This window comes from Pseudomonas sp. HD6515 (assembly GCF_024971855.1).
Classification (GTDB): domain Bacteria; phylum Pseudomonadota; class Gammaproteobacteria; order Pseudomonadales; family Pseudomonadaceae; genus Aquipseudomonas; species Aquipseudomonas alloputida.
The window spans coordinates 2651359-3566699 of the sequence record NZ_CP079827.1; the positions used below are offsets into that span (position 1 = coordinate 2651359).

At 61.5% G+C, this 915341-nt stretch carries 833 protein-coding genes, 35 pseudogenes and 2 riboswitches (2 of these 870 only partly in view); of the genes and pseudogenes, 427 read left to right on the forward strand and 441 right to left on the reverse strand.

Annotation, left to right across the window (positions count from 1 at the left end; genetic code table 11):
* Positions 1 to 476, reverse strand: the 5' portion of a protein-coding gene (gene exaA / locus KW568_RS12165) for a quinoprotein ethanol dehydrogenase (protein ID WP_259538500.1). The gene continues 1420 nt to the left of window position 1, outside the view; 476 of the gene's 1896 nt are visible here — the first part of the coding sequence; it begins with the start codon at positions 474 to 476; its stop codon lies off the left edge, out of view.
* Between the two features lie 254 nt (positions 477 to 730).
* On the opposite strand from exaA, the gene pedF reads away from it, so the two are divergent.
* The 10 genes from pedF (at position 731) to KW568_RS12215 (ending at position 11007) form a co-directional block, all read left to right on the forward strand.
* The gene (gene pedF / locus KW568_RS12170) at positions 731 to 1192 is read left to right on the forward strand and encodes a cytochrome c-550 PedF (protein ID WP_014860448.1); all 462 of its coding nucleotides are present in this window, start codon (positions 731 to 733) and stop codon (positions 1190 to 1192) included.
* A 5-nt stretch (positions 1193 to 1197) separates the two neighbouring features.
* Positions 1198 to 2073, forward strand: a complete 876-nt coding sequence (locus tag KW568_RS12175; protein WP_003254092.1) for an ABC transporter substrate-binding protein — start codon at positions 1198 to 1200, stop codon at positions 2071 to 2073.
* Positions 2074 to 2081: 8 nt separating this feature from the next.
* The gene (locus tag KW568_RS12180) at positions 2082 to 2843 is read left to right on the forward strand and encodes a quinoprotein dehydrogenase-associated SoxYZ-like carrier (protein WP_004576473.1); all 762 of its coding nucleotides are present in this window, start codon (positions 2082 to 2084) and stop codon (positions 2841 to 2843) included.
* 38 nt (positions 2844 to 2881) lie between these two features.
* Positions 2882 to 3805, forward strand: coding sequence for a quinoprotein relay system zinc metallohydrolase 1 (locus tag KW568_RS12185; RefSeq protein ID WP_004576474.1), 924 nt, complete (start codon positions 2882 to 2884; stop codon positions 3803 to 3805).
* A 195-nt stretch (positions 3806 to 4000) separates the two neighbouring features.
* The gene (gene pedH, locus KW568_RS12190) at positions 4001 to 5788 is read left to right on the forward strand and encodes a PQQ-dependent alcohol dehydrogenase PedH (RefSeq protein ID WP_004576475.1); all 1788 of its coding nucleotides are present in this window, start codon (positions 4001 to 4003) and stop codon (positions 5786 to 5788) included.
* Positions 5789 to 5950: 162 nt separating this feature from the next.
* Positions 5951 to 7471 carry an aldehyde dehydrogenase family protein gene (locus tag KW568_RS12195; protein ID WP_003254088.1) on the forward strand — a complete coding sequence of 507 codons (1521 nt, stop codon included), beginning with the start codon at positions 5951 to 5953 and terminating at the stop codon, positions 7469 to 7471.
* 239 nt (positions 7472 to 7710) lie between these two features.
* Positions 7711 to 7782: a pyrroloquinoline quinone precursor peptide PqqA gene (gene pqqA / locus KW568_RS12200; RefSeq protein ID WP_003243383.1), complete on the forward strand. Its 72-nt coding sequence runs from the start codon at positions 7711 to 7713 to the stop codon at positions 7780 to 7782.
* A 51-nt stretch (positions 7783 to 7833) separates the two neighbouring features.
* On the forward strand, positions 7834 to 8106 hold the full coding sequence (gene pqqD / locus KW568_RS12205) for a pyrroloquinoline quinone biosynthesis peptide chaperone PqqD (RefSeq protein WP_003254087.1): 273 nt from the start codon (positions 7834 to 7836) through the stop codon (positions 8104 to 8106).
* A gap of 89 nt (positions 8107 to 8195) precedes the next feature.
* Entirely contained in the window at positions 8196 to 9359 is a 1164-nt protein-coding gene (gene ercA, locus KW568_RS12210; RefSeq protein WP_004576476.1) for an alcohol dehydrogenase-like regulatory protein ErcA, read from the forward strand.
* Complete coding sequence (locus tag KW568_RS12215; RefSeq protein WP_003254084.1) at positions 9343 to 11007, forward strand: NahK/ErcS family hybrid sensor histidine kinase/response regulator; 1665 nt, start codon at positions 9343 to 9345, stop codon at positions 11005 to 11007. Before ercA ends, KW568_RS12215 begins: the two co-directional genes overlap by 17 nt.
* 63 nt (positions 11008 to 11070) lie before the next feature.
* Here KW568_RS12215 and dsdC read toward each other — a convergent pair whose 3' ends face one another.
* The 13 genes from dsdC to KW568_RS12280 form a co-directional block, all read right to left on the reverse strand.
* Positions 11071 to 12018: a DNA-binding transcriptional regulator DsdC gene (gene dsdC, locus KW568_RS12220; RefSeq protein WP_003254082.1), complete on the reverse strand. Its 948-nt coding sequence runs from the start codon at positions 12016 to 12018 to the stop codon at positions 11071 to 11073.
* 35 nt (positions 12019 to 12053) lie between these two features.
* Positions 12054 to 13403: a D-serine ammonia-lyase gene (locus tag KW568_RS12225; protein ID WP_004576477.1), complete on the reverse strand. Its 1350-nt coding sequence runs from the start codon at positions 13401 to 13403 to the stop codon at positions 12054 to 12056.
* A 34-nt stretch (positions 13404 to 13437) separates the two neighbouring features.
* Entirely contained in the window at positions 13438 to 14781 is a 1344-nt protein-coding gene (locus KW568_RS12230) for a gluconate:H+ symporter (RefSeq protein WP_033726731.1), read from the reverse strand.
* Positions 14782 to 15195: 414 nt separating this feature from the next.
* On the reverse strand, positions 15196 to 15918 hold the full coding sequence (locus KW568_RS12235) for a proteasome-type protease (RefSeq protein ID WP_004576479.1): 723 nt from the start codon (positions 15916 to 15918) through the stop codon (positions 15196 to 15198).
* Between the two features lie 73 nt (positions 15919 to 15991).
* Entirely contained in the window at positions 15992 to 16771 is a 780-nt protein-coding gene (locus KW568_RS12240) for a transglutaminase family protein (protein WP_004576480.1), read from the reverse strand.
* Positions 16768 to 17718 (reverse strand): alpha-E domain-containing protein, encoded by a 951-nt coding sequence (locus tag KW568_RS12245; protein WP_004576481.1) that lies wholly within the window; start codon positions 17716 to 17718, stop codon positions 16768 to 16770. The genes KW568_RS12240 and KW568_RS12245 overlap by 4 nt, the downstream gene beginning before the upstream one ends.
* Before the next feature lie 3 nt (positions 17719 to 17721).
* On the reverse strand, positions 17722 to 19131 hold the full coding sequence (locus tag KW568_RS12250) for a circularly permuted type 2 ATP-grasp protein (RefSeq protein ID WP_004576482.1): 1410 nt from the start codon (positions 19129 to 19131) through the stop codon (positions 17722 to 17724).
* Between the two features lie 436 nt (positions 19132 to 19567).
* A complete protein-coding gene (locus KW568_RS12255; protein WP_003254071.1) occupies positions 19568 to 19939 on the reverse strand; it encodes a RidA family protein in 372 nt (123 codons plus the stop codon).
* A gap of 27 nt (positions 19940 to 19966) precedes the next feature.
* The gene (locus KW568_RS12260) at positions 19967 to 20662 is read right to left on the reverse strand and encodes a DUF3726 domain-containing protein (RefSeq protein WP_004576483.1); all 696 of its coding nucleotides are present in this window, start codon (positions 20660 to 20662) and stop codon (positions 19967 to 19969) included.
* 2 nt (positions 20663 to 20664) lie between these two features.
* A complete protein-coding gene (locus tag KW568_RS12265; RefSeq protein ID WP_004576484.1) occupies positions 20665 to 22359 on the reverse strand; it encodes a hypothetical protein in 1695 nt (564 codons plus the stop codon).
* A gap of 26 nt (positions 22360 to 22385) precedes the next feature.
* On the reverse strand, positions 22386 to 23936 hold the full coding sequence (locus KW568_RS12270; RefSeq protein WP_004576485.1) for a BCCT family transporter: 1551 nt from the start codon (positions 23934 to 23936) through the stop codon (positions 22386 to 22388).
* Positions 23937 to 23991: 55 nt separating this feature from the next.
* Positions 23992 to 24978 carry a dipeptidase gene (locus KW568_RS12275; RefSeq protein WP_004576486.1) on the reverse strand — a complete coding sequence of 329 codons (987 nt, stop codon included), beginning with the start codon at positions 24976 to 24978 and terminating at the stop codon, positions 23992 to 23994.
* Positions 24979 to 24991: 13 nt separating this feature from the next.
* Positions 24992 to 26434: an aldehyde dehydrogenase family protein gene (locus KW568_RS12280; protein ID WP_004576487.1), complete on the reverse strand. Its 1443-nt coding sequence runs from the start codon at positions 26432 to 26434 to the stop codon at positions 24992 to 24994.
* A 95-nt stretch (positions 26435 to 26529) separates the two neighbouring features.
* On the opposite strand from KW568_RS12280, the gene KW568_RS12285 reads away from it, so the two are divergent.
* Positions 26530 to 27417, forward strand: coding sequence for a LysR family transcriptional regulator (locus KW568_RS12285; protein WP_004576488.1), 888 nt, complete (start codon positions 26530 to 26532; stop codon positions 27415 to 27417).
* A gap of 66 nt (positions 27418 to 27483) precedes the next feature.
* On the opposite strand, the gene KW568_RS12290 is transcribed toward KW568_RS12285, so the two are convergent.
* From KW568_RS12290 to KW568_RS12305, 4 genes are all read right to left on the reverse strand, one after another.
* Positions 27484 to 28413, reverse strand: a complete 930-nt coding sequence (locus KW568_RS12290) for a LysR family transcriptional regulator (protein ID WP_004576489.1) — start codon at positions 28411 to 28413, stop codon at positions 27484 to 27486.
* 98 nt (positions 28414 to 28511) lie between these two features.
* A complete protein-coding gene (locus KW568_RS12295) occupies positions 28512 to 29021 on the reverse strand; it encodes a flavin reductase family protein (RefSeq protein ID WP_004576490.1) in 510 nt (169 codons plus the stop codon).
* Between the two features lie 25 nt (positions 29022 to 29046).
* Positions 29047 to 30081 carry a methionine synthase gene (locus KW568_RS12300; protein WP_004576491.1) on the reverse strand — a complete coding sequence of 345 codons (1035 nt, stop codon included), beginning with the start codon at positions 30079 to 30081 and terminating at the stop codon, positions 29047 to 29049.
* Positions 30082 to 30107: 26 nt separating this feature from the next.
* Entirely contained in the window at positions 30108 to 31091 is a 984-nt protein-coding gene (locus KW568_RS12305; RefSeq protein WP_004576492.1) for a DUF1852 domain-containing protein, read from the reverse strand.
* 231 nt (positions 31092 to 31322) lie between these two features.
* On the opposite strand from KW568_RS12305, the pseudogene KW568_RS12310 reads away from it, so the two are divergent.
* Positions 31323 to 31819, forward strand: a pseudogene (locus KW568_RS12310) (peroxiredoxin).
* Positions 31820 to 31905: 86 nt separating this feature from the next.
* Positions 31906 to 32844 carry a LysR family transcriptional regulator gene (locus KW568_RS12315; RefSeq protein WP_004576494.1) on the forward strand — a complete coding sequence of 313 codons (939 nt, stop codon included), beginning with the start codon at positions 31906 to 31908 and terminating at the stop codon, positions 32842 to 32844.
* On the opposite strand, the gene KW568_RS12320 is transcribed toward KW568_RS12315, so the two are convergent.
* A complete protein-coding gene (locus KW568_RS12320; protein WP_004576495.1) occupies positions 32821 to 33951 on the reverse strand; it encodes a porin in 1131 nt (376 codons plus the stop codon). The genes KW568_RS12315 and KW568_RS12320 overlap by 24 nt on opposite strands.
* A gap of 373 nt (positions 33952 to 34324) precedes the next feature.
* On the opposite strand from KW568_RS12320, the gene KW568_RS12325 reads away from it, so the two are divergent.
* From KW568_RS12325 to KW568_RS12380, 12 genes are all read left to right on the forward strand, one after another.
* On the forward strand, positions 34325 to 35626 hold the full coding sequence (locus tag KW568_RS12325) for an MFS transporter (protein WP_004576496.1): 1302 nt from the start codon (positions 34325 to 34327) through the stop codon (positions 35624 to 35626).
* 1 nt (position 35627) lies between these two features.
* On the forward strand, positions 35628 to 36812 hold the full coding sequence (locus KW568_RS12330; RefSeq protein WP_004576497.1) for a M20 aminoacylase family protein: 1185 nt from the start codon (positions 35628 to 35630) through the stop codon (positions 36810 to 36812).
* A 128-nt stretch (positions 36813 to 36940) separates the two neighbouring features.
* Positions 36941 to 37198 (forward strand): hypothetical protein, encoded by a 258-nt coding sequence (locus KW568_RS12335; RefSeq protein ID WP_003254043.1) that lies wholly within the window; start codon positions 36941 to 36943, stop codon positions 37196 to 37198.
* Positions 37199 to 37264: 66 nt separating this feature from the next.
* Positions 37265 to 37507: a hypothetical protein gene (locus tag KW568_RS12340; protein WP_003254042.1), complete on the forward strand. Its 243-nt coding sequence runs from the start codon at positions 37265 to 37267 to the stop codon at positions 37505 to 37507.
* Positions 37504 to 38301, forward strand: a complete 798-nt coding sequence (xth, locus tag KW568_RS12345; protein ID WP_004576498.1) for an exodeoxyribonuclease III — start codon at positions 37504 to 37506, stop codon at positions 38299 to 38301. The genes KW568_RS12340 and xth (KW568_RS12345) overlap by 4 nt, the downstream gene beginning before the upstream one ends.
* A 116-nt stretch (positions 38302 to 38417) precedes the next feature.
* Positions 38418 to 39098 (forward strand): thermostable hemolysin, encoded by a 681-nt coding sequence (locus tag KW568_RS12350; RefSeq protein WP_033725924.1) that lies wholly within the window; start codon positions 38418 to 38420, stop codon positions 39096 to 39098.
* A complete protein-coding gene (locus tag KW568_RS12355) occupies positions 39088 to 40557 on the forward strand; it encodes an AMP-binding protein (RefSeq protein WP_004576500.1) in 1470 nt (489 codons plus the stop codon). The genes KW568_RS12350 and KW568_RS12355 overlap by 11 nt, the downstream gene beginning before the upstream one ends.
* An 8-nt stretch (positions 40558 to 40565) precedes the next feature.
* On the forward strand, positions 40566 to 41246 hold the full coding sequence (locus KW568_RS12360; protein ID WP_003254035.1) for a TenA family transcriptional regulator: 681 nt from the start codon (positions 40566 to 40568) through the stop codon (positions 41244 to 41246).
* Positions 41233 to 42039, forward strand: a complete 807-nt coding sequence (locus tag KW568_RS12365) for an SDR family oxidoreductase (RefSeq protein WP_004576501.1) — start codon at positions 41233 to 41235, stop codon at positions 42037 to 42039. The genes KW568_RS12360 and KW568_RS12365 overlap by 14 nt, the downstream gene beginning before the upstream one ends.
* Entirely contained in the window at positions 42036 to 42677 is a 642-nt protein-coding gene (locus tag KW568_RS12370; RefSeq protein ID WP_003254032.1) for a hypothetical protein, read from the forward strand. Before KW568_RS12365 ends, KW568_RS12370 begins: the two co-directional genes overlap by 4 nt.
* Positions 42678 to 42679: 2 nt before the next feature.
* Positions 42680 to 43342: a response regulator gene (locus KW568_RS12375; RefSeq protein WP_004576502.1), complete on the forward strand. Its 663-nt coding sequence runs from the start codon at positions 42680 to 42682 to the stop codon at positions 43340 to 43342.
* Positions 43339 to 44703: a HAMP domain-containing sensor histidine kinase gene (locus tag KW568_RS12380; protein ID WP_003254029.1), complete on the forward strand. Its 1365-nt coding sequence runs from the start codon at positions 43339 to 43341 to the stop codon at positions 44701 to 44703. The genes KW568_RS12375 and KW568_RS12380 overlap by 4 nt, the downstream gene beginning before the upstream one ends.
* Positions 44704 to 44715: 12 nt before the next feature.
* Here KW568_RS12380 and arsH (KW568_RS12385) read toward each other — a convergent pair whose 3' ends face one another.
* From arsH (KW568_RS12385) to KW568_RS12400, 4 genes are read right to left on the reverse strand one after another with little or no spacing between them, the layout of a single operon-like run.
* Entirely contained in the window at positions 44716 to 45417 is a 702-nt protein-coding gene (gene arsH, locus KW568_RS12385) for an arsenical resistance protein ArsH (protein WP_004576503.1), read from the reverse strand.
* Between the two features lie 13 nt (positions 45418 to 45430).
* Positions 45431 to 45901: an arsenate reductase ArsC gene (locus KW568_RS12390; RefSeq protein WP_004576504.1), complete on the reverse strand. Its 471-nt coding sequence runs from the start codon at positions 45899 to 45901 to the stop codon at positions 45431 to 45433.
* 28 nt (positions 45902 to 45929) lie between these two features.
* Positions 45930 to 47213: an arsenic transporter gene (locus KW568_RS12395; RefSeq protein ID WP_004576505.1), complete on the reverse strand. Its 1284-nt coding sequence runs from the start codon at positions 47211 to 47213 to the stop codon at positions 45930 to 45932.
* Positions 47214 to 47234: 21 nt separating this feature from the next.
* Entirely contained in the window at positions 47235 to 47582 is a 348-nt protein-coding gene (locus tag KW568_RS12400; protein ID WP_003254021.1) for a metalloregulator ArsR/SmtB family transcription factor, read from the reverse strand.
* Positions 47583 to 47794: 212 nt separating this feature from the next.
* Between KW568_RS12400 and KW568_RS12405 the strand changes: the two genes are divergently transcribed.
* Positions 47795 to 47968, forward strand: coding sequence for a hypothetical protein (locus tag KW568_RS12405; RefSeq protein ID WP_019751183.1), 174 nt, complete (start codon positions 47795 to 47797; stop codon positions 47966 to 47968).
* 79 nt (positions 47969 to 48047) lie between these two features.
* Positions 48048 to 48275, forward strand: a complete 228-nt coding sequence (locus KW568_RS12410) for a hypothetical protein (RefSeq protein WP_003254020.1) — start codon at positions 48048 to 48050, stop codon at positions 48273 to 48275.
* Positions 48276 to 48294: 19 nt separating this feature from the next.
* Here the strand turns inward: KW568_RS12410 and KW568_RS12415 are convergent.
* Both KW568_RS12415 and KW568_RS12420 read right to left on the reverse strand, forming a co-directional pair.
* Positions 48295 to 48393 (reverse strand): annotated as a pseudogene (locus KW568_RS12415) (hemerythrin domain-containing protein); the annotation flags it as partial.
* A 169-nt stretch (positions 48394 to 48562) separates the two neighbouring features.
* Entirely contained in the window at positions 48563 to 49420 is an 858-nt protein-coding gene (locus KW568_RS12420; protein ID WP_004576506.1) for a glucose 1-dehydrogenase, read from the reverse strand.
* A gap of 194 nt (positions 49421 to 49614) precedes the next feature.
* Here KW568_RS12420 and KW568_RS12425 point away from each other — a divergent pair, with 194 nt between their 5' ends.
* Positions 49615 to 50139 carry a hypothetical protein gene (locus KW568_RS12425; protein ID WP_003254017.1) on the forward strand — a complete coding sequence of 175 codons (525 nt, stop codon included), beginning with the start codon at positions 49615 to 49617 and terminating at the stop codon, positions 50137 to 50139.
* Between the two features lie 56 nt (positions 50140 to 50195).
* On the opposite strand, the gene KW568_RS12430 is transcribed toward KW568_RS12425, so the two are convergent.
* The 4 genes from KW568_RS12430 to KW568_RS12445 all read right to left on the reverse strand — a co-directional run bounded on the left by KW568_RS12430 (position 50196) and on the right by KW568_RS12445 (position 52956).
* The gene (locus tag KW568_RS12430; protein WP_004576507.1) at positions 50196 to 50735 is read right to left on the reverse strand and encodes a type 1 glutamine amidotransferase domain-containing protein; all 540 of its coding nucleotides are present in this window, start codon (positions 50733 to 50735) and stop codon (positions 50196 to 50198) included.
* A gap of 92 nt (positions 50736 to 50827) precedes the next feature.
* Positions 50828 to 51520 (reverse strand): DUF421 domain-containing protein, encoded by a 693-nt coding sequence (locus tag KW568_RS12435; RefSeq protein ID WP_003254014.1) that lies wholly within the window; start codon positions 51518 to 51520, stop codon positions 50828 to 50830.
* A gap of 95 nt (positions 51521 to 51615) precedes the next feature.
* The gene (locus tag KW568_RS12440) at positions 51616 to 52386 is read right to left on the reverse strand and encodes an SDR family NAD(P)-dependent oxidoreductase (RefSeq protein WP_003254013.1); all 771 of its coding nucleotides are present in this window, start codon (positions 52384 to 52386) and stop codon (positions 51616 to 51618) included.
* Positions 52387 to 52464: 78 nt separating this feature from the next.
* Positions 52465 to 52956 (reverse strand): DUF1543 domain-containing protein, encoded by a 492-nt coding sequence (locus tag KW568_RS12445; RefSeq protein ID WP_003254012.1) that lies wholly within the window; start codon positions 52954 to 52956, stop codon positions 52465 to 52467.
* A gap of 160 nt (positions 52957 to 53116) precedes the next feature.
* On the opposite strand from KW568_RS12445, the gene KW568_RS12450 reads away from it, so the two are divergent.
* The 5 genes from KW568_RS12450 to KW568_RS12470 are packed head-to-tail and all read left to right on the forward strand — an operon-like array spanning position 53117 to position 56208.
* Positions 53117 to 53653 (forward strand): chalcone isomerase family protein, encoded by a 537-nt coding sequence (locus KW568_RS12450; RefSeq protein WP_004576508.1) that lies wholly within the window; start codon positions 53117 to 53119, stop codon positions 53651 to 53653.
* Between the two features lie 2 nt (positions 53654 to 53655).
* Positions 53656 to 54192, forward strand: a complete 537-nt coding sequence (locus tag KW568_RS12455) for a DUF3833 domain-containing protein (protein WP_003254010.1) — start codon at positions 53656 to 53658, stop codon at positions 54190 to 54192.
* On the forward strand, positions 54189 to 54494 hold the full coding sequence (locus KW568_RS12460; RefSeq protein ID WP_003254009.1) for a DUF6482 family protein: 306 nt from the start codon (positions 54189 to 54191) through the stop codon (positions 54492 to 54494). The genes KW568_RS12455 and KW568_RS12460 overlap by 4 nt, the downstream gene beginning before the upstream one ends.
* A gap of 8 nt (positions 54495 to 54502) precedes the next feature.
* Entirely contained in the window at positions 54503 to 56029 is a 1527-nt protein-coding gene (locus tag KW568_RS12465; protein ID WP_004576509.1) for a cryptochrome/photolyase family protein, read from the forward strand.
* Entirely contained in the window at positions 56026 to 56208 is a 183-nt protein-coding gene (locus KW568_RS12470; RefSeq protein WP_004576510.1) for a DUF2256 domain-containing protein, read from the forward strand. Before KW568_RS12465 ends, KW568_RS12470 begins: the two co-directional genes overlap by 4 nt.
* Here the strand turns inward: KW568_RS12470 and KW568_RS12475 are convergent.
* The 7 genes from KW568_RS12475 to KW568_RS12505 all read right to left on the reverse strand — a co-directional run bounded on the left by KW568_RS12475 (position 56146) and on the right by KW568_RS12505 (position 61652).
* On the reverse strand, positions 56146 to 56634 hold the full coding sequence (locus tag KW568_RS12475) for a DUF2878 domain-containing protein (RefSeq protein WP_004576511.1): 489 nt from the start codon (positions 56632 to 56634) through the stop codon (positions 56146 to 56148). The two genes, KW568_RS12470 and KW568_RS12475, sit on opposite strands and share 63 nt — an antisense overlap.
* Positions 56634 to 57896, reverse strand: coding sequence for a cyclopropane-fatty-acyl-phospholipid synthase family protein (locus KW568_RS12480; protein WP_003254005.1), 1263 nt, complete (start codon positions 57894 to 57896; stop codon positions 56634 to 56636). Before KW568_RS12480 ends, KW568_RS12475 begins: the two co-directional genes overlap by 1 nt.
* Positions 57871 to 58680: a DUF1365 domain-containing protein gene (locus tag KW568_RS12485; protein ID WP_003254004.1), complete on the reverse strand. Its 810-nt coding sequence runs from the start codon at positions 58678 to 58680 to the stop codon at positions 57871 to 57873. The genes KW568_RS12480 and KW568_RS12485 overlap by 26 nt, the downstream gene beginning before the upstream one ends.
* Positions 58677 to 59924, reverse strand: a complete 1248-nt coding sequence (locus KW568_RS12490) for an NAD(P)/FAD-dependent oxidoreductase (RefSeq protein WP_004576512.1) — start codon at positions 59922 to 59924, stop codon at positions 58677 to 58679. The genes KW568_RS12485 and KW568_RS12490 overlap by 4 nt, the downstream gene beginning before the upstream one ends.
* A 6-nt stretch (positions 59925 to 59930) precedes the next feature.
* The gene (locus tag KW568_RS12495; RefSeq protein ID WP_004576513.1) at positions 59931 to 60683 is read right to left on the reverse strand and encodes an SDR family oxidoreductase; all 753 of its coding nucleotides are present in this window, start codon (positions 60681 to 60683) and stop codon (positions 59931 to 59933) included.
* The gene (locus tag KW568_RS12500) at positions 60680 to 61102 is read right to left on the reverse strand and encodes a nuclear transport factor 2 family protein (protein ID WP_003254001.1); all 423 of its coding nucleotides are present in this window, start codon (positions 61100 to 61102) and stop codon (positions 60680 to 60682) included. The genes KW568_RS12495 and KW568_RS12500 overlap by 4 nt, the downstream gene beginning before the upstream one ends.
* A 103-nt stretch (positions 61103 to 61205) precedes the next feature.
* A complete protein-coding gene (locus KW568_RS12505) occupies positions 61206 to 61652 on the reverse strand; it encodes a PAS domain-containing protein (protein ID WP_003254000.1) in 447 nt (148 codons plus the stop codon).
* Positions 61653 to 61805: 153 nt separating this feature from the next.
* On the opposite strand from KW568_RS12505, the gene KW568_RS12510 reads away from it, so the two are divergent.
* The gene (locus KW568_RS12510; RefSeq protein WP_004576514.1) at positions 61806 to 62693 is read left to right on the forward strand and encodes a MerR family transcriptional regulator; all 888 of its coding nucleotides are present in this window, start codon (positions 61806 to 61808) and stop codon (positions 62691 to 62693) included.
* A 205-nt stretch (positions 62694 to 62898) separates the two neighbouring features.
* Here KW568_RS12510 and KW568_RS12515 read toward each other — a convergent pair whose 3' ends face one another.
* From KW568_RS12515 to KW568_RS12535, 5 genes are all read right to left on the reverse strand, one after another.
* Complete coding sequence (locus KW568_RS12515; protein ID WP_004576515.1) at positions 62899 to 64536, reverse strand: mechanosensitive ion channel family protein; 1638 nt, start codon at positions 64534 to 64536, stop codon at positions 62899 to 62901.
* A 67-nt stretch (positions 64537 to 64603) separates the two neighbouring features.
* Positions 64604 to 64963 (reverse strand): cupin domain-containing protein, encoded by a 360-nt coding sequence (locus KW568_RS12520; RefSeq protein ID WP_003253997.1) that lies wholly within the window; start codon positions 64961 to 64963, stop codon positions 64604 to 64606.
* The gene (locus tag KW568_RS12525; RefSeq protein ID WP_003253996.1) at positions 64960 to 65553 is read right to left on the reverse strand and encodes a GNAT family N-acetyltransferase; all 594 of its coding nucleotides are present in this window, start codon (positions 65551 to 65553) and stop codon (positions 64960 to 64962) included. The genes KW568_RS12520 and KW568_RS12525 overlap by 4 nt, the downstream gene beginning before the upstream one ends.
* A gap of 188 nt (positions 65554 to 65741) precedes the next feature.
* Positions 65742 to 66701, reverse strand: coding sequence for a ribose-phosphate pyrophosphokinase (locus tag KW568_RS12530; protein ID WP_003253995.1), 960 nt, complete (start codon positions 66699 to 66701; stop codon positions 65742 to 65744).
* A gap of 95 nt (positions 66702 to 66796) precedes the next feature.
* Positions 66797 to 67786, reverse strand: coding sequence for a universal stress protein (locus KW568_RS12535; protein ID WP_004576516.1), 990 nt, complete (start codon positions 67784 to 67786; stop codon positions 66797 to 66799).
* Between the two features lie 243 nt (positions 67787 to 68029).
* Between KW568_RS12535 and KW568_RS12540 the strand changes: the two genes are divergently transcribed.
* From KW568_RS12540 to KW568_RS12615, 16 genes are all read left to right on the forward strand, one after another.
* A complete protein-coding gene (locus tag KW568_RS12540; protein WP_004576517.1) occupies positions 68030 to 69439 on the forward strand; it encodes an LLM class flavin-dependent oxidoreductase in 1410 nt (469 codons plus the stop codon).
* A gap of 20 nt (positions 69440 to 69459) precedes the next feature.
* A complete protein-coding gene (locus tag KW568_RS12545) occupies positions 69460 to 70431 on the forward strand; it encodes an AMP-binding protein (protein WP_004576518.1) in 972 nt (323 codons plus the stop codon).
* Positions 70428 to 71198 (forward strand): ABC transporter ATP-binding protein, encoded by a 771-nt coding sequence (locus KW568_RS12550; RefSeq protein ID WP_003253991.1) that lies wholly within the window; start codon positions 70428 to 70430, stop codon positions 71196 to 71198. Before KW568_RS12545 ends, KW568_RS12550 begins: the two co-directional genes overlap by 4 nt.
* A complete protein-coding gene (locus KW568_RS12555) occupies positions 71195 to 72076 on the forward strand; it encodes a branched-chain amino acid ABC transporter permease (RefSeq protein WP_003253990.1) in 882 nt (293 codons plus the stop codon). Before KW568_RS12550 ends, KW568_RS12555 begins: the two co-directional genes overlap by 4 nt.
* Before the next feature lie 4 nt (positions 72077 to 72080).
* Entirely contained in the window at positions 72081 to 73145 is a 1065-nt protein-coding gene (locus KW568_RS12560) for a branched-chain amino acid ABC transporter permease (RefSeq protein ID WP_003253989.1), read from the forward strand.
* Positions 73146 to 73223: 78 nt separating this feature from the next.
* Positions 73224 to 74564, forward strand: coding sequence for an ABC transporter substrate-binding protein (locus tag KW568_RS12565; protein WP_004576519.1), 1341 nt, complete (start codon positions 73224 to 73226; stop codon positions 74562 to 74564).
* Positions 74565 to 74623: 59 nt separating this feature from the next.
* Positions 74624 to 75958: an ABC transporter substrate-binding protein gene (locus KW568_RS12570; protein WP_004576520.1), complete on the forward strand. Its 1335-nt coding sequence runs from the start codon at positions 74624 to 74626 to the stop codon at positions 75956 to 75958.
* A 116-nt stretch (positions 75959 to 76074) separates the two neighbouring features.
* A complete protein-coding gene (locus KW568_RS12575; protein WP_003253986.1) occupies positions 76075 to 76851 on the forward strand; it encodes an ABC transporter ATP-binding protein in 777 nt (258 codons plus the stop codon).
* 283 nt (positions 76852 to 77134) lie between these two features.
* Positions 77135 to 78484: an OprD family porin gene (locus KW568_RS12580; protein WP_004576521.1), complete on the forward strand. Its 1350-nt coding sequence runs from the start codon at positions 77135 to 77137 to the stop codon at positions 78482 to 78484.
* A 345-nt stretch (positions 78485 to 78829) separates the two neighbouring features.
* Positions 78830 to 80062, forward strand: coding sequence for an SfnB family sulfur acquisition oxidoreductase (locus tag KW568_RS12585; RefSeq protein WP_004576522.1), 1233 nt, complete (start codon positions 78830 to 78832; stop codon positions 80060 to 80062).
* Positions 80063 to 80071: 9 nt separating this feature from the next.
* Positions 80072 to 80458, forward strand: coding sequence for a hypothetical protein (locus KW568_RS12590; RefSeq protein WP_003253982.1), 387 nt, complete (start codon positions 80072 to 80074; stop codon positions 80456 to 80458).
* A complete protein-coding gene (locus KW568_RS12595) occupies positions 80455 to 81426 on the forward strand; it encodes a sugar ABC transporter substrate-binding protein (RefSeq protein ID WP_003253981.1) in 972 nt (323 codons plus the stop codon). Before KW568_RS12590 ends, KW568_RS12595 begins: the two co-directional genes overlap by 4 nt.
* Positions 81423 to 82451, forward strand: coding sequence for a sugar ABC transporter substrate-binding protein (locus tag KW568_RS12600; protein ID WP_003253980.1), 1029 nt, complete (start codon positions 81423 to 81425; stop codon positions 82449 to 82451). The genes KW568_RS12595 and KW568_RS12600 overlap by 4 nt, the downstream gene beginning before the upstream one ends.
* Positions 82448 to 83986, forward strand: a complete 1539-nt coding sequence (locus tag KW568_RS12605; RefSeq protein WP_003253979.1) for a sugar ABC transporter ATP-binding protein — start codon at positions 82448 to 82450, stop codon at positions 83984 to 83986. The genes KW568_RS12600 and KW568_RS12605 overlap by 4 nt, the downstream gene beginning before the upstream one ends.
* Positions 83970 to 84947 carry an ABC transporter permease gene (locus tag KW568_RS12610; protein WP_003253978.1) on the forward strand — a complete coding sequence of 326 codons (978 nt, stop codon included), beginning with the start codon at positions 83970 to 83972 and terminating at the stop codon, positions 84945 to 84947. The genes KW568_RS12605 and KW568_RS12610 overlap by 17 nt, the downstream gene beginning before the upstream one ends.
* Before the next feature lies 1 nt (position 84948).
* The gene (locus KW568_RS12615; RefSeq protein WP_004576523.1) at positions 84949 to 85935 is read left to right on the forward strand and encodes an ABC transporter permease; all 987 of its coding nucleotides are present in this window, start codon (positions 84949 to 84951) and stop codon (positions 85933 to 85935) included.
* A gap of 66 nt (positions 85936 to 86001) precedes the next feature.
* Here the strand turns inward: KW568_RS12615 and KW568_RS12620 are convergent, their stop codons facing one another.
* Entirely contained in the window at positions 86002 to 87240 is a 1239-nt protein-coding gene (locus tag KW568_RS12620) for an acyl-CoA dehydrogenase family protein (protein WP_004576524.1), read from the reverse strand.
* A 338-nt stretch (positions 87241 to 87578) separates the two neighbouring features.
* Here KW568_RS12620 and msuE point away from each other — a divergent pair, with 338 nt between their 5' ends.
* The 7 genes from msuE (at position 87579) to KW568_RS12655 (ending at position 94572) form a co-directional block, all read left to right on the forward strand.
* Positions 87579 to 88139, forward strand: a complete 561-nt coding sequence (gene msuE / locus KW568_RS12625) for an FMN reductase (protein ID WP_004576525.1) — start codon at positions 87579 to 87581, stop codon at positions 88137 to 88139.
* Between the two features lie 26 nt (positions 88140 to 88165).
* Entirely contained in the window at positions 88166 to 89257 is a 1092-nt protein-coding gene (sfnG, locus tag KW568_RS12630; protein WP_004576526.1) for a dimethylsulfone monooxygenase SfnG, read from the forward strand.
* Positions 89258 to 89268: 11 nt separating this feature from the next.
* Positions 89269 to 90399 carry an AMP-binding protein gene (locus KW568_RS12635; RefSeq protein ID WP_004576527.1) on the forward strand — a complete coding sequence of 377 codons (1131 nt, stop codon included), beginning with the start codon at positions 89269 to 89271 and terminating at the stop codon, positions 90397 to 90399.
* Positions 90400 to 90408: 9 nt separating this feature from the next.
* Entirely contained in the window at positions 90409 to 91242 is an 834-nt protein-coding gene (locus KW568_RS12640) for an ABC transporter ATP-binding protein (protein ID WP_003253972.1), read from the forward strand.
* A complete protein-coding gene (locus KW568_RS12645; protein ID WP_003253971.1) occupies positions 91218 to 92099 on the forward strand; it encodes a branched-chain amino acid ABC transporter permease in 882 nt (293 codons plus the stop codon). Before KW568_RS12640 ends, KW568_RS12645 begins: the two co-directional genes overlap by 25 nt.
* Positions 92100 to 92111: 12 nt before the next feature.
* Positions 92112 to 93179, forward strand: coding sequence for a branched-chain amino acid ABC transporter permease (locus KW568_RS12650; RefSeq protein WP_004576528.1), 1068 nt, complete (start codon positions 92112 to 92114; stop codon positions 93177 to 93179).
* Between the two features lie 67 nt (positions 93180 to 93246).
* Positions 93247 to 94572 carry an ABC transporter substrate-binding protein gene (locus KW568_RS12655; protein ID WP_004576529.1) on the forward strand — a complete coding sequence of 442 codons (1326 nt, stop codon included), beginning with the start codon at positions 93247 to 93249 and terminating at the stop codon, positions 94570 to 94572.
* A gap of 90 nt (positions 94573 to 94662) precedes the next feature.
* Here KW568_RS12655 and KW568_RS12660 read toward each other — a convergent pair.
* The 4 genes and pseudogenes from KW568_RS12660 to KW568_RS12675 all read right to left on the reverse strand — a co-directional run.
* Positions 94663 to 94731 (reverse strand): annotated as a pseudogene (locus KW568_RS12660) (hypothetical protein); the annotation flags it as partial.
* Between the two features lie 53 nt (positions 94732 to 94784).
* On the reverse strand, positions 94785 to 95888 hold the full coding sequence (locus KW568_RS12665) for a sigma-54-dependent Fis family transcriptional regulator (protein WP_003253968.1): 1104 nt from the start codon (positions 95886 to 95888) through the stop codon (positions 94785 to 94787).
* An 8-nt stretch (positions 95889 to 95896) separates the two neighbouring features.
* Positions 95897 to 97084 carry an acyl-CoA dehydrogenase family protein gene (locus KW568_RS12670; RefSeq protein WP_004576530.1) on the reverse strand — a complete coding sequence of 396 codons (1188 nt, stop codon included), beginning with the start codon at positions 97082 to 97084 and terminating at the stop codon, positions 95897 to 95899.
* A gap of 46 nt (positions 97085 to 97130) precedes the next feature.
* Positions 97131 to 97304, reverse strand: coding sequence for a hypothetical protein (locus KW568_RS12675; protein WP_003253966.1), 174 nt, complete (start codon positions 97302 to 97304; stop codon positions 97131 to 97133).
* 411 nt (positions 97305 to 97715) lie between these two features.
* Here KW568_RS12675 and KW568_RS12680 point away from each other — a divergent pair.
* The 12 genes and pseudogenes from KW568_RS12680 to KW568_RS12735 form a co-directional block, all read left to right on the forward strand.
* Positions 97716 to 98225: pseudogene (locus tag KW568_RS12680) on the forward strand (ATP-binding cassette domain-containing protein); the annotation flags it as partial.
* Positions 98226 to 98662: 437 nt separating this feature from the next.
* Positions 98663 to 99232 (forward strand): acyl carrier protein, encoded by a 570-nt coding sequence (locus KW568_RS12685; RefSeq protein WP_033726736.1) that lies wholly within the window; start codon positions 98663 to 98665, stop codon positions 99230 to 99232.
* 11 nt (positions 99233 to 99243) lie between these two features.
* The gene (locus KW568_RS12690; RefSeq protein WP_003253964.1) at positions 99244 to 100518 is read left to right on the forward strand and encodes a beta-ketoacyl-[acyl-carrier-protein] synthase family protein; all 1275 of its coding nucleotides are present in this window, start codon (positions 99244 to 99246) and stop codon (positions 100516 to 100518) included.
* Between the two features lie 169 nt (positions 100519 to 100687).
* Complete coding sequence (locus tag KW568_RS12695; protein ID WP_033726738.1) at positions 100688 to 101602, forward strand: beta-ketoacyl synthase; 915 nt, start codon at positions 100688 to 100690, stop codon at positions 101600 to 101602.
* Entirely contained in the window at positions 101599 to 102897 is a 1299-nt protein-coding gene (locus KW568_RS12700) for a beta-ketoacyl synthase (RefSeq protein ID WP_004576534.1), read from the forward strand. Before KW568_RS12695 ends, KW568_RS12700 begins: the two co-directional genes overlap by 4 nt.
* Positions 102894 to 104105 (forward strand): beta-ketoacyl synthase N-terminal-like domain-containing protein, encoded by a 1212-nt coding sequence (locus KW568_RS12705; protein WP_003253961.1) that lies wholly within the window; start codon positions 102894 to 102896, stop codon positions 104103 to 104105. The genes KW568_RS12700 and KW568_RS12705 overlap by 4 nt, the downstream gene beginning before the upstream one ends.
* Positions 104106 to 104143: 38 nt before the next feature.
* Positions 104144 to 107014, forward strand: coding sequence for an aminotransferase class III-fold pyridoxal phosphate-dependent enzyme (locus KW568_RS12710; RefSeq protein ID WP_004576535.1), 2871 nt, complete (start codon positions 104144 to 104146; stop codon positions 107012 to 107014).
* 9 nt (positions 107015 to 107023) lie between these two features.
* Positions 107024 to 107761, forward strand: coding sequence for a 3-oxoacyl-ACP reductase family protein (locus KW568_RS12715; protein WP_003253959.1), 738 nt, complete (start codon positions 107024 to 107026; stop codon positions 107759 to 107761).
* The gene (locus tag KW568_RS12720) at positions 107758 to 108522 is read left to right on the forward strand and encodes an SDR family NAD(P)-dependent oxidoreductase (protein WP_004576536.1); all 765 of its coding nucleotides are present in this window, start codon (positions 107758 to 107760) and stop codon (positions 108520 to 108522) included. The genes KW568_RS12715 and KW568_RS12720 overlap by 4 nt, the downstream gene beginning before the upstream one ends.
* A gap of 2 nt (positions 108523 to 108524) precedes the next feature.
* Positions 108525 to 109808 (forward strand): DUF1302 family protein, encoded by a 1284-nt coding sequence (locus tag KW568_RS12725; RefSeq protein WP_033726737.1) that lies wholly within the window; start codon positions 108525 to 108527, stop codon positions 109806 to 109808.
* A 50-nt stretch (positions 109809 to 109858) separates the two neighbouring features.
* Positions 109859 to 110695, forward strand: coding sequence for an outer membrane lipoprotein-sorting protein (locus KW568_RS12730; protein WP_003253956.1), 837 nt, complete (start codon positions 109859 to 109861; stop codon positions 110693 to 110695).
* A gap of 33 nt (positions 110696 to 110728) precedes the next feature.
* On the forward strand, positions 110729 to 113338 hold the full coding sequence (locus tag KW568_RS12735; RefSeq protein ID WP_004576538.1) for an RND family transporter: 2610 nt from the start codon (positions 110729 to 110731) through the stop codon (positions 113336 to 113338).
* Between the two features lie 69 nt (positions 113339 to 113407).
* Here the strand turns inward: KW568_RS12735 and KW568_RS12740 are convergent, their stop codons facing one another.
* Complete coding sequence (locus tag KW568_RS12740) at positions 113408 to 113791, reverse strand: MerR family transcriptional regulator (RefSeq protein WP_232876960.1); 384 nt, start codon at positions 113789 to 113791, stop codon at positions 113408 to 113410.
* Between the two features lie 166 nt (positions 113792 to 113957).
* Positions 113958 to 114536, reverse strand: coding sequence for an NAD(P)H-dependent oxidoreductase (locus KW568_RS12745; RefSeq protein WP_003253953.1), 579 nt, complete (start codon positions 114534 to 114536; stop codon positions 113958 to 113960).
* Between the two features lie 993 nt (positions 114537 to 115529).
* Between KW568_RS12745 and dapB the strand changes: the two genes are divergently transcribed.
* Complete coding sequence (gene dapB, locus KW568_RS12750; protein WP_232435453.1) at positions 115530 to 116303, forward strand: 4-hydroxy-tetrahydrodipicolinate reductase; 774 nt, start codon at positions 115530 to 115532, stop codon at positions 116301 to 116303.
* An 18-nt stretch (positions 116304 to 116321) separates the two neighbouring features.
* Here the strand turns inward: dapB and KW568_RS12755 are convergent, their stop codons facing one another.
* From KW568_RS12755 to KW568_RS12795, 9 genes and pseudogenes are all read right to left on the reverse strand, one after another.
* Entirely contained in the window at positions 116322 to 116831 is a 510-nt protein-coding gene (locus KW568_RS12755) for a hypothetical protein (RefSeq protein ID WP_198290795.1), read from the reverse strand.
* Between the two features lie 102 nt (positions 116832 to 116933).
* Positions 116934 to 117164: pseudogene (locus KW568_RS12760) on the reverse strand (type II toxin-antitoxin system YhaV family toxin); the annotation flags it as partial.
* On the reverse strand, positions 117164 to 117481 hold the full coding sequence (locus KW568_RS12765) for a type II toxin-antitoxin system PrlF family antitoxin (protein ID WP_004576543.1): 318 nt from the start codon (positions 117479 to 117481) through the stop codon (positions 117164 to 117166). The pseudogene KW568_RS12760 and the gene KW568_RS12765, both read right to left, overlap by 1 nt.
* 118 nt (positions 117482 to 117599) lie before the next feature.
* Complete coding sequence (locus KW568_RS12770; protein WP_254913449.1) at positions 117600 to 117722, reverse strand: hypothetical protein; 123 nt, start codon at positions 117720 to 117722, stop codon at positions 117600 to 117602.
* Positions 117723 to 117772: 50 nt separating this feature from the next.
* Entirely contained in the window at positions 117773 to 118366 is a 594-nt protein-coding gene (hxsA, locus tag KW568_RS12775; protein ID WP_004576544.1) for a His-Xaa-Ser repeat protein HxsA, read from the reverse strand.
* The gene (gene hxsC, locus KW568_RS12780) at positions 118363 to 119598 is read right to left on the reverse strand and encodes a His-Xaa-Ser system radical SAM maturase HxsC (RefSeq protein WP_004576545.1); all 1236 of its coding nucleotides are present in this window, start codon (positions 119596 to 119598) and stop codon (positions 118363 to 118365) included. The genes hxsA and hxsC overlap by 4 nt, the downstream gene beginning before the upstream one ends.
* Entirely contained in the window at positions 119598 to 121085 is a 1488-nt protein-coding gene (gene hxsB, locus KW568_RS12785) for a His-Xaa-Ser system radical SAM maturase HxsB (RefSeq protein WP_004576546.1), read from the reverse strand. The genes hxsC and hxsB overlap by 1 nt, the downstream gene beginning before the upstream one ends.
* Complete coding sequence (gene hxsD / locus KW568_RS12790) at positions 121082 to 121381, reverse strand: His-Xaa-Ser system protein HxsD (protein ID WP_004576547.1); 300 nt, start codon at positions 121379 to 121381, stop codon at positions 121082 to 121084. The genes hxsB and hxsD overlap by 4 nt, the downstream gene beginning before the upstream one ends.
* A 470-nt stretch (positions 121382 to 121851) precedes the next feature.
* A complete protein-coding gene (locus KW568_RS12795) occupies positions 121852 to 125967 on the reverse strand; it encodes a CheR family methyltransferase (protein WP_012272640.1) in 4116 nt (1371 codons plus the stop codon).
* A gap of 253 nt (positions 125968 to 126220) precedes the next feature.
* Here KW568_RS12795 and KW568_RS12800 point away from each other — a divergent pair, with 253 nt between their 5' ends.
* The 6 genes from KW568_RS12800 to KW568_RS12825 all read left to right on the forward strand — a co-directional run bounded on the left by KW568_RS12800 (position 126221) and on the right by KW568_RS12825 (position 130668).
* On the forward strand, positions 126221 to 126406 hold the full coding sequence (locus KW568_RS12800) for a hypothetical protein (RefSeq protein WP_041166514.1): 186 nt from the start codon (positions 126221 to 126223) through the stop codon (positions 126404 to 126406).
* Positions 126407 to 126420: 14 nt separating this feature from the next.
* A complete protein-coding gene (locus tag KW568_RS12805; protein ID WP_012272639.1) occupies positions 126421 to 127746 on the forward strand; it encodes an iron-containing redox enzyme family protein in 1326 nt (441 codons plus the stop codon).
* Complete coding sequence (locus tag KW568_RS12810; protein WP_012272638.1) at positions 127746 to 128699, forward strand: class I SAM-dependent methyltransferase; 954 nt, start codon at positions 127746 to 127748, stop codon at positions 128697 to 128699. Before KW568_RS12805 ends, KW568_RS12810 begins: the two co-directional genes overlap by 1 nt.
* 7 nt (positions 128700 to 128706) lie before the next feature.
* Positions 128707 to 129813, forward strand: a complete 1107-nt coding sequence (locus KW568_RS12815; RefSeq protein ID WP_041166513.1) for a carboxylate-amine ligase — start codon at positions 128707 to 128709, stop codon at positions 129811 to 129813.
* 186 nt (positions 129814 to 129999) lie between these two features.
* Positions 130000 to 130230 (forward strand): metallothionein, encoded by a 231-nt coding sequence (locus KW568_RS12820; RefSeq protein WP_012272636.1) that lies wholly within the window; start codon positions 130000 to 130002, stop codon positions 130228 to 130230.
* Between the two features lie 273 nt (positions 130231 to 130503).
* Positions 130504 to 130668 carry a DUF6021 family protein gene (locus KW568_RS12825; RefSeq protein ID WP_012272635.1) on the forward strand — a complete coding sequence of 55 codons (165 nt, stop codon included), beginning with the start codon at positions 130504 to 130506 and terminating at the stop codon, positions 130666 to 130668.
* 70 nt (positions 130669 to 130738) lie between these two features.
* Here the strand turns inward: KW568_RS12825 and KW568_RS12830 are convergent, their stop codons facing one another.
* Complete coding sequence (locus tag KW568_RS12830; protein WP_012272634.1) at positions 130739 to 131278, reverse strand: type 1 glutamine amidotransferase domain-containing protein; 540 nt, start codon at positions 131276 to 131278, stop codon at positions 130739 to 130741.
* Between the two features lie 166 nt (positions 131279 to 131444).
* Here KW568_RS12830 and KW568_RS12835 point away from each other — a divergent pair, with 166 nt between their 5' ends.
* The 3 genes from KW568_RS12835 to KW568_RS12845 all read left to right on the forward strand — a co-directional run bounded on the left by KW568_RS12835 (position 131445) and on the right by KW568_RS12845 (position 133801).
* Entirely contained in the window at positions 131445 to 131687 is a 243-nt protein-coding gene (locus KW568_RS12835; RefSeq protein WP_012272633.1) for a hypothetical protein, read from the forward strand.
* Complete coding sequence (gene xth / locus KW568_RS12840) at positions 131684 to 132481, forward strand: exodeoxyribonuclease III (protein WP_012272632.1); 798 nt, start codon at positions 131684 to 131686, stop codon at positions 132479 to 132481. Before KW568_RS12835 ends, xth (KW568_RS12840) begins: the two co-directional genes overlap by 4 nt.
* Before the next feature lie 180 nt (positions 132482 to 132661).
* Entirely contained in the window at positions 132662 to 133801 is a 1140-nt protein-coding gene (locus KW568_RS12845) for a glutathione-independent formaldehyde dehydrogenase (RefSeq protein ID WP_259538590.1), read from the forward strand.
* A gap of 92 nt (positions 133802 to 133893) precedes the next feature.
* On the opposite strand, the gene KW568_RS12850 is transcribed toward KW568_RS12845, so the two are convergent.
* The 6 genes from KW568_RS12850 to KW568_RS12875 form a co-directional block, all read right to left on the reverse strand.
* Entirely contained in the window at positions 133894 to 134142 is a 249-nt protein-coding gene (locus KW568_RS12850) for a hypothetical protein (RefSeq protein ID WP_012272630.1), read from the reverse strand.
* 78 nt (positions 134143 to 134220) lie between these two features.
* Positions 134221 to 134685, reverse strand: coding sequence for a hemerythrin domain-containing protein (locus tag KW568_RS12855; protein WP_012272629.1), 465 nt, complete (start codon positions 134683 to 134685; stop codon positions 134221 to 134223).
* Between the two features lie 91 nt (positions 134686 to 134776).
* Positions 134777 to 136531, reverse strand: coding sequence for a glycoside hydrolase family 15 protein (locus KW568_RS12860; protein WP_012272628.1), 1755 nt, complete (start codon positions 136529 to 136531; stop codon positions 134777 to 134779).
* Between the two features lie 231 nt (positions 136532 to 136762).
* A complete protein-coding gene (locus tag KW568_RS12865) occupies positions 136763 to 137206 on the reverse strand; it encodes a DUF421 domain-containing protein (RefSeq protein WP_012272627.1) in 444 nt (147 codons plus the stop codon).
* Positions 137207 to 137215: 9 nt separating this feature from the next.
* On the reverse strand, positions 137216 to 137668 hold the full coding sequence (locus KW568_RS12870; protein WP_080516253.1) for a hypothetical protein: 453 nt from the start codon (positions 137666 to 137668) through the stop codon (positions 137216 to 137218).
* 65 nt (positions 137669 to 137733) lie between these two features.
* A complete protein-coding gene (locus KW568_RS12875; RefSeq protein ID WP_012272625.1) occupies positions 137734 to 138237 on the reverse strand; it encodes a CinA family protein in 504 nt (167 codons plus the stop codon).
* 153 nt (positions 138238 to 138390) lie between these two features.
* On the opposite strand from KW568_RS12875, the gene KW568_RS12880 reads away from it, so the two are divergent.
* Entirely contained in the window at positions 138391 to 138552 is a 162-nt protein-coding gene (locus tag KW568_RS12880) for a hypothetical protein (RefSeq protein ID WP_012272624.1), read from the forward strand.
* 52 nt (positions 138553 to 138604) lie between these two features.
* On the opposite strand, the gene KW568_RS12885 is transcribed toward KW568_RS12880, so the two are convergent.
* Complete coding sequence (locus KW568_RS12885) at positions 138605 to 139462, reverse strand: SDR family oxidoreductase (protein WP_012272623.1); 858 nt, start codon at positions 139460 to 139462, stop codon at positions 138605 to 138607.
* Between the two features lie 196 nt (positions 139463 to 139658).
* Here KW568_RS12885 and KW568_RS12890 point away from each other — a divergent pair, with 196 nt between their 5' ends.
* The 6 genes from KW568_RS12890 (at position 139659) to KW568_RS12915 (ending at position 143044) form a co-directional block, all read left to right on the forward strand.
* Positions 139659 to 140183, forward strand: a complete 525-nt coding sequence (locus KW568_RS12890) for a hypothetical protein (protein ID WP_259538600.1) — start codon at positions 139659 to 139661, stop codon at positions 140181 to 140183.
* Between the two features lie 32 nt (positions 140184 to 140215).
* A complete protein-coding gene (locus tag KW568_RS12895) occupies positions 140216 to 141271 on the forward strand; it encodes a peptidase M42 (protein WP_012272621.1) in 1056 nt (351 codons plus the stop codon).
* A gap of 104 nt (positions 141272 to 141375) precedes the next feature.
* Positions 141376 to 141660 (forward strand): DUF6555 family protein, encoded by a 285-nt coding sequence (locus tag KW568_RS12900; RefSeq protein ID WP_223296382.1) that lies wholly within the window; start codon positions 141376 to 141378, stop codon positions 141658 to 141660.
* Positions 141661 to 141880: 220 nt separating this feature from the next.
* Positions 141881 to 142105, forward strand: a complete 225-nt coding sequence (locus KW568_RS12905; RefSeq protein WP_041166717.1) for a DUF2188 domain-containing protein — start codon at positions 141881 to 141883, stop codon at positions 142103 to 142105.
* Positions 142102 to 142536, forward strand: a complete 435-nt coding sequence (locus KW568_RS12910; RefSeq protein ID WP_012272618.1) for a DNA methylase — start codon at positions 142102 to 142104, stop codon at positions 142534 to 142536. The genes KW568_RS12905 and KW568_RS12910 overlap by 4 nt, the downstream gene beginning before the upstream one ends.
* A gap of 82 nt (positions 142537 to 142618) precedes the next feature.
* Positions 142619 to 143044, forward strand: coding sequence for a response regulator (locus KW568_RS12915; RefSeq protein ID WP_012272617.1), 426 nt, complete (start codon positions 142619 to 142621; stop codon positions 143042 to 143044).
* Here the strand turns inward: KW568_RS12915 and KW568_RS12920 are convergent.
* The 4 genes from KW568_RS12920 to KW568_RS12935 form a co-directional block, all read right to left on the reverse strand.
* Positions 143018 to 143464: a low affinity iron permease family protein gene (locus KW568_RS12920; protein WP_012272616.1), complete on the reverse strand. Its 447-nt coding sequence runs from the start codon at positions 143462 to 143464 to the stop codon at positions 143018 to 143020. The genes KW568_RS12915 and KW568_RS12920 overlap by 27 nt on opposite strands.
* 121 nt (positions 143465 to 143585) lie before the next feature.
* Positions 143586 to 144767, reverse strand: a complete 1182-nt coding sequence (locus tag KW568_RS12925; RefSeq protein ID WP_259538605.1) for a PAS domain-containing sensor histidine kinase — start codon at positions 144765 to 144767, stop codon at positions 143586 to 143588.
* Positions 144764 to 145573, reverse strand: coding sequence for an alpha/beta fold hydrolase (locus KW568_RS12930; protein ID WP_012272614.1), 810 nt, complete (start codon positions 145571 to 145573; stop codon positions 144764 to 144766). Before KW568_RS12930 ends, KW568_RS12925 begins: the two co-directional genes overlap by 4 nt.
* Positions 145574 to 145739: 166 nt before the next feature.
* Positions 145740 to 146156 carry a response regulator gene (locus KW568_RS12935; RefSeq protein WP_012272613.1) on the reverse strand — a complete coding sequence of 139 codons (417 nt, stop codon included), beginning with the start codon at positions 146154 to 146156 and terminating at the stop codon, positions 145740 to 145742.
* Between the two features lie 209 nt (positions 146157 to 146365).
* On the opposite strand from KW568_RS12935, the gene KW568_RS12940 reads away from it, so the two are divergent.
* Complete coding sequence (locus tag KW568_RS12940) at positions 146366 to 146632, forward strand: hypothetical protein (RefSeq protein ID WP_012272612.1); 267 nt, start codon at positions 146366 to 146368, stop codon at positions 146630 to 146632.
* A gap of 71 nt (positions 146633 to 146703) precedes the next feature.
* Here the strand turns inward: KW568_RS12940 and KW568_RS12945 are convergent, their stop codons facing one another.
* Positions 146704 to 147066 carry a response regulator gene (locus KW568_RS12945; protein ID WP_012272611.1) on the reverse strand — a complete coding sequence of 121 codons (363 nt, stop codon included), beginning with the start codon at positions 147064 to 147066 and terminating at the stop codon, positions 146704 to 146706.
* 185 nt (positions 147067 to 147251) lie between these two features.
* On the opposite strand from KW568_RS12945, the gene KW568_RS12950 reads away from it, so the two are divergent.
* Positions 147252 to 148394, forward strand: coding sequence for a sensor histidine kinase (locus KW568_RS12950; RefSeq protein ID WP_012272610.1), 1143 nt, complete (start codon positions 147252 to 147254; stop codon positions 148392 to 148394).
* A gap of 72 nt (positions 148395 to 148466) precedes the next feature.
* Here the strand turns inward: KW568_RS12950 and KW568_RS12955 are convergent, their stop codons facing one another.
* From KW568_RS12955 to KW568_RS12970, 4 genes are all read right to left on the reverse strand, one after another.
* Positions 148467 to 149006 (reverse strand): type 1 glutamine amidotransferase domain-containing protein, encoded by a 540-nt coding sequence (locus KW568_RS12955; RefSeq protein ID WP_041166512.1) that lies wholly within the window; start codon positions 149004 to 149006, stop codon positions 148467 to 148469.
* 82 nt (positions 149007 to 149088) lie between these two features.
* On the reverse strand, positions 149089 to 150414 hold the full coding sequence (locus tag KW568_RS12960; protein WP_012272608.1) for an SDR family oxidoreductase: 1326 nt from the start codon (positions 150412 to 150414) through the stop codon (positions 149089 to 149091).
* A gap of 33 nt (positions 150415 to 150447) precedes the next feature.
* On the reverse strand, positions 150448 to 150681 hold the full coding sequence (locus KW568_RS12965) for a PLD nuclease N-terminal domain-containing protein (protein WP_012272607.1): 234 nt from the start codon (positions 150679 to 150681) through the stop codon (positions 150448 to 150450).
* A 13-nt stretch (positions 150682 to 150694) separates the two neighbouring features.
* Positions 150695 to 151897 (reverse strand): zinc-dependent alcohol dehydrogenase, encoded by a 1203-nt coding sequence (locus tag KW568_RS12970; RefSeq protein ID WP_012272606.1) that lies wholly within the window; start codon positions 151895 to 151897, stop codon positions 150695 to 150697.
* 1134 nt (positions 151898 to 153031) lie between these two features.
* Here KW568_RS12970 and KW568_RS12980 point away from each other — a divergent pair.
* On the forward strand, positions 153032 to 153322 hold the full coding sequence (locus KW568_RS12980; RefSeq protein WP_012272605.1) for a hypothetical protein: 291 nt from the start codon (positions 153032 to 153034) through the stop codon (positions 153320 to 153322).
* Positions 153323 to 153580: 258 nt separating this feature from the next.
* Positions 153581 to 153808, forward strand: coding sequence for a hypothetical protein (locus tag KW568_RS12985; RefSeq protein WP_012272604.1), 228 nt, complete (start codon positions 153581 to 153583; stop codon positions 153806 to 153808).
* A 51-nt stretch (positions 153809 to 153859) separates the two neighbouring features.
* On the opposite strand, the gene KW568_RS12990 is transcribed toward KW568_RS12985, so the two are convergent.
* Positions 153860 to 154807: an AraC family transcriptional regulator gene (locus KW568_RS12990; protein ID WP_049773298.1), complete on the reverse strand. Its 948-nt coding sequence runs from the start codon at positions 154805 to 154807 to the stop codon at positions 153860 to 153862.
* Positions 154808 to 155030: 223 nt separating this feature from the next.
* Between KW568_RS12990 and KW568_RS12995 the strand changes: the two genes are divergently transcribed.
* Both KW568_RS12995 and KW568_RS13000 read left to right on the forward strand, forming a co-directional pair.
* Complete coding sequence (locus KW568_RS12995) at positions 155031 to 156059, forward strand: alpha/beta hydrolase (protein WP_012272602.1); 1029 nt, start codon at positions 155031 to 155033, stop codon at positions 156057 to 156059.
* 82 nt (positions 156060 to 156141) lie between these two features.
* Positions 156142 to 157317: an MFS transporter gene (locus KW568_RS13000; RefSeq protein ID WP_049773236.1), complete on the forward strand. Its 1176-nt coding sequence runs from the start codon at positions 156142 to 156144 to the stop codon at positions 157315 to 157317.
* 93 nt (positions 157318 to 157410) lie between these two features.
* Here KW568_RS13000 and KW568_RS30955 read toward each other — a convergent pair whose 3' ends face one another.
* Positions 157411 to 159000, reverse strand: a complete 1590-nt coding sequence (locus KW568_RS30955; RefSeq protein ID WP_310796049.1) for a glutamate-cysteine ligase family protein — start codon at positions 158998 to 159000, stop codon at positions 157411 to 157413.
* Positions 159001 to 159028: 28 nt separating this feature from the next.
* Positions 159029 to 159310, reverse strand: coding sequence for an iron-containing redox enzyme family protein (locus KW568_RS13010; RefSeq protein WP_259538617.1), 282 nt, complete (start codon positions 159308 to 159310; stop codon positions 159029 to 159031).
* 254 nt (positions 159311 to 159564) lie between these two features.
* Between KW568_RS13010 and KW568_RS13015 the strand changes: the two genes are divergently transcribed.
* The 4 genes from KW568_RS13015 to KW568_RS13030 all read left to right on the forward strand — a co-directional run bounded on the left by KW568_RS13015 (position 159565) and on the right by KW568_RS13030 (position 161106).
* Positions 159565 to 159957 (forward strand): NUDIX domain-containing protein, encoded by a 393-nt coding sequence (locus KW568_RS13015; RefSeq protein ID WP_041166508.1) that lies wholly within the window; start codon positions 159565 to 159567, stop codon positions 159955 to 159957.
* 227 nt (positions 159958 to 160184) lie between these two features.
* Positions 160185 to 160418: a hypothetical protein gene (locus tag KW568_RS13020; RefSeq protein ID WP_041166507.1), complete on the forward strand. Its 234-nt coding sequence runs from the start codon at positions 160185 to 160187 to the stop codon at positions 160416 to 160418.
* A gap of 74 nt (positions 160419 to 160492) precedes the next feature.
* On the forward strand, positions 160493 to 160687 hold the full coding sequence (locus KW568_RS13025) for a hypothetical protein (RefSeq protein WP_150104954.1): 195 nt from the start codon (positions 160493 to 160495) through the stop codon (positions 160685 to 160687).
* Between the two features lie 146 nt (positions 160688 to 160833).
* Positions 160834 to 161106 (forward strand): PepSY domain-containing protein, encoded by a 273-nt coding sequence (locus KW568_RS13030; protein WP_012272596.1) that lies wholly within the window; start codon positions 160834 to 160836, stop codon positions 161104 to 161106.
* Between the two features lie 67 nt (positions 161107 to 161173).
* On the opposite strand, the gene KW568_RS13035 is transcribed toward KW568_RS13030, so the two are convergent.
* From KW568_RS13035 to KW568_RS13045, 3 genes and pseudogenes are all read right to left on the reverse strand, one after another.
* Entirely contained in the window at positions 161174 to 161557 is a 384-nt protein-coding gene (locus tag KW568_RS13035) for a helix-turn-helix domain-containing protein (protein WP_012272595.1), read from the reverse strand.
* A gap of 111 nt (positions 161558 to 161668) precedes the next feature.
* Positions 161669 to 161842: pseudogene (locus KW568_RS13040) on the reverse strand (LysR family transcriptional regulator); the annotation flags it as partial.
* 796 nt (positions 161843 to 162638) lie between these two features.
* Positions 162639 to 162977: a hypothetical protein gene (locus KW568_RS13045; protein ID WP_041166504.1), complete on the reverse strand. Its 339-nt coding sequence runs from the start codon at positions 162975 to 162977 to the stop codon at positions 162639 to 162641.
* A gap of 1073 nt (positions 162978 to 164050) precedes the next feature.
* On the opposite strand from KW568_RS13045, the gene KW568_RS13050 reads away from it, so the two are divergent.
* Positions 164051 to 164776, forward strand: a complete 726-nt coding sequence (locus KW568_RS13050; RefSeq protein ID WP_012272591.1) for a DUF72 domain-containing protein — start codon at positions 164051 to 164053, stop codon at positions 164774 to 164776.
* 121 nt (positions 164777 to 164897) lie between these two features.
* Here KW568_RS13050 and KW568_RS13055 read toward each other — a convergent pair whose 3' ends face one another.
* Positions 164898 to 166685, reverse strand: coding sequence for a thiamine pyrophosphate-requiring protein (locus KW568_RS13055; protein ID WP_012272590.1), 1788 nt, complete (start codon positions 166683 to 166685; stop codon positions 164898 to 164900).
* Positions 166686 to 166831: 146 nt separating this feature from the next.
* Here KW568_RS13055 and KW568_RS13060 point away from each other — a divergent pair, with 146 nt between their 5' ends.
* Positions 166832 to 167356 carry a cupin domain-containing protein gene (locus KW568_RS13060; RefSeq protein ID WP_012272589.1) on the forward strand — a complete coding sequence of 175 codons (525 nt, stop codon included), beginning with the start codon at positions 166832 to 166834 and terminating at the stop codon, positions 167354 to 167356.
* Between the two features lie 42 nt (positions 167357 to 167398).
* Here the strand turns inward: KW568_RS13060 and KW568_RS13065 are convergent, their stop codons facing one another.
* The 3 genes and pseudogenes from KW568_RS13065 to KW568_RS13075 all read right to left on the reverse strand — a co-directional run.
* Entirely contained in the window at positions 167399 to 167779 is a 381-nt protein-coding gene (locus KW568_RS13065) for a termination factor Rho (protein ID WP_012272588.1), read from the reverse strand.
* 570 nt (positions 167780 to 168349) lie between these two features.
* Positions 168350 to 170893 (reverse strand): EAL domain-containing protein, encoded by a 2544-nt coding sequence (locus KW568_RS13070; RefSeq protein ID WP_012272586.1) that lies wholly within the window; start codon positions 170891 to 170893, stop codon positions 168350 to 168352.
* A gap of 145 nt (positions 170894 to 171038) precedes the next feature.
* Positions 171039 to 171377, reverse strand: a pseudogene (locus KW568_RS13075) (chromate transporter); the annotation flags it as partial.
* 650 nt (positions 171378 to 172027) lie between these two features.
* Here KW568_RS13075 and KW568_RS13080 point away from each other — a divergent pair.
* The 3 genes from KW568_RS13080 (at position 172028) to KW568_RS13090 (ending at position 173972) form a co-directional block, all read left to right on the forward strand.
* Positions 172028 to 172270, forward strand: a complete 243-nt coding sequence (locus KW568_RS13080; protein WP_012272584.1) for a hypothetical protein — start codon at positions 172028 to 172030, stop codon at positions 172268 to 172270.
* Complete coding sequence (locus KW568_RS13085; protein ID WP_012272583.1) at positions 172270 to 172476, forward strand: hypothetical protein; 207 nt, start codon at positions 172270 to 172272, stop codon at positions 172474 to 172476. Before KW568_RS13080 ends, KW568_RS13085 begins: the two co-directional genes overlap by 1 nt.
* Before the next feature lie 125 nt (positions 172477 to 172601).
* A complete protein-coding gene (locus KW568_RS13090; protein WP_065285146.1) occupies positions 172602 to 173972 on the forward strand; it encodes an IS1182-like element ISCfr1 family transposase in 1371 nt (456 codons plus the stop codon).
* 225 nt (positions 173973 to 174197) lie between these two features.
* Here KW568_RS13090 and KW568_RS13095 read toward each other — a convergent pair whose 3' ends face one another.
* Both KW568_RS13095 and KW568_RS13100 read right to left on the reverse strand, forming a co-directional pair.
* Positions 174198 to 175685 carry a DUF1254 domain-containing protein gene (locus KW568_RS13095; protein WP_012272652.1) on the reverse strand — a complete coding sequence of 496 codons (1488 nt, stop codon included), beginning with the start codon at positions 175683 to 175685 and terminating at the stop codon, positions 174198 to 174200.
* Between the two features lie 42 nt (positions 175686 to 175727).
* Entirely contained in the window at positions 175728 to 177194 is a 1467-nt protein-coding gene (locus KW568_RS13100; RefSeq protein WP_012272651.1) for a DUF1254 domain-containing protein, read from the reverse strand.
* Positions 177195 to 178118: 924 nt separating this feature from the next.
* On the opposite strand from KW568_RS13100, the gene KW568_RS13105 reads away from it, so the two are divergent.
* From KW568_RS13105 to KW568_RS13130, 6 genes are all read left to right on the forward strand, one after another.
* Entirely contained in the window at positions 178119 to 181913 is a 3795-nt protein-coding gene (locus KW568_RS13105) for a hypothetical protein (RefSeq protein WP_179027779.1), read from the forward strand.
* A gap of 379 nt (positions 181914 to 182292) precedes the next feature.
* Positions 182293 to 182454: a hypothetical protein gene (locus KW568_RS13110; RefSeq protein WP_155737851.1), complete on the forward strand. Its 162-nt coding sequence runs from the start codon at positions 182293 to 182295 to the stop codon at positions 182452 to 182454.
* A gap of 287 nt (positions 182455 to 182741) precedes the next feature.
* Entirely contained in the window at positions 182742 to 183794 is a 1053-nt protein-coding gene (locus tag KW568_RS13115) for a ComEC/Rec2 family competence protein (protein ID WP_063425428.1), read from the forward strand.
* Positions 183778 to 185085, forward strand: a complete 1308-nt coding sequence (locus KW568_RS13120) for an ABC-three component system protein (RefSeq protein ID WP_232876971.1) — start codon at positions 183778 to 183780, stop codon at positions 185083 to 185085. Before KW568_RS13115 ends, KW568_RS13120 begins: the two co-directional genes overlap by 17 nt.
* Positions 185069 to 185608, forward strand: coding sequence for a hypothetical protein (locus KW568_RS13125; RefSeq protein WP_063425432.1), 540 nt, complete (start codon positions 185069 to 185071; stop codon positions 185606 to 185608). Before KW568_RS13120 ends, KW568_RS13125 begins: the two co-directional genes overlap by 17 nt.
* Positions 185598 to 188729 carry an AAA family ATPase gene (locus KW568_RS13130; protein WP_179027777.1) on the forward strand — a complete coding sequence of 1044 codons (3132 nt, stop codon included), beginning with the start codon at positions 185598 to 185600 and terminating at the stop codon, positions 188727 to 188729. The genes KW568_RS13125 and KW568_RS13130 overlap by 11 nt, the downstream gene beginning before the upstream one ends.
* 57 nt (positions 188730 to 188786) lie before the next feature.
* On the opposite strand, the gene mobH is transcribed toward KW568_RS13130, so the two are convergent.
* Positions 188787 to 190541 carry a MobH family relaxase gene (gene mobH, locus KW568_RS13135; protein ID WP_259538641.1) on the reverse strand — a complete coding sequence of 585 codons (1755 nt, stop codon included), beginning with the start codon at positions 190539 to 190541 and terminating at the stop codon, positions 188787 to 188789.
* Between the two features lie 221 nt (positions 190542 to 190762).
* On the opposite strand from mobH, the gene KW568_RS13140 reads away from it, so the two are divergent.
* Both KW568_RS13140 and KW568_RS13145 read left to right on the forward strand, forming a co-directional pair.
* Positions 190763 to 190957, forward strand: a complete 195-nt coding sequence (locus KW568_RS13140; RefSeq protein ID WP_081238047.1) for a hypothetical protein — start codon at positions 190763 to 190765, stop codon at positions 190955 to 190957.
* 128 nt (positions 190958 to 191085) lie between these two features.
* A complete protein-coding gene (locus KW568_RS13145; protein WP_063425438.1) occupies positions 191086 to 191451 on the forward strand; it encodes a histone-like nucleoid-structuring protein, MvaT/MvaU family in 366 nt (121 codons plus the stop codon).
* Between the two features lie 86 nt (positions 191452 to 191537).
* Here the strand turns inward: KW568_RS13145 and KW568_RS13150 are convergent, their stop codons facing one another.
* The 3 genes from KW568_RS13150 to KW568_RS13160 all read right to left on the reverse strand — a co-directional run bounded on the left by KW568_RS13150 (position 191538) and on the right by KW568_RS13160 (position 193548).
* A complete protein-coding gene (locus tag KW568_RS13150; protein WP_179027775.1) occupies positions 191538 to 192476 on the reverse strand; it encodes an ArdC family protein in 939 nt (312 codons plus the stop codon).
* A gap of 83 nt (positions 192477 to 192559) precedes the next feature.
* Complete coding sequence (locus KW568_RS13155; RefSeq protein WP_063425442.1) at positions 192560 to 192883, reverse strand: hypothetical protein; 324 nt, start codon at positions 192881 to 192883, stop codon at positions 192560 to 192562.
* Positions 192884 to 193182: 299 nt separating this feature from the next.
* Complete coding sequence (locus tag KW568_RS13160) at positions 193183 to 193548, reverse strand: DUF3085 domain-containing protein (protein WP_063425444.1); 366 nt, start codon at positions 193546 to 193548, stop codon at positions 193183 to 193185.
* 457 nt (positions 193549 to 194005) lie between these two features.
* Between KW568_RS13160 and KW568_RS13165 the strand changes: the two genes are divergently transcribed.
* Positions 194006 to 194362, forward strand: a complete 357-nt coding sequence (locus KW568_RS13165) for a hypothetical protein (protein ID WP_063423889.1) — start codon at positions 194006 to 194008, stop codon at positions 194360 to 194362.
* Between the two features lie 4 nt (positions 194363 to 194366).
* On the opposite strand, the gene KW568_RS13170 is transcribed toward KW568_RS13165, so the two are convergent.
* From KW568_RS13170 to KW568_RS13250, 17 genes are all read right to left on the reverse strand, one after another.
* Positions 194367 to 195905, reverse strand: coding sequence for a conjugal transfer protein TraG N-terminal domain-containing protein (locus KW568_RS13170; RefSeq protein WP_063423890.1), 1539 nt, complete (start codon positions 195903 to 195905; stop codon positions 194367 to 194369).
* Between the two features lie 9 nt (positions 195906 to 195914).
* Positions 195915 to 196220 (reverse strand): hypothetical protein, encoded by a 306-nt coding sequence (locus KW568_RS13175; RefSeq protein ID WP_063423891.1) that lies wholly within the window; start codon positions 196218 to 196220, stop codon positions 195915 to 195917.
* A complete protein-coding gene (locus tag KW568_RS13180; RefSeq protein ID WP_063423892.1) occupies positions 196217 to 197572 on the reverse strand; it encodes an integrating conjugative element protein in 1356 nt (451 codons plus the stop codon). The genes KW568_RS13175 and KW568_RS13180 overlap by 4 nt, the downstream gene beginning before the upstream one ends.
* Positions 197572 to 198543, reverse strand: coding sequence for a TIGR03756 family integrating conjugative element protein (locus tag KW568_RS13185; RefSeq protein WP_179027772.1), 972 nt, complete (start codon positions 198541 to 198543; stop codon positions 197572 to 197574). Before KW568_RS13185 ends, KW568_RS13180 begins: the two co-directional genes overlap by 1 nt.
* 222 nt (positions 198544 to 198765) lie before the next feature.
* On the reverse strand, positions 198766 to 201507 hold the full coding sequence (locus tag KW568_RS13190; RefSeq protein WP_063423894.1) for a conjugative transfer ATPase: 2742 nt from the start codon (positions 201505 to 201507) through the stop codon (positions 198766 to 198768).
* Complete coding sequence (locus tag KW568_RS13195) at positions 201507 to 201926, reverse strand: TIGR03751 family conjugal transfer lipoprotein (protein ID WP_063423895.1); 420 nt, start codon at positions 201924 to 201926, stop codon at positions 201507 to 201509. The genes KW568_RS13190 and KW568_RS13195 overlap by 1 nt, the downstream gene beginning before the upstream one ends.
* Positions 201889 to 203397 carry a TIGR03752 family integrating conjugative element protein gene (locus KW568_RS13200; protein ID WP_179027873.1) on the reverse strand — a complete coding sequence of 503 codons (1509 nt, stop codon included), beginning with the start codon at positions 203395 to 203397 and terminating at the stop codon, positions 201889 to 201891. Before KW568_RS13200 ends, KW568_RS13195 begins: the two co-directional genes overlap by 38 nt.
* Positions 203387 to 204190: a TIGR03749 family integrating conjugative element protein gene (locus KW568_RS13205; RefSeq protein ID WP_063423897.1), complete on the reverse strand. Its 804-nt coding sequence runs from the start codon at positions 204188 to 204190 to the stop codon at positions 203387 to 203389. Before KW568_RS13205 ends, KW568_RS13200 begins: the two co-directional genes overlap by 11 nt.
* On the reverse strand, positions 204190 to 204828 hold the full coding sequence (locus KW568_RS13210; protein WP_063423898.1) for a PFL_4703 family integrating conjugative element protein: 639 nt from the start codon (positions 204826 to 204828) through the stop codon (positions 204190 to 204192). Before KW568_RS13210 ends, KW568_RS13205 begins: the two co-directional genes overlap by 1 nt.
* Positions 204825 to 205226, reverse strand: coding sequence for a TIGR03750 family conjugal transfer protein (locus KW568_RS13215; protein WP_063423899.1), 402 nt, complete (start codon positions 205224 to 205226; stop codon positions 204825 to 204827). Before KW568_RS13215 ends, KW568_RS13210 begins: the two co-directional genes overlap by 4 nt.
* A 7-nt stretch (positions 205227 to 205233) precedes the next feature.
* Complete coding sequence (locus KW568_RS13220) at positions 205234 to 205611, reverse strand: TIGR03745 family integrating conjugative element membrane protein (RefSeq protein ID WP_063423900.1); 378 nt, start codon at positions 205609 to 205611, stop codon at positions 205234 to 205236.
* A 15-nt stretch (positions 205612 to 205626) separates the two neighbouring features.
* Positions 205627 to 205866, reverse strand: coding sequence for a TIGR03758 family integrating conjugative element protein (locus KW568_RS13225; protein ID WP_063423901.1), 240 nt, complete (start codon positions 205864 to 205866; stop codon positions 205627 to 205629).
* Entirely contained in the window at positions 205853 to 206188 is a 336-nt protein-coding gene (locus KW568_RS13230) for an RAQPRD family integrative conjugative element protein (protein ID WP_063423902.1), read from the reverse strand. Before KW568_RS13230 ends, KW568_RS13225 begins: the two co-directional genes overlap by 14 nt.
* Before the next feature lie 210 nt (positions 206189 to 206398).
* Positions 206399 to 206818, reverse strand: coding sequence for a helix-turn-helix domain-containing protein (locus tag KW568_RS13235; protein WP_063423903.1), 420 nt, complete (start codon positions 206816 to 206818; stop codon positions 206399 to 206401).
* Positions 206819 to 207233: 415 nt separating this feature from the next.
* Positions 207234 to 207527, reverse strand: a complete 294-nt coding sequence (locus tag KW568_RS13240; RefSeq protein WP_063423904.1) for a hypothetical protein — start codon at positions 207525 to 207527, stop codon at positions 207234 to 207236.
* A 334-nt stretch (positions 207528 to 207861) separates the two neighbouring features.
* Positions 207862 to 208404 (reverse strand): hypothetical protein, encoded by a 543-nt coding sequence (locus KW568_RS13245; RefSeq protein ID WP_232876987.1) that lies wholly within the window; start codon positions 208402 to 208404, stop codon positions 207862 to 207864.
* A gap of 340 nt (positions 208405 to 208744) precedes the next feature.
* Complete coding sequence (locus tag KW568_RS13250) at positions 208745 to 209176, reverse strand: GFA family protein (RefSeq protein WP_060492508.1); 432 nt, start codon at positions 209174 to 209176, stop codon at positions 208745 to 208747.
* A 104-nt stretch (positions 209177 to 209280) separates the two neighbouring features.
* On the opposite strand from KW568_RS13250, the gene KW568_RS13255 reads away from it, so the two are divergent.
* Positions 209281 to 210174, forward strand: a complete 894-nt coding sequence (locus tag KW568_RS13255; RefSeq protein ID WP_060492509.1) for a LysR family transcriptional regulator — start codon at positions 209281 to 209283, stop codon at positions 210172 to 210174.
* A 90-nt stretch (positions 210175 to 210264) separates the two neighbouring features.
* Here the strand turns inward: KW568_RS13255 and KW568_RS13260 are convergent, their stop codons facing one another.
* Both KW568_RS13260 and arsN2 read right to left on the reverse strand, forming a co-directional pair.
* The gene (locus KW568_RS13260) at positions 210265 to 210885 is read right to left on the reverse strand and encodes a tyrosine-type recombinase/integrase (RefSeq protein WP_060492510.1); all 621 of its coding nucleotides are present in this window, start codon (positions 210883 to 210885) and stop codon (positions 210265 to 210267) included.
* Between the two features lie 161 nt (positions 210886 to 211046).
* The gene (gene arsN2, locus KW568_RS13265) at positions 211047 to 211541 is read right to left on the reverse strand and encodes an arsenic resistance N-acetyltransferase ArsN2 (protein ID WP_060492511.1); all 495 of its coding nucleotides are present in this window, start codon (positions 211539 to 211541) and stop codon (positions 211047 to 211049) included.
* A gap of 177 nt (positions 211542 to 211718) precedes the next feature.
* Between arsN2 and KW568_RS13270 the strand changes: the two genes are divergently transcribed.
* From KW568_RS13270 to KW568_RS13300, 7 genes are read left to right on the forward strand one after another with little or no spacing between them, the layout of a single operon-like run.
* On the forward strand, positions 211719 to 212075 hold the full coding sequence (locus KW568_RS13270; protein WP_060492512.1) for a metalloregulator ArsR/SmtB family transcription factor: 357 nt from the start codon (positions 211719 to 211721) through the stop codon (positions 212073 to 212075).
* 29 nt (positions 212076 to 212104) lie between these two features.
* Positions 212105 to 213388, forward strand: a complete 1284-nt coding sequence (locus KW568_RS13275) for an arsenic transporter (protein ID WP_060492513.1) — start codon at positions 212105 to 212107, stop codon at positions 213386 to 213388.
* A gap of 14 nt (positions 213389 to 213402) precedes the next feature.
* Positions 213403 to 213873, forward strand: a complete 471-nt coding sequence (locus KW568_RS13280; RefSeq protein WP_027917259.1) for an arsenate reductase ArsC — start codon at positions 213403 to 213405, stop codon at positions 213871 to 213873.
* Between the two features lie 23 nt (positions 213874 to 213896).
* Complete coding sequence (arsH, locus tag KW568_RS13285) at positions 213897 to 214610, forward strand: arsenical resistance protein ArsH (protein ID WP_027917258.1); 714 nt, start codon at positions 213897 to 213899, stop codon at positions 214608 to 214610.
* Between the two features lie 4 nt (positions 214611 to 214614).
* Complete coding sequence (locus tag KW568_RS13290; protein ID WP_060492514.1) at positions 214615 to 215118, forward strand: cyclin-dependent kinase inhibitor 3 family protein; 504 nt, start codon at positions 214615 to 214617, stop codon at positions 215116 to 215118.
* A 25-nt stretch (positions 215119 to 215143) separates the two neighbouring features.
* Positions 215144 to 216226: an ArsO family NAD(P)H-dependent flavin-containing monooxygenase gene (locus KW568_RS13295; protein WP_060492515.1), complete on the forward strand. Its 1083-nt coding sequence runs from the start codon at positions 215144 to 215146 to the stop codon at positions 216224 to 216226.
* On the forward strand, positions 216219 to 216779 hold the full coding sequence (locus KW568_RS13300) for an arsinothricin resistance N-acetyltransferase ArsN1 family B (protein ID WP_063423905.1): 561 nt from the start codon (positions 216219 to 216221) through the stop codon (positions 216777 to 216779). Before KW568_RS13295 ends, KW568_RS13300 begins: the two co-directional genes overlap by 8 nt.
* Before the next feature lie 60 nt (positions 216780 to 216839).
* On the opposite strand, the gene KW568_RS13305 is transcribed toward KW568_RS13300, so the two are convergent.
* From KW568_RS13305 to KW568_RS13365, 13 genes are all read right to left on the reverse strand, one after another.
* Entirely contained in the window at positions 216840 to 217568 is a 729-nt protein-coding gene (locus tag KW568_RS13305; protein WP_063423906.1) for a TIGR03747 family integrating conjugative element membrane protein, read from the reverse strand.
* A gap of 33 nt (positions 217569 to 217601) precedes the next feature.
* Positions 217602 to 219728: a type IV conjugative transfer system coupling protein TraD gene (gene traD, locus KW568_RS13310; RefSeq protein ID WP_063423907.1), complete on the reverse strand. Its 2127-nt coding sequence runs from the start codon at positions 219726 to 219728 to the stop codon at positions 217602 to 217604.
* 9 nt (positions 219729 to 219737) lie between these two features.
* Positions 219738 to 220199 (reverse strand): integrating conjugative element protein, encoded by a 462-nt coding sequence (locus tag KW568_RS13315; RefSeq protein ID WP_240979212.1) that lies wholly within the window; start codon positions 220197 to 220199, stop codon positions 219738 to 219740.
* Entirely contained in the window at positions 220196 to 220750 is a 555-nt protein-coding gene (locus tag KW568_RS13320; protein ID WP_063423909.1) for a hypothetical protein, read from the reverse strand. Before KW568_RS13320 ends, KW568_RS13315 begins: the two co-directional genes overlap by 4 nt.
* Complete coding sequence (locus tag KW568_RS13325; RefSeq protein ID WP_063423931.1) at positions 220732 to 221448, reverse strand: TIGR03759 family integrating conjugative element protein; 717 nt, start codon at positions 221446 to 221448, stop codon at positions 220732 to 220734. The genes KW568_RS13320 and KW568_RS13325 overlap by 19 nt, the downstream gene beginning before the upstream one ends.
* A 10-nt stretch (positions 221449 to 221458) precedes the next feature.
* On the reverse strand, positions 221459 to 222121 hold the full coding sequence (locus KW568_RS13330; protein WP_259538679.1) for a hypothetical protein: 663 nt from the start codon (positions 222119 to 222121) through the stop codon (positions 221459 to 221461).
* On the reverse strand, positions 222118 to 222693 hold the full coding sequence (locus tag KW568_RS13335) for a PilL N-terminal domain-containing protein (protein WP_259538681.1): 576 nt from the start codon (positions 222691 to 222693) through the stop codon (positions 222118 to 222120). The genes KW568_RS13330 and KW568_RS13335 overlap by 4 nt, the downstream gene beginning before the upstream one ends.
* A 73-nt stretch (positions 222694 to 222766) precedes the next feature.
* The gene (locus tag KW568_RS13340; RefSeq protein ID WP_063423912.1) at positions 222767 to 223483 is read right to left on the reverse strand and encodes a hypothetical protein; all 717 of its coding nucleotides are present in this window, start codon (positions 223481 to 223483) and stop codon (positions 222767 to 222769) included.
* 60 nt (positions 223484 to 223543) lie between these two features.
* Entirely contained in the window at positions 223544 to 224038 is a 495-nt protein-coding gene (radC, locus tag KW568_RS13345; RefSeq protein ID WP_063423913.1) for a RadC family protein, read from the reverse strand.
* Positions 224039 to 224090: 52 nt separating this feature from the next.
* Entirely contained in the window at positions 224091 to 224357 is a 267-nt protein-coding gene (locus tag KW568_RS13350; protein ID WP_063423914.1) for a hypothetical protein, read from the reverse strand.
* 61 nt (positions 224358 to 224418) lie between these two features.
* The gene (locus KW568_RS13355; protein WP_063423915.1) at positions 224419 to 224931 is read right to left on the reverse strand and encodes an STY4534 family ICE replication protein; all 513 of its coding nucleotides are present in this window, start codon (positions 224929 to 224931) and stop codon (positions 224419 to 224421) included.
* Between the two features lie 742 nt (positions 224932 to 225673).
* Entirely contained in the window at positions 225674 to 227653 is a 1980-nt protein-coding gene (locus KW568_RS13360; RefSeq protein ID WP_063423916.1) for a DNA topoisomerase III, read from the reverse strand.
* A gap of 111 nt (positions 227654 to 227764) precedes the next feature.
* Positions 227765 to 228106: a helix-turn-helix domain-containing protein gene (locus KW568_RS13365; protein WP_259538687.1), complete on the reverse strand. Its 342-nt coding sequence runs from the start codon at positions 228104 to 228106 to the stop codon at positions 227765 to 227767.
* A 199-nt stretch (positions 228107 to 228305) separates the two neighbouring features.
* Between KW568_RS13365 and KW568_RS13370 the strand changes: the two genes are divergently transcribed.
* Positions 228306 to 228488, forward strand: coding sequence for a hypothetical protein (locus tag KW568_RS13370; RefSeq protein ID WP_063423932.1), 183 nt, complete (start codon positions 228306 to 228308; stop codon positions 228486 to 228488).
* Positions 228489 to 228531: 43 nt separating this feature from the next.
* On the opposite strand, the gene KW568_RS13375 is transcribed toward KW568_RS13370, so the two are convergent.
* The 11 genes and pseudogenes from KW568_RS13375 to KW568_RS13425 form a co-directional block, all read right to left on the reverse strand.
* Positions 228532 to 228960: a single-stranded DNA-binding protein gene (locus tag KW568_RS13375; protein WP_232876991.1), complete on the reverse strand. Its 429-nt coding sequence runs from the start codon at positions 228958 to 228960 to the stop codon at positions 228532 to 228534.
* Positions 228957 to 229460, reverse strand: a complete 504-nt coding sequence (locus KW568_RS13380; RefSeq protein WP_063423918.1) for a DUF3158 family protein — start codon at positions 229458 to 229460, stop codon at positions 228957 to 228959. The genes KW568_RS13375 and KW568_RS13380 overlap by 4 nt, the downstream gene beginning before the upstream one ends.
* Entirely contained in the window at positions 229457 to 230212 is a 756-nt protein-coding gene (locus KW568_RS13385; RefSeq protein ID WP_063423919.1) for a PFL_4669 family integrating conjugative element protein, read from the reverse strand. Before KW568_RS13385 ends, KW568_RS13380 begins: the two co-directional genes overlap by 4 nt.
* 320 nt (positions 230213 to 230532) lie before the next feature.
* Positions 230533 to 231726, reverse strand: a complete 1194-nt coding sequence (locus KW568_RS13390; RefSeq protein WP_063423920.1) for an STY4528 family pathogenicity island replication protein — start codon at positions 231724 to 231726, stop codon at positions 230533 to 230535.
* A complete protein-coding gene (locus KW568_RS13395; RefSeq protein WP_063423921.1) occupies positions 231720 to 232271 on the reverse strand; it encodes a DUF2857 domain-containing protein in 552 nt (183 codons plus the stop codon). The genes KW568_RS13390 and KW568_RS13395 overlap by 7 nt, the downstream gene beginning before the upstream one ends.
* A gap of 16 nt (positions 232272 to 232287) precedes the next feature.
* On the reverse strand, positions 232288 to 233859 hold the full coding sequence (locus KW568_RS13400; protein ID WP_063423922.1) for a ParB family protein: 1572 nt from the start codon (positions 233857 to 233859) through the stop codon (positions 232288 to 232290).
* 89 nt (positions 233860 to 233948) lie between these two features.
* The gene (locus KW568_RS13405) at positions 233949 to 234836 is read right to left on the reverse strand and encodes a ParA family protein (RefSeq protein WP_259538688.1); all 888 of its coding nucleotides are present in this window, start codon (positions 234834 to 234836) and stop codon (positions 233949 to 233951) included.
* A gap of 4 nt (positions 234837 to 234840) precedes the next feature.
* Positions 234841 to 235056, reverse strand: a complete 216-nt coding sequence (locus KW568_RS13410; protein WP_016488048.1) for an AlpA family transcriptional regulator — start codon at positions 235054 to 235056, stop codon at positions 234841 to 234843.
* A gap of 113 nt (positions 235057 to 235169) precedes the next feature.
* Complete coding sequence (locus KW568_RS13415; protein WP_016488047.1) at positions 235170 to 235907, reverse strand: hypothetical protein; 738 nt, start codon at positions 235905 to 235907, stop codon at positions 235170 to 235172.
* Positions 235908 to 236119: 212 nt separating this feature from the next.
* A complete protein-coding gene (locus KW568_RS13420) occupies positions 236120 to 237247 on the reverse strand; it encodes an HlyD family secretion protein (protein WP_016488046.1) in 1128 nt (375 codons plus the stop codon).
* Positions 237244 to 237852, reverse strand: a pseudogene (locus KW568_RS13425) (MFS transporter); the annotation flags it as partial. The pseudogene KW568_RS13425 and the gene KW568_RS13420, both read right to left, overlap by 4 nt.
* 23 nt (positions 237853 to 237875) lie before the next feature.
* On the opposite strand from KW568_RS13425, the gene KW568_RS13430 reads away from it, so the two are divergent.
* The 3 genes from KW568_RS13430 (at position 237876) to betT (ending at position 241853) form a co-directional block, all read left to right on the forward strand.
* Entirely contained in the window at positions 237876 to 238070 is a 195-nt protein-coding gene (locus KW568_RS13430) for an OprD family outer membrane porin (protein WP_230849747.1), read from the forward strand.
* A gap of 16 nt (positions 238071 to 238086) precedes the next feature.
* Entirely contained in the window at positions 238087 to 239334 is a 1248-nt protein-coding gene (locus tag KW568_RS13435; RefSeq protein WP_102082247.1) for a beta-propeller fold lactonase family protein, read from the forward strand.
* Positions 239335 to 239597: 263 nt separating this feature from the next.
* Positions 239598 to 241853 carry a choline BCCT transporter BetT gene (betT, locus tag KW568_RS13440; protein ID WP_016488042.1) on the forward strand — a complete coding sequence of 752 codons (2256 nt, stop codon included), beginning with the start codon at positions 239598 to 239600 and terminating at the stop codon, positions 241851 to 241853.
* Between the two features lie 52 nt (positions 241854 to 241905).
* On the opposite strand, the gene KW568_RS13445 is transcribed toward betT, so the two are convergent.
* From KW568_RS13445 to pchA, 5 genes are read right to left on the reverse strand one after another with little or no spacing between them, the layout of a single operon-like run.
* Positions 241906 to 242277 carry a cytochrome c family protein gene (locus tag KW568_RS13445; protein ID WP_016488041.1) on the reverse strand — a complete coding sequence of 124 codons (372 nt, stop codon included), beginning with the start codon at positions 242275 to 242277 and terminating at the stop codon, positions 241906 to 241908.
* 55 nt (positions 242278 to 242332) lie between these two features.
* A complete protein-coding gene (locus KW568_RS13450; RefSeq protein WP_054888282.1) occupies positions 242333 to 243901 on the reverse strand; it encodes an FAD-binding oxidoreductase in 1569 nt (522 codons plus the stop codon).
* Positions 243902 to 243915: 14 nt separating this feature from the next.
* Positions 243916 to 244608 (reverse strand): hypothetical protein, encoded by a 693-nt coding sequence (locus tag KW568_RS13455; RefSeq protein WP_016488039.1) that lies wholly within the window; start codon positions 244606 to 244608, stop codon positions 243916 to 243918.
* Complete coding sequence (locus KW568_RS13460; RefSeq protein ID WP_016488038.1) at positions 244605 to 244955, reverse strand: cytochrome c; 351 nt, start codon at positions 244953 to 244955, stop codon at positions 244605 to 244607. The genes KW568_RS13455 and KW568_RS13460 overlap by 4 nt, the downstream gene beginning before the upstream one ends.
* Positions 244956 to 245000: 45 nt before the next feature.
* Entirely contained in the window at positions 245001 to 246479 is a 1479-nt protein-coding gene (gene pchA / locus KW568_RS13465) for a 4-hydroxybenzaldehyde dehydrogenase (RefSeq protein WP_016488037.1), read from the reverse strand.
* A gap of 330 nt (positions 246480 to 246809) precedes the next feature.
* Between pchA and KW568_RS13470 the strand changes: the two genes are divergently transcribed.
* Both KW568_RS13470 and KW568_RS13475 read left to right on the forward strand, forming a co-directional pair.
* Entirely contained in the window at positions 246810 to 248639 is a 1830-nt protein-coding gene (locus KW568_RS13470) for a sigma-54-dependent Fis family transcriptional regulator (RefSeq protein ID WP_054888283.1), read from the forward strand.
* Between the two features lie 201 nt (positions 248640 to 248840).
* Positions 248841 to 250046 (forward strand): OprD family porin, encoded by a 1206-nt coding sequence (locus KW568_RS13475; RefSeq protein WP_016488035.1) that lies wholly within the window; start codon positions 248841 to 248843, stop codon positions 250044 to 250046.
* A 42-nt stretch (positions 250047 to 250088) separates the two neighbouring features.
* Here the strand turns inward: KW568_RS13475 and KW568_RS13480 are convergent, their stop codons facing one another.
* Both KW568_RS13480 and KW568_RS13485 read right to left on the reverse strand, forming a co-directional pair.
* Complete coding sequence (locus KW568_RS13480) at positions 250089 to 251090, reverse strand: AraC family transcriptional regulator (RefSeq protein WP_016488034.1); 1002 nt, start codon at positions 251088 to 251090, stop codon at positions 250089 to 250091.
* Positions 251091 to 251161: 71 nt separating this feature from the next.
* Positions 251162 to 253498, reverse strand: a complete 2337-nt coding sequence (locus KW568_RS13485) for a tetratricopeptide repeat protein (RefSeq protein ID WP_024717426.1) — start codon at positions 253496 to 253498, stop codon at positions 251162 to 251164.
* Positions 253499 to 253698: 200 nt separating this feature from the next.
* Between KW568_RS13485 and KW568_RS13490 the strand changes: the two genes are divergently transcribed.
* Positions 253699 to 255378: an arylsulfatase gene (locus KW568_RS13490; RefSeq protein WP_016488032.1), complete on the forward strand. Its 1680-nt coding sequence runs from the start codon at positions 253699 to 253701 to the stop codon at positions 255376 to 255378.
* Between the two features lie 13 nt (positions 255379 to 255391).
* On the opposite strand, the pseudogene KW568_RS13495 reads toward KW568_RS13490, so the two are convergent.
* Both KW568_RS13495 and KW568_RS13500 read right to left on the reverse strand, forming a co-directional pair.
* Positions 255392 to 255819, reverse strand: a pseudogene (locus tag KW568_RS13495) (hypothetical protein); the annotation flags it as partial.
* Between the two features lie 73 nt (positions 255820 to 255892).
* Complete coding sequence (locus tag KW568_RS13500) at positions 255893 to 256057, reverse strand: hypothetical protein (protein ID WP_155500257.1); 165 nt, start codon at positions 256055 to 256057, stop codon at positions 255893 to 255895.
* A gap of 589 nt (positions 256058 to 256646) precedes the next feature.
* Here KW568_RS13500 and KW568_RS13505 point away from each other — a divergent pair.
* Positions 256647 to 257864: a PucR family transcriptional regulator gene (locus tag KW568_RS13505; protein WP_016488028.1), complete on the forward strand. Its 1218-nt coding sequence runs from the start codon at positions 256647 to 256649 to the stop codon at positions 257862 to 257864.
* Between the two features lie 248 nt (positions 257865 to 258112).
* Here the strand turns inward: KW568_RS13505 and KW568_RS13510 are convergent, their stop codons facing one another.
* From KW568_RS13510 to KW568_RS13520, 3 genes are all read right to left on the reverse strand, one after another.
* Complete coding sequence (locus KW568_RS13510) at positions 258113 to 259132, reverse strand: GlxA family transcriptional regulator (protein ID WP_016488027.1); 1020 nt, start codon at positions 259130 to 259132, stop codon at positions 258113 to 258115.
* A 197-nt stretch (positions 259133 to 259329) separates the two neighbouring features.
* Positions 259330 to 260715 (reverse strand): GABA permease, encoded by a 1386-nt coding sequence (gabP, locus tag KW568_RS13515; RefSeq protein WP_016488026.1) that lies wholly within the window; start codon positions 260713 to 260715, stop codon positions 259330 to 259332.
* Positions 260716 to 260788: 73 nt separating this feature from the next.
* Positions 260789 to 261571: a creatininase gene (locus KW568_RS13520; RefSeq protein ID WP_016488025.1), complete on the reverse strand. Its 783-nt coding sequence runs from the start codon at positions 261569 to 261571 to the stop codon at positions 260789 to 260791.
* Positions 261572 to 261887: 316 nt separating this feature from the next.
* Between KW568_RS13520 and KW568_RS13525 the strand changes: the two genes are divergently transcribed.
* The 8 genes from KW568_RS13525 (at position 261888) to KW568_RS13560 (ending at position 270992) form a co-directional block, all read left to right on the forward strand.
* Positions 261888 to 263015 carry a spermidine/putrescine ABC transporter substrate-binding protein gene (locus tag KW568_RS13525; protein WP_016488024.1) on the forward strand — a complete coding sequence of 376 codons (1128 nt, stop codon included), beginning with the start codon at positions 261888 to 261890 and terminating at the stop codon, positions 263013 to 263015.
* A 24-nt stretch (positions 263016 to 263039) separates the two neighbouring features.
* On the forward strand, positions 263040 to 263957 hold the full coding sequence (locus KW568_RS13530) for an ABC transporter permease (protein ID WP_024717429.1): 918 nt from the start codon (positions 263040 to 263042) through the stop codon (positions 263955 to 263957).
* The gene (locus KW568_RS13535) at positions 263954 to 264763 is read left to right on the forward strand and encodes an ABC transporter permease (RefSeq protein WP_016488022.1); all 810 of its coding nucleotides are present in this window, start codon (positions 263954 to 263956) and stop codon (positions 264761 to 264763) included. Before KW568_RS13530 ends, KW568_RS13535 begins: the two co-directional genes overlap by 4 nt.
* A gap of 28 nt (positions 264764 to 264791) precedes the next feature.
* On the forward strand, positions 264792 to 265880 hold the full coding sequence (locus KW568_RS13540; RefSeq protein WP_259538168.1) for an ABC transporter ATP-binding protein: 1089 nt from the start codon (positions 264792 to 264794) through the stop codon (positions 265878 to 265880).
* An 86-nt stretch (positions 265881 to 265966) separates the two neighbouring features.
* Positions 265967 to 266359 carry a hypothetical protein gene (locus tag KW568_RS13545; RefSeq protein WP_016488020.1) on the forward strand — a complete coding sequence of 131 codons (393 nt, stop codon included), beginning with the start codon at positions 265967 to 265969 and terminating at the stop codon, positions 266357 to 266359.
* Between the two features lie 315 nt (positions 266360 to 266674).
* Positions 266675 to 267886 carry a M24 family metallopeptidase gene (locus tag KW568_RS13550; protein WP_016488019.1) on the forward strand — a complete coding sequence of 404 codons (1212 nt, stop codon included), beginning with the start codon at positions 266675 to 266677 and terminating at the stop codon, positions 267884 to 267886.
* A gap of 80 nt (positions 267887 to 267966) precedes the next feature.
* A complete protein-coding gene (locus KW568_RS13555; protein ID WP_016488018.1) occupies positions 267967 to 269199 on the forward strand; it encodes an MFS transporter in 1233 nt (410 codons plus the stop codon).
* 500 nt (positions 269200 to 269699) lie between these two features.
* Positions 269700 to 270992 carry an amidohydrolase gene (locus KW568_RS13560; protein ID WP_016488017.1) on the forward strand — a complete coding sequence of 431 codons (1293 nt, stop codon included), beginning with the start codon at positions 269700 to 269702 and terminating at the stop codon, positions 270990 to 270992.
* 144 nt (positions 270993 to 271136) lie between these two features.
* Here KW568_RS13560 and KW568_RS13565 read toward each other — a convergent pair whose 3' ends face one another.
* Entirely contained in the window at positions 271137 to 271535 is a 399-nt protein-coding gene (locus KW568_RS13565) for an FCD domain-containing protein (protein WP_161775543.1), read from the reverse strand.
* Positions 271536 to 271930: 395 nt separating this feature from the next.
* Between KW568_RS13565 and KW568_RS13570 the strand changes: the two are divergent.
* Positions 271931 to 273046 (forward strand): annotated as a pseudogene (locus KW568_RS13570) (IS1182 family transposase); the annotation flags it as partial.
* A 372-nt stretch (positions 273047 to 273418) separates the two neighbouring features.
* On the opposite strand, the gene KW568_RS13575 reads toward KW568_RS13570, so the two are convergent.
* The 3 genes from KW568_RS13575 to KW568_RS13585 all read right to left on the reverse strand — a co-directional run bounded on the left by KW568_RS13575 (position 273419) and on the right by KW568_RS13585 (position 277370).
* Positions 273419 to 274666, reverse strand: coding sequence for a phage integrase central domain-containing protein (locus KW568_RS13575; protein WP_024717430.1), 1248 nt, complete (start codon positions 274664 to 274666; stop codon positions 273419 to 273421).
* 368 nt (positions 274667 to 275034) lie between these two features.
* Positions 275035 to 276303, reverse strand: coding sequence for an integrase arm-type DNA-binding domain-containing protein (locus KW568_RS13580; protein ID WP_259538710.1), 1269 nt, complete (start codon positions 276301 to 276303; stop codon positions 275035 to 275037).
* 152 nt (positions 276304 to 276455) lie between these two features.
* Positions 276456 to 277370, reverse strand: a complete 915-nt coding sequence (locus KW568_RS13585) for a LysR family transcriptional regulator (protein WP_003253946.1) — start codon at positions 277368 to 277370, stop codon at positions 276456 to 276458.
* Positions 277371 to 277576: 206 nt separating this feature from the next.
* On the opposite strand from KW568_RS13585, the gene KW568_RS13590 reads away from it, so the two are divergent.
* The 3 genes from KW568_RS13590 to KW568_RS13600 all read left to right on the forward strand — a co-directional run bounded on the left by KW568_RS13590 (position 277577) and on the right by KW568_RS13600 (position 281857).
* Positions 277577 to 278599, forward strand: a complete 1023-nt coding sequence (locus KW568_RS13590; RefSeq protein WP_003253945.1) for a zinc-dependent alcohol dehydrogenase family protein — start codon at positions 277577 to 277579, stop codon at positions 278597 to 278599.
* A 517-nt stretch (positions 278600 to 279116) separates the two neighbouring features.
* Positions 279117 to 280502, forward strand: a complete 1386-nt coding sequence (locus KW568_RS13595) for a hypothetical protein (protein WP_003253944.1) — start codon at positions 279117 to 279119, stop codon at positions 280500 to 280502.
* Positions 280502 to 281857, forward strand: coding sequence for a GntR family transcriptional regulator (locus KW568_RS13600; RefSeq protein WP_003253943.1), 1356 nt, complete (start codon positions 280502 to 280504; stop codon positions 281855 to 281857). Before KW568_RS13595 ends, KW568_RS13600 begins: the two co-directional genes overlap by 1 nt.
* 127 nt (positions 281858 to 281984) lie before the next feature.
* On the opposite strand, the gene KW568_RS13605 is transcribed toward KW568_RS13600, so the two are convergent.
* A complete protein-coding gene (locus tag KW568_RS13605) occupies positions 281985 to 283286 on the reverse strand; it encodes an MFS transporter (protein ID WP_003253942.1) in 1302 nt (433 codons plus the stop codon).
* 66 nt (positions 283287 to 283352) lie between these two features.
* Positions 283353 to 284666, reverse strand: a complete 1314-nt coding sequence (locus KW568_RS13610) for an L-fuconate dehydratase (RefSeq protein WP_003253941.1) — start codon at positions 284664 to 284666, stop codon at positions 283353 to 283355.
* 101 nt (positions 284667 to 284767) lie between these two features.
* Between KW568_RS13610 and KW568_RS13615 the strand changes: the two genes are divergently transcribed.
* The 8 genes from KW568_RS13615 (at position 284768) to KW568_RS13650 (ending at position 296174) form a co-directional block, all read left to right on the forward strand.
* Complete coding sequence (locus tag KW568_RS13615; protein WP_003253940.1) at positions 284768 to 285715, forward strand: LysR family transcriptional regulator; 948 nt, start codon at positions 284768 to 284770, stop codon at positions 285713 to 285715.
* 27 nt (positions 285716 to 285742) lie between these two features.
* On the forward strand, positions 285743 to 286714 hold the full coding sequence (locus KW568_RS13620) for a LysR family transcriptional regulator (RefSeq protein ID WP_004576548.1): 972 nt from the start codon (positions 285743 to 285745) through the stop codon (positions 286712 to 286714).
* Positions 286715 to 286860: 146 nt separating this feature from the next.
* Positions 286861 to 288402, forward strand: coding sequence for a UxaA family hydrolase (locus KW568_RS13625; RefSeq protein ID WP_003253938.1), 1542 nt, complete (start codon positions 286861 to 286863; stop codon positions 288400 to 288402).
* A 35-nt stretch (positions 288403 to 288437) separates the two neighbouring features.
* The gene (locus KW568_RS13630) at positions 288438 to 289496 is read left to right on the forward strand and encodes an Ldh family oxidoreductase (protein ID WP_004576549.1); all 1059 of its coding nucleotides are present in this window, start codon (positions 288438 to 288440) and stop codon (positions 289494 to 289496) included.
* Between the two features lie 20 nt (positions 289497 to 289516).
* Positions 289517 to 290734 (forward strand): fumarylacetoacetate hydrolase family protein, encoded by a 1218-nt coding sequence (locus KW568_RS13635; RefSeq protein ID WP_004576550.1) that lies wholly within the window; start codon positions 289517 to 289519, stop codon positions 290732 to 290734.
* A gap of 99 nt (positions 290735 to 290833) precedes the next feature.
* Complete coding sequence (locus tag KW568_RS13640) at positions 290834 to 292141, forward strand: MFS transporter (protein ID WP_003253935.1); 1308 nt, start codon at positions 290834 to 290836, stop codon at positions 292139 to 292141.
* A 125-nt stretch (positions 292142 to 292266) separates the two neighbouring features.
* Positions 292267 to 293916: a VRR-NUC domain-containing protein gene (locus KW568_RS13645; protein WP_003253934.1), complete on the forward strand. Its 1650-nt coding sequence runs from the start codon at positions 292267 to 292269 to the stop codon at positions 293914 to 293916.
* Positions 293913 to 296174, forward strand: a complete 2262-nt coding sequence (locus KW568_RS13650; protein WP_004576551.1) for an ATP-dependent DNA helicase — start codon at positions 293913 to 293915, stop codon at positions 296172 to 296174. Before KW568_RS13645 ends, KW568_RS13650 begins: the two co-directional genes overlap by 4 nt.
* 99 nt (positions 296175 to 296273) lie before the next feature.
* Here KW568_RS13650 and KW568_RS13655 read toward each other — a convergent pair whose 3' ends face one another.
* Complete coding sequence (locus KW568_RS13655) at positions 296274 to 297455, reverse strand: NnrS family protein (RefSeq protein WP_003253932.1); 1182 nt, start codon at positions 297453 to 297455, stop codon at positions 296274 to 296276.
* A gap of 215 nt (positions 297456 to 297670) precedes the next feature.
* On the opposite strand from KW568_RS13655, the gene xerC reads away from it, so the two are divergent.
* The 9 genes from xerC (at position 297671) to ureG (ending at position 304431) form a co-directional block, all read left to right on the forward strand.
* Positions 297671 to 298585, forward strand: coding sequence for a tyrosine recombinase XerC (gene xerC / locus KW568_RS13660; protein ID WP_004576552.1), 915 nt, complete (start codon positions 297671 to 297673; stop codon positions 298583 to 298585).
* 277 nt (positions 298586 to 298862) lie between these two features.
* A complete protein-coding gene (locus tag KW568_RS13665; protein ID WP_003253930.1) occupies positions 298863 to 299696 on the forward strand; it encodes an urease accessory protein UreD in 834 nt (277 codons plus the stop codon).
* A gap of 9 nt (positions 299697 to 299705) precedes the next feature.
* Positions 299706 to 300008: an urease subunit gamma gene (locus tag KW568_RS13670; RefSeq protein ID WP_003253929.1), complete on the forward strand. Its 303-nt coding sequence runs from the start codon at positions 299706 to 299708 to the stop codon at positions 300006 to 300008.
* A gap of 19 nt (positions 300009 to 300027) precedes the next feature.
* Positions 300028 to 300345 (forward strand): urease subunit beta, encoded by a 318-nt coding sequence (locus KW568_RS13675; protein WP_003253928.1) that lies wholly within the window; start codon positions 300028 to 300030, stop codon positions 300343 to 300345.
* Entirely contained in the window at positions 300342 to 302045 is a 1704-nt protein-coding gene (gene ureC / locus KW568_RS13680) for an urease subunit alpha (protein WP_004576553.1), read from the forward strand. The genes KW568_RS13675 and ureC overlap by 4 nt, the downstream gene beginning before the upstream one ends.
* A 9-nt stretch (positions 302046 to 302054) precedes the next feature.
* Positions 302055 to 302558: an urease accessory protein UreE gene (ureE, locus tag KW568_RS13685; protein ID WP_004576554.1), complete on the forward strand. Its 504-nt coding sequence runs from the start codon at positions 302055 to 302057 to the stop codon at positions 302556 to 302558.
* A gap of 18 nt (positions 302559 to 302576) precedes the next feature.
* Positions 302577 to 303122, forward strand: a complete 546-nt coding sequence (locus tag KW568_RS13690) for a HupE/UreJ family protein (protein WP_003253925.1) — start codon at positions 302577 to 302579, stop codon at positions 303120 to 303122.
* Positions 303122 to 303796, forward strand: a complete 675-nt coding sequence (locus KW568_RS13695) for an urease accessory protein UreF (RefSeq protein WP_004576555.1) — start codon at positions 303122 to 303124, stop codon at positions 303794 to 303796. The genes KW568_RS13690 and KW568_RS13695 overlap by 1 nt, the downstream gene beginning before the upstream one ends.
* A gap of 11 nt (positions 303797 to 303807) precedes the next feature.
* A complete protein-coding gene (gene ureG / locus KW568_RS13700; RefSeq protein ID WP_003253923.1) occupies positions 303808 to 304431 on the forward strand; it encodes an urease accessory protein UreG in 624 nt (207 codons plus the stop codon).
* Between the two features lie 615 nt (positions 304432 to 305046).
* Here ureG and KW568_RS13705 read toward each other — a convergent pair.
* The 12 genes and pseudogenes from KW568_RS13705 to mcpP form a co-directional block, all read right to left on the reverse strand.
* On the reverse strand, positions 305047 to 305775 hold the full coding sequence (locus KW568_RS13705; RefSeq protein WP_004577462.1) for a thioredoxin family protein: 729 nt from the start codon (positions 305773 to 305775) through the stop codon (positions 305047 to 305049).
* Positions 305776 to 305869: 94 nt separating this feature from the next.
* Complete coding sequence (locus KW568_RS13710) at positions 305870 to 308071, reverse strand: LTA synthase family protein (RefSeq protein WP_004577463.1); 2202 nt, start codon at positions 308069 to 308071, stop codon at positions 305870 to 305872.
* A 135-nt stretch (positions 308072 to 308206) separates the two neighbouring features.
* Complete coding sequence (locus tag KW568_RS13715) at positions 308207 to 309487, reverse strand: hypothetical protein (RefSeq protein ID WP_004577464.1); 1281 nt, start codon at positions 309485 to 309487, stop codon at positions 308207 to 308209.
* A gap of 46 nt (positions 309488 to 309533) precedes the next feature.
* The gene (locus KW568_RS13720; RefSeq protein ID WP_004577465.1) at positions 309534 to 310286 is read right to left on the reverse strand and encodes a hypothetical protein; all 753 of its coding nucleotides are present in this window, start codon (positions 310284 to 310286) and stop codon (positions 309534 to 309536) included.
* 45 nt (positions 310287 to 310331) lie between these two features.
* Positions 310332 to 311012 (reverse strand): C39 family peptidase, encoded by a 681-nt coding sequence (locus KW568_RS13725; RefSeq protein WP_003253917.1) that lies wholly within the window; start codon positions 311010 to 311012, stop codon positions 310332 to 310334.
* A 61-nt stretch (positions 311013 to 311073) separates the two neighbouring features.
* Entirely contained in the window at positions 311074 to 312525 is a 1452-nt protein-coding gene (locus tag KW568_RS13730) for a hypothetical protein (protein WP_003253916.1), read from the reverse strand.
* Between the two features lie 49 nt (positions 312526 to 312574).
* Entirely contained in the window at positions 312575 to 313153 is a 579-nt protein-coding gene (locus KW568_RS13735; protein WP_003253915.1) for a hypothetical protein, read from the reverse strand.
* Position 313154: 1 nt separating this feature from the next.
* Positions 313155 to 313592 (reverse strand): hypothetical protein, encoded by a 438-nt coding sequence (locus KW568_RS13740; protein WP_003253914.1) that lies wholly within the window; start codon positions 313590 to 313592, stop codon positions 313155 to 313157.
* A gap of 297 nt (positions 313593 to 313889) precedes the next feature.
* Entirely contained in the window at positions 313890 to 314459 is a 570-nt protein-coding gene (locus tag KW568_RS13745) for an AAA family ATPase (protein ID WP_033727086.1), read from the reverse strand.
* Entirely contained in the window at positions 314456 to 315022 is a 567-nt protein-coding gene (gene pnuC, locus KW568_RS13750; protein WP_003253912.1) for a nicotinamide riboside transporter PnuC, read from the reverse strand. The genes KW568_RS13745 and pnuC overlap by 4 nt, the downstream gene beginning before the upstream one ends.
* Before the next feature lie 549 nt (positions 315023 to 315571).
* A complete protein-coding gene (locus KW568_RS31120; protein ID WP_404940839.1) occupies positions 315572 to 316306 on the reverse strand; it encodes a methyl-accepting chemotaxis protein in 735 nt (244 codons plus the stop codon).
* A gap of 138 nt (positions 316307 to 316444) precedes the next feature.
* Positions 316445 to 317206, reverse strand: a pseudogene (mcpP, locus tag KW568_RS31125) (methyl-accepting chemotaxis protein McpP); the annotation flags it as partial.
* A 300-nt stretch (positions 317207 to 317506) separates the two neighbouring features.
* On the opposite strand from mcpP, the gene KW568_RS13760 reads away from it, so the two are divergent.
* Both KW568_RS13760 and KW568_RS13765 read left to right on the forward strand, forming a co-directional pair.
* Positions 317507 to 318337: an undecaprenyl-diphosphate phosphatase gene (locus KW568_RS13760; protein ID WP_003253910.1), complete on the forward strand. Its 831-nt coding sequence runs from the start codon at positions 317507 to 317509 to the stop codon at positions 318335 to 318337.
* Entirely contained in the window at positions 318330 to 318743 is a 414-nt protein-coding gene (locus KW568_RS13765; protein WP_003253909.1) for a DUF1294 domain-containing protein, read from the forward strand. Before KW568_RS13760 ends, KW568_RS13765 begins: the two co-directional genes overlap by 8 nt.
* Before the next feature lie 58 nt (positions 318744 to 318801).
* Here KW568_RS13765 and KW568_RS13770 read toward each other — a convergent pair whose 3' ends face one another.
* Both KW568_RS13770 and KW568_RS13775 read right to left on the reverse strand, forming a co-directional pair.
* Positions 318802 to 319161, reverse strand: coding sequence for an MmcQ/YjbR family DNA-binding protein (locus KW568_RS13770; protein WP_012052560.1), 360 nt, complete (start codon positions 319159 to 319161; stop codon positions 318802 to 318804).
* Positions 319154 to 320056, reverse strand: coding sequence for a LysR substrate-binding domain-containing protein (locus KW568_RS13775; protein WP_003253907.1), 903 nt, complete (start codon positions 320054 to 320056; stop codon positions 319154 to 319156). Before KW568_RS13775 ends, KW568_RS13770 begins: the two co-directional genes overlap by 8 nt.
* Before the next feature lie 133 nt (positions 320057 to 320189).
* Here KW568_RS13775 and KW568_RS13780 point away from each other — a divergent pair, with 133 nt between their 5' ends.
* Positions 320190 to 320801 carry an FMN-dependent NADH-azoreductase gene (locus KW568_RS13780; RefSeq protein WP_003253906.1) on the forward strand — a complete coding sequence of 204 codons (612 nt, stop codon included), beginning with the start codon at positions 320190 to 320192 and terminating at the stop codon, positions 320799 to 320801.
* A 68-nt stretch (positions 320802 to 320869) separates the two neighbouring features.
* Here KW568_RS13780 and KW568_RS13785 read toward each other — a convergent pair whose 3' ends face one another.
* The 3 genes from KW568_RS13785 to KW568_RS13795 all read right to left on the reverse strand — a co-directional run bounded on the left by KW568_RS13785 (position 320870) and on the right by KW568_RS13795 (position 324744).
* Positions 320870 to 322072: an NAD(P)/FAD-dependent oxidoreductase gene (locus KW568_RS13785; RefSeq protein ID WP_004577468.1), complete on the reverse strand. Its 1203-nt coding sequence runs from the start codon at positions 322070 to 322072 to the stop codon at positions 320870 to 320872.
* Between the two features lie 80 nt (positions 322073 to 322152).
* The gene (locus KW568_RS13790) at positions 322153 to 322752 is read right to left on the reverse strand and encodes a helix-turn-helix domain-containing protein (protein ID WP_003253904.1); all 600 of its coding nucleotides are present in this window, start codon (positions 322750 to 322752) and stop codon (positions 322153 to 322155) included.
* 39 nt (positions 322753 to 322791) lie between these two features.
* On the reverse strand, positions 322792 to 324744 hold the full coding sequence (locus tag KW568_RS13795) for an FAD-dependent oxidoreductase (protein ID WP_004577469.1): 1953 nt from the start codon (positions 324742 to 324744) through the stop codon (positions 322792 to 322794).
* A gap of 173 nt (positions 324745 to 324917) precedes the next feature.
* Here KW568_RS13795 and KW568_RS13800 point away from each other — a divergent pair, with 173 nt between their 5' ends.
* The 6 genes from KW568_RS13800 (at position 324918) to KW568_RS13825 (ending at position 328957) form a co-directional block, all read left to right on the forward strand.
* Positions 324918 to 325961, forward strand: coding sequence for an ABC transporter substrate-binding protein (locus tag KW568_RS13800; protein ID WP_004577470.1), 1044 nt, complete (start codon positions 324918 to 324920; stop codon positions 325959 to 325961).
* Positions 325962 to 325983: 22 nt separating this feature from the next.
* A complete protein-coding gene (locus tag KW568_RS13805) occupies positions 325984 to 326739 on the forward strand; it encodes a class II aldolase/adducin family protein (RefSeq protein ID WP_004577471.1) in 756 nt (251 codons plus the stop codon).
* Positions 326740 to 326901: 162 nt separating this feature from the next.
* On the forward strand, positions 326902 to 327786 hold the full coding sequence (locus tag KW568_RS13810; RefSeq protein ID WP_003253899.1) for an EamA family transporter: 885 nt from the start codon (positions 326902 to 326904) through the stop codon (positions 327784 to 327786).
* 70 nt (positions 327787 to 327856) lie between these two features.
* The gene (locus KW568_RS13815) at positions 327857 to 328177 is read left to right on the forward strand and encodes a YbjQ family protein (RefSeq protein WP_003253898.1); all 321 of its coding nucleotides are present in this window, start codon (positions 327857 to 327859) and stop codon (positions 328175 to 328177) included.
* 138 nt (positions 328178 to 328315) lie between these two features.
* On the forward strand, positions 328316 to 328504 hold the full coding sequence (locus KW568_RS13820) for a hypothetical protein (RefSeq protein ID WP_003253897.1): 189 nt from the start codon (positions 328316 to 328318) through the stop codon (positions 328502 to 328504).
* Positions 328505 to 328645: 141 nt separating this feature from the next.
* Positions 328646 to 328957, forward strand: a complete 312-nt coding sequence (locus tag KW568_RS13825) for a hypothetical protein (RefSeq protein WP_010953779.1) — start codon at positions 328646 to 328648, stop codon at positions 328955 to 328957.
* Between the two features lie 46 nt (positions 328958 to 329003).
* Here KW568_RS13825 and KW568_RS13830 read toward each other — a convergent pair whose 3' ends face one another.
* Both KW568_RS13830 and ampC read right to left on the reverse strand, forming a co-directional pair.
* Positions 329004 to 329336 (reverse strand): hypothetical protein, encoded by a 333-nt coding sequence (locus KW568_RS13830; protein WP_003253895.1) that lies wholly within the window; start codon positions 329334 to 329336, stop codon positions 329004 to 329006.
* Positions 329337 to 329636: 300 nt separating this feature from the next.
* Positions 329637 to 330779, reverse strand: a complete 1143-nt coding sequence (gene ampC, locus KW568_RS13835) for a class C beta-lactamase (RefSeq protein ID WP_004577472.1) — start codon at positions 330777 to 330779, stop codon at positions 329637 to 329639.
* 107 nt (positions 330780 to 330886) lie between these two features.
* Here ampC and KW568_RS13840 point away from each other — a divergent pair, with 107 nt between their 5' ends.
* Positions 330887 to 331888, forward strand: a complete 1002-nt coding sequence (locus KW568_RS13840) for a bile acid:sodium symporter family protein (protein WP_033727087.1) — start codon at positions 330887 to 330889, stop codon at positions 331886 to 331888.
* Positions 331889 to 332126: 238 nt separating this feature from the next.
* Here KW568_RS13840 and mobA read toward each other — a convergent pair whose 3' ends face one another.
* The 3 genes from mobA to KW568_RS13855 form a co-directional block, all read right to left on the reverse strand.
* Positions 332127 to 332702 (reverse strand): molybdenum cofactor guanylyltransferase MobA, encoded by a 576-nt coding sequence (gene mobA / locus KW568_RS13845; protein ID WP_004577474.1) that lies wholly within the window; start codon positions 332700 to 332702, stop codon positions 332127 to 332129.
* Positions 332703 to 332763: 61 nt separating this feature from the next.
* Entirely contained in the window at positions 332764 to 335892 is a 3129-nt protein-coding gene (locus KW568_RS13850; RefSeq protein WP_259538753.1) for an efflux RND transporter permease subunit, read from the reverse strand.
* Between the two features lie 11 nt (positions 335893 to 335903).
* The gene (locus KW568_RS13855; RefSeq protein ID WP_003253890.1) at positions 335904 to 337079 is read right to left on the reverse strand and encodes an efflux RND transporter periplasmic adaptor subunit; all 1176 of its coding nucleotides are present in this window, start codon (positions 337077 to 337079) and stop codon (positions 335904 to 335906) included.
* Positions 337080 to 337324: 245 nt separating this feature from the next.
* Here KW568_RS13855 and KW568_RS13860 point away from each other — a divergent pair, with 245 nt between their 5' ends.
* The 4 genes from KW568_RS13860 (at position 337325) to ilvA (ending at position 341746) form a co-directional block, all read left to right on the forward strand.
* Positions 337325 to 338026: a response regulator transcription factor gene (locus KW568_RS13860; protein WP_003253889.1), complete on the forward strand. Its 702-nt coding sequence runs from the start codon at positions 337325 to 337327 to the stop codon at positions 338024 to 338026.
* 6 nt (positions 338027 to 338032) lie between these two features.
* Complete coding sequence (locus KW568_RS13865) at positions 338033 to 339331, forward strand: ATP-binding protein (RefSeq protein WP_004577476.1); 1299 nt, start codon at positions 338033 to 338035, stop codon at positions 339329 to 339331.
* A gap of 243 nt (positions 339332 to 339574) precedes the next feature.
* Entirely contained in the window at positions 339575 to 340006 is a 432-nt protein-coding gene (locus KW568_RS13870; RefSeq protein WP_003253887.1) for a PACE efflux transporter, read from the forward strand.
* Between the two features lie 180 nt (positions 340007 to 340186).
* Entirely contained in the window at positions 340187 to 341746 is a 1560-nt protein-coding gene (gene ilvA / locus KW568_RS13875) for a threonine ammonia-lyase, biosynthetic (RefSeq protein ID WP_003253886.1), read from the forward strand.
* Positions 341747 to 341872: 126 nt separating this feature from the next.
* Here the strand turns inward: ilvA and KW568_RS13880 are convergent, their stop codons facing one another.
* From KW568_RS13880 to KW568_RS13890, 3 genes are all read right to left on the reverse strand, one after another.
* Positions 341873 to 343054 carry a hypothetical protein gene (locus KW568_RS13880; RefSeq protein ID WP_004577477.1) on the reverse strand — a complete coding sequence of 394 codons (1182 nt, stop codon included), beginning with the start codon at positions 343052 to 343054 and terminating at the stop codon, positions 341873 to 341875.
* A 51-nt stretch (positions 343055 to 343105) separates the two neighbouring features.
* Positions 343106 to 343585 carry a VOC family protein gene (locus KW568_RS13885; protein WP_004577478.1) on the reverse strand — a complete coding sequence of 160 codons (480 nt, stop codon included), beginning with the start codon at positions 343583 to 343585 and terminating at the stop codon, positions 343106 to 343108.
* A 110-nt stretch (positions 343586 to 343695) separates the two neighbouring features.
* Positions 343696 to 345315, reverse strand: coding sequence for an NADP-dependent glyceraldehyde-3-phosphate dehydrogenase (locus tag KW568_RS13890; RefSeq protein WP_003253882.1), 1620 nt, complete (start codon positions 345313 to 345315; stop codon positions 343696 to 343698).
* 451 nt (positions 345316 to 345766) lie between these two features.
* Here KW568_RS13890 and KW568_RS13895 point away from each other — a divergent pair, with 451 nt between their 5' ends.
* From KW568_RS13895 to KW568_RS13905, 3 genes are all read left to right on the forward strand, one after another.
* Complete coding sequence (locus KW568_RS13895) at positions 345767 to 346921, forward strand: hypothetical protein (protein WP_003253880.1); 1155 nt, start codon at positions 345767 to 345769, stop codon at positions 346919 to 346921.
* Between the two features lie 229 nt (positions 346922 to 347150).
* Positions 347151 to 348269: a glycosyltransferase 61 family protein gene (locus KW568_RS13900; RefSeq protein ID WP_004576556.1), complete on the forward strand. Its 1119-nt coding sequence runs from the start codon at positions 347151 to 347153 to the stop codon at positions 348267 to 348269.
* A gap of 47 nt (positions 348270 to 348316) precedes the next feature.
* Positions 348317 to 349165: an AraC family transcriptional regulator gene (locus tag KW568_RS13905; RefSeq protein WP_004576557.1), complete on the forward strand. Its 849-nt coding sequence runs from the start codon at positions 348317 to 348319 to the stop codon at positions 349163 to 349165.
* Here the strand turns inward: KW568_RS13905 and KW568_RS13910 are convergent.
* Positions 349130 to 349711, reverse strand: a complete 582-nt coding sequence (locus KW568_RS13910) for a LysE family translocator (protein ID WP_004576558.1) — start codon at positions 349709 to 349711, stop codon at positions 349130 to 349132. The genes KW568_RS13905 and KW568_RS13910 overlap by 36 nt on opposite strands.
* A 292-nt stretch (positions 349712 to 350003) precedes the next feature.
* Here KW568_RS13910 and KW568_RS13915 point away from each other — a divergent pair, with 292 nt between their 5' ends.
* Complete coding sequence (locus KW568_RS13915; protein WP_003253871.1) at positions 350004 to 351575, forward strand: TerC family protein; 1572 nt, start codon at positions 350004 to 350006, stop codon at positions 351573 to 351575.
* Here the strand turns inward: KW568_RS13915 and rarD are convergent.
* Together rarD and KW568_RS13925 are read right to left on the reverse strand one after the other, a co-directional pair.
* Positions 351538 to 352425, reverse strand: a complete 888-nt coding sequence (rarD, locus tag KW568_RS13920) for an EamA family transporter RarD (protein ID WP_259538763.1) — start codon at positions 352423 to 352425, stop codon at positions 351538 to 351540. The two genes, KW568_RS13915 and rarD, sit on opposite strands and share 38 nt — an antisense overlap.
* Before the next feature lie 32 nt (positions 352426 to 352457).
* Positions 352458 to 354044, reverse strand: a complete 1587-nt coding sequence (locus tag KW568_RS13925) for a cyclic diguanylate phosphodiesterase (protein ID WP_004576559.1) — start codon at positions 354042 to 354044, stop codon at positions 352458 to 352460.
* 298 nt (positions 354045 to 354342) lie between these two features.
* Here KW568_RS13925 and hppD point away from each other — a divergent pair, with 298 nt between their 5' ends.
* Positions 354343 to 355419 carry a 4-hydroxyphenylpyruvate dioxygenase gene (hppD, locus tag KW568_RS13930; RefSeq protein ID WP_004576560.1) on the forward strand — a complete coding sequence of 359 codons (1077 nt, stop codon included), beginning with the start codon at positions 354343 to 354345 and terminating at the stop codon, positions 355417 to 355419.
* A gap of 23 nt (positions 355420 to 355442) precedes the next feature.
* On the opposite strand, the gene KW568_RS13935 is transcribed toward hppD, so the two are convergent.
* Positions 355443 to 356252 carry a CSS-motif domain-containing protein gene (locus tag KW568_RS13935; RefSeq protein ID WP_004576561.1) on the reverse strand — a complete coding sequence of 270 codons (810 nt, stop codon included), beginning with the start codon at positions 356250 to 356252 and terminating at the stop codon, positions 355443 to 355445.
* Between the two features lie 129 nt (positions 356253 to 356381).
* The gene (locus KW568_RS13940; protein WP_004576562.1) at positions 356382 to 357068 is read right to left on the reverse strand and encodes a type 1 glutamine amidotransferase domain-containing protein; all 687 of its coding nucleotides are present in this window, start codon (positions 357066 to 357068) and stop codon (positions 356382 to 356384) included.
* Positions 357069 to 357261: 193 nt separating this feature from the next.
* On the opposite strand from KW568_RS13940, the pseudogene KW568_RS13945 reads away from it, so the two are divergent.
* Positions 357262 to 359327 (forward strand): annotated as a pseudogene (locus tag KW568_RS13945) (ATP-binding protein).
* 6 nt (positions 359328 to 359333) lie between these two features.
* Here the strand turns inward: KW568_RS13945 and KW568_RS13950 are convergent.
* The 7 genes from KW568_RS13950 to gspG form a co-directional block, all read right to left on the reverse strand.
* On the reverse strand, positions 359334 to 360950 hold the full coding sequence (locus tag KW568_RS13950; RefSeq protein ID WP_004576564.1) for a response regulator: 1617 nt from the start codon (positions 360948 to 360950) through the stop codon (positions 359334 to 359336).
* 78 nt (positions 360951 to 361028) lie between these two features.
* Positions 361029 to 362084 (reverse strand): HEAT repeat domain-containing protein, encoded by a 1056-nt coding sequence (locus KW568_RS13955; RefSeq protein WP_004576565.1) that lies wholly within the window; start codon positions 362082 to 362084, stop codon positions 361029 to 361031.
* Positions 362085 to 362300: 216 nt separating this feature from the next.
* Positions 362301 to 363716, reverse strand: a complete 1416-nt coding sequence (locus tag KW568_RS13960) for an efflux transporter outer membrane subunit (protein WP_003253851.1) — start codon at positions 363714 to 363716, stop codon at positions 362301 to 362303.
* Positions 363713 to 366892, reverse strand: coding sequence for an efflux RND transporter permease subunit (locus KW568_RS13965; RefSeq protein WP_003253849.1), 3180 nt, complete (start codon positions 366890 to 366892; stop codon positions 363713 to 363715). The genes KW568_RS13960 and KW568_RS13965 overlap by 4 nt, the downstream gene beginning before the upstream one ends.
* 12 nt (positions 366893 to 366904) lie before the next feature.
* Positions 366905 to 368146, reverse strand: a complete 1242-nt coding sequence (gene mexE / locus KW568_RS13970) for a multidrug efflux RND transporter periplasmic adaptor subunit MexE (protein ID WP_003253847.1) — start codon at positions 368144 to 368146, stop codon at positions 366905 to 366907.
* Positions 368147 to 368337: 191 nt separating this feature from the next.
* Positions 368338 to 369528 carry a type II secretion system F family protein gene (locus tag KW568_RS13975; RefSeq protein ID WP_003253845.1) on the reverse strand — a complete coding sequence of 397 codons (1191 nt, stop codon included), beginning with the start codon at positions 369526 to 369528 and terminating at the stop codon, positions 368338 to 368340.
* Positions 369529 to 369539: 11 nt separating this feature from the next.
* Positions 369540 to 369965 carry a type II secretion system major pseudopilin GspG gene (gspG, locus tag KW568_RS13980; RefSeq protein WP_003253843.1) on the reverse strand — a complete coding sequence of 142 codons (426 nt, stop codon included), beginning with the start codon at positions 369963 to 369965 and terminating at the stop codon, positions 369540 to 369542.
* Between the two features lie 185 nt (positions 369966 to 370150).
* On the opposite strand from gspG, the gene KW568_RS13985 reads away from it, so the two are divergent.
* The 4 genes and pseudogenes from KW568_RS13985 to KW568_RS14000 all read left to right on the forward strand — a co-directional run bounded on the left by KW568_RS13985 (position 370151) and on the right by KW568_RS14000 (position 375564).
* A complete protein-coding gene (locus tag KW568_RS13985; RefSeq protein ID WP_004576566.1) occupies positions 370151 to 370744 on the forward strand; it encodes a lytic transglycosylase domain-containing protein in 594 nt (197 codons plus the stop codon).
* 920 nt (positions 370745 to 371664) lie between these two features.
* A pseudogene (locus tag KW568_RS31130) lies at positions 371665 to 372368 on the forward strand (sensor histidine kinase).
* Positions 372369 to 372674: 306 nt separating this feature from the next.
* A complete protein-coding gene (locus KW568_RS13995) occupies positions 372675 to 374168 on the forward strand; it encodes a HAMP domain-containing sensor histidine kinase (RefSeq protein ID WP_004576568.1) in 1494 nt (497 codons plus the stop codon).
* Positions 374137 to 375564, forward strand: coding sequence for a sigma-54 dependent transcriptional regulator (locus KW568_RS14000; protein ID WP_003253836.1), 1428 nt, complete (start codon positions 374137 to 374139; stop codon positions 375562 to 375564). Before KW568_RS13995 ends, KW568_RS14000 begins: the two co-directional genes overlap by 32 nt.
* Before the next feature lie 14 nt (positions 375565 to 375578).
* On the opposite strand, the gene KW568_RS14005 is transcribed toward KW568_RS14000, so the two are convergent.
* The 3 genes from KW568_RS14005 to KW568_RS14015 all read right to left on the reverse strand — a co-directional run bounded on the left by KW568_RS14005 (position 375579) and on the right by KW568_RS14015 (position 377971).
* Positions 375579 to 375881 carry a hypothetical protein gene (locus KW568_RS14005; protein ID WP_004576569.1) on the reverse strand — a complete coding sequence of 101 codons (303 nt, stop codon included), beginning with the start codon at positions 375879 to 375881 and terminating at the stop codon, positions 375579 to 375581.
* Positions 375882 to 375967: 86 nt separating this feature from the next.
* Complete coding sequence (locus KW568_RS14010) at positions 375968 to 377320, reverse strand: GntP family permease (protein WP_003253832.1); 1353 nt, start codon at positions 377318 to 377320, stop codon at positions 375968 to 375970.
* Positions 377321 to 377431: 111 nt separating this feature from the next.
* The gene (locus KW568_RS14015; protein ID WP_003253831.1) at positions 377432 to 377971 is read right to left on the reverse strand and encodes a gluconokinase; all 540 of its coding nucleotides are present in this window, start codon (positions 377969 to 377971) and stop codon (positions 377432 to 377434) included.
* A 206-nt stretch (positions 377972 to 378177) separates the two neighbouring features.
* Between KW568_RS14015 and KW568_RS14020 the strand changes: the two genes are divergently transcribed.
* The 3 genes and pseudogenes from KW568_RS14020 to KW568_RS31140 all read left to right on the forward strand — a co-directional run.
* Complete coding sequence (locus tag KW568_RS14020; RefSeq protein ID WP_003253830.1) at positions 378178 to 379197, forward strand: LacI family DNA-binding transcriptional regulator; 1020 nt, start codon at positions 378178 to 378180, stop codon at positions 379195 to 379197.
* Positions 379198 to 379514: 317 nt separating this feature from the next.
* Positions 379515 to 380192 (forward strand): annotated as a pseudogene (locus KW568_RS31135) (PAS domain-containing protein); the annotation flags it as partial.
* 105 nt (positions 380193 to 380297) lie between these two features.
* Positions 380298 to 380729: pseudogene (locus KW568_RS31140) on the forward strand (methyl-accepting chemotaxis protein); the annotation flags it as partial.
* Here KW568_RS31140 and KW568_RS14030 read toward each other — a convergent pair.
* From KW568_RS14030 to KW568_RS14065, 8 genes are all read right to left on the reverse strand, one after another.
* Entirely contained in the window at positions 380704 to 383976 is a 3273-nt protein-coding gene (locus KW568_RS14030) for a transporter substrate-binding domain-containing protein (protein WP_004576570.1), read from the reverse strand. The pseudogene KW568_RS31140 and the gene KW568_RS14030 overlap by 26 nt on opposite strands.
* A 13-nt stretch (positions 383977 to 383989) precedes the next feature.
* Positions 383990 to 384604, reverse strand: a complete 615-nt coding sequence (locus KW568_RS14035; RefSeq protein WP_003253824.1) for a response regulator transcription factor — start codon at positions 384602 to 384604, stop codon at positions 383990 to 383992.
* Between the two features lie 221 nt (positions 384605 to 384825).
* Entirely contained in the window at positions 384826 to 385068 is a 243-nt protein-coding gene (locus KW568_RS14040; protein ID WP_004576571.1) for a DUF1272 domain-containing protein, read from the reverse strand.
* Between the two features lie 66 nt (positions 385069 to 385134).
* Entirely contained in the window at positions 385135 to 385887 is a 753-nt protein-coding gene (gene cobM, locus KW568_RS14045; protein ID WP_004576572.1) for a precorrin-4 C(11)-methyltransferase, read from the reverse strand.
* Between the two features lie 34 nt (positions 385888 to 385921).
* The gene (locus tag KW568_RS14050) at positions 385922 to 386308 is read right to left on the reverse strand and encodes a cobalamin biosynthesis protein (protein ID WP_003253817.1); all 387 of its coding nucleotides are present in this window, start codon (positions 386306 to 386308) and stop codon (positions 385922 to 385924) included.
* The gene (locus KW568_RS14055) at positions 386308 to 386994 is read right to left on the reverse strand and encodes a CbtA family protein (RefSeq protein ID WP_003253815.1); all 687 of its coding nucleotides are present in this window, start codon (positions 386992 to 386994) and stop codon (positions 386308 to 386310) included. Before KW568_RS14055 ends, KW568_RS14050 begins: the two co-directional genes overlap by 1 nt.
* Positions 386995 to 387003: 9 nt before the next feature.
* Positions 387004 to 387192: a CbtB domain-containing protein gene (locus KW568_RS14060; RefSeq protein ID WP_003253813.1), complete on the reverse strand. Its 189-nt coding sequence runs from the start codon at positions 387190 to 387192 to the stop codon at positions 387004 to 387006.
* Between the two features lie 92 nt (positions 387193 to 387284).
* A riboswitch (cobalamin riboswitch) is annotated at positions 387285 to 387508 on the reverse strand.
* A 119-nt stretch (positions 387509 to 387627) separates the two neighbouring features.
* The gene (locus KW568_RS14065) at positions 387628 to 388107 is read right to left on the reverse strand and encodes a GNAT family N-acetyltransferase (RefSeq protein ID WP_003253811.1); all 480 of its coding nucleotides are present in this window, start codon (positions 388105 to 388107) and stop codon (positions 387628 to 387630) included.
* Between the two features lie 123 nt (positions 388108 to 388230).
* Between KW568_RS14065 and KW568_RS14070 the strand changes: the two genes are divergently transcribed.
* The 4 genes from KW568_RS14070 to KW568_RS14085 all read left to right on the forward strand — a co-directional run bounded on the left by KW568_RS14070 (position 388231) and on the right by KW568_RS14085 (position 391296).
* A complete protein-coding gene (locus tag KW568_RS14070; RefSeq protein WP_012052198.1) occupies positions 388231 to 388860 on the forward strand; it encodes a LysE family translocator in 630 nt (209 codons plus the stop codon).
* 21 nt (positions 388861 to 388881) lie between these two features.
* Positions 388882 to 389754 carry an alpha/beta fold hydrolase gene (locus KW568_RS14075; RefSeq protein ID WP_003253806.1) on the forward strand — a complete coding sequence of 291 codons (873 nt, stop codon included), beginning with the start codon at positions 388882 to 388884 and terminating at the stop codon, positions 389752 to 389754.
* 96 nt (positions 389755 to 389850) lie between these two features.
* A complete protein-coding gene (locus KW568_RS14080) occupies positions 389851 to 390738 on the forward strand; it encodes a pirin family protein (RefSeq protein ID WP_004576573.1) in 888 nt (295 codons plus the stop codon).
* Between the two features lie 297 nt (positions 390739 to 391035).
* Complete coding sequence (locus KW568_RS14085; protein ID WP_033725899.1) at positions 391036 to 391296, forward strand: DUF1652 domain-containing protein; 261 nt, start codon at positions 391036 to 391038, stop codon at positions 391294 to 391296.
* Between the two features lie 96 nt (positions 391297 to 391392).
* Here KW568_RS14085 and KW568_RS14090 read toward each other — a convergent pair whose 3' ends face one another.
* The 15 genes and pseudogenes from KW568_RS14090 to KW568_RS14160 form a co-directional block, all read right to left on the reverse strand.
* On the reverse strand, positions 391393 to 391680 hold the full coding sequence (locus KW568_RS14090) for a hypothetical protein (protein WP_004576574.1): 288 nt from the start codon (positions 391678 to 391680) through the stop codon (positions 391393 to 391395).
* Positions 391681 to 391849: 169 nt separating this feature from the next.
* The gene (gene alkB / locus KW568_RS14095; protein ID WP_019751428.1) at positions 391850 to 392509 is read right to left on the reverse strand and encodes a DNA oxidative demethylase AlkB; all 660 of its coding nucleotides are present in this window, start codon (positions 392507 to 392509) and stop codon (positions 391850 to 391852) included.
* A gap of 146 nt (positions 392510 to 392655) precedes the next feature.
* The gene (locus KW568_RS14100) at positions 392656 to 394101 is read right to left on the reverse strand and encodes a curlin (protein ID WP_003253796.1); all 1446 of its coding nucleotides are present in this window, start codon (positions 394099 to 394101) and stop codon (positions 392656 to 392658) included.
* Between the two features lie 16 nt (positions 394102 to 394117).
* Complete coding sequence (locus KW568_RS14105; RefSeq protein ID WP_004576576.1) at positions 394118 to 394591, reverse strand: curlin-associated protein; 474 nt, start codon at positions 394589 to 394591, stop codon at positions 394118 to 394120.
* A gap of 15 nt (positions 394592 to 394606) precedes the next feature.
* A complete protein-coding gene (locus KW568_RS14110; RefSeq protein WP_003253792.1) occupies positions 394607 to 396838 on the reverse strand; it encodes an Ig-like domain-containing protein in 2232 nt (743 codons plus the stop codon).
* Between the two features lie 32 nt (positions 396839 to 396870).
* Positions 396871 to 398199, reverse strand: a complete 1329-nt coding sequence (locus tag KW568_RS14115) for a hypothetical protein (protein WP_004576577.1) — start codon at positions 398197 to 398199, stop codon at positions 396871 to 396873.
* A 259-nt stretch (positions 398200 to 398458) separates the two neighbouring features.
* Positions 398459 to 399586, reverse strand: a complete 1128-nt coding sequence (locus KW568_RS14120; protein WP_082423784.1) for a DUF6708 domain-containing protein — start codon at positions 399584 to 399586, stop codon at positions 398459 to 398461.
* Positions 399586 to 401010: pseudogene (locus KW568_RS14125) on the reverse strand (T6SS effector BTH_I2691 family protein); the annotation flags it as partial. The gene KW568_RS14120 and the pseudogene KW568_RS14125, both read right to left, overlap by 1 nt.
* A gap of 66 nt (positions 401011 to 401076) precedes the next feature.
* Positions 401077 to 402192: a DUF6708 domain-containing protein gene (locus tag KW568_RS14130; RefSeq protein ID WP_087535256.1), complete on the reverse strand. Its 1116-nt coding sequence runs from the start codon at positions 402190 to 402192 to the stop codon at positions 401077 to 401079.
* Positions 402193 to 404847, reverse strand: coding sequence for a T6SS effector BTH_I2691 family protein (locus KW568_RS14135; RefSeq protein WP_259538791.1), 2655 nt, complete (start codon positions 404845 to 404847; stop codon positions 402193 to 402195).
* A 14-nt stretch (positions 404848 to 404861) separates the two neighbouring features.
* Positions 404862 to 405740, reverse strand: coding sequence for a DUF4123 domain-containing protein (locus KW568_RS14140; protein ID WP_004574137.1), 879 nt, complete (start codon positions 405738 to 405740; stop codon positions 404862 to 404864).
* A complete protein-coding gene (locus KW568_RS14145) occupies positions 405740 to 407917 on the reverse strand; it encodes a type VI secretion system Vgr family protein (RefSeq protein WP_004574135.1) in 2178 nt (725 codons plus the stop codon). The genes KW568_RS14140 and KW568_RS14145 overlap by 1 nt, the downstream gene beginning before the upstream one ends.
* A 13-nt stretch (positions 407918 to 407930) precedes the next feature.
* The gene (gene icmH / locus KW568_RS14150; protein ID WP_004574133.1) at positions 407931 to 408779 is read right to left on the reverse strand and encodes a type IVB secretion system protein IcmH/DotU; all 849 of its coding nucleotides are present in this window, start codon (positions 408777 to 408779) and stop codon (positions 407931 to 407933) included.
* Positions 408780 to 408996: 217 nt separating this feature from the next.
* Positions 408997 to 409833, reverse strand: a complete 837-nt coding sequence (locus KW568_RS14155; protein ID WP_004374964.1) for a phosphatase PAP2 family protein — start codon at positions 409831 to 409833, stop codon at positions 408997 to 408999.
* A gap of 2 nt (positions 409834 to 409835) precedes the next feature.
* Positions 409836 to 410525: a histidine phosphatase family protein gene (locus tag KW568_RS14160; protein ID WP_004574132.1), complete on the reverse strand. Its 690-nt coding sequence runs from the start codon at positions 410523 to 410525 to the stop codon at positions 409836 to 409838.
* A 277-nt stretch (positions 410526 to 410802) separates the two neighbouring features.
* On the opposite strand from KW568_RS14160, the gene KW568_RS14165 reads away from it, so the two are divergent.
* From KW568_RS14165 to KW568_RS14200, 8 genes are all read left to right on the forward strand, one after another.
* Complete coding sequence (locus KW568_RS14165) at positions 410803 to 411549, forward strand: gluconate 2-dehydrogenase subunit 3 family protein (RefSeq protein ID WP_004374959.1); 747 nt, start codon at positions 410803 to 410805, stop codon at positions 411547 to 411549.
* Positions 411550 to 411552: 3 nt separating this feature from the next.
* A complete protein-coding gene (locus KW568_RS14170; RefSeq protein ID WP_004574130.1) occupies positions 411553 to 413337 on the forward strand; it encodes a GMC family oxidoreductase in 1785 nt (594 codons plus the stop codon).
* 12 nt (positions 413338 to 413349) lie between these two features.
* On the forward strand, positions 413350 to 414597 hold the full coding sequence (locus tag KW568_RS14175; protein WP_259538798.1) for a cytochrome c: 1248 nt from the start codon (positions 413350 to 413352) through the stop codon (positions 414595 to 414597).
* A 244-nt stretch (positions 414598 to 414841) separates the two neighbouring features.
* Positions 414842 to 415861: a transcriptional regulator PtxS gene (gene ptxS / locus KW568_RS14180; protein ID WP_004374950.1), complete on the forward strand. Its 1020-nt coding sequence runs from the start codon at positions 414842 to 414844 to the stop codon at positions 415859 to 415861.
* Positions 415862 to 415925: 64 nt separating this feature from the next.
* Positions 415926 to 416705 (forward strand): sugar phosphate isomerase/epimerase, encoded by a 780-nt coding sequence (locus KW568_RS14185; RefSeq protein ID WP_004574126.1) that lies wholly within the window; start codon positions 415926 to 415928, stop codon positions 416703 to 416705.
* Entirely contained in the window at positions 416698 to 417648 is a 951-nt protein-coding gene (locus KW568_RS14190; RefSeq protein ID WP_004574124.1) for a sugar kinase, read from the forward strand. Before KW568_RS14185 ends, KW568_RS14190 begins: the two co-directional genes overlap by 8 nt.
* A 58-nt stretch (positions 417649 to 417706) precedes the next feature.
* On the forward strand, positions 417707 to 418999 hold the full coding sequence (locus KW568_RS14195) for an MFS transporter (RefSeq protein WP_004574122.1): 1293 nt from the start codon (positions 417707 to 417709) through the stop codon (positions 418997 to 418999).
* 10 nt (positions 419000 to 419009) lie between these two features.
* Entirely contained in the window at positions 419010 to 419972 is a 963-nt protein-coding gene (locus KW568_RS14200; protein ID WP_004374943.1) for a D-glycerate dehydrogenase, read from the forward strand.
* A gap of 42 nt (positions 419973 to 420014) precedes the next feature.
* Here the strand turns inward: KW568_RS14200 and KW568_RS14205 are convergent, their stop codons facing one another.
* From KW568_RS14205 to bamA, 3 genes are all read right to left on the reverse strand, one after another.
* Entirely contained in the window at positions 420015 to 420980 is a 966-nt protein-coding gene (locus tag KW568_RS14205) for an endonuclease (RefSeq protein WP_004574120.1), read from the reverse strand.
* A gap of 14 nt (positions 420981 to 420994) precedes the next feature.
* Positions 420995 to 421378: a hypothetical protein gene (locus KW568_RS14210; RefSeq protein WP_014861722.1), complete on the reverse strand. Its 384-nt coding sequence runs from the start codon at positions 421376 to 421378 to the stop codon at positions 420995 to 420997.
* 130 nt (positions 421379 to 421508) lie between these two features.
* A complete protein-coding gene (gene bamA / locus KW568_RS14215) occupies positions 421509 to 423872 on the reverse strand; it encodes an outer membrane protein assembly factor BamA (protein WP_004374936.1) in 2364 nt (787 codons plus the stop codon).
* A 197-nt stretch (positions 423873 to 424069) separates the two neighbouring features.
* Between bamA and KW568_RS14220 the strand changes: the two genes are divergently transcribed.
* Together KW568_RS14220 and KW568_RS14225 are read left to right on the forward strand one after the other, a co-directional pair.
* Complete coding sequence (locus KW568_RS14220; protein WP_004374934.1) at positions 424070 to 424771, forward strand: response regulator transcription factor; 702 nt, start codon at positions 424070 to 424072, stop codon at positions 424769 to 424771.
* Complete coding sequence (locus KW568_RS14225) at positions 424768 to 426030, forward strand: ATP-binding protein (RefSeq protein ID WP_004374932.1); 1263 nt, start codon at positions 424768 to 424770, stop codon at positions 426028 to 426030. The genes KW568_RS14220 and KW568_RS14225 overlap by 4 nt, the downstream gene beginning before the upstream one ends.
* Here KW568_RS14225 and KW568_RS14230 read toward each other — a convergent pair.
* From KW568_RS14230 to KW568_RS14240, 3 genes are all read right to left on the reverse strand, one after another.
* A complete protein-coding gene (locus KW568_RS14230) occupies positions 426023 to 427018 on the reverse strand; it encodes an aldo/keto reductase (protein WP_004576843.1) in 996 nt (331 codons plus the stop codon). The genes KW568_RS14225 and KW568_RS14230 overlap by 8 nt on opposite strands.
* A gap of 96 nt (positions 427019 to 427114) precedes the next feature.
* Positions 427115 to 427966, reverse strand: a complete 852-nt coding sequence (locus tag KW568_RS14235) for a LysR family transcriptional regulator (protein WP_004374928.1) — start codon at positions 427964 to 427966, stop codon at positions 427115 to 427117.
* A gap of 62 nt (positions 427967 to 428028) precedes the next feature.
* Positions 428029 to 429213 carry an MFS transporter gene (locus tag KW568_RS14240; RefSeq protein ID WP_033725485.1) on the reverse strand — a complete coding sequence of 395 codons (1185 nt, stop codon included), beginning with the start codon at positions 429211 to 429213 and terminating at the stop codon, positions 428029 to 428031.
* Positions 429214 to 429480: 267 nt separating this feature from the next.
* On the opposite strand from KW568_RS14240, the gene KW568_RS14245 reads away from it, so the two are divergent.
* Positions 429481 to 430140 carry an alpha/beta hydrolase gene (locus tag KW568_RS14245; protein ID WP_004576841.1) on the forward strand — a complete coding sequence of 220 codons (660 nt, stop codon included), beginning with the start codon at positions 429481 to 429483 and terminating at the stop codon, positions 430138 to 430140.
* Here KW568_RS14245 and KW568_RS14250 read toward each other — a convergent pair.
* Positions 430125 to 431006 carry a LysR family transcriptional regulator gene (locus tag KW568_RS14250; RefSeq protein WP_004374921.1) on the reverse strand — a complete coding sequence of 294 codons (882 nt, stop codon included), beginning with the start codon at positions 431004 to 431006 and terminating at the stop codon, positions 430125 to 430127. The two genes, KW568_RS14245 and KW568_RS14250, sit on opposite strands and share 16 nt — an antisense overlap.
* A gap of 185 nt (positions 431007 to 431191) precedes the next feature.
* Here KW568_RS14250 and KW568_RS14255 point away from each other — a divergent pair, with 185 nt between their 5' ends.
* A complete protein-coding gene (locus KW568_RS14255) occupies positions 431192 to 432835 on the forward strand; it encodes an acetolactate synthase large subunit (protein WP_004576806.1) in 1644 nt (547 codons plus the stop codon).
* Between the two features lie 126 nt (positions 432836 to 432961).
* Here KW568_RS14255 and KW568_RS14260 read toward each other — a convergent pair whose 3' ends face one another.
* On the reverse strand, positions 432962 to 435505 hold the full coding sequence (locus KW568_RS14260) for an HWE histidine kinase domain-containing protein (RefSeq protein WP_004374909.1): 2544 nt from the start codon (positions 435503 to 435505) through the stop codon (positions 432962 to 432964).
* 226 nt (positions 435506 to 435731) lie between these two features.
* Here KW568_RS14260 and KW568_RS14265 point away from each other — a divergent pair, with 226 nt between their 5' ends.
* On the forward strand, positions 435732 to 436349 hold the full coding sequence (locus KW568_RS14265; protein ID WP_004577562.1) for a dTMP kinase: 618 nt from the start codon (positions 435732 to 435734) through the stop codon (positions 436347 to 436349).
* 40 nt (positions 436350 to 436389) lie between these two features.
* Here KW568_RS14265 and KW568_RS14270 read toward each other — a convergent pair whose 3' ends face one another.
* Positions 436390 to 436830, reverse strand: a complete 441-nt coding sequence (locus tag KW568_RS14270; RefSeq protein WP_004374903.1) for an Lrp/AsnC family transcriptional regulator — start codon at positions 436828 to 436830, stop codon at positions 436390 to 436392.
* A 143-nt stretch (positions 436831 to 436973) separates the two neighbouring features.
* On the opposite strand from KW568_RS14270, the gene KW568_RS14275 reads away from it, so the two are divergent.
* On the forward strand, positions 436974 to 440021 hold the full coding sequence (locus tag KW568_RS14275; RefSeq protein ID WP_004577561.1) for an aminotransferase class III-fold pyridoxal phosphate-dependent enzyme: 3048 nt from the start codon (positions 436974 to 436976) through the stop codon (positions 440019 to 440021).
* Between the two features lie 78 nt (positions 440022 to 440099).
* Here the strand turns inward: KW568_RS14275 and KW568_RS14280 are convergent, their stop codons facing one another.
* Positions 440100 to 441224, reverse strand: coding sequence for a mechanosensitive ion channel family protein (locus KW568_RS14280; RefSeq protein WP_004374895.1), 1125 nt, complete (start codon positions 441222 to 441224; stop codon positions 440100 to 440102).
* Positions 441225 to 441379: 155 nt separating this feature from the next.
* Here KW568_RS14280 and KW568_RS14285 point away from each other — a divergent pair, with 155 nt between their 5' ends.
* Entirely contained in the window at positions 441380 to 441511 is a 132-nt protein-coding gene (locus tag KW568_RS14285) for a hypothetical protein (RefSeq protein WP_004374893.1), read from the forward strand.
* 16 nt (positions 441512 to 441527) lie between these two features.
* Here the strand turns inward: KW568_RS14285 and KW568_RS14290 are convergent, their stop codons facing one another.
* The 7 genes and pseudogenes from KW568_RS14290 to KW568_RS14320 all read right to left on the reverse strand — a co-directional run bounded on the left by KW568_RS14290 (position 441528) and on the right by KW568_RS14320 (position 449889).
* Positions 441528 to 442586, reverse strand: coding sequence for a diguanylate cyclase (locus tag KW568_RS14290; RefSeq protein ID WP_004374892.1), 1059 nt, complete (start codon positions 442584 to 442586; stop codon positions 441528 to 441530).
* A gap of 477 nt (positions 442587 to 443063) precedes the next feature.
* Positions 443064 to 445115 (reverse strand): TonB-dependent receptor, encoded by a 2052-nt coding sequence (locus tag KW568_RS14295; RefSeq protein WP_004577560.1) that lies wholly within the window; start codon positions 445113 to 445115, stop codon positions 443064 to 443066.
* An 81-nt stretch (positions 445116 to 445196) separates the two neighbouring features.
* On the reverse strand, positions 445197 to 445604 hold the full coding sequence (locus KW568_RS14300; RefSeq protein WP_004374888.1) for a DUF2946 family protein: 408 nt from the start codon (positions 445602 to 445604) through the stop codon (positions 445197 to 445199).
* 194 nt (positions 445605 to 445798) lie between these two features.
* Positions 445799 to 445918, reverse strand: a pseudogene (locus KW568_RS14305) (hypothetical protein); the annotation flags it as partial.
* Between the two features lie 60 nt (positions 445919 to 445978).
* On the reverse strand, positions 445979 to 448132 hold the full coding sequence (locus KW568_RS14310) for a TonB-dependent siderophore receptor (protein ID WP_004577559.1): 2154 nt from the start codon (positions 448130 to 448132) through the stop codon (positions 445979 to 445981).
* 71 nt (positions 448133 to 448203) lie between these two features.
* Positions 448204 to 448593, reverse strand: coding sequence for a DUF2946 family protein (locus KW568_RS14315; protein ID WP_004374882.1), 390 nt, complete (start codon positions 448591 to 448593; stop codon positions 448204 to 448206).
* A gap of 402 nt (positions 448594 to 448995) precedes the next feature.
* On the reverse strand, positions 448996 to 449889 hold the full coding sequence (locus tag KW568_RS14320) for a LysR family transcriptional regulator (RefSeq protein ID WP_004374880.1): 894 nt from the start codon (positions 449887 to 449889) through the stop codon (positions 448996 to 448998).
* A 101-nt stretch (positions 449890 to 449990) separates the two neighbouring features.
* On the opposite strand from KW568_RS14320, the gene KW568_RS14325 reads away from it, so the two are divergent.
* Positions 449991 to 450404, forward strand: a complete 414-nt coding sequence (locus tag KW568_RS14325) for a VOC family protein (protein WP_004577558.1) — start codon at positions 449991 to 449993, stop codon at positions 450402 to 450404.
* A gap of 158 nt (positions 450405 to 450562) precedes the next feature.
* Positions 450563 to 451879, forward strand: a complete 1317-nt coding sequence (locus tag KW568_RS14330) for a cation:dicarboxylate symporter family transporter (protein WP_004577557.1) — start codon at positions 450563 to 450565, stop codon at positions 451877 to 451879.
* Positions 451880 to 452081: 202 nt separating this feature from the next.
* Here KW568_RS14330 and KW568_RS14335 read toward each other — a convergent pair whose 3' ends face one another.
* From KW568_RS14335 to folE2, 3 genes are all read right to left on the reverse strand, one after another.
* On the reverse strand, positions 452082 to 452804 hold the full coding sequence (locus KW568_RS14335; protein ID WP_004577556.1) for a DUF4198 domain-containing protein: 723 nt from the start codon (positions 452802 to 452804) through the stop codon (positions 452082 to 452084).
* Between the two features lie 14 nt (positions 452805 to 452818).
* Positions 452819 to 454909 (reverse strand): TonB-dependent siderophore receptor, encoded by a 2091-nt coding sequence (locus KW568_RS14340; RefSeq protein WP_004577555.1) that lies wholly within the window; start codon positions 454907 to 454909, stop codon positions 452819 to 452821.
* Positions 454910 to 455217: 308 nt separating this feature from the next.
* Positions 455218 to 456162, reverse strand: coding sequence for a GTP cyclohydrolase FolE2 (gene folE2, locus KW568_RS14345; protein WP_004577554.1), 945 nt, complete (start codon positions 456160 to 456162; stop codon positions 455218 to 455220).
* Positions 456163 to 456515: 353 nt separating this feature from the next.
* Here folE2 and KW568_RS14350 point away from each other — a divergent pair.
* From KW568_RS14350 to KW568_RS14360, 3 genes and pseudogenes are all read left to right on the forward strand, one after another.
* Positions 456516 to 456949: pseudogene (locus KW568_RS14350) on the forward strand (TerC family protein); the annotation flags it as partial.
* A gap of 323 nt (positions 456950 to 457272) precedes the next feature.
* Positions 457273 to 457686 (forward strand): alternative ribosome rescue aminoacyl-tRNA hydrolase ArfB, encoded by a 414-nt coding sequence (gene arfB, locus KW568_RS14355; RefSeq protein ID WP_004577552.1) that lies wholly within the window; start codon positions 457273 to 457275, stop codon positions 457684 to 457686.
* Between the two features lie 499 nt (positions 457687 to 458185).
* On the forward strand, positions 458186 to 458548 hold the full coding sequence (locus tag KW568_RS14360) for a histone-like nucleoid-structuring protein, MvaT/MvaU family (protein ID WP_004374858.1): 363 nt from the start codon (positions 458186 to 458188) through the stop codon (positions 458546 to 458548).
* A gap of 223 nt (positions 458549 to 458771) precedes the next feature.
* Here KW568_RS14360 and KW568_RS14365 read toward each other — a convergent pair whose 3' ends face one another.
* The 7 genes from KW568_RS14365 to KW568_RS14395 form a co-directional block, all read right to left on the reverse strand.
* Entirely contained in the window at positions 458772 to 459680 is a 909-nt protein-coding gene (locus KW568_RS14365; protein ID WP_004374856.1) for an amino acid ABC transporter substrate-binding protein, read from the reverse strand.
* Between the two features lie 48 nt (positions 459681 to 459728).
* Positions 459729 to 461069: a putrescine-ornithine antiporter gene (potE, locus tag KW568_RS14370; protein ID WP_004577551.1), complete on the reverse strand. Its 1341-nt coding sequence runs from the start codon at positions 461067 to 461069 to the stop codon at positions 459729 to 459731.
* A 385-nt stretch (positions 461070 to 461454) separates the two neighbouring features.
* Positions 461455 to 462567, reverse strand: coding sequence for a hypothetical protein (locus tag KW568_RS14375; protein ID WP_004577550.1), 1113 nt, complete (start codon positions 462565 to 462567; stop codon positions 461455 to 461457).
* Between the two features lie 86 nt (positions 462568 to 462653).
* Positions 462654 to 463826: a DUF2252 domain-containing protein gene (locus KW568_RS14380; RefSeq protein WP_004374849.1), complete on the reverse strand. Its 1173-nt coding sequence runs from the start codon at positions 463824 to 463826 to the stop codon at positions 462654 to 462656.
* A gap of 538 nt (positions 463827 to 464364) precedes the next feature.
* Positions 464365 to 465798, reverse strand: a complete 1434-nt coding sequence (locus KW568_RS14385; RefSeq protein ID WP_004374847.1) for an efflux transporter outer membrane subunit — start codon at positions 465796 to 465798, stop codon at positions 464365 to 464367.
* A 1-nt stretch (position 465799) separates the two neighbouring features.
* Positions 465800 to 469009, reverse strand: coding sequence for an efflux RND transporter permease subunit (locus KW568_RS14390; protein WP_004577549.1), 3210 nt, complete (start codon positions 469007 to 469009; stop codon positions 465800 to 465802).
* On the reverse strand, positions 469006 to 470082 hold the full coding sequence (locus KW568_RS14395) for an efflux RND transporter periplasmic adaptor subunit (RefSeq protein WP_004577548.1): 1077 nt from the start codon (positions 470080 to 470082) through the stop codon (positions 469006 to 469008). Before KW568_RS14395 ends, KW568_RS14390 begins: the two co-directional genes overlap by 4 nt.
* Before the next feature lie 652 nt (positions 470083 to 470734).
* On the opposite strand from KW568_RS14395, the gene KW568_RS14400 reads away from it, so the two are divergent.
* The gene (locus tag KW568_RS14400) at positions 470735 to 472414 is read left to right on the forward strand and encodes a SulP family inorganic anion transporter (RefSeq protein ID WP_004577547.1); all 1680 of its coding nucleotides are present in this window, start codon (positions 470735 to 470737) and stop codon (positions 472412 to 472414) included.
* Between the two features lie 26 nt (positions 472415 to 472440).
* Here KW568_RS14400 and KW568_RS14405 read toward each other — a convergent pair whose 3' ends face one another.
* Complete coding sequence (locus tag KW568_RS14405; RefSeq protein WP_004374840.1) at positions 472441 to 472884, reverse strand: potassium channel family protein; 444 nt, start codon at positions 472882 to 472884, stop codon at positions 472441 to 472443.
* A gap of 391 nt (positions 472885 to 473275) precedes the next feature.
* Positions 473276 to 474184, reverse strand: a complete 909-nt coding sequence (locus KW568_RS14410; RefSeq protein ID WP_004577546.1) for a LysR family transcriptional regulator — start codon at positions 474182 to 474184, stop codon at positions 473276 to 473278.
* A 103-nt stretch (positions 474185 to 474287) separates the two neighbouring features.
* Between KW568_RS14410 and KW568_RS14415 the strand changes: the two genes are divergently transcribed.
* Positions 474288 to 475040, forward strand: coding sequence for an SDR family NAD(P)-dependent oxidoreductase (locus KW568_RS14415; protein ID WP_004577545.1), 753 nt, complete (start codon positions 474288 to 474290; stop codon positions 475038 to 475040).
* Between the two features lie 317 nt (positions 475041 to 475357).
* On the opposite strand, the pseudogene KW568_RS31145 reads toward KW568_RS14415, so the two are convergent.
* The 4 genes and pseudogenes from KW568_RS31145 to KW568_RS14430 all read right to left on the reverse strand — a co-directional run.
* Positions 475358 to 475447, reverse strand: a pseudogene (locus KW568_RS31145) (hypothetical protein); the annotation flags it as partial.
* 2211 nt (positions 475448 to 477658) lie between these two features.
* Complete coding sequence (locus tag KW568_RS14420; protein WP_004577360.1) at positions 477659 to 478087, reverse strand: DUF6691 family protein; 429 nt, start codon at positions 478085 to 478087, stop codon at positions 477659 to 477661.
* A gap of 1 nt (position 478088) precedes the next feature.
* Positions 478089 to 478526 (reverse strand): YeeE/YedE family protein, encoded by a 438-nt coding sequence (locus KW568_RS14425; protein WP_004577361.1) that lies wholly within the window; start codon positions 478524 to 478526, stop codon positions 478089 to 478091.
* Positions 478527 to 478758: 232 nt separating this feature from the next.
* Entirely contained in the window at positions 478759 to 479952 is a 1194-nt protein-coding gene (locus KW568_RS14430; protein ID WP_259538834.1) for a sodium:proton antiporter, read from the reverse strand.
* A 321-nt stretch (positions 479953 to 480273) separates the two neighbouring features.
* Here KW568_RS14430 and KW568_RS14435 point away from each other — a divergent pair, with 321 nt between their 5' ends.
* Positions 480274 to 480846 (forward strand): bifunctional pyr operon transcriptional regulator/uracil phosphoribosyltransferase, encoded by a 573-nt coding sequence (locus tag KW568_RS14435; RefSeq protein ID WP_004374603.1) that lies wholly within the window; start codon positions 480274 to 480276, stop codon positions 480844 to 480846.
* A 1-nt stretch (position 480847) separates the two neighbouring features.
* On the opposite strand, the gene KW568_RS14440 is transcribed toward KW568_RS14435, so the two are convergent.
* The 4 genes from KW568_RS14440 to KW568_RS14455 form a co-directional block, all read right to left on the reverse strand.
* Positions 480848 to 481726 (reverse strand): universal stress protein, encoded by an 879-nt coding sequence (locus KW568_RS14440; RefSeq protein ID WP_004577363.1) that lies wholly within the window; start codon positions 481724 to 481726, stop codon positions 480848 to 480850.
* 218 nt (positions 481727 to 481944) lie between these two features.
* Positions 481945 to 482835: a universal stress protein gene (locus tag KW568_RS14445; protein ID WP_004374598.1), complete on the reverse strand. Its 891-nt coding sequence runs from the start codon at positions 482833 to 482835 to the stop codon at positions 481945 to 481947.
* 161 nt (positions 482836 to 482996) lie between these two features.
* Entirely contained in the window at positions 482997 to 485279 is a 2283-nt protein-coding gene (locus KW568_RS14450) for a heavy metal translocating P-type ATPase (protein ID WP_004374596.1), read from the reverse strand.
* Between the two features lie 6 nt (positions 485280 to 485285).
* On the reverse strand, positions 485286 to 485540 hold the full coding sequence (locus tag KW568_RS14455) for a hypothetical protein (RefSeq protein ID WP_004374594.1): 255 nt from the start codon (positions 485538 to 485540) through the stop codon (positions 485286 to 485288).
* 188 nt (positions 485541 to 485728) lie between these two features.
* On the opposite strand from KW568_RS14455, the gene KW568_RS14460 reads away from it, so the two are divergent.
* From KW568_RS14460 to KW568_RS14470, 3 genes are read left to right on the forward strand one after another with little or no spacing between them, the layout of a single operon-like run.
* Positions 485729 to 486376, forward strand: coding sequence for a BON domain-containing protein (locus KW568_RS14460; RefSeq protein ID WP_259538839.1), 648 nt, complete (start codon positions 485729 to 485731; stop codon positions 486374 to 486376).
* A gap of 26 nt (positions 486377 to 486402) precedes the next feature.
* A complete protein-coding gene (gene ftsH / locus KW568_RS14465) occupies positions 486403 to 488244 on the forward strand; it encodes an ATP-dependent zinc metalloprotease FtsH (protein WP_004374589.1) in 1842 nt (613 codons plus the stop codon).
* 28 nt (positions 488245 to 488272) lie between these two features.
* Positions 488273 to 488698 carry a potassium channel family protein gene (locus tag KW568_RS14470; RefSeq protein ID WP_004374587.1) on the forward strand — a complete coding sequence of 142 codons (426 nt, stop codon included), beginning with the start codon at positions 488273 to 488275 and terminating at the stop codon, positions 488696 to 488698.
* Between the two features lie 7 nt (positions 488699 to 488705).
* Here KW568_RS14470 and KW568_RS14475 read toward each other — a convergent pair whose 3' ends face one another.
* The 3 genes from KW568_RS14475 to KW568_RS14485 all read right to left on the reverse strand — a co-directional run bounded on the left by KW568_RS14475 (position 488706) and on the right by KW568_RS14485 (position 491971).
* The gene (locus tag KW568_RS14475; protein WP_004374585.1) at positions 488706 to 491081 is read right to left on the reverse strand and encodes a phosphoketolase; all 2376 of its coding nucleotides are present in this window, start codon (positions 491079 to 491081) and stop codon (positions 488706 to 488708) included.
* Positions 491082 to 491171: 90 nt separating this feature from the next.
* Positions 491172 to 491291: a CBS domain-containing protein gene (locus KW568_RS14480; protein WP_004577364.1), complete on the reverse strand. Its 120-nt coding sequence runs from the start codon at positions 491289 to 491291 to the stop codon at positions 491172 to 491174.
* 119 nt (positions 491292 to 491410) lie between these two features.
* Positions 491411 to 491971 carry an Hsp20/alpha crystallin family protein gene (locus KW568_RS14485; RefSeq protein ID WP_004374581.1) on the reverse strand — a complete coding sequence of 187 codons (561 nt, stop codon included), beginning with the start codon at positions 491969 to 491971 and terminating at the stop codon, positions 491411 to 491413.
* 190 nt (positions 491972 to 492161) lie between these two features.
* Here KW568_RS14485 and KW568_RS14490 point away from each other — a divergent pair, with 190 nt between their 5' ends.
* Positions 492162 to 492896 carry a hypothetical protein gene (locus KW568_RS14490; protein ID WP_004577365.1) on the forward strand — a complete coding sequence of 245 codons (735 nt, stop codon included), beginning with the start codon at positions 492162 to 492164 and terminating at the stop codon, positions 492894 to 492896.
* Here the strand turns inward: KW568_RS14490 and KW568_RS14495 are convergent.
* Positions 492865 to 493596, reverse strand: a complete 732-nt coding sequence (locus tag KW568_RS14495) for a transcriptional regulator FNR (protein WP_004374575.1) — start codon at positions 493594 to 493596, stop codon at positions 492865 to 492867. The two genes, KW568_RS14490 and KW568_RS14495, sit on opposite strands and share 32 nt — an antisense overlap.
* 224 nt (positions 493597 to 493820) lie before the next feature.
* Here KW568_RS14495 and KW568_RS14500 point away from each other — a divergent pair, with 224 nt between their 5' ends.
* Positions 493821 to 494390 carry a GNAT family N-acetyltransferase gene (locus KW568_RS14500; RefSeq protein WP_004577366.1) on the forward strand — a complete coding sequence of 190 codons (570 nt, stop codon included), beginning with the start codon at positions 493821 to 493823 and terminating at the stop codon, positions 494388 to 494390.
* A gap of 59 nt (positions 494391 to 494449) precedes the next feature.
* The gene (locus KW568_RS14505) at positions 494450 to 495817 is read left to right on the forward strand and encodes an erythromycin esterase family protein (protein ID WP_004577367.1); all 1368 of its coding nucleotides are present in this window, start codon (positions 494450 to 494452) and stop codon (positions 495815 to 495817) included.
* A 149-nt stretch (positions 495818 to 495966) separates the two neighbouring features.
* On the opposite strand, the gene KW568_RS14510 is transcribed toward KW568_RS14505, so the two are convergent.
* The 4 genes from KW568_RS14510 to KW568_RS14525 form a co-directional block, all read right to left on the reverse strand.
* A complete protein-coding gene (locus KW568_RS14510; RefSeq protein ID WP_033727052.1) occupies positions 495967 to 496659 on the reverse strand; it encodes a phosphoribosyltransferase in 693 nt (230 codons plus the stop codon).
* Positions 496660 to 496723: 64 nt separating this feature from the next.
* Positions 496724 to 497368 carry a hypothetical protein gene (locus tag KW568_RS14515; protein ID WP_232435460.1) on the reverse strand — a complete coding sequence of 215 codons (645 nt, stop codon included), beginning with the start codon at positions 497366 to 497368 and terminating at the stop codon, positions 496724 to 496726.
* 20 nt (positions 497369 to 497388) lie between these two features.
* Complete coding sequence (locus tag KW568_RS14520) at positions 497389 to 498756, reverse strand: MBL fold metallo-hydrolase RNA specificity domain-containing protein (RefSeq protein ID WP_004577370.1); 1368 nt, start codon at positions 498754 to 498756, stop codon at positions 497389 to 497391.
* The gene (locus tag KW568_RS14525) at positions 498747 to 499673 is read right to left on the reverse strand and encodes a universal stress protein (protein WP_004577371.1); all 927 of its coding nucleotides are present in this window, start codon (positions 499671 to 499673) and stop codon (positions 498747 to 498749) included. Before KW568_RS14525 ends, KW568_RS14520 begins: the two co-directional genes overlap by 10 nt.
* Positions 499674 to 499855: 182 nt before the next feature.
* Between KW568_RS14525 and KW568_RS14530 the strand changes: the two genes are divergently transcribed.
* Positions 499856 to 500404, forward strand: coding sequence for a GNAT family N-acetyltransferase (locus KW568_RS14530; RefSeq protein ID WP_004374560.1), 549 nt, complete (start codon positions 499856 to 499858; stop codon positions 500402 to 500404).
* A gap of 29 nt (positions 500405 to 500433) precedes the next feature.
* On the opposite strand, the gene KW568_RS14535 is transcribed toward KW568_RS14530, so the two are convergent.
* Positions 500434 to 501360 carry a universal stress protein gene (locus KW568_RS14535; protein WP_004577372.1) on the reverse strand — a complete coding sequence of 309 codons (927 nt, stop codon included), beginning with the start codon at positions 501358 to 501360 and terminating at the stop codon, positions 500434 to 500436.
* A gap of 288 nt (positions 501361 to 501648) precedes the next feature.
* Here KW568_RS14535 and KW568_RS14540 point away from each other — a divergent pair, with 288 nt between their 5' ends.
* From KW568_RS14540 to KW568_RS14550, 3 genes are read left to right on the forward strand one after another with little or no spacing between them, the layout of a single operon-like run.
* Positions 501649 to 501897, forward strand: coding sequence for a hypothetical protein (locus KW568_RS14540; protein ID WP_019751531.1), 249 nt, complete (start codon positions 501649 to 501651; stop codon positions 501895 to 501897).
* A 2-nt stretch (positions 501898 to 501899) separates the two neighbouring features.
* Positions 501900 to 502721 carry a Crp/Fnr family transcriptional regulator FnrC gene (gene fnrC, locus KW568_RS14545; protein WP_004577374.1) on the forward strand — a complete coding sequence of 274 codons (822 nt, stop codon included), beginning with the start codon at positions 501900 to 501902 and terminating at the stop codon, positions 502719 to 502721.
* A complete protein-coding gene (locus tag KW568_RS14550) occupies positions 502706 to 503944 on the forward strand; it encodes a DUF4010 domain-containing protein (protein WP_004577375.1) in 1239 nt (412 codons plus the stop codon). The genes fnrC and KW568_RS14550 overlap by 16 nt, the downstream gene beginning before the upstream one ends.
* Positions 503945 to 503983: 39 nt before the next feature.
* Here the strand turns inward: KW568_RS14550 and paaX are convergent, their stop codons facing one another.
* From paaX to KW568_RS14565, 3 genes are all read right to left on the reverse strand, one after another.
* On the reverse strand, positions 503984 to 504907 hold the full coding sequence (paaX, locus tag KW568_RS14555) for a phenylacetic acid degradation operon negative regulatory protein PaaX (RefSeq protein WP_004374548.1): 924 nt from the start codon (positions 504905 to 504907) through the stop codon (positions 503984 to 503986).
* 77 nt (positions 504908 to 504984) lie between these two features.
* Positions 504985 to 505584, reverse strand: a complete 600-nt coding sequence (gene paaY, locus KW568_RS14560; protein ID WP_004374546.1) for a phenylacetic acid degradation protein PaaY — start codon at positions 505582 to 505584, stop codon at positions 504985 to 504987.
* Entirely contained in the window at positions 505557 to 505793 is a 237-nt protein-coding gene (locus KW568_RS14565) for a hypothetical protein (protein ID WP_140400497.1), read from the reverse strand. Before KW568_RS14565 ends, paaY begins: the two co-directional genes overlap by 28 nt.
* Positions 505794 to 505930: 137 nt before the next feature.
* Here KW568_RS14565 and paaF point away from each other — a divergent pair, with 137 nt between their 5' ends.
* The 16 genes and pseudogenes from paaF (at position 505931) to KW568_RS14645 (ending at position 521824) form a co-directional block, all read left to right on the forward strand.
* Entirely contained in the window at positions 505931 to 506704 is a 774-nt protein-coding gene (gene paaF, locus KW568_RS14570; protein WP_004577376.1) for a 2,3-dehydroadipyl-CoA hydratase PaaF, read from the forward strand.
* A 34-nt stretch (positions 506705 to 506738) separates the two neighbouring features.
* On the forward strand, positions 506739 to 507530 hold the full coding sequence (gene paaG, locus KW568_RS14575) for a 2-(1,2-epoxy-1,2-dihydrophenyl)acetyl-CoA isomerase PaaG (RefSeq protein WP_004374541.1): 792 nt from the start codon (positions 506739 to 506741) through the stop codon (positions 507528 to 507530).
* 2 nt (positions 507531 to 507532) lie between these two features.
* Complete coding sequence (paaH, locus tag KW568_RS14580) at positions 507533 to 509050, forward strand: 3-hydroxyacyl-CoA dehydrogenase PaaH (RefSeq protein WP_004577377.1); 1518 nt, start codon at positions 507533 to 507535, stop codon at positions 509048 to 509050.
* The gene (gene paaI / locus KW568_RS14585) at positions 509043 to 509483 is read left to right on the forward strand and encodes a hydroxyphenylacetyl-CoA thioesterase PaaI (protein ID WP_004374538.1); all 441 of its coding nucleotides are present in this window, start codon (positions 509043 to 509045) and stop codon (positions 509481 to 509483) included. The genes paaH and paaI overlap by 8 nt, the downstream gene beginning before the upstream one ends.
* The gene (gene pcaF, locus KW568_RS14590; protein WP_004577378.1) at positions 509476 to 510696 is read left to right on the forward strand and encodes a 3-oxoadipyl-CoA thiolase; all 1221 of its coding nucleotides are present in this window, start codon (positions 509476 to 509478) and stop codon (positions 510694 to 510696) included. The genes paaI and pcaF overlap by 8 nt, the downstream gene beginning before the upstream one ends.
* A 121-nt stretch (positions 510697 to 510817) precedes the next feature.
* A complete protein-coding gene (paaK, locus tag KW568_RS14595) occupies positions 510818 to 512137 on the forward strand; it encodes a phenylacetate--CoA ligase PaaK (protein WP_004577379.1) in 1320 nt (439 codons plus the stop codon).
* Between the two features lie 223 nt (positions 512138 to 512360).
* The gene (gene paaA / locus KW568_RS14600; RefSeq protein WP_004374531.1) at positions 512361 to 513350 is read left to right on the forward strand and encodes a 1,2-phenylacetyl-CoA epoxidase subunit PaaA; all 990 of its coding nucleotides are present in this window, start codon (positions 512361 to 512363) and stop codon (positions 513348 to 513350) included.
* Positions 513351 to 513375: 25 nt separating this feature from the next.
* Positions 513376 to 513657 carry a 1,2-phenylacetyl-CoA epoxidase subunit PaaB gene (gene paaB / locus KW568_RS14605; protein WP_004374528.1) on the forward strand — a complete coding sequence of 94 codons (282 nt, stop codon included), beginning with the start codon at positions 513376 to 513378 and terminating at the stop codon, positions 513655 to 513657.
* Positions 513658 to 513665: 8 nt separating this feature from the next.
* Positions 513666 to 514424, forward strand: a complete 759-nt coding sequence (gene paaC, locus KW568_RS14610) for a 1,2-phenylacetyl-CoA epoxidase subunit PaaC (protein WP_004577380.1) — start codon at positions 513666 to 513668, stop codon at positions 514422 to 514424.
* Positions 514411 to 514944 (forward strand): 1,2-phenylacetyl-CoA epoxidase subunit PaaD, encoded by a 534-nt coding sequence (paaD, locus tag KW568_RS14615; RefSeq protein WP_004577381.1) that lies wholly within the window; start codon positions 514411 to 514413, stop codon positions 514942 to 514944. The genes paaC and paaD overlap by 14 nt, the downstream gene beginning before the upstream one ends.
* A gap of 15 nt (positions 514945 to 514959) precedes the next feature.
* The gene (paaE, locus tag KW568_RS14620; protein WP_004577382.1) at positions 514960 to 516036 is read left to right on the forward strand and encodes a 1,2-phenylacetyl-CoA epoxidase subunit PaaE; all 1077 of its coding nucleotides are present in this window, start codon (positions 514960 to 514962) and stop codon (positions 516034 to 516036) included.
* A 140-nt stretch (positions 516037 to 516176) separates the two neighbouring features.
* Positions 516177 to 516485 (forward strand): DUF485 domain-containing protein, encoded by a 309-nt coding sequence (locus KW568_RS14625; protein WP_004374508.1) that lies wholly within the window; start codon positions 516177 to 516179, stop codon positions 516483 to 516485.
* Positions 516476 to 518044, forward strand: a pseudogene (locus KW568_RS14630) (cation acetate symporter); the annotation flags it as partial. The gene KW568_RS14625 and the pseudogene KW568_RS14630, both read left to right, overlap by 10 nt.
* 39 nt (positions 518045 to 518083) lie before the next feature.
* The gene (locus KW568_RS14635) at positions 518084 to 519316 is read left to right on the forward strand and encodes an OprD family porin (protein ID WP_004577384.1); all 1233 of its coding nucleotides are present in this window, start codon (positions 518084 to 518086) and stop codon (positions 519314 to 519316) included.
* 37 nt (positions 519317 to 519353) lie between these two features.
* On the forward strand, positions 519354 to 521408 hold the full coding sequence (paaZ, locus tag KW568_RS14640; protein ID WP_259536347.1) for a phenylacetic acid degradation bifunctional protein PaaZ: 2055 nt from the start codon (positions 519354 to 519356) through the stop codon (positions 521406 to 521408).
* A gap of 245 nt (positions 521409 to 521653) precedes the next feature.
* The gene (locus tag KW568_RS14645) at positions 521654 to 521824 is read left to right on the forward strand and encodes a hypothetical protein (protein ID WP_156336245.1); all 171 of its coding nucleotides are present in this window, start codon (positions 521654 to 521656) and stop codon (positions 521822 to 521824) included.
* A gap of 78 nt (positions 521825 to 521902) precedes the next feature.
* Here the strand turns inward: KW568_RS14645 and KW568_RS14650 are convergent, their stop codons facing one another.
* Positions 521903 to 522172: a DUF6555 family protein gene (locus tag KW568_RS14650; protein ID WP_004374494.1), complete on the reverse strand. Its 270-nt coding sequence runs from the start codon at positions 522170 to 522172 to the stop codon at positions 521903 to 521905.
* A gap of 149 nt (positions 522173 to 522321) precedes the next feature.
* Positions 522322 to 522492: pseudogene (locus KW568_RS14655) on the reverse strand (general stress protein); the annotation flags it as partial.
* A gap of 292 nt (positions 522493 to 522784) precedes the next feature.
* Here KW568_RS14655 and KW568_RS14660 point away from each other — a divergent pair.
* Complete coding sequence (locus KW568_RS14660; protein ID WP_004577387.1) at positions 522785 to 523183, forward strand: NUDIX hydrolase; 399 nt, start codon at positions 522785 to 522787, stop codon at positions 523181 to 523183.
* Position 523184: 1 nt separating this feature from the next.
* Here the strand turns inward: KW568_RS14660 and KW568_RS14665 are convergent, their stop codons facing one another.
* A complete protein-coding gene (locus tag KW568_RS14665; protein WP_004577388.1) occupies positions 523185 to 523736 on the reverse strand; it encodes an ATP-dependent Clp protease proteolytic subunit in 552 nt (183 codons plus the stop codon).
* 124 nt (positions 523737 to 523860) lie between these two features.
* Between KW568_RS14665 and KW568_RS14670 the strand changes: the two genes are divergently transcribed.
* Genes KW568_RS14670 through KW568_RS14685 form a run of 4 tightly spaced genes read left to right on the forward strand, consistent with a single transcriptional unit; the run spans position 523861 to position 527835 of the window.
* Positions 523861 to 524913 carry a DUF72 domain-containing protein gene (locus tag KW568_RS14670; protein ID WP_004374486.1) on the forward strand — a complete coding sequence of 351 codons (1053 nt, stop codon included), beginning with the start codon at positions 523861 to 523863 and terminating at the stop codon, positions 524911 to 524913.
* Positions 524910 to 525683, forward strand: a complete 774-nt coding sequence (locus tag KW568_RS14675) for an endonuclease/exonuclease/phosphatase family protein (protein ID WP_004374485.1) — start codon at positions 524910 to 524912, stop codon at positions 525681 to 525683. The genes KW568_RS14670 and KW568_RS14675 overlap by 4 nt, the downstream gene beginning before the upstream one ends.
* Entirely contained in the window at positions 525680 to 526882 is a 1203-nt protein-coding gene (gene clsB, locus KW568_RS14680) for a cardiolipin synthase ClsB (RefSeq protein WP_004374483.1), read from the forward strand. Before KW568_RS14675 ends, clsB begins: the two co-directional genes overlap by 4 nt.
* The gene (locus KW568_RS14685) at positions 526882 to 527835 is read left to right on the forward strand and encodes a lysylphosphatidylglycerol synthase domain-containing protein (protein ID WP_004374481.1); all 954 of its coding nucleotides are present in this window, start codon (positions 526882 to 526884) and stop codon (positions 527833 to 527835) included. Before clsB ends, KW568_RS14685 begins: the two co-directional genes overlap by 1 nt.
* 426 nt (positions 527836 to 528261) lie before the next feature.
* On the opposite strand, the gene KW568_RS14690 is transcribed toward KW568_RS14685, so the two are convergent.
* Together KW568_RS14690 and KW568_RS14695 are read right to left on the reverse strand one after the other, a co-directional pair.
* Positions 528262 to 528486: a metallothionein gene (locus tag KW568_RS14690; RefSeq protein WP_004576227.1), complete on the reverse strand. Its 225-nt coding sequence runs from the start codon at positions 528484 to 528486 to the stop codon at positions 528262 to 528264.
* The gene (locus KW568_RS14695; protein WP_004576228.1) at positions 528483 to 528947 is read right to left on the reverse strand and encodes a hypothetical protein; all 465 of its coding nucleotides are present in this window, start codon (positions 528945 to 528947) and stop codon (positions 528483 to 528485) included. The genes KW568_RS14690 and KW568_RS14695 overlap by 4 nt, the downstream gene beginning before the upstream one ends.
* A 127-nt stretch (positions 528948 to 529074) precedes the next feature.
* Between KW568_RS14695 and ligD the strand changes: the two genes are divergently transcribed.
* From ligD to KW568_RS14720, 5 genes are read left to right on the forward strand one after another with little or no spacing between them, the layout of a single operon-like run.
* Positions 529075 to 531576: a DNA ligase D gene (gene ligD, locus KW568_RS14700; RefSeq protein ID WP_004576229.1), complete on the forward strand. Its 2502-nt coding sequence runs from the start codon at positions 529075 to 529077 to the stop codon at positions 531574 to 531576.
* Between the two features lie 40 nt (positions 531577 to 531616).
* Positions 531617 to 532660 (forward strand): acyl-CoA dehydrogenase family protein, encoded by a 1044-nt coding sequence (locus tag KW568_RS14705; protein WP_004374475.1) that lies wholly within the window; start codon positions 531617 to 531619, stop codon positions 532658 to 532660.
* The gene (locus KW568_RS14710) at positions 532657 to 533412 is read left to right on the forward strand and encodes a PIG-L deacetylase family protein (protein WP_004374473.1); all 756 of its coding nucleotides are present in this window, start codon (positions 532657 to 532659) and stop codon (positions 533410 to 533412) included. Before KW568_RS14705 ends, KW568_RS14710 begins: the two co-directional genes overlap by 4 nt.
* 11 nt (positions 533413 to 533423) lie before the next feature.
* The gene (locus KW568_RS14715) at positions 533424 to 534023 is read left to right on the forward strand and encodes a bifunctional 2-polyprenyl-6-hydroxyphenol methylase/3-demethylubiquinol 3-O-methyltransferase UbiG (protein WP_004576230.1); all 600 of its coding nucleotides are present in this window, start codon (positions 533424 to 533426) and stop codon (positions 534021 to 534023) included.
* A complete protein-coding gene (locus KW568_RS14720; protein ID WP_004576231.1) occupies positions 534020 to 534679 on the forward strand; it encodes a glycosyltransferase family 2 protein in 660 nt (219 codons plus the stop codon). Before KW568_RS14715 ends, KW568_RS14720 begins: the two co-directional genes overlap by 4 nt.
* Positions 534680 to 534700: 21 nt before the next feature.
* On the opposite strand, the gene KW568_RS14725 is transcribed toward KW568_RS14720, so the two are convergent.
* The 10 genes and pseudogenes from KW568_RS14725 to KW568_RS14770 form a co-directional block, all read right to left on the reverse strand.
* The gene (locus KW568_RS14725; protein WP_004576232.1) at positions 534701 to 535522 is read right to left on the reverse strand and encodes a Ku protein; all 822 of its coding nucleotides are present in this window, start codon (positions 535520 to 535522) and stop codon (positions 534701 to 534703) included.
* Between the two features lie 90 nt (positions 535523 to 535612).
* Positions 535613 to 536200, reverse strand: a complete 588-nt coding sequence (locus KW568_RS14730) for a nucleoside phosphorylase-like protein (protein WP_004576233.1) — start codon at positions 536198 to 536200, stop codon at positions 535613 to 535615.
* 56 nt (positions 536201 to 536256) lie between these two features.
* Positions 536257 to 537363 (reverse strand): carboxylate-amine ligase, encoded by a 1107-nt coding sequence (locus KW568_RS14735; protein WP_004576234.1) that lies wholly within the window; start codon positions 537361 to 537363, stop codon positions 536257 to 536259.
* 6 nt (positions 537364 to 537369) lie between these two features.
* Positions 537370 to 538323 carry a class I SAM-dependent methyltransferase gene (locus tag KW568_RS14740; RefSeq protein WP_004576235.1) on the reverse strand — a complete coding sequence of 318 codons (954 nt, stop codon included), beginning with the start codon at positions 538321 to 538323 and terminating at the stop codon, positions 537370 to 537372.
* Positions 538323 to 539654, reverse strand: coding sequence for an iron-containing redox enzyme family protein (locus KW568_RS14745; protein WP_004576236.1), 1332 nt, complete (start codon positions 539652 to 539654; stop codon positions 538323 to 538325). Before KW568_RS14745 ends, KW568_RS14740 begins: the two co-directional genes overlap by 1 nt.
* Positions 539655 to 539672: 18 nt before the next feature.
* Positions 539673 to 539870, reverse strand: a complete 198-nt coding sequence (locus KW568_RS14750) for a hypothetical protein (RefSeq protein ID WP_004576237.1) — start codon at positions 539868 to 539870, stop codon at positions 539673 to 539675.
* 58 nt (positions 539871 to 539928) lie between these two features.
* A pseudogene (locus tag KW568_RS14755) lies at positions 539929 to 540054 on the reverse strand (general stress protein); the annotation flags it as partial.
* Between the two features lie 204 nt (positions 540055 to 540258).
* Positions 540259 to 541542: an NTP/NDP exchange transporter gene (locus KW568_RS14760; RefSeq protein WP_033726657.1), complete on the reverse strand. Its 1284-nt coding sequence runs from the start codon at positions 541540 to 541542 to the stop codon at positions 540259 to 540261.
* A gap of 4 nt (positions 541543 to 541546) precedes the next feature.
* The gene (locus KW568_RS14765; RefSeq protein ID WP_033726648.1) at positions 541547 to 542458 is read right to left on the reverse strand and encodes an aldo/keto reductase; all 912 of its coding nucleotides are present in this window, start codon (positions 542456 to 542458) and stop codon (positions 541547 to 541549) included.
* An 89-nt stretch (positions 542459 to 542547) separates the two neighbouring features.
* Positions 542548 to 543411, reverse strand: coding sequence for a Dyp-type peroxidase (locus tag KW568_RS14770; RefSeq protein ID WP_004374450.1), 864 nt, complete (start codon positions 543409 to 543411; stop codon positions 542548 to 542550).
* Positions 543412 to 543595: 184 nt separating this feature from the next.
* Between KW568_RS14770 and KW568_RS14775 the strand changes: the two genes are divergently transcribed.
* Positions 543596 to 544489, forward strand: a complete 894-nt coding sequence (locus KW568_RS14775) for a bile acid:sodium symporter family protein (RefSeq protein ID WP_004576240.1) — start codon at positions 543596 to 543598, stop codon at positions 544487 to 544489.
* 34 nt (positions 544490 to 544523) lie between these two features.
* Here KW568_RS14775 and KW568_RS14780 read toward each other — a convergent pair whose 3' ends face one another.
* The gene (locus KW568_RS14780; protein WP_004576241.1) at positions 544524 to 544991 is read right to left on the reverse strand and encodes a sterol desaturase family protein; all 468 of its coding nucleotides are present in this window, start codon (positions 544989 to 544991) and stop codon (positions 544524 to 544526) included.
* 398 nt (positions 544992 to 545389) lie between these two features.
* Between KW568_RS14780 and KW568_RS14785 the strand changes: the two genes are divergently transcribed.
* Positions 545390 to 546103 carry an MgtC/SapB family protein gene (locus KW568_RS14785; protein WP_004374444.1) on the forward strand — a complete coding sequence of 238 codons (714 nt, stop codon included), beginning with the start codon at positions 545390 to 545392 and terminating at the stop codon, positions 546101 to 546103.
* 17 nt (positions 546104 to 546120) lie between these two features.
* Complete coding sequence (locus tag KW568_RS14790; RefSeq protein ID WP_004576242.1) at positions 546121 to 546624, forward strand: GNAT family N-acetyltransferase; 504 nt, start codon at positions 546121 to 546123, stop codon at positions 546622 to 546624.
* A gap of 43 nt (positions 546625 to 546667) precedes the next feature.
* On the opposite strand, the gene KW568_RS14795 is transcribed toward KW568_RS14790, so the two are convergent.
* Positions 546668 to 548236 carry a sensor domain-containing diguanylate cyclase gene (locus KW568_RS14795; protein ID WP_004576243.1) on the reverse strand — a complete coding sequence of 523 codons (1569 nt, stop codon included), beginning with the start codon at positions 548234 to 548236 and terminating at the stop codon, positions 546668 to 546670.
* Positions 548237 to 548388: 152 nt separating this feature from the next.
* Here KW568_RS14795 and KW568_RS14800 point away from each other — a divergent pair, with 152 nt between their 5' ends.
* On the forward strand, positions 548389 to 548889 hold the full coding sequence (locus KW568_RS14800; RefSeq protein ID WP_004576244.1) for a DUF4142 domain-containing protein: 501 nt from the start codon (positions 548389 to 548391) through the stop codon (positions 548887 to 548889).
* A gap of 8 nt (positions 548890 to 548897) precedes the next feature.
* Entirely contained in the window at positions 548898 to 549149 is a 252-nt protein-coding gene (locus tag KW568_RS14805) for a hypothetical protein (protein ID WP_004374436.1), read from the forward strand.
* A gap of 122 nt (positions 549150 to 549271) precedes the next feature.
* Here the strand turns inward: KW568_RS14805 and KW568_RS14810 are convergent, their stop codons facing one another.
* The 3 genes from KW568_RS14810 to KW568_RS14820 all read right to left on the reverse strand — a co-directional run bounded on the left by KW568_RS14810 (position 549272) and on the right by KW568_RS14820 (position 552542).
* A complete protein-coding gene (locus KW568_RS14810; RefSeq protein ID WP_004576245.1) occupies positions 549272 to 550258 on the reverse strand; it encodes a DNA-binding protein in 987 nt (328 codons plus the stop codon).
* A 345-nt stretch (positions 550259 to 550603) separates the two neighbouring features.
* Positions 550604 to 551560 (reverse strand): aliphatic sulfonate ABC transporter substrate-binding protein, encoded by a 957-nt coding sequence (locus KW568_RS14815; protein WP_004374433.1) that lies wholly within the window; start codon positions 551558 to 551560, stop codon positions 550604 to 550606.
* Between the two features lie 16 nt (positions 551561 to 551576).
* Positions 551577 to 552542, reverse strand: coding sequence for an ABC transporter substrate-binding protein (locus KW568_RS14820; RefSeq protein WP_004374431.1), 966 nt, complete (start codon positions 552540 to 552542; stop codon positions 551577 to 551579).
* A 200-nt stretch (positions 552543 to 552742) separates the two neighbouring features.
* On the opposite strand from KW568_RS14820, the gene KW568_RS14825 reads away from it, so the two are divergent.
* The 9 genes from KW568_RS14825 to KW568_RS14865 all read left to right on the forward strand — a co-directional run bounded on the left by KW568_RS14825 (position 552743) and on the right by KW568_RS14865 (position 563120).
* Positions 552743 to 553633: a LysR family transcriptional regulator gene (locus tag KW568_RS14825; protein ID WP_004374429.1), complete on the forward strand. Its 891-nt coding sequence runs from the start codon at positions 552743 to 552745 to the stop codon at positions 553631 to 553633.
* Positions 553634 to 553827: 194 nt separating this feature from the next.
* Positions 553828 to 554961, forward strand: a complete 1134-nt coding sequence (locus tag KW568_RS14830) for an acyl-CoA dehydrogenase family protein (RefSeq protein WP_004576246.1) — start codon at positions 553828 to 553830, stop codon at positions 554959 to 554961.
* On the forward strand, positions 554958 to 555902 hold the full coding sequence (locus KW568_RS14835; protein ID WP_004576247.1) for a D-isomer specific 2-hydroxyacid dehydrogenase family protein: 945 nt from the start codon (positions 554958 to 554960) through the stop codon (positions 555900 to 555902). Before KW568_RS14830 ends, KW568_RS14835 begins: the two co-directional genes overlap by 4 nt.
* A 16-nt stretch (positions 555903 to 555918) precedes the next feature.
* Complete coding sequence (locus tag KW568_RS14840; protein WP_004576248.1) at positions 555919 to 556713, forward strand: class II aldolase/adducin family protein; 795 nt, start codon at positions 555919 to 555921, stop codon at positions 556711 to 556713.
* Positions 556714 to 556786: 73 nt separating this feature from the next.
* Positions 556787 to 558406, forward strand: a complete 1620-nt coding sequence (locus KW568_RS14845) for an ABC transporter substrate-binding protein (protein WP_004576249.1) — start codon at positions 556787 to 556789, stop codon at positions 558404 to 558406.
* Positions 558403 to 559353 carry an ABC transporter permease gene (locus KW568_RS14850; RefSeq protein WP_004374422.1) on the forward strand — a complete coding sequence of 317 codons (951 nt, stop codon included), beginning with the start codon at positions 558403 to 558405 and terminating at the stop codon, positions 559351 to 559353. Before KW568_RS14845 ends, KW568_RS14850 begins: the two co-directional genes overlap by 4 nt.
* A 1-nt stretch (position 559354) precedes the next feature.
* Entirely contained in the window at positions 559355 to 560263 is a 909-nt protein-coding gene (locus KW568_RS14855; RefSeq protein WP_004576250.1) for an ABC transporter permease, read from the forward strand.
* Positions 560260 to 561879 carry an ABC transporter ATP-binding protein gene (locus KW568_RS14860; RefSeq protein WP_004576251.1) on the forward strand — a complete coding sequence of 540 codons (1620 nt, stop codon included), beginning with the start codon at positions 560260 to 560262 and terminating at the stop codon, positions 561877 to 561879. Before KW568_RS14855 ends, KW568_RS14860 begins: the two co-directional genes overlap by 4 nt.
* 140 nt (positions 561880 to 562019) lie before the next feature.
* Positions 562020 to 563120: an LLM class flavin-dependent oxidoreductase gene (locus KW568_RS14865; RefSeq protein WP_004374416.1), complete on the forward strand. Its 1101-nt coding sequence runs from the start codon at positions 562020 to 562022 to the stop codon at positions 563118 to 563120.
* A 97-nt stretch (positions 563121 to 563217) separates the two neighbouring features.
* On the opposite strand, the gene KW568_RS14870 is transcribed toward KW568_RS14865, so the two are convergent.
* On the reverse strand, positions 563218 to 564537 hold the full coding sequence (locus KW568_RS14870; protein WP_004576252.1) for an LLM class flavin-dependent oxidoreductase: 1320 nt from the start codon (positions 564535 to 564537) through the stop codon (positions 563218 to 563220).
* 58 nt (positions 564538 to 564595) lie between these two features.
* The gene (locus KW568_RS14875; protein ID WP_004374412.1) at positions 564596 to 565534 is read right to left on the reverse strand and encodes an ABC transporter substrate-binding protein; all 939 of its coding nucleotides are present in this window, start codon (positions 565532 to 565534) and stop codon (positions 564596 to 564598) included.
* A 296-nt stretch (positions 565535 to 565830) separates the two neighbouring features.
* Here KW568_RS14875 and KW568_RS14880 point away from each other — a divergent pair, with 296 nt between their 5' ends.
* Together KW568_RS14880 and KW568_RS14885 are read left to right on the forward strand one after the other, a co-directional pair.
* Positions 565831 to 566439, forward strand: coding sequence for a cysteine dioxygenase (locus KW568_RS14880; RefSeq protein WP_004374411.1), 609 nt, complete (start codon positions 565831 to 565833; stop codon positions 566437 to 566439).
* Positions 566436 to 568019 carry a rhodanese-related sulfurtransferase gene (locus KW568_RS14885; protein ID WP_004576253.1) on the forward strand — a complete coding sequence of 528 codons (1584 nt, stop codon included), beginning with the start codon at positions 566436 to 566438 and terminating at the stop codon, positions 568017 to 568019. The genes KW568_RS14880 and KW568_RS14885 overlap by 4 nt, the downstream gene beginning before the upstream one ends.
* Positions 568020 to 568211: 192 nt before the next feature.
* On the opposite strand, the gene KW568_RS14890 is transcribed toward KW568_RS14885, so the two are convergent.
* Positions 568212 to 569018, reverse strand: a complete 807-nt coding sequence (locus tag KW568_RS14890; RefSeq protein ID WP_019751605.1) for a membrane protein — start codon at positions 569016 to 569018, stop codon at positions 568212 to 568214.
* 656 nt (positions 569019 to 569674) lie between these two features.
* Between KW568_RS14890 and KW568_RS14895 the strand changes: the two genes are divergently transcribed.
* From KW568_RS14895 to KW568_RS14935, 9 genes are all read left to right on the forward strand, one after another.
* Positions 569675 to 570700: an ABC transporter substrate-binding protein gene (locus tag KW568_RS14895; protein ID WP_004576255.1), complete on the forward strand. Its 1026-nt coding sequence runs from the start codon at positions 569675 to 569677 to the stop codon at positions 570698 to 570700.
* A 38-nt stretch (positions 570701 to 570738) separates the two neighbouring features.
* Positions 570739 to 571764, forward strand: coding sequence for an aromatic ring-hydroxylating dioxygenase subunit alpha (locus KW568_RS14900; RefSeq protein WP_004374403.1), 1026 nt, complete (start codon positions 570739 to 570741; stop codon positions 571762 to 571764).
* A gap of 65 nt (positions 571765 to 571829) precedes the next feature.
* Complete coding sequence (locus tag KW568_RS14905) at positions 571830 to 572678, forward strand: ABC transporter ATP-binding protein (RefSeq protein WP_004374401.1); 849 nt, start codon at positions 571830 to 571832, stop codon at positions 572676 to 572678.
* Between the two features lie 85 nt (positions 572679 to 572763).
* Positions 572764 to 573492: an ABC transporter permease gene (locus KW568_RS14910; RefSeq protein WP_004374399.1), complete on the forward strand. Its 729-nt coding sequence runs from the start codon at positions 572764 to 572766 to the stop codon at positions 573490 to 573492.
* A 38-nt stretch (positions 573493 to 573530) separates the two neighbouring features.
* Positions 573531 to 574961 carry an amidohydrolase family protein gene (locus KW568_RS14915; protein ID WP_004576256.1) on the forward strand — a complete coding sequence of 477 codons (1431 nt, stop codon included), beginning with the start codon at positions 573531 to 573533 and terminating at the stop codon, positions 574959 to 574961.
* Positions 574958 to 575902, forward strand: a complete 945-nt coding sequence (locus KW568_RS14920) for a PDR/VanB family oxidoreductase (protein ID WP_004576257.1) — start codon at positions 574958 to 574960, stop codon at positions 575900 to 575902. Before KW568_RS14915 ends, KW568_RS14920 begins: the two co-directional genes overlap by 4 nt.
* 188 nt (positions 575903 to 576090) lie before the next feature.
* Positions 576091 to 576696 carry a transcriptional regulator gene (locus KW568_RS14925; protein ID WP_004374393.1) on the forward strand — a complete coding sequence of 202 codons (606 nt, stop codon included), beginning with the start codon at positions 576091 to 576093 and terminating at the stop codon, positions 576694 to 576696.
* A gap of 93 nt (positions 576697 to 576789) precedes the next feature.
* Positions 576790 to 577779 carry a threonine/serine dehydratase gene (locus tag KW568_RS14930; RefSeq protein ID WP_004576258.1) on the forward strand — a complete coding sequence of 330 codons (990 nt, stop codon included), beginning with the start codon at positions 576790 to 576792 and terminating at the stop codon, positions 577777 to 577779.
* A complete protein-coding gene (locus KW568_RS14935) occupies positions 577776 to 578723 on the forward strand; it encodes an ornithine cyclodeaminase family protein (protein ID WP_004576259.1) in 948 nt (315 codons plus the stop codon). Before KW568_RS14930 ends, KW568_RS14935 begins: the two co-directional genes overlap by 4 nt.
* Before the next feature lie 13 nt (positions 578724 to 578736).
* Here KW568_RS14935 and codA read toward each other — a convergent pair whose 3' ends face one another.
* From codA to KW568_RS14960, 5 genes are all read right to left on the reverse strand, one after another.
* Positions 578737 to 579978: a cytosine deaminase gene (codA, locus tag KW568_RS14940; protein WP_004374387.1), complete on the reverse strand. Its 1242-nt coding sequence runs from the start codon at positions 579976 to 579978 to the stop codon at positions 578737 to 578739.
* Positions 579979 to 579982: 4 nt separating this feature from the next.
* Positions 579983 to 581200 (reverse strand): PucR family transcriptional regulator, encoded by a 1218-nt coding sequence (locus KW568_RS14945; protein WP_004576260.1) that lies wholly within the window; start codon positions 581198 to 581200, stop codon positions 579983 to 579985.
* Positions 581197 to 582462: a cytosine permease gene (gene codB / locus KW568_RS14950; protein ID WP_004576261.1), complete on the reverse strand. Its 1266-nt coding sequence runs from the start codon at positions 582460 to 582462 to the stop codon at positions 581197 to 581199. The genes KW568_RS14945 and codB overlap by 4 nt, the downstream gene beginning before the upstream one ends.
* A 228-nt stretch (positions 582463 to 582690) precedes the next feature.
* Positions 582691 to 583356 carry a thiaminase II gene (tenA, locus tag KW568_RS14955; RefSeq protein WP_033726651.1) on the reverse strand — a complete coding sequence of 222 codons (666 nt, stop codon included), beginning with the start codon at positions 583354 to 583356 and terminating at the stop codon, positions 582691 to 582693.
* Entirely contained in the window at positions 583353 to 584000 is a 648-nt protein-coding gene (locus KW568_RS14960; RefSeq protein ID WP_004374380.1) for a TenA family protein, read from the reverse strand. Before KW568_RS14960 ends, tenA begins: the two co-directional genes overlap by 4 nt.
* A 78-nt stretch (positions 584001 to 584078) precedes the next feature.
* A riboswitch (TPP riboswitch) is annotated at positions 584079 to 584193 on the reverse strand.
* Between the two features lie 241 nt (positions 584194 to 584434).
* Between KW568_RS14960 and KW568_RS14965 the strand changes: the two genes are divergently transcribed.
* The 4 genes from KW568_RS14965 to KW568_RS14980 all read left to right on the forward strand — a co-directional run bounded on the left by KW568_RS14965 (position 584435) and on the right by KW568_RS14980 (position 592319).
* Positions 584435 to 587830 carry an Ig-like domain-containing protein gene (locus tag KW568_RS14965; protein ID WP_050562526.1) on the forward strand — a complete coding sequence of 1132 codons (3396 nt, stop codon included), beginning with the start codon at positions 584435 to 584437 and terminating at the stop codon, positions 587828 to 587830.
* A gap of 55 nt (positions 587831 to 587885) precedes the next feature.
* A complete protein-coding gene (locus KW568_RS14970; protein ID WP_004576264.1) occupies positions 587886 to 588869 on the forward strand; it encodes an SCO family protein in 984 nt (327 codons plus the stop codon).
* An 81-nt stretch (positions 588870 to 588950) separates the two neighbouring features.
* Entirely contained in the window at positions 588951 to 591278 is a 2328-nt protein-coding gene (locus KW568_RS14975) for a bifunctional diguanylate cyclase/phosphodiesterase (protein ID WP_004576265.1), read from the forward strand.
* Positions 591279 to 591338: 60 nt separating this feature from the next.
* Positions 591339 to 592319: a site-specific integrase gene (locus tag KW568_RS14980; protein ID WP_080634963.1), complete on the forward strand. Its 981-nt coding sequence runs from the start codon at positions 591339 to 591341 to the stop codon at positions 592317 to 592319.
* On the opposite strand, the gene KW568_RS14985 is transcribed toward KW568_RS14980, so the two are convergent.
* Positions 592309 to 593349 (reverse strand): SMP-30/gluconolactonase/LRE family protein, encoded by a 1041-nt coding sequence (locus tag KW568_RS14985; RefSeq protein WP_004374364.1) that lies wholly within the window; start codon positions 593347 to 593349, stop codon positions 592309 to 592311. The two genes, KW568_RS14980 and KW568_RS14985, sit on opposite strands and share 11 nt — an antisense overlap.
* A gap of 127 nt (positions 593350 to 593476) precedes the next feature.
* On the opposite strand from KW568_RS14985, the gene KW568_RS14990 reads away from it, so the two are divergent.
* Positions 593477 to 594376: a LysR family transcriptional regulator gene (locus tag KW568_RS14990; protein ID WP_004374362.1), complete on the forward strand. Its 900-nt coding sequence runs from the start codon at positions 593477 to 593479 to the stop codon at positions 594374 to 594376.
* Between the two features lie 19 nt (positions 594377 to 594395).
* On the opposite strand, the gene KW568_RS14995 is transcribed toward KW568_RS14990, so the two are convergent.
* Together KW568_RS14995 and KW568_RS15000 are read right to left on the reverse strand one after the other, a co-directional pair.
* A complete protein-coding gene (locus tag KW568_RS14995; protein ID WP_004374360.1) occupies positions 594396 to 595535 on the reverse strand; it encodes a glycerate kinase in 1140 nt (379 codons plus the stop codon).
* Positions 595536 to 595676: 141 nt separating this feature from the next.
* The gene (locus KW568_RS15000; RefSeq protein ID WP_004576267.1) at positions 595677 to 596774 is read right to left on the reverse strand and encodes a sugar diacid recognition domain-containing protein; all 1098 of its coding nucleotides are present in this window, start codon (positions 596772 to 596774) and stop codon (positions 595677 to 595679) included.
* Between the two features lie 163 nt (positions 596775 to 596937).
* On the opposite strand from KW568_RS15000, the gene KW568_RS15005 reads away from it, so the two are divergent.
* The 4 genes from KW568_RS15005 to KW568_RS15020 all read left to right on the forward strand — a co-directional run bounded on the left by KW568_RS15005 (position 596938) and on the right by KW568_RS15020 (position 602239).
* On the forward strand, positions 596938 to 598266 hold the full coding sequence (locus KW568_RS15005; RefSeq protein ID WP_004374354.1) for an MFS transporter: 1329 nt from the start codon (positions 596938 to 596940) through the stop codon (positions 598264 to 598266).
* Positions 598267 to 598442: 176 nt separating this feature from the next.
* Positions 598443 to 599963: an apoptosis inducing factor family protein gene (locus KW568_RS15010; protein ID WP_004576268.1), complete on the forward strand. Its 1521-nt coding sequence runs from the start codon at positions 598443 to 598445 to the stop codon at positions 599961 to 599963.
* Between the two features lie 72 nt (positions 599964 to 600035).
* Complete coding sequence (locus tag KW568_RS15015) at positions 600036 to 601046, forward strand: aldo/keto reductase (RefSeq protein WP_004374352.1); 1011 nt, start codon at positions 600036 to 600038, stop codon at positions 601044 to 601046.
* A gap of 95 nt (positions 601047 to 601141) precedes the next feature.
* Positions 601142 to 602239 carry an alkene reductase gene (locus KW568_RS15020; protein ID WP_004374351.1) on the forward strand — a complete coding sequence of 366 codons (1098 nt, stop codon included), beginning with the start codon at positions 601142 to 601144 and terminating at the stop codon, positions 602237 to 602239.
* Between the two features lie 42 nt (positions 602240 to 602281).
* On the opposite strand, the gene KW568_RS15025 is transcribed toward KW568_RS15020, so the two are convergent.
* The 15 genes from KW568_RS15025 to hisN all read right to left on the reverse strand — a co-directional run bounded on the left by KW568_RS15025 (position 602282) and on the right by hisN (position 618363).
* Positions 602282 to 603262 carry an LLM class flavin-dependent oxidoreductase gene (locus KW568_RS15025; protein WP_004374344.1) on the reverse strand — a complete coding sequence of 327 codons (981 nt, stop codon included), beginning with the start codon at positions 603260 to 603262 and terminating at the stop codon, positions 602282 to 602284.
* Between the two features lie 100 nt (positions 603263 to 603362).
* The gene (locus KW568_RS15030; RefSeq protein ID WP_004374343.1) at positions 603363 to 604274 is read right to left on the reverse strand and encodes a LysR family transcriptional regulator; all 912 of its coding nucleotides are present in this window, start codon (positions 604272 to 604274) and stop codon (positions 603363 to 603365) included.
* A 68-nt stretch (positions 604275 to 604342) separates the two neighbouring features.
* Positions 604343 to 605422: a metal-dependent hydrolase gene (locus KW568_RS15035; RefSeq protein WP_004576269.1), complete on the reverse strand. Its 1080-nt coding sequence runs from the start codon at positions 605420 to 605422 to the stop codon at positions 604343 to 604345.
* A 74-nt stretch (positions 605423 to 605496) separates the two neighbouring features.
* Positions 605497 to 606747 carry an OprD family porin gene (locus tag KW568_RS15040; protein WP_004576270.1) on the reverse strand — a complete coding sequence of 417 codons (1251 nt, stop codon included), beginning with the start codon at positions 606745 to 606747 and terminating at the stop codon, positions 605497 to 605499.
* A gap of 54 nt (positions 606748 to 606801) precedes the next feature.
* Entirely contained in the window at positions 606802 to 608001 is a 1200-nt protein-coding gene (locus KW568_RS15045; RefSeq protein ID WP_004576271.1) for a benzoate/H(+) symporter BenE family transporter, read from the reverse strand.
* Positions 608002 to 608146: 145 nt separating this feature from the next.
* Positions 608147 to 609061: a catechol 1,2-dioxygenase gene (catA, locus tag KW568_RS15050; protein ID WP_004576272.1), complete on the reverse strand. Its 915-nt coding sequence runs from the start codon at positions 609059 to 609061 to the stop codon at positions 608147 to 608149.
* A gap of 30 nt (positions 609062 to 609091) precedes the next feature.
* Positions 609092 to 610420 carry an aromatic acid/H+ symport family MFS transporter gene (locus KW568_RS15055; RefSeq protein ID WP_004576273.1) on the reverse strand — a complete coding sequence of 443 codons (1329 nt, stop codon included), beginning with the start codon at positions 610418 to 610420 and terminating at the stop codon, positions 609092 to 609094.
* A 57-nt stretch (positions 610421 to 610477) separates the two neighbouring features.
* Positions 610478 to 611239 carry a 1,6-dihydroxycyclohexa-2,4-diene-1-carboxylate dehydrogenase gene (locus KW568_RS15060; protein ID WP_004576274.1) on the reverse strand — a complete coding sequence of 254 codons (762 nt, stop codon included), beginning with the start codon at positions 611237 to 611239 and terminating at the stop codon, positions 610478 to 610480.
* Between the two features lie 145 nt (positions 611240 to 611384).
* On the reverse strand, positions 611385 to 612395 hold the full coding sequence (gene benC, locus KW568_RS15065; RefSeq protein WP_004576275.1) for a benzoate 1,2-dioxygenase electron transfer component BenC: 1011 nt from the start codon (positions 612393 to 612395) through the stop codon (positions 611385 to 611387).
* 72 nt (positions 612396 to 612467) lie between these two features.
* Positions 612468 to 612953 (reverse strand): benzoate 1,2-dioxygenase small subunit, encoded by a 486-nt coding sequence (gene benB, locus KW568_RS15070; protein ID WP_004576276.1) that lies wholly within the window; start codon positions 612951 to 612953, stop codon positions 612468 to 612470.
* A complete protein-coding gene (gene benA / locus KW568_RS15075) occupies positions 612950 to 614308 on the reverse strand; it encodes a benzoate 1,2-dioxygenase large subunit (RefSeq protein ID WP_004374325.1) in 1359 nt (452 codons plus the stop codon). Before benA ends, benB begins: the two co-directional genes overlap by 4 nt.
* Positions 614309 to 614418: 110 nt before the next feature.
* Positions 614419 to 615315: an RHS repeat-associated core domain-containing protein gene (locus KW568_RS15080; protein WP_232435446.1), complete on the reverse strand. Its 897-nt coding sequence runs from the start codon at positions 615313 to 615315 to the stop codon at positions 614419 to 614421.
* 94 nt (positions 615316 to 615409) lie between these two features.
* Complete coding sequence (gene benR / locus KW568_RS15085) at positions 615410 to 616366, reverse strand: benABC operon transcriptional activator BenR (RefSeq protein ID WP_004374320.1); 957 nt, start codon at positions 616364 to 616366, stop codon at positions 615410 to 615412.
* A gap of 287 nt (positions 616367 to 616653) precedes the next feature.
* Entirely contained in the window at positions 616654 to 617385 is a 732-nt protein-coding gene (locus tag KW568_RS15090; protein ID WP_012052361.1) for a hypothetical protein, read from the reverse strand.
* A gap of 186 nt (positions 617386 to 617571) precedes the next feature.
* Positions 617572 to 618363 carry a histidinol-phosphatase gene (gene hisN / locus KW568_RS15095; protein WP_004374316.1) on the reverse strand — a complete coding sequence of 264 codons (792 nt, stop codon included), beginning with the start codon at positions 618361 to 618363 and terminating at the stop codon, positions 617572 to 617574.
* A 125-nt stretch (positions 618364 to 618488) separates the two neighbouring features.
* Here hisN and KW568_RS15100 point away from each other — a divergent pair, with 125 nt between their 5' ends.
* Both KW568_RS15100 and KW568_RS15105 read left to right on the forward strand, forming a co-directional pair.
* The gene (locus tag KW568_RS15100; protein WP_004374313.1) at positions 618489 to 619379 is read left to right on the forward strand and encodes a universal stress protein; all 891 of its coding nucleotides are present in this window, start codon (positions 618489 to 618491) and stop codon (positions 619377 to 619379) included.
* A gap of 256 nt (positions 619380 to 619635) precedes the next feature.
* Complete coding sequence (locus tag KW568_RS15105; RefSeq protein WP_004576277.1) at positions 619636 to 621762, forward strand: TonB-dependent siderophore receptor; 2127 nt, start codon at positions 619636 to 619638, stop codon at positions 621760 to 621762.
* A gap of 31 nt (positions 621763 to 621793) precedes the next feature.
* On the opposite strand, the gene KW568_RS15110 is transcribed toward KW568_RS15105, so the two are convergent.
* From KW568_RS15110 to ptrR, 3 genes are all read right to left on the reverse strand, one after another.
* Positions 621794 to 622315 carry an acyloxyacyl hydrolase gene (locus KW568_RS15110; protein ID WP_004374308.1) on the reverse strand — a complete coding sequence of 174 codons (522 nt, stop codon included), beginning with the start codon at positions 622313 to 622315 and terminating at the stop codon, positions 621794 to 621796.
* A 253-nt stretch (positions 622316 to 622568) separates the two neighbouring features.
* Positions 622569 to 623012, reverse strand: coding sequence for a hypothetical protein (locus KW568_RS15115; protein WP_004374305.1), 444 nt, complete (start codon positions 623010 to 623012; stop codon positions 622569 to 622571).
* A gap of 126 nt (positions 623013 to 623138) precedes the next feature.
* Positions 623139 to 624005 (reverse strand): putrescine utilization regulator PtrR, encoded by an 867-nt coding sequence (gene ptrR, locus KW568_RS15120; protein ID WP_004374302.1) that lies wholly within the window; start codon positions 624003 to 624005, stop codon positions 623139 to 623141.
* Between the two features lie 107 nt (positions 624006 to 624112).
* Here ptrR and KW568_RS15125 point away from each other — a divergent pair, with 107 nt between their 5' ends.
* A complete protein-coding gene (locus KW568_RS15125; RefSeq protein WP_004576278.1) occupies positions 624113 to 625498 on the forward strand; it encodes an aldehyde dehydrogenase family protein in 1386 nt (461 codons plus the stop codon).
* Positions 625499 to 625535: 37 nt separating this feature from the next.
* On the opposite strand, the gene KW568_RS15130 is transcribed toward KW568_RS15125, so the two are convergent.
* A complete protein-coding gene (locus tag KW568_RS15130) occupies positions 625536 to 627446 on the reverse strand; it encodes an AAA family ATPase (RefSeq protein WP_004576279.1) in 1911 nt (636 codons plus the stop codon).
* A 78-nt stretch (positions 627447 to 627524) separates the two neighbouring features.
* Positions 627525 to 628424 carry a helix-turn-helix domain-containing protein gene (locus KW568_RS15135; RefSeq protein ID WP_004374296.1) on the reverse strand — a complete coding sequence of 300 codons (900 nt, stop codon included), beginning with the start codon at positions 628422 to 628424 and terminating at the stop codon, positions 627525 to 627527.
* Positions 628425 to 628607: 183 nt separating this feature from the next.
* On the opposite strand from KW568_RS15135, the gene KW568_RS15140 reads away from it, so the two are divergent.
* The 4 genes from KW568_RS15140 to KW568_RS15155 all read left to right on the forward strand — a co-directional run bounded on the left by KW568_RS15140 (position 628608) and on the right by KW568_RS15155 (position 633263).
* Complete coding sequence (locus KW568_RS15140; protein WP_004374294.1) at positions 628608 to 629966, forward strand: glutamine synthetase family protein; 1359 nt, start codon at positions 628608 to 628610, stop codon at positions 629964 to 629966.
* 81 nt (positions 629967 to 630047) lie between these two features.
* The gene (locus KW568_RS15145) at positions 630048 to 631136 is read left to right on the forward strand and encodes a polyamine ABC transporter substrate-binding protein (RefSeq protein ID WP_004374291.1); all 1089 of its coding nucleotides are present in this window, start codon (positions 630048 to 630050) and stop codon (positions 631134 to 631136) included.
* Between the two features lie 13 nt (positions 631137 to 631149).
* Positions 631150 to 632445, forward strand: coding sequence for an FAD-binding oxidoreductase (locus KW568_RS15150; protein ID WP_004374290.1), 1296 nt, complete (start codon positions 631150 to 631152; stop codon positions 632443 to 632445).
* Between the two features lie 140 nt (positions 632446 to 632585).
* The gene (locus KW568_RS15155; RefSeq protein WP_004374288.1) at positions 632586 to 633263 is read left to right on the forward strand and encodes a DUF3313 domain-containing protein; all 678 of its coding nucleotides are present in this window, start codon (positions 632586 to 632588) and stop codon (positions 633261 to 633263) included.
* 69 nt (positions 633264 to 633332) lie between these two features.
* Here KW568_RS15155 and KW568_RS15160 read toward each other — a convergent pair whose 3' ends face one another.
* Positions 633333 to 634709 carry an L-serine ammonia-lyase gene (locus KW568_RS15160; protein WP_004576280.1) on the reverse strand — a complete coding sequence of 459 codons (1377 nt, stop codon included), beginning with the start codon at positions 634707 to 634709 and terminating at the stop codon, positions 633333 to 633335.
* A gap of 146 nt (positions 634710 to 634855) precedes the next feature.
* On the opposite strand from KW568_RS15160, the gene KW568_RS15165 reads away from it, so the two are divergent.
* Positions 634856 to 635797 carry a LysR substrate-binding domain-containing protein gene (locus KW568_RS15165; RefSeq protein ID WP_014859593.1) on the forward strand — a complete coding sequence of 314 codons (942 nt, stop codon included), beginning with the start codon at positions 634856 to 634858 and terminating at the stop codon, positions 635795 to 635797.
* 33 nt (positions 635798 to 635830) lie between these two features.
* On the opposite strand, the gene KW568_RS15170 is transcribed toward KW568_RS15165, so the two are convergent.
* The 11 genes from KW568_RS15170 to KW568_RS15220 all read right to left on the reverse strand — a co-directional run bounded on the left by KW568_RS15170 (position 635831) and on the right by KW568_RS15220 (position 647897).
* Complete coding sequence (locus KW568_RS15170) at positions 635831 to 637252, reverse strand: undecaprenyl-phosphate glucose phosphotransferase (RefSeq protein ID WP_004374281.1); 1422 nt, start codon at positions 637250 to 637252, stop codon at positions 635831 to 635833.
* Positions 637253 to 637429: 177 nt separating this feature from the next.
* Positions 637430 to 638182, reverse strand: a complete 753-nt coding sequence (locus tag KW568_RS15175) for a WecB/TagA/CpsF family glycosyltransferase (protein ID WP_004374277.1) — start codon at positions 638180 to 638182, stop codon at positions 637430 to 637432.
* Positions 638182 to 639369 carry a glycosyltransferase family 2 protein gene (locus KW568_RS15180; RefSeq protein WP_004576281.1) on the reverse strand — a complete coding sequence of 396 codons (1188 nt, stop codon included), beginning with the start codon at positions 639367 to 639369 and terminating at the stop codon, positions 638182 to 638184. Before KW568_RS15180 ends, KW568_RS15175 begins: the two co-directional genes overlap by 1 nt.
* On the reverse strand, positions 639366 to 640568 hold the full coding sequence (locus KW568_RS15185; protein ID WP_004374272.1) for a glycosyltransferase: 1203 nt from the start codon (positions 640566 to 640568) through the stop codon (positions 639366 to 639368). Before KW568_RS15185 ends, KW568_RS15180 begins: the two co-directional genes overlap by 4 nt.
* Before the next feature lie 49 nt (positions 640569 to 640617).
* Entirely contained in the window at positions 640618 to 641622 is a 1005-nt protein-coding gene (locus tag KW568_RS15190) for a VirK/YbjX family protein (protein ID WP_019751663.1), read from the reverse strand.
* Positions 641623 to 641631: 9 nt separating this feature from the next.
* Complete coding sequence (locus KW568_RS15195; RefSeq protein WP_004374266.1) at positions 641632 to 642609, reverse strand: glycosyltransferase family 2 protein; 978 nt, start codon at positions 642607 to 642609, stop codon at positions 641632 to 641634.
* 5 nt (positions 642610 to 642614) lie between these two features.
* Positions 642615 to 643139, reverse strand: a complete 525-nt coding sequence (locus KW568_RS15200; RefSeq protein ID WP_004374263.1) for a serine O-acetyltransferase — start codon at positions 643137 to 643139, stop codon at positions 642615 to 642617.
* A gap of 8 nt (positions 643140 to 643147) precedes the next feature.
* The gene (locus tag KW568_RS15205; RefSeq protein WP_004374259.1) at positions 643148 to 644104 is read right to left on the reverse strand and encodes a glycosyltransferase family 2 protein; all 957 of its coding nucleotides are present in this window, start codon (positions 644102 to 644104) and stop codon (positions 643148 to 643150) included.
* Complete coding sequence (locus tag KW568_RS15210) at positions 644097 to 644714, reverse strand: acyltransferase (RefSeq protein WP_004374256.1); 618 nt, start codon at positions 644712 to 644714, stop codon at positions 644097 to 644099. The genes KW568_RS15205 and KW568_RS15210 overlap by 8 nt, the downstream gene beginning before the upstream one ends.
* Positions 644715 to 644817: 103 nt before the next feature.
* Positions 644818 to 646284, reverse strand: coding sequence for a GMC oxidoreductase (locus tag KW568_RS15215; RefSeq protein ID WP_004576284.1), 1467 nt, complete (start codon positions 646282 to 646284; stop codon positions 644818 to 644820).
* 236 nt (positions 646285 to 646520) lie between these two features.
* Positions 646521 to 647897, reverse strand: coding sequence for an oligosaccharide flippase family protein (locus KW568_RS15220; RefSeq protein ID WP_004374251.1), 1377 nt, complete (start codon positions 647895 to 647897; stop codon positions 646521 to 646523).
* A 95-nt stretch (positions 647898 to 647992) separates the two neighbouring features.
* Here KW568_RS15220 and KW568_RS15225 point away from each other — a divergent pair, with 95 nt between their 5' ends.
* The 3 genes from KW568_RS15225 (at position 647993) to galE (ending at position 653196) form a co-directional block, all read left to right on the forward strand.
* The gene (locus KW568_RS15225) at positions 647993 to 649519 is read left to right on the forward strand and encodes an O-antigen ligase (protein ID WP_004374249.1); all 1527 of its coding nucleotides are present in this window, start codon (positions 647993 to 647995) and stop codon (positions 649517 to 649519) included.
* 5 nt (positions 649520 to 649524) lie between these two features.
* Complete coding sequence (locus tag KW568_RS15230) at positions 649525 to 652125, forward strand: cellulase family glycosylhydrolase (RefSeq protein ID WP_004576285.1); 2601 nt, start codon at positions 649525 to 649527, stop codon at positions 652123 to 652125.
* A gap of 105 nt (positions 652126 to 652230) precedes the next feature.
* Positions 652231 to 653196 (forward strand): UDP-glucose 4-epimerase GalE, encoded by a 966-nt coding sequence (gene galE, locus KW568_RS15235; protein ID WP_004576286.1) that lies wholly within the window; start codon positions 652231 to 652233, stop codon positions 653194 to 653196.
* Positions 653197 to 653259: 63 nt separating this feature from the next.
* Here the strand turns inward: galE and KW568_RS15240 are convergent, their stop codons facing one another.
* From KW568_RS15240 to KW568_RS15280, 9 genes are all read right to left on the reverse strand, one after another.
* Entirely contained in the window at positions 653260 to 654066 is an 807-nt protein-coding gene (locus tag KW568_RS15240) for a CpsD/CapB family tyrosine-protein kinase (protein ID WP_004576287.1), read from the reverse strand.
* Positions 654067 to 654077: 11 nt separating this feature from the next.
* Positions 654078 to 655640, reverse strand: coding sequence for a Wzz/FepE/Etk N-terminal domain-containing protein (locus KW568_RS15245; RefSeq protein ID WP_004576288.1), 1563 nt, complete (start codon positions 655638 to 655640; stop codon positions 654078 to 654080).
* Positions 655641 to 655659: 19 nt separating this feature from the next.
* The gene (locus KW568_RS15250) at positions 655660 to 656775 is read right to left on the reverse strand and encodes a hypothetical protein (protein WP_019751669.1); all 1116 of its coding nucleotides are present in this window, start codon (positions 656773 to 656775) and stop codon (positions 655660 to 655662) included.
* 24 nt (positions 656776 to 656799) lie between these two features.
* Positions 656800 to 657357, reverse strand: coding sequence for a polysaccharide biosynthesis/export family protein (locus tag KW568_RS15255; protein WP_004374240.1), 558 nt, complete (start codon positions 657355 to 657357; stop codon positions 656800 to 656802).
* Between the two features lie 261 nt (positions 657358 to 657618).
* A complete protein-coding gene (gene eppA, locus KW568_RS15260) occupies positions 657619 to 657795 on the reverse strand; it encodes an EPS-associated small membrane protein EppA (protein ID WP_004374238.1) in 177 nt (58 codons plus the stop codon).
* Between the two features lie 248 nt (positions 657796 to 658043).
* Positions 658044 to 658586, reverse strand: coding sequence for a helix-turn-helix domain-containing protein (locus KW568_RS15265; RefSeq protein ID WP_004374236.1), 543 nt, complete (start codon positions 658584 to 658586; stop codon positions 658044 to 658046).
* 76 nt (positions 658587 to 658662) lie between these two features.
* Positions 658663 to 660081, reverse strand: coding sequence for a short-chain fatty acid transporter (locus KW568_RS15270; RefSeq protein WP_004576289.1), 1419 nt, complete (start codon positions 660079 to 660081; stop codon positions 658663 to 658665).
* A 154-nt stretch (positions 660082 to 660235) separates the two neighbouring features.
* On the reverse strand, positions 660236 to 660892 hold the full coding sequence (locus KW568_RS15275; protein WP_004576290.1) for a CoA transferase subunit B: 657 nt from the start codon (positions 660890 to 660892) through the stop codon (positions 660236 to 660238).
* Positions 660893 to 660927: 35 nt separating this feature from the next.
* Entirely contained in the window at positions 660928 to 661626 is a 699-nt protein-coding gene (locus tag KW568_RS15280) for a CoA transferase subunit A (protein ID WP_004374230.1), read from the reverse strand.
* A gap of 140 nt (positions 661627 to 661766) precedes the next feature.
* Here KW568_RS15280 and KW568_RS15285 point away from each other — a divergent pair, with 140 nt between their 5' ends.
* Together KW568_RS15285 and KW568_RS15290 are read left to right on the forward strand one after the other, a co-directional pair.
* Positions 661767 to 662672: a LysR family transcriptional regulator gene (locus KW568_RS15285; protein WP_004374224.1), complete on the forward strand. Its 906-nt coding sequence runs from the start codon at positions 661767 to 661769 to the stop codon at positions 662670 to 662672.
* Positions 662660 to 663481, forward strand: a complete 822-nt coding sequence (locus KW568_RS15290) for an aldo/keto reductase (RefSeq protein WP_004374220.1) — start codon at positions 662660 to 662662, stop codon at positions 663479 to 663481. The genes KW568_RS15285 and KW568_RS15290 overlap by 13 nt, the downstream gene beginning before the upstream one ends.
* Positions 663482 to 663878: 397 nt before the next feature.
* On the opposite strand, the gene KW568_RS15295 is transcribed toward KW568_RS15290, so the two are convergent.
* The 4 genes from KW568_RS15295 to lexA are packed head-to-tail and all read right to left on the reverse strand — an operon-like array spanning position 663879 to position 669618.
* Positions 663879 to 666959, reverse strand: coding sequence for an error-prone DNA polymerase (locus KW568_RS15295; RefSeq protein ID WP_004576291.1), 3081 nt, complete (start codon positions 666957 to 666959; stop codon positions 663879 to 663881).
* On the reverse strand, positions 666956 to 668374 hold the full coding sequence (locus tag KW568_RS15300; protein ID WP_004576292.1) for a DNA polymerase Y family protein: 1419 nt from the start codon (positions 668372 to 668374) through the stop codon (positions 666956 to 666958). The genes KW568_RS15295 and KW568_RS15300 overlap by 4 nt, the downstream gene beginning before the upstream one ends.
* A gap of 6 nt (positions 668375 to 668380) precedes the next feature.
* Positions 668381 to 669001: a translesion DNA synthesis-associated protein ImuA gene (gene imuA / locus KW568_RS15305; RefSeq protein WP_004374214.1), complete on the reverse strand. Its 621-nt coding sequence runs from the start codon at positions 668999 to 669001 to the stop codon at positions 668381 to 668383.
* Positions 669001 to 669618 (reverse strand): transcriptional repressor LexA, encoded by a 618-nt coding sequence (gene lexA / locus KW568_RS15310; RefSeq protein WP_012052394.1) that lies wholly within the window; start codon positions 669616 to 669618, stop codon positions 669001 to 669003. The genes imuA and lexA overlap by 1 nt, the downstream gene beginning before the upstream one ends.
* Positions 669619 to 669709: 91 nt before the next feature.
* Here lexA and KW568_RS15315 point away from each other — a divergent pair, with 91 nt between their 5' ends.
* Positions 669710 to 670393, forward strand: a complete 684-nt coding sequence (locus tag KW568_RS15315; protein ID WP_004374207.1) for an HAD family phosphatase — start codon at positions 669710 to 669712, stop codon at positions 670391 to 670393.
* Here KW568_RS15315 and KW568_RS15320 read toward each other — a convergent pair.
* From KW568_RS15320 to KW568_RS15335, 4 genes are read right to left on the reverse strand one after another with little or no spacing between them, the layout of a single operon-like run.
* Complete coding sequence (locus tag KW568_RS15320) at positions 670390 to 671775, reverse strand: MFS transporter (protein ID WP_004374205.1); 1386 nt, start codon at positions 671773 to 671775, stop codon at positions 670390 to 670392. The two genes, KW568_RS15315 and KW568_RS15320, sit on opposite strands and share 4 nt — an antisense overlap.
* Before the next feature lie 44 nt (positions 671776 to 671819).
* Entirely contained in the window at positions 671820 to 672146 is a 327-nt protein-coding gene (locus KW568_RS15325) for an NIPSNAP family protein (RefSeq protein ID WP_004374204.1), read from the reverse strand.
* On the reverse strand, positions 672146 to 673861 hold the full coding sequence (locus tag KW568_RS15330; protein ID WP_004576293.1) for an FAD-dependent oxidoreductase: 1716 nt from the start codon (positions 673859 to 673861) through the stop codon (positions 672146 to 672148). The genes KW568_RS15325 and KW568_RS15330 overlap by 1 nt, the downstream gene beginning before the upstream one ends.
* Positions 673858 to 674685 carry an SDR family NAD(P)-dependent oxidoreductase gene (locus KW568_RS15335; protein WP_103517913.1) on the reverse strand — a complete coding sequence of 276 codons (828 nt, stop codon included), beginning with the start codon at positions 674683 to 674685 and terminating at the stop codon, positions 673858 to 673860. The genes KW568_RS15330 and KW568_RS15335 overlap by 4 nt, the downstream gene beginning before the upstream one ends.
* Positions 674686 to 674861: 176 nt before the next feature.
* On the opposite strand from KW568_RS15335, the gene KW568_RS15340 reads away from it, so the two are divergent.
* Positions 674862 to 675734 carry a helix-turn-helix domain-containing protein gene (locus KW568_RS15340; RefSeq protein ID WP_004576294.1) on the forward strand — a complete coding sequence of 291 codons (873 nt, stop codon included), beginning with the start codon at positions 674862 to 674864 and terminating at the stop codon, positions 675732 to 675734.
* Positions 675735 to 675811: 77 nt separating this feature from the next.
* On the opposite strand, the gene KW568_RS15345 is transcribed toward KW568_RS15340, so the two are convergent.
* From KW568_RS15345 to KW568_RS15440, 19 genes and pseudogenes are all read right to left on the reverse strand, one after another.
* Positions 675812 to 676585, reverse strand: coding sequence for an IclR family transcriptional regulator (locus KW568_RS15345; RefSeq protein ID WP_004576295.1), 774 nt, complete (start codon positions 676583 to 676585; stop codon positions 675812 to 675814).
* Positions 676586 to 676649: 64 nt separating this feature from the next.
* Positions 676650 to 678107 carry an amidase gene (locus KW568_RS15350; protein WP_004576296.1) on the reverse strand — a complete coding sequence of 486 codons (1458 nt, stop codon included), beginning with the start codon at positions 678105 to 678107 and terminating at the stop codon, positions 676650 to 676652.
* Complete coding sequence (locus tag KW568_RS15355; protein WP_004576297.1) at positions 678104 to 679414, reverse strand: citrate-proton symporter; 1311 nt, start codon at positions 679412 to 679414, stop codon at positions 678104 to 678106. The genes KW568_RS15350 and KW568_RS15355 overlap by 4 nt, the downstream gene beginning before the upstream one ends.
* An 83-nt stretch (positions 679415 to 679497) precedes the next feature.
* Positions 679498 to 680673: a M20 aminoacylase family protein gene (locus tag KW568_RS15360; protein WP_004374190.1), complete on the reverse strand. Its 1176-nt coding sequence runs from the start codon at positions 680671 to 680673 to the stop codon at positions 679498 to 679500.
* Positions 680674 to 680844: 171 nt separating this feature from the next.
* Positions 680845 to 682123, reverse strand: a pseudogene (locus tag KW568_RS15365) (type IV secretion protein Rhs); the annotation flags it as partial.
* Between the two features lie 242 nt (positions 682124 to 682365).
* Positions 682366 to 682713 carry a hypothetical protein gene (locus KW568_RS15370; RefSeq protein WP_004577243.1) on the reverse strand — a complete coding sequence of 116 codons (348 nt, stop codon included), beginning with the start codon at positions 682711 to 682713 and terminating at the stop codon, positions 682366 to 682368.
* 12 nt (positions 682714 to 682725) lie between these two features.
* Positions 682726 to 683741 (reverse strand): annotated as a pseudogene (locus KW568_RS30965) (RHS repeat domain-containing protein); the annotation flags it as partial.
* Between the two features lie 649 nt (positions 683742 to 684390).
* Positions 684391 to 684909, reverse strand: coding sequence for an SMI1/KNR4 family protein (locus KW568_RS15385; RefSeq protein WP_080635003.1), 519 nt, complete (start codon positions 684907 to 684909; stop codon positions 684391 to 684393).
* A 12-nt stretch (positions 684910 to 684921) separates the two neighbouring features.
* Positions 684922 to 685236 carry an HNH endonuclease gene (locus KW568_RS31150; RefSeq protein ID WP_146034149.1) on the reverse strand — a complete coding sequence of 105 codons (315 nt, stop codon included), beginning with the start codon at positions 685234 to 685236 and terminating at the stop codon, positions 684922 to 684924.
* Between the two features lie 60 nt (positions 685237 to 685296).
* A pseudogene (locus tag KW568_RS15395) lies at positions 685297 to 687756 on the reverse strand (RHS repeat-associated core domain-containing protein); the annotation flags it as partial.
* 403 nt (positions 687757 to 688159) lie between these two features.
* Positions 688160 to 688753: a hypothetical protein gene (locus KW568_RS15400; RefSeq protein WP_259536394.1), complete on the reverse strand. Its 594-nt coding sequence runs from the start codon at positions 688751 to 688753 to the stop codon at positions 688160 to 688162.
* A 2-nt stretch (positions 688754 to 688755) separates the two neighbouring features.
* A complete protein-coding gene (locus tag KW568_RS15405; RefSeq protein ID WP_409077975.1) occupies positions 688756 to 691350 on the reverse strand; it encodes an RHS repeat-associated core domain-containing protein in 2595 nt (864 codons plus the stop codon).
* Between the two features lie 12 nt (positions 691351 to 691362).
* Positions 691363 to 691959 carry a hypothetical protein gene (locus KW568_RS15410; protein ID WP_004577237.1) on the reverse strand — a complete coding sequence of 199 codons (597 nt, stop codon included), beginning with the start codon at positions 691957 to 691959 and terminating at the stop codon, positions 691363 to 691365.
* Between the two features lie 4 nt (positions 691960 to 691963).
* On the reverse strand, positions 691964 to 696166 hold the full coding sequence (locus tag KW568_RS15415; RefSeq protein ID WP_234547130.1) for an RHS repeat-associated core domain-containing protein: 4203 nt from the start codon (positions 696164 to 696166) through the stop codon (positions 691964 to 691966).
* A gap of 6 nt (positions 696167 to 696172) precedes the next feature.
* Positions 696173 to 696640: a DcrB-related protein gene (locus KW568_RS15420; protein ID WP_004576628.1), complete on the reverse strand. Its 468-nt coding sequence runs from the start codon at positions 696638 to 696640 to the stop codon at positions 696173 to 696175.
* Between the two features lie 34 nt (positions 696641 to 696674).
* Positions 696675 to 697259: a DcrB-related protein gene (locus KW568_RS15425; RefSeq protein ID WP_004576629.1), complete on the reverse strand. Its 585-nt coding sequence runs from the start codon at positions 697257 to 697259 to the stop codon at positions 696675 to 696677.
* Between the two features lie 10 nt (positions 697260 to 697269).
* Entirely contained in the window at positions 697270 to 699126 is a 1857-nt protein-coding gene (gene tssI / locus KW568_RS15430) for a type VI secretion system tip protein TssI/VgrG (RefSeq protein WP_033725266.1), read from the reverse strand.
* A 25-nt stretch (positions 699127 to 699151) separates the two neighbouring features.
* Positions 699152 to 699847 carry a hypothetical protein gene (locus tag KW568_RS15435; protein ID WP_003248399.1) on the reverse strand — a complete coding sequence of 232 codons (696 nt, stop codon included), beginning with the start codon at positions 699845 to 699847 and terminating at the stop codon, positions 699152 to 699154.
* Positions 699848 to 700864 (reverse strand): hypothetical protein, encoded by a 1017-nt coding sequence (locus tag KW568_RS15440; protein ID WP_003248396.1) that lies wholly within the window; start codon positions 700862 to 700864, stop codon positions 699848 to 699850. It abuts the gene before it with no gap.
* 162 nt (positions 700865 to 701026) lie between these two features.
* Between KW568_RS15440 and KW568_RS15445 the strand changes: the two genes are divergently transcribed.
* The 7 genes and pseudogenes from KW568_RS15445 to KW568_RS15475 all read left to right on the forward strand — a co-directional run bounded on the left by KW568_RS15445 (position 701027) and on the right by KW568_RS15475 (position 705042).
* On the forward strand, positions 701027 to 701275 hold the full coding sequence (locus tag KW568_RS15445) for a hypothetical protein (RefSeq protein ID WP_019751687.1): 249 nt from the start codon (positions 701027 to 701029) through the stop codon (positions 701273 to 701275).
* 586 nt (positions 701276 to 701861) lie between these two features.
* A pseudogene (locus tag KW568_RS15450) lies at positions 701862 to 702954 on the forward strand (polymorphic toxin type 46 domain-containing protein); the annotation flags it as partial.
* Positions 702951 to 703247 (forward strand): immunity protein Tsi6 family protein, encoded by a 297-nt coding sequence (locus KW568_RS15455; protein ID WP_003248391.1) that lies wholly within the window; start codon positions 702951 to 702953, stop codon positions 703245 to 703247. The pseudogene KW568_RS15450 and the gene KW568_RS15455, both read left to right, overlap by 4 nt.
* A gap of 89 nt (positions 703248 to 703336) precedes the next feature.
* Positions 703337 to 703653 (forward strand): annotated as a pseudogene (locus tag KW568_RS15460) (hypothetical protein).
* 30 nt (positions 703654 to 703683) lie between these two features.
* Positions 703684 to 704034, forward strand: a pseudogene (locus KW568_RS15465) (reverse transcriptase domain-containing protein); the annotation flags it as partial.
* A 472-nt stretch (positions 704035 to 704506) separates the two neighbouring features.
* Positions 704507 to 704818 (forward strand): hypothetical protein, encoded by a 312-nt coding sequence (locus tag KW568_RS15470; RefSeq protein ID WP_003248386.1) that lies wholly within the window; start codon positions 704507 to 704509, stop codon positions 704816 to 704818.
* 26 nt (positions 704819 to 704844) lie between these two features.
* The gene (locus KW568_RS15475) at positions 704845 to 705042 is read left to right on the forward strand and encodes a polymorphic toxin type 46 domain-containing protein (RefSeq protein ID WP_003248382.1); all 198 of its coding nucleotides are present in this window, start codon (positions 704845 to 704847) and stop codon (positions 705040 to 705042) included.
* Here KW568_RS15475 and KW568_RS31155 read toward each other — a convergent pair.
* The 3 genes and pseudogenes from KW568_RS31155 to KW568_RS15485 form a co-directional block, all read right to left on the reverse strand.
* Positions 704973 to 705176 (reverse strand): contractile injection system protein, VgrG/Pvc8 family, encoded by a 204-nt coding sequence (locus KW568_RS31155; RefSeq protein ID WP_121783557.1) that lies wholly within the window; start codon positions 705174 to 705176, stop codon positions 704973 to 704975. The genes KW568_RS15475 and KW568_RS31155 overlap by 70 nt on opposite strands.
* A gap of 33 nt (positions 705177 to 705209) precedes the next feature.
* Entirely contained in the window at positions 705210 to 705908 is a 699-nt protein-coding gene (locus tag KW568_RS15480) for a hypothetical protein (protein WP_003248379.1), read from the reverse strand.
* A gap of 158 nt (positions 705909 to 706066) precedes the next feature.
* Positions 706067 to 706255: pseudogene (locus KW568_RS15485) on the reverse strand (type VI secretion system tip protein VgrG); the annotation flags it as partial.
* Between the two features lie 445 nt (positions 706256 to 706700).
* On the opposite strand from KW568_RS15485, the gene KW568_RS15490 reads away from it, so the two are divergent.
* Together KW568_RS15490 and KW568_RS15495 are read left to right on the forward strand one after the other, a co-directional pair.
* Positions 706701 to 706964 (forward strand): hypothetical protein, encoded by a 264-nt coding sequence (locus KW568_RS15490; protein ID WP_004576634.1) that lies wholly within the window; start codon positions 706701 to 706703, stop codon positions 706962 to 706964.
* Positions 706965 to 707192: 228 nt separating this feature from the next.
* Positions 707193 to 707456, forward strand: coding sequence for a hypothetical protein (locus tag KW568_RS15495; RefSeq protein WP_004576635.1), 264 nt, complete (start codon positions 707193 to 707195; stop codon positions 707454 to 707456).
* Positions 707457 to 707739: 283 nt separating this feature from the next.
* Here the strand turns inward: KW568_RS15495 and tri1 are convergent, their stop codons facing one another.
* Positions 707740 to 708855, reverse strand: coding sequence for an ADP-ribosylarginine hydrolase Tri1 (gene tri1, locus KW568_RS15500; RefSeq protein WP_029887847.1), 1116 nt, complete (start codon positions 708853 to 708855; stop codon positions 707740 to 707742).
* A gap of 303 nt (positions 708856 to 709158) precedes the next feature.
* Between tri1 and KW568_RS15505 the strand changes: the two genes are divergently transcribed.
* Positions 709159 to 709710 carry a hypothetical protein gene (locus tag KW568_RS15505; RefSeq protein WP_003248365.1) on the forward strand — a complete coding sequence of 184 codons (552 nt, stop codon included), beginning with the start codon at positions 709159 to 709161 and terminating at the stop codon, positions 709708 to 709710.
* A 146-nt stretch (positions 709711 to 709856) separates the two neighbouring features.
* Here KW568_RS15505 and KW568_RS15510 read toward each other — a convergent pair whose 3' ends face one another.
* On the reverse strand, positions 709857 to 710015 hold the full coding sequence (locus KW568_RS15510; RefSeq protein ID WP_003248363.1) for a hypothetical protein: 159 nt from the start codon (positions 710013 to 710015) through the stop codon (positions 709857 to 709859).
* 288 nt (positions 710016 to 710303) lie between these two features.
* Between KW568_RS15510 and KW568_RS15515 the strand changes: the two genes are divergently transcribed.
* The 16 genes from KW568_RS15515 to KW568_RS15590 all read left to right on the forward strand — a co-directional run bounded on the left by KW568_RS15515 (position 710304) and on the right by KW568_RS15590 (position 733689).
* Positions 710304 to 711053: a hypothetical protein gene (locus KW568_RS15515; RefSeq protein WP_028697263.1), complete on the forward strand. Its 750-nt coding sequence runs from the start codon at positions 710304 to 710306 to the stop codon at positions 711051 to 711053.
* Positions 711054 to 711117: 64 nt separating this feature from the next.
* Positions 711118 to 711657: a type VI secretion system contractile sheath small subunit gene (tssB, locus tag KW568_RS15520; protein WP_003248358.1), complete on the forward strand. Its 540-nt coding sequence runs from the start codon at positions 711118 to 711120 to the stop codon at positions 711655 to 711657.
* 14 nt (positions 711658 to 711671) lie between these two features.
* Positions 711672 to 713174: a type VI secretion system contractile sheath large subunit gene (gene tssC, locus KW568_RS15525; RefSeq protein WP_003248356.1), complete on the forward strand. Its 1503-nt coding sequence runs from the start codon at positions 711672 to 711674 to the stop codon at positions 713172 to 713174.
* A gap of 26 nt (positions 713175 to 713200) precedes the next feature.
* Entirely contained in the window at positions 713201 to 713683 is a 483-nt protein-coding gene (gene tssE, locus KW568_RS15530; RefSeq protein WP_003248355.1) for a type VI secretion system baseplate subunit TssE, read from the forward strand.
* The gene (gene tssF / locus KW568_RS15535) at positions 713683 to 715503 is read left to right on the forward strand and encodes a type VI secretion system baseplate subunit TssF (protein ID WP_004576637.1); all 1821 of its coding nucleotides are present in this window, start codon (positions 713683 to 713685) and stop codon (positions 715501 to 715503) included. Before tssE ends, tssF begins: the two co-directional genes overlap by 1 nt.
* Positions 715467 to 716537, forward strand: coding sequence for a type VI secretion system baseplate subunit TssG (tssG, locus tag KW568_RS15540; RefSeq protein WP_003248350.1), 1071 nt, complete (start codon positions 715467 to 715469; stop codon positions 716535 to 716537). The genes tssF and tssG overlap by 37 nt, the downstream gene beginning before the upstream one ends.
* Entirely contained in the window at positions 716534 to 719131 is a 2598-nt protein-coding gene (tssH, locus tag KW568_RS15545) for a type VI secretion system ATPase TssH (RefSeq protein ID WP_003248348.1), read from the forward strand. The genes tssG and tssH overlap by 4 nt, the downstream gene beginning before the upstream one ends.
* Positions 719132 to 719155: 24 nt before the next feature.
* Positions 719156 to 719878 (forward strand): type VI secretion system lipoprotein TssJ, encoded by a 723-nt coding sequence (gene tssJ / locus KW568_RS15550; protein ID WP_004576638.1) that lies wholly within the window; start codon positions 719156 to 719158, stop codon positions 719876 to 719878.
* Entirely contained in the window at positions 719875 to 721218 is a 1344-nt protein-coding gene (tssK, locus tag KW568_RS15555; protein ID WP_004576639.1) for a type VI secretion system baseplate subunit TssK, read from the forward strand. Before tssJ ends, tssK begins: the two co-directional genes overlap by 4 nt.
* Complete coding sequence (gene icmH / locus KW568_RS15560; RefSeq protein ID WP_004576640.1) at positions 721215 to 721931, forward strand: type IVB secretion system protein IcmH/DotU; 717 nt, start codon at positions 721215 to 721217, stop codon at positions 721929 to 721931. The genes tssK and icmH (KW568_RS15560) overlap by 4 nt, the downstream gene beginning before the upstream one ends.
* A 30-nt stretch (positions 721932 to 721961) precedes the next feature.
* Entirely contained in the window at positions 721962 to 725765 is a 3804-nt protein-coding gene (locus KW568_RS15565) for a type VI secretion protein IcmF/TssM N-terminal domain-containing protein (protein WP_004576641.1), read from the forward strand.
* Positions 725762 to 726670 (forward strand): type VI secretion system-associated protein TagF, encoded by a 909-nt coding sequence (gene tagF, locus KW568_RS15570; protein WP_003248338.1) that lies wholly within the window; start codon positions 725762 to 725764, stop codon positions 726668 to 726670. Before KW568_RS15565 ends, tagF begins: the two co-directional genes overlap by 4 nt.
* A complete protein-coding gene (gene tssM, locus KW568_RS15575; protein WP_004576642.1) occupies positions 726667 to 729162 on the forward strand; it encodes a type VI secretion system membrane subunit TssM in 2496 nt (831 codons plus the stop codon). The genes tagF and tssM overlap by 4 nt, the downstream gene beginning before the upstream one ends.
* 143 nt (positions 729163 to 729305) lie before the next feature.
* Entirely contained in the window at positions 729306 to 729824 is a 519-nt protein-coding gene (locus KW568_RS15580) for a type VI secretion system tube protein Hcp (RefSeq protein ID WP_003248334.1), read from the forward strand.
* A gap of 95 nt (positions 729825 to 729919) precedes the next feature.
* The gene (gene tssA, locus KW568_RS15585; protein ID WP_004576643.1) at positions 729920 to 731005 is read left to right on the forward strand and encodes a type VI secretion system protein TssA; all 1086 of its coding nucleotides are present in this window, start codon (positions 729920 to 729922) and stop codon (positions 731003 to 731005) included.
* Between the two features lie 167 nt (positions 731006 to 731172).
* Positions 731173 to 733689, forward strand: a complete 2517-nt coding sequence (locus tag KW568_RS15590; protein ID WP_004576644.1) for an excinuclease ABC subunit UvrA — start codon at positions 731173 to 731175, stop codon at positions 733687 to 733689.
* Between the two features lie 45 nt (positions 733690 to 733734).
* Here KW568_RS15590 and KW568_RS15595 read toward each other — a convergent pair whose 3' ends face one another.
* On the reverse strand, positions 733735 to 734610 hold the full coding sequence (locus KW568_RS15595; RefSeq protein ID WP_003248329.1) for an AEC family transporter: 876 nt from the start codon (positions 734608 to 734610) through the stop codon (positions 733735 to 733737).
* A 427-nt stretch (positions 734611 to 735037) separates the two neighbouring features.
* On the opposite strand from KW568_RS15595, the gene KW568_RS15600 reads away from it, so the two are divergent.
* The 15 genes from KW568_RS15600 to KW568_RS15670 all read left to right on the forward strand — a co-directional run bounded on the left by KW568_RS15600 (position 735038) and on the right by KW568_RS15670 (position 752688).
* Complete coding sequence (locus KW568_RS15600) at positions 735038 to 736336, forward strand: MFS transporter (protein ID WP_003248327.1); 1299 nt, start codon at positions 735038 to 735040, stop codon at positions 736334 to 736336.
* Between the two features lie 81 nt (positions 736337 to 736417).
* Positions 736418 to 736726: a hypothetical protein gene (locus KW568_RS15605; protein ID WP_003248325.1), complete on the forward strand. Its 309-nt coding sequence runs from the start codon at positions 736418 to 736420 to the stop codon at positions 736724 to 736726.
* A 49-nt stretch (positions 736727 to 736775) separates the two neighbouring features.
* Positions 736776 to 737327, forward strand: coding sequence for a YbhB/YbcL family Raf kinase inhibitor-like protein (locus KW568_RS15610; RefSeq protein ID WP_003248323.1), 552 nt, complete (start codon positions 736776 to 736778; stop codon positions 737325 to 737327).
* 554 nt (positions 737328 to 737881) lie between these two features.
* A complete protein-coding gene (locus tag KW568_RS15615; RefSeq protein ID WP_003248320.1) occupies positions 737882 to 738943 on the forward strand; it encodes a 3-deoxy-7-phosphoheptulonate synthase in 1062 nt (353 codons plus the stop codon).
* An 80-nt stretch (positions 738944 to 739023) separates the two neighbouring features.
* The gene (locus KW568_RS15620; RefSeq protein ID WP_003248318.1) at positions 739024 to 739305 is read left to right on the forward strand and encodes a peptidylprolyl isomerase; all 282 of its coding nucleotides are present in this window, start codon (positions 739024 to 739026) and stop codon (positions 739303 to 739305) included.
* A 142-nt stretch (positions 739306 to 739447) separates the two neighbouring features.
* Complete coding sequence (locus KW568_RS15625; RefSeq protein WP_004576645.1) at positions 739448 to 741247, forward strand: extracellular solute-binding protein; 1800 nt, start codon at positions 739448 to 739450, stop codon at positions 741245 to 741247.
* Positions 741244 to 742302, forward strand: a complete 1059-nt coding sequence (locus KW568_RS15630) for a microcin C ABC transporter permease YejB (protein WP_004576646.1) — start codon at positions 741244 to 741246, stop codon at positions 742300 to 742302. The genes KW568_RS15625 and KW568_RS15630 overlap by 4 nt, the downstream gene beginning before the upstream one ends.
* Complete coding sequence (locus KW568_RS15635) at positions 742302 to 743318, forward strand: ABC transporter permease (protein WP_004576647.1); 1017 nt, start codon at positions 742302 to 742304, stop codon at positions 743316 to 743318. Before KW568_RS15630 ends, KW568_RS15635 begins: the two co-directional genes overlap by 1 nt.
* A gap of 59 nt (positions 743319 to 743377) precedes the next feature.
* A complete protein-coding gene (locus tag KW568_RS15640; protein WP_003248302.1) occupies positions 743378 to 744760 on the forward strand; it encodes a sigma-54-dependent Fis family transcriptional regulator in 1383 nt (460 codons plus the stop codon).
* Positions 744761 to 744985: 225 nt separating this feature from the next.
* Positions 744986 to 746377 carry a GntP family permease gene (locus KW568_RS15645; protein ID WP_004576648.1) on the forward strand — a complete coding sequence of 464 codons (1392 nt, stop codon included), beginning with the start codon at positions 744986 to 744988 and terminating at the stop codon, positions 746375 to 746377.
* Between the two features lie 10 nt (positions 746378 to 746387).
* Complete coding sequence (hbdH, locus tag KW568_RS15650; RefSeq protein ID WP_004576649.1) at positions 746388 to 747158, forward strand: 3-hydroxybutyrate dehydrogenase; 771 nt, start codon at positions 746388 to 746390, stop codon at positions 747156 to 747158.
* A 55-nt stretch (positions 747159 to 747213) separates the two neighbouring features.
* Positions 747214 to 747693, forward strand: a complete 480-nt coding sequence (gene eco / locus KW568_RS15655) for a serine protease inhibitor ecotin (protein WP_033725262.1) — start codon at positions 747214 to 747216, stop codon at positions 747691 to 747693.
* A 92-nt stretch (positions 747694 to 747785) separates the two neighbouring features.
* Complete coding sequence (locus tag KW568_RS15660; RefSeq protein ID WP_004576650.1) at positions 747786 to 749738, forward strand: acetoacetate--CoA ligase; 1953 nt, start codon at positions 747786 to 747788, stop codon at positions 749736 to 749738.
* 87 nt (positions 749739 to 749825) lie between these two features.
* Entirely contained in the window at positions 749826 to 750101 is a 276-nt protein-coding gene (locus KW568_RS15665; protein WP_004576651.1) for a peptidylprolyl isomerase, read from the forward strand.
* Positions 750102 to 750213: 112 nt separating this feature from the next.
* A complete protein-coding gene (locus KW568_RS15670; protein ID WP_004576652.1) occupies positions 750214 to 752688 on the forward strand; it encodes an autotransporter outer membrane beta-barrel domain-containing protein in 2475 nt (824 codons plus the stop codon).
* Here the strand turns inward: KW568_RS15670 and KW568_RS15675 are convergent.
* Positions 752685 to 753308, reverse strand: coding sequence for a LysE family translocator (locus KW568_RS15675; protein ID WP_003248288.1), 624 nt, complete (start codon positions 753306 to 753308; stop codon positions 752685 to 752687). The genes KW568_RS15670 and KW568_RS15675 overlap by 4 nt on opposite strands.
* Before the next feature lie 131 nt (positions 753309 to 753439).
* Between KW568_RS15675 and KW568_RS15680 the strand changes: the two genes are divergently transcribed.
* The gene (locus KW568_RS15680) at positions 753440 to 754249 is read left to right on the forward strand and encodes an AraC family transcriptional regulator (protein ID WP_003248286.1); all 810 of its coding nucleotides are present in this window, start codon (positions 753440 to 753442) and stop codon (positions 754247 to 754249) included.
* An 82-nt stretch (positions 754250 to 754331) separates the two neighbouring features.
* Complete coding sequence (locus KW568_RS15685; protein WP_004576653.1) at positions 754332 to 754946, forward strand: LysE family translocator; 615 nt, start codon at positions 754332 to 754334, stop codon at positions 754944 to 754946.
* Here KW568_RS15685 and KW568_RS15690 read toward each other — a convergent pair.
* A complete protein-coding gene (locus KW568_RS15690; RefSeq protein WP_004576654.1) occupies positions 754894 to 755619 on the reverse strand; it encodes a serine/threonine protein phosphatase in 726 nt (241 codons plus the stop codon). The two genes, KW568_RS15685 and KW568_RS15690, sit on opposite strands and share 53 nt — an antisense overlap.
* Before the next feature lie 214 nt (positions 755620 to 755833).
* On the opposite strand from KW568_RS15690, the gene KW568_RS15695 reads away from it, so the two are divergent.
* Both KW568_RS15695 and KW568_RS15700 read left to right on the forward strand, forming a co-directional pair.
* Positions 755834 to 756577 (forward strand): carbon-nitrogen hydrolase family protein, encoded by a 744-nt coding sequence (locus tag KW568_RS15695; RefSeq protein WP_004576655.1) that lies wholly within the window; start codon positions 755834 to 755836, stop codon positions 756575 to 756577.
* Positions 756574 to 756816: a hypothetical protein gene (locus KW568_RS15700; RefSeq protein ID WP_004576656.1), complete on the forward strand. Its 243-nt coding sequence runs from the start codon at positions 756574 to 756576 to the stop codon at positions 756814 to 756816. The genes KW568_RS15695 and KW568_RS15700 overlap by 4 nt, the downstream gene beginning before the upstream one ends.
* A gap of 4 nt (positions 756817 to 756820) precedes the next feature.
* On the opposite strand, the gene KW568_RS15705 is transcribed toward KW568_RS15700, so the two are convergent.
* Complete coding sequence (locus KW568_RS15705; RefSeq protein ID WP_004576657.1) at positions 756821 to 757321, reverse strand: methylated-DNA--[protein]-cysteine S-methyltransferase; 501 nt, start codon at positions 757319 to 757321, stop codon at positions 756821 to 756823.
* A gap of 70 nt (positions 757322 to 757391) precedes the next feature.
* Positions 757392 to 758192, reverse strand: coding sequence for a hypothetical protein (locus KW568_RS15710; RefSeq protein WP_004576658.1), 801 nt, complete (start codon positions 758190 to 758192; stop codon positions 757392 to 757394).
* A gap of 324 nt (positions 758193 to 758516) precedes the next feature.
* Between KW568_RS15710 and KW568_RS15715 the strand changes: the two genes are divergently transcribed.
* Complete coding sequence (locus tag KW568_RS15715; protein WP_003248274.1) at positions 758517 to 758723, forward strand: hypothetical protein; 207 nt, start codon at positions 758517 to 758519, stop codon at positions 758721 to 758723.
* 42 nt (positions 758724 to 758765) lie between these two features.
* Here the strand turns inward: KW568_RS15715 and KW568_RS15720 are convergent, their stop codons facing one another.
* On the reverse strand, positions 758766 to 759125 hold the full coding sequence (locus KW568_RS15720; RefSeq protein WP_033726762.1) for a hypothetical protein: 360 nt from the start codon (positions 759123 to 759125) through the stop codon (positions 758766 to 758768).
* Positions 759126 to 759292: 167 nt separating this feature from the next.
* Between KW568_RS15720 and KW568_RS15725 the strand changes: the two genes are divergently transcribed.
* Entirely contained in the window at positions 759293 to 759493 is a 201-nt protein-coding gene (locus KW568_RS15725; protein WP_003248269.1) for a hypothetical protein, read from the forward strand.
* A 223-nt stretch (positions 759494 to 759716) separates the two neighbouring features.
* Here the strand turns inward: KW568_RS15725 and KW568_RS15730 are convergent, their stop codons facing one another.
* The 3 genes from KW568_RS15730 to KW568_RS15740 form a co-directional block, all read right to left on the reverse strand.
* The gene (locus KW568_RS15730) at positions 759717 to 760025 is read right to left on the reverse strand and encodes a hypothetical protein (RefSeq protein ID WP_003248263.1); all 309 of its coding nucleotides are present in this window, start codon (positions 760023 to 760025) and stop codon (positions 759717 to 759719) included.
* Positions 760026 to 760224: 199 nt separating this feature from the next.
* A complete protein-coding gene (locus tag KW568_RS15735) occupies positions 760225 to 760593 on the reverse strand; it encodes a hypothetical protein (protein WP_060537975.1) in 369 nt (122 codons plus the stop codon).
* 403 nt (positions 760594 to 760996) lie between these two features.
* Positions 760997 to 761284 carry a hypothetical protein gene (locus KW568_RS15740; RefSeq protein WP_003248257.1) on the reverse strand — a complete coding sequence of 96 codons (288 nt, stop codon included), beginning with the start codon at positions 761282 to 761284 and terminating at the stop codon, positions 760997 to 760999.
* Positions 761285 to 761501: 217 nt separating this feature from the next.
* Between KW568_RS15740 and KW568_RS15745 the strand changes: the two genes are divergently transcribed.
* The 3 genes from KW568_RS15745 to KW568_RS15755 all read left to right on the forward strand — a co-directional run bounded on the left by KW568_RS15745 (position 761502) and on the right by KW568_RS15755 (position 763370).
* A complete protein-coding gene (locus KW568_RS15745; RefSeq protein WP_004576661.1) occupies positions 761502 to 762029 on the forward strand; it encodes a DUF3455 domain-containing protein in 528 nt (175 codons plus the stop codon).
* Positions 762030 to 762132: 103 nt separating this feature from the next.
* Positions 762133 to 762681, forward strand: coding sequence for a sigma-70 family RNA polymerase sigma factor (locus KW568_RS15750; protein ID WP_003248253.1), 549 nt, complete (start codon positions 762133 to 762135; stop codon positions 762679 to 762681).
* Positions 762678 to 763370: an anti-sigma factor domain-containing protein gene (locus tag KW568_RS15755; protein ID WP_003248250.1), complete on the forward strand. Its 693-nt coding sequence runs from the start codon at positions 762678 to 762680 to the stop codon at positions 763368 to 763370. Before KW568_RS15750 ends, KW568_RS15755 begins: the two co-directional genes overlap by 4 nt.
* Positions 763371 to 763423: 53 nt before the next feature.
* On the opposite strand, the gene KW568_RS15760 is transcribed toward KW568_RS15755, so the two are convergent.
* The 8 genes from KW568_RS15760 to KW568_RS15795 form a co-directional block, all read right to left on the reverse strand.
* Positions 763424 to 763681, reverse strand: coding sequence for a hypothetical protein (locus tag KW568_RS15760; RefSeq protein WP_003248248.1), 258 nt, complete (start codon positions 763679 to 763681; stop codon positions 763424 to 763426).
* Positions 763682 to 764071: 390 nt separating this feature from the next.
* On the reverse strand, positions 764072 to 765469 hold the full coding sequence (locus KW568_RS15765) for an MFS transporter (RefSeq protein ID WP_004576662.1): 1398 nt from the start codon (positions 765467 to 765469) through the stop codon (positions 764072 to 764074).
* A gap of 140 nt (positions 765470 to 765609) precedes the next feature.
* On the reverse strand, positions 765610 to 766047 hold the full coding sequence (gene aroQ / locus KW568_RS15770; protein ID WP_003248245.1) for a type II 3-dehydroquinate dehydratase: 438 nt from the start codon (positions 766045 to 766047) through the stop codon (positions 765610 to 765612).
* 4 nt (positions 766048 to 766051) lie between these two features.
* The gene (gene aroE, locus KW568_RS15775) at positions 766052 to 766870 is read right to left on the reverse strand and encodes a shikimate dehydrogenase (RefSeq protein WP_004576663.1); all 819 of its coding nucleotides are present in this window, start codon (positions 766868 to 766870) and stop codon (positions 766052 to 766054) included.
* Entirely contained in the window at positions 766867 to 768099 is a 1233-nt protein-coding gene (locus KW568_RS15780; RefSeq protein ID WP_004576664.1) for a CaiB/BaiF CoA-transferase family protein, read from the reverse strand. Before KW568_RS15780 ends, aroE begins: the two co-directional genes overlap by 4 nt.
* Positions 768096 to 768551: a MaoC family dehydratase gene (locus KW568_RS15785; protein WP_004576665.1), complete on the reverse strand. Its 456-nt coding sequence runs from the start codon at positions 768549 to 768551 to the stop codon at positions 768096 to 768098. Before KW568_RS15785 ends, KW568_RS15780 begins: the two co-directional genes overlap by 4 nt.
* Positions 768548 to 768946 (reverse strand): VOC family protein, encoded by a 399-nt coding sequence (locus KW568_RS15790; RefSeq protein ID WP_003248238.1) that lies wholly within the window; start codon positions 768944 to 768946, stop codon positions 768548 to 768550. Before KW568_RS15790 ends, KW568_RS15785 begins: the two co-directional genes overlap by 4 nt.
* Positions 768943 to 769890, reverse strand: coding sequence for a ketopantoate reductase family protein (locus KW568_RS15795; RefSeq protein WP_003248236.1), 948 nt, complete (start codon positions 769888 to 769890; stop codon positions 768943 to 768945). The genes KW568_RS15790 and KW568_RS15795 overlap by 4 nt, the downstream gene beginning before the upstream one ends.
* Positions 769891 to 769983: 93 nt before the next feature.
* Between KW568_RS15795 and KW568_RS15800 the strand changes: the two genes are divergently transcribed.
* From KW568_RS15800 to KW568_RS15840, 9 genes are all read left to right on the forward strand, one after another.
* Positions 769984 to 770883: a LysR family transcriptional regulator gene (locus KW568_RS15800; RefSeq protein ID WP_003248234.1), complete on the forward strand. Its 900-nt coding sequence runs from the start codon at positions 769984 to 769986 to the stop codon at positions 770881 to 770883.
* 344 nt (positions 770884 to 771227) lie between these two features.
* Complete coding sequence (locus KW568_RS15805; protein ID WP_004576666.1) at positions 771228 to 772217, forward strand: aldo/keto reductase; 990 nt, start codon at positions 771228 to 771230, stop codon at positions 772215 to 772217.
* Positions 772214 to 772804, forward strand: coding sequence for a flavodoxin (locus KW568_RS15810; RefSeq protein ID WP_003248230.1), 591 nt, complete (start codon positions 772214 to 772216; stop codon positions 772802 to 772804). Before KW568_RS15805 ends, KW568_RS15810 begins: the two co-directional genes overlap by 4 nt.
* 24 nt (positions 772805 to 772828) lie before the next feature.
* Complete coding sequence (locus KW568_RS15815) at positions 772829 to 773821, forward strand: aldo/keto reductase (RefSeq protein ID WP_003248228.1); 993 nt, start codon at positions 772829 to 772831, stop codon at positions 773819 to 773821.
* 59 nt (positions 773822 to 773880) lie between these two features.
* Positions 773881 to 774348: a cupin domain-containing protein gene (locus KW568_RS15820; RefSeq protein WP_003248227.1), complete on the forward strand. Its 468-nt coding sequence runs from the start codon at positions 773881 to 773883 to the stop codon at positions 774346 to 774348.
* 229 nt (positions 774349 to 774577) lie between these two features.
* Positions 774578 to 775351 (forward strand): carboxymuconolactone decarboxylase family protein, encoded by a 774-nt coding sequence (locus tag KW568_RS15825; protein ID WP_003248225.1) that lies wholly within the window; start codon positions 774578 to 774580, stop codon positions 775349 to 775351.
* Positions 775352 to 775472: 121 nt separating this feature from the next.
* Positions 775473 to 776417 carry an alpha/beta fold hydrolase gene (locus tag KW568_RS15830; protein ID WP_175442749.1) on the forward strand — a complete coding sequence of 315 codons (945 nt, stop codon included), beginning with the start codon at positions 775473 to 775475 and terminating at the stop codon, positions 776415 to 776417.
* Positions 776418 to 776467: 50 nt separating this feature from the next.
* Positions 776468 to 777520, forward strand: coding sequence for an alpha/beta hydrolase (locus tag KW568_RS15835; protein WP_004576668.1), 1053 nt, complete (start codon positions 776468 to 776470; stop codon positions 777518 to 777520).
* Between the two features lie 81 nt (positions 777521 to 777601).
* A complete protein-coding gene (locus KW568_RS15840) occupies positions 777602 to 778495 on the forward strand; it encodes a LysR family transcriptional regulator (protein WP_003248221.1) in 894 nt (297 codons plus the stop codon).
* Between the two features lie 338 nt (positions 778496 to 778833).
* Here KW568_RS15840 and KW568_RS15845 read toward each other — a convergent pair whose 3' ends face one another.
* The 3 genes from KW568_RS15845 to KW568_RS15850 form a co-directional block, all read right to left on the reverse strand.
* Entirely contained in the window at positions 778834 to 779595 is a 762-nt protein-coding gene (locus tag KW568_RS15845) for an SDR family NAD(P)-dependent oxidoreductase (RefSeq protein WP_019751731.1), read from the reverse strand.
* A 156-nt stretch (positions 779596 to 779751) separates the two neighbouring features.
* Positions 779752 to 779946: a DUF6196 family protein gene (locus KW568_RS31160; RefSeq protein ID WP_409077976.1), complete on the reverse strand. Its 195-nt coding sequence runs from the start codon at positions 779944 to 779946 to the stop codon at positions 779752 to 779754.
* A 69-nt stretch (positions 779947 to 780015) separates the two neighbouring features.
* A complete protein-coding gene (locus KW568_RS15850; protein ID WP_004576670.1) occupies positions 780016 to 781272 on the reverse strand; it encodes an NADH:flavin oxidoreductase/NADH oxidase family protein in 1257 nt (418 codons plus the stop codon).
* Positions 781273 to 781572: 300 nt separating this feature from the next.
* Here KW568_RS15850 and KW568_RS15855 point away from each other — a divergent pair, with 300 nt between their 5' ends.
* Both KW568_RS15855 and KW568_RS15860 read left to right on the forward strand, forming a co-directional pair.
* The gene (locus KW568_RS15855; RefSeq protein WP_033726764.1) at positions 781573 to 782376 is read left to right on the forward strand and encodes a type 1 glutamine amidotransferase domain-containing protein; all 804 of its coding nucleotides are present in this window, start codon (positions 781573 to 781575) and stop codon (positions 782374 to 782376) included.
* Between the two features lie 114 nt (positions 782377 to 782490).
* Positions 782491 to 783417 carry a hypothetical protein gene (locus KW568_RS15860; protein ID WP_004576672.1) on the forward strand — a complete coding sequence of 309 codons (927 nt, stop codon included), beginning with the start codon at positions 782491 to 782493 and terminating at the stop codon, positions 783415 to 783417.
* Positions 783418 to 783432: 15 nt separating this feature from the next.
* On the opposite strand, the gene KW568_RS15865 is transcribed toward KW568_RS15860, so the two are convergent.
* Positions 783433 to 783912, reverse strand: a complete 480-nt coding sequence (locus KW568_RS15865) for a MerR family transcriptional regulator (protein ID WP_004576673.1) — start codon at positions 783910 to 783912, stop codon at positions 783433 to 783435.
* A 137-nt stretch (positions 783913 to 784049) separates the two neighbouring features.
* Positions 784050 to 784409: pseudogene (locus KW568_RS15870) on the reverse strand (SDR family NAD(P)-dependent oxidoreductase); the annotation flags it as partial.
* 54 nt (positions 784410 to 784463) lie between these two features.
* On the opposite strand from KW568_RS15870, the pseudogene KW568_RS15875 reads away from it, so the two are divergent.
* From KW568_RS15875 to KW568_RS15890, 4 genes and pseudogenes are all read left to right on the forward strand, one after another.
* A pseudogene (locus tag KW568_RS15875) lies at positions 784464 to 785102 on the forward strand (oxidoreductase); the annotation flags it as partial.
* A gap of 51 nt (positions 785103 to 785153) precedes the next feature.
* Positions 785154 to 785285: pseudogene (locus KW568_RS15880) on the forward strand (histidine phosphatase family protein); the annotation flags it as partial.
* 118 nt (positions 785286 to 785403) lie between these two features.
* The gene (locus tag KW568_RS15885; protein WP_003248206.1) at positions 785404 to 785919 is read left to right on the forward strand and encodes a GrpB family protein; all 516 of its coding nucleotides are present in this window, start codon (positions 785404 to 785406) and stop codon (positions 785917 to 785919) included.
* A gap of 293 nt (positions 785920 to 786212) precedes the next feature.
* Positions 786213 to 787409 carry an IS256 family transposase gene (locus tag KW568_RS15890; protein WP_004575957.1) on the forward strand — a complete coding sequence of 399 codons (1197 nt, stop codon included), beginning with the start codon at positions 786213 to 786215 and terminating at the stop codon, positions 787407 to 787409.
* Positions 787410 to 787538: 129 nt separating this feature from the next.
* Here the strand turns inward: KW568_RS15890 and KW568_RS15895 are convergent, their stop codons facing one another.
* On the reverse strand, positions 787539 to 788540 hold the full coding sequence (locus KW568_RS15895) for a zinc-dependent alcohol dehydrogenase family protein (protein ID WP_004576675.1): 1002 nt from the start codon (positions 788538 to 788540) through the stop codon (positions 787539 to 787541).
* A 107-nt stretch (positions 788541 to 788647) separates the two neighbouring features.
* On the opposite strand from KW568_RS15895, the gene KW568_RS15900 reads away from it, so the two are divergent.
* Complete coding sequence (locus KW568_RS15900) at positions 788648 to 789526, forward strand: LysR family transcriptional regulator (protein WP_004576676.1); 879 nt, start codon at positions 788648 to 788650, stop codon at positions 789524 to 789526.
* A gap of 62 nt (positions 789527 to 789588) precedes the next feature.
* Here KW568_RS15900 and KW568_RS15905 read toward each other — a convergent pair whose 3' ends face one another.
* The gene (locus KW568_RS15905; protein WP_004576677.1) at positions 789589 to 790410 is read right to left on the reverse strand and encodes an AraC family transcriptional regulator; all 822 of its coding nucleotides are present in this window, start codon (positions 790408 to 790410) and stop codon (positions 789589 to 789591) included.
* A gap of 129 nt (positions 790411 to 790539) precedes the next feature.
* Here KW568_RS15905 and KW568_RS15910 point away from each other — a divergent pair, with 129 nt between their 5' ends.
* Together KW568_RS15910 and grxC are read left to right on the forward strand one after the other, a co-directional pair.
* Positions 790540 to 791058, forward strand: coding sequence for a carboxymuconolactone decarboxylase family protein (locus KW568_RS15910; protein WP_003248198.1), 519 nt, complete (start codon positions 790540 to 790542; stop codon positions 791056 to 791058).
* A gap of 13 nt (positions 791059 to 791071) precedes the next feature.
* Entirely contained in the window at positions 791072 to 791326 is a 255-nt protein-coding gene (gene grxC / locus KW568_RS15915; RefSeq protein ID WP_004576678.1) for a glutaredoxin 3, read from the forward strand.
* A gap of 91 nt (positions 791327 to 791417) precedes the next feature.
* Here the strand turns inward: grxC and KW568_RS15920 are convergent, their stop codons facing one another.
* Positions 791418 to 792512 (reverse strand): GNAT family N-acetyltransferase/peptidase C39 family protein, encoded by a 1095-nt coding sequence (locus tag KW568_RS15920; RefSeq protein ID WP_004576679.1) that lies wholly within the window; start codon positions 792510 to 792512, stop codon positions 791418 to 791420.
* Between the two features lie 94 nt (positions 792513 to 792606).
* Here KW568_RS15920 and KW568_RS15925 point away from each other — a divergent pair, with 94 nt between their 5' ends.
* Genes KW568_RS15925 through KW568_RS15935 form a run of 3 tightly spaced genes read left to right on the forward strand, consistent with a single transcriptional unit; the run spans position 792607 to position 795302 of the window.
* Entirely contained in the window at positions 792607 to 794187 is a 1581-nt protein-coding gene (locus tag KW568_RS15925) for a RimK family alpha-L-glutamate ligase (RefSeq protein ID WP_004576680.1), read from the forward strand.
* A 3-nt stretch (positions 794188 to 794190) separates the two neighbouring features.
* Positions 794191 to 795102, forward strand: a complete 912-nt coding sequence (locus tag KW568_RS15930) for a magnesium transporter CorA family protein (protein WP_004576681.1) — start codon at positions 794191 to 794193, stop codon at positions 795100 to 795102.
* Between the two features lie 56 nt (positions 795103 to 795158).
* Positions 795159 to 795302, forward strand: coding sequence for a hypothetical protein (locus tag KW568_RS15935; protein WP_167398623.1), 144 nt, complete (start codon positions 795159 to 795161; stop codon positions 795300 to 795302).
* Between the two features lie 109 nt (positions 795303 to 795411).
* Here KW568_RS15935 and KW568_RS15940 read toward each other — a convergent pair whose 3' ends face one another.
* Positions 795412 to 795798, reverse strand: a complete 387-nt coding sequence (locus KW568_RS15940; RefSeq protein ID WP_004576682.1) for a putative quinol monooxygenase — start codon at positions 795796 to 795798, stop codon at positions 795412 to 795414.
* A gap of 118 nt (positions 795799 to 795916) precedes the next feature.
* Entirely contained in the window at positions 795917 to 796924 is a 1008-nt protein-coding gene (locus KW568_RS15945; protein ID WP_003248183.1) for a zinc-binding alcohol dehydrogenase family protein, read from the reverse strand.
* 105 nt (positions 796925 to 797029) lie between these two features.
* On the opposite strand from KW568_RS15945, the gene KW568_RS15950 reads away from it, so the two are divergent.
* The 3 genes from KW568_RS15950 to KW568_RS15960 all read left to right on the forward strand — a co-directional run bounded on the left by KW568_RS15950 (position 797030) and on the right by KW568_RS15960 (position 799143).
* Complete coding sequence (locus KW568_RS15950) at positions 797030 to 797920, forward strand: LysR family transcriptional regulator (RefSeq protein WP_004576683.1); 891 nt, start codon at positions 797030 to 797032, stop codon at positions 797918 to 797920.
* A gap of 114 nt (positions 797921 to 798034) precedes the next feature.
* On the forward strand, positions 798035 to 798619 hold the full coding sequence (locus KW568_RS15955) for a TetR/AcrR family transcriptional regulator (RefSeq protein ID WP_033726769.1): 585 nt from the start codon (positions 798035 to 798037) through the stop codon (positions 798617 to 798619).
* Between the two features lie 47 nt (positions 798620 to 798666).
* Entirely contained in the window at positions 798667 to 799143 is a 477-nt protein-coding gene (locus KW568_RS15960; protein WP_004576685.1) for a nuclear transport factor 2 family protein, read from the forward strand.
* 112 nt (positions 799144 to 799255) lie between these two features.
* Here the strand turns inward: KW568_RS15960 and KW568_RS15965 are convergent, their stop codons facing one another.
* A complete protein-coding gene (locus KW568_RS15965) occupies positions 799256 to 800122 on the reverse strand; it encodes a DMT family transporter (protein ID WP_003248175.1) in 867 nt (288 codons plus the stop codon).
* A 121-nt stretch (positions 800123 to 800243) separates the two neighbouring features.
* On the opposite strand from KW568_RS15965, the gene KW568_RS15970 reads away from it, so the two are divergent.
* Positions 800244 to 801626, forward strand: coding sequence for a PLP-dependent aminotransferase family protein (locus KW568_RS15970; protein WP_004576686.1), 1383 nt, complete (start codon positions 800244 to 800246; stop codon positions 801624 to 801626).
* A gap of 128 nt (positions 801627 to 801754) precedes the next feature.
* On the opposite strand, the gene KW568_RS15975 is transcribed toward KW568_RS15970, so the two are convergent.
* Together KW568_RS15975 and KW568_RS15980 are read right to left on the reverse strand one after the other, a co-directional pair.
* On the reverse strand, positions 801755 to 803089 hold the full coding sequence (locus KW568_RS15975; protein ID WP_004576687.1) for a HAMP domain-containing sensor histidine kinase: 1335 nt from the start codon (positions 803087 to 803089) through the stop codon (positions 801755 to 801757).
* Complete coding sequence (locus tag KW568_RS15980; protein ID WP_003248169.1) at positions 803086 to 803745, reverse strand: response regulator transcription factor; 660 nt, start codon at positions 803743 to 803745, stop codon at positions 803086 to 803088. The genes KW568_RS15975 and KW568_RS15980 overlap by 4 nt, the downstream gene beginning before the upstream one ends.
* A 132-nt stretch (positions 803746 to 803877) precedes the next feature.
* Between KW568_RS15980 and KW568_RS15985 the strand changes: the two genes are divergently transcribed.
* The 6 genes from KW568_RS15985 to KW568_RS16010 all read left to right on the forward strand — a co-directional run bounded on the left by KW568_RS15985 (position 803878) and on the right by KW568_RS16010 (position 809383).
* Positions 803878 to 804201 (forward strand): PepSY domain-containing protein, encoded by a 324-nt coding sequence (locus KW568_RS15985; protein ID WP_003248168.1) that lies wholly within the window; start codon positions 803878 to 803880, stop codon positions 804199 to 804201.
* A gap of 91 nt (positions 804202 to 804292) precedes the next feature.
* Entirely contained in the window at positions 804293 to 804763 is a 471-nt protein-coding gene (locus tag KW568_RS15990; protein WP_003248166.1) for a DUF2271 domain-containing protein, read from the forward strand.
* Positions 804764 to 804788: 25 nt separating this feature from the next.
* Positions 804789 to 806969, forward strand: coding sequence for a PepSY domain-containing protein (locus KW568_RS15995; protein ID WP_004576688.1), 2181 nt, complete (start codon positions 804789 to 804791; stop codon positions 806967 to 806969).
* Positions 806959 to 807924 carry an FAD:protein FMN transferase gene (locus tag KW568_RS16000; protein ID WP_004576689.1) on the forward strand — a complete coding sequence of 322 codons (966 nt, stop codon included), beginning with the start codon at positions 806959 to 806961 and terminating at the stop codon, positions 807922 to 807924. Before KW568_RS15995 ends, KW568_RS16000 begins: the two co-directional genes overlap by 11 nt.
* Before the next feature lie 69 nt (positions 807925 to 807993).
* On the forward strand, positions 807994 to 808695 hold the full coding sequence (locus KW568_RS16005) for a VIT family protein (protein ID WP_003248160.1): 702 nt from the start codon (positions 807994 to 807996) through the stop codon (positions 808693 to 808695).
* Between the two features lie 211 nt (positions 808696 to 808906).
* Positions 808907 to 809383, forward strand: coding sequence for a GNAT family N-acetyltransferase (locus tag KW568_RS16010; protein WP_033726779.1), 477 nt, complete (start codon positions 808907 to 808909; stop codon positions 809381 to 809383).
* Between the two features lie 72 nt (positions 809384 to 809455).
* Here KW568_RS16010 and KW568_RS16015 read toward each other — a convergent pair whose 3' ends face one another.
* The 3 genes from KW568_RS16015 to KW568_RS16025 are packed head-to-tail and all read right to left on the reverse strand — an operon-like array spanning position 809456 to position 813665.
* On the reverse strand, positions 809456 to 810859 hold the full coding sequence (locus tag KW568_RS16015; protein WP_004576691.1) for an ATP-binding protein: 1404 nt from the start codon (positions 810857 to 810859) through the stop codon (positions 809456 to 809458).
* Positions 810856 to 812670 (reverse strand): DAHL domain-containing protein, encoded by a 1815-nt coding sequence (locus KW568_RS16020; RefSeq protein WP_004576692.1) that lies wholly within the window; start codon positions 812668 to 812670, stop codon positions 810856 to 810858. The genes KW568_RS16015 and KW568_RS16020 overlap by 4 nt, the downstream gene beginning before the upstream one ends.
* A complete protein-coding gene (locus KW568_RS16025; protein ID WP_004576693.1) occupies positions 812667 to 813665 on the reverse strand; it encodes a cytochrome-c peroxidase in 999 nt (332 codons plus the stop codon). The genes KW568_RS16020 and KW568_RS16025 overlap by 4 nt, the downstream gene beginning before the upstream one ends.
* Before the next feature lie 197 nt (positions 813666 to 813862).
* Between KW568_RS16025 and KW568_RS16030 the strand changes: the two genes are divergently transcribed.
* Together KW568_RS16030 and KW568_RS16035 are read left to right on the forward strand one after the other, a co-directional pair.
* On the forward strand, positions 813863 to 815233 hold the full coding sequence (locus tag KW568_RS16030; RefSeq protein ID WP_004576694.1) for an HD domain-containing phosphohydrolase: 1371 nt from the start codon (positions 813863 to 813865) through the stop codon (positions 815231 to 815233).
* Between the two features lie 120 nt (positions 815234 to 815353).
* Positions 815354 to 816019, forward strand: coding sequence for an SOS response-associated peptidase (locus tag KW568_RS16035; RefSeq protein WP_004576695.1), 666 nt, complete (start codon positions 815354 to 815356; stop codon positions 816017 to 816019).
* 270 nt (positions 816020 to 816289) lie between these two features.
* On the opposite strand, the gene KW568_RS16040 is transcribed toward KW568_RS16035, so the two are convergent.
* Positions 816290 to 816547, reverse strand: coding sequence for a hypothetical protein (locus tag KW568_RS16040; RefSeq protein WP_004576696.1), 258 nt, complete (start codon positions 816545 to 816547; stop codon positions 816290 to 816292).
* 86 nt (positions 816548 to 816633) lie between these two features.
* The gene (locus KW568_RS16045) at positions 816634 to 816963 is read right to left on the reverse strand and encodes a hypothetical protein (RefSeq protein WP_080634978.1); all 330 of its coding nucleotides are present in this window, start codon (positions 816961 to 816963) and stop codon (positions 816634 to 816636) included.
* 448 nt (positions 816964 to 817411) lie between these two features.
* Between KW568_RS16045 and KW568_RS16050 the strand changes: the two genes are divergently transcribed.
* The 4 genes from KW568_RS16050 (at position 817412) to KW568_RS16065 (ending at position 821468) form a co-directional block, all read left to right on the forward strand.
* Positions 817412 to 817885 (forward strand): OsmC family protein, encoded by a 474-nt coding sequence (locus KW568_RS16050; RefSeq protein ID WP_003248145.1) that lies wholly within the window; start codon positions 817412 to 817414, stop codon positions 817883 to 817885.
* A 175-nt stretch (positions 817886 to 818060) separates the two neighbouring features.
* Positions 818061 to 818480, forward strand: a complete 420-nt coding sequence (locus tag KW568_RS16055) for a hypothetical protein (RefSeq protein WP_003248143.1) — start codon at positions 818061 to 818063, stop codon at positions 818478 to 818480.
* A 32-nt stretch (positions 818481 to 818512) separates the two neighbouring features.
* Entirely contained in the window at positions 818513 to 820099 is a 1587-nt protein-coding gene (locus tag KW568_RS16060) for an ABC-F family ATPase (RefSeq protein ID WP_003248141.1), read from the forward strand.
* A gap of 175 nt (positions 820100 to 820274) precedes the next feature.
* Entirely contained in the window at positions 820275 to 821468 is a 1194-nt protein-coding gene (locus KW568_RS16065; RefSeq protein ID WP_004576697.1) for an MFS transporter, read from the forward strand.
* On the opposite strand, the gene KW568_RS16070 is transcribed toward KW568_RS16065, so the two are convergent.
* Complete coding sequence (locus KW568_RS16070) at positions 821430 to 822476, reverse strand: dienelactone hydrolase (RefSeq protein WP_259536445.1); 1047 nt, start codon at positions 822474 to 822476, stop codon at positions 821430 to 821432. The genes KW568_RS16065 and KW568_RS16070 overlap by 39 nt on opposite strands.
* A gap of 201 nt (positions 822477 to 822677) precedes the next feature.
* On the opposite strand from KW568_RS16070, the gene yghU reads away from it, so the two are divergent.
* Positions 822678 to 823520 carry a glutathione-dependent disulfide-bond oxidoreductase gene (yghU, locus tag KW568_RS16075; protein ID WP_003248134.1) on the forward strand — a complete coding sequence of 281 codons (843 nt, stop codon included), beginning with the start codon at positions 822678 to 822680 and terminating at the stop codon, positions 823518 to 823520.
* Between the two features lie 130 nt (positions 823521 to 823650).
* Here yghU and KW568_RS16080 read toward each other — a convergent pair.
* Together KW568_RS16080 and KW568_RS16085 are read right to left on the reverse strand one after the other, a co-directional pair.
* A protein-coding gene (locus tag KW568_RS16080) for an IS3 family transposase (RefSeq protein WP_085983016.1) occupies positions 823651 to 825005 on the reverse strand; the annotation gives its coding sequence in 2 pieces (ribosomal slippage) (positions 823651 to 824529 and positions 824532 to 825005; 1353 coding nt in all).
* A 236-nt stretch (positions 825006 to 825241) separates the two neighbouring features.
* A complete protein-coding gene (locus KW568_RS16085; RefSeq protein ID WP_004577666.1) occupies positions 825242 to 826192 on the reverse strand; it encodes an IS110 family transposase in 951 nt (316 codons plus the stop codon).
* Positions 826193 to 826927: 735 nt separating this feature from the next.
* Between KW568_RS16085 and KW568_RS16090 the strand changes: the two genes are divergently transcribed.
* The 5 genes from KW568_RS16090 to KW568_RS16110 all read left to right on the forward strand — a co-directional run bounded on the left by KW568_RS16090 (position 826928) and on the right by KW568_RS16110 (position 832862).
* Positions 826928 to 828631: an amidase gene (locus KW568_RS16090; RefSeq protein WP_003248130.1), complete on the forward strand. Its 1704-nt coding sequence runs from the start codon at positions 826928 to 826930 to the stop codon at positions 828629 to 828631.
* Between the two features lie 82 nt (positions 828632 to 828713).
* Complete coding sequence (locus KW568_RS16095) at positions 828714 to 829388, forward strand: transcriptional regulator (RefSeq protein ID WP_004576698.1); 675 nt, start codon at positions 828714 to 828716, stop codon at positions 829386 to 829388.
* Positions 829385 to 830302, forward strand: a complete 918-nt coding sequence (locus tag KW568_RS16100) for a pyridoxal-phosphate dependent enzyme (RefSeq protein ID WP_003248127.1) — start codon at positions 829385 to 829387, stop codon at positions 830300 to 830302. The genes KW568_RS16095 and KW568_RS16100 overlap by 4 nt, the downstream gene beginning before the upstream one ends.
* Before the next feature lie 185 nt (positions 830303 to 830487).
* A complete protein-coding gene (gene nspC / locus KW568_RS16105; protein ID WP_003248125.1) occupies positions 830488 to 831585 on the forward strand; it encodes a carboxynorspermidine decarboxylase in 1098 nt (365 codons plus the stop codon).
* A gap of 32 nt (positions 831586 to 831617) precedes the next feature.
* The gene (locus tag KW568_RS16110) at positions 831618 to 832862 is read left to right on the forward strand and encodes a saccharopine dehydrogenase family protein (RefSeq protein WP_003248123.1); all 1245 of its coding nucleotides are present in this window, start codon (positions 831618 to 831620) and stop codon (positions 832860 to 832862) included.
* A gap of 146 nt (positions 832863 to 833008) precedes the next feature.
* Here KW568_RS16110 and KW568_RS16115 read toward each other — a convergent pair whose 3' ends face one another.
* On the reverse strand, positions 833009 to 834055 hold the full coding sequence (locus KW568_RS16115) for a class I SAM-dependent methyltransferase (RefSeq protein ID WP_003248119.1): 1047 nt from the start codon (positions 834053 to 834055) through the stop codon (positions 833009 to 833011).
* Positions 834056 to 834299: 244 nt separating this feature from the next.
* Here KW568_RS16115 and KW568_RS16120 point away from each other — a divergent pair, with 244 nt between their 5' ends.
* The 7 genes from KW568_RS16120 (at position 834300) to KW568_RS16150 (ending at position 841438) form a co-directional block, all read left to right on the forward strand.
* Positions 834300 to 835637 (forward strand): UDP-glucose/GDP-mannose dehydrogenase family protein, encoded by a 1338-nt coding sequence (locus KW568_RS16120; RefSeq protein ID WP_004576699.1) that lies wholly within the window; start codon positions 834300 to 834302, stop codon positions 835635 to 835637.
* The gene (locus tag KW568_RS16125; RefSeq protein ID WP_004576700.1) at positions 835625 to 836599 is read left to right on the forward strand and encodes an NAD-dependent epimerase/dehydratase family protein; all 975 of its coding nucleotides are present in this window, start codon (positions 835625 to 835627) and stop codon (positions 836597 to 836599) included. The genes KW568_RS16120 and KW568_RS16125 overlap by 13 nt, the downstream gene beginning before the upstream one ends.
* A 34-nt stretch (positions 836600 to 836633) precedes the next feature.
* Positions 836634 to 837377 (forward strand): glycosyltransferase family 2 protein, encoded by a 744-nt coding sequence (locus tag KW568_RS16130; RefSeq protein WP_004576701.1) that lies wholly within the window; start codon positions 836634 to 836636, stop codon positions 837375 to 837377.
* Positions 837374 to 837646, forward strand: a complete 273-nt coding sequence (locus tag KW568_RS16135; protein ID WP_003248111.1) for a lipid-A-disaccharide synthase N-terminal domain-containing protein — start codon at positions 837374 to 837376, stop codon at positions 837644 to 837646. Before KW568_RS16130 ends, KW568_RS16135 begins: the two co-directional genes overlap by 4 nt.
* Positions 837647 to 837650: 4 nt before the next feature.
* Positions 837651 to 839207, forward strand: coding sequence for a glycosyltransferase family 39 protein (locus tag KW568_RS16140; RefSeq protein WP_004576702.1), 1557 nt, complete (start codon positions 837651 to 837653; stop codon positions 839205 to 839207).
* A 171-nt stretch (positions 839208 to 839378) separates the two neighbouring features.
* On the forward strand, positions 839379 to 840599 hold the full coding sequence (locus tag KW568_RS16145; RefSeq protein ID WP_259536467.1) for a putative DNA modification/repair radical SAM protein: 1221 nt from the start codon (positions 839379 to 839381) through the stop codon (positions 840597 to 840599).
* Positions 840590 to 841438, forward strand: coding sequence for a TIGR03915 family putative DNA repair protein (locus tag KW568_RS16150; RefSeq protein WP_003248104.1), 849 nt, complete (start codon positions 840590 to 840592; stop codon positions 841436 to 841438). The genes KW568_RS16145 and KW568_RS16150 overlap by 10 nt, the downstream gene beginning before the upstream one ends.
* A 61-nt stretch (positions 841439 to 841499) precedes the next feature.
* Here KW568_RS16150 and KW568_RS16155 read toward each other — a convergent pair whose 3' ends face one another.
* The 3 genes from KW568_RS16155 to KW568_RS16165 all read right to left on the reverse strand — a co-directional run bounded on the left by KW568_RS16155 (position 841500) and on the right by KW568_RS16165 (position 844206).
* On the reverse strand, positions 841500 to 842471 hold the full coding sequence (locus tag KW568_RS16155; RefSeq protein WP_003248102.1) for a biotin-dependent carboxyltransferase family protein: 972 nt from the start codon (positions 842469 to 842471) through the stop codon (positions 841500 to 841502).
* The gene (locus tag KW568_RS16160) at positions 842468 to 843355 is read right to left on the reverse strand and encodes an allophanate hydrolase subunit 1 (protein WP_003248100.1); all 888 of its coding nucleotides are present in this window, start codon (positions 843353 to 843355) and stop codon (positions 842468 to 842470) included. The genes KW568_RS16155 and KW568_RS16160 overlap by 4 nt, the downstream gene beginning before the upstream one ends.
* Positions 843356 to 843447: 92 nt before the next feature.
* Positions 843448 to 844206, reverse strand: coding sequence for a 5-oxoprolinase subunit PxpA (locus KW568_RS16165; protein WP_004576703.1), 759 nt, complete (start codon positions 844204 to 844206; stop codon positions 843448 to 843450).
* 120 nt (positions 844207 to 844326) lie between these two features.
* Between KW568_RS16165 and KW568_RS16170 the strand changes: the two genes are divergently transcribed.
* The 4 genes from KW568_RS16170 (at position 844327) to KW568_RS16185 (ending at position 848954) form a co-directional block, all read left to right on the forward strand.
* Positions 844327 to 845244: a LysR family transcriptional regulator gene (locus KW568_RS16170; RefSeq protein ID WP_004576704.1), complete on the forward strand. Its 918-nt coding sequence runs from the start codon at positions 844327 to 844329 to the stop codon at positions 845242 to 845244.
* 130 nt (positions 845245 to 845374) lie between these two features.
* Positions 845375 to 847441 carry a maltose alpha-D-glucosyltransferase gene (gene treS / locus KW568_RS16175; RefSeq protein ID WP_004576705.1) on the forward strand — a complete coding sequence of 689 codons (2067 nt, stop codon included), beginning with the start codon at positions 845375 to 845377 and terminating at the stop codon, positions 847439 to 847441.
* A 172-nt stretch (positions 847442 to 847613) separates the two neighbouring features.
* A complete protein-coding gene (locus KW568_RS16180; RefSeq protein ID WP_003248093.1) occupies positions 847614 to 848243 on the forward strand; it encodes a riboflavin synthase in 630 nt (209 codons plus the stop codon).
* 9 nt (positions 848244 to 848252) lie between these two features.
* A complete protein-coding gene (locus tag KW568_RS16185; protein WP_004576706.1) occupies positions 848253 to 848954 on the forward strand; it encodes a YoaK family protein in 702 nt (233 codons plus the stop codon).
* Here the strand turns inward: KW568_RS16185 and proP are convergent, their stop codons facing one another.
* From proP to glaH, 6 genes are all read right to left on the reverse strand, one after another.
* On the reverse strand, positions 848955 to 850457 hold the full coding sequence (proP, locus tag KW568_RS16190; protein ID WP_004576707.1) for a glycine betaine/L-proline transporter ProP: 1503 nt from the start codon (positions 850455 to 850457) through the stop codon (positions 848955 to 848957).
* A gap of 158 nt (positions 850458 to 850615) precedes the next feature.
* On the reverse strand, positions 850616 to 851590 hold the full coding sequence (gene hemB / locus KW568_RS16195; protein ID WP_003248087.1) for a porphobilinogen synthase: 975 nt from the start codon (positions 851588 to 851590) through the stop codon (positions 850616 to 850618).
* A gap of 195 nt (positions 851591 to 851785) precedes the next feature.
* Positions 851786 to 852679: a PA4780 family RIO1-like protein kinase gene (locus KW568_RS16200; protein ID WP_003248085.1), complete on the reverse strand. Its 894-nt coding sequence runs from the start codon at positions 852677 to 852679 to the stop codon at positions 851786 to 851788.
* Between the two features lie 87 nt (positions 852680 to 852766).
* Entirely contained in the window at positions 852767 to 854158 is a 1392-nt protein-coding gene (gene gabP / locus KW568_RS16205) for a GABA permease (RefSeq protein WP_012052530.1), read from the reverse strand.
* Positions 854159 to 854308: 150 nt separating this feature from the next.
* A complete protein-coding gene (lhgO, locus tag KW568_RS16210) occupies positions 854309 to 855559 on the reverse strand; it encodes an L-2-hydroxyglutarate oxidase (RefSeq protein WP_003248081.1) in 1251 nt (416 codons plus the stop codon).
* A 114-nt stretch (positions 855560 to 855673) separates the two neighbouring features.
* Positions 855674 to 856651: a glutarate dioxygenase GlaH gene (glaH, locus tag KW568_RS16215; RefSeq protein ID WP_003248080.1), complete on the reverse strand. Its 978-nt coding sequence runs from the start codon at positions 856649 to 856651 to the stop codon at positions 855674 to 855676.
* Between the two features lie 195 nt (positions 856652 to 856846).
* Here glaH and csiR point away from each other — a divergent pair, with 195 nt between their 5' ends.
* From csiR to KW568_RS16230, 3 genes are all read left to right on the forward strand, one after another.
* Complete coding sequence (gene csiR, locus KW568_RS16220) at positions 856847 to 857542, forward strand: DNA-binding transcriptional regulator CsiR (protein WP_003248079.1); 696 nt, start codon at positions 856847 to 856849, stop codon at positions 857540 to 857542.
* A gap of 74 nt (positions 857543 to 857616) precedes the next feature.
* Entirely contained in the window at positions 857617 to 858297 is a 681-nt protein-coding gene (locus tag KW568_RS16225; RefSeq protein ID WP_003248078.1) for a response regulator transcription factor, read from the forward strand.
* On the forward strand, positions 858275 to 859666 hold the full coding sequence (locus KW568_RS16230) for a HAMP domain-containing sensor histidine kinase (protein ID WP_003248076.1): 1392 nt from the start codon (positions 858275 to 858277) through the stop codon (positions 859664 to 859666). Before KW568_RS16225 ends, KW568_RS16230 begins: the two co-directional genes overlap by 23 nt.
* A gap of 129 nt (positions 859667 to 859795) precedes the next feature.
* On the opposite strand, the gene cysS is transcribed toward KW568_RS16230, so the two are convergent.
* Positions 859796 to 861178, reverse strand: coding sequence for a cysteine--tRNA ligase (cysS, locus tag KW568_RS16235; protein WP_003248075.1), 1383 nt, complete (start codon positions 861176 to 861178; stop codon positions 859796 to 859798).
* 9 nt (positions 861179 to 861187) lie between these two features.
* The gene (locus tag KW568_RS16240) at positions 861188 to 862891 is read right to left on the reverse strand and encodes a glutamine--tRNA ligase/YqeY domain fusion protein (protein ID WP_003248073.1); all 1704 of its coding nucleotides are present in this window, start codon (positions 862889 to 862891) and stop codon (positions 861188 to 861190) included.
* 248 nt (positions 862892 to 863139) lie between these two features.
* Here KW568_RS16240 and KW568_RS16245 point away from each other — a divergent pair, with 248 nt between their 5' ends.
* Together KW568_RS16245 and KW568_RS16250 are read left to right on the forward strand one after the other, a co-directional pair.
* Positions 863140 to 863640 (forward strand): peptidylprolyl isomerase, encoded by a 501-nt coding sequence (locus KW568_RS16245; protein ID WP_004576709.1) that lies wholly within the window; start codon positions 863140 to 863142, stop codon positions 863638 to 863640.
* A complete protein-coding gene (locus tag KW568_RS16250; RefSeq protein WP_004576710.1) occupies positions 863637 to 864359 on the forward strand; it encodes a UDP-2,3-diacylglucosamine diphosphatase in 723 nt (240 codons plus the stop codon). The genes KW568_RS16245 and KW568_RS16250 overlap by 4 nt, the downstream gene beginning before the upstream one ends.
* A gap of 81 nt (positions 864360 to 864440) precedes the next feature.
* Here the strand turns inward: KW568_RS16250 and KW568_RS16255 are convergent, their stop codons facing one another.
* Positions 864441 to 866732, reverse strand: a complete 2292-nt coding sequence (locus tag KW568_RS16255) for an acylase (protein WP_004576711.1) — start codon at positions 866730 to 866732, stop codon at positions 864441 to 864443.
* Positions 866733 to 866949: 217 nt separating this feature from the next.
* Between KW568_RS16255 and KW568_RS16260 the strand changes: the two genes are divergently transcribed.
* A complete protein-coding gene (locus tag KW568_RS16260; protein ID WP_003248065.1) occupies positions 866950 to 867324 on the forward strand; it encodes a hypothetical protein in 375 nt (124 codons plus the stop codon).
* Positions 867325 to 867360: 36 nt separating this feature from the next.
* Here the strand turns inward: KW568_RS16260 and KW568_RS16265 are convergent, their stop codons facing one another.
* The gene (locus KW568_RS16265) at positions 867361 to 867549 is read right to left on the reverse strand and encodes a hypothetical protein (protein ID WP_003248064.1); all 189 of its coding nucleotides are present in this window, start codon (positions 867547 to 867549) and stop codon (positions 867361 to 867363) included.
* A 151-nt stretch (positions 867550 to 867700) separates the two neighbouring features.
* Here KW568_RS16265 and KW568_RS16270 point away from each other — a divergent pair, with 151 nt between their 5' ends.
* From KW568_RS16270 to KW568_RS16285, 4 genes are all read left to right on the forward strand, one after another.
* Entirely contained in the window at positions 867701 to 868159 is a 459-nt protein-coding gene (locus KW568_RS16270) for a hypothetical protein (RefSeq protein WP_003248060.1), read from the forward strand.
* Positions 868160 to 868410: 251 nt separating this feature from the next.
* Positions 868411 to 868791 (forward strand): Mor transcription activator family protein, encoded by a 381-nt coding sequence (locus tag KW568_RS16275; protein ID WP_003248057.1) that lies wholly within the window; start codon positions 868411 to 868413, stop codon positions 868789 to 868791.
* 65 nt (positions 868792 to 868856) lie between these two features.
* Positions 868857 to 869501 (forward strand): DUF2589 domain-containing protein, encoded by a 645-nt coding sequence (locus KW568_RS16280; protein WP_012052541.1) that lies wholly within the window; start codon positions 868857 to 868859, stop codon positions 869499 to 869501.
* A 74-nt stretch (positions 869502 to 869575) separates the two neighbouring features.
* On the forward strand, positions 869576 to 870130 hold the full coding sequence (locus tag KW568_RS16285) for a DUF2589 domain-containing protein (protein WP_003248053.1): 555 nt from the start codon (positions 869576 to 869578) through the stop codon (positions 870128 to 870130).
* Between the two features lie 19 nt (positions 870131 to 870149).
* On the opposite strand, the gene KW568_RS16290 is transcribed toward KW568_RS16285, so the two are convergent.
* From KW568_RS16290 to KW568_RS16300, 3 genes are read right to left on the reverse strand one after another with little or no spacing between them, the layout of a single operon-like run.
* Complete coding sequence (locus tag KW568_RS16290) at positions 870150 to 873824, reverse strand: translocation/assembly module TamB domain-containing protein (RefSeq protein WP_004576712.1); 3675 nt, start codon at positions 873822 to 873824, stop codon at positions 870150 to 870152.
* Positions 873821 to 875563: an autotransporter assembly complex family protein gene (locus KW568_RS16295; RefSeq protein WP_003248049.1), complete on the reverse strand. Its 1743-nt coding sequence runs from the start codon at positions 875561 to 875563 to the stop codon at positions 873821 to 873823. The genes KW568_RS16290 and KW568_RS16295 overlap by 4 nt, the downstream gene beginning before the upstream one ends.
* A gap of 52 nt (positions 875564 to 875615) precedes the next feature.
* Positions 875616 to 876266 (reverse strand): N-acetyltransferase, encoded by a 651-nt coding sequence (locus KW568_RS16300; protein ID WP_004576713.1) that lies wholly within the window; start codon positions 876264 to 876266, stop codon positions 875616 to 875618.
* Between the two features lie 162 nt (positions 876267 to 876428).
* Between KW568_RS16300 and xthA the strand changes: the two genes are divergently transcribed.
* From xthA to KW568_RS16315, 3 genes and pseudogenes are all read left to right on the forward strand, one after another.
* A complete protein-coding gene (gene xthA, locus KW568_RS16305; protein ID WP_004576714.1) occupies positions 876429 to 877241 on the forward strand; it encodes an exodeoxyribonuclease III in 813 nt (270 codons plus the stop codon).
* Between the two features lie 319 nt (positions 877242 to 877560).
* Positions 877561 to 877821, forward strand: a pseudogene (locus KW568_RS16310) (RHS repeat-associated core domain-containing protein); the annotation flags it as partial.
* Positions 877822 to 877989: 168 nt separating this feature from the next.
* Positions 877990 to 878373, forward strand: coding sequence for a hypothetical protein (locus KW568_RS16315; protein ID WP_227743119.1), 384 nt, complete (start codon positions 877990 to 877992; stop codon positions 878371 to 878373).
* Positions 878374 to 878540: 167 nt separating this feature from the next.
* On the opposite strand, the gene KW568_RS16320 is transcribed toward KW568_RS16315, so the two are convergent.
* The gene (locus tag KW568_RS16320) at positions 878541 to 879293 is read right to left on the reverse strand and encodes an anti-sigma factor (protein WP_003248043.1); all 753 of its coding nucleotides are present in this window, start codon (positions 879291 to 879293) and stop codon (positions 878541 to 878543) included.
* Entirely contained in the window at positions 879290 to 879811 is a 522-nt protein-coding gene (locus tag KW568_RS16325; protein WP_004577197.1) for a sigma-70 family RNA polymerase sigma factor, read from the reverse strand. Before KW568_RS16325 ends, KW568_RS16320 begins: the two co-directional genes overlap by 4 nt.
* A 124-nt stretch (positions 879812 to 879935) precedes the next feature.
* Here KW568_RS16325 and KW568_RS16330 point away from each other — a divergent pair, with 124 nt between their 5' ends.
* The 5 genes from KW568_RS16330 (at position 879936) to KW568_RS16350 (ending at position 883734) form a co-directional block, all read left to right on the forward strand.
* Positions 879936 to 880988 carry a catalase family peroxidase gene (locus KW568_RS16330; RefSeq protein WP_004577196.1) on the forward strand — a complete coding sequence of 351 codons (1053 nt, stop codon included), beginning with the start codon at positions 879936 to 879938 and terminating at the stop codon, positions 880986 to 880988.
* Positions 880985 to 881518, forward strand: coding sequence for a cytochrome b (locus tag KW568_RS16335; RefSeq protein WP_003248038.1), 534 nt, complete (start codon positions 880985 to 880987; stop codon positions 881516 to 881518). Before KW568_RS16330 ends, KW568_RS16335 begins: the two co-directional genes overlap by 4 nt.
* An 81-nt stretch (positions 881519 to 881599) precedes the next feature.
* The gene (locus KW568_RS16340; RefSeq protein WP_003248036.1) at positions 881600 to 882805 is read left to right on the forward strand and encodes an MFS transporter; all 1206 of its coding nucleotides are present in this window, start codon (positions 881600 to 881602) and stop codon (positions 882803 to 882805) included.
* A gap of 81 nt (positions 882806 to 882886) precedes the next feature.
* The gene (locus tag KW568_RS16345; RefSeq protein WP_003248033.1) at positions 882887 to 883432 is read left to right on the forward strand and encodes a cupin domain-containing protein; all 546 of its coding nucleotides are present in this window, start codon (positions 882887 to 882889) and stop codon (positions 883430 to 883432) included.
* A gap of 2 nt (positions 883433 to 883434) precedes the next feature.
* The gene (locus KW568_RS16350) at positions 883435 to 883734 is read left to right on the forward strand and encodes a hypothetical protein (RefSeq protein ID WP_012052548.1); all 300 of its coding nucleotides are present in this window, start codon (positions 883435 to 883437) and stop codon (positions 883732 to 883734) included.
* On the opposite strand, the gene KW568_RS16355 is transcribed toward KW568_RS16350, so the two are convergent.
* Positions 883707 to 884321 carry a 2-hydroxychromene-2-carboxylate isomerase gene (locus KW568_RS16355; RefSeq protein ID WP_003248019.1) on the reverse strand — a complete coding sequence of 205 codons (615 nt, stop codon included), beginning with the start codon at positions 884319 to 884321 and terminating at the stop codon, positions 883707 to 883709. The genes KW568_RS16350 and KW568_RS16355 overlap by 28 nt on opposite strands.
* Positions 884322 to 884350: 29 nt before the next feature.
* Positions 884351 to 885082, reverse strand: a complete 732-nt coding sequence (locus tag KW568_RS16360; RefSeq protein ID WP_003248017.1) for an SDR family oxidoreductase — start codon at positions 885080 to 885082, stop codon at positions 884351 to 884353.
* 89 nt (positions 885083 to 885171) lie between these two features.
* On the opposite strand from KW568_RS16360, the gene KW568_RS16365 reads away from it, so the two are divergent.
* Complete coding sequence (locus KW568_RS16365) at positions 885172 to 885735, forward strand: TetR/AcrR family transcriptional regulator (protein WP_003248015.1); 564 nt, start codon at positions 885172 to 885174, stop codon at positions 885733 to 885735.
* Positions 885722 to 886315 (forward strand): DUF4157 domain-containing protein, encoded by a 594-nt coding sequence (locus KW568_RS16370; RefSeq protein WP_033726962.1) that lies wholly within the window; start codon positions 885722 to 885724, stop codon positions 886313 to 886315. The genes KW568_RS16365 and KW568_RS16370 overlap by 14 nt, the downstream gene beginning before the upstream one ends.
* A 261-nt stretch (positions 886316 to 886576) precedes the next feature.
* Here the strand turns inward: KW568_RS16370 and KW568_RS16375 are convergent, their stop codons facing one another.
* The 5 genes from KW568_RS16375 to peaA all read right to left on the reverse strand — a co-directional run bounded on the left by KW568_RS16375 (position 886577) and on the right by peaA (position 892904).
* Entirely contained in the window at positions 886577 to 888250 is a 1674-nt protein-coding gene (locus KW568_RS16375; protein WP_003248011.1) for a fatty acid CoA ligase family protein, read from the reverse strand.
* Positions 888251 to 888384: 134 nt separating this feature from the next.
* A complete protein-coding gene (peaD, locus tag KW568_RS16380) occupies positions 888385 to 889503 on the reverse strand; it encodes a quinohemoprotein amine dehydrogenase subunit beta (protein WP_003248009.1) in 1119 nt (372 codons plus the stop codon).
* Between the two features lie 31 nt (positions 889504 to 889534).
* Positions 889535 to 889858: a quinohemoprotein amine dehydrogenase subunit gamma gene (gene qhpC / locus KW568_RS16385; protein ID WP_003248007.1), complete on the reverse strand. Its 324-nt coding sequence runs from the start codon at positions 889856 to 889858 to the stop codon at positions 889535 to 889537.
* Position 889859: 1 nt separating this feature from the next.
* Entirely contained in the window at positions 889860 to 891290 is a 1431-nt protein-coding gene (gene peaB, locus KW568_RS16390; RefSeq protein ID WP_003248006.1) for a quinohemoprotein amine dehydrogenase maturation protein, read from the reverse strand.
* A gap of 48 nt (positions 891291 to 891338) precedes the next feature.
* The gene (gene peaA, locus KW568_RS16395) at positions 891339 to 892904 is read right to left on the reverse strand and encodes a quinohemoprotein amine dehydrogenase subunit alpha (RefSeq protein ID WP_029611842.1); all 1566 of its coding nucleotides are present in this window, start codon (positions 892902 to 892904) and stop codon (positions 891339 to 891341) included.
* A gap of 403 nt (positions 892905 to 893307) precedes the next feature.
* On the opposite strand from peaA, the gene KW568_RS16400 reads away from it, so the two are divergent.
* The 5 genes from KW568_RS16400 to KW568_RS16420 all read left to right on the forward strand — a co-directional run bounded on the left by KW568_RS16400 (position 893308) and on the right by KW568_RS16420 (position 898858).
* Positions 893308 to 894801: an aldehyde dehydrogenase gene (locus tag KW568_RS16400; protein WP_003248002.1), complete on the forward strand. Its 1494-nt coding sequence runs from the start codon at positions 893308 to 893310 to the stop codon at positions 894799 to 894801.
* Between the two features lie 139 nt (positions 894802 to 894940).
* Positions 894941 to 896254: a hypothetical protein gene (locus KW568_RS16405; RefSeq protein ID WP_003247999.1), complete on the forward strand. Its 1314-nt coding sequence runs from the start codon at positions 894941 to 894943 to the stop codon at positions 896252 to 896254.
* A 208-nt stretch (positions 896255 to 896462) separates the two neighbouring features.
* Positions 896463 to 896984 (forward strand): 2,4'-dihydroxyacetophenone dioxygenase family protein, encoded by a 522-nt coding sequence (locus tag KW568_RS16410; protein WP_004575243.1) that lies wholly within the window; start codon positions 896463 to 896465, stop codon positions 896982 to 896984.
* 34 nt (positions 896985 to 897018) lie between these two features.
* A complete protein-coding gene (locus KW568_RS16415; protein WP_004575242.1) occupies positions 897019 to 897837 on the forward strand; it encodes an SDR family NAD(P)-dependent oxidoreductase in 819 nt (272 codons plus the stop codon).
* A 10-nt stretch (positions 897838 to 897847) separates the two neighbouring features.
* Positions 897848 to 898858, forward strand: coding sequence for an alcohol dehydrogenase catalytic domain-containing protein (locus tag KW568_RS16420; protein ID WP_004575241.1), 1011 nt, complete (start codon positions 897848 to 897850; stop codon positions 898856 to 898858).
* A 59-nt stretch (positions 898859 to 898917) separates the two neighbouring features.
* On the opposite strand, the gene KW568_RS16425 is transcribed toward KW568_RS16420, so the two are convergent.
* Both KW568_RS16425 and KW568_RS16430 read right to left on the reverse strand, forming a co-directional pair.
* Positions 898918 to 900192, reverse strand: coding sequence for a carbohydrate porin (locus KW568_RS16425; protein ID WP_004575240.1), 1275 nt, complete (start codon positions 900190 to 900192; stop codon positions 898918 to 898920).
* A gap of 194 nt (positions 900193 to 900386) precedes the next feature.
* Entirely contained in the window at positions 900387 to 902126 is a 1740-nt protein-coding gene (locus KW568_RS16430; RefSeq protein WP_004575239.1) for a sigma-54-dependent Fis family transcriptional regulator, read from the reverse strand.
* 251 nt (positions 902127 to 902377) lie between these two features.
* Between KW568_RS16430 and KW568_RS16435 the strand changes: the two genes are divergently transcribed.
* Positions 902378 to 903631, forward strand: coding sequence for an MFS transporter (locus KW568_RS16435; RefSeq protein WP_004575238.1), 1254 nt, complete (start codon positions 902378 to 902380; stop codon positions 903629 to 903631).
* A gap of 52 nt (positions 903632 to 903683) precedes the next feature.
* On the opposite strand, the gene KW568_RS16440 is transcribed toward KW568_RS16435, so the two are convergent.
* From KW568_RS16440 to KW568_RS16460, 5 genes are all read right to left on the reverse strand, one after another.
* Positions 903684 to 904976, reverse strand: a complete 1293-nt coding sequence (locus KW568_RS16440; protein WP_004575237.1) for an NAD(P)/FAD-dependent oxidoreductase — start codon at positions 904974 to 904976, stop codon at positions 903684 to 903686.
* Positions 904969 to 905646 (reverse strand): S8 family serine peptidase, encoded by a 678-nt coding sequence (locus tag KW568_RS16445; protein WP_004575236.1) that lies wholly within the window; start codon positions 905644 to 905646, stop codon positions 904969 to 904971. Before KW568_RS16445 ends, KW568_RS16440 begins: the two co-directional genes overlap by 8 nt.
* Positions 905636 to 907369 carry an ABC transporter ATP-binding protein gene (locus KW568_RS16450; protein WP_003247992.1) on the reverse strand — a complete coding sequence of 578 codons (1734 nt, stop codon included), beginning with the start codon at positions 907367 to 907369 and terminating at the stop codon, positions 905636 to 905638. Before KW568_RS16450 ends, KW568_RS16445 begins: the two co-directional genes overlap by 11 nt.
* 1 nt (position 907370) lies before the next feature.
* Positions 907371 to 909281 carry a sigma-54-dependent Fis family transcriptional regulator gene (locus KW568_RS16455; protein WP_004575235.1) on the reverse strand — a complete coding sequence of 637 codons (1911 nt, stop codon included), beginning with the start codon at positions 909279 to 909281 and terminating at the stop codon, positions 907371 to 907373.
* A gap of 305 nt (positions 909282 to 909586) precedes the next feature.
* Positions 909587 to 910477, reverse strand: coding sequence for an RHS repeat-associated core domain-containing protein (locus tag KW568_RS16460; protein ID WP_177342674.1), 891 nt, complete (start codon positions 910475 to 910477; stop codon positions 909587 to 909589).
* Positions 910478 to 910941: 464 nt separating this feature from the next.
* Here KW568_RS16460 and KW568_RS16465 point away from each other — a divergent pair, with 464 nt between their 5' ends.
* Positions 910942 to 911898: an RHS repeat-associated core domain-containing protein gene (locus KW568_RS16465; protein WP_004575233.1), complete on the forward strand. Its 957-nt coding sequence runs from the start codon at positions 910942 to 910944 to the stop codon at positions 911896 to 911898.
* A gap of 201 nt (positions 911899 to 912099) precedes the next feature.
* Here the strand turns inward: KW568_RS16465 and KW568_RS16470 are convergent.
* Positions 912100 to 912369 (reverse strand): annotated as a pseudogene (locus KW568_RS16470) (CsgG/HfaB family protein); the annotation flags it as partial.
* 309 nt (positions 912370 to 912678) lie between these two features.
* Here KW568_RS16470 and KW568_RS30970 point away from each other — a divergent pair.
* Complete coding sequence (locus tag KW568_RS30970) at positions 912679 to 913452, forward strand: RHS repeat-associated core domain-containing protein (protein WP_004575015.1); 774 nt, start codon at positions 912679 to 912681, stop codon at positions 913450 to 913452.
* 166 nt (positions 913453 to 913618) lie between these two features.
* Here the strand turns inward: KW568_RS30970 and KW568_RS16480 are convergent.
* Positions 913619 to 914011, reverse strand: a pseudogene (locus tag KW568_RS16480) (CsgG/HfaB family protein); the annotation flags it as partial.
* Positions 914012 to 914232: 221 nt separating this feature from the next.
* On the opposite strand from KW568_RS16480, the gene KW568_RS16485 reads away from it, so the two are divergent.
* Positions 914233 to 915341 carry the 5' portion of a type VI secretion system Vgr family protein gene (locus tag KW568_RS16485; protein WP_004574332.1) on the forward strand. The gene runs 994 nt beyond the window's last position, so the window shows 1109 of its 2103 coding nt (coding positions 1-1109); it begins with the start codon at positions 914233 to 914235; the stop codon falls past the right edge of the window.

Consider the following 915341-nt stretch of genomic DNA (forward strand, 5'->3'; position numbering starts at 1 on the left):
CCGTAGATCGCCGCCCCGCGGTTGACCACGTCGCAGCAGGGACGAATGTTGTCGGGCAGGCGGTGGTTGTAGGTCCACAGGCGTTTGCCGGTCTTGGCATCGAGGGCGAATACCCGCGAGTACGAGCCGGTGACGTAGACCACGCCATCGCTGACGATGGCCTGGGATTCCTGGCCGCGCTGCTTCTCGTCGCCGAAGGAGTAGGACCAGGCCGGGGTCAGCTTGAACACGTTCTTGTCATTGACCTGGGCCAGCGGGCTCCAGCGCTGGGCATTGGTGCCCATGCCGTACTGCAGCACGTCCTGGGTGGTCAGGTGGTCATTGGCGATGTCTTCCCAGGTGACGTTCTTGCCGGCAGGTGCAGCGGGTGTGCTGGCCGCTGTTGCCACATTGCCCAGGGCCAGGCTACCGGCTATCAGCAGGACGCGCACGCTCAGGGCCAGCGGGGAAAGGGCGGGTAGCGATCTTATTGTCATGGTTGCAGTTCCCAGTGGAGGTTTTGGCCTGCACAGGGTGGGGCGCAGCGGCCATCGCGGGATACGGAAAAAGTCCCGCCCTTGCCGGGAATAGTTCCCGCACGGCACCTCAATTGGCCCTTCGCCACAAGCCCTACTACCAAGGGATTAAGGCCCGGCCACCAAAGCAGCATTCGGCCGCCCGCGGGCTGTTTCTAAGATGGCGGCACGGCCTCTGTGGTTGAGGCTTTGTGTGCAATGGTGAGGGCATAACAATGACAACAAAATGCAATGTGTTGCTGGCTGCTGGGTTGCTGGCCGCAGCCGTGCTGACCGGTACAGCCTGGGCCCATGGCAACGTGGTGCCCCAGGCAGTGGAGACCAAGGGCCTGACCCCGATCAAGGACACTGGCGTGAGCCTGGACGGCGACGGCTGGGCCGCGGTCAATCCGTACCGCAGCTCGCCCGAGCACGAAAAGGCCGTGGAAATCGGCGCCTCGGCCTACAACCAGAACTGCGCTGCCTGTCATGGCCTGGAGGCCAAGTCGGGTGGTATCGCCCCTGACTTGCGCATGCTCGATGCGGGTGATGCCGGCGATGAATGGTTCGTCGAGCGGGTACGCCACGGCGCGGTTCGCGACGGCCGCGTGTACATGCCGAAGATGGCCGACTACCTCAGCCAGGAAGCCCTGTGGGCGGTGCGCACCTACCTCGACAGCGTGCACGTCGAGGAGTGACGGCCATGCGTCTGTGGGCGGTGCTGTTGAGTGGCCTGCTGCTGTGTTGCGCGGCGGCCCAGGCGCAGGTGCGCAACTATGACGCGATCATCGCCGCCGGCGAGCTCAAGGTGGCAGTGTACAAGGATTTCGCCCCCTACAGTTTCCAGGACCACGGCCAGCCGCGTGGTGTCGATGTGGAGCTGGCGCAGGCCCTGGCCACGGCCTTGGGGGTACGCCTGCAACTGATCTGGGCGCCACCCGGAGAAAAGCTCGACGATGACCTGCGCGACTACATCTGGCGTGGCAGCCCGCTGCGTCATCAGCAATTGGCCGACCTGATGATGCGGGTGCCTTACGATCGCGCCTACGCGCAGCGGCGCAACGAGCTGGGGGAGCTGGAAAACGCCCAGGTGGTGATGTTCGGCCCCTATCAGCAGGAGCGTTGGCAGGTGGCCTACGATCGCCGTCGCCTGGCCTCGGTGGCCAGTGTCGCGGTATTCCAGCAGCATCCTATCGGGGTCGAGGTGGACAGCGTGCCGTCGTTCTACCTGACATCGGTGTTCAACGGCATGCTCAGCGCCAGGACCCACCATTACCCCAGCGTGCAGCAAGCTTTCGCTGCCATGCAGGCCGGCCAGGTGGACGCAGTGATGGCGATGCGCGGCGAGATTGACTGGCAGCTGCACCAGGCCGCCGACCCGCAACTGGCCTTGGCAGAAAACGCCTACCCGAACCTTGGCAAACAGGCCTGGGAAATCGGCATGGCCGTACATGAAAGCAACCGGCAGCTGGCCTATGCCGTGGAGGAGGCCATGGAAGCGATGATTCGCGATGGCCGGCTCAAGGCGATGTATGCCGCATACGGCCTGCGTTACGAGGTCCCGGAGATGTATCAATAGGAGTGGCCATGAACTGGCGAGCAACTTTCCTGCTGGCCTGCTGGATGCCCTGGGCCGCCCAGGCTGCGACACAAGGCACCCACGCAGACCCGGTGCCTTCTGTGATGTGGGATTTCTACCACAAGCAGTTGCTGGGGCAGGCGGCGTTCGTGTTCGATGACCGGGTCAAGCTTCTGGCGCCGCCCTTTGCCGAGGATGCACGGCAGGTACCGCTGGAGATCGACGCCCGGGCGTTCACGGGCGATGTGGTGCGGATTATCGCCTGGGCAGAACTGAACCCTCTGCCGCGCATCGTCGACTTTCAGCCCGGCGAGCGCGTCTTGCCCTGGTTGTCGATCCGCATCCGCATCGAACAGGCCACACCGTTGCGCGCCGCCGTACTGACACGCGATGGCCTGTGGCACGTTGGTTCGACCCTGATCGATGCTGCCGGCGGCGGTTGTACCGCACCCAGCGTGGTGCGCACCCAGCCCGGCTGGGAGGAGCACCTCGGGGAGGTGCTGGGCGGGCGCTACCCGCGTGGCGACAGCAGCCGCCTGCGACTGCAGGTGGCCCACCCGATGGATAACGGCCTGGTCAGCGGCATTCCTGAATTCTTTCTCAACCATGCCGAGTTGCAAGGTGCAGATGGCCAGCGCCTGGCCAGCCTGGAGCTGTACCCGGCGGTCAGCGAAAACCCCAACCTGGGCTTTGACATTCAGGGCCCTGGGCCAACACGGCTGCTGTTGCAGGACAACAGCGGCAACCAGTTCGAGGCGGCGCTGCCCTGAGCGCGTTGTCTGATTTCACCCTGACCCGAGGCACCGTCATGCGTTGGATCCTGCTGTTGCTGCTGTGCCTGGGGCTGCCGGCCCAGGCTGATCTGGCGTACCGGCTTACCCCCCGGCAGATCGCCGAGGGCACCTGGTTACTGGAAGGCAGCACCGACAACTTCGCCAAGGCCAATGGCGGCAATGTGGTCAACACCGCGTTCATCGTCACCGACAGCGGTGTGGTGGTGATCGACAGCGGGCCGTCGAAGGGCTATGGCGAGGCATTGCGCAAGGCAATTGCCACCCTCACCGACAAGCCGGTAGTGGAGGTGCTGCTGACCCATCATCATCCTGACCATGTGCTGGGCAACCAAGCCTTTGCCGATGTGCCGATCGGTGCCCTGGCCGGCACCCGCGACCTGCTGCGCCAGCAAGGCGATGCCATGGCCGAGAACATGTATCGCCTGGTCGGCGACTGGATGCGCGGTACCGAGGTGGTGCTGCCGACCCGGGTGCTGCAGCCGGGGGTGCATGAGGTGGGCGGGCACCGCCTGAGGTTGCTGGGGCTGGGCGGGCATACGGGGGCCGACCTGGCGATTTTCGATGAAAAGACCGGCGTGCTGTTTGCCGGCGATCTGGTGTTCTACGAACGCGCCCTGACCACGCCCAACAGCCCGGGGCTGGACGTGTGGCTCAAGGACCTGGATACCCTGCAGGCACTGCCCTGGAAACAGCTTGTACCCGGGCATGGCCCGTTGGCCGGTGATGCGCAGCCGTTCGTGCAGATGCGTGACTACCTGGGCTGGCTCGATGGCCTGATGCGTGATGGCGCGGCGCGCGGTGACGACATGGCCGAGATGATCCGCAGCCCCATTCCCGAACGGTTTGCCGGGATCAGCCTGACGCGTTATGAGCTGATCCGCAGTGTCAGCCACCTGTACCCGCGTTACGAGCGCCAGCAGTTGCAGCGCTTGCCATGACATTTACGGTGCCTGTGAGCCCCCGCGCCGTCCGTGCCGCGCTCTATGGCTGCCCCCGTCCATCACTCAGGCCCCTACCAAGGAACTAGAAAACTCCGCACTGCGGGCAATTGTTGGCAATCGGGTCGGGACCAAGAATTCCCAGCACACCGGGAAATTTTCCCGGGCACAACAAAAAAACCAAAGGTAGCCGTCATGACCCGATCCCCACGTCGCCCCTTGTTCGCCGTGAGCCTGGTGCTCAGCGCCATGCTGCTTGCCGGCGCGGCGCACGCCGCTGTCAGCAATGAAGAAATCCTCCAGGACCCGAAGAACCCGCAGCAGATCGTGACCAATGGCCTGGGCGTCCAGGGCCAGCGCTACAGCCCGCTGGATCTGCTCAACGTCAATAACGTCAAGGAGCTGCGCCCGGTCTGGGCGTTTTCCTTCGGCGGGGAGAAGCAGCGCGGCCAGCAGGCCCAGCCGCTGATCAAGGACGGGGTGATGTACCTGACCGGCTCCTACTCGCGGGTGTTCGCCGTGGATGCCCGCACCGGCAAGAAACTGTGGCAATACGATGCACGTCTGCCGGATGACATCCGCCCTTGCTGCGACGTGATCAACCGCGGCGTCGCACTGTACGGCAACCTGGTGTTCTTCGGCACGCTGGACGCCAAGCTGGTGGCCCTGAACAAGGACACCGGCAAGGTGGTCTGGAGCAAGAAGGTCGCCGACCACAAAGAAGGCTACTCTATCAGTGCCGCGCCGATGATCGTCAATGGCAAGCTGATTACCGGCGTTGCCGGCGGCGAGTTCGGCGTGGTGGGCAAGATCCAGGCGTACAACCCGGAGAACGGCGAGCTGCTGTGGATGCGCCCCACCGTGGAAGGGCACATGGGCTATGTGTACAAGGACGGCAAGGCGATCGAGAACGGTATTTCCGGCGGTGAGGCGGGCAAGACCTGGCCTGGCGACCTGTGGAAGACCGGCGGCGCTGCGCCTTGGTTGGGCGGTTACTACGACCCGGAAACCAACCTGATCCTGTTTGGTACCGGTAACCCGGCCCCGTGGAACTCGCACCTGCGCCCCGGTGACAACCTGTACTCCTCCTCACGGCTGGCGCTGAACCCTGACGACGGCACCATCAAGTGGCACTTCCAGAGCACGCCGCATGACGGCTGGGACTTCGACGGCGTGAACGAGCTGATCTCGTTCAACTACAAGGACGGCGGCAAGGAGATCAAGGCTGCCGCCACGGCCGACCGCAACGGTTTCTTCTACGTGCTCGATCGCACCAACGGCAAGTTCATCCGCGGCTTCCCCTTCGTTGACAAGATCACCTGGGCCACGGGCCTGGACAAGGACGGCCGGCCGATCTACAACGACGCCAGCCGCCCGGGTGCCCCCGGCAGCGAGGCCAAGGGCAGCTCGGTGTTCGTCGCGCCGGCCTTCCTCGGCGCCAAGAACTGGATGCCGATGGCCTACAACAAGGACACAGGGCTGTTCTACGTGCCGTCCAACGAGTGGGGCATGGACATCTGGAACGAAGGCATCGCCTACAAGAAAGGTGCGGCGTTCCTCGGCGCCGGTTTCACCATCAAGCCGCTCAATGAAGACTACATCGGCGTGCTGCGCGCCATCGACCCGATCAGCGGCAAGGAAGTGTGGCGCCACAAGAACTACGCGCCGCTGTGGGGCGGTGTGCTGACCACCAAGGGCAACCTGGTGTTCACGGGCACGCCAGAGGGCTTCCTGCAGGCATTCAACGCCAAGACCGGCGACAAGGTCTGGGAATTCCAGACCGGCTCAGGCGTGCTTGGCTCGCCCGTCACCTGGGAAATGGACGGCGAGCAATACGTTTCGGTGGTCTCCGGCTGGGGCGGCGCGGTGCCGCTGTGGGGCGGCGAAGTGGCCAAACGGGTCAAGGACTTCAACCAGGGCGGCATGCTCTGGACCTTCAAGTTGCCCAAGCAGTTGCAGCAAACGGCAAGCGCCAAGCCATAACGCCTGCCTACTCCCGCTTGTTGCCGCTGATCGGTGGCAAGCGGCCCTACTACCAAATGACGAGAGCCCCGCTGCCAACGATGCATTCGCCCGGCACGCGGGGCTTCTTACCATCGGTGCATCGCCTGTCGTGGGACAGGCACCGACCCGCAGAGGCTCAGCATGATCTACGCACAACCCGGAACTCCAGGCGCCGTCGTATCCTTCAAACCCCGTTATGGCAACTTCATCGGTGGCGAGTTCGTGCAGCCGTTGGCTGGCCAGTACTTCACCAACAGCTCGCCGGTCAATGGCCAGCCGATTGCCGAATTCCCGCGCTCCACGGCCCAGGACGTCGAGCGCGCCCTGGACGCCGCGCATGCCGCCGCCGAAGCCTGGGGCAAGACCTCGGTGCAAGACCGTGCGCGGGTACTGCTCAAAATTGCCGACCGCATCGAACAGAACCTGGAAGTGCTGGCGGTTACCGAAAGCTGGGACAACGGCAAGGCCATACGCGAAACCTTGAATGCCGACGTGCCGCTGGCAGCGGACCACTTCCGCTATTTTGCCGGTTGCATCCGCGCCCAGGAGGGTGGCGTAGGCGAAATCAACGAAGGTACCGTGGCTTATCACATCCACGAGCCGCTGGGTGTGGTGGGGCAGATCATCCCGTGGAACTTCCCGCTGCTGATGGCCGCCTGGAAGCTCGCCCCGGCCTTGGCCGCTGGCAACTGCGTGGTGCTCAAGCCCGCGGAGCAGACGCCGCTGTCGATTACCGTCTTTGCCGAACTGATCGCCGACCTGTTGCCGGCAGGCGTACTGAACATCGTCCAGGGCTTTGGCCGTGAGGCCGGCGAGGCGCTGGCCACCAGCAAGCGCATTGCCAAGATCGCGTTCACCGGGTCCACCCCGGTGGGCTCGCACATCATGAAGTGCGCGGCCGAGAACATCATCCCGTCCACCGTCGAACTGGGTGGCAAGTCGCCGAACATCTTCTTCGAAGACATCATGCAGGCCGAGCCGGCGTTTATCGAGAAGGCTGCCGAAGGCCTGGTGCTGGCGTTCTTCAACCAGGGTGAGGTGTGCACCTGCCCGTCACGGGCGCTGATCCAGGAGTCGATCTACGAACCGTTCATGGCCGAGGTGATGAAGAAGATCGCCAAGATCACCCGCGGCAACCCGCTGGATACCGAAACCATGGTGGGTGCCCAGGCGTCCGAGCAACAGTACGACAAGATCCTTTCGTACCTGGAAATTGCCCGGGAGGAGGGCGCGCAGCTGCTCACCGGCGGTGGTGCCGAGCGGCTGCAGGGTGACCTGGCCAGCGGTTACTACATTCAGCCAACCCTGCTCAAGGGCAACAACAAGATGCGCGTGTTCCAGGAAGAAATCTTCGGGCCAGTGGTGGGCGTGACCACCTTCAAGGACGAAGCCGAAGCGTTGGCGATCGCCAACGACAGTGAATTCGGCCTGGGCGCCGGCCTGTGGACCCGCGACATCAACCGCGCTTACCGCATGGGCCGCGGGATCAAGGCCGGGCGCGTGTGGACCAACTGCTACCACCTGTACCCGGCGCATGCGGCGTTCGGGGGGTACAAGAAGTCCGGTGTTGGCCGGGAGACCCACAAGATGATGCTTGACCATTATCAGCAGACCAAGAACTTGCTGGTGAGCTACGACATCAATCCTCTGGGCTTCTTCTAAACCGCGTCGCGGCCTTCGCGGCCTTCGCGGGCTCGCCCGCCCCCACAGGTTCACCGCTGGTTCCAGAACCGGTGCAGAACCTGTGGGCGCGGGCGAGCCCGCAAAAGGGCCGGCACATGCATGGGCTACCCGTACCAACGCACCCCGCCAGCTCGTTCCAAAGTAGCATTCGGTCCGGTCCGCCCCCGTGCATTAATGCTTCTACCGGAATCCTCCGGCACAAGAAGAGGACTTGCCCTATGTGGACTAAACCCGCCTATACCGACCTGCGCATTGGCTTCGAAGTGACGATGTATTTCGCCAACCGTTGATGACGGCCCGGCCATCGCCACGGTGGCCGGATCCTCCTGGAGCATGTGCCTGTGAACCTGATTGATCGCCAGCAAGCCCTTGCCTTGGGGCGAGGCTTGCGCCTGGACTGGGAGCCACAGAAGGCTTGCCACGTGCTGTTGTACGCCGGGGGCATCATCGAGCTCAATGCCAGTGCCGGCTGGGTCCTGGCGCTGCTGGACGGCCACAGTACCGTGGCAACGGTCATCGACCGCTTGGCACAACGCTTCCCCGATGTACCGGGGCTCGAAGAGGACGTACTGGCGTTTCTGGAGGTGGCCCGCGCCAAATCCTGGATAGAATGACCGGTAGCCCCGCTTTGGTCTGGTTGCTTTCGTGGTGGGATGCTTTACGCTGGCGGTTATCTTCCAGAACAATAAGAACAGGCTTACCGATGAGCCAGAGTTTCAGCCCCCTTCGCAAATTCGTATCGCCTGAAATCATCTTTGGTGCCGGCTGCCGGCACAATGTGGCCAATTACGCCAAAACCTTCGGTGCGCGCAAGGTACTGGTGGTCAGCGACCCTGGCGTGATCGCGGCCGGCTGGGTGGCGGATGTGGAGGCCAGCCTGCAGGCCCAGGGTATCGACTACTGCCTGTACACAGCGGTGTCACCCAACCCGCGGGTCGAAGAGGTGATGCTCGGCGCCGAAATCTATCGGCAGAACCACTGTGACGTGATCGTCGCCGTCGGTGGCGGCAGCCCGATGGATTGCGGCAAGGCCATCGGCATCGTGGTGGCCCATGGGCGCAGCATCCTCGAATTCGAGGGCGTGGACATGATCCGCGTGCCCAGCCCGCCGCTGATCCTGATTCCGACCACCGCCGGCACCTCGGCGGACGTGTCGCAGTTCGTGATCATTTCCAACCAGCAGGAACGCATGAAGTTCTCCATCGTCAGCAAGGCGGTGGTGCCGGACGTGTCGCTGATCGACCCGCAGACCACCCTGAGCATGGACCCGTTCCTGTCGGCCTGTACCGGCATCGATGCGTTGGTGCATGCCATCGAGGCCTTCGTGTCTACCGGCCACGGGCCGCTGACCGATCCCCATGCGCTGGAAGCCATGCGCCTGATCAATGGCAACCTGGTGGAGATGATCGCCAACCCCACCGATATTGCACTGCGTGAAAAGATCATGCTCGGCAGCATGCAGGCGGGGCTGGCGTTCTCCAATGCGATCCTGGGCGCAGTGCACGCCATGTCGCACAGCCTGGGCGGCTTCCTCGACTTGCCCCATGGCTTGTGCAACGCGGTGCTGGTGGAGCACGTGGTGGCGTTCAACTACAGCTCGGCGCCGGAGCGTTTCAAAGTGATCGCCGAAGTGTTTGGTATCGACTGCCGCGGTCTCAATCACCGGCAGATCTGCGGTCGGTTAGTAGAGCACCTGATTGCCCTGAAGCGTGCCATCGGTTTCCATGAAACCCTGGGCCTGCACGGGGTGCGCACGTCCGATATCCCGTTCCTGTCGCAACACGCGATGGACGACCCGTGCATCCTCACCAACCCCCGTGCGTCCAGCCAGCGTGATGTCGAGGTCGTTTATGGCGAGGCCCTCTGACGAGCAGCAGCGGGCGTTGGCCGGGCTGCTGGGGCTGGGTGACCACTCGGCGCGCAAAAGCCATTACCCGGAGCTGTCCGCCCGCCTGGACGAACTGGAAGCCGAACGCAACCGTTACAAATGGCTGTTCGAAAACGCCGTGCACGGTATTTTCCAGGCCAGCCTTCAGGACGGCATGCGTGCCGCCAACCCGGCGCTGGCGCGCATGCTCGGCTATGACGACCCGCAATCGGTGCTGTTTTCCCTGACGGACCTGGCCGCCAACCTGTTTGACGGCGGTGCCGAGGAGTTACAGGCCATTACCGCAGTGCTCGCTCGTGAGCACAGCCTGCACGGCTACGAAACCCGTTTGCGGCGCAAGGACGGCAGCCATCTCGATGTGCTCATGAACCTGCTGCTAAAACCCGGCCATGAAGGGCTGGTGGAGGGGTTCGTTGCCGACATCACCGAACGCAAGCTGGCCCAGCAACGCCTGCAACAGCTCAATGACGAACTGGAGCAACGGGTCGCTGCGCGTACCGATGAATTGCTGGAGGCGCGCGATGCTGCTGAAGCTGCCAACCGCAGCAAGGACAAATACCTCGCCGCCGCCAGCCATGACCTGCTGCAACCGCTGAACGCCGCCCGTTTGCTGATCTCGACCCTGCGCGAGCGGCCATTGCCAGAGGCCGAGCATGTGCTGGTGGAGCGGACCCACCAGGCCCTGGAGGGCGCGGAAGACCTGCTGACCGACCTGCTGGACATTTCCCGGCTCGACCAGGCGGCGGTAAAGCCGGATGTGGCCGTGTACCGCCTGGACGAGCTGTTCGCGCCGCTGGTCTCGGAGTTCAGCTCAGTGGCCGATGCGGCGGGCCTGAAGCTGCATGCGCGCATCCCGGACTGTGCCATCAGCACTGACCTGCGACTGATGACGCGTATCCTGCGCAACTTCCTCAGCAACGCCTGCCGCTACACCGACGAAGGCCGGATCTTGCTGGGGGCGAGGCGCCGCGGTGGTCATTTGCGGCTGGAGGTGTGGGATACCGGGCGGGGCATAGCGCAGGACCGGCTGCAGGCCATATTTCTCGAGTTCAACCAGCTGGACGTTGGCCGCGCAGCGGATCGCAAGGGCGTTGGCCTGGGGTTGGCCATCGTCGAGCGGATTGCCAAGATTCTCGGCTACCGGATTGAGGTACGTTCGTGGCCGGGGCGTGGTTCGGTGTTCAGCATCGAGGTGCCGATTGGCGAGCAGCTGCCGCAGGCCGTTCACCAGGCATTGCTGCAGCCAAGTGCCGGCAATCCATTGCCGGGCCGCCGCTTGTTGGTGCTGGATAACGAAGTGAGCATTCTCCAGAGCATGGGGGCTCTGCTTGGGCAGTGGGGCTGCGAGGTGGTCACCGCTACCGATCAGGAGGCGGCTTTGCTGGCGCTGCAGGGGCAGGCACCGGAACTGATCCTGGCGGACTTTCACCTGGACCACGGCGTGGTCGGATGTGAGGTGGTCAGGCACTTGCGCGAACACTTTGCCAGTGCCATTCCTGCCGTGATCATCACCGCAGATCGTAGTGACCAGTGCCGGCGATCATTGCAGAAGCTAGGCGCGCCATTGCTGAACAAACCGGTCAAACCGGGCAAGTTACGGGCGGTGCTGAGCCAGTTACTGGGGTAGGCCTTGATACGGCCCCGCCCAGCGAACGCTGAGACCCGTTGACTGCTGAACAGGTTGAGTCGCTCAATGACTTGCACTGGATGAGTGGGCACATTCCACGAGCCAGTCGATCAACACCTGCAGGCGTTTGGGCATCGGGTCATGATGCGGGTAGACCAGGTAATAGCCATAGTTGGGGGTGTCGACGAAACCACCGAACGGCAAAACCAGCTCACCTCGTGCAATGCGATCCTTGACCAGCTGTTCGCGGCCAATGGCGATGCCTACGTGATTCAGCGCGGCGAGCGTGCACAGGTCGGAGCGATCGAATGTGAGGAATCGGCGCGGGAGGCTGATACCCGCACCTGTGGTGTTGGCCCAGAGCTGCCATTCTGCATCGAATGCAGCGTTGTCCCAGGCCGCTACGTCATGCAAGGCGGTGCAATGATCCAGCGGGTGCAGGTCACCGGTCAATGCATGGGTTTCTGCGTAACGGGGGGAGCACACCGGGGCGATCCGCTCGTCCATCAAGTGGATGCTCTGCAACCCCGGGTGATGGCCATCCGAATAACACAGGACCAGGTCGATCTTGCGGGTGCGGTAATCGATGCTCTCGTTGCCCACCCTGATATCCAGCTGGATATCAGGGTAGCGGGCGGTGAACTGCGCCAGCCGCGGCACCAGCCAGCATTGTGCGACTGACGGGCGCACATACAACGTCAACTGGCCGGCGATTTCGGCGTGAGCACGTTCCTGCACGGCCTCGCTTAACTCATCCATGGTCCGTTGCATGACCGCGAACAGGCGCTCGCCGTCTTCGGTGAGGCTGACCTTGCGCGGCATGCGGTGGAACAGCTTGAGCGCCAGCTCATCTTCCAGGCGATTGATGCGGTGACTCACGGCACTGGCCGTCAGGCACAGCTCATCGGCGGCGCGCGAGAAGCTCAAGTGGCGTGCCGCCACCAGAAAGACATGCAGGCTGCCCAGGTGCGAGCCATTGAGTTTCACGGCGCCGCCGCCGGGCTTTTTCATTGATCAATCCTTCCTGCGCCGTGAGCTGATTGCGGTTACACGTTTGCCTGCAGGCTGCGCCCTTTCGCCAGATAGGCGTTGAATTCATCGTCCGGCACCATGCTGCCACCCGTCCCCCAGACGAGGTGTGTAGCCTGCTGCAGCTGGGTTGGGGTGAAGCTCTGGCGAGCCAGGTACTCGCCTGCTTGCAGCACCCGCAGCATACCGGGTACGCCGGCCAGGGCAGAGGGTTCCAGTTTGACCTTGTCCTGCTCATGGGCGATGACCATCAAGCGGTACAGTTCTTCGTCGGTCACGGTGTAGTAACCATCGATCAGGCGCTGCATGGCTTTGCCGACAAACCCTGATGGGCGCCCGACCGCCAGGCCGTCGGCGGCGGTGATGTTGTCGATGCCGAAGTCCTGCACGCTGGTTTCATCGTGCAGGCCGGTATAGACACCCAGCAGCATGCAGGGGGAATGGGTGGGCTCGGCAAAGATGCAGTGCACCGCATCGCCGAATACCAGTTTCAGCCCGAACGCAACACCGCCTGGGCCGCCCCCTACGCCGCACGGCAGGTACACGAACAATGGATGATCTGCGTTTACCTGGATGCCCGCCTGGTCGAATTGCCGCGCCAACCGTTCGGCGGCCACGGCATAGCCAAGAAACAGCTGCGGGGAGTTTTCGTCGTCGACAAAGTAACAGCTGGGGTCGGATGCTGCCTGCTGGCGGCCTTGCTCGACCGCCACGCTGTAGTCGGAGGCGTGTTCGACCACCGTGACACCGTTGGCCCGCAGCTTGTCCTTCTTCCATTGCCTGGCGTCAGACGACATGTGCACGCTCACCTGGAAGCCCAGCTTGGCGCTCATGATGCCAATCGACAGCCCCAGGTTGCCGGTCGAGCCCACGGCGATCGTGTACTGGCTGAAGAATGCGCGGGCCTGGTCGCTCGCCAGTTTGGTGTAGTCATCCGTTGGCGTGATCAAGCCGGCAGCCAGGGCCAGGTCCTCGGCGTGCTTGAGCACCTCATGGATGCCGCCCCGGGCTTTGATCGAGCCGGAGATAGGCAAGTCGCTGTCCGCCTTGAGCCACAGGCTGCCTGCGTTCTGCAGCGATCCCTCCTCGACAAGCAGCTGGCGCAGCTGTGGCAGCGGGGTGATGTGCGACTCGATGACCCCGCCGGCCGCTGCCGTCTCGGGGAACACGGTGGCCAGGTAAGGCGCGAACCGCTGCAGTCGCGCGCTGGTGACTTGCACGTCGGCCGCCGTCAGGCCCACGTCGTGCAGGGCTTCTGCAGCCTTGGCGATGCCAGGGTTGAACCAGCTGGTTGGCTTCAGGGCCACCAGCTCGGCGATGATCGGGTGGCTTTGTTGCCAGGCTTCCAGGGTTTTTCCGTGAATCATGATTTCACCTGTAGTGCGGTATGTGCAGAGTAGATCAGACAATCTTCGAAAGGAGCAGGGTCAGGCACAAGGCGACTACCGAGGCCAGCACTGTAGCGGCAGTGAACTTCTTCAGTGCATCACTCAGGGAAAGGCCCAGGTACTCCTTCACCACCCAGAACGCCGAGTCGGTGATGTGGGTCCAGCCGATGGCGCCGGCGCCGATGGCGATCACCAGGATTTCCCGGTTGTATTCCGGGTGCTGGCCAAGGATTGGCATTACCATGCCGGCCGCGCTGATCATCGCGACGGTGGCCGAGCCGACGGCAAAGTGCATGATCCCGGCGATCAACCAGGCGAGGATGATCGGGTTGAGCTGCGTCTGGTTCAGTACATCGGCCAGTGCCTTGCCGATGCCGCTGCCCACGAGCATGTCATTGAAGGCACCGCCGGCACCGATGATCAGCAAAATGCCGGCCAGGGGAGGGAAACAGCGCTGGGTCAGGCTCAGCAGGTCTGCCATATCCAGGCCGCGGCGCAAGCCCAGTGCCCAGTAGGCGAACACCACCGACAGCGTCAGGGCAATCAGTGGGCTGCCCAGGAAGGCCATCCACTCGTACAGCGCAGAGCCCTTGTCCAGGACCGTGACGGCCAACGTTTTGCCGACCATCAACACCAGTGGCAGCAGTACGGTGGTGAGTGTGATGCCGAACGCGGGCGTTGCCTGCTCTTCTGCTTGAGCCACCGTGCGCGCAGACAGGAAGGCCTGCTGGGATTCGTCGGCTTCACGGTTACAGGTGAAGCGAACCCACACCGGGCCCGCGATGATAGCGGTCGGCAGGCCAACGATCAGGCCGTACAGGATGACCGTACCGATATCCGCATTGAGCATGCCGGTGATGGCTGTGGCGGCCGGGTGTGGCGGGAGAATGCAGTGCACCACCATCAGCGAGGTGGCCAGCGGCACGCCGAGGTACAGCATGCTGATACGGGTTTGCCGTGCAACCACGTAGATCAACGGAATCAGCAGGACGAAGCCGACTTCGAAGAATACCGGGATGCCGGCGATGAAGCCGACGAGCATCATTGCCCACGAGGCATTGCGTTCCCCCAGCCCGTTCAGCAGTGTGGTGGCGATGCGCCTGGCACCTCCGGATTCCTCCAGCAGTTTGCCGAGGATACTGCCCAGGCCGATGATGCCGGCAAGAAAGCCCAGCGTGCTGCCCATGCCTTTCTCGAATGCCGCCACGATTGCCGTAGGCGCCATGCCGGTGCCGACACCGACCACCAGGCTTGCGGCCATCAAGGCCAGAAACGGGTGTACTTTGAGTTTGCTGATCATGACGACGATCAGGAGTATCGCGGTGCCCAGGACGAGTAATGAGAACGTTGGAGTCATCGTGTGGTTTTCTCTATCGCTGATCGCTTCCGTGCGAGCTTCTTGTTGGTTTGCACCCATTAGATTTCAGCGATTTGATCGACTCAAACGATCACTCCTCACCCCATAGGTGAGCCCATGTCATGCATGGCATGGGGCGGCATTGCGGGAGTCTGGTCGGCGCGGTGAATTGGCACCGGTGTAGCAGCGCACGACATGACAGGCTCGTGACAGGGGGGAAGGCGCAGGATAACCCACGGAGTTTCGAACATTACACATTGGTTTTACTGAGGTGTTGCCTGTACCGGCCTGTTCGCGGGCTCGCCCGCTCCCACAGGCCATCACAGCCTTCAAGGCTTGCACAGTACCTGTGGGCGCGGGCCAGACCGCGAAGGTGCCTGTCCAGGCACCAAAGGATCTGGACAGTTCGCTTACTCAGCCATAAGGCGGCGCTGGCAGTTCGGCCAGCAGGGTTTTCAAGCCGTCGCTCCACTGCCTGCGAATCTGCTGGTAATAGGCATCGTCGCTGGTAATGCGCTTGCGCGTCATGCTTTCCAGGCTGTTGTTGCGGTACACCAGCAAGTCCAGCGGCATGCCCACCGACAGGTTGCTGCGGATGGTGGAGTCGAACGAGATCAGGCCGCAGCGCAGCGCTTCATCGAGCGGTGTGCGGTAATCCAGGTTGCGGTCGAGTATTGGCCTGCCGTACTTGCTTTCACCCAGTTGCAGAAACGGGGTGTCCGGTGTGGCCTGGAAGAAATTGCCTTGTGCATACACGTTGTAGATGGACATGGGGCCGCCGGCTATCTGGCCGCCGACGATGAATGAACTGCTAAGGTCGATATCGGCCGTGAGCTTGCTGCGGTCTCTTTTGACCACCTCGCGCAGGGTGTCGGCGACCAGCACCGTTGCATCGTAGAGCGTGGCAACGTTCAGCAGGTGGGGGCCGTTGCCCTGGGTGCGTTGCTGCAGCAGGTTTACCACCGACTGTGAGGTCGCCAGATTGCCGGCGGTCTGCAGCACGATCAGCCGCTCGCCCGGGGCGCTGAAGACGAACAACTTGGTGAACGTGGAGATCTGGTCGATGCCGGCGTTGGTGCGTGAGTCGCTGATGAAGACAAGCCCGTCCTCCAGGTGCATGGCGACACAGTAAGTCATGCGGTTTCCCTTGTGTTGCGTGTGGAAGGGTCTTGCCGCACTCGCGCGGCAAGACCGGTCTGACGCCAGCCTGTCACTGGCGATGCACGTGGACGCTGGCCTGCATCGATTCGGCGCCGCCGCCGCGGCGTACGCCCCTGACCGGACAGGCATCGAGGTAGTCCAGGCCCACCGCCAGCTTCAGGTGACGCTCTGGCCGGGTCAGGCGGTTGGTAATGTCGAAGCTGTACCAGGCTTCGTCGACCCAGGCTTCGGCCCAGGCGTGGCTGGCCAGGTGTTGTTCGTCCTCGGTGCACAGGTAGCCGGACACATAGCGTGCCGGCACCCCCAGGCTGCGTGCGCAGGCCAGGAAGGCGTGGGTGTGGTCCTGACACACGCCTGCGCCACCGTTGAAGGCTTCGATGGCCGTGGTGCCCACCGACGTGGCCCCAGGGCTGTAGGGCATGTGCTCGGCCAGGCCTTGCATCAGCCCGATCAGTGCTGCCCGGTCGCGGTGACTGCCACAATGCCGGGCGGCGAAAGCAATCAGGGTGTTGTCGGCCAGCGTCAGGTGGCTACCGCGCAGGAACGGCAGGGGAGACTGGCTCTCGGTTTCGTGTTCGCAATCCGGGTCGATCTCGACCTGGCCGTGTGCGGTAAGCGCCAGGTGGCCATGGGGTTTGTCCAGTGTCAGCACATGCAGGATGTTGCCGTAAGGGTCGATCTGGCCCTTGACCTTGCAGGGCAGGTCCAGTTGCCATTGATTGATACGCTGGCGTTCGCTGCTGCGCGGCGTCAGGCGCAGGAACTGGATACTGTTGCACACGTCGCTGGCGTAGCTATAGGTCGTGTCGTGGCGAATGGACAGTTTCATACAACCTCCAGGTAGGAGTGATGGACGGCCTGGCCCAGTTGGTTGATGCGGCCGATGAAGTCGCTTAGCCAGGGGTGCAACCCTGCATCAAGGATTTCGTCGATTGCGGTGTAGCGCAGGCGCGCGTTCAGTTCGGCGGCCATGCGCTGGGCGGCACGCCCGGTACTGCCCGGCAGGCCCGCCAGGATCAGGTCCAGTTCCTCGATGCAGGCATGCAGCGAGCGCGGCACGTCCACCCGCAACAGCAGCAGCTCGGACACCGGCCGGGCACTGGGCGCGGCGCGATAGAGCTCGTTGAAGGCCTCATACGAGGTCAGCGCGCGCAGCAGGGCGCTCCATTGGTAATAACCGCGGGCGGAGTCGTCGCTGACCTCTTCGGAGGCCTCGCCGAACATTTCATAGCGCGAATCGAGCAGGCGCAGGGTGTTGTCCGCCCGCTCCAGGAAGGTCCCCAGGCGAATGAAGCTGTAGGCATCGTTGCGCATGATGGTGCCGGATGTCGCACCGCGGAACAGGTGTGATCGTTCCTTGACCCAGTCGCAGAACTGGCTGATGCCATAGCGACCCAGGCCGTTGCTGGCAATATTGCGCATTTCGATCCAGGTGGCGTTGATGTTCTCCCACATGTCGGCGGTGATTCGGCCGCGCACTGCATGGGCATTGGTCCTGGCGGCCTGCAGGCAGCAATAGATGCTGCTGGGGTTGGTGGCGTCGAGGGCGAAGAAGTGCAGCATGAGCTCGGTGTCGAGTTCATTGTGCCGACGCTGGTAGTCGTCCAGCATGCCCGAGGCCATCAGCGACATTGCCAGCTCGGCATGGCCGTCGCTGCGCCCGGCCTGGGGCATCAGCGACAGCGAGTAGCTGACCTCGAGCATGCGCGCGAGGTTTTCTGCACGCTCCAGGTAGCGGGACATCCAGTACAGGTCGGAAGCGGTTCGCGAAAGCATGGCTCAGTCCTCCACCACCCAGGTGTCCTTGGTACCGCCGCCTTGCGACGAGTTGACCACCAGCGAGCCTTCCTTGAGCGCCACGCGCGTCAGGCCACCGGGCACCAGGCGGGTTTCACTGCCCGACAACACGAACGGGCGCAGGTCGATGTGACGCGGTGCGATGCCGCTGTCGACGAAGGTCGGGCAGGTTGACAGGCACAGCGTCGGTTGAGCGATATAGGCGTGCGGGCGGGCTTTGATGCGCGCGCGGAAGTCCTCGATCTGGGCTTTGGTCGAGGCGGGCCCGACCAACATGCCATAGCCGCCGGAACCTTGGGTTTCCTTGACCACCAGTTCGGGCAGGTGGGCCAGTACATGGGACAGGTCCGCCGGCTTGCGGCACTGCCAGGTCGGCACGTTGTTCAGGATCGGTTCTTCGCTCAGGTAAAAGCGGATCATGTCGTCGACAAAGGGGTAGATGGATTTGTCATCGGCCACGCCAGTGCCGACGGCGTTGGCCAGTACCACATTGCCGGCGCGGTAAACCGAGATCAGCCCCGGCACGCCCAGCATCGAGTCAGGGTTGAAGGACAGCGGGTCGAGGTAGTCGTCGTCCAGGCGACGATAGATCACGTCCACCTGGTGGGGGCCGGCCGTGGTGCGCATGTAGACATGCTCATCACGTACGAACAGGTCGGCGCCTTCGACCAGCTCGATGCCCATTTCCCGGGCCAGGAAAGCATGCTCGAAATAGGCGCTGTTGAAACGGCCGGGCGTGAGCAGCACCGCGGTAGGGTTGTCCAGTGGACTGGCGCTCTTGAGCGTGTCCAGCAGCAGGTTGGGGTAGTGATCGATGGGCGCGATGCGCTGGGCGGCAAACAGTTCGGGGAACAGGCGCATCATCATCTTGCGGTCTTCGAGCATGTAGCTGACGCCGCTGGGGGTGCGCAGGTTGTCTTCCAGCACGAAGTAACTGCCATCGCCGTCACGTACCAGGTCGACACCGGCAATATGCGCATACAGCCCACGGTGAAGGTCCAGGCCCTGCATGGCGATCTGGTAGCCCTCGTTGGCCAGCACTTGCTCTGGCGGGATGATGCCGGCCTTGAGAATGCGCTGGTCGTGGTAGATGTCCTGCAGGAACAGGTTCAGCGCCTGTACCCGTTGAATGCAGCCACGCTCGACCGTGCGCCATTCGCTGGCGCGGATGCTGCGCGGGATGATATCGAAGGGGATCAGGCGCTCGGTATCCTGCTTGTCGCCGTACAAGGTGAAGGTGATGCCAGCGCGGTGAAACAGCAGGTCGGCCTCGCGGCGGCGCTGTTCCAGCAACTCCAGCGGGGTGTTGGCCAGCCAGCGGGCGAACTCCTGGTAATGCGGGCGGCAAGTGCCGTTCGCTTCGTACATTTCATTGAAAAAAGCCCGGGACATACCCACTCCTTGCCGCCGTTGCCGGCAGCTTCATTGCGGTTCATCTGCGTCTTTCAGGGTGCTGCCTTGCTGGGGTAAGTGGGAGCTGTGTCTCGCGTTAACCTCGGTCTCGGTAGATTGCCTGTGCGTTGAGTACAACCGGTCTGTGCAATAAAAGTGCCGAATACCCCTGGCGGTTCTGGCGATGCAGGAAATGTGAGGGGCACACCCGATGTGTGCTGCCTGGCCGCAAGGGCCGGCGCATCAAAAGAGGGCGCTTTTGATCCGGGCGCGGGATTTGAACCGAAATGGGGCGCAAGCCGGTGCCCGGCGGCAGAAAATGGGAATAGTCCGGGTGCATGACTTGGGGGGAAGGGGGCATCATGCATCGAGTGCCGCGCGGGCGGCACCCGATTGAACACACGCTGAATATCGCCAGGCGAGCGCCTTCAGGCCCTCAGAGGCAGGCGTAGACCACCAGCTCCACCAGCATTTCTTCCCGGGCGAGGCCCGCCACCACGACGGCCGCGCGGTTGGGGTAGGGTGCCTGGAAATACTCGGCGTACACGGCATTTACAGTTGCCAGATAGCGGCGGTCGGTCACGTAGATCAGTACCTGGGTCACGGCATCCAGCGAGCTGCCAGCGGCTTCCAAGGTGTGGCGCAGGTTGTCCAGTGTCTGGCGGGCCTGTGCCTCGATGCCGCCGGCAACCACCTGGCCCTGCGTATCGATTGGGATCTGGGCCGTGTACAACGTACCGTTGCCGACGACCGCCCATTCCAGTGGCGCCCTGGAGGCGAACAGCTCGGTCTTTATTGCATGCTTCATGGGTTGTTTCCTCAGTGGCAAGGGTGTTCAGTCGGCGTCGCTGCCGCCGCCTGCACCGTGGCGGCGTGAGGCATCGGTGCTCTCGACAAGGATGTGTTCGGCCAGCTGCCTGAGCCTTTGCCAGGTATGTTCGTTGACGGTAAAACCTTGCTGCAGTGTGCGTTGCGGGTCGGTTATCGCCTGGGCGGTCTGGCCTGCTCGGGTGAACAGCACCGTTACGTCTTGCGCGGCCGCTTCAATGCCCCGGGGCCGGGCTTCACTGCTCAGTTCCGGGCGCGGCATGCCGGCGGTAAAATCGGCCAGGTGGTATTGGCGGGCGTCCTCCCAGCGGGCTTGCACGTGCAGCCCCTGCACAGCTGCCCGGCTCAGGTAGCCCAGCAACAGCAAACGGTTGTGGCAGTGGCGGATGCGCAGTTCGGCCTGACCACAGCGCATGGCCTTGGCTGCCGCCAGTTCCACCACCGTCGCGGCGCAGCGCAATACGCTCTGGCCCTTGGCGTCGATCACCAGCAGGGCGTTATCCTCATGGCACAAGGCGTATGGCTGTGCAGCTTCGGCTTGCAGATAACGCAACGCCTTTTCCAGTGCACCGACGCCATCAAGCCCCTGCAGTTGCAGCCAGCCCACGAGTTCGGCGGCATCCTCGCAGTCGCCCGGGGCGAAGCCCATGCCTTCGAATGCCTTGCGGCACATCACCTGTATTTCGTTAAGCGATACGCGCATGGTCAAAGCTCCCTTTGCGGCATGACTGCGAAATTCCAGTCGTCTGCGAACGGCTGACCGATGTCGCTGACCAGCGGCGCGCCCTGGAACAGCGTGATACGCACCCAGCGGCTTGACTTGGGGTCGAATTTCCCCGCGCCGAAAAATGCCAGTTTGCAGCGCAGCAGGTGAATCGGCAGCATGTCCCGGGCCAGCAGATTGGCACGGATTTCACCGAAGTTTGTTTTTGCCATGCCTTGCAGGCGGCGTACCGCGCCCTTGAACCTCGGTTGGGCGATCAGGAAGTGAGCGGTCAGCGCCTGAGGCTGCCGTTGCAGGTGCTCCAGCAGCGCGCCATGGCACTGCTGGATATTGCGGGCAATACCCAGCTGCATTTCTTTTTCGGCCCCTGGCTCCTCTGCGCGAATGCCCAGGCGCGGCTCTTCTTTTTCAGCTGAGCGGTACCAGAAGAAGTGCTCCGCATCGGCAGCACTGAAGTCGTAGCGCAACGCCCAGCCATACTGCTGCTCGATGAGCTGGCGCAGTTGCCCAAGGGGCATCTGGGCGTCCAGCTGCCAGCTTTCGTTGACCCCCATGTGCTCGGCCAGGGGCGTGACCTGCTCGGGGTACAGCTCCAGCAGCAGGCTGACCAGAAGCTCCTGGCAGCCCACCCCCGTGTGTAATTGCGCCCAGGCCAGCAGACGCGGCCAAAGGCCCGCGCCGTCGGCTTGCGTGCCAAGCCAGGTGGCCAGTAAAGCAAGCTCGGCCAAGGTTTGCAGGTTCTGCTCATGCTGGCGCTGGTCTTCGGTCCGGGACTGGCTCAGGTGCAACTGGGCGCGCGCCAGCAATTGCTGCAGGCGTGCCAATTGGTCGGGCTCCGCCGACTGCGCCAGCACCAGGGCCAGGGCCGTTTCCCGCGTACTGATCCAGTGCTCCACCAGTTGAGGGTGGTTGATCAGAAAAGGGGCCATTCCCAGCCCGGTCGCGTTGCCGACCCCCAGGTAGCGTTGTAGCGCCGGGGCCAGTTGCACTGCCCGCTGCGGGGCGAGTGCCCGGGCCATGTGGTTGATCTGCTCGATGCTGAAGTGTCGCAGCAGGTAGACGGTGAACATCTGCGCGCTGAACGGCTGGTTGAAGTCCGGGTTATCTTGCAGGCAACCAAAATCGGCGATGCCGAACTTGCCGTTACCGTACACCGCGGTGGTGCGATACAGGTAGCCGACTTCAGCCAGTTGTTGTGGATCGGGCTGGCGTCCTTCTGCCAGCGCCGCCAGAAACCGGTCGAAATTGCGCAAGCTACGGTTGGCCCGCGACAACACCAGCACGCGTGCATCGAAGCGACCGGCTTCCTGCAGCGGCACGTTGCGTTGCAGGTCGGCCAGTTGTGCCGAGTCGACATCGCCGGCCACCAGCACGAAGCTGACGTCCCACTGGTCGGCGATGACCCGATCGCTGCGCTTTTCGGGCGGCAGGTAGGCCGAGAAGATCACGCAGTGGTAATGGCCGTTTGGCGTTTCGATGCGGTAGATCGCAGTGCCGAAGCCTTGGCCATCGAGGTCGAAACAGCTGCGCCGGATTTGCCAGCGCTGCTGCATCATCCGCCGCATGCTGCTGCGCACGAAGCTTAGCGGGCTCTGGAAGTGGCTACCCAGCCGGGCCAGGTCCATGACTTGGCTGGCAGGGCGCAACGCGGGTATTGCAGGCACGCTGTTGGGCATTGTTGTTGTACCTGGATGGATCATGTTCAGACGCCTTGTTCACGGGCCATGTGTCGAGCGATGCGCACGGCATCCCACAGCGCTGGCAGGATCACCAGCGACACCGGCACCGCGGTGATGACAATAAAGGATTGCAGGGCCGTCACCCCGCCTGCGCCAATGGTGATCAGCACCACCGCCGCCAGGCCCATGCCGATTGCCCAGAAACCGCGCAACCACTTCTTCGGTTTATCGTTGCTGGACATCGCCAGCGCCACGGTGAAGGCCATGGCGTCGCCATTGGTGGCCACCGAGATGAAACTCAAGAACAGGAACAGCGCGCTGACAAGGCCACCCAGTGGCAGGTGCTGCGTCACTCCCAGCAACAGGTCTTCAGGCTTGGCGCCATGGGCGGTGACGATGCCTGGCGTTTGCAGCTCCAGGCCGATCCCGGTACCGCCCACCACAGTGAACCAGAACATGGTCACCAGCGGTGCGATGATCGACAGCGTCATGATGATCTCGCGGATGGTGCGGCCCCGCGAGATCCGCGCGACATACAGAGCCACCATGGGCGCGTAGCCGATGAACCAGCCCCAGTAGAACACCGTCCACCAGTCCAGCCATTTGGGGTCGGCGCGGAACATCGTCAGGGGGATGAAGTGCTCCACGTGCAGGGCAAAGGCCGCCGGGAAACCGCCGAGGATGAACAGCGTCGGTCCGAATACCACCATGAACAGGGCCAGGCCGATCATCAACCAGACGTTGATCTCGCTGACAAAACGGATGCCTTTGAGGCCCACCAGGCACGAGACGGTGTACATCGCGGTCACCAGGACAATGGTCAGCGACTGGGTGACGATAGTGTTGGGCAACCCCCACACGGCGTGCATGGCGCTGCTGATCTGCAGGCCAAGGAAACCGATCGGACCGATGGTGCCGGCCACTACCGCGATGATCGAGGCAGCGTCGGCCAAGGTGCCGATCGGGCCCTTGAGCGCTCGCTGGCCGAACAGGGGGTAAAGCAGGGTGCGCGGCGCCAGCGGAAGGCCTTTATCGTAATGCAGGTGCATCAGCACGATCGCCAGCAGGCTGCCCAGCACGGCCCAGGCCAGGAAGCCCCAGTGCACGAACGATTGCGCCAGTGCCGCGGTGGCCGCCGCTTCGCTGTGCGGTTGCAGGCCGGCGAAGAAGGGCGGTGGGCTGGCAAAGTGCATCAAGGGTTCGGCAGCGGCCCAGAAGGCGCCACCACCTGCCAGCAGGGCGCACATGATCACGGCGATCCAGTTGAAGGTGCTGACGTCCGGGCGCTGGGTGACCCCGCCCAGGCGTACACGCCCGCACCTGGAAAAACCGATGAACAGGCTGACGGCGAAGGTTGCCAGCATCAGCACTTGCCAATAGAGGCCAAAGGCCTTTGTCGACCAGGCGAACAGGGTATTGACCAGCGCCGACACGGTGTCGATGTCGATCAGCGCCGCCAGCAGGAAGGCGCCTAGGAATCCGCCGCTGATCAGGAACAACGGCCAGTCGATATCGCGTGCCATAGGCAGGCCCATGGCCTGGCCGTCGGCCTGCAAGGTAGTTGGGTTTTTCATGAAACCTCCGGAACCTGCGATTCTTTTTATTGTTGATGCTGTCCGTGCAAGGGGTTCAGGCCTGTGCCGTGGTGGCGGTCTCCAGCAAGCGCAACCAGTTCAGCCCCATGATGTTGCCCACGTCGTGCTCGGCAAAGCCGCGGGCGCGCAGGCCTTGGGCAATGTTGCGGAAGTCGCGGCTGTCGCGGAACCACTGCAAGGGCGCCGGCCAGTTGGCGTTGTCCCTGGAGCCTTCGCCGTAGTCCTTGTGCTTGCTCCAGCGGCCGTTGCGCATCCATTCCAGCACAGACAAGGGTTGCGCCTGGCACAGGTCGGTGCCGATGCCGATGTGCTCCACACCCATCAGGTCGGCGGTGCGCGCGACCATGTCGCAGAAACTTTCCAGGCTACAGTCCGAGGCACCCTTGAGGTGGAACGGATAGGTGCTGAAGCCCAGCAGCCCGCCGGACTCTGCGATCCCGCGTAGCACCGCATCGGATTTGTTGCGCTTGGCGGCGTGGAAGCTGGCAGGGTTGGCGTGGGAGATGATCACCGGTCGGCTGGACAGTTCAATGGCCTCAAGCGTGCTTCGCTCGGCGCTGTGAGACATGTCGATGAGCATGCCGACGCGGTTCATTTCGGCGATTACCTGGCGGCCGAAGCGGCTGATGCCGTTGTCCTCGCGCTCATAGCAACCGCTGGCCAGCAGGCTTTGGTTGTTGTAGGTCAGCTGCATGACGAACACCCCGAGCTGGCGGAAAACCTCCACCAGGGCAATGTCGTCCTCGATCGGCGAGCAGTTCTGGAAGCCGAAGAAGATACCCACCCGGCCCTCCTCGTGGGCCAGGCGGATGTCGCTGGCCGTGCGCACCGGGCGGATCAGCTCGGGCCATGTCTCGAAGCGGCGGTTCCACTCGCCCAGGCGTGACAGGGTTTCGCGGGCGTTTTCGTGGTAGGCGATGGTGGCGTGCACCGCGCTCAGGCCACCGGCCTGCATCTGCTGGAATATTTCCTGGCTCCAGTTGGAGTACTGCAGGCCGTCGATCATCAAAAGGTCGTGCATGGCATGTATTCCTTCAGGGCCGCAGGTAGGTGGTCTTGACCACGGTGTAGAAGTCGCGAGCGTATTGCCCCTGTTCCCGGGGGCCGAAACTCGAGGCTTTGCGGCCCCCGAATGGCACGTGGTAGTCGGTCCCGGCGGTGGGCAGATTGACCATCACGCAGCCGGTCTGGGCGCGGCGCTTGAAGTGGCTGGCGTGGCGCAGCGACTGGGTGATGATCCCGGCTGTGAGGCCGTACTCGGTATCATTGAGCGTGGCCAGCGCCTCTTCAAAATCGCGCACGCGGATCACGCAGGCGATGGGGCCGAACACTTCCTCGCGGTTGATGCGCATGTCGTTGCGGCTGTTGATGAACAAGGCCGGGCGCATGTAGTAGCCATCGGAGGCCAGTTGCAGGCGCTCGCCGCCTTCTATCAGGGTGGCGCCTTCGGCCTGGGCCAGTTGCAGGTAGGCCAGGTTCTGTTCCAGCTGACGCGCGTCAGCGACCGGGCCGATCTGGACGCCAGCCTCCAGTGCATGGCCGACCTTGAGCTGGCGCATGCGCAGGCGCAGCGCCTCGACGAAGCGGTCGTGGATGCCGTCGCAGACGATCAGCCGTGATGACGCAGTGCATTTCTGCCCAGTGCCAAAGAAGGCCCCGTTGAGCGCGCATTCCACGGCCAGTTCGAGGTCGGCGTCGTCCATGACCACCAGGGCATTCTTGCTACCCATTTCCAGCTGGCAGCGCACCAGGTTACCGGCGGTGGCCACCGCTACGCGTCGGCCCGTCTGCAGAGAACCGGTGAACGTCAGGGCATCGATCTCGGCGGACTGGATCAGGGCCTCGCCGACGTCGGCACCGCTGCCCATCACCAGGTTGAAGGTACCGCTGGGCAGGCCCTGACGGCTGATGATCTCAGTGAGCGCCCAGGCACTGGCCGGCACCAGGTTGGCCGGCTTGAACACCACGGCGTTGCCGAAGGCCAAGGCCGGGGCGATTTTCCAGGCGGCGGTGGCCATGGGGAAGTTCCATGGGGTAATGATGCCCACCACACCCACCGGTTCGCGATGCACTTCGATGTCCACCCCTGGGCGCACCGAGGCGGCAGTCTCGCCCATCTGGCGCAGCACTTCGGCGGCGTAGTAATGGAAGAACTGGCCACTGCGGTTGACCTCGCCGATGCCTTCGGCCAAGGGTTTGCCTTCTTCTCGCGACAGCAGTTCGCCGAGTTCTTCCTTGTGGGCGATCAGCTCGTCGCCGATGGCCATCAGCACTTGCTGGCGGCTTTCCAGGCCACTGGCGGCCCACAGGGGTTGAGCGGCGCGGGCGGCCTGAATGGCCTGGCGGGCCTGTTCGGCGCTGGCCTGATGGTACTGGCCGATCAGGTCGCCAGTGTCCGAGGGGCTGTAGTTGCCCAAAGTGGCGTGGCCTTCACACCACTGGCCATCGATGTAGTTGTTGTAGGTCTTGTGTGACATGGATGAACGCCTCCGTTTGCATGGCATTCATCATGCGAGCAATATGCAGCAAATAAAAATTAATAAAAAAAATGCTTTGATAAGGAATGCTAACCATGTTGCCCGAGCTGAAAATCGCGCAGTTGCGTTACTTCGTACTGGTCGCCGAACACAAGAGTTTCCACGCGGCCGCCCGCCAGGCCTTTCGCACCCAGCCTGCGATATCCCTGGCCCTGCGTGAACTGGAGCAGAAGCTGGGGCAGGCACTGGTCGAAAAGGGCGGTGGCCGGGTAGAGCTGACGCCATATGGCGAGCATTGCCTCCCGTTGTTTCGTGGCTTGATCGAGCACCATGACCGTATTGCCCGTGAAGCCATGCTGTTTGCCCGGCATGAAATCGGCCAGGTCAGCATCGCCACCGTGCCTTCTGTGGCCAGCCGAATGCTGCCAGGGCCGCTGGCCCGCTTTGTGGCCGCGCACCCCAATGTGCAGGTCAGCATTCAGGACGGCACGGCCGAACGTGTGCAGCAGTTGCTCGCTCAAGGGCAAGTGGATTTCGGCATCAGCAGCCTGTGGGTGGACGATGACCAGCTCGAATTCGCCCCCATCGTGAATGATCAGGTTGGCGTGGTGTGCCGCAGCGACCACCCGCTGGCGCAGGCGGGGGGGCAGCTACATTGGGCGCAGTTGCTGGGCGTGCCGATGATCCGCAACGGTACCTCGCAATTACTGGCGGGTACCGAGGCCGAGGGTTTGCTGGCCGATAGCCGGCTGTTCATTTCCAACATGATTTCGTTGATCGCCATGCTGGAGGAGGGGGTAGGGATCAGTACCTTGCCGTACCTCGCTTTTCCGCAGGAGAACGACAAACTGGCGTTCGTGCCCCTTGTCGAGCCCAAGGTAGAACGGCAAATCGGCATGCTCACCCGCAAAGGGCGCAGCTTGTCACCTGTGGCGGGGGCACTGATGGCGTTTCTGCAAGTGCAGTTGGCGAAGGCTGGCTGATTCCTTGGCCGTAGGGGCATGGCGCGCCAAGGCCGGCACTGAGGTTCGCAAACGCACGCCCGGCTTTCAGAGAACCGGGCCTGAAGGCACGCTGACACCTGCCAGCGTGGTGAACGAAATATCCTTGGCCGTCAGCAGAAAATCACGCACGTACGGCACCTCCAGCATGTCACTGCGCAGTGCCGCATAGAGGTTTGCCTGCAGGCCGTGTTCGCCAAGGCGCTTGGCGGTTACATAGCCGCGCGAACTGTATTCGTGCACGGCCCAGTTGGGCAGGCAGCAGACGCCGCGCCCGGACGCAACCAGTTGCATCATCATCACGGTAAGTTCTGAGGTGCGGACCTGTGCGGGCTCGACGTCGGCGGGGTCGAGGAAGCGGGTGAAGATGTCCAGGCGGGTGCGTTCGATCGGGTAGGTGATCAGTGTCTGGCTGGCGATATCGGTGGGCTCCAGGTACGGCTTGTGGCGCATGGCGTGGTGGTTGTCGATGGCCAGCAGTGCCTCGTAGCTGAACAACGGCACGTAGCTGATACCCGGCAGTGTCACCGGGTCGGAGGTCACCACCAGGTCCAGGTCGCCGCGCTCCAGGGCTGGCAGCGGCGCGAAGGAAAAACCGGAGGCGAGGTCCAGTTCCACCTCAGGCCAGGCGCCGCGGAACTCATCCACTGAAGGCATCAACCACTGGTAGCAGCTGTGGCACTCGATGGCGATGTGCAACCGTCCGGCGCAGCCCCCGGCCAGCTTGCCCAGGTCCCGTTCGGTATTGCGGATCTGAGGCAGCACCTGATCGGCCAGCTGCAGCAGCTTCAGCCCGGCGCTGGTGAAGCGCACCGGCCTGGATTTGCGCACGAACAGTGGCATGCCGATGCGCTCTTCCATATCGCGGAACTGGTGCGACAGGGCTGATTGTGTCAGGTGCAGGCGCTCGGCGGCCTCGTGCAGGCTGTCGGTTTCACGCAGCGCGTGGAGGGTTCGCAGGTGGCGTAAATCGATCATGAGTAAAATGGCGGATCAACGCAGTAATGGCGGGTTTTCTTCACTGCTGCGTGATCCTGACAATTCCTTTGCTGGGTTTTCCGTGAGTGGGGTGAGGCTCAAGCCGCGTGAGGCGCGGCGAGGTTGCAGTACTGCCCCTTGAAATACAGCAGCGGCTGCGTGGCAGCAGTGGCCTGCAGGTTCAACGCTTTGACTTCGCCAATCACGATCAGGTGGTCCCCGGCGGCATGTTCGGCGTGAATTTCGCAATCAAGCCAATGCAGGCTGCCGGCAATGATCGGGTTGCCCAACGGCGATGCTTGCCATTCGACGCCCTGCCACTTGTTGGCGCCGCGCCGGGCAAACTGGTTGGAAATGCCGACCTGTTCACCTGACAGGATGTTGACCGTGAAGCGCCCAGCCTGGCGAATTTTCGGGTAGCTGGCCGAACGGGACATCACACTGAATGACACCAGCGGCGGGCTCATCGATACGCTGTAGAACGACTGGCAGGTGAAGCCGATCGGCTCACCTTCGTGGTGCGATGTAATCACCGTGATGCCGGATGCGTAGTGCCCGAGTGCCTGGCGAAAAGTCGACGGCTCGATCGCCGTACCGGAAAGCAACATGGTAGGTCCTGTGGCTGCATTCATTTCAGCGTGCGTTAGCGAGTTCCTGACGGACAATGGCTGCGCCTGCACTCAAGGCCTTGAGCTTGCCGCTGGCTACCTGGCGGGGCAGGGGCGCCATGCCGCAGTTGGTGCAAGGGTAGAGCTTGTCTGCATCGACGAATTGCAGTGCCTTGCGCAGGGTGGCGGCGACCTGTTCGGGTGTTTCAATGGCATGGGTGGCCACATCGATGGCGCCGACCATGACTTTCTTGCCGCGAATCAGCTCGAGCAGGTCCATCGGAACATGCGAGTTATGGCATTCCAGCGAAATGATATCGATGCTGGACTGCTGCAGTTTGGGGAAGGCCTGTTCGTATTGCCGCCATTCTGAACCGAGGGTCTTTTTCCAGTCGGTGTTGGCTTTGATGCCATAGCCATAGCAAATATGGACGGCCGTTTCGCACTTGAGGCCCTCGATGGCCCTTTCCAGGGTAGCCACGCCCCAGTCATTCACATCGTCAAAGAAAACATTGAATGCCGGTTCGTCGAACTGAATGATGTCCACGCCCGCGGCTTCCAGTTCTCTGGCTTCCTGGTTGAGAATCTTGGCGAATTCCCAGGCCAGTTTCTCGCGGCTTTTGTAGTGGTTGTCATACAGTGTGTCGATCATGGTCATGGGGCCGGGCAGCGCCCACTTTATCGGCTGTGTGGTGTGCTGGCGCAAGAACGTGGCATCTTCGACAAACACCGGCTTTTGTCGAGCGACAGCACCCATAACCGTCGGTACGCTTGCATCGTAGCGGTCACGGATTCTAACGGTTTTCCGTTGTTCGAAATCAACGCCGCTGAGGTGCTCGATAAACGTGGTGACAAAGTGCTGCCGGGTTTGCTCGCCGTCACTGACGATGTCGATACCGGCGTGTTGTTGTTCTTGCAAGGCCAGGCGCAAGGCATCCTGTTTGCCTTCGATCAGTTGCTCGTCTTGCAACTTCCACGGTGACCAAAGTGTTTCGGGTTGAGCAAGCCAGGCGGGTTTAGGCAGGCTGCCGGCCGTGGAGGTGGGTAGCAATGTGTTCATGAACTGTGACCTTGTGCTTTGAATGTTCAACGTGCGTATTGAGCGGACCATTGCGCCAGCGTGGCCTGGTAGGGTTTGACAAATTGCTCCTCGGCAAACTTGCCCTGCTCGATCGCCAGGCGGCTGCGCTCTTCCCGGTCGTAGACAATGCGCGTGAGCGAGTAATCCTGGTTTTGCAGGCTGGGCTGGTAGGCCTTGCCTGCGGGAGAATTGGCGTTGTAGATCTCGGGTCGGTAGATTTTCTGAAAGGTGTCCATGGTGCTGATGGTGCTGATCAGTTCAAGGTCGGTGTAGTCAGCCAGCAAGTCGCCGGCAAAATAAAACGCCAACGGGGCGACGCTGTTCGGCGGCATGAAATAGCGCACCTTCAAGCCCATTTTCTTGAAGTATTCATCCGTCAGGGAGTATTCATCCTGCTGGTACTCAACCCCTAGCACAGGGTGCTGATTTTCGGTGCGCAGGTAAGTCCTGCTGCTGGATACGCTCAGGCAGATAACCGGTGGTTTGCTGAAATGCTCCTGGTAGGTTTGCGAGTTGACGAAGCATTTGAACAGGTTGCCATGCAGCTCGCCGAAATGATCGGGTGTGCTGAAGGTCGACCGATGCTTGTTATGCTCCAGTAACAGCACGCTGAAGTCGTAATCGCGCACGTACGAAGAGAAGTTGTTGCCTACCATGCCTTCGAGGCGCGTATTGTTTTGGCGGTCGACAATATGGGTTTTCAATATTTCGATCAGCGGCAGTGCATGCCCGTGCTGCGCATTTTCAATATTCATTTCCACCGATATGATGTCCAGCTCTACGCGGTAGCGATCATGTTCGGGGTTGTCCCAGTGCGCCAGCGCATTGAAACGGTTATTGATCATCGTCAAGGTATTGCGCAGGTTTTGCTGGCGGTTTGCACCCCGGGCCAAATTGGCGAAGTTGGTCGTGATGCGGGTGTTTTCGGCGGGGTGATAATGTTCGTCGAACGCAATGCGCTTGACGGTGAATGTTGGCGCTTTATTCATGGTGACGGCTTCCAGATGCCTGAGTGTGAGCAACTCAGTGCTGGTCAGTTGCGTAGGCTGAGTCGTTCACACCGTAATCTTGATGTGTTTGATTGAGGCGTATCCTAGGCGGGGCGCTGCATGAATGATATTGAAGTTATTTCACAGGTTTTTTAGCCCTGCTCATGATGCGTTGCCTGGTCGACTGCGGCATCATGGCTGCCTGGCCCTCACCTCACCCAGGAGACAGCGATGATCAAAACCGGCGATCAACTGCCCGACGTTACCCTTTATCAATACAACAGCGACGCAGGCGCCTGCGCGATCGGCCCGATGGCCTTTTCCATTCGCGAGCCAAGCACAAGAAGGTGCTGATCTTCGCGTTGCCGGGCGCATTCACGCCGACGTGCTCTGAACGTCACGTTCCCGGTTATGTCGCGGCGGCCCCTGCGTTGTGTGCGGCTGGCATTGACGAAATCCTGTGCGTCTCGGTGAACGATGCCTTTGTCATGAACGCCTGGGGCAACAGCATGCAGGTCGGGGATGCGGTCAAGATGATCGGCGATGGCAATGGCGAATTCAGCGAGGCGCTGGGGCTGACCCAGGACCTTTCGGCACGCGGTTTGGGGCGGCGCTCGCAGCGGTATGCGATGTTGGTCGACGACCAGGTAGTCCAGTACATTGCGGTTGAAAGCCCCGGCAAGTTCGAGGTCAGTGATGCGGCCAGCCTGCTGGCTGTGTTGCGCTAGCCATACCTTTGAGGCCTTGCCGACAACGGCTGTCAGGGCTGCCAGAACACTTTTCGAACCGGCCGCTAACAACAAGGTATAAACGGTTGAAACTTCACCAACTCAGGGCGCTGGTCGCCATTCATAACGCAGGCAGCATCCTCGAAGCCTCCAAGCTCATGCACATTACTCAGCCCGCGCTGAGCCGTTCGATCAAGGAGCTGGAGCGGGAGGTGGGGTTTACCCTGTTGCAGCGGTCGCACAAAGGCATGGCCCTTACCGAGGAAGGCAAGCGTGTCATCCGCCATGCCAACCTCGTGGTAGAGAGCATACGCCGCCTGCAGATCGAAGCAGCGAGCATTCAGGATGCGGCGCTGGGCGCCGTGTCGATCGGGGTTACGTCGTTGACGGCGATGCTCGATGGCGTCGATGAAAGTATCCTGGCCTTTCGGCGCAAGTACCCGCGGGTGAAGATCACCATCACCGACCTGCGTCCCAGCCAGATCCTGCAGCGCTTGCGCGATGGCAGCCTGGACTTTGCCATTACTTCGCAGCAACCGCTGAGTCGGCTGAGCCTGGACTGGGAGGCGCTGGGCAGTATCAAGGGCAGGGTGATTTGCCACGCCTCGAATCGGCAGAAGTTCAGCCAGTCACTGCGCACCTTGCAATACGCCCCCTGGATCAGCCTGGACGAGTTGTCCGACCAGGCTTCGCAGTTTCACCAACTGTTCGAAGCCAACGGCCTTCGGGTGCCACAGAACACCGTTGAATGCACTTCAGTGATGATGGCGCTGAAGCTGTTGAAGAACACGGAATCGTTGATGACCATCAGCGAGCTGGCGGTGGACCAAGGGTCTACCTACGGTATCGATTGCGAGTTCGTAGCCATGGCGGTGCAGGAGTTGATTCCGGATTACCCCATCAACCTGGTCTGCATTGACCGCCACAGCCTCACGGCGCCTGCCCAGGAGCTGTTCCACAGCTTGCGCGGGCAGGTGCTCAAGCAGACCCGCCCCGTGGGGTCAGAAGTGGTAGTACATGCCTAGCGAGACGTTGCTTGGGTTATCGCCCGCCTGGTCCACCGGGGTCCCGGCGTAGGTGACCGACGAGGCGCGCTGGTTGGCGATCATGCCGAGGCGTCCATAGAGGGCCCAGCGGGGGTTGATGAAATGGTCATAGCCGATCATCACACCCCACGCGTCCTTGTCACGGGCGCTGACCTGGCGTTGCATCACCGCCAGGCGCAGCACGTCCAGTTCGCCCACTGGCGCCATCATGCCGAAAGTGTACAGCGTGGTGCTGGGCGTGCCGGCCTGGTCCACATCCTGACGCTGCCAGGTGAGGCTGGTGGCCAGCGGGCCGAAATCGTAGAACGCCGACAGGCTCTTGAAATCGTTGGCGGTCTGGCGTGAAACGCCGCCGTCGTCCCATGGGTCGCTGTAGTAACGGTTGTAGGAGGCCAGCAACATCACCCGGCTGTTGCGGTACTGCAGCCGGGCGCCACCGCCACGCACGGTGCGCCCAGCGCTGGCGGCATCGTCGAAGCCGAAGCTCAGCGCGGTACCGAGGCTGAAGCCGCTGAAGGTCGGGCTGGTGTAGGCCAGGGTGTGCTTGGGGCGCAGGTCAAGGTAATAGGCGCCCTTGCCGGCGGCAGGCAGGGCCAGGTAGGTGTAGGGCGAGCCATAGGTGGCCAGGAACGGGTCGGCGTAGGTGGGCGTGGCCATGCCGTAGGTCTTGCCGAACTCGAGCTTGCCCAGGGTGCGCGAGCGCAGGGCGACTGTCGCCAGGCGCAGGGTACCGACGGTGTCCCAGGTGCCCTCCAGGGCCTCGCCATTGAGGTTGAAACCCTCCTCGACGTCAAGCTCCACGACAGTATCGGGGTCAAGCGCCTTGCGTGCGTACAGCCCGAGCTTGTTGGTCCAGGCGCCGCCACCGGCCAGCCTGAAACCCGAGTGGTGCTGTGAGTCGTGATAGCTGGCGAATGCATCCACGGTGCCGTACACCTTGAGCGTGTCATCGAAGCCGTAATCCAGCCCGTAATAACCAAAACCCGGCGCAATCCGCGCGAGCGTCGGAAAACCCTCTGCCTGTGCCTGCGCAGCAAGGCAAGCCCCTTGGATCATCAACAGCAACGATGTAATGCGAGTGTTCATTCACGACTCCAGGCCAGCACGGTGATGGGGTGGCTTTAGCGTCGGTGAACAGAACGTTGCAGCGTGATTGCTTATTCGGTCAGGTCATGCCGTTTGGTTAATCAGGGGCAGGCGCGGCGTGTGGATTGGCGAGCGCATCCGCGTTAGACAGGCTTGGTACCCGCGTCAACGCTGCGCCACGGCTGCTGATTTGTGGGCGTTATTGGGGCCGCGCGCGGAGCGAGGGCAGACTGTGCGCCAGCGCAGGGCAGTTTGGCCAACGATCGCGCCGGCTAATTAATCATTGGTTATCCCTATGCCGAAACTGCAAGTGTATTGGGTGCCCGATTGGCTGATATTCGCTGCACGCCGCGATTTGCCAACGGAGACAACAATGATCAGACCGCTACCCACATCGCCGAGCCTGCAAAAAGGTGCGCTTTCAGCCGCGCAGGTATCGTCCTCCCGTAAAACCTTGGTCGCCTGCTCGTTGGGCAATGCGCTGGAAATGTACGACTTCACGATCTACAGCTTCTTCGCTGTACTGATCGGCAAGCACTTCTTCCCCTCTGACTCGGCCATGGCGTCGTTGTTGATGTCGCTGGCCACCTTTGGCGTCGGTTTCCTGATGCGCCCGGTCGGGGCGATGGTCATCGGCCGCTATGCTGACCGGCATGGACGCAAGGCCGCTTTGAGCCTGACCATCGGGCTGATGACCCTGGGCACCGCAATGATTGCCTTTGCGCCCACGTATTCACAGATCGGGATTTTCGCCACCTTGCTGCTGGTGACCGGCCGGCTCATCCAGGGCATGTCGGCAGGCGGGGAGGTCGGTACCGCGTCGGTGTTCCTGATGGAATCCAGCGCAGTCGGCAATCGCTGCCAGAGCGTCAGCTGGCAGGCCGCCAGCCAAGGCTATGCCGCCTTGGTAGGGGCCGGCTTTGGCCTGGCCCTCAGCCAGTTGCTCGACCCCACGGCGCTGGAAAGCTGGGGATGGCGCATACCGTTCATCTTCGGCCTGCTGATCGGGCCGGTCGGTTGGTACATACGCACGCGGTTGCCGGAAACCCATGAGGCCGCACCGGCGCAGAAGGCAGAGCAGGGGCTGGATGCCGAACTGCTCAAACGCATCGCCCAAGGCATCGGCCTGATGGCCAGCTCGACCATTGGCATGTACCTGTTCGTGTTCTACATGCCGACCTACCTGACCACCGCCTTGCATTACCCACCCGGCAGCGCGATGGCGATTGCCTGCATCAGTAGCGGTTGCATGGCCGTCATCTGCCCGTTGGCCGGCAAACTCGCCGACAAGTATCAGCTCAGAAAACGCCTGCTGGTGTGGACGGTCGCCGCGCCGGTGGTGTTGACCCTGCCCGTGTTTTATCTGCTTGGGCACGTGCAGCACATGGGCCTGGCCATGATGGGCGTGGCGATCCTGATCTTGCCGACCTGTATCGGTGCCGGTGCGTTCTTCGCGCTGATCATGGAGGGCTTCCCGAAGGCCAGGCGCTCGTTCGGCACCTCGGTCAGCTACAGCCTGGGTGTGACCCTGTTCGGTGGTTTTTCGCCGTTGGTGGCCACCTGGCTGATTGCAGCGCTGGGCACGCCGTTGGCGCCAGCTTACTTCTTGCTGGCCGGCGGCATCGTCAGCCTGGCCTGCCTCAGGTACTTCCCCGAAAACAAAGGATGCGAGTGATATGGGTATTTTGCAGAGCAATCAAACACGGGGCTCAGCTGCCGAGCTGGATGAGTTCGTCATGCTGCGCCGGCAGATCCACGCTGCGCCGGAAATTGGCGGCGACACCCCCGATACAGCGGCCCTGGTAGCCGACAAGCTGCAAGCGTTGGGCTATGAAGTGCATCGCAATGTAGGTGGGCATGGTGTGGTCGGCGTGCTGAAAGTGGGGGACAGCCCGCGCAGCATCGGTTTGCGTGCAGACATGGACGCACTGCCGATGGGCGAAAAGAATGCGTTTGCGCATGCCAGCAAGATCCCCGGCCGCATGCATGCCTGTGGCCATGACGGGCATACCGCGATCCTGCTGGCAGCCGCTGCGCAACTGGCGGCTACGCGCCAGTTCAACGGGACGTTGAACGTGATATTCCAGCCCGACGAGGAAGGCCTGGCGGGGGCCAAGGCGATGATCGACGACGGCCTGTTCGAGCGCTTCCCGTGCGACTCGGTGTATGCGCTGCATAACATGCCCGGCCTGCCGGTGGGCACGTGCGTGGTGCAGGCGGGGCCCACCATGGCGTCTTCCGAACGTGTCAGCATTCGGATTACCGGCAAAGGTGGGCATGGTGCGATGCCGGAACTGTCGGTAGACCCGGTGATGGCGTTGAACAGCCTGATCAGTGGCATCCAGACCATCAAGTCGCGCAACCTGAGCGTCGAGGACTACGCCGTGATCAGCATCGGCATGATCCAGGCCGGCACCGTCTACAACATCATCCCTGACGAGGCCTGCATGTTGCTGAGCGTGCGCACCGACACGGCCCAGACCCAGCAGAAGATCAACAGCCGCATTGACGCCCTGGCCAAGGGGCACGCAGAAAGCTATGGCGTGGAGATCGAGGTGCAATTCACCCAACTGGCGCCCGCCTTGTGCAACAGCGATCACGAAAGCGCGTTGCTGCGTGACAGCCTGAGGCCGTTGTTCGCCGACGGCGCGTTGCTGGACAAGATGCCGAAGAAGGTCATGGGCACCGAAGACTTTGCCTACATGTTGCAGGCGCGGCCGGGCTGTTACTTCATGCTGGGCAATGGCACGGGCGAGTTCCATGGGTGCTCGGTGCATAACCCCCACTACGATTTCAATGATGCGTTGGTGAAAATTGGCGCTGATTGTTGGGTAAAGTGGGTTCAGGACTATCTGCGTTGACACTGCGTCATCTGCGTTGGAATGGTCTACGCTCTCAGCCGAAGCGCGTCGTGACAGGCTTCATCCCGTTATCGTCGCTCTGGCGATTCACACCGACGGACCAGGCTCGGTCCAAAGAGGGTGCTGCAATGGCGACTATCGACACCGAGAACCTTGCAAAGGGGCTGCAGCAGGTTGAAGCCTGCTGGCAGGCGTATACCTCGTCACAGCGGCTTGTCGAAGGCCTCGCGGGCAGCGACCGGAGCAGTGCCATTGAAACCGCCAACCGCGATTTCACCAGGTTTCAGAACCAGTGCCAGCTGTTTTATGCCGAAGTGCGCAAGAGGGCAGCGGATGCGGACAAGCTGGAGAGCGACATGGCACGGTATCCCCATTACTTTCAGTGACGCCCTGATTGAACGTCGCGCTGTGCCTGGGTTCTGACAAGCAAAGGGTACAGCGAGGACGCTTTCATGAGCATCGAACGCAACATTCCCGAGCTTGAAGCCTGGTACGCCCAGTACGACGACATCAGTTACCGGCGCGCGTCACCGGATGCCTACCACCATGAACTGCTTCGCACAGCCGAGGCCCTGCGCGACGACGGTGCCATCGACTGGGACGACTGGTTGGCGCTCAAGGCGCTGGCCGATGAGGCGCATATCCGCGCGCTGGAAGATGCCGTGCAGGCCCATGTGAGCGACCCGGACGCATGAAAGCGCTGAAGATTGCCACCTTCAACATCAATGGCATCCGCAGCCGTTTGCCGGCGCTGCTGGCCTGGCTGGAGCGGGAGCAGCCCGACATTGCCTGCCTGCAGGAGCTGAAGGCGGCCGATCAGCAGTTCCCTCGCGCGGAGCTGGAGGCAGCAGGCTATGGCAGCCTTCATCATGGGCAACCGTCATGGAACGGCGTGGCCATTCTGGTGCGGGGCACCGATCCGCTCGAGGTTCGCCGCGGCTTGCCCGGCCTGGAAGAGGACAGCCAGAGCCGCTATCTGGAAGCTGCGGCACACGGGGTGTTGGTCGCTTGCCTCTACCTGCCGAACGGAAACCCGCAGCCCGGGCCCAAGTTCGATTACAAGCTGCACTGGTTCGAATGCCTGATCCAGCATGCGCGCAGCCTCTATGGAAGTGGCCACCCCACGCTGCTGGCAGGGGATTTCAATGTCGTGCCCACCGACATGGACATCTATAACCCGCGTTCCTGGCTGAAGGACGCACTGCTGCAGCCTGAGTCGCGAGCGTGTTACCAACGACTGCTTGATCAGGGCTGGCTCGATGCCATACGCCATCTGTACCCGGACGAGCGTGTCTACACCTTCTGGGACTATTTCCGTAACCACTGGGCCCGCAATGCCGGGTTGCGAATCGATCACCTGTTGCTCAATCGCGAGCTTGCGCCTTATCTGAAACGGGCGGGTGTCGATGCATGGGTGCGCAACGAGGCCAAGGCCAGCGACCATGCGCCCGTCTGGATCGAGCTGGGTACGCGTCGTGCTCGGTCATAGTCAGTTCAGCACATGAACGAGCGCCGGGCTGAGGCGCTCCGACAGTAGCCGACTTCAGATTGCATTCAGATTCGGCCCCGATAATTCCCTCCGTCGCACCCAGGCGGGGAAATTTCATGACTCAGACTCATCAATGGCACAGTTTGCTTCCGTTACCCATCGGTAGCCATGCCGATCATCAGGCGCATCTTTCTCTTCACCTCAGCGGCGATCATGGGCGAGGCGAGCTGGAGCACTTCATACACGAGCGCTTTGCCTGCGTGCACCAGGCGGATGTGCAGCATTACCTGCCGGAACTGCTTGCCTTGCAGGGTAGCCACGGTCGCCTGATCGCGGCGGCGGGCATGCGACCGGCCAGCGAAGGGCCGCTCTTTCTTGAGCGGTACCTGGACGAGCCTCTGGAATCCGCTGTTTCACGGGTAACCGGTGCCTCACCGGATCGCAACTGCATGGTAGAAGTAGGCAACCTGGCCTCGCTCAGCGCCGGCAGCGCTCGAATAATGATCATTGCCGTGACGTGGTTGCTGGCCATGCGCGGTTTGGAGTGGGTCGCATTCACGGGCGCCGCGACACTGTTCAACAGTTTCCAGCGACTGGGGCTGGTGCCCACTGTTCTGGCCTCAGCGGATCCTGCGCGCTTGCAGGGCCAAGTGGACCAATGGGGGACCTACTACGACCAGCGACCCCAGGTATTTGCCGGCAACATAGGCTTTGGCTTCGATGCCCTGAAGCAGGCGGGCATGTTCGAGCGGCTTGGGTTTCCCATGCTAACCCTGGAGACCGGCCATGCGGCATGAACTGACTGCCTTTCAGGCACTGTTGCGCCAGCACGCGCTGGAACATCCTGACGCCGTGGCCGTCCAGGGCGATGCGCAGCGTTACACCTACCGGCAACTGCTCGACGAAGTCGAATCTCGGGCGGGCTGCCTGCGTAGCCAACCACCAGGAACCTTCGCCGTGGTGCTGGATAACGGGCCCGAGGCGCTATTCTGGGATTTGGCGGCGCTGTTCGCCGAACGCGCCACTGTGACAGTGCCGTCGTTTTTCAGCGCGACCCAGTTCCAGCACTGCTTGCAGCAAAGCGGAGTCACGGCGGTCGTGTGCGAGGCGCAGTGGGCCGAACAGCTCGTTGCGCTTGGCTTTGCCCGGCAGGCGCCAGCTGGCGTGTGGCAGCGTGACAGTTTTGTCGCCCCGGCGCTGCCTGAGGGCACAGCCAAGATCACTTACACCTCCGGTAGCACCGGCACGCCCAAAGGCGTGTGCCTGAGCGCTGAAACCCTGCTGCGTGTGGCGCATGAGCTGGAGGCCGCCAGCCGCCCAACCGAGCCGCAGCGATACCTGGCGGTACTGCCACTGGGTGTTCTGCTGGAAAACCTGGGCGTCTACGCCGCGCTCATGGCTGGCGCTTGTGTGCAGCTCTATCCGCAGCAGCAGTTGGGGATGGGAGGCGCAAGCCAGGTCGATTTCAAGCGCCTGCTGGGCGCAATCGCCCTCAGTGGTGCGCAGAGCCTGATCCTTGTGCCGCAACTGCTGATGGGGCTGGTGACAGCGATCGAACGCGGGCTGATGCGGGTCGGCCCTCTGCGTCTGGTGGCGGTAGGCGGCGCTCGGGTATCGCCAAGCCTGCTCGCGCGGGCCGAGGCGGTCGGTTTGCCGGTGTTCGAAGGTTACGGCTTGTCTGAGTGCGCCTCGGTAGTGGCGCTCAACCGCACAGGGGCTGTGCGCCCTGGGAGCGTCGGCAAGCCATTGCCGCATGTGCAGGTGCGCATCGCCGACGATGGCGAAGTTTTGGTGGCCGGCTCGATATTGCTGGGCTACCTGGGAGAGCCGCCGGTAACCGGGCAGTGGTGGGCAACAGGCGATGTAGGGCACCTCGATGAGGAGGGCTACCTCTACCTGGATGGCCGCAAGAAGCATCAGTTCATCACCAGCTTCGGGCGCAACGTCAACCCGGAGTGGGTAGAAGCCGAGCTGAGCCAAAGTGGCGTGATCGCCCAGGCTTTCGTGCATGGCGAGGCCTTGCCACGCAACCTTGCCTTGCTCTGGCCGCTGGATCCCGGCATCAGCGACGAGGCCATCGAACAGGCCGTACAGCAATGCAACGCGCGATTGCCCGATTACGCCAGGGTGCACGCCTGGCGCCGCTTGCCAGTGCCTCTTAGCACGCTTGACGAAACCCTGACTGCCAATGGCCGCCCGCGACGTGAGGCGATCTTGCAGCGTTACCACACCCTATTGTCCGACATCTCGTTGTGAGGTTCACAATGTCCTTTTTCGACACCCTGCAAGTACAAACCGCCCAAGAGCGTCAGGCGCTGTTCGCCGTACCGGTGATCCGCGAAGCGCTGGCCGGCCAGGTCAGCCTGGACAGCTACGTCGCCTTCCTGACCCAGGCCTATTACCACGTGCGCCATACCGTGCCGCTGATGATGGCCTGTGGGGCTCGATTGCCGCTGCGGCTGGAGTGGCTGCGCGGCGCGGTCTGCGAATACATTGAAGAGGAATACGGCCACGAGCAGTGGATCCTCAACGACATCAAAGCGTGCGGCGGTGACTGGGAGGCCGTGCGCGATGGCCAGCCGGTGCAATCCATCGAGCTGATGGTCGCCTACCTGTACGACCTGATCGCCCGTGGCAACCCAGTCGGGTTGTTCGGCATGGTCAACGTGCTCGAAGGCACCAGCATTGCCCTGGCCACCCAGGCGGCGGGCGTTATCCAGAACACATTGGCACTGCCAGACCAGGCGTTCAGCTACCTCAGCTCGCACGGTGCGCTCGACCAGGAGCACATGGTGACCTACAAACAGTTGATGGACCGCCTCGACGATGCCGGTGACCAGCAGGCCGTCCTCCACGCGGCCAAGGTCGTCTACCGCTTGTACACCGAGATGTTCCAGGGCTTGCCGCGTGCCGGGCAGCAAGAGGTGCACCATGCGTTTGGCTGAGTCCGTGGTAATCCTCACCGGCGCCAGTGGGGGCATAGGCCTGGAATTGGCTGAACAGCTCTGCGCTGCCGGTGCCCAGGTGTTGGCCGTCAGTCGGCATATGGGCAAGCTGGCTGGCCTGATGAACCGGTACCCTGATCGTCTGCGCTGGCAGGAGGCCGACCTGCGCAGCCCGTCAGGGCGCGAACATGTCATCGAGCGGGCACGCGAGATGGGGGCTGTCAATGTGCTGATCAACGCGGCTGGCGTGAATCGCTTCGCTCTGCTCGACCAGCTGGATGAGTATGCGCTGGACGAGCTATTGGACATCAACCTGAAGGCACCCTTGCAACTGACCCGGGCCTGCCTGCCGTTGCTGCGTGCTCAGCCCAAGGCGTTGGTGGTCAATGTCGGGTCGACCTATGGCTCGATCGGCTACCCCGGCTACGCCACCTACTGCGCCAGCAAGTTTGCGCTGCGTGGTTTTTCGGAAGCGCTGCGCCGCGAGTTGGCCGACACCACGGTGAACGTGCTGTATGCCGCCCCCCGGGCGACCCGCACAACGATGAACAGCAGTGCTGCGACTGCGCTCAATCAAGCGCTGAAAGTTGGCATGGACGACCCTGCGGACGTCGCCCGTGCTGTGCTCGAGGCGGTGCAATCCGAGCGCACCGAGCTTTATCTGGGGTGGCCGGAAAAGCTCTTCGTGCGTATCAACGGGATGTTGCCGGGCATAGTCGATCGCGCACTGCGCAAGCAACTGCCAGTCATTCGCCGCTATATCGGCAGCCATTCCAAGGAGTCGAACAAATGAAGCGTCTGTTCATTGCCAGCTTGCTGGCATTTGCACCCTTCACCTGGGCATTGGACCAGGCAGGCAGCCAGCGCCTGAGTGATCTGCAGCAGCGCTGGGCGCAGATTCAGTACCAAATGCCCAAGGACACGCGTGCCGACGCCTTCGAAAAGCTGGCAGGCGATGCAGCAACGTTTGTTCATCAGTATCCGGGCACACCTGAACCCTTGATCTGGGAGGGCATCATCAACAGCAGTTGGGCGGGGGCGACGGGTGGCCTCGGTGCACTGGGCAAGGTCAAGGCGGCGAAAGCCAGCCTGGAGCAGGCCATGAAGCTGGACCCCAACGCCCTGCAAGGTTCGGCCTACACCAGCCTGGGCACGCTGTATGATCAGGTGCCCGGCTGGCCTATCGGTTTCGGTGATGCCGAAATGGCCGACAAGATGCTGCGCAAAGCCTTGCAGATCAACCCCAACGGTATCGACAGCAACTATTTCTGGGCTGATCATCTGTATCGGCAAAAGCGCTACCCTGAAGCTACCGCAGCCCTGCAGAAAGCCTTGCAGGCACCGCCCCGGCCGGGGCGTGAGTTGGCTGACCAGGGCCGGCGTGCCGATATCGATGCTTTACTCAAGGCCATCAAGGACAAACAGGACTGAACATGCGGCTGTTGCTGGTTGAGGATGACATTGCACTGGGGGAAGGGATCTGCGACGGCTTGCGCCAGGAGGGGTACACCCTCGACTGGTTGCGGGACGGTGTCAGTGGCTTGCATGCGCTGCAACACGAGACCTTCGACCTGCTGATCCTGGATCTTGGATTGCCCCGTATGGATGGCCTCGAGCTACTCAGGCGATTACGCGCCGGCGGCGACAGCTTGCCGGTGCTGATCCTCACCGCGCGGGATGCCCTTGATGATCGCATTGCCGGCCTGGATGCCGGCGCCGATGATTATCTGGTCAAGCCTTTCGACCTCAACGAGCTCAAGGCGCGCTTGCGCGCCTTGCTGCGGCGCAGCGTCGGGCGCGCCAAGGTACTGATCGAGCATGCAGGGGTCAGCCTGGACCCGACCACCCAACAAGTGCATTACAACGGCGTCGAAGTTGTGCTCACCCCCAAAGAGTATGTGCTGTTGCATGAGTTGCTGGCACATCCCGGCAAGGTATTCACACGTGAGCGCCTCACTCAACTGCTGTATGGCTGGGATGAAGAACCGGAGAGCAACACGCTGGAGGTGAACATCTACCACCTGCGCAAGAAGCTGTTCAACGGCCTGATTCGCACGGTGCGCGGCATTGGCTATCTGGTCGAGGTCAAGGCATGAGCTCGCTACGCCAGCGTACGCTGTGGCGCGTGATGCTCTTGCTGCTACTGGGCACCGGCCTGCTTGCGCTCTACAACTACCATGACAGCAGCCACGAAATTAACGAGGTGTATGACGCGCACCTGGCCCAGAACGCGCGTTTGCTGCAAGGTGTAATGAGCATGCCGGTACAAGAGGGCTCGCGTGAGGCGCTGTATGAGGCCTTCAACGATGCCTTGGGCAAAGCGGGGCGGCACCAGGTGGGCCACCCTTACGAAAGCAAGCTGGCATTCCAGGTCTGGGGTGAAGGCATGGCGTTGCTGGTGCATACACCCAGTGCGCCGCCCATTGACCCACCACCCACTGCTCCAGGGTTCTACGACTTTTCCAGTGGCGGTGAACAATGGCGCGGTTTCGTTTTGCCGGTGCCGGAAAAGCACTGGCTTATCTGGGTGGGTGAGCGTGATGATGTGCGCTACGACCTGATCGACCGCATCGTTCGCCACACGCTGTTCCCGTTCCTGCTTGGCAGCCTGGCGTTGGCACTGCTGGTGTGGGCTGCGATCGGCTGGGGGCTACGGCCACTGCAGAACATGGCCAATGTCATCCGCAGGCGCCATGCCGATTCGCTGGAGCCGCTGCAACTGGTACCGCTTCCCACTGAACTGGAGCCCATGCAGGCGGCCATCAATCGCTTGCTGGCGCAGATCGACGATCTGCTGCGGCGTGAGCATCGCTTCATTGCCGATGCTGCCCACGAAATGCGTACGCCTCTGGCCGTACTGCGGCTGCACGCGCAGAACGCGCTGGCCGCCAGCAATGATGCCGAGCGCGAGAAAGCCTTGGGCTTTCTTGTGGGCGGGGTCGATCGGCTGACACGGGTGGTCAACCAGTTGCTGACATTGGCCCGCGTTGAGCCAAAACTGGGGCAGCGAGCCAGCGCCCGGATCGACCTGGCCGAGGTCGTCACCGAAACCCTGGCTGAATTGACCCCATGGATACTGGACCGTGGCCTGGAACCCTCGCTGGACATAGGCGAAGGGGGCCTTCATCTGCAGGTCGACGCTGGCGCGCTGGGCATTGCGCTACAGAATCTTGTGTCCAACGCGGTAGAACATTCACCGCCTGGGGGGCGCATAGCCGTGTCACTGAGGCGCCTGGCCAGCCGTATCGAACTGGTCGTCGAGGATGAAGGGACGGGTATCGACGAGGAGAGCCTATCCCGTGTATTCGAACGCTTCTATAGCCGAAACAGCCCAAATGGTGCTGGCCTCGGGCTCTCCATCGTCACGACCATCATCGACCGTATGGGGGGGCAGGTACGCCTTGAAAACAGAGCGGGTGGCGGGCTGGCCGCTACCCTGTCGTTTCCACTGTCTTGAATCACGTTTGCGTCAGATGGATCGCTGATTGACCCGCTCAGACAGCTGCTCGGCGCTTTCCTTGCGCTCCGAATAGCGATCCACCAGGAATGCCTGGCGGTCGCGCAGCAGCACGGTGAACTTCACCAGCTCCTCCATGACATCAACCACGCGATCGTAGTACGGCGATGGCTTCATCCGCCCGGTGTCGTCGAACTCCAGATAAGCCTTGGGTACCGAAGACTGGTTCGGGATGGTGAACATCCGCATCCAGCGGCCCAGCACACGCAACTGGTTGACCACGTTGAACGACTGCGACCCGCCGCACACCTGCATCACGGCCAGGGTCTTGCCTTGGGTGGGGCGCAATGCCCCCAGCGCCAACGGAATCCAGTCGATCTGTGCCTTGAACACCGCAGACATCGCCCCATGGCGCTCCGGCGAGCACCACACCTGGCCTTCTGACCATTGCACCAGTTCTCGCAGCTCCTGCACCTTGGGATGCTCCACGGGGACATCGTCAGGCAGCGGCAGGCCCGACGGGTCAAAGGTGCGGGTTTCGGCACCGAAGTGCTCCAGGAGGCGCGCGGCTTCTTCTACCAGCAAGCGACTGAAGGCGCGTTCTCGGGTAGACCCGTACAGCAGCAGGATGCGTGGTTTGTGTTCGCTGGTCGGGGTTGCCGAAGGCGGCAGGTCGAACAGCGTGAGGTCGAGGTTAGGCAGTTGCTCGGACATGATTTCTTCCTGTTCAATGCGAGCCGATGCGATCCAGCGCGTGCTTGAGCTGCTCGCAGTCGAGTTGATCGAACGGCAGTGCGAAGAAGGCCTGGCAGCGAGACTCGATGCGGGCCAGTGTGGCGCGGAACGCCGCATCGACCGAAGCTTCGTCACCCACGACATCGGAGGGGTCTTCCAGCCCCCAATGCGACTTCAGCGCAGGGCCGAAATACACCGGGCAGGCTTCGCCCGCGGCCTTGTCGCAGACGGTGATGACGATGTCGGGTGGGTTGCCCTCGAACGCATCGTTGCCTTTGCTGCTCAAGCCCTCGGTCGAGATATTGGCCTGCTGCAACGTGCTCAGGCTGCGTGGCAGCACCTGGCCCTTGGGAAAACTGCCAGCGCTGACTGCCTCGAAACCGGGCGGTGCCAGGTGGTTGAACAGTGCTTCGGAAAGGATGCTGCGGCAGCTGTTGGCCGTGCACATGAACAGGACTCGCATGGAGGGCTCCTCCGCTGGGGGGCGAACGTCAGAGGCTCAGGCGCAGTGCCAGAGCAGAAAGGGTGATCAGCAAAACCGGTACGGTGAGTAGCAGGCCGACCTTGAAGTAGTAACCCCAGGTGATGCGCATGCCTTTACGCGCCAGCACATGCAGCCAAAGCAGTGTGGCGAGGCTGCCAATCGGGGTGATCTTCGGGCCGAGGTCGCAGCCGATGACGTTGGCGTAGATCATCGCCTCACGTACCACGCCCTCTGCGCCGCTGGCCTGGATCGACAAGGCGCCGATCAGCACGCTGGGCATGTTGTTCATGACTGAAGACAGCAGCGCTGAGATCAACCCGGTGCCAATGGCCGCGCTCCACAGGCCCTGCTCGGCAAGCCTGTCCAGCAGATGGGTGAGCATGTCCGTGAGGCCGGCGTTCTTCAGGCCGTACACCACCAGATACATGCCTAGAGAAAATATCACCACCTGCCACGGCGCTTCCCGCAGTACGCGACGGGTTGAGATGCGGTGACCGCGAGCGGCCACGGCAAAAAGGATTGCGGCACAGACGGCGGCCACCGCACTGATCGGGATGCCCAGAGGTTCCAGTACGAACAGGCCTGCAAGCAACACCAGCAGCACCCACCCACCGACTTTGAAGGTGGCGTGGTCGTGAATTGCCTCGCTCGGCGCCTTCAGCGCATCGAGCGCGTACTGCCTGGGGATATCACGACGGAAGTACAGGAATAGCACCAGCAGGGTGGCCGCCACGCTGGCGATATTCACCGGCACCATCACCGATGCGTATTCGGCGAAGCCCAGGCCGAAGTAGTCGGCCGAGACGATATTGACCAGGTTGGAGACCACCAGCGGCAGGCTGGCCGTGTCGGCAATGAAGCCTGCGGCCATGACAAAGGCCAGTGTCGCTGCAGGTGAGAAGCGCAGCGCGAGCAGCATCGACATGACGATGGGGGTGAGGATCAGCGCCGCACCGTCGTTGGCGAACAGCGCCGATACAGCGGCGCCGAGCAGTACGCAGAAGGCGAACAGGCGGTAGCCGCTGCCGTTTGCCCAACGCGCCACATGCAATGCGGCCCATTCGAAGAAACCGGCCTCATCCAGCAGCAAGCTGATGATGATGACCGCGATGAACGTGGCGGTGGCGTTCCAGACAATGGCCCATACGGCAGGGATGTCATGCAGTGAAACGGCGCCTGTAGCCAGGGCGATGATGGCGCCTAGCGCGGCGCTCCAGCCAACACCGAGCCCCTTGGGCTGCCAGATGACCAGTATGAGGGTGAACACGAAGACAGCAATGGCGGGCAGCATGAAAATCTCGCTTGGTGATGATCAGCAGCAGACGGAATCACGCACGGGGCGACCGTCCATGTTCTTCAGCCGAAGGGCATTGTCAGCCAGCCATTGCGAATTGGCGTGCAAGGTGACCTGAAGCATTTCGTGAACCCAGGAAGGCAGTTCCGGATTCAGGCGGTAATACACCCATTGGCCCTGACGGCGGTCCAGCAGCATGCCAGTGCTGCGCAGTTGTGCCAGATGGCGACTGATCTTGGGTTGGCTGTCGTCCAGCGCGCACATCAGTTCGCAGACGCACAGTTCGCCCAGGCTGGCGATAAGCAGCGTGGCGCGAGCGCGGGTTTCGTCAGAGAGGCTCTTGAAGACATCGGGCGGTGTGATCATGGGGGTGCCTGTACATGCGGAAAGCCGAATATACGTATTTCCATATGTTCGAGCAAGCATTCCTGGGCTGGTGCGCTTGCAGCTCACCATGGCCACGCCCTTCGGTCGACAAAAGCAGGGTTTTGGCAGGCTTCAGACGCTGATGGCACTGCAGGGTGTATAGTGCCTGCTCGGGTGACTGTCGTTCAGTGGCTCATAACCGAGAGGCCAACATGTCCCAGACGTACCCCAGCGCGGCCCAAAAAGCCCATGTGCGCATCTGCGAGCAGGTCGAAGCTTTCCTTCAGCATGGCGGCCGCATTCAGCAGGTAGCGATTGGTGTCACCGGCTACGCTGATGGTGTCTCCAGGGCGCAGTGGAAAAAAGAGCGAACGGCCAAGCCTTGAGGATGTCGGCAGTGTTTATCTGCCAGTAGGGGCCACACCATCAGAGCGCCGCGCGCGCTTGCTTGCCAGGGGCTCTCCCGTGGACGAAGAACCAAGCGATTTTTCGGTAGCCGTGTGCATCGGTATTTCCGAACAGCAAGTCACGTTGTACCGCCGTGAAACGTTCCATTTAGGTGATGGTTCATGGCTTGTGCATTTCGCGTTCTCCATGCCCAAAGAGCTGCGTCAGCAACTGACCGGCAGCTTCACATTGTTGTTGAAAGCCCCGCGAGCGTTCGGTGACGCTCGTTGGACCGATGAAGCTTGAACAGCGTAGCGGGGTGCCTGCGCGTCTTCACTGCTGAACCCTGGGTGGTCGCGCAGAGCTCTTCCAGCAGTTTCTTGACCAACGCATGGTCTTGAATCAGCAAATCGATAGCATTCATGGTGTCACCTCGTCGCGGGCGAATGAACAATGGCTTGCATGGAATTGAGTGACAGTGGGCGGCAGGGTTCAACGTCGATGATGGCTGGCAAAGCGCGCTTCGAGGTCACGCTGCGATTACGCGCTGCCAGAAGCGCCAAGGCCCGCGTATGCAGGCCTCGGCAGCACGTTCAAAGGATAGGTTTGCCCCCCGTCACGGCGTACCGCGAACCCGAGATGTAGCTGGCTTCATCGGACCCCAGCAAGACATAGATTGGCGCCACCTCCACAGGTTGACCCGGCCGCCCCATCGGGTAACCGGAACCGAAGTTCCTCACGGCCTCATCAGGCATGGTGGCCGGGATCAGCGGGGTCCAGATCGGGCCGGGTGCGACGCTGTTGACGCGAATGCCCTGCTTGCCCAGCAATTGCGCAAGGCCTGCAGTGAAATTGGCAATGGCCCCTTTGGTCGCAGCATAGGCCAACAGGCTGGGTGACGGGTCGTCCGAGTTGACCGAGCTGGTGTTGATGATCGAGCCGCCTTTTGGCATCGAGGGCAGAGCGCGCTGGCAAATGCGGAAAATGGCGGTGATGTTGGTATCGAAGGTCTTTACCCATTCATCGTCGTCAATGTCGTCCAGGCTTTCATGGGCCATCTGGAACGCGGCGTTGTTGACCAGGATATCGATGCGACCAAACTGCGCCACGGTCTTGTCGACGATGTCATGGCAGTGCTGTTTCTGTGCCAGGTCGCCGGGCAGCAGCAGGCACTGGCGGCCCGCCGCTTTGACCCAGCGCGCGGTTTCCTGCGCATCGTCGTGTTCATTCAGATAGCCAATGGCAACGTCAGCGCCTTCTCGGGCATAGGCAATGGCCACCGCACGCCCGATGCCGCTGTCAGCACCGGTTATCAAGGCGATCTTGCCTGCGAGGCGATTGTTGCCGGTGTAGCTCTGCTCACCGCAGTCCGGATAAGGATCCATCCTGCGCTGGGAACCGGGAACGCTTTGCGGTTGGGATGCGAATGGAGGGGTAGGGTAGTCGCTCATGCTGGAAGCTCCTGCAGGTTTGGAACGCTCATTCCCGTTCGAAAGGTGCTCCAAGCCAGTGTTGAAGCGGATCTTCGTGCTGAGCGACGAGCGGTTGATGCATCCATTCCCAGTGAATTTTTACCCACCGCATGGCTCTACCGCTGACGGGGCTTGCTGGCATGGGTGAGGCCCACGCTATCAAGGAGTCTGCAGTGCCTCGAATCATCACGCCTTCCACGCCGGAACATGAGATCGATCAGACGAACGAGAGGATGTTCGGTACGCCCAAAGAGCGGCTGGATTTCTATCGACGCGAAATTCAGTATGAGACCACCATCCTGGCCAACCGTACCGACGCTTATCTTGCGGCCCAGTCGTTCCTGGTGATCGCCTACGTGTCATCGATGGGTAACCTGAACCAAAGCTGGGGCGAGATGTTCACCTTGATGGTCCCGGCTTTTCTCGCATTGCTCGGCGTGCTCAGTACACTGAATGCCTGGCCTGGCATCCGCGCGGCCTTCCGGATTATCGAGCACTGGCAGATGAAGCAGAGCCACCTGCTGCGCAGCGAGCCGATGATGGGGCTGGCCTATGACGAGTCGCCGCTGTTCTGCGAGGCCGAAACCTCTCAGGCGGGGCACCGCAAATCGCTGCTGTTTTCCTTGCGCACGCCCTGGATTTTCCTGTGCTTCTGGGTGTTGCTGGGCAGCTATTCGGTTTTCATCCAGTTGGCGTGATCAGCGCGCGCTGGTCGGTGCCATGGGCGACCAGCACGCGCTGAAGAGAATCACGCTCAGCCTGCCAATGCCTTGATCAACTGCTCATTGAAGGCGGGGATGTCATCCGGCTGGCGGCTGGTGATGAGGTTGCCATCGACCACCACTTGTTCATCCAGCCACGTACCGCCCGCATTACGAATGTCATCTTGCAAGGTTTTGTAGCTGGTCATTCGCTTGCCTTTGACCAACCCGCTCGATATCAGCAACCATGCGCCATGGCAGATGACCGCCAGCGGCTTGCCGGCCGCATCGTGGCTTTTAACCAGCTTCTGCGCGCCGGGAATCAAGCGAATCGTGTCCGAATTCTGCACACCGCCGGGCAGCACCAGGGCATCGTAGAGGTCAAGCTGCGCACTGTCGAAAGTCGCATCCACGCTGAACGCGTCGGCGGGTTTGTCATGGTTCCAGCCACGTACCGTGCCTTCTTTTTCGTTCAGGATATCGACCACCGCGCCGCTGTTTTCCAAGGCTTCACGCGGGCCGGTCAGTTCCACCTGTTCAAAGCCATCGGTGACCAGAAAGGCCACGCGCTTGCCGTTCAATTGTGCACTCATCATTTTCTCCTCGTGCTGATAGGCCTTTCATAAGGGCCTGCAAACAGCGAGCAAAGTTCCTGCTCGATGCCTGGCGGTATGGGGAGAACCTGCTAACGGTTGCGCACGGTATCCAATGCAGGCGACCAGACCGTATGACCGCAACGTGAACACGCCAGGGTGTCATGAGGCTCATGGTAGGCCGGGAAACCACAGCTCACGCAGCAATGCAACCCGGCGCCGGGCGGCGATGTGTACTCCGGGCGATGCTCGACCGGCAGCACTGACAAGCCTGGGCGTGTGTCTTGCTGATCGTAGAAATACAAACTGAGATCGCCATCGGTTTCCAGAAGGCCCAGTCGAACCTGGCCCAGGTGCTCGACACCTTGTTGGCGTAGCTCCATGAACAGCTCATTCGGTGAAATGTTCATGTGACGCAGCGAATGGATTTCGTACATGCCATCTTTCACTACCGTGACCGGCAACCCGTCGATCCAGGCCTCGCAGGTTCTGTTTCGCCTCATGAGGTAGACCGTTCCTCGGTAAAGCATGAACAGCGTGAGGAAAACCAAGGCCACCGGAAGCAGCGGCACGTCCTCGTAAAAGGTCACATCGCCGGCAGCTGAACCCAGGGTGAGAATGACCACGAGCTCGAACCGGGACAGCTGTCTGATCCCGCGCCGGCCACTGAATTTCAGAAAGAAGAACACGGCCAGGAAGGCCGCAGAAACACGCACAGCAACTTCCAGCAGAAAGGTAAAAGGGAAGTCGCCTATCAGCATCCGTTGCAGATCAAACGAAACCATTCGCTGCACCCTTCCTTCTGCCGTTGTCAGATAAAGGGTTGACCGTTCTCGCTCAGGGCTGGTTCATCGACTTGGCCTGGAGCTCTCCGCCCGCGTCACCAGGGAATCGGCGTGCCATCCCACGCCCAGAACGTTCCGCTCTGCGCCGGGCCGTGACGGCTCACAAGTGCCAGGATGCAGGTGGCGGCAAACGCGGGCGAGAACAGTTTGCCCGGCGGCACATTGCCCTGAAAGGGGCGGGAAAGCTGGGTGTCGGTGGTGCCGGGATGCAATGCAAGTACCGTTGACGCGGGGTTCAGTCGCTTCAGCTCGATGCTTGCAGTGCGCAGAAGCTGATTGAGCGCGGCTTTGCTGGCACGGTAGCTGTACCACCCACCCAGGTGATTGTCGCCGATCGACCCAACCCGCGCCGACAAGGCGACGAAGGCCATCGGTTGCCGACGCAGCAGCGGCAGCAAATGCTTGAGCAGCAGAACAGGGGCGAAACAGTTGGTTGTGAAAGTGCTCAGCAACCCCGCCATGTCTAGCTGGGTCAGTGCTTTTTCAGCCCTCGCCGGGCCTTCTTGCAGCACGCCAAGCGTGCTGAAGACCAGGTTCAGTTGGTCGCAGCAGGCGCCCACCTGCGCGGCCAGTGTTTGCAGTGCCTGCTCGGATCGGGCGTCGCAGTCGAGGCGAACCAACCGTCGCGCGTGCTCTGTGAACAAGGTATCCAGCGCAGGGCTGGTGGTGGCGCGTCGCGAAACGGCGAACACCAGCCCGATGTCATCGCGCGCCAGCAACTGCGTGCACAATGCCAGGCCAATCCCTTGGCTGGCCCCGCAGACCAGCACGTTGGCGGGTGTGTGAAGGTCGTTTATCAGGCTCATCGGCGTGTCCTCTTGGCCGGGCGCTGGCGCCTCGTCCTGTGATGCCTGCCAACGTTCTTGCACATGGCAGGGGTGAGCTCACAGCAGGATATAGTCGCTGTACTGCCGTAAGCCGGCATGGGGCCCTTCGATCAAGTGCACGTAACGGCCGTTCACCCAGTCGATCGGCAGGCAATCGTCGACGTCCAGTACCGCATCGGTATGCGGCTTGAGCCAGTCTGCCTGCAGGCGCTGCTTGGCCAGTTGCTTGGCCTCGGCCTTGTCCCTGGCCACCACCAGCAGGTAGCGGTGTGCCTCGCCAAACACCCCGGGCTCGTAGCCGCCCAGGTTGATGAAGAACAACCTGGGATCGTGTGGGCCAGGCGCTACCTGACTGAATTCGAGGCGGTAGTGGTCAATACCGTCGACTTCCATCCATGCGTCGATGTGCAAGCCCGTTCGGCTCCCGAACCAGGCTTGGCGCAAATGTGGGTAGGCCTGTTCAAGTGAGTCCGCCTGCGCGAACAACACATCGTGGACCTCGATATTGGCCCGTGGGTGGCGTCCACCGAGCATGACGACGTACAGCATGAGCAATTCCTTCTATCTCGACTTTCATGGGTGTTCGATAACGGGGCGCGAGGCTTGCAGAAATATGCATGCTGGGCATTAAAAAACTATACATGGCTCGTCAAATATCTGTACAGGCGTCTACTATTGTATAGTATTTAGCAAAGTGCTTGAGGTCAGAATGGCGCACCCTGCACGTTGGACCTGTCTGTGCCTGCTGCTAGCCGCCATGTCGTCGGCGGCAGACTGGCGAGCGGAGCTGCCTGCGGCGCAACGGCTGGGCGCCGGTGATTTCACCTGGTTCGGCCTGCGGCTGTATACCTCCCGGTTATGGGCAGTTGGCCCGGTTCAGGACTGGAACCAGCCGTTCGCCCTTGAGCTGCTTTATCACCGTTCATTGTCCAGGGACACGCTGGTCAAAGCCAGCCTCGAGGAAATGCAACGCCTGGGTGGCGGCAGCATGACGGCACAGCAACGCGCGGCATGGACCAGGGCGATTGAGCAGGCATTCGTGGACGTGAGCCCTGGCATGCGCATCACGGGCTTGTACCTGCCGGGGCAGGGTTGCCGCTTTTACGTCGACGGCAAACTGAGCCACGCGATCGACGATCCGGTGTTCGCCCGGGCCTTCTTCGCCATCTGGCTTGACCCGCGGGCCAGAGACCCCCAATTGCGTCAGCGGCTGCTTGGGCTGGCTGGCGATGACCGAGGAGCCTGAACATGTACAAAGCGCTGTTGCTGGCTGCCTGCCTGCTTCTGGGCAGTTGTGGCAATGTCGGTATCGAGCACTATGCCCAGGAGCAGCCGAAGCTGGACCTGGCGGCGTTCTTCTCGCGCCCGGTTCAGGCGTGGGGGATGTTCCAGAAGCGTTCCGGGGAGGTGGTCAAGCGCTTCCACGTGCGCATCGACAGCCGCCGCGAGGGTGAGCGGCTGATCCTCGACGAACATTTTCTCTATAGCGATGGCACGCGCCAGCAGCGTACCTGGACGCTGGTGCCGGACGGCCCCGGGCGCTGGCGGGGAACCGCGGGGGACGTGATCGGCGAGGCGCGTGGCGAAGTGGCGGGCAACGCGCTGCGATGGCGTTACCAACTGGACCTGCCGGTCGATGGGCGGCACTGGCAGGTAGACCTGGACGACTGGATGTACCTCATGGATGACGACACCCTGATCAACCGCTCGAGCATGAGCAAGCTGGGCGTTGAGATTGGCCAGATCACCTTGTTCTTCCGCCGCCTGCCAGAGGGCACACCATGAACCTGATCGCGCTGACCCAGCTGGTTTCGACCGGCGAAGCCAAGGAACTTGAACTGCTGTCGCTAGAGGGGGGCTTCTACCTCCTGCGCGCCCTGACCGACGCCGGCCCTGTGACATTGAGCGATGCCCAGGGGCAGCCCGTGCGCGTGCGCTCCACGACCGAACTGCGGCAGTTGCTGGCCGACCTGCCGCCGGTGCCCTGCATGCTGGTGCAGCAGGTGGTGCACGATGAGATGTGCGGGCAACGCGACGGCCCCATCGCGCCGCTGCGCGTACCGGTAACGCTCACCAGCCAGTGGTAGCCCGGACGATGCGCCTGGGCCTGGTGCTGGGTGACCAACTGTCGTTCGACCTGGCAAGTCTGGCGTCCCTTGACCCTGCTCGCGATGCGGTCCTGATGGCGGAAGTGGAGGGGGAGGCCCGATACGTACCGCATCATCCGCTGAAGATCATTCTCATCTTCAGCGCCATGCGGCATTTTGCCCAGGCCCTGCGTGAACGGGGTTGGCAGGTGCACTATGTCGAGCTGGATGCCGAGGGTAACAGCGGCAGCATCGTGGGGGAGTTGCGTCGATGGCAACAAGCCTTGGGCGCTACCCACATTCACTTGACCGAGTGCGGTGAGTGGCGCCTGGAGCAGGCCTTGCGTGATGCCGCACTGCCGCTTGTGTGGTTTCGCGACACGCGTTTTCTGTGCTCCCGTGAAGCCTTCGGGCGCTGGGCCACAGAACGTCGCCAGCTGCGTATGGAGCACTTCTACCGTGGCATGCGCAAGCGAACCGGCCTGCTCATGGAGCCTGACGGCAGCCCGGCAGGTGGGGCCTGGAATTTCGATGGCGACAATCGCAAGCCATTGCCACGGCAGCTGCGTGGCCCGTTCGCTGCGCATTTCGCGCAAGACGACATCACGGCAGCGGTGGTGGCCTTGGTGCGTCAGCGCTTCAGCGACCACTACGGGGGCGTCGACGGTTTCGACTACCCCGTGACCCACGCCGAGGCACAACAGCTGTGGCAGCATTTTCTGGATTTCGGCCTGGCGGCTTTCGGTGACTACCAGGATGCAATGGCCGAAGGCGAGCCGTACCTGTTTCATGCGCGCATCAGTGCGGCGCTCAACATCGGGCTTCTGGATGTGCGTCGTCTGTGCGACGACGTCGACAAAGCCTGGCGCGAGGGGCGGGTGCCGCTCAATGCAGCCGAAGGCTTCATTCGCCAGTTGATCGGCTGGCGTGAGTATGTGCGTGGCATCTATTGGCAGCGCATGCCGGCGTATGCCGGGCTCAATCACCTGAACAACGACCGGGCGCTGCCAGAATTCTACTGGACCGGGCACACCCGCATGCGCTGCATGGCCCAAGCCATCGGGCAGACCCTGCGGTTGGGCTACGCTCACCATATCCAGCGGTTGATGGTTACCGGCAACTTCGCCTTGCTGGCCGGTATCGTGCCAACCGCAATTTGTGAGTGGTACCTGGCGGTCTACATGGATGCCTTCGAGTGGGTCGAACTGCCCAACACGCTTGGCATGGTGATGCACGCCGATGGCGGCTACCTGGGGTCCAAGCCGTACTGCGCCAGTGGTCGTTATATCCAGCGCATGTCCGATCATTGCAAGGCTTGCAGTTACAGGGTCGACCAGGTGACCGAAGAGGAGGCCTGCCCGTTCAATGCCTTGTATTGGCATTTTCTCATTCGCCATCGCCCCCAGCTCTCGGCTAACCCGCGCCTGGCCCTGGTCTATCGCAGCCTCGATGGCATGCCCGCTGGCCGTCGCGATGCTGTGTGGCAACGTGGCCAGTCATTGCTGGCGCGGCTCGATGCGGGGCAGGCGTTATGAAAAAGAGCCTTCTGCCCAGCAAGGTTTGCGTGGTGTGTGGCCGGCCGTTCACCTGGCGCAAGCGCTGGGCACGCTGTTGGGAGCAGGTGCGTTACTGCTCCGAGCGATGTCGCCGGTCAGCGCCGCGCCGCGATGCGCGCCAGCAGGGGCAGGGCCAACGCCCAAATCGGCATCAGTAGCAGGCCGGTTTCCAGCGCGCCCAAGGGCAAGGAGACACCTGCCAGCCTGGCGCCGCCTACGTAGGCCAGAGGGCCGCCAATCGCCCCCAGCAGTGCGCCGATTCGCCAGTGCCTGCCGGCCCATGCCAGGCTGTAACGCATCCCGCTGGCCAGCACCAACCACAGCAGCGCTAGCCACAGTGGCAGGGGCCAGGCGTCGAAACCGAACACCCCCAGTGCTCCCAGCACGCTGTCGAGCACACAGCCGATAAAGGTGACGCGCACCAGCGCCTTGACCTCGGCATGGATGTCCGGGCACAGGCGCAGGTGCACTGCCACGCCCGGAATCACCAGCAGCAACAACAAGGGCCGCTCGGCCCCCAGCACGCAGACCCACCAGCCGGCTTGTAGCCAGAGGGCATTGGCGATCAGCCAGCGGCTGCGCATCAGGCACTGCCAGGCAAGGGCGCGCGGCGTGCCTGGGGTGCTGCCCAGAGCAGGTGCGCAACACCGATGGCGCGTTCCTCGAAACCGCCTTGGCAGTAGCAGAGGTAAAACTCCCACAAGCGCTGGAACATGTCGTCGTAGCCAAGGTCCGTCAGCGCAGTGCGTGCCTGACGCAGGTTTTCGCGCCAGTGTCGCAGGGTGTGGGCGTAGTCCAGGCCAAAATCTTCCATGTGCACAAGGTTCAGGCCAGTGTGCCGGCTGGCGGTGTCGAGCAACACGCTCAGCGAAGGCAGGGCGCCACCGGGGAAGATGTACCGCTGGATAAAGTCGACCGAGCGCTGCGCCTGGGCATAGCGCTGGTCGCGGATGGTGATTGCCTGCAATAGCATCAGGCCTTCAGGTTTGATGAGCGAAGCACACTGGCGGAAATACACCGGCAGGTAGCGATGGCCAACCGCTTCGATCATCTCGATCGAAACCAGTTTGTCGAACGTGCCTTGAAGGTCGCGGTAGTCTTCGCGGAGCACTTGCACGCGCTGCCCCAGCCCCAAGGCCTTGACGCGCTCCAGGGTATGGCTGTACTGCGCCTCGGAGAGCGTCGTGGTGGTGACCCTGCAGCCGTAACGGGTGGCTGCGTGGATAGCGAGGCTGCCCCAGCCGCTGCCAATTTCCAGCAGGTGATCGTCAGGGCTCAGTTCGAGCTTCTGGCAGATGCGCTCCAGCTTGTGCAACTGGGCCTGCTCCAGTGTTTGCCCCGGGTGTTCGAATTGCGCAGCCGAATACATCATGGTGGGGTCCAGCAGCCGCTCGAACAGGGCATTGCCCAGGTCGTAGTGGGCCAGAATGTTGCGCCGGGCGCCGCGCTTGTCGTTGCGGTTGAGCCGGTGCAGCAGGCGCAGGGCAGGGCGGCCCAGGCGGGCCAGGCCGCCCTCGAGCGCGTCGAGCACTTCGAGGTTGGCGACGAACAGGCGGGTCACCAGCGCCAGGTCGGGGCTGCGCCAATAGCCGTGAATGTAGGCTTCGCCAGCACCGATCGAGCCATTGCCGGCGATCAGGCTCCAGGTGGCGTCATCGAGGATCTCCACCTCGGCCTGCAACGGGCTGTCGGCATCACCGAAACTCCACTGCTGCCCGTGGCTGAGCAGGCGCAGGTGGCCGTGACGCAGCTTGCCCAACTGGGCGAGCACGGCGCTTCGTGCCAGCCCGCCGAGCAGTGGCGCAAGGCCTGCGAACTTGCTAACGCTCAGGGTGGGATTTGACATCATCAAGGTCCTCGCAAGGTTGGCCGAGTGCCAGGTCACCCTGGCAGGTGGTGTGGTCGTGCACGGGGGTGCGTTTGAGTAACAGGCGAAGCGCTTGCCAGTAGATGGCCGAGACAGTGCGCAGGCTCATCCATGGGAAGTTCAGGACATACCGCCGCAGCGTTGCTCCATCCAGTGGCGTGCGGCGCAGGGCGAGGTCGGCCTCGAACACCTTTGCGCCGTCTTGCCAGTTCTGCATCTGAATGCGTACATGGTCCGTGTCCAGGAAGAAGCGCAGGCGATAGTCCATGTCCAGCGGCATGAATGGCGACACATGGAAGGCCTTGGCCACGCTGAAGGGCCTGGCAAGGTTGCCTTGCACCGGGAGCACGTAATGAAAGCGTTCACGCCAGGGCGTGTTGCGCACTTCCATCAGGATCGCGGTCAGGCACCCGTCGCGGTCATGGCAGAAATAGAAGCTCACCGGGTTGAACGACAGCCCCCAGCACCGCAGTTGCGTGAGCAGCTGTACCCGGCCTTCGGGCAGGTGCCCCGTCGCCTGCCCGACCAGCAAGCGTGCAGCCTGGGCCAGCGATTCGCCTTGGCGGGTCAGGGCGGGCAGGTAGTCGGTCTCGCGCCAGCACAACGGCGCCAGGCGCCAGCGTCCCAGCCAGCGTGACAGGCCCATCAGCCAGGATTGTTCGTCCAGGTCCAGGTAGAACATGCCGATCCGGTAGCGGAACGCGTGGACCCGCGGCGTCAGCCGTCGGTGGCTGATCCAGCCCAGGCAGAGGCTGCTGTTCACAGGTGCTCTCCGAAGTGCGCGGCCACCTTCAGTGCGCTGACCACCCCGTCTTCATGAAAGCCATTGCCCCAGTAAGCGCCACAAAAGTAACTGTGCTGCTGACCCTGCAGTTGCCCTTGGCATGCCTGGGCAGCCGACGCTGCAACGCTGTACTGGGGATGGGCGTACTGGAAGCGGGCGATGACCTGCGCCGGGTCTATCAGTGCGGTCTGGTTGAGGCTCACACAGAAGGTTGTCGGTGCCTGGATACCCTGCAGAATGTTCATGTTGTAGGTCAGCGCGGCGGGCGCCCGCTCAGGGCCGCCCAGGCGGTAGTTCCAACTGGCCCAGGCGCGCTGGCGGCGTGGCAGCAGACGGGTATCGGTGTGCAGCACCACGTCGTTGCTGGCGTAATCGATGGCGCTGAGTACGGCGCGCTCCTGGTTGCTGGGGCTTTCCAGCAGCGCCAGGGCCTGATCGCTGTGGCAAGCGAACACCACATTGTCGAAGCGTTCGGTGCCGGCCGCGCTCACGAGGGTAACGCCACCTTCGTCGCGGCTGACGCGGTAAACCTTGCAGTTGAGGCGGATGCGCTCAGCAAACGGTCGGCACAGCGGCGCGACATAGCTGCGCGAGCCGCCTTTGATCACCCGCCACTGTGGGCGTTGGTTGACCGACAGCAAGCCGTGGTTGCGACAGAAGCGCACGAAGAACTCAAGCGGGAAGTGGAGCATGTCTGCGCGAGACATCGACCAGATCGCCGACCCCATTGGCACGATGTAATGATCGATGAAGCGTTGCCCATAGCGGTTCGCTTGAAGGTAGTCGCCCAGCGTGGTGCTGGCATCGATACGCTGGTTGTCCAGGTCGGCCAGTGCCTGACGGTTGAAACGCAGAATGTCCCGGATCATCCCCCAGAACCCTGGGGACACCAGGTTGCTGCGTTGGGCGAACAGGGTGTTCAGGTCGTGGCCGTTATATTCCAGGCCCGTCATCGGGTCATGCACGGAAAAACTCATCTCGGTCGGCTGTGAAGGGACCTTGAGCTGGTCGAGCAAGCGGATGAAGTTCGGGTACGTCCAGTCGTTGAAGACGATAAAACCGGTATCTATCGCATGCCGCTGGCCTTTCCAGACCACATCAAGGGTGTGGGTGTGGCCCCCGACCCATTGCTCGGCCTCGAAAACCGTGACTTCGTGCTTGCGTGACAGCAAATGGGCGCAGGTCAGCCCCGCGATGCCACTGCCGATGATTGCTATACGCATGGATCATCATTCCTGTTCATGACGGGCGAGGCGTTGGCCCAGCGCCAGGCGCAAGCGCGCGGGCAGCGCCCCGAGCAGGCGCAACACCCAGGTGAAAAGACCGGGGAAGTTGATTTCCAGGGGGCGGCCGGGCAGGCGCCTGGCGATATGCCGGGCGGCACGCTGCGCAGACCACAGCTGTGGCATGGGGAAATCGTTGCGACGGGTCAGTGGCGTGTCCACGAAACCTGGGCTCACCAGGGTGACCGCGATGCCTTCGCGAGCCAGGTCGATTCGCTGTGATTCCACCAGATAGCGCACTGCAGCCTTGGACGCGCCATAGGCGCCAGCGCGGGGCAAGGCCAACCAGGTCACCGAACTGCCCATGACCACCAGGTGGGGGTGTTGGCCTGCGCGAAGCAAGGGCAGTGCCGCCGCCAGGCAGTAGCTGACGCCCAGCAGGTTGGTGCGCATGACGCGCTCGACCAACGCCGGGTCGAAATGCCCCGGCTCCAGGTATTCGCAGGTGCCGGCATTGAAAATGGCCATGTCCAGGCCCCCCCAGGCCTGCTCGATATGCGCAGCGATGCCGGCGACCTGCTCCGGGTTGTCAAGATCGCCAATGGCCAGCAATACCTGCCCAGGAAACCGTTCGGCCAGCGGGGCAAGGCGGTCGGCGTGGCGCCCGCCCAAGGCGACCTGGTGGCCTTGTTCCAGGAGGATTTGCGCGAGCGCGGCACCGATACCGCTGCTGGCGCCGGTCAGCCAACAGCGGCTCATGCCAGCCTGCCTTTGAGCCAGCGGATCGCAGTGCCCATGACGGGAAGGTGCTCATAAAGCAGGGCACCGGCGTCGAAATAGTCCTGGTGAAAATGCACACGGTCGCGCCAATGCAGGCAGCTGCACCCTTGCAACGTGATCGGCTGGCCCCCCGCCAGGCGCGGGTGGCAAAACTGCAGTGTCCAACGCAGGTAACCTTGCCCGGGCTTTACCTCGTCGGCGCTGGTGAAGGCGTAGCGGATATCGGTGGCGTTGGCGTACAACTGCTCGAAGTAGGCGCGCAGGGCCTGCAGCCCCTGTATCTGGTGCAGGGGATCACGGAAGGTGACATCGTCGCTGTACAGTTTATCCAGCGTGTCGAGGCTCGCCCCATCAAGGCGGGCGAAGCGCTCGGCGAACTGCTGTAGGTACGCTGACATACTGGGCTCCAGGCAATCCTGTACAACATTGAATTGTTGTACAGGTATAACTGAAGCCTAAGCTTTTATCTATACAAGTCAACGTCCTTGTATAGGTTTTTTGTCAGCGCTTGGCCTGGCCCTGCTGCCGGCGCAGTTCTGCCACTTCAGCCTCCAGCTCGCGAACCCTTTCCTCGGCGAATATCTGCGCTGTGACATCGCGCTGGATGCCGATGTAGTAGGTTAGCTGGTCCGCCTCGTTGTGCACGGGTGTGATGGACAACTCGTTCCAGAACAGGCTGCCGTCTTTGCGGTAGTTGCGCAGCACCTGGCAGCAGGGGCGGCCTTCGCGGATCGCTTCGCGGATGGTTGCGATGCCCGGCTGGTCGTGATCCTCGCCCTGAAGAAAACGGCAGTCCTGATAGAGGATATCGTCGGCGCAATAGCCGGTCAGGCGCTCGAAGGCCGGGTTGACGTAGATAAGGATGCTCTCATTGCCTTCCTGCTCGGCGACGACGATGCCATCGTTTGAATGTTCGACCATCAGTTGCAGGAGTTTTGCGTTGATCATGGGGCTCACCTACAGGCATTTCGTATGCGATGTGCGCCAAAGGCTTCCGTGCAGTAGCTTTTGGCGCTGTTTGTTGCATGATGAACCAAGGAGGCTCGCCGCAGAAGGTGCATCTGGGTTTAGAATGTATCACCCCTTGGATGACACCTCGTTATGACCGACGCCACCCCACCCGAATTGCTACCCATGCGCGATGTGGTCAGCCTGACCGGCATCAATCCGGTGACCTTGCGTGCCTGGGAGCGGCGTCATGGGTTGATACGCCCGCAGCGCACCGAGGGCGGCCATCGCTTGTACACGGCCCAGGATGTGCAGCGCATACGCGACATCTTGCGCTGGACCGCCAACGGCCTGCCCATCAGCAAGGTTAGCGACAGGCTCGCCGGCCAGCCTGAGGTGCCTGTGCAGCAGCCCTCGGCCTTTGACGATTGGCGCGCCGCCGTTGCACGCGCCTCCAGGGCATTCGATGCGCAGGCGCTGGAAGCTATCCATGGGCAGCTGTTCACACTCTTGCCAAAGGCCACGGTGCTGCGGGAAGTGCTGATGCCGGTTTGGCATGAGCTGGCTTCAGGCACTGCACCAGGCCAGCGTAGCCAATGGTTGTTTCTCGATACGTTCTTGCGCGCCCGGCTGTTGCTGCGCTTGCAGATGAACCAGGCCGATGCGCCACGGGTGCTGCTGGCGGGTACCGAGGGGCAAGCCGAGTGCCAGGTATTGTGCGCCGGGCTGCTGTTGAGCAGTGAGCAACAACGCATCGAAGTGCTCGGCTGCGGGCAGCCGCTGGAAGAGCTCCCGCTGCTGTGTGCGGCGATGCAGCCTGCGGCACTGGTGATCGCGCTGCAGCCGCCGGTGAGCCCTGCCTTGGCCAAGCGCCTGCGCTCCCTGCAGATGGACATTGCTTGTCCGCTGGCCTTGACGGGCGAGGGGCTGGCCGGTGTGCAAGCGGCCTTGCACGGGCTGCCGGTGTGCCTGCTGGACGAGCAGGGTGCTGACGTCGCGCGTGTGCTTGATGCCTTGCTCAGGGGGGCGCTGGACGTTTGAGCCTGGCCCTGCGCGATGCTCAGGGTGGTTGGGTCGTTGCTCGGCATGCTTTTGGCCCTTATCGGCGTCGATGAACAAGATCCTCAAGCAGTCGGGGAGCAACACGCCGGTCATCGGCTTCCGTCTGCTACGCCGTTTCCAATGTCCTGTTGGCAGTCTGCGGGCCGGTGATCATTGCGCTGACCGGCACCTGAGGCCTCATTGCTCACGCGGTGTTTTCAGGTTTGGACGGGGCCGTGTGCCACTGCTCCTTGGGCACCCATTTGGGTTGCTCGGGATCGCCCAGGTAGTGAGGCGACATGATTTGCACCCCATACTCGTTGAACACGTCCTGGATATTGGCGTGCAACAGGCTCAAAAGCTGCGCGCGTGGCCTGGGCTCTGACGGGATGGCCTGGGCCACTAATCGATACTCGGGGTAGAAGTCCGACAGTGCCGTCTGGAATACCTGGGGCATGGGCGTTTGCAGCACGCCGTCGGTGCGCCGAGCCGCTTCCAGCAACATCGCCTCGACCTGACGCCACGGGGTGTCGTAGCCAATGGTCACCACGGTGTCGACCACATAGCCTGGCCCTTGCACGATTCGTGAGTAGTTCTTGGTCACCGAGCCGGTAATCATCGAGTTGGGAAGTGTCAGCACTTCGCCAAGCCCGGTGCGAATGGTCGTGGTGAACATGCCCACCTCGGTCACCGTGCCCTCGTAATCACCCACACGTACAAATTCACCGACGCGCAGCGTGCGCGTGTAGGTGAGAATCAGTCCGGCGGCGCCTTGGCCGATGACACTGGTCGCCCCCAGTGAAACCATCAGACCGAGCAACACTGACAACCCCTTGAAGGCATCGGTACCCGAGCCGGGTAGATAGGGGTAGGCCATCACCAGGGCAAATAGCCAGATCGCCAGCGACGTCAGGCGCATGGTCGGTTGCAAGGTTTCGGCGGTCAGCCATTTCAATGTGCCTGGGCGTGCCATGCGCCTTAGCACACGTTTGGAGAAAGCGCTGATGCCCCGGGCGATGAAGAAGATCGACAGTGCAACGGCCAGGCCGGGCATGGCACGCAAAATACTGCTGATCAGGTAGTTGAGCAGCGCCATCAGGTGGATATTGAGGCTTTCCCCCCAAGACCTTGTGTAGGGGAACTGAGACAGCACGAAGCCCAGCCACTGGTAGCAGAACAACAACACGACCAACCAGTACAGCAGCCAGAGAGAGCGGTCGATCAGGTAGTACAGGTTCTGCAGGTCGAACAGTTGCGTGTGGCCGACCTTGAGGCGCTCGGAGTGTTTGCCCATCAGTTTAGGCAGCAGTCCCAGGAGCTTGCGTCGACAGTAGCCTGCGGCCTTTACCAGCATGAAAAAGACCAAGGTTGCCGCAGCGCTGTAGCCTACCGCGGTGAGCAAGAACCGCAGGCTTCGCGCCTGGCGGGTTTCCTCGACGACAAGGCGCAGGTTCTCGGCGGCCTGCTCGGCAGCTTCGCCTGTTGTAATGGTATCGGCCGCAGCATCCAGTGGCGTCACGATGAATGCCCGGCGCCCGCCCAGCAGCACCAGGTAGCTGTGCAGGATAGGGTCGACGCGAACCTCCAGATCGTTTGTTTCCTGAAGCGTATCCTCGATGACCTTCTTGGCGCGCTGGGCACGCACCGTGGGTGTTTCGCCCAGCAGCGTCGCACGAAAGACCAGCACCGTGCGGTTGATGACGGTCAACGGTGCGGGTTCGGCAATCACACCCTCTATCTCTGGCCCAGGCTGAGGGGTGTCCGCATGGAGCAGGGGCGAGAACAGCAAGTGGATCAGTAGCATCAGCCCAGCAGCCCGTCCGAACCTGCGCTTGTTGCCCATTTAACAGCCCCTGTGCCGGCGTGTGGATTGCTACCAGCATAGTCGGCTTCAGCCAGCATTCAGTGGCTTAGTTCGCGGGCACGAGGATCACGAAGTTCTTCTTCATGTCTTCCACTACGGTCCATTTGCCCTTGGCGCCCGGTTCGATAATGAACGTGTCGCCAGCGGCCAGTGTGACCGGGGCGCAACCCTCAAGCTCGATGACGCAGCATCCACTCAGGACATGGCAGAACTCCCAGACTTTGTAGTCAATGCGCCACGCCCCGGTGCTGGCTTCCCATTCTCCGGAAATGCGACCTTGCTGTTCATCGTGATAGTACTTGGACGTCAGCGTGTGAGGGGTGCCTTCCAGGACTTCTTCAAAGAACGGAAGGTCGCGCAGCGGTTGGATATCCAGTTCGCGGAACACGGTCAGTTTCTGGTTCATGGCTGTTTCTCGAGCACGTTGTGAGTAGGGCGATACATTAAATAGGCTTCACCGGTGACGCCCAGCATCGGGTGCGGAACGATCTGGCAGGTTTTAACAATTTGAAAACCATGACGTTCGTAGAAGCGGCGTGCACCGTGGTTTTCTGCGTAATCGATCAGGCACAACCCATCAAGGCCCGCGTCGTCAGCGCGCTGCTGGGCGTGGCGAAGAAACTGGGCGCCCAGCCCCTGGCTCCGCCGGTCCTCATCCAGCGCCAGGCTGGATATGTACAAGGTATCGGGTATTTCCATGTCGGAATAAGGCGCGAGGACGGGGTCGGTCTCGACTGGCCTGTCAGGCGTTGCGCGCAAGGCATAGCTATGCATCATGCCGATGACGCGCCCTTCAAAAGTGGCCATCAGGCAGTTCTTGTATGAAAAGTCGCCCTGTTCTCTGGCATAGCGAGACGCACCGACACTCAGCAAGGCTTCTCCAGGTGCGGCGAGCTTGCTCCATATGTAATCGGCCATGCCCTCCGATGTCAGTTGAAAGAAGCGCGCAATATCATGCGCGTCCGAGACTCGAGCGGGTCTGAAGTCGATAGGCATGCACAGTGCTCCCATGGTGCCGGGGGTCAGTTTTCAAGGGCTACGCCTTTGGCAGGGAGGCAGGGTAGACGGTTATAGCGGTTCCCATGATGCTCTGCGCGAACACCATCAGCATGGCCTGCGACACGCCTCGTGGCTCGACCGATTTCAGGAGCAGGGACGCTCCACCGGCGCCACCTGCACTGGGGTCATGCGCCAGTGCCCGGGCGGTTGGCAAGCAACTCGGCGACCAAGGCGCTGGTATCGACGATATCCAGTTGCGCCAGGCATCGCACGGGCAGGCGAAAGGGGGCGATGCTGTCGGCCACCAGTACCCGTTCGAACGCGCCGCTGTCGAACAGCTCGCCACCGGTGGTGAACAGGCCGTGGGTGGCCGCAGCCAGTAGGCGGCTGGCTCCGGCCTGCCGGCAGGCCTGGGCAGCGCGCAGCAGCGTCTGCCCCGTACTGATCAGGTCGTCGAACACGATGACGGTGCTGCCTGCCACGTTACCGACCAGGTGTTCGCCGCTCAGGCCTGCCTGCTGGCGGTGTTTTTCCATCATGGCCACCGAGACCGGGCGCGCCAGCAGGTGCGCCAGGACCTGGCGAAACTGCTCCGCACGTTTGACGCCACCGATATCCGGCGACACCACCGTGACCGCCTGCTCACCGAGGAGCGGGGCCAGGCGTTGGGCGAACAGTGGGGTGCATTGCAGGTTCCAGCTCGGGATTCGGTAGGCGTTGTCGAAGGCGCTGGGGTTGTGCACGTCCAGCGCCACAATGCGGTCCACGCCGCAGCTTTCCATCAGCCGAGCCACATGGCGGGTGATAATAGCGTCCTGAAACTCCACCTTGCGGTCCTTGCGACCATAACAGAGGTAAGGCGTGACTGCCGTCACCTGGCGGGCAGCAGCGTCCTTGAGCGCGCCACAGAAGAACAACAACCGGCATAGCTTGTCATGCGCGCTGTGGTGCGCGTCACCATACAGCGAGTGGAAGACGATGACCGATCGACCGTCCACCGATTCGCCGGGCCAGCACTTGTGCTCTCCGTCCTCGTAGTCGCGCTCTTCATGTGCAGACAGTGTCCTGCCCAGGCGTTGCGCCACGGCATTCCCATAGGCCTGGCTGCCTTGCAGGGCGAACAGCAACGGCGAGGTGTCATTCATGCCCTGCGCTCCAGAGGTCGTTCACAGCGACATGAGCTGCATGGCACTGTGCGGTTTGATGAGTGTCCAGTCGAGCATAGCCAGTGGGCGACCGTTCAACCGTGAATCGCCAGGATACTGGAGTGAACCTTGTACAGGGTTTGCTCGGTAGTACTGCCGACGACCTTGCTCACCCCCTCGTGGTAGAGCGTGCCCATCACCACCACATCGAAGCCTTGCTGGTTCGCGTATTCGCTGACCACGTTACGGGCAGCGCCCCGCACCAGGTGCAGGTGGTCTGGCTTGATGCCATAGTGGCCGCCGAACGTCGCCATGCGCTCGCGCGCACGACCGGACATTTCCTCGACCAGTTTGTCGGTCCAGGCCACGGGTGCGGCGGCATAGGCGACGAAACTGGCGCTGGGTTCGTAGGCCTGCAGCAAATGCAGCTGCGCCTTGCAGCGTTGTGCCAGTGCCTGTGCCGATTGCAGGATGTGGTCGTTGAGCTTGTCGATCACCGGGTCGTGCTCGACCAGATCAACGGCGACCAGTATGCGCGCTGGCAGCTTCGTTTCAGCCTGGGCTACCAGGTGCAGCGGGATCGGGCAGCGGCGTAGCAATTGCCAGTCCAATGGCGTGAGCAGGGCACGGCTCAAGGCGGTTTCGTGCTGGATGTCCTTGATCACCATCCCGACCCGGTGCAGTTGGGCCAGCCGGATCAAGTCCTTGAGCGGGTCTTGATCGTCCAGTGTCTCGGCGTAGGCGGTAATGCCCAGCTCGCCCAGCGCCTTCACCTGCTCAGCGAGCCAAGCCTTGCGATGCTCGGCGTCCTGCTTGCGGGCGTTTTTGCGTAGCACCTGGTCCAGGGTTGCCAGGCGCGAGGGCAATTGGCTGAGCGCCACCAGGTGCAAGGTAGCACCTGTCGCACTGCTCAGCGCTTGAGCACGCGTCAGGGCAGGCGAAGGGTGCAGGTCTGGATGGCAGATCAGCAGCAGTCTTGAGTAAGTATTCATGATGGCCTCCACCGCGGTGGCAGCCTCGATGAAGGCCCACCGGTTCAGGCCAAGCGTGACGCAGTGGGGCTCGATGACCTTGATATTTATCAAGATTGGCTGAATGCGGTGTACTCATGACCGGGTCGCAGAGCTCGGCATGTTTCTCGCTGCGCATCAACACTGTTCGCTGTTGTACAGCTGATCAGCAGTGATGTCGTCCTGCAGGCATTAAAGCTGCTTCGAGTAATCTCTATGTCATTGTAAATAAAGAAAATATTTATTGGCATGGATTGTGTTGATAGAGCATTGAGAGGCGCCGAAACAGGGTGCCGAGCCTATCGATCAGGAGCTCCCATGCCACGTGAAATTCGTTTGAACGCCTTCGAGATGAACTGTGTCGGCCATCAGTCGCCCGGACTCTGGAGGCACCCCAAGGATCGCGCCTGGCAATACAAGGATCTGGAGTACTGGACGGATCTGGCCAAGTTGCTTGAGCGCGGTAAGTTTGACGGCATCTTCATCGCCGACGTGATCGGCATCTACGACGTGCTGGGTGGCAATGGCGATGCGGCCATCCGCCAGGCGACCCAGGTTCCGGTCAATGATCCGCTGGCGCTGATCACCCCGATGGCGCTGGTTACCGAACACCTCGGTTTTGGCCTCACCGCCTCGCTGACGTTCGAGCACCCGTATCCTTTCGCCCGGCGCCTGTCGACCCTGGATCACCTGACCAAGGGGCGCATCGGCTGGAACATCGTTACCTCGTACCTCGACAGCGGCGCGCGCAACCTCGGGCAGAAGGCGCTGAGCGACCACGATGCGCGCTACGACTACGCCGACGAATATCTTGAAGTGCTCTACAAGCTGTTCGAGGGGAGCTGGGAAGAGGGCGCTGTGCTGCGTGATCGCGAGCGCGGCATTTTCAGCGATCCCAGCAAGGTTCATGAGATCCGCCACCAGGGCAAGCACTTCCAGGTGCCCGGCATCCACCTCTGCGAGCCTTCGCCGCAGCGCACGCCGGTGCTCTATCAGGCGGGGGCGTCGAGCCGTGGCAAGGACTTCGCAGCCGGACACGCCGAGTGCGTGTTCGTCGCCGCACCGTCCAAGGTGATCCTGAAGAAAACCGTGGCCGACATCCGCCGTCGCGCTGCCGAGGCCGGGCGTGATCCACGCAAGGTGCTGATCTTCAACCTGCAGACAGTGATCGTCGACGAGACCGACGCCAAGGCTCAGGCCAAGTGGCAGGAGCTCACGTCATATACCAGCTACGAAGGTGCGCTGGCGCTGATCTCGGGATGGACGGGGATCGACTTCGGCCAGTACCGGCCCGACCAGGTGCTCAAGCATATCCATACCAATGCCATTCAGTCGGCAGTGGAAACCTTTTCCACCGCCGACCCCAATAAGCAATGGACGGTGCAGGAACTGGCCGATTGGGTTGGTATTGGCGGCTTCGGCCCGCTGATCGTCGGCAGTGCGCAGACCGTCGCCGACGAGCTGCAGGCCTGGGTCGAGGAAACCGACGTGGACGGCTTCAACCTGGCTTACGTCCTGGCCCACGAAACCTTCCGCGATGTGGTCGAGCTGTTGGTGCCCGAGTTGCAGAAACGCGGTGTGTACAAGACCGAATATCGTTCCGGAACCCTGCGCGAGAAGCTCTTCGGAGATGGCCCGCGACTGCCCGCCAACCATCCTGGCGCCGGCTATCGCGACCTCAGCCAGCAGCGCGAGAACGTCGGTGTCAACCTGGCCGAGCCGGCCTGAATCGGCAGAGGAGTCATTGCATGAGCATTCATGAACGCTATCTGCCGTTGCCCGACGTAGTGGCCGACAGCGCCCTGACGGCGCTGCAGCGTTGGGCCAGAGAACGGCCGACACAAATCGCCCTGCGTCATCGCCGTCTTGGTGTGTGGAAGGCCTGGCGCTGGATCGATGTGCAGCACGAGGTCGAGCGGGTTGCCAACGGCTTGCGCCAGCAGGGGTTCGGCCCCGGGCAGCGCCTGGCATTGAGTGGCGCCTTCGAGCCGAGCCTGCTGATTCTGGCGTTGGCTGCCCACCCGCTTGGCGGCCAGAGTCTGGTGATTGGCCGCGACAGCCGTGGCGATGAGCTGCAACGGCAACTGCGCCAGGCGCGTCCGACGTTCGCCTTCGTCCAACGCCGTGAAGACGTGTCGCACTGGTTGGGCAGCGGCCTTGCCGAGCTGTGGCCACTGCGTTTGTTTTCCGCCCAGGCCAATATCGTGAGCAACGGCTTGTGGCAGGTGCAGCCGCTGTCGACGTTGTTTGTCGGCGAGGCGCCGGTGGCGCAGCGTCAGGGTTGGGCGCAGGGCGCCGAAGATGACGTGCTGTGGGTCGATGAGGGCACCGAATGGCGTGAGGGACTGGGGCATTTGCTGAGCCGTTGGTTGCACCATGGCGAAAGTCTAGCCTTCCCGGAAACGAGCGAGTCTGCTGGTCGCGACCGTCGCGAAATCGCCCCGACCGGGTTGTTGTTGTCCGCTGCGGGGGTCGAGGCGCTGGCGGGCGAAATCGATGCCCGCCTGGCGCCACCAGACAGTTGGCGACGGCGCCTGTGTGACTGGACGCTGGAGAATCCACACCAGGGCTTGCGTCGCTGGCTGAAGCAGCGGGTGCGGCGTCTGCTCGGCTTCCATCGCTTGCGCCGGATCGAGGTGCCAAGTGCGTCCGCCAGCGTGGCGCTACAAGGCCCGGCACGCTTGTCATGGCTGCACGAATATCTGGAGCGCGCGGCATGAGTGCTTTGCTGGAGGTGCGCAACGTGTCGCTGTCGTTCAAGGGCGTGAAGGCGATTTCCGACTTGTCCTTCAGCGTCAGGCGCGGCGAGATCTGCGCCCTGATCGGGCCGAATGGCGCCGGCAAGAGCTCGCTGCTGAACATCCTCAATGGCGTCTACCGGGCCGATGCCGGCCAGCTGTTCTTCGCCACCGAGCCGTTGCGCCGGCCGCACCCGCTGCAGGCGGCGCGGCTGGGGATCGGCCGTACCTTCCAGAACAATGCGCTGTTCAAGAAGATGAGTGTGCTGGACAACCTGCTTACCGGTCTGTCGCGTTTCCAGCGCAGTTTCTTTCTCGAACAGGCACTGGGCCTGCCACGTGCCCGGCGCGAGGCCCGGGCTTTCGCCGAGCGTGCCGAGCAGGTGCTGGAGTTCCTCGAGCTGCAGCCCTGGCGCGACGTTGCCGTGGGCAGCCTGGCCTATGGCCTGCAGAAACGCGTGGAGCTGGGGCGTGCGCTGATCGCGCAGCCGACCCTGCTGCTGCTCGACGAGCCGATGGCGGGGATGAACGCCGAAGAGAAACAGGACATGAGCCGCTTCATCGCCGATATCAACCGTGATCTCGGCACCACGGTGATTCTCATCGAACACGACATTCAGGTGGTCATGGGGCTGTCCAGCCACGTGGTGGTGCTGGACTACGGGCGCAAGGTCGGCGATGGCACACCGGCCGAAGTGCAGGCCAATCCCGATGTGATCGCCGCCTACCTGGGAGCGCCACACGGATGAACTTCTTCCTGGAAACCTTGATCGGCGGCTTGCTCGCCGGCACCCTGTATTCGCTGGTGGCCATCGGCTTCGTGCTGATCTACAAGGCCAGCGGCGTGTTCAACTTCGCCCAGGGCGCGATGCTGCTGTTTGCTGCGCTGACCTTCGTCAGCCTGCACGAGCAGGGCCTGCCGTTCGCCCTGGCGTTGGCCCTGACCGTACTGGTGATGATCGTCGGCGCGCTGCTGATCGAGCGCCTGGTGCTGCGGCCCCTGGTCAATCGCTCGCAGATCACCCTGTTCATGGCCACCCTTGGCCTGTCGTTCATCATCGAGGGCCTGGCCCAGGGCTTGATGGGCGCCCAGGTACGCGCGCTGGATCTGGGCATCGAGGACGTCCCGCTGTTCGTCGGCGAACTGATGATCAGCCAGTTCGACCTGGTTGCCTCCGGCGTTTCCGCCTTGTTGGTGGCGGTGCTGGCGCTGCTGTTCAACAAGACCCGCATCGGTGTGGCCTTGCGGGCGGTGGCCGACGATACCCGCGCGGCGCTGTCGCTGGGCATCAACCTCAACCGCATCTGGCAGATCGTCTGGGCCGTGGCCGGAATGGTCGGGCTGGTGGCCGGGCTGCTCTGGGGGGCGCGCCAGGGCGTGCAGTTCTCGCTCTCGCTGGTCGTGCTCAAGGCGCTGCCGGTGCTGATCATCGGCGGCTTCACCTCGATTGGCGGAGCCATCGTCGGCGGGCTGATCGTCGGTGCCGCCGAGAACCTCGCCGAAGCCTACATAGGCCCGCTGATCGGCGGCGGCATCACGCCCTGGTTCGCTTATTTCCTTGCCCTGATCTTCCTCTACATCCGTCCGGCCGGCCTGTTCGGCGACCGGGCCACCGAACGGGTATGACGCAATGACCGCTACCGTTTCACGCTTGGGCGCCGGCTTCGACGAGGCGCCGCTGACCCTGGTGCGCCGTCGCTGGCCAGTGGGCCTGCCGTTGTTGCTGCTGGTGGCCTTCGTCGGCTTGCCCTGGCTGGGCAACGACTACTGGCTCAACGCGATCCTGATTCCCTTCCTGGTGCTGTCGCTGGCCGGGCTGGGGCTGAACTTGCTGACCGGCTACACCGGGCAGACCTCGGTCGGTGCCGCCGGCTTTATGGCGGTGGGCGCCTTCGCCACCTACGGCCTGCTGCTGCGTGTGCCTGGGCTCCCGTTGCCGCTGGCGCTGATCGGCGGCGGGCTGATTGCCGGCCTGGTCGGCTTGCTGTTCGGCATACCCAGTTCGCGGATCAAGGGTTTCTACCTGATGGTCACCACGCTGGCTGCGCAGTTCTTCCTCGAATGGGTGTTCGCCAAGTTTCCCTGGTTCTACAACCATGCCTCGTCCGGCACCATCAGCGCACCGCGCCTGGAGTTGTTCGGCCACAGCCTGGCCTCGCCGGTAGGTCGCTACCTGCTGACCCTGAGCTGCGTGGTGCTGCTGACCTGGGTCGCGGTCAACCTGGTGCGCAGCCAGGTCGGGCGCAACTGGATGGCGATCCGCGACATGGACACCGCCGCCTCGGTGATCGGCATTCCGGTGGAGCGCTACAAACGCCTGGCCTTTGCCGTCAGCTCTTTCTACCTGGGCATCGCCGGGGCGCTCTGGGCCTTCGCCTACCTGGGCACGTCCAGTGCCGGCAGCTTCGATATCAACCGCTCGTTCCAGATCCTCTTCATCATCATCATCGGTGGCATGGGCAGCATCGCCGGCAATTTCATCGGCGCGGCTTTCATCAGCCTCACACCGATTCTGCTCAGCCATGCCGGGCAGTGGCTGTTCGGCGGCAACGTCGATGCCGGGCAATTGCAGAACCTGCAGAAGATCCTCTTCGGCAGCCTGATCATCTGGTTCCTGATCAAGGAGCCGGAAGGCCTGGTGCGCCTGCTCGGCGACCTGCGCGAACGCATCAGGGTCTGGCCGCTGCGATTCTGAGCACGACCGCCTCTTTCCATGAACCTTGACCCGACCGCGGGAAAGGAGGTTTTCACCCCAGCACAAGAAGTTCACACCATGCGCAAACCCTTGCATCGTCACCTGCTCGTCAGCCTCTTTGTGCTCGGCGCCCAGGCCCTGTCTCCGGTCGTCACCCAGGCCGCCGACAACCAGCAGTTCATTCCCATGGCCACCTACCGGGTCGGCGCCTATGCCTCCAGCGGGATTCCCTGGTGGGCCGGAGAGATCGACTACTTCCGTTACATCAACGAGGTCGAAGGCGGCATCAACGGCGTCAAGCTGGTCTGGCAGGAGTGCGAGACCGAGTGGAACGTCGACCGTATCGTCGAGTGCTACGAGCGCTACAAAGATGGCAAGGATGGCGCGCCGACGGCGTTCTTCTTCACCCACAGCACTCCGGGCTCCTATGCGCTGATGGAGAAGGGCGCGGCCGACCGCATCCCGCTGATCGATGGTGCCGGCGGGCGCACCGAGTCTACCGACGGCAGCGTGTTCCCCTATGCCTTCCCACTGCTGCTGAACTACTACGGGCAGGCCTCGGTGGGCATCAACTACATCGCCGAGCGCGAGGGCGGCTTCCACAAGCTCAAGGGCAAGAAGATCGTCACCGTCTACCACGACTCGGCGTATGGCCGGGAAACCCAAGCGCCGATGAAGCTGCTGGCGGAAACATACGGCTTCGAGAACATCCAGATCCCGGTGGCCGATCCGGGCAATGAGCAGTCGGCGCAGTGGCGCCAGGTGCGGCAGATCAAGCCAGATTGGGTGTTCCTGCGTACCTGGGGCGTGTCCACTCCGGTTGGCATAAAGACGGCCGCACGCTTCGGCATCCCGGTGGAGCGCATCATCGGCGACGTCTGGGCCGGCTCCGAGGCCGACGTGCTCCCAGCCGGCACGGCGGCCAAGGGCTACCAGGCCCTGGCGCCGTTCCCCGGTGGCGACGGTTTCGAGATTCACCAGCGCCTGCGCCAGCACATCCTCGATGTTGGCAAGAGCGACCTGAAGGATAAGCGCTACTTCGGCAAGGTGTACTACAACATCGGCCTGATCAATGCCGCGATTGCCGTCGAGGCGCTGCGCACCGCCCAGGGCAAGTTTGGCAACCGCCCGCTCAACGGTGAGGAAGCGCGCTGGGGCTTCGAGCACCTGAATATCGACGCCGCGCGCCTCAAGGCCAGTGGCTTCGAAGGGCTGCTGCCACCGCTGCAGCTGTCCTGCTCTGATCACGAGGGCGGTGGTGCGGCCCGCGTTCAGCAGTGGGACGGCGAGAAATGGGTGCTGGTGACCGACTGGATCCAGGCCGACCGCACCACCTTGCGTCCGCTGATCGAGGCCAAGTCCGCCGCCTATGCCCAGGAGAAGGGCATCACCCCGCGTAATTGCGCCAACGAGCAATAACCCCCCATGACCTGCGCCCGGCCACCGTCGCGTGGGCCGGGCGCCTGAGGAGAAAGACCATGCATGCAACGCTGAAACGCGGTGTCGCCGCCTTTGGCCTGGCGCTCGCGAGCTACGCCGCGATGCCGTCGGCGGCCCAGGCGGCCAATGAACAATTCTTCCCGCTAGCCACCTACCGAGTCGGTGCCTATGCCTCCAGCGGCATTCCGGTGTGGGCCGGGATGATCGACTACCTGCGCTACATCAACGACGTCGAAGGCGGCATCAATGGCGTCAAGCTGGTCTGGCAGGAGTGTGAGACCGAGTGGACGGCGGAGAAGGGCATCGAGTGCTACGAGCGCTTCAAGAACGGCCTCAATGGCGCTCCGGTAGCGGTCTACCAGCCCAATGGTGCGCCGGCTGCCTATGCCCTGGCGGACAAGGCCGAGGCCGACCGGATCCCGCTGATCACCCTCGGCTATGGTCGTACCGAGGCCACCGATGGCCGCGTCTTTCCCTACAACTTCCCGGTGATGCTGACCTTCTACAGCGAGGCTTCGGCATTCATCAACTACGTGGCCGAGCGCGAGGGTGGGCTGGACAAGCTCAAGGGCAAGAAGATTGCCACCGTCTACCACGACTCCGCCTATGGCCGGGAAACCCAGGGGCCGCTGAAGCTGCTGGCGGAGAAGTACGGCTTCGAGAACATCCAGATTCCCGTCGCCGACCCGGGTAACGAGCAGGCCTCGCAGTGGCGCCAGGTGCGCCAGCTCAAGCCGGACTGGGTATTCCTGCGCACCTGGGGCGTGTCCACCCCGGTGGCGATCAAGACTGCGGCGCGCTTCGGCTTTCCGGTCGATCGCATCGTTGGCGACATCTGGGCCAGCTCCAATGAAGACGTGCTGCCGGCCGGCGAGGCGGGCAAGGGTTATCTGGCCCTGACGCCCTATCCGGGCGGTTCCGACTTCGACATCCACCAGCGCATCAAGGCACACATCCTCGACAAGGGCAAGAGCGACCTCAAGGATCCGAAGAGCTTCGGCAGCGTCTACTACAACTCCGGCCTGGTGAATGCCGCCATCGCCGTCGAGGCGATCCGCGCCGCGCAGAAGCACTTCGGAGCGCGGCCGCTCAATGGCGAGGAAGGTCGCTGGGGCTTGGAACACCTCGATCTCGACGATGCGCGGCTCAAGGCGATCGGTTTCCTGGGGCTGATGCAGCCGCTGAAGCTGTCGTGCAGCGACCACGAGGGGGGCGGTGCCGTCAAGGTGCAGCAGTGGGATGGCCAGCAGTGGAAGCTGATCACCGATTGGGTGCAGGCCGATCATGTCACCCTGCGCCCCCTGATTGACGCCAAGGCTGCCGAGTACGCGAAAGAGAAAGGCGTGACCCCCCGTGCGTGTGACGCGCCGTGAGCGCTCGCTTTTCACCTGTGGCAGGGGCTTTAGCCGCGACCGGCACGGGCAACGCATTTCAAGGCTGTGGGGCGGCAGGCGCCGCCCGCTGAACGACGACCAGAGGGCAACAATCCATGACCAGTGCGACTCTTCCAGCCGCCGTCAGCAGCGAGCTGCTGGCAGTGGAGGACATCGAAGTGATCTACGACGGCGCAATCCTCGCCGTGGCCGGTGTATCCCTGCGGGTCGGGCAGGGCGATATCGTCGCCTTGCTAGGCGCCAACGGTGCTGGCAAGAGCACCACACTCAAGGCTATTTCCGGCCTGGTGCAGGCCGACCGGGCGCAGGTCAGCCGTGGCCATATCCGCTTCCAGGGGCAGGACACCGCCGGTGTCGCGGCCAACCTGCTGGCACGCCAGGGTATCGTCCATGTTCTGGAAGGACGGCATGTGTTCGCCCACCTGACCATCGAGGAAAACCTGCGCAGTGGCGGCTTCCTGCGTAACCCGACGCGGCGCCAACTGGAGCAGGATCTGGAGCGCATCTATGCCTGGTTCCCGCGCTTGAAGACCAAGCGCAAGACTCAGGCTGGGCTGACTTCCGGCGGTGAGCAGCAGATGCTCGCCATCGGCCGCGCGCTGATGACCAAACCGCGCCTGGTGCTGCTCGACGAGCCCTCGATGGGCTTGGCGCCGATCCTCGTCGAGGAGATCTTCGCCATCGTCGCCCAGCTCAATGCGCAGGAGGGCGTGAGCTTTCTGGTGGCCGAGCAGAACATCAACGTTGCCCTGCGCCATGCTAGCCATGCCTACATCCTGGAGAACGGCCGGGTGGTGGGTGAGGGCAGTGCTGCCGAGCTGGCCGCGCGGGAAGATATTCAGCATTTCTACCTGGGCGGCAAGGCTGACTGAGCGGTGGCGACGGCTGTGGAACGCTGTGGTCATACCGCCTTTTACTGAGTAGGTGATGTTCCATTCAACGCGGCCCAGGCCGCGTTTTTTTGTCCTGACGAAAGCGCTGTGGCGCCGGCAACAGCAGTTGTGCAGATTGCTCTGCAGACGGTGCATCATAGTGTTGAGTAGGTTGTTCAAGTGATTGAATAACAATGATTTTCTCTGTTGGCATGGTTGTTGGAACAACTGGATTTACAGCGCCTGGAAAGGCGCCTACCTCGTCATTCCAAGGATCACTGCCATGCGCTCTACCGCTTGCTACAGAACAGCTCTTTCTCTGGCCATCCTGCTGGCCGGCCCCGCGTTTGCCGACAGCGATGATGAAGGCTTCATCGACGGCACGCAGATCCATGTGCTCAACCGCAACTTCTTCTTCAGCCAGGACTATCGCAACGGCGACTTCACCCTCAACCCCAACAAGGGTGAGCGGCAGAGCCTGCATCGTGAATGGGGCCACGGCATCATCGCCAATCTGCAATCCGGTTTCACCCGTGGCACTGTCGGCTTCGGCGTGGATGTGCAGGGGCTGGTCGGGCTCAAGCTCGATGGCGGCAATGGGGCAGTCGGCAATGGTGTCGGCGTGCCTGGCATCGTGTCGCGCTCGGGGAGCAACTTCGATGGCGAGCCCAAGGACAGCTACGGCAAGGTTGGCGCTGCGCTCAAGGTGCGCGCCTTCGACACCGAACTGCGCTATGGCGACGTCAGCCCGACCAGCCCGGTGCTGCACGCCAGCGACATTCGCCTGCTGCCGCAGACTCTGCGCGGCTTCATCTTCAACAACAACTCGCTGGATGGCCTGAGCCTGCAGGGCGGCAAGCTGGAGTCGAGCAGTGACCGCAACGCCAGCAACCACCGTGGTGATCTCGGCACCGTCTATGCCGGGCGTATCAAGGGCGCCAACGATGTGGTGTACCTGGGTGGCGATTACCTGTTCAACGACCAGCTCACCTTGCGCCTGCACAGCAGCCGCCTCGACGACGTATGGAACCAGTCGTTCTTCAGCGTCGACCATGTGCAGCCGCTGGGTAGCGAGCTGAGCCTGAAGACCGGCCTCAATTATTACCGTACCCGTGACAGCGGCCAGGCGCTGGCCGGCCAGATCGACAACGACTCATGGAGCGTGCATGCCGGTGTGGCTGCCGGCGCTCATGGCTTCAAGCTGTCCTACACACGCATCGATGGCGACACGCCGTTCGACTACGTGTGGAATACCTATGACCTGCAACTGGATGCCGCCTCGCAGGTTTCCGACTTCAACAACCCCAATGAGCGAGCCTGGGAAGCCCGTTACGACTATGACTTCGCCACGCTTGGCGTGCCTGGGCTGAGCCTGACGGCCCGCTACGTGCGCGGTACCGACATCGACGGTACGCGCGCGGGGGGCGCTTACAGCTACTTCAATGGTACCGAGGACGGCCGCCACTGGGAGCGCAACCTGTGGCTGAAGTACGTGCTGCAGAGTGGGCCGGCCAAGGACCTCTCGTTCAACCTGATGCAGGCCACCCACCGCGTCGGTGGCGATCACGTCGCCGAGTCCAACGTCGACGAACTGCGCCTGATCGTCCAGTACCCGCTGGATATCAGCCTCTGAGAACCTGCTCACGATCTCGCGAGATAACGCCATGCAACACCGATGGCGGCCCCGCAAAAACAGGCGAGGCGCGGTCGGAGTCGCGCTCGACTTCATCCGCTGTAAATGAGCAGTCCGACCACGCTGGCGCTCCAGCCTTTTTTAACGCAGGAGGGCCGACGCGCAGCAGGTCGTGAACAGGTCTGAGGCAAGTGTCCGCCCGGCAACAGCCAATCCACAGTTTGCCGCCACAGGTGCTTTTCCAATTATCTGGATTGCGCATCAAGTCATTGAATATGAGGGATTTTCCAGGTTGGTACGGGCTGTGCAGTAGCCCTGGAGAATCCATCACGCTTGGAGCAACACATGACTCAGTCACAACCCGCCGATCTGCGCGAGCAGGTCAGCTCGGCGCCTCGGCGCCCGGCACAGATCATCCGTAGCGACGCCGAAGCCATCGAGGTGGCGCAGCGCTTGGCCGAGGATTTTGCCCGTGAGGCAGCCTGGCGTGATCGCGAGCGGCGCCTGCCCTGGGAGGAACTGGATCGCTTCTCCGAAAGCGGTCTGTGGGCAATCAGCGTGCCCAAGGCGCACGGCGGCGCCGGGGTATCTTATGTCACCCTCAGCGAGGTGATCGCGACCATCTCCGCCGCCGATTCATCGCTCGGCCAGTTGCCGCAGAACCACTTTGGTGTGCTCAGCAACCTCGGCCTGACCGGCAGCGAGGCGCAGAAGCGCCGCTACTACGCCAAGGTGCTGCAAGGCTACCGTTTCGGTAACGCCTTTTCCGAAGCGCGCAGCCAATACGTCACCACCTTCCAGACGCAGATCCGCTTCGACGGCGACAGCGCCGTGCTCGATGGCGAGAAGGCCTACTGCACGGGGGCGCTGTTCGCCCACATCGTCCCGGTCGCGGGTGTCGACGAGGAGGGCCGCCCGCACATCGCCTTCGTGCCACGCGATGCAGCTGGCCTGACGGTGATCGACAGTTGGGATGGCTTCGGCCAGCGCATCACAGCCAGCGGCCAGGTGCGTATCGAAGGCGTGCGAGTGCCAGCGAGCCAGGTGATACCGGCCTGGAAGGCCTACGACCAGCCAACCGCTGATGGCCCGATCTCGCAGATCATCCAGGCCGCCGTGGACACCGGCATCGCCCGTGGCGCCTTTGCCGAAACCCTGCGCGTGGCGCGTCAGGCACGCCCCTGGGTCGACAGCGGCTTGCAGCACGGCTGGCAGGATCCACTTGGCCAGGCGCTAATCGGCGAGCTGGCCTGGCGCCTGCAGGCGGCCGAGGCGATCTTGCAGCGCGCTGCCGAGGCGGTCGATCGCGCCGTCGCCGAGCCTGGCGAAGAGCACGTTGCTGAAGCCTCAGTGGTGGTCGGCCAGGCCAAGGTGCTGTCTACCGAGATTTCCCTTGAGGCGTCCAGTCGCCTGCTGGAGCTGGGCGGCACGCGCAGCGTCTCGGCCAGCCAGGGGCTGGACCGCTTCTGGCGCAATGCGCGCACCCACACGCTGCATGACCCGGTGCGCTGGAAGTACCACCTGGTCGGCAATCAACTGCTCAACGGCATCAAGCCGCAACGTCATTCCTGGAACTGAGGTCACGCCATGTCCAACACCCATTCCCAAGGCCGGGGTGACCTGGCCCACGCCCGTCATGTCGAGGCAGCTCTGCTTGACTACCTGCGCGGGCAGAGTGCTCGCCATGAAGCGCTGGTCATCGCTGCAGTCGGCGAGTTGCGCATCCGTATCGACGCCGCCGACGCGTTGCTGGCACGCGCCGACGCCTCGCAGTCGGCCGCCATCGCTTTTCGTTTGGGCGCCGCCGAGGCCGCGCGCCTGGCCGCGCAGACGCATTTCGAACTGGTGGGCAGTAGTCTGCCGCGTCCGCAGCCGGGCAGCGCCGAACCGGCACTGCCCACTCAACGGCGACTGCTCGGCGACCACTACCTCAACGGCGCCGCCTTGGCAGATCAGCAAAGGGTGCAAGCATGAGTCGAATCCTGACGTTGCTCACCGCCCTGGTGCTGGCATTGGCGGGCGGCCTGACACAAGCCGAGGAGGAGGGCGAGGCCGTGCCGTCGCTGGCCGGCAAGCGCATTGCCGTGAGCATGACTGGCACCAGTCATTACTTCGACATCAAGGCGTTCCAGGCGCAGGTCAATGAGATCAAGCGCCTGGGCGGCACGCCGATCACCCTCGACGCCGGGCGCAACGACCGCAATCTGGTCACACAACTGAACACGGTGGTCACGCAAAAGCCCGATGCGGTGATTCAGACCCTCGGCACCCTGAGCGTGATCGACCCCTGGCTCAAGCGCATCCAGGCAGCAGGCATCCCGCTGTTCACCATTGATGTGCCATCACAGTACAGCCTCAACAACACCACCTCGGACAACGTTGCGGCCGGCCGCGCGTTGGCCGAACAGCTGGTGCGCGACACCGGCGGCAAGGGCCGCATCCTGGTGTTCAATGGCTTCTACGGGGTGCCGGTCTGTGCGATCCGCTACGACGAGTTGAAGAAGGTACTGGCCGATCATCCGCAATTGCAGATCGTCCAGCCGGAGCTGCGTGACGTGATTCCCAACACCGTGCAGGACGCCCGCAGCCAGATCGCCGCGCTCCTGAACAAGTACCCCAAGGGCGATATCGCCGCCATCTGGTCGGCCTGGGACATCCCTCAGCTCGGCGCCAGCCAGGCGCTGATCGACGCCGGGCGCAGTGAGATCCGCACCTATGGTGTGGACGGCACGCCGGAGGTACTGGAGCTGCTCGCCCCTGACAACTCGCCCATCGGCGCGGTGGTTGCGCAGCAGCCCGACCTGATCGGCCGCACCGCCGTGCGCAACGTTGCCCGCTACCTGGCCGGCCAGCGTGATCTGCCGAAGGAAACCCATGTCGCCGCGCTATTGACGACCCGCGACAACCTGGCTCAGGTCAAGCACCTGCGAGGTGACCAATGAGGGACAACGACTGCTCCGGCATTTCCCGGCGCGGCCTGCTCGGCGCGTCTTCGGCGATGCTCGCTCTCGGGCTTGCCGCACCATTGACCCGCACCATGGCGGCTGGAGCCGACAGCGGTGCCGAGGCCAGTGCCACAGTGCCTTCGCTCAAGGGCAAGCGCATCGCCATCAGCACCGTGGGCACCAGCATCTACTTCGACAGCCGGGCCTTCAAGGCGCAGGTCGAGGAGGTACAGCGCCTGGGCGGCACGCCGATCACCCTGGATGCCGGGCGCAACGACAAGGCCATGGTGACCCAGTTGCAGAATCTGGTGACGCAGAAGCCCGATGCAGTGATTCACACCCTCGGCACGCTGAGCATCATCGAGCCCTGGTTCAAGCGCATCAGCGCCGCCGGCATCCCGCTGTTCACCATCGAGGTGCCGTCGCAGTACGCGGTCAATACGATTTCCGCAGACAACTGGAGCACGGGTTTGCTGCTGGCCAAGCAGTTGGTGGCCGATCTGCGCGGCAAGGGCAGGGTGCTGCTGTTCAATGGCTTCTATGGCGTGCCGAGCTGCGGCATTCGCTATGACCAGTTGAAGCTGGTGAGCAAGTTCTACCCGCAGATCGAGTTCATCCAGCCGGAGTTGCGCGACGTGATTCCCAACACCGTGCAGGATGCCCGCAGTCAGGTTGCCGCCTTGCTCAACAAGTACCCCAAGGGTGAGCTCGACGCGATCTGGGCGGCCTGGGATCTGCCGCAGCTCGGTGCCAGCCAGGCGCTGATCGAAGCCGGGCGCAATGAAGTGCGCACCTATGGCGTCGACGGTACGCCCGAGGTGCTGGAACTGCTGCGCCAGCCCGGCAGCCCGGTGGCTGCAGTGGTGGCGCAGCAGCCTGCGTTGATTGGCCGTACGGCGGTGCATAACGTCGCCCGCTACCTGGCCGGCGAGCACGATCTGCCGCCCGAAACCTTCGTCGAGACCCTGCTGACCACGGCGGGCAACGTCGATGACGTCAAACGCATTCGAGGCGACGCATGAGTACGCCGGTGCTGGAGCTGCGTGGCATCGTCAAGACCTTCGGTGCCACCCGGGCGCTCGACGGCGCCAGCCTGCGGGTGGCGGCGGGCAGCGTGCACGGTCTGGTGGGCGAGAACGGCGCCGGCAAGTCTACGCTGATCAAGGTGCTGGCCGGCATCCACCGCCCGGACGCCGGCAGCCTGCTGCTCGACGGCCAGCCGCACGGGCATTTCAGCCCGCGCCAGGTGGAGCGCCTGGGCATTGGCTTCATCCACCAGGAACGCTTGTTGCCGGCCCGTTTCACCGTGGGTGAAGCCTTGTTCTTCGGCCACGAACGGCGATTCGGGCCCTTGCTCGATCGCCGCTCCCAGCAGCGCGAGGCCGCGCGTCTGCTGGACGACTACTTCGGCCTGCGACTGCCGGCGAATGCGCTGATCGGTGAACTGAGCAGCGCTGAGCAACAGATGGTGCAGATCGTCCGCGCGCTGCTGATCAAACCGCGTGTGCTGGTGTTCGACGAACCCAGCGTGGCCCTGGTGCAGCGTGAGGTGGAGCGTTTGCTGCGGATCGTCCAGCGCCTGCGTGACGATGGCCTGGCGATCGTCTACATCTCCCATTACCTGCAGGAAATCGAGGCCCTGTGCGACCGCGTGACGGTACTGCGCAACGGTCGCGATGTCGCTGAAGTCTCCCCGCGCAACACGTCGCTGGAGCAGATCACCCGCCTGATGGTCAACCGCGAAGTCGGCGAGCTGTACCCCAAGGTAGCGGTGCCTGCCGGTGCGCTGTTGCTCGACGTGCGCGGGCTGGGTCGGGCACGGGCCTACCAGGGCATCGACCTGCAGGTGCGCCGTGGCGAGATCGTCGGCCTCACCGGGCTGGTGGGCTCGGGCGCCAAGGAGTTGCTACGCAGCCTGTTCGGCCTGGCGCCACCGGACAGCGGCGAGGTGCGCCTGGACGGGCAACCGTTGTCCTTGCGCAGCCCGCGCGAGGCTGTCGCCCAGGGCGTCGCGCTGATGCCCGAGGAGCGCCGTCGGCAAGGCGTGGCGCTCGACCTGAGCGTGCAGGAGAACACCACCCTGGCGGCACTGTCGCGCTTCGTCCGCCTGGGGCTGCTGTCGCCGGCGCGCGAGCGGCATACCACCCTGGAGCTGATCGAGCGCCTGAGGATCAAGGCCCCTGGCGCGCATGCCAAGGTGCGTCAGCTCAGCGGCGGCAATCAGCAGAAGGTGGCGCTGGCCAAGTGGTTCGCGCGGTGTTCCAGCCTGTACCTGCTGGACGAGCCCAGCGTTGGCATCGATGTTGGCGCCAAGGTGGAGATCTATCGGCTGATCGGTGAACTGGTGAAGGAGGGCGCCGGGGTGTTGATCCTCTCGTCCGACCTGCCGGAGTTGATCGGCCTCTGCGACCGCATTCATGTCATGCACCGCGGCGCCATCGCCGCACGTTTCGCCGCTGGCGAGGCGAACAGTGACCGCCTGCTGGCGGTGGCTACCGGCGCGCAACGCGCGCAGAACGAGGAACGACCTTTCTATGCCTATGCCATTGCTATCTGATGCCTTCCACCCGCGATTCGCGCAGTGGCTGCTGCGCCGTGGCGCGCTGCTGGCCTTCGCCGCGATCCTGTTGGCCTTCGCCCTCAGTGCGCCGAACTTCCTCACCCCGAGCAACCTGGTCAATGTGCTGGCCCAGTCGGCGATCCTCGGCAGCCTTGCCTTCGGCCTGACCACGGTGATCATCGGCGGCGGCTCGAACGTGGTGTCCGGTGGGCTTGATCTGTCGCTGGCGGCCAACCTCGGGTTGTCCGCTGCGGTCTATGCCAGCCTGAACAACGCCGGTTTCGGCGATGTTGTCAGCATCGCCGCGACGCTTGGCACTGGCCTGGCCATCGGCACGCTGAATGCGCTGGTGGTGGTCGGTTTCCGTTTGCCGCCACTGCTGGCAACCCTGGCCACCATGAACCTGGTGGCCGGGCTGGAACTGGTGCTGACCGAAAACACCGTGCTGCCCAGCACTTCGCCGTTGCTGGAAGGGCTGGCCTTCGGTAGTTGGCTCGGCGTGCCAGCCCTGGCCTGGGTGCTGCTGGCGGTCGGTGGCGTGCTGATCGTGTTGATGCAGTACACGCCATTCGGCCTGCGTCTGTACGCCATCGGCGAATACCCGGAGGCGGCTAATGCCGCTGGCCTGTCGGTGCGTGGCTACGTGTTCGCCAGCTACCTGATCAGCGGTCTGTGCGGCAGCCTGGCCGCGTTTTGTTCAGCGGCCTGGTTCAGCGGCAGCACCACCGGCTCCGGCGAGATGCTGCTGTCGGTGGTGGCCATCGCTTTTCTTGGGGTGATCTTCTCCCAGCGTCTGCAGCCGAGCATCGGCGGCACGCTGCTGGCAACGATGCTGGTCGGGGTGTTGATCAACGGCTTCCAGCTTCTGAATATTTCCAGCTTCTGGGTCGACGGTGTGCAGGGTGTCCTGATCCTGCTGGTGGTGGCCCTGTCCGGTTTGCGCAACAAGGAGGCCTGAGATGTCCGATTCGTTATCCGCCCCGCAGCCTGCCGGTCTGACCGGGCTCTCTGGCCGGGCGTTGCTGCGCCTGGTCATGCCGACGCTGTTCGCCGCCGTTCTACTGTTCTTCGCGTTGAAGGCACCCGGCTTTCTCACCGTCGGCAACCTGTCCAGCCTGTTATTGAACAATTTCGTGCTGCTGGCCATCGTCGCCATCGGCATGACCTACGCCATCGCTGCGGGTGGCATCGACCTGTCAGTCGGCACTGCGCTGGACTTCTCGGCGCTGACCTTCGTCCTGCTGCTCAATGCCGGCTTCGGGCTCTATGTCGCGATTCCCGGTGGGCTGCTGGCTGGCAGCCTGGCCGGGTTGTTCAATGCCGGGCTGATCGCCGGGCTGCGTATTTCCCCTTTTCTGGCCACCCTTGGCACGCTGTTCATTGGCAGCAACGTGCAAAAGCTGCTTTCCGATGGCGGACAACCGATCTACCTGGAGGCGCAGGTGCGCAGCGGCTTGGCCAGTGAGCGCTTGCTCGGCGTGCCGCTACCCTTGCTGCTGGTGGCACTGTTGGCGCTGGTGTATGGCGTGGTATTGGCGCGTGGCCGCTTAGGCCGGGAGATCATCGTCCTTGGCAGCCAGCCACTGGTGGCGCGTTATTCGGGCCTGGCGCAGCGACGTATCGCTGCCCTGGTGTTCATCGCCAGTGCCTTTGCCAGCGCGCTGGCGGGCATCCTGCTGCCGGCCACGGTGAACGCCTACGCGCCGATGTCCGGCAATGCCTTCCTGATGAATGCCATCGGTGCGGTCTTCATCGGTGCCACGCTGAGCCTGCACAACCGGGTCAACGTACCCGGTACACTGCTCGGTGTGCTATTTCTCAACGTCACGGCCAACGGTCTGCTGCTGATCGGCTGGAATTTCTTCTGGCAGCAGGTGGCCACCGGCGTTCTGATTCTCTCGGTTCTGCTGTTCAGTTTTGCCAGTCGGCGGCTCGGCGCTGGCTAGTTCTGGCGTTCCGGGCGAAACGCCAGTGCCGTGACGAGGCCTGGGGGTGTGCCCCAGGCCATGCTTTCAGGACTGCTTGGCACCGCCACCGATCTGCCAGACATAGGGCGGTTCGCTGCCATTGACGTGCCAGTCGCCGATGATGCGTTCCTTGTAGATCACCGGGTTGTGCGAGGCGGCAGTACGGGCGTTGCGCCAGTGGCGATCGAGCTGTTTGGTGGTGCTGGTACCGGAGGCGCCGAGGGTGTTGAACAGGTCGCTGGTGGCACGCAGCACCCATTCGATGGCCGCCACCTGGGCCTGGGCCGATTCCAGTTCGGCGGCGATGTTGGCCTTGCGCTCGGCGTTCTCGTCATTGCCGAAACGCGCCAGGTAGGCTTGCTGCGCGGCCTCGCTGGCGCGCAGGGTGCCTGCCTCGGCGGCGTAGATCAGCCCGGAGGCCTTGCCGATAACCTGCAATACCTGTGGATCCTCGCTTACCGCTGCGCCATTGCCATGGCTGAACACGCGCGTGCGCTTGCTGGTTTCCTGGCTGAAGTCACGCACGGCGGCGCGGCCGGAACCGACGATGACGGCGAGCAGCACCAGTTGGTAGAAGGCCGTCTGGTATTTGAAGCGGGTGGCGAAGTCGATGATGTTCTCTTCCTCGACCACCGCGTTCTCGAACACCGAGGTGCCGCTGCCGGTGGTGCGCTGGCCAAAACCATCCCAGTCGTCGCTCTGGGTGATGCCGGGTTGGCGGGTACGGATCGCTGCGATCACGTCGCCACCGGTGTCGTCTCGGCGGGCGAACAGGTCGATCCAGTCGGAAAAGAGGCTGCCGGTGCTGTAGTACTTGGTGCCATTGACCACCCACTGATCACCCTGGCGCGACACCCGGGTGCTGACGTCGCCGATCTTCACTGCGCCCACCTCCGTCCAGGCGCAGCCCACCAGATCGCCGTCGACGAAGCGTTTGAACCAGACGTCCTGTGGTGTGCTGGCATGGGCGTTGAGGCGGTCCTCGACGAAAGCAAAATGCCCGCGCAGTGCCTGCGGCACATTGGAGTCGGCTTCGGCCAGTTCGATCAGCAGCTGGAACAACTGTGGCAGGGAAGCGCCGGCACCGCCCTGTTCGACGGGTACACGCACGGCGCCGAAGCCGGCGTCCTTGAGCCACTGGATGGGCTCATGGGGCAGGGTGCGGTTGCGCTCGCGTGCCACGCTGGATTCGGCGATGCGGGCAAAGATGGGGCGGAAGCGGGCGGCAAGGGATTCGTAGTGGGTACCGGTAGACAGGTGGGGCAGTGGGGCTTGGGCGGTCATCGCAGTTCTCCTCGATTGATGCGATTGCTGACGGTGACGCTCTCGCAAACTTCGTGCCTTGCAGTGAATGCCTTTTAAATCAACGGGTTGTGATCATTCTGGTGGGGCGGGCTGTTCGCTCGCCGACAGCTTGCTGAATGACTGTTGGTGGGCGGTCAATTGCGTTTTCCGGGGCAACTGTTGGCCGAGGGTCAGTGGTTCAACAGCTTGTTGGCCAAAAGACAGTTCAGGCTGCTAGCGCTAGCGTTCAAGTACTTGAATTTAAATGTTTTTATGGGTTGGCACGGTTGCTGCTGAAGCTCCCTCAGGTAATGCCCGCTGGGCAAGGAGGGATGAGCATGAACGCACGTGTTATCAGGGTCGTGGTGGTGTCCGGCAGCCTGCGGGCCCCGTCACGCACCCATGGTCTGCTGCAGGCCCTGGTGGAGCGGCTGCCGGCCGTGTTGCCGAAGCTGGAGGTGCACTGGGTGCGCATCGCCGAACTGTCCGCCAGCCTGGCCGGTTCGCTGGAGCGCGATAGCGCCTCGGCTGACCTGCAACCGCATTTGCAGGCCATCGAGCAAGCCGACCTGCTACTGGTCGGCAGCCCGGTGTATCGCGCGTCCTACACCGGTTTGTTCAAGCACCTGTTCGACCTGGTCGATCACCAGTCGCTCAAGGGCGTGCCCGTGGTGCTTGCCGCCACCGGTGGTAGCGAGCGACATGCCTTGATGATCGATCACCAGCTGCGCCCGCTATTCGCTTTCTTCCAGGCCCACACCCTGCCGTACGGGCTGTACGCCAGTGTCGAGTCTTTCGACGATCAGCGCCTGGCTGACCCTGCGCAGTTCGAACGGATCGAGCGGGTGCTCGACACCGTCGGCGCCTTCTTTCATATCCCGGTCGCCCGCGCGGCCTGACTTTCCGAGTTACAGGAGACATCGCCATGAGCCAACCGATCAAATTCGCCTACTGGGTTCCTAACGTCAGCGGTGGCCTCGTTGTCAGCAAGATCGAACAACGCACCAGCTGGGACATCGATTACAACCGCAAGCTGGCGCAGATTGCCGAGCGTTCCGGGTTCGAGTACGCGCTTTCGCAGATCCGCTTCACCGCCGGCTATGGCGCTGACAACCAGCACGAGTCGGTAACCATCAGCCACGCGCTGCTGGCCGCCACCGAAAAACTCAAGGTGATCGCCGCGATCCTGCCCGGACCCTGGACGCCGGTATTGGCAGCCAAGCAATTGGCAAGCATCGACCAGTTCACCGCGGGCCGCATCGCCATCAACGTGGTGTCCGGCTGGTTCAAGGGCGAGTTTCGCGCCATCGGCGAGCCATGGCTGGACCATGACGAGCGCTATCGCCGATCCGAGGAGTTCATTCGTGCGCTGAAGGGTATCTGGACGCAGGACAATTTCAGCTTCCACGGTGATTTCTACCGTTTCAACGACTACACCCTCAAGCCCAAGCCGCTGCAGCAACCGCACCCGGAAATCTTCCAGGGCGGGAGCTCGCGGGCCGCGCGCGACATGGCCTCGAGGGTCTCCGACTGGTACTTCACCAATGGCAACAGTGTCGAGGGCATCAAGACCCAGGTCGACGATATCCGCACCAAGGCAGCGGCCAACGGGCATTCGGTGAAGGTCGGGGTAAACGCTTTCATCATCGCCCGCGACACCGAAGAAGAGGCCCGCGCGGTGCTGGCGGAGATCATCGCCAAGGCCGACCCGGAGGCGGTCAACGGCTTTGGCAGTGAAGTGAAGAACGCCGGTGCGGCCAGCCCGGAAGGCGAGGGCAACTGGGCCAAGTCGACCTTCGAAGACCTGGTGCAGTACAACGACGGCTTCAAGACCAACCTGATCGGTACGCCACGGCAGATCGCCGAGCGCATCGTCGCGCTCAAGGCGGTCGGCGCCGACCTGATCCTCTCCGGCTTCCTGCACTTCCAGGAAGAGGTCGAGTACTTCGGCAAGCATGTGTTGCCGCTGGTGCGCGAACTGGAGCAGGAGAAGCATGCCTCCCTCGCTGTGGCCTGAGGTGCGTGGCCATGCATGAGCCGCTCGCGGACAACCTGCCGGCCAGCTTGCTGGCCCGGGCACATCAACGTGGGGCGGACGTTGCGTTGCGCCACAAGCGTCTAGGCCTGTGGCAGGCGCGCAGCTGGGCGCAACTGCTGGCCGAGGTGCAGAGCCTGGCCACCGGGCTGCGCGAGGCCGGCTTCGCGGCCGGCGACAGTCTGCTGATCGTCAGCCGGCCGCGCCCTGAGGCGCTGCTGGCAAGCCTGGCGGCGCAGTGGCTGGGCGGCGTCGCGGCACTGCTCGACCCGCTGATGCCCGACGCGGAGCAACTGACGCTGTTGCGTGAACTGCAGGCCGGTTTCGTCTTTGCCGAAGGTCAGGAGGAGGTCGAGCGGGTGCTGGCGAGCGGTCATGTGCCGGCATTGCTGTTCTACGCCGATGGCCGTGGCCTGGCGGATTCCGGGTTGCCGAATTACGCTCGCCTGGCCGCGCAGTTGCCCGATCCTGCCTTGCCGGTGCAGGCGCAGAGCGAGCGCCCAGCCTTCAGCTTTCACCGGCTGGATGCCGATGGCCAGGTTCAGCAGCACGGGCTCAGCCATGCCGAGGTGCTGGGCGAGGGGCGTCGGCTGGTCGAACAGGAGCGCCTGACGGCGGCCGAGGAAGCCTTGGCCTCCCGCAACTTCGCCACCAGCGGCCAGGCCCGCTACCTGCTGGCGCCTTGGCTGCTGGCAGGCTTTCGGATGAATTTTCCGGAGAGCCTGGCGACCCGCGACACCGACCGCCGTGAACTCGGCCCGACCCTGGTACTCGGCACCCACGACAGCTACGGCCGCCTGTATGCACTGGCGCAGCAGCGTCTACCGCTGCCGGGCAGCCTGCTGCGGCGCTGGCTGGACTGGGCGCTTGACGCGCGCGGTGGGTTGCTGCGCAACGGCCTTGGCCAGGTGTTGCTGCGTCGGCCGCTGCGCGATGTGCTGGGCCTGAGCCGCACCCGGGTGCCGCTGCTGGTCGGTGAGGCCCTGCCGGGCGAGGTGCAGGCGTTCTTCGCCGCCCTTGGGGTGGCGCCGCGTATCTGGCGGGAGGCGCCCCGCTGGCAGGCCGTGCGCAGCCCTCGTTCATCCCTCGCTGCTCGGTCGCAAAGCCGGGTTCAGCCCGTCTGAGGAGTGTTCATGTCGAATTCCCCGTTGCTGGAACTGGAGGGCATCAGCCTGTCGTTCAAGGGTGTGAAGGCCATCAGCGACATCGGCTTCAGCGTCGCCGAAGGCGAGATCTGTGCGCTGATCGGGCCCAATGGCGCGGGCAAGAGCTCGCTGCTGAATGTCATCAATGGCGTCTACCGGGCGCAGCAGGGGCGTATTCGTTTTGCCGGGCAGCAGCGTCGGGTGATGCACCCACATGCAGCGGCACGCGGCGGCATCGCTCGCACCTTCCAGAACATCGCGCTGTTCAAGGGCATGAGCGTGCTCGACAACGTGCTCACCGGGCGCAACCTCAAGCGCCGCAGTTCCTGGCTGGAGCAGGCGTTGCGCATCGGCCGCGCGCCGGGCGAGGACGATCGCCAACGCGCCGCCGCCGAGCGGGTCATCGAGTTTCTGCGCATCCAGCCGTGGCGTGACGAAATCGTTGGCACCTTGCCCTATGGCCTGCAGAAGCGGGTCGAGCTGGCCCGTGCGCTGGCCGCCGAGCCTCGCTTGCTGCTGCTCGACGAGCCGATGGCCGGGATGAATGCCGAGGAGAAGCGCGAAATGAGCCGCTTCATCGTCGAGATCAACCGTGAGTTCGGCATGACGGTGGTGCTGATCGAGCACGACATCGGCGTGGTCATGGGCATTTCCCACCATGTGGTGGTGCTCGATTACGGCCGCAAGATCGGCGACGGCTCCCCCGAGCAGGTTCGCCGCAACCCCGACGTGATCGCGGCCTATCTGGGTGTCCGCCCGGCGGCGGCTTCGGGGCTGTTCCCACACAGGAGCGCGACATGGCATTCTTTTTCGAAGTGCTGATCGGTGGCCTGCTGGCCGGGGTGATGTACTCCCTGGTGGCCATCGGTTTCGTACTGATCTACAAAGCCAGCGGTGTGTTCAACTTCGCCCAGGGGGCGATGGTACTGTTCGCCGCGCTGACCTTCGTCAGCCTGCTGGAGCGCGGCGTGCCGTTCTGGCTGTCCTTTCTCGTCACCCTGGCGACGATGATCGCCCTGGCGCTGCTGATCGAACGGGCGGTACTGCGGCCATTGGTGGGGCGTTCGCCGATTACCCTGTTCATGGCCACGCTCGGCCTGGCCTACATCATCGAGGGCGTCGCCCAGGCCTTGTGGGGTGCTCAGGTTCACGGCCTGGAGCTGGCCATCAGCGACGCGCCGCTGGCGCTGGGTGGCCTGCTGCTGTCGCAGTTCGACCTGTTCGCCGCCGCAACGGCGGCGGCCCTGGTGGTGCTACTGTCCTTGCTGTTCAACCGCACGCGCATCGGCCTGGCGCTGCGTGCGGTGGCCGACGATCCCCGCGCGGCGATGAGCGTCGGTATCCGCCTGCCGAGGGTGTGGGCGGTGGTCTGGGCGGTGGCCGGGTTCGTCGGGCTGGTCGCCGGGCTGCTCTGGGGCGCGCGCCTTGGGGTGCAGTTCTCGCTCTCGCTGGTGGTGCTCAAGGCCCTGCCGGTGCTGATCATCGGCGGCTTCACCTCGATCAGCGGGGCGATCGTCGGCGGCCTGATCATCGGCGCTTCGGAGAAGCTCGCCGAGGTGTACCTCGGGCCGCTCATCGGCGGCGGCATCGAAAACTGGTTTCCCTATGTGCTGGCCCTGCTGTTCCTGCTGGTGCGTCCGGCTGGGCTGTTCGGCGAGCGCGCCATCGAGCGAGTCTGAGGAGCGTCGATCATGCTGTATCGAGAAGCGGGTCAGTTCAGCGTGCGTTACGCCGACGACCGACGATTCTTCCGCCTGCGCCAGGATCGGCTGGGCCTGGCGGCCTTGGTCCTGTTCGCCTTCATCGGCGTGCCACTGCTGGGCAACGATTACTGGTTCAGTGCCATCCTGATCCCATTTCTACTGCTGTCGCTGGCCGGCCTAGGGCTGAACCTGCTGACCGGTTATGCCGGGCAACTGTCCTTGGGTTCGGCGGCGTTCATGGCAGTAGGTGCCTTCGCGGCCTATAATTTCGAGCTGCGCGTGGCGTGGCTGCCGCTGCTGGCCAGCCTGCTGCTCGGCGGCCTGGTGGCGGCGCTGGTGGCCGTGGTGTTCGGCCTGCCAAGCCTGCGCATCAAGGGCTTCTATCTGCTGGTGTCGACACTGGCGGCGCAGTTCTTCGTGCCATGGACGTTGACCCGCTTCAGTTGGTTCAGCAACGACAGTGCCTCGGGGGTGATCAGCGCGCCGCCACTGCTGATGGCCGGGTATGACTTTTCGTCGCCGGCCGGGCGCTACCTGCTGACCCTGGCGGTGGTCAGTGCGCTGTTCTGGCTGGGCGCCAACCTGGTGCGCAGCGAGCTGGGGCGCAACTGGATGGCGGTGCGCGACATGGACACCGCCGCCGCAGTGATCGGCATTCCCCTGTTGAAGACCAAACTGCTGGCTTTTGCCATCAGCGGCTTCTACCTCGGCGTGGCCGGTTCGCTCTGGGCCTTCACCTACCTGGGCACGGTGGAGCCACACGGCTTCGACCTGAACCGCTCGTTCCAGATCCTGTTCATCATCATTATCGGCGGCCTGGGCAGCATCCTCGGGAACTTCCTCGGCGCCGCCTTCATCGTGCTGTTCCCGGTGCTGCTGTCGAACCTGGCCGGGTTGCTGCCGACCGGGCTGATCGATGCCGGACAGATAGAGAACCTGCAGAAGATGGCCTTCGGCACGCTGATCATCATCTTCCTGATCAAGGAACCGGAGGGCCTGGCGCGCCTCTGGCAACGCTTTCGCGAGCGCACTCGGCGTTGGCCGTTGCGCCACTGAGCGAACCTTCGCACCGGGCTTCGCCCGCCTTATGTCACTGCCCACTGATTTGTAAAGGATAACCACGATGTCGACCCGATCCGTCCTCGGCCGCCTGGCGCTGGCCGTGAGCCTGGCGGCCGGTGCACTCAACGTGCACGCGGCCAACGAACAGTATTTCCCCCTGCAGAGCTACCGCGTTGGCCCCTATGCCGCAGGTGGCACCGGTTTCTTCGGTGGTTTTATCGATTACCTCAAGTACGTCAACGCCCAAGGCGGCGTGAATGGTGTCAAGCTGACCTGGAGCGAGTGCGAGACTGAATACGTCGTGGAGAAGGGGGTGGAGTGCTACGAGCGCCTCAAGGGTGGGCTCAACGGCGCACCGGCTGCCGCCACCAATCCGCTGTCGGTGGGTATCGCGTATGCCACCCTGGAACGCTCCACGGCCGACAAGCTGCCGCTGATCACCATCAACCACGGGCGTACCGACTCCACCGATGGCAGCGTGTTCCCTTACGTCTTCCCGCTGCAGCTCAATCCCTATTCCGAGGTATCGGCCATCGTCAACTGGATCGCTCAGCAGGCAGGCGGCGAGCAGGGCCTCAAGGGCAAGAAGATCGTCACGCTCTTTCACGGTTCGCCCTATGGCAAGGAAACCAACGGGGTGCTGCAGGCCCTGGCGGACAAGTACGGTTTCGAGTTGACCCTGCTGGAGGTGCCGCACCCCGGCAACGAGCAACAATCGCAATGGCTGAACATCCGCCGTCTGAAGCCGGACTGGGTCATCCTGCGCGGCTGGGGCGTGATGAACCCGGTGGCGCTGAAGACTGCGCAGAAGGTCGGTTTCCCTGCCGACCGCATCATCGGCAATATCTGGAGCAATTCCGAGGAAGACGCGGCGCCTGCCGGTGCCGCGGCCAAGGGCTTCATCGCCATCACCACGCATCCGTCAGGTACCGAGTTCCCGGTGCTGCAGGGCATCGAACAGGCGGTGGTGGACAAGGGCCAAGGCGACCTGGCCGATCCGAAGCGCTTCGGCACCGTTTACTACAACCTCGGCGTGGTCAACGGCATCCTCAACGTCGAGGCATTGCGTCTGGCTCAGGAGAAGTTCGGCAGGCAACCGCTGAGTGGCGAGCAGGTGCGTTGGGGCTTCGAACACCTGAACCTGGACGATACCCGCCTGCAGGCACTCGGTGCCAAGGGGCTGGTGCAGCCGCTGAAACTGTCCTGCTCCGACCATGAAGGCGGTGGTGCGGTGCGCTTCCAGCAGTGGGACGGGCAGAAGTGGAAACTGATCAGCGACTGGGTACAGGCCGACCGCGCGTTTTTGCGGCCGATCATCGAGGCCTCGTCGCATCAATATGCCAAAGAGAAGGGTATCACCCCGCGTGATTGCAGCCAGGAAGGCTGATCGCGCAGGCAGGGCCGGTGGCGTCCCCCCGGCCTGTCTTCAGCCCTGCGCAGTTCGGGCGCCGCCGCGCACCAGGCCCACACCGGCTCAAAGGTTGGGGGCTGCTTCCAGTCTGTTGCGATTGCCGCCATTTGTCGCGGCCATGCGCTTCTGTCCTTCGCAACCCTCCTCGCGCAGTTGGCAAGGGGGGCGCAATCGTTCGTGGCGGCCTCTCAGATTGATAGTTGTATCGCCCGCTCAGGGCGCATCTGGGGCTCTGGCCGGCGCCGATTGACCACCAGTTCGCCGATGGCGATCAGTCGGGCGCGGGTGATGTTGCGGCTCAGACCCAGCAGGCTGGCCGTGTGCACCTGGTTGCAGTGGCAGAAACGATAGGCACTGCGTAGCAGGGTGTCCTCGACCTTCTCGTGCAGGCTGCCGGCCTGCTCCTCGAACAGGCGCTGAAAGGCACGCAGCAACTGCTCTTCGGCGCTTTCGGCGGTGCTCACCGGCGACTTGTCCTGGCGCTCGATGCGCAGGTGCGACAGGCGCAGGTCGTCGTCCTGCACCAGGCCATTGCGGCACACCAGCAGGGTGTGGTGGATGACGTTTTCCAGCTCGCGGATGTTGCCGGGCCAGTCGTAGCTCACCAGCTTGCGTTCGGCCTCGGGGGACAGGCGCACTTCGCCGTAACCCAGGCGGTTGCAGTAGGTCTTGATGAAGTGTCGGGTCAGCGGCAGGATGTCGCCCGGGCGTTCTCGCAGCGGGTAGAGTTGCAGGCTGACCACGTTGAGGCGGTAGTACAGGTCTTCGCGGAAGTTGCCGGCAGCGATGGCCTTGTCCAGTTGCACGTTGGTGGCGGCGACCACGCGCACGTCGATGGGGATGCTCTTGCGCGAGCCCAGGCGCACCACTTCACGCTCCTGCAGCACGCGCAACAGCTTGACCTGGATGGCCATGGGCAGGTCGCCGATTTCGTCGAGGAACAGCGTGCCACCGTTGCCCTCCTCGAACCAGCCGGCCTTGGCCGCCAGGGCGCCGGTGAAGGCGCCTTTCTCGTGGCCGAACAGCTCGGCCTCCACCAGCGACTCCGAAAAGGCGCCACAGTTCACCGCGACGAAGGGGCCGTTGCGCCGTCCGCTGAGGTTGTGTATGTGGCGTGCGACCAGCTCCTTGCCCGTGCCGGTCTCGCCGATGATCAGGACGCTGGCCTCGCTGGGGGCGACCTGTTGCAGGTGGGCGAGCAGCGCCTGCGATCTAGCGTCTTCGAAGACCTGTGCGGTCGCCCGGATCGAGGTGGCCAGTGACGGCGAAGGGGGGAGGGTCAGCAACTGCATGGCGATTCCTATGAGTAGAAAGATGGGGTGGGTCGCGTCTGGCTCAGTGCCCACTCACCCAGCTCGTGGAGTTTGTAGTCCAGCGGGTCGTGCAGGCTCTGGGTACGCAGGTTGCGCCAGTAGCGATCGAGGCGCAGCGAGGCGTGGGTCGCGCGTGCGCCAGTGACCTCGAACAGGCGGTTGCAGATGTCCAGGCCAGTGCGTGCCGCCGCCACCTTGGCCGTGGCGATGGCCAGCGCCAGTTGCGCACGCTCTTCGGCGCCGAGCGCGTGCTCCTTGTGCCAGGCCGCGTCGAGTTGCGTAGCGGCGCGCTCCACCAGCAGGCGCACGCCTTCCAGACCGACCCAGAACTCGCCGTAGTGGCGCAGGATGTAAGGGTCTTCGCTGACATGTCGGGCTTTGGAGCGGAACCACGGGCGGCCTTCCTTCAACGTGTAATGGCGAGCCTCTTCCAGAGCGCCTTCGGTGATACCAAGGAATACGTTGGCGAAATGCAACTGGGCGATCAGCGGGCGCAGGCTGGCGAAGGGTGTGCTCAGCGGGCCGGGGTCGAGAAGCATCTCGTTCTCTTCGACGCGCACGCGCTCGAAAGTAGCGCTGCCGCTGTCGGTCTGGCGCTGGCCCATGTTGTTCCAGTCATCATGCAGTGTGATACCGGTCCGGCCGCTGGGGATGGCAGCGATCAGCAGCTTGCCGCCAGCACTTTCATCGACTGCCGAGGCAATCAGCATTTCCGAGTCGCTGGCGCCTGAGCAGAAACTCTTCTTGCCGGAAAACTCGTACCAACCGTCGAAGCGTGTGAGTACGGTGCGGCTGTCCAGGGGGTTGAGCGCATTGCCCCAGAACCAGTTCTTGCGCGCGGTCTGCTCGAACCAGGGTTGCCACTGATCGCGGCGGGAGAACAGGCGTACGGTAGCCAGCATCAGGTGCTGAAAGCCGAAGACGTGGGCGATGGAACTGTCGACCCGGGCGAATTCGCGCACCACCTCCAGGGTTTCGCTCCAGCTGGCGCCGAGGCCGCCGAACTGGGTGGGTATGCTCAGCGCCAACAAGCCGCTCTGGCGGATAGCGTCGCGCTGGGCCTTGGGTGTGCCGCCGGCCTCGTCGCGCTCGACGGCGGTTTCGGCGAACGCCGTCGCTAGGCGACGTGCAGTCTGCAAGGGGCTGAGCACGGCAGGTCGTAGAGGGGTTGTCACTCGGCATTCCTCGCTGGCGGGTGGGGAGGGCGGATTGGGGGGCGTTTCATAGCGGCTCCTCAGGCAATTTGCTCAGCACATGCGCTTGGCGGTGGAAGAGGGCTGCGGTGCGTTCTGCGGCTAGCGGGATGCGGGCCTGCAGAGGCTGGAAGAAACTGAACAGCGGGTGCAGCTGCAACAGCACCTGGGATTGGCCGGAGGTAGGCAATGACGTTGGCATCAGAAACTTCAACCCTCCAACACGGTTACCCCGATTCATCGCGGGTCTGATGGAAGTATAAAAGTCGATTCATATCTCTAAAAATAATAAAAAATAATATTTATATTCCCTCATGGAATACTTAGTCATTGCAAATGCAATGGCAGCACAAGGCTGCCAAAGCTTTCGTTCAACTAAGACCGCAGGCGTGTTCCTCGCTGTTTCCCACACAACAGCAGCCATGCAACGTTGCTGCCTCTTCAACACCATGCCGGCATGACAAAAACCCGTCTCGCGCTTGAGTACGCGGGGTTTGGCCGATTGGCATGGCGTCTGCGTCGTTGCCCTGGAATCCACTGAACTCCAGGGGGCGACGTGATCGCTGATAAATATCCACTGATTGCCAACGACCCTTTGGAAACCCCTGCGCGGATCAGCGCAGACTTCCTTGGCTCTGCATCGATTCCTGCTGTCGCGCTGGAATTTCGCGCGGTCACCAAACGCTACGAGGGGAGCCGGTCAGGCTCCAGCAACGCGGTTGAGCAAGTGAACCTCGCGGTGCGGCGTGGCGAAGTGCTTTGCTTGATGGGTACATCCGGCAGCGGCAAGTCGACTTTGCTGCGCCACGTCAACCGGTTGATAGAACCGAGCAGCGGCGAGGTGCTCATCGACGGTGAGGCCCTGAGCGACTTGACGCAGCCTGCGCTGCGCCAACTGCGGTCGCAGCGCATCGGCATGGTGTTCCAGCATTTCGGTTTGCTGCCGCATCGAAGCGTGCTCGACAACGTGGCCTTGCCCCTGGGATTGCGCGGTGAGCCGGAGCGTACACGACGCGCAGCGGCACAACGGCAGTTGCAGGCGGTGGGGCTGAAAGCGTGGGGCGAGCGTTTGCCCCACGAGTTGTCTGGTGGCATGCAGCAACGTGTCGGGCTTGCGCGGGCAACCACCCACCGCTGGGTCATCTGGCTGTTGCCTATGGCCGGCTTTGCGGCGGGGCTGGTTTATCACCTGATCGGCAAGCCGGTGAACGCGGCAATAACCTACTGATCAACGAGATTCACGGCCCGACGAAAACCGTTCCGCTGCGCAGGGTACCTCTGGTGCTTGCGGGTACGGTGACACCCCATTTCTGGAACTCTCGTGCTGTTTCAAGCCATCGATTTTGTCATCTTACGATTCCTCTCCAAGCCCCATGGAGCGGCATAAATCAAAGGTTTCAGGGTGCGTCGGGATTTCCCACAAAAAGCACTGATGGCACGTTGACTCTCCCCTTAGGGGGAGACTTTAGACTCCCGGCCCTCGATAGATCTGGCCTGAAAACAGCTTTTTTGGCCCGATGACTTTATTCATTCAATGCGGCTTTTGTAGGGAAACAATCAATGAATAATCCGTTGGAACTGGACAGCGTTATCAGCAGTACACAGGAGATTCTTGCGCAGTTGCTGGTGTTGGACAGGGGCGACGTGACAGAGCACAGCAGTATCGTTGACGACCTCAGCGCCGACTCGCTGGACATCGTCGACCTGAGCTTCCAGCTGGGCCGTCAGTACGGTTGCACCTTGCCGAAAACCAGCGTGCTGGATCACGCGGTAGCGGTGTTCGGCGACGCCACCCGGTTTATCGAAAAAGGCCGAATCACGCAGGACGGCGTGGCCTTGCTGGAGCAGAGCCTCAGCGCTTATGCGCCGGGCCAGCTGCACGTGGGCATGCAGCCGGGCGATGTCTTCTCGGCCACCACCGTGCGGAACTGGGCGCAGCAATGCCATAACGTGTTCAACCACCTCCCCGAAACCTGCCCTGAGTGTGGCGCGGCTCATGCCCAACTCAATGAACGCCAACAAGTGGTGTGTGGCGGTTGCAGTGCTCGCCTGACCCCTCTGGACGGTGACTCGATCTCGCGTCTGCTGGTTGAGCAGTACGCGGCCGCCCAGTTGAAGGCTTCGGCGTAGGGGGTGCCTTGATGCAGGCCCGAGAGGTTCTGGTCACCGGCTATGGACTGGTGGCTCCCACGGCACTGGATGCGGCCTCGCTGTTCACGACGATCAGCGAAAACCGTTCCTGCATTGGCCAGCACCCGGCGTTTGTCGAACTGGGGTTTGCGAACCCGGCGGCCGGATTTATCGATGAGCAACAATGGCAGGTCATCGCGGCGGCCTTTCCGGGCGACCTGCAGACCACCTCCCGCCAGGAATGGCTGGCGCATTACGTGGCCCGTCAGGCGCTGGCCCATGCCGGCTTGGCTGACGGCGCATTTGCCCGAGTCGCCAGCGGTATTTTCGTCGGGGCCAACAAGCATTGCGTGAGCGGTGATTTGCGGGACGCCAGCCGTTACATGGACGATCAGGGGCGGGTCGATCTCGACCAGTTCCTGGATAACCACACCCTGAGCGGTGGGGCGTTTGCCCGGCGGGTTGATCAGCAAACCCGCCATCTCGCCGAATGGCTGGGCGTCCGTGACCATATCTCCACACATTCCGATGCCTGTGCCGCCGGCACCATGGCCATCGGCAGCGCCTATCGAGCGATCGCCCGTGGCGAGATCGACCTGGCGTTGTGTGGCGCGGTGGAGTTGATGGCCCATGAATTGTCCTACTACAGCTTTGATGGGCTGGGCGCACTCTGCCAGCGCGTGGACTTTTCCCCACAAGAACAGAGCCGGCCGTTCATGCCGGACCGCTGCGGTTTTGTGCTGAGTGAAGGGGCGGCGCTGTTGGTGCTGGAATCCCGCGAGCATGCCGAGCGTCGTCAGGCCTGTTCGCTGGGCCGGGTGCTGGGTTACGCGAATCTGTGCGAGGCAGAGAAAATCACCTCCAGCAGCCGCGACGGCAGCAAGTATGCCGCCTGCATGACGGCGGCCCTGGCCGATGCCGAACTGACCAGTGCGGCTGTGGACCATGTGAATGTTCACGGTACGTCGACACAGGCCAATGACCGTTGTGAGGCCCTGGGCCTGGCGCAGGTCTTCGGCGAAACCCTGGAGCAGATGACGTTCACCGCCAACAAGTCTGCCGTAGGGCATTCGTTGGCCGGCAGCGGTGCCATTGAGGCGGTGCTGTCGTTGATGAGCATTCAGTTGGGCGTGGCCTTGCCGACCCTCAATTTTCAGCCGGAAAAATCCGAATTTCCGGCGTTGAAATTCCTTTGCGAACCGTTGCAGCAACCGATCAATGTCGTGCTCTCCAACTCCTTCGGGTTTGGTGGCGTGAACAGTTCGTTGGTGCTGGGCAGGGCATGACATGACCAGATCCAATTCAACCGCTGTTTATATCACTGCGGCGTCGGTACTCAACGCCGCCGGTACTGAATGTGCGCCTCGTGACAGTCAACCTCAGGCCGCGCAACCGCTGGATTTCGACCCGGCACGTCTGGCCCATTGTGTTGCAGCGCCCGCCTTGCCGGCGGGTGTGTACGACCGCAAACTGTCCCGCAGCCTCGAGCCTCAGGGCGCGCGCCTGCTGTATTGCGCCGGCCGTCTCGCCGAGACCTTGCGTGGGCTGGAGCTGCCCGACGAGCGGATCGCATTGACCGCTGCCATTCCGGAAGTGGATGGCCCCAGCTCGTGCTGGGATGCAGTGCAGGCCATTGGTGCACAACCGGCCGATCTGTTGGCGCAATTCTTTGCCCACACACCGCCGCTGCATGCGCTGATGATGCTCAACAGCAGCGTCATGGCCCACACGGCTGAGGCCTTGCGTTGCAAGGGGCCCATGGGCGGTTTTTGCTCCCAGGGCAATGCGGGGCTGGATGCTTTGATGGAGGCCGCTGCCCATCTGAGCGAAGGCCGTGCCGATGCTGCCGTGGTCGTCAGCAGCAGTCCGAACATCACCCCCGCGTTGTACCTGCGTGACGCTACTCACCCACCTGTGAACCCCGGCTCGTGGGTTTTCGGCGAAGGTGCTGCGGCACTGTTGCTGACGACCAACCCGGGCAGCGGTGCTCAATCTGCGTTGCGTATTGCCGGGTTTGCACGGGGTTACAGCGCGCAACCCGAGCGTGGACTGGCGGTTGGTCGCGACGTCATCGAGCGTGCTTTGAGCAACGAAAAACTGTGCCTCAGCGATGTCGGGCAAGTCGTCGCCGATGCACAGGATCCGCAGATTGCCGCGTTGTTTACCCTATCGGGGCACACCCTCGAACACTCCAAGGCGTTGCTAGGTGACTTGGGCGCCAGCGCCTTGCTCAGCGAAATTGCTGTGACCTGGGCACTGGATTGCCGCCGTTACACGCTGTTGCTCGAACATAGCCGAGGCGGGCATTGGGGCGCGGTGCTGCTGGCCAGAACGTCGTCGGACACAGAGACAATGGAGAGTTACCCATGAGCCCCACACGGATCGTGATCACGGGCATGGGCGCCGTCACTGGCTTCGGTTTCGAGTGGCAGTCCATGTGGCAAAGCATGTTGGCCGGCGAGCATTGCATTCGGCCATGGCAACCGGAAGGCGTCGAAGCGGGTGCGTTCCCCGTGCGTTACGCAGCGCCCGTGGATATGGGCTTGATGCCGGCACACTTGAAAAACCATCCGGCCTGGGGATTGTCGCTGGAAAAACGCACCCGCTTGGGTTGGGTCGCGGCCACCCAAGCCATTGCCGATAGTGGTCTGAGCCCCGAACAGTTGCGTGGCGCGGCGGTATTGTCAGCGTCCGGCGCACCTGCTCATCGTTTGCAGGACATGCTGCTCAGCCTGGCGGATAACCCGGCGCAGGCGCCGTCCTGGGCTCAATTGATGGCGCGCCAGGCGCAGGTCGATCCTGACAGTTCACTGTGTCAGAGCAACGACCGCCTTGCGCGGGTGATTGCCGATGGCATCGGCAGTGAAGGCCCGGTGATCAATATCAGCAGCGCCTGCGCGGGAGCGTCCCAGGCCATCGGCAATGCATTCCAGATGATCCGTCGCGGCGAGGTCGAGCTGGCCATTGCCGGGGGCGCCGATTCGGTGCTGAGCCTGGACACCATGACCGCGCTGTATCTGCTCGGCGCCGCCAGCAGCGAACAGCGTTGGGGCACCGAACTGTGTCGGCCGTTCGACCGCCATCGCAGTGGCTTGATTGCGGGTGAAGGTGGTGGTTTTGTCGTGCTCGAAACCCTCGAACGGGCGCTCGCCCGAGGGGCAACGCCGTACGCCGAAGTGCTGGGTTTCGGCAGCAGCCTGGATGCCTACAAAATCACCGCCCCCGACCCGCAGGGCCGTGGCGCGGTGCTGGCGATGCAGGCGGCCCTGACGGATGCCGGGCTGGCGCCGCAACAGGTCGATCTGATCAATGCCCACGGTACCTCGACACCCCTCAACGATGCCGCCGAAACCCTGGCGATCAAGACCCTGTTCGCCGAGCGCGAACATTATCGGCGGTTGCTGGTGACGGCCAACAAATCCCAGTTCGGCCACCTGATTGCGGCCGCCGGAGCACCGGAGTTCATGCTCACGGCCCTGGCCTGCCGGGATGATCGGGTCACGCCGACCCTGAACCTGCAGGATGCCGACGAACAATGCGACCTTGACTACTGCGCCCATCAAGCGGTCAAGCGCAAGGTTGACGTTGCCCTGAGCAACTCCTTCGGTTTCGGCGGCCTCAACACTTCACTGGCGCTGGGCAAGTACCGGGAGGCGCCGCGATGAAACAGGCGGTCGCGATTGCCGGTGCGGGTTGCGTGTTGCCCAGCGGCTGGGGTGTCGAGCCTTTCTGGGCGGCCGCAACCGAAGGGCGCAGTGCAATTACGGCGCTGAACGCCCGACGGTTCAGCAGCGAACGCGTGGTGGCGTTCGGGCAAATTCAGGATCAGGACCACCAACGCAGCCGGCAAGACCTTGCGCAAAACCTTCAGCGTTACTGCACGCCGGCAGTGATCTGGGGTGTCAGCGCGGTACGTCAGGCGTTGGAAGAAGCCGGCCTGGCCGATGAGCCGCCGGATGTCCGTTTCGGTTTGTATTGCTGTCAGGGCGGCTACACCCATCCGTCTCTGGAATCCTATGCCGAGTTGTTGCTCGGCTGTCGGCAGGACGGCGTCGCCGACATGGCGGCGTTCGCCAAACGGATCCTGCAAGACCGTGCGCAGGACCCTTTTCTGGTGCTCAAAGGCTTGAGCAACTGCTTGCTGGGTGTCACCAGCCTGGCGCTGAAACTGGTGGGTGAGTGCAACGCCTATATGCAAGGTGTCGCCGGTAACCTGGCAGCCTTGCGTGAGGCTACGGCCGCTTTGCAGGCTGGCCGCATTGACGCGGCAATCGTTGTCGGTGCGGGCAGCGAGCTGGATGCCCTGGCGCTGTCCGGGTTGGTCCAGGCGGGTGTCATCAGCGCCAATGGCTCGAACACGCTGCTGCCGTTTGACCTTCGGGGCACCGGCGGCATTGCCGGGGAGGGCGCGGCAGCATTGGTGCTGCGCCGGCGCGAAGACCTGCCGGCCGGTCCTCAGGCGTGCCTCGCCGACATGACGGCCCATGCCACCCTCGGTCGCTTGAGCCTGCCCGACAGCCCAACCGATGTGTTGGTGTGCAGCGGCACCGGCGATGCGCACAAAGACCGCGTGTTGTGCCAGACGCTGGCCCTTGCGCGCGCCTCGCACATCACCAGCGGGTTGGCGATCAACGGCATTCTCAGCGCGGCGCCGAGCCTGGTGGATCTGATGCTGGCGCGTTGCGCATTGCAGGCCCAAAGCGTGCCGCCGATTGCCGGTTTGCAGCAGCCAGTGGCGAACCTGCCGTTCATTCAGGGCGCGCCCCACGCCGCGAGCCTTGCGCATTGCCTGGTGCTGAACCGCGACGACAACGGATTCAGCGCCGCCTATCAAGTGCTCTACAGCGCAAAGGCCACTCAGGACTGCCGCTGACTACCGCCTCTTTTTTACTTTCAAGGGATATGACTGTCATGGATTATCGCGATTTCGTTCGGCCCAAATTCGTCGGCCTGCTCCAGGCACTGGGCCTGGAGTGTCAATTTGAGCGCGCCCTCGGTAGCCAGTTGTTCTACCGCAACCCCAAGGGCGACATGGTCGCGGTCACCGACTTTCTCGGCGGTTACGGTGCGGCACTGTTCGGCCACAACGACCCACAGTTTGTCGATCAGCTATGTGCGCTGCTGCGCAGCGACGTGCCGTTCAACGCACAAATGTCGATCCGCGGTGCGGCCGGGCAATTGGGGCGAGCGCTCAGCGACGCCTTCAATCGCGAACTGAAGAACACCGAACGTTATGTTTCGACTTTCTCCAACAGTGGCGCGGAGGCGGTGGAAATCGCCGTCAAGCACGCGGAGTTCCGTCGCCAGAAGAGCCTGCAAAAGCAGTTCGACGACATCGATTTCACCCTGGCCAGCCTGACCGCCAGCGAACACGCTTACCGCGAACTGGAGGTGGCCGACCTCGACCTGCCTGCAGGTGTCCTGCCGACCACCCTGAACAGCGTGACCTTGCGTCAGGTGGTTGAAGCCGTTCGCCAACACAACCTGGCGCAGTTGCACATCGAACCGGTATTCGTCGCCCTGCGCGGCAGCTTCCACGGCAAATTGGTCAATACCGTGCAACTGACCTATGGCCGTCAGTACCGCGCGCCGTTTGCCCGTTTTGGTCTGAACGTCGAGTTCATCGACCCACAGCAGCCCCATCAGTTGCAGGCATTGCCGGCCCGGCACACGCACCATTGGTTGAGCCTGCAATGGGACGGCGAACACCTGCACGTGCTGCAACTGCCGTTCAGTGCGATTACCGCCGTGTTGATGGAACCGATTCAGGGCGAAGGCGGTATCAACGAGTTCGCGGCCGAGTTCTACCTGGGGCTGCGCAAGCTGTGTAACGAGCAACAATGCCCGCTGGTGGTCGATGAAGTGCAGTCGGGCTTTGGTCGCGCCGGGACGTTTCTTGCCAGCAGCCAGTTCAACCTGCAAGGCGACTATTACTGCCTGTCCAAGGCCCTCGGCGGCGGCTTGATGAAAATCGCCGCGACGGTGATCCGCAGCAGCCACTACGAAGGCGAGTTCAGCTACATCCACAGCTCGACCTTCGCCGAGGACGATCCGTCCTGCCATATCGCGCTGTCGGCATTGCGCCGGTTGTTCGCCAATGACGACGCGATGCTCAAAGACATACGCACCAAGGGCGCCTACCTCAAAGCCTCGCTCAATGAGCTGAAGATGGCCTATCCGGATGTGATCGCCGATGTGCGCGGGCGTGGCTTGCTGGTGGGGCTGGAATTGCACGACTTGAGTGTCAGCAGCTCGCTGGTACAGGCGTCGGCCCAGTACAACGATGCCTTGGGTTACTTGATCGCCGGTTACCTCTTGCAATTCGAAGCGTTGCGGGTAGCACCGTCGGGCAGCAACTCCAACGTGATTCGCCTGGAGCCGCCAGCCTGTATCACCCTGGGCGAAATCGACGGGCTGATCGCTGCCCTGCAACGGGTCTGCGACATGCTGCGACGTGGCGATGCGTTGCCGTTGGCGGCGGGTATCTGCGCGGACTCGATGCCCACCGTGCCAGCCCGTCAGGACGATTTTCGGGTGACCGAGCCCGTTGAAAACAGGGATGCCAAGGTCGAAGTCGTCGCTCGGGTAGCGTTCATCAACCACCTGATCGATGCCGATATCCTCGGTGACGTCGATCCCTCGCTGGCAGCCCTGAGCCCGGAACAAAAACGCACGTTCATCAATCGCACCAAGCCTGAACGCCGCGCTGTGCCAGTCGGCCCGGTGATCATTCGGTCGCGCCTCGGCATGGCGGTGGAGTTCACGTTGTACCCGCTGTGCATGGATTCGGATGCCATGGCCGAGTACATCCGCAGCGGTGACCTGGACAGCATTCGCGAAGAAGTCGGCAGGCGTGTCACCGATGCCCGCGCCGATGGCTGCAGCATCGCCGGCCTCGGGATGTACACCTCGATCGTCACCAACAATTGTCAGGCGCTGAAGATTGCCGACATGGCGCTGACGTCCGGCAACGCCCTGACCATCGGCATGGGGCTCGAAGCCATCGAGCAAGGCTGTGTACAGCAAGGTCTGGCCCTGCGCGAGCAAACCGCTGCCGTTGTCGGTGCCGCCGGTAACGTTGCGTCGACCTATGCCTCGGTGCTGTCCGCCACCGTCGATCACCTGATTCTGATTGGCAGCGGTCGTGACGGCTCGGTTCGGCGCCTGGAGAAAACCGCGCAACAGATCTACGCCGACGCGGCCCGTTCGATCCTCAAAGGCACGGCCGAACACGACCGGTTGGCGCAGCGACTGCTGACCCTTGATGGTTTTCGTGGCGTGTTGCACTCACATGGCCAAAAAGCCGACCTCGGTTTGCACATCGCCCGTCTGGTGGATGAGCGCCTTGGCGCGAACGCCTTCATCACGGTCACCAACGATCTCGACGCCATCAAGGGCGCACGGATTGTCCTGTGCGCTGCCAATGCGCCTCAGCCGTTCCTCGGTGCCGAACATTTTGCCGAGCGCAGCGTGATTTGCGATATCGCCGTGCCGCTGAACGTCCATCAAGACCTGCCGAGCCAACGCGAAGACGTGCTCTACATGCACGGCGGCATCGTCCAGACGCCGTTCGACGACGGCCTGGCGCCCAACGTGCGGGCCTATCTGAAAAAAGGTCAGCTGTATGCGTGCATGGCCGAGTCGGTGTTGATGGGCTTGTCTGGCATGAGCCAGCACGGCTCCTACGGCGATATCAGCCGTGAGCAAGTGCAGCAGGTCCGCGCACTGGCCGCGACCCACGGTTTCACCCTCGCGCAATTCAAAACTCAAAACTCACTGTAAGGAGCGGTCATGACTCAGAAAATAGCTGTCGTGACCGGCGGCAGTCGCGGCATTGGCAAGTCCATCGTGCTGGCCCTGGCCGGCGCGGGTTATCAGGTTGCCTTCAGTTATGTCCGTGACGAGGCGTCAGCCGCTGCCTTGCAGGCGCAGGTCGAAGGGCTCGGCCGGGACTGCCTGGCCGTGCAGTGTGATGTCAAGGAAGCGCCGAGCATTCAGGCGTTTTTTGAACGGGTCGAGCAACGTTTCGAGCGTATCGACTTGTTGGTCAACAACGCCGGTATTACCCGTGACGGTTTGCTCGCCACGCAATCGTTGAGCGACATCACCGAGGTCATCCAGACCAACCTGGTCGGCACGTTGTTGTGCTGTCAGCAGGTGCTGCCCTGCATGATGCGCCAACGCAGCGGGTGCATCGTCAACCTCAGTTCGGTGGCCGCGCAAAAGCCCGGCAAGGGCCAGAGCAACTACGCCGCCGCCAAAGGCGGTGTAGAAGCATTGACACGCGCACTGGCGGTGGAGTTGGCGCCGCGCAACATCCGGGTCAACGCGGTGGCGCCCGGCATCGTCAGCACCGACATGAGCCAAGCCCTGGTCGGCGCCCATGAGCAGGAAATCCAGTCGCGGCTGTTGATCAAACGGTTCGCCCGCCCTGAAGAAATTGCCGACGCGGTGCTGTATCTGGCCGAGCGCGGCCTGTACGTCACGGGCGAAGTCTTGTCCGTCAACGGCGGATTGAAAATGCCATGAGCCAGTTACGCACGATTGTGATTACCGGCGCGGCCAATGGTATTGGCCGCGCCGTCGCGGAAAGTTTTGCAGCCCAGGCCGAGCACCTTTTGATCTTGCTTGATCGGGATCTGGCAACCTTGCAGAGCTGGGTCACCGAGGGCGAATTTGCCGCTCGCATCGAAACCCATCAAGCGGACATCGCCGATCTCGCCAGCCTGCAACTTCTGTTCAAGGGCCTGGCCAACCGGGTCGGCTTTGTTGATGTGCTGGTCAACAGCGCCGGGGTCTGCGACGAGAACGAACCCGAAGACCTCGACAACTGGCACAAGGTGATTTCGATCAACCTCAACGGCACCTTTTACGTCACCTCGTTGTGCCTGCCACTGATGGCGGAGGGTGGGCGGATCGTCAACATGTCGTCGATCCTCGGCCGAGCGGGCAAGGTTCGCAACACCGCTTACTGCGCATCCAAGCACGGCATCATCGGCATGACCAAAGCCTTGGCGCTGGACCTGGCGCCACGGCGAATCACCGTCAATGCCATCCTGCCCGCCTGGATCGACACACCGATGCTGCAAGGCGAATTGGCGGCTCAAGCGCGCATCGCCGGGATCAGCCACGAGCAGATCCTGCGCAATGCCAAGAAGAAGTTGCCGCTGCGGCGCTTCATTCAGGGCGACGAAGTGGCGGCCATGGTTCGTTATCTGGCGAGCCCGCAGGCGAGTGGTGTCACGGCGCAAAGCCTGATGATCGACGGCGGTGCCGGGTTGGGAATGTAGCCATGGCTCGACTGGGATTGAACCGCGGCCTTTTGGCCGCGCTGGTCAGCCTCGGCCCGCCAGCGGCGATCGCCGAGTGGTTGCCGGAGCATCATGAAGCGGAGATCGGCGTTGCCACGGCCGTGCGTCTGCACGGTGACGACCGGGTCACGCAGAAGGCCGTGTACCTCAAGTTCAGCCTGGAGGATGCCTGGGACAGCGGCTACTACAAGGCCAAGGGCCGAGCCCGTTACGACTTCCGTTATGACGGCAACAACCCATACAGCGCGCAAGCCCGGGACGATTACCGGGCGACTGCCGATTGGCGGCACCTTTACTGGGGGCTCTACGTCGGTGACGGCGAGCTGACGGTGGGCTGGCAGCAGGTGGTGTGGGGGCGTGCAGATGAATTACGGGTGCTCGATCAGATCAACCCGCTGGATTATCGCGAGGGTGTGATCGGTCTGTTGGAAGACAGCCGCATCGCCGTGCCGATGGTTCGCCTGGTGCAGCCGGTCGCCGAGTGGGAGCTGGAAGCGCTGGTGATCACTGATTTTGTGAAGAACCAGGCGCCGGCCGTCGGCAGCGAGTTCGATGCACCGATCTTTGCCACACCCGATCCGCAGATGTTCGTGGTCGATTCGCGGCCCGGTTATGACGGTCACAGTGGCTTCGGTTACGGCGCCAGTGCCAACGGCCGGATCGGCACGGTGGATGTCAGCTTCGTTGCCCTCAACGCCCGCCAACAGGACCCGGTTTACGCCGTCGAAGGCCAGACCGAAGAGGGCCTGATTCGCCTCGAGCGGCAATTCCCGCGCTATTCCATGGGCGGCGCCGGTGTGGCCATCGATGCCGGCCACAGCATCGTGGTACGCAGTGAAGTCGCCTACTTCGACAATTGGCGCGTCACCAATCCTTACCGCGCTTACGGCAGCGACCAGACGGCGATGACCAAGTCGCTGCTGGGCGTCGATTACCTCTTGCGGGACTGGCTGATCTCGACGCAGTGGCAACATCAGCGGCTGCTCGACTGGCAGCCCGGTATGGTCCAGGACAAACGCGACGACCTGTTCACCGTGTCTGCCGAAGGCTCGCAGTTCCAGGATCGCCTCAAGACCCGTCTGGTATTCGGCATGTCGCCGCCAGCGCAGGACGACAGTTTCGTTCAGGGGATCTTCACCTACAAACCGGTGGACTGGCTCAAGTTGGGGCTCGAAGTCGATGTGTTCTTCGGCAAGCCCGACCGCCAGTTCGGTGCGTACGCCAACCGCGACCAGGTGCGCTTGTCCGCCGGTTATCTGTTCTGACCACACCGGTGCGGTGTGCGAACCACTCAAACAATGAAAAGGAAATCGCCATGTTGCCCATCTTCAAGACCCTGACTGTAAGCGCACTGCTGCTGAGCGCCGCTGCCGCCATGGCAGCTGAAACACGCACGGCCGACGACATCATTCGCCAGGCCCGGGACCGCGACGACGGCAAGAGCTTCATGTCCCAGGTGTCCCTGATCCTGATCGACAAGCAAGGTAACAGCCGCATCCGCGAGTTCAGCTACCTGCAAAAGGATTACCCGGACAGCGACAAATTCACCATGTATTTCTCCGCGCCGAGTGATGTGCGTGACGTCGCCTTCCACATCGAAAACCCGCGCGAGGCCCTGGGCCTCGAAGACAGCCAATGGATGTATTTGCCGGTCAGCCGACAGACCCGAAGGATTTCCACCACCGACAAACGCGGGGCGTTCATGGGTAGCGACTACTCCTATGCCGACCTCGACAAGATTCGCGCCGAAGACTATCGCCAAACGCTGGTTGGCGAAGAGCAGTTGCAGGGCCGCGATTGCTACGTGATCGAGCGTGAGCCGGCGACGCCTGCCGTGCTGGCCAAGACCGGCTACAACAAGCTCAAGGTCTGGGTTGACAAGAAGAACTCACTGGTGCTGCGCCAGGACTTCTTCGATGTAAAAGGTGTGATGTTCAAGCAGATGCGCACCCTGAAGACTGAAACCATCGACCAGATCGACAGCATTACCTTCAGCGAAACCGAGGACTTCATCGCCGGTACGCGCTCTCAGCTGCGCTTCAACCAGTTGCAGTACAACGTCGCGCTGGACGACCGCCTGTTCACGCAGACCGCGATCAAGCGCGGGCTGAAAGCCGGCGACTTGCCGGAATACGCCGTGTCTGCCCGCTAAGCGCCGCTCTCGATTCATCTGGAACCCTCATTCATGGAAAGATACCTGAACTTCGTCGAGCGCTATGCGCGGGCAATTGTGTTCGTGTTGGTGGCGATCACCGCCTACTTCACCTACACCCTCGGCGCGCTGATGTCGGACACCAATCCGTATCTGCTCAAGGACACTCACCCGGCGCGCAAGACGATCATTGATCTGCAGCGCGAGTTCACCGGCACGTATGACTCGGTCATGGTGGCGCTGAACAACCCCGAGAGTGTCTTCAACACCACGTCGCTGAACGCCCAGTTCGAGCTGTCCCAGGCCATACGCCAGTTGATGCTGGCGAACGATGAGGACCGTGTCGAACTGCAGCGCATCGTCGGCCTGCACAGTGGCGACCCTGATGCCCAGGGTTTACTGGTGCAGATCCTCGCCGAGGGTTTTTCGCAGAACGATTACGCTGCCGCCAAAGCGCTGCGCGACCATGGGATTGCCCGGCACTGGGACAGCCATGACCTGCAGTTTTTGAGCTTTCTTGCCGAGCGGCTCAACCCGATCCAGGAAATGGCCTCGATGGCTGACCTGGAAAACATCAGCTTGAGTGCCGATGGCGAGTTATGGATCCACAAGACCCTGCACGCCCTGGATATGGACCCGATCAAGGTCGAAGCGCAGATCATGGGCAACGAGCAGATGGTCGGTGGCGTCGTCTCGGCGGACAAGAAAGTCGCCATGGTCGTCGCCGAACTGGGCACCAAACAGGACGACGCTCAGGCCCAGTTGCGTGCTTATCACCAGGTCCGCGAGATCATCGCGAAGTACCAGGCCGCTCACCCGGAGTTCACCGATGAGGTGTTCATCGCCGGCATGCCGATCTTCATTGCGGCCCAGCAGGAAATCATCGATCACGACCTGGCGATGCTGTTCCCGATCGTGTTCCTGCTGGTGACCTCTCTGCTGGTTTTCTTCTTTCGCAAACCACTGGGCGTGGTGCTGCCGCTGTTCAATATCCTGTTCTGCACCATCTGGACCCTTGGCCTGATGGCGCTGCTGCGGGTGCCGATGGACTTGCTCACCAGTGTCTTGCCGGTGTTCCTGTTCACCATCTGTTGTGCCGACGCGATCCATGTCATGGCCGAGTATTACGAACAGCTCAATTCGGGTAAGTCTTTCCGCGAAGCCAACCGGGAAACCCAGCGCCTGATGGTCACGCCGGTAGTGTTGACAACGGTCACGACTATTGCCACGTTCCTGATTTCCACCACCAACAACATTGTCAGCATCCGCAACTTTGGCGTATTCATGTCCATCGGCCTGACGGCGGCGCTGATCATCTCGTTGCTACTGATTCCGGCGTGGATTTCGATCTGGGGCAAAGATGCCGTCCCGCGCAAAGTGCAACTGAAAGCGTCGCTGATCTCCCACTATCTGGTGGTGTTCTGTGCCTGGCTGATTCGCTGGCGCAAGCCGGTATTGCTGGTGACCCTGCCGTTGTTGGCGATGATGACGGTGTTCACGTTCAAGGTGGATATCGAAGACTCGGGCATTGCCTACTTCAAGAAGGACAGCCCGGTGCGGATGTCCGACGCGTTCATCAACCGGGCTGGAGTCGCCGGTACATCGCCAGGCTGGATCGCTTTCGACACCAAGACTCCGCGTGGCGCGCTGACCACTGAAACCGTGCAGTTCCTCGACCGTCTGGACCAGTTCATCAAGGCCCAGCCGAACGTGAGTTACACCTATTCGGTGGCGACCTACATCAAGCGCATGAACCTCGTGCTCAACGACATGAACCCTGCGTTCCTGCGGGTGCCGCAGGCGGTGGAGCAGGTGACGGTGGTCGATGATGACGGGAAACCGGAGACCTTCGATGTCGATGGCAACTCGCTCATCGAACAACACATCATGATGTTCGAGAACGGTGGCGGCACTGACTTGCAGAACGTGCTCAATGCCGATTACTCGAAGGCGGTAACGCTGTTCACCATGACCTCCTCTGTGGCGGGCGATTACCAGGCGATGCTCGATAAACTGGACGCCTGGCTGGTCATCAACAAACCGGCCAACCTGCAGGTCACCCATGCCGGTACGCCGTACATATGGACCGGGGTGTTGCAGGAAATCACCCAGGGTCAGGTGCTGAGCTTCTCGCTGGCGTTGCTGGCCGTGACCTTGATGATGATGTTCTGGCTCAAGTCAGTACGCCTGGGCATCCTCGGCATGCTGACGTTGCTGACCACGTCGGTGACGGTGTACGGCAGCATGTACCTGTTGGATATCGAGTTGAACATCGGTACCACACTGGTGACGTTCCTGGTGGTGGGCGTCGTGGATTACGCCGTTCACCTGCTGTCACGGATCAAGATGCTGGTGCAGAAGGGCATCGAGATCGACGAGGCCATCCTGGCGGCCATGCAGGGCGTCGGGCGCTCGACGGTGGTCAACGTCGTGATCTTCTCGATGGGCTTTGTCGCGCTGCTGTTCTCCGCCTACAAACCCGTCATTGACCTGGGTGTATTGGTCATACTGGCGCTGTCATCCAGCGGCTTCATGACCATTTTGTTGGTCACGCTGATTTCGCCGTGGTTCTTTGCCTCGATTGTGCCGCAGCCAGCCGTGCAAGAGGGCGAGCAGCCGGGGGGTGGGGCTGTGCCAGGCTAAATCGCCGGGGCGCCTGCGTGCTGAAAACGGCACGGGGCGCCATGGCCGGTCAGGGGCGGCGGAGCGGATTCAGCGGGCCTTTTCCAGGTGTTCGAACTGGCATTGCATCTGAGCATCTTTGAGGCTCAGCTCAAACTCAACCAAGCCGTCATGCACTTGCTGCAAGGCCTGGATCTGCCCCATCAATTCCTGCTTTTTGTTATCGATGGCCTGCATGGCCAGATCCCAGGGCAGCTCCTGGCCGCGATGATCCTGCAGAATGGCCTGCATTTCCTTGAGCTTGAAGTCGAGTTGCTGAGCGCATTTGATGAAGGTCAGCAGCTCTACGCTTTGCTGGCTGTAGATGCGGTACTTGCCTTCGCGTTGCGGGGGTGGCAACAGGCCGATTTCTTCGTAATGTCGAATGCTTTTGACGGTGGTGCCCGACAGCTGGGCAGCTTTGCCGATGTACATGAAAATCCCTTTTTATGACGCATCAGAAGCGAAAAGATGTCGCGTGCTCATACAGGCGCGCGACATCTTTGCACAAGCGTCAGGGTGTGGGAAGCCAAGTTGGACAAGGTGTCACAGCAGGGAGGCCCGGCTGGGCAGCGAAGGGGCACGGCCCGACCGGGGCCGATCAGCGGCTGGCGACTGCCTGGACTTGTTTGAGCCAGGCTTCACGCTGTTCCGGCTTGGAGCCCAATACCGGACCGAAGGTCAGGGTTTTCAGGGGTTTTATGCCACAGAACTCCAGGGTGGTCTTGCGCATCTGGTGCAGGCCCGGCATGCGATACACCCACCGGTAGTACCACGGCGGCGTGTCCATGGTCACCAAAAGGTGAGCCGTGCGGCCCTTGAGCAGCTTATCCGGGAAGGGCGAGCCCTTGCGGTACTTGAAGGCAAAGCCGGGCAGAAACACGCGGTCGAAGAACCCCTTGAGCAACGCCGGAATGCCGCCCCACCAGATCGGGTACACCAATGTCAGGTGTTCGGCCCAGGTAATGTCGTTCTGTGCGTTGATCAAATCGGGCTCAAGCAACTGGATCTGGTTATAGCCATCGTGCAAGACCGGATCGAAATCCAGGGTGTCCAGGCGCAGCAGGCGCACCTCATGGCCTGCTTGCGTGGCAGCCTCGACATACCGTTCGGACACAGCGCCGCAAAAGCTGTCGTTCGAAGGGTGGCCGAGGATTACGAGCATGCGTTTGCGCTTCATGACAAACTCCAGGTAATGAAGTGCCAAGGGTAAAGTCTGCCCCTTACGGTAGAGTCAAGCCTTGCCGGTTAGCGGTAGAGACAAACAGTCCAGCAGCGCTCGGCTGGAGCCCGGTAAACCGTCTAATGAGCGGGCGCAGAAACGCAATGTGCGTTGAGCCAGTACTCGCACCTGCAAGCGCCAACCGGATTGAAGGGCTTGCGCCTCCAGATAGACGGCGAGGGCACTGTTGGCGTTGAGGGCGACATAAGCGTGGCTGAGGGTGTCGTTGAACGTCAGGGGGGGGGGCGAGCCCTGTCAAGGCATTATCGACCGGCATCACCAACATTAACGGGTCGCGATCGCGCAGGGGGCATGCCGACCTACAGCCAAAGCGTCTATGAAGCCTTACCGGCGCGAGATGAGCCGGCCGCACAGGTTTCGGTGAGGGTGTGCTTTTAGAGGTCTCGTACCTTATACCGGTCGTGCAGACCGTTTTTTTGGTTCTTCACGGATTGCCGGGCAAGTAATTCAAGGCCAGATTTGAGGCCAGAATGGGATAGACCCCAGTTCGGTTTTTCGATGGAGCGGGATCGTGGACGAGATGAGCATTTGGCTTCTGGCAGGTTCAGGAGGTCACCATGGCTCTTTCGGAAACAGCGATGGGCTTACTCGAACCGCTGTCTATACAGGAGGTCGAGTGCGTGCGGCTGTTGCTGGATCAGGTGGGCCCGGCTCAATGGCATTCATAGCGTGAAAGCGCCTGCCAGGCGTTTGCGCACAACCCTCTACGTTGTCACCGCTCGATCTTGCCGCGTGAACAGTGTTTTCAAAGTTATAGCCGGCACTGGCAACCGTGGAACAGATTCTCGATATCAACGTGGTCGGCAGCTTTCAATTCGCGGAGTTATCGCGGTTGCCATAAGCATGACGGCGGCCGCTTTTTTTAAAGGAGACGTTTTGATACCTATGGATAGACCAATAAGACTGGTGGTTTTGGGCGCGTCGGGGCGCATGGGTCAGAGACTGGTGCGAAGCTTGCTTCATGCCCAGGGTGCGTGCCTGCATGCTGCGGTGGTACGGCCTGGTTCCAGCTTGGTTGGCAAGGACTGCGCTGAAGTGGTGGGGAGTGGCCCGACTGGGGTGCATTTCACTGACGATATGTTGCGATCGCTCGACGGGGCTGATGGCGTGCTTGATTTCACCCAGCCCGAAGTCACGTTGCAATGCTTGGAGTACACCTCGGCCCGAGGGTTGGTTCACATTATTGGTACGACTGGTTTCAACCCCGAGCAGGAAGCGGCGATTGCTGGCAGCCAAGGGGCGCGCATTGTCAAGTCTGGCAACATGAGCGTAGGGGTGCAGTTGCTCAGTGTCCTCGCTGAAATTGCCGGTCGAGTGCTACCTGCGGAGGATTGGGATGCTGAGGTGCTGGAAATGCATCACCGTCATAAGGTAGATGCACCGTCCGGCACGGCGTTGATGATGGGGGAAGCGGTCGCCAAGGGCCGGCAGGTGGACCTAGGCAGCCAGGCGGTGCGCGTGCGGGATGGGCTGACCGGCCCCCGTGAAGTGGGCACCATTGGTTTCGCCACCCTTCGGGGGGGCTCAGTGGTGGGGGATCACTCACTCATCTTTGCGGGCGAAGGAGAAGTATTTACCCTTAGCCACCAGGCACTAGATCGGCAGGTATTCACCCGAGGGGCGCTGCGGGCGGCACGCTGGGCTTGGCATCAGCCTGCCGGGGTATATTCCATGCAGGCGGTGCTTGGCTTGGCAGTGAGTTGAGCGTGAGTGCGATGCGGGCTAGTGGTGCTCTAGTCGCAAGGATTGGTCCAGCGCTTGCAAGAGTGTCTGGTCGATCTCGTCCAGATCCTTGCAGATGAACCGCACACCCGATGCCTGCATCTGCTGTTTCTGGTACAGGGTTGCGGGTTTGCCGATAAAGCCACAACCGAGCGTTTTGCTCACTTGGGCGACCCGGTTCAGGTCATCGATGAACACCAGCTCGCCGGCACTGGTAGCTGTTTGACGGTGGATTTCAGCCATGCCCGGGCGTGCGTGGCCCATGTCGATGTAAGGCAGGTCGGCATCGAAGTACTCACTTACCGACGCCAGGTAGCGGTCGAAGATCGCTGCCTTGGTGCTTCCCCCATATGCGGTGATACGAGCGCCTGTTTCTTTGAGCCGGGTGAGCAAGGCAACGGCTCCCGGTGCCAGCTGTACAGGGTGGCGTGCGGCGTACTGGGCTTGTTCTGCGAGGAAGGCATCTATGGTTTCCATGGCTGTCCAGGGCAGGTTGCAGGCCAGCGCCATGATGTGCCCCCCGGCCATATGCGGCGAGCCTAGTATCTGGCGTTCTAGATCGGCCGCGCGAAAGAACAGCCGAAAGCACCTGCCGATTGTTGCCCGCCGTCAATGTCGGTAGGCGGTGCCCCGCGTGTTGCCTTGGCGGAACTCATCACTGCCCGGGTCGGCAGGCACAGCCTCCATGATCAGATGGCTCAATGCCCAAAACAGCTTGACGTTGGCGTTGCTTTCAAAACCTTGCAGGTCGTTCTGCCCGGCCCGGGCGGCGGCTTCTTGCAATTTGCGTAGCTGTAAAGTCACACCTTCATGGAACAAGAGTGTCCAGCCATGTCGCAGCATCAGATCGCGACCTCACTGTCGATATCTTCGTCCAGATTTACAGCGTGGCCCGCATTGGCGAGCATGGTTTGCGCCAGGTCTTCCGGCAGGGGGGTGAGGTTGCGCCCGCTTCGGATATCAGCCTCCAGCAAACCCAGGAATGCACCGATGGCAGGGTCCTCATGGATGGATTCTACGCGGCTGACCACGACTTCCCCGGCGCGTACGTCGAATGCGATCTTGCCACCCGTGTCGAGGCCTAAAAGCTGGCGAACGGACTTGGGCACTGTGACCTGCCCCTTCGAGGTCAACGTGGCGATTTCGTGGATGGCAGGCATGAGCGTTCCCCCCGGATGTATTGATTGAATGGTAAGGAATAATCCTTACGTGGTCAGGCTTGGTTTTCTGCTGATCAAGCATAGGCGGGGAGGACGCTCAATAGCGCCGCAGGATGAGTTACATCACTTCCAGGGACACGATCCGGAAACGGGCGCTACGCGACGGTGTTTGCAGTTCCTTGCCTTGCAGGCGGCTGATCAATGCCCAGAGAGTGTTGTCGACTTGAATGATGTGATGCATTGGATAATTCCTTCGTTGCTGAATGGACGCTAGCTTTAGCCTGAAACGACTTATGGAATCTTGATACCCAACGCATTCAGCGATGGCGTATCCATCCGGCCATTCACGGTCAGCCCACTGTCCATCTGAAAGGCCATCAACGCACCACGTGTCGCCTTGCCCATCACCCCATCAATGGTGCCTTGGTAATACTGGCGCACCATCAGCGCGGTCTGCACACGGGTGACCAGGTTGCTTTTCTGCTCGTTCGTCGCGCGGCCCTTTGAAGTGCTCGAGCTTGTACCGCTGGTAGTGCCAGACGACTGGTAGAGGCTGTTGCTGCTTGAGGTCGGCGCACTGTAGCTTCGGGTACTGGTAGCGGGTGGGCTGTAGTAGCGAGGTGCGCTATAGCCACCTGAGCCGCTGTAGTGAGAGCTGTGCGAACTGTGGGATCGGTGCGAACTGTGCGAGCGATGTGCCGCATAGATGTTGACGGTGTCTGGCGCATTGAGCGTATCGGCAAATACCGGGGGCTGTAGCTTGTCGTTGGGTTGCCAATTTGCATCGGCGAGCGACAGATGGCCCGCCTGTGCCAGGGTGGTACCTGCCATTGGCAGCAAGCTGATCCCACTGATCAGGACTTTCCAGCGGTCGAGCAATTTCACTGTGCACTCCTTGCGTAGGCGCTAAAGGCCTCGGTCGATAATTGTTTTATGCCGCGGCTCTGCCAGCGGTTGGTGTGGGATTTGAAGAAGCCAGCGCAATGTTTGACGGCAGCGCATTGCTGGCAGGTATCGATGAACAGGTTTTTCCAGTCCGAGATGCTCTGGCGGGCGAAATGCGAGAGGTGGGCCGGGATCAGGCACAGGGGCAAGTTGTAGATCGAAACCGGCACTCCGCGGTTGAACAGGAAATACACCGTCTGGCTCAAGGTCTCTTGGTAGTCCAGCGGGTCAATCCACAGTTCTTCGTAGTTTTTCCTGGCCAGGCCGGTGCTTTCGATACCCATCAGCGCAACATGCCGCACGAAGGGCAGGTTCCTGAACACGTAGTGGGCGAGCTCTGGCAAGCGTGGCGTGGTCAGGCGATTGAGCACCACGCGTATCTCGATGATCTGGTTGGCGCGCGCCAGGTTGTAAAGACCTTGCAGGGTTTCGCTGAACGCTCCTGGAGCCTGCACCACATGGTCATGGTCTTCGGCATTGTCGGCATACAGCGGGATGCCCCAGCTCAACTGAGGGTGGTCGATGGCAGAGAGCGCTGCGATCCAGTTCGGGTCTTGGAACAGACGCCCGTTGCTGAGCACATGAATGGATTTCTGCGGCAAAACGGCTTTGCACTTGGCCAGGATTTCGAGCAGGCCGTCGCGATAAAGCGTGGGTTCTCCGCCGCTGATTCCCAGATTTTCCTCGCCCGGGTCCATCAGGTCGATCAGCCGTAGGTTCTCCTCGATGTGCCAACGGTCATCGATATCTTTGGGTGGCTGTGAGCACATCAGACAGAGGCTGTTGCAACGATCAGTCATGAACAGCAGGTTGCTGTCTGAGTCTCGTCGATAGAGCACTCGCACCATCGCGTTGCCTGGGGTGATGGCAATGACATCGCCGGGCTGCACGACGTCCGCATCTTTAGGAGTGTGCAGATGTGGCCGCGTGCTGTCGAAGTCGCCGATCAATGGCTCTGGGATCAGGAATCCACCCACTGGTAATGAGAGCAGATTCGGGCTCCGTAGCCGTTCTTCGTTTGGCAGCCAAAGCAGCAGGTCACCGAACTCAGCGCTTCCGGCACAAACAGCCAGGCCTTGTTCGATGAACTCATCCAGAGTGATGACCTTGAGCAGTTTCGGCTCATTCAGGTGATGGATTTCGAAGTGGGTATCTTTGCGCAGCATCGCCATCAGCCCCTGTAACCCGGAAACCGGACATCGTTGTAAGAGCGCCTGCTTAACCAAGACAGCAGTACCCTCTGCACGTTGTCGTCGCCATCGCAAAGCAGGCCGAAAACGTGCTTCAGCAGCCCCATGTTCTTCTTGCAGAAACTGCTGAACACTCTGTGTCCGATAGGGTCAGCTTGGCGGGCATAGTGTTCGATGGGGTCAGCACCACAGTACGGGACAAGTGCGCAGTCGGAGCAGCCCGGCAGCGCCTCTGCTACACCGCTGGCGAGCAACGCATCCATAACGGGCGACGCGAGCAATTCAGACAAAGGTTGCTGCACGGTGCCGAGCCTCAAGCCGTCTTCACCCATTTCCAGCAACATTCGGGCTTCGTCCGAGGGATAGACATAACCGTCATAGTTGTAAACCAGTGCCGCAATGCCTGCGCCAGCAGGTGAGCGAAGGTCAACATAGCCGGAGGAGAAGGGTGTCAGGATATTCTTCAGCAACAGGCTCGTATAACTCTCTGAGAGGTATACGCCCTGTTGGTTGATATGCAGCAAATAGGCCAGTGCCTTTTTGTAGAAGGCCAGGTATCGCTCAATAGGGTAATCAAGTCGATGGGCACTCTTGGTGGCAAACCCATAAGGGCTCAGAGGCCGAAGTGAGATGCTGGAGAAGCCCTGGCTTACATACTCATCGATGATCGCTTCAGGTTGTTCGAGGCTTCTTGAAGTCAGCGTGGTCAGCGCAGAAACTGCATCATGGCCAAGGCGCTCACGGACCCACTGGATGCCTTTCACAGTGCGTTCGTAGGAGTCTCGTGACGGAGTAGGGCGGTTGGCATTGTGCAAGGGCGCCGGCCCATCGAGCGAGGTCGAAAACTGGATGCGATTTTGTTCTGCGAAGTCGAGTATTTTCTCCGTTAGGTGGTGCAGCGTGGTGGTTATGACGAACTGGATATCCCGTTGCTCGACCACGTTCCGGTCAACGACCCATTCGACAATCTGGCGGACGCGCTCGAAGGCTAGAAGCGGCTCGCCACCCTGAAACTCCACAGTTAGGGCGGGAGCGTTCGATTCGAAAAGGCGATCGACCGCCGCCTGTGCATTCGCTTCCGACAGGTCGTGGCCGGCTCCTCCCAGAGGGGCACGCGACACCTGGCAGTACTGGCAGGTGTGGTTGCAACGCAATGTCACTACGAACAAGTGCAGTGCTGGGCCCTGTAAGAGGAAGTCCTTGCGGCTGCGATACTGTGCGGCCATCTCCGGGAACGGGTCGTGGCGGCCTGGTTCGTAGATGAAGTGGCGGGCCAGCAGGTCCTTGTAAAAAGGCGTACCTGTTTGAACGTCGAAGTAACTGAGGGCCCGTAATTGCGCGTCGTTCACGTGCATGTACTCACCGGTATCGGAGGTGAGCAGGATGTCACGGTCACGTCCCGTGTTCATGCGCATGAATCGAAAGGGCAGCAAGTGGTAGTGCTTGGCGTCTGTCGCAATCAGTGTCACTGCGAAACCCCACATCCAGCCAGCGCGGCTTGGGCCAGGACTTCACGCAACCCTACTGTTTCGCGGTAGATATGGTCGCGTAAGGCGAAGTCGTTCAGATGCTGGAGGATCAGCGTTTGAGCCTGCTCCGGGGAAAGCGTTAGCCTTGCTTCAGCGGGGTGGGCCGTGAGGTTTATCTGATTGGTTTCAATACCGACCTGGATCGCGACGGTGTCGGCCAGGGAATAAGCGGCGCGTCGCACCACGCTGAGCGGGTAGGCTGCGCTGTCGAGTTTCAACGTGACTGGCCATGTCATCGGAACCGCTCCTTCAAATCCGCTGGAAACGTGTGGATTTTGCAGGTTGCCGAGGCATTATGCCATCACGATTTTTTACATTTGCACATATCTTATGCAGCGTGATACCGGAGAATCAGTCAAATGTTCACCGGCTGGATGTTCATCGTTCCGCTGAAAGTCAAGGGCCGGTACCGCCACTCGCAGAAGAGTCCGGTCGGAGCTGCATCCATCAGTAGCCCGCCCGACGACGCCTAAAGACTGTCAGGATCCCCGAAGAACATTTGGATATGGCTCTATGGCAGCGTTTACAGCCTTGAAAGGAAGAAATATACCCCCAAAATTACCCGCGATACCCCCAGTAGAATGCGCGATCGAGAATGGCGATTCTTGACAGCTCTCCAAGTCAGCCCGGGCGACTTGCACCCTGCCTACCAGACAGCCCTATGCAGCAAACTTGCAGTACTCCCAGTCATACGCTTTAACCGTCCTCAGACCGACGCTGAGCCATTCAGGCGCTCGATCGCGTCAATCAGGTCGTCATAACCCACGGGCTTGTTTAAGTGACGGTCAAAACCGGACTGGCGAGACTTGTGTTGGTCAGCGCTTGCCCCATAGCCAGTCAAAGCGATGGCAGGGATGTAGCGCAGATGTTCCAGGCCACGTAGCGCCCGGATCAGTGCATGGCCATCCATGCCAGGCATGCCGATGTCGGAAATGATCACGTCGTAACGCGCATCTGCTGCCGATTGCAGCGCCAGTTTCGGGTCGCTGTAGGCGTCGACGTCGGCATCCTCCATCAACAGCAATTGTTCCATCACTTCCAGCACGTCGAGCGAGTCATCCACCAGCAGTATGCGAACCCCTGTCAGCCGACCTTCTGATGGCAGCGCTTCGCCCTGAACCTGGGGTTGCTGTGTGTACACGCACAAAGGCAATGTGATGACGAAAGTACAACCCTGGCCTACTCCGGGAGACTCTACGCTGACCGCTCCGCCGTGGGCTTCTACCAGTTGACGGACCAGGGAAAGGCCAATACCCAGCCCCTCACGCCCATGGCCGGTGGGTGTAGCCTGGTTGAACAACTCAAAAATGCCTTCCAGGGAGTCTTCGGCGAGGCCTATGCCCTGATCAATGACTTCAAGTCGTGCCTGCTCATCCTGCCGAGTAAGTCTCAACAGAATATCGCCATCGGCGGGGCTGAACTTCAGTGCGTTGTTCAACAGGTTCCAGATGATCTGCTCGACACGTGTGCTGTCGGCCTCCACCAAGACCGGCTCGCCATCGGCCGGCAGCGTCAGCCGAACACTGCGTCCGCGCTGCTCATTGCAGGCTACAGCGCAGATACCTTGCAGCACGGCACACAAATCGACGGGTTGGGTCTTCAGCTTGAGCTTGCCCGTGCGGATGCGCGCAACATCAAGCAAGTCATCAATGATGCGTGCCTGGCTGGTGACTGCTTCGCGAATGACGTTGACCGCTTTGCTCGCCATGCCGGTGCTTGTGACCGATGGTATGCGTCGCAAAATATCGGCATTGAGCTGGATCAGGTTCAGCGGGTGCTTGAGCTCATGGGACATCACCGCGAAGAACTCGTCCTTCATATGGCTGGAGCTTTGCGACTCGGCCAGACGCTTGCTTTGTTCGTCCTGCAAGCGCTTGTGGCCGGTCAGGTCACGGGCGATTTTCACGTAACCGCGCAAGCTGCTGCCCTTGAGACGCGAGACTTCGCCACTGCAATAGAAGCGGCTGCCGTCCTTGCGCACATGCCAGCGTTCGTCTTGGCCGCGGCCATGCTGGCGGGCAGCGCGCAATTCGCGTTCCGGCTCGCCGTTTTCGCGATCCTGCTCGGTGAAAATCAGCGCATAGTGAAGGCCCAGCACTTCATCCTTGGCGTAGCCGAAAATCAGCGCAGCGCCCGTGTTCCAGTCGATGATCAGGCCTTGTTCGTCAAGCAGGATGATGGCGAAATCATGGGTGCTCTCTGCGACCAGGCGCATGCGCTCTTCACCTTGGCGCAAGCGTTCCTCGGCCGCACGACTCTCGGTAATGTCGATGAACGTCAGCACCGTACCGTCGACGTTCTGCTCACTGGCCCGGTACGGTAGCAGGCGCGCGAGGTACCAATGCTGGTCCTGGCCGATCACTTCACGCTCGATCGTGGTTTCGCGTTCGATCACGGCGCGTGCATCGTCTGCCAGGCCTGGGTATTCCAGACGATGGGTGATGTCGAGCAGCGAGCGGCCGGTGTCGACCGGCAGTATGCTGAAAATGGCGGTGGCCCCGGGGGTGAACCAGCGAATGTGCAAGTTGCGGTCGACGAACACGGTGGCGATCTGGGTGGAGGCGATCAGGTTGCTCAGGTAATCGTTGACCTTGTCGGTTTCATCGACCTTGGTCTTGAGCTCGTAATTGACTGTCAGCAGTTCTTCGTTGATTGACTGAAGCTCTTCCTTGCTGGTTTCCAGCTCTTCGCTGGCCAGGCGCAGCTCCTCGTTGATCGCCTGCATTTCTTCGTTCGAGGCCATCAGCTCCTGGCTGGAGATGTCCGACTGCTCGATGGTTTCCTGCAACTGCTGACGGGTGCGCTGCAGTTCGCGCTCCAGGGTGTTCAACACCATGCCTTCGGTTTGCTGGATAGCAGGCGGGCTATGGGGATCAGCTTCGCGAACCTGAAAAACCACCAGCAGGCATTCGCTGCCACTGGGTTCGTCCTGGTGGGGCTGAACCTGTACCTGGATTTCGACGCGTTGATCGTCGATGGTGGTGATCACGGCGCCCGAGCTGACCGGCTGGCCGGTGTTATGAGCCTGCAACAAGCTACTGCGCAGGGCAGGGCGCAGCGGTGTGAGTACCAGGTTCAGCAGGCTGGGGCTGACTTCGCCACCGGCGTGGCGTAGGAATCGGCCGACGCCATCACTCATGTGCAAAATGTTGCCATCACCATCGACGATCAGGCTGGGCGGTGTGCGTCTGGACAATGCACGGTGATGGATTTCAGCATAGGACAGCTTGCGCAGGGGTTTGGGTTTGGGTTTGGCGCGTATGGCTTGCGTGTCGGGCGTATGAAGCCGCCCCGGGCGGCGCGCCGGCTCCACTTCCCGAGCCCGGAAGATGCGATGGTGCTTGTCTACGGCAATAAACAGGTCGGCAGCCACGTCCGCCGATTCCGAACTGCCCAGGAACAAATAACCCCCTTTGCGCAGGGCGAAGTGGAACAGGCGCAATATTTCCCGTTGCACTTCCCGATCCAGGTAGATGAGCAGATTACGGCAGACCACCAGGTCCAACTGTGAGAACGGAGGATCGGACAACAGGTTATGTCGGGCGAACAGGACTTTTTCGCGAATGTCCTTGCGTACCCGGTAATGCTGGTCTTCCTTGATGAAAAACTGACGCAACCTGGCCGTGGGCACATCGGTGGCGATGGCATCGGGATAGACGCCTAGCCGGCCGACATTGATCGCGCGTTCGTCGAGGTCTGTGGCGAACACTTGGACTTTGGCACTGCGCTGCTCCATTGCCAATTGTTCGGTCGCCATCATCGCCAGGCTGTAGGCTTCCTCGCCGGATGAACAACCTGCCGACCAGATGCGCACTTCGCGCTGAAGATCTTCGCTGTCGTCAATGGCAAGGCCCGGCATCACATGCTGCTGCAATGCTTCGAAGGCTTCGCGGTCCCGGAAGAAATTGGTGACCCCTATCAACATGTCAGCCAGCAATGCACGGCATTCCTCAGGATGCCGCTCAAGGTAATCGCGGTAACCGGCCAGGTCGGTCTGTGCGGTGACATGCAGGCGCCGTTCAAGTCGGCGCAGGATCGTCGCGCGCTTGTAGTGCTGGAAATCGTGGCCGGTACCGGCATGCAGGCGGGTGAGGATGTCGTCGAGCAGCGGGTCGGATTGGGCTGGGTCGCCTGAACGTTCGCCCAGAGGCGGGGGCAGGCTGTCATCCTCTATTTCCGGAAGTTTCACCTTCTGTGCCGAGCGCCACAGTTCCAACAGCTTGCCCGGGATCTCGGTTACCGGCAGGATCAGGTCGACCATGCCAGTGGCGATGGCAGCCTTGGGCATGTCGGGGTACTGGGCGTCATCGGGCGACTGCACGAGGGTCACGCCACCTTGTTCCTTGATGCGCGACAGGCCCACTGCGCCATCGCTACCGCTGCCCGAAAGGATCACGCAGAACGCATGGTCCTTGTGCACATCAGCAAGGTCGCGGAAGAACAGGTCGATGGCGACGTGGTCGCCGCGGCTGCGTCTGGCCGGACTGACCCGCAGGTAACCGTCATTGGTGGACAGGCGGTTGGCCGGCGAAATGACATAAACGTGGTCACGCTCGATCGGTACTGGCTCGCTTACCTGGCACACCGGCATGCGCGTGACGCGCTGGATCAAGCGATCGGCCTGGCTCTGGTGGTCCGGCGACAAGTGCAGCACCACGACGAACGCCATGCCGCAGTTTTCGGGGGCGTGCTGGAAAAACGCCTGCACCGCCTCCAGCCCGCCGGCCGATGCCCCGATGCCCACCACTGGAAAGTCCAGATGGCTGGGGCTGAGCGAAGGGTTGTGCGGCGAGGCGAGGGAAGTCTTGCTGGACGATTTCATGGGCACGAGCCTTGTGCGAACCGGGAGTGAGCTTAGGCAGCGATTATAGGCCCGACATCCTTCAGACGACGAGCACGGTTCAAGGTAGACAGCCCTCGCTTGCCCAAGTGCCGCTGGTTGTTAGTGGGCCTGACGCTCAGCGGTTGACCGGCGTATCGGTCACCGCTCGTCCGCTATGTCGGAATCAGAACGAATTCACGGCAACCGGTCGGACTCGTTGATGTAGGTCTTTACGAAAACGAGGGCCCATCAGATGAAAAACAGCCTGTTTGTCGTGCTGCTGTTGACTGCCAGTTTCTCGCTGCTCGGAGGTTGCTTCGACCGCGACAAGGATCACCCGGCGAAGGATGCTGACCCGAGTAAACCTTCGCTTCAGATGCAGCAACCCACCCCTTCTGCAACCAATCCTGCACCTGAGACCAAACCTCAGAATCAATGATCGAGGTACAAGGCATGGTGGCAATGACACAGGCAGGTACCGCGACCCAAAAGGCCAGCGCAGGACTGGAGCATCGCTATCGGGCGCTACTTGAGGGCCCTGAGCCGACCAGTGAGGGCTGGTTGACGGAGCAATTGCGCCATGCCCGTCTGCTTTGCGACGATCTGCCAGATGACCCGAGGCTACTCCCTCAATGGGCCGATGCCCATGCAGGTTGTGTCGCCAAAGCGCATGCGGCCTATATGGAGCACCGGCGTCAGGGCGGGGCGCGGCGCTATTTCGCCAACCGTGCCCATGCCTTGTGGTTCCTGCAGCAAGTCGCGCCGACAAAGGCCGTCGACGGCGCTTGGCTGCACGGGGCCCTGTGGCATTGGCAGGACCCGCGATTCCACGGGCTGATCCGAACCTTCCTGGAAGAGCTTGGGGACGGCGACCCACGCTGCAATCACGTGCTGATCTACCAGCGCTTGCTCAGCCGTCTGGGTTGCTCCCAAGAGCGGCCGCTTGATCCCGCTCGTTACCTCCAGGGCACGCTGCAACTGGCTCTGGGGCAGAACTGCCAGCGATTCTTGCCGGAAGTAATCGGTTACAACCTGGGTTACGAGCAACCGCCCTTGCACCTGCTGATCACCACCCATGAGCTGGCCGAGCTGGGTATCGACGCCTATTACTTCCAGCTGCATGTGACCATCGACAATGCCGCCAGCGGCCATGCGCGACGCTCTGTGGAAAGCGTCACCGAGCTAGTGCGCGATCAGGGGCCGGCGTTCTATGAGCGCGTGAGGCACGGTTACCGGCTCAATGACTTGGGGGGCGACACGCCCTCATTGATTGCTTCGTTCGACTTGCAGGCCGAGTTGCTAGGTACCTTGGAACGCAAGCGCATCTACGGGCAGTGCATGCATTCGGACCGCTGTCGCCTGCAAGGACGCACCATCAACCAGTGGCTAGCTGAGCCCGGCGCAATGCCCGGGTTTCTGGAAGCATTACAGGCCCAAGGCTGGATCAAGCGTGACAGCGATCCTAAGCAAAGCCGCTTCTGGTCGCTGATCGAGGGCCCGGTCGCGGCCATGTTCGGCGTGTTCGATGCCTATGAAAAGCAGCTTTGGCATGACTGGATCGCCGGCTCCTGGCAAGGCGCGGGAATTCGTCGGGTGCCGCCAGGGCAGTGGGAGCACGCCTTGCAACTGGACAATGATGTCTCCATCGCGTCCCAGGTATCGGACATACCGACCCTGATCGATGCAATGGCCGGCGATCGGCACGCCACCCCTCACGGCCTGCACGCCACGCGTGCGTTCATCCAGGCCACCGGTTTGATGCACGGAGGGCTTCATTGATGCTGCTCGACCAAGACCAGATTCGTGCCGATGAGGCCTTGCTGCAATTGGGGAACCGCTTGCGTGCCGACGGCTATCGTTTTACCTGCGTGACGCCGGCGACCCAAGCCAGGGTCAATGCCCGGGCCGATGCGCAGCAGGCGCGTACCTTGCGTGATGTGTTCGGCTGGAGTAGGCCGTTCGCCGCTTCACTGCTCAGCCCCGACGAACTGGAGCAACTTAGCCTCGCTGGCGTGCTGGAGGCCCAAGGGGCGCAGTGGCGCAGCAACGTGCGCTGGTCCAGCCTGGACGATCTGCTGCTGGTGCATTCCGCCTGGCCTACGAACAGCCGCGATGCCGTGTTCTTTGGCCCGGACAGCTACCGGTTCGCCCAGTTGATCCACGATCACCTCAGCAGCACGCCCGAGCGCGTGCAGCATGCCGTCGACATAGGCTGTGGCAGTGGTGTCGGGGCATTGCTGATCGCGCGCGCCGCGCAGCATGCGCAGGTCTGTGCGGTGGACATCAACCCCATGGCCTTGCGCCATACTGCCATCAATGCTGCCTTGGCCGGTGTGGCGAATGTTTCGGTAGAGCGCAGTGACCTGCTCGATGATATCGCGGGTACATTCGACCTGATCGTCGCCAACCCGCCGTACATGCTTGACGCCGGCCAGCGCGCCTACCGCCATGGCGGCGGCGCACTGGGTGCCGAGCTGTCGCTGCGCATCGTCGAGCAAGCCCGTGAGCGCCTGTCGCCCGGGGGTACGTTGCTGCTGTACACCGGTGTCGCCATCGTCGAGGGGCGCGACGCGTTGCTCGAAGCCATGCGGTTGCGCCTGGCGGGGCCTGGGGTCAGTTGGTTCTATCGCGAGCTGGACCCAGACGTATTCGGTGAGCAGTTGCTTGAACCCGGTTACGAGCGAGTCGAGCGCATTGCCGCAGTGGCCCTGACCGTCACCCGTCGTGGCTGATAGCGTCGTGGCTCGGCAGTATACGTTTGGCATCGAGGAAGAATACCTGCTGGTGAAGCTGGCCAGCGGGCAGGTCATGTCTGCTCCGTCAGCAGCAGTGGCCCGCTGTTGTCGGGATGCACTGGGCCCGTGGTTTGCCGAGGAAATGTTCCACAGCCAGATAGAGGTCGCTTCGCCCGTATTCGACGCACTAGACCAAGCGCGTGATTTCTTTGGCGAGCGGCGTCAGCGCCTGGCCCAGGCGCTGGCCGGCGAGGGCGCCGGCTTGTACGGCGCGGCGAGCCACCCAAGCGCCCAGTGGCTGCGCCAGCGCCCACGTGGCACCCCGCACTATCGCCAGTTGTTCAACGATTACCAACTGGTGGCGCGGCGCAGCCTGTTGAATGGCCTGCACGTGCACGTCGGTGTACCGGTGGGCATTGATCGCATGCGGGTGATCAATCGGGTGCTGTGCTGGCTGCCCTTGTTGTTGGCGCTCAGTACCTCGTCTGCGTATTGGGGAGGTGAGGATACCGGCTACATGAGCTATCGCCGCGCAGTGTGCGGGGAATGGCCGCACATGGGGCTGCCAGAGCCGCTGCCGGACTGGAGCGCGTACCAGCGATACCGGGCATTGCTGCAACGCACCGGCAGCCTGGCCGAGAACGGCGACTTCTGGTGGGCGATCAGGCCCTCGCGGCGGTTTCCAACGGTCGAGCTGCGTATCTGCGATGGCTGCCCGCGGCTGGAGGATGCCCTGGCTGTCGCAGGCCTGTTTCGCCACCTCGTCGAGCAGGCGCTGGCCCGCCACGATGACCCCGCCAGCCGCGAGTTGCGCTGGGTCACCCAGGAAAACTACTGGCGCGCCCAGCGTCTGGGGCGCCTGGCCACCTTCATCGGTGTCCACGGGCAACAGCCGGTCAGCGCCGAGGGCTGGTTGACGCAGCTGCAGCAGCAGTGCCCGGCTGACACCGTTGATGCCGAGCGTTCATTCATTCAGGCCCTGCACATCCTGCGCGAGGGCAGCAGTGCCGATCGCCAGCGCCAAGCCTTCGCGCTGGCCCGTGAACAGGGCCTGGATAACCGCCAGGCGTTGCGCGCAGTGGCCGGGCAGGTGATGAACGACCATCGTTAGGGCCGGTGGCAAGCCGCTGCCCTGATGGCCCGACCGGAACATCCGGGTAAACCTTCGCGGCCCTGCGCAGTCAGTTTCAGTACGGCCCCGGATACCCCAGAGGGTCAGGGACCCATCTAGCGCCACTGGCCGGTGAGCCGTGGAGTGCCGAAGTGGTGCCCGAAGAAGATGACAGGAGAGACCGTGATGAGCGAGCAACGCTGTTCCTGCAACCACTGTTCATGCACCGTGGATGCCAATGCCGTGCTCCAGGATGGCAAGGCTTATTGCTGCGAAGCGTGTGCGACGGGGCACCGCAATGGGGAGCCTTGTCGTATGAACGACTGCAAATGCGGCCAGTTGAGTCAGCCGAGGGAGAGCAGCGTCGATAATGCGTTGGATGAAACGTTCCCAGCCAGTGATCCGATTTCGCCGTGAGGCCCGTTGCTTTGAGATGTAAGACGGGGGAGGCAGGACGTCGTTGAGATCATGTGCAAGCTCACCTGTCACGCATCTGGTTCATGTCACGGTTGGCCAGTGTCTCCTGCGTCAGTGCAGGATTGACGAGTGGATGGCATGCAAAAAAGCAACTTTACCGGTGTTGCAATTCTCCACCGGACGCCAACATTTTACCGAGGTATTTTATGAACAGCCTATTCAGATAGCGGCCAGACTGTGACGGTGAATACATCACACTTCGGAGACCAAAAAATGAACAAACCCGACGATCAGCAGCAGAAAGGCCCCCATTCTTCCGATCATGCAACGACTGATCAGGACCTGGGGTTCGACCCGGACTCTCCAGACCTGAGCGACCCTCAGGTGGACCCACAAGGCCCGGCGAAAGCGCCCAGGGACGTGGAGAAGAAACCGTGAGCTTGCCTACCGTGAACCCTGCCTGAGCAGAACAGGAGGTTGAGGTGTTTGCTCGCCCACGGTCAGCAAATTAACCAGCAAGGGCTCTGATCAACTGCTCGTTGAAGGCGGGGATATCATCCGGCTTGCGGCTGGTGATCAGATTGCCGTCCACCACCACCTCTTCATCTACCCAGTGGCCACCTGCATTTCGGATATCATCCTGCAACGTCTTGAAGCTGGTCATGCGTTTGCCCTTGGCCAATCCACTCGATACCAGCAGCCAGGCGCCGTGGCAGATTACCGCCAGTGGCTTGCTGGCCGAGTTGTGGCTTTTCACCAGTTTCTGGGCGCCAGGTATCAGGCGAATAGTGTCGGAATTTTGTACCCCGCCCGGTAGCACGATGGCATCGTAAAGATCGAGGAGGGCGCTGTCGAACGTCGCGTCTACCGCAAATTCGTCGGCCGGCTTGTCATGGTTCCAGCCGCGGACAGTGCCTTCCTTGTCACTCAGGATGTCGACCACGGCCCCGTTTTTCTGCAAGGCTTCACGAGGCCCCGTCAACTCGACTTGTTCGAAGCCATCGGTGACCAGAAAGGCTACCCGCTTGCCACTCAATTTTGCACTCATCGTTCAATCTCCGTTTTCGTCAGGTGTGGATGTGGGACGTCCCGGACGGGGTTGGAAGTTCCAATGCAATACTTCAGCGGTAGGGGTGCTGACCGGCTGACCATTGCGGTTGAACATTCCAAGGCGGTTGGGTTCTCACTTGCAGGAATAGAACGAGGCGGCCGTCATGAGCATCGAACGCAGCATTCCTGAACTTGAAGCCTGGTACGCGCAGTACGACGACATCAGTTACCGGAGTGAATCGCCGGACGCCTACCACCATGAGCTGGTGCGCACGGCTGAGGCGCTCAGGGACGATGGTGCCATTGACTGGGATGACTGGCTGGCGCTGAAGTCACTGGCCGACCGAGCACATATCAGGGCACTGGAAGATGCCGTGCAGGCCCACGTGAATGACCCTGACGCATGAAAGCGCTGAAGATCGCCACCTTCAATATCAATGGTATCCGCAGCCGGCTGCCCGCACTGTTGGCCTGGCTGGAACGGGAGCAGCCGGACATTGCCTGCTTGCAGGAACTAAAGGCGGCCAATCAGCAGTTTCCTCGCGAGGCCATCGAAGCGGCAGGTTATGGTTGCCTTTACCAGGGGCAACCCTCATGGAACGGCGTGGCTATCCTGGCGCGTGATAGCGAGCCGTTGGAGGTACGTCGTGGGCTGCCTGGCATGCAGGACGATCAGCAAAGCCGCTATCTGGAAGCTGCGGTGCACGGCGTGCTGGTGGGCTGTTTGTACTTGCCCAATGGCAACCCGCAACCCGGCCCGAAGTTCGATTACAAACTGCGCTGGTTCGAGTGCCTGATCAAGCACGCCCAAACACTGCATGTCAGCAGACATCCTACGGTGTTAGCAGGGGATTTCAATGTTGTGCCGACCGATCTGGACATCTATAGCCCGCGCTCATGGCTCAAGGACGCGCTGTTGCAGCCTGAGTCGCGGGCGTGTTTTGAAGCGTTGCTGGCCCAGGGCTGGGTCGATGCTGTCCGTCACCTGTATCCCGAGCAGCGCATTTACACGTTCTGGGACTATTTTCGCAATCACTGGGCGCGTAATGCCGGGCTTCGTATCGATCACCTGCTGCTCAACCCGGGTCTCAGCCCTTATCTGAAGGGGGCGGGCGTGGATGCCTGGGTACGCAACGAAGCCAAGGCCAGTGATCATGCGCCGGTCTGGATCCAGTTGGGCGGGCGCCGACAGCAACGCTAGCTGTCAGGGCGCAATCCCTCGCTTCCAACCTCATTGCTCACGATTCCTGTTCCGATGGGAGCGACAGCAATTAGCGCCACCGGTCTGCCTCTACAGTTAACACGCTGAACGTACGGACGCTGCGCTCACCTGAACAGAGTAGGGCGCATTTCAATCGCCCCTGATTATCGGGAGTTCAGCATGAAAGCAATCGTGTACAACGGCCCACGTGACGTCGCGGTGAAGGATGTACCGGACGCAAAAATTGAAAAGCCTACGGACGTGCTGGTACGCATTACCACGACCAACATCTGCGGTTCTGATTTGCACATGTACGAGGGCCGAACCTCGTTCGAAGCCGGGAGAGTTTTTGGTCACGAAAATCTCGGTGAGGTAATCGAGGTAGGGGCAGGGGTCGACCGGGTCAAAGTCGGTGACCGAGTCTGTCTACCTTTCAATATCGGCTGCGGGTTCTGTGAGAACTGTGAGAAAGGCCTCACTGGATTCTGCCTTACAGCGAATCCTGGTGCTGCGGGCGCTGCTTACGGTTTTGCCGAGATGGGCCCGTATCAGGGCGGGCAGGCCGAGCTGCTGCGTGTGCCCTATGCGGATTTCAACTGCCTGGTACTGCCGGAAGATGCCCAGGAGCGTGAGGATGACTATGTCATGCTCTCGGATATCTTCCCTACAGGCTGGCATGCAACAGAGCTTGCCGGTTTGCTGCCGGGTGAAAGCATTGCGATTTACGGCGCAGGGCCTGTCGGCCTGATGGCGGCCCATTCGGCAATCATCAAAGGCGCGTCCCAGGTGTTTGTCATCGACAACAAACCGGATCGCCTGCAACTCGCCGCGCAGCTTGGCGCAACCCCTATCAATGCAGTCGAGCAGAAGGCCGTGGAAGAGATCATGAACCTGACCCATGGCAAAGGTACTGACCGGGGCTGTGAGTGCGTGGGTTACCAGTGTTGCGACAAGCATGGCCATGAAGCGAACTACCTCACCATGAACAACCTTGTCGCTTCCACCAAGGCCACAGGCGGCATAGGCGTGGTTGGGGTGTTCGTTCCAGAAGATCCTGGAGCGAAAAACGAACTGGCGAAGGAGGGCAAGATGGCCTTCGACTTCGGTGCGTTCTGGTTCAAGGGCCAACAGATCCGGACAGGCCAGGCGAATGTGAAGGCCTATAATCGCCGCCTGGCAGAGCTCATCCATCATGGGCGCGCCAAGCCCTCACAGATTATTTCCCATCGTTTGAAATTGGCCGAAGGCCCCGAGGCCTATAAACACTTCGATGCGCGGGATGATGGCTGGACGAAAGTGGTGCTGAAGCCTGCGGCTTGATTCGCTCTCACTGCTTCCAGGGAAGGAAGCTTGGCGAGAGGGACAACCTGCCTGTTTTAGAAGCTAGCCCTCACCGGGTTGTCAGGGCATTATCACCCGGCAATTTCCAGTTGCGTGTTCTTGCGCCACCCTCGCAGATTCATGGCGCAGAGGCACAACTGCAGGATGATCAGAGCCCAGGCATGTGCTTGCCAGCCCCACACAGCCCACAGCACGTTGCTTGCGATGAAACAGCAGAATCCTATCTTCCTTCTACCCGGACGGCGCGAACCGATGCACCAGGCTGCCAGCACGGTCATCACCATGGCGGGCCATTCAAGTAACCCAATCCAATATTCCATGAAACCTTCCAACTGATAATGGGGTATCTGAAGCTGATCACCTGCCAGCGTCCTGAGCGCTGGCAGGTGATCGCTTGACTAAGCCGCTCGCTTCTCGCCCTTGAGCATCTTTTTCTGCATTTCCATGGTTCGCCCCAGCTCCTCAAGGATGTCCTTACTGAGCAGCTTCTTCGCCGTGGGGAACAGCTCGCCTTCTTCTTCCTCGATGTGATGCTCCAACAACTCTTTCATGACCTTGACCCGCCCGGCGAATTCGACGGTGCCAGTTTCGGTATGCAGCAGGTCGGGTAGGACGAGCGAATCGACAGTCCGGTGCTCCTCCTTGGCCTCGTAGTACATCTTTGCTTCTTCCTTGCCTCCCGCTTCCTTGATGGCCGGATAAAGAATCTCTTCTTCGAGCGCGGTGTGAATCTGAAGTTCCTGCTCGATCCTGTGGAGTAACTCGGCCCGTTTCTTCACCGCTCGCTCGGTGGTGGTCGACAATTCTTCGAGTAGCTTCTTCACCAGCTTGTGGTCTTGAATCAGCAAGTCGATAGCGTTCATTGGCGTTACCTCATCACGGATGGGATGTAAGAACTTGCCTCTGGTTGAGTCCCCGCCAAACGACACGGTTCAATGGAGATGATATCTGGCGTCACCGTTCAGGATGGCAACCACTGATGGCCATCGCAGCTCTGAGGGCTGCCAGGTGAGTCAAGCCCTGCGGAAGGTTGCCCAGATACTGCCCCGTCTGCGGATCGACCATCTCCGAGTAGATACCTACTCCATGTGATAGCCCTTTCAAAGCGTCTGCATAGGCGGCTTCGGCGCGCTCCTGGTTACCCAGAATGGCCCAGGCTTCGATTAACCAGAATGTGCAGGCTAAGAAGCAACCCTCCTCTTCCTGTGCATAGGTGTAGCGATAATGGAAAGCGCCGGCCCCCAGATCATGGTCAATAGCTTCCAGCGTGCTGCGTAGACGTTTCTTGCTGGGGTAGCCGAACCTGACGGCCAATGCCAGTGAAGCGTCCAGTCGGTCGCTGTCTGGGTAGAACAGGTAGGCCTGGCGGTCCTCGCTCCAGCAGTGCCTCTCGATCCATGCCTGGATGCGCTGCCGCTCGCGATCCCAGCGTTCCCGGCAGGTGGTGGGAAGATGGCCACCATCTGCCAGTTCGATGGCTCGGCTCAAGGCTTGCCAGCAACTGATCTTGGACATCGTGTAGTGCTGTTTTTCCGGCAACTCCCAGATACCGGCATCTTGCTGGCGCCAACAGTCGGCGCACTGGTCGGCTAGGCCTGAGAGGAGCATGGCGCTCGGGGAATCAAGAATGTTGCCGCTGTCGATGAAACAGCGCGCTGTTTCGAAGATATCGCCGAACACCCCGTGTTGGAGTTGGTCGCGGGCATCATTGCCGACGACTGGAGGGGAGTTCTTATAGCCAGGCAGATCGACCGTGCGCACGCAATCACCGATTGCACCGTCCAGGGTATAAAACACCCGTGGCCCATGTTCACCCAACCGGCGCAGTAGCCAGGTAAATGCAGCCTTGGCCTCGGGCTGAGCGCCGATGCCCAGAAACGCCTCGATGGTGTAGCCGGCATCGCGTATCCAGGCGAAGCGGTAGTCGTAGTTCTTACTGCCGCCAATCCGTTCGGGCAGGGATGAGGTCGCTGCCGCCATGATTGAGCCACTTGGAGAGGACAGCAGTAGCTTGAGGGCCAGCGCATTGCGGACTACCTGGGTCTGGTGTGGGCCATCGTAGACGAGCCCTTTCGACCACTGGCACCACTCTCGGTGCGAGCCGTCGATGCGTTCATCGATCAGGGCCAATGGCGGTGCCACCAGGGGCTCATCACGCCCTGCGATGATTGCGACCACTGAGCGTTGTCCTGCTGCAAGGCTAAGGACAGCACGGACGCCCATGTCGTCTTTGCGTTCGATGTGCACATGATGGTCGTGCAGGAACATGCCGAGAATTCGGCCCGCATGAAAAACACAGGCATTGTCATTCGGTGCCACGTAGGGGCTTACCGTGTCGGCTTGGGTGCCGAAGTCGATGGCAATCTCGAAATTGACCTTACCCTCGATGCCTTCGATGCGTCTGCCAAGTTCGGCCCAAGGCAGGCGTCCAGCAGGGCCACTGTTCAAGGATTCCGTCAGCCGGGCACGACCCTGACTGGTGATGAAGATTGTCTCAAGGATGTTGCTGCCTGGCAGGTAGCGTCGCTCAGCAACGAATGGCTCGCTAGGGGTAATGGAAAAGAAGCCTCCAGTCTGAGGGGCCAGCAGCTTGTCGAATAGGGGAGGTGAATCCATGTGCGGCACACACCACCAGTCGATCGAACCGTCCAAACCAATCAGTGCCACAGATCGCCCATCGCCGAGCGCACCATACTGCTCCAGGGGCAACCATCCACCCTCATCTCGCTGAGGTGCACCCCGTTGAGCTTCTACCGGTTCTCTTTCCATTGATATGCCTTCGAGATCACGTGTTCTGATTCCGACATGGCTATCTGGCGTCTGGTTCGTCTTATGTGAGCGCTGCGCAAAAGAACTGATGCCCCTACCTACCATCGACCATAGCCAGGCAATATCGGCACGTTAGACGGGCCTGGGCTCTACGGTGAGAAGCGCCGCGCCTTACTCGGTAGGAATGATTGAAATCTTTCCATTGCGTTCGACGACAGCGAACTTCACTTGCTCAATTTTTTCGATGCCTTGGCTGTCTCGTGCTGACTCGAGGATATCGTCCTCCGTGAGTCGTGCCCGACGCATGCGGTGATGCAGAAAGCGCCCATTCTCGACAACCAGGGTAGCGTGCCCGTCCAGAAGTCGGGCCAAGGGCTTGGAGTTCAGCTTCGCGAGTGAAAGCCCGACGTCCAGTACGATCAGAGTGGCGATTACCAGCATGGCATTGGTGAATGAAAAATCGTCACCCAGAAGCGCCTGCTGGGTGGCTTCCCCGATGATCAGCAACAACACGAAGTCGAAGGTTGTCAAATCGGCCAGCGAGCGCCGTCCGGCCACGCGAAACAGCAGCATGAGGGCGATATACATTCCGGCTGCGCGGAGGATCGAATCCATGACGCACTCCTAGGGGTAAAGGAATGTGGAGAAGTGAACGGCGCTTTCAGGGCCAGCCTTGACGCTGCCCTCCAGAGTCCCCACGTGCTCACTTCGAAGGGTCAAGTACAAGGTGGCGACCCCATCTTGCCTAGTACCCAATTGGAACAGCATGGCCTGGCCATGCGACATCGACCGTTGCGGCTGCGGCTGTAACGTCTCGATACTGGCGTCACGGAGCAATGATCCCTCGAGTTGCACCTCCACCGGCTGACCAGGGATACCCTTGACGGTGATGAAAAGGCTGTCTGTCGTGCCGCTTCGGCTGAGACGCTGGTACTCAACCCGTACCCGGCCATCCTGGCTCACCACCTCGGCATCGCTCAACGGGCCATTACCGAACAGGCCTGCCAAGGCAAGCAGTACGATGGCCACGAGCACGTACCACCCCACGCGCTCGAAGCGCCAGACGCGCTGCTGCATCGGCATATCTTCTTGAACAGGGTGACGTCTGGATACCAGTTCATCTTCCGACATGATCACACCCCTCAGGCGCGTTCACCGCGTAGCCAGCGCTGGTGATAGTGGGAAAGCCGGGTCAACCCGAACAGGGCACCTTGGCGCATGACCTCAGACCGCTCGCCGAAGAAACGTTGAGTGCGCGTGAAAACGGCAATTGGCTCGCCGGCGAAAGCCCACGCAAAGCACATCGTCCCCGGTGGTATCCCGGACTCGGGCGCCGGCCCGGCTACTCCGGTGGTGGCGATCACAACATTCGCATCGCTGTCTCTCAAGGCCCCCAAAGCCATTTCCCAGGCCACTGCTTCGCTGGTCAGGCCGTATCGTTCGATGGTTTCGGCGCTGACCCCCAGCAGCCGCTTCTTGGCGCTGGGTGAGTAGACGACATAGCCGCTTTCCAGCACCTCTCCGGTACCCGGTACTGCCGCGAGCAAAGCCACCATGCAGCCCGCAGTGCACGATTCTGCCGTGGTCAGAACGAGTTTGTTGGTTTTGAGATAGCCGAGGGCGGCCAGTACAGGGTCGTTTTCCATTTCAGAGTCGACTCGCTTGTTTTGCGGTGGACGCGATGCCGGGGTATTTGGTTCATCGCATCTAGCGCCCGGCTATCTCGAGGCGTGAACCTGACCTGAACTTTGCCTCGTACATTGGCTTCTTTTATTCAAAGGCAAGGGTAGGAGAGCAAGATGAAGAAAGAGAGCGATAGGCAAAAGGCAGGTGCGCAGACGAAGCCGCATGGGGAAGAGGAGCGAGATAACGATGCTCATCGTCCGGATGGATCAACGGGGACAGACCACGACTCCACGGCGCAAAAAACGGCCCGTGATCACGATCAGCAAAAACGCTGAAACTGCCCACGAAAAGGATTTGAGGCTCGCCAACTCGGCGAGCCTCTTTTCGCTAAAGTATCGGTTTACCGCCAGTCGCTGCGTAACGTGAGCCACTGATGTAACTGGCTTCGTCGGAGCCCAGCAGCACGTAGATCGGCGCGACTTCGACCGGCTGCCCCGGGCGCCCCATCGGGTAGCTGGAACCAAAGTTCTTGACGGCCTCGTCCGGCATGGTTGCCGGAATCAAAGGCGTCCAGATAGGGCCTGGCGCGACGCTGTTGACCCTGATGCCTTTCTTGGCGAGCAACTGCGCCAAGCCAGCAGTGAAGTTGGCAATGGCCCCCTTGGTCGTGGCATAGGCCAGCAGGCTGGGGGATGGATCGTCGGAATTGACCGAGCTCGTATTGATGATCGAGCTTCCCTTGGGCATGGAAGGCAGAGCCGCCTGGCAAATCCTGAAGATCGCGGTGATGTTGGTATCGAAGGTCTTCACCCATTCGTCATCGTCGATTTCTTCCAGGGTCTCGTGGGACATCTGGAACGCCGCGTTGTTGACCAGGATGTCGATACGCCCGAATTGGCTAACGGTCTTTTCGACGATGTCGTAGCAGTGCTGTTTCTGCGCCAGGTCTCCGGGCAACAGCAGGCATTGACGGCCCGCGGACTCAACCCAGCGCGCGGTTTCTTGGGCATCTTCATGCTCATTCAGATAAGCGATGGCGACATCGGCCCCTTCACGGGCATAGGCAATCGCTACTGCCCGACCGATGCCGCTGTCTGCTCCGGTGATGAGTGCAATCTTGCCTTCGAGTCGATTGTGGCCGGTATACGACTGCTCACCACAATCCGGGTAGGGCTCCATCTTGCGCTGTGAGCCGGGGACATCTTGAGGCTGCGAAGGGAAGGGCGGGGTAGGGAAGTCTCGCATGGTAGAAGCTCCTGCAGTTGAGAACGTTCATACCGGTTCGAAAGGTCCTGCCTCCTCGTGTTGGTTTAAATCTGCAGTTGGTACGACGAGCGGTGCGGGATATGAATCCAATTGAATTCCATGCCCCATCGCCTGTTCTACCGAATTCAGCTCCAGGCTCATCTCTGCGCCCGGAGCCCAACTCCCGGAGTAGAGAGTGCCTCGAATCATTACCCCTACGACCCCTGAGCACGAGATCAGCGAACACAATGCCAGGATGTTTGGTTCCCCCAAGGAGCGTCTGGATTTTTACCGGCGTGAAATCCAGTACGAAACCAGCATCCTGGCCAACCGCACGGATGCCTACCTGGCGGCGCAGTCATTCCTGGTCATCGCCTTCGTCTCTTCCATGGGCAACCTCAATCAAGGATGGGGCGAGATGTTCACCCTCATCGTGCCCGCGTTCCTCGCCTTGCTCGGGGTACTTAGCTCGCTTAACGCCTGGCCTGGCATCCGGGCGGCGTACAACATCATCGATCACTGGCAGCTCAAGCAGAGCCACTTGCTACGCAGCGAGCCGTTGATGGGGTTGGCCTACGACGAATCGCCGCTGTTCTGCGAGGCGGAAACCTCGCGTACAGGGCATCGAAAGTCATTGTTGTTCTCGCTACGGACGCCGTGGATCTTTTTGGTGTTCTGGGTGCTATTGGGTAGCTACTCGGTGTTCATCCAGCTGGCCTGAACGCGTTTGCGTGCAAACATGGAGGTAAGGTTTTGAAGACTGAGGCATTACTGACCGAGCTCCTCAACGCCCGAGGGCCGGGCGGACAAGAAGATGAAGTACGGGCCATTAGTCTGCGCGAGCTACGCCTATTCTGTGATGACACGCACGTCGACCCTGCTGGTAATGTGGTGGGGGTGATTCGTGGGGGCCGCACTGGTAGCCCAGAGGCAGCCATACGCGTTATGGCCCACCTCGATGAGATCGCGATGATCGTCAAGAATGTGCTGGAGAACGGCACCCTGGAGGTGCTCGCTCTAGGGGGGTCGCAACCGATAAGCTTCGGCGTCTGCCCTGTCGATATCCTGGGCGATGAACACATCCTGCCGGGTGTTTTGTCTTACGGTTCAATGCACAACAGCGGTCGAACTTCGAATGGAAGAGACGTGCTGGCAGGTAATGTTCAGTGGAAAGATGTCTACATCGTCACGCGCAAGAGCAAGTCGGAACTCCAGGCGCATGGCGTTCGGCCTGGTACTCGAGTCGTGCTCAGTCAGCACTGGCGTAAGCCGTTCAAGGTGCATGACTGTATTGCCGCTCACTTCCTCGACGACCGAGCTCCGCTGAGCGCTGTAATTCTCTGCGCGAAGCGGTTGAGTGAACGGCGAGAAAAACTGAAGCAGGACGTTTGGTTCGTGCTTACGACGCTGGAGGAAGAGTCGAATGCCGGCGCCATGTACGCAGCTTCCCGGCTGCCCGGCGACACCACAATCGCCGTCGAGGTAGGCCCTGTACTTGAGGAGTATGGCACGAAGCTTTCGGCCGGCCCGATCATCAATACCGGCGACCAGAAAGGATACTACAGCCGCACCGTGGTGCAGGGTCTGATCGCCGCTAGCCTAAAGGCAGGTTATGAGCCTCAGGCGGCATTGCTGGTTGATTTTGCTTCGGATGCGAGCGCGGTGATGAGCGCCGGGATTGATGCCCGGGCCGGTTGCATTGCGATACCGACCGAGAATACCCATGGCTTTGAAATGGTGCATTTGGATGGGATCACCGCCTGCGCTGAGACCTTGTTCGAGTTCCTTACAGGCAGTCAGGACAAATAGCACCGAGGCACCCGCCTGCACAGAATGGCCTACCGCCTGCCATTTAGATGGAATTATTTCTTCCCCGGTTTGCTCAATAGCCCATGACTAGGGAGGGGATTCTGGTGGTGGGACAGCAACTCTATGTAATTGAGTACGAGCTCCACAGTGAGCCTCGGACATTCATTATCCGTCTGGAAAAAATGGACAACGGCGTCGCCTGGCACTGGGCCAGCTGTGATGCCGGCGTGGGCATCATCCCGCGTTTCAGTCAGCAGAACATCAAACTGGTCAGTCGCCCGATGGCTGAGCGTTACGGCGTTGCCAAGGTGAAGTGGAGGTTGGCTGGGGAGGGCCCCGAATTCGTTCCGCAACCTATCGATGTCGGCAAATTCTCAGGTGCTACCTAAGGGGCCTGATACCTGTATTCCATCAACGTGCCTGGAGGTGTTGCCATACAGCCTAAAACCGAAGGCTCTGAAGAGAAAGGCCCAAGCGACGTGCCTTTCATTAACGATCCGGAAAAGCCCACGTCGCCGCCACTGAATGACGCTGATGCCACGGATGCGGCTGAGGCTGAAGAAGACCTTCAGGACGATGGCCAATCCCTTTAGAGAGGAGAACCAGCTGATGGATAGTTATCACCTCAGCCCGACTTCGGATGGCTGGGAATTGAAGAAAGTCGGTGCTGAGCGAGCCTCAAAACGAGCCGCCACGAAGCAGGAGCTTGTCAGTGTCCTTGCAGATGTCTTCGAGGGTAAGACGGCGTCCGTGAAGATCCACAAAGCGGACGGCACTCTCAAGGAGGAACGCCCCTATCCACGTTCAGCTGACCCGCGCCGTAGCAAAGGTTGAAGACTATAACTGCCTGTGACCTCGGCATTGAGGTCACGGATGCCCTGGGCGTGTTTAGATGGTTGCTGGCCAGTTTTCTCATGGGTAAGCGCATCCGCTCCACAGTAGCAGTGGAGGCGTACCGGATTCTTGTCGATCAGCAGGGCCTGGATACGCCGATTAAGCTTGCCCAGACTTCTCATTCCACACTGGTCAGACTCCTCGGACAGGCCGGCTATGCGCGCTACGATGAATCCACTGCTCGACGACTGCATGATCTTGGTAACAAGGTAGAAGTGGAACTGGTTGCCCAACTTGAGGCACTGCAGGAAGGATCAAATACTGAGGGATTCAAGCGCTGGCTACTGAGTTTCGAGGGCGTAGGCCCAAAGACCGTCGAAATTTTCATGCGTGAAGGCTTGGCCTATTTGACGAAGTTGGAAGTCCATTGAGCATGGCTGGCCTTTAGCCCCTATCGACGCACGTCCGGATGAGTGAAACATTCGAAAATCTAACCATGGACTGGAGAAGGTGATGAAGCTCGACATCGAGGGTTTGTCGTTGTCAGGTAAGACGGTAATTGTGGTAGAAGACGACCCAACGCTTCAGGCCCTGCTGGTGGAGATTCTGATCGAGTTGGGCGCCACCTGCGATGCATTCGATAACTCAGAAGATGCCTTGATTCACTTGATGGGACTCAAGAGCGACTGCTCGTTGATCGTTGTCGACCACGGTGTTCCTGGAAGCATCAAAGGTATGGAGTTCATCTCAATGGCACACGAAAGGTGGCCTGGACTACCCGCCATTCTGACCTCTGGCTACCAGCTTGATGCTTCTCAGGTGACGCCACCCGTTACCTACCTCTTCAAACCGTGGTCGATAGACGAGCTCACTCAAGCTATTGGCCAGGCGCTTCACCCTGCAGACGTACCTTCAACTCTCCTGCCGTTCGACCAATAAGGTCTCTAGCGCTGCAGGTTCTCGAGCAACATCGTCCGTCTGATTCCCAGCAGGCGCCTGATGGTGGGGGTCACATCCGCTGCCCATCGCCTGGTATTGCTTGCGGAGTTTATGGATTTCCCGGTTATCGAGCGCTTCGAGATCCAATACCGACTGCTCCGCAGATTTCGTAGCGCGAATCAGTTCGTCGAGCTTCACGTGGATGATGTCGTTATCCCGGTTCTGGGTGTTCTGGATCAGGAAAACCATCAGGAATGTGATGATGGTGGTCGACGTATTGACGATGAGTTGCCAGGTATCGTTGTAGTGAAACCAGGGCCCAGAGGCAGCCCACAAGGCAATCAACACCAAGGCGATCAAGAAGGTGCTCGGCTTACCGGCGTGGTTGGCGAGCCATTGGCAGAACTGGGCGAATTTCATGATGTAAACTCCATTGCGATCTATAGGGTTTGACCGCAGCGGAGCGCTGAAATCTTTTTTTACATTTACCCACAGCAGGGGACAATCTCTAGAAATGGCTGGCAGTGGGCTGTTGACCGGCTCAACTCCCGATTCCAGTCAACGGCATCTGAATTTCGACGGCTGTGCCGGTCACAGGTGCGGAATGGACGGTGATTGTTCCGCCGTGAGCGTTGGCGATCTCGCGAACGATGAAAAGTCCAAGGCCGACGGATCTCACGTTTTCTGTGCGATCACTGGCTCGGGTCATGGGCTCGAAGAGGTCAGGTATCAGAGATTCAGGTATGACTTGTCCGTGATTGTGAACCGTAATCCATAACGCCTCACATCTGAGCTCGGTCGTGATGGTTATCGGATGTTTGAGGTCACCATAGGCCACGCTGTTTGCGACCAGGTTGCCTATCATCTGTTGCGTTCTATCAGGATCGACGTCCGCAAAACCTGGGCATTTTGACAGGTGCCGAATTTTGGCGTGAACGAAGGCTACTCGCAATTCGCCGACGCTTTGGTCTACGAGCAGGGACACATCGACGAGCTGACGCTTGATCCCCATCCCTTGACCGATTCGCACCGAGGCTAGATCGAGCAGATCTGCGATCATTCTTTGAGCGCGCTCAGAAGACGAAACTATGTTGCTCAGCAACTTCTGTTCTCTCTCCCGCCGCTCCCCACGACCCAAAAGCTCTGAGGCCATTTTGATAGCCGTGAGGGGATTCTTCAGGTCGTGGCTGGCAATGGCAATCATCTGTTCGGCAAATGAAGCTCTTCGCTCAGCCCTCTCATAGGCCACAGCAAGCTCAGCCTGCGCGCTTTTCAAGGCGGACTCAGCCATCGACTTTTCTGACAGCAATTCCTCCGCTCGTTTGCGTGCTGCAAGCAGTTCGCGTTCGTACCGATCACGCTCTATGGTTCCGAAAAAAGCCAGCTCGTTGCGAACACCCTCGGGGTGTTCTCTCCTCACACCATTGAGCAACATGGTGATGACATGACCCTGGGCATGCAGCAGATCGAGCTTTACTTCTGCGACCGAACCTTGAAGTTTCATCAAGGGGGCCCAGTGGGTCTGATGGAAAATGCGCCCTCCCATTGTCAGCAGCTCTTGGAACCGCCGCCCTCTCAGATCTGACGGACTACAACCGATCCATCCAGCGAAGGTGCGATTGGCGCGGAGAATGGTGCCGTCCTCGGTAGTCACCACTAGACCGCAGGGCGCCTGCTCCAATAGCTCGATTGCATCCGTAAGCCCCCACGAGTCTATACTCATGGAGCCGAAATCCAGGGGGATAGAAAAGCGTCCATTGCTTCTATGCAAGCGTGGGGCGCGCTCATATGTGGACAGTGTCCTATGTTGGGTACCAGGCAGAGCTCGCTATTGAGTAGAACGCTATTCAGATACTCGCCTACTGCGGTAGGGGCAATAAGGTCTTCGGTGGATTGCAGGATCAAGGTTGGGGTTCGCAGTCCCGACACGTCTTTTCGATTGTCTGAAAGGAAGGTTACGCGGGCAAATTGCTTTGCGATTTCGGGATCTGTTCGACAGAAAGAGTTGGTCAGCTCTTTGCTCAATTCCGGTTGTCCTGGCGTGCCCATGATTACCGGGGCCATGGTGCTCGACCAGCCGAGATAGTTGCTGTCCAGAGTATCAAGCAGTGACTGTATGTCGGCTTCTTTGAAACCACCGATGTACCCCTCGGAGTCGATGTAGCAGGGTGAAGGCCCTACCATGACATGTGCAGCTATGCGGCCTGGGCACGCTCCATCGGCCAACGCTGCGATCATAGCGCTCACTGAATGACCTATCAGAATAACCGGGCCTTTGGCGAATGCGTCAATGATCTCATTCAAGTCCTGTGCGTACCCGTTCAACGTGCTGTACTTCTCAACACAGTAGGCGCTCAGATCTGACCGTCCTGCACCCACGTGATCGAGAACGACTATGCGAAAGCGCTTCGAGAAATGCGGGAGGAGGTAGCTCCACATCGATTGATCACAGCCAAAACCGTGTAGAAAGATCAGGGTTGCGTAGCCGCGTCCCAACACTTTCACATTATTCCGTCGCTGAAGATTCACTGCGGATGCCTCGTTCAATCTCAAAGCCAGACAGGCCAGAGTACCGCGATAGTGTGCACGCCCCGATTGAAGTGGCAAGTCATATGCCTTGCTGGATAACTCCGAGGAGTGAGCCTCTGATTGATATTGAGCCTATCGGTTGTGGGACAGCGTATGGCTTCAGACGTCATTTAGCCAAGGTACATTCAACCTTGACCGCTTTTGCCAGCTCCCCGGTAATGATCTCATTAAGCCGAGTCAGCGGCCACGGCTTGGGTAAGAACACCGCACCTTCAGGTAGCACTCGACCGGCAAACTCGTAGTAGCCACTCATCACGATGATGCGAGTCTGAGGTTTTTGCTGGCTAGTAATCCAGGCCAGATCCACCCCATTGAGCACTCCTGGCGTTTGTACGTCACTCAGCAGCAGCGACCAGTTCCGGCTCAGGATCTCATCGCGGCCTTCATCAGCGCTGGCTACTGCTGTGACGCAAGCACCCCAATCCTCCAGATAGAGGGTCAACAACTCCCGGATCATAGATTCATCTTCGACGATGAGGACATTGGGCGGGGAGGTCGCGGAAGCGGGAACTAGGTCTGTCATGTCGATACTCGAAATCCGCCTGCCGGAAGGGAGACGACATCCAGGTCTTGTTACTGGTCAGTAGCAAGACGTATCAGTGCGCCATCTCTACGACATCTTTACTACTCATAAAATTCACTGCTATGTCGCATCGAGCTCAATCCGCCACTCTGTCTGAACGGAATGGTGTCCATTACGGTCAATCGGGCATATACGTGCGAGGTATCTGCATGCGAACGCTCGATAACAATCTCACGGCACCCGAAATGCTAAAGCTCAACCTCTTGGCCGCGTGGTTTCACGTGCTGGAAAACCGAGCATTTCGCATGAGCTCGCCCGACGACTACCACGGGGAACTTCTCCGCCAAGCTGATGAACTGGATCGCCGTGGAATCATCTCTTGGCAGGAATGGCGTGACCTTCGTTTGCAAGCGGACGCAGCGTATTTGAGAGCGATAGCGGGAGAGGACTACCGGTTCAATCGTGTCGATGATTGACGATGGCTTGTGCCGCCGGAGATTCAGTCAGATCAGCGAGTAGTGCATGATCAGTGGCCCGAGCGGTCAGCCTACCAAGAGGAGGAAAGAAGCTCGCTTATCGTGAGGCTGAGTTCATCAAGGGTACATGGCTTCTTAAGAAATCGAGCATTAAGGGGCAGAAATCCGGGAGTAAGCACGCTATGTCCCGAGACGATGATGACCGGTAGATCGTAGTAGGTCGACCAGATGAGCTGGGCCAGACCTAAGCCGTCGATACTCCCTGGCATCTTGACGTCGGTAATGACCAAGGAGATTGACGACTCACCTTGAAGCTGCACTACAGCGTCATCGGCGTTAGAGCACTCCGAGACCTCATACCCCAAGTGTTCAACTGCTTCGGTCATCAACCATCTCAGAATTTGATCATCTTCGACCACCAGCACTCGGCGCATTTTTTATTCTTCCTTCCCAGTTCTATGGGTTGGATCCGCCTTATGCCCAGTCGTTTCCAAAGCCTGACGAAAGGGGCACTTTCTGTTGCTATGCTGCCTTGGAGAGATAGACTAGGCTGCTCTGAGCGATGCTAGCCTAGGCGAGAAATAGACCCCGTCAGCGTGTGCAGAGTCCAAGGTTTCTTATGAGATTGTATGATTTCATCGAAAGTGACATGGAGTCCATCCTTCAGGCTTGGGAAAATTTTGCCCGCTCTGTTGAAACAGTGCTGCCGCCTCAGGATTCTGCGGGCTTGAGGAATCATTCCGAGAAAATCTTGCGGACGGTAGCCGCCGACATGCGAACCGCCCAGACTCAACACCAACAGTCTGAGAAGGCTCAGGGAAGGGGGCCTCGGAAGTCCAGCAAAACCGCTGCCCAGACCCATGCGGTCACTCGTCTGATTGCCGGCTTTTCGATGGATCAAATGGTGTCTGAGTACCGAGCTTTGCGTTCCAGTGTGCTTTCCCGCTGGCTTGCTCAGGAGGGTCTTCGCGAAACATTCCACATTCAAGACATGATTCGGTTTAACGAGGCCATCGACCAAGCATTGGTAGAGTCGATTGCCGCTTACGGGCAGGCAGTGGAGTCGACCCGGAAAATGGTGCTGGGCGTGCTGGGCCACGACCTACGATCCCCTCTCGGCGCGGTGCTGATGGCCGGGGATCTGATCCTACGTCAGGATGGGTTGGATGAAAAAACCAGAGTGTATGCTTCTCAAGTCCACACCAGCGCCAAGCGCTGCAGCCACATGGTGGATGATCTGCTCGATTTGGCACGCTGTAATCTGGGGACTGGCATTCCAATACATCCGGAAATGGCCGAGTTGAATCCGATCTGCCGATCAGTCATCGAAGAGCTTCGAACAGCGTTCCCCGATAACTTGATCCATTTCAATGAAACAATGACGATCAGTGGGCTGTTCGATACCGCTCGGATTGCTCAGGTATTCTCCAACCTGGTCACCAACGCTATCCGCCATGGCGATGCAAGCTCTCCGATCAGTGTGACCATCAAAGAAGAGGGTGCAGAGTCACACGTCTGTGTGCACAATCGAGGCGAACCTATTCCACCTGAAGCGATGCCCTATCTTTTCAAGCCAGAAGGGCGGTACTCCAGCTACGCGGCTAAAGAAAAAGGCGCATCAGCAGGATTAGGGCTTGGGCTGTTCATCGCTGCAGAGATCGTTGGCAGTCACGGTGGCAGAATTGAGGTCGAATCTTCCGCCGAGGAGGGAACGACGTTCGACGTCATTCTCACGCGCTCCCCCCAGGCTGGGGGCGTTTAATCTAATACCACCGAACCAGTTTCGCTCGCTTCATGCAGGGCCCGTTGAAGGGCCCATGAACCGATACAGTAATTAGCCCAGCAGCGCCTTGATCAACTGATCATTGAAGGCTGGGATGTCGTCCGGCTGGCGGCTGCTGATCAGGTTGCCATCCACCACCACCTTCTCGTCAACCCAGTCGCCACCCGCGTTGCGGATATCGTCCTGCAACGTCTTGTAGCTGGTCATCCGCTTGCCTTTGGCCAAGCCACTGGACACCAGCAGCCAGGCACCGTGACAGATGACGGCTAGCGGCTTGCCCGACGTGTCAAGGCTTTTCACGAACTTCTGGGCGCCGGGGATCAAGCGAATGGTGTCGGAGTTCTGCACGCCGCCGGGTAGCACCAAAGCGTCGTAAAGATCGACGTCAGCGCTGTCGAACGTCGCATCCACGGCGAATTCATCCGCAGGTTTGTCATGGTTCCAGCCATGTACTGTGCCTTCCTTCTCACCGAGAATGTCGACCACAGCGCCGCTATTTTCCAAAGCTTCACGAGGGCCAGTCAGTTCTACCTGCTCGAAGCCATCGGTGACCAGAAACGCCACACGCTTGCCACTCAGTTGTGCACTCATCATTTCTTTCCAATTACCGATTGATCTCGAATTGAGGTATGTAGCGGATAAAAAGCTGTTGCCCGATGCTCGGGGGCTCACCCTAGGGGTGCCTGCGTTGGGAGCGAGTGATGACGAATCCCGCAATGATCCCGAGCACTGCCGCAGTCACTAACAACGGTGTCTTGCTTCTCTGAGATCGCCAGCCACCGTCAACACTGCGTCTCCCATTCGGTGGTTCGAACAGATTTCCTGAAGAAATCTCCGCACGAGGACTTCGGCTCAAACCCCAGCGCGTGAGCCATCCGGAAAGTTGCGGCAACCCTGGGACGAGGAAACTGGCCAGGTGGGCAAGGCGAGCGGTTGCGCCGACGGTGGTATGCGCTCGAGGGGAAATGGCGCAAGCCACCATGGCTTTGGCCACCAACTCCGGATCGTAGATTGGCCCAAGGGGGGTGAGCGCATGGCCTGTATAGTTCCCCCCGTCCCTGAAACCGGGCGTATCCATCACCGCAGGATAAATATCGCAGACGTGGATGTCGGGAAACTCAGTCAGCTCTCCTCGCAGTGCCTCGGTGAGGCCTCTCAGTCCGAACTTGCTCGCAGAATAGGCCGCTGCATAGGGCTGGGCAACCCAACTGCCCAGTGACAGCGTGTTGATTAGGATGCCGCTACCTTGAGTCTTGAAGAAGGGAAGGGCCACATAGGCGCCACGCAGGTAGCCAATCAGGTCGGTTTGGATGACCTGCTCGTGTGCCTCCAGGGGCGTTTCCTCGAAATTGCCGACCGCGCCCACGCCGGCGTTGTTGACCCAGATATCAATCCGTCCATGGCCAAATTCTGCAGCCTGCTCGGCCAGCGCTTGAACCTGATCGTTGCGGGTGACGTCCGTCATAATCGCTATGGCGTCCGTACCGCAATCGGTGCATTCATCCAGGACGTCGAATAACGCCTCTTCGTCGCGTGCTGCGAGTACCAGGCGAGCACCTTTGCACGCAAAGGCGTGCGCAGCGGCGCGGCCTATCCCGCTGGAAGCACCAGTGATCACTACGACTTTGCCGCGAAGCGGCCCCTTGATAGGGTAACTATCGCCAAGTGCTCCTTCTTTTGTGCCCGACGTACTGGTGTCAAAGTCAGCAAGGGCTTCGCTGGCCTCGATTCGGGAAAGTCCCAGAGCGGTGCCATCGACCAGGGTTAAAGTCAGCCCTTCGATGATTCCCGCCTCCCGGTTAGGAAACACGGGCTCACCTTCGGCATCCAGGCTGTCGTAGATGAATCGTGTGCCCTCAAGCCAACCCACGGCGGTTAAAAGTTCCGGGCCGAGGTAATACTTCCCGTCTTGAAAGAAGCCTGGAAACTGATGTGCACGCTCCACGTTTTCCACGCGATAGCGTTCAGCTGATTTCATGCCTGTCGCTTGATCAATCATCTTGCAACCCCCTATAGGTGGTGCTCAGAAATGTCAGCCTTTGCTGTGTTCGTCAGAAGTGGGCCCAGCGCCTCGCTTGATGCCTCGCGGGCCAGCGACGCCCCAGATACCCAGGCCAATGAGAGGTAATGCCACGATCAGCAGGGCCCAGGCTGCTTTGACTGCGTCCGTCTTGTCGCTCCTGAACACGCTGACGATGGCCCAGAGATCGATGAGTAAAAGGATTGCCGCAATCGCAATCCAAAAGTAGCTGGCGACCTCATTCATGACCTTGTCTCCTCTACACGTAGTCAGGGCCTAGAGTGCCCGCCGCAGCGCCTGGCACGAGGATGACCTTGCGGCAGTTGTCCTGCTTCTGATCGAACATCTTGTAGCCCATGGCCGCTTCTTCGAGGGCCAGGCGGTGGGTGACGATCAGTTCTGGTCGCAGGCGTCCTGCTTCGATGTGCTCCAGTAATTCCGGTAGGTATTTCTGGACATGGGTCTGGCCCATCTTGAACGTAAGGCCCTTGTCGAAAGCATCGCCGAACATGAACCCGTGTATGAAGCCAGCGTACACACCTGGGACGCTAACAACCCCACCACGACGCACTGCTGCAATGCTCTGGCGCAGCGCTTTGCCACTGCTGCCTTCAATCTTCAGCGCCGTCATCACCGTTTCGGCAGTGCTGCCTTTAGCCTCGAAGCCGACCGCGTCGATGACCGCGTCAACGCCGCGCATACCTGGCGTCTGACGAATGATGCTGTCTGCAGGATCATCGTCCTGCTCGAAGTTGATGGGTACAACACCGTAAGCGTCCTGGGCATATGCCAGGCGGTAATCGTTGTCATCGACCATGAAGATGGTCTGGGCACCGAGCATTCGCGCGCAGGCGGCACTCAGCAAACCCACTGGCCCGGCGCCGTAAATGGCCACCGATGAGCCCTGGCCAATTTCGGCATTAATGACCGCCTGCCAAGCGGTCGGCAGAATATCTGACAGGAAAAGCACTTTGTCATCGGTGAGGTCGGTGGGCACTTTGAACGGGCCGACGTTACCCTTGGGCACCCTCACGTAATCCGCTTGGCCGCCAGGGATACCGCCATACAGGTGGCTGTATCCAAACAGCGCCGCGCCTGGCGGAATGCCTTTCTTGTTGTTGATTGAGCCGCGCCCAGTGTTGGTGGTTTCACAGGCAGCAAAGAGATCGTGCTGACAGAAGAAGCAGCTGCCGCAAGCGATAACGAAGGGAATCACCACCCGGTCGCCGATCTGCAGATTAGTGACGGCGCTGCCGGTGTCCTCAACGATTCCCATGAACTCATGGCCGAAGATATCACCCGCTTCGGTTTCTGGAATTTTGCCTCGGTAGAGATGCAAGTCAGAGCCGCAAATGGCTGTAGCGGTGACCCTGAGGATGATGTCGTCTGCTTCCTCGATGATGGGATCAGGAACGTTATCGACCCTGACGTCGTTTGCTCCGTGGTAGGTCAGTGCTCTCATTGGGGGCCAGCTCCTGCAGTCGCATATTTCCGTGATAGGTATGCAGGGGAAGCCATGACAGTCGGCAAAGTTCAGACCAACAAGTCCGATGGTAGTTAATACTGCTTTGAGCGCGGTGACAGTCCGGAGTAATCCTGGACTTGTCCCGTAGCCGAGCTCCTCCCGGCTGTCCAGCGGGGAGGAGCATGAGGTGCGAGTTTGCTATCGGGAGGAGGTGAGGCACGCAACTGTCAAAAAGCGATGGCCTACAAGCGTGATTGCTCAACCATCAGATTGTTCCTCTGGCGGTACCTGACCCTCCGGCCAATCAGGAGCCTCAGGCTCGGGTTGCGGGACAGGCTCCCCAGGATTGTGCGGTATTGGATCAACATACGGATCAAGCGGGAGGTCGGTGATGGGTTCCTTTGCGGCGGCCATGGCATTTTACCTCATGAGTGACACTGTGCTTGTTCATCATATTGGGCTACCGGGCAACGCTCCCGTTCAATCTACTACTACCGCAGTTGGCGGTTCCCCTGAGAGGGCTAGGCCGCACGTGTCTCATCGAAATTGAGCAGCGCGGCGTTGGCTTGCCTCACAAGATGAACCCATTCCCGATGGCTGATGATCCCAGAGAATTCCAGATCTTCAGCGCTACGGCACGCACTCTCATATTCATCCTCACCCAGGGCACCCGCCCTTAAAAAACGATTACGCCAAGCCAAAATTGCGGCAGCGCCGATGTTGCAGCATTCCACTGATAACTACTCCAGGGTTCGGTTGGTGAGGTTAGGGAGAGGTGCAAAAGCGGCGGGAGATTACACCATCCGAATCGTGAGGAAATTGGAAGGCGATAATCGGCGGTGGCCATCAAAACGGCATTATTGACGGCTGCTTTGGGCTCACTCAGAGCCACCTTGAAGGTCGCCCGAAGGCGGCAATTGCAATCAAGCGCCAGGTAGTAATGCCTAAAACAGACAAGCCGCTCTAGGACAGTGCCTGCCTCGATCTCTGTAACATCTTGATAGCTTGATAGCGTTGTTAACGCCAGCTGTCTGACAGAACGAGGAATCACAGTCTATTCGATTGCAATGTGGCATCACTGCGCTAAGGTGGGTCTACCACAATATAAGACTAAAGTCGTAGGTGATCGCTATGCGTAAGCGCGGAGATATTTTCTGGAAGTGGGCCGATCCTGTTCTCCACCATCGGTCTCATGGAGAAACGCTCGATAATGGTACAGTCATGGATGTTCAGGTGCGGCTATCTCGCACAGGTAGTACACAGATGTTCATTGGGCTGTACGCTGGTAGCGGCATGGCCCTGCATGAAGAAGCATTTGATTCCCGTCCAGGTGAATCGATGACTCGAGCACTTGCCTGGGGTGTGGGGCGTGCCAAACACCTTGCCTATGAAGGTGTCTCTAAAGCTCAATCGGCTTTGTGATTTTGTAGAAGGTCGCTGGCCAGCGTTCAATCCCAGCGACCCTTCGGAATTTCCTTATAGTTGCTCCGGCCATAATTACCATCACCGCCTTAAAGTCGCTGCACTCCCTCCATGATTATCCTCTGACGCAGCTTAGCTCTGCTCCGCTACCTCAGCACCTCGTCGGATTCCTCTCTGTGCAAAGAGAAATGAACTCCTGCTCGCTTGGTAGCTTCCTATAAGCAGACTAATACTAAAGAGCTATTTAGAGGGATTGCCATGCAGAGACGCTATGTTGTGGTGCCGGCTGTCTCCGTCGAAAAGGAGACTTTCCCCAGGCGAGTTGGCTTCCCGAGTGCGGCAGGTGAAGGCTACGATCTTTACGATACTGAAGGTAAAATCCGATTGAGCCTAAGTATACCTACGCGTGCTGAAGCTGATTACGAATGTTCTCTTCGCAATGATGACCAAGGCTCGGGCGGATCTTGCGCTGCCGGGATCGGGTGAGACGATTATGTTCGGCTCCGAGCCGTAAGATGAGCACGGCGTCATGAGCAACTACGATGACTTGTGTCGGTAGCCAGCTGAGACTTCAGCACCATGGCGCAATTCTACAATATCGCGTTTTGGCGGCATGCCGAACTGCCGCCCATACTCACGGCTGAACTGCGAGGGGCTTTCATAGCCGACCTTGAAGGCAGCAGTGGCTGCGTCCAGATGCTCGTTAAGCATCAACCGTTTCGCCTCGTTCAACCTCAGCCATTTCTGGTATTGCAGCGGACTCATGGCGGTGAGCTGACGGAAATGCTGATGGAAGGTCGAGAGCCCCATCTGTACTCGAGAGGCCAGCTCGTCCACGCGCAGAGGCGCGGCGTAGTTCAGCTTCATCCAGTCGATAGCCTTGGCAATTCGATGACCTTTGCTGCCCACCGAGGCGATATGGCGCAGCAAGGGAGCCTGGTCACTCAACAGCAACCGATAATGGATCTCTCGCTGAATCAGCGGCCAGAGCACGGGTATCGCATCCGGCTCCTCAAGCAGCTGGATGAGACGGGCGAAGCTCTCGAACAATTTTGAGCTCAGCTTGCCCACACCGGCGCTGGTGTGGAAGGCCTGGCCATTCAGGGGAAGGCGGCCATCCTGAGCGATCAGCTCCGAAAGCGTGCGCAGGTCGAGCTTGAACACCAAGCCGAGACAGGGCGCTGCATCGCTGGCCATGGTCACCGCTGAGTGGGCAGGGATGTTCAGCGAAGTGACCAAGAAGCGAGTCCTATCGTAGGGGAAAACGTCGCTGCCGATGACCATTTCCTTGGCGCCCTGCACGACCAGCACGATGCTCGGCTCGATGATGCAGGTGATCGGTGGGGCTGGGGCGTTACGCCGGTAGACGCTCAGGTCTGCAATGCTCGTCGCGAAATCGCCAGCAGTGGGCGCGAGGGCGCCGATGACCCTGCACAGGGTGCCCAGTGGGTTCGTGCTTGAAGGCAGTGGTGCGCTAATGGCCATGGCGAAGGTTCCGATCATCGTATGGCAAAACACTACTTCCAGGTCACTTCAGCTGTCCATGCCCGATGAGCAGGGGCTGGACAATCAGGCAAGAAAACTACTCGTTTGCTCTACTGATTGACCGGTTTACGCGAGGAAGATTGGTGGCAGGCGAGGTGGCGCGATTGCTCAGCTGCAACGGCCCTTCGCCCCACTTCCATTTCGAGCAGGCAGGAAGATGTGCATGAAGTCTTTGTTCGTTGCGTTTGCCTTGATGGCCAGCTCATTCACTGCGGGAGCCGCCGATATGTCCTATGGAGCCGACAATTTCTACAAGAGTGAGGAGGTCTCACTCGAACGTGTTTCCTTCAAAAACCAGTTCCAATTGAGTACGGTAGGGAATCTTTTTATTCCTAAGAACCTCAACCGCAATACCCGTTATCCCGCCATCATTGTCGGGCACCCGATGGGGGCAGTGAAGGAGCAGAGCGCGAATCTTTACGCCCAGAAACTGGCAGAGCAGGGCTTCGTTACCCTCGCCATCGATCTATCGTTCTGGGGCGAGAGCGGGGGGCGTCCGCGTAACCTAGTGTCGCCGGACATCTATGCCGAAGATTTCAGTGCGGCGGTCGATTATCTCAGCGCTCAGGGCTTTATTGATCGTGATCGTATTGGCGTGTTGGGCATCTGCGGCAGCGGTAGCTTCGCTATCAGTGCAGCGAAGATCGACCCACGTATGAAAGCCATTGCCACGGTCAGTATGTACGACATGGGCGCCGCCAATCGCCATGGCCTCAAGCATGGGGTCACGGTCGAGAAACGTAAGCAGGCTATTGCCGAAGCGGCTGCACAGCGTGATGTCGAGTTTGCTGGTGGAGACACCCAATACACCAGTGGCACGGTCGAGCAGTTGACGGAGCACTCCAACGCTATCGAACGGGAGTTCTACGACTTCTACCGCACACCACGGGGTGAGTTCACCCCCAAAGGACTTTCGCCGCTGCTGACGACGCACCCCACGCTGACCAGCAATGTCAGGTTCATGAACTTCTATCCGTTCAATGACATCGAGACAATCTCGCCACGCCCGATGCTCTTCATTGCGGGGGAAAATGCTCATTCCCGTGAGTTCAGCGAAGAAGCCTATCGCCTTGCGGGCGAACCGAAGGAGTTGGTGGTGGTGCCGGGCGCTGGCCATGTCGATCTCTATGACCGCGTTGAATTGATCCCCTTCAACAAACTGACGACTTTCTTCCGCGAAAACCTCAAGTAACTACTGCTGTCACCCAGGCTCGGCGCCTTCACGCTGGGCTTGGGTATTCGTGTCTTTTGATATTGGTACATCGAGAACCGCCATGAGCAGCCCAGCAATCCCCCTCCAATATTCAAGCCGTCATGTCTGGAGTGCTGTCCTTGCGATGTCGCTCTGTGCCTTCGCCCTGGTGGCCTCAGAGTTTCTGCCGGTGAGCTTGCTCACTCCGATTGCGTCCGATTTGTCACTTACTGAAGGGCAAGCTGGGCAGGCCATCTCAATCTCGGGTTTCTTCGCTGTGATCACCAGTCTGTTGCTGGTCACCTTGACCCAGGGAATCGACCGCAAGCCTGTCCTGCTGACCACAACGGCGCTCATGCTTGTTTCCGGTGCGATGGTGGCGTTTGCTCCAAACTACCTGACATTGATGGTAGGGCGCGCCGTGCTTGGGATTGCCATTGGCGGATACTGGTCGATGTCCACTGCAGTGATGATGCGCATCGCACCTGGGGCGCTTGTGCCCAAGGCCATTGCCGTCATGCAAGGTGGTACCGCTTTGGCCACGGCAATCGCGGCGCCAATTGGGAGCTACCTGGGGGGCATGATTGGCTGGAGAGGGGCATTCTTTTGTGTCGTGCCCTTGGCCGCATTGGCGTTGATCTGGCAAGCTTTCACACTGCCTCGGATGCCGAGTGAGCGGACTAAATTATCGGTCACAGGCTCACTGCGTTTGCTGGGAGACAGCAAAATAGCCATCGGCATGGCCGCAGTAGCTTTCCTCTTCATGGGACAGTTCACGCTGTTCACTTATCTGCGACCTTTCCTGGAAACGGTCACGCATGTCGATGTGCCGACGCTTTCGCTCCTGCTATTGATCATTGGTGCTGCAGGTTTGCTGGGCACCCTGTTGGTCGGCCCTCTTGTTAGCAGAACCCTGAACAGGGTTCTGGTGGGAATACCGATAATCATGTCGGCCATCGCGTTCGCCGCTATTGCGGTGGGTAGCTCGGTAATACCACTCGCGGTTTTGCTCGGCCTCTGGGGATTGATCGCAACATGTGCGCCCGTGGGGTGGTTCACCTGGTTGGCCAAAGCGCTGCCGCACAATGCAGAAGCCGGTGGTGGGCTGATGGTGGCGGTGATTCAATTAGCCATCACCGCAGGCGCCACAGTAGGCGGTTTGCTCTACGACGGGATTGGCTACCAGGCTGCATTCATTGCCAGTGGGACGTTCCTGTTCATTGCAACGCTACTGAGTGTGATCACGAGTCAGAAATAGGGCGAGGATCCTCACCGGAACAGGTCAATGTCCAAACAGGCAGGTTCAAAGGGTCTTGATGCTGGAGGTAAGCGTAGCAATTTACAGCAAGGGTCAGAGGGCTGGCTGTGCCGTCTGGTTGACGAGCAGATCGACGACATCCTGTAAGGCAAGTTCATGGGCAAGGCCACGCGTCACTGCCTGGTCATAGACCTTGAGCTGTTGGTCAGCACTGCTACCCGTTGTGAGAATGCGTACGGCCTGGTCTATGTGCACATCTGCTAGTTCGAACCTGGCCTGCAACTGAAATAACCATTCACGGGCCGATAGTGGCGCTAGCGAAGACAAGTCGATGAAGCGCCCATCACGACCATAACGCATAGCGCGCCAAAGGTTTTCTTGAGTGACCCAGTGCGTCTCGCGGGTGAGCAGGTTTATCTCCCTGCCTACCTCGATGCAATGCGTAACCATTTCATAAAATAAGGCAGCTATGCACAGCCCGTCTTCTAGTCGCGGGCAACCATCGGCGATTCGCAGTTCAACGGTAGGGTAGCGCCGTGATGGCCGGATCGCCCACCAGCAGTCGACATCGGGCCGTACCCCTGTGCGGAGCAGTAAGTCCAGGTATCGCTCATAGTCAGGCCAATCCGCGTTATAGAACCTGTCCTCGCCCGCCGCTACTGCAACACCTGTGTAGAGAAGTAGAAATCCTCCAGCTGCAAGGCGTGGCAACGATTCCTCGATAATCCTCAATGACAACCCTTCCCCTGATACCCCGCCACCATGGCGATACGTGCGCTCGCTGGCATCAAGCATGTAGGGTGGGTTGGCGACAATCAGATCGAATGTCCCGGTGACGTCCTGTAGCACATCGCTGTGTTTCACAGAGACATTAGCATGACCCGCCAGAGCGACGTTGATGGCGGTGTAGCGCAAGGCCAGATCGTTGATGTCCACCGCCATTACTCGTGCACTGCGCCTTGCAGTAGCAATGACGATGGCACCAATTCCAGTGCCTGAGCCTATCTCTACGGCGTGCCGGATCTCGCCTGTATCCCGCTGCAGATGCGCCTGTAGGGCGTGAGCGAATCGATAGCTGTCCGGCCCGAAAAATACCGCGTCGGCTGCCACCGTGGGATAGCCCGAATGCAGAAACGTCCAATCACCCAAGGTTGAGAAGCGCACGGTGCTTCGTAGCTGATTGCCTTCGTATTCGATGACATTCGCTTGCATCAGCTTTGCCAAATCATCAGGTAGCAATGTGGTGGGAGTAAATGGCCTGTTCCAGCCGAGGACATCGCGCAAGCCTTCTGGCAAGGCATGACGAGCTCCTGCCATCTTGGCAAGCACGTTCTCCAGAGAAAATTCAGGGTAGTGTTCATCCTCGACGTGCTCAAAATAGGTCTGCTCTGGCGCCTTCAAACGGCGTGACTTCTGCCAGCCGGCGGCAATCCAATCATGTAAGAGCTGTTTTTCGTAGGGTCTAAACACGCCAAACATAATGGCAGTGGGCCCTTCAACCAGTTGCCAGAAACGGCTCTCAGCTGGATCGTGACCACGCTTGATCCAGCCTTTGCGTTCAAGCGCCGCGAAGAACGAAGAAATACTGTTGGGCTCCGCGAGCCATTGGTTCACTGTTCTACCTTCCAGGCGACAGTAATCAGAATGCATCCGGCTTACGAAGCTGCGTTTACGCTCGAACACTTGCAGCAACTCAGTTTCGAGATCGAAATCAGCTGCAATAGCGGCTGCGCTCAGGCCTAAGTCGTTGAGCCGGTAGGAACTCGTCCAGATTGAGACCCAAGGCTAGTTGCAACGAGCCTTGCAGGTAGCGCTCATCGGCCAAGGGGAGGCGTTCGTGACACCCCAAGGAGGAAAGAAGGCGTTGGTATATAAGCACATGGCTGCTTGCTGGATGGCCATCGCCGAGCTCTTCCAGATAGATGCGGATCAGTCCGTGATAGCGGGGATCATCCCAGTGGCGAAGCGCACCAAATAACCAGGCGCCGTCCACGGCTTTCGTCGGTGCTACCTGCTGGAGAAAGTACAGAGGATGGGCCCGGTTGCTGAAAAATTGTCGAGTCTCTCCCTCGCTACGTTTTCTGAGACAGCTGGCATATTGACGGCCTACCTTGGCGGCGCGCCGCGCCGTCCAGATAGCGATGCTCGTTGAACAAGTCGTCACATCTACGAGTCTGTTAGGGACAATCCCTCCTCGAGGCCAATTCGAGTTGGACAAGACTTTGATGTGAACAGTTGAGCCTGCGGATGCCAGACAGGAAAAATAGAAGACTGAAAGCGAGAGCCACAATCATTTGCCTGCGCAGCGGTAGGGTTCTGATGGTGCGCAAGAAAGGCGGCAAATGGAATTTCCCTGGTGGTTCGATTGAAGCAGGCGAAACGCCTTTTGCAGCGGCTGCTCGAGAACTAGAGGAAGAGACGAGCATTACCGGTCATGACTTGCTTCACCTGTGCACCATCACCGTGGAATCGACCATTCATCACATTTACACCACTCACTTTCACGCCGGGGATAGAGCCGTAGCCTGCAATGAGATTGCGGCGTGCAAATGGGTGCTGCGCGCCAAGCTGAAACCTTCCTTGCTTAATGCCAGGGCTGCGGGCCTTATAGCGACCCACCTGCCGGCCCTGAGCGTTTAGCGGTGCGATGTTGCTCGGCGCTCGCTCAAAGCGTTTTCAGGGGCTATCCAGCCTAGAACTATCCCAAAAGCTTCATGCGCATGATCACTCTCACAAGCCGTGCCTGTCCTAATTCCTCAGCCTCGACGCCTCCAGCGGACATTTGCCGGTGACCTCAGCCACGCAGCATGAGTAGCCTTGAGGTTTCTGCACAATGGAACTAATACTTAGGTCATGCCGGATGAGGGATGGTCATGCAGAAGCGCTACGTCGTGGTTCCCGCTGTACCGACCGTCAAAGAAACCTTTCCTCGAGCCGTGGGTTTTCCCAGCGCGCTGGGGGAGGGCTATGACCTCTACGACACTCTGAACAAAGTTCGGCTTTGCCTCGGCTTACCAACGCGAGCTGAGGCGGATTACGAGTGCGTCTCTCGCAACGGTGAGGAGAGTGCTAGTGGTTCAACTTCTATGGGAATGGGGTAGGTCTGATTTTCTAGCAAGCCGCCGATGAGCGCCGTTACCCTGGCTGCGAATGCTAAGCCAACCTGGGGTGCCCTATGAAAGGTAGTTCGGTGATCCTTCAGATCCTGTTGACGTTTTTGATCGTTATTCCGTTACTGGCTGCCCTCGACGGCTCCGACAGTGCGGCCTTGTGGGCGATCCTGGCCATCATGATGGTGCCCGGTGTCCTTTCTTTGGGCCAAAGGCTCATTAAGCGTCAACGCTCAGTGAGGCAGGTGAGTGAAGGTTAATTGCTCGGGCGTGATCATCTGGTTGTTACGTAGGAAGGAGACGGCTCGGTAATCTTTCGTCAGTCTGGCAGGCTTCATCTCCAACTGAACCCTGGCGAAGAAGGCTCGGTCGCATGTCCACATTCACAGCAAAAAGGATGTTAGCGATGAAAGCGATGACTCGAGTGTTCACTAGCCTGGCAGTAGTTGGTGCTATTGGGGCTTCTTCCGCATGGGCTGATACGCCCGGTGCTGACTGGAAAGTGAACAAAGATCAGGCTGAGGCGACGTTGAAGGGTGCCGGCTACACGCAGATCACCAAGATCGAAGCTGACGACGGTCATTGGGAAGGCGAGGGTATCAAGGCTGACGGCAAGCAGTACGAGTTTCAGGTCGATCCGCATGACGGGAAGATCATCAAGGATGAACTGGATAACTGATCACGTTGTGGCTTAGGCCTGCCCGCGCTCTGGCGCGGGCGTCTTGTTGCATCAAGGAACGGCTCACTTAAAAAGATGCTTGTCGCTGCCAGGCCTGTGGCGATATCCCCTCGGCCTTCACAAACGTCCTACAGAAGTGTGACTGGTCGCAGAAGCCGCACTCCAGTGCAATTTCTGCGAGCATCATTCCCGAGCCTTCGAGAAGTTCTTTGCTTTTCCGCAACCGTTGCTCACGCATCCACTGCTGCGGGGGCACCTGCTCGGTTTCTCTGAACATGCGCGTGAAATGGCTGCGTGTCAGCGCGCAAGCCTCGGCGATCTCGGTAACGGTAATGCCGGTGTCCAGATTCTCCATCATCAACCTTTTGGCCGTTGCGAGTTGCCACAGTTTGAGGCGCCCGGTTGTTTTCAGTGCGACAGTCGCCAGCACCGTGCCGTTATCACTGATCATAGAAGTCCTTTTAATGAAGTGGATACGACCTTTTCAAGCGGGCAGAGCAGGCCACTGCAGCTTTGGTGAAAGCTTCAGACGATTCGCTTCGGTTCGACACATGGCCTGGCTCAAGGCCACGCCCAATGTTTTCTCTAACTGCGAGACACGGCGTGAGACGGTGGACACGTTGATGCCGAGTTTCTTGGCCGTGGCAGCGCGATTGCCGCACTCACTCAGCGTTTTGATGATGCGCAGGTCGTCCCATGAGAGCTGGTTGGCCGCCTCGCCCGCGTCCCATTTCACGCCCCCAGGCTTACCTGGGCCAGTTGGAACATCTCCAGATAAGGACTTCACACGTCTGGTTCCAGATCAAATAGGCAGATCATACGAGAAGAGCCGGGGGGATCCAATGTACGGCGTCACCCCGTAGTGGATGCTGTATACCTACAGAAATTACTTACACCCAGCAGGGTAGGTCGATCAGGTGTAGAGCTTGTCAGGGCAGCCCTACGTGAAACGGGAGGTTGCGCCTATGATCGTGAAGTCGAGCGACACGTATTATCAGGTCGCAACCACCAACTTACCTAGCGGGACGATTACCACCACGGTGGGCATCAACGTCGACCAGATCGTCAGCCCTCACCCAGTCAAATGACGCCCGCTCGCACCTATTGCAGTGATTTTTGTGACCCACATGCTGTGTCGAGAGATCAGGTTGGAGAGCTCCTACGTGCCTGATGAGGACGGCGGGGAGGCAGAACCAGCAATGGCCCTCATCGCGGTTCCGTTTCTGCTGATTGAGGGTCATTGCTGCTAGGCCTAACTTGGCTAAACAACCGGGGCTCACCGCGCTGGTTGACCGCCTCGGTGCGGGTGCCGCTTGCAGGCTTTGCACTGCTGCTTTGGCTGACTGCGACCATTTTTTTTATGGGTCAAGCGGAAGACGTTTTCAGCCATTGGCAGGTTGCGTCCGCTTGGCTGGCCTGGCTTGGTACTGCGGGGATGTTTGCTGCAGCAGTGGGATCGAATGCGCAGGTGATCGTCTTCATTAGCTGATGTGCAAGGCCAGGGCTTCCATTTTCCCTGGCCCTGAACAGCCTTAGCGGTTGTCTTCAGTCATGCCGCTGTCTTCGTCCTGCACCGCTTGCGACGCTTCGTCAATGTCGCCCTGGCCATTGTCGGATTTGGGGCCCGTGGTGTGACCTCCCGTGCCTCCGCGATGAGCTGCACCAGCCGCACCTTGCTGATCGCTTTGGTATCCACCACCTAAGTCCTGACCGCCTTGAGAAAGATTCTGTTGAAGATCGGAATCGCTCTCCGACATCTGGCCACCTCTTTGACCAGGCTCAGTTGGTCGATGTGGATCATTCTCGAAGCCACCGGGATTGCTTTGAGTGGTGCCGCCTTGCTGACCGGTCTTGTTTTGATCGTTTGCCATGATCTTGCACCTCGTGGAGTCACACAGCGAACCTGTGTTTCCTTCGGATGCCGGCCACAAGGTTGTCGCTCCCATTACTTTCGTAATAGCTGACAAGATGCGCGAATGATCCAATAGAGCAATCTGTTGCGCGATAAAGACCTCTACTGCCGCAGAAGTGCACTGCCTGCTGAATAGCGCTATCTGGCTTGCTGACGGTCGAGTTGCTGCCGGAGTTCGGCCATAACACGCTGGCCAGCAGCTTCCACCAAATCCCCATAGAGACCAGCAGCTTTACAGACCTTGCATGTGAGAATGGCCTTCCTGTTCAGCCTCACGGGTATGACCAGCTGATCCGCCCTGCACTCTAGGCATTTCAAGGTGACGCTCATGACATTCCACTCCGTGGATGGTGTTCAGATTCCTTTCAGCGCCCTGGCGTTTGCGAACCAGGGTGCGAAACATGGAGTGGTTCGATGGCCAAAACGTTCATTCGAGAGTGGGCGAAGATTGCATTTGATATCGGTGCGCTTTGTGATCGATCACTGATAGTCGTCGGCACCACCAGACCAGTAAACGCGTTCCCTGAGAGGTTTGGCGCCGCTTACTGCCACAACCGTTCCCCACACCTGCGTTCATAGGCTGTAGTCTGTAAGCTGAAAAAAGATGCGCGAGACTATTCAAGGAGATCGAATGAAGGGACAAGGAAAGGTTGTGTGGTCGCAGGTACTGCTCTCAATGCTGGGTCGCATCGGGCCTGTAACTGAAGTAGCCATTTACGGGCCGACAGTGGCGCTAGCGAAGACAAGTCGATGAAGCGCCCGTCACCATCCCTGCAGTAGCAGCAGACTTAAACACAAGAGGAGAGGGCGGCCAGACGTCATGAGATGTACCTCCAAGCGACCTAGGCAGGTTTACCCGATACAGGAGAGGCATCGCCGCTCACCTTGAAGTTCATCCCAAGCGGCTCACTGGTCGCCGAGCCGTGGCAGAACTTTTCGCAGGAGGCTTTCTCGAAACGTTAGGGGTGATAGGACATCGTGAGTGCACCTGGCAAGTACCCTTACAAAAGCCGGATACCGAGGAGCATCGTAATGATTTACATAGGGTGCGCCGGCTGGAGCCTGTCACGGCCCTCCCTGGATGAGTTTCCCCTTTCGGGTAGTCACTTGCAGCGTTACGCGACTCGCCTCAACGCAGTAGAGATCAATAGTTCTTTCTATCGACTGCATCGGCCCGAGACCTATGCTCGGTGGGCCGCGTCGGTGCCAGAAGGTTTCAGATTCTCGGTCAAGGCGCCGCAGACCATCACCCACGAATGTCGGTTGATGAATTGTGAGGCACCGCTGAAGGCATTTCTAGAGCAGTGCAGCCAGCTCGAAGGCCGGCTGGGTTGCATTCTGCTGCAGTTACCACCGTCACTGGAGTATGGAGCAAAAATTGCTCAGAACTTTTTTGAGCTAATGCGCAAGCACTACTCGGGGCCACTGGCGCTAGAACCTCGGCATTCATCCTGGCGGGATGCAGACACTACATTGTCGGCATTTCAAATCGCCCAGGTAGGCGCGAGTCCACCCCGTTTCGGTGATGATGAGCAGCCCAGTGGTTGGCCAGGCATGGTGTATTGGAGACTGCATGGAGTCCCCCGGATTTACCACAGTTCATACCCGCAAGAGTATCTGCAGCGCTTGTTGGAACGGCTCGAAGTAAGTAGTGCCAAGAATGTGCCCACCTGGTGCATCTTCGACAACACAACGTCCGGAGCTGCGTTATGCAACGCGCTTTTGATGCAGGCATTCCTCAACCCTGGCCAAGCCTGAGAGGTCATGGATCATCGCGCTCATGGTGGTCCTCACGTTCAGGGTTCGCGTAGTCTGCTGCGCCTCTGTTGTGCGACCGGGCCGGCTGTTCAAACGTTCAGCCGGCTCGCCGAGGTGCCGATCACTTCTTGCCAGGCAGTACCGAGCTGAGCACCTGCTTGGCTGTCTGCACGATGATGCCCGCCTGGTCGGGGTCCCCCTTTAGCAAGGTACTGGCAAACTTCTTTGCCTGCTCCAGCTTGATGTGGGGTGGCAGGGGTGGCACGTTCGGGTCGGTCTTGAACTCGATCAGTACTGGCCGATCAGCAGCCAGCGCGCGCTCCCACGCAGCGGCAACGTCCTCTTCGCGATCTACGTAGATACCTTGCAGGCCAATGGAAATGGCGAACAAATGGTAGGGCACGTCAGGGATCGACTGCGAAGCTTCGAACTTGGGGTCGCCCTCCATCGCCCGTTGCTCCCACGTTACCTGGTTGAGGTCCTCATTGTTGAACACGGCACAGATCCATTGTGGGTTGTCCCACTGCTGCCAGTATTTGGCCACGGTGATCAGTTCGGCGAGGTTGTTCATCTGCATCGCCCCATCGCCCACCAAAGCGACCACAGCCCGTTGCGGGTGGGCGAACTTGGCTGCAATCGCGTAGGGCACGGCTGCGCCCATGCAAGCCAGGCCGCCGGACAGCGAGCACTGCATCCCCTGGCGAATTTGCAGGTCGCGGGCAAACCAGTTGGCACAGGAACCGGAATCGCTGGTGATGATGGCGTGGTCGGGCAGGCGAGGGGACAGCTCATGGACCACGCGTTGCGGGTTGATCGGGTCAGCCTTGACCAGCGCGCGCTTGGCCACGGTCTTGTCCCACTGCGCACGCCAGGTCTCCACCTTGTCGCGCCAGCGCCGATCGGTCTTGTGCTCAAGCAACGGCAACAGTGCGCGCAATGTTTCGCTGGCGTCGCCGACCAGGTTGACCTCCATCGGATAGCGCAGGCTGAGCATGTCGGGTTGCAGGTCGATCTGCACGCCACGCGCCTGGCCTTCCTTGGGCAAGAACTCGGCGTAGGGAAAGCCGGAGCCGATCATCAGCAAGGTGTCGCATTCGGTCATCAGCTGATAACTGGGTTCTGTGCCGAGCAGGCCGATCGACCCGGTGACCCACGGCAGATCGTCCGGCAGCACAGCCTTGCCCAGCAGGGCTTTGGCCACCCCGGCGCCGAGCTTTTCGGCAATTGCAATGACCTGGTCTGTCGCCTGCAGTGCGCCGGCGCCTACCAGTATCGCCACCTTGTGCCCGGCGTTGAGCACATCGGCGGCTCGCTGCAGGTCTTCGTCGAACGGTACCACCCTGGGCTTGCTGTAACCGATGCCGGAATGCACCGTACCGTGGGCTCTCGGTGGTTCATTGTAGGGCAGGTCCTGCAGGTCGTTGGGCAGGATGACGGCGGTCACGCGGCGTTCGCCGACGGCCGTGCGCACTGCACGGTCGAGCAGGTGGCGCACCTGCTCCGGTGTCGATGCCTGCTGGACGAACGCACCGGCGACGTCCTTGAACATCGACAGCAGGTCCAGCTCCTGCTGGTAATGCCCGCCCAGTGCCGCACGGGCCTGTTGACCGACGATGGCCAGCACCGGCTGGTGGTCCATGCGTGCATCGTACAGACCGGTAAGCAGGTGCGAGGCGCCTGGGCCGGAGGTGGCCATGCAAACGCCGAGCTCGCCGGTGAACTTGGCATGGGCGCTGGCCATGAAGGCGGCCATTTCCTCATGGCGGGCCTGTATGAATTCAATCTTGCCGTTGGCCCGGCTCAGCGCGCCGAACACTCCATTGATGCCATCGCCGGGGTAACCGAAGATGCGCCGAACGCCCCATTGATACAAACGCTCCACCAGAAAGTCGCCTACCGTGCCGGTCATTGCCTGCTCCCGTTCTGTTATCGATAGGTGTCTGGACTTGGCACGTGTCGGGAAAGTTTCAACGGTATGTACACCCGTCTGCCGGCTGGAACCTGGCAACAGCCGACGGTTCGAAGGGGAATCGATAACCCCTCAGGGTGCGCATCATGACGCTCATGAATACACAAGATGCCAGCGTGCAGGCCTTGCATTTCGAAGACGACGGCGCGACGCCGAACAGCCGTTTTCCCGTGCTGCTCTACCGGTTGAAGCTCGATCCGATGGGGGACATTGCCAGCGAGTTCGAAGCGCTGTTTGCAGCTCACCAATGGACCCCGCTGTGGCGCGACGGGATCTTCGATTATCACCACTTTCACCCTAACGCTCATGAGGCGCTGGGCATTGCCTGTGGGCGGGCCCGGTTGACGCTTGGCGGGGAATATGGGAAAAGCGTGAGCGTGGAGCGGGGTGATGTGCTGGTGCTGCCAGCAGGCACGGGCCATCGCTGCATCGCGTGCAGCGATAATTTCCTGGTGGTCGGCGCCTATCCCCACGGGCAGGAAGACTACGACATCCAGCGGCCCGACAGTGCAGCGCACCCGCGCAATCTCGCGCGCATCGCTCAGGTGCCGTGCCCTGAACAAGACCCGGTCTGCGGTATTCGGGGAATGTTGATGACGCAATGGCGCTGAGTGTGAAGCGAGTGAGCCTTACGCTGCGCCGACCTTCTAGGATCACCCCTGTTTTCGCAGGGCTTCGATCAACTGGGCCTTGTTCATGCTCGAGCGCCCCTTGATGTCTTTGCTCCGCGCCTCCTTCATAAGGCTTTCCTTGCTTTGCGATTCCAGCGACGCGCGCGAAGTGCGTGAATGCCCCTGGCGAGACACGGCGGCGCGCTTGGCTGAATCTGTGCGTGCGGTCTGCTTCTCGCGCGACGAAGTCCTGCTCCCCGAGCCTCCCGGCTTCTCACCGCCACCGGATTGTTTGTTCACGGTGGCCCAGGCGCGCGCTTCAGCTTCGACCTTACCCACGCCCTTGTGCTCGTACGATTGCTCGATGTGCTCGGCCGTGCGTTTCTGCTTGTCCGTATACTTGTCCTTGTCACCGCGTGGCATGGCATTCACTCCTTAGTGAGTTGCTTGATCAATGGCGAAACTGAAACGTCGGGCCATGAACGGGAGATCTACCGCCATTGGCCATTCCACCTAGCTGCCCGATCCTGCACCTGATCCACTACCGGTTGAGCCATCGCTTCCACTCGCCGGACCTGCACCGCTACCATCCCCCCTGTTACCGCCGGAGCCCGAGTCAGTATCGGTACCGTCTCCTCCCGTGTTGTCCGTTTCATTGTCATGGGTTCCGCCGTTACCCGTGCCCATGCCATCGGCTGGTGTTCCTGAACCTGTCGCACCGTTTTGTTCGTTCATGTGCCCTTTGTCATGCCCTTGCGTGCCCGGCGGGCGCTGATCGTTCAAGCCGGTGGCGGCCAGGGCAAGTGGCGCCGCGCACCCCAAGCACATTGCGAGCAGCAACGCGTACGTTTTTTCTGCTTTCATGGTGAAACTCCCTTTGTGGTTGTTCACCCTGTGTTCGGCCTGCTGTTTACCGAAGGGTGCCCACAGCGCGACGGAAGGTTCTGATGCAAGGAGCTTCCAGATGGCGCACCCTCCGAGACGTGAATGCGCTCATGGTATCGGCTCTCTCATCATCCCTATCAGCGCTTCGTTTTCCAGCGGTTTGCTTAGCAGGAAACCTTGCACTTCATGGCATTGGTCATCGCTAAGGAGGGCTAGTTGCTCAGCTGTCTCGACACCTTCGGCGGTTACCGTCATACCCATTGCGTTGCCAAGATTGATGATGGCCTGGACCACGCTACGGTCGCTACCGCTCTTGCCCAGATGCTGGACGAAGCGCTTGTCAATCTTGATGCTGTCGAACGGGTAGGTACGTAGGTAACCCAGGGAGGAGTAACCGGTCCCAAAGTCGTCCATGTTCAGGCGCACGCCCAGCTCCTTCAGTGCATGCATGGTATGCAGAGCGCCTTCGACGTCGTTGAGCATGACGTTTTCAGTGATTTCCAGTTCCAGTCGATGGGCCGGCAAGCAAGTGGTGCGCAATGCGTCGCCGACGTCGCGAACTACATCGCTGCGGCTGAACTGGGCCGGCGACATGTTTACCGACACCATTATTGCCTGTGGCCACCCGCGCGCCTTATTGCAGGCTTCCTGCAATACCCAGTTGCCAAGCAGCACGATCAGGTCAGACTCTTCGGCCAGCGGGATGAATCTATCCGGGCGTAGCAGACCCAGGCGTGGGTGTTGCCAGCGCACGAGGGCCTCAGCCGATGCGAGCGAGACCCCGTCGACCTTGAAACGCGGCTGGAAATGCAGCACCAGCTCGCCACGTGGTATGCCGTCACGCAGTTCGCTTTCCAGCACACGCTTGTCCATCAATGCTGCATTCAGTTGCGCTGAAAAAAAGCGCCAGGTGTTTTTGCCGGCCTGCTTGGCGTTGTAAAGGGCCACGTCAGCGTAGCGGATCAAATCGCTTGGCGTACCGGGATATTCAGCCGACATCACGACCCCAAGACTCACACCCACTTGAACGCTATGCCCCTCGACTCGCATGGGTCGTTTGATCGCCTCGATCAATCGGATGCAGAATCGCTCCATGTTGTTGTGATCCCCTGGCCGGGTCACTACGACGATGAACTCATCGCCTCCCAGACGGGCGACCAGGTCACTGTCGCGGGTAGCCTGACCAAGGCGGCCGGCCACCTCGAGCAACACCGCATCGCCGGCCGGATGCCCAAGGCTGTCGTTGATTGGTTTGAAATTATCAAGATCCAGTATCAGCAGCGCTACCTGGAGGGGCCCAGTGCCAGTCATGCTTTGTTCGAGGAACCGGAAAAGCTTGTTGCGATTCGGCAGCCCGGTAAGAGCGTCGTGCGAGGAGAGATGCTGAATCTGGGCATGTGCGGCTACTTCGTCGGTGATGTCGCTACAAGTGCCACGAAACCCAGTACAGACGCTCTGATCCACGATTGCGCGGGAAGCGATTCTGCAAGTACGCTGTTGGCCAAGGTGATCTTGGTACTGGCAGCGTAGGGTACCGGAAGAGCCTGTCGCAGCCAGACTATGAAGCCAGGTCTGGAGATGACTGGTATCACACGACAGCAGCTCGGTAATCGGGCGCTGTCGCCATACTTCGACAGGATGCCCGGTCAGTTCGCTAAACCGGTCCGACAGGTAGGTTAGCCGCAGGAGCACATCCGTTTCCCAGATCCAGTCCGACGCGGCTTCGGCCACGGCCTTGAAGCGCTCTTCGCTCGATTGCAGGGCAGCCCTGGAGATCATGAGCGCACGGTGGCTACGATCGATCCTCGTGCTGGCCCGCATCGCATAGCGTGCAAACAATGCAATGCTCAGCGCAATCAGGAGCACGGCGATAGCGAGTGGCGTAACCACTGTCTTGATCAATTGGGTACCAGGCTGCGGTAAATCCCAGGTAAGGGCGAGACCGATGCCTTCGAGGGCAAGAGCAGCGCGCCCTTTACGCTGATCGGTCGAATCGCTTACAGCCACGCCGGACAACCCCGCTGACTCGCCCAGCACCAACAGCACCTTCGGCGAGAGAACGCGTATGAACACCATCACTGCAGTGGGTTCCCGCAGGTGGTGGGGTTGGGCCTGTGGACGTATCAGTGCAGCGCTGTAAACCGCCGGCAGACCACGAAATACGATATACCCTGAAGTCGCCTGGTCATGCTGCGCGGCTTGGCGAGCAAGGTGCAAGACCTTGCGTGCACTGGCGGTGAGCTGCTCAAACCCCTGCTCGCTGAGCTGACCTTCCAGCATGGCGTACCGGGTACCGTCATCATCGAGCACGAATACCCCGTCGTACCCATCGGAGGTGAAGAGCGTGGCTCCTACGTTATCTTCGATGTATGCCCAATGCGCGTCGACCTGTTTCCCCAAGTGATCGTAGGCGGCCTGCCAATCGGAGTGGGTCAGCAGGAACGTTCTGTCGTTCTTCTGCAGTTGGTTGATGGCCGAATCAGCATGGAAGCGGCTTTGCTCCATTTGTTGAACATCGAGCGCCTCGGCGAGGCGGTAGAGGGAGAAGAGCCCCAGCAACAGGGCAAACAACAAGATCAAGGAGAACACCATGATAAGTTGCCCCACCACATGACTACGGGTCGACAATTCATTGTCAGCAAGCACATCCATTGATTCACCGTCGCGGTCGAGGTCTCCCAAGGTTGACCGAGGAGCTGGCTTGGAGGTCGATGGAGCTGACGACCGGTGGTGGGCGAAAGGCGCCGTTGATCGACCAACACTGGCAGCAATGCTGGGCACATCCGCTGGTTTCATGCCGTCCCAGGTGAACTGCCAGGCCGGTCAGGGCGCAAGCGAACAGCACCTCGATCACGCCCCGCTTGAAGCGGAACAAAGCAATAGCAGCTGCAGCCGCAATCGCGGCGCAAGGCCAGTCAAACGCTCCGCCAAAGACTTTCGGCCAAAGCACGTGGTAGCCGAAGAGCATGGCGAGGTTCAGGATCACCCCCACCACAGCGGCCGTGATCCCTGTCAGCGGTGCGGTAAATTTTATCTCGTTGTGGGTCGACTCTACCAACGGGCCACTGATGAGAGTGAACAGGAAAGACTGCAAAAAGGTGAACCAGGTGACGAGGCTCGCCGCGACAGCGCCGGCGGACGAAGCGACTGAGCTCTACCAGCGCTGCATCGTCGAGCGAGCCATCGAGCAGCACGCTCGCCTCGACGTTTCGGCTCATCGCCGCCTTCGTGAGATTTTGGGCTCCCGACCACGCAGCGTATGCGTTGCTCGTTACGAAACAGGTAACAGAAAATAATGATCTACGTATGACGGAAAATTGCTGGAACACTGTCAGAGTGATGCTGTCCTTGGAGATGATGTAACTCAGAGCGCTGCCGCCCATTTACTGCAGCGATCTAGCTCAGCCCTTCAGGAATATTAGAGACTCTCAGGCAGCTGAAGACCATTTGGACATGCCTCCAGGGCGGTATTTCTGGCCTCGAAAAGCAGAAGTGTACCCCCAAAAATATCCACAATACCCCAGCAGGACGCGCGATCGAGAAGGGCGATTCCTGACAGCTGTCGAATAGGTGCACGCTGGATTTTAGTGTACCTCCATGGTTGCATGGTCGAATACAGCGCAGTGCCTCGTCCATCAGCAACAATTTTCCACACGTCTAACGACCCAGCGCGCTGACACATTTAGGCGGACATGTTATTTCAACACAAACCACGATCCGCTATGGGTTGAAAGCTGCATTTGCCGGCAGTTCTTCACGACTTCACCCCTTCGCTGGTGCCCTATAATGGCTCAACTGAGTGTTGGGCAGATCATAAAGCGAACCTTAGAAGGCATGGCCAAAGCTGGAGCGCCGCTGCTGCGCGAAGCGCTTGAGGCGAAAAGGGCGCACCGCGACGCTGAAGATTGTGGGGCTCCTGCGGAGCCAATAGAGCGACTTAAACTGCTGGCGGACACGCTTCATCACGCGGTTTCAGTTGCTGGAAACTGGCAGTTTGCCAGAGTCAGTTCACTAACGTCGGAGCACTGATGTCCAAACCGCCCGAGATCTTGCCGCCCGACCACGTGGCGTACACCGAGGCAATTGAGGCAATGCGCCGCTACCACGACGCTCTGTGTAAAGGTGCGCCTGAAATCGAAGTGGAAAGACTGCGCTTGATTGCTGAGTCATTGTTCCAGGCTGTAACCGACTACCAGATGAAGGCCTTCGGCAAGGGTGGCAGAACAACCCATTGATCCGCCATCACTCGGGATGTGCATGTCCTGCGAATGGCCGCTATCGACCGATTCTGTTGAAAAAGTAGCGGCCTCTCCATACCGTTGGCAAAATTGCTCTGTCAGCGAGCGTGGGGGCGAACAGCATGATGGGGCAGTTACCGGGAGGACAGCAGCGCCTGTTCTACTCGTTCAACCTAGAAGATCACGTCCCGGCTCAACACCTCCTGCGCAGCATCGACCAGTGCCTGGATCTTAGTGATCTGCGCGCCTACCTGGCGGACTTCTATAGTCCCATCGGACGCCCCTCGATTGACCCGGAATTGATGGTGCGCATGCTGGTCGTCGGCTACTGCTATGGCATTCGTTCCGAGCGGCGATTGTGCGAAGAGGTGCACCTGAACCTGGCCTATCGCTGGTTCTGCCGGCTGGGTCTGGAAGACGAAGTCCCCAATCACTCGACCTTCTCGAAGAATCGCCATGGGCGTTTTCGTGACAGCGATCTGTTCCGCTGGTTGTTCAATGAGGTGCTGCGGCGTTGCATGGCAGCCGGCCTAGTCAAGGGCGAAGGTTTTGCCGTCGACGCTAGCATCATCAAGGCGGATGCCAGCCGGCAACGTGGGGTAGCGGGAGATGAGGTCGATTGGAACGATCCAAAGCTCAGCAGCCGCGCAGTGCGCGAGTACCTCGAAGCCCTTGATGAAGAGGCGCTGGCTGAGGCTCTTCCCAAGAAAATTTCGCTCACAGATCCTCAGTCCCGTTGGACAGCAGCGCCAGGTGGGCCGGCCTTTTTTGCCTACTCCACGAATTACCTGATCGACACTGAGCACGGTGTGATCATGGACGTGGAAGCTACCCCGGCGCACCGTACCGCCGAAGTCGATTCGACTAGGACGATGGTTGAGCGTGTCAAAGCTCAGTTCGATCTCACACCGGAACGCCTTATCGGCGATACCGCTTATGGCACCGCCCCGATGCTGGCCTGGATGGTCGAAGAAAAGGACATCGAGCCGCATGTGCCGGTGTGGGACAAGACTGAGCGCAAGGACGACAGCCTCTCCAGTAACGACTTCCACTGGAACCAGGAGGCCAATGAATACCGCTGCCCAGCCGGCAAACCACTACGCAGTGAGTGGCGCGCCTTCACCCAGAAAAGATCGCGGGTGACCAAGGCCCACACCATCATTTATCGCTCCAGCCAAACCGACTGCACTACCTGTCCGCTGAAAGCGAAATGCTGCCCCAACACGCCGAATCGGAAGATCGTCCGCAGTATCCATGAGGCTGCCCGCGATGTGGCCAGGCGCATCGCCAAGACACCGGAATACCTCGTCTCTCGCTGCGAACGAAAGAAGGTGGAGATGCTGTTCGCCCACCTCAAACGGATCATGAAACTCGATCGTTTACGACTGCGCGGCCTGACAGGTGCCACTGACGAATTCACTTTGGCGGCGGCGGTGCAGAACCTGCGACGCATGGCCAAGCTTTTGCCTCAAGGGCCACCGCTCACGGGATAGGTACGCCTGCTGAGAGCAGAAACCTTCAAATTAACCCTCAGGCCTGAGCAAGGACGCTCAGCGAAACGCCGAAAGGCAACCTGAAGTGGCTTGCAGTCACTTCGACAGCAGGCACACCTGATCGGCAGGCCGCCGCTAAACCTACTTTTTCAACAGAATCGACCCATAGCTGCCGTTGGATTGATTAGCTGGCGGACAGCTCAGATCGCCAGCTTAGCTTAGGGATTACTTGACCTTCACCACGTCATCTGGTTTCCAAGTCTGGTCGTAAAAGGCGTCTTCGCTTCCGTACAAACGCAGTGCTACGAGAAAGTTGCGGCCCGGTATGGTCTGGATAAATGCTGCATCCGCTACGTCGGTCGGTTTCTCAGGGCCAAACCAGATTTCCAGCGAACCGTCCGCCTGTTTTGGTATGTCGTAGTAGCCGTTGGTGGAGGGCAACAGTTGCTTCGTTTCGGGCATGGTGCCGTCGGTGATGTTGTACGCGGTCACTGCCCAGAACAACGCCGCGGGAGGGTTCGGCGGCAGGCGGAGTTTGTAGGTACTAGCGCCGTCCAGGAACTTACCGTCCTTGTCGCGCCCGGTAAATGGGTACTTTGAACCGGCCCCGGTGGTGTGCATCACCATGGCCGGCGCCGACGAATAGGCGAACTGGAAGAAGTTTGCGCGCTGACTGACATCTAGGTAACTGTCCTGCATCCAGTCGTTGGTGCCGCCAGCCCAGGTATTTTCGTACTGGCGGTCAGCGTAATAGAGGTTGCGCTTGTCCTCACGGCCTAGTTGGCGGTTGGCAAGGATCATCTTCGGCGCGGTTTCCACAGCCTTCTTCAGCAGCTCGTCCTGCCTGGCCGTCGGTTTGAAAGGCTCACCCTTGATGATGCCGATCGAGGCCAGCACTCCGCGCAGTTCGGGGTCGATAGCTTCGACCGGCTCATAGTCGACGAAGGCCTTGAGCTTGGTCCAGTAAGTGTTATCGACCGGGTACATCATGTTCAGCGCCTTGCCACTGGCGTCGGGGAACTGCATCGGCTTGACGTCCTTCTCGACCGTAAACAGCGGGTAGACGCGCGTGGTTTCGGCGCTTGCCACCGCCGGTACCGGGTCAGGCTTGCCATCGCCTTTAGCCATGACGGTGCGGAAGAACAGGAACACGTTGTACGTGCGCGACTTGACCGCGAAGTAGCCGCCCGGCACGGGCCCATTGTAATCCGGAGGCAGCAGGAGATAGAGGCCGCCGCGTGCGCGGTCGGGGCCCACGGCGCCTACATCGGTCAGCGTGCGCTGGAAGAAGTCGGTGAACATGCCAATGACATTGGCGGGCGCCTTCACCACCAATGGCCCCGTCTGCTTTAGGTCCAGGTAGCTCATGGAGTAGATCACGTCGGCGTTCGGCGTGGGCACCATGGTCCGAGCGTCCATGCGTTGCTTCCAGATCGGCAACACGTTGTACCCGGCGCCGAAGGCTTTTTCCGAACCGTCTTTCATGCCGATGGTGTTAAGCGCCGGCAGCATGGTCATGTAGGCATGGATTGCTCGCTGGTAATACAGCTCGTCACGCAGGCTTTCGGCTTCTTTGGGCTCAAGCCAGTTGCCGTTGTTGATTTGCTGGATTAGCGGCGAGGCCGGCGCTTGGTCCTGCGCCTGTGCCATCGGCAGGATGGCCAGCGCAGCCGCCAGGGTGGACAGGGTAAAGACTCGTTGCATGGAACGCATCGAACAGCCTCCTGAGCAATGGTTGGAATTGCAACGGGACGTTCACTTGATCTTCTTGATCACCGGCGGCTTCCAGCTGGCGTCCAGGATCGGCGCCTTGCCCCAGTAGGCGCGGATATACAGCGAGATAGGCTCCTTGGGTGAAGGCAGCCAGTTGTTTTCTTTGTCTTTGCCCGGGGATGCCGGGCCGATGTAGATCGTCAGTGAGCCATCAGCATTGCGCTTGAGGTCTTTGTTCTTGGTACCCAGAGAGTAGCGATTGTGCGCATTGGCGCTGAATAGGTGATGTTGGTTGTACAGCGTCAGCGACCAGAAGCCTTGTACCGGTGGTTCTTCACCTTTGGCGAAGGTGACCTCGTAGCTGTGAGCGCCATTGAGCTGAGCACCGTTGCCATCGAAGTCGGTGTAGAAGTACTGGGTTTCGTTGGGGCGGTTGTCGAACATGTTCGACTTGGCGGTGCCGGCGCGGTTGAAATAGTCCACGCCCCATTGGGCATTGTTGGTCGAGCGGTTCCAGCCATTGCCCGCTGGGCGGCCATTATGTTTCCACTGGAAGAAGGGCGCGATCAGCTCCTTGTCGGCCAGCTTGGCTTCCTCGACCAGCAGTTTCTTGATGGCCGGGTCTTTTGCGGCAATGGCCATGAGTTGGCGGAACTGGGCATACAGGGTTTCTTCCCCTGGCATCGGCGCGACGGTGTCGAGCACCTGCGGGAGTTGATCGAAGAATTTTTCCGGAATGACCCACTTGGTTTCGCCCTGGCTGGCGGTGTCTGCATTGGGTACCGGGATGTCGGGAGCTTGCTTCCAGTCGATCGTCTTCATCTTGCCGTCAAAGTCCTTGAGCGGGTAGAAGACGATCTGGTTGAGTTGTTGTTGGACGGCTGCGCGGTCGGCATCAGTGTCGTCCATGAACACGCGCGGTATGGTGTTGGCCAGTGCCGTGGGGCTGCGGATGAGCGCCTCCACGCCGTCGGGCTTTTCGCCTTGCCAGTTTGGCCCCACCAGCAGGTAGAAACCTGGCTTGCTGGCATAGGGCTTACCCAGTTCACCGAACTGATCGGTACGTTGGTCGTACATGGCGTACACCCAGAAGCGCTCGCCGAAGTCTGGCACCTGGGCAATCACGGGCTCGTCGTCCAGGGAGAAGAAGCCAAGGCCGTACACCACATCCTGGTTGGGGCAGGTGACAAAGGTTTCGGCAGGGGTGATGTAGTCGTGCAGCATGCCCAACTGGCCGCGCGGCGCCGCCGGCAGGATGCCGCCCAGCAGCCCCGGGTGAGGTGCTTTTGTGATGCGCTCGTAGCGGTTGATCATATTGACCATCGGCCAGCCCCAAAGGTAGGCCATGCGTGCGATGGTTTTCACGTATTCCGGATGCATAAGCACGTCGTTGCTGGGTTGAGTGAGCTGAGACGCGCTTGGCTGGGATTGTTCGGCGGCTTGAGCCAGTGGTGCGTTGAGCGACAAGATCAGGAGAGCTGCGCAAAAGCCTGTTTGTGCAGTTTGCATAGTCAACGTCCTTGCAGGTACGAAGCAAAGGGGACGCGTCGGCAAACTACGGTGAACGGCGGGCCACGCCCACACCCAGCGTCTCGCTCCCAGACCGATCCAAAGTTTAGCCGGAGATCTGACTGGGGCGGCTGGTAGGCATAATCATTTCGCGCCAACATTGTTTCGTGGTGGTAGCTGCCATCACGTATGTCAGCTATGGGTCGATAGCGGACACTCACTAAGGCCAAATCAGGCGTTGTAGTCGAGAGACTTCGAATCCCTACGCTTCCGCCACCAATTCTCATTAAAGCCCTGATTATTCGGGGCTTTTTTGTATTTAGCCGCTTTTGGTCCCCCATCTGGTCCCCCATTTTTTGTTCGGCTTCCTCTGGTCTTCTGCGGATTCTGGTGGACGTGTTGCTTTAATGCGAGCCTCATGACGCCCGTCAGGACGGGGGCTGTTTGTCGCAAACGGCGCAGGTGGGAGATATGCTTGGCCCTTACCGACAGCTTTCGTCCCACAGGAGATGGTACGCAGCGCCTAGTCATTTCCCGGCCGCACTCTTCTGGCACGATGTCTTCATACCCCCGCTTTTTTAAACGCAAAGGCGGCGCTAAGGCACTGCTGAGGCGGTGCCTTATCTCGGAACTCTAGCAGCTCAGTCTCGCTGAGCGGTGAGCCCTGGCGATCTTCCGCCGCCTTAAGCGGTGATACAAGTAACTGTCTTTGTTGCGCCAGCGCCGGCTCTCTCGTGGGGAATAGCGGCCTAAGGGACCGCGATGCTATGCAACCCCGCCACGCCTCTCAAGGCACGAGGAAGACGCTAACCCTGGCGATTCGGCGCCCAGCCGGTGACCAGGGGACTTACGGGCAGAAGAAGATTCCTTCATCTAGCTGCGCGCACGAAATTCAAATGCGCCCCTGCCCCCTGGAGTGGTAGCGTGACCGGCTATTTCAGTGGTGTAAGGAAGCATGGGGTGGATACGGCTCGTCTCATTCAAGATCTCGAGAAAAAGATCGACTTTTACGAACGTCCGAACCGGGGCGCCCCCGACGTCGTCACACCCCTGCATGGCTATATCGCTGGGTTGCTGGAGGCCGGCACTGTTTATCCTCGCGTACTGAACCGCGCCACGGTGCTCGGCCTTTTGCAAGGACAGGCGACCTGGTTGCATGACGAGGAGGGCTGGCAGCCGTTGAAAGACCCTGTGCCGCTGGCCGAACTTGAGCAGCAGCGTGTGGTGACCTTCAAAAGTGGGCTGCTGGAGGTGGTCAGGCCGGTTCCCGTCGCCGACGACATGCCGCAAAAGCTGAAGCAACAGCTTGCGACAGTGGCTTCTCTTTATGACATCAAACACGGTGGCGACGGATGGGTGGCGCCGCATGTGCGCGTCGATGAGTGCTTTGTCACCGAAGTGGGCCACCTGCAAGCATGCCACAAGTTGTCTGCGTCACACGGTGGGTACAAGATTTCCTTCGAGGATGAAGACCTTGTCGGGGTCGGCACGCTGCTGTGGGAGCAGTTGAGGGCCTCAAGGGCGAAGCCGGAGGTTGCGTTCGAGGAATGGTGGTTAAAAATGGTGCTGGCTTGCGGGCGGCCGTATGTTTTTCACCTGAAATTCCGCTCCGCACATGCGCGCGAGGATTTTCTAGCCTGTGCATTTCAGTACGTGATGGCTGATGACTCCCTGCAGGACACTTGGGAGCAATGCGCAGCGGATATCGCGTTGTCCGCGAATGGCATGAATGCCATCGTGCGACCTGCACGGCGGGATTCAGATGAGGTGCTTACCGGCTCCGTTGCGAGCGTGCAGGAGGCCTATTGCCCAGCACTGGAGTTGTCCCAACTGGACGACGTGATCGAGTGTTATCGGCGCCTGCCGAACGAGCGTGTTTTTGATTGTTTCCAGTGGTGGAAAGAGGCGAGGAACTATTACGACTACGAAACGACTCATCATCTCGTGGCAGGCATCGTGAAGTATGAATGCGAAGAGGGTGCACGGCGCGACAGTTTTCCTTACACGCGCCTTTTGTTGCAGCACTCGACACAGGCGCCGCATCTGGCAGAGATACTGTTCAGGAAAATTCACTCTTCACGATATGCGTGCTTTCTGTTGCGCAACAGGGCGACCAGTCACATCGGATTAATCCAGATCCATGAGTGGTTGCACCGTGGCTCTCAGCGATTGTCAGACCGTTACGACTACGACAGGGCGTGGCAGCAACTGGTATTCGCCCAGGCCCTGGAGGTTTATGCCATCGACCACGATGAGCCGATTGACGCCGAGGTGGCCATGGACACCGTACTGGCGATCGCCGAGGTGTTCGCCTGGATGGCGGAGCGTGAGACCGCATCTCATGCCGAGGGCAAGGGGCTGCTGGCGGGCTTGAAGCAGGCAGTCGAGCGTATGGAGTATCGTGGACCTGAAGACGGCAGGGCCTCGCGTCTGTTCAAAGACCATTGCCATCTGGCTGCTGATTTTTTGGTGGCCAGGCGCAAGCGACTGGTGGGAGGATATGACGAGCTACCAGTTGCTGAGTGGATGTTTTCGTTCTGGTGCATCGAGGTGTTGTCAGAGGGGTACACAGGTAGCGATGCGCGCAAAAAAGCGGGTGTCGAACAGGTTGCCACGGTATTGGCAAAGGACTACCTGAGGCATCTGAAGCAGCGCTTCACTAGCGCTTGTATCGGCATGGATGACGGTTCCGTGTTCGACAGCTTTGACTGGAGTGGGCTGCTGCGCTGTTGCAATGAGCGCCTGCGTCGGAGAGTGATTCATGCCTTTGATGATCTACTCGCACATGACACTGGGGCCACTGAAGAAAGTCACAGGGGGCTATTTGGCGCGGTAAGGACTCATTTGCGTTTTTTACTACGGCTTGTCGTCGATACTGAACTTAAATGCAAGAAAGATGTTTTCGATGCCTTGCTGTGCTTGATTCAGGATTTTGGATTTGCCGCCGATCGCTTGGCGGGGGTATTCGAAGTCTTCAACGATAGTGTTGGTCACAGCAAGGTCCAGCTTTGGGCGCGGGTGTGCCAGGCAAGCAACGTGTTCACGGAGGATGACTTCACGAAGTTCCTCGGTGTACTGCAGGAGCGGCCAACGCCCCTTGGCGGGTGGCTTGAGCTGTATGAGGCGACGCGATCGTCTGCAAGAAAGTCGCGTATTCTCGTGCAGTTGGCCACGCTGGACTTCGAGGCTGAAAGGATTGTCTGGATTCCAGAGATTTCCCGTGTGGCAGTGATGGCGGCCAACGCCGGCCAGTTAAAGCTTGCACAGCGTCTGGTGAAGTATGGCGCTTCCTGTAAGCGCAGCCATTCCTCTGTCTCATTTGAGCCGCTGGACGAGTTGATTGCGCTTAAAGCGATTGCCGACGACGTGGCCCTCAACGATAAGGAACGGATTGCCAAGCTAGACGCGTTCCTCGACGCCACAACGGAGGTCAGTGATGAGGTCTCTCGGTATGCCCGGCAGTTAAAGGCGAACTGTTATCTAAGGGTCGATGCCCAGCGTGCGTTCTACCTGTTCGATGCCCTGCTGAAGGAGCTGCGGCAGATCGCCTATGCGACAGGAAGGCTCAAGGCGAGTCGTGCCCTCGCAGAACGAGAGGGGGTGAACAAGGTAGGTAGCGAGAGCTGGCAACGCTATGTGCAGTGGCGCGAGGTCTATCAAGCTGTTGAGTCGCAGCACGTGGGTGTCTTGGATTTCGAGGAGGCACTGGGGTTGCTGTTGGAATGCAAGCAGTGGCAAGAGTTTGATTGTCTCTGGTGTGAAGTGCCGGAGCGCTTTCTGTTGTCATGCGAGCTTACGCATGTCCGTTGTGCGTACCTTCAAGAACAAGGGCGGGTGGAGGAGGCGCTGACGTATTTACATGAGGTCGAAAAGCTGCATATCGAACTACCTGCCGAGCAGAAGCAGGCATTCGAAGCGCTGGAAAGGGATCTCAGCAAGAACAACGCCTTGCGCTTGAAACGTTCTCCTTATGTGATTGACCTGTACATCAAGCCCAACCACACGCAGGCAAGGGTCATGTGGCAGGAAATCCGCGCATTGCCACCGCTCGAGCAAAGCCTGGTGTTTGGTCAGGCAGGGCAGGGCGATACTTTGGAAGCTTTCCTTGCAAACAATCTGTACGGAGTGGCCCAGGAGCTTCTGACGCGAAAGAACAACTTGTACCGCCCCACGGACGGTAACGCACCAATGTCGATAGACCAGGAAAACATGATCAATGACTGGTTGACTTCGCTGCTGGGCCATCGTTTGGATTACTTGAGCTGGACGGTGAAAGACCAAGCGAGGGTGGGCAGTTCTGCCTCGAAAAAAGGAGTAGGGGAAATTGATGGAGGCATCTACGTAGGCACGAATTGCATTTCGATTGTCGAGGCCTTCCGCCTGCGCCGTTTTGAGCGCAAGACTGTCGAAGACCATCTTAACAAGGTCGCAGGATACAACTCGTTGGGGGTTACCTCTATTGCCATTGTCGTCTACTCGACCGGCGACTTCCGGTGTTTGTGTTCTGAGTACGAGCGGTGGGTCAATGAAACCATTTATGCTGGGTTTGACAGTCGGGGTACCCTCACGCTGGATAAAGAGCATCCTCATTTGAGGGGCTACCGGGAGACGCGGCCGGTGAACGGCTCGTCTGTCCATATTTACCACTATCTTCTGGATCTTCGTCTGGACTCGGCTGACGACAGCCATGAAGCGCCGGCCGCTACCCCACAGGGGTAGGTTGATCGCCTGGGGCTGGTCATGCCATCTGGAAAGATGGGAGGCCCCAGAGTGGCTCCACAAAGGCTGAATTCTTTACGCTTCCTTTCTCCCTAGCTTTACGCCGTGTGCGGATTCTAGCGCCGTTTTTTCCGCTCCCACCCGCACTCGAGATGAACGAGACGCTACCCGTGAGCCAGATCGCAACAGTTGAAACCCTCACCCAAGCCGACAGCCCGCCCGCCTCGCAATGCTGACCGTCACTATCGGTATGGTCTACGGCGGCACCAGCCCGCTCTACCCCTGAAGAAACTATTCAACGCCCATTTCGGCATGCAGGGCATGTCGAAGTCGTACTCGGGATTCTGTCGCTGGGTCTGGGTGGTGTTGATCAAGTGGTGTGCTGTTCACCCTGATCGAGATCTTCCCGGGGATCGCCGTGTACTTCGTGGCGATCATCGGCCTAGCCGGTGATTTCGCGCTCAAGCTGAAGCTGCCGTTCCTGACCTGGATGGTTTTGTTCGGTCTGACCATGCTGTGTCGTGATCCCTGGCAACGTTGATGAAGTATTGAAACCACTGATCGGTGTGCGGTAGTCGTTACACTAAATGCGCAACGTCGCGGCTTTGAGATTAGGTCAGTATTTCTAACTGCGGAAATACCGATCGATAACTGCGTCGAGGAAGTGCTACATGTCCATCCGATTCGCCTCACATACGGAGCCGTATCCCTAGCGCTGGAGCAAACGCGGGGAGGAGGGGGCAACTTTGTAATGATCTGTCCAGCCTTGGAAGTTTTCCGCGCACCGCCTATGCTACTGTCATTTTGACAGCCTGGCAGGGAGTTTTGATGGCTATCGTTGTCCGCGTTCTCAAAGCGAGGCATGGAGACTGCATCCTGGTCAGCCATGAGGGGCCTGGCGGGGTGTTCAATCTGCTGATAGATGGCGGCACGTCTACCACCTTCAGGCATGGGCCCCGGCAGCGTTATGCCGGAGCGCTATGCAACTCCCTTGATGAGCTGAAAGCCAAAGGGCAGCGCATCGATCTCGCGATTCTCACCCACATTGATGACGATCATATCAATGGGCTCATCAAAGCCTTTGAGAAGCCAGGTTATCTAGGCGATATGGTCAAGTCCATTTGGTTTAACTCTTCGCGATTGATTACACGCCATTTTGACGTGCCTGAAATACCCGAAAATAACATTGAGCTGCTTGACGATGATCCGCAAACAACAGTCAAGCAAGGGAAAGATCTTGAGGAATTGCTTGATAAGATGGGCTGTTCTCGGGCTCCCATTATTATGGAAGGGCAGACACATCAAACGGGCCCCTTCACACTCAAGGTGTTATCGCCTGGCAGGAAACAGCTTGAAAAACTGTTGCATGTATGGCCCCCTGAAGTGGATGCTGGAAAGACATCGGCGCACGAAACTGACTATCATTTAACGCTTCAAGATATCTGGTCAGACGATAAATTTCAATCTGATACCTCTGTTTGCAACGGCAGCTCTATAGCATTCATACTCGAAGCTGATGACCGGCGTATGCTTTTTCTGGGTGATGCACACGATGGCGTAGTGTGCGAAAGCTTGCGGGCTAGTGGCTACAGCGAAACCAATAAGATTCAACTGGATCTTGTTAAGCTGTCGCATCATGGAAGTCAATACAATACCAGTAGTGATTTGTTGGGATTGCTGTATTCGCCGATTTACATCGTATCTACTGATGGGTCTAGGCATGGTCTTCCTAATAAAAGGACGGTGGCCAGAATTATCAAGTATACGCAGGGTAAAGTGTATTTCAATTATCATCATGTGGTTGCCCCTTTGCTGCTGGCTCATGAGATTGAAGAATACTCTTCTCGTCTAGAAGTGCTCGAAGATGAAATTAGATACTAATAAAACAGTTTCGGAAATTATGCAGTCGTACTGCGTGATGGTTAACGGCGGAAGCGGTGTTTTGATGAATGCCATGACGCTGGAGTTTTCCTACGTGCTCACGGCTAGGCACACGGTGTTTGAGGAACCCGCTAAAAACGTGGTGACCGATCATAATCAGAACGCCATTGAAGTGCTGGGGGTCATGGTTTTTCCCAAGGTGGGCCAGCAGGAACCTTTAGATTGTGCAATATTAAAAATCGCACATCAGGCAGGACTATCTCAAAAATCTTGGACTGCTGCTAACTTGCCTCCCATGGCCAATCTTACTTTTGTGGGTCTTCCAAACGCGGAAAGGGCTAGTGCAACACCAATCAAGCATCGGACTGGCCAAGCAGCCAGCGTGGTCAATGACCTTATAACCTTGGAACTGGCGGGAATTCCGAGTAAGGAGGTCATTCAGGGGATGTCTGGGGGGGGCGTTTACCACATTGATGATGATTGTCCGTATCTGGTGGGCGTGGAGTTTGAAATGGAGGCCACTTGTCTGGATCACCAGTATGGTCGCGTCGAGTGTCATGGGCTCGCTCGTTACAATCAACTCCTCACCCTTCATTCTAGTGCGCCAATGGTTCCTCCACATCTGGAGTGCTTTTCGAGGATGCGAGATCGGATTTTCGCGTTTAATGTGTATGATCCAATTAATGTTCAGAACTTAAAATCTGCATTGCTTGCTTTTGCAGATTCATTGATCAAGGGCGGAATGCCTCCACCCTACGAAATCATGACGCGCTATGATACCCAGTTATTGCTAGATTCAGGAGAATCCAGCGTGCTGGAAGCCCGGGAGTTGTGGGTTGCATATCTGGAATTTGTTGTGATATCCGCAATAATGGACGGTACTGGAAGTGCAGATAATAGCTACATCAGTGGAATTGATAAGAAGCGTCGTCTGTTGTACACCGCCGACTCCACCAACTGGCTTCGCCGATTGGATGAGATTCTTAAGATAGCTCGTAAATTACTCGACAAAGATGGCACCCTCGTAGTCGCCTCGCCTGATATTGCCGCAAAGCCTGTTCCTAAAGATTTCATGCTTAAGAATGTTATTGGCAACATAGCAGTCGTCCCAGGTAAGCCATTTTCTATCGATGAAGTTGAGAGTGAGATTTATACTAGTTATAAGCTGACTCATCTTGAGGGGTTGCGCAACAGCTGCGTCATCGAAAGAGAGGATGAGTACCGAAATTTGGCTCCAGGGAATATTCAGTTGCTGGAGCTCAGGAAGAATCTGGATGAAATTATTAATTAAAGATTGCAATTTCGATTTTCTCGCCGCCGAGTTCGATGGCATGGCATTTCATATGTTTCGGTCTGATGATGCGTTATCCTATATTTCGTGTATTGCCTGCTTGTGTCATGAGCCGTCAGCTATCGTGAGAAACTGGCGTGTAATCCAAAATCTTGTATCGGTCCACCACCAACCTCCCGGGAATCTTGCTGCCTGGAACGTCTATATCGCTTTTGTGACGATTGGCACTGTGCCGATTTGGGATAAATACCAGATCGAGAATAACAAATATGCTTCTCGGAAAATAATAATCGATGGGCTTTCTAAATGGCCAACCCTTGAGCAATTGACTGATCATTTGGAAGAGCAGCTCTTAGGGGCAGACTTAACGCTGGATCCCCGTGTTGCGGAATCCCGGGAGCCGTTACTGTCACTGGAGAAGTTCGTACGTGGCGCGCCGTTAGATCAAAAGACGGAGTCCAAGGAAAAACGCGCGTCAATGATTAACGAAATCATAGAATCTCTGAAGAAAAATGAAAATTAAAAAAGTTGAAATTGAGGCGTTTCGCGCTTATAAACTAAAGTCAGAAGGCACATTTGATTTCACAAATTCCGATGATCTGCCCTCTAATTTCGTGGCGATATTTGCTCCTAATGGATTCGGTAAAAGCTCGTTTTATGATGCAGTCGAATGGGCGGTCACGAATCATTTGGAGCGTTTAGGTGGAGACTACAATAGAGCTAATTATGAGGGTGCTGCGCGCGCGACTAAGGATGCAGGCAAAGGACAGGAGATCCTCCGAAACAAATATATCGATGACGACGAAATTAAAACTCGGGTGGTTGTTTCAACAACACTTCCACTTCCTTTTGCGCGAGAGTTTGGGAGAATACGTGCAAACGGGCGTGACTTACGTTTTGGAGAAAGAGGTCGCGAGAACGAATATTTTCGGCGCGTCATCTTGAGCCAAGATGAGATCGACAGGTTTCTTCGAGAGGCGAAGCCGCAAGAACGCTACACGAAGTTTATGGAAAGCTTCGGTGGGGAGACTGAGAAAGTACGTAAGGAATTAACGGTACTCATCCAAGACAACCGAGTTGAGCTTCAGGCTTTGGATTTGCAGCGCGAGGATATTATTGCTGAGCTCAATCAGCCTGTTGATCTCTCCATCTTTGATGGTTTCAATGCGGTGGCCACACAACTCAATGCTGCTGGTGAAAACATCGCGTTGGCGGACGAGAATTTTTCCGCTCAAACAGAGCATGCGTTGAGTGCGCATCTTGTATCCCGGCAGCATGAATTGAGCGTAGAGCGCGAAGCAAATATTCGGTCGATTGAAGCTCTTACAGATAGACTGATAAAACTCCCTGAGATTGAACTCCACAGCCAATTCATCATTGGCCAAAAGGCGATTTCTGGCCGGCTTGATCATGGCGTAAAAGATGCTGATCGCTATGAAGAACTTCTGAGTGCTCATGAACAAAGTTCAAGTGATGTTCAGGCAGCAAGTCAGCGTTCCGCGGATATTGCTAGTGTAATTAATCATTCTGTTGGGTTCTTCCAGTCTGAGTCACGCCTCAATGATATCGCTAAACGCCAACTGATACTGGGAGAGAGCCGTCCAGGCCATGCCGCAGAACTTTCGGGATTAGCAAAATCCTTAGATGATATTAACCAGGACCTCAAGGCGGCTGATGATCGCTCTGCCTTTCTAAGGAACTCTATTGATAATGCTGGACCGGTATATGCTGAGCTAAAATCCAATCGCGCGCGCATTGACGTGATCACTCAGCAAATGGCTGAAAAAGAAGTTGCGGCTCGCCTGGATGCAGCAAAGTTGGAGCACCTTCAACTCGATCTGAAACAGATCTCTGGTTTCAAACTTACTGATAACTTTATTCTGTCTACAGCTGAAGGTGCTAAATATCTAGGTCAGGACAAAATTGAGCGCTTGACCAAGTGTTTTGGTGAGTTGGAATCCATTGACCTCCATGACAAAACTGTGCACGCAACTCAGACAGCCTTGGCTGACCAGATGGGCGTGCACGAACGTTTGATCTCAACCGGCCTGGACTACCTTAGTGCATGGCCGTCCAATATCTGCCCGCTATGTAGCGCAACCCACTACGATGCAGAAAAACTCAGAGAGAAAGTTAGGTCTCAGACGTTGCTGTCGCGGCTGAGCCAGGAAAACGCGGACCTGCTCGCACAGTCCGAAGCACGTCGTAAGAATCTGCTGGAAGAAGTAAAATCTATCACGCGAATTGCGGAAGAGGCACATGGCCAGCATTTGGCTGATCTTCGCGGAAAAATCAAAGAATTGAGTGCAAGGCTGGAGCTCATTGATCGAGACAAGTCTGATCTAGAGGTGGAGAAGCGTGCCTTAGAAGATAGATTCAATATCCTTGATAAAATTGTGTGGAGTCTCACCCAAGATGAGCTTATAACCCGTGCCCACGCCGAAATTGCTCAGCTTTCTGTCAAGCGCTCCGGATTTGTGAATCGTCAAGCTGAGTTGTCTGAAGAAATTTCACAGCTTACTCGTAGAATTTCACAAATTGATGCCGATTTGCAGGCGCTTACAACTGAAGCCGGTACCCTCAAGTCGCAAACATCTTACCAATTGGTCTCTAAGTATCTGGTCAATAATGGTGTCAGTTCAGCCCAGTTGTCTGAGCACTGCCAATCCGAGAAGAGTAAAGCTGAAGCGCAACTTGCTAGCGCCAAGGCCGAAGTTAATGAGCTTGCAGCTCAGTGCACTGCACTCCAGCAAAAGATGGTGTCCGATGGCACATGGGTGAATTTTGCTCAACTTCGATCTCAGAAGGAAGGGGTCGATCTGCAGTTGGCACGCGCTCAGTCCGCTATTAACGCGTTCTATGAAAGTCTTGCTACCTTCGTCGTTGTTCACTTGCAGGAAAGTTTAGATCAAGTCCAAGCGCTGATTAATAGCGAGCTGCAAGCCCGTCGCGTGCGCTCCGAGCAACTTGAATCCACGGAAAACAGTTTCAAGCTGCTTTTGGAACTGATGACTTCCTTCAAACCCTACCTCAAGCGCTTATCCCTTCAAAGTGAGTTGGCTGATCTGGAATTGCGGCTAGATCAGCGTAATCAGGTGGACGCGCTTCTGTGTGCAGAGCGGGAGTCTGTTATCGAGCAACTGAAGACATTGATTAAAAATTTCTTTTACGAAGATCTTATAAATACTATCTACAGGAAGATTGACCCACACCCCTCATTCAAAAAGGTGGAGTTCAAACCGGATTTTGAGTCTTCTAGCCCCGGATTGAATATTGTCGTGAGTGACGAGAACGGAATTTTAATTTCGCCAATTCTGTATTTCAGTGCTGCTCAGTCAAATATCCTCAGTCTTAGTGTGTTTTTGGCCAGCGCGCTTCACGCCAAGGATGATCATGGGAATCCGATCGATGTCGTTATGATTGATGATCCTATTCAATCAATGGACTCCATCAATATTCTCTCGACCATCGATCTGTTACGGAGCATCTGCCTCCAGTTCGATAAGCAAGTTATTATTTCTACTCACGACGAAAATTTCTTTGGGCTTTTGCAGCGGAAAATTCCTGCGGAGATTTTGGGTGCGAAGTTCATGCAGTTGGAGAAGTTTGGTGTGGTGGTTCCGGTTGAGCCATTCCTTAACTAGCATGTCGTCACGGAAGAGATGGATTTGCCCCTTTCGTGACGCACTACCCAGCGGCGGTTATTTAAGGCGGTGGTGTTCATTTGACTGAACTTGCACTGGATGCAGTGTGAGGAATTTGTTGCTGGCTGGAGGGGTGCTACAAATTATATTGACGTTTCGAATCAGATAGCCGTTGAGTAAACTGGTTTTGCGCGGACCTTGGACACTGCAGGTCCAGATGTTTCGCCCATTTGGCAGTTTTAGATGGATGCCCATTTTTTCAAAATGGCGTTGAATGCTCCGCCAATCTTTTTTCATTCCGTGGCCATTGGCGCTCTCCGGATGCTCAGTGATGTACAGCTGGAAAATACCAGGGGTGACTAAGAAGAGCATTCCATTCACTGTGTGAACCTTGGCCTTGCTGTCGTTGACCACCAAGCGATGAGTATGGATTCCGTCGCGCAGCCACTCAAGAAAGGCAAGCCCCGCGGCTTCCTGGGGGGCCGCAGCGGCGGATTGAAGGCTTCCCGTACTTGATCCAGTATCCAGCTCGCTTGGCACTTGCAACATGTCCAGCAAATCGTCGAGATAGTCAAAATCCTGGTTCGGGTGCTCGGGTACGGGCTGCTTCCCTTCCGGCGTTGGTTGCGGTAGATCCAAAGCAGACTCGCAGGTTTCACCGGTCGGCAGGGAACCGTCTGTTATCGGCTCTACCTTGCCCCTAAAGCAGTCTGGCCGAGGGTCATCGGCCCAGATAAGACTTGGCTGCAGACGAAGAAAGGTAAAGCGCTGTTGCCAGTTATCGTCTGCGACGGTCGCGCGCCATACCGCTTTGCCTTCGGGTGTTGCATCCACCAATCCATGGGACTGCAACTCATCGAACAGGGCGATATTGGAGGAGGGGATGCCATCCACTGCCTGAGCCAACAGGTGGGCGCGCAGTTTGTCGGTGGCGATCTTGCTGACCAGCCACAGATGGTCTTCGGTGAGCCAGCCGGACGCGCCGGGCTGGTTGAATTTGAACTCGTTTTTGACCAGGTGACGCAGGCCCGTGAGCAGGTGATGCTGCAACGAGTTTTTGGGGGCCAGCAGGGCCTTGGTGGGGTTGGCGCCGATATTCTGCGCGGTGGAGACCCGGTCAGCTTGCAGCACTATTTCCCCGATGGTACCGGCATGCTCGTAGTGGTTGGTCAGCAGAAACAGTAGGTGGCCCCACAGGATTGGATAGCTGCTGAGCCAGTCGAGCTGGCGGGATGTCAAAACTTGTGTGTACAGCAGCCCGGTGGCGGCGCCGTGAAGCTTGTAGTCGCGGCCGACTATGTAGCGAAAGCGGTAGGGCTGGGTCAATGGACCGTGCCAGGGGTGCCAGACCTCACCATTCTGATACTCCACCTGCAGGTCGACGGCAATCTTGCCAATGTCGTGGAGCAGGGCGCCGTAGGCAATCGCTGCGCTCCAGGCGTCGGCCTGCGCGGCTTGGTCTTCTGGGGCAGCACCGCTGGGCAGCAGATACGACTGGCGCAGCTTCAGGCTGCAGGCCACCAGTTCTAGTCCATGGTCCAGCATGCCGCCCGGGTAGGCATGGTGGTGGCTTTCGCTGGCAGGGAGTTGCTGTACATAGCTGGCGTAACGGCGGATCGGGTCGAGGTAGAGCTGATTGAACTGCGGCTCGGAGAGCGCTGTGTATTGCCAGATGCGCTCCAGCAGCTTTTTGCGGTGGTCGGCACCGAGCAGGGATTCAGAGGGGAGCGGGAGGATAAACCCCTCGGGCGCTGCAGCGAGCGTGGGCTCCGCGGCATTGCCTTTTTGATGTTTGAACCACCAGCGCTTCATCGCGGTACCTGCCTTGCATTTAGGAGGTCCTTTTGCTTTTTCGGATAGGCCTCTTACCCTTGTGCCCCCTTCCATTGCCACCGTTACCCTTTACCGCCTTGGCCTTTTTCGCGAGTGCGAAAATTCGAAGCCTGGCGCATCAGGTTACCTGTGATATCGGAATGGCCTGTCCTTTTTTCGGGAGGTAGACTGTTCGGCACTATTTGGGGGAAGGTAGCCTGATGACGTTGAACGATGCCATTTTAATCGTGCTACTGGCCGACCGGATTCATGGGACCGATGCTGCCATTCGATCAACAGCCAAGCGCTGTGCGAAACAGCTGCCACGTAGTCAGCGCGATATGCTTTTCAAAATCGGCAACAGTGCTGCACCTCGTGAACTAGTGGGCCACCTTTGCCAGTTCTTGCCGGACTGATTAGTCACATAGATATGTGCACATATTGAAGGATGAAAAGTTAGCTGAAGAGCCAATTCACGCTCGGCTAGTACTTGTGCCTCAGGTAATATAACCACACATGCCCCCAACCCTAGGAAAGATTTCACATGTCCAAACTTGCCGAATTCAAAGCACTGGAAGCTCAACTGGCTGCTCAACTTCAACAGCTGGACGCGATGAAAAACGATTCCGGCCTGAAGCAGGAAATCGAGTTTGAACAAAAGCTCAAGGCTCTGCTGGATGAGTACGGCATGAGCCTGCGCCAGGTCATCACCATTCTGGACCCGTCCAAGGGCGTGAGCGTAGCCACCTCCAGCGCCGCCACCGGCGCTCAGCGCAAGCCGCGTGAGGTCAAACGCTACAAGCACCCCCACAGCGGCGAGATCGTCGAAACCAAGGGCGGCAATCACAAGATCCTCAAGCAGTGGAAGCAGGAGCACGGCTCGGATGTCGTCGAGAGCTGGGTGCAGTAATCGCGTGCTCAATTGCAGCGACAGATGCTCGGCGTTGCAGGCAAAACAAAGGCCCCGGTAGGGGCCTTTGTATTTGAAGTGAAAAGTCACGACGTGAGACGTTCAGTCGTCTCGCGGGACTGATCCAACTGCAGCGCCAAGAGGTACTCGGACGCTTCGCGGGCCAGCCCACTGGCGCGGAAGATAGCCCGCTTGTCTTCCTTGAGAATTTTCAACCAGGACGCCAGGTACTCCTCGTGGCGCAACTCGCCCTGCGTGCCGGTGAGGGCGCAGAGAAATGCTGCACCCATCTCCGCGACCAATTCCTCGAAGGCGTAGGCTGCAGAGCCAAACGCGTGCCCGCCCGTGATGCCTTCTCGGTTGAGGCGAGCGTGGTGACCCGACCAGTGCGTCAGTTCGTGTAACGCGGTTGCGTAGTAGCTGCCGACGTCCACGAACTGGGCCTTGGTGGGCAATTGGATGAGATCCCGGATCGGTAGATAGAACGCGTCATCCCCGTAGCGATGTTCGATACGTGCGCCGCTGGCGGCCAACAGTCGCTCCGCAGGTGCATATTCGATGAACATCACCGGATCTTCACCGTCGTCGTGGTGCTGCTCGTCGTTGGGTAGTCCCTCGGTCTGCTCGATGTTGAACAGGCAATGGGTCCGTAGCAGAGCGAACTGCACCATCTTGACGTTACCTTGCTCATCAAGGACGACCTGACCGTCTTCGTCGTGCGCTTCCTTGCTCATGGGTTTGTACAGCACCGCGAGGGTCGATTGTTCGCCCTTGCGTATGTGACCACCGGCTTTGCGAGCCTGGTTGTAGGTGAGCCAGCGATCTTGGCGGTACCCGCGCAGGCGGGCTTCGGCCCACAGCAGCGGAATGTTGATGCCGGCGTAGAGGCGCCGGGTGATCGCGTTAATGGGGAAAGGTGCGTCAGCACTGGAGCCTGAAGTGGTCCAGGGTTTGATCCAGGGGATGACCCCTTGGCTTAGGGCACTGACAATCTTGTTGGTGACGTCCAGGTAGATATCGGACATGACGTTCTCCAGTCAAAAAGGGGAACGCTGCCCGGCCGGGAAGGGTTCCCGGTGGGGTAAGTGGACAGTGGTAGTGTGGGTGTTCAGGCCGATGAGATGTCCAAACCGATCTCATGTGGCAACTTGATGTGCAGAAAAACAGGGCCGGTTTTTGGCGTGATGTGAGTTACCAGTAGCTGAGGGGCAGCCGTCGATGAGTTTGAGTCGCTCTGGAAAGCATGACCGAGCAGCAGCTCGAGCGACTGGCGCAGGTGGTGATCTACTGAAGCCAGAGCGATGCCCAATACGGCTTGCAAGCGCTGTCCTGATTGCTCGACTGCGTCAGTAGCCGTACCAACCTCAGCGATGAATTTCCATACGCCTGGGCTCAGGACAATGGCGGGTAAGGAGCGGTTCTTCCTGGACACTGGTGCCTCCCGGGAGCTGATCCTGCGATGGCTTCACGAACAACTTGGGGGAAGTCCCATCGCTACAACTCACACTGTGAACTGGGCGTGTCTAGGCATTAAAACGCTCTTGCCGGTGGGGTCAATGCCCAAGCCAGGGCACCGCGAAGGTCGAGTTTCCAGCCGCTTCCAGCGAAGGCTTTCCATCCCAAACTTCCAGATGAAAGGCTCGCTGCTGTTGGCGTAGATTGAAATGAGCGATATCCCAGAGAGGCACTAGCTCGTGCTTTCCCGGGACATCGCGGGTGTTGCGAGAGCATTCAGGATTTCCCGGAGAGGGCAATCTCTGCAGCGATGTACAAGTGGGTGGATGCGGCCTCAACTACCAGCGATCCGCTGGTGCCGCGTAGGCTTTCCAGGACGGGATCATCAAGGTCGAAGTACTCAGCAAAATCGTCGCCGCCGAATTCACTGCTTGCGCGATTCCACCAGGTGTCGAAGTCGTCGACGTCAGGGTTGCAGCCCATGGCATAGGCAATGTGTTTGCGGCTACCTCCGTCGGATTTGCTTTCACCGAACTCAGACATGAGGTAGACACCGTGGTCTTTGACCAAGACGACTCTGCAGCCGATGACGGCCGCTTCAGTCAAGACAGCATGAAGTTCAGTTCCTGTGAAGCGCAACATGGTGAGTTCCTCCAGGCAGTGCGGAGGAATTCCACCCATGCGGGAAGAATTCCCAGCACGGAAATGGAAAAGGGGCCTCAACGGAGCAGGTCTCCGTGAGGCAGATGTGAAAGAGCGCTCATCACCGCGGGAGCGGTAACCGGGCGAGCCACCGAACGCTAATCGCCCTTGGGACAACCATCACGGGAGTGACGTAGCCTTTAAGGTTATGGCCACCTGGGGTGCCGGGTTACCAGCGCTTGCAAGTTCGATTTATCAAGCGGGCCGGCATTGCGTCAATAGGAATTTTCAGAAGGGTGCAATGCGTCAATCCATGCGGTGCCACTGGCGGTCAGCAGCGTAAACCAAGTGATCAACGGTCATGGAAAACCGTGGGGGAGGAGTAAGCTAGAGCTTGGATCCAAACTCTTTGTAGCGGTTTGGCCGCACGTGCGGTGAAGTAAACGGAGGTACGAAAATGACGGCCCAAGCTACTTCAAACTCCAGCCGTACTCCATTCGGCAAGTACTTGATTCGTGCCGCAGGTCGAGCGGGACGATTGGTGAATCAGCTAGAAACCAGCGTTTTGCACTCACCGATTTTGGCGAAGGTGCCGCTTGGGTATCGCCGGGTGGGTATGCAGATCGTTAAGTTGATGCTGATGCTTGCTGTCGCATCAGTCGCTTTTTTCCTGGCGATCGGAATGGTTGCTCTGTGGACCCTCGCGGCGCTGCCCATTAAAAGTGATAGGCAACCTCGGATATACGAGGTAAGTCATCCCCAGCACCAAAGCAAATATCCTGAGATGTACGATGATAATGGGTCTCCTAGATAATCAATTATCTTAACTTTTTGGCTCCCGATATGAGTTGAGAAGATCCTTTATCAGCCTGTACCTGAGCTCCTTCTGATCCGCGAGTGAAGAGCGTCTGGACACCGCTGCCTACGTTGTATCCCGCCCAGCTCATTACACCGAGGAAAAACATTGGGAGTACGAAGAACATGGCCCCCATCACGTACTCAATCACCTGCGCGGTGACCGTCCCATCCATGAAGCCTGCCGTTGGCAATGTTAAAAGCGCTTGGTCCGTGGCAGAGACCTGGTGGTACAGCGTGTCGAGCATGCTCGAGTCGATCCACCGGGCCAACTCCCACCAGAACGTCAGCATGTGTAGGGTGAATAGCGCGAAGGTGACCGTCATCAACGCTTTGAGTTGGTAGGTGCTGATCAGCAGTACCAGCGGCAAGCTGATGATCGTGCCCATGATCAGGAAGGCCTGCACCATTGGCAGTGCCGCGCGTAGGGCATTCATCGCCGGGAAATTGCTGAACGAGCCCAAGGCCAGGCCGGTGTTGGTGGCCAGGTTGTTGAGCCCCTGTGTCAACGATCCACCTCGGGCACTGCTGCCATAGTCCTGGAACACCTGACCCGGCGCCATGCTCAATGACTGCTGGCGCGGGCTAACCAGTTCACGCAGGGTCGCGTTTTCGATTTCGGTGGAGCTGTGTCCGGTCAGCCACCCGCGCAACTGCGTGAGCAGATTGGGATCGACCTCGGCAACCAGGCGATCCCGCATTCCGACCGTGGCATCGCTCCACCACTGCTTGCAGGTTGGGTAGCCCGCACCGTTGTCCAACCGGGGCAGGGAGGTGTCCCGCGTCTCGTCGTACGGCCAATCAACCCGGGGCGTGCGCGAGCGATCCTTGTCGTAATAGCCCGGCGTGTCGAGTAGGTAAGTCGAGCCAATCCAGGACGCATCGTAGCTCTGCGATTCGTCCAGCTCAGGGCGGTTGGTAAACAGCCGCGAGCGTGAAAAGCCGTAGCAGTCGCGGGTGAAGTCGGCGACTTCCTGCAGCAGTACCTGGTCATTGATCCGCGAGCTGTCGATCTCCATCCGCATCGCACGAATGTCGGGCGCGCAGGGTATCGACGCCGTCGCTGCAGCGGTGATGCCCTTGCTCATGGCATGTACCAGGTACCACCACACCGGCACGTTTGCTGATTTCTCGCCGATGGTGTTGAAGGTGGTTCCCCAGGCCGTGTCAGCGGGTTTGGCCACCGATACACCACAGCGCTGGCTCGCCGCATCATCGAAGGTCACCGAGGAGAGGTTCAGCGGGAAAAACGGCATACAGCCAAACAGGATGACGACGTAGCTCATCCACAGCCGGTTCTCGACGCGGGGGATCGACAGCAAGCCCTTGTTGCCCTCGTCGGCCCCCTGTTGGCGGGCGGATAACCACTCCTGGAGGATAATCGCCCCAAACGGCGCGGCGAACAGTCCGGTGTCTGCCAGCGTGTTCCAGATGCCGTTGTTGATGATCCAGGCCAGCAGCGACAGGTAGTACTCAAGGTAGCTGTTGGTGCTCATGTTCATGGCTGCACCTCACGCGCGCGACAGTTCGACCAGGATGATCGAGCCGAAGCCGATCAGGCCCAAGCGCAATAGCCGTTGCTGCTCTTCCGGGTGCGGCCGCAAGCGGAGTGCTGCGGCCCAGCCGGCGAGGATCAGCGCGTACAGCAGGGCTCGCCAGTAGCCGAAAAAGGGCGTGCTCCCCCGTGCCTCCTTGATCCATTCCAACTGGGGGCCGCTCAATTGCAGCGCCATCGAGGCAATCAGCAACATGACCATCCCGACGCCGAGGATCAGCAGGCCCCGAACGACCGAGCTCCTCACTGAAAACGGCATCATGGCGTGCTCCTTCCCTGATCCGCTCGCTGCAGGCGGTCTGGGCGTGGATCGCGCTGGTCGATACTGCGTGAGGCATCGGCACCGCCCGCATGGCGATCGAGGACCAGGCTGGCGGTGTTGGTGGCCAGCGCTTGGCGCACTTGCAACTCCGTTTGCAGCAGGCGGATCTCGCGCTCCAGCGTTTCGACGTTGCTGTTGAGGGCGGTGGTGGCGGGCTGCGCCGACGCCACATTGGGCTCACGGCTACCGGCGAGCAACGTGCGCTGCAGCAGCATCGCTTTGTAGATCACGCTCGATAACGCGGTCTCGCTGGCCAAACGTCGGGCCAGCAGGTTCTGGTCGGGGTCATCGCGCAGGCCCTCGATGACGCCGCGCGAGACCTGCAGCAACGGGCTGGAGACTTTACCGAGGTTTTCTGGCGTGGGCTCCTCTGCGCCCGACAGCATGCGCTGCAAGCCCTCAAGATGCTGCGTGTAGGTTTCCTGGATCAGTGGCGTAAGACCTGCGCCCGCGCTCACGCGCAGCGTCTCGCAATCGTCACAGGTTTCCACCTCGGTTTCGCCGAGCACGCGAGCGGCCCATTCGGCAGCCTCCTCGGGGCTCGCCCAGGCCTGGCAGATCGCGCCGTTCTGACAACTCGAGCCGACGGCCGAGGTGTCTTCGACCGAGCGGTTGTGCAGCAGGTTGTAGCCCGCTTTGACCACGTCCGAGGTCACCCGGATCGGCGCCTGGCCATGACCGCCGGCTTTCTGCCCGCCGACCCAGCTGACCCCGTTGTTGCCGTTGTTCGATTCGGTGTCCTTTACCGCAGTCACGGCATCACCGTCGGACTGCTCCAGGTTGTGCTGCATTTCCTGGTTCTGCGCCAGTGCCCCCCAACCGGCCTGATCCACCTTGTCAGCCATCTTCGCCGCCATCGCCTGGCAGGTGAGCTTCGAACGGTCAAAGTCGATGCGCCCCTGCAGCACGCCGTTGCTCAGCAGCTCATACAGCCCGGGGTTGGCACGCTGAATGATCATTGCCGGCAGAGACATCACCGCCTGGGTGGCGTTCTGGATGACGTTGCCCATGATCTGCTGGAAACCCTGCGTGGCCCCATTGAGCTGATTCTGCAGAGTGTTGGAGAGGTTCATGTTTCCGCACATCATGTTCGCCCGCCAGGACAGGCCCACACCGAGTCCGCTGGGGCGGTAGAGCGAGGAGGGCGCGCCCGCTGCAGATCCACCACCAATGGTGTACATCACCCGGTCGTCCAACACCTGGGCCTGGTCGCCCAGGTGGTAGCCACTCTCGGCGGCGTGGCCAGCGGCGCATACGAAAAGACATACCAACCCGAGCGAGAGGGTGTTCATCACTGGCCTCCATCAAAGTCGATGCTGAACAGGAAGGTCTGGCCCATGCGTTGGCAGCACCTGTACGGGCGCCACAGCGACCAGGCGAAAGCGCCCTCGGCACTCTGGATCGTTGGGCTGGGGAAGATGGCGCAAGTGCTCTGCAGCATCGGAGTGAGCAGCTGCCAGCGGTGGTTGTTGACGTTGTTCTCCATCACCGGCTGCGGCGGCCAATAGCCAGGCGATGGCATCGGCTGCAGCGGCAAATACACGTGTGGCTGGCCAACGCGGGTGATGAAGTCACTGGCGCGCTGCGCCATCACTGCGGCAGCCTTGAAGTCGTCGGGCTGTACCAGGAAACCCTGGCGTGGATAGACGTTACCCCACATGTTGCCGAGGGCTTGGCTACCGATCTCGCGCATGCCTGGGATCAGTGCCTGCGGGTACATGGACTCGGGAATGACGTGGCGCCACGCCAGCGGATCGAGCGTGCTGAGATAGTAGGGCGCAAGCGGCACCGCCCCGCTCGGACACGCATAGCCGAAACTGTGGGCCAAGGCCGTCAATGCAGCGCCGCCCGGATGCCCGATGCCGTCGACATTCTTGAAGCGGGGCAGGTTGTTGCGCTGCGACGAGGGCGTGATCAGATTACCCCCGCCTTGCGACAGGGGGGTCGGTGCCGAGAGATCAGACATCTCGCTCCAGGGGTTACTACCGGTATCGGAATAGCTCGACACCACCAATTCGGGAATGAAGTGGCGAACCTTGGGCGAGCTTCGCACCGTGCAGCCGAACGGCGAACACAGCAGCCAATAGCAGATCCCGACGATTCGGTACTCCAGGCACTGCAGCGACGTGACGGAGGCAATGATGGCGGGGGTGGTCAACGCCAGGCACTGCCCGGCAGCTACGAGCAAAGCGATCGCGATGTAGCCGCAACCTCGGCCAGGTTTCTTCGGCTGGGGCGTTCGGCATGGGGCGGTCAGGTTCATCGGCAGCACTCGGCTAGGGGCAACGGTGTGCATCCATGCGCCGAGTTGCAGCATCGCGGATCAGGTAGAGGATGTGGACGGACAAACCGAGGCTGGTGCCTTCGGTTTCTGCAACGGCCGGGATAAGGGCTGCGACCTGTCCAGAATTACCGATGGAGTACAAATGTACTCTTGTCGTTTTTTAATGCTCGACAGGCTATGGAGCGTCGTGGGCTACGAGGTTCAGTACATGCCGCGCAAGCGATCGATGTCCGCCGCAATCTGCAGCGCCGCCTCCAGTTCGGACATCTGTTGCGTTTCCATCAGCCGCCAGCGCTGGGCTTTTTCCTCGGGCTCGGTCATGGCCAGAGCGAGGTATAGGCTCGGCGGTACCGCGCGAAACAGCGTCTCGAACTGCTTCGACAGGACCACACCCTCGGTGTACTTGCCCGAGGCCTTGCTCGCCGACAGCAGCAGGGTCTTTTGTGCTGGCGTCAGCTTCTTGAAGCGCGCGATCTCTTCGATCTCCGCCGGCGGCATGTTCAGGCAGATCCACCACTCGATCATGTTGAGCATGGTTTGGGCCGCGTCGGGGAAGTCGGCCAGGTTCTGCGTTGCCAACCAGAACCAGGCACCGAGCTTGCGCCACATCTTGGTGCCCTTGACTACGAAGGGCGCCAGCAGCGGATTCTTTGTGATGATGTGGCCTTCGTCAGTCACCATGATGATCGGTCGACCGCGGTACTGGTCGCGCTCGGCAAGGTTGTTCACCGTGTTCATCAGGCTGATGTAGCTGATCGACATCTGCGCTTCATAGCCCTCACGGGCATAGGTGGCGAGGTCGACGATCGTGACATCGCTTTCCGGCCAGGGCGTGCCCGGTCGGTCAAACAGCGCACCCTCGAAGCCCTGGCAGAACAGGTCGATAGATTCGGCCATTTCCTGAGCGCGCTCGCGACGCTTGTCCGGCAGGTGCGCGTCGCTGGCCACCGTTCGAAGTGCATCACGAACGTGGCGCGTCAGCACCTGCTGATTGCTGGCCGCACAGTGCCGAGCGGCGTCGAGGATGCACTCGCGGATCAGGCTGCGGTCTGCCCGGGTCAGGCGCGCCTCTTCCTTGGCTTCGCCCCCGGTAATCATCAGGCGGGCGGTGATCTCCAACTCGCCCAGCACATCGCGTTGCTCGTCGCTGCCCGAAGCCTCCTCATCCAGATCCTCAGTCGACAGACTGGCGACCTGGTCGGGGCGCTCGATCAGCCGGCGGGCATCGGCGAAGGGGGCCAGGCTTAAGCCGCTGCCGGGTTTGAGTTGAACCTTGTTGACGGTCAGGCCGAGGGTGGCGAAGTAGTCACCCTGCAGGCCGAAGGAATTGCCGGCTTCGACGATAAATAACCGTGGTCGGTATACCGCCATGACCTGCATCAGGATTGAAACCAGGGTGGCCGACTTGCCGGCGCCGGTCGGGCCGAACAACAGCAGGTGGCCATTCATGGAGCGGTCGAAGCGTGACAAGGGATCGAACGACAGCGGCGCGCCACCTCGGTTGAAAAAGGTAATGCCCGGATTGCCGGTACCGATGCTGCGTCCCCACAGGGGCAGCAGATTGGCGACATGCTGGGCAAACAACAGCCGGGTGTACCAGTTGCGCGGGTCGCGCGCAGGGTTGTAAACCATCGGCAACCAGCGCAGGTAGCTGTTGCAGGCGGCCACTTCATCGCCCTCGCGCACCGGTTGCAGGCCGGCACCGAGCAGTACATTGGCCGCCTGGATCGAGCGCTGGCGCAATTGTTGTACATCGACGCCGCGCAGGTACAGCGCCAAGGTACCGCGATACAGCTTGTGCTGGCGACCGATCAGCGCGCGGGCCTCTTCCACGTCCTGACGGGTCTGGGTCGAGGCCAGATTTTCGCCAATGGCTTTGCGCGCTAGGCGATTAAGCTGCTCCTCGAGCACATCCTGGGGTGTGATCACCAAGGTCAGGCTCAGGATGGCCTGCTCCGGCAGTTGATCGAACAAGGCATTGAGCGCCTCGCCTTTGCGGGTTTCGCCGGTCAGCTGGCCGATATGGGGTGGCCTGCGCAGTTTATCGACCACCATCACCGTGTGCGGCTGCTGATCGAAGTACCACATCCCCTGTTCGCTGTCCGAGCGTGGCTCGTGGAAGAACAGGCGCTCGGCAAAGTCATGGTCGAACGGCAATGACAGGCCATCGCCGTCATCGGGCTCCGGGTAGGGCACACGCCGGTAGAACTCCGCCGCTCGCTCGTTAGTGAGGGTCGGGGCTGGATTGAACCAGGGCAGCAACCAGCCATAGAAGTCACGCCCATTCAGCCGACGAGGATTGACCCCGCAGGCCTGTAACGAGGCCATGAGGCGGTCACAGGTCCTTCCCAGCAGCTGAGCGGGTTTTTGCCCTTCGTCGTCGGCCTGGTCACCGAGCCAGCGATAGACCACCAGCCGAATCCGCCGATTGCTGCCGCGCCAGGGCAGGTGTGACACGACAGGGTCGTCGAATAAGCCGCCTGGCTTGGCAATGGCGTCGAGGTGGCGCTGCATCGACGCGAGGAAGGCGGAGGTGAAGGGGGTGCCTGTCGCCCGCGGTGCGACGTACTGTGCCAGGCGTTCCAGGTACGGAGAAAAATCACTGTCGTCCTGACAGAAGAACTGCACCACCCAGGGTGCTTGGTCGAGCTCGTCGAAGCTGTCCTGCAGCGCATCTTCCAGCGCATCGCGCGCTGCCATCAGCCATTCGGGCTCACGGCCTTCGGTCCCGATCGGCTGCAACTCGAACACGGCACCCACCGAGCGGTTGTCGTCAAGCAAAAAGCACTGCTCTTCCTCAAGGTATTCGACCCAGGGCAAGTGGTCGGTAAAGCTGGGGTTGTGCGCGTACTGGGCAGCCTCATCCGCACGTGTAGCGCGTCGACGCTGCGCCGCGCGCCAAGGCTGCCAGCGCGGCGACGTGCGATCTGCATCATCGTCCATCACAGATCATCCAGGCGTTCGCCGGGCAGCGCGTACTGGACCTTCTCGTACAGCGGAAACACGGTCGAGTAGCCAGGCACGGGTGCCTGTTGGGTACCGGACAGGTGCGGGTAGACGTACATCGCCAGATCAGGATTGGGCAGGCGCGGGAACTGAGCGCGGATCTCGTTGGCGGCCGTGCGGGTGTAGGCGCTCTGGTCCTTGATCAGGCGTTCGGGATCGAGCACCGGTCGGCGCAGCTCACCTCGGGCCTCCTGCAACTGCTGCTGCGTGCCGACCGCGCCGGCGCTGTTCCAGATATCCAGCATGGTGTGGTCGCCATGGGGCAGCATTTCGTCCTTGCTGGTGGTGCAGCCTGTCAGGTGCAGGCAAAGCAGCACGCTAATCCAGGTCCAGTACCGAAACGGATGGGCGTTCATGGTTCACTCTCCGGCCTTTGGGTTCGTAGTCGATGCTGATTTCGTGATTTAGGTGCAAGGCCACCTTGGCCCCCGGCGGGACGTAGATGGCGGCAAAGGCTTCGCCGTAGAGCTTGTTGATCCAGTCACGGATGTCGGCGATGCCACCGCTGATGACCGAGTTCAGCGCGCTGTTGCCACTGTTTTGCGACAGCCCCAGGCTGCCGCTGGCCGAGTTGATGAATGAGGTGTTGGTTTGCTCGCTACCCAGCGCGGCCGCGAAGCCGGCGCCAGCTGCCGTGATCAGGCTCTGGCTGCCCAGGTACTGTTGGGCGTTGGAGCGACGTTCACCAGCGATGCAGGGAATGCCGTAGGGGTCGGAGATGTAGCCTAGGCCGCCGCGGATTTTTTCGGTGTCCGAGGCCTGGGAGCTACTGCTGTTGCGACTGACCACCTTCTGCGGCTGCGGCACCGTGCGAACGGTGCCGTCGCTGAAGACAAAGGTGATCGACTCGACTTGGCCGCGCACGCAGGACAAAGTCCAGTCGCCTGCCGCGGTCCCGCTCATGACGGCGCCGACCACGTCGGGAAGGTCGATGCCGTTGGCGGTCAGGTTGTCCGGTCCCACCAGTACCTTGAACGGGTAGGGATCGTTCACCGTGCCGTCCACCGGCACGCGACCAATCAGGGCGGTCATGGCGACCGAGCCCATCAGGGTTGAGTTCTCGGGGATGGTGTAGACCGGCTTGGCCCCCTCGGCGCGATCCTGAGTGTTTTCCAGATCGCGCTCGCCCTTGGCCACGGCGCGTAGATGGTCTTGGCCCCGGTCGATCGCGTTGTTGTCCAGGCCATGTAGATCCTTGAACTTCGACGTCAGCGATGACAACGGCCCCTCGGTTTTGCTGGCCCCCTTCTGAACAGCTCGAGTGTTGGACGGCTCGATCCATTGCACCGCATCCGCTGGCGGTTGGCCCCCGGAAAATTGTTGTCCGTCACCCGGCTCGAGACCAAAGCCCACGGGGACATCGGACTTCGCGGTCGGCTTGCTGGTGAGTTGGTCCTTCAGCCGGGACAGCAGACCCTGGGTTTCGCGGTGCTGCTGCTCGGCCTTCTGCCGGGCATCGTTGGCCTGCTGGCGCTGTTCGGTGACCTGCTGCGTGACACTGCTCAGCGTGTTTTGAATGCGGCTGTCGATATTGCCTTCGCGCGTGCGCAGCCGATTGTTCTCGGTCTGCAGCGTCTCATTGCCTTTCCTCAGCGACAGCATCTCGCTGCGCATCGCCTTGACCTGGCCAATCAGCGTGGCCACGGTGTCGCGCGGCGTGTCGCCGGCAATGCCGAGGGCCTTGGCCTGATCTGGGCTGAGGGCGGTGTTTTCGGGATCATGGGCAGGTTGAGCGTCTGGCGCAGACACCCAGGATTTGCCGATGATCAGCACAATCCCCAGCAGGACCGCAGGCACCAGCCATTTCAGCAAGCCGTTAGCTTTCATGATCGGCGGCCTCCGGTGCAGGAGGTGGCAGCAGCGCATGCTTCAGGTCGCCACCCCGGGTGACGAGGTACGCCACGGTGGTGTCTTCAGGTGTGCCGGCGTGCCCCAGGTACTCATGCTGGAAGGTGGCGGCATACAGCGCGGCCTGCAGGTGACGCGGGTCCAGTGTGACCTTGCCCGGCCCACGGTTGACGATCTTCACCGCCGTCACCCAATAATCGCCTAGCCGCCAAGCGGCGAGCCCCTTGATGGATACGTGCTCGGTCGGCAGGAGTGTGCTGAATCCTGAGGACTCGCCTAGCGGGACCCGACGCACACCAGGCAAGGGTGCCACGGTGCGCAGAGGCGCATACAGGTTTTGCGCTGCATAGCGAGTCAACACTACCGGTACCGGCGTGGCTGTAGGCGCTGCGTCCGGCGCGGTGTTCACGTCCGGCGTCTGCGCTTGAGCGACGATCTTGACCGGCTCCAGCGCCTCGCTGCCCTCGAACGCTTCGATGTCGACCAGGATGATGTCCCCCGACTTCACCGACTGCAGCTGGAGGCGGGTAGGGGGAATGGCTTCCGACGCATGCAGGTACACCGTGCCACCGACCGACTGCACGCGCAGCTTGCTGCTGATCGCACTGGGGAGCCCGACGCGGACATCCTCATCCAGCATGAGGATTCGTTCCTGGCCCACCGTCAGCGGCACGGCCAGCGGCAGGCGGTCCCAGTACTTGACCTCGACGGCACCCACAGCGGAACACCAGCCGGCGATCGAGACCAGCATCAGGATCAAGATACGCATCATCATGCACCTCCAGGCAGTGTCAGCTTCTGCGGTGTGCCTTCGTAGCAGTCCAGGGCCAGGCCCCACTTGTTGTGCTCGGGATCGACGTCAAAGCGCACGACACGCAGGGGGTAGCGCACGACGACGCGCTTCACCGGCTCGGCGGCGTAATATTCGTCGGCATTGAGGTCGAGCTTGACCAGCCAGCTGTGCTTATCCAACTGCTTTACCCGCAGGTCGGGGTCGTCGCTGTAGCCCCGCCCCAGCACCTCGTATACGCCGCGTACGCGGCCGCGCAGTTCGCCGGCTGCCTTGCGGTACTCAAAATCGCCATCGAAGAAGGTCTTGCACGCCGGTGTCAGATAAGGCTGCAGGGCGAAGATCGCGCGGTGGTAGTCGACCTCGCCGTCGGTGGGCCAGCGGTTGAGTTGGCCGAATATGTACAGGGCAAAGGCATAGATGTTTTCGGGCGGCACGTCCCACCATTTGCGCGTGCTACCTGAGCGCAGATCCGGTGGTACGTGAATGGTCAGTTCGGAGGGGGCGGACTGCCAGCCGTACCAGAGCCCAGTGCACAGCAGCGCCAGGGTCGCTACGGCCAGGCGCAGGCTGAAAATGTGCGCCTGCTGTGCATCCACCTTGTTGCGGAAACGGCTCATGGGTTGGTCCTCGCAGGTCGGCGTGTGCGCCGGACAGTCCATGGGCCGGAGTGGAGAATCAGGTACTGAGAGCCAATGCCCCAGTGCACCGCCAGTTGCCACTGCAGGCGTCGGTACAGCCAGGTTTCGGGACGAGCACGCTTGGCCCGGCGCAGCAGCTTGCCGCCACCGAGCAGCACCAGCGCCATACACAGGAACATGCAGGTGGGCAGGGTGGCGATGGAGGCGGAGGCCACCGCCAGCGGCCCGCCAAGGACCACACCCAGTACTGCGCCGACAATCAGCGCGACCCACATCTCGTCATTGGTGAGGCCGCGCAGGACGGCTGGATCGCGGTTCAGGCGTTCCGGCAGGAAGGTCAGCGTGCCGTCGGGGAGGGTAGCAGGGACGTCGGACATGGCTGCCTCACAGAATCGTCGCGGCTTTGGTCAGGAACCACAGAATCACCACCACCAACAGCGCTCCGACGCCGACCACGGCGCCGAGGTCTTTCCAGGTCTTGCGCTGGTTTTGCACGTCGGCGTAGACGGTCAGCGAGTGCCACGCCACGCCAAGGAAGGCGAGGGTAGCGATCAACAGACCGAGCAGGATGCCGCCGTCGTAGGCATAGTTCTTGATGGTGTCGATCAGGCCTGAGCCTTCGCCGCGGGACGGAGCTTCCATGGTCGGCAGGTCAGCCCAAGCCAGCGTCGAGCTCAGCAGCGCCAAGCCGCCGAGCAGGGCTTTTACATAGGCAGCCCGCAGCCGGCGAAGCGGGCGGTGACAACCACGAGAGAGGTTCATAGCAAGGCCTCCTGATTACGACAGCATGAAAAACATCAGCACGATCAAGGCGAGGGCCAGACGCAGCGTACTGCCGCCGAGCGAGCCAAAATTGATGTTGCCGGCCGCCCAGCCGCGGTAGCCGGTCCACAGCGCCCAGGTGCACCAGAGCAACGCGAGCACCAACACCGATGAGCGCCACAGCACCGAACTGAGCTGCGGGGCAAAGCCGGCAACGGCGGAGAACGCTGTGAGTTGGGTGTCAGTCATGCTCATGGCAGGGGCTCGAGTGAGGTGCTTCAGCACGGTACTGATCGGCCAACTCGACTAAGTCGGCAGGCTGCGCCCGGGAGGGCGACAAGTATTGTTGGATGCCTTCACGCACACGTTCGAGGTCTGCCGCAAACCGCAGATAGTCGAAGCGATAGCGCGCGCCATCGATATTTTCTGAGCCGTTTTTCGCGCGATCGGCCAACTGATCGATGGCAGTGAATTGTCGTTGAATGAGTTCCAAATCCGAGCGCTCGCGAGTTTCCTGTGCAACCGCCGGGAGGGTTACTAGGTAAATCACAAGCAATGGGAAGGCATACGTCCTCATGGCGAGCTCCAGAGCAATCTCTGGTCGCCACCATCACTGCGGGGGCGAGTTCATGCACGAATTAAAAGGATTCTCGATCTTTCGTTTTCTGGCGAGGTTGGGCAGAAGTGGGGTGAGACTGGAGTGAGGAATTGAGGCGGTATATGAACAAGCTGGCGCTGCGTGCTTATTACGAGCGCTGCAGCGAGCGCTTGAAAGTACAGCTAGCCATCATTCGGAGAATGACAGCTCTGCCTGAAGTGCGCCCTCAGCGCGTGGAGCTGTTTTCGTTCGGGGGTTGCGTGAGCTGGTCAACGAAGGAGTCGCAGCTAAATCGTCCCCCAGGGTGGCCTGTAGTCCTGGAATTCGACCATGCGATTCAAGTGCTCGAATCTCGTTCCTGGTCCTGACCAGCAACTCATTTGCCGTCTGCCCTGTATCCTCGCTCAGCGTCAATGCCACCAGCGTCAAAGGGCTCACTTCCAATCGCTCGCTAAGCTGCTCAAGTTTGTCCAGCGTGAGACTCGATCTACCGGTTTCGAGCTTGGACAGGTAGGTGCGGCTGGTCGTGTCGGCAAATCCGCGCTGGGTGATGTTTCGCTGACTACGTAGTACTCGAAGCACATTGGCGAACGATGACTTCAATGTCATGAAATTACCTGAGGAATAGAGCGAGTAGGTGCATGTGGCGGCGACATGAGTTGGGGGGAGGCAGACCGCTCTGGCCTCCCGTTTCACACTACCATACACCCTTGGATCAAGCCCTGGTGGCCAGTGATCCCGCGATCGTCGACGTTCGACACAAAGCCGATGCTAATGAACGGCTACCTCTGGCCAGAAGGCGCCCCTTGATGATGTTTGCCGAGAGTGGCTGCACTTCAAGCCGCTACCTGAGATTCCCAGCAACTATCACCTCACGGAGACTTTTTCTTCACCCAATTTTCACTTCCTATTGGGCACACTCAAGCTATCCCTACGTGATAGATGCTCCCTTGCCCGCCTAGCAGCGGGCTTTCTTTTGCCCGCAAGGTTGATTGAATTGGCCACGCACCGGCCCTCAGCGTACTTATGAAGCTAAATGTTCTTGGGTTAAGTGCGGATCGGTCGCGATCCGTCTAGCGCGGCCCACGCCCCACGCGAGAGCACGAGTCATGGACTCACCAGGTCGCGAGTCGAAGGATTCCTCGTAAAGCACCATTCCGAAGCGTGCATACACACCGATGAACATCTGCGTGCCACCGGTACGCGACAAGCGCACTTGGACGTCGATGGTCGTGCCGTCGTTTAGAGTCTCATCATGAGTACGGTGGTGAAGGGTTGGATCTGCCCAATTCCAGAAAGCATCACCCCGTATACGCATGCGACCCTCCTACGACTTTAGTATTAGATGAGTATCTCTCCAACATAGTCGACGAGACCCGTAGCGCAACGGCAATGGTGAGGCATTGGGTACTTCATCCGACCATCGGGCAGCATGTAGAACTAAAGGAGTGAAGCCGTTGCCAGTGAGTCTCTGGGTACGAAAATCCATCCCTCCTGTTCCGGCACATTTGACGGAGGCCAGACTAAGCGATTGGGCTCGAATCTGAAGAGCCAGGCAATAAGCGCAGCAGTGAGCGCATCTCGTTCATCCTCATACCAGTCATCGCTGGAGGCCCCAGAAAACCCCAAGCAACGCTGCCTTAAGTCTTTGACTACCGCCGACTGTTTTGCAGAGCTGGGGTAGACCTCGATGGCGTCACCTGCGCGTCATCCGTCCAAATACCACAGCACGGGCGGTTGGGTAAGAAACGTGCCAGTACATGCATGCCTTTGGTAGCTTGACTACCGATCATGTCCTTGATGGCTGACAGCGGAGATAATCCCCGTTCGAACAAAAAACGCTCGGTATAGCGAAACAAATAGGGGTTGGTAGCTGACGCGTTAACTACCGGCACAGAGTGGCCACTTACCAGCAAGTTCACTAGCTCGGTAGAAAAACCCAATGGGGTGTCGATTCCCAAAACGACGGTCGCGTCGCGACGGACAATCTCGACATCACAGGCTAATAGAAGTGATCGCACAAAGTCGTCAGTGGTCTTCGCCTGATTGATCTGCTCGCGCAGATTCCCTCGCCACGGCTTACCTCGCATCTGCAGGTTCTGATCTATCACCACTAGAGCATCTCGGCTGAGGCGATTCCGGTCGCAGTTCCAGCCACCAACATCCCAGCCGATCATCAGCGATTCGGAACTCAAAGTATTTTCCCCGTCCGCTATCGGTTCTAGGAGGCCAGCGCGGCCTCCACCAATCATACCTACCATAGCGCTTGAGCCTGCGCCCTGTCAGACGATGTAGTAGCCGAGGAGACGAGGGTAGCTATCATGAGCTCCTCCAGTCCGTGCTCAAGGCTTTACCAATAGGTGTGGTGCGGCGCAGTCAGAGACGTTGCTCTAATTCACCCACCTTCTTGACCGATTAATCGGTCGAGGACCGTGGGTCGCGATTGGACCGCTATCGACCCAAAGCGGACCTAGTCAACCGTGATAATTTGCCGTTCGGCGAGCGACGCCTTCACTTATGGAGGAGCAAGCTCTTTTACCCTAACGCGGCAGCGAATGCTTCTGGCGTGGGGCTCTCCTCCCATTGCGCGATAGTCGCCGGCAGCACCAGCCATGGCTGCTTGCGCCGAGTCCAGATATGCGCAACCGGCTCGAAACACTCAGTCCCTTCCAGGATGCCGGCCCGTACCACTCGCATGCCGGGTGCTGCCGTGGTCTCGTTGAACAGCCGGGTATGACATGTACCGCAGGCATGTTGGGTAGACGTTTGACCTTGGTGTTCATGCTCAAAGATCGCCGTTTCGCCAGCCACCTGAACAGCCGAAGCCGCGCTCAGCATGTGCAGACCAAACGCACTGCCGCTCCAGCGCTGGCAGTTCAAACAGTGGCAGGCATACAGCGGCGGCAATTGCTGCGCCACGATCTCAAGGGTGATTTGCCCACATCGGCACTGACCGGTGATTCTCATGCGTTGGTTCCTTACAATGACGCCCGGAAAAATGTGGGCGAATGATCGCCTTTCACGGGTTCGGGCAGAAGATCAAATTAGGAGCAACTGTTGGCTAAGAATGTATGAGCGGCATTGAATGGGAAAGCCAGCGTGTATTTCTCGCCGTGTTGCGCTCTGGCAGCCTGAGCGGCGCGGCGAAGTTGCTGGGTATCGCCCAGGCCACTGCGCGTCGGCGCCTGGACCATCTTGAACACGCTCTCGGTGTAAGTCTGTTCACCCGCACACCTCAAGGGCTGACGCCTACTGCCGGAGCGCAGCGCCTGATTGAACATGTGGAGGCCATGGACCTGGCCGCGCAAACCTTCAACCGCATGGCCAGTTCTGAAGCGTCGGTGGATCACGGCACGATTCGGCTGACCTGTGGCGAGTTGCTTGGCGTCGAGGTATTGCCCGACCTGCTGCCCCCTTTCCATTACGAATACCCCAGGCTCAAACTTGAGTTGAGCATAAGCGATACCCTTGAAGACATCGCCAGGCTGCAATCGGACATTGCGGTCCGGCTGATGCGGCCCAATGAAGCGGATATCACCGTGCGGCGTGTCGGTAGTTTGCAGATTGGCATCCATGCCAGTGCCGGGTGCCTGGAGCGCTATGGTAATCCAGCCTCGCTGCTGTCGCTTCGCCAGCTGCCGCTGATCGGCCCGGATAGACGCTCAGCGGATTTGCGTCGGTTTGTCGATGCTGGTCTGTGCGATGCCGACCAGCATTTCGCCATTGCCTCTGATCATCACCTTGCTCAGCTGGCCGCTCTGAAAGCGGGCTTGGGCTTCGGACTCTGCCCGACGCGAATCGCAAAATCGCACGGCCTGGTACATGTCCTACCCCTCGATTTTGGCTTTGAGGTAGAGGTGTGGATCGCAATGCACAATGACCTGCGCAAAATCAACAGGATCGCTCAGGCGTTCGAGGTTCTAGGAGAGCAGTTACATCAGTATCTATGCTTGGCCGATCAGTGAGCAGCGTAGGCCGTGGCATCCACTGCTTGGTCTGAACGGCTTCAATGGGTCGAATCGCGACGGTCATACCTCGACCGTCGCTGGACGCTGTCAAACCTCCGTCTGCTCTGCCATCTCCAATGCGTCATCGACTTCAATGCCCAGGTATCGCACCGTGCTTTCAAGCTTTGTATGGCCGAGAAGGAGCTGAACTGCTCTCAGGTTCTTCGTCCTGCGATAGATCAGCGATGCCTTCGTACGTCTCATCGTGTGGGTGCCGTACATAGCTGGATCTAGCCCAATAGACTTTATCCACGCCTTGACGATTCGGGCGTACTGCCGGGTGGAGAGATGCACTGAGGCGTGTAATCGGCTTGGAAAAAGACAATCTTCGCTGTGGAGTTTGGCTTGATGTATCCAGGCCTGTAGGGCCAGCCGTGTTTGCTCTGTAATTTCAAACTGCACGGGCCGCTGGGTTTTCTGCTGCATCACTATCGCTCGCGATGACACGTGCTCCCCATGAGCAACGTCGCGTACGCGAAGCTTGGTCAGATCGCAGGCTCGTAGCTTGCTGTCGATGGCCAGATCGAAAAGGGCCAAATCCCGAGTTTCTTCCGCGATTTGGAGCCTTACCCGAATGGCCCAGATATCTTTCAGTCGGAGCGGAGTTTTCTGCCCGACCAATTTTCCTTTGTTCCAAGGCTGATGGCTGTTGGTCGTAATGGCGTTCATGGCTTGTCCTCCATGTGAGGGAGGACAAGGATGGTCAGCCCGATCCAGAGGCGCTAACCGACCCTTTGCAGCCGTTCGAGGAGTCTACGAAACCGAGGTCGATTCAGTTCGACATCTTTCGGGGGCCGCAGGACTCGTTCCTGGGACACCTGAGAACGAACTCACTGACGTTCGTGGAGGCGAGTTACCTGTGGTGACACCGAGTTCATGTCGCCAAGCTCCTTCACCATGTAGACCGCAGACGTCGGGCAGAGGCTGTTGAACTCCTCCGAATTGGAAATTGCCTTTGGGGCTTGGGATCGGTCTCTGTGCTCATATCCCCGAGCCTCGAAGAAGTCGGGTGCTGTAGTGGTCAGCAGATGAAGGCTCTGGGCTCCGTCAGCTTCCGCTATTCGCTCAAGTGCTCTGAGCAGCAGGGTACCGATCCCTGACTTTCGCTGGGCCGGTACGACAACCAGTGAGCGAATCAGACGAGTCCGGCCACTTCCTTCAATGCCCCCGTATCCCAACTCCGTTTCTCCCCGGTGAAAGGAATAGAACATTCGGTCGGGCTGCAAAAGGTCTTGGGTCGGCAAGCCCGCTGCAGTCAGATGCGCAGCCAGGCCTTGGATTTGATCGGTACCAAGCAATCGGACAGAGATATCAGACTGGTTCATTGGGGACTCTGGGGATGGTATCGAAGGCCAGTATAGGTCCCGGAGCGGGGGCTTTTTCCAGTTTTATGACGTCCCGTCAGGCGAGGCAATTATAAATATCTGCTTTACCGCATATTTGAATAGGCATATATTCGGATTTCCAGATATTGGCCGTACACGCATTCCCCAGGAGGTCACATGCGGGAAACACTGACTCCCCCCATCGTTTTCAAATGCCTGGCTGATGACACCCGGGCCCGGATGACCCTGCTGATCGCCCGTGAAGGCGAACTCTGTGTCTGCGAACTTACCCACGCGCTGGAGCTGAGCCAGCCGAAGATCTCCCGGCATCTTGCCCAGTTGCGCGAGGCTGGAATCCTGATGGATCGCCGCAAGGGTCAATGGGTGTACTACCGACTGCACCCCGAACTGCCGCAGTGGGTGGACGCGATGCTGAAGGGAGTGGTCGATGCCAACCAGGAATGGTTGAGCTCTGATGCATTGCGCCTTGCCGAAATGGGCGAGCGGCCGCAGGGCCCTGTTGCTTGTGCTTGAGACTTCCCTTCGCTGATTGAGTTGTAGTCATGCTGATCGCATTTTTGATTTTCCTGGTGACGATCGTTCTCGTCATCTGGCAGCCCAAAGGCCTGGGTGTTGGCTGGAGCGCCGCACTGGGGGCCGTCGTGGCGCTGCTGGCGGGCGTCGTGAGCCTGTCCGATATCCCCGTGGTCTGGCAGATCGTCTGGAACGCTACCGCCACTTTCATCGCCGTCATCATCATCAGCCTGCTGCTGGATGAGGCGGGGTTCTTCGAGTGGGCGGCATTGCACGTGGCCCGCTGGGGCAATGGCAGCAGCCGCAAGCTGTTCGCCTTCATCATCCTGCTGGGCGCCGCTGTCTCGGCGCTGTTCGCTAACGACGGTGCGGCACTGATCCTGACCCCGATCGTCATCGCCATGCTGCTGGCCCTGCGCTTCTCCCCGGCGGCGACGCTGGCATTCGTCATGGCGGCGGGCTTCATCGCCGATACCGCGAGCCTGCCGCTGGTGGTGTCCAACCTGGTGAACATCGTTTCCGCCGACTACTTTGGCATTGGCTTCAGCGAGTACGCCTCGGTCATGGTGCCGGTGAACCTGGTCAGCATTGCCGCCACTCTGGGAATGCTGCTGTGGTTCTTCCGCAAGGACCTGCCGCGTACCTATGAACTCGACCAGTTGAAGGCTCCGAAAGCCGCTATCCGCGACAAGGCGACGTTCGTTGCCGGCTGGTGGGTGCTTGCGCTGTTGCTGGTCGGCTTCTTCGCCATCGAGCCGCTGGGCGTTCCGATCAGCGCCATCGCTGCTGCCTGTGCGCTGATCCTCTACCTGATCGCCGCGCGCGGGCACGTGATTTCTACCCGCAAGGTGCTCAAGGACGCGCCTTGGCAGGTCGTGGTGTTCTCGCTTGGCATGTACCTCGTGGTCTATGGCCTGCGTAACGCCGGCCTCACCGACTACCTGACGCAGATCCTCAATGTCTTCGCCGGCTACGGGATCTGGGGCGCATCCCTCGGGACGGGGCTGCTCGCCGCTGGCCTGTCGTCGGTCATGAACAACATGCCCACTGTGCTGGTAGGCGCCCTGTCGATCCATTCCGCCGAGGCCACCGGCATCGTGCGCGAGGCCATGATCTACGCCAACGTCATCGGCTGTGACCTTGGTCCGAAAATCACCCCAATCGGCAGCCTGGCCACCTTGCTGTGGCTGCACGTGCTGGCCCGCAAGAACATCGTCATCACCTGGGGTTACTACTTCCGCACCGGCATCGTTCTGACGCTGCCGATCCTGCTTGCCACCTTGGCCGCATTGGCCATCCGCCTGAGCTTTTGAACCGGAGATACCTGATGAAAGTCTTGTTCATGTGCACCCACAACAGCTGCCGCAGCATCCTGTCCGAGGCGCTGTTCAATCACCTGGCCCCCGAGGGTATGGAAGCTGTGAGTTCTGGCAGCTTCCCAAGCGGCAAGGTCAATGAGCGGGCACTGAAAACCTTGGAAGCCGCCGGTATCCCCACCGCTGGTCTTTCAAGCAAGGCCTCGGATGCCTTCGAGAGTTCTCCTCCCGACATCGTTGTCACCGTGTGCGACCGCGCTGCCGGCGAAGCCTGCCCGATCTTCTTCGGTCCATCGCTCAAAGCCCACTGGGGCCTGGCCGATCCTTCAGCGGTCACCGGGAGTGAGACAGAAATCGAAGAAGCCTTCCAGACCACACTTGCGAAGATCGATGAGCGCGTGCGCGCCTTCATTGCGCTGCCTTTCTCGCAACTGAGCCAGGACGAACTGAAAGCCGAACTTGCCCGCATCGGCGCGCTGTAGGCCCTGGATCAATGGAGACCGAAATGAACGACCACCTGCCAAATGTCCAACCAGAACTGATTGATCTGCCGTCGCTGGAGCGGCTGGCGCCGAAGGATCCTTCTACACACAAACCGCGCATCCTGCTGCTGTATGGATCGACCCGCGAGCGCTCATTCAGCCGCTTGATGGTCCAGGAAGCTGCGCGCCTGCTGGAAGAGTTCGGCGCCGAAACCCGTATCTTCGACCCTTCCGGCCTGCCGCTGCCGGATGACGCTCCGGACTCCCACGAGAAGGTGCTGGAACTCCGCGAGCTGATGCAATGGTCCGAGGGCCAAGTGTGGTGCTCCCCCGAGCGTCACGGCTCAATGAGTGCTGTCTTCAAAGCGCAGATCGATTGGGTACCGCTGGCCATAGGCGCCGTTCGCCCAACCCAGGGCAAGACCCTCGCGGTGATGCAGGTGTGTGGAGGCTCGCAGTCTTTTAACGTGGTGAACCAACTGCGCGTGCTTGGCCGCTGGATGCGTATGTTTACCATCCCGAACCAGTCGTCGGTGCCAAAAGCCTTCTTGGAGTTCGATGAAGCCGGACGCATGAAACCGTCGTCTTTCTACGATCGGCTGGTGGACGTGATGGAGGAACTGACCAAGTTCACGCTGCTGCTGCGTGATCGCCAGGATTACTTGGTAGACCGCTACTCCGAACGCAAAGAGTCGGCGGAAGAACTATCCAAGAGAGTCAATATTCGGTCTATTTGAGGTCATGAGCATGTCGCATCCTTACTCATTGAAATCCTTGCCCCATGCTCCGGGTGTACTCATTTTTACGCCTTGTCCGGGCACCCAGACCAGCGCTCTCGTTGAAAGCCTGGATACGCTCAAGCAGGCCGGTGCCGTAGCGCTTGTTACGCTGATGTCGGACGCAGAGCTTCAGGAAAACGGAGTTGCCCAGCTTGGCATCGCGGCCAAGCAGCATGGGTTGGAGTGGTTCCAGCTGCCGATCGAGGATGATCAGGCTCCTGATCAAAACTTCGAGGCTCGGCTGGGAGAGATTCGCCACCAGTTGGACGCTTTGCTCGCTTCCAACAAGGCCCTGGCAATCCACTGCAAGGGCGGCTCCGGCCGCACCGGGCTGTTCGCTGCCCGTCTGCTGATCGAATCCGGAATGCCGCGCCGCGAGGCGATCACCTGGGTGCAGGAGCTTCGCCCTCGGGCGATTCAGAAGCCTGCGCACATCAACTACATCAACCAGTTCGGCGAAGACTGAGCGCTCCAGCCAGAAAGGAGAAACCATGGTCACCGAAGGCGAACTACTCGATGTCATCGTGATTGGCGGCGGGCAGTCCGCGCTGACGGTGGCTTATTTTCTCAAGCGAGCCAAGCTGTCGTTCCTGTTGCTCGATGCCGAAGCGGCTGCGGGCGGGGCTTGGCGCCATGGCTGGGACTCGCTGACGCTGTTCTCGCCCTCCGCATGGAGCACGATCGCGGGCTGGCCGATGCCGCCAGTCACCGAAGGTAATCCCGATAGGGATCACGTGGTCAGCTATCTGGAGCAGTACGAGGCACGCTACGGGTTTTCTATCGTTCGTCCCGTCAGCGTCACGTCTGTGGAGCGGACCGGGCGTGGTCTTCGTGTACGCTCGAAGGACCGCGACTGGGAGGCTCGTGTCGTCATCAGCGCAACGGGGACCTGGAGCAACCCCTATGTTCCGGCCTATCCGGGGATAGAGCTGTTCCAGGGACAGCAGATTCACTCCGCCCATTATCAATCACCCGAGGCTTTCCAAGGAAAGCGCGTGCTGGTCGTTGGTGGTGGCAACTCGGGGGCGCAAATCTATGCGGAGCTGTCTGAGGTCGCCGACGCAACGTGGGTAACCACGGAGGAACCGGCGTTTCTGCCTGATGACGTTGATGGCCGGGTGCTGTTCGAACGGGCTACCGAGCACCTCAAGGCTCAACAGGAGGGCCGTGTTATCGACGCACCGGTCGGTGGGCTTGGCGATATCGTCATGGTGCCCTCAGTGGTCCGGGCTCGCGAGCGCGGGGCCCTTCGTGCTGTAAGGCCTTTTACCTCATTCACGCCGGACGGGGTCGCTTGGCTGAACGGTGAGAAAACCCAGGTCGATGCTGTGGTCTGGTGTACTGGGTTCCGGCCGGCGCTGGATCATCTGAAGGCACTTGACGTGCTGGATGACAACGGTAGGGTCGAGGTTGATGGGGGGCACTCTATTCGCGAGCCGCGCCTCTGGCTGGTCGGATATGGCGACTGGACCGGCCTGGCCTCGGCGACGTTGATCGGCGTCACCCGTACCGCGCGCAGCGCGGTCAACGAAGTAGTTGAACACCTGAACAGCTTGGAGCAGCCGGATGCATAGCGGAATCGATATTCGTGTCGCCAGACCAGAGGATGCAGAAGAGATCCAGATCATCTACGCGCCCATCGTGCTCAACACGGCTATCTCATTCGAAGAGGCAGTGCCGAGCGTGGAGCAAATGCGCGAGCGGATCTCCACGACGCTGCAAACCTACCCGTATCTGGTGGCTGTGCGAGAAGGACGAGTAGTCGGCTATGCCTACGCCAGTCAACACCGCGCGCGTGCGGCGTACCGGTGGGCGGTGGATGTGACGGTGTATGTCGCTGAAGGGCAACGCCGCAGCGGGGTTGGTCGGCAGCTCTATGACGTGCTGCTGCCAGTTCTGAAGCGTCTGGGATATCGCTCGGCGTATGCCGGCATTGCCTTGCCGAATGAAGGCAGTATCGGGCTGCACGAGCGACTCGGTTTTCAGCACATCGGTACGTTTCCGCAGGTCGGATTCAAGCTCGATGCTTGGCATGATGTGGGGTATTGGCGCTTTGATTTCGGAGACGAAGGTCTTCGCCCCGAGGCTCCAATAAGCTTCCTATCCCAAATTCCAATGCCACGTTAGAGCGTCCCAGTGAGATTAGCTGTCTTCCGCGAAAGGCAGCTATGGGTCGATTGCAGCCATTCAAAGATATTTTTTGAACGTGGTAGCAGTTATCGCGACCATGAAACCCAACAGTGCAGCACATGGGAGCAATACCCAGTTTGGATTCAGCGACCAAGGTAGCGACAGATAGATCACCCAAGGGCTGACCATTAGCGGCAACAATGTTCGCTTGGCTCGGTGATAGACAAAGCTGCTTTCCCTATCCGCCCCGAACTTGCGCAGGTCGCGCCGCATCAACCCGTCAACCAGCCCGGTGACTGCCGCGAGCAAGAAGAGGGGCGTTGCGAGCGTGAGGACAATCAAGCGCACCACGAACGTGAATACCGTGAACAGGGTAGCCAGCAGGTAGTCCTGGCCAGCGACGTACGCTTGAGCAAGCTGTCCTTGCAGCGACGCGTCGCGACTGAGCAGTTTCAGGTGTGTGTCCGATTGCGCCCATCCTGAGCGCAACACGACCCAGTCGTTGAGGTGTTCAAGGATTTTCGCGGTGGCTTGTGCCGGCTCCTGCACCAGCAGCGAGCTCTTAAAGTGGCTGCTGAGCCAGCCAAGTTCAGTCAGCCACATGGCATGGCTGTGATGCCAGCCTTGGTCAGGCCAGAACCACAGCATGCCCACAAACTCCAACAGGATGGAGAGCAGCAGGGAAGCAAACAGGAGGCCGAGCAATCGCAGGCACAGCTCAAGCGTGCCGAAGATCAGCCCTGGTCGTCGTTGTGTCTGAGGAGGATTGGTTGGGGCAGTAGGCATAATGCTCCCGGGTGTTCGCGGGCTGTCAGGGGATCACGGGGCGTGTTTACGCCCAGGTGGTGGCATCTCGGGGTCGAAGTCGACCGTCGGCGCACCTCCGGTACTGCTCCACCAACTTCCCGCGTTGGCGTTGTAGGACTCGCGCATACGCGCAGCGAGGGCCTGCAGGTCAGCCGGCATCGCATCGTCGCTGGCTGGTTTGGGCAGCGGCATCCGTACCTTCCATAGCTGCCCGCCTTCCTGGAACGAAAACATCTGGCCCTTCGGTAGGGCGATGATGTGCGCGGGCTCGATCAATGGCACGGCGGTGGTGGTCACCCGGTCCTGTGAGGAGGAGGTGAAGTCGGTTCGGGTGTCAGGATCGGCGGTGTCCGTAGCGCCAGAGACCAAGGTGCGCGTTTGCACGTTGACCTTGGGCAACTGATTAGTCAGCAGTTCGGCTGTCGCGGTTTCGCGTACGCGTAGCATCTGCAGGGTGTTGAAGTTGCCGATGACCTGGCCGGCCTTGGCCCGGCTGCCGATGCGTGCCTCGATGTCGCTCAAGGTCTGGGTGTAGGCAGTGACTTGGATACCGGCACCGCCGCCCTTGTTGATCAGCGGAATGAACTCGTCGCCCATCAGCTCGTTGAACTCGTCGGCGTGCAGGTTGATGGGCACCTTGTCGGTCGTACTGGAGGAGTTCGGGAGACCGTGGTCGATACCGTGCTTGTAGATGTGCCCGGCGACGGAGACCAGGTCGGCAAACATCGAGTTGCCGACCGCGGCGGCGACCTCTGCATCGGACAGCGCATCCAGGCCGACGTAGACGATGCCGCGTTTACGGATGACCTGCAGCCAGTCGAAGATTGGCCGTGGATCGTCCAAGTCGGAATAGTTGGGGGCCAGCAACTGCGCCGTCTTGCCACTGGTGAGCTTTTCCAGCAACGGCAGCAGTGAGGCGACGATCTTGTCGAAGTAGGTGCGGTCGTAGCGCACCGCCGAGCGCAGGCCATCCATGACCGGGTCGAAGAGGCGCTTGACGGTCAGGTACTGCTCGATAGCGACCACGCGTTTCTCGCGGCCGACCATGTGCCGTGGCACGTTCTTCTCGTTGAGACGAGCTTCAAGATCCACGATGGTCTCCCACGCCTGCGGATCATGTCGGGCGAAAAAGTGCTGGGCGTACTCGATGAACAGCGCATCGATGTTCACCACATGGCGCTGGATCTGCAGGTAGTCGGGGCGCCGGCCGAGCTCGATCAGGGCACGGGCGATGATGTTGACGAAGCGCCAGGCGAACTCGCGAAATGCCGCCGAGTTGCCTTCACCGCTCAGCTGCCCAGCGATACGGCTGGCGACTTCCGAGATGCGACCGAAACGGCCGATGGCGTTGTAGCGCGCGGAAATCTCCGGCCAGCCCAAGTGGAAGACATAGAACTCGTGTTCACGGCCGGCCCGTCGCGCTTCCACGTACATGCGCTTGAGCAGGTCGGCATCGCCTTTGGGGTCGAAGACGATCACCACTTCCTGACTTGGCCGGTGAATGTCCTGGGTGATGTAGACCTCGGCCAGGCGCGTCTTGCCGACCCGCGTGGTGCCTAGCACCAGGGTATGGCCCACGCGTTCGCCCAGTGGCAAGGAGGCTTCCTGCTCGTTGGGCTCGACGCCATGCAGCAGCGGTGAGCCGCCCACGGGCGGCAGCGGTCGTACCGGGTTAAACGGGCTGTCCCAGGCGGTCATCCGGGGCAGGAGGGAGAACCCTGACGGTGCCTTTTCCAGGAGGTGCTCCAGGCGCCTGGCCCACTGGTAGGCGGCCGACTGATTGACGTAGCGGGCTAGCGCGGGGTCTTGCGCCTCGAGCAAACGCTGGGTGTGCAGGCGGCTCCAGCGAAAGCCACGGCCCATGAACAGGCGCTTGCTGCTGACCGGGATTTGTCGGCTGGTCAGCGAGTAGCGAGGTAGGTGGCGGATGTTTCGCCGATAGCGCAGGACAATGCGAGCCTCGTTGAGGCGCTTGAGGCCGAAGGCGGTGTAGGCCAGGGCCATGCCGGCGCCGATCTCCGGCGACAAGGCGACCGCCCAGGGTGAATGCAGGCACAACGCGCTGGCACCGGCACAGATCCCCACGGTGTACAACTCCACTGCTGGGCGCAGCAAAGATTCCATCGCATGATCGCCCATAGCGATTCCTCACTGCTCCAGGCCGGTTGGTGTGATCAATACCGGGTAGTGCTCCAGCTCCAGCCGCTCGGCGATGTCGTCGCCGCTGATCGGCCAGATGCTCAACGCAGGTGCTACCGCCTGGATGCGCTGCAGCGCCGCCTCATCGGCGACCTCAACGGCCAGGCCGTTGGCGCCCAACCGCTTCAGAGCCGGGGCGTGCTGCGCCAGCCACGCCAATGAGGCAGCGTCCGCGCCAACCAGGAACAGCGGGACCATGCCTGGCAAATCCAGCGCTCTGCGTGGCACCTCACCCGGCGTGAGGCGCGCGCTGTGCACCGGCAATACCCAGTCCAGTCTTCGTGGATCGGGCCGTTCGACCGAGGTGGCCGATTCGGCGGCCATGACAGGAGGCGTTGGCACAAGCCAGGCCCCGGCAGCCAACCACCCCACTAGCCCGCAGATCAGCGCGCCCCGTCGAACGTCAATCATGAGCGTGGACCTCCGCGGCTGGACTTGGCGGCTTCAAGGCGCTGCCAGTGCTGGCTGAACTGCGAGCGGTAGCGGGCCGCCGGGGCCCCACCCGCAGGCCGGTGGTAGCGGCCGGCGGCGATGACCCAGTCACCGGCGTCGGCGTAGTGCTCGCGCAACAGGTCGGCGGTGACGGCGAGGTTGCTACGCGGATCGAGGGCATCGCAGGCCGTGGGGTAACGCTCCGGGTGGTAACCCAGGTTGGTTTGCCCTAGGCCGACATCGATGCGCTTGGGGTCGTGCCGGCTGAGCGCCACGGTCAGTGCGCTACAGGCCTGGTCACGGGTGGAAAAACGCTGCGGCGTGCCGGCCACATTCAAGGTCCACGGCCAGGGAACAAGCTGCCCACGCAGCGGAGTGCCGCTCTCCTGCTGGGCAATGGCGAACAGCACCGAGGCCGGTATGCCGGCCTGGGCGGCGGCCAACTGGTACGCCGGCGGAGGGAGGCCGCCTGCTTGGGCGACAGTCACCCCCGTCAGGGCCAGGGCGAGGGTCAGTCGACGCGTTGCCATTTCCCTTCCACCTGTTGGAAACGTGCGGGCAGGGGGCGGCTGGCGCCGAGGGCGAACCAGCGGCCGCGGTCGTGATTGAGGGTGACTTGGCCGCTGCTGACCTGGGCCTGGGTAACGCCAACCTTGCGCGCCCATTGCCGAATGCGCGCATCGTCGCCCTGGCTGCCCACCAGGTAGACGTCCAGGCGGGCGCCGGTGCTCAACCAATGGTTGATGCTGGCCTCACAGGTCGAGCACGGGTCCTCCACAAACACCGCATAGCGCGCGTTATCCGAAGGGGATGCGGCATCACTCATTCCCTGTACCGGCAACAATCCCGGGAACAGCCGCGCCCAGGCCGCGGTGTAGGCTTTTTGATACGCCAGTTCGCGCTCGGCGCGCTTGGCTTCGAGGCGCACCTGCAACTCGGCGTAGCGCTGACGCTCCTGGTCAGAATCGGCTTCCACGCCCAGGGTGGTCAGCGGGTCGAGTTGCGGTGACCAGTACTGGCGGGGACCGCTCTGCAGGCGCTCAAACTTGGCCCATTCATCATCGGTCAGGCCCCAGGCCTTGGCCTGTGCTACGGATCGCTCTAGCTGCAGCGGGGCCTGCTCGCTGGACTGCTGCTCCGTTTCAACCGTGGCGGGTGCACCCCATCCCGATCCCGGTACTTGGCAGATGGGGAATAGGAGCAGCGAGAGGGTGATGAACCGGACCATATGCACCTCGTCACGGCAGGGGCAGCGAACGTTCGCCGAGGCCAGGCACATGGAACACGGCCTGATTCCGGCGAATGGTCTTGAGCTGCCAACCGTTCAAGCTGTCACCGGGCTGCAGCAGGTGGACGGTCGACAGGGCATGCGCGCCGGCCGGTTGAGCCGAGACAAACCGGACCTCGCCACGGGTCTCGACACCCAGCAAGGTGAATGGCGGCGTCGGGGCTTTGGCGGCCGGTTTGGCGGGAGCTGCAGGCTGGGGTTGTGCGGATGGCGTAGCCGGTCGAACCTCAAGGGCGCGGATGGCGATTTCGGCATTGCCCAATCGCTGGTCCATCGCGACCAGGTCGGCCTTGGTCGGACTCGGTGATACCGCTCCAATGGCCTTGAGCGACGCGCTCACCTCATCCAGCTGTTTGCTCAGTGTCGCGAAGGCCGCATCCTGCTGGCGCTGGTGCTCGCCCTGCGCTTTTACTTGCGGTGGAATTGCCGCAAGAGTGGTGCCGAGTGCATCGAGGTCCCGCCGCAGCGCCGGGGCTGGATCGGCTGGCGCATTCTCCGCGGCGACCAGGAGCTCGGTCAGTTGTTGCTGGTGGTTGTAGGTCACGGCGGCCAGTACGGCGGCGCCGAGGCACAGGGCCCCGAGCACCAGGGCCTGAAAGTGATGGACCTTCATGGCGCGATCTCCAGGGGCGGGCGAGGTGGGGCGGGCACTGGTGCGCGAAGGGCATAGCACACGCGGCGTTCGACTGGATCGATCACGAGCCGCCAGGCCGGGCCGCCGAGAATGGTCAAGGCGTCCAGCAGCACCATTGGCCCGAGTTGGTGCTGCACGGTCGGCAGAGGGCGGCTGAACAAGGTGGCGACCTCGGCGCGGTTGGCGCAGAGTGAGTAGCCTGAGCGCTGCAACACGTGACGTAGGGCGTCACCGACCGTCGCGTGCAGGGCCGGTGAAATCTGCACGGTGATGAGCTGGAACAACGGCTGACGCTGTTCCAGCGTCGGCCGCGTGCTAACCAGGGTGTAGCGGTCCTGGCGGACCCACGCTGGTGACGCTGGCAACGGCTTGGAGGGGGTGGACGGAGCTGGTACGGCTTTGGCTGGCACCGTCGGTGGGGTGATGGCAGGCGACGTGTTGCAGCCCGCCAGCGCGAGCATCAGAACAAGGTAAGGAAGTGCGGGCGTGTGCATGAGCAGGTCTCGACAGTGGGTGCCGACACCTTGGCAACACGCGCGAGCTGCACCCACTGAAAAACCGAAGTTGGCCGGCCGGTTTATCGAGCCCAGCACATGAAAAAGGCGCCCTTAAGGGCGCCTTGGGTCAATCGTCAGTAAACACCGGCAGTCCTGGCAGCGGGGCTGCATCGGGATCAAACACCAGGAAACGCGTGTCGGCCTGGCCGGCCAGCAGCAACAGGGTCATCAACACCGGAGGCACCTGTTCATCCAACAGGCGAATGCAAACGTCCGCCGCTGAGCAGCCGGGACCTCCCGCGTGGGCGCAGCGGTGCCAGGGTGTGGAGTACAGCTTGCAGCCGACGGAGCGGTTGCTGACCATCTGGAAGCATTCAAAGAAGCCGGCCGGTCGTTCGCAGCGAGCAAGCTGCTCAAGGTAGGTGTACTCGTCGGCCGGTAGGTGGGATGAACTGATCTCCCAGCTGCGGCTGTACTGGCCGGTGGCAAAGGACAGCTGCTGCATCAGGTGCTCCGCCGCTTCCAAGCTGGGAAGGTCGCCAACGTGTACCGAGCCACTCAGCCGTTCGGCGGTGACCTGGTACAGCACGGTGGTGACCACACCATCTGCGGGCAACTGCATGCGAAGGAAGCCAGAGACATCCTGTTCTTCTGTGATGACGGCGCAGTCGTCATCGAATACGCACGCCTGGCAGTTGATGTGATCGTCGTCCAGGCCCAGTTGGGCGGTGTGCAGGGGGCGGTAGCAGGGCGGGCACTGGTCGTCGTAGTGGATCTGGACCACGCGTTCGCAGGATAACGCATGGAAGCCGCGGGCAAAGGGGTTGGGGGTTGAGGTGAGCATGGTGGCGCTCCAGTAAAAAGAGGACGCCACCCCATACAGGCAGTGGCGAACGAGAGAAGTTTAGATCCAGCCGTATTCAGCCAGGGACAGGGGCTGACCCTCGCCGACGATGATGTGGTCCAGAACGCGGATCTCGACCAGCGCCAGCACTTCGATCAGGCGTGTGGTCAGCACGCGGTCGGCGCCGCTGGGCTCAGGGCACCCGGAAGGGTGGTTGTGGCTGAGGATAACTGCGGCGGCGTTGTGTGCCAGCGCCTTGACCACCACTTCGCGAGGGTAGACCGAGGCACCGTCGATGCTGCCGAAGAACAACACCTCGAAGTCCAGCACGCGGTGGCGTGAATCGAGATAGAGCAAGGCAAATACCTCGTGGTGATAAGGCGCCAGACGCAGCTTCAGGTAAGACGCGGCGTCGGCAGGCGTGATGAGTACTTCGCCGCGCTGGAAATAGCGTTGGTCCAGCAGCTGCAGAGCTTCGTTGATCAACGCATCTTCGTGGGCGCGCTGGGTCAGGACGGGGTCGAGGGGCTCGACCAAGGTCAATGACGTGTTCATGAGCAGAACCTCGTGTGCAGGAGCGCTCCGGGAGGAGGCCCTGTGGGTAGGGTCAGGCGGTTACAAGGCGGGTGAAACGATGCCGGGTGCCGTGCGACGGCGAGTGACAGGCTTCGCAGGGGTGAGTGGAGAAGGGGGCGATGCCAACGCCGGTGTCCGGATCGAAATCAGCGCTGAGTGGCAATAACACCTGCAGCTCCTTACGCATCTGCGTGATTCGCTGGTCGACTTCGGCCTCGCTGTAGTACAGCGACAAGGTGCTGAAGTCGTCGTAGGCCACAGCGTGCAGGCAATCCTCACAGAGCCAGTAACTCTCCATGGCGGCCTCCAAGGGTGAGAAAAGGCGCTCATGCGAGCGCCTTTGTGGTGGAGCATCCGTCTCAGGCAGGCTGCGTGGCCTGGTCCTGAGCCTGATCGGCACTGTGTGAAGGATTCGGCGCATGCTCTTCTGCCGCTTCGGACGGCAGTTCAGCCGAGGAAGCATCCTGCCGAGCTGGCGCCTTGTAGGTGAGTTGGCCGTCGACCTTGATCCACTCGATGAAGATCAACCGGCCTTTGAGGCTGGCGCCCGGTTGGCCTTTGCGCTCACCTTTCTCGTAGGTGAAGGCATCGACCCAGAGGTCGCCAATGCGAAACGCGATCAGCACCTTGCGTTCGGCACGGACATCCTCGAGGTGTTCGCGGATCAGCCGTTCGGCTTCGCCGCCAGCGACCTTGCAGTCGAAGCGGGTGTATTCGACGTCATCCGACGCGCCGTGCAAGGCGGCGATGTCGCAGGCCATAAAGGGCTGGCCGCGCCGCACTGGCACCTCGCGCACGCGGTTCAAGTAACCAATGCCTTGGGTGTGCAGGTTGAAGTAGGTGGCGGGAGCAGCAGTGTTTGCCGTGGTCATGGTGAATCTCCTGTTTGCGAGAAACGCGGATATTCACCGGCCCTGGCGGGGGTGAGTCCGCAAGGGAAGGTCAGGTGCAACAGCAGTGGTGTAAGAGCGCTCATCATCGCGGGGAGCGATAACCGTGCGAGCCGCCGAACGCTAGTCGCACTTTGGGAGGAACCACTCTGGGGAGAGCGTAGCCTTGCAGGTTCCGGCTACCTGATGCTGTCATCGACAGCGTGGTGCAGTTCATCTATAGAGCGCTGCGCAGCGCCCGTCAACAGCGGTTTTGACTGGGTTCAGAGGTGCGGACGTGGGTGGTGCACAGTGGACTCAAACGCGCGAAAAAATAGCCCAACGGTCGTCAGGCTAGGAACAGCAGGGCCACCCTAGATCTGATTCGTCGACAGCGAAGTCGTCGCTTCACTTCAGCTGTCTCCTCACCCTGATCAACCGACCCTTGTCGTGGCCTGGGTCGGGATAACTGGCACGCATCCGCGCACAAACGGCGCCCGTTTTTTCGCCGGCGGGCACCGGCACTGAGCATCGTCGCCGAGGCGGATGACCCCTGCAGCCTAAAGCAGGTCGCACGGGTCATCCGTCTCGGGAATCTTGGACATCCGGAACAGTGATGCAGCGTAGTGAAAGAGGCTCCGAACTCAACGAGTCTGGCCGAGCTGCCCGGAGCGAATCGGCCTAGGGTCGCCAAACGGCGAGGGGCCTGTCCACTACATCAGCGACTGGCCCCAGCGTCAAGCAGTCAGGTCCGCTTCGGCTTGGCGGGCGCCGCGCTGGCCTTCACTGGCTTGGTGCCCTTGCAGTCCGGGTAGTGCACACAGGACCAGAAGTTGCCGGTGCGGCCTTTGCGCTGGCGCATGGGGCTTCGGCACACGGGGCAGGCGGGACCTTTCGAACGGGGTAGCTGCAGATTCAACGAGGCCTGGCTGCGCACCACCTGGGTGAGCCAGGTCGATTGCTTGGCGAGAAACGCCTCGACACTCAGCTGACCGGTCTCGATCCGTGCCAGCGCCTGTTCCCATACCGCTGTCATCACCGGATCGGCCACCTCACGCGGAACGGCCTCGATCAACGTGTGGGCGGCCGCAGAGGCCGCCAGGCTGCGCTTTTTCTTGGTCAAGTAGCCGTGATCGATCAGGCCCTGGATGATCGCGGCGCGGGTGGCCTCGGTGCCGATGCCAATGCTGTCTTTCAACGTTTGCTTCAGGCGCACGTCGGCCACTTGGTTGGCGATGGTTTTCATTGCCTTGACCAGTGTGCCTTCGGTGTAGGGTTTGGGCGGCTGAGTGCGCTGCGTGTTGACCTTGGCATTTCGCACACCAACCGACGCACCTTCCTGCAAGGTGGGGAGCCGCTGCGTTTGCTCGGTCGGTTCGCTGGCGTCGGCTTCGTCGATCACGGCCTTCCAGCCACGTACCTGGATCTGCTTGCCGCGGGCCAGCAACTGATCGGCCTGGCTGCGCAACTGCACCTGGGTCTTCAGGTATTCGTGTTGAGGCAGAAACTGCGCCAGGTAGCGGGCGCGGATCAGGGTGTACACGGCGCGCTCGCGCTCGGACAACTGATCCAGGGGGATCACCACGGCGGTGGGGATGATGCCGTGGTGGGCGGTGACCTTGCTGCTGTTCCAGGCGCGGGAACGTCGTGTCGGATCAAGCTCCTTGAAGCGCTGGCCAAGCGGCGGGTCGGCTGCGGCCAGGGCCTTCAGCACACGCGGCACTTCGTCCAGCATGCTCTCTGGCAGGTAGCCACAGTCGCTGCGGGGGTAGGTGGTGGCCTTGTGGGTTTCGTACAGTGCCTGCGCCACACTGAGGGTTTCCTGCGCGCCCAGACCGAGCTTGGCCGAACAGACCTCCTGCAGCGTGCCCAGGTCGAATGGCAAGGGGGGCCCTTCCGTCACGCGTTCAACGTCGACCCGCTCGACCTGTGCTGAACGCGCAGTTGCAATTCGCCGGACAGCCTGCTCGGCCGCCACCTTATCGATGCAGCGACCGGTATCATCGCAGTGTGCAGCGGGTGGCTGCCAGCGTGCCTCAAACTCAGCCCCGTCATCCTGCAGCACAACGTCCACGCTCCAGAACGGCCGGGCAACAAAGCTGGCGATGGCGCGGTCACGTTCAACCACCAGGCGCAGGGTGGGCGTCTGCACGCGGCCTACGGGCAGCGTACCGTCGAAGCCGGCGCGGCGACCCAGCAGGGTGAACAGTCGGCTGAGGTTGATGCCGACCAGCCAATCGGCCCGGGACCGGGCGAGGGCACAGTGGTACAGCGGCAGGGTTTGCTCACCCGGGCGCAACGCCGCCAGGGCCCGGCGGATCGAGGCGTCGTCGAGGGCGGACAGCCACAAACGCAGGACCGGTCCTTGGTACTTGCAACGCTCAAGGATCTCCCGGGCAATCATCTCGCCCTCGCGGTCGGCGTCGGTGGCAATCACCACCTCGGTGCAAGCCTGCAGCAGCCGGCTGATCGCCTTCAACTGCGCGGCGACCTTGGGCTTCACCACCAGTTGCCAGTGCTGCGGGATGATCGGCAGGTGCTCCAGCGACCAGCGCTTGAACTGGTCGCCATAGGTTTCCGGTGGCGCGGTCTCCAGCAGGTGACCCACGCACCAGGTCACGGTCACTCCCGTGCCCTGCAGGCAGCCATCACCGCGACGATGGGCTTGCAGCACCCGGGCGATATCGCGGGCTTGGGACGGTTTTTCGCAAATGTAGAGGCGCATGGCGTGGCCCTCTCGGTCAGGTACCGACAGGGTGGTCGCGTGACAGGGGAGTGCTAGAGAAAAGCTGAACTGGCCGAGCTCATATCGGCGTAGCGGCAGGCTGAGAGGTTACTACCGTTGCGCGAGGTGTGCGGTCACGGTCTGTAGAAGGTCCAGGGCAAACTGTTTGTCCGTCTCGCCAAGTTCCTTGATCAGCGAGGCAATCTTTCGCCCCTGGTCCTGTGGCCTAGGACTGATGGCCAGCAGCAGCTCATCGGCCGGACAGCCATACATATCCGCCAACTGCAGCAGCTTGGGCACGGTCAGCTCGACTTTGCCACGCTCCATGCGCGACACCGCTTCGGTGCCGATCTCCAGGCGCTCACCGACTTGCGCCTGGGTAAAGCCCTGGGCGCGGCGGTACTTGGCCAACTGGCGGCCGATGTGTTGTGGGCTAGGCTCTTTGACTGGCAACGGGGGGCTCTCCAATTCAACCCGTATGGTTGACCAGCCACCCGAAGATATGAACGCCCTTAAAGGTTGACTATCAACCTTTCGGGGCGTATCACCCAATGATAGTACGGTGACCTGACCGTCACGCGGAGATAGCGGATTGGACGAACTTGAGCAGCATGAAGCTGATGCGTTGGCGATCAAGGCCTGCGAGTTGTTTATGGCCACCCATCAGGAACCGGACGATCAGGCGGCGAGGGCCAGATTGATCGCGTGGGTCAAGGAAGCGCCAGCGCACTGGCGGGCGTTCCTTGCCCTGGACCAGTACCTGGCGGAGGTCAAAGGGTTGATCGAGGGGGACGACCTGCAGGGCGTCGCCCGCCGCGTGGGCCCCCGCGACTGAACGGTATCGCGCTGAAGGAAACGTTACTCTGACGTCCACCCGCTCAGGTCGACTTGCGGGTGGTTTTCTTGCCGGCCGGCTTGCGGCTACTGCCCCCATGTTCACTGGCCTTCTCGCGCATGGACACGCCGGCCAGGCGATGGGGCAGGATGCCGATGTGCCGTGCCTCGACCTTGAACGTCACCCGGGCATTGTCCTCGCTGTCTTCCCACTCGTCTTTGACCGTTCGGCCCATGACCAAGACGCGCATGCCTTTCTGGTACAAGGTGCTCCAGTGCTCGGCATCGCGGTGCCAGAGCTCGACCGGTGCCCAATAGCCGCCGCGATCTTCATAGCCGCCCTCGCGCGGTACCGGATTGTCGAAATAGACATTCAACCGCAGCAGCCGCTTAGGCTCGTCCGGGTTGTTGTTGAACTCCTGAAACTCAGGCGGACTGCCGATGTTGCCTTCGCCAACAAAGAACGTGCTCATGGGTGTTTCTCCTCGGTGGTGGTATCGAAAAGGACGTCATCGGCATACGCGAGTTTGAGGGCGCCGGTGAGTACCTGGCGATAGAGCGAGTTCAGGCTGCTCATCTGCAGGTTGAGGACGATCCGGTTGGCTTCCAGCTGGTACAGCGCCTGGCGCAGTTCTGGCTGCAGCAGCGGATGTGCCATCGCCTGCTGCCAGACCTCCACGCCCATGCGCTTGAAGTCCGGGCTGCGCCAGCGTAGGAAGCAGGCGCCCTGGGAGCTGTGCTGGACGCTCAGTCGCAACTCGAGCAACGAGAAGGGTGGCTGCGCCATGATCGCCAGCATCGCGGCCATCAGCGTCTCGAGTTCGCCTCGCAGCTGTTTGATTGTCTCGGCGAACTGGGCCAGCTCCCCCTTACCCTTAAAAGGCTTTAAAAGGCCTTTTAGAGAGGCACTGTGTTCAAACTCGCGATAGGCCTCGGATGACAGGCAATGGGCGATCGCTTCGGGCAGTGTCATGCTTCACCGCCTTCGGCGGGGTCGCCGGGCGAAGGTTCCACGTCGTCAGCAAGTTGATCGGCCTCACTGGGCAGTGCGGCCTTGGCGGTGCGCACGATGGGCGGCGCAAATTGCGAGCGTCGTGTGCCTTCGAGAATGTCCTGGGGCGGGGTGCCGAACTTGTCGATGGCCTCGCGGGCGCGGGCGTTGTTGGCGGCCATGTCGTCGCGGCTTACCCCGGCCAGTCGGAACTGCTGTGCCATGCTGAACAGGCTGCGCAGCAGGTGGGCGCCACCATCGATCCAGTACTCCATGTCGGCCCGGCCGATCAGCGCGGTGTGGTGGGCCAGCAGCACGCGACGTACCAGGCTGTCGTAGTCTGTCAGCAGGTAGACGGCGAGAAACCCCAACTGGCTGCCGATGAACAGGGGCAGGGTGACAGGGTGGATGTTCAGGTTGTCGCCGATGCTGACCTGGGAGGGCAGGTCGCGCTCGACCAGTTTGACTTGCTCGGTCAACGTCAGCAGCTCGGCCTTGGCCTGCAGCACCTTGTCTTCCAGTTGCAGCATGAACCAGTCGGCGAAGGGGTCGTCCTGACTACTCGCCTGCTTGAGCAGGTTGGTGACGCTGATGTAGCCCGCCATGCCCATGATGCCGAACACGCCTTCGCGTCCGGCACGGCCCTGCCACAGACGTGCTGCGTGATGCGTGTGCAGGGTGAGGGTGATGCTGCTGCGCAGTGAACCCAGGTTGAGCTGGTAGTGGTCGACCATTGCCGGATCCTCGCCGTCGGAATGACGCCGACGATCTGCGCTCTCGGGCGACCTAGCAGTGATCAATGTGAACGCGATGGGCTCACATTGCCCCTACTTTCGATGGTCCTGCCATTGATGCCACTGTGATCAAATCCACTGAGTGCCAACGCAGCTAACTGCTTCATCCTGGCGTCAAAGCTGCGACCTTACACCCATCACGCAGATCACACTCCTCGAGCGATTGTGTCTGGCTAGAGGACGTCACTGGAGTGATGCCACTGCGATCAAATCCATTGAGGTCCGCTGATCGTTGGAGATCTGGAAGACTCAGCGCGCTGTTACGTTGCCCCGCTCACGACACCGCAGCGAAGCTTGAGCTGCTCTAGGTACGCCTTGGCCAGCGGCGAGGCCACCCGGCTTCCGGACTCCCGTGAGCGCTCATCAGCTGGCTCTGGCGGGCGAATGCGCTTGCGCGGTGCTAGCGGGGCATCGCTACGGGCGGCCCACAGGGTGAAGTCCCCTTGGCACGCCCGCTTGATCAGCCCCAACAGATATGCAATCGGCTTGCGAATGTCGCCGCGGCTGCAGCGAACGGCTGCTTCATTGATCACCGCTTGTCGCTGTTCGGGCTCGAGCTGGCGCAGCGCCTGGACTGCCCGGCGCTGTTCAGTCGGGCTCAACTGCAGACCCTCTGGCCAAGCGGCGCTGCCACTGGCCGAGGCGGGCGGTACTGTACTTTTTTTGCTTTGTTTTTGTACGGTACGGTCGTGCGCTGGAATCCGAACGGCAGCCGGAGCCGGGACATTCGCGCTGGGTTCGGAATCGGTCGAGGACGCTGTGGCAAACCGAACGCTGTACGCCTCGCCTCGTTCGGAATGCTCGGCATGGCTGTCGTCCTGCAGCGGCAAGGCCTGTTGAGCGCCTGATGCGGGGAGCGAAGCCATCATGGCCAAGGCCTCGTCAGTCACCTCTGGATCCGCCCGTAGCTCCTGGAGGAGGTGTTGAGCGAGATCGCGCACGCCTTTGGTGGCATGGGACAGGTTTTGGCAGATCAGGGGCAGGTAACCGGCATCTTGGTCGATGGCTTGTGCGGGTGACAGCGGCGCGTCGTGCAGTACGTAGACACAGCCGCGCAGGCAACCCTGCGAATCGCGATATCGTTCGCTCAGGCTGAGCCAGCGGGTAGCGCGCAGCACGTTCAGCGCGCGGGCGATGGTCTCGCGTGAAGCCTGCGCACCACAGGGGCTGGTCGCCAGGTACGGCTGAAGGTCCTGATACCGTGGGGTACGCATTTGCCGTTCGGTGATCAACCAGCGCAGCACCAACCAGAGATTGCGCTCCACGGGTGTGAGCCGGCGATCCTGCAGCAATCCCCGCGGTAACGGATCGTGGCTGCCGTAGTACACGAAGCATGGCCCCTCAGCCAGCGCACGGGCGGCCCTGGCTTGTTCGGCCTGCTCCAGACAACGCTTGAGCGTGACCATGCTCTGGCGCACCACATCAGCCCAGTCCACGGTGTAGAAGTTCAGCATGGGATACCTCCGTATAGCTCGATCTGCTGCCAAATCAGGGTCAGGCTGATCTGTTGTTCCTCGGCCAGCATCATCATCGCGTCCAGCGGCTCGCTGTCCGGATCTTCGGCCCGCAACTGGCGCCAGCGGTTCCACACTGCATGCTCCTGGGTCTCGCTGAGTTGGACGGGGCGACCACGATGGGTCTCGATCTTCAGGATGCGTCGGCGCAATGCCGTGTCGGAATGGTCGAGGCCGAAGCAGCGGTACATGATGTTCGAACTCGCCCCCAACTTCAGGGCACGGTTGATCAGCCGCTCGTTCAGCTCGTCCCGTTCGGCCTGGGCGATCAGGCGACGCAGCACTGTGGTGTCGACCTTGATCTCGACCCAGGCGATCGTGGAGTGCGCCAGGTGGGACAAGGTGGTGGGCGGCAGCGACTGCAGCACCTCGATGTCCTCGTCGGCGAGGCCCAAGGCCTTGCACCGTTGCAGTCGGCCATGGCGCAGCTCATGCAGGACCTGGTTCAACATGGCGTGGTTCAGCAGATTGAACGACGTGCTCATGCGGCACCTCCGGGTGTCAGCGGGTGGACGACAGCGTGAGTTCGATCAGGCGTCGAGAAAGCCGTATAAGTGAAAACAGTTGCGCCAATTGAGGATCAGGGAGCCGCTCAATCCCGATCGCGAGCGCAGGGCGCTCGATCAGTGGCAGGTCGTAGACTCCCAGCAGCAGTTGACCAAACAGCGCTGCCGGGAGCTGCTGACGTTGCTCCCAAGCAACGTCGTCTTGCACGCGCAACAGCGCGCCCAGCAGCAGCTGAATACCGGTGCGGTGGGGTGTCGAAGGTGCTGCTGTATCGGGCGCCAATGAGAAGCCTAGGCCCTCCTCAGTAGCGCAGACCATGGTTGGAGCATTGGCGTAACCGGCCAATTCGCTGGCCAGTTGGGCGCAGGCCTGGCGCAGTTGCACCAGGTCTTCCAGGGCCGGCGGAATCGCCCAGATGGTATCCAATGAGTCGGGCAAGCACTGAAACCCAGCATTGCCGAGATTTGCAGACTGAGCGGGCGGTGACGCAGTTGGACTTTCTACCCGTTCACGGGCGGCGGCGCGAGGCTGCGTCTGGTCTGCTTGATCGGATTGCCTGTCAGCGGGTTGGAGAGGGTAGACTGGTTCCGGTGAGTCGAGCCCCATGGGGGCTTCAGGCTCCCTACCGGAAGTGGTATCGGTGTCTTCGCCCACGCCCAGCTGGGGAGACAGGGGCATGCCGGGCGTCAGTGGCTGACGTGATGGCTGGCCGCTATCCTGGATCAGCTCCAACGCCAACAGACGCGGTGATTGGTTCAAGGATTTCGCCATGTGTGCGAGCAGTTCGTCCTGCAGTTCGGCGGTGTCCAGCTCGGCGGCGGTGCAGTCGAACGTGGACAGCACCTCCAACCACAGCGCCGCGAAATCCAACGGTGTCGCCACGTACCGATTCCACACCGATTCGGCACGTCGACGCAGGCTAAGGGTCCGTTCGATCGAAGGTTTGCCCAAGCCGGCGTACAAAGTCTGCGGGATAGCTGGCAGCAGGTGCTCGAGGGTGTCCAGCATCCGGCTGATGTGCGATTGCGAGATCGGGTAACCGCCGGCCGATAACTGCGCTGCCAGTTGACGTTGGCTCAGGCTATCGCCGCCTTCCAGCAGCATGTCGCGGAACTTGGCCACGGCCAGGGCGCGCTCGATGAAAGTAAGTTGGCCGTGCAGGTCACTTTCGGCCAGGTGACCCAGCAGCGTATGCAGCTCCGACTGCCAGGGGCGAAACAGGCAATGGATGCGGAAGAAGCGCTCCTCGCGGGTTTCCTGCCACAGTTCGCCGAGGATACTCAGGCGAGTGTTGCCGCCGTTGCGGATGATGAACTGCGGCGCGCCAGGCCGGCGCGTGATAGAGGGGGGCTGGTCCAGGCCGCGGTCGCGGATGGAGGCCTTCAACTCCTCGTACAGCGGGTTACGGATGAAACGCGGGTTGTGCTCGTAGGGCCGCAATTGCTCCAGGGTCACCACCATCGGCGTGTCACAGTCAGGATCGGTGGGCGATACCTGTGTTGCCCGCTGTGGGAAGTGCCCGTGCTGGAGCTTGCGCGTGATGTCTTCGGGGGTTGGCGGTTTCATGAACTTGCCCTTGATCTGTCAATGCAGACGGACTGCTCAGGCCTTTCCGACCGGCTGCGTGAGAGGGGCAGCGAGGGATGGACATGGCACTAAGCTGGTCGGCCGGTGACGCATTCCACTGAGGCAATGCTGTTGGGAAAAGAGCGCGCACGGACCCTGGTCTGGACCAGTCGCTGCTCCCACTCAGGGAACAGTTCATTGGCCAGTGCTCGCATGACATCGGCCGCGCAGCGACTGCGCGATCGAGGGGCGGCTTTCGACTCGACCCGATGCACTGGCAATCCCAACGACGCGGCGTTGAGGTACGCGACGCGATCGGGAATCACCGTGTTGCAGACGCTGACATGCGGGGCGGCGGCAAAGGTGTTGCGCAGGCTCTGCATGATCAGGCAGGTATCGCGCCGGTTGGCGTTCACCTGATTGAGAAGCAGTTTCACCGGGGGCAAGTACACGCCGAGGTAGCGGTAGGGTTCCAGCTCTTCGAACAGGCCGAGCGTGCCGCGGCGCAGTTCGCGTGCCGCGAGCATTTCCGGTGGCAACGGGCATAGCGCACAATCGGAGGCGAGGATGGCCATTTCCACCACCACGCTGCGCGCGCCCTGGGTGTCGACGATCAGCACATCGTAGAGCTCCTCGAACGCTGGCAGAAGATTATGAAGGCGCAGACGACCATCGGCCGCGTGCAACAGCAGAGTGCTGATGTGCCCGGCGCGATCGTTGGACACTATCAGGTCCAGGTGCGGGATGACGGTGGCGGAAATCACCTGTTCGGGGGCCGTGAGCCGTTGCGCGATGAGTTCGTAGCTGCCAGCCTCACGGGATTCGCGCAAGGCGTAGTAGCTGGACAGCGTCGGTTGGCTGTCCAGATCCAGCAGCAGGACGCGAAGGCCCGCATCGGCGAGCACACCACCCAGGTTGGCGGCGACGGTGGTTTTACCCGCGCCGCCCTTGGTCGAGATCAGCGAGAGGACGTCCATGACGCTACTCCCTGACCGACAGTCGATCATGGACCCACTGCTCGATCTCCAGCGAGTCCCAGCCGACGGCGCGGGTACCAATGCGCCGGCATTGGGGGAATAGACCGGCTTTCATCAGGTTGTAGATGTGCGAACGTTTGAAGCCGGTTTTCAGTTCCACCTCATCGCGGCGCATGATGTGGCGGTCGGCAGGCAGCGGGGCAGGGCTGATCTGTTGCATGATGTCACTCCGTAGCACCATGTGGTGCGCAGTGGGATGTGACAGTCAGTGAAGGTCGATGCTGGAGGAAAAACATTGTCAGGCGATGCCGAGCATCGCCTGACAATGCGGTGTCAGCCCCGTTTTACCTGGGCTAGATGACGGCGAGCGTCGGCAAATCGCCGATCAAGGGTACTTTTGCTCAGGCCAGGCAGACCAGGAAAACGGCGTAGAATCTCGTCGACCAGAGCGCTCTGGGACTTGTAGGCCGATTGCACACGGCCGTCTTTGGATTTACCCAATGTCACTTCCAGCATGGTGCCCACGAGCATGTTGTTCGTGCCTTCGGAGGCCTCGGAAGGAATGCCTTGGGCCTCAAGTCGCGCTGTCAGTTCGTGGTTACACGCGGTGAGCGTTGTCACCTCGTCAACTCTTGCTGTAAGCTCGTCGCGCAGCTTGTCGATCGTGCGCTGAGCAGCAGCGAGCTCTGCTTCCTGTACCAAATGAGCATTGAGACTGACGCAGTTCAAATGGTCGAGGCTCTGCGAGAACAAGAAGGCGGGCTTCTCGTTGGGGTAATTACGTGCGAACCAGACCAGCAGATCAGCACGCTGAATGGACCAGTACTCTCGGCTTACCTGGTTGTCAGCAGTGATCGGTCGGCCCAGGCAGGTCGCGGGTAGCTCACCGCTGACAATGGCGTCGTAGATGCACTCCGCATAAAGGTGCAGGATCGGCCATTGTGGAAAATGCTTGAGCAGACTGCCGGGGTAGGAGAGGTCGACCCGTAAAATCTCGTCTTCGTGGTCGGCAAGGTCACACCAGAGAATGGCGGCATCGATGAGATGGTAAGAGCTTCTGATCGAGATCATGGCACACAGCCTCCAGCTGCGTTCGTCCTGGAATCGCTGGCGGGGGCAGCGTGATCTGTGCCTCTGTCTAGCGAGCCTGATTTCAAAGGATCACTTTTGGGATCCATTGATGGTGACATCGAAGCGATAGGTTGGTTCTTCACGCATTATGCGAACGCGTCAAGTTTTGACGCCGCTCGGGGGCCTGCAAAGGACCGAGGCAGGCCGCGTCATTATTCTGCTCGTGTATCAATGCTGACCACCACCGACATGCCGGGACGCAGACGTGCGACGTCAGGCTGCTCGGGGTCGACGGTAATGCGCACCGGGATGCGCTGGGCGATCTTGACGAAGTTGCCGGTGGCATTGTCGGCCTGCAGCAAGGCGAACTCCGAGCCGGTGGCCGGCGAGATCTGCTGCACATGCCCGTAGAGCTTGAGGTGGTTCAGGGCGTCCACGGTGAAGGTCACCGGCTGGCCGATGCGCACGTCGGCCATCTGGGTTTTCTTCATGTTGGCGATCACCCACAGGGTGTCGGGCACCAGTGCCATCAGTTGTGCGCCAGAGTTGACGTAGGCGCCCAGGCGCGTGCCGATCTGCCCCAGCTGGCCGTCGCGCGGGGCGGTGACGCGGGTGTTGTCGAGATCGATACGGGCCAGTTCGACGGCCGCCTTGGCGTTCTCCACCGAAGCCTCCAGCGAGGCGCGGTTGACGATCACGGTCTCGCGGTCCTGGCGGGCGATCTCCAGCGCGGCCTTGGCATGGGCCAGGCTGGCGACGGCGGCGGCCTCACTGGCGCGGGCCAGGTCCAGGTCGCGGCGCGACACCGAGCCATCGCTGACCAGCGCCTGGTTGCGACTGAGGTCGGCCTTGGCCTTAGTCGCCTGGGCCGAAGCGTCGCCGATGGCGGCCTGGCGTTGGGCGATGGTGGCTTCGGCGCTGTTGCGCTGCTGCAGGTTGTTGGCCAGCGCGGCTTGCTGCTGTAGCTGGGCGATGGCCAGGGCCAGGCGCTGCCTGTAGATACGGTCGTCGAGCTGCACCAGCAGATCGCCAGCCTTGACGAACTGGAAGTCATGCACCGGCACGTCGACGATATAGCCGCTCAGCTGCGGGCCGATGATTGTCACCTGGCCGCGCACCAGGGCGTTTTCGGTGCTTTCGATGGTGCTGCTGAACGGCGGCAGGTTCCAGGCGTAGAGCACTACCAGGATGCCGACCAGGGCCACGCTGGCGAAGCTGATCGTAGACAGGATGCGCACCCGCCGCGTGCGCACCGGGCTGGTCGGTTCGCTGGGCGGCGTGCTGCCTTCCGGGGTTTCGGCGAGGGCGGCGGTGGTCGTGGTGCGGGTTTCTTCGGTCATCGGCTGGCAGTACCGCTGGTGGAGTCGGATGAAGCGGCCTGGCGGGCGACATACCGCAGCCAAGAACCGCGAATGGTAATCCAGATCATGGTCAGCACGGCGATGCTGCCGATCAGCACGAACACGTCGTTGTAGGCCATTATGTTGGCCTCGCGGGTGGCGGCGCTGGCCAGCACGCGCATGCCGGCCTCGCTGCGCAGTGCCGGGTCGGCGAGGATCCCGGCATAACCGGCGCCGCCGCTTTGCACACGGGCGTTGACCAGTGGTTCGAGGTAGCTGAGGCGGTCTATCAGGTGGCTGGAATGGAATTTCTCGCGCCAGGTCTGGAAGGTACCCAGCAGCGCCGCGCCGATCAGGCCACCGAGGTTGTTGCAGATGCCGAACAGCACCGAAAAGCTCACCAGGTTGCGCGGGTTGGTGCGCACATGGCTGATGCCCAGGGCCATCGACGGGCCGAGGAAGAACGTGCTGCCAAAGGCCAGCAGGAACTGGCGGAAGTACATCTGCGCCGGGCGCGTGAGGTTGCTCGAACTGCTGTCCATGAACGCCCCGGCGGCCTTCGCCAGCAGCGAAACGAACAGTGGGATGATCAGGTGCTTGGGGTCAGCGCACTATCCAGGGGCGCGACATCGATGTCTCGCCAGCCGACCGCAATGGCAATGAGTGGATACGCGAATCGGAAGTGGCCTATTCAGTACGGACCAGTACGTTCAAAAACCTGGTGCTCAAGTGGCGCAGCGCCACGGTGAGGCGTGATTATCAGGGTGGGCAGGATTTCGACGAGCATCGGCTGATCGTGGTTTACCCACTGACGTTACTTTAAGGAAGGGGAGCAGGTAATGAGATTCAAATTACAGCCCTGTAGTTTTCTGCTGGCAGGGGTTCTGGCCTCTTCCTCCCATGCGGCACTGGCGGCAAATACCCAGGCAATGACCGAAATCTATGCAGGGTTCGGAGACAAACTGCTGGGTTATGCCCTCGCGCCCGATGGCTCGCTCACGCAAAATGGGGTGGTTCAGTTGCCAGCTCCGTTGCAGTTCGCCGTTGCCGACAAGGGCAATCGGCACCTGTATGTGGCGTCCAGCAACATCAATGGAGCTAACCCTGGCGATGTTCACATGCTCAGTGCTTTTACTATCGACCATGCTACGGGGCAACTCATGCCGTTGGGCGAACCTGTGAAGCTGGAGCAACGGCCGATCTACCTGACCCTCGATCGCGATGGCACACATGCATTGCTGGCCTACAACCTGGCGCCAACCGTGACGGTTCATGTACTGCAGCCAGATGGCAGTCTCGGTGCCCAGGTCAAACAGGCGCAACCAATCAAGTCGGGCGTATTCACCCACCAGGTCACGGTAGTACCCAACGATAAATTCGTGATTGCGCCTGGTCGTGGCAATGATCCGAGTGCAAGCCGGCCCGAAGATTTGGGCACCCTTTCAGCGTTTGCCTACTCGGGCGGCAAGCTGACCCCAGCCGGGGTCGAAACCTTTGCTCCCTCCGTTGGCCCACGCCATATCGCCTACCACCCTCGGGCACCCTTGGCATACCTGGCAATGGAGCGGGGCAGCAGTCTCTACACCTACCCGTTGACCAAGGAAGGACGACTGGCCAACAGGCCCGTATTTAAAACCAGTACCCTCGACCCACACTGGCATGCCGAGGCCGATGAGGGCATCAAGAAAGGCGGGGTGATTCTGGTGCGGCCAGACGGTAAGTATCTCTACGTCACCAACCGCTCCGATGAGCTTCAAACGACGGAAAAACCCGCGATGTTCAAGCATGGTGAAAACGATATAGCGGTGTATGTACTGGATGCAAAAACGGGCGAGCCGAAGCTCTTGCAACATATCCCCACGCAAGGGGTAGAGGCCCGCACGATCAGTGTGGCGCCCGGTAATCAATGGTTCATCGTGGGCAACCAGAAAGGCGGGCAAGTCCAGCGCGGTACGGCAACCGAAGCGGAGAAAGCCAATATCGCCGTATTCCGCATCAAGCCCGATGGTACCTTGGCGTTTCACCGTAAGTACGACATGCCCGAACCTGGCAGGTCGCTGATGTGGGTTGAAGCGTTGCAATTGTAACTGCGGGGCTGTTCGATTCCCGCCTAAGCCACGCAAGGTGGCTCAGGCCAAATCTTGAGGAGTGCTTTCAATTGGCACTCGCTGCTGCAGGACGCTCTGCCATCGCGGCAGTCTTTTTCGCGATGAGTCCTGCCGAATCTACCTTCAGGGCGACTACCCTGAGTGAAGTCACATGTGCCATCAGAATAGAGAGAATCCGCGCCTCCGATCATCCTATCCCTCTCAGGAGGCGTTGAAGTGAAGTACGCAACAGGAGAAAGCTCATGCCCTTCGAACCCCCTTCAGACCAGCACCGCGACGGTGTCGATCCGGTCACGTCAGGAGGCGTAAAATCGATCCCTGCGCTTGAGCGCAGCAAATTTGGCGGTACCGATCGCCTGTCCAGGCGCCCGAGCGACGATGACGATACCCCCGTATCGCGCAGCGACCTGAGCAAAGGCCATGACGAACTCATCGAGCATCGTGAGGCGCATATCAACTGGAGCGTCCTGTTGATTTCGTCAGCAGTGATACTGGCGTTTTCCATCACCACGATCCTCATGCCCGATGCTGCACGTGTGGCAATGAAGCAGACTACCGACTGGATCGCGACGAACCTCGGCTGGTACTACGTACTGACGATGACCCTGGTGATCGGGTTCGTGCTGTGGGTCGCCTTTTCCAAGGAGGGGGACGTGCGCATCGGCCCCGACCACTCGCGGCCGCAGTACAAGCTGGTAACGTGGGTCGCCATGCTGTTTGCCGCAGGGGTCGGGATAGACATGCTGTTCTATTCGGTCACCGGCCCGGTCGTGCAGTATCTGCACCCGCCCAGCGGCACCGGCGGGACTGCCGAGGCCATGCAGGACGCAGTGATCTGGACCATGTTTCACTACGGCATCGCGGGTTGGGCGATGTATGCCTTGCTGGGCATGGCCATGGGTTACTTTGCCTATCGATGGGACATGCCGCTGTCGATTCGTGCCGCGCTCTATCCGCTGTTTGGCAAACGCGTGCGCGGCCCGTTGGGCGATGGTATCAGCATCATCGCGTTAGTCGGTACCGTGTTTGGCGTCGCCACATCGATGGGCATCGGCGTGGTACTGCTGAGCGTGGGTTTCGCGCTGATTTTTGGTCTGGAGCAGGGCCTTACCTTGCAGATCCTGCTAGTAGTGGGGGCGGTGGCACTGACCATCGCGGCTACCACCTCCGGGGTCGACCGTGGCATCCGCTGGATCGCCGAGCTGAACCTGTGGAGCGCCGTGGCCATGATGCTCTACATTCTGCTGACCGGGCAGACGGCCTTCCTGCTGAACGCACTGGTGTCGAACATCGGGCAATTTCTCGTCACGTTCCCCGCGCGTACCTTTCAAACCTTCGGCTACTCGCCCGATGGGGCCGGGTGGATGGCGGGCTGGACGTTGTTCTTCTGGGCCTTCTGGCTGGCCTGGGGGCCATTCGTTGGTGTGTTCCTGGCGCGGATTTCGCGGGGGCGCACGTTGCGCGAATTCGTCCTGGCGGCAGTGACCGCGCCGGTGCTGTGCGATTTCATCATTGTTTCGCTGTTTGGCAATTCAGCACTGTTTCAGGTACTTCAGGGCAACACTGCGTTTGCCCAACTGGCGATGGACAGCCCTGAACGGGGTTGGTATGCACTGCTGGAGATGTTCCCGGCCCCAATGTTCCTGATTGGCCTGGCGACGCTATCAGGTCTTTTGTTCTACCTCACCAGCGCCAATTCCGGGGCAATGGTGATGTCGAATTTTTCTGCCTCGATTCCCGACCCATCCCACGACGGGCCAAGCTGGCTGCGCATCTTCTGGGCATTGCTCACGGCCATGCTCACCGTGGCGATGCTGGTTGCGGGCGGGGTCAAGACGATGGAGTACGCCACGCTGATCTTTGCGCTACCGGTGACGATCATTGCTTACCTGGTGATGGCATCGTTCTACAAGGTGTTGCGCATGGAACGCGCTGAGCGCGAGGGGAGAGTGCTGCGTCGCCCCTCCATGGCGGCTATCGGGGGGCATGTCCCGGAGCGCTCCTGGAAGCAGCGGCTCGAGCACTTGCGGGCATTCCCATCGCTGCGCCAGGCCACTCAGTTCCTCAACCGTATGGTTGCGCCAGCACTGGATGAGGTCGCGGCTGAGTTTCGCAATCAGGGCTATGACGTCATGCGGGAAAATGTGGTCAACAGCCATGGTTTCGAGGAGCCGTTGCTGCGGGTCTCGATGGATACGTTCCGCGATTTCCATTACCACGTGGCCATCGTCGAGGCGCCGGTGCCCATGTTCAGCGGCCGCATGACGCGAGAGATCGATGTCTATTATCGGTTGGAGGTGTATACACAGACCGGGTCTGGTGGCTATGACCTGATGGGGCTGACCAAACAGCAGGTCATCGACGATGTACTCGATCGATATGAGACCCACCTGGCGTTCCTGGTCTTTTCAAGTGAAAACGCTACTGCCTCTGTTCTGACACCCAGGCAGTACCAGCCCCCTGAGGCGCCCGATGAATCCGGGCAGGGCCCGCGCTGATACGTCGATGCGGTTCGCCAGCAGGTGCCCAGGCCCCTGCTGGCGGTTGGTTTTACTTCAGTGTCTTGAGGTAGGCAACGAGGTTTTGACGGCTCTGAGCGTCAGCTTGCCCGGGGTACATCATCATGTTGCCCGGTACCAGCTCCGCTGGTTTGGTCAGCCATTTATCCAGGTTGGCGTCATCCCACTTCAGCTTGGCCGCTTGCAGTGCGGCAGAGTAGTTGAAGGCGGGCGCCTGGCCGCTACTGCGATCGAACACGCCTAGCAGGCTGGGGCCCATCAGGTTCTTGCCCTGTTCAGTGCTGTGGCAGAAACCGCATTGCGTGGCGAAAAGGGCCTTGCCTTGAGCGGCATCGCCCTCGGCCAGCGTCAAGGGGGCGACCAGGAGCAGGGCGCTGGCAACCAGCAGTTGTGCAGGGTTCATTTCATTTCCTTCGGATTTAACCGCCACGTCAGGTATGGCGGGGCTTCAAGAACATTCAGAATGGGTTGGCGAGGTCGATGCCCGACTTGCCTGGCGAGAGGATGTTGTTGGGGTCCAACGCACGCTTGAGGGTGTGCTCGAGCTTGCGCTTGACCGGGCCGTAGCTGTTCGCGACGCGATCCTGGAAGGCCGTGTTGACGCGGTAGACGGCGTAGCCTTCCTGCTCGAACACATTTAGCAGTTCGGCGAAGCAGGCATTGGCGCGCTGGGTTTCTTCCGGGTTGCTGCGGTCGTACAGCACATCGATGACGTGGTGCATGTCGCGCCAGCCGACGATGAACTCGCCGACATAGTCCAGCCCATGCTTGTTGAGGGTTTTCTTGGCCAGTGCCTGCTGCTTGTCGCACTCGCTGCCTCGGGCCTGGCTCACCGGCGCGAACCACATCGAGCCACCGCCGCCACGCCAGTTGTACAGGCCGAATTCCTGCAGGTTGGGCACCCCGGACATCAACTGCGCACGGTACTTGAACGGCTGGGTGTCACCGGCCTCCTGCTGGGTGAAGATGCGGCCTTTGCCCAGTTTCTTCAGGGCGTCGGTAACGATCTTCCAGTTGACGTCGACCTGTTCCTGGGTACCGTACAGCGCGGCATAGACGTTCCAGGCGCCGAGGTTCTTGTCTTTCTGGATCTGTTTGAGGATAGCGTCGGACGTCGCCCCCGGCTCGTTGGTGTAGTCGGCGCGCCGGGTATTGCAGGTGGCGGCCTCCCAAAGCACACCGGCGATGACAACCGAGTTGGGAATGACCTGGGCGATCCGCAGCGGGCGGATGAATTCGACGATCTCGGCGATATCCGAGGCGTTGTCGAACTTGATCTCGAACGGCTGGAACACGGGAGGCTTGGGCATCAGCCAAAAGCCCATCTTGGTACAGATGCCATAGTTGGCCTGGGTGAACATGCCGTCTAGGGTCGGGCCGTAACCCCACTTGAACACCTGCCAGGCATTGTCGCCTTTCACTCCGCCCATGCCGGTGCGGTACACGTCGCCATTGGCCAGCACGACTTCCATGCCGCACTGCATCAGGAAGTGCTCGCCGTAGGGCGTGTAGCCCACGCCGCGATCCATGGTGTTGCCCAGCGGCCCGGCGATGGCCGACGGTGCGGAGAACGACAGCATCAGCGGCAGTTTGTGTTCCTGCAGATAGTCGTACAACTGCTGGTAGGTCACGCCCGGCTCGACCAGGGCCGTGCACAGTTCCGGGTCAACATGGAGGATCTTGTTCATCTTCTTCAGGTCGAGAATGACCTGGCCGCGCTGGCTTGGGGCCGCCGAGCCATAACCGAAGTTGCGCCCGGTGGAGATGGTCCACACCGGGATCTTGTGTTCGTTGCAGATCTTTACCACGCCTTGCACCTGCTCGACGGTGGTGGCGGTGACGGCGGCGGACGGGGTGTGCTCAGCGGTGTCCACGGCCATCATGATCTTGGTGTAAGGGATCAGCTGATCGTCCTTGATCAGGACGTTTTCATCGCCCAGCAGGGCCCGGAACTTGGCAATGGCCTGATCGAAGTTGGCGAGGTCGACGCCGCGCGGGAGCAGGGTGGTTGTGTTTTGCTCAGTCATGTCTTACAGCTCCTTCAAGCCTCGATCGAAAACGAAACGAAATGACCGGTCAGCGCCGCCGACCGGTTGTCGACCACAGGCGCTTGCCCGATGTGCGTGGTGCCCAGGGTGGCGAGGGCGTAGCCGAGTGTGGCCGCCCATTGGTCCGAGGCGCCTTTGTCACGGCCGGCAGCCGACGCGCGCAGGGGGGGCTGCTGGCCGCGCAGGCGATGCTCGGTAAGGCTGAAACCTGCGCCGCAGGCGTTCAGGCTCAGGCCGAGTTGCGGGGCGCAGCCACTGGCCGTTTCGCCGCTGAGCAGGCGGTGGTGTGAAGCGTGGGCTGCGGCGTGGTGCTGGCCAAGCCACTGCACGTGCGCACCGGCGCTGCGCGCGAGGTCGACGATCAGTGCGGCACTGGCATCGTCGACCAGGCCGATGATGCGTTGCGGTGTGGCGATACGCAGGCGTTTTTCAAAGCCAAGGATGAAGTCCAGGCTGAGGTCGGTACGCCGGACCTTGACCTGCTCGCCGGCGGGGCTTGCGTTGACGCCCTGGAGGAAAGCCGCCTGCGCGGCGGCGCTGCTGACCAGTACCAGGGTTGGACGCGCCGGTTGTGGTTGTGTGCCCAGGGCACTGTTGGCCGCGCTGATGCCTGCGCTGCTCATGGCAATACCGGCAAGGCTGGACAATGCCATGCCTTTGAGCACGAATCGGCGTTCGACGTTCATGGCTTGCCTCCGGCTGGGTTGGGCGCAGGCGCGGATGCTGTGGAGATGTACTCGGCAACCTGTTGCAGCGCGTTGTCGTCGATGAACGAGGCAGGGAAGGCGGGCATGGCGCGAAAACCATTGCGCACGATCGCAGTGATGTACCCCGGCGGCAGCTGGCGGCCGGTGATTTGCGGCCCGACCTGGTGTTCGTGGCAGTGGCCACACACCTTGGCGTAGACATTTTCGCCGCCTTTCCAAACACCATCGCCATCGGCAGCGGCGTTATTGGCAAGCACGAGCAAGGGCAGGGCGAAGCAGGCGGCCAATGTCCGTTTCATCACGGAGCCGTCGCGAAGTGAAGACATTTCGTACTCCATTCTTGTTGTAGGTGGGATGGGCAAAGGGCCGGGTCAGAACGGGTACGCTCTGGGCACGTGTTGCAGGGTGATCCAGTGGTCGGTGGTGAATTCGTCGATGGCCCAGTCGCCATTGAAACGCCCCAAACCTGAGTTCTTCTCGCCGCCGAATGGCGCGTTGGGTTCGTCATTGACCGGGATGTCGTTGACGTGGGTCATGCCGGCGTGGATGCGTTGGGCGAACTGCACACCGCGCTCCAGGCTGGAGGTGAAGACGGCGCTGGAGAGCCCGTATTCGCTGTTGTTCGCAAGCGTTAGGGCATGCTCGGCATCACGTGCAGCCTGAATGCCGACCAGGGGGCCAAAGATTTCTTCACGGGCGATGTCCATGTCGGCGGTAACGTTGCCGAAGACGTGAGGCGGCAGCACATTGCCTTGAGCCTCGCCACCCACCAGCAAGGTGGCGCCTTCGGCGTGGGCAGTGACGATCTTCTGTTGCAGGCCCGCCAGTTGCTTGCTGTTGATCACCGGCCCGATGACCGTGCTGGCGTTGCTCGGGTCGCCGTAAGGCAGGGCCTTGACCCGCTCGACAAAGCGCTGGGTGAAGGCCTCCAGCAACGGTTGCTCGACGATGATGCGGTTGATCGCCATGCAGATTTGCCCCTGGTGCAGGAACTTGCCCACCACGGCAGCATTGACGGCCTGCTCGACGTCGGCATCAGCCAGGACCACGAACGGGCTGTTGCCGCCCAGCTCCAGCGCCACGTGCTTGAGGTGCTCGCCGCCGCTGGCGATGCGGCCGATGTTGCGCCCGACTTGGGTCGAGCCGGTGAAGGAAATGAACGCGGGCACCGGATGCTCGACGAAAGCGTCTCCGATCTGCGCGCCGGCCCCCACCACCACGCTGAGCACACCCGGCGGCAATCCGGCTTCCTCGAAGATTCGCGCAAGCAGCAGGCCGCCGGTGACCGGGGTATCGCTGGCCGGCTTGACCACCACGGCGTTGCCTAACGCCAGGGCAGGTGCCAGGGAGCGTGCGGTCAGGTGCAGGGGGAAGTTCCAGGGGCTGATCACGCCAATCACGCCCAGGGGAACCCGGTAGACGCGGCTTTCCTTGCCGGGCACATTGGACGCCATGATGCGCCCGTGCACGCGGCTTGGCAGGCTGGCCGACTCGAGGGTGATGGCGCGTGCGGCGCCCCATTCGATTTGCGCCTTGATCCGCGTGCTGCCTGACTCGCTGATGATCCAGTCGATAATTTCTTCACGGCGGTCGTCAAAGATCTTCACGGCATTGAGCAAGACCTGGCTGCGCTCGGCGGGGCCTTTGGCCGCCCACTCGAGCTGGCATTCGCGGGCCCTGCGGTAGGCGGCATCGAGGTCTTCGCGGTTGGCCAGGGTGATTTGCAGCAATCGCTTCTGCGTGAAGGGGTCGAACACCTCCAGCGATTGATCGGCGCTGCCGGCTCGCCATTCACCGGCAAGGGGCTGCAAGTGCAGGTTTTGATAGGCAGGGGAGTGGGAAAGCGTCATAGGGAGGTCACCTCTATTTTTTTTATCAAGTGCACCTGCGCTGCATAACAACAACCGTGCCAATGCTTCGAAAAGATATATTCATCAATGAATTCAATGGGATGAGGGATAAAGCTGGCGCTGACAAGCGGTCGTTACTGTATGATTTTCGACGAAGCCTGCATAAATTCATGCAGAAAAATCGACGAAGTCAGCCTGTAGAAAGACAGAAGGTGTGCGGCTATCGGACAGATCGAGTGCCTACGCGCTTACGCCGACCGCTCGCGCATTGACCCGGCGCGAGGGCTCGGCATACTCACAAGCTACTCACTTGTTCGTTGCTGATTGCTCATGACGCCTACCAAACCCACCCAGCCCGGTCGTCCTGCCGACGAAGAATTCTTCAAGCAGATGCTTGGCAAGCAGAAGCGCCTGATCGTCGACCGCGCCAGCCAGTTTGGCGCCAGTGGCCTGCCATCGGCAGAACAGTTGGCGGAGACGGTGGCATTTTCCCCGCAGGAAGGCAGCGTCTGGATGTGCGGCCAGCGCATGATGCTGCTGCAAGGCGCCGCGTTCGGCGCCATGCGCCGCGAACTGATCGAGGCGCTCGGGTTCGATAAGGCGCGAGGCCTGTTGACGCGCATCGGCTGGCAGGCCGGTGCGCGGGACGCGGCCCAGGTCAGCGCGCAATGGCCAGAGGGTGATGACGCCAGCCTCTACAGTGCAGGGCCGCGCCTGCACATGCTTGAAGGGATGGTCAATGTCGAAGTGGTGCGCTTTGAAATCGATTCAGGTGTCGGCCACTTCTACTCCGAGTTCCTTTGGCACAACTCGCTCGAAGACGATGAGCACATTGCGGCCTATGGCTTGGGTGGTGAACCGGCCTGCTGGATGGAGATCGGCTATGCCAGTGGCTATGCCTCGTCACTGCTCGGTCGCCTGGTCGTGTTCCGTGAGCAGGAGTGCCGCTCGATGGGGCACCCGGCGTGCCGGATTGTAGGCAAGCCGGCCGATCAGTGGGACGACATCGACGTCGATCTGGCCTACCTGATGCCGGACGACTTCCTTAGCCGCAGTACTTATGCTTCAGGTAGCGCCACGGAGGTAGCCGAGCTGGAGGCGCCTATCGACGGCAAGCCAATGGTGGGCATCTCGGCGGCTTTCGTGCTCGCCACGCAGATGCTGCAGCGCGTGGCCTCGACCCAGGCAACCGTGCTGCTGACCGGGGAATCGGGCGTTGGCAAGGAGCTGTTCGCCCGCTCGTTGTACCAAGCCAGCACACGCCAGCAGCGGCCGTTGGTGGCGCTCAACTGCGCGACCTTGCCGGAGAACCTGGTGGAAGCAGAGCTGTTCGGTGTCGAACGGGGTGCCTACACTGGTGCCGACCGCTCGCGTGCCGGGCGTTTCGAGCGGGCCAATGGTGGCACGTTGTTTCTCGATGAAATCGCGACCTTGAGCCTGAGTGCCCAGAGCAAGATTCTGCGCGCCCTGCAGGAAGGTGAAATCGAGCGGGTAGGCGGCACGGCGCCGATCCGGGTCGATGTGCGGGTCATTGCCGCCACCAACCTGGACCTGCGCCGCGAAGTCGAGGCCGGGCGTTTTCGTGAGGATTTGTTCTATCGCTTGAACGTGTTTCCCATCCACCTGCCACCGTTACGGGAGCGCCGTGAAGATATCCCGCTGCTGATGAGCTATTTCCTGCGTCATTTCAGCCAGCGCCATGGGCGTCGGCTTGCGGGCTTTAGCACCCGGCTGGTCAACGCGCTGCTCACGTATCGGTTCCCAGGGAACATCCGTGAACTTCAGAACCTGATCGAGCGGGGCGTGATCAGTGCCGGTGAGGGCGAAGTCATCGACCTGGTGCACTTGGCCGAGATCGGCGCGCCCTTGATGGCCACGGCGATTGGCCTGACACCTGAGGGGCGCTTGTCCGGGGGGCAGCGCCGTGACGAGCCGGCCAGGCAGGTAATCGAGCCCACAGCGCACATTCGAGAGCCGGTATTGGAGGGGCTGCTGGCGTTCGTCGCCGGGAGCCAGAAGGTGCTCAGTACACCGTTGGCAGATATCGAGCTGCAACTGGTGCATCTGGCCATGGAGCGCTCGGGCGGCAACATCACCCTGGCGGCACAGATGCTGGGCATGAGCCGCGCGCAAGTCAGTTATCGGCTCAAGGGCAGCTAGCGGCGGATTAAGGCGGATTTTCTGCGCTGCGCAGTTAGTCGTTACGCGCAGGCGATAACGGCTTGTAAGCGGACTGCGGATACTGGACCTCTACAACAATAAAAATGTTTAGAGGCATCCATGAACGGTCAACACGCAACTGTGCCGCGCGCAGCGTACGCTGCTGGAAAACATCTAAGGGCGGTGGGTCTGATCGGGGTGATGATGCCCCTGGCCGCGCAAGCCGACTTTGTCGAAGACAGCCAGTTGAACCTGGGTCTGCGCAACTTCTACGTAGACCGTGATTTCAAGGGCGAAAACCCGAGAACCTCTCGCGATGGCAGCTGGAGCCAGGGCCTGGATCTGCGTTTCACATCCGGTTATACCCAGGGCCCGCTCTCGTTCGGTGTCGATGCCGCCGCGCAATACGCCTATCGCCTGGACGGCGGCTCAGGTCGTGGCCCTGACAGTGTCTTGCCCTACAGCCAGAGCTCACGGGAGCAAGCCCGGGAATATGGCCGGGCGGCACTGACCGGCAAGGTGCGCTATTCCAAGACCGAGCTGAGGGTCGGCGAGCATCGGCCGACCTTGCCGGTGGCCTTCCAGGACGATTCCCGGCAACTGGTGACGACCTTCAATGGTTTCACGGTCAAGTCCAACGAGATCGACAACCTCACCCTGACCGGTGGGCGATTCACCGGGATCAGCACCCGTGAATCCTCCAACCGTGAAAAGCTGTACCTGTTCACCCGCCCCAACGGCCCCCGTCATACCAGCGATGGCCTGAACTTCGCCGGCGCCACCTACGCCTTCAGCCCCAACCTTGCTGCCAGCTACTTTTATGGACAGCTGGAGGGTATCTACCAGCAGCATTATCTGGGCCTGACGCTGAACACCGAGCTGGGCGCAGGCTACGGCCTGAAGACCGACCTGCGTTACTTCAACCACAACGAAGACGGTGACGCGCTGTACGGCAAGATCGATAACCGCTCCTATGGCGCCATGACCACCTTGAGAAAAGCCGGCCACGCCTTTGGTGTGGGCTATCAACGCATGCTCGGCGAGAGTGCGTTCCCGACGTTGAACGGCTTCGTGCCGCAACCGTATCTGGTCAATTGGTCGGCCGTGGCCTTCATCAGGCCCAACGAAAGCTCATGGCAGGCGCGTTACGACTATGACTTCGTGGCCATGGGCATACCCGGCCTCAACCTGACCACCCGTTACCTGCGCGGCACGGGCATCGATCGCGGTGGGGACCTGAGCCAAACCGCCGAAAACGAGCGCGATCTGTTTCTGAGTTATGTGGTGCAGAGCGGCCCGCTCAAGGGCGTGGCCGTGGAGTGGCGCAACATCCACGCGCAGTTCAAGCATGGCAATGACTACGATGAGAACCGTTTGATCACGACCTACACCTGGAAATTCTGGTAGGCCTTGGCCGAGCTGGCCGCTGCGCCTGCAGCGGCCTTCCCATCAATCTGACCTGGCCAGCGTTTGCGAGGGCAGCTCGCCAAACGCTTGCTTGTAGGCGGCGGTAAAGTGGCTGGGTTGCGCAAACCCCCACTTGAAGGCCAGCGCCGACAACTGTACTTCACCCGGTTGGTGCTCCAGTAACACTTTGCGCATCGCCAGTAGCCGGCAATGCTGGATGTAGCGTTGCGGGCTGGTCCCCAAACCGTTGCGAAACGCCTGTTCCAGGCTGCGTCGGCTGGTGCCGCTGACAGTCACCAGTTGGGTGATGCAAAGCGGCTGTTCGAGATTGGCGTGGATGAAATCGACCACCCGTTTCACGGTGCCCGGCAACAGGCGCCGTGGTGGTTCGCTGTACAGGCTGGGCAGCAGGTGCAGCAGGTTTTCGCAAAACAGGTGCTGCACGTGGGACTGGCCAAAGGGCGTTGCTAGCAAGCCAGCGGTGTTGCCGCTTTCGCTGTCGACCATGCGCAGCAGGTTGCCCAGGCTGCGCATGGCCGGGTTATTACCCTGGAACAACAACGCCTGCGTCGGGCTCTGGGCATGGTGAACCTGATGGTGACGTTCCAGGTGGTTGAGCAGCAAGGCCGCATCCAAGGCAATGACGATGGCCTTGGTCCCTTCGTGCCAGGTGACGTCCACTTCCTGCCCGGGGCTGAACACCAATAGCTCACCCGCGTTCGCCTGCAAGCCCTGGAGGTGGTTGCTGATCGCGCCGTGCAAAGGCAGGATGCCATGCCAACAGCTCAACGGGCTTGAGCTCACGCGAACCTCGCGCCCCCACCACGCGCCGAACAGCTTCATTTGCGGCAAGGTCTGCAAGGTGAAGTCGATATCCAGCGTGCCTCGCCCGCCGAGGCGAATCCGCCGTTCCTCCAGGTGGTTGTTGAGCAGGGCTTCGGCGTCTTCGACATTGCGCGAGCGCAGCAAGGGCTCGGCTGCAAAGGGAATGGCCGAGCGGGCGTCGCCAGCAGTGGGCAGGCCGCTGTAAAGGGGCGTATTCATCACCGTAACCTTTATTTGTTGTCTGTCTGGTTTGATCCAGTGGTATTCAGTCTTGGCCGCGGCTTCGCTGGTCATCGATTCGCGCCCATGGTGCGCGTACGCTGCTGTTGCTGCTGTACATAAGCCAGCAGGCGACGCGCCTCGGGGTGCTGCGGTTGTAGCATCAACAGTCGCTGCAAGAACGCGAATGCAGAGGCCCAGTTGCCTGCCCGCGCATCCAGATAGGCGCCTGCATACAAAAGATCCCTATCTTGCGCTGCGTGAGCAAGCCCGGCCACTACCACGCGTCGCGCCTGTTCAGGTTGGCCGAGCTGGCTGCGCAGCAAGCCGAGGTTGTAATACAGGCGCAGGTTCAGCGGCTGGCCGGGCAGGGCTTTCTCCAGCCACTCGATGGCCTGCTCGGGCTGCTGGCGCTCGGCCTGGAGCAGCCCCATGGCATAGGCCAGCTCGCTGAAGCCGGCGCGCTGCTCGCCGCGTTGCAAGCCGGCCTGTAGTGTTTCAAGGGCCTGGTCGGATTGCCCGCGAGTCAGCAGCAACCTGGCAAGTGCCGCGCGCGCGGGCGTGAAGTCCGGATCTTGGCGCAGGACTTGGTGATATTGATCCAGTGCCTGTGCCTCATTGCCTTGACGTGCCAGCAGGCTGGCCAGGTTGAATCGCGTGCCCGGCAAGTCGGCGTTGGCGCTGAGCCGCGCAAAGTGGTCCTGGAGCAGGTGACCGAGCCGGTCACGTTGGGCGGTCGGCAGTTGCGCCTGCAGGTCGGCCAAGGCGCGAGCCGCCTGATCGCGTACCGCCAGTGCCGGGTCATCAAGCAGGGCAGGCAAGTGTTGCAGGCGTTGCGCATCGTCGGCATTGGCCATGGCGCGCACCACGCTGCTGCGCACCAGTGGATCTTGATCGGCAAGCCCGAGGGCAAGCGAATCCAGCGCAGGCCCCTCGACGCCGCTCAGGACGTCGGCGGCAGAAGCCCGGACGATCGCCGGGCGTGTCGCGTCGGTGACCAACTTTGCGGCCAGGGCAATTGCTTGCGGATCGTGCGCTCGGGCGCCTTGCATCACCGGGCCATAATGCTCGCTACGCAGCGGGCCGAAGCGCTGGCTGATCTCGTTTGCGGCCCATTGTGCCGAGCGCTCTTTGTGGCATTGCGTGCAGGCGTTGGGCGCGCCGGTGATCGGCGTCAGGTCGGGCCTTGGCAGGCGGAAGCTATGGTCGCGGCGTGCGTCGATCACCATGTAGTTCTGTTCGGGCGCATGGCAGTTGGTGCATTGCGCGCCGGGGCTACCAGGCTCATGAAAGTGATGGCTGTGGCTGTCGTAGTCCTTCTTCTTCAGCGTGGGGAACCGCGGGTTGCCCTGCGGGTTGTGGCAGCTGGCGCACAACTGATTGCCCTGGGCGGGCAACTCGCCGGTGTGCGGGTTGTGGCAGTCGCTGCAGGTCACGCCGGCGGCGTACATCTTGCTCTGCACGAAGGAGCCATACTCGAACACCTCAGCCTGTTGCTGGCCATCGGCATGATAGGCGCCAGGGGTCAACAAGGTAGGGTAGGCACTATCCACCAGAGATTTACCCGGCTGGCTGCCAACACCAAGGGTTTCCTGTTGTGCGTGACAGCGGGCGCACTGGTCGACTTCGTAACCCTTGGCTCGCGCCCCGAAGTCCACCTGCAAACCGCGTGCGCCGGCATTGTTGGCGAGCTGGCGCTGCGCCGTCGGCAACTTGGCCCATGCCAGATGCTGAGCGCCCGGCCCATGGCAACTCTGACAACCCACCGACAGCTCGCTCCAGGTACTGGCGAAGCTGTCCTGGCTGGCGTCGTAGCCTTTTTTCAGGTTGCCCGAGTGGCACTGGGCACACATGCCGTTCCAATTCTGCGAGCGGCCGGTCCAGTGCAGGGCGTCGTCCGGGGTGAAGCGCTGGCCGGGGTAGAGCGAAAACCAGCGCTGCCCACCGTCGGCCTTGGCGCGGTTGTCCCAGGCAACGGTCAACGATTGCAAGCGACCACCAGGGCGTTCGATCAGGTATTGCTGCAGGGGATAAACGCCGAAGGTGTAGGCCACGGCGAAGTCCTGGCGTCGGCCCTGTTCGTTTTCGGCATTGACGTAAAACGTGCCATTGCGCGTGCTGAAACTCACCTCTACGCCGGCGGCGTCCGTAAAGGCCTGATCGGCGAAGTCGCCCCGCACATTGTCCGCGGTCGGCTTGCGCATCGACCAGCTGTGATGTGACTGGGACCACTGTTGCGCCTGTGAAGCATGGCAGGCCTGGCATTGGCCTGGGTCGACGTAGCCGTCGTCCAGCTTGCGCTGTGGCGGTTGAGACGGGGCGGCAAGCAGCCCGCCGGCCCATGCGCACAGCCATAGCAGGGCCATCCCCCGGGTGACATTCGCTGCGTGCCAACGAGCTTGCTTCATGTGCCCCACCTCTTGCCTGCCAGTGGGTGCGCGCCCCCGGAAAATAAAGGGGATGATGAACGTCGAGCGGGCACTGCCCTAGCCCTCGGGGCAAATAATCACGCGGATGCATAAGCGCTTGCGCTGAAGCGTTATCGGCGAGCGGCGGGCCATCCGCATACTTGCAAGCACACCAATAATAACAACCGAGGACACGCTTCATGAGCTCGTTTAAGACACGCCTGCTTGCTCTGATGGTTGCCATATGCAGCCACACGGCCATGGCCGCAGATGAACGCCCGAACTTTCTGATCATCGTCGCCGATGACCTGGGCTACAGCGACCTGGGCAGTTTTGGTGGCGAAATCAGCACCCCGAACATTGACTCACTTGCGCGCGATGGTGTGCGCCTGAGCAACTTCCACACGGCGCCCACGTGCTCGCCGACCCGCGCAATGATGTTCTCTGGCGCCGACAGCCATGTGGCGGGCCTGGGCAACATGGGCGAGCTGCTGCAACCGTTCCAGAAAGGCCAGCCTGGCTACGAAGGGTATTTGAACGAGCGCATGGTTACGGTAGGCCAGGTGCTTCAGGATGCAGGTTACAACACCTACACCACCGGCAAATGGCACCTGGGTCGCACCGAAGAGACCAGCCCCAAGGCGCGCGGCTTCGACCGCTCGTTCATTCTGGTGCAAGGCGGTGCCAGCCACTTCGACGACCAGCACGCCATCATTGCCCAAGACCCCAAGGCGATCTACCGCGAAGACGGCAAGCAGGTGGAAGTGCCCAAGGGCTTCTATTCCAGCGAGTTCTACACCGATCGGCTAATCGACTACATCGAAGCCGACAAAGCTAGCAACAAGCCGTTCATGGCCGTACTGTCCTACACCGCGCCACATTGGCCGCTGCATGCGCCAGACGCTTGGCTGGACAAGTACAAGCACCGTTATGACGCCGGCTACGACTCGATCCGCCAGGCCCGCCTGGAGCGCCAGAAGCAGCTGGGTATTGTCGCGGCCAACACAACGCCCAACACACCCATGGCCAAGGGCCTGCCGAGCTGGGGCCAGTTGAGCGATGAACAGCGCCAGCGTGAGGCGCGCAACATGGAGATCTATGCGGCGATGGTGTCCAACATGGACTACCACATTGGCCGACTGCTCACGTACCTGGAGAAAAACGGCAAGCTGGACAACACCTTCATCGTGTTCATCTCTGACAACGGTGCCGATGGCAATAGCCCGATCGACCTGCCTGGCAACAAGGAGTGGCTGGCCAAGGACTTCGACAACAGCCTGAAAAACATCGGGCACAAAGGCTCGTATGCCGACTATGGCGCACAATGGGCCCAGGTCAGCTCCACGCCGTATCCGCTGTTCAAGGGGTTCACCAACGAGGGCGGCATTCGCGCGCCAGCCATCATCAGCGCGAAAATGCTGAAGAAGGCCCACCTGCAAGGCACGCTCAACAACGACATGGTCCATGTGATGGACCTGATGCCAACCTTGCTGGACCTGGCGGGGGTGCCGGCGCTGGGCAAGACATTCCAAGGTCGCCCGGTGCAAGCCATCAGCGGCAAGAGCATGCGCCCATTGCTTGAAGGTCGGGCCATGGCCCAGCGTCAGATCGGCTGGGAACTGTTCGGCCGCAAGGCGCTGCGCAAGGGCCATTGGAAAATCACCTTGGTCAATCCACCTTACGGCACCGCCCAGTGGCAGCTGTACGACCTCAAGAGCGACCCGACCGAAAGCCGCGACCTGGCCCAGGCCGAGCCGGGCAAGCTGAAGGAAATGCTCGTGGCGTGGGACCAGTACGCGAAGGAAAACAACGTGCTCGATGGCAAGTTCGACCTCAAGTACGGGTTCCAGACTTGCCTCTACGAATACTGTTTCAAGTAGCCGTTGAGCACGATCACGCTGCCTGCTTGACTGGAGCAGGCGGCGGTCTTTGAAGACCTTGCAACCAGTCGCAGTAGCGGGCCACGCCTTGCTCGACTACCATTGTAGGTGCCGTGTAACCGGCAGCGCGCAAGCGCTCCAGGTCGGCGCAGGTGTAACACTGGTACTTGCCACGCAAATGTTCAGGAAATTCGCTGTACTCCAGAATGCCTTCCAGCAAGGCCATATCAAGTGACAACGAGGGTTGGCCTTGCTGCCCGCGCAACCGATTGATCACAGCCAGGGCCACATCATTGAATGGTTGGGCGCGGCTACTGCCAACAGAACTGCCGGCGCACCTGTTGCATCGAACAGGAACTTCGAATAGCCATAGACGTTCAGCGGGCGCTCACATTCGCGCTGTTCACGAAAGTCCTCGTCGGCTCCGTAGACGCGGGAAGAAATGCAGGTGCGCTGCCCCGAACTGCTAATCACCAACTATTCAATGCTCGAATACATGCTAATGCGTCCGTTGTCACGGGGCAGGCCCATTGCAGGTCTCATTTCCAGCAGATGGCAGGCTCAGGAAATTATCGTTTGCCGGCTCAATGGCCAGTTTGCCGGTTTTGGTCGGCACAAAGTCCATTGTCGGCATTTCATCGTTGGTGCCGAGCTTGAGGAGTCTGCCATTGAACGTCACCGTTTTGTCGGTCAGCGTTGGTCGCTTGCAAGGTGTAGCGGCGTGCGGCGACGGGCACGGTCAGTGATGCCGTTTGATACCGGGCAGTGTTGAGCACCAGCAGGGCGAGGCCGCTCGGTTGGTCACGTAAATGTTGCTAAAAGATTGTAGAGAAAGCGAGCACTAAGCTGCAACGTTTGGATAGGGGGTGAGCATCACTCCACCGGAAATTTGGTCATACGTCCGCGTGGTCGTCGAGTGCATGAAGCTTGATGGGATTATCTCCAAAGTCGTGAGAGTAGATGGAATGTACGGGAGGGCATCTCGATACTTGGGGCTGTTGATCGCAGTCATCTCGCCGTTCGAGGGAGTGATCATGAACGATTTCAGGTAGCATCTCTATTACAAGTCCCCGGCATGGTCGTCGATGAGCTTGCTGAGACTTAACCGCATGCGCTTTTCGGTCATGGCGTAGGAGCAGTACTGGCATGTTCCTTCAATTTCTAAAGTTGATATCTTCGGCGAGCAGTGACGCCATGGTACAGCCCGACATTCTCATGTGCGAGCCAGTTAGAGGGCGTCAGATGCAGAGCCTGGCGGGTGTCGAGCCATGAGCTTGACTCTGAGTGAGGTCCTGAACCTGCCCGGCTTGGAAGACATGAGGGTCCGCGCAGGCGAGCTTTACTTGCAACGGCGAGTATGCTGGTCCTACGTGGCGGGAAATGAGGGTATCACCGCGTGTAAAATGGGCGGCGAACTAGTATTTATTTCGGAAATCAATTACCTATGTGACGAACGCAAGTTACTCACTTTGGTCGAGACTGGTGCTGTGTTGGGTATTGCCGGGATGGTGGTTCTTACTGGAGGCCCGTTTCCCCAGTGCATCCCGTCTGCAGTGATCGCTCGTGCTGAACAGTTGGGATTGTCGCTGATCGAGCAGCCCTCTCCGCTGAAGTTGGTGTTTGTGACCCACCTGATCGATACGGCCCTGATGCATATGACTCAAGTGCGGCGCTCACGTAACCACATTCTCGGCCAGTTGCTGACCGGAGATTACCCGAGTCTGGCCATTGCCCGACAGCGGGCTGCGCATCTGCAACTGATGCTTGATATTCCACGGCGACTGGTCGTGCTGCGCTTGTCAGGTATCGAGACGCTGTTTGAGCGCCAAGGCTTGGCCCAAGGCGAGCAGCTGTGGCAAGCCACTCGCCAGTCCATGGAAGACCAACTTGAAGCCTGGGGTCGCAGCCGCCCGGGAACGGTGATGGTAGAGATGCCGGGCGACCTCTTCGTGCTACTGCTGGCGGATGCCGATGACCTGCCGGCAGCCTTGACCACGTTGCGTCGGCAACTGATCGGAGTGGCAGGGGAGTTGGATATGTACATGGGCCTGTCGAGCGTTGCTGAAGATTGTGGTCATTACCGCCGACTGCTCAACGAAGCGCGCCAGGCGCTGAATGTGGCGCAGAAACTGCGCCCGGAGAGCGGATACTGCGATTTCAACGAGTTGGGCGTGTTGGGTTTGCTGCAGGGGGTAGTCGACCGCACGCTCATCGACGACTTCGTCGAAAAGACACTCGGCCCGTTGTTCGTGCCCGGCCGTAAACACCCTAAAGTACTCGTGCATACCCTCGACGCTTTGCTCAAGGAAAATGGCAACGGGCTCAAGGCTGCCCAGCGCCTGGGACTTCACCGTAACACCATCAATCAACGTATCCAGCGCATCGAACAACTGAGTGGAAAATCCTTGGACGATCCACTTTTTCGTATGAATGCTTCGATCGCTATTATGGTATGGCACATGTCTATCGCCCGAGGTAAGGAATAATGACATGAACATCATCAATGCGCGCCTGCGTAGCAAGCGTAGTCCGCTTCGTCCTGAATGGCATGACATCTAGCCAGATCCAAGTGATGGTCCAAAACTGTGCGGAATGACCGAGATTCCCCTGCAGAATTGTGGTGGCGCCCTCGTGGAGCGCACATTCACTTGGATGCCCTCACATTGCGGGCCAGCTGAGGGGAGCATGGCGAGGAAATCCTGGACCGCGCCACGAAAACTAACGACAGGGTTGTTCAGTGAAGTGAAGAGACTACCTTTTTCCGCTCGCCGATTGGTGAGACACCAAAGAAACGACTGTAGCACTTTGAGAAGTGTGCTGGCGAAATGAAACCACAGGCGAGGGCGATATCACGCACTTGGGATTCACTGTGTAGCAATAGTTGCCTAGCCCGTGTCAGGCGTAGTTCCAAGTAATACTGACTCGGTGTGTTTTGAAGATGCTTGTGGAACAAACGCTCCATTTGCCGAACCGAGATCTCATTCAGTTCTGCAAGCTCTTCCAAGGTCATCGGGTCTTCAAGGTTGGCTTCCATGATTGTAACAATCTGACTGAGTTTGGGCTGAGAGGTGCCGAGCTTTTGCCGCAAAGGCACGCGCTGGCGCTCTTGCGATCCACGTACTCGATCACATAACAGCAGTTCAGCCGCATGACTGGCAATGTCCCGCCCGCCAGGTTCTCGGGCAATCAGTTGTAGGATCATGTCCATGGACGCCACGCCGCCGGAGCTCGTGAAACGGTCACGGTCAAGCTCAAACAGTTGGTTGGAAATGATAATGCCGGGAAATCGCTCTTTTAGCGCCTCGATATCTTCCCAGTGGATGGTACACCGATAACCAGTGAGCAGATTGGCGCGTGCTAGCAAATGGCTGCCTGTGCAAATACCGCCCAATGGCACCTGGTCATGTGCCAACTTGCGAAGCCAGTTGAGGATGGGGCGGGTATTGTGGTCGGAGACTATCGGGTTTGGCCCCACCACGAACAGCATGTCCAGCTTTGGGGCATCCTTGATACTGAAATCGGGCAGGATGCGCATGCCGTTACTGGCACTCACTGGCTCCATGTCGGCTGCAATGATCAGGGTCTGGAACATGGTTTTGCGTGCTGCCAGGTTGGCCATGCGCAAGGTTTCCACCGCCGAGGCGAAGCCAATGGTGGTGAAATTGGGAATGATCAGGAAACCGACGACTTTCAGCGGCGGGGCATCATTGACAGGGTATGCCGGTGCCAACGGCGAGGATTTTAACGTACCCATCAATACGACTCCTTGAATGCAAAAAAATGACGTGCTCTGCGTCTGGTTGCCGTAAATCGGCAATTCATTGTGTTTAGGTTGATGCATTTGTCAGAGTGATAGTACACGCAGTGCCTAAGCATTGGGAGGCGCCCCGGTGAAAAGCAAAAACCCTGCGAAAGCAACACCTTCACAGGGTGGGTAACGACTCGGCCTGGTCAGGCAGGCTTGCTCGCCACGGTGGCCGAAGTGCTCTTTTTAGACGAGAAAATGGCGCTCACGCAGACGATGGACAGCGCCAGCGCACCAGTTGCCACCACTTCCATGCGATGCCCTGGCATCACCAGCATCATCGTCAAGATACTGATGATGGAGAAGATGACCAGGTAGCTGAGCCAGGGGAACAGCCACATCTTGAAGTCCAGCGCAGTACCTTGGCTATCCATCCGATTACGCAGAACCAATTGCGAAACAGCGATTGCCAGATAGACTAGAAGCGCTACCGCCCCCGAACTTGCCAGCAGGAAGGAAAACACCTCGTCGGGAGCGAAGTAATTGAGTGCTGTGGTCAAGAAGCCCACTGCGGTGCTGGCTAGCACTGCAATCACTGGCACGCCCGTCGCTGAGGTGCGCTGCAGAACGCGAGGACCGTCGCCGCGCTTGCTCAGCGAATAGACCATGCGCGATGCGGTGTAGATGGCCGAATTGAGGCAACTGGCAACGGCAATCAGCACGACGATATCGACGATCATCTTGGCGTGCGGGATGTTCATCAGCTCAAGGGCCCGTTGATAGGAGCCGACCTGTACTAGCATGGGGTCGTTCCAGGGCACGATGGAGATGATCAGGAACACCGAGACGATGTAGAAGATCCCCATTCGCCACACCACGGAATTGGTGGCACGGGTGATTTGCTTGGAGGGGTTTTTCGACTCGGCGGCGGCAATGGTGACAATTTCAGTACCCATGAAACTGAACACGGTGGTGAGCATGGCACCGATGACAGCGGTCATGCCGTTGGGCATGAAACCACCAAACTCATGACTCAGGTTGACCACGCCGCTAACTGAAATATCGGGCAGCGCGCCTGTCAGTGCCAATGCACCCAGAGCAATGAACCCTAGCACCGCGATAACCTTGAGCATCGCAAACCAAAACTCGAATTCACCGTAGCGCGCCACACTGAACAGGTTAGTTACGGTCAGCAAACCGGTAACCACCAGTGCGAATTCCCAGGTTTCTATCGCAGGGAACCAGGCATGCAGAATGGCCGCTGCTGCAATGGCTTCGATTGGAATGACCAGCACCCAGAACCACCAGTACAGCCAGCCAATGGTAAAGCCTGCTGTACGTCCCATTGCGCGCTCGGCGTAGGTGGAGAATGACCCGGTATCTGGCGAGGCCACCGCCATTTCTCCGAGCATGCGCATGACCAGAACGACCAGTGTGCCAGACATGATGTACGCGAGAATTGCCGCAGGACCGGCTGCAGCAATGGCATGCCCCGAGCCGATGAAGAGGCCGGCGCCAATAGCGCCGGCGATTGACAACATGGTGACGTGGCGCTGCTTGAGGCCGGGGGCCAGAGTTGAGTTGCTGGACATGCTAATTACCCTTTTTATTCTTGAAGGAGGGTGAACTGCGAACGGCGGTGCTGCTCTGGGCTGGAGATCGGTGTTATTTCTGCAGGTCGAAGGCCTCCCGCACAGCGCTGCTAATGCCCTCTACGCAAACTCGCAGAATCAACTCGCCTTTTTCTCGGTTGGCGCCCTTAGGCGAGGAAAGCGTTCCGCAGGCGGGGGTGCGTTCAGGGATGATGGGGAAGACATCGTAAGGTGGGAATTTTGCCGGAGGGTGGTCGACGGCGCGGCTCAGGTCGACCTTTTCAGGGTGCAGGGCCAGCATCAGTGACGTTTCGAAAACGCCACCGTGTTCGATGTCCCAGCCGAGGAAACCTTCGGGGTAGAGCTCTTCGATGACCGCCGGCGCGTTGACGAAATCCCAGTAGGACAGAACGACCACCTTGAAATCGGTGATACCGCCATAACGCAGTTCGCGCAGCGCCAGGTCGATGCCTTCGACGATGAACATCGAGTTTTCATAATGGCCATTCATCAAGACCAGCTTGCGCGCCCCATGCCGGGCGAGTTCGCGGATGATGTCCTGGATGGTATGGGTCAGTGTTGCGCCATCCAGGCTGGTGGTGCCGGGAAAGTGGTTGCCACCTCCCGACTTCTGCTGTGACTTGTAGCCATAGGCCAAGGCGGGTAACACCAAGCCGTCGACTTCTCGCGCTACTGCCTTGCACAGGGCGGTAGGCAATAGCACATCCACCTCCATGCACATGTGATGACCGTGCTGCTCCAAGGCGCCCACCGGCAAGAAAATCGTGCTGCCGGAAGCTACCTTCTGTGCGTACTCAGGCCAGGTGAGTTCGCCAACCACTACGCTTTCGTTCATCGGTTATCTCTCTTTATTCTTGTATTCGTTGAAGTAGTCCGTTTGCAGCGAGCCAGTACATGCAACGATTTGATCAGATCACAACGACATTCACTTGTCAGTTCCCGACCTGAATTTGACAAATGCTGACGGACCTGCGATCCAGGTGGGTCGGGTGGGGCAGGGGGCGAATTTGACAAATTACAGGTCGGAAAAACACAACTTGCCCTGATGGCAATCTGCTGCAATCGGTAATCACACAGGCGGTGAAAACCTTGGGGAAGCGGGGCGAAAGCGCGGCTGGGCCAAGGCACTTTTGATTACCGAGGGTATCTCCATGACGCGTCGCGCCGATTTTTCACGCCGTACATTCATCAAGAACAGCAGCATTTTGGCCGGTGTGGCGGCGCTCTCCGGGGTACTTCCGAACAGAACCTTTGGCGCAGCCGAAAAAGAACTGGTGATACTGGCGTGGGCAGGCCACGCCGCGCCCGACATCGTCGCGGATTTCGAGCGCGAGCATGGGGTCAAGGTGCGGGCCAAGTACTACACCGGCGGCGATAACATGCTGGGGCTCATTTCGCAGTCACCACCGGGCACCTTCGACCTGATCCTGTCGGATGCCGAGTATGTGCAACAACTCAACGCCGCCGACTATATCGAGCGACTGGACCTTGCCGATTATCCCTTCGATGACTTCTACCCAGAGTTTCAGCACTTTCCAGGGCACTGGCAGGGCGATGAACTGTATTCGGTCATGGTCCGCTTCGGCTTTCTCGGTATCGCCTTCAATACCCAGTTGCTGCCGGAGTCCAAGGCGAAAAGCTACCAGGTGTTCTGGGACGATAGCCTCAAGGGCAAGGTCGGCCACTTCGACTGGCACCTGCCAAACCTGGGCCAGATCAGTTTGCTCAATGGCAACAGGCTGCCCTACGACATCGACGCGGCGCACTGGAAGAGGCTCCAGGACAAAACCATGAGCCTACGCGGACAAGTGGCCGGGTTCTTCGATTATGGCGGTACCTTCTCCTCCCTGAAAAACGGCCAGATCCACGCGATGTGTGGCATTGGCGACTGGATTACCGGGGTCTTGCAGCGTGCCGGGGCACCGGTAAAAACAGTGATACCCGAGGAGGGCGGCCTGCAATGGACCGAGTCTTATTGCATCGCCAAGAAAGCCCACAGCCCGGAACTTGCGAAGAAGTTCATTCAATACATCACCTCCCCTGAAGGCCAGGTGAAGTCGGCGAAGATGGAGGCTTACCCGGCGCTGATTCCCAATAAGCGCGGCTGGGAGTTGCTGAACAAGACCGACCTTGCCGAAGCCAGACGCCAAGGCATGGTACTGGGCCAGCGCAATGTCATGGACGACATCCGCGAGGGGCGTATTCAGTATCGCGCGCTCCCCGTGCAGCAGAGCCTGGAGGACTGGAACGACTTCTGGTCGCAGTACAAGGGCGCTTGATGGCGCCTACACAGGAGCGGCGTAATGATTTCGAACAAGCTATCGCCCCCACTGCCCGCCAGTGAGGAGCCTGCACGCACGCGTGGGCAGTTCGGCAAGCGCACCTGGCGCTTACCGGGGTATGGGCTGATCCTGTCGCTGCCGATACTGGTCTGGCAGCTACTGTTTTTTGTAGCGCCCTTGCTGTTTCTGCTGACCATCAGTTTTTGGCTGGTGCGCAACTTTCGCATGGTCCCTGCGTTCGAGTGGCTGAACTGGAAGTACCTGTTCAGCCGCGAGTACTTCTGGGATGCCTACTTGCACACCTGGGCGATGGCGGCGGGGGCCAGTGTGCTGATCAGTGCCGTAGCCTTTCCGTGCGCCTATACAATTGCCTTCAAGTTCCGCGAATCGACCCGGCAATGGTTGGTGCTGTTGTTGATCACGCCATTTTTTACCAGTTACCTGGTGCGCACCTATTCCTGGCAAGTCTTTCTCAGTGACCAGGGGCTGCTCAATAGCGCCCTGGCGTTGCTGGGGATTGGGCCGTTGCCCTTGCTCAATACCAGTTTTGGTAGCTATGTGGGTTACTTCACCCTGTGCCTGCCGCTGGTAGTGTTGCTGCAGTTGTTCAGCCTCATGTACATCGACCGCACGCTGATCGAAGCTGCCCACAACTTGCGCGCGGGCCGTCTGCGCACGGTATTTGGGGTAGTGATTCCATCGGCGCGGGTCGGCATCGTCATCGCCGCACTGTTCTGTTTCATCATGACCTTCGGTGACTTTGTCAGCCCGCTCTATCTAGGGGGCGGCCAACCACCAACCTTGAGCACCCTGATTACCGACACGACCAAATCGGGGCAGCAATGGCCACGCGCGGCGGTTATTGCCACGACGATGATCGTGACCTTGCTGGCCACGGCGTTCCTGATGGTTCGCCACGCCTACAGGAGGCGCGCATGAACGAACATCGTGTCATCAACTTCATGCTGCGCAGCTTCGTCGTCCTGGTGTTCTTGTTCATCCTCACGCCTATCATTGGCAGCTTCGTGTTTTCCTTCAACGTCGACCGCTTCCCATCCTTGCCCCTGGGTGGCTTCAGTTTGCGCTGGTACGAAGCGATTGCCGCCGACCCGCAAGTCTGGCAAGCCTTCAACAACAGCCTGGTCGTCGGTGTGGTGGTATCGCTGGTTTCCACGCTGCTGGGCTTCACTGCCGCCTATACCGACTTTCGTTATCACTTTTTTGGCAAGTCGGTGTACATGGCATTGGCACTGCTGCCTCCTACCATTCCGGTGGTGATTCTGGGCCTGGCGATGCTCGCGTTCTTGTCGCGAATCGGCCTGTCCGGCGAGCTGTATGCCGTCATGATCTGCCACATCGTCATGTGCTCACCATTCGCCATGGCGGTGATTCGCATGCGCCTGGCGCAGATGGCCCCGCAACTGGAGGCCGCCGCCTGGAACCTGAGCGCCAGCCAATGGCAGGCCATGCGCTACGTGATCCTGCCGTTCACCGCCCCGAGCATTTTCGCCGCACTGTTCGTGACCATGGCCGTGTCGTTCGACGAGTTCGCGGTGGCCTGGTTCGTTTCGGGCCTTAACGAGACAGTCCCGGTACGCATCCTCAATACTTTGCAAGGGCAGGTCAGCCCGACCATCAATGCGATAGGCACGATCGTTTTCATCACCACGATCACGCTGACGATCGTTGCCCAGGTTTTGCTCATGCGCCGGCAGAAGAAACCGGCTGACGGCAAAAAAAGCTGAACATCCCATGCCGACGCAGGAGCTCCCCATGACTCAACCGTTAGTGGTATTCGATAACGTGACCAAACAATTCGGCAGTTACGTCGCTGTCGAACCGATGAACCTGGAAATCTACAAGGGCGAGTTCGTCGCGATCATGGGCTCCAGTGGCTGTGGTAAAACCACCACGCTGCGCATGCTTGCCGGGCTCGACAAGCCCAGCAGCGGTGAAATTCGCTTGAACGGCGAGCGCATCAACGACCTGTATTCCTGGCAAAGGGACACCCCGCTGGTGTGGCAGAACCTGGCGCTGTTCCCCTTTCTGAGCGTGCTTGAAAACGTTGAGTTCGGTTTGCGCATGCGCGGCATGGGCAAAGCTGAACGGCGCAAAAAAGCCCTGCACTGGCTAGAGCGCCTGGACCTGGGCGAGTTTGCCAACCGTGATATAAGCATGCTTTCTGGCGGGCAACGGCAGCGGGTGGCGCTGGCGCGTTCACTGGTCACCGAGCCCCCGATACTGCTACTGGACGAACCGCTCAGTGCCCTCGATGCGCACTTGAGCGTGCGCATGCAGGCGGTGTTGACTGGGTTGCAGAAGGACCTTGGCATCACCTTCGTCTATGTCACCCACAGCCAATCCGAAGCCTTCGCCATGGCTGACCGCGTGGTGATCATGAGCCGTGGCCGGGTTGAGCAGATTGGCACGCCCAAGGATATTTTCTTCGAACCGCACAACCGTTTTGTCGCTGAATTCGTCGGCGGCAAGAACATGCTTGGCGGCGTTGTGCTTGGCTTCGACGACACCGGGCTGGTGCAACTGGACTCGGCGTATGGTCGCTTTCTGGCACGCTTGCCCGAAGACCGATCTGTTGCGGTAGGGGAAGAGGTCACCCTGTGCATCAGTGCCGAACATATCAACCTCGCCGCGCAACCGACCACAGCCAGCCGCCTGGCGTGTACCGTGATGGGGGAGGAATTCATTGGGTCAATGGTCAACATATACCTGGAAGTCGCCAACGGGCTGGAACTGCAAGTGCAGAAGCCGTACGCGGATTACGACCTACTTGGGCTCAAGAGCGGGCAGAGGGTGCATGTCGGGTGGGACGATGCGCGGGCGCTGATTTTACGTGGCAATTAGAGGTCGATATCTGACATCTGCGCAGGGGCGGCAGCGTGGACAATTGTAGACGTACCCACGCCCAGTTGACCCGAAGGAGGCAGTACATGCAGCAATTGACTGAAACCAGCGAAAACCTGGCCAGCGCCGTGCGTATTGGCTTCCTGCTGGCCGAAGGGTTCGATTTCTATGCCTTGGCCGCTGCGCTGGAACCCTTGCGCCAAGCCAACGACGTGGCCCGCTGCGTGGTCTGCGAATGGCAGATACTGAGCCTTGAGGGCCAGCCGCTGAAGGCCAACAATGGCATCGTGGCGGCCACCGTGCAACTGAGCCAGGCCAAGCCCCTCGATGTGCTGATTCTGTGCCTTGGCAGTGAATTGCAGTTGTGTACCGACGACAGTGTCCGCGAATCGCTGGCGCTGCTGACCAAACCGACCTGCCGCACGCTCGATGTCGGCGAATTGGCCGAATTCATCGGCGTTGCCCGGTTGTCCCCGTAGCGCGTGTTCACCCGCTACCAGAGCTGAACCTGCCTCGATAATTATCTTGATCCGCGCCTGCAATGGGCGCGACATCGCGCGTTTCCTCTCCTTCATTCCCCCTCATCTATACCTCTGCCTGTTCTTGCCGCAGCGAGGCCTGTACGGCAGTGGCGGGCAATATTGTCCTTTCCATAGCGGCGTTTACAGCAAGGCGGATCTGATCATCTAGGGGTCGGATTCGCGCAAAAAAGGCCGCCTTTTATCTGTTCGAATGATCTCCAGTGGCACCCAAAACAGGGCCTCTCTACTGATCACCTACCAAGGAGTGAAGACATGCAAATGCCGAAAACAATACAGATTCAAAACGGCGAAAAAGTTAAGCCGACGTTCTCGCACCAGGAATACGCCAACCGTCAATCCAAGTTGCGCAGCTACCTGGCCCAGAACAATATCGACGCCGCTGTCTTCACGTCTTATCACAACATCAACTACTACAGCGATTTCCTGTATTGCTCGTTCGGCCGTCCTTATGCCCTGGTGGTGACTCAGGATGCCGTGGTGTCGATCAGCGCCAACATCGACGGTGGCCAGCCATGGCGGCGTACCGTGGGCACCGAAAACATCATCTACACCGACTGGCAGCGCGATAACTACTTTGTCGCGATTCAACAAGCCTTGCCCAAGGCCGGACGTATCGGGATCGAGTTCGACCACTTGAACCTGGTCAACCGCGACAAATTGGCCAGCCGTTATCCCCAGGCCGAGCTGGTGGACGTCGCCGCGCCATGCATGCGCATGCGCATGATCAAGTCGGCTGAAGAGCACGCCATCATTCGTCACGGTGCCCGCGTTGCCGATATCGGTGGTGCTGCGGTGGTTGAGGCCCTGCGTGACCAGGTGCCTGAGTACGAAGTGGCGCTGCATGCCACCCAGGCCATGGTCCGTGAAATTGCCCGCACTTTCCCCGATTCCGAACTGATGGACACCTGGACCTGGTTCCAGTCTGGTATCAACACCGATGGCGCGCATAACCCGGTAACCTCTCGCAAGGTCAACAAGGGCGACATTCTGAGCCTCAACTGCTTCCCGATGATCGCCGGTTACTACACCGCGCTGGAGCGCACGTTGTTCCTCGACCATTGCTCCGATGAGCACCTGCGCCTGTGGGAGGTCAACGTCAAGGTCCACGAGGCCGGCCTGAAGCTGATCAAGCCAGGCATGCGTTGCAGCGATATTGCCCACCAGTTGAACGAGATTTTCCTCGAGCACGACCTGCTGCAATACCGCACCTTCGGTTATGGCCATTCGTTCGGCACCCTGAGCCATTACTACGGCCGTGAAGCTGGCCTTGAGCTGCGCGAAGACATCGACACCGTGCTGGAACCTGGCATGGTCGTGTCCATCGAGCCGATGATCATGCTGCCCGAAGGGCTGCCGGGTGCGGGTGGTTACCGCGAGCATGACATTCTGATCGTCAACGAAAACGGCGCTGAAAACATCACCAAGTTCCCATACGGCCCAGAACACAACATCATCAAGAAGTAACCGAGCAAGCCGCACAGGAAACTGTGCGGCTTTTTTTATCCGTATGACTTTTTCCATGCCAAGGTTCAAGGAGGACATGTGTGGAGTACGCGACAGCGCACGCTCGCAATGAACGGGGGCTGCCGCAACCTGGCACAATTGCCAAGGGTTCGCGGCTTTTTTATTTCGCCTGCAGCATCATTTTCGTAGCCTTCAACCTCCGCACTGCGTACCCAAGCCTCGGCGCTGTGCTTGCCGATATATCCAGCGACCTAGGCCTGACGCCTGCCGCCACCAGTGCAATTTCCACCCTGCCTGTATTTTGCCTGGGGTTGTTCGCGCCCGTGGCGCCCTGGCTTGCCCGCAAAATAGGCACAGAGCGCACGATCTTGGTATTGATGGCGGCGTTGTCCACAGGGCTATTGATACGTGGCGCCGGGAACGTCAGCGGCCTGGTGGTCGGTTCGATCGTCATTGGCAGCGCCATCGCCATCATCAACGTATTGCTCCCTGGGCTTATCAAACGCGACTTCGCCAAGATCACCGGGCTGATGGCCGGCCTCTACTCCATGGCGCTGTTGAGCGGTGCGGCGACTGCCGCAGGGTTCACCCTGGCGCTGCAAAGCACCTTGGGCGGTGGCTGGACGACGGCGTTGGCGCTGTGGTCAGTGCCGGCAGCGGCAGCCTGTGCCTGCTGGCTTTTCCAACTGCCCAAGGGCAGTGCGCTGGCACCCAAGGCTGCGCCGCGCGTACGAGGGGTGTGGCGCTGCGCGCTAGCCTGGCAACTCACGCTGTTCATGGTGCTGCAATCGATGTATTCGTTTACCGTGTTCGGCTGGCTCGCCCCGTTTCTGAATGGACGGGGGATGACGCCGCTGGAGTCCAGCGTCATCGTCTCCAGTTCAATCCTGCTACAAATGGTCGCTTGTCTGCTCGGGCCGCTGATAGCCACACGCTTGCCGAGTCAATCCTGGTTCAATGTGGTTGTTGTGGTGCTCACCACGGTCGGTTTTCTCGGCTGCCTGTCCGCGCCGCTCGACACGGTATGGCTGTGGGGCGGGGTACAAGGCATCGGGCAAGGTGCCTTGACTTCCATTGCCATCACCATGATTGTGCTGCGCTCGGCAAACGCACAGGTTGCGGCAGAACTTTCGAGTATGGTGCAAGGCGTCGGCTACGGCCTGGGCGCACTCGGGCCGTTGCTGGTCGGGGTGCTTTATACGCCGGTCATTGGCTATGCGCACGTTGAGATATTTCTTAGCGGGGTAGGCGTAGCGATGCTGTATTTCGGATATACCTCAGGCCGACGCCGACTCGTGGCAGCCCGCTATTAGCGCTATCCTTCAGCTGACACCTAGTCACCGGAGCGCTAGGAACATGAAGAAAAGACTACCCTGCGCTTGTGGTGCTGTGGCGCGAAGTTAACCTTGCACTTGGCTGATTGGTAGTCGTTGAGGTCGCAATAGCTGTTGTGGATTTCATTTCTGCTTTCCAGAATCCATCTGTTTCTTGTACCGCCAGTCTTTAGGTATGAAATGCAGTTCTATCTACAATCAAATAGAAAGCAAGGAGGCCTTGCTGTGCGAGTCCTTCGAGGAACTCTGCAAAGGACTGCGCCAGCATGCACGGCTTTGTGTCTACAGGCCATCGAGATCCAACCAAGCATTCAGGAATACGTTCATATTGATAGTTAGCTAGGTAATTGTTAGGGTGAGGTCGTCCTTTTTCTGTTCAGCCTATTGATCTATCTACGCGAAAAACCATCAAGGCTTCCACTATATCAGCTAGCAAATTGTTCCGACCCTCTACCTCGATCAGTGCATTGTGCCTGGCAATGATGTCGTTTGCCTGCCACGCATCCCCCCAAGCGAACCCTCTCGAGGAGCAGGCCTTTATCGGCGCTGCCCAGGTCGAGCAGCAGATGATCGAGTGGCGACGGGACATCCACCAGCACCCAGAGCTCGGCGAGCAGGAAACACGCACTGCCAAGCTGGTCGCCGAGCACCTTGAAAAGCTTGGCCTCGAAGTCCATACGGGTATCGGGCGCACGGGAGTGGTCGGAATTCTCGAAGGTGGCAAATCGGGCCCTACCGTCGCCCTGCGCGCGGATATGGATGCCTTGCCGGTCAAGGAGCCTGCGGGCCTGCCATTCGCCTCGACCGCGCGGGGTACCTATCATGGCCAGCAGGTGGATGTGATGCACGCCTGCGGCCACGACACCCATACCGCCATGCTGATGGCAACTGCGCAAATCCTTGCAGGCATGCGTGACAACCTGCCGGGCAAGGTCATGTTCATTTTCCAGCCGGCTGAAGAGGGCTCGAGCCTGGTCAAAGGCGGAGAGGGGCGGCGTTGGGGGGCGCAGTTGATGCTGCAGGAAGGGCTGTTCGACAAGCTCAAGCCTGATGCGGTGTTCGCTGTGCATGTCATGCCTGGGCCTTCAGGGCAATTGAGTTGGCGTTCGGGTGCCACGACCGCCAGCAGTGACGACTTGAACATCAAGGTTATAGGCCAGCAGGGCCATGGCGGCATGCCTTGGAACACTGTCGACCAGGTAGTGGCCTCTGCACAGGTCATCAACGGCCTGCAGACGGTGGTAAGCCGCCGCACCAAGCTCACCCAGTCGCCAGCGGTGGTCACTGTGGGCATGATCAAAGGTGGTAGTGCACCGAACATCGTGCCGGAAAGCGTCGACATGGCAGGCACCATTCGTACCTACGATCCGGCGGTACGTGCGCAAGTGGCACACGATGTGAAGCTCACGTCCGAGAAGATAGCCGAAAGCGCCGGTGCTACGGCCAAGGTATCAATCGTGCCGGCCTATGACATGACGATGAACAATGAGCAATTGACCGAGCAGATGGCGCCAGTGCTCAAGCGTGCGGCCTATGGCAAGGTCGCCACCACCCCTCTGGTCGGTGCTTCGGAAGATTTCTCCTTCTTCGCAGGCAAGGTACCCGGCCTCTACTTCTACCTGGGCGTGACACCCGACGGGCAGGACCCGGCCAAGGCAGCACCGAATCACAACCCGAAATTCTTCGTCGATGAAAAAGCGCTGATCGTTGGCGCGCGGGCGATGTCGGCGGCCGCCGTTGATTTTTTGTCTGAGCATGCAACTCAGCAGTAATTCAGGATGTAGCGCCGGTCATGCGGCGCTTGCCAATATGCAAAGCAGTGCGATATCAACTGATATGCAGTGTTTTTGCAGTGACAAAAGATACCCTGCGTTTAGTATCCCGTCATCCCGAAGATCTGGAAGGGCAGTGCTCTCCTACTGAGAAAGGTCTTTTGAGCGGTTATGCCATTTTATTAGCTGCTGATGTACTGCAGCTCTGGCGAACTCAATGTCACTACTGCTAATGGCCTGATAAATTGCTTGATATTCGATAATATGCTGTTGCGTCTCGATCGTCGTCGAAGCATGTTGAGTGTTGAAGCTGGATATAGCATCGAGCAAGTACCTGTTGCCACTCGCTACTCCCATTGCTTCACGAAAATTCAGGTCGGAACGTTCGAACTCAGTTGAAATCTGCGCCCCCAAGAGGTCGTCGAGCTTGCGCGCCATACGTTCTAAGTCCCGTACGCTGCGGCGTTGTGCGGCGAGTGCAGCCGCAGCCATCTCGATCACCAGTCGATATTCGAAGGCGGCCAATTCATCAATTTCGAACATGATAGTCCACGTGTTGTTTGCGTACACGCGGAGGATAACTGAGCCCATGCCCACCTGCGTCCGGAGCAATTACAAAGCAGTTATCTATTTTTCAATACTCAAGCGATCAGCAATTTATAGATAACTGTATTGGGTCCTCTCGCATAGCTCGTCAGTGCCGCCCTTCATAGACTTGGCACAACGGTTCTGGAGGACCCTATGGACGCAGTACAAAATCTCGACAACCTGGTGGCAAACGTGTCCACCGTATTCCTGACCGACGCCGATGTCTCCCGTCTGGCCACCTGGCCGAAGGTCATCGCCGCCCTTGCCGATGCCTACTCGCGGCCGTTCCTGCCGGCCATGGTGCCACCACGCATTATGGCGCGAGGCGAGGGCTTCTGGCTGCGAAGCCTGCCGACTTTCGCAGAGATAACGGTAAAGCCATTCGCAGCGTCGGCCGACAGTTCGTCGTGCTTTGCCGCAACCTCAATCTCTTCTCCCAATCGTTCATCGCCATCGACGGCAGCAAATTCAAAGCCGTGAATAACCGCGACCGCAATTTCACTCAAGGCAAGGTGAAGGCGCGCATGCAGCAGATCGAGCAGAGCATCGACCGCTATCTAGCGGCAATGGATTCAGCCGATCGGGCAGCGCCGGAAGTGGCCGAGGCCAAGACTGAGCGATTGAAAGACAAAGTCGAAAAGCTGAAACAGCAGATGCAAAAACTGAAGGACATTGAGGCGCAGCTTCACGCCAGTCCCGATCAGCAAATCTCTCTTACCGATCCAGATGCCCGCTCAATGGCCACAAGCGGCCGAGGCTCCGGCACAGTTGGGTACAACGTACAAACAGCAGTCGACGACAAGCACCATCTGATCATTGCCCATGAGGTGACCAACGTTGGTAATGATCGCGGGCAACTGAGCAATATGGCTAACCAGGCACGTGAAGAAATCGGTGCTGAGGCGCTGACAGTGGTCGCTGATCGAAGCTATTACAAAGGCCCGGAAGTCCTTGCTTGCGAGCAGGCGGGTATCACCACCTTTGTACCGAAACCCCTGACATCGAGCAGCAAAGCGGAAGGCCGATTCGGCAAGCAGGACTTCACCTACATGGCTGCATCGGACGAATATCGATGCCCTGCGGGCCAGTTGCTGACGCGCCGGCATTCCTCGATGGAGGACGGCATGTTACTGCACTGCTATTGGTTTTCAGGATGCCAGAGCTGCTCCATGCAGAAGCAGTGTACGACCGGTAAAGAGCGGCGACTCAAGCGCTGGGAGCATGAAGAAGTAGTCGAGAGAGTGCAAATCCGATTGGAGCAAGATCCAGGGAAGATGAAGGTTCGCCGGCAGACGGTGGAGCATCCCTTTGGCACGCTCAAATTCTGGATGGGAAGTACCCACTTCCTGACCAGAACCCTGCCGAGGGTAAGCACTGAGATGAGCCTTCACGTGCTCGCCTACAACCTCAAACGGATGATGAGCATCTTCGGCATCGCAGGGCTACTTGAGGCAATCAGGGCGTAAACCCCGCCGCTTGCTGGCCCGCAAACAGCTATATGGGCCGCTGACGCGGCCCATATAGCACTACAAATGTCTACTTCGCTGGGTAGGGCTATTCACGCTCTCGCCTGCTAATTCCACAGGCAATCCGCGCGACTCTCAGTTTTCGACGTGTTTACTGCGTTTTCACACAGCCTGGGTCGATAGCGGACGTTCATGAGTTACCTGCAATCTCCAGATTCTAGCGCGGGAGCGCCGAAAGGTACTCCAGATTGCGTTGGGGGTGGGGCAGTTGCGTAGGGAAGCTTGGTGGCGCACAAAGATGCCAATGATGTCTGCCTGAGTTCGAGACTGTCTTTCATCCTTTAATTCAGTTCAGCCAGCACCTTGCCTTGGTCAGGTTGCTTTGCAACCTGACAGTGCATAGCGAGCCCATTCCTCCATAAGCTGTTTTCGTTTTTCGAGCAGATCGCCTCGTCGATACGCTGCTTCAGTCGCATTACTGATTTTATGCGCCAAGGCCATTTCAGGGACGATATTGGCGAAGTTAGTTGTCTCGGCAGCCCAGTCTCTGAAGCTTGATCGGAAACCATGCATGGTGATGACTTCACCCGCTTCGTTGCGCCAGCCTGGTCCGTCGTTGGCTAAGGACTTCTCATCCATACCGCGTATTTTTTGTAGCATTGCCATGTTCGAGAGCGGTCGACCAATGCTCCGCCCCGGGAAAAGCAACCCACTTTTGCTTTCCGCCTTCAGGCACCTGAGCGTATGCAGGGCGGCTTTAGATAACGGTACTCGATGCTGGCGCCCGGCTTTCATCCGGGAAGCCGGAATAGTCCAAATTTCTTCGTCCAGATCAACCTCTTCCCAATACCCACCTATCACTTCGCTTGTGCGCAAAGCGCACAGCACGGTTAACTTCACCGCAGTTGAACTAAGGTCCCAGGATTGCTCTAGTTCTGCCATGAAGGCTGGTAATTGCTCCCAAGGTAGAGCGGGATGATTACCACGGTCTGCCAGCCTTCTTCTAGGCAGAAGCTTGTCCAAGTGACCTCGCCAGCGAGCGGAGTTTTCACCCGTGCGCAGCCGGCGTGCTTTGGCAGCATCGAGAACAAGTTCTAGCCGGTTTCTGACCCTGGCCGCTGTCTCAGGCTTAGCGGTCCATATCGGATTCAGAATCTTCAGGATATCGTCTGTTTCAACTTCGTCGACTGGCTTTTCTCCGATAAAGGGAAATGCATACGTGGTAAGAGTGTTGACCCATTGTTGCGCGTGTTTTGCGTTTTTCCAGCCAGCTCTATGGGCTTCGATGTAGTCCACGGCACAAGCGCGGAAGGTGTTTTCAAGGTTCAGATCCCGAGCAATCCGAGCAGCTTCAGCTTGCTGGAGTGCATCAGCCTTATGTGTCAAAGGGTCGATACCCTCCCGAATCAATGCTCTGTGAGTGTCGGCGCGGGAGCGCGCCTCCTTCAACCCATAGTGAGGGTAGGGGCCCAAGCCGATTTCCTTGCGCTTGCCTGCAAGCTGGTAGCGCAGCACCCACGCTTTTCCAGACTTTCGAATGACAAGGCGCAGGCCATCGCCATCATCGTACTTGCCATAGTCCTTGAGGTTTTCTATCAATTTCGCGGTGAGCTTGGGCATGGTGGTGACCTCCGATCTCTGAATCTGGTCCCCCAGTTGGTCCCCCACTCACAGCCTGGAAACAGACGGAACTGGGCGGAAGCTAGAAGACTGTGGCAACATTTAGGTTACCCGCAATATACCGTTCTAGAGCGGCCGGGCGTCGGGTTTTGGATGCCGGTGGTCGGGAGTGGAAACACACTTCGAATGACTACGCTGCATTCGAACTGATTTTCATAAGATATTGATTTTTATCAGTAAAAAATTTGATTTTTGGAGCTGTGCCGTTGAGTTCGAATCCTGGATACTCCGCCAAATTCGTTTGACGTGGTATGGGAAGAAAGACGACTGGGGCCGTTACAGTTGGGCTTCAATTCAGGGGGCGGCGATTAATCTGCAAGCGCTAGCTTTGTATTGTTCCGAAGCTGATCTAAGTAATTCGCCCACAGTTGTGCGGCTTCCCGGCGCTGACTCAAGAGCTGAGCGCGCGCGTAAACTGCTCCCAGCGCACCTGGCATCCGATGTGATAGCGACAGCTCCAGTACAATTGGATCGATGCCTAAATGCTCATGAGCGATCGTGCGGTAGGTAGCCCGAAAGCCGTGAGCGGTGATTGCGTACTCAGGCCAGACTTTTTGCAGCGACTTGAGGATGGACGTCGCATCGATTGACCGGCCTGGATAGACAGGCGATCCGAACACCCAGCCGTTACCAGCATCATCAACCACCCGATCTTTGTGCAGTTCGCGCAGCAGGACTAGGGCTTGTTCTGGCAGCGGCACGATATGCTTGCTCTTGTCCAGATGCTTGGTCTTGCTGACCACATAGCGCCAATCGGCGCCGATCAGATCGACATCCTCCCAGCGCATCTTCACAAGCTCACCCGGCCGAACCGGTAATAGCACCAGTAGGCGCATCGCATAGGCCACGCTGCCAAGGTTCAGGTCATCGAGGCGCAGCAGAAACTTGCCCAGATCAGCAGGCCGCTCAATGGCCGGGTTGCTCGTCACCACGTGACGGATCTTGAGTTCTTCAGTGTTGCTCAGGGCCACGTTTCGCTCGACCCAGCCACGTCCTTCGGCAAAGCCGAGGATGGAGCGAATGATCGTCCGCACACGCCTCGCCATCGCCATGATTCGCTTGTATCGCAACTCGGTAATGATGGCGGTGATGTGTTCGAGCTTGATTTCGCTGACGGGCCGCTCGCCGATGGCGGGCAAGATGTGGTTCTGCAGCGCGCCGCGAAATCCAGCAACGGACTTGCTGACCAGGTCGGCGGATTTGAACTTCATCCACTCTTCAGCGACGTAGGCGAACGTACGTGCTTCATTTAGCCACTGCGCCTCGATCTTGGCTTTTTGGGCTTTGAGTGGGTCGATGTGATTGGCCACACTATTGCGCGCTGCCCGAGCGAGTTCACGAGCTTCTTTCAAGCCCACATCCGGATACCTACCGATCACGTACACGTTTTCTTTACCGCGAAGGCGGTACTTCAGTCGCCAGTGCCGTGAGGGTGATTTGCCAGGCTTGAGCGAGGCGCGCACTTGTAGATAGAGACCCGGGACGTCGCCATCGGCGTACTTGCCTGATGTGGTCAGCGAACGGATGAATGCATCGCTGAGTTTCTGGCGGAAGGGTGGCGGTTTTTCGGGGGACATGTGTGGGGGTATCTTTTTCAGTTTGGGCTTGGTGTCCCCCAAAGATACCCCCAGTCAAGCTGGAATTGAGTGGAATCCGATGGACGGAAACGGACGATGATTTAGTCTAAGTCTATGTTTTTAATGTCTTATTGGTGCTCGGTGGAACTTAATCAGAGACTATCGGGGTCCCCGAAGAACATCTGTATCCGCGACCGCAGCCACCGCTCCGCCGGGTCATTGTCCTGTGCCCCGCGCCAGGCCATGTGCAGTTCGAAACTGCGCACGGGTATCGGCAAATCCTCGGCCCGCAGGCCGCCGGCGGCCGTCAGTGCATCCGCCGTGTAGTCCGGTACCGTCGCCACGATATCGGTGCCTGCCAGCAAGCTCCCCAGCCCGTTGAACTGCGGTACCGCCAGCACCACGTGGCGCTTGCGGCCGATTTCTTCCAGGGCTTCGTCGATGAACCCGGACAAGTCCCCGGCAAACGACACCAGCGCATGGGGCCGGGCGCAGAAGTCATCCAGGGTGATGCTGCCGGGTACGCTGTCGGCGCGCAGCAGTTTCGGCATGCTGCGGCGCAACACCTTGCGCTTGGCGTTGGCCGGCAGTTCGCTGGTGTAGCTGACACCCACCGAAATCTCGCCCGAGGCCAGCAGGGTTGGCATCAGCAAGTAGTTGACCCGTCGCACCACCAGCACGATACCGGGTGCCTCGGCGCGAATGCGCTTGAGCAGTTGCGGCAGCAAGGCGAACTCGGCGTCGTCCGACAGGCCGATGCGGAACACCGCATTGCTGGTGGCCGGGTCGAACTCGGCGGCGCGGCTGACTGCCGTGGAAATCGAATCCAGTGCCGGTGACAGCAGGGCGAAGATCTCGTGGGCCCGTGCCGACGGCTCCATGCTGCGCCCTGTGCGCACGAACAACGGGTCATCGAACAGGTTGCGCAGGCGCGACAGCGCCGCGCTGATGGCCGGTTGGCCGAGAAACAGTTTTTCTGCGGCACGGGTCACGCTGCGCTCGTGCATCAGCGTTTCGAACACGATCAGCAGGTTGAGGTCTACACGACGCAGGTCGTTTCGATTCATCGGTGCGCTTCGCCTAATGTGGGGCAGAGGTGAATCTTAAGGCCAAAGGCTGTTACCCTGCACGGGTTTAGGGGGACCAATCGCAGGGAAAGTCAGGTGCCCAATCGATGACAAGCATGTCGACTATTAATGCCCACTGATGGTCTAACGGGCAAAGCCCGGATAGAGTCAGTGGTAATTAGAGGTTCACAAAGGCGAGGTATGCGATGTCCCGCATGATCCGTTTCCACAAGTTCGGCGCTGCCGACGTGCTCCGTTGCGAAGAGCAGGCCGAACCGTCACCCGCTGCCGACGAGGTGCAGATCCGCGTCGAAGCGGTTGGCGTCAGCTGGTATGACGTGCTTTGGCGCCAGAATCTGGCACCGTCCCAGGCGCGTCTGCCAGCGGGGATCGGTCACGAAATGGCCGGGGTGGTGACTGCGGTCGGGGAAGGGGTCGATGACATTGCCGTCGGTGATCGGGTCGCCAGCTTCCCGGCCACCAGTGCCAACGACCACCCGGTGTACGGCGATGTCATCGTACTGCCCCGTACAGCCATCACGCGCTACCCGAATGTGCTCACCCCGATCGAGGCCAGCGTGCACTACACCCCGCTGCTGATCGCCTACTTCGCCTACGTCGACCTGGCACGGGCCAAGGCCGGGCAGACAGCACTGGTCACCGATGCCAGCCATTGCGCCGGGCCTGCCTTCGTGCAGCTGGGCAGGGCCCTGGGGCTGAAAGTGTTCGCCGCCACCAAGGATGCGGCGCAGCGTGACTACCTGCTGGGCTTGGGCGCAGACAAAGTGATCGTCACCGAAGAGCAGGACCTGCTGCTGCAGATTGGCAAGTACACCGATGGCCGTGGTGTGGACATGGTGCTCGACGGCATGGGCGGCCCGCAGATGTCGCTGTTGGGTGATGTGCTGGCGCCGCGTGGCAGCCTGGTGCTGTACGGTCTGCAAGGCGGCAACCAGACGCCGTTCCCGGCCTGCGCGGCATTCCAGAAGAACATTCAGTTCTATGTGCACTGCATCGGTAATTTCACCGGCAAGCCAGAGCTTGGCATCAGCCAGGACCAGGTGGCACTGCAGCGTGCCTTGCGCGATATCAACCAGTTCACCGCCGATCAGCTGCTGACACCGCAGATCATCAAGGTGTACCCGTTCGAGCAGGTGGTCGAGGCGCATCGCTACATGGACCAATGCCCGTGCGGCGGGCGCGTCGTGCTGGACATGGCGCAACACTGACGGTGGCTGGCGCAAGCGGAAAACCCGGGCAATGTCCCGGGTTTTTTATGCGCGGAGTAAAGTGTTTCAACACTTAAAGTAGGACTGTTCCTACAATAAACCCAGATGTGGACTACATATAAGTCCGTGGCTTTCGGGCTGTCAGAAATATTCCGGCAAATAATCAGCCTTGAACGCTTTTGCCTTGCGAGTCACTGTGAACTGACACGGATGCTGAATGGTTTTTTTACCCTGAACTGTATCTTCAATTCATGCTGCCTCCCTCTCGATAATGGCCCAATGATAGTTTGTGCAAGGAACGTGGGATGAGCATGGCTATGCCTGATATAGAGCAGCATGTGACAGCGACAGGCCATCGCAGGGGTGGTTTCTTCTCGATGGCTTGGCGACAGTGAAGGGTTACGTCATTACTTTCATTTTGTTGTAAGAAATTTCTTCTAGGTAAGTTCGGTGCATGTTCACGTTCAAATGTTGGATACCGCATGCGCTGGCTGCATGAAGTTGATGAGGTGATTGCGTGACTGCTATTCACGACCAGGCGATGCATTATATCTACCAGCAAGTACTCGAGCGCTTGTTGAACCACATGTCCCAGGCCCAGCGCGCTTCCTTGCAGTTGCTGATACAACGCCTGTTGGTCGCTGCAGGCGGGCCGGAGTACATCGGTACTTTCAGCTTGCAGGTATTGCAAGGGAGCGACCGCCATAGCAGCCGGCTGCTGGCCATGTTGCGTGCCGCGCAACTGAGCATTGCCCTGCGTTCGCCGGTAACCTTCCAGCTGCGGGTATTGGTGGTCAGCCTGCCGGTTGCCGATAGCGCCACGCTGGAAGCTCACGAGCGCAGTTTTAGCGCGTTGTTCATGCAGGATGACCCGCGGGTGCAATTGCAGATGATCGAGGGGCGCGCAGTGGTGCCGTTCAGTCGTCGGCTCTCGGTAATGCCTGAGCGCTGGCTGCTGGCGAGGGACGCGATGTTGATGTTCGGCCACATGATCGATGCCAGGCCTGAAGCCCTGCTGGGCTGCCGCCTGCACCTGGAGCTGGCCGGGGCCGTGGGTCAGGCGCTGCAGGCAGCGGTGCCTCCCGATGCGTTGGTCACCGCCATGCCCGGGCTGCAGCGGCGCCGATACCTGGCGTGGGCCCGGCGTAGCCTGCGCCTGGCCGGCGTGCGTGGCTCGCATGCAGTGCACCAGTGCCTGGCGGCGCTGGCCCAAGGGCTGAGCCGATTGCACGGTGCTGTTGGGGGCGCACCGGGTGGTCAGCACGAGCCGGTTCCAGGCGCCGTACCGGAGCGCGCGCCGGTGCGGCTGATTGCTATTGATGACCTGTTGCCGCACTTGCTTGAAGAGCCGCAGCTTGACGCGATGCTGGGTTGTCACTTCGAGACGGCTGCGGATGCTTTGCCGCTGTCCGAATTCGTTGACTCGCTAGCCACGGCCCAGCTGCATGAACTGCGCGCCCGCAGTCTGGAGCCGCTGGCCGGGCGCCCAGCGCTGAGGCTGGCAGGGCAGGCGGGCGGCAGCAAGCAGCGTGACGCCGCGTCGTTGCTATTGGGCAAAGCCTACGGCATCAATCAGGCCCAACTGGTGTGCCTGCTGTTCAGCCCGTTTGCCAGGCAGGGGAAAAACCTCGAGCGGTTCTTGCAGTGTCGGCACGCCGACATGGTGGTGGCGTTGCCGTACCTGCACAGGGCCTTGCAAGGCAAACCCTGCCCCGATGCAGTCAAAGCCTGGCTGGTGAATACCAGTGGCTTGCCGTTGGGGCAACTGCGGCAAATTTATGATGGGCAGTTGCCGCTGGCGGGATGGCGCCTGCTTAACAACCTGGCCCGCCGCGATGTACACCTGAGGCTGCTGCCGCAGCTGACGTTGGGGCGGCGGCGTGGTGTTGCGGGGCTGCCTTGATGGGGCGAGCGGCCCCAGGCGAGTTCGCGTATCGCAAGGTGTATCGCTACCTGGAAGCGTTGATCGAACAAGCTGCAGGCGTTGGCACATGCCGGTTGCCATCATTGCGTGAGCTGTCCCGGCGGCTGCGGGTGTCGTTGGCCACGGTACAAAGTGCCTACAGCCTGCTGGAAGAGGAGGGCCGTGTACACTGCCTGCCGAGGTCGGGCTATTACGTACAGAGCGGTGGCAAAGATCAGGCCGTGGCCGTGGCCCGGCAGCCTCCCTTGCCGACGCAGCCACTGTTGGAGCGCATGCTGCTTGGTCACGAACGGCGTTTGGCCCGTCAGCGTGATCGCAGCGTTGCGTCCTGGGAAGCGCTGGGTAGCGCCCGTTTGCGCAATGCTGTGGCTGAGCGATACACCCGCTGCTCCAATCAGTACTGGCATGCCGATGATGTCCAGCTAGCTCCCGATGTGCTGGCGGTGCTGGAGACGCTGCTAGCGGCGCTGGCCCTGCAAGGTGGTACCGCATTGGTGCATTCGCCTTGTTGCTGGCAAGTGTTGCGCGCCCTGGCGCGTGCCGGCATGCGCGTGCTGGAAACACCACTGGATGCCCGTGGCAACCCCGAGCTGCACGCGTTGGCCAAGCTGCTGGGTAGCGAGCCGGTAAGCCTGCTGGTCATGCCGTCTTGCCTGGGCATGCCACAAGGTCGGCTGGTTTCACCGTATTACCAGCAGCAGCTTGGTCTTTTGCTTGGCCAGCACCCTGTATGGCTGCTGGAAAACGACCTGGACAGCGAGCTCTGTTACGACGGGCCGCCGAGCACACGCCTGCGTGACTGGATCGACCCGCGCTGGCTTCTGGTGATGGGCACGTTCGAGGCCGCAGTGGGGGCAGAGGCGCCGTATGCCTATTTACTGAGCCGTGACACCGTGTTGGCCAAGGCATTCGCTGAACGGGCGTTTCGGCTTGCGCCGCTACGTTTGCAGGCGCTTGCTCACATGCTCGGCAAGGGGGAAATCGAAACGCAGCTGGTACAGCAACGCACAGACTTGCAAAGGCGTACGCAATACCTGGCGCATGTACTGCAGTCGCAATTCGGTCAACGGGTGGTCTTCGACATGCCGCAAGGTGGGCAAATGCTGTGGGTGAGCTTTTGCCAGCCGCTGGCGTGGGACGGTATTGCCGCAGCGTTGGCAGGTTCTGCATTGCACGCACTGCCGGGCGAGCAGTTCGGCCTGCCGGGGCATTACCCTCAACACCTTGCGCTGATCTGGCTGGGGGGGCGCCCGGATGAACTGCAACTGGCGGTAAGGCGACTGGCGCAGGCGCTTGAGGTGCGCTGCGGGCGAAACACCCGCTTCTCAAGTTGAAATCAAGACGCTTGCAGGCGCCGCCAAGTGCTGCGAGAGGGCCGACAAGTGAAATGACGGCCTGAAGATCTCAAGGCTCACTCGCAGCACAAAGAGCCACCTGCAGGGGGTGTAAATTGAGTACGCCTCAGGGTTGCTCTTGCCCTTGACGCAAACGGGTACTGACCAGCGCCGCACATACCAGCAACGCTGCAATGATCCACAACCCGTTGCGGGTGCTGCCGGTGGTCTGCTCGATCAGGCCCATCACCGACGGCCCGACGAAGCCGCCAAACAGACCGCAAGTGGTGACGAAGGCCAGGCCCGCCGCCAACGCGCTGCCGCTCAGTCGGCTGGAGGGGAAGACGAAGATGATCGACTGCACCACGAACAGCATCAGCGCGGTCAGGGAAAACCCGATCAGGCCGATGAACGAGTTGGCCAGCGATGCCAGCAGCAATCCGGCCGCCATGGTCAGCAGGCCAAAGAACAGCAGGGTGCGGCAGCGGCGCGGCGAGGTGGCCAGGCGTGGGAAGGTCGCTGCACCCATGGCTGCTGCAATCCACGGCACTGCTGTCAACAGGCCGACCTGGAAGGGCGAAAGCGCAGCGTAGGTGCCGATAATGCCCGGCAGGAAGAAAATCACCGTGTAGATGGTGATCTGGTGCACGAAGTAGACCACGATCGCCAGCCAGATCTGCCGGTCGCGGAACATCTGCCCCAGCTTGCTCTGCTGCGGTGCGGCCGCCTGCTCTGCCGCCAGGCGGCGCTCGATGTCCTGGGCGTCGGCAGCCGTCAGCCAAGGCGCCGAGGCCGGACCGTCCGGCAGCTTCTTCCACACCACATAGGCCAGGGCTACGGCGGGCAGGCCTTCGAGCACGAACAGCCATTGCCAGCCATGCCAGCCCAGTACACCGTCCAGCTCCAGCAGGGCACCGCCCAGCGGGCCGCTAAGGATGTTGGCCAGGCACACACCCAGCAGGAAGTACCCCGTGGCACGGGCGCGTTGTTCGCGGTCGAACCAGTAGGTCAGGTACAGCATTACCCCGGGGAACAGGCCAGCTTCGGCTACCCCCAGCAGCAGGCGCATGATGTAGAACGAGGTTTCACCCTGAACGAAGGCCATGCCTGCCGAGAGCAAACCCCAGGTAATCATGATACGGGTGATCCAGAAGCGCGCGCCCACCCGGTGCATGATCAGGTTGCTGGGCACTTCGGCCAAGGCATAGGTAAGGAAGAACAAGCCCGCGCCCAGGCCATAGGCGGCTGCCGAAAGGCCCAGGTCGATGCCCATGCTGGCTTTCGCCAGGGCGATGTTGGTGCGGTCAAGAAAGCTCATCACGTAGACGACGATGAGCAGTGGCATCAATTTGCGTAGCAGCAGGCCGTTCAAGCGCTGCTCATGGGTGGTGGCAGGGGCGCAAGCCGCTGCGCGGGTGAGGGTTGTCATTGTTTTTTTCCCCGTGAAAAGTGCTGGTGGTGTGCCGCGCAGCAGCGGCACACTCAGGTCTGTGGGTCAGGAACGGTTGATGTCGAGCCACACTGCGCCGTTGGGGTACTGATAACGTTCCAGGGTCTCAGCGTGCATCTCGATGCTGTAGCCAGGGCGTTGTGGCGGCATGTAGCGCCCGCGATGGATCACCACCGGGTCGATGAAGTGCTCGTGCAGGTGGTCGACATACTCCAGCACCCGGTTGTGCAGCGAGGCAGACACCGCGATGTAGTCGAAAAGCGCGATGTTCTGCACATACTCGCACAGCCCGACGCCACCGCCGTGCGGGCAGACCGGCACGTCGTACTTGGCGGCCATCAGCAGCACGATCAGGACCTCGTTAAGGCCGCCCAGGCGGGCTGCGTCCAGCTGGCAGAAGTCCAGTGCACCGGCCTGGAACATCTGCTTGAACATCACCCGGTTGTGGCAGTGCTCACCGGTGGCGACACCGATTGGCGCAATGCGCTGGCGAATGGTGGCGTGGCCGAGAATGTCATCGGGGCTGGTCGGTTCTTCGATCCAAAGCGGTTCGAAGGCGGCCAGGCGGCGCATGTTGGCCACCGACTCTTCGACGCCCCACACTTGGTTGGCATCCATCATCAGGGTGCGTTCCCAGCCGATTTCGTCGCGCAGGATGCTGGCGCGGCGGATGTCTTCTTCCAGGTCGGCCCCGATCTTCTGTTTGATGTGGGTCCAGCCGTCTGCCACGGCCTCGCGGGCCAGTTTGCGCATTTTCTCTTCGCTGTAGCCCAGCCAGCCCGGGGCAGTGGTGTACCCGGGGTAGCCTTCACGCAGCATGTGTGCCTCGCGCTGGGCTTTGCCCGGCGCCTGGCGGCGCAGCAGGGCGATGGCCTCTTCGGGGGTGAGCACGTCGGTGACGTAGCTGAAGTCCAGGCAGCGCACCAGCTGCTCTGGCGTCATGTCGGCCAGCAGTTTCCACACGGGCTTGCCCTCGTGCTTGGCCCACAGGTCCCACACCGCGTTGATGATGGCGGCGGTGGCCAGGTGGATCACGCCCTTTTCCGGGCCCAGCCAGCGCAACTGGCTGTCGCTGACGGTAAAGCGATGCCAGAAAGCGCCCATGTCGGCGCTGATTTCTTCGAGCGTAAGGCCGACGATCAAGGGGGCCAGCGACTGCACCGCTGCCGCGCATATCTCGTTGCCACGGCCAATGGTGAAGGTCAGGCCGTGGCCTTCGAGGGCTGCAGCGTCGGTGTGCAGCACCACGTAGGCCGCCGAATAGTCGGGGGCACTGTTCATGGCGTCGGAGCCATCCAGCGACAGCGAAGTGGGGAAACGGATATCGCGAACGCTCAGGTGGGTAATGCGTATGCTCATGGTCGACTCTTGTTCTGTTCAGGCACAGGGAGAGCTGACTGTAGGTTGTCGAGCGATACAGGCATAATCGCCAAATCTTAATCAGTGATACCGGATTCGATATGTCTCGCTTGCCACCTGACAAGGCCCAGGCGCCTGCCGGCCTCGGTGCCTTGAAGATTTCCAGCCGTCAGATCACGTTGCTCAATGCCCTGGGCGAATTCGGCAACCTGCGCCGCGCCGCCGCCGCGATGCACACCACGCAACCGGCCGCCAGCCTGTTGCTACAGCAGCTTGAGGAGCGCCTGGGGGTACGTTTGTTCGAGCGCCTGCCCCGGGGGATGCAAGCGACGCTGTATGGCGAGGTGATGATTCGCTATGCGCAAAACGCATTGCATGAGTTCGATCATGCCCAGGCGCAAATCGCCGAACTGGCGCGCGGGGCGTTGGGCCTGGTGCGGGTGGGCAGCGTCATGGGCCCGGTACCGGGCGTGCTGACCAAGGCGGTGCTGGCCTACAAGCGCGACCAGCCCAAGGTGCGTATCTCGCTGGAAGTGGGCACCAGCGACACCTTGCTGCCGGCCTTGCTACGCGGTGATTTCGATATGGTAGTGGGGCGCCTGCCGGATCAGAGCGACAGCCAGGAACTGAATATCGAGCTGTTCGACGGCGGTGAGCAGATGCGCGTAATTGCTCGCGCAGGTCATCCCTTGGCGACAGCCACAGGGCTGCAGCTGGCCGACCTGGTGAGCTTGACGTGGATCTTGCACCCCATCGGCAGCCCGATGCGCCGTCGCGTCGAAAGCGCATTGCAGGCCGGTGGCATGGTGCAGTCGCTGGATATCGTCGAAACCGCTTCGATCCTGGCGACCACTGCCATGCTCGAAGCGTCCGAAATGATTGCGGTGGTGCCCAATGACGTGGCCCAGCATTATGCCCGCTATGGCATGGTCGCCATCCTGCCGGTGGAGTTGCCACTGGCGATGGCCAACCTCGGCGTGCTGACCCTGCGCTCGCGGCCCAACTCGGTTGCCCTTGATACCTTGCTGCGCTACCTGCGGGCACAATAACTTTCACCTGCATGAGGCCCTGCGTCTATGCCGCCGGACATGACCCATTCCAGCTTTTGCAACTGGATCCGCTACAAGCACCTGGTGTTGATCGACACGCTGGCGCGCACGCGCAATATGCACGCCACCGCCACGCGCATGAACCTCAGCCAGCCGGCGCTCAGCAAAATGCTGCGTGACCTTGAGGAGCAGTTCGGCTTTGCCCTGTTCGAGCGCCTGCCTCGCAGCATGCCACCCACCGAGTTGGGTGAATACGTGGTGCGGTACGCCCAGGGTGCCCTGGCCGAGTCGCAACAGTTCGTCGACCAGGTCAACCGCCTGCGCAACGGCGGGCACGGTTTCATCCGGGTTGGCGGGATCTTTGCCGCGACCGCATTGGTATTGCCGCAGGCCATCGCCGCCATCAAGGCGCGAAGCCCGTTACTGTCGATTGAAGTGGTGGAGCATTCCAGCGATCACCTGCTGACCATGCTCGAGCAGAACAAGCTGGACATCATGATTGGCCGCTTCACCGAGGAACGCTTCGGTCAGCTGTTCGACTTCCAGCCGCTGGAGCCTGAACCCTTCAGCCTGGTGGTGAACAGCGAGCACCCGCTCAACCGGCTCGACAACACACCGCTTGAGGCGCTAGGCGATTGGCCGTGGGTGCTGTACCCGGTGGGTACGCCGATCCGCAACCGCCTGGAGCAGGCGTTCCGAGTGGCCGGAATCGCCACGCCTGCCGACTGCGTGGAGACCATCTCCATGCCCATGTTCCTGCAGTTGCTGCAATCGGCACCGATGATTGCCATGCTGCCGCGCTCGATGGTGGCCGCGCAGTTGGCCAGCGGGCAGTTCAGGGAGCTGCGCAGCCCTTTGCAGGTGCCCGCGCTGGAGTATGGTGTGGTCACCCGCAAGGATGAACCGCTGAGCGCCTCCGCCAGGGCGTTTGTCGAGATTCTGCTGGGGGGCGCGCAGCGACGGCGGCAATCTCCGGCAGATGCTGCGTTCCACCCCTAGCCGATTGAAGATCACGCACCCAAATACCCTTGCGATAACTCCAGGTTATCGCTCGATCGGATCATCTCATTGGGAATGCGGCACCAGGCTTCTTACAGTGGCGACAGCCATAACAAGAAGTCAGCCGCTCCGCCCTGAGAGGTCCCATGCAACTGATTGCCAAATCCGGTGACCCCGCCGTCATCCGCCTCAACCCTTTGGACAACGTCGTCATCGCCCGCCAGGCCCTGGCGCCGGGCGTGCGCCTGGATGCCGAGGCGATTACCGTGCGCCAGCCCATCCCTTCAGGCCACAAGCTCGCCACCGAGCCTGTGGCGCAAGGCCAGCCGTTGCGCCGTTACGGGCAGATCATCGGGTTTGCGTCCCAGGCGATCGACGCTGGCGACCATGTGCACGTGCACAACGTGCAGATGGGCGATTTTGCCCGCGACTACGCGTTTGGTGTCGATACCCGCAGCCTGCCAGGCAGCGCCGCGCAGTTCCAGGGCATCGTGCGCGCCGATGGCCGTGTCGCTACCCGCAACTACATCGGCATTCTCACCTCGGTGAACTGTTCGGCAACCGTGGCCCGGGCCGTGGCCGACCATTTCCGCCGTGACATTCACCCCGAGGTGCTGGCCGACTACCCGAATGTCGACGGTGTGGTCGCCCTGACCCACGGTGCCGGCTGCGCAGTGGACCCGAGCGGTGAAGCCTTGGGCCTGCTGCGCCGCACCCTGGCCGGGTACGCCGTCCACCCCAACTTCGCTGCCGTGCTGATCATCGGCCTGGGCTGCGAAACCAACCAGATCGAAACCCTGCTGGAAACCCAGGGCCTGCAGGCGAGTGCGCAACTGCGCGCCTTTACCATCCAAGGGATCGGGGGCACCTCGAAAACCATCGCTGCCGGTATCGCCCAGGTCAAGGCGCTGTTGGCCGAGGCCAATCAGGTACGGCGCCAGCCGGTCAGTGCCCGCCACCTGGTGGTCGGCCTGCAGTGCGGCGGCTCAGATGGCTATTCGGGAATCACCGCCAACCCGGCACTGGGCAATGCCGTTGACCGCCTGGTGGCCGCCGGTGGTACCGCCATTCTCTCCGAAACCCCGGAAATCTATGGTGCCGAGCACTTGCTCACGCGCCGCGCGGTAAGCCGTGAGGTGGGGGAGAAGCTGGTGGCGCGCATTCGCTGGTGGGAAGACTACTGCCAGCGTATGAACGCCGAATTGAACAACAACCCCTCGGCCGGCAACAAGGCAGGGGGGCTGACCACTATCCTCGAGAAATCCCTGGGCGCAGTGGCCAAGGCAGGTTCCAGCAACCTGGTCGATGTGTATCAGTACGCGCAAGCCGTGCGTGCCCAGGGCCTGGTGTTCATGGACACCCCCGGCTACGACCCGGTCTCGGCCACCGGTCAGGTGGCCGGCGGGGCCAACCTGATCGCCTTCACCACCGGCCGCGGCTCGGCCTACGGCTGTGCCCCGGCGCCATCGATCAAGCTGGCAACCAACAACCGGGTGTTCGAGCACCAGCAAGAGGACATGGACGTCAATTGTGGCGGCATCGCCGATGGCTCCACCAGCATCGAAGAGCGCGGCGCATTCATCTTCGAGCAGATGCTGCGCATTGCCTCCGGGGAACGCAGCAAGAGCGAACAGCACGGCTACGGGCAAAACGAGTTCGTCCCGTGGCAGATCGGCGCCGTGACCTGATTGACCGCTCCCGTCCCATTTGCGAGGCAACTGCAATGATTCAAACCACACGGTACAACGTGCAAACGCTTACCACGTTTGTCGAGCAACTGTTCATGAAAGCCGGAGCCGACGTGGAGGTCGCCCAGGTGGTGACCCGGGTGCTGCTCGAAGGCGAACTGCTCGGCCACCGTACCCATGGCCTCAACCTGGTCAGCCGCTACATCGACGGCGTGCTCAGCGGGCAGGTCAAGGCCCGCGCGCAGGCACTGGAGCAGGTCGCCGACAGTGGTGTTTCCAGCCTGTTCGACGGCCACTACGTGTTGGGGCCCTATTGCGTCAGCCGGGCACTGGATTGCGCGGCCGCGGGCGCGACCAAGCAGGGCATCGGTATTGCGGTAGTACGCCGCGCTGCCCATATCGGCTGCCTGGCCGCCTACCTCAAGCCATACACCGACCAAGGGTTGCTGGCCATCGTCTACTCGTCGGATCCGTCGGCGGGGTTGGTCTGTGCTCATGGTGGCATCGACCCGGTGTACACCCCCAACCCTATTGCTGCCGGTATCCCGACCCAGGGTGAGCCGATCCTGCTGGATGTCAGCATGTCCACCGTCACCCTTGGCCTGGTCGGCCAATGCCGCGATGCCGGCCGACGTCTGCCGCACCCGGTGCTGGTGAGCAATGACGGGCAGCTCAGCGATGACCCGGGCGATTTCTTTACCCGCCCGCAAGGCAGCATCCTGCCGCTCGGCGGCCAGGCCTTTGGCCATAAAGGGTTTGCCCTTGCGCTGTTGGTCGAAGCCCTCACCTCGGGGCTGGCCGGCCATGGGCGCAAGGATGCACCGGACCAGTGGGGCGCCTCGGCCACTGCGCTGGTGATTGACCCGCGCATGTTCGGCGGCCTGGAGGCGTTCCTCGACGAAACCAGCTTCCTGGGGGGATTGGTTCTGGCAAGCCGCCCGCTCGACCCCGAACGCCCGGTACGCCTGCCGGGGCAAGCAGGCCTTGCCCTGCGTCGCCAGGCCGTGGAGCAGGGCGTGAGCCTTTCGCCGCAGCTGATAGCCGACCTTGAGCGCGTGGCTGGGCAGTTGCAACTGCCGGGACTTTTCCAATGATGCACAGCAAGGGAACACAGATGACTGATCGAACGAACGCCAATCAACCGCTGCCACTGAACCATGATGCCAGCGTTTTCGACCGCGGCAGCTGGGTAGGGCGCGTCTGGTTGCCGGAGCAGGGGCCGGCGGTGGTGCTGGTGAAAGCCGGCGCTGTCTACGACATCAGCACCCACGTGGCGACCGTCTCGGCGCTGCTGGAAGTGGACGATCCGGTGGCCTACCTGCGTGCCTTGCCGCTGGCCGACCCCTTGATTGCGCTGCCGGCATTGCTGGGCAACAGCGATCCCGCACGGCGCACCCCGCACCAGCCGTGGCTGCTGGCGCCGATCGACCTGCAAGCGGTGAAGGCCGCTGGTGTGACCTTCGCCACCAGCCTGCTGGAGCGTGTGGTAGAAGAACAAGCCAAGGGCGACCCGGCCAAGGCCGACGCCATCCGTGACACCCTGGCCAGCCGCATCGGCGCCGACCTGTCGCAGATCGTGCCCGGCTCGGTTCAGGCCGAAGCGCTGCGCAAGGTGCTGGTAGAGCAGGGCCTGTGGTCGCAGTACCTGGAGGTGGGTATAGGCCCGGATGCCGAAGTGTTCACCAAGGCCCAACCGCTGTCCGCGGTTGGCCACGGCGCCGACATCGGCATCCACCCCAAGTCCAGCTGGAACAACCCAGAACCGGAAGTGGTGCTGGCCGTGTCGAGCAATGGCAGCATCAAGGGCGCCATGCTCGGCAACGACGTCAACCTGCGTGACTTCGAAGGGCGTAGCGCGTTGCTGCTGTCCAAGGCCAAGGACAACAACGCCTCCACTGCACTGGGCCCGCTGCTGCGGTTGTTTGACGAGAGCTTCGGCCTGGACGATGTGCGTGCTGCCGAGGTGGACCTGCGGGTGGAAGGCGAGGACGGCTTTATCCTCTCCGGGCGCAGTTCCATGCGCCAGATCAGCCGTGACCCGCAAGACCTGGTGCAGCAAACCCTCAACGAAAACCACCAGTATCCTGACGGCCTGGTGCTGTTCCTCGGTACCCTGTTCGCCCCCAAGCAGGACCGCGATCAGCCGGGTAACGGCTTTACCCACAAACCGGGTGACGTGGTGAGCATCAGCAACCCGCAACTGGGTACCCTGTGCAACCGCGTGACCACCAGCGATCTGGCACCGCAGTGGGACTTCGGCCTGCGCGCGTTGATCGACAACCTCGGCCGGCGTGGCCTGCTGGAGGTTGCGGCCACCGCCCGCCCGCTTTGAACGGCTCGCTGCGTCAGGGAGGGGCGCAGCATCATCGAGGGATCGTCAAGGCGCTGACAGCGCGGCAACAATAATAATAAAGGTCATCACATGAACCCAATGAAGAAGTACCAGCGCATTACCGTCGTGTTCCTGCTGCTGATCGGCATCGTCAACTACCTGGACCGTAGTGCGCTGTCGATCGCCAACACCTCCATCCAGAAAGACATGATGATCAGCCCGTCGCAGATGGGCATCCTGTTGTCGGCGTTTTCCATTGCCTATGCCTTTGCCCAGTTGCCAATGGGCATGATCATCGACCGCCTGGGCAGCAAGATCGCCCTCGGCGCCTCGTTGCTGGGCTGGTCGGTTGCCCAGGCGGCGTTTGGCATGGTCAACAGTTTTGCCGGTTTCATGGGCCTGCGGGTGTTGCTGGGGATTGGCGAGGCGCCGATGTTCCCATCGGCGGCCAAAGCATTGTCGGAGTGGTTCGACGCCAACGAGCGCGGCACCCCGACCGGTGTGGTCTGGTCGTCGACCTGTCTTGGCCCCTGCCTGGCGCCGCCGTTGCTGACGCTGTTCATGGTCAACTTTGGCTGGCGCGGCATGTTCATCATCACCGGCGTGATCGGCGTGGTGCTGGCGCTGTGCTGGCTGACCTTCTACAAGAGCAAGGCCCGTTTTCTGGCAGAGCTTGCCGCCGAAGGCAAACCGCTGCCGAGTGAGCGCCAGGCTGCGGCCGCCACGGTAACCGCGCCGAAGGCTTCGTACTTTGCCGGCTGGCTTGATCTGTTCAAGCACCGCAGTACCTGGGGCGCGGTGTTGGGTTTCATGGGGGTGATCTACATGCTCTGGCTGCACCTGACCTGGCTGCCGGGCTACTTCGAGCGCGAGCATGGCCTGGACCTGTACAAGACCGCCTGGGTGGTGTCGCTGGCGTATGGCTTCGGTGCGGCGGGTACCATCGTTGCCGGGCGCTTCTGTGACTGGCTGGTAAGGCGTGGCATGAGCGTGCTGGGCAGCCGCAAGTTCAGTGTCATCACTGGCCTGGTGCTGGCAGCGCTGTTCACCTTGCCACTGTCGTTCGTCACCGGCCTGACGGGGTGCATCATGCTGCTTTGCCTGGCGCTGTTCAGCATCAATATGGCCAGTGCCACCGCCTGGATGATCGTCAACACCATTGTCGACAGCCAGCGCGTGGCCTCGTTTGGCTCGATCCAGAACTTCGGCGGTTACATCGCAGGCTCGGTGGCACCGATCGCGACGGGCTTCAGCATCCAGTACTCGGGCTCGTTCACCACAGCGTTCATGATCAGCGCGGTGGTGGCGCTGTGCTCGGCGGTGGCGTACTTCCTGCTGCTACAGGCACCCATTGGCAGTGCCAAGGTCGAGGCAGGCGGGATGGCTGGCGCAACTGAACAGGCGTGAACGCTACGGGGGCTGCAGTGCAGCCCCTGAACCCTTGGTTGATTGTGACGCGACCCGCGGCGCTTGTCATGGAGGGGTATCTGTATGTATAAACAGTGCCTGTTGCCGCCATCTGACTTCCGCCCGTGATCGCCCATTCCGTCGACGACCCGTTCTACTACCTGCATAACTTCCGCCAGGTCGTGCTGTGGGTCGAACAGCGCTACCAGGACCTGCTCGATGACCAGGAACTGGCCTTCATCCGTGCCTTCAGTCAACTGCAAGCGCCAGCCCAGGCCTTGATGGTGCGCATGGTGATGCGCAAAGGCGAGTTGTTTCGCAGCGATCGGCTCGACTACGCCGAAATCGGCGATACTGCGCTGGCGCTGCAGCCGTTGCTGGCCCTCGGCTGGGTACGGGAGCCCGAGCAACTGGACCTTGAACAGCTGTTCGCGTTGCTGCGCAAGGAAGAACTGGCCCGCTGCTTCGCCCGGCAACTGAACCGCCCGCGCGCGGCCAAGCATGAGTTGTTGGCACAGCTGCAACCCCTGGCGCTGGCAGCCCGGTCACTGGTCGAGTGGTTTCCTGACAGCGAGGTGCGCATCCTCCAGTGGTGCCTGCAACCTCTGTGCGACCGCATGCGCCTGCTGTTCTTCGGCAACCTGTACCAGGACTGGTCAGACTTCGTCCTTGCCGACCTGGGCTTGCTGCGTTACGAGCAGGTGCCGTTCAGCTCCGATTCGCGTGCCTTGCAGCAACGTGACGATGTCGACCTGGCCATGGCGCTGCACCAGTGCGCCGAGCGCCTGGAGCAGGGCGGCGACCCCCTGCCGATCCTTGCCACCCTGCAGGGCCTGCACAGCAGCAACCCCTGGCTGGCCCGGCGCCATGCGCGGCTGCAATTCGCTGTGGGCCAACAATGCGAACGTCTGGGTGAATGGGACCTGGCCACGGCGGTGTATGCGCAATGCAACCATCCCCAGGCGCGCATTCGCCAGGTGAGGGTGCTGGAGCGCACCGAACAGTGGCACCAGGCCCATGCACTGGCGGTGCAACTGGCTGCGGCACCTGCCAACGCGCTGGAGGTGCAGGCGCTGCAGCGCATGCTGCCACGCCTGGCGCGCAAACTCGGCGGCCCGCCACAGCGGCGCCAGCGCACCACGCCGCTGGAACTGATCGAGCTCGAACTGCCCCGCGGGGACGCTGCACTGGGCGTTGAAGAAGCCGTGCGTCAGCACCTGATGCAAGAGGGGGGGCAGGCGCATTACGTGGAAAACACGCTGTTCAACAGCCTGTTTGGCCTGTTGTGCTGGGAGGCCATCTTCGCCCCGGTGCCCGGCGCATTCTTCAACCCGTTCCAGGCCGCGCCACAGGACCTGCACGACAGCGACTTCCAGCAACGGCGCAGTGCACTGTTCGAACGCTGCCTCGGGAGGCTCGACGAGGGTAGCCATCGGCAGGCGATTCTCGACTGCTACGTGGCCAAACAGGGGCTGCAGTCGCCGTTCGTGTTCTGGTCCATGCTCAGCGAGGAACTGCTGGAGCAGGCCTTGGCTTGCCTGCCGGCCGCGGCGCTCAAGCAATGTTTCCTGCGCCTGTTGCAGGACATTCGCAACAACCGTACCGGCATGCCCGACCTGATTCAGTTCTGGCCCGAGCAGGGCCGTTATCGCATGGTCGAGGTCAAGGGGCCCGGTGACCGCCTGCAGGACAATCAGCTGCGCTGGCTGGAGTTCTGCAGGCAGCACGGCCTGCCGGTCGCGGTGTGCCACGTGCGCTGGAGCGAAACGCCTTGAGCTACAGCGTAGCGGTGCGCGCCTTGTGTGAGTTCAGCGCCAAGGTCGGCGACCTGGACCTGCGCTTCACGCCATCGCCCACCGCCCAGGAGGGTATCGAAGGGCATCAGCGGGTGGTGGCACGGCGGGCTGCTGGCTACGAGTCGGAAATCGCCCTTGAAGGCCAGTTCGAAACCCTCAGGGTGCGGGGCCGCGCCGATGGCTATGACCCTGGCAGCAATCGCCTGGAAGAGATCAAGACGCACCGTGGCGATCTGGCGCGTCAACCGGCCAATCACCGTCAGTTGCACTGGGCGCAGGCCAAGGTCTATGGCTGGTTGATGTGCCAGGCACGACAACTGCCCGCCATCGAGGTGGCGCTGGTGTACCTCGACGTGGACAGCGACAGCCAGACGCTGTTCACGGAGCACTGTTCGGCTGCCGAGCTGCAGGCCTTCTTCGAAACCCAGTGCCAGCGCTTTCTGGGCTGGGCCCGATCGCAGCAACGACGCCTGGCCGAACGTGACCAAGGCCTGCTGGCGCTGAGTTTCCCTTACCCACAGTTCCGAAAGGGCCAGCGGCAGTTGGCTGAAACCTTGTACAAGGCGGTGAGTACCGGCCGTTGCCTGATGGCCCAGGCCAGCACCGGCATTGGCAAAACCCTTGGTACCTTGTTCCCGCTGCTCAAGGCCATGGTGCCGCAGCAGCTGGACAAGCTGTTTTTTCTCACCGCCAAGACACCAGGCCGGGCACTCGCCCTGGATGCCCTGCGCCAGATCACCGATGCCACGGCGCAACCTGCCCTGCGCACATTGGAGTTGATCGCCCGCGACAAAGCCTGTGAGTACCCGGACAAGGCCTGTCATGGTGAGTCCTGCCCATTGGCCGCAGGTTTCTACGACCGTTTGCCGGCTGCGCGCGAGGCTGCAGCAGCACTGCCGTTGCTCGACCGCGCCAACCTGCGTGAAGTGGCTTTGGCGCACCAGGTGTGCCCGTACTACCTGGGCCAGGAGATGGCGCGTTGGGCCGACGTGCTGGTCGCCGACTACAACTACTACTTCGATGCGCATGCTTTGCTGTTCGGCCTGACCCAGCTCAACCAGTGGCGAGTGGCAGTACTGGTGGACGAAGCGCATAACCTGGTCGAGCGGGGGCGCGGCATGTATAGCGCCAGCCTTGACCAGGGCCAGCTGCTGGCGTTGCGCCAGAGCAAACCGCCTGGGCTGGTCAGTGCGCTGGACCGCCTGAACAGGCAGTGGAACGCGCTGTATAAAGAGCAGCGTGCGCCGTACCAGGCCAGTGAGTCGCTGCCTGAAGGCCTGCTGCGCGCCCTGCAGCAGTGCGTCGGGGTGATTCAGGAGCAGATGAACCAGGCCCCCACGCACATCGACCCCCAGGTGTTGCAGTTCTACTATCAGGCCTTGCAGTTCTGCCGGGTTGCCGAGCTGTTCGACGAGCACTTTCTGTTCGACATCAGCCAACGCCAGGGCCCGCGCAAGCGGCGGCTGGCCACGCTGTGCCTGCGCAATGTCACCCCGGCGCGGCTGCTGGCACCGCGCATGCAGGCGGCGCGCAGTGTGACGCTGTTTTCCGCCACGTTGAGCCCACGGCACTTCTACAGCGACCTGCTGGGCATGCCAGCCGATACCGCCTGGCTGGACGTGGCCGCGCCGTTCCGTGCCGAACAGCTGGAGGTGCGCATTGCCAGCCAGGTGTCCACCCGTTACCAGCAGCGCCAAGCCTCCCTGGCGCCGATCGTTGACCTGATTGCCCGGCAGTATGAGCGCATGCCGGGTAACTACCTGGCGTTCTTCAGCAGCTTCGAATACCTGCAACAGGTGGCAGGGCTGTTGGCCGAGCAGCATGGGCAGATTCCGCTGTGGTCACAGGAGCCGGGCATGGACGAGGCAGCTCGCCAGGCATTTCTCGATCGCTTTGTCGCCGATGGCCGAGGTGTGGGCTTTGCCGTATTGGGCGGCGCTTTCGGCGAAGGGGTGGATTTGCCCGGCACGCGGCTGATTGGTGCGTTTATCGCTACCCTGGGGCTGCCTCAGGTCAACCCGGTCAACGAGCAGTTCAAACAGCGCCTGGGGCGGCAATTTGGCGCGGGTTTCGATTACGCGTACCTCTACCCGGGCGTGCGCAAGGTGGTCCAGGCGGCGGGCCGGGTTATTCGGGGTGATCAGGACCGTGGCGTACTGGTGCTGATTGACGAACGCTTCGCCGAGCCCCGGGTGCAGCAGATGTTTCCAGGGTGGTGGGCGGCGGCTATTGTCTAGCGGTCTTTCGCCTTGGGCGATCAGACGCAATCAGGAGGGTGAGCAAACCACCCACCAAGTTCCCCTCATGGCACACCGCCGCACGGCGGCCCAAGCACGTCAACCGGGCATTCCGTCTGCCCGGGGCCGCAGCAGGATGGGCAGGTAATGGCGCAGGAACAGCAACAGCGCCAGGCTCCAGCACAGTGCCGAAACGCTTACCCCCAGCGATGTGAACAGCGGCAGAATCACCCGGGCCAAGGTCGCCAGTTGCATCAGGGCAAAGGCCCAGGCAATGCTGGTCGGCACCTGCAATGGCCTGCCGGTGTGGCCCAGGCTGACCCGCGCCATCATAGCCAGGATCAGCCCGGTCATGGCGCCAACGGTCAGCGCGTGGGTCACCAGGCTCGGGCTCAGGGCCACCCCGCTATGCCACAACGCCATGCCCAGGCAGGCCAGGGCGAGCCAGGCGTAGGCCAGGTGTAGCGACCACAGCAACGGTACGCGCCACAGGCCACGGTCGTGCCACAGCACCAGTCGGGTCGCATGCAGCGCGAACAAGGCAAAAAACAGCACCGCCAGGCTTGCTTGCGGCGTATCGGCCAGGCCGGTGGCAAACGCCAGCGGTACTGCGACGCCGAGCAACAGGCAGGCTCGGTCCAGCCATGGGCGGGCAGGGGCCGCGTCAAGGTAACCCAGGCCACGGCGGGTAAAGAATGGTATGACCCGGCCGCCGAGTACGGTCATCATCGCCGTCACCAGCCACAGCCCGGCAAATATTCCACGACGCTGCCACAGTTCGTCCTGGTGTAACCAGCCGGCCAAGGTCAGCCACTGGCAGGCGGCAATCAACAGCACCAGTACGACGATCGGGTAGTTGTTGCGCAGGCGCCGTTGCAGGACCGGTCGTGCCAGGCTCAATGCCACCAATGGCAGGAAGCTGCCCTCGACCAGTACCAGCAAGCTACCCGGTAGTGGCATAAACCAGCTTACCCGCCCCAGCAGCCAAAGCAGGAACACACCCTGCAGCGCCCGCCCGCTCAAGCCTGGGATGCCGCTCCAGTTCTGCACGGCGGTCAGCAGAAAACCCGCGATAATGGCGGCGGCGAAGCCGTAAAGCATCTCGTGGCGGTGCCAGGCGAGCATACCCCCGGGCGGTGCAGGGGCCAGTGCCCCAGCCAGTACGCCGGCCCACAACAGCAGGGCGATCAGCGCAAACAAACTGCCACCCAGGAAGAACGGGCGAAAACCCAGGCTCCAGACGGCTTGGCGTGGGCGTGAAGCAGTGGGTTGCACGAGCATGGGCAGTCCTTGGTTCGTTCAGTAGGCTTCAATTGGGGTAAGATCACGATCCGTGCCAGTTGCAAAGCCCTTGAATATCAAGGTGATGGCACTTCTCAGGGTCCGAATGACACGCGCGTATTGCGGTCATTCAGACTGGCTTGTATGTCGTTTTGACTTGCTTCAGGGTTTGCCTGGTTCAGTGCCGGCTGACGCTTCGCTACAGGATTCACGTTTTGTCCGACCTCTCGAAAAATCCGCTGCTGCAGTACATGGCCCGTCTGGCCCCATCCAGCCAGCAAACCATGCGCTACATTCTTCAGGACGCCGCCGACCGGCTAGGTTTTGTCGACTGCAACATTGTCGATGTGCCTTGGCATCGGCTCGAGCCGGGCCATGTGATTGCACTGGTGGCTGCCCTGCGTGCCGATGGCTACGCGCCCAACAGCTCGTCGCTGTACGTCAACGCGATTCGCGGGGTGATGAACGAGGCCTGGCGTCAGGGCCTGATCGACCACGAGCAGCTGTTGCGTATTCGCGAGGTCAAGCCCGCCACGGGCAGCCGCCTGCCGCCAGGGCGCAACCTGCGCCGCAGCCTGATCCGCGAGCTGATGGATGTGTGCGCCGCCGACCCGCGGCCACAGGGGGTACGTGATGCGGCGATCATTGCCTTGCTGTACGGCACCGGCATGCGCAAGTCGGAGTCGGTCGACATCGACCTCGACCAGGTCGACTTCGAGGCGCGCAGCCTGCAGGTAGTGGGCAAGGGCAACCACCAGCTGGTCAAGTACGCACCGCCGTGGGCGTTCGAGAAGCTGCAGGCCTGGCTTGAACTGCGCCGCCAGGACCTGCCTGCCGGGGCGGAAGATGACCCGTTCCTGTTCAACCGCATCCGTCGCGGCAACCACATTACCCGGGCGCGCATTACCAAGCATGCGATCTACTACATTGCCCGCCAGCGCGGCGCGCAGGTGGGGGTGAAGATCATGCCGCACGATTTTCGCCGGGCATTCATTACCCGGGTGATCGAAGAGCACGACCTGTCGATTGCGCAGAAGCTGGCGCACCATGCCAATATCCAGACCACGGCCATCTATGACCGGCGTGATGACAACGAGCGTCGGCGTGCCGTGGACCGCTTCGATTACTGAGGCTTGATATTGTGGGGCTCAAAGCAGCCCCCTTTTCACGTATGCCGGCACCGAAACAGGGCCGACACACGCCCCTGCTTTGTGCGCCATTCCCCCGCGTGCCCGATGCCAGAGCGGGCACCGCACAGGTTTCATCATCGTTCACCTGCGAAGTTGGCCCGCAACCTGCTATATCCAGCCTGCGAATTTGATCGAGTGGTCAGGCCGTGCGCGCTAGCAGGCGCCCGCGCCGGACCCTCTAAACGGCCAGCAGGCCACGGATTTCAGGGGCCGCAGGATGTCGCTCGCGGAGCAGATCGAACAACAGCAAGACGATGCAGGCTGGAGTGCTCACCTGCAGTTGCGCTTTGTGCAGCGTGACGGCGTGACCCGCCTTGGTGCGTGGAAGCATTTCGGACCTCTTTTGGTGCAGCGGCCTTTCTATCCTGAAGGTGCGCCGTGCCATGTCTATGTCCTGCACCCGCCGGGCGGTATCGTCGCCGGCGACCGCCTGGAACTGGACATTCACCTGGAGCCGGGTAGCCACGCGCTGCTGACCATGCCCGGCGCCAGCAAGTTCTACCGCAGCATTGGCCCGACCGCGCGGTTGACCCAACGCTTCCACATGGCCACGGGCAGCACCCTGGAGTGGCTGCCGCAGGACAGCATCTTCTTCTCCGGCGCCCGCGCCAGCCTCGCCAGCCGTTTTACCCTCGAGCCGGGCGCCCGCCTGCTGGCCTGGGAAACCCTGTGCCTGGGCCGTCCGGTCATGAACGAGCGTTTCGACCACGGCGCCCTCGACAGCCTTTTGCACATCGAACTGCCTGACGAAGTTGGCCTGCATGAGCGCCTGCGGCTCGCAGGCGGGCACCTGGGCAAGCTGGGTGGGCATCCGCTACTCGCCACCTTTTGTGCCGCACCTGCCGATCAGGCAGTACTGGAGCAGGTGCGCCCGCTACTCGATGAACTGGGCAACCCGGCCGGTGCGACCCTGCTCGGGTCGTTGCTGGTGATCCGCGTGCTCGACCATGACAACCAACACCTGCAACGCACCCTGCAACGCCTGTGGCATGTGCTGCGCCCGGCCATCCTCGGCCTGCCAGCCTGTCCGCCGCGTATCTGGGCTACCTGAGAGAGCGCCATGGAGCTTACCCCGAGAGAGAAAGACAAACTGCTGCTGTTCACTGCCGCGCTGCTGGCGGAGCGGCGTCTGGCCCGTGGCCTGAAGCTCAACTACCCGGAGGCCGTGGCGCTGATCAGTGCCGCGGTGCTCGAAGGCGCCCGCGATGGCCGCACAGTCGCCGAACTGATGAGCCTGGGGCGTGAAGTGCTGACCCGTGAGCAGGTAATGCCCGGTATCGCTGAGATGCTTCACGACGTGCAGGTCGAAGCGACCTTCCCGGATGGCACCAAGTTGGTGACCGTGCATGACCCCATCGTCTGAAACCGCCAAGGAGCGTCGCATGATCCCAGGTGAAATCCAGGTCGCCACGGGCGACATCGAGTTGAACAGTGGCCGAGAAACGGTCAGCGTCAGTGTGGCCAACCATGGCGACCGGCCGGTGCAGGTCGGCTCGCACTACCACTTCTACGAGGTCAACGACGCGCTGGTATTCGACCGTGCGCCAACCCTGGGCTTTCGCCTGGACATCCCGGCCGGCACTGCCGTGCGCTTCGAGCCGGGTCAGGCGCGTACCGTGCAACTGGTGGCGTACGCCGGCAAGCGTGAGGTCTATGGTTTTCAGGGCAAGGTGATGGGCGCGCTGGAGGGCAGGGCATGAGCCGTATTTCCCGTCAGGCCTATGCCGACATGTTCGGCCCCACGGTTGGCGACCGCGTGCGCCTGGCCGACACTGCGCTGTGGGTGGAGGTCGAGAAAGACTTCACGATCTACGGCGAAGAGGTGAAGTTCGGCGGCGGCAAGGTTATTCGTGATGGCATGGGGCAGGGCCAGATGCTGGCGGCCGAGGCCATGGACCTGGTGTTGACCAATGCGCTGATCATCGACCACTGGGGCATCGTCAAAGCCGACATCGGCATCAAGCATGGACGCATTGCGGTGATCGGCAAGGCCGGCAACCCCGATGTGCAGCCGGGCGTGAACGTGCCGGTTGGGCCGGGGACCGAGGTGATCGCGGCCGAGGGCAAGATCGTCACCGCCGGGGGAGTCGATTCGCATATCCACTTCATTTGCCCGCAGCAGGTGGACGAGGCATTGAACAGCGGTGTCACCACGTTCATCGGCGGTGGAACCGGGCCGGCCACTGGCACCAATGCCACCACCTGCACGCCCGGCCCTTGGTACCTAGCGCGCATGTTGCATGCCGCCGACAGCTTGCCGATCAACATCGGGCTGCTGGGCAAGGGCAATGCCTCGCGGCCGGACGCGCTGCGCGAGCAGATTGCCGCAGGTGCTGTCGGGCTCAAACTGCATGAAGACTGGGGCTCTACGCCAGCAGCCATCGACTGTTGCCTGGGCGTGGCCGAGGAAATGGATATCCAGGTGGCGATTCACACCGACACCCTCAACGAGTCGGGCTGTATCGAAGACACGTTGGCGGCCATCGGCGACCGCACCATCCACACCTTTCATACCGAAGGTGCCGGTGGCGGCCATGCCCCGGACATCATCCGTGCGGCGGGGCAGGCCAACGTGCTGCCATCCTCGACCAACCCGACCCTGCCGTACACGATCAACACCGTGGACGAGCACCTGGACATGCTCATGGTCTGCCACCACCTGGACCCGAGCATCGCCGAGGACGTGGCCTTCGCCGAGTCGCGCATTCGCCGCGAAACCATCGCTGCCGAGGACATCCTCCACGACATGGGCGCCTTTGCCATGACCTCGTCCGACTCCCAGGCCATGGGCCGGGTTGGCGAGGTGGTGCTGCGCACCTGGCAGGTGGCGCACCAGATGAAGCTGCGTCGCGGGCCGCTGGCACCGGACACCCCGTACAGCGACAACTTCCGGGTCAAGCGCTACATCGCCAAGTACACCATCAACCCGGCACTCACCCATGGCATCGGTCACGAAGTGGGCTCGGTGGAGGTCGGCAAACTGGCCGACCTGGTGCTGTGGTCGCCAGCGTTCTTTGCGGTCAAGCCGGCTTTGGTGCTCAAGGGCGGGATGATCGTCACCGCGCCCATGGGTGACATCAACGGCTCTATTCCCACCCCGCAGCCGGTGCACTATCGGCCGATGTTCGGCGCGCTGGGGGCGGCTCGGCATGCCACACGCATGACATTCCTGCCCCAGGCGGCAATGGACCGCGGGCTGGCCGAGGCGCTGAACCTGCGCAGCCTGATTGGCGTGGTCAACGGCTGCCGGCGGGTACGCAAGCCGGACATGGTCCACAACACCCTGCAGCCGCTGATCGAAGTCGATGCGCAGACCTATCAGGTGCGTGCCGATGGCGAGCTGCTGGTCTGCGAACCGGCCAGCGAACTGCCGCTGGCCCAGCGCTATTTCCTGTTCTGAGGAGCACCCATGATTGTCTTGAGCCGCCGTATATCCGAACCCGGCACGCGGGTTGTCAGTGGCACTGTCACCCTCGACGTGGACAACCGTATCAAGAGCCGCCTGCGAGTAACCCTGGACGATGGCCGCGAAGCCGGGCTGATGCTGGAGCGCGGCCACCTGCTGCGCGGAGGTGAACTGCTGGCCGATGCCGAGGGCACCCAGCTGATCCGCGTGCTGGCGGCGCCCGAGGCGGTGTCGACGGTGCGCTGTGCCGATCCACACCTGTTGGCCCGCGCCGCCTACCACCTGGGTAACCGCCATGTGCCGCTGCAGATCGAACCCGGGCTGTTGCGCTTCCAACACGACCATGTGCTGGACGACATGCTGCGGGGGCTGGGCCTGACGGTAGAGGCCGAACAGGCCCCGTTCGAGCCTGAAGCGGGCGCTTACCAAAGTGCACCGCATGGCCACAGCCACAGTCATGCCCATGGCCACGATCACCCGTTCGTACGCCTGCCTGCCCATTCCTGAACTGCCCTGGAGCAACCGATGAAAAAGACTTTCGCCCTGTTTCTGTTGATGCTGGCACTGCCAGCCTTCGCCCATCCGGGCCATGACAGCAACCCGCTGCAGGACGGCCTGCTGCACCCGCTGACCGGGCTCGATCACCTGCTGATGCTGCTGGGCACCGGCGTGCTCGCCGCGTTGACCCGGCGCAACCTGACATTGCCCCTGGCGACCCTGGCGGCCATGTTCGGTGGCGCCGTGTGCGGTCACCTGTTTGGCGATGTGCTGGGCATGGAAACCCTGATTGCCGTGTCGCTGCTGGTGGCTGCCGGGGCGGTGCTGCTGCCCAGCCGCCAGTCGCTGCTGGCCATGGCCATGCCGGTGTTCGCCTTGTTCCATGGTTGGGCACATGGCGTAGAAGCCACGCCGAGCGCGTTCTGGCAGTTCAGCGCGGGGTTTGTCGTGGTCAGCGGCTTGCTGCTGGCGGCGGGCTTTGCAGTCGGTTGCCTGCTGCGCCGCCACAGCGGCCTGCAGAAGGCCTTTGGCGGTGGCCTTTTGGCCGGCGCCGCGCTGGTGCTGGCCGGTTGATGAACAGCGACCTGGCGCTGCTGCGCCTGCTGCAGTTGGCCAGCCCCGGCTTGCCGGTGGGTGGTTTTACCTATTCGCAAGGCCTGGAGTGGGCGGTCGAGGCCGGCTGGGTTCGGGGCGTGGACAGTTTTGCCGGCTGGCAGCGTGAGCAGGTTCACGACACCCTGGCCTGCCTCGACTGGCCGGTGCTGGCGCGTCTGTACCACGCCTGCCAGGCTGAGGACGCCGAAGCGTTCGGTCACTGGAGCCGGTTCTTGCTGGCCAACCGCGAAACCGCCGAGCTGCGCCTGGAAGAACAGCAGCGCGGCGCAGCGCTGGCGCGGTTGCTCGACGGCTGGCAACTGGGCCAGGCACCCGCCTGGCGCGCCAGCCTTGAGCTGACCCAGTTGGGCGGCATGGCCTGGCTGGCTGCGCACTGGGCCATCCCGTTGCGCCAACTGGCATTGGGCCATGGCTTTGCCTGGCTGGAGGGCGCGGTCATGGCCGGGGTCAAGCTGGTGCCGTTCGGCCAGCAGGCTGCCCAGACCTTGCTGCGCGACCTCGGCGCCGACTTGCCCGCTGCACTGGACCAGGCACTGGCCCTGGGCGATGACCAGCTTGGCGGCGGCTTGCCGCTGCTGGCCATCGCTTCATCGCGTCACGAAACCCAATACACTCGTTTGTTCCGTTCCTGAGGACTGCCTGCATGCAAAGCTATCAACAACCCCTGCGCGTCGGTGTCGGCGGCCCGGTCGGCTCTGGCAAGACCGCACTGCTGGAAGCGCTGTGCAAGGCCATGCGCGATCACTACCAGATCGCCGTGGTTACCAACGACATCTACACCAAGGAAGACCAGCGCATCCTCACCGAGGCCGGCGCCCTTGAGCCGGAGCGCATCGTTGGCGTGGAGACCGGCGGCTGCCCGCACACGGCCATTCGTGAAGACGCCTCGATGAACCTGGCGGCGGTCGAAGCGCTGGCGCGCAAGTTCGGTAACCTCGAAGTCATTTTCGTGGAAAGCGGCGGTGACAACCTCAGCGCCACGTTCAGCCCGGAGCTGGCTGACTTGACCATTTACGTGATCGACGTGGCCGAGGGCGAGAAAATCCCGCGCAAGGGCGGCCCAGGCATTACCAAGTCCGACTTCCTGGTGATCAACAAGACCGACCTGGCGCCTTATGTAGGGGCTTCACTGGAGGTGATGGAGCGCGACACCCAGCGCATGCGGCCACAGCGGCCCTGGACCTTCAGCAACCTGAAGAAGGGCGAGGGGTTGCAGGCGGTGATCGACTTTATCGTCGAGCGCGGGATGCTGGGTGTGCGAGCCTGACAGATCGAGGTCTCTGTGCGGGCATGTCCGCACAGAGACCAACGCGGTGGCTGGCACCGGCTCTGCCGGTGTTCGCGGGTGAACCCGCTCCTACGACGGGCTGTGTCCAATCACCGATGTGTGTCCACTCCCGATCAGGTGTAGGAGCGGGTTTACCCGCGAATACGGTAGCGGCGGCAACGGTGAACGGCGGGTCGAGATTGGCCAGCAGGCCCGGCCCTTTCGCGGGTGAACCCGCTCCTACACGACGGGCTGTGTCCAATCACCGATGTGTGTCCACCCCCGATCAGGTGTAGGAGCGGGTTTACCCGCGAATACGGTAGCGGCGGCAACGGTGAACGGCGGGTGGAGATTGGCCAGCAGGCCCGGCCCTTTCGCGGGTGAACCCGCTCCTACACGACGGGCTGTGTCAAACCACCGACGTGTGTCCACCAACGATCTGTGTGTAGGAGCGGGTTTACCCGCGAATACGGTAGCGGCGGCGACGGTGAACGGCGGGTGGAGATTGGCCAGCAGGCCCGGCCCTTTCGCGGGTGAACCCGCTCCTACGGGGCGACCGCGCAAGCCTTCGAATGTTGATCAAGACAGTTGCCCCACAGGTGTGTGTTGCCTGCATCATTTGTGACAACAGTGAGGCTTGTCCGGTTGCCCTTCATAGCGGTCATGGTGCCGCACCCAGTCCATGGTCCCACCTTCATTGCGCCCCAGTGGCGCAATGTCGAGGAAGTTGTAGGTGTTGACCAGAATGTCCAGCCCGCGGGCGTAGGTTGAGTAGGTGTGGTACACGCTGCCGTCGCCTTCGCGGAAAAACGCACTCAAGCCGGGCAGCTCGCTTTCATTGCCCTCATACGGCTCATAGTTGTACTGCCGTTGGCCTTCACTGCCGACACTGACGCCAAAGTCCTCGTTGAAGGGGCTGCCATGCGACGAATACCACGGGAACTGCCAGCCCATGCGCTGGCGAAATGCCTGAAATTCAGCATACGGGGCCCGTGACACCGCCACCAGCGACACATCGTGGTGGGCCAGGTGCAGGTTGGCGCCGTCAAAGTGGTCGGCCAGAAAAGAGCAGCCGGGGCAGCCCTCGCTCCAACCCTCGGCGAACATGAAGTGGTAAAGCAACAACTGGCTGCGGCCTGCGAACAGGTCGGCCAGGCTCAACGCGCCGTTCGGGCCGAAGAAGCGGTAATCCTGCTCGACCTTTACCCAAGGCAGGGAGCGACGGGCTGCAGCTAGCGCGTCGCGGTGGTGGGTAAACGCCTTTTCGTGCAGCCACAGTTGCTGGCGGGCTGCCAGCCACTGGCTGCGGGAAACCACCGGGTGCCTGCTTTCGTGGGTGCTCATGGTGCTGTCTCCTCGCTGGGGGATTCACACCTTGGTCGAGTACGACCAGGTCGATTCGACAAGCACCGGTGACCGGGCGATGAGCGGTACCTGCTTAGCCCGAATGAGCGATATGCCCCTCGGCCAGTTCATCGGCGTCGTCATCCTCACCCGGCAGGGCGGTGATCACGCTGAAGTCGCTGACTTCTACCTTGCCGCCGCCATAGCCCAGCAAGTGGAAGGAAAACGCCTTGCGCTCGGTCGGGTTGTCGAAGCTGAACTCCATCTCCAGTGGCGCGTCGGCAGTGACCTTTACCTCTTCTGGCAAGCCCAGCGGCACGTCCTGTTCCAACTGCTTGGCCTTGAGCCGGATATAAGCCGCACGTTCAGGGTCCAGCGAGCGGACCTTGACCCGCACGCGGGTATGCGAGCCTCCGGGCATTTCCAGATACTGGGCGCCAATGAGGTTGTCGGCCCAGTCATCGTCAATGCGCTTGCGCAACTTGATCGGCGAAGGGCCGCCGAACTGGTAACGCAGGTTGAGTGGGGTTTGCAGCAAGGATTGGTCGAGCACCCCGGCCAATGCGCCGATCTGTTGGCCCAGCAAGCTGTCGGCCGGCCCGAGGTAGCGGGCCTGGTCGGCGATAAAGCCCTCACTGGCATAACGCCGGCAGCGCTGTTGGAAGTCACATTCAGTGAACAGGCCCTGGCCATTGTGGTAGCGCAGCATGCCGTTGGTGTAGGAGATCATTTCGCGGCCGCTGTCGTAGTCGCGGTACAACGAGCGACCGCCAAGCGCCACAGGAATGGGCAGTGCGAAGTAGTCGAGCAGCGAGGTGGCCAGGTCGATATGGCCGTAGGTGCCGCGCTTGATGGTTGGCAGCTGGGCTTGCTCCGGCGCCAGGGTAAGGTTGAAGCCCCAGGACGACGCCAGGCGCACGCCATCGATGCCGTGAGACTCGTCGGAAGTCACCACCACCAGTGTGTCCTTGAGGACGCCCTGGCGCTCGAGATTGTCAAGAAATGCCCCGACTGCGTCATCCAGGTAGGCGACCGCTGCCTGTTTCGGTGTGTCGAAGCGCTCGAGGTACTCGGCCGGCGCCGAATAGGGCTGGTGGGTGCCCACGGTGAGCAACGTCAGCATCCATGGCTTGTCCTGCTTCTGCAACTGGCCCACATAGCCCAGGGCACCTTCGAAGAAGGCGCGGTCATCCTTGCCCCACGGGAAGTCCAGGTAGTTCTTGTTGGCGAACCACTCCTGGCCATGCACCGAATCGAAACCGATGTGCGGCATGATGCGGTCCTTGGCCATGAAGCGCAGGCCCGCGCCTTGCAGGTAGTGGGTGGTGAAGCCGGCCTGGCGCAATTGCGCCGGCAGGCAGGCCTGGTTGCGTTCGTTTTGGGTCAGCAGTTCTACGCCCTTGGGCGTGCCGTTGGCCAGCTTGTCGTAATCGCCGCACAGCATCGCATACAGGCCACGGATGGTCTGGTGGGTGTGCAGCACGTAGTCTGGGGTGTTCATGCCGCGCTCGGCCCACTTGCTGAGCTTGGGCATCAAGTCGTCGTTGAAACGGCTGTTCAGCGCCTGGCGGTTAGGCTGCAGGTAGGCGCCCGGGATGCCTTCCAGGGTAATCACCAGCAAGTTGCGGGCGCTTCCCGGGCCGGCAAGCAGCCTTTGCCCATGCAGGTCGGATTGAGTCAGGCCGCTGCTGGCCAGCGGGGTGAAGGGTTGCGTGCGGCCCATCCAGCCTTCGACCTGGCGTTGCAGGTTACCGACGCCGGCAGACATCAACTGGTGGGGGAGGTTGTATTGCCGCCACTGGTCGGCATCGGAAGGTAGCAACTGCTGGCTGCCCCAATGCGCGCCGAACAGCAGTACGGGTATGGCCCAGCCTTTGCGCGGCAGTGGCAGGTTACGCCGTGCACGGCTGCGCCACGCACAGGCCAGCCAGGCCAGCAAGCCGCCACCCAGGGCCCAGGGCAACCAGGCATGGGCCAGGCCGCCACCGGTCGAATTCTCCATGAATTGCGGGTCGGTCAGGTAATTAAGGTCGGCGCTGGTGGGCAGTCGGCCCACTGCGCTTACCAGCTCGGCCGAGGCCACCCACAGCGCCGCCCAGGCCAGCAGCACGGGCAGCGCCAGCCACCACGGCCTGCGGTGTAGCAGCACTATCAACAGGCTGCCGAGGGCGAGATCGGACAGGTAACCGAACGGGTTGGACCAACCCAGCATGGCGCGCGTACCCAGTGGGATCACCAGCACCAGGGCCGCCAAAGCGGCAAGCCGGGTGCTTGGGTGGTCGGACAGGTTCTTCACAAAAACTTCCCTTTTGCCATTAAATCGTCATGCATCTGTGCTTGATGATATCAGGCCTGGGCAGGGAAGGCGGCCGGTTACAAGGCTTGTAACCAAAGCCGGGCCCGTTCGCACAGGCCCGGCCGATGGCAACTATCAGAAGTAATAAGGGAATTTCAGGCTGAAAGAAAAGTCAGGTGCGTCATCGGTCAGACCAATGGACAGGTTGGGCACGATGGTCAGGTTGTCGGTGGCGGCGAAGGTCAGGCCAATGTTGAAGTTGGCGGCGTTGTAGTCACTGTTGGAGATCGATTGCCAGTCGCCGCCATCAGGTTTGATCTTGCTCTTGCGGGCGAACTGGTCGGATACCGAGAACGACATACTCATCTTTTCGTTCAGGGCAAAGGCGATGCCACCGCCGATCTGCCACGAGTCGCCAAGCTTGACGTCACCCGGCACCTTGCTGTTCACCTGCGGACTGATGTCGCTGAACGAGTCTTGCATGTTGTAGGTGTAGGACAGGCTGCCGAACAGCACGGCCGGGTCGAAGGTCTTGACCAGCGAGATGCCCGGTGTGATCGACCATACACCGTTGCCGGTCGGTAGGCTTTCCGGTACCGCGAGGTTGTTGTTGCCGTCCACCTCGCGCAGTTTGATGCCATAGGGGTCTTTGCCGGTCGGTGCCTTGATTCGCAGGGTGGCCACTGCGTCAGGCCAGGTTTCGTCCTCGTCGAGGAACTTGTAGGCCACCCCGACGTTGATATCGCCGATTTCCGGGTCGCGGGTCACGCTGGCATCGGAAGTGGTTGCCCCGGCTCCCCCCGCACCGCCAGACGAGTAGGTGGACTCGCGGTAAACCACGGGGACGTTGATATCGAACTGCCAGCGCTGCGCCAGGTTGTAGCGCGCGGTCATGTCCAGGGTCCAGTTGTCAGCCTTGATCCGGTCAAGGTTGATGCTGCCGAGGAAGATCGAGTCCAGTGCCAGAAAGCCATTGAGGGTCAGCGCACGGGTATCGTAATGGGTATAGGTAACGCCGGTTTCGAAGCTGAACTTGCCCCCGCCAAAGAATCCGCTGGCTTCGTCATACAGGTTGGAAACGCTTTGCGCCGGCTCGGAATCGGCTGTCAGCGCCTGGCCGTAGGAGCTCCCTGTAGTGCCCGGTGCGCCAGAGGCGACGGTCTGCGCACCTTTCACCCCCTCGGCCGGAGACTTGACCAAGCGTTTGGGTTGCGCGGCAGCAGGGGCCTCCTCGACCTGACGCACACGTTGCTCCAGCACCATCAGTGCCTGTTGCTGTGCCTCATAGCGGCGTTTGAGTTCAATCAGTTCCTGTTTCAGCGCTTCGACTTGTGGGTCGGCGGCTGCGTAAAGTGCGGTGGCGGGGGCCAAGGTAGTCAAGCACACAAAAGCTCTGAGCGTAAAAGATCGGTACATGGAGTTGCCGTCCCTTCCAACTACTTTTGATGAGACTGAGCGTAGATCAGTATCCGAAGGTGCGAAGACCTTTGAGCTGGTCGAGGCTACCGTTGAGGGAAGCCGCTGTCGGCACGCTCTCGCGCATGACAACGTTCAGGGTGGTGACGTTGTTGACCAGGTTGCCGTTGCCAAGCAGCGTCGAGTTCTGCAGCAGACCACCTTGGGCCAGGCGTTGCACGCTGCTGCCTTGGTTGTTGCTGGCATTGATGTTGAGCTGCACGCCCACACCGCTTGAGGACACACTGAGCGCGCCGGCGCCATTTTCCCCGACCAGGGTCTGGCCGGCGGCCAGTACCTGGCCTTGCTGTTGTACGGCGGGGGCCTGGTTGGCTTTGGTCACGTTGATGTCGACGTTGTTGTAAGCGGCGTTGTTGTCACCGGCTGCACGGACCACCTGGGTCACACCTTCGGTGGTGGTCAGGCCGTTGCCGCCCGTTACCACGCCAGTCCCGGCTGCAGATGCGCTGCTCGGCGCCGTACCTGCGCCTTTTCTATCGATCATCGATACATAGAACTGGGGTTTGATGGTCGATTGCTGAACTTGCAGCGTGGACGTTGCTCCGATCACATCCCCTTTTGCATTTTGCCAGGTGCTGGACATGACAATGCCGAAGCTCACGATTCGTCCGGGCATCACATAGCGGCCCCGCAGGTTGGCCAGCTCCTGGTCCTTCAGTTCGATGGGTTTCAACGCCTCTGCGTGACTGGGCAGGCTGGCTGCCAGACAGGCGATGGCCAACCACAATGAAGTCTTCATGAAATGCTCCCTGGAGCTTCATGCTCCTTGTCATTAGAACAGTCGTTAGAAGAAGTCGCTTCTGATGAAGCCGAAGTCCAGCAGCTCTGAGTCCTGCACGGGGGTGAAGTTGTTCACCCGGCCCTTGGCGGTCAGTGGCAGGGGCGGGTCGAGCAGGATGTTGTTCTTGTCGTAACCCTGGCCGATCACCGCGAAGATGATGCCGTTCCAGCCCTTGAGGAAATCGTCGACCTTGTATCGCCTGTGGCCCAGCACCGGATCACCGATGTACACCCAACCTTTGTCGACTTTCTGCATGACCACGAAGTGCTTGTAGCCGCGCACATCCATCAGCACCACGACAGGAATGCGTACGCTGTGCAGGGTTTCAGGCGCCACCCGGTAACCGCGGGCACGCATCCCGAGGCTTTCGACGTAGCGCTTCATGTCGAGCATCGAGAAGCCTTGCGTACGCACAAGGTCCTGGTCGGCGTGGGCCAGCATGCCTTCGATGATCTGATGTTCGTCCACATCCAGCCAGTAGGCCTGGCGCAGGATGGTCGCCAGCGCGGCCGCGCCGCAGCTGAAGTCGGTCTTTTGTTGCACCAGGTCGGCGAACTTGCGTTCGCGCAAGCTCTGGATCGGTTTGAACACCACAGCGCCGCCCGGCAGGACGGACAGCGGCATTTGTGCTGCTTCGCTCACGCTGGCCAGGCACAGCAAAAACGCCAAGGCGAAAATACGCATGATCGGATGCCTTAGGGTGTGTTGAAGAAAGGCCCCCCGAAGGGGGCCTCAAGCACAGCGGTCAGAACGAAGTGTTGGAGATGGCCAGCGAGTTGCTTTGCTGGTTGCCCACACCGGCTGCTACGTTCACGCCCAGGTTACCGCTGCCACCGTTCACCGAACCGCTAAGGGTTGCAGTGTTGGTAACTGGGTTGGCCCAGCCGGTCGGGGTCAGCACTTGGAAGGACACAGTATTGCTCAAGTCGTAGGCGCTGCTTTCGCTGTAGCTCTTCGAAACGTCGTTCGAGGATTGTTTTGATTGCTCGCCAGACTTCGAGAACTCAGACGCCGAAGCATTCTCGTACGAAGAGTCGTGAGACTTGGTGTACGAAGATTCTTTGGACTTGTCATACGCCGATTGATGCGACTTGTCGTAGTTGGAGTCGAATGCTTTCTCGAACGACGAGTCGTATGCACTTTCGTGCGACTTGTCGACCGACACATCCAGCGACGCGCTCAGCGAACCATCGAAGGTGCTGGAGCGGGTGCGCTCGCGACGGCCATCATCGGTGGTAAAGGTACGCGTGGCGTTGGCTGCAGCGTCCAGCGAAGCTGCCAGGCTGGCGCTGCTCGAGGCGCTGTGGCTGCCGCTGGCAGAGCCACTGGCACCCCAGCCGCTCGAGCCACTTGCGCTCGAACTGTTGGAGCCGCTGGCATTGCTGGATTGCGAGCCGCTGGAGTTCCAGCCACTGGAGCCGCTGGAACTGGCGCTTTGCGCACCGGCGACGCTGAAGCTCGAAGACGAGCTGCGGTCGTCGGTCGAGTTGAAGCTACCTTCCTTCGAGCTTGAACCGCTGGCCGATTTGGTGATGGTAATCGTATCCACCCGATAGGTGCGGTCGGCGCTGTTGTTTACAATCAGGCCTGGGCCGTCCTGATTGGCTGAAGCCGTGGCAGTGGCGTTACCCAGCGGGGCACCGGTGTTGGCGATGGCCATGGTGTTTTTCTGCTGGTTGAGGTCGCCACCGGCAACGTTGATGCCAATGTTGCCCTCAGCCCCGCTGGCCGAGCCGCTCATCACAGCCGAAGACTGGGTCGAATAGTTGTCGACCCGGTTGTTTCTGCTGGTTTGCACAACGTCAGCTGTGGCACTGGCCATGCCGAACACGAAGCTGTTGTCCAGGCTCGAGTCGGAGCCTGCGTTGGCAATGGCAGCGGCGTTATCTTGCTGGTTGCCGTTACCGGCCGCCACGTTTATGCCAACGTTGCCGCTGGAGCCGGTGCCAGAGTCACTCATCTCGGCTTCGTTGATGGTGCCTTCATTGGAGATGCGGTTGCCAGTGCTGGTTTGGGTGTCCCAGGCATTGGCCGTTGCATACACAGGGATCTTGGTGGGTGGAGGCGTGTGATGACCATTGTTGTGGTGGCCGTTATGGTGGTCATTACGCCGATCATTTTGCCCAGCTTGTACAGCAACAGCCATGACCGCAGCAATTGCGAAAACCAGAGGCTTGATTGCCATCGAGGGTTTCATGGTGATTCTCCGTACGCTATTAGGTTAAGTGTCGTTCTTAACTGCAGGGTCAATCCGCGACCCGGATGCTCAAGGTGTTGGCCATTCGGTTTCCCACCCCGGCACTCTGGTTCAACTGGATCACCCCTCGGCTACCGGTGAAGGCCTGGTCACTGGTGGTGACCTGGCGATAGCCTGCTGGAATGTCAGTTGCTCCGGAGTTGTTGATCAGCGCCACGTTCTGCTGCATGAGGACGCTGTCGTCGATGCTTTGCGGTTGTGCACCAATGCTGATGTTCAGTGCGTTGGCTTGCTGGGTGTTGGCACCTGCGCTCTGGTTGACCCCCAGGGCACCGCTGCCGTTGCTGAAAGCGTTGCCCTGGATGGTTGAGCGGGCGTCCATCGCGGGGTCGGCGGGCGTGTCGAGCCGTTGCCGGATCTGGGTGCTTGCATTGGCTTCGGGGCCGACGGCGATGGCGCGCGCATTGACTTGCTGCTGTTTGTCGCCAGCGGCCTGGTTGACAGAGAGGTTGCCCTGATAGCGGCTGCCTGAGCTGTCGATATCGGCGTTGTTGATGACGGGAACCAGGGATTGCGCAAAGGCCGGTGCAGTGCAAAGGGCGGCCAGCATCAGCAGTGTGCGCTTCATCTCACTTGCCCCCGCCGGTCAGAATCTGCAGCGGCGCGAGGCCACGCTGCACGCTCGAGTTGACCATGTTCGAGATACCGTTACCCGACCCCGTGCCGCGTCCGCCCGCCAAGTTGGGAAGCTGGTTCTGGTTGCCGAGGTTGCCACCCAGGTTGTTGGTCTGCTGGGTGACCAGGTTGCTGATGCCTGCACCGCTGCTGATGCCGGCGAAGTCGCCATCGCTCAGCTCGTTGGTTTGCTTGAGCACGTGGGCAGAAGGGTTGGCATTGACGGTGGTAGGGCTCGGGTCTGGGATCAGAGGGGGGATGGTCGCGTTGCGCACCTGCACATCGCGCTTGATGATGATGATCCCCTTGTCCGCCTGAGCCGTCAGGCTGAGTGACCCCAGTACACAACCCACCAGTAATAGGTGATAGAGGCGTTTGTCACGTTTCCTCACGACGGCAACTCCTTCTTTGAGCGCTGGCCCTGTTCAGCGATGCGAACGACAGAGCAGAAGGTGTGCCGCTTTTTAGAATCTTTTTTAGATCAGATAGTTAGGGCAAGAGGCTGACAAAGTGCGACGCATGCTGTCTCAGGCTTGAAACAGCTTGCTTCGAGCGTTGCCGGCAAAGGCAGCTGTGGCCTTGATTGGAAGGGTTTTTGCAGGTGTGTTTCACAGGCTTGACACTGCACCCAGGGCAGGGGGAAGCCCCGCAATTTCGGGGGCTTTGCCCCAACGGGGTGTGTCAGTGGTTTAACACTCGGCTGGGCATGCTGGCGCATCGCTACCAAGTAGCATAGCAACCGATTGCAAGGCCAGCAATTGGCGCTGCGGCCAATTGCCATCAAGTATTTGGTGCGGCTGGTTGTGCCGTGTCAGCCACGCCTGGCTGTCGTCGAAAAAGCGTTGACGATCGCTGAGGTCGGGTTGGCAACGCTGACCATCGGCAATCCAGTCCACCCCTTGCGGGCTGAGCAACAGGTGCAGGTCGTAACGCCGTGCCAGCAGTGCCTCTTCCAGCCAGGTTGGGCAGTCGTCGAACAGTGCCTGGCTCCAGAGCATGTTGCTCAGCAGGTGGGTGTCCAGAATTAGCAGTGGGGGTGCCTGCTCACGCGCACGGTCCTCCCATGCCAGTTGCCCGCGGGCGATGGCGGGAATATCGGCGTAGCAGGTGTCACGGCATTGCTGGTCGATGAAATGGCGCACGTACTCGCCCACCACCACGCCACCAAAATGTGCCTGGATCACCCCGCTAAGCCAGCTTTTGCCACTGGATTCTGGGCCGCACAGTACCAGCACTTTCATTGCTAGCTGCGCACTCATGGCTGTACCAACGCCGGGTCGCGGCGCCATTCCAGCCAGCCGCGTACAGCAATGAGGGTGAGCACGGCGAAGAAGCCTGCGGTGAAATACAACTGCTGATGCAGGTATTGGCCCACATAGATGATGTCGACCACCACCCACAGTGGCCAGCACTGCAGGCGTTTCTGCGCCATCCACAGCTGCGCTACCAGGCTGAATCCGGTCAGGGTGGCATCCAGCCAGGGCAGGGCGGCATCGGTCCAGTTGGCCATGGCCGCGCCCAGGGCGGCGCTCAGCAGCACCCCGGTGGCCAGGCCGGTGAACAGTGCCGGGCGTTGCAGGCGGGAGACCTGACGGGCGTCTTCAGCGTGGCCGGGGCGCTTCCATTGCCACCAGCCGTACAGTTGCAGGATGGCGTAGGCCACTTGCAGCAACATGCCCGAGTACAGCTTTACCTCGTAGAACAGCCAGCCATAAATCAGCACCATGACCAGGCCAATTGGCCAGCACCAGGCGTTCTGCTTGACCGTGAGCCAGACAGCGGTTACGCCGAGGAGGGCGGCAATGAGTTCAAGGCCGGACATCGGCGATCCTTGGAGGCTACGGGGAAGGGGCGAGATTGTAGCGGGTCGGCCGGTGAAGGTGTAGGGCGCAGCGGCGGGATACCTGGTTGTAGGAGCGGGTTTACCCGCGAACACCGGCAGCGCCGGTGCCATCCACCGCGTTGCTTCCTTCGCGGGCATGCCCACAAAGGATCGGCGGCGCCTTGATTACCAGCGCCCCGCCGCATCCTGGTCACTCTGCTTCCCCTCCACCCATCCAGTGGTGTGTCAATCAGCTTTGCCGGTGAAGATGACGCGTATCATCACTGACCTTCAGCGGGCTACACGCGCCCTGTGGGAGCGGCCTTGTGTCGCGATTGGGCCGCAAAGCGGCCCCGGGATTTCGGCTTTGATGCGCAGATTGTCGGGGGCCGCTACGCGGCCCTTTCGCGACACAAGGCCGCTCCCACTCCAATCGCGCCAGCTTTCAGAAATTGAGCAAGACAGTTGCTTCCACAGGTGCAGCGCAGGCTTGAAGGTCACTCGATACCTGCGGGAGTAGGCATGCCCGCTCCCACAAAGGGCTTGTTCTCAGACCCGGAACTGCCGCAACAACTGCTCCAGCTCTTCGCTCAACCGCCCCAATGCCACCCCGGCATCGCTGGACTGACGCGCCGCATCGGCGGTCTGCTGCGACAACCCGGCAGTATCCAGCACATTGCGGTTGATCTCTTCGACCACATGCGACTGCTGCAAGGTAGCGCTGGCAATGGAGGCATTCAATGCGGTGAGGTTGTTCAGCACCTGGTTGATGGCGTCCAGGCTGGCGCCGGCCTCGCGGGCTTGTTCGACAGTCTGGCGCGATGCCTCGCTGCTGGTGTCTATGGCCTTGACCGCAGCGTCCGACTGACTCTGCAGGTGCTCGATCATGGTATGAATCTCGGCCGTCGATTGTGCTGTACGCTGGGCCAGCAGGCGCACCTCGTCGGCGACCACGGCAAAGCCTCGGCCTTGCTCGCCAGCCCGTGCAGCCTCGATGGCGGCATTCAGCGCCAGCAGGTTGGTCTGTTCGGCAATGGAACGAATCACGTCCAGCACGCCGCCGATGCGCGTGCTGTGGCCGGCCAGGTCGCGGATTACCTGTACGGCCTCATCGATGGTCAGCGACAGGCGGTCGATCTGCGCCAGGCTGCCGTGGATGGCCTGCTGGCCGTGCGTCACCTGTTGTTGTGCCGTCCGCATCTCTCCGGCGGCCTGTTCAGCGGTCTTGGCCACGTCCTGCACGGCGTAGGTCACCTCATTGACTGCAGTGGCCACCTGGTCCATCTGCAACGATTGCTGGGCACTGCGCTGTTGTGCGGCACCCGCATTGTCACCGACGTGCCCGGCGGACTGGGCCAATGCGTGGGCCGCGCCTTGCAGTTGGCCGACGACACCTTGCAGTTTGCCGTTGAAGCGGTTGAAGTGCTCGCCCAGGTGGGTGATCTCGTCGCTGCCATGGGTGTCCAGGCGCCGGGTCAGGTCGCTTTCGCCGCTGGCGATGTTGCCCATCGCCTGCACCGCTTCCTGCAGCGGGCGGGCGATGCTGCGGGCGATCAGCATGACCACCAGCGCCATCAGCAGGGCAATGCCCACGCCAACCAGCGAAGCGTCGCGCAACTGGCGAGCGAATTCGGCCTGCACGTCATCGACGTACACGCCCGAACCGATGATCCAGCCCCACGGCTTGAACAACTGAATATACGAGGTCTTGGCTACCGGTTCATTGGCGCCGGGCTTGGGCCAGCGATAGTTGACCGGGCCGGCGTCCTGCTGGCGGGCAAGGGCGACCATTTCGTTGAACACGGCGAAACCATCGGGGTCGCGGATGGCGGAAAGGTCCTGGCCGTCGAGCTTGGGGTTGGCCGGATGCATGATCATCTTCGGCCCTAGGTCGTTGATCCAGAAATAGTCGTCATGGTCGTAGCGCAGCGCGCGCACTACCTGCAGCGCCTGTTGCTGGGCGGCTTCGCGGCTGAGCGTGCCGGCAGCTTCCAGGCCTTGGTAATAGGCCAGCACACCCGCGGCGGTTTGCACCACATGGCGGGTTTTCTCCGCCTTGGCCTGGTACAGGTCGCCATGGATCTGCCGCAGCATCAGCAGGCCCAGTACCACCAGCATGGCCACTGCCACCACAAGGATCAGCCACAGGCGCTGACTGATTGACATCGATCTCAGAGTGTTCATCCATCAGCTCCCGCATTGTTCTTTTTATTGAGGTGCATCGAAGCATGCTTTGCAGCGAGCCCACACCCGACTAATGGCTAAGTGCTATGTTGGTGGTAGTCTGCAACGGGTCGGGTAAAGCAATTGCCAAGGGGCTCTGTCAGGATTTCGGCCGCGCAAGATGAAACCTTTAACAGGCATGAACTTTTCCGCTGGCGTTGCGCCCAACAGTCGCTGTAAAACAGCCGGGCCGTGTAAGGCAATTTCAAGCAAATCAAGAACAAGGGGCCTGCGACAAGCAGCGCTCCATCCGGGGGAATGATGGATTTTTGGACTGCCTTCCAGGCAATCATCTTAGGCGTGGTCGAAGGGCTGACGGAGTTTCTGCCGATCTCCAGTACCGGTCACCAGATTATCGTCGCCGACCTGATCGGTTTTGGCGGCGAACGGGCCATGGCTTTCAACATCATCATTCAGCTGGCGGCGATCCTGGCGGTGGTGTGGGAGTTTCGCAGCAAGATTTTCGAAGTGGTCTTCGGCCTGACCCACCAGCCCAAGGCGCGCCGATTCACGGGCAACCTGCTGCTGGCGTTCATGCCGGCGGTGGTCCTGGGTGTGCTGTTCGCCGACCTTATTCACGAATACCTGTTCAACCCCGTCACCGTGGCGGCGGCTTTGGTGGTGGGGGGCGTCATCATGCTCTGGGCCGAGCGCCGTGAGCACCGCGTGGAGGTGGACCATGTGGACGACATGCGCTGGAGCCATGCGCTGAAAATAGGCTTCATCCAGTGCCTGGCGATGATCCCGGGCACGTCGCGCTCCGGTTCGACCATTATCGGTGGCCTGCTGTTCGGCCTGTCGCGCAAGGCAGCGACCGAGTTCTCGTTCTTCCTGGCAATGCCGACCATGGTCGGTGCGGCGGTATATTCGGGCTATAAATACCGTGACTTGTTCCAGCCCGGCGATCTGCCGGTGTTCGCGCTCGGCTTCGTGACTTCGTTCATCTTCGCCATGATTGCCGTACGGGCGTTGCTCAAGTTCATTGCCAACCATAGTTACGCGGCATTTGCCTGGTATCGCATTGTGTTCGGCCTGTTCATTCTGGCGACCTGGCAGTTCGGTTGGGTCGACTGGTCCACGGCACATGGCTGAGGCGCTGCGTGGGCAACGGGCTGAAGGCGTGCGCAATGTGCGCCTGAAGCTGCTGCTGTTGGGCGTGCTTTGCCTGTTGCCCGGCCTGGGGGCGGCGCGCATGGCCTGGAACGATCAGGCCTGGTGGCCGTTGGCGTTGTACCCGGCCATGAGCCTGATCAGCCTGTTGCTGTATTGGCAGGACAAGCAGCAGGCACGTAACCAGGCCTGGCGTACACCCGAGAAAGTGCTGCATGCCAGCGAGTTGCTCGGTGGTTGGCCGGGGGCGCTGTTGGCGCAGCAGCTGTTTCGGCACAAGACCCGCAAGGTGTCGTTCCAGTTGGTGTGCTGGGGGATTGTGCTGCTGCACCAGGTGTTCTGGGCAGACTGGCTGTTTCTTGACGGGCGTTATCTGCCCCTTGGTTGATGTGCAGTTGTGCCGGCCTCTTTGCGGGTAATGCCGCGAAAGGGCCGGTACAGGTAGATCACATGACCAACCCCACCTGCAACCGCTTGGGCAACCGACGCACGACCAGCTGGTGCGACCGCTGCAACACATCACACAGTTCATCACGCCCCATGGGGTAGGGCGGCGCCATGCTGACCCATCGCGCCCGCGCCAGGTAAGGCGCCGGCCGTATCCCGGGGCGATCGCAATAACCCAGAAACAGCTCGTCGGCTACCTTGAACGACAACCCGGCACCCGCCAGGTCGAGCACCGCGAACATCTTGTTTTCGGCCACCGAAAACACTCGGATGCCGCCCCATTTGTAGTCTTCCCGCGCCCCCGGCAGGCTCAGGCAAAATGCCGCCACCTGGGCCTCGCTCATCTTCCGTTCAGACATACCGCTCTCCACAAGCCTCGAATGACGCCGCCAGGTGATCGATCCACACTCGGACCGCAGGCAGCAGGCCGCGCCGGTGTGGGTAAACCGCCTGCAGGTAGCCACCCGGCAGCGACCAGTCTGGCAGCAGGCGCACCAGTTCGCCGCGTTCCAGTTCCTCTTCACAGAACATGCTGGGCAGCGCAGTGAACCCCAGCCCGGCACGTACAGCAGCGTTACGTACTACGAAATCATCGATCGCCAAGCGTGGCTCCAGCGCTATTTCCTGCTGCTTGCCATGGGGGCCGAACAGGCGGAAGTGTACCAGCCGGTCCGCTTCGGCTGCGCCCAGCACGGGCAATGATGCCAGCTCGCCCGGTTCGCGAATGTGGTCGGCAAAACCGGGTGCAGCCACCAGTTGCATTTGTGCCTGGCGCAGGCGGCGGGTGACCAGGGCCGGGTCTTCGTCGCCCAGGTCGCGTACGCGCAACGCTACGTCAATGCCTTCGGAAATCAGGTCGACCCGGCGGTTGAGCAATACCATGTCCAGTTGCACCAGCGGGTACTGCTCGAGAAAGCGGCTGATCACATCCGGCAGGAAGGCGTGTGCCAGTGCCACCGGGCAGGAAACCCGCAAACGCCCGCGCGGTTCACTGCTCATGCTGGCCACGGTTTCGTCGGCGGCTTCGGCCTCCAGCAGCATGGCCTGACAATGATGCAAGTAACGTTCACCTACTGCGGTGAGCTTGAGTTGCCGTGTGGTGCGCTGCAACAGGCGTGTGCCCAGGCGCTCTTCGAGCTCGGCGATACGCCGCGACAGGCGCGACTTGGGGATACCCAGCTGGCGCCCGGCGGCGGCGAATCCGCCGGCTTCGACGACGCGCGCGAAGTAGAAGAGGTCGTTGAGGTCTTGCATGGGCATGTCTCACTGTTCCATCTGTGGGACAAACTAACGCATTTTTGCTGACTTATCAGCTATTGATCACTTCGATAGGATTCTCCCCATCGTGATCGCCCACAGATGCGGTCTTCACTCACAGGAGAGTCCCATGAAACTGTTGCACATCGATTCGAGCATCCTGGGCGACAATTCCGCCTCGCGTCAGCTAAGCCGCGAAGTGGTCGAAGCCTGGAAGGCTGCAGACCCCAGCGTTGAGGTGGTTTATCGCGACCTGGCTGCCGATGCCATTGCCCACTTCTCCGCCGCCACCCTGGTCGCTGCAGGCACCCCTGAAGACGTACGCGACGCAGCCCAGGCTTTCGAAGCCAAGCTGAGCGCCGAGACGCTCGAAGAGTTTCTGGCTGCCGATGCCGTGGTGATTGGCGCGCCAATGTACAACTTCACCGTGCCGACCCAGCTAAAAGCCTGGATTGACCGTGTGGCCGTCGCCGGCAAGACCTTCAGCTACACCGAAGCCGGCCCGCAAGGCCTGTGCGGCAACAAGAAAGTGGTGCTGGTTTCCACCGCGGGTGGCCTGCACGCTGGCCAGCCGACTGGCGCCGGGCATGAAGACTTTCTGAAAGTGTTCCTGGGCTTCATCGGTATTACCGACCTGGAAATCGTCCGGGCCCACGGCCTGGCCTATGGCCCGGAGCAGCGCAGCCAGGCGATTGATGCTGCACAGGCGCAGATTGCCAACGAGCTGTTTGCGGCTGCCTGATCAAGGGAGCGGTTGGTTGCAAGCGTGGCCCTGTCGAGGGACAAGGCCACTCCAACCTGTAGAAGCGTTCAGGCTACCGGAATAAGCGGATCAGCTGCTGCCAAGGCTGCTGCACGGTCAGCCGCTGGCGGATAAATCCACACTGAATTGATCTGGCGCTTCAGCGCCTTGGCTTCGGCCTTGTCCTCCGGTGGCGAAACCTCACGGTCCCATCCTTCGGTGTACACCGCGCCCCAGGCCCCCAGGTCCAGGCACGTCACGTACTTGGGCTGGCTGTAAGCCATTGGTGCTACGCCAAGCAACTCGGCAGCGGCATTGTTGCCCGCATGGCGCCCCAGCGGAATCGCATGTTGGCACGACATCACGGCATGATTGCCAAGCTCGTCACAGGTGGCGTAAGCCACGTCTCCAGCTGCATACACGGCATCATTGCCCTTGACCTTCAGGTTGCCATCGACATGCAAGCGGCCGCGGTTGTCGCGCTCGCCGCTGATCTGTTCGGTGAGCGGGTTGGCCTTGAAGCCAACCGTCCAGACCACCGTGCTGGCGTCGATACGCTGGCCGTTGTCCAACTGCACACCGGCAGGGTCCACCGAAACCACCGTGGCACCGCAAACCCACTCCACGCCCAGGGCCTCGCATGCCTGCTCGATGGCTGGGCGAATGCCGTTACCCAAGGCTGCACCAATCCTGGCGCCGCGGTCGATTACCACTATGCGCAACGCGGCGTCTTCACCCAGTATCGCGCGCAAGCGGGCCGGCAATTCGGTGGCCGTCTCGATGCCGGTAAAACCGCCCCCGGCTACCACCACGGTATTGCGTGCCGGCGTGTTCGGCAGGCTGGCCAGTGACTTCAGGTGGGTTTCCAGGCGTGCGGCGCTGTCGAGCTTGTCGACGTCGAAGGCATGCTCGATGCCGACCATGTCAGGGCGCTCGAGCTCACTGCCGCAGGCCATGATCAGGCGGTCATAGGGCAGGGTGCAGCGAGTGCCGCTGCGGGTGCGATAGCCCACGCGGCGGGCCGCTTCATCGATGTGGTATGCCGTGCCCTGCACGAAACGGACATTGACAGCGTCGAACAGCGCCTGCAGGGGGGCGGCCAGGGTATGCGCGTCTGGCTCGTAGAAGCGCGGACGCACATGCAGTTCAGCCTGGGGGGCGAGCAAGGTGACCTCGACGCCCTTGCTGCCGTTGAGGTCAAGCTGGCGGATGGCGCTGAGTGCGCTCCACAGGCCGGCAAAGCCCGCACCAATGATCAGGATCTGCTTCATGGTTGTGCTCCTTTGAAGTTCGGTGGACAAGGTAGACCGTATTGCCGGTCAACGGTGTTACCAGTGCTTGCCGGAGTGCTTCAGAATGTTGGCGGTGTGATCACCCAGATCACCACGGCATCCACTTCACCGGGGTTGCCGTAGCGATGGGGTTCATGGCTCGAGAAGCTGAAGCTGTCGCCTTCACTCAGCTGGAAATGCCGCTCGCCCACCCACAGCTCAAACGTGCCGCTGAGCAGGTAACCGGCTTCTTCGCCGTCGTGGCTGTAGCTTTGCTGGCTGTAAGTACCTGGCGGGAAACGTGAGTGCAGCATCTCCAGCTGGCGGTTGGGCTGGGGAGTGAGCAGTTGATCGACGATGCCATCTTCGTAATGCACGCTCAGGCGGCTGTTGCGCCGCACCACATAGCCTTGGTCTTCGGGCGCGGTGGTGGCTTCGCTGGCGAAGAACCACTGGATGGTCACGCCCAGGCTGCGGGCGATATTGAACAGCGCCGGGATCGACGGGTAGGAGAGGTTGCGCTCCAGCTGGCTGATGTAGCCTGCGGTCAGTTCACTGTGTGCGGCCAGCTCCGCCAAGGTCATGCCGCGGCGCTTGCGCAGGCCGCGGATGCGGGTGCCGAGGAACTGCGGCGCGGCGCCCCCGGGTTCGCTGGCGGTGGGCTGGGAGGGTTGGCTCATGCGCGTCGGTCCATCGCAAAAGCCGCAGTATGTACAGCCTCAGAGTGCCCAGGCAACCGTCAGGCCATCGTGAATCGCTTCTTCGGCTGTGCGCGGCGCCAGGCAGTCGCCAATCCGCCGTACGTCCACCACACCTGCCAGTTCAGTGGCCAGGCGGTCTTGCGGTTGATGCCCCATGCACAGCACCAGGGTGTCGATGCCTTCGAAGATCATCGGATCGCCGCTGGCGGTGTGCTGCAAATACACCGTGTTGTCGTCGCTGCCATACAGACGTGCGTATGGGGTGACAGGGATACCCAGGCGATGCAGCTCGCCGGCCAGTTGGTCACGTACATAAAGCGGCAGGCTCTCGCCGCAATGAGTGCCGTTGACCGCCAACTGGACCTGATGACCTTCGCGCACCAGGCGTTCGGCGATACCGGGGCCGATCCAGTCACAGCGCCAGTCGATCACCAGCACCGAACGCCCCGGTTTCACCTCATTGCGCAGCACTTGCCAGGCGTCCACTACCTGAAGCTCGCCGGTACGCTCGAACGCCGGCCAGTAGGGGGTGGCGCCGGTAGCGGCAATGACCAGATCAGGGCGCTCACGTTCGACCAGCGCGCGGTCGACCCGGGTGTTGCGCACCACTTCTACACCTGCCAGGGCCATTTCCCGTTGCAGGTTGGTGCTGGCACCCCCGAACTCGCTACGCCGTGGCAGTAGCTGGGCCAGCAGCACCTGCCCACCGAGCTGCGGGCCCGCCTCGTACAGCGTGACCTGGTGCCCGCGCGCGGCGGCCACGGCGGCGGCCTTCATGCCGGCAGGCCCGCCGCCGGCGACCATTATGCGCTTGGGCGAGGAAGTGGGCGTGAGGTGCCCGTACTGCAACTCACGCCCGGTTTCCGGGCGCTGGATGCAGGAAATGGGCAAGCCACGATGGAAATGGCCGATGCATGCCTGGTTGCAGGCGATGCAGGCGCGCACGTCTTCGACCTGGCCGCGTTCGGTCTTGCCTGGCATCGACGGATCGCAGATCAGCGCCCGGGTCATGCCGCACACATCAGCCTGGCCGCGGGCCAGGATCAGCTCGGCTTCCTGGGGCTGGTTGATGCGCCCGGTGACGAACAGGGGGATAGCCAGCTGTTGCTTGAAGGTGCCAGCCTCGCGGGCCAGGTACGCCGGTTCGATGGCCATTGGTGGCACGATATGGACCGCGCCACCCAGCGAGGCCGAGGTACCGGCGACGATATGCAGGTAGTCGAGTTGGCCCTGCAAGGCCACGGCAGCAGCCAGTGACTCGTCTTCACTCAGGCCCTGGCTGTCGCGCTCGTCAGCGCTGATGCGCAGGCCAATGATGAACTGCTCATCGGTGGCAGCGCGCACCGCGGCCAGCACTTCGCGCAAGAACCTCAGGCGCTGATCCAGGTCACCGTTGTAGCCATCACTGCGTAGGTTCACCCGGGGGTTGAGAAACTGCGCGGGCAGGTAGCCATGGCTGGCCACCACCTCGACGCCATCCAGGCCGGCCTGGTGCAGGCGGCGTGCGGCGCCGGCATAGCCCTGGACGATTTCGTCGATCATTGCCTGGTCCAGCGCCCGTGGCATCACCCGGAAGCGCTCATTGGGCACCGCAGAGGCCGAGTAGGCTACCGCCAACAGGCCGTCTGCCGATTCCATGATCTCCCGCCCAGGGTGAAACAGTTGCGACAGCACCACGGTGCCGTGCGCGTGGCAGGCCTCGGCAAGCTGGCGGTAGCCGTCGATGCAGGCATCGTCCGTGGCCATTAGCACATGCGAGGTGTAGCGGGCACTGTCGTGCACCCCGGCGACCTGCAGCACGATCAGGCCAACGCCGCCGGCAGCGCGGTCGCGCTGGTAGGCGATCAGTTTGTCGTTGACCAGGTTGTCGGTGGGCAGGCAGGTGTCGTGCCCGGTGGACATGATGCGGTTTTTCAAACGTTTGCCGCGGATCTGCAAGGGCTCGAACAGGTGTGGGAAGGCGGTCTGCATACAGGCGGCTCCGGTACGGTGTTGTTATTTTTCTATCAAAGTGTAGCGATAGTAAAAAATCAACTTGTTTTTTTACTGGTGTCTGTCTAGGTTTTCCTCACTCGCATGGCGAGGGTGTGACCTCAAAACAACAAGAAAACGGGCCCGTCGGGCACCGCCAGGAGGAAACTACGATGCAGCTATATCCACGTGTGACCGGCCTTTGTGCAACCTTGCTGGCCCTTGGCCTGGGCACTGCGCAAGCTGCGCAGCAGATGGTTGTGGTCGGTTATGGCGGCGCGGGCCAGAAGGCCCAGGAGGAGGCGATTTTCAAGCCCTTCGTCGCCCAGGACGGCAGCCAGCTGATCCAGAGTGAATACAACGGTGAAATGGCGCGGATCCAGGTCATGGCAGACACCGGCAACGTCGATTGGGATGTGGTGCAGATCGAAGGCCCTGACTTGATGCGCGGCTGCGACGAGGGGATCTACGAGCACCTGGACTGGCAGCGCCTGGGCCATGCCGCCGAACTGATCCCGGCAGCCGCACAGGATTGTGGGTCGGCCGCGCTGGTCTGGAGCGTGGCTATTGCCTACGACCGCAGCAAGCTGGCCCAGGCGCCGGCGTCGTGGGCCGACTTCTGGGACGTCGACAAGTACCCTGGCAAGCGCGGCCTGCGCAAACGTGCGGTGTACAACCTGGAATTCGCGCTGTTGGCTGACGGGGTCAAGGTCGAGGACGTATACCGGGTATTGTCCACGCCGGCAGGTGTCGAGCGGGCCTTCGCCAAACTCAGCGAACTCAAACCCCATATCCAGTGGTGGGACGCCGGCGCTCAACCCGCGCAATGGCTGGCAGCCGGTGACGTGGTGATGACCTCCACCTACAGCGGACGAATTGCGGTGGCGGCGCAGCAGGGCAGCCCGTTGGCCGTGGTATGGCCTGGCAGCCTGTACGGTATGGACTATTGGGCGATCATCAAAGGCTCGCGGCATGTCGACCAGGCCAAGCGGCTGATTGCCTATGCCAATCAGCCGGATACCCAGGTGCGGTATGTACAACAAATCCCCTATGGGCCAACCAATACCCAAGCTGCGGCCAGGCTTGACCCGGCGCTGGCCAACTGGGTACCCACTTCGCCACAGAACCTGCAAGGGGCGCTGGCCATGAACGTGGAATTCTGGGTCGATCATGGCGAAGAACTGGAGCAACGCTTCAACGCCTGGGCCAGCAAATAGCGCTCAGTAAAGGGGCAACAAGATGACTGAAACGGAACTAAGCCTGCGTCGGGAGCTGGCTGCCTGCTACCGGCTGATCGCGCACTTTCGCATGAGCGATCTCATCTTCACGCATATCTCCTTGCGCCTGCCTGGGCCGGAGCACCATTTCCTGATCAACCCGTATGGCCTGCTCTTCGAGGAGATCACAGCGTCCAGCCTGGTGAAGATCGACCTGCAGGGGCGGCCGGTGGGGGCTGCCCGTCACCCGGTCAACCCGGCCGGGTTCGTCATTCACAGTGCCATTCACGCTGCCCGCGAGGATGCCCAATGCGTGCTGCACACCCACACCCGCGCAGGTTGCGCGGTGGCCGCACTGGAATGTGGCCTGCTGCCGGTCAACCAGATGTCCATGGAGTTTTACGGCAATGTGGCTTACCACGCCTACGAGGGCGTCGCGCTGGACATGGATGAACAGCAACGGCTGGTGGCCGACCTGGGCAACAAGCCGGTGATGATGCTGCGCAACCATGGCCTGTTGACCACGGGGCGCAGTGTGGCTGAAGCCTTCTTGCGCATGTACTACCTGGAGAAGGCTTGCGAGATCCAGTTAGCGGCGCAAAGTGCTGGGCAACTGGTATTGCCGACGACCGAAGTGTGCGTGCGTACCGAACGGCAGTTCAACGCGCCGGGGACAGGGTTGAAGCAGGGGGAACTGACCGACCCGGATGCGCTGCAATTGGCGTGGGCGGCGTTGTTGCGAATGTTGGAAAAGGTGGCGCCTGGTTATCAGGATTGAACCTGTGCTTGCTGATTTGGCAGTTAGTCGTCCAAACGACAGCGGGCAGACGGAACAGTCACTGTAGTGCAACCATTGGTTTCAACTGTGCTGGTCCTTTCTCAAGGAATACCGTTATGCTGTAACGAAATATGTCTAAAAAGCCTGCAGAAGGAAGTCGCAATGCCACTCAAGGACCTGCTTATCGCCCTGGTGGTGATTGTCGCCTGGGGCGTCAACTTTGTGGTCATCAAGGTTGGCCTCGACGGGCTGCCACCGATGTTGTTGGGGGCATTGCGTTTCTTGCTGGTGGCGTTTCCGGCGATCTTGCTGGTCAGGCGGCCCAAACTGCCGTGGCGCTGGCTGATCGCTTACGGTGCGACCATTTCACTGGGCCAGTTCGCGTTCCTGTTTCAGGCCATGTACAGCGGCATGCCGCCAGGGTTGGCTTCGTTGATCCTGCAGTCGCAAGCCTTTTTCACCCTCGGTTTTGCGGCGTTGTTTCTCGGTGAGCGGCTGCGCCTGGCCAGCGTGCTGGGGCTGCTGGTGGCGGCCGGCGGCTTGGCACTGATCGGCAGCGAAGACGGCGGCCATGTGCCCATGCTGGCGTTGGTGCTGACCCTGTGTGGCGGTGCAATGTGGGGCCTGGGCAACATCATTACCCGGCGGTTCGGCTCGGTCGACCTGGTCGCGTTGGTGATCTGGGGTGGGCTGATCCCGCCACTGCCATTCCTGGCACTGTCCTGGTGGCTCGAAGGCCCCGAGCGCATTGGCCATGCCTTGGCCAATATCAGTTGGAGTTCGGTGCTGGCCCTGGCGTATTTGGCCTTTGTGGCCACCATGCTCGGCTACAGCCTGTGGAGCAAGTTGCTGTCGCGTCACCCGGCAGGCAAAGTGGCGCCGTTCTCGCTGTTGGTACCGGTGATTGGCCTGAGTTCGTCGGCGTTGCTGCTGGGAGAGCGCCTGACCGCTACGCAGGGCTGGGGCGCATTGTTGGTGATGGCCGGCCTGCTGGTGAATGTATTCGGTGCGCGCATCGGTCAGCGTTTGCGGGCTGCCAACGCGTAAAGCGCTTAAATCCGCCGACCTGCGCTCTGTTAGAATCGGCCTCTTTTTGCCAGGCCAACGGAGCGCATCCATGATCATTTCCACCACCAGCCAGCTCGAAGGCCGCCCGATTGCCGAATACCTGGGCGTGGTCAGTTCCGAATCGGTGCAGGGCATCAACTTCGTGCGCGATTTCTTTACACGGTTTCGCGACTTTTTCGGTGGCCGCTCACAAACCCTGGAAAGCGCGCTGCGCGAGGCCCGGGAGCAGGCCACTGAAGAACTCAAGGCCCGGGCACGACAGTTGCAAGCCGATGCGGTAGTGGGGGTGGATTTTGAGATCAGCATGCCGTCGGTACAGGGCGGCATGGTCGTGGTATTTGCCACCGGCACGGCAGTACGCCTGAAGTAAAGCCTTTTGCCATTGGTCGGCTGCAAGGTTCTTGTCCGGTCGGTCCGCAAATGACCAGCTAGTCTCACTTTCACAGGCCGCGTTTCCTGGGCAACTTGTCTGGTTGCCGACGCGACCGCCACTGGAGGGAGACTGGGCATGAGCGAATCCTTTTTCGAAGACCTGAACGACGCGTTCCCGATCAACAGCCAGGTGCGTTGCGGCCAGGCGGCATTTCGCCTGGGTTTCGCCCACATGACGCTGGATGATTCCGAACAGCTCCAACCTGCACATTTGCAGCGCAGCAAAAAAGGCCGCTTCATGCCGCGGGTACCGCTCAAGAAGTGATCCCGTGCCTGCACACGCCCCGCCCAACGGCGGGGTTTTTATTGCCATTCGTTGATCCGCCTCATGGTATTGCCCGGTAGCGCTCGCCGGATGGCCCGGCCTGTGGTTTTCTGACGCGGCATTCCAGCAACGGAGGATTGAATGCTCATGCGAGTCAGGGAAGAAACCTATTGGCAGTGGGCCGACGCACAGTTGCACAGCCGCTGCCACGACGAAGCACTTAGCGACGGCACCACACTGGACGTGCAGGTGCGCTTGTCGCGCCTGGGGGCGACGCAGCTGTTTCTGGGGTTGTACGCCGGGGATGGGCGGGCGTTGCTGGAAGAGTATTACCCTGCGCTGCCGGGCGAGACCATGACCCGTGCGCTGGTGTGGGGTGTCGACCGCGCCCGGGCGATGGCAACAGGCGCCTTGCCTTTGCCGGAAACCCGTCTGCAGCGGCGCCAGGCATGAAAAAGCCCGGCCTATGCGGGCCGGGCTCTGGTAAGGGTGCGAACCCTCAATTTAGCGGTTCGATCACCTTGACTGCCTGCTGCTCACGGGCAGCGGGCCATTCTTGTTGCAGGGTCTGCAGCACGCGGCCAACGAATTCGGTGTCGGCGGCGGCTTTCTTGCCGACGTAGCCTTGGCCACGGCGGTAGACCTTGAAGCGGGCACGCATGCTGGGCAGGTGCTCTTCAAATTCATCTTCGACGGTGTTCGGTGGCAGGCGGTCGAGGCGCACTTCACCGGTTTGGCTAACCCACAGCAAATGGTCGTCAAGGCTGTCCTTGCGCACGGCGAACAGCTGGGCCAATTGGTCGATAGTCGGATTGTTGTTCAAGTTCATCATAAAGCCCCCATTACCCATTCATAGGTGATTTTCACAGTTGGCGCTATCACGGTGTAGCGCACTACCAAGGCTGCTACAGCAGCATCGCAACAGGGGCTTTCTCACGCTGCCTTTTGGACAGTTTCCCTCTCCACGGACGGCCTGCGTTACCGCGCAGGCCGTCTGGAACACCCTTGCCACCGCTCCCGATCGGGGAGACGGCTTCATCATGCCCAAGCGCGATGAACGGCGTCAACCATTTTGTAGTGAATATTTTTGCTCACTACATTCTGTCGTTTTGTCCGACAATCAACGCGAGCGTTATAAGCCGGAAAGGATGTCGAAGGCGGCTTGCACCCGCGCCTGGTTGGGGTAATTCCGATTGGCCAGCAGCACGACTGCCAGCTGTTCTGCCGGCACGAACGCGGCGTACGCGCCGAAGCCGTTGGTGGCGCCGGTCTTGTTGTACCAGGCTGCCGGTAGCGCGGGCAGGGCCGGCTGCAAGCGAGTGGTGGCCTGCGGTTCGCGGATCAGCCGTGGGCTGTTGCCATCGATCAGTGTGCTCAGCGTGACCGGGTAGGGGTAGCGTTCCCAGCCCAGGCCTTGCGTCATGCCGCCAACCTGGAAATAGCCCTGCTGGGTAATGGCGGTGGCTTTCACCAGGGCCGGTGGCAGGCCCTGCGGCTGCATGTGCAACCGCACATAGCGCAGCAGGTCGCTGGCGCTGGTTTTGATGCCGTAGGCCTCATCGGCGTAGGGGCCGGGCCCTACACGCACCGGCTTGTCGTCGGCGTCATACCCTTGGGCATAAAGCCCCTGGGCGCTGGCCGGAACCTGAAGGTAGGTATTTTTCAGGCCCATCTTCGTCAGCAGGCCCTCACTCATCAGCGTGGAAAACGGTTCATGCTGCGCACGGGCAGCCAGGTCACCGAACAACCCCAGGCTGGGGTTGGAGTAGCAGCGCTGGGTGCCGGGTTTGGCGCGAGGTTGCCAGTGGCGGAAGAAATCGACTACCTGCTGCGGTGTTTGCACGGTGTCGGGGAACTGCAGTGGCAGGCAGTCGGCGCTATAAGCGCCCAGTTCCAGCACCGTCGCGTCGCCGATGGGGACGCCGGCCAGTGCCGGGTGATAGCGCTTGGCCGGGGCCTCGAGGTCAAGCTTGCCCTCGGCGCTGGCAAGCGCGGCCAGGGTGGCAGTGTAGGTCTTGCTCAGCGAACCGATTTCGAACAGCGTATCGCGGCTGACCGGTACGTTGTCGGCCTTGCTGGCCACACCGTAACTGAAGTAATGCGCGTGGTCGCGTGCATAGATGGCCACAGCCATGCCGGTGATGCCTTGTTCCTGCATGAGCGGGCGGATGATCTGGTCGACCTTGGCCTGTAACTGGTCGTCGGCCTGGACGCTGGCATGGCCCAAGGCAAGGGTAATGGCGGCTGCAAGTGCAGCCAGACGTGGGCGGAGCATGGTGAGTCCTTTTTGTGGAACGTGTCCGTTGAGCGATACCGCTCGGGGTTCCGGCGTTAGCGACGGAGAGCCAAAGACCTTATCGTCTGCCCAGCCACCATGACAAGATGGATACAGTGATGAAGTATTTGCGCATGTTATTTGACAATTTCACCTTGGCCTTGCTCGGTGTAGTACTCATCGCCACCGTGCTGCCTTGCGCGGGCGATGGCGCGGTGTATTTCGGCTGGCTGACCAACCTGGCCATCGGCCTGTTGTTCTTCCTGCATGGCGCCAAACTGTCCCGTGAAGCCATCATTGCCGGTGCCGGGCACTGGCGCCTGCACCTACTGGTGTTCTCCTGTACTTTCGTATTGTTCCCGTTGCTGGGCCTGGCGTTCAAACCCCTGTTCGTACCGCTGGTGGGTAACGAGCTTTACCTGGGCATCCTGTACCTGTGTGCCTTGCCTGCAACCGTGCAGTCGGCCATTGCCTTTACCTCGCTGGCCCGCGGTAACGTGCCGGCCGCCATCTGCAGCGCGGCGGCCTCTAGCCTGTTGGGTATCTTCCTCACCCCGTTGCTGGTGATGCTGCTGCTGGGGGCCGGTGGTGATACAGGTTCCGGCCTGGATGCGGTGTTGAAGATCACGTTGCAGCTGCTGGTGCCGTTCGTTGCCGGGCAGGTCGCGCGGCGCTGGATCGGCGCCTGGGTCAAGCGCAATGCGCGCTGGCTCAAAGTGGTGGACCAGGGTTCGATCCTGCTGGTGGTGTACACCGCCTTCAGTGAGGCCGTGGTTACCGGGCTGTGGCACACCGTATCGCCGCAGCACCTGGCGGGGTTGTTCGTGGTGTGCGCAATTCTGCTGGCAGTGGTGCTGTTTGGCACCCGCTTGCTTGGCAAGGCGCTGGGCTTCGACCTTGAGGATCGCATCACCATCCTGTTTGCCGGCTCCAAGAAAAGCCTGGCTACGGGTGTGCCCATGGCCCAGGTGTTGTTCGTGGGCAGTGGCATCGGCGCGATGATCTTGCCGCTGATGCTGTTCCACCAGATACAGCTGATGGTGTGTGCTGTGCTGGCGCAGCGTTATGCAAGCCGCGAGCAGGAGGTGGAGGCTTCGGCGGTGTCGTGAGCGCCTTTGCGTTCCGATTAGATACACTGTTGGCGGTCAAGCTTTTCTGCGGTGCTCAGCGCTGAAAAGCTTGGTCGTATTAAATGGTTGATGGCCGCGAAGAGGCCGTGCCTGCTGGCCAGTTTCCACCCGCCGTTCACCGTTGCAGCCGCCGCCGTATTCGCGGGTAAACCCGCTCCTACAAAGTCACCACAGTTCTGAAGTGTTGTGGCTTACCAGTGGGGGCGGTGTCATGCCCTCAGTCTTGCAGCCGTTCCGGGCTGTTGAAGTTGCTTAGCCGGCGATCGCTCTCGGCGCACTCCAGCCCTTGCACCGCCTCGCGCAGCAAGGCCTTCTGCAAACTCCGCTCACCCGCTGCCCAGGCCTGCTCCAGCACCGGCAACACCCGCTTGGGCAGCACGCTGAACATCGGCTGCCAAAAACCACCCTGACGCACCATTGCCGCGCTGTTACCGGCCACTGCCAGCCGCAGCAGGTCTTCGATCAAGTCGCGATCAACCAGGGGGGCATCGCAGGCCAGCAACACCACCCACGCATGACGTGCCACCTTGAGCCCGGCAATCACCCCCGCCAGCGGCCCGGGGAAGTCGGCTTCTGCATCGCCCACCCACTGGTCGGCGTATGCTCGGTAAGCCGCCTGGTTGCGATTGCAGGAAATCACCAAGTCGTCGCTCAGTGGCCGCACCGCGCGATGAACATGTGCAATTAACGGCTCGCCTTGCCAGTCCACCAGGCCCTTGTCACGGCCGCCCATGCGCTGGCCGCGGCCACCGGCGAGAACGAGGATTGAGCAGGGGGGGAGTGCATCAGGCATGAAAAAGGGTTCCGGGCAGTCATTGCCGGGAACCCTCCCATTTCACGCGGGGCTTGTCCAGTCAGCTTTCGCGGGGCACGGGTTGCCCGTCGCTGTCATGCGCCTGGCGTCGCTGTGACAGGCGCATCACCACCACGAAGAACACCGGCACGAACACCACCGCCAGCGTGGCACTGAGCATGCCGCCGATCACCCCGGTACCAATCGCCTGCTGGCTGGCAGAGCTTGCGCCGCTGGCGATGGCCAGTGGAACCACGCCGAGAATGAACGCCAGCGAAGTCATCACGATCGGCCGCAGGCGCAGGCGGGCCGCTTGCACGGCGGCGTCGACGGCGTCCACGCCCTGGTCTACCAGATGCTTGGCAAACTCGATGATCAGGATGGCGTTCTTCGCCGACAGGCCGATCAGCGTGATCAGGCCAACCTTGAAGAACACGTCGTTGGGCATGCCGCGCAAGGTCACCGCCAGCACCGCACCGAGCACGCCGAGCGGAACGACCAGCAGCACCGCAGTCGGGATAGACCAGCTTTCGTACAGCGCAGCCAGGCACAGGAACACCACCAGCAGCGACAGCGCCATCAGCAGGGGGGCCTGGCTACCGGACAGCCGCTCCTGCAATGACAGGCCGGTCCATTCCAGGCCGGTACCGGCCGGTAGCTGCGCCACCAGCCGCTCGACTTCGGCCATGGCTTCGCCCGAGCTGTAGCCGGCGGCTGGCTCGCCAGAGATCGACACCGCCGGGTAACCGTTGTAGCGGGTCAGTTGCACCGGGCCGCTGACCCACCTGGCCTGAACGAACGCACCCAGTGGCACCATCTTGCCGCTGTCGTTGCGCACGTGAATGTTCAGCAAGTCTTCAACCTGGCTGCGCTGGTCACCTTCGGCCTGCACCACCACCCGCTGCATACGGCCCTGGTTGGGGAAATCGTTGACGTAGCTGGAGCCTACGGCCACGTCCAGCACCGTGCCGATATCGGCAAACGACACGCCCAGTGCATTAGCCTGGCGGCGGTCGATTTCCAGTTGCACCTGCGGGCTTTCCGCCAGCGAGGCTTCGCGCACGTTGGTCAGCACCTTGCTTTTGCTGGCGCTTTCGAGCAACTGGTCACGGGCTGCCATCAGCTCGGCGTGGCCCATGCCGCCACGGTCCTGAAGGCGAAATTCGAAACCGGTCGACTCACCGAGCCCGTCGATGGGGGGCGGCAGCACCGAATAGGCTATCGCGTCCTTGAGCTGGGTGAAGGCCATGGTCGCGCGGTCGGCGATCGACTGGGCGCTGTCGTCGGCGCTGCGCTCGGACCAGTCCTTGAGGGTGGTGAAGGCCAGCGCCGCGTTCTGCCCGCTACCGGAGAAGCTGAAGCCGAGGATCAAGGTGGTGTTGCCCACGCCTGGTTCTTCGGCGTTGTGCGCCTCGATCTGCGCGGCTACCTGTTCGGTGCGCATGCGGCTGGCGCCCGGCGGCAGTTGAATGTCGGTAATGGTGTAGCCCTGGTCTTCGGTGGGCAGGAACGCCGTAGGCAGCTGGCTGAAACCGTAGCCCAGCACCGCCAGCAGCACCGCGTACACCAGCAGGTAGCGGCCGCTGCGCTTGAGCGCCTGCACCACCCAGCGCTGGTAGCCGTTGCTCATGCGTTCGAAGCGGCGATTGAACCAGCCGAAGAAGCCTTTGCGTTCATGGTGCTCGCCCTTGGCCACGGGTTTGAGCAGGGTGGCGCACAATGCCGGGGTCAAGCTGAGGGCGAGAAACGCCGAGAACAGGATCGACACCGCCATCGACAGCGAGAACTGCTGGTAGATCACCCCCACCGAGCCTTGCATGAACGCCATGGGCAGGAATACCGCCACCAGCACCAGCGTGATGCCGACGATTGCACCGCTGATCTGGCCCATGGCCTTGCGTGTGGCGTCCTTGGGCGGCAAGCCTTCTTCGGCCATGATGCGTTCGACGTTCTCCACCACCACAATGGCATCGTCGACCAGAATGCCGATGGCCAGTACCATGCCGAACAGTGTCAGCACATTGACCGAGAAACCCATGGCCAGCATCACGGCGAAGGTGCCCATCAATGCCACTGGCACGACCAGGGTCGGGATCAGCGTGTAGCGCAGGTTCTGCAGGAACAGGAACATGACTGCGAACACCAGCAGCATGGCTTCGAACAGGGTGTTGATGACCTGCTCGATCGGCACCTTGACGAACGGCGAGGTGTCGTAGGGGATGTCGTACTTGACGCCTTCCGGGAAGTAGCGCGCCAGGTCCTGCATCTTCGCCCGTACCAGGGTAGCGGTTTCCATGGCGTTGGCGCCGGGTGACAACTGCACGCTGAAGGCCGTGGCCGGTTTGCCGTTCAGGCGCGTGCCGTACTGGTATTCCTGGGCGCCGATTTCAACCCGGGCGACATCCCCGATGGTGACCGTGGAGCCGTCCGGGTTGGCACGCAGGACAATGGCAGCAAACTCTTCGGGGCTGCTCAACTGGCCTTTGACCACCACGTTGGCGGTGATTTCCTGGGTGCTGCGGCTGGGCAGATCGCCGATGCTGCCAGGGGCCACCTGGGCGTTCTGCGCGGCGATGGCTTCGGCCACATCGTTGGGCGTGAGGTTGAAGCCAATCAGCTTGCGCGGGTCGATCCAGATGCGCATGGCGCGTTCGGAGCCATACAACTGGGCCTTGCCGACGCCCTTGAGGCGGCGGATTTCGTCCATCACGTTACGTGCCAGGATGTCCGACAGCGCGGTTTCATCGAGCTTGCCGTCTTCGGAAGTGAGGGTGGCCAACAGCAGGAAGCCGGTGGACACTTTCTCCACCTGCAGGCCTTGCTGGGTGACCGGGCGTGGCAGGCGCGACTCGACCACCTTCAGGCGGTTCTGCACGTCGACCTGGGCCAGGTCCGGGTGGGTGCCCGGGGCGAAGGTGGCGGTGATGGTGGCGCTGCCCAGGCTGCTCTGCGACTCGAAGTACAGCAGGTTGTCGGCGCCATTGAGCTCTTGCTCGATCAGGCTGACCACGCTTTCGTCCATGGTCGCCGCCGAGGCGCCTGGGTACACGGCGTAGATTTCCACCTGCGGCGGTGCCACGTTGGGGTACTGGGCCACCGGCAGCTGCGGGATGGCCAGCGCGCCGGCCAGCAGGATGAACAGTGCGACCACCCAGGCGAATACCGGGCGATCGATGAAGAATTGCGGCATGAATCAGGCCCTCACTGGCCGGTATGCTGTGCGATGGGCGGGGCAGCGGGTGCGTTGTCGACCTGCACCTGGTCACCGGCCTTGATGTGCTGCAGCCCTTCGACCACCACCCGCTCGCCGGCCGCCAGGCCCTCACTGACGACCCAGCGGTCGCCCTGGGCGCTGCCCAGTACAACCTGGCGGTCGCTGACCCGGGCGTGCTGGTCTACCACCAGCACCTTCGGCACACCGGCGCTGTCACGCAGGATGGCGCGTTGCGGCACGCTCAGGCCCTTGGGTTGCACCGCTTGCTCCAGGCGTACCCGCACGTAGCTGCCAGGCAACAGGTCGAGGTCCGGGTTGGGGAACTCGCTGCGCAGGGTGATCTGGTTGGTGCTGGGGTCGACGCTGATGTCGGAGAACAGCAGCTTGCCCGGCAGCGGGTAGGCGCTGCCGTCATCCTGGATCAGCGTGGCGCGTGCCTGGCCGTCGCCCACCTGCTGCAATTCGCCAGCGCGCAGGGCGCGGCGCAGCGCGTTGAGCTCACGGGTAGACTGGGTGACATCGGCATGGATCGGGTCCAGCTGCTGGATGGTCGCCAGCGGGGTGGTTTCGTTTTGCCCGACCAGCGCGCCTTCGGTGACCTGGGCGCGGCCGATACGGCCGGAGATCGGCGCGGTCACGGTGGCATAGCCGAGGTTCAGCCGGGCGCGCTCCAGCGCCGCCCTGGCTTCAGCCACTTCGGCATCGGCCTGCAGGAAACTGGCCTTGGCGTTGTCGTATTCCTGGCGGCTGACGGCTTTGTCGTCGACCAGCTCGCGGTAGCGCTGCTCTTGCAGGCGCGCCTGATACCGGGTGGCCTCGGCCTTGGCCAGCGTGGCGCGGGCGCTGTCGTGGTCGGCCTTGAACGGTGCCGGGTCGATCAGGAACAGTACATCACCCTGCTTGACGTCGCTGCCTTCGCGGTACACCCGCTTGAGCACCACGCCTGCGACCCGCGCACGCACTTCGGCGGTGCGTGGCGCGAGGATACGGCCGCTGAGTTCGCTGCTGATGGCCAGTGGCTGCAGTTGCAGGGTTTCCACGCGCACTTGCGCAGTGGGTGCCTGTTCGTCTGGCTCGGCGCTGTCGCTGCAACCGGCCAGGGACAGGCTCAGCAATGCCATGAGCGCCAACGGGCGCAGGCACGGGGAGAGGGTAGTAGGCATGCGGATCTTCCGATGATGACCGTGTATATGCTAAGGCAGACGCTGGCTGAGCGGCTGTTAATACCTGTAGGGCGAGTGTGAAAAAGTGTGAAGAATGGTCCTGTCGAGTGGTTGGGTTCTATATTCTGCATGGGCCTGTGCTGGCCTCTTCGCGGGTGAACCCGCTCCTACGGGGACCTGCAGGAGCGGGTTTACCCGCGAAGTGCTCGCCACAGGCTTACTTCAACCCAGACGCCCAAGCACCTATGCCGAACATTTTCCTGGTCGAGGACGACAGCGCCCTGTCCGAGCTGATCGCCAGCTACCTGCAACGTAACGACTTCCATGTCCAGGTGATCGCCCGGGGCGACCATGTACTGGACGAGTACCGTCGGCAAAGGCCTGACCTGGTCATCCTTGACCTGATGCTGCCGGGCATCGATGGCCTGCAGCTGTGCCGGCTGCTGCGCCAGGAGTCGCAGACCCTGCCAATCCTCATGCTGACGGCCCGCGACGACAGCCATGACCAGGTGCTTGGCCTGGAAATGGGGGCCGACGACTACGTGACCAAACCCTGTGAGCCACGCGTGCTGCTGGCCCGCGTGCGCACGCTGCTGCGCCGCAGCAGTGTCAACGAACCGCGCCTGGAAAACGACCTGATCCTGATTGGTGGCCTGCGCATCGACCTGGCCGAGCGCACGGTGAGTTGGCGCGGCGAGGAGGTGGAGCTGTCCAGCGGCGAGTACAACCTGCTGGTGGTGTTGGCGCGCAATGCCGGTGAGGTGATGAACCGCGACCGTATCCTGCAACAACTGCGTGGCATCGAGTTCAATGGCACCGATCGCTCCGTTGACGTGGCCATTTCCAAACTGCGGCGCAAGTTCGACGACAACGCCGGCGAAGCGCGCAAGATCAAGACCGTGTGGGGCAAGGGCTACCTGTTCAGCCGTGTCGAGTGGGAGTGCTGATCGGCCATGCTCAAGATCCTGGTGCGGTTGTACCTGGTGATCATCGTCGCCTACGCCGGCGCATTGCTGTTCATCCCTGACACCATTGTCGGCCTGTTCCGCGACCGGTTCATGGCCTACAACCTGGACCAGGCCAAGGGCGTACAGGCGTTGATCGTGCGCCAGTTCCGCCAGGCCCCGCGCGAGCAGTGGCCAGCGGTGGAGCAGGAACTGGCCAGTGATTTCGCGCCGCTGGAGCTGCAGCTGCTGCGCAGGGATCAGGCCGGTTTGAGCGATGAGGAGCAGGCGCGCCTGGCGCAGGGGCTGTACGCAGTGCGCATTGCCGAGTGGGGCTATTACGAGACGGTGCTGGCGCCGCTGGACAAGGAGTGGCTGGTACGCCTGCATTCCCCGCCGGACCCGCTGGACATCAACGTGCTGTCGTGGGGCGTGACCGTATTGATTGGTGCAGCCATGCTGGGCTGCTTGCTGCTGTGGGTATGGCCGCACTGGCGTGATCTGGAGCGCCTCAAGGAGACCGCTCGGCGCCTGGGCCAGGGGCAGATGGCTGAGCGTACGCACATTTCGCCTCACTCCAACATTGGTGAGCTGGCCGGGGTATTCGACACCATGGCCAGTGACCTGGAACGCCATGTCAACCAGCAGCGTGAACTGCTCAATGCGGTATCGCACGAGTTACGCACGCCACTGACCCGGCTGGACTTCGGCCTGGTGCTGCTGTTCGACGAAGTGCCGCCAGCCAGCCGCAAGCGCCTGCTGGAGCTGGTCGGGCATGTGCGCGAGCTGGATGAACTGGTGCTGGAGCTGCTGTCCTACAGCCGGTTGTACAACGCCGATCAGGCGCGGGAGCGGGTGGAGGTATCGCTGCTGGAGCTGGTCGACAGTGTGCTTGGCGGCTTTGCCGAGGAGCTCGATGGCCGGGGTATCCATTGGGAAGTGCGGGCCGAGGGTGAGTTGCCGCGCTTTGTACTGGACCCGCGGCTGACGGCGCGCGCGGTGCAGAACCTGGTGCGCAATGCCATGCGCTACTGCGATGAAAGCCTGTTGCTGCGCTTGCGCCTGGAAGCCGATGGCGCCTGCTTGCTGACGGTGGAGGATGACGGGATTGGCGTCCCTGTGGAGGAGCGCGAGCGGGTGTTTCAGCCGTTCTACCGTCTGGACCGCAGTCGCGATCGCAACACCGGTGGTTTTGGCCTGGGGTTGGCCATCAGCCGTCGGGCGATCGAGGGGCAGGGTGGCACCTTGACCCTGGCGCAGTCGGCGCTGGGTGGGGCGCAGTTCAGGATTCGTTTGCCCGCCGGATGATGTTTCGCCTGTTCTGCCAGCTGGCTTGATCACAACGCAAAGCGGTCTTGGCTTCCTGCAACACCTGGGCAGGGACGGCGCCGCCACGCGCTGCTCGGCCCCAGCGGGTCCAGCCCTTCAACGCCTATCGCGAACGCTTCACCTCACAGCCGGGTAGCCAAGCGCGAAGTTGTCCAGCGTTCGGGCTTTTTCTTGGGGGCTACATCTTGTAGCTTTACAGGTCGTTTATTCAGGGAGCTGAACATGCAAGGCAAGGCCCGCAAGATCGTCCAGGCCATTCTCTATGAGGCCATCGCCGTCGCCTGTGTGGCGCCTGCGCTGGAGCTGGCGTTCGGCGCCGGCATGGCGCAGTCGACCGTGCTCTCGGTGCTGATGTCGGGTATCGCGATGAGCTGGAACATGGGCTACAACTGGGTGTTCGAACGTTGGGAAGCGCGCCAGCACAAGCGTGAGCGCACCTTTTTACGGCGCCTGCTGCATGCGCTGGGTTTCGAGGGTGGGCTGGTGGTGATTCTGCTGCCGCTGGTGGCGTACTGGCTGGACGTGAGCCTGTGGGCGGCACTGCTGACCAACCTGGCGCTGTTCGTGTTCTTCTTCGTTTACGCCTTTGTCTTCCAGTGGGGCTTCGACAAGGTGTTCGATGTGCCGCTTTCGGCGCAGCAGGCCAAGTGTTGACTTCTGGCTGTGAGGCAGGCTAAGTTCCTACCCATGAACACATTCCCGCACGTGAACGCCATTATTATTACCGCCATTATCAGTTTGGCGGGCTAGCGCGTACGTGCACCGAACCCGCCCTGGAGGCGGGTTTTTTCTCTCTGACTCCTGGGCAACGTAAAAATAGCCAAGGAGTCATCGATGACCAGCTTCAGTGTCCCTCGTACTACCGTCACCCCCCAGCAACTGCTGTCGGAGCAGGTGCGGCGCATTCTTGCCGCGCCGGTGTACGACCTGGCCATCGAAACGCCCCTGCAAGCGGCCCCGGCCTTGTCTGCCGCCCTGGGCAACCAGGTGTTGCTCAAGCGCGAAGACCTGCAGCCTACGTTTTCGTTCAAGATCCGCGGTGCCTACACCCGCCTGTCGCGTCTGACCGATGTGCAGCGTGAGCGCGGGGTGATCACCGCTTCGGCGGGCAACCATGCCCAGGGCGTGGCCTTGGCGGCATCGCATCTGGGTATCAAAGCAACGATCGTCATGCCCACCACCACGCCATCGTTGAAAGTGGAAGGTGTGCGTTCGCGCGGCGGGCATGTGGTGCTGCATGGCGAGAGCTTCCCGCATGCGCTGGCCCATGCACTGAAGCTGGCCGACAGCGAAGGCGCCACCTTCGTGCCACCGTTCGATGACCCGGATGTGATCGCCGGGCAGGGTACCGTGGCCATGGAAATCCTCCGTCAGCGCCCGGGGGCGCTGGACGCGATCTTTGTGCCCGTGGGCGGTGGGGGGTTGATCGCCGGGATCGCCGCCTATGTGAAGTACCTGCGCCCTGACGTGAAGGTGATCGGCGTCGAACCGGTGGATTCCAACTGCCTGCAGGCTGCCATGGCCGTCGGCGAACGCGTGATCCTGCCGCAGGTCGGCACCTTTGCCGATGGCGTGGCGGTGGCGCAGATCGGCGCCCATTGCTTCGAGCTGTGCCGCCACTTTGTCGACGAGGTGGTGACGGTGAGCAGTGACGAGCTGTGCGCGGCGATCAAGGATATCTACGACGACACCCGTTCGATCACCGAGCCGTCCGGGGCCTTGGCCGTTGCCGGGATCAAGAAGTACGTGGCGCGTGAAGGTGTGCAGGGGCAGACCCTGGTGGCCATCGACTCCGGGGCCAACGTCAATTTCGACCGCTTGCGCCACGTGGCCGAGCGGGCCGAGCTGGGTGAGCAGCGCGAGGCGATCATCGCCGTGACAATTCCGGAACAGCCGGGCAGCTTCCGGGCCTTTTGCCAGGCACTGGGCAAGCGGCAGATCACCGAATTCAACTACCGCTTCTACCCTGGCAAGGAGGCGCGCCTGTTCGTGGGCGTGCAGACCCACCCGGTGCACGACCCGCGTGAGCAGTTGCTGGCCAGCTTGCGGGAGCAGGGGTACAGCGTGCTGGACCTGACCGACAACGAGCTGGCAAAGCTGCATGTGCGCCATACCGTGGGCGGGCATGCCGCGTCAGGGGCTGATGAGCGGGTCCTGCGCTTCGAGTTTCCCGAACGGCCAGGGGCGTTGCTGGGGTTTCTGGAGCGGTTGGGCAAACGTTGGAACATCAGCCTGTTCCATTACCGCAACCATGGTGCGGCGGAGGCGCGGGTGTTCGCTGCTTTGGAAGTGCCAGCGGACGAATTGGCGAGCTTGCCGTTGACGCTGGACGAGATGGGGTATCGGTATTGGGACGAGACTGACAACCCGGCGTACAAGCTGTTCCTGGGCTGAGGCACCTGTGCGGCCAATGCAGGCGTGTCTAGCCGCTTGCTTGCCGACTTTGTTCGCAGCGTGATCGCCCCGTCCAAAGGGCAGGGCGATCTCCTGCAAGAAACTGCGCGAGCCAACGCGTGGGTTTCAACGCTCGCGCATGAAAAAGCCGGCAACGAACTTGCGGAACGTTTCAAGGCTTTTGAAGTCGGCGTAGCGCTTGAAGTTCTCGGTATCCGGCTCGGGGCCGATGGGCTGTTCCAGCAGCGACACTGACAACACCCGGTCCTGGTCCGAGGTCAGCACCAGTTCATCCATCACCTGCCCACCGATCACGGGGCGACGCATCTGCACTTTCACCCCTTTACTGGCCATCCAGTCGATCAGCGACACCAATGCCTTGAGCGGCTCGCGTTCTTCATCGCGGTACACCGGGAACAGGTGCGCGCGCGACAGCACGGGCACACTGGCCACATGGATCAACTCATAGAAATGGCTGCCGGCGCTGGTCGGCGAGTAGATCATCAACGCCAGCAACGGCCCGGTGGTGCGGCTTCCGCCCCAGTACAGGTGATGCCCCTGGAAGTCGAAGCCTTCCTCGCTGCGGTTGTTGAGCAGCTTGCGCCCTTTGATCTGGTCGACGCAGTCCAACAGCAGGCCGTGGCGGCGGTGGTTGCCAAACACAGAGGCCTCGCGCAGACGGGACTTGAGCATCATCATGTGCTTCATGTCCAGGCGGGTTTCCAGGTAGTTGCTGGCGGGCACCCGCTCCAGCAGCGGATAGCGGCTGGCCACGCTGCGCAACTCGGCAAACTGCGTGGTCAGGTCTTTTTTCAGGTGGGTGGCGTAAAGGTTGAGCCCGCTGGTTTCAATCCAGGTCAGCAGCAGTGACAGCAGGCGCTGCTGTTCGCGTCTGTCGTTGCCATCACCGACGGCACCGGCCGTGCCAGCACGGAAGTCGCTGATCAGGCGCAAGGGGGTGTCGGGTGGCAGCCAGGCGGCGGGTGGTGCGGGGTCGTTTTCGCGTTCGGCGGCTTCCCGCTCGTCCTTGGTGAACGGGCAGCCTGGCGCGTGCTCGGCAGTGCCCGGGTTGTTCTTGAGGAAGAGCGTACCGGTGCTGCCGTTGAGGGTGACGTTGAGCACCGGCAAGGCATCGTTGCGGCAGTTGCAAGCCAGCCACTGGTTGGCGTTGCGCACTTTCATCAGTAGCTGGTTGGCCTGTAGCAGGCGCGGGCCGGCGAGGCTGCCGGTGGCAAAGCCGACCAGCAGTTCCTCTTCAGCGGGGGTCAGGCTGCGCACCTGGGTGGCGGTTTTGTCGATGATTCGCATGAAGCAGCTCCAAGCTACGAGCCTCAAGCTTCAAGCAAAGTCGCGCGGCTTTCAACTCGCCGCTTGGCTGCCGCCGAACATCTTCGCGGCGCGGGCACGAATCTCGTCGGGGGTCAGGTCCTCTTTGTGGGTGGACACGAACCAGATGTTGCCAAACGGATCTTTCAGGGTGCCGCTGCGGTCACCGTAAAACTGGTCGGTCAAGGGATGTAACTGGATGCCCCCGGCGGCCAGGGCCTGGGCGTAGACCTTGTCGCAGTCTTCAACATACAAGTGCAGGCCAACACCCGCACCGCTGAGCTTCTGGCTGGCGGTGAGGCCGCCTTCCATGTCGCAGGGGTCGCCCAGCATCAGCGACGAATCGCCGATTCTCAGTTCGGCATGGCCAACGCGACCGCCCGGGGCATCGAGGCGGAACATTTCCTTCGCGCCAAAGGCTTGCTTGTAGAACTCGATGGCCTTGGCGGCGTCGTTGATGGCCAGGTAGGGCGTGATGCTGTGCTGGCCTTCGGGGATGGGTTTGACTGCCATGTTCGACTCTCCTGTGCAATGGGCGCCGAAAGGCGCCCTGTTGCTTAGAGTCGTTCGCCCAGATGGAAAATCGACAGTGACGCTAGATCGATTGTCTATAAGCGCGGCGGTCAGAAGATGTAGTCGGTGGTCAGGAAGCTCGACTGGCGGTTGCGAATGATCTCGCTGATCAGCGCTTTGTTGGCCTCCTGGAAGCGGGTGGCGACCAGTGTCCGGATGGAGAACACACGCAAAGCGTCATCCACCGAGAGTGTGCCCTCGGCGCTGTTCTTGCGGCCGTTGAACGGGTAGGTGTCCGGCCCGCGTTGGCACTGAGCATTGATGTTGATGCGCCCGACCTGGTTGGCGAAGATGTCGACGAGGCTGCCGATGGTGGCCGGGTCGTTGCCGAACAGGCTCAGTTGCTGGCCGTAGTCGGAGTCCAGCACATAGTCGATCACTGTCTGCAGGTCGCGGTAGGGCACCACCGGAACCAGCGGGCCGAACTGCTCCTCGTGGTACACGCGCATTTCCCGGCTGACCGGGTACAGCAAGGCCGGGTAGAAGAATGAGCCGCGGCTGTGCCCGCCATTTTCGTTGAGCACGCGCGCGCCCTTTTCCGTCGCATCGGCAACCAGGCCATCGAGGTAGTCGACCTTGCCAGGCTCGGGCAATGGTGTCAGCGCCACGCCAGGTTCCCACGGCATGCCGGGCTTGAGCGCCGCCAATTTGCGCTGAAACTTGTCGAGGAAGGCCTCGACCACATCCTCGTGCACGAACAGGATCTTCAGTGCCGTGCAGCGCTGGCCGTTGAACGACAACGCCCCGGTGACGGCCTCTTCGACAGCGTTGTCGAGGTCGACCTGGGGCAGCACGATGCCCGGGTTCTTGGCGTCCAGGCCCAGTGCGGCGCGCAGACGATGCGGGCGTGGGTGCAGTTTTTTCAGGTCGCTGGCGGCCTTGTGGGTGCCGATGAAGGCGAATACATCGACCTTGCCGCTGGCCATCAGCGCGCTCACCGTTTCCCGGCCGCGTCCATAGATGACATTGATCACGCCTGCCGGGAAGCTGTCGCGGAACGCTTCGAGCAAGGGGCGGATCAGCAGTACGCCGAACTTGGCCGGCTTGAACACCACCGTGTTGCCCATGATCAGCGCCGGAATGAGCGTGGTGAAGGTCTCGTTCAGCGGGTAGTTGTAAGGCCCCATGCACAGGGCCACGCCCAGTGGGGCGCGACGGATCTGGCCGAGGGTGCCTTGTTCCAGCTCGAAGCGGCTGGAGCGGCGGTCCAGGTCCTTGAGGGCGTTGATGGTGTCGACGATGTAGTCGCAGGTGCGGTCGAATTCCTTTTCTGAATCCTTCAGGTTCTTGCCGATCTCCCACATCAGCAGCTTGACCACGGCCTGGCGCTGTTCACGCATGCGGGCAAGGAAGGATTCCACATGCTGGATACGCTCGGCCACGCGCATGTTCGGCCAGGCGCCACGGCCTTTGTCATAGGCCTGCACGGCAGCATCGAGGGCGGTCAGCGCGGTCTCGGCATCCAGCAGCGGGGCGCTGCCCAATATGACCTGATGCTCTTCGTCGCCTTGCTTGAGCCACACCGGGCTGCGCACCGTGGCCAACGGGCCGTCCCAGCGCCTGAGCTCACCGTTGACCAGGTAGTCGCGTTGTTCCAATGGGGCTCCCAGGCGCCAGGTTTCCGGGATGTTCTCGGCGCTGGGGAAGAGTGAATCGAGCAAACGGTCCATGGGTACTGCACCTCACATCAAAGGGCGGTTTTCAAGTCAGTTGAATCGTTTCAGCTTGGAGCATGCACTGGCTGCCGGAAAAACACCAGTCTGGTTCAACATGGCCATCCATGCCTGCCCGGCAATCCGTCAGCGGCCTGAGAGACGTTGATGCAAGTCGTCAAAGGTTATTCATGGATAGCGAAGTGGCCAGCGGAGCTTGATGGGCACGGTTATAGCAAATGTGTTGTTGAGCGTCGGTTTGATGCGGGGAATTTGACGCCATGAAACTTGATCTAAAGTCAGCCAGAAGCCGCTTGCCAAAGCGTTTGCAGGCATCTTAAATTGTTACTGAATGTGATTAGAAAGTTGCAAGCCATACTATAAAAATCAAAGTGTTAAGTGTTTTTGCTGGATTTTTCTCTTTTTCCGATTGGCCAATAGTGCACTTCAAAAGGACGTCGAAGAAGAAATGAAAAAGACCTTGACGACTGTGGCGCGCAAGCTCCTGTCGCCCTCCATGCGCTACGAAATCAGGCTGCTGGCCAGCAAAATGCGAGAAATGATGGCGCGTGCCTGTCTCTGGCGTTGGGAAGTCGCCAGGTTTCGCCCGCAACAGGAGAGCCCGTACGAAATCCTCTACATCGGCCGCAAGCAGCAACGGGAAATGGCCAAGCTGCTGATTGGGGGCAAGGGCCAGGGCAGCGCATCGATCGTGGACGGTGCAAGTGCCACGGCGGCTGCCAGCCACGTCGTGGTCATCAGCGAAATGCCCACGTCGGGGGCGCTGTCAGTGCCGCACTACCTGAGCGCCGTGGTGCCGCTGGGGCGACCGCTGGAGGACATCACCGCGCGCTATGACAGCGAACTGCGGCGCAGCATTCGCAAGAACCGGCCGCTGTATCACATGCGCCAAGCTCTTTCGGACGAAGAAATCGCCATGGCCGACCGGGATCTGCTGCGCCCTTATGCTTCGGCCCGGCAGGGCATTCATGCCGCGCAGTTTCCTACCGAAGAGGTGTTCCGTATTGCCAAGAGTGTCGGCCGGCTTGACTTGATCATGTTGGGTGATGAAGTGATCGGCTGTCACCTGGGGTGTGAAGTGGTACGCGGCGGCAAGCGTTACTGGAGCACGTTGCGCTTTGGCTATTGCGAGGCGGTGTTTTCCGATGCGAAGAAACTGCGCGAGGTGAATTCGATCACCACCTTCATGGCGCTTGAATGGGCACTGGAGCAGGGCTTCGATTATTACGACATCGGCCTGTGTCTGGCGCGCCCGGACGACGGCCTGCTGAAGTGGAAGCGCCGCCGCGGTGGTGATATCGATTCGCTGGGTAACCATGCGTACCTGTTTGTCCGCCTGCCCAAGACCGGTACGGCAAAGTTCTTGTGGGATACGCCGATGTTCGCGGTCGAAGGCGACAAGCTGACGTTGCATCTGGGGCTCCCGGATGGCCCAAGCGATGAGGAAGTTGCCAGTCGCTATCACGAAATGGTGTTTGGTGGCCTGCACAAGATTTATCTCTATGGCGGCAGCGGGGCAGGCGAACCGTTTGTGCAAACGTTGCGCAGCCGTTACGCCAGCTTGCAATCACCGCCCACCATGGAAAGAGTCACGAGCAATTGAGTAACTGCCAGGGATGCTTTGATCTGGCGCCTAGGCGCTGTAAGAAAAGCCTTGATACTTGTTCATGCTGCGTTGAAAACAGCCTCGGAATGCTCATGTACTCCAGTACAGTCGGGCGCGACCCCGGCCGTTCCTCGGCTGTTTTCGCCTTGCCTGACCCGCGTCTCAAGACTTTTCGTACAGCGCCTAGCGCCGGGCTCCACACTTCGCCATCAAGGGAGGACGCTTCATGGGAAGCGACATCTCGCAGTTCAGTGCATCGCCCGCAGCCAGGCAACACAGCTGGACCTTGGCCGCCTACCGCCACATGGCGCGCAAACGGCTGGGTGGAAAAACGGCGACCGATCTCAAGAGCGTCGCCACCAAGTGCTGGGACATCGCCCCGGGCGAAGCCACGGTTTCGCCGCCGGCCATTTTCCTGCCTGGTCAGCTGGAGCGGGTGACGGGCTGGGAAGGCAAGCGGTTTTACCCCTACGTGCACCCGGCGCAGACCATGGAGGGGGGCGTCAACACATTGCAAGGGCCAACCCGTGGCTACTTGATCAAGGATGTATGGCTGGTCGAAGGGGCGTTATACAAAGGCAAAGCCAGCCATTGGCTGTCACAGAAGCCGAGTACCTTCCCGACCATCCTCATCGACAATGAAATCGACCGCGCTGCAATCTACTGCACGCAAAACGGTAACGCCTGGTTCGGCACCTGGTTGATGGAAGACTGTCCGACCTATGCGCTGGCCTGCAACGAGGGCATCCCGGTGACCACCGCCCCGTCTGCCAGGTATCCGCTGTTTACCCAGGCACCGGCCTATGAAGACTGGCTGGACATGAAGCCTTTGCGCCTGCGCAGTGCGTTCTTCCGTGAGCTGGTGCTGTTCGATGACCAGAGCAACAACCGCAGCCGGCATGCTCGCTACCGAGCCATGGGTGACAAGCTGCTCTCGCATGTGTCGTACACGCAGCACCCGGGGGTTTTCCTGTTGCGGGGCGGTGATGGTGACCTGCGCCTGTTGCGCAACGAGCTGGAGCTTGCCGAACACTTGCGTACTACCCGCGGTTTTCGCATCGTCAACCCGCTGAAGTCCGATGTGCCGAGCATTATCGCGGCATGCGCCGGGGCTAAAGTGGTCATCGGGGTGGAGGGTAGCCAGTTGGTGCATGGCGTGAATGTGCTGCAGGCTGGAGGCTGCCTGCTGACTTTGCAGCCGCCGAACCGTTTCGTCAGTTACTACAAATACCTGACGGATCGTGACCAGCAGCATTTTGGCTTTGTGGTGGGCCTGCCGGAAGGCGATGGTTTCAGGATCGATATTGACGAAGTGGAGCGCACGTTGGATCTGTTCCCACGATAAGTGTGTAGTATCGGTGCATGGATCCGCGGCGGGCAGGGCAGTAGAGGATGATCGAGGTATCACGGTTTTGGCGCGACCCTGCCTTGCCGTTCGTCGAAGCCCGACGGGTAGGGGACGGGCGCAAGGTGTGCTACGCCGCGCACTCTCACGAGAGCTTCTCCATCGGGGTGATCACGGGGGGACGTAGCACTTACATCAACAGTGACCAGTGCGTTGAGGTGGGGGCGGGTACCACGGTGTTGATGAACCCGGGCGTGGTGCATACCTGCAACCCTGTTGCCGGGGAACCCTGGTCTTACCTGATGCTGTTCGTCGATCAGCCTTGGTTGCAGGCAGTGGGTTTTACCCTGCCAACGCAGACCTGGAGCCGCTCACCTGTGTTGTACGGGCGGCTGTTGCAGGCCTTTGCCGACCTGTTCGACGCCAGGCTGCCTGATCGGGAAACCCGCCTGGCGGCCCTGTTCAGCGAGCTGCCGGGCATGCTTGCCCGTAATGCCAGCGAGATTGACCAGGGCAATCCACGGCTGGATGCAGCGGCTGCTTTCATACGCGCCCACCGCAGTGACCCGCTCAGCCTCGAAGACATCTGCGGGGCTTGCGGCCTGTCCCGCTCCTACCTGATTCGTGCGTTTCGCCAACGCTTCGGCCTGACGCCGCATGGTTACCTGCTAGACCAGCGTGTACAGCTGGCCCGGGCGCAGTTGCGCCAGGGCCGCTTAATTGCTGAAGTTGCACAGGAGGCCGGGTTCGCTGATCAGGCACACCTGCAGCGGGCATTCAAACAGCACCTGGCGGCGACACCGGGGCATTACAGAAATGCTGTCGCTAGCCTCGGTGCTCCTGCAGGAGCCGTGCATGCCTTAAAGGATCAGGTAAACCGCACTGGCAACCAGTAACACGGCCAGGCTCCGATTGAGCATGCGCAGGTGACGTGGGTTGTCCAGGTACTGGCGAATCACGCTGCCGGCCCAGGCCCAGCAGGCCACTGAGATGAAACAGATCGGCCCGTAGATCCAGGTAAACAGCCACAGCAAGTGCTGTTCACCACCGGTGTAGGCACCCACCCCGGCAACGGCTGCCAACCAGGCTTTGGGGTTCAGCCACTGCATTGCTGCGCCGTGCCAGGCTGAAGGGGCTTGGGTAGGCTGTGCGTTGTTCAGGTTACCGTCGTCACTGGCCAGCTTCCACGCCATGTACAGCAGAAACGCCACACCGCCCCAGTGCAACATCAGGCCCAGCAAAGGCCAGCGAAGCAGCAGTTGATGCAGGCCCAGCCCGACCAGCACCAGCAACAGGCAGAACCCCAGCGTGGCGCCGGCGACATGTGCAACGCTGGCGCGCAGGCCATGGCGGGCACCGCTACCAAGGGCGACGATGTTGACCGGGCCGGGGGAGATAGAGGCCGCAAGGGCGAAGGCGGCCATGGACAGGGATAGGCTCATGAGGAAGATCCGCGTGGTTGGGGAGGGGTTATCCTCGCGTGGCTGGCGTTCTGCTGTATTGAACAAAAGTACCCGCGCACGACTCGCTCCCGCGGGGCGATAGGGCGTTGCAGGGTCGTTACAGGTTTTGTAATAGTTTTGCGCTACAACAGAAACCTGCTGTGCTTGTAGCATCGTTCTCCCAATTTGTTATCAAGGTCTATATGAGCACCTTCGCGGAGCCCCCCAGTCTTCGGCCTTTCTGGCCATCCTTCTCCCGTCCATGTGACGTGTCCCACGTGAGTACCCGCTAATGGAATGGCTAGCCGACCCCACGGCCTGGCTAGGCCTGTTGACGCTTATCGTCCTCGAGCTGGTGCTGGGTATCGACAACCTGGTGTTCATCGCCATCCTTGCCGACAAGTTGCCGCCCCATCAGCGCGACCGCGCGCGGGTCATTGGCCTGAGCCTGGCGCTCATCATGCGCCTGGGCCTGTTGGCCAGCATTTCGTGGATGGTCACCCTTACCGCACCGCTGTTCGAAGTGTTCGGCAAGAGCTTCTCTGGCCGTGACCTGATCATGCTGTTCGGTGGTGTGTTCCTGCTGTTCAAGGCCACCATGGAGCTGCACGAACGCCTGGAAGGTCACGTGAGCCAGGCCAGTGGCACGCTGCGCCATGCCGCGTTCTGGCCGATCGTTGCCCAGATCGTGGTACTGGACGCGGTATTCTCGCTGGATGCCGTGATCACGGCGGTGGGCATGGTCGATGAGCTGTCCGTGATGATGATCGCGGTGATCTTCTCGATCGGTATCATGATCGTTGCCAGCAAGCCGCTGACCCGCTTCGTCAACGCCCACCCCACGGTGATCATGCTGTGTCTGGGCTTCCTGATGATGATCGGTTTCAGCCTCACCGCCGAAGGCCTGGGCTTCCATATTCCGAAAGGCTACCTGTACGCGGCCATCGGCTTCTCGATCCTGATCGAGCTGTTCAACCAGTTAGCGCGCGCCCGTCGCAAGCGCAGCCTGCAACAGCACAAGCCGTTGCGTGAACGCACTGCCCATGCCGTGCTGCGCCTGCTGGGCGGCCGCCGGGTCGAGGCTGACGAGGTCGGCGAGGAGATTGCCGACCTGGTCGAGGGCGGCGGGGAACAGGTGCTGTTCGACCGCCGTGAGCGGGTCATGATCAGCGGCGTGCTGAACCTGGCCGAGCGGCCGATTCGTACGGTGATGACAGCCCGTGCCGAGGTTGATGTGATCGACCTGGCGCAACCGGCCGACGCCATTGCCCAGGCCCTGGCCAATTCGCCGTACTCGCGCCTGCCGCTGATTCGCGATGGTCGCGTGGACGAGCCCCTGGGCTTTGTGCACAAGAAGGAACTGCTGAAGGAACTGCTCTCGGGCAGCCAGCCCGACCTGGAAAGCATGGCCCGGGCGCCGTTGAACCTGCTGGAGAGCTTCAGCATCCTCAATGCCCTGGAGCAAATGCGTGGCCAGTCGACCCATATTGCCTTCGTGGTCAACGAGTTCGGTGACTTCACCGGGCTGTTGACCATGACCGACATCCTTGAGTCGATTGCCGGTGAGCTGCCGGATGCCAGTGAAATTGAAGGCCCGGGCATCGTCCAGGAAGGGGAAGGCTTTGTGGTCAGCGGCGCGCTGAACCTCAGCCAGGTGCAGGCGCGTACTGGCTTCAGTGCCCGTGCTACCGAGGATTACCAGACCCTTGCGGGCCTGGTGATGAGCTTGCTCGACCGCCTGCCGATGGTCGGTGACCGGCTAGCCTGGAATGGCTGGATGCTGACCGTGGAGGCGGTTGAAGAGCGACGGGTGCGCCAGGTTCGGCTTACACCGAACGGCGACGCTGACGTAGCAGGTGCTTGAAGCCCTCAAGCACCAGCACCAGTACTGCGGCCCAGATTGGCAGGTAGGTCAGCCACTGATCCGGGCCGATGGTTTCGCCCAGCAGCAACGCCACGCCCACCAGCAGCACGGGTTCGACGTAGCTGAGCAGGCCGAACAGGCTGAATGGCAGCATGCGGCTGGCCAGCACGTAGGCGATAAGCGCCGACGCGCTGATCGCGCCAAGGATCGGCACCAACACATACAGCCCGGGGTGTGCTTGCAGGTCAGCGCTGGAAAGTGGGCTCTGGATCACGAAGTACAGCGCCCGCGGCAGCAGCAGGCACATGTCGCACCACAGGCCGCCCAGGTGGTCGGTGCGGCAGCGTCGGCGCAGCACGAAGTAGACCGGGTAGCCGATCGTTACCAGCAGGGTTTCCCAGGCAAAACTGCCATTTTGGTACAGCTCGTGGCCCACGCCCAGTGCGGCGCAGGCCACGGCTACCGTCTGCAGGCGTGACAGGCGCTCGCCATAGACCAGCCGCCCGGTCAGGACCATGGCCAGTGGCAGCAGGAAGTAACCCATCGACACTTCCAGGCTGCGCCCATGCAGGGGCGCCCAGAGAAACAGCCACAGTTGCACCCCCATCAGCCAGGACGTGCCGACCATGCCGAGCAACAGCACCGGCGTGCGTTTTACCCGGCCCATCAGTTCGCCCACCCGCTTCCAGTCTTTCGAGACAAGCATGAACAAGGTGAGGCAGGGCAGTGTCAGCAGGGTGCGCCAGCCAAAGATTTCTTCGCCATCGAGTGGCTTGAGCAGGGAGGTATAGAAGTACATCACAGCGAACAGGCAGGACGCCATGACCGATGAAACAATGCCTTTTGACACGAATGCCTCGAATACGGAATTTAGCGGGTTGATCAGCCGCGCATGATCTCAGGGGGCGCATCTTGCGGCAACTGCGTTGCGCCCGGGCGGGTGGCCAAGGCTGCGAGGAACTGGGCGGCTGGCATGGGCCTGGCGAACAGGTAACCCTGCTGGAAGTCCACCCCATGCTTGGCCAGGTAGTCGCGCTGCAGGTCGGTTTCCACACCCTCGGCGACGATGCCCAGGTCCAGCTTTCCTGACAGTTCAATGATGCTCTCGAGTATGTGCACTGACAGCGCATCGGCGCCGATCATGGCAACGAAGCTCTGGTCGATCTTCAGGTAGTCGACCTTGAATTGCCGCAGGTAGTTGAGGCTCGACTGGCCGGTGCCGAAGTCGTCGAGGGCGATCATCACGCCCATGGCATGCAGCTTTTCGAACAACTCAAGGGTGACCGGGGTGGGCTCGATCAGCTTGCGCTCTGTCAGTTCCAGGGTCAGCACCACCCGGCCGGGCGGAAAGTGCTGCAGGAACGTGCGACAGTCATCCAGCAGGCTGAGGTCGCGGCAGTGGTCAGCGGTGATGTTGACACCAATATGGAAGCCGTCTTCCAACAACCCGGCATAAGGCGCCAGGCTTTGCGCGGTATGTGTCAACAGCGCGCGGGTCATGGCGACAATCTGCCCGCTGTGTTCGGCATAGGGGATGAACAGGTCGGGGCGAACCAGGCCTTCTCGTGGGTGGTGCCAGCGCATCAGCACTTCCGCACCGGCCCAGCGGTAATCGCCCTTGCGCACCACCGGCTGAAAATACGGCAGGAATTCATCGGCCTGCAGGGCACGGTCCAGTTCGGCACGCGGTGAGGTGGCGCGGCGAATCTGCCAGCGGCACGCCAGCGCTGCCAGGGCACCCAGTACCAGCAACAGACTGAGCAGGCCAGGGTAGTGGCTGCGCAACAGTTGGCCTTGCTTGTCGGCACTGTAGCCGCCCTGCACGCTGAAAGGGTAACGCGTCGAGCCTATCAGCACGTTGGCACTGGGGGCGGCAGGGGAGACGCCTTTGTGGACCACGCCATCCTTGCCCATCCAGGCGTCGCCCACGCGGATTTGCAGTTCTTCATCGGGCCCGATCAGGCGCAGTGCTGTTAGCAGGTGGTCGCCGTCCACCGTGGTGATTGCGCCGTGGTCGCCGTCGCTGGCACGGTAGACCAGCAGCGGGTGGCCCGGCGTAACCGAGTTGCCGTCCATCAGCCATAACTTGCCGTCGACGTAATCGCCAGGATTGACCCGTTCTTCGAACTCGCCGAACAGCGAGGTGCAATACAGGTTGTTGTGCCTGAACAGGTTGGTCGAGCGCACGAAGGCATTGCGGGTAACCTGGGCCCGTAGCATAAGCTTGACCTGCTCGCATGGGCTGTCAGTCAGTGGAAGTAGCGAATTGGCGGCACGGGACAGGTTGTCGAGGATGTGTTCGACGTGCTCCAACGCCTGGCGGGTGGTGGCGTGGCTGCTGGCCTGCATTTCACGCTCGACCTGCCAGTTCATCACGGCCAGGCCGCACATGACCGGCAGCACGCCGACGACCCAAGGCAAGAGCGTGCGCCAGCTGAGTGCGGCGCGGCGTTTGGCGGTAAGGGGCATGCTGACCTGACTATCATGGCGTAAAACGAGAGGATAGCCGTTTGTCGCCGCGTACGAGCAACTAAAACGCGACAAACCATTTTACGCAATGTAGAATCGATTTACGAATACAACAATAAGGTCCTTCACCTCCGAAGGATCAAGCCCGCCGAGAATGGGTCCATATGACATACCATGGGTTCAAGCTGATCATAGGTGACTTCCTCGCCCGCAGCGTGCGCGGTATCCCGTGCTCACCGCCGTTTCTGTTCCACATCCTACGCAATCTATAATTTTCGCAGCAGATGAGGACACGAACATGGCTGATATCTTCAACAATCCAATGGGCCTGATGGGCTTCGAGTTCATCGAACTGGCTTCGCCGACGCCTGGCGTACTTGAGCCTGTATTCCAGATACTGGGTTTCACCAAAGTGGCCACCCACCGCTCCAAGGATGTGCACCTGTATCGCCAGGGTGGCATCAACCTGATCCTGAACAATGAACCCAAAAGTATCGCTTCGTACTTCGCCGCTGAACACGGCCCGTCGGTATGTGGCATGGCTTTTCGCGTGCGCAATGCCCATGAGGCTTATGCCCGCGCCCTGGAACTGGGCGCCCAGCCGGTAGAAATCGAAACCGGCCCGATGGAATTGCGCCTGCCTGCGATCAAGGGTATCGGGGGGGCACCGCTCTACCTGATCGACCGCTTCGAGGAAGGCAGTTCGATCTACGACATCGATTTCAACTTCATCGAAGGCGTGGATCGCAACCCGGTGGGTGCTGGCCTGAAAATCATCGACCACCTCACCCATAACGTCTACCGCGGGCGCATGGCCTACTGGGCCGGGTTCTACGAGAAGCTGTTCAACTTCCGTGAAATCCGCTACTTCGACATCAAGGGCGAATACACCGGCCTCACCTCCAAGGCCATGACTGCGCCTGATGGCATGATCCGCATCCCGCTCAACGAAGAGTCGTCCAAGGGCGCAGGGCAGATCGAAGAGTTCCTGATGCAGTTCAACGGTGAAGGTATCCAGCACGTGGCCTTCCTGACTGATGACCTGCTCAAGACCTGGGATGCCCTGAAGGGGCTGGGCATGCGCTTCATGACCGCGCCACCGCAAACCTACTACGAAATGCTGGAAGAGCGCCTGCCTGGCCATGGTGAGCCGGTCGACCAACTGCAAGCGCGTGGCATCCTGCTCGATGGCGCCTCGCAGCCCGAAGACAAGCGCCTGCTGCTGCAGATTTTCTCGGAAACCCTGCTTGGCCCGGTCTTCTTCGAGTTCATCCAGCGCAAAGGTGACGATGGCTTCGGGGAGGGCAACTTCAAGGCGCTGTTCGAATCCATCGAACGTGACCAGGTACGCCGTGGCGTGCTGAGCACAGACTGATCGCCCCTGGAGTACCGTCGTCGTCATGTTCGTTCGGCGGCGGTACCCCGTCTGTTGGCACGTGCCCTGAACAGGGCCAGGTAGACGATCGAGCCGGTCACGATCCCCACCAGCATCAGCGAGGGGACGATCTGCAGCACCGACTGGCGGATTTCCTGAGCGGTGAAACCCTCTGGGTAGCCACCTTTGACCGTGTATCCATACTTGGCCGACATTGCGCTTGTAAAGAACTCGGACTGTGAAGGGCGCTCAAGGTCACGGCTGTCACCGTTGCTCCATATGTAGCGGTCGCCAAATTCGACCAGCAGTGTCAGCCCATCCAGAAAGCCATCCAGCTCGTTGCGAATCTGCATGGCATAGGCGGTGACGATTACGCTATTGCTTTTACCCTTCTGGTGAAAGTCGACCAGCAGCTTCTGACGCGTATCAGGAGGGCCGTAGGACAGTGCGACTCGCTGGCCGGACGACGCGAAGGATGAATAATGCTCCAGCGAACCTGAAGCCGTGCTGCAGTAGGGTTGATTGTCTTTGAGCAAGGTCAGCGACCTGACCATTGAGCGAATGGCAACCTGGTCCTGCAAGGCACTTTTGACGTTATCGCAAGATTCCCCTGCAAATGGCAGGGTGCGCAGGGCCGTCTCGTGCATTCTGTCCAGTGCATTGTCGACGCTGAAAACCGCCTCCTGAACGGAAATGCTGGCGTTTTCCGCAAGTTTCGCTTCCAGCTGGAAAGCCATCACCAGCAAACCGGAAACCACAGGCACCAGCGCCACTGCAATGAGCAGCAGCAGCAGCTCCACCATGCTGCGCCCCGCGTGCATGATTTTCGACATAGGCTAATAGTTCTCCGCTCTGAAACTGTCCGTGGTGAACAGCTGAGCCCTGAGCCTATGTATTTGCTGACCGGGCTGCTGTAGTCCGGCTGCAGTTGAAGCGGTAGGAAATCGAGCGCCTTGATGTAGCTAACTGCCCTTGAGTTTTTTCAGCACTGCCTCGGCCAGCATGGCGGTAGAAGCGGGGTTCTGCCCGGTGATCAGCCTATCATCGTCGACCACGTACGGCTTCCACGGCTCATCATGTTTGCTGTAATTACCGCCGCGACCTACAAGCTCGATCTCCGTCAAGAAAGGCACTACGTCGTTCAATTCGACCAGTTTTTCCTCTATGTTGGAAAAGCCGGTCACCTTGCGGTCTTTGAGGAGCAGGCAGTTGTTACTCAGCTTGATGTTCAGCAGGCCGACAACGCCGTGACAGACTGCTGCGACAATGCCACCTTTTTCGTAGATTTTGCGTGCCAGTTCTTGCAGAGCCTGGTTTTCCGCGAAGTCATACATCACCCCATGGCCACCGGTGTAATAGATGACGCTGTAGTCATCGGCTTTCACCTGCCCTGGGGCCAAGGTACTGCCCAGGCGCGTCATGAAGCGCTTGTCGTCGTACCACTGCCAGTCCAGGTCAGGGGCCATATGCAGGCTTTTCGGGTCGACGGGAACGTAACCGCCCTGTGGGCTGACATAGTCGACGGTGTAGCCGGCCTTTTCGACTTTCTCGACAAAGTGAACGGCTTCACCCAGCCACAACCCGGTCGCCCGTTTGAGGGTTGGATACTTCGCTGTATTGGTCAACACCACCAAAATTTTCTTGCTCATGACCCTGCTCCCATCGGCAACCTGAATGGGCCGGTGCTCCCTGGCCCGAGGGAAAACCTAAATAGCATAGCTGCCACCTGCAAGTGCGCCATGGTGTGCGGGACATGCTGTGCTAATTTGAACAAATCCACGGGCGAGCGTGCCAGGCTTGGCGGCGCTGTGGTCAACCCTGAGCATTGCTGGAGTCACGATATTGGTCGCTAACGGTAAGCCACGCGAGCCCGCGTCGCAGGTCATCCTGCAGTCGCCTGTTTTGCCATCGATCGAGCCGATGGGGGAGCGGATAGCCCAGTTCGACTGGTGGCGTACCTCGCTTGGGCCATTGTCGCGCTGGCCTGCTTCGTTGCGCATAGCCGTGGACATGATGCATTTGTCACCTTTCCCATGTGCGGTGGTCTGGGGGGCGGACCTGTGTGTGTGGTGCATAACGATGGCTACCGGGCGTTGCGGGCATTACCGGATGCGCTGGGCATGGCGTTCGATACCCTGTGGAGTGATATCTGGCCTGCAGTGGGCCCCTGGGTGTTCAAGGCACTGGAAGGCCACTCGAATTTTGTCGAGGACCCACCCCTGCGTATCGTCCGCAGTGAAGGCGCCGAACCACTATGGTGCGCATTCGGTTATGCCCCCCTGCACGATGAACTCGGTAACGTGGCGGGGTTTCTGCATACGGTGATCGAGACCACGGCCAGCGTCGAGGCCCACCGCCATTGGCGTGAGCAGGTGCAGAGCTTTGAACGCCAGGTTGAGCAGCATGTGGCCGAGCGAGAGCAGTTCTGGTTGCTGTCGCGCGAAGCGATGATGATGCTCACCCCTGAATTGAAATTGCATGCTGCCAACCCTGCCTGGTACCGCATTCTGGGCTGGACACAAGAGCAGGTGCAGGCAATGTCGGTGATGGAGCTGGTGCACCCGACAGAGCGTACCGAAGTACGATTGGCAGTGTCCGGGCTGTTCCAATGCAGCCACGCGGAGCAGCTGGAGATCCGCCTGCGACACCGCGATGGTCACTACCACTGGTTTCGCTGGAGTGCGCGGTTTGACGGCAACCTGCTGACGGCGGTTGGCCGGGACATCACCGCAGACCGTGAAGAGGCTGCGCGTCAGGCAGAGGCGCTGATGCACAACAGTGAGCTTATGGAGGTGGTTGGCCAGTTGGCGGGCGGCATGGGCCATGAAATGAACAACTTGCTGTCCGGTATCGGTGGCAGCCTCGAACTGCTGCAGCGGCGCCTGCAGGAGGGGCGGCTGGAGCGTGTGGAAGCCTACGTGGACGTTGCGCGCGACGCGGTGCAGCGTGCCATGGACCTTACCCATCGGTTGATCGCATTTTCCCGCCATCAGCCATTGGCCCCGCGGCCACTGGACTTCAGTCGGCAGTTACGCCTGAGCGAACCCCTGTTGCTGCGGGCGCTGGGGGCAGAGATGCGTTTGCACTGGCAACTGGACGTTGCACCTTGGGCAGTGAGCCTGGACGTACCCCAGCTAGAGAATGCCTTGATCCACTTGTGTGCCAATGCGCGTGAAGCATGCCTGGAACAGGGCAATGTCACCCTCAGCAGCGTCAACGAACGGCTGACCGCCTTTTTCCCGGATGAAGGGGGCTTGCCGCCAGGCGACTATGTGGCCTTGCATGTCGAGGACGATGGCCATGGCATGGCAGCGGCGGATATCGCCAGGGCTTTCGAACCGTTTTACACAACCAAACCTCTCGGGCGTGGTGCCGGGCTTGGCCTGTCGATGGTGTATGGCTTCGTCCGTCAGTCGGGCGGGTATGCCTGGATCGAGTCGGCGCCGGAGCAGGGCACCAGGGTTTCCATGCTTTTCCCCAGGTGCCATGAGCCGGTTCCGGATGAGCCCGCGCCGGTACCGCTTTCGCAGCGCATGGCACGGGGCGAGCGCCTGCTGCTGGTGGATGACGAGCTTGATCTGCGCGCGGTCATGCGTGAATACCTGACTGAGCGTGGTTTTGACGTCACGGATGTGGGCGATGCCAATAGCGCACTGGAGCGCTTTCGCCATGGCGGCCCTTTCGATCTGGTCATCACCGATATCGGCTTGCCGGGTGGGTTCAGTGGCCGGCAAGTGGCCAAGGCCATGCGCATGCAGCTTGCACAGCAGAAAATTCTGTTTATCACCGGATATGCGGATCAGTCCATTGAACCGCAATTGCTCGATCAGCCGGGCACGGCATTGTTGAACAAGCCGTTTTCGCTGGCGCTGCTTGCCGATGAGGCGCTACGCATGCTTGACGTGTAAGGCGCTTCAAGGCTTGCCTAGAATCTGTGCCACTCGCGTCTGTAACTGCTGCAACTCGAACGGCTTGCAGATCAGCTGCATGCCTGCGCCCAGGAAGCCTTCGCGGGCCATGGCCGTTTCCGCGTAGCCAGTGATGAACAGCACCGGTAATTGTGGCCGCAGGCTGCGGGCAATTTCTGCCAGTTGCCGGCCGTTCATGCCGGGCAAGCCCACATCGGTGATGAGCAAATCCACCGGTTGTGCCGAGCGCAGCACCTTCAGTCCCTCGTTGGCGTCGGCTGCGCTTTGGCAGGGGAAGCCGTTTTCGCCCAGTGCCTGGCAAAGCAGTTGGCGCACATGGGGATCGTCCTCGACAATCAGCACGTGTCGGCTGCAGCCGTCTTGCCTGGCCGGCACAGGCTTGCTGGATGGCAGGGCCTGGTCGACATGGCGTGGCAAATACAGCTCCACCTGGGTTCCCTGGCCAATCTCGCTGCTGAGGGTGATATGCCCATGGGACTGCTTGCTGAAGCCGTACACCATCGACAACCCCAGGCCAATGCCCTGGCCGGTCGCCTTGGTGCTGAAGAAGGGTTCGAAGGCGTGCTCCAGCGTGCTTTGCGCCATGCCTTGGCCGCTGTCGGTGATTCGCAGGCGCACATAGTCGCCAGTGCGCAAAGCGCCGTCCGCAGCTTGCTCGGTGGCGATGTGATGATTGTTCGCCTCGATGCGTAGCAGGCCACCGTTGGGCATGGCCTCGCTGGCATTGAGCAGCAGGTTGTCGAGGGCCTCTTGCAACTGCTGGTCATCCGCCTCCACGGGCCACAGGTCTTTGGCCGCGTGCACTTGCAGGGTTATTGACGGGCTCAGGCAAGCTTCCAGGCGTTCTGTCTTGAGCAAGGTAGGCAGGTCTATACGTTGGCTGTGCAGCGATTGGCGGGAAGAGAAGGCAAGCAGGCGGTGGGTCAGGCGGGCGGCGCGTGAAACGGCCTCGCGGCCCATGCACAGAACGCCATCCAGTCCCTCGCCGCGGCCTTGGCGCAGCCGCCGCTGGATGAGTTCGAGGCTGCCGCTGATGCTGGTGAGCAGGTTGTTGAAGTCATGAGCGACGCCGCCGGCCAGTTGGCCGATGGCCTCCATCTTGCGTGCCTGGCAGCGGGCGAATTCACCGCGGTCCTGCTCTTCTTCCGGCGTTGGAGGCCGGCTGTCCAGGCGCTGCTGCATACCATAGAGTTCATCACGCGTAACGTACTGTCGCCGGCGGTTGCGCAGTGCGGACCGGGTCATGTGCAGTAACTGGGCATTTTCGTAGGGCGCGCCCAGCCATAGCAGATTGCCCACCGGATGATGACTCACGCCAGCGGCCGACCAGGCGCTCTGGGTCAGCAGCACAATGGGCAAATCCGACCAGCTCGGTTGCTGGTCGATGAATGCCTGCAGCAAGGCGCTTGGGCCGTGGCTGAACACTTGCTCGGCAATAATCGCCAAGCCTGCGCCTTCGGCCAGACGCGCCTGCAGGTTGGCCAGGTCGACCGCGCAGAGGCTGTTGATGCCGGCGGAAGTCAACAGACGTGAGGTATCCGCCGCCAGTTGTGGCGGTGCGAGGATCAAGGCACGTTCATCCAGCGCCAACGAACTGGCCAAAACGACTCTCCTTTAGGGTGGCCTGATACCCACTGGACCCTGGCGCAGGCTCAGGGTTCAACTGAATCCAGGCACTGCCTACAGGCCCTGTTGCAGCGCAGGGTCGTCCGGGTTCTGGCGCTCCAGCTCGGCTAGCGAAACTTGCACGTTCTGCAGTTGGCCGGACTCTTTCCAGTACTGGATCAGCAGCACCCGTACCCGGCGATTGGCTGGCTGGCGATTGAGCACGGTTTCCAGTTGCTTCTGGGCGGCGTCGGGCTGGTCCAGCTCATGCAGAGTGACCGCCAGGGTATAGCGGTAATCCGCGTTGTCCGGGTCCAGTTCCACGGCGCGGGACAGGGCCAGCAAGGCATACTCGTGCTGTTCGTGGCGCTTCAGCCAAAGCCCTAGCTCATACTGCAGAAAGGCCGAGTCGGGGCTCAGCGCCAGGGCTTTGCCCAGCACCTGGCGGGAGGCGTCGTGGTGGCCCTGGCGCTCGAGCAGGCGTACCTGAGTTGCCAGGGCATCGAGGTTGCCGGGGGCAACCGCGAGCGCACGTTGCAAGGCCGCAGCGGCCTGCGTGTAGTCGTTTTCATGCAGGTACAGGCGCGCCAGGTGCACTTGGGCGTCGGCATCTTCAGGCTGTTGCTCCAGGGCTTGCTGGTATTGCTCCAGGGCTGACTGCAGGGGGCCGAAATAGAGGCCGATGGCGTCGGGATCGAGGCCCAGCAGGGCATCCACGGCGGCAAAACGCACGCTTTGCTCACTGTCGTCCAGCAGCGGGCCGAGTACCAGGCTGCGCTGCGCTGGCGGTAGCAGGCGGCGGATACTGGCAATGGCCGCTCGACGCACCAGCGGCTCGGCATTTTCCAGGTCCTGGCGGGCCAGTTTCAATGCCTGCGGCGAGGGGTAGTTGGGCAACTCATCGTAGAGCGCCGCACGGCGGATCGCAGGCAGGTCGTTACGTTGCAATTGCTGGTACAGCACCCGTGCGGCACCGGGCTGGCCATCGTGGGCCTGGCGCAGCGCCTTGGCGTAGCTGTGTGCTGGCAAGGTCGGCGGGGTTGGCGGGGCGTCGCGCCACAGGTAGCCGAACAGGGCCGATACCAGAATCGACAACAGCAGGGCGATCAGGTAGCGGTTGCGTCTGGGCATCGGACGATCCGTGGCGGCGGGAAGGGCAGAGCTTGGGCCAGCCGGGGGGTAAATGCAACCGAACCGGGCACGCCGCTCGCCAGGCCTGAGGTGGCATTCCATGCACTGCGTATTGGGGTGAATACGATGGCAAACATAAAAAAGCCCCGCGGGCCAAGGCCTGCGGGGCAAACGGTTGGGGGAGGAGCCAACCAAAGGAGTCGTTGAGCAGTGGAATCAGTGTGCGCTGGCCACTGTCTCCGGTTGCCAGCCGCCACCCAGGGCCTTGTAGATCGAGACGATGCCGCGATAAAGGTCGACTTCACCCTGAGCTTGTGCATCTTCAGCACTTAGCCGCTCACGTTCGGCATCGAGCAGTACCAGGTAGTCCACGGTACCCTCGCGATAGCGAATCGAGGCCAGTTCTGCAGCCTTGCGGCTGGCGTCGCTCTGGCGCATCAGCGACAGCAGACGCTGCTGGGTCTTGTCGTAATCGCTGAAGGCGTTGGCCGACTCTTCCAGTGCCAGCAGCACCTGCTGTTCGTAGTTGGCCAGAGCCCCTTCGGCATCGGCCTTGGCGCCGCGCAGGCGGGCCCGCACGCTGCCCAGGTCGAAGGCCGCCCAGGTAATGCTCGGGCCCAGTGCCCAGGCGTTGGCCGCCGAAGAGCCGATCTGCGAGCCGCGGGCGGCGGTAAAGCCGAGGAAGCCACTAAGGCTGACGCGCGGGAACAGGTCGGCGGTGGCCACGCCAACGTTGGCGGTGGCGGCCGCCAGTTGGCGCTCGGCGCTGCGGATGTCCGGGCGGCGGCGCAACAGCTCACCCGGGTCACCGACCGGCAGCGCCTTGGCGATGGCCGGCAGGGCCTTGGGCGACAGGTCTACGCTGAGCGCGTCAGGGCGCTGGCCGAGCAGGGTGGCGATGCGATGCCGCGCCCGTGCCTGTTCGGCTTGCAGTTGCGGCACGGTGGCTTCGACCCCGGCCAGGCGGGCATCGGCACGCACCACGTCGAGGTCGTTGCCCACGCCGGCATCGCGCAGGGTTTCGGTGATGGTGCGCGATTCCTGCTGGGTCTTGAGGTTGGCCAGGGCAATTTTCTCGCGCAATTGCGCGCCACGCAGCTGCCCATAAGCATCCACCAGCTCGGCGATCAGGCTGACCTGCAGCTGTTGCAGGTCGGCGGCGGCTACCGCTTCCTGGGCTTCGCTGGCTTCGATCTGGCGCTGGATGCGCCCGAACAGGTCAAGCTCCCAGGCCATGTCCAGGCCCAGGTCGTAGCGCTCGCTGTTCACCCGCTCGGTGGTCTGGCCGGGGATCTGGCCTTTGCCGAGATCGCTGCTGGCACGGCTGGTGACCACCGGGAACGGGTCGTTTTCGGCGTCTTCGCGGATCGAGCGAGCCGACTTCAGGCGGGCGAAAGCCACGCGCAAGTCACGGTTGCCGTCCAGCGAAGCCTGCACCAGCTGGTTCAGCACCGGGTCGTCGAACTGCTTCCACCACAGGCTCTCGAAGCGGCTACGGTCGTAGGCCTTGGCCTGCACATCGCTGCCCAGTTGTGCAGGTTCGGTGGCGGGCGCCTGATAGTCCGGGCCTACCGCACAGGCCGCCAGGGCCAGTGCCAGCAAGCTTGGGGTCAAGGGTTTGAGCAGGTTCATGCATGGTTCTCCAGCACTTGAGCGTGTTCAGCCTTGCGGGCCTGGCGACGCTCGACGAAACGGCGGATCAGGAAGAAGAACACCGGGGTCAGGAACAGGCCGAATACGGTCACGCCGATCATCCCCGAAAACACCGCCACCCCCATGGCATGGCGCATTTCCGAACCTGCTCCGGAGCTGAACACCAGGGGCACCACACCCATGATGAAGGCGATCGAGGTCATCAGGATCGGCCGCAGACGCAGGCGGCAGGCTTCCAGCACCGCAGCCAGCGGGTCGAGGCCCTTGGCCTGTTCGTCCTTGGCGAACTCAACGATCAGGATCGCGTTCTTGCACGCCAGGCCCACCAGTACGATCAGGCCGATCTGGGTGAAGATGTTGTTGTCGCCACCCGAGACGATCACACCGGTGATGGCCGACAGCAGGGTCATCGGCACGATCAGGATTACCGCCAGCGGCAGGCTCCAGCTTTCGTACTGGGCGGCCAGCACCAGGAACGCCAGCAGTACGCACAGCGGGAACACCAGCAATGCGGTATTGCCCGAGAGGATCTGCTGGTAGGTCAGGTCGGTCCACTCGAAGGTCATGCCGTTGGGCAGTTCCTCTTTCAGCAGCTTCTCGATCGCAGCTTCCGCCTGACCAGAGCTGTAGCCCGGGGCGGCAGCGCCGTTGATCTCGGCAGTGATGAAGCCGTTGTAGTGCATGACCCGGTCCGGCCCGGAGGTGTCGCTGACCTTGAGGAAGGTCGCCAGCGGGATCATCTCACCAAGGTTGTTGCGCACTTTCAGTTGGCCGATCTGCTCGGCATCAAGGCGGAACTGCTGCTCGGCCTGGACGTTGACCTGGTAAGTGCGGCCAAAGCGGTTGAAGTCGTTGGTGTACAGCGAGCCCAGGTAAACCTGCAGGGTGTCGAAGATGTCGGTAATCGCCACACCGTGGGTCTTGGCCTTTTCCCGGTCGATGGCGGCATCGACTTGTGGCACGTTGACCTGGTAGCTGGTGAACAGGCCTGCCAGCTCTGGGACGTTGTGGCTTTTGGCGATGATGTTCTGGGTTTCCTTGTACAGCGCTTCGTAACCCAGGTTGCCACGGTCTTCGATTTGCAGACGGAAGCCGCCAATCGTGCCCAGGCCCTGTACCGGCGGCGGTGGGAAGATGGCGATGTAAGCGTCCTGGATGTCGGCGAACTGGGCATTCAGCGCGGCTGCGATGGCTGCCGCCGACTGGCTCGGGTCCTTGCGCTCATCGAATGGCTTGAGCGGGGTGAACACGATGCCGCTGTTAGGGCTGTTGGTGAAACCGTTGATCGACAGGCCCGGGAAGGCTACCGAGTCGGCCACGCCAGGCTGCTTGAGGGCGATTTCGCTCATGCGCTTGATCACCGCTTCGGTACGGTCGAGGCTGGCCGCGTCCGGCAGTTGGGCGAAGGCCACCAGGTACTGCTTGTCCTGGGCCGGCACGAAACCGGTCGGCGTGGACGAGAAGCCGAGGTAGGTCAGGCCCATCAGGCCGGCATACACGAACAGGGCGATGCCGCTGGAGCGGATGACCCGGCGCACGCCACCGACGTAGCTGTGGCTGGCCCGGTCGAAGAACCGGTTGAAAGGGGAGAACAGCCAGCTGCCCAGCAGCTTGTCGAGGAACCGCGAGAAACGGTCCTTGGGTGCGTGATGGTCCTTGAGCAGCACCGCGGCCAAGGCTGGCGACAGGGTCAGCGAGTTGAACGCCGAAATGACGGTCGAGATGGCGATGGTCAAGGCGAACTGCTTGTAGAACTGCCCGGTCAGGCCGGAAATGAACGCTGCAGGTACGAACACCGCGCACAGCACCAGGGCGGTGGCGATGATCGGCCCGGTCACTTCGCTCATGGCTTTTTGCGTGGCTTCCAGCGGCTTCAGGCCCAGTCCGATGTTACGTTCGACGTTCTCCACCACGACGATGGCATCGTCCACCACGATACCGATGGCGAGCACCAGCCCGAATAACGACAGCGCGTTGAGTGAAAAACCGAACAGGTGCATGACCGCGAAGGTACCGATCAGCGAGACCGGCACCGCCAGCAGCGGGATGATCGAGGCGCGCCAGGTCTGCAGGAACAGGATCACCACCAGCACCACCAGCACCAGGGCTTCGAACAGGGTGTGCACCACTGCTTCGATGGAGCCGCGCACGAAGATGGTCGGGTCATAGACGATGCTGTAGTCCATCCCCTCCGGGAAGTCCTTTTTCAGCTCGGCCATTTTCGCCCGCACTTCGTCGGAGATCTCGATGGCGTTGGAGCCTGGGCGCTGGAAAATCGGGATGGCCACCGCCGGCTGGTTGTTCAGCAGCGAGCGCAGGGCGTACTGGCTGGAGCCGAGTTCAACCCGGGCGATGTCTTTCAGGCGGGTGATCTCGCCATCGGCACCGGCGCGGATGATGATGTTCTCGAATTCTTCCTCGTTGACCAGACGGCCTTGGGTATTGATCGACAGTTGGAAGCTGGTCGAGCCTGGGGCAGGCGGCGCGCCCAGCTGGCCGGCGGCCACCTGGCGGTTCTGCTCGCGGATTGCCGCGACCACATCACTGGCCGTCAGGTTGCGCGAAGCGGTCTTGTTCGGGTCCAGCCAGACGCGCAGCGAGTAGTCGCCCATGCCAAACAGCTGCACATCGCCTACGCCGCCCAGACGCGCCAGCTCGTCCTTGATGTTGAGGATGGCGTAGTTGGACAGATAGAGCATGTCGTAGCGGTTGTCCGGCGAGGTCAGGTGCACGACCATGGTCAGGTCAGGCGAGGCCTTGTCGACGGTGATACCGATACGGGTCACTTCCTCGGGCAGCTTGGGCTGGGTGCGGGTGACGCGGTTCTGCACCTGCACCTGGGCGTTGTCCAGGTCGGTACCCAGGGCGAAGGTGATGGTCAGCGTCAGCTTGCCGTCCGCAGTGGACTGGGAGGACATGTACAGCATGTTCTCCACACCGGTAATGGCCTGCTCCAGCGGCGCGGCAACGGTTTCGCCGATGACCTTGGGGTTGGCGCCGGGGAAGTTGGCGCGCACCACCACGGTGGGCGGCACCACTTCGGGGTATTCGCTGATCGGCAGCTGGAACAGCGAGATAGAACCCGCGATCAGCAGCACCAGCGACAGCACCGCGGCGAAGATCGGCCGGGTAATGAAGAATTTCGAGAAGTTCATCGGTAGGGTCCCTTAACCGCGTGGCGCCTGGGCGCTGGCGACTTTCACGTTGTTGCCCGCCACCTTCGGCGCCGGGTTGCTGGCCTCCAGGGCCTGGCGCTGCTGGGCGAGGGCGGCGAGGGTTTGCTCGCTGGCCATCTGTGTTTCTTCCGGGGTTACCGGCGAACCAGGGCGCACGCGCTGCAAGCCCTTGACCACGATGCGGTCGTCCTTGCCCAGGCCGCTGCGCACGATGCGCAAGCCTTCCAGTTTTGGCCCCAGTTCCACGGCGCGGTAGGTGGCTTTGTTGTCCTTGTCCATGACCAGCACAAACTTCTTGCCAAGGTCGGTGCCCACGGCTTCGTCGTTGATGAGCATGGCGTCGTACTGGGCGCTGCCGACCAGCTTCAGGCGCGCATACAGGCCCGGGGTGAACTGGCCGTTGCTGTTGTCGAATACCGCGCGGCCGCGGATGGTGCCGGTGCGCGGGTTGACCTGGTTGTCGACGAAGTTCATCTGGCCCAGGTGCGGGTTGCCGCTTTCGTTGGTCAGGCCCAGGTATACCGGGGTGCTCTGGCTACGCTGGCCTTCACGGGCCAGCTGGGTGTACTTGAGGTACACGCGCTCGTCGGCGTCGAAGTAGGCGTAGACCTTGTCGGTGGACACCACACTGGTCAGCGGGGTGACATCGGCGGTGACGATGTTGCCGGCGGTGAACTCGGCGCGGCTGACACGGCCGCTGATGGGCGCGGTGACGCGGGTGAAGCTGAGGTTCAGGCGTGCCAGGTCGAGCTGGGCCTGGATCGCATCGACGCCGGCACGGGCTTCGGCGGCGGCACTGCTGCGCGATTCGGCCAGTTCGGCGGAGATGGCGTTGCTGTCACGCAGGCGCTCGCCACGGCGGGCTTCGTTGGCGCTGCGGATGGCGGTGGCCTTGGCCTGTTGCAGCTGGGCTTCAAGGCGGCGGACTTCAGCCTGGAACGGGCGCGGGTCGATCTGGAACAGCAGGTCGCCTTTCTTGACCTGGGCGCCTTCGGTGAAGGCGACCTGGTCGATCTGGCCGGAGACCCGCGGGCGCACTTCGACGGTTTCCGGGGCTTCGAGGCGGCCGGTGAACTCGTCCCATTCGGTGATCGGTTGTTCGATCACCTTGGCCACACTTACCTTCGGCGCGGCGGGAGCCTGCACGGCGTCGGGGGTTCGACCGCAAGCGCTGATCACCACCACTGCCAGGGCAGCGAGGGGGAAGCGCAAGGGTTTGAGTGATTGTTCCATGGAGAACTCCGCCAATGTATTAGTAGTGGGCGGAGTGTGAGTGTGTTGCGCGCGAGGCACGAATCGAACGGGACGAAGGTTAATATCACGCTGAATGATAAGTGGGGATCAACTATCGATGGCTGCCAGGGTTGGGCGCAGGGCACCGCCTGTGCGGGCACTACGTTACGCGAAAGCCTGGGCCTGGCCATTCAGTGAATACTTGAGGCCAGCTCGAAGATTGGCATGTACATGAGGATCACGATCAGGCCGATCAGCAGGCCGATGAAGGTCATCAACAGCGGCTCGAACAGTTTGACGAACCATTCCACCCAGCGGCCGATTTCCTGATCATGGAAGTCGGCGCAGCGCTCCAGCATCTCGCCCAGGTTGCCAGACTGCTCGCCAGCGCGCAGCAGGCGCAGTGACACCGGTGTCACCAGGTGCCCGGCCGCGAGTGCATCGGAGAGGGGCAGCCCTTCGCCCACCCGCTGGCTGGCCTGCTCCAGGCCCTGCGCTGCTGCGTTGCCGAGCAGGCCGCGGGCCATGCCCATGGCGGTGAGGATGGGGATGCCGCCTTGCAGCAGGATGCCCAGCGAGCGATAGAAACGCGCCAGCTCGTACATCATCAGGCGCTGGTGCAGCGCGGGCAGGCGCCGCAGTTGGCAGGAGGCCCAGTACCGTACACGCGGGTGCCGGCGCAGCAGCCAAAGCGCCGCGACCCCACCGACGGTGCCCAGCGCCAGTGGCGCTTGCTGGGCATGCAGAAACAGGCCGACCTGCATCAGCACCCGTGACAGCCAGGGGAGCTCGGTGCCCATGCCCTCGAACACCTGGCTGAACCGCGGCACCACATAGCCGAGCAGGAACAGCACCACACCGCCTCCCACCAGCAACAGCAGTAATGGGTAGACCGAGGCACCCACCAGCTTCTGCCGGACCAGGTCCAGGCGCTGGCGATAGCTGATGTAGCGGGTGAGGGCGTCGCCCAGAGCACCGGTGCGTTCGCTGGACTGCACCAGCGCCACATACAGCGGCGGGAATACCCGCGGTTGCTGGCCCAGCGCCTGGGACAGCGAGCGGCCCTCGTACAGCTGGCGCACCAGCTCGGCGAGCACCTTGCGCGCTGTCGCTGCGGGGCTCTTCTCCGCCAGGCTTTCCAGTGCGTCAATCAGCGGCAGGCCGGCATTGAGCAAGGTTGACAGTTCCTGGCTGAACAGCACCAGGTCGAACGCCGCTTCACGGCGCCAGGCCATGCCGCGCAGGGTGCCGCCGCTGCTGCGCAGGCTGAGCACACGCAGGCCTTGGTCTTCGGCCTGGCGGCGGGCCTGGTCGGCGTCCTCGGCGTCGATCTGCAACTGCACCACGCCCTGCCTACCCAGGGCCTTGAGGCTGTAGCGCATGGCCGCTCTCCTTACTGCCAGCTGGTAATTTCAGCGTTTTCGCCATCGCCACCCGGCTGGCCGTCCTTGCCCATCGACAGCAGGTCGTACTCACCGCCGTTCTCGCCAGGTTGCCGGTAGATATAAGGGCGGCCCCACGGGTCTTGCGGCACGGCCTTCTGCAGGTACGGGCCGGTCCAGCGAGCCTCGCCACTGGGCGCGACCACCAGCGCCTGCAAACCTTGTTCGCTGTTGGGGTAGTGGCCGACCTCCAGACGGTACAAGTCCAGGGCCTTGCTCAGCCCCTCGATCTGCGCCCGCGCTACCTTGGCCTCGGAGCGGCCTAGCTGACTGAAGTATTTGGGGGCGACGATGCCGGCCAGCAGGCCGAGTACTACCAGTACCACAAGGAGTTCAAGCAGAGTGAAGCCACGTTGCGGGTTGGTTCTGCGCTGCATGGTGAAACCCTCCACTGCATGGGGACAAGCGTTGACATGCACCATGCAACAGCCGTGCACGTCTGCCTTGGGGCCTTGCGCCATGCGGCACAGGAAGCGGCACAGTGCTTGCGTCGTGGTGAATGTCCTCGGGTTTTCCGGGGCATTTCCCCCACATCGGGGGCCACGACGAAGAGGCGACCGGCATGCGTGGACTCATCCTCGGTTTGATCTGGCTGGCGGCAGGTGCTGCCCAGGCCGATGTGTACATCTCAATCGATGCCAAGGGTGGCTACGTACTGACCAATGTCCATCGACCAGGGCGACACTATGAGAAGGTGATCAGCGAGCCGCTGGCCCAGGGCGGGCCGGTCAAAGCGCAGATGATCACCGGCCGCCCTTACGCCGAGGTAGTCGCCACGGCTGCGCGCCTCCACAACCTGCCGCCGGCGCTGCTGCACGCGGTGATCAAGGCCGAGTCCGGCTACAACCCCAAAGCCCGTTCGCGGGCGGGTGCAGTGGGGTTGATGCAACTGATGCCGGACACCGCCCGCGAGATGGGGGTGCAAGACCGCCTGGACCCGGAGGACAATGTGCAGGGCGGGGCACGCTACCTCAAGCAGATGCTCACCCTGTTCGACAACGACATCACCTTGGCCGTGGCGGCCTACAACGCTGGCCCGGATGCTGTACTGCGGCGCGGTGCCGTGCCGCCGTTTGCCGAGACCCGGCGCTATGTGCCCACGGTGCTGCGCGAGTATCGAAAGTTGCAAGGGTTGACGGATGATTCGTCTTTGTAACAGCGGGCGTGCAGCTCAAGCATTCCCGCAGGGGCGGCGCCACCCTCAAGCTGTTTTGGGTAGGTGAAGTCAGGGCGAATAAATACCCTTCGGCGGATGCCATCAATTTAATACTATAGTTTCCCCAAGTCTGGGCTATAACCTTCTGAAGGTGCCCAGCTGAGGAGTCCGTTATGGACGCCGCCCCTCGTTCCGTCACTCTTGACGTGCCAGCCGGTAGCGAGTTGGCCGCCCCGCGCAAGCCATTCAACCTGCTGCGCTGGTATGCCTGGGTCAGTCTGGCCATCATTCTCTCGGTGGCGGCCGGGCTGGGGCTGATTTCCAGCCGCTTCATCATCGACGAGAGCGTCGAGCGTGATGCGTTACTCACCGCACAGTTCATAACCTCCATTGCCGATGCCGAAGTGCGCCATGTGTCGATCCCCAATGTGCGGACCATGGGCGAACTGCTCGATCCGCGCACCGACCGCAATAACTTGCCCGACGTCGACCCGCAAGCCCGACGCAAGGCCCGCGGCGAGTTCCTCGACCATATCGCTCACCTGCCCGATATGCTGCTGGCCAATATTTATGCTTTGGACCATACAGTGATCTGGTCCACCAACCCGGCACTGATCGGCAAGCTGATCGAAGGCGACGAAGACCTGAGTCGGGCTTTCGAGTACAAGATGCGGGTCTCGGCCAGCTACCACAATTTCGAACAGGCCCGCGCCGAGCAGAAGTTCATCACCCCGCCCAAGCAGTTGTTCATCGAGAACTACATTCCGCTGTTCGATGCCGATGGCGATCGGGTCACCGCGATGGTCGAGATTTACAAGGAGCCCCACGACCTGATCGCACGCATCGAGCGTGGCCTGATCCTGATCTGGTTGGCCATCACGGTCGGCGCTGCACTGGTCTATGTCGGCCTTTACGGCATCATGCACCGCGCCGCACGGCTGCTGGCGGTACAGCAGAAGCGCCTGATCAGCAGCGAAACCTACGTGGCACTGGGTGAGGTGTCTTCGGCGGTGGCCCATAGCTTGCGCAACCCGCTGGCCAGTATCCGCTCAAGTGCGGAACTGGCCCTGGCGTTCGACGAAGGCCCGGCGCAACGCCAGGTCAACGATATCATCAGCCAGGTCGATCGCATGTCGCAGTGGATCCGCCAGATGCTGCAGTCACTGCGCCCGCTGAACGACGAGGTATTGGCGGTGGACTTGCCGCAGGCGTTGCAGGAAAGCCTGCAGACCTACGCTGTGCCGCTGGCGCGCAGCGGGGTAAGCCTGGACCTGCAACCGTTACCGGCCGTGCAGGTGTTGGGGCACCCGGTATTGCTGCGCCAGGTATTCAGTAGCCTGATTGCCAATGCCTTGGAGTCGATGGAGCAGGGCGGGCGGTTGCGTATCGAGGTGGTACGTCACAACCGGCGCAGCCTGACTTTGCGCCTGGCCGACAATGGCAAGGGCATGAACGAAGAGCAGCAGCGTATGGCTTTTCGACCGTTCTTTACCACCAAACAGGGTGGGCTGGGGGGGGGCTGGTGCTGGTGAAACGTATCATGGAACGTTTCGGTGGTACGGTCCGGCTCAGCAGCAGCGAAGGCCATGGCACGAGGGTTTCGTTAAGCTTTCGACTGGCCTGAATATGTCAAATTACCTCAATATAATTTAGTAAGGTACTGATATAAAAAGGATTTTTATTTTTGGGTGATAATCACCCAGATGTGGGGAATCATCCTCTAATCATTCTTAATAAGTTCTTGCAAACTACTGAAAAATAACGTTTTTAATTTGGCATGGTCCTGCTGGCCGAGTTTTTGCAGCGAAGTTTGTGAAGCGCGACACGCGACAAATGGCAGCTGCGACTGCCCAGGTGGATTGCTACCCAGTGGCTGCTGCCATTGGCCTTGATGCAGTTCTGAACGTACGCCCTGCGCGGGAACCACGCGATGCAGATGCTGGAAAACGAAGCGCCCGACAAGGCCAATGCGACCGCCAGCGGACGGGCCGTACCCTTGCGTGAATTCAACCTGCTGCGCTGGTTTTCGGTGATCAGCCTGTTGATCATTACCGCGGTGGCAGGTGGGCTGGGTTACGTTTCGACGCGCTTCGTGGTGCGCGACAGCGTGCAGCGCGATGCCATGCTCACCGCGCAGTTCATTCAGGCAATGGCCCAGGCTGAAGTGCGTCATTCGCAATTGCCGCCTGGCACCACCATGGGCGAATTGCTGGACCCGCGGCTGGACCTGCAGCACTTGCAGTTCACCCCGGCCTTGGCCGAATCGACCCGCGTCGAGTTCCTCGATCATGTCGAGCACCTGCCGGACACCTTGCTGGCCAACGTCTATGCCCGCGACCGCACTATTGTCTGGTCCACCAACGTAGAGCTGATTGGCAAGCAGATAGAAGTTGATGGCGATCTTGAGCGCGCCTTCCGCTCGCGCAAGGCGGTGTCGGCCAGTTATCACAAGGCCGCCGAGGATCGCGAAGAGCAGAAGTTCCAGCGCGCACCGCGTTACCTGTTCATCGAGAACTACATCCCGCTGTTCGACAGCCAGGGTGAGCAGGTACTGGCCATGGTGGAAATCTACAAGGAACCGCAGGACCTCATTCGGCGCATCCAGCGCGGCTATGTGCTGATCTGGGCCTCGACACTGGTGGGTGGGGCGTTGATCTACTTCGGCCTGTTCTGGATCGTGCGCCGTGCGGCGCACATGCTGCACCTGCAGCAGGAGCGGCTGGTGGCAAGCGAAACCTACGTGGCGCTGGGAGAAATGTCGTCGGCCGTGGCTCACAGCATGCGTAACCCGCTGGCCAACATACGCTCCAGCGCCGAACTTGCCCAGGAAACCGCCAACCCTGCTGCGCAGAAGAACATCACTGACATCATCAGCCAGGTCGACCGCATGTCGCGCTGGGTGCGCGACCTGCTGGTGTCGCTACGCCCGGCCAGTGACGACCCCGAGGCCGTGGACCTGGTGGCGGCCATCGAGGACACCCACCTGGCCTTCGCCCAGCAGATCGAACGCAACGGCGTGCGCTTCCATTTCGAAGGGCCTGACGTGCAGTGGGTGGTCAGCCAGCCGCTGCAGCTCACGCAGATTCTCAACAGCCTGTTTTCCAACGCCCTGGAGGCCATGCCCGCTGGCGGGATGCTCAATGCCCAGGTCAATGTGCAAGAAGGCCTGCGTGCCGAGTTCGTGCTGACCGACACCGGCAAAGGCATGAGCCAACAGCAGGAACGGATGGTGTTCAAACCGTTCTTCACGACCAAGCAGGGAGGCCTCGGTGTAGGCCTGGCCCTGGTTAAACGCATCATGGAACGTTTTGGCGGCTCGGTCAGCCTGAGCAGCCGCGAAGAGGAAGGAACCCGCGTCAGCCTTACATTCAATATTGCAGCGGGAGGGGAACATGGAGCACAGCATCCTGGTCGTCGAGGATGATGAAATCCTTGCCGACAACATTCGCACCTACCTCAGCCTCAAGGGCTACGAAGTCATCGTGTGCCACAGCGCGGAGCTGGCGCTGGAGCAGATCAAGCGGGCGCAACCTGACGCGGTGCTGACCGACAACTCGTTGCCAGGCATGAGCGGGCACGACCTGCTACGTACCCTGGTGGCCCAGGCGCCAGACCTGAAAGTGATCATGATGACCGGCTACGGCAATGTCGAAGATGCCGTGCAGGCGATGAAGGAGGGCGCCTTTCATTACCTGACCAAGCCGGTGGTACTGGCCGAGCTCAAACTGACCTTGGACAAGGCCCTGGCTACCGAGCGCATGGAGCGCACGCTGTCGTTCTACCAGGAGCGTGAGGCGCAGAAGTCCGGGTTGCAGGCATTGATCGGCGAGTCGCCGGTGATGCTTACCCTCAAGCACACCCTGCGCCAGGTGCTCGATGCCGAGCGGCGCATGGCCAGTGACGACCTGCCACCGGTGCTGATCGAAGGCGAGACCGGTACGGGCAAGGAACTGGTGGCCCGTGCCCTGCATTTTGATGGTTCGCGCAGTAAAGGGCCGTTCATCGAGTTCAATTGCGCTTCGATCCCTGCCAACCTGCTTGAGGCTGAACTGTTTGGCCACGAGAAGGGCGCGTTCACCGATGCCAAGGAGCGCCGGGTGGGGCTGGTGGAGGCTGCCGATGGCGGCACCCTGTTCCTTGACGAGATCGGCGAAATGGACCTGGTGCTGCAGGCCAAGCTGCTCAAGTTGCTGGAGGACCGCAGCATCCGCCGGATTGGTGCGGTGAAGGAACGCAAGGTGGATCTGCGGGTGATCAGCGCCACCAACTGTAACCTGGAGCAAATGGTGCAGCAGGGCAAATTCAGGCGTGACCTGTTCTTCCGGCTTCGCATTATCGCCCTGAAGGTGCCGCGCCTGTATTCGCGTGGGCAGGACATTCTGCTACTGGCGCGGCATTTCCTTGCCCACCATAGCCGGCGCTATGGCAAGCCGAACCTGCGCTTTTCGGCCGAGGCCGAAAGCCTGATGCTCGGTTATAGCTGGCCTGGCAATGTGCGTGAATTGCGCAACATGCTGGAGCAGACCGTGTTGCTGGCGCCAAACGAGGTGGTGCAGGCGCATCAGTTGAACCTGTGCATGACCTTGGTTGACGAGCCGTTGACGCAACAGCCGATGGCGGCCATGTTCGAAATGCCGCGGCACGAGCCGGAGCCGGGTACAAGCCTGCCTGACATGGAGCGTGACCTTGTCTGCAAGACCCTGGACCGCACCGACTGGAACGTGACCAAGTCGGCGCGGATGCTTGGGTTGTCGCGGGATATGCTGCGTTACCGGATCGAGAAGTTGGGGCTGACCCGGCCTGACAAGCGTCAGTGGTAGTACAGACCGTGTCGTCAGGGGTTACCTGTGCCCGAGCTGCCTTCTCCTTGCCGGCCGGTACCTTCCGACCCACTGCCATCCATTCCCGGCAGATCGCGGTTGTCATTCTGCTTGGCCGGCGGGCTTTGCGGTTCGTTGCCCCGTACGCGCGGATCGGTGTCCCGCGGCAAAGGCTTCTCGATCGGGTTGAGGGTACTGTCCACGCCTGGCTGTGGCGCCGTATTGTGCGGGTCGTCGGGGTAGGTCGGACCGGTGCCGACAGCAAACGCCAGCTGCGAGGCGAGCAGGGCAATCGACAGGATGATTGAGCGGGGCATGGCAGGCTCCTTTGCTGTACGGGTAAGGCTCATACTTCTCTTTGGCCTTACCCGAAACGTCAAGGTGCCATTACCCCGATCAACGGTCACACCACCAGCGACAGCAACATGATGAAAATGATGCCGACGATGGACAGGATCGTCTCCATCATGCTCCAAGTCTTGAAGGTTTCTGCCACGGTCATGTTGAAGTACTGCTTCACCAGCCAGAAGCCGGCGTCGTTCACATGCGACAGGATCAGCGAGCCGGCACCGGTGGCCAGTACCAACAGCTCACGGTTCACCCCCGGCACCAGGTCGATCACCGGCGCCACGATACCCGCGCCGGTGATGGTGGCGACCGTGGCGGAGCCGGTCGCGATGCGGATCACCGCCGCCACCAGCCATGCCAGCATGATCGGCGAAATTTCTGCCTGCACAGCCATCTGCCCGATCACGTTGCCTACGCCGGTGTCCACCAGCATTTGCTTGAAGCCACCGCCAGCGCCGACGATCAGCACGATGGCGGCAGTCGGTGCCAGGCTCTGGTCGAGCATCTTCATGATCTGCTGGCGGTTGAAGCCGCGGGCCGAACCGAAGGTGTAGAAGGCCAGTAGCAGGGCGGCGAGCAGGGCGGTGATCGGGTGGCCGATCAGGTCCATCCACTGGCGCACGATGTGCTCGGCAGGCAGCACCACGTCGGCGAACGTTTTCAGCAGCATCAACGCGACCGGCAGCAGTACGGTGATCAGGGTGATGCTGAAACTTGGCAGGTTGCCCTGATCGGACTCCTTGGCGATCTGGTCCATCAGTTCCTGGGACGGGTTGCCCGGGATGTAGCGGGAAATGAAGTTACCGAACAGAGGGCCGGCGATGATCGCGGTGGGCAGTGCGACGATCAGGCCGTAGAAGATGGTCTTGCCAATGTCCGCGTGGAAAATGCCGATCGCCAGCAAGGGGCCCGGGTGTGGTGGCACCAGACCGTGCACCACCGACAGGCCGGCCAGCAGCGGAATGCCGATTTTCACCAACGAGACGCCCGAGCGCCGGGCGACGATGAACACCAGGGGAATCAGCAGCACAAAGCCGATTTCGAAGAACAGCGGGATGCCCACCAGGAAGGCGGCGAACATCATCGCCCAATGCACGTTCTTCTTGCCGAAGGCGCGGATGAGGGTTTGCGCGATCTGGTCGGCACCCCCGGAGTCGGCCATCAGCTTGCCGAGCATGGTGCCCAGGGCGAGCACGATACCGACGAAGCCGAGTACGCCGCCAAAACCGTCCTGGAACGATTTCATGACCTTGGCCACCGGCATGCCGGAAGTCAGGCCCAGGAAGCCGGCCGCGAGGGTGAGGGCGACGAAGGGGTGAACCTTGAAGTGGGTGATCAGCAGGATCAGCCCGACGATGGTAACCAGCGCGTCGAGCAGCAGGAAGGTATCAGTAGCCAGTCCGAACATGGTTTGAAGGCCTCGGTCTTATCGTTGTTTTGGGCGTAGCTTTTTGGAGTCTTTGCCGCGTTTACGGGTTGGGGTAGCGCTGTCTTTGGTGAGACGGAAAAGCCGCCGAGGTCAGGCGGTTTGCGCCAGGCCCGGCTCACCGCAGCGCTTTAGCCAGTGGTCCACCGCTTCGGCCAGTGCTTCGATCGGTTGGGTGGCGTCCAGTGCCAGCGTCAGTGGCTCGCCGCGTGGCGATTCCAGGGCCGCGAACTGGCTGTCGATGAGGCTGGCCGGCATGAAGTGCCCTGGGCGAGCCAGCACGCGTTTTTCGGCCTCGGCAGGCGACAGTTCGAGGAACACGAACACCAGCCCGGGCATGGCATCGCGCAGGGTGTCGCGGTAGCGGCGCTTGAGTGCCGAGCAGGTCAGGATCGGGCGTTCACCGGCCTGGGTGGTGGCTTGCAACTCTTCACCAAGGCGGACCAGCCAGCCGGCACGGTCGCTGTCGTCCAGCGGGATGCCAGCGCTCATCTTGCGGATGTTTTCGGCAGGGTGGAAAGCGTCGCCTTCGATCAGGCGGCCGCCGCTTCTGGCAGCGATGGCAGCGCCGATGCAGCTTTTGCCGCAACCGGCCACGCCCATCACCACAATAGCGGACAGGGGAGAATTCATCAGTACCTCCTGCGGGTGAGATAGCGCTGTCTCGCCGTTGACGAACAGCCACCTCCCCGGTGTTATTGGTCTTGTCCTTACGCAGTATGGACGCCTGGTGGCGAGCGCGTGGTGGCTGCTACCAAAGATTACATTGCCTGCATCCTGAGACAGCGCTACCTTAGTGGCCGTTCCCTCTCCTTGCAAGTAGTAAAATTACAACATTCATGTCCCGCACCGGCTCCCGAACTACAGGTCGTCCCACCCTGGCTGAAGTTGCCAGGCTTTCCGGGGTTTCCCCGATTACCGCTTCGCGCGCCTTGCGTGGGGTCAGCACCGTTGCGCCTGACCTGGTGGAAAAGGTCATCGCCGCAGCGGCGAACCTTGGCTATGTGGCCAACCCGGCCGCCCGGGCGCTGGCCTCGGCACGCAGTCAGTCGGTGGTGGTGTTGATCCCGTCGTTGTCCAACCAACTGTTCATCGACACCCTGGAGGCCATTCACGAGGTCATGCGCCCTCGTGGGCTAGAGGTGCTGATCGGCAACTATCACTACGACCTTGCCGAAGAAGAGAACCTGATCCGCAATTACCTGGCCTATCAGCCCTGCGGCATTTTGCTGACCGGCTTCGAGCGTAGCGATGCTGCGCGGCAGATGCTGGCTGCCAGCGGCGTGCCGTGTGTGCACATGATGGAACTCAATGGTGAGCCAGGGGCTTTGTCAGTCGGCTTCTCGCAGCATCAGGCCGGGCGTGCTGCTGCACGGCACCTGATCGAGCGGGGGCGCAAGCGCCTTGCATTCATTGCGGCGCAACTGGACCCGAGGGTGATGCAGCGTGCCGAGGGTTTCCGTCAGGCTTTGGCAGAGGCTGGTTTGCAGGCTGCCGAGCTGGAGGTGTTGGCCCCGGAGCCATCGTCGATTGCCCTGGGCAGTGTGCTGTTCAGCCAGCTGATGCAGCAGGCGCCGGATGTCGACGGTATCTTCTTCTGTAACGACGACCTGGCTCAGGGCGCGGTGCTGCAGGCCTTGCGTCAAGGGGTGGAGGTGCCACGCCAGGTGGCGATGGTCGGTTTCAACGATCTACCGGCCTCGGCGCATATGGTGCCACGGCTGACCTCGATTCGCACACCACGGGCTGCGGTGGGGCGGGGCGCAGCGCAGGCGTTGCTGGCGTTGCTGGATGGCAAGCGGGTGACGAATGCGCAGCAGGATCTGGGCTTTGAGCTGATGGTGCGCGAGAGCACCTGAGAGTGCCCGCCAAGGCCTTCTCGCGCGAATGCCACAGGAATGATTGGCCCGAAACGAATGTGCAGCGGGTTTACCTGCGAAGCGGGCGACGGGGGCATGGCACCGGCTGCGCCGGTGTTCGCGGGTGAACCCGCTCCTACAGGCGCTGTCGATGCCACGACTTGCCAACGGCGATCTATGCTCAGAAAACCGCGCATAGGGAGCCCCGCGTCATGTTCGATTTCCACCGCAAGTCTGATTTGGCAGAAATCCAGCGCAACCGCCAGGCGTTGGCCAATGCGCAAGCCAAACTGGCCGCTATCGGCCGTTCCATGGCAATGATCGAGTTCGCCCCTGACGGCACTATCCTCGACGCCAACGAGCGCTTCTGCCAGGCCATGGGCTACAGCGCTGACGAGCTGCGAGGCAAGCATCACCGGCTGTTCTGTGAGCCGGACTATGCAAAAAGCGCCGAATACCAGCAACTGTGGCGCGAGTTGGGGCAGGGCAAGGCAATCAGCGGTACGTTCGAGCGCATCGACAAGGCGGGTCGCGAGGTCTGGCTGGAAGCCAGTTACATGCCCGTGCTGGACGAGCACCGGCAAGTCACCAGCGTAATCAAGGTGGCATCGGACATCACCCAGCGGGTGGTGCTGGAGCACGAGAGCGAAAGCCTGCTCAAGGCCATCAGCCGCTCCATGGCGGTGATCGAGTTCACCCCGCAAGGCCGGGTGATCAAGGCCAACCAGAACTTTCTCGACACCATGGGTTACCGCCTTGATGAAGTGGTTGGCCGCCATCACGGGCTGTTCTGCCTGGCGCATGAACGCGAATCGGCCCAGTACCGGGAGTTCTGGGCTTCGCTGAACCGTGGCGAATACCACTCGCACCGCTTCGAACGCGTCAACAAGCAAGGCCAGACTGTTTTCCTGGAGGCCTCCTACAACCCGATTTTCGACAGCAAGGGCCGCCTGTGCAAAGTGGTCAAGTTTGCCAGCGACATAACCCATCAAGTCTGCACCCAGCAAAGCGCCGCCCATGCCGCCCATGCCAGTTCGGTGCAGACCGATGCCTGCGCGCGCAAGGGTACCGAAGTGGTGCAGCAGACCGTGCAGGTAATCGAGCAGATTTCCCAGGAGCTTAACGACGCAGCGCGCAGCATCGATGCGGTAAACAAGCAGTCGGATGTGATCGGGCAGATTGTGCTGACCATTCGTGGCATCGCCGACCAGACCAACCTGTTGGCCCTTAATGCAGCCATCGAGGCCGCGCGTGCCGGCGAGCACGGGCGAGGCTTTGCCGTGGTGGCCGATGAGGTGCGCAACCTGGCCGCGCGAACCAGCAAGGCCACCCTGGAAATCGTCGATGTGGTGCGGCAGAACCACGACCTGTCGCTATTGGCGGTGGCCAGCATGCAATCGAGCCTCAACCGTACCGGTCACGGCGTGGCATTGGCCAATGAGGCGGGGACAGTGATCATGGAAATTCAGCAAGGTTCACGGCACGTCGTGGACGCCATCAGCCAGATCAGCTCGACGCTGCAATTGCATTGAGCGCCTCGCGCATCTCGTCAAGCAGTGCCTGCAGGCTGACTTGCAGTTGCCTGCGCTGTTCAACGGTTGGCAGCCCTTGTGCGTGGGTGTGTTCGATGGCTTCACAGTCTTTGACCACGGTGCGCACCCTGATCATTTTGGCGCCACCCTTGATGCGGTGGGCCAAGGCGCGTACCGCTTCATCAGGGGCGTCTGTGGCCAAGGCACGCAGGGCGGCCAGGTCTTCACCGACGCTTATCGACAACTGCTCCAGCAAATGCCGCGTCAACTGTTCGTCGTCCTGGGTCAGGTGGCGCAATTCGGCCAGGTCGAACCCACCATGGGAAGGCTCCGGCGACGGCTGCTGAGGGCGCACCTGGGGCAGATGGGTCTTGAGCGTGCGCAGACCAATCGGCTTGAACAGGCATTCGTCCATGCCGCTGGCCAGGCAGCGAGTACGCTCCTCGGCCTGGGCGTTGGCGGTCACGCCAAGAATACGGCCTGCTGGCAGGCCGTGTTCGCCCTCCAGGCTACGAATGCGCCGGGTGAGTTCATGCCCGTCCATGACCGGCATGCTGCAATCGGTGATCACCAGGTCAAAGCGTGCTTCCTGCCAGCGAGCAAGGGCGATCTCGCCATTCTCCGCCAGTGTCACGTGGTGCCCCAGGGTTTGCAGTTGCCGTTCCAGCAATAGCAGATTGGCTGGGTAGTCGTCGACCACCAGAATATTGAGGGGGCCGCTGTTGCTTTCATGTGTCGTGAGTTGCGGGTCCGCTTGTGCCGGGGCTTCGCAGGCGGGTAACCGCAGGCTGACTTGTACCCGGGTACCAACGCCCTCGACGCTCTGAAGGCTCAGGGCGCCGCCCATCAGTTCGGCCAGGGTACGGCTGATGACCAACCCCAGGCCTGCCCCTTGACGTGCCCTTGGGCCATCGACCTGAACGAAGGCACTGAACAGCCTGGCCTGGTCGGCGGGGCTGATGCCGATGCCGGTGTCACGCACATTCAGCTCGATAGCCAGAGCGCCGTGGCCGGCAACTTTGGGCAGCAGCAGGCATGCCTGCACTTCACCACGGTCGGTGAACTTGATGGCGTTGCTGATCAGGTTGGACAGAATTTGCTTGAGTCGCAGTGGGTCAGCCAGCACCCATACCGGCTCTGCAGGCAGCTCGCCCTGCAGATGCAACCCTTTGGCCCGGGCATTGCCTTCGAACACCCGCAGCGTGGCGCGCACCAGTTCGACCAGATTGGTAGGCACCGGTTGCAGGCTGATATGGCCGGATTCGATGCGGGAAATGTCGAGAATATCGCCAATCAGCTCAAGCAGGCCAATGGCCGAATCATGGGCGGTCTGCAAGGTCTGGGCGTCGCTGCGGCCGCTGCGGCTATCTTCCAGGGCCAGTTCCAGCAGACCGATCACCGCATTCATCGGGGTACGGATCTCATGGCTCATGGTGGCCAGGAAGGTGCTTTTGGTCTGGCTGGCCTGTTCGGCATCGTCTTTGGCCTGGCGTAACTGTTCCAGCAGCCCACGGCTCAGCGCGAGCTGTGCCTGCAGTGCGTGCTGTGCCTCGGTGCGCTGGTTGATCAGCTTGCGCAGGTAGCTGTTCCAGAACACCACCCCGGCCAGCAGCAGGGCCGACAGCACCAGCACCTGCAAAGCCAAGGTGCGGTAGTCGCGCCATGGGCTGTCGCTCACCAGTGTGCTGGTGCGCCAGCGGTTGATCAACTGGTCCAGTTCTTCAGGTGGAATGCTTAGCAGCGCCTTGTCGAGAATGGCCTGCAGCTGTGGCTGGTCGGCGGCTACGGCAAAGGCGGCAATGGCCGGGGCGTCGTCGAGCACGCTGGCAATGCGCAAACGGTCCTTGAACACATGGCTGATGTAATAGGCCGCATTGATATGGCTGCTCAGGGCCACGTCGGCAACACCGTTGGCCACGGCCTCCATCTGGCCCAGTGGGTTGTCAACTTCGACGATCTTGGCCTGCGGGTATCGCTGTTGCAAAACGGCCTGCAGCGGTGAGCCGCGCACCAAGGCGATGCGCTTGTCATCCAGGGCCTTGGTCTGTGCAGGTGATTCACCGTCGTTGCGGGTGACAAGCACGCGCGGGCTGACCAGGTAGGGGCGGGTGTAGCGCAGTTGCTTCAAGCGGTCGGCACCATAGCCCAGCGCCCCGATCATCTGTGCCTCGCCGTGCACCAGGCGGTCGATCATGGCCTGCGATGAAGCACTCTCGACGGGTGTGAACTGCAGCCCAGTGCGCAGCGAGATCTGCTTGAGCAGGTCCAGGGTGATACCGCTAGGGCGGTGCTGAGCATCGTTGAACGTCAAAGGTGCCAGCGAGGTATTGACCAGTACGCTGATAGTGGGGTGGGCGGTGATCCAGGCTTCTTCTTCTTCGCTCAAGGCAGTGAGGTGGCGCTGCAGCAGCAGGCTGGTGTTACCACTGCTCCAGCGGCGCAGAATGTTCAGGCGTTCACTTTCGCTAATGCGTGACAGCGCCTTGTCCACCAGCCGATGCAGGCGCGGGTTGTCGCTGGCTATGGCGAAGGCAAAAGCCTCTGGAGCCAGTTGGGAGAAATGGTCGATTTTCAACGTGCCCTGAAAACTTTTGCCGATCATGTAGTCGGTGCTGATCGCATCGCCCAGATAGGCGTCCGCCTCGCCCAACACCACAGCAGCGAGCCCGGCCAGGGTCGAGCGGTAGAGGCTCAGTTGCGCCTTTGGGTACAGGGTGCGAACGCTGACGGCCGGCAGGTAGTGATCGACCATCGCCAGGCGCAGGCCGGCGAGGTCGGGCGTGCTTTTCAAGCTGTGCCCCTCACGGGTGACGATCACTGGCAGGTCGTCGGCATAGGGGGTGCTCAGGCTAAGCTGGGCGTCTGCCGCTTCGAAGGCGTTGGAGCTACCTAGCAAGTCGATATGGCCATCACGCAGGGCAGTGATGGCCTCGTGACGGCTGTCAAAACGGCGTACTTCAATGGGTATGTCAAGCTGTTCGCCGATGATGCCGGCGTAGTCTGCGCTTAACCCCTCATAGTCATGCTGACTGACATTGATTTCGAACGGGGGGTAGTCGGGGCGCGCGCTACCCAGTATCAGGCGTTGGCGATTTTTCAGCCAGTGGCGATCATCGCCGGATAACGTCAGTGGGGCAGCGGCACTGATTGAGCGCGCCAGCAGATGGCGTGGTTCGCTGCTGGCCTGCAGCACCGTGGAGTTGGCCAGACCGATAGCCAGAAGGACGCTCGCCAGCAACTGTTTCATGGTAGCCGAGCGCTCAATAGACGCTGTTGCGCTTGGCCAGGTCGACCATTTCCACGAGAGACTCAGTCTTGAGCTTTTCCATGATGCGGCCCCGGTAGGTGCTGATGGTCTTGGCGCTGAGGTTCATGCACGTGCCGATGTTCTTGTTGTTCTCGCCGCGCGCAAGGCGCCGCAGCACTTCCATTTCTCGGTTGGAGAGACTGGCCAGGCGCACTGGCTCGCTCTCCAGCGAGTTGCTGTTGACCGACATTTGCGGAAAGGTCGAATAACCTTTGGTCAGGGCCTTGAGGGCGAACAGCAGGGCCTCGTGGTCCTCTTCCTTGGTGACGAAGGCACCTATCCCGGCATCCAGGCAGCGGCGTACATACAGGTCAGTGGCCTGGCCGGTCAGCACCATGATCTTCGGTACCGGCTCCAGGCTCTGCAATCGCTTGATGACTTCCATGCCGTCAAGGCCAGGCAGGCCGATGTCGAGAATGACTACGTCCGGGCGCAGTTCGCGGGCTACCTGAGCCACTTCACTGCCATTGCCGACCTCGCCGATGACATGGAAGCGCTCGCGCTCGAGCAGTAGGCGCAGGGACAGCCGGACAATGGGGTGGTCGTCGACGATCAGCACGGTTGTCATGAGGAAAACTCCTGTAGGGATGTGGTCCGCTTCCTGGAACACTCAGGAATACGTCTGCAAGTGGGGTTATCGGAAGCGCTGCACGATACGACCATTCCCGAAGTTTGGTAATGCCGAGTATAGAAGTGTTGAAAACCCCAGTGCTTTTTGTTGAAAAGTCCTACAAGAAACAGGAAAGACATCACCCTGAGAAAGCGGTGATGCCGCTTCTTTGCAGTTGTTCAGGCGCAGGCAGCGTGCGGTTTGTGTATACGCAGTGTGGAGGCAGGGTTGTTGGCCAATGCCTGGCCGACCCGCGTCGGGCGGGCTACCAACTGCCCGGTACAATTTGGGCAGCGGCCTTGGAAGCGGGTTTCGGCACAGGCACGGCAGAACGTGCATTCGAAGGAGCAGATCATAACGTCGGGGCTGTCACCCGGCAGGTCGGTATCACAGCACTCGCAGTTGGGGCGTAATTCCAGCATGGGCATGGCTCCTGTTCGCAGGCGGGAACCCGGAGTCTGCTACGCCCGAGGCAAGGCTGGCAATGTTCAGTCGCCAGGGCGGTACAGGTGGGCATGCCCGGCACGGTACAAGGCCGATTCGGCGAACGGTGTATCCCCCAGTACGTGGCCTACCAGGATCAGCGCCGTGCGCCGGAAATCCTTGGTCGCTACGCGTTCGACGATATCACCGAGGTTGCCGCGCACCCAATCCTGGTCTGGCCAGGTGGCCCGATGCACCACCGCAACCGGGCAGTGCGCGCCGTAATGCGGCATCAACTCATCGACAATGCGCGACAGGTGCTTGACCCCCAGATGAATTGCCAGGGTGCTGCCATGGCGCGCCAGGTCGCCTAACTGCTCACCCGGCGGCATGGGCGAGCTGTCGCCATAGCGGGTGAGGATCACGGTCTGCGCCACTTGAGGCAAGGTCAGCTCGCAGCCGAGCAGGGCGGCGCTCGCTGCCGTGGCGGTAACGCCGGGGATGATCTGGTAATCGATGCCCAGCGCCTGCAGGTGGCGAATCTGTTCACCGATGGCGCCGTACAGGCTGGGGTCGCCGCTGTGCACCCGGGCCACATCCTGACCTTTTTCGTGTGCGCTGCGCATGGCAGCGATGATCTGTTCCAGATGCAGTTCGGCGCTGTTGATCACGGTTTCGGCCTGGTGGCCTTCGAGCACGGCGGCGGGTACCAGTGAACCGGCATAAATGATCACCGGGCACTGACGAATCAGCCGTTGGCCCTTGACCGTGATCAGCTCCGGGTCGCCGGGGCCGGCACCGATAAAGTAGATGGTCATGCAAAGTCCTGGCAAAAAAGAGGGGACGAAACGCTCAGCAGGCCAGGGCGAGCGTCGCCGGGCCCAGTACCTGGCGCGTCAGCAGCAGCCTGGCCGTACCCTGCCGCTGGCTGGCCAAGGCCAGTGCCGCGCTCTCGGCTACGCCCCAACAGCCACTGTGCTGGTGGGCAGCGGCGGAACGGTGGCTGAGCAGTGGTTCATAGGGTTGCAGTTGCGCGCCATGGTACAGCACCAAGGGCAAACCGAGGCGCTCTGCCAATTGCTGCAAGCCGGGCTCGTCGGCCTTCAGGCTGATGCTTGCGATGCCGCGCAGGTCGGCCAGCGCCAGCCCCTGGTTGTCCAGGGCCTGGCGCAGCAAGCGTTGCAAGGCATCTGCCGGGCAACCCCGGCGGCAGCCAAAACCGGCATAGAAGGCAGGCATCAAGCCTGGCTGGAACGGCGGAACAGCCAGGCGCTGAGCAGGCCCAAGGCCAGCCAGAAGGCGGCGTTGGTCAGCCAGGAGGCGACTTTGAACTGGGTTTCCAATGCTTCAGGGGCCAGGCTTTCGTGCACCTCGGGTTGCGGTGCACCGATTACATGGGGAATGACCAGCAGCACGGCGCCCAGCGCCTTCAGCAGCCAGTGGCGGGCGAACACCAGCAAGGCCAGGCCCAGCGCTGTGGCACTGGCTGTACCAACCCACCAGGTTTGGCGTTGCCCCAGGTCGGCGGCCGCAGTCCCCGGCAGTTCTGGTGGCAAGCCCAAGGTGGGAGCCAGGCAGAACACGGCGAAGCCAGCCAACCCCCACAATGCGCCAGTGGTAGCGCGTTTGGGCTCGCGAAGGCTGTAAAGGGCGGCGAGGATCAGGGCGAAGCCGACTGCGACCACCAGGTTGCCGCCTGTGGTGGACAGCACGCGCTGCCAGCCGTCTTCCGGCGACCAGGCTTCGGCGCTGTGTTCATGAGCGGCCACTTCGCTACCGTGTTCGTGGTGTGCGGCCGGGGCCGAGGACTCGTAGGTTTCCGCCTCCAGAATCAGCGGGGCAACCCAGAAGCTTTGCAGCAAGGTCAGCAACAGGGCTGCAAGGAGCCCGCTGAAACCCGCAGTACGGGCAATGCGCGTGATCATCAGGCGTACTCAGTGGCAGGGGAAGGCGGCGCTGTGGCGGGTGTCGTGGGCAGCGTTGTGCACAGCCTCGATGTGCGAGAACCCGGCAAAGTACACCAGGCACAAACCCAGCAAGCTGGCACCGACGGCGATGATTACACGCTGGCTGAGGGTAACGGGGGTAGCAAGGCTGTGTTGTTTGGCGCTGGTGACGGGCATGACGCGATCCTCTGCTTTTTGTGGGCAATGGGCGAGCGCGGCAGCCCCGGACGTGGTCGCCCAAGGGAATGCAACAGCGCCCGCCCACCGCGGGGTGTTCATGAACGCCAGGCCGGTCTCCGGGCTTGCGAGGAAGAGCTGGGCTCCTGGAACGCGTCACCTTCCCATGCCGCACTACAAGGCACAGTGGTACAGACGCTTCACTCGCTTACCGTTGCGGGGGCAGCACCGGCATTGTCCGGCCCTGCTGAAGGGCCTGGGACGCACCGGTTTCCCGTTTCACCCCCTGAGGGGCACCTGAACGTGAGGCATAAGGAGAGCATGGGGCGGGCTTGGCGTCAATGTCATACAGCGCGCGAGGCTGCCGAGCAGCAGGTAGGACAGGCTCAGGCCTGCCGTGTTCTTCCAGCAGGCAGAAGTGCAGAAACCGGGCGATCACCCGCGGGCGAATGCCGCCAGCTTGTCGCCATCCAGGCGGTAGCGCACCCACTCATCCTGCGCCTCGGCCCCCAGCTTCTGGTAGAAGCCGATCGCTGGCTCGTTCCAGTCCAGCACGCTCCATTCCAGGCGCCCGCAGTTGTTCGCCAGCGCTTCGCGGGCAATGTGCTGCAACAACTGCCGGCCGGCGCCATCGCCGCGTTGTTCGGGGGTTACGTACAGGTCTTCCAGATAGATGCCATTGCGCCCGAGCCAGGTCGAGTAGCTGTAGAAGTACACGGCAAAGCCAATTGCACGGCCATCACGCTCGCACATCAGGGTGTGCACAGTGCTGCCTTCGTCGAACAGGCTGTGCTCGATGTCGGCAAGGGTGGCGACTACCTCGTGGCGCGCGCGTTCGTACTCGGCCAGTTCGGTGATGAAGGTGAGGATCTGCTCGGCATCGGTACGAACGGCAGGGCGAATGGTGAGGCTCATGGTGACGGCTTCCTTGATCCGGATTGTCGGTACAGTGATGTGTATCTGCGTAATTTAATCGAACTGTACCGGTTGCTGGGAGTGGCGCTCCGTTAGTGTGACAGCACCCATAAAGAAAGTGGAATGCCCGCCATGCTTGCCTCTGCCGACCTGCTGACCGCCTTCGTGCTGTTTGCCTTCGTGTCTTCCATCACCCCGGGTCCCAACAACACCATGTTGCTGGCCTCGGGGGTGAACTTCGGCGTGCGCCGCTCGGTCCCTCATGCCTTGGGTATCAGTTTTGGTTTCATGATGATGGTGCTGGCCGTCGGCCTGGGGCTGGGTGAGGTATTCAAGGCCTGGCCACCCCTGTACACGGTGCTGCGCTACGCGGGCGCCGCCTATCTGCTGTACCTGGCCTGGAAGATCGCCACTTCCGGGCCGGTCGGCACGGCCGCGTCCAGTGCCCGTAAACCGCTGGGCTTCTGGGGGGCGGCGGCGTTCCAGTGGGTCAACCCCAAGGCTTGGGTGATGGCGGTAGGGGCGATTACCACCTACACGCCAGCGCAAGGCTATGTAACCAACGTGATCGTCATTGCGGCCTTGTTCGCGTTGGTCAACTTGCCCAGCGTGGGGGTATGGGTGATGTTCGGTAGCGCCCTGCGCAACCTGTTGCAAAATTCGCGCTGGCTGATGCTGTTCAATGTCGTGATGGCCCTGTTGCTGGTGATTTCCCTGTACCCGCTGCTGTTTGTAGAATCAGCGTTTTCCTGACCCCGAGAGTACAGTAAGCCGATGCAGTTGATTCCCTGGTCCCACGAATGCGCCGAAGGTTTCACCCTGCGTGGCTGGCGAACCCCGGCCAGTGGCAAACCGCTGCTGCACTTCCTGCATGGCAACGGCTTCTGTTGTCTGGCTTACCAACCGTTGCTGATGCGCCTGGGCGAGCATTTCGACCTGTGGCTTTGCGACGTTCAGGGCCATGGGGACAGTGATCATGGCGGGGTGTTTCGCGGCTGGAACCGCACCGCTGCCTTGGCGGTGGAGGCCTTTCAGGGCGGACGTGGCGAGTATGGCGACGTACAGCGGTTTGCCGTAGGGCACAGCTTTGGTGGCGTGCTTACGGGGCTGATCCTGGGCAGTGAGCCGCAACTGTTCGCCCGTGCCGTGCTGCTCGACCCGGTACTGTTCAGCCGACGCATGATCGGCGTGATGGGGGCGGCCGCCCTGGTCGGCCTGCATCAGCGCCACGCCCTGGCCCGCAAGGCTGCCACCCGCCGCAGCCACTGGCCCGATCGCGAGTCGGCGTTGGCCTCGCTGCAAGGGCGCGGCATCTTCAAAGGCTGGACCCATGCGGCGCTGCAGGCCTATGTCGAGCATGCCATCGGTGAGTGTGGCGAGGCCGTGGTGCTCAAGTGCCGGCCCAGCCGTGAAGTGGAGATCTTCAGTTCATTCCCTAAACGCATGTGGGCCAGTCTGGCTGCAATCAGGACGCCGACACGGGTGTTGTATGGCGAAGACACCTATCCCTTTGTGCCTCGTTCGGTCAATCGCCTGGCGCTGCTAAACCGCAATGTGACCGCACGGCAAGTTCCCGGTGGGCACTGTTTCATGCAGGAAGACCCGGCCATGGCGGCCGAGCAAGTGCTCGGTTTTTTGCAGGGTTGACTGTTCTGCAGATGGGACGATGCATGCCATTTCAGCCGTCTACCGCTTGATTGGCATCATTGATAAGGTTACCTCAACCAAGAGAGGAGCCTTCTCATGAAAAAGATTCTGGGTATTCACCGCAGCCCTCACGCCCATTGGGTGGGGGATGGTTTCCCGGTGCGCAGCCTGTTCACCTACGACAACCTGGCCAGCCGGATCAGCCCGTTCCTGCTGCTGGATTACGCCGGCCCGCATGATTTCGCCCCGACCCAAGCACGACGCGGTGTAGGCCAGCATCCGCATCGCGGCTTCGAGACCGTGACCATCGTCTACCAAGGTGAACTGGAGCACCGTGATTCCACCGGTGCTGGCGGCTTGATCGGCCCAGGTGACGTGCAGTGGATGACGGCTGCCAACGGGATCATTCATGAAGAGTTTCATTCCCCGGACTTTGCACGCAGTGGCGGCACTCTGGAAATGGTCCAGCTGTGGGTGAACTTGCCGGCGCGGGACAAGCGTGCAGCGGCTGGCTACCAGACGCTGCTGGCCGGCGACATTCCGGTGGTAGCGCTTGACGGTGATGCCGGGTGCTTGCGAGTGATTGCCGGTGACTACCATGGCCACCACGGGCCGGCCAGAACCTTCACCGCGATGGACGTGTGGGATTTGCGGCTCAACGCCGGCGCGGCCTTGCAGTTGCCGGTTGCTGCCGGGCGCAATGCAGCGCTGGTGGTGTTGCGTGGTAACGTTCGAATCAATAGCGAGCGCGAAGCAGGCCCGTCGAGCCTGGTGCTGCTCGACCGGGAGGGTGTAGACGTAGCTGTCGAGGCGCTGGACGGCGCAAGTGTGCTGCTGCTCAGCGGTGAGCCAATCGATGAGCCGATCGTCGGCTACGGCCCGTTCGTGATGAACAGCCAGGCGGAGATTGCCGAGTCGTTCGATGATTTCCATGCCGGGCGGTTTGGGCAGATGCAGGATGAGAGGGGAGGTGCCGCGCACTGATCCTGTTGATTGGGTGGCCTGTCCCGGCCCTGTCGCTGGCAGGCCATCTTCCCACGGCCACCCGGCTGGACATTGGTCAACGCGTTGCTGACCAAGACCACTCGTCGTCAAGTCTGCTAATGCAGTCGAACACTCGGCCCTCGCGGAGAATCTTCCACTAAGGTGCTAAAGGATCCCCCGCAAGCTCATTGCCCGGGCGCATGGACAGCTGGCCGAGCATGCGCAATATCAATTGGCGCCCCGCCCGACAAAGGCGTACTCCCAAACAACAGGCCATCCCACAGAGAGGGTCGTACCATGTCGTTGATAGGCGTTTCGATACTAGAGATGCGGCAACTGATCGAGCAGGCCTGCTTGCCAGACCGCTGTGAAGTCAGCTGCCCGGACGGCGCCAACCTGACCATCCGCCTGGGCCAGGGCCAGGATCTCGATCAGGGTGTGACCCTCAGCGGGGTCGCGCTGCAAAACCTCAACAGTTGCCGTGACCTGGTCAACCTGGTGGAGCAGCTGCATGCGCTGCGTGACAACCACCCGGCGCCACTCAAGGCGATTGCCTGAGCGCGCCTGTCGTGCCCCGGTCAGCCAAGGCTGGCCGGGCTGCTGAAAGCAACGCGCTGGCATGCGCCCAGGCAGCCACAACCCCCGTTGATCGGCTTATTGCAGTTCCAGCAGCAGGTTCAATCCACCGTCGCCGCACTTTCCCTTCTCGCGAACCACGCCGTGGTAACTCCGCCCATCCCAGATGAAGGCCACACTGTGAGCTCGGTCGATCTTGTCAGGCAGTGGGGGGCACACGTGCAGGCGCAGCCCTGGGCGACCCTGCAGGTTGAGGGCGGCGAGCTGGCATTGGCATTCCACGCGTTGCGCCACCGGGCCGAACAGGGTGTCGCGTACGTAATCGAGCTGCAGCGAAGCATTGGGTGCGCGGCCAGGCATCTTCATCGGTACATGGCTCCGTTGCAACGGCTCGAAGAACCAGGCGGGTTGGGCATGGCAGGCTCCAGACAAAAGAAAGGCGGCTTATCATTCGAAGCTTGCCTGGCCAAGATGTTCAATGTGTTTCATGTGCGTTCATCTTGTTTTGCGCGGGGTGGCAGATGACGGCCCCTGTTCAGGCACCCGCCTTGCGCAAGGTTAGGTTGATCCGCCGTTCGCCCAGGCGCGGATGCACACCGGGTTTGATCGGTAGCACGCCGTGGAAGCGCAAGCGGTCTTCGCCGCCCCAAACCAGCACATCGCCGTGGCTCAGCGCAATGCGCTGAGCCTTGTCGGCACGCTGCAGGCCGCCGAACAGGAACACCGCCGGTAAGCCCAATGACACCGACACGATCGGCTGGCCGAAATCCTGCTCGTCGCGGTCCTGGTGCAGACTCAGGCGTGTGCCTGGCAGGTAATGGTTGACCAGGCAGGCATCCGGCACAAAACCGTCAAACCCGGCCATGGCTGCCGCGCGGGAGGCCAAGGCGAGCAGAACCGGGGGCAGGGCGGGCCAGGGCTGGCCACTGAGTGGGTCGCTGGGGCTGTACCGGTAGCCATGTTGATCACTCACCCACCCCAGCGTACCGCAGTTGGTCAGGCCCACTGCCATGCGCAGGCCTCCTGGGGTGTACATGTGCCGGAACGGCGCAGCACGCAGCACCGGACGCAGGGCATCAAGCAGCGCCTCGGTTTCGGCCAGGGCGAAGCCGGGCAGCAGCACGGTGTGGCTGGCCAGGCGTTGCGGCTGGGCGCCGAACAGGTCGAGGTCGGACTGGATCATGCGGCTGCACATCTTCGAGCGGTTTGCCATTGTACCCGACAGATACACGTCAAGGGATCGCACACGCCGATCGGATCGAACGATTGCAGAGGGCGGGATAACAGAAAAAGGAACCGCGGCACCAGGGAGAGGAGCACCGCGGTTCAAGGGGGAGCGGTTTACTGCTGGGTCACAGTGGCCAGGTTCGCGCTGCCCAGCTGGGTGATGGTGGCGGATTGGGCGACGCCACTTTGGTCGACGAACGCCTTGTTGCTTTGGCCTCCCTGGGTCACGTAGGCGACGTTGATGCTGTCAGTCTGTTTGATGGTGGCTTCGTTTCCGCTTCCGTAGAGTTGGTTGGTGTAGCTCTGGTTGCTATAGCCGGACTGGTCGAGCGTGATGGTGTTGCCGGTGCCCTGGCTGCTGCCGTAGGCATAGTTGTCGGTCCCACGCTGGTCGGCGATCAGAATGTTGTCAGTGCCGTTCTGTTCGAAGTACAGCTCGTTGCTGACGTCATCCTGCTTGGTCGACATCTGGTTGCCTTTACCCGTCTGGGTCAACGTGGCCTGCTGGTCAGCGCCCTTCTGGGTCAGATTGACACCGTTGCCATTGCCCGTCTGGTTGATGGTGGCGTTCTGGTTGGTGCCGAACTGGCCACCCATCTTGGCGCCTTTCCAGTTACTGGCGGTGATGCTGTTGCCATTGCCTTGGGTGTTGATGGTCAGGTTGAGATTCTCACCATTCTGATAGGTGAAATGCAGGTTGTTGTTGCCGGTTTGGGTAATGGTGGTGGTCGAGTTGTTGGTCTCGAACTGGTCCGACCAACTGGCGTTGGCATTGCCTTGCTGCGACAGGCTGACCTTGTTGCTGACGCCGAAGCTCTGGTCGATATAGCCTTCGTTCGACTGGCCGGTCTGGACTACGGAGGCCTGGCTACCGATCTGTGTGTCCTGCCACACTTCCACGGAGTTGCCGCCCCCGTACTGGCCAATGGCAATGGTGCCACCGGTGCCTTCGCGCTGGTCGCCATAGGCCCAGTTGTCGTGGCCATCCTGATAGACCTGGATATCGCCATCGATATGGTTCAGGTGCTCGGCGGCGGCGTAGTTGTCCTGGCCGGTCTGGTTGACGGTGCTGCGGTTGTTGCTGCCACCGAAGGTCTGCTCGATGAACGCTTCGTTGCGCTGGCCGGATTGCCAGCTGGTGGCTTTGCTGCCTTCCTGGCTGTCCTGCCACACGGTGGATTTATTGCCGACGCCTTGTTGGGTTTGCAGCGATTCGTTGTTTGACCCTATCGACTGGCTGGCGAAGGCATCGTTGTAGCTGCCTCCGGCGTGCTGGGTGATCTGGCTGCCGTTCTCGAACAGTTGCTCAGCGTAGCCGGCGTTGTACTGGCCGGTGGCGCTCTGCTGAATATCGCTGGTGCTTTCGGTCTGCACGGCGAGGTGGTTGTGGCCCTTGCCAGTCTGGTTCTGGGTGGCCGAGGCGAAGGATGCCTGGGTCTGAGAGACTTCGGCGATGTTTTCCTTGCCGTCCTGGGTCTGGGACGAGGTGCTGTCAGCAGCCATGGCCTGACCTGCGAGGGCCAGGACGATAGCGGCACTTAACGGAGCGAGCTTGTACATGGTGGTGCCTCCAGGTCTATCGGTATTGGGTGATCTGAACATGCTGGCCATTGCCAGCCTGGGTCACGGAGCTGTTGAGCCCCGAGCCGGACTGCACGATGCTGGCGCTGTTGTCGTTGCCGATCTGCTCGATGGCAGCGTTGTTGCTGCTGCCACTCTGGCGAATCGACGCGCTGTTGCCATTTCCCTGTTGGCGGATGATGGCCATCAGGTCACTGCCTTCCTGCAAGATGTACGCTTCCTGGGCACCGCCGGACTGGACGATACGGCCCAGCAGGGCCTGACCGTTCTGGTCGATGGCGGCGCGGTTGCCTGACCCTTGCTGCTCGATCACCGCAGCCTGGCCGGCACCGGCCGGCAGCAGGCGGATGATCACGGGTTCACCGAGGTCGTTGCCGGGTGCGAGGTCGGCATTGTCCATCAGGTCCTCTGCCCAGCAGGCCTGGCCCGCCAGGGCCAGGCAGAGCAACAGGGAGTACAGCCGTTTCATCGAAGCCTCCGGCTTTTACTGCACGACTACGTTGACGGTGCGCGTGGTGCCTTGGCTGGTTGTGATCGTCGCCGTCGGTGCCGCAGTCGGGATGATCGTGGTGCTATTGCTCACCGCCAGGCGCCAGCGACCGGTCAGCGCTACCGTGGCCGTACCCAAGGTCTGGACGCCGGTAGTCGTGGTTACCCGCACGGTTACGGTATTGCCGGTGGTCACCGACGAGGTGCCACTGATGTCCCAGTTGTAACGGTTGTTGGAGCGCGCCGTGACCGTGGCTGCCGTGACGGCGAAGGTTTCAGCGGCAGGCCGAGGCGACACGTTGACGGTGACCGTACCTGGGGTGGACAGCCCCCCCAGCGAGTCACGTGCCTGGTAGGTGAAGGTGGTGGTGAAGGCTGTGGTTACAGTGGCCGGTGGGGTATAGGTGACGGTTGTGCCGTCGGTGCTGACCGTGCCGCGGCCGGCGGCCGGCTGGGTGATGTTGGTCACGCTCAGCGGTACGTTGCCTTCTGGGTCGGTGTCGTTGGCCAGTACGTTGATGGTCAATGGCACGCCCAAGGTGGCGACGGTTTCCGGGTTGGCAGTCGGTGCCTGGTTAGGTGCGACGTTGATCGTGACCGTGGCCGGTTCCGATTTCAGCCCCTTGGCATCCACCGCCCGGTAGCTGAAGTTGGCTACCAGCGGTTGTGTGGCCCCGGTCGGCGGCGTGTAGGTAACCGAGGTGGTGCCATTCATCACGACGCCGCCAAGGCCGGTCCCAGGTTGGGTCAGGTCGCTGATGGTCAGCGGCACGTTGCCATCCGGGTCGCTGTCGTTCAGCAGCAGGTTGAGTGTGATCGGTACACCGACACTGGTGCTGCCGACATCGGCCTGGGCGAGCGGTGGCTGGTTGGCGGCCTCGACCGGGGCGTTGCCGACCACGATCACTGGCTCTACATCACTACCGCCGCGGGCAGACTTGACCGTAACGGTGGCGGGCGGTTGCGCCAAGTCGTTGACCGTGATGCTTTGCAGTGTGCCCGATTTCGACAGGCGGCCGTAGCCTTGGGCGAGCAGGTCGGGGACCGCTACTTCGTCGCTGGAACTGGCCTCGATCAACAGACGTTTGTTGGCCCAGTCGTAGCGTGCGGTGCTGACTTTGACCACGTCGCTGAGCTTGCTCGAGAGCGCAGTCGGCTGGGTGCCGCCGACTGCGTTGCTGGCGGTGACAACCACCACCTCTGGCGGCACCGACTGGTTGAACTGCTGGCTGAAGAACAAACCGTTGTTGTCCGAAGTCAGGGTGAACTGACAAGGCGAAGGCGGCGTGCCGATCAGTGCCAGGCCATTGCGCATACACAGGCTGGCCTCACTCGGGGCCTTGGCGAACACCTCCACGCGGGTACCGCTGCCGTTGCGCGAGTAGGTGGCGCGCTCCAGCGTGACCGGGGTTTGTGCTCGCGGGTCCAGCACCTTGCCAGACACTGTGAACGTGTTGGTCTGAATGGCGCCCGCGGGCCCTTCGATGCGCACGAAGTTGGTATTGAAGGGGCTACCGGTTACCGCTTCGGTGATATTGGGGTCGCCGATGTAGGTTTCGGTGGTGCCAGTGTCAGGATTGACCTCTGTATACGGCCCGCCAACCCCCTTCAGCCAAGGGCCGATCGCCCCCCCCAGCGCCCCCCGGAAGTTGCCGGGAGCGCCAATGCCTATGTCCCGGGTGATATTGATCGCGCGACGACCTGCCGTGGTGACGTTGACCGTCTCCACCCCGTAAGGGTGCGTGATGGTGTAGGTACCGGTGCGTGGGACCGAAGCGCGGATACGGATGCGGGCGAAGCTTTGCTGATCACCGTCTACCGGGTTTTCAGCCGCGAAGGCTGCCTCTATACCGGCAACGTAGACCTCCAGTTCATAACCGCTGTTACCTACTTGTGGTATCGAGGTTTCGGCCAGGAACCAGAACATCTCGGGTGGCCAGTTATCTGGAAATACCAGCGGCAGGGCATCGTCATAGATCCCGGGCTCGGGCAACAAGGTGCACATGTAGGCGGGCGCCCCTGGTGCGCCTGGCGCACGGGTGCTGGTGGCACGCGACTGGCACAGCTCCAGGGATTGGTCGAGGCTGTCCTTGTACCACATCGGATAGCCACCCGTGGCGAAGGTGTAGGGCCCCGGGTCGACATCAGACAGCGCGGCGAACGCGGCGCTGGTAACGGTAAGAGAGAAACCGGCGGCCAACAGCGCACGGCGCGACCAAGTGTTCATGCTGCCTCCTTGAAGGCTGAGCCTTTGTCTGTTCATGGCACCAGCACCACGTCTTCGGTGTCGCTACCACCGTTGGCGCTGGTGACCTGCACCTTGGCCGGCGGAATGGGCGAGAGGGTCATGCTCAATGTCTTCACGGCGCCGGTACCGCCAAGGTTGCCGATCAACGTGCCGTTGCCGGTATGCGCGGTAAGTACGGGTGGTGTGGTCTCGTCGCTGGTGTTGGCCACCAGGGTCAGCTCGCCGGTAGACAAGCGGTACTGGGCCTGTGTGATGGTGACCAGGTCGGTCAGGGGGACGTTGCTGGTGGTCAGGCTGCTGGTCGGGATTGCCACGCTGTTGTCAGCGGACAGTGTCACGAGGGTTCCGGCCGCCGGGTTGAGGACTGACTGGGCGTACCAGGCGCCGGTGCCGTTGGCCTCGGTGAGGCTCAGGTTGGGGGTCTGACTGGTCAGGGTGACGCTTGCCGGTGGCGGCGGGGCCAACACGAAGATGTCTTGCTGGGCGATGAGGTCGCCGTTCTCGGTATGGCGTGAGTAAGTGCTGCGTTGTGGCATCAGCGGGGTTGGCAAGGCCACTTCGGAAAGCTTGCCCGAGACAGCGAACAGCTCGGTGCGCAGGTCGATGCCACCAGGGCCCTCAATGCGTACGTAGTTGGTGTTGAATGGGCTGCCGGTGACCCGCTCTTCCAGGTTCGGGTCGCCGATGAAGCGCTCGTTGCCTTCGGTGTAGGGGCCGTTGACACTGCGCAGAAACGGCCCGACATCACCCTTGAGTGCGCCGGTGAAGTCGCCTGCCCCGGCGATGCCGATGTCACGGGTCATGTTGATCGCCCGGCGCCCTGCAACGGGCACATCGAACACTTCAACGCCATAGGGGTGGGTGACCACGTAGGTGCCCGCGGTGGGTACGTCGACCCGGATACGGACCCGGGCGAAGCTGACCTGGTCACCCTCGACAGGTTCTTCGGCAGCGAATGCCGCTTCGATCGCCGTGCCATAGCTGAGGTCGATGCCACGGGCGGCGTCGACGATTGCAGCGTCGGCAGTGAACCAGAACGCTTCGTCAGGGAAGTTGGTGGGGAAGACGATGGGTTGGGTATCGTCGAACACACCAGGCGTGGGCAGCAGCGTGCACATGTATGAGGGTGCACCAGGTGCGCCGGCGACCCGGGAGCTGACGGCCTTGGTCAGGCACAGGTCGAGGGTACGACCGTGGCTGTCCTGGTACCAGGCGGGGAAGCCGCCATTGGCAGGGACGTAAGCGCCTGGATCGACAGCGTTCAAGGCGGCCTGCGCGGGAAGCTGGAGCATGCCGGCGAAAATCGCCACTGCCAGCGGGTGGGGTATCGGTCGGTGCATGAGTCAATTCCTCCTGCAAACGGGCCCATGGACTTGGGGCGTCTGGGAGGAGATCGGCAAGAGCTGTGCCAATATCTGAAAGTTGCGCTGCAGGCCTTGGGGGGCAAGGGGCGAGCCTCTCCGCGAGGGATTTTGCAAGCGGCTGGCGGTGGGCAGCGTTCCCCCAAGGTTGGGGATTGGGGGCCGGTAATTTCAACCCGGTTTTCGATGTAGAGCCGATCGCTGAATACAGTCAGGATCAGGCAGTAGGCGCGGCCGGTTATTCTTGCGATCTGGAGGCCCGTGGTTTGCGTGGTTTTTTCGCCGGCCGCTTACCGGGCTTGAGCTGCCAGCGGTCGGCGTTGGCGAGCAGGCGTGCCTGGATTGCGGGTGGGTAGTCGCTCAGGGTTGTCACGGGTGGGACTGGCTTGCCGGGCAGGCCGGCCTCGCGGATGACCTTCGGCCAGCGCGGTCGCCAGCACAGCAGCAGGCTGAGCCAGTGGGCGGTGCCGATGATGACGAACGCGGGCCAGACAAACAACAGCGCAACTTTGAACAGCCAGCTGCTTTTGCGGAAGAAACGCCCAAGGCCTTCGAACTGGGCGCTGAATGCCTGGAGGGGTGAGGGTAGCTGGGTGCTCAGGCGGGGGCGGGGGACGGCGTGTGGGCCTTCTTCCATGTAACGGCGGATGAATTCCCACTCATCACGCAGTTCGCTGCCGCCTTGGCCTTGTTTGCCCAGCAGGGCCATCTCCATGTGGGGCAGGCCGGTGCGGCTGGGGTGCCAGATTAGGCCGAGTCGTATTCCAACGCTTAGCGAATCATCTTCTGGGCGAATGCCCGTGCTGCCGGTTGTTTTCCAGGGGAAGGTGACGATGCCACCACAGTAGCTGGGTCGATGGAGGTGGACCTGTTGAGTTATTCGATTGAAGCGAATAAGTAGATGCCGACTGGTCAGCATTTCCAGTCGCGAGATTTTTACGCCGTACTTCAGGTAAAAATACAATGCTGCTCCTGAAGCTGAAGCCAAGAGAGCTGTAAGTAAGACTGCTATAAAGGAGATTGAATAAGGTTGGGTGATATCAAGCCAGATGGAACCGACAGCTATGCCGATTCCGAAAATTATCCCAGGCAGTACTCCGCCGATCGTGACTAGCGTAATGAGGCCGCGCTTCTCTTCTGAGCCGCCACAGCGCATTTCTATGTAGGTTTCATTGAATGCATAAACAGGGCCGCGTAGGAGGGGTGTTTCACTTACCTGGCAAAAGTGAATTTCTTCATTCAGGTCGCCTTCATAAAAATCTCTATTTGCGCGCTTCTCTGCTGGTGTCATCCCTGCTTCGTACGTTCTACGTGCAGCTTCTGGCTGAGTTGCCATCTGCCAGAATCCCCATTCGATAAGATACATTATAAAACCTCGCTGATAGCAGAATGTAGGGCGCTCAGTTCTTCCTGCTCTTCATAGGGCTTGATATTTTTATGAGTTCGGAAGCAGCTGCGTTTGCACCACTTCTCTAACGCGTCATCTTCCAAAATATAGATTATGAGTGTCAGGATGAGTCCGATCCAAAATGCACCTAAGACTAAACGTGCAAGCAGTAGGCGAGCAGCTTGTGTTCCCAGTTTATTGGCGAGCGCGCCCATGGATGTTGTCATCATTCTCACAAGTTTTGTTTTGGCATTCTGAGATAGGTGGTCAAAAAGAGGTTTTGCGATTGCAATGGCTGTTCCTGCTTCCGCCAGCGAAATTGTAATAGTTGCCAGTGCCCGCGATGCGTATGCGAGTGCCAGTGTTCTAGGTTTTTTTGTACTTTGTTCGGTAAGGTTTTGCTGGCGGTATACTAACTGCTGAGCCGCATCGGCGAAGTCCCACCAGGCGAGTACGAAACCACCTGTCACAGCTAAACTGGCGCCCCATAGTTTCAAACGCCCTAAAGCGGCCGCTGCTCCTCGTCCGGTCACACTGTTCGCGCCGTACCGCGCGACCACCTGGTCCACATAGCTGGCTCCAACTTCAAAGCCCGCCGCTGCCGTGGTCATCGCGGCCGCCAGGAGTTCGGTCTTCACCCGCGCATCACTGTCAGGCAGTTCGCGCGCTTTGAAGGCCATCAGCATCCCCTCCAGCAGGCACACCAGCCCGGAGACACGCACTTTGTAGAAGTCACTGTTCCGGGCCTGCATCAACCCTTCAGCCCAGGCCTGGTCGAGGTACCTTGATACCTGGCCTGCACTGCGTTGTGGGTCAATGGGCTGCCCGCTACGTGCAGCTTCACTCAGGCGAATATCGACAGCCGCTTCATGCACCGAAGCGAACAAGGTCAGCCGCAAACCCTGGTGCAACGCGCGGTCCATGCTGTTGGGGGTCGCGGTGCGCAGCACTTGCCGCCCCAGCGCGACGTACCAGGCATACAGGCCGATGCTGGCCGTGCTGCTCTGTGCCTGGATCTGTTCGTACAGGGTGTTGATGCGCCCAAAGGCATTGGCAGCGGCATGGGCTTGCCTGGCAAGTGCTTCCGGCAGGGCGAAGGATGACGCTGACGACGGTTCGGCCTTGGCGGCTTCCAGCAGTGCCGCCAGTGCTTCCCGCAGGTCCTCCTGGTTGTAGGTGATGCCGCGTATTGCCAGGTTGCCCCGGTCTGCTACGTCGCTGCGCCACCAGTGGTCCAGCACCTTTGTACCCCCTTCACTCAACTCCATGCCGATCACGCACTGGCCGGTCTGCTCGGCAAAGGCCAGGCCGTTGATGAGGTCGGCGTTGTCGTAGCGGTCCAGTGCCTGCAACAACCGTTCGCTGGCCACCCAGCGGGTATGGTCCTTGGCGCGGTCCTCGGCGGTAGCAGGAAGTGATGGTTCAAAGAGTCCATGGGTACGCTCCATCTGCAAGGATGATGTATGGCATCAATTGATCTCCTTGGGCCTTCTGGGCGTGCGCGGTTTGCGTGGCTTTTTCTCCGGCCGCTTGCCGGGCTTGAGCTGCCAGCGGTCGGCGTTGGCGAGCAGGCGTGCCTGGATTGCGGGTGGGTAGTCGCTCAGGGTTGTCACGGGTGGGACTGGCTTGCCGGGCAGGCCGGCCTCGCGGATGACCTTCGGCCAGCGCGGTCGCCAGCACAGCAGCAGGCTGAGCCAGTGGCCGGCGCCGATGATGACGAACGCGGGCCAGACAAACAGCAGCGCAACTTTGAACAGCCAGCTGCTTTTGCGGAAGAAACGCCCAAGGCCTTCGAACTGGGCGCTGAATGCCTGGAGGGGTGAGGGTAGCTGGGTGCTCAGGCGGGGGCGGGGGACGGCGTGTGGGCCTTCTTCCATGTAACGGCGGATGAATTCCCACTCATCACGCAGTTCGCTGCCGCCTTGGCCTTGTTTGCCCAGCAGGGCCATCTCCATGTGGGGCAGGCCGGTGCGGCTGGGGTGCCAGACCAGGCCGAGTCGCATGCCCATGCTGAGTGAGTCATCTTCTGGATATAAGCCAGTGCTCCCGGTTGTTTTCCAGGGGAAAGTGACGATTCCACCGCAATAGTGCGGTCTATGCAGATGAACTTGCTGGGTGTTCCGGTTGAAGCGGACAAGTAGGTGGCGACTGGTTAGTATTTCCAGTCTTGTCAACTGAAATCCATATTTTGCATATAAATAGTAGGCCATGCCGCCGATGGATAGCATGTATATGGTAAACAGGATCGAGGTGGGGGAAATAAATTCAGGCTGAGTAAGAGTGCTGTAAATTGAGCCAAGCGTTATATATAGCCATGCATAAGTCATCGGGCCCAAGCCGCCTAAGGTCATTAATGTAATAATTCCACGCTTTTCTTCCGAGCCGCCGCACCTCATTTCCATATAGGTATCATTGAAGGTGAATATGGGGCCGCGTGTGCGTGGGGTGCTGCTGACTGAGTTGAAGTGGATGTCCTCGTTTAGTTCGCTTTCATATAAATCTACAGTTGTCGGCTTGTTTGCTGGCTTTGTATTCGCATTTTCTTGAGTCGATAGTTTCCAAAACCCCCATTCTATTAGATACATTTACAGTACCTCACTGAAGGCCGAGTGGAGATTTGCCAGTTCTTCTTCTTCGGTGAATGTGCTTGACTTTTTATCAATGCGATAAGTGCTACGTTTGCACCATTTTTCCAAGGCATCATCTTCAAATATGATAATGATTGCCGTTAGTGCTAGACCTAGCCAGAAAGCGCCGAGGACCAGTCGTGCTAACATAAGGCGAGCAGTTGCTGTACCTAATGTACTGGAGAGCACGCTCAGTGACTGACTTAGCGCCCTTAAAAGTCGGTGTCTACCGTTTTGTGCCAAATGCTCGAAAAGCGGGCGGGCTATTGCGATGGCAGTACCTAACTCGGCTAAAGACAAGGCTGACGTCGCCATTGCGCGTGTGAAATATGCGCCGCTCAATAAACGAGACTTTGTCAGTGCACTATCTTGAGAGTAATGCTGCACGCCATCCATAAAATCCCACCATGCCAGTACGAAACCACCTGTCACAGCTAAACTAGCGCCCCATAGTTTCAAACGCCCTAAAGCGGCCGCTGCTCCTCGTCCGGTCACACTGTTCGCGCCGTACCGCGCGACCACCTGGTCCACATAGCTGGCTCCAACTTCGAAGCCCGCCGCTGCCGTGGTCATCGCGGCCGCCAGGAGTTCGGTCTTCACCCGCGCATCACTGTCAGGCAGTTCGCGCGCTTTGAAGGCCATCAGCATCCCCTCCAGCAGGCACACCAGCCCGGAGACACGCACTTTGTAGAAGTCACTGTTCCGGGCCTGCATCAACCCTTCAGCCCAGGCCTGGTCGAGGTACCTTGATACCTGGCCTGCACTGCGTTGTGGGTTAATGGGCTGCCCGCTACGTGCAGCTTCACTCAGGCGAATATCGACAGCCGTTTCATGCACCGAAGCGAACAAGGTCAGCCGCAAACCCTGGTGCAACGCGCGGTCCATGCTGTTGGGGGTCGCGGTGCGCAGCACTTGCCGCCCCAGCGCGACGTACCAGGCATACAGGCCGATGCTGGCCGTGCTGCTCTGTGCCTGCATCTGTTCGTACAGGGTGTTGATGCGCCCAAAGGCATTGGCAGCGGCATGGGCTTGCCGGGCAAGTGCTTCCGGCAGGGCGAAGGATGACGCTGACGACGGTTCGGCCTTGGCGGCTTCCAGCAGCGCCGCCAGTGCTTCCCGCAGGTCCTCCTGGTTGTAGGTGATGCCGCGTATTGCCAGGTTGCCCCGGTCTGCCACGTCGCTGCGCCACCAGTGGTCCAGCACCTTCGTGCCCCCTTCACTCAACTCCATGCCGATCACGCACTGGCCGGTCTGTTCGGCAAAGGCCAGGCCGTTGATGAGGTCGGCGTTGTCGTAGCGGTCCAGTGCCTGCAACAAGCGTTCGCTGGCCACCCAGCGGGTATGGTCCTTGGCGCGGTCCTCGGCGGCTTGCTGGGCGTGTTGCATGGCCTGCTCGAAACCGTCGAGCTGATCGTGCATGGCCTGGCGGTCGACCAGGTGGCCGTATTTCTGGTCGAACCGCTTGCGGAACTCGCCGGCATCCTGGCGGGCCTGGACTTTGCTGCGGACCTCGCGCTCGAACTGCGCCAGGTGGGGCTTCATGCGTTCATCATGGGCATCGGCCTGTTGATTGGCCCGTTCGGAGAACAAGTAGATCTCGGGATGCAGGTGGGGCTGGTTGCGGACTTTTTCGGCCATGACTTCGCGCTTGACGATCTGCTCGGCCACCATCTGCGGGTAGAGTTTTTCGATTTCCAGGAACGACTGCGCGACCAGCAGCTTGCGTTCGTTGTCCACCCCGGGTTCCACGGTGCGCGCCAGCCACTGGGTCTTCACATCCTCGACAGCGGCGTTGCGCCAGGCGTTGAGCTCCTGGGTGATCCCGATGGCGTCTTCGATGACGATGGCGGCGCCACGGGGTTTGCTGTGGTTCACCAGCGGTGCCAGCGCTTGGCGTGATGCGTGCGGCGAGACGATCTGGTCGTTGTTGAACGGCTGCAGGTCCAGCAGTGCCTGCAGGTCTGCATCGTTTTGGGCCTTGAAGTCGGCCACCCAGTTCAGTTGGTCATGCTTGAGGACGTGGGGCTGTGGCGGGGCGTCGGAAGGCTGGATGAAGCGGGCGATATCGATCGTGGGCAGGCTGCTGCGGTATTCGTCGTCGAGCAGGCGGTAGTTGTCGAGCATGCGCGGGGTCAGCGGGGAAGGGCTGAACAATGGGCGCAGCTCCTGGATGTCATCCAGGTCGTAGAGGGTGATGGTCCAGCCGAAACCGCGAAGGATCTCATCCAGATTGCCGGCGCTGGGGGCAGGCGCCCAGGGGGCGTCGCTGCTGATGTACAGCAGCGAGCCATTGGGCGCCACGCGGTACTGGCTGTGCCATTCGTAGGCCGGTGCGCTATGGCGCTTGATCAGCAGGTAGAGAAAGCCCTCACGCAAAGGGCGGATGGCGTAGCTGGAGTGGGTCAGCTCGCCGACCTCCTGGAACGGGCTGAGATAGCCCGGCAATTTGGGCAGGCGGGCACGTTGTGCCGGGTTGCCGCCGACGGCGGCGTAGCGCAGGGGCAGCAGTTCGAAGCGGCGGGTGCAGTCGGCGACGGGGCTGTTGCGCAGGGCCGGGCGGTAGCCGGAGGTGATGCGCCTGCACAGTTCGAGGGTTTCGCTGAGTGAGTCCATGGTTGTGTTGTGCCTCAGTCCTTGGTGCGCAGGCAGCGCTGCACGTTGTCCATCAGGGATGTCTGCTGCTCGCGCGTGGCGGCAATCGCCTCCTGCCAGGCTGGCGAGCTACTGAGCTGTTCGCCACCGCGAGCCAGCATCAGCACATAGCTGATAAGGTCTTCTTCACGTCCCAGGCCTTGCGCGCGCGCCTGATCCAGATAGTGCTGAATCAAGCCAACCCGTGTGCCGTGGCAGGCAGCGTGCAAGGTCGGGCAGGACTGCTCGTTCTTGAGCAACTCGGCAAGTTGATAGCTCAGCGGGTCACCCGCCAGTTCGGCCCAACACGCTTCGTTCAACGTGATTGGCGGACAGTGCGTGGATTGAGGCTGATTACCGCCGGATATCTGCATCCACAACCGCTTGCTCGGGTGTGCCACGGGGGCCCACCAGTGATGGATGGGAGCCAGCCATTCGCTAACCCCAGGCAGCTCACGGTGCCTGTCCAGCACTAGCAGAGCCGCGGCGGTGTGGAAGCGCAACAGGTACGAATGGCCGTCCGTGCCCGTGACGATGTTGGCGTGGCTCAAGTGTCCGGCGAGCCGGGCAGCGGGAAGCGCGCTGACTACCCAGCCGCACACGGCGCCAGCAGCACCTTGTTCAAGTTGCCATTGGAAGTCGTACTGGGCCGAGACATCGGAACCGAGGCGCGAACCGAACAACCAAGGGCCTGCTGTCCGCAGGTTGCTGAACTGGGCTTGCTGCAGCAGTGGCCAGCAGCGGCCCGTGTAGTGCCCGGTCAGTTGTTCTTGCACGTTGGGTGTCAAGTTGGCCATTTCCACGATGGCGCTGAGGCGATAGTGATCGGATGCCCGCAGCACATCGACCATTGCTCTGACAAATGGGCTGGGCATCAGCTTGCTCCTTCCATGCGAATGATGGTGTGGCCGTCGGCGATCGCTTTGAGCAGGCAGCTGAGGCAAATGGGTTCGCCCGGCGCTGGTACGCCAGACGTTGAAGTGACGCGATTGCTACCCGTAGCCTGCTGGCTGACAGGCCCTTTGAAGGCCAGCGCCAGGCCGTCCAGCGTGATACCGGCGCCGTCGACTCTCAGAAGCCCTGCGGGGCTGCGGATCGTCAGGCTTTCGCTGACCTGGATGTCATAAACCTTGGTGGTGTGCCGGATGGCTTCGCCCGTTTGCAACGTGCTGTGACCGGCAACCACCTGTTCGCGGTGGCCGCCGATTTCTACCGTGTGGTTTGCCTTGGTGATGTCCTGCCGGTGGTTCCCTACCTGTTCGATTCGATCCTTGCCTGTGGTGATCCTGTGGTTGCGGCCGATGCTCAGGCTGTCGTCGTTGCCGATTTCGTGTACCCGGTTCTGGCCGATGCCAACAGACTCGTCACGGGCAATGTCTTCGCGACGGTCCTGACCGATCGAAATCGTCTCGTCTCGTTCGACGCGTTCGGAACGATCGTTACCCACGCGTGTGGTTTCGTCGTGCTTGACGATGTTGTTCTGGTCCCGCTCGGCATGAATGAACACCTCCTGCCGACCCAGTTCATCCTCGAAGCGCAGCTCGTTGAAGCCTTCGCCTTTATGGGTCTGGCTCTTGATGGTCATGCGCGTCTTGTGCTCGGGCAGGTCATAGGGCGGCAACTGGTTACCGCAATAGGTGCGCCCGGTGATCATCGGCTGGTCCGGGTCGGCGTTGACGTACTGGATGATCACATCCTGGCCGATGCGCGGGATGGCCATCGAACCCCAGCTGCCCCCCGCCCAACCTTGCGACACGCGCACCCAGCAGGAGCTGAACTCGTTGTTTTCGCTTTCCCGATCCCAAGGAAAGCTCACTTTCACGCGGCCCCATTGGTCGCAATAGATTTCCTCGCCCTTGGGCCCGACCACCGTCGCCATGTGCGGGCCGTCAATGCGTGGCTTGGGCAGGGGGGCCGGGCGCCATTCGGCCCTGCCGGGAACCAGCAATGCGTCCTGTTTGTAGCGGGTGCCTTGCTGCGAGCCGGCGGCCTCTTCCTGCAGGCTGGTGAACTGGGTGCCTTCGTGATGCACGCTGACCGTGCGCCAGTGCACGTTGAGGTCTTCACGCGGGTGCTCGATGAGGGTGAAGCTCAGCCCCGGTTGCAGGCGCACATCGTCGCCTTCCACTTCGGCAATGCGCGCATCATGGCGCAGGGCCGTAAGGCGGGTGGCAGTGAACGGAACCCCGACCGCATCACGCTTGTATCGGCCGGGGTAGTCGAAGCGCTCATAGTTCAGCGATTGATGGGTGTTGCTATTGTCGTACGCCCTGTGTTCCTGACGGTATTGCGGATGAGTGAAGGTGTAGTCCCGTTGCACCTGCTGCGCTGTTCGCACCTGTTCGCTGTAACGCAAGCGCCGCAGGCAAGGCCTGGCCTGATCGCCGCCTCCAACGGATCGGTACAGCACCTGATCGGGGCCCACGTCGTCATCGCGAAACCCTTCATCCTCATCATCGGTCTTGATGGCGCCCCGGCTGATCTGCCCCAGCGCCAGCAGCCGGTCGGTGATGACCAGCAAGTGCTGTTTCGGCGTGTGTTCGAAGCGGTAGACAATGCCTTCCTCGGCGGCCAGGCGGGCCATGAAGTCGAGGTCTGTTTCACCGGCCTGCACGCAAAATTCGCGCACCTGATGCGGGTCGAGACACTTCAGCTCGTAGGCATTCACGCCTTGGCGTTTGAGCATGATCTCGAGAATCTGCGGCACGGTTTTCTGCTGGAAGATGCGCCAGTTCGAGCGCAGCCCGGCGCGGGCCAGCATGGGCTCGACCAGTGCGCGGTAACGGGTGCGATGGAAGCCTGTTTCCCCTTGGCTGAAGGTGCTGATCAGGCCGTGCACGTAGCGCAACGGGCGCTCACCCTGCCAGAGGGTGAACAGCACCGGTTTGTCGAGCAGTTGGCCGAAGTCGACATCGTCTTCGAAACTGATCAGCTCCAGCTGCAGCTGGAACGGTGAGCTGATGGCTTCGTCCAGCTCGAACGACACCACCTCAAACTCGCTTCGGCCAACCAGCGGCTGGAAAGTGAAGCGCAAATCGGATTGGCTGGGCATGTGGCGTCCCCCGTTACTGCTGCAGAATGGCGTTGAGCGATTCGAGGACTTCGGCGGTTAGCAGGTCGAGGCGGTAGCTGTAGTAGCTGTAGGCGCAGACCATGGCGATGACCGAAATGACCAGCGGGGTCCACCAGGGCCACTGCCAGCGGCGCATACGGTGGGGGCAATGGACGACGTTGCTATAGGGGTCGCTCACTGTTTGCGGCGTGGGGCCACGCAGTTGGCGAATGACCTTGTGCATCCGGCTGATCAGCGCGCTGAGGATTTCATCGCCCTTGGGGTCAAGGGCGTATTTGCCTTGCAGGCCCAGGCAAAAGCAGAAGTACAGGAACTCCAGCACATCCTGGAATTCCTTTGGCGATTGCATGATGCGCTCGAGCAGCACGAAGATCTTTTCGCCGCCCTGGGTTTCGTCGTGGAAGATGCTCAGCAGCGGTTCGTGGCTCCAGCACGAGTTCTGGCCCCAGGGGCGGGTCATCACGGCCTCGTCCAGGTGCAGGCACAGGGCGTAGGAATAGACTTCCTGATGGACCGCGCAATAGCCGTGCTGTCGCATTTCTTCGCGAATAGTACTGACCTGTGTTTGCACGGTCTTGCGCACGAACTGGATGTTGGGCAGGTCATCCAGCGTGCGCAGGCGAATGACCAGGCCGAACAGCTGGCTTGCCGCGTCGAGCATGAGGTTGTCGTAGCCGCCGCGTAGCTGAAAGTCTGGATCGGCCGGGTAGCCGGGTAGATCGGTTGCGTATTCAGGACCCGCGCCGTCAGGAGGCGGTGGGGTTTCGTTTATGTCTTCGAGCAGGATTGGCTTTTGCGGGGTGGGCACTGGTTTGCCAGTGCGGTCGGACTCTTTGGGCATCCTTGATCCTCGTCTCTTGGCAGCTCAAACACTCGCGGTGGCCCCCCGCGTCCATGCGGTCGGGCATTAGCAGTTGCGAAAGCCTGAAGAGTAACTAGGAATCAATTTTTGTGGGAGATTGAAACTTCCTAAAGCATTGTAGGAAGTTTCTTTGGAAGTTGTTGTCTAATTATTTCTGTCAAGAAATGAGTGATGTTTTATAGAGGGCTGATTTTTCTCATGACTGTTGTGACCACGTCTGCAAGTGCTGCGGCGCAGCATCAGATAGGACTGGGCTAAGTTCAGCCGCCTGCAGCGCGATGCGTCCATAGAAGAGCAAGGCTGTTGCCCAGGTTGTAAGCCAGACAAAGATCCCGGCCCAGAACGTATGAGACATGTAGTGCCAGCCCTGTAATACTCGGGTAGTGCCGTACACGAACCCGATCAGCAGAATGGCCACCAACAACTTGCGAGCATGTGCCCACCGATGGCGCAGGGCCACGAAATACAGCGCCAACAGCGTAAACCCGCTGGATGCATGGCCACCCGGCCAGCAACGGCCATCGCCGGGCTTGCTCCATAAAGAGAAGTTTTCGAACCATTCGACCCGGGGCTGCGAACCGCCATACAGCGTGGTTTCCACAGGGCAATACACGCTGGTATGGCTTTTCAGGTAGTGAATCACGGTGGTGCTCAGCGCGAACGCTACCACCACGAACAACAGGTCGCGTCGGTGTTGGGTGGTAAAACGCAGCACCGGTGCAATACGGACCTTTTCCAGCGCCCGGGCAAGGCCCAGTTGGGGGCGATTGGCCAAGCGCGGCCAGATGAACGACAGCAAGCTGCCTATGACGGCCAGTTCACCGGTCCAGTCCGGCAGGATGCGTGGCCATTTGTGAGTGACTTTCTCGAATAACGGGTTGTGCAGCAGCGGGAACTGGCCAGTGGCCGGGTCAAGCAGCAGGTTGCTGATCCAGCGATCGAAGTCTGTGAGGTCGAAGGCCATGAACACAATGGCGGCCAGCAATAGCGGCAGCAGCAGGTTGTTGCGGTAGAAGGTGGCGCGGGAGGGCATGTTCAGAGTTCCTTGGCATCAATGAGTGTGTGCCATTCACTGGCCGCCATTTGGCCCAGCACCTTCGTCTTGCCATCGTTGCCACGCGTGATGAACAGGGCGCTGGCATAGCTGTTCGCTGTTGCGCTAGAAGGCGCTTTGAGTGCCTGCTCCAGTTGTTCCATGCAGCCGCTGTGGCTGACCAGCACGAGGTTGTGGCCTTTTCGCTTGAGGGCAAAGGCATTTTCGGCAAAGTGGCCGTCACACTGATTAAGCCAGTCTTGTGTGGCAATGGTTTTACCGAACATGGCTTGTGCGGTCTGCCGGGTTCGCACCTCTGGGCTGGTCCAGACATCAACTGCGCCCAGGCCAAGGTGTTGCAACCCGAGGCCTACATCGGTGGCCGCCTGCCTGCCCGCGACGGTGATGCCGCTGGGGTCATTTAGGCACGCATCACTGGAGCGGTCGCAGCGTTCGGCATGGCGCAATACGACAATCACCGAGCCTTTCGCCCAATCGGTATACAGCCCACTGTGCTGCAGGTGATGGGGATTGCCCAGGTTGGGGATGGCCGCGTGCTGCTGAGCCCAGGCTGCCGCTACGTCGAGCAAGAGCAGCAGGCACAACACCACCCATTGCGCTGTGCCCCAAGGCCATCGGTATATTGGCCCAAGCCGTGAAGCGGGGGAGTCGTCGATCACGTCGTGCAGCATGTTTGCCACTCCAGTCAGTCTGCTCCATGCAAGAGCGTCGGCACTGTAGGCAGTGGAATGTCGGCAGAGGGTGAGGCGGGTGTGAAAAAAGCCTTGCGCTGATGGGCGTGCGGTGGAGGTCAAGCCGGGTGAGAGGGTAAAAATGAAACCGGTTTCAAAACCTGTCTGAACGCGCTAGATTATTCGGCTGTCTTCTTGATGGCCTATCAAGATCACCTCTTATTGAAAATCAGATGGCGCTTATCAAGGCCACCCCCACAGCCGATGAGGATTCGCAATGCCTGAGCATGCCCCAGACAACCCGCGCAGGGATTTTCTGCGCAAGACCTTGACCCTGATCCCTGTCGTTACAGTGGCCAGTACAGGGCTTGGCGTGGGCGCCAGCCAGCTGCTTGCGGCCCCGCAACCGCATCAGCAACCGAAAGTGCCGGCCACGCCGCCTGCGGGCAATTATCAACCGACATTCTTCAGCGCCGAAGAATGGGCTTTTGTACAAGCCGCCGTGTCGCGCATCATCCCGGCCGATGAGCTTGGCCCAGGGGCACTGGAAGCTGGCGCCGCCGAATTTATCGACCGGCAAATGAACACCCCCTACGCGACTGGCGCACAGTGGTACATGCAAGGGCCCTTCAACGCCGACGCCCCGCCCGAGCTGGGCTACCAGCTGCAGCTCAGCCCGCAACAAATCTACCGCCTGGGCATCGCTGCCGTGGACGGCTGGTGCAAGGCCAATGGCGGACAGGTTTTTGCTGCGCAAGATAGCGCTACCCGGGACCGCATTCTCAGCAAGTTGGAGGCAGGAGAGCTGGTTTTCGAAACCGTTCCGGCCAAGGTGTTCTTCAGCCTGCTGGTGCAAAACACGCGCGAAGGGTTCTTCTGCGACCCGATTCATGGCGGCAACAAAGGCATGGTCGGCTGGACCCAGATCGGCTTCCCCGGCGCCCGCGCCGACTTCATGGACTGGGTCGAGCGCAATGAGCCTTACCCGTTCCCGGCTGTTTCGATCCGTGGTGAGAGGGCCTGAGGCATGGCGACGGTGTTGAACAAAGTAGATGCGGTGATCGTCGGCTTCGGCTGGGCCGGTGCGATCATGGCCAAAGAGCTGACCGAGGCCGGGCTGCACGTGGTAGCCCTGGAACGGGGGCCGATGCAGGATACCTACCCCGAAGGCAGCTACCCGCAGGTGATCGATGAGCTGACCTACAGCGTGCGCAAGAAGCTGTTCGTCGATGTATCGAAAGAAACCGTCACTGTCCGCCATAGCGTGAATGATGTGGCATTGCCCAATCGCCAGCTGGGCGCATTCCTGCCGGGCAAGGGCGTGGGGGGCGCGGGCCTGCACTGGTCGGGTGTGCACTTCCGGGTCGACCCCGTCGAGTTGCGCCTGCGCAGCCACTATGAAGAGCGCTACGGGCGCACGTTCATTCCCGAAGGCATGACCATCCAGGACTTCGGCGTCAGTTACGAAGAGCTGGAGCCCTATTTCGACTTTGCCGAAAAGGTCTTTGGCACTTCGGGCCAGGCCTGGACCGTCAAAGGCCAGGTGGTCGGTGAAGGGAAGGGCGGCAACCCCTATGCGCCAGACCGTTCCAACCCGTTCCCGCTGCCCGCGCAGAAGAACGTTGTATCGGCAAGGCTGTTCGAAAAGGCTGCCACCCGTCTGGGCTACAAACCCTACAACCTGCCGTCGGCCAACACCTCGGGGCCATACACCAACCCCTACGGGGCGCAGATGGGGCCGTGCAACTTCTGCGGTTTCTGCAGCGGCTACGTGTGTTACATGTACTCCAAGGCCTCGCCCAACGTGAATATCCTGCCGGCGCTGCGCCAGGTGCCCAACTTCGAGTTGCGGCCCAATGCCCATGTGCTGCGGGTGAACCTGGACGACAGCAAGCGCAAGGCCACCGGCGTGACCTACATCGATGCCCAGGGGCGCGAGGTGGAGCAGCCGGCAGAGCTGGTGATTCTGGCGGCTTTCCAGTTCAACAACGTGCGTCTGATGCTGCTTTCCGGCATTGGCAAACCTTACGATCCGGTAAAGAACGAAGGTGTGGTCGGGCGTAACTTCGCCTATCAGAACATGGGGACAGTCAAGGCGTTCTTCGACAAGGACACCTACACCAACAACTTCATCGGCGCGGGTGGCAATGGCATTGCCATCGACGATTTCAACGCCGACAACTTCGACCATGGCCCGCACGGCTTCGTCGGCGGTTCGCCAATGTGGGTGAACCAGGCCGGTAGCCGGCCGATTGCCGGTACCTCCAACCCGCCGGGGACGCCGGCCTGGGGCAGTGCCTGGAAGAAAGCCACGGCCGACTACTACACCCACCAGGTGTCGATGGACGCCCACGGCGCCCATCAGTCCTACCGTGGCAATTACCTGGACCTGGACCCCACCTACCGCGATGCCTACGGTCAGCCGCTGCTGCGCATGACGTTCGACTGGCAGGAAAACGACATCAAGATGAACCAGTTCATGGTCGATAAGCTGAGCAAGATCGCCCAAGCGATGAACCCCAAGGCCATTGCCGTGCTGGGCAAGCAGGTCAAGGACCACTTCAACACCGCCAGTTACCAGACCACCCACCTGAACGGCGGGGCGATCATGGGCACCGACCCCAAGACCAGTGCACTGAACCGCTACCTGCAAAGCTGGGACGTACACAACGTGTTCGTTCCGGGCGCTTCGGCGTTCCCGCAGGGGCTGGGTTACAACCCGACCGGGCTGGTGGCTGCGCTCACCTACTGGTCGGCCCGCGCCATCCGTGAGCAGTACCTGAAAAACCCCGGTCCGTTGGTCCAGGCTTGAGGAGCGATGAGCATGAAGACACTGTTGATCGCCACTCTGGTGCTGGGTGCCGGCGCGGCTGCACAGGCCGTAGCGAATGACGATGCGCAGGTACGCCTGGGCGAGTACCTGGCCCGCGCCGGTGACTGCGTGGCCTGCCATACCGCCAAAGACGGCAAGCCCTTTGCCGGTGGGTTGCCGATGGAAACGCCGATTGGCACGGTGTACTCCACCAACATCACCCCGGCGGCCAGTGGCATTGGCCAGTACAGCTTCGAAGACTTCGACCAGGCCGTGCGCAGGGGTATTGGCAAAGATGGCAGTACGCTCTATCCGGCCATGCCATACCCGTCGTATGCGCGGGTCAGCGAGCAGGACATGCAGGCGCTGTACGCCTATTTCATGAAGGGCGTGGAGCCTGTCGAGCAGGCGAACAAGGCCTCTGACATTCCCTGGCCGCTGAGCATGCGCTGGCCACTGGCAATCTGGCGCGGCCTGTTCGCACCAGAGGCCAAGCCCTGGCAGGCATCGGCGACAGCTGACCCTGTGGTAAACCGCGGTGCGTACCTGGTCGAGGGCCTTGGGCATTGTGGCGCTTGTCATACGCCGCGGGCGCTGACCATGCAGGAAAAGGCCCTGAGCGCGGCCGATGGCGAGCCGTTTCTGGCCGGCAGCGCGCCGCTGGAAGGCTGGATTGCCAAGAACCTGCGTGGCGATCACAAAGATGGCCTGGGCAGCTGGAGCGAAGCGCAGTTGGTGCAGTTTCTCAAGACTGGGCGCAGTGATCGCAGCGCCGTGTTCGGCGGCATGAGCGATGTGGTCGAGCACAGCATGCAGCACATGAGTGATGCCGACCTGACCGCTATCGCCCGCTACCTGAAAACCCTGCCGCCGAGTAATCCGAATGACCAGCCGCATGTGTACGACAAGCAGGTCGCGGATGCGCTATGGAAGGGTGACGACAGCAAGCCTGGGGCGGCGGTGTACATCGACAACTGCGCGGCCTGCCACCGCACCGACGGGCAGGGCTACACCCGCGTGTTCCCGGCTTTGGCCGGCAACCCGGTGGTGCAGACGGCGGATGCCACGTCGCTGATCCATGTGGTGCTCGCCGGTGGCACGGTACCGGCAACGCACACTGCGCCGTCGAACTTCACCATGCCGGCTTTCGGCTGGCGTCTGAGTGACCAGGAGGTTGCCGAGGTGGTGAATTTCATTCGCAGCAGCTGGGGGAACCAGGGCAGTGCCGTCACCGCCGGTGATGTGAAGTCGCTTCGCTGACGTGTTTTTCTGCGCCCTCGCCCGTAGGAGCGGATTTACCCGCGAACACGGGCGAAGCCTGTGCCATCCCTAACCTCGATCCCGTAGATCTAAATCTATTAATATCAATGACCTATACAATATTCTTAATGCGATTTAAAATTTCCTGTCTTCGTGCCCGACCAACGGCCTGTTGACGAATCCGCGCATTTTTGCTGTATTGAAACCGGTTTCATCACTATTAAAACAATCATAAGGAAAACCCATGACCGACGCGCCTGCCCATACCCGCGAACGGGTCACCATCAGCGAAGTGGCGCGTGTTGCTGGCGTTTCCAAAGCCACCGTCTCCCGTTACATCGGTGGCGACCGCCAATTGCTGGCCGAAGCCACGGCCAAGCGGCTGGAAGAGGTCATCGAACGCCTCGGCTATCGCCCCAATCAGATGGCTCGCGGCCTCAAGCGCGGCCAGACGCGACTGATCGGCATGCTGGTGGCCGATATCCTCAACCCCTATTCAGTGGCCGTGATGCACGGCGTGGAAACCGCCTGCCGTCAGCATGGTTACAGCCTGGTGGTGTGCAACACCAACCGCGACGACGAGCAGGAGCGTCACCACCTGGTGGCCCTGCAGAGCTACAACGTCGAAGGGTTGATCGTGAACACGCTCGGTCACCACCCCGGCGAACTGCTCAACCTGCAGCGCGACATCCCCATGGTGCTGGTCGACCGCCAATTGCCCGAGCTGAATGTGGACCTTGTCGGCCTGGACAATGCTGACGCAGTCGAGCAGGCCCTGGACCACCTGCAAGCCCAGGGCTACCGCGACATCCTGGCGGTCAGCGAACCCCTCGATGGCACCAGTTCACGCCTGGAGCGGGTGCAGGCATTCGGCGCGTCGATCAGCCGTCGGCCAGGCATGCGTCAGCAGGTACTTGAAATCAGCGCCGGGCTGCCGGGCCAATTGGCTTCGTTTCTTGCCCACAGTGGTCATGGTCCGCAAGCCATCTTCACCTTCAACGGCGTTGCCACCTTGGCGGTGACCCGGGCTCTGCTCGAGGCCGGGCGCAACCTGGTTGCCGATGTCGGGCTGATCGCCCTCGACGACCTCGACTGGTACCCCTTGGTCGGCAAAGGCATCACCGCGCTGGCCCAGCCCACCGAGCGTATCGGCGTGGCGGCATTCGAAAGCCTGCTCGGTCGCTTGCGCGGCGACAGCGGCGCAGCCCGGCGCATCGACTTCAAGGCCAACCTGATCATCCGCGGTTCAACCCAACCCCAGTAAGAAAACGGCAGGCTTGTGCCTGCTGTTGATCAAAAATGAAACCGGTTTCATAAGGACAAGAACAATGCAAGCGAACCCCGTTTCCATCAGTCTCTCCAGCTACGGTGCCGACTTTGTGCGCCAACGTGGCCAGGAGCAGTTTCTGGACCTGCTGGCAGCCGCTGGCGTCAGCCGCGTCGAATTGCGCGAAGAATTGTTCGCCAGCGCACCGGACGCAGCTGCGCTGGGCAGGATCATTGCCGCGCTGCGCCTGGAATGCCTGTATTCCACCCCCCTTGAACTGTGGACCGCGCAAGGCGTGCCCGACCCGCTGCTGGTGCAGAAGCTGGAAATAGCCCGGGCGCTTGGCGCAGTGGCGCTGAAGGTTTCCTTGGGGCACTTCGATGAGCACTGCGATGTGACGGCCCTGGCGTCGCTGCTGCCTGCCCATGGGCCTCTGTTGCTGGTGGAAAACGATCAGACCGCACAAGGTGGCAGGATCGAACCGATGCTGCAGTTTTTCCAGCGTGTCGACCTGCTTGGGCTGCGCGTGGGCATGACGTTCGATATCGGTAACTGGCAGTGGCAGGGCGAGCCTGCGCCGCAAGCTGCAAGACAGCTAGGCCGTTGGGTGCGCTATGTGCATTGCAAGGCTGTGCAGCGCCGGGCTGATGGCCGTCTGGTTGCCATACCGCCGCAAGCAGCGGACCTGCAAGCGTGGGCAGCGTTGATGGCCGAGTTCGCGCCGGGCGTGGTGCGCGCCGTCGAGTACCCCCTGGTTGGCGAAGACCTGCTGGCGCTGACCCGGGCCCAGGTGCGTCACCTTTCTGCACTGGGCGCGGCGCAGGAGCTGGACCATGCATGAACATGACGTGCTGTGTTTCGGCGAAACCATGGCCATGTTCGTCGCCGAGCAAGCCGGCGATCTGGCCGGTGTCGGCCAGTTCGGCAAACGCATCGCCGGCGCCGACAGCAACGTGGCGATCGGCCTGGCGCGGCTGGGTTTCAAGGTGCGCTGGCTGAGCCGGGTAGGTGACGATTCGTTGGGCCGTTTCGTGCTCGACAGCTTGCGCTGCGAAGGCCTGGACTGTTCCGGTGTCGAGGTGGATGCCAACTACCCGACGGGTTTTCAGCTCAAGGCCCGCTGCGATGATGGCAGCGACCCGGCAGTGGAGTACTTTCGCCGCGGTTCGGCGGCCAGCAGGCTGTCACCTGCGATGGTGAGCCCCGTTTGGCTGCAGGCTCGCCACGTGCACGCTACCGGTATTCCGCTGGCGCTGTCGGACAGCTGTCGGGCGCTGTCCCACGCGCTGTTGGACGGGATGCGCGCAGCCGGGCGCAGCATATCGTTCGACCCCAACCTGCGCCCCTCGCTGTGGCCCGATCAAAGCAGCATGGTGCGTGAAATCAATGCCCTGGCGGCCAAGGCCGACTGGGTTTTACCGGGGCTGGAGGAGGGGCGGTTGCTGACCGGTCAGCACACGCCGGCCGATATCGCCGCGTTCTACCTGGACCAAGGGGTGGAATTGGTGGTGATCAAGCTGGGCGACGCTGGCGCCTACTTCCGCAGCGCCAAGGGCGAAGGGCAGGTAGCCCCCGTGCCAGTCAGCCGCGTGGTGGACACCGTCGGTGCAGGTGATGCCTTTGCCGTCGGTGTGCTCAGCGCGCTACTGGAGGGCCGTCCGGTAGCCGAGGCGGTAGCGCGCGGCAACTGGTGCGGCAGCCGTGCCGTGCAGTCGCGGGGCGACATGGAAGGGCTGCCGCTGCGCCATGAACTGGAGGCCTACGACTTGCGCAGAAGCGCGTGAAGGCCCCAACCCGAATCACCTGTTGCAACAAAAAAAACAAGCTCAGGAGCAACAAACCATGCAAAGCCAAAGCCTGGCACCGCGCCGCTGGTGGTACATCATCCCGATCGTGTTCTTTACCTACAGCTTGGCCTACCTGGACCGCGCCAATTACGGCTTCGCCGCCGCCTCCGGTATGGCCGAAGACCTGCACATCACCCCCGTGCTTTCGTCATTGCTGGGGGCGTTGTTCTTCCTCGGCTACTTCTTCTTCCAGGTACCTGGGGCGATTTACGCCGAAAAGCGTAGTGTGAAGAAGCTGATCTTCGTCTGCCTGATCCTTTGGGGCGGCCTTGCCACGCTTACCGGCATGGTCAGCAACGTCTACATGCTGATCGGTATCCGCTTCCTGCTCGGAGTGGTGGAGGCTGCGGTCATGCCGGCCATGCTGGTGTACCTGTGCCATTGGTTCACCCGGGCCGAGCGTTCGCGCGCCAACACCTTCCTGATGCTGGGCAACCCGGTGACCATTCTGTGGATGTCGGTGGTGTCGGGTTACCTGATCAAGCATTACGACTGGCGCTGGATGTTCATCATTGAAGGCCTGCCCGCCGTGATCTGGGCGTTCTTCTGGTGGCGCCTGGTGGATGACCGCCCGGCCCAGGTGACCTGGTTGAGCGAGCAGGAAAAGGCCGCCCTGGCGCAGGCGCTGGCTGCCGAGCAGCAGGGTATCAAGCCTGTAAAGAACTATCGCGAAGCGTTCCGCTCGCCGCAAGTGATCATCCTGGCGCTGCAGTACTTCTGCTGGAGCATCGGCGTGTATGGCTTCGTGCTTTGGCTGCCGTCGATTCTCAAGCAGGCGGCGAACGTCGATATCGTGCAGGCCGGCTGGCTGGCCTCGGTGCCTTACCTGGCGGCAGTGCTGGCAATGGTGGGCGTGTCCTGGGCGTCCGACCGCCTGCAAAAGCGCAAGCGCTTCGTCTGGCCGCCGCTGCTGATTGCCGCGTTGGCGTTCTATGGTTCTTACGCCTTGGGCAGCGAGCATTTCTGGCTGTCGTATGCATTGCTGGTGGTTGCTGGCGCCTGTATGTACGCACCCTATGGCCCATTCTTCGCGATCGTGCCCGAGATCCTGCCGGCCAACGTCGCAGGCGGCGCCATGGCGCTGATCAACAGCATGGGGGCGCTGGGCTCGTTTGGCGGTTCGTGGCTGGTGGGCTACCTCAATGGGGCTACGGGCGGGCCCGGCGCCTCTTATCTGTTCATGTGCGGTGCGCTGCTGACTGCAGTGGCGCTTACCGCTGCGCTCAATACTTCCCAGACCTCTGGCCGAGCAAAGCGCGATAGCTCGCGTCTGGCCATGAACCATTAGGAAATCTGCAATGAAGAAGCGAATCGTCCTGTATAAACGGCTGTCAGACGACTTGATGGCACGCCTGCAAGATCGCGTCGAGGTGACCTGGGTGGACACCACCCAGCCCGATGGCCTGGCCCGACTGCGCGATGCGTTGCCGGGGGCGCACGGGTTGCTGGGGGCCAGCCTGCGCCTGGATGCCAGCCTGCTCGACCTTGCCCCGCAACTGGAAGTGGTGTCGAGCGTTTCGGTGGGCGTGGACAACTACGACATTGCTGAACTCAGCAGGCGTGGTGTGATGCTTACCAACACGCCCGACGTGTTGACAGAAACCACGGCCGACACAGGCTTTGCCTTGATCCTGGCTACCGCCAGGCGGGTGGTGGAGCTGGCGAACTGGGTGCGTGACGGCCGTTGGCAGGCCAACCTGGGGCCGGCGCATTTTGGCAGTGATGTGCACGGCAAGACGCTAGGCATCGTCGGCATGGGCCGCATTGGCGAGGCCCTGGCCCGGCGCGCGGCCGCTGGCTTTGGCATGCGCGTGCTGTATCACAGCCAGCGTACCAAGCCCGAGGTGGAAGCACGCTATGCCGCATGCCAGTGCAGCCTGGATGAGCTGTTGCAGCAGGCAGATTTCGTTTGCCTGACGGTGCCGTTGAGCGCTAGCACCGAAGGCCTGATAGGCGCACGGGAACTTGCGTTGATGAAGCCTGAGGCAATCCTGGTGAACATCTCACGCGGGCGTGTGGTGGATGAGCAGGCGCTGATCGAAGCGCTGCGGGCCAGGCGCATCCGCGGTGCGGGGCTGGACGTGTTCGTGCACGAGCCGCTGCCGAGCGACTCGCCGCTGTTGCAGCTGGATAACGTGGTAGCGACCCCGCACATCGGCTCGGCGACCGAGGACACCCGCCAGGCCATGGCGCGTTGCGCGGTGGACAACCTGCTCAGCGCGCTGGCCGGTGAACGGCCGGTAAACCTGATCAACGGCTGACGCGCCCCGGTTCCCACAGGGGCCGCGCAGCCTTTGAAACGGTCAGCGGCAGTTGCCTGCCTTGCGATACCCCGCTGCCTGCGCTTCACCTTCATTTGCGAAGGTAACCTGGTTCTTCGCTGCAACCTGGTTGTAGCCCGGGCAGCCGACTGACAGGTGATAGACGTGGCTGTTGCGGTTGCCAAGCACGGCGCCGACCGAACCGGCGCTGGCCAGGCTTGGTTTGGCCTCTGGCTTGGCCGCGTTTACCGGCACCGCCTCTACCACGCCGCTGCCAACCGGCTTGTAGCCGGCGGTCCACTTGCGTTCGCCGCTTACGAACGGGTTGGCATGGCCCATGATCGCGGCAATGCGCCGGTCGCGTTCTTTCTCCCAGGCCGACACCGGGTGTTGCTTGTCCCAGGCCATCAGCAGCTGTTGCTGTTGGCGCGACATGTTCAGCTTGTAGCGGTCGAACATGTAGAACGTGGTGCGGGCCACCAGGCCTTTGACTTCGTCACGCGGTTCGGCGGTGCGCTGGACGAAATCGACCTTGGTGGTGCATTGGCCGTATTCGCCGGCATTGCCAGTGACCATGCCGTAGTTGAAGTTGCTGCGGTCACCGTTGACCTCACCCACGGCCGGGTAAAGGTTGAACAGGTCGGCCTCCATGGCGCGGAACACCGGGTCGTTGTCCACGCAGTGCTCACGGCCGCCGTTCTTCCAGCACTGGCGCTGGTTGCCGAAGGTGTGGGCGGGCACGATGTGTTCCCACTCGGTGCGTTCGGCACGGTTCTGCTGCTTGCGCGTCTGGTAACCACACGAGGCGGCATCGATGCGCCCGCCAGACTTGCCCACCCAGGTCCATTTGCAACCGCAGTACAGGTCGCCCATGGCACTGCTGGCCTGGTCCAGGTAGACCTTCTGCTTGGCCACCACCTTGGCTTCGGTGAAGGTGGCCGGCGGGTTGGCCAAGGCAGGGAGGGTAAAGGAAAATAATAAGGTTACGGCGTAAAGCAGTGATTTCATGGGGAAAACATATTTCAGGTTGGGCCGCGCATTGTAATGGTTTCCCCGGGGCTGACCAGCTCGCGGAGCCATACCAATGGTCGGCCAGGGTCATCGCTGCCCATACGGCTGAAGGTGGCTGAGTCGAGCATGTCCCGCACCTGGGTGCCCATGCGCAGCAGGTGCTCGACGAAACCGGCACCGACGTCACCGTAATCCTCCAGGGAAACCCCGCTCTGGTTGTGCTGGATTGCCAGGTGGTAATGACTGACACCATCGCCGTTGCCGCTACCGCCCAGTACCACCGTGAAGCGTGGGCCAAGCAGGGTGGCCAGGCGTTGCTGCACCAGATCGAGCAGGGCGACGGGTATTTCATTTTCGCGCAGTGATGTAGGGAAACAGGGTGTGAACGGAGGCATGAGGGTGTCCTGCTGGGCGGGGTTCGAGTGCTGGCCACCATAGGCAAGGTGACTGTCAACTTGGGTAAAGCGGGGGTAAAAGCGGGTAATGCTCAACCCCCGTGCTGCGCGGTTCATTTCATGAGCAGCCTCAGAAGGTCTGCCCCAACGAGAACTGGAACACCTGGGTTTCGGCGTTATCCGGCTTTTTCAATGGCGTCGCCAGGCTGAAACTCAGCGGCCCCATCGGGCTGTACCAGGTCACGCCAACCCCCAGCGACACAGCCATCTGCGCCAGGTCGACGCTGCCGCAGCCTTGGGTGGTGGACAGGTAGCAGGTGTCGGCATATACGTTGCCGGCATCGACAAACACCGAGCTGCGCAGCTGGCTCTGGTCCTTCACGAAGGGCAGTGGGAACAGGTACTCGGCTCCGCCGGTAATCAGGATATTGCCCCCCAGCACATCGGTGTCGCGGTCGGAATAGTAAGCCTGCCCAGCGCTGGAATAGGCCCCGGTAGCCGGTGTGCTGCGCGGGCCGAGGGTGCCGTCCTTGAACCCGCGTACCGAGCCCTGCCCACCGGCGGTGTAGCTTTCATAGAATGGCAAGCCGTCGGTGGAGCCATAGCCGTTGCCGTAGCCCAGGTTGGTGTGCAGGCGCAGCGTGGTGTTGCTGGTGACCGGCAGGAAAGCCTGGCCGTCGTAGTCGAGCTTGTAGAACGACAGGTCGCTGCCAGGGGTGGTAGCCATCAGCGTCAGGCTCTGCGAGTGGCCCCGGGTGGCTAGCACGCCTTTGTTGAGGGTAGATTCCGACCAACCGATCGACGCCTTGAGGTTGTTGAAGCTTTTGCCTTCGCGGGAGATGAAATCGTAGATCTCGTCAGCGCTGTAGGTGCCGGGCGAAATGTCGTCGTGCTGCAGGGTCAGGCCGTAGGTCAGGCGCGAGGTTTCGTTGATCGGGTAGCCGAAGCTGACCCCGGCGCCGTAGCTGTTGATTGCATAGTACGAAACCCCATCGTCGTAGTAATCGCTGTAGTCGGTGGTGTTGTAGAACAGGTTGTAGCCCAGGCTCACGCCGTCGGCGGTGAAGTAGGGGTCGACGAAGCCGAAGTTGTACTTGGTCTGGTATTCCGAACGGGTCAGGCCGATGGACACCTTGTTACCGGTACCGAGGAAGTTGCTCTGGCTGATCGAACCACCCAGGATCAGGCCGGCGCTCTGGGCGAAACCGACGCTGGCGGTGATCGAGCCGGAGGCCTGCTCTTCGACGCTGTAGTTGACGTCGACCTGGTCGTCGGTGCCAGGCACCTGCGGGGTCTCGACGTTGACTTCCTTGAAGAAGCCCAGGCGCTCAAGACGGGTCTTGGACTGGTCGATCAGGTAGGTCGACGCCCAGCCACCTTCCATCTGGCGCATTTCGCGACGCAGCACTTCGTCTTCGGTCTTGGTGTTGCCGCGGTAGTTGATGCGGTTGACGTAGGCACGCTTGCCCGGGTCGACCACGAACATGATGTCGACGGTGTGGTCCTGGTCGTTCGGCTGTGGCACGCCGTTGACGTTGGCGAAGGTGTAGCCTTCGTTACCCAGGCGGCGGGTGATCAGCTCGGACGTGGTGGTCATCACCTTGCGCGAGAACACCTGGCCCGGCTGCACCAGCAGCAACGACTTGACCTGGTCTTCCGGCACCTTGAGGTCACCGGACAGCTTCACGTCGCGAACGGTGTATTTCTCGCCTTCGTTGATGTTGACGGTGATGTAGACGTGCTTCTTGTCCGGCGTGATGGACACCTGGGTGGAGGCGATGTCCATGTTGATGTAGCCGCGGTCCAGGTAGTAGGAACGCAGGCGCTCCAGGTCACCGGAGAGTTTTTCACGGGCGTACTTGTCGTCGTTCTTGAAGAACGACAGCCAGTTGGTGGTCTTCAGCTCGAACAGCTGCCCCAGGGTCTCATCATCGAATACGTTGTTGCCCACGATGTTGATGTGCTGGATGGCGGCGACGGTGCCTTCGTTGATCTTGATCTTCAGCGCCACACGGTTGCGCGGCTGCGGCACCACCTCGGCGTCGACCTCGGCCGAGTAGCGGCCTTGGGCCACGTACTGGCGCTGCAGCTCGTTACGCACACCTTCGAGGGTGGCACGCTGGAAGATCTCGCCTTCGGCCAGGCCCGATTGTTTCAGGCCCTTCATCAGGTCTTCGGTGCTGATCGCCTTGTTGCCTTCAATCTCGATGCTCGACACCGACGGGCGCTCGACCACGTTGATGATGAGCACATTGCCATCGCGGCTCAACTGGATGTCCTGGAAGAACCCGGTCTTGAACAAGGAACGAGTCGAGTCCACCAGGCGACGGTCGTCGGCCTGGTCGCCAACGTTCAGCGGCAAGGCACCGAACACACTGCCAGCGGAAACCCGCTGCAGGCCGTTGACGCGAATGTCGGCGATCCTGAACGGTGAGGCCTGGGCCAGCGTGGCTTTCAGCAGCAGGATGGAGAGCAACAGGCGCGGGTAGTTCATCGGGGGTTCCAGACAAGCGGATTTGGAGGGAGGCGAGCGCGGGCAACCCGCAAGCAGCGGGCGATGAGGATACGGGCGGGCTGTGTACGGCGCGGTTAGCCGAGGGTAAAGATGTGTAAAGTCCGACCGGCCGGCGGTGACAGTGCCGGCGCGTAGGGCGATCATTACCCCCCCTGCAATTGCGATATCTGGCCCTGATGATCCCTGTGCTGCTGGTCGACGACGACCGCGAACTGACCGAAATGCTCTCTTTGTACCTGGCGCGCGAAGGCTTCCAGGCAACGGCCGTGGACACCGGCGAAGAAGGCGAGACCCAGGCGTTGTCCGGTGACTTCCAGGTGGTGGTGCTGGACGTCATGCTGCCCGGCATTTCGGGCATCGAAGTGTTACGCCGCGTGCGCGCGCGCAGCCAGGTGCCGGTACTGCTGCTGACGGCCCGTGGCGACAACATCGACCGCATCGCCGGCCTGGAGCTGGGTGCCGACGACTATGTACCCAAGCCCAGCTCTCCTGGCGAGCTGGTGGCGCGCCTGCGGGCGATACTGCGCCGCGTGAAGCCACACCTGATGGGTGAAACCAGCGCGCCCGAGGTACCTGAACAGGTACGCAGCGGTGCATTGAAAATGTGGCCGGGGCGGCGCGAGGCACGCTGGGGCGCAGCCACGCTGGAATTGACCGGCTCCGAGTTCAGCCTGCTCGAAGCCCTGGCGCGCCAGGCCGGTCAGCTGGTCAGCAAGCAGGACCTGTCGCTCAATGCCCTGGGCCGGCCGCTGACCCGTTATGACCGACGCATCGACGTGCACGTCAGCAGCATCCGGCAAAAACTTGGCCCGCGTGCCGATGGCAGCAGCTGGATCCAGAGCGTGCGCGGCATGGGCTACATGCTGATCGTCGAATGATGCGCCGGCGTCTGTTCTGGAAGCTGTTCCTGGCCTTCTGGCTTGCCAACACCCTGACCTTCCTGGTGGGGGCGGGGGCCTTCATGCTCAATGAGCTGCGCGGCGATACACCCGGGCTGCGTTCACTGCTGGCCACCGAGCTGCAATTGCTCGAACGGCATGGCGAGCGGGCCGGCCGCCAGTTGCTGGACGTGTCGCCACAGCCGCAGGATGTGCAAGTAGGCCTTTACGACGATCAAGGCCGCTTGCTGGCTGGCCAAACGGTGCACGTGGCGCGTTTCGAGCAGGCACTGCTCGACCGTGACGGCCGCCCGCTGGTGCTGCGCGCTTCGGTGGCCACCCGTGTCGGTATGGCTCCGCGCCCACGCAACCTTGGCCCGTTCGTGACTGGGGCGGTGATGAGCGCGCTGTTCGCGCTGTTGTGCAGCTTTTACCTGACCCGGCCGCTGACCTGGCTGCGCGAGGCCATGGGCCAGGTTGCCCAAGGCCGTTTCGATGTGCGGGTCAGGCCGCGGCTGGGCAAGCGCCGTGACGAAATCGTCGACCTGGCCGAGGACTGTGACCGCATGGCCGGCCAGCTCAAGGCCCTGGTGCAGGCCCAGCAGAACCTGCTGCATGATATTTCCCATGAGCTGCGCTCACCGCTTACCCGCATGCATGCCGCCATCGGCCTGATGCGCCAGCAACCCGACCGGCCCGACATGCTGGAGCGGGTCGAGCGCGAGTCGCGGCGCATGGACGACCTGATCGAGCAACTGCTGACCCTGGCCCGTGCCCAGTCCCGTCAAGGCAACAGTGACTTCGCCAGCGTGGATGTGGTCGAACTGCTGGCGCAGATCGTCGAGGATGCCCGTTTCGAGGCAGGCATGAAGCAGTGCCAGGTGTCCTTGCTGGCTCAGGGCGCGTTTCTCATGCATGGCCATGAAGAGCTCCTGTACCGGGCTTTCGAGAACGTCATCCGCAATGCCGTGCGCTACACCAAGCCCGGCACGGCGGTATTGGTGGAGGCCGCACCGGCACCAGGTGGGCAATGGTTGCAGGTGTGCGTCAGCGACCATGGCCCGGGCGTCGACCCGGCGCGCCTGCAGCGCATCTTCGAACCGTTCGACCGTGGCACCGACAGCAGCGACGGCTTCGGCCTGGGGCTGGCGATCGCCCAGCGTGCCATCGCCTTGCACGGTGGCAGCATCACCGCGCTGGCCGCCGCCACAGGGGGCTTGCGGGTACGCATCGAACTGCCGCAAGCCATTGCTACTTGAAGCCGGTGACCGCGTGGGGAACGTAAGGGGCCTGCAAGCGCGCCACCTCGTCCTCGCTCAGCTGCAGTGACAGTGCGCCCAGGGCATCGTCCAGGTGGGCGGGCTTCGAGGCGCCGACGATAGGGGCGCTAACGCCGGCCCTACCCAGCACCCAGGCCAGCGCAACCTGGGCCATCGGCACCCCCCGTTCGCTGGCGATCTGCTCGACCACATCGATTACCCGGCCGTCCTCCACCTCGGTCTTTTCATAGAACGACTGCCCGGACACATCGGTGCGCGTGCGCTGGGTTTGCTGCCCATGCGGTCGTGTCAGGCGGCCGCGCGCCATCGGGCTCCAGGGCATCAGGCCGACGCCTTGATCCAGGCACAGCGGGATCATCTCTCGCTCTTCTTCGCGGTAGATCAGGTTGAGGTAGTTCTGCATCGACACGAAGCGGCTCCAGCCATGGTTGGCGGCTACCTGCTGCGCCTTGGCGAACTGCCAGGCATACATCGACGATGCACCGATGTAGCGCGCCTTGCCGGCCTTGACCACATCATGCAGAGCTTCCATGGTTTCCTCGATGGGTGTGTGGTAGTCCCAGCGGTGGATCTGGTAAAGGTCGACGTAGTCTGTGCCCAGGCGGCTGAGGCTGGCGTCGATGTTGGCCATGATCGCCTTGCGTGACAAGCCTTGCTCATTGGGCCGGTTGGCGCCTTCCCACATGTTGGCAGGGAAGAACACCTTGGTGGCGATCACGGTTTCTTCGCGGCGGGTAAACTCCCTCAGGAGTTTGCCGAGGATGATTTCCGAGGTGCCGGCGGAATAGCTGTTGGCAGTGTCGAAGAAGTTGATGCCTTGCTCGACGGCATGGCGAATGATCGGCCGGCTGGCGTCTTCGCCCAAGGTCCAGGGATGAGTGCCGGCGTCGGGTTCACCGAAGGTCATGCAGCCCAGGCACAGCCTTGAAATGTCCAGCCCAGTGCTACCCAGCTTTACGTACTGCATCGTCGTCTCCTTCAAGGGCGTGAGTGATGGAGTTAGCCTAACGCTGGCAGGGTTGGGCGAAAATTCCGTATTGATGCATGCGCCATCTGCAAGAATTCACAAGCGTAGCAGCGGCCGCACCTGTTGCTGAAGGAAGTCGGTAACCGCCTTGATCCGCGGCGTGGCACGCACGTCTTCATGCACGGCCAGCCAGATTTCGATGCTCATTGTCTGTTGGGCGCTGCCTGCTTCTTTCAGACCGTGTTCCTGTGCCATGAACGCGGGCAGGCAGGCGATGCCGATGCCGCCGGCACAGGCTTGGGCCTGGATGCGCAGGTCATTGCTGTGCAATGCGAACGGCTGCTGGCCGGCCTGGAGGTTGAGCCATTGCTGTTGTGGGGAACGGGCCTGAGACTCGTCGTAGCCGATATAGCGCCTGACCGTTGCGCTGGCCAGATAACCGGGCGAGGCATACAGCCGGTAATCCAGGTGCCCCAGCAGGCTGACCACCAGAGTTGGCTCTGTCGGCCTGGCCAGGGCGATGCTGATGTCAGCTTCGCGGCGGACCAAGGATGCCTTGGATTTGCTGCCTACCAGCTTCAGGCGCAGCTGTGGGTAGCGCTGGTACAGCTCGCCCAGGCGCCGGGCGACGATGCTGCCCAGCAGCGCCGGTGGTGCCGAGAGCACCACTTCGCCTTCCACTGTCTGTTGGCCGGCGCTGGCGAAATGCGCCAGGGCAAAAGAGGACATGGCCATCTGCTCGGCGAGTTCCGCAACACGTTGGCCTTCGTGGGTGAGGGCATAGGCGCGGGGACGTCGGTCAACCAGCTTGAGCTTGAGCGAAGCTTCGAGCGAGGCGATGCGCCGGGCCACGGTGGCGTGGTCGACACCCAGGGTCTTGGCAGCGGCCGACAGCGAGCCGGCCGAGCTGAAGGCGGAGAAATGGCGCAGGTCTTCCCAATCGAACATGAATGACTCGGCAGTGGCGGGTGCATAAAGGGGTAGGGTAACCCTTTATGACCCTGCCGGCTTCAATGCCCGCCTTTCATCCGCCGCGCCACCAGGTAGATGCCCAGGCCAACCAGCGCAGTCGCGGCGCCGATGTACCCGGTGCTGGTCCAGCCCATGCCGGCAGTGATCGCCATGCCTCCCAGCCATGGCCCCAGGGCATTGGCCAGGTTGAACGCCGCATGGTTCGACGCCGCTGCCAGGCTAGGTGCCTCATGGGCAATGTCCATGAGGCGGATCTGTAGCGGTGCCGCCAGCGCGATCATGGTGCCCACCAGGCCGATGCCCAGCAGCAGGCTCCACAGCGCCTGGGCGGCGAAGGTAAAGAACAGCAGCACGGCGACCGACCACATCAGTACCAAGCCCACGGCGCGGAACTGCAGGCGGTCGAACAGCTTGCCGCCAGCGATGTTGCCGACGATACCGCCCACGCCGAACGCCGCCAGACCAAACGGAATCCACTGTGGCGACACCTGGGTCACGTGCAGCATGGTCGGTGCCAGGTAGCTGAACACGCAGAACATGCCGGCAAAACCGATCGAAGCGATGGCCAGCGCCATCCATACCTGTGGGAGGGCAAAGGCCTGTAGCTCCTTGCGCGGGTCGCTGCGTGTTTCGTCGTGGCGCTGGGGCACGAAACGCCAGACCAGGGCGATGGTGCACAGGGCGATCGCGCCGACCAGCACGAATGCCGAACGCCAACCGAAGTACTGGCCCAGGAAGGTGGCAACCGGGTTGCCGAGCAACATGGCCAAGGTCAGGCCCATCATTACCCGGGCAACCGCCCCCGCGCGCTGATCCTTGGCGACCATGCTCGAGGCGACCACTGCGGCAATGCCGAAGTAGGCGCCGTGGGGCAGGCCGCTGATGAAACGAAATGTGACCAGGCCACCGAACGAGGGGGCAAAGGCCGTGGCCAGGTTGCCCACGGCATACAGCAGCATCAACAGCAGCAGCATGTGCTTGCGCAACAGTTTGGCACCGAGAATGGCCAGTGTCGGTGCGCCAACCATCACCCCCAGCGCATACGCGCTGATGGCATGGCCCACCTGCGGCTCACTCAACTGCAAATTGCTGGCAATGTCGGGCATCAGGCCCATGATGGCGAATTCGCCGGTGCCGATGGCAAAGCTGCCCAGTGCCATGGCGGCTTCCATCTTGGCGACGGTGTGTTTACTGGGGAGCGGGGGGCGTTCCTGGACTGACATTTGTATCCCTATTGAAACATGCTGAAACGTTCAAGGCGGGATAATAGTCAATCGATGGCTGCAACGTCGAGGATGCTGCCCCGGCTTTCGCGACGTTGCAGCCCGTTTCCTGCTCAGTTCGGGCGCGCTTGCTACGCCCCTGGCTGAAGTGACGGGATCCTGTGGCAGCGGGTACGCCTGCTCTTTTAGACTGCGGGCGGTGACGCGCCAACCCTCGGCAAACGGTGTGTACACGCGCCACGCACTCGGTTCACAAGGACAACTGCAATGTCAGATACCCCGCGCAACCCGCTGCTTATCGATGGGGCCGTCGGCCAGATCGAGCTGTTGATCGACTACCCCGACGGACCACCCAAAGGGCTGGTGCTGGTCAGCCATCCGCAACCGCTGCTGGGCGGTAGCCCACGGCATATCGTGCCACTGACCCTGGCACGGCAGCTGCGTGCAGCCGGCTGGCAAGTGGTACGGCCGAGCTTTCGTGGGGTGGGGCAGACGCAAGGCACGCACGACCAGGGCATCGGTGAAGCCGAGGATTGCATCGCGGTCATCCGTCACTTCAATCAGCAACAGCCCGAGCTGCCGGTAGCGCTGGTCGGGTTTTCCTTTGGGGCCTACGTGTTCGCCCGGGTTGCCTGTGCGCTGGAAGGGCAGTTGCAGGCAGTCGCATTGATGGGGCTGCCGGTGGGGGATGTACCGGGAGGGCGCTATTACGAGCCATTGCCGCTGCCTGGGGATTGCCTGTTACTCCATGGTGAACAGGATGAAATGGCACCGCTGGCCAACCTGCTGCAATGGGCTGGCCCTGAACAACGGGCGGTGTCGGTGTACGCCGGTGCCAATCATTTTTTCAAAGGCTGCCTGGGGCGTGCCGCGGAGCAGGTGATTGCTCATCTCGCCCAGAAGACTGGTACTCACCGCTCCAGGTAATGCGTCTGTGCAGCAAAATCGATAAACCGCTTGCTGGCCAGCGACAGGTATTCCCCCGAGCGCCAGCACAAGCGGAAACTCATCTGCTGTGCTGGCCGGAACGGCACGCCGACGATGCCTGGCGTGCGTTGCTGCACCGAGCGCAGCAGGGTCGCCACCCCCATGTTGTCCAGCGCGGCCTGCACCACCAGCGAGACGAAGTTGCTCTGTAGCGCCACCTGGTAAGTGATGCCATGTTCGGCGAAGAACGCATCCAGAAGATGGCGTTGAACGAAGGTGCGATCGAACACCACCATGTCGGTATTGCGCAGGTCTTCGGCGGTGAGGTAGGCCTTGCCGGCATAGGGGTGATCCGGGTGCATGCACGCCAGCATCTCGTCGCTGCCCAGCAGGATCGACTCCTTGTCCGGCGGTACACGCCGGGACTCCAGCAGCGCCAGGTCGATTTCCCTTTGCTCCAGGCGATGGCCAATGTCTTCGGCACTGCCTTCGAACACGGTCATGGCAATGCCCGGGTACGACTTGCGGAAGGCGTTCATCAACCCGGGGACGTAGTGCAGGCCGAACATCGGCGGGATACCCAGGCGCACTTCACCGCGCTTGAGGTCGGCCATGTCGCGCAGCTCTTGCCGGGCAACGTCCATTTCGCGCAGGGCAGAGGCAATGCGCGGCAAGAACTGCTCGCCTTCTGCCGTGAGGATCACTTTGCGCGTGGTGCGGTTGAACAGGGTTACCCCCAGTTCTTCTTCCAGCCGGGTGACGGCCATGCTCAGCGCTGGCTGGGCGATGTGCAGGTGCTGCGCGGCCTTGGTGAAGCTGCCTTGGCGGACGATTTCGACACAGCAGCGCAATGCCTTGAGGTTCATTGAGGGGTGCTACCTTTCATGCGAGATGCATTCATAACGAACTGTGATGCTAAGCATCATAACAATATATTTATTATTATTAACCAGAGGGCCTACGATGCGCGCCACTGAGACATCCTGCAACATCTCAGTCACGCAGCTTAATAAATCTGCAATCCCACAAAGATTTTGAGGTAGTACCCCAAATGGCCAAGGCCGCCGATGTCGTTGTGCAATGCCTGGAAAACGAAGGTGTCGAGTATGTATTCGGCATTCCCGGTGAGGAAAACCTCGACCTGCTCGAATCCCTGCGCAAGTCGAAGATCAAGCTGGTACTGACCCGTCACGAGCAGTCTGCAGGTTTCATGGCTGCCACTTACGGTCGTCTGACCGGCAAGACCGGCGTCAGCCTGTCGACCCTCGGCCCTGGTGCCACCAACCTGGTGACCGCCAGCGCCTACGCCTACCTGGGCGGCATGCCGATGATGATGATCACCGGGCAGAAGCCGATCAAGAAGTCCAAGCAGGGTCGCTTCCAGATCATTGACGTGTGCGGCATGATGGACCCCATCACCAAGTACACCCACCAGTTCGCCTCGGCCGACAACATCCCGGCCCGCATGCGCGAAGCCTTCCGCCTGGCCGAAGAAGAAAAGCCGGGTGCGGTGCACCTGGAGCTGCCGGAAGACATCGCCGCCGAGCAGACCGACGCGCTGCCGATCCCGCGCAGCCTGCACCGCCGCCCGCTGGCCGAGCACGTGGCCATCGAAGCTGCCGTCGAGAAACTGCAGAACGCGCGTAACCCGATCCTGGTGATCGGTGCCGGTGCCAACCGCAAGATGACCGCCAAGGTCCTCAAGCAACTGATCGACAAGACCGGCATCCCGTTCATCACCACCCAAATGGGTAAAGGCGTGGTCGACGAGCGCCACCCGCGCTTCCTTGGCAACGCTGCGCTGTCGTCGGGCGACTTCGTTCACCGCGCCGTCGAAGCCGCCGACCTGATCATCAACATCGGCCACGATGTGATCGAGAAGCCGCCGTTCTTCATGGTCCGTGGCGGCACCGAAGTCATCCACATCAACTTCCGCTCTGCCGAAGTCGATGCTGTGTACTTCCCGCAAGTAGAAGTGATCGGCGACATCGCCAACGCCGTGTGGCAGATCAGTGAAGCACTGAACGACACGTCGCACTGGGACTTCACCCGCCTGATGGCCATCCGTGAAGCCAACGAAGCACAGATCGCCGAAGGCGCCGACGACGACCGCTTCCCGGTCTACCCACAGCGCATGGTGGCTGACATCCGTCGTGTACTGCCGTCCGAAGGCATCGTCGCCCTGGACAACGGCATCTACAAGATCTGGTTCGCCCGCAACTACAAAGCGCACAAGCCAAACACCGTGCTGCTGGACAACGCCCTGGCGACCATGGGCGCCGGCCTGCCATCGGCAATGGCTGCGCACCTGGTGCACCCGGACCGCCCGGTAATCTCGGTGTGCGGCGACGGCGGCTTCATGATGAACAGCCAGGAACTGGAGACTGCAGTACGTCTGGGCATGCACATCACCGTGGTGATCCTGCGTGACGACGGCTACGGCATGATCCGCTGGAAGCAGGCCAACATGGGCTTCACCGATTTCGGCCTGGACTACGGCAACCCGGACTTCGTCAAGTATGCCGAAGCCTACGGCGCCAACGGCCACCGCGTGGAAAGCGCCGAAGGCCTGCTGCCGCTGCTGGAGCACTGCATCAAGACCCCGGGTGTGCACGTGATCGACTGCCCGGTCGATTACAGCGAGAACGACCGCATCCTCAACAGCGAGCTGCGTGAGCGCGCGCTGGCAGTGTAAGCCCTGACAGGCCGGCGCCGTCTTTTTGCCGGCGCGGCCTGGTGCTGTAAAGAGGCCCGTATAGCTGACGGTGATGTGTCGGCTTTACGGGCCTTTTCGCAATACAAGGCTGCTTCTGTATCCCATTCACCCCAGCTCAAGCAGACCTTGCAGGCTGGCCAGAATGGCATTGGCGTCATAAGGCTTGCGGGTGATGGGCACATGCTGCAAGTGCTCGGGAATGCTGATGCCGTCGCCATAGCCGGTGGCAAAGAGGAACGGGACCTGCCGGCGAACCAGTTCATCTGCTACGGAAATGGAGGTTCCGGTGCCCAGGTTGACATCCAGTATTGCCGCGTCCGGTTTGTGGCTACCAAGCAGTTGCATGGCTTGGTCCTCGGAGCTGGCGGTGATCACGTCCTCGATTTGCGCATCGTTGAGAATTTGCTCCAGGCCTACTGCAATTACCAGTTGATCCTCGAGTATCAGCACACACAAACCCGAGCGCGCTGCAAACGCACCGTTTGCACGGGCCATAGGCGTGGCCGGGAGAGCGGTTACTGCCGCTTCGGCTACGGAAAGGTGCTTGGCCGGGATTCTGAAAAAGCCTTGCAGGCCTTCGGGGTGATATTCCACCGCGCTGGTGCCACCCAGGTCGAACGGGATGCTGCGGTCGATCAGCACCGTACCGAAGCCGCTGCGGCTGGGCGGGCGTACCGTTGGCCCACCACTTTCCCGCCAACTGATGGCACAAGCGTTGGTGGCGTCGATTGCCCAGCTCACCGAAAGCTTGCCGCCGGCCCGCGATAACGCACCGTACTTGGCCGCGTTGGTGGCCAGTTCGTGCAGCACCAGGGCCATGACCGAGTACGCGCGCGCATCGAGGATGACGTTCGGGCCCTGCAACTCGATCACGTCGGCAGCCGTGCGATAGGGAGAAAGCTCGGCCTCCAGCAGCTTCGCCAGGCGCCCGCCACCGTCACCGCGCACCACCTGGTCATGGGCCAACGACAAGGCCTGGATACGCCCTTTGAGCGTTGCCACATAGTCCTGCAGGGTCTGGCTTTCCGGGGTCGGATGGGCAACCAGTGCACCAATCAGCGACAGGATGTTCTTGACCCTGTGGTTGAGCTCTTCGTTGAGCATGCGCTGGCGCACGTCGGCTTTGGCGCGTTCACTGGCGAGCAGTTCGCTGTTGTGCAGCACCACTTCGACGATAGCGGTACGGATGGCATCGCCAAACTGGCGGTCCTGCTCGGTCCAGGGTAGCGACTGCTGGTGAACGGTTTCTTTCCAGATGGCGAAGCTCTTGCGGGGCGTCAGGCGGTCGCCCAACGCGCCGCTGTCATAGGTCTTGTTCGGGTCCCCCGCCCAGTCGAGTGTCTCGATCACCTCCTTGCGGAAGAAGATCAAGTAATCCCTTGGGTGTTGCGACATCGGGACGATCAGCACACCCGACACATCATTAAAATACGCCTGGGCCGACGGGAGCACTGTCGACAGGCGATTGGACGCCCAGATTCGGCCTTCGCTGACCATGTCTGCCAGACGCAGCAGATCAGGCACGGCCGTTTGGGGCGGCGCCAGCCCTGCGCACGACCAGCGGCCTAGCAGCGACATGCCGATGCCGTCGCAGGGAATCAGCGACATCAACCGGGGCAGGCGTGCGTGGAAGAACCCATCAATGTCCGCCGCCTGGTTGGCGTCGCGCAGCAGGCTGTCCAGGGCTTTGTGGATGCGCACGGCGGCTTCGAGTTTTTGCCGGCTACGCAGGGTCTCGATATGCAGGGAGAAGAACTCACCGAACATCTCGGCGGCCACACGTTGCCCCATGGCCAGCGTGCGCGGTGCGTAGTGATGGCAGGCAATCATTCCCCACAGCTCGCCATTGACGATGACGGAAATCGACATCGAGGCGCCCACGCCCATGTTGCACAGGTATTCGCAATGGATCGGCGAGACGCTGCGCAGGTGCGCGTAGGACAGGTCGAGCGGTTCGCCCGAGGGGTCGAGCACCGGGTTGATGGCGACCGTATTGAACTGGGCGTCGGAGATTACCCGGATCGGGTTGCGCAGGTAGAGCGCGCGGGCCTGCTGGGGGATATCGGAGGCGGGGAAGTATTGGCCCATGAAGCTTTCGAGGTCGCTACGCTTGGACTCGGCAACCACCTTGCCGGCACCGTCGGCTCCCAGCTGGTAGATCATCACCCGGTCGTAACCGAGCACCGCCCTGACAAAGCGGGCGGCGTCGCGGAACAGCTTGTGGGTCTGGTCGATTTCGCGCAGTTGGGCAATCAGTGTGCGGGCCAGCTCGATCGGTTCGGCGATGCTCGCCCCGGCGGGCTCGAATTCGAGGATTGCCGTGCCTTTGTACAAGTGGGCGGCGATGTCGACGGCCTCGCCGTTGGGCAGCGTCACGCCGAAACTGAGCGCGGGCCGCGAGGCATCCCGGGTACGGGCAAGTGCGTTGCGAAGCGTATGCGTGACCTCGTCACCCAGCACCGCGTGCAGTTTCTGACCATTGATATCGTTTGCTACACCCAGCATCTGTGGAGCGTTGACCGAATGGCGCAGCACTACGGTCGCCGAGGCATCACAGGCCAGCAGGCAGCCATGGGGCTGGATGCTCCCGGGAATCTGGATGGGCTCCCGGTCGCAGTTGGTCAGGTTAACGTGAGGGTTGTAGGTCATTGGCCCGTGCCTGTGGGTAAGGGGAGGCGGGCTGCAGGTCCGCCATCGTCCGTCAGCCTAGCAGGCATTGCACGCCTTGGGGATGGCGGGTCGGGCAATGCCGGTCCATTCCCAAGGCAATGCTTTGATCACAGCGTGGAGTACGGATGTACTCCCGTCGAGAATCGCTTGAAGGCAGCTACGATCAATGGTCTTATCCCGCGCTTGAGCCAACTGGTATTGCAAGATGAACCGCCCGCTGTTTATTTCCATCGATGGCCCCAAGGGTACCGGCAAGACCACGCTGCTGGAGGCCGTCACTCAAGCGTTACGGCTGGACGGGAACAAGGTGATCCGCCTTTGCGAAAGAAAGAATGATCCTCACCGGGGCGAGACCATGGCCCTGGTCAACCAGCTTTCCAGAAGCCCTTGCCAGGACCTTGAGTTCAAGGTTTGCGAACGCTTCGCTGAAAGCCGAGCCTGGATTTCCCGGCATGTACTGCCCAGGCAGCCCGCTGACAGCATCATCCTGATTGACCGCTGGTACCCCTCTGACGCTGCGTTTCGCCGCACAGTGCCGTTTGACAAGATCCTGCGCCTGAACCTCGAACGAAACGTGCAAGTGCCCGATTTGCATGTCGGGGTTGTCACAACGCCTGAAACCTCATGGGCGAGGGCCGCGGCGCGCACGCGTGGGCTGGGCAGTACGGTGATCCATAACCTGGATGAACAGGTTGCCTGTACCGAGGCGTTCGAGCGTGCGGTTGCGGAGCAAGGCTGGGTGCTGTGCCGCAATGAAGGGACCGTCGACGAGGCAACGCGGCAGGTCGTAGGCGAGATTCAGGGCGTGCTTCGACACCTGTGAGGCTTGGGTAAGTACGGCCTGTCTACTGCCTCTGCAGGTATCAGGCGCCCTGGCGGTCGATATCACGGCGCAGGACTACCGACGTGGTAATGTCATCCACTGATTCGTGACGTGCCACGTTGTCACGTACCTGGTTGAGGTCGTCGATCGTTCGGGTCTCCACTTCAACCACCAGGTCAAGCTGACCGCTCACCGACGACACCCGCCGTACGCGCGCGTCCGTTGCCAACTGGTCGAGCAGCCCCATGGCAGGCGTACGCTGCAACGTAACCAGCAAGATCGCGCGTATCACGTTGGCGTCTATTTCGCCGATGTCAGCGCGATAACCGCGAATGACTCCGCTGCGTTCAAGGTTGGCGACACGCTCGGTGGTGGCACTTCGGGAAAGGCCTATGCGGCCGGCTAACGCCTTGAGCGCAATACGCGCGTCCTTCGAAAGTACCTCAAGAATCTCACGATCTTTAGCGTCCAGGTCACGCATTGCAGCCCCTTGATAAGCTTGCCGTCATTATGCCGGTCGGAACCGGCATAATGCCTGTTGCGCCCGGCCGTATGCAGGGTGTCCGTTTCGGCGGCGCATGACAAGCTATTGAAAAACAATCAGCGCGCTCGGAACCTGATGATATGACAGACCTTTCCCACCCGGCACCTCGGTTTTCGGCAAGCGATGCAGAGGGCCTTGCAAAAGATTTCTTCGATGTCACCGGCACTGCAACGCCCCTGGATGGGGAGCGTGATCGCAATTACCGGCTGGATACGGGCGTAGACGCAGGCTGGATACTGAAAATCGTCAATGCCAGCGAGCCCAGGGTAGAAAGCGAGTTTCAAACCGCGCTACTCGATCACCTGGCCGTGCATGGCGCGCATTTGGGCGTACCACACCTGCGGGCCAGCGTGACGGGCGACTACCTGCCGTCTGTGGCCAGCAGCACCGGTGAACAGCACGCTGTGCGCCTGGTCAGCTGGCTGGCCGGCACGCCACTTGCCAAGGCCAGACGCTCCCTGGCGCTGATGAGAAACTTCGGCCAGGCACTCGGTGAACTTGACCGTGCGCTGCAGGGCTTCATGCACCCGGGCGCAGTCCGCGACCTGGACTGGGACTTACGCCATGCTGCGCGCTCCCGTTCGCGGCTGCACTGCATCAAGGACCCTGATCGCCGGGCCGTTGCCGAGCGCTTCATCACCCGGTTCGAGCAGACGGTACAGCCTGAACTGGCGTCCCTTCGCGCCCAGGTGATCCACAACGACGCCAACGACTGGAACATCCTGGTCGATGCCGAAACGGCCGGCAACGTGACTGGCTTCATCGATTTTGGCGATGCCGTGCACACCGTTCTGATTGCCGAGGTCGCAATCGCCAGCGCCTACGCCATTCTCGACATGGACGACCCGATCGGCGCTGCGGCTGCGCTGGTGGCCGGCTTCCATGAGAAGTACCCGTTGCAAGCGCAAGAACTTGATGTGTTGTTCAACCTGATTGCCATGCGCTTGGTCATCAGCGTCACGTTCTCCGCTTCCCGGCAGGACCAGACCGACGACAACCCCTACCTGGCGATCAGTGAAGCGCCTGCCTGGCGTCTACTGGAACAGCTCGATTCGATGAACCCACGGTTGGCCTCCGGCATTTTGCGCAAGGCCTGTGGTTTCGATGCCATCGAAGGTGCGGGGGAAGTCCGCCGCTGGATTGCCGACAACCACAAGTCGTTTGCCGACCTGGTGCGCCCGTCAGCCGCCATTCTCGACAAGGTCATCGCGCCGTTTGGCGATGCCAGCCATGAGATGACCATTGCCTCGGCCCAGCAGCGCCCTGCAGATGCGACGCGGTGGTGGAATGAATGCTCTGCCGCGCACAAGGCCCCGCTGGGCATCGGGCCATGGGGCGAGGTACGTGCCGTCTATACCGACAGCGCCTTTGAGTCTCGCTTCATCAAAGGGCAGCACCGGACCCTGCATGTGGGGGTAGATTTGCTGATGCCAGCGGGTACGCCGTTGTACGCACCGATTGCCGGCACCGTCAGAAGCGTCGAGGTTGAGCCAGACCCGCTGGGTTATGGCGGCCTGGTGATGCTCGAGCACACCCCGCCCGGTTGCCCGCCATTTCTGACACTGTGGGGGCACATGGCCCACGAGGCGCTCAGCCGTTTGAAGGCCGGTGACAAGCTCGAAGCGGGCGATCTCGTCGGTTACATGGGCAGCGATCACGAGAACGGCGGCTGGATTCCCCACCTGCATCTGCAGTTGGTCACCGATACCCAGTTGCGCGCGTGCGAGGTCATTGGCGTGGGTGAGCCCGCATACCGCGAAGCGTGGGCCGACCTGTTCCCCGATGCCTCGGCCCTGGCCGGTATCCCGCCAGAGACCTACAGCCAGCAGGGGATGACCAAGGCCCAGATCATTGCCAGGCGCAAGGAACTGCTGCTACCCAACCTGTCCATTTCGTACACCGACCCGATCAAGTTCGTGCGCGGTGATGGCGTATGGCTGATCGACAACTTCGGGCGGGCCTACCTGGACTGCTTCAACAACGTGTGCCACCTGGGCCATAGTCATCCCGACGTGGTCGAAGCCCTGACCCGCCAGGCTGCGCTGCTCAACACCAATACCCGCTACCTGCACGACAACATCGTCGAATACGCCGAGCGCCTGACCGGCACTTTGCCCAAGGGCCTTTGCGTAGCGTCCTTTGGCTGCTCAGGGAGTGAGGCCAACAGCCTGATGCTGCGTATGGCGCGCAACTACACAGGCAGTGATCAGGCGATCGTGCTGGACTGGGCCTACCACGGCACCACTCAGGAACTGATCGATCTGAGCCCTTACAAGTACAAGCGCAAGGCGGGCAAGGGCAGGGCGGCGCATGTTTACGAGGCCGTGGTCCCGGACAGCTACTACGCCCCCGAGCACTGGCCCGTGGAAGCGCACGGCAAGCGCTTTGCCGAGTCGGTGGCAGAGCAGCTGGATGCCATGCGCAAGGCAGGCAAGCGCCCCGGGTTTTTCATTGCCGAATCGATCCCCAGCGTGGCGGGGCAGGTGTTTTTGCCCGAACACTACCTTGAGGAGGTGTACGCCATGGTGCGTGCCGAAGGTGGGCTGTGCCTGGCCGATGAGGTTCAGGTCGGGTTTGGCCGGGTCGGCAGCCACTGGTGGGCATTCGAGACCCAGGGCGTGGTCCCGGATGCCGTCAGCATGGGCAAACCCATAGGTAACGGCCACCCGATGTCGGCGGTAGTGACCACGCGCGAGGTTGCCGATGCTTTCAACAACGGCATGGAGTATTTCAATACCTTCGCCGGTAACCCAGTGTCGTGCGCGGTAGGCCTGGCGGTGCTCGATGCAATCGAGCGCGACCAGTTGAAAGAAAACGCCTTGAATGTCGGCCATTACCTGCTCGAGGGTTTGCGCAAGCTTCAGCAGCAATTCGACGTGATTGGTGATGTGCGCGGGTTGGGCCTGTTCCTCGGCATCGTGCTGGTCACTGACCGCAAGTCAAAGGCGCCAGCCACGGCCCTGGCCAGAAAAGTGGCTGATGGTGCCCGGGAGCGCGGCGTGTTGATCGGCACCGAAGGCCCGCATGACAACGTGCTGAAAATGCGCCCTTCGATGATTTTCAGCCGGACCAATGCGGACTTCCTTCTCGAGGTGCTGAAAGACAGCTTCACCGCGGCGCTTAAATAGCGTTTCAGCGCGGGCAGGGCGTGCGCATGTGCACGCCCTGCGGCGCACCTATCTGGCGAGCCGGGCAGGTTGCCAGCATCAAGCGCCCCTGATGCTCAGGCCTTCGCGAGCCTGGCCATGCAGGCCGGCGGCCTCTGGCAATGCCGTGACCTTGATCGCGCGCACCGGCACGGCGAACTTGGCGCCGATTTGCGAGAACCGCTCCAGCAGCCTGAAGTTGATCGCTTGCTGAATGTCCATGTAAAGGTTGTAGCCTGGGTCCCGGACAATGTAGACACACTCGAACTCCAGCGCCTCTTTGCCGAAGCCGCGCAGGTGAGCGCGATCGAAACGCGCCTGCTCCTGGGCCTTGATGGCGTCTTCTACGATGGCTGGCGCTTTCTTCACGGCCTCGGTGGGCGTGTCGTAGGAAAGCCCGAACTCGAACACGATGCGACGCTCTTGCAGGCGCTTGTAATTCTGGATGGTGCTGCTGATCATGCTGGCGTTGGCCATGACGATCTGCTCGCCGCCGAGGCTGCGGATGCGTGTGGTTTTGAGGCCGACGTGCTCAACGGTGCCCGCCAGGGGCCCGATGACGATGAAGTCACCGATCTCGAACGGCTTGTCCACGGCGATCGACAACGAAGCGAACAGGTCGCCAAGGATATTCTGCACAGCCAGCGCCACCGCGATGCCGCCCACGCCAAGGCTGGCGACGAAGGCGGTGATGTTCACCCCCAGGTTCGACAGCATCGCCAGCACTACGACTGACCACAGCAGGACCCGCGCGCCCCAGGCCGAAAGGGTTGCCAGTGCGCTGCCCTGGTTCAGGCCGTCGGTACGGTGGCGGGCGAAGTAGCGGCTCAGGCCCAGGCCGATGGCGCGGTTGGCCCACAGGCCAATCTGCAAGGCAGCGACCACGAACCACAGGCTGCTGACCCTGCTCAGCCAGCGCTCGGGCAGGTCCAGCATGCTCAGGCCCACCAGCAAGGAGGCCAGCAACAACAGAACGTTGCTGGTGCCGGAAAGCACCTTGGCCATTATCTGGCTCAATGGGCCTTCGTGTTCGGACCAGCGCCGTACCCGGCGCATCAGGAAACTGATGGCGGCACGGGCGACCAGGAAGACTACGGTGGCGACTGTCAGCGCCACCAGCAGATTGAGAATGGAAATGCCGAATAGGGTGGTTTCGGTGAAAAACGCGATGATGCGGTCGTTCATGAGTACCTCGCCTCTGGGGTGATTTGCCAAGGTGCTTTCTTGGGACGTCAAAGAGGCGCAACAGGTCGATCGGATTTCACCACGCTGGGCAGACGGAGTCAGTCTCGTTAGATTTTCTTCAGTAACCGCAACAGTTTGTTCAGCATTGGCACGACTTGCGGGGTTCGATTGCCAACGCACGCTTGCCGCAACGGCTGCAGGCCCATGCCAACCTACACCTGTTCGACGATGCCGTGCGCACGCTGCGCCGAGCGCCGGGTGACGCCGTGGCCCAGGACCCTGCATAGCACTTCCTTGGAGGGGCTAGTGCTGCTTGTGCAATGTCTCCTGCTCCGGTTCGGCGACCGTGACCCGGTTACGGCCCGATACCTTGGAAAGGTACATGGCGCTGTCTGCACTGCTGAGCAAGGCGCCGAGCTCAGTGGCAGGGGCCTTCGCGAACGCTAAACCTATGCTTGCGGTGACCGGGTGTTCATCATTCACACGCAGTTTGGCTATCAGGGCCCGCAGGCGCTCGGCAACCTCAATCGCCGTGTCTGGCGGCGTATTGGGCAGCAGGATGGCGAACTCCTCGCCGCCCAGCCTGCCGGCAATGTCGTTGTCACGCAGGCTGGCACTGATCGCTGCACCGATGCGTTGCAGCACCTGGTCGCCTGCGGCATGCCCGAACGTGTCGTTGATCTGTTTGAAATGGTCGACGTCCAGCATCAACACGGCCATGAATGTACCCGCATCCCTGCACTGGACGTGCTGCGCCGAAGCGTTGTCGAAAAAAGCACGTCGGTTGTTCAGGCCGGTCAGTTCGTCCGTGCACGAGGCCACCATGGCAAGCCGATGCGCGCGTTGCATTTCGTGTTTCAGGCGCCAGGCCGTCGTCAATGCCGAGGACAGGCTTTGCGTCGCGCTGACCACGAACCAGGCGAACACCAGCACCGCCAAGGCTATCCCTTGTTGCAGCGTAGAAGGTTGCAACAGTAGCCAGCCTGTAGAAGGCAGCAAGACCAGGCCCATCGACACCAGGGTCATGTTGCGGTAGGAGGAGTAACACGACACCGCGCTGACAGACATGCCGACGGCAAACAACATGATCAGCGTCTGCCCCAGCGCGTCGTCGGTGGGCATTACGGCAAAGGCGCCCCAGCCCCAGATAGCCGCCGACAGCATCAGCGTGACCCAGTAACGCCACTCCCAGCGTTCGGCCGTGCGCTGGTTGGCCGGTGCTCGCAGATAGGCGAAGAACATGGCGGTACGCACGCCGGTCGACAGGCCCAATAACGTCATCCACACGATGACCCTTTGCGGGTCGAAACGCTCCCAGCCCAACCAGCACAGCATGACGGCGGCCAGGAAGCTGCCAAGCACAGCGGGCGCCGACTGGACAAACAGCTGTTCAAGCCGATCCCTCCGTACGGAGTAGGCTATTTCATCGCCGGGATCAAGGTTTGTCATGGCTGGCGCCGCCGCGTGTGACCGGTAGCGGATTCTGGCACTTTGACGGCGTCCTGGAAAAGCCTCCTGGCGTTCACATGTGATGCCCTTCGCCCTGTTCGATTGCTGGATTCAGAAAGCGTTGCGGTAAGTAGTGGCAGTGCAGCACAGGTTATCGCCACGGTTACGGCACCTGCGACGTTTCCCGTATTTCACGTCGTTGCGCGGATCCTTTTCTTGATCGAAGGCTGCCTTGGCTACACAGTTTCCCCTCGCAAGTTCAATCACGAACATAGCGTGTTTTCCGGCACTTCGAAAGCCAATTGATCGCGACGGCCAACAAGCGGTCGAGCAAGCCAAGGCCACTGAGGGCGTTGCCCGAGCCACTGGCGCCGACCAACGTGCAGGCTTTCAGAAGTCGAACGTCACGCCGGCATACAGCGCACGACCGTCACCCGGGGCGTGCAGGGAAGCCTCCGCACCATCCGGGTCGTACCACACGTACTCATAGTAGCGGTTGGTGAGGTTCTTCAACTGCAGGTCCACGCTCATGGTTTCGCTGACCTTGTACGTTGCACCGAGGTTCATCAGTACGTAGCCGCCATACGTACCTTGGGTGTTATCCCGCTCCAAGTAGTAGTTGGTCTGCCCGTTCGCCCAGGCAGTCAGTTGCAGCGCGGGAGTGGCCTGGTAGCTGATGCCGGTGTTCCACAGATGGTGTGGCACGTGATCGATTTCCTGGCCTTTGCTGCTTGGTAACGCGCTGCTGGGCTCAAGGATCCTGGAGTACTGCCAGGAGTAGGACATCCACACCTCGGTGCGTTCGTCCGGGTGCAGGTTGACCTGCAGGTCATAGCCCCAGCGGCGTGTTTCGCCGACGTTGTCCGACTCGCCGCTAGGGTCGTTCAGGCGACGGCTCACTTCGCCAGAGGCGTCCTGACGCCAATAGGCCACGCGGCCATCGACCCAGCTGGCCGGGGTGAACTTGACGCCGGTTTCCCAGCCTTCGTTGATCGAAGGGTCCAGGTCCTCGTTGCGCGGCGGCACCTTGTAGGCTGCGGCGCCCGTCCCGACCTGGAAGGTGCGGCCCCAGTTGGCGTAAACGCTGGCGAACTTCCACGGCGAATAGACAATGCTGAGCTTGGGCTGCTTGATCAGCCCGTAGTCGTTGATGTCGTAGTCCTGCCCGATCATCTTGTTGGTGAAGTCACCACTGATCTTGTCCACCCGGTAGGCCGGCACGATCTTCAGCGATTCGAACGGCTCGATCTCCGCCTGCACGTAGGCACCGACCGTGTTGAAGTCGAAGTCCTGGTCGCGTGTCTGCGCCTGGCGTACACGCTCCACGGTGCGGTAGCGTTCGCTGCGATTCTGTTGCTTCTGCACATCGCTTCCGCCTTCAAGGGCAAACGCATGCAGCCAGTCCACCTGTGGTCGCCAAGTCAGCGAGGTAATGGCACCGTACTGATCCTCGTAGGTGTCACGTTCCTGCTGTGAACTGGTGCGCCAGTACTGCGTCCAGCGACGGTCGTCATAGGTGTTGAGGTAGGTCTTGGCCGACCAGGACAGGGTCTGCGCCAGTTCGGTATCGAAATGCAGGCTGACCTGGTTCATCCGCCGCGTGCCCTTGTCCGTGGCGTTGTAGTCGTTGCTCATGCGCGGGTGGTGGCGGGCGTTGTCCTCGGTGAGGTAGCCGGCCTCCTGCGCTTCGGACTCGTAATGGCGGGCGATCAGGCCCACGCGGTAGTTGCCATCGTCCGGGGTGTAGAACCATTTACCGCCGAAGCTGTAGCGTTCGGTGTCGGCATGGTCGCGGTAGCCGTCGACCTGCTGGCGGGCGAAGAAGTAGTTCTGCGTCCAGTTACTGGTCTCGATGCCCTTGGCCAGTTGCACCTCGCGGGTGTTGAAGCTGCCATAACGCATGCGCGCTTTGTTGTAGTTGCCGCCGGTACGGGTATTGATGTTGACGTTGCCCGCAATGTTGTTCAGGCCATAGCGCGGGTCGCTGGTGCCGCGCACCACCTCGATGCTGTCGATGTCCATGGGGAACACCGAGTCGATGAAGGGCATGTTGCCGTCATTGGTGTTGCTGGGAATGCCGTCGATCAACAGTTTCACGGCGTTGATTTCGCCTTCGCCATTGAAACCGCGGAACGAAAGCTTGCCGGAGGTGGTGCCTTGGTTGAACTCGGTGAGCATCACCCCCGGTGCCCGGCGGAACAGCTCCCAGCTGTAGGCAACAGGCATCTTCTCGAGGATGTCGCCGCCCAGAATATCCACCGAACTGAGCACGCTGGTTGTGGCCAGGGGGCCGCTGTCGGTGCCGGTCACATTGACCGCGCCGAGGGTGAGTACCGAGTTTTCGGCAGGCAGTGTTTCAGCGATGGCAAGTGACAGTGGGTTGAGGCCGAACAAGGCGAGCACGGGCAATACGGCGCGTGCGGTGCAACGGGACGCAGGCATGTGTGGTTTCCTGGCAAAAACGGTCGGGCAAGGTCAGGCGTCGTGCAGCGCACGCCATGACCACAAGACAGCAGCGACGGTTTAGGCCAGGGGTGAGGCGCGGGGATTCAGCCGAGGCCACTGTTCTCGTGGCAGCGGCAAGGCATGACGGTCTCCCAGTAGAAGGTCGGCCGGCCAGTAGCGGGGGAACAGATGGCGGTAGTAATCACCGCCTGCCAAGGCATGGCTGGCATGGCCACAACAGCAGTCACCACGCTGATGCTTGGGTTCAGGGGAATGGTCGAGTTGCGGCAGGTCTGCCTTGAGCTGGGTCAACAGTGACTTGGGCAGGCTCTGGGCACCGTGCAGGCTGCAGAAGCTGCCAAATATCAACGACTGGCTGTCGATGCGGGGTGCCTGCAAGGCACGGTCAAGCGGCATCGCCAGCAGGTTGAACAGCAGGGCGAAGCAGGCGAACAGACAAAGTTGTGCACGTGCACGTGAGAGCATGAGTCACCCGACCGAACGTGGCGCGAATTGAGCCGCATCCGTTGCGGGCTGTATACATTGCGTGGCAGGCCATTTTGTCGCAGGTGCACCACGCTGAGGGCTCAATGACTGCGCATGCTGGCGGCCACCCTGAACACCCGCATCAGCCAGGCGAACAGGCGCAGCGCCTTTAGCGGCTGTTGCGCCCAATGGTCGGGCAACTCGGCGCAGCACCCCGCCGGCAAAGCCGGCAGGTGGGCAAGGCGCTCGGTCGGTGTCAGCTTGGGGTAGCCGCCCTACAGCATGGCAACCCCAGAGACGAACCACCGCGCCATGAACAGGCAGGCGACGATGCCCAGCCAGCGGTGCCACAGGTACAGCTGGCTCCACGCTCATCAGTAGCGCCACTGCACAGCGACTTCCAGGCTGCGCGGTTCACCCAGGTAGTACTGGGTGTTGGTCTGGTGGATGAAGCGGGCATACACCTCGTCGGTGAGGTTGCGCAGCCGCGCGCTGACTTGCACGTGCTTGTCCAGGTCGTGGGTCATGGACAGCCCGTAGACGGTGTACGACGGTACCCATGCGGTGTTGGCGGTGTTGGCGTACACCGATGAGACATAGCGGGCATCGGCCCCGACCTGCCAGCCGGGCGCCAGGTCGTAGGTCAACCAGAGGTTGGCCACGCGGTCGGGGATGTTGACCGGGTGCTTGCCCTTGCGCGAGTACACCACGCCGCCGATGGTCTCGTTGAACTCATCGTATTCGGCATTCACCCAACTGAAGTTGCCCGCCGCCAGCAGCTTGGACGTGACCTTGAACGAGGCTGCCAGCTCGATGCCGGTGGAGGTCTGCTGGCCCGCCTGCTCGGTGGTGTTGGGCACGGTCGAGGAGGGCACGGAGATATCCTTGCGCACGATGCGATACGCCGCTGCCGTCGCCGAGCCGCGGCCGTCGAGGAAGTCGAACTTGCTGCCTACCTCGACCTGACGGCCGGTGCTCAGGTCGAAGTCGCCGACCTGGCTGATCGAGGCGCTGGTCAGGGTACCGCCTGGTGGTTCGGCCGAGGTGCTGTATTGGGTGTACAGGCTGACGTTGGAGGTCAGGTCATAGACCAGGCCCAGGCGACCGGTGATGGCGTCCCAGCGTCGGTCGAGCCTGGCTCGCGCCACATGGTCTACCACGTCGAAGTCGATATGGTCGTAGCGCAGCGCGGTGATCAATGACAGTTGATCGGTCAGACGGGTACGGTTCTCGACGAAGGCCGAGGTGGTGTCGGTGGTGGTGGTTCTGCCCTTGGTCATGGGCGCGTCCATGCCGGGGATATCGAGGAAGTGCCCGGGTTCGAAGCTATTCGGGTCAACCGTGTCGAACGCCCCTTTGGACAGCGGGTAGTTGGTTTGCTGGTTGGTGCTGTAGTCCATGCCGAACGCCCAGTCGCTGGCCAGGCCGAACAACTGGCCCTGGTGGGTCAGCTCCAGCTTGTTGCCGTTGACCTCCTGGTCGTGCCGCTGGCGATAGCCGCCGGAGCGAGCGATGGCGCTGTTGTCGGCGTTGTAGCGATACACCTCGAGATTGCGGTAATCGCGCTGGCCGTTGTAGTGGTAGAAGGTATTACGCAGTTGGGTGTTGTCGTCGAAGCGGTAGTCGGTGATCGAGCGCAGCCACCGGGTGCGCTGCTCGTAGCGACCATCTTCGACGTTGTAGTTGTTGAAACGGTTGTGCTTGTCGATGTGCAAGGTACCGACCAGTGGCTGCAATACGGGTGAGCCCCAGTAGGGGCTGTCCTCTTGCTCTTCCAGGTACTCGATGGCCAGCGTGTGCGAGAGCTGGTCGTTGATGTCGCTAAGCAGCGAGAAGGCCAGGTTGCCGGCCCCATTCTCCTGGCGATCGATATAGCCGTTGGTGCTGGTGCGGCTGTAGTCGAGGCGTGCATAGTGGCGTGGGCCGTCGCCCGTGTTCAGCGCCTTGTTGAAGGCAACCGACGTTTCCATGGTGTCGTAGCGTGCATAACTGACGCGCCCTTCGAAGGTGTCTTCGTCACGGCTTGCCAGCCGGGTGATGAAATTGAGGCTGCCACCGACAGCGCCGCTGCCGTTGAGGAAGGAGGAGGGCCCGCCGAGCAATTCGACGCGGTCATAGATCCAGGCGCCCACCGGGCGCGCCGCGCCGCCATACTGCAAATTGATGCCATTGAACAACTGGCTGATCTGGGCACCGTTGAACCCTCGGTACGCCACATATCCTCCCCAGCCGGGCGGAGCCGAGGCGTTAACCCCGGGCAGTGCATTGGCGGCGTCCTGGAAGTTACGTGCGCCAATGCGCTCCATGGTCTTGCGGTCGGCAACGCTGACGGAGGCGGGGTTCTCCCTGGCGCTCAGGTTCAGCCGCGAGCCGCTTTCGATGGGGCGATCAAGGTCAAGGCGGGTTGCCTCCGTGGGTTGATTGGCTGTGGCCGTGACATTGCTGGCCGGCAGGGTCAGGGTGTCATCCTGCGCCCAGGCACAGGTTGCGCTGCCAACGAGCAGCGCCAAAGTGGTCATGCGGAACATGCAAGGCTTCCTGGCTGAAATCGGTGAGCACACGCCCGCTGCCGATCAGGCGGCACGGGGACGTGGCGATGTCAGAACGCGAGAAGCGAAGCGGGAGAGGCGCGGGGATTGACCAGTGGCCAGCGCTGCTTGGGCAGGCGTGGCGGAGGTTGGTTGGGTAAAGGGCTGCCCGGCTCGCCGGCGAGCAGGGTCAGCAGGCCGAAAAAGACGGCCAGCAGTGTGGCGCTGAACAGGCTGGCGATCACGCAGTCACCGCCGGCAGGCAGGCTCGGATCGCTGAAGTCTTGCTCACCTTGGACCATGCCGCTGCTGTCGGCCGCGCACCAGGCGGCATCATCCAGGCCAGCCAGGCGCAACCCGGCCATTTGCCCATGGCCCATGGCGCACAGCAACGAGCCGAACAGGATGCTGAAATACAGCACCCAGGCGACCTGTGATCGTGTGTGGTGGGCCAGCTTCATTGCAGGACTCGGCGTGACAACTGAATGATCAGGTTTAGAGGTTGGCGAGGGATTCTACATGTTCTGGTGCATCTGAACAGGGGGGATTTTTCAAGCACGAATAGTCAATCGGGTACTGTCGGGGGAGGGCTATCGCAGCAATGTCGGCTTCATGTACAGGCCCACCGAGACTCAGTGCTCACCGATGAGTTCGGCAGCAAGAGCGCGGCGTTCGTAAAGCACAAGTCCACTGCCCGCGTGTGCAAACAAGCGCGCGGCATGCCGGCTGCAGCCGGGTTAAAATGCGCAGGGGTAACGAGATGGGCGACACCCTCGGAGAGGTAGGCCGCCACGCCTGTTGTTGCCAGTATGGGCGTGGTGAGATCCGGCCCCGAGTCAGTTCAAGCATGATGGCCGAGGCAGTCAACGCAGCGCGTGTGTGATCGATGGGAAGCTGCAGTTGTTCATAAGCTGTTCCTTCAAAACCTCCACCGCTTTAGGCCTTCTGGGGTTGGACTTGTAAAGCAGGACTACCTGGCGCATGTAGCGGTCAGCGTCCGACACGGGCGTTGCCTGTACGTCGTCAGTTTTCAATCCCGCCCATAGCGGGACGACGGAGGCCCCCATACCTTTTGCGACCATGATGTAGATTGCATCTAGCGCATCCAGATTGCAGAGGACATCGGGTTGCAGGTTATTGTCATTCAAGTATTGCTGTGCAATCTGCCCACCCCAGGCATTTGAGTCATATCGAATCAGGTTTCGACCAAGAATCGTCGAGCGGATGTCGCGCTTGTCAATCGGGTCTTTGGTCAAAAGCATCAGGGGTTCTTCTCGAAGCACCTGTACACGAATGGTTTTGGGGACGGTGAAGGGCGGACATACCATGATTCCCGCATCGAGCTCTCCGCAGGCTACTTGTTCGTAAAGACTGCGCGAGTCCCCTGGCGTGATGCGTAGCCTCAGTTGCGGGGCAATACTTGATAGCTGATTCATGGCCTCCGGCAATAGGCCTGTCAACGCTGTAGAAATCGCGCCGATTTTGAGGTACCCGGACAGGCTACTGGTGTCCAGATCCTCTTTCAGCTCTGCTGCCCCCTGGATCAGATCTCGAATTTTCGGCAGCAACGACAGGCATTTCTCGGTAGGTTCGACAGCGTGTGCGCTTCGGTTCAGGAGTTCGCACGCCAGCGATTTCTCGAGTGCTTGTATACGTTGGCTGACTGCAGGTGCGGTCAGGTTTTCCCGTCGAGCAGCCGCTGCAATCGAGCCAGTTTCTATCACCGCCATCAGGCTTTCGAGAAATCGAGTGTCCAAAACATTTCCTTTCGCTGAGAGATGGAAAAATGCGCTTTAGCACGTGCGCGAGGCTACGCTAACCTCCCCAAAAGTTCTATCACGAAGCAAAGAGGTTAGTTATGAAATCGTTATTTCATGTTTCGTACCACGTCACAGATCTCGAAACGTCTCGTAACTTCTACGGTAACATTCTCGGCTGCAAAGAAGGCCGTACGAGTGAAACTTATGTGGATTACGATTTCTTCGGTCATCAGATTTCGCTTCACAAAGGTGTTCCTTTTCCAACTACCCGTACCGGTAAAGTCGGCGACCATGAAGTGCTGATGCCGCATATCGGCTTGGTGCTGCATCTGGATGACTGGTTCGCGATGGCAGACCGCCTGGCGCTTCATGGCGTGCAGTTCGACATACCGCCGGTTGTACGATTCCCGGGCCAACCTGGGGAGCAGCGAACGATGTTTTTCCTGGACCCCAGTGGCAACCCGATCGAGATCAAAGGGTTCAAGGACTTTGAAGGTGTATTTGCCACCTGATTGGCATAAACCTTCGGGACGCGCCTCCCGCTTTGTCTGCGTGAGATAAGAGGCGTGTATCGATGAGTGGCCACTCAATAAAAATAACAGGCTCCAACGATGTGTTTGGCATTTTTGCCGGCCAATGTACAGTCCAAATTATAATAACTGGAGGACGTATGGCGAAGACTAGTCTGGTGACTAGAATTATTGTAGGTCTTGTGCTTGGGGTTGTAGTGGGGGCACTTCTCAATTTCTTTCCCGAGTACAAAGCCTGGATAATCAGTAGCTTTTTGCAACCCGTCGGCGATATTTTCATCAAGATGATGAAGATGATTGTCATACCCCTTGTATTCGCGTGCATGGTCGGCGCGATTGCAGGCAATGGTGATAGCAAGGCGATAGGGCGGGTAGGGGTGAAAGCCTTGTTCTACTTCTTTGTCGTGACCAGCATCGCAATTGTGTGTGGCCTGCTGGTTGGCAATCTTGCGCAGCCAGGCGTAGGTGCTAACTTGACGACGCTGACAAACACCCAATCGCTCTCGCTTCCCTCTACCTCGGAGAGCACAGGGTTTGCTCAAGTCATCCTCAATATCATCCCGGACAATATCGTCGGTGCAATGGCGCAAGGAAAGCTGTTGCCTGTCCTGTTCTTCTCGGTCATGTTCGGCTTTGGGCTAAGTGCTCTGGACAAAGAGAAGAAAATGCCGTTGATCGCGGTAGTCAATGCCATTTCCGCGACGATGTTCAAGGTGACGCATATCGTGATGCACTACTCACCCATCGGGATCTTTGGCCTGATCGGCGTGACGGTAGCCAACTTCGGGCTTTCCGCGTTGCTGCCTCTGGCAAAACTGATTGCCGTCACCTACGTCGCCGTCATTCTGTTCGGCGTGGTCGTGCTGGGCGGCATCGCGAAGGTTGCAGGGATCAACATCTTCGACCTGATCAAGGCGATCAAGGATGAGTTGATCCTGGCGTTCAGTACTGCCGCCTCGGCGACTGTCATGCCCCAGCTGATTGAAAAGGTCGAGGCCTACGGTGCGCCGCGTTCGATTGCTACGTTGGTTATTCCTACGGGTTATTCCTTCAATCTGGATGGCGCATCGCTGTTCGTGGGCATCGGCACGCTGTTCATCGCGCAGCTGTATGAAATTCCCCTGAGCTTGGCTGACCAGGTGATGCTGATCATCATCATGGTGCTGACCTCCAAGGGCGCAGCCGGCGTCCCGGGTGCCATGTTCGTGATCTTGACCGCTACGCTGACCAGTGCCGGTCTGCCGGTGGAAGGTATTGCATTCATCGCCGGAGTCTATCGCTTGATGGACATGCCGATCACGGCGCTGAATGTCTTGGGCAACGCACTGGCGCCTCTGGTTGTGGCGAAGTGGGAGAACCAATACCGGATGCCTGCTGCCCCGGAGGTAGCGCCCGAGGAGCGCCCGCAAGTGTTGACCTCTTCATTTAGCGCTGGGGGCTCGGCAAACGCGACCTAGTGTGTTCATCAACATGATCGCCCTGCATGTGATGCAAGTGCCCATCATGCAGGTAATCGACAGGCCCATCGTGTTCGATTGCCGTGTGGCCGCAGCTGGGCTTGTGCCAATGGTCATGGTGCGGATGCTGGTTGCAGGCACTCATTCCGAACGCCTCCAACTGCCATACCTCGGCCGTCACGGCCGAGGTAGGTCGCTTATGTTACTCGTGGTGCGGCTCACCCAGGAACGTCAGTGAACTGAACAGGCTCTGCTGGGCGACGGGGCTGCCGTCTGCCATTGGCAGGGTAGCCTGGGCCGCGATGATGTTGAGTCCTTCATTGCGTACGGTGATACGTGCCCGCCCTTGCTTGTCGGTGGTGGCGCTGACCTGATGAGGGGCGCCCCGGTAATCGCCCTGCAGCGGGATATCCGCAGCCGGATTGCCATCGAGCAGTACCTGCACTTCCAGCGTCTTGCCTGGCCCGACTTGCACAGGGTCGCTCAGGGGGATAATCGCCAAACGCAGCATGTCCAGTTTCGGCAAGCGAGCACCGCGCTGGTAGATTGCCAGGCTGTACTTCAAGCTGTGGGTGGAGGCGATCGCATCCTTGACGTGGGTGCGATCCTGATTGACCCATTGCCTGTCCGGGCGCTGCGACCAAGGCCCGTTGTCCAGCAGCACGGCAAGTGCCGCAGGCGGGGTAAGTGGTTGCAGCACGGCATGATCCGCCAGGCGCCTGACCGTGACCGGGACCATGTTCCCGGCCGCGTCGAACGCCCAGGCGCGCTTGATCTTTTCCGCTTTGTAGGCGTTATCCTCGGCGCCGTGGCCGTACACGGCCTCGATATTGCCACGTCGCTCCTCGGTCCACAGGCCGTGGGCGCCTGCGTTGACGCTGACCATCAGGGTCAGCAGGGAAGCGACTTTCAACGATGGATGCATGATGGTTCCTCGGTTCAAAGGCTCAGGGTCAGGCTTACACTGAAGTTGCGTGGCTCCCCGGGCAGCACCCAAGCGCTGTTGTACGAGCGTTCGTAGTACTTGCGGTCGAACAGGTTGTTGAGGTTAAGGCCGACGGTGACCTGTTCGCTGGCTTTGTAGTGCGCCAGCAGGTCGACCGTGCTGTAGGCGTCCAGGGTGAAGTCGCTGCCGGCCTGGCCGGAGCGTTCGCCGACGTAGTTCACCGCTGCGCCCACATCCGAGCCGCGCAGGGCACCGTCCTGGAATTCGTACACACCCATCAGGCTGCCGCTGTTACGGGCGATGCCGAGCAAGTCGCTGCCTTTGGGTAGGGCTGCGTCGCCTTTGGTGACCTCGGCGTCGATGTAGGCGTAGGCGCCGATCACTCGCAACGCGTCGGTCAGCTGGCCGCTGAACTGCAGGTCCAGGCCTTGGCTGCGCGCTTCGCCCGCCGCCACGCTCTCGCCAAGGGCGTCTGTGGTGATGACGTTCTCCTTGTCGATATGGAACAGGGCGATGGTCGCGCCCAGGCGGCTGTCGAGAAGGTCGAGCTTGACCCCGGTCTCGTAACCCAAGCCCTTTTCAGGCTTGTACACCTGGCCCTGGGTGCCGATGGTGTTGGGTTTAAACGAAGTGGATGCGTTGGCGAACACGCCGACTTGCGGGGTCAGTTGGTACAACACCCCGATGCGCGGTGTGGCAACGTCCTTTTCCTGGCTGTTGCTGAGACCCGTGGTGCGGTTCTGCGAGGTCTGTTCGAAGCGCTCCAGGCGTACGCCCAGCAACCCGCGCAGGCGCTCGGTGAAAGCGATCTGGTCTTGCAGGTTGATCGCGTAGCTTTCAGTGTGCTCGAAGAAGTCGTTGGCACGGGTGATGGCTGGCTTCGGCTTGCCGTATACCGGGTTGTAGATATCCAGCCCATACGCTGCGGAGGTGGCGCTTTGCGGGTACTTCTGGCTGTTGCGGTAGTTTTCGTACTCCAGCCCGACCAGGGTCTGATGCTGCCAGCCACCCAGCTCGAACTGCCCGTGCAGCTCGGCCTGGGTGATGTTGTCGTTCCATTCGAAGTCGCGTTCGCGATAGAAGCGCGTGATGGTGGTGCCCACCAGGGCCTGGGGTTCGGAGCTGTTGCCCTTGAGCGTACCCTGGGTGTAGTGGTTGGCCAGGCGCAGCGTCCAGTTGTCGTTGAGCACGTGTTCCAGCGCCACGTCGAGGGTCTGGTTGTCGTTGCGGATCTCGCCGTCATTCGGCTCGCCAAGGAAGGTCGAGCGCTTGACCGACCCCATTTCGCCGTTGACCGCCGGAATGCCGCGGTCGAACACCGACTCGGTTCGGGAGAACTCGGTGTCGATCATCAGTCGGGTGTCGGGTGACAGTTGCCAGCTCAGGGAGGGGCTGACGATACGGCGCTCGCTGCCGACATGATCGCGGAAGCTGTCGTTGTCTTCGACGGCGAGGTTGATCCGGCCCAGCAGATTCCCCTCGCTGTCCAGCGGCGAGTTGGCGTCCAGGGCGGTGCGGTAGCGGTCCCAGCTGCCTGCGCTGAGCGTGAGCGTACTGAAGGCTTCGGCCTGGGGGCGCTTGGTGACGATGTTGACCAGCCCGCCAGGGTCGCCACGGCCGTACAGGCTGGCAGCCGGGCCTTTGAGCACTTCGATGCGTTCGATGTTCGACGTGTCCGGCGCGCTGTAGCTGCCGCGGTTGATGGCGAAACCGTTCTTGTACAGCTCGCCCGTGGTGAAGCCGCGCACACTGTAGTTGAGGAAAGTCAGGCCGCCGAAGTTGTTCTGCCGCGACACGCCGCCAGCAAAGTCAAGGGCGCGGTCGATGCGGGTGGTGTTGAGGTCCTTGATCACCTGCGCGGGCACGACGTCGATACTCTGCGGTGTGTCGCGCAGGTCGGTATCGGTGCGGGTGGCGGTGGCAGAGCGGTTGGCACGATAGCCTTGCACCGGCCCGTCGGCGCGTTCTTCGAGGTAGGCGTCGGTGATGGAGGTTTCGTTCAGCAGCAAGGGTTGTGCCGCTGAAATCGGCTGGCCGAACAAGCCCAGCGTCAGGCCGGCCAGAAGGGGGGCACGAGGATTCACGTAAAGTCTCCGTTTTTCACGCTATAACGTTGCAATTTTGGGTACGTCCTGACTTGGGCACTGTCCACGAGCTCGAAGGGGATCGACGGATACACCATCAGGCTCGACGGTGTGGGCTGTGCAGGCCGCACTCGATGCCAACATCGATGCCGCGCGCTGCTTCGGGCGGTGCTGCATCACAGATGACAAGAAACCCTTGCGAGTAGAGCGGCCCGTCTTGCGTCAGGCCTGACAAATGAATCCTGATGAGAGAATGTTCATGTGTTGGGATGCGCATGTTATTAGATGTAATAACATAACGCCAGTGGTTAGCGCTCATTACCGGTTGCAAATGATTCTTGTTGGTCAGGCCCAGATGCCTGCGGGGCGGACCAGGCCGAGGCATCGTGCGGGTGCAGGCTTTCCAGGTGGCGAACGTGCACTTGGCTATCGCGGTAACCCTGCAGGCTTACCTGAATACGCCGCGCAGCATCCTCGACAAACATCAGGTTCTGCCCGTTGAGTGCCGCGAAAGCCTGTTCGTCAGCCCGTTTCACGGCGGTCTGAACCGGCGTGCGCAAGGCGCCTTCGACTTGGTCGATCAGGCCCAGCAACCCGAGATTAGGGGCATCGGCAGGCACCGCGACGCGCACCCGAGCTTCGCTGCGCTGGCTATGCGGCGTCGCCAGCGACGCATTGCTGCGCAGCCACTGCGCGACGGCGCTGGCTTCGAGCAGCGGCTGGTCCTTGAAGGTTCGCAGGAAGCCGTCCTCAATCAATTGTCGGGAGAGAGCGGCCGAGCACGGGCAGGTCGAGGAGTAGCCGATCCTGACCTCGATACTCAGGTTCAGTGCCCCGCCGACCTTCGTGGCGAGCACGTGAACCGGGTACGACTTCCAGCCAGAGAGGCCCTCGGTCACCAGCGCAGGGCGGCGAGCCAACAAGTCGAAATCCAGGCGCAACCTGGCATTGCGGCTTTCGCAATCCTGATGGCTGTCGATCATCTCCTGCAACAGCGCAAAGAGACTTGCCGGCGACACCGCCGCAGCCTGCCCCCAGGCGTCCAGCAGGCGATACAGCCTGGACATGTGAATGCCTTTGACGTGCGGTGCCGGCAGGTCGACCTGGACATCCGACCGGGCATGTAGCTCGTGCTGGTAGGTCGCTTCTTCGATCCTTACCGGCAGGTCGATACCCTGCATGCCGACCCATTGCAACGGGCTTAGGCTGGGGGCCAGGTCGGTGACGGAAACGTCGGGTAATGCTGAGCTCATCATGTCTATCCAGTGGTGGGAGCCTTGCACGTAGCAGCAAGGGGTATGAATCAGTTCCAGCCGGGGAAGGGGTTGGTCAGCTTCATCCAGCCTTCCGTTCCCTGGGCCCGGTTCGCAGGCGAGCCAGAGGTAAGGCTTAATGTGGATAGTTATAACATAACATTAAGGTCAGGTTGCAAATCATGTCCGTGCTCTTGAGCAGGCAGAGGCAGGAAGCCGCTTCGCCTGTGGCTGCTGGAGTGGGAGAAAACTGCTGGACAAGATCGACGCTGGCCTGGACCGCGTTGCCCGGGGCGAGCTGAAACGTAGTCGCTCGGGCAATTTCCATGTGCAGGAATGTCACACAATACCTGCGCATCACCAAGGAATTGCACGGTCAACGCTTTGTGGTTCGCTGCCTGACGTGTCAGGGAAAAGAACGCTATGGGTGACGCCACTATTCCTTGAACTTGTCCTGATTGAATGTGCAGATTTAGTGTTTGCTGTTGACAGCGTGCCTGCAATTTTTGCAATCATGCAGGATCCGTTCATCGTTTATACGTCGAACATCTTTGCAATTCTCGGCTTGCGAGCGCTCTATTTTGCATTGGCTGCGATGATCAGTCGCTTTGTTTGCCTTAAGTACGCCCTGGCTCTGGTGCTTGTCTTTATCGGCGCGAAAATCTTCCTTCATGGCGTTGTGGGTAAAGTACCAGTCGAAATATCGTTGAGCGTTACCATCGGCCTTCTGATTGGCGGCGTGTTGCTTTCGCTTTGGAAAACCCGAGCGTCCGCTAACGCTCATTGAATGATTACGGCCGTTGACCGGCAGGACAAGGACACGCTCCGTAAGCATGGCATCGTGGCCTGCGCGTCCAATTACGAACGCCATGGGGACTCGTCCGAGTGGGTGATGACAGTGGCCGAGGCAATGCAGTAACGATCGCCTCTTGGGCCTTCACACTCGGTCAGTTGTCCCCGCAGGTTCAGTTTGTACGCGCTGGCCTAGCGCTCAGGTGCAGCTTTCTGCGTGGCGGCGCTCACGATGACCCTGAACGGACAGAGCATTATGTGTTGTCCTATGGGACAGCGGCGCAGTCTGTGATAATGGGGAATGAAAAGGGCCCTATCATGTTGACCATCTCCAATAACGTGCATCTGCCGGATGCCGAAATCGAACTCACCTACATCCGCGCGCAAGGCGCGGGCGGGCAAAATGTCAACAAGGTATCCAGCGCCGTGCACCTGCGCTTCGACATCCCGTCTTCATCGTTGCCCGAGTTTTACAAGGCGCGGCTGCTGGCGCTGCGTGACAGTCGTATCACTGGCGACGGCGTATTGATCATCAAGGGCCAGCAGTACCGCACACAGGAGCAGAACCGTGCGGACGCTTTGGCGCGTCTTGCCGAGTTGATCATCAACGCTGGCAAGACCGATAAGAAACGTCTCCCCACCAAGCCGACCCTGGGCTCCAAGACCCGCCGCCTCGAAGGAAAAGCCAGGCGCAGCGCTGTCAAGGCGGGTCGGGGGAGGGTGGAGTTCTAGTGTGGTGTTTCACAAATAACGACCATAACTCGCGGCGCTTTTTGCGCTCATGCGGCGTTGTCGCTCCTCGCCGTAGCTGGGCTACGACTCGTCGCGACGCCTTGCTTGAGCGCAAAAATCGCTCGCGAGTTATTGGCCGTATTTGCAAAACACCACACTAGGCTCTGTCAGTTGCGGTAGTCGTAATGTCGGCTGAGTGGGCCATGCAGCGCTGGGATCTTCTACCCCGCATCGGCTACTGACCTGGATGATCTGCGTTCCTACAGGCCCGTCGTGTCTCCGCACGGAACCTGGGCGCGTGTCAGCGTAGATAACTTTCTACTCGCCAAGGTCAGGCTGGAGGGTTTCAAATTCAGGCATCTCTAAATGAGACATTGGCGGTGTGGCGCTTGCACTGCAACAGGAAAGTGGAGCAGGTGGCCCTGATTTTCATTTCGGTTTGAATTTAAACTGCGTTAGGATGTTCTAAAGGTCACCTGTCCAACTTCGGAGTATCCCCATGTCGCGTCTGGCAGAATTTAGACAACTTGAGCAAAAATTGGCCGCCCAGTTGGCCGAACTGGAGGCCATGAAAGGCAGCCGTGAGCTTCAGAAAGAAATCGAGTTTGAGACCAAACTGCGCGATCTGCTGGGCCAATATGGCTATAGCCTTCGTGACATCATCAACCTTCTGGATCCACAGGCCAGTCGCCGTGCCGCACCTGCTGCCGCAGAGAAAGCACCTCGTCGCGCTCGTCAGGTTAAGCAGTACAAGAACCCGCACAACGGCGAGATCATCGAGACCAAAGGTGGCAACCACAAACTGCTGAAGGAGTGGAAGGCTCAATATGGATCTGATGTGGTCGAGTCTTGGGTTTCCTAAGTTCGATCAAAGACGCAAAAAAAGAAACGACCTCAGAGGCCGTTTCTTTTGCCCGTGGATTGGCAGGCTGTATCCCATGGTTTCCTCGACACTTGCCACGCTCAGGAAATGGCGTTTCTCCTAGTGACCTGCGGCCAAGGTTAGCGTCGGTATGAAAAGCCTTGAGACGGCTTTTCATACAGCGCCTGGAAGGCTGCTTGCAGACGGCCTGTAGTGATTGATGTCACTCGGGTAACGCATACACCCTGAACAATTTCTTCACGATATCGTTGGTCCCTCCCAAGTATTTGTCGTAGTCCTTTTCAATGGAGCCCGAACGATAGGCTTCGCTCAAGGCCGTATCGACCAGCAGGCGGAAGTCGTCGTCATTGCGCTCCACCATCATCGCCACCGGCGAGTACTCGAATATGCGGTCCAGGAGCATCAGGTTTTTGGGAGCCCCTTCCTTGGCTATTTCGTTTTTCAGCAACATGCGCTCGGCAAAGAACGCGTCCGCCTTGCCGTCGGCGACCAGCTTGATGCCCTCATCGTTGTTGGCCACGGTAACCAGTGAAGCGATTACACCAAGCAGGCGCATCCTTTCGCGAATCCAGTCTTCGGTTACACCGCCCTCAATGGTGGCGTATGTGTGGTTGGCCAGACCGCTGTTGATGCTTGCTCGCCAGGTCGGTCCGCTATTGGCGACTTTGCCATTGAGTACATTAAGCAGCGATTCGGGGGCATCCTTGCGCACCACGACAGAGAGACCGGCGGTGTAGATCGGTATGGCGTAACTGATCGTCTTGCGCCGTTCCAGAGTGGGCGGAGTCGGCGTGCAGAGAATATCGACTTTCCCCTGGCTCACCGCACTGACCTGCTCGTAAACCGTAACCGGCTGGTAGCGCACTTGCAGGTCCGGCAGGCCAAGTTCGCGCTTGAGCTTGTCTGCAACTTTAAGGCACTGCTCGATGGCATAGCCGCTGGCTTTGTCGCCTTCCTGCGTGCTGAAGGGGGCCAGGTCTGGCAGGTAGCCCATGGTGAAGCTGTGGCTGCTGCGCACGCGTTCAAGTGTGGAGGCACTGGCCATCAAAGGCAGCGTCAAAAACGCCAGAGCGAGCAAAAAACGGGTGGTTTTGATAAAGGGTACGTTCATGTCCGGTTTCCCCGTATGCAGATGTCTGTGCAGTCCTGGCTGCCGCGCCTAAGGATTGCCGGCCCCGGCCTGTTCGGCTGGCAGCGTGTCGGTGAAACGCTTGGCGAGGAAACCGTAGAGCAGGTAACCGAAGGCCAGTACCAGGGTGCCGCCCATCACCGCATCCTTGCCGCAGGCATACAGGGCATACAAGGAGTACGTCACCGCAACCAGCAGCACTACCAGGTTGCGCGCGTAGATCGTCGTTGAGACACCGGCCTTGTACATGATGACCAGCAGACCGGTCAGCGCGGTTAAATATGGGATGAGGTTAGTCACCGCCGCCAGGTTGACCAGCTTGCTGAACTGGGCGGCGGCATCCGGTGAAATGGTCGACAGGGCCATCAAGGTTTGCAGCACGCCACAGACGATCATGCCGACGACAGGGGCGTTCATGGTGTTGACCTTGCTGAAGAACTTGAGGAACAGGTTCTGGTCGGCGGTCATCTTGGCAGTTTGCGCCAAGGTAAATTGCCACCCCAGCAGCGAGCCGACACATGCCATGACCGCCAGGGCCATGACGATATGGCCTACCAATGGATTGAACATCGTGGCGTAGACCAGCGCGAAGGGGGCCGTGGACTTGGCCAGATCGGCATTGGGAATGATGCCCTGGATGACGGTGGTCGACAGTATATAGACACCGGCAGCCCCCAAGGTGCCGAACAGGCAGGCCAGTGGCACGTTGCGCTTGGGGTTTTCCACGGCATCGGTGGCTTGGGCCGCCGACTCCATGCCCAGGAACGCCCACAGGGTCAGAGGAATGGCTTTGGCGATGGACTCGGAAATCGGCAGATCGTTAGGGTTCCAGGCGGCGACCAGTACATCGGGCTTGAACCAGAACCAGCCGATGATGCAAAGGCCTGCTACCGGAATGATCACGCCCCAGACCGTGAAAGCACCGATCTTGCCGGTGATGCCGGGGCCGCCGAAGTTGGCGAAGGTGGTCAGCCAGATTAGCCCGATGGTGCCTATGCACAACGGGATGGCACCACTACCCAGCCAGGGCAAGAAAGCGGTCATGTAGCCCACCGCAGAGATGGCCACGGCTACGTTGGCGATGGCCAGAGACAGGAAGTACAGGTACGAGCAGAGGAAAAAACCCGACTTCGCGTGAGCCTCTTCGGTGTAGGCGGACAACCCGCCAGAGCGTGAGCAGAAGACGCCGCACTGGGCAAAACAATAAGCGATGGCCATCGAGCCGATTGCCGTGAAAAGCCACGACAACAGCGAGACGGCACCCAGTTGAGCCATGTTGGTAGGCAACATGATGATCCCCGAACCCATCATGTTGACTGTCACCAGCGTCGTAAGCCCGACCAGGCTCATTTTTTTGCTTGAATCAGCCATCGCAAACTCCTTGCCGCGTTCAATGTTTTGAACCTTGGTCCGGCAACGTGCAACGCGTGGCCGAATAGGGGGCTAATGCTCAATGCTTGACTACGTAAACTCTGCAGGGTGGGCGCACCTGGCAGATCTCGCTTGATCTTGACAGCAGGTTGGCAGGTTCAAAGCCCGGGAAAGGGCCATCGAACAGTGCTATCGCCAACAGGTAATCGACGATGGATTGCTTACGGCGGGTACTCCGTGGCGGTGCGGCGTTGCGTCGTTATCAGCGTGAACTCGATTAACCGTTAACAATTGATAAAGATCAATGATCCTTGCCTATTTCACTTCGTCCAACCGGCAGCGCCTTTGATATGACCTTGGCGGGTTATGGATAATGACTGTCACATCAGTTAGCGGGTACGGTGATCACCGGGGCTTGCGGCGCCACGCCTGTTTCGGCAAGAGAGAACAGTACCAGTATGAACAAGAACTCCGATTTGGATTTCATGTCGTGGTCGTCGATCCAAAACCAATAGTCGCGATAGTGCACAGCAGCATAGGCATCAGCGGGTCGCTCTTCGCTCGAATGGATGCGAACCAGAGGATCGTCCCACGGACTGGGATGATCGGGCACGGGAGGCATGGGGTTTGCTCGCCCATCTTGCAAATGCGCGGCAGGGGCCTCGATCGTCGCGGCGAGTTCCAAAAAGATTTCTGACATGGAGCGTGTCAGGAGCGCAATCTCGGTATCGCTCCTAGATACCATACCGAAAGTCAGTGTCAGTTCATCCTTGTCGGGCCGCAAGTGAAGAATCTTTCGTACGGTACGGCGATCCTTCTCCACATCATCGGGGATGTCACGTTCGATCATGAGCACTTCGCTTCTTTCGTTGGCGCGGGTACTGACTCTTACACCCAGCGATTCCGAACGCTGTATCCGCCTTAACGCATCCAATAGCTCATAGAAACGTGGATCTGCGGCACGCAAGCGTGTAGGCGATACCGATCGATTGTACACACCATTCGCTGCTCGGACGGTCAATTGCAGCACGCGGTCGACCGGGTAGCCTGCCTGAATAAGCGAAAAAACGGCCTCAGGAGATAAGGGTTGCAACAAGTAGCGTGAGAACCGCTCCCCGGAAAGCGGTGTATAGCTGATTGTTGGACGATCTGTGTAAACGCCGGATGCGCCTATGGCCTGACTGCTACCGTCGTTGGGCCATCCCGAAAACCAGCCTGCTGCGAGGTTGACCTGACTTTGTATGGCGCTGGAGCTGATCACCGAAGAGACTTCCAGATACACCGGTGCATCGGCGTAGCGCAACTTGACGATATTGAGCAGTGTCTGTTCTTTCCAGGTCGTGGCAATCACCGTGCCGTAGTCTGTGCGATCGCGCTGTATCGAGGTCGGCCCCAGCGTACCGCAGCCTCCGACGTAGCACGCCGTGGCGAGCAGTACCAACAGGCGGATACGGTGCGGCAGGTGCGTGATCTTCGGCACAGAGGTCTGGTGATCCATAGTGTTGCCTCATGACGCATTTTTTGTGGGCCTCAGATAATGGCATTCAGCGCGTTCGGTTAAGGCAACAGCACGGGACGGCAGTGTCAGTCTTCTTCTCTCAATGCTTTGATCCGTCCGGATTTTTCTGCGGCTACCAACGCGGCATAGTCTTTTGCATTTTGCTTTGCATAGGTCATGACAAATTTGCCGATGGCCTGATCGAAGGAGTCCGACTTACCCAAATAGCCGCTAATCAGTGCCGCATCCCCGGATTTTGCATGGGCACGCGCGAGGGTACGACCGCATAGCTCGGCGTACAGCTTCATTTGTGTGGTCGTTGCGCCTTCGATCGGCGCAGACATTTTCATGTCTCGCAACTGCCGCACAAAGAAATGGCGGCCTTTTTGGCCTTGCGTCCAGCCCAGAAAAATGTCGCTGGAAGACTGCATCAGCCGCTGCCCTGTGACAATGCGTTGCCCCTGGTTCTCGTACTCGCTTTTTCCCGCGTAAGGCCCCAACACGGAAGGACACGCTTCCTTGAATTGCAGAAGCAGGGGGTGGTTCTCCGCGGAAAAGAACAGGCCGACAAAACAATAGGTGCCGACGCTCCCTATTCCGACGGCTTTTACGGCAAAGTCTTCGAGACGGTACCGATCAAACAGTATGCGGCGTTCATGGGGTAGCGATAATCGATAGTCTTGCAGTGCCGCATGCACCCGTTTTTCAAAGTCCTTTTCATAGATATGAAACAGAACAGGGGGTTGATCGATCAGGCGTCGACGGCCCGCCACTTCACTGCTGATCATGGGATAAAGGTAATCGCCGACTCGAACCTTGGCTTTTTCTATCAATTGCTCACGGTTTTTTTTGATTTTGGCATTGGGGGCCATATCGATGATCGTTTGTGCATCCAGGTGGTCATACCAGACCTCCAGCGGGCTCAATTTCGAAAGCTCGCGTAGACGTTCCCGGTAAGCTTTAACGGATTTGACGGCGATCGCGTGGGCATCTTTTTCGCTGAGCCTGTTATCTGCAGCTGCGACGGCGAAGCTGATCGCCAGGCGTTTGACATCCCACTCCCAGGGGGCGGGAAGGGTTTCGTCGAAATCATTGATGTCAAAAATCAGATTGCGCTCGGGTGTCGCGAACAGTCCGAAGTTCAACAGGTGACAATCACCGCACGCCTGTACCCGAATGCCGGTGTTGGGGAGGCTGGCCAAGTCATGAACCATCAATCCCGCAGAACCGCGCAAGAAGGTGAAGGGGCTGCGCAACATGCGTCCATAGCGCACGGGCACTAGACTGGGGAGTCTATATCGATTGGACGCTTCAAGGAGATCGATAGGGTTACGATGCTTGCGCGGTGGTTTCCACACTGCGTGAGATGAGTGTGGCAGGCTCTCGCGTATCCGCTCTCCTGCGTTCAGGCGTTCTTTTCGCGAGCGAAAAGTCGGCTCGTAAATTCCGAACTTTGGTTCTCGAGCCGCACCCTGGACGGATTTCTTCTTACTGGGAGACATTTCCACTCCTTTACTCAACGAAGTCGAAGTTGTTCAGGAGCAAGATCGCGTTATGGTTCGGTCCCATCACAAAAGCGTAGCAGCCTGCCCCTGAGCTGCGTGGATGCTCCGCTTGGAAAACCGCACATTTCATAGCCTTGGCGGGAGCGTTTTGTGGTTTGCCTGTGAGCCGGATCCGTCATCCCGCGACACTGTCCTTCCAGCGCAAGTGTTTAACCTCGAGAGGGCCAAGGTACAGCTACCGCTGGCGTTGGCACGGCTAAACCGGTCTGCCGACACGGTGTCTCCATCATGCTCATGGTCGCTTTTGATTGGCAGTTGCTGTCAGTTTGTCCGCCTCGGTCACCCAGCCACCACCAGTCGCCTTGTACAGATCAATCATGTTGGTGAACACCGAACCGCGGGTGCGGGTGTAATCCAATTGGGCGTCGAACAGGCTGCGCTCGGCGTCCAGCACCTCGATGTAGCTGGTATAGCCGTTGTCGTAGCGCAACCGTGCGTAATGGGCATAAGTGCTCAGTGCCTCGACTTGCCTGGCTTGGTAGGCCATCCGTTCTCTGGATTTGCTCGATGCGACCAAGGCATTTTCCACGTCCCTGAACGCCGATTGAATCGACTGTTGGTAAATTTGCAGCGCCTGTTTCTGGATGGCTTCAGCTTGCTGCACCTGCCCGGCAATACCGCCGGCTGTGAAGATTGGCATGCTTACCGCCACACCATAGGACCAGGTGGAAGCGGGTCCAGTGAACAGGTTCGACAGTTGGTTACTGGCGGAACCTAACAGGCCGGTCAGGGAAATAGTCGGGAAGTATTGAGCCTTGGCAGCGCCGATCTGTGCATTGGCCGATATCAGATTCAGTTCTGCCTGACGCAAGTCCGGTCGCCGTTCAAGCAAGTCTGATGGTAAGCCGGCCGGCACCGTTGGCAGATTCAGTTGGGCCAGGTCACGGCCGCGGATGATTGGCCCAGGGTTACGCCCAAGCAGCACGGCCAAGGCGTTTTCCTGTTGCGCGACCAGGGGTTGGAGTTGCGCAACTGACGCCTGGGTGCGCTCGAGTTCGGATTGATTCTGTGCCAGTTCCATTTCGGAAATGGTGCCGGCACCGTAGCGCAGTTTGAATATTTCGTAGGACTCACTGCGAGCCTTGGCGGTCGTGCGGGCGATTTCCAGTTCCCGGTCGAGGTCACGCAGGGTCACGTAGCTCGACGCAACCGAAGCGACCAGACTCAAGATCACGCTTCGACGGCCTTCTTCCGAGGCCAGCAAATCGGCACGGGCGGATTCATCCAGGCGGCGCAACCGGCCCCAGATATCCAGCTCCCAGTTCACACTGAGAATGGCCTGGTAGTTGTTGAACACCGGGTCCACCGATGGGTCCAGCGAGACCGGACCGGTGTCACGCGGCGAACGGGAGCGCTGCCCTTGGGCGCCCAGACCGACTTGTGGAAACAAGAGGGAACGGGTCTGGCCGTAACGGCCCTGGAATTCTTCGACCCGCGCGGCGGCAATCTTGATGTCCTTGTTTTCGAGCAGCGCCGTGCGGATCAGTTCATTCAGAACCGGGTCGTGGAACTGCTCCCACCACAGCGTATTCGACAGGTCTTTTGCTTCCTTGTCTGCATAACGGTAGGCAGCGGGGGTGTCGATTTTCGGGGGCTGGTAATCTGGCCCCACCATGCAACCCGCTAGGCTGAGGCACAACATCAGCGGGATAGGAGGCTTACGCATCTCAATCCCCCTCATGTCGGTTTTGTGCCGCACCGTCGGGAATCGTCGGAGCCTGCGTCGAAGCAGTTGGCTTGGCGGCTGTTTGGGCGTTGTCCTTTTCCCCGAACATTCGCTCCACCAGGTAATAGAACAGAGGGATGAAGAAGATCGCGATCACCGTCGCCGCCAGCATGCCACCAATTACCCCGGTACCAATGGAGTGACGGCTATTCTCCGAGGCGCCGACGGCAATGGCCAGAGGCACGCAGCCGAGGATGAACGCCAGGGACGTCATTACGATAGGGCGCAGACGTTCTTTTGCCGCGGTCATCGCGGCATCGTAGGCCGACATGCCGGTTTCCCGGTTCAATACCGCAAATTCGAAAATCAGGATGGCGTTTTTGGCGGCCAGCGCCACCAGCATGGTCAAGCCGATCTGGAAATAGACGTCGTTGCTCAAGCCCCGAAGCAGGACGGCGAGCAGGGCGCCGAACAAGGCAAAGGGTACGGCCAGTAGCACACCCACGGGCAGTGACCACTTTTCGTACTGCGCCGCGAGGATCAGGAACACCATCACCAGGCCGAAGATGAACACCTGGGAGGAGGCACCTCCGCTCTTTTTTTCCTCGAATGCCTCGCCGCTCAATGCCAGCGCATAGTCATTGGTCATGATTTCCGCGCCGATCTCCTCCAGAGCCTGTAGTGCCTGGCCTGAACTGTAGCCTGGCGCCGGGTTCGCTGTGAGTTTGACCGCCGGGAAGTTGTTAAAACGTGTTAGCAGGTCGGGACCGGTGACGTAGCGGGTGGTCAGCAAGGCCTTGAGCGGCACCATGTCGAGGTTTTTGCTGCGCACAAAGATCTGCTGCAGGTCCTCGGCCTTCAAGCGATAGGCCGGTTCGGCCTGCAGAATCACCTGCCACAGGCGACTGAACTTGTTGAATTGCGAGACGTAGAGCGAGCCGAACATGGTCTGCATGGCGCTGTAGACATCTTCGACCGGTACGCCCAGGGATTCCGCTTTCTCGCGATCGACGTCGACCATCAATTGACGGGAAAACACGTTGAAGGTGGAGGTGATGACGCCCAGCTCCGGACGTGTCTTGGCTTTCGCCACCAGATTGGCGACCAGTTCCGCCAGTTGGTCGACATTGCCGTCGCCCTTGCTTTGAACCCAGACTTCCATGCCTCCGGTGGTACCCAGGCCGGGAATGGACGGTGGGTTGACCGGCAAGATGATCCCTCCCTGAACGGTAGAAAACGCCCGCGTGGCCTTCTGGATCACTGCGGGGGCGCTTTGTGCCTTGATGGTTTCGGCGTCCTTGTAACGCCCCTCGAAATCCTTGAAACCGACAAAAAACGCACCGGCATTGTTCTTGTTCTGGCCGTCGAGCAGGCTGTAGCCGTTCACAATCGCGACACCTTCGACGGCCTCATCCTTCATGAAGAAGTCACTGGCCAGTTTGCCGACCTCGGCGGTGCGATCCAGGCTGGCAGCGTCGGGCATGATCACCGCGCCAAGCAAGTAGCCCTGGTCTTCCGGTGGCAGGAACGCGCTGGGGATGCGCTCGGCCATCAACAGGATCAGCACGATCATGCCGGCAAAGAGTAGCAATGCCAGCACAAAGCGCTTGATCATGAACGCCACCGAGCGTGAATAGCCCTCGGTCAAGCGCTCGAAACTGCGTTCGAACCAGCGGAAAAAGGCGTTCTTGTCACCGTGCTGCGGTTTGAGTAGCAGGGAGGCCAGGGCGGGGGACAAGGTCAGGGCGACCAGGCCGGAAATTACTACAGATATGGCGATGGTGATCGCAAACTGTTTGTAGAGTTGACCGGTGATGCCGCCCATGAAGGCCACCGGAATGAACACCGCGCACAGTACCAGGACGATGGCCACCACCGGGCCTGCCACTTCATCCATCGCCCGTTTTGCCGCGTCCTTGGGCGTCATCTTGTGCACCTGCATGTTGCGTTCGACGTTTTCGATCACCACGATCGCGTCATCCACCACAATACCGATGGCCAACACCATGCCAAATAGCGTCAGCATGTTCACCGAAAACCCGAGTGCGGACATGCCGATGAACGTGCCGACGATCGACACCGGCACCGCGAGCACCGGAATGAGCGTGGCCCGCAGGCTCTGCAGGAAGATGTAGACCACGATAACCACCAGTACCAGGGCTTCGAAGAAGGTGTGGATTACCTCGGAAATCGAAGCTCGGGTAAAGGCCGTGGTGTCCATCACGATCTTGTACTCGATGCCCTCGGGAAACGTGGCCTTCATGTCCGAGAGGGTCTTGGTCACTGCTGCGGAAACATCCAGGGCATTGGCGCCGGGTTGCTGGTACACGGAAATCAGCGTCGCTGGCCGGCCCTGATAGGTGCTGCGCAAGGAATAGTCTTTTTGCCCCAGCTCGGCGCGTCCAACGTCTTTGAGTCGAACAACCGCCGCGCCGTTGTTGCTGGCACGCAAGATGATGTTCTCGAATTCCGAAGGCTCTGTCAGGCGTCCCTTGGTGGTCACGGCAAACGACTGCTCCACCGGTTGCCCCGTAGGCGACTGGCCGACCCTGCCTACGGCGAACTGCTGGTTCTGATTGGCGACGGCTTTCTGTACATCGGCGGCGGTGATACCCAGCTGGGCCATACGGTCAGGCTTTAGCCAGATCCGCATGGCGTAGTCTGGCGTGCCGAAGATACTGGCCTGGTTCGCCCCTGGAATCCGCTTGATCGCATCGAGGATGTAAAGGTTGGCGTAGTTGGCGACATAGGTGCTGTCGTAGCGGTCGCCGGCGGAATACACCGCAAGCACCATCATGAAGGCCGAGGATTTTTTCTGTACCTGGATGCCCTGGCTCTGCACGGCGGAGGGCAGTTGCGGCAGGGCCAGGTTGACTCGGTTCTGCACGTCGACTTGCGCCAACGAAGGGTCGGTGCCTATTTCGAAAAAAACATTGAGGGTCATGTTGCCCGTCGCGGAGCTCGACGAGTTCATGTAGATCATGTTGTCGGCGCCATTGACCTGCTGTTCGATGGGCGCGGCCACGTTATTGGCCACGACTTGCGCATCGGCACCGGGGTACGTCGCGGCCACCGTAATCTGCGGCGGCGTTATATCCGGGTACTGCGCAACAGGGAGCTTGAGCATGGCTACTGCACCGGCCAGGGTGATGATGATGGAGATCACCGAAGCGAAGATCGGCCGGTCAATGCAATAGTGGGAAATGCTCATTGGCTTTTCCCCCCATCGGCTTTTGCGGTTTGCCCATCGGCTGAGCTTGTTGACGAGGCGCCAGGTATATCGACGATCTTCAATGGCCCGTCTGGCGTGACCCTGATCGCGCCATCGACCACGATGCGCTCGCCGACCCGTAGCCCCTTGTTGATGAACCAGTTGTCACCTTGCCAGTCACCCACTTCAACCACGCGTTGCTCTGGTTTTCCCTCGGCATTGAGGACCCACACGAAGTGACTCTTGGAACCTTCCAGCACGGCTTTTTGCGGCACAAGAATGGCATTGGGTCGCGTAGCGCCTTTGGCCAGGGCTCTCACAAACTGACCCGGACGCAGCAAGCCATCGGGGTTGGCGAGCACTGCCCGAACCAGGAAGGTGCCAGTATCCTGACTGTAGGAAGGTGCCAGAAAATTCACCTTGCCAGTGTTGGGCGCCACGGTGCCGTCAGCCAATACCACTTCAACGATAAAATCACTACGCGGTGGAAAAATGAGATGGCCGGCGGCTATCTCGTCGCGGTATTTCAGCGTCTCGTTTTCCGAGAGGCTGAAGTTCACGTACATCGGGTCCATCTGTGACACCGAAGTCAATAACCCCGACTCACCTGGCGTCACATAACTGCCATCCTGTTTTTTGGCATAGCTCGACAGTCCGGCAAGGGGTGAGCTGATGGTGGTGTAGCTGAGGTTCAACTGCGCGGTACGCACAGTACCCTCTGCGGCCAATACGGCGGCATGGGTCTCACGTTCGTTGCCCACCGCATTGTCAAGGTCCATCTTGCTGACCGCATTCTGCGCCGCCAGCGGCCGTACCCGCGCCAACGTGGACTTGGCTACCTCCCAGCGAGCTTGTTGCTGGGCCAGTTGGCCTTGGGCCGACAACAGCGCGGCCTCAAACGGTTTGCGGTCCATCTGGAACAGCGTTTGTCCGGCTTTGACCAAATCGCCTTCGGTGTACAGCCGCTTATCAAGGAAACCGGCCACGCGCGCACGGATTTCCACCTCGCGGGAACTTTGGGTCTGGGCAACGAATTCGAAAGTCACTGGCGTGTCGCGGGCGGTGACCGTCATCACAGTGACTTCAGGCGGGTTATGCGCAGGGGAGACGGGTTCTTTGCCGCAGCCGGCAACTAGACTTAAGGCGCCTAGGACAATGGCGATGGGCAAACCGACAGGCTGTCTGACAACATTAATGTTCCAGCGCATACCCTTCTCCGTGAAGCTCACTTGAACAGATGCATAGCCCGTCTCTTGTCACAACGCTAGCACCCGCAGAGGGTGGCACTTCTGACAAAAATCAAGTTGCAGCACGAGGTAACCGTGAGCGCCCTGGATGAGTACAGACCAGAATGACGCATGCGATGGCTATGCGTTTATTGGGAATATTTGATATTTCTCAAGTCTCTAGCACTTATCCGGAAGAAACTTCGATGCATCTGCGGTCAATAAATACTCCGCCTTGGTGGGCAACCCGTAATATTACGAAAATTCTTCGGCGGTGTTACAAGGCTGTCGTTAATAGTCAACAGAATCAAAGCGCCCTTCGGCGTGAAGGTTTTTATTCGTAATCGGCATATCCGAAGAGAGAAAACGTGAAGGTTGGCCGCGAGATTGAGCTGATCAAGGGTGACTTTAAAATGAGCTTGCGGGTCAGCTCCGTGTCAGCGCGAATGCCGAGAGTCTTTGCGCGTAACAGGCAATAGAACCCATCAGGAGCGGCCGTGTGAAACTGCATCTGAAAGCCTCAAGCACAGCCCACTCTGACACGGCGTCACTTCGCCTCAACGTCGTTTCAGGGCTCACGGCCTCTGCAGTCGTACTACCCAAGGCAATGGCCTACGCGACTGTCGCCGGCTTGCCTGTTGCCGTCGGTTTGTATACGGCCTTCGTCCCAATGTTGATTTACGCATTCCTGGGCACGTCGCGAGTGCTTAGCGTCAGCTCCTCCGCCACGCTGGCGATTCTGGCCGGTGCGCAGATCGGTCTGGCAGTACCCGATGGTGACCCCGGGAAGCTGATCACGGCCACGGCAACACTGACCGCAATGGTGGGCACCATGCTGCTGTTGGCGCGGCTGATACGCCTGGGTTTTCTCGCGAACTTCATTTCCTCCCCGGTGTTGAGCGGCTTCAAAGCAGGTGTCGGCCTTGTGATCGTGTTGGATCAGGTACCAAAACTTCTCGGCATCCACATCGCCAAACAGGGCTTTTTTCTCGATCTCCTCAACATTGTGCATCATGTACCCGGGAGCTCTCTGATCACGATCGCGGTCGCTGCAGCGGCGTTCCTGATCCTCATCGCAATGGAACGCGCGTGGCCACATTCGCCAGCACCACTTGTTGTGGTGGCAGGGAGTATCGCCGCCTCGTGGTACTTCGGCCTGCAGGCGCTCGGCGTTTCGACTGTCGGCTTGATTCCAGCAGGGTTACCCCCAATCACACTGCCCGATCTCACATTGGTTGAACAAATGATACCGGGTGCGCTCGGGATCGCGCTGATGAGCTTTACCGAAACGATTGCAGCAGGTCGTGCCTTTGTCCGGCCAGGCGATCCCCCGATCAATGCAAACCGCGAGTTGGTTGCTACCGGCCTGGGTAACCTCGGGGGCGCACTGCTGGGGGCGATGCCCGCCGGTGGAGGTACTTCGCAGACGGCGGTTGTCCGCGCCACCGGAGGCCACTCTCAAGCGGTCTCGATTGTCACTGCCGGCATGGCTTTCGCCACGATGCTGCTGCTTTCGGGGCTTCTCGGGTATCTGCCTCACGCTACATTGGCGGCCATCGTCATCTACTACTCGGTCGGGCTGATTCAACCCCGGGAATTCCTGGCTATTCGCAAGGTGCGCCCGATGGAGTTCCACTGGGCGCTCGTAGCGACGTTTGGTGTGCTGTTGTTTGGCACGCTGCAGGGCATCACGGTGGCAATCGTCGTATCGTTGGTCAGTCTGGCCTATCAGACGGCTCGTCCGCATGTGTACGTCCTGGGTCGCAAGCGCGGTACCGACGTGCTTCGGCCTTTATCGGAGGACCACCCAGATGATGAGACTTTCCCGGGGCTGTTGATCGTGCGGCCGGAGGGACGTCTGTTCTTCCTTAACGCGGACTATGTCAAGGAGCAGGTCATCGCGCTGGAAGCGCAGTACCATCCACATGTGGTGGTCTGGGACATGAGTGCCGTTCCCGACATCGAATACTCGGCACTGCAAGCTCTGATTGAAGGCGAAAAACACTTGGGCGAACTCGGTGCCAGTCTCTGGCTGGCGGGGTTGAACCCTGGTGTACTTGAAATGGTACGGCGTGCTGGGTTCGACGAAAAACTCGGGAGCGAGCGTATGCTGTTCAACGCTCATGCTGCGATCCTGCACTATCAGGATCAGGACGCCACGCCGTTGACGGCGTCGTAGTCATGAAGTCCTGGTAGCGCAATACTTCAGGTTTTTTCGCCGCGGTCCTTGTCGGCATGGGTCATTTGGTAGATATGATTGACCTCGGCGAAGAACACACCCGTGGATAAGCCGCACATGATGATACCCGTCAACCCTTCAATCAGCCCGAATAGGCGCCAGGGTTTCACCAGCACCACGTCACCGTAGCCGATGGTCGCGTAGGTCACTCCAGAGAAGTAAAGCGCCGTTTCGAAATCAGGCAGAGATCCCTGCCACACATAGAATGTCGCCCAAATCGAGACAGCGATCAAATGCAGCATGATCATGTAGCAGACAACCCAAACCAACCGCGCGCTGATGGCGCCTAGTTGCCGTAGGGGAACATTGTTTCTGCGGGACAGAAACTTTAGCATCAAGGCCAGACCGACGGCATGCACAACCACAGTAATGGCTGCCAGCCCCCACGCGAAAAAGATGCTTGAATACATCAGTGCTCCTTCCGGGTTTCCGCGTGACGGTTGCCATCATTGCCCCTTCTTTTCTCGCGCGCTCCCAAGGGAGGTTCTTCGGCTGTTTAGTGGGGGCCAAACTGTCTTTCTCGAGGTCGAGCTTCTGTGTACGCTCCGATGTCCTTTGGTAAAGAGTCTCGACGAATGTAGGTAGACGGACTTGATAAATATCAAGCACCTCCCTCGAGCTCGCGCGGGCGGGGTTTACGTACAAACTGTCCTGATGCGGGGCATTGATATTTGTCGGTAGGAAAACGGGATTGAAATCCACGTCATTCCGCCGCTGTGGGTGAAAACTTCAGGAGGGCCAGGAGGTAAGACGCCATGTCCTCCCGCGACTAACATACTCCCTGCGCCAGTTTGGCGCTGATTACCTCCAGGCTGGGCTTGAAAGGTGCTCCGCGAAGAAGTCGGAAAGGGCCTGAACTTTTCTCGGCCGTGCACGGGCTGATGGCGTCACGAAATACAGACCGCCCTGCGTCATGCGCCACTCAGGCAAGATGTGCTGTAGACGTCCATCGGCGAGATATTCGGCGGCGATGAACTCCGGAAGCTCAGCGATTGCAACCCCCGCCAGCAAAGGTGCGACTAATGCATCCGAGTTGGTGACGCGCAGGGGACCGCGCGGGGCCACATCTTGCTCGCTGCCATTATCGTGAGTGAAACGCCACACCTGGCTCCGTGCTCGATAGGCGTAGCTCATACACGCATGAGCGGCCAAGTCGCGGGGATGAGATGGATGGCCACGCCGGGCCAGATATGACGGGGCTGCTACGAGGAATTGGGTCAACGAGCAAATTCGGCGAGCCACCAGGGAGGAATCGGGGAGGGCTGCGATCCGCAATGCCGCATCGAAACCATCGGCCACCAGGTCAACTGTCGAATCAGATAGGTGTAGATCAAGTTCTAGCTCTGGATAGAGCGTCAGCAACGCTGGGAGTAACGGCGCGACCCAGCGCAAGCCGAACGACATGGGCACAGCCAGCCGCACCAACCCGCGTGGTTGTACCGACAGCTCTTGGGCTTCGCTTTCCATTTCTTCAGCCTGGCGATACAACGCACTGGCCTGGTCAACCATACGTTGACCAAACTCGGTCACAGAGAGTTGACGTGACGTTCGGTTGAACAAGCGACCGCCCAGGCGCTCCTCCAAGCGCGCAACCGCCCGCGATACCGTGGGAACCGACACACCCATTGCCCTGGCGGCGGCCGCGTAAGAGCCTTCCTCCGCCACCTTGGCGAACATGGCAAGCCCTTCAAAATCCGGAATTCTTGACATTTCAATTCTGCAATGATGACTTTCAAATGATTCTATTTTGAAATTCTCTAGAGGTCGATACGCTTCTCCCACACCAAATCGCAATCTCGACGGGAGAAACACCATGAGCAAGAAACTGGAAGGTAAAGTCGCACTGGTCACTGGCGGAAGCACTGGCATCGGTTTGGCCACCGCCAAACGCTTCGCTGAAGAGGGCGCTCACGTCTACATCACCGGTCGCCGTCAAGCTGAATTGGACAAGGCGGTGGAACTGGTTGGCAACGCCACCGGTATTGCCGTCGACTCCACGAAGCTCGAGCAGCTCGATACGCTGTATGCCCGCATTAACCAAAACCATGGTCGGCTCGACGTGCTGTTTGTCAACGCCGGCGGCGGCTCCATGCTGTCTTTGGGTGAGATCACCGAAGCTCATTACGACGATACATTCGATCGCAACGTGAAAGGCGTGTTGTTCACGGTTCAGAAGGCGCTGCCGCTACTGGCGCCGAAAGCGTCGATCATTCTGACCGGCTCCACGGCCGGTAGCTCGGGCACTGCGGCATTCAGTGTGTACTCCGCGTCTAAGGCGGCTGTTCGGGCCTTTGCACGGAGCTGGATTCTGGATTTGAAAGATCGCGCTGTCAGGGTCAACACCCTCAGCCCGGGTGCAACGCGTACGCCCGGCCTGGTCGACCTGGCTGGCCCAGATACAACACAACAGCAAGGCTTGCTCGACTACCTGGCTTCGCAGGTGCCAATGGGGCGGGTGGGTGAGCCCATCGAGATTGCCAATGCAGCCGTGTTCCTTGCCAGTGAAGACTCAAGCTTCGTGAACGGGGCTGAATTGTTCGTAGACGGTGGCCAGGCACAGATCTAAGGAAACATTTTTTGCTGTTGTTGACTGCGCATGGGGTAGCAGGTATCCCGCAGACACGCTTGGGAATGGACACCGACTTCGACAATCAAGTGGCAAGCCAGTGTGTCCGCAGATAGTTGGCCACGCTGATCGGACAAATCACAAGGGGTTCGTAGAGACCTGTCATGCGGCCCAGGCCCAGATTGATCTCCTCAATACCCCTGATTGTTACTGAAATTTTTAGCGGTTACGTCGGAGTGCAGATATTCCCCCCGGCAAAGCATACCTGCGAAGCAGGCAACGGGGCCACGTAACGGGCCCCGTCGCCACAGCCGGATTTAGCGGTGTAGCGTCAGGGCGACCAGGTTTACCAAGGCGGAAAGGGTCATGGTGATGTCGGCAAACGCGAATACGGTTGATAGGTCTTCAGGCGCTTTTGATGATGGTCAGCAGCATCTCATTCGGGCATCGTCCACAAAGCGTGTTTTGAGGGTGAAATAAGTGCCTAGTCCGACGACCAGGACGATGAGCAGCTTTCTCGAAAGAAAACCATTGATGGCTTCGAGCATCATGCGTTGCCCAGATATCTTCATGATCGTACTGCCCGGTGCTGCAGCGCCCTCAAAATGCTCGATCGATAGCTGGAGGAGGGGAACGAAGCTTTGGCACATGAACGAGCCGTATTTGAGCTAGAGCGGAAGGAGATGAAAACTGAGCGAAGTACACTTTCGGGCGACTGTATTGTCCGCTCGGCGGCAGCCTTGCAGCCAGAGGGCGTAACCATCCAGTGGCGAGAGAATCGACTCAAGCTGGCAAGCCAATGGTCTCGTCTACATCCAGAGCTCGAGTTTCGGCATAGGCTTAGAAAGTCTGGATCGCGCGCATGGAAGCTGAAGGTCAGCGCAGGCGAACGCGTGACCCACTCGTTTAGACTTGGGCATGTCGTCCTCTGTGAGCTCCCGGATACCGAACTGCTCCAGCTCTCGGCTGATGAGCATGGCAAAGCGGTCTCTGCAGATGCTCTCAATGTAGGGCATACCGTGCGCAGAGATAGGATTATGAATGGAACCCAAGCTTCTGATTTTTTGGGAAACGGGGGGTTGCGGGGATTTGATCGGAGGTATGTGGGATTGGACACTGACCCCTGGCCCTTACAGAGGACATCATTTAACATAATACGCATTATGCATAACTGCGTATTAGTCACCGGTACCGCTGGGTGGGCAGATTTAAAGCCAGGTACATGACAGCTCAGGCGCCTTTCCAGCTGTGACAGTACACGGAAGCCTCTTACCCTAATCTCGAAAGTAAATCGACCTAGGCCGATTTTTTTGCCTCATTCCAATCCATCTTGCTGCTCGGATCGCTTTCACAGCCGCAGACCCATTCAACGCTTCTGTCCACCGATGCCATGGATACAAGGCGCTTCCTGGCGCGACGAGCCTCGTCATTAAGGTGTCGATTTACGTCTATGTGTTACTGCAGCCACGTAAACTGCGTTAAGCAACCGTGCCAGCGCCTTTGCTATTTCTGAAGACTTGCGAAGGCCGCGTATGCTTACTCATCGATGAAAACACAAGCATCGGCGCGAACTCCTTTTTCTGACCAGAGGTCGAACCTGTGAAATCAGAAGAAACTTTAAGCGCGATGGCCTCGAGTGACTGCGGTTGCGCTGTCAATTCTGTACGGTTCCGAACACGCAATATCGGTGAGATCTGTTTCAGGTAGCTCATCATTATCCAGGTGAAAATAAAGCATGAGATATTTGTAGAGCCGGGTTTTTCCAATCGCATTTGGCTCTGATTGGCACAGACGCCACGACCTTTCAATAGCCTAAATGCCCAGATCAATCCCAATAGACGCTTTCGCCTAACCTTGGCAACCCCTCAACCTAGAGCGGTTTACTCACTCAATAAACGATAAAATCGGTCAAAATCATCGCCCTGTACAGCTCTGTCTCAGTCAGTACACCCGTTAAATCTGCCTGGCGCGCGGGTGCACGCCAGCCATTCTGAACCCTCAAAGCCCAATTCCAGGCTACCTGAGCGCTTCAGTTTGCCACGAAGCTGTCCGATATCAGCGTGCGCCCGCAGCCCGATAACCCAGAGAACCTGAGATAAAGCCAGTCGGTTGCATTGTCGAGCAATAAATACCAAACTACCCTTCTTTTATGTAAGCGCGCGACCCAACTCGACTAAATGAATATTTAGTTGAGTTATACGCATAGCCTGTCTGGAAAGTGCCCTTCACGCTTCACTCAATATCCGATAACTCTCAGGCCGGGATATTGTGTATTCCTCAGCGCCACTCTTTATTCAGGTTGTCCCATGTCATCGTTATCACCCTGTCTTCGAAAGTTACCGGTGCTTTCTGATGCTGAATTTCCAGCAGCTGACCGAAGAACAGCCGACGGTGCGAGCCTGCCTGGCCTCCTTCCCCGCCCCCTAAACGTGGCCGAGGGCTACAGACGACTATGCAACTGGCCGCGCCCTCACCCGCCTTCAATGGGCGACTTTCGTCGGGATGGCAATGATAACGGGTGGTTCCATGTCGTCGGTAAGGGCAACGGGGTTGTCTCCTCTGCCCTCACCCAATGAAACCCACCCGCTGTTGTCTACGCGGCACGGCCGCAGCTTGCTTTACGCCTGGCGGCTTTTACTAAGCACTTCCAGCCCATTGAACAGCGCCATGCCGGCCAGCATCGCTGCCACAAACAGCCAGCCTTGCCAAAACCCGCCGGCCAGCAGCACCAGGGCCGGCCCTGGGCACACCCCGGCTAGCCCCCAGCCAATGCCGAAGATCAGGCTGCCACCCACTAGCCGTCGGTCAATGTCGCGCCGGGCAGGCAACTGCATCGCGCCGCCGAGCAAGGACACAGCGTGCTGACGCGCCCAAGCCATCGGCAGCAGTGCAACACCGATGGCGCCCACCATGACGAGTGCCAGTGACGGGTCCCACTGCCCCGCGAGGTCGAGAAACCCCAGTACCTTGGTGGGGTTTGCCATGCCCGACAGCAACAACCCCATGCCGAACAGCAACCCCGCGATGAATGCGCTGATCCGGGTCATTTCATGCTCCTGGGTAAAGGTGGCGAACCACGAAGACGGTGGCAAAGCCGGCTGCCATGAAGCACAACGTGGCCACCGCCGAGCGAGGGGACAGGCGAGAAAGGCCACACACACCATGGCCACTGGTACAGCCACTGCCATAGCGGGTACCCACGCCCACCAGAAGCCCTGCGACCATGAGCAACCAGGGGGCCGTACTGAAATGTACCGTGGGCATCGCCGAGAACGCTCGCCACAAAAGTGGCGCCGCGATGATGCCCAGCAGAAACGACAGTTTCTCGCCTCGCCCTTCTCCGGTGCGCTGCAATAGCGAGCCGAGCAAACCGCTGATACCGGCAATGCGCCCGTTCGCCACCACGAACAGCCCGGCGGCCAGGCCTATTAGTGCTCCGCCTGCCAGAGCCGACCACGGTGTGAAGGCAGCCATATCAACCAACATTTCAGTGCTCCCTATCCAACTGCAGAAATGAACCGGTTCCATCTTAACGCTGTGCCTGCACCGCTGGAATCCACCCCTTCGCGACGGCCCTTCGGGCCCATGGCCAGCCACGGGTCCAGATCAGCATGACCGCCCCAGCCAGCCACCAAGCCCATTTTCTTTGCTGGATGACTCATGGTGCCCTCCTGCGCGTACAGGCCTTGACGAAACCGGTCGGCCCCCTGTCACACCCTCATTCTCGTGCGCTGCGCCCCAGCCGCCGCGCCCCCGGCAATGCACTCACGCCATGCAATACCACACTGAGCAGAACGCAAGCGATGGTGCACGCGATGATCGTGCCAGCCTCTTGCAACGGCGCATCCAGTATCAGTATCGCGAACACGATGGACGCGAGCCCACGGGGGCCGAACCAGCCGATGAACAAGCGGCTCTCGGCGCTGAGTGTGCTCCCCGCCAGGCTGAACCAGACAGGCAGCATTCGCACCAGCGACAGGCTCGAAAGTGCGTAGAACCAGACGGAGGGTGCCATGATCTGCGAAGCCTTGGGCGCCACATAGGCGCCAAACACCACCCAGGTCAGCAGTGACAGCGCTTCACCGCATGACTCGCCGGTGACGATCAACGGCTGGGTTTCCCGTTTGAATAGGTAACCTGTCAGCAGCCCTGCACAGAACGCGGCGATAAAACCGCTGCCCCCCAGTGCCTGAGCGCTGGCGAAGCTCAGTAATGCCAGCGCGGGCATCACCAGTTGCTGCCAGGCCTCGATCTGCAGGCAATGGCGTTGCGACAGGCGTAACAACCCGCCTACCAACAGCGCAAGCGCCGCCCCCGTGAGAACACCGATACCCAACTCCTCCAGGAAGAAGTAGCCCGCCAAGGCAAAAGGCATCGTCGAGTGAGCCTCCGTCAACAATGCCAACAGCAAGAGTAGTACCGGCACGCAAATGCCGTCATTCAAGCCGCTTTCGACATTCAGGCTCTCGCGCACATCGGCCGGAACGTCGGGGTTGCTCACGACGGCCTTGCCGAGGGCGGCGTCGGTCGGGGCCAGTATCGTCGACAACAGCGCCATCTCCAGCCAGGGCATCTGTGGGAACATCAGCCAGGCAGCAAGCCAGCCCGCAATCAGTGTCAGCGGCAGGCCCAGGGTCAGCAAGCGCAAGGGCAGGCTACGGGATTGCCGCAATTGGGCCAGGTTGGCTTTGGCGGCATCATTGAACAGGACGATTGAGAGGGTAAGCTCGGCCAGCAAGCGAAGATCGTTGCGGTCCAGCGAAAGGTTCAACAACCCGAGCCCAGAGGGGCCTGCCACCAGGCCTGCCAGCAGAAACAACAGCGGCCCATTGACAGGTTTGGACTCAAGCGCGCCGGCCAGGCTGGCGTACAGCACCAGCAAGGCGGCCAGAACAGCCAGGTTCTGATACATGGCCACGCCTCGGGATCAAAAGCGTATGTAGCAACGCTATCACTGCCCGCGCAACGCGACGATCTGAAAGGCGGTAGAAGTTATCTTAGGTCAACTATGCAGGTAATAAAGAGCTCGCGTGCCGGTAACGGCCATGGCCCATCAGTGTCATCAGCAGGCTATTGGTGCCTGCGCCCGTCTGGTAGATGCAGTAATCCGCGATGCACTGAAACTCAGGTTCCTGGCCCGGACTCGGCTGGCTATCACTTGGCTTTTATCAAGCCCACCTCTAGGTGCCCGGGTAGGCTCCCGCCCAGTGATATCCAATAAAGGAGAAACACCATGAATCGCCCCGCTCCATCGAGGGTCCGCCTGTATGACGAAGACGATCTGGACAGCGTGCTGCGCTCGATGGCCCGCCAGGCCATGGCCTGTCTGCCTGCGTCCGAAGTGGCACTGGTAGGCATTCAGCGGCGTGGTGAGCCGCTGGCGCAGCGCTTGCAACTGCACCTGCAGGCACTCACCGGTGCTGCGCCCTTGCCGCTCTATCCGATCAAGGTCAAGCGTTATGCAGACGACCTGAGCCTCCTGCATGCCCATACTCAACTCACCGAAAACCCTGAACTCGCCAAGCTCGACCTTGCCGCAACCACCTTGCTGGTGGTCGATGACGTGCTCTACGAAGGGCACTCTCTGCTACGCACCTGCGCCTACCTCGCCGAACTGGGTGCGCGCCACATCATCAGCGCGGTGCTCGTCGACCGCCACGTCTGCCGCCAACCGGTGCATGCCGATATCGTCGGCATTCATCTGCAGGTCGCGGCGCAGGATATCGTCGAATGCCATGTGCCCCCCTACGAAGGTCAATTCTGCGTGGAGGTGGTGCGCCATGGCCGAACAGGCGATACCGCCTGATTCAACTGCCAGGTGTAGGCCTGATCGTCAGGATGCTGCACGGCGCATGGCTGACAAGCCGCTCGGTGGTATCGCCGATCAGCTTGGCCCAACGCCTGGCCTGCACGGCGCCGACCACCACCACATCGGCTCCGAGCGCAGCGATATGGGCCTTGATGACACGCAACGGCGCACCTTCGCTGAAGAATCGATGGTTGTGGGCGATGCCGTGGGCATCGGCCAACGCATCGAACGGCAACTGCAGCGATTCCCGCACCTCATCCGCCCAAGGGCCGGCGAGGTCAGGATTTGCCAGCATGGCGATTGGCAGGTCGTAAGCCGAAAGCAGGTTCAGCGGGCCCTGGCATTGTGTTGCCAGTTGCTGACCGGCCATCACCAGTGCGTCATTGAGCGGCGAGGCGTGGGATACATCCACCGCGACCAGCACGCTAGCTGGCATGGCTGGGGCATTCGCCGGTACGAACATCAACGGCACCTCGCTCCCATGCAACAGTACCTGGTCAAGTGAAGTCCGGGCCCGCTGATCGATCAGGGAACAGCCCGAGCAGTCCTTGATCACCAGGTCAGGCGCATAGCGGGCAATGCAGGCCGGCACCAGGTCTCGGGGATCGGAGGTTTCCACGGCCTCGAAACCTGGGCGTGCCCCCCTTGCCGGCTGTTCATCGAGCAGCGCCTTGAGCGCTGTCCTGAAGTGCACGAATGAAACGCAAGGCCGCGGGGGTGTCGGCAACTCGTGGCGCAGGCGCAGTTCGCCGGGTTCATGAATACCCAGCACGTGCAGGGAAGCACCAGACGCCGCAGCCAGGGCCATGGCCCGGTCCAGCGCGGCATTGGCTTGAGCCTTGGTCATGATCAGCAAAATCCGGCGATACGGGCTCATCGGGCACCTCCCGGTGCGGCTGCAGGATAGCCTACGCCGCCGCAGCTTCAGCAGCGCGGGGCGCTGTTCCAAAACGGGATATTCGAACGCATCCTGGTCGCCGACAGCATCAAGCCCTTTCGCCTGCCCGCCCCTTGCCAGGCCCGGCTGGACATCGTCGCCACCAGCGCCCTGGTCGCCGAGCGCCTCACGCCCATGGCGTAGTCATCCGCACGTTCCTACACCACCAGGATGTTGCAAGGTACCTGGTACAACACATGTTCGGTGGTACTGCCGAACAGACGGTCCAGTCCCCGTGCGATGGGCCGCCCCAGGACCAGTACCTCCACCGGCTGTGATTCGACGTATGCGCTGAGCACCGCGACCGGTCGCCCCAGCACGAAATGGCAACGTTGCGGTGGTGCGCCGAAGCGTTCGGCCAGTTTCCTGAAATCATCCTCCAGCGCTTGGCGCAAGGGCTCGGCAATGTCACCGATGGCCCAGGCGGCATACCCCATATCGCCCATGTAGGCCATCGACAGATCGCAGGCGTGCAGCAGGTCCAGTTGCGCCCCTGTCTGCAAGGCCAAAGCACCGGCCTGCTGGACGATGCTGTCATTTCGGGCTTGCCCCTCTGGCGAGGTGTCGGCCACGTCCACCGCCGCCACGATCTGGCGCGGCAACGCCGGCTGGCTGGCACCGAGCAAGTAGACCGGGACCGGGCAGTGGCGCAACAGTTGCCAGTCAAGCGGCGTGAAGAAGGCGCGCTTGAGCGCAGGCTCATGCTCGACCTGCTTGAGCAGCAGGTCCGGTTGCATCTCCAGCACGTGCTGCAGAATGTCATCCTGCAGGTCGTTACTCCACGCCACCTCGGTCGTCACCTGCACGCCGGAGGCACGCAGTGCGTTTGCCTGGGCTTCCAGCTGTTCATGCTGAGCAAGCCGATAAGCCTCCCGCTCCGCTTGATGCTTACCGGACTCCAGCAGCCAGAGTTTGTCCAATGACTCGAGCAAGGCGACGATGTGCAGGCTGGCCGATGCCGATCTGGCCAGTGCAACAGCCTGCTCCAGGGCGACCGCCTGGTGCAGCATTGGACGCATGATCAGCAACAGCCGTTGATAGTGACTCATGATGGCCTCCAACGGTGGGCCGGCCTGATCACTCAGGTCGCTCGGGTTGCATCGAGACGGGGCTTTTCGGCCGGCAGTGATTGACCGCTGCTGCCAGCATCCGGTCAACGCCGCCCTTGGCGCTTGATTTTTATCAAGCGTGCAAATGCCTGCAGCGGTGTTCAATGTTGGTCAAGGTAACGGTACAAGGCCTCCTCCTGGTCGAAATGCAGTTTTGCCAAGGTGTCCAGGCGTATGAGCTGGTGCTGGATTTCGTCGGCGCTCGGGTTGGCGGCGGCCTGGGCGAAATCCTCGTTCATGCGCGTCAGCAAATGGATCAGCCTGAACATTTCCCGGTGGGTATGGCTGAGCGGCGAGAGCGGATCCTCGCCTCCCATGTAGCGGCTCAACAGGGGGTACAGCTGCTGCTCGTCGTCCCGCTCATGGCGCTCCAGCGAGCCATGCAGGGCGGCGACCAGGCGCCCGAGGTCGGCCCGCGCCTGCTCCGCAGGGCGGCTGGCAAAGTCCCGCGCCATCTGGCTCAGGTCGGTCAACACCCCGTCCAGTTGTCGATGCTCGTCCTGCATGCGCTGCAGGCTCTCGGTCGGCAACCCGTTGTGGCCATCGCCCGCAACCGGGCCGAGGGCGCGAAGGGCGTTGAGGATGATCAACAGGTCGATGCCTTCCTGCAGTACCGCCCCCATCACCGCAGGCAGGTAGCCGGCCGCAGCGAACAGCATGGCCAGCAGCGAGAGGCTCATGCCCACCCACACGCCTTGCCGGGCGATGTGCACGGTGTGTCGGGCGATGTCGAGCGCTTCGATCAGACGATCCAGCCTGTCGACCAGCAAGACCACGCCGGCTGACTGTGCCGAAGCAGTCACGCCGGACGCGCCCATGGCAACCCCGACATCGGCGGCAGCCAGTGCTGGCGCATCATTGATACCATCCCCGACCATCAGCGTGGGACCTCTTCGGCAACCTTCCTGCACCAGGCGGACCTTGTCCTGCGGTGAGAGGCCAGAGTGAAGCGCATCGATACCCGCTGTCAGCGCGATCATTTGCGCTGTCTGGGGGCGGTCGCCAGTCAGCATGACAATCTGGTCGATGCCGCGGGCTCGAAGCCGGCGCAGGGTCTGGGGTGTTTCTCGACGCACATCGTCGGCCAGCCGCAGCATCGCTTTCAATTCACCGTCCACGGCTACGAAACTGCCACTGCTGGCCAGATAGTCCAGCTGCTGCAAGCACACCTGTGCCCAAGGGCCCGCATCCCTGCCCTGCTGCACGTAAGCCAGCAGCCCCAAGCGCACGGCTTTGCCTTGTACCTGGCCGGCCAACCCTTGGCCTGGCGCCTCCTGCACCTGTTGCGGCGCCGCCAGGCTCAGGCCCCGCGCGAGGGCCGCATCGACAATAGCCCGAGCAATCGGGTGGGTGGATGCCTGGGCCAATGACGCGGCCCACTGCAAGATCTGCAGCGGCGCGCCCTCCCCGTTAAGCTCGATCGATTGCAGCCGAGCATGGCCGCTGGTCAAGGTACCGGTCTTGTCGAGAAAAACCTGGCGGATCCCGGCGAGCGCCTCCAGTACCGCGCCATCGCGCACCAGAATGCTACGCCGCGCCGCTCGCGAGATGCCCGACAGCACGGCAATCGGCACCGCCAATATCAGGGGGCAAGGTGTGGCGACCACCAGCACCGCCAGCACGCGTTGCGGGTCGCCACTGGCCCACCAGGCGAGCACGGCGATCAGCAACGTCAGCGGGATGAACGCCAGCGCGTAGCGGTCAGCCAGGCGCACGAAGGGCGCCCGTGACTGGCGTGCCGCCTCGGCCAGGCGCACGATGCCGGCATAGGTGCTTTGTGCCGCAGTCTGCGTGGCCACCAGCACCATCGGCGCGCCGGCGTTGCACACCCCGCTGGCCACCGGCTCGCCGCAATGACGAGTAACGGGTAACGACTCCCCGGTCAGCGCCGCCTCATCCAGGGTGGCCTGGGGACTCTGCAGGCGCCCGTCCACGGGCACGATTTCACCCAGGCGCACCAGCACGGCCTGCCCTGGCCTGACCTGATCCACCGCAACTTCGCGCAGCCCGTCTTGCTCCTGGATCCAGGCACGTTGCGGCGCTCGGTCGATCAGCGCCCGCAATTCGCGGTCGGCATGACGCACGCTGAACGCTTCAAGTGCTCGGCCGGTGGCCAGCATCAGCGCGACCACCGCAGCCACCAGCATGTTCTCCAGGGCCAGGGCGGCGGTGATCGACAGCAAGGCAATCAGGTCGATACCCGCCTCACCCCGGGCTAGGCGCCTGAACATTTCCACCGCCAGGACCCCGGCCATGACCAGGCCACCAGTTGCCCAGACCAGCGCGGCCCAGGCAGGCCGCTGCGCCGCATAGGCCACGCCGCCAGTCAGCAGGGCCAGCGTGCAGACCACAAGCAGTGCGGGGTCGAGCCATCGACGTGGCATGGCGGGCTACTTGCGTCTGGCCTGCTGGCGCAGTTGCTGCACTTCCTCCTGAGCCTGGGTTGCCCGCTTTAGGGCCTCGTTGGCGGTCTGCTCGACCAGATCGATGCGGTAACACACTTGATCGGCGCGCAACCTTGCGGTGGCGGCGTTGTTCTCCGCTGATTCCAGGCGCGCATCGTATTCCTGGGCGCGCCACGCCGTGCAGCCGGACGCGGTAACCAGCAACAGGCTTGCCCACCCGCAAAGCACATAACGTCGCATGTCGGTACCCTCGTGCATGGCCAGGACACGCTAAGTATCGATGGCGGCGCGCGCCGCACGCCTGACATTTGTCAACCGCGACCGGCCTGTTCACCCGGTTTGACCTTTATCAATCGCGCTGGGGGGCACAAGGGTAGAAACAAAGACTCAGGGCACCGCCCCTACCCTATCTGCTACCGGAGCCGATCATGAACGACCTTGACCTGCGAGACCTTGTGCTCGAAGAGCTGGAATTCAAACCCGATATCAATGCAGCCAGCATCGGTGTGACGGTGCAGAACGGCGTGGCGACCCTCTCCGGGCACGTCAACAGCTACGCCCAGAAAGTCAGTGCCGAGCGCACGGTCAAGGCCATGAAAGGCGTGCGCGGCCTGGCAGAGGAGATAGAGGTACGCCTGAACAAGCTCGAAGGTACCGCTGACGACACGATTGCCAGCCGTGCCCTGAACATCATCGCCTGGAGCTCGGACGCCAACGTGGAGGGCATCCAGGTCACCGTGCAAAAAGGGACGGTGACCCTGGAAGGCCAGCTCGATTGGCAATACCAGAAGGAAGTGATCGAACAGGCGGTCTTGCGCTTGTCGGGTGTGGTTGGCGTACACAACCGCATCACCCTCAAAGCCCGCGCCGACGTGGTCGATATCAAGCGCCACATCGAGGACGCACTCAAGCGCAGCGCCGAAATCGAGGCCGAAGGCATCCGCGTCACGGTCGACGGTGGTGTGGTCAAGCTGGAAGGCAAGGTGCACTTGCTGCGCGAGCGAGAAGTGGTCGAGCGTGCGGCCTGGTCGGTGCCGGGCGTCAGCAAGGTCGAAGATTATCTGTTGATCGCCTAGCGCCGCCGCGCCGAGGACAGATGGCCATGAACAAGGATAAGCCCTGGACGCTCTACCTCCTGGCAGTTGGCCTGGCAGTGCTCGCTGCCGTGCAGTTCGGCCTGTTCAGCCAGCCGGCCGTGCAAGCCATTCCTTACAGCCAGTTCCTGCAACTACTCGATCAGCAGAAGGTCAGCGACCTGCATATCGAGCACGAGCGGATCCTCGGCAGGCTGCAGGAGCCGATCGATGGCCACTCGGTATTCTCCACCGTTCGCGTCGACCCGGCTCTGAGCGAGCAGCTGGGACGCTCTGGAGTCGCGTTCTCTGGCGTCGTCGAGGACAACACGGTAGCGACCGTGATGGGCGCGTTGATGCCGCTGTTGATGATGCTGGCGCTGTGGTACTTCCTGTTTCATGGCCTGGGGCAGAAACAGGGGTTGGGCGGGTTGATGGGGGTGGGCAAGTCGCGTGCGCGGGTCTATGTCGAACACGACACCCAGGTGACTTTCGCCGACGTGGCCGGTATCGACGACGTCAAGGGCGAGCTGACCGAGATCGTGTCCTTCCTGAAAAACAAGGCGTGGTATGCGCGCCTTGGCGCCCATGTGCCCAAGGGCACGCTGCTGGTAGGCCCACCCGGCACCGGCAAGACCCTGGTCGCCAAGGCCATCGCCGGGGAAGCGGCGGTGCCATTTTTCTCGATCTCCGGCTCGGAGTTCGTGGAGATGTTCGTGGGCGTGGGTGCCGCCCGGGTGCGTGACCTGTTCGACCAGGCCCGCCAAGCGGCGCCTTGCATCATCTTCATCGATGAGCTGGATGCCCTGGGCAAGATGCGCGGCGTCGGCAGCTTTGGCGGCAATGACGAGAAAGAGCAAACCCTCAATCAGTTGCTCGCCGAGCTCGACGGCTTCGACCCACGGGAAGGCGTGGTGCTGTTGGCAGCGACCAATCGCCCGGAAGTGCTGGACCCGGCGCTGCTGCGTGCCGGGCGCTTCGACCGGCAGATTCTCATCGACCGGCCCGACCGCAAGGGCCGCCTGGCGATCCTGAAAGTCCACCTGCACAAGATCATCTACAAGAACGACCTGGACTGCGAGCGGATTGCCGAGATCACCCCGGGCCTGACGGGCGCCGACCTGGCCAACCTGGTCAACGAGGCTGCCATCGTTGCCACCCGGCGGTCCAGCCAGTGGGTCGAGTTGCAGGACTTCACCGCTGCGGTCGAGCGACTGGTGGCGGGCATCGAGCGCAAAGGCAGCGTATTGCGCAGCGACGAGCGCCAGGTAGTGGCGTACCACGAAATGGGCCATGCCCTGGCCGCCAGTAGCCTGCCGGCGATGGACCCGGTGCACAAGGTGTCGATCATTCCCCGCGCCGCGGGTTCACTGGGCTACACCCTGCAACGGCCGACCGATGACCGCTACCTGATCAGCACGCAGATGCTGCGTGACCGCCTTGTCGTGCTGATGGCCGGGCGCGCCGCCGAGCACCTTGCGTTCGGCCAGGTCTCCACGGGGGCCGCCGACGACCTCGGGCGCGCCACCGATATCGCCCGCCAGCTGGTCACCCGCTTCGGCATGAGCCCGGTACTGGGCCAGGCGGTCCTTGAGCGCCAGCAAGCCGGCTATCTGGGTGACTCGCTGTTGCGTCAGGAGCGCAAGGACTACTCGGAGCAAACTGCGCGCGAGATCGACCTCGCTGTCCGCGGCTTGCTCGAAGAAGCCTATGGCCGCGCCCGGGCTTTGCTGGAGCAGCGCCGCGACGACCTGGATGCAGGCGCGCGTCTGTTGCTGGCCAAGGAGACCATCACCCCCGAAGAATTCCCGGCGTTGCAACCGCAAGCCAATGAGCCCGCCACCTATGTGCTGGTCGATGCCACGAAATGAACCGCCGATCCTGGCCAGGGTACCTGCGATGCTCTTTGTCACGCTGATCAATATGCTGGTGGTGATCCTGGTGGTGATCATTCATTACGAATGCCTGCTGCGCCTGAATGACTGGCTACCTCGGCTCAAGCTCTGGAGCCGCTTTCGCATCGTCGCAGGCGTGTTCGGCGCGCTGCTGGCCCATGCCCTGGAGGTGTGGTGTTTTGCCTTGGCCTATTACCTGATGGCCCATGCCCCAGGCTGGGGTACGCTCAGCGGCAATTTCGACGGCAGTTTCCTGGACTGCGTGTATTTTTCCTTCACCACCTACACCACCATAGGCTTCGGCGATATCGCCCCCACTGGCCACCTCAAGTACCTCACCGGCCTGCAGGCGCTGACGGGCCTGGTGCTGATCACCTGGACCGCCTCGTTCCTGTTCCTGGAAATGCAGAAGTACTGGAAGACCAAGTAAGGCGGGGTCAGGCACGCGACGCTGATGTCCAGCGCCATTGCGCAACTTCAGGCATGTCTTCGCCATGTTCGATGAGGTAGAGCTTGTGCTTCTCCATCGTGGCCCAATAGCGGGCGCGGGCCTGTTCGAGCTGGGGCTGCAAACGTGGCACGCGCTCGAACACATCGAGCAGCAGCTGGTAGCGGTCCAGATTGTTGATGACTGCCATGTCGAATGGCGTGGTGGTTGCGCCCTCTTCGCGAAAGCCCCGGACATGAAACCGTTGCGGATTGGCGCGTTTGTAGATCAGGCGGTGGATGAGCGCCGGATAGCCGTGGAAGGCAAAGATGACCGGTCGATCTTCGGTAAACAGCCCGTTGAAATCGCTGTCGGACAGCCCGTGAGGGTGCTGTTGCGACAGTTGCAGCGCCATGAGGTCGACGACATTCACCACCCTCACACGCACGTCTGGAGCCTGCTCTTGCAGCAGTGTAACCGCCGCCAGTACCTCCAGTGTCGGCACATCGCCCGCGCAGGCAAGCACCACCTCGGGCATCTCGTCGTCATGGCAGGCCCAGCCCCAGCGCCCGATACCTGATTGGCAGTGCACGGCGGCCGCTTCGCAATCGAGCCATTGCCACTCCATCTGCTTACCGGCAACGATCACATTGATGTACCCACGGCTGCGCAGGCAATGCTCAGCCACCGACAACAGGCAGTTGGCGTCAGGTGGCAGATAGATCCGCGCAAGATTGGCCTTCTTGTTTGCCAGCAGGTCGAGCAAGCCCGGGTCCTGGTGCGAGAAACCATTATGGTCCTGCCGCCAGACATGCGAAGTCAGGAGGATATTCAATGAGGCGATCGGCTTGCGCCACGGCACCTCGGCAGCTGTCTTGAGCCATTTGGCATGTTGGTTGATCATCGAATCGACGATATGGATGAAAGCTTCGTAACAGGAAAACAGGCCATGGCGGCCCGTCAGCAGGTACCCCTCCAGCCAGCCCTCGCAGATGTGCTCACTGAGGATCTCCATGACCCGCCCCTGTGCCGAAAGGTGTCTATCATCGCTGGCCCGAGCATCCAGCCACACCTTGTCGGTCACCTCAAATACCGCATCCAGACGGTTGGACGCCGTTTCGTCAGGGCCGAACAGGCGGAAATTCTGCGACGCAAGGCTGTTCTTCATGACATCGCGTACATAACCACCCAGCACTCTGGTCGCCTCGGCCCGCACCTGACCAGGGCCCGGCATCGGCACGCAGTAATCGGCGTAGTGCGGCAAATCCAGGGCCCGCAATAAGAGACCGCCGTTGGCATGGGGGTTCGCGCTCATGCGTCGCCGGCCAGTTGGGGTCAGCGCGGCCAGCTCAGGCAACAACGTACCCTGTGCGTCAAAAAGCTCATGGGGGCGGTAACTTTCCAGCCATTGTTGCAGCTGCATCAGGTGCGGCGGTTTGCCAAGGTCCGCCAACGGCAACTGATGGGACCGCCAGGTGCCCTCTACGCGTTGCCCATCCACGTACCTGGGCCCCGTCCACCCTTTGGGGGTACGAAGAATCAGCACCGGCCACAAGGGCCTGTCGACCACCTGCGGGTCTTCGGCATGCCGCGCGAGGCGCTGGATCTGGCTGATCTTCTCGTAGATGACATCCAGCGTCCTGGCCAACGCGCGATGGACCTCCATCGGCTCGTCACCCTCGACGAAATACGGATCATAGCCATAGCCATACATGAGGCTGGTCAGCTCCTCCTCGCTGATCATCGACAGCACGCTGGGGTTGGCGATCTTGTAACCGTTCAGATGCAAGATGGGCAGCACCGCGCCGTCGCGGGCGGGGTTGAGGAACTTGTTGCAGTGCCAGCTGGCAGCCAGTGGCCCGGTTTCGGCCTCACCATCACCAATGACGCACGCCACGATCAGTTGCGGATTGTCCAGGGCGGCACCATAGGCATGGGCCAGCGAATAGCCCAGTTCGCCCCCTTCGTGAATGGAGCCAGGCACATGGGGGCCGACATGGCTGCCAATGCCATAAGGCCAGGAAAACTGCCGAAAGAGCCGGGCCATTCCAAGTGCGTTGCGCTCGACCGATGGGTTGAGCTCGGTGTAGGTACCGTCGAGGTATGCCTGAGCGACCAGGGCAGGACCGCCGTGGCCAGGCCCCGTGACAAACAGCACATTGAGGCTGTACTGGCGAATCAACCGGTTCAGATGGGTATAGACGAGGTTGAGCCCCGGGGAAGTCCCCCAGTGGCCCAGCAGCCGAGGTTTGACATCGGCCAAGGTCAAGGGCCTGGTCAACAAGGCATTGCCCTGTAGATAGATCTGGCCAACGGTGAGGTAGTTCGCCGCCCGCCAATAGGCGTCCAGGCTTTCGAGCTCTTCAGTACCGGGGAAATCACTCATGCCAGCCTCCTTTCGTCATCGCGCACGGGGCGCTCAAAGGTCTTCGCCGCGAAGATCTTCCTCCCGCCGGCTCTGTTGACGGATCAGCAGTCACAGTTCGTACAGGTGGTCCGACAGCAGGCCCATCAGGTCGTCCGCCGTTGCGATTCCGACCAGCAGACCGAGATCATCGACGACCGGAATGCGTCGGATATTGGCGCGCCGCGGCATAGATGGAGATACCGGGTGGTGCGGTGACCACGTCCCGTTTGCAGTATTTGCCAATGGACATCATGTGCTACCTCCACAGGCGGAGCCTCCTTGCTCCTTGATGCAGTGAGGATGGGTGATCATTTACCGCTCTTGATCGGAATCACCTTTTCCGGATGGATGGCTTCGGCGCGTTTGGGCAGGTGCACCAGCAGCACGCCCTTGTTGAACTGGGCGTTGATCTTCTCGGCGTCGACTTCACGGGGCAGTTGGAAAACCCGTTCGAAGCTGCCGTAATGGCGCTCGGACAGGTGATATGCCTTGCGTTTTTCGTCCACTTCTTCCTGTTTCTCGCCGCGGATCAACAGGTTGCCATTGACGAGCTTGATCTCGATATCCTTGTCGTCCACGCCAGGCAACTCGGCGCTGATGCGGTACTCCTCGGCAAGCTCGCTGATGTCCATGGCCGGCATGCCGTGGGTGAACAGGTCACGCCGCCAGAAAGGTTCGACATCGAACGGTGTTTGGCTGAACGGCATGCGCATCGGCCGCCGTCCAAAATCCTCGAACAGGCTGTCGATCTGACGGCGTAATTGCTGGAAGGGCCGCCACAACTCCGAAGGTTCGACGCTTGGCGGCGAAGCTTTGGTTGGCTGGGTTGCGACGGGGGTAGCAGGCACTTTCTTGGCAACTTCTGACATGGCGTCCTCCTCGAATGAGTAATGCCTCCCAGGGAGACGCTTCGATCATGCGCCGTGGGGCAGCAGCCCATTTGACCTTTATCAACAACGTGAAGTCCCTGCCGCCCGCTGGTTTGATCCTGATCAAAGTGCCGGATTGCCCACGGTCTAGGCTGATTACAGCAAGTCATCCTTACAGTGCGAGGCAGTCATGGACCGCGAGGGTGCCAGCGTTCGCTTGCTCCAGACATTGCCCGGCCTGGGCATCCAGCAATTCGTGCGCCTGGCCCTTTGCAGCCAGCCATGCAGCGAGGCAATGGCTGGCCAGTACTGCGTGCTCAGTGGTCGTACCGAGTGCTGGCCGTGCAGTTACGTGACCCTACCTGGCGTGGCCGGGCAATTTATCGTCAGCACCCAGAGCGCGCAGCCCGTGGGCCGTGCGGGGGAGCTGCTCGACTATTCCGGGCCGCTTGGCAGCGCTTGGCCGTTGCCCCTGCAAAGCACAAGGTTGCTGGCCATCAGTCGCGCCGAAGGCCTGCTGCCCTTGCTGGGTGCGCTGGATGAGATTCGCTGCTGGCTGCCCTGGTTACAATTGCAGCTGTCACATGACGGCATTGCGGCCGAACTGCTGCCAGACGATTGTCGAACCTGGCTGTCGGCACTGTCGCCATTGTCGCGTGACTACAGCAGTGGCTGGTGGCAGACCAGGCATTTGCTGACCACTTTCCGCCCGGACACGGTGTACTGTTGCGCGCCGCCACAGGTGGCGCGCCAAGTGGCACGGTTGTGCTGGCAAACTGGCGTAGCCGCGCAGCGTATCTGGATACGCACAGACCATGTGTCACGCCCGATCTGGGTGGGGCACTCCCCCGAAAGCTGGCCTGTGCAACGCTATGACCGGGTGCTTGCCGCGCTCAAGTGGGCTCCTCCAGGCGGGTCAGGTTGACCAGGCCTTGCATGTCGATGAGCCTGACCTCACGCCCGGCGCACAGCATGAAACCTGCATGGACGAAACGGCTGAACAGTCGGCTGACCGTTTCCTGCGTGAGGTCCAGGTAGTTGGCGATATCACCACGGGACATGGGCAGGTTGAACACATCAGCTTGCAAGCCTCGCGCCTGGTAACGCGCGGACATGCCCAGCAGGAAGATCGCCAACCGCTGTTCGGCACGCCCATGGCAGCAGCGCAGGTGCTCGTCCTTGCCCTGGATCCCCAGGCTGAGCATGTGCAGCAACTGATAGCGCAGCCCTGAAATCTGGCCGGACAGGTCCACCAGTTGGTCCAGCCTGATGGCGCAGACCAGCGAGACTTCCAGGGCAACGGCAAAGCTTCGGTAACAACTGGCACCAATAGCGTCCAGCCCGAGCATTTCCCCCGGCAGGAGGAAGCCGGTCACCCGCTCGGTGCCCTCGGCATCGAGCAGAAAATTCTTGATCGCCCCGGAGCGCAAGGCATACACGTGCTCCATGGGTTCATTGGCCTTGAACAGGTACTCACCCCGCTTCAACGGCCGGTTACGGCGGACAATTCGCTCCAGCTTGGCCACTTCGTCGGCACTGAGGCTGGCTGCCAGGCAAAGCCGGCTCAACGAGCACGCAAGGCACTTGACCTGGAGCTTTGCTCCCATTTCCGCAAGGCCTGACATGATGATGCCTCTGCTTTTTTGCAGGCGTGTATCTATTGAAGTTAGCGGTTCCACTAAACGTTAGCGGTCTGTCCGACCAAGGGTCGGACGCTATCCCCGGCTATACCCGCTTTTTTCTATCGGTTTGACAAGTCATGTGGGAAGCAATTGACAACTGTCAAGTCAGCGATGGGCCCGCTGCCGAAACTGAACTTCCTTGTTCATTCGACACAGAGGACATTGCCATGGCGCCCGCCGAGACTTCCCGTGAGCATAAAACGCCTTCGTTCCCAAAACCTTCGGGTGAATACTGGATCGAAGCCCTTGAAAACGGCGTTCACGTATTGATCAGGCCCTTGCAAGCCCAGGACCGAGAACGCGAAAAGGCCTTCATCGAACGGCTGTCGCCCGAATCGCGGCATTTCCGCTTCCTGTGCCAGCTCAGGGAGCCCGGTGAAGCCATGCTCGACCAGCTGATGAAGGTCGACCAGGATCGCCAGGCGGCTTACGTCGCCCTTGCCCACGTGGATGGCGAATTGCAGGAAGTGGGCATTTCCCGCTACGCCACTGCTAGCGGCAAGGACGAGTGCGAGTGTGCCGTTACCGTCATGGACAGCTGGCAGCACCATGGCTTGGGTCGCCTGCTGCTCAAGCACCTGGTCGACCATGCCCGGGCCAAGGGCTTGCGGCAGATGTATTCGGTCGACGCGGCAGCCAACCATGCGATGCGCGACCTGGCCAAGGCGGCGGGGTTCACCACCGCTGCTGACCCGGATGACCCCAGCCAGGTCATCCACCGGCTCTCCCTGATCTGACCCAAGGCCGCCGCACCCTGACGGGTCAAGGCGCGGCGGCCGACTACGGGAGTCTCCCCATGACCGGCCCTTCGAAGACATTGATGGAAAAACTCTACGGCAAGCAGTATCAGGTCGACACTGCCGATATTGCCCCGGTGCTTCATCAGTACGCCGAACCTTTGCCGGACCTGGATACGCCGGCATTCGCAGCGCTGTTCGACCGCTATGCTGACGCGCGCGTCATCCTGCTGGGCGAGGCAAGCCACGGCAGCAGTGAGTTCTATCGCGCCCGCGCGGCGATCACCCGGCGCCTGATCGAACAGCATGGTTTCAATATCGTTGCCGTCGAGGCTGACTGGCCGGATGCCGGGCATGTCGATCAGTACGTCCGAGGCTTGGCGCACTCGGCGTGGAAACGCCATATTTTCAGCCGTTTTCCTACCTGGATGTGGCGTAATAGCGAAGTCAAAGCCTTCGCCCAATGGCTTCACGGGCACAACCGCCTGCTGCCCACCGACCACCGCGTGGAATTCCGCGGCCTGGATGTCTACAGCCTGCGCAATTCCATCCATGAAGTCCTGGCCTATCTGGACCGGGTCGATCCGCATCTGGCCCATGAAGCCCGCCGCCGTTACGGTTGCCTGACGCCGTGGCAGGACGACCCCGCGCTGTACGGGCACTTTGTCGAGCGCGGTGGCGTCATGCCTTGTGAGCAACCGGTGATCCAGCAGTTGAATGTCATGCTCGCCGAGCAACTGTCAGGGCTTGTCCACAATGATGAAGCCTTCTTCAACGCAACGCAGAACGCCCGTGTAATCATCGCTGCGGAACAGTACTACCGCGCCATTTACCGAGGTTCGACGGCTTCCTGGAATCTGCGCGACCGGCACATGTTCGATACCTTGCACGCACTGCTGGAACACCGTGGTCCCCACGCCAAGGCCGTGGTCTGGGCACACAATTCACACATCGGCAATGCCGGAGCCACGGAAATGGGCTGGAAAGGCCAGTTCACCATCGGCCAGCTTTGCCGCAGCGCTTTCGGGCACGACGCGGTGCTGATCGGCATGGCCACCGACCGCGGCCAGGTGGCCGCCGCCGATGACTGGGACGGCGACATGCAGATCAAGGAAATCCGTCCTTCGCGCAGCGACAGCTGGGAGCACCAGTTCCGCCTCGCAGGCGTGCCAGCCAGCCTGAGCGACTGGCGCGACCCACAGCGCAAGGCGTTGCGCCATGTGTTGTCCACGGCGCTACTCGAACGCGCCATCGGCGTCATCTATCGCCCCGAGAGCGAACGGCTGAGCCACTACTTCGAGGCGGTGCTGGCCGAGCAGTTCGATGCGCTGCTCTGGTTCGAACAGACCCAGCCAGTGACTGCCCTGCCCTTGCCGAAACAACAGCACCTTGAGCCTGAGGACGAAACCTATCCATTTGGTGTATGAGCCTCGGCGAAGCGCTATCAGGCGGATACGCGCTGCAGGGACTTCACAAACCCGTCACCGGCAAGCGCAGTGGCCCCCGTGCCTGCACCGAACAAGCCGATGCGCAACTTGCCAGCTTCATCGTCTGCGTGCGAACTTCACCCCTGCGCTCAGTCATGGGGGGCACTCCGGCAAAGTGCTTGCTGATCAGCTTGCCCCATGAGCGTCATGACTTCCTCGTCCGACGTCTGCGGGAAATCCTGGTACCAATAGCCAACCGAGACCATCCGCTCAGGCACACGCGGGCACACCAGCTCATTCACTTCACCGTACAGCGCTTCGAGCGTTTCTGGCGGTGCGACCGGGACGGCGACGACGATCCGCGCCGGTGACTGGGCTCGTGCAGCCTGTATCGCCGCCCTCATCGTGGCACCGGTCGCCAGGCCGTCATCAACGAGAATCACCACCTGATCCTTGAGTTGCTGGGCTGGCCGCCCTCCCCGGTAAGCCCGCTCGCGCCGCGCCAGTTCCTCGGTTTCCCTGGCAACCACGGCGTCGAACACCGCGCGATCTACCGGATAGGCCCGCAACATGTCGTCATTGAGGAAGGTTACTCCGCCGCTGGCTATCGCCCCCATGGCGAACTCGGGTTGAAACGGCATACCGAGCTTGCGCACCATCAGCAGGTCCAGGCGAACGTTGAGGGCAGTCGCGACTTCATAGGCCACCGGAACACCACCACGCGGCAGTGCAAGCACGATCACGTCGGGCCTGCCGGCATACCGGGCCAGTGGCTCTACCAGGCAACGTCCAGCCTGGGTACGGTCGACAAACACAGTTGGCAAGGCAAGATCATGGGACATGAACACCTCCCGCGCCGCGATGGGCGCCGGTCGTTTCAGCTGCCGATGGGAGCCGTTGATGGCTTCAAGGCGTGGCTGCACGCCCCGCCTCGGGCAGCAGGTCGAACTGCGCGAGGCAACGCTGCTCATCAGCGGGAGTCAGCGCCTTCAGACCGCTCACTTCCTGCATGGGCGTTTCGAACAGGGCCAGGCGCAGCACCCCATTGCGCTCCAGAAAGGTCTGTGCCAGGCACGTGCACACGGGTTTGCCGACCAGCGCAGCGAGCTTGTCATCCTCAGGCACCTCCACCTGGGCCTGCAGGTTGGCCGTGCAATTCTCCACGATCTGCGCCACGGAGCGCCCCGCCAGCCACACGGTGCCAGCACCGAGTAGGACCAGGAGCAGCAACACGCTTATCAAAGTGTTCGATTCCCGGGTGATTGAACGCAGCAACGCCAGCCTGGCCTGCCAACCCGTCTGCTGGCCATTGAAAATGGCCTTGCCGACCGTGCGCTTGACGCCCCGCTGCACCGCCCACCCCAGCGCGACACTCAACGCCAGCAGGCCAAGGAGTACCGCCGGATCACGCATGGGCATGCGCCAGCTAGCGCTTAAGGCGCGATAGACGGACGCGGCGACGAGTAAAGCGACGATGGTCACGATCCAACCCAGGCTGCCCCTGGGCCTGTGCAACCAGGCCCGCAGTTTCGCCCTTGCTTGTGTACTCATGATTCACCTCCCGCGCCCGGCTAGCGCACAGGGTCGATGGCAACCGTTTCCTGATACTCAGGCACGCACACCTGCCAGCCGAGTTCGAGGCTGATTCGCCGCCGTAAGGTGTCGGCAGCGTGTGGCTCACCATGAATGACATAGGTCTGACGGGGTGGCCGGGTGAACCCGCGCAACCATTCCATGATTTCATCGGCATCGGCGTGCGCAGAAAGATTCTCCATCGCATGCACCTGTGCACGGATGGGCACATCCTCGCCGTGCAACCTCACACTGTGGGCGCCCGCGACGATATCGGCACCCCGCGTCCCCCCGGCTTGAAAGCCCGAGAACAGGATGCTGTTGCGTGGGTTGGGGGCTAGCGCCTTCAGGTGGTGAAGCACCCGTCCGCCGGTCGCCATGCCACTGGCGGCGATGATCACTGCGGGCTCGCGCAGCTGGTCCAGTTGCCTGGACTCATCGACTGTCCGGACGATGTGCGTGCCTCTGCACATGGCGGCGCACTCGGCTGCGGTCAGCCGATGCTCACTGCGGTACTGCTGGTACAAGGCGGTGGCGTCGGTGGCCATCGGGCTGTTCAGGTAGACCGGGACATCAGGGATCAACCGGTCGCGCTTGAGCGTGTACAGGTAATACATGAGCAGTTGGGCACGGCCGACGGCGAACGAGGGTACCAGGGTAATCCCGTGGCGCAGGAGCGTTTCGTTGATGACCTTGGCCAGGTACTGCTCGGTCGATTCGGCGGGATGCTGGCGGTCCCCATAGGTAGACTCGATCAACAGCACGTCCGCCGTCCTGACCAGCTCAGGCGCACGCATGATCGGATCCTGAGGGCGGCCGAGGTCACCCGAAAACAGCACGGTCTGCCCTTCGGCGCTGATCTGGACCGTGGCTGCCCCCAGAATATGTCCGGCGGTACGCAACAGTAACTCCATGCCCTCTGCGATCGTGGTCACCTGATGTAACGCCACGGGCCGAAACAGTGCCAGGGCACGTTTGGCATCCTGCTCGGTATAGAGCGGTTGCGCCGGCGCATGCTTGGAGTAACCGTGGCGATTGGCATGTTCGGCCTGCTCTTCCTGCAGCCGTGCACTGTCGAGCAGGAGGATTTCCGCCAAGGCGCACGTCGCCGGCGTGGCGTAGATCGGCCCGCGGTAGCCTTCCCGAACCAGCACCGGTAGATAACCGCTGTGGTCAAGGTGGGCGTGGGTCAGCACCACCGCATCAAGCGCCCGCAGCGCCGGGGGCAGTGGCTGCCAGTTGCGCAGGCGCAGTTGCTTGAAACCCTGGAAGAGTCCGCAGTCGACCAATACCCGCGTGCTGTCACGGGTCAACAGGAATTTGCTGCCGGTCACGGTGCCGGTGCCGCCAAGAAATGTCAGTTGCATGGCCAAGGCTCCCAACTTTCGGCTATTTGGGGATGAACGGCGAGCACGCTGCACGGTGGGCGGCTGACGATACGCTCGGTGGTGTCTCCCAACAGTTTGTCCAGGCCTTTGGGTTGCACCACGCCCATCACCACCGCGTCGATGTCCAGGGCCGCGACCTGTTCACGGATCACCTGTACCGGGCCTCCTTCCATGAAATGTCGGCGGTCAGGCGCGACGCCTTCGGCATCGGCCAGCGCTTCGAAAGGTTCCTGCAGTGCCTCGCGCATCTCGTCGATCCACGCCTGGGTGACATTCATGTCCGAGGCAAATACCCCTGCCAGGTTGTAGGCCGATAGCAGATGCAGGTGCGCGTCACACTGCAACGCCAGCGCCTGGGCAGCACGAACCAGACCACGATTGAAGCACGCCTGAACGGCAGGCGTCTCACTGAACGCCGTATCCACTGCGACCAGCACACGCCGCGGCAATGAGATGGCCCCCGCCGGCACGAAATGGCTGACGCCTTTGAAACCTCGCATCAGCGCACAATCCAGTGGGGTGCCGAACACGCGCACCAGGGCCGACGCGGCTTCGCTGTCCTTGATGACCATATCGGGCTGCAGTTCACTGATGTAATCGATCGCCTGGCTGCGGATATCCTCCGCATTCAGGCTGTCGACCGTCAGCGTTATACCGCTGCCGCGATGCCGCTCGACCAATCCCGTCAACTGAGCGCGATAGTGCTCGTACTGGCGCTTGATATCGGCCTCGTTCAGCCGCTCTTCGCGCAGAAGGTGCTCCTCGCTTGGCTCGAACAAGCCCAGTACATGCACGCTGGCGCCGCTGACATGCGCCAAGGCAAGGGCTCTGCGCAAAGCGGCGGAATGCGGTTCTACCTCGGTCAGCAGCACCAGCAATTGTCGATATTGCCCCATGGTGAACCTCCGCGCTTTCGTGAGTGGGCGTGATGCTGACGATATTCCGCGCGCAGGATCGCTGCTGCTTGATGCAGATCAGAAAACCGCTACCCAGGCTGAACTTGATGATTGTCAGAACCGAAACGGCCCGCCACGTTAAAACGGCTGCACCAGGTACTGATCAAGCAACGGGAGGCGTCATGAACGGGCAGCAAACAGCACAGCCACAGACCTGCGAACACTGGGTCGAAAACCTCGAGGACGGTTCGGCGGTGCTGATCCGCCCACTGCGCGAGGAAGACCGCGAACGGGACAAGCGTTTTCTGAGCACCATCGCTTATGAATCACGGCGTTTTCGTTTCATTGCCGGGCTCAGCGGCGGCTTGCCTAGCTTGGACACGCAAGACATGCCCGTGGACTATCACCAGCGCATGGCCTATGTCGCCTTGGTTCATGTAGACGGTCAATTGCAACAAATCGGCGTCAGCCGCTATGCAGGCATACCTGGCAGTCAGCGGTGCGAATGTGCAGTGGCGGTCAGCGAAGACTGGCAGCGCAAGGGGTTGGGCAAGCGCCTGATGCAACACCTGATTGAAGCCGCACGGCGCAATGGCTTTCAGTGCATGGTCTCCAGGGATCTGGCCAGCAACTATGCCATGCACCGGCTGGTCAAGGCACTGGGCTTCACCTCACGCTACCCTGGCGGCGATGTGAGCGAGATCCTGCACGAACTTGACCTGCGGCCTTGAAAAAACAAGGCCCTTGCGGGCCTTGTGCTTCAGCCTTTGGAGCGCTCTGGAGAAATCACCAGCACACTGCTGGACAACCGATGCAAAACGCGCTCGGCAGTACTGCCGATGAACCAGCCGATGCCATGGTGGTGATAGCTGCCCATGACCAGCACGTCGATATCATTGTTATCCATGAACATGGCCAGGGCCTTTGCCGGGTCGCCGATGCGCATATGGCGGTGTTCGACGGCGATCCCGTTGCGTTCGGCAAGCTCTTGGAAGGCAGCGCTCTGAACGTCATGCAAGGTCTGGGCACGGTTCGAATCGAACAGGAACGAATGTTCCCGGCTGCCGCCGGCGTCCAGGTACATGGAACCCAGGTCGTAGGTGTACAGCAATTCGATCTGGGCATTGCACTGCAAGGTCAGCTTCAGCGCTTCGCTGATGATCTGGTCGTTGAAACCTTCAAACTGATCCTCAGGCCTGGACAGGTCCACCGCCGCCAGAATCCTGCGTGGCAACGCATGGCTCGCCTTGTGTACCAAGTGCAAGGGTATTCGCGTTTCGCGCAGCAGCTGGATATCCAGCGAGGTGAACATTGCGCGCATCCACCAAGGCTCATGCTCGAGCTCTTTGATCAGCATGGCAAACGGTTGCTCACGCAAGTGAATCAGGATCTCATTCAAGGGCTGCTGCACCCACACCACCTCGGTTGTGACGGTGACACCATTGCGCCGCATCGGCAACGCCTGGGTTTCCAGCCATGCCCGGTGCTGCTGCACGTAACCCTCGCGCATGACTGCGAGCGCTTGATCATTCACCAAGCCCGCCGTGGCAAGCCCTTCCACGTAGTCGAAAGCGACGATGTGCAGCGCCATCCCCTTGGCCTTGGCCAGCGCAGCGGCCCGGTCATAGGCCGGGGTTCGGCGCATCAGGGGGGAGGCGATCAGCAGCAGTCTTTGCGGAGTTTCCATGGCACACCTCTGAGGTTGCAATACGTAGGTAAAGCATCTGCCACCTACGTGTTGCGAACTTGATGTTTATCAACTGGAGGCACCTACCGACCAGTGGCATTGCCCATGGCGCAAGAACTTGACGCGGATCAATACCTCGGGACTTCGCCGGCGCACCCTGTACCCAGATCACAGCCACTTCAGGCCCCGCAGGCGTGCCATGGCGACACCGTCCTGAGTTTCACCTGCACTGCCGGCAGGGACGCCTTCATTCTGCATTGTCTACCGATACATGCTTTGGAGGCCCTGATGAACGTTTACGTGGAGAAGAACACAGAGCAGGGACGCTGTTGGGTACACATGGATGACTGGCGGGTGGGTTTCAGGACGGCTGCCGAAGCCGAGCGGTTTGTCGAACGGCTTACAAGCCGCCTCAATGCCCCCCACTCGCGTGACATGCTTGCTGATTGGTCGCCCCATGCCGGGGTGACCGTCGGGCTCGGTGCGCGTCATGGCGCAGGGGCCCAAAGCGGCCTCCAAAATGCGAAGGAGGCCTGAAAATGCCTGGCCAGCTGAAGGTCACCCTGCTCGACTCACCCAACGCATTGTCCAAGGCAAACCCTATTCACCTGAAACCGCTGGTGAACCACTGCATGGATTGCCGGGTCAGCGGCCTGTGCCTCCCCACGGGTCTGCCGGTTGACGACAACAGCTGCCTGGGCGCGTTGATAGGCCCACGCATGCGCATTCGCAAGGGTGCCGCGCTGTTCAATGCCAACGATCCGCTGTCCATGCTCTATGCCGTACGTTGCGGCAGTTTCAAGACCAGCCTGAACACCGCCGAGGGGCAAGGCGTGGTGATCAACTTCTGGATGCCGGGCGATGTACTCGGCCTCGATGCCATTGCCACAGAGCACCATGTCTGTGACGCCATTGCCCTGGAAGACAGCGAAGTCTGCCCCGTCCCCTATCGTCGCTTGCAAACCCTGGCGCGTGAGTTTCCGGAGCTGCAGCAGAGCCTTAATCGCTTGATGAGCCGCGAGATCGTGCGTGAGCACGGGCGCGTGCTGATGCTGTGCAACCTGACAGCAGAACAGCGGCTGGCCAGCTTCCTGGTGGGGCTCTCCAGACGCTTCGTCAGCCGCGGTTACTCTGCGCATGGCTTCATGTTGCGCATGTCTCGTGAAGACATGGCTTCGTACCTGGGGTTACGCCTGGAAACCGTGTGCCGATCCGTCGCCCGTCTTCGCGTGCTGGGTATCGTCGACCTGCATGGCAGATTGGTAGAAATTCTCGATATGCCTGCACTCATGGCACTGGAACAAGGTGGCGGGGAATGTGAGGTCAAGGTCCCGCTAAAGGCACCATGCTCGACGCCTTGAATGTTGGCCACGGCGCTGTGGCGCTGGGTATCGGCATGCTGGTGGGGCTGGAGCGCGAGCGTAAGAAGGGGCGTAACGAAGACCACGCGGCCGCCGGGCTCAGGACCTTCGCCATCACTGCATTGCTGGGCTACGTCAGCATGTTGCTGGCAGGTGCGGTGCTGGTCGCGGTGGCGAGTCTGGGCTTGGTGCTGATGCTCTGCATGCACTACCGCAGACATGCCGATAAAGACCCTGAAGTGACCAGTGAAATTGCCCTGCTGCTGGTGCTGACACTCGGAGCGCTTAGCCTTCATGAGCCTGAGCTCGCCGCAGCGGTGGGCGTGGTGCTCACCGTGCTGTTGGCGCTGCGACGCGAACTGCATCATTTCGTGCTGCAACAATTGAGCGAGGAAGAGTTGCGCGATGGCCTGATGTTGTCCACGGTGGCCTTGGTGGTACTGCCGCTGACACCGGACCAGTTTCTAGGCCCCTACAACATACTCAACCCGCGCACGATTTGTAACCTGGTGGTCTTGCTGATGGCCGTGGGTGCTTTAGGACACATCGTCATGCGCCTGATGGGACCTCGCTATGGCCTGCCCTTGAGCGCGATCGCATCGGGCTTTGCTTCAAGTTCTGCCACCATTGCCCTGCTTGCGCACCGCGTCAGACAGCAAGGCGCTGCTGCCAGGCCATTTGCCGGCGCTGCCGTATTGTCCAATCTCGCCAGCATCACCCAATTTGCACTGGTGCTGAGCATCGTCGACCGTCGCTTGCTCGACCCTTTCTGGTCATCGATCGCGCTGGGGGCACTGGTCACACTCGTGTATGGCGTGCTTCTGCTAGCACCTTGGCGTGCTGCTCATGGAGGATCCGCCACACATCCGGGCGATGGCGCGTTCAGTCTCTGGACAGCACTGGCGATCACCGCTGCGATAACCGGCATCGCCTTGTTCTCGGCATTTCTGCTTCAGCTTCTGGGCCCCAATGGCGTCAATCTCGCGGCTTTCGTCGGCGGCCTGGCCGATGCTCATGCGGCCACGGCCTCGATCGCCTCGTTGGTCGCTGCCGGACGAATCAGTGCGAATGAAATCGTCATACCGGGGTTGCTCGCATTGACGGGGAACACATTGAGCAAATGTGTTCTGGCCTTGAGCAACGGAGGTTTCAGCTTTTCGCGATACCTCATTCCAGGGCAACTGCTCATCCTGGGGGCAATGTGGTTGGGGTTGCTCCTATAGGGACACAAGAACTGCCTGCTGGTAGTAGGTGACTTACCCTCAAGCCAACCCGCCAAAACGCTTGTAGAAACTCTCGCTCACATCCGGCAATGGGCCATCTGCTGTTTCCAGTGCTGCATTCAACCATTCTTCGGCTTTGGCAAACACCAGTCGGTAGAGGTTACGGCACAACTGCCGCGCAGCCCTTCCCTCCCAGTCCCCTGGCAGCAGTTCGTCAGGCAGTTGCGGGTCGCGCAGCAGCAGGCGGCGGTACTCGTGAATCAGCAGCGTGCGTGCCAGGAAGCAATCTTGAGCATCCAGCAACGGCTGCTCTTTCAAACCTTGCCACAGCGGCCTGAACAGCTGGATAAACTCACTGTATTGCTGCCCCAGTTCGTCGATACGCCAGCTTTCCCGCACCTGGGCGCGCATCGCCTTGGACGCGAGCACCTCCTGGGTGTGGGTGTCGAAGACGATACTGTCGTCGCCGGCCTCAAGGTCACGCAACGTGGCCACCAGGTCGGCACGGTCTGCCCGTGGGCAACCTAGCAGGTTCGGCGCCATGACACCAAACCCCTGCCACTCCAGCTCTTCACGCACGGCCTTGCGTTTACCTGCCTCGAGTTGCGACAGCAACACCAGCGTCCAGGCCCCGTCCCAGGCTGGCTGGCTTGGGCTATAGACGCGCTTGAAAGCTTTTTCGAAACGCCGACGGCCAGTGCCTGTCAGGCTGTAATAACTGCGTCGACCCACCTTTTCTGCAGTGAGCCAACCTTCTTTGGTCAGGCGAAAGATCGACGTGCGAATCAGCCGTTCATTGATGCCGATCGGTTCCAGCAGGTTGATCAGGCTACCGAGCCAGACTGTACCGCCGTGCGGCTCGATGGCATCGCCGTACAACGTGATGATCAGGGAACTGGCGCGGATCGGCGTCTGTTCCTGAAAACGGGTGATCAAGTGGTTCAGTGGGGCAAGAGTGCTCATGGGCGAACTGTGCGCGGATAAAGCACCGACTATACCTGTGCGGTGGGCCGCCTGGCCATTGCGTGTCGCTGCCAGGCTCATGCGCTCGCCTGGCCCTTGGGCCTGACCCCGGTGTCTTCCATGCGCGGGCGTCCCGGCTCTGCCTCGGCCAGCGGCGGGCATTCGACCATGCTGTTCATGCAGCGCTGCGCCAGGTGCTGGTACTCCGCCGTCCCGCGCTGTTTCCAGGCCAGCTCCTGATCGGTCAGTGGGCGTTTGACCTGGGCTGGCGACCCCATCACCAGGCTCTGCGCCGCGCATTCGAAGCCTGCCTTGACGAAGGCAGTGGCCGCGACAATGCAACGTGGTGCTACATGGGCGCCATCCATCACCACGGCGTTCATGCCGACCAACGCGTCTTCGCCCACTCGGCAGCCGTGCAGCACGGCGCCATGGCCGATGTGCCCGTTACGCTCTACTACGGTGTCGCCCCCCGGGAAACCGTGCATCACGCAGGTGTCCTGCAAGTTGGCACCCTCCTCCAGCACGATGCGGCCGAAATCGCCCCTGAGCGATGCCAGTGGGCCGATGTAGCAGCGGGGTCCAACGATGACGTCGCCGATCAGGACTGCACTGGGGTGCACGTAGGCTGTCGGGTGAACCACGGGCGTCAGGCCGTCCAGTCGATAGCAAGGCATGGCATCACTCCTGAAATGATTTGAAATTTCTTTCGATCTTGTATCAGAAGCTGTTTGGTCGTCAATCGTGTATCACTTGTGTTGATTTGATTCTGCCAGGCAAAAACCAGCGTTAAATACCAGAAAATAACCAGATGAACCGATTCTTCTGCAGGCATTGCTCTGCGGCTTTGGCCGCTGGAAAATAAAAAAGAGATACGCGAATACATTTTGAAACTTGCATTGATGTATCACATAGAGCATATACTGACCTCACCTGGTCGTGATCCCGCATTACGCCCCTGCAAACAATTCCAAAAAATGCCGGCCACGCGATGTGCCGTGCGTGCAGCCAGAGGAACCCGACATGCCGCGATATATCGATGTGCAGGCGCCCGAACACGGCGTTCAGCTCATTACCCTGCAACGGCCCGAGGCCTTGAATGCCCTGTGCACCGAGCTACTGGCAGAACTGGCTGCTGCGCTGCAGGCTGCCGGGGACGACGAGCATGTCCGGGCCACAGTGATTACCGGCAGTGCCAAAGCATTCGCCGCAGGCGCCGACATCCGCGAGATGGCTGATCGCGACCTGGTCGGCATCCTCAATGACCCGCGCGTAGCGCATTGGCAAAGCATCGCCGCATTCGCCAAACCGCTGATTGCCGCAGTCAACGGCTATGCCCTGGGTGGCGGCTGTGAACTGGCAATGTGCGCCGACATCGTCATCGCCGGTACCGACGCCCGTTTCGGCCAGCCGGAAATCAACCTTGGCATCATCCCCGGTGCTGGCGGCACCCAGCGCCTGTTGCGTGCCGTCGGTAAGCCGTTGGCCATGCAGATGGTACTGACGGGGGAAGCCATCACTGCCCACCGCGCCCAGCAGGCCGGCCTGGTCAGCGAAATCACCCAGCCCGAACTCACCGTAGAACGCGCCATGCAGGTTGCCCGCAGCATCGCCGCCAAAGCGCCGCTGGCCGTGCGCCTGGCCAAGGAGGCGTTACTGAAGGCCGGTGATACCGACCTGGCCAGCGGCCTGCGCTTCGAGCGCCATGCCTTCACCCTGCTGGCTGGCACCGCCGACCGCGATGAAGGCATCCGCGCCTTCCAGGAAAAGCGTCAAGCCCGTTTCCAGGGGCGCTGACCATCATTCTCTCGACTGACGGAGCGAGTCTGTCATGACTTTCCAGCACATCCTGTTTTCCATCGAGGACGGCGTTGCCTTCCTTTCATTGAACCGCCCCGAGCAGCTGAACAGCTTCAATACGGCCATGCATCTGGAGGTGCGCGAAGCGCTCAAGCAAGTGCGCCAAAGCAGTGACGCGCGGGTGCTGCTGCTGACGGCTGAAGGCCGCGGCTTCTGCGCCGGGCAGGACCTGTCCGACCGCAACGTTGCCCCAGGCGCCGAAATGCCGGACCTGGGCCAATCGATCGACAAGTTCTACAACCCGCTGGTACGCACCCTGCGCGACCTGCCTTTGCCGGTGATCTGTGCGGTCAACGGCGTGGCGGCCGGTGCCGGTGCCAACATTCCCTTGGCCTGCGACCTGGTGCTGGCCGCCCGCTCGGCCAGTTTCATCCAGGCCTTCTGCAAGATCGGCCTGGTGCCGGACTCCGGTGGTACCTGGCTGCTGCCGCGCTTGGTCGGTATGGCCCGGGCCAAGGCGCTGGCCATGCTGGGCGAGCGCCTTGGCGCCGAACAGGCCGAGCAATGGGGGTTGATCCACCGCGTGGTGGATGATGCCGCGCTGCGTGACGAAGCCCTCACCCTCGCCCGCCAGCTCGCCGCCCAGCCCACCTACGGCCTGGCACTGATCAAGCGCAGCCTCAATGCCAGTTTCGACAACGGTTTTGAGGCGCAGCTGGAGCTGGAGCGAGACCTGCAGCGCCTGGCCGGGCGCAGCGAGGACTACCGCGAAGGCGTGAGCGCCTTCATGAACAAACGCACGCCAGCCTTCAAGGGGCGCTGAACATGGGCGCACTCGCAAGCAATGTGCAGGTGGCGGTGATCGGTGCCGGCGCCATGGGCGCCGGTATCGCCCAGGTCGCGGCCCAGGCCGGCCACCCCGTCAAACTCTACGACAACCGCCCGGGTGCTGCCGCCCAGGCGGTGACGGGTATCGATCGCCAACTGGCCCGGCTGGTGGACAAAGGAACGTTGCCGGCCGCTGAACGCGAAGCGATCAATGCCCGCCTGTGCCCGGTCGATACACTCGACGCCTTGGCAGATGCCGGCCTGGTCATTGAAGCCATCGTCGAAAACCTGCAGGTGAAGCAGGCGTTGTTCGGCCAGCTCGAAACCCTGTGCGCAGCCGACTGTATCCTTGCCAGCAACACTTCGTCACTGTCCATCACCAGCCTCGCCGCTGGCCTTGAACGCCCGCAGCACCTGGTCGGTATGCACTTTTTCAACCCGGCACCGCTGATGGCGCTTGTCGAGGTGGTGTCGGGCCTGGCAACCGACCCGGCAGTGGCCGCACGCATCTACGCCACTGCCCAGGCCTGGGGCAAGCAGCCGGTCCATGCGCGCTCTACACCGGGTTTCATCGTCAACCGTGTAGCGCGGCCGTTCTATGCCGAAAGCCTGCGCCTGATGCAGGAAGGTGCCGCCGATTGCGCCAGCCTGGATGCGCTGATGCGTGACGCTGGCGGCTTTCGCATGGGGGCGTTCGAGCTGACCGACCTGATTGGCCATGACGTCAATTACGCTGTCACGTGTTCAGTATTCGATGCTTTCTATGGCGATTTCCGCTTCCAGCCTTCGCTGGTGCAGAAGGAACTGGTGGACGCCGGTCGCCTGGGGCGCAAGACCGGCCAAGGCTTCTATCGCTATGCCGAAGGCGTCGAGCGCCCGCAGCCGGCGGAACTGCACAGCTCCGCCTGCGCAGAGGCCTGCGCGGTCGAGGGCAACCTGGGGGTGATGCAACCGCTGGTCGAGCGCCTGCGCCAAAGCGGCATTGCCGTGACCCAGCGCGCCGGTAGTGGCTTGATTCAGGTGGGCGATGCCACCCTGGCCCTGTCCGATGGCCGCCTGGCCAGCCAGCGCGCCCGCGAAGACGGCCTGCGCAACCTTGTGCTGCTCGACCTGGCGCTGGACTACAGCAGCGCCACCCGCCTTGCCATCAGTTGGTCCGCCGATACCACTGACAGCGCCCGCGACCAAGCCGTAGCCTTGCTGCAGCGTGCCGGCCTGAAAGTGACCGGTGTCGCCGACCTGCCCGGCCTGGTGGTACTGCGCACCGTGGCAATGCTCGCCAACGAGGCCGCCGATGCGGTGCTTCAGGGCGTCGGCAGCGCCGCCGGCATCGACCTGGCCATGCGCGCTGGCGTCAATTACCCCTGCGGCCCGCTGGCCTGGGCGGCGAACATCGGTATTGCCCATACCCTGCGCGTGCTCGACAACCTGCAGCGCAGCTACGGCGAGAGCCGCTACCGCCCTTCCCTGTTATTGCGCCGCTGTGAAGCCAAAGGAGGCACCCTGCATGACTGAAGTGCAACTGGCACAAGCCTGTGCCGACGCCATGTACGCCCGCGACCCGGCCACTCAGGGCCTGGGCATCAGCCTGCTGGATGCCGGCCCAGGCCGGGCCAGCCTGCGCATGGCGGTACGTGCCGACATGATCCAGGGGCATGGCACCTGCCATGGCGGTTTCCTGTTCGCGTTGGCCGATTCGGCGTTCGCCTTCGCCTGCAATAGCTACGACCAGGCCACGGTGGCGCTGGGCTGCACCATCGACTACCTGGCCCCGGCGCTGCGCGATGACGTGCTCACCGCCCACGCCAGCGAAGTCAGCCGCAAAGGCCGCACCGGCCTGTACGACGTGCGCATCGACAACCAGCGCGGTGAGCTGGTGGCGATGTTCCATGGCAAATCCTACAAAGTGCGCGGCACCGTGCTGGCGCAGGAGACGCAAGATGAATGAACCGACCCACGCCGATGCCTTGATCATCGACGCCGTGCGTACCCCCATTGGCCGCTATGCCGGGGCCCTGAGCAGCGTGCGCGCCGACGACCTGGCGGCCATCCCGCTCAAAGCCTTGATCCAGCGTCACCCCGAACTGGACTGGAAAGCCATTGATGACGTTATCTTCGGCTGTGCCAACCAGGCCGGCGAAGACAACCGCAACGTGGCCCACATGGCGAGCCTGCTGGCCGGGCTGCCACTCGAAGTACCAGGGACCACGATCAACCGCCTGTGCGGTTCCGGCCTGGATGCCATCGGCAATGCGGCACGTGCCCTGCGCTGCGGTGAAGCGGGGCTCATGCTGGCCGGTGGTGTAGAGTCCATGTCGCGTGCGCCGTTTGTGATGGGTAAGTCGGAACAGGCATTCGGCCGTGCGGCCGAGCTGTTCGACACCACCATCGGCTGGCGTTTCGTCAACCCGCTGATGAAGGCCGCCTACGGCATCGATTCGATGCCGGAAACCGCCGAAAACGTGGCTGAACAGTTCGGCATCTCGCGCGCCGATCAGGATGCCTTTGCCCTGCGCAGCCAGCACAAAGCCGCAGCAGCTCAGGCCTGCGGCCGCCTGGCGCGGGAAATCGTGCCGGTCGAAATCCCGCAACGCAAAGGCCCAGCCAAAGTGGTCGAGCATGACGAGCACCCGCGCGGCGACACGACCCTGGAGCAGCTGGCTCGGCTCGGGACGCCGTTTCGTGAAGGCGGCAGCGTAACGGCGGGTAATGCCTCCGGCGTGAATGACGGCGCTTGCGCCCTGCTGCTGGCCAACAGCGCCGCGGCCCGCCGCCATGGGTTGAAGGCCCGCGGTCGCATCGTCGGCATGGCGGTGGCCGGGGTTGAGCCCAGGCTGATGGGTATTGGTCCGGTGCCTGCGACCCGCAAGGTGCTGGCGCTCACCGGCCTGGCACTGGCTGACCTGGATGTCATCGAACTCAATGAGGCCTTTGCCGCCCAAGGGCTGGCCGTGTTGCGCGAACTGGGCCTGGCCGACGACGACCCACGCGTCAACCGCAACGGCGGCGCCATCGCCCTGGGCCATCCACTGGGCATGAGCGGTGCTCGATTGGTGACCACTGCCTTGCACGAGCTTGAAGAAACGGCCGGCCGCTACGCCCTGTGCACCATGTGCATCGGTGTAGGTCAAGGCATCGCCATGATCATCGAGCGCCTCTGAGCGGTTCGGGCCCTGCGCTTGTTACCGAACTGAACGCAGCCGTATATGCTGCCTCCATGACACTCACCGCGTGGCCTGCAACCGCTGGCGCGCGGCGTACAAGAACAATTCGAGTGAAGCCATGAACATGTACCATGATGCCGATCGTGCCCTGCTGGACCCGATGGAAACCGCCAGCGTCGACGCCCTGCGCCAGCACCAGCTGGAGCGTCTGCGCTGGAGCCTGAAGCACGCCTACGACAATGTGCCGTTGTACCGCCAGCGCTTTGCCGAGAGCGGCGCCCACCCCGATGACCTCAAGTGCCTGGAAGACCTGGCGAAGTTCCCCTTCACCGGCAAGAACGACCTGCGCGACAACTACCCCTACGGCATGTTCGCCGTGCCCCAGGAAGAAGTGGTGCGCCTGCATGCCTCCAGTGGCACCACCGGCAAGCCGACGGTGGTCGGCTACACCCAGAACGATATCGACACCTGGGCCAACGTGGTTGCCCGTTCGATTCGTGCGGCCGGCGGGCGCAAAGGTGACAAGGTGCATGTGTCCTACGGCTACGGGCTGTTCACTGGCGGGCTCGGCGCGCACTACGGCGCTGAGCGCCTGGGCTGCACCGTGATCCCCATGTCCGGTGGCCAGACCGAAAAGCAGGTGCAGCTGATTCGCGACTTCCAGCCCGACATCATCATGGTCACCCCGTCCTACATGCTCAACCTGGCTGATGAAATCGAGCGCCAGGGCATCGACCCCCACCACCTCAAGCTGCGCCTGGGCATTTTTGGTGCCGAGCCGTGGACCGACGAGCTGCGCCGTTCAATTGAGCAGCGCCTGGGCATCAATGCCCTCGATATCTATGGCCTGTCGGAGATCATGGGCCCCGGCGTGGCGATGGAGTGCATCGAGACCAAAGACGGCCCGACCATCTGGGAAGACCACTTCTATCCCGAGATCATCGACCCTGCCACCGGCGAGGTACTGCCGGATGGCCAGCTGGGCGAGCTGGTATTCACCTCGCTGAGCAAAGAGGCATTGCCGATGGTGCGCTACCGCACCCGTGACCTCACCCGGCTGCTGCCCGGCACCGCTCGGCCAATGCGGCGGATCGGCAAGATCACCGGCCGCAGTGACGACATGCTGATCATTCGCGGGGTCAATGTGTTCCCGACCCAGATCGAGGAACAGGTCCTAAAAATAAAACAGCTTTCAGAGCTGTATGAGATCCATCTGTATCGCAATGGAAACCTGGACAGTGTCCAAGTGCATGTGGAACTGCGCGCAGAGTGCCAGCACCTTGACGAAGGCCAGCGCAAGCTGGTCGTCGGGGAGTTGACCAAACAGATCAAGACTTACATCGGCATCAGCACCCAGGTGCACCTGCACCCCTGCGGCACGCTCAAGCGCTCCGAGGGCAAGGCGTGCCATGTGTTCGACAAACGGTTGGCCAGCTGACCCAATCGGCTGCCATTTCGGCCCCGGCATTGCCCGGGGCCTTTTTTTTGCCTGCGTTCCCTCGGGCACGCGATGCAGGCGCAGCCTTGTGCCGAGAGTGGGCTGCAACAGCCCCTTGGCCGGCAATGTGATACACAAATATCACTTGATACACATAAATGTGTTTGACGTTATGTTTTGTATCGCTTACAAATGACTCATGCCTTAGCAGGAGTCGCAGCACATGTACGCACAGCTAGTGGAAACCGGAGTCAAGCGCGTCAAGACGCTGGAAGAAATGTCCCCCGAGGAACGCAACTTCCAGGAAAAGATCGACGCCGAAATCAAGATCGAAGCCAAGAACTGGATGCCCGAGGCCTACCGCCAGACCCTCATCCGGCAGATCTCCCAGCACGCCCACTCTGAAATCGTCGGCATGCTGCCTGAAGGCAACTGGGTTACCCGTGCCCCAAGCCTCAAGCGCAAACTGCAGCTGATGGCCAAGATTCAGGACGAAGCCGGTCACGGCCTGTACCTGTACAGCGCCATGGAAACCCTGGGGGCTGACCGCGACGAAGAGATCGACAAACTGCACAGCGGCAAGGCCAAGTACTCGAGCATCTTCAACTACCCCACCCTCAGCTGGGCCGACATGGGCGCTGTGGGCTGGCTGGTGGATGGCGCCGCCATCGTCAATCAGGTGGTGCTGCAGCGCACCTCTTACGGCCCCTACTCCCGCGCGATGATCCGTATCTGCAAGGAAGAGAGCTTCCACCAGCGGCAGGGCTACGAAATGCTCCTGACCATGATGCGCCAGGGCACCCAAGCCCAGCGCGACATGGTTCAGGACGCCATCAACCGCCTGTGGTGGCCGGCGCTGATGATGTTCGGCCCGAGCGATGAACACTCGCCCAACAGCGCCCAGTCGATGGCCTGGAAGATCAAGCGCCAGACCAACGACGAACTGCGCCAGCGCTTCATCGACCAGACCGTGCCGCAGCTGGAGCTGCTTGGCTGCACTGCGCCTGACCCTGAGCTGAAGTGGAACGCCGAGCGCGGCCACTACGACTTTGGCGAAATCCAGTGGGACGAGTTCTACGAAGTGATCAAGGGCAATGGCCCGTGCAACCTGGAACGTGTCGCCACCCGGCGCAAGGCCATCGAGGATGGCGCCTGGGTACGCGAGGCCGCCGTGGCCTATGCGCGCAAGCAACAGAACAAGAACGCCGCCTGAGCGGCGATTGATGCGGAGATCGAAAATGTCTGTCTGGACCCTCTACGAAGTGTTCGTGCGCAGCAAGCACGGCCTTAACCACAAGCATGTCGGCAGCGTGCACGCCGCCGATGCCGCCATGGCCATCGAGAACGCCCGCGAGCTCTACACCCGCCGTAGCGAAGGTGTGAGCCTGTGGGTGGTACCATCGGCGCTGATCACCGCCTCCTCCCCCGACGAGAAAGACCCGCTGTTCGCCCCCTCGGACGACAAGGTCTATCGCCATGCCAGCTTCTACGAGCTGCCCGACGAAGTCGGACACATGTGAGGTGGGCCATGCATAAAGAAGCCCTTATCCCCTATCTGCTGTTGCTCGGCGACAGCGCCCTGGTCCAGGGCCAGCGCCCCTGTGAGTGGTGTGGCCGCGCCCCGGCCATCGAGGAAGAGCTGGCCCTGATGAACGTCGGCCTCGATCTGGTCGGCCAGGCCCGCAACTGGCTGGAGTATGCCGCCGAGCTACTCGACGATGGCCGGGATGCCGATGCCCTGGCGTTCCGCCGTGACGAGCGCGCCTACCGCAACCTGCTGCTGGTTGAGCAACCCAACGGTGATTTTGCCGTGACCATGACCAAGCAGTTCCTTTACGACGCGTGGCACTTCGCCGTGCTGCAGGAGCTGGTCGAGTCCAGCGACGCGCGAATCGCCGGGATTGCCGCCAAGGCCCTGAAGGAAGTCACCTACCACCTGCGCCGGTCCAGCGAATGGGTACAACGCCTGGGCGGTGGTACCGATGCCAGCCGCCAGCGCATGCTTGCCGCTATCCCGGTGCTGTGGCGCTTCACCGTTGAACTCACCGCTGGCAGCGACAACGAAGTCCGTCTGGCCGAATGCGGTATCGGCGCCGATCCAGCTACCGTCGGCGCCACCTGGCTGAAGCAGGTCACCGCGACGTTTGCTTCGGTCGAACTGCCGCTGCCCAAGGCCGCCAGCCACTTCTACCTGGATGGCCGCAAAGGCCTGCACACCGAGCATCTGGGCCTGCTGCTGGCCGAAATGCAGTTCCTGCCAAGGGCCTACCCCGATGCAACCTGGTGAACTGATTGCCGGCGACCGCGGCGCGCGGGCACAGCAAGGCGACGACCTGGCTCGTGCCTGGGCGGTATTGGGCCAGGTCATGGACCCTGAAGTGCCGGTGGTCAGCGTGGTCGACCTGGGGATCGTGCGCGATGTCGATTGGCGCGCCGGCCACCTGCACCTGGTGGTCACCCCGACCTACTCTGGCTGCCCGGCCACCGAAGTCATCGAAGGGGATATCCGCCAGGCGCTGGAACAGGCCGGTTTCACCGCGCCAGACCTGGAGCGCCGGCTGACCCCGGCCTGGAGCACCGACTGGATCAGCGAACTGGGCCGCGAGCGCCTGCGCGCATATGGCATTGCGCCGCCGCAAGGCAGCGCCAGCAAGCGCAGCCTGCTCGGCGAAGCCCCCCAGGTGTGCTGCCCGCAATGCGGCAGCGCCCATACCGAATTGCTCAGCCAGTTCGGCTCCACGGCCTGCAAGGCGCTGTACCGCTGCCGCGAGTGCCTGGAGCCATTCGACTATTTCAAATGCATTTGAGCCGTGGAGACCACCATGAGCCAGTTTCACAGCCTGACCATCAAGCAAGTGCGCAATGAGACCCGTGATGCGGTATCGATTGCCTTCGATGTGCCCGAGCACCTGCAGGACCAGTTCCGCTTCACTCAGGGCCAGTACCTGGTCATGCGCACCCAGCTGGATAACGAAGAAGTCCGCCGCTCCTACTCCATCTGCAGCGCCGTACAGGACGGCGAACTGCGCGTGGCCGTCAAGCGCGTACCGGGCGGGCGCTTCTCGGCGTTTGCCAATGAAGTGCTCAAGGAAGGCCAGCAGCTGGAAGTAATGCCGCCATCGGGCAGCTTCTTCGTGCCGCTGGACCCGGCTCGCCAGGGCAACTATCTGGGGGTGGCCGCCGGCAGCGGCATCACCCCGATACTGTCGATCATCGCCACTACGCTGGCCAGCGAGCCGCACAGCCGTTTCACCTTGCTGTACGGCAACCGCTCCAGTTCGGGGGCGCTGTTCCGCGACAAGCTCGAAGACCTGAAAAACCGTTACCTCGACCGCTTGAACCTGATTTTCGTGTTCAGCCGCGAACAGCAGGACGTCGACCTGTACAACGGCCGCATCGACGCCGACAAATGCGGCCAGCTGTTTTCGCGCTGGCTGGACGTTGCCGGGCTGGACGCGGCATTCATCTGCGGCCCGCAGGCGATGACCGAGACCGTGCGTGACAGCCTGCAGGCCAACGGCATGGCCAAGGAACGCATTCACTTCGAGCTGTTCGCCGCCGCCGGCAGCGAGGCCCGCCGCGAAGCCCGTGAGGCGGCACGCCAGGTGGATTCGGCGCTTAGCCACATCACCGTGATCAGCGACGGCCGCGCCCTTGCTTTCGACCTGCCGCGCAACACCCAGAACGTGCTCGACGCCGGCAACGCCATTGGTGCCGAGCTGCCCTACTCGTGCAAGGCCGGCGTGTGCTCCACCTGCAAGTGCCGGGTGATCGAGGGCGAAGTGGAGATGGACAGCAACCATGCCCTCGAAGACTACGAAGTGGCGGCCGGGTATGTGCTGTCGTGCCAGACCTACCCGGTGAGCGACAAGGTGGTGCTGGACTTCGACCAGTTGTAGACCGAGTCGACTGCTTCGCGGGTAAACCCGCTCCTACAGGGCCTGGGGCAGCATCCTTACCTGCGAAGAGGGCCTAAGCAACAACGCAATACCCCGCGTGACCTCAACACAACAATTACAAAACCAAGAGATCGCTTGCCATGACACCCGAACGCATAGAAAGCATCGCCAACCACCCCGACTTCCAGCACCTGGTGCGGCGCAAGCGCCGCCTCAACGGCAGCCTGACCCTGGCCATGCTGGTGGTCTACTACGGCTTCGTCCTGCTGGTTGCGTTTTCGCCCAGCACCCTCGGCCAGTCCCTCAGCGGCGGCGTGACCACGGTCGGCATGCTGGTGGGCGTGTTGATGGTGCTGCTGTCCTTTGCCCTGACCGGCATCTATGTGCACCGCGCCAACAACGTGCTCGACCCGCTCAACGACAAGGTCAAGCAGGAGTGCGCACAATGAACTGGACCGCCATTTCGATGTTCATGGTGTTTGTCTGCTTCACCCTGCTGGTCACCCGCTGGGCTGCCCTGCGCACCCGCTCGGCCAGTGACTTCTACACCGCCGGCGGCGGCTTGACCGGTATGCAGAACGGCCTGGCGATCGCTGGCGACATGATCAGTGCCGCTTCGTTCCTGGGCATTTCCGCGATGATGTTCATGAACGGCTACGACGGCCTGTTGTATGCCCTCGGTGTCCTGGCGGGCTGGCCGATCATCCTGTTCCTGATTGCCGAGCGCCTGCGTAACCTGGGCAAGTACACCTTTGCCGACGTAGTCAGCTACCGGCTGGCGCAAACCCCGGTGCGCTTGACCTCGGCTTTCGGCACCCTGGTGGTGGCGCTGATGTACCTGGTGGCGCAAATGGTCGGCGCCGGCAAGCTGATCGAGCTGCTGTTCGGCATCAGCTACCTGTACGCCGTGATGCTGGTCGGTGTGCTGATGGTTGCCTATGTCACCTTCGGGGGCATGCTCGCCACCACCTGGGTGCAGATCATCAAGGCAGTAATGCTGCTCTCAGGCACCAGTTTCATGGCCTTCATGGTGCTCAAGCACTTCGGCTTCAGCACCGAGGCCATGTTTGCCAGTGCCGTGGCCGTGCATGCCAAGGGCCAGGCGATCATGGCCCCAGGCGGCTTGTTGTCCAACCCGGTGGACGCCATTTCCCTCGGTTTGGGCATGATGTTCGGCACCGCTGGCCTGCCGCATATCCTGATGCGCTTTTTCACTGTCAGTGATGCCAAGGAAGCACGCAAGAGCGTGTTCTACGCCACCGGTTTCATTGGTTACTTCTACCTGCTGCTGATCGTTGTCGGCTTTGGCGCCATCGTCATGGTCGGCACTGAACCGTCCTACCGCGACGCCACTGGCGCCATCATCGGTGGCGGCAACATGGTCGCCGTGCACCTGGCCCAGGCCGTGGGTGGCAACCTGTTCCTGGGCTTCATCTCTGCCGTCGCCTTCGCCACCATTCTGGCTGTGGTCGCTGGCCTTGCGCTGTCCGGGGCATCGGCGGTGTCCCACGACCTGTATGCCTGCGTGATGCGCAAAGGCAAGGCGACCGAGCAAGAGGAAATGCGCGTGTCACGCATTGCCACGCTGGTCATCGGCCTGCTGGCGGTGATCCTGGGCCTGATGTTCGAGTCGCAGAACATTGCCTTCCTTTCCGGCCTGGTGCTGGCGGTGGCCGCTTCGGTCAACTTCCCGGTGCTGCTCCTTTCCATGTTCTGGAAAGGCCTGACCACCCGCGGCGCGGTGTGCGGCAGCATGGCCGGGCTGGTCTCGGCGGTGCTGTTGGTAGTGCTGGGCCCGGCGGTGTGGGTCAACGTGCTGCACAACGAAACGGCGCTGTTCCCCTACAGCAACCCTGCGCTGTTCTCCATGAGCCTGGCCTTCCTCAGTGCCTGGGTGTTCTCGGTTACCGACACCTCCGAACGTGCCGTCGAAGAGCGTGGTCGCTACCTGGGCCAGTTCATCCGCTCCATGACCGGTATCGGTGCGGCTGGCGCCAGTAAACACTGACTTCAAGGACGAACAGACATGTCGGGTAAAACAACAACAATGAACCGCACACACTTCCTGTCAGCCGCCTGGCTGGCCACCTTCGCCCTGCCGATGCCCGCGCTGGCCGACTTCATCGGCGACAGCCATGCACGCCTGGAGCTGCGCAACCACTACATCAACCGTGATTTTCGCCAGAGCAACGCCCCGCAGGCCAAGGCCGAGGAATGGGGCCAAGGCTTTACCGCCAAGCTGGAGTCGGGCTTTACCGAGGGCCCGGTCGGCTTTGGCGTGGACGCGCTGGGCCAGTTGGGCATCAAGCTCGACTCCAGCCGCGACCGTCGCAACACCGGCCTGCTGCCTTTTGGCCCGAACAGCCACGAACCGGTCGATGACTACAGCGAGCTAGGCCTGACCGGCAAGGTTCGCGTGTCCAAGAGCACCTTGCGGCTGGGCACCTTGCAGCCGATCCTGCCGGTGGTGGTGTACAACGACACCCGCCTGCTGGCCTCCACCTTCCAGGGTGGCCTGCTCACCAGTCAGGACCTCGATGGCCTCACCTTCAATGCCGGACGCCTGACCAAGGCCAACCTGCGGGATTCGTCTGGCCGCGACGACATCGGCTATGGCGCTGCCAGCAGTGACCACCTGGACTTTGGCGGTGGCAGCTACGCCATCACCCCGCAAACCACGGTCAGCTATTACTACGCCAAGCTCCAGGACATCTACCGTCAGCAGTTCGTCGGTCTGATCGACACCCGCCCACTGGCAGAAGGACTGAGCCTGCGCAGTGACCTGCGCTACTTCGACAGCCGCAACGACGGTGCCGAGCGTGCCGGCAACATCGACAACCGTAACTTCAACGCCATGTTCACCCTGGGCGTGCGGGCACACAAGTTCACCGCCACCTGGCAGCAGATGTCGGGTGACAGCGCCTTCCCGTTCGTCAACGGCGGCGACCCGTTCACCGTCAACCTGGTCACCTATAACACCTTTACCCGGGCCGGGCTGGACGCTTGGCAAGTGCGTTACGACTACGACTTCGTTGCCATGGGCATCCCCGGCCTGAGTTTCATGACCCGCTACACCGACGGTCGCCACGCGGAAACTGCCACCGTGACCAATGGCCGTGAGCGCGAGCGCGACACCGACATCACGTATGTCATCCAGAGTGGCCCGTTCAAGGACGTCAGCCTGCGCTGGCGCAATGTCACCTTCCGCTCCGGCAACGGCCTGACCAACGCCGTGGACGAAAACCGCCTGATCATCGGCTACACCCTGGCGCTGTGGTAACAGCGCCTCTCACATTTTGAACAGCATGGAGAACAGCATGTCTGCCGCCCCTACTCTGCAAAGTTTCATCGCCGGCCGTTGGCTCGGCCAGCACGGCGCCCAGGCCCTGCGCAGCGCCCTCGACGGCCACGTCCTGGCCTACAGCCATGAAGAGCGCCCGGACTTCGCCGAAGCTGTGGACTACGCGCGTGCACGCGGTCTTGCCTCGCTGATGGGCATGGATTTCCAACAACGTGCCCAACGCCTCAAAGCCCTGGCCCTGTACCTGGCCGAGCACAAGGAGCAGCTCTACGCCCTGTCGCACCACAGCGGCGCCACCCGGGCCGACAGCTGGATCGACATCGAAGGCGGCAACGCCACGCTGTTCTCCTATGCCGGCATCGGCAGCCGCGAGCTGCCGTCGGGTAACCTGGTGCACGAAGGGCCTGCCATACCGTTGGGCAAACAAGGCCATTTCGCCGGTAGTCACATCCTGGTGCCACGGGCAGGCGTTGCGGTGCACATCAACGCGTTCAACTTCCCTATCTGGGGCATGCTGGAAAAGTTTGCCCCGACGTTCCTGGCCGGTATGCCCTGCATCGTCAAGCCGGCGACCTCGACCAGCTATTTGACCGAGGCCGTGGTACGCCTGATGAATGCCTCCGGCCTGCTGCCCGAAGGCAGCCTGCAGCTTGTTATCGGCAGCACCGGCGACCTGCTCGACCGCCTGCAGGGGCAGGACGTGGTGACCTTCACCGGGTCCGCCGATACCGCTGCCAAATTGCGCGTGACGCCCAACCTGATTCGCAACTCGGTGCCGTTCACTGCCGAGGCCGACTCGCTCAACTGCGCCATCCTCGGCCCGGACGTGACACCGGACAGCGAAGAGTTTGACCTGTACATCAAGGAAGTGGTGCGTGAAATGACCACTAAAGCCGGGCAGAAGTGCACCGCCATCCGCCGTGCGATCGTCCCGGCCAGGCACCTGGATGCCGTCGCCACCCGCCTGCGCGAGCGCTTGAGCAAGGTCGTGGTTGGCGACCCGTCCCTGGAAGGTGTGCGCATGGGGGCCCTGGCCTCCCATGACCAGCAGCGCGATGTCGGCGAGCGGGTGCGCAGCCTGCTGCAGAGTTGTGATCAGCTGTTCGGCGCCAGCGATGGCTTTGCCCCGCGTGGCGAAGGCGTGGCTGAAGGCGCGTTCTTTGCGCCAACCTTGTTGCAGGCCCGCGACCCACATGCCGAGGGCGGCGCCCACGATATCGAAGCGTTCGGCCCGGTCAGTACGCTGATGGCCTATGACGACCTCGACGAAGCCTTGGCACTGGCTGCCCGTGGCAAAGGCAGCCTGGTGGCGACCCTGGTCACCGCCGAGCGCAGCGTGGCCGCCAAGGCTATCCCGGTGGCTGCTGCCTGGCATGGCCGTCTGCTGGTGCTCGATAGCCAGGTTGCCAAGGAGTCCACTGGGCACGGCTCGCCGCTGCCGCAGCTCAAGCACGGTGGCCCGGGCCGCGCCGGTGGTGGTGAAGAGCTGGGTGGCCTGCGTGCGGTCAAGCATTACCTGCAGCGCGCCGCCGTACAAGGCTCGCCGAGCATGCTCACGGCGGTCACCGGCGAGTACGTGCGCGGCGGCGAAGTGATCGAAACCGACGTGCACCCGTTCCGTCGCTACTTCGAGCAGCTGCGTATCGGCGAGTCGCTGCTCACCCATCGCCGCACCGTGACAGAAGCTGACCTGGTCAATTTCGGCTGCCTGTCAGGCGACCATTTCTACATGCACTTCGACGAAATCGCCGCCAAGGCGTCGCAGTTCGGTAAACGCATTGCCCACGGTTACTTCGTACTGTCGGCAGCGGCCGGGCTGTTTGTGTCGCCCGGTGCCGGACCGGTGCTGGCCAACTATGGGCTGGACACCCTGCGCTTCATCAACCCGGTGGGCATTGGCGATACCATCCAGGCGCGCCTGACCTGCAAGCGCAAGATCGACCAAGGCAAGACCAGCCCGCTGGGGCAGCCGCAGGGGGTGGTGGCGTGGGATGTGGAGGTGACCAATCAGCTGGGTGAGCTAGTGGCCAGCTATGACATCCTGACCTTGGTGCTGAAAAAGCCAGCATGATGGGTTGAAGCTACTGGCCTCTTCTCGGACAAGCCGCCTCTGACCGGTACAGCGCCCTTGTTGGAGCGGGTTCACCCGCGAAGAGGTCGGTAGCGGTTCAAGGCACTTGGGATCAGTACACGTACGTGGCTGCAGTGAAGCATGCAGGCATCTAAACCGTTGGTCAGCGACTGCCAATGCTCAGTGAACCTCTGGCGTGCACCTGTAGCTCTCAATTCATGAGGACCATCAACGAGGACTGCGCAATGGATTCCCTACTGCGAATGGGTGGCGGCAATGTTGAAGATGACTGGCCGGAGCTGGAGCCGGATCGACGCAATGATCGGGCAGACGACCCAGATACCGACCCCAATGTGACTGATGATAAGGAAAACCGGCCCGGCGTCCCGGCCAGCGACCCTGAGTCTGGCGCCTGACACGGTGAGTATCAGCGTATCCTGCAGGAGCGGGCACGTCCGTTCCTGCAGTTTCTTTTACCGGTTGCAGGCGAGCTATTAAACCATCGCTGCCGGATCGCCCACCGACTGGTTGGGTTTGCTTCCCGAAATCCGCCAGCTCACGGCGGTAATGCCGTAACGCTCGGCCATCGGCCGACTGACCTTCCTGATTTTCTCGCGACCGAACTTGGGAATGATGCCGATGCCCGCATCACAACTTGCCCAATGCCAAGCCTCGGCATTGTCCAGGCGTTCCAGACGAATGATGAAACTGCGCGGCTGGTCATGCAGTTTGTAATCGATTATGTACAGCTGTGGACTAGGCATCGCAGGGGGCCTCCTCTTCTCCATGGATGACATTTTGATTGATCGGGCGGTGGCCAGAAGATTCAAAATTTTGTCCAACAAAATGTCATGGCGCGACTCCGGGGCGGTTACCCCGAAATCGCTGCTGGGCACCTATGGGGAGCTGGCGTTCAGCGAAAGCTCCCTCTCACTGGCTGCGGCCTGCGCGGTGGCTGTTGCGCCCCCCCCTTGCGTCCGGCTTCCGATGCCCGTTGGCGGTCGTTGGCAAAGTTGCCGCCAGATGCCTGGCCACCCTTGTGGCCAGCGCGCGATGCCCTCTCGCGGTCATTGGCAAAGTTACCTGGGTTGGTTTCCTTGGTGCCGCCGCGCTGGCGGGTTCGCTCTTGGTCCTGCGCCATGTCGTTTCTCCTTGCGATGGATTGGCTGATCGCATGAATCGATGCCATGCCTAGCTTCCGAGCCCCCGATCGGTCGCTGTGCTCAATGGTTTTACAATCAGCTGACCGGTGGCACTAAAAACATGCAGGCAGGCTGTTTGCGTAATGGAAGTGACCGTTCGTCAGCTTCAACGCAACGTTTATTGCCATCCAGGGCCGAAACTTCATGCAATAAAGGAATCGCCCAGGAGCCGGAATGAAACCAGTCAAGCATCGCGCCACCATCATTTGCCGGCATGGCAAGCAGCGCCATAAGTGGTTGTGGGTGAGAAAGCCCAAGGCGCCTTGGACCCTTCCAGGCGGCAAGATCGAACCCGGCGAGACGCCGATGCAGGCCGCGCAGCGGGAGTTGCTGGAAGAGACTGGGCTACAGGCTGAATCGCTGGTTTTGTTGATGCGCCACGAAACGCCAGAGCGTGTGCATTACGTGTTCGCAGCGGAGTTTGCCGACGCACCGCAGCCCAAGGCCCGGCACGAAATTGCCGACTGCCGCTTTGCCCACCTGGATCAGGTGGCTGTGGTGAAGGGCGAGATCAAGGCCCTGATCCGCTCCTTGCTGGCTTGTGACGCGGGCACGGCGGCGTCCGTTCGGTAAGCTAGGCATGCACACTCCACTGAACGGCGTCTGACGCGATCGGCATCTCGTCGATTGCATGGATCATTCCGCTTTCCAGCGCCTCCCGCGGCGCCAGTATCCTTGGATAGGCCATTAGATAACGCGGTACATCCAAAACCTCGGCCGCGCCTTTCGTGCGCTCGGCCACGATCTGCGCATACAGGCGCAGGTCGTAATCCAGGCTCATCGCATACTCGGACATCCGCGAATGGTCCACCGAACCATGCAAGGTCCAATGAAACGGGTGGAAAAGAAACTTGCTGAAACTGCAAGCCGTGCGTCGCGCTCCGGCAAGGAAGAGGATATTGCCCATGGATTCCACCGTACCCAGGTTGTGGGTATGCACCTCCACGGGTAACCCCCGCAGAAAGTTGTACAGGGTAAAGCCATAGCTGCATTCGCCGCCCATGGTGGCGATGTTCAGTTGCAGAAGCTCGGCACCCTGTTGCAATGCCCGTGAGCAGGTCGTGATCAGGTTGCCGCAGGTAGACGAATTGATCGGCCCGGTGAAGTGGATGATATGTCTGGCCATGCTTGCCTCCGCGGGTGGCAGGTCATTGCTTGTGCTTTTGCACATCGTCGCCCAGCCCGGCCATCTGGCAGTGGGAGAAAGGCTCGAATGTCATCCGGGCACCCTGCCAGGAAACGGGTATGCGGTGGAGACGCCAGCTGCCGCAAAGTTCAACTCGGCGTCAGCATTTCCGTTGGTCAAGCGTTGTGAACCCTCGCCGGCCTTTGCCGGTCGCACTTTCAGAGCGACCGAACAAGGAACCGGCAGTGAGGACGGCAGCGTGAGCGATATTCGCATCGGTATCTCCGGGTGGCGCTATGGCCCCTGGCGCAAGGACTTCTACCCCAAAGGCCTGAGACAGGACGATGAACTGGCATTCGCTTCACGGGCGGTGAACAGCATCGAGATCAATGGCTCGTTCTACAGCCTGCAAACGCCCGAGCGCTATCTGGGCTGGCGTGAAGAAACGCCGGACGGCTTCGTGTTCGCGGTCAAGGGGCCGCGCTATATCACCCATGTGCGGCGGCTGAAGGACATCGAAGAGCCAGTGGCCAATTTTTTCGCCTCCGGGCCGCTGCTGTTGGGCGAAAAGCTCGGGCCGTTCCTGTGGCAGTTCCCTCCCAACATGAAGTTCGATGAAGACCGTTTTGCCCGGTTTCTGGCGCTGCTGCCACACACCCGCAAAGCGGCCCTTGAACGCGCCCAAGGCTGCGCCGAGCGCCTGAAGGGTAATGGCAGCCTTGCCATCAAGGGCAATGCACGCTTGCGTCACGCCGTGGAAATCCGCCACGAGAGTTTCCTCTGCGAAGCCTTCATCAAGCTGTTACGCAAGCATCGCGTGGCGCTGGTAGTGGCCGACAGCGCCGGCAAATGGCCCTGTGTCGAAGATGTGACCGCCGACTTCGTCTACATGCGCCTGCACGGGGACGTGGAGCTGTACAGCAGCGGATATACCGCACGCGCGCTGCGGCGCTGGAAGCAGCGTATCCAACAATGGAGTGAAGGTAAGCAGGCGGACGATGCCCGCCTGATCGTGCCGGGGCCGCCGCCTCGGTGTGCGGCACGGGATGTGTACTGCTACTTCGACAATGACCAGAAGGTGCACGCGCCATACGACGCCAGGCGCTTGCTGGAAAAGCTGTCCTTGGACCATGAGCTGATGACCGAGCCAGGCGTGGTGCCGGAGGTGGCCTTGTGAACAAGCCCCTGCCCGCCCCACGCTGCATCATCGACAAGGTGACCGCTGTACGCCGGCTCAATGTGTTGACGCTGAACGTGCACAAAGGCTTCACCTTCTTCAACCGGCGCTTCATTTTGCCCGAGTTGCGCGAGGCCGTACGGGCCACCGGCGCCGACCTGGTGTTTTTGCAAGAGGTGCACGGCAGTCATCAGCAGCATGCCCTGCGCCACCCTGCCTGGCCCGAAACGCCGCAGTACGAGTTTCTGGCCGACAGCATGTGGCCGCAGTTCGCCTATGGCCGCAATGCGGTGTATCCCCATGGCGACCACGGCAACGCGCTGTTGTCGAAATTCCCCATCAGCCGCTTCAACAACCTGGATGTGTCGGTGCAGGGCAATGAACAGCGTGGCCTGCTGCATTGCCAGCTGGAGGTGCCGGGCCATGACGAGGTGCATGCGGTATGCGTACACCTGGGCCTGCGCGAAGCACACCGGCAGCGCCAGGTGAAGCTGATGCTGGACCTGCTGGCCAGCCTGCCGCCCAACGCGCCGGTCATCATCGCCGGCGACTTCAACGACTGGCGGCTGAAGGCGGACGCGGTGCTCAGCGAACACCTGACAGAAGCCTTCGGCACCCCGGCGCGCAGTTTTCCCGCGCGCCTGCCGTTGTTGCGCCTGGACCGCATCTACTTGCGAAACGCGATGCCGGGGGCTGCCCAGGTGCTGTCCAAATACCCGTGGTCGCATTTGTCCGACCACGTACCACTGGCTGCGGAGATCAACCTGTGAACCGACCTTGGGTAGATGGCAACAGTGTGCAGTTGCTGATCAATGGCGAGCAGTACTACCCCCGCGTGTTCGAGGCCATGGCCCAGGCGCGGGAAGAAATATTGCTGGAAACCTTCATCATCTTCGACGACAAAGTGGGCAAGCAATTGCAGCAGGTGTTGATCGAGGCTGCCCGGCGCGGAGTACGCGTGGAAGTGGCCGCGGATGGCTACGGCACAGCCGAGCTGCCGGCTGAGTTCATTTCAGCGATGACCGACGCGGGTGTAAGCTTTCACGCGTTCGATCCACAGCCCCTGTTGTTGGGCATGCGCACCAACCTGTTTCGCCGTTTGCACCGCAAGATCGTGGTGGTCGATGGTGAGCGGGCCTTCATCGGCGGTATCAACTACAGCGCCGACCATTTAGGCGACTTTGGTGCCATGGCCAAGCAGGACTATGCCGTGGAGGTCACTGGGCCGGTCGTGGCGCAGGTCCATGCAGCCAGTAAGCGCCTGATGTCTCCCGTGCTGCAGCCCCCCAGTGCAGTACGCCCGGTTACCGAGCCCGCCGGAAGCAGCAGTGCGGTGTTGATCGAGCGTGACAACGGCATGCGCAGCACCGATATCGAGGCACACTACCTTCAGGCGTTTCGTAAAGCCCGGCAACGCATTGTGGTCGCCAATGCGTATTTCTTTCCAGGCTACCGACTGATGCGTGAGCTGCGCAACGCGGCCCGGCGTGGCGTGGAGGTTCGGTTGATCTTGCAGGGCCAGCCCGACATGCGCTGGGTCCGTGCATTGTCGCGCCTGCTGTACAACTACCTGCTGCGCGACGGCGTGAAGATTCATGAGTATTGCCAGCGGCCGTTGCACGGCAAGGTGGCACTGGTGGACGACCAATGGGCCACCGTTGGCTCCAGCAACCTCGACCCCTTGAGCCTGTCGTTCAACCTGGAGGCCAACCTGTTCATTCGTGATCGGGCCTTCAACCAGCAACTGCACCAGCATTTGCACGCACTGGCCAGCGAGCAATGCAAACCGGTGACCTTGGAGCGCATGATTCGCGGCTACTGGTGGCGAGCACCGTTGATCTTCGTGTGCTTCCACGTGATCCGCCACTTCCCCCGCATTGCGGGTTGGTTCCCTGCGCACCGGCAGCGTTTACGCTCGGTGCAGCCGGAAGCCGAACCCCAGGGCAACTTGCACGAGGGCAACTCCTGATGGCGCGCAAAAGCTGGCAGACCTGGGGCAAACGCGTGTTCACGCTCGCGTTTCTGATCCTGATCCCTGTGCTGCTGTACCTGCTGGCGCGCAACCTGGACTGGAACGAAGTGCGCCAGTCTTTGCTGGCCTACAAGCCTGGCACCCTTGCTATCGGCTTGGCGATCGCGTTGAGCAGCTACCTCGCGTTCGCCAGTTACGACCTGCTGGCCCGGGCTTACACGGGCCATACGCTACCTGTCCGGCAAGTCCTGCCAGTCGCGTTCGTGTGCTACGCCTTCAACCTCAACTTCACGACCTGGGTAGGCGGGGTTGCCTTGCGCTACCGACTCTACGGCCGACTGGGCCTGGATACCGCGACCATTACACGAATCCTCACCTTAGGGCTGTTGACCAACTGGATGGGCTATATGCTGCTGGCCGGCACCGTATTTGCCCTGGGCCTGGTCGAGATGCCCGGCAACTGGGCGGTGGGCACTACAGGCCTGCGCCTGATCGGCCTGCTGTTGCTGGCGATTGCGGGCGGCTACCTGCTGGCCTGTGGTTTCGCCAAGAAGCGCACCTGGTGCTGGCGCGACCACGAAGTGACGCTGCCCTCGCTGCGTCTGGCGCTGTGCCAGGTGGCGCTGGGTGCCAGCAACTGGGCACTGATGGCGCTGCTGATCTTCTGGTTGCTGCCGGGTGAAGCGTTCTACCCATCGATTCTCGGCATCCTGCTGATCAGTTGCGTGGCCGGTGTGGTGGCGCATATTCCTGCGGGGCTGGGCGTGCTGGAAGCGGTGTTTCTGGCCCTGCTGCACGGGCAGATGGCCCAGGGCACGCTGGTGGCTGCCCTGCTCGGCTACCGCACGTTGTACTACCTGATTCCGCTGCTGTTGGCGGTGGTGACCTACCTGATCCTGGAAAAGCGCGCCAAAGCCATGCGCCGGCGCGACAAGCCTGCTCAGACCTGAAAGTGGCCGAGTGCGCTGGAGCTGGCTGCGTGGCACCGGCTTTGCCGGTGTTCGCGGGTGAACCCGCTCCTACGGGGGGACGCGCCAAGAAACCAACCCGGCGCGAGCCATGCGCCGTAAATGTAGGAGCGGGTTTACCCGCGAAGCAGGCAGCACGTTGCATGGCACCGGCTTTGCCGGTGTTCGCGGGTGAACCCGCTCCTACGGGGGGGCGCGCCAAGAAACCAACCCGGCGCGAGCCATGCGCCGTAAATGTAGGAGCGGGTTTACCCGCGAAGCAGGCAGCACGTTGCATGGCACCGGCTTTGCCGGTGTTCGCGGGTAAACCCGCTCCTACGGGGGGGCGCGCCAAGAAACCAACTCCGCGCAACACCCGAGGCCCAAAGGACTGGGCGATCGGGTGAAAGGGCTGCCCGCCTACTGGCTTCAGGGTGAAATCGGATCACTCGCTGGAAAAGTTTCATCCAGCGCATTGTCCACCGCGCTCTCGCCCGGCTTTTCACCACAATGGCAGTCCTGCATCCGGCATGGCTCACCCTTGCGGTGGCCGCTGGCGCAGGCCTCGCAGCAATAGGCCTTGCCGTCGCGCTGCAAGGCATTGGCATCCACCGTGCAGGAGCAGTGCGTACACGCGCAGCGTTGGTCGTTCATGGCTTGCTCTCCTCGTCGTCTATCACATCATCGGTCCAGGGCACACCATCCAGCGGCGCGGATCTGGCCAGTTCGGCCTCGTCCAGACCAATGCCGCCACCAATCTCATCGGCATCCACCTGGCGCAGGCGCTGGTCTGCCGGGCCGCCACTGCCGCCCGGCTCGTGGGGGTCGCGGGCACCGGTTTCGTCCAGCAGGGTGCCCGGGCTCAAATCGTCATAGGTGACATTGTCCTCATGCAGGCTGTCACTCAGCGCCTCGCCGCCGGTCATGCCACTGTGTGCCACGCGCTGGGGTGGGAACTCACGGGCGACCTCGGCGGCGGGTCGTTCGTCGCCCACACGCCCTTCGCGCTCATCCAGGCGTTCATCGAAATCCAGCTCATGCACGCTGCCCATGCGGTCTTCGGTGTCATCAATTTCGGTGGGGGTGTATGGCTTAGGTGCATCGGGTCGGGTCATGTGCGTTCTCCATCAGGTGGCTTCATTCGGTCGACTGCACCCGCTCACGGAAGATTCAGAGTTTTTTGAACTACCGCCTCGGCCGGCACCTCCCACCTTAGAGACTGTGATCTGCCCGGAGCCCGCCATGGCCAAGCCCCTGCAGGAATATGCGCGCAAGCGCGACTTCAACGCCACGCCCGAGCCCAGCGGCAAACGCAAACGTGGCAAGCGGGCCCATGCGCTGCAGTTCTGCATCCAGAAGCACGACGCCAGTCACCTGCACTACGACTTCCGCCTCGAGCTCGACGGCACCCTGAAAAGCTGGGCGATCCCCAAAGGCCCATCGCTGGACCCCAAAGTGCGCCGCCTGGCAGTGCATGTGGAGGACCATCCGTTGGACTACGCCGATTTCGAGGGGCGTATCCCTGAAGGCCACTATGGTGCAGGCGATGTGATCGTCTGGGACCGCGGTGTCTGGGAGCCTGAAGGCGATGCGCATGAAGCCTACGCCAAAGGCAAGCTGCGTTTCCGCCTGCAGGGTGAGAAGCTAGGCGGCGTGTGGAACCTGTTCCGCACCCACCTGGCCGGCAAAAAAGAGCAATGGATGCTGGTCAAGTCGCACGACGCCCAGGCGCGCAGCGAGTCCGAGTACAGCATTGTCGAGGCCCTGCCCGACAGCGTGCTCAGCGAGCGCACGCTGGTGCCACGCAAACCCGCTGCACCCAAAGCCGCAACACCGCGCAGCAGCCGTAAACGCCCCGGCAACGTTCAAACGGCACCCTTGCCAGCACAGCTACAGCCACAGCTGGCAACGCTGGTGGACGCTCCCCCCAGCGGTGACTGGCGCTACGAAGTCAAGTTCGATGGCTACCGTATCCTGGCCCGCATCGAGGGCCAGGACATCCGCCTGTTCACCCGCAACGGCCATGACTGGAGCCGCAAGATGCCCCGTCAAGTTGCCGCCTTGCGCGCGCTCGGTATCGACACGGCCTGGCTCGATGGCGAAATGGTGGTGGCTGATGAGAATGGCATGGCTGACTTCCAGGCGTTGCAGAATGCCTTCGATACCGAGCACGACGAATACATCACCTATTACCTGTTCGACCTGCCATTTCTGGGCGGTCAGGACCTGCGACAGCTACCGCTGCAGCACCGCCGCGAGACATTGCGCCAACTGCTTGAGCACAACCATTCCGACGTCATCAAGTATTCCGCCGACTTCGACCAACCTGTCGACTCACTGCTCGACAGTGCCTGCCGGCTGAAGCTGGAAGGCCTGATCGGCAAGCGAGCTGACAGTGTCTACAGCGGCCGCCGTAGCCCGGACTGGATCAAGCTCAAGTGCAAGCAACGCCAGGAATTCGTGATTGTCGGCTACACCGACCCCAAAGGCAGCCGCAGCGGCTTCGGTGCCCTGCTGCTGGCCCTGCACGACAACGACAGTGGGGAGCTGCGCTATGCCGGGAAGGTCGGTACCGGCTTCAATACCACGACACTGGCCAGCATCCATGCCCGGCTCAAGCCCCTGGAAATCGCCAGCCCTGCCCTGCCCTCGCCGCCCGCCGGAGCCGAAGCGCGTGGTGTGCACTGGCTGCGGCCGCAGTTGTTGGCTGAAGTCGCCTTTGCCCAGATGACCCGTGACGGCATCGTGCGCCATTCGGTGTTCCACGGCCTGCGCGATGACAAGGCGGCAACCGCCATTGACCTGGAGCGCGCCATGCCCGCAAAAACTGTATCCAACCGCAACAAGCAGGCCAAGGCGTCTGAGAACCTGGGTGAACTGCGGCTGACCCACCCCGACCGGGTCATCGATCCCACCACGGGTGTGACCAAGCGCGAGGTCGCCGAGTATTACGCCGGCATCAGCCAGTGGATCCTGCCCCAGCTCAAGCACCGCCCGGTGGCATTGGTGCGCGCCCCGGACGGCTTGGGCGGAGAGCTGTTCTTCCAGAAAAACGCGGGCCAGCTGCATATACCCAACGTACTCAGCTACGAAAAGGCCGAGGCAGGCCAGGCGGCGATGGTCATCAATCGCCCGGACACGCTGCTGGGCGCGGTGCAGATGAACATGCTGGAACTGCACACCTGGAACGCCACGGACAAGAATTTCGACAAACCGGACCGTTTCGTGCTCGACCTGGACCCTGACCCTGCGCTGCCCTGGAAGGCGATGGTGGAGGCGACCCAGCTGGCCCTCACCCTGCTGGACGAACTGGGCCTGAAGGTGTTCCTGAAAACCAGTGGTGGCAAGGGTATTCACGTCGTTGCCCCCTTGACCCGGCGAGCCGGCTGGGACGAGGTCAAGGACTTCAGCCACGCCATCGTCAGTTACCTGGCCAAGCTGTTTCCGGAGCGCCTGAGCGCGGTGTCGGGGCCAAAAAATCGCGTGGGACGCATCTTCATCGACTACCTGCGCAATGGCAAGGGCGCCACCACGGCGTGCGCCTACTCACTGCGTGCCCGTGAGGGGCTGCCTGTATCGGTGCCTATCTGGCGTGATGAACTGGCGCACATCAAAGCCGCCAACCAATGGAACATCACCAACCTGCGCGAGCGCCTGGCGGAGGTCGACGACCCTTGGGCCGACATGGGCAAGGTACGCCAGTCGATCACCGCGCGCATGCGCAAGCAGCTAGGGCTCGAATGATGACGCCCCTGCGATTGGACACGACCCGGGAGCCACGCCCATGAGCATCGTTCAGGACTTCAACCTGACCACCCTTGACCGCCTTTTACGCGCCTTTGGCGAACGCCAGCTACCGCTCAACCTCGATACCCAATTGCCGCAACTGATCCAGGCGCTGCAAGCTGATCACCTCGACCTGCTACCGTTGCCGGGGCAAGGCAACACCTTGCGTCGCTGGCAGACCTTGGCACGGGTGGCCGGCTGTGACCTGGCACTGGCCAAGCTCTACGAGGGCCATACCGATGCCTTGGCGATCCTGGCGGAATGCGGCGCAGCGCACCACGCCAACGACGGCATCTGGGGCGTATGGGCGGCAGAGCCGCCCGATGCGCGAGTCCACATCACTGCGCGTGAAGGCGACCAGGTGCACCTGAGTGGCACCAAGGCCTGGTGTTCCGGTGCCTTGCAGATCGATCGAGCGCTGATTACTGCCTGGGATGAGGCCGAGCAGCCGCAATTGGTGGCAATCGAGCTGTCACAGCCGAGCCAGGGCCTGAACATCGAGCACTGGCAGGCCGTTGGCATGGCCACTACCGCCAGTGTCGAGGTGGCGTTCAACGATACCCCAGGCACGCTCATCGGCGCGCCGGGCCAATACCTCTCGCGCCCTGGCTTCTGGCAAGGCGGTGCAGGTATCGCTGCCTGCTGGTACGGCGCGGCCGAGGCGCTGGCGGATTACCTGCGTGAACATTGCCGCAAACCCCGCCCAGACCCGCATGCCGATGCGCATCTGGGGGCTGTGGACGCTGCGTTGCATGGCGCCCGTGCATCACTGCGTGAATGTGCTGCCTGGATCGATCAGCAGCCCGGTGTGGATGCCAGTTTCGAAGTTCGCCGCACCCGCGCCCAGGTAGAACAGGCCGTAGAGCAGGTCATCAGCCACGTCGGGCGTGCCTTGGGGGCCACGCCGTTCTGTCGCAGCAGTCATTTTGCCCGGCTGAGCGCCGACCTGCCGGTGTTCCTGCGTCAGAGCCATGCCGAGCGCGATCTGGCGATGCTGGGCCAGCAGTTGGCCCACTTGCCAGCGGGGGTATGGCAGCTATGAACCAGAACCTGATCCAGTCCGCCGGTGGCACGCCCTGGACAGCCTGGCAGCATAGCGCGCACCTGGCGCGTGCAACCTGGCTCGATTCACGCCAACTGTGCCCGCCGGGGCGCCGGCTGGTATTGATTGCGCCGCACCCGGATGACGAAATTCTCATGGCTGGCGGCCTGCTGGCAGGCTTCAAAGGGCGCGAGGACGAGCTGGTGCTGATCTCCGCCACCGACGGCGAAGGCAGCCACCCCGGCTCCAGCCACTGGACCGAACATCGCTTGCGCCGCCAGCGCCCCCAGGAAAGCCGACAGGCCCTGCAACAGCTCGACCTTGACCTTGAGCGCCTGGACTGGCGCAGGCTCCATCTGAAGGACGGCCAGCTGCCGCGCGAAGAAGCGTTTCTGGCCAGTCACCTCACGCAGTTACTTCGCCCCAATGACCTGCTGATGGCCACCTGGCGCAGTGATGGCCATTGCGATCACGAGGTCGTCGGCCGCGCCGCTGCGCAGGCGGCTGCAGCCCGTGGGGTGCAATTGGCTGAGGTACCGGTCTGGGCCTGGCACTGGGCTGAGCCTGACGACCCGCGCCTGCCATGGCCCCGTGCGCACCGCGTGCAGCTCGATGAAAGCCGTCTGGCACGCAAGCGCAAGGCCTTGGCCGCCCACGTCAGCCAGCTGCAGCCGGACGGCGAGCAGCCGCCGGTGCTACCGCCGCACCTGCTGGATTGCCTTCTGCAACCTTTCGAACTGGTGTTTCTTTGAATGGAGCTGTCATGAGCCTCGATCCACAGTATTTTGCCGAGCTATACGCCACCCATGAAGACCCTTGGGCCTTTCGCACCCGCTGGTACGAGAAGCGCAAACGCGAGCTGGTGATGGCCAGCCTGCCACGCCAGTGCTATCAGCGCGTGTTCGAGCCAGCTTGCGCAAATGGCGAGCTCAGCGCGCTGCTGGCCGAGCGTTGCGCCGAACTGCTGTGCCAGGACCTTGACCCGACGGCCGTAGGCCTGGCCCGTGAACGCCTGGCTCACGTGCACAATGCCTTGGTCGAACGGGCCCGGTTACCGGGGGACTGGCCGGGCGGCCGCTTTGACCTGATCGTGCTCAGCGAGGTGGGTTACTACCTTGATCCTACCGACTGGCTGCAGGTGATCGAACAATCGGTGGCCAGCCTTACCTACGACGGCGCGTTACTGGCCTGCCACTGGAAGCACCCTATCGCGGGTTGCCCGCAGGACGGTCGCGACGTGCACCGCCTGTTGACCCGGCATTTGCCGTTGCATCAGCAGTTCCGCCATGAGGAGGCGGACTTCTTGCTGGAGTACTGGTCATGCCAGCCAAGCGTTGTCGACCTCGACGAGACGTGCCCATGATTGCCGTTGTCATCCCTGCACATAATGAAGCCCGCCGCCTTGGGCGATGCCTGCGGGCAGTGCTGATCGCTGCCCAGCAGGCGCAGCATGCGGGAATGCACGTGGACGTGCTGGTGGTACTGGACCGCTGCAGTGACGGCAGCGCCGCCGTGGCGCGGCGTTTCGGTGTACACATACTGGAGGTGGATGCCGGTAATGTCGGCATGGCACGTCGCGTGGGCGCGGCGCACATGGTCGAGCGGGGCGCCACGTGGTTGGCGTGCACCGATGCGGACAGCCAGGTCCCGGCGCACTGGCTGCTGTCGCAGTTGGCCTGTAGCGCCGAGGTGGTTTGCGGCACCGTGCATGTCGAGTACTGGCAACCCTGGCAGACAGCCGCGCTGCGCAAGCTCTACCAGAGCCGCTACCAGGCGTGTGAAGGGCATCGGCATGTGCACGGCGCAAACCTGGGGGTATGTGCCGATGCCTATGAGCGTGTGGGTGGCTTTCAGCCCCTGGCGGCGCATGAAGATGTGCAACTGGTCAGTGACCTGCAGGCCAGCGGCGCCCAGATCGTCTGGACCGCCAGGCATAGTGTGGCCACCAGCAGTCGACGTGACAGCCGCGCCCGCGAGGGGTTTGGTGATTACCTGGCTGGGTTGCAGGCGCAGTCTTGAACTCAATGGCATTGGCCGTGTTCATGAAGCCTTTCGCGTCTTCTTCACCGGTTTCTTGCCACCCAGGCTGCGCTTGAGCAGTTCGGTCAGGTCGAGGATGTCCGCACCTTTCTCGGCCCCTCCTGCGTCGCCCTTCTCCACCGCCTCGATCTTGCCCTTGCTGGCCTTCTCTTCCACCAGGTCCATGATCGTCTGGCGGAAGGCGTCATGATAATCCTCAGGCTTCCAGGGCCCGCTCATGTCCTCTACCAGGCGCTTGGCCATCTCCAGCTCACGCTTCTCCACCTTGCTATCGGTCACGCTGGCATCCAGCTCCAGCGTTTCCAGCCCGCGCACCTCTTCAGGCCAGCGCAAGGTGATCATCACCAGCGCATGGTCCAGAGGCCGCAGCAGCGCCAAGTGCTGCCGGGTATGCAATACCACGGTGGCCAGTGCCACCTTGCCGGTCTTTTCCAGCGTCTCGCGCAGCAAGGCGTACACCTTGCCGCCACGGCGGTCCGGGGTCAGGTAGTACGGCGTATCGAAATGCTGCAGCGGAATATCGCCCGCTTCCACAAAGGAAAAGATGTCGATTGTCTGGGTCGCTTCCGGCCGGGCCTTGCGGATCTCCTCCTCACTGATCACCACATAGCGGCCCTTCTCGAACTCTACGCCCTTGACGATATTGTCCTTGTCGATTTCCTTGCCGGTCACCTTGTTCACCCGCTTGTAGCCGACCGGCTCCATGCTGCGCTTGTCCAGCCAGTCGAAGTCCACGCGCTCGGTGCGCACGGCGGTATTCAGTGCCACGGGGATGTGCACAAGGCCAAAACTGATGGCGCCTTTCCAGATTGCCCGAGCCATGAGGGTGCTCCCAGGGTTGCCTGCTGATACCAGAAGTGACTGCACCGGGCGACAAAGGTTTAGCTGCCCTGCCCTGCCCTGCGGCAACCGTCACGCCTGGCTGAACAACACCCGCTTGAACGCTTCGGCCGCCAAGTGCACTTGCACCGCCCAATCCCCCGCGGCTTCGCTGCCGGCATCATCGGAGATGTATTTCAGGCACACGAACGGAATACCTTCGTCACGCGCGATCAATGCCAGCACGTAGGCTTCCATGTCGACCACGTCGTAAGGTGCGTCGCCATGGTTGATCTCGAAGCTGTCACCGCTGCCACAGGTTTCCACAGCCAGGCCGGGTATTGCCGCCCCGTGTTCGAGTATCACCGGGGTATCGGACAAGGGCGTTTCATAGCGGGCAAAGCCCAGCGCGGTCACATCCATGTCGCGTTGTACGAAGCGGTTACAGCACACGACTTCGCCCTTGCCATGACGCTGGCTGCCAGCCGAGCCCAGGTTGACGATAAGCTTGGGCCTGCGCGTGGCGATCGCCTTGGTCAGGGCGATTGCGGCATTGACCTTGCCAATGCCGGTGAACACGGTGTTCACCTCGGTAAAGACATCGCCAGCCTCGGCCTCAAGCGCAAAGACGAACAGCGTGTCATTCAGGGAAATGTCGGGGAATTGCTTGATCAGCATCATGGAGCAGGTGTTTCCGAGTGGCTGCAAAGGGCGCGGCCATTGTCGGTCAACCCGGGCTAAATGCAAGTCCCGGCAGCCACCACGGCGCGTAGCGCCTGCCCTTTGCCAAGCCCGTCTGCCCTGGCCTGTGCCAGGCAGCGCAATTGCTGATCGGCATGGGTACCATGGCGCAGCACGTGCAGGGCGTGCTGGCAGGCGCGCTCGGCGTCCGCGCTGTCTATGGGTATCTGGGCCTGCAGTTGGGCGAGCCAGCCTTGCGCCGTGACCGGCTGCTGCTCGTGACAACCTATGAAGTGTGCGTGGCGCCCATGGCGCATGGCACGCCAGTAGTTCTCCTGGGCGATCCAGCGCAATTCGCGGCTGCAGGGTAGCGAGTCATGGCGATAGGCAATGCTGTGTTCAACCAGGTGGCGAAACAGTGCTGCAATGCACAGAACGTCTTCCAGATTCGGGCAGCCATCGCAGATGCGCAACTCCACTGTCGGATAGCGCCGCGAAGGCCGGATTGCCCACCAAAGGTCGCCATCGGCAGCCAGTGCACCGGTTCGCTGCAACAGGGTACGGTAGCGTTCATAGGCGGCCCAGTCCGGCAACGCTTCGGGCAAGCCCATGTGCGGCCACTCACCACAGATCACACGGCGATAGCTCATGTACCCGGTAGGCTGGCCAGCCCACAGGGGCGACGAAGTGCTCAACGCCAGCAAAAACGGTAACCAGGGCAAAAGGCGATTGATCAGTTGCATGCGGTCACAAGCTGGCGGCACGCCAACGTGCACATGCAGGCCATTGAGCAGGCTACGCCTTGCCACATGGCGGTAGTCATCGAACAGCTGCTTATAGTGCCCTTGTGCCGCGGGCTTCTGCAGCAGCCACGCGGCGCAGGGGTGGCTTGCCGCAGCGTATGGCCCCATCCCCTCTTCGGCCAATGCCACGCGCAGCCGCTGACGGCTGCGCTGGAAAAACTCACGTGCTTCATACAGGTTGGTGAACACCGGCGACGCCAGCTCGATCTGGCTGCGGAACATTTCCTGGGCGAAATAGCGGCCAAGTGCTTCACGGCAGCGCCCCATCACCGCGGGTGACGGTGTGGCCGGAACCTGACCCGAGCCCAGTTTCACCAGCAGGTACTCTTCCTCGATGCCGAACGTACAGGGCCGGATCATGCTGCCTCAGCGGCTGCGGGTAACGGTGAGCGCCACGGCGGCGATGCGCTCGACCTGTTCGTAGCCCGGCTCTGTCAGTTGCTCGCCAAATACGTCGGGGTCGATTTCCCGATACACCCAGGCCCATTGCGGACCGGCCAGGCGCAGGCGGATGGCTTCGAGCAAGGCATCGCGGCCTTCGACAATGGCCACGCCTGTGTATAGCAGCAACGTACCGTGGCGGCTCAGCCGATCGCGAGCCTGCTCCACAATACGTAGCGACAGGTCGACGCCTAGCGCGCCTCCGCCGTGACGGTACAGGCGGGCGTTGGGGTCAAGCATGTAGGGCGGGTTGGCAACGATCAGGTCGAACGTGCCGCTGATACCGTCCAGCAAGTCGCTGGGCTCGACCGACAGGTTACTCACACCCGCCAGGGCTGCATTGATTGCCGTATAGCGCAGTGCCAGGGGGTTGATGTCAACGGCGCTGACCTGTGCGTGCTGGGCGGCGCGGGCAATCAGCAAGGCGCCCACCCCGCTGCCACAGCCGATATCCACTGCATGCTCGACCCGCGCGGGGCAGTGCTGAAGGTGCTCGTGAATGACCTGGGCAAAGCGGTAACTGTCCGGGCCGAAGAACACGGCATCGCTGGTGTCGGTTGGAAACGCCGAATGCAGCAACAGAAATTCATCCAGGCTGGACCAGCGTACCGTGCTGGTCAGCAGTTCACCCTGCGCAACTAACGCCTGCGCGCGTTCGAGCAACTGCAACTGATCTGCCGACAGCAAACCGGGGTCGAAAGGTCGGCTCCAGCCGAATACATCGCGCAGGGTGCTGGCCTGCCCGCAGCCCTCGCGGGCATTGACGCGCGCGTGGGTGGCGGGCGTTACGCAGGTAAAGCGGTATCCATCGGCACGCAGGCGCTGTCCCAGTTGCAGCAACGCCTGGTCTGCCTCGATTTGCCTGAATGCGAGCATCATCAACGCGGTTCCTCCTGGCGCAGCCCGGTTACGCGCATGTAGGCGCGCGTGGCAGACAGACCGTCCGGCGTGGCGTGGCGGTTGCCAGCCATCCGCTGGATCAAGGCCTCGGGGGCCACATTCAAGGCGTCGTCGGGTATTTCCTCATGCACCTCCGGCAGCCCCCAACTGCCAGGGGCCACGCGGCGGATGGACGGCCGCCAGTCGTCGGCGATCCAGTCATGCCAAAGCTGTTTTTCATAGGCGTTGAATACACCGAACATCGCCGCAGACGGCCCCTCGATCAGCGTCCACCAGCGGCTGTTAGCTGGCGGCTGCCCTCTGCGGATCCAGCCATGGGCCTGCAATGCGGCAACGAATGCGGGCATGGCGCCGGGTTCGGCCAGCCATTGATTGATCGTGCGCTGCTGCAGGCGGCAATGGTCGGCATGCATGAACTGGCCGTATACCCGCTTGCGTTCCAAGGCTGCGAACAGTTCGCCTTGCAGGTCGAATTGGCGGATGAGGTCTGGCGTGGCGATACCCCGGTCATTCAGACGGTAGCCGCGGCGCACCCTCGCGTAGAACCCCAGGGGGTCACGCGGGGGGCTTAGCTGGTTCAATGCCTGGATTGCCAGGCGCGCGTGGCCGCTGGCGGCATTGTCGATGGTCACGTGCAGCTGAAAATACTGCCCGTCGATGCCCAGCTCGGCCAGCTCGTAAGTGGTGATCAGCAGATGCAGCGGTGGCTGCTCATAACCGAGGTTGTAGCCAACCACCTCTGGCAGGTAAGTGTCGCAATGCTGCCCCAGGGCAAGTTGCAGGGCCCCTTGCAGATATCGCGTGTCATCCAGGGGCATGGCCTCTACGCAACCCAGGCGACCAAGCAGACGCTGATAGATCAGCACATGGTTGCAGCGTGGGTCGCCGTTGCCGAGCTCTTCCAGGTAAGTGCGAATCAGCCCGTGGTAACGTGGATCGCGCCAGTGATGAAGGGTGCCCTGTAGCCAGGCGCCGTCGACGGCCTTGGTCGGCGCAACCTGTTGCAGGAACCACAATGCGTGGGCGCGGTTGGAAAAGTAACGGCGTGGCATGCCTTGACGGCGTTGTGCCAGGTAACGGGTATAGGCCTCGGCAACCTTGGCAGTATGCTTTCTGCTCCAGGCCGGCAACTCGGACGGTGTGTCGGGCAAGTCGTCCGGCATGCTTGCGGCACCCGCCAGTTGTTCCTCGAGCCATGAGGCGCTGCCAGCATCCTGCCCTGCGAGCATTGTTTCATAGCGTTTTCGCAGACTGGTCGACTCGGCGGCCACTTGCGCAGTTCTTGCAGTATTGCGGTTCATCACCGTCATGCCGTGCTCCTTGTCTACTTACTGGCTCGGCTTCTGCCCCGGCATCGGCTCGGGGTCGGGCGCAGGCTGCGGTGCCGGCTGGGAATCAGGTTGCTGCATCTGCAGTGAAGGTTTACTGGGGTCGGAATCTTTACCAGGGTGGTCATTGTCGCGGTCGAAACAGCCGCCGACCAAGCTCAGCGCCGCCATCAGGATGATCAGTGGAGTCAGTCGCATGGAGTACCCCCTTGGATAATTGCAGTGCCAGGTCGCCCCGGCACTGCGCGTCGGTCAGTTACGAACGGCCGCCCTTGTGGCCCGACTCGCGGTCGTGGGGCATGTTGCCGCCCGAGGACTGGCCGCCCTTGCGACCGGCTTCGGAAGCTTTTTCACGGTCATTGGCGAAATTGCCCGGGTTCTTGTTACCGCCTTGGCTGCCTTGTTGATTGCCGGTGCGGCTGTTGTCTTTAGTGGCCATGGTGTTCAAACCTCATATGACTTCGGAATGCACGGCAAGATGCCGTACACAGATTCGGAGTTCGGCGATATCGGCAGATTCGCTTTATTACGAGAGGTTCGGACCGGTGGCGTTAAATAAGCGGCATCGCCGTATTTGGTGCGCGTGTCAGTGGTGCGGCGGGCGATCCATGTGCGCCTGGCGCCGGCCCAGCCAGCCACCCGTCGCGGCCCAACCCACGGCAAGCAGCGCGCCGATCAGCATCGCCAATTGCGGGTGCTCGCCCATCACGTCCAACCCACGCTTGACCCAGCCGCTCAGCGCATCGCCGCCACGGTAGACCACCGTGTCGATGAAGTTCTTGGCTTTGTACTTGTCCTCGGCGGGCAGCACGGTGAACAGCATCTCCCGCCCTGGCCGTACCAGTGCGTATTCACCTGCCCGGCGCACCACCATCACCACCACGAACAGGGCAAACACCGGGGCCAGTGCCAGCCACAAGAAGCCGGCAGCCATGACCAGCGGCACTGCAACCAGCAACACACCGACACCCAGCCGACGGGCCAGGCGCCCGGTAAGAAAGACCTGGGTGAGGATGGCCAGGGCCTGCACAACCGTGTCGATCAGGCCGAACACCTGTGTCTGTCGGGTGCGGTCCGTGAAGGTTTCGCTGACAATACGCGCCTGCTCGAAGTACAGGAATGTGCTGACGCTGGCCAGCAATACCACGAACAAAGCGATGCCTAGCAGATAGGGCGAGCGCAGGACGGCGGTGGCGCCGGTAAACGGGTTGCCACCCAGTGGCCGCGCGTCCTGATGTTCGGTTTGCATCGCAATGGGTTGACGGGCTCGCCAGCGTTGCAGGAACAGTGTCGCGCCGATACTGCCCAGCAGAAATACCGCCGCCAGCACCAGTAAGCCGGCATGGCCGAGCGGCGCCACCAGCAGGGTGCCAAGCAGGGGGCCACTGAGCCCACCCAGGCTGGCCCCGGCTGCCAGCAGGCCGAACAGCCGCTTGCCTTGGGCGGTGGAAAACAGATCGGCGAGCACGCTCCAGGCCAGCGAGATCGTCAGCAAATTGAACACCGACAGCCAGACATAGAACGCCCGGGCGGTCCAGAGATCGTCAGGGTTACCGGCCAACAGTGCCGCGAACAGCAACAGGTTGCTGGCGAAAAAACCATAAGTCCAAGGCAGGATATGCCTGCGCTGCACCCTGGATGCCAGCCAGCCAAACAGCGGCAGGCACGCCAACGTGGCAATGAAGGTGCCGGTGAACAGCCACTGCAGGTTTTCCACGCCACCGGCAACGCCCAGGGTTTCGCGCACCGGGCGCAGCATGAAGTAACCGGTGAACAGCAGGTAGAACAGCAACAAGCCGGCGATGACCGCCGGCCCCTCACCAGGCTGGATGTTCAGCCCTTGGTCCAGGCGCCGCCGCCAGGCTTGCATCATCTCAGGCAAACTGTGTGATCAGCGCCTGTTGCTGCGCCGGGGTGAGCATTGGCTCATGCCCGGCCTTGAGCTGATCGAGCTGGCGGTCAGGCCGACTGGTAGCGGGGATGACCGTGGTCACTGCCGGGTGGCTGATGGCGAACTTGAGAAACAGCTGTGCCCAGCTGCCGATGCCTGCTTCGGCGGCCCAGCCCGGCAAGGCCTGGCCCTTGACCCGGGCGAACAGCCGACCATCGTCGAAGGCCCGATTGATCAACACCGCAACGCCCTTGTCCTGGCACAGCGGTAGCAATTCACGGGCAGCGTCAGGGGCGTTGACCGAGTAGTTGATCTGGATGAAGTCCAGCGGCTCGCTTCGCACGATACGCGCGACGTCGTCGTGGCCACTGTTCAGGTAATGGGTGATGCCGACATAACGCGTGCCGCCCTGCTGCTTCAGCTCGCGGGCATAAGGCAGCTGGGTCTGCCAGTCGCGCAGGTTGTGAATCTGCAGCAAGTCGACCTTGTCGGTGCGCAGGCTCCTGAGGCTGCCGGCCCACTGCGCTTGGGCTTCAGCCCGGCTATTGGCGGCGATCTTGGTGGCCAGGAAGCACTGGCGGTGCCAGCCGCCCTCCTCCAGCAACTGGCCGAGAATGCTGTCGGCGCCCCCGTAGTTGGGCGAGGTGTCGATCACCCGGCCGCCGCCTTCGAAAAATGCCTTCAGCACCGTTTTGAGCTGAAGGTATTGGGGCGAACCGCTTTCTACCTCGAAACTGCCCGACGTACCGGCACCGATCACCGGCAACGCTTCACCGGTGGACGGGACTTTACGGGCCAGCAAACCCGCCGGCACGGCAGCGTGCAGCCAAGGGCTGGCGGCGGCCAGCAACCCCAATGTTGCACCTGCGCGTAGGACTTCACGACGTGCGTACATGGAAAATCCCCCGTCATGAATCGGAAATCTTCAAGCCTAGCCGCTCTGTCCCTTGCCTGCGGGTGTTTCTGTATCTGGATGTTTAGAGATCAGGCCCGCAGCAAGGAGCTCAGATCGACACCCGTCTCGCTCATTGGCGGGCACCAGTAGTAGCCCCCCGTCAGCGGGCGGCTAAAGCGGTACAGCCCGTCGATGATGCCGTCTTCCAGGCCACTCATGCGCCGCAGCTGCACTTCGAATGCCTCGAAACTCTTGCCCAGCGCGACAAAGGCCAGGCCGGCGCCGCGTTGGTCGGCCCAGGCTACCGAGCGACGGACCATGAACGCCTCAGGTTCAAAGCTTTCCTGGGCGGTGCGCTTGACGTGCGCGGACTCGGGGGCGTCGTCGAGTTCTTCGTTATCGCTCAGGCGACGGCCGATGATGTTGTCCTGGTCTACCTGGGGCAGCGACTTGAAGTATTGCAGGTCGTGCTTCCACAGCTGGAACGCGGCAAAGCTGGCGCCATCTGCGGCAATGGCCGCTTGCACCGCCTCTTCGTCTACCGGGTTTTCGGTGCCGTCTTCATAACCGGTAAGGTCATGGCCGCCCCGGTGCAGGAAGCCATCAACGCTGTCGGCCAGGCCCAGCGCGGGAGCCAGCGCCTGCTCCAGGGCCTGGGCGCGCAGCAGCAGGTCGCCACGTTCGTCGCCACGCAGCCACAGCCACAGGGCGTGTTGGGTGCTGGGGTTCTCCACCGCAGCATCCAGCAGCGGGAACGGGCGCAGGCCTGGTATTTCCCGGCCCAGGGCCTTGGCCAGGGGGGCGCCTACGCCCAGCAGCAACTGTTTGCCATCGACCTGCGGCAGCAAGGCATCCAGCGCGGCAGGCAACGCCTCGGGCGACTGCAGGGTGAAGAACAGGTGACGGGCGTGGGCCGGCACCGGGGTGGCAAGCAGACCTTGCTGGAACGGCATATCAGGCTAATCCTAAGGTAAAAACGGAATGCTACTTCGCCTGCATGCCTGCTGCAATGCGGCATGCAGCCTCGCCAGCCGCTGCACGTAGTAACAAACGGTTACCAAGAGCTGGCCCTTTGCAATTAGCTATCAATCAAGGCCGACCTACACTGCTTCAGATCCTTCGCCCGAGATCCCCCTCATGACCGCCTCGCCCCTGCTCACTGCGTTTCTGCCGCTTGCACTGGGCATCATCATGCTTGGCCTTGGGTTGTCGCTGACCCTGGCTGACTTCGCTCGCGTGGTGAAGTACCCAAAGCCCGTGGTGGTGGGCCTGGTGTGCCAGATCCTGCTGTTGCCGCTGGTGTGCTTCCTGATCGCCAACGGCTTTGGCCTGGAATCTGCCCTGGCAGTGGGGTTGATGCTGCTGGCTGCTTCGCCGGGCGGTACCACGGCCAACCTGTTCAGCCATCTGGCCCACGGTGACGTGGCGTTGAACATCACCCTGACGGCGGTCAACTCACTGATCGCGATCCTGACCATGCCGTTGCTGGTGAACCTGTCGCTGAGTTGGTTCATGGCCTCGGACCAGGCTATTCCACTGCAGTTCGCCAAGGTCATGCAGGTGTTCGCCATCGTCTTGCTGCCGGTGGCGCTGGGCATGCTGATTCGCCATTTTGCCCCGGCGTTCGCTGCGCGCATGGAAAAGCCGATGAAGCTGGTGGCTGCGCTGTTCCTGGCCTTCACCATCGTCCTGGCACTGGCCAAGGACTGGCAGACAGTGGTCGAGTACGCACCGGTGGTGGGCCTGGCGGCGCTGCTGTTCAACTTGCTGAGCCTGACGGTGGGCTATTGGGTGCCGCGGTTGTTGAGCATTCCCAAGCGCCAGGCGATTGCCATTGGTATGGAAATTGGCATCCATAACGGGACCTTGGCGATTGCCCTGGCGTTGAGCCCTTCGCTGCTGAACAACGCGACCATGGCGGTGCCCGCTGCGTTGTACAGCTTGATCATGTTCTTTACTGCGGCCGGGTTTGGCTGGTGGGTGAGCCGCGGGCATGTGACGGCAGAGCCCAAAGGTGAAACCGTGAACTGACGTCACCCAATGCCCGGCAGGTGCCGGGGATGCGTCACGATTGGCTGCGCCTGCTGCGCAGTTGCTGCTTCAACACCTTCAGCGGCGGCGCATAGAAGAACCCGAACGACACGCTCCCCGTGCGCCCCTTCACCGCATGGTGCAGGCGGTGTGCGCGGTGCAGGCGTTTCAGGTAGCGGTTGACCGGCCGCGGCTTGCGCGGCCAATGCCGGTGAAAGAAACCGTCGTGGGCCAGTACATACAGTGCGCCATACCCTGCCACACCACCGCCTACCCACTGTAAAGGCGCATAACCACTTTTGCCCAGCGCCACCAGCGCCGTGGCGATCAGCCCCAGGGCCACCAGGTACAGGTCGTTGGTTTCGAGCATGCCCAGGTGTGGCTCATGGTGCGATCGGTGCAGCCACCAGCCCCAGCCATGCATGATGTACTTGTGAGCCAGCGTACCAACGCCCTCCATGGCCACCAGGGTGCCGAACAATACGGCGAGATTGAACAGCATGGAACGGTCCGGGTGATGGCAAAGGGAGGCGCAAGGTTACCGGCTGCCCAGGTTTTTTTCCATGTGGGCGTGACCGGCAGCAGGCCGTTCACGGATGAAGCCATTGTCATGTGTTTGCCCTTGACCTGCTCTGCCCTGCGGCGTATGGTCCGCGACGCAATTTTGCCTTCCTCAACAGGAGACCTGCCTTGGACAGTAGCCCCAGTCGCTTGCGACAGGCCCGCGTGGCGCGCTAGCCCGGCAGTGTTCTGCACTGTCTGGCCGTGCTGGCAAGACGGTGGTTTCCTGTAACCCCCGCTTCTCCTTCCCTCCTCGTGGTCCTGCGCAATTTTCTGGTTATTTCAACCGCGCCAACTGATGGCGTTCATGCGGGCGTGTGCCTGCGGAAGAGGTTTGCTATGGATTGGAAAGTATTTCTGCTGCGCGTCAGCATTGCCCTGGTGCTGGGGGCTCTGATCGGTGCCGAGCGGCAATTGCGCCAACGCCTGACTGGGCTGCGCACCAATGCGCTGGTCAGTACCGGTGCCTGCCTGTTCGTATTGATGACCCAGGCGGTGCCAGGCATGGCGCCTGCCGATGCGTCGCGCGTCGCAGCCTATGTGGTGTCGGGCATCGGCTTTCTCGGCGGTGGTGTCATCATGCGCGATGGTTTCAATGTACGTGGCCTGAACACCGCGGCCACCTTGTGGTGCACGGCTGCGGTCGGCGTGCTGTGCAGCCTCGGGCTGATGATGGAGGCGGCACTGGGTAGCCTGGTGGTGCTCTGCGCCAACATCTTGTTGCGTGATATCGCCCAGCGCCTCGACCGTCAGGATGTAGTGCCGGCCAGCGAGGTGGAACAGCATTTCGAAGTCCGCATTGTCTGCCGCGGCGAGGATGAGATCCAGGTGCGTAGCCTGATGTTGCATAGCCTGGGCGACCCACAACTGCGCCTGCAGTCGTTGCAGAGCCAGGACCTGGACAACCCTGCGCGCCTGGAAGTGCGCGCCGAGCTATTGGGCACCGCGCAGGCGCCGGCGCAATTGGAGCGCCTGGTCAGCAGGGTCAGCCTGGAGAAAGGTGTAAGCTCGGTGCGCTGGCAATTACAGCCGCAGGTGCTGGCGACGGATTAGAACGACAGGAGTGACTCATGCTTATCCGCCCTACCCTTGACCGGGACATCACGTCGCTGCCGGACGTCGAGCGCTCGGCAGCCCAGGCTTTTGTCAGTTGGCCGGCACTGGCCTGGCTGGCGCAAGGCGAAGTCATGGATTGCGCGGCGCACAGGGCTTTCGTCGAGGCAGGTGGTAGTTGGGTGGCGCAGGACCCGGCTGGACGCATTGTGGGTTTTGCCTGCGCCCGGCTGGCGAATCAGGCATTGCACCTTCATGAGATATCGGTGTGCCAGGAGGCCCAAGGGCAAGGTGTCGGGCGCCGGTTGCTGCAGCAAGTGGTCGATGCAGGCCGCTGCGCCGGTGTACGCGAGCTGACGCTGACCACCTTTGTGGATGTGCCTTGGAATGCGCCGTTCTATGCCCGTTTCGGGTTCGAGAGGCTTCAGGAAAGCCGGCTTTGCGAACGACTCCAAAGCATCCTCGCGAGCGAGCATGCTCACGGTCTCAGCGGGCGTTGTGCAATGCGCCTGGGGCTTTAGCGTTTCATCGCGACGCATGGCGCCCCCGCGCGCTCCAGCCAGGTCAGCAACCCTGCCCCGCCGCCACACTACCCGCCACGCAATACCCGTCCCGCCCCTGCTGTTTGGCCTGGTACAACGCCCTGTCCGCCGCCGCGACCAGCGCCTCGGCAGTGACGCCCTCCCGCGCCAGGTCGACCACCGCGACCCCGGCACTGAACGATACCCTCCCCAATGGGCTAGCGGCATGTTCCAGTGCCTGTCGGCGCACCAGCTGCCGTAACTCCTGCACCAGCAGTTCCGCCCCGCGGCCATCGGTATCGGGCAGCAACAGCGTAAACTCCTCCCCACCATAGCGCACCGCCAGATCGGCCGGCCGTTTCAAGGCCTGCTGCAGCACGTCGGCAAAGCGTCGCAAGCACTGGTCGCCAGCCGGGTGACCGTAGCGGTCGTTGTAGGCCTTGAAGTAATCCAGGTCTAGCATCACCAGCGCCAGGGGGTAGCCTTGGCGCCGTGCACGGCGCAGCTCAGGTTCGAACACCCCATCCAGCCGCCGACGGTTACCCAGCCCGGTAAGGCTGTCGGTCAAGGCCAACGCTTTCAGCGTCTGATGCGCCTGGAGCAGCGCCCGCTCGATGGCGATCCGCTCGCGCAGTTGGCGCAGCACCACCCCGCCAAACGCTGCCAGCCCTACCAACAACAGCAGCAATACCGCCACCGACTTGATCGCATCGTACCGCCAGGGCGCGACAATGGATTCACGCGACAGCCCCGCCTCCACGACCAACGGGTAGCTGGGCAACGCGCGGTAGCCGTACAGCCGAGGTGTACCATCGACGACCGCTACCGCCTCCGCTACCCCTTCTGTGGCATACGGCAAGTGGTTGCGGAAGATCTCACTGTTGGCAAGACTTCGGCCTATCACCTGTTCCACGAACGGGCGCCGTACCAGGAGGGTGCCGTCGCGCTTGGCCAGCACCAGCGCGCCGCGCTCGTCGATCTTGAAGTCGCCGTAGTAACGCACGAACCACGCCACTTTGATGGTGCCGAGCAATACGCCGGCGAAGCGGCCGTCGGCATACTCCAGGCGCCTGGAAATAGGAATGATCAGGTCGCCGGTGGAACGGCTGCGCACCACCGAACCGATACGTACACCAGGGTCGGTATGGCTGCGGTGATAGGCGAAGTAGTCCCGGTCGGCGTTATTGGCGTTGGGCGGGATGGCCGCCTGATCAGTGACGATCCAGCTGCCGTCCGGGCCGTAAACGAAAAGCCCGTGCAACTGCGGCATGATGCGTTTTTGCTGCGCCAGCAAGGCATTCAGGCGCGGTCGGTCGATGTGATCGAAACCATCGCCTTCCAGGCGCTCGGCCAAGGCCGCGGTAATGACGTCGACCTGGCGGATAGCGTCCTCGGCGTGCTGTGCCGTGGCCCGAGCCAGGTTGCTGACCATGTTCTCGGCGTTGTTATAGGCAACACGGTAGTCACGCCAGATGCGCCAGCCTTCCACCAGCACGAATGCCAGCATCACCACCAGCATGAACGCCAGTACCAGGCGGAACAGCGGCACCGCGCGCCCCTCGCCACTGATGGCGAAAACCCCATCGTTATCCTGTTTCCGGGCTGCGCACATTGGATTTCCTGGCCATACCGCGTTCGCCGCCTTTCACTATAGTTCAGCGTCGAACGGCCGGAACCTGCGCAAAAAAGATTAAACCTTTGCCACGCCTCAACCCTCAACCGTACGCGACATTGAGGTCGCGCCACGGTTTAAAGGAGTGAAGCATGAAGAGTCTCTTCATCAGACGCGTTGGTTTTTCCATGGTGTTAGGCCTGGCAGCGGTGCACGCAATGGCCGCGACTTCCGATGATTTCGTTGATGCGGCCACCGAAGCCGGCATTGCCGAAGTGGTGACTGGCAACCTGGCTCAGGAGAAAAGCCAGAACGCCGAGATCAAGACATTCGCCCAGCAAATGGTCACCGACCACACTCAGGCCAACCAGAAACTCGGCGACATTGCCCGTAAGCTGGACATTTCCGTGCCGGATGAGGCCGCCATGACCGACAAGGTCAAGAAAATGATCCTGGAATGGCGCGATGAGTCCTTCGACAAGTCGTACCTCAACAACCAGGTAGACGCTCACGAAAAAGCGGTGGAGCTGTTCAAGAAGGAGGCTGCATCGTCCGACAAGGCTGAACTGAAGGCCTTTGCCAGCGAAACATTGCCCAAACTCGAACAGCATCTGAAGCATGCCAAGGCACTTCAGTCCAAGCACGGCAAGTGAGGCCCCACATGAGTAACGATGCATTGAAGACCGAAGTACTTACCCGTCTGCTGCATGCGCACCCCGAAGGGCTAGGCAAGGAAGTGCTGGACAACTACCGCGGCGAAAAGGCGGTGGCCGGCATGCTCAAGACATTGCAGGAAGCCGGTTTGATTCACGACGGTAGCGTGGCGGTAAGCAGTGATCACCAGATCAGCGTGCACTACCCGATCAAGCTGTCGGCGGCGGGCGTAGAGGCCGCCAGGCGCGCCGAAGGCTGACCGTTGCCTGTTGTGGCCGTCGCCGGCAAGCCCGTTCCCAAGGGATAGCACATGGCTTGCCGGCGATAAAGGCCAGCAATCAGGAAAGACAGGGAAGAAACCACCCGCCAGGAAACGTCTGATTAATCTGCGAGCGGGGCCAACTGCGCGCGACACTGCGCCAGCGCCTCGTCGCGTGCCTTCAATTGTTCCTCAAGCCACTGCAACTGCCGCGCCTGCTCGGCGCACACGTCGCGCCTGGTTTCAAGGTTCTGGGCTTGCACATCCAGCTGCCGGCGCATCTCTTCGCTGGCGCCTTGTGCCTGGGCCAGGATCGTGCGCAGGCCTTGGATCTGCGCATCGCGTTGTTCCAGCAACTCATCCTGCGCCCGGCATTCACTGGCCGCCTGACGATGCTCTCCCAGCAACCGTTCATTGTCACGGTGCAAGCGGGTAAGTTCGTCCTGCTTGACGATCATGCCCTGCTGCATCTGGCGTAATTCCACCTGCATCTGCTGCAACTGCGCTTCGTGGCGGCGCTGTTCCTGCTCACGCTGTTCACGGCTGGCATTGCGGTAGTGCTCCAGGGCGTCGCGGGCATGGCGGTGTTTGTCTTCCAACGATTTGACCTGCTCGTCCTTGTCAGCCAGGCGCACCTGCAACTCACCCAGCGACTGGTTGAGGCTGGCACTGCGCAGCTGTTCGGCTTGCAGCGTGCTCTGCGTGGACAACAGTTTTTCTGTCTCTGCAGCCAATGCCGCTGCATCGATCTTGTGTTGCTGGTGCGCTGCAGCCAGTGCCTGCTGGGCGATTTCCAGCTGCGCCTCAAGCGTCTCGCGCTGTTGCGTGAAGGTGCTCTCGGCCTGCTCGATCTTCAGGTCGGCCTCGTCCTGCAGCTGGGTTGCCAGTTGCCCAACCAGGCGGCTCAGCACATCACTCAGCGCGACCCCGCCTTCGGAAGCCACCGGCTGCTGGCCGTTCAGTTCCTTCAGGTAGCGGTGAATCGTGGTTTTGGAGCCGGTATTGCCCAATTCGATACGTATGGCATCGATGCTGGGGTTCTCACCCCGGGCGATCAGTGCCTGACGCGCCTGCTGCACTACCACCTTGTTGATGCCGCCACGGGCCATGCTTGCTCCTACGATTTTGTACTGTGTTATGTAACATGTAATTACGTACCAATTATGGCGATAGAAAACCCCTTCTGCAAACATTTCCTCAGGTGGAATAATCACGGCTTATCGTATGTGAGCATCCAAAATGCTCGAATGAGAGGAGTCAGCAAGTGGTGATGAGGTATTGCAGGGTAAGCACGACGATTCCAGTCACTGGAGTACGCGGAGAATGAGCTGTGAGTCCGGTTTGTCGAGGAGGCTCAAGGCATCGTTGGGTTGTGCTGGATCCACCGGAGAAGGCGGTGCCCGCGCGGTGCGGGCACTGCAGCTGATTTTCAGTGGTACTTCTGAAACATCACGCTAGTTGCCAGGGGGCTGATACACGTCCACCGCACTGGTATCCACCGCCTTGGGTAACAACCCCTCGCGATAGAACGCGTCGGCAATCCGTTGCTGCTCGGTCAGGTTGTCCAGCTTCACCGGCTGCACATCGTAACTGCGCCGGGCGTTGGCCTGCTGCACCGTGGCGCTGTCCAGATTCCCCCACAGCGGGCCAAGGATGCGGGCAGCGGCCTCGGGGTTGGCCTTGGTCCAGGCGCCGGCTTCACGCAATGCCAGGTACACCTGCTGCAATACCTCAGGATGTGCCTTGGCATAGTCGCTGCCGGCGAGGTAATAGCGCTGGTAACTGGCCAGTTCGCTACCGTCGGCCAGGATCCGTGCGTTCTGCTGACGCTGGGCGCTGGCCACGTAAGGGTCCCAGGTTACCCAGGCATCGACCTTGTGGTTCTCGAAGGCGGCGCGGCCATCGGCGGGGATCAGGTATGCCGGGGTGATGTCCTTGAAGGTCAGCCCAGCCTTGGCCAGGGCCTGGATCAACAGATAGTGGCTGCCAGCGGCTTTGGTCACCGCCACACGCTTGCCTTTGAGGTCGGCCAGGGTCTTGAGCGGTGAATCCGCCGGCACCAGGATCGCCTGGGCGGTCGGCGAAGGTGCTTCCCGGGCGAAATAGGTCAACTGGGCGCCTGCCGCTTGAGTGAATACCGGCACGGTGTCGGCAACGTCCGCCGAGAGGTCGACATTGCCCAGGTTCAGGGCCTCCAGCAGCGGCAGACCGCTGGGGAACTCGTGCCAGGTCACACGAATGCCCTCGGCCTGCAGGCGCTGTTCGAGGCTGCCCCGGGCCTTCAGCAGGGTCAGCAGGGTCGAGGACTTCTGGTAGCCGATGCGCAAGGTCTGCTCGGCGCTGGCAAGGCTTGGCAGCAAGGCGCTGGCGAGCAGCGCCAGGCCCAATTGACGCAGGGGTTTAAAGGTCATGGGTACGTCTCCGGGATCAGGGTTGCGCTGCAAGCTTGGCGGCGGCGGGAAGGGTGAAACCGGTGGCAAAGGTCGGGGCCACATCGAGGCGCTCGGTCATCAGGCCGTGGGCGTGGTAGAAGTCGGCGGTGTCCTGCTGCTCGGCTACGGTTTGCGTGTCGATTACCTGCCAGCGCAACTGCCGACGCTCGAATTGCAAGCGGGCGGCCTCTACCGGAAAGCCAATGATCGCTGCCAAGGTTCTCGAGTAGGTATCCAGGTGTTGGTTGGCCCACACCTGGGCTGCGGCCAGGCGGTTGAGATAGTCCTGCAGCGCCGCACGACGCGCAGGCTCCTCCAGCGCCTTGTCGGTGGCGGCAAGAAAACTGTTGCCGCTGGACAGGCCGCGACCGTTGACCAACACACGGCCCTGCCCACTCAACTCGGCCAGCGCTGTGTAAGGCTCCCAGGTCGACCAGGCATCCACCGAGCCGTTGGCCAGGGCGATCTTGGCGTCCACCGGCCCAAGGAAACGGAACTCCACGTCCTTCTCAGTCAGCCCTGCCTGAGCCAGCGCCTTGAGCGCCAGGTGGTGCCCGATCGACCCTCGCCCGGTGGCGATGCGCTTGCCCTTGAGCTCGGCTGCACTGCGCAGCGGCGCCTCCGGCCGCACCAGCAACGCCGTGCCATAAGGGTCGGACTTGTCCACTGCGATGGCCTTGACCGGTGCTCCGGAGGCCAGCACGAACAGCAGTGGCGCATCACCAATGATGCCGGCGTCGATCGCCCCAGCGTTGAGCGCCTCGGCCAGCGGCGCGGCGGCGGGGAACTCAGCCCAGCGTATATCGTAGGGCAGGTCGCGCAGAGCGTCGGCGGCCTCCAGCTGGGCGCGCATGTTACCCTTTTGGTCGCCGATGCGCAGGGTCAGGCGCTCGCCGGCGCCAGCATGACCGGCCAGCAGCAGGGCAACGGCAACGGTCAGCAGCTTCGTTCGGATGGACATGATGCTCCTCGGTGTCTTGGCGGGCGGCCTCATGCGGCCCGGGTCAAGCGACTCTAGCGAGATCCTTCAAATAAATTAAATTGATTTTAGGAATAACCTAATATGCGTTTTGTCTTCTAAAATCATCCCGATGGCGCTGCCCTCCAGTGCGATGATGCTGATGCCAGATTTTTTCCCGTTCGACCCAGAGAGCGCCGATTATGAAAATCGATGATATGGACGCCTTCGTCGCCGTCATTCGTTGCCAGTCCACCAACCTTGCCGCCGAGGCCCTGCAACTGACGCAGCCGGCCATCACCCGCCGGCTGCAGAATTTCGAGGAAGACCTCGGCGCCACCCTCCTCGACCGCAACACCAAGCCGCTCAAACCCACCCCCATGGGCTTGCGGGTCTACGAGCAGTGCAAGGCGATCCTGCGCGAGATTGACTCGCTGCGTGAACTGGTAGCCAACGATGGCGCGCCATCGGGCACCTTGCGCCTGGGTGTGCCGCAGACGTTGGGCGACGTTGTGCTGCTCGACGCCCTGGCACAGATCCGCGAGACCTACCCTCAACTGCGCACCCAGGTCACCAGCGGCTGGGGCAGCAGCCTGATCGCGCGCATGGAAAATGGTGAGCTGGACGCTGCGGCGGCACTGTTCCCGCCAGGCAAGATTTTCCCCGAAGGGATCGCCAGCCAGTCGATCGCGCGCATGCCGCTGAAGGTGGTCACGGCCAAGGGCGGCGCCGGCAAGCGCAGTTACAAACTCAAGGACTGCTACACCCGCGGCTGGGTGCTGAACCCGGATGGCTGTGGCTTCCGCGCCGGGTTGCAACGGGCATTGAGTGAGCAAGGGCTGAGCCTGTCGATCAACCTGGAAACCTTCGGCACCGAGTTGCAACTGGGGCTGGTCGCCAATGGCCAAGGCCTGGGACTGGTTCCCGAGCCGCTGCTGCAGACCAGCCGGCACCGAAATGCGCTGGATGTACTGAATATCAGCGATTTCAAGCCGCAGGTGGATCTGTGGCTGTTCCATCCGCGCTACCTGGGTAATTTGCAGGAGCCGGTGGAGCTTTTTGGTGAGGTCGCGGGACATCGGTTGTTGGGTTGAGCTCACTGGCCTGTGGGGCCTTGCGTGGCGTAAGGGCTGCAACGCAGCCCAAGCAGAAAATGCAAATTGCGCATAACAAGAAAAAGCCTAAATTATTAAAACTAATAATTAGCATAGAACTAAAAAGCCTTTTACAGCCTTCATCCATACGAATACGGTCTTAAGCAGTACACCGTCATTCAGGGATGAGCCTCATGAGTCAACCGTCCGACAGCGCGCTCGCCGAGCTGACGCAGGCCCTCGCAGCTAACGCCGAGCGCTACGACCGCAGCGCCCAGTTCCCCCACGACAACTTCCACTTGCTGCACCGCCACGGGCTGCTCGCCCTCACCGTACCCCGTGCCCTCGGCGGAGGCGGCGCGGACCTTGCCAGCGCCCGCCGGGTGATCGGCGCGGTCGGCAAGGGTGACCCGGCCACCGCGCTGATCCTGGTGATGCAATACCTGCAACATTTTCGCCTGCAGGACGAAGCACGCTGGCCCGAGCCTCTGCGCCAGCGCGTGGCTTACGATGCCGTGCGGCACGGCGCGCTGATCAACGCCCTGCGCGTCGAACCTGAACTGGGCACCCCGGCCCGTGGTGGCCTGCCCGCCACCGTGGCGCGCCGCACGGCCGAAGGCTGGCGCTTGAACGGGCGAAAGATCTACTCCACCGGCAGCCACGGCCTGACCTGGTACCTGGTGTGGGGCCGCAGCGACGACACCGACCCGTTGGTCGGCGGCTTCCTTGTGCACCGCGACACGCCTGGCATCACGATCATCGATGACTGGGACCACCTGGGCATGCGCGCCACCTGCAGCCACGAAGTGCGCTTCGACGATGTGCTGATTCCCCTCGACCACGCCGTCAGCGTCAGCCCCGCCAGTGCCCCGAAGGCCGAACTCGACGGCGAGAGCCTACTGTGGATGGCGGTGCTACTGCCGGCCGTATACGACGGCGTGGCCCGCGCCGCGCGCGACTGGCTGGCGGGCTTTCTCAAGCAGCGCACACCTTCCAACCTGGGGGCGCCGCTGGCCAGCCTGCCACGCTTCCAGCATGTCCTGGGCCGCATCGATACCCTGCTGTTCGCCAACCAGAGCCTGCTCGACGGTGCCGCCGCCGGGCACATCTCACCCCAGCATGCCGGGCAGCTCAAGCATCTGGTCAGCGCCAACGCCATCCAGGCCGTGGAACTGGCCGTCGAGGCCGCCGGCAATCCCGGGCTGTCGCGGCGCAACCCGCTGGAGCGCCACTACCGCGATGTACTCTGCAGCCGGATCCACACCCCACAGGACGATGTGGTGTTCGGCCAGGTCGGTCGTGCCGCGCTGACGGAGGTACAGGCATGAACCACTCGATCATCGCCAGCCAGCTCGACGACCAGGCCAACCAGCACCTGCGCGAACACTTGCCAGGCCATGAAGTCATTGATATCGCCCCCGACCAGTTGGCTGTCGAAGCCCCCGCCGATGTGTTCATCCTGCGCCCGATCAATGTGCGTGGGCGACGCGTAGGCACCCCGCCACCCGGGTGGCCCTGGGGCCTGAAGTGGGTGCAACTGGTGTCTTCGGGCATCGACTTCTACCCCGACTGGGTGTTCCAGGGTGCAACGGTAACCAGCGGCAAAGGCGCCAATGCCGAACAAGTGGCCGAGTTTGCCCTGGCTTTGGTGTTCGCCGCCGCCAAGCAACTGCCCGGTCTGTGGGTCAAGAACGCCGACTGGCGCCTGACCCCGCTGGCACCTTTGCGTGGCCGCACCCTGGGCATCCTCGGCTTCGGCAGTATTGGCCAGAGCCTGGCGCGCAAGGCCGTGGCCCTGGGGCTTCGGGTTCTGGCCCTGAGCCGCCCCGGCCAGGCCATCGCCGATATCCCTGGCGTAGAACGTGTGGCCGACCTGCGACAGCTGTTCGCCGGCAGCGACCATCTGGTGCTGGCCGCCCCGCTCACTGTGGCCACCCGTGGCCTGATCGACCGCCAGGTCCTGGCCTATGCCCGCCCCGGCCTGCACCTGATCAACATTGCCCGCGGCGGCTTGATCGACCAACAGGCCCTGCTCGACGCCCTGGACAGCGGCTTGATCGGCCGGGCCAGCCTGGATGTCACCGAACCCGAGCCACTGCCGGCAGGCCACCCTTTGTACCACCACCCACGGGTGTTCCTGTCACCACACACCTCGGCCATTTCCGAGGACGGCTACCCGGCCTTCCTCGACGCCTTCATCGCCAACTTCCACCGCTACCGCGAGCAGGCGCCCCTGGCCAACCTGGTCGACACGGCGCGCGGCTATTGATTACCGGAGAGCACCCATGAGTCCACTGTCTGCCGTCACCACCAGCACCTACAACGTACGCGACCGGGTCAGCGCCGAAGAGTGGGAGGTGCGGGTCAAGCTGGCCGCCGCTTACCGTCTGGCTGCGCTGCTGCGCTGGACCGACCACATCTACACGCACTTCTCGGTCCGCGTGCCGGGGCCGCACGAGCATTTTCTGATAAACGCCTTCGGCTTGCTGTTCGACGAAATTACCGCCTCCAACCTGGTCAAGGTCGACGTCGACGGCGCAATCATCGACGACCCGCTGGGGCTGGGCATCAACCAGGCCGGCTACGTCATTCACAGCGCCATCCACCGCGCACGGCCTGATCTCAAGGCTGTGCTGCACACCCATACTCGCGACGGCGCGGCGGTGTCCGCCCAGCGCGACGGGTTGCTGCCGATCTCCCAGCATGCCTTGGCCTACTACAGCCGCGTGGTTTACCACGACTACGAAGGCGTCGCCCTGGACCTGGACGAGCAAGCACGGCTGGTGGCCAATCTGGGCGACAGCAACATTCTTATTTTGCGCAACCACGGGCTGCTGACCGGAGGTGTCAGCGTGGAACACGCGTTCCGTGAGCTGCATGGGCTGGAGCGGGCCTGCAACATCCAGGTCGCCGCCCAGGCCGGGGGCAACGACCAACTGTTACATGCCTCAGAGGCGGCGATTGCCAAGGTGCATGAGCAGTCCAAACGGTTTTCCGATGGTCAGGGGGAAGGCATCCAGCGGCATTGGGATGCGCTGATTCGGCAGTTGGATCGCGAGGGTCGCGATTACCAGGACTGACTCTAAGGCACCTTTTGCCTGTTCCTGAATTGGCCGGAACAGGAGAGCCCCCATTCATTGAAGGACGAATCCCATGCCCCCACTGCACCAGCTGCTCGCCATCGGCACCCTGGCCCTGGCCCTCACCGCCTGCTCGCCGGCCGACAACACCTCAACCAGCAAGACCCTCAACATCGCCTTCTGGGGTGACAACACCACGCTGGTCAGCGTCGACCCCTTTCAGGTCTACTGGCTCGAACACCGCGTGCTGCTGCGCAACGTCGCCGAGTCGCTCACTGACCAAGACCCGCAGACCGGCCGCATCATTCCGTGGCTGGCGAAAACCTGGGAGGTCGGTGCCGATGCCCTGAGCTACACCTTCCACCTGCGCGAGGACGTCACCTTCAGCAACGGCGAACGCTTCGATGCTCACGCGGTAAAAACTGCCTTCGACAGCAACAAAGCGTTCGCCACCCAGTTGCCGGCCACCTTCGGTGCCACCTACCTCGCCGGCTACGACCACGCCGAGGTGATCGACGACTTCACCGTGCGCCTGGTCCTGGCAAAACCCAACGCGGGCTTCCTTCAGGCCACGTCCACCACCAACCTGGCCATTCTCGCCCCGGCCTCGTACCGGCTGAGCGCGCAGCAACGCTCGCTGGGCAAGATAATCGGTACCGGGCCATTCATCCTCGATCACTACACCCCGGAGGTCGGCGCACGCCTGGTCAAGCGCGCTGATTACGCCTGGCCATCGGCCAACGTGCGCAACCAGGGCCCGGCGTACCTGGATGCCGTGGACATCAGCTACATCCCCGAAGAGAGCGTGCGCAACGGCCTGTTCCTGCAAGGCAAGGCCGACATCCTGTGGCCACGCAACCCGTTCTCGGAAGTCGACCTGAAGCTGTTTCAGTCCAAGGGCGCGACCATCCAGAGCCGTTCGCTGCCGGGCCCGGCGCTGAACCTCTACCCCAACACCCGCAACGACCGGCTGCTCGGTGACCGCCAAGTCCGCCTGGCGCTGCAGAAGGCCATCGACCGCACCAGCTACGCGCACACCGTCTACAACAGTGCGTTCCCGGTGGTGAGTGGCGTATACGACGTCACCACACCGTTCTTCAAAGCCCAAGCCGACAAGCTCGCTTACGACCCCAAAGGCGCCGAGCAACTGCTCGACGCCGCCGGCTGGCACAAAGGCGACGACGGCTACCGACACAAGAACGGCCAGCGCCTGACGCTGCGTTACAACCTCACACCCGCCGAAAGCGCCGGTGACGTGCTGGTACAGGACCAACTGCGCAAAGTGGGTATCGACCTCAAGCTGAACGTACTGACCCGCGCCGAGTGGGTGACCGGCAACTCGGCAGGCACCTACGACCTCACCTCCACCTACATGACCCGCGCCGACCCGATCATCCTGCAGACCATCCTCGACCCGCGCGCCGCCAACAGCGCCACGCTCGCCACCAACACCTACGAGCCCACCACCCTGGCCAAAGCTCAGGCGCTGTTCGACAGCGGTATCACCGCCACTGCCGACACGCAACGGGCCCAGGCCTACGGCCAACTGCAGGACCTGCTGGTCGACGAAGCGTCGGCGTTCCCGCTGTACGAGCGCGTCTGGCAGGCCGCCACCGCGCCGCGGGTCAAGCACTTCCACTGGACTGCCGAAGGCTTCGCCCTGCTCAGTGACATCCAGGTTGGCCAGCCATGAGACGCTACCTGATCGGCCGCGTTGGCCAGGCCCTGTTGGTGCTGTGGGGGGCTTATACCATCACCTACTTCATCCTCTACCTGCTGCCCGGCGATACCTTGGCGATCATGCTGAGCGCCTCCGGCATGGAAGCCGACGGCCTGTCGCCTGAGGACCTGGCCAAAGCACGCACTTACTACGGGCTGGACAAAGGCTTGTTCGAGCAGTATTTCGACCTGCTGTGGCGGGCCCTGCACGGCGACCTTGGCCAATCGCTGTCGCTGGGCCGACCGGTCACGGCACTGTTGGCCGAACGCCTGCCGCAGACCCTGGCCCTGGCCGGTGCCGCCATCGCCCTGTCGCTGCTGGCGGGTGTCGGCCTTGCCTGCCTGACCGCCTACCTGCAATGGCGTCCACTGAAGATTGCACTGGCGCGCCTGCCCTCGCTGGGCTTCTCGGTGCCGGTGTTCTGGATGGGCCTGCTGCTGCTCCAGGTGTTCGCTTTCGCGTTGGGCTGGTTTCCGGCCACCGGCAGCCAAGGCCTGGCCAGCCTGGTGCTGCCGGCCATCACCCTGGCGATCCCCAGCGCCGCGGTGTACGCCCAGGTGCTGCAACGCGGCTTTCAGGGCGTGTGGCAGGAGCCGTACATCACCACCGCCTTCGCCAAGGGCCTTAGCCGGGCCCAGGTTCAGGCACGCCATGGCCTGCGCAACGCGGCGCTGCCGCTATTGACGCTGGTCGGCCTGCAAGTCGGCAATACGGTGTCCGGGGCTGTACTGGTGGAAACCATCTTCTCGCGCAACGGCGTCGGCCGTCTGGCCCAGGAGGCTGTGCTGCGCCAGGACATCCCCGTAGTGCTGGCGATCGTCGGGGCGTCGGCTGCGGCCTTCGTGCTGGTGAACCTGATCGTCGACCTGTTCTACCCCTACCTCGATCCGCGCATCAAACACACCGTAAGGGTGAACTGAGATGACCCTCGACATCCCCCTGTCACCCCTCGACACTGCGCTCACCGAGCCCCGCCCTGCCGCCACCTGGAAGCGTCGCACGCGTTGGCAGCGCGCATACCAGGTGTTGGCCCCGCTGCTGCGCCGACCCGGTTTCAGCCTGGCGCTGCTGATCGTACTGTTCGCCCTGCTTTGCGCGCTGGCCCCGCACTGGCTCAGCAGCTTCGACCCCTACGCTACCGCGCCCGCCGACAAGCTCAGTCCACCCAGCCTGGCGCACTGGTTCGGCACCGACGAACTGGGCCGCGACCTCTACACCCGGGTGGTGTATGGCGCGCGCCTGTCGGTGCTCGCCGCCCTGCTGGCGGTGGCCATCGCCTTGCTGGGCGGCCTGGGCCTGGGCGTGCTGGCCGGTTTTGCCGGCGGGCGCGTCGACGCGGCGTTGATGCGCCTGATCGACGTACTGCTGGCCCTGCCCGGCCTGCTGTTGGCCCTGGCCATCGTCACCGCCATTGGCTTCGGCACCGTGCCGGTGGCCATCGCCGTGGGCGTCGGCATCCTGCCCGGTTTTGCCCGCACTACCCGAGCCGAAGTGCTGCGTATCAAGACCCTGCCCTTTGTGGAGGCCGCACGCCTGTGCGGTGCCAGCTGGGCACGCACCCTGCTGCGCCATGTACTGCCCAATGCCTGGAGCCCGGTAGCGGTGCTCGCCACCCTGGACTTCGGCGCGGCCATCCTGGCCACGGCCGGGCTGAGCTTCCTCGGCTTTGGCGCGGCACCACCCGCCGCAGAATGGGGCACGCTGATCGCCAACGGCCGTCACTTCCTCATCACCGCCCCTTGGGTATCCCTGCTGCCGGGGCTGTTCGTGGTGGCCGTGGTGTTCAGCCTCAACCACCTGGCGCGCAGCGCCGAGGAGCATGCCCGATGAGCCAGTCACCCCTGATCGAGGTCCGCGACCTAAGCGTCAGCTACAGCGTCGCCGGGCAACGCAGCCAGGCCCTGCGCCAGCTGTCGTTCAGCCTGGTCCAGGGCGAGACCCTGGCGGTGGTGGGCGAGTCAGGCTCGGGCAAGTCGACCCTGGCCAACGCCCTGCTTGGTCTGTTGCCGGGCAATGCACGCATCGACCAAGGCCAGTTATGGGTCGATGGTGTCGATATGGCGCAAGCCAGCGAACGCGCCAGGCGCCAGTTGCGCGGGCGCACCATCGGCCTGGTGCCGCAAGACCCAATGGTCAGCCTTAACCCCACCCAACGGATCGGCCAGCAAATCGCCGAGGCGCTGCAGCTGGCGCGTGGACGACGCTATCCAGGCCAAGAGGCCGAGGTGCTGGCGCTGCTGGACCAGGTCGGCCTTGACGAGCCGGTGCTGCGGGCGCGGCAGTACCCCCATGAGCTGTCCGGCGGCATGCGCCAGCGGGTGCTGATTGCCATCGCCCTGGCCGGCGAGCCACGGCTGATAATCGCCGACGAGCCCACCAGTGCGCTGGACGTGACCGTGCAGCGGCGTATTCTCGATCACCTGCAACTGCTGGTCGCCGAGCGTGGCATCTCGCTGCTGATCATCACCCATGATCTGGGCATGGCCTGTGACCGCGCCGACCGCCTGTTGGTGTTGAAGCAGGGTGTGCAGGTCGAACACGCCTCGCCCCGGCAGATCCTCTGGGGCGCCCAGCAACCCTACACGCGCGCGCTGCTCGATGCCGCGCCGGCCTTCGTGCCACGGCGCAGGCCAGCCGCACCGCGTAGCCAGACGCCTCTGTTGCGCCTGCGTCATGTCGGCAAACGGTTCGAGCTGCCCGGCAACAACGCTCACTACACCGCGCTGCACGACCTGAGCCTTGAACTGCATGCCGGGCAGACCCTGGCGATTGTCGGCGAATCAGGCTCGGGCAAGAGCACCGCCCTGCGCATCGCCCTGGGCCTGGAGAAGCCCAGCCAAGGGCAGGTGGTGTTCGCCGGCGAGGACGTCACCGATTACAGCTGGAGCCAGTTTCGCCCCTTGCGCCGGCGTATCCAGCTGGTGCAGCAAAACCCGTTCGCCGCGCTCGACCCGCGCTTCACCGTGTTCGACAGCATCGTCGAGCCGCTGGTCGCTTTCGGCCTGCTCCGGGGCGAGGCACTAGAGCGCAAGGCGCGCGAGCTGATCACACGGGTGCAATTGCCAGTGCAGTTCCTCGATCGCCTGCCCAGGGAATTGTCGGGTGGCCAGCGCCAACGCGTGGCGATTGCACGGGCGTTGGCACTTGAGCCAGAGGTGCTGCTGCTCGATGAGCCAGTCAGTGCACTGGACGTGTCTGTGCAGGCGCAGATCCTCGCCCTGCTGGACGAATTGCAGCGTGAGCTCGGCATGGCCTATGTGCTGGTCTCCCATGACCTGGCGGTGGTGGCGAGCATGGCAGACCAGGTGCTGGTGCTACGGCGCGGGCAGGTGGTCGAGCAAGGGCCGGCGCTGCAGGTGCTCAGCAAGTCGGCCAGCGCCTACACACGGGCGCTGATCGACGCGATACCAGGGCATTCACGCAGCGTGTTGCCCGTGGCGATTTAACGGTTGTGCCGTGCGGCACGCACGTGCTGCGCGGATCGAACATGGGTGAACATCTGACAAGGGGTATTGATCATGAGTAAACGGCAGGTCCATCTCGGCGCCATGATCCACGGCGTCGGCCACAAAAGGAGTTCCATTGCATGAGCCTCGAATTCATTGGCCTGATAGGCCCCCATGAAAGCAGCGAATCACAGGCGCCGCGCGGACCGCAGGTTGACCTGGGCTTCATCAAGGCCTTCGCCCAGGCCCAGGAGTACGCCGGCTTCGACAAGGCCCTGCTGGCGGTGAATACCAGCGCGCCAGACTCGATGATTCTCGCCAGCTACGTGGCCGCGCTCACCGAGCGCATCGGCCTGCTGGTGGCACACCGCCCCGGCTTCCAGGCACCGACCTTCGCCGCCCGCCAATTCGCCACCCTCGACCAGCTCAGCCGCGGCCGTGCTTCGATCAACGTGATAACCGGCGGCGACAGCGGTGACCTGCAGCGCGACGGCGACTTTCTCGACAAAGAGGCCCGCTACGCACGCACCGACGAATACCTCGATGTGCTGCGTAACACCTGGACCCAGACGTCGCCCTTCGACCACCACGGCGATCACTACCGGGTAGAGGACAACCTGACCTTGGTCAAACCCGTGGGCAAGCTGCCGGTGTACTTCTCCGGAGCCTCGGACGCGGCGGTAGAAGTCGCGGCCAAGCATGCCGACGTCTACATGATGTGGGGCGAGCCGCTGGAGCAGGTGCGTGAACGCATCGCCCAGGTGCGCAAGGCCGCCGCTCGCTATGGGCGGGAGCAGCACATTCGCTTCAGCCTGTCGCTGCGGCCGATCCTGGGGGCCACCGAGGAGGAAGCCTGGGCCCGCGCTGAACGCATCCTGGCCGATGCACAGCAGCGTATTGGCATTCGCCAGGGCAACCGCCGCGAGAAGAATTTCGGCAAGAGCAACGTGGGGTCCGAACGGCTGGTGCAACTGGCCAGTCAGCGCAAGGTCCACGACACCCGGCTGTGGACAGAGATTGCCGCACTGGGTGGCGGGGCCGGCAACTCCACCTCGCTGGTCGGTACCGCCGAGCAGGTCGCCGAAGCGGCGCTGGCGTATTACGACCTGGGCGTGAGCACTTTCCTGTTCCGTGGCTTCGATCAGTTGCGTGATGCCGTGGAGTATGGGCAGGCGCTGATTCCACGGATTCGGGCACTGGTAGCAGACCAGGAAGCCGGTCGCAGCACCCGCAGCGCCTGATCTGCACCGGCCTCTTCGCGGCGAAGGCCGATCCTTCAGGTGATTGAAGATCCCTGTAGGAACGGTTGTTAGCCGCGAAGAGGCCGGACCAGGCGATCTAGCGGCCAGATCGCGGTATCGGCAACCCCAAACTTTCCCGAAGGGTCGTGCCCTCATACGCCGTGCGATACACCCCACGCGCCTGCAGCAACGGTACCACTTCTTCGGTAAACCGCCGGAACTGGCCAGGATGACCAATGTAGATATTGAACCCATCCAGCGCCCGCGCTTCGAACCACTCGGCCATCTTCGCCGCCACGGTTTCGGCCGAACCAACGAAGGCCCCTGGCCGTAACTGACGGCCAAACTCAACAGCCTGACGCAGGCTGAAGGCCTTGTCCCGCGCCTGGTCGGCAATCCGCTTGGCATTCGTGAAAAAGCTGCTCCGTGCGAACGCCAGGCTCTCTTGCGGGAACGGGGCATCCAGGTCGTACTGGCTGAAATCATGCCAGCCGAAGTTGCGCCCGAATTCCTTCAACGCCAGTTCGAAACTGTGGTCGGCCTGATGGTAATGGCGCTCGATCTCACGGGCGTGTGCGTCGTTGTCACCCACGTAGATCTCCGCGCCGGGCAATACCAACAACTGCTCCGGATCGCGGCCCAGGCGTGCGGCGCGGTGCTTGATGTCGCGGTAGAAGGCCTGGCCCTGCTCGATGCTGGCAGCGTGGGTGAACACCACATCAGCCGTGGCGGCCCCGAGCGCTCGGCCTTGTTCGGAATCGCCCGCCTGGAAGATCACCGGCTGCCCTTGGGGCGAGCGCTGGATGTTGAGCGGGCCGACGACCGAGAAATGCTTACCCTTGTGGTTGAGCGCATGCAGCTTGGTCGGGTCGAGGAACCGGCCACTGGCCCGATCACGGGGGAAAGCATCGTCTTCGTACGACTGCCACAGCCCCTGCACGACCTGCACATGCTCCTCGGCACGGGCGTAACGGGTGTCGTAGTCATAATGCTCGTCGAGCCCGTAGTTACCGGCAGTGCCGGCATCGCCGCTGGTGACCACGTTCCACCCCGCACGGCCCTTGCTGATCAGGTCCAGCGAAGCCAGGCGGCGGGCGACGTTGAAGGGCGCGTTGTAAGAAGTGGTAAGGGTACCCACCAGGCCGATATGGCGGGTGCTGACCGCCAGAGCCGAGAGCAGGGTCAACGGTTCCAGCCGATTAAGATAGTGCGAAGGCGAGCCGGGGGTGATGAACTGGCTGTCGACGATGAACATCAGGTCGAACAACGCGGCTTCCGCCTGCCGGGCGATGGCGATGTACCAGTCGATGTTCACGCTGGCGTCGGCGGGCAGTTCGGGGTCGAGCCACAGGTTGTGCCGCCCCGGGCCGCCACTGCCCATGGTCAGGGCACCGAGTTTGATCTGTCGTTTGCTCATGGGGAATTCCTGTTGGAAGGTTCATATCTGAATGTCGCCGCGGTCCTTGCGCAGCGGCCTAGTTATTGGCGAATGCTGCGTTGAACGAGGTATCGAACAGGCTTTGCGCCGGGTATGCCTTGATCAGCCCGAGCCCGGAGAAGAAGTCCACGGTTTTCTGCGCATCGGCGATCACCTGCGGGTCCAGCGGCGCGAGGTCGGTGCGTGCACGGGCGAACCAGGCACGGGCGATGTCCCGATCAGCACGGGTGAGCTTGGCCCACGCGTCGGCGTAGGCCTCGGTATTGGCGGGGGCGCTCAAGGTCCAGTCACGGGCCTTTTTCAGGCGCTGGAGGAAATCGGCGATCTGCGCACGCTTGAGTTCCACCGCCTTGCTGTTGGCGACCACGAAGCTCTGCGCCGGGATTACCCCATCGGCGGTGGCCAGCACCCGAGCGCCTTGCCGCTCCTGCTGAGTGACGTAAGGCTCCCAAGTGGCGATCACATCCACCGAACCACCGTCCAAGGCGTGGGATGCATCCAGCGCACTGAGGTAACGCAGTTCCACGGCATCACGCGGCACGCCGGCCTTGTCCAGGGCACTGAACAGCAATTGCTGGCTCCACGAGCCTTTCCAGATGGCCGCGCGCTTGCCGCGCAGGTCCTGCAGGCTGTGGATCGGCGAATCCTTGCGCGCCAGGATGGCCACGCCTTCGAGGTTCTGCCGGCTGACCGCAATCACCTTGATCGGCGCCCCCAAAGCACCGAGGAACAGGGGCGGCGCGTCGCCCAGCAGGCCAATATCGAGACTGCCGACGTTGAGCGCTTCGGCCACCGGGGAGCCTGCGGTGAACTGCTTCCATTCCAGGGTGTAAGGCAGTTGTTCCAGCACGCCGGCGGCTTCCATCACTGCACGCGCGTTGTAACTCTGGTCACCGACCACCAGGGTCTGGGCGGCGGCGGCAAGGCTGAAAGTGGTGGCCAACACGGTGGCGGCCAGCTGTTTGAAGTAACGCACGTTCGTCTCCAGATACCCGCTTGGGGCATGTGAGGCGATCCGCGCGTGCGGTCTCGTCTGTGGTTGTTTATAGCCCCGAGGTATTAACGGGGTACTTTTTATAATCTAATCGGTGTTGCGCATCCTGTGAAATGCACGTTGGGCATATCCTCATGCCTTTCACTGCGGCAATTTCAAATCAAACGGCCAATCCTGTAAATGCATTATTTGCATATTAGCTTATGTTTATTTTGCATTTTGAGAATAGAAAAAAGGTTTGCTAGGGTTAACTGAAACCTGAGAGCAGAGCCTGAACCATGACCGAACACCTGCGCCCGCAGCGCTTGCGCCACTTCATTGACCAGCTCGCCGCGCTGCTTGACCAACAGCCTGACGAAGCCACCCTGCTCGACGCAGGCCAAGGCCTGCTGGCCGAGCTGGTCGCCCATGACGACTGGCTGCCGGACGACCTCGCCCAGCCCGACCCACAGCGCTATCAGCAATACCTGCTGCACTGCGACTCGCGCCAACGTTTCTCGGTGGTGAGCTTCGTGTGGGGCCCGGGGCAGCAAACACCGATCCACGACCACCGGGTCTGGGGGCTGATCGGCATGCTGCGCGGTGCCGAGCACGCTCAGGGCTTCGTGCGTGACGCCAAGGGCGCTTTGTTGCCAGAGGGCGCCCCCCTACGCCTGGTACCCGGCCAGGTGGAAGCGGTGTCGCCGCGCATCGGCGACATTCATCAGGTGAGCAATGCGTTCGCCGACCAGGTATCGATCAGCATTCACGTCTATGGCGGCAACATCGGCGCCGTCAAGCGCGCGGTGTACGCCTTGGACGGCAGCGAAAAACCGTTTGTCTCCGGCTATTCCAATACCCGCCTGCCAAACATCTGGGACCTGTCCAAAGAGAACCCTGCCCCATGAGCACCGTCACCACCCGCCGTTACCACGACATCCGCCGTGCTTTACTGGCCCAGGAGGAGCTGGCCCTGATCGACGTCCGCGAAGAAGACCCTTTCGCCCAGGGCCATCCGCTGTTTGCGGCCAACATACCCCTGTCGAAGCTGGAGCTGGAAATCTTCGCCCGCGTTCCCCGGCGGGACACCGCCCTCACCGTCTACGATGACGGTGAGGGGCTCGCCGCCGTCGCCGCGCAGCGCTTACTGGTCCTGGGCTACATCAATGTTGCCGTGCTCGATGGCGGCCTCGCCGGCTGGCGCGCTGCGGGCGGCGAGTTGTTTCGCGATGTCAACGTGCCAAGCAAAGCTTTCGGCGAACTGGTGGAAAGCGTGCGCCACACGCCTTCGCTGGCTGCCGAACAGGTCAAGGCGCTGCTTGATGGACAGGCCAATGTGGTGGTCCTCGATGCCCGCCGCTTCGACGAATACCAGACCATGAGCATCCCCGGCGGCATCAGCGTGCCTGGCGCCGAACTGGTGCTGCGCGTGGCCGAACTGGCGCCTGACCCGGCGACCCAGGTGATCGTCAACTGTGCCGGGCGCACCCGTAGCATCATCGGCACCCAGTCGCTGATCAATGCCGGCATTCCCAATCCGGTGGCGGCCCTGCGCAATGGCACCATCGGCTGGACCCTGGCGGGGCAGCAACTGGCTCATGGTCAGGACCGCCGCTTTGCCGAGGTGGGTGCGGGTACCCGCGCCAACGCCGCCGGCCAGGCCCGGGCGGTAGCAGACCGCGCCGGCGTGCTGCGCCTGGACCGCGCCGGGCTGGGCCAGTGGCAGGCCGACACGCAGCGCACCCTCTACCTGTTCGATGTGCGTACGACCGAGGAATACAGCGCCGGCCATCTGCCGGGCAGCCGCTCGGTGCCCGGCGGGCAACTGGTTCAAGAGACCGACCACGTCGCCAGTGTGCGCGGGGCGCGCATCGCGCTGGTGGACGACGATGGCGTGCGCGCCAACATGAGCGCCTCGTGGCTGGCACAGATGGGCTGGCAGGTCGCTGTGGTCGACGGGCTGACTGCAGCGGACTTCAGCGACCGGGGTGAATGGCAACCGCCGCTGCCCGAATTGCCGGATGCCAGCGAAATAACCGTCGAGCAACTGGCCAGCTGGCTGCAGGAAGACGGCACCGTAGTGCTGGACTTCACCGCCAGTGCCAATTACGTCAAGCGCCATATCCCGGGCGCGTACTGGGCGATCCGTGCCCAGCTGGCCGACGCGCTGGAGCGACCGCCCGAGGCCCGCCGTTACGTGTTGACCTGTGGCAGCAGCCTGCTGGCGCGCTTCGCCGCGCGCGACCTGCAGTCGCTGACCCGCACGCCGGTTTACGTGCTCGCAGGAGGCACCGCACGCTGGATCGCCGCCGGTCTTCCATTGGAAGGCGGTGAGGCCCGCCTTGCCGTACCGCGCAGCGATCGCTACCGGCGCCCCTATGAAGGCACAGACAACCCACACGAGGCGATGCAGGGCTACCTGGACTGGGAATTTGGCTTGATTGCGCAGCTTGAGCGCGATGGCACTCATGGTTTCAGGGTGCTTTGAACCGTATCCACGGTGGTATTTGAAACGACGCGCTGGATCGAAAGCGGGCCTGGACGGCCGAGCGCTTTCGAACCAGACGCGTTACAAGGGAAATAACCGTTGCTGGTCGGCCCTCGTCGATACACAACGCTTGATGAATGATGATCAACGGAGCCTGGACCAGATACTCAGTGGTACGTCTGAAACATCACATTAGAAATGCACCTTGATCAATGCACTCAACGCGTTCTGATCGGTCGGAAAACCGTGGCTGTCTTCGATGCCATATTTGTCGGACCAATAGTCCCACTCGATCCCCGCATAGAAACGCGCCGGCGCTTGCCCCATCGCCTTACCGACGTCGTACTTGATCTGGGGGTTGAAGTGGAAACTCTTGGCTACATAGTTCGAGGTACCCTTCGTGCCCACATCATTGACGTACCACTCCAGATAACCGTCGAACAAAATGTCTGAGCGGCCGAGCGGTATCGTCATCGCCCAGGTCGGGTTGATCTGCCACTGTCCAGACGCTTTGCCGGTTATCCCATCGGGCTTGCGGTAGTAAGTGTTCAGTGAAAAACGATCAAAACCAGGCAGGTTCAGGTCAACAGCGGGCCCAAGCAGGTACTTTCGATTGCGCCCTTCTCCGCGCTCATAGGTGGCAGCGATCAACACATCCTTGACGATGCCATAGCTAAGACGGTGGCCACTGATTTTGCCCAGCGACAGTCGCGGTGAAAACTCGCCGTAATAGGTATAGCCATCGTTGCCGGACAAGCCGTTGGACCACTTGTTATCGACGAACAAGAACATGTCGCCCCAGGTCCAGCCACTGGCGTGCTCAAAGGTGATGGTTTGCTGGATATCGTTGCCGGTGCCATCGACTTTATAACCGTGCCCGTAGAGGTAGCTTAGGCTGTTGTTGCTCCACATCAGCGGATTCGCCTGGGCACTGCCAGTGGCCAGCGCGCAGAGTGGGACGACGCTGTGAAGCAGCCAGGAAAGAGCGTTCGGTTTCATTTGCATCCCTTGGGTCGTGATTGTTGGTTTTCGCCAGCAAGGGTATGCAGCAGCGGACGACCTCTCCTCTGGCCCCGGCTCATGCCGAGGCGCCACCCTTGCCGGGGGGAGCGGCGCGAGGCCGCCAGAGCAATGTCCCATGCCAACTTTTGGCACTGACCGCTTCTACTCGAGTTAGCGCAAAGCAGGGCGCGTGCCAACTAATCGGATACACGTAATTTGCTTATTGTGAGCAATCCTCAGGATCAATGAACACCATCCCATCAGAACATTGCGCACTTTATTAGTGCTCAATCGGTACGTTCTGCACCTTCTCAACTCACGCGTCAGTCCAGGCCCCCTCGGAGGCGGGGCGCTACACCGCAAAGTCAGCGGCTTCATGAAATTGGCATGCTTCTGGCTTCTTGTAGCAGCGAGTAGAAGCGGTCAGTGCCAGGCATGGCATGGGGCATTGCTCTTGCGTCCTTCGGGGCGTACATCCGAGCGGATGTTTGAACGAGGCTATGGCAGCCCCGGGCAAGAGAGCAATGTCAGTCGCCAGTTCACGCCCTTTTGCTTCGCGACGCCATTCTCTTCCCACGTTCTCTCCGCCCGGCTCCTTCGCTGTCGCGCTATCCGGCGCACGGTGGTTTTTGAATCGGGGTGAAGAACACATGATGAAAACGCGTTTGGCCTTGGCTCGCCCGCTACGCTCGCTGTTGGCAGCAGCGTTGCTCCCCACCACGCTGACGATCGCTCCGCTGGCGATCGCTGGCGACAAAGTCGTGTTGCTGACCTCTTGGTATGCTCAGGCCGAACAGGGCGGCTTCTACCAGGCACTGGCCGATGGGTTGTACGAAAAGGAAGGCCTGGATGTGTCCATCCGCATGGGGGGACCACAGGTCAATGGCATGCAACTGCTGGTCAGCAAGCAAGCTGATTTCATCGTCAACTATGACCTGCAGATTCTAAAAAGTGTCGAGCAAGGCCTGCCAGTGGTCGCAGTGGCTGCGCCCTTCCAGGGAGACCCGCAAGGGTTGATGACCCACGCGGACGTCAGCGGACTTGATGGGCTTGGCGGCAAGCCTGTGCTGGTGTCCACCTCGGGCCAGCAAACCTGGTGGCCTTGGCTGAAGGGTAAATATCAATTGGCTGACAACCAGGCGCGGCCTTACACCTTCAACCTGCAACCCTTTCTAGCCGACCCGCAAACCACACAACAGGCGTATGCCAGCTCGGAACTGTTCCAGGCGATAAAGGCAGGCGTGACGCCTAACTTTTTCCTCTTCGCAGATGCCGGTTATCCACCCTACGGATCCACCGTGGTCACCCGTCAAGACATCATCGCTCAGCACCCGGAGCGGGTAGCAGGTTTCGTGCGCGCCTCCATGGAGGGTTGGAAGCGCTATCTGGATGACCCCAGCGCCGGCAATGCACTGATCAAGCGCGACAACCCCAACATGACCGATGAACTGCTGGCCTGGGGCGTCTCGACCCTCAAGCAGTACCGCCTGGTCACCGGTGGAGAGGCCGCAACCCAGGGGATCGGCACCATGACTGACAGCCGCTGGCAAGCGACCCGCGACTTCATGGTCGAGGCGGGTCTGCTCGGTCCCGACGCACCTTGGCGCAACGCTTACACCACGCGCTTTGTGCAAGACCTGAAGGTACTCCCTGAGGCCGAGCAGGTCGGCAGCCGCTGAACACCCTAACAAGCTCAACGCTGTGAGGAATCCTGATTATGTTGGTTACCAAACAACCTGTATTACGCCGTTTCTGGTATGCCCTGCTCCCTATGACAGCCCTCGAAGACGGCCCCAAGCCATTCACCCTGCTGGGTGAAGCGCTGGTGTTGTGGAAGCGTCCCGATGGTACCCCGGTGGCAATGCAGGACCGCTGCTGCCACCGCACCGCCAAACTGTCCAAAGGCTTCGTCAGTGCTGAGGGCACTATCGCCTGCGGGTATCACGGCTGGGAATACGACTGCACCGGCACCTGCGTGAAGATCCCGCAGAATCCCACCGGCGCTATTCCTCCGGGTGCCGCGGTGAAGGCTTATCACTGCCAGGAGAAGTACGGCTATGCCTGGGTCAGCCTGGACGCCCCGCTACAACCGATCCCTGAGTTCCCGGAAGACGGCGCCCCTGGTTACCGACGCATCTTCCAGTTTTACGAAGAGTGGAAGACCAGCCCGCTGCGGGTCATGGAGAACTCCTTCGACAACTCGCACTTTTCCTTCGTGCACAAGGCCAATTTCGGCTTGTTCGACCAGCCCCAACCGGCCAGTTACGAATTTCGCGAAACCGATTATGGCTTCGAAGCCGAGACCCGCGTGCCGATCCGCAACCCCGAGGCAAGCTTCCGTATCACCGGTACGACCGAGCCGATCACCCAACGGCACCTGCTCAACCGCTATTACCTGCCCTTCTCTCGGCGCTTTGGCTGCATGTATCCGGACAGCGGCATCCACCACATCATCTACAACTGCGCCACGCCCATCGACGACAACCGACTGATGCTCGTGCAGTGGTTGTATCGCAACGACAGCGAAGACCAATGCTCAACCCAGGAACTGATCGACTGGGACGCGGCGATCACAGCCGAAGACCGCGACATCCTGGAAGCCACCGATCCTGACGCCTGTGTCGACACCCGCCGCAGGGTGGAACTGCACATGCCATCGGACAAGCCTGGGTTGGTTATTCGCCGGCAACTACTGGGTCTGCTTGAAGCCCATGGCGAGAGCGAAGTGTTCCTCAGCCACTGACACTTGCCCAACGCCCCGGTGCGCCGGGGCATTCACCACCGCTCATGACCCACGGGGAGAGCGCTATGTTGATGCAGACCCTATCCAAGGCCGGCGTCCAGCCGCAGGCCCTGCCGAACACCATCGGTGTGGACACCCCTTTGTTCGCCAATCAGGTGGAAAAAACCTACAGCAATGGCACCCATGCCTTGAGCCGCGTGAAACTGGCGATCGAACGCGGCGAGTTCGTCTCGCTCTTGGGCCCGTCGGGGTGTGGCAAAAGCACCCTGCTGAAAATGTTCGCCGGGCTCGAACAGCCCTCCGCCGGCCATGTGCGCTGGTGGGGCAAGGATGCCCCGGGTACGGACCACCACACAGGCACACCGGGGCGCAGTTTGGCCATGGTGTTCCAGGAAGCCACCCTGATGCCATGGGCCAAAGTGCACGACAACGTGCGCTTGCCCCTGGACTTGGCTGGCGCCCCCAAGGCCCAGAGCCAGCCCAAGGTGCAAGCCGCCCTGGAACTGGTGGGGCTGGGCAAGTTCGGCGACGTTTACCCGCGGGAGCTCTCCGGCGGTATGCAGATGCGCGCCTCCATTGCCCGGGCATTGGCCACCGAACCCAATCTGCTGCTGATGGACGAACCCTTCGGCGCCCTGGACGAGTTCACCCGCAACAAGCTCGATAGCGATCTGCGCCAGCTCTGGCTCCAGCGCGACCTGACGGTGGTATTCGTGACCCACAGCATCTTCGAGGCGGTGTACCTGTCTTCGCGGGTGGTCGTGATGGGCGCGCGTCCCGGTCGAGTGATCGCCGATGTAATCATCGACGGCCCACGGGAACGCGACGAGGCATACCGTACTTCGCCGGCGTTCATCGAGCAATGCGCGCACCTGTCCCGACTCCTGGCCCAGGCCAATGGCGACCCTTCCTGAGAGCATCATCATGAGCCGACCCTCTACTCCCTGGCTACGCCACCCTTCTGTACTACGCATCGCTTCACCGCTGCTGGTTGGCGCCTTGCTGCTCGGCGTCTGGCAACTGGCATGCATCGCCTGGAAAGTCCCGGTGTACCTGGTACCGTCACCGGCTGATATCGGCCGCACCCTGGTCGTCGATGGCCCGATGCTGCTGGGGGCACTGTGGATGACCCTGAAGATCACCTTTCTGTCATTCGCCCTCGCCGTGATCATCGGCACGCTGGCGGCGTTCGTGTTCGTGCAGAGCCGCGTCGTGGAGGCCAGTCTGTTTCCCTACGCGATTCTGCTGCAGGTCACGCCGGTGGTGGCCATCGCGCCGCTGATCATCATCTGGTGCAGCGACACGACCTTGGCGTTGGTGATCTGCGCCACGCTGGTGGCGATCTTCCCGATCATCGCCAACACCGTCCTGGGCCTGCGCAGCGTCAACCCTGGCCTGCTCAACCTGTTCCACCTGAACCGTGCCAGCCGCTGGCAAGTGCTGTTGCGCCTGCGCATTCCCAGCGCCTTACCGTGCTTTTTCGCTGGCCTGCGCATCGCCAGCGGCTTGGCATTGATCGGCGCGGTGGTGGCCGAGTTCGTCGCCGGTACGGGCGGCACGGGTGCGGGCCTGGCCTATCAGATACTGCAAGCGGGATTCCAGCTCAACATCCCCCGCCTATTCGCCGCCCTGGTGTTGATCGCCCTGACCGGCGTGGCGCTGTTCAGCCTGATGGCGTTGCTGGCTCGGTTGAGCCTGCGCCACTGGCACGAAAGCGAACTAGGCTGACTTCCATGCAAAACGCCGTACTGCCTATGGAGACGAACATGAAACACAGCAACAGCTGGCTGATCCGTAACGCCAGCGCCATCCTCACTGGCCTGCGCGGCGGCGCCGCGCGCCATGTCGGGCCGGACATCCGTATCACCCAGGGGCGTATCGCCGCCCTGGGCTCGCTGCAACCGTTACCAGGTGAGCAAGTGCTCGATGCCACCGATTGCGTGGTGTATCCAGGCTGGGTGAACACCCATCACCATCTGTTCCAGTCCTTGCTCAAGGGCATTCCCGCTGGCATCGACCAGAGCCTCGGTGCCTGGTTGGGGGCCGTGCCCTATCGCTATCGCGGGCTGTTCGATGAGCACAGTTTTCGCTTGGCCGCACGGGTCGGGCTGGTGGAGCTGGCCCGTTCCGGCTGCAGCACGGTGGCCGACCATCATTACCTGTACTTGCCAGGCATGGCCTTCGACAGCGCACAGATCCTCTTCGAAGAAGCCGAGCGCCTGGGGCTGCGCTTCGTCCTTTGCCGGGGCGGCGCAACCCAGGTACGTCAGGCGGAAGGCCCCGCGACGGCCGGACCTGAGACCCTCACGCAGTACCTGGACGATGTTCAGCGCTTGGTGCAGGTCTACCATGATCCCGCCGATGATGCCTGGCGCCGTGTGGTAATGGCGCCGACCAGCCCGCCCTACTCAATGCCGCCCGAGCACCTGCGGGAGACCGCCCGCACCGCACGCCGCCTGGGCATCCGCCTGCACAGCCATCTGAGCGAAACCGTGGAGTACCAGAACGAAGTCCATGATCGCCACGGCCTCTCGCCCGTGGTGTTCTGCGCGGAGCAGGAATGGCTCGGGCCGGACGTGTGGTTCGCGCACCTGGTCAAACTGAGCGCCGAAGAAATCCAGCTGCTGGGCGCCACCGGCACCGGCATCGCCCACTGCCCACAAAGCAATGGCCGGCTTGGCAGTGGTATCGCAGATATCGTTGCCATGGAGGCTGCAGGCATGTCGGTTTCGATCGGCGTGGATGGTGCTGCCTCCAACGAAGCCTGCGACATGATCAGCGAAACCCACGCCGCCTGGCTGATGCAAAGGGCCAAGGCCGGCGAACGCGCCATGGCCCGCCATGCTGGCGGCGATCTGGAGGGCGGTGCGCATGTCGCCACCGTGGAGGACGTCGTGCGCTGGGGCACGGCAGGTGGCGCCCAGGTGCTAGGCCTGGACGCCATCGGCACGCTGCAGGTCGGCATGGCGGCGGACCTGGCGATCTACCGCCTCGATCAACCCCGCTACTTCGGTCTGCATGATCTGGGCATCGCGCCAGTGGTAGGCGGTGGCCGTCCGACACTGCGGGCATTGCTGGTAGGCGGCCGCCTGAGCGTGGAAAACGATGCGCTTCCTGGCTTGGACCTCGCCGAACTGGGCAGCCAGGCGCGGCAGGCTGTACTTCGCCTGCAACAGGCCGCGGGGGTACGCGCATGAGCTGGACGCCTCTGCAGGTGCGGGTCCTGCGCCTTGAAGCCGACGACGTACTAGGTGTGGAACTGGCGCCGCAAGATCCAGCTCCCCTACCCTTCGACTGGGCACCCGGCGCTCATGTGGACCTGCGCCTGGGCAATGGCGTGGTACGCCAATACTCAGTGGTCAGCCTGCCCGAGGACGGTCATGTATACCTGGGCATCAAGCGCGAAAAAGCCTCCCGCGGCGGCTCGCAATGGCTGCACGAGCACCTGCGGCTGGGTGCCCGGGTGGAGGTGGGCCTGCCGCGCAACTTCTTTAACCTGCAACCTGGCACAGGACAGGTCGTCTTGGTGGCCGCAGGCATAGGAATCACGCCACTGCTCGCCATGTACCGGCAATGCCAAGCGCAAGGTCGATCGGTGCGCTTGCTGTTTTTCACCCGCGATGCCAAACAGGTGCCCTTTGGCCAGTACCTCGATGCGGATACCGAGGTTCATGCAGGCTTGCGCGCCCCGATGATCGCCGGGTACCTGGAGGAACACCTGCCGGCCTGGGACGGCAGCGCAAGCCTCTATTGCTGTGGCCCTGCAGGTTTCATGGATTGTGTTGAGCACGTCGCGCTGGCAAGCGGCTGGCCAACCACGGCGCTTCATCGCGAACATTTCCAGGCCGCAGAGCCCACCTTGCACGTCGAGCGTCACTGCACGCTGGTGCTACAGCGCAGTCGTCTCCAGGTCGAGGTGCAACCGGGCGAAAGTTTGGTACAAGCAGCATCGCGGGCTGGCGTGGAGCTACCCGTGTCATGTGGGATGGGTATCTGCGGCGCCTGTGTCAGCCGGGTCATCGAGGGGCAGCTTGATCACCGCGACGAGTACCTCAGCGATGCCCAGCGCAACAGCGGAGAATGGATAACGCCCTGCGTATCGGGCTGCCACAGCGCCCGGTTGGTGCTGGACGTTTGACCATCGCCCGCAGCTGCCCGACGGCCAACGGCTGACGGTAGCTGCGCACGCAAAACCGCTGACGCAGTCAATGGCCAAGGCGAGCGGCTCGCAGCCAGGACTTGATCCTGACCCGGTAAAGCTCCGTCTTGTGCCCAGGATTCTCTAGGGCCACCATAGGCGATCTTCAATAGATCATTGGCTAATGCATGACACTGGAAAATTACCAGGCAATCGCTGAAAGCATTGCCCTGCTGCTGTACCCCCACGCGGAAGTCGTCATTCATGAGATACGCGGCCAGACAATCGTTCATATCGCCAATAATTTCTCACATCGCAAGCTCGGCGATGATTCAGCACTCGGTTCAGAACTGGGTGACCTTTTGAAGGGTACCAACCTTGGTCCCTACGAGAAGCTCAACTGGAACGGTCAGAAGGTCCGCTCGATCAGTGCTGTGCTGCACAATTCGCAAGGCGAAGCCGAGTATCTGATGTGCATCAATCTGAACGTGTCGGTGCTGGAACAGGCGCGTGTGGCATTGGATGCGTTCTTCCAGATGAGTCGGCTGGAGCCGCAACCGGATGCGTTGTTCCGCAACGATTGGCAGGAGCGCATCAACACCTTCCTGCAAGCGTGGCTGCAAGCGCATAACCTGTCGCTGCAGACCTTGAAGATGAAAGACAAACGCAACCTTGTCCTGGCCTTGCATGCCGAGGGTGCATTCGAGGGGCGCAGCGGCGCCGATTACGTTGCCAACGTCCTCAGCATGGGGCGGGCCACCGTGTACAAATACCTGAAGGAAGTCAGGGCCTAGGCGGTATTGCCTGGCTGTAGGCACACGCTCTTGCTGTTGGTGGAATATTATTCTATGGTGGACAAATTATCCATACGCCTGCAAGGACCCGTCATGCCAGCCACCCCGTCCGTTGATGCCCAGTTCCTTGATACATTGCACCAAAACATTCAGGACGCCCATGCGGCGCTCCGCCCGGCCGTCAGCATTACCCCGCTCTTGCACAGCGCTCGTTTGTCGGCACTGACCGGCTGTGAAGTGCTGCTCAAATGCGAACACCTGCAGCACACCGGTTCATTCAAGTTTCGCGGTGCCAGCAACAAGATGCGCCTGCTGCCGGCCGAGGCGCGCAAGCAGGGGGTGATAGCCGCCTCATCCGGTAACCACGGGCAGGCCCTGGCCCTGGCCGGCAAGATGGCGGGCGTGCCAGTGAAGGTCTACACCACCACGGGCGCATCGGCATACAAAACAGAGGCAATGCGCGCGCTGGGCGCCGAAGTGGTCTGCCTGCCCACCGACCCGCTGAGTGCAGAGCTGGAAGCCGCCAGGCAAGCCAAGGCCCAGGGCGTACCTTTCGTGTCACCTTACAACGACCTGCAAGTCATTGCCGGCCAGGGCACCATAGGCGTGGAGTTGTTCGAGCAGGCGCCAGACCTGGACGCGGTGTTCGTCGCCGTGGGCGGTGGCGGGATGATTTCCGGTATCGGCGCCGCCCTGCGCGTCCTCAAGCCGGGCACTGAGATCATCGGCTGCTGGCCGGCGAATGACCCAACCCTGCAGCAATCACTCAAGGCCGGTGAAATCATCGAATTGGATGCCTGCGAAACGCTGTCGGACGGCACGGCTGGCGGCGTCGAGCCAGGCTCCATCACCTTCCCGCTTTGCCAGGCGCTGCTCACCGATACCGTGCTGGTCAGCGAGGACGAAATCCGCTGCGCCATGCGCGACATCGCCAGCAGTGAGCGCTGGATCATCGAAGGCGCTGCAGCGGTTGCGGTCGCCGGCATGCAGAAGCTCGCCGAACGCTATCAGGGCAAGCGTGTCGCGGTGATCCTGTGTGGCCGTAACATCCTGCTGGAGAAGTTCCTCGAGGCCGTTCAATGAGGGTCTTCAGCAAGGCGCAGATCATCGCTCGCTTCAACCCCGAGCTCGCGGTCAGCCAACTGGAGGAAGGCTTCATCGCCTACTCCGAAGGCAAGGTGCAGGTGCCGCCCGTGCAGGGCTTCGCATTCAAGGGCGCGAACGGTGACTGTTGCGTGAAGTCGGCCTACATCGAAGGCAGCCCGACCTTCACCGTCAAGCTTTCGACAGGCTTCTACGACAACCCGTCCAAGGGCCTGCCGAGCAATGATGGCTTGATGCTTGTGTTGTCTGCACACACCGGTCAGCCGCTGGCACTGCTGCAGGACCAAGGCTGGCTGACTGCCATGCGCACCGCATTGGCCGGGCGTATCGCCGCCCGGCTGCTGGCGCCGGCCCAGGTCAAGGCCATTGGCATCCTCGGCACCGGCATGCAGGCGCAGATGCAGCTTGAGCAGCTTCGCGCTGTTACTGATTGTCGCCAGGTGATTGTCTGGGGTCGGCATGAACGCGGGCTTGCGGCCTATACGGCATTTGCCCGCGAGCTGGGCTTCGCAGTGCACAGCACGCAGGATGCTGCCGAGGTTGCGGGCGCGGCAAACCTGATCGTCTGCACCACGCCTTCTCGCCAGGCGCTGTTGCACAGCGATTGGGTCCAGCCGGGCACGCATATCACCGCCGTCGGTGCCGATGCGCCCGGCAAGCAGGAACTGGACCCGGCACTGGTGGCAAGAGCAGACCGTATCATCGTCGACGCCATCGCGCAGTGCAGCCAGTACGGCGAAGTGGCCCATGCCCTCGGCAGTGGCCAGATCGACGCTCACCAGCTGATCGAGCTGGGTACGCTGCTGGCTGGCCGTGCCAAGGGGCGTGAGCACGACAGCCAGATTACCTTGGCGGACCTGACCGGTGTGGCAGTGCAGGATGCACAAGTCGCAAGCTACGCCCTGGCAGCCCTGTGCACCTGAGGCGACAACAGCGTCAGCGCAAACGTTGCACCTGCGCTGGCGTGCGCTGCATCAGCACCTTGCCATTGCGTACCGATACCAACGCGTGCCCCTGGCTGCGCACCATCTCGTAATCATCCGGCGCCGACAGCAGCAACAGGTTCGCCGGCCGACCCACCTCGATGCCATAGCGCTCGCCCAGGTTCAGTGTGCGGGCGCTGTTGTCGGTAATCAGGTCCAGGCAGCGCTGCAGGTCTTCATAGCCGAGCATGTGACAGATGTGCAGGCCGGCTTCGAGAATGCGCAGGATATTGCCATTGCCCAGTGGGTACCACGGGTCGACGATGGAGTCCTGGCCGAAGCACACGTTCATGCCGGCGCGGTCGATCTCGGCTACGCGGGTCACGCCACGACGCTTCGGATAGTTGTCGAAGCGCCCTTGCAGGTGAATGCTCTCGGTCGGGCACGACACGAAGTTGATGCCCGACAGCTTGAGCAGGCGGAACAGCTTGTAGCAATACGCATTGTCATACGAGCCCATGGCCACGGTGTGGCTGGCCGTGACCCGGGCCCCCATGCCGCGTACCCGCGCTTCTTCGGCCAACACTTCTAGGAAGCGTGATTGCGGGTCGTCGGTCTCGTCGCAGTGCACGTCCACCAGGCAGCCGGTGCGCTCGGCCAGGTCCATCAGGAACTTCACCGACGATACCCCCTGGTCGCGGGTATTTTCGAAATGCGGAATGCCGCCGACGACGTCGGCGCCAATCGCCACGGCTTCAGTCATCAGCGCCCGGCCGTTGGCGTACGACTCGATGCCCTCCTGCGGGAAGGCGACAATCTGCAGGTCGATCAGCTCCCGCACTTCGTCACGCACCTCGACCATGGCCTTGAGCGCGGTGAGTTTCGGATCGGTCACATCGACATGGGTGCGCACATGCTGGATACCGTGGTCCACCAGCATGCCGATGGTTTTTTTCGCACGGGTCTTGATGTCGTCGTGGGTGGTGATTTCCTTGCGCTCCGACCAGCGCTCGATGCCTTCGAACAACGTGCCGCTCATGTTCCACTTCGGCTCACCTGCGGTCAGCGTGGCATCTAGGTGAATGTGCGGCTCGACAAAGGGCGCGACCACCAGGTTTTGCCCGGCGTCCAGGTCATTGCCCGTAGCGGGCGCCACGACGTCGGTCTGGGGCACGATGGCGGCAATGCGCTCGCCGTTCAGTTCGACGCGGAACAGGCCAGGCTTGCCGCGCAGGCGTGCGTTGATGATGTTCATGCTGTTACTCCTTGCCGTGGGCTTCGCTCATGCGCCATACCAGCATGGCGACCGAAGCATTCATGCGAAAAAGCGGGTCGTCCAGCGACTGCCCGCTCAGTTGTTCGATGCGCTGGATGCGCTGATTGATCGTGTTGCGGTGCAGCCCCAGACGCTGTGCGGCCTTGAGCCCGTTGCCATTTTCCATGAGCAAGGCGTCGAGGGTATGCACCAAAGCATGGGCGTGTTTGCGCCCAGGGGCGATCAGCGGGCCGAGGGTGCGGCTGACGAAATCGTCAACCAGCGAGCGGTCGACAATACCTTGCAGTAGGCGCAACACGCCGAGCTCGCTGAAGTTGCAATAACCGTTGGCCGGGCGCAGATGCTGCGCCACATCCAGCGCCTGGCGTGCCTCGTTGAGGGCCTGGCGGTAGTGCGCGCAATCGTCAGCGAGGCTCGACAGGCCCATGTAGAGGCCCAGTTCACCTGTCGCGGCTTGCAGCTGCCGGTACAGCGCGCCCAAGGTCTCGGGTAAGTCGTGTGTATCGGCCAGCAGCACCACGAACAGGTCGCCCGGCAACTGCGCCGTCACACTGCCGGGCCGCTGGCGGCACCAGGCTTCGAGCTGGTCTTCCAGGGCCTGCCGGGTGGCTTGCCAGGTACGCTCGCCGTGGGCCAGCCCTTGGCGCTCGAACAAGGCGTCCACGCCCGTCAGGCGCAACGCCAGCAGGCGCCGCGGTTTATCCAGGGCCAGTTGCAGGTGTGCTGCCCGCTGCCGGGCAATCGCCAGGCTTGGGTAGTCGCCTGTGAGCAGTTGCCCAAGGATGTCGTTACGCGAGCGGCGCGCCTGGCTCATCTGTACCAGTGCAGTGCCGATCAGGTGGGTGACCACCACCATCTTCAGTGCGTAGGGCTGTTCGATCAGCGGCAAGCCCAGCTGCTCGGCGCGCGCGACAACGGGCGCCGGGATGCTCTGGATGAAACTGCCGCCGGTGAGAATCACCATGCCGGCAATGCCCACGGCGTCGCCATCCTCCACCAGGCTCAGCAGGTTGGCTTCGCCGCGCGGGTGATTGATGCCGGTGACGAATACCAGTTCACCGCCCATCACCCATTCGGCGATACCCTCGTTCTCCGCCACGTAAGGCCAGCGTACCCGCCGCTGCAGGTTGCGCGCGCCGGCCCGCACCTGCATTTCGTGCAGACCGGGCAAATGCAGGAGCTCGTCCAGCGCCAGGCTCACGGCTCGACGCCCGCCTGGCCGGGCGCGCGGCGGCGTGCGCCCAGCTCTAGAATGACGATGTAGCACACTGCCGAGGCGGCGATGCCCACCAGCGGCGCGACCCACGGTGAGGCATAGGCCAGTACTGCGCCCACGGCATAGGCAAACAGCCCGGTGAGGTTGTAGCGTGGCAGGTGTGCCGTACCCAGTGCCGGGTATTTGCCGCGGTGGCGGTACCAGAAATCAGCCATGATCACCCCACCCACCGGCGGAATGATCGACCCCAGCAGCACCAGGAACGGGATCAGCATTTCGTACATGCCACCCATCGCCAGCACAATGCCAACCCCGGCCGCCACCAGCGTTGCCGTGCGCCGGCGCTCGCTGCGCAACAAGTGGCAGGCGGCGGCCGACACGTTGTAGATGGTCGGACCCTGAATGGTCCACAGGTTCAGGCACAGCATCACCACGGCCGCGAACGACAGGCCCTGCAGCATCATCACGTCGACGATATCGGCTTGCTGATAAACCATCGCGCACCACGCCCCGGCCACCACCATCAGGCCGTTGCCAAGGAGGAATGCCACCACGCTGGCGATCACCGCTACCCGGCCACTGCGTGCCAGCCGTGTCCAGTTGGTGGCTTGGGTGGCGCCACTGGCGAAGGTGCCGAAGACCATGGTCACTGCCGCCGAAAAGGTCATGGTTTCATGCGGGACGACTGCAGCCAGGCCGGCAAAGCCACCGGCATCGCGGGTGGCGATGTACATGGACACCAACAGCAGCACGAACATCAATGGCACCGACACCCGCGACAACAGGTCCAGCCCTTTGAAACCGATAATGGCCGTAATGCTGAAGCCCAGCCCGAACAGCACCATCAACGGCATGCCGAAACCATCCGCCAGCCCCAGCAGCTTGACCAGCACGATGGCCACCGTGGCCGTACCCCAGGCATACCAGCCCAGTTCGGCAAAACCCAGCAGAAAGTCCGAGAGCCGGCTCCCCGCTTCACCAAAACAGAAGCGCCCCATCAACACGGTATTCAGCCCGCTGCGTGAGGCGATGAAGGCCAGCACTGCGGCATACAAGGCAAGCAAACTGTTGCCGAGGGTCGCCACCCACAGCATGTCGACAAAACTGAATGCCATGCCCAGCTTGCCGCCGGCGAACATCGTGCCGGTAAAGAAGGTGAAGCTGAACAAGACCATCGCGATCGGCAGCAGGCCCTTGCGGGCGGACTGGGGGGCTTCGCTGAGTGGAAATTCGCTGGGTGAGCTCATTGCACGGGGCTCCGGGTGTGTAGTTGGGAGCGGAAAGAGCAATATGCGGGCCGCTTTTTCCTGCGCCGCCACCCGGAAGAAATCGGGCTGCTCGCCCAGAAATCCATATGCACTGTGCACATTAAAGCTGCGATCTGACGATCTGAAGTGTGCGGGACGACTTATTTTGAGGCGCTCATGCACCAAAGCGGGCCTGGGCTGGGTAGTAATCACCCAGCCCACGGCGGTTTACACGGTCCCGTCCAACCCCATTTGCCAGAAATCAGCCTCCAGGCTGGAGGCCTGGCCAAAAATCCCTGCCAGTTCGGCGAACCGCTGCTCGGTCATGCTGCGCGCCGCCAGTTCATCGAGGTGCTTGCGCGCTGCTGCGGCCACCCCTTGGTAGCCCTCCCCGGCATACTCGCCAATCCACTCGCGGTAGGGGTGATTGCTCAAGTCGCCAATGCGCTCGGCCAGGGTCCGGCCGATTTCGGCATAGCCGATCACGCAAGGTGCCAGTGCCACGTGCAGCTCCAGCAGGTCGCCGGCTGCGCCGCAGTCCAGCACATAACGGGTGTATGCCACCGTGGCCTGATGCTCTGGCGCGGCCTCGATGTCTGCCTGGGTCAAGCCCCAGCGCGCGCACAGGCGCACGTGCAGCTCGGTTTCATCCAGGATCGCCGACAGCCCGGCCTGCGCCGCGCGAATGTCGGCCGGGCGGCGGCTCTTGTAGGCAGCCAACGCCCAGGCGCGGGCGAACTGGATCAGGAACAGGTAATCCTGCACAAGGTAGGTCCGGAACGCTTCCTCGCTCAGCGTGCCCTCGCCCATCTGACGCACGAAGTCATGGTCTACGTAGCGGTTCCATTGTGGCGAGGCAGCGGCCTTGAGGCGCTCGAAGATATCCATGCTCATTTGCCCTCCGGGTACACTGCATCGAAGAAAGCCAGCTCCAGCGCCACGGTGCGCTGGTAGAAGTCACTTGCCAATGCGGCCTCCTGCGGGCCGACGCGGTCCAGTTCGGCCTGCAGGAAAGCGACGAATGCCTGGAATGCCGGGTTGTCATGCAGGGTAATCCACTCGGCATGGACGAAGTTGTCCGGCATCGGTTTCGGCGCCTTGAGCGCCCAGTCCAGGTACAGGCCTTCGGCAACGTTCAGCACCGCCAGTGCCGCTGCGTAGGAACGGGTGGCTGCCGCTTCGCGCATGATCGCCTTGAAACCTGCGGTAGGCGCGGTATCGGCCGGTTCACTGCGTTGCGCCGGGCTGACACCCAAGGCCTCGAAGGCACGCAGGAAGTAGGTGTTCTCGTCACTGCAGATCATCCCGGCAAAGCGGCCGAAGCGCAGGCGGGCTTCAAACGTGTCAGCGGTGGCGATGGCCGCGCCTAGCAGGGTCACGAAGCTGTCGAGGAAACGGTGGTCCTGGACCAGGTAGTCGACCATGATCGGGTCCGGCAGGCTGCCGTCGCACAATCGGGTCACGAAACGGTGGCCAACGGCCGCCGACCAGGTCGGCTCGCTCTGGCGGCGCAGGGACTGGCTGAAACGTTCGGTCATGTTGCTGTCCTTGATGAGGGTGACAGCGAGACCTTGAAAGTTGGCATGGACTGGCCTCGCAGTGAGGCCGGCAAAAAGGCAGGTTACAAGCCCCATCCCTTCGCCGGCATGATCCGGATCAGGTTCGAAGGGTCACCGCGCTGCAGCGTTCAGCGGTTTCTCAGCCCATTGCCGGGCTCCCCTTGGTGGCGCTCAGGTATACCCGAGGGCGCCGCGCCTGTCACTACCCAAACGGTGGGCAATGGTGACCCGCTAATGGGTATCTGTCCCCATTCTTGACGCGCCATCTTTTAGTGCACGCCAGACACTGCAAGGTTTTGTATGTCAAAGCATTACTGAAATATCTGTTGGCATAGCTGTTGCTGATGGCCATTTAACGGGCAAAACGCCATTGATGGCTTAAGGCCCTAAGGCCGCAAAAGAGGCTTAAGCCAATGAAAACACCTGCTGCGAGTCACGCGTCCAGACGCGTGTTCCATCTGTCCTCTGTCACGGCACTGATGATCAGCCTCGGATTGATCACGGCCATGGCATCCCCCCTCGACGACAACAGCATGCCACCGCCGACCGACCCGTCGGCCTACACCGACCAGCCGGACGACCCGACCGCTACCTTGCTTGAGCTGAACACCATGCCGGAGGCCAACGAAGGCTCGCTGGAGCTGACCGATGGCATGTATGGCGACCGCAACACGGTACGCACCGACAACGTGCTGCCGCCTGCCCTGCAAACGTCGGACAAGTACCCTACCAACGGCAAACCCAGCCCGTTGTTCGGTGCGCAACCTTTCACCCAGCAACTGTTGCTGTTCGAAGAATTCGGACCAGAGAAGCTCGACCCGACCACGCCGGTGCCCGATCTGACCTTCCCGGTACCGACCCTCGGCGCGGCCCCCGCCCAAGACCCCAACGTGGTGGCACGCAGCGGCCCCAGTGGCAACGCACTGGAAGCGTTCCTCAAGCAACCCGGCCTGTACCCGTTTCCGACCCAGTACGCCAACGTGCTGGACCGCAACCCATGGAAGGCGCAGATCGAGATGTTCCTCAACCGCCAGCCGGTCGGCTCGCCCGCTGAAGGCCGGCCACCAGGAAAAGGCTGGTCGCACCAGCGCTGGAACGAGTTTTACCCGCAGGCAGCGTTCAAGACCGCCCAGGCCGGTGCGCGCATCAACCTCGGCCTGCGCGACCGCAAGCAACTGCACAACTATGCCGTCGGTGAATTTGCCCCGGGCGGCCTGTACTACCAGACCTCCGACATTCCGACCACGCTGGGCACCACCAAGGGCATCGACACACGCTTCCATCCGAACATGCCGCTGCAAAACCACAAATCGCTCTGGACCTTCGACGGCACTTTCCCGCCCAAGCTGCTGATGGTGCGCTACGGCCAGCCAATTCTGATGCGCCATTACAACGCACTGCCGATTGACCCCTCGGCCAACGGTGGCTTTGGCCTGCATACCATCTCGACCCACGAGCACAACGGCCACTCGCCGGCCGAAAGCGACGGCTTTGCCAACGCGTACTTCTTCCCCGGCCAGTACTACGACTACCGCTGGCCGGTGCAGCTGGCCGGCTACGACACCATCAACACCCGTGCCCAGGACCCGCGTGCCGCTTTCCCCTGCTCGCCGGGTGAAACCTTGTTCGTCAACGATGGTTCACCGGGCCTGAAAACCTGCGAGAACGGCAGTATCAAGATTCGTGGCGACTGGCGCGAAACCATGAGTACCCACTGGTTCCACGACCACATGATGGATTTCACGGCGCAGAACGTCTACAAGGGCAACGCCGTGATGATGAACTACTACAGCGCCCTGGACCGCGGCAACGAGGCCCTGCAGGACGGTGTCAACCTGCGCTTCCCAAGCGGGTCAGCCATGCCTTGGGGGAACCGTGACTATGACGTCAACCTGGTGGTTGCCGACAAAGCCTGGGATGCCAATGGCCAGCTGTGGTTCAACCCGTTCAACACGGACGGCTTCCTCGCTGACCAGATTCTGGTCAACTGGCAGTACAAGCCCAGGCTCAAGGTGCGTGCGCGCAGTTACCGCTTCCGTCTCCTCAACGGCTCGGTGTCGCGCTACTTCAAGTTCGCCGTGGTGCGGGAGATTGCCGGTACCAGTGGTGAGTTCAAAGGCCCGTCCGGCTCCAACCTGTCGTATGCGCGGGTGCCGTTCCACATGATCGCCAACGACGGCAACATCATGGAACATGCGGTGCCATTCGACGGCACGATGGACCTCAATGGTGACGGGAACCTGCAAGACAACAACGGCGTCTTGCCGTTGCAGGCCATTGCCGAGCGCTACGACATCATCATCAACTTCGCCAAGAACGGCATCAAGGCCGGCGACAAGCTGTACTTCGTCAACCTGATGGAGCACGACTCCGGCAAAGGTCCGAAGCAAGCTATCCCGTTGGCCGACGTGCTGTCGGAAAAATACAAGGCAGTAATCAAGCAGACCAGCAAAGGCCCGCAGTGGGACAACGGCGACCCGGCTGTCGGCAAGTTTCTGCAGCTGTGGGTGCAACCGTACACCGGCCAGGACCTGAGCATGGACCCGGTAGCCTATGAGCCGGCCAAGCCAGGCAAGGCTGCAGGCCTGAAAATGCTGCCCCTGCCCATTGACCGCGACGCCGCAGCCGACCAGGCCAAACTCAAGGATGCCCGCCACCGCGAGTTCATCTTTGGCCGCTCTGACGGCACGGACACCACCCCGTGGACCATCAAGACCGACGGCGGCTTTGGCTACAGCATGGACCCACGCCGCATCAGTGCCGCGCCGCAACTGGCCAACCAGTCCACCGACGGTGGTTTCAGCGGCGACGGCACCCTGGAAGTGTGGAAGATCGTCAACGGCGGCAATGGCTGGAGCCACCCGGTACACGTGCACTTCGAGGAAGGCGTGATTCTTAGCCGCGACGGCAAGGCCCCGCCAGAATGGGAAAAATGGGCGCGCAAGGATGTGTACCGTATCGGGTCGGAACCTGATTCGTCCGAAGAGGTGGAAATGGCCATCCGCTTCCGCGAGTTCGCCGGCACCTACATGGAGCACTGCCACAACACCCAGCACGAGGACTCTTCGATGCTGCTGCGCTGGGACATTGAACATCCGGGGCAGTTCCAGGTGATGCCCACCCCGCTGCCAGGATGGGACGGCGTGCGCTACATGGCCTCGGTAGGCCTGCCAACGTTCCGCACCAAAACCGATAACGACAATGACGACCCGGCCAACAAACCACCTGTCGTGGCCAATGACAGTGCCGCAACGACTGCAGGCAAGGCGATCACCCTGAACGTGCTGGCCAACGACAGCGACCCGGACGGCAACGTACCGCTCACGGTCACCGGCCTCAGCCAGCCAGACTCCGGCCAGGGAGCCGTCAGCACAGACGGCACCACCGTGACGTACAACCCACCCGCTACGGTCGCCACGCCGTTCACGGCCAGCTTCAATTACACGGCGCGTGATACCAAGGGGGCCGAGTCGGTGACCCCGGCCACGGTCAGCATCGCCGTCACCGCAGCAGCGGCGGCCGACGAGCTCAAGGTCACCAGTGCCACGGTGCAGGTACGCAGCGGCAACCGTTTCACCTGGGATGTGCAGGGGACTACCACGGTCGCCACGGGCAACAGCATCAGCGTGACTGCAGCAACCACCGGTGGTCCGGTAAGCCTGGGGAACGCGACGCTGACTGCCACGACTACGGGGGCCCGTTGGCGGGTAGCGGTGACCACCACCGGCTTTGGCCCGGCCACGCCAGCGACGGTCACGGTGAAATCGACGCTGGGCCAGACGGTGACAGCGCCAGTCACCTACAAGTGAGTGCAAAGCGGGGCCGCTATGCGGCCCCCATCAGCCAACCCACGAGGACCGCATCATGCCCAGCTCATGGCGTTTCCTGCTGGTACTCGCGTTGTTCGCCGCCAGCATTCCGTTCTGGCCGCTGCAACCCCAACGAACGGTGGCCGAAGCAGCGGCCTCTCCCTGGGGGGCCAGCTATTTCCCCAACATCCCCTTGCTCACTCAGGACGGCGAAAAAGTGCATTTCTTCGACGACCTGATCAAGGACAAGGTGGTCGCCATCAACTTCATCTTTACCGGCTGCTCCGACTCCTGCCCAGTAGAAACCGCTCGCCTGCGCCAGGTACAGAAAATCCTCGGTGACCGGGTCGGCAAAGACATCTTCCTCTACTCCATCAGCATCGACCCCTATAACGACACCCCCGCCACCCTCAAGCGCTATGCCGAAAAGTTCGGCATCGGCCCAGGCTGGACCTTGCTGACCGGCGAACCCGACGACATCGAGCAACTACGCCGCAGCCTGGGGCTGTGGATCGATGGCCTGGAAAACGGCCGCTCAAAAGACCACAACCTGAGCCTCATCATCGGCAACCAGGCCACCGGCCGCTGGATGAAAGCCTCACCTTTCGAAAGCCCGTACATCCTTGCCGACCGCCTGGGCAACAGCCTGCACAACTGGAAGCAGGCCAGCGCCATGAGCAATGACTACGCTCAGGCTCCGCAAATCCGCTCACCCAGCAGCGGCGAGCAGATATTCCGTACCCGCTGCTCGTCCTGCCATACCGTGGGCAACACCGAGCCAGGCCAGCCAGGCATCGGCCCCGACCTGCTGGGCGTGACCCGTCAGCGTGACGCCAACTGGCTGGCCCGCTGGCTCAAGGTGCCCGACCAGATGCTGGCCGAAAAAGACCCCTTGGCCATGCTGCTGTTCGAACAATACAACCGCCTGGCCATGCCCAACATGCGCTTGGGCGATGCTGAAGTCAGTGCATTGATGAGCTACCTCGAAGAGGAAACGGCTCGCTTGCAAACACCCATGGCTAATAGGGAAATCCCCTAAAGGCTATTGGCCACCAGTCATCAGGCTGTCATCTTATTGTCGTATTTTCCGAGCATTACCCAGGGTCGGGAACTATCAGCAGTGATTCGCCGTTCGCTTTCCTCCTCCAGCCTTCTGCGACTGCTGATCCTGATGCTCTGTGCAGCGACCCTGGCCTTTCTCTGGGGGCTGCACGTCACGCAGAAAGCCACCGCCCGACAGGGTGCACTGTCGGCCAAGGCCGTCGAGCACCTGAACCTGGCCAGCATCGTGGGCGAAAACCTGCGACAGCTTGTCGACCGCGCCCAGGCGGTGGGTCGTGTTACCCAGGACGACATGAAAGCGCTGCGCCAAGGCAACTTCAGCCTGGTACCCAGCCTGGCCGCAGACCCAGTGTTCAAGCGCTTGAGCCTGTACGACCGACAAGGCTGGCTGCTAGCGGCCAGCCACACCGATGAGGCCGCCGAGTTGCCGGCAGACTGGTTGCACCAACTGCAGCGGCACATTGACCGCTACGGTTTCAAACCTTTCCTGCCGAGCATTCAGCCTGTCAGCCAAAACGCTGCCCCGCCCACTGGGCGCCTGCCCTTCCTGCTGCCGTTGACCAATTCGACCGGCCGGGAAATCGACAACCTTTTGCTGGTGCAATTGGACGTCGGCTACCTGGCGGTGCTGTTCCAGCCTATCGACCTGGGCAACAGTGGCCTGGTGCGTCTGCTGCAGGATGACGGCCTGGAGCGGCTGCGCATCGACAACAGCGGCGTGGTGACTGCGGGCGACCTATTGCAGCCACCGCTGCCGGCGCTAAACACCGAAGCGGGCATGCTGACCCAATACGTAGCGGGTGATGCCTACCAAAGCTTGTACCGCCATGCACCCGAGCACGGCTTCAGCGTGGTGGTCAGCCAGCGCCAGGCGGAAATCCTCGCACCCTCGACGCTGGCCTATTCCCGGCAGTTCTGGTTGAACCTGAGCATGACCCTGATGATCCTGGCCAGCCTGCTATGGACCTTGCGCCTGCTGCGCAAGCGCCAGGAGGCCTTCGACGCGCTGGAACATGCCCAGCAGGTCAATCAGCAACTGATCGTGCGCCTGGAGGACGAACACCGGCGCAGCAGCCACGCCGCCGCCACGGACCACCTCAGCGGCCTGCACAACCGCCGCCAGTTCGTCGAAGTGGCCAGCCAGGCGCTGACTCGGCAACGTGGCAAGCGCCGACTGATGGCGATCCTGTTCATCGACATGGACCGTTTCAAGTCGATCAACGACTCGCTCGGACACAAGATTGGTGACCTGCTGCTACAGGCTGTGGCCGGGCGTATCCAGCGCCTGCTGGAGCCCGGCGACGAGGCTTCGCGCTTTGGCGGCGACGAATTCGTGGTGCTGCTGGCCGGCGAGCGCAGCGAGGCGCAGATCAACGCCTGGGTCCACGAACTGGTGCAGAAACTGTCGGCCGCGTACGCCCTGGATGGCCAAGAGGTCAACACCAGCCCCAGCGTAGGGGTGAGCATCTGCCCGCGTGATGGCCAGGACATCGACAGCCTGATACGCAGTGCCGATGCTGCAATGTATTCGGCCAAGCAGGCTGGACGCGCGCAGTATCGCTTTTTCGACCCCTCGCTGAACCTGGCCGATATCCAGGCTTTCACCCTTGAGCAAGCGTTCGGCAGTGCCTTGGCCGAACGCCAGTTCGTGCTGCACTACCAGCCACAGATGCGCCTGGACACCCACCAGGTGCTGGCCTACGAGGCGCTGGTGCGCTGGGACCACCCTGATTTCGGCCTGCTGTACCCGGACCGCTTCATCGGCCTGGCCGAGCGCAGTGGTTTCATTGTCGAACTGGGTTGGGAGGTCATTCGGCTGGCCTGTGAAGCCTTGTCGAGCTGGAATGCCCAAGGCCGCAAGACACGGCTGGCAGTCAATGTCTCCGCCCTGCAGCTGCGTCAAGCCGATTTTGCTGACCGGCTGCTGAGCAAATTGCAGCATCATGGCATCGCGCCCCAGCAGCTGGAGCTGGAAATTACCGAAACCACCATCCTTGACCCCGAAGGCACGGCGGTGGCGCACCTGCATACGTTGCGCGGCGCAGGTTTGGGTATCAGTCTGGACGATTTTGGCCGTGGCTACGCCGGCTTTGCCCACCTGCATTCACTGCCCCTGAGCAAGCTGAAGATCGATCGTTCGCTGATCGCGGCGCTGTCCAACAGCCATGACGACAGCCCGATCGTGTCCTCCACCATCATCCTGGCCAAGCGCCTGGGCCTGGAAGTGGTGGCCGAGGGGGTGGAAACCCGTGAACAGGTGGTGTACCTGAAGCTTGCCGGCTGCGATATCGCCCAGGGCTACCACTTCAGCCGGCCATTGTCGCTGCCGCAGCTGTGGGTTTACCCGCCCTTCAACGGTATCGAGGACAAGGCATGCGTGTACTGAGCGCAACGGCAGGCTTGCCGATGGCGTTGAGCAAGGACAGGCAACGCATTTCGGTTTATCGTGTACCGATCACACACCGACACCCGCACCATGACCGATATCGAGCGCTACCTTCGCGCCGCCACCCGTGACAACACCCGGCGCAGCTACCAGGCCGCCATCGAGCACTTCGAAAGCCATTGGGGCGGCTTTCTCCCGGCCACCGCCGAGAGTATCGCCCGCTACCTGGCCGATCATGCCGACCAGCATGCAGTCAGCACCCTGCGCCAACGCCTGGCCGCGCTCAGCCAATGGCACGTCGCCCAAGGCTTCCCCGATCCGACCAAGGCGCCATTGGTGCGTCAGGTGCTACGCGGCATCCGCACCCTGCACCCGACGCCGCCCAAACAGGCCGCCCCGCTGTTGCTGCAACACCTGCAAACCGCTGTGACGTGTTTCGAAGAAGAAGCCCGACAAGCCCGCGAGCACCATGATTTGGCAGCCCTGCGCCGGGCTCGCCGTGACAGCGCCTTGCTGTTGCTGGGTTTCTGGCGTGGTTTTCGCGGCGATGAGCTGGCACGCCTGCGCATCGAACACATCCAGGCACAAGCCGGTGTCGGCATTACGCTTTTCCTGCCACGCAGCAAGGGCGACCGCGAAGCCTTGGGCGTCCAGCACCGCACCCCTGCGCTCAAGGCCTTGTGCCCTGTCACTGCCTACCTGCAATGGCTTGAAGTCGCCGGTATTGCCTATGGGCCGGTGTTCCGCAAACTCGACCGCTGGGGCAACCTTGGCGACAACGCGCTCAACAGCAACAGCCTGGTGGGCCTGCTGCGGCGCATGCTGGAACGCGCCGGGGTGCCGGCGGCGCTGTATACCGGCCACTCGCTACGGCGTGGCTTCGCCACCTGGGCCACGGCCAATGGTTGGGAACTGAAGTCGCTGATGAGCTATGTGGGCTGGAAAGACGCCAAGTCGGCGCTGCGCTACATCGACTCGGCGCAGCGTTTTGGCGATCTGGCCGTGCTACCGGCCAGTCAGGTGCAACCGCTTATTCCTTGAAGCTGTGCCTGGCGACGCCGCCCGTTTCCGGGCGGATGGCATACAGGTCGCCAGCGTCCGGATAATGGTGCAGGTCTTCTGGCGTCATGTCGTAACGCGCGGTGCTGATGTACAAGGTGTTCATCCCGGGCCCGCCAAAGCAGCAGCTGGTGGGGCACGGTACTGGCATCAACACCTGGTCGGTCAGGTACCCGTGGCGGTCGTAGCGCAGCAGGCAGCTGCCATGGTACTGGCACACCCACAGCCCGCCTTCGCGGTCCAGCGCCAGACCATCCGGCCGCCCCAGTTCGGCGGGGGTTTCGGCAAACAGCGTGACAGCCCCCAGCCGGCCTTCGATGAGGTACTCGGCGCGGTAGATCGCACGCGCCGCCGAATCGACGAAGTACACCGTATGGCCGTCCTGCGACCAGGCAAGGCCGGTGGGCAAGCCCATGTCATCGTGGATCACCTGGTCGCTCAACTGCCAGTCAAAGCGAAAAAGCGCCCCGGTATTGTCACTGAGGGCCTCGTCCATCAGGCCGGTGACGAAGCGTCCCTGTGGGTCGCAGGCGCCATCGTTGAAGCGGTAAGTCGAGCGCGGATGGACCGATGCCGAATGCTGGCTCACCTTGCGTGTTGGCACATCGAAGAGGGCTACGCTGGCATCCTCGGTGAAAATCAGGTTGCCCCGGTCGGTCAGCGCCAGGGCGCCAATGCGCGCGGCAGACTCGTAAAGGCACTCGACTTCGCCATCGGGTGTCAGGCCGTTGATACGCCCGCCAGAGATATCGACAAAGTACAGCACGCCGCTGCGTTCATCCCAGACCAGGCTTTCACCAAGGTCCGCGCGCGTGTTGGCCACTTTGACCGGCACGTAATTGCATTCCTTGATGCGGCTCCAGCGCTCGGCCACCTGCACACGGCCAAGGTCCCGAGGGTGGCTGACACTGCTGTGTTCGTTGAAGCGCGTGGCGATGTGCTGGCTATTGCTGGTGCGCAAGGTGCAATCAGTGGGACGGCACAGCGCACCGGCCAGGTGAGTAACGGGCATTTCTGGCTACCTTCAATTCTCCTTTCTTACGATATCAACAAAAAAATCAATGACTTAATATTAAAAGCATGCAACTTTGATATCCCATGGATATCACCGCCGAGTCGCCACGCTGCAGGATTGCTGGATGATCGAAACACGTTTGCTCAGGCAGTTCATCGCCGTGGCCGAAGAGCTGCACTTTCACAAGGCCGCCCAGCGCCTGCACATGGCGCAACCACCGCTGAGCCAGGCGATCAACCGGCTCGAGGAAAAGCTCGGTTTCGGCCTGCTTCTGCGCAACAAGCGCGGGGTGCGCCTGACCGCAGCGGGTGCAGCATTTCTCGACACCGCCTACCGCACGCTTGCTGAACTTGAACAAGGGATCGAGTACGCGCGCAACGTTTCTGCGGGGGTCAGCGGCAAATTGACCATCACGGCCATTTCCATCGCTTATTACGATTCGCTGCTCAACCGCTTGCGCCGCTTTCGGGAGACTTATCCGAACGTGCAGCTGACCATCCGCGAGATGCCATCCGCTTCCCAGGCCAAGGCCTTGCTGGCCGGTGAGGCGGACATCGGCTTCATGCGCAGGCTACCGCTGCCGGCCGGCACCCTGGAGGCACGCTTGCTGCTTGACGAGCAGATCGTCATGGCGCTGCCCGCCAGCCATTCCAAGGCGCGGCACGAGGCCGTCGACTTGCGCGAGTTTGCCGATGAGGACTTCGTGTTCACCCCGCAAGCGCTGGGCGGGGGCTACCACGCACAGTTGGTTGCGCTGTGCGAGTCGGCCGGGTTCTACCCCAAGGTCGTGCAGGAGGCGGCGCAGATCCACACCCTGCTGGGTCTGGTGGCCTGCGGCTTTGGCGTGGCCCTGGTGCCGGAGTCGTTCGTCCGCTCGACCCCGCGCGAACGCGTGCGGTTTTGCCCGATCCGCCCTATCGATGACCAGCCCGCCCCAGGGCTTGGGCTGTACATGAAATGGAGCGCCCAAAATACTTCGCCAGCGCTGGCCAACTTCATTGCCATGTTCGAGACGCAGCAATAAGGCCATTTCTGCACGGTGTTCAGCCTCGCTTCGCGCAGCGCCACAGCCGACCTATATCACAAGCCCTGGCCTGCAACAGCTCGGCAGCATTCACACACGCCTGCTCCAGGCTCATCGGTCCACTGGCCAGGGCAAATGCAGCGTCGACCCCATGGGCATACAACTGCTGATACCCCTCCCCCAAGGTCCCGGCCAGTACCACCACCGGCACGCCATGGCGCTTGGCAACCCGCGCCACCCCCATCGGCGTCTTGCCGCGCAGTGTCTGGGCATCGAAACGCCCCTCGCCCGTCACCACCAGATCTGCCCCTTGTGCCAGGGCGTCAAGGCCAGCCAGCTCAGCCACGACTTCCACTCCAGGGCGGAACTGCGCGGCCATGAATGCCCGGGCAGCGAAGCCCATGCCACCGGCCGCACCACAACCAGGGTAATCGCGCACATCCGCGCCCAACAGCAGCGCACAATGGTCGGCAAAATGATTCAGCGCGTGGTCCAGCGCCTCTACTTGCTGCGGGTTGGCACCTTTCTGCGGGCCGAAGATCGCCGATGCGCCGTTGGCGCCACACAAGGGGTTGTCGACATCCGCCGCGACTTCAAACTGCACCCCGGCCAGGCGCGGGTCGAGACTGCTGGCGTCGATACGGGCCAGCTTGGCCAAGGCCAGGCCGCCCTCTTCCAGCGCTTGCCCGTCAGCATCCAGCAGGCGCAGGCCAAGCGCTCGCAACATGCCACTGCCGGCATCGTTGGTGGCGCTGCCACCGATGGCCAGCACCACACGCTGAGCGCCAGCGTCGAGGGCTGCGGCAATCAGCTCACCGGTCCCCCAGGTGCTGCTGCGGCAAGCATCGCGCTGGCCGGTTGGCACCCGTTGCAAGCCACTGGCCTGGGCCATTTCGATGATTGCGGTGCGACTTTGCGGCAACCAACCCCAGCCGGCCTCGACGTGCTCCCCCAATGGCCCGCGCACGGACTGGCGGCGCAGTTCACCCTGGCTGGCGGCCAGGATCGCCTCCATGGTGCCTTCGCCACCGTCGGCCATTGGGCACTCGACCAGTTCAGCCTCGGGCCACGCTTCGCTCAGGCCCGCAGCGATGGCGCGGGCGACACCGGCAGCGTCGAGGCTGTCCTTGAACGAGTCGGGGGCAATGACGATTTTCATGGGGTTTCTCCTGTCCTGATGAGCGGCATGCTGACAGGTGGCTGCCCAGGTGGCCTCGGTCAAATGCACAAAACGCCGGCCGGGTTGTTTGGGCAGATGCCTTTTTGCCTGTTCTGGCCCAATCGCCGGCAAGTGAATACTTCAGTCAGCGGGCAACAGCTGCAACCCCAGATACAAGCTAAGCATCCCTTCCAGGCGCAGCGGGTCGACCTCACCCAGCTCGGCTATGCGCTCCAGTCGATAGCGCAGGCTGTTGCGGTGGATGCCCAGGGCATCGGCACAGGACTGGCTCTGGCCGTCATGTGCACACCAGGCGCGCAGGGTGGTGAGTAACTGGCCACTGCTGTCCTTGGCGCGGATGCGCTGCAACGGCTCCAGCAGCTCGTCCAGCGCGTCGTCGTTACGGTGGCGCCAAAGCAGCGCTGGCAGCCGGTAGCGCTGCAGGCTGAGCAATCGTTCGCTGGGCAACACTTCGCGGCCATAGGCCAGCAAGTCACGCACCCGGCGGTAACCACGGCGTAACTGCTCCAGGCTCGGCGCTGCACTGCCCAGGGCCAGTCGCTCAATGTCCCAGCCGTGGCGTTGCAGGCGTTCCAGCAGGCGCAGTTCATCCAGTGCCACGCCTGCCGGGCGGCACCACAGCAACGACTGGCGGGCCGGGCTGACGCACCAGCTATCCGGATAACGGCTCATCAACCATGCGGCCAGCGCCTCGGCAGGTGGCCCCGACGTAATCTCGAACAGGCACGGTATCCGCGCCAGCTGAGGTTTCAAGCCCAACTGACGGGCTTCGTCCAGCAAGCGCGGGGCGTTACCGCTGCCGCCGAGCAACAGCGCCAGCAGGTCGTCACAGCGCTGCCTTCGCCATTGCTGGTCAGCCTGTAAATTGCGTTGGGCCAGCAGCATTTCGGCGGTCATGCGCACCAGCTCGCCATACGTGCGCACCTGCTGCGGGTCGCCGGTCAGGCCTAACACGCCCATCAGCCGCCCATCGAGCATCAATGGCAGGTTCACACCGGGCTGCACGCCCTTCAGGCACTTGGCCGCGTCGGTATCCAGCTCGACGATCCGGCCATTGGCCAAGACCAGCTGCGCCCCCTCGTGACGGGTGTTGATGCGCTCCGGCTCACCACTGCCCAGGATCAACCCTTGGCTGTCCATGACATTGACGTTGCAAGGCAAGATGGCCATTGCCCGGTCAACGATATCCTGCGCCAGGTCATGGTCGAGTTCGAACATTGCGTGGTCCTTTAGGTGTTTGGCTTTTGGGCTCGGGCACAGCAGCCTGGGCCAAGCGCTGTGCAAAAGCACAAAGACAGGCTAGCCGCAGTCCCCGAGACTCGTCAGGGCGAGCGCCGGAACAGGCGACGCGGCGAAAACCATAACAACAGAGAACCCGATCATGGCACACAGCCCCGCCCCTGACCAAGGCACGGACACCACCCGCAACGCGCTGTACCGGCGCATCACCTTGCGGCTGATTCCGTTCATTTTCATCTGCTACCTGTTCAACTACCTGGACCGCGTCAACGTCGGCTTTGCCAAGCTGCAGATGCTCGACGCCCTTAAATTCAGCGAAACGGTGTACGGCCTTGGCGCCGGCATCTTCTTCATCGGCTATGTACTGTGTGGCCTGCCAAGCAACCTGGCCCTCAATCGCTTCGGCCCAAGGCGCTGGATCGCGCTGATGATGATCGCCTGGGGCAGCCTGTCCACCTGCCTGCTGTTCGTCACCACCCCTACCGAGTTCTACACCCTGCGCCTGCTCACTGGCGCTGCCGAAGCCGGCTTCTTCCCAGGTGTGGTGCTGTACCTCTCGCGCTGGTTCCCGGCGGCCCGGCGCGGCCGCATCATGGCCCTTTTCATGTCGGCGATCCCGGTATCGGGCCTGCTTGGCGGGCCGTTCTCCGGCTGGATCCTCGAACATTTCGCCGCCGGCCAGCACGGCCTGGCCGGCTGGCAGTGGATGTTCCTGATCCAGGGCCTGCCGACCGTGGCGTTGGGCGTACTGGCGGTGTTCCTGCTCAGTGACGGCTACCAGAAAGCCGCCTGGCTGAGCCCGGCTGAACGCCAACTGATCGCTGCCGACCTGCAGGCCGATGCTGCAAGCAAACCGAGCACCACCAGCGACAGCGTGCTGGCCGTGTTGACCAACCCGCTGATCTGGACCTTCGGCTTCGTCTACTTCTGCATTCAGAGCGGCGTATACGCGATCAACTTCTGGCTACCCTCGATCATCAAGAGCATGGGCTTCGACAACCCGCTGCTGATCGGCTGGCTCAGCGCCATCCCGTACCTGCTGGCGGGTGTGTTCATGATCCTTTGCGGGCGCTCGGCCGACCTGCGCAACGAGCGCCGCTGGCACCTGGTGGTGCCAATGCTGATGGGCGCCGTCGGCCTGCTGATTGCGGTGAACTTCGCCGGCAACCCGAGCATTGCCATTCTTGGCTTGTCGATCGCCACCATGGGCGCGCTTACCGGTTTGCCGATGTTCTGGCCAATGCCGACTGCGCTGCTCAGTGCCGGAGCCGCCGTGGCAGGTCTGGCGATCATCAACTCGGTAGGCCAGATGGCGGGGTTTCTCAGCCCGTACCTGGTCGGGTTCATCAAGGACCAGACCGGCTCAACCGATGCCGCACTGTATTCGCTCGCCGCGTTGATCGTATTGGGTAGCCTGGTGGCCTTGCGTGTAACGCGAGCGGGTTCGCTGAGTACTGCACGGGTGAGTTGAGGCATTCGCAGGCTTGCCCACGCCCACAAGTTTCAAGCCTGTGGGCGCGGGCAAGCCTGCAATGATGCCCACCCAAGCCACACCAAATCCACACCCGCCACCGATCGTCAGCTCAACGCATCCCCTTCCCGCCCCAGGCGTCAAATGGTTCCAAAGGCCCCTTTGGAGAAGCCCCCATGACCCAGTACGCCGTGGCCCGCTTGGCCCAGCTCGACGAGCACCGCCCCCTGCGCGTCCAGGCCGGCAACGAAGAACTCATCCTCATCCGCCAAGGCGATCAGGTACACGCCTACCAGGGCCACTGCCCCCACGCAGGCGCCCCCCTTGATGAAGGCGTGGTTTGCGGTGGTTTGCTGGTCTGCCCTTGGCACAAAGCTGCGTTCGCCGTTGACGACGGCGTGGTTTGTGAGCCGCCTGCACTCGCCGACCTGCGCCGCTACAAGGCGTGGATCAAGGGCGATGAAGTCTGGGTCGATGACCAGCCCCTGTCGGCAACCGAACCGCCCAGGCACAGCGATGCCCGCTGTTTTGTGGTGGTCGGCGCCGGGGCCGCCGGCAGCGCCGCCGTCGCCACGCTGCTGGCTCATGGCTTCGCGGGCAGGCTGGTATGGATCGACCAGGAGCGCCAGCCGGCCTACGATCGCACAGCACTGAGCAAATTCGTGATTGCCGGGCAGATGCCGCCCGACGAGGTCCCCGCGCTGCTCGAAGCCGACGCCCTGCGCAAGGGCCAACTGCAGCGTAAGCACGGCAAGGTGCGCACCCTGAACAGCCAGAAGCGCCAGGTCACCCTCGCCGATGGTCAGCAGATCGATTACGACGCCTGCCTGCTGGCAACCGGCGGTAAAGCACTGCGCCCCGACATTCCCGGCGCCGACCTGCCCGGGGTGTTCACCCTCCGCTCACTGGAAGATGCTGCACAGTTGCTCGACGCAGCCGAGCCTGGCCAACCGGTGGTCATCGTCGGTGACGGCTTCATCGGCCTGGAGGCAGCCTCGGCATTGCGCAAGTATGGCGTGCAGGTGCACGTGGTCTCGCGCCACGAAGTCCCTCTGGCCCGACAATTGGGCGAGCGTATCGGGCGCTGCATTCGCGCGCTGCATGAACGAAAAGGCATCACCTTCCACGGCCCCACCGAGGTCGAGCGGATCGAAGGCCAGGACAAGGTCGAAGCGGTGCAACTGGCCAATGGTGAACGGCTGCAGACCCCCTTGGTGCTGTTCGGCACCGGGGTAAAACCCGCCACCGCGTTCCTTCAAGGGGTGCCGCTTGGCGAAGACAAATCGGTGAGGGTCGACGCCGAAATGCGCGCAGCTGACGGTTTGTGGGCCGCCGGTGACATCGCCACGTTCCCGCTCTCGGGGCGCCCGGTGCGCATCGAGCACTGGCGCCTGGCCCAGCAACACGGGGTGATCGCCGCCGCCAACATGCTTGGCGAACAACGCCGTTATGCCGATGTACCGTTCTTTTGGACCTACCAGCATGGCCGTACCTATGAAGTGCTAGGCCATGCCAGAGACTGGAACCGGATCGAGTTCGTCGGTGACCCGGAAAACGGCGATTTTGTTGCCCTGCAGTGTGTGGATGAACGCGTCGAGGCCGTTATCGCCAAGGGTTACTCCGATGCCATGGCGACGCTGTCGCAACGCCTGAAGCGCCCCTTGAGCCTGCAGGAAGCTTTGGCGCTCATTGGCTAAGGGGTGCCTTTCAATGCATCCAGGTTGTGTGTAAAACAGGCAGGTCAGCTGACTGCATAAGGACCCACGCGCATGATCTACCGCCCCCTCGGCCACAGTGGCCTGCAGGTTTCCGCCCTTACCCTGGGCAGCATGATGTTCGGCGAGCAGACCCGTACCGAGGATGCCCTGCGCATCATCGACAAGGCCTGGGACCAAGGCATCAACTTCATCGACACCGCCGACGTGTACAACGCCGGGCGCTCGGAAGAAATCGTCGGTGAAGCCGTGGCGCGCCATCGCCATGACTGGGTCGTCGCCAGCAAGGTCGGCTTCGGCCCGGCCGACGGCCTGCCTAACCGCAGCGGGTTGTCGCGCAAGCACATCTTCAATGCCGTGGATGCCACACTGACCCGCATGGGCATGGACTATCTGGACATCTACTACCTGCACCGCGAAGACCACAAGGTACCGCTGGAGGAGACCGTGCAGGCCATTGGCGACTTGTTGCGCCAGGGCAAGATCCGCTACTGGGGGGTGTCCAATTTCCGTGGCTGGCGCATTGCCGAGGTCTGCCATGTTGCCGAGCGCCTTGGTGTGCCCAGGCCGGTAGTCAGCCAGCCGCTGTACAACATCGTCAACCGCCAGGCCGAGCCCGAACAGCTCACTGCCGCCGCCGCCCATGGTCTGGGCGTCGTACCCTTCAGCCCGCTGGCCCGGGGCGTGCTCAGCGGCAAGTATGCGCCGGGCGCGGTGCCGGACGCCGGCAGCCGCGCAGGGCGGCAGGACAAACGCATCATGGAAGTGGAGTGGCGCCAGGAGTCGCTGACCATTGCCCGGCAGATTCAGACGTATGCAGAGGCCAAGGGGGTGGGTATTGTCGAATTCGCCATTGCCTGGGTGTTGAATAACCAATGGGTCAGTTCGGCGATTGTCGGGCCGCGGACCGAGGAGCAGTGGGATACCTATGGCGGCGCATTGGCGGTGAAGATTACCGCGGAGGATGAGGCGTTCATCGATTCGTTGGTAACGCCAGGGCATGCGTCCACGCCGGGCTTCAATGACGTGGCGCATTATGTGAGTGGGCGGCTGGCGCGCAGCTGACGCATTGGGGAGCCCTGAGCCGGGCTCCCGGTCCCCCCTTTCCCCAATCACCTCGGTATCGTGCGCACCATTGGTTTTCCACCTCTGGAGCTGCAATGAAACTCTTGCAACCGCTGCAAATCGGCCCACTCACCCTGCCCAACCGCGTATTCATGGCCCCCCTCACCCGCCTGCGCAGCCTGGAGCCGGGTGATGTACCCACCGCGCTGATGGCCGAGTACTACCGTCAGCGCGCCAGTGCTGGCCTGATCATCACTGAAGCCACGCAAATCTCCTTCCAGGCCAAGGGCTATTCTGGCTCGCCCGGCATTCACAGCGCCGAACAGATCGCTGCCTGGAAGCACATCAACCAAGGCATCCATGCCGATGGCGGCCACAGCGCCGTGCAGGTGTGGCACACCGGGCGGGTGTCGCATACCTCGCTGCAACCTGGCGGCGAGGCACCCGTGGCCCCTTCGGCGCTGCCGGCGGACGCACGCACCACCCTGCGTGACGCGCAAGGCAACCTGACACGCGTGGAAACCTCCGCCCCCCGGGCGCTCAGCGAAGCGGAGATCGCTGGCATCGTCGCCGACTTTGGCCAGGCCGCGATCAATGCCTGTGAAGCCGGCTTCGACTTCATCGAGTTGCACGCCGCCCACGGTTACCTGCTGCACCAGTTCCTCACCCCCAGTGCCAACCAGCGCGAAGACCGCTACGGCGGCAGCGTTGAAAACCGTGCGCGCATTGTGCTGGAGGCGGTGGATGCGGCCATTGCCAACTGGAGCGCCGACCGGGTCGGTATTCGCGTGTTCCCGCTGGGTGGTTTCAATGGTGTGGACAATGGCGAAGACCAGGAAGCCGCCGGCCTGTACCTGATCCGCGAACTGGCCAAGCGAAACCTCGCCTACCTGCACCTGTCCGAGCCGGACTGGGCCGGTGGCAAGCCACTGCGTGACGAGTTCCGCCAGGCCATTCGCGCCGCCTACCCCGGGGTGATCATCGCGGCCGGTGCCTACACCGCCGAGAAAGGCGAAGACCTCATCGGGCGGGGTTTGATCGATGCCGTGGCGTTCGGGCGCGCCTACATTGCCAACCCCGACCTGGTGGAGCGTCTGCGGCTGCAAGCGCCGCTGAATGAGCACCGGGCGAAGTTCGATTACGCCAATGGGCCTGAAGGGTATACGGATTATCCGTTCCTGAAGCAGGCTTGATGCAAAAACGGGCGCTCTTGCGGGCGCCCGTTTTTTGTCGTGTCAGCCCAGTTCAGCCAGCGCCTGCGCGGCATAGGCATGTGACCGCTGCCGCGCCAGCGGGTCATGGATGCGGCAGTCGATCATCAGCTCGTCCGCCCCGGTCTGCTCGATCAGCGAGCGCAGCCCTTCCCTCACCCGTTCAGGCCCTCCGGCTACGGTGCAGGCCATCACCTGCTCGAGCACGGCGCGCTCGTGGTCCGGCAAGCGTTCGATGTAACCCTCTTGCGGCTTGGGCAGCAAGCCAAAGCGCCCGACATGCAGGTCCAGCATCCACTTGCGGTGGGAGCTGGCCAGGTAGTCCGCCTCAGCATCGCTGGCAGCGGCGAACAGGTTCATGCCAACCATCACATAGGGTTTGGCCAGTTGCGCGGACGGCTGGAAGTTGGCGCGGTAATGGGCAATGGCCTGCAGCAGGTAACGCGGGGCAAAGTGCGAGGCGAAGGCATAAGGCAGGCCCAGCTTCGCCGCCAGGTCAGCACCGAACAGGCTGGAACCGAGGATCCACACCGGCACATCGTGCGCACCCGGTACGCCGCGCACCCGGCGTTTGCCGTTGTCCGCCAGGTAATCACGCAGCTCGGCGATGTCCTGGCTGAAATCACGCTCTGGCGCGGCGCCGCGCAATGCACGCACGGTCGGCCCGGACGTGCCTGGCGCACGGCCCAGGCCCAGGTCGATACGGCCCGGGTGCAATGTATCGAGGGTGCCAAACTGTTCGGCCACCACCAACGGCGCATGGTTGGGCAGCATGATGCCGCCAGCCCCCACACGAATGTGTCGGGTGGCGTTGGCGATTTCGTTGATCACCAGCGACGTGGCAGCCGAGCCAATGCCCGGCATGTCATGGTGCTCGGCGATCCAGTAGCGGCTGTAGTGCTGTTGCTCGACATGCCGCGCCAGCTGGCGGGATTCTTCGATCGCATCGGCGAAGGTCTTGCCTTCGCCGATCATGACCAGATCCAGTACGGACAGTGCAGTCATGGGGTCTCCAGAGGGATTATCAGTGGCTGCCAGTTTCCATGCTGCGCCGCCAGCGATAAACCCGGTTTCAGGCCCGGCATAGGGGCCTGGCATTCCCCAATCAGTATTCCCAAGGCACGCCCGGCTCCCAGCTGGCCACCAACAAGTCGATGAAGCCGCGTACCCGAGGGGACAGGTGGCGCTTGCTTGGGTAGACGATGCGAATGGGGTCTGCCGGGGGTCGGTAGGCGTGCAGTACCTCCACCAGATTGCCAGCGCGCAGGTCGTCACCGGTGATATAGGTCGGCAGGTGAATCAGGCCGAAACCGGCCCGGGCGCCGTCAAGCATGGCCTCGGAACTGTCGATGTTCAGCCGCCCGGGATCTTCGCACAGGTGCAGCCCCGCTTCTGTGTGAAAGCGCCAGGGCATGGCCTTCTCGCCCGCCAGGAAGGCGATCTTGTCATGGCCATAGAGGTCGCCGGGCATCTGCGGCACACCGCGCTTCTCCAGATACGCAGGCGATGCACAGGTCACGAACTGCTGCCAGGCGACGGTGCGCGTCAGCAATTGCGAGTCTTCCTTAGGTGCACCGATGCGCACGGCGACGTCCACGCCCTCTTCGACCAGATCAACGAAACGGTCGGTGAAGCGGATATCCGCCCGCAGTTCGGGCCATTGCTTGAGGTACTGGTCGAGGATAGGCAATACATGGCGCTGCCCGAGCGACAGCGGTGCGGTCAGGCGCAGGGTGCCAGTGGGCTTGCCGCGGCGCAGGGCCATGGTGCTTTCGACCTCGTCCAGGTCATCCAGAATCTGCCGCCAGCGCTCGAACGCCACCAGGCCTTCATCGGTCAGGCTCAGCTTGCGCGTAGTGCGGTTGAGCAGGCGCACCGCCATGCGGGCTTCCAGGCGGGCGATGCTCTTGCCCACCGCTGAACGCGTCAGGCCCAGGCTGGCAGCCGCAGCGGTGAAGCTACCGGCCTTCGCGGCGCTGACGAAAGCGGCGATGTCGCCGAAGCGGTTGGGTTCCATGGTGTTTTCCTGACGCTGATCGAACCGCCATAGATGGGTGCGATTTCAGGCAATGCAAGGTTCCTGATCTAGTGGGGCTGCCTTGCAGCTTCCGTTTGCCCGAGGTAGCGATCGGTCCAGTTAGCCAGCGGCAGTGGCGGCTGCTGGTCGACAATGCGTCGCCAGATAAGCATCAGCTCTTGAGCGTTGAACAGCGAGCCAGGCCCGCTGCCTCGCCACGGCGAAGGGACACCGACCCTCCACTGCCCTTGATGATCGCGCTGAGCCATGTTGAAACGGAAGGTGTAATTCCCCGGGATACCCATGCGCAGGTCGGTGACCACCAGTGCGTCGCCAATCTGGTCATAACGCAGCCAGTCATCGGTGAACCAGCGCAAGCGCTGGTGCAAAGGGTCATTGTTCAGTGCTTGCGCCAGTTCCAGGTTGCGCGACAAGCGTTGCATTTCGGGTGGTTGCTGGTCGAGCACGCTGCTGATGCCTTCGTAGTAATCGCCATCCGGGGCCTTGGCCAACACCCGCCAGACCAGGCTGTTGAATGCCATCGGCACGGCACGCACCTCGCTCACGACGATACCTTGCTGGTCCAGTGCCGACTGGAAGCGCTGCTCGGCAGCCATGCGCCCCGCCAGGCCGAAACCCAGGTAGCAGGTACTGAACACCAGGGCCATGGTCAGCAGGCGGGTAGCCCTGCGGGTCACGCCCTTCATGAGGGTGAAGACCACCGCAGCCAGCAGCGGCACGGTGTAGACCGGGTCGATAATGAACACCGCCGCCCAGCTTTCCGGGGTGGTGTGCAAAGGCCAGAACAACTGCGTGCCGTAAACCGTGAAGGCGTCGAGCACCGGATGGGTTACCAATACCAGCCAGAACGCCAAAAAAAGCCTGGGCAAGGTATACCCCTTGCCGGGCCAGCGCCTGTTGACCAGCCAGGCCAACAGCAAGGCCAGGCCGGTGAGCACGAACAACGAGTGGGAGAAGCCGCGATGATAAGTCATCTGCGACACCGGGTCGGCATAGCGAATGATCACATCCAGGTCCGGCAGCGTGCCCAGTGCTGCACCATACAGCAGCGAGCGTCGGCCCTGGATGCGCCCGAGCACGGTCCCTTGCAGCGCCGCGCCAAGTACGGCTTGGGTGATGGAGTCCAATGTGGGGATTCCTGAAAGAGTCGTTTCCGCACGCTACCCTCATACACCCCTGATGCGCAATTCTCCTGGAAGGCTCAGAACAACTGCCAGGTGTACACCAGCGTCAGGCGGTTCTCGTCGATATCACTGCGGTAGTTGGAGCGCGCCATGGCGTTCCTCACCCGAATCCCCAACCCTTTCAGTGCCCCGCTCTGCACCGCATAGCCGATATCCAGGTCACGCTCGCGGTCACGCCCCTCGTAACCCAGCCCGGTGTCGACATTGTTGCCGGTTATGTAGCGCACGGTCGCTGTCAGGCCCGGCACGCCCATGGCGGCGAAGTTGTGGTCGTAGCGCACCTGATACGAGCGTTCATCGGTGTAGGCAAACTCATAGGTCGGCACCTCGTTGCCCAACGGCGAGATGTTAGCGAATACCCGTGGGAACGGGCTATCGCCATAAATGCCCTGGTAGCCGGCATGGAAGCTGTGCCCGCCGTGCCGGGCAGTGAACAGCGAGAAGAACGCCTGGTTGTCGATGTTGCCCAGCAGCGCATCGCCTTGCTCACGCGCGGTGAAATAACCCAGGTTGGCGCTGAGTACCCAGTCCCCGACGGGTTTGCTGTGCTTCAGGCCAACGAAGCCTTGTTGGTAGATGTCCTCCAGCTGACCGTACCAAAGGCTGACGCTGCTCTGGTTGGCATTGAACGCATAGTCCCCTCCCACATAGTTGAACGCGTCGCTTTCGGCCTGTCGCATCGGCACATGGCCAAGCATCGCGTTCATCTTGCCGTCGCCACCTTCGTTGCGCAGGTGGGTGCTTTTCAAGTGCCCGGCCTGCATAGTCAGCCCGTCGATTTCCGACGAACTCAAACTCAGGCCCTGATAGGTGGGTGGCAACAGGCGAATATCACTGAAGGTCAGCACCGGCAGGTTCGGTTGCAGTTCACCTGCACGCAGTTCGGTTTTTGATATCCGGGCCTTGAAGGTCGGCGCCAGGCGGCTGTACTCATCGGCAGCACGGCCGTCGCCATGCACCGGCAACAGGCCGGTGTTGGTGCGGTCTGGACTGCTGTCCAGCTTGATCCCCAGCAAGCCCAGGGCGTCCACGCCAAAGCCGACCGGGCCCGGGGTGTAGCCACTTTTGAAGTCGAGGATGAAACCCTGGGCCCACTCCTCGGCCTTGGACTGTTTGTTGGCCCCGACAATGTCGGAAAAATCGCGGCTGAAGTAGTAGTTACGGGCACTCAGGGTGGCCTTCGAGTCCTCGAAGAAGCCGCCTTCGGCAGCCAGCAGTGGCTGGCTGAGCAGTGTCAGGCCCAGGGCAACGCAAGGGGTGTGGTTCATTCCGAAGCTCTCTTGATCTTGTTTTTATGGGTAAAGCGTTGGAAACACGGCAGTTCATGGAGTACGGCGCAGCACCTCCCGGGCACGTGGCTGGCGCAGCCTCAGCAGCGCGTGCGCCAGCAGGCCGAACAGCAGCCCCCAGAACGCTGCCGACAGGCCCAGAAAAGCCACCCCCGAAGCGGTGACCAGGAAGGTGAACAGCCCGGCGTCGCGCTCGGCCGGTTCTGCCAGGCTGCGGACCAGGGCTTCGCTGATGGCGCCATACAGGGCCAAACCGGCCAGGGCCGCGATCAGTACGGCGGGAAAGGCGGCGAACAGCGACATCAAGGTGGCCCCGGCAATGCCCAGTAGCAGGTACAACGCACTGCCAGCCACCGCCGCCACATAACGCCGTTGCGGGTTTTCATGGGCTTCATGGCCGGTGCACAGGCTGGCGGTAACCGCCGCCAGGTTCAGCCCGTGGCAACCGAACGGCGCCAGTAGCGCCCCAGCCAGGGCACTGGCGCTGATCAGCGGGCTGGCCGGCGTGGCATAGCCAGCGTTGCGCAGTACCGCCATACCCGGCATGAATTGCCCGGTCAGTGCCACCAGCACCATCGGCAGCGCCAGGCTGAATACCGCCGACAGGCTGAACTGGGGGGTGACCCACTGGGGTGAGGCCAGTTCCAGCACCAGTGCCTCGCTGCGCAACGTACCGCTGGCCACGGTCACCAGCATGCCCACGCCCAGCACCGCAGCCACGGCATAGCGCGGCTGCACCCGACGCATCAGCACGTAGGTGACGAACATCGCCAGTACCAGCAGCGGTTGCACCGGCAAGGCGCGGAACACTTCGATGCCAAAGCTGAACAGGATCCCGGCCTGCATACCGGCAGCGATAGAGCCCGGAAGGCGCGCGATGATGCGGTCGAAGGCCCCGCTGATGCCGATCAGCAGCAGGACCAGGTTGGCCACCAGGTAGGCACCCACGGCCTGCTCCAGGCCCAGTTGCGGCAAGGCGGTGACCAACAGGGCCGACCCCGGGATCGACCAGGCGATCACTACCGGCACGCGGTAGCGCAGGCTGAGCAGCGCACCGAGTACGGCACTGCCCATGGACACGGCCCAAACCCAGGACGACAACTGCTGGTGCGACAGGCCGGCCGCTTCGGCGGCGTGGAAAATGATGACCAACGGGCCGGCATAGGAGATCGTCGTGGCAATGCTGCCGGCGACGATGGCCGACACAGAGCAGTCCTTGATCAGCGTTTTCATGAAGCTTCTCGCAAGGCAGCGGCCGGCCTTTGTGGCGGGCTCTTGTTTGGGTGTTGGCTGCTTCGCGGGCTTGCCCGCTCCCACAACGACTACACAGGCTTCACCTGTGGGAGCGGGCATGCCCGCGAAAAGCCCACTCGGTGGATCAGGCCTCCTGCAAAGCCCGCGGCCGCCCGCTGCGCTGCTCATCGGCACCGCCCTGGGCCTGCTGCAACTGGAAGTCGAACTTCAGCTCGGCATGCCGACCCTCCGGCCCTTCGACGAACACCACCTCCCCGACCAGCCCGTCCCGTGTGGCATAGGCAAAGTCATCCCACAGGTACTTGTCCCCCGACAGGTTTATCTGCGTGGTCAGGTGCCGGTACCCGGGCGCCGAGATAAAGAAGTGCACATGGGCCGGGCGCTGGCCATGACGGCCCAGCAGGTCCAGGCATTCCTGGGTTGGCCCCTGCGGGTCGCAACCATAGCCCGATGGCACGATGGAGCGCGCGCGGTAACGCCCTTGGGCATCGGTAACGATGCGCCGACGCAGGTTGTACGCCGACTGGCTTGGGTCAAAGAACGAATAGGTACCACGGGTATTGGCATGCCACAGGTCGACCGTGGCACCCGGCAGCGGGTGTCCGTGCGGGTCCAGCACCTGGCCTTCCAGGAACATCACCGTGGCCACGCCCTCCTCGCTGCCGTCGTCCATGCGCACTTCACCTTGGGCAATCGGTGCGCCAGCCACGTACAACGGGCCTTCGATGGTGCGTGGGGTACCGCCAACGCGCCCTGCCTCCTGGTCCTTGGCATCCTGCAGCAGGTCGAGGAAGTGTTCGATGCCCAGCCCCGCCACCAGCAGCCCGGCCTCGCCACGACCGCCCAGGCGATTGAGGTAGTCGACGGCGTGCCAGAACTCGTCTTCGCTGATGTCCAGGTCTTCGATCAGCCGCGCGGTATCCTGCAGCAGGCGCTGCACGATGCGTTTGAGGCGTGGGTTGCCGGCCGCATTACCAAAGCCTGCGGCCTCCTCGAAGAACTGCTGTACCTCGGCAGTATGGGAAATGTTCACGGTCATGGGGGGTTACCTCGTCTTGTTCTGTTCGGTTCAGGCCTGCGCCGCCAGGGCCTGGGCGTGGCGCCGACCACTGGCCAGGTGCACGGCCATGGCCAGCGCGGCGATGGCGCCAGGAATGGCGAAGGCGATGAAATTGAGTTGAAGTGGCAGGTTGATGCCCATCAGCGCACCGCCCAGCAGCGGGCCGACGATGGCGCCATTACGGCCGATGCCCGAGGCCCAGCCCAGGCCGGTAGAGCGCACCGACAGGCCGTACATCTGCGCCGCGCCGGCATACAGCAGAATCTGCGTACCAATGGTGGTGGCGCCGGCAATGAAGATCAGCAGGTACAGCACCGGCATCGGGCTGTTCACCCCCAGCAGGCTGATCGACAGTGCGGCGGCAATGAAGAACGCCACCTTCACCTTGACCAGGTTGTAGCGGTCGCCCAGCCAGCCGCCGAGGATTGCCCCGGCCATGCCGCCAAAGTTCAGGGCCAGCAGGAATGACAGGCTTGAGCCCAGGCTGTAGCCGGCGTTGGCCATCAGCTTTGGCAGCCAGGAACTCAGGGCGTAGACCATCAGCAGGCAGCAGAAGAACGCAACCCACAGCGCCAGGGTGCGAATCGCCAGGCCATTGCGGAACAGTTCCAGCACCGAAGCGCCGCTGCCTTTGCGGTCGGCCGCCTGAAGCACATCATCGGCCTGGACATCGCAGTCCGGGTCCAGCCGTTTGAGCAGTGAGCGTGCTTCCTCGATACGGCCTTGGCGCACCAGGAAACCGATGGATTCAGGCAGGTAATAAAGAATCACCGGTAACAGCAGCAGAGGCACCGCTGCGGCGAAGAACATCGACTCCCAGCCAAAACGCGGCAGCATGAAAATGCCGACACCTGCCGACAGCATGCCGCCCAGCGAATAGCCACTGAACATGATCGCCACCAGCGTGCTGCGCAGGCGCTTGGGCGCGTATTCGTTCATCAGTGCCACGGCGTTGGGCATCAGGCCACCACAGCCCAGGCCGGCGATGAAGCGGTAGATGCCAAACTCGCTCGGGCTGCTGGCAAAGCCGTTGAGGATGGTCGCCCCCGAGAACAAGGCGAAACAGATGGCAATGCCCTTCTTGCGCCCGATGCGGTCGGCCAGGCTGCCGAAGGCCAGGGCGCCGAACATCATGCCGAACAGCGCATAGCTGCCCAGTGCACCAGCCTGCAACGGGGTCAGGCCCCACTCTTTCATGATGACCGGCAGTACCACACCGTAGATGAACAGGTCATAGCCGTCGAAAATCAGCAGCAGGCCGCACCAGGCCATGACCATCCAGTGAAACGGGGAAAAGCGCGCATTGTCGATGATCGGGTGTACATCAAGGGTTCGCATGGCATCTGTCGCTCTTGTTTTTGTTTTGGAAGAAAACTTTTGCCTTGAGGTTGCAGTTCAGCCGAGGTCGCCGCCCCCAACCGGCAGGGTCACGCCGGTGATGTACGAGGCTTCGTCGGACGCGAGGAACAGAATGGCCCCCACCTGCTCGTCGATGCTGCCGTAGCGGTGCATCAGGCTGCTGTCGAGGGTCTGGTCGACGATCTGCTGGTACCAGTGCTTTTCCTGCTCGGTTTGCGCTGCACTGTTGCGGGGTACGCGCCGGGGCGGCGCTTCGGTGCCACCCGGCGCGGTGGCGTTGACACGGATCCCACGGCCAGCCGTTTCGAAGGCCAGGCAGGCGGTGAGCGCATTGACGCCGCCTTTGGCCGCGCCATAGGGCACACGGTTGACGCCACGGGTGGCGATGGACGAAACGTTGACGATGACGCCGTTGCCACGTTCAAGCATGTAGGGCAGCGCGGCATGGCAGCACCACAGTGTCGGGAATAGCGAACGGCGCACTTCGGCCTCGATCTGCTCGACATCGTAGTGCTCGAAAGGCTTTGCCCAGATGGTGCCGCCGACGTTGTTGACCAAGATGTCGAGGCGGCCGAAGGTTTCCACCGCACTGGCCATGACCCGGGCGCAATCGGTGTGTTGCTCCAGGTCGGCGGTGAGGGTGAGCATGCCTTCGCCGGCCAGCTCGTGGACCAGTTCGGAACGGTCTACGGCCACCACTTGCGCACCTTCGGCCTTGAGCCGCCAGCACACACCCCGGCCGATGCCTTGGGCGGCACCGGTGACCAGGGCGACCTTGCCTTGGAATCTGTTGTTCATATGCAAATCTCCGCCTTCCCGCGCGCCCTGTAGGCGCGGGTTTACCCGCGAATGCGTCCGACAAGACAACGCTGCTGTACCTGCAGGCCTCTTCGCGGGTGAACCCGCTCCTACAGGGGCGGTGTCATGTTCGAAATGAAAGGAATCAGGCCGCAGCCGCAAACTTCTCGTAGTAGAAGTTGGCTGGGGTAATGCCCTGTTCGCGCACGTACTGGCTGACCGCTTCCACCATGGGTGGCGGGCCGCACAGGTACACATCCACATCGCCGTCATTGAGGTGGCGTGGCTCGATGTGCTGGGTGACATAGCCCTTCTGCGGGTACTGGCTGTCCGGGTTGGCGACGCAGGCGCTGTAGGTGAAGTTGGGGATACGTGCCGCCAGCGCTTGCAGGCGGTCGAGCTCGACCAGGTCGAAGTCGTTGGTCACGCCGTAGATCAGGTGCAACGGGTGCTCACTGCCCTGCTCGGCGATCTTCTCCAGCATCGCGGTGAACGGTGCCAGCCCGGTACCACCCGCCAGCAGCAACAGCGGGCGCTGGATCGGCCGCAGGTAGAAGCTGCCCAACGGCCCGGCCAGGCTCAGGCTGTCGCCAGCCTTGGCAAGGTTGGTCAGGAAGCTGCTCATCAGCCCACCTGGTACGTTGCGGATCAGGAAACTGACTTCGCCGTCCTTTTGCAGCGAGCTGAACGAGTAGGCCCGGCTCTGCTCGCTGCCCGGCACCTTGAGGTTGACATACTGCCCCGGCAGGAAGGCCAGACGGCTCAGGGCCTCACCCTTGATCGACAGGGCAATGGTGCTGACCGACAGCTGGCGGACATCGCTGATGGCGGCCTCGAAACTGGCCTGCTCGGTCTTGCACAGCTGCGACGAAGCCGGGATGCGGATGACGCAGTCGCTTTCGGCGCGCATCTGGCACGTCAGCACGTAGCCTTCGGCGATTTCGTCTTCGCTCAAGGCGTCTTCGATGAAGTTGTCGCCAAGGTCATAACGACCGGACTCAGCCTTGCACTTGCAGGTCCCGCAAGCGCCGTCACGGCAGTCCAGCGGAATGTTCATGCCTTGGCGGTAAGCGGCGTCGGCCACGGTTTCCTGACCGGTGGCTTCAATGAAACGGGTAACCCCGTCTTCGAAATTCAGTGCGATCTGGTAGCTCATGTTGCACCTCGCGGGCGAGCCGGGCCACGGCGCGTCACAAGACGCACCGGGCAATGCTCGCAAAACCCTGTATCAGATGTGGTAGATGTCGATGACCTGGCGGACGTAGTCGTTCTTCAGCACCACCTTCTTGGCCTTGATCAGCGGCTGCTCGCCGCGCAAGTCGAGGGTGTAGAAGCTGGTGCCGAAGTAACTGTCGGTGGTCTTGTAGCGGAAGCTCAGGGTGTGCCAGTTGAAGCGCACCTGGCAGCTGCCCTCGCCCTGCTCGACGATCTCGATGTTGCTGATGTTGTGCGAGGTGCGGGTGTCGGGCACGGTCGCACTGGAGCGCTCGGTCTTGATGCGGAACACGCGGTCTTCCAGGCCGCCACGGTTGCCGTACCAGATCAGCGAGATCTCGCTTTGTGGGTCTTCGGTGAGGGTGTCGTCATCGTCCCAGCTCGGCATCCAGAAGCTGGCATCGCTGGCGTACAGTTCCAGCCACTGGTCCCACTGGGCATCGTCCAGGTAGCGTGCTTCGCGGTAGAGAAAGTCGCGCACGGTGTCATACAGGCTCATTGCACGGCCTCCACGGGGATCAGCTGCTGTTCGTCCTTGAGGGCCTGGATCATGGTGTCCTGCCAGTATTTGTGCTGCAGCACGAACAGGCCTTCGTCCTCGGTGCGCACGCCCGACAGCAGGGGTTCGAGTTCAATTTCCTTGGCTGCCTCATCGGCGCCTTCGACCCAGTGTTTGGCGCCGCGGGACATGTCGTTCCAGCCGGTGCCGCCGCCATAGCCGGTCTGGCACGAGCGGAATTCTTCCAGGTCGTCCGGGGTGGCCATGCCGCTGACGTTGAAGAAGTCTTCGTACTGGCGAATACGCTTGGCACGGGCATCGGCGCTCTCGCCTTTCGGCGCGATGCAGTAGATGGTGATTTCGGTCTTGTTCACCGAAATCGGCCGTGCGACGCGGATCTGCGAGCTGAACTGGTCCATCAGGTACACGTTGGGGTACAGGCACAGGTTGCGCGAATTTTCGATCATCCAGTCGGCGCGCGCCTGGCCGAAATCGGCGGCCAGTTGGTCGCGGCGCTCATAGGCCGGGCGGTCTTCCGGGTTGGCCCAACGGGTCCACAGCAGCAGGTGGCCGTGGTCGAAGGAATAGAAACCGCCGCCCTGCTTGGCCCAGGCGCCAGCACTCATGGTCTTGATCTCGTCACCCGCCTCGCGCTGCTTGCGCTGGTTCTGGGTGGCGGCGTAGTTCCAGTGCACGGAGCTTACGTGGTAGCCGTCAGCGCCGTTCTCGGCGGTGAGCTTCCAGTTGCCTTCGTAGATGTACGAGCTGGCACCACGCAGCACCTCCAGGCCTTCTGGCGACTGGTCGACGATCATGTCGATGATCTTGGCCGACTCACCCAGGTGCTCGACCAGCGGTTTCACGTCGGCGTTCAGGCTGCCGAACAAAAAGCCCCGGTACGACTCGAAGCGTGCCACCTTGGTCAGGTCGTGGGAGCCGTCGCAGTTGAAGCTGTCGGGGTAGCCGGCGTTGCTCGGGTCTTTCACCTTCAGCAGTTTGCCGCTGTTGTTGAACGTCCAGCCGTGGAACGGGCAGGTATAGCTGGAACGGTTGCCGCGCTTGTGCCGGCACAGCATGGCACCGCGGTGGCTGCAGGCGTTGAGGAAGGCATTGAGCTCACCGTCCTTGTTGCGCGCGATGAAAATCGGCTGGCGCCCCATGGTCAGGGTGAGGAAGTCATTCTTCTCGGGGATCTGGCTTTCGTGGGCCAGGTAGATCCAGTTGCCCTCGAAGATGTGTTTCATTTCCAGGTCGAACAACCGTGGGTCGGTGAACATCTCCCGCTTGCAGCGGTAGATGCCCTTTTCACGGTCGTCCTCGAGCATGGCATTGAGGTAGTCGAATCCCAGGGACATGGCCAGGGTCTCCCTTGTTATTGTTTAGACCTGGTCAGGTTAGGGAGACGGCTGGCGGGGGGCTATCCGGATTGTGCAGAGTGTTATCCAAAACTTCTATTTCGGCGTACTCACCTCCTGACTTCCTTACCGGTTGGAGAAGGCAAATTCATTCTGATCTCAAGAAGTTCTTCGGCCACCTGCTCCGCAGCTCTTTTATGCAAATAGAATTCAGGCCCTTTGGCTTTAAATGCTCTGGCCAGCAACGTTGCACTATTGATTTGCCCGGCCAAAAAACCCTTCACGTTTTTCAAGTCGTTAACGACAGTTGGCGACATCGCTCCTGTAATTTTTGCAGCTTCAATTGACACTGCTGGGCGACTGGTCAGGGGTGAAGTAGAAAGAGCGCTTTCTAATCCGGGCGTGCCCCCGCGCGCGCGCGCGCTCTTCAAATTTTGCAGATTTTTTTCGAATCTATTATTCCAGTACACATCAGCAATAGAACCGTCGCGCGGAGGAGGATAGCCACGCTTGAGAGATTGTGATGTTTGCGTTGGATTTTTTAGCATGACTATGGCTTTGATCATGTGGCCCGTTGGATCAAGGTTATTCACTGGGTCAGCACCACAGTAACTGTAAGAGTTGTGTCCGCCCGCACCGAATGGGCTGAGGCTATCGGGCGAATTAAAGCGCATCAAAACCGGAATAAAAGCACGATACCCGCCCCCTAACACGTAGTGCCCCGTGGCAAACTCTTTTCGCTGTCCTCCGTACCGTAGCAATGACGCACATGGCTTACTGTCGTCGTACCCATACGCGGCATACCGGATAGAAGATAATTCGCGACCTTTGAACCGCATCACTGAGCCTTGAATATCCGTTGCGTAAAACCCTGCCTGACCATCATCACACTGCGCCAGCGTCCGGCCTGCTGCGCGCAATAAAGCCGAAGCTCCTGCGCCAGCATATTTGACCAGCGAAAGTCCTTCGGGAGAATAGAAATACAATTGTTTCTTTGACTGCAGCATGGCTGTCACCATCCATCCGGGATAGAACAAATGGTGGTTTAAGAGCAAAGCGCTCGCAACTGGCAGAAATGCCAGGTCTACAAGCCAAACGCCGTCACGCGCGCCGCTTGAACGTCTGTGAAGGCAACTCGCCAAACTGCTGCCGATAAACCTCGGAAAACCGCCCCAGATGAAGAAAGCCGTAATCCAGGGCCAATTCCGTCACACTGCGCACGCCACACGTAGGGTCGCTCAGGCAGGCGTGCACCCGTTCCAGTTTCCGCTGACGCACGTAATGCTTGGGCGTGGTGCCCAAGTGCTGGTCAAACAAGGCATATAACGAGCGCAAGCTCATGCAAGCCTGAGCTGCCAGTACTTCAGCTGACATTTCCAGTTTCAGGTTGCGTTCGATGTAATCAAGAATGCGCTCTAGCCCGGCCTGCGGAGCACTCAGGCTCTCGCGGCGGATATTGGTGCTCATCAGGGTCAGCAGCTTGCTGGCGACAATCTGGCTGTAATGGCCCTGCACTCTTGGCAGCGAATCGCTCACTTCCGCCTCGTGGCAAACCATGGCCAGCAGGTTCACGAAGCCATCCAGCTCCTCCAGCCGGTAATGATTGCGCAAGAACCGCACGCCCCCATCAGGCCGCTGCCAGCGCTGTTCATCGCAGATCGAGTCCAGCAGCCGGGTTGGCACCTTGAGGATGAACTTCTCGCAGTCTTCCGAGTAAGTCAGGTCAACCGGGTCGTCCGGGTTGATCAGCAGCAATTCGCCCGGCACCAGGTGCTGCTCGCGCTTGTGCCCGCGCCACAGGCAGTTGCCATTGAGCAAGACTTGCAGGTGGTAGATGGTTTCCAGCGCAGGCGACGTCACGCGAACACTGCCGCCATAGCTGATACGGCACAGGTCGAGCTCGGCGAACTTGCGATGGCTGAGGCTGGCCTGGGGGTGGGTGGTGCGGGACAGACCGATGCAATGCTGGCCTACATGCTGGTTCACATAATCGGACACAGCGTAAGGGTCGGCGTGGTGAAACACGCTACTGCGCTCGCTCAGCAGGCGGCTTTCCATAGGCAAGGCACTCGGTATCGTTATTGTTCTGGTCGCCGCGCCCTACCGCCTTGTGGGCTGTGGTTGCGGTCATCACGGTCATTCTATCGGGCTGGCAGCGCGTCGCAGGGGCAGGCGACAGCCGGCGGATAGGGGACACTACAGCAAAAAGGCGGGGGTTGGGCAATGCAACGATGGGATTGGCTGGGCGGATAGCGGACAGGTCCGGCGTCATACGTGTTCGTTTATCGAACAGTATCTTCCGGTACTCGCGTGGCCTGCACGTGACGGCGGACCAAGCGCTTCATTCACTGCACCGGCAGGAAGTTCATCAGCAACAGGCTCTGCGCGTAGTTCAAGCCTATGCGCCGATAACGCTCATCCAGCAACTCGGCCAGCAAGTCCAGCCGCGCGACGATCTTGCCGAACTCAACGGCAAAACTCAGGTTGCTGCCCTCCTCCGAGATCTCGTTCGAGAACAGCAGCAACACCCCATTGGCATCTTGCCGCTGGCTGAGCATCCATGTTGCCTTCTCGATATTGCGTGCGGCGTTGTTGACGAACAGGGGGTCGATGGTATCGGTCATGTAGAACTCGGTACGCCCGCCATGCGCGGTGATCAGCATGCTGCCAATGGCGTAGATGAAGGCGCCGACCCGGTCCCCACGAAACTCCGGGCTCAGGGCGTAGCTCAATGCCGCCAGGTCACGGCGGTTGCCCAGTTGCGGCAGCGGCCGGCGCTGTTCGATGGCAATGCGGATCTGTCGCTCGGCGGTGGCGGCGTCCAGGTAGCCAGACATCTTCCACTGGCTGGGGTTGCGCAGGTACAGCTTGTTCATCAGCAGGTACAGGCTTTGCAGGTTGTCGCGCATCGACAGCGTGGCCAGGCGGTCGACGCTGGTCTGGAACAGCTCGCTGGGTTTGCCGTTGCCGAGCTGGTTGACCATGTCACGGCCCTGCTGCTGCGTACAGGCGCACAGGCATGCGAGGGCACTTGTCAGAAGCAGGCGGGGGAGGAAATTCGGGTAGCTTGCAACCATCGGCACCGGGTCGATATTCGGCGGCTGCGCTGGGAGTCAGCGCGGCCTGGCCAAGCATAGAGCCCGAAAATGGGAAAAAGTGCGGTGGCTGGAGAGAATGCAAACCTGTGGCGGCCTCTTCGCGGGTGAACCCGCCCCCCCAAGAAGGGACTCGCCCGCGAAGAGGCCAGGGCCGACGAGCCCGGATCACATGGCGTGGCGCAGCATCTCCAGCACCTGCGCATGCAGCGCAGGGTCCCCACAGGCCACCACGCACCCGCCATCCTGCGCCGAACTGCCATCCCACGCCGTGATCACGCCACCCGCCCCTTCGATGATCGGCATCAGCGCCTGTACGTCATACGGCTGAAGGCTCGCTTCGACAATCACGTCGACAAAGCCCGAGGCCAGCATGCAGTAGGCATAGCAGTCACCGCCATAACGCATCAACCGCGCCTTGCCGGCGACCGCTTCGAATGCCGCCTTGCGCTCGGCGGTGTCGAACATGTCCGGCGTGGTGCACATCAGCGTGGCGGCAGACAGGTCAACGCAGGCACGCGTCTTCAGGGGCGTGCCACTGCGCCAGGCGCCTGCCGGGGTACCCACGAAACGTTCGCCGGTGAACGGCTGGTTCATCACCCCCAGCACCGGGCGGGTGCCGTCATTCAGGGCAATCAAGGTGCCCCACAGCGGCAAGCCGGTAATGAAGGCGCGGGTGCCATCGATCGGGTCCAGCACCCACGTCAACGGGCTGCTGCCCACTGCAACGCCGGCCTCTTCGCCAAGAATGCCGTGCTCGGGGTAACGTGCCTGGATCAACTCACGCATGGCGTCTTCAGCGGCCTTGTCGGCCACGGTCACCGGGTCGTACAGACGCCCGCCCTTGTCCTCGACATCCAGGCTGGCGCGGAAGTACGGCGCGATCGCTGCAGCGGCAGCATCGGCCAATTGCTCGGCAAAGGCGCGATACTCAACGATCTGTTCAGCACTCAGGGACATGGGACGGGCCTCGTGACAATGATGGGGCACGCATCATACCCGACACATCGCCCCGGTGTACGCTGCGGCAGTCTAGACTGAACATGATCAGGTTACCGGGGGGCTGCCACACGTGGAGGTGTGCGATGAGCCAGTTCAAACGTCTGTTCGTCATGCTCGGCCCGCAAATGCGTCATACGCCTGCGCTGCAACGCGCGGCGGCGTTGGCAGAGTCCAGCGGTGCCCTGCTGGATATCAATGTGTTCGTCGACGACGTCGACACCTTTGGCTTGATGAGCGATGGTCGTGAGCGTGAGCGGCTGCTCAGCGACAACCGCCAATGGCTGGCGGATGAGGCCGAACAGCTGAGCGATGCCGGCGTGGACGTGTCCACCGAGCTGTTGTTGACCCGCGACCCGCTGGGCAGCGTACTGGAACGGGTCGAACGGCTGGGCTGCGATCTGTTGGTCAAGGACGTACAGCACGAGCCCGTACTCAAACGCCTGCTGGTCACGCCGCTGGACTGGCAGTTGCTCAAGGACAGCCCGGTCGCCGTGCACCTGGTCAGCGACATTCGCCTGCCCCTGCCACGGCAGATCGCCGCCGCGGTGGACCTGAACAGCCACGGCGCTGGCGAACACCTGGACGAGCAGGTCATCCAGTGCGCCCACGACCTGGCCCTGCAGTGCAACGCCGAACTGCACCTGCTGCATGTGTGCGACGCGGCCAAGACCCACATCGCCGACTTCGGCGCCGGTACGGTCACCATGCCCGGCTTCGACAGCAGTGTGCGAACCGCGCAGCGGGCGGCGTTCAACCGCCTGGGCGACCATCACCAGATCCCGCTGGAGCGCCGGCACTTCCTCGAAGGGGCCGCGATCAGGGCCATTGCCCAGTTCGTCGGCCACAACCGGGTGGACGTGATCGTCATGGGCAGCCACCGGCATGACGCCATGCAGACATTCCTGGGCGGGACAACGGCGCATGTGCTGGAACACCCGCTGTGCAATGTGCTGGCGATCAAGGCTGTTCGCTGAGCTTCAGCAGCCTGCCCAGGGGGCAGGCAGGAATAACCTTGTACTGCGAAGAGGCACTTGCACCCACAGAGCAGCTTCTAACCTGTCGGCCCCTTCGCAGTGCCCTGCAGGCACTGTTGTCACTGACGCTTTATCTTCGCTGGTATCTGGTACACCAGTGCCACTAAAAATTAATGTATTTGATAATGATTCGTAGTATGTTCGCGGCGTTTCCCGACCCAGCCCCTCAGCGCCCTATTCAAGGACCGTACTGTCGATGCGCCGCACGTTCGTCTCGCTTTGTGTGCTTCATGCTGTCTCCCCGCTGGCCTTTGCCGAGCCTGAACCGCTCAGCGACCCTAACCCGATCGAACTCCAGGCCCTGAGCATTACCAGTACTGCCGACGGTGAACGCGCCGACGGCCCGGTCGAAGGCTACAAGGCCACCCGCTCGGCCAGTGCCACCCGCACCGACACGGCGCTGCACGAAACCCCGCAATCGGTCAGCGTGGTGCCCAAGGATGTGCTGGTAGACACGGGCGCCACGCGCCTGCAGGACGGCCTGGACTACGCCGGGGGTGTCGGCCGCGCCAACAACTTCGGCGGCCAGGGCCTGACAACGTTCACCGTGCGTGGCTTCACGACCGGGGAGTTCTATCGCAACGGCTTTCCGATCAACCGCGGTTACCCCAATGCTCCGGATGCCAACACCGTCGAGCGCCTGGAGGTCATCCGTGGCCCGGCCAGCAGCCTGTACGGCCGTGGCGACCCCGGCGGTACGTTCAACGTGGTCAGCAAGCAGCCGTTGCCCGAGTCCAAGGTCACCCTTGGCAGCCAGTTCGACGACCAGGGCATGCACCGTGCCACCCTTGATGCCACCGGGCCGCTGAGCCAGGACGGCTCGCTGGCCTACCGCCTGAACGCACTGGGCGAAGGCGGCGACAGCTTCCGCGACGATGTCGAAAGCGAGCGCTACGATGTCGCTCCGGTCATCAGCTGGCAGGTCAATGACGCCACGAAGATCACCTTCGAAGGCGATTTCATGCGCAACAACCACCCCCTCGATCGCGGCCTGACCCGCTACTCCACCCAGACCGGCAGCGCCTCGCGCGATACCTATATCTGGGAAAAAGGCAGCGACAACCTGCTGCACAATGACAACAACATGGCCCAGGTGCGTTTCGAGCACCTGCTCAATGACAACTGGTCGCTGGCTGGCGGGTTCCAGTTCCTCGATGGCTCGCTCAAGGGCAACGCTGTCGAAGCCGACGGCGCACCGGCAGATGGACGCACGCTGCAGCGCAACTTCAACTACCGCAAGCTGGAGTGGACCGACCGCGACTGGCAGCTGAACCTGACCGGGCATTTTGACACCGGCAATTTCAGCCATACCTTGTTGACCGGGGTCGAATACGAGAACTACGACTACAACTCGATCATCCAGCGTTCCTCGGCAGCCTACCCGATCGACATCTACAACCCGGTACTGGGCCAGCCGCGTCCGGCCCTGAACCGCACCACCACCTGGGACAAGGAAAACCTGCAGACGTGGGCGTTCTTCATTCAGGACCAAGTGGCCCTGACCGAGCGTTTGAAGGCATTGGCAGGCGTGCGCTTCGAGCGTTTCGAGCATGACTATGACAACAAGCTGAACAATGCCGGCGATTTCAGCAAGGGCGAAAACGGCGTCACACCCCGCCTTGGCTTGATCTATGACCTGACCGATACCCTGGCGGTCTACGCCAACACCGCACGCTCGTTCAAACCCAATACGGGCACGCCGGCCAGTGGCGGTGGTTTCGACCCGGAGAAGGGCAAATCCTACGAGCTGGGTGTGAAATGGGAGTCACTCGACCGCCAGTTGAGTGTCGACGCGGCGATCTACCACATCGTCAAGGAAAACGTACTGACCAACGACCCGAGCGACCTTACTGGTACTTACAAGATCGCGGCCGGCGAGGTGCGCAGCCGTGGCCTGGACATCAACGTCGCCGGCAACCTCACCCCCGAATGGCGCATGATCGGTGGCTATGCCTACGTGGACGCCGAAGTCACCAAGGACACCACCCTGCCCAAGGGAACGCGCCTGGCCAATATCCCGCGCAACACCTTCAGCCTACTGAACACCTACGAGTTCCAGGATGGCCTGGTCAAAGGCCTTGGCCTGGGCGTAGGCGTTAAGTATGTAGACGACCGTGCCGGGCAGACATCGGCAGCCACCTACACGATGGAACGCTACAGCGTGGTCGACCTGTTGAGCTTCTACAAGGTCAACGAACACGTGCGGTTGAACCTGGACGTGAAAAACGTGTTCAACAAGGGGTATGACGAGGGGGCGTTCAACAGCTACGTATACCCCGGCGCACCGCGCACGGTGCAGGCCGGCGTTTCGTATACCTTCTGAATTGCCGGGGCCGCGCCGCGGCCCCGTCATGTCAGAACGCTGTGCTGTAGAACAGCGAGTACGACTCTATGCCGTCGTTTGGCTGCTTTATACCGGCGTTGGAGTAGTGCATGGCACGGATGCCTACCTTCTGTTCTCCCGGCAACTTCAGGCCAAAGCCGATACGGTCTTCAAAGTTGACCGCCGACCCCAGTCGCTGGTCGCCCACGTCGGTCTTTGAAAACGCTGCCAGGCCAATACCTGCCTCGATGTAAGGCGTGTAGGTAAAGCCGCTGAACTCATACGTGAACACCGGGCTGAACGACAGCGAGTGCGCACCACTGGCATCGCCACCTTCCCAATAGGTGTAGGCCGCATCCCAGTAACCGCTCACATGGCCGGCGCTGCTTTCCAGCCATGTCTTGTCCCAGTCGAACGACAGGCCGATACGGTACGTCATGTCACCTTGGCCAGTGGCGCCCACGGCGCCTGATATCTGCGCAGCCTGAACCAGATCGGCCCCGGCAAAGGCCAGCACTGCAACGGCCAGCGAAGCGGCTAGACGGGTTTTCATCAACGACTCTCCTGATGGTCTACACGGCAAGCGGGGGCTTGGGCCCCTCGATGTTTTGCGCTGACCGGTGCATCCAGACCGGTCATACGAAGTAATACTTTTCTGATTATTGTCCAGATAATCAGAAAGTTGGAAGTATATTGCCACTATTGGCTAAAACACTCGGTAAAGATGTGCTTGCCGGGCACAGGCATTCGCGAGGCGTGACCTTACCCCAGGCAGGAGTACATCCGTACTCCTGCCTGTCTCTTCATCAACGCCAATTAAGGCTAACGGTCGTGGGGGCCTTGCCCGTGACGGCCGCCCACTGCTGCACCGCCTGACCTTGGGCATTGCCAATGACCTTGTATTTGCCGGGAGGCAGCTGCACATACAGCAGTGGCCCGGCATCGGCGACGCTGATCACGGGCTGGCCCTGGGCAGTCTGGATATCGACGGTGGCCCCGCTCTGGAACTTGCCTTCCGGGCCGGTCGAAAGCTCTACGTGCAGGTCATAACCCGTGGTCTTGCGCAGGGCATTGGCCTCGTCCTGGCCGATACCGCCCTGCAGGTAGCGCACGCCATTCTGCTCCTGCGGTTGCAACTGCACGGCCTGCATGTCGATGGGGGCATTGAGGTCGGCGGCGGCGGCCAGGGTCCATGGCAGGGCCAGGGTGATCAGTAAGGCTGCGCCGAGCGCATAGTGATGGTTACGCATGGTACGACCCTCCTTTCGAGGATGGCTTACCTAGCATTTGATCCTCCCAGCGAAGGGGTGTTCGTGCTGATGCCTGGTCATGGAGATGAAATTCACTTCAGATAATCAGGTTATCGAGTGAAAACATCAGCTTGCGCGGCCTTCTTCAAGCAACTTCACGAACATGCTCAAACTGCGCGAGACCGTCCCCCGTCGCCATACCAGCCAGGTTTTCAGATAGCGGAAGTCCTCCGACATTGGCCAGGCGCTGACGGTGCTGCACCCGGGCATATTGTCGAGCATGCTGCGCGGCAGCATGGCCAGGCCGGCACCCGCACTGACGCAGGCCAACATGCCGTGGTACGACTCCATTTCGTGGATCTTGCCCGGTACCGCCTGGTCCTGCACGAACCAGTTCTCGAAGTGATGGCGGTATGAACAGTTGGCACGGAAGGCGTAGATGCTTTCACCGTTCACGTCCTGGGCGCGGGTCACCGGTGTATGGTTGAGCGGCGCAATGACCATCATCTCTTCCTCGAACACCGGTATGCCCTCCAGCGTCGGGTGCAGCACCGGGCCGTCGACGAACGCGGCCACCAGGCGGCCAGACAGCACGCCTTCGAGCATGGTCCCGGAGGGCCCGGTGGACAGGTCAAGGTCAACCTTGGGGTAGCGTTGGTTGTAGGCGGCCAGCAGCGCCGGGATGCGCACCGCCGCCGTGCTTTCCAGCGATCCGAGGGCAAAGGTGCCCTGCGGGTCTTCACCCGCCACGGTCAGCCGCGCCTCATGGACCAGGTCGAGGATGCGCCGGGTGTATTCGAGGAAGTTCCAACCCGCAGGCGACAGGCGCAGGCGGCTCTTCTCCCGAATGAACAGCTCTACACCCAGGTCCTCCTCCAGTTGCTTAATGCGCGTGGTCAGGTTCGACGGCACCCGATGGATGTGCTGCGCGGCGGCGCTGATGCTGCCCTGCTCTGCCACAGCCTTGAAGATCTCCAGTTGCACCAGGTCCACAGCCATTCTCCAAACGTGAATGTTTCGCTCATTATTATTCAGTTTTCATTAAAGCCATAGCCCACTAGTCTGGCCTCACTGATTAACAACAACGAGAGTGTCCCGCCATGAGCGCGATCAGCAGCCTGACCCACGCCATCTCCCTCGACCCGTACAGCGGCGAGCAGATCGGCGCCTACCCGTTCGACACCGACGCCGCACTGGAAGCGGCGCTGCAACGCGCCAAGGTTGGCTACCGCCAGTGGCGCCAGGTGTCGCTGGGTCAGCGCAGCGAGTACCTGCTGGCCCTGGCCGGTACCCTCGAAGCCAAGGCTGAAGCTTTCGCGCACATGATCAGCCGTGAAATTGGCAAGCCGATCGCCCAGGCCCGTGGTGAAGTCGCCAAATGCGTTGGCCTGTGCCGCTGGTACGCCGAGCACGGCCCGGCCATGCTCGCCGCCGAGCCGACCCAGGTAGAAAAAGCCCGTATCGAATACCGCCCGCTGGGCCCGATCCTGGCCGTGATGCCGTGGAACTTCCCGGTCTGGCAGGTGCTGCGCGGCGCCGTGCCGGCGATTCTGGCGGGTAACACCTACGTGCTCAAGCACGCACCGAACGTAATGGGCAGCGCCTACCTGATGGGTGAGCTGTTCAAGGATGCCGGCCTGCCGGAAGGCGTGTTCGAAGTGTTGAACGTGACCCCGGATGGCGTCACCCGCGCCATCAACGATCCGCGCATCGCCGCCGTGACCCTGACCGGCAGCGTGCGTGCCGGCATGGCGATTGGTGCACAGGCCGGTGCCGCGCTGAAGAAGTGCGTGTTGGAGCTGGGTGGCTCCGATCCCTTCATCGTGCTGGCCGATGCCGACCTGGATGCTGCCGTCCAGGCCGCGGTGATAGGCCGCTACCAGAACACCGGCCAGGTGTGCGCCGCCGCCAAGCGCCTGATCGTGGAAGCCAGCATCGTCGATGCGTTCACCCACAAGTTCGTTGAAGCCACTCGCCAGTTGAAAGTCGGCAACCCGCTGGAGGACGACACCTATATCGGCCCGATGGCCCGCTATGACCTGCGCGACGAGTTGGACGGCCAGGTTCAGGCGACGTTGGCCGAAGGCGCCACGTTGCTGCTGGGCGGCAACAAGGTCGAAGGCGTGGCCAACTTCTACGCGCCGACCGTGTTCGCCAATGTCACCCCGGACATGACCGCGTTCAAGCAGGAGCTGTTCGGCCCGGTAGCGGCGATCATCACTGCACGCGATGCCGACCATGCCGTGGAACTGGCCAACGACAGCGAGTTTGGCCTGGCCTCGACCATCTACACAGCCGACTATGCGCTGGCCGAACGCATGACCGCCGCACTGGATACCGGCGGCGTGTTCATCAACGGCTACTGCGCTTCCGACCCCCGCGTGGCGTTTGGTGGTGTGAAGAAGAGCGGTTTCGGCCGTGAGCTGTCGCACTTTGGTGTGCGCGAGTTCACCAATGCCCAGACCGTGTGGCTGGACCGTAACTGATTCATGACCCTGGGGCTGCTTTGCAGCCCCAGCTGTGTCAATCCCGAACCTGGTCCTTGACCCAGTCCAGCATCCCCCCCGGCACGATCAGTTCATGCCGCGCCCGCGAACAGGCGGTATACAACCCCGCCAGCATACGCGCCCGCTCATTGCGGTTACCCGCCACCTGTGGCGCCACCATCAGCTCCGGCGACACCATCACCCGGGCAAACTCCATGTTCTTCACATCCCGTACTCGCCCCAGGAACAGCTTCGGCGCCTTGTCCCAGCGGTAACGGCTCTTGGCCTTGGCAAAGTGCTCCGGCGTGTAGCCCTTGCGCAGCATATTGGCCACGGCGACGAACGCTTTGTCATCGCCCTTGTCCTGTTCCAGCGCCTGCCAGCTGGCATAGCGGAACAGCATCGGGTGGCGCGGCCGGGTGCCGTAGCGGTACAGCTCGATGCAGTCCTCGACGAACAGTTCAAAGTCCTTGCGAGCGCTTTTCAGCAACAAGAACGGCACCCCCTGATGCGTCAGGCGCTGGAACCAGCCAAACAGGCCCCATTCATCATCGACGATAAGCGCCGTGGGCTGTTCCGGCACCATCACCGTATCGAAGAAACTGACCCGGGTGTAGTGCTCGGCGTTGCCACTGAAGGCCGCCTGGATCGTGGCCGGGTGCGCCTGGATCAGCGGGTTGAGCACATTGTCCATTGCCGGCCCGGCGCGCAGTGAATGGTCGATGCAGCGTTGCCGGATGAAGCTGCCATGGTGCGGGCTGAGGCCGTTGAGGTTCTGCAGTTCGTCACCCAGGGTAATGATCGACTGCGGACTGCGATCGAGTACCGCCAGCATCGGTGCCGACAGCTCGTGGGCCTCGTCGACGATGACATGGGTGTAACGGCTGTCGATCACATGCTCGGTCAGCGACAGCAGCTTGACCCGGTGGTAGTCACGCACCGGTAGCTGAATGTCCCGCGCCGACGGGCGAATCAGCTCTTGCCAGTACAGACGCGCCTTTTCCAGCAGCACCTCCTGATCCAGCGGCGAGGTGCCAGGCCCGGCCCAGGGCAAGTGATGCAGCTGAAGCTGGGTATCGGCACTGTGGCAGAACGTGCGCACGGCGCGGATGCACAAGGCAACCACGTCACGCGCTGCGAGCGGGCCGATATCAGGGATGGCCAGCCAGCGCACCACTTGCGCTTCCTGGGGGCGCCAGGACAGCTTGGTGCGGTATGGATCGCGCAATCGCCAGCCGTTGCTGGTGAGGTCACGGTTGAGCAGCTCGTCAGCCAATTGGCCGAAGGTCAGCGCGGTATAGGCGGCAGCGTCCTTGACCCGCGCCTGCAGCGCGCGCAACTGCCCTTCGGTCAAGGCCAGCAGCAAGGTGCGCTGTGGCTCCAGCAGCCGGGCGAACTGGTGAATCAGGAAGGTCTTGCCGGTGCCGGCGAAACCTTGCACAGCCACCGACTCGTCGACGCCACTGAGAAATTCACGCAGCAGGCGGTTCTGCTGGTCGCTGAGCATCAAATCACTGGCCAGCGACGGCAGGTACACTGGGTGCAGCGGCGTGGCCCGTTGGCGGTAGCGGTCGGCGAACTGGAAGTTCCACTGGCCTTCGTCGTCCAGCCATTCGTCCGCCTGGTACTCCACTTCGGCCGACAGCAGTGCAATGCCATTTTCGCCCAGCATGCCCAGGCCCATGGCGAACGCTTCGCGATCGAATTGCTGCGCTACCTGGGCCTGGAAGCGCCCGGGGGCGACACCTTCGACTTCGTTTGCGATGCGCACAATTTCGGCGAAACGACGCTCCTGCGCGTCGGCCGACGCGGTGGCAGGCTGGCGTGGCAGGTTTTGCACGAACAGCACGGCAGCGGCATCGAGCACACTGGCGGTGGTGAAGAACTCGGTTACGGCGGCGCTGGCGAGGCGGTCAGCCTGGTCGCTGGGCAAAGGCAGGTAGAACATCGGCACCTCGGGTGAAATCAGGGCGGCACGATAGCAACTTTCGGCACGAGATGCTGGGTTCAGTTTTGGCGTGCCCCCTCAACCCCTGCCCCGCCTCAACGTCTCGCTCGGAAACTCCTTGAACAACTGCCGGTAACTCTCTGAAAATCTTCCCAAATGCCAGAACGACCAACGCATCGCCACCTCGGCGACAGTCACCCCTCCTCCCCGCAAAAGATCGCGCCGCGCGCCGTTTAACCGGCGCAGCCGCAACCAGTGCGCAGGCGGCATGCCGGTGAATGCTTTGAACGCCTGCTGCAACTGACGCAATGAAACCCCGGCAACCTCCGCCAGCTCCACCAGGTTCAGCGTTTCTTCCGGGCAGTCGGCCGCCCATTCGCTGACCCGGTGCATGATCGCCCTTTCCTCGTCCCGCCGCCCCAGGGCCACGCCCTGTAAACGCTGGCTGGCGTTGTCAAGAATGAACAGGCAGTCCTCCAGCAACTGCTCAGCCAGGGCCTGCCCCTGCAACGGGCAACCCTCCTCGCCCAGCCGGGTCAAGGTGGCGCTGAGCCAGCTGCCGAATAGCGCATTCTGGCCGCTGCCCAATGGCACCATGAACAACCCTTCCAGACGCTGCGGGTCTAGCCCATGGCGGGCCAGGAACGCCTGGTCGAACACGACCGCCACTTCGTGGTAGTTCTCCGGCGTAATCCAGATATTGCGGCTTTGTTCGTTCAGCAGGTACAGGCTGTTCTCGCTGCGGTCGAAGCAAAACGCCAGCGAGCCGCTTGGCGCGCGGAAAAACTGCTCCACCCGGGTGTTCAGGCGCTCTTCGTACACCTCCACACCCTCCAGCCCCAGACACCGCAGCTCACCGCTGAAGTAGCCGGGCGACATCTGCCGGTACTGCTGCTGCCAGCCAGGGGTGGCGCGCACTTGCTCGGTGACATCAGTGGTGTGGAAAGCCTGGACCTTCAACGCATTGGCGGTTGTCACACATCGTCCTGTATGCACTCTTTTGGTGCATTCGATACTGAAGAAAGTGGATAGATTGCCCCGGGGGGCTGCGCCCAAGATAGTCTGCAGCGCGTCACCTGGGAAGCGTAACGCCTTCGCAACTGTTCAACGGTTTTCGCAAGCGCCCACGCTCCCCCACTAAAACCCAACCAAGAGGTCTGTATGAACGCCCCCTTCGATCAGCTGTCCACCTGGCTGAAAGAACACCGGATCACCGAAGTCGAATGCGTGATCAGCGACTTGACCGGCATCGCCCGCGGCAAGATTGCGCCCACCGCCAAGTTCCTCCATGAGCGAGGCATGCGCCTGCCAGAAAGCGTGCTGCTGCAGACGGTCACCGGCGACTACGTCGACGATGACATCTATTACAACCTGCTCGACGCCGCCGACATCGACATGGTCTGCCGCCCCGATCCCACCGCCGTTTACCAGATCCCGTGGGCGATCGAGCCAACCGCGATCGTGATCCACGACACCTTCGACAAGCAAGGCAACCCTATCGAGCTTTCGCCACGCAACGTGCTGAAGAAGGTGCTCAAGCTGTACGCCGACAAGGGCTGGCAGCCGATCGTCGCGCCCGAGATGGAGTTCTACCTGACCAAGCGCTGCGAAGACCCGGATTTGCCACTGCAGGTACCACTGGGGCGTTCCGGCCGTGCTGAAAGTGGCCGTCAGTCGTTCTCGATCGACGCCGCCAACGAATTCGACCCCCTGTTCGAGGACGTCTACGACTGGTGCGAGATCCAGGGCCTGGACCTGGATACGCTGATCCACGAAGACGGCCCGGCGCAGATGGAAATCAACTTCCGTCACGGCGACGCGCTGGACCTGGCCGACCAGATCACCGTGTTCAAGCGCACCATGCGCGAGGCCGCGCTCAAGCACAACGTGGCCGCCACGTTCATGGCCAAGCCGATCACCGATGAACCAGGCAGTGCCATGCACCTGCACCAGAGCGTGGTCGACATCGCCACTGGCAAACCGATCTTCGCCAACGAAGACGGCAGCATGAGCCCGCTGTTTCTGCATCACATCGGCGGCTTGCAGAAGTACATCCCCAAGCTGCTGCCGATGTTCGCGCCCAACGTCAACTCGTTCCGCCGCTTCCTGCCGGATACCTCGGCACCGGTCAACGTCGAGTGGGGCGAAGAAAACCGCACGGCCGGCCTGCGTGTGCCCACGTCCAGCCCTGAGGCGATGCGGGTGGAAAACCGTCTGCCGGGCGCCGATGCCAACCCTTACCTGGCCATCGCTGCCAGCCTGCTGTGCGGCTACCTGGGCATGGTCGAGCAGATCGACCCTAGCGCACCGGTGCAGGGCCGCGCCTATGAGCGACGCAACCTGCGCCTGCCGATCACCATCGAGGATGCGCTGCAGCACATGGAAGACTGCGAAACCGTGCAGCAGTACCTGGGCAAGCAGTTCGTCCAGGGCTACGTGGCGGTCAAGCGCGCCGAGCACGAGAACTACAAGCGCGTCATCAGCTCATGGGAGCGTGAATTCCTGATGCTGAGTGTCTGATCCACCGCGAGGGGTGCTTTGCACCCCATGCACAGGCAAGCCTGCTCTGAACTCCAAGAACAAGACCAACGAGGTGTTCCCATGCGTCATCTGCAAGCCCTGATCCCCGCTGCATTCACCCTGCTGTTCGCCACCACCACCCAGGCCGCGCCCACGGTCAGTGTGTACAACTGGACCGACTACATCGGTGACACCACCCTGGCCGACTTCCAGGCCAGCAGCGGAATCAAGGTGGTCTATGACGTGTTCGACTCCAACGAAACCCTTGAAGGCAAGCTGTTGGCCGGGCGCACGGGTTATGACGTGGTGGTACCGTCCAACCACTTCCTCGCCCGCCAGGCCCAGGCCGGCGCCTTCCTGCCGCTGGACCGCAGCAAGCTGCCGAACTGGCAGCACCTGGACCCCAAACTGCTCAAGCAACTTGAACAGAACGACCCCGGCAACCAGTACGCCGTGCCTTACCTGTGGGGCACCAATGGCATCGGCTACAACGTCGACAAGGTCAAGGCGGCACTGGGTGTGGACCATATCGACTCATGGGCGGTGCTGTTCGAGCCCGAGAACCTGAAAAAGCTCAAGCAGTGCGGCGTGGCATTCATGGACTCGCCCGATGAACTGTTCCCGGCCGTGCTCAACTACCTGGGCATGGACCCGCGCAGCGAAAAACCGGGCGACTACGCCAAGGCCGAGGCCCGCCTGCTCGAACTGCGCCCCTATATCACCTACTTCCACTCCTCCAAGTACGTCTCTGACCTTGCGAACGGCGATGTCTGCGTAGCGTTCGGCTACTCCGGCGACGTGTTCCAGGCCGCCAACCGCGCCGTAGAGGCGAAAAACGGCGTGAAGGTTGCCTACAGCATTCCCAAGGAAGGCAGCAACCTGTGGTTCGACCTGCTGGCCATCCCCAAGGACGCCAACAACCCCGAGCAGGCCCTGGCGTTCATCAACTACCTGCTCGACCCCAAAGTGATCGCCAAGGTCAGCGCCACGGTCGGCTATGCCAACGCCAACCCGGACGCCAAGGCCTACATGGATGCATCGCTGGTGAACAACCCCGAGATCTACCCACCCCAGGAGGTGCTGGACAAGCTGTACATCTCCAGCACCCCGAGCCCAAAAATCATGCGCGTCATGACCCGCTCCTGGAGCAAGATCAAATCCAACCGCTGAGTCGAGAACGCTCATGTCTTTCAATACCCAACACACCGCCTCGTACTACGCCGCCACCGCGCGCGACGCGGCACCCTACCCCAGCCTGGACAGCGAACTGACGGCCGACGTATGCGTGATCGGCGGCGGACTGACTGGGGTCAATACAGCCCTGGAGCTGGCCGAGCGCGGCCTCTCGGTGGTACTGCTGGAAGCCCGACGCATCGGCTGGGGCGCCAGTGGGCGCAATGGCGGCCAGCTGATTCGCGGTATCGGCCATGATGTCAGCGGCTTTGCCCGGCATGTTGGCCAGGACGGTGTGCGCTACCTGAAGCAGGCCGGCATCGACTCAGTGGAACTGGTGGCCGAGCGCATCGCCCGCTACGGCATTGCCTGCGACCTGCGCTGGGGCTTCTGCGAACTGGCCAACACCACGGCGCAGTTCGCGGCCTTCAAGGAGGAACAGGACGACCTGGCCGCCCTGGGCTATCGCCATGAAATACGCCTGGTCAGCGCCGGGCAGTTGAACGAGATCGTCGCCAGCGACCAGTACGCTGGCGGCCTGGTCGACATGGGCTCGGGCCACCTGCACCCACTTGACCTGGTCCAGGGCGAAGCCCGTGCGGCCCACAGCCTGGGCGTGCGCATTTTCGAGCAAAGCCCGGTGCTGCGTATTGAGCACGGGCCCAGGTTGACGCTGCACACGGCGCGCGGCAAGGTGCGCGCAAGCAGCCTGGTGCTGGGCTGCAATGCGCACCTCGATGAACTGGAACCGCGCCTGAGCGGCAAGGTACTGCCGGCCGGCAGCTATGTGGTGGCCACCGAACCCTTGCCCGAAGCGCTGGCCAGCAGCCTGATCCCGCAGAACATGGCGCTGTGCGACCAGAAGGTCGGCCTGGACTACTACCGCCTCACCGCAGACCGCCGCTTGCTGTTCGGTGGCGCCTGCCACTATTCCGGGCGCGACCCTAAAGACATCGGCGCGTACATGCGGCCGAAGGTATTGAAGGTGTTCCCGCAACTGGCCAACGTGCGTATCGACTACCAGTGGGGTGGCATGATTGGTATCACCGCCAACCGTTTCCCCCAGGTCGGGCGCCTGAACCAGCACCCCAACGTGTATTACGCCCAGGGCTATTCAGGCCACGGGCTGAACGTGACGCACTGGACGGCGAAACTGCTGGCCGAAAGCATCGCCCTCGGCCACAGCCACGGCCTGGATGTGTTCAGCGCCGTGCCGCACCTGACCTTCCCCGGCGGCAAGGCCCTGCGCTCACCCCTGCTGGCACTGGGCATGTTGTGGTACCGCTTGCGTGAGGCCCTGGGTTGAGTGGGCCACAACGTTTGCAGCGCCCCTCAGGGCGAGCCACGCACTGTGTTCTTTTCAAAGAGGATTGCCCCGTCCACTGGCCAACTGCCTCGCACCTGCTAGCGTTGTTGAGGCCGACCTCTCACGGATGCCTTTTCATCATGAAATCATTGCCTCGCATTACCCTGTTGTGCGCCGCGCTGCTTGCCGTGGCCGCCTGCTCCAGCAACCGCGTGGACCCCAAGGATTACTCCGGCTTCCTCAAAGACTACAGCCGGCTGCAAGAGGCCAAGAGCCCGTCGGGTGACCCGGTCATGCGCTGGATCGACCCCAAGGTCAATATCAATCAATACAGCCAGGTATTCGTCGAGCCAAGCCAGTTCTACCCCAAGCCGCAGCCCACAGCGGTTATCTCGCAGCAGACGCTGCAGGAAATCACCCGCTACTTCAACGAGGCCCTGCGCCGCGAAATGGGCAGCGTGATGCCGTTGGCCAAGGGGCCTGGCCCGGGCGTGATCGTGGTACGCCCGGCGATCACGGCAGTGTCCACCAGTAACGAGGGCCTCAAGCCTTACGAGGTGATCCCTATCGCGCTTATCGCGGCGGGAGTGAATACCGCCATGGGTGGACGTGACCAGGACGTGGATGTCGGTGTGGAGGCAGCGTTCCTGGACGGCGCCAGCCAGAAGGTACTGGCCCAGGTGGTCCGCAAGGGCGCGGGCCAGGAACTGGAGAACGATACCCAGAAGCTGACCTTGAATGACGTCAAGCCGGTGCTCGATGGCTGGGCCAAAGACATGCGTGCGAGCTTCCTGGCAGCCAAGCAGAAAGGCCGCTGAGTCCGTCGCAACCGGGTTCAGGAGCGGCCCATCGTGACACAAGGCCGCTCCAGTTGACCGCATTAAAACTCAGCACTCGACAAAAGCGACCGCCAAACCGCCGCGCGAGGTTTCCTTGTAATTGGCATGCATGTCCGCCCCGGTATCACGCATGGTGCGGATCACCCGGTCGAGCGAGATGAAGTGCTCGCCATCCCCCCGCAGCGCCATCTGCACAGCGTTGATCGCCTTGACCGCAGCAATCGCATTGCGCTCGATGCACGGCACCTGCACCAGGCCGCCCACCGGGTCGCAGGTCAGCCCAAGGTTGTGCTCCAGGGCAATTTCGGCGGCGTTTTCAAGCTGGGGCGGCGTAGCACCCAGTACCTGCGCCAAGCCGGCAGCAGCCATCGAACAGGCTGAGCCCACCTCCCCCTGACAACCCACCTCGGCACCGGAAATCGAGGCGTTCTTTTTGCACAGGATGCCAACCGCCGCTGCGCCAAGCAGGAAGTCCACCACATCAGCATCGCAGGCACCGGAGTTGAACTTCATGTAGTAGTGCAACACCGCCGGGATAATGCCGGCTGCCCCGTTGGTGGGCGCGGTAACCATACGCCCACCGGCGGCATTCTCTTCATTGACCGCCAAGGCGAACAGGTTGACCCACTCCATGGCGCCAAGGGTCGAGCCGATCACGTTGGGCTTGCCCAACTCCTGCAGGCTGCGATGCAACCGCGCGGCGCGGCGCTTGACGTGCAAGCCGCCCGGCAGGACGCCCTCGTTGCGCAGGCCGTTCGCCACGCACTCACGCATGGCCGCCCAGATGCGCAGCAAGCCTTCGCGCACCTCGGCCTCCGGGCGCCAGGCGCACTCGTTGGCCATCATCAGTTGCGCCACGCTCAGGTTGTGGGCCTTGCACAAAGCCAGCAGTTGGGCACCACTGTCGAATTCATAAGGCAGCATCACGGCATTCGTGTCGCTTGCCGGCGCATCGATCTCGGCTTGCTCGACGATGAAGCCGCCGCCCACCGAAAAATAGGTCTGGCTCAACAGGCTGCGCTGCCCGTCCATGGCTTCCAGGCTCATGGCATTGGGGTGATAAGGCAGGCTCTCGTCGAGCAGCAGCATGTCACGGCCATAGTCGAAGGCCAGCGGATGGCTACCGTCGAGCATCAGGCAGTGCTCTTGCAGGACCTGTCCGATGCGCGACTCGATCGTGGACGGGTCGATACGGTCCGGCCACTGGCCCATCAAGCCTAGCAGGCACGCGCGGTCGGTGGCATGGCCAACCCCGGTAGCCGACAGCGAGCCATACAGCCGCACTTGCACGCGCGTTACCCGCGCCAGCACCCCCTGCTCACGCAAGGCCTGGGCAAAGGTGGCCGCCGCCCGCATCGGGCCCACGGTATGGGAACTGGACGGCCCGATGCCAATTTTGAAAAGGTCGAAAACACTGATAGCCATGCTAATGCCTGAGCCTACCCTGATATGCATCCAGGGTACGGTTGTCTGAAGAAATTGAGCGTTATTGCGAACTTGCGCGATACTGCCGCGCTGGCTCACGGATGACCAACGAAACCTCCTAAGCAAGCCTTTAGTGGTACTAAACGATGCGACGACAACTCAATGGTCAGATGTTCGTCTGGCTGCATGTATTTGCCTGCGCAGCCCGGCACTTGTCCTTCACCCGCTGCGCCGAAGAGCTGCACATCACCCCGGGCGCGGTCAGCCAGCAGATGCGCCAACTGGAAGAGCGCCTGGGCTACCGGCTGTTCCTGCGCCGGGCGCGCGGCGTGGAGCTGAGCGCCGAGGGGCAACGCCTGGCCCAGACGGTGGCTGAGGCCTACGGCAGTATCGAAGCCGAGCTGCTGCGGCTGGACGCGGGGGAAATCCGCGGCACATTGCGTGTGCGTTCGATCCCCTCGTTCCTGGCCAAATGGCTCACGCCGCGCTTGCCGCGTTTTCAACAGCGCTACCCGGATATCGAACTGCGCCTGGTCGCCGAAGACAGCGCCCAGGCGCTGACCCCGGGTGACTTCGACCTGGCCATCGACCTGAACGATGGTAGCTACCCAGGCATGCTCTCGACGCCGCTGCTGGACGAGCAGATCTTCCCGGTGTGCTCACCTGGCCTGCTGCGCGGGCGCCCGCCGCTGCACGGCCCCGCTGACCTGGCGCACTACCCGCTGCTGCATGACATCACCGCCTGGCGTGGCAGTTCGGAATATGCCGAGTGGGAGTTCTACCTGGAAGGCATCGGCGCCGCCGGCCTGGATGTGCGGCGCGGGCACACTTTCAACCGCAACCACCTGACCATCGAGGCGGCGATTGCCGGTATCGGCGTGGCGATTGCACGACGCACGCTGCTCAATGACGAACTGGAGCGCGGCGCATTGATCGTGCCCTTTGGTGTACCGATCGCCAACCACAAGCGTTATGTGGTGCATTACCCGCCTGGCGGCTTGAACCAGCCAGGTGCGCGGGCGGTGCATGACTGGCTGGTGGAAGAAGCGCGGGGGTTCAGGGCGTTGCATCCGTTGAACAAGGAATAGCCACTTGGGCGCGCTTGAGCAGGAGCGCTTGGCTCAATAAGCCTGCTTACCGGTGAAGGCATTGAGCGTGCGCACCAGGATCACGAAGTCCAGCCACAACGACCAGTTGTTGATGTACTCGATGTCCGAGTCGACTCGCTGGATCATTTGCTCGATATCCTTGGTCTCCCCCCTGAACCCGCGCACCTGCGCCAAACCTGTCATGCCGGGCTTGATATTGTGGCGGGCAAAGTAGTCAACGATATCCTGCGAATACAAGGTGTCATGTTGCAAGGCATGCGGCCGCGGCCCTACCAGGGACATTTCCCCGGTCAGCACATTGAACAATTGTGGCAGTTCATCAAGGCTTGTACGCCGGATAAAGGCGCCGACCCGGGTCAACCGTGGGTCATTCTTCTGCGCCTGCTTGACCACACCTGCTTCCGGTTGGTGAACATGCATGCTGCGAAACTTCCAGATACGGAACGATTCTCCTGTCCAGCCGGTACGTTCCTGGCGGAAGAACACCGGCCCGCGGCTGTCGATCTTGATGGCCAGCGCAACAGCCAGCAACACAGGTGATGCAAACAGCAAAATCAACGCGGCCAGCACCCGGTCCTCAAGGTTTTTCAAGAACAGGCTCATGCCCGTCAAGGGTGTCTCCGACAAGGTCAGCACCGGAATGCCGGCAATTTCCCGCACGCTGTGGTTGATCAGGCGCAACGAGAAGATATCCGGCACCCAGTTCACCGCAATGCACTTGTCGAGCAACTTGAAGTAAACGTCGTTGATGACCTCGGAGCCACCCAGTGGCGTCACCAGGTACACCGTACGAATACCGTGTTGGGCCACCAGCTCGTCGAGGTCGCCAATATGCCCCAGCACTGGCAGGCGCTGCTTGCCCTCGGCACTCTCCAACCCCTGCCCATCGCCTTTGTCGAGCAGCACGCAGCCCAGCACTCGTTCGCCAAACCACGGGTTGTTGCTGATTTTCTGATACAGGAAGTTGGCCAGGTCACCGTTGCCGATGATCAGGGCATTGTCCAGGCGTGCATGCGCGCTAAAGCGCTTTTGCAGTTCGCGCACGGCAAAATGCAAGAATAGCTGGGCGACATAACCAATGACGAACAGTTGCACCACCAATAGCCGTGAATAGGTTTCGCTCTGTTTGGTCAGGAACGCCATGACGACCAGGAAGCAAAACGTTGCCGACCAGGCCTTGAACAGGCGGAACGCCTTGATCGACAGCCCGACGTTGGTGCGGTAGATGGCGTAATGATCATAAATGACTGCCAGTGCGCCAATCAGCAACAGCAGCATGATCACGTAATCGGATGTGATATAGCCGAACTGGTCGTAGATCAGGTACCAGGCAATACCGGTGACGGCAATACCATCGAGGCCGGCCTGAATGGCGTTACTGACACTGCTTCTTCTCTGGAGTAAGGAACGACTGCTTCTGGGTTCGAAAACCATTTCAGACCTCATCAAAATGAGCGTAGCAAGTGCCTTCCATCAAACAGCAAGTCTTGAAAACAGGTTACGCAAAACCCGTGCAGCAGGCGCGTAGCGCCCTCAAGCGATTGATATCACTGTAGCAGCCACCCGCTGCTGGCGTACCCGGAATCACCGCTTGTGCGAACTTTGACCGATTCATAGGGCCCGCCTGGCCGAAACCGCCGCCCGCCGGTACAGCAGGGTGCGCAACAGGAATAGCGGATTGCCCACCACGTAACGCATGAACAGGCGCTTGGGTTCGCGCAGCAGGCGGTACAGCCACTCGCCCCCCAAACGGCGCAGCCATTCGGGGGCACGGCTGACCTTGCCGCCGAGGAAGTCCAGGATCGCCCCACCGCACACGATCAGGCATGGCCCGCCAGTGACTGCCAACTCCGCTGCCACCGCTTCTTGCTTGGGCATGCCCATGCCCAGCACGATCAGCTCGGGTTGCTGCTCGCGGGCCAACTGCAAATAGGTTTCAAGGCTGGCGAAACCATCGTGAACCGACACCGGCACGATGCCAAACTCGGCTTCACAGCGCCGCACGGCCTGGTCCAGGTAGGGTTGCCGGGTGCCCCAGAAGGCGACCTTGCGCCCTCGGTAAGCAGCCATGAGCCTGGGAATGAAGTCAGTGCCGTTCATGTTCAGCCCAGGTTCCAGGCCCAGGCGGCGATACAGAATCGCCATGCCGGCGCCATCGCGCAGCAGCACATCTGCGGCCGACAGTGCCTGGCTGTAGCCACCATCGCGCACCACCAGGTTCATCGCATGGGCGTTGACGAAGCCCAGCACGGTGCCCGTATCCGGCGTAGCCAGGCGGTCGAGAAGACGTTGCACAGCGGCGTCATCAGCGATCACTTCCAGCTGGTCGATCACACGCTTCCAGCGATTCTGCCACTGATCCATCAGTCGTCATCCCGTTTTGAACGCACCCATTCAACCTGGCGCTTGATCAGGAAACTCAGGTACAAGGGAATTTTCCTGGCCGCGTAAAACGGCGCGTACAACAACACCGAGAACGGTATCACTTCACGGCAGAAGCGCGCCCAGGCCAACATCACGGCGAAGGCCAGCAAGGCCAAACCGGCAAAGGCGAGCCACGCGGGCGCCGCCAGGCCGAACAGCAGGTACGCCAGCCAGGTCACCAGGTTAAGCCCGAGCAAGGTCAGTACCAGCAACGCCAGGGGCGGCACCAGCAGGTCCAGGGTCAAGGCCGCCAGGCTAGCGTTGCGCTGGGTGATTGCAGCCATCGCCCGTTTGGGTGCGTCGGCAAGCATCAAGCCCAGATGGCCATGCTCCCAGCGGGTGCGTTGGCTGTTGAGGCCTTGCTGGCTGAGCGGGAACTGACTAGTGACCAGTGCCTCGGGGCAGAAAGCAGGCGGTTTACCCTGCTGGCAAAGGTCCAGGCCCAGCTTCACATCCTCGACCAGATGACCATTGGCCAGGTTGATCAGGCTCAGATCGTGCCAGCCGAACGCCATGCCCGCGCCCATCAGCTGGCATGGCAGGCCCAAGCGCGCCCAGCCGCGTGGCCGCACCAGGTTCTTGACCCGCCAGGCAAACTCGGCAACTTGCACCCGCAACCCGGCACCTGCCGGTGCACGCATCAGGTACAGCGACTGTACCGGGCGGGCAAGTGCGTGGCAGCGGCGCGCCAGGCAATCGATCGCCCCCTCGCCCACCTGGCAGTCGGCATCCACCACGATGACCACCTCGGGCGGCCGCTGAGCCAGATGGCGCACGCCGAAATCCAATGCGTAACCTTTGCCGCGCAACCGCGTATCGTGGCGCTCTACCACTTCGGCGCCGGCCTCACGTGCCAACTGGGCCGTGTCATCCGAACAGTTGTCCGCCACGACCAGCAAGCGGTCGCCGTCCAGCAGTTGCGGCGTAACGCTCGCCAGCATCGCGCGAATGATCAATGCCTCATCGTGGGCGGGCACCAACACCGCCACTCGCGGGCGCTCGCCAATGCCCTTGGGCCTCGACCGCACCGGCAGGCAAGCCAGCAACACTTGCAGCACCAGCACCAACACCGGTACCAGGACGATGATCGCCAACAGGCCCAGTAACCAACCCAATACACTTATCATGCGTATGCCTTGAAATAGCCGGCCAGCCTGGCCGCCTCGGTGTCGATGTCATGCCGTTGCACCACACGCTGGTAGGCCACCTCGCCCATGCGCTGCAGTACCTCGGCCGGTTGCGCCAGGCAGTCGGCCATGGCTGTTGCCAGCTCGTCCACGGCGCCGGCAGGGAACAGCCAGCCGTTCTCGCCAGGCCGCACCAGCTCGGGGATACCCGCTACATAGGTGGTGAGCACGGGCCGACGCAAGGCCATGGCCTCCATGATGACCACGGGCAAGCCCTCGGCGAAACTGGGTAGCACCAGCGCACGGGCGGCCAGGATTTCCTCACGTACCTGCGCACTGCTGATCCAGCCAGTGATACGCACTTGCTGCTGCAAGCCGTGACGGGCAATCAAGGCCTCGATCTGCTCGCGCATTTCACCGTCACCCGCCAGCACCAGCTCGAAGGTGATCGACCGGGCAGCGAGACAGCGCGCCGCTTCGAGCAACAGCAGCTGGCCCTTCTGTTCGCACAGGCGCCCAACACACACCAGCCGTGGCGCCGATGGCACATCGACTGGCGCCACCTCATGGAAACCACGCTCCAGTCCGCAATGCACCACCTTCACCTTGCCCCAGTGCTCGTGCGCCACCCAACGGTACAGCTGGCTTCGTCCGTACGAGCTCACCGCCGCGACAAAGGCGGCGCGCTGCACCTTCTCACCCATGTGCAAGAACTGTGGTTTGTCGAATTCTTCCGGCCCGTGCACGGTAAAGCTGTATGTCGGCCCGCCCAGGACGTTGGCCAGCATGACCACTTCAGTAGAGTTGGTGCCGAAATGCGCGTGCACATGTGTTGCCTCCCCAGCCTGCAACCATTGCAGCACCAGGCAGGCCTCGGCCAGGTAGACCAGGTGGTAGGGCCAGGCACGGTCGGCCCGCAGGCCAAGGCGCATGGCCAGCCCCAGCGCCTGGAAAAACCGCCGCGGCTGCGTACGCAGTACTTGCCACGTCGGTGCCAACAACCCCTTGAGCCCACCTTGCAATACGTAGCGGGTCTTGCCCCGTTCGGTTGCGTCCTCGGCATCCTGCACCTCGGCGTCCCACCCACGCAGGGCTATACGTTGCACCTCAACCCCCTGGCGCTCCAGCGCCAGAATTTCGCGACGGATGAAACTGTGGCTGACTTTCGGGTACTGATTGATGAAGTAAGCAATATGCATACGAATCCAGATCCAAACCCGCTTGATGACCAACCTTCCCTGGCAACCTTCACTTCAGGCTGTCGACTACGGGCGGCCTGTCTACTGCCGATGCACTCACAGCAAATGCATCCCCCTGTTTTCCTTGTAGTCCAAGGTTGTGGTTGCTGCTTGGCAATGCTGCCTGCAAGCGGGTGAAAACATCGTCAAGCAATGCCTGGCGGCGGCGGTACATCGCCCGTTTCTTGGCCGGAATGTCAGCTTCCGCCCGTTGCGCCGGTGCTAGAGGCAGGGTAAAAAAGTCCTCACGGTCAGACGCTGTGGCGCCATGTTCCTGCCAGATCACGTCGTAGTTGGCCGCCAGGTCCTGGCCCTTGTCGCTGCCAAAATAGGGATGGCGATGGTGCCGGCAGGCGTCACTGACGGCATACAGCTGTGTCACACCCAGGGTCCTGCCCAGGCATTTCAACGCTTCGAGCAACAGACTGCGTGGCCGCAACCCTTCGAAGTCCTTGGTCAGGTCACGGTAGATAGCCAGTGAGGTTTCGCTGTCGATACCTTTGTGAATACCCTGCACCGCACCGATGAACAGGCTGGTCTCACCTTGGCTGCGGCCCAGGGTGAAGGCCAGGGATGCCACACGCAGGTCGGCCTGGAACAGGTTCAGCACCAGCTCGCCTTCGCGCTTGAACCAGATTGGTCGGTCCAGTACCAGGCAACAGCCCGGCGAGTGGCTGGACAGGTCACACAACTTCAGGTTTTCGTCGCGCCCCAGCAACAGCAACGCCGGGAACTGCCCAGCCACCTGTTCAAAGTGCGAAGCCACCACCTCCAGACGCTGTGGCGCCTCCCAGCATCGGCTGATGTAAGGCCATTGCACGACACCGATACAATCCACACCCAGGCGCTGCAAACCGTGCGGGCCCAGCGCCGCCGTCATGCGCTGCAGGAACCCGTTCAGCTCAGGCCACTGCCTGGCGATCTGCCGTGCCAACTTGTACTTGTTGTGCATCGCCCGCAACGAGTAACCCGGTTGCAAGGTAAACACGCTTTTCACGAGGGTGCCGAGCATCATGGGTTTCTCTCACTTGTACTCGATCAAAGCCGATTTGCCAGCCGCAAGGCGGTGGCGCAGGAACTTCAGCTGGCCGAGCATTTCCGGGAATTTGCCCAACACCAGAAACACAGCCTGCAGCCAGTTCTCGCGCGTCGACTTGCCGCCGCGGCGGGCCAGGCGCACGGCCTGCAGTGGGTAGATCAACAGCAAGAGCAGGCCCCAGCCGCCCAGCAGCAGGCAGGCCAGCGCGATCACCAAGGGTATGCCCAGGCCCCACAACCAGGCCCGACGTGACTCACGCAGCCAATGCCGCTCGGGTGGCTGGCCATGCAGGTAGGCGCCCTCGGCATAGGCGTGCCCAGCACGCAGGCTACGCCGCCACCACTGGCTGAAACGGGTCATGCCGGCATCGTGCAGGGTCATCTCGGCAGCCAGTCGCCAGATTTTCCAGCCGTTGGCCCGCAAACGCACACACAGTTCAGGCTCTTCTCCGGCAATCAGGTCAGGCCGGAAGCCACCCACAGCTGCAAAAGCGTCTGCCCGCATCAGTGCATCGCCGCCACAGGCCTTGGCCTCACCGACCGGGGTATCCCACTCCAGGTCGCACAGCAAGTTGTACACCGACCGCTGCGGAAAGCGCTCACGCCGGCGACCACACACCACTGCCACGGCGGGGTGCTGCTCAAGAAAAGCCTGCGCCGTGGCCAGCCAGGTGGCATTCACCTCGCAGTCGCCATCGACGAACTGTACCAGTTGCATCGATGGCAACAGGCGCTGCAAGGCGGCAAAACCTTCATTGCGGGCGCGTGCGGCGGTGAACGGAATACTCATGTCCAGCGCCAGTACTGCCACGCCAAGGTTGGCGGCCAACTGCAGCGAACCATCGGTGGAACCCGAGTCGACGTACATGACTTTGTCGGCCCCGTGCGCCAGCGAAACAAGGCAGCGCTCGAGGCGCTGGCCTTCATTGCGGCCGATTACCACCACCCCGATCACCGTTGCCATAGGCCTCACTCGACCGATGCCACGGCGGCCGGTTGCCGGGCCTTGATGATGGCCGGCACCCCCACTGCCAGTGAATTGTCAGGCACATCTACCAGCACGACGGCATTGGCGCCGATGATCACGTTGTTGCCGATGCGAATACTGCCCAGCACCTTGGCCCCGGTGCCGATGTCGACGTTGTTGCCGAACACCGGGGCAATCGGCTCGTCGACATTCTTCAGGCCCACCACCACGCCGTTGCGGATACGGCAGTCATCGCCGAAGCGGGCATAGCCGCTGACAACGATGCCGCCAAAATGATCGATGACGAAGTTGCGCCCGATCACCACTTCGCACGGCAGTTCGATACCGGTGATGATCTGGACGAATTTGAACAGCACCTTGTAGATGAGCGAGCACAGTTTGCGCAGCAGTGCCGGGCGCAGCGTATAGCGCCAGCGGCCAAAGCGGTACACCAGCAATACCCAGAAGCCCTGGGCGCCCCAGTCCCCGCCATGGGCACGCAGGTCGGCGCGAATATTCTCGAACATGGCTCCACCTACCTTGTCGGTTGGCTGGCGTACCGGGTCTTGAACAGCAAAGACCAGGTTGCCCGGCAATGACGCCAGCAGGCCTGTATGGCGCCCCAGCCGCGTCGTTTCAACAGCGCCTTGAGTGCCAGCACCAAGTCGCCCAGCGTCACCAGCAGCATGTGCAGGGCAAGCCCCGCCACCCCGTGATGCTTGCGAAAGTACAGCAACTCGCTTTCGATCTGATAGGACGAGATCTGCCGGCTGGCGGCCTCCAGCTCCGCCACCGACTTGGAGCTTTCGCCACCGATATGCACCACCGTGGTATGCGGGTAAAACACCACTTTCCAGCCCGCTTCCTTCACCCGCTTGCAGTGGTCCACCTCCTCGTAATAAAGGAAATAGCGCGGGTCGAACAAACCCACCTTGTCGAGTACTTCGCGGCGTACCAGGTAGAAGCAGCCGGGCAACCAGTCACACTCGCGCACAGAGGCGTGGTCCCAGTTCATTTCGTCGACCATCTTCAGCCCTGGGAAGAACCGCCCCAACCCGGTACGCCCAACGAACACATTGAGCGGCGTGGGGAAGTAGCGACAGCTTGGTTGCAGGTCGCCATCGCGACCCTCCAGGCGCACCCCCAGTACGCCGCACTCCGGGTGGGCGTCCATGTAGTCGAGCGTTTTTTGCAGCGAGTCGGCGGCAACGAAGGCATCGGTATTGAGCAGCAAGGCGTACTTGCCCTTGAGGTGCGCCAACAACTGGTTGTTGGCCCGGCCGAACCCCACGTTCTGCTTGTTGCTCAGCAGCAGAGCCTCGGGGCACACCTGGGCCATGCGCTGCACCGAGTCATCGCGCGAGGCATTGTCGACCACCAGGTAGCTGGCCAGCCGCTCGCTGTCGGCCCGGCGCAGTGCATCGAACATCGGCTGCAGCAGTCCAGCGGTATTGAAGTTCACCACCATGACATCCACAGGTTTGCTAGCCATTTTTGCCGTCCCCGAAGAAATACTGACGTCTTTGCGCCATCAATAGCGGTTCAACTTCCGGGTCATAGGCCCCGTTGCGCTGCTTCACCAGGTCTATCCATGGGTAGGCTTCGCAACGTGCCTCGACCCGTTGGATCAACTGCTCGGTGGTACAGATGAACACGGCCGGGTTGCCACCATAGACGGTGCCTGGTGGCACGTCCTTGGTCACCACCGCCCCTGCCGCCACGATGGATTCGGGCCCGATGGTCACGCGAGGCATCACGATCGCACCATGGCCGATGAAGCAATTGTCCTTGATGTCGATGAAACCGACCGAATCCAGGTGCTTGCCAAAGCGATGCTCGATCAGCAATACCACCCCGTCATGACCGATCAAGGTGCAGTCGGACAGGCCCACGCTGTTGCCGATGCGGACCAGCGACGGGTCGAGAAACTTGCAGCCTGTATTGACGAAGAAATTGCTGCCAACCGAGTGAAAGTTGCCCCATCGGGCCAGATAGGCCCCCCATTCAAGACCAGAGGGGTTGCAGAACCTCCTGTAGAATTTGCCCCCTCGCCCGGTTGCATGGGCGTAGTGCGCCACTGCCTTGCGTATCCATCCCTTCATACTGCCTGGCCTCGCGATCTGAACAATCTGGAGTGTCCTGAGGCGTTCCGGTCTCGTTCTTCTAGGTGCTGACCGCATCGCACTCACCCGTGTACAACCCGCATCACGCAGCGGCGCTGCCGGCCGCTTTCATCTTGTTATCGAGGTGGTCGGCCAGCCGCACGGCAAATTGCAACAGCGGCATGGTCGGGTTGGAGGCGCCGCCCTTGGCAAAAATGCTGCTGCCGGCGACATACAGGTTTTCGGTACCGAACACCTTGCAATTGGCATCGACTACACCGAACTGCGGCGAGGCGGCCATACGCGTGGTGCCCATGTGATGGGCATGGGGTGCCATTTTCAGCGGAATCGAGGTGTCATAGACGAAATCGTTGAGTTTGACGAACCCCAGATCCATGTCGGCGAACTGCTTGGCCAGTTCGCTGCCAATGCACTTGATGGTGTGCCGGTCTTCGGCGCTCAGCACCCAATTGACATTGACCTTGGCCACGCCCAGCGCATCCTTCTCGTCCAGCAGCGAAATACGGCTGTGCAGGTTGGGGAACTGCTCGATCATGGTGCTGATCACGCCGTCACCCGGGCAACTGAACTTGGCGACGAAGGCGACCTTGTTGGCAAACCCCATGTCGCAGGCCAGGCTCTCGAGAAAATACTTGACCTCGGCAGTGCGGCCATAGGTTTTCACATCGGCCAGCAGGGCGGCGGTGACATTGCCTTTACCGGCCTTGTACTCGTCGACGAAAGCATCGGTGGTGTAGTACTGGCGCGGCTCTGGGTCCTGCCCGGACTTAAGGATAAAAGTGCCCATTTCGATGTTCAGGTGTTCCATGAAACACCCGCCTACCAGCCCTTCCTTGCCCACCACGCCTGCGGCCACCAAGGTCTCGCTGTTGAGCAACTGCCGGGCATTCTCGATGGCACCTGTGGCCAGAATGAAATTGCCAGCCACCAGGCGTTGACGATTGCGCTCATAGTCGGACAAAACCACCGCAGCCAGGTGGCCGGAAGCCTTGTCGAACTCCAGGTCGACGCAATTACAGTTGATGAATACGTCCAGGCCTGGGGTCTGCTCCAGTGCTGAAGCGTACTTTTGCGCAAAGCGTGTCGGCGTGCTGAGCAGAAAACGGTCTGCCTCGAAGTCACCACCATTGAGGCCGGCATTCATTGCGCGAAAATCCGAGCCAGGCGCCAGATCGACGATCTCCATCGCTGCCGGCAGGAAGCCTTCGATCTCCGAGTAGGGAATTGGCCAGCCCGGCAAGTCGCCTGGCGGGGCGACGGCAAAATCCGAGGGAGTAAATGGACGACAACGGCCAGCCCAGTGATTGGAGGTACCACCCAGGTAACGCAGGCGGGTTTCCTCGGCATACAGTTCCAGGCCGGTGGATGAGCACGCGTACAAGCCTTGCGAGTGCGGCGCATATTCACGCCCCCCGCCTTCGGCGATCATGACGCTCCAGCCGGCGGCTGCCAGGCGCAAGCCCAAGGTTATACCCGCCGGGCCGGCCCCGATGATGCAGAAGTCATAGTGGTCGCGCAGCGCCTTCTGCTGCTGAAAGTCCTTGATCATACTGACGCGTTCCGGAAGTAACGGGACGGTAATACCCAACCGTTGATTACCACGAATCCGGGCTTTTCGACCGGCTTGCCGGCAACGGCCGCCGAGGCGCCGAACACCGCCCCCCCCACACTGAGCAAGACACAACTCTGGAGAAAACCTCTACGACCCAACTGCGCATTACAAAAAGTGAGCTTCTCCATGATCCCGTGACCTGTAGCCATGAAAGTTACACCCAGCAAACTGCGCTACAGCCAGTTGAAAAAGGCCGTCAACAGTGCCCCGCACAGCGCCCCGACCAGCAACATCGGCAGTACCATCAGCTCACGTTTGAGGCTGAAGATATCCAGTTTGCAGTTCACATACACAACCAGCACAAGCGTTGGCACAGCATGCAGGGCAACCCCCCAGATCGCCCACTCCACCCCGCCAATTGCCAGTAGTAGCGGCAACAGCCCCCATAACGAGACCAGGCGGATAATGTTGTCCATGGCCTGGTACTTGGTCAGGCCCAAGGCAATCCACACCTGATGAGCCAAGGTATAGCGCAATACGATGAACGATAGCGAGAGAATCGCCAGCATCGGCCCGGCTTCGCGGTAGCGATCGTCATACATCCAGCCGATCAGCAGCGGGCTGGCGGTCAGGAAACCGCCACAAATGAACAGCACCAGCAGGTCGACCAGCAGCCGAAAACGGAAATACAGCGCTTTCAGGCGCGGCTTGTCGTCGGCCCTGGCCGCCTCGCTGAAAGCAGGCAGCGCCACCGCGCCGACAATTTTCATGAGCGCGGTCTGCACCGCACCCAGGATCAGCACGGCGATCGAATACACACCCAGTTGCGCCGCCGACATGCTGGCGCCAAACCATATGCGGTCGCCGTACATCGCCAGCACGCCGACCATCGACGACAACAGGATCCAACGGCCAAACACGATCAACTCGGTGAGCGCCGAACGGTCCCAGCGCAGGTGGTTGTTGGGCCCCTCCAGGGCGGTGTGCCCCAGCACGGTCCAGACGACCGCCGAAACCAGGCCTGATAACACCAGCGCCCAGATCGAATGGGTCAGCAAGCCCAGCACCAGCATCACCACCAGGCCAGCCACCTGCGAGGCAAGGTCGACCAGCACCACGCGCTTTTGTTGGAAAGTTCGTACCGCCACATCTATCTTGGTGGACTGGAAACCCCAGATGACCGCCGACAGGCCGGTGACCGCCAGTACCATCGGCAGTACCGGCGCGGCATAAGTAGAGTCTGCCGGCCACAGCTCAGCCAGTTGTGCCAACCAGGCCCCCAGGGCCAGCAGCAGGGTAAGGGCAAACAGCAGGAAACCGCGGATGATCTGCACGGTCCAGGCGGTATTGAGAAAATCTGGATCGTCACCACGGTGGCTCTGGATGATGTTCTGGCGCAGGCCGACATCGGAAAGCAAATGCAGCAGTATCGAAACAGTGGTGGCAATGACCATCACGCCGAACATTTCCGGCAGCAGCAATCGGGCCATGATCAGATTGCCGCCCAGGCGCATCACCTGTGAAGCCACCTGCGAGACCAGGTTCCACGACCCGGCCCTCAGGGCACGCTTGCGCAGGCTCGCGGCAGCTGACACATCAATCGACGGCATGACTTCAATCTCTGACTGATTGGCTAAAAGTCACTATAGTTTCAATTAGCCACGATGCTAGCCGTTGCCCACCGAAGGAAAGGTGTACATAGCCGATGCCTGAACATTTTCGTGCGTTGATCGTCATCCTGTTTTTGGCGAGCGTGGTCTTCCTGATGGCGCGCCGGCCTGCCACCGACCTGATTCCGCTCAGCGACTACAAGCGCCGGCGCAATCTGTGGTTCCTGCTGACCCTGCTGGCTTTTTTCTCGCACAGCTTCTGGCTGTACCTGGGCGTGGGCGCGGTCGTCCTGTTGCTGGCCGGGCGCCGCGAGCACAACCCCATGGCGCTGTTCTACATGCTGCTGTTCCTGATCCCGCCAGCGTCGGTGCAGGTGCCCGGGTTTGGCGTGGTCAATTACCTGGTCGACCTGAACCATATTCGCCTGCTGAGCCTGTGCGTGCTGCTGCCGGCCGCGCTGCACCTGCGCCGCCAGGGTGACACCCTGCGCTTTGGCCGCACCTGGGCTGATAAATTGCTGGCGGCCGGCCTGCTGTTGCTGAGCGTGCTCTATTTACGCGAAACCACGCCTACCGACACGCTGCGCCAGGCGCTGTACCTGTATGTCGACGTACTCCTGCCGTATTACGTGGCCAGCCGTGGCCTACGTCAGATCAGCGACTTCAAGGACACCCTGCTGGCCTTCGTACTCGCCTCTTTCGTCATGGCGCTGATCGCTGTGGCCGAGTATGTGCGCCACTGGTTACTGTACAGCGCCCTGGTCGACGCCATGGGCGTGCCATGGAGCATGTCCGGCTACCTGAGCCGCGGCGGTGCGCTGCGGGCAAGCGTCACCACCGGCCAGGCGATTGTACTGGGTTACGTAATGAGCGTGGCCATCGGCCTGTTCCTGTTCGTGCAAGGCTATGTGCAACGCCCGCTGCACAGGGCCATGGGCGCCCTGCTGCTGGCCGCCGGGCTGTTCGCGCCATTGTCGCGTGGCCCGTGGATCGGCGCCGTGGTCATCGTGGTGGTGTTCATTGCCCTGGGCAAAGGCGCCGTCAAGCGCCTGGCGCTGCTGGGTGCGGCTGGCATGCTGGCGTTGCCCTTGCTGACTGTCGTGCCTGGCGGCGACAAGGTGCTGGACCTGTTGCCGTACATCGGCAGCATCGAGAAAGAGAACATCACCTACCGCGAGCGGCTGATGGACAACGCCTGGATCGTCATCCAGCGCAACCCATTGTTCGGCTCCTTCGATTTCCGTAACACACCCGAAATGCAGGCGATGATCCAGGGCGAAGGCATCATCGATATCGTCAACACCTACATCAACCTGGCGCTGCGGGCCGGCCTGGTCGGGCTAGGCCTGTTCGTGGCGTTCTTTGCCGTGCTGCTGCTGGGTATCCGCAGGGCCATGCTCAGTTTTGCCGACAAGGATGACGAACGACGACAGCTCGGCCGGGTGTTGCTGGCAACGCTGATCGGCATTCTGGTCATCATCTTCACCGTCAGCAGCATCACCTTCATCCCGGTGGTGTACTGGTCTATCGCAGGGCTGGGCGTGGCCTACATCCAGATGGTTCGCCGCCTGCACAACAGCCCGGCCGTTGAGCTGGCAGAACCCGACCTACAACCCAGGTAATGCTCATGAATAGGCTGTCCCTGCGTCATTACGTGCGCCTTTCGGCCATTGCCGGCCTGGCCCTGCTGCCGCTGGCCAGCTGGGCTTCAGACTGGCAGGTCAGTGTCGATGAGCAAAATGGCTTGCCTACCGTGACACACGGCGGTGGCCCGGTCATGAAGGCCAAATTCGATTTCTGGGCTGCCAACTGGAGCTGGACCGGTTTCTATACCGACTTCAAGGTCAATGGCCCTTACCACTACACGCTGCGGGGCAAGAACAAGGAACTGGACTTCGACCTGCAGGCTGACATCCGTAAGGAACAGGCACAAACCCTGAGCTGGGCCTTCGACCTCGACGCCCACAGCCGCCAGAACGGTGTCATGGGTGGCGGCATGGTGTTCCAGTTCGATCCGGCACAAATCGCCGGCGACATGGGGGCCCCGCAGTTGCTGCCCGACAACCGCGGCTGGACGTGGGGCAAGGCCGACCAGGGTCGCCGCATCGAAATGCGCTTCGACCCGCCACTGGCCAAGGTCTATTTCGAGCGCGGCAACCCGTCCGAGCTGCGCGCATTCCTCTACAAGGACCCGATCAGCGCCGGCCGCCAGCAGCTCAAGGCTGTGCTCAACGTGACCGGCGACATCGAACTCGGCCCGACGCCCACCGAGCGCTTCGGCCTGGCAGACCCCGCCAAGTGGCCTGATGACCAACTGGACTGGCGCACCTCGCCGGTGGACCTGTCGTTCCTCAACGCAGCGGAAAAACCCGCCGGCAAGCGTGGCTTCGTCAAGGCGGTCGGCGACCAGTTGATGTTCGCCGACAACACCCCAATACGCTTCTGGGGCACCAACCTGTCGGCCTACTCGCTGTTCAAAAGCCCCGACGACGAAATACGCCAGCAGGCCAAACGCCTCTCGGCACTGGGTTTCAACCTGGTGCGCCTGCATCACCACGACTCGCCCTGGGTCAGCCCCAACGTATTTGGCGATGGCACCTTGGTGCGCGATACCCAGCAGCTCAGCACCGAATCGCTGCGCAAGCTCGACCTGTGGATCAAGTCACTCAAGGACGAAGGCATCTACATCTGGCTGGACATGCATGTGCAGCGTGCGTTTACCGCCAACGACAATATCGAAGACTTCAAGGAGCTGCCCGAGAAGGATGGTCGCGTCGACCTGAAGGGTTACGCCTACGTGAACGACAGTATCCAGCAAGCGATGAAACGCTTCGCCGAGCAGTACCTGACCCATGTGAACGAATACACGGGCCTGGCCTACAAGGACGACCCGGCCATCGCCGCCGTGCTGATCACCAACGAGAATGACCTGACCCAGCATTACGGCAACGCCCTGATGCCGAACAAGGATGTACCGCGCCACAGCGAGCGCTACATGACCGCGGCCAAGGCCTTTGCCAAACAGTTTGACCTGCCCGCCGACCTGACCTGGCGTGCCTGGGAGCATGGGCCGTCGAAGCTGTTGCTCAACGAGCTGGAACAACGCTTCAATGCCGACATGATCGCCCACTTGCGCAGCGTGGGCGTGAAAGTCCCCATTGCGACCACCAGCACCTGGGGCGGCAATGGGCTTAGCGCACTGCCGGCACTGAGCGTTGGTGATGTCATCGACGCCCACAGCTACGGCGACGCAGGCCAACTGGAGAAGAACCCGCTGACCAGCGACGGCATGATCGACTGGATTGCTGCCGCCCAGGTCGTCGGCAAACCGCTGACCGTCACCGAGTGGAACGCCGAGCCCTTCCCGCTGCCGGACCGTCACTCGCTACCCATTTACATCGCCGGCACTGCCAGCCACCAAGGCTGGGACGCCATGCTGCAATACGCCTACAGCCAACAAGCATTCAACCCAGGTTGGCGCACGGCGGACAACTGGCACGCGTACAACGACCCGGCGATGATCGCCACCCTGCCCGCCGCGGCCCTGCTCTATCGCCGTGCGGACGTGAAACCCGCCACCACTCGCTACGTGTTCGCACCTACACCTGACACCCTGTACAACCAGGAAATCACCCCGCGTAACTCACCGCTGTTGCGCACGGCCATGGAAAAGGGCCAGTTGCAGATCGCCCTGCCACACACGCCGCAATTGCCCTGGCTAAAACCCGCGCCCATCCCGGCAGGCGCGCAAGTGCTGCATGACCCGGGGCAATCGCTGCTGGCCGCCGATGCCACCGAGTCGGTGACCGATACAGGCGAGCTCAGGCGCAACTGGCAACAAGGCATCTACACCATCGACACGCCACTGACCCAGGCCGCCAGCGGCTGGCTGGGCGGCCGCCCGGTCAACCTGGGTGCCATTCAGGTACAAGCGAAAACGCCTTACGCCAGCGTCGTGGTCCAGAGCCTGGACGGCAAGGCACTGGGCCAGTCGCGCGAGCTTCTGCTGTCTCTGGGCACCCGTGCCATGCCCAAGGCCGATGACAAGACGCCGTTCAATGTCGAGCCCCTTGAAGGCCGCCTGGACATCAAGGCACCCGCCGGCCTGAAATTGTTCGCCCGCGATGCACGGGAACAGCTGAAGCCGCTGCCAGTGGCCTACAAGGATGGGCAATACACCATTACCTTCGACGGTACCTACATGTCCAATTGGCTATTCTTGAAATAGAGCATATGGCCATCTACGCTCAGGTCACCTGTAGCTGATCATCCCACCTGCACGTGTCAGGGAGTGTTCACTGCGTCTGTAAACAGCAGATTCCAGGAGGTGGGGATGAAATATCTGGTTGTGGGTGGTGCGGGCTACATTGGCTCGCACATGGTCAAGCACCTGCTCGCCGCCGGCCATGAAGTGCTGGTGGCGGACCTGGTCTCACCTGGCCCCGGTATCCAGTGGGCCAAGCTCGACATCGCCGACGAAGCCGCACTGGATGTGCTGTTTGGCGTGTGCCACTTCGATGCGGTGTTTCACTTCGCCTCGTTCATTCAAGTGGGCGAGTCGGTCAGTGCACCCGGCAAGTACTACCAGAACAACGTCGCAGCCACCCTTTCCCTGCTGCAGGCCATGGTCAATGCCGGCATCAGGCACCTGGTGTTTTCTTCGAGTGCCGCCGTTTACGGCAACCCGCAGTACGTGCCGATCGATGAAGCGCACACCAAGGGACCGATCAACCCGTACGGGTTGAGCAAATGGATGGTCGAGCAGATTCTTGAGGACTTCGACCGGGCCTATGGTTTGAAGTCGGTATGCCTGCGCTATTTCAATGCAGCGGGCGCTGACCCGGAAGGCCAGCTAGGCGAGCGTCATGAACCGGAAACCCATCTGATCCCCTTGATCCTGCAGGCTGCATCTGGCCGGCGTGAGGCGGTGACAGTGTTTGGTCGCGACTACGACACACCGGATGGCACCTGCATACGCGACTACGTGCATGTGGCAGACCTGGCGGCGGCCCATGCACTGGCAGTGGATTATTTACTGGACGGTGGCGAGCGTGCCGCGTTCAACCTGGGCAATGGCCTGGGCTTTTCGGTGCAGCAGGTGATCGATACGGCCCGGGCAGTGACCGGGCGACAGATCAATGCCCTTGACGCACCGCGTCGCGCCGGCGACCCGCCACGGCTGGTGGCGGATGCGAGCAAAGCCATGCAGGTGCTGGGCTGGCGTCCGGCATTCGCCTCGCTGGAGCAGATTGTTCGGCATGCGTGGCAGTGGGAGTTGCAGTATCCCTGGGAGCGCTGAGTTGCCCTCGGCTTCCTGTAGGCGCAGCACAAGGCGGCGTCTACAGGCGCATTGCCAGAAGGCTCAGTAATAGGTGCGCGGCTGTTCGTCAGCCTTGTTCAACACTGTCCCGATCAGGTTCACCGTGCCCAGGTGATGCAGGCAATCCTCGATTTCCTTCTTGTTGTTCATCCCGTTGGCCACCACCAGCAACACGCAGTCGAACTTGGGTAACACGGTGATCGCATCGTCCGAGCTGAGCAGCGGTGGCAAATCGAAAATGCAGATGCGCGATTCGTAGCGGTTGCGCAAATCGCCAATCAGGTTGTTCACCTTGGGCGAGGACAGCATCTCGGTCGACAGGGGCACGGGTACCCGCGTTGGCAGCACCACGAAGCGCGGCAAGGTGGGGTTGACCAGGCAGTCCTGCAACTCGGCCTTGTCCGTCAGAAACTCGTTCAGTGCCTGCTCCATGGGCAGCCCCAGGTAACTGCCGACCTTGGGCCGGCGCAGGTCGAAGTCCACCAGCAACGCAGTCTTGGTGGTATGGTGGGCAATACTCATGGCCAGGTTGATCGCCAGCATTGTCTTGCCCGCTTCCGGCGTTGGCGAGGTGATGGCCAAGGTGCGCCAGCCGTTCTCATCCATGGCCCTGAGCACCTGCGTACGCAACAGGTCGATCGGCCCGTTCATGTTGGAGTTCTTGTTGTACGCCACGATGCGGTTACGCTCCAGGTGGTCTGCACGCAGCGGCACCACCTTGGTGTTCACGTAATCGAACTGACCCGGCACTTCGGCCAGCGCCGTACCGGGGGCGGGAGACAGTGCCTGGGGAGTACCCGGGGTAACCTGATGAATATTGTTGCCAACAGCCGGCTTGATCCTGTCCATCACTGCTTTCCCTATACAAACCGAGACATGACTTTGTACAACAGCACATCCAGTGGCATGTAGAACACGTGCACCAGCCCTATCATGATAGCTGCCAACGCCAGTGCCGCCAGGATCAGGCGATTGCGCCAGCGCTTGCGTCGAGCCACGTCGGCCCGGGTATCGATATAAGGCAGTGCCACCAGTACCCGTTTGCCCAGCAGACTTTCCAGGGCACCAACGCCACGCACGCGCTGATTGAGCATTTCCAGCAGCATCACCAACGCCCCGCCACCGGCCGGTGCCAGCACCAGACCCAGCGCAGCGATTTTCTTGCGGTTAGGCTTGATCGGCTTCTCAGGCAACAGAGGAGGCTCCAGCAGCACAAAGCGTTCAGCCTTGTTTTCCTGCTCGAGGCTTTCGGTAATCTTTGCGCCCATTTCCTTGGCACGAATCTCTTCGTATTTCTTGCGCGCGTTGTCGTGGTCACGCATCAAGGTCACCAGACCACGCTCGACTTGCGGCGCCTCGAGGATCTCGGCTTCGTAGCCTTCCATTTTCCGGGTCAGCTCACGCTTTTGTTCTGCCAGCGAGGCAATACGCACCTGGGCGGCGCTCATCTTGGCGCGAACACGGGCCGCGTCGAGGCTGACCGTGGACACGGCCGCAGTGCTCCCCCCACTGGCTTCGAGTGCCTGTATCTTGCGTTTGACCGACACTACATCCGGGTGGGCATCCTTGTAACGGGTCAGCAGCTGCGCGTATTCGGCTTTCAGGCTTGGCAGGTCGTCGGGCTGGTCGGCACGGGTTGGCCGGGTGCCCTCGGCAGCCTTGGTGGCAAGGCCGGCATTGGCCGCAGATAGCTCCAGCTCAAGGTAGCGCAGCTCCTCCTGGGCAGCCTTGTAGTCACGGTCGACCTCACGGAATTCCAGCTCCGCCCGCGACAGCATGTTCATCCGCAGGGTCTGGTGCTCGGGCAAGGCATTGGCATGGGCCTGCTTGAAATCGGCCAGCTGATTTTCCAGGGTGGCCAGCTCGGCACCCAGCTTGTTGGCTTCCTGGGTGAGGAATTCGGTGGTTTCGTTGGCCCGTTCGGTGCGCTGCTTGAGGTTTTCGTTGAGGAACAGCGTCACCAGTTCATCGGCGACTTCCTTGGCTACTTGTGCCTGTTTGTGCTCGAACGACACATTGAACGCCACGGTCGCTTCACCACGACCGCGCACGAAGGTGGTCAGGGTTTCGACCACGATCGCGTTGCGCATCTGGTCGATCTTGTCGCTTTCGCTGAAGCGCTTGTCGGCGAAGAGGTCGTACTTGCCGATGATGCGCAGCAGGTTGTCGCGGGTCATCACCCGTTGGCGGATCACCTCGATGCGCTCATCGGCAAAGCTGGTGTTGTTGGTCGACACCAGTTCAGGCGAAATCTGCTGCGACTCCACCAGAATGGTGCCGGTCGACTGGTAGATCGGCGGCACCATCAACGCGACGGCCACGGTCGCGGCGAGAATGACTGCGGCACTCACCCCTAACACCAGGGCCCTGTCCTTGATAATGGCGATGTAATCTCTGAGGGAGAGCTCGTAGTCAGACTTCATAGGGCCACCTGCCTGCAGTTCAGATGTCGGGGTACCTGTACGTCAACGTCAAACCAACGATCGTAGCGGTCGCATCCGGTACATGGTCCTGCTGCCGTTCCTTGTACATCAGCGACAGGCGCAGGTCCCAGTAAGGCGAAAACTGGCGGCTGGCCCATACGCTGTAAGTCTGCAGCGTGTTGGGCGACTGCCCTTTGCTGTCTTGCCACGCGGCGTCGGCACCGACCCGGGACAACTCGGTCAGCGCATAGCTCCACACACCACGCACCTGGTCCAGCTCGGCGAAGCCGCCTTCGGCGCTTGCTACCGTGCTGCGCTCGGCGGTAAAGCTGGCGTCGGCACGCGGGCCGGTGTAAAGCAGCGCAACACCACCCTCCCCGCGCCGGCCGCCGTCATCACCTGACACTTGGTTGACGCCAACATGGGCATCGGCGCTCAAGCCTTCGGCAAGCTGGTATTTGATGCCGACTGCCGGGGTGTAGCTGTTGGAAGCGGTCGCGGTAAGGTCCTGTTCTGGCTCATAGCGCCGGGCACCAAAACGGGTATACAGGTCAGCTCGCTCACTCCAGGCGTAAGTCCAGGTAAAGACGTTCGCCAGTTCGTCGTAGCCCGTCAGCGTGCTGATGTCATAACGGGCACGGCTGTAGGTGGTTTCGTTGCTCAAGGTACTGCGCTCGGTCACCGCCTGGCTCCAGTTGCCAGTCAAGGTGTAAAGCTTCTGCGTACCGTCAGTGGTAATCACCCCGGTATCCAGTACTGTCCCCGACAATGTCGAGCTTTCGTTGTAGCGCCCCACCAGGCCGAACCGCCCCCGCTCGGTGGTGCGCTGCCAACCCAGGCTGATGTCAGGGTCTTCACGGTCATCGACGATATCCGTATCGGACGAGCGCAGCACATGCATGCCAAGCCCCAACCTCAATTCGTCACGGTCGAAAGTACCAATCAGGGTGTAGTCCGGCGCGATGATCGTGCGCGTTATGCCCTTTTCCCCCGAGGTCAACAGCAATGGGTTGCTGTCGTATTCGACGGATGTCGGTACCACCACCGTAGACTGCCAATTTGCCGCCAGTACCGCGTCCGTGAACGGCAAGACCAGGATTGCCGTTGCAATGCGAGTTGTTCTAAGAAGAGGCATTAAATGTTCTTATTAAAGGCAAGATCAAGGAACGACCAGCGTATCGCCAGCCTGAAGTTGGATGTTGGTGGACATGTCCCGCCCAGACACCAGGTCCTTATATCGCACGGGCAGGATCTTTTGGGAAGCACCGGTGCCGCGGACCACCTTGATTTCGCTTTCATCCGCAAACTTGTCCAGGCCGCCCGACATGCTCAGCGCCTGCAATACGGCCGTGGGGCCTGCCATTTGCACAGGCCCGGGCTTGATCACTTTGCCCTGTACATAGACCATGTTGCCGGCAATGCTTTTGACGACAACGCTGACGTTAGGGTCGGGGAGGAATTTTTCGAGTTTGGCAGCGACCTGCTTTTCCACTGCCGTCACATCCAGCCCGGCAACATTGATGCGCCCGGCCAAGGGGAAGGTGATACTGCCATCGGGAAGTACGGTGGCTTCTTGACGCAGGCTGTCTTCCTGCCACACCGATACCATCACCACATCGCCGGGGCTGAGCAGGTAGGCAGCACTGCTCTGGTCGGCGTTACCGGCGCCAGACCACACCGTCAGCATGCAGAAAGCGGCAAACATTGAACGCACCATGAGGGTCCCTCCGGCCAAATGGCCCGACAAAGAGCACTGAATGAGAACAACACACCAACTCTCGCTCCGCTTCACGGCGCACAGCTGCCGTGATGGCCTCGACCTTCCTGGAGGCCCTTGCCTTGACGCTGCAGACGTGGCTGCAACGCCTTGTAAACGTTGGCCCTAGGGGCTACTGGGAATATAGCAACGGTTGGAGAATTCACAAGCCATGCTTGTGGCCTCGCAGCAATGGGTCACTTTAGGTACCCGGTATACGGCTCAGATCTTTCTGCGGTTGGCAACGGCAACAAAACCGACCACAGCAAAGGCAAAGAACCAGCCTGCAGTTGAAACAGGAATGATACTGTTCTGATTTATATACGAATCCGCTGCGCGGGCAGCACCACTTAGCATCACCAGCAAGAACATCGATTTGATTATCAGAGTCGTGCGCATACTCCCCTCCTAAAAACAGGAAAATCAATTAGTTATTGGCGCTGTGCTGCGGGAGTTGTTTCGTTGTTGACTTGAGCTTATGGGCACAATGACATTACGTCAATGATCCGACACCATAATAAAATTCAATGAGCGATGGGCGCATTCGTCAAAAAAACGGCATGCAGATTATGCAAGGGAGGGATGATGCGATGAACATGGCGTTTCACAGCTGAGAACACGTGGGGGCATGATTGCCCCCTGCGGTTTCATTCGTCTGCGTGGTGAACCACAACCAGTAACTGCGCCGGTGTCGCACCTACCGAGCGCAGGCGGTGCGGCGTCTGGGCATTGAAATGCAGGGCGTCGCCCTGCTCCAGCAACACCCGCTCACTCATGAAATCCACTTCCACCTGGCCTGCGTGAACAAACAGGAACTCTTCGCCCTGGTGTTCCTTGAACGTGGGGTCGCTGAACTCGGACGGCGGCTGAATCAGAAACGGCAGCAGGCTGCGCTGGCCAACCTGACTGGTGAGGGCCGCGTACCCCGGCCCTTGCCCATCGCCCACCAAGGCCTGGCGCTCGGTACGGCGCACCAGGCTGTAGCGGCTCTGACCGGGCTGTTCTTCGGCGAACAGCTCTTCGACATTGACGTTCAGTGCCCTCGCCAGTTTCAGCGCCGCAGCGATCGAGGGCGTGTTGAGGCCGCGCTCGACCTTGGACAGGTAGCTTTTGGTCATGCCAGTCTTTTCGGCCAGCATTTCCAGGGTCATCCCCAGTTTCTTACGCAGCAGTTTCAATCGGATAGACATGTGACGCGGGTTTCCCAGGCTGAGGCAGCCATGATACGCGTCTGAAAGCTGGCGCCAAGTCTCCAGGGGCCTCGAATCAAGGCATCACGGGCGGCACGTACTGCAGCGTTGTACCCAGCGCCCACAGCAACACCAGCACCAACGGCACATGCACCAGCAATTGCACGAACGAGAAACCGATCAGGTCGCGCGCCTTGAGCCCCAGCACGCCCAGCAGCGGCAGCATGTAGAACGGGTTGATCAGGTTCGGCAAAGCTTCGGCCGCGTTGTAGATCTGCACGGCCCACCCCAGGTGGTACTGCAGGTCGTTGGCCACCAGCATCACGTAAGGGGCCTCGATGATCCACTTGCCGCCACCTGAAGGGATGAAGAAGCCCAGCACCGCCGAATACACGCCCATCAGCACGGCATACGTGTCATGGGTGGCAATCTGGGTGAAGAACAGTGAAATATGGTGGGCCAGCGTCTGTTCATCGACGCCCTTCACCTGGGTGAGGATAGCGGCGATCGAACCATACAGCGGGAACTGGATGAGCACACCGGTGGTGGTCGGTACCGCGCGTGCCACCGCGTCAAGGAAGCTGCGTGGGCGCCAGTGCAGCAAAGCACCGAGCATGATGAACAACAGGTTGTAGGTGTTGAGCCCCGAGATGGCGGTAATCGCAGGTTTTGTCGCAAACTCCTGATACAGCCAGCCAGCAGCCAAGGCCACCAACAGCAGGATCAGGATCGGGCTGTGTTCCAGCCACTCCCCCGGGCGCGTGCGTTGCGGCGCGGGTGGCGCTGTGAAGCTGGGGTCGACACCGCAGTCTTCTGCGCTACGTGCGCTGTTCGGGCCCGGAGCGGTGGCATAGGCGATCACCAGCGAGACCACCACCAGTGCCGCCAACATCACGCCGGACTGCCAGAGAAAGATGGTTTCGGTAAACGGGATCACCCCGGTTATCGACAGGATTGAAGGTGGCAGACTGGCCGGGTTCGCCTGCAGCTGCGCCGCCGAGGATGACAGGCCCAACGCCCACACCGCACCCAGGCCCAGGTAAGCGGCCGCACCCGCAGCGCGGTAGTCCATCTTCAGGTCGGTGCGCCTTGCCAGGGCGCGCACCAACAAACCTCCAAACACCAGCGACAGCCCCCAGTTGAGCAAGGAGGCCAGCATCGAGATCAGTGCTACCCAGCACACTGCCGAGCGCCCATTGCCGGGGATGCGCGCCAGGCGATCGATCAGCCTCGCGGCGGGCGGCGAGCTGGCCACCACATAACCGCCGATGACCACGAAGGCCATCTGCATGGTGAACGGTATCAGGCTCCAGAAGCCGTCGCCAAACGCCTTGGCGGTGTCGGTCGGTTTGGCGCCCATGGCCAGTGCGCCGATACACACCAGCAGCACCGCCAGCGCGGCGAACACCCAGGAGTCGGGGAACCAGCGTTCAGCCCAGTTGGAGCAGCGCAAGGCAAAGCGCGCGGAGCGGCTGTCTTGAATTTCAGCGGCCACGGTTGAATTCCTTTTATTGGTTTTATGGGATGAAGCGGTACTGCCAGGCAACGCAAAAAACCTGTGGGAACGGGTTGACCCGCGAATGCGGCGGTCAATGTACCGACGCATTCGCGGGTCAACCCGCGCCTACAGGGTGAGATCACGTCATGCCTTAGAAGGTCATTTCCTTCACATCATCCGGCACGATCAGTTTGCCGGCGGTTTTCTCAATGATTTCCTCGACGCTGACCCCAGGCGCGGTCTCGCGCAGGATGAAGGCGCCGTCTTCGATTTCCAGGTAGGCCAGGTCGGTCAGCACCTTGCGGATGCAGCCCGCACCGGTCAACGGCAGGCTGCACTGTGGCAGCAACTTGGACTCGCCGTCCTTGGAGGCGTGGGTCATGGTAACGATGATGTTGTCGGCGCCGGCCACCAGGTCCATGGCCCCGCCCATGCCCTTGACCAGCTTGCCCGGAATCATCCACGAGGCGATGTTGCCCTGCACGTCCACCTCGAAAGCCCCCAGTACGGTCAGGTCGACGTGGCCGCCACGGATCATGGCGAACGATTGTGCCGAATCGAAAATCGAGGCGCCGCGGCGGGCGGTGACCGTTTGCTTGCCGGCGTTGATCATGTCGGCATCGAGGGTGCTTTCAGTGGGAAATTCGCCCATGCCGAGCAGGCCGTTTTCCGATTGCAGCATCACATCCATGTCGGCGGGTACATAGTTGGCCACCAAGGTGGGGATGCCGATGCCCAGATTGACGTAGTAACCGTCCTTCAGTTCACGGGCAACGCGTTGCGCCATCTGTTCGCGGGTCAGTGCCATGGTCAGGATCTCTTTATTGTTCGGGTGGATGGCGCTCAGGCCTTGACGGTGCGCTTTTCGATACGTTTTTCGAAGGTGCCGACGATGACACGGTCCACGTAGATGCCCGGGGTGTGGATTTCGCTTGGCAGCAGCACGCCGGGTTCGACGATTTCTTCCACTTCGACCACGGTGATCTTGCCGGCGGTGGCCGCCAGCGGGTTGAAGTTTTGCGCAGTGTTGCGGTACACCACGTTGCCGTAGTGGTCGGCCTTCCAGCCCTTGACGATGGCGAAGTCACCGGTGATGGACTCTTCCAGGATGTACTTGCGGCCCTTGAACTCGCGGACTTCCTTGCCGTCGGCAACCGGGGTGCCATAGCCGGTGGCGGTGTAGAACGCCGGAATGCCGGCACCACCTGCGCGCATTTTTTCGGCGAGGGTGCCCTGTGGGGTCAGTTCCACTTCCAGCTCGCCACTGAGCAACTGGCGTTCGAACTCGGCGTTTTCGCCCACGTAGGAGGCGATCATCTTGCGAATCTGCCGGTCTTCCAGCAGCACGCCCAGACCAAAACCGTCAACGCCGCAGTTGTTGGAAACCACGGTCAGGCCCTTGACGCCACGCCGCTTGATTTCGCTGATAAGGTTTTCCGGGATGCCGCACAGGCCGAAACCACCGGCCAGTACCGTCATGTTGTCGGTCAGGCCTTCGAGGGCCTGTTCATAGGTTGCAACGCGCTTGTCCAGTCCGGCCATGCTGATCCGCCTTTTGTAGTTGTTTAACCGACGAGGCTGTCGGTGAGCGTGTGCAGACATCTTCACCGCAAGCGACTGATTTGTTAATTTTGTTTTTGTCATCGATTGATAATTTTTACAAAACAAACGATAGGCCCGACATGAACGTCAAACAATTGCGCGCCTTTGTCGCCGTGGCCAAGTACCAGAGCTTCGCCCAGGCCGGTGAACACCTGCACGTTTCGCAACCGGCACTGAGCCTGACCATCAAGGCGCTGGAAGAAAACCTCGGCGGCGCCCTGCTCAGCCGCACCACGCGCAGCGTCAGCCTGACTGCCGAAGGCGAAGTGCTGCTGCCACTGGCACGCCGCCTGCTGGCCGACTGGGACGATACCGAAGAGATGCTGCGCCAGCGCTTTACCCTGCAATTGGGCCGTGTGTCAGTGGCGGCCATGCCGGCTTTTGCCGGCAACCTGTTGCCCCACGCGCTCAAGGTGTTTCGCCAGCGCTACCCCAAGGTCAACGTCACGGTGCACGACGTGATCAACGAACAGGTACAGGAACTGGTACGCCATCGCCGCGTCGAACTGGGCATCGGCTTCGAGCCGGATAACATCGATGGGCTGGACTTCCACCCGTTGTACATGGACCGCTTCGTTGCGGTAGTGGCCGCCGACTCGCCCTTGGCGCTGCTGCCCCAGGTCAGCTGGGCACAGCTGATGGCCGAAGATTTCGTGGCCCTGCAGCGCCCTTCGGCGGTGCGCCTGCTGATGGAGCAGAATGTGGCGGCCCGCCACGGCAAGCTGGCAGTCGCGTTCGAAAGCCACCAGCTGACGACCATCGGCCGCATGGTGGCCAGCGGCCTGGGGGTCAGTGCTGTGCCGGCGCTGTGCATCAACCAGATGCAGGAGCTGGGTGCCCGCTGCGTAACCTTGGTCGAGCCCACTGTCGAGCGGCGCATCGGCGTGATTGCCCTCAGCGAGCACAAGCTTTCCACCGCAGCGCAGGCACTGCTTGAGGTGCTTCTTTCCAATACCCGGATCCCGGAGGTGACATGCGTTACGTAAATCTGGCAGGCACGAGCGTTCCAGCCATCGGCCAAGGCACCTGGTACATGGGCGAAGACCCAGGTCGCAAGGCTGCCGAAGTCGCGGCGCTGCAACAGGGCATCGAGCTGGGCCTGAACCTGATCGACACCGCCGAGATGTATGCCGAAGGGGGGGCAGAAGAGGTCGTTGGCCAAGCCATTGCCGGGCGCCGCGACCGGGTATTTCTGGTCAGCAAGGTCTACCCGCACAATGCCGGCCTGCGCGGCATGGCGGCTGCCTGCGAACGCAGCCTCACGCGCCTGGGCACTGATTGCATCGACCTGTACCTGCTGCACTGGCGTGGTCAGCACCCGCTGGAGGAAACCGTCGAAGGCTTCGAGCGCTTGCGCGAGCAAGGCAAGATCAAGCGTTGGGGCGTGTCCAACTTCGACGTCGACGACCTGCGCGAACTGCACAACCCTGATTGTGCCACCAACCAGGTGTTGTATAACCCGGCCCAACGCGGCATCGAATTCGACTTGCTACCGTGGTGCGAAAAACGTGGCTTGCCAACCATGGCCTACTGCCCGCTGGCTCAGGCCGGGCGCTTGTTGCAGCACCCGGTACTGGCGGAAATCGCCGAGCGCCATGGCGCCACACCGGCCCAGGTCAGCCTGGCCTGGGTGACCCGCGATGACGGCGTGATCGCCATCCCCAAGGCGGTGGCGCCCGAGCACGTGCGGCTCAATGCGGCGGCGGGAGCGCTGACCTTGACCGGTGAAGACCTGCGGGCGATCGACCGGGCGTTCCCTGCACCGACGCGCAAGCAGCGGTTGGCGATGGTGTAGGCGAGCGCAATCTGGACCAGGACGCGACCTTTGGGAGCAACTGTCTTGCTCAATTTCTAAAAGCTGACGCGATCCCTGTGGGCCTTGTGTCGCGATAGGGCCGCGCAGCGGCCCCAGGATCTCGGCATCATGCATAGATTGCTGGGGCCGCTTTGCGGCCCTATCGCGACACAAGGCCGCTCCCACAGGGGGGGCTCAGGCCTAGTGGCAAACGTGGCCGTCGACCAAGGAATAACGCACCGTGGCCAATGAATGGTTGGGGCAGGCTCAAGGTTGCAGGCGGTCAATGTGGGGCATGCCCGCGAACACCGGCAAGGCCGGTGCCCTGCAACGCGGTGGCTGCTTCGCGGGCTCGCCCGCACCCACAGGGAACCACGCAAGTACCGAGCGTTGGGGGTCAGTGAAAATCCCGGCTGCGCACATCCAGCCCTTGCAGCAGCGGACTCACATCCTCCAACCGCCGCGCAATCAGGTGCCGCACCCCATTCTCCTGCTCCAACCGCCCACTGACCTTGAGCAACTGCGAACCCACCAGCGCCCGCCGCTGCCGTTCGGCCAGCGCACGCCACACCACCACGTTGACCATGCCATGTTCGTCTTCCAGAGTAACGAAGGTCACACCGCTGGCGGTTTGAGGCCGTTGCCGGCCCACCACCAGCCCGGCCACGGCAATGTTGTCGCCATGCTCCACACCCTGCAATTCACTGGAGCTGCGACACCCCAGCGCCCTCAGGCGAGCGCGCAACAGGGCCAGCGGATGTGGGCCAAGCGTAGTGCCGAGGGTTTGATAATCGGCCATCAGGTCCTCGCCCACGGTTGGCACGGGCAATTGCACCGGTTCTTCAGGCAAGGCCTGCGCATCGGCGAACAACGGCAGCTGCGGCTGCACCGCCGCCACCTGCCAGCGCGCCTGATGCCGATCGCTGACCAAGGCGCGCAGCGCCCCGCCATCAGCCAGGCGGGCACGGGCCCGTGCGTCCAGGCCGGCGCGCAGGCACAGGTCTTCGACGTTGCGCCACGGCCGCTGCGCCCTCGCCTGCTGCACGCGCCTGGCATCGGCTTCGGCCAGGCCACGCACCAGTCGCAGGCCCATGCGAATGGCCAGGGTGCCTTCAGCATCAGGCTCCAGGGTGCAGTCCCAGTCGCTGTGGCAGACATCAACCGGCCGTACCTCGATACCTTGACGGCGAGCCTCTTGCAGCAGCTGATCAGGGCTGTAGAAGCCCATCGGCCAACTGTTGACCAACGCACAGGTGAAGATCGCCGGCTCATGGCACTTCAGCCAACTGCTGGCATAGCACAGCAAGGCGAAGCTGGCCGCATGCGACTCAGGGAAGCCATAGCTGCCAAACCCCTTGATCTGCTCGAAGATGCGCTCGGCAAACGCCAGCGTGTAACCATTGCGCAACATGCCCTGCACCAGCCGTTCGCGGTGCGGTTCCAGGCCGCCGTGGCGCTTCCAGGCTGCCATGCTGCGGCGCAACTGGTCGGCCTCGCCCGGGGTATAGTCGGCCGCGACCATCGCCAGTTCCATCACCTGCTCCTGGAACAGCGGCACGCCCAAGGTACGTTCGAACACTTCCTTCAGTTGCGGCGACGGATACGTCACCGGTTCCTGCTTCAGGCGCCGGCGCAGGTACGGGTGCACCATGTCGCCCTGAATCGGCCCGGGGCGGACGATGGCGACCTCGATGACCAGGTCGTAGAATTTTTGGGGCCGCAGCCGCGGCAACATGGCCATTTGCGCGCGTGACTCGATCTGGAACACGCCCATGGTCTCGGCACGGCTGATCATGGCGTAGGTGGCCGGGTCTTCGCTGGGGATGGTCGCCAGGGTCAGGTGCCGGCCACGGTGGTGCTGCAGCAGGTCGAAGCAGCGGCGCAAGGCGCTGAGCATGCCCAACGCCAGTACGTCGACCTTGAGCAGGCCAACCATGTCCAGATCATCCTTGTCCCACTGGATCACCGTGCGCTCCGGCATCGCAGCATTCTCCACCGGCACCAGCTGGTCGAGCGGTTGCTGGGAGATGACAAAACCGCCCGGGTGCTGTGACAGGTGCCGGGGGAAGCCGATCAGTTCGCCGGCCAGCACCAGCACCCGCCGCAGCGAAGGGCTGCCCGCTTCGAAACCGGCTTCGGCCAGGCGCTGGTCATCGGGTATGCGATCGCTCCAGCGGCCACAGCATTTGGCCAGGGCATCCACCTGGTCGGCAGGTAGCCCCAGCACCCGCGCCACATCCCGCACCGCACCGGCGGCATGGTAGGTGTTGACTACCGCAGTGAGCGCCGCCCGGTGCCGGCCATAGCGACGGAACACATACTGGATCACCTCCTCGCGCCGGTCGTGTTCGAAGTCCACGTCGATGTCCGGCGGCTCGTTGCGCTCGCGCGACAGGAAGCGCTCGAACAGCAGGTGGTGTTTCATGGGGTCAAGCTCGGTGATGCCCAGTACGAAGCACACCACCGAGTTGGCTGCCGACCCCCGGCCCTGGCATAGGATGCGCTGGCTGCGGGCGAAGGCGACAATGTCGTGCACCGTCAGGAAGTAGCTTTCGTAACCCAGCTCTTCGATCAGCCCCAGTTCCTTGGCAAGCACAGCCCGCACTTTGCCACTCGGCCCGCCTGGCCAGCGCAGCGGCAGGCCTTGCTCGCACAATTCACGCAGCCAGCTTGCCGGGGTATGCCCCTCGGGCACCAGTTCGCGTGGGTACTGGTAGTTCAGTTCGCTCAGGTCAAACTGGCAGCGCCGTGCAATGACCAGGGTCTCGGCCAGCAGGTCGAGCGGATACAACTCGGCCAGTTGCGCCTGGCTGCGCAGGTGCCGTTCGCCATTGGCAAACAGAAAGCGCCCGGCCTCGCTCACCTGGCAATGCTGGCGGATGGCAGTCATGCAGTCCTGCAAGGCACGGCGACCACGCACGTGCATGTGCACGTCGCCACAGGCCACGGCGCGGATACCCACATCAGCCGCCAGTGCCCGCAACCGTTGCAGGCGCATGGCATCGTCACTGCCCCGGTGCAGGTGCACGGCCAGCCACAGGCGCTCAGCGAACACACTGCGCAGCCACGCGCCGGTAGCGGTATCGCCACTGTCAGCGGCCACCCACAAGGCCAGCAGGCCTTGGTGGTGCAGCAGCAAGTCATCACGAAACAGCTGGTACGCCCCCTTCTCTGCCCGCCGCCGGGCACGGGTGATCAGCACGCACAGGTTCTGGTAGCCGGTCAGGTTCTCGACCAGCAGCACCAGCTTGGGCCCGTCGCACAATTGCACCTCGCTGCCAACGATCAGCCGCAACTGGTGCACCTTGGCTGCCTGCCAGGCGCGCACGATACCGGCCAGCGTGCATTCGTCAGTGATTGCCAAGGCCTGGTAGCCCTGCTCGCGCGCACGCCGGAACAGCTCGTCGGCGCTCGATGCACCGCGCTGGAAGCTGAAGTTGGAAAGGCAATGCAGCTCGGCATAACCCGGGGTGTTCATGCGAACCAACCCTGCAGCCAAAGCGGGCCGGCCTGGCTCAGGTCGCGGTAGGCCCAGCCGCGCAGGCCGTCACGGGTTTCGATGCGGTAGTAGTCGCGACGCACATCGCCGCCATCCCACCAACCTGATTCGATGCGTTCGGCATAGCCCTGCACCTGGTAGGCGGCATCATCCAGCGCGATCGGTGCCGACAACAGCCACCCCGGGCGGCTACCCGGTGCAACCGGCATGTTGCCTTGGGCACCCTGCTCCGCCAACTGCCAGGCGCATTCGGGGCGGTGATCGGCGGCTGCGCCAAGCCCCTTGACGGCCTCATCCCCCAGGCGGGCGCGCAACCGCTCACGCAATTGCGCCCAGGGTTGCGCCTGTTGCGCCCGCGGGTCGAACAACGCCTGATGCTGTGGCACGAAGGGTGGCAAGTCTTCGGCAACCAGCCGCAGGTTGCGCACCGGTGCGGGTATGCGCAGCGGCTCAAGGCGCCCACGGGCTAGCTCGAACAGCATCGCAGCATCACGTTCGGCCGCCAGCAGGCCCACCTTGAGCAGGGTATCCGGCCCCTCGGCGTGCTCCAGATGCAGGCAGAAGCGCTGCACGCCACAGTCTCGCCCGGCCAGAAATGCAGCAAGGTCGTTGAGCATGCGCCGCAGCGGGAACAACAGCGCCTGGTGCGATTCGACGTCGAAGTTGAGTTCCAGCCGGGTTTCGAAACGGTCGGGTGGCTGGTAGAAGTCCAGCCCCAGGTTGCGCAGGCCGAGCAACTGGTCGAGGTGCAGCTGCACCTGGGCCGCAAAGCGCCTGGCCAAGGTATCGCGCGGCAAGGCCAATACCTGGCCCAGCTGGTGCAAGCCCATGCGGGCAAACGCTTCGGCCGCCTCTGCCGGCAGGCCGACGCGCGTGATGGGCATGCCAAGCAGCGCCGCTCGGGTGGCGTCGACATCGCCCACGGCCAGGCCATCGTGGCCATTGGCGAGCATGCGAGCAGCCACCGGGTTGCTGGCCAGGACAATGCGTTGACGCAGGCCCAGTTCTGCCAGTTCCTGACGCAGACGTGCCTCGAACAAGGGCCAGGGCCCGAACAGTTGCAGGCTGGAGCCCACTTCCAGCAGCAGCGCCCGAGGGTAATGCAGGCTGACCTGGGCACTGAAGCGGTAGGCCCAGGCCGCCAGCAACTGTTGCACCTGATCGATGCGTTTGGGGTCAGCTTCGACGCAGGTGAAGCCATCGGCCAGGGCACGCGCTGCGGTCAGGGTTTGCCCGGCGCGCAGGCCCAGTGCAGCGGCCGCCGGGTTGACTGCCTGCAACACGCGACGCTGGGTCGGCCCGCCAATCAGCACCAAGGGTGTGTCAGGGTCGTCACGCTCACGCAGGACGGTGTCCAGCGCAAGCTGCGGGAGCAGGATGCAGGCCCAGAGCATGGTGCATCAGCCCCGCCCCGGGCAGGGAATAGGCAGCGCGGGTGGCATGCCACCCCGGCTTTTCAGCACGCGCCATTGCGCCGGGCGTGTGTCGACTGCAATGCGCAGCGCTGCGGGTGAAGGGTTGTGCGACGCCTGCTGCGGCCTGCAGGCGAACGCCAGTGCCTGCCCGGTTTCGGCCGCTACCTGCAAGCGCCGCAGGGCGCGGTCATCGGCACGTTCCGGCCAGCACAGCACCGCCGCGCAACTGCCCGAGCGCAGGCACTGTTCGGCAGCCCACAGGGCATCGGCAGGCTCGGCATCCACCTGTACCAGCCAGCGCAGGTCCACCCCCGCTGCCTGCCAGGCCGGTGCAAAAGGGATGAAGGGTGGAGCCACCAGCACCACTCTGCTGGCTTCTGCACTCAGCCGAGCCAGGGTTGGCCACAGCAACTGCAATTCGCCACAGCCGGGGTTGGCCAGCAACAGCTCGCTCAGTGCTGCCGCCGGCCAGCCACCTTCCGGCAAACGTTCGTCGAGGGCCGCATGGCCGGTGGGCTGCAGCCCGAGTGGCCGCGCCTGGGCCTGCCGGCCGCGCCATACCCGGCGCTGCTCCAGCAGCCTGTCGAGGTCGACCACGGCGCCCATCAGTCACGCCTCAGCAAGCCGCAGAACACGCCTTCGATGAAAAAGTCCTGTTCGGGCTGCACATCGATCGGCGCATACGCAGGGTTGCGTGGCAACAGCCGGTAAGTGCCGCCTTGGCGTTGCAGGCGTTTGATGGTCACTTCGCCGTCCAGGCGCGCAACCACGATTTGCCCGTCGCGGGCGTCGGCCTGTTGCAGGATGCCGACCAGGTCACCGTCAAAGATGCCGTCGTCGATCATCGAGTCGCCCCGCACCTTCAGCAGGTAGTCGGGGGTACGGCGGAACAGGCTGGGGTCGAGCAGCAACTGCTCGTGGATGTCCAGGTCCGGGCCGATGGGGGCACCCGCCGCCACCTGGCCCAGCACGGGTATTTCGAGGATTTCCGGCCGGCGCAGCGGTTCGGCCAGGCGTATGCCCCGGGCCTGGTTTGGCGTGACATCGATGTAACCGGCCTGGCACAGGGCGGTGATGTGCTTGCGCGCAACGCTGCGCGAGGCAAAACCGAAGCGCGTGGCGATATCGGCCAGGCTCGGCGGCTGACCATGCTCGGCAATGCGCTCACGGATGAATTCGAAAATGGCGCGGCGTTTGGGGGTAAGAGTGTCCATGGAGCACATTTGTACTCTTTTCGGAGCACGCTGAACAGCCCCCTTCGTCGTCAGCTTTGGTTATGATCCCCTGGCTTGTGTTTTTTCATCTGGATATCCCATGCTGACCGCCCTGCTGTTCGACCTTGACGGTACCCTCACCGACACTGACACCCTGCACCTGCAGGCCTTTCGCCAACTGCTGCGCGAACACGACGGCCGCGAGCTGAGCCAGGCGCAGTTCGATGCCCAGGTCAGCGGCCGCGCCAACGGCGAGCTGTTCGCCGAGCTGTTCAGCGGCGCCAGTGTCGAACAGTGCCAGGCGTTGGCCGACCGCAAGGAAGCGCTGTTTCGCGCGATGTCGCCGTCGCTTGAGCCAATGCCAGGCCTGTTGCGCCTGCTGGAGCATGCCCAGGCCCATGACATCGGCATGTGCGTGGTGACCAACGCACCGCGGCTGAACGCCGAGCACATGCTGAACGCCATGGGCCTGGGCCAGCACTTTGAACATGTGCTGGTGGCCGAAGAACTGGCACGGCCCAAACCGGACCCGCTGCCCTACCTCACCGGCCTGCAGCGGCTGGGTGCCGAGGCCGGGCAAGCGCTGGCCTTCGAGGACTCATTGCCGGGGACGGCTGCAGCCAGTGGCGCGGGGATCTTTACCGTGGGCGTGGCCACGACGCAGACCCCGGAGCGGTTGCTGGCGGCGGGCGCCAGGCTGGTTGTCGACGATTTCAATGATGCGGCGTTGTGGGCGTTGATCGAGCGTATGGCTTCAGACAGGGGCTGTGTTCCCGAAGGCTAGGGAGTGGGAGCCGAACCTGCTGGCGCTGCAGCCGGGGTGCCGGATGTACAACCTGGAACGCTAAGCCGTGACGCCGCATTTCGCCCTTGCAGCCATACCGCCAAAGCCGCCAACCCTGCGGGTAGCAACAACGAAGCGAATACCTGGGCAAAGCTCCAGCCCAGTGCCAGCATCTGTGCCCCGGCAAAGGCACTGAGAATCGCACCCAGGCGCCCGATGCCGCTCATCCAGCTGGCGCCGGTCGCCCGTGCTTCAGTCGGGTAAAAAGCCGCCGCCAGTGCATTCATGCCAACACTTGCCCCATTAAGGCCAAAGCCCACAGCGCTCGCAACCGCACACAACCAGGCGAAGTCCGCAGCGACCTGACCAATTGCAAAAATCACCGCACCACTGAACAGGAAGGTCAGTACCAGCACGCGCTGCGCCGGGTAGCGATCCATGGCCCAACCCACCGAAATCGCGCCCAACGGGCCGCCAATCTGGAAACAGGCCGTGACGATGGCCGCTTCGGCCACCGAGAACCCGCCCCCCTCCTTCACCAGCGTCGGCAACCAGCCGCTGAACAGATAGACCAGGAACAGCGCCAGCACGTACCCGCCCCAGAGCATGCAGGTACCAAAGCGATACCGCGCAGAGAGGATGGTGCCGATTGCACCGCCTGCAGCCTGGGCTTTACCGGGCAAGACAAAGGTCGTGTCGGCGTTGACATGCTCAGGTGCCAGGCGACGGACAATGGCCAGAATGCGCTTGCGGTCCGCCCCTTTGCTGACCAGGAACGTCACCGATTCCGGCAGGCGCCAATACAGCAACGGCAGGACCATCAGCGGCAACACCCCACCCAATGCCAAGACACTGCGCCAGCCCAGGTTCGGAATCATCCAGGCGCTGACGAAACCACCTGCCGCAGCGCCCAGGGAGAAGCCGCAGAATGCCAGGGTAATGAGCAGCGAGCGGCTGCGTGCCGGGGCATACTCGCTGACCAGGGTGCTGGCATTGGGCATGGCTGCGCCCAGGCCCAGGCCGGTCAGAAAGCGCAACGCGACCAGGGCTTCCAGGTTGGGTGAAAAGGCCGAGGCCAGTGTCCAGAGGCCGAACAGCAGCACGCTGCACAGCAACACCGCCTTGCGCCCGTAACGGTCCGCCAAGGGGCCGGCAATCAAGGCGCCGAGTGCCAGGCCGATCAACGCGGCGCTCAATACCGGGCCCAGACTTTGCGCATCCAGGCCCCAGTCGCTTTTCAATTGCGGGGCAATGAAGCCGATGATGGCGACGTCCAGGCCGTCCAGGGCGATGATGAGAAAGCCAAGGAACACCACCCATTTCTGGTAGCGGCCGATGGGTTGCTGGTCGATCAGTTGGCGCACGTCGAGCGTGTTGTTCATAGGTATCACCTGTTGTTGTTTTTATGACGGTGTTTGTCGCAGCCCTAGTGGAAAAGGCTGGGTAAGCGCACAGGCCTTATGATGCGTGTTTCCTGAGCCACCACCAGGTCGCGGGTGGCATGCAGGTACGCGGCAAAGTCCGGGTCGGCATCCCGCGCTGCGCTGCGCTTCTCGAAGTCATCGAGGCTGTCATAGCCCCACAAGTGCACCACCTGGTTCAACGGCCCGATGCTGCTGGTGTAAAACGCCAGGGGTGCACCGAGGTGGCGCAGCAGGATCGGCATCGCCAGCTGGTCGAACGCCTCGAGAAAGGCCGCCATGCCGCGTGGGCGAATGGTGTAGATGCGGTGGTCGACCACAGGCTTGTCCATCACGCCACCTCCCGTGCGTTGCCCGCCGCCAGCCCCTGCTCGACACCCGCCAGATGGCGCCCGGTGATGTAGGCAAAGGTCATGATCGGCCCCAGGGTGATGCCCGCCCCGGGGTAGTTGCCGCCCATGATGCTGGCGCGGTCGTTACCCACCGCATACAGGCCGTCGATGGCTTGCCCGTCGGCCGCCAACACTTCACCGGTCACACGGGTGCGCAGCCCGTCGAAAGTGCCCAGATCGCCCATGATGACTTTCACGGCAAAGTACGGTCCCTCGCCAACCGGCGCTACGCACGGGTTGGGTTGTTGCTGCGGGTCGGCCAGGTAGCGATTGAAGCTGGTGCTGCCGCGGCCGAACTGACGGTCTTCGCCGTGGACAGCGCCAAGGTTGTACTCGCGCACAGTCTGCTCCAGCCCTTGCGCATCGATACCGGCCTTGCCGGCCAACTCCGCCAGGGTCTGGCCCTTGAGCAGGTAACCGTTGCGCAGCAATGGCCCCAGCGGCATCGGCGCAGGCTTGGCAAAGCCCAGCCCGTATTTGGCCAGGGTGCGGCGGTCGCACACCAGCCACATGGCGGTTTCTGCCTGGTCGGAACACGCCTCGATCAGCGCTGCGCCTACGTCGTGGTAGGCATTCGACTCATTGGTGAATCGCTGCCCCGAACGCAGCACGCCGATCACACCCGGCTTGTAGCGGTCGAGCAAGTGCGGAAAGGCAATATGCCGCCCACCACCCACCGGCACCTTCGATACCGGCATCCAGGCTGCAGGTGCCTGCAGGCAGATATCGACCTTTGCTCCCAGCGCCTCGGCCATGCGCGCACCATCGCCGGTGTTGCCCGCTGGCACCGGTGAAAAATGCTCGCCGCCACGCCGTACATGCGGGTAGGCCTGGCGCAGCCGTTGCAGGTCATGGGAGAAACCGCCACAGGCCAGCACCACCCCACGCCGGGCCTCGATGCGCTGCTCGCTGCCGGCCTGCCCGGTCACCGCCCCCACTACCCGCGCCCCTTCGCGCAGCAACTGCCGCGCCGGGGTGCCTGTGAGAATCGGAATGCCCAGGTCCAGTGCCGAGCGTACCAGCCGTGCCGCCAGGGCATTGCCACTGGTGACCTGGGTGCCGCGTCGGTACAGGGCCAGCTCCTTCAAATGGGTCAGCAGGCGTTTGGCCACGTAGGCGAACGAGGTCAACGAACGGGTGACATTGAAGAAGTGCTTGAGGTCGGCATTCGACGAGTTGAACATCATGCCGATGAAGGTGATGGTCTTCAGCGGCGGGCGCAGCCGCGCCATGTCGGGCCCCAGACCACGGATGTCGTAAGGTGCGGCCAGTATCGAGCGGCCCACATCGACGCCGCCTTCCACCTGCGGGTGATAATCGGGGTACAGCGTGGGCACGAATTTGACTGCCGTCTCGCGCTCGAAAAACTCAACCATCTGCGGCGCGTAGCGCAAGAATGCCTCCACCCCGGCCGCATCGAAGCAGGCACCGGTTTCGTTGCGCAGGTAGGTCATGGCCGCTGCTTGGCTGTCATTGCCCCCGTGCCGGGTGCCCGGCACCCACAGCACACCGCCGGAAAACGCCGTGGTGCCGCCGAAGCACGCCTCCTTTTCGATGACGATCACATCCAGGCCAAGCTTTTTCGCCGTGATGGCTGTCGCCAGGCCGCCAGCACCCGCACCGATGACCAGTACATCGCAGCTACGCGTACTCATTGGCCTGCCCCCTCGAAGCCAGGGCGCGGGATCAATGCCATGGGCATGCTTTCCAGTCCGCCATCCACGGTCAGCTCGGCGCCGTTGATATAGTCGGCGCGGCGGCTGGCCAGAAACAGCACGGCTTCGGCGATGTCTTGCGGCTCACCGATGCGCTGGTTGGCGGTCATGGCGCTACGCCGGCGCGCCACCTGTGGGTCGGCATAGAACGCCGCCGACAATGGCGTGCGGATCAAACCCGGGCATACGGCGTTGCTGCGCACACCGCGCGGCCCCCATTCCACGGCGATCTGCCGCGACAACATGCTGACGCCTGCCTTCGCCGCGCTGTAAGCGCCACTGTTGGGTTGCGGGTAATGGGCTGCAATCGAGGCCACATGCACGATACGGCCCTGGCCGCAGTCCAGCATGGAACGGCCAAAGGCCTGGGCACACAAAAGGTAGCCACTGAGGTTGACCGCCAGCACCTGGTTCCATTGTTCCAGGCTTAGCGTGTCCAGCGCACCGGGGCGCAGCACGCTGGCATTGTTGACCAGTACATCGCAGCGCCCATGCAGCGCCTGTACCTGGGCCGCAGCCTGCTCCACGCTGGCCGGATCGGCAATGTCGCAGGCCAGGGCACTGACTTCGCCTGCACTGTGTTCCCCCAGGGTGGCCGCCAGTTCGCGGCATTTGTCCAGGTCGCGGTCAAGCAGCACCACGTGGGCCTGCTGCTCCACCAAGGCTACGGCCAATGCTGCGCCAATGCCGCCGGCCGCGCCGGTCACCACGCATACGGCCGACTCCAGGCCTAGCCACTGAGAAAGGATCTTGTTGTTGTGCATGCTGTTCTCCAGAGCGTTGCTTGTTCTGGGCAACAGGCTATGGCCGGCAGGCCCACCGGCAGAATGGACAAAACCTGCAACCAGCCCCACATTCCTGTCAATTTGCCCACTGCGCCCTGAAGCCTGCGTGCAGCTATGGCACAGTAGCGGGTACTGAACAGAACAATTACAACACCATGAACAAGATCCCCAATTACGCCCTGTACGGTGAAACCGCGCAGCCGGTGTGGCACGAAGCCTTGCATGTGGAGCAGATATCCCAGCGCTCTGGCGCGCACAACTGGGAGATTGCCGCACACCGTCACGAAGGCTTGCTGCAGCTGTTGTACCTGCAAAGCGGTGGCGGCGAGGTGCTGTTCGACAGTGACCGGTTTCAGGTTCATGCGCCCTGCGTGGTGTACGTCCCGGCGCAGGTGGTGCATGGATTTCATTGGGCCAGCCAGGTAGAAGGCCAGGTAATCACGGCTGCGCAGCACCCGCTGGATAGCATCGCTCAGGTGCTGGCACCCAGCGTGCGGGTGCAACTGCGCAAACCACAGGTGATTGCCCTGCCCCACTGGGCCGCCGATGAAGACCCGTTGTTGCCCCTGTTTCGGGCCCTGCGCGAGGAATACCACAACCGCGCCCGCGAGCATGTGGCCAGCAGCATGGCGCTATTGCTGGCACTGATGATCCATGTCCTGCGCCATGAGCCGTACATGCCCGCAGGTGAGCAGCGCCCAGTATCAAGACGCAGCCAGCAACTGACTGCTTTTCGCGAGCTGGTAGACATGCACTACCGCGCGCACTGGCCACTGGCGGAATACGCCGCCGCGTTGGGCATGACCCTGGTGACGTTGGGGCGGTTGTGCCAGGAACACCTGGGCATGACGCCGATGAATGTGATCAATGCCCGACTGGTGCTGGAGGCCAAGCGCATGCTCGGGCATTCGAGCCTGAGCGTGAAAGAGATCGCCCATGAGCTGGGGTTTGCCGATGTGGGGTATTTCAGCCGGTTCTTTCGCAAGCAGGCGGGGGTGAGCCCTAGCGGATTTCGGGAGGGCCAGTAACGCCCGCAGGTTCTGTGGGCGGTACTGGCAATGCACGCGTCTGTGGCTTACCCGCGAAGAAACCCGTGCAGGAAACATCAAACAGCCAAGGCCCGCTGCACTTCCCCCACCGTGGTCGCCAAACTGCTCAGGTGCAGGCTCGACACCCGCTCCACCGGCGCCTGATCCAGCGGCCATTGCAAGGCAATGCTGCCGACCAGGCGCCCTTCGGCATGTACCGGCAAGGCAATGGCGCGGATCAGGAACGGCAGGCGCACCGGGTATTCCCAGTAGCCTTCGGTGCGCTGACCAAAGCCCTTGTGCGCTTGTTCTTCGATATCGCGCAACAACCCGTCGTCACCCAGCCGCTCATGGGCCGCCAGGCGCTGCACTTCGTCCACCGCCAATTCCCCCAGGCACGCCCGCCCCATTGCCGAATGAAACAGGCTGGCATGCTGCCCAACGATCTGACTGGTGAGCGGATAGCGCTTGCGCAGCACCTGGGGAATGGCGCTTTCCATCACCTCCAGCCGCTGGCCGTCGAAACACGACAGGTCAGCGACCAGCCCGGTGCGCTCACTCAGCTCCAGCAGCATGGGCGCTGCGCTTTCCACCAGGCGCCGCTTGAAACGCAACTGGCGGTCACCGAACAGGCGTCGCGCGCACAGCCGGTAGCGCCGGTCGGCAAGGCCGCGGTACACCCAGCCTTGCGCCTGCAAGGTGGCGATCATGCGCGACACCGTGGCCTTGGGCAGCGCCGTCAGGTAGTGCAGTTCTTCCAGGCCCAACGCCTGGTGTTCGCCCAGCAGGTCGACAATGGCCAGCGCCCGCTCCACCGAACGCACGCCGCCGCTGTCTGCCGTGATGCCCATGGGTATGACCTCCTTGTAGCGGGATGGTCAGGATAGCCAGCAAGATCCGCGCCTGCCCGTGCTTTCATGGCGCAAGCAGGCGTTGTGGCGGGCAGCGCACCACCCAGCGGGTGAGCTGTTCATGGGCATACGCCAGCTGCAGCACGGCATGGTCGGCCTGCGCCGGGCCTATGATTTGCAGGCCCATGGGCAACCCGGCGGCATTGAACCCCACCGGCACGCTGATGCTCGGCAAGCCGGCCAAGGTCGGCCCGATCACCACTTCCATCCAGCGGTGGTAGGTGTCCATTGCCCGCCCCCCGACCACCGTCGGCCATGGCTGGCGTGCATCGAAAGGGAACACCTGGGCCGAGGGCAACAGCAGGAAGTCGTAACGCTCGAACAGCTTGCCCATGGCGCGGTACCAGTCGCTGCGGTCCAACGAAGCCTGGTACAGCGCCGCCGCACTCAGCTGCAAGCCACCTTCCACCTCCCACTGTGCTTCGGGCTTGAGCAATGCGCGCTTGCCAGGGTCGGCATAGGCTGCGCCGAGGTTGCCATGCACCAGGAAGTGGCGGTGGGTCAGCCAGCATTGCCACAAGCGCGCCAGGTCGAATGCCGGCTGGCAGGCCTCGACCCGGCAGCCCAGCTCGGCAAAGTCGGCCAGCGCCGACTCGCACAGGCTCATTACCCCGTCATCCATCGGCAGATAGCCGTTGTAGTCGCCCAGCCAGCCCACCCGTACACCGCGAAAATCGCGCGGCAAGCCAACGGTAAAATCGCGCCAGCCTTCGCTTAGCGACAGCGGCGCCCGGGCATCAACACCCGCCTGTATCGACAGCAGCCGCGCCACGTCGACCACACTGCGGCCCATCGGCCCTTCTGTGGCCAGCTGCTGCACGAACAGCTCGGGCGCCGGCCCATGCGGCACGCGGCCCTGCGATGGGCGCAGGCCGAACAGGTTATTGAACGCCGCCGGGTTGCGCAGCGAGCCCATCATGTCGCTGCCGTCGGCCACCGGCAGCAAGCGCATGGCCAGCGCCGCTGCAGCCCCACCGCTGCTGCCACCCGCCACCCGCGACGGGTCGTAGGCGTTGGTGGTGGTGCCAAACAAGGGGTTGTAGCTTTGCGAGCCCAGGCCAAACTCGGGCACATTGCTCTTGCCCAAGATCAATGCCCCGCTCGCCCGCACCCGCGCCACGCTGATCGCATCCTGTTCGGGTACCTGCTCGGCAAACAGCGGCGAGCCGAGCGTGGTACGCAGCCCGGCCGTGGCGGCGAGGTCCTTGATTGCCTGCGGCATGCCATGCATCCAGCCGCGCGAATGGCCACAGGCCATTTCGCGGTCACGCGTCTCGGCCTCGGCCAGCAGCACTTCGGCCGGGCGCAGCGAGACCAGTGCATTGACCTGCCGATTGAAGCGCTCGATATGCCCCAGGTAGGCCTGCATCACCTCCCGGCATGACAACTGGCGGGCATGGATGGCCCGGGACAGTGCCTCGGCATCAAGGGCAACAATGGGGTCGATGGCTAGCGGCTTCACGGTTTTACTCCAAGGTTGAAGGCGGCAGGTTTGACTACCCGCGGTGCTTCTTTCAGGCAATAGGTGCCCAGCAATGTCAGCAGGCAGGCAAACAGCACGTAGAACGCCGGCGCCACTGGGGTGCCGAGCACCTGGGTGAGCCAGGTCACGATCAACGGGGCAAAGCCACCGAACACCATCACCGCCACGTTGTAGGCCACCGACACGCCGGTGGAACGCACCTGGACCGGGAACTGTTCGGCCAGGGCAGTAGGCGCCGGGCCGAAGAAACCACCGATGGCCGTGCACAACAGCAGTTGCATGACCAACAGGCGCTCCAGGGAAGGCGCAGCGGCCATCCACACATACAGTGGGTAGACCATCACGAAGAACGCCAGGGTGAAGGCCATCAGCACCGGGCGCCGCCCCAGCCGGTCAGATAGCGCCCCGGACAACGGAATCACGAGGGTCATCAGCCCCACGGCGAGCATCTGCACCAGCAGCACCTGGTCCAGCGGCAGGCCTAGGCTTTTGTGGGCGAAGGTCGGCATGTTCACCAGCACCACGTAGAACGATACCGTCGCGCCGCAGGCCAACCCCATCGACACCAGCAGGCTGCGCCGGTGTTCACGCAGCACCTGCCACAGGCTGGGCGACTGGCCCTTGGCATGGCGACGCGCCTCGACAAACGCCTCAGGCTCCTCCATATGCTTGCGAATCCACAGCCCGACCGGCCCGATCAGCAGGCCCAGCACGAACGGGATGCGCCAGCCCCAGCTGTCCAGCGCCTCAGGCGAGCACAGGTGGGTAACCAACGCCACCATTGCCGCCCCGGAAAACACCGCCAGGCACTGCCCTACCAATTGCCACGAACCATAAAGGCCCTTGCGGTGGGCAGGCGCGCTTTCCACCAGAAACGCCGTGGCGCTGGCGTATTCACCACCGGTGGCAAAGCCCTGCAGCATGCGCGCCACCACGATCAGCAGCGGCGCAGCCATGCCGATGGCCAGGTAGTCGGGCGCGAAGGCGATCATGGCGATGGACACGGTCATCAGGCGGATGATCATCTGCATGGCCGCCTTGCGGCCCTTGCGGTCGGAATACATGCCCAGCAGCACGCCGCCCACAGGGCGCATGAAAAACCCGACGCCGAAGGTGGCAAGGGCCATCAGCAGCGAGGCGTACGCGTCGTCGGACGGGAAGAACTGCCGGGCGATGATGCTGGCCAGAAAGCCATACACGATAAAGTCATACCATTCCAGGGCGTTGCCGATAACGGCGGCCACCACTTGCCGGGTACGCGACACGCCGGTGCTCGAAGTCTGCATAGGGAACACTCCACACAATGATTGGGTGATCGCCCAGGCGCAGTCGCGCCCGGGTTCCAGCGGCAGTGGTCAAAAAGGGACAATCAGGCAGGTGCCAACCAGCGCTCTGCCAGCGCGCCCCAATAGGCGGCGCCGGTCAGCAGGATGTCGTCGTTGAAGTCGTAGGCCGGGTTGTGCACCATCGGCCGCGATACACCATTGCCGATGAACAGGTAGGCCCCCGGGCAGCGCTGCAGCATCCAGGCGAAGTCTTCGCTGCCCATCAGCTTGCGGGTGTTGCCATCCACTGCCTGGGCGCCCAGCAACTCGACCCCTACCTGGGTGGCAAAGGCGTTTTCAGCGGCATGGTTGACCAGCACCGGGTAGGCCGGGCGGTGCTCGATGCTTGCGCGGCAGCCAAAGCTCTCGGCTTGACTGACGATGATTGCCCGCACCCGCTCAAGGGCCTGCGCCCGCACCTCGGCGTTCAGCGCGCGCAGGCTAAGGCGCAACAGCGCCTGTTGCGGGATCACGTTGGCCGCTTCGCCGGCCTGCAACGCGCCGACGGTGACCACTGCCGCCTCCTGCGCATCGATATTGCGCGCCACCACGGTTTGCAGCGCCATCACCACACTGGCAGCCGCCACCAGCGGGTCGACGGTCAGGTGCGGCATCGAGCCATGGCCACCCACCCCGTCCAGGGTCACCGTCAGCAGGTCTTGCGAAGCCATCATCGGCCCCTCACGAAACCCCAGGTGCCCGGCCGGCAGCCCTGGCATGTTGTGCATGCCAAATAGCGCATCACATGGGAAGCGCTCCAGCAGGCCGTCGGCCAGCATCGCCTCGGCCCCGCCCTGGCCCTCCTCGGCCGGCTGGAAGATCAGTGTCAGCGTGCCGTCGAACTGCCGGGTGGCCGCCAGGTAGCGTGCGGCGCCAAGCAGCATGGTGGTGTGCCCGTCATGACCACAGGCGTGCATGCAGCCTGGGTGCTGGCTGCTGTATGCCGCGCCCGTTGCTTCGTGGATGGGCAGCGCGTCCATGTCGGCGCGCAGGCCCAGCCGGCGGGGGCTGCTGCCGTTGCGCAGCACGCCGACCACGCCGGTCTTGCCGATACCGGTGTGCACTTCATAGCCCCATGCCTCCAGCAGTCGGGCGACCAATGCCGAGGTGCGGCTTTCTTCAAAGCCCAGTTCCGGGTGAGCGTGGATATCGTGACGGATCGCGTGCAGGTCGCTGGCCACGTCGGCGAGCCAGGCCTGGATATGCTGATGTCGGGACATGTGGAGTCTCCTCGCGCGGGTGGTTTCCCGTTCTTGTTGTTCGCCTTCAGGTCACGACAGGTGAGGCAGGTCGTGCTTGGCTCACAGATAAGCGCGAGTGACGCGGGATCACAAACGAATGTGGTTCCGCCCAGCGGAACCAGTCGGGGGGAAAAGCGGAATGGGTGTGGAGTTGGAGTCGTAGGTAAAGCTGTACGTGGCGTTGTTTTCGTTGAATAGTGCGGTCAGGCGGCCTTGTCGTACTCGTAGCGAACCCGTTGGCCCTTGGCATCCTGGCGGCTGCTCGGCAGGCCACGGGCCGTGCGCATCAGGCGGGTGGTCTGGCCCTTGCCGTCGGTGTGGCTGAGCACCTGACCGTAGACGTTGTAGGTGAAGCTTTCCGTGGTGCCGTCCGGGTGGCTGATGCGCAGCACTTCGCCGTCGGGCTTGCGCTCCAGCGTGGTGGTCTGGTTCAGCGCGTCTGTTACCGCGACCAGGTGCTGGCGTTCGTCATAGCGGTAGTACGTACTCTTGCCTGAGCAGTCCTGGTAGCGCTCGACCTGGGCCAGGGTGTTCCACCACAGGTACTTGGACTTGTAGGTCGCATCGATGATGGTGTGCGGCAGGCCGTCATCGCTGTTCAGGTACTCGGTCATCTGGCCGAGGGCATCGAATTCGGCGAGCAGGTTGCCCTTGTCGTCGTAGCGCGCTCGCCAAGTGCTGCCATCCGGGTAGCTGACCTGGGTCACCAGTGTGGTCAGGTGGTGATACTCGTAGGTGGTCCTGCGGCCGAGCGGGTCGGTCTCTTCGAGCAAGCGGGAGAATTCGTCGTACTTGAATTGCAGGCGGTTACCGTCCGGCAAGGTCAGGCCAACCATATTGCCGTGTTCGTCCAGCTCGATGGCGTAACGCTCGCCGCCATAGTCGCGGCTGGCGACCACGCGGTGGTCGGCGTTGTACTGCACTTCCAACTCGCGGCCAAGTACGTCGGTGGCCCAGCTGGTGCGGCTATCGAGGTCGTAGCGGAAGTGGTAGTGCTCGCCGTCGCTGGTCCAGTGCTCGACCACACGTGGCTTGTCGCCCAGGGTTTGCCAACGGTAGTGGCAGCCCAGCCCCAGCGCGTTGCTGTGGGTCACCATCAGGCCGTCGGCGTAGCTGAAGCTGCGCACGGTGTCGCCGTTGCGGTTGATCACCGCGCTCAGCTGGCCGTGTTCGTCGTAGCGGTACTGGGTAAGCGTTTCCACCGCTTCGTTGTTCACCACGCGCTTGATGTCGGTCAGGCGGCCCAGCGGGTTGTCGTAGTGCAGGTGCACGCGGGTGCCGCCGGTGGAGCTGATGTCGGTCAGTGTGCCGTCGGGCGTGCGGGTGAAGTGCAGGAAGTGGCCGAGGACGTTCTCGATACGCTGCAGCGGCACTTCGGTGTTGGTGTCTGGCACTTCTCTAGATTGTCGAGGGGTTGCAGGAGGTAATGAGCCACCTAGGATACAGGCCCGCACAATCACCTTACACGCTTAGCGAACGTGACTTTTGACAATGACACAAATAATTATATTAGCTAAGGCAGCTTCATTCCAGCCGCTCGACAGTATCGGCTAACGGAAAAATAGTTGAAGCTGGCACCCCAACTATTTTCAATAGCTTTTTCAATATCTTTCTTTCAACAATGCCACATAAAAACAAAAACCGAAGCCAGACTAAAAATGCCTCGAAAAATCAATCGTAAATACCATCTTGCTGAGATTTTTCGATAAATATATCCTGCAAGTCACCCTGAATATCTTCACCATCTAATTTTACAACAAAATCGCCCTCGAGGTCATCCGGAAAATGGACACCATCCAACGTCCCAAGCACTACAGAAGCGCTGTCTGCGATAACAACTTTAAAAAAGTTAATGATATCATACCTTTGAGTATCATCTAGCGATGCTAGAGCATTACGCGCACGAGCATATGAGTCCTTATCTCCGTTGACGGGTTTAGTAAGAGAATTTTTATATTGAGGGAAATTTTTCTCAAACAATTCGGAATAAATAGCATCAACAAATTTATTATCACCCATAAATTTCTCCCTTTACTTCCGCATTTCTGGATACATAGATTTATTCAGAGCGATTAGCTGCTGTAGCTTTTCATTTGGCACTTCTGGATAAACACGCCTAAGTTCTCTAATGTCGCGCGCAACCACATCACGAGCACTATTAAAAGGGAGTCCTGTCCTGGGATTTATACTACTTCTAGACACAATTCCCACACCTTCTTTAGAAACTGTATGTCCTACTCGGGGTACCAGCATAGCAGGCCCTGTAGCAGGATCGTAGCCCTCGACAAGGTCTTTCATCAAATTTTTCTGCCCAACATGATGTGAGTCCAGGCCTAGATTCTTCCCTTTAACTGCATTTTTGTTTGCCTGATGGGTACTAACATCCCACTTATCACACGCTAGCCCTAATGAGTCTATCCAGGACTGAGTGTTTTTCGCATACTGATAAAGATTATCACCACCAAACAAACCAACAAGATCTTGTGTTACAAATCTCCCCAATGCCGGATCATAATAACGAAAAGTGTTGTAATGCAGCGCAGTCTCGCGGTCGAAGTATTGTCCCTGGAATCTTAGATTTTGCTCTACCCCATTGACCGTTAGCTGCTCTATCTCACCCCACGAGCGATATGTCGCCTGCCAGACAATCTCACCCTCGCTATCGGTCAGCTCCAGTGGGGTTCCAATCTGATCCGTATGGAAGTAATAGACCTTCTGCCCTTCCCCTTCAACCTGATCAACCCGCGCCAACGGCGCATAGCTACCCGGCTCGTACAGGTACAAGATGCTCTGCCCAGGCGTTTCCTCCCGCAGCATTCGCAAGCCTTGCCAGAGAAAGCGCTTCTGCTCGGCTTCGCCATTGATTTCAGCCTGTTTGGCCACCCGCCGTCCCAGGCTGTCATACCGGTACTACCGGTGCTTTCCAGTCTGTCACCAACATACGTTTCAGCTTTAACCAGCCGGTTCTCACAGTCATAGGCGAAGTTCTGTAGCTTGCTGTGCCCCGAGCGCTTCTCGATCAGGTTGCCCCACGGGTCGTAGCGGAAATGGTATTGCTCGCCGTCGCTGGTCCAGTGCTCGACCACGCGCGGCTTGTCGCCCAGGGTTTGCCAACGGTAGTGGCAGCCCAGCCCCAGCGCGTTGCTGTGGGTCACCATCAGACCGTCGGCGTAGCTGAAGCTGAGCACGGTGTCGCCGTTGCGGTTGATCACCGCGCTCAGCTGGCCGTGTTCGTCGTAGCGGTACTGGGTAAGCGTTTCCACCGCTTCGTTGTTCACCACACGTTTGATGCCGGTCAGGCGCCCCAGCGGGTTGTCGTAGTGCAGGTGCACGCGGGTACAGCCGGTGATTCATTGCAGCGGCACTTCGCTGTTGGTGTCCGGTACTTCACCGAAGTAGAAAAAGAGGAAGAACAGGCTGTCGCGGTTTTGGGGGTGTAGTGGCTGCCCTCCGAGCTGACTGCACTTATACAATACTCTTAAGCACAACCTAGGGACTCCATGTTAACAAGAGGCTGGCTCTACCAACATCTAGCAGAGCCAGATAAACCTGCATTCTATTAAACAGCCGACACTGACGAAACGACCACCCGAAAGGCAACGTTCGAAACATTATTATGGCCAAGATCAAAAAAATCGCACCCTTCAATATTCGCCATATTTCGATTGAATCGATGCCACCCCATCACCACCCACCTCAGTTTTCTTCAATCATTTCAACGTCATCGGGCAGCGACGCTAAAATCAAAGAATAAAAATCATCGAAACCTTCTGCTATTTTATAAAGATGACCGCTATCACCTTGCTCCGCTATATCATATTTATTAATGGAGTCAGATTCGTGCAAGTGGGTTCTATCCCAATAATAAACCCCTTCTCGCCCAGGCTCAGTAACTATCACATAAGGGTTCCCTCCCCCATCTTCCCCAATCGCCAAAACGCCATTAACAAATGCCAACTCAGAAATAAATTCTTGATTAAAGCTAATAATATCGTTGCATTCCTCTCCCGGTATAACCCCAAACAAACGATCAAAACTCACCTCCCCGTCTTGAACAGACTTCAACGGCAACTGCCCAAAATCAGGATCAGTCAAATAAAAACCATTCATGCGTGCCAGTATGTTTCTATACGCACTAGGCAAAGTAACATTAACTGCTGCCTCAAGTGAGTTTATCTCAGCATCAGTCAAACCAGCTTTGTAAACTATAGGCATTTTTCGACCCTATTAACAGCTTGATTTCATATTCTTAACACCACCCGAATGGGTGAACCTGTTGTGAATTTTTTTAGGAACTTCCTGCATCGTCTTCATATTCTCATGATGATGCCAAGTATTTTTCGAATAGTCTGCCTTACCCTGAGGTGCAAGTGCATCTGCCTTGCCAAAATCACCACCAGGATTTTTACCGTGATTCCCCTTCAAGTCAGGAACATCAACTTGCTGTCGTTCAAAAGGAGTAAAGTCAGGATGGCCGTCGGGATACCTTACTACATTACCCTCCCAATCTTTATAAACCCATGTTCGTCCGTCAATCTCCATATGCACAGAACCACCTTTATCTAGCCATTTGGCAACATCAGGGGAATGTGAAGGCTTTGCACTCCATCCCCAAGGATCAATCCAAGATATCGGATTGACTCCATAGCTATACAGGTTAGCTCCTCCCAATAATCCAATTGGGTCTTGATTCACAAATCGTCCAACTTCTGGATCGTAGAATCGAAAAGTATTGTAGTGCAGGCTCGATTCGCAATCAAAATATTGACCTTGGAATCGTATATTCTGCTCCACCTCACTAACTACTAGCTGCTCTACCGAGCCCCACGAGCGATAGGTCGCCTGCCAAACGATCTCGCCCTCGCTATTGGTCAGCTCGATCGGCGTACCGATCTGATCGGTATGGAAGTAATAAAGCTTTTGCTCCTCCCCTTCAGCCTGATCGACTCGCGCCAGCGGCGCATAGCTACCCGGCTCGTACAGGTACAAGATGCTCTTCGCAGGCGATTCCTCCCGCAGCATCCTCAGCCCCTGCCAGAGGAAGCGCTTCTGCTCGACCTCGCCATTGATTTCAGCCTGCTTGGCTATTCGCCTCCCCAAGCTGTCGTACCGATACTCGCCTTGGCTTTCCAGCTTGCCATTGACCAACGTCCCCGCCCGCACCAGCCGGTTCTCACAGTCATAGCTGAAGTGCTGCAGCTTGCTGTGCCCCGAGCGTTTCTCGACCAGATTGCCCCACGGGTCGTAGCGGTACTCCTGATCCCGCCACTGTTTGATGCGGTTGTCCTTGACCTTGTCGAACTGCCGCGCATTGAAGTCCAGGCGGTTGGCTGCCGGGTCGTAGCGGAACTCCTCGCTGCCGATCAGCGAACCGGTATCGCGACTGCGCAATTGGCCGTTGGCTTCGTACTCGTACTTGATCTCGCCGCGTAGCTTGTCGAGGGTACGCACCAGTTCACCGGCCGGGTCGTACTGATAACGGCGGTGGATCGGGTTGTAGGCGTGCTCCACCAGCAACGAGGTATTCACACCGGTGTTGTGCACTTGCGAGAGCTTGTCGGCCGGCAAGGTCGAGGCAAACTGCCAGGCCTTGCGCCCCATGGCGTCGTAACCGAAGCAACTGGTGAGCTTGCCCTGGGTCCGGTACACCTCGCGGTGCAGGTCATCGCGCTCCATGTCGCTGATCACCTGGCCGTCCAGGTTCAACTGGTGCAGGTGGCCACTGCCGTAATACAGGTGATTGACCTTACGCCCATCCGGCAGGGTCAGCGTGGTCAGGTTGCTGAGCGGGTCGTACTCGTAGCCAAGCGTGCCGTCAGGGGTGATTTCTTTGGTCAGACGGCCGAGCAGATCGTAGGTGTATTCCAGCTTTTCTTCTGTGATCCCAAGCTGCTTGCCGATCCCGGTCGGTTGCCGCTCGATGCTCAGCAACCGGTCACCGTCGTCGTATGCGAATGTCTGGCTCGCATCACGGTTGATCTTGGCAACCAAACGGCCAATGGCATCACGCTCGAACAGCGTATGGCGCTCGGGCCGCTCGGCATTTTCGCCATAGCCAATCTCATCCAGTCGTGTGAGATGGCCACCGACGTCGTAGCTGAAACGCCGGGTCAGGTTATCCACCCGCACTTCTTCGCTCAGCCGGTCCGAAGTGTCGTAGGCAAAGCTGTACGTGGCGTTGTTCTCGTTGACCAGCGCGGTCAGGCGAATGGCCTTGTCGTACTCGTAGCGAACCCGCTGGCCCATGGCATCCTGGCGGCTGCTCGGCAGGCCACGGGCGGTGCGCATCAGGCGGGTGGTCTGGCCCTTGCCGTCGGTGTGGCTGAGCACCTGACCGTAGACGTTGTAGGTGAAGCTTTCCGTGGTGCCGTCCGGGTGGCTGATGCGCAGCACTTCGCCGTCGGGCTTGCGCTCCAGCGTGGTGGTCTGGTTCAGCGCGTCTGTTACCGCCACCAGGTGCTGGCGTTCGTCATAGCGGTAGTACGTACTCTTGCCCGAGCAGTCCTGGTAGCGCTCGACCTGGGCCAGGGTGTTCCACCACAGGTACTTGGACTTGTAGGTCGCATCGATGATGGTGTGCGGCAGGCCGTCATCGCTGTTCAGGTACTCGGTCATCTGGCCGAGGGCATCGAATTCGGCGAGTAGGTTGCCCTTGTCGTCGTAGCGCGCTCGCCAAGTGCTGCCATCCGGGTAGCTGACCTGGGTCACTAGTGTGGTCAGGTGGTGATATTCGTACTGGGTCTTGCGGCCCAGCGGGTCGGTCTCTTCGAGCAGGCGGGAGAATTCGTCGTACTTGAATTGCAGGCGGTTACCGTCCGGCAAGGTCAGGCCAACCATATTGCCGTGTTCGTCCAGCTCGATGGCGTAACGCTCGCCGCCATAGTCGCGGCTGGCGACCACGCGGTGGTCGGCGTTGTACTGCACTTGCAGCTCGCGGCCGAGCACGTCGGTGGCCCAGCTGGTGCGGCTATCGAGGTCGTAGCGGAAGTGGTAGTGCTCGCCGTCGCTGGTCCAGTGTTCGACCACGCGCGGCTTGTCGCCCAGGGTTTGCCAGCGGTAGTGGCCACCTTCGGTGCAGACCTGTGCCAGTGCTGCCAAAGAGGTGGCGCCCTTCCTATGAAAGACGCAATTTCTGAATTGACGATTTATAGAGACATCGGGGCTTTCGCCCCAAAATACTACCTAACATGTTATTAAAGAACTACGGACACCTGCAAAATACAATATTAGCAAATTCAAACAAAACCAACCATGGCGACAGACAGCGCTACCCAAGACCTGTCAACTTGATTATTTGATCAGTATATTTTTGCATTTGGGACTCTACACAATTTAATATATTCCAGCAGGCATTCACGACCAGACATCGCCAATGCAAGCTCAATAAGATTGGTCAACAAAAAACCTTGTGAATATAGCACTCCATATTTGAGACACAACAAATAGTCACGCATCAACCCAACAACTAAACCTTGTAGATATACACTTTTGAATCTTTACTGCAAAAATATAAGCCAACCACGTTTTCGCCATTTCGCTCAATGAATATCTCTGTGCTAGGAGCGCTATTGCTAGCATATACAATCATTGATGTTATCCTTGCTGCTTCACACCTATACTCATAGCACCAATATTCACCATCGTCCTCCAGGCGGCATGATATATTTGGTACTCCATTCTCAAATACAACCCCAGACGCCCTAATAGCCTCTCCGTCATCGTCAAAACGGATTGAATAAGTAGATTGCCCCTCCATCTGATATATCTCAGTTTCTATCACTGTCGCGTTCACACCATATATATCAGACCTATAAAAACCATACGACTCAGAGCAATAGAACTTAAAGCAATTTTTTTTATTCTTTGGCTCAGAGTTGAGAATGGGAGACGGAGTCACCCCGGCCAATTCCAGACCATAAGGCAATATAGAAAAACTTGGCCCCCTAGACCATTTTACTTCTTCACTTATTATGCACTGCACGCCCGCACTTTCAGAAAGATCCATATCAAGCTTAGATTTTAAAATTTCAACCAAACCTTTAAATTTATCAGGAATCACGACTACCTCCTAACAGCAAAAGTTTTACCGCTATTTAATTGCTCTTTGAGCTCTGCGAGTCCACTCAAAAAATCTTTCTTAGTTGTTCTGCCAGCCAATGTATCATACACATGTTGCTTGTAGGCATTTCCATGTATGCCAGCCCCCTTATGTGGCGTCGTTAGTGTTCCGGGAACTCTAGCAGATTCTGTATTTGGCAACCAGATGCCGTTTTTCCTGTTATTGATATCGATCCCCAGTTCTTTCATTTGCTTTCTCAAAGCTATCATTCTGGCGTCTTTTGAGTTGGACATTATGATGTGATGCGCGTCATACTGCCCTCCACCTACTGGTTTACTACCGAGGCTGTCTGCAAGTTTTTTCGCATCGGACCCGCAGGATAGCCCAAGTGGATCCAACCATAGGATCGGATTTAGAGCATACCCATAGAGATTCATTCCGCCGTCGATACTCAACGGGTCTTGCGTTACGAAACGGCCAACTTGTGGATCATAATATCTATAAGCATTGTAATGCAGCCCTGTCTCAAGATCACAGTATTGACCTTGAAAGCGCATGTGCTGCATAACTTGGTTGACCGTCAGCTGCTCTATCTCCCCCCAAGAACGATACGTCGCCTGCCAAACGATTTTGCCGTCACTGTCCGTCAGCTCCAGCGGCGTACCAATCTGGTCCGTATGGAAGTAATAGACCTTCTGCCCTTCCCCTTCAACCTGATCAACCCGCGCCAATGGCGCATAGCTACCCGGCTCGTACAGGTACAGGATGCTCTGCCCAGGCGTTTCCTCCCGCAGCATCCTCAGCCCCTGCCAGAGGAAGCGCTTCTGCTCGACCTCGCCATTGATTTCAGCCTGCTTGGCTATTCGCCTCCCCAAGCTGTCGTAACGATACTCGCCTTGGCTTTCCAGCTTGCCATTGACCAACGTCTCCGCCCGCACCAGCCGGTTCTCACAGTCATAGCTGAAGTGCTGCAGCTTGCTGTGCCCCGAGCGCTTCTCGACCAGATTGCCCCACGGGTCGTAGCGGTACTCCTGATCCCGCCACTGTTTGATCCGGTTGTCCTTGACCTTGTCGAACTGCCGCGCATTGAAGTCCAGGCGGTTGGCTGCCGGGTCGTAGCGGAATTCCTCGCTGCCGATCAACGAGCCGGTATCGCGACTGCGCAATTGGCCGTTGGCTTCGTACTCGTACTTGATCTCGCCACGCAGCTTGTCCAGCGTACGCACCAGTTCACCCGCCGGGTCGTACTGGTAACGGCGGTGGATCGGGTTGTAGGCGTGCTCGACCAGCAACGAGGTATTGATGCCGGTGTTGTGCACCTGCGAGAGCTTGTCGGCCGGCAAGGTCGAGGCAAACTGCCAGGCCTTGCGCCCCATGGCGTCATAACCGAAGCAACTGGTGAGCTTGCCCTGGGTCCGGTACACCTCGCGGTGCAGGTCATCGCGCTCCATGTCACTGATGACCTGGCCGTCCAGGTTCAACTGGTGCAGGTGGCCACTGCCGTAATAAAGGTGATTGACCTTGCGCCCATCCGGGAGGGTCAGCGTGGTCAGGTTGCTGAGTGGGTCGTACTCGTAGCCGAGCGTGCCGGCAGGGCTGATTTCTTTGGTCAGACGGCCGAGCAGATCGTAGGTGTACTCAAGCTTTTCTTCCGTGATCCCAAGCTGCTTGCCGATCCCGGTCGGTTGGCGCTCGATGCTCAGCAACCGGTCGCCGTCGTCGTAGACGAAGTCTTGCCGCGCATCGCTATTGAGCTTGGCGACCAAACGGCCAATGGCATCACGCTCGAACAGCGTATGGCGCTCGGGCCGCTCGGCATTTTCGCCATAGCCAATCTCATCCAGTCGTGTGAGATGGCCACCGACGTCGTAGCTGAAACGCCGGGTCAGGTTATCCACCCGCACTTCTTCGCTCAGCCGGTCCGAAGTGTCGTAGGCAAAGCTGTACGTGGCGTTGTTCTCGTTGACCAGCGCGGTCAGGCGAATGGCCTTGTCGTACTCGTAGCGAACCCGCTGGCCCATGGCATCCTGGCGGCTGCTCGGCAGGCCACGGGCGGTGCGCATCAGGCGGGTGGTCTGGCCCTTGCCGTCGGTGTGGCTGAGCACCTGACCGTAGACGTTGTAGGTGAAGCTTTCCGTGGTGCCGTCCGGGTGGCTGATACGCAGCACTTCGCCGTCGGGCTTGCGCTCCAGCGTGGTGGTCTGGTTCAGCGCGTCTGTTACCGCGACCAGGTGCTGGCGTTCGTCATAGCGGTAGTACGTGCTCTTGCCCGAGCAGTCCTGGTAGCGCTCGACCTGGGCCAGGGTGTTCCACCACAGGTACTTGGACTTGTAGGTCGCGTCGATGATGGTGTGCGGCAGGCCGTCATCGCTGTTCAGGTACTCGGTCATCTGGCCGAGGGCATCGAATTCGGCGAGCAGGTTGCCCTTGTCGTCGTAGCGCGCTCGCCAGGTGCTGCCGTCCGGGTAGCTGACCTGGGTCACCAGTGTGGTCAGGTGGTGATACTCGTAAACGGTCTTGCGGCCCAGCGGGTCGGTTTCTTCGAGCAAGCGGGAGAATTCGTCGTACTTGAATTGCAGGCGGTTACCGTCCGGCAAGGTCAGGCCAACCTACCGCTCATCATAAATATATATTTTCTCTTCACCACGCAAAGTGAATAAGCCCACAAGATCCCCTTCCTCGAAAACGGGATATATCTTAATACCTGGCAAGCTATTAGACGAAAACGTTAGAATTTCCTGAAGACGCCCTTGATTCCAGTCGTAACCTAACGTCCAAAATTCCGAGTCAAAATCAACCCTGCAAGCTTTACGTACTTCTCCTTGCTCTTTATCAATTACCTTGAGCCACAAACGTTCGCCGTGACGATTCATCTTAATTGAATAATCTCGCCTGTCATCATAGAAAAAATATTCAAACCCATGAATTTCACCCTTTGCATTGTAGATATCTACCTTCTGCAACCGCCCATCCACGTAATAATATTTGTTTATATTTTTTTTACTTGTAGGTTCCTTTGCAGTCAGCCTGCTTGGCTTTACACCTGACATCTCTAATTCATAAGGAATAAATGAAATTCCGACTCCTTTCGACCACTTAATATTCGAGGCTTCGGCACAATCAGGATCAAAATCCAAAACAAAGGAAGAATCCTCAGCCTTCTTGACAACCTCATCTTTAAAGCGCTTCAAATCTTCTACCAGCATAGTTCTACCTTATCGTTTTAAATGAAATACCATCAAACAGCGACTGCTTAATCTCGGAAAGTGCGCTGAGAAATTCCTCTCGACCATTGGCTACGGAAAGCTTATCAAAGACATATTGCTTATAGGCTTTGCCGTGCACACCCGCACCTTTGTGAGGGGTGGCAGTTGTACCTGGAACCCTTGCAGACTCGGTATTGGGCAGCCAAATCCCATTACGCTTATCATTTATATCAATGTCCAATTCATCCATCTTTTTCCGGAGTGCAATCATCCTCGCATCTTTCGAGTTGGACATCACAATATGATGCGCATCATACTGACCTCCCCCCTGTGGACTTATCCCGAGTTCTTTTCGAAGAAGCTTGGCATCTGAGTTGCACGACAGACCTAGTTCATCGATCCACCCTATAGGGCTAGGTGCATATTGATATAAATTATCTCCACCTGCTAGACCGATGGGGTCTTGTGTCAGAAATCTCCCGATTTCAGGGACATAGAATCGGAACGTGTTGTAGTGCAGCCCCGTTTCGGCATCAAAGTACTGACCTTGGAAGCGTAGGTTCTGCTCCACCTCATTGACCGCTAGCTGCTCTATCTCACCCCACGAGCGATATGTCGCCTGCCAGACAATCTCACCCTCGCTATCCGTCAGCTCAAGCGGCGTCCCAATCTGATCCGTATGGAAGTAATAGACCTTCTGCCCTTCCCCTTCAACCCGATCAACCCGCGCCAACGGCGCATAGCTACCCGGCTCGTACAGGTACAGGATGTTCTGCCCAGGCGTTTCCTCCCGCAGCATCCTCAGCCCCTGCCAGAGGAAGCGCTTCTGCTCGACCTCGCCATTGATTTCAGCCTGCTTGGCTATTCGCCTCCCCAAGCTGTCGTAACGATACTCGCCTTGGCTTTCCAGCTTGCCATTGACCAACGTCTCCGCCCGCACCAGCCGGTTCTCGCAGTCATAGCTGAAGTGCTGCAGCTTGCTGTGCCCCGAGCGCTTCTCGATCAGGTTGCCCCACGGGTCGTAGCGGTACTCCTGATCCCGCCACTGTTTGATCCGGTTGTCCTTGACCTTGTCGAACTGCCGCGCATTGAAGTCCAGGCGGTTGGCTGCCGGGTCGTAGCGGAACTCCTCGCTGCCGATCAACGAGCCGGTATCGCGACTGCGCAACTGGCCGTTGGCTTCGTATTCGTACTTGATCTCGCCGCGTAACTTGTCGAGGGTACGCACCAGTTCACCGGCCGGGTCGTACTGGTAACGGCGGTGGATCGGGTTGTAGGCGTGCTCGACCAGCAACGAGGTATTGATGCCGGTGTTGTGCACCTGCGAAAGCTTGTCGGCCGGCAAGGTCGAGGCAAACTGCCAGGCCTTGCGCCCCATGGCGTCATAACCGAAGCAGCTGGTGAGCTTGCCCTGGGTCCGGTACACCTCGCGGTGCAGGTCGTCACGCTCCATGTCGCTGATCACCAACCCGTCCAGGTTCAGCTGGTGCAGGTGGCCGCTGCCGTAGTACAGGTGATTGACCTTGCGCCCATCCGGGAGGGTCAGCGTGGTCAGGTTGCTGAGCGGGTCGTACTCGTAGCCAAGCGTGCCGTCAGGGGTGATTTCTTTGGTCAGACGGCCGAGCAGATCGTAGGTGTATTCCAGCTTTTCTTCCGTGATCCCAAGCTGCTTGCCGATCCCGGTCGGTTGCCGCTCGATGCTCAGCAACCGGTCACCGTCGTCGTATGCGAATGTCTGGCTCGCATCACGGTTGATCTTGGCAACCAAACGCCCAATGGCATCACGCTCGAACAGCGTATGGCGCTCCGGCCGTTCGGCATTCTCGCCATAGCCAATCTCATCCAGTCGTGTGAGATGGCCACCGACGTCGTAGCTGAAACGCCGGGTCAGGTTATCCACCCGCACTTCTTCGCTCAGCCGGTCCGAAGCGTCGTAGGCAAAGCTGTACGTGGCGTTGTTCTCGTTGACCAGCGCGGTCAGGCGAATGGCCTTGTCGTACTCGTAGCGAACCCGCTGGCCCTTGGCATCCTGGCGGCTGCTCGGCAGGCCGCGGGCGGTGCGCATCAGGCGAGTGGTCTGGCCCTTGCCGTCGGTGTGGCTGAGCACCTGACCGTATACGTTGTAGGTGAAGCTTTCCGTGGTGCCGTCCGGGTGGCTGATGCGCAGCACTTCGCCGTGGGGCTTGCGCGCCAGCGTGGTGGTCTGGTTTAGCGCATCGGTCACCGCCACCAGGTGCTGGCGTTCGTCATAGCGGTAGTACGTACTCTTGCCCGAGCAGTCCTGGTAGCGCTCGACCTGGGCCAGGGTGTTCCACCACAGGTACTTGGACTTGTAGGTCGCATCGATGATGGTGTGCGGCAGGCCGTCATCGCTGTTCAGGTACTCGGTCATCTGGCCGAGGGCATCGAATTCGGCGAGCAGGTTGCCCTTGTCGTCGTAACGCGCTCGCCAAGTGCTGCCATCCGGGTAGCTAACCTGGGTCACCAGTGTGGTCAGGTGGTGATATTCGTAGGTGGTCTTGCGGCCCAGCGGATCGGTCTCTTCTAGCAAGCGGGAGAATTCGTCGTACTTGAATTGCAGGCGGTTACCGTCCGGCAAGGTCAGACCGACCATATTGCCGTGTTCGTCCAGCTCGATGGCGTAACGCTCGCCGCCATAGTCGCGGCTGGCGACCACGCGGTGGTCGGCGTTGTACCGTACTTCCAGCTCGCGGCCGAGCACGTCGGTGGCCCAGCTAGTGCGGCTATCGAGGTCGTAGCGGAAGTGGTAGTGCTCGCCGTCGCTGGTCCAGTGTTCGACCACACGTGGCTTGTCGCCCAGGGTTTGCCAACGGTAGTGGCAGCCCAGCCCCAGCGCGTTGCTGTGGGTCACCATCAGGCCGTCGGCGTAGCTGAAGCTGCGCACGGTGTCGCCGTTGCGGTTGATCACCGTGCTCAGCTGGCCGTGTTCGTCGTAGCGGTACTGGGTAAGCGTTTCCACCGCTTCGTTGTTCACCACGCGCTTGATGTCGGTCAGGCGACCCAGCGGGTTGTCGTAGTGCAGGTGTACGCGGGTGCCGCCGGTGGCGCTGATGTCGGTCAGTGTGCCGTCGGGCGTGCGGGTGAAGTGCAGGAAGTGGCCGAGGACGTTCTCGATACGCTGCAGCGGCACTTCGGTGTTGGTGTCTGGCACTTCGCCAAAGTAGAAGAACAGGTTGTCGAGGGTCTGCAGGATGTAGTGGCCGCCCTCGGTGCACACCAGGTACACCTGCTCGTGCGGGTTGTAGATGCGCTGCCCCGGTTGCAGGGTCACGAACGGGACTTCGCGGCCCTGGTTGTCGGTGAGGTAGATGAATGCCCCCTGGCGGCGCAGGCTCTGCTCCCAGGGCAGCACCCAGCCGCGGCCGAGTACGCTGTCGACCGTCAGGTCGCTGGCGTAGAAGCGCGACCACTCGATCGGCATCAGGCCCGGCAGGCTGAAGTCGATTTCATCGGGGATCAGCTTGCGGCCCGTCGTGAGGTCGACGGGGTTGCCGACCAGGCCGCCGATAGCCTTGCGGGCCACGGGTTCGACCACGTAACGGCTGGCCACCTCACCGGCGACGAAGCCGGCCGTGAACTTCAGCGCGCAAGGCATGACGGCTTTCATGCCGGCCTGGGTACCCGCCTTGATCAGCTGGGCGATACCGCCTGCGGCACCGGCGATGGCCATCAGCACATCCACGGTGGTGCGCAGCCACTCCGGGACTTCATCGTCCACGGGCAGGTAACGGTAGGTGCCGCCGCCGATGATGACGTTGTCCGAACCACCGGAAATGGTGGCGCCGCAGGTCAGCTTGTCGCCCTTGCGCGCGGCGGCGACGCTGTTGATGAAGACGTTGGTCGAGCCTTCGGCAATCTGCACCGGCCCTGGGTGCTTGTCGCAGGCACCGATGCTTTTTTCGACGCGGGCGGCCTTGCGGCTGTTGATGAACACGTTGGGTGAGGCAGTGGTTATCGTCCCTGAGGGGGACGAGAACATACTGCCTATCGCCTCTCCGGCGGCGGTCAGCAAGCTGCCCCCGATGCCGGCTGCGAGGCCGGCCAGCAAGGCCACGCCGAACCCGCAGGTGAACGTGGCGATGGCCACCGTGGCCACCAGCGCAATCCCCAGGGCGGCCCCGATCAGGAAGCCCCCCAGCGCGCTGGTGTGCGATATCTCGTCGCCGAACCTGGCCGCTTCGAACATGAGGGGTTACTCCTGTTCGCCGGACTCGGCGCTGGTTTCGGACGGGGCACGCGGGGTGAAGCTGGCCAACAGGTTGTCCCAGTCCTGGTTCTGCTGGGCACTGAAGTCGGCCTGTGCAGTGGTGGAGAAGATCAGGGCACGCCCGGGGCTGATGATGAAGGCGGCCTGGCGCTGGTACAGCGGGCGGCCCTGGTTCATGTAATAGGCGTCGATCTGGATACCGGCAATGGGTGCGGTAACCGAGAGCGTGACGGCCTTGTTGCCCATGCGGGTGTAGCCGCGCAGCTTGGAGGTGAGCAGCTTGACCTGGCGATCGACATAGGCCTGCAGCGATTCGTCCGGCAGCAAGGTGTCACGCGAGATGGTGATGCTCAAGGGTGCTGGAACACTGGCACCCAAGACGAACATGTTGACCGTGCGGTCCTCGAAACCTGCCGGCAGCGCAATGCCGCCTTCCTGTAATTCGTAATCCATGCGATGAAAATTCCTGATAGCGAAAAAATCGGGGTCAGCCCTGCGCGAAGCCATCGAGCATGCGGTCGAACTCGGCCAGCCACTGGCTCAGGCCGGGCTTGCTGGGGTCGATCACGCTGGAGATATCCAGCCATTGCAGCGAATCGCTGCCGGCGATGGGCACCAGTGCGCCGACCAGGCGACCGTGCCGAGGCTCGTGGCCGGCATTGAAGTGAAAGTCCACGACCTTGGCCGGGTTCCCAGCCAGGAGGCAATCACGTTGGCGAATCACGCGCAGTTGCGGGTTCAATTCGCGCAAAGCCTCGACTGCGCGCTGGAACAGTTGCTCCAGCGGCTGCCTGGCGGGTACATCACGGCGGCGGATGCTGAGGCTGACCGGCTCGCCTTCATGCTCGAGGGTGGTCTGGATGTCGCGAAAACGAAAGCCGAGCGGAAACTGCAAGGAGAACCCTGCGAAGGTGAAAGCGCTGGCGACATCCTGCAACACGGCTGGCAGCGGTTCCGGCTCGGGCACAGGCTCGGGCACATGAGCAGCTTCCGCCAGACTGGCCAGCCGCGCAGACTCCTCTTGCGCTTCGCGCCTGGCAGAGATGCGGTCGTAGATCGAGGGCTTGTACATGAACCTTGCCTCAGTCGTTGATCCGCACTGCGGCGCCAGTGATCTGGGTGGTGTCGGTACTGGTGGTCACGATGACCTTGCCTTTGATCTCGATGCCTTCCGGGGTCAGCGTGATGCTGCTGTCGCCCACCTGCAGGATGATGTGCTGCTTTGCGGCCACCTGGATGAACTGGTTGTCGACCTGCAGGGTGTAGGAACCTTCGGTCACCTGCACCACGGTGTCTTTCTTGACCGTTTCGGTGTGCGTACCACCAACAGTAATCGAGCGGTTATTCCCCACATCATGGGTCTCATCCAGCTCGATCTCGGTATCCATGTTGCGCTCGGCATGCATGATGATCTGCTCGGCGCCGGCCTTGTCCTCGAAGCGGAAGAAGTTGGCGGTACCGCCGTCGCCCTTCATCGACCGCGTCAGGAAACCACTTTGGGTCTTGTTCGCCGGCAGCGACCATGGCGGAGTGTTGGTGCTGTTGTACAGGCTGCCCATGATCAGCGGCCGGTCCGGGTTGCCGTCAAGGAACACCACCACCACCTCGTCGCCTACGCGTGGGATCTGGATGCTGCCGAAGCCACCGCTGGCACCGGACTGGGCGACACGTACCCAGCACGAGCTGTGATCGTTGAACTGCCCCTGGCGATCCCAGTGAAACTGAAGCTTTACCCGGCCCAGTTCGTCGGTGAAGATTTCCTCGCCTGGGGGGCCGACAACGATGGCGGTCTGCGGGCCGTTGATCAAAGGCTTGCGGGTGTTTAACTGCGGGCGGTATGCGATTTTTTTACGCACGCACACGAATCGGTTGACGTAACCGGCCTGGTCGCCAGTCATGTAGTTGTTGCTGCCGCGATGCTCCACGCTCAGCAACAAAAACTTACGGTTCTCGGCGTCACCGGTGTCGTGCAGATAATGCTGGATCAACTCAAAAGTGTAACCCGGCTTCATGGCCCGGCAATTGCTCTCGCCGTAGAAGGTCTTGCCCATCAACTCGAGCGCTTCGATACGGTTGCGTACGATGGCTTCGCCATCTTCGTAGCTGCCATGGGTGTACTGGCCCGGGAAATCATAAATCTCGAACCTGTCCACATCGCCCTGTTGATTCAAGCTTTGCATGGTCACAGGTAGGAAGTTGCGCGGTTGGCGATAGTCGAACGTGCGAACGGCAATTTGACCGGATTGCAGCTGCCGCGTTGACTGCCACTGAGTAATGGAATCAGCGGTTTCGGTAACCGACGCGGAGTGGTAGCGAATCTGCGGCTGTTCGGGCAGCGGCAACAAGGTGCTGGAGTCATCGGTGATGACCATCAGGTGGGAGTCGGCCGTGTGCTCGAAGTAGTAGAAAAGCCCTTCGCTCTCAAGCAAGCGCTGCACAAAGTTGAAATCGCTCTCGCGGTACTGGGTAATGTAGCTGTGCGATTTGAGCGACTTGCTTACACGAAATTCGTACTTGGCCAGCGTGCCAAATCCGGCGAACACTTCACTGACAACAGCCTGGACCGATTTTTCTTGAAAAATGCGTGTATCGAAGCGGCAAGTCAGCATCCACAGCCACGGCCCTAGCACGGCTGCATAACGCACATAGCCGCCGTCGCTGCCTTGGGTGCTAAACCGCTGAACATAGCCGTTAATGTAGCGGAAAGAGCCGTTGGATAACTCGATTTCTATCGTGGCCTGGCTGCCAATCAGTGACTTGAGCTTTACATCGCTCTGTTGGCTGAGCAAGGCCAGATCGAATTCATAGAGTTTGGAAAGCTCTTCAGTGCCGGAAAAGTGCTCCAGCAAAAACTCATCGTTGGCTGTTTGTGTCAGGATATTCAGCTTGAACAATCGCCTGTTTTGCGGCGCGAGCATGGAAAGAACGTCAGTTAGCATAATTTACTCCCTGTAACGGTGAACATCAGCGCGCCCGTACGGCGAAAAGCCTGCCCAACCACGAGGCAGCACGCATGCTCTGAATAGTTTCAATATCCATGAATGTGTATTGACGGTTTTCCTTCGCTTCGCGCACTTTCAGCTCTCTGAGTGCACTGATCTTGTCACGATTGTAAAACACCATGAACACGGACATTAGCGCAAAGAAGTAGATCAACCCGGTGGCCGGCACGTCATGGCTTTTCATCAGCGGATAGATCACGCTGCTCAAGCCCGCCGCCAAACCCGCCTGCCACCACTGAACTTTCTGGGGCGGCTCGATGGATTCCACGCGCTGCCCTTTAAAGTGGAGAATATCACTTTTACTGCGCCAGTAATAAGCCATTGCATAGGTCAACAACACCAGCACGACGGGTGCGAGCCCTAACATCAAAGAAGTCGCCGCTCCCAACTTCATTTTTTTGTAGGTAACACCCAGTGTCAGCAGCGATGCGAACATTGGTGCAACTGACATATTGAAGAACATGCGCAAATTCGCGAAACTTACAAAGTGCTCACTGCGGTAAGCACAATTGATGCACCACAGCGTCATAACGATAATGATCAGGATCGCCGGCACCGCCATGAATGGCGGCGCCACTCCGGTCATCATCAGGGCCAATATCACGACCAGCAGCCACACCGACCAGATTTTTTTAAAAAAACGTTCTGTGGTAAACATTTAATCCTTCCCCGTCAAGAAATTACCCAGGGTAGTGCCCAGCCCCGAAAAATCATCACTCATGACAAACTGAACTGCCAAACCCGCACCCAAAGACAAGGCAATCACGACTATAGCCGGCCCTGTTAGCCCGCCGACCAATACACCGACACCAAAGGCCAATGCATTGGTCGGCTGGGTGTAAGCTGACTTCTGGAAGAACTCCGAGACGCTTTTTGCCTCCGTCGCATCTAGGTAAGCCTGGGGGCCGAACGCCAATGCGCCGCCTAATTTGGCACCCGTCAGTACTTTGCCTACGCCACGGCTGCTGTACCCGGCCGAGTCAATATGGGCAGTTGCACGCATCGCCTTGGCGGTATTGAAAGCAGCCACATGCAGGTTACTGCCCCGACCGGGCAGCCTGTACAAACTTGCCTGGCTATTGGCGGGTATTTCGAAGTAGAGGTTTCCGCCCATGCGCACCAGTTTCAGGCGCCCTTTCATGGCCCTGGCGGCAGATACACTGCCGGGTTTGCCACGTGACGCTGCCCACTTCTTCAGCTTGCCGCGCGTGGCATCCGTCATGTTCAGCAGGTTTTCAACTTTGGTGGCTTTGGATGCGGCATGGCCTAGCGCAGCAACGTTGGCAAGCGTGCCGGGTAAATTTGCAGTTGAAAATAATAGTGCCCCTACGACTGGAATCTTCTCGGCCTTCTCCTTGATGGCCAGCAGTTCATCCGCGGCAAAACGCCCCGATTTTTCCATTTTTGCAATCAGGCTATAAAGTAACTGCGCGTATTCTTCGGCTTCGTCAGCACTCAACTGCGTTTCGGACGACTGTAGTTCAGCAACAAGAAACTCGGCGGCACTCATGTCATCAGCCGAATAAAGGCCGCCTACATCCATCTTGGCGTAGGTTCTGGCTGCTACAACACTTGGCCATGGCAGGTCACCCTGCCCGAGAAGGCCGTCTTGCCCGCCGAGGCCCATGGGGTCGGCTGCGGTACAGGGATAGATTCTGTTCACGATTCTGTTCACGCCTTGTCAAAAATCCTGCTTGCGCGACCTGCGCAGTATCGGCCCACGTCTCAGGCGCTGCGACCTATGCAGGCAAGCAAAGTTCCCAACAACACCTGAATATGCCAACCAGATCACAAATGGATTTGCCGGCCGAGTGTAGAGGGCGCAGGAAACACTGGAATGCGCAACTCTGTCAACTATGAATATCGCTCATCCTTCGCATTAGCCGTTATGAATGAGATGGCATTGCGCCATCTTTTGCCCATACACCAGCATTACCAAGAACGTTCACAGGACACTGTGGTCAATGTTCTACATAGCGCCTACGCTTGGGATACTTGTGACGCTGGGCTTGTGGGCGAAGGGGTACACACCCTGCCAGAAGCTGTTGACTTCAGGATCTGCCTGGCAGGTGTGCTGGATCAATGATGAGCGGTATTGTTTCAAGTCTGATTCCTATACCCGTGACGGCTGGCCTTGCAAGCGCATGAGTGATAAAAATGCCTGCATCCAGGTTGACGGGCGCCAGTAATTCTAATACCCACACCCACGTCGCTACTTGTAGGAAGTCATGACAAATACAGAAATCATCAAACAATTGGAAGCGCTCAAATGAGCCATTTCACTCCAATCTCCATCAAATTCAGGCTGCTCGCCGCCCCCACCCCGCTGACTTGCGTAAGCCATCCGGGCTTCAGCCTCACCCCTGACAGCTACACAGAAAACAACTGAGTTAATAAATCCGCGAGCCTTGAAACATTCCTCGAATCAGGCCATCAATAGCTGTCGTAAGTCAGCTCTTCCATCTCGTGTCACCTTGGGATGCTCCGTCAACTTGCCGCGCGGAGACGGTGAGTTGATATTTCCCCGTCACGCAGGCTATCTATCGAAAAAGCGCTCAATGCGTCATGTTTTCAGAGGCTTTTCGCCCAGATTTCTCTTTTAAGCGCGCAGTTCACCCATACCCATCAGCTGTTTTCGAGCCATCCTCAGGTTCCACAGGGCGATCAGTGTGGTGGCCGGGGCGTTCGCCTTTGGCGTCGGCGCGGCGCCGGGCGCGGTGGCCGGCGCCGGCATTGGCCTGCAGGTCGGCAACCTGATCCTCATGGGCCTGGGGCTGTCCGCCATCGCCGAGTATTTTTATCAGGGCCTGCCTGTCGACCCTTCAGCAAGGCATGACCACGGCCTGGTTCGCCGAGGATGGCCTCAAGCCCGCTGGCCTGGACCCGAGCGGCGGTTCCGCGGCGCAGGCCCAGGAGCGTGTCGAGCGTGCTGCACGCCAGCTTGCTCGCGGGCAGGAGCAGTGGGTGTTGCTGTTACTGACAGCCATCGTCACCTACCTTACTCGGGGCCAGATGAAGGCCGGCGTCATGAGCAGCATGGAAAGCATTGCCGCCCGGAGCGCTCGGCTGCAGGCCGAGATCTCCAACAAGCAGCTGGCAGCCTGGTTGGCGAAGAATGAGCAGAAACTGTTGGCGCAGCCGGAGTTGCAGCCCAAAGAGGCCACACCGATCTCTCGTGCACAAGCGCAACCGGAGCCATTGCGACCACTACCCGATCGACCACCCATTGCTCAGGCACCGGATAAGCCAGGCTTAACGGAAGTTTCCCGTAGGGAGTACCTGAACAAGAAGTTCGCTCGAACGGGTAACTTGGCACAGGACATCAACATACGAGGCAACCAGGAAACTGCTGTAAACTTCTTCAAGTCACAGGGCTATAAGCCTGCCGACTACGAAGGCTACATGAACGGCTTGGACTTCACTCAACCAGTCTTCACGGAAACAATCAACCGGGGCAAGACACTTTGGCAATTCCAGGTGCCCGGCGGCCGGCAAGGCATGTGGTACTCTCCTACCCCTGACGTGGTGCCAGGGCAACTGGGGATCAACCCGCTTGGCCAGATCTACAAAACGGAAACCATCGCGCCCAAGATCGTGAACGTCTATCAGAGCACTGAGAAGGTCACGCTGCTGAGGAGTACCTCGGCACCGGTACTGGATACCTGGTCCGTTCCTTCCCAACCCTATAACGCCATTGGCGGTGCTCGGCAGATGACCTCTGGCCAACGCGAGCTCTTCAAACTGATAACACCAGGTGCATTATGAAACCCACAACCCCCCTCGGCTATGTACAGAAGGCTATCGACATTACCGCGCAGCGGAACAAGGCCTGTCCCGCTTACCCCATTTATGGGATGCTACTAAACCAACTTGACTATGTGAAAGCCGTGTTCGAAGGGCGTGAGCAAGATAAATCGAAACTCCACCAACTCAGTATCGGTGCCATTGCCTCGAAAGAATTCGAAGAAAATGACCCCGAGTTGGCCAGAGCACTGAAAGACGCCTATTACGTAGCCATCCAGTCGGCTCGTGGCCTCAAAATTCAACTGCCCGATTGATTGCCGACGTTCGATCAGGCCAGCCACTGAACATCGGGCGCAGTCACTGACGAAAGCTATAAACCCTACACCCAGCAGACTGAGCCACGATGGACATTTACGCACTCCGGCAAAAATCGATAGCGCTGCGTGTCATCATTGACCGGCTGAAGTCACACGACCCGGCCGCCATGAAGTTGAGTGTAGAGCTGACGCTCTTGTTGAACGCGGCAAAGCAGCAGCGGATCCGCACCCCGATGGAATGGCGTGACATCCCCGGAAGCTATCTGTTCACCGAAGAAGGGCTGCAGCAGTATGCCGATCTCGAGCACGCCTTCGCCGAGTTTCGTATCGAGCTCTCCGGGGGCGAGCCCCTACCCTGCACAAGCTCAAGGCGCGCATGGGGGAGAAACCCTCCCAGGGATGATGGGCGGGCAGCCTTGCCATCTTTTCATGAGTTCATTACGCCTTTGACGCATGGATGCAACGAAATAGCCCAAACTGTCCTTTTGCCCGGTATGCCGATGATGCGGTAGTGCATTGTCGTAGCCAGAGGCAAGCAGAACACGTGATGCGTTCAATCGCTTCACGTCTAGCGGTTTGTGGCCTCACGATGCATCCCGAGAAATCGAAAATCGTGTACTGCAAGGACAGCAATCGACGCGCAGGGTATCCGCATGTGAGCTTTACCTTCCTTGGTTTCACTTTTAGACCCAGGAAGGCAATCGGCCAGCAGAACAAGCTTTTTACCAGCTTCCTTCCGGGAGTCAGTGCACAAGCGTTGAAGCGGATGCGGCGGGCAGTGCGCGAGTGCGGGGAGAGGTGCGCCCGTGAGTCCAGATACCAAGGCTTTGCCTTGATTATCCAATAATCAGCGACTGAAAATCGGGCTTTTCGGCATCCCAAAGCCGCCCATTTCCGACTGATGAGCAACTTGTTCGGAGTTTCCTTAAAGGACCATCTCCCATCAGCCAGGTCGAGCCGAAGCGCTTGCGAGAGCTTCATGCGAAACAGGACCCTGACTTTGTAGCGCACGATCAACAACTAAAACATGCAGAGACTTTTGCACCCGAGGTCTTAGCAACAAACAGATTAATGAGTATCTCGACAGCCCTGATGGTGGGCTATATCTGCAAAAGCTACGTGCCGCAAACTGCGACTACCACCGAATCTGGAGGTAACATTGACAGGGCGGGTGGCGCACTTCAATATCTTACCCCTAACCGTAATGAGTGGTCGACCACCAAGCTCATAGGCACTATTGATAACTAGGATAGACAATGAACACGCACACACTGAAGGCTACCGCTACAGCGCTTCGTGAAAAACTTGAGGCTCTCGAAGATCAAAATTCCGATGCGAAGCTGATGCTCAACACCCTACGCGGCCTCTTATTAAAAGCTGAAAATGGAAAAATTCATGCCCCCATGGAGGCTAGAGACATACCTGGTTACCGCTACTTACCGGAGACCAACTTACAGGACGATCGTAATCTCAGTCAGTTATTTGCAGAATTTTACATGGCATTGATTGATGGAGAGGAGTGGAGTTCCTTTAAGAAATTCCAAGCCAAAAATAAAAATCACGATTAGAAAAAGATGGAGAACATACAAGAAGCTTGCTCGAACGGGCAACTTGGCAGGACACCAATATACGAGGCAACCAGGATACTGCTGCCAACTTCTTCAAGTCACAGGGCTATAAGTCTGCCGATTACATCCCCCTGTTCATTGAGCCTCTGCATGATCACCGGAAAGAAATTGCGCGACTGACTATAGTCAAAGGTACGAACGGCGATCTTTCCGGGTTGCAGTAGCTATAAGGTTTCAACGATTTGTTCAGGCGGAAATCGCACTTTGCCAAGCTGCCAAAACCTGCAAATACCTCGCCAACTAGGTCTTGTACCGTCTTACCCTGGAAGATTCGCGAGTCGAGACGGCAAGTCAACATCACACTTCCTGGATAACTGGCGTCTAATATCGCTTATTTTCGGCTCTTGAGTGCAAAAACCCGAGCCAACCATGAAGCGTCACGTAACGCACGCACATATTCGATCTCAAGAAATGTGTATTGACGCGCCTCACGACGCTCGCGTTCTTTTAACGCCCTTAACGAAGCGATATTGGTGCGATTATAGAAGACCAAATACAGCGAAATGAAAACCATCACACACAGCACCACGGCCATAGAACTATTATAGTTCTTTATCGTCGGATACAGCAGACTACTCAACCCTGCACCAAGCCCGCCCACAACCCACGAATTGGCCTGCTCGGGTTCGAATACTTCTACCCGCTCACCGCGTAACAGGAATGAACTCGCCTTGCTTCGATGCCCATAGGCCAATGCGAAAGCCAACGCAGTAAGAATGAGCGGCACGGCGCTGATCGCAAGCGCCGCTACGCCTCCCATTTTTGATTGTTTGTACGTTATCGCCATTGACAGGACAAAGGCAAAAAGCGGCACGGCAGTCAAGCTGAAACAGAGACGTAAGGACGCAAAATCAGCAAATCTTTCCGAACGATAGGCGCATTTCACGCACCAGCAAAATGTAACAAAAGACGATACAGCCATGGGCACAAAAACAATCTTCGGCGCCACCCCAAGTGTCAACACTGAAATCATAAGCGTTAAAAACCAGAAGGCCCAAATTCGCGCAAAAAACCGTTCGGTCGTAAACATTTAATTCAATCTTTCCCAATCAGATAATCGCCCAAGTCAGTCCCCCAACCGGTTGCGTCATCACTCAAGGATACTCTGGGCTAGGCGCTATGCTGTCCAACATATGCGATGTAGCGCGAGCCGCCTTTGGCCACTTCGATTTCGATGCTGACTTGCTAGCCCATCATGAGCGGCACGCCGGAGTCTTCGCAGACCAGCAGCAGTTCGTAGTTGAACGCCCACGACAGGGCTTCGGTGCCCTTGAAGGTTTCCAGCAGCAGCTCCTGCTCGGGGTTGGCCAGGTTGTGAAACTTGAACAGGCGGCGGTTCTGTGGCGACAGCAGCGCGGAGGCCAAGTCCATGATCATGCGAAATCTCCTTGAAAACACGGCCAGCACGCGCTTGCGATGCTCAGCTGCAACCCTGATCTTGCGGGCGTATTCTGCATGCGCGCATAACGTGCTTGCGGAATCATGCGACTGCCTGCAGAAAGGAAAGTGCCATCATGCATTGAAATAAGTGCGACAGGATTCACATTCCCGAATGCCAGGCAGGCAGAAAGGCCCAAAGGAAACACCGGCAAAAGCTGCCCTGTCAACTCACTACAGGCCTAGGAAAACGGGGCAATACCGCCCTGCAAGGCAATGTCATATCGCCATCCTTCATCTTCCTCACTGGCGCCCGGAGGCGACCCGGCAATCGCCGAATGGCCCGTCACAGAAGGTTCTTGAGGTATCGATCAGAGCCCATGCCCGACAGCTCCCACTCGAACTGTCTCGCTACCTGACGCATCAGCTCCACTGGCGGAGAAAAATGTTTCATAACGTGGATTCACCGAAGAGGATATTCTTGCGATCGCCAAAGGCGAAATGCCCGACCCCCACCACCTATCCAGATCCAGATTATGTCGCGCAACATTTGGCCCAATTCCAAAATGGCGCCTCACGCTTCATGACCCAGACCAACCTTGAGAAATACGGCATCGCACAGAAAGATAGTACGTCGTTCATCATGCTAGGCCACGAAGCAACCGAACTACTTGCCAAGACAGCAGGTGACAAGCGCGCGTTGGAGTAAGCCCTTGGCTAGCCTGAGAATTTCCTTGATACCAATGCACTGGTCCCGGTAGACATCCCTGATCCGAAGCAGTTGAATCTACGGATTCCATCGGGAAATGAAGCCGGTGCTAACGAATTCTGGATCCCTGGTGGCAAGCTACCTGACGGCAACAGTGAAGTCGTCATAGACGCGGCGAGTATTGCCGCCAAGAGGTTCAATACCGCTCCCCTTTTTTGAAGGCCCCCTATGAAATTCAAAGATCTTTTCATCAGTCGTCAGCACATGTACTCAATCGGCATCGAAGAAGACGCTAGTCAGTATTACGTTTCGTTCCCCGTCAGCAACGGCATGGTTGAATACGAAGAGTATTTCGCCATTGCTCCAGCTACATTTGATGCCTTCATGGATGACCCTGATGCGGCGCTGGCTTTCGTGATAAAATGCCGCAAAAGACAACTTGATGAATTATTAATCATCAAGCCGGGAAAAAATCGGGGCACGGCCATCTAGTGCCACATAGATAAATGCTGACGAAATCCGACACTGCATGACCGTTTGACCCTACCAACAAATGAGTGGTGCCATCTCACGCTGCGGTGAAGTGGTGCAGTCCCTTACCCCAATCAGGACTGACCATGAACACCGAAACACTCAAGCAGAAGATTCGCTGCCCCCCCCCCGCACAGATCCGTACGTGCGGAACTACCGCATACGGCTCCTGCCTCAGGTACGTGTCGCGAAGCGTTCCTCTGGTTTCGATTCGTGGCGTACTTCACAGTTTCTGCCCGAACCGTCAAGGCTGGCCATAAAGCAATGCGTCCAGTTCATCATGCTGCGGCGAGAGATCGAAGAGCTTGGCTGCCAGTTCCTGGATATGTTGCGACCACGCAACCTTCTCCACCCACTCCGGCGGCATGCCGGACACGCCGTACAGCGCACCCGCCAACTGGCCGGCGGTGGCCGCGACACTGTCGGCATCATCGGCAAGGTTGGCGGCCAGGAGGATCGCGTCCTTGAAGTTGTCGGTGTTCCATACGGCCCACAGTGCCGCTTCCAAGGTATCGATGACGTAGCCGGAGGAGCGGATCTGTTCGCGGCTCTTTTGCTTGTACTCGCCCGCATTGATGATCATCGGGCGAGGCCGCAACGAACGCACCGCTGGGGCCAGGGCCTCTTCCTTGTCTGCACCATTGAGCGCCAGATGCAGCTGTGCCGCAAACAGCTGACAGCAGTTCACTGCCTCGTCGGCGTTGTGGGTCACGCTGCTTTGCGTGACGCTTTCCCACCAGCTTGCCGACAGCGAGTGCCGGCGGAAGATTGCCGTAGGCGCAAGGCGGATGATGGAGCCATTGCCAGCCGTCGAGGGGTCATAGTTGCCTTGCCAGGTAATACCCTCGCGCAGCCAGCCTTCAAGGGCATTGCGCGTGGCATTGCCGATATCGAAACAACGACCGTTGGCACTGTTTTCCCCGCGCCGGTACCAGCGGACCAAGGCATCTGCGTAGGTGGCGTAATCGAACTTGCCCTTGCTCACATACGTGTCTGCCAGGCACAGCGCCATGCTGGTGTCATCAGTCCACTCACCCGCAACGAGGTTGAACGGGCCACCCCCGACCATGTCGCTCACCTGCCCCCTGTCGCGGGCCTGGAACTCGAGCGTGGTGCCGACCGCATCGCCGATGGCCAGGCCAAGCAGCGCGCCCTTGGCGCGGTCCAGTGCCTGCTCCGCGGTCAATGTGCAGGCCCTGGAGTGCAGCCAGCTTGGCTTGACCGCCGGCGCCGCCAGTGCATCAGACTGCAAGGTGGAGTCCATCCGCTGCTGCAACTGCCGGGAGGGCTCCGGCGACAGATGCGCATAACGTCGCACGTAGTCGGCCAGCAATGCGTTTGAGCTTCTTAGATCGATCATGGGATTTCTTTGAGAATGAATTGGGTAACGGAGCCATTGGCGTATCAACGATACCATTGCCTGCGGTCGAGGCCTTGATGATGCCCATCCAGTCAGGCCCCCTGGGCCTCTCAGCCTTCCAAGGCTGCGCGGGTGACATTGCCGATGTCGAAGCAACGGCCGTTGACGCGGTTTTCACCCTGCCGGTACCAGCGCACCATGGCATCGGCAAAGGTCCAGTGCCTGGTCCTGTGATAACGTGCTGAACCTGTTGTTCAGCCATGCCGGTTTGATCCGCGGCAGCCAGGGAATGCTCAGGCACACATGAAAGACCATCCCGAACTCTACGTAAGGTCCCCTATTCTTTTCCGGCTTACGGCCATCGGTCTGATGCTGTCCATGCTCGCCATGGGAGCACTGGCGGTGTACGCCTTATGGACAGATATCGTGCCCCTCTACGGCCGGATCTACCGTAATGCGCCGGTCGTGGAAACACCACTCAAAGCTTTCTTCATGATTGCATTCATTCCCCTGGGGCCTTGCCTGATCGTTGCCAGCCTGATCGCCGCATGGACCGGTCGAAAGTTTGACCCACCAAAAACCTCTTGGCTGCATGGGTTCCAGCTACGCTCGCTGCAACTGACAGTTGTGCTGATGGTTATCGTTGCTCCGACAATGATTGCGCTGACCACAGCCACGCTTTCGGCAAAGGACTACTGGTCGTGCCCGAAGCTCAGGATCTCGGGCTCCGGTTGGCAGATGTTCTGGGTCAACGATGAACGGGTGTGCTTCAAGCCGGATCATTACATCAACGACAATTGGCCATGCAAGGCAATCGATGGCAGAGACGTTTGCGTACAGGTCGATGGTCGTTGAGTTGGATGAAACCGGCTGCGCCGGTGTTCGCGGGCAGGCTGCCCGCGAATGCGGTGGCGGCTGTGACGGTGAATGACCAGGGATAGTGGCCGGCAGGTCCGGCCTATTCGCGGGTAAACCCGCTCCTACGGGCATCGCGCTAGCTATTAGATTTTGAACAATACAGTTTCCCCGCCGGACGCGACGAAACCGGTCGCATTGCCATCATCCTGACGCGCTTCCCCACCACGCTGCACGCACGCGGCCGGCGCACAAAATGAGAACTGATTCACTTTTTGAAAAAAACTTTTGTCGCCGATTTTCATCGCTTTCCAGCCCCTTTCGTACCCAGTCTTTAGGGCTTGAGCCCCCATCTCCTGCGCCCAAGACACGCTGTCAATATCACAGCGCCATTATTGCGCAGCGTCACAAAACGGGGAAAAAATCGCCCCCCTCGCCGGAACTTCTTCCGCAGCGAGGTGCCCTACTCGGCATTGCTGGCAACACAATATTCATATGCCAGCACCCAAATTCGCTGCAGCCGAAAGGCGATTTTTCAGGTCCACGCCACCGGCGTTTCAGGACGATCAAGCAGGCACATGGACGATGCACCAATGACACAGACATTCGATGTCGAAGCACTGATCAAGCTGCGTAGCCAAACGCGGGCGATCTCCGATGCGCTGAAGGCGCAGGCGGCGGATTACCTTGCCACCGTGGCACCGCTGATCCGTCCGCAAACCCTGTTTGGCGAATACCTGCAAGGCGCACAGCGCAGCAGCGGACGCGAAACCCAGGGCCACTTCCAGGCCCTGGTCGAACTCTACGAACGTATCGGTTCGGCCGCGCCGTTCCAGCTGGTCACCGAGCTGGAAGTACCGCTGAACCTGATCAGCACCACCCCCGAACTGTTCCCGCTGGAATACGACAAGACCCTGGAACACAGCGGCCAGGTCATCCGCATCACCAGCCCGACCCGCTGGGTTGTGGGCTTCCACGCCTTCGACCTGGCGCGGTTTCGCAATGTCATCAAAGACCCCAACCGCAGCAGCGCCGAGCTGTACCGCTTCGTGGTGCACTACCTGGTGCTGTTCTACTGCCTGAGCAAGTCGCCTGGCCTTGGCCGACTGTTCGAGGGCTTGCGCTACGGCCTGAGCTTCGAGCGCCTGAAGGGCTTTGGCGACCTGCCGTTCTGCGTCATCAGCTCGCCGGTGCGCTCGGAACTTCCCGACGACTCGGTCATCCGCAGCAGCACGCAGATTGCCGGCAACACCAGCTTCGAAGAACTGGTAGGCCGCGACAACATCCTGGAAATGAACGACGAAATCCGTCAGCGCCTGCTGCTGACGATCGAAGGACTGTAACGCGCAGCGCCCGGTACCGGGCCGCGCAATGATTCGCAGCGAATTGCTCGCACTGGAGAACACGATGGCGAAGAAGGAAAGCACTCAGCACAAACTCGACCGCGTTCGCGCGCCTCGGGTCCATATCACCTACGACGTGGACATCGGCGATGCCATCGAGAAAAAGGAGCTGCCCTTCGTCGTCGGCGTACTGGGTGATTTCTCCGGCAACCCGCTGGAGCCGCTGCCCAAGCTCAAGGACCGCAAGTTCGTGTACATCGACCGCGACAACTTCAACGGTGTGCTCAAGGGCATCAAGCCACGCCTGACCTACCGCGTCGACAACACCCTGGCCAAGAACGGTACCCAGCTGGGCGTGGAGCTGAACTTCAACAGCCTCGAAGACTTCGAGCCACAGAACGTGGTCAAGCAGGTCGAGCCGCTGCGCAAGCTGCTGGAAGTGCGCAACAAGCTGGCCGACCTGCGCAACAAGATGGGCGGCAACGACAAGCTCGAAGAGCTGCTGATGGATGTGCTGCAGAACACCGAAAAGCTCAAGACCTTGGGCAAGGAATTCGGCCGTGAAGCCGAAGTGAAAGACCCGTCCAGCGACGATCGCGCCTGAGCAGGAGCCCGAACATGACCGACAAGCAAACCGCACCGCAACAGGCCGGCGACCTGGTCGAAGTGGAAAACTTCGCACCACAGCCCTCGCTGCTCGACAGCATCATTTCGCAAAGCCGCGTGGCCCGCTCCGACACCGAGCGCAACCGCACCCGCGACCTGATTGGCGAACTGGTGAACCAGGTGCTCGAGGGTGAGATGACCCCGAGCAAGGACCTGATCGCCGTGCTCGATTCGCGCATCGCCGAAATCGACGCGATGCTCTCCGAGCAGATGAACGAGATCATGCACGCCCGCGAGTTCCAGCAGTTGGAAGCCTCCTGGCGCGGCCTGAAATACCAGGTAGACCAGACCGAGACCAGCACCACACTGAAGATCCACCTGCTCAATGCCTCGAAGAAAGACCTGGTACGCGACCTGAAGGCCGCCAGCGAATTCGACCAGAGCGCACTGTTCAAGAAGGTCTACGAAGAAGAGTACGGCACCTTCGGTGGCGCACCTTTCGGCATGTTGATCGGTGACTACGAGTTCAACCGCAACCCCGAAGACATGTACCTGCTCGAAGAGATCTCGCACGTCGCGGCGGCGGCGCACGCGCCGTTCATCTCGGCCGCTTCGTCCGAGCTGTTCGGCTGGGACTCGTTCACCGAGATGTCCGGCCCGCGTGACCTGGCGAAGATCTTCGACACCGTGGAATACGCCAAGTGGAAGTCGTTCCGCGCCTCGGAAGACTCGCGCTACGTCGGCCTCACCCTGCCCCACGTGCTCGGTCGTCTGCCGTATGGCCCGGATACCACCCCGGTGGAAGAATTCAACTTCGTCGAAAGCGTCGATGGCCGCGACCACAACAAATACCTGTGGATGAACGCCGCCTACGCCCTCGGCACCCGCGTCACCGACGCCTTCGCCCGCTACGGCTGGTGCGTGGCCATCCGCGGCGTGGAAGGCGGCGGCCTGGTCGAAGGCCTGCCGACCCATACCTTCAAGACCGACGACGGCGAAATCGCCCTCAAGTGCCCGACCGAAATCGCCATCACCGACCGCCGCGAAAAAGAGCTGTCGGACCTGGGCTTCATCCCCCTGGTGCACTGCAAGGGCACCGACTATGCCGCGTTCTTCGGCACCCAGTCGGCGCAGAAACAGAAGCAGTACAACACCGACATCGCCAACGCCAACGCACGCCTGTCGGCCCAGCTGCAATACATCTTCGCCACTTCGCGCATCGCCCACTACATGAAGGCGATCATGCGCGACAAGATCGGCAGCTTTGCCTCGCGCATGGATGTCGAGCGCTTCCTCAACCAGTGGCTGGCCAGCTATGTGCTGCTCGACGACACCGCCAGCCAGGAGGCCAAGGCCAAGTTCCCGTTGCGCGAAGCGCGCGCCGAGGTGTTCGAAGTGCCCGGCAAGCCAGGCGTGTACAAGGCCGTGACCTACTTGCGCCCGCACTACCAGCTGGATGAACTGACCGCCTCGCTGCGGCTGGTTGCCGAGCTGCCACAGGGCGCGCGCGGCTGACAGGCCGTTGTGTACAGGGATGACACATGAGTAACCAGGCCCGCCTGCTGCCCTCGCTGCTCGACCGACTGCTGGACGACCGTCCCTACCAGTCGGCCGAGCCCGCAGCGCAGCGCACCTGCTCGCTGGCCGAGTACAAGGCCAGCATCGTCCGCGACCTCGAAGTCCTGGTGAACACCCGCCAGTCCCTGGTCGCCGAAGAGCTCGACGGCTTCAGCCAGCTCGGTGGTTCCATCCTTGAATACGGCATGCCGGACTTCATCAGCCGCAGCGTGCTCGACCCGCACGATCGTCGCCTGATCCAGCAACAGCTGGAGCGGGCGATCAGCACCGGAGACCGGCGCTTTCGCCGGGTCCGTGTTCAGCTGTTGGCCCAGCAGAACGGCCATCGCATGTTGACCTTCCGCGTGGACGCCGTATTGCGTCTGCAGGACATCAGCCGCCAGGTGTCATTCGACGCCGTGCTGCAGGTCAACACCCAGGAATACAAAGTGCAGAACCTCAACTGATGCTCGACGAACTGCTGCCCTACTACGAAAAGGAACTGTCGCACCTGCGCTTTCTCGGCCAGGAGTTTGCCGCGCAGTACCCGAAGATCGCTTCGCGGCTGCTGATCGAAGGCGACAACTGCGAAGACCCGCACACCGAGCGCCTGATCGAGGCGTTCTCGTTCCTGTCTGCGCGGGTGCACAAGAAGCTCGATGACGAGTTTCCGGAAATCGTCGAATCCTTCCTCGAGGTGCTGTACCCCCACTACCTGCGCCCTACTCCGTCGATGTCGATTGTCGAACTGAGCCTGGGCAGGCACGAGAAAGTCACCGAAGCCTACCGCGTGGCGCGCCATACCGAGATGCATGCCAATCCCGTGGAAGGCGTGGTGTGCAAGTTCCGCACCTGCTACCCAGTAGAGTTGTGGCCGATTACCGTGCAGCAGGCCTCGTTCACGGAAATGGAACGTTCGGCCTTCAACGGGCACAGCGCCGACCTGGTCGCTCGTCTGCGCATCCGCCTGGCAGCCACTGGCGATGCCCTGTTCGGGCAGATGGACATGAACCGCCTGCGGTTCTTCCTCGACGGCGAAGCGACCCTGATGCTGCAGCTGTACGAGCTGCTGTTCAACAACCTGGCCAAGGCCACGCTGAGCTTCGACGACCAGGGCCGCCGCCGCGAAGTGGCGCTGCCGGCCGATGCCCTGAACACCGTGGGCTACGCCCGTGACGAAGGCTTGGTGGACTACTCCGAACGCTCATTCCTGGGCTACCGCCTGCTGCACGAGTATTTCACCTTCCCCGACAAGTTCATGTTCTTCGACCTCAGTGGATTTGCCCGCATCCTGCAGGGCAAGGCCATCGAGCAGGTAGAGGTCAACTTCTATTTCTCCGACTATGACCTCAGCGAGCGCCTGGCGCGGCTGACCCAGAACATCGGGCGCAACAACTTCAAGCTCAACTGCACGCCGATCATCAACCTGTTCCGCCAGCAGGCCGAGCCGATCAAGCTGACCCACACCCAGCACGAATACCCGGTCACCCCTGATACACGGCTGCACAACGCTGCAGAAGTGGTCTCGATCGACCGGGTACGGCGGGTGCGCAAACTCGGCGGTATCGACCAGGTCGCCACCTGCCAGCCGTTTTTCGAACCCCGGGGCGAGCAAGACCCACACAGCAGCTTCTGGGTTGCGCGCCGGCGAAACCAGGGTGACGCCACTGCCATGAGCATCCGCGTGGTCGACCGCGATCTGGAACTGATCGACGCCAGCAGCGACACCCTCAGTATCGGCCTTACCTGCAGCAACCGCGACGTGCCGCTGATGCTGCCGTTCGGTGGGGAACGGGGCGATTTCACCATTCCCGCCAACTCGGTGATCAAGGATATCCGCTGCCTGCGCAAGCCCACCGCCACGGTGCGTGTGCCCTTGGGCAAGGGCCTGATCTGGCGGTTGATCGCCCACCTGTCGCTGAACCATCTGTCGCTGGTCAGCCAGGGCCGGGAAGTGCTGCTGGAGCTGTTGTCGCTGTACAACTACCGCAATGTTTCCGCCATTCGCAAACAGATCAACGGCATCAAGGCGATCAGCAGCGAACCGGTGGTCGCGCGCATCGGCCACCCGCGGCCAAATTTCGTGCGCGGCGTCGGCATCACCCTGACCCTGGACGAAAGCCAGTTCATCGGCAGCGGCGTGTTTCTGTTCGGCAAAGTGCTGGACCACTTCTTCGGCCAGTACTGCTCGATGAACAGCTTCACCCAACTGACCCTGCGCACCCAACAACGAGAAAAGAGAGTCGTACAATGGCCAGCACGCACCGGCGATCAGCCCCTGGTCTGATCGATCAGGCCCGAGCCGAGCCGCACCGATTCGAATTCTTTCAATTGGTGCGCCTGCTCCGCCTGCACTACAGCCGCACCGGGCGCATGGACCTGGCAACCCGGCCGCACGAAGACCCGCTGCGTTTTCGTACCCAGTTGTCGCTGGCGTTCCCGGCCAGCGAGGTCAGCGACCTGCACTTCGAGCGCGAAGGCAAGGTGTCGCCGGCCGGCTTGCCGCTGTCGGAAGTGCAGGTCACCTTCATGGGCCTGGTCGGGCCGTCGGGCGTGCTGCCACGCCCGTACACCGAGCTGCTGCTCGAGCGCCACGTGCAGTATCGCGACGATGCCGCCCATGCGTTTCTCGACATCTTCTCGCACCGCATGACCACGCTGTTCTACGAGGCCTGGCAAAAATACAAATTCCACATCGAGCACGAGCGCAATGGCACTTCGGGCTTCGACGGCTACCTGCTCAACCTGGTTGGCCTCGGGCCGCGCGCCCAGAAGCTGAAGTTCGAAGAGCAACCGTCAGCATTGCGTCGTGAGCTGTTCAGCTATTTTGCCGGCCTGCTCAGCCAGAAGCCGCGCAATGCGCTGAACCTTGAACGCATGCTCGGCTTCTATTTCTCGCTGCCTATCAAGGTCCAGCCGTTCGCCGGGCGCTGGCTGCACCTGCAGCCCGAACAATGCACCCAGCTCGGCCGCCGCAATGCCCAGCTCGGCCACAGCGCCGTCGCCGGCAACCGGGTCTGGGACTACCAGTCGTGCATCCGCATCGAGCTGGGCCCGCTGAGCCTGGCCGACTACCAGCGCTTCCAGCCGGGCACCGCCTGCTACCGCAAGCTGGTCGAGCTGGTGCGCTTCTATATAGGTGCCGAGCTGGATTTCGAAATTGCCCCGCGCCTCAAGCGCGAGGCGGTGCCACGCGCCCAACTGGGCCGCAGCGGCAATGTCGCCCTGGGCTGGCTGGGTTGGCTCAAACGCCCGGGTCGTGACGCGGAGCCTTCGCGTTGCGCCGTCTTCCACATTCCTTACGATGGGGTCGCCTTGTGAACCTGAAGTCTCTGTTCGCCAAGCTCAACGAAACCAGCCGCACGGCCACCGAAAGCGCGGCGGCCCTGTGCCTGTCCGAGCACCATTACGACGTGGAAGTGGAGCACCTGCTGCTGCAATTGCTCGACAACAACGACAGCGACCTGGCGCCGATCCTGCGCCACTACGAGGTCGTCGCCGAACGCCTGCAAGCGCAGCTGGTCACCGCCCTGGGCACCTTCAAGAAAGGTAATACCCGCACCCCGGCGCTGTCGCCGCACATTACCCGCATGATCGAGCAAGCCTGGTTGCTGGCCTCGATCGAATACGGCGTAGGCCAGGTGCGCAGCGCTCACCTGCTGCAGGCTCTGCTTGACGATGCTGAACTGCGTCGCGTGGTGATCGCCTCTGCGCCGGAGCTGGAAAAAATCAACGCCGATGACCTGCGCGTGAACCTTGCCGCGCTGGTGGAGGGTAGCGCCGAGTCCAGGCAGGCCAGCCCGCTGGCCAGCCCAGCGGCGCCAGTGAGCACGTCGAGCAAGGCCAGCGGCAAGACCCCAGCGCTGGACCAGTACACGGTCAACCTTACCCAAAGCGCCCGCGAAGGCCGCATCGACCCGGTGCTGGGCCGTGAGTTCGAAGTACGGCAGATGGTCGACATCCTCACCCGCCGCCGACAGAACAACCCGATCCTCACGGGCGAAGCCGGGGTCGGCAAAACCGCCGTGGTCGAAGGCCTGGCGCTGCGCATCGCCCAGGGTGACGTGCCGGCGGTGCTCAAGGACGTTGCCCTGCACACCCTCGACCTGGGCCTGTTGCAGGCCGGCGCCGGGGTCAAGGGCGAGTTCGAGAACCGCCTCAAGGCTGTGATCGAAGAGGTCAAGCGCAGCCTGCACCCGATCATCCTGTTCATCGACGAAGCCCACACCCTGATCGGCTCCGGCGGCCAGGCCGGGCAGAACGATGCCGCCAACCTGCTCAAGCCGGCCCTGGCCCGTGGCGAGTTGCGCACCATCGCTGCCACTACCTGGGCCGAATACAAGAAGTACTTCGAGAAGGACGCCGCCCTCGCCCGCCGCTTCCAGGTGGTCAAAGTGGAAGAGCCCGACGAAGACAAGGCCATTCACATGCTGCGCGGCCTGCTCGGCAAGATGCGCGAGCACCACAAGGTGGCGGTGATGGACGAAGCGCTGGTGCAGGCGGTACGCCTGTCCAACCGCTACATCACCGGCCGCCAGCTGCCCGACAAGGCGGTCAGCGTGCTCGACACAGCCTGCGCGCGCATTGCCCTGGCGCAATCTTCGCTGCCCGGCGCACTGGAAGACTGCCGCCGGCAGATCGACAACCTGCAAGCAGAAATCGGCGTGCTCGGCCACGAAGCCGGCAAGGGGCACGACCATGCCCGCCGCCTGGAAGCGCTGCAGGCTGCCCTGCAGGCCGAGCAGCAACAAGAACAGCAACTCAATGCCCAGTGGCAGCAGGAGCTGGAGCTGGTCGAACAGCTCAAGGCGCTGGACGCCGCCAACGATGCCGACGCTCAGCAGCTCAATACCCTGCGTGCCGAGCTGGCGCGCGTGCAAGGCGACCAGCCACTGGTCCATGCGCTGGTCGACAGCGGCGCCATCGCCCAGGTCATCAGCGGCTGGACCGGCATCCCGCTGGGCAAGATGCTGCGTGACGAAATCGATACCGTGCAGCGCCTGCCGGCCCTGCTTGGTGAACGCGTGCTGGGCCAGGACCACGCCCTGCACGAGATCGGCAAGCGCATCAAGATTTCCCGAGCGCGCATGGAAGACCCGAACAAACCGATTGGCGTGTTCCTGCTGCTCGGCCCCAGCGGCGTCGGCAAGACCGAAACCGCCCTGGCCCTGGCCGACACCTTGTACGGCGGCGAGCGCAACCTGATCACCATCAACATGTCCGAGTACCAGGAGGCCCACACCGTGTCGAGCCTCAAGGGCTCGCCACCCGGCTATGTCGGCTACGGCGAAGGCGGCGTGCTGACCGAGGCGGTGCGCCGCAAGCCGTACAGCGTGGTCTTGCTCGACGAGGTGGAAAAAGCCCACCCCGACGTGCTGGAACTGTTCTTCCAGGTGTTCGACAAGGGCGTGCTGGACGATGGCGAGGGCCGCGAAATCAATTTCCGCAACACGGTGATCATCCTCACCTCCAACACCGGCACCGAGCGCATCATGCAGACCTGCCTGAACGCCACCGAGCTGCCGACGCCCGAGGCGATCGTCGAGGACCTGCGCGACCAGCTCAACCATGTGTTCAAGCCGGCCTTCCTCGGTCGCCTGAGCATCGTGCCGTTCTACCCGGTGCAGGACCAGATCCTCGAGCGCATCGTCGCCCTCAAGCTCGAACGCATCGCCAAGCGCTTCGCCCGCAACCACCAGGCCGAGCTCAGCTATGACCAGGCGCTGGTCAAGGCCATCGCCGCGCGCTGCACCGAGGTCGACAGCGGCGCACGCAACATCGACAACATCCTGTCCCAGACCCTGATGCCCGAACTCGCCCAGCGCGTGCTCGAGCGCATGGCCCAGGACGCGCCGATCCAGCACCTTGCGATCGAGCTGGGCAGCGATGGCGATTTCGCCTATCGCCTGGCCTGACCAGTACCCGGAGGTTTTGCCGTCATGCAACACAAGCACATCGTCCTCAAACGCCTGACCGCAGCCGCCTTGCTGGTGGCGCTGGCCGGCTGCGGGGTCACCGACCGTATCGGCAAGCGCATGGAAGACAGCTGGGCGGCCGACATGCTGGCCGACAGCGAAAAGGTCATCCTGACCTCCGACGGCGGCAACCAGCTCAACCCCGACGCCGAGGGCAAGCCGCTGTCGGTGGTGATGCGCGTGTATCAGCTGACCGACCTCGAGCGCTTCGCGGCTACCGATGCCGAGACCCTGTGGGACGCCCCGCAAAAAGCCTTGGGCAACACCCTGGTGGAAACCCGCGAGATCACCCTGCTACCTGGCATTGGCCAGATCGACCAGTGGCCGCTGGCCAAGAACGCGCGCTACGTCGGCGTGGCGGCGTTCTTCCGCGATGAGCAGGACGCGCGCTGGAAAGTCGCCTTCGACGCCAACTCGCTGCGCAAGGACGGTATCTGGTTCTCCTCCGACGGCCTGCGGGTGCTGGTGGACAACACCGAAATCAGCGCCATGCGGGGCGTGGACGTACTGAACAAACCGCCGACCGCCGACCAGCTGGCCGCTGCGCAGAAGGCCAAGGATGCCGACGCGACCCTCACCGACAAGGTGCAGGACGCGGCCATCGACAAAGCCACCGACGCCGCCAGCCAGTCGGCCAGCAACGCCATGGATTCAACCTTCAATTCTTTAGTGGATAGCGTCAAATGAGCAAGCAGAGCCGGGTGATGTGGTCGGAAGGCATGTTCCTGCTGCCCCAGCACTTCCAGTATCAGGACGAATTCCATCAGCACCAGTTGGCTGAGGCGACCCTGCGCAGCACCCCTTTCCATTGGGGGGTTCAGGCGCTGCAGGTGGACGAGGACGCCCTGGTCAATGGTTCACTGCAGCTCAAGCGCCTGAAGCTGGTGTTCCCCGATGGCAGCCTCTACGACGCGCCGCAGCACGATCCGCTGCCGGCCGCGCGCGACCTCAAGGACCTGCTCAAGGCCAACGACCTGAAGGTGTATGCCGCGCTCAAGCTGCCCGAGCCATTCGGCCTCAACTACGTCGAGGATGGCCACGAACACAAGGCCGCACGGCGTTTCCGCAAGCAGTTCGACACCCTGCCCGACCTTAATGAAGGCGAGCTGGAAAACGAAATCACCAGCTTGCGCCTGAACGTCGTACTGCTGGTCGACGGTGACAGCCTCGACGGTTACAGCCACTGCCCACTGGCCAAGCTGACACGCAACAGCATGGGCGGTTTCAACGTTGACCCACATTTCGTCCACCCCACCTTGCACCTGGGCAGCCACGAGACCATTGCCGGCATCGGCAAGCGCCTGCTCGGCGCCCTGCAGGCCAAGAGCAAGGCGCTTTCCGGCCGACGCCGCGAGCGCGCCGACCAGATCGCCGAGTTCGGCTCCAGCGATGTGACCCTGTTCTGGCTGCTGAACACGGTCAACCGTGCCCACCCGCAGCTGGCGCATCTACTGGCCCACCCGCGCCTGCACCCGGAGCGCCTGTACCTGTTCCTGGCGGACCTTGCCGGCGGCCTGCTGACCTTCACCCTGGACACCCAGCTCAGCGACATCCCCGAGTACGACCACCACGACCCGGCCGCGTCGCTGGTCAAGCTCGACGAAATGATCCGGGTGATGCTCGACAACGTCGTGCCCAACCAGTGCATTGTCATCAACCTGACCCAGACCAAGCCATCGCACTGGCAAGGCCAACTGCACGACCCGCGCCTGGCCGAAGCCGACTTCTATATCGCCGTGCACGCCGACATGCCCGGCGCCAGCCTGCTGGAGCTGGTGCCCCGTGCCTTCAAGGTCGGTTCGCCGGAAGACATTGAAGTGGTGGTCAACAGCGCCATGCCGGGTGTCACCCTCAATCATGCCGCGCGGCTGCCGAACGCGATTCCGGTGCGCCTGGACAACCAGTACTTCGCCATCGAACCACACGGCACTGTGTATGAGCGAATGATCAGCGCCCAGGCCATCTGCTTCTATGCGCCCAGCGCCTTTACCAACCTCAAGCTTGAACTGATGGCGGTGCTCAAATGACCGAAGCCGTACTGCAACAGGGCGCCGTCCCGGCCGCCAGCGACAAACCGACGCTCAAGGACCTGGTCCAGGACTTCATCAGCATGGCGTTGATCGTACGTCGCGGCCGCCAGGTCACCTCGGTGCAGGCCTTCGAAGGTAGCGTCGAACGCTTCTTCGCCAACCTGGAACGTGATGCCCGTGCCGCCAACTACAGCGTCGAGCAGGTCAAGGACACCCAATACGCGTTGTGCGCCTTCCTCGACGAAAGCGTACTGCGCTCGGACGACAACGCGCTGCGTCGGCACTTTGAACTGCAGCCGTTGCAGTTCCGCTATTTCGGCGTGCACCTGGCCGGCGAAGGCTTCTTCGAGAAGGTCGATGCGCTGCGCGCCGACGTCAAGCAGAACATCGACGTGCTCGAGGTCTACCACCTGTGCCTGGCACTGGGCTTCGAGGGCAAGTTCAGCCTCGGCCAGAAGGACCAGCTGCGTTACCTGGCCAATACCCTGGGCCAGGATATCGCCCGCTACCGCAAGGCGCCCAAAGCCCTGTCACCGGACTGGGCACTGCCCGACCAGGTGTCGCAGATGCTGCGCCATGAAGTACCGCTGTGGGTGTATCTGGCGCTGATCGCGTTGGTCTGCGTCGCCGTGTACCTGACGCTGGACTGGTTGCTGGACAAGGACGTCGCCGCCCTGTCCGAACAAATCCGCCAGCTGTTCAGTGCCTGAGCACATACCAGGTAGCCGAGTCAGGAAGACATGAAAACATTACTGCGTCTGTTGAAAAGTTTCTGGGTGCTGCTGCCATTGCTGTGGCTGGCTAGCCTGTTGATTTGCTGGCTGGCCGCGCCGCTGGTGCCGGGGCTGCGTCATCACGTGCCTGAAGCGCTGGCAATCATCAGTGCCTGCTTCCTGCTGGTAATCGTGCTGCGCCAATACCAGCGCATTCGTGCCGAACACAACCTGGAGAACCTGCTGCAGATCGAGGTCGACCGCTCGTGGAATGCCACTGGCGAGTTCCGTGACCAGCAGGTGCTGCGTGAGCGCCTGAAGCACGCCATCGCCATGCTGCGCACCGACCGCTCCGCGGGTGGCGGCGGCAAGGCGGCGCTGTCCGACCTGCCCTGGTACCTGGTGGTCGGCATGTCGGCGGCCGGCAAGACCTCGCTGCTGACCCATTCCGGCCTGTCGGCCAGCATCGCTACGGCCAACGACAGCGAAAGCGGTACCCAGCACTGCGACTGGTACTTCAGCCCCGACGCCGTGATGATCGACACCGCCGGGCGCTACCTGCGCGACGACCAGTCGGCCAGCGAGTTCTCGGCCTTTCTGCGCATGCTGCGTAAGCAGCGCGGCAAAGCGGCGATCAATGGCCTGGTCCTGGTGGTCAGCCTGCCCGAACTGCTGGCGGCCAACAGCGATGAGCGCAATGCCCTGGCGGCCCAGCTGGTGGCCCGGGTGGAAGAATACGCCGAATGCCTCGATGCCAACCCGCCGGTTTACCTGATGCTGAGCAAGACCGACCAGTTGCCGGGCTTCAGCCAGGCTTTCGACGGCCTCGACCTGCACGAACGCCAGCAGCCGCTGGGCATGACCTTTGGCCTTTCGGAAATCCGCACCAACGGCCTGCACGCCGTGCTGCAGACGCGCCTGAAGAAACTGCAGGCTCATATTCGCCAGCACGTCGACGCACAGATGATCGCCCTCGGTGCCGAGGCCGACAGCACCCTGCTGAATTTCCCGCAGTACTTCGCCGCCCTCAGCGGTGTGCTCGAGCAATTCCTCGACCACTTCACCCGCGGCCATCGCGGCGGTGCCCCGCTGCTGCTACGTGGCCTGTACTTCACCAGTGCACTGCAGAACGGGCAGCAACTGGGGCAGGTCTATGAAGACGTCATCGCCGACGAATTCGCCCTGCAGGCCGCCTACGATGAGCAGGCCGGGCACGTCGGCAAGGCCCTGGGCAACCGCAGCTACTTCATCACCGACACCTTCCGCCAGGTGATCTTCCCCGACCGCGACCTGATCCTTTACCAGTCGCGCCTGGGCCGCCAGGCTGCGTTCAGCCCGCTGCTACTGGGCCTGGCCGCCGCCACCGGGTTGCTGTTCATCGGTTGGCAAGCGCTGTCGTTCGCCAATAACCGCCAGTGGCTGGACAGCCTGCGCGGGCAGCTGGCGCACATCGAGCAGGCAGCAGACCGCGAGCAGCAGCTGGCCGCAGGCAAGGGCCTGGAAGTGCTGCGTGAACAGATGGCCAACGTCGAGGCCCATCGCCTGCAGGGAGTGCCCTTGCAGTTGGGTGGCGGCCTGTACCAGGGCGAGGCGATTCACCAGGTGACCCGCAGCGCCTACCTGGCGCAGCTGCGCAGCCAGGCGCTGGAACCGATCGCACGCAGCCTGCAGGTGCAGATGCGGGCGTTCAACACCTTCGCCAACGGTATCAATCAGGAGCTGGAATTCACCCCGCCCCCGCAGCCGAAGAAGCGCAATGGCAAGCCGCTGGCCCCTGCCATTGCGGCCAGGGCTCAGGCCGCGCTGGGCAACACCCGCGCTGGCGCCTATGCCGTCAAGGTCAACCTGGCCACTGCCAGCGATGGCGCCGAGCTGTCCGCCGCCACCGGTGGGCTGTCACTGTCCGAAGAAATGCTCGGGCGCCTGGACGAGCAGCAGGTGGCCTCGATCATCGAGGCCTACAACACCCTCAAGCTGTACCTGCTGCTGACCGAGCCCCAGGCCCATCCAGACCCGGCCTTCGTCGCTGCCAGCCTGCCACAGGCGTGGGCCAGCGCCGCCGCCGAAGGCACCCCGGCCGACGCTGGCGTGATCGCGGAAAATGCCCCGCTGTACGTGCAGTTGCTGGAACAGGGGCAGGCGCCGTCGTTGCCGCGCAACGAACAGCTGATCAACGAAACCCGGCAGAACCTCAAGTCGTTCATGATCTCCAGCTCGCTGGTCGATCGCGAGTACCTGCGCCTGCAGCTCGAGTCGAGCCGGCAGTTCCCGGCGCTGAGCCTCAACGACCTGGTCCCGCAACCAGGCCGCGCGCTGCTGTACGGAACCGCGGGTGTGCCGGCGATCTACACCCGCCAGGGCTGGGACACCTTCGTCAAGCCCGAGCTGATCAAGCTGGTGTCGGGCAACCTGCGCAACGAGTCGGACTGGGTGCTGGACGGCGAAGGCGGCGATGCCCTCGTGCAGAAGGCCAACTTCGTGCGCGAGTTCATGACCCGCTACAAGCGCGACTACACCCAGGCCTGGTACAAGATGGTCAGCAGCGTTGGCGTGCGCCACTTCGCCGACCTGGCCTCGGCGACCCGGGAACTGGGGCTATTGAGCGACGTACAGAACTCGCCAGTGAAGAACCTGCTGCAGGCGGTCAACGACAATACCCAGTGGGACCTGCCGGTCAAGCAAGCCATCCCGGCCGCCGGCACCAGCCGCGATGACGGCTTCTGGAGCAAGGTCACCGGTCTGTTCGACGCCAACGACACCCTGCCTGCCAACGTCGCCCCGGCCCTGCCGGCGGTGGACGACGGCAGCCTGGCCAAGCGCTTCGAGCCGGTGGCGCGGGTGTTCGCTGAAAACAACGCCGAAGGTGCCGACAGCACCATCATGGACCGCTACCTGGCCGCCTTGCGCAAACTCAAGGTGCGCATGAACAACATCCAGCGTTCGCAGGATGTGGGCAAGAGCAGCAAACAGTTGATCAGCGAGACCCTGGAAGGCCAGCCGAGCGAAATCACCACCGTGCGCAACTACGTGGAAAGCAGCGTCGACACCAGCCAGGATGGCCTGTCGCGCTCGCTGCAGGGGCTGTTCAGCCTGCCCATCCAGTATGCCTGGGCGACCCTGCGCGACCCAGCCGGCGAGCAGATCGCCAAGGCCTGGGCGCAGCAGATCGCCAAGCCCTGGGAGCAGGTCATGGCACACCGTTACCCGATTGCCGGCAGCAGCCGCAACGAGGCTTCGGTGAAAGACCTGCAACGGTTCGTGGATCCCGACAGCGGCCTGCTGCCGGCCTTCAAGCGCAACGAAATCGGCAACCTGGCCGGTGGTGAAGGTCTGGGTGTGGGCGATGGCAAGGGGCCGGCGCTGGTCAACCCTGGCATGCTCAACAGCATCGACAAGGCCAGCTCCGTGGGCCAGGTGATCGCCAGCCTGTCGGACCGTGACAACGGCTTCGAAATCATGCTGGAACCTTCAGCCAACTTCACCGACATCGTCTTCACGCTCGATGGCCAGGAGCAGCACTACCGCAACGGCCGCAGCAGCTGGAACCGCTTCGCCTGGCCGGGCACCAGCACCGCGCCGGGCGCGCGCCTGGACGTCGTCACCCTGAGCGGCACACGGGTCACCGTGTTCGATTTCCCAGGGCGGTGGGGCCTGCTGCGCATGAACGAGAGCGCTCGGGTCGACGACCTGGACGGCATTCAGCAACGCTTCAGCTGGAACACCGCCAGCGGCCGCGTAAGCCTTGTCGTGCGCAACTTCGGTGGGGTCAAGCTGACCGATCTGGGTGACGTCAAGGCCCTGAGCGCCCTCAACAGCAGGGGCGCGCAATGATCGGTTGCTTCGGCAAGCTGCCGTCGAGCGCAGATTTCGTCAGCCTGCATGGGGCGGCGGAAGAAGTCTGCGAGTTCGACGCCTGGTTGCAGTCATCGCTGGCAGCCATGCGCTACCGCGATGACTGGCAGGCGTTGTTCGACGCGCTGCCGATGTGTTTTTTCACCTACCGCGCACGCAACGGCAACTGGCTACTGGGTGGCCTGCTCAGCTCGCGCGATGCCAGCCAGCGGCGCTACCCGTTCTTCATCTTCCAGCTGCTCAAGGGCGATGACAGTACTGGGCTGGTCAACCCGTTCACGCTTGGCGAGCTGTTCAGCGCGCAGATCAAGCCGATGCTGCACCAGGCCGTGCAAGGCGCCGACTGCGCCCGCCTGTTCGAACGGATCAAGGCCTTGCGCCCGCTGCAGGGCCAGGACCTGGACCTGTTCCGCCGGGTGCACGCCAAGTTCCTGCATGATTTCAGCTTCACGGATGTGGCCCGTGCCCTTCATGGGTCCTGGCCAGGTTTCGACAGTGCCACTGCCCTCGCCCACCTGCAGCTCGGCCGTGCCTCGCTGCTGGGCGACTTTGCAGGCGGCATCGAATTGCCGTTGCCGGCCGAACGTGGCCTTAAAAACCCCACTGCCGACCTGTGGCTGACCTGGCTGGCCCGCATGAGCGAACACCGAGCGCTGCCGGCAGTGAGCCTGTTGGCCGACGACTTCATGCACCCGCAGCTGTACTGCTTCCCGGCGCGCCACGCCAGCTGTGCCTACCGCCTGCTCAGTGGCTGTGCCGACCCGCGCCAGCACCTGGAGTTGCTCAGCCCGCTGACAACGGTGCCACGGCTGCACGATTACGACCGCCCCCTTGAACATGTCATCGACCAGTTCGTCGATGCACTGGATGCGACGCCTGTATGAACAAGCTCAAGTACTACTGCCTGCGCTACCAACCCTACCTGCTGGGCGTGGCGTTCTTCCTGGCGATTTTCCTGGTCTGGGCCATCGGCCGAGCCTTCGGCTTCGCCTCGCTGCACAGCCTGCTGGCCGGGATCGGCGTGTTTCTGCTGCTGTCGGCGGGCTATGTACTGCTGCTGTACCGCGGCGTGGGTCAGCACCACAACCTTGAAGGCCTGCTGCGCGACGACGCCGACCAGGCTGTACTCAGTGCAGCCCCGGCCGACCGGGAAGAAGTCAGCCTGTTGCGCGAGCGCCTGCTGCAGGGCATCGAGCGCCTGCACAGCAACAAGCCGCGCGGTACCTCGAACAAGGATGCACTGTATGCCCTGCCCTGGTACCTGGTCATTGGCCAGCCTGCCGCCGGCAAGAGCACGATGATCCTGCAGTCGGGCCTGAACTTCCCCTATGCCGAGCGCGAAGGCGTGCGGGTCGCGGGCCTGGGCGGCACGCGCAACTGCGACTGGTTCTTCAGTTCTGAAGCGGTACTGCTGGACACTGCCGGGCGTTACATGAACAGCCCCGAGGAAGCCGGCAAGTGGCGCGGCTTTTTGCAACTGCTGCGCCAGCATCGCCAGCGCCGCCCCCTTAACGGCTTGATCGTCAGCGTCAGCATCGCCGATATCCTGCATGGCTCGGTCGAAGACCAGGAGCGCGTGGCCAAGCGCCTGCGCGAACGCATTCAGGAAAGCTGCGCGCTGCTTGAAGTGCGCCTGCCAATCTACCTGGTTTTCACCAAGTGCGACCTGATCCCTGGTTTCACCGCGTTCTATCGCCAGCTGGACGACGCCGCGCGTGGTGAAGTGATGGGTAAAACCTTCTCTCACAAGGGGTACGAGCAAGCCGACTGGGGCCAGCGCTTCAGCAATGCGATGGACGAGCTGACCCGTTACTGGGGGCAGATGGCGAGCCAGCAGCTGGTGCAGCAGGACATACAAGTCACTCGGCAGAACAACGCCGCCTACCGCTTCCCGCTGGAGCTGGCCGCGCTCAAGCCGCGCCTGCATCAGTTCGTCGACAGCCTGCTGCGTGCCAACCCTTACCAGAATGCCGAAATGCTGCGCGGTTTCTATTTCACCGCGGCGCTGCAGGCCGACGAGGCTCAGTGGGGCTGCCACGGCCAGCATGTGGCCGAACGCTTCGCGCTCGAACACGCAGAAGGAACGGGCACTGCTGGCAGCCAGCCGGCGCCGCTGTTCATCAACAGCCTGTTCCGCAAAGTGATCATTCCCGACCAGCATTTGGTGGCGCTGTACACCAGCAACCACCGTGAACGCCGGCGCAAGGCCGGGTGGGTGGGCGCTGCCGGCCTGGCGGCACTGGTGCTGTGCAGCCTGTGGGGCTGGTCGTACCTGAACAACCGCGCCACCCTGGCCAGCATTGCCGACGAACTGGCCCAGGCCAAGGCCGACGACCAGGCGGCCAGCGGCCAGTACACCGCCTGGCGAAGCCTCGACCGCTTGCGCTTCTGGGCTGCTCACTACCATGAGCAACACCACGCAAAGGGCGTGCCCCTCGGCATGCGCCTGGGCCTGTACCAGGGCCATGAGGTCGAGCCGCTGCTGCGCAACCGCTACTTCGCCATGTTGCAGAACGTGATGCTAAAGCCCACGGCCGATAATCTGACCCGCACCCTGTACCTGCTGACCACGCTCAAGGTCTACCAGCGCAACACCCGTGAGCTGCAGCCAGTGAGCGGCATTGACAGCGTAGAGGCCGAGGCGCTGCCCCATGACAACCGCGCCCAGTCGATCGCCAATTTCGGAAAGGCGGCCCTGGACACTTACGTGATGCTTTCTCCGGGCCAGCGCGAGCATGCCGACCCGGCGTTTCTCAAGGCGCACCTGCCGGACTACTGGTACCCGGCCATCGCCCGCCATACCGGCAAGAGCATGGCCGCCGCTGGCAGCGAGGCCGGTGGCAACCAGGACTACCTGTATGCCAGCCGCCAGATCACGTTCTATAGCGACCAGATCCGTGAGCCAGATGTACCGCGCATCCTCGACAACGCCTTCCTGATGTCCAGTTCGCGCAACTACATCGACAGCCTGCGGGCCCAGTCACTGCGTGCGATCGAGACCATCACGCTGGAATCCGACACCCTGTTCGCCTTCGGCCGCGCCGACTTCCAGAGCCTGAAAAACGAAGGCCAGCATCAGCTGAGCGCAATTGCCAGCAAGCTGCTGAACACCCCGAATATCGGCAAGATCATCATCTCGGGGCACGCCGACCAACTGGGTGACAGCCAGGGCAACCTGCAGGTTTCGAAACAACGGGCGCAAACCATCCGCACCTATCTGGTTGGCAAGGGCGTACCTGCCGAGCTGGTGGTCGCGCAGGGCGAAGGCAGCCGCAAGCCATTGGTCAACTGCGACATGCAACAACCGCGAACGCAGTTGATCAAGTGCCTGGAGCCCAACCGCCGGGTGGAAATCGAAGTGCGTGGGCTTAACTGAGCCACGCCGCAATAACCGGTCGCTGGGGCCTCACAGGATGAGGCCCGGGCGGCGGCAAGCTACCTCTGCCGGCACGCCCGGCGAGGTCAAAACCAAGGGGCGCATGAGCAACCCTTTACATGTTGTTAATGGAGAGTTTCACAATGGCATTTGACGCGTATATCCAAATCGACGGCATCCCAGGCGAAGTACTGGATGAAAAACACAAGGACTGGATCGAAGTGCTGGGCTACGAGTACGGCGCCACCCAGGCTACGTCGGCAACCGCCAGCTCTTCGGGCGGTGCGTCCTCCGAGCGCGTTGCCCTGAGCGACTTCAAGATCCGCAAGGCAGTCGACAAGGCATCGGCCAAACTGTTCGAACACTGCTGCACCGGCAAGCACATCGCCAAGCTGAAGCTGAACGTGAACCGCGCCGGTGGCGACAAGGTCACCTACCTGACCATCGACATGGAAGAAGTGGTGGTCTCTTCGGTCAGGTTTGTCGCCGGTGGCAACCAGAGTGGTGAAGACAAGGCGGTCAGCGACCTGCCAGTTGAAGAAATCAGCTTCAACTTTGCCCGCATCAAAACCACCTACACCCAGCAGAACCGCACCGACGGCCAGGCCGGCGGCAACATCGTAGGTGGCTGGGACCGCACCGCGAACAAAGTGTTTGCCTAAGCACGTACCGAACCATGGGCCGCTTCGGCGGCCTGTGTTCCGCAGCGCGCCGGGTTTTCTGGCGCGCTGTTCATTAGCCATGTCCAGAGTGTTCTATGCCTGAAATTCTCAATGACCTCTCGCTGGCCACACTGGTCGCCCCTATCGAGGGTGGCAGTGGTGAAGACTTGAGCTTCTCTGCCTTGTTCGACCAGATCAAGGAGGCACGCCGGGCGGACCCTGACTACCTGACCCAGGGCGACTGGCAAACCGACTTGAAGACTGCCGACTGGGAGCAGGTGATCAACCTGTCGGCTCAAGGGCTTGCGCAGCAAAGCAAAGACCTGATGCTGGTGGCCTGGCTCTGCGAGGGGCTGGCCCAACGTGAACACTTCGAAGGCATCACCTTTGGCCTCGAGCTGACCGAACAGCTCCTGGTTGCGTTCTGGGAAACGCTGTATCCCACCCTCGAAGACGGCCTGGACGAGCGCGCGGCGCGACTGTCCTGGTTGAAGACCACGCTCACCGACATTGCCGGTGGCTTGCCCATTATCCAAGGGCAGCATTTTGGCGTGTTGCGCTATGACGAGTCACGCCATGTAGAAAACCTCGCCTTGCAAAACCCCAAGGCAATGCAGACAGCGCTGAACGAAGGCAAGATCAACGCCGAGATCTTCCAGCGCTCGGTAGCGCTTACCGACACCGATTACCTGCGCGCCAAGGCCCAGCAGATCGCTACCAGCCTGAATGCATGCAAACGCCTGCAGGCCAGCGCCGACCGCCTGTTCGGCCACGAGGCGCCCAGCTTTGCCAGCCTTGCCGACATGCTATCGCGTGCCAGCCAGCTGGCGGAAAAACTGCTCAAGGACCGCGGCGTAGAGCTACACCCCGCCATCCCGGAGGAAGCACAGCCACAGGCCACGGGCGCCAACCTCCACGAAGCAGGTGAGCCGATGAATGCCACGCCCCCGACGACCGCGCCTGCAGCCCTGCGCACCACCCCGCTGACCCGCGACGAGGCATTCACCATGCTTGCGGGCATCGCCCAGTACTTCAAACAGAGCGAACCGCAAAGCCCGGTACCCTACCTGATCGAACGCGCGATCAAGTGGGGCAACATGCCGCTGGAAGGCTGGTTGAGTGACGTGATCAAGGACAACAATGTGGTGGACAACATCCGCGATGTGCTGGGCACCCGCTAGGGGCTGCAATAAAAGCCTTGAGACGGACGTCAGGTAAGGCGAAGACAGCCGGCGCCCTGCCACCCCACCGGCTCCATCGGGTAGATTCCTTGACTGCTGCCCACGCAAGGGCGCTGCAATTGCTGTTAACTTGAGCGCACTGCTCAGCTTCAGACAAGGACTGCTTCATGCCTCCAAGCCCGACCACCCCAAGCGGTTTCATCCGCGTTCGTGGCGCCCGCGAGCACAACCTGAAGAACATCGATGTCGATATCCCCCGCGATGCCTTGGTGGTGTTCACCGGCGTGTCCGGCTCGGGCAAGTCCTCGTTGGCGTTCTCCACGCTGTATGCCGAAGCCCAGCGGCGTTATTTCGAATCGGTGGCGCCCTATGCCCGGCGCCTGATCGACCAGGTTGGCGTGCCGGATGTCGATGCCATCGACGGGCTGCCGCCGGCGGTGGCCCTGCAGCAACAACGCGGCACGCCGAGTGCACGTTCCTCGGTGGGTAGCGTGACCACCTTGTCCAGTTCGATCCGCATGCTCTATTCACGCGCAGGCCACTATCCGGCCGGGCAAGCGATGCTGTACGCCGAAGACTTTTCTCCGAACACGCCCCAGGGCGCTTGCCCGCAGTGCCATGGCCTGGGCCGTGTCTACGAGGTGACCGAAGCGACCATGGTTCCCGACCCGTCGCTGACCATTCGTGAGCGTGCGGTGGCGGCGTGGCCAATGGCGTGGCAAGGGCAAAACCTGCGCGACATCCTGGTCACGCTGGGCTATGACGTCGATATCCCTTGGCGCGACCTGCCTCAGGCGCAGCGCGACTGGATCCTGTTCACTGAAGAGACGCCCACCGCCCCCGTGTATGCCGGCCTGACCCCGGCGCAGACCCGCGAAGCGCTCAAGCGCAAGCTGGAGCCCAGCTATCAAGGCACGTTCATGGGTGCCCGGCGTTACGTGCTGCATACCTTCATGCACTCGCAGAGCGCGCAGATGCGCAAGCGTGTGGCCCAGTACATGCACCCCAGCCCCTGCCCGCTGTGCCAGGGCAAACGCCTGAAGCGCGAAGCGCTGGCCGTGACCTTCGCCGGGCTGGACATCGCCGAACTGTCGCACCTGTCGTTGCAGGCGCTGGCTGAGGTGTTCCGCAAGGTGGCGGCAGCCGACTACCTGACCCGGCAGCAGGACGAGCTGACACTGGAAAAACGCCTGGCGGCCCAACGTATCGCCAAAGAACTGCTCGAACGCATTGATACGCTGCTTGACCTCGGCCTCGGTTACCTGGCCCTGGAGCGTAGCACCCCGACCTTGTCCTCTGGTGAACTGCAACGCCTGCGCCTGGCCACCCAGCTGAATTCGCAGCTGTTTGGGGTGGTTTACGTACTCGACGAGCCGTCGGCCGGCTTGCACCCGGCCGACAGTGAAGCGCTGTTCGAAGCCCTGCAGCGCCTGAAACAGGCTGGCAACTCGGTGTATGTGGTGGAGCATGACCTGGACACCATGCGCCGCGCCGACTGGCTGGTGGATGTAGGGCCAGCTGCCGGCGAACACGGCGGCACCATCCTCTACAGCGGGCCGCCCGCCGGCCTGGCCGAGGTGCAACAGTCATGCACCCGCACCTACCTGTTCGATGCCCCGGTACAGGCCACACGCGCCCCCCGCCAAGCACGCGACTGGCTGAAGCTTGAAGGCATCACGCGCAATAACCTCGATAACCTGAGCGCCGCATTTCCGCTGGGCTGCTTTACCGCCGTTACCGGTATTTCCGGCTCGGGCAAATCCAGCCTGGTCAGCCAGGCCCTGCTGGAACTGGTGGGGGCACACCTGGGCCATGCCGAGCAACCTAGCGAGCCCGAAGCGCAAAGCCTGGAAGACGAACCTGAACAGACCAGCAGCGGCCACGTAAGCGCCGGGCTTGGCAGCATCAAGCGGCTGGTGCAAGTTGACCAGAAGCCGATCGGCCGCACGCCGCGCTCCAACCTGGCCACCTACACAGGCCTGTTCGACCACGTGCGCAAATGCTTCGCGGCGACCGAGCAGGCCAAGGCACAGGGCTTCGACGCCGGGCGCTTTTCCTTCAACGTTGCCAAGGGCCGGTGCGCCAACTGCGAGGGAGAGGGTTTCGTCAGCGTCGAGCTGCTGTTCATGCCCAGCGTGTACGCGCCCTGCCCGACCTGCCAGGGTGCCCGCTACAACCCCGAAACCCTGGCGGTGAGCTGGCAAGGCATGAACATCGCGCAAGTGCTGCAGTTGACCGTCGACCAGGCCCTGCAGGTTTTTGCCGAGCAACCGCCTGCCCGCCGTTGCCTGCAGGTGCTGCAGGATATCGGCCTGGGCTACTTGCGTCTGGGCCAACCGGCCACCGAGCTGTCCGGTGGTGAAGCGCAGCGGATCAAGCTGGCGACCGAGCTGCAGCGCATGGCCCGCGGGGCGACCCTGTATGTGCTGGATGAGCCCACCAACGGCTTGCACCCGCAGGACATCGACCGGCTGCTGGTACAGCTGAACCGCCTGGTAGAAAGCGGGCATAGCGTGGTGGTGGTCGAACATGACATGCGAGTGGTGGCGCAGAGCGACTGGGTGATCGATATCGGGCCGGGGGCTGGCGATGCCGGGGGCAAGGTGGTGGTCAGTGGCACGCCGCAGGTGGTGGCGGCATGTACCGACAGCCGCACGGCCGCGTTTTTGGCCAAGGCCTTGTGAGCCTTGCGCATTGACTCAACGGAAATTGCTGTCGTTGCCTATCGCTTACATCCACCAAGCCAGCACCACCGGCAACCAGGCAAACGACAGCACCGTAGAACACATCACCAGGTTCGCCACCTGCTCTGGCTCACGGTTGGCCCGCACCGCCATCAGGTAGTTGAACACGGCTACCGGCATCGCCGACTGCACCATCAGCACCGCACGCTCCAGGCTGTCCATACCCAGTACCGCGCCCACTGCCCAGCCCACCGCAGCCCCCAGGCCAATGCGCAAACCGCCCAGCAGCATGCCGCTGCCCACGTGACGCAGGCGAATGCTGGCCAGTGACACCCCCAGGGTCAGCAGCATGAGCGGAATGGTCATGCCGCCCAGCAGGTCTGCGGTGTTGGCCAGCCAACGCGGCAGTTCGAAATCGAGAAAAATGATGGGCATGCCGCCGGCCAGGCTGATGACGATAGGGTTGCGCAGCAACGCCTTGAGCGAAGCCGCCGTGCCGGAGATGGCCATGCCGATGGTGAACTGCACGATCGACAGGGTCAGGAAAAATGCCACGGCCAGGGCCAGGCCATGCTCACCGAAGGCATACAGACTGATCGGCAGGCCCATGTTGCCGGTATTAGGGAACATGAACGCCGGCAGCAGTACCCGCCAGTGCATGCCCGACGCGCGACACACCAGCAAAGCGGCCAAGGCCATCCCCAAGGTGCACAGCAAGCAGGCCACGGCCATGCTGGTAAAGGCATTCGGGTCCAGGTCGGTACGACTGAGGGTGGACAGTACCAGCGAAGGTGTGCCGACGGTCATCACCACCCGGGCGATGAAATCAGTGGGGTAATCCAGGCCCTTGCGGGCCCAGGCAAAACCAATGCCGGCGACGATGAAAACCGGGGCCAGGACTGCGAACAGCGACGCGAACATGGGGGGCCTTCCTTGATGGGGTTCAGCATTATGCCGCACTCAGTGAGAGTACCGGGCCGATCTCACCGCACGCAGGCGCCGCCATCGAAAATGTCTGTGGAAGACATGTTCATGTCGCGCTGAGACTGCGGCGTCTCGTCGCACGCCCAGGCCCCTTGGGCAAAAGCGTCCAAGCCCGTAGAATCCCGCTTCCTTTTCGCCCGTCGCCTTGAACGGTGGCAACCAGTAGCAATGACAGAGTCAGCGCCTGAACACATGAACGCACATGTGAAGTAGGCTCAACCCTCCCCGCCCGGCACATCTCCCATAACGCCCAGCGGTTGAGTCTTGCCCAGGTCGCATCCGTGTCGCCACTCGCCCCTTGCCGGGTCGAGCCGGTGTGCGCGCCGAGAAGGTGCTCATTCCGCTCATCCAACTAGAGGTACGTATGTCTCCGCGTTTGCTGGCCATGGCGCTGGCGCCCCTGCTCGGGCTGTTCATCATTGCCCTGGGCAACGGCTTCATGTCTTCCCTGACCACCCTGCGCCTGGGCGCCGCCGGTGAGTCTGCAACCACCATTGGTATCGTCTCGTCGACCTACTTCATCGGCCTGACCCTCGGCGCCATCTTCAACGACCGGCTGATCCTGCGCATCGGCCACATCCGCGCCTACACCAGCTTCGCCTCGCTGATCGCCGTGACCATCCTGCTGCAAGGGTTGTTCTACGAGGTCACCTGGTGGTCGGTGCTACGCCTGATCAACGGCTGGGCCGCAGTGGGCGTGTTCCTGGTGATCGAAAGCTGGCTGCTGCTGGCCGGCGACGCGAAAATCCGCGGCCGCCTACTGGCGCTGTACATGATCGCCTTCTACGGCGCCGGGGTAATCGCCCAGGCCGGCCTTGGCGAAATCACCCAGCTAGGCGATACCGCCCCGTTCATGCTGGCCGGCGTGCTGGCCGCCCTGTCGGTGTTGCCGATCGTGATCCTGCCGCGGGTGTCGCCGCTGCTGGACCAGGTCGAACCCCTCAAACCCCGCCAGTTGCTGGGCGTGGCACCGTCGGGCCTGGTCGGCTGCTTCGGTTCGGGCGTAGCGATTGCCGGCATCTATGCCCTGCTGCCACTGTACTTGCAGCGCATCGGCCTGGAGGTGGGTGAGGTCGGCAACATGATGGCTTGGGTGATCCTTGGCGCGATGCTGCTGCAATACCCGGTCGGGCGCTGGTCCGACCGCAAGGACCGCCTCGATGTGCTGCTCGCGCTGGCCGCGTTGTGCGTTGTCCTGTCGCTTGTAACGGTGTTCCTGCCATCGGACTCGTTCCTGCTGCCGGCCATGCTGTTCCTGCTGGGTGGTGGCGTGTTCACCCTGTACCCGGTGGCGGTCAGCCATGCGGCCGACCGCGCGCCGTCCGATGCGCTGGTGCCGATGATCCAGGGCCTGCTGCTGATCAACTCGCTTGGCTCGGCCATGGCACCGGTGGCCATTTCGCCGATGATGACCGAGTTTGGCGAGGCTGGGCTGTTCTGGGCGTTTGCCGTGGTCAACCTGGCCATGGTGTGCTTCTTCATGTGGCGCCGCGGCAAGCGCCCGGCGGCAGAGCACCCGGCGCCGTTCACCGCTTCGACCACCTTCTCGCCAACCGGTGCCGAGTTGCGGGTGACCGAAGACCTGATGCATGCGGCGCAGGAGCATCCGCCGCTGGAGCCGGTCGAAACCCCGGCACCCGCACAGCGCTCGGAATCTTGTTGATTGCCACTCGTCGCCCAGAAGGCACCCCGCCAGCCGCTGCCAGCCAAACGAATGACAGATCTTGCACAAAGGAGAAGTCCCATGATCCGCATTCGCCCGCTGTCCCTGTGCCTGGCGCTGGCCCTGACCAGCCTCACCGGCGCTGCCTTCGCCGCCACCGACACCCATACCGACAGCCATCCGCAAACTGACCAGTCCGGCGGCAAGACTGCCGGTGAAGGCAGCAGCGTCAACAGCCCCGGTAGCAGCAAAGGTAACGACAGCAGTGACACCGGCAGCAACGCCGATGCCGCCGACGGTGCCTCTGGCGGCTCCAACAGCACCGGCGAAGCCACCGGCTCTGGTGCCGGAGCCAGCGGAGGCACTGCCGAGGACCAGGACAGCCGCTGAGGCAGACCTGGACTAGACTAAGCCCTTGACGCCCTGCCAAGGATTGACCATGCACCTCAGACACTGGCTGTTCGCTGCGTTGCTGCCCTGCACAGCGTTGGCCGCCGCAGGCGGCCAAGGCGCGATGTCGGTCAGTTCCTCGTCTTTCACCGATGGCGGCGTCATTGCCCTGCAACAGGTCGGCCAGGACCCAGCATGTGGGGCCGGTGAAGAGCGAACCCCGCAACTGAGCTGGGACAACCTGCCCGCAGGTACGCGATCACTGGCCCTGATCATGTTCGACCCGGACGGTGGCAAGGGCGTGGGTGTGGTGCACTGGGTGGCCTACAACATCGATCCCGAACAGGATGGGCTCAAGGAAGGCATGGCGGGGTTGAGCGGGCCCTACGTGACAGTGGGCCGCAACTCCCGTGGCACCCAGAGCTACCGCGGCCCCTGTCCACCCGCCGGCGACAACCCCCATCATTACGCCCTGACCCTGATTGCCACCGACCTGCCCTTGGGTACCTTGCCCGAGGGGCTGGACCGCAGCGGCCTGCTGCAACTGCTGCAAGGCCACGCCCTGGGGGCGCAGAGTCTGGTCGGGCGCTACGGCCATTGAACCAGTCAGTACAAAAATAAATGATCGGCCCTATAGCATTTATCCATTGAATGGCCCGCACGAACTGAAGTAAGCTCGGGCTCATTCACTGGAGAGCAACATGCCGAAACACACCCGCAACCCCGCCAACCACACCGGTCGCAGCCTGCGCCCTGTGCTGGCCGTTGCCGGCTGCGTGGCACCTGCCAGCTATTACTTTGGGTATTGGTTTAGCCACTAGGCGCCGATACCCACCCGGCGCCCACCTTCGAGGGGCCGCCGAACATGAGAATACTCAAACCCCCGGTCGGCTTCCCGACCGGGGGTTTTGCTTTTCAGGCCTTTGACCAACACCGATTCACCTTGAGGACAGATTCATGAACTACGCCACTTATTACTACGCAAACACCTCCGCCTGGCGATTTAGCCAATCCCGTTCGGGCCAGCCTGCCGCCTCCGATCGGTCTTCTACAGGTGGCAATGCAGCAGCCAATACGAATTCAACGATCTGTCGAACACCTCGATAGGGCCGACCATGCGGGCTTGAACCCGCTGTCCGCCCAGGGAAAAACGCCATGCACGCTTCCAGCCTCGCCCTGCCCCTGACCCAGCCGCAAGCGGCCAACACCACTGTCAGCAAACGCCTGCCCAGCCCGCACCTGCTCAAGCAACAGATGCCACTGCCCAGCGAACTGGCCCAGCAAGTCCAGGCCCATCGCCAGGCCATCCGCAACATCCTCGAAGGCCGCGACCCGCGCCTGCTGGTCATCGTCGGCCCCTGCTCGATTCATGACCCGCGCTCGGCCCTGGAATACGCCGACCGCCTGGCCGCCCTTGGCCGCGAAGTCAACGACAAGCTGCTGCTGGTGATGCGCGCCTACGTCGAAAAACCGCGTACTACAGTAGGCTGGAAAGGCCTGGCCTACGACCCGCACCTCGATGGCAGTGACGACATGCACTCGGGTATCGCCTTGTCCCGCGGGCTGATGCTGAACATGATCGAACGCGGCCTGCCAATTGCTACCGAGTTGCTGCAACCGATGGCCGCCGGCTACTTCGACGACCTGTTGGCCTGGGCCGCGATCGGCGCACGCACCACCGAATCGCAAATCCACCGCGAAATGGTCAGTGGCCTGGAGCTGCCGGTCGGCTTCAAGAACGGTACGGACGGCGGCATCGCCATCGCCAGCGACGCCATGCGCAGCGCGGCCCACCCACACCGCCACTTCGGTATGGATGCACAGGGCCACCCGGCGATCATCGAGACCTTGGGCAACCCGGACACACACCTTGTACTGCGTGGCGGCCACAAAGGCCCGAACCACGATGCCAACAGCATCGCCATGGCCCGCCAGGCGTTGGCCAAGGCCGGTCTGCAGGCACGGATCATGGTCGATTGCAGCCACGCCAACAGCGGCAAGGACCCGGCGCGCCAGCCAGCGGTCTTCAATGATGTGCTGGAACAGCGCCTGGCCGGCGACCGTTCGTTGGTCGGCGTCATGATCGAAGGGCACTTGTTCGATGGCTGCCAGGCGCTGGGCAAGGGCACGCTGAAATACGGTGTGTCGATTACCGACGGCTGCCTGGGCTGGGCCTCCACCGAAACCCTGTTGCGTGAGGCGGCACAAAAACTGTAGGCCGAAGGTTGTAAGCCTGGCGAGACATACCCCGGACAAGTGCGCTAGGCTTGCCTTTTTACCCCCAAGGAGCAGTACCCATGGCCCGTGCAACCGCCCGCCACATTCTGGTCAGCAGCGAAGACAAGTGCAACGAACTCAAAGCCCAGATCGAAGCAGGCGCCGACTTCGCTGAAATCGCCAAAGCCAACTCCACCTGCCCGTCCAGCCGTCAGGGCGGTGACCTGGGCTCGTTCGGCCCAGGCCAGATGGTCAAGGAATTCGACACCGTGGTCTTCAGCGCCCCGGTCAACACTGTGCAAGGCCCAGTGAAGACCCAGTTCGGCTACCACCTGCTGGAAGTGACCAGCCGCCAGGACTGATTCACCCCTCCCGGTGATCAGCCCCCCTGTGGGAGCGGGTTTACCCGCGAAGAGGCCAGACCAGACAACCTCGTTGCCTGCTCCGACGCATTCGCGGGTAAAGCCGCTCCCACAAGTATTGTGGGGGCTTGTATTTTCGTGCATGGGCTTTACGGTCCAGGCCGCTCCCACCCACGCCCTCACGGTCTACGGCGAAGCCCCCCGCTACGCCGCCAGCTTCCGGCATTTCGACTATGTAAACCCCGACGCCCCCAAGGGCGGCATCTTGCGCCGTTCGGCCATCGAGATCGGCCAGTTCGACCATATCCTCCCCTACATCGACAAAGGCATCGGTGTCAGCGAAGTCGATGGTCTGTTGTACGCGCCACTGGCGGTACGCTCTTACGATGAACCCTATACCGTTTACGGCCTGATCGCCCGGCGCATGGAGCGCGGCCCCAATGATGAGTGGCTGCGTTTCGACATCGACCCACGCGCCACCTTCGCCGATGGCAGGCCGGTGCGCGCCGAAGACGTGCGTTTCACCTTCGAACTGCTGATGAGCAAGGGCAGCCTGAAGTACCGGACCCAGTTCGCCGACGTGGCCCGCGTGACCGTAGAAAGCCTGCACAGCGTGCGATTCGACTTGAAGCCCGAGCACGGCCGCACCTTGGCGCTGGACCTCGCCAGCCTGCCGGTAATGCCCGAGCACGACTGGCAGCAGCGCGATTTTGCCAACGGTGCCGGCTTCGACAAGCCGGTTGGCAGCGGGCCATACCGCATCGGGCGCATCGACAACGGCCGCAGCATCACCTTCGAACGCGACCCGACATGGTGGGCGCGTGACCTGCCGGCCAGCCGTGGCCGCTACAATTTCGACAAGCTGCGCATCGAGTACTTCGGCGACACCGAAGTGGCGCGCCAGGTACTCAAAGGCGGTGGCTACGACTACAACCGTGAGTTCTCCGCCACGGCCTACACCTTGGGCTACAACGGTGCGCAACTGGACGACGGCCGCCTGCAGCGCGCCCACCTGGGCCCGGCCAAACCGCAAGTGGCTCAGGGTTTTGTGTTCAACCTCGACCAGCCGCAGTTCAAGGACCGCCGTGTGCGGCAGGCGCTGGGTATGTTATGGGACTTCGAGTGGAGCAACCGGCAGATGATGCGCAACCTGTACATCCGCCAGCAAAGCGTGTTCTCCAATACGCCGTTGGCCGCTCGCCAGTTGCCGGATGCGGGTGAGTTGAAGCTGCTCGCCCCCTTGCGCGGCCAAGTGCCAGATGAAGTGTTCACCACGGTGTTCACTGCCCCGGTCACCGACGGCTCGGGGATCATCCGTCAACAGCAGTTGCAGGCCCTGGCCCTGCTCGAACAAGCTGGCTGGCACCCCGAAGGCGACCGCCTGGTCAATAGCCAGGGCACGCCGCTGGCGTTCACGTTCCTCAATGGCCAGGCGGGCCTTGAACGCCTGCTGCTGCCGTGGAAGCGCAACCTGGCCCAGATCGGCGTGAGCCTGAACATCCGCAATGTCGACTCGGCCCAGTACGTCAACCGGCTGATGGCGCGCGATTACGACATGATCGTCACCGGCTACCCGGTCACCCTGTCGCCGGGCGCCGAGTTGTACAACTACTTTGGCTCGGCGGCCGCTCACGACCCCGGCTCGAACAACCTGATGGTTTTGCAGGACCCGGCCGTAGACCACCTGATCGACGGCCTGGTCCGCGCCGACACCCAGGCCGACATGCTGCGCCACGCCCATGCCCTGGACCGCGTGCTGCAATGGAATTATTACTGGATCCCCAACTACTACCCGCCGGGCAGCTCCACCGCCTGGTGGAACCGCTTCGGCCTGCCCAAGGTCCAGGCCACCTATGACGAGGGCCTGGACACCTGGTGGGAGGTCAGCCCTACCCCGCTGACCAACGCGCAGATGGCCGAACACCGGAAGGCCTCGCCATGACCGCTTATACCCTGCGCCGTCTGTTGCTGATCATCCCGACGCTGCTGGCAATCCTGCTGGTCAATTTCGCCATCGTCCAGGCCGCGCCGGGTGGGCCGGTGGAGCAAGCCGTGGCGCGCCTGCAGGGCATCGGTGGCGGCGCCCCCGGCGCGCGAACTGAAGTGGTCCATGGCGAATCCCGGGCCACACGCGGCCTGGACCCGAAACTGATCGAAGAGATCAAGCGCCAGTATGGCTTCGACAAGTCCGCCCCCGAGCGGCTTTGGTTGATGCTCGGCCAATATGCCCGGCTGGACTTTGGCAACAGCTTCTTCCGCGGCGCCAAAGTCACCGACCTGATTCTCGACAAGTTGCCGGTCACCCTGTCGCTGGGCTTCTGGGCCACGCTGATCACCTACCTGGTGTCGATTCCGCTGGGCATCCGCAAGGCGATGCGCCACGGCAGCCGCTTCGATGCCTGGAGCAGCGCGTTGATCGTGATCGGTTACGCCCTGCCTTCGTTCCTGTTCGCGCTGCTGCTGATCGTCCTGTTTGCCGGCGGCACTTCGCTCAACTGGTTCCCGGTGCGCGGCCTGGTCTCGGACAATTTCGACGAGCTCAGCCTGCTGGGCAAGGTCGCCGACTACTTCTGGCACCTGGTGCTGCCGGTCGCGGCCCTGGTGATCGGTGGGTTCGCCACCCTCACGCTGTTGACCAAGAATGCCTTCCTCGACGAGGTTTCCCGCCAATACGTGGTCACTGCCCGGGCCAAGGGCCTCAGCGAACGCCGCGTGCTGTATGGCCACGTGTTGCGCAACGCCATGCTGCTGGTGGTGGCCGGGCTGCCACAGGCGCTGATCACGGTGTTTTTTGCCGGCTCGTTGCTGATCGAGGTGATCTTCTCGCTCGATGGCCTGGGCCGCATGAGCTATGAGGCGGCGGTGTCGCGGGACTACCCGGTGGTGTTCGGCACGCTGTTCATCTTCACCCTGGCGGGCCTGCTGATTCGCCTGCTCGGTGACCTGTCTTACACGTTGCTCGACCCGCGCATCGACTTCGATACGAGGGCGCACTGATGCTATCGCCCCTGTCGCGCCGTCGCCTGCAACGTTTTCGCCGCCACCGCCTGGGCTGGGTGTCGCTGTGGTTGTTTGCCGGCCTTCTGCTGCTGAGCCTTTGCGCCGAACTGGTGGCCAACGACAAACCACTGCTGCTGGGCTACAAGGGCAACTTGTACGTTCCGGCGCTCAAACGCTATACCGAGCAGCAGTTCGGCGGGCAACTGCCGTTTCAGCCCGACTACCGCAGCGCCTATGTGCGCCAACTGATCGCGGAACAGGGTGGCTGGATGCTGTTCGCACCTATCCCGTTCAGTGCCGACACACCTAATTACGACCTGCAGGTGCCCACCCCCAGCCCGCCCAGTGCCAGCAACTGGCTAGGCACCGACGACCAAGGCCGTGACGTGCTGGCGCGGGTGCTTTATGGCACGCGGGTATCGCTGCTGTTCGCCTTTGCCCTGACCGCGGTCAGTGTGCTCATTGGCGTGGCGGCGGGCGCCCTGCAAGGCTACCACGGCGGCTGGGTCGACCTGTTCGGCCAGCGCTTGCTGGAGGTATGGTCGGGGTTGCCAGTGTTGTATCTGTTGATCATCCTCAGCGGTTTTGTCGAACCGGATTTCTGGTGGCTGCTGGGGATCATGGCGCTGTTCTCCTGGCTGACCCTGGTCGACGTCGTGCGCGCCGAGTTCCTGCGTGGGCGCAACCTGGAGTATGTAAAGGCAGCGCGGGCGTTGGGGTTACCGGACAGTCAGGTAATGTTGCGGCATATCTTGCCCAATGCCATGACTGCCACGCTGACCTATGTGCCGTTCATGCTGACCGGGGCGATCACCACACTGACCGCGCTGGACTTTCTGGGCTTTGGCATGCCAGCGGGCAGCGCCTCGCTGGGCGAGCTGGTGACCCAGGGCAAGCAGCACCTGGAGGCGCCGTGGCTGGGCTTTACCGCGTTCTTTGCGCTGGCGGTGATCCTGTCACTGCTGGTGTTTATCGGGGATGCCTTGCGTGAGGCGTTTGACCCCCGACGATGAGTTTTCAGGCCGGGCCTTTTCGCAGGCTTGTGCCAATACATGATTCAGGATGTTCACCCATGCACGACAGCAACAGCCTCAAGGACTACCCCCAGGTACGGCAACTGGCGATCCGCTCGCTGTTCGAGATCATCGAACAGTCCAGCGAAGGCACGGTGATCGTCGACCGCCAGGCACGCATCGTCTGGATGAACGAACGCTACGCTCGGCGCTTTGGCCTGGCCGACGCTGCCAGTGCCATCGGCCAGCCGTGCGAAACAGTGATCCCCGGCAGCCTGATGCGCGACGTGGTGAGCAATGGCCGCCCCATCCTGCTGGACATGCTCGACACGCCGAACGAGCCGTTGGTGGTCATGCGCCTGCCCATCCACGATGACCAGGGCGCGCTGATCGGCGCCATTGGCTTTGCCCTGTTCGACGAACTGCGCAGCCTGTCGCCGCTGCTCAAGCGCTACGCCAGCATGCAGCAGGAACTGGCCTCGACCCGCTCGCAACTGCGCGCCCGCCAGGCCAAATACAGCTTCGCCCAGTTCGTAGGCAGCAGCGCGCCCAGCCTGGAAGCCAAGCGACGCGCCCGGCGTGGCGCCGGCAGTGATTCGCCCGTGTTGCTGCTGGGCGAAACCGGCACCGGCAAGGAGCTGCTGGCCCACGCCATTCACGCAGCGTCAGCACGGGCACACAAAGCTTTTGTCAGCATCAACAGCGCCGCCATCCCCGAGACGTTGCTGGAAGCCGAATTCTTCGGCACCGCGCCGGGTGCCTTTACCGGCGCTGACCGCAAAGGCCGCAGCGGCAAGCTGCAACTGGCCGAAGGCGGCACGCTGTTCCTCGACGAGATCGGCGACATGCCGCTGGCCCTGCAGAGCAAGCTGCTGCGGGTGCTGCAGGAAAAGGAATACGAACCGGTAGGATCGAACCAGATGCTGCGGAGCGATGTGCGCATCATTGCCGCCACCTCCATCGACCTGCAGGCAGCCATGGCCCGCGGGGCCTTCCGCGCCGACCTGTATTACCGGCTGAATGTGCTGCCGATCGAAGTCCCGCCGTTGCGACAACGGCTTGAGGACCTGCCCGCGCTGTGCGAGGCCATATTGGCTGAGCTGGGCAGCCAGTACGAGCTGGAAGCTGAAGCGCAGCAACTGCTGGCCAGGCATGCGTGGCCGGGGAACATTCGCGAGCTGCGCAATGTGCTGGAGCGCGCGACCCTGCTGGCGGATCAGCCCCGGTTGGGGGTGGCGGACCTGCGTGCGGCATTGGGGCCATTGAGCCCGCTGGCTGAAGCGCCCGTCCGGCAGCGCTACCGTGACGCGTGCGAGGCCTTTGAACGCGGCCTGATTGCCGGGGCGCTGGCCGAACAGGGAGGAAAAGTCCCAGAGGCCGCGGCAGCCTTAGGGCTGGGGCGGTCGACGCTGTACAAGAAGATGGCGGCACTTGGTCTCTGATTGGAGACTTTTGTTTCTGATTTGAGATTGCCGCCAGAGGTGCGCCCTTTATCACAGGCAAGCCAGCGATGGGCTGTAACGCAGCCCCTGGCGTCTCTGAAGGTAGACATAGACTTCTAACAAAACCCTTTAACCCTTACAAATCAGCCAGTTACATAGTTGGCACGATTCCCGCTATCTCCTGTTCAACGATAAAAACAAGACTCACCCAGGAGACCCACCCCGATGACCGTGCTCATCGCACTCGCCGCTTTGGCCTTGCTGATGCTGGCCGCCTACCGCGGTTACAGCGTAATCCTCTTCGCCCCCATCGCCGCCCTCGGCGCTGTGCTGCTCACCGACCCGGCTGCCGTCGCCCCTGCGTTCACGGGGGTGTTCATGGAGAAAATGGTCGGTTTCATCAAACTGTACTTCCCGGTATTCCTGCTGGGCGCGGTGTTCGGCAAGCTGATCGAGCTGTCCGGCTTCTCCCGCTCGATCGTCGCCGCGGCCATCCGCCTGCTCGGCACCCGCCAGGCGATGCTGGTCATCGTACTGGTCTGTGCCCTGCTCACTTACGGCGGTGTTTCGCTGTTCGTGGTGGTGTTCGCGGTGTACCCGTTCGCCGCCGAAATGTTCCGTCAGAGCAACATCCCCAAACGCCTGATCCCGGCCACCATCGCCCTAGGCGCATTCTCGTTCACCATGGACGCCCTGCCCGGCACCCCACAGATCCAGAACATCATCCCCAGCACCTTCTTCAACACCACCGCCTGGGCCGCACCGTGGCTGGGCCTGATCGGCACGCTGTTCGTGTTCCTTACCGGCATGGCCTACCTGCAGCGCCAGCGCAACAAGGCCCTGCGCGCCGGTGAAGGTTATGGCACCGACTTGCGCAACGAACCGGAAACCGCTGCCGACCTGAGCCTGCCCAACCCCTGGCTGGCGCTGTCGCCGCTGATACTGGTGGGGGTGATGAATCTGGTGTTCACCCACTGGATACCACAATGGTACGGCCCCAGTCACAGCCTGCAATTGCCAGGCATGAGTGCACCGGTACAAAGCGACGTGGCCAAGCTGACGGCCATCTGGGCTGTGCAGGCCGCGTTGCTGGTGGGCATCCTGATGGTCCTGGTGTGCGCCTTTGGCGCCATTCGTACACGCCTGGCCGAAGGCACCAAAAGCGCGGTGGGTGGTGCCTTGCTGGCAGCCATGAACACCGCCTCGGAATACGGCTTTGGCGCGGTTATCGCCTCGCTGCCGGGTTTTCTGGTGCTGGCCGATGCCCTGCGCGGCATCCCCAACCCCTTGGTGAACGAAGCCATCACCGTGACCTTGCTGGCCGGCATCACCGGCTCTGCTTCGGGCGGCATGAGCATCGCACTGGCGGCCATGGGCGACACCTTCATTGCCGCCGCCCACGCGGCCGACATCCCGCTGGAAGTGCTACACCGGGTAGCCGCCATGGCCAGCGGCGGCATGGACACCCTGCCGCACAACGGCGCGGTGATCACCTTGCTGGCGGTGACTGGCCTCACCCACCGCGAGGCCTACAAGGACATTTTTGGTATTACCCTGATCAAGACCCTGGCGGTGTTCGTGGTCATCGCCACGTTCTACGCCACTGGCATCGTCTAAGGAGCATGGCATGACCCTTGAAGGCAAAACTGCACTCGTCACCGGTTCCACCAGCGGCATTGGCCTGGGCATCGCCCAGGTATTGGCCCGGGCTGGCGCCAACATCGTGCTCAACGGCTTTGGCGACCCGGGCCCCGCCATGGCGAAAATGGCCCGGCACGGGGTGAAGGTTGTGCATCACCCGGCCGACCTGTCGGATGTGATCCAGATCGAGGCCTTGTTCAACCTGGCCGAACGTGAGTTCGGCGGCGTCGACATCCTGGTCAACAACGCCGGTATCCAGCATGTGGCACCGGTTGAGCAGTTCCCGCCAGAAAGCTGGGACAAGATCATCGCCCTGAACCTGTCGGCCGTATTCCATGGCACACGCCTGGCGCTGCCGGGCATGCGCACGCGCAACTGGGGGCGCATCATCAATATCGCTTCGGTGCATGGCCTGGTCGGCTCGATGGGCAAGGCAGCCTACGTGGCAGCCAAGCATGGTGTGGTCGGCCTGACCAAGGTGGTAGGCCTGGAAACCGCCACCAGTCATGTCACCTGCAATGCCATTTGCCCGGGCTGGGTGCTGACACCGCTGGTGCAAAAGCAGATCGACGATCGTGCGGCCCAGGGTGGCGATCGGCTGCAAGCGCAGCACGATCTGCTGGCAGAAAAACAACCATCGCTGGCCTTCGTCACCCCCGAACACCTCGGTGAGCTGGTACTCTTCCTGTGCAGCGAGGCCGGTAGCCAGGTTCGCGGCGCCGCCTGGAACGTCGATGGTGGCTGGTTGGCCCAGTGACGGGCGGCCTGGGCCTGGCAACGGTCCCGCATTCGTTTATCAGCAAGGAGGCCTTATGCGCCCTACCCCAATGACCGCGATTTTGGCCCTGAGCCTGGCCGCCGCCGCACCTGCGATGGCCGCCAGCCTGAAGGACATCGCGCCCTACCCCGAGGCGGAAAAAGGCTTCACCCGGCAGGTTATCCACCTGCCGGCCCAGGCCGACGAGTCGGCCTATAAACTGGAAATCCTGGCTGGCAAGACGCTGCAGGTCGACTGCAATCGTCAGCGCCTGGGCGGCAACCTGGAAGCACGCACCCTGGAAGGCTGGGGCTACGATTACTACCGCCTGGACAACGTCAGCGGCCCGGCCAGCACGCTGATGGCCTGCCCGGACAGCAAGAAGACCGAGGCCTTCGTGCCGGTGGTCGGCGATGGCTTCCTGCTGCGCTACAACAGCAAGCTGCCGGTGGTGGTGTATGTGCCCAAGGATGTCGAAGTGCGTTACCGCGTGTGGTCGGCATCGCAGGATGTGCAGAAGGCTAAAGTAGAGTAGGCAGGACCGCTTTCTCTGCAGGGTCAGCCTCTTCGCACCACAAGGCTGATCCTGCCCTGAGCCTGTTTTTGTTCCGGTAAAGGAGATTCGGCATGAACGATGTGCTCTGGCGCCCGTCCACAACGCAGATCGAGGCCAGCCGGATGGATGCCTTCCGCCGCCGGGTCAACCTGCGCTACAACCTGCAACTCAACGACTACCAGGCCCTGCACGGCTGGAGCATCGAACAGCGCCCCGCCTTCTGGCAAACCCTGGCCGAGTATTTCCACGTTCATTGGCATACGCCGCCCAGCCAGGTGCTCAGCGAAGGGCCGCAAATGCCCGATGCACAGTGGTTCGCCAATGCCACCCTGAACTTTGCCGAACACCTGCTGCGCCGCCGCGACGACCGCCCGGCCGTGGTCGCCGTGCGCGAAGACGGCCAACGCGAAGTGTTCACCCATGCCGAACTGGCCGCACAGGTGGCCGGGCTGCAAATGGCATTCAAGGCTGCAGGTATCGTCCCGGGCGACCGGGTAGCCGCCATCATGCCCAACACCTGGCAAACACTGGTGGCCATGCTCGCCTGCACCAGCCTTGGCGCGGTCTGGTCTACCTCCTCGCCCGAGTTCGGCGTGCACGGCATCATCGACCGCTTCGGCCAGATCGAACCCAAGCTGCTGATCGTCTGCGCCGGTTACGAGTATGCTGGCAAGGCCATCGACCAGGTGACCAAGGTCAACCAGGTGTGTGCGCAGTTGCCTGGCCTGGAGCAACTGATCGTGGTGCCCCATACCCGCAAAGGCACGCGTGCCGACGAATTCCAGGCAGCCAACGTCAGCCTGTGGGATGACTTCTTCCAGCCCGGCGGCGAGCCCCGTTTCACCCCGCTGCCGTTCGACCACCCGCTGTACATCCTCTATTCCAGTGGCACCACTGGCGTGCCCAAGTGCATTGTCCATCGCGCCGGAGGCGTGCTGTTGCAGCACCTCAAGGAACACGGCCTGCACAACGACCTGAAGGCCGATGACGTGCTGTTCTACTACACCACCTGCGGCTGGATGATGTGGAACTGGCTGGCCAGCGGCCTGGCGGTGGGTGCCACGCTGGTGCTGTACGACGGCTCGCCGTTCCATCCGGGCCCCGAGCGGCTTCTGGACCTGATGGACGCCGAGGGCATCCACGCCTTCGGCACCAGCGCCAAGTACCTGGCGGCACTGGAGCAGGCAGGCCTGGAACCTGCCAACAGCCACTGCCTGACCAGCCTGCGGCTGCTGCTGTCCACCGGTTCGCCGCTGTCACCGCACAGCTATGATTATGTGTACGACAAGATCAAGGCCGACCTGTGGCTCGTGTCCATGTCGGGCGGTACGGATATCGTCTCCTGCTTCGTGCTGGGCAACCCGACCCTGCCTGTGCGTCGCGGCGAAATCCAGTGCAAGGGCCTGGGTATGGCGGTGGAGGTGTGGAACGAGCAGGGTCAGCCCGTGGTGGACGAAAAAGGCGAACTGGTGTGCACGCGCAACTTCCCCTCGATGCCACTCGGTTTCTGGAGCGACCCGGACGGTCGCCGTTACCACGATGCCTACTTCAGCCAGTTTCCGGGGGTGTGGGCCCAGGGCGACTACGCCGAGCAGCGTGCCAGCGGGGGCATGGTGATCCACGGTCGCTCCGACGCCGTGCTCAACCCGGGCGGCGTGCGCATTGGCACGGCGGAGATCTACCGCCAGGTGGAAAAAGTCGAACAGGTCGTGGAAAGCGTGGCCATCGGCCAGGACTGGAACGGGGATGTGCGGGTGGTGCTGTTCGTGCGCCTGCACGACGGCCTGCAGCTGGATGAAGCCCTGCGCCAGCACATCCGCCAGGTGATACGCCAGTACACCACACCCCGCCATGTCCCGGCGGTGATCGCCCAGGTCAGCGACATACCGCGCACCATCAGTGGCAAGCTGGTGGAACTGGCGATTCGCGATGTGGTGCATGGGCTGCCGGTTAAGAACACCGATGCCCTGGCCAACCCGGAGGCGCTTGATCAGTTTCGTGATCGCGCAGAGCTGAAGAGCTGACATTCATCGCGGCCATTTAGGCGCGATCGCTACAACAGGACTCAATCAGGCATAATGCCGCCTTTTTCCCCGATGCACAGGTAGCCCATGAAAGCCCAAGCCCGCCACATACTGGTCAAGACCGCTGACGAAGCCGAAAAGCTCAAGCAGCGCATCGCCAACGGTGAGGCTTTCGACGTGCTCGCCAAAAAGTGCTCTCTTTGCCCATCGGGCAAGCGCGGTGGTGACCTGGGCGAAATTCGCCCGGGGCAGATGGTCGGCGCCATCGATCAGGTGATCTTCAAGAAGCCTCTGCGTGTGGTACACGGGCCGATCAAGAGCAAATTCGGCTACCACCTGGTGCAAACGTTCTACCGCGACTAACGCGCTAGCCCTTTGCCACCTGACATTTTTGCCAGTTGTGGTCGTGACGCACTCCTCTATACAACCCCGGTAACCCTGTGCACCACGCGTGGTGCGCAGGTTTCCCTGGTGAATGGAGGTTTTCCTGATGCGTCTACGCCTGATGCTGACCCTGGGTTCGCTCCCGCTGCTGGGCATGGTCACGCCCGCCCAAGCAAATTGCACCTTCGCACCCGGCCCGGGTAACGACACCTACACCTGTGACAGCGGCACCGCACCCGCGTTGGTGGACAGCAGCGGCGATAACCGCCTGGTATTCCCGGCATCCGGTAGCGGCGCCATTACCGGCGACGTAACCTTCGGCGCCGGCAAAGACAGCATCGACATGGGCTCTGGCAGCATCGGCGGCAACGTCAACCAGGGCGCCGGCATCGATGACTTCGTCATGAGCGGCGGCGTCATCGAAGGCAACCTCAACCAGGGTGATGGCCTGGACACCTTTCACATGAGCGGCGGCTGGATCAGGGGCACGTTCGACAGCGGCGACTATGCCGAAATGGACGACGGACGTATCGGCAACGTCAACATGCGGCTGGACGAGAACACCTTCATCATGCGTGGCGGCAGCGTCGACCGGAATGTCATCACGGCCTTCGACAAGGACTACATCGAAGTCTTCGAGGGCAACATCGGTGGCAACATCAGCGTCAGCGGTGGCGACGACCAGGTGCTGGTGCACGGTGGCCAGGTTGGCGGCGATGTGTTGCTGAGCACTGGCAACGACCGCTTCACCTGGGACGGAGGCCGTATTGGCGGGCGCGTGGATGCCGGGCCAGGTGATGACACGGCGCTGCTCAAAGGCCTTACGCCCGAGGTGCTCAGTATCACGTTGGACGGCGGAGAAGGTAACGACCGCCTGACGTTCGATGCCAGCCAGCCGGCAGGCGGTGCCCACTATGTGAATTGGGAGCGCGTGGCACTGAACAACGGCAGCCGGCTGGTACTGGATGACACGCTGGTACTGGGCGACAGCAACAGCAGCACGGGCAGCCTCGCCCTCGACGCCAGCAGCCGCATCACGTCACGCCAAGGGGTGATCACTGCGTTTGCCCCTGGCCAGCGCGCCGCAATCAGCAACGCAGGCACACTTGACCTCACCGCCGGCAATGATGCCATGGGCCGCTTGAGCATCGAGGGCGATTACACCGGCAACAACGGCACCCTGCGCCTGAACAGCGTGCTGGCCGGCGATGGCGCTGCTTCCGATCGCCTGGTGGTCAGCCGCGGCGCCATCGCCGGCTCTACCCAGGTGCTCATCAACAACCTCAACGGCGCAGGCGCGGCGACTGCGCAGAACGGCATCCAGGTGGTCGAAGCCCGTGACGGCGCCACCAGCACGGCCACCGCCTTTGTACAGACCCAAAGGCTATCGGCCGGTGCCTACGACTATCGGCTGTTCAAAGGGGGCGTCACTGCCGGCAGTGAAAACAGCTGGTACCTGCGCTCGACGCTGGTTGCGCCACCCGCCCCAGCCCCTGTGCCGGCACCGGGCGAGCCGCCCGTGATCGCCCCGGCCGTCACCCCGCCCGTCGCTGCGCCAGCGCCCGGCCAGGCCGAGCTGCCTGCGCCGGTGCAGGGCCAAAGCCTGCCGCTGTACCGCCCCGAGGTCCCGGTGTATGCCGCCGCGCCACGGGGTGCCGCGATCATCGCCCGTCAGGCATTGGGCACCTTCCACCAACGCCAGGGCGACCAGCTGTTACTCCAGGGTGATAGCGCCCTGCCCGCCAGCTGGGGGCAAGCCTACGGCGGCACGCTGCGCCAGCAATGGAGCGGCACGGTCAGCCCGAGCCTGGATGGCGACCTGTACGGTTTCAAGGTGGGCCAGGACCTGTATGCCATGGTTGGCGAGAACGGTTACCGCCAGCATGTCGGTATCTACGTAAGCCATAGCCGCCTGGACGCCGACGTCAAAGGGTTTGCCCTGGCCGTTCACGACCGCAGCGTGGGCGACCTTAAACTCGATGGCGACAGCGTGGGCACCTACTGGACGCTGGTCGGGCCACAGGGCGCGTACCTGGACGCGGTGTTGCAATACACCCGCCTGGATGGCCGCGCCCGCTCCGAGCGTGGCGACACGCTGAACCTCGACGGCCACGCCTGGACAGCTTCACTGGAATCGGGCTACCCCATCACCCTGTCCGAGCGCTGGCGCGTGGAACCGCAAGCTCAGCTGATTGCGCAAAAGGTCGCGCTGGACAGCGCCAGCGACGGCGTCTCGCGCATCCGTCATGACGCCCAGGTCGAGCTGACCGGCCGCTTGGGCCTGCGCCTGGAGGGTGCGTTCACGGGGAGCAGCGGGCGCCTGTTGCAGCCCTATGCGCAGGTCAACCTGTGGCACGGCGACGGTGGGCGCGACACCTTGAGCTTCGATGACGCAGACAAGATCAAGACCGATTACCGCTATACCTCAGTGCAACTGGAAAGCGGTGTGGTCGCGCAGGTCAACGAAGCGCTGAGCCTGCATGGCGGCGTGCAGTACACCGCCAACCTGGACAGCCGCCAGCAGGAAGCCAGCGGCGTTAACCTGGGCGTGCGCTGGCAGTTCTAGCGGCGCGCAGCCAGCAGACCGAGGCCCGCGCAACCCAGCAAGGAAGCGCTGACCCGGTTGAACATCCGGCGTGGGCCGGGCTGGCTGAACCAGCGCTGCATGTAGGCGCCCAGGCCTGAGTAGATGGCAATGGCCGCCCATTCCAGCAGCAGGAACAACACACCCAGCCAAAGGAACTGCTCACTCACCGGGGTGCTGCTACCGACCGAGACGAACTGCGGCAGGAAGGCGGTGAAGATCAGGATGGCCTTGGGGTTACCGGCCGCCACCCAGAACTCCTGGCGCGCCAGGCGCCAAGTGCCGCCTGGGTGATCGCTTGCCACCACGGCCTCGCTCACAGGTGCGCGCCACAGTTGCCAGGCGATGTAGAACAGGTAGGCCGCGCCCACCACCTTGATGGCCAGGAACAGGTATTCGCTAGTATGCAACACCACTGCCAGGCCCATCGCTGCCAGGGCGATCATGCCGCAGAAGGCAAGGATACGGCCGGCGCCGGCCACACAGGCGGTGCGCAGGCCGTAACGGCTGGCGTTGTGCAGTGACAACAGGTTGTTAGGCCCTGGCGCCATGTTCAAGGCGAAGCAGGCGGGGATGAAGAGCAGCAGGCTTGAAAGGTCCATTCTCGTTTTCCTCTGACAACAGCCCTCTATTTCGGCGCGTTCCGGGCCCTGCGGTCAAGTAACAGCCAGCGATAAAAACTGTACGGGTACGCGGCACCTGTTACCCTGCCGACAATACCGAGGAGCCTGTAATGCCCCGTTCCCACGCCACCCTGTGGCGCGACCCGGCCCTGGCACATGTCGAAAGCCGGCGCGCCTGCCACAGCCGGGCCTGCTACAAGGCCCACAGCCACCCGACGTTTTCCATCGGTGCGGTGGATGCTGGCCGCAGCCATTTCACCGGGGCTGCCGACGGGCAGCATCACTTGGCGCCCGGCACGCTGGTACTGGTCCCGGCCCACCGCGTGCATGCCTGCAACCCGGCCCCCGGCCTGGCGTGGAGCTATCAGATGCTGCATGTGGATGCCGACTGGCTGACGCAGTTACGCCTGGAGTCGGGCTTTGGCGGTATCGAAGCCGGCGAACCGGTGCGTATCTGCAGGGAGGCTGAGGTATATCGGCAGTTCTGCGCGCTGAACAGGTTACTGTTTTCCAGTGCCTGCAACGGCGAGAAAGATGCGGCGCTGATTGCCTTCCTGGGGGACCTGGACGTTGCCGCGCACCCACCGCTGGCAGCGGCCCCCGTCCTGAAAGCCGCCACCTTGAACGGGTTGCTTGCACGTATCGAACACCAGGACCCTGCGCAATTGAGCCTGGAGGTGTTGGCGCGGGAGGCCGGGCTTGGGCGCTATCAACTGATCCGCGCGTTTCGAGCGGCTACCGGGTTTACCCCGCATGCCTACCTGCTCAATGCCCGGGTCAATCGCGGGCGGCAACTGTTGAGTGAAGGGCTGGCCCTGGCGGAAGTGGCCTACCGGCTTGGCTTTGCTGACCAGAGCCATTTCCAGCGGGTGTTCAAGGCCCATGTGGGGGTTACGCCGGGGCAGTACCGCGGAAACTGAAGGCTGCTGCAGGTGCAATATTGTTCAATACGCCAGAACGGGCCCGGCAGCAGACTGCGGTTTTTCCGCAGAGCCGCCCCCAATGCAACAATTCATGATCATCGCCCTGGCCCACTTTCTTGCCCTGCTCTCACCTGGCCCGGACTTTTTCCTGGTCGCACGCAACGCGATCAACAGCGGCTGGCGCATCGCCAGCGGCGCCTGCCTGGGCATAGCGCTGGCCAATGGCGCGTTCATTGTCATCGCCTTCACCGGGCTTTCGGTACTGCAGCAGGGCAGCCTGCTGTTCACCACCCTGCAACTGGCCGGCGCCAGCTACCTGCTGTACATCGGCGTGCTGTTCCTGCGCCATGCCGGGCAAACCAGCCTGGGCACAGTCGCCGGTAGCCAGCGGGTTCATGGCTGGTGGCGCAGTTTGGGCATGGGCTTCTTGTCCGGCATCCTCAACCCCAAGAACGCGCTGTTCTATGCCAGCCTGGCCAGCATGGTCGCCAGCGTCAGCCCCGGCTGGAAAACGGCCTACGCCCTATGGATGTTCAGCATCGTCCTGCTCTGGGACTTGCTGGTTGCCGTGGCCATCGGCAACCAGCGGGTACTGCGACGATTCGCCCGCAGCCTGGGGTGGCTGGAGCGGGCCTCGGGGGTCATGCTGGTGATGTTGGCGGGGGCGTTGTTGCTGCATCTGGCTCTGGGCTGACCCGTTGCAAGGTGCGCATGTCGACCAAGGTGAAATGGCCGCTGGCCCAGCCCCCCGTGTCCAAGTGCCACACATTGCCCAGCAGCTTGGCCTCCAGCACCGGGGTGTGGCCGACCAGCAGGGCTCGCAGGCCCTGCACCGGTTGGGTGTCACCCTCTTTCAGGCGCCGACGCGACCACTGGCACACTTGGCGCACCTCAGGGTCGTCATCCAGCTCCAGCCAGGAGCGTAATACTGCCCAGTCGGCAAACGGGCTGTCGGCATGCAGCAGGCCTACCAGCCCGTCCGCACTCTCCACTTCCATGGCAATCGGCAACTGCTCGAACCGCTCCACGAAACGCAGTTGCTCGCGCCGCGGCAAGTCGAGGAACCAGCCCCCCCCGGCGGCGCGGTACATGCCCAGGTCGAGCCGCCCACCGCGCACGCGGGTGATTGCCAAGGCCTCATGATTGCCCTGGACGGCATGGAACCAAGGCTGGGCCAGCCAGTCCAGCGCTGCCTCGCTGTGCGGCCCACGGTCGACCAGGTCACCCACGCTGAACAGGCGGTCCACCGCCGGATCGAACCCTACCGCCTCCAGGCATTGTTGCAGGCGCTGGAAGTGGCCATGGATATCGCCTACGGCCAGATCCCGTCCCCGGATATTGGCGATCATCCGCCGAAACCGTGCCATTACAGTGTTCCTCCGCTGGTAGCACCCTGCCCGCCTTTGCGCGGGCCGTGCGCATGGCGCTGTCACTGGACAGCATGGCACAAGGTACCGTGGCTGCGCAGGTCGGGGGGCGTTTTGCTGCGCACCCCAGGCTGCCTGAAAAACCCTTCACTGGAACAGGCGTTGGTGCCGATAGTATGCTCGGCACGTCAATCTTCACCAGGGAATGGTTCTGATGAAACTGTGCGCCGTACAACTGGCGTCGCTCAAGGGCGATTTGCCAGGCAACCTCCAGCGCCATCTGGTTTGCATCGAGCAGGCTGCGGCCCTGGGTGCCGAACTGGTGGTGTTCCCCGAGCTGTCGCTGACCGGCTATGAGCCGAGTGTGGCGCGCCAGTCCGCCCTGCCCGTCACCTCCGCGCGCCTGGACCCGCTGCAGGCAGCCTGCGACCGCTTGGGCATTACGGTTGCCGTGGGCCTGCCATTGCCGACGCCCGACGGCATACGCATCGGCATGCCCATCTTCTGCCCTGAGGCGCCCCGCCAGGCCTATGCCAAGCAGCGCTTGCATGATGATGAGCTGCCTTACTTCACCCCAGGTGATCAGGCATTGCTGCTGGAGGTAGGTGAACACCGGGTGGCGCCGGCGATCTGCTACGAATCGATGTTCATGGCGCATGCCGCCGTGGCCCGCGAGCGCGGTGCCGACCTGTACCTGGTCAGCGTTGCGAAAACCGCCAAGGGTATCCGCGAGGGATATGCGCACTATCCAGAGGTGGCACGCGAGCTGGGCATGCCGGTGTTGATGGCCAACTGCGTGGGGCCGGCCGACACTTTCATCGGTGCCGGCGGTTCTGCAGCATGGGACAGCCAGGGGCACTTGCTGGCCAGCCTGGATGACCACAGTGAAGGGCTGATCGTACTCGACACCCGCAGTGCCAGCGCGATCACCCTGCCCTTGGCCCCGTACCTTGCATGATCTATCTGTTTCTAGCGTTACTGAGTTACGCCAGCACCTACTGCCTGGTCGGCATGCTGATTCAGGGCCAACTTGCCGATGTGGCCGAGGGCTTGCGCCATCGGCCCGATGCCCCTACGCCCGGCGAGTACCTGCGTGAGGTCGAGCCCCGCGCACGTCAGGCCCGGCGGCAATACACCCTGATCGCCGGCTCGGTGCTGGCCGTGCTGGCCTGCCTGATCGCCAGCGGGTTCGGTTGACGCCTTACAGGTCCAGCGCCAGGCTTTGCCGCCCTTCCAGCGCCAACAGATACTGCTTGGCCGCCAGGCCACCAGCAAAGCCGGTCAGGCTGCCCGACGCGCCGATTACCCGGTGACAGGGGGCGATGATCGAAATCGGGTTGCGGCCATTGGCAGCGCCAACCGCGCGTACCGCCCTGGGGTTGCCGAGCTGCCGGGCAATATCGCTGTAGCTGCGGGTTTCGCCGAACGGTATCGCCAGCAATGCGGCCCACACCTGGCGCTGGAACTCAGTACCGGCAAAGTCCAGCGCCAGCTCGAAACGCTGGCGCTTGCCGTCAAAGTACTCGCCCAGCTGGCGCGCGGTTTCCCGCAGTACCGGGCACTGGTCGTCCCGGTGCAGTGCGCCCAGGCGTACGCGGTTTTCCCGCTCCTCTTCCCACAATACGGCTGCCAGGCAATTGCCACGGGCCACAAGGGTCAGCATGCCGACGGGCGATGGCATGATCGTGAATGCGCTGGACATAGCAGGCTCCTGCAAGTTGCGATCGGCCCACTGTACGCATCCACAGTCCTTGATGCACCCGCTTTCTTGCTCAGTTCATTGCGCAGCCGGCAATGTGCCGCGCCTGGCTGAGCGTGACCTTGGGGATCAGCTCAACGGGAATGCGCGATGTTGCCGACAGGTTGTAGACGTGGAAATGCTCGCTGACCACTTCCCTGGCCATCAGCTTCAACGACGGCAGGATGCGGCTGTCCCAATGCTGGTCGAGCCCGCACGGCGAAGAAGGGCCCTGGCCGTCCTCGTAAAAGCGCCCGACGCTCTGGTCGAGGTCTACCCCCACCAGCAACACGTCCTCGAAGCCCAGGTGATAGGCCAACTGCAAGGCCACATAAGCCACCGTGCGGGCATCGAAAAAGCCATGGGCGAGGTCTTTACTGAAGGCGATCGAGCGGCTGCGTTTGCTCCACAGTGCCCGGTTGCACACGCAACTGTCACCCTGGCCGCGCAAACCGTCCAGCAGGCTCGGCGTGTCGGCTTTGTGCAAGGCATAACACTGGGTGTGAGCTGGCACATCGGTACGCGCATACTGCTCTGGCCACAAGGCCAGGCGTTCGCTGTCGCGCACGGCAGTGGCGAACAAGGCCGGCTGTTGCTGGCAAAAGCTTTTGTCGGTGCACACGTAGAAGAAGGGTTTGATGCCGTGTTCGGCGGTCATGGCGACCGACCCATTCATGGCGATGATGGGCAAGTGCGCAAACTCGCCCAGCGGAAAATGTTTGGCAGAAGCGCCGGAGGCGAGGATCACCACGGGGCCCTGCTGGGAATTGCGACACGCCTCGAAACCGGAGAACGCCCCGCGTTCAGCGCTTGGCTGCGACGGAAGTATGTTCATCAATGGCATCTTTAACCGGACAGTACAAACCACAATACTGATCCGTGTATATGCCGTGGCCGCTTTTACCTAACTTTACCTGGGTGAACTTAAGTCAACCGCCATTCCCTTGTTTGGCGGGGTTTCAGCCTGGCTAATACCGGCTGGTCCAACTGCTATAACAGACCACCCCGGTGAAAAAGTGTTCCCCTGGTGCGATTCAGGAATAGCGATGACCATTACCGAGGCGACCGATGGTTGCCAAGTGCCTTTCGTCATGAGCCTGCTTGATGCTTGTGATCGGTGAGACTAATACTTAAATCTCTGCCTGGGGAGGCACGAAAAATGCAACCAAGATTCGTTATCGTTCCCGCTGTGCCGATCGAAAAGGAATCGTTCCGCGTTGGCAGCCGCTACTACGCCGCTACCGTGTGTGGAGGGTTCGACATTTATGACAATCAGGCAAAGGAGCGGCTCAAGCCGAGCTATCCGAGCCGCACGGAGGCGCAGGTGAAATGCGAGCATTTGAACAAGCGGGATGAGTTGGGGTAACTGCAGGAGATCGGGGCGGCTCAACCCGCTCGGGGCACGGGTTCAATCCAGGCATTGCTTGGCAGCCTGGCGTAATTTGTCGCCAGACAGAAAGCTGCCCTTGTAGAAGGTCGCGCGGCTGCCCTCGTGAGCGTCAACCACATCAAGCACATCGTCGCTTGCCACGGCGCTTGGCGCCGTGAGCCGGTAGCCGTGGGCTATTGACTTCTGCGTGGCCTGTGGGGCCAGCGCCTGCCATTTTGGCAGGACACAGGCGGCGTACTGCTGCGGCGATTTTTGGGTCAGTTTGCTGGCAGTGGGTTTGCCGGGGCTTGCGCAACCGGCGAGGCTGGCAACCAACACAGTGGCGATAAAAATACGAAAGTCTGGCATTTGCAATCGACCGTTATGGATACGCTGCATTCTAACGGGTGTGACGCCGCGTTACTAATCAACCAAAGTCTTGCTGCAGGACGACGCCCAAGCGGGATCAGTGTAGCGCACCTGATATTTCTGCCAGTAGCCGGGGCACGCCGCAACAGTGAAACTCCCGAGGGACATCACACCACGACTCGGCAGGGCTTCATACCATGCAAACGAACGCCAACCACACTCAGTTCTTCTATCAGAACGGCAAGCTCGTCACCCTTAAAACCGGTGAACAGGGCCATAGTATCTTTCGCTCGCCGGACGTCCCCCTTGCCGAGCGACAATCAGACGACACCGACGCCATCGGATTGCTGGCAACTGACGACAAAGGTTCGGTGCTGCAGGTACAGGAGAAAAGCTAAAGCCCTGAGGATACTTCGGCGCCATTGCGAGCCAAACCCGGGGTCAGGGCTTGGCTCCCCTGTACAATACGATGGCTGCTATATCCAGGACCAACACACTGCCGACAACCAGGAACATGATGTACAGATCTTCAGAGAGCATTGCAGTATCCCCCAGATGCGCCGGTTTCAAAGGGGTATGCAATTACTGATCCCGTCAGCGCATCCGCTAGCGAACTGCGACTCAGCTGAACTTTAACTTGACCACTTTGCTCAGCGCCCAGCCACTGAAGACATAGAACGCATCCAGGTAGAAGCGCCCTGCGTAGTTGGGCAACGGCGTTTGATTCAACAGCACATCTGGCTCGGGCGCAGGAGGAAACAGTGCATAAAAGCCGTTGGGCAGCACTGCCAGTGCCAGCAGCAACAGGTAAGTCGAGGCTTGTAGCAGGGTGGCACGATTACTGGATCTGGCGGACCACTTCAGCCCGTAGTAGGCAACCAGGCCGGCAACAGGCAAAACCCAGAAATGCGTCGGCATCCCAATGAACATTTCGGCGACTACGCTTCTTGCTTCCACCTGCGACTCTCCATCCAAATACAACGATTATTACGGGCGGGGCCGGCAAATGCAAAGCAACGCTGCTCAGGCCATACCGGCTCCACCCGCCCTTTTTGAACGTTGCCGGGCATGCGATCGGCAGACAAAAAGCCCGCTCTCGACGGCGGGCTATTGGTGAGGGGTTGGATGATTACGCTTTTGAACACATCAGTGCAGCATCCAGCAACCTGCCATGGTCGTACCAGGCATCACGTTGATAGGCCGTGAAGTGGCGCTCGGTTCCCGTGCCCCGCAACTCTACAAGGCCTTCTGCCTTGTCGGGGTCAGTGCTGTCGACGAAAAGCCTAATCGCGTTATCACCCTCGACTTCATAGGTTTTCACATTCCCTTGCAGCTCGCCTTTAACGCAGCCCAGGTAGGCGGGTGGGCTTTTCACGGTAGTGCCAGCGGTATAATCGTGGCTGTCACGCACATCAGGGTTTTGCGCACAGCCTGCGACGAACAACGAGGCTGCCCCGAATAACAGTATTACACCTGCTCGCGAACTTGAGTTTTTCACGCGACACGCTCCTGCAGCCCCCTCGAAAACTGGGAAATGTTGCCAAGCAGCCTGCCCTTTTTTTGGTTTTCTCATGCCCATGTTACTGCGCAACGACAACAGGGCATCAGGTTTGTTTGCTATATAGGGTTCGGGGCGTTTTCCTCACACCCTGCGTTGGCCCCGATTACGCGTAAGGCCTGACCCATAACCGGGGTCAGGGAATGGCATTGAGAAACACATAAGTCGCCGCCAGATCCAGTACCAGCACAGCAACCACGCTGAAAATCATGTAATAGCGGTCATCCTGAGTCATCTCTGCGTACTCCGCATGATCAATGTCTCAGGGGTCACAGCAATTCTCGTTCCAGCGCCCAGGTTCAGCCCGCTGGCACCGCGCCAGCCAAACAGCGCAATCGCGCAGTCAGTCCTTGATCTGGCATACGCCATTGGCTTTGTTCTTACCGGTATACGAGACGTCAGGCGAGCCGTCCGGGTTGATCGACAACGATACCGTTACCCCGCCACCTTTGGCCTCGAAATAGTTGTCATTGAATTTTTTCAGCGTGGCTTCCTTGCCATTGATATAGACAGGCCCACCTTTATCGGCATGGACCTCGATATTGCCGGGGCATGTTGCGTTCAACAGCGGAATACCGGCATGGGCAGCGCCCGATGCGGCAAGCAACAGGCTCAGTAACAAACGCTTCATTTGCAGTGTCCTCATGGGGTTGTCGGGGGTGCGCGCGTTAAAGCAGTCCTGCGATAGCAAAGAGACTCATCGCGCGTTCGAGAGGGTAGGCAAGCACATGCAGGCTCATCTCGCTACGCATTTTTTTTCATTCAGTGCATCCAGTCCGCCCGTTGGCGGGTATTGACAGTGGGCGGCCTTTGACTGCCCAGCCCAATGACTTTCAGGAGCACTGCCCATGAACTTCAAATACTCCGCCTGCCTGCTCGCCTGCAGCCTCGCCCTTGCGCTGCAGCCCGCCCACGCCCAGACCACGCTGCCAGAAGCGGTCAAAGTCCCTGATGGCCATCGCGTCCTGCTCGAAACCGTCGGCGTCGGCGAGATCACCTACGAGTGCCGCGACAAGGCCAACACCCCCGGTCAGACCGAATGGACTTTCGTCGGCCCCAAGGCAGTGCTCAATGACCGTGGCGGTAAACAGGTGGGCGACTACTTTGGCCCACCCGCTACCTGGCAGGCCAAGGATGGCTCGAAAGTCACCGGCACCCAGTTGGCAGTGGCACCGGCGGACAAAGGCGCCATCCCCTATCAACTGGTCAAGGCCAACCCGGCCGAAGGCAAAGGCGCCATGCAGGGGGTCAGCTACATCCAGCGCCTGGCCACCCGCGGCGGTGTGGCGCCGTCAGTCGACTGCACGGCGCAGAACAAAGGTGCCAGGCAGGTCGTCCAGTACCAGGCTGACTATGTGTTCTGGACAGCCAAGTGACACGCACCTGACCCAACGCCCTGCGAGTGATGATCTACGCTCGATGGCAAGCCCCCCGGCTGGATGGCCGGGGTACTTGCCTTACACAAGGAAGCCACACACGTTGAACTCGCCGGCCACTCCCTTCGACTTCCACCGCTGCCTGTTAGCCTGTGCACAGGGTGACCGGCGGGCCCTGCAGGCGCTCTACGATCACGAAGGCGCGCGCCTGCTGGGCGTTGCCCGACGTATCGCACGTGACGACGCCACCGCAGAAGACATCGTCCACGATGCGATCATCCGCATCTGGACCCGCGCTGCCAGCTACGACCCGGCGCGCGGCTCGGCTCGAGGCTGGATCTACAGCATTACCCGCCACCTGGCGCTGAATTCGATACGTGATACCCGCCGTGAAACTGTACTGACCGATGCCGACACCGAAACTGCGTCAACATTGCACGGGAGGATTGATGACCTTGACCTCTGGTCCGGCTCAGCAAAGATTTACCGCTGTCTTGAACAACTGCAGCCCGCACCGCAACGCTGCATCCTGCACGCCTACGTGGACGGCTGCAGCCACGCCGAGATAGCCGGTTTATTGGGCGCGCCACTGGGCACTGTCAAGGCCTGGATCAAACGCAGCCTCAAAGCGCTACGGGAGTGCCTGGAATGAAGCCCGATTCTGCCGAAGAACTGGACAGCCTCGCCGGGGAATATGTGCTGGGGACCTTGTCGCCGGAGCAATATGCCGCGACGGCCGAACGCCTGCGTACCGACCCCGCGCTTCGCGCCGCCGTGGATGCCTGGGAGGCCCGGCTGCTGGAGCTGACCGCGCTGTCTACCCCGCAGCCCCCAAGCCCCCGCCTGTGGCGCCGTATCCAGCGCAGCCTCGACGAGCTGCCTGCAGCGCGCACGCAGGCTCGCTGGTGGCAACGCCTCGGCCTGTGGCAAGGGCTCAGCGCCGCAGGGCTGGCTGCAAGCCTGCTGCTGGCGTTTACCTTGCTGACCACGCCCCCCTCTACCACGCAATACCTGGTGGTGCTGGTGGCGCCGAACAGCCAGGCCCCCGGCTGGGTGGTGCAGGCCAGCGACAGCCACATGATCGAACTGCTGCCGCTGGGCCGGGATACGGTCCCCGACGGCATGGCCCTGCAGTTCTGGACCAAGGGCGAGCAATGGCGTGCTCCGGTTTCGCTTGGCCTGGTCAAACCGGGCGAACCCTATCGAGTTCCGCTGGAAAGTTTGCCACCCTTGGAGGCCAATCAATTGTTCGAGCTGACGCTGGAGAAAGCCGGTGGCTCGCCGACCGGTCTGCCGACAGGGCCGGTGAAGTTCATTGGTCGCGCGGTGAAAGTGATATGACACGAAAGGGCCGCAGAACATGACTGCGGCCTTCGCAAGGCTGGAAGCCAGGGTCAGCCGCGGATCACCTCAAGGCGATCCCGCCCAGCCTCTGTGATGGCGTTCTCCCCTTCATCGCTGATGCGATAACGTCCTGACACCATTTTGGTAATTGAGAACCGGACCAGCCCGCTTTGGGACAAGGCTTGGCCTGCTTCGAAGCGCATTGCCTGCTCCAGGTCGAAGATCTTGATCTCTCCGATTTTGTAGCGTGCAAACGCGACCAAGGCGTTATCCAGTTCTTGTTGACTGATCGTTGTAGCGACTTCCATTCGACCTCCCAGGTCATGAGAGCCCCGGTCCGTGGGGGTGAAGGCAACGAACCGGGTGGCTTGTTGAAGGCGGACCGTACTATGCAGTCACGGAAGTCGCTACTGGCTTTCCATCCATGCTGGATGGGTAGGCAGCACGACACCCGCCACACCTACGGTCACTTCAAGAGCCGTCGCTGGCGGCGGAACGCTTACGGCCTTGATCTGCGTCGTCCTGTTCAGTGTCCGCTGCCCTTTACGCCCGTGCGCTTTGGGGCGAAAAGCTGCCGATCGTGAATGACCGCTATCGACCCGTTATCGGTTGTCCGTTCGCTGTAGGTCGTTAATGGCCCAAGGGAACCCGATTCCAACACCTGTCCCCCTGATGACGTGGCCGTGAACCCAACACAGCTAAGTACGCAATACCTGTTCACCAGCATTGGCCGGCAGGCGTACTGCATCAACCAACGCGGCGCAAGCAATCAGGCCGATACCGACAAGCGCCCAGCGGAAGTCGCCCACTGTCATCTCGCTTTCACCCCCCCGCAGCATCGTCGAGACCCTCAGCAGCAGGGCCGCAATCGCAACCCCGAGCGCCATCGCCAGTTGGAAGAACATGCTGAACAGCGTCGACGCCTGGCCCATCTGTGCTTTTGGCACCTCGGCAAACCCGATGGCGTTGTAGGTGGTGAACTGCATGGAACGAGACAGCCCGCCAATGAACAGCACCAGCGCCATCCAGTACCACGGCATGTCCTGCTGCAGGAGCAAGCACGCGAGAATGCAACCGACGCCGATCAAGCCATTGACCAGCAGCACTCGACGAAAGCCGTGGCGGCGCAGCAGCCCGGTGGTGAACGGTTTCATCGCGAGGTTGCCGACGAAGATCGCCAGCACCAGCAACCCGGCATCCACCGGCGAATAGCCGAAACCGATCTGCAGCAACAGCGGAATCAGGAACGGCAAGGCGCTGATCGACAGGCGGAATAACGTGCCGCCGATGATGCTGGCGCGGAACGTGGCGATGCCTAGGGTAGCCAGCGGTAGCAGCGGCGCCGGGTGACGCTGGCAATGGCGGATCGACAGCCAGGTCAGCAGCCCCCCCACGGCCACCAGTGCAGCGCCTGTGCCGAGGCCGTCGCCCGACAGCGAGCCGAGCATCTCCAGGCCCAGCAACCAGGTCGCGCAGGCCGAAGCGAGGAAGACGAAGCCGAGCCAGTCGAAACGGCGCGCTTCACTGGCACGCGTGTTGGGGACCAGCCACCACGCCGCTGCGATGGCCAGCAGGCCGAGCGGGATGTTCAGGTAGAAGATCCACGGCCACGACAGGTGGGTGACGATCAACCCGCCAATCGGTGGGCCGAGCACCGGCGCCACCAACCCGGGCCAGGTGATCACCGCAAGCACCTTCACCAGGTCCTGCTTCTCGGTGGTGCGCAGCACCACCAGACGCCCGACCGGTACCATCAGCGCGCCACCGATGCCTTGCAGCACCCGTGCGGCGACGAAAGTTTCCAAGGTTTGTGCCAATCCGCACAGCCACGAGGCCAGGGTGAACAGGCCAATGGCCCCGGCGAACACCTGGCGCGCGCCGAAGCGGTCGGCGACCCAGCCGCTGAGCGGGATGAACACCGCCACCGCCAGCAGGTAGGCGCTGATGCCGATGTTCAGGCTGACCGGGTTCTCGGCGAAGTCACGGGCCATCTGCGGCAGCGCGGTGGCGATGACGGTGGCGTCGAGGTTTTCCATGAAGAAGGTGACGGCGACCAGCAAGGCGATGCCGGTGTTGGGGACTGCGGGGGTGGCCAAGGGTTCAGTTCCTTCTGCAAAAGGAGAGTCTCGATTGTAGGAGCGGGTTTACCCGCGAACACCGGCGCAGCCGGTGCCATGCCCCGCGTCACCTGCTTCGCGGGTAAACCCGCTCAGAGCGCCGAGCCATGTGGCCCTGCTCAGACCATGCTCATCGCCGCACGCAGCGCCAGCAGGTAGGTTTCGACACCAAACCCGCAGATCTGCCCGCGCACCACCTCGGCAAATACCGAGTGATGGCGGAACGGCTCCCTGGCATGGATGTTGGACATGTGCACTTCTACCACCGGCACTTCGATAATGGCCAATGCATCACGAATGCCGTAGCTGTAATGCGTCCAGGCACCGGCATTGATCAGCACCGCATCCACCCGGTCCTCATAGGCCTGATGGATGCGTTCGCACAGGGCGCCCTCGAAATTGCTCTGGAAGCTCACGACCTGCGCCCCCAGCTCTTCGCCCAGGGCTTGCAACGCCTGGTCGATGTCGGCCAGGGTCGCTGTGCCGTACTGGCGCGGGTCGCGCTTGCCGAACATGTTGTGGTTGATGCCATGCAGCATCAGTACATTGGCGACCATCGACCTACTCCAGGGGAATCGTCAGCTGATCGATCACGGCACGTGTGTCGGGCCGCACCCCGCGCCACCAGGCAAACGCCTCGGCGGCCTGCTCCACCAGCATGCCGACGCCATCGGCCAGGCGCGCCTGGCCCTGCTCGCGAGCCAGGCGCAGGAAAGGCGTGAGGCCTTTGCCATAGGCCAGCTCGTAGGCCAAGGCCGCCTCACCCAGCACATCAGCCGGCAGTGACGGCAAGTCAGCGGTCAGGCTCGCCGAGGTGGCGTTGACCACGATGTCGAACGATTGCCCTTCCAGCGCTTCGTAGCGGCTGATGCGCAGACGCGGGTGATCGAGCTCGTTACGCAGCGCCAGCGCCTTGGCCATGTCCCGGTTGGCGATCACCAGCTCGCGTGGGCCCGCCTGCAGGAACGGCAGCAACGCCCCGCGCACCGCGCCGCCAGCGCCCAGCAGCAGCACACGGCGGTTGCGCAGCGGCTCGCCAAGGTTCTCCTCGATGTCCCGCAGCAAACCGATGCCATCGAAGTTCTCGGCGACGATGCAGCCATCCTCGAACTTCAGCGCATTGGCCGCCCGTGCCAATTGCGCCCGCTCGGTGCGCCGGTCGGCCAGCTCGAAAGCACGCAGCTTGAACGGGGCAGTGATGTTCATGCCCTTCCCGCCTTCGCTACGAAACTGCAGTACCTGGGCTTCGAAGTCGTCCAGCGAGCCCTCGATAGCCCCGTATTCCAGCTGCTGGTTGCTGGCCTGGGCGAACAGGCCATGAATCAGTGGGGACTTGGTGTGGTTGATCGGTCGGCCGATCACTGCGTAGCGGTCGCTCATCGTGCATCTCCGTGGGTAAACAACACGCCATCCGCCTGCAGGGCTGTGATTTCTTCAGTGCTGAAGCCAAGCCCGGCGGCCACTTCGGCGTTGTGCTGGCCAAGGTCCGGGGCTACTTGGTGAATCGTGGTGTCACAGTCGGAAAAGCGGAACGGCAGGTTGGCCAGGCGCAGCGTGCCGTAGCGTGGGTGCTGCTGCTCGATGACCATGTTGCGTGCCTGGATCTGCGGGTCGGCCAGCACTTCGTCGATGCGTTGAACCTTGGCACTGGGGATGTCGATGCCATCGAGCAACGCGAGGATCTCGGCCACCCGACGCGCGCCAACCCAGTCGCGGACCACCGCCAGGATCGCCTCGCGGTGGGCGTTGCGGCCGTTGAGGCTGTGGTAGCGGCGGTCGCTGCCGAACGCGGGCGGGCCGCCGTTGGCTTCGAGCATGGCCGCGAAGCGCTGCCAGGCATCGTCGACCTGGGCGGCGATCACCAGGTCGCCGTCGGTGGCGCGGAACACGCCGTACAGGGTCGAGGTGGGCATGTCGTGGCCGGTTTGCTGGGGCAACACAGTGCCACCGGACAGCGTGTAACACTGCACCGCGTATTCGTGCATCGACACCAGGGTGTCGTACAGCGCCATGTCGATGTGCTGGCCACGGCCACTGCTCACCCGGCCGAGCAGCGCGGCATTGATCGCCGCCACCGCGTGGATGCCGGTGTACATATCGCCCAGGGAAATACGCAGCAGCGGCGGTGCCTCGCCCGGCACGCCCACCATCTGCATGATCCCGCTCTTGGCCTCGGCGATCAGGCCAAAGCCGGCGCGGTGGGCGTCCGGCCCGGTATGGCCGTAGGCGGAAATCGAGCAGTACACCAGGCGCGGGTTGCGCGCCGACAGCTCGGCGTAGCCCAGGCCCAGCTTGTCCAGGGCGCCGGGGCGGTAGTTCTCGATGAACACGTCGGCCGAATCGGTCAGGCGCTGCATGAACGCCTTGCCGCGCGGGTCTTTCATGTTGACGCTGACGCCCTGCTTGCCCATGTTCAGCTGCAGGAAATAGCCGCTCTGCTGGTCGTCCAGGGTGAACGCATGCTGGCGGCCAGCGTCGCCGCTACCCGGCCGCTCGACCTTGATCACCTCTGCGCCGAGCGCCGCCAGGCAACGGCCGACATAGGGGCCGGCGAGGAAGTGGCTGTAGTCAATGACGCGGATACCCGCCAATGGCAATGCCTGGCTCATGCTGCTGCCCTCCGCGGCACCATCAACCGGTGCTCGCCACGTTGCACGACTTCGCCGTGCTGGTTGATCAGTTCCGAAGGCAGCACCACGATGCCCCAGCCAGGTCGGCTGTTGCTCGGGCGCATCGCCCCCACCCGCATGCGCACGTGGAGCACGTCGTTGACCTTGATCGGCAGCACGAAGTCCCAGGTCCAGCCCAGCGACATGCCCGGTAGGAAGCGGTACTCGCACTGGGTCTTCAGGCCGTCGGCGATCGACAGCCCGAACAGGCCGTGGGCGACCAGGCAGCCAAAGTGGCTGGCGTTGGCGTAGGCCTCATCGACATGTACCGGGGTGTGGTCGCCGGTGAGGTCGGCGTAGGCCAGGATGCGTTCGCGGGTCACGGTGTAGGTCGGGCTGATGCACTCATCGCCTTCGCGGGCATCGTCCCAGTACTTTTCAATCACGCTCATGCCTGCACCTCCGCGCGCGGGTCGATGGCCAGTGCCTGGGCTACGCATTTGGCCGGCAGCGCCTGGATGAACTCCACCGCCAGGCCATCAGGCAGGCGCAGCCAGTTGCGGCCCTGGGGCATCTCACTGACGCCAAAGCGTTGGGCGGCGGCCAGCGCCGCTTCCAGGTCTTCGCACATGATGCCCAGGTGCGCCAGGCGCCCTTCCGGGCCAGCGAAGTCCGGCTGGTGAATGAACTGCAGGCCGCCGAGGGTCCAGTACTGTGCCGGCTGCTCGACGTCACCCTGCACTTCACGCATGGTCATGCCGCACACCTCGCTGAAAAAGCGGATATGCCACTGAATGTCCTGCACCCAGAACGCCACGTGTTCGAGGTAGGCTTTTGACTGGCTCATGGGGTTTCCCTCTTCTGGTGATCGGCCATGGCGCGCTCGATACCCTTGATGCAGGCCACCAGGGTCGCGTTGACCGGCGTGGCCACGCCATGGCGCTGGCCCCAGCGCACGACGGAGCCGTTGATGAAGTCGATTTCGGTGATCGAGTTTTTTTCCAGGCTCTGCAGCATCGAGGTGCGGAAGCTCGCCGGCAGACCCTCGGCGGCCAGTGACCAGGCAGCCTCGGGGCTGGTCAGGCTCAAGCGGATGCCGGCGCGCTCGGCCACGGCAATGGCCTCGGCCACGGCGGCCTTGGCGGTGCTTTCCAGCAGCGGCTCGCTGTACAGCTGGCCGTAGCTGAGCATGGTGATGCCGCTCAATGCACCGGTGGCGACGTTGACCAGCAGCTTGTCCCACATGGTGCCGAGGATGTTGTCGCTGACCGTGGTGGCCAGCCCGGCATTGTTGAACGCTTCGGCGATGGCCTGCACGCGGGGCGTCAGCTGGCCGTCGAGCTCACCGATGAAAGTCTGTTTGCCGGCCACACCGGCGCGGATCGAGCCCGGTGCGAGGAGCACGCCGCCGACATAGGTCTTGCCAGCCAGCACCCGCTCGCGACCCACCACTTCGGCCAGGATGTCCTCGTGGCCGAGCCCGTTCTGCAGCGACAGCACCAGCGTCTGTGGGCCTATCAGCGCGAGGGCACCGGCGATGGCCTCGGCAGTGTGAAACGACTTCACCAGCACCACCACCAAATCGGTCACGCCAACATCTTCGGCCTCAATGGCCGCGTTGACCGGTACATAGCGCTCGCCCCGTTCGTCCTGTACCCGCAGCCCATGCTGGTTCATCGCCTCGACGTGCGCGCGGCCGCGGTTCAGCAGCCAGGTTTCATGCCCTGCCTCGCTCAGGGCTGCGCCAATGGCGCACCCCAGTGCACCGGCGCCCAGAATGCAGATTTTCACGTCGCAGACCTCCTGTGATTTGCGATCACCTTATGCAGCGGGGTTTATTTGCGCTATACAATGACCTCAATACAGCTATTGAGAATCTCAATAATGACTACCCTGGAGGCCCTGCCCGAACCCAAGCTGCTGCAGCTGTTCGACGTGCTGTACCAATGCCGCAGCGTGACCCGCGCCGCCGAACAGTTAGGGCAGAGCCAGCCGACCATCAGCATCTGGCTGGCGCGCCTGCGCGAGCAATTGAACGACCCGCTGTTCGTGCGTACGCCGGGCGGCATGGCCCCTACCCCCCGCGCCGATCAGCTGATAGGGCCGTGCCGTGAGGTGCTGGAATCGCTGCGCCGGCTGACCGCCTGGGAGCCACAGTTCATCGCCGCCACAGCGCAGCGGCGTTTTCGCCTGTGTGTCAGCGATGCCAGCCACATCACCTTGCTGCCCAGCATCCTCAACCATCTGCGCAGCCATGCGCCGGGCATCCGCCTGGAGGCGGCGCGGATCGACGGCAATACCGAGAGCGCGCTGGAGTCGGGCGAAGCGGACCTGGCCATCGGCTTCGTGCCCTGGCTGGGAGGGGGGATGTATCAGCAGGTGCTGTTCGAGCAGGACTGGGTGTGCCTGAGCAACCCGCAGCATCCGCGCCTGGGCGATGGCATGAGCCTGGAGCGGTATCGGGCCGAGGGGCATGTGCAGATCAGTTTCGGCACCGGGCAGAAGCTGCTGGAAGCAGGGTTGGCGCGGGCCGGGATCGAACGGCGGATCATGCTCGAGCTGCCAGCGTTTCTCGGGTTAGGGATGATAATCGGGACTACCGATCTCCTGGGCACCTTGCCGCGGCATATCGGCCAGACACTGGCCGATATGCATGGGCTACAGGTCCATGACTGCCCGTTCGAAGTGGAGGGATTCACGGTCAAACAACATTGGCATGCCCGCTATCATCAGGACAATGGAAATCGATGGTTGAGGGAAGTCGTTCGCGGATTGTTTCAGTAAGCCCGCCAAGCAGGCTCCCGTTTCGACTTGGATAGCAGGTCTGATTCAAGCCATCCGCTCTGGCCGCACGCCTATCTTCGCGAAGGATGGGCTTGGGTCGTAAATTGGCATTCACGACCGGCCGCTTTCGACCAGAAGCGGTCGCTCGATTATTTACTATTACGCGAACGGCCTGTTTCTGAGCACTTGCTTAGGGCGTCTAGGCGTCCATGAGGACACAGTCGCCACCTCCCGATTTCTGGGACTGATGAGCAAACCTCATGAACCCTTGCCGATTTCACCGTCTAGTCCCCGCTCGTTAGCTCGCTTACTGTGCTCCCAACGCCAAATGTCGGGAGATCCAAATGCACAAGCGCACACTCGGAAACAGTTCACTCGAAGTGTCAGCCCTGGGTTTGGGTTGCATGGGACTGAGCCATGGCTACGGCCCGGCGACTGACACAAAACAAGCCATTGCGCTGATCCGATCGGCGGTTGACCGAGGCGTCACGCTCTTCGATACCGCCGAGGTTTACGGCCCTTACCTGAACGAACAAGTGGTAGGCGAAGCCCTCGCCCCGGTGCGCGATCAAGTGGTCATCGCCACCAAGTTCGGCTTCACCTTCGGCGACGACAATAAACAGCAGATTCTCAACAGCCGCCCTGAGCACATCCGGGTCGCGGTTGAGGGTTCGTTGCGTCGACTGAAGACCGATTACATCGATCTGCTTTACCAGCACCGCGTCGATCCGGATGTGCCGATCGAGGACGTCGCCGGGGTGGTGAAAGACTTGATTGGCGAAGGTAAGGTCAAGCACTTCGGCCTGTCGGAAGCTGGTGCGCAGACCATTCGCCGTGCGCACGCGGTGCAGCCGGTCGCAGCGTTGCAAAGCGAATACTCGCTGTGGTGGCGCGAGCCTGAGCAGGAAATCCTGCCGACGCTGTGGGAGTTAGGCATCGGCCTCGTGCCGTTCAGCCCATTGGGCAAAGGTTTTCTCACCGGCACGGTGTCGGCGCAGGCCACTTACGGCAGCGACGATTTCCGCAGCATCGTCCCCCGTTTCAGTCAGTCGGCGCTGCAAGCCAATCAGGGACTGGTGGTGTTGATTCGTCAGATCGCCGCGCAGAAACAAGCGACACCCGCACAGATCGCACTGGCATGGCTGCTCGCTCAGGCGCCATGGATTGTGCCGATTCCGGGGACAACCAAACTGCATCGCCTGGAAGAAAACCTCGGCGGCGCGGACATCACGCTTGACGCCTTCGAACTTAAGGCAATTGATACAGCGCTGGCGCAGATTCGCATCGAAGGCGAGCGTTATCCCGAGGCCCTTAAGGCGCGCGTAGGTCGATGAGCAACGATCACGACCCGCTGCGGCGCACGGTGATCGCCGCACTGGCCAGCGCCCCGCTGCTGTCGCTCGCCGACACGCAAGGCGTCCGTCAAACACCGCGCTCAGGCTCGCGGATTCTGGTCGCGTACTTCTCGCGCTCAGGCAATACCCGCGTGGTCGCCGGGCTGATCCAGCGTGGACTCGGTGCCGATCTCTTCGAGATTCGCCCGGCCCACGCCTACCCCGAGGACTATCTGCAAACCGTGGAGCAAGCGCGTCAGGAGCGTGACAGCGGCTTCGAGCCCGAGCTGCAAAACAAGGTTCACGCCCTCAGCGACTACGACACGATCTATCTCGGCTTTCCGATCTGGGGTGAAACCGCCCCGCCCATCGTGCGCGCCTTTCTCAGCGCCCACGACCTGACCGGCAAGACCCTCATCCCCTTCAATACCCACGGCGGTTATGGCTTGGGCAACAGCCGCAGCGTGCTGGTCGAGCACGCGCCTAAGGTTAGGGTTCTCGAAGGTTTTGTGATGGAGAGTGAGCAGGAGCGCAAGACCATGGAACGTGTGAACGGCTGGCTGAGCAATCACCCCTGCACGCGTTAATCGAATTCTGTACGGAGTGACATCATGAAAATCCGCACGTTGGGCAATGGCCTGGAAGTGTCTGCACTGGGCCTTGGCTGCATGAGCATGACCTCGGCTTATGGGCCGGCTGCCGACAAAGCCGGCATGATCAAGCTGATTCGTTCGGCCCACGAGCAAGGCATCACTTTGTTCGACACCGCCGAAGCGTATGGCCCGTTCGCCAATGAAGAACTGCTGGGCGAGGCCTTGCAGCCGATCCGCGATCAGGTCGTCATCGCCACCAAGTTCGGCTTCGATATCGACCTGATCACCGGCGCACGCGGCGGTGGAACCAACAGCCGCCCGGAACATATACGCGCCGTGGCCGAGGCGTCGTTGAAGCGTCTGCGCACCGATTGCATCGACCTGTTTTATCAGCACCGCGTCGATCCACAGGTCCCCATCGAAGACGTCGCCGGCACCGTCAAGGATCTGATCGCTGAGGGCAAGGTCAAGCATTTCGGCCTATCTGAGGCGGGTGTGCAAACCATTCGCCGGGCGCACGCGGTGCAAGCGGTCACGGCGGTGCAGAGCGAATATTCGCTGTTCTGGCGAGGCCCGGAGTTGGAGCTGCTGGCCGTACTGGAAGAACTGGGAATCGGTTTCGTACCGTTCAGTCCCCTCGGAGCCGGTTTCCTCACCGGCCAGATCGATGAGCACACGCAGTTCGATGCCAGCGATTTCCGCAACTTCGTCCCGCGTTTTTCCCCTGAAGCGCGCAAGGCCAATCTGGCATTGGTCGAGGTGGTGAAAGCCGTCGCGCAACGCAAACACGCCACGCCGGCGCAAGTGGCGCTGGCCTGGTTGCTCGCACAGAGACCGTGGATTGTGCCGATCCCAGGCACGACCAAACCCCATCGACTGGAAGAGAACCTGGGCGCAGTCGAACTGCAATTGACCGGTGACGATCTGCGCGAGATCAACCAACAGATGGCGCAGATTCAAGTGCACGGTGAACGCCTGCCGGAATCGGCACTGAAGATGACCGGACTCTGAGTCTGCCCAACGCGGCGCCACGTGCGGCGCCACTTTCGCGTCTGAACGGAGTTGACCCGATGAACCGATTGATTGCACCACTCGTTGCTTTGTCATTCATGGCGGCAGAATCCCAGGCCGCCAGCGAAATCCGCGTTACGCCGAACGGCTCGCAGCCCTCGGTCAAGGGCGCTGCTCAAAACTTTACCGGCACGGTGCGCGTTGATGGCCTGTTCAACGGTGATGCGCCGGCGCGCATCGGCGGCGGCACGGTGACCTTCGAGCCCGGCGCACGCACGGCGTGGCACACCCACCCGCTGGGGCAAACGCTGATCGTCACCGCCGGCGTCGGCTACGTGCAGCAAGAGGGCGGCCCGCGACAGGAAATCCGGCCGGGCGACACTGTCTGGATTCCGCCGCACACCCGTCACTGGCATGGCGCCACGGCCAGCAACGGCATGACCCACATCGCCATCGCTGAAGCCGAGGACGGCAACACCGTCACCTGGGCAGAACAGGTCTCGGAGGCGCAATACGCCGGCCAATGAAGTTACGGAATGTGTCGAAGTTGCTCGCCCGGCACCTTTATCGCAGTCCGTCATCCGCCCTGCAGGCCCCGCATCAGCGGGGTCGCGCCGGAATTGCAGCGGTAAGGTCAAGGTCGACTCATGAGCTCTGCTCAGAAGTCCATGCGCAATTTCGGGGTTAATCGATACAACCATCCTCCGTACGATCCAGCGACACCCCGGTGACCTGCAATGGATGGAGCCTTTCACGATGACCATTGACGCACGCAACAACGCTACCCTCCCCGCACTCATGGCGCTTTGTCTGGGCATCGGGGCGATGTTCAGCGTTACCACTCAAGCAGCCGAGGCATCGCAGACCATGGCCAGCAAGCCCACCAGCGCAGCCACGTTGTCGCGCCAACAACAAACGATCCCTCTGATCGCCGCGTTCATGGCGACCAGCGACATGCCCAACCTCAACACCGCGCTCAATCAAGGGCTCGATGCCGGCCTGACCATCAGTGAAACCCGGGAAATTCTGGTGCAGCTGTACGCCTATGTGGGCTTCCCGCGTAGCCTTAACGCCTTGAACGAGCTGATGACCGTGGTGCAGGCGCGCAAAAAGCGCGGTATCGAAGACGCACCGGGGCGTGAGCCGAGCCGGCCGACCCCGATCGGGGATGAGCTGCTGGCCGCCGGCACTGCAAATCAAACCGGGATCTCCGGCGCCCCGGTCAAAGGCCCGGTGTTCGAGTTCGCGCCAGTGATCAACCGTTTCCTGCAAACCCACCTGTTCGGCGACATCTTCGAGCGTGACAACCTCGACTGGCAAAGCCGCGAACTGGCGACCGTCGGGGCCCTGGCGGCAACGCCTGGGGTCGAGCCGCAACTACGCGCGCACATGGCGGCGAGCCTGCGCGTCGGTCTGAGCCCGGCACAGTTGCACGAGGTCACGGAACTGCTGAAAAAACACGGCGACGCGCAGACGGCTGAACGCGCCAACACCGCGTTGGCCCAGGCCCTCGCGGCGTCGGGGAAATGACATGAAATCTGCAAAGTACCTGCTGAGCATCACGCTGGTGAGCCTGTTGGCGGCCTGCGCGAACCACCCCGATGGCCCGTTGCTGATTCAACAACAAGGCAGCTTCGCCGCAGGCGGAACGGTGACCACTGCACCGGGCACCTTCAACCCGCACCAACCGATGACGCCCAATGGCCAGACCTACCATGGTGACCACGCCTACGCCTTCTATCAAATCCCGGTGGATGCGCGAAAGCTGCCCATCGTCATGTGGCACGGTGCGGGTCAGTTTTCCAAGACCTGGGAAACCACCGCCGATGGTCGCGAAGGCTTTCAGAACATCTTTCTACGCCGCCATTACGGCGTCTATCTGATCGATCAGCCCCGGCGTGGCGATGCTGGACGCAGCATGGTCGAGACCACAATCAAGCCTGTGCCTGACGAACAACTGTGGTTCAACCAGTTCCGCATCGGCTTGTGGCCCAACTACTTCAAGGGCGTGCAAGTGGCACAGGACGCCCAGACCCGCGAGCAGTTTTTTCGGGCGATGACGCCGAACACCGGGCCGTTCGACATGGGCGTGGTCGCTGATGGCGTGTCAGCACTTTTCGACAAAATCGGCCCAGGGATTTTATTCACCCACTCGCAAGGTGGCGGGCCGGGCTGGTTGACGGCGATCAAGAACGACAAGGTCAAGGCCATCGTGGCGTTCGAGCCGGGCAGCAGCTTCGTGTTTGCAGATGGTGAAGTGCCTGCGCCGATTCCCAGCGCGTTCGACACGGTGCAAGGCGCGGCGGTGCCGATGGAGCAATTCATGGCCCTCACTCGCATTCCGATCCTGATCCTTTACGGCGACAACATCCCGGAGCAGGCGGTCGACCTGCCCGCTCAGGACAGTTGGCGCGCACGCCTGGAAATGGCCAGGCTCTGGCGTGACGCGGTCAATCGCCACGGCGGTGATGTGAGACTGATCCACCTGCCGGAGATCGGCATTCACGGCAATACCCATTTCCCCATGTCGGATCTGAACAACGTGCAGATCGCTGACCTGGTCGCGCAATTCCTCAGAGATAAACAACTGGACTGACCCAAACACATCTGCAACTGCCGCCCTTTTGATTGCTCAGGAGCTTCAACGTGAAAAACACTCTCAAAGCCACGCTCATGTCGGCATTGGTCGGCCTCTCGGCGGGCGAAGCCTTGGCCGCCGATTACAAAAAGAACCCGTTCACCCTCACCTACGACGGCGCGATCAGCAAGAACGAACCGGGCAAGGTCAACATCCACCCGGTCAGCTATAAACTCAATGGTCTGGACATCGCCGCCAACGTTTACACGCCAGCCAACTACGATGCGAAGAAGACCTACCCGACCGTGGTCGTTGCCCACCCCAATGGCGGCGTGAAAGAACAAGTCGCCGGTCTGTATGCCCAACGCCTGGCCGAACAGGGCTACATCACCATCACGGCCGATGCGGCGTATCAGGGTGCCAGCGGTGGTCAGCCGCGCAGCATCGATAAACCGGCGTATCGCATCGAAGACATTCACGGCATGGCCGACTTCATCAGCCAATTTGCCGGCGTCGATGACAAGCGTCTGGGCCTGCTCGGCATCTGTGGTGGCGGTGGTTATTCGTTGGCGGCAGCGCAAACCGACAAACGCTTCAAATCGCTGGCAACCGTGAGCATGTTCAATTCGGGCCGGGTACGTCGCAACGGCTACAACGACTCGCAACTGGACAGCATTCAGCAACGCCTGCAACAGGCGTCAGCAGCCCGCGCGCAAGAAGCGGCCGGCGGCGCGGTGCTGTACTCGGGCGATGCCAACCTCACCGACGAGCAGATTGCCAAACTGCCCTTCGAGCTGTATCGCCAAGGTTATGAATACTACTGGAAGACCCACGCGCACCCGAACTCGACCTTCAAATACACCACCAGCAGCCTGATCGACTTGATGCGTTTCGACGCCACTGACCATATCGAGCTGATCAACCAACCGTTGCTGATGATCGCGGGCAGCAAAGCCGATAGCCTGTACATGACGCAGGACGCCTTTCCCAAAGCCACCGGCACCACCGACAAGGAAGTGTTTATCCTCGACGGCGCGACGCACATCGAAACCTATTGGGTGCCGCGTTATGTCGATGCCGCAATTGGCAAACTGACCGCGTTTTACGCCCGCACCTTGTAATTACCGCTCTTGGGGTCGCGCTTCCGTGTGTAACCTGCTTTCATGGATTAATCCCGCGCCCCTCATGAGAGGTTCTCATCAATGTCACGCGCCAATCTAAACGACCTGCAAGCCTTCGTGGTCATCACTCGCGAAGGCAGTTTCACCCGCGCGGCCGCTCAGCTTGGCGTCTCGCAGTCAGCGCTGAGCCACACCATGCGCGCGCTGGAAAGCCGATTGGGCGTCCGCCTGCTGACACGTACCACCCGCAGCGTGTCGCCCACCGAGGCGGGTCAGCGGCTGTATCAATCGATGGCGCCGAGGTTCGATGAAATTGAACTCGAACTGGCTGCGGTCAGCGAGTTTCGTGACACCCCAGCAGGCAATGTGCGGATTCAAGCATCCGAACATGCCGCCAACAATATTCTGTGGCCCAAGCTATTGAAGGTGCTACCCGACTATCCGGACATCAAAGTCGAAATCACTGTCGACTACGCCCTCTCCGACATCGTCGCGCAACGCTATGACGCCGGAGTACGTTTGGGAGATCAGGTGGCTAAGGACATGATCGCCGTTCCTATCGGCCCACCCTTGCGCATCGCGGTCGTGGGCTCACCCGAGTATTTCAAACAGCGGCCGGTGCCGAAGGAGCCCGGTGATCTGGCCGCGCAAAATTGCATCAATCTACGCCTACCCACCCATGGCAGCCTGATGCAATGGGATTTTGAGAAGGATGGTCACGAACTGAAGGCCCGTGTCGAAGGACAATGGACGTTCAACAGCAGCCTGCCGATCCTGCGTGCGGCCGTGGCGGGATGTGGCTTGGGGTTCCTGCCGGAGGACATGGTGGCGAAGGAGCTAGCGGACGGTAGCCTTGTGCGGGTATTGGAAGATTGGTGCCAACCCTTTGCCGGTTACCATCTCTACTACCCCAATCGCCGAGAACATTCGTCAGCGTTTGGCGTTGTAGTTGAAGCGTTACTCTACAAGCACTGAGTCATCGACCTTCAAGGCGTCTGACTTTTACCCGCCCCACAAACCCGCGAATGAGTAGATATCTTTGATCGACTGCAGGCGTACGCGACCGATTGCAATCGGTCGTTAGAAGTCCTTCGTGAAGGGCTGCTTTGGGTCCAGGCTGTGTGAAAACGCCTGCGATTGTCTAACCTTCTGATCGTCGAGATCGTGGCGCCAAGGCTGAGCATCTTCGACATCATAGGGCTACTTGAGGCGATCAGGGCGTGAATCCCGCCGCTTGCTGGCCCGTAAACAGGCATATGGGCCAGCAGCCCATATGGCCTTCTTCTCTTCTGCTCCACCGAAACACGCTAAACCTAAGTCAGATTCAACCCACCGTCTGAAAGGAGTATCTCGCCGGTCAAGTAGTCCGACTCGACCAGCATGACAACAGCTTTTGCGATGTCGTCTGGGCTGGCGGCCCTGCGCATGGGTGCGCGAGTTCGCCACAACTCTTGGGCCTCTGTCCACTCTGCGGTCAGAGGCGTGTCGACCAAGCCAGGCGCCACAGCGTTTACGCGAATGTCTGGCCCCAGCGATAGCGCGAGCAAGCGGGTCATGTGATTTAGCGCAGCTTTGCTTACCGCATAGGGAATCGATGCGCCCTTAGGACGGGTACCGGCATGCGAACTGATGTTTACGACGCAACCTGCTCGACGGTAACGGGCAGCATCGCGCAGTGCCGACTCGGCCAAAGCAACCAGATGGAACGGTGCCACGACATTAACCTCGTTAAGCTCGTGCCACACCGTCGAACTGGCAGCGGCAAGGTCGCCGTGCGCAATGACTCTGCTAATACCGGCGTTATTGACCAGTACGTCGAGCTGCCCCCACGCGGCGATAGCCTCGTTAACAAGCCTGACCCTGTCAGCTTCGACAGCAAGATCAGCTTGCAAGTAAATAGCCTGCTTCATTTCGGCAACCATCGCGCGTCCCGTATCCGCAGAATTTCGCGAATGGAGCACCACCGCATAGCCTGCCCGGCTAAGGACACGTGCAATGGCTGCACCGATACCGGACGTTGATCCTGTCACCAACGCAACGCGTAATGCGTTATCGGTTGTCGGATTGGGTGTCATATGGATATCTCGAATGGAGTGCTAAAGAGTAAGCGGCCAGCGTACACACCTTGCACAGATCAGTCAGCCATCCGCAGATGCGGAAGCAGTTGCTCGGTCTCACTGGCTCACTGCGTCGGCAGCCGCGTCAGCACATCGTTTAGCTACGCGCATGGGTCATGACCCTTCAGCCGCGCAGAAGCTGACAACGGGGGACACGCGAACATATCCGCTACCGGGAAACGCCACCTCCCCGCCTGCTTGGCCATCTACCAACGTCTGGACATCTGCGAAGACATCTGAAGCCAGGCTAGCCGGGACGACCCAATTATCAAAAATCCCGCCCTCCTCTCGATTCTGGCCACAAGTCACAAAATGCCGGTCCCAAACTTCTGCTTCAGGCGCATTGCCAAACAGCCAACGAGCCCTCTACAGCGATCGTCATCTTGCGTCTCCCAGGCCCTTGTCATGCGCAGACGTTTCAATCCATTTTCGATACTGGCGCGTGCGATAAGCCATGAAGAGCTGTTGCACGATCAGCGCGCGCAACGGCGAAACGCTCGGATCAGGCTTTTTAGCCCGGCTGAGTTTGCGCAGTTGAAACTTCACTACTGCCATGTTTGCCAAGGATGCGATGGCTTTGTTTTTCCAGGTGATCGCCGGCAATTGAGGGGCGTTGTCTTTGCCCTGCAACCAGTCACGAGGCAAGTGCGGATCGATGGCTAACGCCGTGCCGATACCCACCATGTCCACACCGCTCTGCACGACGCTTTCGGCCACCGCGCGGCGACGTATACCGCCAGTGACCATCACCGGCATTTTGGCGACGGTTTGGAGATCACGGGCGAACTCGACGAAATAAGCTTCGCGAGCCAGGGTGCGACCATCGCGCGCGTCACCCTGCATGGCGGGGACTTCGTAGCTGCCTCCCGATAATTCCACCATGTCTACGCCCAGGTCGTTGAGCCACTCAACGACCTTTTTCGCGTTTTCGGTGGTGAACCCTCCACGCTGGAAATCGGCGGAGTTGAGTTTGACCGCCACTGCAATATCCACAGAAACCACGGCCCTGACCGCCTTGACGATTTCGAGCAACAGGCGCGCCCGATTTTCCAGAGAGCCACCCCACTCGTCCTTCCTTTGGTTGGTCAACGGCGAAAGGAACTGGCTCAACAAATAGCCGTGGGCCGCGTGGATCTCCACACCTGTGAATCCGGCTTGTTCGCCCAGGCGTGCGGTGTTCGCAAAGCGCTGAATAACTTCTTCGATCACGCCGGGGGGCATCGCGTGAGGCGTGGCAAAACGCTTGGACATTGTGCCCAGTTCCAGCGGCACGGCTGACGGTGCCCAGGTTTTTTGCCCAAGATTGGACTGCATCTGCCGCCCTGGGTGGTTTATCTGCAACCAGAACTGCGCGCCGCCGGATCGACCAATACGCGCCCAGCGCTTGAACTTGTCCAGTTGCTGATCGTCCTGTAACACCACACCACCCGGTCCGGTCATGGCGCGGCCGTCGACCATCACATTGCCGGTGATAATCAGGCCGGCACCACCGTCGGCCCACGCTTGATAGAGACGCATGAGTGCTTCGGAAGGCGCCTGGTCGGCATCCGCCATGTTCTCTTCCATGGCGGCTTTGGCGATTCGGTTCTTGACGGTCGAACCGTTGGGAAGCATCAGGGTGTCGAACACATTCATGGAGCAGTCCTCAACTGGATATGCGGCCACCTTAAGTTTGAAGTCGACTTTAAGGTCAATACCTTTTTCAAGGTCAGTCGATTTTCAACGCGCCAGCACCTGGCAAGTGTGTCACCCGATGGGCGCCCGACAACCGAGTGGGGTGTTCAATCGAAGCCTTGGCAGCACCGGGTGAACAGCTCGAGCGCGAATCAAACCCCAGCGCCAGATGCGTCGGAAATTATTTGCAGCATTGGGGATTGACCTTAAAGCGAGGTTTAAGGTGAGCATGCGCTGACCTGCTTGAGTAATGGAACTCGGGTGATGCTCAAGACCGTTGTTTCTTATGCGTTGGTACTGATAGGTAGCGCTTTCATGACATTTTCAACTGCTGGCACCGCCGCTTCCACAATGACTGCCAAGAATCGCCAAATGCTGGTGATTCTGACCAATCACGCCAGATATCCCTCACGCACCGATTCCACGGGGTTGTGGCTTACTGAGCTGACGCATTTCACCGATGTGGTGGAGGCGGCTGGCTACAGCACAGTTTTTGCCAGTCCCAAAGGCGGTGCGGTGCCACTGGACGAGCGCAGTCTCGGTTGGCTGTACATGGACAAAGCCGCGCGTGAGCATTTGCAGTCCCCGGCCTTTCGCACTCGCTTGCAAAACACGCTGCCGATCGCCGATATCGATCCATCCCAGTTCGGCGTCATCTACTTCACCGGGGGCCATGGCGTGATGTGGGACTTCCCCAATAATCCCGACCTGCGACGTGTCGCCGAAACCATCTACAACCAGGGTGGCATCGTCTCGGCCGTCTGCCATGGCGTAGCGGGCCTGCTGGATCTGAAGGATGAAAAGGGCCAGTTGATCATCAAGGGCAAGAACATCACCGGCTTCTCTGATCGCGAAGAGCTGTTCTCCGGCATGAAAAACCAGGTGCCCTTCGTCCTTGAGGACAAGTTGGTGAGTCAGGGGGCTCGGTACCGCAAAGGCTGGCTGCCCTTCACGTCATTTGCCATCACGGATGGAAGGCTTGTCACCGGCCAAAACCCTCAATCGCCCAAAGCCGTAGCTGAAGCCGTGGTGGCGGTGCTCTCTGGCAACAACGTCGCTCGCTGACCCCTCAAGCAGTTCCCACCCGCGGAGTAAGACCGATTGAAACTCGCACGCACCGTATTAACAGGATTGCTGTTCAGCTCAATTGCCAACCAAGGGTTGGCGGGGACGCCTGAGATGCTCACGCCGACTGAAACCAGCACAATCGAAATCGCAGGCCACCCAGTGCCGGTCGTCAAAGGCGGCCTGTACGACCGTTATCGCTCGAACCCGCCCTTGTCGGTGATTGCAGCAGAGCTGCCGGGTGTTGATTTGAGCTGGTTCAAAGGACTGGAAAAGCACAAGGTCGACATCGGCTTCGAGTCATACTCCCCGAACTTTTACTACCAGAACAGTCGGGTAACGGCTGTCTACACGGCCGACTTGGACGCACTTCGGGCATTGATGCCGCCGGAAGTACTAGCAACCGCATCCCCCCTGCAAGTCTGGCCAGGCCGGGGCTTGGTTGCGTTTACTGCATACACCTATGAGCATTGTGATAACGACGCCTATAACGAAGTGGCCGTGTCGATCATTACCAAAACGCCAGGCAAAGCCAATCTGGGTCCGTTCACACTGATTGGCCAGTCGATGTCCGGCGACTTCTGGGGCTATGTACTCAAGCTGCCGGTCAATACCGAGCTCGCGCGGGTGCGTGGTGTCGTCGGTTACAACCTGCCTAAATGGCTGACCGGTATCGACCGCAAAGAAGATGCCCAGTCTGTGGTCTATGACATCACCGACAGCCAGACCGGAAAAGTCGACGTGTCCTTCAAAGCGAAGAAACTCGACAAGCTCTCTCGCGAAGTCGATATCGTCACCAGCAGCTTCACCAATCTCGATCATCAGGGCCAGTTGGCATACGGTTATGCGGTTTCCCGCCAACTGCGTCACGGCTCGAGCCGCGACGCAGATTCAGCCACCCTCACACTAGGCGACGGCGCTCTGTCGAATTACCTCCGCACCCTGAAGTTGGGGAAAATGATGAAGTACGAATACGTGCCAGCGTTTCAGAGTGCGCTCTATGCACCCAAACCGCTCGCCGGCCTGATTGGCGAGCGCTGAGACCTTTTGCGCCTGTCAGGCCCCGGAAGCCTGGCGGGTGTTTTTTCTCGTTGAAGACGTTACCGCACGCTTGCCGGACGCTTGACCAACCCCTTCTTCACGCAAACGATTTATCAGCATTTGCGCATTGTCCGCACACGCCATGCCTTCGGGCTTACCCTCGATGCCTTCGATGACGAGCAGAAGTTGCGCTTTGTTTTGTGCCAGCCGTTCCTCCAGCGCACTGATTTCCTCAACCTTTTGCTTGAGCCCAGTGAGCAACTCGTCGTGCCGCCAGCCACTGGCGTCCATCGGCATCAACTGCCGGATCTCCTCCAAAGAAAAACCTGCTGCCTGTGCGCTGGTTATGAGTTGCAGCACCCATTCGGTATCAGGCGCATAGTCCCGGTATCCATTGGCCTTGCGCTCGACGGCGCTGATCAAGCCACTGGCTTCATAGAAACGGATGCGTGACGGAGCCAGCCCACTGATTTTTGCCAGTTCGCCTATTCTCATACCTCACCCTGAAAAACCTATTGACCTTAAAGTTGACTTTAAATCTAAAGTCACCGGGCGGCCAAGCACAACGTGTGACTTGGTCGCCTTGGTTTCATAGGGAAGCGGAGGCCGCGGATTCGATCATTCGTACACAATCACGCGTTCAGTGGCCGCTGATATCGTTCAGCCGCGTGGGTTTGTCGAATGTCAGACATCAGCCCTTGACGTGCACCTTCCAGCGCATCCCAGCGCTCGGCAACATGAAGTGGCGGGATGGTTACCAACTCGCGACGGTCGAAACCGACAAGTGCGGCATCGACCAGCTCACCGACCTCCATCACCTCCGGGAGTGTGTTGACGTCAATGCCGGCACGCGCCCAGATCTCGGTACGGGTCGCGGCTGGCAGCACCGCTTGCACGTACACGCCCTTGGGTGACAGCTCCTGACTCAGCCCCTGTGACAGAAACAGCACGAAGGCTTTGGTAGCGCCGTAGATGGACATGCCGAACTCGGGCAATTTCCAGGCGTGACGCTTACCACGGCGGTCAGTGTTTCCTTGCTTCCCCCCATCGAGGAGAACTGCCTGAGGGCCGACGCCGACGCAGATGACTACTACCGCAGCAAGATCCTCGCTGACCGTGTCGTGTTGTCGTTCCTTGAGAGCCCCCCCCAGATGCATGCCTGTATGGTCCTGCCTGGCTGGATGTGGGGGCCTGGCGACATTGGCCCAACCTCGTCGGGGCAATTGGTCAACGATGTGGTACAGGGCAAATTGCCCGGGTTGATCCCTGGCAGTTTTTCCATTGTCGATGCCCGTGATGTGGCATTGGCACACATTGCCGCAGCCAGACATGGGCGCCGAGGTGAGCGCTATCTCGCGGCGGGTCGACATATGACAATGCGCGAACTGATGCCTGTTTTAGGACGCATGGCGGGCGTCAAGACACCCGCCCGACAAATACCGCTGCCCTTTCTATACACCTTGGCGGCTGTTCAGGAGATCTATGCGCGCCTGACCGGCAGACCCATTCTGCTGAGCATGGCCACGTTGCGTCTACTGGTTCGAGAGCAGGACCGCACCCGTTTCGACCACCGCAAGAGTGAACAGGAGCTTGGGCTGAGTTTCCGGGCACTCGAGCTGACAATCGCCGACACCGTGGCGTGGTACCGTGATCATGGCGGGTTTGAAAAAGGCAGCCTGCTGTGAGCGGGGAAATAATCCTGATGCGCCACGGCCAGCCAAAACGAGTCACAGCCGTTGTTCGGTCACGGTTTCATGAATCGGATGATCTCCAAACACCTGATGGCAGACGGATGGAAACATCAAACGCGTAACGGCAGCCAGTATTGGAGTGCGACGGTCTATCGATATGCAGGTGTTGAAGCGTGAATCGCCCGGATTCCGAAGACACATCTCGGCGACAGTGACTGACCTGTAAGTCGGTGGCAAATGCACACGCCTTAATGGACAATCCGGCGCCTCAAATAGTTATTGCCAAGGAACGGACATGGCACTGACCAGCAAGATTACCCCCTACGATCCCACATGGCCCGCCCGCTTCCTGACAGACAAGCCACTCATTGCCTCGGCATTCGACGCTGAACTGATTGCTATCCACCACGTTGGAAGCACGTCTGTCCCAGGGCTGGCGGCGAAGCCCGAACTCGATGTGCTCATTGAGGTTCACGCGCATCGCAATACTTCGGCGCGGGACGAGGTGTTGATGGCTCTGGGGTATGTACGGGGAAGTGATCTGTCAGAGGGCCATCATTTCTACCGGCGCAATGTGGATGGGATTCGCACGCACAAGCTCCATGTTTGTACCCGCGACCACCTGACGATCACTCAGATGCTGGGGTTCAGAGATTTGCTTAGGCGCGATGCCTCGATCCGCCAACAGTATGAAACGCTGAAGCTTCAGTTGGAGTCGAGCAATACGGGTGGGATGGCTGAGTATCTAGAGAAGAAGGCGCCTTTCATTATCGCGGCGCTGCTTCATGCCGGTATAACCACGCGTGAATGATCGATTCTTCTGGCACTCCCCTTCCTCCCGACAGTAGCGACGAAGTCACCACTTCGATTGCGGCCAGCTTGACCGGCCGCCGGCAACGCCTGGAACAAAGCCCCTCATATCAAGGAACAACTTTCATGATCACTTGCCATGTCCCCCTTTGGCAGTTGTTTGTGAAGATCGTGTCCCGGGAAGTGGTGTAACTGAACCAGCCGAAGGCGCCCTGCGGGCGAAAGAGGATGGTCATCGTGGTTCTTGGCTAACGTTGAGTTTGCGAAGACCAAACACTCACCAGAGAAACCACGATGACCAAGCCCACTATCGCATTGACCGAGTTGGTTGAGAAAGGGGCAGACGCTGATCTGCTCAAGCAAATGATCCAGTTCGTTGCCCAGCGCATGATGGAGTTCGACGTCGAAGGCCTGTGCGGCGCGGGCTTCGATGTCAAAAGCCCAGACCGGACAAATAGCCGTAATGGCTACCGCGATCGTCTTTGGCAAACCCGCGCAGGCGACGTCGACCTTAAGATTCCCAAGCTGCGCCAAGGCAGCTATTTCCCTGGTTTCCTTGAACCTCGACGCACCGCTGAGAAAGCCATGGCGGCAGTCATCCAGGAGGCCTACATCCAAGGCGTTTCAACACGCTCAGTGGACGAGCTGGTCAAAGCCATGGGCATGACCGGCATCTCCAAAAGCCAGGTCTCACGGCTAGCTGGTGAGATCGATGAGCGCGTTCACGCCTTCCTTGACCGCCCGCTTGAGGGCGACTGGCCCTATCTCTGGATCGATGCCACCTACGTCAAAGTGCGGGAGGCCGGACGCATCGTCTCGGTCGCCGTAATAATCGCCGTGGCCGTGAACACCGACGGTGGCCGCGAAGTCCTGGGCATGCGGGTTGGGCCGTCAGAGGCTGAGCCGTTCTGGACAGACTTCCTGCGCAGCCTCACGCGACGTGGCTTGCGGGGCGTGAAACTGGTCATCTCCGACGCCCACGAAGGGCTCAAGGCGGCTGTTTCCAAGGTCTTCAACGCGACCTGGCAGCGCTGCCGTGTGCATTTCATGCGTAATGCCATGGCCCACGTCGGCAAAGGTCAGCGCACCATGGTGGCGGCCCTACTGCGCACAGTCTTCGCCCAGGACAGCCGTGCCGAATGCCATCAGCAATGGCGTTTGGTCGCTGATCAGCTACGCGAAAAATACCCCAAGATCGCGACACTCATGGACGGCTGCGAGGATGAAGTGCTGGCTCACATGGCGTTTCCAAAAGCGCACCGACAGCAATTACACAGCACCAATCCACTGGAGCGGCTTAACGCGGAGATCAAACGCCGCACCGACGTCGTAGGCATCTTTCCCAACGATCCTGCAATCACACGGCTGGTAGGCGCGATGCTGCTGGAGCAGAACGACGAGTGGTGCCTGCAACGGCGTTACATGCAGTTGGAGGCCTTTGAGGCAGTCAGCGATAATCCACAGGCCAAGCTGTCGGCCGTGATCAACTAAACGGCGAACTCAGCGGCCAGAACCATGATGAGTTACACCACTTCCCGGGACACGATCTTTGTGAAGGCCAGCCAAGGCTGGAAACGGGCATTTCTGGCAGGTAATTGCTGATTAATAAAGCTCGGGAGACTATTCACTTACCAACTGGATAACCGTCTTGCCCCTGCCGCGACCTTCCGCAACCTGTCGGAATGCGTCGTTGACCTCATCCAATGCAAACTGTTGCGGGTCCACCCGGATCGCCAGTTGCCCGGCATTGGCCAGAACGGCAGCCTCGCGCAGGATACTTCCATGGTGTTCGCGTCCCTTGCCGGTTAGCAGCGGTGCCAGGGTAAATACGCCCGAGTAGGTGGCACTTTTGAAGGATAAAGGCGCGAGGCTGTGCTGGCCCCAACCGAGGCAGCTGAGTACGTGCCCGGTATACGGCTTTACTGCCTTGAATGACGCGTCCAACGTGCTGCCGCCGACGGTGTCATAAACGATGTCGAAACCCTCCCCAGCCGTAAATTGTTCGACATAGGCCTCTACACGCTGCGTTTGATAGTCAATCGCCGTGGCCCCCAGCGCGCGAATGAAGTCGAGATTGCCCGCCGAACCGGTGGCGTAGACCTCGGCACCGCGAGCCTTGGCCAATTGCACCGCAACTTGGCCGACGCCACCTGCGCCGCCATGGATCAACACACGCTGACCACTACGAACATTGGCGTGATCTACCAAACCTTCCCAGGCGGTGATGAATACCAACGGCAGCGCGGCAGCCTCACGCATGCCGAGTGCATGCGGCTTTGATGCAATCAGCCTGGCATCCACGGCGATGTATTCGGCCAGGGTGCCTTGGGCGCCGCCGATGCCGCCGGCCATGCCGAAGACCTCCTGGCCAGGCGTGAAACCATCAACCGCCTCGCCCAGTTCGACGACCGTCCCGGCGAGATCCAGGCCAAGCACGGCCGGCAACTCCTGGCGGGCGTGAGCACCCGCACCGATCGCAATCTTGGTGTCGAGCGGGTTGACCCCGGCGGCGTGAATCCGCACCAAAATCTGTCCCTTACCGGGCACAGGGCGGGCGATGTGGCGCACGACCAGCGGGGTCTGGGCGGATTCGGCGATAGCGGCAAGCATGGTCTGATTCATGACGGGAACCTCTGAATGAGTGGACGCTTACAGGTTGCACCGCCTTCCTCATTCCGATAAGAAACTAAATTTTGATATTACTTATTCCCCAAAGAGGCCCAATAGCGATGGATCTGTTCGACAGCATGCGCATCTTCGTGCGCGTCGTGGAGCGTGGCTCGTTTTCCGCAGTGGCTCGGGAGCAGAACATGGGGCAGCCGGCAGTCAGCAAGCAGGTCCGTGCGTTGGAGCAGTACCTGGGCGGAGCCGTGTTCGCCCGCAGCACCCGGCACCTCGCCCTCACCGATCAAGGGCAACGCTTCTACAGCCACTGCCAGGAGATTCTCAGCCAGCTGGAGCATGCAACACGCAGCTTCGCCAGCGGCCAGGAGCAGATCGCCGGCCCCCTGCGAATAGCCGCACCGGTCAGCTATGGGAGGCTGTGCATAGCGCCCCTGATCGGGACTTTTCTACAGCGCCACCCCGATGTGCAGATCGACCTGCGCCTGAACGATTACAACGAAGACCTGCTCATGGAAAACATCGACCTGGCCATCCGCATTGGTGTGGTGAAGAGCGAGGGGCTGGTGGCCGTGCCCCTGGGCACCAGCACACGGCGAGTCTATGCTGCACCGGCCTATCTCGAACGCCATGGCCGGCCACGCGAGCCCGCCGAACTGGCAGGCCACAACTGCATCGCCTTCACCTTGCTTGAGCATTACGACCGCTGGCACTTCACCCGTCGTGACGAAGCACTTGAGGTTGCAATCAAAGGCAACGTCACCAGCAACAACAGCGAGGCCATTCGTGAACTGGTCCTCGGTGGCCTGGGCATCTCCCTGTCTCCCCAATGGCTGTTTGCTGCAGACTTCGAGCAGGGTAGCGTGTGTAGCCTGCTCGACGAATACCAGACGACCGCGCTGCCGGTCAGCGCCGTGTTCAGCCGTGAGCGGCGCCGCTCGGCAAGGACGATGGCGGTCATCGATTTTCTTCGGGAGAACGTATAAACCACCCCGATGGGGCGCAGGACCTCGCTCATTGCCTGGCGTACACGTCGGTCGACCAGGCGTCACACCGTCCCCTGCTGCAGCCATTGTTTCGGGCTCGCGCCCACCTTGCGGCGAAAGGTTCGGGCTAGCGCAGAAGGACTTTCGTAGCCGACCTCATCGGCGATCAGGGCAATGGGGCGCCCTTCGCGAAGACGTTTTTGCGTCAAACTGATGCGCCAGTTCGCCAGGTAGTCCGCAGGCGTAATACCCACGATCTCGCGAAAGTGCGAAGCGAAGCTTGCCCGCGACATGCCCGAAAGATTCGCCAGTTCCGCCACCGACCAATTGCGCTGCGGCTCATCGTGGATCCCCACAAGCGCGCGAGACAGCTGAGCATTGGCCAGACCCGCCATCATTCCCGAGGCGATGCTGCGGCTGGCGATCAGGTGGCGAAGCAGCTGAATGATCATCAGCTCGAACAAGCGATTGAGAATGACATCACGACCACACTCATTTCCAAAGGCTTCTTCGAACAGCCAGTCAAGGGTGCCATCAAGGCCATGCAATTCGCCAAGGGGCTTGATGATGAAGTCTGGCAAAGCCAGGGTCAGCGGATTGTTGGCGCCGCCATCGAACTGCAGGGTGGCGCACACTAACTCCGCTTCATCGGCGTCGGTGGCCAGCAAGTGATGCTCCTGCGGGCGCACCGCCAGAATCAGGGTGGGTTCGGTCAACTCGATTCGCTGGCCACGCTTGTCCTTGAGGGCCAGACGCCCCGAGCGCAACAGATGGGCGTGCCCGACACTGTGTTGCCCAAGTTGGGTCGTTCCACAGAACCCACCCTGGTGAAACGCACTAGCGTGCAGGTTGAAGTGCTTAAGCAGTGTCGACAATCGGTCCATAGTGCACTCAGGTTTAGACGATCTGTTGCATAACTTCGACGATCTGAAGCCGAAAGAAAAGTCTGCCTCTCTAGTATGTACTCCACGCTTGATAGACAAGCCGGTTAATACACCTATTGGAGAACGACCATGACTCGAATTACCGCTCTCTCGCTGGACCAGGCCCCTACTGGCTCGCGCGCAGCCCTCGAAGGCATTCAAAAAGGTCTCGGCTTCATTCCCAACGCATTCAAGACCCTGGCGCACGCTCCGGTCGCGCTCAATGGTTACCTGGGCCTCGCCCAAGCGTTGGGTAAAAGCTCACTGAGCGCCGCCGAGCGTGAAGTCGTTGCCCTGGCCACTTCGGAAATCAACGGGTGCGACTACTGCCTGGCTGCACACACCTTCTTCGGCGGCAAGGCGGGTTTGAGCGATGAGGCCGTAAGCCAAGCCCGAGCCGGCACACTCAGCGCGGTTGCCGCACTGGCGCAGCAGATCACGGCAAGGCGCGGCCAGTTGAGTGACGAGCAGATCGCTGCCGCGCGTGAGGCAGGGCTTACTGATAGCAAGATCGTGGAGGTGGTGGCACAGGTCACGCTGTTAACCCTGACCAACTACCTGAACAACATCGCCGCTACCGATATCGACTTTCCGCCATCGGCAAACTAGGAGGGTAACCGCCATGAGCCCTGTGACTATCTATACCACCCCGCACTGCCCATACTGCCTGAGCGCCAAGCGACTGCTGTCGAGCAAGGGCATCACCCCTGACGAAATCAACGTTGAAGCGTCACCCCTGCACCTGGCGGAAATGATGCAACGATCCCAACGCCGAACCGTCCCACAGATATTTGTTGGCAAGGTGCATGTCGGCGGCTTCGATGACTTGGCACGTCTCGACAGCAAGGGCCAGCTCGAGGCATTGCTTCACGCTTGAAGCGTAGAGTGCTCCGGCATGTGACCCTATCCGGAGCACTGCTTGCGTTCACTCAATGCCCATGCCATACGTACTCACCTGTGCAGCCGTTCTATCGCCCGCGCAACAGCACAGCGGCCCTTACCCGCTGCCTGCCGAAACTGCTCATGCGCTGAAATTCGGCATGGCTTACGGGCAGATGCTGGCAATCCAGGATGCGTTTCTGGCGGCTGTGATCCACATCAGGATCATGCAGGTACACGAATTCGTCATCGCAACCCGTGACCAGAATCCAGTGCGGGGCCTTCAGACGGGTGAAACGGTAGCTGCTAATCAGCACCACCGGCCTGAACCCGGCTTGCAACGCTGAACGCACATCAAGGCCGGGCGCCAGCACCTGATGCACGTCGGTTTCGGCCAACGCCCCGGCAAAGCCATCCTCGACCAATTGCATTACGTCTTTTTTCTGCGCGCTGCGCACCCCATCGAGGAACAGCGATCCAGGCTGGCTGACCACCATGCACACCTCGAACCCGCGGCGCCAAGCCGCCAGTGCAAGCCCCTGCGGGCTGCAGCCGCCGTGCCCTGCCGTCATGAAGATGGTGGTCGCTTCCCGCCACAGTTGAATTTCCTCGCTGCGGTGCATGGCCCGCCCTTGTTCGACCGCAGCCATGGCCATCAAAAGGCAGGCCGCTCCGCAGGTGAACTCGGTCGTTTGCGCGTAGTACGGCACTTGCCGTGCAGGGGGCGGAGCACTGCGCAGGATACGCTTCTCGAAACGCAGCGCCTGGCTGTGGTCTTCGTAGTAGTTCTCAACCACAGCGAAGCGTTGATAGCCATTGCTTTCGTACAAGCTGATGGCCGCAGGGTTGTCCGCGCGCACCTCCAGACGCAGCCATGCGCAATTACGCTCTAGCGCACTTGCCTGGGCCTGCTCCAGCAACTGCTGGCCCAACCCATGGCCGCGCCAGGCCGGGCTTACGGCAATTGAATACAGACGGGAAAGTGACGTGCCGCGATGGAACAGCAGCAGCGCATAGCCGGCCAGATGGCCCTGTTGTTCAGCGACAATAAGGCAGGCATTGGCGCGTCGCACCATCCAGTTGAAATTACGCGGGCTCAGGCGGTCGAGGGTGAAACAGTCCTGCTCCAGGGCAACCAGCGCATCGATATCGGCCACCGATGCAAAGCGAAAATCAAAAGCCATGGCAACACCGTAATGTTTGAGTAACGAACCGGGACAGGTCGGGAAACCCGTGATTTATTGAAGGGGCGTCTTCTTCAACAGGGATCGAATACTCATGTCAGCGGTGCAAGCCAACGTGGCCGAAGTATTGGCCAAAACCGAAGTTTCCACAATAACCCTCTCCGAGGAGCCACCCAGTAAGCGGAGCGCCGGTAACCGCTTGTTGATCGTGGTGGAGCGCAAGGAAGACTGGGCCAGCTACTTTCCCAGCGAGAGCCTGATGCTGGCCCAGGATTACTTTGAACACAGCGACGACGTTGCGAGGCGTACGCAGGTAATCAACCTGTGCCGCAGCTACAAGTATCTGGGGCAAGGCTACTACTGCTCGCTGCTCGCCGAGGCGCGGGGCCACAAGGTGTTCCCGTCGGTGCGAACCATCAGCGAGCTTACCCGCAAGGCGCTCTATGGCGTGGGGCTGGATGACCTGGAACGCACGCTGGAGCGAGCCCTGGCCGATCACCCTTATGGCAGCACCGAAGCCTTCACCCTCACCTTGTATTTCGGGCGGACCGCCATTGAACCCCTTCAGGATATCGGCCGACAGCTGTTCGAGTCGTTCCCCTGCCCTGTCTTGCTGGTGGAGTTTCGCAGGCGTGACACCTGGCAGATCGACGGGATCAAGGCCGGCGCGCTGCACAAACTGCGGGATGAGCAGCAGCACTTGTTTGCCGACGCGCTGGATGCCTTCAACCGCCGGACGTGGCGCCAGCCCGCCTCCAAACGCCTGGCCCGGTTCGACCTGGCGATTCTGCATGACCCGGCCGAGGCGCTGCCACCGTCCAATCCTGAGGCGCTGGAGCAATTCATCGAAAACGGTAAACAGCTGGGCATCGATGTAGAGCTGATCGAAAAGAAGGACTATGCACGCCTGGCCGAATTTGACGCCTTGTTCATTCGGGAGACCACGCGGGTGGACGACCATACCTATCGCTTTGCCAAAAAGGCCGAAAGCGAAGGCCTGGTGGTGATCGACGACCCTTCCTCCATCCTGCGCTGCACCAACAAGGTGTATCTCGCCGATCTGCTCAAACGCCACAACCTCGGCGCACCGGCCACGGAAATCCTGTACAAGGACCGCCCGCAGGAACTCGAGCTTGTGGGCCGGCGCCTCGGTTTTCCGCTGGTGTTGAAGATTCCCGACGGCTGCTTTTCGAAAGGCGTGATCAAGGTCGCCGACGCCCAGGCACTGGCCTCGGCGGCACAGGAGTTGTTCGAACACTCGGTACTGTTGCTGGCCCAGGAGTACTGCTACACCGAATACGACTGGCGTATCGGCGTACTCAACGGTGAGGCGCTGTACGCCTGCCAGTACTTCATGTCCAAGGGCCACTGGCAGATCTACAACCACAAGGCCCAGGCCGGCGAAGTCAACGGCCTGTGCCGCGCGGTCCCGGTGGAACAGGCACCGCCCGAAGTCGTAAAGCTGGCCGTCGACACTGCCAGGCTGATCGGGCAAGGGCTGTACGGTGTGGACCTGAAGCAGACCGGCGACCGCGTACTGGTGATCGAAGTCAACGACAACCCCAACCTCGATGCCGGCACCGAAGACGCCGTGCTGGGTAACGCGCTTTACCAGCGAGTGCTGCAGGCTTTCGTGCAGCGGCTTGAACGTAAACACCTCGGCCAGGCCTGGTAAACGATGATCGAATACTACCTCGCCGTAGACGGTGCGCTTCTTGAAGCCCCCGAGGAACGAGCCAGCGTCTGGTTGTGTGTCGCGCCAGACGCCGCGGAGCAAACCCGGTTGTGCAAGTGCCTAGGGGTCAGCGCCCAGTCGCTGGAGTCCTCCCTGGACCCGGATGAAGTGGCGCGTATCGAGATCAAGCCCGATCACCTGTTCCTGATCTGGAAGCGCCCGGAAAACTTTGATGGCCGGGTATTCAATGTCTCGTCATTTGGCGTCGTACTCAGCGAAAAGCGCCTGGTGGTGATCTGCGCCGCCAACTCGCTACTCGCCGGAGTAGACCGGCAGACCGGCATGAGCACCCCACTGGATGTGCTGATGGCGATGCTGGCGGAGAGCGTGCATCACTACCTGGGCCACCTGCGGGTGGTAAAGCAGGTGGCCCGCGAAATCCAGCTGCAGTTCGATCGGACCATGGACAACCAGCACCTGGTGCAGATGTACAGCCTGAGCGAAAGCCTGGTGTATTACGTCAACGCCATTCAAAGCAATGGCGCCGTGCTAGCCCTGCTGCGCAGCCATGGTCAGAAACACGGCTTCGGGCCCGAACAACTGGAAATGCTGAATGACCTGATCATCGAAAACGAGCAAAGCTACCAGCAGGCGAAGATCCATGCCCAGGTCTTTACCAACCTGATCGAGGCCCGCGGCAACCTGGCCAACAACGGCATGAACCACGCGCTGCGCAACCTGACCATGATCAATGTGGTGTTCCTGCCCTTGAACCTGCTCGCCAGCATCGGCGGCATGTCGGAGTTCAGCATGATGACCGCCGGCCTGCCCTGGTGGTTGACGTTCCCCGCGCTGCTGCTGGCCATGGCGGTACTTGGCGGGGCCATGGCCGTGGCTTTACGGCGTATGGCATGACCCGCCGTGCCAAGAAATAGTGTCAACCTGTACCTATCAACCCGCAGGACGAGACCATGGAAAATTTGGACATCGGATTATTCATGCTGGCGCTGATTGCAATTACAGGCACCCTGATAAGTCTGTTTGAACACCGCGCCGTACGCTCAGAAAAACCCAGCATCAATCAGCCGGCAACGAAAGTTCAGCGGCGTCCTTGAAAGTGAAATGGCGACCCACTCGCAAACTGGCGCCAACGTCCTCGAGAACAGCCATCCACATCGGTCGAGGTAACAGTGCCCCAGGGCGGGTCGCATTGCCTGGCCTGCCTCAGGGACTGGGCACAACGGCAGATGACACCGGGTCAAGGAAGATCAGTTGCAAGGGCTCTGCCAGCAGCTGTTCAGCCTGCTCGGCAAACCGCTGGAAATGAGCAGTGGTCAGGTGCGCATCCAGGGCCTGCTGGTTATCGAACGCCTCGCGCATGTAGAACGTTCCTGGCTCGTCACGACGTTCGAACAGCATGTAGTCGCGGTTACCGGGCTCCGCCCGAGTCGGTTCGATCAACGCCAGCAAGGCCGCTTTGAGCGTTGGTGCCTGGCCTGGTTTGGCCTTGAGGATGGCGAGGGAAACGAGGGGGTAATCTTGTCGGTTCACATCAAGCTCCTGGTCAGTTGCAAAGAGCAGGCACGGTAGTGCCTGCTTCAATGTGTGCATGCGTTTCACCGGGCGTGGCGCCGGGAATCTGCGCGGCGCAGAGAAACACGGTTCGTTCAAGCATGCATGCGCCTGGCAGACCGGATCGACCAGTCCGCCGTTGTCGGTCAAACAGGTTTCAGAAGCCTTCCAGGACGATCTTGCCGCGCGCCTTGCCACTCTCGACCAGCGCATGGGCACGGCGCATGTTGGCGGCATTGATGGCGCCGAAATGCTCGCCCAGGGTGGTCCGCAGGATGCCTTGGTCGATCAGCCCGGCCACGCGCTCGAGCAGCTCGTGCTGGCGCACCATGTCGTCGGTTTCGTAAAGCGAGCGGGTGAACATCAGCTCCCAGTGCAGCGACAGCGACTTGCGCTTGAGCGGCATGACGTCCAGGGTCTGCGGGTCGTCGATCACGCCCAGGCGACCTTGTGGTCGCAGCACTTCAACCAGTTGCGCAAAGTGTTGATCAGTATGGGTAAGGCTGGCGACATGGCTGACTGACTCGATCCCCAAGGCCTGCAGCTGCCCTTGCAGCGGCGCACTGTGATCGATGACGTGATGGGCGCCCAGTTCGCGTACCCAGTTGCTGGTCTCGGCGCGGGAGGCCGTGCCGATAACCGTCAGGCGGGTCAGTTGCCGGGCCAACTGCACCAGCATCGAACCGACGCCACCGGCAGCGCCAACGATCAGCAGGGCATCGCCCTCCCCGCCGCCCTCCACGATGCCCAGGCGATCGAACAGCAGTTCCCAGGCGGTGATGGCCGTCAGCGGCAGCGCGGCTGCCTGTGCTGCACCCAGGCTACGCGGTTGATGCCCGACGATACGTTCGTCAACCAGGTGATATTCGCTGTAGCTGCCGGGCCTGGCGATGGAGCCGGCGTAGTACACCTGGTCTCCGGGCTTGAACAGGGTCACCTGGGCCCCGACTTCGCGGACGATACCGGCCGCGTCCCAGCCGAGTATTTTCGGCTCACGCGTGAAAGTGCCGGCGCGCACCTTGGTGTCGACGGGGTTGACCGACACGGCGTTGACCTCGACCAGAAGGTCCCTGGGCCCAGGGCTGGGCTTGGGCATGAAGATGTCTTGAAGAGACGCAGGGTCTTCGATAGGCAAACCTTTGTGGATGAAACTGATCGCTTTCATGGGCACTCGCTGCTGAATGTGGTTTGATTTGGCATTGAGTCTGGCGTGCCTGGCGTCCGGGAAAAACGGGCCCTGCCCGTCAACACTTTCATTGCAGGAGTGATAATGATCCGTCTCGACGACCTGGGCATCTTCGTTCGCAGCGCCGCGCTGGGCAGCTTTACCGCGGCGGCCCGCGAGGCCGATCTGCTACCCGGCCAGGCGGCCGAAGCAGTCAAGCGCCTGGAGCGTGAGCTGGATGTGCGATTGTTTGCCCGCACCACGCGCAGCTTGCGCCTCACAGCCGAAGGCGAGCAGTACCTGCCCTCGGCCCTGATTGCCCTGGAAGCCCTCAGGCACGGGCGCGACAACCTGCGTCAGGAAAGCGCCCAGCTCAGCGGAACGTTGCAGGTGGCCGCGCCCTCCGATCTGGGGCGCAACGTGCTGCTGCCCTGGCTCACGGCGTTTCGCCGAGAGCATCCCCAGTTGAACCTGCGCTTCTTCCTCTCCGACCAGATCGCCGATCTGTTCCGCGATCCGGTGGATATCGCCATCCGCTATGGCCTGAACGCCGACGCCAACTATGTAGCCCTGCCACTGGCACCTTGGAACCGCAAGGTACTGGTGGCCTCGCCCGAGTACCTGGCGCGGGAAGGCACCGTGCAAGCCCCCGAAGATCTGCTCGAACACCAGTGCCTGCTGTACATGCAACAGGGCCGGGTCTACGACAAGTGGCAACTGGGAACGCAGACCGTCCAGGTGCGTGGTGCCCTGCTCTGCGACGACGCCGATATTGCCCGGCGCTGGGCCGTGGGCGGCGAAGGGATAACCTACAAGTCGTGGCTGGATGTGAGCGACGATGTGCTGGCGGGAAGACTTGTCGTGCTATTGCAGGACTACCCCGGGCCGACCATGCCTTTGAGCCTGGTGTGCCCGCACCGCAAGCAGTTGTCGCCTGCGGTGAGGCAACTGCATGCCTGGTTGTCCAGCCGCTTTGCCGAACTGGAGCGCGACTGAGCAGCCGGGAAGCCAGCCACCCTGATCGAAAGCATGCCGGCGTCCCGCTCGGACGCAATTGAATAATTTCAAGCGCTGCTTGACCAGGGAGAACGATCGTTCTACTCTGGCTACATGGATAAGCCAATGACTGACACACGCGAAAAAATCCTGGCGACTGCCGAGAAGCTGATTTACGAAAACGGGATTCACGCCACGGGCATGGACCTCTTGGTAAAGACCTCGGGCGTCGCACGTAAAAGTATTTATCGCTATTTTGCGAATAAAGACGAGGTCGCAGCAGCGGCACTCAATGCACGCGATATACGTTGGATGACGTGGTTCAGAAGTGAATGCGAAAAAGCGCAAACGCCAGAAGCGCGCATCCTTGGCATTTTTGATGCACTCAAAAGTTGGTTCGCGTCTGACGGTTTTCGCGGATGTGCTTTTATCAACACCGCCGGAGAGGTGGGTGACGCAGACGATCCTGTTCGACAGATCGCAAAACTGCATAAACAAAAGCTGCTGGACTACACGCTAGAACTGACCAGCGCATTAGGTGTAAACGATCCGACTGGCTTGGCCAAGCAACTTCTTTTGATTATAGAGGGCACGATAACCGTGGCCCACGTCATGGGTGATCACACCGCGCTCGACAGTGCACGAGAAATCGCAAGGGTCTTGCTCAAAGATGTGCAGCGCGCAAGCGCTTTAAGTTAAAGAAATACCCACTCAACTGAACCATCCAAAAGATTGGAGGCACCACCATGTCCAACGAACACGCTCGTCCGCCACTTCCTCCTTTCACTCGCGAATCGGCCATCGAAAAGGTCCGACTTGCCGAAGATGGTTGGAATACCCGTGAGCCGGAAAAGATTGCGCTGGCCTATACGGTGAACACCCAATGGCGTAACCGTGCCGAGTTTGCAAACAACCGTGAAGAAGCTCGGGACTTCCTCACTCGCAAGTGGAAGAAAGAACTGGACTACCGCTTGATCAAAGAGCTCTGGGCCTTCACCGACAACCGCATCGCCGTCCGTTACGCCTACGAGTGGCACGACGATTCGGGCAACTGGTTCCGCTCCTACGGCAACGAAAACTGGGAATTTGAAGCCGACGGTTTGATGCATCGCCGCTTTGCCTGCATCAACGACATGCCCATCAAGGAAAGCGAGCGAAAGTTCCACTGGCCACTGGGTCGCCGTCCGGATGATCACCCAGGTCTGAGTGAACTGGGCCTGTAATTCAGGTTTAACCTGATCCTTTTACATAAAGGATCAGGTGTTTTGTGCAACTCAGCCCGGGGTCAGACGGCGGGGGCTATACCCAACTGTTTGACTGGGCATGACGCTGTGCTTAGGCATATTTCCTGGCCCCGTAAACACAGATGACAGCCCCCAGCGTCACGAGCAGCATCGTCCAGCTGACATGCTCGTGCAAAAGCAACGCTGCCAGCCCAAGCCCCATGAACGGCTGAAAGAGTTGCAGTTGGCCCACAGCCGCAATCCCCCCCTGGACGAGCCCTCGGTACCAGAAGACAAACCCGATCAGCATGCTGAACAGTGAAACGTAGCCAAAGCTGAGCCATGCAGGGGCACTTACCCTGGCAAAGTCATCAGGGGCTGGAAGATTGACCACCGTCAGCAGCAGCATGACCGGTAACGCTACAAGCAATGCCCAACTGATTACCTGCCAACCACCCAATGTCCGCGAGAGGCGCGCCCCTTCGGCATAGCCCAAACCACAGACCACAACCGCAGCCAACATCAGCAGATCGCCCACCGCCGATGCCTCGCCTCCGTTCATCAAGGCATAGCCAACGACCAGCCCGGCACCTGTCAACGAGCACAACCAGAACAGTGGCCGAGGTCGCTCACCGCCCCGCAGAACCGCAAATACTGCGGTACACAATGGCAGGAGCCCGACAAAAACAATGGAATGAGCAGAGGTGATGTGCTGGAGGGCGAATGCGGTCAGTAGCGGGAAACCGATAACGACGCCGAGCGCTGTTACGGCCAAAGGCGACAAATCCCCCCGTTTGGGGCGAGGCTGCCGTAGCACGATCAGGAAAAGCGCACCCAGCATGGCGGCAATTGTTGCCCTGGCACAGGTCAGGAACGTAGGTTCGAAAGCCGTGACTGCCACTCGGGTGGCCGGCAACGAGCCTGCAAAGATGGCGACGCCTATGAAACCATTGAGCCATCCGCTTGCTGATTTTTCCATCGGTAAGTCCTCGATAAGCCAAGGTTCAGTACATCACCGACAGGCTCGCCCAAGCCATGTACAATCCAATACACTTAAACCGAACTGTTAGGCATATGTATCCAGCACAGTTGAGGGTGTGATGAAACGGAGCGCAACGCGAATTCGAACTGTCATGGGTGAGATCCAGTCGCGGATAGCCTCTCGAACCTACACCCCGGGCGCGAGAATCCCCTCGGTCCGCGCGATGGCTCAGGCCATGCAAGTGTCGGTTTCTACGGTGCTTGAGGCCTATGAAAGGTTGATGGCAGAGGGTGTACTCAACTCTCGCCCTGGCTCCGGCTTTTACGTAGCCGGGCCAGTGGCACCTCTGGTGCTCACCGAACTCGGCCCAAGGCTTGATCGTGAAGTGGACCCGCTGTGGATCTCGCGCCAGTCTCTAGACACCGCTAGCGATGCGTTGAAACCGGGGTGCGGGTGGCTACCTGCCTCCTGGATGTTCGAAGCCGGCTTGCGCAAGGCGCTTCGCACCGTTGCCCGTTCTGACACGTCGAAACTGACGGAGTACGCCTCGCCACTTGGGCATCTGCCGCTCAGGCAGTTCCTGTCACGCAAGCTGACAGGCATCGGGATCGAAGCCCCTCTTGAACAGATCATGCTCACTGAGTCCGGCACCCACGCCATCGACCTGATCTGCCGTTTTCTGCTTGAGCCGGGGGACACTGTGCTGGTCGACGACCCCTGCTATTTCAATTTTCACGCACTGCTGAAAGCGCACAGGGTGAACATCGTAGGCGTTCCCTACACCGCGACGGGCCCAGACATCGATGCATTCGGCGCTGCCCTGCTCGCGCATTCTCCCCGGTTGTACATAACCAATTCAGGCATCCACAACCCGACCGGCGCTACCCTGTCGCCGGTCACGGCACACAGGTTGCTGAAGCTGGCCGACAACTCCAGCCTGGTGATTGTAGAGGACGACATCTTCGGGGATTTCGAGAGTGCGCCAGCGCCACGGCTGTCTGCCTTCGATGGCCTCTCTCGTGTCATCCAGATCGGTAGCTTTTCCAAGACCATCTCCGCTTCGATTCGATGCGGCTACATCGCGGCTCGCAGTGACTGGATCGAGAGCCTGGTCGATCTCAAGATTGCGACCACATTCGGGGGTGGCCGCCTGGCCGCGGACATCATCCATCTGGCGATTACCGATAGCGGGTACCGGAAACACATGGAGAGTGTTCGCCTCAGGCTGGCCGAGGCTATGGACAGAACGGTAGCGAGGCTTCGGGCCATTGGCATCAAGCCCTGGATAACGCCCCAGTCAGGCATGTACGTCTGGTGCCAACTCCCTCAAGGCAAGGATGCAGCAACGCTGGCTCGGGCTTGCTTGAATGAAGGTGTAGTGCTGGCGCCTGGTAACGCGTTCAGCCAGTCGATGGCTGCGGGTGACTTCCTCCGTTTCAACGTTGCCCAATCAGGTGATGGCAAAATTTACGAAGTGTTGAAACGGGCGCTGAGTGCTTAGTCGCGTGACCATCCCCGTTCTGCCTGAGCAAGGATCGTTAGATGCAGGCCTTCATCTCCTTACATTCAACCTGGCCGAGGCTCGGGTATCAGGAAAGCACTGTTGAGCGTGGTGAGTTCCAGGGTCTTTCAGGATGGGGCAAGCGGTAACCAGATGCAGACTTCAAACCCATCGCGTCGACCTGTTGCCGGGGAGAACAATGCCATGCGCGCGTTTACCCCCTGCACGATGGTTTTGGCAATCGCCAAGCCCAGCCCTGAACCACTGATCTCACTGTGACCGCGCACAAAACGCTCGGTCAGGTGCTCTAATACAGACTGCGGCACTGCCGGGCCGCTGTTGACTATCCGCAGCTGTGCCTGATCGGTGAGACTGACTTCGACCGGTTGGTCCGTTGCACCATACTTCAGCGCATTCTCAATCAGGTTGCGCAGCAGGATGCCAAACGCGTCCGGGTCAATGATCGAGTACACGCCGGCCTGACTTGGCAACTGCAACTCGATGCGCTGCCCGCTGCGCTGGTTCCACTCGTCGACGCCGTGGGCAAGCAACGGAATCAGGTCTTGTGGCGTTTCGGACAACAGCCCGCCGCCCTCCGCTTTGGCCAACTGCATGAGCTTTTCTGAAAGCCTTGAAAGCTCGCGCAACGCCTGCTCGATCTTCTGCGCACGCAGTCGCAGCGGACCTTCCGGCGCTTCGTGGTGTAACCGCTGGATCTGCGCCAGGGTCGAGGCCAATGGCGTGCGCAGCTCGTGAGCGCTGTTGGCGGTAAAGCTGCGCTCGGCCTCAAGGGCATTGCGTAAGCGCTCCAGCAGGTGATTGACCGCCTCCGCCAACGGATCGATTTCTGCTGGCAGTTGCGCCACCTTGATCGGCGACAAGTCACCCACACCGCGTGTTTCAATGGCACGACGATAAGCCCGCACGCTGCGCAGGCTGAAACGTACAAACAACCAAGTGCCCGCCAGGCTGACAGGAATCAACACCATTAGAGGCAACAACAACGCAAACAAGGCCTCCCGCGCGGCTTCACGACGATGACCAAGCGGTTCGGCCATCTCGATGAACAGTGTCTGGCGCAATGCGCTAGCGCCATACAATCGGTATTTCTCAGAAGTGGAAAAACCTTCAGACGGTTGTCGGTTGAAAATCTCCGGGTTGGCGTCGTGAGATTGCATCAGGATCTTGCCCTTGGCGTCGCGCACCAGGTAAGTCAGGTACTCCTTGTGCATCTTCAGCGTCGCGACGTGTTGTGCAGTCCGGGATTCTTCCCGATTGCTGATTTCCAGCACAGCCAAGGGCAGGATGCGTTGTGCTGTCTCTTCCAAGGCGCTATCGAACGCTTCGTTCAACTCATGCCGCACCACGAGCCAGGCCCCCACTGTCGCTACCAGCCAGAGTAAGGTCATACCAAGCGTCAGCCCCAGGCCGAGACGTATCTGCAGGCTCGAAGACGGCTTCATGCGGACATTAACCGGTAGCCCATGCCTCGCACGGTTTCGATCAGTTCGCGTCCGAGTTTTTTACGTAGACGGCTGATGTATACCTCGATGGTATTGCTCTCGATTTCAGCGCCGAACGCATACAGCCGCTCTTCGAGCTGCGACTTTGACAGCAGTGCGCTGGGGCGCTGCACAAACGCCTCGAACAGCGCCCATTCCCGCGCCGTGAGGTCCACCGTCGCACTGCCCCGCTGCACCGTGCGGGCACTCATGTCGACCTGCAAATCACCGAGTTTGATCTGTGGATTGGGGTTGCCGCTATAACGGCGGCCCACCGCTGCCACGCGGGCCGAGAGTTCAAACAGGTCGAACGGTTTGACCAGGTAGTCATCGGCGCCAGCGTTCAGGCCGGCGATACGATCGGAAATCTGATCCTGGGCGGTCAGGATAATCACGGGGGTCACGTCTCCTGCCGCGCGTTGTTGACGCAGAAAGTCCAACCCGCGCCCGTCCGGAAGCATCAGGTCCAGCAAGATCAGGTCGTAAGGCGTGGTGCGGACGCTGTTGCGCGCGTGGTCCAGGCGCTGTACCCAATCGACGGCGTGGCCGTCATCGGCAATTTGTTCGCGCACCGCTTCACCCAGGCCTGGAGCGTCCTCAACCAATAGAACCCGCATCTGACATCTCCTGAGATGGTTGCCTTGCAGCACCTTAATCGCCTTGCCTGATGTGAATCTGAAGATTCAGCTGGCTGTCAGGTAGGCACTTTAGGTTATGCCACAGACGCCGCCCTCGACAGGAGATAAGTCATGAAATCCGGTTTTATTGCCAATGCCACGCTGTTGGGCTTGCTGGTCAGCGGTTACGCCCTGGCCGGTGACGACTGCAGCGACCCAGTAAGCGACTGGCAGCCTCGCGAAACCTTGCGTCAGCAGGTAGAGCGGCAATACGGCTGGCGCGTGCAGCGCATCAAGGTCGACGACGGCTGTTACGAACTCAAGGGCCTGGACCGCAAGGGCAATGACATCGAAGCCAGCTACTCCCCGGCATCGCTGCGCCTGAAGACACTCGAGGTCCATTTGCGCAATGACGGCGATGCCAATGACTATCTCGGCAGCCCGCTCGCCGAATGACAACTCACCTGTCTATGAATTTTCCTGCCGTTCAGGTTGCTGTCAGCCGGCAGGTCCAGGCTCTCGACCTGACGATCAAGAGGACACGCTCATGAAGAAGATCATCGCAGCAACCTGCCTCATCGGCGCCATTACCCTACCGGCGCTGGCCCAGGCCCGTGAAGTGACCCTGACCACGCAGCTCAAGGACTACAGCGGCAATGATGCCTACCTGGCGATCTACGTCACCGACGCCAATGGCCAGTACCAGAAAACCCTCTGGGTGGCCGGCAAGAAGGCCAAATATTACAAGCACCTGGCCGACTGGGCCCGGGGCAGCGGGATGAACCCGAGCGAGTTCGACGGGGTCAGCGGCGCCAGCGTCGGCAGTGGGGGCACGCTGAAAGTCAGCGTAGAACTGGCGGACACGCTGATTGATGCCGGGTATCAGATCCGCATCGACAGCGCCGTCGAGGACAAACGCGACGCCCGCGGCGATGTCAGCGTGCCGCTGACCTCCAAGGGCGCAGGCAAGCCCGCGACCGGCAATGCCTACGTCGACGCCTTTACTTACGACCTGTAGCACCCGCCACCTCCGGAGGCTGAACATGCTTCGTCAGTTCCATTCCCTTCCTGGCCTGATCGCCGCCCTGCTGGTCATGGTATTGGCCATCAGCGGCGCGATTCTGTCTGTCGAGCCGGCGCTGGAGCGTCTGCACAGCACGTCCACTTCTGCCGGGCAACTCAACGTCGGCCAACTTGCCGGGCGCGTGGCCAACCACTTTACGGGGGTGGAGCAGATCCAGCGCTCAGCGTCCGGCACGGTGATCGTCTACTACAACCAGAACGGCAAGGCCGGGGCGGAGAAGGTCGACCCACTGACCGGCCAAGGGCTCGCCCCTTACGAGCCATCCGCGTTCACCCGCTGGGTGAAAGACCTGCACCGCTCGCTGTTCCTTGGCACGCCGGGCCATGGGGTGTCGGGTGTTGGTGCCCTGCTCATGCTGGCGCTGTCAGTGTCCGGCGCGCTATTGCTGGCCCGACGCCTGGGTGGCTGGCGCAACCTGCTAAGGCCGCTGCGGGGCACTTTCAGCCAGCGCTGGCATGCTGAAGTCGGGCGACTGGCCTTGCTCGGGCTGTTGTTGTCGGCACTGAGCGGGGCCTACCTGTCCGCCACCACGTTTGGTTTTATCGCCGACGGCAGTCAAGCTGAACCCGCCTTCCCTGCCCACGTCAGCGCCGGCCCGGCCTTGCCGGTGGCAAAACTGCAGGCCTTGCAAGCCACCGACCTGAACGACCTGCGCGAGCTGGTCTACCCGAGCCCCGGCAACCCTCGCGATGTGTTTTCCCTGCGCACAGCACAGGGCGATGGCTACGTGGACCAGGCCAGCGGCGCCTTGCTGTCCTATCAAGCCCACGACCCAATGCTCAACCTCTATGAATTGATCTACCAGTTGCACACTGGCGAAGGCCTCTGGTGGCTGGGCCTGCTGCTCGGGCTCTGCGCCCTCTGCGTGCCGTTGATGAGCGTGACCGGCATTCTGTTATGGTGGCGCCGCCGCAAAGCTGGCCCGCGCCTCCGCCACAACAGCCCTGCTCATGCCGCCGACAGCGTGATTCTGGTGGGCAGTGAAAACAACAGCACCTGGGGTTTTGCCAAAACCTTGCATGACGCCTTGCACCAGAGCGGCCATCAGGTGCACAGCGCGGCGATGAATGACTGGTTGGGCGATTACCCTAATGCCAAACGAGTGTTCATCCTCACCGCGACCCACGGTGACGGCGATGCGCCGGCTTCGGCTTCGCAGTTCCTGGCGCGGCTGGCCAAAACCGGCGTCAAGCCCGGCCTACCCTTTGCGGTACTGGGCCTGGGCGACCGCCAATTTGCGCGATTCTGTCGGTACGCCCATCAAGTGCAGCATGCGATGTTGCAGGCCGGTGGCTCGCCATTGCTGGGGCTGGAGACCGTGAACCGCCAGTGCCCTCAGGCGTTTGCGCGTTGGGGCCACGCGCTGGGCGACGTGTTGGGGCAGGCGCTGGCGCTGGTTCACACCCCGCAGCAGCCGCGCACCCATTCATTGGAGCTGACAGAGCGGATTGCCTATGGCGAACAGGTAAATGCACCGACCCATGTCCTGCGCTTCAACGCTCGCGGCGGACTGCCGAATTTTCTGGCCGGCGACCTGGTCGGGATTCTGCCCCCGGGCAGCCCAATCCCGCGCTTCTACTCGCTGGCCAGTGGCGCCCAGGACGGCGTGCTGGAGATCTGTGTGCGTAAACACAACGGGGGCATGTGCTCGGAGTTTCTTCACGGCCTGGCCATTGGCGCGCAGATTGACGCCTTCATTCAGCCCAACCCGCAATTTCGTCCGGCATCGGGCACGCACCCGGTAATTCTGATCGGCGCCGGTACCGGTATTGGTCCTTTGGCCGGTTTTATCCGCAACAACAAGGCCCGACACCCGATGCACCTGTATTGGGGCGGGCGCAACCCGGCCTCGGACTTTCTCTACGAACCGGAGCTCAACCAATACTTGTCGGACCGCCGCCTGACGCAATTGCACGCCGCCTTTTCTCAAGTCCAGGAGCGCAGCTACGTACAAGACCGGCTGATCAGTGAGGCCCTCGCCTTGCGCCGGCTGATTGAAAAAGGTGCCCAAGTGCTGGTGTGTGGCAGTCGCGAAATGGCCAAAGGCGTGATGCAGGCCCTGGATGAAGTCTTGGCGCCCCTCAACCTCAGCGTGCTGATCCTCAAGGCACAAGGACGCTACCGTGAAGATGTCTACTGAGTTGCAGCGTTATAGCCTGAACGGCGAAACCATGGGCACCCGCTACACTGCCCTGTTTTATGCCGGGCCCGGGATGGATACCGACGAACTTGGCCAGCAGCTGGCCCGCGCCGTGGCCCGGGTGGACCAGCAAATGTCCACCTGGAAACCCGAGTCGGACCTCAACCGCCTCAATGCCGCCCCCGAGCAGGAATGGGTATCGGTGCCCAGGGAACTGGCCATGGTGCTGTCTGCTGCATTGCGCGTCAGTCGACAATCCGGCGGCGCCTTCGACATCACTGTCGGTGACCTGGTGAGCGCGTGGGGCTTCGGCCCAGCGGCGCGGCAGGTCACAACGCAGGTGATCGATTCCCCTGCGCCGCGCACCCGGCTGTTAGCCAGCGGCGCATTGGAGGTTGAGCCACAACGCAACCAGGTGCGCAAGCGCGTGCCGCTGAGCCTTGACTTGAGTGGGATTGCCAAAGGGTTTGGCGTGGATGAACTGGCCCGTTGCCTGGAAGGTTCAGGTATCACGCGGTACTTGGTCGGTATCGATGGCGAGATGCGCGCCCGGGGCGTCAAACCTGACGGACAATGCTGGGTCGTGGCGCTGGAAAAGCCCAAAAGGGGCGTGCGGGAAGTCATGGGCGTCATGGCGCTTAGCGATATGTCAATCGCGACCTCCGGGGACTACCGGCAGTGGGTCGACATAGCCGGTCAGTCCTATGCTCACACCATGAACCCGGCCACCGGCGCACCACTGTGCAACGCGCTCGCCGCCGTTACCGTGGTGGCGACCTCGTGCATGCTCGCCGATGCCTGGGCCACGGCGCTGATGGTCCTGGGCGAAACCGAGGGCCCTCGTCTGGCTCAGGAACGCGGGATGGACGCACTGTTCGTGCTGCGCGAAGGTGAGCAGTTCAGGGAAATATCCATTGTCGGCGGACAGCTGCAGGTGCAAATTGAAGCCCGCTGACGCCGGCTGCCGGCCCGCTCGGCACCCGTGCAACGTGAACCGCCTGATGACAGGGAGCCGCGTCAAACAATGAAATTCATGCACAGGCACACCGAGGCACACAGAAGTGATCGTATCGGCTGGCTACGCGCCGCTGTCCTGGGTGCCAACGACGGCATTGTCTCTACCGCCAGCCTGCTGATTGGGGTCGCGGCGGCCAACGCCAGCCACGCCACGTTGCTGGTCACCGGAATGGCGGGGCTGATGGCCGGGGCCATGTCCATGGCCGCTGGCGAGTACATTTCGGTGCACTCCCAGGCCGATACCGAGCGGGCGGACCTGTCCCGCGAACGGGCAGAACTGGCCAGCGACCCGAAAGCTGAGCACGCCGAACTCGCCAACATCTACATGCAGCGTGGGGTAGCACCCGAGCTGGCACATCAAGTGGCCGATCAATTGATGGCCCATGACGCATTGGGCTCCCACGCCCGCGACGAACTGGGCATCAGCGCCACGCTCACCGCCAAACCGTTGCAGGCCGCCCTGGCGTCCGCCGCGAGCTTCGTGGTAGGCGCCGCCTTGCCGCTGGCGGTGACGTTTGTCGCACCGGAGCACAGCGTGGGCCCCTGGATATCGGGCATGTCATTGGTATTTCTCGGGTCATTGGGGGCTATTGCCGCCAAGGCTGGCGGGGCCAGCATCATGACGGGCGCCTGGCGGGTGACCTTCTGGGGGGCGTTGGCCATGGGCGTCACGGCACTGGTGGGGCACTTGTTTGGCGCGGTGGTCTAGCGCGAGAATCGGGCTTCAGGCCGCGCCATTGGCGGCCTATGCATCGATCCTGCCTAATACCGTTCGGCCAGGGCGCAGAACTCAGCGTCGGAGTATTCGGCCCAGTTTCTTCGATGTCATGAATTGTCTCAGCGGGTACGAATCTGAAGATTGAAAAGGGGCAATGGCAGGCGCTATAAATCAGGTTCAAAGCCGTTCGACAAGGCACATCATGCAGCTGCATTTCCGGCGTCTGAGCGACGCCCCCATCGCCGACATCATCGCACTCAACAACAACCCCGATGTCTTGCGCCGAATGCCCTTGGGTCGTCCCGACTTTGACGAACGCAAATGCAAGGTGTGGGTTGCCCAAAAAGAGGCCCAATGGGCACTGAATGGCTATGGTCCCTGGGCTTTTTTCGTTGATGGTCAATTCGCCGGCTGGGGTGGCCTGCAGCAGGAAGACGGCGACGCTGATCTTGCCTTGGTGCTTCATCCAGACTACTGGGGGCTTGGCAGAGTGATTTTCGATGAGATCGTACGGCGCGCTTTCCAGGAGATGGGGCTAGCGTCCATTACCCTATTGCTTCCATTAACCAGAACTCGAATCAAAGGTATTCTTCGCCTGGGGTTTTGCCTTGACGCAGAGGTGGATATCGACGGCACGCCCTTCTCACGCTATCGGCTACTCGCCACCGCAAAACATTGACTGGTTGGCGGGATCGCCGGGGCACGCCCCCTGCCCTAGTTGGGTTGTGGTATACCCACCTTGTGTGCCCTGTCACAGCGTTGCGCTCTGCTTAACCGGCAGTTGTACACGAAACGTTGTTCCCACTCCGACCTGGCTTGATACAGATATCTCTCCTCCGTGTTTCTTTACAATGCCGTAGGAAAGGGACAGGCCTAGCCCGGTTCCTTGGCCGACGGGCTTGGTGGTGAAAAAAGGATCGAAGATTTTCTTGATGTTCTCCGGTGCTATCCCAGCGCCTGTATCCGCAACGTCGATGCACACCCAGCCGCCTTGATGAACAGTGCCCAATGTGATGGTGCCCCGCTCGGGGCCCATGGCTTGGACGGCATTGAGCACAAGGTTCATTATCACTTGGTTGATCTGCGACGGCAGGCATTCGACAGGGGGTAACGGCTGGTACCGTTTTACCACGTCGGCTTTATGTTTCAGCTCGCTCGCGACGATGTTGAGCGTGGAGTCAATGCCCTGCTGCAAATCGGCTAATTGCCACTGCTGAGCGTTGTCAACGCGCGAGAAGTCTTTGAGGTCCTTGACGATATGCGCCACTCGACCGATTCCGTCCTTGGACTCCTTGATGAGGATCGGGATGTCTTCCATGAGGAACTCAAGCTCAGTCTGCTCACGAAGCCTTTGCAAGCGCCCCGTGGTTTCGTTTGCGCCGAGCATCAGTTCGGCCTCGCGATAGGCGTCGAGCATCGCTAACAGTTGTTGAAAGTACCCTCCCAGAGTGCCCAGGTTGGAGGACACGAAACCGATCGGATTGTTGATCTCGTGCGCCACGCCGGCGGCCATCTGCCCCAACGAGGCGAGCTTCTCCGATTGCACCAGCTGGCTTTCCAGCTGCTTGCGCTCCTCGATCTCCTGCTGCAGCGCCTCGCTGGCTTGGGTCAGTTGCTGGGTACGCCGCTCTACCCGCTGTTCGAGCTGGTGCATTTTCAGCGAGGCTCGTTGGGTCATTTCCCACTTGGTCAGCAAGGTGCTGGCCATTTGCTGGACCTCGATGTTGTCGAACGGTTTTTTCAGGATCAGCAGGCGATCGTGGGCCTGCAGCCGGTCGAGCAACTCATCCCAGGAATAGTCCGAGTAGGCGGTGCAGACGACTACCTGCAACAGCGGGTCCTCTTCCCACAGGTGCTCAATGGTTTGAGCGCCATCCCATCCACCTGGCATACGCATGTCGACGAAGGCTAACGCGTAAGGCTTGCTGGCCTGCAGCGCACGCTTCAGCAGGCCGAGCCCTTCCTCACCGCCATAGGCTGAATCGAGTTCGAATACCGGTCGGTCGTTCTTGATCTGCTCGCCAAACAACAACCCTTCCATCTCGTCCAGCTCAGTGTTCTGCGCTTTGGCCGGGGCAAGGATCTTGCGAAAATCCTCGTGGATAGTCGGCATGTCATCAATCAGCAGGATCCGGCGATTGGTCAGGTCACTCATGCAGGCTCCGTCACCGCGATCAGCGGGATCCTCAGGGTAAAGACAGCACCCAGGCCAGGGCCGTCGCTGTGTGCGGTCAGGTGACCATTCATCTCGATGGCGGCCAAGGCGCAACTGTGCAAGCCGAAGCCATGCCCGTCTTTGCGCGTGGTGAAGCCATGGGCAAAGATCTTCTGCAGGTTTTCGGGCGCAATGCCTTCGCCTTCGTCCAGCACGCTCATTTCCAGCAAGCCCCCCTCAATGATGCGCGTCCTGAGGATCATCGTCCGTGGGTCGCTGCCGGGGCCGGACATGGCGTACTTGGCGTTGCTGATCAGGTTGATCAGTATCAGCAACAGCCGATGCCGGTCGCCCATCACCAGAGGCAGATCTGCGAAGTCGCGCACTACCCTCACCTGATGCCGGATCAACGCGCCTGCGTTCATGCGCAGCGCGTCCTCGACCAGGTCGTTGACCGACAGCGGCACTGGTACATTTTTAGCCCCGGCGTAGGATTGCTGGGTGGCCACCACTTCCTTGATGTGGTCGATGCTCTTGTTCATCCGCTCCAGCTCGATCACCATCTCCTTCTGCTCCTCGGCGATCGCCTCGGTCAGCTGGTGGAGGTAGCCGGGAAGCAACCGGCCTCTGGGATCCTCGTCGAGAAACCGACCGATGTCAGTGGCATGCTCGCGGAACAGTTGCATGGCCTTGCCCAAACCCTGGGTTTTGCTGCTGCGCAACGTTCGAGCGATCAGATCAGAGGATGTGTTCACGCTGTTGAGCACGTTGCCCACGTTGTGCAACACATTGGTAGCGATCTCCGCCATGCCTGCTTGGCGCGCCGCGTTAAGCAATTCGCTCTGAGCGTTTCTGAGTTCCAGGGTGCGATCCTCGACCCGCTGTTCCAGGACGTCATTGGCGCTTTGCAACGCATTGTTGACCCGTCTCACCTCGGCGAAGCTGCGCACCAGCAGCGCAGCCAGGCAAATGACCGAGAACATCAGCAAGCCGGATAGCCATAACGTGTAGAGATGGTTTTTACGGTTGATCCTTTCAACCTGCTGTTGATCCCTGTCCAGGAGGCTGGTGATCGTATCCAGGCGTTCGGCAACCGGGATCGCCTCGATCTGTTCGAGCAGGCGGTTGACGACAGGTTGCTCGCGCAGGATCAACGCCACGTGATTACTCAACAAATTGAGGGGCGTGTGGAATTCTTTGGGCAGGTTCTGCGCGTTAACAGCCAGGTTACCTAACCCCACCTCTATCTCGGCAGCCCTTTCCACAGAGGTAACCTGCGCGAACTCCAGGGCACTTAGCAACAGGTCATAAGTGTCAGCAACGAATACGTGTACCTCCGGCCGATTCGGGGCCAGCATGGTGTTGATCTGGGCCTGAATACCGTCCTCGGCTGTGGGTAGAAATGCCAACGAATTTCGCAGCAAGGCATTGTGCGATTTGAATTGCTCCACGAGCCGAGCCTTTTCCCCAAACGCAGAGAGAAAACCGTCATAGGCATCGCGCCACTGGTCTGCGTCAACGCGCCCTTGTTCGGCTTCCCGGCTGTCGAATCGTGCCCACAGCCGCTTCATCTCCTTGAGGGGGGTCACGAGTGGATCATAGTTATGAGAGACGGCTACCCGGGCCTTGAGCACCTCGTTTTCCCACACAGCATCCTGTTGCTTGAGCTGACGAATGAGATCTCGGGATTCGTTGTAGGTCTGGGTCTGCTCTGACCCGGAATTCAGGTACAGGTACAGCAGCATCGACGCCAGTACAAGGACCAACCCACTGAATAGAATCAGGCTTGTGCGCCGGGAAATCACCCTCATGGCTGACCCGCCTTTTCAGCAGTAAGGGTTTTGAGGAACAGCATGATGAGCCTGCGGTCCTCATCGCTTGGGATTCGTCCAAGCTGATACTGAAACATCACGTCAATCGCACGCTCCAGCGTAGGCGCCGAGCCATCGTGAAAATAGGGCGCGGTCATCGCCACATTGCGCAGGCTCGGCACTTTGAACACGCCCCGGTCGGCCTCCTCTCCGGTCACGTTGAAGCGGCCCTGATCCGCCTCGGTGGGGTGGCCGCGGTCCGCGATGTAGTCGCCGAACACGCCAAATTTCTGGAACATATTGCCCCCAATATTCACCCCTTGGTGGCAGGCGATGCAGCCATAGTCCTTGAAGCGCTGGTAGCCGTATTTTTCCTCCAGGGTAAGCGCCTCGGTATCGCCCTGCAGGTAACGATCGAAGCGCGCGCCAGGGGTAAGAAGCGTCCTTTGGTAATCGGCCAACGCGCTGAGGATGTTGTCCTTTGTCACCGCGTCCGGGTAGGCATCCTTGAACGCCTGGCGGTAATGCACGTCTGCAGCGATGCGCTGCTCGATCACGCGCCAGTCTCCGCCCATCTCGTGAGCGCTGGTGATCACGGCCTCCCCCTGCTCCTCGAGTGACTCGACCCGGCCATTCCAGAACTGTCGGAAATTAAGGCTGGCATTGAGTACCGTTGGCGTATTGAGCGTAAGCGGCAGGCCATCTGCCCCCATGGAAAACGCCCGGTCATCGGCCCCGTACTTGTCCAGACGGTGACAGCTGGCGCAGGACCGTGTGCCGTTGCGCGACAACCGCGGATCGTTGAACAACTGGCGGCCCAACTCGACACGCCCAGGTGCCAGAGTGGGTATCGGAGGCAGCGGCTTGAGCGGCTCGTCCAGCGGCTCCGCCCCGCTGCCTCCGCTCAGAACGAGCAGCACCCACAGGCTCAGACAACGGCGCAAGCGCTGCAGGTGAAGAGCGGAACGATAACGACAGGTTGTGCGCGCTGACATCCGGGAGAGTCCTTTTCCCTGGGCTGACGGACTTACAGAAGGGTGGTGCCATGCCGTCAGGTTAGATGCCTTCCAGACAATTTGCCTGCCACCCGCCACACCTTGCCCGGCACCTGTCACGGAAAAATGAACTAGCCTTTGATCTAAGCGCTCGTTGAGCTCGAGTGCCTCCATCGATCGACCACGTGAGGCCTGCCATGGACGTGCAACCGCCCCTGATTTCACCCTATCGGCCGACCGTGTTGCTGGTAGACGACGAGGAGTCGATCCTTAACAGTCTGCGTCGGCTATTGCGTGGCCAACCCTATGACGTGAAGCTGGCGACCAGCGGAGAGCAGGCACTGGCGCAGATGGCAGAGGGCCCGGTTGATCTGGTGATGAGCGATGCGCGCATGCCCGGGATGGACGGCGCCACCTTGTTGGCACAGATCAATCAGCATCACCCATCGACCGTCAGGATCTTGCTGACCGGCTATGCCGACCCAAGCGCAATCATCAAGGCCGTCAATGACGGTCAAATCCACCGTTACATCAGCAAGCCCTGGAACGACGACGAATTGCTGATGACCTTGCGCCAGGCCCTGGAGCACCAGCATTCCGAACGCGAGCGCCAACGCCTGGAGCTGCTGGCACGTCGGCAGAACGCCCAGTTGAGACTGCTCAATAACGACTTGGAGAAACGCGTTGCAGCCCGTACCGCGGAGCTGCAGCAGACCGCTGACATGCTCGACCTGGCCTACGAAGAACTGAAACACAGCTATGTGACCGGGACCGAGGTGTTCTCGATGTTGGCTAATCTGCGGCTGCCTCCAGCCAAGCAGACCAATCGACAGATCATCGAACTGGTGCGTTGCTACTGTCGGGTCCACGCCTTGGACGAGGCGATAAGCCGCGATCTGGCCATGGCTGCGGCGCTGTACAACATAGGCAAATTGAGTTGGCCGGATAGCATGATCGTAGCCCCATCGGACCAGCTGATGCACGGCGACCGCGACCGCTATCGCGACTACCCACGCCAAAGTGAAGCGCTGCTGATGACCCTTGAGCCCATGAAAGATGCCGCGCGCCTGATCCTGCATCATCAGGAGCACTGGGACGGCAGCGGTTTCCCGGACCGGCTCAAAGGTGAAGCTATCCCGTTCGGCGCTCGCTTGCTCAAGCTGGCCGTGGACTTCGTTGAGCTGCAACGGGGTTTGATTCTTGAACGGCAGATGAACAGCGATGAGGCCTTGCTCTACCTGCGCAAGTACGCCGACCGGTTGTATGACCCGGCGCTCCTTGAGGATTTCGTCCAGGTTTGCGCCTCGTTCCACAGCGATATCACCCTGGTGGACCCTGAAGTCCAGGTGTGTACCACCCGTGACCTGGCGCCGGGAATGGTGCTTGCGCGCAACCTGAACGCCGACAACGGCATGTTGCTGCTTAACGCCGGCAAGGTTTTGAGCGCCGCACTGGTGGAAAAGCTGGTGGCCTTTGAATCGATGGAAGGTGGTAAGTACTGCATTTTTGTGAGGGTCCCTTCGAACGACCCTATAACGCCTGGAAGATCAGACTTGGCGCCGTGTTGAAGGAGGTGGGGCGCTCATTCAGCCCGGCACCATCAGAACTGCGCGTACAGCACCACGTCGGCGTCATCCACACCGGCAATACACCCAAGCGCTATGCTTGCTCTGGCAGGAGGGTTGCGCATGTGTGGAAGGTTGAGTCAGTACCGAGGCATACACGACTTTGTCGAAACCCTGAGCCTGCCAGAGGCCTGGCGGAACAACGTCGGCGACCAGCCACTTGGCCGGTACAACGTTGCGCCGACCACGCCGGTGGCAGTGCTGCGAGTGGATGAAGCAGGCCCGCGGGCGGACCTGGTGAGATGGGGCTGGCGGCCGCATTGGGCGACCGACCGTGCCGCGCCGATCAACGCCAGGGTCGAAAAGGTGGCACACGGCCCCTTCTTCCGGGCGATCTGGCCGCACCGAGGCATAACGCCGATCGACGGCTGGTATGAATGGGTCGATGAAGGCGGACCGAAGAAACAGCCGTACTACATCCGACGCCGGGACGGGCGCCCTTCCCTTTGCGCCAGCATCGGCCAGTTCGCTGGCAGCGAGCATGATGGATTCGTCATCATTACGGCCGATGCCCAGGGCGGAATGGTGGATGTGCACGACCGCAGGCCAGTGGTTTTGGCCCCAGACCTTGCGCGTGAGTGGATGCAAACCGCGATGCCCGGGGAACAGGCCGAGCAGATGGTGCTGAACCTGGGTGAGCCAGCCGAGGCCTTCGAGTGGTATCGAGTGAGCACAGCCATTGGCAATGTGCGCAACCAAGGCGCCGAGCTGAAAGAGCCGCTTCAGTGAAGCGGTAGTAGACCATGCCGGCCCAAGTACCGGTAGCGCAACATCATCGACCACTGATGTGCAGGGTTTCGACTCGGGGACCGGGTCGACTTGGAACCCGCGCAGCACGACGATTGGTAACACCACCGTCCACAATGGCACTTGCGCAAGCGGTTACTGTTGAAATGGCTCGACTCGACGAACAGGGAATACCGTTATCAACAGCTGCACAGATTCGCAGGTGGTCGACCTGCCCGTGGTTGCGGTGGGTCCGATCAGACCTCGGCGAACTCACCTGGCAGCACAAGCTCCGCTTTTTTGACTTTCCACGTACTGTTCAGCCATAACCTTCCCTTCGAGAATGGCTTCTGTCGAAGAGGAGAAGGGTCGACTCACACGCAGGGTTCGCGCCGTTGCGCCCGGCTTCCCTACCTCGACCAACATCCCCGTGGGAAATTCGACGCTCGACTCCCACAGCACGTAAATCGATGCCTGGTAACCAAGGTAGGCATGCACGTAAAGGTCATGACTGGTGGACTGAAGGCTCATCACTTTCTCCAACTGGGCGCCTCAATGCGCTTTTGATGGAGATACGACTCAAGCGATCTGACGAGCGTTCCGTTTTCCCTGCATCGTTATCCGTGAAGACGCGAGCCTCTGCGCGGGAGTGGTTCAGGCCCTGGTGCTTTGGGCGCAGGAAACGCCTTGGCGACCCAGTCGTGAGCACGCTCGAGCGCCCAGGCCATCGCCGCGGACAGTTTCTGTCCACGGCAGTCAGGGTGTACCTCTTCGAGCAAGAGCACGCCTTTTTTCCCGTAGATACCCAGGAAAAGTTGAGTGACGTTTTCAAGTGAGAGTCGGGCTTGGATGTTGATTAAAGTGCCGCAGGGAAGGCGCTCATCGTAGTTGCGGGAATGCAACGCAGAATTGGCCCATTCCCAATAGATTTTGCCGCGATTACGCATGGAACGGACCTTGAACTCATATTCTTGACTGGAGAGACAGAATACACAGCTGTTCCAATGAATCCACTGCTGAAGGTGTGTGTTACATTTTTTTACAGCTGCTTTTCATTTAACAGCCGTGATCGCCCCCTCCTTCAAGCGCCGCGCGATCAGCGCACGGTCGCTCAAGGAAAGTGGCTACGGTGTTCCGCTAGGCGAGCGCCATGAATTACCGGCGGATGGACCACCTGGCCTAGCGGACAGGCAACCTGGCGCATGACGCATCACGTTCCGCAGCCTTGGCGTCGGTATCGGCCTTGGAGTTCCATCGGTTCATTGCATGTGCTCGGATGGCTCATGCGTCGCTGCAAACACGAGATGCTGGTGGAGAGCCCTCAATCGAGAGCAAGATAACCGCACCCAAGCGATGGGCAAGATTTTCCGGCCGTCTTTCGACACAGGAGTGACCATGAAAGAACACCATTACGCTGTCACGGTAAATTGGATAGGTAACACGGGTGAAGGTACTGCCAGTTACACGGCGTACCAGAGAGACTTCAACGTGGAGGCTCCAGGCAAGGCACCTATCCTTGGCTCTGCCGACCCCGCCTTTCGCGGGAACCCTGAACGCTGGAACCCTGAAGACATGTTGCTGGCCTCGATCTCGGCCTGCCACAAGCTTTGGTATCTTCATCTGTGCGCAGTCAACAACGTGAACGTCCTGGAATATGTCGACTACCCGGTGGGCCGGATGCTTGAAGGGGATGGCCAGCGCAAGGGCCATTTCAAAGACGCTGAGTTAAGGCCTCAGGTCATTATCAGCAGCCAGTCTGATCTGGATCTTGCAAGACGCCTGCATGACGATGCTCACCACGAATGTTTTATTGCCAACTCAGTCAACTTCCCTATCAGATGCAGTGCTGTTATCAAGCATCAGGACTAGATGTTCTGAATACAACTGCATCCGTTGTTTAACAATGGCTTCTAATCGACGCTATCAATAGAAGGGGGGGACACTCTTTCACTAGAGGCCGATAAAGGGCGAAAGCTGATAATCACGACCGACCGCGATCAATCCAAAGCGAAAACCTGACCAGACGAAAACCAAGCATCATCGGGTGGTCCTGTTAAACGAGCGCGCATTGAACGCCTTCAACCATGCCCAGCCAATCGCTACCCTTCGCCGCATGGCGTCCAAGTCGGCCCACCCGACTAGCCCCTTCGTGTTCCAACCTAGCAAAGGTGGGCTGTGGATCAACGAGCCAAGTGTTACAATCCGCCCCTTCAAATCGGCGCTGAAGGCGCTGAACATCCGTGAACGCCGTCAGTACGACACCCGCCACACCTACGCCACCCTATGCCTGATGCCTGGGATGAACCCCGCGTTCATCGCGAGCCAGCTTGGCCACAGCGTCGAGATGTTGCTCTCTACCTACGCGAAATGGATCAGCTCCTCCTCGGACTGGAGGGAGCTGGAGAAGCTGACGCCCCGAGTCGAATTGGTCCAACATTGGCCCAAGACTGACCACAGGGCCTAAATACACCTCTGGAACCCCCGCAGGACAAGCACTTGATTTCTACCGCTAACATCACCATGCAGTTCGGCTCCAAGCCGCTGTTCGAAAACGTTTCCGTCAAATTCAACAACGGCAACCGCTACGGCCTGATCGGCGCCAACGGTTGCGGCAAGTCGACCTTCATGAAAATCCTCGGCGGTGACCTGGAGCCGTCCGCAGGCCAGGTCATGCTTGAGCCGAACACCCGCCTGGGCAAGCTGCGCCAGGACCAGTTCGCCTACGAGGAATTCACCGTGATCGACACGGTGATCATGGGCCACGGCCAGCTGTGGAAAGTCAAAGCCGAGCGTGACCGTATCTACTCGCTGCCGGAAATGACCGAAGAAGACGGCATGGCCGTCGCCGAGCTGGAAACCGAATTCGCCGAAATGGACGGCTACACCGCCGAGTCGCGCGCCGGTGAACTGCTGCTGGGCCTGGGTATTCCGCTGGACCAGCACTTCGGCCCGATGAGCGAAGTGGCACCGGGCTGGAAGCTGCGTGTCCTCCTGGCCCAGGCGCTGTTCTCGGACCCGGACGTGCTGCTGCTCGACGAACCGACCAACCACCTGGACATCAACACCATCCGCTGGCTGGAAACGATCCTCACGGCGCGTAACAGCACCATGATCATCATTTCCCACGACCGGCACTTCCTCAACAGCGTCTGCACCCACATGGCTGACCTGGATTACGGTGAGCTGCGCCTGTTCCCGGGCAACTATGACGAGTACATGACCGCAGCCACCCAGTCGCGTGAGCAGCTGCTGTCGGACAACGCCAAGAAGAAAGCCCAGATCGCCGAGCTGCAGACCTTCGTCAGCCGCTTCTCGGCCAACGCCTCCAAAGCCAAGCAGGCCACTTCTCGTGCCAAGCAGATCGACAAGATCCAGCTGGCCGAGGTCAAGCCGTCCAGCCGCGTCAGCCCGTTCATTCGCTTCGAACAGACGAAAAAACTGCACCGCCAGGCCGTGGTCGTCGAGAAAATGGCCAAAGCCTTCGACGACAAGGTGCTGTTCAAGAACTTCGACATCACCGTCGAAGCGGGCGAGCGCGTTGCGATCATCGGCCCCAACGGTATTGGCAAGACCACCCTGCTGCGCACCCTGGTCGGCGAGATGACCCCGGATGCGGGCTCGGTGAAGTGGACCGACAGCGCCGAAGTGGGCTACTACGCCCAGGACCACGCCCACGACTTCGAAGACGACATGAGCCTGTTCGACTGGATGGGCCAGTGGACCTCTGGCGAGCAGGTGATCCGCGGCACCCTGGGGCGCATGCTGTTCTCCAACGACGAAATCCTCAAGTCGGTGAAGGTGATTTCCGGTGGTGAACAAGGTCGCATGCTGTTCGGCAAGCTGATCCTGCAGAAGCCGAACGTGCTGGTGATGGACGAGCCGACCAACCACCTGGACATGGAATCGATCGAAGCGCTGAACCTGGCGCTGGAAAACTACCCGGGCACCCTGCTGTTCGTCAGCCACGACCGCGAGTTCGTGTCGTCGCTGGCCACGCGCATCATCGAGCTGTCGGCCGATGGTGTGGTGGACTTCAGCGGTACTTACGATGACTACCTGCGCAGCCAGGGTGTGCTGGTCTGATTGAAGGCCAAGGCCTGGCCACCTTGTGTGGCTGGGCCTCTTCGCGGGCTTGCCCGCGAAGCCCCCCTCCCACCGACTGACACTGCCCGACGAATAATTCGTTAGCCTGCTTTCTTTTCCTTTGCGCAACGGCCATGATGGGACCACGCCCAACCGCCCGCCCGCGAAAGAGCCCATGACCGCGCAACAACCTGCCCCCGCCAGTCACACGCTGCACATCACCCTGCAGATCTTGTCGATCGTTTTCTATACCTTCATTGCCTTCCTCTGCATCGGCCTGCCGATTGCGGTGCTGCCCAGCTATGTGCACGACCAGCTCGGCTTTGGCGCAGTGATCGCCGGTGTAACCATTGGCCTGCAGTACTTGGCCACGCTGCTGAGCCGCCCGTTTGCAGGCAGGGTGGCGGACACCTTGGGAGGGAAACAGGCCATCCGCTTTGGCTTGCTGGGGATTGCCGGTTGCGGGGTGTTGACGTTGCTGTCAGCCTGGACCCTCACCTTACCGCTGCTGAGCCTGGCGCTGCTGCTCGGTGGACGTTTGCTGCTGGGCATCGCCCAAGGGCTGATCGGTGTGGCCACTTTGAGCTGGGGCATCAGCCAGGTCGGCCCCGAACACACTGCCAGGGTGATCTCGTGGAACGGCATCGCCTCCTATGGCGCGATCGCCATCGGTGCGCCGATCGGCGTGCTGGCCGTGGACGGGCTGGACTTCAGCGTACTGGGGCCGGCTTTGCTGGTGCTGGCAACCCTTGCCCTGCTGGTGCTTCGCAAGCGCCCCGACGTGGTCGTGGTGCGCGGCGAGCGCCTGCCCTTCTGGTCGGCGTTCGGCCGGGTTGCCCCGTGTGGCCTGGGTTTGACCCTGGCCTCGATCGGCTACGGCACCTTGACCACCTTCGTCACCCTGTACTACCTCGAGCGCGGCTGGGCCGGTGCGGCCTGGTGCCTGAGTGCGTTTGGTGTGTGCTTCATCATTTCGCGGCTGCTGTTCGTCAACGCGGTCAACCGCTTTGGTGGCTACAACGTGGCGGTCGCCTGCATGGCCACCGAAGTGCTGGGCCTGGGCCTTCTGTGGCTGGCGCCCTCGCCGCCCTGGGCGCTGGTTGGCGCCGGGCTCACCGGTTTCGGGCTGTCGCTGGTGTACCCGGCATTGGGCGTGGAGGCGATCAAGCACGTCCCCAGCAGCAGCCGCGGCGCAGGGCTGGGTGCCTATGCTGTGTTCTTCGACATGGCCTTGGCCATTGCCGGCCCGGTGATGGGCGCCGTGGCGGTACACCTGGGGTATGCCTCGATCTTCTGCGTGGCGGCCCTGCTCGCCTTGGCCGGGGTCGGCCTAACGTTGTGGCTGGCGCGGCGCGCCCGCCGTAGCTGAACGCTCAGCCGGCGCTGGCGCGCCCAGCGCCTGGCTGAAGAGCACTGCCGTTTCTCGCTGCAGCGAATGATGGATATGCCGGCGGTCGACGCCGTCGGCGTCCTTGCACAGCGCCGGCATTCGCGCGTACTGCTCGGCATCGCAGTGGGCCATGAACACGAAATGCCCGGCACCGGCCAACAGGCGGTAGTCCGGTGTAACCGGCAGTTTGCGGGCCAGGGCCTCGGCATTACGGTCTACGGCCACAAGCTGATCGCTGTCGCCACTGTAGATCAGTGCGGGAACCTGCACCCCGGCCAGCGCATGGCGCCCGAACAACAGGCTCAGCGGCGCCATCAACATGACCGCCCCCACTCGCGGGTCGGTCTCGGGCGCCAGTTCGCTACGGTCGGCAATCAGGATGCCGTGGGTCTTGCAGGCGTCTGTGTCATGCGGGCGCTCCAGGCAGTACTGACGCAGACGGTCCAGGTCGGGGCGTGCGCCAGACAGGATCAACGCGGTTTCTCCGCCGGCCGAGTAGCCAATCACGCCCACCTTGCCTTCATTCAGATAAGGCCCGACCACTGCATCATCACGTGCTGCGGTGATCGCCGCGCTGACTTGCAGCGGCCGCCCATAAAGATTGCTCAGGGTGCCAAGGCGACTGTGGTCGCGCACGTTGTCCCCCGGGTGCACCACCGCCACCACCACGAACCCTTGCCGCGCCAGCGACGTGGCCAGGTAATGCAAAGCCAATGGGCTGCCCGTATTGCCGTGAGACAGCACCAGCAACGGGAATCGCCCCATGGCGACGGGCGCCTCTTCGGCCACGTCGACGGGATACCCGTCTATACGGCTGATACGGGTTTTGCCAACGGCCGGGTAGAACGCCAGCGCTTGCATCGGGCGGCTATCGACCGGGTCGGTCAAGGTCATAAGGTGCAGGCCGGCAACCCACGGCGCGGCCTCGGCGCGGGCCAACAGGCCGCCGAGCAGGACCAGCGCCAACACGCAGCGTGCAAGGGTCATCGGCCAGCGGTTCCTTGCAGGACGAAGGGATAACCCAGCATAAAACCGGCTGGCGTTGTGCCGGATGAAAACTGGATGAAACCGCCGTCATGCAAGCTGCGCCTGCACCCTGTGCATTTGCGCATTGCGTCGAACCCATGGCATAGATGCAGGTCAACGTTTTCACGTGACCGTTTTCGCGCCTTTGAAGGAGATTCATGCATGAGCAAGCCTGCCTACGTGCCACCCAAAGTCTGGCGCAACGACGCAGCCTCCGGCGGCCAGTTCGCCAGCATCAACCGCCCGGTCGCCGGCCCGACTCACGACAAGGACCTGCCGCTGGGCAAACACCCGCTGCAGCTGTATTCCCTGGCTACGCCCAACGGCGTCAAGGTCACCATTGCCCTTGAAGAGCTGCTTGCCCTGGGCCACGCCGGTGCCGAATACGATGCCTGGCTGATCCGCATCGGCGAGGGTGATCAGTTTTCCAGTGGCTTCGTCCAGGTCAACCCCAACTCGAAGATTCCCGCCCTGCTCGACCGCAGCGTGGAGCCGCCGGTGCGGGTGTTCGAATCAGGTTCGATCCTGCTGTACCTGGCAGAAAAGTTTGGAGCATTGCTGCCAAAATCGCCGGCTGCGCGCACCGAATGCCTGAACTGGTTGTTCTGGCAGATGGGTGCGGCGCCTTACCTGGGCGGTGGTTTTGGCCACTTCTACGTGTACGCACCGGAAAAGTTCGAGTACGCCATCAACCGCTTCACCATGGAAGCCAAGCGTCAGCTGGACGTACTTGATCGTCGCTTGGCCGAAAGCCGTTATCTGGGCGGCGAGGCATACAGTATTGCTGATATTGCCGTGTGGCCGTGGTATGGCCAGCTGGTACGCGGCAACCTGTATGACGCGGCGCAGTTCCTGGCGGTTGACGAGTACCCGAACGTACAGCGCTGGGCCGAGGACATCGCCCAGCGCCCTGCTGTGCAGCGCGGTACACGCGTGAACCGTACCTGGGGAGATGAACACAGCCAGGTGCCGGAGCGCCATAGCGCCGCCGACCTGGCAGGTTGACGCAAACCGTGTGGAGCAACTGTCTTGCTCAATTTCCATAAGCTGGCGCGATCCGTGTGGGAGCAACTGTCTTGCTCAATTTCTAAAAGCTGGCGCCTTCCCTGGACTGCCCCCCAAAAGTTGGACAGTTTTAAGCTGCAGCCTGAGCCCTGTACTCCACAGGGCTCAGGCCATTGAGCCTCAGCTTGATGCGATCATGGTTGTAGTAGTGAATGTACTCATCCAGACCCGCTCTCAGCTCATCAATGCTCTCGAAACGCTTCAGGTAGAAAAACTCAGACTTGAGCGTGCCGAAGAAGCTTTCCATGGCCGCGTTGTCCAGGCAATTGCCTTTTCGAGACATGCTCTGCTTTACCCCACATTCGCTTAGCTTACGGCGGTATTGCGCCTGCTGGTAATGCCATCCCTGATCCGAATGCAGCACGAGCTTCGGTTTCTCTCCCAGGCAATCGAGCGCTTTGCCAAGCATGTTCCCAACCAGGCTATAGCACGGGCGGCTGGCCATTTCGTAGGCCACGATTTCGCCGTTGTACAAATCCATCACGGGCGACAGATAGAGCTTCTGTTGAGCTACTTTGAACTCGGTTACGTCAGTCACCCACTTTTGGTTTGGGCGTTGAGCGATAAAATTTCGCTCCAGTACATTCGCTGCCACTTTACCGACGGTACCTCGATAGGAGCGATATTTCTTGGGGCGCACTACTGATTTCAATCCCTGCTCAGCCATCAGCCGTTCAATGACCTTCTTGTTCACCCGCTTTTCCTTCCTGATTACGAGTGCGATACGGCGATAACCATAAAGCCCTTTCTGCTCGTGGTAGACGCGATGCACCAATGCCTTGAGCTCAGCATGCCGATCTGGCTTCTGCTGAGCTTTGAGCTGGTAGTAGAAGGTGCTGCGCGCCAGCTCGACCAGTTGAAGGAGGTCAGGCAAAGGAAACCTGCGCTTGAGTTTGGAAACGATCAGGACTTTTTCCCGCGTGTTCGTTCCTTTTCCTCGCGCAGAGCCTTGAGCTCCTTTAGGACAGCATTCTCCATGCGCAGGTACTCAAGTTCAGCCATCAGCTGATCTCGAGACTTCTGATCATCATTGGTATCGGTGGGTTTGGCAGGCTTGATCTTCTTCGACACGTCGATTGGCTTTCTTGGCTTGATGGCAGTAGAGGGTGCAGGACTGCCACTGTAGTACTGCCGCTGCCAAATGCCTATCTGAGAAGACTGCCCAAGACCAAAGTGGGCAGCGGTCTGGCGCAGCGAAAGCCGATGCTCGTGCATATAGCTAAGCACCTGCTGTTTGAAATCACTGGTATAGCGCCGCCCATGCGAGCCTGGACCAATGCCATTATTGGCCTGATAACTGGCCACCCAGCGTCGAAGCAGGCTGAAATCGATACCTAAGTGTTGAGCCACCTTTCGGAAACCGTTGCTGCCATCCAGGTAGGCTGTGATCGCTGTGAGCTTGAATTGCTCGGTGTACTTACCCATAGATCCCCCAAGGGTTGGATTGGTGTCCAACTTCTTGGGGGCAGTCCAGGATCATCACAGGCCTGGCGGGCCAGGTTGTACCTGTGGGAGCAACTGTCTTGCTCAATTTCTAAAAGCTGGCGCCTTCCCTGTGGGAGCGGGCTTGCCCGCGAACACGGGCGAAGCCCGTGCCATCCACCACGGTGTTGGCTTCGCGGGCAAGCCCGCTTCCACGCGGCTCACGCTGCGTTCTGGATTTAAGTTGTACTTTCAGGCTGCGGTAGCACTAGATCGAGCCAAGATGTACCCGTTCTGAGCATGGCATTTAACCGCACGATGAACGTTCTCATGCAGGCCACGATAGCGACTTTGGGAAGTTTTCCGCGCTCCCGCAGTGACTGATAACGAGCCTTGAGTGCTGGGTTGTATCTCATCGCCACAAGGCATGCCATGTACAGCGATCGCCTGACCGCAAATCGCCCGCCAGAGATAGAGCGCTTGCCCATGAATTTCCCGCTGTCGTGGTTGAAGGGCGCCACTCCGACCAGGGAGGCAATTTCTCTGGATTCAACCCGACCCAGCTCCGGCAGCAGCGCTACTAGCTTGCCCGCTGTCACCATCCCAATGCCTTTCACTTTAATCAGTTGGGTAACCCGTTCGTCGTTCAGCATCGCGGTTTGCTGTTCGATCTCACGCTCAACCAGTTTGATCTGCGCTTTGAAGTGTTTCAGGTTGGCATTCAGGTAGTTAGCAACTGCAGTCGATTGCACCTGCTTCAGGCGCCGCAGGTCGTCATCTCGCTGTTGAACCAACCGATCACGTTGCTGAAGCAACTCTCGCAGAAGCGCTCGTTCGGGGCTGATTCGCAGAGAGGGTTGATCTGGAATGACTTCGGCATAGTGCGCCAGAACCTCGGCGTCGATGGCGTCAGTCTTGGCCTTGATGCCTAAAGAGTCAGCGAATGACCTGGCTCGCCTGGGATTGACGCGTATGACCTTGTAGCCAGCGTCCTGTAGAAAACGCATGACATCTCGCTCGTAGCCACCCGTTGCCTCTAACAGGACGCGCTTGATACTGAGCTTGCGAAGGCTCTCCAGTAGCGCCTCAAAGCCTGTGGGATCATTGCTTAAATGCATTTTGATGCCCTGTGGCCGCACCGCAGCATCAAGGGAGAGACTGGAAACATCGATACCCAAGAAGGAAGCCATCACCAAAACCTCCTAAACTCAACACAGTGAGAGGACTTTGGCTTGGCCCACGCTTGTGATTCGAGATCAGAGCCGCATCCAACTGTTCGGGCTCTCGCCAAAGTGGAACGGTGAATGGCAGCTTGTGCTCCCACACGTGCTCAAGGCACCTACGGCATTCAGCTTGCCATTCACCGCTCTCACTCCAGATTCTAATCCCCCATCAAGACACAAGCGGCCTTGTGTCGCGAAAGGGCCGCGAAGCGGCCCCAGCATTATTTGCATCGACGCTGAAATCCCGGGGCTGCTGTGCAGCCCTTTCGCGACACAAGGCCGCTCCCACAGGGACTGCGCCTGGCTTTAGATGTGGACGACGACTTTCAGGACTTCCAGCGCCGGTTCGACCTTGATGCCCAGCACTGCCCCCAGGTCCATTACCCGTGCCAGTTCCTGCTGCCCTACCATGACCATCTGCAGTTCATACCTGTGGGAAACAACGGCGACCCTGGGGTTGTGGGTGGGTTTGCGGTGATGATGTTTCTCGATATCGCGCAGGGCTGAGGCTGAGCACCAGCCTGTGGGCGGCCCTTTGGTGACTGAAAGGCCGCCCCCACACTGGGCCGGGGAATGCCTGTGAATGCCCCCGACAATGCCCCCCTGCATAAAACCATTTGCCCCTGCGCAAACCTGCGTCCGCCAAGCCCTTCTTGTACACTCCTCGCATTAGCCCCCACCTGCACATTTTTTGGTGAACGCATGATCGAGGTAACCGAGGTTTCCATTGCCGAGCTGCGCGACGCGCTCGAGTCGGGCCGCACGACAGCGGTCGAGCTGGTCAAGGCCTACCTGGCGCGCATCGACGCCTACGATGGCGCCGACACGGCCACAGCCCTTAACGCCGTAGTGGTGCGCAACCCGGAGGCGCTTAAAGAGGCCGAGGCCTCCGATGCCCGTCGTGCCAAGGGCCAGGTGCTGAGCCCGCTGGACGGCATCCCCTACACCGCCAAGGACAGCTACCTGGTCAAAGGCTTGACTGCCGCCTCCGGCAGCCCTGCCTTCAAGGACCTGGTCGCCCAGCGCGACGCCTTCACCATCGAGCGCCTGCGCGCCGCCGGTGCCGTGTGCCTGGGCAAGACCAACATGCCGCCCATGGCTAACGGTGGCATGCAGCGCGGTGTCTATGGCCGCGCCGAAAGCCCGTACAACGCCAACTACCTGACCGCGCCCTTCGCCTCGGGCTCGTCCAACGGTGCCGGTACCGCCACCGCCGCCAGCTTCAGCGCCTTTGGCCTGGCCGAAGAAACCTGGTCCAGCGGCCGTGGCCCGGCGTCCAATAACGGCCTGTGCGCCTACACCCCGTCGCGCGGAGTGATTTCGGTGCGTGGCAACTGGCCGCTGACGCCGACCATGGACGTGGTGGTGCCCTACGCCCGCACCATGGCCGACCTGCTGGAAATCCTCGACGTGGTGGTCGCCGATGACGCCGACAAGCGCGGCGACCTGTGGCGCCTGCAGCCGTGGGTGCCAATCCCCGCTGCCTCGACGGTACGTCCGGCGTCGTACCTTGAACTGGCGGTAGATGCCAGCGCGCTCAAGGGCAAGCGCTTTGGCGTACCACGCATGTATATAAATGCCGATCCCGAAGCGGGCACCGCCGAGAAACCAGGCATCGGCGGGCCGACCGGCCAACGCATCAACACCCGCGCCACGGTGATCGACCTGTGGCAACAAGCACGCCAGGCCCTGGAAGCGGCGGGTGCCGAAGTGCTGGAAGTGGACTTCCCGTTGGTGTCCAACTGCGAAGGCGACCGCCCAGGCGCGCCGACCGTGTACAACCGTGGCATCGTCAGCAAGGCATTCCTGCATGACGAACTGTGGGAACTGTCGGGCTGGGCCTTTGACGACTTCCTGCGCGCCAACGATGACCCCAAGCTTAACCGCCTGGCCGATGTCGACGGGCTGAAGATCTTCCCCCACGACCCGGGCACCCTGCCCAACCGTGAAGATGACCTGGCTGCCGGCATGGACGAGTACGTCAACATGGCCAAACGTGGCCTGAAGACCTGGGACCAGATCGAGACCCTGCCCGACGGCCTGCGCGGGCTGGAGCAGACCCGCAAGCTGGACCTGGAAGACTGGATGGACGAGCTGGGCCTGGACGCGGTGCTGTTCCCCACCGTAGCCGACGTTGGCCCGGCCGATGCCGATATCAACCCGGTATCGGCGGACATCGCCTGGAGCAACGGTGTCTGGGTAGCCAACGGCAACCTGGCAATCCGTCACCTGGGCGTGCCGACCGTGACCGTGCCGATGGGCGTGATGGCCGATATCGGTATGCCGGTGGGGCTGACCTTTGCCGGGAAGGCCTATAGCGACAACGCGCTGCTGAGTTTTGCTGCCGCGTTCGAGGCCACCGGCTCGCGCCGGATGATTCCGCCGCGCACGCCGGCGCTCGGCTGAGTCTTACAGGGCCCGCAAAAGCAGATCGCGAATTTCAACCATATGTGTAAAAATACACAAACAGTTGATTTTGCGGTCTGCCATGCCTATCACCCCCAGCGAAGAACGCCAACTCACCCTCACCGTGCTCAAGGCCGCGATCCAGGCCCTGGGCAGCGTTGCCGCGCGCAACATGGAAATACTCCTGCACGACCTTGACCACCCCGAACACTCGGTGGTGGCGATCGTCAACGGTCATCTTTCCGGCCGCAGCGTGGGCAGCCCGATCCTCGCCGCACCGGAGCAGGACCAGGGTTTCAAGGCACTGATGCAGGCCTCGGCCGACCAGCACGGCTGTGAGCCGGTGGTGCTGCCCGATTACCCCACTACGCTCAAAGGCCGCACGCTACGGAGTGCCACGGCATTCTTCCGTGACAGCAGCGGCCACCCCTTCGCCAGCCTGTGCGTCAACACCGACGTCACCGGCCTGGATGCTGCCATGAGCTTTCTCCAGCAGTTGCAGCCGCTGGGGGCCATACCGGCGGTCAACGAACCGGCCGACATGGAGCTGCTGATGAGCGAGATCATCCAGGCTGCCCTGCAGCGCAGCGGCCAGGGGCGGATGAACAAACAGGCCAAGGTCGAGGCCGTGCGCGTCATGCAGGAGCGCGGCCTGTTCATCGTCAAGGGCGGCGTCGAGAAGGCTGCCAGCGCTCTCGGCGTGACGCGCTACACCATTTACAACTACCTCGAGCAACTACGCGGAGCCAGCCAATGACCTTGCACATTCATACCCCCCTGATCGAGTCGCGCCCGCTGTCGTTGGCGGCCGGTCGTAATATCTGGCTCAAGCTCGACGCCCTGCAACCCTGCGGTTCGTTCAAACTGCGCGGTGTAGGCTACGCCTGCGAGGTACACCACGCGCGTGGCGCCCGGCACTTTGTGTCCTCGTCAGGTGGCAATGCCGGTTTGGCAGTCGCCTACGCCGGACGCAAGCTGGGGGTGCCGGTGACCGTGGTGGTACCCGAAACCACCACCGAACGGGCCAAGCAGCTGCTGCACCTGGAAGACGCCAAGGTGGTGGTGCACGGCAGTTCCTGGCAAGAGGCCAACGCCCTGGCACAGACACTGGTAGGCCCGAACGATGCCTTCATCCACCCATTCGACGACCCACTGCTGTGGGCCGGGCATGCCAGCCTGGTGGATGAAGTGGCCGAAGCCGGCCTGAAGCCGGACGCGGTGGTGTTGTCAGTCGGCGGGGGCGGCTTGCTCAGTGGCGTGGTAGAGGGGCTCAAGCGCAATGGCTGGGGCGATGTGCCGGTGCTGGCAGTAGAAACCGAGGGCGCGGCGTCGCTGCATGCGGCCATGCAGGCTGGGCATTCGGTGGAGCTGGAGCGCATCGCCTCGGTGGCCACGTCGCTGGGGGCCAAGCGTGTGGCTGATCAGGCGCTGACGTGCGTGCAGCAGCATCCGGTGCACAGCCATCTGGTCAGCGATCGCGCAGCGCTGGAGGCCTGTGAGCGGTTCTTGCTGGACCACCGTGTGCTGGTCGAGCCCGCGTGCGGGGCGGCGTTGGCAGTGGCCTATGATGCCAAGGCACTGGGCGCCTTGCGCAATGTACTGGTGGTGGTCTGTGGCGGCGCTACCGCAACACTGGAGCAGATCCAGGCCTGGCTGCAGCAGGCAGACTGAAGCTGCCATCTGTCGGGGGTGATCACGACAGTCACATGCACCTGATCTACTAGGCTCGCCGCAACCGAAAAAGCCCTCGCAATAGCGTCAACCCTGACGAAATGCGTATCCCGCCCTTTCGGTCTGCGGCAAGTGAAGGCACAATGCGTGTCCTTTTTTTGGCCGGCCTGGCCGGGGGCCTTTAAATGATCAAGACGCCGTATTACCTCATCGATAAAACCAAGCTGCTCAGCAACATGGAGAAGATCGCCTACGTGCGCGAACACTCCGGTGCCAAGGCGCTGCTCGCCCTCAAGTGCTTCGCCACCTGGTCGGTGTTCGACCTGATGCAGCAGTACATGGACGGTACCACCTCGTCCTCCCTGTTCGAGCTCAAGCTCGGCCGCCAGAAGTTCGCCGGCGAAACCCATGCCTATAGCGTGGCCTGGGCCGACGACGAGGTCGAGGAGATGCTTGAGAACTGCGACAAGATCATCTTCAACTCGATCGGCCAGCTGCAACGCTTTGCCGAACAGTCCGAAGGCAAGGTGCGTGGTCTGCGCGTCAACCCGCAGGTCAGCAGCTCCGACTACCTGCTGGCCGACCCGGCCCGCCCGTTCAGCCGCCTGGGCGAATGGGACCCGGCCAAGATCGAGCAGGTGATCGAACAGATCTCCGGTTTCATGTTCCACAACAATTGCGAGAACGGTGACTTCGGCCTGTTCGACAAGATGCTCACGCACATCGAAGAGCGATTCGGCCACCTGCTGCACAAGGTCGAGTGGGTCAGCCTGGGTGGCGGCATTCACTTCACCGGTGAAGACTATGCAGTAGACGCCTTCTGCGCGCGCCTGAAGGCGTTCTCGGAAAAATACGGCGTGCAGGTTTACCTGGAGCCGGGCGAAGCCGCCATCACCAACAGCGCCTCGCTGGAAGTGACCGTGCTCGATACCCTGTACAACGGCAAGCACCTAGCCGTGGTCGACAGCTCGATCGAAGCGCACCTGCTCGACCTGCTGATCTACCGCCTCAACGCCAAGATGGCCCCCAATGACGGCGAGCATACCTACATGGTCTGCGGCAAGTCATGCCTGGCCGGTGACATCTTCGGCGAGTACCAATTCGATCGTCCGCTGGCCATTGGCGATCGCCTGTCGTTCATCGACACGGCGGGTTACACCATGGTCAAGAAAAACTGGTTCAACGGGCTGAAGATGCCTTCCATCGTGGTCAAGCAGCTCGACGGCAGCGTCGAAGTCGTCCGCGAGTTCGGTTTCGAAGACTACGTTTCCAGCCTGTCGTAAGACCGGCTTTCAAGTAAGGAGCAAAGGGTAAATTGAAGAAGAACGTTCTTATCATTGGTGCAGGAGGTGTCGCCAAGGTGGTGGCCCACAAGTGCGCGCAGCATAACGACGAACTGGGTCGTATCGCCATCGCGTCACGGAACATCTCCAAATGCCAGGCCATCATCGACAGCGTCAAGGCCAAGGGTAGCCTCAAGGTACCCGCCGACATCCAGGCCTTCTCGCTCAATGCCCTCGATGTCGAGGCAACCAAGGCGCTGATCCGCGAAACCGAATCGCAGATCGTGATCAATGTGGGTTCCGCCTTCCTCAACATGTCGGTGCTGCGTGCTTGCATCGATACGGGTGTCGCCTATCTGGACACCGCCATCCACGAAGAGCCGGGCAAGATCTGCGAGACCCCACCGTGGTACGGCAACTACGAGTGGAAACACCTCGAAGAGTGCCAGGCAAAGAACATTACCGCCATTCTCGGCGTCGGTTTCGACCCGGGTGTGGTGAACAGCTACGCCAAGCTGGCGCAGCAACAGTATTTCGACAGCATTGATTCGATCGATATTCTCGACGTCAATGCCGGTTCACATGGCAAGTACTTTGCCACCAACTTCGACCCGGAAATCAACTTCCGCGAGTTCACCGGACAAGTGTGGAGCTGGCAGAACAGCCAGTGGACCAGCAACACCATGTTCGAGGTCAAGCGTACCGACGACCTGCCAGTGGTAGGCTCGCAAAACCTGTACCTGACCGGCCACGATGAAGTTCACTCGATTTCGAAGAACCTCAACGTCCCGAACGTGCGCTTCTGGATGAGCTTCGGCGAGCACTACATCAACGTGTTCACGGTTCTGAAAAACCTGGGCCTGCTCAGCGAGCAACCGGTGAAAACCGCCGAAGGCCTGGAAGTGGTACCGCTGAAAGTGGTCAAGGCTGTACTGCCAGACCCGGCCTCGCTGGCCCCTGGCTACACCGGCAAGACCTGCATCGGCGACCTGGTCAAAGGCACCAAGGATGGCCAGCCGCGCGAAGTGTTCATCTACAACGTGGCCGACCACGAAGAAGCCTACGCCGAGACCGACAGCCAGGGCATTTCCTACACCGCCGGCGTACCGCCAGTGGCTGCCGCCCTGCTGGTTGCCCGTGGCGAGTGGGATGCCAAGCGCATGGTCAACGTCGAGGAGCTGCCAGCCGAGCCGTTCCTCAAGGCGCTGGACGTGATGGGCCTGCCGACCCGCGTCAAAGATGAAAAAGGCGATCGTCCTTGGGACGCTGAAGCCTAAGCAACAAACAGAAGGGGCGCCACATGGCGCCCCTTCTGCTTTCCAGGCCCAGCCACTTCGCGGGCAGCCCAGGCGCTCCACAGGCCTGAAACAAGCACGTAACCTGTGTGGGCGAGCCCGCGAAGAGGCCGGTGCAAGATCACGCTCTACTTGCGGGCCTCCAGAATCAGGTTGAACGGCGTCTGCGTCGCCCGCCGGAACCTGCTGAACCCTGCCTCCTCGAAGACCGCCCGCAATCGCGCCTCCCCGGCCTGCGCACCCAACCCCAGCCCCACTTCCTGCGACAACGAATTGGGCGTGCAGATAAACGTCGACGCCGCATAGAACAAGCGCCCGACCGGTGTCAGGTTACCCTCCAGCGAGTCCTCGGCATAAGGCTCCACCAGCATGACCGTGCCATCCGCTTTCAAAGCATGGTAGGCATGCCTGGCTGCCCCGACCGGGTCACCCATGTCGTGCAGGCAATCGAAGAAGCACACCAGGTCATGGTCATGCCCCGGGTACTCCTTGGCGCTGGCCTGCTGGAAGCTCACCCGCGACTCCAACCCCGCTTCACGCGCACGCGCGTTGGCGGTGACGATCGAAGGCTGATGATAGTCGTACCCCACGAAGGTCGACGCTGGAAACGCCTGCGCCATCACCAGCGTCGAGGCACCATGACCGCACCCCACATCCGCCACCTTGGCGCCCGCCTGCAGCTTGGCCACCACACCCTCCAGTGCCGGCAGCCAATCCGCTACCAGGAAGGTGCGATACCCCGGCCGGAAAAACCGCTCGGTACCGCTGAACATGCACGGGTGGTGATCGCCCCAGGCCAACCCGCCATCGCCGCGCATGGCGGCTACCAGCTTGTCCTTGTCATGGAACAGCGCCGCCACCACGGACGCGCCGCCGGCCATGTAGGCCGGAGAATCCTCCAGCGCCAGGGCCATGGCCTGTTCTTCAGGCAGCACAAAACGGCCCTTGTCATGGACCATGTAGCCCGATGCCGCCTGGGCATTCAACCATTCTCGCACCAGCCGCGGGTGGCAGCCGGTCTTTTCCGCCAGTTGCTCAGGGGTGACCGCCTGGCTGTCGGCCATGGCCCGGTACAGCCCCAGTTCATCGCCGAGAATGACATTGGCCAGCGTCGCCGCCGCGCCCATGTCGCCCACCAGCTTGCCCATGAAATCGTGAAGCCTTGCCTCGTCCATGACCTGCCCTCCTCTGCAAGAAGGCCATCGCCAACGAGGGACATCCGCTCCGGGAAGGCGGTGGTCGGTTCAAGGGTTTTCGTTCGCGGTACAACGCGCTAACGCGAGCTGTCATTAAGTTTAGATGCTCTGCCTGGGCGAAGTGGAATAAAGGCCTCATGGCCCACGAAAACATCCTTCAGGTAACAATTCCTAAACAAGGATGTGACATTTTTTTTCAGCTTTCCTATCAAGGAGCTGTCAAATGAAGGTCACGGTTTTCGGAACCGGCTATGTCGGCCTGACCCAGGCGGTGTGCCTGGCCCAGGTGGGCCATTCGGTGTTGTGCATGGATGTCGATGCCGATCGGGTGGCCAGCCTGAGTGAGGGCCATTGCCCGATCTTCGAGCCCGGCCTTGCGCCGCTGCTGGAGAAGAACCTCGCCTGCGGTCGGCTGCGCTTCACCACGGATGCCGCAGTCGCTGCCAACTATGCCAGGTTGCAGTTCATTGCCGTCGGTACTCCGCCGCAAGCCGATGGTAGCGCCGACCTGAAACACGTTTTCGCCGTGGTCGACAGCATCCTCGAACACGCTGACGGGCCCAAAGTAATCGTCAACAAGTCCACCGTGCCGGTGGGTACGGTACACCGCATCAAGGCACGCATCGCCCTGGCCGTGGCCGATACCAGCCGCTTCCAGGTGATCAGCAACCCGGAGTTTCTCAAGGAAGGCTCAGCGGTGGATGACTGCATGCGCCCCGAGCGCATCATCATCGGCGGCGCAGATGCGGCCGAAGTGGAGTTGCTACGCGAGCTTTACCTGCCCTTCAGCCGCAACCGCGAGAAGCTTATGGTCATGGATGCGCGCAGCGCCGAGCTGACCAAGTACGCGGCCAACTGCATGCTGGCAACCAAGATTTCCTTCATCAACGAAATCGCCAACCTGGCCGAGCACCTGGGGGCCGACATCGAAATGGTGCGCCGTGGCATCGGCTCGGACCCGCGCATCGGTTATGACTTCATCTACGCCGGCTGCGGTTTTGGCGGCTCGTGCTTCCCCAAAGACCTGCAAGCCCTGCGCCACAGTGCCGAGTCGGAAGGCTTCGAGACACAGTTGCTGCGCGCAGTAGCGTCGGTCAACGAGCAGCAGAAGGGTCGGCTGTTCAGCAAGATCCAGCGCCACTACCCCGGCGGCCTGCGGGGCAAGGTGTTTGCCCTGTGGGGGTTGTCGTTCAAGCCCAATACCAATGATATCCGCGAAGCTTCCAGCCGGGTCCTGCTGGAAGCACTGTGGGCCGCGGGCGCGCGGGTGCAGGCTCACGACCCTCAGGCCATGGAAGAAATCCGGCGCCACTACGGCCCGCGTGCCGACTTGCAACTGGTGCCCTGCAAGGACGATGCATTAAAGGGCGCAGATGCCTTGGTGATCGTCACCGAGTGGCAGGACTACCGCGTACTCAATCTGGACAAGGTGCCGCAGCAGTTGACCGACCGGGTGGTGTTCGACGGGCGCAACCTGTTCGAGCCCGAGCACATGGCCGCCGCCGGCCTGACTTATTACGGGATCGGCCGTGGCCAGGTGCAGCCAGTATGCCCGTACTGATTACCGGTGTGGCAGGTTTCATTGGCTACCACGTGGCGCGGCGCCTGTGCGAGGCCGGCATCGAAGTGGTCGGTATCGACAACCTTAATGCCTACTACAGCGTCGAGCTCAAGCGGGCGCGCCTGCAGGCGTTGTTCGGTTTTTCCAGCTTCCACTTCCATGCCCTCGACATCGCCAACCCTGCCGATTTGCAACCGCTGTTCGCCAGGCAGGCGTTCAGCGAGGTGATCCACCTGGCGGCCCAGGCCGGCGTGCGCTATTCACTGGACAACCCGGGTGCCTACGGCCAGGCCAACCTGGTTGGTTTCCTCAATGTTCTCGAGGCCTGCAGAGCGCAGCCACCACGCCACTTGATCTACGCCTCCAGCAGCTCCGTGTACGGGGCCAATGCCAAGCTGCCGTTCAGCATCGACGACCCGGTCGACCAGCCCGTGTCGCTCTATGCCGCCAGCAAGCGCGCCAATGAACTGATGGCGCACAGCTACGCCCACCTGTACCGCCTGCCGACCACCGGCCTGCGCTTTTTCACGGTCTACGGCCCCTGGGGCCGCCCCGACATGGCGCTGTTCAAATTCACCCGCGCCATGCTCGAGGGCCGGCCGATAGCGCTTTACAACAACGGCCTGATGGGCCGCGACTTCACCTACATCGACGACATCGTCGAAAGCATCGTGCGCCTGCGCCTGAAACCGCCCCGGCCAGCCGAGGGGAAACCACCCTGCCAACTGTTCAATATTGGCCGCGGTCAGCCGGTAAGGCTGCTGCATTTTGTCGAATGCCTGGAGGACGCCTTGGGTATCAAGGCCCAACGCGACTACCTGCCGCTGCAAGCGGGGGACGTGCTGGAAACCTGGGCCGACGTCAGCTCACTGGCACGCTGGATCGACTTCTCCCCAGGCACATCGCTGGAACATGGCGTCAACGCCTTCGTTGGCTGGTACCGGGATTTCTACCGGGTTTGATCCACGCAATCACAACACGATCACAGGTAGCCTCATGAGCGATCCACTTGACCTCTCGGTACTGATACCCGCCAAGAACGAGGTCGACAACCTGCCATCACTGCTGATGGAGATACGCACTGCACTCACGGCCGAACACTACGAAGTGCTGGTGGTCGACGACGGCAGCAGCGACGGCACCCTGAGCGTACTGCAGCACCTGAAAAGCCAGGGCTACAGGCAATTGCGCATCCTGCGTCACGACCGTTCGCTGGGCCAGAGCACCTCGCTGTGGCATGCCGCCCAGGCGGCCCGCGGCCACTGGCTGGCGACCTTGGATGGCGATGGCCAGAACGACCCGGCAGACATCCCCGGCATGCTAGCCCTGGTGCGCGCCAACCAGAACCTGGCCGGCGGCGTCAAGCTGGTGGCCGGGCACCGGGTCAACCGGCGTGACAGCGCCAGCAAGCGCTGGGCCTCGCGCGTAGCCAACGGCCTGCGCAGCCGCCTGCTCAAGGATGCCACACCCGACACCGGCTGCGGGCTGAAGCTGATCGAGCGGGCAGCCTTCCTGCACCTGCCCTACTTCGACCACATGCACCGCTACATTCCGGCACTGATCCTGCGCCACAACGGCCGCATGCTGGTGCACCCGGTCAACCACCGGCCACGCCACGCCGGTGTCTCCAAGTATGGCAACCTGGACCGCGCCCTGGTCGGCATCTTCGACTTGTTCGGGGTGTGGTGGCTAATCCGCCGCACCCGCCTGCACAGCCGCCCGCAGGAGCTTGAAGGATGACCCGCGAAACCCTCTGGTTGATCATCGGCTTCGCGGGTCAGGCCGTTTTCACCGGGCGCTTCGTGCTGCAGTGGCTGTACAGCGAACTCAAGCGCCGCAGCGTGATCCCGGTAGGCTTCTGGTACCTGAGCATGCTCGGCAGCGCGCTACTGCTGACTTACGCCATCTACCGCCAGGACCCGGTCTTCATTATCGGCCAAAGCTTCGGCTTTCTGGTCTACCTGCGCAACCTGCAACTGATTGCCCGCCACCAGCAACTGAAGGAATAGCCCTTTGCCTAAGTTCAAGACAATCGGGGCCGAACGCCTGGCCCTGATCGCCCTCGCCGTGTTGCTGGTGGGCGCGGGAATCGGCTGGCGTCAGCCGATGAATGTCGATGAAGAACGCTTTCTCGGCGTGGCCCTGGAAATGCTGCAGAGCGGCAACTGGTTCATCCCACACCGTGCAGCAGAGATCTATGGCGACAAGCCACCGTTGTTCATGTGGACCGTGGCGCTGTTCAGCTACCTGACCGGCGCGCCCAACGTTGCCCTGTACCTGCCCGGGCTGCTGTCGGCGGCGACCATCACCTGGGTGCTGCATGACCTCGGGCGGCGCCTGTGGAACCGGCGCACCGGCGTGATCGCGGCCTTGTTGTTCCTGGCCACCTACCAGACCTACAGCATCCTGCGCACCGGGCAGATCGACAGTTTCCTGTGCCTTTGGGTTGCGCTGGGCCTCTACGGCATGCTGCGCCACCTGCTACTGGGGCCCGCCTGGGGCTGGTTCTACCTGGCTTGCGCATCCATGGGCCTGGGCATTATCAGCAAGGGGGTGGGTTTTGTTCCGGCGCTGATATTGCTGCCTTATGCCTGGGCGGTGCGCCATCGCTGGCGCGGCGTAGTCGCCATGCCCGGCCAGGGATGGCGCTGGAGCCTGGGGCTACTGTGGTTACTCGCCGGTTGCGCCGTGTGGCTGCTGCCGCTGCTGGTGTCGATCGCCCATGGCGGCGGCGCCGCAGAGCTGGCCTACCTGAAGGAAATCCTGCTGCGCCAGACCGCCAGCCGCTACGCCAATGCCTGGGACCATCGCGAGCCGTTCTGGTACTTCTTCGTCAAGGTCATCCCCAAGTACTGGCTGCCTCTGATCCTGGCCCTGCCCTGGCTGGTACCGGCCTGGCGCCGGCAACTGCAAAAGCACGATGGCCGCTTCCTGCTGCTGCTAGGCTGGGTGGCATTGGTGCTGCTGTTCTTCAGCCTGAGCACCGGCAAGCGCAAGCTGTATATTTTCCCGGCGCTGCCAGGCCTGATTCTGGCCATGGCGCCGCTTGTGCCGTGGCTGCTCAAGCGCTGGTGGCAGCGTCGGCCGGGCTGGCACAAGGCATTCACCACAGCAGCCCTGGTATGGTTCGCCCTGTGGTTCGCGCGTGGTTTCGTCGAACCCGTGAAGGAGGGCCGCAACCCGCATGAGACGCTGATGAGCGACGCCGCACAGGCCACTGCCGGTGCCGAACTGGTGCTGGTCAACTGGCGCGAGGGGCATTGGCTATTTGCCCGGCAACCCATCGTGCACTTCGGCTTCACCGGCCAATCCAAAGTGGATGCAGCGGTCTACTGGCTGCGCCAGCACCCCACCGCCTTCACCCTGGTTCCAGCCACCGAACTGGGCCAGTGCTTCAACGTCGACAAGGCACGCAAGCTGGGTGAAACCTCGCGGGCCAAATGGTATGTCGTCGGTGCAGATGCCGACAACGGTCAATGCCAGGCCAGTGCCCCCAACGACGTCTACCACTTCGCCTGGGCCGATACCTGGCGCAACCCGCTGGTCGTTGAGGAACACGCAGGGAAATGACCCACCAGACCCTGCCGGTCCGGTGGGCGCTTAGGAGAATGCCCGCCGAACTACAGCGCCTGCCCGATCAGGTACTGCTCCAGGTCAAACTCGCGCTCCCCTATCCATATCGCTTGCAATCCATCAAATCTCAAAATACTGTATGAATATTCAGTATAGCGAGACCGCGCCATGCAACTCATCACCAAACTCGGCATCCTGGCCGATGCCGCCAAGTACGACGCATCTTGCGCCAGCAGCGGCGCGCCCAAGCGTAACTCGCGCGGCGCTGACGGCCTGGGTGCTACCAATGGCATGGGTATCTGTCACAGCTACACCCCCGACGGCCGCTGCGTATCACTGCTCAAGGTACTGCTGACCAACTTCTGCCTGTATGACTGCCAGTACTGCGTCAACCGCCGCTCCAGCAACGTGCCACGCGCGCGCTTCAGCCCCGAGGAAGTGGTACGCCTGACCCTGGACTTCTACCGGCGCAACTGCATCAGTGGCCTGTTCCTCAGCTCCGGCATCATCCGCTCGGCGGACTACACCATGGAGCAGCTGATCCGTGTGGCCCGGCTGTTGCGCGAAGAGCACAGCTTCCGCGGCTACATCCACCTCAAGGCCATCCCCGATGCCGACCCGCTGCTGATCGAAGAAGCCGGGCGCCTGGCCGACCGCCTCAGCGTCAACATCGAACTGCCCACCGACGCCAGCCTCAAGCGCCTGGCGCCGGAAAAGCAAGGGCGCACCATTCGCCAGGCCATGGGCGTGATTCATCAGGGCCAGCAGGCCGTGGCCAACGAGCCCAGGGCGCCGCGCTTTACCCCGGCCGGGCAGAGCACCCAAGTCATCGTCGGCGCCGACAGCACCGACGACAGTACCTTGCTGCGCAATGCCGAGTCGCTGTACCAGGGCTACGGCCTCAAGCGCGTGTACTACTCCGCCTTCAGCCCGATCCCCGACAGCCCCGGCAGCGTGCCCCTCGCCGCACCACCGCTGCTACGCGAACACCGCCTGTATCAAGCCGACTTCCTGCTGCGTGGCTATGGCTACAAGGCTGGCGAGCTGCTGGGCCACAGCGGCAACCTGGCACTGGACATCGACCCCAAGCTGGCCTGGGCGCTGGCCAACCGCGAAGTCTTCCCGCTGGACGTGAACCGCGCGGAACCTGCGCTACTGGCGCGTATCCCCGGCATCGGCCTGCGCAGCGTACAGCGCCTGGTCGCCCTGCGGCGGGAGCGGCGCATCCGTTATGACGACTTGATCCAGCTGCGCTGCGTGCTGGACAAGGCACGGCCGTTCATCGTCACCAGCGACTACCGCCCCGCCCAGGCCGAGCTGCGCAGCGGCTTGCTGCGCGCGCGCTTGAGTGAGCCGCCAGCGCCCGTGCAGATGGGGCTATGGGGGTGATCGCACTCGACTGCGACGACCTGTTCGCCACCTGGCGCGACCAGGCCCGGGTGTTGTTGAGCCATGGCATCGACCCGTCGGAAGTCACCTGGTCGCAAGGCCCGATGGCGGACCTGCTGGCCGTGCCGGCAGCGCCGCCTGAAGGGCCTGGCCCTTTCCGGGCCAAAGTCCCGGCCGCACTGCTGAGCCAGTTGGAGCAGGCCTCTCGCTACCGTGGCGAACAGCGCTGGAACCTGCTGTATGAAGTGCTGTGGCGCGTCGCCCATGGCGACCGCACGGCAATGCTGGCCGGTGACCGGCTGGGCAGTGAGCTGCAACGGCGCATCAAGCAGGTAACCCGCGAGGCACATCACTTGCACGCGTTTGTACGCTTCGTGCCGCTGCCTGATGAACTGGCTGAGCACTTGCAACTGGAGCTGGTGGCCTATCACGAGCCGGCACACGACATTCTGCACAGTGCCAGCGCGCATTTTGCCGACCGCCTGGGGCGTTTGCGCTGGTTGATTGCCACGCCACAGGATGGCATTCGCTTCGACGGCCAGTCGTTCGACTACCAGCGACAGTGCCCCGAGCCCTGGCGCCAGTGGGCCCGCAACGCCGAAGACCCCGGCGCCGAACTCTGGCGCACCTACTACCGCCACACCTTCAACCCGGCCCGCCTCAACCCGGACGCCTTGCGCCTGCACATGCCTGGGCGGTTCTGGCGGCATTTGCCGGAAGGCATGCTGATACCGCAACTTGAAGGCCTGGCGCGCCAAGGCAAACAGCGGGACGGCCAAGCCCTTGAGGTGGCCGCGCAAACCGGCAAGACCATCAGCAAACCTGCGCGCTCGGCGTAGCCGCGGAGCCCGTTGCGGCCCCGTCGGGCACAAGGCCGCTGCTACAGCGAAAACATCATGCTCAACTGAAGAGCCTGGCCAGGCAGGCCAGCTTCTTCTTGTACGAACGCCGCGCCTCCAGTGCCTGCTCCAGGCTCACCGGCAGGAACCGCGCCTGCTGGTTCGGCTGCATCTGCCCGATCAGGTCGAGGTCGGCACTGATCACCGTGCCGATCATGGCGTAGCCGCCCCCCGACACTGCATCGCGATGCAGGATGATCGGTTCCAACCCTGCCGGCACCTGGATCGATCCGATCGGGTAGCAGCTGTCGACGATATTGGACGGGTCCGACCCCGCACCGAACGGCTGCTCGCGCGGTTGGAAACTCAAGGCGCTGCCGCCTTTGTAGCGATAACCGATGCGGTCCGCTTCGGAGCCAACGGTCCAGGCGTCGGTGAAGAAACGTTGCGCTGCAGCTTCGGTCAGGCGGTGAAAGTACAGCCCAGGCACCACCCGCAACACCACCTCGCCCCCCAAGGCCTGACGCAGGGCCATGGGCAAGCTTGCACCGGCACGGGTCTTGCCGCTGGGCACGCCGACCGGCAGCAGGTCGCCCGCCATCAGTTTGCGCCCATGAAAGCCACCCAACGCGCCCAGCGCGTAGGTGGACCGGCTACCCAGTACCTCGGGCACATCGATGCCTCCGGCCACTGCCAGGTAGGCCCGGGCGCCCGCTGTTGGAAAGCCGAAACGCAACACTTGCCCGGCCCGCACGGCGAACGCCGTGTCCGGGCGCTGCTCGCGGCCATCGAGCAACGCTGGCATCTGCGCGCCGCACACAGCGACCAGTGCGTCCTGCCGGAACTCCAGCTCCGGCCCCACCAGCGCGCACTCCAGGCCCGCAGCGCCGGCCGGGTTGCCCACCAGGTGGTTGGCTGCGCTCAAGGCGTACTGGTCGAGTGCGCCGGACGGTGGAATGCCCAGGTGGTAGTAACCTTCGCGGCCCAGGTCCTGTACAGAAGTGGCCAAGCCCGGTTTGAGTACCTTGATCATGCCAGCACCTCCTGCAACGATTTGGGGTAGCCGACCGGGTCGGCGAGGAAGGCGTCCAGGGAAAACGTCACCGGGCGAATGCGCAGGTCGAAGCAGCCATCCTCCACCTCCGCCACCGCCCGGTCGTAGGTGCGGCGGTCGATAGGCTTGAACTGCACGATGTCACCCGGGCGGAAGAACACCATGTGCTCTTTCAGGTAATTCAAGGTCTGCTGCGGGTCGTAGATCGGTGCCGGGGTGACGCCAAACATCTGGTAGCCCCCGGCCCCGCGCACCGAGTAGATGCAACCAAAGCAACCGCCATGGCCCAGGGTGAGCTTGGGCGTGTCGGTACGGGGGCGCAGGTACTTGGGCACCTGCAGCTGCCGCTGGCGCTCGACCATCTGGAACATGAACGGCAGGCCGGCAACAAAGCCGACCATCGACACGAACCATGGCGCGCCACTGTGGGCGGCGATGAAGGCCTCGACATCGGCCAGGCCGTTGATGCGCGCAGCGTACTCCAGGTCTGTGCTGGTGGGGTCCTGGTGGCGATCCCGAAAGCGCATCAGGGTTTCATGGGTCCAGGGGTCGTTGTACAGCACCGGGATCTCGATGATCCGCGTCTGCAACGAACGCTCGGCCACCGCCTGCGCTTCGGCGCCGCGCACGGCTTCGAGCAGTGCCTCGGGGGCGATACGGTCCGGGTCGAAGCGGACCTGGAAGGACGCGTTGGCCAGGCACACATCAAGCACGCCATCCAGGGCCATGCGCTCCACCGCACGGGTGACGGCCATACCCTTGAAAAAGGCCTCCAGCGACATGCTTTCGCTGACTTCGGCAAACAGGTGCTCGTCGGCGCCGAAGCTGTAACGGATCGGGGTTGTAGCAAGCGGTTCGGCCATGACAGTTCCTTTTCTTGGAATCTTTATAGAAAGGCAGGCGAAAACAAAATGCACGGGCTCCGGCGTGTCTGTTTGCCGGATGCCTGACGGGTTCAGCGCGGTGCACGCACCACGATGCCGGCCGCATCCAGTGCCTTGCGCGTGGCCTCGACCAGGTCCAGCGCGCCCGGGGTGTCACTGTGCAGGCAAATGGAATCGAATTCGATCGCCAGGTCCTGGCCTTCGACCGTGCGCACCACGCCTTGGCGGCAAGCACGCAGCACCCGCTCGGCGACGGCTTGGGGCTCATAGCCACGCACATTGCGGGTAAACACGATCGACCCGCTCAGGTCGTACTCGCGGTCGGCATAGAACTCGCGAATCACCGGCTGCCCCATTTCCTGGGCAATGCGGCAGATCACCGAACCCGGCATGCAGTACAGCAGCAACTCGGGCTCGATCACCCGCAGGTTCTGCACCAGCAAGCGCGCCGCTTCTTCGTCACGCGCCAAGTGCATGTACAGCGCCCCATGCGGCTTGATGTGCTGCAGGCGCACGCCCTGGGCACGAGCGATTTCACGCAGCGCGCCCAATTGATAGAGCATGTCGTCCACCAGTTCCTGCGCCGAGGCATTGATGTGCCGGCGGCCAAAGCCGACCAGGTCGCGGAAACCCGGGTGTGCTCCCACCGCAACCCCAAGGGCCTTGGCGCGCTCGACGGTGCGGCGCATGGTGCCGGGGTCGCCGGCGTGGAAACCGGTGGCGATGTTGGCGCTGCTGATGTAGCCCATCAGTTCGTGATCGACGCCGTCGCCAATCGTCCACGGGCCAAAGCCCTCACCCATGTCCGAGTTGAAATCCACTGCTTGCATGACCGCGTCTCCTGGCACTTGTGACTGCATGCAAGCCACGTTAGATTCTCTACACCCCCTTGGGAAGATCTATAAACAGATGGGGTACCTTCTGAAAATCAGATACCCCGGGAGCCTACCGTGTCACTCACCTTGCGCCAGGTCCGCTACTTCGTTGCCACCGCTGAAATCGGCCAGATCTCCCAAGCGGCAATCCACCTGAACATCTCCCAGTCGGCAGTGACCACGGCCATCAAGGAGCTGGAAGCGATGCTCGGCGTGCTGTTGTTCCAGCGCTCGGCCCAAGGCATGAGCCTGACCGAAGCCGGCCGGCACTTCTTGAACCGTGCCTACGTCATCCTGCGCAGTGTCGACGATGCGTTGAACAGCCCGCTTCCGGACGTGCGCGCCAGTGGCCTGTTGCGCCTGGCGGCGAGTTACACGGTGATCGGCTACTTCCTGCCGCACCACTTGCAGCGCCTGGAGCACTGGCATCCGGACGTGACCCTGGAGCTGTACGAGCAGGAGCGCAGCGCCATCGAGCAAGGCCTGCTGGAGGGGCGTTTCGACATGGCGGTGGTGCTCACCGCCAACCTCACCCACCCCGACATCGTCTCGGAAACCCTGTTCAACTCCGAGCGCCGGCTCTGGCTGCCCGGGCATCACCCACTGTGCGAGCGCTCGGCCGTGAGCCTGGCCGATGTGGCCTGTGAGCCGTTCATTCTGTTGACCGTGGACGAGGCCGAGCACAGTGCCATGCGCTACTGGGAGCAGGCCGGGCAACGGCCAAGCGTAAGGGTGCGGACCAGCTCGGTGGAGGCCGTGCGCAGCATGGTCGCCAATGGCAGCGGTGTGGCGATCCTGTCGGACCTGGTGCACCGGCCGTGGTCGCTGGAGGGCAAGCGCATCGAGACGGTGACCATCAGCGACCCGGTCACACCGATGAGCGTGGGGTTGGCCTGGCACCGGGAACGGGCATTCAGCCCGGCGATGCAGGCGGTGCGCAATTACTTTCATGATGCGTTTCTGGCACCGCAGCAGTTGTCGGCAAGGCGTTGATCCTGCCTTTGCAGGCCCGGCCTCTTCGCGGGCAAGCCCGCGAAGAAACCAACCCCCATCTCGAGCCGAACGTTCGCGCCGCGACGCCGTCATAACCTGAGCCGGTGCCGACACGCAAAGAGGACGCGAAATGACCCAGCCCGACCCGTCGTACGTCAAATGGCTCGAAGACCGCGCCATGCTCAAGGCCTCCCAGGCGCGCGCCAGCCTGTACTCAGGCCAGTCGCGCCTGTGGCAACAACCGTACGCCGAGGCCCAGCCCCGCCGCGCCACCGAAATCGCCTCGGTGTGGCTGACCGTCTACCCCGACGCCATCATCGCGCCCGAGGGCTGCTCGGTACTCGGTGCCCTGGCCCACGAAGCGTTGTGGAAGCGCCTGTCGGAGATCGGCGTACAGGGCCTGCACACGGGCCCGATCAAACTGTCCGGTGGCATCCGCGGCCGCGAACTCACCCCCAGTGTGGACGGCAACTTCGACCGCATCAGCTTCGACATCGACCCGCTGTACGGCAGCGAGCAGGAACTGATCCAGATGAGCCGCATGGCCGCTGCGCACAATGCCGTGACCATCGACGACCTGATCCCCTCGCACACCGGCAAGGGCGCCGACTTCCGCCTGGCCGAGATCGCCCATGGCCCCTACCCGGGGCTGTACCACATGGTCGAGATCCGCGAAGAAGACTGGACGCTGCTGCCCGAGGTGCCCGCCGGGCGCGATGCGGTCAATTTACTGCCAGCTCAGTGTGACGAGCTGAAGGCGCGCCATTACATCGTTGGCCAGCTGCAGCGGGTAATCTTCTTCGAGCCGGGCGTGAAGGAAACCGACTGGAGCGCCACGCCGCCGATCACAGGCGTCGACGGCAAGACCCGCCGCTGGGTGTACCTGCATTACTTCAAGGAAGGCCAGCCCTCGCTGAACTGGCTGGACCCTACCTTCGCCGCCCAACAAATGATCATTGGTGACGCGCTGCACGCGCTGGACTGCCTGGGTGCACGCGGCCTGCGCCTGGACGCCAACGGCTTTCTCGGCGTGGAAACCCGCGCCAGCGGCACCGCCTGGTCGGAAAGCCACCCGCTGTCGCTCGTCGGCAACCAGCTGATCGGTGGCATGATCCGCAAGGCCGGCGGTTTCAGCTTCCAGGAGCTGAACCTGACCCTCGATGACATTGCGCAGATGTCCAGGGGCGGTGCCGACCTGTCCTACGATTTCATTACCCGGCCGGCCTACCAGCATGCGCTGCTGACCGGCGACACCGAGTTCCTGCGCCTGATGCTCAAGGAGATGCACGCCTTCGGCATTGACCCGGCCTCGCTGATCCATGCCCTGCAGAACCACGACGAGCTGACCGTGGAGCTGGTGCATTTCTGGACCCTGCATGCTCACGACATGTACCTGTACAAGGGCCAGACCCTGCCAGGCAGCATTCTGCGGGAACATATCCGCGAAGAAATCTACGAACGGCTGTCGGGCGAGCATGCTCCGTACAACCTGCGCTTCGTGACCAACGGCATTGCCTGCACCACCGCCAGCCTGATCGCCGCTGCACTGGGTATCCGCGACCTTGAACAGATTGGCGTAGCGGATATCGAATTGATCAAGAAGGTGCACCTGCTGCTGGTCATGTACAACGCCATGCAGCCGGGGGTAGTCGCCTTGTCCGGCTGGGACCTGGTCGGTGCCCTGCCCTTGCCCGCCGAAGCGGTGGCCGAACGCATGCTCGACGGCGATACCCGCTGGATTCACCGAGGCGGCTATGACCTGGCCGGGCTTGACCCACAGGCGGCGGCTTCGGTGCGTGGCATGCCGCGTGCCCGGTCGCTTTACGGCAGCCTCGACAGCCAGCTGGACGAGGGTGATTCATTTGCCTGCCAGGTGAAGAAACTGCTGGCTGTGCGCCAGGCCTACGGCATCGCCACCAGCCGTCAGGTGCTGGTACCTGAGGTACGCAGCCCAGGGCTGCTGGTGATGGTGCATGAGTTGCCAGCCGGGCGCGGTATCCAGATCACTGCGCTGAACTTCGGCCAGGAGGCAATTGCCGAGGAACTGCTGTTGACCGGCTTCACACCTGGGCCGGTGGTCGACATGATCAACGAGACGGTCGAAGGCGATTTGACCGAGGACGGGCGCCTGATGGTGAACCTGGACCCCTACGAGGCGCTGTGCCTGCGGATCGTCAACAGCAGCGGGCATGTTTGAATCTGGCGTGGCCCTGCCGTCGGCAAACCGGTTTCGCCCGCAAGCACGCCGCCTGCCCCGCGCAGTTGCCAGACTCGCAAGCCGGCTTGCCAGCCAAGAAGCCGGTCTTGCATTTACGGCGCTACGGGCATAGCGTTCGGAAGTTTTCTTTTCCGTGCCCAGGAGCAACTCCATGTACACCGGCATCGTCCAGGCCGTCCGCCCTCTGCTTGATGTGACCACCTACCCGGGCCACAACCAGTTCACCATCGACCTCACCCCGGAACTGCTCGACGAACTGAAAATCGGTGCCAGCGTCAGTGTCGAAGGTACGTGCCTGTCCGTGACCGAAATCGACGGCAGCCAGGTCAGGTTCGACGCCATGACCGCTACCCTCGAACGCACCAATCTGAGCAGCTTCAAGCCTGGCCGGAGCGTGAACATCGAACGCTCAGCGAAGATGAACGCCGAAGTCGGCGGCCACCTGATGGCCGGCCACATCGCCACTACCGCCGAGATCGTCGAGCTGTCGATCAAGGAAACCGGCGCCTTCATCAAGTTCCGCATGCCGCCGCGATGGGGCAAGTACGTGTTCCCGCGCGGTTTCATCGGGGTCAATGGCTGCAGCCTGACGGTCGCTGACGTGGAGGATAACGTGATCACCATCAACCTGATCCCGGAAACCCTGCGTCAGACTACCTTCGCCAGCTACCACACAGGTGAACTGCTCAACATCGAGGTCGACCACCAGACCATGGTGCTGGTCGATGTGGTAGAGCGCACCATCAAAGGTACCCTGGCCCGCGAAAACCTGTTGCCCTGAGGCCTGCACATGCTCCCTAACGCCCTCCCCGCGCGCACAGCCAGGCGTTTGCGCCTGCAGGTAATGCGCGGTCGCGTCGGCCTTGGCCTGGTCGCCGCCCTGTCGGTGCTGGCCGGCATGACCGATGCCATCGGCTTGCTGGCACTGGGCGATTTCGTGTCGTTCATGAGTGGTAACACCACACGCCTGGCGGTGGCCATCAGTGAAGCTGACCTGGCCCTTGTGCTACGCCTCAGTGGCGCCGTACTGGGCTTCGTTGCGGGCAATGCGCTGGGTGTGCTCCTGGCTCGCGGATTGCGCCGTCGAGCCTGGCCGGTGCTGTTGGTGGTTGCCGCACTGCTGGCTTTCGCGGCAGCGTGGCCGTTGCCGGCCACCATCCCTGCGCTGTTGGCGGCCACGCTGGCCATGGGCATGATCAATGCGGTCGTGGAACAGGTGAATGGCCTGCCCATTGGCCTGACTTACGTGACGGGCGCCCTGTCGCGTTTCGGCCGCGGCCTGGGGCGTTGGCTGCTGGGCGAGCGGCGCAATGGCTGGCGGGTCCAGTTGATACCTTGGGCCGGGATGTTGCTGGGCGCCGCGCTCGGCGCCTGGTTGCAACAACACCTGGGCCTGCAGGCGCTGGCCGGCAGTTGTGCGCTGGCCTGCGTGCTGGCATTGGTATCGCGGTTCATACCGCGTTCCTGGCAGCGTGGCTACATGCCGCGCTGATCATTCGATACGCGGGTGCTGCTGTGCCAGTTTTTCGCGCTTGGCTTCCAACTCGGCGATCTGCGCATCGATGTCCTCGATCTTCTGCTCGATGTTGTCGTGGTGCTCCTGCAGCAGTTCACGCGCCTCTTCGATGTCTGACGCCGCAGGGGCGGCGCCGCGCAGGGGCTTGTTGGCGGTTTCCTTCATGGTCAGGCCGGTGACCAGGCCGACAGCAGCGATCACCATCAGGTAATAGGCCGGCATGTACAGGTCGTTTGTGGTCTCCACCAGCCACGCAGCGAGGGTTGGGGTAAGGCCGGCGATCAGCACCGAGATATTGAAGGCGCTGGCCAGGGCGCTGTAACGGATGTGCGTGGGGAACATGGCCGGCAGCGTCGAGGCCATGACGCCGATGAAGAAGTTCAGCAACACGGCAATGATCAGCAGGCCGGCGAAAATAAGCCCAAGCACCCCACTGTTGATCAGCATGAATGCCGGAATGGCCAAGGCCAGCAGGCCGACACTGCCGACGATGATGAACGGCCGTCGGCCAAACTTGTCGCTGAGCAGACCGATGATCGGCTGCACGAACAGCATGCCGACCATGATCGCGATGATGATCAGCACGCCATGGTCTTCGCTGTAGTGCAGGTTGTGCGACAGGTAGCTGGGCATGTAGGTAAGCAGCATGTAGTAGGTGACGTTGGTGGCGATTACCACGCCGATGCAGGTCACCAGGCTGCGCCAGTGCTGGGTGGCCACCTCCTTGAACGACACCTTGGGCCCGGAGGCCAGCCCTTCACGATCGCCCTGTTCCAGCTTGTCGACGTGCTGCTGGAACGCAGGTGTTTCTTCCAGCGCATGGCGCAGGTAGAGGCCGATGATGCCCAGCGGCAGGGCCAGGAAGAACGGCAGGCGCCAGCCCCATTCGAGGAATTGTTCTTCACCCAGCACCGTGGAAATGAGCACCACCACCCCTGCGCCCAGCACAAAGCCGGCAATCGAACCGAAATCCAGCCAGCTGCCGAGAAAGCCGCGCTTGCGGTCTGGCGCGTACTCGGCAACGAAGATCGAGGCACCGGTGTATTCACCACCCACCGAAAAGCCCTGGGCCATCTTGGCCAGCAGCAACAGGATGGGCGCCCAGATACCAATGCTTGCATAGGACGGTATCAGGCCGATGGCGAAGGTGCTCAGGGACATGATCACGATGGTCGCGGCGAGGATTTTCTGCCGCCCGAACCTGTCGCCCAAGGCGCCGAAGAACAACCCGCCAAGGGGCCGGATCAGGAACGGCACCGAGAAGGTGGCCAAGGCCGCGATCATTTGCACGCTGGGGTCGGCGTTGGGGAAAAACACCTTGCCCAAGGCATAAGCGACGAAGCCATATACCCCAAAGTCGAACCACTCCATGGCGTTGCCCAGCGCGGCGGCCGTGATCGCCTTCTTCATCTTGGCGTCGTCGACGATGGTGATGTCCTTCAGGCCGATTGGCTGGACGCTTTTCTTGCGAGGTTTCATACCCGTATCCCTGTCGATGAATGCTCTAAGGGATCAGATACAACAGGACACTAAATAATTCAGCGCTTACTGTTTTTTTGTGCGTTTGCGGCACCCCCCAACGGCGCCCAAAGAAAAGCCGCTGCAATGGCAGCGGCTTTCATGACCAAGGCCTGGCTTCAGATACCGTCGCGCGCCAGGTCCATGGCGAAGTAGGTCAGGATCAGGTCGGCACCGGCACGCTTGATTGCGCCAATGCTTTCGCGCACCACCCGGCCTTCGTCGATGGCACCGGCCAGCCCGCCGAACTTGATCATCGCATACTCGCCACTCACCTGATACGCCGCCAGTGGCAGGCGCGAAGCGGCGCGGATGTCGGCGATCACATCAAGGTAGGCACCGGCCGGCTTGACCATCAGCACGTCCGCGCCTTCCTGCTCGTCGAGCAGCGATTCGCGCACCGCTTCGCGGCGGTTCATCGGGTTCATCTGGTAGCTTTTGCGGTCACCCTTCAGTGCAGTGCCACCGGCCTCACGGAACGGGCCATACAACGACGAGGCGAACTTGGTCGAGTAGGCCATGATCGCGGTGTCGTGGAAGCCGGCACCGTCCAGCGCGCTGCGGATAGCCTGCACCTGGCCGTCCATCGCCGCCGAGGGGGCAATGAAGTCGGCACCGGCAGCAGCGGCGATGACGGCCTGCTTGCCCAGGTTGGCCAGGGTGGCGTCGTTGTCCACGCCATGGTCATGCAGCACGCCGCAGTGACCGTGGCTGGTGTATTCGCAGAAGCAGGTGTCGGACATCACCACCATTTCCGGCACGGTGTCCTTGCAGATACGCGACATGCGCGCAACCAGGCCGTTTTCGTTCCAGGTGTCGCTGCCATCGGCATCCAGGTGGTGCGATACGCCAAAGGTCATCACCGACTTGATACCGGCGCGGGCATAGCGCTCGATTTCCTGGGCCAACAGTTTCTCGGGGATACGATTGACACCGGGCATGCTGGTGATCGGCACGAAATCATCGATGCCCTCTTCGACGAAGATCGGCAGGATCAGGTCTTCAAGACGGAACTCGGTTTCCTGGAAGATCGTGCGCAGGGACTCGTTCTGGCGCAGGCGGCGGGGACGAACGGACGGGAATTGGTTGGACATGACAGCTCCAGGGAATTTGAACGGCGTATACCTTATGCCTGTCGCGCGCCAGTGAAAAGGCTAAATGACGAGATTGTGTCTTGCGTCAATGGCAACGGCCGGGGTTTGCCTGTGTTGGCCTCTTCGCGGGCAAAACCGCGCCCACAAATCCCGTAGGTGCGGGTTTACCCGAGAAGAGGCCGGTACAGGAATAAATTACTGCAGCCAGGGCGGTGTCACCTCCTCTGCCTTGGCCGGCCCATGCTCGGCCTCGGCGCGTGCTGCACGGCGGCGAGCGTCGTCCATCCGGGCGGCGTCGATCTCGCGCATCACCCCGGTTACGTCAGCTTCATGTTCGTCATCCTCGAACACCCCGGTCAACGGGCTGTCGGGCAGCAACTCGCCGGCCTCGTACAACGCCCACATCTCCTGCGCATAGCGGGTGCTTTTCAGCTCCGGGGCAAAGCGCCCGAAATAATGGGCCATGTTGTCCACATCGCGCTGCAGCATGCTGAAGGCATGGTTGTTGGCGGCTGCATCCACTGCCTGCGGCAGGTCGATGATCACCGGCCCGTCCGGGCCGAGCAGCACGTTGAACTCGGACAGGTCGCCATGCACCATTCCGGCGCACAGCATCAGCACGATCTGGCGAATGACGAAGGCGTGGAACGCGCGGGCATCCTCCGCTTCGAGGTGAACGTCGTTCAGGCGCGGGGCCGCATCACCATCGGCATCGGTGACCAGCTCCATCAGGAGCACGCCGTCCTGGAAGTCGTAAGGCTTGGGCACCCTCACACCTGCGGCGGCCAAACGGAACAGCGCTGCCACTTCGGCGTTCTGCCAGGCATCTTCGGCTTCTTTGCGGCCGTACTTGCTGCCCTTGGCCATGGCCCGGGCCTGACGGCTGTTGCGTACCTTGCGGCCCTCCTGGTATTCGGCGGCCTGGCGGAAACTGCGCTTGTTGGCTTCTTTATAGACCTTGGCGCAACGTACCTCGCTGCCACAGCGCACCACGTACACAGCGGCTTCCTTGCCACTCATCAACGGCCGTAGTACTTCGTCGACAAGGCCGTCTTCGATCAACGGTTCGATTCTTTTAGGTGTCTTCATCAGGCTGCGTTCAGGGTCCTGGCTTTGTTGGCGGACATCCTCTCACAGCCTGATGCGACTTGCTCGTCTGTCTTCAGGCCGGACGAATCAGGCGCCCTGCCCTACGCCAGCCACCGCCCCGCCGCGTGCCCGGCGCCGGGTCACCAGCACCCCTGAGCACACCACCAACACCGCCAGCACCATCGTCGAGACCACTTCCAGGCGATGATCCGGGCGGAACAGCATCAATACCAGTACGCCGCTGATGAACAGGATCACGCCCCAGGTCAGCCACGGGAACAGCCACATGCGGTAACCCAGTGTCTTGCCCTGTGCCGTGAGGCGCTGGCGCAGGCGCAGCTGGGAAATGGCGATGACCAGATACACCAGCAAGGCAATGGCACCGGAGCTGGCCATGAGGAAGCCAAACACCTGAGCCGGCACCAGGTAGTTGGCGATCACCGCCAAGAAGGCAGCCCCCGTCGACAACAAGACTGCCACCACGGGTGTACCACTGCGGCTGGTTATCTGGGCACAGGCCGGGGCATCACCCCGGCGGCTAAGCGAATAGACCATGCGCGAGGCGGTGTACAGCGACGAATTGAGGCAACTGGTCACCGACGTCAGCACCACGAAGTCGATGATGGCCTTGGCATTTGGCACGCCGAGGGTGTCCAGCACCGTGACATAAGAGCCTTCGGTCGCCAGGCGTGGGTCGGTCCACGGTACCAATGCGATGACGATGAAGATCGACAGGATGTAGAACAGCGTTATCCGCCAGATCACCGAATTGGTGGCCTTGGAAATATGCTTGCCCGCCTCGTCGGATTCAGCCGCAGCGATGGTCACCACCTCGGCCCCGAGGAACGAGAACATGGTGATCAGCATCGCGCTCAGCACCGCACCAAAGCCGTTGGGCATGAAGCCCCCCGTATCCCACAGGCGCGAGACGCCGCTGACGCCGGACCCCGGCAACAGGCCGAAAATGGCGCAAACACCCAGGGCGATGAAGCTGACGATGGCCACCACCTTGACCAGTGCCAACCAGAACTCGAACTCACCGTAATTCTTCACGCTGAACAGGTTGGTGGCCGTCAGCAGCAACGTGATCACCAACGACAACACCCAGATCTCCATCTGCGGGACCCAGGAGTTGATGATGGTAGCGGCGATATTGGCCTCGATCGGAATGATCAGCACCCAGAACCACCAGTACAGCCAACCGATGGTGTAACCGGCCCATTTGCCGATGGCGAGGTCAGCGTAGGTTGAGAACGAGCCGGTGTCCGGGGAGGCAACCGCCATTTCGGCCAGCATGCGCATCACCAGCACCACCAGGCCGCCCGCCAGGATATAGGCCAGGATGGTGGCAGGCCCCGCTTCGGCGATGGCGCGGCCAGAGCCGACAAACAGCCCGGCGCCGATCACGCCGGCAATGGACAGCATGGTGACATGCCGTGATTTCAATCCATGACTCAAATTGTTCTTGTGGGTTTGCATGGTGCTACCTTGTTGTTTTTGTCATGCCCACGCGGGGGCCGCCGGCTGCACGTCACCGACGCAGGCGCGAAAAAGCCCGCCCTGCCCTGAATGGTGAGCAGGGCAGTACGGGTTGAGTAAAACGAAACCGCAGGAGGTGTTACCGGGGTGTCAGCTGGCAGCCCTCTGGTTGGCCGACAGGTCGGCCTTGGGGAAGCTGCCGCCCTGTAGGCCGACCTGCTCGCACACCTTCTCGACGATGTAGGCGCCGATCGGGATGGCCGAGGTAGCAGCTGGCGACGGTGCGTTGCACACGTTGACACTGCGTGCGGTGTTGACGAACAGGAAATCGTCGATCAGCTTGCCGTCGCGCGACACCGCCTGGGCACGCACGCCGGCCGGGTAAGGTGTGAGGTCGGCTTTGGTAATGCTCGGGCAGTACTTCTGCACCTGCTTGAGGTACCCGCCCTTGAACAGCGAGTTCTTCATCTCGATCAGGCCCGGGCGGAAGTTCTTCGCCAGCACCTTGAGGATGCCGGGCGTGGTCAGGGTCTGGAACAGGTCGCTGGGGCTGACATCGGTCTTGCGGTAGCCCTCGCGCTTCATCGCCAGCACGGCGTTGGGGCCTACGGTGACGGTGCCGTCGATCATGCGGGTCAGGTGCACCCCCAGGAAGGGCATCGACGGGTCGGGAATCGGGTAGATCAGGTGGTTGACGATCTGATTGTGCTGCTTGGGCAGCAGGTAGTATTCGCCACGGAACGGGCAGATCACGAATTCGGTACGCAGACCGAGCATGCTCACCACGCGGTCGGCCATCAGCCCCGAGCAGGTCACCAGGAAACGGCTGCGCAATTCATCGCGCTGGGTGCGCACGATCACTTCATTTGCCTGTTCCTGCAGGCCAACCACTTCTGCGCCATAGCGGATTTCGCCGCCGGCACGCTGGAACTCTGCGCCCATCGCAGCGGTGACCTGGGCGTAGTTGACGATGCCGCTGGACGGCACGAAGATGCCCCCCATACCGACGATGTTGGGCTCACGCTCGCGCAACTCGGCAGCCGACAGCCAGTAGCGTTCCAGGCCATTGGCCGCCGTGCGCTCCCACAGCGCCTTCATGCGCTGCATTTCCAGATCGTTGGTGGCGACCAGCAGCTTGCCGCACTCATCGAAATGAATGCCGTGCCGGGTGCAGAAGGCTTTGGTCGCCTTGTTGCCTTCCAGGCAGAAGCGCGCCTTGAGGCTGCCGGGGGTGTAATACACGCCGGCGTGGATCACGCCACTGTTATGGCCGGTCTGATGGCGGGCCGGGCCGGACTCTTTCTCCAGCAGGAGAATCTTCGCGTCCGGGTAGACCTTGATCAGGTGCATGGCCGTGGACATGCCCACAATCCCGCCGCCAATAATGATGAAATCGTACACAGCCTTACCTCACACGCAGGCATTGCCTGGCAGGCTCACCAAGGCCCGCACGGGGCCTGGTGGCATTGTTTTGTGCAAAAACGCGTGGGCGAGCGCCCGCCCCGCGCCCTGTCATTATTGCCCGCGCTGGTACAGCGGCTTGGGGAAGGCGACGTAACCACGCTGGCGCATCAGTTCGCGGCGCAGGCCCTCGTGCGGGGTGAAGCGATCGCGGCCATGCAGCCAGAACAGGTTGTTGATCAGCAGGAAACTGCCTACGCCTACCGGTACCGAGACCTTCTTGCCGCTGCCTTCCAGCGACTCGGACAAGGCGTTCAGCCAGATACCTTCCTCGTAGTTTTCCGGCTGCACGAACTGGTCAATGTAGCGCATGGTCGGCCGGCCTTCGGTATCGGTGTCGAATACCGAATGGAACACATCTTCGGCAACCTTTTTGCTCGGCGGTGCGGTCCAGCGCATTTCGCGACGGGCCATCGGATGACGGAAGAACGCCTCGCACTGCTCCCAGTCGTCCAGGTGCAGCAGCAGCGAGTTGCCGCCTTCCATGTTCTTTTCGTCGATCTTCAGCATCAGCACATAGTCGGTGATCTGGTTCACGAACGTGCCGTCGTTGTGCAGTTCCATGACCCGGTGCGGCTGGCGCAGGTAGCTGTCGGAGTTGTCGCTGTTGACCACCACGAAGCGCGCATAGAACTGGCCACTCATGGCGTCATAGTTGGAACGGCCGATCAGGTGAGCGCAGGCGGTGGTGAACTTGACCATGTCTTCGGCCTGGCTCACGTCATCCAGGCCGATCGGGGTGATCAGCATGCCGCCTGTGGCGCGGTCGAGGATGGTGTTGAGCAGCACCGGGCGCAGCGTGCCCTGGCACAGCTCGTCAAGGATTTCGCCTACACGAAAACGCAGGAACGACTTGTACTCCAATGCCTGCACCGGCCATTGGGCAACGGCCTGCACGAACGCTTCGACAGTTTCCCGGGCAAAGGTCAGTTCCAGCAGGCGCGGCGACTGTTTCGAGGGGGCGATGGTGTAGCCCTGCGGTTCGAGAGGCAGTGGCATGACAAGTTCGTCGATCTGCGTAAAGGCGTTCATGGCAGTGTCCTGGCTAAAAAAGTAGGTGGCGCCGTCCGGTCATGACCTGGATCAGTGCGGGCGAGGTAAAAATATCGCCACTAACTAAAAATGTCTACATTTTTATGTTTCAACGACACTAACCGCGTTTGTCCATTGTTTTTCGTCGGCAGAGGGTTTCGGTATGATCGGCAAAACGTTTTGAGGAACAGGATCTTGGAAGCGCTCGCCCCCCGACAAAACTCAGCATTCAGCGGGTATGAGAGGCTCAAGAAGGACATCATCCGCGGGGTGTTCAAGCCCGGTGAAAAGCTATTGATGAGCGCCCTCAAGGAACGCTACGACCTGGGTGTGGGCCCGCTGCGCGAAGCACTGTCGCAACTGGTGGCCGAGCACCTGGTCAACGCGATCAGCCAGAAAGGCTACCGGGTAGCGCCCATGTCGCTGGATGAGATGAACGACATCTATGACGCCCGCGCCAACCTGGAAGCGATGATCATTGCCTTGGCCATCGAGCGCGGCGACGACGCCTGGGAGGCGTCGGTGCTGGCCCACTCGCATACCTTGGCCAAGGTGGTGGAAGTGAAAACCCGCGAGCAGCGGCTGGATGTGTGGGACGAGCGGCACAAGGCGTTCCATACTGCCATTGCCTCGGGCTGCGGCTCCAAGCACCTGCTGCAGGCACGCACCTACCTGTTCGACCAGGCCGAGCGCTACCGCCACCTGTGGCTGACGCAGACGGTGTTTTCCGAACAGGCGCTGGCGCTCAAGCGCCAGGAGCATGCGGCACTGGTCGAGGTGATCCTCGCCCGGGATGCCAAAACTGCCAGCGCCATGATGCGCTCGCACCTGATGACACCGGTACCGATCATTGCGCAGATCATGCACGCCGAAGGCATCGGTGCCCGCTAGATGAATTTTTCTTAAATCGCCGGTTGTCTATTCTTTGGCACAATCAGTTCTCCATTAGATGCCCAGGAACCAGCATGCCTCGCGTACTGACCATCGAAGACGACGCCGTCACCGGCCAGGAAATCGTCGCCGAACTTACCAGCCACGGCCTGGAAGTGGATTGGGCCGACAATGGCCGTGAAGGCCTGGCCAAAGCCATTGCGGGCGGCTACGACCTGATCACCCTGGACCGCATGCTGCCCGAGGTGGACGGCCTGACCATCGTCACCACCCTGCGCAACCTCAAGATCGCTACGCCGATCCTGATGATCAGCGCCCTCTCCGACGTCGATGAGCGGGTGCGCGGCCTGCGTGCCGGCGGGGACGACTACCTGACCAAGCCGTTCGCCTCCGACGAAATGGCTGCGCGAGTCGAGGTACTGCTGCGCCGTAACAGCGTCCCCATGACCCAGACCCGCTTGCAGGTTGCCGATCTGCAGCTGGACCTGATCAGCCACGAAGCGCGCCGCGGTGACAACACCCTCAACCTGTTGCCCACCGAATACAAGCTGCTGGAGTACCTGATGCGCCACAGCGGCCAGGTGATCACGCGGATGATGATTTTCGAGGAGGTCTGGGGCTATCACTTCGACCCGGGCACCAACCTGATCGACGTGCACATTGGCCGCCTGCGCAAAAAGATCGACTCACCCGGCCAGTCGCCGCTGATCCGTACGGTACGGGGCTCCGGCTATGCCATTGCTGAACCCGTCTAAAGGCTGGAGCTCTTCGACCAGCCGCCTGCTGGCGCTGTACAGCTTTCTGTTCGTGGCCTGGAGCAGCATCCTCATGGGGGTGCTGTACTTCGAGGTATCCAGCTACCTGAACAAACTCACCCGTCACTCCATGCTGCAACGCCAGCACCTGTTCGCCCACATGAGCGGCAAGCAACTGGACGACGCCCTGATTGCCAGCCAGGCCTTCGAGGAGCGCAGCTTTGACGCCTACGGCCTGTTCGATAGCCAGCTCAACCCGATTGGCGGCACCGTGCGAGCCTTGCCCCCAGAGCTCAGACTGGACGGCAAGATCCATGAATTGGAACGCTGCCTGGATGCCGACGACCCACGCATGCCCCGCGACAGCTGCGACGCGGTGGCAATCAAGGTACAGGATGGCCGGTGGCTGGTGCTGGTGCGTGACAATGGCTCGTTGTTCGTGGTTACCCGGATCATCCTGCACGCCCTGCTCTGGGGCATCTCGCTGACCCTGATCCCGGGTTTTGCCGGTTGGTACCTGCTACGGCGCAGGCCGCTCAAGCGTATACGGGCGATCCAGGCCCAGGCCGAACTGATCGTCGCCGGCGACCTGACCCACCGCCTGCCACTGTCGGCCCGCCGCGACGAACTGGACATGCTTGCGGCGATCGTCAATGCCATGCTCGACCGTATCGAACGGCTGATGCATGAGGTCAAGGGTGTATGCGACAACATTGCCCATGACCTGCGCACACCGCTGACCCGTCTGCGCGCCCAGCTGTACCGTATTCGCCAGCAAAGCGACGTGGATTCTGCGCAAGCCGAAGCGCTGGACCAGGCCATCGGCGAAACCGACACCTTGATGGCGCGCTTTCGCGGGTTGTTACGCATCAGCGAGCTGGAAGACCGCCAGCGCCGCGCCGGCTTCGTCCAGCTTGACCCGCATGAACTGCTGGTAGAACTGCACGATTTTTACCTGCCATTGGCCGAAGATGGCGGCATTCATCTGCAATTGCACCAACCTGCGCAGCTACCGGCACTGCACGGCGATCGCGAGCTTCTGTTCGAGGCGTTGGCGAATCTGGTGGGCAACGCGATCAAGTTTACGCCCGAGGGTGGTCGGGTGCGCATAAGCGCCACGCTGGATGACAACGGCGTGCACATGGCGATCGAGGATAGCGGGCCAGGTATTCCCGAAGAAGAGCGGACGGCCGTACTGAAACGGTTCTATCGTAGCGATGAAGGCCACCGCCATGCCGGCTTCGGGCTGGGGTTGTCGATCGTGGCGGCAATCGTCGACCTGCATGGGTTCGGGCTGGAGATTGGTGAAAGCGAATTGGGTGGGGCCAGGCTGGTATTGCACTGCCCGCTTGCGAGTCTAGCGAAGTAAAAGCAGGGGCCGCTTTGCGACCCTTCGCGGGCACGCCCGCTCCCACAGGGATAGCGCACACTTGAAATGTCGCGCCAACCTGTGGGAGCGGGCATGCCCGCGAAGGGCTGCAACGCAGCCCCAGTTGCTTTAGTCAGCCAGGCGCCAGGTCGTCGTGCCCTTGCTGTCTTCCAGCACTACACCCATGGCGGTCAGCTCATCGCGAATGCGGTCCGACTCGGCCCAGTTCTTGTCCGCACGCGCCTGCAGGCGCGCCTGGATCAAGCCCTCGACTTCAGCCGCATCGACCTTGCCTTCGGCACCGGCACGCAGGAAGTCATCGGCCTCCAGCTGCAGCACACCCAGCACATCACCCAGCTCGCGCAGTCGACCGGCCAGGCCAGCAGCAGCCTCCACGTCGCTGTCGCGAAGGCGGTTGATCTCGCGCACCAGGTCGAACAGAACGGCACAGGCTTCGGGGGTGCCGAAGTCGTCGTTCATCGCCACGCTGAAGCGCTCGACAAACGCTTCGCCACCCTTGGCCGCCACCCGTGGCAGGCCGCGCAGGGCGTGGTAGAAGCGCTCCAGCGCGCCCTTGGCGTCACGCAGGCTGTCTTCCGAGTAGTTGATCGCGCTGCGGTAGTGGCTGGCCACCAGCAGGTAGCGCACCACCTCCGGGTGGTACTTCTCGAGCACGTCGCGGATGGTGAAGAAGTTGTTCAACGACTTGGACATCTTCTCGCCGTTGATACGGATCATGCCGCAATGCATCCAGGCGTTGGCGTACTGCTTGCCGGTGGCCGCCTCGCTCTGGGCAATCTCGTTCTCGTGGTGCGGGAACTCCAGGTCGCTGCCGCCGCCGTGAATGTCGAAGCTCTCGCCCAGGCAGCAGGTGGACATGACCGAGCACTCGATGTGCCAGCCCGGGCGACCCGGGCCCCATGGCGATTCCCAGCTTGGCTCGCCCGGCTTGACGCCCTTCCACAGGACGAAGTCGAGCGGGTCCTGCTTGGCTTCGTCGACCTCGATGCGTGCACCGATACGCAGGTCTTCGATCTTCTTGCGCGACAGCTTGCCGTAGCCGACGAACTTGCCGACCCGGTAGTACACATCGCCATTGCCTGGCGCGTAGGCGTACCCTTTGTCGATCAGGGTCTGGATCATCGCGTGCATGCCAGCGATATGGTCGGTGGCACGCGGCTCCTGGTCCGGCGGCAGAATGTTCAGGCGGCGCTCGTCTTCGTGCATCGCGTCGATCATGCGGGCGGTCAGGGCGTCGAAACTTTCGCCGTTCTCGTTCGCCCGGTTGATGATCTTGTCATCGATGTCGGTGATGTTGCGCACATAGGTCAACTCGTAGCCGCTCTTGCGCAGCCAGCGGGTGACCAGGTCGAACGCCACCATGCTGCGGCCATGGCCCAGGTGGCAGTAGTCGTACACGGTCATGCCGCACACGTACATGCGCACCTTGTTGCCATCCAGCGGCTTGAAGACTTCCTTGGTTTTGCTCAGGGTGTTGTAGATGGTAAGCACGGCGGTTCCTCAGCTGCCCCAGGAGTCACGCAGGGTGACAGTGCGGTTGAACACCGGGCGACCCGGCTGGCTGTCTTTCAGGTCGGCGCAGAAGTAGCCTTCACGCTCGAACTGGAAGCGGTCCTCGGGCTGCGCCTGGGCCAGCGACGGCTCGGCACGGCACCCGCTGAGTACTTGCAGCGAAGCCGGGTTGATGTTGTCCAGGAAGCTGCCGCCCTCCTCGGTCTTTTCCGGGTTCGGCGAGCGGAACAGGCGGTCGTACAGGCGCACTTCGCACTCAACGCTGCCCTCGGCCGGCACCCAGTGGATCACGCCCTTGACCTTGCGGCCTTCAGGGTTTTTGCCCAGGGTGTCGGGGTCGTACGAGCAACGCAGTTCGACGATATTGCCGTCGGCGTCCTTGATGGCTTCGTCAGCACGAATCACGTAGCTGCCGCGCAGGCGCACTTCACCGGCCGGTTCCAGGCGCTTGTAGCCCTTCGGCGGTTCTTCCATGAAGTCGTCGCGGTCGATGTACAGCTCGCGGGAGAACGGCAGCACACGCACGCCCATGTCTTCCTTCGGGTGACGTGGCAGCTCAAGCTGCTCGACCTGGCCTTCAGGGTAGTTGGTGATGACCACTTTCAGCGGGCGCAGCACACACATCGCGCGTGGCGCGGTGCGGTCCAGGTCGTCACGGATGCTGAACTCGAGCATCGACATGTCGACCACACCGTCGGAACGGTTGGTGCCGATCATTTCGCAGAAGTTGCGGATCGAAGCCGGCGTGTAGCCACGGCGACGGAAGCCGGACAAGGTCGACATGCGTGGGTCGTCCCAGGCATCGACGTGCTTCTCGTCCACAAGCTGCTTGAGCTTGCGCTTGGAGGTAATGGTGTAGTTCAGGTTCAGGCGGCTGAACTCGTACTGGCGCGGGTGTGCCGGCACCGGCAGGTTGTCTAGGAACCAGTCGTACAGCGGACGATGCCCTTCGAACTCCAGGGTGCAGATCGAGTGGGTAATGCCCTCGATGGCGTCCGACTGGCCGTGGGTGAAGTCGTAGTTGGGGTAGATGCACCACTTGTCGCCGGTCTGGTGGTGGTGGGCATGGCGAATGCGGTACAGGATAGGGTCGCGCAGGTTCATGTTTGGCGAGGCCATGTCGATCTTGGCCCGCAGCACACGCTCGCCGTCCTGGAATTCGCCAGCCTTCATGCGGGCGAACAGGTCGAGGTTTTCTTCCACGCTGCGCTCGCGGAACGGGCTGTTCTTGCCCGGTTCCTTGAGGTTGCCGCGGTATTCCTTGGCTTGCTCAGGGGTGAGGTCGCAGACGTAGGCCTTGCCGCGCTTGATCAGCTCGACCGCCCAGTCGTGCAACTGGTCGAAATAGTCGGAGGCATAGCGCACGTCGCCGGCCCAGTCGAAGCCCAGCCACTTCACATCGCTCTGGATGGCGTCGATGTACTCCTGGTCTTCCTTGGCCGGGTTGGTATCGTCGAAGCGCAGGTGGCAGACGCCGCCGAATTCCTTGGCCAGGCCGAAGTTGACGCAGATCGACTTGGCGTGGCCAATGTGCAGATAACCATTGGGCTCCGGCGGGAAACGGGTGACGATACTGCTGTGCTTGCCCGAGTCCAGGTCGGCCTGGATGATCGGCCGCAGGAAGTTCGCAGGGACAGCGGGGGCGCCTTTGGCAGCGGCGTTGGGCGCGTTGTCGGCAGTGGGCTTGCTCATAGGATCCTTGAATGCGTGTGTCCAGCCTGGGTAGGCCGATTGAATCAAAGGGCCTATCATAGCCGAAGCAGTCAAGCTGCTGACAGCCGCGCCCGGACAAACTGATGTGATTTATCACGGCTTTTTGCCGCAGCCTGGCAAAATGGCCAGTGCGCGCCATGTGTCGTGATCGCCTGAACATACGTCAGGTGATAACCGGCGCCCTGCGCACCCTAATTTCTGATTGCCTTGAAAGAGCGAGTTTCAGCATGTCCAAAGTCAAACTGACCACCAACCACGGCGACATCGTCCTGCAACTGGACGCCGAGAAAGCGCCACTGACTACCGAAAACTTCGTTCAGTACGTCAAGGACGGCCACTACAATGGCACCGTATTCCACCGTGTGATCAAAGGCTTCATGATCCAGGGCGGCGGCTTCGAGGCCAGCATGAGCCAGAAGAAAACCCGCGCCAGCATCCAGAACGAAGCCGACAACGGCCTGAAGAACAAGAAGTACAGCATTGCCATGGCCCGTACCATGGAGCCGCACTCCGCCTCGGCGCAGTTCTTCATCAACGCCTCCGACAACGACTTCCTCAACCACAGCGGCAAGAACGTGCAAGGCTGGGGTTATGCCGTATTCGGTGAAGTGATCGAAGGCCGTGAAGTGGTCGACGCCATCGAAAAAGTGGCCACCGGTTCCAAAGCTGGCCACCAGGACGTACCGAAGGACGACGTGATCATCGAGAAAGCCGAGATCATTGAGTGATTCTGCTGATCTCTGATCTGCACCTGCAAGAAGAACGCCCGGATATTTCCCGGGCGTTTCTTGATCTGCTAGACGGCCGCGCCCGCCACGCCAAGGCCCTGTACATCCTTGGTGACTTCTTCGAAGCGTGGATTGGCGACGATGCCATGACGCCCTTCCAGCAGTCGATCTGCCAGGCCATGCGCCGGCTGAGCGACAGTGGCACGGCCATCTACCTGATGCATGGCAACCGTGACTTCCTGATTGGCCAGGCCTTCTGCGATGCCGCTGGTTGCACCTTGTTGCACGACCCCAGCGTGATCGAGCTGGGCGGTGAACAGGTGCTGCTGATGCATGGCGACACCCTGTGCACCCGCGACCTGGGCTACATGAAGATGCGCCGCCTGCTGCGCAATCCGCTGAGCTTGTGGATCCTGCGCCACCTGCCGCTGTCGGCCCGCTACAGGCTGGCGCGCAAGCTGCGCAATGAAAGCCGTACACAAACGCGGATGAAGTCCACTGAGATTGTCGACGTCACGCCGGAAGAAGTACCCAAGGTGATGGCGGCGCATGGCGTGCGCACCCTGGTGCATGGCCATACCCATCGGCCAGCGATTCACAAGCTGGTGGTCGATGGCCAACCGGCACGGCGTATCGTGCTGGGCGACTGGGATCGCCGCGGTTGGGCCTTGCAGGTTGACGAGCAGGGCTTTCAGTTGGCGCCGTTCGAGTTTTCCTGACATTACAGGGTCTCGCGGGCAAGCCCGCAGGCCCCTGTAGGAGCGGGTTTACCCGCGAATGGGCCGGCGCAGGCTGACGCCTCAGGGCTGGCTGACTACCGCCCCCTTGTCCCGCTCACTGATCACCACTTCCCGATACGCCGGGTCTGCCTTGATCTGAGCTTCGGTAAACGGAATCACCGCCAGTTGCTTGGCCGCAAATGCCTTGGTCTGGTCACTGGCATGCGCCGAAGCCTTCTCACTCGACTGGGAAAACGCAAGCAGGCCACGGGCGTCTGGCCCCTTGTCGGTAAAGCTGACCAGTTGCAGGTAGCTGGTGCCACTCACCACCAGCCGCTTGCCCTGCCCGTGCGGCACGCTGTAGATCGCGTTGTACACCCCTAGCGCCTGCGGGCCGCCCGGTACCGGCGTACCATCAAGGGCCTGTTGCACCTGCCCCCAGCGCGCTTCCCCGGCCACGCCACTTTCACTGACCTGCTTGAGCGACGCCAGTGCTGCCTGATGTACCAACCTGCTCACCGCCGCCTGCTCGACAGCCAGGCCGCGCGGGGTGTGCTGCGGGTCGGCCGGGTTGAATGCCACTCGCCAACTTTCCGGGTGCTCGGCCAGCGCATTGAACAGGTTCTGGAAGTGCACCAGGCCCATACCACTGTCGAGGTCGGCCTTGCCGTTCCAGGCGGTCAGGCTGCTGCACACGGCCTGCACATCTGCGCTGGCACCCTTGCACCATTGCAGCAGGTCTGGCAACACCAGGCTGGCCAGGTACACCTCGTCATCGGTGACCATGCGCTGCAGTTCATCTACACCTAACCGGGCTTTGCCCTGCAGGCGCTGCAAGGCAAAGCGGCCACGCATGCCCAGCGGCTGATCATTACGGCTGACCAGTGGAGAGTAGCCGGTCAGCGGCTGCGCCGGGTTGGCCATCCAGGCCGGGTCGTTGGAGTTCTGAACGAAGTCTTCACGCTCCAGGCTTGGCAGCAGCCGCGCCGGGAAGATGCCCGGTTGCGCCGCCTGCGCGTCAACCTTCCACTGGCATGCGCTCCGCGAGCCATCCAGCACCACCAGGCGCCCTTGTGCCTGCGGGTTGCTGCAGGTATCCAACAGTTGCTGGTCAACATAGGGCACTACCGACTGGTTCAGGTACAAGGCCCGCCCTCCCTCGTCCACGGCCAGCGTGTTGACCCAAGGGATACCTTGCAACTGCTCGACCGATCCCTTCAATGCCGCCAGGCTGTCGGCTCGGTTGATCTGGTACCACTGCTGCAACACCCGCGAGTTCTCAAGGTTGGCGTCTCGCACGCTGTAGGCCGCCTGCGCATCCCAGTCCAGGCGGCCTGGCCATTGCACCACCGGGCCGAACTGCGAACTGTAGACCGGCCGCTCAATCTGGCTCAGGCTGCCATCCGTGCCCTTGACCGCCACACGGATGGTTTGCCGGGCCATCGGCAGCGACTTGCCATCGAGCACATAGCGGGTCGGGTCTTTGGGGTCGAGTTGCAGACGGTAGAGCGTGAAGTGCTTGGAGGTGTCGACGGTGTGCGTCCACGCCAGGTGCTGGTTGAAACCGATGTTGACCACCGGCAGGCCCGGTAGCGCCGCGCCCATCACATCAAGCTGGCCGGGAATGGTCAGTTGCATCTGGTAGAAGCGCATGCCGCCCATCCACGGGAAGTGCGGGTTGGCCAGCAACAGGCCGCGGCCATTGGCTGAACGCTGCGCGCCTACTGCCACCGCATTGCTGCCGCGCTCCGCGGCGAACCGCTCCTGCCGGGCCAACGCGCTGGCAAAGCCCGCGGATGATTGCTGACGGGCCAGCGTTGGCGGTTGCGCCCCTGCCAACGCCTCAACGAACTGCCCGACACCGCCCTCGGCCAGTAAACGGCGGGTCAGTTTGACCAGATCCTGGCTGCTGATGGGCCGCACCCACTCACCATCGCCACACTCGGCGGGCAGCCCTTGACGACGGCGTTCGACCAACGCCCGGTTGTAGCCGCTGGCGTATCCCGCCAGCAATGCCTGCACCGGCGCAGGTTGCGCCTGCAGGAAGGCATCGACCGCCGCTGGGCTATTGAGCCAGGTGAAGAACAGGTCGCTGGTCAGGTTGTCACGCTGCTCCAGGGTCTTGCCCTTGGCGCCGAAATAGCGTGAGCGCTCACCGCTCACGGTCAGCACTTCATTGGCGAGCAGGCATAGGTTGTCCTGGGCGTAGGCATAGCCGACGCCATAGCCCAGGCCACGCTCATCCTTGGCCACGATATGCGGTACGCCGTATCGGGTATAGCGGATCTGGGCACTGGCGTCGGCTATCGCGGGCTGCGCCTGCACACCGACGCTGAAGGCCACCAGGGCAGCGGCCAGGCCGGCGCAAGTCATGGGACGGCAAAGTGGAAACACGGGCACTCCTCGGGTTCGGGGGTCATCCCGATCAGACGAATGGCCAGATGAATATTTTACGTATTACAAGGCGATGGAACGTCTTGATGAGAAACAGGCATTTTTTTCACGAATGGGTTGCAGTTTTTGCGTGCTCATTCGTCCTAGTAAGTGAGCCACCCACATTTCGGGTTCGTCCACGAAAAGGAGCATTCGCATGTACAACCCGCAAACCTCGATCCAGGCCGGGCGCGCGCCAGGCAAAGCGTCCAAGGAACAGGACGTATTTGCTGAAGAACGAATCGGCAACGAACAGATCCGCGAGCTGTTGCGCACCTTCGGCCTGCGCACCAGCCTGATCCGCCTCAAGGTTATCGATGCCTTGCACGCCGCCGACCGCAATGGCCGCAGTATTGGCGTACGCGGGGTGCACGCACAACTGGAACAGCTGGATATCCCGCTGTCGTTCCTCAGTGTGCGTGAAGTGCTCAAGCGCCTGTGTACCGAAGGCGTCATACAACTGGGTAGCGACAAGTGCTACAGGCTCAACCCCCAGGCGCGCGCCGTACTGGAGCAAACACCCTCGCGCTGAGCGCATGGCCGGCCATACCTGGCCGGCCCGCGCAGATCAGGGCTTGACCTTGCGCCGCAGAATGCCGTTGATCACCACGACCACCACGGCAATGGCGATGGCCAGCATCTGGAAGGTCTGCTCACTGATCGTGCCCTGCTTCTGCAGGTGGGACAGGCCCAGCATCAGGCCCAGTACCACCAGGATGATCAGAAGTGAATATTTGAGGCGCTGCACGTGTGTCATCGAATGTTCCTTGCAACATCAGGGGCAAATGGCTCGCAACGAGCCGCGGCAATGATACAACGGTCACCGCCCCCGGCGCTGGATTTCCTGCTGGGTGGGGTGACGTCAGCCTGAAAGCATGGGGCTTCCTAGCACCCACGCCGGAGGCACCATGTACAAACCCCTGTTGTTCGCATCGCTGTTACTGACCCCGCTCTCGCTTCATGCACTGGACACCCAGCAGACGCCGGCCGAACACCTGCTCGAACTGGGCCGCGAGTTGGCCACCCATGCCGGTGCCAGCCAATGGCAACAACTGTGGCAACGCGTACGCCAGGCCGGTTACCTGCAGACCGAAACTGCACCGGTACATTTCAGCGTGCCCACAGCCCGCTTGCCCGACCTGGCCCGACAAACGCTGGCGCAGGCCGACCAGGCACAGCCTCTGAATCAGACCCAGGTACTGTACCGCCGCCACTTTGCCGACCAGGTCATCGGCCAGCGCAACGGCCAGCCGTTGCACGCGCTGTGCCTGCTGGTCGATTGGCGCACGTTGCCGCCGGGCATGCGCGCCACCCCTCAAGCCTATCTGGGTAGCGCCAGCTTGCTGAGCAGCTACCCGTGCGATTGAGGGGTGCCGCACCCGCTCCGCATCATCGCGAGCGACACGACAGGAAACCAGGAAGCACAGCCAGATGTCGACGCCATTTCCTACAGCGCCAGATATCGCTGCCTGCAAATCCTGTTCACCGAAGCTACAACCCCCAACCCATATGCCGCCTAGCGACGCGCCTCGGCTGTCGCACAGAATTTGCTCACACCTTCGACATAACGCCGCGGGTGATCGGGTCGCACATCCCATCTACCCCGAAGGAGCGCCATATGCAAATGCCAGATTTGAGCCAGATCGATATCAGCCAACTGCCCCACTCGCTGCAGGCACTGATCGACTGTATCGGCATCGAAAACGCCTACCAACTGACCTGCGCCTACGGCGGCAGGCCCAAGTACATCCCCAAGCACCGCGAGCGCACCAAGCTCGCTGACGTGCTGCCGGCCGAAGCGCTCGACGCACTGATCAAGCGCTTTGCCGGGGTCGCCCTGGAGATCCCCAAGGCTGACCACTTTCTGCGTCAGCTGCGCAACCAGCAGATCCAGAAGGAAAGCGCCAACGGTTTGTCCCGCAGCCTGCTGGCCAACAAGTACGGCCTGAGCCTGCGACAGATCGGCAACATCCGGCGCCAGGAGCTTTGCACGCGCTGACGCCCGAACACCTTGGCTGCTATTCGCGGCGGCCTTAACCCACTAGATAGAGCGAGCTTCCCGATATGTCGTTAGATAACAGCCTTATAGGCTCCGTGATCAATGCCCTGCCGATGGACCGCATGATCGCCGGTCCCTTGCAGGCCATGGTCCAGGCGCAGGTCACCGCCAGCAAATCCTACGCCGACTTCCTGATGCAGGTATGTGTCCAGGATGGCAAGGCAGTAGCCATCCAGTTCGACTACGACGAAACCATCGTCGACGAACAGGGCGAATACAAAGGGGTGGTCAGCAAGACCATGAAAGTGCCGCTGATGGCGGCCATTACCCACCCGAACATTTCCATCGAAGAGGGTAATGTAGAGTTCGAGCTGGTTATCAACCAGATGTCGGAAGATGTTTCCAACAAGGACATGAGTGCAGAAGCTACCGGCTCACTGGGATGGGGGCCGTTCAGGCTTAACGTGAAAGGCAGCGTGAGCCACAAATCCACGCAAACCCGTAAAACAGACACCCGTGCCCGCTATGCCTTCAACACGACCCTGAAGCGTCAGGAACCGCCCGAAGCGATGATGAGGGTAATCGAGTTCCTCACTGACGCCGCAACCAAGCCAACCATTGTCCGAACCGCCGCACTGGAAAGCCCGGACGAAATATCCCAGGCGGACACCTTGAAACGGGCCGCGCCTGCAAACCTACCGACCCCGTAAAACGCTAGCGCTTGACCCATAGCCCCTCCTGCCGGTAGCGGGAGGGGCACACCCTGGCCTGAGGAGTCGAATCGTTGCAAAAGCCCCCCGCCCCCATGACCTCCATTGACCTGCGTGAAATTACCCGCGGCCTGCAAGAAGCCGCCAGTGCTACCAACAGCCTGATTGCCCAGCAGTACATCAACCTGTTCGACCAGTTTTTCGAGTGCGACACCCAAGCGCTGGGCGCCCCCATGAAAGCCAAGATGGTCGAGGTGGCCATGGATGGGCAGCACATCATGCGCGTCCCCCTGTTTGCGCTGGTGTCACCGAAAGGCCTGGCCCTTGAGCGCATGCAGGTCGACCTGTCGGTAAGGGTCAAAGGCACCGAGGCGCAGCAGGCACTGCTGACCGCGAGCGAGAGCAAGGCCGCGAGCTTCAAGGTCACCATTGGTGGCCAAGGCCGCCAGGGCGAAAACCGCGACCCCGACGAAGTGCAGATCCGCATGCAGTTCCAGGCGAGCGAACCGCCAGAGGCCCTGAACCGGTTGATCGAGGAATACACCAACCTGATCGTCCCGGTACGCGCCACCACTCCACCGCCCTCACCCGACACCAACGAGTTCATCGAGGCGGCCACCGTCCGTTGATGGCCGCCACGCTGCGGGCCTAGAAGTCGCGCTTGTAGAAGATGTCCAGAGAGCTTGCCAGCCCACTGGCGGCCTCGAGGTAAACCTTCTTGCTCAGCTTGTAACGCAACGCGATCGTGTTGGCCGGTTCGAACACGCCCACCCCGTAACGAAGGCTGAGTTTCTCGGTAAGGTTACCGCTGGCGACCACGCTGGTGCTGTTGCCAGAACCTTCGGTATCCAGCTGAAAGTCGTCGATCCCCAGGCTCGACGCCAGGCTGCCGGTTATGCCGGCGCTCCCGGCAAGGCCCAGGCCCAGGGCCGCCTCGGCGAGCATGTTGTTATCTTCGCCGGTATTGCCCAATGGCCGCCCCAATACCAGGTACGAAAGCGCCTGCTCCTGGCTCATGGCCGGCTCCGAGAACACTTTGGTCGTCGGCTGCTCGGCGCTGCCGCTCAGGCGGATGCCGGCTATCACATCGTCAACCTTGCGGATCGCTTCGATGTCCAGGTATGGCTGGTCAATCGGGCCGGCGAACAGCAGACGCGCCCGGCGTATGGTGAGGCGCTGGCCGTAGGCACGGTAGCGGCCGTCTGCCAGGCTCAGTTCGCCACGGGTATCGAGGTTATCGCCGATGTGCACATGACCCAGCAGGTTGGCAGTCAGCCCGAAGCCGCTGAACGACAGCTTGTCGCGGCCGACTTCGACATCGATGTCCATGGCCATTGCCATGGGTGGTTTGCCTTCCTCGGTCTGGTGACCGACGATTACCGTGTCATCCGACACCTTGACCGTGGACGGCGGCAGCTCTCGTACAGTGATCTTGCCCTTGGGCACCTGCACCTTGCCGGTCACCGCCAGCTTGTCATCGATCAGGCGCAAGGTCAGGTCCGGGGCAACTTCCAGTGTGGCGTAGGGCTCGACCGCGACCGGCAGTTGCTGGCCTTGCAGACGCACGTCCATGCCCAGTGCCTGCCCCCAGGTGAGGTTGCCGCTCAACTGGCCACGTCCCGCCTCGCCACTGCGCCAGTTACCGTTGAGCTGCACTTGCTCGCCGGCAATCAGCGCCTGCAATGACAGGTCCTGAAGGCTGGCCGGCAGCTCGGCGCCACTGACTTCGCCACCGCTGAGCATCAGGTTGCCGTTGACCTGAGGTGCAAGCAAGGTGCCTGAAAGCCGACCACTGCCATTGAGCTGCCCGGCCAGGCGTTCGACCATGGGCACGAATGGGCGGGCCACCGACAGGTCCAGCCCGGCCAGTCGGAAATCACCCGACAACGGTTTGTTCTTGCCCAGCGGATCGAGCCGGGCGTTGACGTTCAGCTCACCCAGGCGCTCACCGCGAAACGCCAGGCGCGTATCGATGCGCCGCGGTGCCAGCGTGCTGTCCAGGCGCAGGGCCTGGTAAGGGAAATCGACCCAACGGCCTTTGTCGCGCACGCGCAAGGTGCCACCACTGGCATCGACAACGACAGTGCCCTTGGGGCCGCTGGCCGGGATGTCCAGGTTGATATCGGCATTGAGCAGGCCTTGCCAGGCAAAGTCCTTCGGTAGCCACTGGGCCAGGCTGCCCAGCGGGAACTGCTTGAGGTGGTAGCGCAGGCGCGGTTCGGGGGCCAGCCGCTGGTCGTCGCCACACAGGCTTGCCTGGCCGGAGCGCCAGCAGTGGGCCCCGAAGTCAAGCTGGCCGCTGGCCAGCCGCTGCAGGCGTGCGGGCGCCTGCAACTGCCAGTCCTGGCCACCGGCCTGGATGCGGCCAGTGGCCAGGCGCCCGCGCCAGTCACCTTTGTTCAACTGGCCATCCAGGCCAAGGTCGAGCTTGAGCTGCGGGCCATCCAGCGCGAGGGTCAAGGCCTGTTGGCGAATGTCGCCTTTGCCGTTGGCCTGCAACGTGCCCAAGGCGGTATCACCCAGGTGGATACCGGTTGCCTTGAGCCCGACTACACCGCGTTGGGCGTTGTCCAGGCGGGCATCCAGGTCCAACTGCTGCAGGCGGTTTTCGCCCTGAGCCAAGCGCTGGCCCTGCAGGGTGAGCGTACCTTGCGGGACCTGCAAGGTGCCGGCGACATCCAGCCGGCCCTTGACCCCGCCTTGCAGCCTTGGCCACAACTGGCCCAGGCGCGGCAAGTCAAGGTCGACTTGCCCCGCCAGGCGCTGTTGCACGCTGCCACTGCCGTTGATGCGGTTGTCACCCAGCTGGATAGCCAGTGCGCCCAGGGTCCAGCTTTGCCCTGCCCCTTGGGCCTCGGCCTTGAGCATGGCTGGCTGGCCACGCAGGCGGCCTTTGAGGTCAAGCTGGGCATCGAGGGTAAGTGCATCGCCTTTCAGTTCGCCTTTGCTGCGCAGTGGCCCCGCCAGGGTACCGGGCAGCTCGGCCAGCCAATAGGCCGGGTCGAGCGCGGAGAGCTGCAGGTCGACATCCCAGGCCAGGGTGTCGGCAAAACGGACGGCGACACTGCCGGCTGCCTTGCCCTGGCCGGCGGTCAGCGCCAACTGCGGCAGTTTCACCTGGGTGAGGTCACCTTCGAACGGGCTGGTCAGGCTGAACGCTCCTGCCGGGCCGTCCAGGTCCCCCGTGAAAGTCCCCTGGTAATTGCCATCACGATAATGCACCTGGGTATTGAAGCGCTTGAGGGTGACCTCGGGCGGTGTCTCCAGTGGGTACAGACGCAACCACGGGAAGTCCTGCCAGTCCAGCTGCGCATCGGCGCTCAGGCCTTGCTGCCAGTCAGCCGTGGCTTGCAGCTTGACCCGTTGGCTGTCGCTGGCGGTCAGGTCCAGGGCATCGAGCCTGGCGCCTTTACTGTCAACCAGGCCGGACAGAAGCAAGGCGATCGGTGACTGCTCGGCCGGCAGGCTGGCCCTGCCAGACAGTTGATAGCCATCGAGCAGATCGCCCTTGGCATCGAGCTCGAGCGCGTTCAATTGCAAGGTGTCAGGCAACGCACCAGCCGGTTTGAAAGCGTCGGAGCGGATGTGCAAGGTCGCCGGCAGGTGCTCGGCCAATGCCTGCAACTGCCCGCTCAATGTGGCATCGAGGTAACCACTGCTGGTGCCGGCGAGCTCCAGCGTCTTCTGCAATTGGCCTTTGGCCGTCAATGCCAGTTGCCAGGGTTTTTCGTCTACCGCAGGCAACTGTAATTGCGCCTGTAGTGTTACCGGCCAGTCGCCTTCGGGTTGCAGGTTACCCTGCAGGCTCAATTGCAGGTCGTCGCGCAGCAGCCGCAGGCTGTCGATGCGTATCCCGCTGTTGGTCCAGTGCGCAGCCAGTTTCAAATCGCCAAGCAGGTCGCTGCCATCCAGGCGCAGCTGCCCGACCTTGACCTCACCCAGTTCGATGGCCAGCGGCAAGCGCAGGGTCGGCAATTGCAGCGGGGCGCTCTCGGTCGGTTCGGTGCTTGGCGCAAAGGCCATGTCAATGCGGTCTGCCTGCAACCGGTCAATGCACAAGGTAGCGCGCAGCAAGCAAGCAGGCGACCAGGCCAGCGACGGCGCCTGCATCTCTACCGTGCTGCCGCCGTCGGCCCAGGTCAGCCGGCTGGCCTGCCAACTGCCCGCCAGGCGACCCTGGAAGTCGGCCACTTCAAGCCCCGGCACCTTGCCCAGTGCCCAGCGGCTGCCGGCCTGGGTACCCAGCAGCAAGCCGAGCACCAGGCCCATGCTCGCGACGCCCCCCAGCAGGCCCAGTGAAGTAAATTTGATTACGCGTTTCACAGCTCGGGCCCCATGGAAAAGTGCAGGCGAATGCCCCCTTCGTCATCCAGCGCCTTGGCCAGGTCCAGGCGCAGCGGCCCGACCGGCGATACCCAGCGCACACCAAAGCCGACACCGGTCTTGAGGCTGGGCAGCTCCAGGTCATTGAACGAGTTGCCTTGGTCGACGAACGTCGCGACCCGCCATTTTTCGGTCAGCGAATACTGGTACTCGACACTGCCTGCCACCAGGTAGCGCCCGCCAATACGGTCACCGTCGCTGTTCTTCGGCGACAGGGTCTGGTAGTCGTAACCGCGCACACTCTGGTCGCCACCTGCGAAGAAACGCAGCGACGGCGGAATGTTGTTCTTGAAGCCATTGGTCGCACTGCCACCAAACTGTACGCGCCCGAGAAAGCGATGGTTGTGGCCGAGCGTGGTCAGGCCTTTGAGCAATACGTTGCCGTGCAGCAGGTTGGTGTCGGAAACCAGCCCTTCCTTGGCACCTTGAACATCGAACTGCAGGCGATAGCCGTTGTGCGGATCGATACGGTTGTCACTGCGCAGGAAGGAATAGCTGACGCCTGGCATCAGCAGGTTGCTCAAACCGGAGTCGTCACCCAGGCGATATTCTTCGCGTTGGTACTTGAGCGAAATCACCCGCTGCCAGCCACTGGGCAGCTTGCTGTGCCACTCGGGGCCGACCGTCAACAGCTTGCTGAGCGTGTCGGTGCCGGCAAGCTCCTCGTTCTGGTAGCCACCGGCAAAGCGCAGCTTGTCGGTCAGCGGCGGATCAAGCGGAATGTCATACCACAGGCCGACGTTCTGGCGCGGGGCCGACAGTTCGGTTTCCCAGCCATAGCTGTGGCCTTGTGGGTTGACCCAGTGGCGGGTCCAGTTGGCCTTGCCGCGCGGCCCGACGTCGGTCGAGAAGCCCAGGCCAAGGCCCATGGTGCGTGGTTTACGGGTTTCCAGGTGAACATCCACCGGGACTTCTTCGCCCACAGCAGCAGTGGGTGCCGCATCCACACGCACGCCTTCGAAATAGCCGCTCGATTGCAGGTCGTTGTTCAGTTCCGCGATCAGTTCCGAGTCGTAAGGGGTGCCCGGTTTGAACGACACCATGCGCTGCAGCAGGTCCTCGTCCAGCGGCGCGTCGCCACCGAAGGTGACGGCGCCCAGGCGATAACGCGGGCCACTCTGGTAGACCAGTTCGATATCCGCCACACCCGCTTGTGGGTCAACGGCCAGGCGCTGGCTACTGAAGCGTCCACTGAAGAAGCCATAGCGCGACGCCTGGTTCTGGATCAACCGCTTGGCATCCTCGTAATGGCCGTGATTGAGTTGTTCACCCGCACGCAGGGCCTTGCTGTTAGGCACGCGGAAGGCCTTCATCTCGCTGGCAGGGCCCTCGATGCGCACGGTCACGTTGCGCAGGCGAATCGGTTCGCCCGGGTTGATGCTGATGATCAGTTGCGGGGGATGGTCGGCGTCGCTGGCGGGCTTGACCTCGGTATCGATCTGCGCCTGATAGTAGCCAAGTGCCTGCGCCGCTTTGCGCGCCTGCTCCTCTGCCCCGCGACTGAAGCGCAAAAGTGCTTCTTCGTCGCGGTCACCCAATGTGCCTATATAGCCTTCGACATTGGCCTTGAGCGCCTTGTTGGCCGGCTTCACCTTCACCAACAACTCGCTCTGGCCCCATGCTGCGAAACTGGCGACCCAGAATACCAGGCCCCAGGTCAATCTTCCTGAATACGTCATGCGGCGCATGCTACCAGAGCCAGGCGCTCAAGGGAGCCGCCCGGCGGCCTGTTCAGGCAAAAGCGGGTTTTGAAGAGACTGGATTAGGATGAAAGAACACCCTCTCTCGGATTGGTCCTACAGCTACTTCACCAATTTCCTCATAACCCTGACGCTGGTAAAAAGCCAGGTAGTGCTCGTTACCGGTGTCCAGCACCACCCCTTGGGTGCCTGGGTCTTCCGCGCACCAGTCGTGCACAGCTTGTAACAATTGCTCGCCATAGTGCTTGCCCTGAAACTGCGGGTGCACCCCCAGCAAAGGCAACACATGCACCTGGTCAGTGGGCAGACAGCTGGCCAATGCAGCCTGGTAGTCCATGTAGCGCCGCGTACAGCGCAGGCCGGTACCCAGCATCATGCGCAGGCGCCAGGCCCAGCTGTCGGCCACGCCCAGCCGGCGCTGCGGCGGCACGATCAGGGCCAGGGCAATCAGGCGGTCCTCGACCAGCAGGCCGATGGCGGGCAGTTGCAGGTAGAAGTGCTGGCGCACCCATTCGCGCACCATCACCCGCAGGCGCCGCTCATACCCGGGGCGCTGGGCTTCGAAGATGTAGGCGAAGGTGGGCTCGTGGCGGTAGGCGTTGTACAGCAGCGAACGTGCCTCGCGGCTGTAACCATCGTCGAGCAGGCAGACACGGGCCGGGGCGGCTGTGGTTTCGGGCATTGCGGGCAGACCTCCTGGAATGGGCGTTCAGTGCCTTGGAGGTGCCCCAGCGTGCTTCGTTCACCCCCAACAGCACGTTAGCAGCAGGCTCGCCTGGCCGCCATGCTGGTGATGAAGGTCGATGTCGGCTAGCATCGCGCCTTTTACCGGGATTATCTTTCCATGAAGATCGTCTGTTTCAACATCAACGGCCTGCGGGCCCGCCCGCATCAGCTGGCGGCGCTGATCGAAAAGCACCAGCCGGACGTGATCGGCCTGCAGGAAACCAAGGTCAGCGACGATCAGTTCCCGCTGGCCGACGTGCAGGCACTGGGTTACCACGTGCACTACCATGGCCAGAAAGGCCACTACGGCGTGGCCCTGCTGTCGCGCCAGCCGCCGCTGAGCCTGCACAAGGGCTTTGCCACCGACGAAGAGGATGCCCAGCGCCGCTTCATCTGGGGTACCTTTGCCGATGCCAACGGCAGCCCGATCACCATCATGAACGGCTATTTCCCCCAAGGCGAAAGCCGCGACCACCCCACCAAGTTCCCGGCCAAGCAGCGCTTCTACAGCGACCTGCAGGCACTGCTGGAAAGCCAGTTCCGCAACGACCAGCCAGTGCTGGTGATGGGCGACATGAACATCTCGCCGCAAGACTGTGATATCGGCATTGGCCCGGACAACGCCAAACGCTGGCTGAAGACCGGCAAGTGCAGCTTCCTGCCGGAGGAGCGTGAGTGGATGGAACGTTTGAAAGGCTGGGGGTTGGTAGACAGCTTCCGCCACCTGTACCCGGAGGTGACCGACCGTTTCAGCTGGTTCGACTACCGAAGCCGCGGCTTCGAGGACGAGCCCAAGCGCGGCCTGCGCATCGACCTGATCATGGCCTCGCAGCAATTGCTGCCGCGCATCAAGGCAGCGGGCGTGGACTATGAGCTGCGCGGGATGGAAAAGCCGTCGGACCATGCGCCGATCTGGCTGGAGTTGAGCTGATCGCCGGTACCTTGTCGCCGTGTCAACAGCCACCGCCGCCCCTTCGGGAGCGGCGGTGCAGCGATCGGATTCATCCGCGAAGAATTCAACGCGGTGGGTGGCACCGGCTTCGCCGGTGTTAGCGGGCAGTCCCACAGTGAGCGAGCTTTCATAGTGTGCGCGCCAGCACTCAGCCCCGATTACAACTCCAACCAAAAAATTTCCCTTCGCGACTCCATTTGAGGCATCGGCCGAAGATTGCACCTATCAAAATTGCCAGTATTTAACTCAGGTCATCTCTGACAACCTGCTTGCAATGAAGATTAACCTAGGGTGCATCATGCCTTCCAGATATCATGCCTGTCAGCATTGCTATACGGTCTACGGGTATGCGCCGGTTGCCAGTGAAGGGCGCTCGGTGCTCGGGTTCAATGGACAGCATCGAAGCTTGGGAACAGATCTGTATGTCCTCGGTAACGGATACCGAATCTATTCCACCACCCTGAACCGCTTCTATTCAGCCGATCATTTAAGCCCCTTCGGACATGGAGGCATCAACGCCTATGCATACTGTGCCGGCGACCCTGTCAACAGAGACGATCCGTCCGGGCATATGTGGCGGACGCGCGGTGGCAACACGCTTCAGACCACGGGACGGCAACCTGCAGGAAGACAACTGACGCGCCCCAATTCGGTCAGTTCGTCAAGAAGCTCTTCAGTAGAGAGTTTGAGCTCAAGCTCATCCTCACGCTCCAGGTCCAGATCACCTGTGAGCATCACAACCTCCCAATCACTCGAGGCTGCGACAGACGGATCATCAGCAACCGGCTTGATGGCTTATCCCTCCCCCGAACGGGTAAGCTCACGTCGTTTGTCGACTTCCAGCACGTCCTCAACCATTTCTATTAGCGAATTAAGTGTTCCACTCGATCACATGTTCGCCGACACTGACATTATCGCATCTAATGTGCTCGACTACATGGCCACTCATACGCGCTTGCCAATTGATGAGGAGATTTTTTTTAGATTCAATCACCCGACAACAACGCTTGGCATGCCGAGTGATGTTCAGCGCCTTGCATCGATATCCAATATGTACGGTGCAGAATGGTTTAATGCGGCTCGTGTGAATCAGCTTAAGCGACAATCCTAGGCTCTGTACGAAAAGTCTTGAGACGCAGGTCAGGCAAGGCGAAAACAGCCGAGGAACGGCCGGGGTCGCGCCCGACTGTACTGGAGTACATGAGCATTCCCAGGCTGTTTTCAACGCAGCATGAACAAGTATCAAGGCTTTTCGTACAGAGCCTAAGCTATCGGTGCTTACAACCCCAACCTCAACGCCTCCCCCACCCCCGCCCCACGCACATCGTCCGCCGCGCTGACCAAGGCAAAGTTATAAGCCCCATGCGACCAGTACCGCGCCTCCAGCTGGCCATCGACCCGCTGCCCGTCCGGCATGCGCCGATAAAGGTCGCCCGGCGAGCGCAGGAACAGGCTGATGCGCTGGCCCTTGCCATCTTCGAATACCAGTAATGCAGCCGGCCCCTGCTCGTTGCTGAGCAAGCGGGCGCCCACCGGTTTGAAGCCATACCCCGCCAGGTCCGGTAACTGGCCCACCCGGCTGAAATGGCGGCCTAGCCAGTCGCGCAACCGCCCAGGATCACTGGCCTGGATATCCAGTGCTTCACTGCTGGCGAACAAACGGTGCGCCTGAACAGCATCAGCCATGGGCAGGTCGACCCGCGCCAAGGTTGCATCGCGCACTTGCCAGCCGCCCAAGCCCCCCACACCCAACGCCAGCATCACCACCGCCGCCGCCGCCCAACGCCGCTGCCGACGCTGGCGCAATTGCCGACGCAACTGGCCAAGGTCCAGCTGCGCCGCACCGGGCAGCTCGCCCAATCCGGCCAGCGCTGTGCGCAGCCGCCGGGCATCGGCGCGCCAGCCTTCCACCCGTGCCGCAGCTTGCGGGTTGGCCGCCAGCCAGGCCTGCACTTCGGCCCGGCGCACAGGTTCCAGGCGCTCATCGACGTAAGCGTGCAATTCGTCATCGCTGGGGATCAGGCGCTTCATTTCAGTCTCCGCAAGGCCGGGGGCTGGGGGTTGCCCTCAGTCAGTTCGCGCAAGGCATTGCGCGCGCGCGACAGGCGCGACATCACAGTGCCGATGGGGATGCCCAAGGCCTGGGCGGCCTCCTTGTAACTCAAGCCTTCGATGCTGACCAGCAACAACAAGGCACGCTGCTCCGCCGTCAGCCGGGCAAACGCCTGCAGGTCGGCCTGTGCCAGGACGATGGTTTCGAGGTTGTCACCGACCGGCTCATCGTCGTGCTCGTTACGGCCGAACCAGGACAACCAGCGCGCATGCAATCGCTCGCGGCGCTTACCGTCGAGGAACTGTCGATAAAGGATGGTGAACAGCCAGGCACGCAGGGCATCAGCGTCCCGCTGCTGGTCGCGACGGCTCAGGGCCCGCTCGACCGTGGCCTGCACCAGGTCGTCGGCGCTGCCCGGCTCGCGGGTCAGCCACACGGCAAAGCGGCGCAGGCGGGCCAGCAGCTCGCGCCACTGGTGGTCGTCCAAATCATGCATGGCTAGGTCCCGGCCTCTGGGGTTGTCAGTCTAAAGGGCAGACGCCTGTGAACACATTCTATTCCCGATGAGGGAATAACTTTTTCTCTGACACGTCGTACTGGCACCTTCACTGAACCGGACGATGACCATGAACACACCCTTGCACGGCTCGGCCAAAGCCTTGCGCCTGGCCGCCATTGGCGGCGTGCTGCTGGCCGCAGGTGCCGGCTTTGCCTATGCCGCTGGCTGGCTCGGCGAACCCCGACTGACGCCACAGCGCATCATCGACACCTTCGAAGCCCAGGCCGGGCATTACCCCGGCTACCGCAAGAACCACGCCAAGGGCTTGTGCGTGAGCGGCTACTTCCAGGCCAGCGGGCAGGCCGCCAACCTGTCCACGGCGCGCGCCTTCAGCCAGCAACGGGTGCCGGTGGTGGGCCGTTTTGCCATCGGCGGCGCCAACCCGTTCGCCCCGGATACGGGTATACCCGTACGCAGCCTGGCGATTGAGCTAAGCACCGACGATGGCCAGGTCTGGCGGACCGGCATGAACAACCCTCCGGTGCTGGCAGTCAGCACGCCGCAAGGGTTCTACCAGCAAGTACTGGCGAGCGCACCAGACCCGGCAACCGGCAAACCGGACCCTGGCAAGCTGCAGGCGTTCTTCGCCGCTCACCCGGAAAGCGCGGCGTTTCGCCAATGGGCGGCGGGCTACAAACCCAGCGACAGCTTCGCCAACACGCAGTACCACAGTATCAATGCCTTCCACCTGATCGACGCAGCGGGTGCGGCCCACCCGGTGCGTTGGCAGCTCGAGCCACAAACTGCATTTGCGGCATTACCCGCGCAGGTTGATGACAAGCAATTCCTGCAACACGACTTGCAGCAGCGCCTTGCCCAAGGCCCGTTGCGCTGGACGCTGCGCCTGGTACTGGCCGAACCTGGCGATGCCGTGGACGACCCTGCCCGGCCGTGGCCCGCCGAGCGGCGCAGCGTGGACGCTGGCACTCTGGTACTGGAACAGGTAGACGCCCCCGAGCAAGGGGCCTGCCGCGATCTCAACTTCGACCCGCTGATCCTGCCCCGCGGCATAGAGGCGTCAGCCGACCCGATCCTCGCCGCCCGCTCGGCCGCCTATTCCGAATCGTTCAACCGCCGTAGCCGCGAATCGCTCAGCACCGGAGCCAAGCCATGAAACCTCAAGCCTTCCACCCTTTCGCCCGCGTGTTGCACTGGCTGATGGCCGTGCTGATTCTGGCCATGCTGTTCATCGGTGTGAGCATGGTCGCCGACCTGTCGCTACGCCACCCGGTGCTGATCAGCCTGCACAAGGCCACCGGGCTGGCCCTGCTGGTGCTGGTGGTACTGCGTATCGCTGTGCGCCTGACCCTACCTCACCCGCCCCTGCCGAACGACCTGCCAAAACTGCAGCGCTGGGCCGCCGGAGCCTCGCATCTGCTGCTCTATGGCCTGATGCTGGCCATGCCGCTGCTGGGCTGGGCCATGCTGTCGGCAGGCGATTACCCGCGCCCGCTCGGCTTGCCCGCCATCGCCCCCCACAACCTGCAGCTATATGCCGTGCTGCGCCAGGCCCATGGCTGGGCCGGCTACCTGCTGTTCGCCACGGTGCTGGTGCATGTGGGGGCCGCCTTGATGCATGCGTGGGTGCGCCGTGACGGTGTGTTGCGTAGCATGTGGCCTGGCCCCTTGCACCGCAGCGAATGAACGGTAGCAGCACGGGGTTCGACAATCGATAATGATTCCTAATAATATCGGTTTTGTTTGCCACTCTGCCCTGGACTGCCCATGAACGTCGCAAAGGATCCTGCAACCCTCCTGCCTGCCAGCACCCTGAACCTGCGCCCGCTGTTGCTGGCCAACATGGCCTGCACCATGTCGATGATGGCGTTTGTCGCCCTGATCGGCCCGATAGCCCGCCAGCTTGGCATGGCCACCTGGCAAGCCGGCGCCGCCGTGACCGTGGCCGGCGTGGTCTGGGTGCTGCTGGCCCGGCCCTGGGGTCGCGCGGCAGACCGCCTGGGCCGCCGGCGCATCCTGCTGCTGGGCAGCGCCGGCTTCACCCTGGCCTACTGGCTGCTGTGCCTGTTCGTCGAAGGTGCACTGCGCTGGATGCCGGGGGCGACCTTGGCGTTCATCGGCCTGATGATCGCGCGTGGTTGCATCGGCGCCTTTTATGCCGCCATCCCGGTAGGCTGCAATGCGCTGATCGCCGACCATGTCGAGCCGCAACGCCGGGCGCGGGCCATGGCCTCACTGGGGGCGGCCAACGCCGTCGGTCTGGTGGTCGGGCCGGCGCTGGCCGCACTGCTGGCGCGGCACAGCCTGAGCCTGCCGTTCCATATCATGTCGCTGCTGCCGGCCACTGCCTTCCTCGTGCTGTTTTTCACCCTCAAACCACAGGCGCTGCCGCACAGCCACGCCCCCAGCCCGGTGCGGCTGAACGACCCGCGCCTGCGCCGGCCGCTGCTGGTGGCATTCAGCGCCATGCTCAGCGTGACCGTGTCGCAGATCATCGTCGGTTTCTTTGCCCTTGACCGTTTGCATCTGGGCCCTGCCGAAGCGGCCCAGGCGGCTGGCATCGCCCTGACCACCGTGGGTGTGGCACTGATGCTGGCCCAGGTGATACTGCGCCAACTGGAGTGGCCACCGCTGAAGATGATCCGGGTGGGTGCCACGGTATCGGCACTGGGCTTTGCCTGTGGCTCGCTGGCCACCACGGCCCCCTGGCTGTGGGCTTGCTATTTTGTTGCGGCGGCCGGCATGGGCTTCGTCTTCCCGGCGTTTTCGGCACTGGCGGCCAATGCCATGCAGGCCTCCGAACAAGGCGCCACGGCCGGCTCCATTGGCGCCGCCCAAGGCATGGGCGCGGTGATCGGGCCGCTCGCCGGTACCTTGGTGTATGCCCTTGATCCGCGCTTGCCATTCCTGGCCGTGGCCGTGCTGTTGCTGCTGGTCGGGCTGTGGCCAATGCCGCGTGAGCAGCGGGTTTGAGAAGCACAGCGCGCAAGGGCGCAGAGTGTGTTTTAATGCGCATCGCTCATTATTATTGACACCTCTGATTACAAGGCGGCTATGGACACGGGGACGCGACTCAAACTGGTGCGTGAACGCAACAACCTCTCCCAACGGGAACTGGCCCGTCGCAGCGGGCTGACCAATTCGACGATCTCGCAGATCGAGCAGAATCGCGTCAGCCCTTCGGTCAGCTCCCTGAAAAAACTGCTCGAGGGCATCCCCATGAGCCTGGCGGAGTTTTTCAGCTTCGACGAGCCGGTGCGTGAGGAACGCTACGTATTCCGTGGTGGCGAACAACCCGACCTGGGCCGCAATGGCCTGCGCATGCTGCTGGTCGGCGCCAGCGTCGAAGGCCGCCAAATGCGCATGCTGCGTGAGCTGTACGCACCCGGCGCCGACTCTGGCGAGCCGATCGTGCACGCTGAAGGCGAAGAATGCGGGTTGGTCACCCGTGGCACCGTCGAGCTGTGGGTCGACGGCCAGGTCAGCGTCCTCAATTCGGGCGACGGCTACTACATCCCCACGACCCTGCCGCACAGTTTCAAGAACATCGGCCCGGATGAGGCCGAGATCATCAGCGCCAACACGCCGGCGAATTTCTGATCTTGACGCACAGACCGTCACTGAGCGCCCGGGATGTCTATCAGTGCCTGCGTAATGTGGCCCTTGGCGTGCACCACCTTGAGGTGGCTGCACGCCGCGAGGGTGGCTTGGTCGATGTCGGTATCCAGGGCTGGCAACTGACGTTGGCCTTGGATACTGAAGGCTTGGCGCATTGCGTTCATTGCCAAGCCCCCGGCGGCGAACAGGCCGGGCTCGAGCACTGGCAGCGCTATGGCACCAACCCCACCGACCTGCTCAGCCTGTGGGAGCGCACTCAGCTGGAGAGGCTGCTGGCCCCCTGACGCAGCGCCTCCTCGACAAAGTCCAGGCGGTCCTGGCCGAAGAACATGCCATCACCGACAAAACAGGTGGGCGCGCCAAACACCCCGCGCGCCACAGCGGCCTCGGTCGCCTGCTTTAGCGCGGCTTTTACTTCGCTGTCAGCGGCCAGGGCATGAAAAACCTGCGGGTCGAAACCTGCCTGCACGAGTGTTTCATTCAGCACAGCGCTGTCGCTCAGGTTGCGGCGCTGTACCCACAGCCCGGTGAACAGCACCGATAGCAATGCCTCGAACCGATCCGGTGAATGCAACTGGGTACCTGTCACGCCGCGCATCAACGTCAGGGTATTGACCGGAAAGCCCGGCGGCACCCCGAACGGCACACCGTAGCGTTGGGCAAAGCGTGCCAGGTCGGTGAACATGTAGCGCCCTTTGGCCGGGATCATGGCCGGCGAAGCATTGCCGGTAGCCTGGAAAACCCCGCCAAGCAGCATTGGCCGGTAGCGCAGCGTAGCGCCGTGGCGGGCACACAGGTTCGGCAGTTGGGTCCAGGCCAGGTAACTGGCCGGGCTGCCCAGGTCAAAAAAGAAATCGACAGACGTGTGCATGGTGACGGTCCTTGCGTGTTAACGGGGGTTTACCAGCGTTCCATCCAGGGGCGCAGGTCCAGCTCGAACGTCCAGGCGTCGCGGGGCTGGGCGTGCAGGAACCAGTAACTGTCGGCAATGTGCGCCGGGTCAAGGATGCCATCCTGGTCTTTGAGGGCATAACGCTCGGGGAAGCTGTCACGGATGAAGGCCGTGTCGATGGCTCCGTCCACCACCACATGGGCGACATGGATGTTGCGTGGCCCCAACTCGCGCGCCATGCTCTGTGCCAGGGCACGCAAGCCATGCTTGGCGCCGGCGAAGGCGGCAAAGCCGGCTGCGCCGCGGGTACCGGCTGTAGCGCCGGTGAACAGGAGGGTGCCGCGCTCACGCTGAACCATGCGCCGGGCCACCGCCTGCGCGGTGAGGAAACCGGCAAAGCAGGCCATTTCCCAGATCTTGAAGTACTTGCGTGGGGTTTCCTCGAGAATGCTGCACGGCACATTCGCGCCGATATTGAAGACAAATGCCTCAATCGGACCTATATCACGCTCGATAGTCTCCACCAGCGCGGTCACCTCCTCTTCCTTGCGCGCATCAGAGCCAAAACCGTAGGCCTGGCCGCCAGCGGCGTGTATTTCCTCCAGTAGCGGCTGCAGTTTGTCGGCCTGGCGCCGGGTTACGCAGGCAATATAGCCCTCACGCGCAAAGCGCTTGGCGATCTCACCCCCAGTGGCGTCGCCCGCCCCGATCACCAGCACGACTTTTTGTTGGTCTGACATGCCTGCCTCCATGGGTAAATGATCGTTTAGTAAACGAACGCTATGCTATGATCGCGGTCATCGTCAAGCCTGTCTGCCGAGGCATGTGAATGCGCTATTCCAACGAACACAAACAGCAAACCCGCGAACGGTTGCTGGCCAGCAGCGGCGCGCTGGCCAAACGCGGGGGTTTTGCCAGCACCGGCGTGGCCGGGTTGATGAAAGCGATCGGCCTGACCGGCGGTGCCTTCTACAACCACTTCCCGTCCAAGGACGACCTGTTTACCGAGGTGGTACGCCAGGAGCTGAGCAACAGCCCCCTGGCACGCCTGGCTTGCCAAGGCGCCAACCGCGAACGCCTGGGCCGCTGTCTGCAGCAGTACCTGAGCCTGGCCCACCTGCGCAATGCCGAAGGTGGATGCCCGCTGCCGCCGCTGGGTGTGGAAATCGCCCGGGCCGACACGCCGGTGCGTGAAGTGGCTGAGCACTGGCTGGTAGAGCTGCACCAGGCCTGGAGCACAACCTTGGAGGATGAGCAGCTGGCCTGGGTGCTGATAAGCCAGTGCGTAGGGGCATTGCTGGTCGGGCGCATGCTGGCCAGTGAAAGCGTGCAAGCGCAGGTACTGGGCGCCAGCCGCCAGTTTGTCGAACAGGCCCTGCATGAGACGGATTAGTGCCCTGCTGAGTTTGCTATTGGCCCTGCCAGCGCTTGCCGAACAGGCCTGCCCGCCTGGGCAGTATCAAGTGTGCCTGATGGGCTGCTTCTGCGCCCCGATCGACCCAGGCCAGGCCGGGCAGATCCTCAAGGAGGTGGAGGTCATGGCCTCGTCCAGCCTGACCTACGCCTTGCGCCAGGCCCGCGACGAAGCCACGGCCAGCGGAGTGCAGCCGATTCCGTTGCATATTCGGGCGCAGCTTGAACCTTGGTATGACTTTGCCGTGCTCGACGCGGCGCGCTTCCGGGTGGGGGATGAGCAACAGATGAGCGCAGCCAATGCGCTATTGCAGAACCCCGATGTGAACGCCGTTACACTGATCGACACGATCATCTTCCGCCGGGCCGCCGATGCCGAGGACAACGTGGCCTTGTGGGCGCACGAGCTCAAGCATGTGCAGCAGTATCAGGAGCTGGGCGTGGAGGCGTTTGCCCGACGCTATACGCGTAACTACGACGACCTGGAGGGGCCGGCCTACAAGATCGAGGCCGAAGTCGACAAGGCGCTGCGCGAGCGTCGTTCAGGCCTGGCCCGCTGATTGGCCAGGGATGTTGGCCAGCAGGGCCGGCCCCTTCGCGGGTAAACCCGCTCCTACAACGGCATGTGTTCAACTCCCGCTGTGTGTCCGCGACCGCGTAGGAGCGGGTTTACCCGCGAATACGGTGGCGGCTGCGACGGTGAACAGCGGGTAGAGATTGGCCAGCAGGGCCGGCCCTTTCGCGGGTGAACCCGCTCCTACGGGCGACCGCGCAGGATGTTCGAATCTTGAGCAAGGCGTTCACCTTGGGCACGTAAAAGGTCATCTGGCAGACAGCTCTTCGACACTGATCTCGCGCATCCGGAACTTCTGCACCTTGCCCGTAACCGTCATCGGAAACGCGTCGACAAAACGGAAGTACCTGGGCACCTTGAAGTGCGCAATCCTTGCCCTCGCCCACTCACGCAACGCTTCCTCACTGACAGCATGCCCCGGGTGCAGGCGCACCCAGGCCACGATCTCTTCACCGTACTTGCTGCACGGCACGCCAATCACCTGCACATCGGCCACCGCCGGATGGGTGAAGAAGAACTCCTCCAGCTCGCGCGGATAAATGTTCTCGCCGCCGCGAATGATCATGTCCTTGCTGCGTCCGACAATACGCACATAGCCCTGCTCGTCCATCACCGCCAGGTCGCCAGTGTGCATCCAGCCCTCTGCGTCGATGCTCTCGGCGGTGGCTTTGGGGTTGTTCCAGTAACCCAGCATCACGCTGTAGCCGCGGGTGCACAGTTCGCCGATCTCGCCACGCGGGACAGTGTTGCCTTCGGCGTCCACCACCTTGCTCTCCAGCCGGGGCTGGGTGCGACCGACGCTGGTCACGCGACGCTCCAGGTCGTCAGCGGCACCGGTCTGCAAGGACACCGGGCTGGTCTCGGTCATGCCATAGGCAATCTGCACTTCGGCCATGTGCATCTCGCCAATCACCCGACGCATCACCTCGATCGGGCAGGTCGCGCCGGCCATGATCCCGGTGCGCAGGCTCGACAGGTCGAACTCACCACGCTGCGGATGGTCCAGTTCGGCAATGAACATGGTCGGCACGCCATACAGCGCAGTGGCTTTTTCCTGCGCCACTGCCCGCAGCGTGGCCAGCGGGTCGAAGGCATCGCTGGGGTAAATCAGTGCGCTGCCGTGGGTCATGCAGCCAAGGTTGGCCATGACCATGCCGAAGCAGTGGTACAGCGGCACCGGCACCACCAGCCGATCGTGCTCGGTAAGGCCCAGGCTTTCACCGACCATGTACCCGTTGTTGAGGATATTGCTGTGGCTAAGGGTGGCCCCCTTGGGGAAACCGGTGGTGCCTGAGGTGTACTGGATATTGATCGGGTCGTCGCAACGCAGTTGTGCCTGGCGCGCGGCCAGGGCCTCGCCGCTGACGGCCTCGGCACGGGCCTGCAATGCGTGCCAAGCCAGGAAGCCCGGCGGTGGCGACAGCGCCAGGCTGACCACGCCACGCAGCTCGGGGAAGCGCTCGCAGATCAGCGCGCCCGGTTGGCCGTTGGCCAGGCCCGGGAGCAGGCCCTGCAGCGTGGCGTGGTAATCGGAGGTCTTGAACGCATCGGCACAGATCACCCAGCGGCAGCCGGACTGGCCAAGGGCGTAGTCCAGTTCGCTGGAACGGTAGGCCGGGTTGATGTTGACCAAGATCGCGCCAACCTTGGCGCTGGCAAACTGGGTAATGCACCACTCGGCGCAGTTGGGTGCCCAGATGCCAAGACGGTCACCGGGCTGCACGCCCAGGGCCATCAGCGCGCGGGCGTGCTGGTCGACGGCGTCGGCCAGTTGCCGCCACGTGTAGCGCAGGGCCTGATGGTGAACCACCAGCGCCTCACGCTCGGGGAAGCGGGCCACGGTGGCGTCGAAGGCGTCGCCGATGCATTGGGTCAGCAGGGGCTTGTCCTGGTTGCCCTGGGTGTAGCTTGGCTGGGGCATGGGCGTTCTCTTGTTGTTCTTGTGTTTTCTGTGCTGGCTTCTTCGCGGGTGAACCCGCTCCTACAAAAACCTCCACCGGCCTCAAATGTGGCGCCGTCCTTTGTAGGTTTACCCGCGAAGAGGCACACACCGGTTTAGCGAACGAACACCTGCGGCGTCGTGGTAGACATGTCACCACCCGGCAACTTGATGTTCTTCACCTTTTCCAGCGTATCCGGGTTGAACACCGCCAGGTCATTGAAGGTGCCGCCCAGGTAAAGCTTGTCGCCCTTCTTGTCGAACGTCACGCAGTAGTAGGTGTGCTCCAGATTAGCCGCCTTGATCAGCTTGCGCTGTTTGATGTCGTACTTGGCCAGGCGGTTGAGCACGCCGTAGATCTGGTTCGGGTCCTTGGGCGAGCGCAGGCCGGTGAAGTACAGCTCGGTCAGGTCGGCGAACTCCTGGGTGTGGGTCTTGCCGGTCTTCAGGTCGATGCTCAGGTAGCCATACAGCGGTTCGGCGGTGGCCGGGTCCTGCTTGTCATCCTTGAACTTGGCAATGGTGTACAGCATGGTGAACTCATGGCGCGGGCTCTGGTGCGGCCAGAAGTACAGCACATCCGGGGCGCTGTAGCCTTTGCGGTTCCAGTTGCGCAGCGGCAGGGCTACCGAGTATTTGCCGGTCTTCACGTCCATCTTGTAAATGTCCGGCCCGGCAACGTACAGGCTGCCATCGTCGGAGGCGCGCATCAGGTACACCTGGCGCGGCATCGGGAAGCTGCGTACGGGCTTGGCCTGAAGGCCATCGGCGGTGCTGAACACCTCCAGCCGGGGTGGCTTGACCACGTAATGGTCGTTCAGCCTCTGGGTCGGGTTGACCGTGGCATACACCTCTTTGCCGTCTGGGCTGATGGCGAACGAATAGATCGACCGGCCGACTTCACCGGCTACGCTGGACAGGTTGGCGTGGAAGGTGTTCTTGCAAGTGTCCAGGTCGATGCCGTAGATGTCGCCGTAATGGTTGTTGAGCACGTAGGCGGTGCGATTGTCCGGCGCCATCATTGCGGTGCCAGGGCCGAACTTGTCCGGCATCCGGCAGCTCTTGTAGACCGTGTCACTGGCCACATCGACCACATGCAGGTTGTTCGGGTAGTTGGTCACGATCATGTATTCGTGGCCAGCCTTCAGTGCCGGGCCAGTGTCGTCGGCCTGTGCCAGCCCGGCGCCCATGGCGGCGATGGTGAGCGCCAATGGCGCGCAGCGTCCAGCTTTCATGCGGTTTCCCCTTGTCATTCTTGTTGGGCCGTCACTTGTCTTTCGGGAACACGGTGCCGAGGTTGCGCCAGTCCTCTGCCGAGTTGGTCGCCTGGGCGTTCCAGTCCTGGTAGGTGCTCATCATGTCCGGCACCTGGGCCGGCCACCAGCAAGGGTCGGAACAACCATAAAGGTCGGCCTCCATCGGCTGGCACAGCGAGCTCACGCCGCCAAAGGCGTCCACCTCCCAGCCGGGGTCGGTAGTGGCCGTGCAGCCGGCCACCGCGCTCATTGCCATCACGTCTTCGACACGGTCTTCGGCGGCGGCCTGCTCCAGGATGCGCGCCTTGTTGTTCAGGGGCTTCAAGTGCTTCATGTCAATGCGCCTTCCGCGGGGTGATGTAGCGATCGATGAAGGCCGGGTTGGCGGCCATGATGCGGCTGTAGACTTCAATGCCGAAGTCCACCCAGTCGCGCATCAGTTCGCAGTAGTGATACGTCGGGTGCTGCGGGTCGCCGTAGCGCGCATAGCTTTCGTGATAGCAGCCGCCGGAGCACAGGTTGCGGATGCGACAGCTTTCACAGCCGGTGTTGCTGCGGTCCAGGCGCTGCGACAGGAAGTCGTTGAGCTGCGCCTGCTTCACGCCCTGGTGCACGTTACCGAAGGTGGGCAGGCTGGAGCCGGTGAAGCGGTGGCACAGGTTCAACTCACCTTCGTGATCCACTGCCAGCATCTTTAACCCGGCGCCACACGGCAGGGCCTTCTTGTGGCCTTCGTGGATGTCGGTGATCAGCTGATGCAGGTTGGAGAACCCGATGTTGCGGTGCTCCAGTGCCGCCTCCAGGTAGCGCCGGCCGAGTGCCTTCATGTTGGCGAAGACTTGCACCAGCTCGTCGGCAGTGAGGTTGAAGTCGGCCATGTCGCCAGAGGTAACCGGGGCAAAGCCGACCTCGGCGAAACCCATTTCGTTGAACAGGTGGTTCCAAATGGTTTCAACGTCGGTAATGCCACGGGTCAGCGTGACCCGCGCGCCCACCGGCCGGCTGGTGTAGCGCGACAGCAGCAGGTCGGCCTTGCGCCGCACCACGTCATAGGTGCCCTGCCCGCCCACGGTGATACGGTTGCGGTCGTGCACGGTCTTGGGGCCATCGATGCTGATCGACAGGCCAAAGCGGTGGGCGTTGAGCCAATCGATGATTTCTTCGGTCAGCAAGGTAGCATTGGTGGTCATGATGAACTCCACCTGCTTGCCCGCCTCGGCGAACCGCCGCTCGCAGTAAGCCACCATGTGCTCGATCAACGGCCGGTTGGACAGCGGTTCGCCACCGAAGAACACCACGCTGTAGCGCTGCTCGTTGGGTGATTCCTTGAGCAGCATCTCCACCGAGGCTTCGGCGGTGGCGGTACTCATCTTCTTGCCGGCGGAAGGCTTGTCCAGGTCTTCCTTGTAGCAATAGGTGCAGCTGAGGTTGCAACCGGTGTTGACGTTGAGCACCACGGTGTTAAGTGCGGTGCGCTCGACTTGCCTGAGGGCGATTTCCGGGGTCAGCGGCGAGCCGTCGCTGACCAGCTCCAGCGCGATCAGCTCGCGCAGGGTGTCCTGGATATCGTCGCCGGCAAACTGCTGGCCAAGGCGCTGCATCAGCTCCTCGGCCGAGCAGCCTTGCTGGCGCAAGGTGTCGATGATGCCGCCGGTCACCGCGTCAGCGGTGAACAGCGAACTGCTGGGGATATGGAACAGCATGCGGTCGGCATCAACCTGTACTTCGTGCAGGTTGCGTTCGACCAGGTTCAGTAGTACGCCCATGGCGACCTCCCGATAATCGATCCGTTGGAAAACCGTTGCAGCCTGCCGTTACGGCAGCGGCGGGTTATTCCAGCGCTGTACGGTGACGATCATGTGCCCTTCGCCGGTCTGGCCACCGTCGGCCAGCGTGGCGATGACCTTCAGGTTACCGGCGTTGTTGGTCATCATCTTGCGCTCAGGGTTGGGCCCGGCACCGCCTGGCACGAACACACCGTCGGCCTGCATCTGCCCGGCGAACTTGACGTCTTCATCCTCGACAGCACGCTCGTTGAACGGCTCGACCTTCCAGCTGGCCGGCAGGTAGCCGATACGCAGCGGCTGGCCATTGGCATCCTTGCCCCAGGCTTCGGCCTCGAAACGCCCCTGCACTTTCGGCACGGAGGCACCGTTCTCGCCAATGCGCGCGATGGAGAACGCCGGCACGACCTTCACTTCATCGACTTTGTCGTAAACCGCCAGGTTCACGCCCTTGAGCGCACCTACCGCCACCTCGCGCAGCCCTGGCCTGGCATCGGCCGCGGCACGGGCCTTGACCCTTACCAGGGTCGGGGTCTGCTCCAGCACTTCGGTCACTTCCACCCCGGCGCCCAGGTCCGGCTTGCCAGTCAGGCCGCTGCCAACCAGGGTGATTTCGCTTTCGCCTCCGGCTTTGATGAACGCCGGTTGTACCGCCAGCAACTGCGCCTTGCCTTCTTTTACGGCGCTGAAGTCCAGGCCGCGCTCATCGTGATCGGCTTCGAACATACGGCCTTTCATTTCGCCATCCAGCGCGGCGAACACCTGACGCAGGTTGGCATCGCCAACCTTCACATTGCCCCGCCATTCATAACCGTTGTACAGGATGGCCGAGCCGCTGCCGTTGAACGGTGTACCGTCGGCGTAAGCGCCCTTGACCTCGACCTTGAAGGTATCGCCCTCTCCGGCCGTGACGCTCATTACCCCACGTACATCGCCCTTGGCCAGCATATGGCCGCTGAATGCCCACTGCCCCGGCAGTACGTCCGCCTTGGGTTTGGCCTTCTGCCATTCGTCCCAGGCCGCGCTGTCCATCGGGAAGCGCTTGGCAAGGTCCGGCACCACTTGCTGCAGGGCGATCGGCAGCCAGTCGCGGTCACGCGCCTGGGCCTGGTATTCAAGGGACGGCCATTGGCCAAGGTGGAAGTGGACCAGGTGTTCCCACTCCTTGGCCGGGCGCCGTTGCAAGGCGACACGGGCACCCGAGTGGCAACGGCCACAGGTCTCGCTGAGCTGGGTGTCGAAGTGCTCGACGGTATTGAGCCGACGCTCCATGGCGTAACGCACGCCATCGGTTTCGCTGGGCGCCAGGCCCTGTTTGTCGGCCAGGTATTTGACCAGCGTGCGACGGTCGTCGTCGCTGATCTGAAGGCCATGCATCACCTGCATGCGGGCGATGCTCATCAGCCAGCCTTCCGGCGTCTTGCGCTGGTGGCTGATGCGGCTATAGGTGTCGTTGCCTTCGGGGATATGGCACCCCATGCACTTGTTCTGCAACAGGCTCGGGCCCTGCTCGGCCGCCATGGCCTGGGTGCTCAGCAGCGCGGCGGCGACCAGCGCCAGTTTGCCCGCATGCCGCCGGAGTCGAGTCGTCTTCAAGGTCAGACCTCCACGGTTGTTGTTCTTATCGTTTTCGCACGCTTTGGTACAGCAGGTGTGCATGTGACGGTTGTGATACAGGAACTGTGCCAGTTAGGGTAAAAGCGTTTCCTTTCAACCCTTTAAGCGGTTTTCGGGGCTTGGCCAGGAGCCGGGATGGCCATTTGCAGCGTGCCATTTCGCGACAGGGTGTTTCATGTTGAGACAGGGCCCGCGAAGAGGCCGAACAGCCACTGTTTCACCACCGTCTCACACCGTCTCAATGTGCAACAGCGCAACCTGGCAAACGCAGCCTTGCGCTCAGGCAAAACCCAACGCCCACAACGCTTTGCGGCCATCTGCCCAGGTTGGCACGGCCATTGCGCCAGTGCCCGTCACATCCAATGACAAGAGGCACAGCCCCATGCTTTCCGAACTGCCCATCCTGCCCGCCACCCGCGCCTTTCTCGAACGCAAGCTGAAGATGCGCATCGGTGCCGACTGGCAGGACGCCGCCAGCGGTCGCACCCTGTCGTTCCGCAACCCGGCCACCGGCGAGGTGCTGGGTGAAGTGCCGGCCGCCGAGGCCGAAGATGTCGACCGCGCCGTGCGCGCTGCGCGCCAGGCCTTCGACGACTCGCCCTGGAGCCGCATGCGCCCGCGCGAGCGGCAGAACCTGCTGTGGCGCCTGGCCGACCTGATGGAGCGCGATGCGCGCCAGCTGGCCGAACTGGAATGCCTGAACAATGGCAAGAGCGCCGCCGTGGCCCAGGTGATGGACGTGCAACTGGCCATCGACTTCCTGCGCTATATGGCGGGCTGGGCCACCAAGATCGAGGGTAGCACCGTCGAAGCGTCCATGCCGCTGATGCCTAACGACCAGTTCCACGGCTTCGTGCGCCGCGAGGCAGTGGGCGTGGTGGGCGCCATCGTTGCCTGGAACTTCCCACTGCTGCTGGCCTGCTGGAAGCTAGGCCCGGCACTGGCCACCGGCTGCACCGTGGTGCTCAAGCCTGCCGATGAAACCCCACTGAGCGTGCTCAAGCTGGCCGAGCTGGTCGACGAGGCCGGCTACCCGGCCGGCGTGTTCAACGTGGTTACCGGTACTGGCCTGAACGCCGGCGCCGCGCTCAGCCGCCACCCCGGCGTAGACAAACTGACCTTCACCGGCTCCACCGAGGTCGGTAAGCTGATCGGCAAGGCGGCCATGGATAACATGACCCGCGTCACCCTGGAACTGGGCGGCAAATCGCCGACCATCGTCATGCCCGACGCCAACCTGCAGGAAGCCGCAGCCGGTGCGGCCACGGCGATCTTCTTCAACCAGGGCCAGGTGTGCTGCGCAGGCTCGCGGCTGTATGTGCACCGCAAGCACTTCGACAATGTGGTGGCCGACATCGCCGCAATTGCCAATGCCATGAAGCTGGGCAACGGGCTGGACCCGGCGGTGCAGATGGGCCCGCTGATTTCAGCCAAGCAGCAGGACCGCGTCACCGGCTACATCGAGCTTGGCCGCGAACTGGGTGCAACCATCGCCTGCGGGGGTGAAGGTTTCGGGCCTGGTTACTTCGTCAAGCCGACGGTGATTGTCGATGTTGACCAGCGTCACCGCCTGGTACAGGAAGAAATCTTCGGGCCGGTACTGGTGGCGATGCCATTCGATGACATCGACGAAGTGATCGGCATGGCCAACGACAATCCCTACGGCCTGGGTGCAAGTATCTGGTCCAACGACCTGGCCGCCGTGCACCGCATGATCCCGCGCATCAAGTCCGGCTCGGTGTGGGTCAACTGCCACAGCGCGCTGGACCCGGCGCTGCCGTTTGGTGGCTACAAGATGTCTGGCGTTGGTCGTGAGATGGGCTCAGCGGCCATCGAGCACTACACCGAGCTGAAATCGGTGTTGATCAAGCTCTGATCCTTTTTCCTGTACCGGCCTCTTCGCGGGTGAACCCGCTCCTACACCCGGTATCACGTGCCTTGTAGGCGCGGATTCACCCGCGAAGAGGCCGGTACAGGCGACACAAAAACAACAATAAAAACCATGGAGCAAACCCATGAGGCACACACTCGCCTGCACATTGGCCCTGCTGTTAACCGCCCCCGCCAGCCAAGCCTACGAGCTGTACAACCACGATGGCACCACCCTCAACGCCAACCTCGAAGCCCTGTTCGGCGTCTTCCACAGCGACGAAAGCTTCAACCAGGCCGGCAACCGCCAACCCGGCAGCACCGCCTGGCAGGAAGGCTACGTCAAATACGGCCTCAGCGGCAGCCAGACCCTGGCCGATAGCGGCACCCTCTACGGGGCCTTCAGCCTGCTCAGTTCCGCCACCTGGGGCGATGGCGACGCCGCCGGCCTGACCCTGGGTGACGAACGCCGCACCGCCATCGAAGACCTGTATTTGGGCTGGCGCTCGGCCAACCTGTTCCCGGCGCTGGGCGAAGATGGCGTGGACATTTCCGGTGGCCGCCAGGTCGTCACCCTGGGTGATGGTTTTCTGATCCAGGGTGACCCGGTCAACCTGGGCAAGGTCGACCTGGGGGCCAACTTCGATCGCGGCGGTGCCTACTACCTGGCCGCACGCAAGGCCTTCGACCGCACCGCCGTGCTGCGCCTGGGTGGCAACCAGGGCTGGCGCGGTGACCTGATGTGGTTGAAGTCCGACAACCATTACCAGGCCGACACTTCCCTGGCGGTCGCCAACCTGGAGCACGTCGCCGATACCGGTACCGTCGGCCTGAGCTGGATCCGCGGCCTCGACGTGGACCAGCGCTACGCGCAGATCATGGGCCTGGAACACCGCGACGGCATGGACACCGCCAGCCTGCGCGGGCGCGGCAACCTGGGCGTCAAAGACCTGGAGCTGGCCGCCGAGTACGTGACCCAGGACAAGACCGGCGGGCGCGAGAATGCCTGGTACCTGGAGGGCAACTGGACCTTCTCCCAACTGCCCTGGTCACCCACCGCCACCTACCGCTACAGCCGCTTCTCCGAAGGCTTCGACCCGCTGTTCTATGGCCTCAGCCGGGGTTACGGCACCTGGTTCCAGGGTGAAGTGGCAGCCAACTATGCCGGGCCCTTCAACAAGAACAGCCAAGTGCACCATGTAGCGCTGAAAGGCAAGCCACGGGACAACCTGACCGTCGGCGCGCTGTACTTCGACTTCGACACGCTGGACACCGACCAGGGCAACCTTGGCGGGCGCGAGCTGGACCTGTATGTGGAATGGATGGTCAACGACCACCTGCTGATCAGCCCGGTGGTGGGGTTCTACAAGCCGGAGCGCAGTGCGGCCAATGGCGGTACGCAGTTGGGCGGGCGGGATACCGGGACTTACCTGCAATTGATTGTCGGGACCTTTTTCTGACCTGCAATAGCGGGGCGCGGCGCGCCCCTTCTGCACCACCGCGCTTGATCAAATTTGATCATCAAGCCTGCCAAGCTGCATGAATTCTCACCACCTTAACCCGCTCTAACCCGCGTAAATCAGGCCTTTCAGGGCTTGGCACAGGCTGTGCAAAAAGATCCTCGCGAGCCAACGCTCGACCATAAAAACAACACATCGAGGCCTGTTCATGAACACCACCCTGAAGCCAAGCATTATCCAACTGCCGCCTGAGCCCCATGCCGCCATCGTCGACCGCTACGGCCTGCATGGCGGGCACATCGGCACCGGCGAAGATGAATCGCCCTGGGTCCCGTTCGGCGATTGCGCCGCCATACGCCACCTCAGCTTCGATGTGCGAACCGGCAGCGTATGCAACATTCTCTGGGTCAAGGGCGGCGGCCGCATCGGCACCCACCGGCACCGCGCAGCGGTGTCAGCAGTAACGCTGGAGGGCACCTGGGGATATTACGAGTACGACTGGGTATCGCGGCCCGGCAGCTTTGTCTACGAAACCCCAGGCACCGCCCACACCCTGTATTCCGATGACCCGCAAGGCATGAAGGCACTCTTCTGGATTCACGGGCCCATCGAGTTTTTCGACGAGCACGGCCAGCACACCGAAACCACCGACGTGTTCTGGTTCATCAACCATTACGTGAGCCATTGCGAAAAACACGGGCTGCCGATCAATCAGGCGTTGTTCCTGTGAGCGGGTGTAGCGGTCAACGGACAGGGAGGTGCTGATGAAATACTGGGAACGATTTGCCGTCGAAGGCTTGACCTGTGTGGTCACCGGCGCCGCCAGCGGCATTGGCCTGGCCTATGCCGAAGTAATGGCCGAAGCCGGGGCACAGGTCACCCTACTGGACCTGGACGCCGAACGCCTGCAGGAACAGGTAGCGCGCTTGACCGCGCTGGGTTTCGCCGTGCACGGTGAAGTGGTGGACGCCACCGATCGCCAGGCGATGTATGCCTGTTTCGAACGCATCGGCGAGCGCTATGGCCGACTGGATGTTGTGTTCGCCAACGCCGGCATCGACGCTGGCCCCGGCTTTCTGGACAGCGAGGGCCAGCGCTGCGCTGAAGGCGCACTGGAGACGTTGGACGAAGCGCACTGGGACAAGGTGCTTGCAACCAACCTCACCTCGGTGTTCACCACCCTGCGTGCGGCAGTGTGCTTGATGAAACCGCGTGGCCAGGGCCGCATCATCGTCACCACTTCCAATGCCGCGATCATAAATGAAGCCATCGTCGGCACCCCCTACATGCCAGCCAAGGCCGGCGCTGCGTCACTCGTGCGGCAGGCCGCGATGGAACTGGCCCGCTACGGCATCAACGTAAACGCGATCGCGCCTGGCCCGTTCGTGACCAACATCGCCGGGGGCCGTTTGCGCAACCCGGCCGACCGTGCGGCCTTCGCTCAGCGAGTGCCGCAACATCGGATCGCCTCCACCGAAGAAATCAAAGGCCTGGCCTTGTTCCTGGCCTCACCGGCCTCGGATTACGTCACGGGCGCGCAGATCGTCATCGATGGCGGGCAGATGCTCGGCCGGGTGGACTGAGGAGGCGATGATGCAAGCAATTCTGTTCAAGGGCCTGAACCAGCCCTTGCAATTAGGCACAGTTGCGATGCCGGTGCCCGCTGCCGACGAAGTGCTGATAGAGGTGTGCCGCTGCGGCATCTGCGGCAGTGACCTGCACATGACCCAGGACCCTGCTTTCGATATTGCCCCAGGTAGCGTGCTGGGCCATGAATACAGCGGGCGCGTAGTTGAATGTGGCAAGCAGGTAAACAACCTGAAAGTCGGCGATGCCGTGGCCGTGGCACCTTTGCGCGGTTGTGGGCAGTGCGCCAGTTGCCTGCGCGGTGAGCCTGCCTGGTGCCCCGCGTTCAGCTTGCAGGGTGGTGGTTTTGCGCAGTGGGCGACTGCCAAGGGCCACCAGTGCCGGGTAATTCCGAGCAGTGTCGGGCTCAAGGACAGCGCCCTCGCCGAGCCCCTTGCCGTGGCTTTGCACGGGGTGATGCGGGCAGGGCTCAAGCCTGGCGCGAAGGTACTGATTCTGGGCGCAGGGGCTATCGGCCTGGCAGTGGCCTACTGGGCCAGGCGCTTGGGTGCAGCCACCGTCGCCATCACCGACTTGGGCGATTGGCAGCGCGAGCGCGCCTTGCATCTTGGGGCGACGCACTTTCTGGTAGGCGACGGCGCACTGCCGGCGTGTATTGCTCAAAACCTGGGCAGCGCGGCCGACATCGTTTTCGAGTGCGTCGGCCGCCCAGGCCTGATTGCACAGGCTATCGACCATGTGCGCCCACGGGGCACGGTTGTGGTGCTTGGGCTGTGCACGGTCGCGGACAGGTTCATGCCGTTCCAGGCAGTGTCCAAGGAGGTGAACCTGGTCATGTCGGCGTTTTTCAACATGGACGAGTTCTGCGCCGCTGTAGATGTGCTGGACGGCCCGGATGCCACCCCACTGACGATGGTCAGCGAAACGGTGTCGCTGGCCGAAATGCCCCTGGCATTCGAAGCCCTGCGCCAACGCCAGCATCAATGCAAGGTCATGGTTGCCCCCCAGCAGGCCTGATCCCTTCAGCCATCACCGGTAAAAACCTCCCGCTTCGGCGGGAGGTTTGCGTTCAGGGCCTACAAACCGAGCGCGGAACCGAGGTTGTACATGACCTCCAGGGCTATTACCGCACCGTCGCCACTCACTGGCGCGCTGGGGTTGTAGAAGTTGTCCGGGTTGAAGATGTGCTGCACGCTGGGCTCCAGTGCGAGGTTGCGGGTGACTTGCCAGTGCGTGTTCAGCTCGATGCGTGATACACCTCGACGCGTACGCTCATCGCGGCCGGTGGCAAGCAGCCGCGCGTGCTCTTGCCAGGCTGCCTGGCGCGCACCCAGGCGCAGGTAGCTGGCCTTGAGGTTGAGCGTATCCTGCGGCCGACCGAACGGGCCAAGGCGGGTCACACCAACTTCGGCGAAATGGGAAAAAGGCTGCATGTCATCGGCGCTCCAGGACCAGGCGCCAAACACCTGCCAACCCCGCTCGGGCACGGCGGCCTCGCCTTCTCTAGCCAATGTCTGGCGGAACTTGAACAGCAGCCCATCGCTCCCCCTGCGCAAGCGGCCGTCCATGGGGTCGATCTGTTCGCCGGTGTTATGAAAACCGTTCAGTTCGTAATGGTACGCATAAGGGTCCTGGGTAAAATCCGCTTTCGCCCCTACCCCGGCCAGCCAGGTGACACCGCTGGCGTCACCCGGGTCCCAGTCAAACCCCTTGGTACGTTTGAAGTAGTGCTGGGGGTTGGATTCGAACACCCCGCTGTGCAGGTAGTAACCTGAATCGAAACGGTATCGGGTGTAGCCACCCCAACTGCCGTAGGGGTACGGCAGGATACCGGTGGAGTTATCGATGACCGGGTCGTTGCAGGTGATCACGTTTTCACAGTTGGCCATGTAGAAGTGCTGACGGGCATTGCTGCGGCCCACTGCCAGTTCCAGGCGGTCCTGCAACAGGCGCTGGTTCCAGGTAAAGCGAGCCAGGTAGCCGGTATCGATGTCGTTGTGCATCGGTGCCCCGGCAAAGAAACTCCCGGCCTTGCCCTGCCAACTGTCCTGGGCGGGCTGCCCCTCGCCACGCATGAACGGGAAGAACACGTACTGCAGGCTGAACGATGCCCCGGCGATGTTGGCCAATGCATCAAGGTCGCCCTCGACTCCGGCAAACACGTTGCCGCTGTTGGCATAGTGGTAAGGGTCAGGGCCGGTATCCAGGTTTTTCACCGACAGGTTCCACACTTGCAGGTCCAGCTTGATCGCCTCCTGTGCGTGGGCAGCACACGCAAAGGCGGTCAATGCAATGGACAAGGCGGTAACGCGAACGCCAGGCACCCAGGTGCCGCTCGGTTGAGCATTCATGATGCACTCTCTGTTTTTGTTGTTATGAAGTGCGACCTGAAACTACCGCTTCAGGAAGTCGCGCCTGGTGCATCGCAAGGGCTGTGCCAGCCCCCTGGACGCGGCGAAACTCCCTGTGCCATGGGGTTTGTGCAACGGTACCCGTTACCTGGCTTGATCAAATTGATCCGCTTTGATCAAGCTCGATGATCAACTCAGCCCTGCCCGTGCGCCTTCAGGCGGTAGGCCAGTTGCGGGCGGCTGATGCCCAGTTGCCGTGCGGCGGCGGACAAGTTGCCATTACAGGCCTGCAACACCAGCCGGTATTGATCCAGCTGCTGGTTGTGGATAGCGTGCTTGAGCTCGGCCATGGGCGAGCCCTGCGGGTCAGGCTCACTGGCCGCTTTGCACAGGCTGCCGTCACCGCCCACACCCAGCCCGGTGCGGGGCGCCTGCTCACCGGACGGGAACAGGTGCTGGGTGCGGATGGCCGCTTGGCCGGGTGCCGCGATCACCCCCCGCTCCACCAGGTTTTGCAGCTCTCGCACGTTGCCGGGGTAGCTGTAGTTGAGCAGCGCTTCCACGGCCCGGGCACTGAACCCGGTAACCTGCTTACCGTGCAGTTGGGTGAAGTGTTTGAAGAAGTGCTCCATCAGCAGCGGGATGTCATCCCGGCGCTCGCGCAGCGGTGGCAGGTGGATGGGGAACACGTTCAGCCTGAAGAACAGGTCTTCGCGGAAGGTGCCACGGGCAATCGCCTCGCGCAGGTTGGCGTTGGTGGCAGCAATCACCCGCAGGTCGACCTTGATCGGCTTGTTGCCCCCCACCCGCTCGATTTCCCCCTCTTGCAAGGCGCGCAGCAGCTTGGTTTGGGCGCTCATGCTCAACGCCTGGATTTCATCCAGGAACAGCGTGCCGCCAGAGGCGCGCTCGAAGCGACCGGCACGCGCCTGCGTTGCACCGGTATAGGCCCCTTTTTCGGCACCGAACAGCTCGGCTTCCAGCAGGCTTTCCGGCAAAGCCGCACAGTTGACGGCCACCAACGGCTGTTGCGCGCGCGGGCTGAGCCGATGCAGCGCCTTGGCGAACACTTCTTTGCCCACCCCCGATTCACCGCTGAACAGCACCGTGGCACGGGTGGGTGCCACTTGCGCAATTTGATGACGGGCAACGCTGAACGCAGCAGAAATACCGACCATATCGTCCTGCAGCGGCAAGCTGCTGGCCGTGCAGGCAGGCTGTACCGCTTCGCCCTCGGGTGGCGACCAGATCGAGTTCATCTGAATGAAGTGCGAAGGGTCCCAGTAGCGCTGCTCGGCGCCGAGTTCATGATTGGGCAAGCGATCTGCCGTATCGCCGACAATCCGGCAGCAGCGGCCGCCTGCGGCCACGCATTCGACCTCACGGTACACCACCAGCTTGCCGATAAAGGCGCTGGCATAACCGGCGGCGTAGCCGAGGGTCATCCAGCACGCAGCCTCGTCGCCAACCCCGTAGTGGGCTATGTGCTCATGGGCTTCACGCGAGTCGTGCCACAGGTATTCCCCGTGGAAGTGGCCGCGTTCGATGTCCAGGTCAAGGTCGACCGTTTCCACCCGCACCACACCCTGCAACGCATGCAGCCGGCCGCCGGCAATGAACGAGCTGCGCTCGTCCGATGCCGGCCAGCGCTTGCGTACCAGCGCGGCATCCTGGCTACCCGCCGAATAACCGATGCGCATCAGGATGCGCCGCGCGCCTTCGCGCCCGACGCTTTCGATCAACTCGCGGCGCAATGCACCCAGCGCGCTGGAATGCAGCATGACCATGCTCTGGTCGTCCAGCCAGATACGCGCATCCTCATCTGAAAACCGCAGGTAGCGACGCAGGTCGGCCGGGGTCGGGCTGCTGGTTTCATAGGCCTGAGGGGAACGCGACACAGCTTCGCGGGGTGCCGCGATGGATGAACGACTCATACCTTCTCCTATTGTTCTTGTTCTGCGCACGGGCGGTGTCACGCGATGGCCAGGCCGATATTTGATCATCAACTTTTGCCAGCTTGATCAACAAAGATCAAGGCCTGCGCCGCTCCAGCCCCGGCTCAAGGCCTTGTATGCAAGGGCCTGGGGCTGGCCTGCGCAATTGGCCTAGCGTTTGCTATCACCTGCTGGCGGACGCCTTTGAACGTCGCGTATTCCAATAACAATAATCATGCAGGAGATACACCATGCGCCGCTGGTTCTCTTCCTACGAAAACCGCTTGCTGTTCGTGCTCAGCCTCAGTTTCGGTTTTGTTTTCTTCGACCGTAATGCAATGAGTTTCCTGGCGCCCTTCGTGGCCGCCGACCTGTCCTTGAGCAACACCCAGATCGGCTTGCTGGTATCGGCCTTGTCATTGACCTGGGCACTGTCCGGGTACCTGCTTGGCGCCCGTTCCGACCGCAGCGGGCGCCGCAAGCCTTACCTGTTGGTGGCCGTGATCGTGTTTTCGGTGTGCTCGTTCTTCTCCGGGCTGGCCAGCACCTTCTTCATGCTGCTGGCTGCCCGCCTGCTGATGGGGGTGGCCGAAGGCCCGATACTGCCTATCTCGCAAACCCTGATGGCGATGAACTCCACGGCAAGCCGCCGCGGCCACAACATGGGCATCATGCAGAACTTTGGCAGCAACCTGCTGGGCTCATGCATAGCGCCCCTGCTCCTGGTGGCCCTGGCCAGCCACTACCACTGGCGCCTTGCATTTATCGTCGCGGGCATCCCCGGGTTGATTGCCGCGTGCATGATCTGGAAGTACGTACGCGAGCCTAGGGAGGTAGTCATTGCCCAGCCGACGACACCGTCCGCCTCGCAGCCCGTCGCAGCAGGTTCGCTGTTAGAACTGCTGCGTTATCGCAACGTCTGGTTGAGCATGCTCATCGCCTGTTTCTACGTGGCGTGGATGGTGCTGGGGTGGGCGTTCATGCCGGTGTACTACATGAACGAGCGGCAGTTCGGCTCTACCGAAATGGGTATCTTGATGAGCGTGCTGGGTGCCAGTGCCACGCTCTGCAGTTTCATCGTGCCTGCGCTTTCCGACCGCCTGGGCCGGCGCCTGGTAGTGGTGGTGTTCTCACTGATCGGGGCGCTCACGCCGCTGGCAGCGCTGTATTTTCAAGGGCCGTTCTGGATGCTTTGCGCGGTGTTGTTCATCACCTGGTCGGCCAGCGGAGTGGCGCCAATCTTCATGGCCACCATTCCATCAGAAACCGTACCGGTTCATCGCATTGCCGCCTGCGTCGGGCTGGTGATGGGCATGGGTGAAGTGGTCGGCGGCGTGCTCAGCCCGGTGCTGGGCGGCTGGCTGGCGGACATTCATGGTCTTGGCGCACCGTTGCTGCTACAAGCAGGGTGCGCAATCGTTGTTGGAGTGCTGGGGTTGGGGCTGATTGAAACTGCCCCCCTGCGCGCAGTCGGGCGCAGCAACCTGACGGCGGTAAGCGAGTAGCGGTCCAGAGGCTCCGAACCGGGATCCTGGGGACGCCATGCAGCCCCGGGGTTCAGGTATAGCCCTGTTCTGTGAGCCAACGTCGCACCATTTTCTGATGCTCAACCTGCTGTCCCTCAAGCACAGCACTGAGCGCCAGGCCAGCCTGAAGCCCGCGAACTATCGGTGCCAGTTCTACACCTTGCAAATGCCAAACCCCCAGCGGCTGGTCCGCCGTCACCACGACCTCGGCTTCATCCACCAGCCCGTCACGCAGCACCGGCCGCCGCTCAACCCGCACCGCTTGCCAATCAGCCGCCTGATGCAGGGGTTGCGCATCCGGCCAACCCTGGCGCCGGGCCCAGAACGGTTGCCCCACCCGGCTTTGTTCCTGGGCATAGAAATCCCGGCCAATGCGGGCAAAACGCAAGAACAGCTGCTCGACCCGCTGCTGGTGAAACTGCCGCGCCAGCTCGGCCCGCTCAGGCCTGCGCAGCAACGTGTTGATCACCACCGGCGCCTGCAATGCCGAAGAGAGCGACTGAAAAATCCCGTTGCCCGACAGCGGGTCAACAGCCATGGCGGCATCCCCCACCCGGATCCAGTCCTGCCCGACACATTCACCCGCCAGAATGGCGCTACTGCTGCGTGCATGCACCTGTGCCGGTATCAATGCCTGATCGTTGAACAGTTCAGCGACCAACGCACTGCGGCCCCGCAACGCCACGCAGTACGCTGCCAGCCCAGCCTTTCCCGGCAGCCCGGCAGCGTCCTGGGTGACTTGCCAGTAACAGCGGCCATCTTCCAGCCGTGCCATCCACGCCCAGCCATCCTCCAGGCTCTCCACCGCCGACGCAGGCGCACCGGGGCTACCCTGCCAGACATTGAGCAAGCTGACCGTTTCCGGCCCACGCAGGCGGTCTGCGGCCAGGGGTGCCTGACGGCCTCGGGCCTCGACCAGGAAATCAGCGGTCAGCACCTGCCCATCGTCCAGGCGCACATGATGACCGCCCCCCGGCACGACCTCACGCACCCGCGCCTCGACCACACTCACGCCTGCGCGCTGAAGGTCTTCGCGCAGCGCCTGGTCAAAGCGTTGCCGGTCGAGCAAAAACTCCTGGTTCATGTGCAGGTGCTGGCCGTTCCAGAGCACCTGGCGAGTGGCCGGCATGGCCGCCTGGCTCAAGGCCCCGCCAAGGCCTGCGTGACGCAAGCCCTCCAGCACCCGCTGCGAAACGCCTTCAACTGCCGCGAAACGGCGCCATTGCGACACCACCGTCACGGTGTAACCCAGCCGCCGCAAGCCAATGGCCGTGGCGGCACCCGCAGGGCCGGCGCCCAGCACCACAATGCGCAGCTCAGCCATGGCGGGCTCCTCGTCGCTCGGGCCCCTTGAAGGCCGCATGTTCACGCAACCAGTCATGCACCTGCTGGCGGTCCATCCCCTGGGCATCACGCAGCAAGGCGGCAATCTTCCCGCTCAACGCCGCGCAACCCAGGCTCGCACCCGCCCGCTCACTCGCACCCACGTACGCGCCAAAATCCGCCTGTCGAGTACCCAGCCACGACCACTGGCCCGGTGCACAACGGGCATCGCCAGTGACCCGAATGACGCCTGGGTAGCTGGCCGGGAACACCGGCCCACCCTGCGCCGGGCTGGATGCACACAACACCACACCTGCGGCCAAAGCCTCGGCACAGGCCTGGTGCAATACAGGCCGGTCCTGCTGCAAGCCAAGGCTCAGGTTGACCAGCGTGGCCCCCGACTCCACCAGCCACAGCAATGCGGCAGCCACCTGCAACGCACTGGTGCTGGCCTGGGCACTGAACACCTGGGCTACCAGCACCGACACAGGACCGGCCTGGTGTTGCAAGCTGGCGAGCACCGCACTGCCGTGCCCAAGTTGGTCGGGGAGCATTTCACCTTCGCGCAACTGGCCGTCTTCCAGCCAGAAACGGCGGGCGTCCCGCAAGCCGTTGGCCTGCTCCGGCGAGCAGCCGCTGTCGATGATGCCAACGCGCACGTCAGTGCCCATGCTTGATCACCTCCTGCGCCAGCACCTGCAACTGGCCGTCATGCAGTTGCAGGTGCAGGTCGGCATCGGCCAGGGTCGAAGCCCGGTGGCTGATCAGGATGCGCGTACGGCCGGCGAACAGCTGGTCGATGGCCGCGATCACTTCACGTTCGGTGGCCTCATCCACCGCCGAAGTGGCCTCGTCCAGCACCAGGATCGCCGGGGCCTGCAACACTGCACGAGCAATGGCGATGCGTTGTTTCTGCCCCCCGGACAACTGCTGGCCGCGCTCGCCCAGCAAGCCATCCAGGCCCAGCGGCAGGCTGTCGACCAGGCTGTCCAGCCGCGCCAGGCGCACCACCCGTTCCAGTTCATCACGGCTGGCCTCGGGCACGCCATAAGCCAGGTTCTGCGCCAGGGTGCCACGGAACAGCACGATGTCCTGGCTGACCACGGCGATTCGCCTGCGCAGCGCAGCCAGGTCCAGGTCGCGCAGGTCGACGCCATCCAGCAGGATGCGCCCGGCGTCCGGGTCGTAGAAGCGCTGCAGCAGGTCGATCAGGGTTGACTTGCCCACGCCGGAGGCACCGCTGATGGCGACTTTCAGGCCACCCGGGATGCTCACCTGCACGTTGTTCAGTACCGCACCCTGGCGCCCCTCATGGGCAAAGCTCAGCGCCTCCAGGCGCAACTCGCCTGGGCCATCGGGGATGGGCTGCGGATTGACTGCCTGATGCACGGTCACCGCTTCGCGCTTGAGCTCCATGACCCGCCCCAGGCTCACGGCCATGCGCTGCACCGCCACATACAGGCCCAGCAGGCTCTGCACCGGCCCCACGGCCATGCCCATGTAGGTAGAAAAGGCGATCAACGCGCCCAACTGCCAAGTACCCTGGATCACCCACCAGCCACCGACCAGGAACGCACAGGCGCGGCACCACGAGGTGAGCGTGCCGGGGATGGCCTGGGTGAAGAATTCGGTCACCTGCACCTTCAGCAGCTGGCGCATGTAACCTTGCCCAAGCTGGTCCAGGCGCCCTGCTTCCCGGCCTTGCTGGCCGGCCGCCTGGATGAACTTCATCGCCGGCAGGGTCTCGACCAGAAAAGACGACACATCCGCCGAGCGCTCACGCAGGTTGCGCACTTCGCGTTCCACCTTGCGCCGCATCCAGCGCAGCCACAGCACCTCGATCGGCACCAGCAGCGCCAACAACAGGGACAACTGCCACGACAGCATCAGCATCAACGCCACCGCGCCCACCAGGCCGATCACCGCCGACACCGCCGAGAACAGCGAGTCCACGGCAAAGCGCTGGATCTCTGCCACATCGCCATCCAGCCGCGAAAGAATGTCGCCGATACGCCGCCGCCCGTAGAAGGTCGGCGACAACTGCTGCAGATGGCGGTAAAGGTCGTCACGCAGGGCAAACAGGATGCGCCCCGACAAGCGCGTATGCAGGTAGCGGTTGACCCCAGCCAGCACAGTGCCCAGCAGGCCCGCGCCGATCATGATTGCCGCCATGTGCCAAAGCGTTTGGTAATCCTTGGCCAGCAGCCCCTCATCGATCAGGGTCTTGACCAGCCAGGGTTGCGCCAGCGCCAGCAGCGATGCACCCAGCGACAAGCCGAGCAACAGGCCGATGGCACGCCGGTGTGGGCGCACGAAACCATACAGCCAGGCCAACGCCTGGCGCATGAGTACAGGGTCGCTGGAATCCACCAGCCTTGCGAACAGGCCGCCCACGTCAGCCGCGCAACTGCTTGAGCTTGCGATACAGCGTCGCCCGGCTGATACCCAGTGCCTCGGCGGCGGCCGAGACGTTGCCCTGGTGGCGCGCCAGAGCACCGCGGATCTGTTCCAGTTCACTGTCCTTGAGGCTGCCGGAGGGCGCTGCGCTGCTGGCGAGTTCGTCCAGCAGGCAGTCGGTAAGGTGATCGAGTGTCAGCACCTGCTCGCCATCCTCGCGCATGGCCAGGGCGGTGCGCACCACCATTTCCAGCTGGCGGATGTTGCCAGGCCAGTCGAAGCCTTCGAGCAACGCGGTCAACGCCGGGTCGAGGGTTACGCCACGCGCATCAGCCTTGTCCAGCAGGCCCTGGATGATCGCCGCCAGGTCATCACGTTCGCGCAGGGCCGGCAGGCGCAGCGACACGCCGTTGACCCGGTAGAACAGGTCTTCACGGAAGTGTTGTTCCTGCACCAGGCGCTTGAGGTCGCGGTGGGTGGCGCAGATCAGCGCCACGTCGATGTCCTGCTCGTCACCCGCCCCCAAGGGTGCTACGCGGCGCTCCTGCAGCACCCGCAGCAGGCGTGCTTGCAGGGCCAGCGGCATGTCGCCGATTTCGTCGAGGAACAGCGTGCCACCATGGGCCTGCATCAGCCGCCCGACCATGCCACCCCGGCGCGAACCGGTGAAGGCGCCCTCGCGATAGCCGAACAGCTCGGACTCGATGAGCCCTTCGGGAATGGCCGCGCAGTTGACTGCCACAAACGGTTTGTCGGCACGCGGGCTGGCCTGGTGCAAGGCCCGAGCGACCACTTCCTTGCCGGTACCGGTTTCGCCCAGCAGCAACACTGGCAAACCATTGCCAAGCCCCTGGCGAGCCATGCGCAGGTTGCGCGCCAGGCGTTGATCACCTCCGGCCAGAGCATCGAGTGCCGGCGACTGTTTGCTCAAGGCCGGCTTGCCAGGTGGTGTGCTGGGGCTGACCCGACCATGGCGCGGCAGCTGTAGGGCACGGAAATAGAACTCGCCCTTGGCGGTCTGCACGCTGCTCACCCCGCCCTGCCACAGGCGAGCGATAAAGGCCGGGGAACGTTCGCCCAGCAGGTCGGTGCTACGCCGCCCAATCAGTTCGTGACGCGGCACCTGCAACAGCTGGCAGGCACTGTCGTTGGCAGCCAGCACTTCGCCGTCCAGGCTCAGGGCCAACAGGCCGTGCCAGGCACTGCTGAGGTACTGCGGGCGGCTGTGGAAGGCCAGCACCAGCTGGTCCGGGTGGCACAGGCCAAACAGGCGGCTTTCAATGTTGCCGGCTGCCAGCATCAGGGTCGACAGGCTGTCCTGCGGTTGCGCCATCACCCCTTCGCGGGTGATGTCGAGCACGCCGATCACCTCGCCGCGCGGGTCGCGCAGCGGCACGGAAGTACAGGAGAACGGGCTCAGGCGGTCAAGGTAATGTTCGCCGCAGTTGATCAGCGTCGGCCGGCCTTCGACCACGGCCGTGCCGATGGCATTGGTGCCACGCAGCGATTCGCTCCAGCAACTGCCCGGGTGCAGATCGCGCAGGCCTTCGCGTTGCAGCACGTGCTTCTGGCCTTCGATAGCCAGCACGTTGGCCTGGGCATCGCCGAGGATGACGATGCCAGCCTTGCCCTGGCGCGCGACCAGGTAGTCGAGTTCGGGGGTAACGGCATCGATCAGCAGGCGGTTGCGCTCCAGCAGCAGGCGCAGGTCATGGCCCTGTTCCAGGCCCAGGCCGACCTGCTCGCCCTGCAGGCAGTCCAGGCCGTGGCCCAGGCTGCGGCGCCAGGAGGCGTCGATCTCGTCGCGCAGCATGCCCAGCGGTAGTTCGCCTTCGCTGGCCAGCTTCAGGCGGGCCTCGCGGGATTCGTGCAGCGGGTCGTGGGCGTTTGTTATAAGTTGTCGCGCCATTTTCTACTCCGGCTGTGCCCCGCGATGTGACGGGGTACGGGCTTGGGAATTTTCCGCAGTGTGCGGGAGAAATGGCTGGGCGTCATCTGGTTGGTGAATGCGTTGTGGCTGGGGCATGGCGCGCGGTTTGAGTGGAGGCCCCCGGGTATCGGCGTCAATCAAATGATGGTGTTGCCTGCACCGGCCGCTTCGCGGGTAAACCCGCTCCTACAGAGCTTGCGCCAAACTTGATACCCGTGCAATCCCGATCAAACCAGGCGCTCCCACCGTTGGAAGAGATCGTCATTCCATCAACCAAACTTAGCCTACGACGAAAACACTGAGCTCGTATTCGGTCGCTTAGCTAAAACGGGATCATAAAATTCTGGATGAGTGGAGCGTACCACTTCACTAATGAGTCGCCTGAGGGTAGTCTGCGCGCTGTTATCATCAACATATTTCAGCCGACTCAGCGCAACGCGCCCGCCCCACTCACTCAAGCCACCTCCACCATTTAAGACCTTGTACTCAATCGCACTTATCAGCAGGTCATCAGAAATTTGAGTTTCACTTTTCACACCTTGTCTCCGCGCCTGTGCAACCATGTTTTTCGCAAACTCCCCCGCGCGCGGCATTTCGCGTTTTTTGCTTATCCAAAACATCTCGGGCACCGCCCCCCCTGACGTCTCCCTACCAGCCATTTTCAAGTAAAGTGGATGGCTGCCATTAACCGGTATCGTGTCAACAAGCGCCGACATAGCGGACAGCGTCGTGGGCGTGGGCTTTGGCGCACGTTGAATAGCATGCGACCGCCAGCTTACACCGTAAGGTTGCCGAGATGTCCAAGGGGAAGGTATGACTGGCACTTTCATTCGCCCGTCAGTGTCGAGATAATTAATCGGATCTCCCTCACAATATGCGTACGCATTGATCCCACCCGCGCCAAATGGACTTATCACGTCAGGTGAAAAAAAACGCATCAACATCGAACTGTAGGCACGCACCCCACTACCAAGTAGATCGCATTCAGATGCCACATCTCGATGCTCACCATTATAACCAAGGAGTGATTCTCTGGAGGCAGCCTGATCAAACCCATAAGGGCTATAGCATCGCGTGCTTCGGGCCCGAAGTATGGAATTTTGTCGATCTGCAGCCAGAAGCAAATGCGTTTCTTCGCAGATCTCTCCCAATACCAAATTAACACCAGCAAACACACTGCAAGCCTTATCCGTACTCACCTTGGCAGCTAATCGCTGCCCCTTGTAAAAAAATTAAACATTGCCTATCCCATTCTCAACCAACCTTTACTGAACAATGGGCCTACTCCAACACAGGCGCAACTATCAAAAATATCAGGTCGAAGATAAATCGCCTGCACGGTATCTTCGCTAACAAACCCGCGCCAAGTCCGAGGCAGCGTCAGTTCATAGGAACTGGCTTGCCCGCGAAGACACCTTAGAACCTGATCACTTGCTGCTGATTCTGGCTCAAGAAGGGGTCTCGTTCATCGAAAACTCGGCGAGTATTTGCTTCTTCGCGAATTCAATAGACGATGGCCGAAGCCTGGCACTTCAGGCCGCTGCACTACCGCCAATTCATCGGATGTCAACTGTCAAATTTATCAGTCGCTGAAAATGAATTTCTCGAACATACTCCAAAAAAACCATGGTAAATCTCGATGAGCCGTCAACGTCACCTCCTGCACTTCTACATGCATACGCACTTACACTCGGTGCTGACAAGCGCTGCCAGCGCTACGTTCTTCCGTGACAGCTCCGTAGTACTGGCCGAATTATTGTGTGAAGCCAATCAGACAGCGACCACGCTTGTAGGCTCTGACATGGCCAGATCACCCATAACCCGCAGTACGGAAAACACCTCCTTACCGCAGGTTTACACCTCATACGGCTACGAGCAACCGCCAGAGCCCACGCTCAAATTAACGGGTTTTACCGGCCAACCCCGATCAGTGTCTGCGAATTTATACCTGATGGGCAGTGGACGCCGTGCCTATAATACTGTCCTCATGCGCTTCTGTTCCCCTGACGATCTGAGTCCATTTTCGAAAGGCGGAGTCAATGCTTACGCTTACTGCAACAACGACCCCACAAATTACTCAGATCAATCGGGGCGTGTCCCGGTAGCGAACCAAATCGCCACCAAAAGTTCTACACTCGTAAATAAGATACAGCCGGCAAGCAAAACCATAACAAAAACAATTCCCAAGCATGACCTGGAGTTTGATTTTGTCGAAGAACTTATGTCTAGAAAGCCCTCTCACAATACCAGCAAAGTAGACCGAGCAGGCACTGGGGTCGACACAGTTAAAAATTTAACAACCGACCAAATCGAATCCATATTCAGACCAGAAATTCCGCAAAAAAATGCACACTCCGACATAAACACCTCAGTGCTAACTCCTATTACACCCACTGAGGTAGACTTCCTCGTATCCTATCAAAAAACTGTACCAGAACAGATTTCAATCACAGGACTTGACGCTTGGGTGGCTGCTCGAATACTCAATCTAAGACCTAAAGCCTCTCAGAGGCATGCCGGCCTATCCTACGATGACGCAAACAAAGTAACCCTGAGCCTAAACGCCCAATTAGGCTTGCTTCGAAGAACAACCTAGCCCTTCACTGACCCTATTCTAGCCCAGCCGAATGAAACGTCATATATCGCCCCGACCACCGCATCCAGGACCTGCTACTGAGCCAGCAGCAGATCCTCCTGGCGAACGACCAACTCTATAATTTACCTTAAACTTCAGTGACCAAGTGACTTACGCAGCCTAAGGCTAATATCATGCCCGCTTAAAGGCCCTTATCATTCATCAAGGCTGCTGATTCTGGCTCAAGAACTTGTCCACCGTGGCCTTGCCATCAGCTGGATCCCCCGCCACCTGCCACAACCGCCGCTCGATCCCCTGCGCCAGCAAGTGCCCCACCGCCGATTCAATCGCCGACAGCACGCACAACTGCGCCGGTTCATTGGTGGTCTACCCGACCTCGGCCTCCAGCAGCTTCTTGAACTCGATGAACTTAATCACCCCTGCACTGCGGCCGACCGAGTAGAGGGTCTTGCTGGTCATCACAATGGCCAGACACCTCAAGATCTTGCGATGGCGCACTCTTTCAAGGTGATCGGTGAGGCCTGGACGAAAACGCCGGAGCGATTCCCTATCAATCCGCCCCCTCTCATTCGGGGACCGTCCCCCTCGCGGGCCATACTTACCAGATCCTCTTTGAGCGCCGGAGGCGATATTAGGTAAAACTGTGAGAGCCACTGGCATGGATTAACCCGCCGTTACACACCCCAACAGTATATGTCAACTGTTAAAAATAACGATTGCGCCCCCTATTCACTAATCTATATATACCTACAATATTAAACAAACTAGGAGCAATGATCGATGCTACGCTATACCCCCTATGGTTGGCACATGGCGGCTGACCACTCAACCCTCGCATTCAACGATCAACCGTTCGATAAAGCATCCGATGGGTATTTACTCGGGAATGGTCGGCGCGGATACAAGCCGCGTTTGATGCGCTTTTGTTCGCCGGACAACTTAAGTCCATTTCAATCAGGCGGCATCAACAGCTACGCCTACTGCCAAGGAGATCCGATCAACTTTGTTGACCCAAGCGGCCATACGGGCGTTAAGCCACCACACCAAATTCTGGCCGCGCGAGAATTACCGCCTCCGCCACAACTAAACATTCCAAGAGCATTGAAACAGCGGTCACCCCAATTAATGCTTGATGATTACCTAAAACTATTAAACAACAAAAAACCAAGCTTCTATACCATGGAGAGTCTCGAGAGACTCAAGGGACCACACACAGATGTCATGATCCGACATTCGGCACGTGATGCTTACGCTTCGCGTAGCAGCAAAAATTTTAGCCACCTGGTAATAAAGGAGCACCGAGACCGCTTAATATTAGCAGGCATCGACGAAGTTACACTACAGCAACAATCCCAAGCCAGAAAGGCGATAAACCTTGGCATACCCCCGAGAAAACCTGAAATCCTACCACTGTACCGTGGATTACTTGAGATCCGTAACTTATATGAGCCCCCTACAGTGGGTTACCCTACTCTACTCAGCGGGCCAAGTGCGCTTCACGGGCGCAACTATCAGGAGCAGGTAAAAATACTAAGAAACAGAACGATAGCCTAGCCGGTAGCTTATGCTGTTGCCTGCATCGAAAAAGCTAACGTCTCGAGATGCTTTAGGGAAACTCCAATCAAGTTGCCCGAGACCTGAAATTCGCAATGTTTTGAAGCAAGTTCAGCACAGGTCAGGCGGCCTGTGCTGAATTGATCAGAGCCTCCCGAACAGTCAATCAAGGCTGCTGATTCTGGCTCAAGAACTTGTCCACCGTGGCCTTGCCATCAGCTGGATCCCCCGCCACCTGCCACAACCGCCGCTCGATCCCCTGCGCCAGCAAGTGCCCCACCGCCGATTCAATCGCCGACAGCACGCACAACTGCGCCGGTTCATTGGTGGTATACCCCACCTCGGCTTCCAGCAGCTTCTTGAACTCGATGAACTTGAACACGCCGGCACTGCGCCCTACCGAGTAGATGGTCTTGCTGGTCATCACGTTGGCCAGCACCTGCCCGGTGCGCACGTCCACAGCGCGCAGGTTGACGGTGACCTGGTCCACCCGGTACTCGCGGGAGATGTCGATGCCTAGGTAGCGGGCGCCTTCGCCACCGCTGCGCACGTTGGTGTCGGTTGGGCCTCATCTGGTTGATGGAGCCCGTTAGGGTTGAGCAAGGAAGATAAACACTGAGTTACAAATATCAGAAGCTTCCTACTTGGCGCCAAATCATCAACACCCCGTTTATTTCCATCCCTCCACGGCGCTCGTACCCTTCCAGTACACCCTCACCCTGAACGCTACTCCACGTTGCAGCGCCCACAGGGCTGTGCCCCGCGCATCAAGGACATGCCATGTACCGACAATCCGATCTGCGCTTCAGCTTCCAGCCCTTGGCCGGTGATCATGAATTCGAGGTAGTTTCATTCGAACTTGACGAAGCCATCAGCGCACCCTTCCAGCTGAGGCTGGAATTGATCAGTCACGAGGATGACGCCGACTTCGGTAATTTGCTCGATAAACCGGCGCTGTTCACTATTTGGAAAGGGCAGCGCCCACTGCGCTTCGTGCACGGTCTGATCAGCACGTTCAGCCAGGGCGAAACCGGCTTTTACCGCACTCGTTACCACGCCTTGGTCGAGCCGACGCTGGCCCGGGCTGAGTTGCGTTCAAACTGGCGCATCTTCCAGCAAAAAACCGTACCGCAAATCCTTGAACTGATGCTGCAGCGTCAAGGCATCAGCCGTTATGAAATCAGGAGCATCGGTGAGCACCAGGTACGCGAGTTCTGTGTGCAGGCCGGTGAAACCGACCTCCATTTCATCGCCCGCCTGGCGGGCGAAGAGGGTTTCGTCTATTGCTTCGAGCACACGCCGAATCACCATCAACTGGTCATCACCGACCGGCTACTGACGCTGGGACAGATCAGCCGATGGGCAACAACTGCCGATGAAGACAATGAAGGCTTTTTCGAACAGGACGAGGTCGGTCCCGACCAGGTACTGTACCGGGCCATGGGCGGTGGCGATCAGGCCAGGCCTTGCCTGAAGCGCCTGCATTACAGCGAACAGGTTCGTACTGCGCGGCAGGTGCAACGTGACTACACCTTTACTAACCCACAGTATCGGCAGGAACACCGAGCATCCGACAGTCGTATCACCCATCAGTCCCGGAACTATGAGCGTTTCGACTACCCCGGCCGTTACAAGCGTGATGCGGTTGGCGTGCCCTTCACAGCCAACCGTCTCACCGCCCTGCGTCATGATGCCTGCATTGCGGAGGTTGAAGGCGACGATGTACGGCTGCAGCCAGGCCTGAGTTTCACCCTTGTCGAACATCCCCGCAAAGATCTCAACGCACACTGGCGCGTGATGCGTGTGCACCATGAAGGCAGCCAATTCACCAGTCTGCAGGAAGAAGCAAGCGGTGCCGATCAGAGTACACGCTACACACAGGAAGCCGT

Excerpts from the sequence above, each read along its gene's own strand:
- pedF (WP_014860448.1), top strand. The coding sequence starts at position 731 with ATGACAACAAAATGCAATGTGTTGCTGGCTGCTGGGTTGCTGGCCGCA.
- KW568_RS12175 (WP_003254092.1), top strand. The coding sequence starts at position 1,198 with ATGCGTCTGTGGGCGGTGCTGTTGAGTGGCCTGCTGCTGTGTTGCGCG.
- KW568_RS12180 (WP_004576473.1), top strand. The coding sequence starts at position 2,082 with ATGAACTGGCGAGCAACTTTCCTGCTGGCCTGCTGGATGCCCTGGGCC.
- KW568_RS12185 (WP_004576474.1), top strand. The coding sequence starts at position 2,882 with ATGCGTTGGATCCTGCTGTTGCTGCTGTGCCTGGGGCTGCCGGCCCAG.
- pedH (WP_004576475.1), top strand. The coding sequence starts at position 4,001 with ATGACCCGATCCCCACGTCGCCCCTTGTTCGCCGTGAGCCTGGTGCTC.
- KW568_RS12195 (WP_003254088.1), top strand. The coding sequence starts at position 5,951 with ATGATCTACGCACAACCCGGAACTCCAGGCGCCGTCGTATCCTTCAAA.
- ercA (WP_004576476.1), top strand. The coding sequence starts at position 8,196 with ATGAGCCAGAGTTTCAGCCCCCTTCGCAAATTCGTATCGCCTGAAATC.
- KW568_RS12215 (WP_003254084.1), top strand. The coding sequence starts at position 9,343 with ATGGCGAGGCCCTCTGACGAGCAGCAGCGGGCGTTGGCCGGGCTGCTG.
- dsdC (WP_003254082.1), bottom strand. The coding sequence starts at position 12,018 with ATGAAAAAGCCCGGCGGCGGCGCCGTGAAACTCAATGGCTCGCACCTG.
- KW568_RS12225 (WP_004576477.1), bottom strand. The coding sequence starts at position 13,403 with ATGATTCACGGAAAAACCCTGGAAGCCTGGCAACAAAGCCACCCGATC.
- KW568_RS12230 (WP_033726731.1), bottom strand. The coding sequence starts at position 14,781 with ATGACTCCAACGTTCTCATTACTCGTCCTGGGCACCGCGATACTCCTG.
- KW568_RS12235 (WP_004576479.1), bottom strand. The coding sequence starts at position 15,918 with ATGACTTACTGTGTCGCCATGCACCTGGAGGACGGGCTTGTCTTCATC.
- KW568_RS12240 (WP_004576480.1), bottom strand. The coding sequence starts at position 16,771 with ATGAAACTGTCCATTCGCCACGACACGACCTATAGCTACGCCAGCGAC.
- KW568_RS12245 (WP_004576481.1), bottom strand. The coding sequence starts at position 17,718 with ATGCTTTCGCGAACCGCTTCCGACCTGTACTGGATGTCCCGCTACCTG.
- KW568_RS12250 (WP_004576482.1), bottom strand. The coding sequence starts at position 19,131 with ATGTCCCGGGCTTTTTTCAATGAAATGTACGAAGCGAACGGCACTTGC.
- KW568_RS12255 (WP_003254071.1), bottom strand. The coding sequence starts at position 19,939 with ATGAAGCATGCAATAAAGACCGAGCTGTTCGCCTCCAGGGCGCCACTG.
- KW568_RS12260 (WP_004576483.1), bottom strand. The coding sequence starts at position 20,662 with ATGCGCGTATCGCTTAACGAAATACAGGTGATGTGCCGCAAGGCATTC.
- KW568_RS12265 (WP_004576484.1), bottom strand. The coding sequence starts at position 22,359 with ATGCCCAACAGCGTGCCTGCAATACCCGCGTTGCGCCCTGCCAGCCAA.
- KW568_RS12270 (WP_004576485.1), bottom strand. The coding sequence starts at position 23,936 with ATGAAAAACCCAACTACCTTGCAGGCCGACGGCCAGGCCATGGGCCTG.
- KW568_RS12275 (WP_004576486.1), bottom strand. The coding sequence starts at position 24,978 with ATGCACGACCTTTTGATGATCGACGGCCTGCAGTACTCCAACTGGAGC.
- KW568_RS12280 (WP_004576487.1), bottom strand. The coding sequence starts at position 26,434 with ATGTCACACAAGACCTACAACAACTACATCGATGGCCAGTGGTGTGAA.
- KW568_RS12285 (WP_004576488.1), top strand. The coding sequence starts at position 26,530 with ATGTTGCCCGAGCTGAAAATCGCGCAGTTGCGTTACTTCGTACTGGTC.
- KW568_RS12290 (WP_004576489.1), bottom strand. The coding sequence starts at position 28,413 with ATGATCGATTTACGCCACCTGCGAACCCTCCACGCGCTGCGTGAAACC.
- KW568_RS12295 (WP_004576490.1), bottom strand. The coding sequence starts at position 29,021 with ATGTTGCTTTCCGGTACGGCGATCGAGCCGTCGACTTTTCGCCAGGCA.
- KW568_RS12300 (WP_004576491.1), bottom strand. The coding sequence starts at position 30,081 with ATGAACACATTGCTACCCACCTCCACGGCCGGCAGCCTGCCTAAACCC.
- KW568_RS12305 (WP_004576492.1), bottom strand. The coding sequence starts at position 31,091 with ATGAATAAAGCGCCAACATTCACCGTCAAGCGCATTGCGTTCGACGAA.
- KW568_RS12320 (WP_004576495.1), bottom strand. The coding sequence starts at position 33,951 with ATGAACACTCGCATTACATCGTTGCTGTTGATGATCCAAGGGGCTTGC.
- KW568_RS12325 (WP_004576496.1), top strand. The coding sequence starts at position 34,325 with ATGATCAGACCGCTACCCACATCGCCGAGCCTGCAAAAAGGTGCGCTT.
- KW568_RS12330 (WP_004576497.1), top strand. The coding sequence starts at position 35,628 with ATGGGTATTTTGCAGAGCAATCAAACACGGGGCTCAGCTGCCGAGCTG.
- KW568_RS12335 (WP_003254043.1), top strand. The coding sequence starts at position 36,941 with ATGGCGACTATCGACACCGAGAACCTTGCAAAGGGGCTGCAGCAGGTT.
- KW568_RS12340 (WP_003254042.1), top strand. The coding sequence starts at position 37,265 with ATGAGCATCGAACGCAACATTCCCGAGCTTGAAGCCTGGTACGCCCAG.
- xth (WP_004576498.1), top strand. The coding sequence starts at position 37,504 with ATGAAAGCGCTGAAGATTGCCACCTTCAACATCAATGGCATCCGCAGC.
- KW568_RS12350 (WP_033725924.1), top strand. The coding sequence starts at position 38,418 with ATGACTCAGACTCATCAATGGCACAGTTTGCTTCCGTTACCCATCGGT.
- KW568_RS12355 (WP_004576500.1), top strand. The coding sequence starts at position 39,088 with ATGCGGCATGAACTGACTGCCTTTCAGGCACTGTTGCGCCAGCACGCG.
- KW568_RS12360 (WP_003254035.1), top strand. The coding sequence starts at position 40,566 with ATGTCCTTTTTCGACACCCTGCAAGTACAAACCGCCCAAGAGCGTCAG.
- KW568_RS12365 (WP_004576501.1), top strand. The coding sequence starts at position 41,233 with ATGCGTTTGGCTGAGTCCGTGGTAATCCTCACCGGCGCCAGTGGGGGC.
- KW568_RS12370 (WP_003254032.1), top strand. The coding sequence starts at position 42,036 with ATGAAGCGTCTGTTCATTGCCAGCTTGCTGGCATTTGCACCCTTCACC.
- KW568_RS12375 (WP_004576502.1), top strand. The coding sequence starts at position 42,680 with ATGCGGCTGTTGCTGGTTGAGGATGACATTGCACTGGGGGAAGGGATC.
- KW568_RS12380 (WP_003254029.1), top strand. The coding sequence starts at position 43,339 with ATGAGCTCGCTACGCCAGCGTACGCTGTGGCGCGTGATGCTCTTGCTG.
- arsH (WP_004576503.1), bottom strand. The coding sequence starts at position 45,417 with ATGTCCGAGCAACTGCCTAACCTCGACCTCACGCTGTTCGACCTGCCG.
- KW568_RS12390 (WP_004576504.1), bottom strand. The coding sequence starts at position 45,901 with ATGCGAGTCCTGTTCATGTGCACGGCCAACAGCTGCCGCAGCATCCTT.
- KW568_RS12395 (WP_004576505.1), bottom strand. The coding sequence starts at position 47,213 with ATGCTGCCCGCCATTGCTGTCTTCGTGTTCACCCTCATACTGGTCATC.
- KW568_RS12400 (WP_003254021.1), bottom strand. The coding sequence starts at position 47,582 with ATGATCACACCGCCCGATGTCTTCAAGAGCCTCTCTGACGAAACCCGC.
- KW568_RS12405 (WP_019751183.1), top strand. The coding sequence starts at position 47,795 with ATGTCCCAGACGTACCCCAGCGCGGCCCAAAAAGCCCATGTGCGCATC.
- KW568_RS12420 (WP_004576506.1), bottom strand. The coding sequence starts at position 49,420 with ATGAGCGACTACCCTACCCCTCCATTCGCATCCCAACCGCAAAGCGTT.
- KW568_RS12430 (WP_004576507.1), bottom strand. The coding sequence starts at position 50,735 with ATGAGTGCACAATTGAACGGCAAGCGCGTGGCCTTTCTGGTCACCGAT.
- KW568_RS12435 (WP_003254014.1), bottom strand. The coding sequence starts at position 51,520 with ATGGTTTCGTTTGATCTGCAACGGATGCTGATAGGCGACTTCCCTTTT.
- KW568_RS12440 (WP_003254013.1), bottom strand. The coding sequence starts at position 52,386 with ATGAGCCTGATAAACGACCTTCACACACCCGCCAACGTGCTGGTCTGC.
- KW568_RS12445 (WP_003254012.1), bottom strand. The coding sequence starts at position 52,956 with ATGCTGTACGTCGTCATGCTCGGTGGACGCCACCCACGGGCCAATATC.
- KW568_RS12450 (WP_004576508.1), top strand. The coding sequence starts at position 53,117 with ATGGCGCACCCTGCACGTTGGACCTGTCTGTGCCTGCTGCTAGCCGCC.
- KW568_RS12455 (WP_003254010.1), top strand. The coding sequence starts at position 53,656 with ATGTACAAAGCGCTGTTGCTGGCTGCCTGCCTGCTTCTGGGCAGTTGT.
- KW568_RS12460 (WP_003254009.1), top strand. The coding sequence starts at position 54,189 with ATGAACCTGATCGCGCTGACCCAGCTGGTTTCGACCGGCGAAGCCAAG.
- KW568_RS12465 (WP_004576509.1), top strand. The coding sequence starts at position 54,503 with ATGCGCCTGGGCCTGGTGCTGGGTGACCAACTGTCGTTCGACCTGGCA.
- KW568_RS12470 (WP_004576510.1), top strand. The coding sequence starts at position 56,026 with ATGAAAAAGAGCCTTCTGCCCAGCAAGGTTTGCGTGGTGTGTGGCCGG.
- KW568_RS12475 (WP_004576511.1), bottom strand. The coding sequence starts at position 56,634 with ATGCGCAGCCGCTGGCTGATCGCCAATGCCCTCTGGCTACAAGCCGGC.
- KW568_RS12480 (WP_003254005.1), bottom strand. The coding sequence starts at position 57,896 with ATGTCAAATCCCACCCTGAGCGTTAGCAAGTTCGCAGGCCTTGCGCCA.
- KW568_RS12490 (WP_004576512.1), bottom strand. The coding sequence starts at position 59,924 with ATGCGTATAGCAATCATCGGCAGTGGCATCGCGGGGCTGACCTGCGCC.
- KW568_RS12495 (WP_004576513.1), bottom strand. The coding sequence starts at position 60,683 with ATGAGCCGCTGTTGGCTGACCGGCGCCAGCAGCGGTATCGGTGCCGCG.
- KW568_RS12500 (WP_003254001.1), bottom strand. The coding sequence starts at position 61,102 with ATGTCAGCGTACCTACAGCAGTTCGCCGAGCGCTTCGCCCGCCTTGAT.
- KW568_RS12505 (WP_003254000.1), bottom strand. The coding sequence starts at position 61,652 with ATGATCAACGCAAAACTCCTGCAACTGATGGTCGAACATTCAAACGAT.
- KW568_RS12510 (WP_004576514.1), top strand. The coding sequence starts at position 61,806 with ATGACCGACGCCACCCCACCCGAATTGCTACCCATGCGCGATGTGGTC.
- KW568_RS12515 (WP_004576515.1), bottom strand. The coding sequence starts at position 64,536 with ATGGGCAACAAGCGCAGGTTCGGACGGGCTGCTGGGCTGATGCTACTG.
- KW568_RS12520 (WP_003253997.1), bottom strand. The coding sequence starts at position 64,963 with ATGAACCAGAAACTGACCGTGTTCCGCGAACTGGATATCCAACCGCTG.
- KW568_RS12525 (WP_003253996.1), bottom strand. The coding sequence starts at position 65,553 with ATGCCTATCGACTTCAGACCCGCTCGAGTCTCGGACGCGCATGATATT.
- KW568_RS12530 (WP_003253995.1), bottom strand. The coding sequence starts at position 66,701 with ATGAATGACACCTCGCCGTTGCTGTTCGCCCTGCAAGGCAGCCAGGCC.
- KW568_RS12540 (WP_004576517.1), top strand. The coding sequence starts at position 68,030 with ATGCCACGTGAAATTCGTTTGAACGCCTTCGAGATGAACTGTGTCGGC.
- KW568_RS12545 (WP_004576518.1), top strand. The coding sequence starts at position 69,460 with ATGAGCATTCATGAACGCTATCTGCCGTTGCCCGACGTAGTGGCCGAC.
- KW568_RS12550 (WP_003253991.1), top strand. The coding sequence starts at position 70,428 with ATGAGTGCTTTGCTGGAGGTGCGCAACGTGTCGCTGTCGTTCAAGGGC.
- KW568_RS12555 (WP_003253990.1), top strand. The coding sequence starts at position 71,195 with ATGAACTTCTTCCTGGAAACCTTGATCGGCGGCTTGCTCGCCGGCACC.
- KW568_RS12560 (WP_003253989.1), top strand. The coding sequence starts at position 72,081 with ATGACCGCTACCGTTTCACGCTTGGGCGCCGGCTTCGACGAGGCGCCG.
- KW568_RS12565 (WP_004576519.1), top strand. The coding sequence starts at position 73,224 with ATGCGCAAACCCTTGCATCGTCACCTGCTCGTCAGCCTCTTTGTGCTC.
- KW568_RS12570 (WP_004576520.1), top strand. The coding sequence starts at position 74,624 with ATGCATGCAACGCTGAAACGCGGTGTCGCCGCCTTTGGCCTGGCGCTC.
- KW568_RS12575 (WP_003253986.1), top strand. The coding sequence starts at position 76,075 with ATGACCAGTGCGACTCTTCCAGCCGCCGTCAGCAGCGAGCTGCTGGCA.
- KW568_RS12580 (WP_004576521.1), top strand. The coding sequence starts at position 77,135 with ATGCGCTCTACCGCTTGCTACAGAACAGCTCTTTCTCTGGCCATCCTG.
- KW568_RS12585 (WP_004576522.1), top strand. The coding sequence starts at position 78,830 with ATGACTCAGTCACAACCCGCCGATCTGCGCGAGCAGGTCAGCTCGGCG.
- KW568_RS12590 (WP_003253982.1), top strand. The coding sequence starts at position 80,072 with ATGTCCAACACCCATTCCCAAGGCCGGGGTGACCTGGCCCACGCCCGT.
- KW568_RS12595 (WP_003253981.1), top strand. The coding sequence starts at position 80,455 with ATGAGTCGAATCCTGACGTTGCTCACCGCCCTGGTGCTGGCATTGGCG.
- KW568_RS12600 (WP_003253980.1), top strand. The coding sequence starts at position 81,423 with ATGAGGGACAACGACTGCTCCGGCATTTCCCGGCGCGGCCTGCTCGGC.
- KW568_RS12605 (WP_003253979.1), top strand. The coding sequence starts at position 82,448 with ATGAGTACGCCGGTGCTGGAGCTGCGTGGCATCGTCAAGACCTTCGGT.
- KW568_RS12610 (WP_003253978.1), top strand. The coding sequence starts at position 83,970 with ATGCCATTGCTATCTGATGCCTTCCACCCGCGATTCGCGCAGTGGCTG.
- KW568_RS12615 (WP_004576523.1), top strand. The coding sequence starts at position 84,949 with ATGTCCGATTCGTTATCCGCCCCGCAGCCTGCCGGTCTGACCGGGCTC.
- KW568_RS12620 (WP_004576524.1), bottom strand. The coding sequence starts at position 87,240 with ATGACCGCCCAAGCCCCACTGCCCCACCTGTCTACCGGTACCCACTAC.
- msuE (WP_004576525.1), top strand. The coding sequence starts at position 87,579 with ATGAACGCACGTGTTATCAGGGTCGTGGTGGTGTCCGGCAGCCTGCGG.
- sfnG (WP_004576526.1), top strand. The coding sequence starts at position 88,166 with ATGAGCCAACCGATCAAATTCGCCTACTGGGTTCCTAACGTCAGCGGT.
- KW568_RS12635 (WP_004576527.1), top strand. The coding sequence starts at position 89,269 with ATGCATGAGCCGCTCGCGGACAACCTGCCGGCCAGCTTGCTGGCCCGG.
- KW568_RS12640 (WP_003253972.1), top strand. The coding sequence starts at position 90,409 with ATGTCGAATTCCCCGTTGCTGGAACTGGAGGGCATCAGCCTGTCGTTC.
- KW568_RS12645 (WP_003253971.1), top strand. The coding sequence starts at position 91,218 with ATGGCATTCTTTTTCGAAGTGCTGATCGGTGGCCTGCTGGCCGGGGTG.
- KW568_RS12650 (WP_004576528.1), top strand. The coding sequence starts at position 92,112 with ATGCTGTATCGAGAAGCGGGTCAGTTCAGCGTGCGTTACGCCGACGAC.
- KW568_RS12655 (WP_004576529.1), top strand. The coding sequence starts at position 93,247 with ATGTCGACCCGATCCGTCCTCGGCCGCCTGGCGCTGGCCGTGAGCCTG.
- KW568_RS12665 (WP_003253968.1), bottom strand. The coding sequence starts at position 95,888 with ATGCAGTTGCTGACCCTCCCCCCTTCGCCGTCACTGGCCACCTCGATC.
- KW568_RS12675 (WP_003253966.1), bottom strand. The coding sequence starts at position 97,304 with ATGCCAACGTCATTGCCTACCTCCGGCCAATCCCAGGTGCTGTTGCAG.
- KW568_RS12685 (WP_033726736.1), top strand. The coding sequence starts at position 98,663 with ATGAATAATCCGTTGGAACTGGACAGCGTTATCAGCAGTACACAGGAG.
- KW568_RS12690 (WP_003253964.1), top strand. The coding sequence starts at position 99,244 with ATGCAGGCCCGAGAGGTTCTGGTCACCGGCTATGGACTGGTGGCTCCC.
- KW568_RS12700 (WP_004576534.1), top strand. The coding sequence starts at position 101,599 with ATGAGCCCCACACGGATCGTGATCACGGGCATGGGCGCCGTCACTGGC.
- KW568_RS12705 (WP_003253961.1), top strand. The coding sequence starts at position 102,894 with ATGAAACAGGCGGTCGCGATTGCCGGTGCGGGTTGCGTGTTGCCCAGC.
- KW568_RS12710 (WP_004576535.1), top strand. The coding sequence starts at position 104,144 with ATGGATTATCGCGATTTCGTTCGGCCCAAATTCGTCGGCCTGCTCCAG.
- KW568_RS12715 (WP_003253959.1), top strand. The coding sequence starts at position 107,024 with ATGACTCAGAAAATAGCTGTCGTGACCGGCGGCAGTCGCGGCATTGGC.
- KW568_RS12720 (WP_004576536.1), top strand. The coding sequence starts at position 107,758 with ATGAGCCAGTTACGCACGATTGTGATTACCGGCGCGGCCAATGGTATT.
- KW568_RS12725 (WP_033726737.1), top strand. The coding sequence starts at position 108,525 with ATGGCTCGACTGGGATTGAACCGCGGCCTTTTGGCCGCGCTGGTCAGC.
- KW568_RS12730 (WP_003253956.1), top strand. The coding sequence starts at position 109,859 with ATGTTGCCCATCTTCAAGACCCTGACTGTAAGCGCACTGCTGCTGAGC.
- KW568_RS12735 (WP_004576538.1), top strand. The coding sequence starts at position 110,729 with ATGGAAAGATACCTGAACTTCGTCGAGCGCTATGCGCGGGCAATTGTG.
- KW568_RS12740 (WP_232876960.1), bottom strand. The coding sequence starts at position 113,791 with ATGTACATCGGCAAAGCTGCCCAGCTGTCGGGCACCACCGTCAAAAGC.
- KW568_RS12745 (WP_003253953.1), bottom strand. The coding sequence starts at position 114,536 with ATGAAGCGCAAACGCATGCTCGTAATCCTCGGCCACCCTTCGAACGAC.
- dapB (WP_232435453.1), top strand. The coding sequence starts at position 115,530 with ATGGGTCAGAGACTGGTGCGAAGCTTGCTTCATGCCCAGGGTGCGTGC.
- KW568_RS12755 (WP_198290795.1), bottom strand. The coding sequence starts at position 116,831 with ATGGCGCTGGCCTGCAACCTGCCCTGGACAGCCATGGAAACCATAGAT.
- KW568_RS12765 (WP_004576543.1), bottom strand. The coding sequence starts at position 117,481 with ATGCCTGCCATCCACGAAATCGCCACGTTGACCTCGAAGGGGCAGGTC.
- KW568_RS12770 (WP_254913449.1), bottom strand. The coding sequence starts at position 117,722 with ATGCATCACATCATTCAAGTCGACAACACTCTCTGGGCATTGATCAGC.
- hxsC (WP_004576545.1), bottom strand. The coding sequence starts at position 119,598 with ATGGCGATGCTGCGCAAAGATACCCACTTCGAAATCCATCACCTGAAT.
- hxsD (WP_004576547.1), bottom strand. The coding sequence starts at position 121,381 with ATGACATGGCCAGTCACGTTGAAACTCGACAGCGCAGCCTACCCGCTC.
- KW568_RS12795 (WP_012272640.1), bottom strand. The coding sequence starts at position 125,967 with ATGAAATCGTCCAGCAAGACTTCCCTCGCCTCGCCGCACAACCCTTCG.
- KW568_RS12800 (WP_041166514.1), top strand. The coding sequence starts at position 126,221 with ATGAAAAACAGCCTGTTTGTCGTGCTGCTGTTGACTGCCAGTTTCTCG.
- KW568_RS12805 (WP_012272639.1), top strand. The coding sequence starts at position 126,421 with ATGGTGGCAATGACACAGGCAGGTACCGCGACCCAAAAGGCCAGCGCA.
- KW568_RS12810 (WP_012272638.1), top strand. The coding sequence starts at position 127,746 with ATGCTGCTCGACCAAGACCAGATTCGTGCCGATGAGGCCTTGCTGCAA.
- KW568_RS12820 (WP_012272636.1), top strand. The coding sequence starts at position 130,000 with ATGAGCGAGCAACGCTGTTCCTGCAACCACTGTTCATGCACCGTGGAT.
- KW568_RS12825 (WP_012272635.1), top strand. The coding sequence starts at position 130,504 with ATGAACAAACCCGACGATCAGCAGCAGAAAGGCCCCCATTCTTCCGAT.
- KW568_RS12830 (WP_012272634.1), bottom strand. The coding sequence starts at position 131,278 with ATGAGTGCAAAATTGAGTGGCAAGCGGGTAGCCTTTCTGGTCACCGAT.
- KW568_RS12835 (WP_012272633.1), top strand. The coding sequence starts at position 131,445 with ATGAGCATCGAACGCAGCATTCCTGAACTTGAAGCCTGGTACGCGCAG.
- xth (WP_012272632.1), top strand. The coding sequence starts at position 131,684 with ATGAAAGCGCTGAAGATCGCCACCTTCAATATCAATGGTATCCGCAGC.
- KW568_RS12845 (WP_259538590.1), top strand. The coding sequence starts at position 132,662 with ATGAAAGCAATCGTGTACAACGGCCCACGTGACGTCGCGGTGAAGGAT.
- KW568_RS12850 (WP_012272630.1), bottom strand. The coding sequence starts at position 134,142 with ATGGAATATTGGATTGGGTTACTTGAATGGCCCGCCATGGTGATGACC.
- KW568_RS12855 (WP_012272629.1), bottom strand. The coding sequence starts at position 134,685 with ATGAACGCTATCGACTTGCTGATTCAAGACCACAAGCTGGTGAAGAAG.
- KW568_RS12865 (WP_012272627.1), bottom strand. The coding sequence starts at position 137,206 with ATGGATTCGATCCTCCGCGCAGCCGGAATGTATATCGCCCTCATGCTG.
- KW568_RS12870 (WP_080516253.1), bottom strand. The coding sequence starts at position 137,668 with ATGCAGCAGCGCGTCTGGCGCTTCGAGCGCGTGGGGTGGTACGTGCTC.
- KW568_RS12875 (WP_012272625.1), bottom strand. The coding sequence starts at position 138,237 with ATGGAAAACGACCCTGTACTGGCCGCCCTCGGCTATCTCAAAACCAAC.
- KW568_RS12880 (WP_012272624.1), top strand. The coding sequence starts at position 138,391 with ATGAAGAAAGAGAGCGATAGGCAAAAGGCAGGTGCGCAGACGAAGCCG.
- KW568_RS12885 (WP_012272623.1), bottom strand. The coding sequence starts at position 139,462 with ATGCGAGACTTCCCTACCCCGCCCTTCCCTTCGCAGCCTCAAGATGTC.
- KW568_RS12905 (WP_041166717.1), top strand. The coding sequence starts at position 141,881 with ATGGATAGTTATCACCTCAGCCCGACTTCGGATGGCTGGGAATTGAAG.
- KW568_RS12915 (WP_012272617.1), top strand. The coding sequence starts at position 142,619 with ATGAAGCTCGACATCGAGGGTTTGTCGTTGTCAGGTAAGACGGTAATT.
- KW568_RS12920 (WP_012272616.1), bottom strand. The coding sequence starts at position 143,464 with ATGAAATTCGCCCAGTTCTGCCAATGGCTCGCCAACCACGCCGGTAAG.
- KW568_RS12925 (WP_259538605.1), bottom strand. The coding sequence starts at position 144,767 with ATGAGTATAGACTCGTGGGGGCTTACGGATGCAATCGAGCTATTGGAG.
- KW568_RS12935 (WP_012272613.1), bottom strand. The coding sequence starts at position 146,156 with ATGACAGACCTAGTTCCCGCTTCCGCGACCTCCCCGCCCAATGTCCTC.
- KW568_RS12940 (WP_012272612.1), top strand. The coding sequence starts at position 146,366 with ATGCGAACGCTCGATAACAATCTCACGGCACCCGAAATGCTAAAGCTC.
- KW568_RS12945 (WP_012272611.1), bottom strand. The coding sequence starts at position 147,066 with ATGCGCCGAGTGCTGGTGGTCGAAGATGATCAAATTCTGAGATGGTTG.
- KW568_RS12950 (WP_012272610.1), top strand. The coding sequence starts at position 147,252 with ATGAGATTGTATGATTTCATCGAAAGTGACATGGAGTCCATCCTTCAG.
- KW568_RS12955 (WP_041166512.1), bottom strand. The coding sequence starts at position 149,006 with ATGAGTGCACAACTGAGTGGCAAGCGTGTGGCGTTTCTGGTCACCGAT.
- KW568_RS12960 (WP_012272608.1), bottom strand. The coding sequence starts at position 150,414 with ATGATTGATCAAGCGACAGGCATGAAATCAGCTGAACGCTATCGCGTG.
- KW568_RS12965 (WP_012272607.1), bottom strand. The coding sequence starts at position 150,681 with ATGAATGAGGTCGCCAGCTACTTTTGGATTGCGATTGCGGCAATCCTT.
- KW568_RS12970 (WP_012272606.1), bottom strand. The coding sequence starts at position 151,897 with ATGAGAGCACTGACCTACCACGGAGCAAACGACGTCAGGGTCGATAAC.
- KW568_RS12980 (WP_012272605.1), top strand. The coding sequence starts at position 153,032 with ATGCGTAAGCGCGGAGATATTTTCTGGAAGTGGGCCGATCCTGTTCTC.
- KW568_RS12985 (WP_012272604.1), top strand. The coding sequence starts at position 153,581 with ATGCAGAGACGCTATGTTGTGGTGCCGGCTGTCTCCGTCGAAAAGGAG.
- KW568_RS12990 (WP_049773298.1), bottom strand. The coding sequence starts at position 154,807 with ATGGCCATTAGCGCACCACTGCCTTCAAGCACGAACCCACTGGGCACC.
- KW568_RS12995 (WP_012272602.1), top strand. The coding sequence starts at position 155,031 with ATGAAGTCTTTGTTCGTTGCGTTTGCCTTGATGGCCAGCTCATTCACT.
- KW568_RS13000 (WP_049773236.1), top strand. The coding sequence starts at position 156,142 with ATGAGCAGCCCAGCAATCCCCCTCCAATATTCAAGCCGTCATGTCTGG.
- KW568_RS13015 (WP_041166508.1), top strand. The coding sequence starts at position 159,565 with ATGCCAGACAGGAAAAATAGAAGACTGAAAGCGAGAGCCACAATCATT.
- KW568_RS13020 (WP_041166507.1), top strand. The coding sequence starts at position 160,185 with ATGGTCATGCAGAAGCGCTACGTCGTGGTTCCCGCTGTACCGACCGTC.
- KW568_RS13025 (WP_150104954.1), top strand. The coding sequence starts at position 160,493 with ATGAAAGGTAGTTCGGTGATCCTTCAGATCCTGTTGACGTTTTTGATC.
- KW568_RS13030 (WP_012272596.1), top strand. The coding sequence starts at position 160,834 with ATGAAAGCGATGACTCGAGTGTTCACTAGCCTGGCAGTAGTTGGTGCT.
- KW568_RS13035 (WP_012272595.1), bottom strand. The coding sequence starts at position 161,557 with ATGATCAGTGATAACGGCACGGTGCTGGCGACTGTCGCACTGAAAACA.
- KW568_RS13045 (WP_041166504.1), bottom strand. The coding sequence starts at position 162,977 with ATGGCAAACGATCAAAACAAGACCGGTCAGCAAGGCGGCACCACTCAA.
- KW568_RS13050 (WP_012272591.1), top strand. The coding sequence starts at position 164,051 with ATGATTTACATAGGGTGCGCCGGCTGGAGCCTGTCACGGCCCTCCCTG.
- KW568_RS13055 (WP_012272590.1), bottom strand. The coding sequence starts at position 166,685 with ATGACCGGCACGGTAGGCGACTTTCTGGTGGAGCGTTTGTATCAATGG.
- KW568_RS13060 (WP_012272589.1), top strand. The coding sequence starts at position 166,832 with ATGACGCTCATGAATACACAAGATGCCAGCGTGCAGGCCTTGCATTTC.
- KW568_RS13065 (WP_012272588.1), bottom strand. The coding sequence starts at position 167,779 with ATGCCACGCGGTGACAAGGACAAGTATACGGACAAGCAGAAACGCACG.
- KW568_RS13070 (WP_012272586.1), bottom strand. The coding sequence starts at position 170,893 with ATGGATGTGCTTGCTGACAATGAATTGTCGACCCGTAGTCATGTGGTG.
- KW568_RS13080 (WP_012272584.1), top strand. The coding sequence starts at position 172,028 with ATGGCTCAACTGAGTGTTGGGCAGATCATAAAGCGAACCTTAGAAGGC.
- KW568_RS13085 (WP_012272583.1), top strand. The coding sequence starts at position 172,270 with ATGTCCAAACCGCCCGAGATCTTGCCGCCCGACCACGTGGCGTACACC.
- KW568_RS13090 (WP_065285146.1), top strand. The coding sequence starts at position 172,602 with ATGATGGGGCAGTTACCGGGAGGACAGCAGCGCCTGTTCTACTCGTTC.
- KW568_RS13095 (WP_012272652.1), bottom strand. The coding sequence starts at position 175,685 with ATGCGTTCCATGCAACGAGTCTTTACCCTGTCCACCCTGGCGGCTGCG.
- KW568_RS13100 (WP_012272651.1), bottom strand. The coding sequence starts at position 177,194 with ATGCAAACTGCACAAACAGGCTTTTGCGCAGCTCTCCTGATCTTGTCG.
- KW568_RS13115 (WP_063425428.1), top strand. The coding sequence starts at position 182,742 with ATGGCTATCGTTGTCCGCGTTCTCAAAGCGAGGCATGGAGACTGCATC.
- KW568_RS13120 (WP_232876971.1), top strand. The coding sequence starts at position 183,778 with ATGAAATTAGATACTAATAAAACAGTTTCGGAAATTATGCAGTCGTAC.
- KW568_RS13125 (WP_063425432.1), top strand. The coding sequence starts at position 185,069 with ATGAAATTATTAATTAAAGATTGCAATTTCGATTTTCTCGCCGCCGAG.
- KW568_RS13130 (WP_179027777.1), top strand. The coding sequence starts at position 185,598 with ATGAAAATTAAAAAAGTTGAAATTGAGGCGTTTCGCGCTTATAAACTA.
- mobH (WP_259538641.1), bottom strand. The coding sequence starts at position 190,541 with ATGAAGCGCTGGTGGTTCAAACATCAAAAAGGCAATGCCGCGGAGCCC.
- KW568_RS13140 (WP_081238047.1), top strand. The coding sequence starts at position 190,763 with ATGACGTTGAACGATGCCATTTTAATCGTGCTACTGGCCGACCGGATT.
- KW568_RS13145 (WP_063425438.1), top strand. The coding sequence starts at position 191,086 with ATGTCCAAACTTGCCGAATTCAAAGCACTGGAAGCTCAACTGGCTGCT.
- KW568_RS13150 (WP_179027775.1), bottom strand. The coding sequence starts at position 192,476 with ATGTCCGATATCTACCTGGACGTCACCAACAAGATTGTCAGTGCCCTA.
- KW568_RS13160 (WP_063425444.1), bottom strand. The coding sequence starts at position 193,548 with ATGTTGCGCTTCACAGGAACTGAACTTCATGCTGTCTTGACTGAAGCG.
- KW568_RS13165 (WP_063423889.1), top strand. The coding sequence starts at position 194,006 with ATGACGGCCCAAGCTACTTCAAACTCCAGCCGTACTCCATTCGGCAAG.
- KW568_RS13170 (WP_063423890.1), bottom strand. The coding sequence starts at position 195,905 with ATGAACATGAGCACCAACAGCTACCTTGAGTACTACCTGTCGCTGCTG.
- KW568_RS13175 (WP_063423891.1), bottom strand. The coding sequence starts at position 196,220 with ATGATGCCGTTTTCAGTGAGGAGCTCGGTCGTTCGGGGCCTGCTGATC.
- KW568_RS13180 (WP_063423892.1), bottom strand. The coding sequence starts at position 197,572 with ATGAACACCCTCTCGCTCGGGTTGGTATGTCTTTTCGTATGCGCCGCT.
- KW568_RS13185 (WP_179027772.1), bottom strand. The coding sequence starts at position 198,543 with ATGAACCTGACCGCCCCATGCCGAACGCCCCAGCCGAAGAAACCTGGC.
- KW568_RS13190 (WP_063423894.1), bottom strand. The coding sequence starts at position 201,507 with ATGGACGATGATGCAGATCGCACGTCGCCGCGCTGGCAGCCTTGGCGC.
- KW568_RS13195 (WP_063423895.1), bottom strand. The coding sequence starts at position 201,926 with ATGAACGCCCATCCGTTTCGGTACTGGACCTGGATTAGCGTGCTGCTT.
- KW568_RS13200 (WP_179027873.1), bottom strand. The coding sequence starts at position 203,397 with ATGAAAGCTAACGGCTTGCTGAAATGGCTGGTGCCTGCGGTCCTGCTG.
- KW568_RS13205 (WP_063423897.1), bottom strand. The coding sequence starts at position 204,190 with ATGATGCGTATCTTGATCCTGATGCTGGTCTCGATCGCCGGCTGGTGT.
- KW568_RS13210 (WP_063423898.1), bottom strand. The coding sequence starts at position 204,828 with ATGAGCCGTTTCCGCAACAAGGTGGATGCACAGCAGGCGCACATTTTC.
- KW568_RS13215 (WP_063423899.1), bottom strand. The coding sequence starts at position 205,226 with ATGTCCGACGTCCCTGCTACCCTCCCCGACGGCACGCTGACCTTCCTG.
- KW568_RS13220 (WP_063423900.1), bottom strand. The coding sequence starts at position 205,611 with ATGAACCTCTCTCGTGGTTGTCACCGCCCGCTTCGCCGGCTGCGGGCT.
- KW568_RS13225 (WP_063423901.1), bottom strand. The coding sequence starts at position 205,866 with ATGAGCATGACTGACACCCAACTCACAGCGTTCTCCGCCGTTGCCGGC.
- KW568_RS13230 (WP_063423902.1), bottom strand. The coding sequence starts at position 206,188 with ATGAGGACGTATGCCTTCCCATTGCTTGTGATTTACCTAGTAACCCTC.
- KW568_RS13235 (WP_063423903.1), bottom strand. The coding sequence starts at position 206,818 with ATGACATTGAAGTCATCGTTCGCCAATGTGCTTCGAGTACTACGTAGT.
- KW568_RS13240 (WP_063423904.1), bottom strand. The coding sequence starts at position 207,527 with ATGCGTATACGGGGTGATGCTTTCTGGAATTGGGCAGATCCAACCCTT.
- KW568_RS13250 (WP_060492508.1), bottom strand. The coding sequence starts at position 209,176 with ATGAGAATCACCGGTCAGTGCCGATGTGGGCAAATCACCCTTGAGATC.
- KW568_RS13255 (WP_060492509.1), top strand. The coding sequence starts at position 209,281 with ATGAGCGGCATTGAATGGGAAAGCCAGCGTGTATTTCTCGCCGTGTTG.
- KW568_RS13260 (WP_060492510.1), bottom strand. The coding sequence starts at position 210,885 with ATGAACGCCATTACGACCAACAGCCATCAGCCTTGGAACAAAGGAAAA.
- arsN2 (WP_060492511.1), bottom strand. The coding sequence starts at position 211,541 with ATGAACCAGTCTGATATCTCTGTCCGATTGCTTGGTACCGATCAAATC.
- KW568_RS13270 (WP_060492512.1), top strand. The coding sequence starts at position 211,719 with ATGCGGGAAACACTGACTCCCCCCATCGTTTTCAAATGCCTGGCTGAT.
- KW568_RS13275 (WP_060492513.1), top strand. The coding sequence starts at position 212,105 with ATGCTGATCGCATTTTTGATTTTCCTGGTGACGATCGTTCTCGTCATC.
- KW568_RS13280 (WP_027917259.1), top strand. The coding sequence starts at position 213,403 with ATGAAAGTCTTGTTCATGTGCACCCACAACAGCTGCCGCAGCATCCTG.
- arsH (WP_027917258.1), top strand. The coding sequence starts at position 213,897 with ATGAACGACCACCTGCCAAATGTCCAACCAGAACTGATTGATCTGCCG.
- KW568_RS13290 (WP_060492514.1), top strand. The coding sequence starts at position 214,615 with ATGAGCATGTCGCATCCTTACTCATTGAAATCCTTGCCCCATGCTCCG.
- KW568_RS13295 (WP_060492515.1), top strand. The coding sequence starts at position 215,144 with ATGGTCACCGAAGGCGAACTACTCGATGTCATCGTGATTGGCGGCGGG.
- KW568_RS13300 (WP_063423905.1), top strand. The coding sequence starts at position 216,219 with ATGCATAGCGGAATCGATATTCGTGTCGCCAGACCAGAGGATGCAGAA.
- KW568_RS13305 (WP_063423906.1), bottom strand. The coding sequence starts at position 217,568 with ATGCCTACTGCCCCAACCAATCCTCCTCAGACACAACGACGACCAGGG.
- traD (WP_063423907.1), bottom strand. The coding sequence starts at position 219,728 with ATGGGCGATCATGCGATGGAATCTTTGCTGCGCCCAGCAGTGGAGTTG.
- KW568_RS13315 (WP_240979212.1), bottom strand. The coding sequence starts at position 220,199 with ATGATTGACGTTCGACGGGGCGCGCTGATCTGCGGGCTAGTGGGGTGG.
- KW568_RS13320 (WP_063423909.1), bottom strand. The coding sequence starts at position 220,750 with ATGGCAACGCGTCGACTGACCCTCGCCCTGGCCCTGACGGGGGTGACT.
- KW568_RS13325 (WP_063423931.1), bottom strand. The coding sequence starts at position 221,448 with ATGGTCCGGTTCATCACCCTCTCGCTGCTCCTATTCCCCATCTGCCAA.
- KW568_RS13330 (WP_259538679.1), bottom strand. The coding sequence starts at position 222,121 with ATGAAGGTCCATCACTTTCAGGCCCTGGTGCTCGGGGCCCTGTGCCTC.
- KW568_RS13340 (WP_063423912.1), bottom strand. The coding sequence starts at position 223,483 with ATGCTCACCTCAACCCCCAACCCCTTTGCCCGCGGCTTCCATGCGTTA.
- radC (WP_063423913.1), bottom strand. The coding sequence starts at position 224,038 with ATGAACACGTCATTGACCTTGGTCGAGCCCCTCGACCCCGTCCTGACC.
- KW568_RS13350 (WP_063423914.1), bottom strand. The coding sequence starts at position 224,357 with ATGGAGAGTTACTGGCTCTGTGAGGATTGCCTGCACGCTGTGGCCTAC.
- KW568_RS13355 (WP_063423915.1), bottom strand. The coding sequence starts at position 224,931 with ATGACCACGGCAAACACTGCTGCTCCCGCCACCTACTTCAACCTGCAC.
- KW568_RS13360 (WP_063423916.1), bottom strand. The coding sequence starts at position 227,653 with ATGCGCCTCTACATTTGCGAAAAACCGTCCCAAGCCCGCGATATCGCC.
- KW568_RS13370 (WP_063423932.1), top strand. The coding sequence starts at position 228,306 with ATGGCCACCCATCAGGAACCGGACGATCAGGCGGCGAGGGCCAGATTG.
- KW568_RS13375 (WP_232876991.1), bottom strand. The coding sequence starts at position 228,960 with ATGAGCACGTTCTTTGTTGGCGAAGGCAACATCGGCAGTCCGCCTGAG.
- KW568_RS13380 (WP_063423918.1), bottom strand. The coding sequence starts at position 229,460 with ATGACACTGCCCGAAGCGATCGCCCATTGCCTGTCATCCGAGGCCTAT.
- KW568_RS13385 (WP_063423919.1), bottom strand. The coding sequence starts at position 230,212 with ATGGTCGACCACTACCAGCTCAACCTGGGTTCACTGCGCAGCAGCATC.
- KW568_RS13390 (WP_063423920.1), bottom strand. The coding sequence starts at position 231,726 with ATGCTGAACTTCTACACCGTGGACTGGGCTGATGTGGTGCGCCAGAGC.
- KW568_RS13395 (WP_063423921.1), bottom strand. The coding sequence starts at position 232,271 with ATGAGCACGTCGTTCAATCTGCTGAACCACGCCATGTTGAACCAGGTC.
- KW568_RS13400 (WP_063423922.1), bottom strand. The coding sequence starts at position 233,859 with ATGAAACCGCCAACCCCCGAAGACATCACGCGCAAGCTCCAGCACGGG.
- KW568_RS13405 (WP_259538688.1), bottom strand. The coding sequence starts at position 234,836 with ATGGACGTCCTCTCGCTGATCTCGACCAAGGGCGGCGCGGGTAAAACC.
- KW568_RS13410 (WP_016488048.1), bottom strand. The coding sequence starts at position 235,056 with ATGCAACAGATCAGCCCTGCCCCGCTGCCTGCCGACCGCCACATCATG.
- KW568_RS13415 (WP_016488047.1), bottom strand. The coding sequence starts at position 235,907 with ATGATCTCGATCAGAAGCTCTTACCATCTCATCGATGCCGCCATTCTC.
- KW568_RS13420 (WP_016488046.1), bottom strand. The coding sequence starts at position 237,247 with ATGACCGAAGAAACCCGCACCACGACCACCGCCGCCCTCGCCGAAACC.
- KW568_RS13435 (WP_102082247.1), top strand. The coding sequence starts at position 238,087 with ATGAGATTCAAATTACAGCCCTGTAGTTTTCTGCTGGCAGGGGTTCTG.
- betT (WP_016488042.1), top strand. The coding sequence starts at position 239,598 with ATGCCCTTCGAACCCCCTTCAGACCAGCACCGCGACGGTGTCGATCCG.
- KW568_RS13445 (WP_016488041.1), bottom strand. The coding sequence starts at position 242,277 with ATGAACCCTGCACAACTGCTGGTTGCCAGCGCCCTGCTCCTGGTCGCC.
- KW568_RS13450 (WP_054888282.1), bottom strand. The coding sequence starts at position 243,901 with ATGACTGAGCAAAACACAACCACCCTGCTCCCGCGCGGCGTCGACCTC.
- KW568_RS13455 (WP_016488039.1), bottom strand. The coding sequence starts at position 244,608 with ATGAACGTCGAACGCCGATTCGTGCTCAAAGGCATGGCATTGTCCAGC.
- KW568_RS13460 (WP_016488038.1), bottom strand. The coding sequence starts at position 244,955 with ATGTCTTCACTTCGCGACGGCTCCGTGATGAAACGGACATTGGCCGCC.
- pchA (WP_016488037.1), bottom strand. The coding sequence starts at position 246,479 with ATGACGCTTTCCCACTCCCCTGCCTATCAAAACCTGCACTTGCAGCCC.
- KW568_RS13470 (WP_054888283.1), top strand. The coding sequence starts at position 246,810 with ATGACGCCTACCAAACCCACCCAGCCCGGTCGTCCTGCCGACGAAGAA.
- KW568_RS13475 (WP_016488035.1), top strand. The coding sequence starts at position 248,841 with ATGATGCCCCTGGCCGCGCAAGCCGACTTTGTCGAAGACAGCCAGTTG.
- KW568_RS13480 (WP_016488034.1), bottom strand. The coding sequence starts at position 251,090 with ATGAATACGCCCCTTTACAGCGGCCTGCCCACTGCTGGCGACGCCCGC.
- KW568_RS13485 (WP_024717426.1), bottom strand. The coding sequence starts at position 253,498 with ATGAAGCAAGCTCGTTGGCACGCAGCGAATGTCACCCGGGGGATGGCC.
- KW568_RS13490 (WP_016488032.1), top strand. The coding sequence starts at position 253,699 with ATGAGCTCGTTTAAGACACGCCTGCTTGCTCTGATGGTTGCCATATGC.
- KW568_RS13505 (WP_016488028.1), top strand. The coding sequence starts at position 256,647 with ATGAGCTTGACTCTGAGTGAGGTCCTGAACCTGCCCGGCTTGGAAGAC.
- KW568_RS13510 (WP_016488027.1), bottom strand. The coding sequence starts at position 259,132 with ATGGGTACGTTAAAATCCTCGCCGTTGGCACCGGCATACCCTGTCAAT.
- gabP (WP_016488026.1), bottom strand. The coding sequence starts at position 260,715 with ATGTCCAGCAACTCAACTCTGGCCCCCGGCCTCAAGCAGCGCCACGTC.
- KW568_RS13520 (WP_016488025.1), bottom strand. The coding sequence starts at position 261,571 with ATGAACGAAAGCGTAGTGGTTGGCGAACTCACCTGGCCTGAGTACGCA.
- KW568_RS13525 (WP_016488024.1), top strand. The coding sequence starts at position 261,888 with ATGACGCGTCGCGCCGATTTTTCACGCCGTACATTCATCAAGAACAGC.
- KW568_RS13530 (WP_024717429.1), top strand. The coding sequence starts at position 263,040 with ATGATTTCGAACAAGCTATCGCCCCCACTGCCCGCCAGTGAGGAGCCT.
- KW568_RS13535 (WP_016488022.1), top strand. The coding sequence starts at position 263,954 with ATGAACGAACATCGTGTCATCAACTTCATGCTGCGCAGCTTCGTCGTC.
- KW568_RS13540 (WP_259538168.1), top strand. The coding sequence starts at position 264,792 with ATGACTCAACCGTTAGTGGTATTCGATAACGTGACCAAACAATTCGGC.
- KW568_RS13545 (WP_016488020.1), top strand. The coding sequence starts at position 265,967 with ATGCAGCAATTGACTGAAACCAGCGAAAACCTGGCCAGCGCCGTGCGT.
- KW568_RS13550 (WP_016488019.1), top strand. The coding sequence starts at position 266,675 with ATGCAAATGCCGAAAACAATACAGATTCAAAACGGCGAAAAAGTTAAG.
- KW568_RS13560 (WP_016488017.1), top strand. The coding sequence starts at position 269,700 with ATGATGTCGTTTGCCTGCCACGCATCCCCCCAAGCGAACCCTCTCGAG.
- KW568_RS13565 (WP_161775543.1), bottom strand. The coding sequence starts at position 271,535 with ATGTTCGAAATTGATGAATTGGCCGCCTTCGAATATCGACTGGTGATC.
- KW568_RS13575 (WP_024717430.1), bottom strand. The coding sequence starts at position 274,666 with ATGCCCAAGCTCACCGCGAAATTGATAGAAAACCTCAAGGACTATGGC.
- KW568_RS13580 (WP_259538710.1), bottom strand. The coding sequence starts at position 276,303 with ATGTCCCCCGAAAAACCGCCACCCTTCCGCCAGAAACTCAGCGATGCA.
- KW568_RS13585 (WP_003253946.1), bottom strand. The coding sequence starts at position 277,370 with ATGAATCGAAACGACCTGCGTCGTGTAGACCTCAACCTGCTGATCGTG.
- KW568_RS13590 (WP_003253945.1), top strand. The coding sequence starts at position 277,577 with ATGTCCCGCATGATCCGTTTCCACAAGTTCGGCGCTGCCGACGTGCTC.
- KW568_RS13600 (WP_003253943.1), top strand. The coding sequence starts at position 280,502 with ATGGGGCGAGCGGCCCCAGGCGAGTTCGCGTATCGCAAGGTGTATCGC.
- KW568_RS13605 (WP_003253942.1), bottom strand. The coding sequence starts at position 283,286 with ATGACAACCCTCACCCGCGCAGCGGCTTGCGCCCCTGCCACCACCCAT.
- KW568_RS13610 (WP_003253941.1), bottom strand. The coding sequence starts at position 284,666 with ATGAGCATACGCATTACCCACCTGAGCGTTCGCGATATCCGTTTCCCC.
- KW568_RS13615 (WP_003253940.1), top strand. The coding sequence starts at position 284,768 with ATGTCTCGCTTGCCACCTGACAAGGCCCAGGCGCCTGCCGGCCTCGGT.
- KW568_RS13620 (WP_004576548.1), top strand. The coding sequence starts at position 285,743 with ATGCCGCCGGACATGACCCATTCCAGCTTTTGCAACTGGATCCGCTAC.
- KW568_RS13625 (WP_003253938.1), top strand. The coding sequence starts at position 286,861 with ATGCAACTGATTGCCAAATCCGGTGACCCCGCCGTCATCCGCCTCAAC.
- KW568_RS13630 (WP_004576549.1), top strand. The coding sequence starts at position 288,438 with ATGATTCAAACCACACGGTACAACGTGCAAACGCTTACCACGTTTGTC.
- KW568_RS13635 (WP_004576550.1), top strand. The coding sequence starts at position 289,517 with ATGACTGATCGAACGAACGCCAATCAACCGCTGCCACTGAACCATGAT.
- KW568_RS13640 (WP_003253935.1), top strand. The coding sequence starts at position 290,834 with ATGAAGAAGTACCAGCGCATTACCGTCGTGTTCCTGCTGCTGATCGGC.
- KW568_RS13655 (WP_003253932.1), bottom strand. The coding sequence starts at position 297,455 with ATGCTCGTGCAACCCACTGCTTCACGCCCACGCCAAGCCGTCTGGAGC.
- KW568_RS13665 (WP_003253930.1), top strand. The coding sequence starts at position 298,863 with ATGTCGCTCGCGGAGCAGATCGAACAACAGCAAGACGATGCAGGCTGG.
- KW568_RS13670 (WP_003253929.1), top strand. The coding sequence starts at position 299,706 with ATGGAGCTTACCCCGAGAGAGAAAGACAAACTGCTGCTGTTCACTGCC.
- KW568_RS13675 (WP_003253928.1), top strand. The coding sequence starts at position 300,028 with ATGATCCCAGGTGAAATCCAGGTCGCCACGGGCGACATCGAGTTGAAC.
- ureC (WP_004576553.1), top strand. The coding sequence starts at position 300,342 with ATGAGCCGTATTTCCCGTCAGGCCTATGCCGACATGTTCGGCCCCACG.
- ureE (WP_004576554.1), top strand. The coding sequence starts at position 302,055 with ATGATTGTCTTGAGCCGCCGTATATCCGAACCCGGCACGCGGGTTGTC.
- KW568_RS13690 (WP_003253925.1), top strand. The coding sequence starts at position 302,577 with ATGAAAAAGACTTTCGCCCTGTTTCTGTTGATGCTGGCACTGCCAGCC.
- KW568_RS13695 (WP_004576555.1), top strand. The coding sequence starts at position 303,122 with ATGAACAGCGACCTGGCGCTGCTGCGCCTGCTGCAGTTGGCCAGCCCC.
- ureG (WP_003253923.1), top strand. The coding sequence starts at position 303,808 with ATGCAAAGCTATCAACAACCCCTGCGCGTCGGTGTCGGCGGCCCGGTC.
- KW568_RS13705 (WP_004577462.1), bottom strand. The coding sequence starts at position 305,775 with ATGAGCACCCACGAAAGCAGGCACCCGGTGGTTTCCCGCAGCCAGTGG.
- KW568_RS13715 (WP_004577464.1), bottom strand. The coding sequence starts at position 309,487 with ATGTACCGATCTTTTACGCTCAGAGCTTTTGTGTGCTTGACTACCTTG.
- KW568_RS13720 (WP_004577465.1), bottom strand. The coding sequence starts at position 310,286 with ATGAAGACTTCATTGTGGTTGGCCATCGCCTGTCTGGCAGCCAGCCTG.
- KW568_RS13725 (WP_003253917.1), bottom strand. The coding sequence starts at position 311,012 with ATGCGTATTTTCGCCTTGGCGTTTTTGCTGTGCCTGGCCAGCGTGAGC.
- KW568_RS13730 (WP_003253916.1), bottom strand. The coding sequence starts at position 312,525 with ATGAAACCCTCGATGGCAATCAAGCCTCTGGTTTTCGCAATTGCTGCG.
- KW568_RS13735 (WP_003253915.1), bottom strand. The coding sequence starts at position 313,153 with ATGAAGCGCACACTGCTGATGCTGGCCGCCCTTTGCACTGCACCGGCC.
- KW568_RS13745 (WP_033727086.1), bottom strand. The coding sequence starts at position 314,459 with ATGAGTGCGCAGCTAGCAATGAAAGTGCTGGTACTGTGCGGCCCAGAA.
- pnuC (WP_003253912.1), bottom strand. The coding sequence starts at position 315,022 with ATGTCCGGCCTTGAACTCATTGCCGCCCTCCTCGGCGTAACCGCTGTC.
- KW568_RS31120 (WP_404940839.1), bottom strand. The coding sequence starts at position 316,306 with ATGGACCAGGTGGCCACTGCAGTCAATGAGGTGACCTACGCCGTGCAG.
- KW568_RS13760 (WP_003253910.1), top strand. The coding sequence starts at position 317,507 with ATGGATTTTTGGACTGCCTTCCAGGCAATCATCTTAGGCGTGGTCGAA.
- KW568_RS13765 (WP_003253909.1), top strand. The coding sequence starts at position 318,330 with ATGGCTGAGGCGCTGCGTGGGCAACGGGCTGAAGGCGTGCGCAATGTG.
- KW568_RS13770 (WP_012052560.1), bottom strand. The coding sequence starts at position 319,161 with ATGTCTGAACGGAAGATGAGCGAGGCCCAGGTGGCGGCATTTTGCCTG.
- KW568_RS13775 (WP_003253907.1), bottom strand. The coding sequence starts at position 320,056 with ATGCAAGACCTCAACGACCTCTTCTACTTCGCGCGCGTCGTCGAAGCC.
- KW568_RS13780 (WP_003253906.1), top strand. The coding sequence starts at position 320,190 with ATGAAACTGTTGCACATCGATTCGAGCATCCTGGGCGACAATTCCGCC.
- KW568_RS13785 (WP_004577468.1), bottom strand. The coding sequence starts at position 322,072 with ATGAAGCAGATCCTGATCATTGGTGCGGGCTTTGCCGGCCTGTGGAGC.
- KW568_RS13790 (WP_003253904.1), bottom strand. The coding sequence starts at position 322,752 with ATGAGCCAACCCTCCCAGCCCACCGCCAGCGAACCCGGGGGCGCCGCG.
- KW568_RS13795 (WP_004577469.1), bottom strand. The coding sequence starts at position 324,744 with ATGCAGACCGCCTTCCCACACCTGTTCGAGCCCTTGCAGATCCGCGGC.
- KW568_RS13800 (WP_004577470.1), top strand. The coding sequence starts at position 324,918 with ATGCAGCTATATCCACGTGTGACCGGCCTTTGTGCAACCTTGCTGGCC.
- KW568_RS13805 (WP_004577471.1), top strand. The coding sequence starts at position 325,984 with ATGACTGAAACGGAACTAAGCCTGCGTCGGGAGCTGGCTGCCTGCTAC.
- KW568_RS13810 (WP_003253899.1), top strand. The coding sequence starts at position 326,902 with ATGCCACTCAAGGACCTGCTTATCGCCCTGGTGGTGATTGTCGCCTGG.
- KW568_RS13815 (WP_003253898.1), top strand. The coding sequence starts at position 327,857 with ATGATCATTTCCACCACCAGCCAGCTCGAAGGCCGCCCGATTGCCGAA.
- KW568_RS13820 (WP_003253897.1), top strand. The coding sequence starts at position 328,316 with ATGAGCGAATCCTTTTTCGAAGACCTGAACGACGCGTTCCCGATCAAC.
- KW568_RS13825 (WP_010953779.1), top strand. The coding sequence starts at position 328,646 with ATGCTCATGCGAGTCAGGGAAGAAACCTATTGGCAGTGGGCCGACGCA.
- KW568_RS13830 (WP_003253895.1), bottom strand. The coding sequence starts at position 329,336 with ATGATGAACTTGAACAACAATCCGACTATCGACCAATTGGCCCAGCTG.
- ampC (WP_004577472.1), bottom strand. The coding sequence starts at position 330,779 with ATGCTCCGCCCACGTCTGGCTGCACTTGCAGCCGCCATTACCCTTGCC.
- KW568_RS13840 (WP_033727087.1), top strand. The coding sequence starts at position 330,887 with ATGGATACAGTGATGAAGTATTTGCGCATGTTATTTGACAATTTCACC.
- mobA (WP_004577474.1), bottom strand. The coding sequence starts at position 332,702 with ATGCCTGATGCACTCCCCCCCTGCTCAATCCTCGTTCTCGCCGGTGGC.
- KW568_RS13850 (WP_259538753.1), bottom strand. The coding sequence starts at position 335,892 with ATGCCGCAATTCTTCATCGATCGCCCGGTATTCGCCTGGGTGGTCGCA.
- KW568_RS13855 (WP_003253890.1), bottom strand. The coding sequence starts at position 337,079 with ATGCCTACTACCCTCTCCCCGTGCCTGCGCCCGTTGGCGCTCATGGCA.
- KW568_RS13860 (WP_003253889.1), top strand. The coding sequence starts at position 337,325 with ATGCCGAACATTTTCCTGGTCGAGGACGACAGCGCCCTGTCCGAGCTG.
- KW568_RS13865 (WP_004577476.1), top strand. The coding sequence starts at position 338,033 with ATGCTCAAGATCCTGGTGCGGTTGTACCTGGTGATCATCGTCGCCTAC.
- KW568_RS13870 (WP_003253887.1), top strand. The coding sequence starts at position 339,575 with ATGCAAGGCAAGGCCCGCAAGATCGTCCAGGCCATTCTCTATGAGGCC.
- ilvA (WP_003253886.1), top strand. The coding sequence starts at position 340,187 with ATGACCAGCTTCAGTGTCCCTCGTACTACCGTCACCCCCCAGCAACTG.
- KW568_RS13880 (WP_004577477.1), bottom strand. The coding sequence starts at position 343,054 with ATGCGAATCATCGACAAAACCGCCACCCAGGTGCGCAGCCTGACCCCC.
- KW568_RS13885 (WP_004577478.1), bottom strand. The coding sequence starts at position 343,585 with ATGGCAGTCAAACCCATCCCCGAAGGCCAGCACAGCATCACGCCCTAC.
- KW568_RS13890 (WP_003253882.1), bottom strand. The coding sequence starts at position 345,315 with ATGGACCGTTTGCTCGATTCACTCTTCCCCAGCGCCGAGAACATCCCG.
- KW568_RS13895 (WP_003253880.1), top strand. The coding sequence starts at position 345,767 with ATGAAAAAGACCTTGACGACTGTGGCGCGCAAGCTCCTGTCGCCCTCC.
- KW568_RS13900 (WP_004576556.1), top strand. The coding sequence starts at position 347,151 with ATGGGAAGCGACATCTCGCAGTTCAGTGCATCGCCCGCAGCCAGGCAA.
- KW568_RS13905 (WP_004576557.1), top strand. The coding sequence starts at position 348,317 with ATGATCGAGGTATCACGGTTTTGGCGCGACCCTGCCTTGCCGTTCGTC.
- KW568_RS13910 (WP_004576558.1), bottom strand. The coding sequence starts at position 349,711 with ATGAGCCTATCCCTGTCCATGGCCGCCTTCGCCCTTGCGGCCTCTATC.
- KW568_RS13915 (WP_003253871.1), top strand. The coding sequence starts at position 350,004 with ATGGAATGGCTAGCCGACCCCACGGCCTGGCTAGGCCTGTTGACGCTT.
- KW568_RS13925 (WP_004576559.1), bottom strand. The coding sequence starts at position 354,044 with ATGCCCCTTACCGCCAAACGCCGCGCCGCACTCAGCTGGCGCACGCTC.
- hppD (WP_004576560.1), top strand. The coding sequence starts at position 354,343 with ATGGCTGATATCTTCAACAATCCAATGGGCCTGATGGGCTTCGAGTTC.
- KW568_RS13935 (WP_004576561.1), bottom strand. The coding sequence starts at position 356,252 with ATGTCGAAAATCATGCACGCGGGGCGCAGCATGGTGGAGCTGCTGCTG.
- KW568_RS13940 (WP_004576562.1), bottom strand. The coding sequence starts at position 357,068 with ATGAGCAAGAAAATTTTGGTGGTGTTGACCAATACAGCGAAGTATCCA.
- KW568_RS13955 (WP_004576565.1), bottom strand. The coding sequence starts at position 362,084 with ATGCCCAGACGCAACCGCTACCTGATCGCCCTGCTGTTGTCGATTCTG.
- KW568_RS13960 (WP_003253851.1), bottom strand. The coding sequence starts at position 363,716 with ATGAACCTGCTCAAACCCTTGACCCCAAGCTTGCTGGCACTGGCCCTG.
- KW568_RS13965 (WP_003253849.1), bottom strand. The coding sequence starts at position 366,892 with ATGAACTTCTCGAAATTCTTCATTACCCGGCCGATCTTCGCCGCGGTG.
- mexE (WP_003253847.1), bottom strand. The coding sequence starts at position 368,146 with ATGGAACAATCACTCAAACCCTTGCGCTTCCCCCTCGCTGCCCTGGCA.
- KW568_RS13975 (WP_003253845.1), bottom strand. The coding sequence starts at position 369,528 with ATGCGCTACAGCCTCAAGGCCCTGGGTAGGCAGGGCGTGGTGCAGTTG.
- gspG (WP_003253843.1), bottom strand. The coding sequence starts at position 369,965 with ATGCAGCGCAGAACCAACCCGCAACGTGGCTTCACTCTGCTTGAACTC.
- KW568_RS13985 (WP_004576566.1), top strand. The coding sequence starts at position 370,151 with ATGCGTGGACTCATCCTCGGTTTGATCTGGCTGGCGGCAGGTGCTGCC.
- KW568_RS13995 (WP_004576568.1), top strand. The coding sequence starts at position 372,675 with ATGCAGATGCTGGAAAACGAAGCGCCCGACAAGGCCAATGCGACCGCC.
- KW568_RS14000 (WP_003253836.1), top strand. The coding sequence starts at position 374,137 with ATGGAGCACAGCATCCTGGTCGTCGAGGATGATGAAATCCTTGCCGAC.
- KW568_RS14005 (WP_004576569.1), bottom strand. The coding sequence starts at position 375,881 with ATGCCCCGCTCAATCATCCTGTCGATTGCCCTGCTCGCCTCGCAGCTG.
- KW568_RS14010 (WP_003253832.1), bottom strand. The coding sequence starts at position 377,320 with ATGTTCGGACTGGCTACTGATACCTTCCTGCTGCTCGACGCGCTGGTT.
- KW568_RS14015 (WP_003253831.1), bottom strand. The coding sequence starts at position 377,971 with ATGAATTCTCCCCTGTCCGCTATTGTGGTGATGGGCGTGGCCGGTTGC.
- KW568_RS14020 (WP_003253830.1), top strand. The coding sequence starts at position 378,178 with ATGTCCCGCACCGGCTCCCGAACTACAGGTCGTCCCACCCTGGCTGAA.
- KW568_RS14030 (WP_004576570.1), bottom strand. The coding sequence starts at position 383,976 with ATGAAACAGTTGCTGGCGAGCGTCCTTCTGGCTATCGGTCTGGCCAAC.
- KW568_RS14035 (WP_003253824.1), bottom strand. The coding sequence starts at position 384,604 with ATGACAACCGTGCTGATCGTCGACGACCACCCCATTGTCCGGCTGTCC.
- KW568_RS14040 (WP_004576571.1), bottom strand. The coding sequence starts at position 385,068 with ATGCTGGAATTACGCCCCAACTGCGAGTGCTGTGATACCGACCTGCCG.
- cobM (WP_004576572.1), bottom strand. The coding sequence starts at position 385,887 with ATGACCATCTACTTTATCGGTGCCGGCCCCGGCGACCCGGAGCTGATC.
- KW568_RS14050 (WP_003253817.1), bottom strand. The coding sequence starts at position 386,308 with ATGCCTGCCTTCTATGCCGGTTTTGGCTGCCGCCGGGGTTGCCCGGCA.
- KW568_RS14055 (WP_003253815.1), bottom strand. The coding sequence starts at position 386,994 with ATGATCACGCGCATTGCCCGTACTGCGGGTTTCAGCGGGCTCCTTGCA.
- KW568_RS14060 (WP_003253813.1), bottom strand. The coding sequence starts at position 387,192 with ATGCCCGTCACCAGCGCCAAACAACACAGCCTTGCTACCCCCGTTACC.
- KW568_RS14065 (WP_003253811.1), bottom strand. The coding sequence starts at position 388,107 with ATGAGCCTCACCATTCGCCCTGCCGTTCGTACCGATGCCGAGCAGATC.
- KW568_RS14070 (WP_012052198.1), top strand. The coding sequence starts at position 388,231 with ATGCCCGCCATGCTTGCCTCTGCCGACCTGCTGACCGCCTTCGTGCTG.
- KW568_RS14075 (WP_003253806.1), top strand. The coding sequence starts at position 388,882 with ATGCAGTTGATTCCCTGGTCCCACGAATGCGCCGAAGGTTTCACCCTG.
- KW568_RS14080 (WP_004576573.1), top strand. The coding sequence starts at position 389,851 with ATGAAAAAGATTCTGGGTATTCACCGCAGCCCTCACGCCCATTGGGTG.
- KW568_RS14085 (WP_033725899.1), top strand. The coding sequence starts at position 391,036 with ATGTCGTTGATAGGCGTTTCGATACTAGAGATGCGGCAACTGATCGAG.
- KW568_RS14090 (WP_004576574.1), bottom strand. The coding sequence starts at position 391,680 with ATGAAGATGCCTGGCCGCGCACCCAATGCTTCGCTGCAGCTCGATTAC.
- alkB (WP_019751428.1), bottom strand. The coding sequence starts at position 392,509 with ATGTGCAGCCGCATGATCCAGTCCGACCTCGACCTGTTCGGCGCCCAG.
- KW568_RS14100 (WP_003253796.1), bottom strand. The coding sequence starts at position 394,101 with ATGTACAAGCTCGCTCCGTTAAGTGCCGCTATCGTCCTGGCCCTCGCA.
- KW568_RS14105 (WP_004576576.1), bottom strand. The coding sequence starts at position 394,591 with ATGAAACGGCTGTACTCCCTGTTGCTCTGCCTGGCCCTGGCGGGCCAG.
- KW568_RS14110 (WP_003253792.1), bottom strand. The coding sequence starts at position 396,838 with ATGAACACTTGGTCGCGCCGTGCGCTGTTGGCCGCCGGTTTCTCTCTT.
- KW568_RS14115 (WP_004576577.1), bottom strand. The coding sequence starts at position 398,199 with ATGCACCGACCGATACCCCACCCGCTGGCAGTGGCGATTTTCGCCGGC.
- KW568_RS14120 (WP_082423784.1), bottom strand. The coding sequence starts at position 399,586 with ATGTATCTTATCGAATGGGGATTCTGGCAGATGGCAACTCAGCCAGAA.
- KW568_RS14130 (WP_087535256.1), bottom strand. The coding sequence starts at position 402,192 with ATGTATCTAATAGAATGGGGGTTTTGGAAACTATCGACTCAAGAAAAT.
- KW568_RS14135 (WP_259538791.1), bottom strand. The coding sequence starts at position 404,847 with ATGGACTCACTCAGCGAAACCCTCGAACTGTGCAGGCGCATCACCTCC.
- KW568_RS14140 (WP_004574137.1), bottom strand. The coding sequence starts at position 405,740 with ATGCCCAGCCCATTTGTCAGAGCAATGGTCGATGTGCTGCGGGCATCC.
- KW568_RS14145 (WP_004574135.1), bottom strand. The coding sequence starts at position 407,917 with ATGCCCAGCCAATCCGATTTGCGCTTCACTTTCCAGCCGCTGGTTGGC.
- icmH (WP_004574133.1), bottom strand. The coding sequence starts at position 408,779 with ATGCCCAAAGAGTCCGACCGCACTGGCAAACCAGTGCCCACCCCGCAA.
- KW568_RS14155 (WP_004374964.1), bottom strand. The coding sequence starts at position 409,833 with ATGCCCTCCCGCGCCACCTTCTACCGCAACAACCTGCTGCTGCCGCTA.
- KW568_RS14160 (WP_004574132.1), bottom strand. The coding sequence starts at position 410,525 with ATGCTGCACGACGTGATCGACGACTCCCCCGCTTCACGGCTTGGGCCA.
- KW568_RS14165 (WP_004374959.1), top strand. The coding sequence starts at position 410,803 with ATGCCTGAGCATGCCCCAGACAACCCGCGCAGGGATTTTCTGCGCAAG.
- KW568_RS14170 (WP_004574130.1), top strand. The coding sequence starts at position 411,553 with ATGGCGACGGTGTTGAACAAAGTAGATGCGGTGATCGTCGGCTTCGGC.
- KW568_RS14175 (WP_259538798.1), top strand. The coding sequence starts at position 413,350 with ATGAAGACACTGTTGATCGCCACTCTGGTGCTGGGTGCCGGCGCGGCT.
- ptxS (WP_004374950.1), top strand. The coding sequence starts at position 414,842 with ATGACCGACGCGCCTGCCCATACCCGCGAACGGGTCACCATCAGCGAA.
- KW568_RS14185 (WP_004574126.1), top strand. The coding sequence starts at position 415,926 with ATGCAAGCGAACCCCGTTTCCATCAGTCTCTCCAGCTACGGTGCCGAC.
- KW568_RS14190 (WP_004574124.1), top strand. The coding sequence starts at position 416,698 with ATGCATGAACATGACGTGCTGTGTTTCGGCGAAACCATGGCCATGTTC.
- KW568_RS14195 (WP_004574122.1), top strand. The coding sequence starts at position 417,707 with ATGCAAAGCCAAAGCCTGGCACCGCGCCGCTGGTGGTACATCATCCCG.
- KW568_RS14200 (WP_004374943.1), top strand. The coding sequence starts at position 419,010 with ATGAAGAAGCGAATCGTCCTGTATAAACGGCTGTCAGACGACTTGATG.
- KW568_RS14205 (WP_004574120.1), bottom strand. The coding sequence starts at position 420,980 with ATGAAATCACTGCTTTACGCCGTAACCTTATTATTTTCCTTTACCCTC.
- KW568_RS14210 (WP_014861722.1), bottom strand. The coding sequence starts at position 421,378 with ATGCCTCCGTTCACACCCTGTTTCCCTACATCACTGCGCGAAAATGAA.
- bamA (WP_004374936.1), bottom strand. The coding sequence starts at position 423,872 with ATGAACTACCCGCGCCTGTTGCTCTCCATCCTGCTGCTGAAAGCCACG.
- KW568_RS14220 (WP_004374934.1), top strand. The coding sequence starts at position 424,070 with ATGATCCCTGTGCTGCTGGTCGACGACGACCGCGAACTGACCGAAATG.
- KW568_RS14225 (WP_004374932.1), top strand. The coding sequence starts at position 424,768 with ATGATGCGCCGGCGTCTGTTCTGGAAGCTGTTCCTGGCCTTCTGGCTT.
- KW568_RS14230 (WP_004576843.1), bottom strand. The coding sequence starts at position 427,018 with ATGCAGTACGTAAAGCTGGGTAGCACTGGGCTGGACATTTCAAGGCTG.
- KW568_RS14235 (WP_004374928.1), bottom strand. The coding sequence starts at position 427,966 with ATGTTCGATTGGGAAGACCTGCGCCATTTCTCCGCCTTCAGCTCGGCC.
- KW568_RS14240 (WP_033725485.1), bottom strand. The coding sequence starts at position 429,213 with ATGTCAGTCCAGGAACGCCCCCCGCTCCCCAGTAAACACACCGTCGCC.
- KW568_RS14245 (WP_004576841.1), top strand. The coding sequence starts at position 429,481 with ATGTCAGATACCCCGCGCAACCCGCTGCTTATCGATGGGGCCGTCGGC.
- KW568_RS14250 (WP_004374921.1), bottom strand. The coding sequence starts at position 431,006 with ATGAACCTCAAGGCATTGCGCTGCTGTGTCGAAATCGTCCGCCAAGGC.
- KW568_RS14255 (WP_004576806.1), top strand. The coding sequence starts at position 431,192 with ATGGCCAAGGCCGCCGATGTCGTTGTGCAATGCCTGGAAAACGAAGGT.
- KW568_RS14260 (WP_004374909.1), bottom strand. The coding sequence starts at position 435,505 with ATGACCTACAACCCTCACGTTAACCTGACCAACTGCGACCGGGAGCCC.
- KW568_RS14265 (WP_004577562.1), top strand. The coding sequence starts at position 435,732 with ATGAACCGCCCGCTGTTTATTTCCATCGATGGCCCCAAGGGTACCGGC.
- KW568_RS14270 (WP_004374903.1), bottom strand. The coding sequence starts at position 436,830 with ATGCGTGACCTGGACGCTAAAGATCGTGAGATTCTTGAGGTACTTTCG.
- KW568_RS14275 (WP_004577561.1), top strand. The coding sequence starts at position 436,974 with ATGACAGACCTTTCCCACCCGGCACCTCGGTTTTCGGCAAGCGATGCA.
- KW568_RS14280 (WP_004374895.1), bottom strand. The coding sequence starts at position 441,224 with ATGAACGACCGCATCATCGCGTTTTTCACCGAAACCACCCTATTCGGC.
- KW568_RS14295 (WP_004577560.1), bottom strand. The coding sequence starts at position 445,115 with ATGCCTGCGTCCCGTTGCACCGCACGCGCCGTATTGCCCGTGCTCGCC.
- KW568_RS14300 (WP_004374888.1), bottom strand. The coding sequence starts at position 445,604 with ATGCTCTCACGTGCACGTGCACAACTTTGTCTGTTCGCCTGCTTCGCC.
- KW568_RS14310 (WP_004577559.1), bottom strand. The coding sequence starts at position 448,132 with ATGTTCCGCATGACCACTTTGGCGCTGCTCGTTGGCAGCGCAACCTGT.
- KW568_RS14315 (WP_004374882.1), bottom strand. The coding sequence starts at position 448,593 with ATGAAGCTGGCCCACCACACACGATCACAGGTCGCCTGGGTGCTGTAT.
- KW568_RS14325 (WP_004577558.1), top strand. The coding sequence starts at position 449,991 with ATGAAATCGTTATTTCATGTTTCGTACCACGTCACAGATCTCGAAACG.
- KW568_RS14330 (WP_004577557.1), top strand. The coding sequence starts at position 450,563 with ATGGCGAAGACTAGTCTGGTGACTAGAATTATTGTAGGTCTTGTGCTT.
- KW568_RS14335 (WP_004577556.1), bottom strand. The coding sequence starts at position 452,804 with ATGCATCCATCGTTGAAAGTCGCTTCCCTGCTGACCCTGATGGTCAGC.
- folE2 (WP_004577554.1), bottom strand. The coding sequence starts at position 456,162 with ATGAGCTCAGCATTACCCGACGTTTCCGTCACCGACCTGGCCCCCAGC.
- arfB (WP_004577552.1), top strand. The coding sequence starts at position 457,273 with ATGTTGACCATCTCCAATAACGTGCATCTGCCGGATGCCGAAATCGAA.
- KW568_RS14360 (WP_004374858.1), top strand. The coding sequence starts at position 458,186 with ATGTCGCGTCTGGCAGAATTTAGACAACTTGAGCAAAAATTGGCCGCC.
- KW568_RS14365 (WP_004374856.1), bottom strand. The coding sequence starts at position 459,680 with ATGAACGTACCCTTTATCAAAACCACCCGTTTTTTGCTCGCTCTGGCG.
- potE (WP_004577551.1), bottom strand. The coding sequence starts at position 461,069 with ATGGCTGATTCAAGCAAAAAAATGAGCCTGGTCGGGCTTACGACGCTG.
- KW568_RS14375 (WP_004577550.1), bottom strand. The coding sequence starts at position 462,567 with ATGGATCACCAGACCTCTGTGCCGAAGATCACGCACCTGCCGCACCGT.
- KW568_RS14380 (WP_004374849.1), bottom strand. The coding sequence starts at position 463,826 with ATGTTGCGCAGCCCCTTCACCTTCTTGCGCGGTTCTGCGGGATTGATG.
- KW568_RS14385 (WP_004374847.1), bottom strand. The coding sequence starts at position 465,798 with ATGCGTAAGCCTCCTATCCCGCTGATGTTGTGCCTCAGCCTAGCGGGT.
- KW568_RS14390 (WP_004577549.1), bottom strand. The coding sequence starts at position 469,009 with ATGAGCATTTCCCACTATTGCATTGACCGGCCGATCTTCGCTTCGGTG.
- KW568_RS14395 (WP_004577548.1), bottom strand. The coding sequence starts at position 470,082 with ATGACGGTCACCGCCCGCGACACGCCAGTGACTTTCGAATTCGTTGCC.
- KW568_RS14405 (WP_004374840.1), bottom strand. The coding sequence starts at position 472,884 with ATGTATTCAAGCATCTTTTTCGCGTGGGGGCTGGCAGCCATTACTGTG.
- KW568_RS14410 (WP_004577546.1), bottom strand. The coding sequence starts at position 474,184 with ATGTCAAGAATTCCGGATTTTGAAGGGCTTGCCATGTTCGCCAAGGTG.
- KW568_RS14415 (WP_004577545.1), top strand. The coding sequence starts at position 474,288 with ATGAGCAAGAAACTGGAAGGTAAAGTCGCACTGGTCACTGGCGGAAGC.
- KW568_RS14420 (WP_004577360.1), bottom strand. The coding sequence starts at position 478,087 with ATGACCCGGATCAGCGCATTCATCGCGGGGTTGCTGTTCGGCATGGGG.
- KW568_RS14425 (WP_004577361.1), bottom strand. The coding sequence starts at position 478,526 with ATGTTGGTTGATATGGCTGCCTTCACACCGTGGTCGGCTCTGGCAGGC.
- KW568_RS14430 (WP_259538834.1), bottom strand. The coding sequence starts at position 479,952 with ATGTATCAGAACCTGGCTGTTCTGGCCGCCTTGCTGGTGCTGTACGCC.
- KW568_RS14435 (WP_004374603.1), top strand. The coding sequence starts at position 480,274 with ATGAATCGCCCCGCTCCATCGAGGGTCCGCCTGTATGACGAAGACGAT.
- KW568_RS14440 (WP_004577363.1), bottom strand. The coding sequence starts at position 481,726 with ATGAGCCCGTATCGCCGGATTTTGCTGATCATGACCAAGGCTCAAGCC.
- KW568_RS14445 (WP_004374598.1), bottom strand. The coding sequence starts at position 482,835 with ATGAGTCACTATCAACGGCTGTTGCTGATCATGCGTCCAATGCTGCAC.
- KW568_RS14450 (WP_004374596.1), bottom strand. The coding sequence starts at position 485,279 with ATGCCACGTCGATGGCTCGACCCCGCACTGCTTGTGGTCTGCACGCTG.
- KW568_RS14455 (WP_004374594.1), bottom strand. The coding sequence starts at position 485,540 with ATGCGACGTTATGTGCTTTGCGGGTGGGCAAGCCTGTTGCTGGTTACC.
- KW568_RS14460 (WP_259538839.1), top strand. The coding sequence starts at position 485,729 with ATGAACGACCTTGACCTGCGAGACCTTGTGCTCGAAGAGCTGGAATTC.
- ftsH (WP_004374589.1), top strand. The coding sequence starts at position 486,403 with ATGAACAAGGATAAGCCCTGGACGCTCTACCTCCTGGCAGTTGGCCTG.
- KW568_RS14470 (WP_004374587.1), top strand. The coding sequence starts at position 488,273 with ATGCTCTTTGTCACGCTGATCAATATGCTGGTGGTGATCCTGGTGGTG.
- KW568_RS14475 (WP_004374585.1), bottom strand. The coding sequence starts at position 491,081 with ATGAGTGATTTCCCCGGTACTGAAGAGCTCGAAAGCCTGGACGCCTAT.
- KW568_RS14480 (WP_004577364.1), bottom strand. The coding sequence starts at position 491,291 with ATGCCGCGGCGCGCCAATATCCGACGCATTCCGGTCGTCGATGATCTC.
- KW568_RS14485 (WP_004374581.1), bottom strand. The coding sequence starts at position 491,971 with ATGTCAGAAGTTGCCAAGAAAGTGCCTGCTACCCCCGTCGCAACCCAG.
- KW568_RS14490 (WP_004577365.1), top strand. The coding sequence starts at position 492,162 with ATGGACCGCGAGGGTGCCAGCGTTCGCTTGCTCCAGACATTGCCCGGC.
- KW568_RS14495 (WP_004374575.1), bottom strand. The coding sequence starts at position 493,596 with ATGTCAGGCCTTGCGGAAATGGGAGCAAAGCTCCAGGTCAAGTGCCTT.
- KW568_RS14500 (WP_004577366.1), top strand. The coding sequence starts at position 493,821 with ATGGCGCCCGCCGAGACTTCCCGTGAGCATAAAACGCCTTCGTTCCCA.
- KW568_RS14505 (WP_004577367.1), top strand. The coding sequence starts at position 494,450 with ATGACCGGCCCTTCGAAGACATTGATGGAAAAACTCTACGGCAAGCAG.
- KW568_RS14510 (WP_033727052.1), bottom strand. The coding sequence starts at position 496,659 with ATGTCCCATGATCTTGCCTTGCCAACTGTGTTTGTCGACCGTACCCAG.
- KW568_RS14515 (WP_232435460.1), bottom strand. The coding sequence starts at position 497,368 with ATGAGTACACAAGCAAGGGCGAAACTGCGGGCCTGGTTGCACAGGCCC.
- KW568_RS14520 (WP_004577370.1), bottom strand. The coding sequence starts at position 498,756 with ATGCAACTGACATTTCTTGGCGGCACCGGCACCGTGACCGGCAGCAAA.
- KW568_RS14525 (WP_004577371.1), bottom strand. The coding sequence starts at position 499,673 with ATGGGGCAATATCGACAATTGCTGGTGCTGCTGACCGAGGTAGAACCG.
- KW568_RS14530 (WP_004374560.1), top strand. The coding sequence starts at position 499,856 with ATGAACGGGCAGCAAACAGCACAGCCACAGACCTGCGAACACTGGGTC.
- KW568_RS14535 (WP_004577372.1), bottom strand. The coding sequence starts at position 501,360 with ATGGAAACTCCGCAAAGACTGCTGCTGATCGCCTCCCCCCTGATGCGC.
- KW568_RS14540 (WP_019751531.1), top strand. The coding sequence starts at position 501,649 with ATGAACGTTTACGTGGAGAAGAACACAGAGCAGGGACGCTGTTGGGTA.
- fnrC (WP_004577374.1), top strand. The coding sequence starts at position 501,900 with ATGCCTGGCCAGCTGAAGGTCACCCTGCTCGACTCACCCAACGCATTG.
- KW568_RS14550 (WP_004577375.1), top strand. The coding sequence starts at position 502,706 with ATGCTCGACGCCTTGAATGTTGGCCACGGCGCTGTGGCGCTGGGTATC.
- paaX (WP_004374548.1), bottom strand. The coding sequence starts at position 504,907 with ATGAGCACTCTTGCCCCACTGAACCACTTGATCACCCGTTTTCAGGAA.
- paaY (WP_004374546.1), bottom strand. The coding sequence starts at position 505,584 with ATGCCTTGCTATCGACTGGACGGCCTGACGCCCGTGGTTCACCCGACA.
- KW568_RS14565 (WP_140400497.1), bottom strand. The coding sequence starts at position 505,793 with ATGTATTCGCGTATCTCTTTTTTATTTTCCAGCGGCCAAAGCCGCAGA.
- paaF (WP_004577376.1), top strand. The coding sequence starts at position 505,931 with ATGCCGCGATATATCGATGTGCAGGCGCCCGAACACGGCGTTCAGCTC.
- paaG (WP_004374541.1), top strand. The coding sequence starts at position 506,739 with ATGACTTTCCAGCACATCCTGTTTTCCATCGAGGACGGCGTTGCCTTC.
- paaH (WP_004577377.1), top strand. The coding sequence starts at position 507,533 with ATGGGCGCACTCGCAAGCAATGTGCAGGTGGCGGTGATCGGTGCCGGC.
- paaI (WP_004374538.1), top strand. The coding sequence starts at position 509,043 with ATGACTGAAGTGCAACTGGCACAAGCCTGTGCCGACGCCATGTACGCC.
- pcaF (WP_004577378.1), top strand. The coding sequence starts at position 509,476 with ATGAATGAACCGACCCACGCCGATGCCTTGATCATCGACGCCGTGCGT.
- paaK (WP_004577379.1), top strand. The coding sequence starts at position 510,818 with ATGAACATGTACCATGATGCCGATCGTGCCCTGCTGGACCCGATGGAA.
- paaA (WP_004374531.1), top strand. The coding sequence starts at position 512,361 with ATGTACGCACAGCTAGTGGAAACCGGAGTCAAGCGCGTCAAGACGCTG.
- paaB (WP_004374528.1), top strand. The coding sequence starts at position 513,376 with ATGTCTGTCTGGACCCTCTACGAAGTGTTCGTGCGCAGCAAGCACGGC.
- paaC (WP_004577380.1), top strand. The coding sequence starts at position 513,666 with ATGCATAAAGAAGCCCTTATCCCCTATCTGCTGTTGCTCGGCGACAGC.
- paaD (WP_004577381.1), top strand. The coding sequence starts at position 514,411 with ATGCAACCTGGTGAACTGATTGCCGGCGACCGCGGCGCGCGGGCACAG.
- paaE (WP_004577382.1), top strand. The coding sequence starts at position 514,960 with ATGAGCCAGTTTCACAGCCTGACCATCAAGCAAGTGCGCAATGAGACC.
- KW568_RS14625 (WP_004374508.1), top strand. The coding sequence starts at position 516,177 with ATGACACCCGAACGCATAGAAAGCATCGCCAACCACCCCGACTTCCAG.
- KW568_RS14635 (WP_004577384.1), top strand. The coding sequence starts at position 518,084 with ATGAACCGCACACACTTCCTGTCAGCCGCCTGGCTGGCCACCTTCGCC.
- paaZ (WP_259536347.1), top strand. The coding sequence starts at position 519,354 with ATGTCTGCCGCCCCTACTCTGCAAAGTTTCATCGCCGGCCGTTGGCTC.
- KW568_RS14645 (WP_156336245.1), top strand. The coding sequence starts at position 521,654 with ATGGATTCCCTACTGCGAATGGGTGGCGGCAATGTTGAAGATGACTGG.
- KW568_RS14650 (WP_004374494.1), bottom strand. The coding sequence starts at position 522,172 with ATGCCTAGTCCACAGCTGTACATAATCGATTACAAACTGCATGACCAG.
- KW568_RS14660 (WP_004577387.1), top strand. The coding sequence starts at position 522,785 with ATGAAACCAGTCAAGCATCGCGCCACCATCATTTGCCGGCATGGCAAG.
- KW568_RS14665 (WP_004577388.1), bottom strand. The coding sequence starts at position 523,736 with ATGGCCAGACATATCATCCACTTCACCGGGCCGATCAATTCGTCTACC.
- KW568_RS14685 (WP_004374481.1), top strand. The coding sequence starts at position 526,882 with ATGGCGCGCAAAAGCTGGCAGACCTGGGGCAAACGCGTGTTCACGCTC.
- KW568_RS14690 (WP_004576227.1), bottom strand. The coding sequence starts at position 528,486 with ATGAACGACCAACGCTGCGCGTGTACGCACTGCTCCTGCACGGTGGAT.
- KW568_RS14695 (WP_004576228.1), bottom strand. The coding sequence starts at position 528,947 with ATGACCCGACCCGATGCACCTAAGCCATACACCCCCACCGAAATTGAT.
- ligD (WP_004576229.1), top strand. The coding sequence starts at position 529,075 with ATGGCCAAGCCCCTGCAGGAATATGCGCGCAAGCGCGACTTCAACGCC.
- KW568_RS14705 (WP_004374475.1), top strand. The coding sequence starts at position 531,617 with ATGAGCATCGTTCAGGACTTCAACCTGACCACCCTTGACCGCCTTTTA.
- KW568_RS14710 (WP_004374473.1), top strand. The coding sequence starts at position 532,657 with ATGAACCAGAACCTGATCCAGTCCGCCGGTGGCACGCCCTGGACAGCC.
- KW568_RS14715 (WP_004576230.1), top strand. The coding sequence starts at position 533,424 with ATGAGCCTCGATCCACAGTATTTTGCCGAGCTATACGCCACCCATGAA.
- KW568_RS14720 (WP_004576231.1), top strand. The coding sequence starts at position 534,020 with ATGATTGCCGTTGTCATCCCTGCACATAATGAAGCCCGCCGCCTTGGG.
- KW568_RS14725 (WP_004576232.1), bottom strand. The coding sequence starts at position 535,522 with ATGGCTCGGGCAATCTGGAAAGGCGCCATCAGTTTTGGCCTTGTGCAC.
- KW568_RS14730 (WP_004576233.1), bottom strand. The coding sequence starts at position 536,200 with ATGATGCTGATCAAGCAATTCCCCGACATTTCCCTGAATGACACGCTG.
- KW568_RS14735 (WP_004576234.1), bottom strand. The coding sequence starts at position 537,363 with ATGATCCGGCCCTGTACGTTCGGCATCGAGGAAGAGTACCTGCTGGTG.
- KW568_RS14740 (WP_004576235.1), bottom strand. The coding sequence starts at position 538,323 with ATGATGCTCGCATTCAGGCAAATCGAGGCAGACCAGGCGTTGCTGCAA.
- KW568_RS14745 (WP_004576236.1), bottom strand. The coding sequence starts at position 539,654 with ATGACGGTGATGAACCGCAATACTGCAAGAACTGCGCAAGTGGCCGCC.
- KW568_RS14750 (WP_004576237.1), bottom strand. The coding sequence starts at position 539,870 with ATGCGACTGACTCCACTGATCATCCTGATGGCGGCGCTGAGCTTGGTC.
- KW568_RS14760 (WP_033726657.1), bottom strand. The coding sequence starts at position 541,542 with ATGCAAGCCTGGCGGCGGCGCCTGGACCAAGGGCTGAACATCCAGCCT.
- KW568_RS14765 (WP_033726648.1), bottom strand. The coding sequence starts at position 542,458 with ATGTACGCACGTCGTGAAGTCCTACGCGCAGGTGCAACATTGGGGTTG.
- KW568_RS14770 (WP_004374450.1), bottom strand. The coding sequence starts at position 543,411 with ATGCCGTTCCAGCAAGGTCTGCTTGCCACCCCGGTGCCGGCCCACGCC.
- KW568_RS14775 (WP_004576240.1), top strand. The coding sequence starts at position 543,596 with ATGACCGCCTCGCCCCTGCTCACTGCGTTTCTGCCGCTTGCACTGGGC.
- KW568_RS14780 (WP_004576241.1), bottom strand. The coding sequence starts at position 544,991 with ATGCTGTTCAATCTCGCCGTATTGTTCGGCACCCTGGTGGCCATGGAG.
- KW568_RS14785 (WP_004374444.1), top strand. The coding sequence starts at position 545,390 with ATGGATTGGAAAGTATTTCTGCTGCGCGTCAGCATTGCCCTGGTGCTG.
- KW568_RS14790 (WP_004576242.1), top strand. The coding sequence starts at position 546,121 with ATGCTTATCCGCCCTACCCTTGACCGGGACATCACGTCGCTGCCGGAC.
- KW568_RS14795 (WP_004576243.1), bottom strand. The coding sequence starts at position 548,236 with ATGTGCGCAGCCCGGAAACAGGATAACGATGGGGTTTTCGCCATCAGT.
- KW568_RS14800 (WP_004576244.1), top strand. The coding sequence starts at position 548,389 with ATGAAGAGTCTCTTCATCAGACGCGTTGGTTTTTCCATGGTGTTAGGC.
- KW568_RS14805 (WP_004374436.1), top strand. The coding sequence starts at position 548,898 with ATGAGTAACGATGCATTGAAGACCGAAGTACTTACCCGTCTGCTGCAT.
- KW568_RS14810 (WP_004576245.1), bottom strand. The coding sequence starts at position 550,258 with ATGGCCCGTGGCGGCATCAACAAGGTGGTAGTGCAGCAGGCGCGTCAG.
- KW568_RS14815 (WP_004374433.1), bottom strand. The coding sequence starts at position 551,560 with ATGACCTTTAAACCCCTGCGTCAATTGGGCCTGGCGCTGCTCGCCAGC.
- KW568_RS14820 (WP_004374431.1), bottom strand. The coding sequence starts at position 552,542 with ATGTCCATCCGAACGAAGCTGCTGACCGTTGCCGTTGCCCTGCTGCTG.
- KW568_RS14825 (WP_004374429.1), top strand. The coding sequence starts at position 552,743 with ATGAAAATCGATGATATGGACGCCTTCGTCGCCGTCATTCGTTGCCAG.
- KW568_RS14830 (WP_004576246.1), top strand. The coding sequence starts at position 553,828 with ATGAGTCAACCGTCCGACAGCGCGCTCGCCGAGCTGACGCAGGCCCTC.
- KW568_RS14835 (WP_004576247.1), top strand. The coding sequence starts at position 554,958 with ATGAACCACTCGATCATCGCCAGCCAGCTCGACGACCAGGCCAACCAG.
- KW568_RS14840 (WP_004576248.1), top strand. The coding sequence starts at position 555,919 with ATGAGTCCACTGTCTGCCGTCACCACCAGCACCTACAACGTACGCGAC.
- KW568_RS14845 (WP_004576249.1), top strand. The coding sequence starts at position 556,787 with ATGCCCCCACTGCACCAGCTGCTCGCCATCGGCACCCTGGCCCTGGCC.
- KW568_RS14850 (WP_004374422.1), top strand. The coding sequence starts at position 558,403 with ATGAGACGCTACCTGATCGGCCGCGTTGGCCAGGCCCTGTTGGTGCTG.
- KW568_RS14855 (WP_004576250.1), top strand. The coding sequence starts at position 559,355 with ATGACCCTCGACATCCCCCTGTCACCCCTCGACACTGCGCTCACCGAG.
- KW568_RS14860 (WP_004576251.1), top strand. The coding sequence starts at position 560,260 with ATGAGCCAGTCACCCCTGATCGAGGTCCGCGACCTAAGCGTCAGCTAC.
- KW568_RS14865 (WP_004374416.1), top strand. The coding sequence starts at position 562,020 with ATGAGCCTCGAATTCATTGGCCTGATAGGCCCCCATGAAAGCAGCGAA.
- KW568_RS14870 (WP_004576252.1), bottom strand. The coding sequence starts at position 564,537 with ATGAGCAAACGACAGATCAAACTCGGTGCCCTGACCATGGGCAGTGGC.
- KW568_RS14880 (WP_004374411.1), top strand. The coding sequence starts at position 565,831 with ATGACCGAACACCTGCGCCCGCAGCGCTTGCGCCACTTCATTGACCAG.
- KW568_RS14885 (WP_004576253.1), top strand. The coding sequence starts at position 566,436 with ATGAGCACCGTCACCACCCGCCGTTACCACGACATCCGCCGTGCTTTA.
- KW568_RS14890 (WP_019751605.1), bottom strand. The coding sequence starts at position 569,018 with ATGAAACCGAACGCTCTTTCCTGGCTGCTTCACAGCGTCGTCCCACTC.
- KW568_RS14895 (WP_004576255.1), top strand. The coding sequence starts at position 569,675 with ATGAAAACGCGTTTGGCCTTGGCTCGCCCGCTACGCTCGCTGTTGGCA.
- KW568_RS14900 (WP_004374403.1), top strand. The coding sequence starts at position 570,739 with ATGTTGGTTACCAAACAACCTGTATTACGCCGTTTCTGGTATGCCCTG.
- KW568_RS14905 (WP_004374401.1), top strand. The coding sequence starts at position 571,830 with ATGTTGATGCAGACCCTATCCAAGGCCGGCGTCCAGCCGCAGGCCCTG.
- KW568_RS14915 (WP_004576256.1), top strand. The coding sequence starts at position 573,531 with ATGAAACACAGCAACAGCTGGCTGATCCGTAACGCCAGCGCCATCCTC.
- KW568_RS14920 (WP_004576257.1), top strand. The coding sequence starts at position 574,958 with ATGAGCTGGACGCCTCTGCAGGTGCGGGTCCTGCGCCTTGAAGCCGAC.
- KW568_RS14925 (WP_004374393.1), top strand. The coding sequence starts at position 576,091 with ATGACACTGGAAAATTACCAGGCAATCGCTGAAAGCATTGCCCTGCTG.
- KW568_RS14930 (WP_004576258.1), top strand. The coding sequence starts at position 576,790 with ATGCCAGCCACCCCGTCCGTTGATGCCCAGTTCCTTGATACATTGCAC.
- KW568_RS14935 (WP_004576259.1), top strand. The coding sequence starts at position 577,776 with ATGAGGGTCTTCAGCAAGGCGCAGATCATCGCTCGCTTCAACCCCGAG.
- codA (WP_004374387.1), bottom strand. The coding sequence starts at position 579,978 with ATGAACATCATCAACGCACGCCTGCGCGGCAAGCCTGGCCTGTTCCGC.
- codB (WP_004576261.1), bottom strand. The coding sequence starts at position 582,462 with ATGAGCTCACCCAGCGAATTTCCACTCAGCGAAGCCCCCCAGTCCGCC.
- tenA (WP_033726651.1), bottom strand. The coding sequence starts at position 583,356 with ATGAGCATGGATATCTTCGAGCGCCTCAAGGCCGCTGCCTCGCCACAA.
- KW568_RS14960 (WP_004374380.1), bottom strand. The coding sequence starts at position 584,000 with ATGACCGAACGTTTCAGCCAGTCCCTGCGCCGCCAGAGCGAGCCGACC.
- KW568_RS14965 (WP_050562526.1), top strand. The coding sequence starts at position 584,435 with ATGAAAACACCTGCTGCGAGTCACGCGTCCAGACGCGTGTTCCATCTG.
- KW568_RS14970 (WP_004576264.1), top strand. The coding sequence starts at position 587,886 with ATGCCCAGCTCATGGCGTTTCCTGCTGGTACTCGCGTTGTTCGCCGCC.
- KW568_RS14985 (WP_004374364.1), bottom strand. The coding sequence starts at position 593,349 with ATGCCCGTTACTCACCTGGCCGGTGCGCTGTGCCGTCCCACTGATTGC.
- KW568_RS14990 (WP_004374362.1), top strand. The coding sequence starts at position 593,477 with ATGATCGAAACACGTTTGCTCAGGCAGTTCATCGCCGTGGCCGAAGAG.
- KW568_RS14995 (WP_004374360.1), bottom strand. The coding sequence starts at position 595,535 with ATGAAAATCGTCATTGCCCCCGACTCGTTCAAGGACAGCCTCGACGCT.
- KW568_RS15000 (WP_004576267.1), bottom strand. The coding sequence starts at position 596,774 with ATGTTCGAACTCGACCATGACCTGGCGCAGGATATCGTTGACCGGGCA.
- KW568_RS15005 (WP_004374354.1), top strand. The coding sequence starts at position 596,938 with ATGGCACACAGCCCCGCCCCTGACCAAGGCACGGACACCACCCGCAAC.
- KW568_RS15010 (WP_004576268.1), top strand. The coding sequence starts at position 598,443 with ATGACCCAGTACGCCGTGGCCCGCTTGGCCCAGCTCGACGAGCACCGC.
- KW568_RS15015 (WP_004374352.1), top strand. The coding sequence starts at position 600,036 with ATGATCTACCGCCCCCTCGGCCACAGTGGCCTGCAGGTTTCCGCCCTT.
- KW568_RS15020 (WP_004374351.1), top strand. The coding sequence starts at position 601,142 with ATGAAACTCTTGCAACCGCTGCAAATCGGCCCACTCACCCTGCCCAAC.
- KW568_RS15025 (WP_004374344.1), bottom strand. The coding sequence starts at position 603,262 with ATGACTGCACTGTCCGTACTGGATCTGGTCATGATCGGCGAAGGCAAG.
- KW568_RS15030 (WP_004374343.1), bottom strand. The coding sequence starts at position 604,274 with ATGGAACCCAACCGCTTCGGCGACATCGCCGCTTTCGTCAGCGCCGCG.
- KW568_RS15040 (WP_004576270.1), bottom strand. The coding sequence starts at position 606,747 with ATGAACCACACCCCTTGCGTTGCCCTGGGCCTGACACTGCTCAGCCAG.
- KW568_RS15045 (WP_004576271.1), bottom strand. The coding sequence starts at position 608,001 with ATGAAAACGCTGATCAAGGACTGCTCTGTGTCGGCCATCGTCGCCGGC.
- catA (WP_004576272.1), bottom strand. The coding sequence starts at position 609,061 with ATGACCGTGAACATTTCCCATACTGCCGAGGTACAGCAGTTCTTCGAG.
- KW568_RS15055 (WP_004576273.1), bottom strand. The coding sequence starts at position 610,420 with ATGCGAACCCTTGATGTACACCCGATCATCGACAATGCGCGCTTTTCC.
- KW568_RS15060 (WP_004576274.1), bottom strand. The coding sequence starts at position 611,239 with ATGAACAACAGATTCCAAGGCAAGGTCGCCCTGGTCACCGGTGCCGCC.
- benC (WP_004576275.1), bottom strand. The coding sequence starts at position 612,395 with ATGAGCTACCAGATCGCACTGAATTTCGAAGACGGGGTTACCCGTTTC.
- benB (WP_004576276.1), bottom strand. The coding sequence starts at position 612,953 with ATGAGCCTGTATGACACCGTGCGCGACTTTCTCTACCGCGAAGCACGC.
- benA (WP_004374325.1), bottom strand. The coding sequence starts at position 614,308 with ATGTCCCTGGGATTCGACTACCTCAATGCCATGCTCGAGGACGACCGT.
- KW568_RS15080 (WP_232435446.1), bottom strand. The coding sequence starts at position 615,315 with ATGCTGCAGTCAAAGAAACAATTGTATTTCTATTCTCCCGAAGGACTT.
- benR (WP_004374320.1), bottom strand. The coding sequence starts at position 616,366 with ATGGAAAGCCGCCTGCTGAGCGAGCGCAGTAGCGTGTTTCACCACGCC.
- KW568_RS15090 (WP_012052361.1), bottom strand. The coding sequence starts at position 617,385 with ATGGTTGCAAGCTACCCGAATTTCCTCCCCCGCCTGCTTCTGACAAGT.
- hisN (WP_004374316.1), bottom strand. The coding sequence starts at position 618,363 with ATGTCCCTGAGTGCTGAACAGATCGTTGAGTATCGCGCCTTTGCCGAG.
- KW568_RS15100 (WP_004374313.1), top strand. The coding sequence starts at position 618,489 with ATGAGCCAGTTCAAACGTCTGTTCGTCATGCTCGGCCCGCAAATGCGT.
- KW568_RS15105 (WP_004576277.1), top strand. The coding sequence starts at position 619,636 with ATGCGCCGCACGTTCGTCTCGCTTTGTGTGCTTCATGCTGTCTCCCCG.
- KW568_RS15110 (WP_004374308.1), bottom strand. The coding sequence starts at position 622,315 with ATGAAAACCCGTCTAGCCGCTTCGCTGGCCGTTGCAGTGCTGGCCTTT.
- KW568_RS15115 (WP_004374305.1), bottom strand. The coding sequence starts at position 623,012 with ATGCGTAACCATCACTATGCGCTCGGCGCAGCCTTACTGATCACCCTG.
- KW568_RS15125 (WP_004576278.1), top strand. The coding sequence starts at position 624,113 with ATGAGCGCGATCAGCAGCCTGACCCACGCCATCTCCCTCGACCCGTAC.
- KW568_RS15130 (WP_004576279.1), bottom strand. The coding sequence starts at position 627,446 with ATGTTCTACCTGCCTTTGCCCAGCGACCAGGCTGACCGCCTCGCCAGC.
- KW568_RS15140 (WP_004374294.1), top strand. The coding sequence starts at position 628,608 with ATGAACGCCCCCTTCGATCAGCTGTCCACCTGGCTGAAAGAACACCGG.
- KW568_RS15145 (WP_004374291.1), top strand. The coding sequence starts at position 630,048 with ATGCGTCATCTGCAAGCCCTGATCCCCGCTGCATTCACCCTGCTGTTC.
- KW568_RS15150 (WP_004374290.1), top strand. The coding sequence starts at position 631,150 with ATGTCTTTCAATACCCAACACACCGCCTCGTACTACGCCGCCACCGCG.
- KW568_RS15155 (WP_004374288.1), top strand. The coding sequence starts at position 632,586 with ATGAAATCATTGCCTCGCATTACCCTGTTGTGCGCCGCGCTGCTTGCC.
- KW568_RS15160 (WP_004576280.1), bottom strand. The coding sequence starts at position 634,709 with ATGGCTATCAGTGTTTTCGACCTTTTCAAAATTGGCATCGGGCCGTCC.
- KW568_RS15165 (WP_014859593.1), top strand. The coding sequence starts at position 634,856 with ATGCGACGACAACTCAATGGTCAGATGTTCGTCTGGCTGCATGTATTT.
- KW568_RS15170 (WP_004374281.1), bottom strand. The coding sequence starts at position 637,252 with ATGGTTTTCGAACCCAGAAGCAGTCGTTCCTTACTCCAGAGAAGAAGC.
- KW568_RS15175 (WP_004374277.1), bottom strand. The coding sequence starts at position 638,182 with ATGGATCAGTGGCAGAATCGCTGGAAGCGTGTGATCGACCAGCTGGAA.
- KW568_RS15180 (WP_004576281.1), bottom strand. The coding sequence starts at position 639,369 with ATGATAAGTGTATTGGGTTGGTTACTGGGCCTGTTGGCGATCATCGTC.
- KW568_RS15185 (WP_004374272.1), bottom strand. The coding sequence starts at position 640,568 with ATGCATATTGCTTACTTCATCAATCAGTACCCGAAAGTCAGCCACAGT.
- KW568_RS15190 (WP_019751663.1), bottom strand. The coding sequence starts at position 641,622 with ATGATGCTCGGCACCCTCGTGAAAAGCGTGTTTACCTTGCAACCGGGT.
- KW568_RS15195 (WP_004374266.1), bottom strand. The coding sequence starts at position 642,609 with ATGGCAACGGTGATCGGGGTGGTGGTAATCGGCCGCAATGAAGGCCAG.
- KW568_RS15200 (WP_004374263.1), bottom strand. The coding sequence starts at position 643,139 with ATGTTCGAGAATATTCGCGCCGACCTGCGTGCCCATGGCGGGGACTGG.
- KW568_RS15205 (WP_004374259.1), bottom strand. The coding sequence starts at position 644,104 with ATGGCTAGCAAACCTGTGGATGTCATGGTGGTGAACTTCAATACCGCT.
- KW568_RS15210 (WP_004374256.1), bottom strand. The coding sequence starts at position 644,714 with ATGAAGGGATGGATACGCAAGGCAGTGGCGCACTACGCCCATGCAACC.
- KW568_RS15215 (WP_004576284.1), bottom strand. The coding sequence starts at position 646,284 with ATGATCAAGGACTTTCAGCAGCAGAAGGCGCTGCGCGACCACTATGAC.
- KW568_RS15220 (WP_004374251.1), bottom strand. The coding sequence starts at position 647,897 with ATGCCGTCGATTGATGTGTCAGCTGCCGCGAGCCTGCGCAAGCGTGCC.
- KW568_RS15225 (WP_004374249.1), top strand. The coding sequence starts at position 647,993 with ATGCCTGAACATTTTCGTGCGTTGATCGTCATCCTGTTTTTGGCGAGC.
- KW568_RS15230 (WP_004576285.1), top strand. The coding sequence starts at position 649,525 with ATGAATAGGCTGTCCCTGCGTCATTACGTGCGCCTTTCGGCCATTGCC.
- galE (WP_004576286.1), top strand. The coding sequence starts at position 652,231 with ATGAAATATCTGGTTGTGGGTGGTGCGGGCTACATTGGCTCGCACATG.
- KW568_RS15240 (WP_004576287.1), bottom strand. The coding sequence starts at position 654,066 with ATGGACAGGATCAAGCCGGCTGTTGGCAACAATATTCATCAGGTTACC.
- KW568_RS15245 (WP_004576288.1), bottom strand. The coding sequence starts at position 655,640 with ATGAAGTCTGACTACGAGCTCTCCCTCAGAGATTACATCGCCATTATC.
- KW568_RS15250 (WP_019751669.1), bottom strand. The coding sequence starts at position 656,775 with ATGCCTCTTCTTAGAACAACTCGCATTGCAACGGCAATCCTGGTCTTG.
- KW568_RS15255 (WP_004374240.1), bottom strand. The coding sequence starts at position 657,357 with ATGGTGCGTTCAATGTTTGCCGCTTTCTGCATGCTGACGGTGTGGTCT.
- eppA (WP_004374238.1), bottom strand. The coding sequence starts at position 657,795 with ATGCGCACGACTCTGATAATCAAATCGATGTTCTTGCTGGTGATGCTA.
- KW568_RS15265 (WP_004374236.1), bottom strand. The coding sequence starts at position 658,586 with ATGTCTATCCGATTGAAACTGCTGCGTAAGAAACTGGGGATGACCCTG.
- KW568_RS15275 (WP_004576290.1), bottom strand. The coding sequence starts at position 660,892 with ATGGCACTGACCCGCGAACAGATGGCGCAACGCGTTGCCCGTGAACTG.
- KW568_RS15280 (WP_004374230.1), bottom strand. The coding sequence starts at position 661,626 with ATGGCCGGACTGGACAAGCGCGTTGCAACCTATGAACAGGCCCTCGAA.
- KW568_RS15285 (WP_004374224.1), top strand. The coding sequence starts at position 661,767 with ATGAACGTCAAACAATTGCGCGCCTTTGTCGCCGTGGCCAAGTACCAG.
- KW568_RS15290 (WP_004374220.1), top strand. The coding sequence starts at position 662,660 with ATGCGTTACGTAAATCTGGCAGGCACGAGCGTTCCAGCCATCGGCCAA.
- KW568_RS15295 (WP_004576291.1), bottom strand. The coding sequence starts at position 666,959 with ATGAACACCCCGGGTTATGCCGAGCTGCATTGCCTTTCCAACTTCAGC.
- KW568_RS15300 (WP_004576292.1), bottom strand. The coding sequence starts at position 668,374 with ATGCTCTGGGCCTGCATCCTGCTCCCGCAGCTTGCGCTGGACACCGTC.
- imuA (WP_004374214.1), bottom strand. The coding sequence starts at position 669,001 with ATGGGCGCCGTGGTCGACCTCGACAGGCTGCTGGAGCAGCGCCGGGTA.
- lexA (WP_012052394.1), bottom strand. The coding sequence starts at position 669,618 with ATGTGCTCCATGGACACTCTTACCCCCAAACGCCGCGCCATTTTCGAA.
- KW568_RS15315 (WP_004374207.1), top strand. The coding sequence starts at position 669,710 with ATGCTGACCGCCCTGCTGTTCGACCTTGACGGTACCCTCACCGACACT.
- KW568_RS15320 (WP_004374205.1), bottom strand. The coding sequence starts at position 671,775 with ATGAACAACACGCTCGACGTGCGCCAACTGATCGACCAGCAACCCATC.
- KW568_RS15325 (WP_004374204.1), bottom strand. The coding sequence starts at position 672,146 with ATGGACAAGCCTGTGGTCGACCACCGCATCTACACCATTCGCCCACGC.
- KW568_RS15330 (WP_004576293.1), bottom strand. The coding sequence starts at position 673,861 with ATGAGTACGCGTAGCTGCGATGTACTGGTCATCGGTGCGGGTGCTGGC.
- KW568_RS15335 (WP_103517913.1), bottom strand. The coding sequence starts at position 674,685 with ATGCACAACAACAAGATCCTTTCTCAGTGGCTAGGCCTGGAGTCGGCC.
- KW568_RS15340 (WP_004576294.1), top strand. The coding sequence starts at position 674,862 with ATGAACAAGATCCCCAATTACGCCCTGTACGGTGAAACCGCGCAGCCG.
- KW568_RS15345 (WP_004576295.1), bottom strand. The coding sequence starts at position 676,585 with ATGGGCATCACGGCAGACAGCGGCGGCGTGCGTTCGGTGGAGCGGGCG.
- KW568_RS15355 (WP_004576297.1), bottom strand. The coding sequence starts at position 679,414 with ATGCAGACTTCGAGCACCGGCGTGTCGCGTACCCGGCAAGTGGTGGCC.
- KW568_RS15360 (WP_004374190.1), bottom strand. The coding sequence starts at position 680,673 with ATGTCCCGACATCAGCATATCCAGGCCTGGCTCGCCGACGTGGCCAGC.
- KW568_RS15370 (WP_004577243.1), bottom strand. The coding sequence starts at position 682,713 with ATGGGTGATAATAAATTTGTTGATGCTATTTATTCCGAATTGTTTGAG.
- KW568_RS15385 (WP_080635003.1), bottom strand. The coding sequence starts at position 684,909 with ATGCCTATAGTTTACAAAGCTGGTTTGACTGATGCTGAGATAAACTCA.
- KW568_RS31150 (WP_146034149.1), bottom strand. The coding sequence starts at position 685,236 with ATGGAGATTGACGGACGAACATGGGTTTATAAAGATTGGGAGGGTAAT.
- KW568_RS15410 (WP_004577237.1), bottom strand. The coding sequence starts at position 691,959 with ATGCTGGTAGAAGATTTGAAGCGCTTTAAAGATGAGGTTGTCAAGAAG.
- KW568_RS15415 (WP_234547130.1), bottom strand. The coding sequence starts at position 696,166 with ATGTTCGAAGCGGCCAGGTTCGGCGACGAGATATCGCACACCAGCGCG.
- KW568_RS15420 (WP_004576628.1), bottom strand. The coding sequence starts at position 696,640 with ATGGATTACGAATTACAGGAAGGCGGCATTGCGCTGCCGGCAGGTTTC.
- KW568_RS15425 (WP_004576629.1), bottom strand. The coding sequence starts at position 697,259 with ATGTACAAGCCCTCGATCTACGACCGCATCTCTGCCAGGCGCGAAGCG.
- tssI (WP_033725266.1), bottom strand. The coding sequence starts at position 699,126 with ATGCTAACTGACGTTCTTTCCATGCTCGCGCCGCAAAACAGGCGATTG.
- KW568_RS15435 (WP_003248399.1), bottom strand. The coding sequence starts at position 699,847 with ATGTTTACCACAGAACGTTTTTTTAAAAAAATCTGGTCGGTGTGGCTG.
- KW568_RS15445 (WP_019751687.1), top strand. The coding sequence starts at position 701,027 with ATGCGCAACTCTGTCAACTATGAATATCGCTCATCCTTCGCATTAGCC.
- KW568_RS15455 (WP_003248391.1), top strand. The coding sequence starts at position 702,951 with ATGAAACCCACAACCCCCCTCGGCTATGTACAGAAGGCTATCGACATT.
- KW568_RS15470 (WP_003248386.1), top strand. The coding sequence starts at position 704,507 with ATGAACACGCACACACTGAAGGCTACCGCTACAGCGCTTCGTGAAAAA.
- KW568_RS31155 (WP_121783557.1), bottom strand. The coding sequence starts at position 705,176 with ATGTTGACTTGCCGTCTCGACTCGCGAATCTTCCAGGGTAAGACGGTA.
- KW568_RS15480 (WP_003248379.1), bottom strand. The coding sequence starts at position 705,908 with ATGTTTACGACCGAACGGTTTTTTGCGCGAATTTGGGCCTTCTGGTTT.
- KW568_RS15490 (WP_004576634.1), top strand. The coding sequence starts at position 706,701 with ATGTTTCATAACGTGGATTCACCGAAGAGGATATTCTTGCGATCGCCA.
- KW568_RS15495 (WP_004576635.1), top strand. The coding sequence starts at position 707,193 with ATGAAATTCAAAGATCTTTTCATCAGTCGTCAGCACATGTACTCAATC.
- tri1 (WP_029887847.1), bottom strand. The coding sequence starts at position 708,855 with ATGATCGATCTAAGAAGCTCAAACGCATTGCTGGCCGACTACGTGCGA.
- KW568_RS15505 (WP_003248365.1), top strand. The coding sequence starts at position 709,159 with ATGAAAGACCATCCCGAACTCTACGTAAGGTCCCCTATTCTTTTCCGG.
- KW568_RS15510 (WP_003248363.1), bottom strand. The coding sequence starts at position 710,015 with ATGAAAATCGGCGACAAAAGTTTTTTTCAAAAAGTGAATCAGTTCTCA.
- KW568_RS15515 (WP_028697263.1), top strand. The coding sequence starts at position 710,304 with ATGACACAGACATTCGATGTCGAAGCACTGATCAAGCTGCGTAGCCAA.
- tssB (WP_003248358.1), top strand. The coding sequence starts at position 711,118 with ATGGCGAAGAAGGAAAGCACTCAGCACAAACTCGACCGCGTTCGCGCG.
- tssC (WP_003248356.1), top strand. The coding sequence starts at position 711,672 with ATGACCGACAAGCAAACCGCACCGCAACAGGCCGGCGACCTGGTCGAA.
- tssE (WP_003248355.1), top strand. The coding sequence starts at position 713,201 with ATGAGTAACCAGGCCCGCCTGCTGCCCTCGCTGCTCGACCGACTGCTG.
- tssF (WP_004576637.1), top strand. The coding sequence starts at position 713,683 with ATGCTCGACGAACTGCTGCCCTACTACGAAAAGGAACTGTCGCACCTG.
- tssG (WP_003248350.1), top strand. The coding sequence starts at position 715,467 with ATGGCCAGCACGCACCGGCGATCAGCCCCTGGTCTGATCGATCAGGCC.
- tssJ (WP_004576638.1), top strand. The coding sequence starts at position 719,156 with ATGCAACACAAGCACATCGTCCTCAAACGCCTGACCGCAGCCGCCTTG.
- tssK (WP_004576639.1), top strand. The coding sequence starts at position 719,875 with ATGAGCAAGCAGAGCCGGGTGATGTGGTCGGAAGGCATGTTCCTGCTG.
- icmH (WP_004576640.1), top strand. The coding sequence starts at position 721,215 with ATGACCGAAGCCGTACTGCAACAGGGCGCCGTCCCGGCCGCCAGCGAC.
- KW568_RS15565 (WP_004576641.1), top strand. The coding sequence starts at position 721,962 with ATGAAAACATTACTGCGTCTGTTGAAAAGTTTCTGGGTGCTGCTGCCA.
- tagF (WP_003248338.1), top strand. The coding sequence starts at position 725,762 with ATGATCGGTTGCTTCGGCAAGCTGCCGTCGAGCGCAGATTTCGTCAGC.
- tssM (WP_004576642.1), top strand. The coding sequence starts at position 726,667 with ATGAACAAGCTCAAGTACTACTGCCTGCGCTACCAACCCTACCTGCTG.
- KW568_RS15580 (WP_003248334.1), top strand. The coding sequence starts at position 729,306 with ATGGCATTTGACGCGTATATCCAAATCGACGGCATCCCAGGCGAAGTA.
- tssA (WP_004576643.1), top strand. The coding sequence starts at position 729,920 with ATGCCTGAAATTCTCAATGACCTCTCGCTGGCCACACTGGTCGCCCCT.
- KW568_RS15590 (WP_004576644.1), top strand. The coding sequence starts at position 731,173 with ATGCCTCCAAGCCCGACCACCCCAAGCGGTTTCATCCGCGTTCGTGGC.
- KW568_RS15595 (WP_003248329.1), bottom strand. The coding sequence starts at position 734,610 with ATGTTCGCGTCGCTGTTCGCAGTCCTGGCCCCGGTTTTCATCGTCGCC.
- KW568_RS15600 (WP_003248327.1), top strand. The coding sequence starts at position 735,038 with ATGTCTCCGCGTTTGCTGGCCATGGCGCTGGCGCCCCTGCTCGGGCTG.
- KW568_RS15605 (WP_003248325.1), top strand. The coding sequence starts at position 736,418 with ATGATCCGCATTCGCCCGCTGTCCCTGTGCCTGGCGCTGGCCCTGACC.
- KW568_RS15610 (WP_003248323.1), top strand. The coding sequence starts at position 736,776 with ATGCACCTCAGACACTGGCTGTTCGCTGCGTTGCTGCCCTGCACAGCG.
- KW568_RS15615 (WP_003248320.1), top strand. The coding sequence starts at position 737,882 with ATGCACGCTTCCAGCCTCGCCCTGCCCCTGACCCAGCCGCAAGCGGCC.
- KW568_RS15620 (WP_003248318.1), top strand. The coding sequence starts at position 739,024 with ATGGCCCGTGCAACCGCCCGCCACATTCTGGTCAGCAGCGAAGACAAG.
- KW568_RS15625 (WP_004576645.1), top strand. The coding sequence starts at position 739,448 with ATGGGCTTTACGGTCCAGGCCGCTCCCACCCACGCCCTCACGGTCTAC.
- KW568_RS15630 (WP_004576646.1), top strand. The coding sequence starts at position 741,244 with ATGACCGCTTATACCCTGCGCCGTCTGTTGCTGATCATCCCGACGCTG.
- KW568_RS15635 (WP_004576647.1), top strand. The coding sequence starts at position 742,302 with ATGCTATCGCCCCTGTCGCGCCGTCGCCTGCAACGTTTTCGCCGCCAC.
- KW568_RS15640 (WP_003248302.1), top strand. The coding sequence starts at position 743,378 with ATGCACGACAGCAACAGCCTCAAGGACTACCCCCAGGTACGGCAACTG.
- KW568_RS15645 (WP_004576648.1), top strand. The coding sequence starts at position 744,986 with ATGACCGTGCTCATCGCACTCGCCGCTTTGGCCTTGCTGATGCTGGCC.
- hbdH (WP_004576649.1), top strand. The coding sequence starts at position 746,388 with ATGACCCTTGAAGGCAAAACTGCACTCGTCACCGGTTCCACCAGCGGC.
- eco (WP_033725262.1), top strand. The coding sequence starts at position 747,214 with ATGCGCCCTACCCCAATGACCGCGATTTTGGCCCTGAGCCTGGCCGCC.
- KW568_RS15660 (WP_004576650.1), top strand. The coding sequence starts at position 747,786 with ATGAACGATGTGCTCTGGCGCCCGTCCACAACGCAGATCGAGGCCAGC.
- KW568_RS15665 (WP_004576651.1), top strand. The coding sequence starts at position 749,826 with ATGAAAGCCCAAGCCCGCCACATACTGGTCAAGACCGCTGACGAAGCC.
- KW568_RS15670 (WP_004576652.1), top strand. The coding sequence starts at position 750,214 with ATGGAGGTTTTCCTGATGCGTCTACGCCTGATGCTGACCCTGGGTTCG.
- KW568_RS15675 (WP_003248288.1), bottom strand. The coding sequence starts at position 753,308 with ATGGACCTTTCAAGCCTGCTGCTCTTCATCCCCGCCTGCTTCGCCTTG.
- KW568_RS15680 (WP_003248286.1), top strand. The coding sequence starts at position 753,440 with ATGCCCCGTTCCCACGCCACCCTGTGGCGCGACCCGGCCCTGGCACAT.
- KW568_RS15685 (WP_004576653.1), top strand. The coding sequence starts at position 754,332 with ATGCAACAATTCATGATCATCGCCCTGGCCCACTTTCTTGCCCTGCTC.
- KW568_RS15690 (WP_004576654.1), bottom strand. The coding sequence starts at position 755,619 with ATGGCACGGTTTCGGCGGATGATCGCCAATATCCGGGGACGGGATCTG.
- KW568_RS15695 (WP_004576655.1), top strand. The coding sequence starts at position 755,834 with ATGAAACTGTGCGCCGTACAACTGGCGTCGCTCAAGGGCGATTTGCCA.
- KW568_RS15700 (WP_004576656.1), top strand. The coding sequence starts at position 756,574 with ATGATCTATCTGTTTCTAGCGTTACTGAGTTACGCCAGCACCTACTGC.
- KW568_RS15705 (WP_004576657.1), bottom strand. The coding sequence starts at position 757,321 with ATGTCCAGCGCATTCACGATCATGCCATCGCCCGTCGGCATGCTGACC.
- KW568_RS15710 (WP_004576658.1), bottom strand. The coding sequence starts at position 758,192 with ATGAACATACTTCCGTCGCAGCCAAGCGCTGAACGCGGGGCGTTCTCC.
- KW568_RS15715 (WP_003248274.1), top strand. The coding sequence starts at position 758,517 with ATGCAACCAAGATTCGTTATCGTTCCCGCTGTGCCGATCGAAAAGGAA.
- KW568_RS15720 (WP_033726762.1), bottom strand. The coding sequence starts at position 759,125 with ATGCAGCGTATCCATAACGGTCGATTGCAAATGCCAGACTTTCGTATT.
- KW568_RS15725 (WP_003248269.1), top strand. The coding sequence starts at position 759,293 with ATGCAAACGAACGCCAACCACACTCAGTTCTTCTATCAGAACGGCAAG.
- KW568_RS15730 (WP_003248263.1), bottom strand. The coding sequence starts at position 760,025 with ATGTTCATTGGGATGCCGACGCATTTCTGGGTTTTGCCTGTTGCCGGC.
- KW568_RS15740 (WP_003248257.1), bottom strand. The coding sequence starts at position 761,284 with ATGAAGCGTTTGTTACTGAGCCTGTTGCTTGCCGCATCGGGCGCTGCC.
- KW568_RS15745 (WP_004576661.1), top strand. The coding sequence starts at position 761,502 with ATGAACTTCAAATACTCCGCCTGCCTGCTCGCCTGCAGCCTCGCCCTT.
- KW568_RS15755 (WP_003248250.1), top strand. The coding sequence starts at position 762,678 with ATGAAGCCCGATTCTGCCGAAGAACTGGACAGCCTCGCCGGGGAATAT.
- KW568_RS15760 (WP_003248248.1), bottom strand. The coding sequence starts at position 763,681 with ATGGAAGTCGCTACAACGATCAGTCAACAAGAACTGGATAACGCCTTG.
- aroQ (WP_003248245.1), bottom strand. The coding sequence starts at position 766,047 with ATGGTCGCCAATGTACTGATGCTGCATGGCATCAACCACAACATGTTC.
- aroE (WP_004576663.1), bottom strand. The coding sequence starts at position 766,870 with ATGAGCGACCGCTACGCAGTGATCGGCCGACCGATCAACCACACCAAG.
- KW568_RS15780 (WP_004576664.1), bottom strand. The coding sequence starts at position 768,099 with ATGAGCCAGGCATTGCCATTGGCGGGTATCCGCGTCATTGACTACAGC.
- KW568_RS15785 (WP_004576665.1), bottom strand. The coding sequence starts at position 768,551 with ATGAGCGTGATTGAAAAGTACTGGGACGATGCCCGCGAAGGCGATGAG.
- KW568_RS15790 (WP_003248238.1), bottom strand. The coding sequence starts at position 768,946 with ATGAGCCAGTCAAAAGCCTACCTCGAACACGTGGCGTTCTGGGTGCAG.
- KW568_RS15800 (WP_003248234.1), top strand. The coding sequence starts at position 769,984 with ATGACTACCCTGGAGGCCCTGCCCGAACCCAAGCTGCTGCAGCTGTTC.
- KW568_RS15805 (WP_004576666.1), top strand. The coding sequence starts at position 771,228 with ATGCACAAGCGCACACTCGGAAACAGTTCACTCGAAGTGTCAGCCCTG.
- KW568_RS15810 (WP_003248230.1), top strand. The coding sequence starts at position 772,214 with ATGAGCAACGATCACGACCCGCTGCGGCGCACGGTGATCGCCGCACTG.
- KW568_RS15815 (WP_003248228.1), top strand. The coding sequence starts at position 772,829 with ATGAAAATCCGCACGTTGGGCAATGGCCTGGAAGTGTCTGCACTGGGC.
- KW568_RS15820 (WP_003248227.1), top strand. The coding sequence starts at position 773,881 with ATGAACCGATTGATTGCACCACTCGTTGCTTTGTCATTCATGGCGGCA.
- KW568_RS15825 (WP_003248225.1), top strand. The coding sequence starts at position 774,578 with ATGACCATTGACGCACGCAACAACGCTACCCTCCCCGCACTCATGGCG.
- KW568_RS15840 (WP_003248221.1), top strand. The coding sequence starts at position 777,602 with ATGTCACGCGCCAATCTAAACGACCTGCAAGCCTTCGTGGTCATCACT.
- KW568_RS15845 (WP_019751731.1), bottom strand. The coding sequence starts at position 779,595 with ATGACACCCAATCCGACAACCGATAACGCATTACGCGTTGCGTTGGTG.
- KW568_RS15850 (WP_004576670.1), bottom strand. The coding sequence starts at position 781,272 with ATGAATGTGTTCGACACCCTGATGCTTCCCAACGGTTCGACCGTCAAG.
- KW568_RS15860 (WP_004576672.1), top strand. The coding sequence starts at position 782,491 with ATGCTCACGCCGACTGAAACCAGCACAATCGAAATCGCAGGCCACCCA.
- KW568_RS15865 (WP_004576673.1), bottom strand. The coding sequence starts at position 783,912 with ATGAGAATAGGCGAACTGGCAAAAATCAGTGGGCTGGCTCCGTCACGC.
- KW568_RS15885 (WP_003248206.1), top strand. The coding sequence starts at position 785,404 with ATGGCACTGACCAGCAAGATTACCCCCTACGATCCCACATGGCCCGCC.
- KW568_RS15890 (WP_004575957.1), top strand. The coding sequence starts at position 786,213 with ATGACCAAGCCCACTATCGCATTGACCGAGTTGGTTGAGAAAGGGGCA.
- KW568_RS15895 (WP_004576675.1), bottom strand. The coding sequence starts at position 788,540 with ATGAATCAGACCATGCTTGCCGCTATCGCCGAATCCGCCCAGACCCCG.
- KW568_RS15900 (WP_004576676.1), top strand. The coding sequence starts at position 788,648 with ATGGATCTGTTCGACAGCATGCGCATCTTCGTGCGCGTCGTGGAGCGT.
- KW568_RS15905 (WP_004576677.1), bottom strand. The coding sequence starts at position 790,410 with ATGGACCGATTGTCGACACTGCTTAAGCACTTCAACCTGCACGCTAGT.
- KW568_RS15910 (WP_003248198.1), top strand. The coding sequence starts at position 790,540 with ATGACTCGAATTACCGCTCTCTCGCTGGACCAGGCCCCTACTGGCTCG.
- grxC (WP_004576678.1), top strand. The coding sequence starts at position 791,072 with ATGAGCCCTGTGACTATCTATACCACCCCGCACTGCCCATACTGCCTG.
- KW568_RS15920 (WP_004576679.1), bottom strand. The coding sequence starts at position 792,512 with ATGGCTTTTGATTTTCGCTTTGCATCGGTGGCCGATATCGATGCGCTG.
- KW568_RS15925 (WP_004576680.1), top strand. The coding sequence starts at position 792,607 with ATGTCAGCGGTGCAAGCCAACGTGGCCGAAGTATTGGCCAAAACCGAA.
- KW568_RS15930 (WP_004576681.1), top strand. The coding sequence starts at position 794,191 with ATGATCGAATACTACCTCGCCGTAGACGGTGCGCTTCTTGAAGCCCCC.
- KW568_RS15935 (WP_167398623.1), top strand. The coding sequence starts at position 795,159 with ATGGAAAATTTGGACATCGGATTATTCATGCTGGCGCTGATTGCAATT.
- KW568_RS15940 (WP_004576682.1), bottom strand. The coding sequence starts at position 795,798 with ATGCACACATTGAAGCAGGCACTACCGTGCCTGCTCTTTGCAACTGAC.
- KW568_RS15945 (WP_003248183.1), bottom strand. The coding sequence starts at position 796,924 with ATGAAAGCGATCAGTTTCATCCACAAAGGTTTGCCTATCGAAGACCCT.
- KW568_RS15950 (WP_004576683.1), top strand. The coding sequence starts at position 797,030 with ATGATCCGTCTCGACGACCTGGGCATCTTCGTTCGCAGCGCCGCGCTG.
- KW568_RS15955 (WP_033726769.1), top strand. The coding sequence starts at position 798,035 with ATGGATAAGCCAATGACTGACACACGCGAAAAAATCCTGGCGACTGCC.
- KW568_RS15960 (WP_004576685.1), top strand. The coding sequence starts at position 798,667 with ATGTCCAACGAACACGCTCGTCCGCCACTTCCTCCTTTCACTCGCGAA.
- KW568_RS15965 (WP_003248175.1), bottom strand. The coding sequence starts at position 800,122 with ATGGAAAAATCAGCAAGCGGATGGCTCAATGGTTTCATAGGCGTCGCC.
- KW568_RS15970 (WP_004576686.1), top strand. The coding sequence starts at position 800,244 with ATGAAACGGAGCGCAACGCGAATTCGAACTGTCATGGGTGAGATCCAG.
- KW568_RS15975 (WP_004576687.1), bottom strand. The coding sequence starts at position 803,089 with ATGAAGCCGTCTTCGAGCCTGCAGATACGTCTCGGCCTGGGGCTGACG.
- KW568_RS15980 (WP_003248169.1), bottom strand. The coding sequence starts at position 803,745 with ATGCGGGTTCTATTGGTTGAGGACGCTCCAGGCCTGGGTGAAGCGGTG.
- KW568_RS15985 (WP_003248168.1), top strand. The coding sequence starts at position 803,878 with ATGAAATCCGGTTTTATTGCCAATGCCACGCTGTTGGGCTTGCTGGTC.
- KW568_RS15990 (WP_003248166.1), top strand. The coding sequence starts at position 804,293 with ATGAAGAAGATCATCGCAGCAACCTGCCTCATCGGCGCCATTACCCTA.
- KW568_RS15995 (WP_004576688.1), top strand. The coding sequence starts at position 804,789 with ATGCTTCGTCAGTTCCATTCCCTTCCTGGCCTGATCGCCGCCCTGCTG.
- KW568_RS16000 (WP_004576689.1), top strand. The coding sequence starts at position 806,959 with ATGTCTACTGAGTTGCAGCGTTATAGCCTGAACGGCGAAACCATGGGC.
- KW568_RS16005 (WP_003248160.1), top strand. The coding sequence starts at position 807,994 with ATGAAATTCATGCACAGGCACACCGAGGCACACAGAAGTGATCGTATC.
- KW568_RS16010 (WP_033726779.1), top strand. The coding sequence starts at position 808,907 with ATGCAGCTGCATTTCCGGCGTCTGAGCGACGCCCCCATCGCCGACATC.
- KW568_RS16015 (WP_004576691.1), bottom strand. The coding sequence starts at position 810,859 with ATGAGTGACCTGACCAATCGCCGGATCCTGCTGATTGATGACATGCCG.
- KW568_RS16020 (WP_004576692.1), bottom strand. The coding sequence starts at position 812,670 with ATGAGGGTGATTTCCCGGCGCACAAGCCTGATTCTATTCAGTGGGTTG.
- KW568_RS16025 (WP_004576693.1), bottom strand. The coding sequence starts at position 813,665 with ATGTCAGCGCGCACAACCTGTCGTTATCGTTCCGCTCTTCACCTGCAG.
- KW568_RS16030 (WP_004576694.1), top strand. The coding sequence starts at position 813,863 with ATGGACGTGCAACCGCCCCTGATTTCACCCTATCGGCCGACCGTGTTG.
- KW568_RS16035 (WP_004576695.1), top strand. The coding sequence starts at position 815,354 with ATGTGTGGAAGGTTGAGTCAGTACCGAGGCATACACGACTTTGTCGAA.
- KW568_RS16040 (WP_004576696.1), bottom strand. The coding sequence starts at position 816,547 with ATGAGCCTTCAGTCCACCAGTCATGACCTTTACGTGCATGCCTACCTT.
- KW568_RS16045 (WP_080634978.1), bottom strand. The coding sequence starts at position 816,963 with ATGCGTAATCGCGGCAAAATCTATTGGGAATGGGCCAATTCTGCGTTG.
- KW568_RS16050 (WP_003248145.1), top strand. The coding sequence starts at position 817,412 with ATGAAAGAACACCATTACGCTGTCACGGTAAATTGGATAGGTAACACG.
- KW568_RS16065 (WP_004576697.1), top strand. The coding sequence starts at position 820,275 with ATGACCGCGCAACAACCTGCCCCCGCCAGTCACACGCTGCACATCACC.
- KW568_RS16070 (WP_259536445.1), bottom strand. The coding sequence starts at position 822,476 with ATGACCCTTGCACGCTGCGTGTTGGCGCTGGTCCTGCTCGGCGGCCTG.
- yghU (WP_003248134.1), top strand. The coding sequence starts at position 822,678 with ATGAGCAAGCCTGCCTACGTGCCACCCAAAGTCTGGCGCAACGACGCA.
- KW568_RS16085 (WP_004577666.1), bottom strand. The coding sequence starts at position 826,192 with ATGGCTTCCTTCTTGGGTATCGATGTTTCCAGTCTCTCCCTTGATGCT.
- KW568_RS16090 (WP_003248130.1), top strand. The coding sequence starts at position 826,928 with ATGATCGAGGTAACCGAGGTTTCCATTGCCGAGCTGCGCGACGCGCTC.
- KW568_RS16095 (WP_004576698.1), top strand. The coding sequence starts at position 828,714 with ATGCCTATCACCCCCAGCGAAGAACGCCAACTCACCCTCACCGTGCTC.
- KW568_RS16100 (WP_003248127.1), top strand. The coding sequence starts at position 829,385 with ATGACCTTGCACATTCATACCCCCCTGATCGAGTCGCGCCCGCTGTCG.
- nspC (WP_003248125.1), top strand. The coding sequence starts at position 830,488 with ATGATCAAGACGCCGTATTACCTCATCGATAAAACCAAGCTGCTCAGC.
- KW568_RS16115 (WP_003248119.1), bottom strand. The coding sequence starts at position 834,055 with ATGGACGAGGCAAGGCTTCACGATTTCATGGGCAAGCTGGTGGGCGAC.
- KW568_RS16120 (WP_004576699.1), top strand. The coding sequence starts at position 834,300 with ATGAAGGTCACGGTTTTCGGAACCGGCTATGTCGGCCTGACCCAGGCG.
- KW568_RS16125 (WP_004576700.1), top strand. The coding sequence starts at position 835,625 with ATGCCCGTACTGATTACCGGTGTGGCAGGTTTCATTGGCTACCACGTG.
- KW568_RS16130 (WP_004576701.1), top strand. The coding sequence starts at position 836,634 with ATGAGCGATCCACTTGACCTCTCGGTACTGATACCCGCCAAGAACGAG.
- KW568_RS16135 (WP_003248111.1), top strand. The coding sequence starts at position 837,374 with ATGACCCGCGAAACCCTCTGGTTGATCATCGGCTTCGCGGGTCAGGCC.
- KW568_RS16145 (WP_259536467.1), top strand. The coding sequence starts at position 839,379 with ATGCAACTCATCACCAAACTCGGCATCCTGGCCGATGCCGCCAAGTAC.
- KW568_RS16150 (WP_003248104.1), top strand. The coding sequence starts at position 840,590 with ATGGGGGTGATCGCACTCGACTGCGACGACCTGTTCGCCACCTGGCGC.
- KW568_RS16155 (WP_003248102.1), bottom strand. The coding sequence starts at position 842,471 with ATGATCAAGGTACTCAAACCGGGCTTGGCCACTTCTGTACAGGACCTG.
- KW568_RS16160 (WP_003248100.1), bottom strand. The coding sequence starts at position 843,355 with ATGGCCGAACCGCTTGCTACAACCCCGATCCGTTACAGCTTCGGCGCC.
- KW568_RS16165 (WP_004576703.1), bottom strand. The coding sequence starts at position 844,206 with ATGCAAGCAGTGGATTTCAACTCGGACATGGGTGAGGGCTTTGGCCCG.
- treS (WP_004576705.1), top strand. The coding sequence starts at position 845,375 with ATGACCCAGCCCGACCCGTCGTACGTCAAATGGCTCGAAGACCGCGCC.
- KW568_RS16180 (WP_003248093.1), top strand. The coding sequence starts at position 847,614 with ATGTACACCGGCATCGTCCAGGCCGTCCGCCCTCTGCTTGATGTGACC.
- KW568_RS16185 (WP_004576706.1), top strand. The coding sequence starts at position 848,253 with ATGCTCCCTAACGCCCTCCCCGCGCGCACAGCCAGGCGTTTGCGCCTG.
- proP (WP_004576707.1), bottom strand. The coding sequence starts at position 850,457 with ATGAAACCTCGCAAGAAAAGCGTCCAGCCAATCGGCCTGAAGGACATC.
- hemB (WP_003248087.1), bottom strand. The coding sequence starts at position 851,590 with ATGTCCAACCAATTCCCGTCCGTTCGTCCCCGCCGCCTGCGCCAGAAC.
- KW568_RS16200 (WP_003248085.1), bottom strand. The coding sequence starts at position 852,679 with ATGAAGACACCTAAAAGAATCGAACCGTTGATCGAAGACGGCCTTGTC.
- gabP (WP_012052530.1), bottom strand. The coding sequence starts at position 854,158 with ATGCAAACCCACAAGAACAATTTGAGTCATGGATTGAAATCACGGCAT.
- glaH (WP_003248080.1), bottom strand. The coding sequence starts at position 856,651 with ATGAACGCCTTTACGCAGATCGACGAACTTGTCATGCCACTGCCTCTC.
- KW568_RS16225 (WP_003248078.1), top strand. The coding sequence starts at position 857,617 with ATGCCTCGCGTACTGACCATCGAAGACGACGCCGTCACCGGCCAGGAA.
- KW568_RS16230 (WP_003248076.1), top strand. The coding sequence starts at position 858,275 with ATGCCATTGCTGAACCCGTCTAAAGGCTGGAGCTCTTCGACCAGCCGC.
- KW568_RS16240 (WP_003248073.1), bottom strand. The coding sequence starts at position 862,891 with ATGAGCAAGCCCACTGCCGACAACGCGCCCAACGCCGCTGCCAAAGGC.
- KW568_RS16245 (WP_004576709.1), top strand. The coding sequence starts at position 863,140 with ATGTCCAAAGTCAAACTGACCACCAACCACGGCGACATCGTCCTGCAA.
- KW568_RS16255 (WP_004576711.1), bottom strand. The coding sequence starts at position 866,732 with ATGACTTGCGCCGGCCTGGCCGCTGCCCTGGTGGCCTTCAGCGTCGGT.
- KW568_RS16260 (WP_003248065.1), top strand. The coding sequence starts at position 866,950 with ATGTACAACCCGCAAACCTCGATCCAGGCCGGGCGCGCGCCAGGCAAA.
- KW568_RS16265 (WP_003248064.1), bottom strand. The coding sequence starts at position 867,549 with ATGACACACGTGCAGCGCCTCAAATATTCACTTCTGATCATCCTGGTG.
- KW568_RS16270 (WP_003248060.1), top strand. The coding sequence starts at position 867,701 with ATGTACAAACCCCTGTTGTTCGCATCGCTGTTACTGACCCCGCTCTCG.
- KW568_RS16275 (WP_003248057.1), top strand. The coding sequence starts at position 868,411 with ATGCAAATGCCAGATTTGAGCCAGATCGATATCAGCCAACTGCCCCAC.
- KW568_RS16280 (WP_012052541.1), top strand. The coding sequence starts at position 868,857 with ATGTCGTTAGATAACAGCCTTATAGGCTCCGTGATCAATGCCCTGCCG.
- KW568_RS16295 (WP_003248049.1), bottom strand. The coding sequence starts at position 875,563 with ATGACGTATTCAGGAAGATTGACCTGGGGCCTGGTATTCTGGGTCGCC.
- KW568_RS16300 (WP_004576713.1), bottom strand. The coding sequence starts at position 876,266 with ATGCCCGAAACCACAGCCGCCCCGGCCCGTGTCTGCCTGCTCGACGAT.
- xthA (WP_004576714.1), top strand. The coding sequence starts at position 876,429 with ATGAAGATCGTCTGTTTCAACATCAACGGCCTGCGGGCCCGCCCGCAT.
- KW568_RS16320 (WP_003248043.1), bottom strand. The coding sequence starts at position 879,293 with ATGAAGCGCCTGATCCCCAGCGATGACGAATTGCACGCTTACGTCGAT.
- KW568_RS16325 (WP_004577197.1), bottom strand. The coding sequence starts at position 879,811 with ATGCATGATTTGGACGACCACCAGTGGCGCGAGCTGCTGGCCCGCCTG.
- KW568_RS16330 (WP_004577196.1), top strand. The coding sequence starts at position 879,936 with ATGACCATGAACACACCCTTGCACGGCTCGGCCAAAGCCTTGCGCCTG.
- KW568_RS16335 (WP_003248038.1), top strand. The coding sequence starts at position 880,985 with ATGAAACCTCAAGCCTTCCACCCTTTCGCCCGCGTGTTGCACTGGCTG.
- KW568_RS16340 (WP_003248036.1), top strand. The coding sequence starts at position 881,600 with ATGAACGTCGCAAAGGATCCTGCAACCCTCCTGCCTGCCAGCACCCTG.
- KW568_RS16345 (WP_003248033.1), top strand. The coding sequence starts at position 882,887 with ATGGACACGGGGACGCGACTCAAACTGGTGCGTGAACGCAACAACCTC.
- KW568_RS16355 (WP_003248019.1), bottom strand. The coding sequence starts at position 884,321 with ATGCACACGTCTGTCGATTTCTTTTTTGACCTGGGCAGCCCGGCCAGT.
- KW568_RS16360 (WP_003248017.1), bottom strand. The coding sequence starts at position 885,082 with ATGTCAGACCAACAAAAAGTCGTGCTGGTGATCGGGGCGGGCGACGCC.
- KW568_RS16365 (WP_003248015.1), top strand. The coding sequence starts at position 885,172 with ATGCGCTATTCCAACGAACACAAACAGCAAACCCGCGAACGGTTGCTG.
- KW568_RS16370 (WP_033726962.1), top strand. The coding sequence starts at position 885,722 with ATGAGACGGATTAGTGCCCTGCTGAGTTTGCTATTGGCCCTGCCAGCG.
- KW568_RS16375 (WP_003248011.1), bottom strand. The coding sequence starts at position 888,250 with ATGCCCCAGCCAAGCTACACCCAGGGCAACCAGGACAAGCCCCTGCTG.
- peaD (WP_003248009.1), bottom strand. The coding sequence starts at position 889,503 with ATGAAAGCTGGACGCTGCGCGCCATTGGCGCTCACCATCGCCGCCATG.
- qhpC (WP_003248007.1), bottom strand. The coding sequence starts at position 889,858 with ATGAAGCACTTGAAGCCCCTGAACAACAAGGCGCGCATCCTGGAGCAG.
- peaB (WP_003248006.1), bottom strand. The coding sequence starts at position 891,290 with ATGGGCGTACTACTGAACCTGGTCGAACGCAACCTGCACGAAGTACAG.
- KW568_RS16400 (WP_003248002.1), top strand. The coding sequence starts at position 893,308 with ATGCTTTCCGAACTGCCCATCCTGCCCGCCACCCGCGCCTTTCTCGAA.
- KW568_RS16405 (WP_003247999.1), top strand. The coding sequence starts at position 894,941 with ATGAGGCACACACTCGCCTGCACATTGGCCCTGCTGTTAACCGCCCCC.
- KW568_RS16410 (WP_004575243.1), top strand. The coding sequence starts at position 896,463 with ATGAACACCACCCTGAAGCCAAGCATTATCCAACTGCCGCCTGAGCCC.
- KW568_RS16415 (WP_004575242.1), top strand. The coding sequence starts at position 897,019 with ATGAAATACTGGGAACGATTTGCCGTCGAAGGCTTGACCTGTGTGGTC.
- KW568_RS16420 (WP_004575241.1), top strand. The coding sequence starts at position 897,848 with ATGCAAGCAATTCTGTTCAAGGGCCTGAACCAGCCCTTGCAATTAGGC.
- KW568_RS16425 (WP_004575240.1), bottom strand. The coding sequence starts at position 900,192 with ATGAATGCTCAACCGAGCGGCACCTGGGTGCCTGGCGTTCGCGTTACC.
- KW568_RS16430 (WP_004575239.1), bottom strand. The coding sequence starts at position 902,126 with ATGAGTCGTTCATCCATCGCGGCACCCCGCGAAGCTGTGTCGCGTTCC.
- KW568_RS16435 (WP_004575238.1), top strand. The coding sequence starts at position 902,378 with ATGCGCCGCTGGTTCTCTTCCTACGAAAACCGCTTGCTGTTCGTGCTC.
- KW568_RS16440 (WP_004575237.1), bottom strand. The coding sequence starts at position 904,976 with ATGGCTGAGCTGCGCATTGTGGTGCTGGGCGCCGGCCCTGCGGGTGCC.
- KW568_RS16445 (WP_004575236.1), bottom strand. The coding sequence starts at position 905,646 with ATGGGCACTGACGTGCGCGTTGGCATCATCGACAGCGGCTGCTCGCCG.
- KW568_RS16455 (WP_004575235.1), bottom strand. The coding sequence starts at position 909,281 with ATGGCGCGACAACTTATAACAAACGCCCACGACCCGCTGCACGAATCC.
- KW568_RS16465 (WP_004575233.1), top strand. The coding sequence starts at position 910,942 with ATGAGCCGTCAACGTCACCTCCTGCACTTCTACATGCATACGCACTTA.
- KW568_RS30970 (WP_004575015.1), top strand. The coding sequence starts at position 912,679 with ATGCTACGCTATACCCCCTATGGTTGGCACATGGCGGCTGACCACTCA.